Source organism: Solwaraspora sp. WMMA2056 (genome assembly GCF_030345095.1).
Classification (GTDB): Bacteria; Actinomycetota; Actinomycetes; order Mycobacteriales; family Micromonosporaceae; genus Micromonospora_E.
In genome coordinates this window covers 5525081-6447826 of the sequence record NZ_CP128360.1, presented here as the reverse complement: position 1 = coordinate 6447826, position 922746 = coordinate 5525081, and the positions used below count along the sequence as shown (strand labels likewise).

Sequence of the window (922746 nt, the reverse complement as noted above, 5' to 3'; positions counted from 1 at the left end):
GGTAACGTCGTGCGGGGCGCCCGGCTGTGGAACAACGCCGACGACGGCTTCGACGCCTGGATGTTCCGGTCACCGATCCTCATCGAGAACTCGGTGGCCTGGGGCAACGGCGTCAACCGGTGGGGCTTTCCCGACTTCGGCGGCGACGGCAACGGCTTCAAGATGGGCGGCGGGATCCCCGACGCTGTGCCGCACACCGTCCGCAACAGCATCGCGTTCGGTAACGCCGTCGACGGCTTCATCGACAACGGCAACCCGGGCGCGCACCGTTTCGACCGCAACACCGCCTGGAACAACGGCCGCAACGGGTTCACCGTCAACAGGTCGTCGTCGGTGCTGACCGGCAACCTGGCCGCCAGCAATCCCACCCCGGTGTCGCTGGGCTCGTCGACCGGCAGCGTCAACTCGTGGAACATCGGCGGCACCTGGACCGACGCGTCGCTGGTCAGCACCGACCCGGCGACGATCACCGGGCCGCGCCGCCCTGACGGCGCCGTCCCCACGTCACCGTTTCTGCACCCGATCGGCCAACCCCACCTCGGCGCCCGACTGTAGTCCGGGCGCACCTCGACCCCGCCGCGCCGCCAACCCGGGAATCATCGGCGGTGCGGCGGCCCCGGCCAGGACCTCCGCACCGCCCAGCCTGGCCAGCCCGTCCGCCTGTCAGCCCGGGAGGCGGACGGGCACCCGGCGGTCCCGGCCCGCCGTCGTGATGTACTTGCCGGCGTGGAGCTGCTGCACTCGGGCAAGGTCAGGGACGTGTACGCCGACGGAGACGACCTGATCCTCGTCGCCTCCGACCGGATCAGTGTCTACGACGTGGTGCTGCCCACCCCGATCCCGGACAAGGGCAAACTGCTCACCGCGCTGTCACTGTGGTGGTTCGAGCAGCTCGCAGACCTGGTGCCCCACCACGTCGTCTCCGCCACCGACGTACCGGCCGAGTTCGCCGGCCGGGCCATCCGCTGTCGCCGCCTGGACATGGTGCCTATCGAGTGCATCGCCCGCGGCTACCTCACCGGACTGGGCCTGAAGGAGTACGAGAAGTCCGGCTCGGTCTCCGGTGTCGCGCTGCCCCCCGGCCTGGTCGAGGCGTCCAAGCTGCCCGAGCCGATCTTCACTCCGACGACCAAGGCGTCCGTCGGCGAGCACGACGAGTTCATCACGTACGCCGACGTCGTCACCCAGGTCGGCGCGGAGACCGCCGAGCGGCTGCGGCAGATCACCCTGGACGTCTACCGGCGCGGCGCGACGCTGGCCGCCGAACGCGGCCTGATCGTCGCCGACACCAAGATCGAGCTGGGCTGGGCGTCGGACGGCACCCTGGTCCTCGCCGACGAGGTGCTGACCAGCGACTCCTCCCGGTTCTGGCCGGCCGACGCGTACCAGCCGGGCCGCGCCCAGTTCTCCTTCGACAAGCAGTACGTGCGGGACTGGGCCGCCGGCACCGGCTGGGACAAGCGCCCACCGGCCCCGGAGGTGCCGGCCGAGATCGTCGAGGTAACCCGGGCCCGCTACGTCGAGGTCTACGAACGGATCACCGGCCGCACCTGGTGAGCCCCGGTTCCTCGCCGCTACCGCCGAGCGCGCAACTCGGCGACGCTGACCGCGAGTCCGGATCTTTCGAGGCGGTCAAGTACGTCGTCAAAGCTCCCAGGCGGGTTGCGCCACGAGTCGGCGATCTGCTGCACTGCGGCGTGTACCGTGCTGCGGTCCAAACTGATCTGATCGCGAACGAACTCGTCAGGTGACTTCGGGCCGATGTCCCAGCCGGTCAGCTCATCGGCGGGGAAGTGTCGGAGGTTGGCGGTGACAGTGAGTTGAGCCCGCGCCCGGATCGCGGCGGCAAGTACGTGACGGTCGTCAGGATCGGGCAGTTTGAGCGAGTCGACGAGCGGCTCGTAGCCGGTGATCTTCCAGTCCCGGACGGCAGTGCCCATCAACCTTCGTGTCCGTGCGAGTCTGGCGTCGTCGAGGTCTGGTCGCTGCCGGCGTAGGGCGGCGAGAACCTCATCAAGAATCTGTTCGGTCCATTTGGCGTCGACCAGACCTGACTGGGCGATTCGCAGCAGTAAATCCCGTAGCGTGCTCGGGTACAACACGCTCGCGGCATAGATGACAACGAAGGTCTTGACTCAGGTGAGGTCCATCTCCTGGGCGAGCTGGGTCAGCTCATCGGCTGCGGCACGACGACGGGCGTCGTCCCGGTGTTTGTACGCCAGCAGCGATCCGGCGAGTACCCGCCGGTGGGTGCCCACCTTGCGGAACTGGATCTCACCCGCCTCCAGCAGGCCGATCAGATATGGGCGGGAAACGTTGAGCAGCTCGGCTGCCTGCTGAGTTGTCAGCTCCGCGTGAGCCGGGACGACCGAGACACTGTGGCCGTTCGCCATGTGGGCCAGAACGCGCGCCAACAACTCGATGGCTCCACGGGGCACCACGAGTGTGTCGCCAGCGCCGTCCTCCACGAGTCGAACGGTTGCCGCAGCCTCCTCGTGGGTGCGCAGGTAGGCCTGCACCCGGGGCAGCGCCTCAGCTGCTACCTCGACCGACTGCGGATCAGGCGTGACCGGACTGACCGCGAGAGTCATGATCACCTCCGGGAGGGCAGTCGAAATATGTGCAGCAAGTGTAGCAACCGAAACGGGGTGAGTTCGAGCGTTCGGTGAATCTGGTGGTTGGTGCCCAGATGAACCACGGGCACCAACCACCAGCACGACGACCTGACGCAATGCGCGTTCAGCCGGCGACCGCGTCCTTCGTGGGATCCCCTGGCGACGGTTCCGGCTGCTCGGCTCGTGGCCGACGCTGCGGACCCCGGGCGAGCACGTAGCCGAACAGGAGCACCATCACCCCGACGCCCACCCACATCGCCTGCTGCCAGCCGTCGACGAACGACTGCTGCGCGGCCCGGACCAGCTCGTCGGCGTACGGGCCGGCGTCGTCGGCGGCGGCGAGAGCCGTGGCGATACCCTCCCGGGCGGCGTCGGGCGCGTCGACGGCCAGCTCGTCGAGCCGAGGGTCGACGGCGTTGCGGTAGCCGGCGGACACGATCGCCCCGAGCAGCGCGACACCGAGCGCGGCACCGAACTCTCTCGTGACGTCGTTGAGCGCGGACGCGGTGCCCTGCCGGGAGCGAGGCAGGGCGCTGGTGATCGCCTCGGTGGAAGGGGTCATCGACAGGCCCATGCCGAGCCCCATTGCGAGCATGCCGGGCAGCACCGACAGGTAGCCGCCGTCGACCGAGACGAAGCTGGCCATCAGGGCCAGACCCGCGCCGCCGAGGAAGATGCCGGCCGCCATGGTGGCGCGGGCACCGACCAGCGCGGCCACCCGTGGGGCGAGGCCCGAGGCGACCATCATCAGCAGGGCCATCGGCATCATCGCCAGCGTGGAGCGCAGCCCGGACCAGCCGAGGACGGCCTGGAAGTACGGGAAGAGCACCACGAAGATGCCGGCCTGCACGCCGAACACCGCGAGCAGCGACACCGAGCCGCTGGACAGCCCCCGGTGGCGGAACAGTCGGACGTCGAGCAGTGGCGCGCGCCGACGCAGCTCCCAGGCGACGAAGACGACGGCACCGAGGACACCGACGAGCAGACCCACCAGCGTGGCGGGCGCGGTCCAGCCGTGTTCCGGGCCCTCGTGCAGGACGAAGATGAGTCCGACGGCGGCGAGCACCGACGACAGCGAACCGATGGTGTCGAACGGGTGACTCGACTCCTCGCGGGAGTTCGGGACGTACCGGATGGTCATGCCGGCGGCCACGACGACCAGCGCGACCGGGAGGGCGAACAACCAGCGCCAGTCCGCCACGTCGACCAGGAAGGCCGACAGGTACATCCCGAGCAGGCCGCCGCCGCCGGCGACGGCGGTCCAGACACCGATCGCCCGGGACCGTTCCTTCTCCGGGAAGGTCGAGGTGATCACGGCCAGGGTGATCGGCATGATCATCGCCGCGCCGATGCCGCTGAGCAGTCGCGCGGTGATCATGATCTCGGTCGAGGTGGCGAGGCCGGCGGCGGCGCTGGCGGTCCCGAAGAGGAGGAGCCCGGCGAGCAGTACGGGCTTGCGGCCCCACCGGTCGCCGACCGCGCCGAGCGGCAGCAGCAGCGCGGCCAAGGTGATCGTGTAGATGTTGATGATCCACAGGACGGTGCTCTGCGAAGCGCCGAACGCGACGGCGAATTCCTGCTGGGCGACGTTCAGCCCGGAGACGGAAGCGATCACCGCCATCAGTGCGATGCAGACCGCGACGAGGACGGCGCGGCGTCGACGCGGATCGTGGATCGTCGGGTCGGAATCCGCCGCGGCGGCTTCCGCCACGGCTGTCACCTGCGGAGACAGGCTTGGAGAGGTCATGCGGGAAAGCTAACCCCGGCTTGCTCAATCGGCACCAAGGCTTGCAGGAATGGCAAGACTAACTGGTTGGGGCGTCGCCCGACGACTGTGCGTGTGCCCGCTCGCCGTCCTGGTCGAAGATGGTGAGGATCTCCACCGGCCCGTTCACCGCGCCGATGGAGTGCGGGATCATCGTGGAGAACTCTGCCGCGTTCCCTTGGCCGACCGGGATCTGCCGCTCACCCAGGTGCAGCAGTGCGGTGCCGCTGAGTACGAAGAACCACTCCCGCCCGGGGTGCACGCTCAGATGCCCCGGACCGGTACGGCGCTCCGGAGTGATCCGCATCTTCGCCACCATGCTGCCGCCGGGCTGGCTTGAGCCGCGCGACAACACCCAGGTGGCCAGACCCGGCTCCTGGTGCTTCATCGGCCGGATGATCACGTCGGCATCGTCGACCGGCTCGACGAGCTGGTCGATCGTGGTGTCGAGCGCCCGGGCCAGGGCGACGAGCTGGTCGAGGTCGATCCGCCGGTGGCCGGTCTCGATGCGGCTCAGCGTGGACGGGCTCAGGTGGCACCGGGCGGCAAGGGAGTCGAGACTCCACCCGCGCGCCTGCCGCAGGCCACGGATGCGCTGCCGGACCACGTCGGAAAGCTCGACCCCTGACACGCCCACCATGCTAGGCGCGTCCGGCGGCGGGCCCTGCCGATGTACGGCGCCTTCTTGCGGAAACCGCATGAACTCTTCCGATTACCGGGAGGCTCACTACCGTCGAAGCATGACCAACGAGACCCACGCGGGCCATCCCGCGTTCAGTGCCGACTGGTGGGAGCAGCACTATCAGGCACACCCGACGGGACACGTCTCGCCAGGACCGCAGCTGGTCGCCGAGGTTGCGGACCTGCCCCCCGGTACGGCGCTCGACGCGGGCTGCGGCACCGGCGCCGACGCGATCTGGCTCGCCGGCCGGGGCTGGCAGGTGACCGCAGTCGACGCCTCGTCGACAGCGGTCGGCCGCGCCCAGAAGCTCGCCGCGCAGCAGGAACCGGGCGTCGCGCAGCGGATCACCTGGCTCACCGCCGACCTGACCAGCTGGGAGCCGTCGCAGCGCTACGACCTGGTGACCAGCCAGTACGTGCACCCCGACCTGCCGTTCGACCAGTTCGTGGCACGGCTGGCCGCCGCCGTCGCCCCCGGCGGGACGCTGCTGGTCGTCGGCCACGACCACGCCGACACCCACTCGGCGGCCCACGCCCCGAAGGCCGCGTCGATCGGTATGGACGCCGTTATCGGCTCTCTCCCCGAAGCCCAGTGGGAGGTGGCCGTCGCGGAGTCCCGTACCCGTGACGTGCACCATGACTCGAAGCAGTTGACCATCCACGACTTCGTCGTCCGGGCCCACCGCACGCCGTCGCCCTGAGAAACAGCGCTGTACGTTGCCGGGCTGGCCGATCACGGCCAGCCCGGCAGCCGTTCGTCAGTACGCGGTTCGCCTGCCGGGCGGCGCGTCAGCTCTCGCCGTCGGCGTAGGGCAGCTCCACGTACGCCGTCCAGTAGCAGAGGTCGGCCCGGTGCTCGACCAGCGTGACCGGCTTGCCGCAGTGCTCGGAGATCAGCGTCGCAGCCTCGTCGAGGTCGGATACGTCCGCCTCCCAGTGGTGGTCCAGGTAGAGCTTGAGTCCCGGGTTCTCCCGGCCGAGGTCGAGAATCTCCGCCTCCTTCGGCGGCACCAGGATCACCGTGTAGCGGGCTGCGGTGTGCTCCGCCTCGCTGAGCTGTTCGGGCAGCTCCGGGCCAGGCCGAAAGTGGTCGATCACCGACGGGATCGGCCCGGGGCTGTCCGCCGGGTCGTACGCCCGCACCTTCACCAACATCACAGGCTCACCTCGCTCAGGCTGTGGCTCTCTGGAAAGCAACGTTGCATTCAAGATGGCTACGGCGGTAGCCTCGTGTCAAGAGGTTGGGGACAGGAGGATTTCGATGACCAAGCCGACGCCGCCCACCATCGCCATTCGTGGACTCGCTGGCGAACTACGCGCGCTGCGGCGGAGTCGGAAGCTGAGCGTTCGTGGGGTGGCGGCGAGTCTCGGCTGGCCGGCGTCGAAGTTGTCCAGGATGGAGACCGGTCGGCAGGGCAGCAAGCTGGAGGACGTCGCATCCCTGCTGGTCATCTACGGTGTCGCCGGTGAGGAACGGCAGCGGCTGCTCGCCATGTCGGAGCGCTCCGAGCCCGGCTGGTGGGAGGTGCTGGGAGGCCTTCCGGCCGAGTCCCGGACGTTGATCCAGCTGGAGGCCGAGGCGTCAGCGATCTTCGACTTCGAACCGCTGCTCGTGCCAGGGCTGCTGCAGACCCCCGACTACACCAGGGCGGTATTGCGAGGTTGTGGCGTTCCGGAGGCCGACGCGCAGACCAGAGTCACCGCTCGGCTCGGACGCCAGGCCATCCTTGCGAGGTCCGAACCACCGGCGCTGCACGCGATCCTGGACGAGTCGGCGCTTCGTCGGCCGCTCGGCGGTCCGTGGGTGATGGGTCGGCAACTGCGACATCTCGTGGATGCCGCCGACCGCCCGAACGTCACCCTGCAGGTCGTGCCGTCGTCGGTCGGCGGCTACACGGGACTGGACGGCGCGTTCGCCATCCTCGACTTCCCGCGCAGCCAGACGGTCGTGCACCTTGAGCACAAGATCTCCGGGCTGTTCCTGGAGGAGCCCGAGCAGGTGATCTTCTTTCGCGATGAAGTGGATAGGCTGCTCACGGTGGCGCTGAGCCCTGCCGAGTCGATCGACCTGGTGGCCCGGCTCGCGGCAGAACACGAGCGTGAGTGAGGCGAGGATGAACGCAGCCGACCTGCCAGTGGACTTGGCGTGGCGCAAGTCGAGCCGCAGCGGTTCCAACTCCAACTGTGTCGAGGTGGCTGGCGTGGCTGATCATGGTGTCTCTGGTGCACTCGGCGTCGCGGTGCGGGACTCGAAGGATCCGTACGGTCCGGTGTTGTCCTTTTCTAGCGACTCCTGGTCTGGCTTCGTGACGGCGCTCCGCCGTCGAGGTGACGCTGACGCACGCTAAAACGCGAAAATAGCGTGCGTCAGCGTCACCTCGACGGGCGCGATGTGGTCAGGTGGTGCGTTCGGCGATCGCGTCCCGGACCTTTCGCACCACTTGTTCTTTTCGTCGGAGGACGTCGTCGGCGGTGAAGCGGAGCGCAAGCCATCCGGCTTCCCGGAGCGCGTTGAAGCGGTACACGTCCTTGCGGAACGTCGCCCGCTCCCGGTGGTGGTCACCCTCGTACTCGATGGCGATCCGCCACTGCGGGTAAGCCAGGTCGACCCGCGCGATAAAACGCCCCTGCCTACCCAGCGGGGCGTCTCGCACCTCGTACTGCGACGTTGGTTTTGGCAGGCCGGCGTCGTGCAGCAGCAGGCGGAGTCGGCTCTCCATCGGCGATTCGCTCAACGGCTCGGCGAGGGCGAGGAGTTCCCGGACCTGGTGCAGGCCGCGCAGCCCGGGGCGGGTGTCGATGTACGCCGCGAGCTGCCTACGCGTGACGACGCGGCGGCGCAGGACGGCGTCGAGGGCGCCGAGCGCGTCGGCGCGCGGCAGCGAGCGACCCAGGTCGAACGCGGTACGGACTCCAGTGGTCAAGGGGAGTCCGGTCAAGGACGTGATGTCGTCAGGGGCGAGTGTCCGGTATGCGGACTTTACTCTTGGGTGTGAGTACCGCCTGGCCGTTTTCGGCAGGGCAATGTGTACCGGCACCACCACCTGCCCGGGACCGCTTAGCGGCAGGAGGTCGATCCCCCACAGATAGGCCGCGCTGAGCTCGTGGATCGCCGCGTCGGGCGGCAGCCGTGCGGCGGCGGCCACGCACCACATCCGGTGGTCGTCGGGGTCGTACGAGTCAACGTGTACATATACGTCGGGGAGGATGCGGCGCCAGGACGGCCCGTTGAGCATCCGTCGGGTGATCAGGCCGGCGGCGATGGCGCGGCTGCCGGAGAACGGCTCGAAGCTCAGCTCGCGGGGCACCGTGGCGGGGCGGGACATCGCAGCAGCTTGCCCTGTCGCCACCGTCGTTTCCGCCCGCTACGCCGGTCCAGTCGCGCATCCGACTCAAGAAGAAGCGCTGGCTCAGCCGCGTGGGGCGTACATGATGACGGCGACGCCGATCAGGCAGATCGCCGCGCCGGTGATGTCCCAGCGATCAGGGCGGAACTTGTCCACCACGACGCCCCAGGCGAGTGAACCGGCGACGAAGACACCACCATATGCGGCGAGGATCCGGCCGAAGTTCGGATCCGGCTGCAGCGACGCCGCGAACCCGTACAGGCCGAGCGCCATCACCCCGGCGGCGATCCACAGCAGGCCACGGTGCTCCCGCCAGCCCTGCCAGATCAGCCAGGCCCCACCGATCTCGGCGACTGCGGCCAAGACGAACAGGACGAGGGAGCGCGCTACGGTCACGACGCCGACCCTACCCAGACCCCCGCGAACACCGGGGCACTGTCCCGCTGCGTCGAGGTGACGCTGACGTACCTCATTTCGCGATTTTGAGGTGCGCCAGCGTCACCTCGGTGTTGATCAAACATCGTAAATGGTTGGCGCGGAGCCGGCAGGCATGTGCAGGATCGCGCCCATGACGAGCAGCGACCTGTGGGACGAGCAGACAGCCCAGGGGTACGACCGCACTTCGGCAGAAATGTTCGCTCCGCACGTGCTTGCGCCGACGGTGGAGTTTCTGGCGCAGCTGGCCGGCGCAGGCCGCCCTGCGCTGGAGTTCGCGATCGGCACCGGCCGGGTGGCGATCCCGCTGTCCGCGAAGGGTATTTCGGTGAGCGGGATCGAGCTGTCGCAGCCGATGGTCGATCAGTTGCGCCGCAAGGTCCCGCTGGTCGAAGACCTGCCGGTTGTCGTCGGTGACATGGCGACGGCGACGATTCCGGGGCGGTTTTCCCTGGTGTACGTCGTCTACAACAGCATCGGCAACCTGCGTACGCAGGACGAGCAGGTGGAATGCTTCCGCAACGCCGCCCGGCACCTGACGCCCGGCGGGCGCTTCGTCATCGAGTTGTGGGTGCCGGGCATCCGGCGGTTCCCGCCAGGGCAGACGGCGGTGCCGTTCGAGGTGACGGACCGGCACGTCGGCTTCGACACCTACGACATGGTCACCCAGCAGGGCACCTCGCACCACTACCGACGCAGCGACGACGGCAGCGCCAGCTACGGGTGCAGCAACTTCCGCTACATCTGGCCGGCCGAGTGCGATCTGATGGCCAAACTTGCCGGCCTGGTGCTGGAGCGGCGGGTAGCGGACTGGGACGGCTCGCCGTTCACCTCCGACAGCGAGAAACACGTATCTGTCTGGCGCAAGCCGGCTACGTAGCAGCTCTGGAGATGGCTGACGACCCGGGCGTGCCGTATAACGGGCGGCTACGGCCAGCGGCAACACCGACGATGGAGACGATGCTAGGCTGATACCTCGATATCTAGCAGGTGGGTGAGATATATGAGTCGCACTGTGATCGACGTCGACGACGAGATGCTGCTCCGCGCCCAGCGTGCCCTGCGGACCACCACCAAGCGGGACACGGTGAACGCCGCGCTTGAGCTGGCCGCCGCTGTCGATGCCAACCGTCGTGCCGAGTTGCTGGAGTCCTTCCGTGAGCTACTCGGCCGGCTCGATGTCGACCTCATCGAGCAGGACGAGGCTGACGATCACAAGGACATCGCGGCGTGACCTACCTGGCCGACACCTCGATGGTGGTCCGCCTTCGACGGAGACAGGACATCGCTCCGCAGTGGCTCGACGCGGTCCGTGCTGGCCTCGTCGCGGTCTGTCCTCCTGTCGAGGCGGAGCTGACTCGGGCGGTGGCCAGCAAGGCAGACCGTGATCAACTGCAGGCCACCCTCCGCTCACTGTTCGCCTGGCATCCCGTGCCGGACAGCGCCTGGGGCTTCGTCGAACGTACCCAACACGAGCTGGTCAACCTTGGGAACCACAAAGGGCCGTCGGTAGTCGATCTTCTCATCGCTGCCACCGCGCAAGCCTGGGGTCTGACCGTTCTACACATCGACAACGACTTCGACACGATCGCGGCGGTGACCGGGCTGCGGGTCCGACGTGCGGACCGTGTCTGACCGGTCGGAATCCGGATGCGGACGCGGACGCCGTACCGCTAGCGTCTGTGGGCAACAGCGACGACGGAGCCGAGTAGCGGTTGCGCCCACCGGAGTGACAGAGAGCCGCCCACAGCTGAGAGGGCGGACTCCGGCCCAGCCGTGAAGACCCTCCTGAGCTGCGGGAAAGAACGGCCCGGCGGCAGCGTCGGGCTCAGTAGACTCCCGCCGCCTCGCCCACGTCACGGGTAAGCGAAGGCTGTGCCGCGTTCACCACGCGGTGCGGCGAAGGTGTGGTGGCACCGCGAGGATCCCGCTCGCCCACGCCTCTCTGGGGACGCGTTGCGCACACCGGAGGAGGTCACCACCATGCAACGCATCCTTTCCGCTCATCTACCAGCCCACGTTGGCCAGCCCGTACGGCTGGCCGGCTGGATTCACCGGCGGCGGCTGCTGAAATCCGTCGCTTTCCTGATCCTGCGCGACGCCGCCGGGCTCGCCCAGGTCGTCGTCACCGACCCGGCGGTACGGGCCCAGCTCGAACAACTGCCGGAGGAAACCGTCGTCGCCGTCACCGGCACCGCGACCGCCCAGCCGGCCGCCCCCGGTGGCGTGGAGGTGACCGGTCCGACGATCACGCCGCTGTCCGACCCGGCGGCACCCGTACCGTTTGATCTTTATCGGCCGGACCTGCGGGCGAACCTGCCGACGATCCTGGACCACGCGCCGGTCGCGCTGCGGCACCCGAAGCTGGCCGCCACGCACCGGATCGCGGCCGCCACCGTCGCCGGCTTCCGAAAAACACTCACGACGATGGGGTTCGTCGAGATCCACACCCCGAAGATCGTCGGTACGGCGACCGAGAGCGGCGCGAACGTCTTCGCCCTGGACTACTTCGGCCGCCGGGCCTATCTTGCCCAGTCCCCGCAGCTCTACAAGCAGATCATGGTGGGTGTCTTCGAGCGGGTTTTCGAGGTGGGGCCGGTGTTCCGGGCCGAGCCGAGTGACACCGCCCGGCACCTGGCCGCGTACACGTCGCTCGACGCCGAACTCGGCTTCGTCGACGACCACCGGGACGTGATCGCCGCCTGCCACGCCACCGTCGCCGGCATGCTGGCGGCGGTCACCGAGCGCGCCGGGCCGGCGCTGGAGCTGCTCGACGTACGGCTGCCGGCGTTGCCGGCCGAGCCGGTGATCGTGCACTTCGCCGACGCCCTCGACATGATCAGCGCGGCGACCGGCCGGGACGTCACCGGGGAGCCGGACCTGGCCCCGGAGCACGAACGCTGGCTGGGGGAGTGGGCGCTGCGCGAGCACGGCAGCGACTTCGTCTTCGTCGAGGGCTACCCGACCCGGCACCGGGCGTTCTACACCCACCCGGACCCGGGCCGGCCCGGCTACTCGCGTGCGATCGACCTGATCTTCCGGGGCGTGGAGCTGGTCAGCGGCGGGCAACGGCTGCACCGGTACGGCGACTACGTCGACGCGCTCGCCGAGCGGGGCGAGACCGACCTGACCCCGTACGCCGGTTATCTGGACGCGATGCGGTACGGCATGCCACCGCACGGCGGCTTCGCGTTCGGGTTGGAGCGGTTCGTGGCCCGGCTGCTCGGCGTACCGAACATCCGGCAGGTCACGCTCTTCCCGCGCGACCTGCACCGCCTCGCCCCCTGACCCTCGACGGTGTCGTCCGGTGCCCCGCGACCAGCGGGGCACCGGACCACCGCCTGGCGGTCAGGGCCGGCGGAGTCGGACGGCGACGAAGGACGGCGACTGGTGCAGCTTGTGGTAGGCCGCCTCGTCGACGTCACGCAGGCTGGGCACCGGGCGTGGTTCGACGAACCGCTCCAGGCGCAAGCCGGCGTCCAGCAGTTCGCCCAGGAACGTCTCCAGCGTCATCCGTTGATAGTGGATCGACATCTGCCCGCCGGCCAGTGGAAGATCGACCCAGTCGTCGGCGAAGTACGAGCCGCCGAAGTGCCGCCAGTCGGCGGTCGGGTGGGTCGTGGAGGCCAGTAGCCACCCGCCCGGCCGCAGCACCCGCCGTAGCTCGCCGAGCAACTGTCGTCGGTTGGCGACGTGGTGCAGCATCAACGCGCAGATCACCCCGTCGAACGACGTGTCGTCGATGAAGTCCAGCGGATCCTCGACGTCGTGCCGGTGCAGTTCGGCCCGGTCGCCCAACCTGCGTCGGGCGTGCGCCAGCAACGTCGCGCTGCCGTCGATCCCGACGACCTCGGCACCGCGCGACAGCAGCTCCGTCGCGTAGTGCCCGGCCCCGCAACCGACGTCGAGAACTCGCTGCCCGTCGACGTCTCCGGCGAGGGCGAGCATCGCCGGTCGGTCGACGTAGGCGTTGTACGGGCTGGTGTCGGCGTGTCTGGCGAAGTGGTCGCCGAGCTCGTCTTCGTAGGCGGTGCTGGTGGGCATTCCGACAGCATCCCGCCGGCCGCTGTCCATCGCGAACGGTTCGGTGGTGACCTGCCGTTGTGGCTGCCGGCCGGCGCGGCGGCCCGCCACGAGATCGAGTCGTACGTGTGGGAGCTGGAACGCCGCGCCGGACAGCAGCACGTCTACTCGCCGGGGCCGGGCAAGCGGCAGAGGTGCAATTTTCAGGTCGCTGGACCAACTTCACCGACGATTGGGTGAATTTTCCGATGGCCGGTTGCGCACCGTCAATCCACTATCAACAGGTGTCGCTGGAAACGTTCCTGGGAGAACTGCTATCCGTCGGCTTCATCTTGTAGTGTTCGTCGAGCAACGCCCGTTATCCGGCCTCCGTGAGGTCGACGAGGTGCCCTACCGCAAGCTGCGCCAGTGGCGGCGGGAGACGTGGCCGAGATCGACCTTCTCTCGGGCAAACTATCGATTTGATGTGGGCGGTTCAGTTGGGCCTTGACGGGTTGAATCCTCCGTCGGGTCGGCGTTCTCGGTGAGCGATTGGAGGGTGGCCGATACCACGGCTTCCGCCTGTTTGGGACCTATGCCGTTGTCTAGGGCATTCTTTAACAGTTGGGTGCGTAGCTCCTCAAAAAGGATCACGTCATGAGGTACCTGCTTGGCTGGGACCACGAGGTATTTTTGCTGTTCAACTAGGCGCCGCATCTTGCGGAGTGAGTAGGCGAACGCGCCGACGGCGTTGGCGACGCTGGCGGCCGACAGGGCCAGTAGCGTGGCCATCAATGGCTCCATGTCGGACTCCCCTACTTCAGTTCGGCGACAATCACGCAGGATAGGCTGGAGAGGGAGGCGGCAATAAGTACGCCCCAGGAAAGATTCATGTAGTTGTCCGTCACGCTCTCGGCTCCATTGGCGCTTCCGTAGACGGCGGCGCCAATGGCAACGATAACGATCGATATAATTATTGCTGCGGCGCGAGTGATCTGTACGTATAAGTTGATTATCATCGGCCTGTCGGGAGAGTGTAGCTCGAAGACAATCTCCCCGACTCCACTGGCGGTTAGTCCTGCGGCCACCAGGAATAGCTCGCCGCTGCCGAGTATTGAGGCCTTCGTCAAGGCTTGGTTGTCGGCGAAGACGAAAAGTGCCTTCAAGAGGACCGGAAGCATGCCAATTAGAAGGCTCACCAGGGTCCATTTGATGAGCTTGATGGCTATGCGATGAGGTGTGGGTATTGTGCCGATCATCTAGTTATTCCCGATTGGTTGTTTGCGTTGTAGGCTTGTCTCCTAAAGGGAGTATCGCACACCTGAGCAAGGTTCACTGTCTACAATTGGGCAATTTGGGAGCTTGTCGTATCTTAACTTTTGTGCACATGGGGGGTTGACTGAATGGTGATCTTGTATAGGTGTGCCGCACTAACACTCTGAAGTCTGTCGATGTGATGATTGTTGATCATGATTTCGGCAGGGGCGTGCGAGGTGGGACGCGTGATTCAACGCCTGCGCGTGTGCCGCTCGTCGGGTTGACGGTGATGGTTGTCTCCGGGGCGGGCGCGTGGATGCCGATCGCCGAGAAAGGACGGGGGATCAGTCGGGGTCGTCGACCCAGTCGAGGGTGCGGGTGACGGCCTTGCGCCACTGGGCGTACTCGCGGTCGCGGTGCGCCGGGTCCATCGCCGGCCGCCACTGCGCGTCGGCCCGCCACTGGGCGCGCAACGTGTCCAGGTCCGGCCAGAAGCCGACCGCCAGCCCGGCCGCGTACGCCGCCCCCAGACAGGTCGTCTCGCTGACCGCCGGGCGGACCACCGGCACGTCGAGCACGTCGGCGAGGAACTGCATCAGCAGCCCGTTGGCGGTCATCCCACCGTCGACCCGCAGCCGGCGCAGCGCCACGTCCGAGTCGGCGTTCATCGCGTCGACCACCTCGCGGGTCTGCCACGCCGAGGCTTCCAGCACCGCCCTGGCCAGATGGCCCTTGGTGATGTAGCCGGTCAGCCCGGCGACCACGCCCCGGGCGTCGGCCCGCCAGTGCGGGGCGAACAGTCCAGAGAACGCCGGCACGATGTAGCAGCCGCCGTTGTCGTCGACGCTGCGGGCCAGCTCCTCGACCTGCGCCGCGCTGGAGATCAGGCCCAGGTTGTCACGCAGCCACTGCACCAGCGACCCGGTCACCGCGATCGCCCCTTCGAGCGCGTAGTGCGCCGGGGCGTCACCGATCTGGTACGCCACAGTGGTCAACAGCCCGTGCTGCGAGGTGACCGCGCTCGTACCGGTGTTGAGCAGCAGGAAACTGCCGGTGCCGTAGGTGCATTTGGCCTCGCCGGGTTGGAAGCAGGTCTGCCCGAACAGGGCTGCCTGCTGGTCACCGAGGGCGCTGGCCACCGGTACGCCGGCCAGCGCCCCGCCGGCGACGTCGGCGTCCGCCGTACCGTAGATCGCGGCCGACGCAACGATCTCCGGCAGCATCGCGGCCGGAATGCCCGCCGCGGACAGGATCTCCTCGTCCCAGCGCAGCGTGTGCACGTCCATCAGCAGGGTGCGGCTGGCGTTGGTGACGTCGGTGACGTGCCGGCCGGTGAGCTTCCAGATCAGCCAGGATTCCATCGTGCCGAACAGCACTTCGCCGCGCCGTGCCCGCTCGGCCAGCCCGTCGACGTGTTCGAGCAGCCACATCGCCTTCGGCCCGGCGAAGTACGTCGCCAGCGGCAGCCCGGTGCGTTCCCGCAGCCGCTGCTCGCCGTAGGCGTCGCCGAGGCGGTGCAGTTGCGGCCCGGTGCGGGTGTCCTGCCAGACGATGGCGTGGTGCACCGGCCGGCCGGTGACCTTGTCCCACACCACGGTGGTCTCCCGCTGGTTGGTGATGCCGATCGCGGCCAACCCACCGGCGGTGACTCCAGCGTCGGCGAGGGCCTGCCGGACGACCTGTTCGACGTTGGCCCAGATCTCCTCGGCGTCGTGCTCGACCCAGCCGGGGCGGGGGAAGATCTGCCGGTGTTCGCGCTGCGCCATCGTGACGATCGCGCCGTCGGCGTCGAACACGATGCAACGCGACGAGGTGGTGCCCTGGTCGATGGCGGCGATGTACCGTCCGGCGGCGGCCGGGCTGCTCTGCACGGTCATCCCGCCAGTATGGCCGTGGCCAGCGCACCCCACCCGCCCCGCTGGCGCTGGTAGCGTGCCGCCCATGGCCTGGTTCGATCTTCCCCTCGATGAGCTGCGGCGCTACCAGCCCGAGCAGTCCCCACCGGCGGATCTGCGCGCGTTCTGGGACGACACGCTCTCCGACGCCCGGTCGATGGCGGCGCCGCCGGTCGTGACCCAGGTGGCGACCCCGCTGCGCATGATCGACACGTACGACGTGAGCTTCACCGGCTTCGCCGGTCAGGAGATCAAAGGCTGGCTCAACGTCCCGTCGGGCGCCGCCGGGCCACTGCCGGTCGTCGTCGAGTTCATCGGGTACGGCGGCGGCCGTGGCCGTCCGCTCGAATGGCTGCTCTGGGCCAGTGCCGGCTTCGCCCACCTGGTGATGGACACCCGGGGCCAGGGCGGGTCGTGGCGGGGCGGCGACACCCCGGACGCCGGACCGGACGGCTCCGGGCCGACGACCCCCGGCTACCTGACCCGGGGCGTGCTGGATCCGGCCGGCTACTACTACCGGCGGCTGATCACCGACGCCGCCCGCGCCGTGGAGATCGCCCCCGAACTGCCCGGCGTCGACGGCTCCCGGCTTGCCGTGGTCGGCACCAGTCAGGGCGGCGGGCTGGCGCTGGCCGCCGCCGCGCTCGCCGGTGACCGGGTCGGCGCGGTGGTGTCCCGGGTGCCGTTCCTGTGCCAGATCCGGCGGGCGGTGACGATCACCGACGCGGATCCGTACAACGAACTGGTCCGGTTCTGCCGAATCCAGCCGGAACGGGCGGCGGCGGCGTTCGCCACGGTCGACTACGTCGACGCCGCCCACCTGGTGCCGTGGGCGAGCGCCCCGGCGCTGTTCAGCGCCGCGCTGATGGACCAGACCTGCCCGCCGTCGACGGTCTTCGCCGCCTACCACGCGTACGCCGGCCCGAAGGAGATCGAGGTGTACGAGTGGGACGGCCACGAGGGCGGCCGGGCGCACTTCGACCAGTTGTCGATCGAGTTCGTCCGCAAGCAACTCGGCTGAGCCCGGCATCGACTCGGCCGAGCCCGGCCCGGGGTCGCGTCGGGCACGCCCGCCCGGCCTGACCTACGATCACCTGGTGCGTGACATCGCGGTGTTCAGTGGCAGTGCCCACCCCGAGCTGGCTGCGGAGATCTGCACCCATCTGGACGTACCGCTGCACCCGGTGCGGGTCTCCCGGTTCGCCAACGACTGCCTCGAGGTGCAGTTGCAGGCCAACTGCCGAGAGCGGGACGTCTTCCTGATCCAGCCGCTGGTGCCGCCGGTGCAGGAGCACCTGGTGGAGCTGTTGCTGATGCTCGACGCCGCCCGGGGCGCCTCGGCCGGGCGGATCACCGTGGTGCTGCCGCACTACGCGTACGCCCGGTCCGACAAGAAGGACGCCCCGCGGATCTCGATCGGTGCCCGGCTCGTCGCCGATCTGCTGGTCTCCGCCGGCGCCGACCGGGTGCTGGCGATGACCCTGCACTCCCCGCAGGTGCACGGCTTCTTCAGCGTGCCCGTCGACCACCTGCACGCGCTGCGGGAGCTGGCCGCGCATTTCCGCAACCACGACCTGACCGACACGGTGGTCGTCTCGCCGGACCTGGGCAACGCCAAGGAGGCCGCCGCGTTCGCCCGGATGCTCGGCACCCCGGTCGCGGCCGGCGCCAAGCAGCGGTTCAGCGACGACCGGGTGCAGATCAGCGCGGTGATCGGCGACGTCGTCGACCGCGACGTGATCGTCCTCGACGACGAGATCGCCAAGGGCAGTACGGTGATCGAACTCATCGACCACCTGCGGGACCTCAAGGTCCGGTCGATCCGCATCGCCTGCACCCACGGGCTGTTCTCCAGCGGGGCGTTGGACCGGTTGAGCAGCCAGGACGGCGTACTGGAGATCGTCTGCACCAACACGGTGCCGATCCCGGCGGGCAAGCGGGTGCCGAAGCTGCAGGTGCTGTCGGTCGCGCCGGCCCTGGCCGAGGCGATGCGCCGGATCCACAACGGCGAATCGGTCAGCGCCCTGTTCGGCTGAGGTCAGCGCCCTGTTCGGCTGACCGGATCGTCAGCGTCGGCGCCGGTGTCGGACAGCCCGAGGCTGATCCGTACCGTGGTGCCCTCCGGCCCGGTGGCGACGGCCATCGTGTCGGTGAGCCGCTCGGTCAGCCACAGCCCCCAGCCGCCGGCGGTGTTCGGGGCGGGACGGTCCCGGCGGCGCAGCCGGTCCGAGCCGATGCCGGCCCCGTTGTCGGAGACCTCGCAGAACATCGACTGCGCGTCGCGCCACATCCGCAGCCACCCCCGGCCGCCGCCGTGCCGGACCGCGTTGGTGATCAACTCGTTGACCGCGAGCACGAAGTCGTCCAGGCGCTGCCCGCGCATACCAGCCGACGTGGCGCACGATGCCACGTGATGCCGCAGGTCAGTGACCTGACCCCGGTCGAAGGTCTCGCTCAGCAGATCCATCGGGTCGATAGGCACGACCGTACGCGATGATGGGGGATCTGCGTCGGTCATGGCCCATCCGGCTGCTGGTCGTACGGTGCTTTCGCGGCGTTCTCACCCTACGTTGACCGGTTCGGAATTGCATCTCGCACCCGGCGTGTCCGCCCACACCGCCCCGGCCCGGTCAGGTGTGCCATCGTCGTCACGTGCGTCACAGCCCTGCCCCCACCGGAACCCTGAGCGTGCCGCTGTGGCGGGCGATCGCGGTCTTCCGGTTCGCCGCCCTCGGCTACGTGCTGGTGCTCTACGCCCGCAACGCGGCGGACTACGCGCACCCGTTCCTCGCGGCACCCGTACTGCTCGGGATGATCGTCTGGACAATCACCGCGACCTGGGCGTACCCCCGGCGTCAGCTGCGTCGCTGGCCGCTGCTCGCCACCGACCTGGCCGTCGCGCTGGCCACCCTGCTGGTCAGCCCGTGGCTGATCGGCCGGCCGGCGCTCGCCGACGGGGTGCCTACCATCGCCGTCGCCTGGCTGGCCGGCCCGGTGCTGGCCTGGGCGGTCACCGGTGGCCGCCGGCTCGGGGTCGCCGCCGCCGTGGTCCTGGCCGCCACCGACCTGGCGGTACGGGACCGGCTCAACGAGTCGTCCGTGACGCCCGGGGTGCTGATGCTGTTGGCCGGCATCGCGGTCGGGCACGTCGCCCGGCTGATCGCCACTGCCGAGCAGCGGCTGCGGCGGGCGGTCGAGCTGGAGGCCGCGACGCGGGAACTGGCGGCCGCGACCCGGGAACGGGAACGGCTGGCCCGCGACATCCACGACTCGGTGCTGCAGGTGCTCGCGATGGTCGCCCGGCGCGGCGCGCATCTCGACGGCGAAGCCGGCGAGCTGGCCCGGCTGGCGGGGGAGCAGGAGTCGGCGCTGCGGGCCCTGGTCACCAGCCGGCCGACGGCACCGCCGACGGCACCAGCGGGGGCACCAGCGGCGGACGCCGCCGCACCGTCCGGTGCCGCGACCGACCTGCGGACCATGGTCGCCGGGTACGCCGCCCCCCGGGTCTCGGTAGCCGCCCCGGCCGAACCGGTGCTGCTCCCCGGACACCTCGCCGCCGAGGTCGCCGCCGCGGTCGGCGCGGCCCTGGACAACGCGCTGCGCCACGGCGGACCCGACGCCCGCGCCTGGGTGCTCATCGAGGCCGAGCCCGATGCCGTTACCGTGTCGGTCCGGGACGACGGCTGTGGCATCGCCCCCGGCCGGCTCGCCGAGGCCGCCGCGCAGGGCCGCCTCGGGGTGAGCCAGTCGATCCGGGGGCGGATCGTCGAGGTGGGCGGCACGGTACGGATCCACTCCGCGCCCGACGAGGGCACGGAGATCGAACTGCGGGTGCCGGCCCCGGCGCCCGGCTGACGGTGGTGGGACAGGAGCGCGGCGAATGACAGCCGACGAGCAGGCGACGGCACCGGTCCGGGTGATGGTGGTCGACGACCATCCGATGTGGCGCGAAGGCGTCGCCCGCGACCTTGCCGAAGCCGGTTACGACGTGGTCGCCACCACCGGGGAGGGCCGGCAGGCGGTACGGATCTGCGCGGCTGCCCGACCCCAGGTGGTCGTGCTGGACCTGCAGCTGCCCGACGTCTCCGGGGTCGAGGTGATCCGGGGCCTGCACGCCGCGCGACCCGGCGTCCGGGTGCTGATGCTCTCCGCCAGCGGCGAGCAGCAGTCGGTGCTGGACGCGGTCAAGGCCGGCGCCACCGGCTACCTGGTGAAATCCGCCAGCCCGGCGGAGTTCCTCGACGCGGTGGCGCGGACCGCCGCCGGTGATGCCGTGTTCACCCCGGGGCTGGCCGGCCTGGTCCTCGGCGAGTACCGCCGGCTGGCCGCCACCCCGGAACCCGGCGGCGACGAACCACGGCTGACCGACCGGGAGACCGAGGTGCTGCGGCTGGTCGCCAAGGGGCTGTCGTACAAGCAGATCGCCGCCCGACTGGGACTGTCCCACCGGACGGTGCAGAACCACGTGCAGAACACCCTCGGCAAGCTGCAACTGCACAACCGGGTGGAACTCACCCGGTACGCGATCGAACGCGGCCTGGACGAGTAGCCGGCCTGCGGGGCGGCGACGGTCAGCCGGCCTGCGGGCGGCGACGGTCAGCACAGGCCGGCACTCCGGTCAGGTGGCGATCGGCCGGTCCGCCGGTGGTTCGGTCTCGTGGATGGCCAGCTCCTCGGCGCTGGCTCCGCCGCCGGCCGCGCCGGCATCCGTCGCCACCGAGTCCGGTTCGTCGTCGGTGGGCGCACCTTCGTCGCCGGCGACCAGTCGACCCACCAGGCCGTCCCCGGCCGCACCGCCGAGCCGGCCGTGGTCGTACACCGACACCGGCGAGTCGGGATCCGAGTAGGGACCGGGGTCGAGCACATCGGCGTCGCGCTGCGCCTGGGTACGGGCCTGCTCGCTGTCGGCCTCGTCACCGAGCGCCCGGTCGACCGGACCGGCGAGCGGATCGGTCACCGGCTCCGGCAACGACTCCCGGGCGATCTTGTAGTCCAACGACTCGCCGTCGCGCTGCTCCTGCGCGGTGTTGCCGAAGTGGTCCACCGCCACCGGCACGTCGCCCGGGATGCTCGCCGGGTCCGGGCCGTCGGCCTCCCGGCCGCTGGCCACGTCGTCGTACGCGGTCGAGTCGTCGTCGGCGATCTCGGGGATCCCTTCGGACTCCGTGTCGGAAACCGGCCGGGGGAAGTCGTCTTCACGCATGCCGTCCCAATACCCGTCGGTGTGCGGGTCACACACCGGGTGCGGACTCGCCCTACCGGGACTCGCCGTACCCGGACTCGCCGTACCCGGACTGGCTGGACCGGTCCGGGCGGCGGCGCAGCGGCGGCGGACCACCGTCGCCGTCGCTGCCGGTCGGCACCACCGGGTCACCGACGGGAGCCACCGGGCTCGCCGTGGTGCGGCCCGGTCGGACCTCGTACGGATGCGAGGCCGTCGTCGCCGACGCGCCGCTGACCACGTCCGCCGCGAAGTCCTTGTCGGCCGGGCGGCCCGGGCGGTAGCCGAGGTCGGCGCCGGGCCGCTGCCCGGCGGGCGCGACAGCCGGGCGGACCGGAGCGACCGAACCGGACGCCGGGGCGGTGACCGTACCGGGTGCCGGGGCCGCCCGGCCGGTCGCCGGGCCGCGACGGCGCTCGCGCCCGGCACCGGCGGCCCGTCGACCGATCAGGTACCCCACCGCCGCGCCACCCACCAGCAACGCCCATCGCGCCGGACCGGAAACCACACGTCCCACCTCAGGCTCCTTCCCACGAACGGTCCGCCGGGTCGAGCACGGCCCAGACCAGTTTTCCGTCGGCGAGTGCGGTGCAGCCCCACCGGCGGGCCACCGATTCGACCAGCCACATCCCCCGCCCACCGAGTGCGGTCGGCGACACCGGCGAACCGGGTCGCGGTGCGCCGGGGGAGCCGTCCCGGACCGACAGCCGCAGACAGCCGTCGCGGTAGCCGATCCGCACCGACATCGCCGTACCGGCGTGCACCACGACGTTGTTGACCAGCTCGGTCAACGCGAGGGCGGCCGGATCGATCAGCTGCGGGACGTCCCACTGTCGGCAGGCGCGGGTCAGCAACGCCCGCGCGGAGCGCGCCGCGCCCGCGACCGGTTCGAGCTCGACGCCGAGCGCGCGGGCCGCCGGCGCCCCGGCCAGCAGGGCGCACGCCAGCTGACGATCCGGCAGTACGGAGAACCCGGCGGCCGCCCACAGCGACCCGGCCCCCGGTGGCGGGGCGGTGCAGACCAGGCCGCCGGCGGGCCAGTCGGCGACCGTCTGCGGGACGTCGGCGAGGCGCAGCAGCGCCGTCGGTTCGGCGACGTGCAGCCCGGAGACGTCGACCCCGAGCGGGGCGGCCCGGTCGGCCAGGCAGTCGAGCAGCGCGTCACGTAGTTGCCCCACGGTGTCGGTGGTCAGCTCGCCGACCAGCCGGACGATCGGCTGTGACGACAGTCGCACGGCGGCGGTACGCGGCGTTTCGTCGGGCCGATCCACGGCGGTGCGCCGCCGGGACGGTACGTCACCGGACGGTCCGGCGGCGTCGCGGCGCGGTGACGTACCCGGTGGGCGGATGCGGCTGCTCCGCGTCCTGGTCGCTGCCATACGTACTGGTACCCCGGTTTGCTCCGGTCATACCGCCGGTGTGCGTTGTCGCACCTCATCCCGGCCTCACCCCAGGGTGGTGCTGCCCGGAACCGGGTGTTCGGCCGGACGGCAGAGGTTAGAAAGAACCACTACCAACGGTGACGAACCCACGGAGGTGACGATGCGGGTCGCTCTGGTGTCCGCACACGGTGGAGCGTCGCTGCGCCGTGCCGGCCCGGACCGGGACCCCGCCCGGTGCCCCGCCGACGTGAACCCGGCCGGTCAGCCGCTGACCGGCACCGCCGCGCACATCGCCCGGCTCGCCCGCGAGCTGGCGGCCCTCGGTCACGAGGTACGCGTACACCAGCGGTGGACCGACCCCGACGAGCCGCACACCGTCGAACGCGACGGCTACCAACTGGTACGGATCCCGGTCGGGCCACCGACCCGGCTGCCCACCGCGGACCTGCTGGCGTACCTGCCGGAGTTCGGGCGGATGCTGGCCGGCCAGTGGGGTTCCGGCCAGTGGACGCCGGACGTGGTGCACGGACACTTCTGGCCCGGCGGGCTCGCCGCCGCCAGCGCGGTGGCCGACGGCCGGATCCCGCTGGTGCAGACCTTCCACAGCATCGGCAGTCATCAGCAGCGCATGCTCGGCAGCGGGTACCGGGGCCCGCAGGTCCGGATCGCGTTGGAGCGGGCGCTGGGCCGGGTCGTCGACGCGGCGGTCGCACAGTGCACCGAGGAGGTCGACGAACTCGCCCGGCTGGGTCGGGACCGGGCGTCGGTGGTGCTGATCCCGCCCGGCGTGGACACCGCCCGGTTCACCCCGGATCCCGACCCGCCCCGGCGGCGGCGTCGACGGCTGCTCGCCGTCGGCGACCTCGTCCCCGGTTCCGGCCACGACGCGCTGCTCGGCGCGTTGCGGCTGGTCGGCGACGCCGATCTGATCATCGTCGGCGGGCCGTCCCGGGCCGAACTGGCCGACGACCCCGGTGCCCGCCGGCTGCTCGAGGTGGCCCACCGGTACGGGGTCGCCGACCGGGTCGAACTCGCCGGCGCGGTGCCGGCCGAGGAGATGCCGCAGCTGTACCGTTCGGTCGACGTGGTCGTCTGCGCCGCCCGGTACGCCCCGGTCGGCACCGTGGCGCTGGAGGCGATGGCCTGCGGCATCCCGGTGGTCGGGTACGCCCACGGCGGCGTCGCCGATTGCGTGGTGGACTCGGTGACCGGGCGGTTGGTGCCGGTGGGCGACGTCCGGGCCCTCGGCGTCACCGTACGGCGGCTGCTCGCCGACGAGGCCGAGCGGTTCGCCTTCGGCCATGCCGGGATCGACCGGGTCCGGTGCCGCTACAGCTGGGAACGGACCGCAGCCGCCGTCGAACGGCTGTATCAGCGGGTGCTCGGATTGCGGGGTACGCCGGAGGCGGCGTCGACGGTCGCCGTGGTGCCGCCCGACGGCGAGTCGGTCGCACCGGTCGAGGTGGAACTGGACCTGACGGCGATCGACGCCGACGCGATCGAGCCGGCCCCGACCGCCGCTGCCGTCCGGGCCGCCTGACCCCCGCCGACGCGGGTCGGCCCGACCTCGCCACGGGCCGTGGGAACGCCCCCGGGGTGGGCGGCCGGAACGCCCCCGGGGTGGGCGGCCGGTCCGGCGACCGCCGGTCGGGGCGCGGCGACCGCCGGTACGGCACCGCTGTGCTGCGCCGCCGAGTACCGGGTCAGACCCACCACCGAGGCGAGCGTGATCAGGAAACCGACCGCCGCCAGCCACTCCCGGCCCGGCCAGATCTTGTCGTTGAGCAGCAGCAGACCGACGATGGCCGCCGGCACCGCCCCGGCGGCGTCCATCGCGGCGATCGCGGCAGTGACGGAGCCGCGCTGCATCGCCAGCCCGATCAGCCACTGGCCGATCGCGGAGTGCGCGATCAGCAGGTAGAGCAGCGGCTCGGTGAGCAGGTCCTGGTAGTTGTCGGCGCTGGCGAGCGGCCGGGACGCGACCGCGGCCGCCGAGAACGCGAACCCGGCGAGCAGGCCGAGCCCGACCGAGGCCGACGGCCCGGTGAACCGGGCGGCGAGCGCCCCCAACGCGGCGATCACCACGGTGGACAGCGCGATCACCGCCACCGCGCGGGGGCCGAGCTGATGCGCCGGTGCCGGACGGGCGGAGACCACCAGCGCGGTCACCCCGATCAGCAGCAGCACCAGCAGCGCCACCTCGGCCGCCGGCAGCCGCCACCCCAGGGTCAGCACCCCGAGCAGCGCGGTCACCCCGAGCGCGGCGGCGACACTCGCCTGCACCAGGAACAGCGGCAGGTCCCGGCGGGCGAAGAAGGCGAACACGAAGGCGAGGATCTGGCAACCGACCCCGACCAGATAGACCCGCTGGCGGGCCAGGCGCAGCAGCAGGCCCGGGTCGAAGCAGTGCCGGACAGTCGTACGGGCTGCGGCGACGGCCTGGAACAGATGTGCGACGCCGTACGTGGCGACCATCGCCGCGAGGAAACACCAGCCGGTCGACGTCACCCGGCGAGGATAGACGGTGGCTTCGCTCACATCCGTGCAGGCCGGCGTGATCCCGGCGATCTGGCAGTCGTCGACACGGTCGGCGACGAACCGGACGACCGACCGTCAGCTGAGCCGGTGCAGCAGGTCCGAATGCAGCTTCCCGTTGCTGGCGACGGCGCTGCCGCCGGCCGGCCCCGGCTTACCGGTCAGGTCGGTGAAGGTGCCACCGGCCTCGGTGACGATCGGGATCAACGCGGCCAGGTCCCACAGCGACAGCTCCGGCTCCACCATCGCGTCGACGGCCCCCTCGGCGAGCAGCATGTAGCCGTAGAAGTCGCCGTACGCGCGGCTGCGCCACACCGAGCGCATGATGTCGAGCATCGCGTCCAGCCGTCCCGACTCCTCCCAGCTGGTCAGCGACGAGTAGCAGAAGCTGGCGTCGGCGAGGCGGCGGACCCCGGAGACCCGGATCGGGGTCGCGGCCGCGGTGTGCCGTCCGGCGTACGCGCCGTGTCCGACCGCCGCCCACCAGCGGCGCCCCAGCGCCGGCGCGGAGACCAGGCCGACCACCGGCTGGTCGCGTTCCATCAGGCAGATCAGGGTGGCCCAGATCGGCACCCCGCGGATGAAGTTCTTGGTGCCGTCGATCGGGTCGATCACCCACTGGCGGTTGCCCGGACCGGCCGCCGCGACCGAGGCACCGAACTCCTCGCCGAGCACCCCGTCCCGGGGGCGGGTCCGGGCGAGGGTGGCCCGCAACGCCTTCTCCACGGCGGTGTCCGCATCGGAGACCGGGGTGAGGTCCGGTTTGGCTTCGACACTCAGGTCGAGTGCCCGGAACCGGGCCATCGATATCGAGTCTGCAGTGTCCGCGAGCAGGTGGGCGAGGGAGAGATCGTCGGCGTACCGGGCCATGGCGGGAAAGGTATCGGATTACCGCACGCGATGGTCGGAGGTCCCCTGGTCGGCCTCTCCGGCGCGCGAGTCCAGCAACCGGCGGTACGACGCGAGCCGTCGCGCGTCGGCGTTGCCGGCCGCCACCCAGGCCGCCAGCCGGCACTGCTCGGCCCCGCCGGTGTGCTCGCAGTTCGGCGGGCAGTCGAGACTGCCCTCGACCAGGTCGGGGAATCCGTGCAGCAGGCTGTCGGCCGACACGTGGGCCAGCCCGAAGCTGCGCACCCCGGGCGTGTCGACGATCCACCCCGGATCGGCGTCGCGGTCGGCGCCCGCCCCGGCACGGCTGGCCGCGCCTGGTCCGTCGCCGGAGCTGGCCGCCGGCCGCCGGGGCAGCCGCAGCGCGACGGCGCTGGACGACGTGTGCCGGCCCCGGCCGATCGCGCTGACCGTGCCGACGGCCCGCAACGCCTCCGGGACCAACCGGTTGACCAGGGTGCTCTTGCCGACCCCGGAATGCCCGACGAGCACCGACAACCGGCCGGCGAGCCGCTCGCGCAGCTCGGTCAGGTCGCTGCCCGGCCGGCACAGCACGTACGCCAGGTCGAGATCGCGGTAGTAGTCGACGACCTGTTCCGGGCCGGCCAGGTCGGCCTTGGTCAGGCACAGCAGCGGCGCGATCCCGGCGTCGTACGCGGCGACCAGGCACCGGTCGATGAACCCGGTCCGGGGTGGCGGATCCGCCAGCGCGCTCACGATCACCAACTGGTCGGCGTTGGCGACCACCACCCGCTCCAGTCGCCCCTCCGGGGTGGAATCGTCGTCGTCGGCGGTACGCCGCAGCACCGACACCCGCTCGTCGATGCGCACGATCCGGGCGAGACTGCCGGTGTCGCCCGAGACGTCGCCGACCAGGCCGACCCGGTCACCCACCACCACCGCCCGGCGGCCGAGCTCCCGGGCCCGCATCGCGGTCACCACCGGTGGCGGCCCGTCGGGGGAGTCCGGGGCGGCGTCGGCGAGCACACAGCCGTACCGGCCCCGGTCGACGGTGACCACGAACCCGTCGACCGCGTCGGAGTGCGCCGGCCGGGTCCGGGTACGCGGGCGGGAGGACCGGCGCGGGCGGACCCGTACGTCGTCCTCGTCGTACTCCCTGCGCCGACCGGCCAGGACGGTGCTCCCCTCTACGGATGCCGGTGTCCGCGCCACCGGCTGGTCACGAGTCTGCCAGTTCGCCCGGGTCGCCGGCGGCCACGGCCGACCACAGGGTCGGGAATTCGGGCAGCGTCTTGGAGGTGCAGCCGACGTCGGTCAGCTCGACGTCGGGCACGACCAGCCCGAGAACGGCCGCCGCGTGCGCCATCCGGTGGTCGTCGTAGGTGCGCCAGGTGCCGCCGCGCAACGGTTTCGGGTCGATCTCCAGCCCGTCGGGCAGCTCGGTGACCTGGGCGCCGAGGCCGGTCAGTTCGGCGGCGAGGGCGGCCAGCCGGTCGGTCTCGTGCCCCCGGATGTGCGCGACACCGGTCAGTCGCGACGGCGAATCGGCCAGCGCGGCGAGCGCCGCGAGCACCGGGGTGAGTTCGCCGACCTCCCGCAGGTCGGCGGTGAGGCCGTGGATGGTGCCGGTGCCGGTCACGGTGAGTCCGGCCGGGCCGACGGTCACGGTGCCACCGAGCTGCTCGACGAGGTCGGTCAGCTGCCGGATCGGCTGCACGCTGTGTGTCGGCCAGCCGACCAGGGTGACCGTACCGCCGGTGACCAGCGCGGCGGCGAAGAACGGCATCGCCCCGGACAGGTCCGGTTCGACCACGCAGTCGCGGCCGGCCAGCTCGCCCGGCTCGACCCGCCAGGTGTCGGCCACCGAGTCGTCGACGACGGCGCCGGCGGCGCGCAGCATCTCGACGGTCATCCGCACGTGCGGGGTGGACGGCAGCGCGGCACCGACGTGTCGGACGGTCACGCCGTCGGTGAACCGGGGCGCGGCCAGCAGCAGGCCGGAGACGAACTGGCTGGACCTGGTGGCGTCGACCGTCACGGCACCACCGGGGACCTGCCCGGTGCCGTGCACGGTGATCGGCAGCAGGTCGCCGTCGGCGGCGTCGATGTCGACCCCGAGTGCCCGAAGGCCGGCCAGCAGCGGACCGAGTGGCCGGGTCCGGGCGTGCGGGTCGCCGTCGAAGGTGACCGGGCCGTCGGCGAGCGCGGCGACGGCCGGCAGGAAGCGCATGATGGTGCCGGCCAGACCGACGTCGATCTGCGTCGATCCGCGCAGCGGGCCGGGCCGAACGGTCCACCGCTGCGCCGACGAGGTGTCCAGGTCGACGCCGAGCGCGCCGAGAGCGGCACTCATCAGCGTGGTGTCCCGGGCCCGCAGCGGCCGGGTGACGGTGCCGGGTCCGGCGGCGACGGCGCCGAGCACCAGGGCGCGGGCGGTCATCGACTTCGATCCGGGCAACCGCAGGGCGGTACGGACGCCGCCGGCGGCGGTCGGCGCGCTCCACGGCCGGGGCGGTGGGGGCGTGGTCAGTTCGGGCACCCCTACAGTGTGCCAACCCGGTGCCCGCCGGACCGACTAGCCTGGGCGCCATGTGCGGGCGGTACGCGACCACACGCAGCGCGGCGGACCTCAGCGCGCTGTTCGAGGCGCTGGACGACACGGCGGAACCGCTGGCGGCCGACTACAACGTCGCTCCGACCGACGCGGTGCCGATCGTGCGGTTGTCCCGCCGGGCCGCCGAGGCGGCCGCGCCGGCCGGGGAGGGGGTCGACGCGGGGCAGCCGCCGGCGCGGCGGGTGCTCGGCCTGGCCCGGTGGGGGCTGGTGCCGCCGTGGGCCACCGATCCGAGGATCGGGGCCCGGATGATCAACGCGCGGGCGGAGTCGGTGGCGACGAGCCGGGCGTTCGCCCCGTCGTTCGCCCGCCGGCGGTGCCTCGTGCCGGCCGACGGCTGGTACGAGTGGGTACGCCCGCCCGGCGCACGGCGCGGTGCGGCGCAGGCGTACTTCATGACGCCCGCCGACGGCCGGCAGTTGGCGTTCGCCGGAATCTGGTCGGTCTGGTCGCGGCCCGAGCCGATGATCACCAGTAGCGTGATTACCACCGCCGCCCTGGGCCCGCTGGCCAAGGTGCATGATCGGATGCCGCTGCTGCTGCCGGAGGACCGCTGGTCGGAATGGCTCGACCCGGAGGTGGACGGTACCGCGTTGCTGACCCCACCGGATGACGATTACCTCGGCGGTATAGAGATCCGTCCGGTCGGCTCGGCGGTCGGCAACGTGCGCAACAACGGGGTTGAACTGGTCCGACGGGTCCCACTGGTCGGCGAGCAGGGCGAGGTGGGCGGGCCCGGGCAGGCCAGCCTGTTCTGACTGTCACCCCATGGTACCGCTCCCACCCGCGTACGGCATCAACCGTCGTGACTCCTGGTGTTCATCTGGCCACTGACGTGGAGGTTTGCCAGAGTTGCGACCGAAACGCCGGATCGAATTTTCCCCAGAATCGATCCAGCCCCTTGTACGTGTGTGGCGAAGTGCGATAGAAACCAGCGCCGACAGTGGATTTGGATTCACTCCAAGCAAACGACTTTGATCAATGTCTGTGATCCCACGGGGGAGGTGGGTAAATGACACGGGCGCGAATGCCCCGGCCGCACGAGGTCGCTGCGGCACGCCGCGACCCCAGGCTGCTCAGGGCGATGGCGGAACGCCGTCTGGACGAGGCGTGGCGGACCCGCGGTGTCTGCCAGAGCGTCGACCCGGAGACGTTCTTCCCCGCGCCGAGCGAGCCGCCCGACGCAGCGGTGGCGCTCTGCCGTACCTGCCAGGTGCAGGGGCCGTGTCTGGCCTGGGCGCTCGACGCGGGCGACAGCCACGGGGTGTGGGGAGCGACCACTCCCCGGGAACGTCGGGCCATGCTGGTGGCCTGGCAGGGCTCCGCCGACCCGGACGATGCCGGCCCCGGGGACGCCGACCCTGGGGGCACCGGACTCGACGGCACCGGACTTGCCGGCACCGGACTCGACGGCACCGGTCCCCACCACGCCGGGCCTGGCGGCGCTGATCCCGACGATGCCGGGGTCGACGTCGAGCCGGTGCACGAACGGCTGCTCAGCCTGGTGCCGCTGCGCTGAGGCGGGTCACCGGCACAATGGGCCGGTGACCGAGACCTCACCGGCGGCCGCCGTACCGGAGCTGACCGGCCAGCAACGGACCGTGTCGACCCCGCGCGGGCCCGCCCGGGTCGACCTGGTCGTCCCGGATCCGGCCGTGACCAGTCTGCTCGTGCTCGGCCACGGGGCCGGCGGCGACGTCACCGCCCCCGATCTGTCGGCGCTCACCGCCGCCGCCACCACGGCAGCGGTGGCGGTGGCCCGCGTCACCCAGCCCTACCGGGTCGCCGGCCGGCGGGCCCCGGCCCCGGCCGGCCACCTCGACGAGGCCTGGCACGCCGTCGTGGCCGACCTGCTGGCCGGCTTCGACACCACGCCGGCGCTGATCGTCGGGGGCCGGTCCAGCGGTGCCCGGGTCGCCTGTCGGACGGCGGCCGCGCTGGGCGCGTCCGGCGTCGTCGCGTTGGCTTTCCCGCTGCACCCGCCCGGCCGGCCGGAGCGGTCCCGCCTCGCCGAGCTGGACACCGGCCGGCCGACCCTGGTTGTCAACGGCGACCGGGACCCGTTCGGCGTGCCGGCGCCCGCCCCCGACCGCGACGTGGTGGTCCGACCGGGGCAGCGGCACGACCTGAAGGGCGACCCCGCCGGTACGGCCACGATCGTCGTCCGGTGGCTCGCCGGGCACGGCTGGGCCCGCCCCTGACCGACCAGCTCGGCTCCGGCCCGCCCCGAGCGGCCCGGCCGGGGCGGAGGTGTGGCGTCGGCGCGTCGACCGTGTCCGGCCCCGTCGTGCCGTCGTTGCATCGGATGTCCGTAGCGCCGAGCCGGCGTCCGGCGATGCCGCGGGGGCGACACCACCGCGGGAAACTCCCAGGCCCCTCTCGGCTCCGGTGCCCATCATCGGCACCGGAGCCGGGACGGGCGCCGCACCGGTCCCCGACACCCGCCGCTGGCGCGCTGCCGGAATGCCCGGACACCCACCTGGCGTTACATCCCTCGGAAGTAGCGGCGACGAAGGGTGGAGCGGGTGCGAACCGACATACGGGGCGGGACGCGGGCGGCGGCGGGACGGGTTGCCGGTGGTCGGCTGCCCGGGTCCGCCGACTGGTCACCGGAGCACTGGGCGACGGGCGTACGGGCGGTCGGACAGCCTGCCACACGACTGGTGAGCACGGGCACACCTGACCGAACCACGGTTTCCGGTCGGTCGGTGCGCGTATCCTCGGCGGGACAGTCGAGGGGGGACGAGCGGTTGACCCGATCAGAGCAGACAGAGCAGCGGCGGGCGCGGTTCGAGCGTGACGCGCTGCCCTTCGTCGACCAGTTGTACGCGGCCGCCCTGCGGATGACCCGCAACCCGGCCGACGCCGAGGACCTGGTGCAGGAGACCTACCTGAAGGCGTTCTCCGCGTTCCACCAGTTCGAGGAGGGCACGAACCTCAAGGCGTGGCTCTACCGCATCCTGACGAACACCTACATCAACTCCTACCGTCGGCGGCAGCGTCAGCCGGTGCAGGCCCCGACCGAGGAGATCACCGACTGGCAGCTCGCCGCTGCCGAGTCGCACACGTCCAGCGGGTTGAAGTCGGCCGAGACCGAGGCCCTGGAGCGCCTGCCGGACAGCGACATCAAGAACGCGCTGCAGCAACTGCCGGAGGAGTTCCGGCTCGCCGTCTACCTCGCCGACGTGGAAGGCTTCTCCTACAAGGAGATCGCCGACATCATGGGGACTCCGATCGGGACGGTCATGTCCCGGTTGCACCGGGGCCGGCGGAACCTGCGTGGCATGCTGGAGCGCTACGCCACCGACCGTGGCCTGCACCGGGCCCGGTCGACGAAGCCTGCCGCAGCCGGCCAGGAGGTGTGACGATCGTGCAAGGCGGTGACTCGTTCGACCAGGACTGCCGGCAGGTGCTCGCCGAGGTCTACCTCTACCTGGACCTGGAGTGTGCCGAGGAGCGGCGGCAGCGGATCCGGCACCACCTCGACGAATGCTCCCCGTGTCTGCGGGAGTACGGCGTCGAGCAGGAGGTCAAGGCGCTCGTCGCCCGCTGTTGCGGCAACGAGACCGCACCGGCCGAGCTGCGGGACCGCCTGCGGGCCAAGCTCAGTGAGTTCGTCTTCGACGCCGAATCCCGCGAGTTCCTGCCGGACTAGACCCGGTAGCCCGGCGGTCAGCACTGCGGTCGCCGGTCAGGGCCGCAGCGGCCCCGACCGGCGACCGGCGGCATCAGGAGTTGGGGCGCTTGCCGTGGTTGGCCGCGCTCTTCTTACGTGCCTTCTTCTTGCGAGCCTTCTTGGCCATGTGTCCTCCCGTCGGACGGTGACTCCCGTAGTTCGGGAGCTGACCTGTTGATGCTAGGCCGGCCCGGTCACCGGCATGCGCGGTGGGCACGTGGTGGGATACCTTCCGCATGTCGCGTTCGGCACGTACGAAGGAGGGCCGGCAGATGGCCGAGGAGATCCGGGCCGAGATGGTGGCGAACGTGTGGAAGGTGGTGGCCGCCGCCGGCGACACCGTCTCCGACGGTGACACCCTGGTGATCCTGGAGTCCATGAAGATGGAGATCCCGGTGGTCGCGGAGGCGGACGGCGTGGTGGCACGGCTGGCTGTCAACGAAGGCGACGTGGTGCAGGAAGGTGACCTGATCGCGGTCATCGAGTAGGCGCGCCGTGCCGGTCAGTCCCGGCCCAGTAGCCGGCGGATCAGTCCCGGCCGGCGTTGCCGGGGCACCCGCGCCGACCGGCCGGCGATCCGCCGTGCCGTGGCGGTCGTCGCGGCGTCGAGGTCCGGCGTGGCCAGTGCCAGCTGTGCCAGGGACCACAGGATCGGTACGGTCCGGTGCCCGGCGACGTCGACCGCGTCAGCGAGCCGTTCGGCCACCACCCGGGCCACGTCCGGGCGTACCGCCGGGTCCACCCACGCGGCGGTGACCAGCGCGAACAGCGCGGCCTCGGCGGACCAGTCCTCCACCCCCCAGGCGACGTCGACCAGCACCCGGCGGCGGGTCGAGTCCGGCCATGCCTCGTCGGTACGGTGGTGCAGGATGCCGAGGCACGCCCACACCTGTACGCAGCGGAGCCAGCCGGCCGGGTCGATTCCGACCTCGTCCGGCGTCGACGGCGGGTGCACCAGCAGCCCGAGCAGGTCGTCCAGGTCGAGGGTGGCGAGCACCACCGCGCTGTCGTAGGCCGCCGGCGGATGGTGCCAGACCGGCTGGGCGAGCTGCTGGATCCGTTGGCTTGCCTTGGTCGACGGCCGGTCCAGCACCGGGTCGGCCTGCCAGCCGGCGTAGCGCCACAGCTGTCGGACCGGGGCACGTCGTGGCTGGCGGGGGTCGGGGCTCGGGGTGCGTTGCACGGTGACCGGCAGGCCGGGTAGTTCGGTGCCGAGCAGCCGCATGGCGCTGGGGGGCTCGGGCTGGCGCAGGGACAGCCGGGTCGGCACCAGGCCCCGGGTGAGGGCCCGTTCGATGGTGGCGACCACGGTGCCGCCAGCCGCGGGCAGCCGGGCCAGCCAGGGCCGGTCGTGGCAGCACTCGGCCAGGTCGTGGTGTTCGTGTGAGTCGTCGGGGTGGTCCCGGACGAAGTCGGCGAGGGCGACCAGGTGGCGTAGTTCGCCGTCGCGGCGGTAGCGGAGCCGGTGTGCCGTGTGGACGGCACAGTCGAACGTCGGGTTGCGGGCGAGTGCCTGTTCGATCCAGTCGATGGCCTCGTCGAGGCGCCCGGAGTCGGCCAGGGTGCCGGCGATGTCGGCGTAGATGGACAGGTCGTCCGGGTCGTGGGCGCTGGCCCGCCGGAGCGCGGCGACCGCCTCGGCGGTGCGCCCGGCGCTGCGGTAGGCGTACCCGAGCCACACCTCGGCGAGTTTGGACGGTTCGGCCCGTACCCCCTGCGTGGCCCAGTCGAGTGCGGTGGGGATCTCACCGAGCCGACGGGCAAGGGCCGAGCTGGCGCCGAGCAGCAGGCCGTGGTCGGCGTGCGCGGTGGTGGCGTGCTCGGCCAGTCGCAGGTACGGCAGCAGCGGCGGGCGGTCGACGTCGGGCACCGGATCGGGCACGCTGGCGCAGATCTGCATCAGCACGATGGCGATCTGGTCCGGGTCCAGGCGGGCGGGCAGGTCGGCGGCACCGACCCAGGGAACCCCGGCCCAGTTCACCGTGGGGGCGTGCCCGGTGGCGGCGGCCAGCAGCTCCAACCCTTCGCCGGCCCGCCCGGCGGCGGCCAGCAGGTGCGCCCGGGCGACCACGGTGCCGATGAAGACGTGTTCGTCGAGGGGGAACAGGTCGAGTGCGCCGTCGGTGCGGGCGGCCAGCCGGGTGAGCATCTCGTGCACCTCCGGCATGGTCGGCGCGTGCGTGATGGCGCCGGCGACGTGGTCGGCGGCGTGCCGGTAGTCACCCTCGTCGAGCGCCATCCGGGCCAGTGCCAGCTCACCCTCGGCCGCCAGCCGTGGGTCGTGCAGTCCCTCGGACACGTTTTCCCGATCCTCGTGTCGTGATCGTCTCCCCTTGGCTCCGGGAGCCTAGGGCACGCGGCACCAAACGGCGTACCCTGCGCGGTGCTGATCGTTTCGTTGCCTTCGACGCCCAAATCGTGCAAGAATGAGCACGCTTCACGCTGATTCGCGCAGAACTGGGGAGGCATGCGATGACCAACGGAAATCTGGCGGCCGGTGGCGGGCCTGGTCCGGCCGGTCGTGGCATGGCAGCCGACATCGCCGAGCAACCGGCCGGCTACGCCCGGCTGCTGCAGCCCGACCACGTCGCCGCGATCGCCGACGTCGCCGCGACGATCGTCCGCCGCCGGCCCCGGCACGTGGTCTTCACCGCCCGCGGGACCTCCGACCATGCCGCCCTGTACGCGGCGTACCTCACCGAGATCCGCCTCGGCCTGCCCGCCGGGCTCGCCTCGCCCAGCACGGTGACCCTGTTCGGCGCCCGGCCCGACCTGCGCGACGCCCTGGTCGTCGGGGTCAGCCAGAGTGGCGGCTCACCGGACCTCGCCGAGGTGCTGCGGGTGGCCCGGGAGCAGGGCGCGTCGACCGTCGCGGTCACCAACGCGCCCGACTCGCCCCTGGCGGCGGCCGCCGAACTCACCGTCGACATCGCCGCCGGCCACGAGCGTGCGGTCGCCGCGACCAAGACGTACACCGCCGAACTGCTCGCGCTGCTGATGCTCGTCGAGGGCGTCCGCTCCGGCGACGGGACGCTGCCGGCGGCCGAACGGGCCGTGCTGGACACCCTGCCTGCGCTGGCCGCCCAGGTCCTCGCCGATCCGACCGCCACCGAGCTGGCGCACCGCTACCGGTTCGCGGCCCGGCTGGTCACCACCGGGCGCGGGTACGCCTACCCGACCGCGCGGGAGGCCGCCCTGAAACTGATGGAGACCTGCTACCTGCCGGCGCTCGCCTTCTCCGGCGCCGACCTGCTGCACGGCCCGCTGGCGATGACCGACCCCGACGTGCCGGTGCTGGCGGTGGTCGGCTCCGGTCCCGGTGGCGAGTCGATGCGGGAGGTGCTGCACCGGCTCCGCCAGCGACGCGCCGACGTGCTCACCATCGGTGCCGGTGCCGGTGCCGGTGCCGGTGCCGACACCGGCCGAACCGGCCCGGCCGGCGACGGCGGCCCGGCCACCGCGATCGTGCTGCCCGACGTCGACGAGCGGTACGCCCCACTGCTGGACATCCTGCCCGCGCAGCAGCTCGCCTTGGCCCTGGCGGTCGCCCGTGGCGAGGACCCCGACGCGCCGCGTGGCCTGGCCAAGGTCACCGCCACCCGGTGAGGGGTGTCCGTGCCCTGGCCGGGCATGGCAGGCTACGAGCGTGTCGACCCTGCGTGATCTCGTCGAGGAACACACCACCCTGCGTCCGGTCGACATCGACCACCTGCACCGGCTCGCCGGGGAGTGGCAGCTGTTGTCCGACCTGTCCTTCGCCGACCTGCTGCTCTGGGTGCCGGTCGACGACGACGGGACGTTCCTGTGCGTGGCCCAGGTGCGGCCCACCACCGCCCCGACGGCGTACCAGGACGACCAGGTCGGCCGGACCGTCGACGGCCCGGAGGTCGCCCACCTGACGATCGCGTACCGCCAGGGTCGGATCTGGCGGGAGGGCGACCCGGTCTGGTACGGCAACACCCCGGCCCGGCACGAGGCGATGCCGGTGCGGCTGCGCGCGGCCGACGGCGAGTCCGGGCGGATCATCGCGGTGATCGGCCGGGACACCAACCTGTCCACCGCCCGCACCCCCAGCCAGCTCGAACTCAACTACCTGACCACCGCCGACGACCTGGCCCAGATGGTGGCCGACGGCACCTTCCCGCCGGTGCGCCACCCCGGCGAGACGACCTCGGCGCCCCGGGTCGGCGACGGGCTGATCCGGCTGGACGCCAGCGGCAAGGTCACCTATGCCAGCCCGAACGCGCAGTCGGCGTTCCGCCGGATGGGTTTCGCCGCCCACCTCGTCGGCGAGGACCTCGCCGCACTGTCCCACCGCCTCGCCGACGACCCGCTGGAGGGCACCGACGCGGCCAACCGGATGCTGGTGGCGCTGCGCGGTGAGGCACCGCCCCGCAAGGAGATCGAGGCGCGCGGCGCGACCATGCTGACCCGGGCGTTGCCGCTGATGCCGGCCGGGGTGCCGATCGGGGCCCTGGTGCTGGTCCGCGACATCACCGAGGTCCGACGCCGGGACCGGGCGCTGATCACCAAGGACGCCACCATCCGGGAGATCCACCACCGGGTGAAGAACAACCTGCAGACGGTCGCGGCGCTGCTGCGGCTGCAGGCCCGCCGGGTCGAGCAGCCGGCGGCCCGGGCGGCGTTGGAGGAATCGGTACGCCGGGTCGCGTCGATCGCGCTGGTGCACGAGACGCTCGCCATGTCCAGCGACGAGGCGGTCGAGTTCGACGGCATCGTCGACCGGGTGGCCAGCGCGGCCACCGAGGTCGCGGCGACCGCGGTGCCGGTGGCGATGCGCCGCGACGGCAGCTTCGGGGTGCTGCCGGCGGAGATCGCCACGTCGCTGGTGATGGTCCTCAACGAGCTGCTGCTCAACGCCGTGGAGCACGGCTTCCCCGAGCCGGACGACGACGCCCCGGTGCCGGCGGCGCCGCCGCCGGTCGCCGAGGTGGTCGTCGCGGTGCACCGGCAACGCAAACAGCTGCACGTGACGGTGGCCGACAACGGTCGGGGCCTGCCGGCCGACTTCGACGCCGACGCCGGCAGCCGGCTCGGGCTGCAGATCGTCCGGGCCCTGGCCACCGGCGAGCTGCGCGGCACCATCGAGCTGCGCGACCGCGACGGCGGCGGCACCGAGGCGGTGCTGGTCGTCCCACTGGCCCGCCGCTGAAACAGCGCCGGTGGGTGTCCGCCGCCGACCGGTGGGAGCTGGTCCGCCGCCGACCGGTAGCGGGTGAGTCGGGCCACAGCCCGCCCGTCATGTGGGACATCGGCTACGGTGCGCTGGTCTGACCGGTACGGATGTGGCAACATCCAGGTCATGACCGCTGCCGTTGAGCGCCGCTTCGTGGCCCGCCGCCACGTCGATTACGGTCGCGTCCGCAGCGCCATCTGTCCGGCTGGCTGAGCACGCCCGACCTTTTTGTGTTCCGGGCGGCATCCGCGCCGGCCTCCTCGATCTGGCCAGACCATCGTCGATGGCCCCGAGCGCTGCGTGCCGCCGCCGACCGAGTGACCACCCGCAGACACGGAGGACGCCCCGATGGCGCGCAGCAGCACCCCGACCCGACCCGGCCGCCGGCGCGGCGAGGGGCAGTGGGCGCTCGGGCACCGCGAGCCGCTCAACCCCAACGAGCGGACCAAGAAGGACGACGATCCGCTCAACGTCCGGGCCCGGATCGAGACCATCTACGCGCACGGCGGGTTCGCCTCGATCGACCCGGCCGACCTGCGTGGCCGGTTCCGCTGGTGGGGCCTCTACACCCAGCGCAAGGCGGGCATCGACGGCGGGCGCACCGCCGTACTGGAGCCGCACGAGCTGGAGGACGAGTTCTTCATGCTCCGGGTGCGCATCGACGGCGGTCAGCTGAACCTGGCCCAGCTGCGCACCATCGCCGACATCTCGCAGCGCTACGCCCGGGACACCGCCGACATCACCGACCGGCAGAACATCCAGCTGCACTGGATCCGGGTCGAGGACATGCCGGCGATCTGGAAGGCCCTCGAGGACGTCGGCCTGCACACCACCGAGGCGTGCGGTGACTGCCCGCGGATCGTGCTCGGCAGCCCGGTCGCCGGGGTCGCCGCCGCCGAGAAGATCGACCCCACTCCGGCGATCGACGAGATCGTCCGCCGATACGTGGGCAGCAAGGAGTTCTCCAACCTGCCCCGCAAGTTCAAGTCGTCGATCTCCTGGCTCGCCGACACCCCGCACGAGGTCAACGACATCTCGTTCCTCGGGGTCGACCACCCCGACCACGGCCCCGGGTTCGACCTGTGGGTCGGCGGTGGGCTGTCCACCAACCCGATGATCGCCCAGCGGCTCGGTGTCTGGGTGCCGCTGGCCGAGGTCGCGGACGTCTGGGCCGGAGTGGTCGGCATCTTCCGCGACTACGGCTACCGCCGGCTGCGCCACCGGGCCCGGCTGAAGTTCCTGGTCGCCGACTGGGGCGTGGAGAAGTTCCGCGAGGTGCTGGAGAAGGAGTACCTCGGCCGGGCGCTGCTGGACGGGCCGCCGCCACAGCTGCCGGCCAAGCCGATCGACCACATCGGCGTACACGAGCAGGCCGACGGTCGCCGCTACGTCGGTGCCGCCCCGGTCGTCGGACGGGTCTCCGGCAGCCAGCTCACCGCCCTGGCGGACCTGGTGGCCGCGCACGGCTCGGACCGGGTACGGCTCACCCCGTACCAGAAGCTGCTGGTCCTCGACGTCGCGCCGGACCGCGTCGACTCGCTGGTGGACGGGATGCGCGCGATCGGCCTGGAGGCCCGGCCGTCGGTGTGGCGGCGCGGCACGATGGCCTGCACCGGCATCGAGTTCTGCAAGCTCGCCATCGTCGAGACCAAGCGGCGGGGCGAGGAGCTGGTGGCCCACCTGGAGCAGCGGCTGGCCTCGGCCGGGCTCACCGACGACACCGACATCACGATCCACATCAACGGCTGCCCGAACGCCTGCGCCCGGACCCAGGTCGCCGACATCGGGCTCAAGGGCCAGCTGGTCGTCGGGCCCGACGGCCGGCAGGTCGAGGGGTACCAGATCCATCTCGGCGGTGGCCTGGGAATTGCCCAGGGGCAGACCGCCGGCTTCGGGCGCAAGGTGCGGGGTCTGAAGACCACCGCCGACGAGCTGCCCGAGTACGTCGAACGCGTGGTCCGCCGCTACCTGGCCGGTCGTACCGAGGGCGAGTCGTTCGCCCAGTGGGTCGTCCGCGCCGACGAGGAGGAGTTGCGATGAACGAGCGAGGTGAGGTGCGATGAGCACCGAGACACGCACGGCTCCGCTCTACTGCCCGTACTGCGGGGAGGAGAACCTCCGCCCGCACCCGGACGCGCACACCGCCTGGGAGTGCCACGCCTGCGCCCGGGTCTTCACGGTCCGGTTCACCGGCCTGCTCGCCCGGCAGGTGAACCGATGAGCCCGGTCCTCGCCGCCGACCTGAACCTGATCCGGCTCGGCCCGGACGCCGACCGCCCGCCGACCCGCCGTAGCCCCGCCCAGTTGCGCGAGCTCGCCGAGCAGGCCGGCCGGGAGCTGGACGGAGCGCCGGCGGAGGAGATCGCCCGGTGGGCGGTGGAGACCTTCGGTGACCGGTTCTGTGTGACCAGTTCGATGGCGGACGGGGTGCTGGCGCACCTGGTCTCCCGGGTCGCCCCCGGCGTCGACGTGGTGTTCCTCGACACCGGGCTGCACTTCCCGGAGACGTTGCGGGTCCGCGACCAGGTGGCCGCCACGATGCCGGTCAACCTGCGGTCGATCCGGCCCCGGATGACCGTCGGCCAGCAGGACGGCGAGTTCGGCCCCCGGCTGTTCAACCGGGCCCCGGACGAGTGCTGCGCGTTGCGCAAGGTCGAACCGCTGGAACGGGCCCTGGGCGACTACGACGCCTGGGCGGCGGGGCTGCGCCGTGACGAGTCCCCGACCCGGGCCAACACCCCGGTCGTCGGGTTCGACGCCCGCCGGGGACGGGTCAAGGTGAACCCGATCGCCGCCTGGACCCAGGCGGACGTCGACGCCTACGTCTCCCGCTGGGGCGTGCCGGTCAACGAGCTGTTCCGGCAGGGCTACACCTCGATCGGCTGCTGGCCGTGCACCCGGCGGACCACCGCCGGGGAGGATCCGCGGGCCGGCCGGTGGGCGATGTTCGAAAAGACCGAGTGCGGTCTGCACCAGTGACCGGGTCGACGCGGCCCGCCGACCGGGCCGTCCCGGTCGAGGCCGCGCCGATCGTCCTGGTGGCGCACGGCAGCCGCGACCCTCGGGCCGCCGCCGCCACCCGGGCGCTGGTGCGGGCGGTCGCCGCTGCCCGGCCCGGGGTGGACGTGCGGGCCGCCTATCTCGACCACGCCGGCCCGCGTCCCGGCGCGGTGCTGGCCGACCTGCAGGCCGCCGGCTACCCGGCGGCGACCGTGGTGCCGCTGCTGTTGACCGAGGCGTTCCACGGGCGGGTGGACCTGCCCGAGGTGGTCCGGGTGGCGCGGCGCGACGGCCTGCGGATCCCGGTGGCGCTGACCGACGTGATCGGTCCGCCGTTGGCCGCGCCGACGGTGGATCCGCTGCTGGTCGCCGGGCTGCGTCGGCGGTTGGCCGCCGCGGGCGCCGACTGCGACGCCGTGGTGCTGGCAGCGGCCGGTACGCGGAGCGCGCCGGCCCGTCAGACGGTCGCTCTGGCCGCTGCGGCGCTCGGTGCCGACCTGGGGCTGCCCTGCCTGGCGGGGTACGCCTCAGCGGCTCCACCGACGGCCGGTGAGGCGGTCCGGACGCTGCGGGAGTCGGGGGCCCGGCGGGTCGGGCTGGCCGGCTACTTTCTGGCACCGGGGCTGCTCTACGACACGGCGGTGACCTCGGCCCGGCAGGCGGGGGTGGTCGCGGTGGCGGCTCCGCTCGCGGGCGCGTCGGAGATCGCCCGGCTGGTGCTGCGCCGGGTCGACCAGGTCGCTGTCGCGGTGCCGGTGTGACCGCGGCCGACGGTTTCATGATCCGGCGGTGCGACGGTGCGCTTTCACCGGGTGATCGAATGGCAACCGGTCACGAAATGGTGACCGTTCGACAAACAGTTGTGAGTGGCAATGCACGGCGCCCCGGAGTGACACTCCGGGGCGCCGAACGGACGTCGCGTGGTGGTTAGTGGGTCAGGCAGTGTGAGCGCGCAGGACGCGCAGTCCGCCGCGGCGCTTGACTGCGCGCCGCTCCTCTTCGCTCATCCCGCCCCAGACGCCTGCGTCCTGCCCGGACTCGAGTGCCCACTGCAGGCACTGATCGGTCACGGAGCAGCGCCGGCAGACAGCCTTGGCCTGCTCGACCTGCAGGATCGCGGGGCCGGACGTCCCGATCGGGAAGAACAGCTCCGGGTCCTCGTCGCGGCAGACAGCATGGTGACGCCAGTCCATGGCGGCAACACTCCTCATTCTGGATCGGTGGCGGTGAAATGCTCCGGTCTTTCTTTATGCGCCCGCGCAGTCAATACGACGGATTGCATCCGTCGGATCGGCAGCGCGTGAGCAGGCGTGTGCCTGTGGAACGTTGCTCCGAGCTGCCGCGTGGCGAGCGCATCCAGGCAACGTCCCGGGTGAATCGGTCCGCTTGTGAATACTTTCACGAACTCCTGCGATGTCAAGAGTAGCGATCAGAAAAAGTACAACTGGGTGAGCAACGTCACGACCCTTATGTCCTTTTTCTGGCGCTCACCGACACCCGGAGTGCGACAGTCAGGAATCAATGTAGTACGGTCCGGCCTGCGTTGCAGGCATTTCAGCCACGTGTCCTTCGTGGGCCTGGTCACGCTCCGCAGTCGAAGTTCAGTTACGTAGCGTGTCAGTGGACGACCCGCAGGGCCTCCCGGACCGCCGTAAAACGGACTTTCAGCCGCTCGCCGAGATAGTCGCCGTCGAGTTGGAAGGCCTGAGGGCGAGTTGCGGATATCGTGAATTCGGACAAATCGTGCAGCCGGACGACCTGTCGCCCACGTGGATCCGGCGTACGAGCCGCGACCTGAGCCAACGTACGGGTCGTGCTGGGCACCCGCAGCTGCCGTACGGCCAGCACGTCCAGCCCGAGGTCGAACGAGGCCAACGGGTTCGGGTTGATCGCCCGGTCGCCGATGAAGGTCCACGGCGCCGTGTTCTGGATCACCACAGTCGCGAGCTCCTCGTGCGCCGGCTCGCCCGGCTGCTCCAGCCGGATCGCCGGGTGCCGCCGGTCCATGCCGATGAAGTACTCACTCACCATCGACCGCAGGTAGAGCCCGACCGTCGACCGTCGACCCCGCAGCCGGGCCCGCTCCACCTGCCGGATCACCGCCGCGTCCAGCCCCAGCCCGGCGCAGAAGGTGAAATAGCGGTCGTCGGCCCGCCCCAGCCCGATGGTCCGGAACCGACCCGTCCGCAGCCCCTCGATCAACACGCTGGTCGCCTCCGGCCACTGCGGGGGCAGACCGACCGCCCGGGCGAAGACGTTCGTCGAGCCGACCGGTACGACGGCCAGCGCGGGCAACCGTCGGGCCGTCGCCGTCGACGACTGGTCGGTCGCCGGCAGCGCCGACATCAGCCCGTTGACGGCCTCGTTGACCGTACCGTCGCCGCCGAGGGTCACCACGACGTCGAACCGCTCCTGCGCGGCCTGCCGGGCCAACGCCACGGCGTGCCCGCGCCGATGGGTGTACTCGACCGTCAGGTCGACTTCGCTGCGCAACGCCCGGACGATCACGTCCCGGGTGCGCTCGCTGGTGGTGGTGGCCTTGGGATTGGCCACCAGAAGGGCCCGCATGGGCGGCACTGTATCGCGCCCGGACGCGGGTATCGTGGCGCCGTGACCATTGCCGCACCGTCCCTGCCGGCGAGCCTGCGGTGGGCCGTACGGGTGCTCGCCGCGCAGGCGGTGGCCCTGGGGCTGCTGGCCGGGTACCTGGCCTACCAGGACTTCGCCGGGCGGGCCACCGACCTCGTCTCGGCGTTGTTCGTCACCGGCTTCGCCGCTGGCGGCGCGGTCGCCCTCGCGCTGCTCGCCCGGGGCCTGCACCGGCGGCGGGCGGCAGCCCGGGCACCGGCCATCGTGCTGCAACTGATGCTGCTGCCGGTCGGCTACTACATGAGCGTCGGTGGGCTGGCCTGGCTCGGCGTACCGCTGATCGCGCTCGGGCTCGGCGTGGTGTTCCTGCTGGTCACCCCGGCCACGACGCGGGCCTTCGGGCTCGACTGAGCCTGGGCCTCAGCGGCCGCCCGAACGCCGGGTGAGCAACCGGATGCTGGCCCGGCCGCTGCTGGCGGTCGCCGAGGCGGAGGTGGTCAGCGCCCGGAGCACCTTCCAGGCGAACGACGACTCCGGTGGAAGCGTGGCACCGCGGGCGGTGGCGACGGTGACTTCGACGGTCAGTGCGTCGTCGGTCACCGAGAAGCGACACTCCAGGTCGGCGGGTCTGGTGGCGACGGCGAGCAGCATGGCGCACGCCTCGTCGACCGCGATCCGCAGATCCTCGATCTCGTCCAACGCGAAGTGCAACCGGGCGGCCAGACCGGCCGTCGCGGTCCGCAGCACGCTCAGGTAACCACCGTCGGCGGGCACGGTGAGGAGCACGACGTCGTCGTCGACCGTCGGCTCGGATTGTGTGACCAGCGGACTCATCCGGCATACCCCCGCGTGGACTCTACCGGTTGACGTCGATTCCCGGTGGCATCCGTGACCAATTGTTCCGCTCCGCCGATTGTCCGGTTCCATCGCCGACGCGGCTCCCGGCGTCGTCCACCGCCGACCTCGGCGGTGGCGGGGTGTCCGGCCGGCACGACGGGCGTGCCGGCCGGACCTGAGGCCTCAGGCCTGCTTGGTCTCCCAGAAGATCTTCGCGATCTCGTCGATCTTCTGCAGCAACTCGTCGGCCTTGGCCGGGTCGACCGAGGCCTTGGTCCCGCCGCCGCCACCGGCGAGCTTGGTGGCCTCGTTGAACAGCTGGTTCAGCTGCGGGTACTTCTCGAAGTGCGGCGGCTTGAAGTAGTCGGTCCAGAGCACCCACAGGTGGTGCTTGACCAGCTCGGACCGTTGCTCCTTGATGATCAGGGCACGGGTACGGAACTCCGGGTCGGTGTTCGCCTGGTACTTCTCGGCGATCGCCTTGATCGATTCTGCTTCGATCCGGGCCTGCGCCGGGTCGTACACGCCACACGGCAGATCGCAGTGGGCGCTGACCACCGTGCGCGGAGTAAGAATGCGTGGAAGTCGCATCAGGACCCTCCGTTGACTGGCCGGCGGCACGATCGCCGGCACGCGTAAGGTGGAGGAAGATCCTCCTTGCCGACCCTATCGCGCATCGGGCCCGCTGACCTGACGAGGTGCAAGTGCGTCCGCCTCTGTTTGCCGTGCTGGTGCACGGTCCATCGATGGCTCCCACGCTGCGCCACGGCGACGCACTGCTGATCCGTCGGGGCGGCCGGGCGGTCCGTCCGGGCGATGTGGTGGTCGCCACCTTCCGTGCCCGGCCCGACCTGCTGGTGGTCAAGCGGGCAGTGCGGGCCTGCGACGGCGGCTGGTGGCTGCGTGGCGACAACGATCTCGTGACCGACGACTCGCGGGCGTACGGGGTGGCCGACGTGCACGGAAGGGCAGTGTTGCGCTACTGGCCGCGACCGCGGTCATTTTGTTACCGGCGGGTATGACCTACTTGGCGGGAAACCAGCCCGTGGGACACTATGCTCGACACGTAACCCGGGTGACCCCCGCAGCGCCTCGCCGGTCAACGCTGACCTCGCGCCGAGCCGGCGGCTCTTTCGCACGCTCAACGGCTCTGGAGTCACCATGTCTACAGTGGCAATCTCTGACCCGGTCTTCGACCTGCACCGGGGCGGCAAAATGGCGATCACGCCGACCGTCGCACTGACCGACCGCGAGGACCTCTCCCTGGCGTACACCCCGGGCGTCGCCCGGGTCTGTGAGGCCATCGCCGCCGACCCGACCCTCGTCGACGACTACACCTGGGTGTCGCACACCGTCGCCGTGGTCACCGACGGCACCGCCGTGCTCGGCCTCGGCGACATCGGTCCGCGCGCCGCGATGCCCGTGATGGAGGGCAAGGCGGTGCTGTTCAAGCAGTTCGGCGATGTCGACGCCGTGCCGATCTGCCTGGACACCCGCGACATCGACGCCATCGTCGCCACCGTCACCGCACTGGCACCCTCCTTCGGCGGGATCAACCTGGAGGACATCAGCGCGCCCCGCTGCTTCGAGATCGAACGCCGCCTCGACGAGGCGCTGCCGATCCCGGTCTTCCACGACGACCAGCACGGCACCGCGATCGTGGTGCTCGCGGCCCTGCGCAACGCCGCCACGTTGCTCGACCGCCGACTCGGCGACCTGCGGGTGGTGGTCAGCGGGGCCGGCGCCGCCGGCGTCGCGGTGACGAAGATGCTGATCGCCGGGGGCGTCGACCCGGCGAAGACCGTGGTCTGCGACTCGCGGGGCATCATTCACAACGACCGGGCCGACCTCAACGGGGTCAAAGCCGAACTCGCCGCCCTCACCGCAGCCTGCGCCGGCGGCATCGCCGACGCGCTGGTCGGCGCCGACGTGCTGATCGGCCTCTCCGGCGGCCGGATCGAAGAGTCGGCCGTCGCCGGCATGGCACCCGGCGGCATCATCTTCGCGTTGGCCAACCCGACGCCGGAGGTGCATCCGGAGATCGCCCACCGGTACGCCGCCCTGGTCGCCACCGGCCGCAGCGACTTCCCGAACCAGATCAACAACGTGCTCGCCTTCCCCGGGGTTTTCCGGGGCGCGTTGGAGGTCGGCGCCACCCGGATCACCGAGGGCATGAAGGTGGCCGCAGCCGACGCCATCGCGGCCGTGGTCGCCGACCTGCTGCAGCCGGAGGCGTTCGTGCCGTCCGCGCTCGACCCCCGGGTCGCACCGGCGGTCGCCGCGGCGGTCGCCGCCGCCGCCCGCCGCGACGGCGTCGCCCGCCGCTGACCGCGTCGGATGATCCGCAGGTGCCGGCCGGCCCGGTCCCGGGCCGGCCGGCGTCCGGCGAGCGAGGTGCCGTAAGGATGGCGAGCGGTCAGCCGCCGAGCAGTTGGCCGATGGAACGCAGCAGGTCGGCGTAGAAGGTGCCCTCGATCTCGCGAAAGACCCCGAACTGCGCGTCGGGGTCGCCGAAGAAGGGCCGCAGCGTCCAGGCGAGTTGGGTGCCGACGAACCCGAAGAGCAGGATCCAGATGTAGAGCAGACTCATGCTGGCCGGCCGCTGCGCCGGCGGGCCGAGCGGCTGACCGAAATGCGCTTGTGGGCGCGCGGGCAGCTGCGGCCGGTCTGTCATGGCATCGACCATCGCGCCCGTCCCGACCGGCGTGGGCGCGGCAGGAGCCGCTGGTACGGGTGCGGCAGGTCCGGGCGCGGGGGTGGGCGTGGGCGCGCCAGCCGGCGCGGGCACCTTGGCCGACCGTTGCTGATGGTCGTTGAGCGCCTGCATGCCGGCCACCAGGAACCGGAGGCCGACGATCGCCGAAAGCAGCAGGATCGCCACGTTGAGAAGCTTGTAGAACTGGTAGCTCTGTGCGGTGACCAGGAAGAAGAGGCTGACCGGCGCGAACGCCAGGGTCAGCGCGGCGGTCACGGTGATCGACACCAGGATCAGCGCGACCGCCTGGATCATCGACAGCCGCGCGCCGAAGACCAGGTTGAACAGGTATAGGGTTGGCAGACAGATGGCCAGCGTCGCCAGGAACAGCAACGGCAGCTTGATCAGCGAGGAGATGATCTGTTGCCAGCCGTACGAGGCACCGAGCACCGCCCCGTAGATCGCGAGGCTCAGCGTGGAGCTGGTGACCAGCTGGCCGATCAGGGGACGCAGGCCCCGCTCGTCGACGATCTGCTGCCAGATGCCGTCCCGGTCGCGGAGGATCCGTTCGATGATGAGCTGCTTCGTCGTGGGGGCGGCATCGCCACCGACAGGTAGGGTCGACACGGCTGCACCGTACCGGCTGGCGCGGCGGCCCACCGCCCCGTACGGGTTCCCACACCGATGTGGACACGCCTAGGCTGACCACATGAACCGCCCCGACCTGCGTGCCTCGGACGCGGACCGCGAGCGGGTCGTGCGCTGCCTGGAGCGGCACACCTCGGCCGGTCGGTTGAGTCTGGACGAACACGCCGACCGGGTGGAGCGGACCGTGCACGCCCGGACGCACGGCGAACTGGCCGCCGTCCTCGCGGACCTGCCAGCGGAGCCGGCCGGATCGGAGCCGGCGGCGGTGCACCAACTGCTGGTGGCGTTCCTGATCGCCGGGGTCGCGCTGGTTGTGCTCACCGCACTGATGCTGCTGCGCTGAGGCGCTGCCAGCGTGCGGTGCTGCGCGCAGCGGTGCTGGCAGCGTGCGGTGCTGCTAGCGTGCGGTGCATGCGCGCCGTCTACGCCTCGACCATCGACGTCGACGATCCGCTTGCCGCGCTGCGCGTCGGTGAGCTGCCCGAACCGGACCTGCCCGCCTCGGACTGGGCGGTCGTCGAGGTCCGGGCCAGCTCGCTGAACCACCACGACCTGTGGTCACTGCGCGGGGTCGGGCTGCCCGCCGACCGGCTGCCGATGATCCTCGGCTGCGACGCGGCCGGGGTCGACGCCGCCGGCAACGACGTCGTCGTCTACCCGGTGGTGCCCGATCCGGCGGACCCGCGCGGCATGTCGATCCTGTCCGAACGCTACCCGGGCACGTTCGCCGACCGGGTCGCGGTACCGCGTTCGCACCTCGTTCCGAAACCCGCCGGGCTCAGCTTCGCCGAGGCGGCCTGCCTGCCCACCGCCTGGCTGACCGCGTACCGGATGCTGACCACCCGGGGTCGGCTCGACCAGGCCGGGTCGGTGCTGGTCCAGGGCGCGGGCGGGGGAGTCGCGACGGCGGCCGTGGTGATCGCCGTCGCCCTGGGCAAGCGGGTCTACGCGACCAGCCGGGACCCGGCCAAGCGGGAGCGGGTCGCCGCGCTCGGCGCGACCGCGCTGGCACCCGGTGCCCGGCTGCCCGAACGGGTCGACGTGGTGATCGAGACCGTCGGTGCCGCCACCTTCGACCATTCGTTGAAGTCCGCCGCGCCCGGCGCCCGGATCGTCGTCTCCGGCGCCACCAGCGGGCACCTGCCCGCCGTCGACCTGCGCCGGGTCTTCGCGATGCAGCTGGAGATCCTCGGCACCTCGATGGGCACCGCCGACGAGCTTCGCGGCCTGCTGCAGCTGTGCGACACGCACGGTATCCGCCCGGTGGTCGACACCGTGTACGGCTTCGGCGAGGCCCCGGCGGCCTTCGCCCGGCTGCACAGCGGGGACGCCTTCGGCAAACTGGTGCTGGACCACCAGCGCTAGAGCTGGTCGTCGAAGACCGCCACCCCCGCCGGGGGTGCCTCGGTCAGCCGCTCCCGGGCGGCACCGTCGCCGTACAGGGTCCAGCGCAGGAAGTCCGTACTGGTCGCGATCACCACGTCGTAGGCCGGGTCGCCCGGCCGCAGCAGTGACTGCCCGTGGTCGCCGTCGGGCAGGCTGAGCATCGCCTTCGGCCAGGGCACCCGGTCGTACGCCGCCCTGCCCGACGCGTACGACACCACCTCGTCGAGCTCACCGTGGATGAACAGTTGCGGGGCGGCGGCACCGCTGAACGCCGTACCGACCCCGAGGGCGCTGCCGGCCAGCACCACGCCGGCGTCGAGCCGTTCGTCGCGGGCCGCGGTGAACAGCCCGACGGTGGTGATCCCGCCGGCCGAGTGCCCGGCGGCGGCGACCCGTTCGACATCGAGCCGGCCGGCGAACTCGTCGCCGTCGCGTCCGTCGAGCGCCAGCAGTTCGTCGAGGACGTGTGAGGCGTCCGCCGGCTGGTTCAGCACGTCCAGGGCGTTGCCGCCGGAGCCGCCCTGACTGGTGAACGGGTAGGTCGGGGCGGCGACCACGAACCCGGCCGCCGCCCACTGCGCCAGCACCGCCTGGTAGTCCGCCGGCTCGCCGCCCAGGCCGTGGCTGAACAGCACCACCGGGAACGGGCCGGCGTCGTCGGCCGGGTACCAGACGGTCACCGGCAGCGGCCGGTCACCACGGGCGAGGTCGAGGGTGCGGGTCGCGACGTCGAGTTGACCGGCCGGTGCCGCCCGGCCGGGGGCCGGGGTGGGCGGTACCGACGCCGGTGCGTTGAACACCGGCGGCGGCGTGGGCGCGGATCCGCAGCCGGCCAGCAGGGCACCGACCAGACCGGCGGTGAGCAGGCCGGCCACCGCCGGACGACGAACACGCATCAGACGATTGTTACCGCGCGGCAGCCAGGTCGGCCACCCGGACGCGTCGGTCGGTCGTGGCGGCACTTGCCCGATTTCGCTAGGGTCGTCGTCATGTCTGACGAGTACGTCGATCCGAGCGGCAACACCGAGGCCTTCCGGGCCTTCCAGACGACCCCGTCGCCGGTCGCCGACCAGCCGTCCCGGCTGCCGTTGATCATCGGCATCGGCATCGCCGGCGTGGTGGCGGTCGTCCTCGCGATCGCCGTCTGGCTGCTGGTCTGACCGCGTCAGCTGCGGGCCCCGGCCGTCACCGGTCGGCTGAGCTGACCGACACTCAGTGGTCGGCCAGCACCGCTCGGGTCTGACTGGCGATCTCCAACTCCTCGTTGGTGGGGACCACCCACACTCCGACCGGCGTACCGTCCGGGGAGATCCGCCGTTCGCCGCCGCCGCTGCCGTTGCGGTCCGGGTCGACGGCGATGCCGAGCCCGTCGAGCCCGGCGAGCGCCGCCGCCCGGATGGCGGCGGCGTTCTCGCCGACCCCGGCGGTGAAGGTGACCGCGTCGACCCGGCCGAGCAGCGCGTAGTAGCCGCCCACGTAGAACCGGATGCGGGCGCAGTACATGTCGACGGCGAGCCGGGCACCCGGGTCTCCGGCGTCGCGCCGGCGCAGCACCTCGCGCATGTCACCGGCCCCGGCGAGGCCGACCAGCCCGCTGCGCTGATTGAGCAGCCGGTCGACGTCGGCGGTGGACCAGCCGGCGACCCGTTCCAGGTGGAACACCACCGCCGGGTCGAGGTCGCCGCTGCGGCTGCCCATCACCAGCCCTTCCAGCGGGGACAGCCCCATCGACGTGGCCACGCTGCGTCCGCCGGCCACCGCGCAGGCGCTGGCACCGTTGCCCAGGTGCAGGGTGATCACCTGGACCTCGGCCGGATCCCGACCGAGCAGGGCGGCGGTACGGCGGGACACGTACGCGTGTGAGGTGCCGTGGAACCCGTACCGGCGGATGCCGTACCGCTGTGCGGTGTCGGCGTCGATCGCGTAGTTGGCCTGCTCCGGCGGCAGCGTGCGGTGGAAGGCGGTGTCGAAGACCGCGACCTGCGGTACGTCCGGCAGCAGCCGGCGGGCCTGGGCGATGCCGGTCAGGTTGGCCGGATTGTGCAGCGGGGCCAGCGGCACCAGCCGCTCAATCTCGTCGACCACCTGGTCGGTGATCAAAGTCGGCTCGGCGAACCGGACGCCGCCGTGCACCACCCGGTGCCCGACCCCGGCGAGCCCGGTCAGGTCGGTCCGCTGCGCCATCGTCCGTAGCGCCTCGGCATGGTCGGCCGGCCCGCCGCCGGCCTCGCCGATCCGTTCGACGACGCCCTTGTCGACCACCTGCTCGCCGTCGAAGAGCTGGTACTTCAGCGACGACGAACCGCAGTTGAGGACCAGGACTCGGCTGGGGCCGCTCATCGCGCGGCGGCCTGGATCGCGGTGATCGCCACGGTGTTGACGATATCGGCCACGGTGGCGCCCCGGGACAGATCGTTGACCGGCCGCCGCAGACCCTGCATGACCGGGCCGACGGCGACCGCGCCGGCCGAGCGCTGCACCGCCTTGTAGGTGTTGTTGCCGGTGTTCAGGTCGGGGAAGACGAAGACGGTGGCCCGGCCGGCGACCTCGCTGCCGGGCAGTTTGGTGGCGGCGACGGTCGGGTCGATCGCCGCGTCGTACTGGATCGGCCCCTCCACCAGCAGGTCCGGGCACCGTTTGCGGACCAGGTCGGTGGCGGCGGCCACCTTCCGGACGTCGTCGCCACTGCCGGACGTGCCGGTGGAGTAGGACAGCATCGCGACCCTCGGCTCGATGCCGAACCGGGCTGCGGTCTGCGCCGAGCTGACCGCGATGTCGGCCAGTTGCTCGGCGTCCGGGTCCGGGTTGACCGCGCAGTCGCCGTAGACCAGCACCCGGTCGGCGAGCAGCATGAAGAAGACGCTGGAGGCGACCGAGACCTCCGGCAGCGTCTTGATGATCTCGAACGCGGGGCGGATCGTGGCGGCGGTGGTGTGGGTCGCCCCGGAGACCATGCCGTCGACGTGCCCGGTGTGCACCATCATGGTGCCGAAGTAGTTGACGTCGCCGATCACGTCGTGCGCCAGCTCAAGGGTGACCCCCTTGTGCCGACGCAGCTGCGCGTACCGGGCGGCGAAGTCGTCGCGCCACGGGCTGGTCGCCGGGTCGACGACCCGCGCCGCGTCGACCTGTACGCCGAGTTCGCGGGCCCGCCGGGCGATGTCGTCGGGGTTGCCGAGCAGGGTCAGGTCGGCGACGCCCCGGCGCAGCAGGATCTCGGTGGCCCGCAGGATCCGTTCGTCGGTGCCCTCCGGTAGCACCAGCCGTCGCCGGTCGGCGCGGGCCCGGTCGATCAGCGCGTACTCGAACATCATCGGGGTGACCCGGGGGGAGCGGGTCACGTCGAGCCGGCGGGCCAGCTCGGCGCTGTCCACGCTGGACTCGAAGGCGCCGAGTGCGGCCTCGACCTTGCGCGGGTTCGCGGCGCTGGGCCGCGCCGAGATCCGCCCGGCGGCGGCGACGGCGTGGAAGCTGTCCGCCGGCACCGACAGCACGGCCAGGTTCGTCCCGAGCCGCTCCACCAGCCGCATCGCCCGCGGGTCCGGCTGCTCGCCGAGGGTCAACGCGATCCCGGCCAGGGAGACCAGCCCGGCGGCGTGCGCCGCGCTGACCGCGACCAGCAGATCCGCCCGGTCCCCGGGGGTGATCACCAGGGCACCCTCGACGAGATGGTCCAGCAGCACCGGCACGTGCGCCGCGCCGACCACGAAGTCCAGCACGTCGCGGCTGGTCGCGGTCTCGTCGCCGGCCAGCACACTGGCGTCGAGTGCGGCGGCGACCTCGGCCACCGTCGGCGCCGACACCGCCGGGACCTCCGGGATGACGTACGTCGGCACCGGCAACGCCGGCGCGTTCACCTCGGCACCGACCCGGTTGGCGATCACCGCCAGCACCGTCGTGCCGAGCTCGGTCAGCGAGTGGTACGCGCTGCGTACCGCGCCGGCGACCTCGGCACCGTCGCGGTGGATGCCGTCCACGACGGCCACCACCACGCTGCCGAACTCGGTGGCCAGCCGTGCGTTGAAGGCCAGCTCGCGGGGGAGTCCGCCGTTGTCACCGGTGTCGTCGAAGTCGCTGCCGACCACCAGCACCGCCGCGCAGCGCCGCTCCAGCTCCCGGTAGCGGCCGACGATCCGCGAGATCAGCTCCTCGCGGCGGCCGTCGGCGACCAGCCCGGCGGCTTCGGCGTAGCTGGCCCCGTAGAGCTGCTCGTCGGGCAGGTCGATGCGGTACCGCTCACGCAGCAGGCTCAGCGTCGCGTCCGGGCCGGAGCCGGCGACCAGCGGACGGAACACCCCGATCCGCTCGACCCGACGGGACAACAGCTCGGCCAGGCCGAGCGCGACGGTGGACTTGCCACCACCGGGGCCGAGACCGGCCACGTAGACACTTCGCGCCACCGCCCCAACGTACAAGGCGGAGGCGGTCGGAGTCTGGTGACCTTGGTCCCGGCCCGGGTGGGACCACCGTCAGATGTTGATCATCCGGTCTCGTCGCTGACTACTCGTCCTCGTCGTCGAGACGGGCCAGCCAGGTGGCGAACCGCTCGATCGGCGTTTCGAACTCCGGGTGCAGGTCGACGAAGTCGCGCAGCCGCTCGGCCAGCCAGGTCAGCGCGACCTCCTCCTCGCCACGGCGCTGCGCCAGTTCCTCGATGCCCCGGTCGGTGAAGTACATGCCGCCTCCCCGGTGGTCAGCGGCGCGGCAGCGCGGCGTCGATCAACGCCGCCTGCTCCACGTCGTGCAGCTTGGTCGAGCCGACCGCCGGTGCCGCCGCCGCCGGGCGGGAGATCCGCCGCAGCCGTACGCCGTCGAGGTGCTCCAACAGGTTGAGCGCCACGAACGACCAGGCGCCCTGGTTGGCCGGCTCCTCCTGCACCCAGGCGAAGTCCTCGGCGTTCGGCAGCGCCGCCAACGTGGCCCGTAGCTGCTCCACCGGCAGCGGGTACAACTGCTCCACCCGGATGATCGCGGTGTCGGTGTCGAGCTGACCGTTGCCGCCGGTGACCGCGTGCCGTTCGGCCCGGGCTGCCAACAGGTCGTAGTAGACCTTGCCGGAGCAGAGCAGCACCCGCTTGATCGCCTCCGGCCGGCTGGCGGCCACCGGGTCGGGCAGCACCGGCTGGAAGGTGCCGGTGGTGAAGTCGGCGACGCTGGAGACACAGAGCTTGTGCCGCAGCAGCGACTTCGGGGTGAACACGACCAGCGGCTTGCGCTTGGGTGACAGCGCCTGCCGCCGCAGCAGGTGGAAGTAGTTCGCCGGGGTGGACGGGATCGCCACCCGCATGTTGTCCTCGGCGCACAGTTGCAGGTAGCGCTCGGGGCGGCCGGAGGTGTGGTCCGGGCCCTGCCCCTCGTGGCCGTGCGGCAGCAGCAGGGTCAGCGCCGAGCGTTGCCCCCACTTGACCTCACCGGAGGAGACGAACTCGTCGACGATGGACTGCGCCCCGTTGACGAAGTCGCCGAACTGCGCCTCCCAGAGCACCAGCGCTTCCGGGTTCTCCACCGAGTAGCCGTACTCGAAGCCCATCGCCGCGTACTCGCTGAGCAGGGAGTCGTGCACGAAGAAGCGGGACTCGTCGGTGACCAGACTGGCCAACGGCAGGTAGTCGTTGCCGGTGCGGGCGTCGACCACCGACGCGTGCCGCTGCACGAAGGTGCCCCGGCGGGAGTCCTGGCCGGCGAGCCGGACGGTGACCCCGTCGGCGAGCAGGGTGCCGAAGGCGAGGATCTCGCCGAAACCCCAGTCGATGTCGCCGGAGACCGCCATCTTGGCCCGCCGCTCCAGCAACTGCTGGATCCGCTTGTGCGGGGTGAACCCCTCCGGCAGGTCGACGTGGGCCTCGCCGACGGCGGCGATCGCGGCGGCGTCGACGGCGGTCGCCACCTCCGGCTCCGGCTCCGGCTGGCGGGCGGGCATCCGGCTGGTGGCCGACGCGGCGGCGTCACGGGTGGCCTTGAAGACCTGCTCCAGCTGCGTCTGGTAGTCACGCAGCAGCTCCTCGGCGTCGGTGACGGTGATGTCACCGCGACCGATCAGCTCCTCGGTGTAGAGCTTGCGGACGCTGCGCTTGGAGTCGATGATCGCGTACATCAGCGGGTTGGTCATCGACGGGTCGTCGCCCTCGTTGTGGCCGCGCCGCCGGTAGCAGACCAGGTCGATCACGACGTCCTTGTTGAACGCCTGGCGGTACTCGAAGGCGAGCCGGGCGACCCGGACCACCGCCTCCGGGTCGTCGCCGTTGACGTGGAAGATCGGCGCCTGGATCATCCGGGCCACGTCGGTGCTGTACAGCGACGAACGGCTGTACTCCGGCGCGGTGGTGAACCCGACCTGGTTGTTGACCACGACGTGCACCGAACCGCCGGTACGGTAGCCGCGCAGCTGCGACAGGTTGAGCGTCTCGGCGACCACACCCTGCCCGGCGAACGCCGCGTCACCGTGCACCAGCAGCGGCAGGACGGTGTAGCCCTCCAGCTTGAGGTCGATGCGGTCCTGCTTGGCCCGCACGATGCCCTCCAGCACCGGGTCGACCGCCTCCAGGTGCGACGGGTTGGCGGTCACCGAGACGGTGATGCCGTGCTCGCCGTCCGGGGTGGTGAACTTGCCGACCTGGCCGAGGTGGTACTTCACGTCGCCGGAGCCCTGGGTGGACTTCGGGTCGAGGTGCCCCTCGAACTCGGAGAAGATCTTCTCGTACGGCTTGCCGACGATGTTGGCCAGCACGTTGAGCCGACCCCGGTGGGCCATGCCGATCACGACCTCGTCGAGGTCGGCCCGGGCCGAGGACTGCAGGATCTCGTCCAGCAACGGGATCAGCGACTCGCCGCCCTCGAGCGAGAACCGCTTCTGGCCGACGTACTTGGTCTGCAGGAAGGTCTCGAACGCCTCGGCCGCGTTGAGCCGGTTGAGGATGTGCTTCTGCTCGCCGGCGTCGGGCTTCTCGTAGCCACGTTCGATGCGTTCCTGGATCCAGCGGCGCTCCTCCGGATCCTGGATGTGCATGTACTCGACGCCGACCCGGCGGCAGTACGAGTCGCGCAGCACCCCGAGGATCTGCCGCAGCATCATCCGCTGCTTGCCGGCGAACCCGTCCACCGGGAAGGTCCGGTCCAGGTCCCACAGGGTCAGGCCGTGCTGCAGGACGTCCAGGTCCGGGTGCTTGCGGATCTTGAACTCGAGCGGGTCGGTGTCGGCCATCAGATGCCCGCGCACCCGGTAGGCGTGGATCAGCTCGTTGACCCGGGCGGTCTTGTTGATCTGCCCCTCGGAGCTGACCGCCACGTCGCGCATCCAGCGCACCGGCTCGTACGGGATGCGCAGCGAGGTGAAGATCTGGTCGTAGAAGCCGTGCTCACCGAGGATCAGCTCGTGCATGACCTTGAGGAACTCGCCGGACTGCGCACCCTGGATGATCCGGTGGTCGTAGGTGCTGGTCAGCGTGATGACCTTGCTGACGGCGAGGTCGGCGAGGGTCTCGGAGGACATCCCGGCGTACGGTGCCGGGTACTCCATGGCGCCGACCCCGATGATCGCGCCCTGGCCGGTCATCAGCCGGGGCTGGGAGTGCACGGTGCCGATCCCGCCGGGGTTGGTCAGCGAGATCGTGGTGCCGCCGTAGTCCTCCATGGTCAGCTCGTTGCGGCGGGCGCGGCGGATCACGTCCTCGTACGCCTGCCAGAACTGCCGGAAGTCCATCTGCTCGCAGGCCTTGATCGACGGCACCACGAGGGTACGGGAGCCGTCCGGCTTGGCCAGGTCGATGGCGATGCCGAGGTTGACGTGCTCCGGGGCGACCATGTGCGGCTTGCCGTCGACCTCGGCGAACGAGTTGTTCAGCTCCGGGTGCTCGGCCAGCGCACGGACCAGCGCGTACCCGATCAGGTGGGTGAAGCTGACCTTGCCACCGCGGCCCCGCGCCAGGTGGTTGTTGATCACGATCCGGTTGTCGACCAGCAGCTTCGCCGGGACGGCGCGGACGCTCGTCGCGGTCGGCACCGTGAGCGACGCGTCCATGTTCTGCACGATCCGGGCGGCGACACCGCGCAGCGGCGTCTGCCGGCTGCCGCCGGCCCCGGCAGCCGGGTCAGCGGTGGCGCCCTTCGTGCCGGCGCCCTTCGCCGGGGCGGCCTTGGCGGTGGACTTCGTCGCGGTGGTGGTGGCCCGGGCCGGCGCCTTCTCGGTGCCCTTCGTCGCGCCCTTGGCCGGGGCCGCCGGGGTGCTCGACGTGTCGGTGCGGGCGGCGCCGGCGGCCTTGGCAGCCGAACCGCTGCGGCCACCGGTGGCCGCCGGGGCCGCCGGTCGGTCGGTGCCGGTGTCGGGCCGATCGACCGACCGTTGGGCGGCCGGAGCGTCGGTGCCGGCCCGCGCCGCCGTGGCGGTGGCGGTGGCGGCGGTCGCCTCGGTCGGTGAGGCGGGCCGCGCCCGGTCGTAATCGGCGAAGAAGTCGTGCCAAGCGGGATCGACACTGCCGGGATCGGTGAGATACTTCTGGTACATCTCATCGACGATCCACTCGTTCGGGCCGAAACCCGCCAGCGGATTGTTCTGCGAAGTCTGCTGGGTCGACACGGCCGGTAATCGCCTCTTTCACGCGGGTCGGTTGTCACGCGGGGACGCCACCTGGCTGGGGGCGCTGGTCGAAGACGGCTTCCAGGCTACGCCGTACCACGACGGGCGGCATTGTCGCACGCGGCTCGTGTCACTTTTCACAGCGCTGGTCCCTGCTGTCGCGGCTGTCCCGACAGCCCGTCGGGACAGCCGCGACGCAGGTCGGACCTGCTGCACCGGGCGAGCACACCGTGGTGCGTCGCGGCTCGCCCGGCCGGATCAGGAGATGTCGCGCCGCCGGGTGATCATTGTGCCGACGATGCCGGTCAACAGCGCGTAACCGATCAATATCAGCGCGCCCGCCCAACGGGGCGGGCTGCCGGGCAGGTCGGTCCCGGCGACCATCAACTGCGAGGCCAGCGACGGCACCAGCAGCTGCAGGTCGTTGATCCAGTCGCCGAACCGGGCGGCGAGGGTGGTCAGGATGATCGCCGCGCCCAGGTAGCCGCCCAGGTAGAGCAGGATCGCCGAGACCGTGGCACCGAGCTGGCTGCGGATCAGCACCCCGAACCCGACCCCGAAGTTGGCCCACAGCAGGTACGCCAGCGCGTTCAGCCCGACCGCCTCCCAGACGGTGCCGGTGCCCAGTTGCGTGCCCACGTCGAGGACGTTGAGCAGCAGCGCGCCGACGATCAGGTTCATCACCGTGGTGACCAGCCAGAACAGCAGCCCGAGCAGGGACGCGGCGGCCAGCTTCGCCAGGATCACCTCGGTACGGCGTGGGCTGGTCAGGAAGGTGGTCGTCGCGGTCTGGTGGAAGTACTCGTTGGTCACCACGATCACGCCGAGCAGCATCACGATCAACAGCCCGAAGAACTGACCGTTGGTGTAGAGGTTGGCGGCCAGCACCGGCCCGTCGCTGACCGCCTCCAGGACCTCGGCGTTGTCGCCGGTCACCTGCGCGCGGTTGGCCGGGTCGGCGAGGATGGTCGTCTGCACGTAGTTGACCAGCAGGGTCAGCCCCCACAGCGGCAGCGAGATCAGGCCGAAGATCCACCAGGTGCTGGTGGTGCCGATCTTCAGTAGCTCACTCCGTACCAGGTTCATCGGATGGCCGCCTTCGCGCTGGTCAGTTCCAGGAAGACCCGCTCCAGGTCGGGCCGTTCGGTAGTCAGCTCGTGCAACTCCACGCCCTCGGCCAGCGCGGTACGCCCGACAGTCGGCGCGTCCACCCCGGTGACCAGCAGCGCGCCGTCCGGCGTCGGCGTCACCGTGGCGCTGGCCTTGGTCAGTGCCGGGGTCAACCGGTCGGCGTGCGGGGTACGGACCCGGACGGCCGCCGCACCGGACATCGACGCCATCACCTCGGCGACCGGGCCGTGCCGGACCAGCCGACCGGCGGCGATGATCACCACGTCGTCGGCGAGCAGCTGCATCTCGGCCAGCAGGTGACTGGAGACCAGCACCGTACGACCCTGTGCCGCGAACGACTTGAGCAGATCGCGCATCCACCGGATGCCCTCCGGGTCGAGCCCGTTGGCCGGCTCGTCGAGGATCAGCACCTTCGGGTCGCCGAGCATCGCCGCGGCGATGCCCAACCGCTGGCGCATCCCTAGGGAATAGCCTTTGAACTTGCGCTTGGCCGCCGGCTCCAGCCCGACCATCGCCAGGGTCTGCGCGGCCCGCTCGCGGGGCAGCCCGGCCGCCGCGCAGATGACCCGCAGGTGGTTGATCCCGGTCCGGCCCTTGTGCGCGCTGGAGGCCTCCAGCACGGCACCGACGTGGCGCAGCGGCTCCGACAGGTCGGCGTAGCGCTGACCGTCGATCGTCGCCGTACCGCTGGTCGCGGTGACCAGATTGAGCAGCATCCGCAGCGTGGTCGTCTTACCCGCGCCGTTGGGTCCGAGGAACCCGGTCACCCGACCGGGCTCCACGGTGAACGACAGGTTGTCGACCGCCCGCACGGTGCGGTACTGCTTTGTCAGCCCGGAGACGACGATGCGTCCGTCCGACATCTGGCTCCTTCCATCGTGATGCCGCCCGGACACCCCGGTCCGGGTCGGCGTCGCTCAGCGTCACGGCTGCGCCGGGTCAGGTCAAACCGGCTCGCCCACCCCGCCGGCCGCCACCGCGATCCAGGTGGCCTGCGCCGCCGCGAGCAGTCGACCCGCCGGGTCGTACAGCGCGGTGCGGACCTCGGCCTTGCGACCGCTGGTCGTGACCAGTTCGCCGACCACGACGCACCGCGCGCCGGCGTCGGGCAGCGCGGCCACCGTCGCGCTCATCCGCCCCAGCAGGTACGGCCGACCCGGCGCGAGCACCGTCCAGCCACCGGGGCAGTCCAGTGCCGCCCACACCGTCGGCACCGTACGGTCGGCCGGCACGACGAACGGTGCGGCGGTGCGGCCGGGACCGGTCGGGCCGGGGAAGATCCGCAGCCCGTCGGCGTGCTGCGGGCCGCAGACGTAGCAGCTGGGGAACGGGTGCGCGACGAAACCGGGGTACGCCGTACTCGCCGCCTCGGCGGCGGCGAGGTCGACCGGCGGCGGCAGCGGCCCGGTCGACGGGTCGGATCCGACCACGGGTTCGGCCTCGGCGACGAGCACCGCGCCGGCCGGTGGACCGGCGGTCACCCGCACCGCACCGGTGGTCGCGTCGGCATCGACCCGCAACTCGGTCTGCAGCGGTGGCGGCCGGCGCAACGTCACCCGGACGGCGCGGTCGGCGACCACCGTCGCCGGGTCGGCACCCAGCACCACCTGCGCCACCAGCCCGGCGGCGTACCCGCCGTTGGCCGAGTCGGGCGGCCCGTTGAACCGGGCAGGGACGATCACCGGCCCATCCTCGCAGCCGGCCGCCACCGGCGTTCACCGGATCGACACCGCTGCCATCCGCTGGCGACACGCCGCCGGTTCCGGCACCCCTTACACAGATCTCATGGCACTGTTGTCGACTGCCACCGCACCCGTCGCCACCAGCGAATACACCGTTTCCCTCGCCGAGGACGCCGAACAGGTCGCCGCCGCGCAACGACTGCGGCACCAGGTGTTCACCGCCGAGTTCGGTGCCGGGTCGGTCGGCACGCACCCCGACCGTGACGTCGACGAGTTCGACGACCACTGCGACCACCTCGTCGTGCGGCACACCCGTACCGGGGCGGTGGTCGGCACGTACCGGCTGCTGCCGCCGGACCGGGCCCGGCTACTCGGCCGCCGCTACGCCGACGCCGAGTTCGACACCCGGCCGCTGCGGCTGCTCGACGACCATCTGGTCGAGGCCGGCCGGTCCTGCGTACACCCCGACCACCGGGGTGGCGCGGTGATCAACCTGATCTGGTCCGGGATCGCCCGCTACCTGCGGTCGCGCAACCTGCGCTGGCTGGGTGGCTGCGCCTCGGTGCCGCTGGCCGACGGCGGCCTGGCCGCGCACGCCGTCTGGCGGGAGGTCCGCGGTGCCCATCTCAGCCCGCCGTTGCTGCGGGTACGGCCGCGCCGACCGTGGCTCGCCGAAACCGAACCCGCGACGGTACGGGTGACGGCCCCGGCGGGTGCCGCGGCGGCGCTTGCGTCGGCGCCGGCCCGGGGACCCCGTACCGTCATGCCGCCGCTGCTGCGCGGCTACCTGCGTCTGGGTGCCTGGGTCTGCGGCGAACCGGCCCACGACCCGGTGTTCGGCGTCGCCGACCTGTACGTGCTGCTGTCGCTGGACCGGATGGACCCCCGCTACCTGCGGCACTTCCTGGAGTCACGGTGAGCGGCCCGGGCACGTTCTGGCGGCCCCGTTCCGGTTGTGGCCACGGCTGCCTGCCGCCGCCGCGCTCGGTGCCCGCCGCCGGTGTGCCCCGTCGGGCCGTCCGGCTGGCCGGGGTCCTCGCCATGCTTGCCGTCGGTGGTGCCCTGCTGCTCTGGCTGCCGGTGTCGCCCCGACGGTGGCGGCCGACCGTCGGCACCTGGTGGGCGCGGGGCCTGCTGCGGGCGCTCGGCGTGCGGCTGCGGCTGGTCGGCGCCCGACCCCGTACGGCGGCGCTGCTGGCCGTCAACCACGTCTCCTGGCTGGACACCCTGGCAATCCTCGCGGTGTCCCCGGCCCGGATGCTGGCCAAGGTCGAGGTCCGGCGGTGGCCGGTCGTCGGCGCGCTGGCCCGCGCCGGTGGGACCATCTTCATCGACCGGGAGCGCCCCCGGACCCTGCCGGACACCGTCGCCGCCGTTGGTGCCGTACTGCGCTGCGGCGGGCAGGTCGCGGTCTTCCCACAGGCCACCACGACCTGCGGGACCACCGGTCTGACCTTGGCTGGCGGCGCCGCCTCGGGCGGCGGCAGGTGCAGTGCCGGTACGGCGTCGGTGATGCCGTTCCGGCCGGCGCTGTTCCAGGCGGCGCTCGACGCCGGGGTGCCGGTGGTGCCGGTCGGGTTGACGTACCACCTGGTCGGTGCGGCCGGGCCGGCCGCCGATGACCCGGTGCCGACCAGCGTGGCGGCGTTCATCGGCGACGAGGCGCTGTGGCCGTCGGTCCGGCGGGTGCTGGGACTGCGCGGTCTGGCCGTCACCGTCGAGGTGGCCGCGCCGGTGCCGCCGCAGCGGGCGCCGCACCGGCGTACCCTTGCCCGGTTGTCCGACCGCGTCGGCCGCCCGGACCGCGCGGACCTGGACCTGGTCGGCTGACGCGGCGTGGACCTGCCGGCGCGGCGCCGAGCTGGTTCACAGCTGATTGTCAGCCGTCCTGCAGGCCAGATCCAGGCCGGTCGGGGATGATGCGCTCATGAGCGCACCGCAGACCGAGGCGAGACTGCTCGTCGTCGAGGACGACCCGAACATCCTCGAGCTGCTCTCCGCCAGCCTGCGGTTCGCCGGGTTCGACGTCACCACGGCGACCAGCGGCAGCGCGGCGCTCAACGCCGCCCGCGAGCGGCGGCCCGACCTGGTGGTGCTCGACGTGATGCTGCCCGACCTGGACGGCTTCGAGGTCATCCGGATGATGCGCGAGGCCGGTACGCGGACCCCGGTGGTCTTCCTCACCGCCCGCGACGCCACCGACGACAAGATCCGTGGGCTGACCCTGGGCGGCGACGACTACGTCACCAAGCCGTTCTCGCTGGAGGAGCTGACCGCCCGGATCCGGGCGGTGCTGCGGCGCACCAGCAACGGCAACCAGGCGACCTCCCGGCTGACCTTCGCCGACCTGGAGCTCGACGAGGAAACCCACGAGGTGCACCGGGCCGGCAACCGGGTGCAGTTGTCGCCGACCGAGTTCAAGCTGCTGCGGTACCTGATGCTCAACGCCAACCGGGTGCTGTCCAAGGCGCAGATCCTCGACCACGTGTGGAACTACGACTTCCGGGGCGACGACAACATCGTCGAGTCGTACATCTCCTATCTGCGCCGCAAGGTCGACAACACCCAGCCACGGCTGATCCACACGCTGCGCGGTGTCGGCTACGTCCTGCGTAAACCGGCGGCGTGAAACCGCCGCCGCCGATGATGGGCTGGCTGCGCGGCGTACCGCTGCGGGTCAAGCTGGTCGCGGCCGTGCTCAGCCTGGTCTTCACGGCGCTGCTGGTGATCAGCGTCAGCACTGCGGTGTTCCTGCGCAGCCACCTCATCGACCAGATCGACGCGGATCTGCGCGACTACGTGACGAAACTGCGCGCCGACATCGGCAACGCGCAGGACCTGCTGCAGGATCTGCCGTACTGGCAGCAGCCGGAGACGCTCAAGGTCCAGCCGCCGAGCGACTACCTGGTCATCGTGACCGACAGTGACGGTCTGGCCAGTAGCCCGTGGTACGACGTCGACCGGCTGGACCGCAGCGACCTGCCGCGCTGGCCCGCCGACCTGGCCGGCTTCGAACAGCTGCGGGGCGATCCGTTCACCGCGCACGCCCGCGACGGCTCGCCCCGGTGGCGGATGCTGTACGCGTCGCTGCCGACCGGCCAGGTCATCGCCGTCGGGCAGTCGCTGGCCGACGTGGACAAGGCCGTCGGCCGGCTGGTCTGGATCGACACCATGGTCGGGTGCGGGGTGCTGGTGCTGCTGGCGCTGGCCGGCGCGGCGATCGTGCGGACCAACCTGAAACCGTTGGTGGAGATCGAGCAGACCGCGTCGGCGATCGCGGCCGGGGATCTGACCCGGCGGGTGCCCGATCCGGAGCCGGGGGCGCAGGTGCCGCAGACCGAGCTGGGTCGGCTGTCACGCACCCTCAACGCCATGCTGACCCAGATCGAAGCGGCGTTCACCGCACGGGCCAACTCCGAGTGGGCGGCCCGGATGGCCGAGTCGGCCGCGCGGGAGGCGGCGGTGGCCGCGCAGTACTCCGAGGCCCGGGCGCGCCGGTCGGAGGAACGGATGCGGCAGTTCGTCGCCGACGCCTCGCACGAGCTGCGGACCCCGTTGACCACCATCCGCGGCTTCGCCGAGCTGTACCGGCAGGGCGCGGCGGCCGCCTCGCCGCAGGACGCGGCCCGGCTGGTCCGCCGGATCGAGGACGAGGCCGCCCGGATGGGCCTGCTGGTCGAGGATCTGCTGCTGCTGGCCCGGCTGGACCGGGAACGGCCACTCGACCTGGCCCCGGTCGAGCTGTCCGTGCTGGCCAGCGACGCCGTCCAGGCCGCGCGGGTGGTGGACCCGCAGCGCCGGGTCGAGCTCGACATCGGGCCGGGTGCCGGCACGCTGGTGGTCTTCGGCGACGACGCCCGGCTGCGGCAGGTGATCGGCAATCTGATGGCCAACGCGATCAACCACACCCCGGCCGACGCCACGGTCACCCTGCGGCTGCGGGCCGAGGAGCCCGGCTTCGCCACCGTCGAGGTGGCCGACGACGGTCCCGGGCTCACCCCGGAGCAGTCCGAGCGGGTGTTCGAGCGGTTCTACCGGGCCGACGCCGCCCGGACCCGTAGCGCGGAGCGGCCGTCCGGCACCGGCCTCGGGCTGGCGATCGTGGCCGCCCTGGTGGCCGCGCATTCCGGCACCGTCGAGGTGGAGAGCACGCCGGGCGAAGGGGCCACCTTCCGGGTACGGCTACCGTTGGCGACCGGAGGACTGATCGACGATGACGAATCATGACTCTCAGCAAAGGCTCAGCGGGAAAACAGGTGGAGCAAAGAGCCGAGGGGCAAGCTGAACCTATGAGCGAGCACGAGACCACGCCGCCGGCGGAGCCGTCGGACAAGGCTCAACCGCCGGCCAGCCCCTGGCAGGCCCCCGCCGCCGGGCAGCCCGGTAGCACCGCCGCCGGCGCTACCGCCGGTGCCGCAGCGGGTGCCGCCGAGCGGCAGTCCAGCGACTGGACGCCCACCAACCAGCCGTACGCCGGCCAGCAGGCCCCACCGGCCGACGCCGTCGCCGACCACCCGGTCACCGCCCCGCCGGCCGCCGGACCGTCGTCGCCCGCCGGGCAGGCGCCGGCCGCCGGGCAGGCGACGCCGTCGGCCGGCCGACCACCGGCCGCCGGGCCCTACGCCCCCGGGTACGCCCAGGTCATCTACGGGCAGCAGTGGAACCAGAGCCACCCGTACGCCGGCCACGGCTACGGACAGGCAGGGCACACCATCTGGACACCACCGCCCGGCGCGGCCGCGCAGGCCGCCGCCGACGGCCGACGGCCCCGCCGGATCGGTCGGATCGTCGCCGGCGCGGCGGTCGTCCTCGCGTTGATGCTCGGCTCCGGCGTCGTGGGTGGGGCAGTGGTCGCGGCCTTCGACGGCAGCTCGTCGTCGCCGACGGTCCGCACCAGTGGCAGCGGCGAAGCGGCACCGGTGGTCGACCGGTCGTCGCTCGCCGAGATCGCCGACGCGGTCCAGGACAGCGTCGTGTCGATCTCCACCGGGTCGGGCGAAGGCTCGGGCGTGGTGCTGAACACCGAGGGTTTAATCCTCACCAACAACCACGTCGTCGAGTCCGCCCAGGGCGGGGCGGTCGAGGTCTACTTCGCCGACGGCAGCTCCACGCAGGGTCGGGTGATCGGCACCGACGCCCGGACCGATCTGGCGGTGATCCAGGTCGAGGAGACCGAGGGGCTGTCTCCGGCGACGTTCGGCGACAGCAGCAGCATGCGGGTCGGTGACACGGTGCTCGCCCTGGGCAGCCCGCTCGGCCTGCAGGGTTCGGTGACCGCCGGCATCATCAGCGCGCAGGACCGCACCATCCAGGTCGGTGGCAGCCAGCAGCAGAACCCGTTCGGTGGTGGTGGCGGCCAGGTCACCTCGATGTCCGGACTGTTGCAGACCGACGCCCCGATCAACCCGGGCAACTCCGGCGGCGCGCTGGTCAACACCAACGGCGAGGTGATCGGCATCAACACCGCGATCGCCACCTCCGGCCAGGGCGAGGGCAACATCGGCGTCGGCTTCGCGATCCCCAGCAACAAGGCCAAGGACGTCGCCGAGGCGCTGATGGCCGGCGAAGAGATCAGCCACCCGTACCTCGGGGTGAACGTGACCCCTGCGGACGGCGGCGGCGCGATGATCGCGGCGGTCGAGGAGGGCAGCCCGGCGGACCGTGCCGGCATCGCCCAGGGCGACGTGGTCACCAGGGTCGGCGACACGATCGTCAACGACGCCGACGACCTGGTCTCGGCGGTGCAGGCCGGCGCGGTCGGCGACCAGATCGAGATCACCTACCAGCGTGACGGCGAGGAGCAGACCGTGACGGCGACCCTGGCCGAGGCGCCGTGACACCTGTCGGGCGTTGACCCGCGCCGGCGCACCGACACCGGCCCGGCGCGGGGCACCGACGACATCGAACTTGCCTCCCCAGAAGAAGCGGCGGGCGGCGTGACCAAGGGGGTTGGTCACGTCGCCCGCCGCTTCGTTTCGTCCGCTGGCTACCATCCATGTCGATGCGTACCGAGACCTTCACCGACCGGTTCGTGGTCGCGGCGGCCGCCGGCCGGGTCCACGCTCACCTGGCCGAGCCGACCAACCACATCGGGTTGTCCCCGTTGATCGTCGCGGTCCGCGACATCACGGCCGGGACCGACGACGCCGGGCGCGCGGTCCTGAGCTTCGTCGCGGTGGAGCGCTTCCGCATCGTCGGTCCACTGCGCTACGACAACATTCTTCACGTACGTCAGACCGTCACCGAGCCGGGCCGTCAGCTGGTGATGGAGGTCCGCAGCCCGGCCCGGGTGTCGGTCCGCTTCGTGTTCGACGTCGAGCCGGCCGACGCCGGATCCGTCGTAAACGTGACAGTGAGTCTCCGGATGCCCACTCTGCTGCGATCCTATGTGGTGCGGACGGCCAAGCGGGTGCAGATGTTCCGGGCGCGGGCATTGACCGAAAGGATGAGTCGCTGACCCCGCGTAGTCGATCGACGAGACTTTTTCCGCAGGACATGCTGTCCCACAGCGGTCCAGTAGTCGCGCATGGCCGGCCGGGCGGGCTAGCCTGCAGCCGCGAAGACCCGCGGAGGAGCAGGCAGTGACGGTCGTCGAGACCCGGATGAACGTGTGGGAGGCCCTGGCCGGTCGGGCACCGGGCCAGCCGGTCGCCCCCGCCGACGCCGGCCTGTGGGCCGCCGTCGTCGAACGGCTCAACCCGGCCCGCGCCCGGCCCGTGCTGCGCACCGGCATCGAGAACGTCGAACTCGTCTCGGTCCGCGGCATGCCGTACGTGATGCTCCGCTCGCCCGACGGCGGCGGTGCCTGCTACCTGCGGCTCACCCCGCACGAGTGGCAGCTGGCCCAGCTGATGGACGGCACCCGTACGGTAGCCCGACTGGTCGCCGAGTTCGCCCGCATCGCCGGCCGGCTCGCCCCCGACCAGGTCACCCGGGTCGTCGCCGACCTGGCCGGCAACCGGATGCTCGCCGAGCTGCCGGTGGACGCGTTCCGCCCGCTGGACCGGGTGCACCGTCGCCCCTGGCCGCTGCGGCTGGGCCGGACCCTGCTGGCCGTCGCGCGGGGCCGACGTACCGTGCTGGCCGACGTCGACCCGCTGATCGGTGCCCTCTACCGGGGCGGCGGCCGGTTTCTGTTCACCCGCGTCGCGGCGGGCGTGCTCGGGGTCGTCGCGCTCGCCGGGTTCCTCGCCTTCTGCTGGACCTGGTGGCGCGGCGAGCAGGCGGTGTTCCTCACCAACGGCTCGTACGTGGCCGGCGCGGCGGTGCTGCTCGGGCTCAACGTCGTCGCCCTCGCCTGCCACGAACTCGGCCACGCGCTGGCCACCAGGCACGCCGGCCGGCGGGTGCCCGCCGCCGGTTTCCTGATCTACTTCGGCATCCCGTCGGTCTTCGTCGACACCACCGACGTGTGGATGGCCGGCCGCCGGTCCCGGCTGATCACCACCGCCGCCGGCCCGGCCGCCGGGCTCGTCCTGGCCGGGGTCGCCGGACTCGTCGGGGTCCTGTTCCCCGCCGCCGCGCCGTGGACGTTCAAACTCGCCTTCGCCTGGTACCTCAACGCCCTGTTCAACCTCAACCCGTTCCTCGCCCTCGACGGCTACTACCTGCTGATGGACTGGTTGGAGATCCCCAACCTGCGGGCCCGGGGGCTGGCGTACGTCACCGGGCGGCTGCGCCGCCGTGGCCCGCGTTGGGCGACGCTGGACCGGGAAGGCCGACTGGTCGCCCTGTACGGCATGCTCGCCGTGCTCTGGCTGGTCATCGCGGTCAACCTGTTCTGGCGGATCTGGACCGACCGGGTCGCCGGTCTGGTCCTCGGGCTGTGGCGCTCCGGTTGGCCGGCCCGGCTGCTGCTGGCGGCGGTGCTCGCCGGGCTGGCCGCCCCACTTGTCTACCTGGCGTTCGGCGGGCTGGCCCGGCTCGGACGGCGGCTGCGGCGCGCACTCGCGCAGCGACGGCAGACAGCGGACCTGCCGCGCCGGCTGGACGCGCTGCGCGCCAGCGCCCTGCGGACCCTGTCACCGAGCGCGCTGAACCGGCTGGCCGCGCAGGCCCGCTGGGTGCATCCGCGCACCGGTGAGCAACTGGTCGTCGCCGGTGCCGCCCAGCCCGCCGTGTTCGTCGTCGTCGACGGCGCGGTGGAGGGCCGCGCGCCGGGCGACCCGGCCGGCACCGTACGGCAACGACTCGGCCCCGGTGGGCTGGTCGGCCTGGCCGGCGCGCTCACCGGCACCCCAGCCACGCTCACCTGGCACACCGCCGGCACCACGCTGCTCGCGGTGCCGTCGTCGGCGGTCGCCACCGTCGTCGGCCCACTGCCGGGGCCGCCGCCAGCCGACCGGGCCGCCGCCGAGGCGCTGCTCGCCGAGACACCCGCGCTGGCCGACCTGACCATGGAGGACCGGCTCGGCCTGGTGTCCCGGGCCCGGCCGGTGTCGCTGCCGCCCGGCGCGCCGGTGCGGCTGTCCGGCCCGTACGACGCGGTGGTCCTCGAATCGGGCGTGATCGCCCTGATGGACGGCACCGAGCTGCGGCGCGGCACGATGATCGGTCCGGTCGGCGCCGAACCACCGGACGTGGTCGCGACGACCCGCACACCGGCGCGGCTGTGGCAGCTGCCGGCGGTCGCCGGGCTGCCGCTGCTGCTCGGCGCCGCACCCGACGAGGTGGCGGCAAGCGGCGCGGCGGCGGTCCGGGGCGGCGCCCCGGCCAGCGGGGCCCACCCGCCGGCCGACTACCCGCCGCTGGCCGCACCGCCGGGGCCGCCGCCGGTCACCGTCGACGACCGGATCGACCGTCGGTTCGAACGCCGCCTCTGGTGGCTGGTCCTGCTCCTGCTGCTGTTCGCGTTGCTGATCACCGGCGGCAACCTGGTCCCCGGCCCGGCGTGGGCGGAGATGCCGGCCGACCGGGCGTTGCTGCGCGCCGAGCGGGGCACCGTCGAGGTGCACACCGTGACCGGCCGGGTCGTCATGTTGCGTGACGGTGCGGCCACGTACGTCGCCGCCGGCGACCGCGTCGAGGTCGAGTCACGGTCCACCGGGGAGCTGGTCTTCCGGGGCGGCGCGGCCAGCGTGCTGTGCGCGGGATCGCAGGCACAGATCGGTACGTTGACCAGCAGCGGGACCCGACCGGTCGCGCCCAGCGGGGAACTCACCCTGGACCGGGGCCGGATCCTCGCGGACACCGCCAGCACCTCCGGGGCCTTCCGACCGCTGGCGCTGACCATCGACAGCGGCGGCACGATCGTGGCCAACCGGGGCGAGGCGTGGTTCGCGGTCAACGCCGGCACCGTCCGCACCTCGACCGGCGAGGTCCGCCGTGACGGCGTCCGGCAGCGGGCCACCGGTGAGGAGCTGGGCTGCGGCGACGGCTCCCCGATCGACCCACCCGGCGGTACCCCGAGCGCCCCGGTGCCCGGCGGCAGTACGACACCGGAGGCACCGACGGTGCAGAGCCCGTCGCCGGATCTCTCCGCCACCAGCCAGCCGGTACCGACCCCGGCGCCGAGCCCGACCGTCAGTCAGCTTCCGGTGCCCGGTCTGACGCCGACGGCCAGCCCGACGCCCCGCCCGTCGACGCCGGCTCCGCCGCCCACCACGGGCCCGCCGTCCAGCCCGCCGCCGACGTCGGCACCGCCGTCCACCAGCCCGCCACCGTCCAGCCCACCGCCCTCGTCGCCACCGCCGACTACGCCGCCACCGCCGTCACTCGAGATCGCCTGGGTCAACCAGCCGCGCGGGGAGATCGGACAGGCGGCCGATGGTAATCCCTGCGGAGGGCCGAACTCGACCATCGCGTTCGCCGCCGTGCGGGTGTCCGGCCAGGTCGAAGGGGTTTCTGTCGCGCTGTCGTGGACCGGCTTCGTGTCCGGGGGCACGCCCATGCAGCGGGACGGGGACACGTACTACGGTGAGGTCGGCCCGTTCCGGTACTCCGGCAAGCCGAACGAGGGTGGGCCCCTCGACATCGAGGCGGTGGCGACTGACCAGAGCGGGCGTAGGGCGACACTGTCTGCAACAGTCACCGTCGCCGGCTGCTCGGCGACGGCGGCTTCGACGAACCTCAGCTGAGTGGAGATGACAGGTGCTGTGTTGGTTCTGCCCGAAGCCGGCGCGGGGCGGCTGCCGGTTCTGCGGCCGTGGCGTGTGTGAGGACCACGCCCGCTTCGGCCCGTACCTGCTGGAGGTGCACCGCTCCGAACGCCGGGGCCGGGCTGAGGGCCTGGTGGTGGAGGACGCGTTGCAGTGCGGCACCTGCCGGCCCCGGCCGCAGCCCGTACCCATGCCGGAGCTGGACTGATGAGTGATTTCGACACCGTGCTCGAACGGCTGCTCACCGACGCCGGGTTCGCGGCCCGGCTCGCCGCCGACCCGGTCGGCGCGCTCGCCGGCTACCAGCTGACCGCCGACGAACGTGAGCTGCTGGCGACCCAGGCCGGTGACGCCGCGCCCGGCGCGACGGCGGCGGTGGAGACCCGGGCCAACCAGTCCAGCGCCTTCGGCCTTTTCAGCCCGCTCACCGGCATGCTGGACGGCTTCGGCGACATCGGGTCGGCGGTGAGCGGGTTCGGCGGGGCACAACCACCGGCGAGCGGGTTCGGCGCGGCGGACCCGGCGGTCAGCGGCCTCGGCCCGGCACCGGCGGTGCCCTCCGCTGAGTTCGGCGCGGCCCCCGTGGAGCCCGCCGGGTTCGGGTCGGCGCCGGTCGAGCCGGTCGAGCCGGCGGTCCCGGAGGGCTACCGGACCCGGGTCGACGTCGACGGTGACGGCGAATGGGACCAGCACCTGGTGCGGGGCCGGGCCGACGGCGGGGTGGACATCCTCGTCGACCACGACGGCGACGGCCGGGTCGACTTCGTCGGCCGCGACGACGACGCCGACGGCCTGGTGGAGTCGGCTGCCTACGACGTCGACGGTGACGGCCACTTCGAGACAGTCGCCTACGACGACGACGGTGACGGCTGGCTCGACCGCAGCGTCACTCAGCAGCCACCCTCGGCGCAGCCGGCACCGTCGACACCGACCCCGCCCGCCGCTGTCGGCCCGCCGGCCACTCCGCCGGTCGGCGGCGGGCTGCTCGGCGACAACCTGCGGTTGCCGGAGGAACTACGCTGACGTTACCGCTCGCCGGTGCTGTCCGTCCGTCTGCCGACAGGGACTGGCGCCGATGCCTGCCTGCCCTGACGATAGGGGCAGGAGGTGATCGCCGTGGTCGCCATCGCCGCCGACCGGTTGACGAAGGTCTTCGATGACGGCACCGTGGCCGTCGACGGGGTCAGCTTCGCGATCGAGCCGGGCCAGTTCATGGTGCTGCTCGGCCCGACCGGCTGTGGCAAGTCGACGATCCTTCGGCTGGTGGCCGGGCTGGAGACGCCGACCTCCGGGCACGTGCTGATCGACGGCGAGATCGCCGACCACTGGTCGGCGCAGCGCCGCCAGGTCGCCATGGTCTTCCAGGACTACGCGCTGTACCCGCACCTGACCGTCGCGCAGAACATCGTCTTTCCGCTACGGATGGGGCACGGGTCGGTGAGTGAGCAGCGGATCCGCGCGGTCGCCGCCGAGCTGGGCATCGCCGAGCAGTTGCACCGCTCGCCCACCGTACTGTCCGGCGGGCAGCGGCAGCGGGTCGCGATGGCGCGGGCGATCATCCGCGAGCCGAAGGCGTTCCTGCTCGACGAGCCGTTGTCCAACCTGGATGTCGGGCTGCGGGCGCAGTTGCGGGCGGACGTGACCGGGCTGGCCCGTCGGCACGGGGTCACCACCGTCTACGTGACACACGACCAGACCGAGGCGTTGACCATGGCCGACCAGTTGGCGGTGCTGCGCCGAGGCCGGCTGCAACAGGCCGGGCCGCCAGCCCAGGTGTACGGCGACCCGGTGAACCTGTTCGTCGCCGCGTTCCTCGGCACGCCACGGACCAGCCTGCTGCAGGGTGCGGTGTACGCCGAGCCGGACCGGATCGTCGTCGACCTCGGCGGGCAGACCCTGGACCTGCCGGTGGACGACCCCCGGGTGGCGGGCCTCGCGGCGCACCACACCGAACGGGCGGTGGTGGCGTTGCGCGCCGACGCGGTGCGGCTGGTCGCGGCGGGGGACACTGCGACGCTGCGCGGTACGGTCCGGGCGGTCGAGAACCTGGGCCACGAGGCCCTGGTACGGGTGACGACCGGCGGGCTGCCCGGTGCCGCGGCGCAGTCGCAGCTGGATCTGCCCGACCCGGACGTACGCCTGGCGGAGCTGTTGGCCGAGGATCCGCCGCCCCGGCAGCTGCGCCAGACGATCGGCCGGATCATCCCGCAGCAGCGCCGTCGGGAGCCGCCCGCGACGGCTCGGACCGAGTACGGGTTCTACCCGGTGTACGAGCCGGACCCGGCCGGGCCGGACACCGACGACAGCGATCTGGTGGTCCGGGTGCCGATGCCGGCATCGGCCCGGCCGGGTGACTCCGTGACGGTCGCGGTCGACCTGGACCGGCTGCTGCTGTTCGACCACTCCGGTGACCGGATCCGGCTGAGCTGACCCGCCAGCGTCCCGTCCCGCTTGGTCCTGGGGCCGGTAATGCCGTAGAGCGGTATTCCTGGGTGTGGAATAATTATTCCTCACAGGAATACCGCCAGAACCGGTATCCCGGTGGCTGCCCGTCACGTTCAGTCAGGTCGCGCTGCCGGCGAGCTGGTCGAGGGCGGCGTCGAGGCGGTCGGCGAAGCCGAAGGTGATGGCCCCCTCGGTGGCGCGGATGGCGACCTTCGACCGCAGGAATTCGACTTCACGCCCGACGTCGGCCGTACCGTTGGCCAGGGAGACCCGCAGATTCTGGACCAGGTTCTGCAGGTCCAGCCCGGCGTCGCGGCGGATCGCGCCGTCGGCCAGTCCTTCGTCGATGAGCTGGCTCAGCTGCCCGATCGCCTCGTCGATCGTCGGTACGGTCGGTGGCGTCGTCGGTGTCGCACCGCTGTTGGCCGGGGCGGTGGGAGCACCGTCCGTCGGGTCCGCCGACGGCGCCGTCGCCGTGGCGGTCGCCTCGGCAGCCGGGCTGGCTGGCGGAACCGGGGATCCGGTCGGCGGGTGGCCGACAGCGGCCGGCGGCGTGCCGTCGGTGTCACCGGTGGTGCGGTACGGCAGCAGGTCCAGAGCCAGCAGCAGTATGGCTGTCGTGGCGAGGGCGGCGCCGACGCCCACGGCGATGCCGACGACGGCGGCCCGGCGGCCGCTGCGGCGCTCGGGGGTGGCCGCCGGGGATTTCCCGCTGTCGTCGGCGGGCCGACCGGCCGTCGCTGCGGGATCGTCCACTGTCGGCAGGGTCATCGTCGGGGCCAGCATCGTGGCCGCCTGCGGGTCGGCCGGGAGCAGCTGGTCGCGCAGCGCTGCGCCGATCTGGTGGGCGGTCGGCCGGCGCAGCGGATCCCGGGACAGACAGCGCAGACAGATGTCGACCACCGGTGCCGGCAGCCCGGTCACGGTCAGCGGCGGGATCTCCCCGGCCAGCGCCTGATTGAGGTCCTCCCAGGTGTCGGCGGGGTAGGGCACCCGTCCGCTCAGCGTCTCGTAGAGCAGGACGCCGAGGGAGTAGACGTCGGTGGCGGGCTGTGCGGGCCGTCCGTCCAGCCGTTCCGGTGCCACGTAGGCGGGGGTACCGAAGGTCTCGCCCTCCTCGTCCTCGTCAGGGGCACCGACCTGGGTGGCGATGCCGAAATCGAGCACCTTGGCGCCGATCGCGGTCATCATGATGTTCGCCGGTGTGACGTCGCGGTGCACGATGCCGAGCCGGTGGGCGGCGGCGAGGGCCTCGGCGACCTGGGCGCAGATCTCCACCGCGGCCGGCCAGGGCAGCGGGCCGGCGGTCAGCCGGGCGTCCAGTTCCTCTCCGGAGAGGAGCTCCATCACGACGAACGCGGTGACGGTGCCGTCGGGTGCGACCGCCTCGCCGTAGTCGTGCACGGCGGTGACGTGCGGGTGGATCAGCTGGGCGGCCGAGCGGGCCTCCTCGCGGACCAGGCTGCGGAACCGGGCGTCGGCGGCGAGCGACGCGGCCAGCACCTTGATCGCGACGACCCGGTCGAGCACCTCGTCGCGGGCACGCCAGATGACGGACATGCCGCCGGCACCGATCCGGTCGATGAGGCGGTACCTGCGGGCAAGCAGTTCGCCCGCGTGCAGCGATGCCATCGTTTGTCGCACCTGCCTGATGGGGTGGAGGTCGTATCAGGCTGCGTGAATCGGAACGTCCTGTCAACGGCACGTTAAACAGGTGAACATTGGTCGGTATTTCCGGTCAGACGGTGATGATCTTCCCCGCATCGTGGCCGTGCCAGGATGGACGCCATGGTCAACGGCCCGGTCGCGTTCGTGCTCGGCGGCGGCGGCGTCCTCGGCGCCGTCGAGGTCGGCATGCTGCGCGCGTTGTTCCGGTCCGGGATCACCCCTGATTTCGTCGTCGGCACCTCGATCGGCGCGGTCAACGGGGTGCTGGTCGCCGCCGACCCGACCGAGGCGGTGACCCTGCGGCTGGTCCGGCTCTGGGCCTCCCCGGAGGCCAGCGAGGTGTACGGCGACTCGATGGCCCGCCAACTGCGCCGGTTCGCCGCCCGTACCCATCTGCACTCGCCCCGGCCGCTGCGCCGGCTGCTGGAACGCGAACTCGGCGACACCAGCACCTTCGCCGACCTGCGGGTGCCGTTCCACTGCTGCGCCGCCAGCATCGAACGCGCCGCCGAGCACTGGTTCGACACCGGTCCACTGGTGCCGGCGGTGCTCGCCTCGGCCGCCGTACCGGGGCTGCTGCCGCCGACCGAGATCGACGGCGAGCACTTCATCGACGGCGGCATCGTCAACTCGATCCCGATCGGCAAGGCCGTCGAGGCGGGGGCGCGGCGGATCTTCGTCCTGCAGGTGGGTCGGATCGAGCGGCCGCTCAGCCCGCCGAAGCGCCCCTGGGAGATCGCCCAGGTGGCGTTCGAGATCGCCCGCCGGCACCGGTTCGCCAGGGAGTTGGCGTCGCTCGGTCAGGATGTGGAGGTGCACGTGCTGCCGACCGGTGGGGGAGAACCACGAGATGACACGCCCTGGGCGTACCGGGACATGGCCGCCGTCGGCCGCCGGATCAGCCGCGCCTACACGGCGTCGCGGCGTTACCTCAAGACGAACGTGACCGGCTACTGATGCCGCTGCCACCCCGATGGGTACGCCGGGTGCTGCTCGGCCCCGCCGTACTGCTGCTCACCGTCGTCGTGCTGACCACCCTGCCGGTGTGGGTCTTCCTCGCCGCCGCCGCGTCGCTGCTGGTGCCGGGCCGGCTGCGGGTGCTGCGGCTGTTCTGGGTCTTCGTCGTCTATCTGGTCTGGGACGCGGCGGCGCTGATCGCCCTGTTCGGACTCTGGCTCGCCGCAGGCTGTGGCTGGAAGATCCGCAGCCCGACGTTCCAACGTGCCCACTACGTACTGACCGGCTGGTTCCTGTCGTTCTTCTTCTGGCACGCCCGCTGGGCGCTGCGGCTGAGCATCGACGTGGTCGGCACCGACCCGGACACCGCGCTGCCCGGCCGGCCCGAACTGGTGGTGTGCCGGCACGCCGGACCGGGCGACTCGTTCATCCTGATCCACGGCCTGGTCAACTGGTTCGACCGGGAGCCACGGATCGTGCTGAAGGAGACCCTGCAGTGGGATCCGGCGATCGACGTGCTGCTCAACCGGCTGCCCAACCGGTTCATCGCCCCCGGTGACCCGCGCAGTGACCCGGTCGAGACCCAGATCGCGCACCTGGCCACCGGGCTGGACGCCAACGACGCCTTCGTCATCTTCCCCGAGGGCGGCAACTTCACCCCGGGCCGGCGGAGTCGGGCCATCGACCGGCTGCACGCCCTCGGCCTGCACGGCATGGCGGCCCGCGCCGAGTCGATGCGACACGTGCTCGCACCCCGGCCCGGTGGACTGCTCGCGGCGCTGGACGCGGCACCGGACGCGGGCGTCATCTTCGTCGCGCACACCGGCCTGGACCGGATGCTGACCGTGGCCGATGTGTGGCGGGAACTACCGATGGACAAGCGCATCGTGATGCGCTTCTGGTCGGTGCCGCCGGAGCAGATTCCGACGGGACGGGACGAACGCATCGAATGGCTCTACGACTGGTGGGCGCGGATCGATTTGTGGATCGAGAAGAACCATTCCGACACTCGGAGGGCGTAGGGTTCGCCCCGTGGATCAGATCTCCGTTGTGACGACGGTGGTGGATGCCCGCTCGGTCGCCGAGGTGCTCGCCGCCTCGGCGGTCGCCGGTCGGTTCGCCGCCTGCGCCCAGATCGGTGGACCGCTGGCCAGCACCTATTGGTGGCAGGGGCGGGTGGAAACCACCAAGGAGTGGTCGGTGCAGTTCAAGACCGCCATCGATCGTAGCGATCCGTTGATCGCCTATCTACGCACCGCACACCCCTACGACATTCCTGAAGTCCTGGTCGCCGTCATCGACGCCGGCAACCCCGACTACGCACGGTGGGTATTCGAACACACCCGTCCCTGAGTCGTCCACCTGCCGGACTGAGTATCCGCACTCTGTCCCGCGTATCCCGGCATCACCGACGATGCCGTCATGAGCAGTACCGCAGCTACCCGCTATCCGTGCCCGGCCTGTGGCACGCCGGCGAATCTGACCGCCGGCTGCCCAGGCTGCGGGCGGGCACCCGACCCGGTCGCCGCCGAGGTGATCCGGCTCGACGGCGAGATCGCCGGGCTGGCCGCCCGGGTCGAGCAGACCCGGGTGGCGTGGCTGGCGGCGACCCACCAGTTGCGCGCCGCGCAGACCCGCCGGCACCAGCTCGCCAGCCAGGTCCAGGCGGCGGTACGGGCGACGACCGTACCGCCTGCCCGGCCGGTCGCCGCCGGCCCGCTCCCGGCGTCGGTCGCCGGCCCGGTGCCGCTGCCGGGTCCGTCGACGCCGCCGGTACGGCGGGAAGCCTCCACCCGTACGGTGCAGAACATTCTGTTCATCCTCGGTGGACTGCTGCTGGGCACCGCCGCGATCGTCTTCACCGCAGTCGCCTGGGCCAGCGTCGGCGTCGGCGGCCGGGCCGCGATCCTGACCGGTGTCACCGCCGTACTGCTCGCCCTGCCGCTGCTGGCGGCCTGGCGCGGCCTGCGCGGCACCGCCGAGACGTTCGCCGCACTCGGCCTGCTGCTGGTGCTGCTCGACGGATACGCCGCCCGCTACGTCGACCTGTTCGGCGCCGCCGACCTGCCCGGTGCCCGGTACGCCGCCGCGACCTTCGCGCTCACCGGTCTGGTCGCCGCCGGCTACCACCTGCTCACCGGCCTGGCCGCCGCCCGCTTCGCCGCCCTGCTCGCCGCGCAGCCGGTGCTGCCGCTGCTCGCCGTCGACCTGCGCGCCGACGCCGCCGGCACGACCCTGCTGCTGCTCGGCACCGCCCTGGGCACTCTGGCGATGATCGCGCTCACCCCGCCGACCCGGCTGGCGCTGCGGGTCACCGGCTGGGTGGCCGTCGGGGCGGCGCTGACCGCCGCCGGGATCGCCGCCCTGGCCGCTGCCATTCTCGGCCACCCGTCCGGTGCCCCCGCCCTGGCCGGGCTGCCGCTGCTGGCCGTCGCCGCCGTGGTGGTGGTCGCCGGCCGGCTCACCGGCGTACCGGCGCTGCTGGCGATCAGCCTGGCCGGGCTGGCCCCGGCGGTCACCATCGCCGTGCTCCTGGCCGGCACCGTACCGGCGCCGTCGCTGGCCCTGGCCATCGTTGCCGGCACCGCCGTCGGGCTCGCCGCCGCCGGCCGGTACCTGCGCGGTCGGCTACCGGCGGTGGTCCGTACCGGGCCATGGGCGGGTGCGCTGCTGGTGACCGGGCTGCTCGGGATCGGCGTACTGATGACCGCCCTGACCGTCGCCGCCGAAGGCATCGTGGCGGCCCGCCCGCTGTGGCGGGCCGGCACCGGACCGGTCGACGCCCCCGGCGACTGGCAGTTGCCGTTCGCCGTCGTCGCGGTCACCGGCGCGCTGCTCCTGCTGCTGCCCCGGGTGGTCCGGCCGATGCTGCTCACCGTCGGGGCCGCCGTCGGACTACTGGCCGCGCCGGCCGCCGTACCGGTGCCGTGGTGGGCGGTCGCCGCTGCCGGCCTGGTGGCCGGGTCCGCTGCGGCGGTGCGGGCCGCCGGGTCGCGCCACGCCGTCGTCGCGCTGCCCAGTGCGGCCGTCGCCGCCCTGCTGACCGCCCACGCGCTGCTGGTCAGTGCCGGTCGACCGGGCGTCGCCACGGCCGCCATGGCGGTCGTCGTCGGCACCGCGCTCGCCGTCGTCGCTGTCGCCCGCCGCGCCCTGCGGCGGCCCGACGTCCGCTGGTGGCAGGCCCCGATCGGCGGTACCGGTGTCGCCGTCGCGGTCGCCGGCTGGCCGGCCTTCGTCGCGCTCGCCGTGCACACCTTCGACACCCCGGCGGGCTGGCCGGCCCGCGCCGCGGCAGCGGCCGCGATCGGGCTGCCGGTCGCGCTGGTCGCGGTCCGCCGCTGGTGGCCCGGATACCTCTGGTACGCCGGAGCGGCGCTGCCGGTCACCGTCGTCGCCACCCTCGTCGCCCCGGCCACCGGTGCCGTGCCGTACGTGCCAGGGGAGTCCACCGGCGGGTACGCCGCCGCCGGGGCGCTGCTGCTGGCCGTCGCCGCGACCCTCGTCCCCCGGGGCGTGCTGCGGTTCGGCCCCGCCGACCCGGCGGTGAACGGCCCGGCCGACCCGGCAGCGGCTCCGGCCCCGGTGCCCGCGCTGTGCCTGGACCGGCTGTCGCTGCGCGGGCTGCGGCTGCTGCTCACCGGCGTCGCCGCAGCGCTGACCCTGCCAGCAGCGGTCAGCACCCTGCCGGTGCTGGCGGCGCTGCTGCTCACCCCGTACCGCTGGCTCGACGCCAGCTGGGCCGGCGTACCGGCCGGGACCGGACTCAGCCCGGCGCTGCCGGTCCCGGTCCCCGCCGCCGGGGCGGTCACCCTGGCCTTGCTCGCCGCCGTCGCCGCGCTGGCCGGCCACCGGGCGCGGTACGCGGTGCTGGCCGGTGGCCCGGTCGCCGTCCTCGCCCTGCTGGTCGCCCTGGCCAGCGCCGGTACGCCGTGGCCGGTGGTGCCGGCGCTGTGTCTCGCCGCCGGACTCGCCGGGCTGGTGGTCGCCGCCCGGTCCACCGCCGCGCCGCAGGTGGCGGTCACCCTGCTGGTCGGTGCCCCGCTGGCCGGGGCCGGACTGGCCGGTCTGCTGCCCACCCGGATCGCCACCTTGACCGGGCTGGCCGCCGTGGTGGCCTGCGCCGCCGGGATCGGCGCGGCGGGTCGCCGTACCCCGGTGCGGGTCGCTGGTGGGGTCGTCGCCGTGGTCGCCGGCGGTGTTCTCGCCGCGACCGCTGTGCGCGCCGCCGACCTGCCGGTCCGGGTCGGCGGGTACGCGGTCCTCGCCGTCGCCGCGCTGGCCCTGGCCGTCGGCGCGGTGCTGACCCTCCGGTCAGCCGCCGGGGGCGTACGGGGGCGGGCCGAGTCGATCGGCGTCGAGGTCACCGGGCACGCCGCCGCTGGCGCGGCCCTGCTGATGACGGTCGGCTCGGCCCGGTACGCGGCCGGAATCTGCACCCTCTGGGGTGTCGTGCTCGGTGCCCGCGCCCTGCTGACCCGCAGCGCGTCGCTGGTCGGGCAGCCGGCGGCGGTCGAGCAGCCGGCGGGCGCGCCTGCCCCGGCGGTGGTGCAGCGGGCATGGCCGTTGGCCGTCGCCGCGCTGGCCAGCGAGGTCGGTGCCTGGTGGCTGCTGCTGACGACCACCCAGGTGTCGCTGACCGAGGCGTACACCCTGCCGGCGGCGCTCGCCGCGCTGGCGGTCGGCTGGTTCACCCTGCGAGCCCACCCGCAGCGGTCCAGCTGGATCTGCTACGCCCCTGGCCTGGCCGCCGCGCTGCTGCCCAGCCTCGCGTCGGTGCTGGTCGCCGACGGGCAACCGGTCCGCCGGCTGCTGCTCGGTGCCGGGGCGCTGGTGGTGGTGCTGGCCGGAGCGGCGTACCGCCGACAGGCGCCGGTGATGATCGGCGGCGTGGTGCTGACGGTGCTGGCGTTGCGGGAGGTGGTCGCGGTGTGGGACCTGCTGCCCCGGTGGAGTTTCCTGGCCGTCGGCGGCCTGGCGCTGATCACCCTGGCGGTCACCTACGAACGGCGGCTGCGGGATCTGCGCCGGCTGCGCGGTGCGGTCGGCCGGATGAGCTGACCCACAGGTAGGGGGGTTAACCTCACCACGGATCGGCGGCATGCCTGATGGCTCGGCGGTGCCGGCCCGTACAGACTCGTTGTTGCGTCACCCCACCCACCCCCGCTCATGAGGAAGCCGCCGATGACCGTTGCCGCACCCGCCCGTACCGGCCCGCCCCGCCGGGGCAGTGACTTCGCCGACCTGTCGCGCCGGGTCGCCGAGGCCGGCCTGCTCGACCGCCGCCCCGGCTGGTACGCCGCCCGGATCGGGCTGACCGTCGGGGCCTACCTGGCCTGCTGGGCGGTGCTGCTGGTCGGCGGGGACAGCTGGTGGCAGCTGCTGACCGCCGTGGCGCTCGCGGTCACCGCGACCCAGGTGGCGTTCCTCGGCCACGACGCCGGGCACCGGCAGATGTTCCGTACCCGGCGGGCCAGTGAGACCGCCGGGCTGCTGCTGGGCAACCTGGCGGTCGGGCTCGGCTACGGCTGGTGGATGGACAAGCACACCCGTCACCACGCCAACCCGAACCACGTCGACTCCGACCCGGACGTCGGGGCGGGTGCACTGGTCTGGACCGAGGAGCAGGCCGCCGCGACCCGGGGCTTCGGCCGCTGGCTTGCTCGCCGGCAGGCGTACCTGTTCTTCCCGATGCTGCTGCTCGAAGGTCTCGCGCTGCGGGTCTCCAGCGTCCAGGCGGTGATCAACGGTCCGGTGAAGCGCCGGGCCGTGGAAGGGGTGCTGCTGGCGGTGCACACCGCCGCGTACCTCGGTCTGGTCTTCGCGGTGCTCTCGCCGCTGCGGGCGGTGGTCTTCATCGTGCTGCACCAGGCGCTGTGGGGTCTCTACATGGGTTGTGCGTTCGCGCCGAACCACAAGGGGATGCCGATCTTCGGCCCGGACGACGAGCTGGACTTCCTGCGCAAGCAGGTGCTGACCTCGCGTAACGTGCGCGGCGGCGGGTTCGTCGACGTGCTGCTCGGTGGGCTCAACTACCAGATCGAGCACCACCTGTTCCCCAGCATGCCGCGGCCGCATCTGCGCTACGCCCAGCCGATCGTGCGCGGCTACTGCCGGGAGCTCGGCCTGCCGTACACCGAGGCCGGGCTGACCGCGTCGTACGCCGAGGCGCTGCGCCACCTGCACGCGGTCGGTCGCCCGCTGCGCTGACCTGTCCGGTGCGACCGCTGTCCGGTGCGACCGCTGTCCGGTACGACCGGTGCGGCGGTGACCGTCGGAGATGGTTCCGGCCCGGATGCCCGCGCTCCGGACGCCCGCGTGGGGAAACAAACTGCGCACCGAGCAGTATTCCTGTGTGGAATAATCATTCCACACAGGAATACTGCTGGAATCCGTTTTTGTCCGTGGCGGCGTCACCGTCCGTTACTAGGCGCAGGGGGCGGCTCCGCCGGGTCGGCGCCGGGGGCCTCGCCCACCACGCCACCACGCCACCACGACCTGGCCTGGCCGGCGGCCGGCAGAAGGTAAGGTCAGCGGCATGGCAGAGGTGCTCGACACCGCCCAGGTGCAGGCCGCACTCACCGGGCTGACCGACTGGTCCGGCGACGCGACGGCGATCACCCGTACCGTCTCGTTGGCGACCTTTCCCGACGCGATCGCCGTCGTGACCCGCGTGGCGATGACCGCCGAGGAGATGGACCACCACCCGGACATCGACATCCGGTGGCGGACCCTGACCTTCCGCTGCAGCACCCACTCGGCACACGGCACCACGGCCCTCGACATAGAGTTGGCCCGCCGCATCGACGAGATCGTCGCGGCGCAGGGCTGAACGGGGGAGGTACCCGGTGAGATTCGAGGTCAGCAAGGTGCTCGACGCGATCGAGCGCCGGTTGAGCACCGACCCGGCGACCGCACGCGCCGTCGTGGACCTGGCCGAGGTCGTGCGGTACGCCGACTTCGACAACGGCCGTCCGGCCAACATGCTGCGGCTCGGGCAACTCATCGACGCCCTCGGCCGCAGCGTCGCCGAGGAGAACGTCCCGGTCTACGTCGTCGTGCACCGGGGTCTGCTCTCCGACGCCGATCTGACCTCCAACGAGCGGATGGTCGCCCGCCGATGGGCCGACGACGGGCTGGTGGAGGTGCTCGCCGAGCCCGCCGACCGGGTCCTGGAGGTCGCCGAACTGCTCGGCCTGCCGGTGCTCAGCCGCAACCGGTTCGACGGCCTGCGCGGGCGCTACCAGTGGCTGGGTCAGCCCGGCCGGCTGCTCGCCCCGCTGCCCGGCCACGGCGGCCCGGTGCTGACCGCCCGCGTCGGCGGCGACACCGCCCCGGCGGTCGCCGAGCCGTCGCCGGCCGGCGCGCAACTGCTGGTCCGGCTCTGGAGCTGCCCCGACCCGGAGTGCGCCCTGTTCGGGCGGATGCGGGTCGGCCGCCCCGGCGGGCAGCCGCCGCCGACGCTGCGTACCGGGCAGCCGACCTGCCCCCGGCACGGGGAGCGGCTCACCGAGGCGGGGGCCCGCCCACCGGCCGAGGTGCTGTCGATCCGCATCGACGGCATGGTCCGGCAGCGGTTCGTGGTCTCCGCCGACCATCCGGTGGTGGTCGGCCGGGCACCCGAGCGCGGCGAGGGCATCATGCTCGGCCAGTGGCTCACCGAGGAGGCGCGGCGCTGGATCAGCCGCAGCCATGTCCGGTTCGAGCTGCACGGCAAGGACCTGGTGCTGCAGGACATCAGCACCAACGGCACCGGCGTACGGCCGGGTGGCTCGACCGACGACGAGGAGCGCCGTACGGTCAAACGCCAGGCCCGGCCGTTGCAGCCCACCGACGTCGTCGAGCTGTACCCGGGGGTGCACATCGCCCGCTCGAAGGTCTGGGCCACCGGTGGGGTGTCGAACCCGACGTCGGTGATGGCCGACGCGCCCACCATGGCGATGCGGATGATGGACCGCTCCTGACCCGTCGCTCTCAGCCGAGGTGGTCGGCCGGGGACGTCTGCAGCAGCCAGGCCAGCGGCATCTTGGCGCTCTCCTGGTAGGTGCCGTACGCGGTGAGCCGGTGCAGGGCGACGGTCTGCGCACCGTCCCGGTCGACAACCCAGTACTGCGGGATGCCCGCCGCCGCGTACTCTCGGACCTTCGTCACCGCGTCGATGCCTTCCGAGCCGGGCGAGACGATCTCGATCACGAGCGCGATGTCGATCGCCGCCGACCAGACGCTTTTCGGCGGGGGCTTCTGCCAGACGCTGATGTCCGGGATCCTGCCACCGTCTCCGTCCGGCCCGGGGATCCGAACCCCCGCCGCCTGCAGCACCTGCTCGGCCGGCCAACCCGCCATGATGAACCAGGCGCACAGCCGGCTAGCGGTCACCGCGTGCTCAGAGTCGGGTGGGGGCATGACCGACAGGACCCCTTCAGGGCTGGTCTCGTAGCGGTGGCCGTTCGGGTCGGCGGAGTTCATCGCGGCCGCGTCGTCGAGCGTGACAACGGCAGGCATGTGCATGCCGACGGCCTCAGCGCTCATGCGCCTCATTGTAGTGGTCAACGCCGTTGACGGGGCGGGGGCGCTCGACGACACCGGGGCGGGTCAGCGCGGTCTTGTAGACGGCGATCGCCACCATCCGGCCGTCGCGGCCACCGGCGACGACGGTGCCGATGATCCCGACGACCTGCGAGTGCTCCTCGTCGAGGCCGTAGCGGATGTCGGCGACCCGGACGATCATCGACCGGTCGGCGTACACCCAGTCGGCCTTGCCGAGACGTAGCGTGTCGCCGACGCGGAGCAGTTCGTCACGCGACATCGTCACCACTCCCATCCCCATCCTCATCGGCGTCGTCGTCGCCTGTGTCGGCGTCGAGGGCGACCGGAGGCCACAGGCCGGCGAGATAGAGCACGGCCATCACCCGCCGGGCCTTTCCGGGATCGTGTCGGCGCAGCACCCCGAGCGCCTTCGTGAACGGCTCGCAGAGCGCGGCGGAATTGCACACCCGGCATTCGGCGAGTCGACTCGGCAGATGCGTGCTGACGATCTCCCGGGCCCGCCGTACCACCGGATGATCAACTGACAGTCGGCCGCTCTCCGGTTTCGGTGCCGGGGTGGCTGCCCGTGCGCCGACCAGCCGGAACCGTGGATCGTGTTCGAGGTCGGTCTCGCCGGGATTCCGCCTCGGCAGTGGCGGTCGGTTCGGCGTCGGATCATGATCCTTTTTCCCGCCGGGTGGCGTGCCGATCGAGGTGTAGCGGGTGAGGCGGGGTGTGCCGCCGATTCCGTCGTTGCGTAACACGTGATCTCCCTTGCCGCCGTCGAAGCGCCTCTGGTGATTTCCACCCTGGACTGTGCGACCTCGACACGGAATACTCAGTTCACCGATTGCCATGCGTCAGTCATTCCAGCGCGTACCAATGGATTCCAATGGAGGCCAGGAGATGAGCGAGCTTCAAGATCTGTTGCGCAGTGAGCGCCTCAAGCGCAACCTGACCCAGGCCCAGGTGGGTGAGGCCATCCGGGTCAGCAATTCCCTCATCGGCGCGTTCGAGACCGGCAAGTCGATCCCGCTGCCGGACACCGCCGTCGACCTCGACCGCATCTACGAGACCGGCAACCAGATCCAGCGGCTGTCCCGGGCCGCCCGGGAGGACGCGCAGGCCCCATGGCTGCGCTCCTGGCTGGACAACGAGCGCCGCGCGCTGGTGCTGCGCTCGTTTCAGCCGCTGGTGATCCCAGGGCTGCTGCAGACCGAGGCGTACGCCCGCGCGGTCCTCACCGTCGGCACCCGCACCCGGCGACGGCTCGACGAGGCGCTCGCCGTCCGGCTGGAACGCCAGTCGGCCACGCTGGACCGCGACGAGGACATCCAGTTCACCGCGATCATCGGCGAGGCAGTGCTGCGTCAGCGCGGTGCCTTCATGAAGGAGCAGCTGGAGCACCTGGTCGACATCGGCCACCGCCTGGACGTCCAGATCCGGGTGCTCCCCGCCGACGTCGGCACCCACGTCGGGCTGGCCGGCGCGTTCGTCGTCGCCGTGCTGCCCAACGACCGGCGGATCGGCTACCTCGACGACCATCTCGGCGGCCGGGTCGTCACCGACACCGAGGACGTGGTCGACCTGGAACAGTCGTGGGATGCTTTGTCAGGACTGGCGCTCACCGTCAGCCAGAGCCGCGATCTGATCGTGAGGATGATCGATGAACACGAGTGAGCCGATCTGGCGCAAGTCGAGCCGCAGCAGCCCGAACGGTGGCGACTGTGTGGAGGTCGCCGACAACCTGCCGGGCCGGGTGCTGGTCCGGGATTCGAAGGACCGGGCCGGTGGCACGTTGGCCTTCGCGCCGGCCGCCTGGTCCGCCTTCGTCGCCCACACCCCGTCAGCCGTACGCTGACCCACCCCCAACGCCGCCCCACCCAGCCTCTTGGGCATGTGCGCTCAGCCGACCGGCTCGCCCCCGTCCCACCAGCCGGGGGCGAGGCCGGCCGCGCGAGCCGCGCCGCCCGGATCGCGCTACAGCGACCAGCGCCCGTACGTGGTCAGCGACCGCCTTGACGATCTGCTCGGGCCGGTCAGTGGGCAGGTCACACTGACCAGGGATCTGGTCTGGTCGGGGCGAGCGCAGTACGACCTTGCCAATCCTCGTCGGCTGGCCAGCATGTACGAGACAGTGCTCCGCGAAGCGACGACGGCAGATGATCTCGTTCGATGGCTCGACGGCCCGACACTCGTCCGGCTCTGGCCCACCCTGGTCATTCCTCCGCAGGTACGGTGGCTGTGGGAGTCCAAACACCAGGCACTCGTTCACACCCGGCCCGGAACCGGGCCGCGATCTGATCGTGAGGATGATCGATGAACGCGAGTGAGCCGATCTGGCGCAAGTCGAGCCGCAGCAGTTCCAACGGCGGCAACTGTGTGGAGGTCGCCGACAACCTGCCGGGCCGGGTGCTGGTGCGCGATTCGAAGGACCGGGCCGGTAGCACGTTGGCCTTCGCGCCGGCCGCCTGGTCCGCCTTCGTCGCTCACACCCCGTCAGCCGTACGCTGACCACCGGGGTCGGCGTGCGCCAGCCGGAGCTTCCATCAACGCCGGTCGGCCTGACGCCAGTCGACCGGTCGCACCGTGCGGTGCTCGGCAACCTGGGGCAGCTCTACCGGTACGACCTTGCCGAGGCGTACCGTCACCTGCCGAACGCGGACGGCACCTACCACAATCGCCGTCTCGACCGCTTTCTGGCCGGCGCGGATCCGGACACTCGGGCGTGGCTGATCACAGTGGCGGGAGAGCTTGGCGGATTCGTCATGGCGGGCCGGGCGGATGAGATCGCCTCGATCAACGATTTCTTCGTGGTCCGGCCACTGCGGCGGACCGGCGTGGGACGTGTGGCCGCTGGTCAGGCCATCGCCGAATGGCCGGGCCGGTGGCGGATCGCCTTCCAGGCGTACAACCCAGGAGCGCAGCCGTTCTGGCAGCGGGTGGCGACCGACGCGGTCGGACCGCACTGGCACCGGTCCGAGGTGGCGTCGGTGCCGGGCGCACCTGCAGATATCTGCCTCAGCTTCGACACGTTGCGCCGATGACTGACCGGGTCACCTGTGCGGCGCTAGAAGTCGAGCAGGGCGTCGGTCGTGACGTCGATCGGAAACGGAAGGTCGGAGGTCAGCCGCTGCCCGTCTTCGGCAACCGCATGCTCGACGTAGTGCTCGCCCTCAAGCCGGAACAGTCGCAGCGTAAGTGCTTCGTACTCGACCATGTCGGGCTCGACGAGTAGGTACCAGCCGATCCGCGCGGCCGCGTAGAACTGCATTTTCTGTACGCGGTCGGTCGCGACACTGCTCGGCGAGGTGATCTCGCCGGCCAGGACGACCTCGTGTGCGTCGGCGACGCCACCGAGCCGCCCGACCTTCGCCACCACCAGGTCCGGGATCACGATCCGGTTGGCGGCCAGTCGTACGTTCACCGCCTCGTGTGCGCGCAAACCCGCCGACCGCGCGGCCGGCCGGATCGCGGTCAGGAGGAGGAACGAGATGTCCTGATGTGGCCTGTTCGGTGCGGGGCTCACCCACAGTCCTCCGTCGATCAACTCGATCCGGTTTCGGGTCTCCCCGAGCGCGAAGTACTCGGACTCGGTCCACGGCTCGGGGTGATCAAGTGCGGCAACGCTCATTGGCAGACTCACCTCCTTACGGATGCTGTCACAAGTCTCCCACCACTGCGTGCTGCAGCCCGGCGATCGTCGGCGAGCCGAGTAGTTCAGACTCAAGATGGCCACGCCCTGGTGATGCTCCTGGATACTTGGTTGGCGGGTCAGCTGTCGGTCGCGACCAGGTGGACGCAGTGTCGGGCTCTGCGGAGCGTGGTCGGGTCACCGGTGGCGGCGTACACGTCCAGAGCGGTGTCCGCGAACTTGATCGCGTGCGGATCGGTGGTGCGGGCAGCGACCTCGAACAGCTCGGCTGCCTGCTCCGCGTCGTGTACTGAGTCCGTACAGCTCTCGGTGTCGCCGGCCGGGTCAGGCACTGGCCGGGGTTCGGCGGGGGAGTAGGCGGCGGTCACCGCTGCTGTCGCGGCCCAGGCCGCGGCGAGGCTCGGCTCCCAGAGCCGTTCGGGCAGCGCTGGCAGGGCGCGCAGGACGGCGTTCGGCGCGGTGGCCGCGTGCACCAGCATGACCGGGTTGGCGTACCCGTGGGTGGCGTGCCGGGCGACGGCGGCGGCGACGATCGCCGCCAGTCGGTCGGGAGCCGACCCGGCCGCGCTGCCCGGCTCCGCGCCCGAAACGGCCGGTAGGTTGGGCACCGCGCCTGCTGTTGCGGGCCAGTCAGGCAGATCGGCGAGCTGTGCCAGTCGCGCCCGGATGCCGTACCGCTGGTCCGGCACCCTCGGTACGGCGTCGAGCGCTGTCCGGGGGTCCGACGTCGGGTAGGCGCCCCTGCCGGGCGGGGCGAGTGGTTGCCAGCGGGCGGCCCAGTAGGCGAGCCCGTGGCCCAGTTCGGCGACCCGGGGTGCGGTTTCGGCGTCGATCAGCGCCCGGACGGCATGGCCGACCCGGATCACCCCGTGCGTGGCGCCGGCGGCGATCCCCGGCAGCAGCCGGGGCCACCATCGGGTCAGCACCTCCCGCCAGGGGGCGAGGGCCAGCTCCCGCTCGAAGTAGTCGAGCCAGTCGCCGGTGCGGACCGGGTCACCGAGCGGGTCGCGCCACTGCTGCGCCGCGATCGGGCTGACACCTCGGGGTCGAGGTTCGAGTCGGTCGGCGTACCCGTCCAACCACTTGTGGACGACGTCGCCGCGCCCATGCCGGGCCAGCGCCTCGGCGGCCATCGGCGCGTGGTTAGACAGCCAGCCGTCGCGCTCCGGCCCGGTCGCCAGAATCCGTTCGTACGCCTCGTCAAGCACTCCGTCCGCCATGTTCCGCAGTCTGCAACTTCGATCGAACTTGAGGTCAAGCCAGGCGCCCGCGTCGTTGCGGTGGCTCTGGCTGCTGGGCGCCGGCAGTGCGAGACAGAAGGCCCTGGGGGAGGTAGACTGAATCATCTTACGAGAAAGTGATTCAAGTCGGGAGGGGCGGCGGCAATGAGTACTGGTGCCCGGATCGAGCGTGCCCGGATCGCCGCTGGTCTGAGTCAGCGAGCTCTCGCCGAACGTTCAGGCGTCTCGCAGTCGACCCTGTCGCGCATCATCTCCGGCGACCGAGTGGCCAAGATGCCCGAGATCGTCACTATTGCCTGGGCCACCGGACACACCGTCGCTCAACTCACCGGGGCGGTGGCGGTGGCGGACCGCGTCCAGTTCGCGGCCAGGGCGACCGGTGGTTCGGACATGGAAGGGATGAGGCAGGCACTACTAGGGTTTCTGGAACTCGATGACTATCTTCACCAATATGCCATCCCGGCCGTCAGCGACATCGGTTCCGGGCGTGACACCTGAAGCACAGGGACGCGCGGCGGCCAGCCGTTTCCGCCTGGAGCACCACCTCGGGATTCAGCCGCTGGGTGATCTCGTCGCAGTCATTGAACAGGCCACCGGCGTCGATGTGGCGGTCCTTGACGCTGGACCCGACGAACACGGTCTGACCATGTGTGACCCGGCCCACGGCACTGTGTTCATCGGCGTCGCCCGGACCCGGCACCCGATGCGGCAGCGCAGCACGCTCGCCCACGAGCTCGGCCACGTGCAGTTCGGTGACTGGGCGGCAGACGATGCCGGCAGCTGCGGCCAGCGGTCACCGGTCGAGGTCCGGGCCGATGCTTTCGCCCGGCACCTGCTGCTGCCGCTGGACGGTCTGCGGCAGTTCCTCGCGGACCTGCGGGTGACTGATCGGTCCGTGCTGTCTGCCGTCGTCCAGCGCTACCTGGTGTCTCCAGCCGTCGCCGCCATCGCCTTGGAGCAGGCCGGATACATCGACGCGGGCAGGAAAGCGGAGTGGATGGGAGTGACGACCCCCCAACTCGCTGTCCGCTTCGGATGGATCGACCAGTACAACGCGCTGCAGGCTGACTCGAACCGACGGCGGGCGCCACAACGACTACTGTCCCGCGCAATCGAGGGCTACGCGGCAGGTGTGCTCTCCGCCCAGGTCATCGCCAACCTGCGCGGCGTCGCCCTCGAAGCAGCCGAAGCGGAACTGGCCGAGGCTGGGATCGGACCGGCGGCCCAGCAGACGGTCTGGGCTGATCCGGCGGACCTGGCGGACCTGCCGGATGTCGGAGTCGATGTGACGGAGCTCGACGACTATCTCCGCGACGCGGGCGACGGTGAGGAGTGGGCCACGGAGACAGGGAAGCAATGAGCCCACGGCCGATCATCGATGCAGGCCCTGGTCTGAACTTCCTGTCGATCAACAAGGAACGGCTCCTCATCGGTGTCCTCGGGCCGTTGAGTGCCCCGGAGACGGTGCAGGACGAGGTGCTGCGCAAGGCGCGGGCGGACCCACGATTCCGCACGGCAGGCAGTGTGTGGCGCAAACTGACGCCACGGTGGATCCAGGTGCTGTCTGACGATGAAACGCCAGAACTTGCGGTGGCCGTACGCCGGATGACCCAGCAACCGATGCAGAAACGGATGCAACAGCCGAAAGATCTGGGCGAAATCATGGTGGTGGCGCACGCTGTCGTCGCAGCAGAAGCGGGCGCAGCGATGTCCGTGCTCATCGACGACGGAGCGGGAGCCCGGATCGCAGCCGCTGAAATCGGTCGGTTGCGACAACTCCATGCCGCCGGTCAGCCAGTCGGGTCGATCCGACTGGTCAGCACGCTGACGGTGCTGCAGCGGGCGGCCGGCACGCAACACATTCCGGACCGAGCCGCCATGCGTGACATCTACCAGCGCCTCCGTGGCTTGGACGACGGGCTGCAGCCGATTGAGGCGACGCCACTGCTGTCTCCTGGCCATTGGGCGTGACCGGTCTCGGTTAGCCGGCGGAGGCTACCGCTCGACGTACGTGGCGAGGTTCGCCAGCGAGGAGGCGAGGCCGGCGGCGTGGTCCGCCGCGCTGATGCCGGCCGGTACGTCCTCGGCGCGAATCGCCACCCGGGTGCCGCCGTCGACGGCGGTCACCTCCCAGGTCATGGTCATCGTGCCGGCGTACGCCGGATCGTCGGCGACGAAGTCGACGGCCTGCACGACCCGTACGCCGGGGACGAGGTCGACGAAGCGGGCCTCGACGATGTCGGAGTCGGCGGTCGCCTTGCCCGGCGCGGCCGACGCGTCGGCGTAGGTCAGGACCAGCCGGTAGCCGCCGCCGGGCCGGGCGTCGAACCGCTCGAACCGGCCCGCCATCCCCTGCGGCGGCAGCCACGCGGTGAGCGCGGCCGGGTCGACCAGAGCGGCGTAGACGCGCGCGACCGGGGCGGACATCACCCGGGCTGCCGAATCGGTACGGGTCACGGCGGCCAGCGTAGCGGGCCTGGCCCTGGTCTGCGTTCAGCGCGTGTCGCTCAGCGTGATCGGCGGGCCGATCGGCAGATGTGTATCAGCGAGTATTCCTGTGAGGAATAATCATTCCTCACAGGAATACTGTTGAGCGGCACTACCTGTCGCCACCCAGCCCCAGCGTCCCGGCCGGCGGCACCGCCACGACGTGCGCGCCGCCGCGAACGTGCGCACCGCCGGTGCGCCGGGCCGCGTCAGAGGTACGCGACGCCGGTGAGCCGGGCTGCCGCCGCCCACATCCGGCGGCCGTTGCCCGGATCCCGGGCCTGGGCGCTGGCCCGCACCTCGGTGACCGGGCCACGGATCTCCTGGAACCCGCCCGGCCCGAAGAACTGCCCACCCCGCACGCCGGGAGCGGTCGCCGCGTACAGCTGGGGCCGGGCCCCGGACTCGACCCCGCTGACCATCAGCGACAGCAACCGGCCGCCAGCGCGCATCAGCCGGCCCCGGTCGGCCATCGCGCGCGGAGTCAGGTTGGTACGGGTCATGCCGGGGTGGGCCAGCACGCTGACCACCGGCGACCCGCCGGCCCGCAGCCGCCGGTCCAGCTCCAGGCCGAGGATCGTGCCGACCAGCTTCGACAACGCGTACGCCCGGTTGCCGGTGTAGGAACGCTCCATCATCAGATCGTTCAGGTCCAGGTTGCGCTGCTTGTGCACGATCGACGACACGGTCACCACCCGGGGCTCCTTCCCGGCGGCCAACCGGTCCAGCAGCAGCCCGGTCAGCGCGTACGGCCCGAGCGCGTTGGTGCCCACCTGCAGGTCGAACCCATCGACGGTCAGCGGCGGTCGCGGGCCGGTCAGCACCAGCCCGGCGTTGTTGACCAGCAGGTCGAGCCCGCCGGTGAAGTCGGCGGCGAAGGACCGGATCGAGTCGAGTGACGCCAGGTCGAGTCGCCGTACCTCGACGTCGGCGCCCGGCACCTCGCGCCGGATCACGCCGGCCGCCTCCTCGCCGTCCGGCACGTTACGTACCGCCAGCACGACGGCGGCCCCGTGCCGGGCCAGCTCCAGCGCGGTCACCCGCCCCACACCGGAGTTCGCGCCGGTCACCACCGCGCGGCGGCCATGCTGGTCGGGGATCTGCTCTGCGGTCCAGTTCCGTATGTCCTGCATGACCGCCGACGCTAGGTGGCCGGACGCGCCGCCGGGCAGACCTGACCAACCTGGGACCACGGGACCTACCCTGCGGGGTGCGTCGACCGGCACACTCGATGGTGTGACGAGCACCGTCTACGCCCGCGAACTGGCCGACTTCCTACGCAACCGACGTTCCCGGCTGCGGCCGGAGGAGATCGGACTGGCCCCCGGCCCACGCCGTCGGGTCGCCGGGCTGCGCCGCGAGGAGCTGGCGCTGCTCGCCGGGGTGAGCACCGACTACTACCAGCGGCTGGAGCAGGGGCGCGACGTCCGGCCCTCCGACGACGTACTGACCGGCATCGCCCGCGCCCTGGCGCTCAACGCCGAGGAGACCCGGCACCTGCGGGCCCTGGCCCGCCGGGCGCAGCAGCCGCCGGCCCCGCGCCGACCCACCCGGGTGACCGTGCCGGAGAGCACCCGCCGGCTGCTGCACAGCCTGCACACCCCGGCCGTGGTGGTCAGCCGCCACCTGGATCTGCTCGCCTGGAACGCCATGGCCGCCGCCCTCTACCCGGGCATCGGGCCGACCAACGCGCTGATCGACATGTTCGACCATGCGCAGGCGCACGGCCGCTGCCTCGGCTGGGAGGAGACCGTGCTGGACTATCTGGGCTTCCTGCGGGCGGCGGTCGCCGCCGACCCGGAGCACCCGCGCGCCCGGGAGATCGTCGGCACGCTCAGTATCCGCAGCGACGAGTTCCGCCAGCTCTGGGCCCGCCACGACGTACGCGAGTCGGTCAGCGGCAGCAAGACGTTCCCACATCCGCTGGTCGGTGACCTGCGGCTGGACTGGGACGCCTACACCCCGCCGGGGCGCTCCGGGCCGATCCTGATCGTCTACACGGCCGCGCCGGGCAGCGCCGACGCCGAACGGCTGCAACTGCTCGCCACGTACGCGAACTGACGTCGTCGTCCCCGGGCTGACGTCGTCCCCGGCCTGACGCCTCACTGGGTGACGGGTACTGCCGGGTCGGGCCGGCGGCGGGCGAGCAGCAGCAATCCGAGCGTTCCCACGTAGAGCAGGGCACCGACCGCGTACGGCATCCGGTAGCCAGTGTGCTGGGCGGCGCCGAGGACCGGGCCGGCGAGCAGCGCCCCGGTGGGGATGGCGTTCGAGTAGAGGGTCGAGGCCCGCCCCTGGTGCCGGGGCAGCATGTCCTGCATGTAGGTGATGCCGAGACCGCCGAGCGCGGCGATCGACGCCGCGTTGAGCAGCTGCCCGACCAGCAGCGGCCACACCTGGTCCGAGACGGCGACGACCGTCATGTACGCCGCTCCGCAGCCGGCTCCGACGAGCAGCAGCCGGTGCACCGGGAGCCGGGTGGACAGCCAGCCGAAGCCGAGGATCAGCGGGATCTCCAGGCCGGCGCACAGGCCCAGCAGCAGCCCGGCGGCCCCGACACCGGCCCCCAGGTCCCGGGTGACGTGCAGCGGCAGCGCCTGGATGGCGAGGTTGCTGGCGGCCCAGGTCAGCACGAACGCGGCGACGCTCAACCAGATGGTCCGGCGGGGGGCGTCCGCCCCGTACCGGTGGGTGTCCGACGCCCCGCCGGCGTCCGGGCGACGACGGTGCCGCAAGGCGAGTAGGACGGCGACGGCGGCGACGGCGTACACCAGGGCGGACGCGGCGTAGGTGAGCCGGAACCCGCCGGTGGTGAGCAGCAGCGACGCCAGCGGCGGGCCGGCCACCCAGGCGATGGAGAACAGCGTACGGAACGTGCTCATCGCCATCGCGATCCGCGCGGAGTCGGCCAGCGCCTCCCGGGCGTAGGCGAACATCTGCGGGACCAGCACCTGCGCCGACGCGGTCAGCGTGACCGTGATGAGCAGAAAGACCGGGAAGTCCCGTACGACCGAGGTGAGCGCGCTGGACAGGCACCCGGCCGATGCGGCGGCGACGAGCAGCCACCGGCGGCTCGTCAGCCGGTCGGACAGCCGCCCGACCACGGTGGCGATCACCACCGCCGAGACCGGGGCGGCGACCAGGCACAGCGCGATCTGCCCAGCGCTGGCCCGGACCGCGTCGTCGAGAAACAGGGTCAGGTACGGCGAAGCCATCGCGGTCGACAGGCCGACGGCGACGCAGACGAAGCCGAGCGCGGCCCAAACGCGTACGCGGTTCAGGGCGTCCCGCCCTCCCCGGACCCGCCGCTGGACCGGGGACTCTCCCCGGATCCCGCTCTGGCCCGGGGGCGGGCCCGCAGGTGGGCGCGTTCACCCTGCTGCCCGAAGAGGCTGAGGAACTCGACCGGCTCGTCGCCGACCGCGCCGAACCAGTGCGGCACCCGGGTGTCGAACTCCGCCGCCTCACCGGGGGAGAGGACCAGGTCGTGCTCGCCGAGCAGGACGCGCAGCCGCCCGTCGAGGACGTACAGCCATTCGTAGCCTTCGTGGGTCTTCAGCTCCGGCACCCGGCGTGGGCTGCGCGGCGGGATGATCAGCTTGTACGCCTGGATGCCGCCCGCCCGCTGGGTGAGCGGAAGGACGGTCATCCCATGTCGGGTGACCGGGCGCAGGTGGATGCGTGGGTCGCCGGTCGGCGGCGCGTCGACCAGCTCGTCCAGGCTCACTCCGTGGGCCCGGGCGAGGGGCAGCAGCAGTTCGAGGGTGGGGCGGCGGGCACCGGACTCCAGCCGGGACAGGGTGCTCACCGAAATGCCAGTGGCGGCCGACAGTTCGGCGAGCGTCGTGCCGCGCTGCCTGCGCAGCGCCCGCAGCCGGGGGCCGACCGAATCGAGCGCCCGGTCGAGGTCGAGGTCGTCGAGGTGATCGCGGTCGTCGCCCATGGCGACAAGTTTGCCGCCCCGGTGGTCGGCGCAGGCATACTCGGTTGGTGACCACCACGAAACAGCCCCGGCTGGAGATCGAGTACTGCACGCAGTGTCGCTGGATGCTGCGGGCGGCGTGGACGGCACAGGAGCTGCTCACCACCTTCGCGCTGCGACTCGGCGAGGTGGCCCTGGTGCCGGGTACCGGCGGGATCTTCGAGGTCCGGCTCGACGGCGAGACGATCTGGTCGCGTGCGGAGACCGGCTTCCCGGACATCCCGGAGCTGAAGCGACTGGTCCGGGACCGCATCGCGCCCGACCTCAGCCTCGGTCACAGCGACCGGGCGGCGTCGCGTCCAGGCTGAGCAGTAGCTCAGCCGTCCACCGTACGGCCATCGATAGTCAACTCCTTGGATATCGACGTCGACCACACTAATCTGGTCACCTCGGTCGTCCAGGGAGGCCGCCTTGCGTCACGTCACCGCCCCGTCCCGTACGGTGGTTCGCCGCCGGAACTGGATCGGGGCCGCCGCCTTGTCCACAGTGCTGGTGATCGCCCCGGCCACCGCCGCACTGGCGGCCAACCTGCCCAACCTGCCCCAGTCCGCCGGCGGCTACGAGCTGACCTTCTCGCCGGCGTACGACTACGACGGGGACGGGTGCTACCCCGTGGCGGCGATCGCCCCCGACGGCACCCTCAACGGCGGGCTGAACACCACCGGCGCGGTCAACGGCAACTGTCGGGACCGGGAGGATCTCGACCGCACCCAGACGTACGCCCGGTCGAAGTGCAACAACGGCTGGTGCGCCATCGTGTACGCGAGCTACTTCGAGAAGGACCAGACCGTGCAGGGCTGCTGCGGTCACCGGCACGACTGGGAGCACGTCGTCTCCTGGGTCAACCAGGCCGCGCACCAGGTCGACTTCGTGTCCCGTACGGTGCACGGCGAGGTGCAGACCTATCCGCGCTCCTCGGTGCGCTTCGACGGCACCCATCCGAAGGTCGTCTACCACAAGGAAGGCGCCTTCGGTTCGCACAACTTCCGGTTGGCCAACAGCAACGACGACCCGCCGGAGAACCACTACGGCACCTGGCGGTACCCGCCGATCGTCGACTGGAACGGTTGGCCCAGCACCGCGCTGCGGGACCGGCTGATGGCCGCCAACTTCGGCTCCGCCAGCATCAAGATCACCGATCAGGACGATCGGTTCCGAAACCTGCTGAACAGGACGAAACCGGGCGGTAACCCCTTCGACCCGTGGGCCTGACCCAGCGGCGTGAACGCCTTACCATCGGCGCATGGGGTTGCTGTACCGGGCGGAGATTCAGCCGACCAAACTCGAGTTGCTGGCGGACTGGCTACCCGGCCGGGACTGGTCCCGAGGGCTGGGCGCGGGTGAACTGGACCGAGTCGCGGCGTACCGCTTCGACGACCCGGCGGGGCAGGTCGGCATCGAGACCATCCTGGTCCGGGCCGGGCAGGGGCCGATCCTCCAGGTCCCGCTGACCTACCGGGACGCGGCGCTGCCCGGCGCGGACGAGTGGCTGATCGGCACCTGCGAGCACTCGGTGCTCGGCCGGCGGTGGGTGTACGACGGCTGCGGCGACCCGGTCTACGCCGCCGCCCTCGCCGACGCCATCCTGGCCGACACCGGACAGGCGGCGGAATTCGTCGAGATCGACGGTGAAATCGGATCATCGACGGCGATTCGACCGTTATCGTGACGAGGACCGTCGAACTGCTCGTCGTCCGCCGTCCCGGCCAGATCGAGCCGCCGGGCAGTGGTACGGACGGTGCCGCGCTCACCGGCCGCTGGGACGGTCAACCCGACCCGTTGCCGCTGGCGTACGCGACCCTGCGCCGGCCGCCGGCCCCGGAATGATCGGTCGGGCCGGGGCGTCGCCTGCCCGTTCCACCCGGACGGGGCGTCCTGGCGGACCGGCACTGCGGTAGAGCAGTATTCCTGTGAGGAATAATCATTCCGTTGAGGTATATCGTCCGGACGGTTGTCCCTGTGTGGTGCCGTCACGTTCGGTGACGTAGCGGACCGCAGGGCCACTGCCAGAGCGATGCCGGCGGGCCGAGATGGTGGGCCGTTGGGCCAGGCCCGGCGGGGAATGGCCGGCCGGTCGGCGTGGTTGTACATGGTCGCGACGCGCAGAAGGCAGCGCCCGACAGTGCCGGCGGCGTGACCGGCCGTGTCATCGGATGTGCCCGGTACCACCCGGATGACCGTTTACCGCACACCGTTTACCGCGCACCCCGTGCACCGCCCGCCCCGGCATGATCCGGGGCCCGGGTGAGGGTGTGCCCCCTCGGAAAACGGAAGGTGGACCCCCCATGACCACGATCTTCAGCCGTACCCTGGCCACCAGCCTGCGCACGAGCCTGCGGAGCACCGCTCTGGGTATCGCCGGTCTGACCCTGGCCGGTGGGGCGATCGCCGCTCCCGCGTTGGCCGCCCAGCACACCCCCGGCGTGCAGGCCGCGTCGACCACCGCCACCGCGTCGACCACCACCGCGACCGCCGCGAGCGACAGCGGCAGTGTCGACACCGCCAAGCTGATCCCGCACGGTGTGCAGGGCGAGCAGTCCCGCATCACCCTGTCGGGCGAGCAGACCGACAACGTCAAGGGCATCATCGCCGCCACGAAGAAGGCCGGCATGGACGAGCGGGCCGCCGTGGTCGCGATCGCGACCGCGCTGCAGGAGTCGAAGTTGGAGAACCTGGGCCACCTGGGTGACCGTAACGACCACGACTCGCAGGGCCTGTTCCAGCAGCGGCCGTCGTCGGGTTGGGGCACGGTGGAGCAGATCACCGACGTCGAGTACTCGACCACCGCGTTCCTCAACGGGCTGAAGCAGGTCGACGGCTGGCAGGACATGCCGCTGACCGAGGCCGCGCAGACCGTGCAGGTGTCGGCGTACCCGTTCCACTACGCCCAGTGGGAGACCCAGGCGGCCGAACTCGTCGCCCAGCACTGGAACAGCTGACCGCAACAGCCGACCTGGACACAGCACAACGGTCGAAGGGCCGGACCCCGTACCCGGGGTCCGGCCCTTCGACCGTGTCACCGGGCGAGTCGCCGTCGTCGCCCGGCGCGCGACCCTCAGCGGGGCAGTGTCCGGCGGGCGGCGGCGGTCACCTCCGGGTCCGTACACCCGGCCGCGTATCCGGCGATCCGGCGGCGGATGTCGCGGCCGAGCAGCCATACCCCGATCCGGTCGGCGACCGGGCGTAGCGCCGCCGGTCGGCAGCGGAAGCTGTAGCGCCAGGTCGCGACGGTGTGACCGGGCTCGGGCGCCGGGGCGAACCGCCAGCCGCCGGCGAACATCTCGAAGAACCACGGACCGCGCACCATCTTCATGCCGACGTTGGTCGGCGGTGCGTAGGAGACGTACTCGCTGATCATCGTCAGGCCGTGCCGGGACCGGGTGAAGGTGCGTACCCCCTTGCCGGGTCGGGTGGCACCGTCGAGGAAGTGCTGTGCGCGGATGAACGGATCCCAGCGGTGCCGCACCGGCGTGGTGGTCTGGGACACCGCGAAGGCGAGATCCGGCGGTACGGGTACGGTGACCACCGCTTCGACGACTGGCATCAGCCCATCCTCCGCTCTCGGGGACCCGGTGGCGGCACGCGTCGGTCAGAACAGGGTCAGCGGTTGCGCCGGGATCGGCTCGGGCAGCGCGGCGAGCTGCGGCAGCGCGGCCCGTACCTCGTCGTGGAAACGCCGGGCGAGCGTCGGCGCGTCGGCGTTGTCCGGGGTGTGGATGAACACCGTCGGCGAGCGGCCCTGCCGCAGCCAGGCCACCGACGCCTCGACCCAGCGGCGCCAGCCGGCGGCGGTCTGCTCGACGTCGTCGCGGCCGAGGTAGCGCACGATCGGCCGGTCGGTCAGCGCCCGGAGGCGCAGCGGCGTGCGCGGCTTCTTGACCCAGGCCTCGCGTTCGGCGTCGCTGGTCGGCGCGGCGGCGAAGAACGTGGTGGTGTCGAACGGCACCCATTCGGCGGCCACCTCGGCGAGGACCGCTTCGAGCCGGCGGGTCTCGGCCGGGTCGGTGAAGAACGCCGGGTGGCGGACCTCGACGGCGTACCGGTGGTCGCGGGGCAGGCGGCGCAGGAACCGGGCCAGGGTCGGTACGTCGTCGGGGCCGAACGACGCCGGCAGTTGGGCCCAGAGCGCATGGGTACGCGGCCCGAGTGGCGCGATCGCGTCGAGGAAGGCGTTCAGCGGGCCGTCGGCGTCGGTGAGCCGGTGCTCGTGGGTGACGGTTTTCGGCAGTTTGAGGACGAAGCGGAAGTCCGGGTCGGTCTGCGCCGCCCAGGTGGCGACGGTCTCCCGGCTCGGGGTGGCGTAGAAGGTGGTGTTGCCTTCCACGGCGGTGCACCAGGCGGCGTAGTGGTGCAGCCGTTCGGCCGGCGGCAGGGGGTGTGCGATCAGCCGGCCCTGCCAGGACTTGTGTGTCCACATCGCACAGCCCACCGCGAGCCGGGGCAGCGTCGTCGGCGGACCGGAGGGTGCGGGGTGGCTCGGCACGCCGACAACGATAGAGCCACCCCGTTCGAGCGCTGGACTTTACGCCACGTTCATCGAACAGTCTTGATCATGGCGATTGAGCAGCTTAGATTCCCCGCATGGCCCGCCGTACCATTGCCGCCGCCGTCGCCGCGACGGTCGCCGCACTCGTCGCCCTCACCCTGACCGCCGTCCCCGCCCAGGCCACCCCGCCCAACATCCCGTCCTACAGCACCGCGCTCAGTCGGCTGAACTCGCTGACCGTCGCCGCCGAGACCAACCAGTCCAGTTACAACCGTTCGCTGTTCCCGCACTGGATCACGATCACCGGTTCCTGCAACACCCGCGAGCAGGTGCTCAAGCGCGACGGCACGAACGTGGTGGTCAACAGCAGCTGCGCCGCGACCTCCGGTACCTGGTACAGCCCGTTCGACGGGGCCACCTGGACCGCCGCCTCCGACGTCGACATCGACCACATGGTGCCGTTGGCCGAGGCGTGGCGCTCCGGTGCCCGCGCCTGGACCACCGCCCGGCGTCAGGCGTACGCCAACGACCTCGGCGGGCCGGAGCTGTGGGCGGTGACCGACAACGTCAACCAGGCCAAGGGCGACAAGGACCCGGCCGACTGGCAGCCGCCGCTGGCATCGTTCCGTTGCACGTACGCCCGCGCCTGGATCCAGGTGAAGTGGTACTACGGGTTGACCGTGGACAGCGCGGAGAAGTCCGCCCTGTCCGGCATGCTGGCCACCTGCTGACTGACGGCCTGTCGGACGGTGCGGCTACCCTGCCCCGCATGAGTCTCGCGGTAACGGTCGGCATCACCACGGCACTGTCCGGAATCGACGATGAGGGGGCGGCGCGCAGCCGCGTCGCCCTCGACGAGTTGAGCGCCGCGTTGGCCGCCGAGGGCGTCGCCTGGCAGGAGCCCTACGACGTGGTGGTGCCGTCGACCCGGCCGCACCTGCGTGGCTTTTCCGCCAGCGCCCTGCACCAGCTGCGTCGGGTGCTGGCCCTGGTGGATTCGGCCACGCCGGTCACTCCGGTCGCCGACGCTGCCGGGCTCGCCGCGGACCGGGAGCTGATCGACGACCAGGCGGCGCTGCTGGAGTCGCATCTGCTGTGCCACTCCGACAGCGCCGGCTACTACGTCCCGGTCGACTTCGGCGACCCGTTGTTCCTGCCGGCGCAGGCCGGGGTCGCCGGCGGCGGCATCGTCGGGTCGAGTCAGGGCCTGCTCGCCGAGCTGCGGCGCTGCGCGGCGGCGCTCGGCGTACGGCTCGATCCGGCCGGTGACCTGCCGGACACCGAGGCGGCCCGGCTGTTCGCGCTGCCCGACGACGCCGATTTCGCGGTCGAGACGCAGACCTGGCTCACGCTGCACGAGGCGTGCCGGGCGAGCATCGCCAGCGGCCGGGCCATCGTGTTCCACTGACCGTGCCCGTGGACGGCCGGCCCCCGGCCGGGCGGCGCATCGCCCCCCGGCCGGCCGGTGTGCTCAGCGCAGCACGAAGGAAAGCTGTTCGATGGCGAAGTCCACGTCGGACTCCTCGACGACCAGCGGCGGGGCGAGCCGGATCGTCGCGCCGTGGGTGTCCTTGGCCAGCACGCCCCGGTCGGCCAGCCGCTCACACGCCTGCCGGCCGGTGAGCGGGCCGGGGGCCAGGTCCAGCCCGGCCCACAGGCCGCGACCCCGGACGGCGGTGAGTCGACCGGCGTCACGCAGGGCACCGAGCCCGGCGTGCAGCCGGGCACCCAGTTCGGCCGAGCGCCGCTGGTACTCGCCGGTGGCCAGTAACCGGACCACCTCGGTGGCGACCGCGCACGCGAGGGGGTTGCCGCCGAACGTCGACCCGTGCTCACCGGGGCGCAGCACGCCGAGCACCGAGCGGTCGGCGACCACCGCCGACACCGGCACGATGCCGCCGCCGAGCGCCTTGCCCAGCAGGTACATGTCCGGCACCACGCCCTCGTGGTCGCAGGCGAACGTGGTCCCGGTGCGGCCCAGCCCGGACTGGATCTCGTCGGCGAGGAACAGCACGTCGTTGCGGGTGCACAGGTCGCGTACCCCGGTCAGGTAGCCGTCCGGTGGCACCACCACGCCCTGCTCGCCCTGGATCGGTTCGAGCAGCACCGCGACGCAGGTCTCGTCGATCGCGTCGGCCAGCGCGGCGAGGTCGCCGTACGGCACGATCTTGAACCCCGGGGTGTACGGCCCGAAGTCGGCGCGGGCCTCGGCGTCGGTCGAGAAGCTGATGATCGTCGTGGTCCGGCCGTGGAAGTTGCCGTCGGCCACGACGATGGTGGCCTGCCCGTCCGGTACGCCCTTCACCTGGTAGCCCCACTTGCGGGCGACCTTGATCGCGGTCTCCACCGCCTCGGCGCCGGTGTTCATCGGCAGCACCATGTCCTTGCCGCACAGCGCCGCCAGCTCGCGGCAGAAGTCGGCGAACTGGTCGTGCACGAACGCCCGGCTGGTCAGGGTGAGCCGGTCCAGCTGGGCGTGGGCCGCCGCGATCAGCGTCGGGTGCCGGTGGCCGAAGTTGAGGGCCGAGTAGCCGGCGAGGCAGTCCAGGTACCGCTTTCCGTCGACGTCGGTGACCCAGGCACCGGCGGCCTCACGGAGCACCACCGGCAGCGGGTGGTAGTTGTGCGCGGTCCACCGTTCGGCGTCGCGCAGCGCCCCCGGTGTCCGCAGCAGCGCGCCTGGTGTCCGCAGCATCCCGTCGACGATCATCGGCCGGACCCCCTCAGCTCCAGCGTGCAGCACTTCACCCCGCCGCCGGCCTTGCGCAGCTCGGACAGGTCCACCCCGATCGGCTGGTAGCCGCGCTCGCGCAGCGCCGTGGCCAGCCCTTCGGCCTGCACCGGCAGCACCACGTTACGGCCGTCGCTGACCGCGTTGAGCCCGAACGCCGCCGCGTCGGCCAGGCTGGCCGCGATCGCGTCGGGGAACAGCCGCCGCAGCGCGGCGAGGCTGCCGGGGGAGAATGCCTCCGGCAGGTACGCGATGGTCCGTTCGTCGATCACCGCCAGTGCGGTGTCCAGGTGGTAGAAGCACGGGTCGACCAGCTGCAAGGTGACCACCGGCCGGCCGAAGACCTCCTGGGCGTGGGCGTGCGCGGCGGGTGAGGTGCGGAACCCGGTGCCGGCGAGCAGGTGGTCGCCGACCACCAGGAAGTCGCCTTCGCCCTCGTTGACGTGCTTGGCCTCGTGCACGGCGAAGCCGGCCTGCTCCAGCCAGTCGCGGTAGGCGGGCGCCTCGTCGGCCCGTTGCGGCTCCCGGAACTGCACGGCGAGGGCCTGGCCGTCGATGACGGTGGCGCCGTTGGCGGCGAAGACCATGTCCGGCAGACCGGGCAGCGGTGCGATCTCCTCGACCGTGTGACCCAGCTCCCGGTACGTGTCGCGCAGCTGCTCCCACTGGGCGATCGCCAACTCCCGGTCGACCGGGCGGGTCGGGTCCATCCACGGGTTGATCGCGTATTCCACGGCGAAGTACGTCGGCCGGCACATCAGGTAGTGCCGGTGGGTGGCGTGCATCGTCATGTGTCTGGCTCCTGGGGTCGAAGGCGCGCCCCGGCGGTGGCCGTGGGCTGGCGCTTGTCTCCACGCTAGAAGCTCAGATCAGCAGAAACCACTGCTGTGAGTTGCTTGTGGCGGCGAATCGTTGCGTGCTTACCGGGGATGGACAACGGAACGTTGCGTACACATGCTTTCGGGGGGCGACCACGCTGTCGCCCCCCGAAGATGCGGTGCCCGGTGAACCACCGGTGCTCTCGGCGCCCCTGCGGTGAACCACCGCTCGTTCGGGGGCCGGTGGGGCGGTGAACCACCGTCCCGGCTCACAATTGCCCGTCAGAAGATTCCGGCAAACTGTGAATCAAGCCACTGCCGTACCTGCTGCGCCATGTCCGTCTCGGTGGTCAGCCAGGTCAGCGAATCGGTCAGCGCCAAACTGCCGACGAGCATCGCCCCGAGGGCGAGGACGATCCCCATCAGCGCCTCGGTCCGCCCGGCGATGTGCCGGCGGGCGGTGGCCGAGATCCCGCCGAGGCCCAGGGCGAGCGCGACGACGCCGATCGCGATCCCGTACGGCGCGAGCGGGCCGGAGAGGACGAACAACGCGCCGACGAGACCGGTAATCAGGCTCAGGGTGGCCAGCATGCTGGCCCGGGGGCGCGGGCCGGCCGGAGCCGGCGGGGGAGTCGGCCGGCCGGTGGTCTCCTCCCGGGTCGGCGGTTCCGGTCGTGGCCCCGGGGCGGTCGGCCGGGTGGCCGGGTCGGTGACGGCGGTGTCGCTGCGGCGTACCGTGTCGTCGCGGCCTGCGGTGTCGGTCCGCGTCGCGGCCTTCGGCGGCGTCGTGGTCTGCGGCGGCGCAGTGGCCTTCGGCGGCGTCCGGTCACCGGTCGGCGGGTCGGCCGGGCTGTTGTGGGGCGCGGTCCGAGTGGTGCCGCCGGGTGGCGGCGCGGTCTCGGCCGACGCCGTCGGCTCCGTACGCCGCGTCAGCGAGGGAATCCTGACCATCAGACCATCCTCCTTATCGGTGCGCCGGCTCCGCTGTAGGTGCGCCGGCGGTTTCTCCCGGGATACCCAGACGTCCCGTCCGTCACACACCCCTATCATGCGGGCGTTCCGCCGACGATGATCTTCGGGCCGATAGGCTCTGTCGCCATGCCCGAGGGACACACGATCCACCGGCTGGCCGCACGCCATTACGCCGTACTCGGTGGAGCGCAGATCGTCGCGACCAGCCCGCAGGGCCGGTTCGCGGCCGGCGCGCAGCGGCTCACCGGCGCCACCCTCACGGCAACCGAGGCGTACGGCAAGCATCTGCTGCACCACTACGACGGTGGCAACGGCGGCGGGATCCTGCACGTGCACCTCGGTCTCTACGGCACCGTCACCGACGGGGCCGGCGCGCCGCCGGCACCGGTCGGGCAGGTCCGACTTCGGCTGGTCAGCCGACGGCACTGGGCCGACCTGCGTGGCCCCGCCGCCTGCGAACTGCTCACCCCGGCCGAGGTCGACGCGCTGCGCGGCCGGCTCGGCGCGGACCCGCTGCGCGACGACGCCGACCCGGACACCGCCGGCGCGAAGATCCGGCGCAGCGCCAGACCGCTCGGCGTGCTGCTGCTCGACCAGTCGATCGTCGCCGGGGTCGGCCTGGTCTACGCCACCGAGGTGCTGTTCCGGGCCGGGATCGCCCCGACAAGACCAGGTCGGCGGCTCACCGCCGACCAGTGGCAGGCGATCTGGGGCGACCTGGTCGACCTGATGCGGATCGGGGCGCAGCTGGGCCGCATCGACACGGTCCGCGAAGAACACCTACCAGAGGCGACGGGTCGCCCACCGCGCGCCGACCGGCACGGTGGCGAGGTGTACGTCTACCGCCGCACCGGAAGCCCCTGCCTGTGCTGCGGTGACACCGTCGTCCTTGGTGCCCTGGCCGCCCGCAACAGCTACTGGTGCCAAACCTGCCAACCCAGCTGACCAAGATCGCGACGATCTTGCAGTTATCGTGGAGCAAAGTGGACAAAAGCTCGCGATAACTGCAAGATCATCGGGGCGGGGCGGGGCGGGGCGGGGCGGGGCGGGGCGGGGCGGGGCGGGGTAGTGCGGGGCGGGGCGGGGTAGTGCGCTCACCACCACTTGCGCTTTGGGGGGCGGACCACCACGGAGCCGAAGATCACGTTGCAGACCACCTCGATGACCGGAGCGCCTGGTCGCGGCAGCGCGGTCAGCTTCGACTTCTTGTCGCCGAACACCGCCGTACCGCTCATCCGGACGTCGACGCCCTCCGGCACGTACACCGTCACCGACCCGAAGATCGACGTCGCCTCGATGGTGGTGACGTGATGCTGCAGCTGAGCGTCCTGCAACTCGATCTTGCAGTCGCCGAACACCGCCCGCGCCTCCAACCGGTCCGGGACCAGCCAGTGGCCCTTACGGACCTCGTCGCCGAAGATCGCCACCATCCGTTCCACCGGAGCCGGGGAGGCGCTCCCACCGATCGGCAGCGGCGTGCCGCCCGGGCCGCGTACCGCCATCGCGCCACCGCTGCCGTGCAGCTGGCCGGCAGGGTCCGTCGGCAGGTCCGCGGTGAGCCGGGCCAGCTCGCCGCGGGTCCTGGCGTTGTGCGCCTCGGTGACCCGTTCGGCGTACTCGTCGAGGGTCAACCGACCCTCTGCGGTCGCCTGACCGAGTAGCTCCACCACCTGCTCCCGCTCGGTGTCGGAGACACGCAGGTGGTCATCGTTGGGGTACGTCGCCGGGTCCACCCCGTCGAGGCTAACCGCCTCCGACCAGCGCCTGACCGCTGCCCGGCCCGCCGCGACGCGTCTGCGACCGGGTCAGTCGGTTCGGGCGACCGTGTCGTTGGCGCGGCGGGCGGCGACCAGCACCGGATCCCAGACCGGCGAGTACGGCGGGGCGTAGCCGAGGTCCAGCGCGGTCATCTCGGCCACCGACATCCGGTTCCACACCGCCACCGCCAGTACGTCGATCCGCTTCGCCGCCTCGGACGTGCCGACGATCTGCGCCCCCAGCAACTGCCCGGTGTGCCGTTCGGCGATCAGCTTGACGGTCATCGGGGCGGTACCGGGAAAGTAGCCGGCCCGGTTGCTCGACTCCACGGTCGCGGTCACGTGGTCGTATCCGGCCTGCTTGGCTTCCCGCTCGAGCAGCCCGGTCCGGGCCACCTCGAGATCACAGACCTTGGTGACCGCAGTGCCGATCACCCCGGGGAAGGTGGCGTAGCTGCCGCCGATGTTGATGCCGGCGACCCGGCCCTGCTTGTTGGCATGGGTACCCAGCGGCACGTGCACCGGCTGGCCGCTCACCCGGTGGTACGTCTCGACACAGTCGCCGGCCGCCCACACGTCGGGCACCCCGATCACCCGCATCTGCAGGTCGGTACGGATTCCCCCGGTGACGCCGATGGGCAGTCCCGCCTGCTCCGCGAGCGCCGTGTTGGGCCGTACGCCGAGCCCGAGCACCACCACGTCGGCCGGTAGCGCCCCGTCGTCGGTCAGCACCTCGCAGACCCGTCCGTCCCGTTCGTGCAGTCCGGTGACGGACACCCCGGTACGCACGTCGATGCCGAGCCCGACCAGCGCCGACCGGACCAGCGCCCCCATGTCCGGGTCGACAGTAGACATCGGTTGTGCGCTGCGCTCCACCAGGGTCACCGCCAGCCCACGGCGGATCATCGCCTCGGCCATCTCCACCCCGATGTAGCCGCCGCCGACCACCACCGCCCGGCGCGGCGAATCGTCCTGGTCGAGCCACTCCCGCAGCGCCGCCCCGTCGTCGAGGGTCTGCACCCCGAACACCCCGAACGCCGCCGATTTCGCCCAGGGCGGTTGTGCCGGCACCGCTCCGGTGGCGTACACCAGGGTGTCGAACGGCTCCCGGACCTCGCGCCCGCCGTCGGCGAACGAGGTGGCGACCACCTCGCGCGCGTCCAGGTCGATCCGGGTCACCTCGTGGCGGACCCGCACGTCGACGTGGTGGTCGCGGCGGAACGTCTCCGGGTCGCGGACGATGAGTTCCTGCGCGTCGTCGACCAGGCCGGAGATCCAGTACGGGATTCCGCAGGCCGAGTAGGAGGTGAACCGGCCGCGTTCGAACGCGACGATCGACAGGTCGTCCGGGCCACGCAGTTGCCGGGCCTGCGAGGCGGCCGACATCCCGGCCGCGTCACCGCCGATCACCACCATCCGGTGCACCACGTCAGACTCCCTCCGATCCATGGTCGCTCGCTGCCGGCAGCCGGTCGCGGGCCACGCCCGCCGGTGCCGGGATGATCGATACGCTGCGGGTCTGGCCGGCCAGGTAGCCGACGACGTCCCGTAGCTCACCGGTGCCGGCGTGGACCGCCCGTTGTCGGGCCGCCCCGCTGCCCTGGGACCGCAGTCGGCCGAGCAGCGAGTTCACCAGCCCGACGTCGCCGTGCCGGTCGAGCTCCGGACGGATCTGATCGACCAGGCGACGCAGCAGGTGCCAGGCCGGGCGCAGGGCGGGGGAGCCGTCGGTCAGGTCCACGGCCCGGCCCTCCAACCCGTCGTGGGCGGCCCGCCAGTGCGCCGCCGCCAGCACATGGTGCGCCACCTCCGGCGCGCGCCGGCCCTGCGCGACGGCGGCCAACGCGGTGCCGACCAGCCCGCGCACCAGAGCGGCCAGCAGGATCGTGTCGTCCAGGCTCGGGCAGACGTCACCGATGCGGACCTCGACGGTCGGGTAGTGCGCCGACAACCGGGCGTACCAGTAGAGCATCCCCTCGTCGAGGATGATCCCGGTCGCCATCAGGTCGTCGATCAACGACAGGTAGTGCTCGTGCGAGCGCAGCCACGGCGTCGGCGCGACCGCCGGCCACCGTTGCCACATGATCGACCGCCAACTGGCGTACCCGGTGTCGACGCTGTCGAAGAACGGCGAGTTGGCGGTCACCGCCTGCAGCACCGGCAGCCATGGCCGCAGGTGGTTGAGCACCTCGACACCGATCCGTGGGTCCGGTACGCCGACGTGGATGTGCAGCCCGTTGTTGCCCGGCCCGGGCACCAGCATGCCGTACCGTTCGACGATCCGGTGGAACCGAGGGTCGTCGACCACCGCTGGCAGCGGCCCGGCGATCGGCGCGGTGCCGACGGCGAGCAGCCGCACCCCGGCCCGTTCGGCGGCGTCGGCGACCCCGCCGCGCAGCGTACCGAGGGTCCGCCGCAGCGCCCGCAGGTCCAGGCCCGGCGGGCTGCCGATCTCGATCTGGCTGGTCTGGAACTCGCGCTGCACCTGGCCGCGCAGCTCCGGCGGGATTTCGGCCAGGACCGACTCGACCGCCGGGGCGGCGACGCCGGTGTCCGGGTCGACGAGGAGGAACTCCTCCTCGACGCCGACGGTCAACTCGTCGGGCAGGTGTCGCGACGGCGCTTCGGCGACGGTACTGCTGGTCATCTGGACACCGCCTGTCGTCGCACGCCGCCGCTCGGCGCGCCGGCGATCGCATACCCCACCGGTGCGGTGGGGCAAACGTGACCGACCCGGTGGTCCGGGCCCAGGGTTGCCGGCCCGGCCGGTCGTCGTCGTGACCATCTTGCGCCTTCCGGCGCCGGTCGCGGTACGAATGTCGGCAGCGCGTCGCTGGTGACGACCGGTCAGCGGCGGGGTGGGCGGTGCAGCGGCAGGTCGTGGCGGCCGGCGATCAGCTCCTGAATTCGGATCTTGACCAGGATGATCGGCTGCCGGTAGCGGCGTTCCCGGTCGGCGGCCCGGGTCCGGCGCCACTCGGCCCAGCGACTGTCGCCCCGGTAGAACCAGCGCGCCCAGGGCGCGTGCGGCCGGGCCAGCCGCAGCGCGCCGACGATCAGCAGCACCGGCAGGAACAGGCCGAGCAGCCCGGTCCAGATCTTGCCCTTGAGCAGGGTGACGGCGGCCAGCACCAGGTTGATCACGATGAGCGCCGCGCCGGCGAACTGCGCCGGATCGGTCTCACCGGTGAGGAACTCGTTGGCCCCCAACGGCCGCAGGCCGATCAGCAGCAGCCCGGAGACGGCGACGGCGACGAAGACGGCGTCGATCGAGGTGCGGCCCCGCTCCGACCAGTAGACGTCGCTCAGGTGCAGCAGCAGGGCGAACTCGTCGAGCACCAGGGCCGCGCCGATGCCGAACAGCGCCGCCGCCACCGCCCGCCACACGGTCAGCTCCACCGGGATCACCAGCCCGGCGACCCCAGCGACGAGCATGAAGACCACCCCGAACACGACGTGGTGGATGTGCAGGTCACCGGGGGTGATGTTGCCGGGCCACCAGCGGACCCGGGCCCTGATCATCCGCACCGAGAAGCGGATGAAGGCGAAGCCGAGGACCACCCCGACGAAGAAGCAGAACAGCGGGAGCCGGCCGGTCGAGACGATGGTGCGCTCGAACCAGCCGGTCACCGACGTGCTCCGTGGGACGTGCGCACCCTGACTACCACTCCTCGCTGTCGCATCGCCGTACCGTCGCCCGGTCCGGGTCGCGGTCCGTCGCCCGGTCCGGGTTGCGGCCGCCTCCTAGCATGGCCTGCGTGCCGGTGCTTCCGCTGAGCCTGATCGGGATCTGGGCGTACGCCCTGTCGCTGATCACCGTCTCCAGCGTGCCACCGACGCACCTGCTCGCCGCCGCCGCGGCGTCGGTCACCGTGGTGATCGCGACCGTCCTGGCCGTTCGGCTGGTCTGCGGCGTCCCGGCCGTCGGTCAGCTGCCGGGCCGACCCGGTCCCGGCGCCCACCGGCCCGGCGACGGCCGGCACGTTCCCCGTCAGGCAGACCCGGACGCACCGGGCCGGCCCCGTCCCCGCGCACCCGGCAGGCCCTTCGTCACCGCCTGACCGTTGCCCGGCCCGGGCCGCGCGTCGCCGACACCGGTCGACGCCCCGGGTGGGGTTCCACCCTTGCAAGGGAATCCTGTCGATGACTGCTGTCCTGTCCGCCGTACCCGCCGACGCCGGCCCGTTCGCGCCGGTCGTGGCGTACGCCACCGACCTCGTCACCGGGCTGGCGGTGGCGTTCACCCCGTTGGCCGGAGTCAACGCCACCGCTGTCGCCATCATCGCCGTCACCGTCGTGGTGCGGCTGCTGTTGAGCCCACTGACCTGGCTGCAGATCCGTGCCGAGGTCCGCCGGGCCGCGCTCGCCCCGCAGTTGGCCGAGCTGCGCGGCCGGTACGTCGACGATCCGCAACGGCTCGCCGTCGAGACGATGACGCTGTACCGCTCGGCGGGTGCGTCACCGTTCGCCGGGTGCCTGCCGGCGCTGGCCGCAGCACCGGTGTTCATCCTGATGTACCACCTGGTGACCCGCTCGTCCGGTGCCGACGGCCTGCTCGCCGGGTCGCTGTTCGGAGTCGGGCTGGGCACCTCCGCGCCGCAGCTGTCCGGGGGGGCCGAGGCCGGGGTGTTCGGCCTGGTACTGGCGCTGCTGGCGGTCGCCGCGTGGGCGACGTCGCGTCGGATGCGCCGCTCGGCGCAGGCCGCCCGGGCCGCAGCCGGCGGGTCGGCTGAGCCGTCGCCGATGGCGGTTGCCGGCCGGCTGCTGCCCCTGCTGCCGTACGGCACGGTGCTGGTCGCGCTGGTGGTGCCGCTGGCCGCCGGTCTCTACCTGGCCACCACGACGACCTGGACGGTGCTGGAGCAGACGGTACTGCGGCACTGGCTGACGCAGCGGGCGGGCTGACCACGCGGTGGTCGCCGACATCGACGGTGGTTGACAAGTGTGGTCCGGCGACGTACAACACCTGAGAGCGCTCTCTCAGCTCGCCGGGCGAGGTTCATCCGTCCTGATCAGTCCTGATGCCCTGAGAGCAACATCCGGCACCCCCTCCGCAGAGAACGCTCTCACCCCCAGCAGAGAGGCACATGATGACCGCACCCCCGCGCGGCACACGCCGTCGTCCCCGTACCCGCGTCGTCGCCGTCGCGGCGGCGCTGACCGCGACCGCCCTGGTCGCCTCGGTCACCGCGCACGCCAACGCCGCGCTTCCGCCGACCCCCAGCGGCTGGAACCTGGTCTGGAGCGACGACTTCACCGGTGCCGCCAACACCCTGCCCTCGTCGGCCAACTGGATCATCGACACCGGCACCAGCTACCCCGGCGGACCGCCGCAGTGGGGCACCGGCGAGATCCAGACCTACACCAACAGCACCGCCAACGTCCGCCACGACGGCAACGGCAACCTGAGGATCACCCCGATCCGCGACGGCGCCGGCAACTGGACCTCCGCCCGGATCGAGACGGTACGCAGCAACTTCAAGCCGCCGTCCGGTGGCGTGATGGCGATCGAAGGCCGGATCCAGGTGCCGAACGTGACCGGGGCCGCCGCCTCCGGCTACTGGCCGGCGTTCTGGGCGCTCGGGTCGCCGTACCGGGGCAACTACCAGAACTGGCCGGCGATCGGCGAGTTCGACGTGATGGAGAACGTCAACGGACTGAACAACGTCTGGGGCGTCCTGCACTGCGGCGTCGCCCCGGGCGGACCGTGCGACGAGTTCAACGGCCTCGGCGGATCGCGGGCCTGCCCCGGTGCCTCCTGCCAGTCGGCGTTCCACACCTACCGCTTCGAGTGGGACGCCAGCGTCAGCCCGCAGCAACTGCGCTGGTACGTCGACGGGCAGCACTACCACACGGTCACCCAGGGGCAGATCCCCGAGCCGCACTGGTCCAACATGACCACCCACGCCGGCTACTTCATCCTGCTCAACGTGGCGATGGGTGGTGCCTTCCCGAACGGTGTCGCCGGTTCCACCACGCCGACGGCGGCCACCGTCTCCGGCGTACCGATGCTTGTCGACTACGTCGCGGTCTACACCCGCGGCGGGTCGAACCCGCCGCCGACCACGCCGCCGCCCACGACCCCGCCACCGGGCGGGGTGGTCAACGCGTACGCCACGATCCAGGCCGAGGCGTTCAACGCGCAGAGCGGCGTCGGCACCGAGGAGTGCAGCGAGGGCGGCCGTAACATCGGCTGGCTGGCCAACGGCGACTGGGCGCGTTACGACAACGTCGACTTCGGCTCGTCGCCGCCGCGTGACTTCGTCGCCCGGGTCGCCTCCGGTGCCGGTGCCGGGGTCAGCGGACTGGTCCAGGTCCGCATCGGCAGCCCGACGGCCGCACCGATCGGCAGCTTCGCCGTCGGTGACACCGGCGGCTGGCAGACCTGGCGTACGGTGCCGGGCAACGTCTCCGGGGTGACCGGCCGGCAGACGGTCTATCTGACCTTCAGCAGCGGCCAGCCGAACGACTTCGTCAACGTCAACTGGTTCCACTTCCGCCGCTGACCCTCGACGGGGTGCCCGGCCGGCCTCGGCCGGCCGGGCATCCGCCCCCCCAGGTCAGCTGGGATGCTCCCGTCATGCCTACCTACCCACCGACCTTCGCCGACCAGGTCGTCACCCAGCCGCTGCACGTCCAGTTCGAGGCGTTCCTCGACGAGCACCGTGCAGCGCTCAACAGCTGCCTGGACGGGCTGACCGAAGAGCAGGCCCGCCGCTCGTTGGTGGCCTCCCGGACCACCCTGCTGGGACTTGTCAAGCACGTGACCTTCGTCGAGCGGGTCTGGTTCGACGAAGCCGTCACCTGCCGGTCGCGTACCGAGCTCGGCCTGCCCGCGACGGCCGACGAGTCGTTCATCCTCGACGACGACGACACGATCGCCAGTGTTCGACGGGCCCACCGCGAAGCCTGCGAGGCGTCCCGCCGGGCGACGTCGTCGCTGGAGCTGGACGACGTCTTGCGCGGCAACCGCCGCGGCCCGCTGCCGCTGCGCTGGGTGTACCTGCACGTGCTGCGTGAACTCGCCCAGCACTGCGGTCACGCCGACATCCTGCGGGAGCAGCTGCTGCGTACCTGACCTACGGGGCCCGGCGACCAACTTCTGCGGAGTGAGGTGTTTACAAAACTGTTAAGAGTCCTAATAATTGCCGGCACTGGTGCTTCGAGGGAAGGACGTCGATGAGACCCGTACGGATAGTGGCCCCGGTGCTGGCGGCGGTCCTCGCCGCCGCCGGGGTGGTCTGGGCGGCCGGGCCGGCGCTCGCCGCCGGACCTACCGCGACCTTCGTCAAGACCTCCGACTGGGGCAGCGGCTGGGAAGCCCGGATCACCGTGACCAACGGCGGTACGGCGGCCCTCACCGGCTGGACCGTCGCCTTCGACCTGCCCGCCGGCAGTACGGTCGGCACCTACTGGGACGCCCTGCTGACCGTCTCCGGCCAGCGGTTCACCTTCACCAACCGCAGCTGGAACGGCGGCGTCGCACCCGGCGCGTCGGTCTCCTTCGGGTTCCTCGGCAGCGGCCCCGGGGCTCCACTCAACTGCACGGTCAACGGGGCGGCCTGCGGCGGCCAGCAGCCGCCACCGACCACCGCGCCACCGACCACCGCGCCGCCCACGACCGCCCCGCCCACGACCGCCCCGCCGACGACCCCACCCCCCAGTACCCCACCCCCTACCGGTGACGGGTTGCCGAAACACTTCCTCACCGGCTACTGGCACAACTTCGACAACCCGGCCGTGGAGTTGCGGCTGCGCGACGTTCCCGCCGAGTACGACCTGATCGCGGTCGCCTTCGCCGAGGCCACCAGCGTCCCTGGTCAGGTCACCTTCGGCATCGACCCGGGCCTGTCCGCTGCGCTCGGCGGCTACACCGACGCCCAGTTCGCCGCCGACGTCGCCACACTGCACCAGCGCGGCAAGAAGGTGATCATCTCGATCGGTGGAGAGACCGGCCGGGTCGCGGTCAACGACGCGGCGTCGGCGTCGGCGCTGGCCGACAGCCTGTACGGGCTGATCCAGCAGTACGGCTTCGACGGCGTCGACATCGACCTGGAGAACGGGCTCAACCCCACCTACATGGCGCAGGCGATGCGGACGCTGCGCAGCCGTACCGGGCCGGGGCTGATCATCACGATGGCGCCGCAGACGATCGACATGCAGTCACCGTCGGTGTCCTACTTCAAGCTGGCCCTGGACATCCGCGACATCCTGACCGTGGTGCACACCCAGTTCTACAACTCCGGCTCGATGCTCGGCTGCGATCAGACCTTCGCCTACAGCCAGGGCACGGTGAACTTCATGACCGCCCTGGCCTGCCTGCAGTTGGAAGCCGGCCTGCGGCCCGACCAGGTGGCGCTCGGTCTACCCGCCGGCCCCGGGGCGGCCGGCGGCGGCATCGTCGCCCCGACCATGGTCAACCAGGCCCTCGACTGCCTGGCCCGGGGCACCGGTTGCGGCAGTTTCCGGCCGCCTCGCACCTACCCCGGGATCCGGGGTGCGATGACCTGGTCGATCAACTGGGACGTCAGCAACGGCAACTCGTTCGCCCGTACCGTCAAGCCGCACCTGGCGACGCTGCCCTGACCGCGATGCTGCCCTGACCGCGACGCTGCCCCGCCGGGACGGTAACTCGGATCCGCCGGTATTCCTGTGAGGAATAATTATTCCTCACAGGAATACCGGCGGATCGCTGTGCATGACCGCCGGACGCCGACCGACAAGTGCGGCGAGGTCCGGGGCCAGTAACCCTGACCGGCCAGTGAGCTCCAGTCCTCAGCACGCCCGGTCACGGTCGGCGGCCCGGCGTCGCCGCCGTCGTACCTGCCCGACCACCCAGTGCACGACCAACCCGCCGAGGAGCACGATCACGGCGATGTCGAACCAGCGGCTGTACCGCTCGACCTGCTGCCACTGCGAGCCGAGAGCGAATCCGGCGCCGACGAACAACGCGTTCCACACCCCGCTGCCCAGCGTGGTGAAGACGCTGAACTGGGTCAACGGCATCCGGTCGGCGCCGGCCGGCACCGAGACCAGGCTCCGGACGATCGGCACCATCCGCCCGAACAGCACCGCCCAGCGTCCGTACCGGTCGAACCAACGGTCGGCGGAGTCCAGGTCCTCCGGGTCGACCAGCGGCAGCTTGTCCAACCAGCGCCGCAGCCGGGGCTCGCCGATCGCCGCGCCCAGCCAGTAGAGCAGCAGCGCGCCGGCCAGCGACCCGGCGGTCGCCGCGAGCCACACCCAGACCAGGTCGACCCGGTCCTGGCTGGCCAGGTAGCCGGCCATCGCCAGGACCACCTCGCTGGGGATCGGCGGGATCACACTCTCCAGCGCCACCAGCAGTCCGACGCCGATCTCGCCGAGGCGCTCGATGACGCCGGCCACCCAGCCGGTCAGGCCACCCGCCTGCTCAGGTGGGGTGTCGACGGTGACGGCCATGGCGCTCCCGGGTGCTCGTGCGGGTCCTTGCCGTACCCGCTGGCCGCCCGCCTCACACCCCGGCGCGGGTCGAGCTCTCCCGTACCTGCAGCTTCGTCGGCAGGGTCACCGTGGTCGCGGCCCGGTCCGGGTCCGCGATCCGGGCGGCGAGCAGGTGGGCGGCGGCCTCACCCAACTCGTACGTAGGCTGCGTGACGGTGGTCAACGCCGGCCGGACCAGATGCGCCCACGGCAGATCGTCGAAGCCGACCACGCCCATCTCCGTCGGCACGTCGACGCCCTGGTCGACCAGGCACTCGACCGCGCCGACGGTCATCAGGTTGTTGGCGACGAACAGCGCGTCCGGCCGGGGCGACATCCGCAGCAGGTCGGCCATCGCCTGGTAGCCGCCGTCGGCGCGGAAGTCGGCGTACCGGACCAGGTCCTCCCGGTACGGCTGCCCGGCGTCGGCCAGGGCCAGCCGGTATCCGGCCAGTCGGCTGCTGGCCGTGTAGACGCCCCGCCGGCCGGTGATACAGGCGATCCGCCGGTAGCCGGACTCGGCCAGGTGGGCGGTGGCGAGCCGGGCACCGTGCTCGTTGTCGACAAGTACGGTGTCGATCCGCCCGCCGTGCAGTTGTCGGTCGATCACCACGAACGGCACCCGCAGCGCGGTCAGCCGGTCCAGGTCACCGGCCGCGCCGGACGGGGCGATGAGCACCCCGGCGACCTGCTCGGCGAGGACGGCGTTGAGGTAGCGGGCCTCCTTGGCGGGATCCTCGTCGGTGTTGCACAGCACCACGGAGTAGCCGACCTGCTGGGCGACGTCCTCCACGCCACGGACCAGGGCGGTGAAGAACGGGTTGCCGATGTCACTGATCAGCACCGCCCACAGTGTCGTCCGGCTGCGCCGCAGGTTGCGGGCGAGCGCGTTCGGCCGGTAGTCCAGTTCCCGCATCGCCTGCCGGACCCGGTCGGCGAGCACCGGGTCGACGTTGGCGTGGCCGTTGACGACCCGGGACACGGTGGCCGGGGAGACCCTCGCCTGTCGCGCGACGTCGTAGATGGTCGCCATGTCCTCGCCCTCTTCACCTGTCGTCGACCGCCGGGGTCGACCACGGAACCCGCACGATGATTACAGACCGGGTACGGAGCGCGACGGCCGGCCAGGTCGGGCAATTGCCACCTGTCACGCGATGGTCCGCCGGAGAGTTTGCCGACCGCGGCCGCTGGAGAAGCTGACCGGTCATGGGCAGGCAGAGCGTGAACAGCGGTTCCTCCGGTGCGGTCGGCGGCGACGGAGTGCGGGCATGAACGACCGGTGGTTCAGCAAGGCGGTCGTCTACTGTCTGGATATCGACACTTTCGCCGACTCCAACGGGGACGGGATCGGCGACATCCCGGGGCTGATCGGTCGCCTCGACTACCTGGCCCGGCTCGGCGTGACCTGCCTGTGGCTGCACCCGGTCCACCCGTCGCCCGGCCGAGACGACGGCTACGACGTCACCGACTTCTACAACGTCGACCCGCGCTTCGGCACTCTGGGTGATTTCGCCGAACTGCTGCACCAGGCCGGCGACCGGGGCATCCGGGTGATCATCGACCTGGTCGTCAACCACACCTCCGACCAGCATCCGTGGTTCCAGTCGGCCCGTTCGTCGCCGGACTCGCCGTACCGCGACTGGTACGTCTGGTCCGACACCGAGCCCAGCGACCGGCACCAGGGCATGGTCTTCCCCGGCGAGCAGCACGAGACGTGGAGCTACGACCGGCGGGCCAAGGCCTGGTACTACCACCGGTTCTACCGGTTCCAGCCGGACCTCGACATCCGCAACGAGCAGGTCCGCGCCGAGCTCAAGAAGATCATGTCGTTCTGGCTGCAGCTCGGCGTCGCCGGGTTCCGGATGGACGCGGTGCCGTTCATCATCGAGCACACCACCCCGGGCCAGCCGTCGTCGCCGAAGGACTTCGACGTCCTCACCGACCTGCGCCAGCACGTCCAGTGGCGACGCGGCGACGCGGTCCTGCTCGCCGAGGCCAATGTCGAACCGGACGAGCTCGTCGACTACTTCGCCGACGCCGGCGGCTCGGCCAACCGGCTGCACATGCTCTTCGACTTCATGCTCAACGGCCGGCTCCTGCTCGCCCTGGCCCGCCAGGATCCGGAGCCGGTCATCGAGGCGCTGCGCGACACCCCGGCGCTGCCGGCCGGTGCCTCCTGGGCGACGTTCCTGCGCAACCACGACGAGATCGACCTGTCCCGGCTGACCGCCGCCCAACGCGAGGAGGTGTACGCCCAGTTCGGCCCCGAGGAACACATGCGGCTGTACGGGCGCGGCATCCGCCGCCGGCTCGCCCCGATGCTCGGCAACGACCGGCGGCGCATCGAGTTGGCGTACTCGATGCAGTTCACCCTGCGCGGCACCCCGGTGCTGCGCTACGGCGAGGAGATCGGCATGGGCGAGGACCTGTCGCTGGACGGCCGGGAGGCGATCCGTACCCCGATGCAGTGGTCGTCGCTGCGCAACGCCGGCTTCTCCACTGCCGACCCGGCCGACCTGGTCCGCCCGATCATCGACGACGACGAGTACGGCTACGGCACGGTCAACGTCACCGCGCAACGCCGCGACCGCGGCTCACTGCTCGGCTGGTTCGAGCGCATGATCCGTACGCTGCGGGAGGCCCCGGAGGTCGGCGCCGGCTCCTGTACGCACGTCGACGTCCCCACCCCGCCCGGGATCCTGGTGCACCGTGCCGACGACCACAGCGGCACCATGCTCTTCCTGCACAACCTCGGGACCGAGCCGGCCACGGTCGACCTCGGTGACCTCTACGACGACGCTGAGCTGCCCACCGAGGTGCTGGCCGACCAGGACTACCCGCCGGTCGGCAAGCTCGACGCCCTCGACCTCGACGGGTTCGGCTACCGCTGGATCCGGCTGCGGCTGAACAGCCACCACAGCCCGATCACCGGCAGCACCAGCGGGATGTAGCCGTATCCGCTGCCGAACCCGGACCAGACCGTCTCGTCGGGGAACGCAGCCGGTACGGCGACACTCGCCGCGCCGACGCCGAGCACCCCGGCCAGTTCGACGCTGCAGCACACGTACGCGATCCGCCGGCCGACCTGGCCGTCGACGATCAGCCCGGCGGCGGCCACCAGGTAGACCAGTGCGGCGATCGCCGACAGCAGGTACGCCACCGGGGCCTCGCCGAACCGGGTGGCGATCTGCACCCCGGCCCGCGACGAGGCGGCGATCGCGAACAAGATATAGACGCCGATCAGTACCCGGCCGGGGCCGTTGCTGGTCCGGCCCGGCCGGCCGTCCCGCGCCGCCCGGCCGTCCCGGGTTTCCTGCTCAGCCACCGGCCACCGCCGTCCAGGTCTGCTGCAACCGCACCACCAGCACCGGGATGACCAGGCAGAAGACGCCGACGGTGAGCGAACCCCACCGGGTCGGCTCCATCCGACCGAGGACTCCCGCCATCGGCGGCAGACACAGGGTGGTGATCAGGTAGCCGGCGAAGACCGGCGGGTCACCGGGGCGGTGCCCGCCGACCACCGCCACCACGGCGACGACGGTCAACGCCAGCAGTGCCACCTCGACGGCCGCCAGGCCGCCGTACTGGACCAGGCCCGGTGGGCGGTCCAGTGCCGCGCAGAGCAACGCCCAGCCGGCCACCAGCAACGCGCCGACGATGACCACGATGGCGAGCGGCCCGTTCATCCGCGCTCCGCCTCAACTGCCCCAGCCACGCCCACACCCTACTCACCACGGCATCCGTCCCTGCCGGGCTGGTCGTCGCGCAACCGCCCGGGTACGGACAGTGGCCTGCCGTATCCATTGAGGTCTATAGTCGGCGCGGGACGGTCCGACCCACCCTGGGAGAGCGCGTGGTGACCGGCGCCGGCATGTGGGGCCTGCTGCTCGCCAGCTGTCTGGTGCTGCTCGCCCTGCTCGCCCTCGCCGCGCTGGCGGTCCGTGACCCGCAGCCGGGCGTCGACCGTCGGGCGCTGCGCGCCGAGGCCGACGAGTTGGCCGCCGAGGCCGCCGCCATCGCCGAGGCCGCCGCCGTCGCCCACGCCCGCGCCGAGCAGGCCCGCCGCGTCGCGATCGCCGCCGAACAGGACCGCGACGCGGCCTGGCAGCGGCAGGAGGCCGCCGGCGCCCGCTACCAGCAGGCGCTGCGGTCGGCCCGGCAGCGCCGCCCGGCCACCGCCGGGACACCGACCGTGCCCGCGCAGCACCAACGCGACGTCAGCCGGGCGGCGCTGACCGCGTACCGGCGCGGCGAGATCTCCGTACAGCAGTTGCGGCAACTGTGGCGGCGGGCCGGCGACCCGGACCCGGCCGGACACGACCTGCGCGACGCGCTCGACCGCGCCGTCGACCAGCACCGGGCCGCCGACCATGCGGCCCGGCGCGAACACGACGTACTCGCCGCCACCGCCCGGCGGGCCGCCGACACCGCCCGGATCGCCGAGGTCGCGGCCGGGGCACTGGCCGCCGAGGCCGTCGCCGCTGCCGTCGAGGCCGCCGAGGCCGCCGACAACGCCGACCGGGCCGACCGGGGTCGCCGCCGGCGATGAGCCCCGACCGGACGGTCGAGGCGGTGCGGACCGGCGTCAGTCCAGTACCGCGACGGCGCGGCCGGCCTGGTCGGTCGCCCGGACCCGTACCGGCCCCACCGGGCCGTCCGGATGCGCCGCCGACACCAGCAGCCCGGTGCCCTGCTGCCGCTGCCCCCGGATGGTGACCTCCAGTTGCGCGACCGCGCCGCCGCTGGTCGTCACGTGATGCCACCCACCGGTCGGCGACTCCCACCACCAGGCCACCGCCACCGCCGGCGCGAGCGGACTGCACAGCCGGGTGTCGGCGGCGGTCGCCACCGCCCGTGCCGGCGCGTCCGGCACCAGCAGGACCGCCGCCACCAGGTTCGCGTCCCGCGGCAGCTCCGCCCGCACACAGGTCAGCCGGACCTCGTCGGCACGCCCCGGCAGGGTCCCCGCCCAGACCTCCCAGGCCAGCACCGAATGCGGCGCGTGCCCGGACAGCTCGCCGGCCAGGCAGCCCAGCCCGGACCAGGCCCGCGCGCCGGCCGGGGTGTCCGCGTCGTCGACGCTCTGCCCCGGGTCGCGCTGCGGCGACAGGTAGCTCAGCCGGCTCAGCGGAACCCGCCCCAGGTCGGCCAGGGTGAACGGGCGGTCGACCCCCGCCTCGGTGACCTGCATCCGCAGCAACGGCCCCGCCCAACAGCCGCCCGAGTCGGCCGCCGCGTGGTGCCCGGCCGGCACCGGGTCGGTCACTCCGGACCGGACCGCCAGCTCGTGCCACTGACCACCGGCGAGGCTGCGGGACTGCACCTGCCGGACCCACGGCGCCACCAGGTACCGGGCCGGCTCCGTCGGCGCGCTGAGCCGGATCGCGCTGGCGGCGCGGGCGTCCGCCGCCGGAGCCGGCTCGATCCGCACCGACCGGTCGGCACCAGCGGTACGGAACACCGCGACCCGGCTCACGTCGGCCAGCACGGCCACCGTTGCCGTCGACCCTCCGGCACCGGTCAGCTCACCGGCGTACACCAGATGGGCGGCCCCGACGGGGGCGGTCACCGGCACCTTCGGGGCGGCGAAGGCGGTGACCACCCCGGTCCCGGTCCGCACCGCCAGCCCGGCGGCGGCACCGTCCGGGTCGGTCGCGCCGTGGGCCGCCGTACGCGCCGCCGGGTCCCCGGCGGTCGCCTCGGCCAGCGCCAGCCAGCTGTCCAGCGCCGCTGTCACCAGGGCGGTGTCGTCGGTCCGGGAACCCCGGGTCGGCCACGACGCCAGACTCAGCCGGGCGGCGCCACGCCAGGCCTGGTCGCCGACGCGGCGGATGCCGTCCGGCGCCGGTGCGCCCGTACCGTCCACCGCCGGTCCGGCCACCTCGGGCGGGAACCGCGCCAGCCGGGGGGACAGCGTCGCGGTCACCGCGACCGTCGCCAGCAGCACCGTCGCCAGCGCGGCGAGCCGGCCCAGCCGGGCCCACCGCACCGTACGCTGGTCCGGCGGCCGCAGCCGGACGGTCATCGGGTCGGTCAGCGGTCCGGTCAGCAGGTGCCGCTGGCGGGCCGGTGTGATGCCCTCGGTGTCGGCGAGCCGTTGCCGTTCGGCGGCCCCGGCGGCTACCTGGACGACCGGGTCGGGCCAGCCCGCCTCGTGCAGCACCCCGATCGCGTCCCGGGGCGGCAGCTGCTCCACGACCAGCAGGACGTATCCCGCGCGTACCGGGGTCGGCAGGGTGGTCAGGGCGGCCAGCAGCCGGTCGGACTGCGGGTCGTCCTCCTCGGGCACCGGCCGGCCCCAGTGCCCCGGCAGGGCGACGGTGAACCGGGGCGGGTTGGCCGCCCGGCGGACCACCCGGGCCAGCAGCCACAGGTACTCGTCGTCGGTCACCTGGCGCCACGGCAGCGACCAGCGGACCACCCGGTGCGCCCGCGCGATCCGTTGGTCGGTGGCGCGGCGACCGGGGCCGGCCAGCGGCTCGGTCGAGTCCGCGAGCACCAGGTACGCCACCCGCACCAGCCGGTCGTAGTGGCGCTGCGTCGGCGTGCCGGGCCGCACCCGCGACGGGACCGGCAGCCGGTCCGGCACCGCCCCGGCCGACCGGGCCACGGGCGGCTCGGTCGACGGGTCCGAGGGCGGCTCGGCCGGTCCGCTGGACACTGCTGGTTCCTCGGCGCGCACGCGTTGACAACGCCGACGCCCGGCACCGGGTCACGGGTCGTCGCCGGGTCAGGGGGTGGCCAGGGCGAGCCACTGGTGGCTGGCGAACTCGGCGTTCGGCGGCACCAGCAGCCGGTCCAGGCTGCCCGGTGCACCGGCTGCCAGGTCCCACAGCGCGCCCCCGGGCAGCCGGACCCGGGCCAGCGGCGTCCCGGCCGGGTACGGCTGTCCCGGGACGATCAGCCACCGCAGCAGTCGGGCCGATCCGCCCGGGATCGCGAACGACACCGGGACCATCCGGGTGGTCTCGGTCGACGCGCGGATCACCCGGGGTCCGCTGCGGGGCAGCCACCGGGCCGCGCCCTGCACGGTGGCCAGCTCCGGCTCCTCGACCTGGCGCAGTGGACGCTGGAACGCCCGGTGCACGGCGTCGGCCACCGCAGGCATCCGGGCGCCGCCGCCGACCAGCAGGACCGAACCCAGGCTGGCCGGCGGCACCGCCAGGTCGGCCAGCAGCTGCCGGCAACAGGCGATCGTCCGGTCCAGCAGCGGCGCCACCAGCTGCGCCAGGTCCGCCCGACCCAGCCGGTACGCCGGAGTGTCCGGCAGCAGGAAGTCCTCCACGGTCGAGGTGTCGCTGAGTTGATGCTTGATCCGTTTGGCGAAGTCGGTGACCGCCATCTGCAGCCGCAACGTCGCCGGCGCGGACTGGTCGGCCGCCGCCGTCGCCTGCAGCGGCGTCAGCCACTGCTGGCCGTCGGCGTGGATCCGTTCGGCCAGCAGCGCGTCGATGTCCCGGCCGCCGCAGTCGTCGATGGCGGCGTGGCCGAGTACCTCGTGCCAGCGCTCGTCGATGCGCACCAGCGCGGTGTCGAAGGTGCCGCCGCCGAGGTCGTAGACGAGCACCAGTTCTCCGGGGACCGGTGCCGGGCCGGCGACCGGGGCGAACGCGGCGGCGACCGGCTCGGGCAGCAGCTCGACCGGGCCCAGCCCGGCGGCCTCGGCGGCGGCGATCATCTGGGCCCGCCGGGGGTCGTCCGGGGCGTACGACGCCGGGATCGTTACCACGGTCCGGCGTACCGGGTGGCCGCAGCGCCGTTCGGCTTCCGCCCGCAGCGCGGTCAGCAGGGCCGCCACCTGCTCGATCGGCCGGAACCGGCGGTCGCCCAGCAGCACCGGCACGTCCGCGGCCATCCCGCGTTTGAACTCGGCGGCGTAGGCCGTCGGCTCGGAGCGTTTGCGCCGCTCCGCCAGGGCACCGACGAGCATGCTCTGGCCGTCCCAGTGCACCGCGGAGGGCCAGGCCGGGGCACCGGTCACCGGATCCGGCACCGGCGTGACGACGTCGCCGGTGACGACCGCAGCCGCCGACGACGACGTGCCGAAGTCGACCACCAGGACCGGCGGCTCAGACATCCCAGACATCGATCAGGCTCCGCTCGTTGGACTCCCAGTTGGCCAGCAGGTGCCGGCTGTCGGCACTGAATCCGACCCGGAGCCGCTGCCCGGTGCCGCCCAGGACGCGGAACAGCTCCTGCCCGGTCACGGTGTCCTGCAGCAGCATCGCGGTGATGCCGTCGAGACTGTCGGCGACGCTGGCCCGCAACTGCCCGTCGGCGCTGACCACGCTCGCGCGGAAGCCACCCAGCTGGCTCTGCTCGGCGAACTCGGGCCGGTGCTGCTGCCACGCGTCGTCGGTGATCCGGTCGATGCGCTCGCCGGTCCGCAGATCCCACAGCGTCACGACGGTCCGGCGGTACCGGCCGACGGCCCTGGTGCGGCCTTCCGCCGCCGCCCGCCAGCCGGTCTCGTCGACCAGCACCCGGTGCGGTTCGCCGGGGTCGCGGAACCGTACGGTGAGTTTGCCGGTCTCGATGTCCCACACCGACAGGAAGCCGTCGGTGTCCCAGGTGACCACCGCCAGCCGGCCCTCCGGGTCGAGGTACACCCGGCCCTGTGGGTCGCCGCCGGGTCCGTGGTCGGGGCGGAACTCCGCCCGTACGGTGTCGTCGGCGATCGCCCGAAGTCGGATCAGCCGCGCGGCCCGGTCGCATTCCACCAGGTGCTCACCGTCGGGGGTGAGCAGCCAGCTGCCGGTCGATTCCAGGTGCCGGCGCCGGGGCGGGGGCTGACCCTGCAGCGCGGTCGCGTCCTTGGCGGCGGCCACCACCAGCACCGGGCCGACCAGGTCACCGACGGCCACCTGCTGCCCCAGCTGGCGACCCTGCTGCGCGGCGGTGAGCTCGAAGACACGTTCGTCGGGCGTACGGATGTGGGCCAGCACCGCCCCGGCCTGGTACGGCTCGCCCGGCGGTACGCACCAGCGGGCCAGCCGGGCCCGGCCGCCGGGGATCTCCCAGGACGTCGGTTCGACCCGCCACCGGGGCGGGTCGGCGGTGACGACCCGTCCGGCGGCGCCCGCCGCGAACCGGGCCGCGCCACGCAGGACCGCCAGCTCCGGTTCCGCGGCGACCCGCAGCGGCTCGGGGGCCGCTGCCCGGTGGGCACCGCCGGGCGGCTCGTAGCCGAGGCCGGAGCGCACCGCGGCGTGCGCGGCGGACAGGTGGGCGCCGCCACCGGAGACCACCACCGCGGCGAGGTCCGCCGTGGTGGCGCCGACCGTGCCCAGCACGCCGTGGACGCTGTCGACCAGCCACCGCAGGGCGGGCGCCGCGAAGGCCTCCAGCCAGTCGCGGGTGAGCCGGTACGGCGGCGACAGCGGGGTCAGGTGGTCGACCACCTCGTCGGAGTCGACGAGCTGGTGCTTCAACCGACGGACGAAGTCGATCGCCTCGTAGTAGGCCCGCAGCCCGGCGTCACCGGGTGCGGCGAGCAACGGCTCCAGCCAGGTGCGCCCCTGGGTCCGCAGGTCGTTGATGAGCAGCGCGTCCAACTCCTGGCCGGCAGGGCTGCTCTCCTGGGCGAGCTGGACGGTGTGGCTGCCGTACACCTGCACTATGGCGGTGGTCCAGGTCGCGCCGAGGTCGCATACCAGCACCAGCGCACCGGCCGGCAGGTTGTCGGTACGGGGATCCAGGGCGGCGGCGACCGCGCCGCCGATCAGTTCGACGTCGCGGAAGCCGGCCGCCTCGCCAATCGCGATCATCGTGTCCCGCCGGGGGTCGCCGGGCAGGTAGTCGGCGGGTACGGTCAGCGTCAGCCGGTCGATCGGCCCCAGGCCGAACAGCTGCCGGGTCTCGTTGCCGACGACGGTGAGGTAGGCGGCGAGCGCTTCCGGGCCGGTGACCTCCCGGTGCTCCAGCCAGATGGAGGCGGAGGCGTCGACGGCGCGGCGCGGCCCGTCGATGTAGCGCCGTGGCATGGCGCGTTTGCGCACCTCGGCCGGCGTGCCGACCAGAAAGCCCTCGTCGGCCAGGCAGACCGAGGACGGCCAGCTCGCGGCACCACTGGCCGGCTCCTTGACCAGGGTTGTCTGGTCTGCGACGACCAGCGCCACCCGCGTACCCGATGCACCCACGTCGACCACCAGGTTCGGCTCGGTCAAGGTCATCGGATTCCTTCCGTGGATACCCCGGCCTTCAGGCCGGGGAGGAAACGGAACTCCCGCGGAGCGGGACAGGGAAAGTCGATCCGCCGCCGGGGCGGATCGGCGCCCATTACACACGCTGCCCCACGGCTCACGACCGGATCGCTAGACTGTGGACTGTGTCCAGGACCGTGAAGCGGGCGTTCAGGTACCGCTTCTACCCCACCCCCGGGCAGGCCGCAGAGCTCGCCCGGACGTTCGGCTGTGTCCGGCTGGTCTACAACAAGGCCCTGGCCGCCCGCACCGAGGCGTGGACCCAACGCCAGGAACGGATCACCTATAACCAGTCGTCGGCGATGCTGACCGGGTGGAAGAAGACCGACGAACTCGCGTTCCTCGGCGACGTCTCCTGCGTCCCTCTGCAGCAGGCGCTGCGGCATCTGCAGACCGCGTTCACCAACTTCTGGGCGAAACGCGCCCGGTATCCGACGTTCAAGTCGAGGAAGAGGTCGCGGCGGTCGGCGGAGTACACGACCAGCGCGTTCCGCTGGCGCGACGGCCGGCTCACCCTGGCGAAGATGTCTGATCCGTTGGACATCGTCTGGTCCCGGCCACTCCCGCAGGGTGCGGTGCCGTCGACGGTGACGGTGTCGCAGGACGCGGCGGGCCGTTGGTTCGTCTCCCTGCTCTGCGACGACCGGATCGAACCGGCCCCGGCCACCTCTACTGTGGTGGGGGTCGACGCCGGCCTCGACAGCCTGTTCACCCTCTCGGACGGGGAGAAGATCCCCAACCCGAGGCACGAACGCCGCGACCGCGATCGGCTGGCCCGCGCCCAACGCAACCTCGCCCGCAAGGCCAAAGGCTCGGCGAACCGGGCCAGAGCACGGCTGAAGGTCGCCCGCATCCATGCCCGGATCGCCGACCGCCGACACGACCACCTGCACAAACTCACTACTCGGCTCGTTCGTGACACCCAAACGATCGTGATCGAGGACCTGACCGTCCGCAACATGATGGCCAACCACAGTCTGGCCCGCGCCGTCTCGGACGCGGGCTGGCGGCAGTTCCGCAGCATGCTGGCCTACAAGGCGGACTGGTGCGGCCGGGACCTGGTGGTCGTGGACCGCTGGTTCCCGTCGACCCGGCTGTGCTCCGCCTGCGGCGTACTGGCTGACCGGATGCCGTTGCAGGTGCGGTCGTGGACCTGCCGGTGCGGGCAGGCCCATGACCGGGACGTGAACGCGGCCCGCAACATTCTCGCGGAGGGGCTCTCCGTGATTGCCTGTGGAGGCGGTGTAAGACCTCACCGGGAGTCCTCCTCTCGGACGGGGCGGTCGTCGGCGAAGCAGGAACCCCCTGGGGTGACCCAGGGAATCCCCATCCATTAGGGCGGGGAGGATTGTCAAGCCCTCACCACGGTTTCGGCGATTGATATCTCTGGAAGCTCCGGCATAGTGTCCGCGAGCGCCGCCGCCGCGTCCACCCTGGGCGATGGGCGCCGTTCGCCACGGATGATGGTGAACGTAACGGAAACTGCCGAGGCGGCCGGAGCCGCCCCCGTGTGTTGTGTCACTCCCGGTGGATTCGGCTGCGGTACGCGTTACGCTCAGCCCCAGCGAGGGGGAGTAGCTCCCAACATCGCGGTCGACACACTGGTGCTGCGCACCCGGCCGCGGCGACCTGACGATCTGTCGTCAGGTGGGCGAGACCTTCGACTCAGGCTGTCCAAGCCGGGTCGAGGTCCGCGTGCCCACGATCCGGCCCGAACCGGATGAGAGGCACCATGGACGGGTTCCTGACCGCCACCGCGATCAGCTTCGGCGTGATCTTCATAGCTGAGCTGGGCGACAAGTCCCAGTTGATGGCGATGACCTTCGCCACCCGGTTCAAGATGTGGCCGGTCCTGATCGGGATCACCGCGGCCACCGCCGTCGTGCACCTGGTGTCCGTCGGCATCGGGTACGGCCTCGGCGTGGCGCTGCCCACCGGCTGGATCTCCCTGGTCGCGGCGGTGGCGTTCTTCGGGTTCGCGCTCTGGACGCTGCGCGGCGACTCGCTCACCGACGAGGAGTCCCGGCGGGCGCAGCGCACCACCCGGTCGGCGATCATCGCCGTGTTCACGGCGTTCTTCCTCGCCGAGCTGGGCGACAAGACGATGCTCGCCACCATCACCCTGGCCACCCGGCACGGCTGGTTCGGTACCTGGCTCGGGTCGACCCTCGGCATGGTGGCGGCCGACGCGTTGGCCATCGTGGTTGGCCGGATGCTGGGCAGGCGACTGCCCGAGCGGGTCGTCGCCTACGGCGCCGCCGCCCTGTTCGTGCTGTTCGGCTGCTGGCTGCTGGTCGAGGCGGTCCGGGAACTGACCGGCTGACCTGCGCCCCGGGCCGGGCTGTCCGGCACCTCCGCGTCGGGTGACCTGCGCGGGGCGTGGTGTGCGTGACAACAGGCGTGACAGCCGGTCGCCGTGGGTACGGTGAACCGTATGGAGCACTTCACGATCGCCACCGTCGCTGAGCAGAGTCCGGACTTCCGGCGGGTGCTCTGGACCGGTGAGCATTCCCAGCTTGTGATCATGACCATCCCGCCGGGCGGCGAGATCGGCGAGGAGGTCCACGACGAGATCGACCAGATCCTCACCTTCGTCAGCGGCGTCGGTGAGGCGTTGGTGGCCGGTGAGCGCCGGGAGGTCGCCCAGGGCGACCTGGTGGCGGTCCCGGCCGGTACGAAGCACAACTTCCGCAACACCGGGCCCAACCCGCTGGTCCTCTACACGGTGTACGGGCCGCCGGAGCACGCCGACGGCGCCGTCCACCACACCAAGGAGGAAGCCGACGCGGCCGAGGAGTCCGGCCAGGACGAGCCGCCGAACTCCTGACCCCCGGGGGCCGTCGGTCAGCCGTCGGCGGTGCCGCCCAGCAGCGACGGGTCCTGGCGGATCAGCTCCGCCAGCCGGGCGGCCGGGCTGCCGGCCGGCGGCTCGGCACGCGGCGGCCAGTCGGGTGGTCCGCCGGCGGTCGGTACACCGACCGCCGGCGGCTCGCTGAAGGTGCCGGTGATCACAGTCGGAGCGCCGGTGCCGGTGTCCCGCCGTTCGTTGTGCCCGTGCCGGGGCCCGTCACTGGTGCGACGGTTCGCCGGGGTGGCCGGGCCGGCCGTGGCGGTGCCGGCCGTCGTGGGACCGGCGAGGTGTACCTCGACCCGGCCGCCGTGGTGGCTCACCGACAGGTCGACCGACTGGTCACCATCGGTGAGTCGGACGACCACGGCCAGCCCCGGGTGTCGCTCCACCACCTGCCGTACGGCCGCGGCGAGTTCCTCCGCCGCCGACGTGGCCCGGTCGGTGCCCTGGTTGACCCGCTTGTGCAGCTGGTCCCGTCGGGCAAGCCGGGCGAGCGCGTCGTCCAGGTCACCACGCATCTTCGACCTCCCGTTGTCATCGTCTCAGGATGGCTGACTCCTTACCGCGCGGTCCAGAGCCCGGTCAAGAACCACCAGCAGGGCGTCACGTACCGACAGCCGGTCCCGTGCGTCGAAGGCGACGATCGGGACCTTCTGGTCCGTCGCCAACGCCCACCTGACCTCGTCGATGCTGTGACTCAGCCGTCCGTTGAAGGTGTTGACTCCTACCACGAACGGCAGCCCGGCCCGTTCGAAGTAGTCGACCGCCGGATAGCAGTCGTCCAGACGTGAGCTGTCCACCACCACCAGTGCGCCGAGTGCACCCCGCGCCAGGTCGTCCCACATGAAGCCGAAACGGGTCTGACCCGGGGTGCCGAACAGGTAGAGCTTCAGGCTCCGGTCGATCGTGACACATCCGAAGTCCATTGCCACCGTGGTGGTGGTCTTGCCGGACTCCGTACCGGGGTCGTCCACGCCGACCGAGACGGCGGTCATCTCCGCCTCGGTGGTGAGCGGGGCGATCTCGGAGATCGCCCCGACAGTGGTGGTCTTGCCCACGCCGAAGCCACCCGCGATCACGATCTTCACCGGGATCGGCGCGGTACGGGTCGCCGGCCGGGGCGCGGGCCGCCGCCGGGTCCGCATCGGCAGGCCGGCGGCCAACGGGTCAGGAGATGGCACGAAGTCCACGGATCACTCGCAGGATGGTGTCGGCATCGGCAGGGGCCTCGACGTCGGGTACGTGCACGTCGAGATGATCGGTTGCCCGCAGGTCACCGACCAGCACCCGGGTCACCCCGAGGTGCAGCCCCAGCCGGGCGGAGAGTTCCGCCACGGAGATCGGGTCAGCGGCGAGCGCGATGATCGCCTGAAGTTCGGGTGCCAGGCTGTGCAGCGGTGCCGCGGGCGCGAACATGTCCGGCACCCGCGCGGTGACCTGGGTCTCCAACCCGATGTCCGGGTCGGCGCCGGCGACCCGGCCGGCGGTGAGCACGAACGGCCGCAGCCCGGACGCCGCAGTCGGGGCGCCGGTCGGGCCGGCTCCCGCGCCAGCCGGGGCGGCCGGCGGTGGAACCGGATGCCCGGTACCACCACGACCGTCGTCCGGTCCGGCTCCGTCGACCGGCGGGGTACGCAGGTAGGGGCGGATCCGCACAGGCGGCTCGGCCGGATCGTCCGCCCCGAACGGCGACCGGGTCACGACTGGACGGAGTTCTTCAACTCGGCGATCAACCGGGGAGTGAGCGCGCCACCGGCGCGCCCGGCGAACAACGTCATCTCGTACGCGACGGTGCCGAGGCTGGCCGAACGGTCGGCGACCACGCCCAGTACCGATCCGCTGCTGATCGAACTGACCAGCAGGTAGCCGTCGGCCATGTCCACCACCACCCGGTTCAAGGTGCCGAGGGAGTACCAGTTGGCGGCACCCCCGGCCAGGCTGGTCATCCCGGAGACGATCGCCGCCAACCGTTCGGCGTTGGCCCGGTCCTGGATCGCGGACATCGCCATCAGCAGGCCGTCCGAGGAGACCGCGATGGCTTCCCGGACGCCGGCGGTGCTGGAGGTGAACGAGTCCAGCAACCAGTTGAAGGTCTGCGCCTCGGCGCTGAGCGGGCCGTTCGCGGTCCCGGCCGGGGTCGGGGTCGGGCGCTCGGCGGTGTCCGGTGTGTACGGGCTGTTCATCGGTCTGGTCCTTTGCCGTGCTGAGGGTGTCCGGTGATCTCGGTGAGTGCCCGTTGGACGCCGCTTTCGAAGGCGTCCAACGAGTCCTTCGCGGCCTGCGGGTCCGGTGGCCAGGAGGCGCTGGCCGTCGGTGCGGCCGTCGGTCGGTCGGGCAGGCTGGCGCCCGGTACGCGCTGGGTCAGCCGCGCCGACCCGGCCACCTGCGGATCCTGCGCGGCCGGATCCCGCGCGACCTGCTGCTGCGCCCGCCGTACGCCGGCTTCGAACTCTTCGAGCAGGGCCCGCGCGGCCCCGGGGTCGGTCGGGGTGTCGCTGACCGCCGCCGGGCCGGTGCCGACCGGATGCTGGGCACCGGGGACCCGTTGCCGCAGCGGGCCGCGCCCGGCCGGGGCCGACTCGGCCGGCTCAGTCGCGGCTGGCACCGACCCGGCGGGACCGGCTGCGCCCGTGGCCTGGTCGCTGTCCGCACCGCCGGGTGCCCCGGAGCTGCCGGGTGCGGCGGTGCCGAAGGCGTTCCATGGCGTACCGGTGTCGAGCGATGTCGTGGCCCGGTGCAGTGCCGCCGGGTCGAAGCGGGGATCCGCCCCGACGTCGCCGACGGTGCCGACCGACGTCCGCGTCGCCGGCCGGTCGGGCTGTGGGGTGGCCGGGGCCGGCCGTACCGGGGCCGTGCCCACCGGAGACGGCCGCGCCGGGACCGGCCCCGGCGGCGGCATCCGCCTCGGTGGGGCCGGCGTCGAGGCGACGGTCGGCACCAGCAGTTCCGGCCCGAGGTCGACGGTCACGGTGACCCCGCCACCCGCCGTGGCGTCGAGCGCGACCGCGATGCCGTGCCGGCGGGCGAGCCGACCGACGACGAACAGTCCGAGCAGTTCGGTGGGGACCAGATCGAGACGTTCCCGGTGGGTCAGTCGGGCGTTCTCCTCGGCCAGCCGCTGTGCCGACAGGCCGAGCCCGCTGTCCACCACGCTGATCCGCAGGCCGTCGCCGCGTGCCGCCGCGCCGACCGTCACCCTGGTGTGCGGCGGTGAAAAGACCGTCCCGTTCTCCATCACCTCGGCCAGCAGCAGCACCAGGTCCGCGATGGCCGAGGGCACGATGGCGAAGCCGGCCGGTGCCTGTACGTCCACCCGGGTGTAGTCCTCGATCTCGCCGAGGGCGAGCCGGATGACGTCGGAGACCGGCAGCGGCGCCATGTGCTCCTCGGCTCCGGTCGATCCGGAGAGCACCACCAGGCTGCCGGCGTTGCGCCGCAGTCGGCTGGAGATGTGGTCCAGCCGGTAGAGATGTTGCAGCCGCTTCGGATCGGTCTCCTCGCGTTCCAGCCGGTCGATGACCGCGAGTTGCCGGTTGACCAGGTTCTGGGTCCGTCGGCCGACGTGACCGAACATCTGCGCCACGTTGCGCCGGCCGGAGACCTGCCGCTCGACCAGTCGGGCGGCGGTGCGCTGGACCCGGTCGAAAGCGCGGGCCAGGTCGCCGATCTCGTCGGTGGCGGTCACCTCGACCGGATCCAGTCGCACCGGGTCGGGCCGTTCGGTCTCGTCGTCGGCGACCCGGACCAGTTCGGCCTCGGCGAGTCGGGCGACCCGGTTCGCCGAACTGGTCAACCGCGCCAACGGCTGGGCGACCGAGCGGGCGACGACCAGGCTGAGCGCGACGACCGACAGCAGCACCAGCCCGGCGGCGGCGGCCACGCCGTACGCGGTCAGCAGGATCTGGTTCTGTCGTTCGGTGACCTCGACGGTGACGTCGATGACGATCTTGCGTTCGACGAACCGGCCGAGTGCGATCAGCGACTCCAACGAGGGGAAGAGCGCGTCGACCGACAGCCCGGCCAGTGCCTCGGTCGGGTCGACGGTGAACCCGTCGCGGGCACCGCTGCGTGAGTCGTCGGTGAAGCCGCTGCCGAGCCGCTCGTCGACGGCCTGCTCGACCAGCGTGTAGAGCGCCACCTGGTCGGCGGAGGCGAAGCGACTGAACCGGGCGGCGTTCTCCTGGGTGGAGACCAGGCTCATCGCGTACCGGGTCGCCGCTTGCGGGCTGCGCTCGGCGACGACCAGCAGCATGTGGCTCGCGCCGGAGCTGATCGCGTCGTCGAGGCGCAGCGCGGCGTCGAACGCCACGATCTGCCGGCCCTCGGCGGTGGCCACGTCGGCCGCGTCGACCAGGTGCAACGCGTCGATGAGCCGCACGATCAGATTGCCGTACGTGGTCATCACCTGGTCGCTGTCGGCGGTGCGCGCCAGGACGCCGGCCCTGGTCTCGGCGAGGTCGTCGACCGCGGCCACCGCCGCGTCGAGCTCCGGGCCGATTCCGGCTCCGAGGTCGGCCCGGATGTCGGCGATCCGGTCGGTGATCGCGGCTTCGTGCAGGACGAGCCGGGAACGGTCGACCGCGCCGACCAGGTGACCGACCGCGAGCAGCCGTTCCAGCTGGAGGTCCTGGACGAGCGAGCCGATCCGCCCGCCGACCTGCACCGACCGTACGGTGTCCGCCGCCCGGGCCGCCAGCGCGACACGGTCGACGACGATCGGCACGGTCAGCGCGGCGACAGCGATCAGCGGGATCATGACCAGGAGCGCCAGTTTCCCGCGGATGCGGAGTCTATCGAGCAGCAACGGTCGGCTCCCAGTGTCGGCTGTCCGATGTGACCCCGTCGGCGTCGTCGGCCGGCCCGGCCCGGCCGCCGGTCGCCGGCGGGCCGTCGGTGGGTCCGGTGCCGACAGGTGGAGTGCGCGGCCCCGCCGCCGCGCTGTACGCGAGCAGCACCGGGACGCTGACCAGGCAGACCGCCAGGATCAGTACGCCGACCGACAGCCACTGGTCGCGCTGTGACCCGCTGATCCGGTCGGCCAGCAGACCGTCCAGCTCGGCCAGCATCGTGCCGGCAAGTTCAGCCCCCGCCGACTGCGCCTCCCCCCGCAGCGCGACCAGCTGTCCCAGGTCCGGTACAGCGGCGGCGCGGGTGGCCCGGTCGTCGTCGCCGGAACCGCCGTCGCTGCCGCTGCCGCCGTCGCTGCCCGTGCCGTCGCCGGAGTCGTCCTCGGACTGCGCGGCCCGGGCCAGTTCGGCGGCTGCGGTGTTCAGGATGGCGGCCGCCGCGGCGATGGCGTCCATGCTGCGCTGGAACCGGTCCACCTGGGTCAGCAGGTTGCTGCTCATCGTCCGGCTGTCGGTGCTCTCCACCGCAGCCTGGACGTTGCTGGCCAGGTCGTCGGCGGGAGAGAGGATGTCGCTGGTGGCACCGATCAGTTCGACCAGCGCCAACGGCCGTTCCTGCGCCGGCCGGGTCGGCAGCAGGACGGCGAGGTCGGCGAACCGCCCGGTGGCGATGAGCGCCTCGGGCAGTTCCTCAGCCGCGCCGTCGGAGAGGTGGTAGGCGTCGCCTTCCGGGTCACGGACCAGGTTGGAGCTTTCCCGGATCCGGTCGTAGTGCGCCAGCAGCAGGTCGGTGGTCTGCCGGTAGGCGTCGAACGCCGCCGTCGGCTCGTCGAAACGTCGGTCCGGCAACGCCTCGACGGCCGCCCGTAGTGACGTCCAGCGCTGCTGGACCCGCAGCGAGGCGCCGACGCGCTGGTCGACCTCGGCCACCGCGTCCAACGCCCGGGTGAGCGCCTCGGCGTTGACCGGCTGCCGGGCCACGGCGGCCGACTGGGCGTCGACCAGCGCCATGGTCAGCTCGTTGAGCGCGGCCAGGTAGGCCACGCCCTCTCGTTCCCGTTGCGCGAAGGCGACGTCGGCCGACGTGCCGCGCCACAGTTGGACGAAGAGCACGCAGACCGGCACCAGCACCAGTACGGTGACCGCCGATCGCAGCAGTGGTCCATCGAGCCGTCGCCTCCGGCGTACGGTCTCGTGTGCAGGTTGCATCGCCCACCCCCCTGGCGGTTCGCCGCGAATTGCCGGGCTGCCTTCTGGACGGTCTGATGTCGACCGTGTCGTCGGTGCCCCGCCGGCACGGAAAGATAGATGGCGAGCCTGGCAGGCCGGAACCATCCGTGAGGCCTTCAGTCGCGCACCGTACGGTGGATGTCATCTCTCCGTGTTCAGATGTTCACCTGCTGCAACATTTCTCTGTCCTGCAAACGATTTCCGGGAAATATGTCCTTTATGAGAGAATCAACGGCATGTGCGGGTGGCCCGCCGAATGGGTATTGGTATCAGGCGGAGTGTCGGATCGGCGTTGGTCGACACGTTCTGAGTGACCGGAGAACGGCGGGTGGGGCCCCGTCGTGTGATCAGGGGTGTCCATCGTGTGCTCAGTCGCCATCGGCCAACAGGTCGAGCAGGAGGGCGGCGGTCCAACTGAACGCCGCCGCGCCCACCCCGGCCCCGGTCACCGGGTGGAAGTACTCGTAGTAGCCGGACCTGCCGACCAGGTCGATCATGGCCGCCCGCAGCCTGTCGGCCTCGGTGGCGCAGCCGTGGGCGCGCAGTCCACGCCAGAGCAGCCAGTTGATGTTGATCCAGACCGGACCCCGCCAGTACCGCACCGGGTCGAAGTCGGTGGCGGTCCGGTCGTAGCTGGGCACCGGCATGGCCGCCGACATCCCGAACCGGTCGGACCCGAGCACCGCCACCAGCGCCGCCACCCGGTCGGCCGGCAGGTCCGGCAGGATCAGCGGCACCAGTCCGTTCACGCACCGGGCCGGGCTGAGCCGGCCGGTCCGCACGTCACGCGCGTGGTACATGCCGGTGCGCGGATTCCACAGCCGATCGTCGATCGCGCGGGTGATGTGCCCGGCCCGGGCCAGGTGCCGGGCGGGATCGGCGCCGACCACGCCGGCGATCGCGGCCAGCGCCCGCTCGGCGGCACCCAGCAGCGCGTTGAAGGTCGGGCATTCGACGACGAAGCCGTGCCGGTCGGCGAGCGCGTCGTCGGCGTAGTCGTGGTCGCGGTACGCCAGGGCGAGTGCCACGAACCGGGCGTAGTCCTCGTCGGTCGGCCGGTGCGCCACCGCGGCGACCCGGTTGTCGTGTCGCTGCCGCCCGGTGAGGACCGTCAGGTCGGCCGGTACGGCGGCCAGGGCCGTGTCCCAGGCCGGGCTGTTGTCCAGCCCCGACTCCCACGGGTGCACGATGGCGGCCAGCCCGCCGCCACCGGCGTCGCGGCGACCCAGCAGGTAGTCCTGCGCCGCCACCAGCCGGGGGTAGAACCACCGGAGCTGGGCCAGGCCGACGGCGTCGGGGGCCCGCTGGTAGAGCTCCCAGACCGCCAGCGCGTGCGCCGGTGGTTGGACGATGCCCGTACCGTCGGGGTGGCCCGGTCGGCGCAGCGGCACCTGCCAGAACCCGGGCCCCGGGAAGTAGTCCCGTTCGGCGATGCCGGGATCGAAGACGATGTGCGGGACCCGGCCGTCCGGCCACTGCGCCAGGAACAGGCTGCGCAGATCCTGCCACGCCCGGTCCGGGGCGAGGCGGGCCAGCCCGATCGCGATGAACGCGGCGTCCCAGCTCCACTGGTGCGGGTAGAGGGTGCGTGACGGCACCGTGTGGCGACCGGACCAGTTGGCCTCGAGCACGGCCCGGGCCGCCGGCCACAGCTCGTGCCGGCCACCGCCGCCCGGCTCGGCCTCGGCGGGTGGCGCGACCGGCGGTACGGCCGACGTCGTGGTGTCGATGATGCTCATGTGGTTCCGTTCCCGTTTCTGGTCCGTGCTTCCGGTCGGCGGGCGCGCGTGCCCGGACCGCCCACCCGGCGACCGGGTGGGTGACGACGAATGTACGCGCGGTGAACAGCATGTGGTGTCGGCCCGGCCCGACGGTAGGGTCGGTCGGCCACTGGCCGATGCGTCGTCCGGCCGAGGTATAGGCACAGGTCGGCGTGGGTAGTCGGCGAGCATGGCGACCCACGGTGAGCAGCTCGGGGTGTCTCTGGGACCCGGCGTGGACATGCCGATGCTGGGCTTCGGGACCTGGCAGGCGACGGGGGAGTCCGGCTACCGGGCGGTACGGGCCGCGCTGGACGCCGGTTACCGGCACCTGGACACCGCCACGATGTACGGCAACGAGGCCGAGGTCGGCCGGGCGGTCCGGGACAGCGGGCTGGACCGGCAGGAGGTCTTCATCACCACCAAGCTCCCGCCCGAGCGCCTCGGCCAGGAAGCGGAGACCCTCGCCGCCAGCCTGGCCGCGCTGGCGACGGAGTACGTCGACCTGTGGCTGATCCACTGGCCGCCGCGCGGTGGTGCCGCCGTACCCACCTGGCGGGAGTTCATCGCCCAACGCGACGCCGGGGTGGTGCGGGCGATCGGGGTCAGCAACTACAGCCTGGCCCAGATCGACGAACTCATCGAGCAGACCGGGGTACGCCCGGCGGTCAACCAGGTGCCGTGGGCGCCGGCGATGCACGACAGCCGTACGTTGGCCGAGCACCAGGAACGGGACGTGGTGGTGGAGGGGTACAGCCCGTTCCGCAACACCGACCTGGACGATCCACTGCTGGTCGAGGTGGCCGGGCGGCACCGCGTCACCCCGGCCCAGGTGGTGCTGCGGTGGCACCTGCAGCACGGCATCGTGGTGATCCCGAAGTCGGTGACGCCGCAGCGGATCGTCGCCAACGCCGACGTCTTCGGGTTCCGCCTCACCCCGGACGAGATGGCCGCCATCGACCAGCTGCGGGACTGAGCCACCGTCCGGTGCGCTCCGCGCCGGACGGTGGCTCGGTCCGTGCCGCGGTCAGCCGGTGGTGCAGGAGGTGCCGTTGAGCGTGAAGTTGGTCGGCGAGGAGTAGGACCCGCTGTAGGTCCCCTGGTAGCCGAACGAGGCGGTCGCGCCCGGCGCCAGGGTGCCGTTCCAGGCGATGTTGCGGGCCGTCACCGAGGAACCGCTCTGCGACACGGTCGCGTTCCACGAGCTGGTGATCGACTGCCCGGCCGGCAGCTGGTACGCCAACGTCCACCCGTTGACGGTGCCGCTACCCGTGTTGGTGATCCGCACCTCGGCGGTGAAGCCGCTGTTCCAGGTGTTCGGGGTGTAGCTGACCCGGCAGGCGCCGCTGCCCGGCGGCGGCGTGGTGGGCGGCGGCGGCGCGGTCGTGGGTGGCGGTGCCCCGCCGGTGTTGACCGCCGCCGAGAACGAGTTCACCCCGATCCCGACGCCGCCGTTCCACGGCTCGAAGCCGGCCTGGATGCTGGTCAGGTACCACGAGTTGGTGATCTGGCCCCGGTTGCGCACGTCGGCGATGAAGGCCATCGCGTCGAAACTCCAACTGCTGAACGACGACTGGGCGAGGTACGACACCACGTTGTTGCTGCCGTTGCTGCCGGTCCAGACCTGGAAGCTGCGGCCGGCGATGGTGGTGGTGCCGACCGGTGAACCGATCGGTTGGATGGAGCCCTGCCGGTGGAACCAGATCATGATCTCCATCTGGCTGACCCCGTCGGTGCGGGGCGTCGGGTCCAGCCAGATGTCGTACGACGCGTTGTAGGTGCCTCCGCCCACGTACGTGTAGTTGATGCTGGTCGGCGCGCTGCTGATCCGGCTGACCTGCATCGGCAGGTTGGTGCCGGGGGAGCAGTTGGTGTAGTGGCAGCCCAGGAAGACCGACGGGTACGACACGGGCGCCCCGTTGGTGGGTGAGCTGCCCTGCTGCGACGTCACCGAGAACCCGGTGCTGGTGACGTTGATGCACTGCTGAGCGGTCGTGCCCCAGCGATTGTTCTGCACCACGTAGCGGCCCTGGATGGTGGTGCTGCCGTACTGCTCGCAGATCACCGTGTCCGCCTGCGCGGGGGCGGCGGTGACGACGGCGAGAACTCCGCCGACGAGGAGCGCCGCTGCGGCCGCTGCGGCGCGGATGGGACGTCTCATTGCACTCCTTCGGTGTCCGTGCTGGGTGCGGATAGGAGGGTTCAACGTGACGGGAGCGCTCCCACAAAGCTATGACACATTTACATGTATGAAAAGAGTCGGCAATGCCGGCCGGTGGCCGGGGCCGGCTGGCGATCCGGACCGCCAGCCGGCTACCCGCAGGTGATGGCGGAATGCCGTTCATCATGTCGAACGTCGCTGGCGGACGCCCGGACGCCCGTCAGCGGGTCGACGGCCGGGGATCAGTGGGTGACCAGGGTGCGGGCGGCGCGGACCTGCCCGGCGGCCGCCCGCAACGCCTCGACGATCCGGGCCTCGACCGCGTCGTCCCACCTGGCCGACGGGATGGAAAGGCTGATCGCGTCGGTCGCCGGCTGGCGCAGCGGCATCGCCATCGCGACGCAGACGATGCCCTCGGCGTTCTCCGCACGATCAACCGCGTAACCGCGGTCGCGGATCTCGGCCAGTGCGGCGTGCAGGGTGGCCGGATCCTCGATCGTCTGTGGGGTCATCCGGCGCAGTGGCCAGGTCAGCAACCGGTCGACGGTGTCGTCGGGGTGCTCGGCGAGCAGCGCCTTGCCCAGCGCGGTGGCGTGGGCCGGCAGGTGCCGCCCGATCGCGCTGTACAGCCGCAACGGGTGGATCGACTCGCGTTTTGCCAGGTAGACGACGTGTGGCCCGTCCAGTCGACCGAGGTGGACGGTCTCGCCGAACTGCCCGGCCAGCTCGTCCAGGACGGTGTCGAGCAGGCTGACCGCGTCGTCGGCGGCGAGGTAGGCGGCACCGACCTGGAGCGCGCGTACCCCGAGGCCGAACCGGGTGCCGGTCGGATCGGTCTCCACCCAGCCGCGCTGCAGCATCGTGCGCAGGATCCCGTGCAGGCTGCTCTTCGGGATCTCCAGCAGTCGGGCCAGGTCGCCCAGGGACTGCTGACCGGGCGCGGCGGCCAGTGCCTCCAGCACCTCCAGCGTGCGGCCGGCGGACTTCACCGGTTGGAATCCATCGCGCACCGTCATGGCCGTCACTGTAGCCGGGTTGACAGCATCGATGCCTTGAGTATCGTCACGTATGTGACCAACGTTCAAGATGACGAACAGACACCCGAGCCGGTCGCCGCTGGTGACGTCACGTCGGTGATCGGTGCCGGTCGGATCGTCCCGGTGGTGGTGCTGGCCGACCCGACCGGTGCCGCGCCGCTGGCCGAGGCGTTGGCCGCCGGCGGGCTGCGTACCGCCGAAGTGACCTTCCGGACCCCGGCGGCCGCCGACGCGATCGCGGCGATGGCCACCCGGACGGACCTGGTGGTCGGCGCCGGCACGGTGCTCACCGCCGAGCAGGTCGACCGGGCCGTCGACGCCGGTGCCCGGTTCGTGGTCAGCCCCGGCTTCGGGCCCGCCGTGGTCCGCCGCTGCCAGCAGCGCGGCGTGCCGGTCTTCCCCGGCGTCGCCAGCGCCACCGAGATCCAGATGGCGCTCGACGCCGGCCTCGACACGGTGAAGTTCTTCCCGGCCGAGCAGCTCGGCGGCATCGGGATGGTCGCCGCCCTCGCCGCCCCGTTCCGTTCGGTCCGGTTCATTCCGACCGGCGGCGTCACCACCGGCAACCTCGCCGGTTATCTGGCCCACCCGGCGGTCCTCGCCGTCGGCGGCACCTGGATGGTCGCCCCGCGCCTGCTCGCCGCCGGCGACTGGGCCGAAGTGACCCGGCTGACCGCCGCCGCCGTCGCCGCGGCCCGGGCCGCCACCCGATCCTGACAAGGAGCCAACAGATGTCCGGACAGCCCACCGCCGGGGCGGCGTCGCTGCGCCCCCGACCGGCCGCCGAGTGTCGCTACGACCTGGTCTCGCTCGGCGAGATCATGCTGCGGCTCGACCCGGGCGAGGGACGGGTCCGCACCGCACGCTCGTTCCGGGTCTGGGAGGGCGGTGGCGAGTACAACGTGGCCCGGGGCCTGCGTCGCTGCTTCGGTCTGCGGACCGCGGTGGTCACCGCGTTCGCCGACAACGAGGTCGGGCGGCTGCTGGAGGACCTCGTGCTGACCGGCGGCGTCGACACCTCGTACGTGCGCTGGCTGCCCTACGACGGGACCGGCCGCGCCGTGCGCAACGGACTGAACTTCACCGAGCGGGGCTTCGGGGTCCGGGGCGCGGTCGGCACCTCCGACCGGGGGCACAGCGCCGCCAGCCAGTTGCGCCCCGACGACGTCGACTGGGACCACCTGTTCGGCACGCTCGGCGTTCGTTGGCTGCACACCGGCGGCATCTACGCCGCGTTGTCCGAGACCACCCCGGAGACCATCGAGGCGGCCATGGTCGCCGCCCGTCGGCACGGCACGATCATCTCGTACGACCTGAACTACCGGCCCAGCCTCTGGAAGGCTGTCGGCGGCCAGTCCCGGGCGCAGGAGGTCAACCGGCGGTTGGCCGGCTACGTCGACGTCATGATCGGCAACGAGGAGGACTTCACCGCTAGCCTCGGGTTCGCCGTACCGGACACCGACGACAGCCTGTCCGAGCTCGAGGTGGCGAACTTCCAGCGGATGATCACCGAGGTCACCCGGGCGTACCCGAACTTCGCGGTGGTCGCCACCACGTTGCGGACGGTCCGCACGGCGACGGTGAACGACTGGGGAGCGATCGCCTGGTCCGCCGCGACCGGCTTCGTCCAGGCCACCCACCGGCCGGGACTGGAGATCCTGGACCGGGTCGGCGGGGGCGACAGCTTTGCCTCCGGGCTGGTCTACGGCCTGCTCGAAAAGGGCGACCTCGCGACGGCGGTCGAGTACGGTGCCGCGCACGGCGCACTGGCGATGACCACGGCCGGTGACACCTCGACGGCCAGTCTCAAGGAGGTGGAGGCGCTGGTCGGCGGTGGCGGTGCGCGGGTGCAACGTTGAGCGTGGACTCCCGCTGGCCCGCCGCACCGGTTAAGATTTCCATCGGTGGATATTTCCCATCGATCTGATTCACGGACCGGCGCGTACAAACAGGGCGGAATAGGCCTACCGCAGGCGGTGTTGCCGGCAGTAGTCTCTTGGCTCCGATGAGTGTCTATTCCCCCGGAGGCGGCGCGGACCATGGCTCAAGCACCCATGCGCGTGCTCGTCGTCGGTGCCAGTGTCGCCGGCCTGGCTGCGGCCCGAGCGCTGCGGCTGGCCGGCCTGCGGCCCCAGGTGGTGGAGAAGCTCGACCCGACCGTGGTGCCCACGGCCGGCATCTTCCTGCCCGGCAACGCGATCCGCGCCCTGCGTGACCTCGGCCTGGACAGTCCGCTGCGCCCGCTCGGAGCCGTCGTGCGTCGACAACGGTTCCTCGACGTCGCCGGTACCGAGTTGTGCGCCGTCGACCTCGACCGGCTCTGGCAGGGGGTCGGCGAGTGCCGGGCACTGCCAAGGGCCGACCTGCACCGGGTGCTGCTCACCGGGGCCGGCGGTGCGGTCCGGCACCGGACCGAGGTCCGGGAGCTGGAACTCGGTGACGAGACCACCAAGGTCGCGTTCGGCGACGGCTCGTTCGCCGAGTACGACCTGATCGTCGGTGCCGACGGTCGCCGGTCGACGGTCCGGCAACTGGCCGAGCTCGGTGGCGCACCGCATCCGGTCGGCCAGATCGCCTACCGCAGCGTCGTCACCGGCGGCCCGGAGATCACCGAGTGGACCGCCCTGCTCGGCCGGCGCTGCGGCGTCGTGCTGACACCGATGGGCTACGGCCGGACCTATCTGTACGCCGACGAACGGCTGCCGGCCGGGTCGGCGCCACCGGCCGACCCGCTGCTGCGGCTGCGGGAGCTGCTCGCCGACTTCCGTGGCCCGGTCCCGGCCGTGCTGGACGCGGTGGAGAAGGTGCAGGTCGCCGTCACCGACGAGGTCGAGCTCGGCAGCTGGTCACGGGGGAACGTGGTGCTGGTCGGTGACGCCGCCCACGCCACCGCGCCGACCCTGTCACAGGGGGCGGCGATGGCGTTCGAGGACGCGCTGGTGCTGGCCGAGCTGGTCCGCGACCGACCCACCGTGGTCGAGGCGCTGGCCGGTTACGAGAGCCGCCGCCGGCCGCGTACCCGATGGGTGCTGGAGCGGACCCGCGACCGGGACCGGACCCGCGACGTCGCACCGCACCTTCGTGACCGGCTGCTGCGTGCCGAGGGCACCCGGATCCTCGCCGACCACTACCGGCTGCTCGTCGATCCGGTGTGACAGGCCGGGCGGCTCTGCCCGGTCGCTCCGCCCGGTGGCCAGGGTGCCACCCGGCCGATGGTGACCCGGCCACGGGTGCGGGCACCCGGCGTGCGGACCCACCGTGAACGGGGACTATCCTGCCTGCGAGGCACGGCCAGCGGAGCACCAGCGCGGGTGCCGTGGGATTGACGAGAACCGGAGGCCATTCGTGACCACCGTCGCACCGAAGCCGATCGCGACCCGGCCCTTCCCGGTCCACCAGCCGGTCCGGGGCTCGGCCATGGCGCGGCTGCTGCGTACGACCGACGCGAAGCAGATCGGGATCATGTACATGATCACCGCCTTCGTGTTCTTCATGATCGGCGGCCTGATGGCGCTGATCATGCGGGCGGAGCTGGCCCAGCCCGGGATGCAGTTCCTCTCGCCGGAGCAGTACAACCAGCTGTTCACCATGCACGGCACGATCATGCTGTTGTTCTTCGCGACGCCGATCGTGTTCGCCTTCGCGAACTACATCACGCCGATCCAGATCGGCGCTCCGGACGTGTCGTTCCCCCGGCTGAACAGCTTCGCCTACTGGTTGTACCTCTTCGGCGGCACGCTGGCCATGGGTGGCTTCCTGACCCCCGGTGGTGCCGCCGACTTCGGCTGGTTCGCCTACACCCCGTTGAGCAGCGTCGAGCACTCGCCCGGTGTCGGCGCGAACATGTGGATCGTCGGTCTGGCGATCTCCGGCCTCGGCACCATCCTCGGCGCGGTCAACATGATCACCACGATCCTGACCCTGCGCGCCCCCGGCATGACGATGTTCCGGATGCCGATCTTCACCTGGAACATCCTGGTCACCAGCCTCCTGGTGATCATGGTCTTCCCGCTGCTGGCCGCCGCGCTGTTCGCCCTCGCCGCCGACCGGATGCTCGGCGCCCACGTCTACGCCCCGGAGACCGGCGGCCCGCTGCTGTGGCAGCACCTGTTCTGGTTCTTCGGCCACCCCGAGGTCTACATCGTCGCGCTGCCGTTCTTCGGCATCATCAGCGAGGTCATCCCGGTCTTCTCCCGCAAGCCGATCTTCGGCTACAAGGGTCTGGTCGGTGCGACCATCGCGATCGCCGCGCTGTCCATGAGCGTCTGGGCGCACCACATGTTCGCCACCGGGGCGGTGCTGCTGCCGTTCTTCAGCTTCCTGAGCTTCCTGATCGCCGTACCGACCGGCATGAAGTTCTTCAACTGGATCGGCACGATGTGGCGGGGCCAGATCAGCTTCGAGACGCCCATGCTCTGGGCGATCGGCTTCCTGGTGACCTTCCTCTTCGGTGGCCTGTCGGGCGTGCTGCTGGCCAGCCCGCCGATCGACTTCCACGTCTCCGACTCGTACTTCGTCGTCGCGCACTTCCACTACGTGCTGTTCGGCACGATCGTGTTCGCGGTGTTCGCCGGCATCTACTTCTGGTTCCCGAAGTTCACCGGGCGGATGCTCGACGAGCGGCTCGGCCGGGTCCACTTCTGGCTGACCTTCGTCGGTTTCCACACCACCTTCCTGGTGCAGCACTGGCTCGGCGCCGAGGGCTTCCCCCGCCGGTACGCCGACTACCAGGCGATCGACGGCTGGACCACGCTGAACATGATCTCCACGGTCGGCTCGTTCGTCACCGGCATCTCGACGCTGCCGTTCATCTACAACGTGTGGAAGTCGTACAAGGCCGGTCCGCTGGTCAACGTCGACGACCCGTGGGGCCACGGCAACTCCCTGGAGTGGGCCACCAGCTCCCCGCCGCCGCTGCGCAACTTCGACCGGATGCCCCGGATCCGGTCCGAGCGGCCGGCGTTCGACCTGAAGTTCCCGGAGCTGGCCGCCGGCCACCAGTCGGTGGCGGGCCCGCCGGAGGGCGGCGCCAAGCCGCTGACCAGCGAATCCGACGGCGGTGCCACCTACCAGGAAGACACCGCGACCAACGTCGACAAGCACTGACCGACCCCGGCCGGGCTGCCGGTTAACCTGGGGAAATGGGTGACCAGCGGTTCACCGGCGCGGCCGGTCTCGCCGGGTTCAGCCAGGTGGTCCGCGAGTCGCTCGTTCCCCAGACGATCACCGTCGGCGACCCGGCGGCCTTCCAGGCCCGGATGACGGACGTGGAGATCGGCCGGCTGCGGCTGGTCTCCGCCGCGCTCGACCCGATCCGGGCGCAGCGTACGGCCGCGGCGACGACCGCAGCGGCCGGGGTGTTCCTGCTGCTGAGCCTGCGGGCACAGGGGGAGATCCGGCACCGCCACGGACACGAGGCGATCGTGCCGGGCCGGCTGGTCGTCGTACCCGGTGCCGAGGAGTTCACCGTCGAACACGCCTCGGCGGCGCGGGTGATCTTCGTCGTGCTGCCGGAGCCGGTGGTCACCGCCCGGTATCCGCTGCTGGACGGCCCGATCCGGTCGGCAGCGGTGGAACCGGTGGCCGCGGCGCTGATCCGGCAACTGCCGCACCTGATGTCGGCCGCCGAGCACGCCGGTACGGCCGGCCAACCGGACGAACTCTCCGGGATCCTCGACGCGCTGCTGCACCTGACGCTGCGGCGCACCATCGGGGACACCACCGGGCACCCGATGCTGGCCCTGCGGGTGGCCGTCGAACGGCTCGTGGAGCAGGAGCTGGCCCGGCCGGACGGCGCGCCACCGCAGCTGGGCGTGTCGGATCTGGCCGCCCGGCTGGCGGTCTCCGTACGGCAGCTGCACCGGGCGTTCGAGTCCTCCGGCGGCACGGTCGCCGACTACGTACGGCAGCGTCGCCTGGCGGCCTGCGCCCGGGCGCTGCGCGACTCGTCGGCGACGGTCACCGAGCTGGCACACCGGTACGGCTTCTCGTCCGCCTCGCACCTCGGCGTGCTGTTCCGCCAGCGGTACGGGACGAGCCCGGGGCAGTGGCGCGCAGCTGACAGGGATCCGGCGCCGCGCTGATATCACCGCCCGGATCGACCGACCTAGCGTGAAGCCTCCCGACGGAGGAGGTCACCATGCGGTTCGTCCTGGTACACGGCTCATGGCACGACGGCGGCTGCTGGGACGGGGTGCGCCGGCATCTTGTCGCGGCAGGGCACGAGGTGCACGCGCCGACGCTGCCCGGCAACGGCGTCGGCGGCGATCCGACGGTGACGATGGCGCAGACCGTCGGCGCCGTGACCGACCTGCTGGTCGATGCGGACCTGCGGGACGTGGTGCTGGTCGGGCACAGCTTCGGCGGGGCGGTCGTTCAGGCGGTCGCCGTCGCGGTGCCGCAGCGGCTCGCCCGCCTGGTGTTCCACAACGCGTACGTCCTGGGCGACGGGGACAGCGTGTTCCAGCACGTGCCGCCGTCGGCGGCGAGCGCCTTCCAGACCCTGGCCTCCGAGCAGGGCACGCTGATGCTGCCGTACGAGGTGTTCCGTGCGTCCTTTCTGCAGGATGCGGACGAGGCCACCGCCAGGGCCGCGTACGCCCAGCTGACCCCGGAGCCGCTGGCGCGTTCGGCCGAGCCGCTGCCGTTGCCCGGGTTCACCGGGCTGGCGGTGCCGCGCAGCTACGTGTACGCCACCAACGACATCGCCTTCCCGGCGCAGGAGTTCACCTGGCATCCCGGCCAGTCCGGTCGCCTCGGCGAGTTCCGCCTGGTGGAGCTGCCAGGCTCGCACGAGGTGATGTTCAGTGATCCGGCGGCGTTGGCGCAGGCGCTCGACGCGGCCGGGCGGGTGGGCTGAGCGGTGACCGGGCTGCTCGACGGGTCGGTGGGTGACCTGGTCGCCGCCGTGCTCGCCGGTGAGGTGGATCCGGCCGAGCTGGTGCAGGCCGCCGCCGCCCGGATCGAGGCGCGTGATCCGGGCGTCGGAGCGGTCGTGCTGCTGGACCCGGACCGGGCGCTGCGTCGGCTGCGTCGTGGCCGGCGACCAGCGGGACCGCTGGCCGGCCTGCCGTACCTGGTCAAGGACCTGCACGCGGAGGTCGACGGGTTGCCGCTGACCCGGGGCAGCCGACTGTTCGCCGGCCTGCCCCCGGCCGGCACCTCGACGTTGGTCGCCCGGCTCGAAGCGGCCGGCGCGCTGGTGATCGGGCGGACCAGCTCACCGGAGTTCGGCCTGAACATCAGCACCGAACCGGTGCTGTACGGTGCCACCCGCAACCCGTGGGATCCGCGGCGCTCGGCCGGCGGCTCCAGCGGCGGCGCGGCAGCGGCGGTCGCCGCCGGGATGGTGCCCGCCGCGCATGCCAGCGACAGCGGCGGGTCGATCCGGATTCCAGCGGCGTGGTGCGGGCTGATCGGCTTCAAACCGACCCGTGGCCGCAACCCGGCCGGGCCGTACCGGGTCGACGACTGGGGCGGGCTCAGCCACGAGCACGCGATCACCCGGACGGTTGCCGACTCGGCGTTGCTGCTGGCGGTCACCGCCGGACCGGCGCTCGGCGAACCGTACGGCGTACCGGCGGACCGGGCCCACCCGCATCCGTTGACGGTGGGGGTGCTGGTCGACACCCCGTCCGGAGACCCGGTCGCACCGGCGTACCGGCGGGCGGTCGACGAGTGCGCCGCCGCGCTGGCCGCGCTGGGCCACCGGCTCGTGCCGCTGCCAGCCGTGTCGGCCGCCGGCCGGCTCGGGCCGGTGCTCGGTACGGTGATCGCCGGCCACGTCGCGGCGATGGTCGACGATCTGGCGCGGGCCACCGGTCGGCAGGCCGGGCCGGACACGGTGGAACCGGCGGTGCTCGACCTGATCGAGCGGGGGCGGCGGGCCGACGCGGTGACCCAGGTACGGGCGACGCTGGAGCTGCGCCGACTCGCCGGCGAACTGGCCGCCGCCCTGGCGGCCGTGGACCTCGTGCTGACTCCCACGACCGCCCGCCCCGCTCCCCGGCTGGGTGAGCTGCACACCGACCGGTCAGCGGCCGAACTGTTCCAGCAGATCTTCACGATCTCGCCGTTCGTCGGCATGTTCAACGTGACCGGCGGGCCGGCGGTGAGCCTGCCCTGGGGCCTCGACGACGACGCGATGCCGGTCGGCCTCCAGCTCGCCGGGCATCCCGGTGCCGACCACACGGTCCTCGGAGTCGCCGCCGACCTGGAGCGGACGCACCCCGACCGGGTGCGGTTGCGGCGGCCCTGACCGGCGGGCGCGGTCGGGTCGACGGCTGCGGTTGGGCCGACGGCTGCGGTTGGGCCGGCGGCTGCGCCAGTGTCGACGGCGCAGAGCCAGCAGCGGCAACGCCAACAGCAGGCCGGCGCTGCCGACGGCGGCGAACCCCCAGGTCGGGCTGCTGGCGTCGATCACCGCGCCGGTCAGCGGCGCGCCGACGGCCATCCCGACGGTCATCGCCGACCCGTGCAGGCCCATCGCCTCGCCGCGTACCGCCGCCGGCGCCAGCCGGCTGACCGCGTCGGACGTCGCGGCGATCGTCGGCGCGCAGAGCAGGCCGGCCGGGGCCAGCGCCAGGCCCAGCGTCCACCAGGATCCCGCGCCGAGCCCGACCGGGATCGTGGCGACGGCCAGTGCCACCATCAGCCCGACCGGCGGCACCCCGCGCCGGGCCGCGCCGTAGGCGAACCCGCCGACCAGGGAGTAGGCGCCCCAGGCGGCGAGCACGACGCTGCTGAAGACCAGCTCGTCACTGGCGCGCAGGGCGGCGATCAACGCCACGTCGGTGCCGCCCAGCACCAGGGTCGACGCCGCGCCGACCGCCAGCACGCCGAGCAGGTGCGGGGTGAGCCAGTCCCGGCGGGCGACGCGCACACCGGCCCGCACCGGCTCCTCGTGCCGGGCCCGGATCGGCGGGTCGACGACGAACAGCGCCGACCCGGCGGCGACCAGGCCGGCACCGACCGCGAGCATCGCCACCCGGGGGGAGACCGCGGTGGCGAGTAGTACGGCCAGCGCTGGGCCGATCATGAAGGAGAGCTCGACCGACATCGAGTCCAGGGCGTACGCGGGCCGCCGCCGCGCGGCCGGGACCAGCGCGGCCAGCGACTGCCGGATCACCGAGAACACCGGCAGGCTGAGCAGGCCGGCGACGACCGCGGCGACCAGCAGAGCGGGGTACGGCAGCGCCTGCGCCACCGCCCAGAACGTGCCCTGGGCGAGCACCGAGCCGGCCAGCACCGGGCGTAGCCCGTGCCGGTCGACCAGCCGGCCCAGCATCGGCGCACCGATCGCGGCGCCGACGGTCAACGCGGTGCCGGCCAGACCGGCCGCCGCATAGCCCCGGCGCAGCTCCAGCACGACGTACAGGGTCAGCGCCACACCGGCGGCGGTGTTGGGCATCCGGGCCAGCACCGACAGCGCCAGCAGCCGGGCCACGCCGGGCAGCGCCAGCGCCTCCCGGTAAGGGGTCAGGGTCATCGGCGGTGTTACCTCCGGCCGGCATCATGCCCGCCGGGTACGACATCCGGCCAGTCAGTTTCCGCGCGACGACCCGCCGACGGGTCAGGCCGGCCGCAGCACCGGGGCACCGGTCAGGGTCACGCCGGCGGCGCGCATGGTGTCCAACGCCACCTCGGTGGTCTCCCGGGCCACGCCGGCGGTCAGGTCGAGCAGCACCGTGGTGTCGAACCCGGCACGGGCGGCGTCCAGCGCGGTCGCCCGTACGCAGTGGTCGGTCGCGATGCCGACGACGTCGACCCCGGTGACGCCGCGCTCGCGCAGCCAGTCGGCCAGGCCGACGCCGTCGTCGCTGCGGCCCTCGAAACCGGAGTACGCGGCGGCGAACTCGCCCTTGTGGAACACCGCCTCGATCCGCTCGGTGGTCAACCCCGGATGGAAGTCGACCCCGCCGGTGCCCACCACACAGTGCGCCGGCCAGGAATCGACGTAGTCCGGCGGATCACCGAAGTGCGCGCCCGGGTCGACGTGGTAGTCCTTGGTCGCGACCACGTGCCGCCAGCGCTGAGCCGGCGCCTGGGCGACGGTGCGGGAGATGCCCGCCGCCACGTCCGCGCCGCCACCGACGGCGAGTGAGCCGCCCTCACAGAAGTCGTTCTGCACGTCGACGATGATCAGTGCCCGGTGCATACCTGTCCTTCCTGTTCCGCCCGCTGTCAGTGGGTCCGGCGTCAGTCGGCCGGCACGATGGTGACCGGCACCGCCGGATCCCCGGCGGACAACTTCAACCCTTCCCACGGGATCGAGATCAGGCAGCGCCGCAGGTGCTCCCGGGAGTCGGCCAGGGTGGGCCGGTCCAACGGTTCGCCGGCGGCGACGAAGGAGCGCTGCAGCACCCGGTCGCCGTTGACCCGGTCCGGTACGCCCTGCGAGACCACGATCTCCTCGACGGCGGTGCCGGTCGGCTTGTGCCGACGTACCGCCACCTTCCGGCCGCCGACGGTGGCCTTGTTCTCCGACCGCTTCACCACCGGCCGGCCGTCGACCTCGACCAGCTTGTAGACCAGCCCGGCGGTCGGGGCGCCGGAGCCGGTCACCACGGCGGTGCCGGCACCGTAGGAGTCGACCGGCTCGGCGGCGAGCGCCGCGATCGCGTACTCGTCCAGGTCGCCGGAGACGATGATCTTCGTCTCGGTGGCACCCAGCGAGTCGAGCAGCTCCCGGGACTGCTGGGCCAGCACCGACAGGTCACCGGAGTCGATCCGGATCGCCCGCAGCTCCGGCCCGGCCACCGCGATCGCGTTGCGGATGCCGTCGCTGATGCTGTACGTGTCGACCAGCAGGGTCGTGTCCCGCCCGTGGGCGGCCACCTGGGAGGCGAACGCGGCCCGCTCGTCGTCGTGCAGCAGGGTGAACGCGTGCGCCGAGGTGCCCGCCGTCGGGATACCGAACCGTTCGCCGGCGGCCAGGTTCGACGTCGCGGTGAAGCCGGCCAGGTACGCCGCCCGCGCCGCCGCCACCGCCGCCTGCTCGTGGGTACGTCGCGAACCCATCTCGATCACCGCGCGGCCGCGGGCGGCGGTCACCGACCGGGCCGCCGCCGCCGCGATCGCGCAGTCGTGGTTGAGTACCGACAGCACCAGCGTCTCCAGCAGCACGCATTCGGCGAAGGTGCCGGAGACGGTGAGGATCGGCGAGTTCGGGAAGAACATTTCGCCCTCGGCGTACCCGTCGATGTCGCCGGTGAACCGGTAGTCCGCCAGCCACCGGGCGGTCTGCGCGTCGACCACACCCCGCTCGCGCAGGTGCCCGAGGGTGCCTTCGTCGAAGCGGAACTCGGTGATCAGGTCGATCAGCCGGCCGGTGCCGGCGACCACGCCGTAGCGTCGCCCGGTCGGCAGCCGGCGGGCGAAGACCTCGAAGACGCACTGCCGGTGCGCGCTGCCGTCGGCCAGCGCGGCGGCCAGCATGGTCAGCTCGTAGTGGTCGGTCAGCAGCGCGGGACTGGAGCTGGTCACCCGGCTACTGTACGGCCGCCGGCCCGGCCGGGGCCGGCCTGGCCCGGTACGCCGGCGGCGGCCCCGTCCGGCAGTGCCCGCAGCGCACCGGCCAGCTCGCCCCGCCCGGTCACCCCGAGCTTGCCGTACGCCCGCTGCAGGTGGTTCTCGACGGTACGGATCGACAGGTACAACTGTTCGGCGATGTCGCGGCTGGCCACCCCGGCCGCCGCCAGCTTCGCCACCTGGTGTTCCCGGTCGGTCAGGTTCGGCTGCCCGGCCCGCAACGCCGGGGTGTGCACGTCGGAGCAGTGCGCCATGAACTCGCCGAGCAGCACGTTGGTCTGCCCGGCCAGCGGGGAGCGGGCCAGCCGCAGTCGGCGGACCGCCATCGCGGCGGCCTCGGCGGCGAACAGGTACAGGCCGTTCTCGGCGAAGCCGTTCGCGGCGCGCAGCAGCTCCCCGTACGGGCCGTTGGTCGCCCCCCGGGCCTGGCGCAGGATCAGGCCGGGCAGCGGGCCCTCGACGACCGACGCCAGTTCGGCGAGCCGGTCCACCGCCAGATCGGCCCGACCGAGGCGGACCAGGTCGTGCAGGGCGGTCAGTTCGTGACCGGCGAACCCGTCGGTGCGCAGCCGGGCCGCCAGCTGGCGGAGCATGCCGACCGCCCCGGCGACGTCGCCCTCGGCGACCGTCACCCAGGAGCGTGCCTGCTCCCGCCACGGGTAGAGGATGGCCATGCCGGGTGCCTGCGCCCGGTCCGAGTCGGTCATCGCCGCCACGGCGGTGGCCGGTTCGTCGCGCAGCGCGGCGGCGTGCGCCCGTTCGGCGTGGGCGAGCCCGGCGAAGACCCGACCGGTGGCGAGCATCGCGCAGGCCTGCAGGCTGTGCCGTAGCGCCTCGTCGAGCCGGCCACGCATCCTGGCCGCCTGCGCGCGGACGACCGACAGGTAGCCGGAGCCGAGCCGGAAGTCGCCGGCGTCGGCCAGGTCGGCGAACTCCTCGGCGACGATCGCGTCGATGCCGGTCAGGTCCCCGGCGAGCACCAGTCGGGTGCCCCGGGCCAGCTCCAGCGCGAGCTGCAGGTACGGCAGTTCGGTTCGCCACCGGGGCGCGTCGGTCTCCACCCGGGCGATGGCCCGTCCGCTGCCGGTCAGATCGCCCTGGGCCGCCTGGAGGTGGGCGATCGTGCACTGGGCCAGGCCGCGCGCCGCGTGGCTGGCCGCCGGCCGGTCCAGTACGGCCCGGGCCAGCCGCAGCGCCGCGTCGCACTCCAGGCGGTGCAGCCGCATGATCGCCTCGAACGAGTTCACCCGGGCCCGGTCGGCCGGGTCCGCCAGGTCGCCGGCGCCGACCGCCAGGTCGTCGATGGTGGATTCGCGGCCCAGTCCCCAGTAGGCGACCAGGCCGAGCACCATCAGCCAACGACTGCGCCGTTCGTCGGTGGTCACCTCGGCGCGGGCCGCCGTCAGGGTGGCCAGCGCCCGGTCCGGTTCGTCGCGGAACATCAGGATGGTCGCCATCAGTTCGGCCGCGTCGAAGCCGCCGCCGACGGCCAGCGCCCGGCCGGCGAGCCGGTCGGCCAACGGAATGTCGTAGCCCACGAAAGCCTGGCTGGCGGCGGCGAGCAGGACGGCCGGGTCGTCGGCGGTGTCCGACTCCAGCCGCCAGACGGCGACCCGCAGCAGGTCGTCGCGGCGGCGGGCACCGGTCTGCTCGACCAGGGTGGCCAGCTGCGCCTGCAGCCGCTGTGACCGGGTCACCGGGCAGCGGCGGCGGACCACTTCGCCGTACAACGGGTGGGCCATGTGGACGTCGTGCCGCCGGTCGTCGACGTCGACCCGGATCAGACCGCGTTCCTCGGCGATCTCCACGTCGGCGTGCCGGCAGGCCTGCAGCAGCAGCCGCAGCCCGATCGGTTGGCCGAAGGCCACCAGTTCGACGACGCCGCGTACCTGCGGGCTCAGCTGGCCGATCCGGGTGTCGATCAGGTCGGTCAGGCTCGGGGCCAGCTCCAGCCGACCGGTCCACCGCCAGACCCCGTACGTCTGGGTCAGCTCCTGTCCGGACTGCGCCGCGATGATCAGCTCGCGGAGCAGCAGCGGGTTGCCTTCGGACAGTCGCCAGAGCCGCTCGGCCGAGGCCGGGTCCAGCTCGCCGCCGAGCAGTTCGGCCAGCAGCCCGGTGGTGTCGGCGAAGCCCAGCGGCGCGAGCTCCTCGTGCCCGACCAGGTCGTCGGCCCACAGGGCCCGGATCGGCAACGGTACGGGTTCGCCACTGAGCAGGGTGCCGAGCACGGTGGCCCGCTCGGACCGGGCGATCAGGTTGGTCACCGCGGCCGAGGTCGGGTCGAGCAGGTGGGCGTCGTCGATGGCGAGCACGATGGGGCGGCCGGCGGCCCGTTGGCGCAGTGACTCGACCGCCCAGCGCAGCAGGGCCGAGGGCGACAGCCCCGGTGGCTGTTCCGCCGGCAGCACCTGGGCGAGGCCGGCGAAAGGCAGGCCGGCCGCGCTGAGACTGCCCGAGGCGAACCAGACCGCGTACGTCTCGGTCGGCAGGTGGTCGACGACTTCGCGAAGCAGCCGGCTCTTGCCGATCCCAGCGGTACCGCTGAGGATCAGCCCGCGTCCTCCGCTGGTGGCGGCGGTGGACAGTCGGTCGAGCTCCTCGGCCCGTCCCACGAAGCTCCACAGGCCCATGGCAGGGCAGCATATAGAACGATCGCCCAGGGGGAACGCCCGGTGACGGACCGCATTTGAGTATGAAGTGCGTGATCAGTTGAGTAGGGACGCTTCTCGTTGCGTAAGTGATCGTGCACGTAGCGTCGGTGCCGCTGGTGCCCGTCCAGACCAGCATCCGAAGGAGCTCGGCATGGAGCCTGTGGCAGCACCCCTGTACCCGCTGGACACCGGACCCGCCGCGATCGTCCCCCGGCAACGGGGGCCGGCGCGGCGTTGGGCAGCGCCGTCCGGCGACGAGCCGGAGCCCTCCGACGCCGGACCGGGACCGGTGGCACCGGCACCGGGCGCGCCGCCGCCATCGCGCACCGCGCCGGCCCCGGCGGCGGCACGGTCGGCGCGGCGGCCACCGCTGGCCGGGCCGGTACGCGGCGTCACCCCGCCGGCCGACGAACCGGTCGGGGCGGTCGTCGTCGGGGCCGGCCGGGACAGTCGTGGCGCGGTCGTCGCCGCGCTGCTGGGCGCACCGCTGCCGGTGCGCCGGCCGCCGGAGAGCTTCCTGCTCGTCCGGCACGGTCCGGCGGCCCGGATCGCGGCGTTCCTGCCCGGCTGGCCGCACCCCTGGCCGGTCCCGACCCGCGCGGCCCGCACCGGGGCCGGACTGGACCTGCCCCGGCCGCCCCGCCGGGTCGAGGTGCGTCGTCCCGACCAGATGCTGCGGCACCTGAGCCTGGTGGACACCCCCGACCTCGGTTCGCTGGGCCCGGCCGGGATGCGTGTCCTGGCCGACGCGGTGGCCCGGGCCGGCGCGCTGGTGTTCGTGATCGGTGCCGGTCCACCACCGGGCCCGGTCGAGCACGACCTGCTGCGGCAGGCGGTGGCGGCGGGCGCGGCGGTGTTCGTCGTGGTCACCCCCGGCGGCGTACAGAGCGAAGGCGAGGCACCGCACCGGGCGGCGCTGCTGGCCGCCGTACCGGATCTCGCCGGTGCCCCGTGGCTCGTCGGCGAGCCGGACGCCGCGTCGTTCACCGGCCTGCGTCGCCAGCTGATCGACTGGGCGGACCGGGCGGCACTGCACCGCGCCGGAGCCGGACTGGCCGCGTTGGCCGGCCTCGACCAGCCGCCCAGGCTGCGTACCGACCGGTCACGACCGGCGGACGGCGGCGGGCCGCCCGCGCCGGGCCCGGAGGGTGACTGGTCCCGGCACCTGGACCGCACGGTACGGCGGGCGGGGCAACGGGTCCGCCACACCCTGGCCATCGAGTTGGCCAACCTGCATCTGGCCGCGGTGCAGGAGATCCTCTTCGGCTGCGGCCCGGCCGGCACCCCGGACCTGCTCGACCGCGAGTTGCTGGCCTTGTCGCTGCGGGCCGGTCACGGCTGCGCCGCGGCGGTGGACGACATCGTCGACGACATGACCGGGTATCTGTTCGCCGCCGAGCCCACGGCGCTGCGGCACGTCCTGCGGGAACTGCTGCGGCGGCGGATCGCCGTCGACCCGCCACCGACGCCGGTCGCGGTGGGCCTGCTGGCCATGGCGGCGGGACAGGTGCAGCGGGTCACGGCCACCGACGCGCCGGACGACGTGCTCGGCGCCGCCGAGGTGGACGTCTTCGCGGCGTACCCGGCATCCTGGTCGCGGTCGGCGCTGCCGCCGCTGGGCCTCGCGCTGGCCGCCGACTGCTGGCACCGCGACGACGGTCCGGCCGGGATGGCGCCGCACCAGGCGAGGACGTGGACCCAGCAGATCCTGCGGGCCGTCGAGATCGAGCTGTCGCGGGAGCTCACGGTCCGGTTCGCCGCGGTACGCCGTGGCCTGTCCAGCCTGCTCTGCGACGTCGTCGACACCGGTGATCCGGCACGGTGACGGGGCCGGTGCCGTTCGCCACGGCGGGGCCGCTGTTGCTCGTCGGGCCGGGACCGGTGGCACGATGGTGGGCATGGCGGCTCCACAGGTTGCTCCGGTCGAGACGCCGGACGTCGACGAGATGCCAGGGCACGAACGGCCGTGGGTGACGATCGTCTGGGACGATCCGGTCAACCTGATGACCTACGTGACCTGGGTCTTCCAGAAACTGTTCGGCTACAGCCACGCGAAGGCCGAGGAACTGATGCTCGACGTGCACCACAAGGGTCGGGCCGTGGTGTCCAGCGGCGCCCGGGAACGGATGGAGCTGGACGCCTCCCGGCTGCACGCCTACGGGCTCTGGGCGACGGTGGACCGGGCATGAGCATGTTCCGGCGCCGGGGCGGACGGTTCGTCGCGTCCTTCTCCCCGGACGAGGTCAAGGTGCTGCGCAAGGTCGCGGGTGAGGTGGTGGGCCTGCTCACCGAGGGCTTCGACCACGGCGATCCGGTGGTCGGTCGGCTCTTCCCGGACACCTACCCGGACGACCCGGCGAGTTCGACGGAGTTTCGTCGGTACACCGAGAGCGACCTGAAGACCGCCAAGATCGACCAGGCCGGCGCGGTGCTCGCCGCGCTGCCCGACGACGCCGACGACGGCGGATGCGAGGTCCGGCTGGACGACGAGGCGGCCGAGGCGTGGCTGCGGGCGCTCAACGACGCCCGGCTGGCGATGGGGGTACGGCTGGACGTCAAGGCCGACACCGACCTCGGTGCCGAGCTGGCCGCCGCCGAGCAGGACGACCCGGCGTCGGGCCGGCTGTTCCAGCTGTCGGTCTACGCGTACCTCGGCTATCTGCAGGAGTCCCTGCTGTTCGCCATGATCGACCAGCCGCGGTCGCTGGCGTGACGACCGCCACGGCCTGCCCGGCCCGGAGAAGGCGGTAGGCTTGGCGTCGTGCTGAGCATCGACCGGTCGATCATCGACGCGATCGTCGCCCACGCCCGCCGGGACCACCCCGACGAGGCGTGCGGCGTGGTCGCCGGGCCGGCTGGTTCGGACACGCCGACCCGGCACATCCCCATGCAGAACGCGGCCCGCTCGATGACGTTCTACGAGTTCGACTCGATGGAGCAGTTGCGGTTGTGGCGGGAGATGGACGACCGGGACGAGGAGCCTGTGGTCATCTACCACTCGCACACCGCGACCGAGGCGTACCCGTCCCGGACCGACGCCGCGATCGCCGGCTGGCCGGAGGCCCACTATCTGCTGGTCTCCACCCGGGATCCGCAGGTCACCGAGATCCGTTCGTTCCGCATCGTCGACGGCGTGGTGACCGAGGAGCCGGTGGACATGCGTGACGCCGGTGTCGATCCGCACGCGGTGCAGTCGTACCTGTTCGGGCAGACCCCGACGACGGTCGACTACGAGTGTTCGTCCGACCGCTGATCTCCACCAGCGCCGGCACCTCGTACCCGCAGTCTGATCCGATCCCACCGCCGTCATAGGAGCACGTCAATGGCTATCGAAGTTCGCGTTCCCACCATCCTGCGCAGCTACACCGGTGGCGCCAAGGTCGTCGAGAGCAGCGGGGAGACCCTCGCGGGCCTGCTGGACAACCTCGACGCGCAGCACGCCGGGCTGCGCGGCCGGCTGGTCACCGCCGAAGGCACCCTGCACCGGTTCGTCAACATCTACGTCAACGACGAGGACGTCCGGTTCCTCGGCGCCCTCGACGCCAAACTCTCCGACGGGGACACCGTGACGATCCTGCCGGCCGTGGCCGGTGGGGCGCTCGGGTTCGCCGCGGCCGCCGCGCTGCTGGGCCACCCGATGGCCGGCGCGCCGACCATCGGCTGAGCGCACCCATGGCGCGCTACGACAGCCTGCTCGACGCATGCGGCGGTACGCCGCTGGTCGGCCTGCCCAGGCTCTCCCCGGTGGTGCCCGACGGGGCACCACCGGTGCGCCTGTGGGCCAAGTTGGAGGACCGCAACCCCACCGGCAGCGTCAAGGACCGGGCCGCGATGTTCATGGTCCGGGCCGCCGAGGAGGCCGGCCGGTTGCGGCCCGGCGACACGATCCTCGAACCCACCAGCGGCAACACCGGCATCTCGCTGGCCATGGTGGCGAAGCTGCGTGGCTACCGGCTGGTCTGCGTGATGCCGGAGAACGTCTCCACCGAGCGGGTGCAACTGCTCCGGATGTACGGTGCCGAGATCATCTTCTCGCCGGCCGCCGGCGGTTCGAACCAGGCGGTCGCCACCGCCAAGCAGATCTCCACCGAACACCCCGACTGGGTGATGCTCTACCAGTACGGCAACGGCGGAAACGCCCGGGCGCACTACGAGACCACCGGGCCGGAGCTACTGCACGACCTGCCGACCATCACCCACTTCGTCGCCGGGCTCGGTACCACCGGCACCCTGATGGGCACCGGACGCTATCTGCGGGAAAAGGTCGACGGCATCGAGATCGTGGCGGCCGAGCCGCGCTACGGCGAGCTGGTGTACGGGCTGCGCAACATCGACGAGGGCTACGTACCCGAGCTGTACGACGCCAGCGTGCTGACCCGCCGGTTCTCCGTGGGCACCCGTGACGCCGTGCTGCGGACCCGGCAGCTGGTCGAGGTCGAGGGGTTGTTCGTCGGTTTCTCCACCGGGGCCGTGCTGCACGCCGCGCTCGCCGTCGCCCACGAGGCGGTCAAGGCCGGCCGTCGGGCCGACGTGGCGTTCCTGGTCGCCGACGGGGGCTGGAAGTACCTTTCCACCGGCGCCTACGGCGGGACGCTGGCCGACGCAGAGGAGGCACTCGACGGCCAACTCTGGGCCTGACCGACCGCTGGCCACCACCGGCGGTCCAGCTGTTCCGGTGCAAATGATTGGTTGCGCTATGGGCGCACCTCAACCGGGTTGTCGAAGTCGCTCCAGTTGTTCGCGCTTCTGTGTCACGTTCGCGACAAGTTGCAGCGGATCTTGCGTTCCGTCGCTGGCTGCGGCGTAGGCTGCCCAGCGTGGCAGAGCCGCTGATGGAGATCTTCGATGGCATGGTCGGCGTGACGCCGGTGTCCCACCGTGACCATTGGAACAGTTGATGCGTCTGACCGTCCTGGGCTGCGCCGGTAGTTTTCCCGGCCCGGAATCCCCCTGCTCGGCCTACCTGATCGAAGCGGACGGCTTCCGCCTGCTGGTCGACTTCGGCTCCGGCTCGCTGTCGGCCCTGCAGCGGTACGCCGGACTGCACGCGGTCGACGCGATCCTGCTGACCCACCTGCACTGCGACCACATGCTCGACGCCTGCACGTACGTGGTCGTCCGCCGCTACGCCCCGGACGGGCCGTACCCACCGCTGCCGGTCTACGCGCCGGCCGGCGCGCCGGACCGGATCGCCACCGCGTACAGCGCCGACGGGGCACCCGTCGACGACGTATACACCTTCTACGGTCTGCAACCCGGCAGCTTCCCGATCGGCCCGCTGCAGGTCACCGTCGACCGGGTCAACCATCCGGTGGAGACCTACGGCGTTCGGGTCGAGCACGGCGACCGGGTGCTCACCTACTCCTCGGACACCGCGCCGTGCGAGGCGTTGCTGCGGCTGGCCCAGGACGCGCACGTGTTCCTCTGCGAGGCGAGTTACCTGGACGGGGTCGACAACCCTCCGGACCTGCACCTGACCGGGCGGGAAGCGGGTGAGGCGGCGACGAAGGCCAACGTCGGTCGGCTGCTGCTGACCCACCTCGTGACCGCCTGGGGCAGCGAAGCGTCGACGTTCGAATCGGCGGCGGCGAGCTTCGACGGCCCGGTGGAGATCGTCCGGGCCGGGGCCCGCTACGAGATCTGAGCACCCGCACCGGCGGTGTCCGCTCTTGCCGTAGAGTTCGCCCGCTGGTCAACGCGGTGTAGCCTCACCCACCCGGATGGGCGCGACCGTGACACCCATGCGCGTCGCCGTCGTCACCGAGTCCTTCCCACCCGATCTCAACGGGGTGGCGCACTCCGTCGTCCGGGTCGCCGAACACCTGGTCGCCCGGGGGCACGAGCCACTCGTGATCGCACCCGCCCCGGCCGCCGCCAGCCGGACCGCCGTGGAGCGGCACCCGTACCCGGTGGTGCGGGTGCCGAGCCTGCCGGTGCCGGTGTACCGCAGCTTCCGGCTCGGCCTGCCGAGCCGGCGGCTGACCGAGGTACTGACCGACCACGCCCCGGACGTCGTCCACCTGGCCAGCCCGTTCGTGCTCGGCGCGCGCGGTCTGACGGTGGCCCGCCGGCTGCGGATGCCCACCCTCGCGGTCTACCAGACCGACGTGGCCGCCTACGCCCGCGCCTACCACCTGGGGTGGAGCGTGGCTACCGTCTGGCGCTGGCTGCGCGAGATCCACAACGCCGCCGACCGGACACTGGCGCCCTCCACCGCCGCGGCGGCCGATCTCACCGCCAACGGCATCGAACGGGTACGCATCTGGGGTCGGGGGATCGACCCGGTCCGCTTCGACCCGGCCCACCGTTGCGAGTCGACCCGCCGGTCGCTGGCACCCGACGGCGAGGTGCTGGTCGGGTACGTCGGCCGCCTCGCCGCCGAGAAGCGCGTCGACCTGCTCGCCGAGACCAGCCGACTGCCCGGCGTACGGGTGGTGGTGGTCGGTGACGGGCCGGCCCGCCGGGAGCTGGAGCGGGCCCTGCCCGCCGTACGGTTCCTCGGTGCCCGGCACGGAGCCGATCTGGCCCGGCTGTACGCCAGCCTCGACGTCTTCGCCCACACCGGCCCGCACGAGACGTTCGGGCAGACCGTGCAGGAGGCGCAGGCCAGCGGCGTACCGGTGATCGTCCCGGCGGCCGGCGGCCCGATCGACCTGGTGGCGCCGGACGTCACCGGACTGCTGGTGCCGCCCGGCGACGGCGCGGCGCTCGCGGCGGCGGTCGCCGACCTGGTGGCCGACCCGGCGCGGCGCTCGCGGCTGGGCCGGGCCGCGCGGGCGGCACTGGCCGGGCGGACCTGGGCGGCGATCGGCGACGAACTGATCGAGCACTACCGTGCCGTACAGGACTGCCCCGGCGTCGTCGCCCGGCTGCCGGTCGCGGCCTGAGGCCAATCCAGCCCGACACCGCCCCGGCGGTGCCGCGACACCGCCCCGGCAGCGTTGCGGCACCGCCCCGGCAGCGTCGTGGCCCGGCGTGGCACATAGGCTCTGCGCATGGCACGACCCGATGGACGTACCCACGCGCAGCTACGACCGGTGACGTTGACCCGTAACTGGAGCATGCATCCCGAAGGATCGGTGCTGGTCGAGTTCGGCGAGACGAAGGTGCTCTGCACCGCGAGCGTCACCGAGGGGGTGCCCCGCTGGCGCAAGGGGTCCGGTCTGGGCTGGGTCACCGCCGAGTACGCGATGCTGCCCCGGGCGACCACCACCCGGTCGGACCGGGAGAGCGTCAAGGGCCGGCTCGGCGGCCGCACCCACGAGATCTCCCGGCTGATCGGACGGAGCCTGCGGGCAGCCGTCGACCTGAAGGCACTCGGCGAGAACTCGATCGTGCTCGACTGCGACGTGCTGCAGGCCGACGGCGGTACCCGCACCGCGGCGATCACCGGCGGATTCGTGGCGTTGCACGACGCGGTCAGTTGGCTTGCCGGCCGCAATGCCCTGGCCGGCAAACCGGACCAGGTGATGCGCCGGTCGATCTCGGCGGTCAGCGTCGGGGTCATCGGTGGCGAACCCCGGCTCGACCTGTGTTACCTCGAAGACGTCGCGGCCGACGTCGACATGAACGTGGTCTGCACCGGCGACGGTGACTTCGTGGAGGTGCAGGGCACCGGTGAGGCGGCGGTGTTCGCCCGCGACCAGTTGGACGCCCTGCTGGACCTGGCGGTCGCCGGCTGCGCCGAGCTGGCCGCCGCGCAACGTAAGGCGCTCGACCGGTGAGCGCGGGTCACGTCGGGCGGACCCGGCTGCTGCTGGCCACCCGCAACGGCAAGAAGCTCGCCGAACTGCAGCGGATCCTCGACGCCGCGCTCGGCACCCAGCGCATCGAGCTGGTCGGGCTGGCCGACCTGGAGCCGTACCACGAGGTACCCGAGACCGGCCTCACGTTCGGTGAGAACGCGCTGCTCAAGGCGAGGGAAGGGTGCCGGTGGACCGGTCTGCCCACGGTCGCCGACGACTCCGGTCTCGCAGTGGACGCGCTCGGCGGGATGCCCGGGGTGTTCAGCGCCCGATGGTCCGGTCGGCACGGCGCCGACCAGGCCAACCTGGACCTCGTCCTGGCCCAGCTGACCGATGTCGCCGACGAGCACCGGGCGGCGTCGTTCGTCTGCGCGGCCGCACTGGTGCTGCCCGGCGGCAAGGAGCACCTGGTGGAGGGACGCCAGTCCGGCCGGCTGTTGCGGGCCGCCCGGGGCGACGGCGGGTTCGGCTACGATCCGATCTTCCTCGGTGACGGGCAGGAGCGGACGAACGCCGAGCTCAGTCCGCAGGAGAAGGACGCGATCAGCCATCGTGGAAAGGCTTTCCGGTTGATGGCGAAGGTGATCGCCAAGACGCTGGGATGACGCCGGTAGATTTAATTAGTGCTTAGATCTCCGGTTACTCGGCGTACATCTGAGTTGACCCCCGATACGCTCGCGCCGCAAGCTCGTGCCACAGGGGGGCTGGATCTTGAGTAGACACAGATTGAGCAAGGTCGTCGCGCGGACCGGTTCCGGCCGGCGACGGTTGATCGTCGGCGGGGTCAGCGCCGCGCTGCTGGCCGGCATGGTGGTGACCGCACTGCCGCTGTTCGCCGACGACGAGATCGCCGTCGTCGCGGTCGCCGACACCACCGCGACCGACGTTCCACAGGACGGTGACAACGCGGTCAAGGCGACCCTGGCCACCTGTCCCGCGCTGTGTGAGCGCAACCCGAGGGGGGCCCGGGACGCGGTCGTGGAGTTCGTCGTGGACCGGATCCCGGCCGGTGCCCGTGACGTGCGGGTCCGCCTGCAGATGTACTCCTGGCAGGACCTCGGTGCCCGGGTAGCGGTGCATTCCACCTCGTTGGACGCCCGGGCCGCCCGGCCGCCACTGGCCACCTCGGGCACTGGTGGGGCCGCCGACGAGCCACTGGCGACCGTGCCGACGGTCCGCAAGGGCTACAACGAATGGGACCTGTCCGCACTGGTCACCGGCAACGGCACGTACACCCTGGCGCTGCGTCAGCAGGAGCTGTCGCAGCGGGTGTACTGGCCGTCGACGGAGTACCGGGACCCGTCGATCCGACCCCGGCTGGTGATCAGCTACGAGGCGGCCGCTGCCGCCCCGACCAGCCCGCCGGCGTCGCCGACCGCCGCGCCGACACCGCCACCGAGCGCTCCGGTGCCGACCACGCCGGCCGCCACGGCGTCGCCGACGGCCGGACCGACGGCACCACCGAGTCCGTCGGCCACGCCGCCGGCGTCCGGAGTCGGCTGCGGCGCGGTGTCCGACCTGCTGGTGCCGTCCTGCGGTGCCTGGTGGGGGATGTACTCGCCGACCAGCGCCGCCAAGGGCTGGAACCACGGCGGCGCGGTGGCCGAGGTGGAGGCACAGGTGGGGCGCAAGTTCGACCTGGTGCACCGCTACCACGACTTCTCCAACACCGGCAGCAACGGGGCGTTCCCCGACGAGTTCGAGCAGCAGCAGATGCGCGAAGGCCGGCTGATGTTCTTCGCCTGGGAGTCCCGGATCTTCTCCACCGGCACGACGTTGACCTGGCGTGACGTCTACAGCGGCCGGTACGACTCGGTCATCGACGATGTGGCCGGCCGGATCAAGGCGACCGGTGTGCCGGTGTTCATGGGCTTCGACCACGAGCCGGAGGACGAGCCGGCGAAGGGCAGCGACGCCGACTTCGTCCGGGCCTGGCGCTACGTCTACGAACGGTTCGCCAAGGCCGGCGCGGACAACGCCGTCTGGGTCTGGGTGATGATGGGCTGGTCCGGGCATTACGACCGGTACGCCGGCCTCTACCCGGGCGACGCCTACGTGGACTGGGTGAGCTACGACCCGTACAACTTCTACGCCTGCAACGGCGGAAAGACCTGGAAGGACCCGCACACCACGGTCAACGGCTTCTACCGCTGGCTCGACGACAACCGTATCGGCGTCGGAAAGCCACGGATGTTGGCGGAGTACGGCACGAACTTCGACCCGGCCGACGCGGGAGCCAAGCAACGGTGGTTCGAGCAGTTCCCGGCGGCGATCAAGGCCCACCCGAAGATCAAAGCGGTGATCTACTTCAATTCCGCCGGGTCGACCACCACCTCGGCGACCTGCAACATGACCATGAACCACACCCCGTCCGCCCTGACCGGGTTCACCCGGGCCGGCAAGGACCCCTATTTCAACCAACCGCTCCCGGTCAACCGCTGACCGGACACTGAGGAGATCCGACCGGTAACTGATAGGAACCAGATAATCCGCCGACCGATCGGTGGATGCCCGACCCGGCTGAGGTTGGTTCACGCTGTCTGAGATAATTTCCCATCTGGAGGGAAGCGTGAACCAATCTCAGCCTGGCTGGTCCCTGCCCAGCCGGCGTCGTGTATGGACGACAGCTCTGACGGCCGGCGTGGCGGCGACGGCCCTGGCACTGAGTGCCACCGCGGCAACGGCCGCCGTCATGCCCGTACCCGGTACGGCCACGCTGGTCTCGACCAACCCGGCCGACCACACCCCACATGCCCGCAACGGTGAGGCGCGCGCCTTCGCCGAGATCGGCGGCGTCATCTTCGTCGGTGGCACCTTCACCGAGGTACGACCGGTCAGCTCGGCCACCTGGGAGGCCCGCCCGTACCTGTTCGCGTACCAGCGGTCCACCGGGGCCATGGTCGCCGGCTTCCAGCCGGTTCTCGACGGCGCGGTGAACACGCTCGCGGTCACCCCGGCCGGCGAGCTGATCGTCGGCGGCGTGTTCCGCAACGTCAACGGCGAGGCCCGCCGCAACCTGGTGGCGCTCGACCCGGCCACCGGCGCGACCGTGCCGGGCTGGGAGGGCCGCTCCGACGGCGGCGTGGTCCGCGACATGGACGTCAGCGGCGACTGGCTCTACATCGGTGGCGCGTTCAACTGGGTCAACGGTACGGCGCACGCCGGCGTTGCCCGGCTCGACGTGGCCACCGGGGCGATCGACCCGACCTTCGACATCGACATCGCCGTCGGCCGGCACGAGGTCTCCCCGTACGTGTGGACCCTGGACGTCTCGCCGGACGGCACGACGCTGGTCTTCGGTGGCAACTTCCGGGAGGTCGAGGGGCTGCCCCGCGAGCAGCTCGCGATGGTCGACCTGACCGGTACGCCGACGCTGGTCGACTGGGACAGCAACCACCGGTTCGCGCCGGGCTGCTCCTCCCGATCGTTCACCCACTACGTGCAGGACCTCAGCTTCGCCGAGGACAGCAGCTTCTTCGTCGTCGGCACCAACGGCGGCACCGGCTGGCCGGTGGCGTACTGCGACGCGCTGGTCCGCTACGAGACCGCGAGCCGGGGCACCAACCTGGACGGCACCTGGCTCAACTTCACCGGCAACGACACGATCACCTCGGTCGTGGTCCACGACGGCATCGCCTACACCGGCGGGCACTTCCGCTGGCTGAACAACCCGAACCGCAGCGACAACGCCGGCAACGGCGCGATCGACCGGCTCGGCATCGGCGCGGTCTCGGTGGCGACCGGCATGCCGGTCAACTGGAACCCGCGCCGCAGCGGTGGCTCGGCCCTGCCGGCCGGAGCGCTCAGCTGGGGCTCGGCCGTGCCGGTGCTGTGGATCGGCTCCGACGGGCTCTACTTCGGGCACAACTCCGACGGCATGGGCAACGAGTACCACGGCCGGCTCGGCATGTTCCCGCACGCCGGCGGGCGCACGATCATCCCGCGCAACCCGCCGACGGACACCACCGGCTACCTCTACCTGCCGTCGGCGACCGGCGACCTGACGAAGATTCCGTTCGACGGGTCGACGCTCGGGGCGGCGGCGGTGACCAACCAGCCCAACCTGGTCGACGCCGGCGCCGTCTGGCGGGTGCACGACCGGATCTTCTGGGCCCGACCGGTCACCGGCACCACGACCGGCAGCCGGCTGGACATCTCGCTGTTCAACGGCAACACGGTCGGTGCGCCCTGGGAGAGCTCGGGCTACAACGAGTGGTTCAACGCGTTGTCGCTGACCGGGGCGTTCTACCTCGACGGCCGGCTCTACTACACCCGCACCGGTTCCGGCAGCAACCAGCTGTTCTACCGGTACTTCGAGCTCGACGGCAACTATCTCGGTGCCACCGAGTTCGCCCTGCCGACCAGCGGCGTCACCTGGACCGGCGTACGGGGCATGGCCTGGGTGGGCGGAAACATCGTCTACGGCTCGACCGACGGTCGGCTGCGCAGCATTCCGTTCGATCCCACGGCGGACTTCGCGGTGGACGGGACAGCCGCGGTCGTCCTGGCCGAACCGGATCCGGCACTCGACTGGACCAACCGTTCGATGTTCTTCGCAGCCGAGTAACGAAGCGGAAACCACCAACCTGGTATCCCCGGTGGGCCGGCTGCGCTGCTGCCGGCCCACCGGCCATTTTGTATGGTTGAACGCCAATCGATGGAAAGGCGGGCGGGTTGTCGACCACGCGCCGGCACGGCTTGCTGCTGCGGACCGTCTTCGCGGTCAAGCGCCGCTACTACCAGCTGCGCTATCCCGGCCTGCGGCTCGGCCGCGACGTCGAGATCCGCGGCCGGGTGCGGCTGCGCCGCGGGGTACGGGTGACGATCGGCGACCGTACCCGGCTCAACAAACTGGTCCGGTTCGCCGGTCCGGGCGAGGTTCAGGTCGGTGCCGACTGCCTGCTCAACGCCACCTGGATCGGTTGCTGGACGACCGTGCAGGTCGGCGACCGCTGTCTGCTGTCCGACTGTGAGCTGATGGACAACGACTTCCACAACCTCGCGCCGGCGCTGCGGCACGCCCCGGCCAGCCCGGCGACCAGGGCTCCGATCGTCGTCGGCGACAACGTCTGGATCGGTGCGCACGTCCTGGTGATGAAAGGGGTCCGGATCGGCAGCGACAGTGTCGTCGGTGCCGGGACCATCGTCCGCACCGACGTACCCGACGGTGTCGTGGTGATCGGCAACCCGCAACAGATTGTGAAGCGATTCGATGAGTGAGCAACCACAGCGGACCGTGACCCTCACCGAGCTGCTGCGGATCCCGCTGCTGCGCTGGAAACTGGTCGCCGGCGGCGCGGTGGCCGGTTGCCTGCTCGCGATCGGCTACCTGGTGGTGGCCCCGCCCGCCGCCACCGCGGCCGCGGTCGTCGCGATCCGGCCGGTGGTCACCGACGCGTTCACCACCCCCGGTGCCGGCGCCGACCGGTCGATCAACATGAACGTCGAGAGCGGCATCGCCACCAGCACCGACGTGCTGTCGCGGATCGCCGAGTCCCGGGCGGTCGACGTGGTGGCGATCCGGCGGGCCCTGGAGATCGAGGTACCCACCGGCGGTCAGGTTCTGCGGTTCACCTACTCCGCCGACTCGATCGACTCCGCCGTCGAGTCGGTCAACCTCGCCGCCGCAACCTACCTGCAGGTGCGTCAGGAGATGTACGAGCGGCAGCGCGCCGACATGCTGGCCTCGTACGACGAGCGCATCGCCACGGTCGCCGAGCAGCAGGCGGCGGCCGGGCGGCGGGCCGCCGACTCGGACACCAGCGGGCCGGCGGCCGACGCGGCGCTTGCCGAGTTCGCTTCGCTGAGCAATCAGCTCACCCAGCTCAACGGTGCCCGTACCGAGATCGCGGCGATCGACGTCACCCCGGGCTGGATCACCCAGCGCGCCCAGCAGCAGTTGTCCACCGCCGGCCAGCCACGGGTGGTCTACCTGCTGGCCGGGCTGCTGGCCGGCGCCCTGCTGGGGATTCTGCTGACCTATCTGCGGGAGTCGGCCGACCGCCGGGTGCGCAGCGAGTCGGACGCGCTCGACGCCTCCGGGCTGCCGCTGCTCGGCACCGTACGGCGCCGTGGGCTGCGGGTCGACGCCCGGACCGTCGACGCCGACGTGCGCTACGTCGGTATGGCCATCGCGGAGCAACTGCGTCAGGCGGTACGCACCCCGGTGGTGGTGATCTCCTCCCGGAACCGGGAGGACACCACCCCGATGACCGCCAGTCTCGCCGTGGCGCTCGCCGCCGACGGCCAGGACGTCTACGTCGGCGACGACAGCCACCGGGTCGCGGCGCTGCGCGAGGCGCTGCTCGCCGACCGGCGGCGGGTGCCGTCCGGTCCGTTCGTGCCCGAGCAGTCGGCCGCGACGGCCAGCGGCGGCCCGACCCCGCCACCCGGTGGTCCGCCGGCACCGACGTCGGGCGGCACCCGTCCGTCGGGAGCCCCGAACCCGTCCGGCACCGGCGGGAACCCGGGCGTCGACGGCGACCCGGAGAGTACGTTGATCTTCTCGCTGCCCCGGGCGGACCAGGACCACACCGTCATCCTGCCCCGGGTCACCGAATCGGCGGACAGCCCGGCCGCACCGCGTCGACCGTCGCCCCGGCCCTCGCCGACCAGCGGCCCACCGGCCCGTTCCGACACCGACGGCGACCGGTCCGGCGGTGCCCACCCGGCGGGCGAACGGGCGGCCGGCGGTTCGGTCGTGGGCACCATCCCGGTACGGACGCTGCCGGCCGACGCGCTGACCGTTGGCGCCGGCATGGTCCGGATCGGGCTGTACGCCCAGGCGCCGCGCGACGGCAGCATCGTGCTGTTCAACGCCCCACCGGCCGAATCCGACGAACGCGGCGTGCGGGAGGCCCGCGCCGGCACCGCCATCGTCGTGGTCGAACGGGACCGGACCCGACTGGCCGACCTGCGTCGACTGACCGACCGGCTGCGTGCCTCCGGCGCCGAGCCGCTCGGCTTCGTGCTGCTCGGCAGCGGCCGTGGCTGAGTCCACCCGGCCCACCACGGCGCTGCCGGTCTGGCCGCTGTGGTTGATGTTCGGCCTGGTTCCGCTCTGGTGGATCAGTGGACTGTTCTACTTCGGCTGGCCGCTGTTCGGCACCCTGCTGTTGCTGATCATGATGATCAGAGGGCGGATTCCGCTGCCCGCCGGCAGCGGGATCTGGCTGGCCTTCCTCGCCCTGGTGGTGGCCAGCGCCACCCAGCTGCCCGGACCGTCCAGCCTGCTGACCTTCGGCCTGCGGCTGGCCTTCTACCTCACCGCGCTGATCGTCTGCTGCTACGTGTACAGCGTCGCCCGGGAGCGGGCCTCGCTCACCGTGGTGCTGGGCCCGCTGTGCGCCTTCTTCGTCGCGCTGGTCGTCCTCGGCTGGCTCGGGGTGCTGATGCCCCGGTTCTCGATGACCACACCCTTCGAGGTGCTGCTGCCCGGCGGGCTGGCCGGCAACCCGTTCATCCGGGACATGGTGCACGCCGAGGCGACCGAGTACAGCGCCCGGTCGCTCAACCCGATCTATCGACCGTCCGCGCCGTTCGCGTACACCAACACCTTCGGCAGCACCTACGCGATCACCCTGCCGGCGGTGGTGGCCTGCCTGCTGCTCGGCGTACGCGGCCCGGCCCGTACCGTACTGCTGGTCGCGCTGCCGATGTCGTTGCCGCCGGCGTTCCTGACCCTCAACCGGGGGATGTTCCTCAGCCTCGGCGTCGGGCTGGCGGTTCTCGGGGTGCGGGCCGCGATCCGGGGCAACCTGCGGGTGCTGGCCTCGATGCTGGGGGTCCTGGTGATCGGCGGGCTGGCGACCCTGTTCATCCCCATCGGTGACCTGATCGACCAGCGGGTCAGCTCCAGCAACACCAACGTCGACCGGATGTCGCTCTACCTGGAGGTGCTGCGCTGGGTGCAGCGCTCCCCGCTGCTGGGATTCGGCACGCCGGTGCAGGTGGACACCGTCTCCGCCGACGCGCCGCTGGGCACCCAGGGGCAGGTGTGGACGGTGCTGTTCAGCCACGGCGTCCCGGCGCTGATCTGCTTCGTCGGCTGGTTCGTGCTGGTCGCCGCCGTCTGCTGGCGGGCGAGCTCGGCGGCGGCGCAGTGGTTGTCGGTGGTGCCGCTGATCGCGCTGGTCCAGCTGCCCTTCTACGGACTGGTCAACCAGAATCTGACCGCGGTCTTCTTCGTGTCGGCGGTGGCCCTGGTCGCCGTGGAGCGGGAACGGCGGGGCGTCGCGCTGACCGCGCCGCCGGTGCCGGCCGCGCCCCGACCGGTGCTCGGCGGTGTCCGGTGACCGGCCCGACGGACGCGACCGCGCGGCCGCCGTCCGGCATCGGCCCGGCTGATCGGTCGGAGACCCGGCGCAGCGCCCGCAGCGGCGTCATCGGCCTGGCCGGGGCCGCCGTCAGCGGCCTCTTCGGGTTCGTTCTGGCCGTCGTCGTCACCCGGGGGTACGGCCCGGCCGGCGCGGGCGTGTTCTTCGCCGCCGTCGGCCTGTTGACCGTCGTCACCGCGATCTGCACCCTGGGCGCCGAGACGGGCCTGCTCTGGTCGCTGCCCCGGCGGCGGACCGGCCCGGCCGGCGACGCCGCCCGGGTGCTACCGGTGGCGGTACTGCCGCCGCTGCTGTGCGCGCTCGGACTGGCCGCCGTCGGGCTGGTGGCCGCGCCGTGGCTGGCCGAGGTGCTGTTCGACGGGACCACCACGGACGGCGTACGGCTGGTGCGGCTGTGCGCGGTCGGGCTGCCCGTTCTGGTCGCCGCCGGGTTGGGGCTGGCCGCCGTCCGAGGGGTGCGGTCGATCGGTCCGTACGTCGCGGTGCAGTTCTTCCTGCTGCCGATCGGTCGGCCGGCGCTGGTCGGCGCGGCTGCGTTCGTCGGCGCCTCGGTGCTGTTCGGCCTCGCCGGTTGGCTGGTGCCGGCCCTGGTGGCGGTGGCGGTCTGCGGTGTCCTGGTCGCCGGGCCGCTCGGTGCCGGCCGTGGCGCGCGGTGGCGGCCGCAGCGGGCCGACTGGACCTCCTTCTGGCGGTTCGCGTTGCCCCGGGCCGGGTCGGCGGCGATCGACGCCGGCAGCATGTGGACCGGGGTGCTGCTCGCGGTGGCGCTGGCCGGGCCGGTCGAGGCCGGCATCTTCGGCGCGGTGGGCCGGTACATCCTGGCTGGGCAGCTCGCGCTGCAGGGCCTGCGGGTGGCGGTCGCGCCGCAGCTGTCCCGGCTGCTGGGGCAGGACCGTCCGGCGGAGGCGGCGGCGGTGCACCGGCAGACCACCACCTGGGCGATCGCCCTGTCCTGGCCGGTGTACCTGCTGCTGGCGGTCTTCGCGCCGGGTTTCCTGGCGATCTTCGGCCCCGAGTTCGCCGCTGGCGCCACCGCGATGACCGTACTGGCGGTGGCGATGCTGGTGAACATCGCGGTCGGCAACGTACAGACCCTGCTGCTGATGAGCGGCCGCAGCGGACTGCACCTGCTGGCCGCGTCGGCGAACCTGGCGACGACGGTGTCGCTGGCGTTGTGGCTGGCGCCCCGGCACGGCGTGCTCGGGGTGGCGGTCGCCTGGGCGGCCGGGATCGTGGTGGAGAACCTGATCGCGGTCACCGCCGCCCGGGTCGTGGTCGGCCATCCGCTGGTGGACCGGTCGGTGCTGCTGGCCGCCGGGGCGGTGCTGGCCGGGGTCGGCGCGGCCAGCGGGGTCGGGGTGCTGGCCGCCGGCCGGGGTGTACCGGGCCTCGGCGTCGCGCTGGGGCTGACCGCCCTGGCGGTGCTCGTGGGGCTGGCGCTGCCCGGGGTGCGGCGCCGGTTGTGGCGAATTGTCAGACAGAGAGGTGGGTGAGTCGACCATGGCGTCCATCAGGGACCGGATCAAGAAGGCCGTACCGGTCCAGGTGACCGACCGGGTACGCGAGTCGATGGTGCACTACGGGGTGCGTACCAGCGGCCGTCGCCCGCTGCCGGACTTTCTGATCATCGGCACCAAACGGGGCGGCACCACGTCGTTGTGGAACTACCTGATCCAGCATCCGCTGGTGCCCCGGCTCTTCCCGGCCTGGAACACCAAGGCCACGCACTACTTCGAGGAGCACTGGTCCCGGGGGGAGGCGTGGTACCGGTCGCACTTCCCCACCCAGCGGCAGCGCGACGCGCTGGCCGCCCGCCACGGCGGGCCGGTACGGGCCGGCGAGGCGGCGCCGCTGTACATGTTCCACCCGACTGCGGCGCACCGGGTGCAGGCGTTGCTGCCGCAGGTACGGCTGATCGTGCTGCTGCGGGATCCGGTCGAACGGGCGTACTCGCACTGGAAGGAACGCCGCACCGAGGGTACGGAGCCGTTGGACTTCGCGCAGGCCCTGGCGAGTGAGGCGGAGCGCACGGCGGGGGAGCGGGAGCGGCTGATCGCCGACCCGAACTACTTCTCCGAGCCGTACGACTGGTACACCTACCGGGCGCGGGGCCGCTACCTGGAGCATCTCGACCCGTGGCTGGAGCGGTTCGACCGGTCCCAGTTCCTCTTTCTGACCAGCGAGGAGTTCTACGGCGACACCCGCGCTGCCTACCTGCGGACGCTGGAGTTCCTCGGCCTGCCGCAGCACGAGCTGCCGACTTTCAAGGTCTACAACGACCGCCGGTCGGCGCCGATGGACGAGCAGTTGCGGGCCGAGCTGACCGACTACTACCGGCCGCACAACGAGGCGCTCGCGCAGCGGCTGGGGCTGCGGCTGGACTGGGCCGGGTCGCAGCGGTGAGCGTGGGTCTCGACCCTCGGGGGCGTGACGACGGACTCGGCTGGGTGTCGCGGGCGGTCTTTCCGGACGAACGGCTGCGGTTGACGCTGACCGACGGCCCGCAGCGGACGGAGCCGGCGCGGGGGGAGCGGCTGCTGGCCCGGTACGCGGTGGTGCCGTCGGCGGCGGCCGCCCGGTTCCTGTTGCCGCTGGGCCCGCGCCGGGTCACCGCCGCGTCGGTCTGGGCGTACAACGCGCTGCGCCCGGTGTCGGTACGGCTGCCCCGGGCGCTGCTCGGTCTGGCCGCCCGGGTGGGGGCGTTGGGGGCGACGCGACCCGGGACGCTGACCGTGTCGGCACCGGTGGACGGCGTACCGCAGGAGGCTCTGACGCTGGTCGACCACGTGTCGGCGCGTCTCGGCGGCGGCCGCTGGTATGCGGCGATCGGGGTCCGGCCGCCGGATCCGAACCACAAGCCGACGGTGCAGTTGTTCGACGCCGCGGGTCGTCCGCGTGGCTACGCCAAGATCGGGTGGAACGGCGCGACCCGGGACCTGGTCCGGGCCGAGGCGGCGGCGTTGGCGCGGGCCGCGTCGGCGAGCGCGGTGGGCGACCACCCGTTGGTGCCGGGGGTGCTGATGGCGGGTGACTGGTCCGGGCAGGCGGTCACCGTGGTCGAGCCGTTGCCGGCCCGGGTGCGTGGCGTCGGCGCCGGTGACCCGCCCCGGGTGGCGGCGACGTCGGCGATCGCCCGGCGGGGTGGTCCGCCGACGGCACCGCGCCCGTTGGCCGGTTCGGCGTTTCTCGACCGGCTGCGCCGGCTGGCCGCCGCTGCCGCCGGGACGGGGGCTGTTGCGGACGCCGGGCCGGCGGCCGTTGCGGACGCCGGGCCGCTCGGGACGGCCGGGCCGCCGGAGTTCGCCGCGTCGGCGATGGACCTGCCGGCCGGTCGGCGGGCGGTGGCAACGGTGCAGCGGCTGGCGGATCGCTTCGGCGACGTGTCCGTCGAGTTCGGGCACTGGCACGGCGACTGGGTACCGTGGAACCTCGGTGAGCACGCCGGACAGCTGGTGGCCTGGGACTGGGAGCACAGTGGCCCCGACGTACCGCTCGGTTTCGACCTGGCACACGACGCGTTCCAGCGATCGTTGGTGCTGGGCGGCGCGTCAGCGGCCGCTGCGGCGGCCGCAGTGGATCATCGGTTGGACCTGGTGGCGGCGGAGTTGGCTGTGGAGCCTACCCAGCGTCGGATGATCGTCCAGAGTTATCTGATTGAGATGTGGTTGCGGACCTGGCGGCTGGCGGTGGGCGGGGCCGGCTGGAACCCCGCCCTGCATCCGCATCTGCTCGACGAGATCGAGCGACGCAGCGTTGACTGACGGAGGTGCGTAGGCATCCCGCAGAATGGGAGAAGTGTGTCTGAAGGCTGACCGGCGGAGGGTCGCGGACCAGACTGCCTGCCCAGCGTGGACCGATACCGTTGCTTGAGTCCCACTAATCCTACTGGGGCGATAGAAAATGTTTCACGTCCGGAGTGTGCGGAAAGTGATATCGGTGCCGCTGGATCATCGAAGTCGCGGCGGTGCGGTGGTGTAGTGACGGGTCGATGCCCGAGGGTGGTCGCAGGTCAGGCGCTCCACCGTGGTCGCGGTAAGCGACGGTCGCCAATTTTCTTTCCTGGCGAGGTCTTATATATTGGCTATCCAAACAGTGGTTGGCCGGCTAGTGAACTCTGGGGGCGCATGTGGCCAACAATATGGACGGCGGCGACACGGAGCGCACTGTCCTGCTCGTCGGCTCCAGCGGCGGCCACCTCGCGCAGTTGCTCGCGCTCGAACCCTGGTACGGCGACCGTCGACGGTGCTGGGTGACCTTCGACACCCCGGACGCCACATCGCTGCTGCGCGGCGAGGATGTGTTGTGGGCACACCATCCCACCACGCGCAACCTTCGCAACCTGGTGCGCAACACCTGGCTGGCGGTGCGGATCTTCCGACGGCGCAGCGTCGCGGCGGTGGTGACCACCGGGGCCGGTGTCGCCGTTCCCTTCGTGGTCCTGGCCTGGCTGCGTCGGGTGCCGGCGGTCTACATCGAGGTGTACGACCGGATCGACACCCCGACCCTCACCGCGCGCCTGTGTCGGCCATTTCTCTCCGCGATGCTCGTGCAGTGGGAGGAGCAGCGGCGACAGTACCCGGAGGCCACCGTCGTTGGTAACCTGCTGTAAACAAACGTATTCGTACATGCCAATGACATATTGGCGAAACAAACAAGTGGCAGTTGATTCAGGGAGTTGGTCGTGGTGGAATCCGCCCTGTCAAGATCCGGATCTGTGCACGCGACCGTCCGGATTCCCCGGCAGCGCAGCGCGCCGCGTACCGGCACCGTCCTGGTCGCGGTCGGGACCGACCGGCACCGGTTCGACCGGCTGATCGGCTGGCTGGAGGAGTGGTACCCGGCGGTCGCCGACCGGGCCGAGCTGATCGTGCAGTACGGGCACAGCCGCACCCCGGCGCTGGCCGGCGCCACCGCCTTCCTCGACCACGACGCGCTGCAGCAGGCCATGGCCCGGGCCAGCCTGGTGGTCTGCCACGGCGGGCCGGCGACCATCCTCGAAGCACGGCGGCACCGGCACCTGCCGATCGTGGTGCCGCGCGATCCCACGCTGGGCGAGCACGTCGACGACCACCAGATGCTGTTCGCCCGACGGCTGGCCGCCGCCGGGCTGGTCCGGCTCTGCGAGTCGCCGGCGGAGCTGGCCGCCGCCCTGGACGCCGGACTGCGCGAGCCGGCCAGGTTCCGCATCGGCGCGGAGCCCGGCTCCGACACCGCCCGGCTGGCGGCCGTCGCCCGGGTCGGCGAGATCATCGAAGGGCTGATCTCGTCGGCGCACCCGCGACGCACCCTTGCCCGGCGGGCCCGATGACCGCCGTCGACCCGGTAGCCGCCGGGTCCGCCGTCGACCCGGCAGGTGCCGGGTCGGTGCCGACGGTCAGCGTGGTGGTGCCGACCCGGGACCGTCCGGAACTGCTGCGTGACACCGTCGAGGCGATCCGTGGGCAGGACTACCCAGGGACCATCGAGATCGTCGTGGTCTACGACCAGTCCACTCCGGACCCGCAGTTGGCCGACGACGACCCCCGTCGGCCGGTCCGGGTGGTCGTCAACGACCGGTCCGCCGGCCTGGCCGGTGCCCGCAACTGTGGCATCCTCGTCGCCACCGGCGAGCTGGTCGCCTTCTGCGACGACGACGACCGCTGGCTGCCGGGCAAGCTCACCGCCCAGGTGGCCGAGCTCGGCCGGCATCCGGAGGCCGAGTTCGTCAGCTGTGGCATCACGGTCAGCTACGACGGTGCCACCACCGACCGGGTGCTCGACCGCGACACGGTGCCGCTCGACGCGCTGCTGCGCGACCGGATGACCGAGCTGCACCCGTCCACGTTCCTGATCCGCCGGTCGGCTCTGGTCGACGGCTTCGGTCTGGTCGACGAGGAGATCCCCGGCAGCTACGCCGAGGACTACGAGTTCCTGCTGCGGGCCGCCCGCAGCGCCCCGCTGCGCAACCTTCGCACCCCGTACGTGCTGGTCCGCTGGCACAAGCGCTCCTACTTCGCGCAACGCTGGGACACCATCTCCACCGCCCTGCAGTGGCTGCTGGAGCGCTACCCCGAGTTCGCCACCCAGCCGGCCGGTGAGGCCCGGGTGGCCGGGCAGATCGCCTTCGCCCAGGCCGCCGCCGGGCACCGGCGGGACGCGCTGCGCTGGGCCCGGCACACCCTGGCCCGCAATCCGAAGGAGCCCCGCGCCTACCTGGCGCTCGCCGTCGCCAGCCGGGCCGTGCGCCCGGACACCGTACTGCGCAGCCTGCACCGGCGCGGCCGGGGAATCTGACGAGGCAGCTTGGCAGGTGTACGCCAGCAGGTAACCACCGCTCCAGCAAAGCGGGGGAAACGCAGCCTGCGATTGGCAGACCAGAACGTCCGCGATTGGCAGACTGCGTACTCGGCGTACGAATCGGTCATCGACCTCGGTCAGCGCAGCGGGCCGATCTCGGCCTCGATCGCCGCACGCAGTTCCCGGCCGGCCACCACCCCCCGGACGGCTTCCAGCACCGGGGCCAGGAAGACGTCCGGCCCGGGCTCGCCGGCGAGCTTGTCGACGATCTCGACCGCCGCCTGCCCGGCCGGTGACGGCCGCAGCGGGGCGCGCAACTGCAGGCCGCGTACGGCGGAAAGCAGCTCCACGGCGAGCAGGCTGGTCAGGTTGTCCAGCACCGTACGCAGCTTGACGGCGGCCGCCCAGCCCATCGACACGTGGTCCTCCTGCATGCCGGAGGTGGGCACCGAGTCCACCGAGGCCGGCGAGGCCAGCCGCCGGTTCTCCGCGACGATCCCGGCGGCGGTGTACTGGGCGATCATCAGCCCCGAGTTGACCCCGGCGTCCGGGGACAGGAACGCCGGCAGATCCCGGGACCGGTTGACGTCCAGCAGCCGGTCCACCCGGCGTTCGCTGATCGCGCCGACCTCGGCGGCGGCGATGGCGAGGAAGTCGGCGGCGAAGCCCAACGGTGCGCCGTGGAAGTTGCCGGTCGACTCGACCCGCCCGTCGGTCAGCACCACCGGGTTGTCCACCACCGACCCCAGTTCCCGGCCGGCCACCGTCGCGGCGAACGTCAGCGTGTCCCGGGCCGCCCCGGCGACCTGCGGCGCGCACCGCATCGAGTAGGCGTCCTGCACCGCGTGCATCAGGTCGTCGCGGTGCGAGTCCATCACCGCCGAGCGCTGCAGCAGCCGGTGGATGTTGCCGGCCGACACCGCCTGACCGGGATGCGGCCGGATGGTGTGCAGCTCGGCCTGGAACGGCCGGTCCGAGCCGAGCATCGCCTCGATCGCCAGCGCCGCCGTCACGTCCGCCATGGTGAACAGGTGCCGGGCGTCGTCGATGGCCAGCAGCAGCATGCCGAGCATGCCGTCGGTGCCGTTGATCAGCGCCAGCCCCTCCTTGGCGGCCAGCTCGACCGGGGTCAGCCCGGCCCGACGCAGCGCCGCCCCACCGTCGATCCGTTCCCCGGTGTCGGGATCCCGCACCCAGCCCTCGCCGAGGAGCACCATCGCGCAGTGTGCCAGCGGCGCCAGGTCACCGGAGGCGCCGAGCGAACCGTGCCGGGGCACCCACGGCGTCACCTGGTGGTTGAGCAGGTCCAGCAGCGCCTGCGCCAGCAGCGGGCGTACCCCGGAGCGGCCCATCGCCAGCGACCGGACCCGCAGCACCAGCATGGCCCGGACCACCTCGTCGGGCATCGGGTCGCCGATCCCGGCCGCGTGCGAGCGGATCAACGCGTGCTGCAGCTCCGAACGCCGGTCCGGCGCGACGAAACTGCTGGCCAGGGCGCCGAACCCGGTGGAGACGCCGTACACGGGTCGGCCGTCGCGTTCGATCGACTCCACGATGTCGCGGCTGCGGGTCATCGCCGCGAGCGCCGCCGGGTGCAGCTGCGCCCGCGCGCCGTCGCGGGCCACCGCCCGTACCTGCTCGGGGGTCATCCCGGTCGGTTCGATGATCACAGTGGACATTGTGGCTCCCCGTCGTGCAGGACCTGGCTGATCAGTGGCACGCCCGGCCGGTAGGCCAGGTGCAGATAGGAGGGCGCGTCGAGCAGCAGCAGATCGGCGCGGGCACCGGGGCGCAGCACGCCGACGTCGGTGCGGCGCAACGCCCGCGCGCCGCCGGCGGTCGCCGCCCAGACCGCCTCCGCCGGGGTCATCCCCATCTCGCGCACCGCCAGCGCCACACAGAACGGCATCGACGTGGTGTACGACGACCCCGGGTTGCAGTCGCTGGCCAACGCGACCGTCACCCCGGCGTCGAGCAGCCGGCGGGCATCCGGGTACGGCGACCTCGTGGCGAACTCCGCCCCCGGCAGCAGCGTCGCCACCGTCGACGACCCGGCCAGCGCCGTCACGTCCGCGTCGGACAGGTGGGTGCAGTGGTCGGCACTGGCCGCCCCCAGCTCCACCGCAACCGCCACCCCCGGTCCGGGCCCCAGCTGGTTGGCGTGCACCCGCAACCCCAGACCGGCCGCCGCACCGGCGGCGAGCACCGCGCGGGCCTGGTCGCCGTCGAACGCGCCACGCTCGCAGAACACGTCCACCCACCGGGCGTACGGGGCCGCAGCCGCCAGCATCGGCCCGGTGACCAGGTCGACGTAGTCGTCCGGGCGATCGGTGTACTCGGCCGGCACCACGTGGGCGCCGAGGAACGTCGTCTCGGTGCTGAACTCGGCCGCCACCCGCAACGATCGGGCCTCGTCGGTGACGCTGAGCCCGTACCCGCTCTTGATCTCGATCGTGGTGCTGCCCTGGCGCAGCGCCTCGCGGCGCAGCCGCCCGGCGGTGGCGCGCAGCGTCGCGTCGTCGGCGGCGCGGGTCGCCGCCACCGTGGTCCGGATGCCGCCGCCGTCGTAGCGGACTCCGGCCATCCGGGCGGCGAACTCGCCCGCCCGGTCCCCGGCGAAGACCAGATGCGCGTGGCTGTCCACGAAACCCGGCAGCCCGGCCCGGCCGTCGGCGTCGAGCCGTCGGTCGGCGGCCGGGGCCTGCGCCGCGTGCCCCACCCAGGCGATCCGGTCGCCGTCGACCAGCACCGCCGCGTCGGTCAGCAGCCCCAGCGGGCCGCCGTCGTGCGTCGGATCGTTGGTGACCAGCTCGCCGATGCCGGTCACCAGCAGGGTGCCTGCCGCCGTCGTCACCCGGTCACCGCCCGGATCGCGCCCGTCATCCGGCCGTCACCGCCCGGATCGCGGCGGCCAGCTCGGCCGGTACGTCGACGTGCAGGTGCCGGCCGTCGGCGACCACCGGCCGGCCGTCGACGACCACGTCGGTGACGTCGGCGGCGGTCGCCGCGAAGACCAGCCCGGCCGGGTCGACCCCGGCGGTACGGACGCTGTTGCACCGGACGGTGACCAGGTCGGCGCGCGCCCCGACGGCGATCCGACCGGCATCGGCCCAGCCCAGCGCGGCGTGCCCCGCCTGCGACGCCATGGCCAGCAGCTGCGCGGGGGAGAAGTGCCTGCGCCGGCCGGTGCGCAGCCGCTCGTGCGTCTCCACCGCCCGCGCCTCCTCGAACAGGTCGATCACCGCGTGGCTGTCGCTGCCGACGCTCAGCGTGACCCCGGCGGCGGACAGCGGCCCGGCCGGGCCGATCCCGTCGGCCAGGTCCCGCTCGGTCGTCGGGCAGAGACAGACCCCGGTCGCGGCGTCGCCGAGCAGCGCCACGTCGGCGTCGGTCAGGTGGGTGGCGTGCACCGCCGTCGTCGCCGGGCCGAGCGCCCCGGCGTCGGCCAGCACCGCCGTCGGGGTCCGGCCGTACCGGGCCAGACAGGCCGCGTTCTCGGCCGGCTGCTCAGACAGGTGTACGTGCAGCGGAGTCCGCCGACGCGCCGCCCAGTCCGCGACGACCGGCAGTTCGGCGGCCGGCACCGCCCGTACCGAATGGACCGCCGCCGCCGCTCGGACGTGCGCACCGGCCGGCCGCCAGCTGCCGGACCGGTCGGCCCAGGCCGCCACGTCGGCGTCGCCGAATCGGCGCTGCGTCCCGGCCAGCGGGGCGCCGTCCACCCCGGCGGTCAGGTAGCAGGTGTCCAACAGCGTGATCCGCACCCCGGCGTCGGCGGCCGCCTGCGCCAGCGCGTCCGCCATCACGTTCGGGTCGGCGTACCGTCGGCCCTGCGGGTCGTGGTGCAGGTAGTGGAACTCGCCGACGCAGGTCACCCCGGCGAGCGCCAGCTCGGCGTAGACCGCGCGGGCCAGCGCCAGGTAGCTGTCCGGGTCGAGCCGGCCGGCGACCGCGTACATCCGGTCCCGCCAGGTCCAGAAACTGCCCCGGTCGTCGTGGGTCCGCCCGCGCAGCGCCCGGTGGAAGGCGTGCGAGTGGGCGTTGGCCAGGCCGGGCAGGGTCACCCCGGCCAGCCTCGGCACGCCCGGCGGCGGCGTGACGTCGGCGGTGACCGCAGTGAACCGGCCCCCCTCGGCCTCGATCAGCACCCCGGCGGCCGGGCCCGGCCCGCCCAGCCACGCGTACTCGGCGTACCACCTCATGCCGCGCCCCCGTGCACCCGGTGTGGCCCGCTCATCCGGCGGCCAGTTCGGCGAGCGCGGCCGCCAGGGCCCGGACCCCGGCGGCACAGTCGTCGTCGGTGGCGTACTCGCCGGGGGCGTGCGACACCCCGGTCGGATTCCGTACGAAGATCATCGCGGTCGGTACGTGCCCGGCGAGAACACCGGCGTCGTGCCCGGCGGCGGTCGGCAGCACCGGCGCGTCGACGCGCAGCCCCGACCCGACCGCCGTACGCGCCCGCTCGGCCAACGCCGGGTCGAACGCCACCAGTGGACTGTCCGACTCGGCCGTCACGGTGACCGTCGTGCCGTCCGCCGCGGCCCGCGTCGCCGCGTCGGCGGTGATCGCCTCGACCAGCTCGGCCAGGGTCGCCGGGTCGGCGGCCCGCGCGTCCAACCAGGCGTGCACCTGGGCCGGGACCGCGTTGGTGGCGTTCGGCCGGACCTCGACCCGGCCGATGGTGGCGTGCCCGCCGCGCCGCCGGGCCTGCGCGTCGGCGGCGAGCACCGTGTGCGCGCAGGTCAGCATCGGATCCCGGCGGTCGACCATCCGGGTGGTGCCGGCGTGGTCGCCGGCACCGGTGAACTCCAGCCGCCACCGCCCGTGCGGCCAGATCATGCTCGCCACCCCGACCGGGACACCGAGGTCCACCAGCGCCCGACCCTGCTCGACGTGCAACTCGACGAAGACCCCGATGCGGGCCAGCCGCGTCGGATCCGGCCCGACCGCCGCCGGGTCGGCACCGGCCGCCCGCATCGCCTCGGCCAGCGTCACCCCGGCCGCGTCGGCCAGGGCCAGCGCCCGATCCGGTGGTACCGCGCCGGTCAGCAGCCGCGACCCGAGGCAGGCCAGGCCGAACCGGGCCCCCTCCTCCTCGACGAACGCGGCGACGGTGACCGGCCGGGCCGGCACGACCCCCTGCTCCCGCAGGACGTCGACGGCGAGCAGCGCCGACACGATGCCGAGCGGGCCGTCGTAGCCGCCGCCGTACGGCACCGAGTCGAAGTGGCTGCCGGTGACGACCGCCGGGGCGGCCGGGTCGACCCCCGGCGGCACCCAGTCGGCCCACAGGTTGCCGTTGCCGTCGGCCTGCACCACCAGCCCCCGACCGGTCGCCTCGGCGACGAACCACTCCCGGCAGGCCAGCTCGGCCGGTGACCACGCGTACCGCAGGTAGCCGCCGGTGGCCGGATCACGGCCGATGCCGGCCAGCTCCGCCCACATCGCCCGGAACCGTGCGACCAGCGGATCGCCGTCGGCGCTCATCGCTGCCTCATCGGCACCGGCAGGTCGTGCGCGGTGGCGACGTCGCCGGCCAACTGGTAGCCGGCGTCGACGTGGCGCAGCACCCCGGTCGCCGGGTCGTTGCGCAGCACCCGTTCGATCTTCTGCCCGGCCAGCGTCGACCCGTCGGCGACGCAGACCTGACCGGCGTGCAGCGACCGGCCGATGCCGACCCCGCCGCCGTGGTGGATGCTCACCCAGGACGCGCCGCTGGCCGTGTTGACCAGGGCGTTGAGCAGCGGCCAGTCGGCGATCGCGTCCGAGCCGTCGGCCATCGCCTCGGTCTCCCGGTACGGCGACGCCACCGACCCGCAGTCCAGATGGTCCCGGCCGATCACCACCGGGGCGGCCAGATCACCGCGGGCGACCATCTCGTTGAACCGCACCCCGGCGAGTTCCCGTTCGCCGTACCCGAGCCAGCAGATCCGGGCCGGCAGCCCCTGGAACGCCACCCGCTCACCGGCCAGCCGGATCCAGCGGGCCAGCGCCTCGTTGTCGCCGAACAGGTCGAGGATCGCCCGGTCGGTGGCGGCGATGTCCGCCGGGTCACCGGACAGCGCAGCCCACCGGAACGGCCCCTTGCCGGCGCAGAACAACGGCCGGATGTACGCCGGGACGAAACCGGGGAAGTCGAACGCCCGGTCGAAGCCGCCGAGGCGGGCCTCGTCGCGGATCGAGTTGCCGTAGTCGAAGACCTCCGCACCGGCGTCGGCGAAGCCGACCATCGCCGCCACGTGCCGGGCCATCGACTCCCGGGCCCGTTCGGTGTACTCCTGCGGTGCCCGGCGGGCGTAACCGGCCGCGTCGGCCAGCTCGGCACCTTCCGGCAGGTAGCTGAGCGGGTCGTGGGCGCTGGTCTGGTCGGTGACGATGTCGATCTCGACGCCGGCGGCGAGCAGCTGCGGGAAGACCGTCGCCGCGTTGCCGACCACGCCGACCGACAGCGCCCGCCGGTCCCGGCGGGCCGCCCGGGCCAGGGCGACCGCCTCGTCCAGCGAACCGGCGACGGTGTCCAGGTAGCGGGTGGCGACCCGACGGGCGAGCCGCTGCGGGTCGACGTCGACGATCAGGCACACCCCGCCGTTCATGGTGACGGCGAGCGGCTGCGCCCCGCCCATCCCGCCGCAGCCGGCGGTCAGGGTCAGCGTGCCGGCCAGCGACGCCGTACCGACCCGGTCGATCCAGGGCGGCGGGGCGGTCGGGTCGGTCGGCGCGCCGCCAGCGCCCGCCGCCAGTTTCGCGGCGACCGCCGCGAACGTCTCGTAGGTGCCCTGCAGGATGCCCTGGGTGCCGATGTAGATCCAGGAGCCGGCGGTCATCTGCCCGTACATGGTCAGCCCGAGCTGCTCCAGCCGGCGGAACTCCGGCCAGGTGGCCCAGTCACCGACCAGGTTGGAGTTGGCCAGCAGCACCCGGGGCGCCCACTCGTGGGTGCGCAGCACCCCGACCGGCCGGCCCGACTGGACCAGCAGCGTCTCGTCGTCGGCCAGCTCGGTCAACGTGCGGACCAGGGCGTGGTAGGACGGCCAGTCCCGGGCCGCCCGGCCGGTGCCGCCGTACACCACCAGGTCGTCGGGGCGTTCGGCGACGTCCGGGTCGAGGTTGTTCATCAGCATCCGCAGCGCGGCCTCCTGCGGCCACCCCTTGGCGGTACGGGTGGTGCCGCGCGCCGCGCGGATCAGTTCAGCCATGTCGCGGTTCCCTTCCGGGTGGTCAGCCGATGAAGACGTTGCGCGCGGCGGCGGAGCGTTCGAACTGCTCCAGCCGGCGCTGCGCCTCGCCGGGCGCGGCGTCGCAGATCGCCTGCAGCAGCACCATCGCCAACGCCATCGGCGCGGCGTGCAGGTCGAAGACGAGCTGGTCGCCGACCGGGGCGGGCAGTACCAGATCGGCGTGTTCGGCGGCCGGGCTCAGCGCCGAGTCGGTGATCAGCACGATGGTCAGGCCGATGGCCCGCGCTTCGACCAGCGCGTCCACCGCCTCCCGGGGGCAGCGGGGCAGCACGATCGCCAGCAACGCGCTGGCGCCGGCCTCCCGGGCCTGTTCGAGGCGTTCGGGCAGTAGGCTGCCGCCGCTGTCGAGAACCCGTACGTCGGGGCGGACCTTGGCGGCGAAGAAGCCGAAGTAGTGCGCCAGTGGGGCGGCGGCCCGCAGCCCCAGCACGGGCAGCGGGACGCTGTCGGCCAGGACCGTGCCGGCGGCGGTGAGCCGGTCCCGGTCGGCGAGCTGGTCGGCCAGCTGACTCAGGTGGTCGGCCTCGGCGCGGACCGCTCGCTGCATCTCGTTGTCGGCGGCGTAGGGCCGTCGGGTGCCCCGGCGGCCACCGCCGCGCGGCGTCGGCAGCCCGGCACCGGCACCGGCGCCGTCGGAGCCGGTGGCGCTGGTGCCGGTGGCGAACTCACGCAACCGGCGTCGCAGCGCCGGGTAGCCGTCGTAGCCGAGCGCCATGGCGAACCGGGTGACCGACGGTTGGCTGACCCGGGCCAGTTCGGCGACCTCGGCGGCGGACAGGAACGCGGCGGATCCGGCGTGCTGCACCAGGCTGTGTGCGATCCGTCGTTGGGTGGGGGTGAGACGGACGCCGGTGAACAGGTCGAGCACCCGTTCGGCCGAGCCGGCCGCCGCGACGTCGCTGTTATTCACGGGCGTACTGTATGCATAAAATCATTCAGTCGGCAACGCGGCCGCTATCGTTACCGGCATGCGGGTCGCTGCACTGCACACGTACCCGGTGAAGGGTTGTCGCCGCCTCGACCACGACGCCGCCCGCGTCGAACCCTGGGGCCTGGCCGGCGACCGACGCTGGATGATCGTCGACCCCGACGGCGTCGGACTCACCCAGCGGGAGGTCCCCGCCCTGGTCACCGTCCACCCCGGACCCGCCGCCGACGGTTCCGACCTGGCCAGCGCTGTCGGCCTCACCCTGCGCGGCGCCGGCCGGCCCACGCTCGACGTGCCCGCGCCGGTCGACGGCGAACCGGTGCCGGTCCGGGTCTTCCGGTCCAAGGTCGCGGTGCCGGCCCGGCTCGCCGCACCCACCGCGCACGACTGGCTCAGCGACCTGCTCGAGCGCCCGGCCCGGCTGGTCTGGCTCGCCGACCCGACGGTACGGGCGGTCGACCCCGACTTCAGCCGACCCGGCGACACGGTCAGCTTCGCCGACGGGTACCCGGTGCTGCTGACCAGCACCGCCTCACTCGACGCGGTGAACGACTGGCTCGTCGGGTCCGGTGACCCTGCGGCACCCCTGCCGATGCACCGGTTCCGCCCCAACGTGGTCCTCACCGGAGCGCCGGCCTGGGCCGAGGACGGCTGGCTGGGGCAGCGGATCCGGATCGGTGCGGTCACCTTCCGGGTGGCCAAGACCTGCGCGCGGTGCGTCGTCACCACCACCGACCAGGACACCGGCGAACGGGGCCCGCAGCCGCTGCGGATCCTCGGCCAGCACCGGCGCGGCCCGAAAGGTGTCCTGTTCGGGATGAACCTGATCCCGGACGGTACCGGCCGGATCGCTGTCGGCGACCCGGTGGCCGGTCCCGCCGACCCGGTGAGCAGCGCGACCGGCCCGGACTCTTAGGTCTCACTTAGGACCGTTGCCCCGGTACGTCGCAGTAGGGCAGCATCACCGGATGTGACCGACGACGGCCGTGGTTCCCATGCCCGCAGGACCACCTGGTCCAGGTGGACCGCCCGGAGCCGCTGGCTCGCCGGCGGCGGCGTCGCCACCGGCACCGCCCTGCTCGGCCTGCTGCTCGCCGCCCAGGTCGGCGCCAGCCCGGCCTGCGCCGCACCGCCGGCCGGCGGCAACACCTACCAGGGCAAGGCGACCTTCTACGACTCGCAGGGCCAGGGCGGCAACTGCTCGTTCGACAGCGCCCCGGCCGACCGGATGTACGTCGCGCTCGGCCCGAGCGAGTACGCCGACGCCGCCGCCTGCGGCGGACACCTCGACGTCACCGGCCCACGGGGCAGCGTCCGGGTCGTCGTCATGGACCAGTGCCCGGAATGCGCCACCGGCCACATCGACCTGTCCCGGGAGGCGTTCGCCCGCATCGCCGACCCGGTGCAGGGCATCGTCGCCGTCACCTATCGGGCGGTGGTCGACCCGCCGACCGGGCCACTGGCGTTGCGGGTCAAGGAAGGCTCCTCACAATGGTGGTTCGCCGTACGGGTCACCAACCACGGCAACCCGTTGGCGGCGGTCGAGGCGAAGGTCGGCTCCGGCTACCGCAAACTGGTCCGGCACGACTACAACTACTGGCTCGCCGACAGCGGGCTCGGCCCCGGCCCGTACACGCTGCGGATCACCGACGTGTACGGCAACCAGGCCAGCGTCTCCGGCGTCAAGCTCGCCCCGGAGCAGACCCAGACGACCGGCGTACGGCTGTACGGCAGCGGCTCCGGGTCGGGCTCGGCCGGCGACTCCGGCGGTGCCGACTCGCCTGCACGGACCGGTACGTCATCGTCAGGCGGCGACTCCGGTGAGCGGTCGACGGCGGCGCGGACCACGGCACCCACCGAAGCGCCGACGCCCGGTGCCACGCCCACCGGGTCGGCCACGCCGGGTGCGACGCCAGCCGCCGGTACAGCAGGGCTCGGCGCGGCGACCACCCCGTCGGTGGAGCCGGTCGCCGCACTGGCCGACCCACCGTCAGCAGCCTGCGGCTGACCGGTGCGGGCCGGGCACCGGCCCGGTCAGTCGGATGCCGGTCCGACGTCGCGGCGCTCGGGCACCGGCCCGGTCAGGTCCCGCCACATGATGATCTCGTCGCGGTCGTCGCCGTCGGCCACCCGCAGCGCCCCCGGCAGCCGGCCCACCTCGCGGTAGCCGCACCGCTGGTAGAACGCGGACAGCCCGTGCCCGTCGCGAACGGTGACCTGCAGCGCCGCCAGGCCGAGCGCGCGGCCGACCCGCTCCGCCTCGGCCATCAGGGCCAGCCCGTAGCCACGACCCTGCCGGTCCGGTGCCACGACCACCCGCTTGAGCACGCGCCAGTGCTCCTTCAGACCGAACCGGTTGCTGGTGACGAAGACGAACGCGGCCAGCCCGTCAGCGTCGACGCCGATGAGCAGCCGGTCGATGCCGGCGGCCACCCCGGCGAACGCGGCCTCGGCGGTCGGGCGGACCTGCACGGCGGTCACCGGGGCGACGAACCCGACCGCCCCACCGGCGTTGGTGGCCGCCACCCAGACCGCGATGATCCGCTCACGCAGGTCGTCGTCGAGTGGCGGATCGAGGATGAAACCCAGCTGTACGGACGGTGGGCAACTCATTGCGATTTGCTGACTCCGTACGGGCCTGGGTGACACGTTCCTGAGTAGGGCCGGCGGGACTCGAACCCGCACCGTCACGGACCTAAACCGTGTGTCTCTGCCAATTGGACTACGGCCCCAAACGCCTCTAGGTTACGCTCCGAGGATACGGTAGTCGAATCTCGGGCGGTCCAGCGACCGTTCGATCCTCCGGCTTGGTCGCAGCGGGCGCGTCCTGCGGCTCGTGTGTCGTCGTGTTGCGACGCGATCCGGCGTAGGTCTCCGTCTGGCTGTGGCAGTTGGGGCAGAGCAGCCGCAGGTTGGCCGCGCCGTTGTTCAGGAAGTCGCCGTCGATGTGGTCCACGTGCAACGTCAACGGGGTGTTCTGCCAGATGGGGCCGGTCCCGCAGATCGCGCACTGCTCCGGGACGCCGAGCGACAGCAGTGCCCGCTTCAGTCGAAACCCCGGTGTCCGTCGAGATCCTTTCGGGAGCCTGGTCAACAGCATCGGTGGGGTCAATCGGTAATAGCCACGTTGACCTCGATTGTGGGCGCTGCCGGTGAAGTGTGACGTATTGATGCCATAGAACTTCAGGCGGCGACTGATATGCGCGTGTGAGCCCCCGCTGACCCGGATCCCCAGATGGCGCAGCAAATCGGTGACGTTGCGGCACTGTGCGGCGGCAGCGGCAAGTCGCTCACGCGTGTATTTTTCCCTCCCCATGACCGAACGCTATCGGTGGGGTGTGACATTGTCTTCGATCGAGGACCGAGGGCTGGAGGTTCCATCCCCGGAGGCCGGGATTCGGTGACGCCTCAGTCGAGGCCGAGGTCGCGGCGGAGCTTGGCCACGTGACCGGTCGCCTTGACGTTGTAGAGCGCCTTGGTGATGCGCCCGTCACCGTCGATCACGAAGGTCGACCGGATCACCCCGGTGACGGTCTTTCCGTACAGCTGCTTCTCGCCGTAGGCGCCGTACGCGGTGAGCACGGCCTTGTCCGGGTCGGACACCAGCGGGAAGGTCAGCCCGTCGCGCTCCCGGAACTTGGCCAGTTTCTCCGGTTTGTCGGGGGAGATGCCGACCACCTCGTAGCCGGCGGCCTGCAGCGAGGCCAATGAGTCGCGGAAATCACATGCCTGCTTGGTGCAGCCCGGAGTCATCGCCGACGGGTACGCGTACAGCACCACGTTGCGGCCGCGTAGCTCTTTGAGGGACAACTGGTCACCGGTGTCGGTCGGCAGGGTGAATTCCGGGGCCGGATCGCCCGGTGCGAGGCGGGCGGGGCCCTCGTGGGCTGCGGTGGTCATGGCCGGAGCCTACCCGCCGCCCCGGCCGGCGAGCCGTCGCCACCATCTGCCACTTGCCATCTCTATGCAAGAGCGCCCACGTCGCAATACGCTCAGCTGGCGATCACCGTTCCCCTGCCGGGAGGCACTCAGTGGACCTGGATCCCCTCGCGCTCCACATTCAGAACGGGGTGCTCAACGGCCCCGTAGCGATCAGTTACGCCGTCCTCGCCGCGGTCGCCTTCGCGTACTGCGTGGTCCGGGGTCGCCGCGACCTCGACGACCGGCTCGCCCCGATGGCCGGCCTGGTCGCCGCATTCATCTTCGCCGTCCAGATGCTCAACTTCCCGGTCCTGCCCGGGGTCAGCGGCCACCTGCTCGGTGGCGCGCTCGCCGCGCTGCTGGTCGGACCCTGGGTCGGTGCGCTCTGCGTGTCGATCGTGCTGATCGTGCAGGCGTTGCTGTTCGCCGACGGTGGGGTCACCGCGATCGGCCCGAACGTCACGAACATGGCCCTGGTCGGCACCGCCGCCGCGTACGGGCTGATCTTCGTCCTGCTGCGGGTGCTGCCGCGCACCCCGACCGGCCTGGCGGTGACCGCCTTCGTCGCGTCGGTGGTCAGTGTGGTCGCCGCCGCGTTGAGCTTCGTGCTGCAGTACGCCCTCGGCGGCACCACCGCCCTGCAGGAGTTCGGCCTCGGCCAGGTGCTGGCGCTGATGACCGGCACCCACGCCCTCATCGGGATCGGCGAAGGGCTGATCGCCGCGGTCACCGTACTGACCGTCGCCCGGACCCGCCCGGACCTGGTGTACGCCCTGCGCGGCCTGCGCCGCCCGACCGCGCCGCGCCCGCCGGCTGCTCCCACCACCCCGGCCGCTGCGGCCACGCCGACGACCAGCCAGCCCGCATCCGCCGGAGGTGCCGCATGAAACGCAACACCGGGTTCATCCTGGCCGGGCTGCTCGTCTCGCTGCTGCTCGCCGGGGTGGTGAGCAACTTCGCCTCCGGCTCGCCCGACGGGCTGGACTCGGCCTCGACCCAGGGCTGCGAGGTCGACGGCGAGGAGATCGTCGGCGGGGCCTGCATGGCGTCCGGTGCCCGCGAGCATGAGCTGTCCGACAGCCCGTTCGCCGACTACGGCCTGGCCGCCGTGGACAACGCCTTCCTCGGCACGGCGGCCGCCGGCGTCGTCGGGGTGCTGCTCACCTTCGCCGTCGCCGGCGGCCTGTTCTGGCTGACCCGCAGCCGCCGGCCGCAGGAGCCCGCCGACGCCTCGACCGGCGAGCGGTAGGGGCCGGGTCCACCGTGGGCGCAGGGCACTCACAGGTGCTGCACCTGGAGCGGGACTCTCCGGTGCACCGGCTCGCCCCGGAGACCAAGATCGCGGCGATGGTGGCCTTCACCCTGGTGGTGGTGGCCACCCCGCGCGAGCAGCTGTGGGCCTTCGGCGGGTACGCCGTACTGGTGGCGGTGGTGGCCGCCCTGGCCCGGGTGCCGGCCGGCTGGCTGGCCCGCCGATCACTGATCGAGGTCCCGTTCGTGGCCTTCGCGGTGGCGCTGCCGTGGCTGGCCGGCGGCGAGCAGGTCGTCGTCGGCGGGCTCAGCCTGTCGGTCGAGGGCCTCTACGGCGGCTGGAACATCCTGGCCAAGGCGACCCTCGGGGTGCTCGCCTCGTTGCTGCTGGCGGCCACCACCACCGGCCGCGACCTGCTGGTCGGCCTGGACCGGCTGCGCTGCCCGGCGATCATCACGCAGATCGCCACGTTCATGCTGCGCTACGTCGACGTGCTGGTCGACGAGGCCCGGCGGATGCGTATCGCCCGGATCTCCCGGGGCGACGATCCCCGCTTCCTCTGGCAGGTCCGTGGTTTCGCCGCCGGTATCGGGGCGCTGTTCCTGCGGGCGTTCGAACGCGGCGAGCGGGTCTACCTGGCGATGATCTCCCGGGGTTACACCGGTCGGATGCCGGCCGCCTGGCACGCCACCGGTGGTGCGACGGTCCGGCAGTGGGCGGTGGCGGCGTCGGTGCCGGCCACGGCGGCTACGATCGCCGCCGTGGCGGTACTGCGATGACCACGATCGCCGGCGGCGACCCGGACAGCCGGCCTGCCGGCGGCGAGCAGTCCGGCCCGCCTGCCGGCGACGAGCAGCCCGGCCCACCGTCGCTGCGGGTACGGGATCTGCACTTCAGCTACCCGGACGGGCACCCGGCGTTGCACGGCGTGGACCTGACGGTGCCCGCCGGTGCCCGGGTGGCGTTGCTGGGGCCGAACGGGGCCGGCAAGACCACCCTGGTGCTGCACCTCAACGGCGTACTGCGGGGCGGGTCCGGGCAGGTCGAGGTGGCCGGGCTGACGGTGGACGACCGGCGGGCCACCCTGGCCGAGGTACGCCGCCGGGTCGGGATCGTCTTCCAGGACCCGGACGACCAGTTGTTCCTGCCGACGGTCGCCGAGGACGTGGCGTTCGGGCCGGCGAACCTGGGGCTGCGCGGGGCGCAGCTCGCGGCGCGGGTCGACGAGGCGTTGGCCGCCGTCGGGATGTCCGAGCACCGGGACCGTACGCCGCAGCACCTGTCCTTCGGCCAGCGTCGGCGGGTGGCGGTGGCGACGGTGCTGGCGATGCGCCCGGAGATCCTGGTGCTCGACGAGCCATCGTCGAACCTGGATCCGGCGGCCCGCCGGGAGCTGGCCGAGATCCTGCACGGGCTGTCGGTGACGATCCTGATGGTCACCCACGATCTGCCGTACGCGATCCAGCTGTGCGAGCGGTCGGTCATTCTGGACGCCGGTCGGGTGGTGGCGGACGGGCCGACCGCGCAGTTGCTGGCGGACCAGCGGTTGCTGGCCCGGCACCGGTTGGAGCTACCGGTCGGCTTCGACCCGCTGCTCGCCGCCGATCAGCTCGCCGCCGCCCGAGGCACTGTCGGGTCCGACGATGGAGGGCTCGGCGCGTAGTCGCAGCACCGCGCCGAGCGCGACCGCCGCGCCGACGGCGACGACGACGGCGACGGCGACCCGGGGCCACCAGCCGGGGCCGGGCACCGGCGCGATCGCCCGGGCGAAGACGGCGGCGTTCGCCGCCCCGGCGAAGATCGCCAGGCAGGCGCCGCCCAGCGCCAGGGCCAGTTCGACCCCGGGGCGGCGGCGCACCGCGTACCCGGCGGCGACCAGCGCGGCCACCCCGGTGACCAGCGCCCAGACCGGCCCGGCGAGCAGCGCGTCGAGGACGCCGCCGAACCCGCTGCCGGCGCCGGCGGTCACCGCGCGGGTGACGACGTAGCCGACGGCGATCGCGCCGCCGACGGCGAGCCCGACGGCCGACAGCCGGTGCGCGGTGCGCGGTCCGCGCCGGGCCGCGGCCAGCAGACCCGACATCATGAGTACGGCGCCGAGCAGCGTGCCGCCCCACCAGCGCCACGGGTCCGGTGGCGGCACCCAGTCGAGGGTGCCGCGAAGTTCGACCGGGGTGACGCCGACGCGCAGCGGCACGACCCAGTCCCGTACCCGGTGCGGCTGGTCGGGTGCGGCGCGCACCGCCTCCGGTGGTCCGTCGGCCAACCAGTAGGTCCGCTGGTCGTGCCAGCGGACGACCGGCTCGGTGCTGATCCGGCGCCAGTCCGGTGCCGCGGTCGGGTCGGCGTCGGCCGGCACCGGGGTGTCGCCGGCGAGGGTCTCGTTGCGGTACGCGGTGGGGGAGCGGCGGTTCTGGTAGACCCCGTCCGGGCGGATCTCCAGGTACGGCTCCCCGTCGTAGCCGAGCACCTCGACCGGCCGGTCGCCACGGTTGGTCAGTTCGAGGCGGGCGCCGGCCTCGACGACCCGTACCGTGACGGCGTCGAGGGCCGGGACGGTGCCGGTCACCGCGATCCGGTAGTCGGTGGCGGCGGGGGCGTCCGCGCCGTGCGCGGCGGCCGGTGCGGCGGTGCCGACGAGCACCGCGCTCGCCGCGGCGGCCAGTACGGCCAGTCGCCCGGGTCGCCGCACGGTCAGCCGGCCGCGTCCACGGCGGCGGTGATGGCGTCCGCGCTGGATCCGACGGTCTCGCCGTCGACCTGCACGGTCGGGGTGCCGCTGACGCCGGCCCGGCCGGCCTGCTCGGTGACGTGGGCGGGCCAGCCCCGGTAGGTGTCGTCGCGCACGCACTGGCCGAAGCTGCCGGTGTCCAGGCCGACGTCTCCGCCGATGGCGATCAGCTGGTCGGTGCTCAGGCCGGGGCCACCTTCGGCCGGCTGCTGCTCGTACAGCGCGGCGGCGTACTCGCTGAACTTGCCGCCGGCGGCCGCGCAGCCGGACGCGGCGGACGCCCGCGTCGAGTACGCGTCGTCGCTGAGCCGGTCGAGGATCGCGACAGGGTGGTACACGAGGGTGATCCTGCCATCTTCGACGAGCTGGTCCAGGGTCGGCCCGACCTGCTGTTCGAACTGCCGGCAGGCGGGGCAGAGGAAGTCGGCGTAGAGGTCGACGGTGACCGGGCCGTCGCCGATCGGGATGCCGGAGTCGTTGGCGACGACGCCGGGTGGTGCGGTGTACTCACCGCTGCGCTGGGTCTGGTAGACGGCCCAGCCGATCATCCCGGCGAGGACCACCGCCACGGCGGCCGCGACCGACGTCCACAGGGCGCGTTGGCGTCGTCGTTCCCGGGCGATCTGTTCGCGGACCACCCGGGCGGCCTTCTTCTGCTCCACTCGCCGGCTCATCGCCGTCACCCGCCGATCTGAGGATCAGTGACAATCAAGGTGTTCATCGCCTATCTGCGTTCGAAGATGACCCGGTCGGCTGACCACCTCGTCCGGGGGAACCAGATCAGGAACCCGGCCAGCGCAAGAAACGCCAGGTCGCGCAGGATCTCCGGGCCGTAGCTGGGGTCCTGCCCGGCGGTCAGCTCACCGCCGACGCCGAAGCATCCGCAGTCGATGCGCAGCCCCCGAGCCCAGGCCGAGGCGATTCCGGCGACGAAGACCACCAGCAATCCGGCCGACAGCACCGCGCAGAGCCGGGTGGCCAGCCCGATCAGCAGCAGCACCCCGAGAGCCAGTTCGACGAGCGGCAGCGCCGCGCCGATCACCATCGCCAGGTCGTACGGGAAGATCTGGTACGCGTTGACCGCCCGGCCGGAACCGGCCAGGTCGGTGACCTTGGACCCGCCGGCGTACAGCCACACGGCGGCCAGCCCCAGGCGGGCGGCGGTGCCGAGCCAGGGCACCACCACCGGCCAGCGTCCGCCCGTACCAGCTGTCATGTCTATTGGTCGCTTCCCACCCGGCGCCGGGTTCCCGGCGGATGTGACAACAAACCGGGAACTCGGATGTCCTTCGTCACACCCGGTCCGGCGGGAACTTTTCCGCCCGTCGTACCGACCAACAACGAATGAGGCGGAGCCGGGTCGCGCGGACCGGGGTGGACCGGCGAGCATGTTCCCCATGACTGCCGCTTCCCACAGGTGGACCTCCCGGCTCGCCGCCATCGCCGCACTGGTGCTGGCGGCGTTGCCGGTCGTCCTGCTGCCCGCCACCCCGGCCAGCGCCCACGCCGTACTGGTCAGCACCAGCCCGGTGGCCGACGCGGTGCTGCCGAACGCCCCGGCCGAGGTGGTGCTCACCTTCTCCGAGTCGGTGCGGCAGGTGCCCGACCGGGTCCGGGTGATCGCACCGGACGGGCAGCGGGTCGACCAGGGCGAGCCGGTGTTCAACGGGGCAGTGGTCAGCGTCACGGTCGACCAGCAGACCTCCCGGGGCACGTACCTGGTCAGCTACCGGGTCATCTCCGCCGACGGCCACCCGGTCACCGGCGGCTTCACCTATTCGGTCGGCGCGCCGTCGGCGGTGCCGACCGACTCCGGCGGCGCCGAGACCGACCCGCTGGTCAGCCGGCTGATCCAGGTCGCCAAGTTCGCCGGGTACGTCGGCCTGCTGCTGATCGTCGGCCCGGTGCTGGTGCTCACCATGCTCTGGCCCCGGCGGCTGTCGCGGGCCGGCCCGGGACGGCTGGTCTGGGCCGGCCTCGGGCTGGTCGCGGCGGCCACCCTGGCGGCCATCTGGCTGCAGGCCCCGTACGTTACCGGCGGTGGGCTGGCCGATGCCGACGGCGCGGCCCTGCGCGACGTGCTGGGCAGCAGTATCGGCGCGGCCATGCTGGTCCGCCTCGGTGTGCTGGCCGCCGCCGCCGTCCTGATCCGCCCCCTGCTGGCCGGTACGGACGGCAGCAGCGACCGGATCCTGCTCGGCGTGCTGGCGGTGATCGGCGCGTTCACCTGGCCGCTGGCCGGGCACCCCGCGGCCTCCCCGGTGCCCGCCGTGTCGGTGGTGGTCGACGCCGTGCACCTGGCCGGGATGGCCGTCTGGCTCGGCGGGCTGCTGATGCTCGCGGTGTTCCTGCTGCGTCAGGCCGACGAGCGGGAGCTCGGCGCGATCCTGCCGATCTGGTCGCGGTGGGCCGCGTTGGCCGTGTGCGGCCTGCTGCTGGCCGGCACCGTCCAGGCGTTGATCGAGGTCGGGACGTTCGGCGCGCTGGTCGGCACCACGTACGGTCGACTGCTGCTGGCCAAGATCGGGCTGTTCCTCGTGGTGCTGGCGGTGGCGGCGTACTCGCGGCAGCTGGTGCGCAACCGGACCGCCGCCGGGCAGCCCGGTCGGATGCGCCAGGCGATCGTCGCCGAGTTGGCGGTGACCGCAGTGGTGCTGGCGGTGACCGCGGTGCTGGTGCAGACCACCCCGGCGCGGACCGCTGTCGCCGACGATCTGCGGGCCACCAGCACCTACTTCTCCACCACCCTGACCAGCGACATCTACTCGCTGCAGATCGAGGTGGATCCGGCCCGACGCGGCAACAACTCGGTCCACCTGTACGCCTACACCCCGGACAACCGCCCGCAGCCGGTCATCGAGTGGCAGGCGACGGCGGCGTTGCCGGCCAGCGGGGTGGAACCGATCGAGATTCCGCTGCTGCCGTTGACCGACAACCACGCCACCGGTGAGATCAGTCTGCCGACTGCGGGAGACTGGGAGCTGCGGATCACCGTCCGGATCTCCGACATCGACCAGGCCACCGTGTCCACCACGGTGGCGATCAGCTAGAAAGGGTTCCTTCATGCTCCGTCACCGACGCACGCTGGCCCGCGCCGTGGCGCTCACCGGCGCGACCGTCGTCGCCGGCGTCATCGGACTGGCCGCTCCCGCAGCCGCGCACATCACCGTCAACCCGTCGGAGGCGGTCGTCGGCGACTACGCCCGGCTGGCGTTCCGGGTGCCGAACGAGAGCGACGAGCACAGCACCACCCAGGTGGAGGTGGTGATGCCGGAGGACGCGCCGATCGCGTCGGTCACCCTGGCCCGGGTGCCCGGCTGGACGGCCCAGGTGCAGAACCAGCCGGTCGACCCGCCGTTGGAGGTGCACGGCGCCCAGGTCACCGAGGCGGTGGCCCGGATCGTCTGGACCGCCGACGACCCGCAGGCCGGGGTCCAACCGGGCGAGTTCCTGGAGTTCCCGGTCTCCCTCGGCCCGCTGCCCGACGCCGAGCAACTGGTGTTCAAGTCGCTGCAGACCTACTCCGACGGCACCGTGGTGCGGTGGATCGAGGTGCCGGTTCCCGGCCAGGACGAACCGGCCACCCCGGCGAGCGTGCTGACCCTGGTGCCGGAGGGCGCGCAGGCCCCCGCGGCCGGTGGTGGTGCGGAGACCGTCGACGAGGCGCCGGCCGCCGAGGCACAGCCCGGCACCGACACCGGTGACTCCCCAGTGGCGCTCGGGCTCGGCCTCGCCGGACTGCTCGCCGGCCTCGGCGGGTTGGCACTCGGTGGCCTGGCGTTCGACCGGACCCGGCGACCCGCGCCCGTTACAGCTTCGGGGCCGGCTCCGGCGTCGGAGGCGTCGTCGAGTGGTGGCGGATCGGCAGACTGACCAGCAGCAGCGCGGCGGTCAGCACGTACAGGTTGCGCAGCAGGAACGTCGCCGGGTCGTCGGTCGGCACCTTGTCGTGCCCCCAGTCGATCAGCGACACCACCCCGAAGACCAGCACCGCGAACGTGACCGCCGCGACCAGCGCCGCGCCGGTGGCCTGGACCCCGCTGCGGACCGCCGGCGCGGCAGGCTGTCGCGTCGCGTCAGGTTGGTGCGGCTGCCGTACCGCCGCGTCGACCAGCAGGATCAGCGCCGGGACGAACCAGTAGACGTGGTGTGGCCAGGTGATCGGCGCGATCAGCGCGGCGACCAGCCCGGTCAGGGTCAGCCCGGCCAGTTCGTCGCCGGCCCGTACCGCCCGGGCGGCCCGCCACAGCCCGTAGCCGGCAACGACAGCGACCAGCGCCAGCCAGACCAGCCGGTTCGGCTCGTCCGGCGCGACGAGGCGGCCCAGCAGCCCCTGCAGCGACTGGTTGCCGGTGTAGTCGCTGCGGCCGACCCGGTCGGTGCTCCACAGCTCCCGGGTCCAGAACCGCCACGACTCGGCCGGCAGGACCGCCGCCGCGAGCAGCGTCGCGCCGGCCGCCGCGACGCAGGACACCAGCGCCGCCCGCCACCGCCGGGTGACCAGCAGGTAGACGATGAAGATGCCCGGGAACAGCTTGATCGCCGTCGCCAGCCCGATGCCGACGCCGGCCCAGCGGGACCGCTGCGGTACGGCGAACAGCAGGTCGGCCAGGATCAGCACCACCAGCAGCATGTTGATCTGACCGAGGAAGATCGTCTCCCGGGTCGGCTCGATCAGCACCACCAGCGGCACCGCCAGACCGGCCAGCCACCAGCGCGGCAGACCCCGGCGGCGGGCGATCGGGGTGACCAGCCAGACCGTGGTGACCACCACCGCCAGCAGGGAGCCGACGGTGAACACGGTCGCGGTGTCCACGTCGCTCAGCGCCGCGAACGGGCGCAGCAGCAGTGCGGTGAACGGCGGATAGGTGAAGTAGAGCTCACCCTGCACGACGTCGGGTTGGACGTAGTCGTAGAGCGGGTTGCCCTCGGCCCACCAGCGCATCGCGTTCAGGTAGATCTTCAGGTCGTAGAAGTCGTGCCGGTTGCCGTACCAGAGCAGGGCCGTGACCACGGCGGCGGCCAGGCCGACGATGACGCCGATCCGACGGGCGGTGTGCGGTCGGCCGCCGGCCGGGTGGGGGGCAGGGCGGTCCGGAACGGTGTCGGCGGGCACGACCGCGAGCCTAGCGGTCGCGTCGGTCCGGCGACGGTGACCGGTCGTGGGCCGGTCGTGGGCCGGTCGTGGGCTGGGCGCAGGCTGGACGTCGGCGCGTAGGCTGTCGGCGTGGCGGATCTTCTTGTCTGGATCGACTGTGAGATGACCGGGCTGGACCTCGGCAAGGACGCGTTGATCGAGGTGGCCGCGCTGGTCACCGATTCGGACCTCAACGTGCTCGGCGACGGCGTCGACCTGGTCATTCACGCCGACGAGGAGGCGCTCGCCGGGATGCCGGACGTGGTCCGCGAGATGCACGCCAGGTCCGGGCTGACCGAGGAGGTACGCCGTTCGGCGGTCACCCTGGCCGAGGCCGAGGACCGGATCCTGGAGTACGTCACCAGTTTCGTCCGGGAGCCGAAGACCGCCCCGCTGTGCGGGAACTCGATCGCCACCGACCGGGGCTTCCTGGCCCGGGACATGCCGCGGCTCGACGCCCACCTGCACTACCGCATGATCGACGTGTCGTCGATCAAGGAGCTGTGCCGGCGCTGGTACCCCCGGGTCTATTTCGGCCAGCCGGCCAAGGGGCTGTCGCACCGGGCGCTGGCCGACATCCAGGAGAGCATTCGGGAGCTGGAGTACTACCGACGGGCGATCTTCGTACCGCTGCCCGGCCCGGACGTCGACGCGGCCAAGGCGATCGCCGCCGGCCTGTGACCCGCCTGGTGCCCGGCCCGGCCCGTCGCTGACCTGCCGGGTGAACCCGCTCGACGGGAACCGCCCGGGTAGGGCTATCATTGGGCGGCACCGCACGCGGCAGTCTGTCGGGTGAGGTTCATGGTGGCTGTAGCTCAGCAGGTAGAGCACCGGGTTGTGGTCCCGGGTGTCGAGGGTTCAAGTCCCTTCAGTCACCCCAACACAAAGGGCCGGTCAGGATGATCCTGACCGGCCCTTTCGCTGTCCGTCATCCGTTCGCGGTCGTCACTGCCCGTCCCCGGCCGCGCTGCCCCCGTCGGTGTCGGTTCCGGTGTCGGTGTCGGTGTCGGTCGAGGATGGGTCTGCCGTCGGCGGTTCGTACGGCAGGGCGCTGCCGGCCACCAGCTCGTCCCAGCTGAGGTTCCAGACGGTCCAGCCGTTGCCGTTGGCGAGCTGCACCTCGGTGCCCTTGACGGTCACCGGGTCACCCACCTTGGTCTGGTTGAACAGCCACTCGGCGTTGGCGATCGACATGTTGATGCAGCCGTGCGACACGTTGCGTACCCCCTGGTCGGCCACGGACCACGGTGCGGCGTGGATGAACTCGCCGCCCCAGGTCAGCCGCTGGGCGTACTCGATGTCGGTCCGGTAGCCCTCCTCCGGGCCCAGCTCCTCGTATGTGTCGAAGACGGTCTCCTTGAGCTTCTCCATCACGATCATGGTGCCGCTCGACGACGGGGTCTTCGGCTTGCCGAGGCTGACCGGGATCTCCTTGATCGTCTGCCCGTCCTTGGTGACCGTCATCTTCTTTGTCGCGTTGTCCACGGTCATGACCAGCGCGGAGCCGACTTCGGCGTCGATCGTCAGGTCGTTGCGGCCGTACCAGCCGTCGCCCATCGGCAGTCCGCCGGTCTGCGCCTTGTAGAACAGCTTCGTGCCGGCCTGCCAGTACTCCTTGGGCCGGAACTGGACCTCGGTGGGGCTGACCCAGTACCAGACGCCCTCCTGGGCGGGCTCGGTCCGTACGCTCAGCCGGCGCTGCACGTCGTCGCGCTGCTCCTGCGGGATGTCCCGGCTGAACCGCAGGATCAGCGGCATCGCGACCCCGACCACGTTGCCGTCGCCGAGGAAACTGGAGACCCGGACCTGGTTGGCCGGCTCGGCCATCGTGCGGAAGCTGTGGCTGACGGTGGTCGTCTTGTCGTCGTCCCCGGTCACCGTCACCGTCGCGGTGTACGCGGTGTCCCAGGCAAGTTGACTGGTCGGCAGGAACTGGCCGCCGTCGGCGGTGACCTCGCCCTCCACCGCGTTGCCGGCGGCGTCGGTCAACTCGACCGTCGTCTCGACCGCCCCGGTCGCCGTGAACGTGACCCCGGTCGAGGCCGGCACGTCGGTGGCGTCTGCGGCCGGCCCGGTGATCGTCGCCTGTGCCTTCGGACTGGGCTCGGCCTCGACGCCGCTGCCACCCTGCCAGGTGGGCGCGTCGCCGCCGCCAGTGCAGGCACCGGTCAGGGCGAGCGCGGCGGTCGCCACGAGGGCCACGAGCGCCTGCGGTACGGGTGGGCGCGCCCGTCCGGTGCCCGACGGTGCCTGATTGCGGCTGACTCGCACTCGCATGATCTCCTCACGGAAAGTTCGGTCCCCGGCTCCCATCGTCCATCAATGACGCGGCAGGGCAACTCCCGGGTTCGTGCCTGAACGGTTCAAACACTGACACGACCGACCGAAATTCCCGATTGTTCGGGGCATTTTCGATCGGTCACGTCAGATTAGTCCGTTGTTTGCGTTTGTTCAGATGTCATACCTCACTGCGACACCTCGCCCCGATGTCATCCGGACGTCACCGAGGGTGCCGGGGTCGGCGTGCCCCCACCTGAGGGCGCTGGCGAGCCGGACCGCTGCTTCGGCGCGAGATCAGCCGGCACCGGCAGCGCACTGCCCTTGACGAACTCCTCCCAGGTCAGGTTCCACGCCGTCCACCCGTTGCCGTCGGCCAGCTTGCGCTCGGTCCCCTTGACCGTGATCGGATCGCCGACCTTGGTCTGACTGAACAGCCACTCCGCGTTCGCCATCGACAGGTTGACGCAGCCGTGCGACACGTTACGTACCCCCTGGTCACCGACCGACCACGGCGCCGCGTGAATGAACTCGCCACCCCAGGTGATCCGCTGCGCGAACGAGATGTCCGTCCGGTAGCCCTCCTCCGGGCCCAGCTCCGCGAAGGTGTCGAAGACGGTCTGCGCCTGCTTGTCCATCACCACCATCGTGCCACTCGACGACGGCGTACTCGGCTTGCCGAGACTCACCGGCATCTGCTTGACCAGCTTGTCGTCCTTGAACATCGACAGCTGCTTGGTGGCGTTGTCCACCTCCATCGTCACCTTGTCGCCGATCGTGGCGGTGGCACCACGGTCCTGGTCGCCGTACCGGCCGTCACCCGTCGGATGCCCGGCGAGCGCGATCCGCGCGGTCAGGCTGGTGCCGGGCTGCCAGTAGTCCGGTGCCCGGTAGAACGCCTGACTGCCGTTGGCCACCCAGTACCAGGTGCCCGGCTGCGGCGGGTCCGTCGAGACGAACATCCGCTTCTGCACGTTGGCCCGCTCCTTCTCCGGAACGCCCGGGAAGAACTCCACCACCACGGGCATCGCCACCCCGTACGTACGCCCGTCGAACAGGTAGAGCCCGGTGCCGGTCTGCGACCCCGACTTGCCCATCGTGCTGAACGTGGTGGTCTTCGTCTCCTCGTCCCCGGAGGCGCTCGTCGCGACCACCGTCGCCGTGTACTTCTTGTTGTTCTTCAACGGCTTGTCCGGCACCCAGGAGGTACCGTCGTCGCGCATGCTGCCGCTGACCTCGCCGCCGCCGTCCTCGACGAGCGTCACCGAGGTCACCTCCCCGCCGCTGACCGAGGTGCCGATCTCCGTACTGATCGGCAGGTCCTTCGCGTCAGCCTCCGGCGAGATGGCGAACTCGAACGGCTCCGGCGGCGGAGTCGGACTCGCCGACGCCACCTGACCGCTGACGAACCGTGGTGCCTCCTTGTCCGCTCCGCACCCTGCCAGTGCGGCCGGTGCGATGACTGCCAGTGTCACCGCGACCGACCAACGCCTCCTGACCCTGTCCATCCCAGTCCCCGTTCCTTGTTCCGTCCCTGCCGACATCGTGCATCACCCGCTACGCCCTTCGTGCCTGATCCGGAAGGGTGCCAGATCCGTGCACGTGGGCAGGTCGGCCGGACAGTCGGCTCGTACCCGGCAACCGGTTGGAAGACGGGCGGGCCGCCGTGCTACGGTTGCCGACGTTGTCAGCGAGCGCCGCTAGCTCAACTGGCAGAGCAGCGGACTCTTAATCCGCGGGTTGTAGGTTCAAGTCCTACGCGGCGTACCAGACAACAAGGCCCCGACCGGCGGTTTCCGCCCGGTCGGGGCCTTTTGCCGTACGCCGTACGGCCGGCTGGGTGCTCGCCGGGCGCTCGGGAGCCGCTGGACCGTTGCGGACACGGTGTGATGCCAGCAGTCAGGCTCGAAGATCAAATGGCTGACCGCCTCGTGCTGATCAAGCGGATCAAGCCAGGCCAGGCGCCGTACTGGACGACGCCGGGCGGTGGCGTGGAGCCGACGGATGTCTCCCTGGAGGCTGCGCTTCGTCGGGAGTTGCAGGAAGAACTCGGTGCCGAGGTCGATCGGTTCGCTCAGGTGTTCCTGTTCACCGCTCCCGCTGGTGAGGGCGTTTCCGTCCAGCACTTCTTCGCTTGCCGGCTACTTCGGCTCAACGAGGACGCCCGCACGGGGCAGGAGTTCGCTGAGCCGTCGCGTGGTGGCTACCAGTTGGACCGGATGAGGATCGACGAGCTGCCTGCGGTAGATCTAAAGCCGGAAGGGCTGACCGAGTTCATCTCTTCCAACAAGGAGGCCCTGCGCTCGATGTAGGGCAGGCTGATTGCTTGATCCCAGGTGGCGACATCGTGAGGGCCCATCGTGGGTGTTCCGGGAGTTGCTGCATGTGCCGACACTGGGGGTGGATGCCGTCGACTTGGCTGCCTTGACTTGATGTGACGGCGCGGATGCGCTGTGCTGGCGAGTGGCCGTCGTTTGATCGGGGGTGCTCGTGGCCGTGCAGGTGGACCCTGAGTGGTGGAACTCGGGATTTTGGAACGGCCGTCCGATCAGCGAGTCTCTGCGGCGGCGCGATGTCACTGCTGTCTTCCGCTTCCTCCACGCGCGGGGCGTGTCATACGGCAGGATCGCAGCTCTGGTCGGTGTCTCGTCCAACCGCGCTGCGGAGATAGCCAAGGGCGTCCGGCAGGTCACGGCCTACGAGGTGTTGGAACGGATAGCCGACGGTCTGAACATTCCGCGTCCGGCGATGGGGCTCGGCCGCGACGAGGACGCGGTTGTGCCTGTTGACCTTGGCCGTGTCGCTGTGGAGGGTGGAGCGGACCGGTCGCTGGCCGGTGTGGGTACCAGCGTGGAGGTCAGCGATCTGGTGAGACTTCGTCTGGGATTGGACGAGGCTCTGGCGGCGTCGAGCGTCGCTCCTCCACAACTAGAGTTGATCGAAGAGTCCGCCAGCGAGCACATGAGGGTCTACCCCTCGGCTTCGCCCCAGGTCATGCTGTCGTTTCTGGCTGCCGACTGCCGCGAGGTTCAGATGCTGTCGCAGCGGCGGCAGCCGGCGGCGGTCCAGTCCCGGCTGTCCGGGGTGGCGGCGTTGCTGGCGACGATGTGCGCTGATGCGTTGATGCGGCTCGGAGATGTGGCTGAGGCTCGGCGGTGGTACGGCACGGCAATCCACGCGGCGGACGACAGCGGGGAGCCTCGTTTCAGGGTGCTCGTGCGGGCCCAAGCGGCGATGCTGCCGTACTACTTCGGCGATCCCACCCAAACTGTGGCGTTGGCTGACGCGGCTTTGGCGGTCACATTGAGGTCCCCCCGCTTTCGTGGAGCGGTGGTTACCTGACGCCGGTCGGCGCCGGGATGGTTCCGTTCGAGTCTGGCTGATCGATTCGTGTCGACGCCCAGGCGGTCTCGTACTCGTCCGGGCTGAGGTAGCCGAGGTCACGCTGGATCCGACGAGGGTTGTACCACCCGTCGATGTAGGTGAAGATCGCGTTCTCGGCCTCGTCGCGGGTCCGCCACGACGTCCGGTACACCAACTCGGTCTTCAACGTCGAGAAGAAGTTCTCCATCAGAGCGTTGTCATAACTATCCCCAGTGGAACCCATCGACGGCAGAATCCCGTTGTCCGCCAACCGTTGCCCGAACCGGAACGACGTATAGTTCGACCCCTTGTCGCTGTGGTGGATCAACTCCTGATCCCGCACATCCCGCGACCAGATCCCGTACTCCAACGCGCCGAGGATCAGGTCGGTGTCGCACCGATCGGAGGTCTTCCACCCCACGATCCGGTTCGAGAACGCGTCCCGGACCGCCGCCAGCCAGAACACACCCTGACCGCACGGGATCCGGGTCGCGTCGGCAACCCACAACCGGTTCGGCGCCGACGCGGTGAAGTCCCGGTTGACCAGGTCCGGTGCCGGAGTGTGCCGCGGGTCCTGCTTCGTGGACCCGCCCCGCCAGCCACGTCGCAGGAACGCCCCCTGCCAACCCTGGCCGGCCATCAGCCGCTCCACCCGCTTACGGCCGACCCGGACACCGTCCCGCGCCAACCGCCGATGCACCCGGTCCGCGCCATAGGTGTGCCCCGACGCGACCCAGATCTCGTGGATGTTGGACAACAACGCCCGGTCGACCTCAGCCCGATCACACGGCCGGACCGTCTTGTCGCGCCAGCCGTAGTACGTCGACGCGGTGATGTTCAGGACCCGTAGCAGGAGCGCGACCGCGTAACGGCCACGATGTTCGTCAACGAACCTCATGACCGACGCCGGGTCGGGTCGAGCTCCTGGGCGAAATACACCGACGCGGCCTTCAAGATCTCGTTCGCCCTGCGCAACTCGGTGTTCTCCCGCCGCAACCGCCGGTTCTCCTCAACCATGTCCGTCGTCGGCCGATCACCGCGCTGACCCTGGTCGGCCTCGTCCTGACGGATCCAGTTGCGCAGCGCCTCGTGATGCACGCCGAGCTGGTCAGCCAGCCGACGGATCACCGGCTTCGGATCCGACTCCCGATACAACCGGACAGCACGAGCACGCAGCTCATCGGGGTACTTCTTCGGTGCTGGCACGAATGCCTCCTCCCATGGCCATCAGACCACGATCAGAAGCTCCGTGAAACCGGGGGGACCTCAAGAGCCGCCACTTCCAGGTACCTGGAAGTGGCGGCTGTTCGGTGTCCGGCTCCAGCTCTCGGCGGACGTCCCCGTTCACCGGGCCCGGAGGCTGATCAGCCGAGGGTGATCGGCACCCGGCTGGTCTCATCCGCCACCACCGTCACCCGCTGGGCTGCGACGACGTCCTCGCCCGGAACCCGTACGGTGAACTCGTACTCCCCCGGTGGCAGATCGGTCCAGGTGTACTCACCACGCGCGTCGGTCATCCGGGCGATGTCCTCGGCCAGTTCCGCAGGCATCGGCCAGTCGACCGTACGGACCTCCACCGGGATCACCGGGAGCGGCTCACCGGCCGGATCTCGTACCTCGATGATCGCCGTACCGCGGCCGGCGGCCGAACCCGGCGACGCCGAGGGCGCCTCCGGCTGTCGCGGGTCGGACACAGGGGTGTCCGGGCCGGTCGACGCCGACGGTCCGGGCGAACCCGATGATTCAGTGGCGCAGCCCGCCAGCAGCAAGCCGACGAACAGCACCGGCAGAAGCGCATGTCGTACCGGCTTCATGGCCAGTCCTCGTTTCACGGCCAGTCCTCGGATCACGTCAGTGTTCGATCACACAGAGTATCAAGATACCGGGGTGTGGTGCTGCCCGTCGCCGTCGTGCCGGTCCCCGTCCGGCGACCGGTCGTGCGGTCACCGGACAGGGCCGTCGGCTCCGTCCTACAGGTCACGCCAGTAGACGAAGTTGTTGAACACGGACTCGGTGATCCGCGGTCCGCTGTTGTGGTTGTTGTTCGGCGCGCCGCTGCCGTGGAGGCCGTGCGCGTGCACCGCCACCGCGCAGGGGCCACAGTCGGTCACGGAATATGTGTAGACAGGTCCGCCACTGTTACCGCCGACCGTGTCGTGAAGGTAGAACAACTCGGTGGACTGGGTCGCCCGGATCTGGTCGGAGCTGGCCCACTGGGTGCCGAAGGTCTTGTCCCCGCTGTAGCCCCGGTTGTAGGTCGACGTGCCATTCTGGCTGGCGGAGGTCCACATGAAACCGAAGGTTCCGGTGCTGTTGCCGACCGTGCAGTTGAGTTTCATCGCACCGTAGTCGTAGCCGTTGGTGAAGCTGTTCACCCACCCCCCGACCGAGTGCAGACTGGCCACGGTGCACGAGCCGTACGGCGTGGAACTGCCGTCGCGTCCCGGCCAGACCCTGAACTCGTTACGCGGGTACCACGCGGTGCCGTTACGGGGGTAGACGCAGTGCCCAGCGGTGATCAGCGTGTCGGCACCGATCATCCAGCCGGTGCAGTGCCCCCGGGTGACCCCACCGGAGGTACGGGTGATCTGGACCGTGGAGCTCGCCGGCCACCAGTTCGCCGGGGTCGTCTGGTACCGGCTGTCCGTACCGATGATGCTGCTGATGCCGATCTCGCCCGGCTCGGTCTTGCCTTCGACCTGACCGGCAGGCGCCCGGTCCGTCCCGTCGGCGCCGCGTCGCAGCGCCGGACCGGTGGCCCGGACCATCGTCTCGTCGATCCGCTCGGCGAGGACCGCCGGGTTGATGGTTACGCCCGTGTCGGAGACCGGGGTGACCGGGTCGACAGTGCCGGTGGGTGTGGCCGCAGCGGGTGTCGCCGCGGCGGCCAGCGTCAACGCCGCCGTCGCGACGAGGACGCCGAGCGTCCGGCGCGCCTTGTTCTCCATGGAACCTCCCGATGATGAGGTGGGCGTCCGGTGATCTCCACTCGAACGTATTCCCGTAGGTGAATCTTCATCGCCTTCTGCCCGCTGGCGAGACTTCTGTCCATGAACCAACAGTTATTCGACCATCATCGATAAGATCATCGGGCGGCAGCCATCGACGTTGCCTGGCCGAACCGGAGGCAGTTGAATCCACTGCCCGCCCGCCAGGTCGCCGCGTACGTCACCGAGGTGCTGCCGCTGTCATCGACCGGGAGCACGAAAATCCATTGCCGGGCGTACGGCGGCCGGCCTTAGCATGAGCGACTATGACTGACACCTCTGCGGGCTTCGCCGTGCCGTCGGCACCGTCGTTGAACGGGCTGGAAGACAAGTGGGCGCGTCGCTGGGAGCAGCAGGGCGTATACCGGTTCGACCGGTCCGCCGACCGGGCCGGGGTGTACTCCATCGACACTCCGCCGCCCACGGTGAGCGGGTCGCTGCACGTCGGTCACGTCTTCTCGTACACCCACACCGACGTCATCGCCCGCTATCAGCGGATGCGCGGCAAGGCGGTGTTCTACCCGATGGGCTGGGACGACAACGGCCTGCCCACCGAGCGTCGGGTGCAGAACTTCTTCGGGGTGCGCTGCGACCCCTCCCTGCCATACGACCCGGACTTCACCCCACCGGAGCGGCCAGGGAAGTCGGAGATCAGTGTGTCCCGGCGCAACTTCATCGAGTTGTGCGAACGGCTGACCGTCGCCGACGAGCAGGTGTTCGAGCAACTGTGGCGGCGGCTCGGGCTGTCGGTCGACTGGCAGCTGACCTATCAGACCATCGACGCCGACGCCCGGCGGGTGTCGCAGCGGGCATTCCTGCGCAACGTGGCGCGCGGTGAGGCGTACCTGTCCGAGGCGCCGACGCTGTGGGACGTCACGTACCGGACCGCCGTCGCGCAGGCGGAACTGGAGGACCGGGAGCGGCCCGGCGCGCAGCACCGGGTGGCATTCCACCGGCCGGACGGCAGCCCGGTCCACATCATGACCACCCGACCGGAGCTGCTGCCGGCATGCGTGGCGCTGGTGGCGCATCCGGACGACGAGCGGTACCGCGACCTGGTCGGCACCACCGTCCGTACCCCCTTGTTCGGGGTCGAGGTCCCGGTCACCGCGCACCGGCTCGCGGCGCCCGACAAGGGCACCGGCATCGCCATGATCTGCACGTTCGGCGACCTGACCGACGTGCTGTGGTGGCGCGAGCTGCAGCTGGCCACCCGGCCGGTCGTCGGCCGCGACGGCCGCGTCCTGGCCGACCCGCCGCCCGGCCTGGACGACCCGCAGGGACGTGCGACCTACGCCGAGCTGGTCGGGGCCACCATGCACACCGCCCGGGAACGGGTGGTGGAGCTGCTGCGCGCCTGCGGGGACCTGGTCGGCGAGCCGGAGAAGATCACCCATCCGGTCAAGTTCTACGAGCGCGGCGACAAGCCGCTGGAGATCGTCACAACCCGGCAGTGGTACCTGCGCAACGGGGGCCGCGACACCGACCTGCGGGAGGCGCTGTTGGCCCGGGGCCGGGAGCTGGCCTGGCAGCCGGAGTACATGCGGGCCCGCTACGACAGCTGGGTCGGCGGCCTGACCGGGGACTGGCTGGTCAGCCGGCAGCGGTTCTTCGGCGTGCCGATCCCGGTGTGGTACCCACTCGACGAGCAGGGCGAGCCGCTCCACGACCAGCCGATCCTGCCCGACGAGGCGACGCTGCCGGTGGACCCGAGCGTGGACGCCCCGCCGGGCTACCAGGCCGGGCAGCGGGGAACCCCGGGCGGCTTCGTCGGTGACCCGGACGTGATGGACACCTGGGCGACGTCCTCGCTGACCCCGCAGATCGCCGGCAAGTGGGGCACCGACGACGACCTGTTCCAGCGGGTGTTCCCGATGGATCTGCGCCCCCAGGCGCACGAGATCATCCGGACCTGGCTGTTCTCCAGCGTCGTCCGGTCGCATCTGGAGCATGACAGCCTGCCGTGGTCGCACGCCGCGATCTCCGGTTGGGTCCTGGATCCGGACCGCAAGAAGATGTCGAAATCCAAGGGCAACGTCGTCACTCCGCTGGCGCTGCTGGAGGAGTACGGATCCGACGCGGCCCGCTACTGGGCGGTCAACGGCCGGCCCGGCACCGACACCGCGTTCGACACCGGGCAGATGAAGGTCGGCCGCCGGCTCGCGATGAAGATCCTCAACGCCAGCCGGTTCGTGCTCGGCCTGGGTGCTCCGGTCGAGTCGGCCACGGTGACCGAGGCGTTGGACCGGGCGATGCTGGCGGACCTGGCCACCGTGGTCGACGACGCAACCGCCGCGCTGGAAAGCTACGACTACGCCCGCGCCCTGGAGCGGATCGAGCAGTTCTTCTGGCGGTTCTGCGACGACTACCTGGAGCTGGCCAAGAGCCGGGGGTACGGCGAACGCGGCTCCGCGCCGGCCGAGTCCGCCCGCGCCGCGCTGACCATCGCCCTGGCGACGCTGCTGCGGCTGTTCGCGCCGTTCCTGCCCTTCGTCGCCGAGGAGGTGTGGTCCTGGTGGCGCACCGGCACGGTGCACCGGGCCGCCTGGCCGACGGGTGACGAGCTGCGCACGGCGGTCGACGGCGCCGACGCCACCGCGCTGACCGTCGCCAGCCAGGTCATCGCCGCGATCCGCAAAGCCAAGTCGGAAGCGAAGCTGTCCATGCGGGCGGACGTCTCGAAGGTCCTGGTCCGTGCCGAGCCGGCGATGCTGGTCGCACTCGGCGGTGTCGCGGAAGATCTGCGGGCCGCCGGCCGGGTCGCGTCGCTCGACACGGAGAAAGGTGACCAGCCGGGCCTGAGCACCCTGGTGACGTTGTAGCAGCGTGTCCGCGTGCTGCACAACCGGTGCGGCGTCGAGGGTTACCGCGACCGTGACAGCCACCGTCGCACCCGCAAGCATTCGGGCTCTGCCGGAAGCGCCCGCCCGGGGCACGACGCAGCAGCAGCTGACACCGCAGCCGACCCGAGCATGATCACCTCGATCATCAGGACGTCATCGTGGTGCGACGCCGGGGCGTGACCATTGCGCGGTGGGGCGGCCGTCGAGACGCCACGGGTGCCCGGTGACCCGCGGCCAGCCTTCAGGCGAGTTTTCCCAGTTCTCCTGCCGGCCGTACACTGTGAGGTCCAGGGCGTGGTAGGTGGTCATCAACGCCTCCACACCCCGCCCGGTGGTCCAGTAGGTCTCGTAGACCTGGTCGCCGTCGCGCAGGTAGCACGCGATGAACCCGAAATTGCGACCGTCGGCCAGAGCCGCGTCAGAGTCTTTCGCCGAATACCAGGGGAACCTATAGCCCATGAACTCCGCGAACGGGGCACTTTCGTCGTAGGGCCCCTCGCAGAACACGGCGTAGGTGACGTCCCGAGCGTGCAGGTAGTCCAGCATCTGCATGTGACAGGTCGAGAAGGTACACCCCTCACACTGATGCTCGTACGGCTTGCCGTCGTGCCACATGTGGAAGTAGGCGATGAGCATCCGGCGACCCTCGAACACCTCCACCAGCGAGGTGTCCCCGCCAGGGCCCCGCACCGTCACCGCCGGCATCAAGGTCATCGGCAGCTGACGACGAGCAGCTGCGATCGCGTCTCCTTCGCGGGTATGGGCCTTCTCCCGGACCAGCAGTTCTTCGCGCTCGCGCAGCCAGGTCTCCCGGTCGACGACCGGAGGCGCGGCGGCGCTGGACGCGGGGGTTGCCGTCATGGCTGTCTCCTTCGTGGAGTGGGGATCGGTCACAGGTACAGACGACAGAGTCGGCGATCGTCATCGGTAACCGATGATGGATGGGTCCGCAGTCGTCAGTACGGTCGTGAGGACCACTCAGCTCCGGGGGAACCACATGTCCGACTCGTCTGACGAGCAGGCGATCTGGCTGCAGCGCGCCTTCGGCGAGCACCGGCGTGAGCTACACGTCCACTGCTACCGCCTCGCCGGGAACGTCACCGACGCGGAGGACCTTGTGCAGGAGACCTTCCTCCGTGCCTGGCGGGCTCGCGACCGCTTTGAGGGTCGGGCGTCAGCGCGCACCTGGCTCTACCGGATCGCCACGAACGTCTTCCTCGACAGCCGCAAGGCGGCCGGTCACCGGACAGTTCCGTACGGTGATCCGCTGGAGTGGTCCACCGAGCTCGGCCCCTATCCCGACGCCCTGCTCGCCGACGATCCGCAGACCGGACTCGCCGCCCGGGAGACCGTCGAGCTTGCCGTGATCGCAGCGCTCATGTACCTGCCGCCGCGGCAGCGGGCGGCCTTCGTGCTGCGCGACGTCCTAAGCTGGACGCCGCAGGAAATCGCCGCCGCGCTCGACACCGCCGTAGCGGCCGTCAACAGCCTCATCCAGCGGGCCCGCCACACCCTCCGGCGGCACGCTCCGTCGGACCCGGAGGACTGGCGCCGCCCACGGCTCACCAGTGAGGACGAGGAGGTCCTGCGCCGCTACGCCAACGCCAAGGACCCGGAGACGATCCGGGCACTGCTTGCCGAGGACGTACGGATCACGATGCCCCCCGAGCCGCCGGTCGTCGGGATCGACGCGGCTGCGGAGTTCCTCGGCCGACCGCTCGACTGGCGTACGTTCCCCACCTCCGCCAACGGGCGCCCGGCACTGATCAACTATCTCCGCCGGCCCGGTAGCCCGCGCTACGAGGCGTTGGTCGTCGACGTACTCCGGATCGAGAACGGGAAGATCGTAGAGAGCAACGCCTTCATCGGTGCCAGTCACGTCGCCGCATTCAGCATGCCCGCCACGCTCGAGCCCTAGTAGTACTTTGTTAGGTCGGTACCAGTTGGTGGCAGAGGGGGCAGAACCCGAGCCAGGTCGCGAGTAGGTACTGCAGTCCGCGTAGGACGGTGTACAGGCTCAGGTCCGCCCCGCCGCTTTTGGGCGGGCTGTCCGTAGTCGGGTGAGGAACAGTTGGGCGGCCGTGGCGAGAGTGACGTGGCGGTGCCAGCCGATCCAGGAGCGGCCCTCGAAGTGGTCAAGGCCGAGGGCGGTCTTGAGTTCGCGGTAGTCGTGCTCGACGCGCCAGCGGCTCTTGGCCAGGCGGACCAGGTCGGCGAGTGGTGTGTCGGTGGGCAGGTCGGACAGCCAGTAGTCGCTGGGTTCGTCGTGGCCGGGAGGCCATTGCACGAGCAGCCAGCATTCGGGCAGGACGCCGTCATCGCCGCACTGTGATCCGCGTCGGATCACCCGGCCGGCGGGACGCACCCGTACTGCGAGGAAGTGCCCGGACAGCTCGCCGGCGGGCCGGTCCGGGCTGCGGTCACGGGTGGGTTGCCGGGGACGCCAGCGCACCAGACGCGCGGCGTCGGCGCCGTGAGCGAGGGCCAGGTCTTTCAGGCTGCGGGCCGGCTGGGGGTAGCGCGGTCCGGGGTGCTTACCGACACCGGCGTAGGGCACCGGCACGGGGTGGGCGTCGCCGGGTTGCGCGGTCGTGGACGAGGTGGTCGCCACGATGTAGGCGATACCGCGTTCGGTCAGGCCCTGACGGAACTCGGCGACCTGGCCGTAGCCGGCGTCGGCGGTCAGCAGCGGCGGACGCAGCCCCCACTCGGCCAGCTCGTCGAGCATCTCCAGGGCCATCATCCACTTCGGCCGGTACCGCTCGGTGTCGGGGACCTTCGATGCCGCCCGGCGTCTGCGGATCTGATCGATCTGCTCGGCGGGCGGCAGCCGCACCCGTGCGTGTGGCTTCTTCGCCCCGGCCTGGTCGAGGGTGACCGGTTGCTGGCGCAGCCTGCGGGCGTGCGTGTTCTCGGGCTTGCCGTCCGGGCCTGGCACGCAGGTCTCGTCCCAGGACTCCGGCACGAACAGTCGCCAGTTCAGCACCGCCGACGCCGTGTCGGTCGCGGCGTGGACGCTCACGGCGATCTGGCAGTTGGCGACCTTGCCGAGGGTGCCGGAGTACTGCCGGGCCACACACGCCGAGGCCCTACCGTCCTTCGGGAATCCGGTGTCGTCGACCACCCACACCCGCGGTTCGACCAGGTCGACCGCGGCCGTGGCCGTCCGCCGCCGCACGCCGGCGACGTCCCAGGTGGACGAGGTCAGGAACTGCTGCAACTGCTGGTGGTCGACCCCGAGCCGCTGCGCCATGGGCTGCATCGACTTGCGCCGGCCGTCCAGCATCAGCCCACGCAGATACCGCAGACCGGTCGCCCGCTGGTCCGACCGTCGCATTCCCGAGAACACCCCGGCCGCGAAGTCCTCCAACTGCGCCCGTACCCGAACCAGATCCAGCTCATCCACGCACCGCAGCCAAACACCGCCGAGATGCCCGCACAAGCGACACGCCACAACGACCTAACAAAGTACTACTAGGGTGCCGTTGCGGGTCCGGACTGCTGGGGGATCGCCGTACCGGTGGTGGGGCCGCCCTGGTAGCCGGCGGCCTGCAGGGTGAACAGTTCGGCGTACCGGCCGCCGGCGGCGAGCAGCTCGTCGTGGCTGCCGGCCTCCACCAGGGCGCCGGCGTGCAGGACGAAGATCCGGTCGGCGTGCCGGACGTTGGCGAGCCGGTGGGTGATCAGGATCGTCGTCGCGGTGCCCTGTCGGTCCCGGATCGCCTGGAACAGCGCATCCTCGGCGCGGGGATCCAGGGCCGAGGAGGGCTCGTCCATGATCAGCAGCTCGGCGTCACGCAGGAACCCGCGGGCGGCGGTGATGCGCTGCCACTGCCCGCCGGAGAGATCCTGGCCCTTGGCGAAGGTCCGGTCGAGCAGCGTCTCGTACCCGTACGGCAGCTCGCGGATCATGTCGTGGGCGACCGCGCGCCGCGCCGCGGCCTCGATCCGTTGCTGGTCGGGCTCGGTCTCGGCGTCGCCGAGAGCGATGTTGGTCGCCGCGGTGAACGGCCACTTGTGGTACTCCTGGGTGACCACGGCGATGCGCCGACGCAGCTCGTCGAGGTCCCAGTGCCCGAGCGGTCGACCGTTCCATTCGACGGTGCCGCCGCTCGGGGTCCGCATCGCGGCGATCATCGCGGCCAGGGTCGACTTGCCGGAGCCGTTCTCCCCGACGAAGGCCACAGTTTGTCCCGCCTGGATGGTCAGTGTGACGTCGTCGACGGCAGGGGTGTCCCGGTCCGGGTACCACAGGCTCAGGCCGCGCACGGTCAGGTCCCGTAGCGGCTCGGGGACGGCCCCGGGCGGGCGCACCCCGACCTCGGCGCTGCCGTCGGGCAGGTACGCGACGGCCCGGGCCATGAATCCGGTGTAGTCGTTGAAGTGTTGGCCGTCGGTGTAGACCCCGTCGATGTGCAGAGTGACGGAGGTCAACGCCCGCTGGGCGGCCTGTACGGCGATCACGCAGGTGGCCGCCGCCGCCAACGGGATCTGTCCACCGACGAGCAGCAGCCCGAGCAGGACGTACACCACACCGGTGGCCAGTCCACTGGCCAGCGACCCGACGCTGGTCATGGTGGTGACCCGGCGGGCCAGCGCAAGCTGGATGTCGGTCTCCACGCCCATCACCCGGTCGTACTGGTCCAGCAGGAACCGCCGCAGGCCGTACGAGCGCAGCTCCGGTGCGGAGACCCGCTCGGCCATCAGCCGGTGCAGGATCCACAGACGGCGTCGGCGTACCGAGCCGGCGGTCCAGGTGTGGTAGCGCAGGTGTCCGGCCCGCAGCGACGCCCATGCGTTGGGCAGCGTCGCGACGAGCAGGGCGACCAGCAACAGCGGGTGGATCACGATGACGGCGACCGTCACCGCGAGCAGGCTGACCAGCCCGGCGAACAGGTTCATCGACGACTGCACCAGTGACGCGGTCGCGTCGGTGCCCCGGGTGGCGCGCTCCATGTCGTCGGCGAACGCGTCGGCGTCGAACGCGTCCAGCCGTACCGCCGTGGTGACCTCGAACAGGCCGCGCTCGACCTCGCGGTCCACCCGGGGGGTGAGGCCGTTCTGGGCGTAGCCGGTCGCGATGCCCAGACCGGCCCGGATCGCGGTGACCGCAGCCAGCGCCGTCAACGCGGGCAGGGCGGCGACCACCTTGTCGGCGGTCGGGCCGCCGGCGAACAGCTCGACGAGCACCCGCTGCGTGGCGAGCAGCCCGAACGAGGCCATCGTGCCGGCGCCGATCGTGGCGACCGCCACCACGCAGGTCCGCAGCCGGTCGGCCCGCCAGCTGATCCGCACGGCCTCGGCGACCAGGCGGGGCAGCTCGGCGAAGACCGCCATCAGTCCCGCCTCGGCCCGTGCCCGCACGCCGGTCTCCCACCACATCGCCCGAAGCTCCGGCAGCACCGACTCCGGTTGCCCGGCCTCCGGTTGCCCGGCCTCCGGTTGTTCTCCTGCCGGCTGGTTCCTCGGAGAACCCGCGTCGGCCGGCTCAGACTTGGTAGTCGGCGGTGTCAAGATGCTCCCTCGATCGAAGCAGCGCAAACACTCTAGGTGGTGATAATGTTACGGAAAGCGTGTGACGGTGTGACTGCCGGGTGGCTGGGGCACTCCCCAGTGCTCTGGCCGGTCAACGGTGCGGCTACGTCCCGTTGATCCGATGTCGACATCGTGCGTCTTCACTCTGCAGACGTGTCCACCGGCGTACGAATGGGTGTTCCTGGTCGAGGTGGCCGGCACGGCCGACCCGGTGTCGGTAACCGCGACCGCCCAGGCCCGGTTGGGCGAGGCGGGGGAGGAGCCGTCCCGATTGGAGGTGTTCGGCGCGGACACAGCGCTGCCGGCCTACCACCGGGCCGCGCTGGTCGGCGCGAGCCTGCTGTGGGCGGCGTCCGCGCCGGAACCGGAGCTGGTCCCGGTCTTCGACGGCGTCGACGACGCCGGTCGGCCGATCTTCGCTGACGACCGGCCGTCGTTGGACGCGGCCGAGCGCGAGTCGGTGGCCGGCTACCTGTACGGTTCCGACGCGGTGCTGCTGACCACGGCGACGATGGTCGACGTGGTCGACCCCGGGCATGGCGACGTCGTGCCGCTGACGTACCGCACCGACGGCCGGTTCGTCTGGCCCGACGCGGTGGCGTACCACGTCCGGCGGCACGGGATCGCGCCGTACCCGCCGTTGCTCGCCGCAGCCCGCACCACCGACTACCGTCCGCCCCGGACGGACCTGGCGTCGCGGATGCGGGCCGAGCAGGCGCTGTTCGCCGAGGCCCCGGCCTGATCGGACACCGGCGGTGCCTGCGTGGGCGCAGCTCAGGCCCGGCTGGAGATCTGCTGCACCGCCCAGCCGTTGCCATCCGGGTCGGTGAAGAAAAAGAAACCGACGTTGTCCAGCGGATCGGGGACCGGCCGCGGGTTCTCGCCGAGGACCTGGATGTCACTGACCGCCACGCCGCGTCCGCTGAGCTCGGCGTGCGCGGCCTTGATGTCGGCGACGACGAGCTGCAGCCCACGTAGCGAACCGGGCGGCATCTCCGGAACCGCGCCTTTGCCGATCACCACGGAGCAGCCCGAGCCGGGCGGGGTCAGCTGGATGACCCGTACCTCGTCGTTGATCTTCGTGTCGTGGTCGACGACGAAGCCGAGCTGCCCGGCGTAGAAGTCCTTGGCCCGGTCCAGGTCCGAAACCGGGACCACGACCACTTCCAGTGTCCAGTTCATACGTCATCTTACGATCGGTGGCGCAGCCGTGCTGCCCCGGACGACCAGGGTGGTGCCGATCTCCACCCGGCTCTGCGGCGGCGACCCGCCGGCCGCCATGGTGAGCACCATCCCGGTGGCGGTCGAGGCCATCTCGGCCAGCGGCTGCCGTACGGTGGTCAGCGGCGGGCAGCACCAGCGGGCGTTGTCGATGTCGTCGAAGCCGACCACGCTCAGGTCCTGCGGTATGCGCAGGCCGAGCTGCCAAGCGGCGGCGTAGACGCCGAGGGCCTGCAAATCGTTGCCGCAGATCACCGCCGTCGGGCGGTCGGGTCGGTCGAGCAGGTCACGGCCCAGCGCTGCGCCGTCCTCGTAGTAGAACCGGCCGCTGCGGACCAGGTCGTCGTCGAGCCGTACGCCGACGGCGTCCATCGCCGCCCGGCAGCCCTCCAACCGGGCGCGGGCCCCCAGCATCTCGATCGGCCCACTGATGACGGCGATCCGGCGGTGTCCGAGGTCGAGCAGGTGGCGGGTCGCGGTGATGCCGCCGTTCCAGTTGGTGGCTCCGACCGACGGAGTGGCGTGCACGGGCTCCCCGACCGGATCGAGGGCCACCAGTGGAATGGCGCTGGCGGCGAGTTGAGCGTGCTGCTCGGGGGTGAAGGCGGAGTAGACGGCGATCACGCCGACCGGCCGGCGGGCGAGCAACTGCTCGGCCCAGGACCGGCCCGGGTCGGTACGGCCCTGTACCTCGGTGAAGCCGACGGAGAGTTCGTGGGTCCGGGCGACCTGCTCGACCCCGCGCAGGATCTCGATCGCCAGGTGGCTCTCCAGCTGGTAGAACACCACTTCGACGCCGGCGGTCGGGGTGACCGAGCCGGGCCGCTGGTAGCCGTGCTCGCGGACCAGTGCCTCGATCCGGCGGCGGGTCTCCAGCGCCACCCCGGTTCGTCCGTTCAGAACCTTGGAGACCGTGGGTTTGGAGACTCCGGCGAGCTCGGCGATGGTCGCGACGGACAGTTCGCCGCGGCGGCGGCCCCGGCGCTGGCCCCCCGACGGTGTGCCGACCGTCGGCGGGTGTTCCGGGTGTGTCGGGGCGTGGTCCACGACCGTTCGCCAACCTTCCGCTTGATCTGGGGCTTCGCCCGGCTCATGCTACGAGGTGTCGAAGCGCTTCCATAGGGTTGTCTCGATGTCGATCTGAGGTTCGACCTTGTGTCTCGAACTGTTTCTATCGATACTAGTAACTGTTTCGAGCCGGAGTAAAGCGGGAGCCTGGGCAGCCCCGTACCGGATTCCCCTGCGTGCGTTCCGGAGGAAGCACATGAGACTCATGGCCAAGATGCTGGCCGTCACCGCCGCCGCCGTCACGGCTGCGGCGGCCGTCCTCACCTTCGCGGCACCCGCCTCGGCGGCCACCCTCACCGAAGTCACCAACTTCGGCACCAACCCCAGCAACCTGCGCATGTACCTGTACGTGCCGGACCGGGTAGCGACCCGCCCGGCGATCCTGGTCGCCATGCACTACTGCACCGGCACCGGGCCCGCCTACTACTCCGGCACCCAGTACGCCTCCCTGGCCGACCGGTACGGCTACATCGTCATCTACCCGTCGGTGACCCGCAGCAGCCAGTGCTTTGACGTCTACTCGCAGCAGGCACTGACCCGGGGCGGCGGCAGTGACCCGGTCGGCATCCGCTCCATGATCAGCTACGTGCAGCAGCGCTACAACGCCGACCCGGGCCGGATCTTCGCCACCGGGACGTCGTCCGGCGCGATGATGACCAACGTCATGCTCGGCGTCTACCCGGACGTCTTCGCCGCCGGCGCGTCCTTCGCCGGTGTGCCGTTCACCTGTTTCGCCACCACCGGCGGCTCCGAGTGGAACAGCCAGTGCGCCAACGGGCAGATCGTCCGTACCGCCCAGCAGTGGGGCGACGCCGTCCGCAACACCAACCCCAGCTACCGCGGCCCCTGGCCCCGCATGCAGATCTGGCACGGCACCAACGACGAAACACTGCGCTACCCGAACTTCGCCGAGCAGGTGAAGCAGTGGACCAACACGTACGGGCTCAGCCAGACGCCGACCTACACCGACAACCCGCAGGGCAACTACACCCGCACCCGCTACGGCGCCTCCGGCGGGATGGCCCCGGTCGAGGCGATCAGCATGCAGGGCGTCAGCCACAACATTCCGGTCGACGCCGCCCAGGTGATCCGCTTCTTCGGCCTCGACGGCACTGCTCCGCCCACGACCGCTCCGCCGACGACCGCTCCGCCGACGACGGCTCCGCCTACCACGCCGCCGCCGTCCGGGGCCTGCCGGGTCACCTACGGGGTGAACGCGTGGAACAACGGGCTGGTCGCCTCGGTGACCATCGCCAACACCGGCAGCAGCGCGATCAACGGCTGGAGCCTGGCGTTCACCCTGCCGGCCGGGCAGACCATCATCTCCGGCTGGAACGCGACGTACTCGCCGACCAGCGGCGCGGTCACCGCCCGCAACATGTCCTACAACGCCACCATCCCGCCGAACGGCTCGCAGAGCATCGGCTTCCAGGCCACCCACTCCGGCAACAGTGGTAGGCCCAGCTCGTTCACCCTCGACGGCACCCCCTGCGCCGTCGCCTGATGTGCGCCACGGTGGTGGGGGGGTCCGACCGGACGGACGCCCCACCACCCGTACGCGATGGAGGACAGCATGCTCAAGGTGGGAATTATCGGTGCGGGCGGCATAGCCGGTACGCACATCGCCGGTTACCAGGAGTTCGGGGAGGACTGCCGGATCACCGCCGTCTGCGACGTGACCCTGGCGAAGGCGCAGGAGCGCAGAACGACCTTCGATCTCACCGACGCCCGCGTCTACGACGATGCCGGGGCCCTGCTCACCGCCGAGGAGTTGGACCTGGTCAGCATCGCGACACCGCCGTCGACGCACGCCGACATCACCATCGCGGCCCTGCGCGCGGGTGTCAACGTCCTGGTGGAGAAGCCGATGGCTCCGTCGTTGCAGGAGTGCGACGCGATGCTCCGCGCCGCCACCGAATCGGGCAAGCTGCTGTCGGTCGTCGCACAGAACCGGTTCCGCGACGACATGGCCACCTTGAAGGCGGTGCTGGACTCTGGTCTCATCGGGCCTGTGTCACACGTGCAGGTCAACTCGTCGTGGTGGCGGGGGCGGCCGTACTACGACCTGTGGTGGCGGGGGACCTGGGCGTCCGAGGGCGGCGGCTGCACCCTCAACCACGCCATCCACCACATCGACCTGACCATGTGGATGCTCGGTCGGCCCTCGGCGGTCACCGCGATGCTGGTCAACTCGCAGCACGACAACGCCGAGGTCGAGGACCTGTCCGTCGCGATCCTGCAGTACGACCGGGCGCTGGCCCAGCTCACCAGCTCGGTGGTGCACCACGGCGAAGAACAGGAGATCGTCATTCAGGGCGCGTACGCTCGGGTTTCCCAGCCATGGCGGGCAGCGGCCGAGACCAGTGCACCGAACGGGTTCCCCACCCCGGGTGGCAACCCGGACCTGCTCGCCGACCTCAATGCTCTTGCGCAGGCGCGCCGCCCGTTGGCACATGTCGGGCACACCGGCCAGATCGGCGACGTCCTGCGTGCGGTCCGCGACGGGGTGGCACCTGCGGTGAGCGGCACCGACGGACGCAACGCGGTCGAGCTGGTCACCGCGATCTACGAATCGGGGATCGAACGCCGGCCGGTGGCCCTCCCGCTGTCCCCGGACGATCCCTACTATCAGCGCGGCACCCTGGTACGGCGCGCGCCGCGGTTCTTCGAGAAGACCGCTGCGGTGCGGAACCTGCCCGGTGCCATCACCGTCGGCGGCACGGCCGACCACGACAACTGAGGAGACGAACACGTGGCGAAGGTCAGTGGGGCGACGTACGCTCCGGATCCCGTACCGGCCCCGGTGGTGGCACCGGGGGAGTTCGTCTTCGCCGCGGTCGGCCTCAACCACGGGCACATCTACGGCATGAGTTCCGGTCTGCTCGGTGCCGGCGCCACCCTCAAATGGGTGTACGACCCCGACCCGGTTAAGGTCGACGCGTACCGTCAGCGGTTCCCGCAGGCGCGGGTGGCGCGTGACGAGGCGGAGATCCTTGACGACGACGCGGTCCACCTGGTGGCTGGTGCCGCCGTCACCTCGCAACGGTGCGCTCTCGGCCTGCGGGTCATCGCGGCCGGCAAGGACTACTTCACCGACAAGGCCCCGCTCACCACCCTGGAACAGCTGGCCGAGGCGCGCGAAGCGACCGCGCGCACCGGGCGCAAGTACGCGGTCTACTACTCGGAGCGGATCCACGTCGAGGCGGCGGTGCTGGCGGGTCAGCTCGTCCAGCGGGGTGCCATCGGTCGGGTGGTGCAGGTCATGGGCCTGGGGCCGCACCGCCTGTCCGCCGCCGGCCGCCCGGACTGGTTCTTCGTCAAGGAGAAGTACGGCGGCATTCTCTGCGACATCGGCAGCCACAACGTCGAACAGATGCTGTACTTCACCGGCTCGACCGACGCCGAGATCAGCCACTCCACCGTCGGCAACTTCAACCACCCCCAGTACCCGGAGCTCGACGACTTCGGCGAGCTCAGCCTGGTGCTGAACAGCACCGCGACCGGCTACTGCCGGGTGGACTGGTTCACGCCCGACGGGCTGCGTACCTGGGGTGACGGGCGCACCTTCATCCTCGGCACCGACGGCTACATCGAACTGCGCAAGTACATCAACGTGGCGACCGACGCCGGCCCCGGGCACGTCTTCCTCGTCGACGGCACGGGCGAGCACCATCTGGTCGCCGCCGGTCAGGTCGGCTATCCGTACTTCGGCCAGCTGATCCTCGACTGCCTGCACCGGACCGAGAACGCCATGACCCAGGCCCACGCGTTCAAAGCGGCGGAGCTCAGCGTCCGTGCCCAGCAGCAGGCCAGGGTGATCCGGCACGCCGTGGACCGCTGACTTCTTCGGCGCGGTGTATCGCTCTGGGAGCCCTTGACCGGTTCCCGAGCGATGCATCAAGGCGAGGAAGCCTCATAACAGATATTTCTCAATAATGAGTACATATAGGCTTCTGCGCGCTTATGGTCTTGAGTAGTGCGGGACCCCCCCAACGCCCGTCGAGGAACTTCTACTGACCTTCGGGACGCTGCGGGAGTAGCTGTGACCAGTGAGCGACGCCTACGTCGACGACTGAAACAAGCCCAAACCCCGGCCAAGGTGGGCTATCTCCTGCTGCTTGCCGCGACGACCGGTAGCTTGACGCCGGTGGTGCAGCCGGCCGCTGCGGCAGAGGTCCGGCAGTTGGAGGATGTGCGTCCCAGCGCGGAGTCATCGCTCGTCACACCTGGGCCGCATGGGCACCGTGCCGTCTGGTATCCCGCAGCGCCGCTGCGCGACGACCCGGCGATTGGCGATCGCGAACGCTGGCAGCCGGGCCTTGGGCCGCAGGGTTGGCAGCGCTCAGAAGACGAATGGCGTCGACACAAGCCGAGCCGTGGCCCTCAAGGACCGCAGGGCGCTCAGGGTGCGCAAGGGGCACAGGGCGCTCAAGGTGCGCAGGGTGCGCAGGGCGTTCAAGGGGCACAGGGCTTCCAGGGTGCGCAGGGTGCGCAGGGTACGCAGGGAGCACAGGGTGCGCAGGGTGTGCAGGGTGCTCAAGGGGCGCAGGGCTTCCAGGGCGCTCAAGGTGTGCAGGGTGCTCAAGGTGCGCAGGGAGCACAGGGTGCGCAGGGTGCGCAGGGTGTGCAGGGTGCTCAAGGGGCGCAGGGCTTCCAGGGCGCTCAAGGTGTGCAGGGTGCTCAAGGTGCGCAGGGTGCGCAGGGAGCGCAGGGTGCGCAGGGTGCTCAAGGGGCGCAGGGCTTCCAGGGCGCTCAAGGTGTGCAGGGTGCTCAAGGTGCGCAGGGAGCACAGGGTGCGCAGGGCGTGCAGGGAGCTCAAGGAGCTCAGGGTGCGCAGGGTGCGCAAGGTGCGCAGGGTGCGCAAGGTGCGCAGGGCGTGCAGGGCGTGCAGGGCGTGCAGGGTGCGCAGGGTGCGCAGGGTGCGCAGGGTGCGCAAGGTGCGCAGGGCGTGCAGGGCGTGCAGGGCGTGCAGGGTGCGCAGGGTGCGCAGGGTGCGCAGGGTGCGCAAGGTGCGCAGGGCGTGCAGGGCGTGCAGGGCGTGCAGGGTGCGCAGGGCTTCCAGGGTGCGCAAGGCGTGCAGGGTGCGCAGGGCGCTCAAGGTGCGCAGGGTGCGCAGGGTGCGCAGGGCTTCCAGGGCGCGCAGGGCGCTCAGGGTGCTCAGGGTGCTCAGGGCGCTCAGGGTGCTCAGGGTGCTCAGGGTGCTCAGGGTGCTCAGGGCGCTCAGGGTGCTCAGGGTGCTCAGGGCGTGCAGGGCGTGCAGGGTGCGCAGGGTGCGCAGGGAGCGCAGGGCTTCCAGGGCGTGCAGGGAGCTCAAGGTGCGCAAGGTGCGCAGGGTGCTCAAGGTGCGCAGGGCTTCCAGGGCGTGCAGGGCTTCCAGGGCGCTCAGGGTGCTCAGGGTGCGCAGGGAGCACAGGGCGTTCAAGGTGCGCAAGGTGCGCAGGGCGTTTGAGGGGCCTCGCGTTTTCCGGACAGTGGTTCGGCCGGTTCTTTCACGCCGCGATTTGAAGGTTCTCGAACTCTGCGTGGACTTCCCGGGGAGGTCGGTAGCCCACCGCTGAATGCAGACGCTGACGATTGTACCAGAATTCGATGTAGGCAGTAACGTCCCGGCGTGCCGCCTCACGAGTGGGATACTTCACACGCGACACGCGTTCGTTCTTCAGCGCACCGAAGAACGATTCCGCCATCGCATTGTCGAAACAAGTTCCGGTCCGGCCAGCAGATCGCCGCAACCTCAGATCCCGCAGCGTTCTGCCGTAGTCGTCCGACATGTAGTTGCTGCCCCGGTCCGAATGAAAGATGGCGTTCTTCCTGAGTTCGCGATTCCGGGCGGCGTTACGGATGGCGCGGGATATCAACGGCGTCTGGTAGTGGTCGTCCATCGCGTATCCGATGACTTCCTTCGTGCAGCAGTCGATGACGGTCGCCAGATACAGCCACCCCTCGCCGGTCGGGATGTACGTGATGTCGCCGACGAGCTTCTCGCCAGGCGCGTCGGCGGTGAACTCCCGGCCGACGAGGTCAGGCACCGTGCCGGACGACGACTGGGTGAGACCCCACCGCCTCGGGCGGGGCTGGCACGGCACGAGCCCGAGCTCGCGCATCAGCTGGCGGACGAGTTCCGGCCCGGCGGACACGCCCTGGCGCCGCAGTTGCGCGTGGACACGTCGATGCCCGTAGGTGCCGTCGGACGCGGCGAACACCTCCTCGATGGCCGATCGAAGGTGGGCGCGGCGGGTGGCGGTCGCGGAGTCGGGGCGGGTTCGCCATTCGTAGTATCCGGACCTGGACACGCCGAGTTGTTCGCACATGAAGTCGACGGGGTAGGCGTACTTCGCGGTGTCGAGTCGCATCGTCTCGATGAACTCGTACAAGCTCGTTACCGAGGGTCCTTCGCGAAGTACGCCGCGGCTTTTTTCAGGAAGCTGTTCTCCATTTCGAGTTCCCGGTTGCGACGTTCGAGTTCCTTCAGTCGAGCGCGCTCGTCGACGCCGATCGGTGGGCTGTCCTGGGCGCCGCTGTTTTCCCGCCGGTACTGGCGGACCCAGGAACGGAGCGTCTCCGGGTGAACGTCGATCTCCCGGGCAACCTGCGACACTGGCTTGTTCGACTGTAGAACGAGTTGCACTGCTTCTTCACGGAACTCTGGGGTGTATGAGCTTATGCGTGCCATCGCGCTTCTTCCCTCGACTTTCCTTACAGGGTAACCTTATTGGCTCCCTGTCCGGAATCCTCGGGGCACCTCAGTTCAAGGCGTGCAGGGTGCGCAGGGCGCGCAGGGAGCACAAGGTGCGCAGGGTGCGCAGGGCTTCCAGGGCGTGCAGGGTGCGCAGGGTGCGCAGGGAGCACAGGGTGCGCAGGGTGCGCAGGGTGCGCAGGGAGCACAGGGTGCGCAGGGTGCGCAAGGCGTGCAGGGTGCGCAGGGCTTCCAGGGCGTGCAGGGTGCGCAGGGTGCGCAGGGCGCTCAAGGCGTGCAGGGTGCGCAGGGAGCACAGGGTGCGCAGGGTGCGCAGGGCTTCCAGGGCGTGCAGGGTGCGCAGGGTGCGCAGGGCGCTCAAGGCGTGCAGGGTGCGCAGGGAGCACAGGGTGCGCAGGGTGCGCAGGGTGCGCAGGGAGCACAGGGTGCGCAGGGTGCGCAGGGCTTCCAGGGCGTGCAGGGAGCTCAAGGTGCGCAGGGTGCGCAGGGCGCTCAAGGAGCACAAGGCGTGCAGGGTGCGCAGGGCTTCCAGGGCGTGCAGGGAGCTCAGGGAGCTCAGGGAGCTCAGGGAGCTCAAGGAGCTCAGGGAGCTCAAGGAGCTCAGGGAGCACAGGGTGCGCAGGGAGCGCAGGGCTTCCAGGGCGTGCAGGGAGCTCAAGGAGCTCAAGGAGCTCAGGGTGCGCAGGGCGCGCAGGGAGCCCAGGGCTTCCAGGGCGTGCAGGGTGCGCAGGGTGCGCAGGGGTTCCAGGGTGCTGACGGTGCACAAGGGGCGCAGGGCGCTCAAGGCGCTCAAGGCGCTCAAGGCGTGCAAGGGGCTCAAGGGGCGCAAGGGGCTCAGGGCTTCCAGGGCGCGCAGGGTGCTCAAGGTGCGCAGGGTGCTCAAGGTTTCCAGGGCGTGCAAGGTCCCCAGGGGCCACAAGGCGCGCAAGGTGCAGGCTTCCCGGATCTCTACGTCAACTCGGCTTCCGCAGGGGGGTCCGGGCTGCTTGAGGTGCAGTGCGATGCGGGGGACGTTGCTACCGGTGGTGGTTACCAATCCCAGGGAAGCCCCGACACATCGCGGCCAATCCCCATCGCCGGTGAGCCGACTGGTTGGCAAGCCGAGTTTGGCGGAACTGGCGGCACAGTCTATGTCGTCTGTGCGGACATTGCGTGATCTGAAGGTCGACGAACGAGAGCGCTCGGTGTTGGACATGAGGTGCCCCGAGGATTCCGGACAGGGAGCCAATAAGGTTACCCTGTAAGGAAAGTCGAGGGAAGAAGCGCGATGGCACGCATAAGCTCATACACCCCAGAGTTCCGTGAAGAAGCAGTGCAACTCGTTCTACAGTCGAACAAGCCAGTGTCGCAGGTTGCCCGGGAGATCGACGTTCACCCGGAGACGCTCCGTTCCTGGGTCCGCCAGTACCGGCGGGAAAACAGCGGCGCCCAGGACAGCCCACCGATCGGCGTCGACGAGCGCGCTCGACTGAAGGAACTCGAACGTCGCAACCGGGAACTCGAAATGGAGAACAGCTTCCTGAAAAAAGCCGCGGCGTACTTCGCGAAGGACCCTCGGTAACGAGCTTGTACGAGTTCATCGAGACGATGCGACTCGACACCGCGAAGTACGCCTACCCCGTCGACTTCATGTGCGAACAACTCGGCGTGTCCAGGTCCGGATACTACGAATGGCGAACCCGCCCCGACTCCGCGACCGCCACCCGCCGCGCCCACCTTCGATCGGCCATCGAGGAGGTGTTCGCCGCGTCCGACGGCACCTACGGGCATCGACGTGTCCACGCGCAACTGCGGCGCCAGGGCGTGTCCGCCGGGCCGGAACTCGTCCGCCAGCTGATGCGCGAGCTCGGGCTCGTGCCGTGCCAGCCCCGCCCGAGGCGGTGGGGTCTCACCCAGTCGTCGTCCGGCACGGTGCCTGACCTCGTCGGCCGGGAGTTCACCGCCGACGCGCCTGGCGAGAAGCTCGTCGGCGACATCACGTACATCCCGACCGGCGAGGGGTGGCTGTATCTGGCGACCGTCATCGACTGCTGCACGAAGGAAGTCATCGGATACGCGATGGACGACCACTACCAGACGCCGTTGATATCCCGCGCCATCCGTAACGCCGCCCGGAATCGCGAACTCAGGAAGAACGCCATCTTTCATTCGGACCGGGGCAGCAACTACATGTCGGACGACTACGGCAGAACGCTGCGGGATCTGAGGTTGCGGCGATCTGCTGGCCGGACCGGAACTTGTTTCGACAATGCGATGGCGGAATCGTTCTTCGGTGCGCTGAAGAACGAACGCGTGTCGCGTGTGAAGTATCCCACTCGTGAGGCGGCACGCCGGGACGTTACTGCCTACATCGAATTCTGGTACAATCGTCAGCGTCTGCATTCAGCGGTGGGCTACCGACCTCCCCGGGAAGTCCACGCAGAGTTCGAGAACCTTCAAATCGCGGCGTGAAAGAACCGGCCGAACCACTGTCCGGAAAACGCGAGGCCCCTCAGACATCAATTATTAGGAGTGACGAGAAATGAAAATGCGAACGATGTTTGGATCGCTGGCGTGTGGTGCAGTGCTACTGGCCGGGGTTCCGGCATGCACCACCGACGGAGAAGCGCAGGGTCCGGAAACCAAGAATGCCGGAGCTGTGAGCGAAGACCTCGTCGCCTTGGTTCGGAAGGGTGTCGAGGAGGGCCAGTCGGGAGATATTGAGAAGGCTAAAGAAACCTTCGAGCAGGTACTGGCTGTCGATGAGAATAACGTGTTGGCCTGGTACAACCTCGGCTACATCGCGCAGTCGCGGGACCAGATCGCGCAGGCCATCGAACGCTATGATCAGGCATTAGAGGCTGATCCCTCCTATAAGCCTGCTCTGTTCAACAAGGCCATCGCACTCGAAAGCCGTGACAAGGAGGCGGCGATCGGTCTGTATCGCCAGATCGTCGACCTTGATGATGAGGCTTCGACCGCGTACCTGCGGCTGGGTCTCTTGCTGGTGAGCGAGGGTGATGAGGCCGAAGCCCGTACGGCGTTCGAGAAGGCGGTGCGGCTCGATAGAGCGCTGTTGGAAAGCGTTCCCGAAGAACATCGAGGCGACGTCGAAGATGTTCTGAGCCAGTGAGTGAGTGGTGAGATGAGGAAGCCAGCTGTTACAGTTTTCACAGGCAGTAATCGCACCAAGTTCTTGGATGAGTGCCATCAGTCGCTCCAAGCGCAGACGTTCGATGATTGGGAGTGGGTCATCGTTCTGAATCAAGGGAACCGCTGGCGGCCCGAGGTGCCGGATCAGCGAATTCGCCTGGTGGTGCAGGATGAGGTGTCGGGCGTTGGTGCGGTCAAGAAGCGGGCCTGTGCGGAGGCGTCGGGCGACATACTCGTCGAGTTGGACCACGACGATCTTCTTGCTAGCGACTGCCTCGAAAAGGTGGTTGATGCCTTCGACGAGAATCCGGAGGTCGGCCTGGTCTACAGCGACACCGCCCAGATTGCTGAGGACGGTAGTCGCGACGACAGTCGTTTTTCGGCTGATCATGGTTGGCGATATCGGGACGTCAGGGTTGATGGCCGCGAAGTGTTGGCCTGTATGGCACTGCCGCCGACGCCGCACAACGTGAGCTACATCTGGTACGCGCCGAATCATGTACGTGCGTTTCGCCGGGACATCTACGAAAAGTCCGGCGGGTACGACGAGGTACTTGACGTCGCCGACGATGCCGACCTCATGTGTCGCATGTATCAGCTAGCGGATTTTCATCACATCCCAGAGTGTCTCTACCTGCAACGGATGCATGCAGGAAATACGCAGCGTGTGCCGGAGATGAACGCCAAGATTCAGCAGCGTACTGTGGAGGTCTATGACCGGAATGTGCAGCTGAACGCGTTGGCGTGGGCCAAGCGGCAGGGTCTGCTTGCGCTCGACCTGGGTGCGGCACACAACAAGGTCGAAGGTTACCAAGGTGTCGATGTTCATGCCGGACCTGAGGTTGACATGGTATGTGACATCACCAAGGGCCTGGATCTGCCGGACAGCAGCGTTGGAGTGATCCGGGCGAGTGACTTTCTGGAGCACATCCCGGACAAGATCGCGTTGTTCAACGAGCTGTACCGCTTGTTGGCGCCTGGCGGGATGCTGTTGTCGTTGACGCCGAGCAGCGACGGCAGGGGCGCGTTCCAGGACCCGACGCATGTTGCCTTCTACAACGAGAACTCGTTCTGGTATTTCACGGACCAGCAGTACGCCAAGTACGTACCGGAGATTACCTGCCGTTTCCAGGTGTCCAGGTTGGTTACCTACTTCCCGACGGACTGGCACCGCGCGCACCACATTCCGTACGTGGCGGCCAACCTGATCGCGATCAAGGACGAGGTGCGAAACGGGGGGCTGTTGGCGGTCTGACGTGGCGGTTGCCGGAGAAGCCGGCCTGCCAAGGCGGCCGCGCGAACCCTGGAACAAGAGACACAAGCTATCGCGGGAGGAATTGACTCGGTTGGCCTGTCCACGACACATGCAGCGCTTCGCGGGCGCGGGTGCAGGCGACGAACAGTACGCATGGTGGCCAGCCGTACCCCGCCGATGTCCGCTGACGGCTGGTCCTTGACCAGCACCGTCGGGATGCCGGCCTCGGCCAACGCCGCCTGCACCGGGTCCAGCCTGGCCTTGAACCGGGTGCAGCCGGCGACCTCTGCCGGCCGTACGCCCCGGTCGAGCCACTCGCGGGCCCGCTGCACCAGCGCCGCCGCCTCGGCCGGCTCGTCCGGAAACCCGGCTACCGTCGGCCGCCGACCTCGCAGCAGCGACCGGTAGCCGGTCAGGTTGTCGCGGCCGTCCCCGTCGAGCAGCCCGGTCGACCAGGTGAGGATCTCCGCCGTACTGCGGTAGTTGATTCGCAGCCGGAAGCTGCGCCCGGCGGTACGGATCCCGAGCGCGGCCAGCGACACTTTCGCGTCGTTGATCCGCTGATGCGGATCGCCGGTGAGGAAGGTGTCGTCCGGACCGGCCGGAACCGCTGCCCGCAGCACCCGCCACTGCGCCGGGTGCAGATCCTGCGCCTCGTCAACCACCACGTGGTCGAACCGCAGAGACGCGTCCTCGGCGGCGCCGGTGTCGCCATCGGCGAGCAGCCGCGCCGCGTCGGCGCACAACTGCAGGTGGGTGGTGGCACCAGCGGCGGCCAACTCGGCGCGCAGCGCCTCCACAGCCTGGCGGTCAGCTCAACTGTTCACCCTCGTCGGCGTCGTCCTCGGCCGGCGGTTGCGCCTGCTGGTAGAACCAGTCGAGCTGCTCGATCAGCAGCTCACGGGCCGCCGGGTCGGCGAGTACCGACAGCCGCAAACCCGGCCGTAGCCCGATCCGGGCCGCCGCGATGGACACCCCGGGATCTTGTTGAGCCGCTGCCGGAACTCCTCACGCAGCGCCATGTCGTCGAACGGCATCCGGTTCTTGAGATGCTGGAAGACGATCTCGAACTTGCCACTCGGGTAGATCGTCGCCGGCCAGATGCTGCCGAGCCGATGGTCCTTGCCGCGTGCGATGAGAAAGCACGACGTTTCGTCGCCGGTGCCGTAGAGCAGGCGGCCGCCGAGCGCGGTCCAGCCGTCGCGAACAGCCTGCACGGCGGCGACCACCGGCGGGTCCTGCAGCTGGGCCAGCTGAGTGTTGAAGCGTTCGGCGTGCGCCGCGCTGGATCGCGGTGACCGGGGGCGCGGCAGATCATCGGTGCTGAGCCCGGCGAGCTGGGCCAGCTCGTCCAGCGGGATCCGCTGCTCCGGGGCGGCGCGCCCACTGCCATCGAACTCGACCCCTTCGGCCCGCAACAGGTCGAGCGGGTCGTCGGTACGGGCCGGATCGGGCCAGCGGAAGCCCGGTGAGACGGTGCCGCCGGTCTGCAGCACCCGGTGTGCGTTCGGCACCGGATGGTTCGCCAGCCGCGTCCCGACCGGCACCGGGTGGCTGCCGATCAGCGCGGCCACGTCGCCGTACGTGGTCCACGAACCGGCGGGCAGCTCGGCCAGCGCCCGGTTCATCACGTCCCACGGCACGTCGGAGTCGTTGTCGCGGGAGGCCTCGACTGGACCCGGCCAGAGCGAGATGATCTGCTCGGCGAGCGCCTCGCTGCGGGCCTGGATTTCCGGCCGCCCCCACCGCTCCTGCTGGGCGATGTCCCGGTTGAGCACGATCGGGCTCTTCGCCAACGCGGCCTTCTTGGCGTCGAACGGTTTGTTGCCCAGCTCGGAGTTGTATCCGGTGAGGGTCAGGTTGCCGATCGTGTGCACCAGCGACTCGTGCACGTCGGTGAAGTTCTCGTCGGGCCCGAGGTCGTCGTTGAGCATCTGCCGCCACTGCGCGGTCGGCGTCTGCGGCAGCACATGCTCGATGGTGAGCGTGTCGGCTGCCACCGGCTCCTTGCTGCGGTGCGCCTCCTCCAACCACTGAAGTACGAGGTTGCGCTGATGCGCGCGTCCGTTGAGATAGAAGGGGATGGTCCTGGTCGACGAGCGGATCTGCGCGTCGGTTGCGTAGTGCTTACGGCCAGTCGACAAGTACGCCCGGACCGCTTCGTCGACCGGGAGCTTCGCGTCCATCTCGGTGACGATCGACATCAGGATCCGGTTGACGTTGGCGGTCGCCCGACCGATCACCAGGCGGCGGACGAAGAAGCTCTCCACGTACCGCATGGCCGCGATGACCTGCGCGGCGGTGGCGGTGCCCTGCGCACGGCGGTCCAGCAGGTGCAGCAGCAGCGGGTAGACGGTGGTGGCGCCCCAGGCATGCAGCCGGGTCAGCCGCCGCCGGACCTCGGGGTCTGGCTCGCTCTCCGGGTGCAGGATGATCTTCAGCAGCGCGCCGAGGTGGCTGAACCGGCGTACCTCCGCTTCGATCTCCGCTTCGCCGCGCATCGCGTTGAGCCGCAGCTGGTGCGCGGCGTAGATGTCGGTCTGCTTGGCACGGCCGTTGCGCTGCACCAGGTCGAGCCAGAAGAGCAGCTCGAGGTCCTCCCGGTTGAGGGTATCCTGCAGCGGGAACCACAGCGACTTGTAGACGGTCTCGCCCCGGGTCGGCAGCCGCATGAAAAGGTAGTTGCGCAGCAGGTCGGCCTGGGTCAACTGCAGGCCGGTATTGTTCAGCGACTCGAAGATCCGGTAGACGTTGTCGCCGGCCTGCGCGGTGACCGCCACCAGCGCCAACCCGGTGATGACGGCGTTCTCGATCCGCGCGATGTCGAACGGGTCCTCGACGTCGTCGTATTCCATCAGCCGGCTGGCGAAGAAGCGGTACGCCGAACCGACGTGGTCGCTGCCGCCGACCTGCGGAGTCGACTCCACGCAGGCCAGGTACGCGTCCCGGTCAGCCTGGGTGGGCACGAGTTTGAGCCGGTGCGGATCGGACTCGAACTGGTTGATCAGGTACAGCTGTTCGATCCGCCCCCGGTGCTTCGGATCCTCGGTCTTCGCCCGGTGGTCCCGGATCGCGCAGAGCAGGATCGACAGGGTGGTGAGGCGCTGCTGCCCATCGACGACCAGGAACTCCTGCACCCCGACCGGGCCGATCTCCGGGCTGGGTGCCAGCACCACCGAGCCGATGAAGTGAGTGGCGGCGGGGTCCGCGCGGCGGTCGTCGGCGAGCTTCTTGATGTCCTCCCAGAGCCGCTTGCACTGATGCTCGGACCATGAGTACGTCCGCTGGTACAACGGCACCCGGTACTGCTTGGTGCCTTCGAGCAACTTCTGCAGCGTCGTCTCCTGCGCCGCGACCATCGGCGACTCCCGTCTAGTGTGCACACTCCTCGAACCCGGGCAATGCAACCAGAGTGCGCGTCAATGGACAACGGCCAGGCGTACGAGTTGCCGGGTGTTCGTTCGGGCCGCCGGAGGCGGTTATCGGACACCTCGGAGGGCGACTGACTGTGTCCTTGGCAATTCGAAGCGGGCAACTTGCTGCGCCTGGCTGGCGGCGCTGCGCCGAGCGGGTAGCCTGCTGCCGTGGCCGTCCGACATCCCCCGTACCTGCTCAGGCTCAAGGTGAGCAACTTTCGCAGCCTTCGGGCGGTGGAGGTGCGGCTCGCCGCGCTCAACGTACTCGTCGGACCCAACGGCGCCGGTAAGTCCAACCTCCTCGACGTGATCGCCTTCCTCGGCGACGCCACCCGGGAGGACCTCGGGCCCGCGCTGGAGCGACGCGGTGGATTCGACCGGGTGCTGTTCCGGGGCGGTGGCGACCAGCGGCCCAGCATCACCATCGAGGTGGAGGCCGCTGTCACCAGGAACAGCAATTTGCGGGCCACCGACAACTACCAGCTCGGTGTGTCCCGGGGAAAGCTACGCGGCCAGACGGAGCGCTACTTCCTGCAGCGCTCTGAGGCATTCGCGTTCAAGCGGACCGCCGGCCCGGGCCGGCGTATCGCGGTCTCCGGCAACCAGGTCACCTTCCATGGCCCCGAGGGTGGGGAGCGGAAAGCCAGTCTGCGCGAGGGTTCGCTGGGATTGTCGACGTTGCCCAAACTCAGTGCCGAGGAGGGCGGCGAGCAGGTCGAAGCGCTCGCTGACATGTTCGCCAGTTTCCGGGTGTTCGACATCGACGTGGCTGCGGCCCGCCTGCCATCGACGGAGCAGCGCAGCCGGCAGCTGGCCAACGACGCCAGCAACCTGGCGTCGTTCCTCGCTTACCTGGCCGATGAGCACAGCGACCAGTTCGCCGCGCTGCAGCGCGACGCGCGAGCCTTCATCCCGGGCCTGGAGGCACTGCAGTTCCGGCCGATCGGTGGTGCTGGTGAGGGGACCGTACTCACCCTGGTGGAGCGTGGGCTGCCGGGTGCGACGACCTTGCAGGAGGCGTCGTACGGTTCGATCCGGGCTCTTGCGCTGCTCGCTCTGCTCTACGACCCGGCGCCGCCGCGTCTCACTTGTATCGAGGAGATCGACCACGGTCTGCATTCCCACATCCTCGACCGGTTGGTCGAGTTGCTGCGCGAGGCGTCCGAGCGCACCCAGTTCCTGATAGCTACCCATTCGCCGCCGCTGGTCAACCGGCTGACCCCCGACGAGCTGATCGTCTGTGAACGTGGCGAGGACGCCGCGTCGCGTATTCCCGCGATCGACCCGGACACGGTGCGGGCCATGAAGCGTGAGTTGCACGGCGAAGGAGTTCGGCGTCAGTCAGTTTCCCGGGGATGCCCGGTGCCGGCGTAGGTTAACCAAGCGGTACGTCGGTCATCGTCCACGAGGTACCAGATCCGGCCGCCGCCGGTGACCTCGTACTGCCACCGCTCGTAGACCTGTCCCTTCCAACTGCCTGTGGCCAGGGAGCCCTTCAGCCGGTGATGCCGTTCGGTCGACTGCCGGGCACGCGGCTGCGCCCGGATGGTGTCGTAGGCCCGCCGAAGGTTCGCCGCAGCTTGCCGGGCGAGCGTCTCCCAGCCGTCGGCGGCCGAGGAGGTGGCGAAGCGCAACTCGTACTCGGTCCCGACAGCTGGAGGTGCTGCCCGGTCGCCTCGCTTGGGACTCATTGTCGCTCTTCGGGCGGGTCGACCATACCCAGGTCGCCGTCCGGTTCTCGGTTGATGATCTCCAGCAGGGCCGGGTCGCTGTAGATCTCCGCCGTGTGCCGCCACTGCCCGAGCAGGGTGGCGATCGGGGACAGATTCTCCAGCGAGGCCGCGCCTTGGGCCACGGTGATCAGTTCCGAGAGCAGTTCGTCGACGTCGCCCTCCGGGAGGAACGTCACCCAGGGCAGCGCCTCCTGAAGGACCCGCCGGACAGCCTCGACCGACCCGGAACGAACCAGGCCCGCCAGCAGACGGGCGGTGAAGTCGACGACGATTGCCTCTCGTTCGACCTGGTCGGCGCGGACAAGGGCCAAGTCGTCCGCGTCGCGACGACGCAGCCGCAACGTACGAACCTCGTTCAGCCGTTCCGCGGCGGCGCCAGGCCGATGCAGGAATTCGCTGAACGGCACTTCCTCATGTACCGCCACCATGACATCCACACTACCGTGGAAGTCGGAGGCGTGGAAGAAAGAGCACCGCGAGCGTGCCGAGCGTCAGCGCCACGGTCGCTGCCACGGCGGCCAGCGCCAACGCCATGGCTGGCTGGTCGCGCAGGACCGGGTAGTCGAGCATTGACATGAACGCCTCGTCATAGCCGAGCTGCGTCGTGGCCAGCAACGCAGCCACGGCTGCCAGCAGCACCACCGCCCGGCGGCGTACGGCAACCGGCAGCGCCAGTACCGCGACGAGACTGAACAGCGCCACCACGGCCAGAGCGCCAAACCCGATGCGCGCCACTGGAATGGTGCTGATCGCCACGGTGTTGCCGAAACGATCCGCCACCAGCGGCGCGCCAGCGGCGCTGAGCGATGCACACAGCCCCATCGCGGCCGCTGCGGCCCAGAACCGTCCCGGAAGCGGTCGCTGCTCGCAGCCATCACGGGCGGCAAGCAGCAGTGACCCGCACAGCGGGACGGCGACGACCACGGCGAGCAGGAGGTGCCAACCGGGTGCTGCATGGTCGCGTACCCCGGTGGCCAGCACCGCCAGCTCGGCCAGTACGGCGGCGCCCGCCCCGATCGCGGCGGCCGTACGCCAGCCGGCGACCAGTGCCGCGACCAGCAGCGCCCAGCCGGCCAGCCGGGCGGTGCCGATGGGGCCGATGATGGTGGTCGGGGCCTGCTCGGCGAAGCGCCACGACCAGGCGGCGGCCTCGACGACGGGACGGGCCTGGCGGGCCAGGACTAGCACAGCGGCCAGGGTGCCGGCCGCCGCCATCGCCGGGCCCCAGGCACCCGCGTTGGTCGTGGCACGAGCGGCGGCCGCCCGCCGCACCATCGCAGCCTGGACCACGTCGACCACCTTCTTTCCGCTGGGCGTGCGGCCGGGCCGCCTCACCCGGCGGCGGCTTCGATGCTGGTGAGCCGGGTCGGCAGGTGGATGGTCCAGCGCGGTTCGTTGCTCACCAGTGGCCTCCGTCGCCGCCGGTCTGGCGCTGGTGCTCCGAGCGGTAGACGCTGGCGGGCGGGTCGTTGAACCGGCAGCCGATGTGCCGTTGCCGCCACTGCCGCAGTCCTTCGCGGCACCGGTCGGCTTCGGCCCGGTCGACGGCGGCCTGGCGGGTGAGTCGGTCCAGCTCGTCGGCGACCTGCCGCAGGTACGCGTACACCGCCGCCGGGTCCAGCCCACGCCACCGGGTGTCGAACTGCATCGCCCTGACCTGCCACGGCTCCACGAGTGGGCCCTGCCGAGGCACCACCCGCCCTCGCCTGCTCCGCTGCTCCACGACTTCCTCCCCGAACGTCGAGTGCTACTCGGATGATGAGTTTACATGCCCGGAGCATCTGAAGAGTGCATCTGATCAGAGAACATATGTTCAGTTCGCATGCTCTTACCGTGGCGGTATGGGAGAGCTTCGTCTGATGGCGAGCCAGGAGGTGCAGGAGATGCTCGGCGTCTCGCGTACCCGCGCCTACCAGATCACCAACTCGAAGTCGTTCCCGGACCCGGTGGTGGTGCTGTCAGTGGGCCGGATCTGGCGCACCGAGGACGTCGAGCGGTGGATCAAGCAGCACCGACCAGAGTTGCATGACACCGAGTGATCGGTCAGGTCAGCGGCTCAACCGAGCTGTACGCCGCTGACCGTGCCCGCGTCGCTAGGTAGACCCGCGCAGGTATGCCCTGCGGGCACCCGTTCTTCGAGCAGAGTCACCTGCTGTTAGCACCGGCTGAGTCGTTACCACTACCTGCGCCGATGTTTGGCAAGATGAAGCACTGCAACCAAGCGGGGAGGCCTGGCGTGTGGCTTGCCGGGCCAGCCCACCCGCAACCCGTCCGGCGTGGCAGCCGGGCCGCTAGGTAAGGCAGGCTCACCGACATGGCGCGAAGCACGGACGAACTTTTGCGGCTGCTCGCCGATCTGGAGAGCGACCAGGTCGAGCGTAAGGAGTCGCTGAGGACGGCCGAAACCAAGGACCGGGCCTGCCAGGCCATCTGTGCGTTCGCCAACGATCTGCCCGACCACCGTGGTTCCGGTGTGCTTTTCATCGGCGCGACCGATGCCGGCCGGCCCGCCGGGTTGAGCGTCACCGACCGGCTGCTGCAGGAGCTCGCAGACCTGCGGGGACAGGGCCGAATCCTGCCACCACCGATCATGAGCGTTCGGAGGCTGGAGGTCGACGGTCAGGCGGTGGCCGTGGTCGAGGTGGAACCTAGCCCCAGCCCGCCGGTGCGGTTCAATGGCCAGGTGTGGATCAGGGTGGGACCGCGTCGGGCGATCGCCACCGCGGACGAGGAGCGCCGGCTTGCCGAGCGTAAGCGCGCTGCCGACCTGCCATTCGATAGTCGCCCCGCAGTCGGTGCCGCCCTGGATGACCTTGATCTGACGCTATTCGAGCGCGAATACCTGCCAAGCGTCCTGCCGCAGGACGTGCTTGCGGCCAATGGCCGGACCATCGAGCAGCGGCTGGCGTCACTGCGGCTGGCGACTGTAGAGGGCGTGCCAACCAACGCCGGTCTGCTGATCCTTGGCGTGGAGCCGACCCGTCTTTTACCGGGGGCGTACATCCAGTTCCTCCGAGTGCAGGGCGGCGACCTGAGCGCTCCGATCAGCAGCGAACGCCGGCTCAGCGGCGCACTGCCGGACCTGCTGCGCGAACTCGACGAGCTGATCAAGTTGAACATTCATATATCTGTGCAGATCGGCGAGACCCTGCGCGATGCCCGCCGGGCGGACTACCCCTTGGCGGCGTTGCAGCAGCTCACCCGAAATGCGGTGCTGCACCGCAACTACGAGGGCACCAATTCGCCGGTGCGGATCACCTGGTACGACGACCGGGTCGAGGTCTACTCGCCGGGCGGCCCCTATGGCGCTGTCACCGTGGAGAACTTCGGCCGGCCGGGCGTCACTGACTACCGTAATCCCATCCTCGCCGAAGCGGCGGCCGGCCTCGGGTACGTACAGAAGTTCGGAGCGGGCCTGGAGATCGCCCGGCGCACACTGTCGGACAACGGAAACCCCCGACCTGAGTTCACCCCGGACCCCTCGTACGTTGGCGTCATCATCAGGGAGGCGCGATGACCGCACCGGTGATTGCCTTTTTCAACAACAAGGGTGGCGTCGGTAAGACGTCGCTGGTCTACCACCTGGCGTGGATGATGGCGGGAAAGGGCTTGCGGGTGGTCGCCGCCGACTTGGACCCGCAGGCGAACCTGACGGCCAACTTCCTGGACGAGGAACAGTTGGTCGAGCTGTGGCCCGCCGGCAAGGCACTCACCGAACGCGGCCATACCGTGTACGGCAGCCTTTCTCCGCTGATTCGTGGCCTGGGTGACATCGCTGATCCGTCCCTCGTAGCCGTCGATGACCGGCTGCACCTGCTCCCCGGCGATCTGACCTTGTCCAAGTTCGAGGACGAGCTGTCCAACCAGTGGCCGGACTGCCTGGACGGCAAGGAGCGGGCCTTTCGGGTCATCTCCGCCTTCTGGCGGCTGCTCGATCGGGCCAGCCGACGGACCGAAGCCGATGTGGTGCTCGTCGACGTCGGCCCCAACCTTGGTGCGATCAACCGAGCTGCGTTGATCTCGGCCGATCATGTCGTGATCCCGTTGGCACCCGACCTGTTCAGCGTGCAGGGCCTGCAGAACCTCGGCCCGGCACTGCGGAACTGGCGCGCCGAATGGCGGGCACGTCTCCCGCGCAACCCGGATGCCGAACTGAAGTTGCCAGCTGGTCAGATGACCCCGGCCGGCTACGTAGTGCTGGGCCACGGCGTACGGCTCGGCCAGCCGGTTCAGGCTTATCAGCGGTGGATGGCCCGGATCCCAGAGGTGTACCGGACATCCGTTCTCGACATAAGCGAACCTGCCCCCTCGGTGGACGGGGATCCGTACTGTCTTGCCCAGCTCAAGCACTATCGCAGTCTGATGCCGTTGTCGTACGAGGCTCACAAACCGGTTTTCGCGCTTAAACCAGCCGATGGCGCATTCGGTGGGCATCAAGCGGCAGTCAGAGCCGCGGCTAACGATTTCGCGGCGCTGGCCGAACGCATCCTCACTGAAGTCGGCGGACCGTACGGAACACCCAAAGGAGCCGCCGCATGAGTCGCCCTGCTACGCGGAGTAGACAAGTCACGTGGGACAGCGGGTGCTGACAACTACCCGGCGGTCTGCGGCGCCTGATCGCTGACCTGCCCGGCGGCGGGCGTTGCGGGCGGGGTCGACGCCGGGGTGGCCGGGGCCCACCAGGTGACCAGGGCGCCGGCGATCAGCACCGCCAGCGACACCCGAGGGCGATCCGGGCCCGGTGCAGCCGGCCGGCCGCCCGGTTGGCCAGTGCCACCTGGTACGCCTCGACCGAGGCGTGCCGGGCGTGGATGTCGGTCAGCGTCAGCGGGGCCGCCCGGCCACCGGCCTCGGCGGCGAGGGCGTACCAGAGGCCGACACCGGCGGCGACCAGACCGCCGCCGATCAGTACGGTGACCACCCCACGCCAGGTCGTCGTCAGGTCGGCGGTGGCAGAGCGGCCCTGTACGAAGACTCCGGCGGCGGCCAGGCTGACCAGGGCGGTCAGCCCGTTGCGCCAGGACTGGGCGCTGGCCCGTACCGCCGGTAGTGATTCGCGGGCGAGCTGCGCGAACGCCGCGCGTTCGGCGTCGCTGACCGGCTCGGGCGCGGCCGCCGGCAGCCGGAACCGCGCCACATCCGACCCCTCCGGCCCGACCGCCGCCGACGCTTCCGGCTCGGCCGGTGCCGGGTCGGTGGTCACGACGCGGATCCCAGGATGATCTCGATCCGGAAGCTGACGCCGCAGCCGAGGGTGTCGTCCGGGGCGTCGGGGTGGGTGTGCCGGCACCCGCAGGGTACGTCCACCAGTAACGTCGGCGGGGTGGGCGGGATGATCCGCCCACCGGTCTGCCGGCCGGGGCCGGCGGCGACGGCGGTGTGCACCTGACGGTGGTCGAGCTGGTGACCGCAGCGGGGCAGGGCCCCCACACGTGCGAGGAGAGCACCCGGTCGGTGTCGTACGAGCGGGCCTGCAACTGCCCGTCGACCAGCATCCGGTACGCACGTTCGGTCCACTCGTACGCGGCCGTCGACGCGTACGGGGTCAGGCCGCCGGCCGGAGCCGCCCCGCCTGGTGATCCGCTCTCGACGGCCATCGGCCCGCCCTTCCGTCGGTCGCATCCCCGACTGTCCGCATCGGCGGCAGTGGCTGCGGTGAATACGATAGGTGCCCGCCGCCAATGGGGCGGCTCCCGCCGCTGGCGTGTCCGCTGGAGGAAAGTCGGCATCCCCGATGGCAAGCTCTGGCACCCGCCGACCACCTATCCGGGTCTGGTGTTGCGGGCCGGGCTGCTGGCCGGGGCGCTCGTCGTCGTCCTCGAACTCACCATCGGTCCACTGTCGATCGGTTCCGCCGTGATCGCCTTCGGCATGTCCTTTCTCGGCTGGCTGCTCACCCTCCGCCGGATTCCACCGCATGCGGCGGACCGGGCGAAATCGGCGGCCGAGGCGGACCGACGCGGCATGATCGAGCTGGTGGCGTTCTCCGCGACGGGCCGGGCGTTGCGCGCAGACCTTGCCGTACGGCTATTCCGACACGCGTTGGCCGTCGTCCCGTCCGACGATCCGGCACGAGCGCAGTACCGTGCGCACCTGGCCGACGCGCCGGCGATGCGGTTCGAGCGGACCGGCGACCCCGACGATCTCGACGCCTCGATCGAGTGGGATCGGTTGGCGATCGAGGCGGCACCGGCCGACTCGGTCGAGCAGGCGATGCTGTTGGCGGACGTGGCCGGATGTCTGACGAACCTGGCCCTGGCGCTCCTCAGCCGGTTCGAGGCGACCGAAGGTCAGGGCGGTGTCGTGCGCGCTGGTCGGCCGGCCGATCTCGACGAGGCGCTGGCGATCGCGACCGAGGCCGTGGCGGGCACCCCGGCAGCCGATCCGGACCGGGCCGGCTACCTGTCCAACCTCGCCGGGGTGCTGCAGGTCAAGGCCCGGTACGCCGACGATCCGGCCGACCTGGACCGGGCGATCGAGCTGGTCACCGAGGCGGTGGCGGCCACTGCGGCGGAGCGTTCCGTCCGGGCCGCGATCCTGGACAACCTGGGGATGGCCGTCGCGCGGCGGCTGGAGCGCTTCGGCGACGATGACGGCGACGATGACGAGGGGCCGGTGCGGCGACGTACCGTCGTGGCGAGTCACCGGGCCGCCGCGCACACCCGCGCGGCGCCGACCGGCGTACGGGTGAAGGCCGCCTGGCACTGGGGGACGGCGGCGTTCGCCGGCGGCGACCACACCGAGGCACTCGCCGCCTTCTCGACCGCCGTCGAGCTGTTGCCGCAGGTCGCCTGGCACGGTCTGGCCGACGACACCCGGCGGCGGCAGCTGGCGTTGTGGTCCGGCCTGGCCAGCGACGCGGCCTGCGCCGCGATCGCCTGCGGGCAGCCTCGCCGGTCCGTCGAGCTGCTCGACCAGGGTCGGTCGCTGCTGTGGAGCCAGGCGCTGCGGCTGCGCGACGACCTCGACCGGCTCGCCGCGGTCGACCCAGGGTTGCATCACGAGCTGTCCCAGGTGCGCGCCGGGCTGAGCCGACCGCTGGGTCCGGGTGCTGGCCCGCTCGCCGAGAGGTCGACCACCGACGGTCGCCGTCGCCTCGCCACCCGGTGGGACGACCTGCTCGCCCAGGTCCGCACGCTGCCCGGCTTCGAGATGCTGTTCGCCCCGCTGCCGTACGACGAGTTGCGGTCGGCGGCCGCCGACGGCCCGGTGGCGGTCGTCAACGTCAGCCGGTTCGGCTGTGAGGCGCTGCTGGTCGTCGCCGACGGCGACCCGACGGTGGTGCCGCTGCCGACGCTGACCTTCGACGGCGTGGTCGAGCAGGCGGAGCTTCTGTTGGGGGCGGTGGCGCGCGGGGGTGGCGACGACCGGCGACCGTTGCCGCAGTGGGAGGCGGACCGGCACGTGATGCTCGACGTCCTGCAGTGGTTGTGGGAGCAGGTCGTCGAGCCGGTACTGACCGCGCTCGGGCACACCGGGGCGGTCCCCGGTGAGGAGCCGACGGCTCGGCTGTGGTGGTGTCCGACCGGGCCGTTGGCGCTGCTGCCGTTGCATGCCGCCGGCCGGCACTCGCGGACCAACGCCCGACCGACCCCAGCGGCGGACCTGGTCGCCGGACGGGTGGTCAGCTCGTACACCCCGACGGTCGTCGCGCTGCTGCGCGCGCGGGAGCAGGTACCAGCAGCCCGGCCGCCGACCTGGTTGCTCGCCGTCGGTCTGACCCGCACCCCGGGGCGGGCCGACCTGCCAGCGGTACGCACGGAGCTGGCGGACCTGGCCCGGTTGCTGCCGCCACCCGCGTCGGACCGGTGGACCGGTGACCAGGTGACCCGGGCGCGCCTGCTGGCCGCGCTGGCCCGCTACCCGGTCGTGCACCTGGCCTGTCACGCCGTGCGGGACCGCACGGATCCGGCCCGGAGCGCGTTGCAGCTGTGGGACGGTCCGTTGACCGTGGCGGAGCTGGCCGGGGCGGCGTCGGCAGTCGGCGGCGAGTTGGCGTACCTGTCGGCCTGCGAGACGGCGAGCGGCGACCACCTGCTCGCCGACGAGGCGCTGCACCTGGCCGGTGTCTTCTCGCTGGTCGGGTACCGGGACGTGGTGGCGACCGGGTGGGCGGTCCAGGACGGGTCAGCGGCGTGGGTCGCCGGGGCGTTCTACTCGGCCTGGCTGGCGCAGCTGCCGGTCGGGGTCGCGCTGCACCGGGCGGTCGAGGCGCTGCGGGTGAGCTACCCGGCTGATCCGCTGCGCTGGGCGCCGTATCTGCACACCGGCGGTTCCTGACCAGCTCAGCGCGGCGGGGCCATCGGATCGAACCGGCGCGGATCGGGTCACACCTGACCTAAGGCGTTGACGTAAATCAATGTCATGCCTACCGTTTCGGAAGAGTTCCCGAAAGTTTACCGGAAGTTTTGAGGGTGTTCGGCTGCCGTACGCGCAAATGCGCTGCCGCATGCGCCGATCCGCCGCCGCCCCCTCGACGGCGACCCCAGGAGGAACGAACGAGATGACGCAGCTCGTCCTGTTCGCGATCGACATCGGCGCGGTGGCGCTGCTCGTCTTCGGGCTGTACTTCCCGCGCCACCGTCGACGGGACCTCGTCGTGGCCTACCTCGGCGTCAACGTCGGCGTACTCGCCGTCGCCAGCGCCCTGAGCGCCAGCAACGTCGGTGCCGGACTCGGCCTGGGGCTGGCGCTGTTCGGCGTACTGTCGATCATCCGGCTGCGCTCGACGGAGCTGGACCAGCACGAGGTGGCCTACTACTTCTCCGCCCTGGCGCTGGGCATCCTCGGCGCGCTGAGCACCACCTCGATCTGGCTCAGCGCCGGCCTGATGGCGCTCATCGTCACCGTCATGTTCCTCGGCGACCATCCCCGGCTGCTCAGGCACTACCGGCACCAGATCATGGTGCTCGACTCGGCCGTCACCGATCAGGTGGCCCTCGTCGCCCATCTGGAGCAACTGCTCGGCGCCCGGGTGCACGCCGCCACGATCCAGCGGCTCGACCTGGTCAACGAGACCACGATCGTGGACGTGCGGTACTCGCTCGCCGGCCGGCGGACCGCGCCGACCGCGACCGGCAGCCCGGCACCGGCGGGAGCGACCCGATGACCAACCTGGCGATCGTCGCCGTGCTCGGCGAACTGACCCCGATCGGCCTGCCCGAACTCGTCGAGTGCGCCGCCCTGCAGGCCAGAGTGGACCGCATGTACGTCGTCCCGCTGGCCACCCTGCCGGCGCTGCTGAGCCAGCTGGACGCCGACACCAGGGTGCTGGACATCGACGGTGACCGGTCGTTCCGCTACGAGTCGGTCTACTTCGACACCCCGAGGCTGGCCAGCTACCACTGTGCCGCGTACCGGCGCCGGCGGCGCTTCAAGGTGCGCACCCGGACCTACCTGGACTCCGACGACTGCTGGCTGGAAGTCAAGATCAACGGTGCCCGGGACAGCATCACCAAGCACCGGCTGCCGTACCGGTCGTCGGACCGTGGCTCGGTCCAACCCGGTCGCGCCTTCGTCGACGAGGTGCTCACCCGCGAGACGATCACCGCCGAGGGCGACCTCACCCCGACCCTGGTCACCACCTACCGGCGCAGCACGCTGCTGCTGCCGGCCACCGTCAGCCGGGTCACCATCGACACCGAGCTGCGCTGGCAGTGCGGGCCGACCAGCCTGGCGCTGCCCGGGGTCGCCGTCGTGGAGACCAAGTCGAGCGCGGCGGCCGCCGCCGTGGACCGGCTGCTGTGGCACCGGGGCATCCGCCCGATCCGCATCTCCAAGTACGCCACCGGCCTCGCCGCGCTGCGGCCGGACCTGCCGGACGGCCCGTGGCGGCGCACCCTGCGCCGGCACTTCTGCGACACCGCTGCGGCGTCCGACCGGCCGTCGGGTCCGTCGCCGCACCCGGTGCCGACCCTGGTACGTCGAATCGAACAGGAGGCATCGTGCGTCTGACCGCCCGTAACACCGGGACAGCGACGGCGGCCGTCCGCGCGGTGGGAGCCGCCGCCGCGGCCACCCTCGTCGCCGGGCTGCTCGTCTCCCACTCACCACCGGCGGCGCGGAACCGGTCGCCGGCTCCGACCGCTCCGCCGCCGAGGCCAGCGCGGCCGACGAACTGGTCGCCACCGCGCGCACCGCCGCCGATGAGCTGGCCGCCGCCGAGGCCGCCGACGAACTGGTCGGCGACATCGTCTTCTCGGTGCCCAGCGGCACCTTCCAGAACGAGATCTCCGTCGCGCTGAGCACCACGGTCGCCGGTGCGCAGATCCGCTACACCACCAACGGTCAACTGCCGACCGTACAGTCCAGCCTCTACTCCGGTACGCCGTTGCGGTTCACCCGTACCACCCAGCTGCGTGCCCAGGCGTTCGCGGGCGGCGCGGCCGCCGGAGCGCCGGGCACCGCCATGTACGTCGCCCGGACTGTCACCATCAGCCATGACCTGCCGGTGGTCGTGATCGATTCGTACGGTGCCGGCCGGCCCGACCGGGAGTACTTCGACTCCGCTCTGATGATCTTCGACCCGGCCGGCGGAACCACCTCGTTGACCGGCACCCCGACGGTCGCCATCCGGGCCGGGTTCCGGCTGCGCGGGCAGTCGTCCTCGACGTTCGAGAAGACCTCGTACCGGGTCGAGTTCTGGGACAACGACGACGATGCCGACTACCCGGTGCTCGGCATGCCCGCCCAGTCGGACTGGGTGCTGCGCGGACCGTTCCCCGACAAGTCGCTGATCCGTGAGGCGCTCGTCTACGACCTCGGTCGGGAGACGGGGATCCACGCCCAGCGCTACCGGTTCGTCGAGTTCTATCGCAACACCGACGCGACCCCGGTCGGCAACGACGACTACATGGGCGTCTACATGCTCGTCGAGACGATCAAGAACGCGAAGGAGCGGCTCGATCTGAAGCAGTTGGACGAGGACGACCGGACGCTGCCGAAGATCACCGGCGGCTACATCTGGAAGTTCGAGTGGATGGCCGCCGAGGAACCGATCCTGCCCTGCACCGGGCCGACCAACACCTGCTGGAACTACCTTGAGGTCGCCGATCCGGATCCGCTGCAGCCGGAACAGCGCGACTGGCTGCGCAACCATATCCAGGAGTTCCACAACGTCCTGCGAGCGCCGAACTTCGCCGATCCGGTCACCGGCTACCGGGCGTACATCGACGTTCCGTCGTTCGTCGACCAGATGATCCTCAACGAGCTGAGTCGGGAGATGGACGCCTACATCCGCAGCGCCTATTTCTACAAGGACCGGGACACGCCGATCTTTGCCGGACCGCTGTGGGACTACGACCTGACATTCGGTGTCGGCGGCTACTTCCAGAACGACCAGACTGCCGGCTGGCAGTACCAGCAGATCCGTCAGCCGGTGGCGAACGACTGGTTCAACCAGTTGATGCGCGACCCCGCCTTCGTCAACGACGTCCGGCTGCGCTGGCAGTCACTGCGCCGCGGACTGCTGTCGGACGCCTCGCTGCAGGCCCGGATCGACTCCCTCGCCGCACCGCTGACGAACGGGGCGCAACGCAACTTCCAGCGGTGGCCGAACCTATCCACCCGGATGATCGGCCCTTTCATCACGCCGACCTCGCCGACCTGGCAGGGTCAGATCCAGTACCTGCGGGACTGGATGCTGCGCCGCGCCGCCTGGCTCGACACCACCTCCGGCTGGGGCGGCCCGCCGACCACACCGCCGCCGACCACGCCGCCGCCGACCACACCGCCACCGACCACGCCGCCACCGACCACGGCGCCGCCGACGACACCGCCGCCGGGCAACACCGGCTGTACGGCGACCTACGCGGTGACCAGCCAGTGGCCGGGCGGTTTCCAGGGTGAGGTACGGGTCACCGCCGGCGCGGCGGCGATCAGCGGCTGGACGGTGACCTGGACGTTCGCCAACGGGCAGACGGTCAGCCAGGCGTGGAACGCGACGGTCACCAGTCAGGGATCGTCGGTGACCGCCCGCAACGTGTCCTACAACGGCGCTCTCGCCGCCGGTGCGAACACCAGCTTCGGCTTCCTGGCCTCGTTCACCGGCACCAACAGCACGCCCACCCCGCGGTGCACACCGACCTGACCGGGCATCCGTCGATGTGACCGCATGTGCCTGGCACCGTACCCCTCGCTGGTATGGTGCCAGGTACGTGTGGTAGCGGTCGTGGTGCGGATGGGTCGGTAGGAGGGGTTCCTCATGGGTGTCGGCAGGGTGGTGCGGTTCGACGAAGGCCGGGGCTACGGTTTCATCGCTCCGGACGACGGCGGAGACGACGTCTTCGTGCACGCTGGTGAGTTGACCCAGCGGGGCATCCGGGTCGCGACCGGCACCCGGGTGTCGTTCAAGGTGATCGACGGTGGTCGGGGTCCGAAGGCGTACGACGTGGAGATCGTCGAGGACGGCGGGTCGGTGACGCCGACCGTGGCCCGGACATCGGCGTCGTCCGCCGAGGGCGGCGACGACGAGCTGTGCGAGATCTTTTCGGAGCCGGAGTACCTGCAGCGGATCACCGAGCTGTTGCTGTCGGATGCTCCGTACCTGACCGGCGGGCAGATCGTCGAGCTGCGGGCCCATCTGCTGCGGTTCTCCCGCAAGTGCGGCTGGGTCGACTGACGCAGGGCCACCCCCCTGGCCCCTTGGCATCGAGGGTTGACTATGGCATCGCCTGGCCATAGGTTTCCATCAACTTACGGAAGTGTTCCGGAAATACTCGTGATCCTTGCGGGAGTGTTTCGGTCGCTCGTCCCGGGTTGATGCTCCCGTGTGCCCCGGCGCTTCCGCCATGCAGTCCACCGGAAGGATGCCATGAAGGCGACCCGTGTATTCGCCGCCAGTGCACTCTCCGTGGCGATGATGGCCACGATCGGTGCTGGTGCCGCTGCTCTCGCCCACCCTGGTCGGCCCGGCGCCGGCCCGCCGACCGGCGGTACGCCTGTCGGCAAGCAGACCCTGCGTGACCTGGCGAAATGGAACAAGCTGCAGGTCGGTGCGGCGGTCGACATGACCGCGCTCGCCGAGGACGACACCTACCGCGACACGATCGCCGCCCAGTTCTCCAGTGTCACCGCCGAGAACGTCATGAAGTGGGAGACCCTGGAGCCGGTCCGCGGCGAGCGCGACTACGGACCCGCCGACGAACTGGTCGACTTCGCCGCCCGCAACAAGCAGGTGGTCCGCGGCCACGTCCTGGTCTGGCACAACCAGAACCCGGCCTGGCTCACCGAGGGCGTCGAGTCGGGTGAGATCGGCCCGACCGAACTGCGGCAGATCCTGCGTGACCACATCACCGACACCGTCCGCCACTTCAAGGGCCGTATCCACCAGTGGGACGTGGCCAACGAGATCTTCGACGACAACGCCGACCTGCGCGACACCATCTGGCTGCGCGAACTGGGCCCGTCGTACATCGCCGACGCGTTCCGTTGGGCGCACCGGGCCGACCCGGCCGCCAAGCTGTTCCTCAACGACTACAACGTGGAGGGGATCAGCGCCAAGAGCACCGCCTACTACGACCTGGTCCGCGAGCTGCGTCGGCAGAAGGTTCCGGTGCACGGCATGGGGATCCAGGGCCACCTCGGCGCCCAGTACGGCTTCTGGCCGGCGACCGCCGTCGCCGAGAACCTGCGCCGTTTCGAGGCGCTCGGGTTGGAGACCGCCGTCACCGAGGCCGACGTGCGGATGCCGATGCCGACCGACGTGTTCAAGTTGCAGGCCCAGGCGCAGGGCTTCAACACCCTGCTGCAGGGCTGCCTGCTGGCCACCCGGTGCCACTCGTTCACCTTCTGGGGCGTCACCGACAAGTACTCCTGGGTGCCCGACTGGTTCGAAGGCGAAGGCGCGGCCAACATCTACGACGAGCAGTACCAGCCGAAACCGGCGTACGACGCGGTACGCGCGACGTTGGCGATGGCGGTCCCGCCCGGCCGGTGACGCCGGCACACCCGTACCGGTCGTGCCGGCACACCCGTACTGGTTGACCGCTCCATCCTGGAGCCGTAATCTTTGCGACAAGTAGCCGAAAGTACCGGCTCAGATCCCGGAATTCTCGGTGGCTACCACCGGCTGCGGGTGCCCTGGCGAACTCCGACCCCCACCAGGGCATCCGCAGCCGGCGCTTCCTTCCGTACCGTGTTTGTCCCCCGCACAGCGGGTAGACCCCTGGGATGACGGCCTCCGGCGCGCCGACGGTCACCGCCCTGCCGGTGCTGATGTACCACTCGATCTCGGTGATCGACTCCGGCCCGCTGCGGTCGCTCGCCGTCGGCCCGACCCGGTTCGCCGAACAGCTCGCCGCGCTCGCCGACGCCGGGTACCGGATGGTCGGCCTCAGCGCCGCGCTCGATCAGCTCGACGCCGACGCCGCCGCGGACCGCGACCGCGACCGCGACCCGCCGGGTCCGCCGCTGGTCGCCCTCACCTTCGACGACGGGTACGCCGACTTTCTCACCCGCGCGTTGCCGTTGCTCGACGCCGCCGGCGCCAGCGCCACGCTGTACCCGTCGGTGGGGCACCTGGGGGAGTCCGCCGACTGGCTGGGACGGTGGGCCGCCGACTTCGGGCCACTGTTGGACTGGGCGCAACTGACCGAGGTGGCCGATTCCGGGCGGGTGGAGATCGGCTCGCACGGGTGGTGGCACCACCCGCTCGACGTACTGCCCCCGCAGCGGGCCGCCGCCGAGATCACCATGGCCAGGGACCGGCTCGAACAGCACATCGGCCGGCCGGTCCGGTCGTTCTGCTACCCGCACGGCTACCACGACTGGCGGGTCCGGGCAGCGGTCCGCCGCGCGGGGCACGACAACGCCTGCGAGGTCGGCCGACGCCGTTACCGGCGCGGCGACCGGCGGCTCGCCGTACCCCGGTTGCTGCCCACCGACGACCATGACGCCGCCGCGTTGCTCGACCTGGTCCGCACCGGCGGTCCCCGGATGGTGCCGCAGGCCAAGCGGCTGGCGCAGCCGGCGTGGCGGCTCACCCGACGGGTCGCCCGGCGGGCCGGCCGGCAGTTGACGTGACCGGCGACCGACCGGGCTGGCGGCGACCGGGCTGGCGGCGGCGACCATGGCCGCGGCGCGCGGCCCCGCTGGCCGTCGCCGTGCTGCTCGCCGCCGTGGTGCTGACCCTCGGCGTCGCGGTGCCGCTGCTGCGGCACGGCACCGGGCCCGCCGACGACCCCCGGACCGACGGTACGGGCGTGCCGCCGGCCGGTCCACCGCCCACCGCGTCGCAAGGAGCCGGCACGATGAACCCGTCCGGAGTGGCCCTGCCCCGTGGCGACCTGCCCGGCTGGCGGCAGATCTTCGTCGACGACTTCACCGGCAGTGCGTTGAGCGACGACTGGTTCGCCTACTCCGGCCAACCCGACGGTGACCCGGGCGGCTGGTTCGACCCTGGCCACGTCTCGGTCGGCGGTGGGATGCTGACCATCGGCGGCTGGCGGGAGGCCGACCGGGACAACCTCTACGTCACCGGCGGCATCTCCAACCGGTGGGCGCTGACCCGCACCTACGGCCGCTACGACATCCGGTTCCGGATGGACCAGGGCACCGGGATCGCGTACGCCCTGCTGCTCTGGCCGGGCGACAACGTCTACCCGCCGGAGATCGACATCGCCGAGGACAACGGCAAGGGCCGGGACCGGATGTACGGCGTCCTGCACCCGGTCACCGGTGCGCCGGTCGAACGCAGCGTCCCCGGGGACTTCACCCGCTGGCACACCGTCGGGCTGGAGTGGACCCCGGGCAAGCTGGTCTACACCCTTGACGGTGCGCCGTGGGCGACGCTCACCGGCGACGTGGTGCCAAGTGAGCCGATGGCGCTGGCGTTGCAGTCCCAGGCCTGGTACTGCGGCCACACCTGGGAGGCCTGCCCCGATGAGACCACCCCGGACGTGGTGAACCTGCAGGTCGACTGGGTCGCCATCTACGCCCCCGCCTGACCCAAGATCCCCGCGATCTTGCACTTATCGATGGACATCATGGACATATGCTCGCGATTTCTGCAAGATCGCCGGGATCTTGGGGGTGAGGTGAGGGTGGCGGGGCGGTGCGTCAGCCGGTGTAGCGGTAGACGGTGACGTCGGCGCTGCGCTGGAACACCGACCAGCCGTCCCTGCCGTCGAGCAGCTGCTCGAGGCGGTCCAGCGACCCGGGCGGGAAGTACCCGAAGTAGTCCGCCTGGCGCCGCATCCCGTCACTGACCACCAGGTACGCCGGTGCACCGTCGAACGACCGGAGGAACTCCTCGATCGTCGGCAGGTGCTCGCCGTCCAGTGCGGCGCCACGGAGCTGCGCACCGACCACCAGGTCCGGCTCGCCGGCCGGCACGTCGGTGTTGAATTCGGGGTACGCCGCCGTCAGCCGGCTCGGGAAGTTCGACGTCGCGACGGCGATCGTGGCACCCGGCTCGGCGGTGGCGTACAGCTGGCGGGCGGCGGCGACCTCGTCGGAGGTCTGCCGGTCCACCACGAGCTGACCGTGCCGGCCCTGCACGGTGGCCAGCGCGAAACCGGTGAGGGCCACCGCCAACGTCACCGCCGCGACCGGGCCCAGCCACCGTCGGCCCGGCGCCGCCCCGGCGCGACCAGCCAGGCGGTGGGCGCACTGGTCGGCCCGGTCCACCAGTGCCTTGGCGATCAGGTACGCGCACCACGGTGCCGAGAACAGGAACACCCGGTAGATCGCCTCGCCGCCGTAGCTCTGCCCGGCGATCAGGACGAACGGTGTGGCCGCCAGCAACGCCGGCACCAGCACGGTCCGTAGCCGCCGCCGGTACGACAGCACCGCGAGCGCGGTCAGCGCCCACACCGACAGCGCCAACGTGCGGACCACGATCGCCGAGAACGCCTGCCCGGTGGAGCCCCAGCCGTCGGCGTTGCCGGCCGCGTTGGAGAAGATGTCGAACCCGTCGAAGACCCCGAACGACTCCGACACGAACCCGAACCGGGGCAGCAGGTAGCCGACCACGATCACGCCCATCGCCAGCGGCAGCCACCGGGGCCGGATCAGCCGCAGCACGGCGAGTACGGCGACCTGCGCCACCACCAGGTACGGCGACAGCTGGTGGGCGGCGGTGAGCACCGCGAGCAGCGCGAGCACCCCGAGCACGGGTACGACCGGCACCCGACGGCCCTGACCCGGCCGCCCTGTCCCACCGCCCTGACGCCCTGTCCCGTCGCCCGGCGTGCGCAGCCAGGTCAGCACGACCAGCAGGACACCGAGGCTGAGCAGGAAACCGAGGGCCTGCGGGGAGAGGTAGTCCTCCTCGATCCAGTTGACGGCGACGAAACCGAAGACGGTCAGGTACGCCACCCGCCGGTCACCGGAGAGGGTCCGGGCGATGGCGTACAGCACCGGGGCGGCGGCCAGGTTGAAGAAGACCGGCGACCAGTCGGCCAGCGTCGCCGGCGCGATCCCGCCGACCGCGCCGAGCTGGGCGGCACCGGCGAACAGGGCCGGCCACTGCTGGTAGATGTCCTGGGCGGCGCCGACCGGGTTGCCGGCGGCGAGGTACTCGATCACCCCGAGGTGCTTGTACGTCCAGGCGTACTGCGGCTCGTCGAGCAGCAGCGGAGTCGTGCCGTGCAGCAGCGCGACCAGCGCCACCAGGTAGCCGGCCGCCGCCACGCCCCGCCCGGTGTCGCCACGCAGCTCGGTTTGGCGGCGCAGGCCGGTGTCGCGGCGCAGGCCGGCGAGGGCGGTGACGAACCCGCCGACGGTCACCGCCAGCGCAGCGACCCACACCGGGCTGATGGTGCCGAGTAGCCCGAAACCGCCCACCTCGCCCAGGTCGGTACGGGTCAGGGCGATCAACCACAGGGCGACGGCGATGCCGAGCACCGCCACGTGCGCCAGCAACGGCCGTGCGTGCGCCGGCAACGGCCGTACGGCGGCTGCCGACCGAGGCACGGGGCCGCCGGCCGCCAATCGGGCCACGCGCGAGGTGAGGCGGCCGGCCGCCCGCTGTCGGCGGATCCGGGCCAGCGCCGTCACGCAGGCGACCGCGACCGCCGCGGCCAGCGCCGCGACCGTCGCCTGCGGCTGCCACCAGCCGACCCAGACCGACCCGGTGGCCACGGCGGCGTACCCGGCGAGGCTGGCCAGTACGGTCAGCGCCCAGCGGGTCGCTGTCGGCCGTACGGTGAGGTGGCTGAGCAGGGCCGCACCCGGCCCGAGGACGGCGAACGCGACGGCCGCCGGGGCCTGCAGCGGCCCGCCGACCGCCAGTCCGAGCAGTGCCAGCGCCGCGACCGCCAGCCCGGTGTACGCCTGCCCGGCCATCGCGGCGGTCGGTGCGGCGGCGGCGTCGTCGGCGGTACGCGGGCCGACCGCGCCGCCCGCAGCGGTGCCGCCCACAGCGGTGCCGGCCGTGCTGACGCCGCCTGCAGCGGTGCCGCCCGTGATGGTGCCAGCCGCAGCAGGGCCGGCCGGGCCGGTTGCGGTTGCGGCCGAGTCGGTCGGCGGGTGGACGGGACGCAGGGCGAGATCGGTCATCCGGCACCTCCGGTGACGGTGGTAGCGGTCTCGGTGCGGGCGGGACGTGCCGCCCAGTTCGGTGCGACGGTGCCGGCGTCGGCTACGTCGGTGGTCGCCCGGTAGCGGCGTACCAGGCCGGGGAGGAGCACGACAGCTACTGCGGCCTGCGCCATACACAGCGCCGCCGCTGGCGCGATGATTCCGACCATGGGCAAACCGAACCAGCTCAGCAGCAGGAATGCGGCGATGCCGGCGGACTGCACGCCCACCACCGGCCACATCCGTTTCTCCATCATCGCGAACGCGCAGGCCAGCAGGATGACTCCGGTGAACGGCAGCGACAGCCCGACCAGGCGCAGCGTGGCGGCACCCTCGGCGGCGTACTCGCCACCGAGCAGCCCCAGCAGCGGGCCGGCGGCCGTGCCCAGCACCGCCGCGCCGGGCACCACCACTGCGGCCACCAGCAGGAACGCCCGGTTGACATGGGCGCGGGCGGCCGATGCATCGCTGGCGGCGGTCACCACGAACGAGGTGACGACGTTCCACAGCAGGGTGCTGCCGGCCACCCCGATGGTCCACGGAATGTAGAAGTAGGCGCTCGCGGTCGCCCCCAGCGCGCCGGCCACCAGGACCGGCGGAAGGAACGCGACGGCGTTGGTGAGCAGCCCGTTGACGTACTCGGCGGAGGCGAAGCCGAGCAGTTCCCGGCGGGCGGGGGCGTGGGCCGCCGGCGCGGTCCGGGCGTGGGCCGGGACCAGCCGGCGCAGCACCCACCAGTTGACCCCGAGCATGGTGACCAGCATCGGTGCCGTCCAGGCCAGCAGCATGCCGTCACCGGCGGCGGTGCCGGCGAGCAACGGCAGCAGCGCCAGTTTGGCGCTGGAGGCGATCACGTTCTTGACCGGTACGCTGCCGGCCCGGCGCAGCGCGGTGAGCACCCCGTCGGAGATGAAGAAGATCGCCGAGGCGAGGACGGCGGCGACGAACACCAGCCGCTGCGCCGGTGCCGGCCCGATGATGCCGCTGCCCAGCCCGAGCGCCAGGAAACCGGTGCCGAGCAGCACCGCCATCGCCGTCGAGGCGGCGTACCCACCGAGGACCAGTCGCCGGGTGTGCCGCCCTGCACCGGGCAGGAACCGCGCGTACAGGTTGATCAGGTTGAGTTGGGCGAGCCCGGCCAGCAGGGCCATCGCCGACACCGCCGCGGACGCCCGGCCGACCGCTTCCGGCGCGAACCAGCGAGCGGCGACCACCCAGAACAGGAAGCCGAGGCCGGCGCTGGCGACCGTGGAGGTCATCAACGCGGCGGCGCTGCGGATCAGCGCCGGCCGCCGGACCGCCGTCGCGGTGGTGCCGGCGGTCGGCGCGACGGCGGTGGTCGGCGCGACGGCGGCGGTCACGGCATGCCCCGGTGGCGGCGGCGCAGCCGCCGGTCGGCCAACCGGCTGCGCAGGTAGGCGAACGGGCCGCGGGCCAGCCCACGCCGGTTGGCGCCGACGAGTTCCCGGGGGAAGTCGGCCTGCAGCCCGGCCAGCCGGTCGCCACCGCCGAAGGTGTCCCGCAGCGCGGTCGGGGCGAGCCGCAGCAGCGGCCGGATCAGCCCCGGGTCGCGCAGCAGCAGGCTGGTGTAGGCGGCGGTGAGGCCGGTGCCGTAGCCGACCAGTTGATTGCGCAGGCTGGCCAGGTCGGGTCGGTGGTAGTGCCAGACCAGGGCACTCGGCTGGTAGGCGACGGTGCCGCCGGCGAGCAGCACCTGCATCAGCGCCAGGGTGTCCTCCGAACCCATCGCCGGGGTGCCGGCACCGAGTGCGGTGTCGAAGCCGCCGATGCGTTCGAGCACGCCGGGCCGGAAGACCATGTTGCCGCCGGCGCCGAACGGGGGCAGCGGGTAGAGCGGGCTCTGCCGGTGCGCGGTGGCCGGGGAGAAGACGTCGGGGGTGAAGCCACGGCCCTTGCTGTGGCCGCCGTACTGCTCGAACCACAGTTGGGCGTCGGTGGCCAGCTGCGCCGGCACGATCACGCCGGTGACGACGTCGGCCTGCGGGTGGTCGGCGAGGGCGCGGGCGACCTCGGCGAGCCAGTGCGGGTCGGCGATCTCGTCGTCGTCGATCCAGGCGAGGATCTCGCCACCGGCGGCGCGCAGCGCCCGGTTGCGGGCGTGCGACAGCCCGGGGCGGGGCTCCCGTACGTAGTCGACCTCGGCGCGCCCGTCGACGGCGGCCCGGGTGGCGGCCTCGGCGGTGACCCGGGTGGTGCCGTCGCTGACCGGGGCGTTGTCCACGACCAGCACCCGGAACCGGGGGTACTGCTGGGCGAGGACGCTGTCCAGGGTGCGGGTCAGGCCGTCGGGGCGTTCCCGGGTGCAGACGACGACGGTGATTGACGGCGCGTCGGCGAGGACCTCGGCACGCCGGGCCAGGTAGCCGGGTTCGGGTCGGGTCGCGGGCGGGATCTCCCGGTCGATGGCGGCGGCGAGGTCCGTCCCGGTCAGCCCCTGCGGCGGTACGTCGAGCAGCAGTGCGCCGATCGGTTGGGTGAACTGGCGGACGAGCAGCCAGGCGCGTTCCACCCGGCGGCCGTGTTCGTCGACGCCGAGGATGTCGGGCAGCCGGCTGGCGAGGTCCAGGTCGACGACGGTGGCCGGGATGCGTCCGGGGGTGGCGACCGGGGTCGGCGGCAGGATGCGTGGGTTCATCGCTGGGCTCCGATCATGGGTCGGGTGGTCGCGGCGGTCTCGGTCAGTGCGCCGGCTGCGGCGGCGGCCGTACCGGCCAGGATGGCGCCGGCCCGGGCGGCGTGCCGGCGGGCGGCGGCGTGCCGGCGAGCGGCACCACGAACTGCCGCGCCGGCTTCGCGGCGCAGCGCCCGGGGCAGGGTGCGGCGCAGGTAGTCCTGTTCGGCGCCGAGGCTCGGCGCGCCGTCGAGCAGCGCGGCCATCGCGATCTTGCCGCGTCCTTCGGCGAAGCACCGCCGCAGGAAGTACCGGAAGGTGCTGTGGCTGGCGGGTACGCCGTGGGAGATCACCGCCTGCGGTACGTACCACCACCGGCCACCGGTGACGGCGCTCATCCGCAGGCAGAGTTCGGTGTCCTCGGGGCGGGCCCGGTCGCCGACCTTGCCGAACCCGGTGCGGAAGCCGCCGGCCTGGCGAAACGCCGTCCGGCGTACGGCCATGCTGGCGGACCAGACGTTGCGCACCGGGCCGGGGCGGTCGGGCTGGCCGGCGTACGAGCCGCCGACGGCCCAGCGGAACTCGTCGGGAAGCCAGTCGGGTTGCCGCTGCTGCCAGGCGGGTGCGATGCCGCCGCCGGCGCCGATCACCGACGGGTCGGCGAAGGCGGCGACCAGCCCGGCGAGCCAGCCGGGGTGGGCGACGACGTCGTCGTCGCAGAAGACGACCAGTTCGCCGTGGGCGTGTTCGGCGCCGGTGTTGCGGTTGCCGGAGACACCGCGTTGGTAGGCGTTGGCGAGCACGGTGACGTCGGGCAGTTCCCGGGTGATCCGGTCGGCGAGCGCCGGGTGGTGGTCGACCACGACGATGATCTCGTTCGGGGCCGGGTCCTGCCGGCGGACCGAGTCGACGGCGGCGTGCAGGCCGGCGAGCCGGTCGGGGTGGTGGGTGGGTACGACGACGCTGACGGTCGGTGTGCGCATGGCTCAGCCCTCCTCCGTCATCGAGGCGACGGCCGGTGCGGTGGTCGCGTTCGGGACAGGCGCGGTACGCCGCCGACGACGTTCGCGCCGGAACTCGCTGAGGATGGTGCGCAGCACCCGGGTGCCGTCGCGGACCGTGTTGAGGTTGCTCTCGCCGTGGATGCGCAGGTACTCGACGCTGGGCACTTCGGCGATCCGCAGTCCGTGCGCGGCGACCCGTACGTTGATCAGGGTCTCGATCTCGAACCCGTCGCCCCACAGCTTGGCCCCGTCGCTCGGGGCCGGGGTGCCCGGGTCGGGCAGCTCCAGGGCCGGCAGCACCCGGCGCCAGAAGGCGTTGTAGCCGTAGCACAGGTCGGTGAAGCGGGTGCCGAACAGCAGGTTGACGATGCCGTTGAGGCCCTCGTTGCCGAGCCGGCGCAGCGGGGTGATGTCGTGGCTGCCGCCGCCGGAGCGGAACCGGGAACCCTTGGCGAAGTCCGCGCCGGCGAGCAGCGCGTCGACGAAGGCGGGGATCTCGGCGGGGTCGGTCGACCCGTCGGCGTCGATCATCACCACGATGTCGGTGGTCGCGGCCGCGAAGCCGCAGGCCAACGCGTTGCCCTTGCCGGTACGGGTCTGCTGGACGACGCGTACGGACGGCCAGAGTCGCCGGGCCACCTCGACGGTGCGGTCCACCGACCCGCCGTCGACGACGATGACCTCGGCCAGGTCGCGGGGGAGCCGGGCGAAGACGTGCGGCAGGTTGCGTTCCTCGTTGAGCGTGGGGACGACCACGCCGACCGTCGGGGGGCGGCCACTGCCGCCGGTGGCGACGTCGGGTGGCGACTGGCGGGTGTCGGTGAAGACGGACATGCTGGTGTCCTCCGGGGGGTGGGGAGGGTGTGCGGGACACCAGGCGACGCGGGGCCGTTCGCGAGCCGCCCGGACTGACTAGCGGTCCATCACCGGGAGTCAACAACCTGATATGGCGGATATTTCGGTCATGGGGCGGGGCAGTGACCCGGGTCACGCCACTGCCGGACCGCCGAGGTCGATGGGACGGGAGGCCCCCACGGATGCGGACTGACGAGTGCCGGTGCGGTCATCCGCGCGCCGCCCACGAGCACTACCGGCGGGGGACCGACTGTGCGCGGTGCCCGGCGGGCCGGTGCGTCCGGTTCCGCCGTCGTGGCTGGGTCGACCGCTGGCTGCGCTGGTGGCCCCCTGTCGGCCGCACCGCCCCGCGCCGCGACGGCTGACCACCCGATCGGTTCCGCCGGGTTCGTCGGCTGCTGTCGGGATCGATGCCAGATGGCGGGGTCATCACCATCGGGTTTCCGGACGGTTGCGGTGGGAGCGTTCCCATGACATGATGATGATCGATTGGCGCAGCGGAGCCAGCCAAGCACAGTGGGTCGCCGAGGGCAACCGGGATTTCCGGTCGGCGATCGCGCCCGCCGAGTCGTCCGGGTGACGACAGGTGGTGCACCCGACCTCACCACGGTCCCGACCAGCAGTGTCGGTGACCAGTTACGTCGCGAGGAGACAACTCCGCATGAACTTCAACCCACTACGCGGCGCTGGGCGTTCGCGGCTGCGTCGCGGACTGTCCGCTGCGGCTGCGGTCGTGCTCGGCTCCGGTGTGCTCGTCGTCGCGGCCACGCAGGCCAGTGCCGCAGCCGGGTGCCGTGTCACCTACACGGTCAACCAGTGGAACACCGGATTCACCGCCAACCTGGCCGTCACCAACCTCGGTGACCCGCTCAGCAGCTGGAACCTTGAGTTCGACTACTCGGGTAACCAGCGGGTCACCCAGGCCTGGAACAGCGAGTTCACCCAGAGCGGGACCCGGGTGACCCTTCGCAACGCGGCGTGGAACGGCTCCCTCGGCACCAACGCCACCGTGAACCCCGGCTTCAACGCGAGCTACTCGGGCACCAACACCGCGCCGACCGTTTTCCGGCTCAACGGCGTCGCCTGCACCGGCACCACCAGCCCGACCACGGGCGCACCGACCACCGCGCCGCCCACGACGGCCCCGCCGACCACGGCGCCGCCGACGACCCGGCCGCCGACGACGGCCCCGCCGACCACCGCGCCGCCCACCTCGCCGCCGCCGAACCCGGGCGTGCGAGTGGACAACCCGTACGTCGGTGCCGACGTCTACGTCAACCCGATCTGGAGCGCCAACGTCGCGGCCGAGCCGGGCGGTAGCCGTATCGCGAACCAGCCGACCGGTGTGTGGCTGGACCGCACCAGCGCGATCCACGGCAACAACAGCCCGACCACCGGTGACATGGGCCTGGCCGACCACCTCAACGAGGCGCTCCGGCAGGACGCCGCCAACGGCAGCCGTCCGTTGGTCTTCCAGGTCGTCATCTACAACCTGCCCGGTCGCGACTGCGCCGCGCTGGCCTCCAACGGCGAGCTCCCGCCGGACGCGATCGGCCGCTACCGTACCGAGTACATCGACGTGATCCGGTCGATCCTCAACCGGGCGGAGTACCGCAACCTGCGGATCGTCTCGGTCATCGAGATCGACTCGCTGCCGAACCTGGTGACCAACGTGGGTAGCCGCCCCACCGCCACCCCTGAGTGCGACGTGATGCTGGCCAACGGCAACTACGTCAACGGTGTCGGCTACGCGCTGGCGCAGCTCGGCTCGGTGCCGAACGTCTACAACTACATCGACGCCGGCCACCACGGCTGGATCGGCTGGGAGGACAACTTCGGGCCGTCCGCGCAGATCATCGCTCAGGCCGCGCAGGCCTCCGGCTCGACCTTCGCCAACGTGCACGGCTTCATCACGAACACCGCCAACTATTCCGCGCTGCGGGAGCCGTACATCACGGTGGACAGCACGACCCGCCCGTCGTCCTGGATCGACTGGAACCTTTACAACGACGAACTGTCGTTCGCGCAGGCGTTCCGGCAGCGGCTGGTGCAGGCCGGCTTCTCCTCCAGCGTCGGTATGCTGATCGACACCTCCCGCAACGGGTGGGGCGGCGCGGCCCGGCCGACTGGCCCGAGCAATGCCAGCGATCTGAACACCCGGATCAACCAGTCGCGCATCGACCGGCGGATCCACAAGGGCAACTGGTGCAACCAGTCCGGTGCCGGTCTGGGTGAGCGGCCCACCGCCGCGCCGGCCAGCGGCATCGACGCCTATGTGTGGATCAAGCCCCCGGGCGAGTCGGACGGCTCCAGCACCCTGATCCCGAACGACGAGGGCAAGGGCTTCGACCGGATGTGCGACCCGACCTACGGCGGCAACGCACGTAACGGCAACAGCGCGACCGGTGCGCTGCCCAACGCCCCGGTCTCCGGGCACTGGTTCTCCGCCCAGATCCGTCAGCTGATGCAGAACGCGTACCCGCCGCTGTCGTAAGGCTGGTCACGCCCGCTGAGCGGGGCCCGGTGCCGATCTTGGGCACCGGGCCCCGCCCCGTGCTGCCCGGCGGAGCGCGCGCTCACGGCACGGTACGTTCGATCGCCGCCGCACCGTCGCGTTCGAGTTCCTGCCGGGCCAGGTCCACCTGTTCGGGGGTGCCGTCGCCGCCCTTGGCCATCGCGAGATCCTCCGGATCCCACGGCTGGTCGGCACCGGTACGCACCCGTGGCGGCCCGCCGGGACCGCCCGGCGACTGGAAATCCGGGCCGGACTGGTCGTCGTCGGGTGCGGTGACCAGCGACGGTACGGTCGTGTCGTCCTCGATCGCGGCGGCCACCTCTGGCTGCTCCTCCAGCGGTGCCCGGCCGAGTGCGTCGTCGCGGTCCGTCATGGTCCACCTCCCGTCGGTGCCGTCACCGAGGGCAGTACCCGCCGGGTGCGGGGATATGCGCCTGCCCGGCACCACCGGGTGGGCGGTGCCGGGCAGACGGGTCGACGGATGAGCCCAGCTCGGTGCGGGTGAGCCCAGGTCAGATCGTCAGCAGACGGTCGAGCAGGTCGCGGTAGCGGCGTACGGTCATCCGCAGCTGCTCGGTGTCGTCCGCGTCGGTGCCGTCGCCGCCGAGGCCGTCGCGCTGCGCGGTGAGCGCGGCGGTGAGCACCTCCACCGCCTCGGTGACCAGCTCGCGTGCCTGACCGGCGGCACCCTGCGGGTCGTCGACGAACCGCAGCTGCACGTCCCGCCACCGGTCCCGGAACGCCTCCGCCTGCTCGGCTCCGAGGAAGCTGGTCGCAGCCACCGGGGCGGTACCCGTGGTGGCCGTGGCCTCGGTGGCGTCGACGGATCCGGTGCCAACGGACTCGGTGGTGTCGGTCGGCCCCGTGGTGTCGGCCGGCTCGGCGTCGCCCGGCTCGGCCCGGCCGATCGCGGTCTCGTCCGCCACCGGCCCGTCACCCATCCGTACGGTGTCGTCGGCGCGCGGGTCGCGCGGCTCGTGCAACCGCTCGGGTCCGGCCATCGCCGACGCGGCGACCGCGCCGCCGACGGTGGCCGCGCCGAACGCGGTCGGCTGTTCCACCGGCTCGTGGTGGGCCGGTTCGTCCCGGTCCGGCGCCTCGATCCCGGACACCACCTGGGTACGGTCGGGGTCCACGTAGCCGTCGGACCCCTGCTCCGGGCTGTTCGGCGTGGTGATGACCTCGGTACGCTCGTCGTGCCACTGGTCGGTGCGGGCCATGCTGGTTCTCCTCAGTGAGTCGCTGCCTCGGTGGGGGTCAGGGTACGAACAGGGTGCTCGCCGAGCAGTTCGGCGAAGAGCGACCGGTAGTGCACCAGGGCCTGGCGCAGCTGCTCGGTGCTCGCCTCGCCCCGCTCGTTGGCCAGGTTGATCTCGTGGGCCTCGCGGTACCGGCCGAGGGTACGGGCGTGTTCGACGGAGAGGTGGGCCAGCTGCTCGGTGTAGTCGCCGGTGGGGTAGCCGAGTTCGGCGACAAGCCGGGTGAGCAACTCGTCGGCGTCGCCGACCGCGGCCCCCGGGGCATCGACGAACTGTGCCTGGACCTCTTCCCAGGCGGCCGCGTACCGGTCCCGGGACGCCGGGTCCAGCGGGGTCAGGGTCAGCTCGGCATGCCGGCGTTCACGTTCCCGCAGCTCCCGTTCCGCCGCGCTGCGGCTGTCCTGCTCCGCGACGGCCCGGTCGTACTCCGGGCCGAAGGTGCTGCGCAGGTTGCGCCGGCGCAGGAGGGCCCAGACCGCGACAGCTGCGGCGATCACCGCGAGGACGACGACAATGGTGATGATGATCTCGATGGGCGACATGGCGTTCCTCCTTCTCGCCCTGGTATTCCCGCCCGACCCGGATCCTCAATCCAGGTTCGTCACACTTTTGTCCGGCACCCGCGTACCGACGTCGCCCGAGGTACGACGTACCGCCGGGTCGCGGGAGGGTGCCATCGCTCGGACCTGGCCGCTTTCGACACGCTCCGTGCCCACAATCGACCTCACGGTGCCTCTGGTAGTGCCTGAGCCGTTAATTACGTATCCTTCCGGAGGCACGGACGTCCACTGATCGCCGACTCACCGGCAACGATCGGCGGGCAGCCGCCCGCCAGCTCTGCCACACACCGCGTCGGCGAGGTCTGATGAACACCCGCAACTGGTCGATCCGCTCCAAGATCGTTGCGCTGGTCGCTGTCCCGATCTCGGCGTTGCTCGTCCTCTGGATCTTCGCGACCTCGCTGGCCGTCGGCCCGGCACTGAGCCTGCTAGGTGCCCAGTCGCTCCTCGACGACGTGGGAGTGCCCGGGGAGACCCTGGTGGCCGAGTTGCAGCGGGAACGGCGGCTCTCCGTGGTGTACCTGTCCCGTGCGCAGGAGCAGACCGCTCGGCGCGCCGGCGACCTCGAAGCGCTGCGGTCCCAATGGCAGGCCACCGACGCGGCGGTCGCCGACCTCCGGCGACGCGCCACCGACGGTGGACCATCCGACGACCAGTCCGTCCTGCGGGTCCGGATCGAGCAGACACTCGCTGAACTGGAGATCCTGGCGACCGGTCGAGGTTTCGTGCAACGCCGGGAAATGGACGCGGCCGGTGCCCTCGGCCTCTACAACGGCGTCGTGGACACCGCGTTTCAGATGTTCGGTGCGCTGGCCTCCCTGCCGGACAACGAAATCAACCGACAGGCCCGGGCATTGACCGACATCGGCCAGGCCCGGGAGATTCTCGGCCGGGCGGACGCGGTTCTCGCCGGCGCCTTCGCGGCCGGGCGGCTCAGCGACGACGACCACCGTCGACTGGTGCAGATCATCGCCACCCATCGTTTCCTGCTTGATCGCGCGGTCGCCGAACTGCCCGAACCGGACAGTGCCACCTACCATCGGATGGCCGCCGGCGAAGACTTCACCGCGCTGCGCCAGCTGCAGGACGTACTGATCAACGACCGGCCCGGGCCGGAGGGTGACGACGCCGACGAGGGCGCACCCGTCGGCACCCCGGAGGGCGAAGCCCCGGACGACGGTGCCGCGCCGACCCCGACAGTGGTCGACGAGGCCCGCTGGAGCGACAGCTACGAATCCGTCCAGCAGCAGTTGCGCGAGTTCGAGCTGCTGGCAGCCGATGCGCTCGCCGAACGCAGTATGCCCACCGCCATCACCATCCTGGCCCGGCTGGCCGCCGCCGGCCTGGTCGGCCTCGCGGCGGTGATCGCGGCAGTGGTCATCTCGCTGCGGGTCGGCCGCTCCCTGATCCACCGGCTCACCGGGCTGCGGGCCACCGCGCTGGAGCTGGCCGGCGACCGGCTGCCCGCGGTGGTGGCCCGGCTGCGTCGCGGGGAGGACGTCGACGTGGCCGCCGAGGCGCCACCGTTGGAGTACGGCACCGACGAGATCGGCCAGGTCGGTCACGCCTTCAGCGAGGTGCAGCGGACCGCCGTACGGTCCGCGGTCGAGGAGGCGGCGCTGCGCCGGGGCCTCAACGAGACGTTCCTGAACATCGCCCGCCGCAGCCAGACGTTGCTGCACCGGCAGCTCGCCCTGCTGGACCGGATGGAGCGGCGCAGCACCGACCCGGAGGAGCTCGAGGACCTGTTCCGGGTCGACCACCTGGCCACCAGAATGCGCCGGCACGCGGAGGACCTGGTGATCCTCGCCGGCGCCACGCCCGGCCGGGGCTGGCGCAATCCGGTGCCGATGATCGACATCATCCGTGGTGCCGTCTCCGAGGTCGAGGAGTACGCCCGGGTGCACGTCACGACCGTCGAGCCGGCCGCGGTGGCCGGTCGGGCCGTCGGCGACGTCATCCACCTGCTGGCCGAGCTGATCGAGAACGCGACCTCCTTCTCACCGCCGCAGACCTTGGTGACGGTGGTCGGGCAGAACCTGCCCAACGGTTACGCCGTCGAGGTCGAGGACCGTGGACTGGGCATGACCGCCGACGCCATGACCGAGGCGAACCAGCGGCTGGCACAACCGCCGGACTTCGACCCGCACAACAGCGCCCGGCTCGGCCTGTTCGTCGTGGCGCAGCTCGCTGCCAAGCACGGCGTGGGGGTGCGTCTGCGGCCGTCGCCGTTCGGAGGGGTCACCGCCGTGGCGCTCGTCCCGGCGGAGCTGGTGGTGCCGGAGTCCGAGGTCCCGGCACTGCCCTCGGGCCGGCCGCCGACCGCGTTGACCGCTGTCCGGCCCGACCCGGACGCTGCGGACCGGCCGACGCCGTCGGCCACCCTCGGCGCGCTGATGGCGGCGCTGCCGGACTCCCCAGGCGGGTCGGTCTCCCCGACGGCACCGGACCCCTCGACCAGGTCGGTCTCCCCGGCGGCACCGGCGCACCCGCCGACGGTCCCGGCGGTACCCGGGGTGCCGACGACACAACCCGAGGTGCCGCCCCGGCAGCGGCCCGTCAGCCTGCCGACCCGCCGCACCGGCGGCGCACCGGCGACCACAGAGGACGGGCTGCCCCGCCGGGTCCGCCAGTCCAGCCTCGCCCCACAGCTTCGTCAGCCGCCCGACGACGACGCCGCCCAACCGCACCGGGAGGCCCCGCAACGGTCGCCCGGGGAGGTCCGGGCGTTGATGTCGGCGCTGCAGGCCGGCACCGCCCGGGGGCGTCGGGCCGCCGGGCTGATGGCCGACACCGACGTGACCGGCAGCGTGGCCGGTGACCCGTCCCCGACCGCGCCGGCCGCCCCGGCACGGGGCACCGCGACGCCACCCCCCGGAGCGGTGCTGCTACCGCCGTCGGCCGTGGCGGACACGTCCGAAAGGGAGCTGTAGGAGTGCACACCACGCGGCATGCCATGAACCTCGACTGGTTGCTCGACGATCTCGTGGCGCGGGTGTCCAGCGCCCAGCAGGCGGTGGTGCTCTCCGCCGACGGGCTGCTGATGGGTGCGTCGCGTGGGCTCACCCGCGAGGACGCCGAGCACATGGCCGCGATGGCCGCCGGCTTCCAGAGCCTCGCCAAGGGCGCCAGCCGGCACTTCGCCGCCGGTCCGGTCCGCCAGACAGTGATCGAGATGGAGTCGGCGTACCTGTTCGTCACGGCCGCCGGGCACGGTGCCTGCCTGGCGGTGCTCAGCGCCGCCGACGCGGACATCGGCCTGATCGCGTACGAGATGGCAATGCTCGTCACCAGGGTCGGGCAGAACCTCAGTGCCGCGGCCCGTCCCCCCGCGGCGCAATCCGATGCGGGGTGAGGCGACCGGACCGCACGACTGGCTGGATGCCGACGCCGGCCCGGTGGTCCGCCCGTACACGGTGACCGGCGGCCGGGTGCGGCCCATCGGCCCGGCCTTCGACCTGCTGGCCTTCGTCGTCTCTGCGGCGCCCGAGGGCACCGAGACGTTCGTCGTGCTGCAGCCGGAGCACCGGCGCATTCTCGGGCTCGCCCAGCAGCCGGTCTCCGTGGCCGACCTGGCCGCCGACCTCGACCTCGCGCTCGGGGTGGTCCGCATCCTCCTCGACGACCTGCACTCCGCCCGACTGATCGCGCTCTACGAACCCCCGGCTTCGGCCACTCACCCCCACGACGACATCCTCAAGGCGGTGGTCAATGGACTCCGTGCGCTCTGACCGGAACCAGCCCGCTCGGCGCATCCCGCTCGCGCTGAAGATCCTCATCGCGGGGGGCTTCGGCGTCGGCAAGACGACCCTGGTCGGCGCGGTCAGCGAGATCCGGCCGTTGCAGACCGAGGAGGTGCTGACCAGCGCCAGCCTGGGCACCGACGACACCTCCGGGGTCGAGGCCAAACGCACCACCACCGTCGCGATGGACTTCGGCCGGATCACCATCAACGACGATCTGCAGGTCTACCTGTTCGGCACGCCGGGCCAGGACCGGTTCTGGTTCCTCTGGGACGAGCTGGCGTTCGGCGCGTTGGGTGCCGTGGTGCTGGCCGACACCCGCCGGTTGGCCGACTGCTTCCCGTCGGTCGACTACTTCGAGCAGCGGGGCACGCCGTTCGTCGTCGGGGTCAACTGCTTCGAAGGGGCGCAGCAGTTCAGCCCCGACTCGGTGCGCCGCGCCCTGGACCTCGACCCGGACGTGCCGATCGTGCTCTGCGACGCGCGCAACCGCAGCTCCGGCAAGACGGTGCTGATCGCGCTGGTCGAACACGTGGCGTACCGGCGCGGTCAGCCGGTCCCGACCGGCTGACCTCACCCGAGGGCTGGACCAGCACGAGGGTGAGCCGGCGTGGACCCTGCGCCGGCACTGGTCAGCCCTGCCCGAAGTAGGGCAGGTGGCGTTCGCGGGCGGCCAGTAGGTGCTCGCGGACGGCGGCCTCGGCCCGGTCGGGGTCGCCGGCGTCGATCGCGTCGACGATGCGGTGGTGCTCGGCGCCGCTGGTGCGGTAGTGCGTCGGCGGGAAGTGCAGACGGAACAGGTGCAGGTGGGGGCGCAGGCGCACGATCGCGTCGTGCAGCATCCGGTTGCCGGAGTGCTCGGCGAGCAGCTGATGGAAGCGGGCGTCGGCGGTGGTGAAGGCGGCGATGCTCGCGTACCCCTGGGCGTCGGGCACCGGTCCGGGCAGGGTCGCGGCCGCGCGGAGCTGGTCGGTCGCGGTCGGGTCGGCTGCGGGTACGGCCGGGTCGCCCGCAGGCACGGCGGACTCCTCGGTGCGGGTGGCGCGGGTGGCGGCCCGCCGCGCGGCGGCGGTTTCCAGGATCAGCCGCATGTCGACGAGTTCGTCGAACTCGTCGCGGGTAAGCAGGGGAGCGGCGGTGTAACCGACCAGGGGTCGCTTGCGCACCAGCCCGTCGGCTTCCAGCCGGGCCAGTGCCTCGCGGACCGGAGTGGGGGAGACCTGCAGCTCGCGGGCGAGGGCGTCGATGTTGATCCGGGCGCCTGGGGCGACGACGTGGTCCATCACCTGGGCCCGGATCGTGCCGTACACGTCGTCGGTGAGAGTGAGACGGCGGGCCGGCCGCACGGGCGCTCCCTTGGTCGTGGGGCCGCTGGACGGTGGGACCGCACCAGCAGAATTGATCAAAGATCCTATAGGATTTTCGGGACATTTGACAGATCGGAGAGGGTGCCCGGTGAGCGCAGCGCAGTCGAATCCGGCGGCGGACAAGATCTATCTCGGCTGTTACACGGCCGACGGCGGCGGCAACGGGGCCGGGGTGATGCTGGCGCGCCGCGACCCGGCCTCCGGTCGGCTCGACGAACCGGTGCTGGTCGCCGAGTGTCCGTCGCCGTCCTTCCTGACCCGGCACCCGCAGCTGCCGGTGCTCTACGCGGTCAGCGAGGTCGACGACGGCACGGTGTCGGCCTGGGCGGCCGACGATGACGGCGGGCTGCGGGCGTTGGGCAGCGAGTCCACTGGCGGGGCGAGCCCGTGCCACCTGGCGTTCGTCGCCACCGGGACGCACCTGGTCAGCGTCAACTACGTCAGCGGCAGCGTGGCGGCGCACCCGGTGACCGACAAGGGCGAGCTGCTGGCCCGTACCGATCTGCAGACCCATGTCGGGGCCGGCCCGCGCACCGACCGCCAGGACGGCCCGCACGCGCACATGGTCAGTCCGGATCCGGCCGGCACCGGGATGTTCGTCGTCGACCTGGGCACCGACGCGGTGCACCGCTACCTGCTCGACCCGGCGACCGGTCGGCTCGACGAACCGGACCCGGCGCTGGCGGCGACGCCGGGCAGCGGCCCCCGGCACCTGGCCCGGCACCCCGGCACCGGTCACCTCTACCTGGTCGGTGAACTGGACGCCTCGGTCACCGCGTACCAGGTCGACGAGACCGGGCGACTCACGGAGCGCAGCCGGGTCGCGGCGAGCGCGGCGGACGGACCGGTCCAGCCGTCCGAGATCGCCGTCGACGCGGACGGTCGTCACCTGTACGTCGCCAACCGGGGTCCGGACACCGTCGCCGTCTTCTCGCTGGCCACGCCGGACCAGCCGCGGTACGTGACGGAGGTGGCGACGGGCGGCCGGTGGCCCCGGCACTTCGCCCTCGTCGGCCCGCACCTGTACGTGGCGAACGAACGTTCCGATTCGATTGGCGTCTATGTCATCGACCCGGAGTCAGGAGTGCCACAGGCATCCGGCGCGCCGGTGCCGGCACCCACCCCGACCTGCGTGCTGCCCGTTTCCTGGTAGTCCTCACCGGCTCGTCCTGCCCCGCCTCGATCGGGTGTTTGACGAGGTAGGGGTGGGTCGAACAGTTCCTCGAAACATACGGAAACGGTCCGACTACGCGAAGTCACGAAATCCCGCGCAAGTGTTTCTCCTCCGTAACTATCGTCCGAACGTACCTACCAGATCCGCCGATGCATCCGGAGTATGGGACCGTGCCAGGCCGTCACCGGATGCGAAGTCATGTCAGCGCAACGGGCGCCGTCGCAGCCGCGATGGCGCTCGTCGTCGTTGTCGCCGGCGTCTGGTTCGGCTACCAACGGCTGTCGGCACCGTCGTGCTCCGGGGAACTGCCGCTGGTGGTCTCGGCCGCGCCGGAGATCGCCCCGGCCCTGCAGGCCGCCGCCGAGGAGTGGCGCACCGACGCCGGCGCGGTCGGTGACACCTGCGTCGCGGTCCAGGTCGCTGCGGCCGACCCGGTCGACGTGGCCGCCGTCGTCGCCGGGCAGCACGGCGTCGCCCTGGCCGGCGTCGGCCAGGCCAGCGGTACGGCGGTCGCCCCGCACGTCTGGGTGCCGGACTCGTCGACCTGGCTGGCCCGGCTGAGCTCGCTGGCACCCGGGTTCGCCCCGGACAACAACGCCTCGGTCGCCCGCAGCCCGGTCGTGGTCGCCATGCCCGAACCGGTCGCGGCCAACCTCGGCTGGCCCGAGCAGCAACTCACCTGGACCGACCTGCTGCAGCAGATCACTACCGGTACCGACCTGCGTACCGGCATCGTCGACCCGACCCGGGACGCGGCCGGGCTCTCCGGCCTGCTCGCCCTCGGCGCGGCCGCCAGCGAGGCCGGCGAGAACGCCCAGCAGGCGACGACCGCCGCGCTGCGCGCCCTGGCGACCGGGCGGTCGGCGTTGCGCGAGGACCTGCTGGCCCGGTTCCCGCGCTCGGCGGATCCGGCGTCGGTCGCCTCGTCGCTCAGCGCCGCCGCGTTGAGCGAGGAGGACGTGATCGAGTACAACGCGACCCAGCCGCCGATCCCGCTGGCCGCGCTGTACCTGGAACCCGCGCCGACCTCGCTGGACTACCCGTACGCCGTGCTGCCCGGCGCGGACCCGGCCACCTCCGCCGCCGCAGCCGGATTCTTCGCCCGACTCGGCCAGGCCCCGTTCCGTGACCGCCTCGGTGACCAAGGGCTGCGCAGCGCCGACGGCACCTGGGGAGCCGGGTTCAGCGCCCCGCAGGGTGCGCCCAGCCCGGCGGGCACCGCGCCGGCCGCAGCCACCCCGCAGACCGGTGGTACGGCGGCCGGTGGGCTCGACCCGGTCGTCATCGACCGGGTGCTGGCCAGCTGGACCTCGGTCACCCTGCCGGCCCGGATGCTGGCGGTGATCGACGTCTCCGGGTCGATGCTGGACCCGGTGCCGACCGCCGGCGGGGCCACCCGCGCCGACGTCACCCGGGAAGCGGCTCGGCGCGGACTCGCCCTTTTCGACGATTCCTGGGCGCTCGGTCTATGGATCTTCTCCACTGAGCTGGAGGGGGCGCAGGACTGGCGCGAACTGGTGCCGATCAGCCCCTTGAGTAGCCGCCGGTCCGCCCTCGAGGCGTCCCTGGCCGAGGTGGTGCCGAAACGGAATGGAAACACCGGTCTGTACGACACGACACTGGCCGCCTATCTGGCGGTGCAGGACGAGTGGGCAGCCGGGCGTGTCAACTCGGTGGTCATGTTCACGGATGGTAGGAACGAGGACGACGAAGGTATGACCCAGGATCAGTTGCTTGCCGAGTTGGCCGAGGTGGCGGACCCGCAGCGACCGATCCAGATGATCTATGTCGGCATCGGCGACGGAGTGAGTCAGGAGGAGTTGGAGTCGATCACCGAGGTGACCGGTGGCGGCGTCTTCGTGACCGAGGACCCTGCGAACATCGGCGACATCCTGCTGAAGGCGATCGCGCTGCGGCCCACAACCGTCCGCTGAGTTGGTGAATTTGGGGGTTTCGGATGATCCGCCGACTCGCCCCGATGTTCTACCGTTCAACAGCGGCTCCATATTGTACTTCTCATCGTGAATTGATCACGACAAGTGACGTTAATCTGTCGCAAGCTTCGGCCCGACCTTCGGGTGGGCCAAGATATCGGGGTGCCCTGGCACCGCCGGTACCAACGACGGGCCAGTACGGTGCCCGGGGGATGCGTCGACTCGAGCGAGCTGGGGAGGGCTAGTGACGTCGGCGACACTGGTCAACGCTGCGGTGGTGCAACCGGACTCCGTTCCGGAGGCACCGACTGCGGTTCTGCACGCACGACAGCGTGCCTACGTCCGGGCGATCGCAGCCCTGGACATGAGCATCCTCTGCACGGCCGTGCTGGCCGGCTACCTGGTCCGCTTCGGCACCGAGGAGGCCACCGGCGCGGCCCTGTCCTACGTACTGGTCACACCCTGCCTGCTGATCGCGTGGCTGGCCTCGCTGAAGCTGCTGCGCTGCTACGACGACCGGGTGCTCGGCTACGGCGCCGACGAGTACCGCCGGGTCATCACCGCCAGCCTGCGGCTCGCCGGCACGGTGGCGATCATCGGGTACGTCGCCAACGTCGGCATCAGCCGCGGCTTCCTGGCGGTGGCCTTCTCGGTGGGCACCGTCGGTCTGGTGGCCGGGCGGTTCGGTGCCCGTAAGTACCTGCACCGGCGGCGGGCCGTCGGGGCCGGCTGGTTCCGCAAGGTGCTGGTGGTGGGCGACACCCCGCACGTGCTGGAGCTGGTGCACACCCTGCGCCGCGAGCCGTACGCCGGTTACCGGGTGGTCGGTGCCTGCATCCCGGACGCGTTGCTGGCCCCGGTGCCGCAGCGGCTCGGGGACGTACCGGTCGCCGGTTCGTTCCGCAACATTCCGGACGCCGCCGCCGCGACCGGGGCCGACACCGTCGCGGTGACCGCCTCCGGTGAGCTGACCGCGACCCGGCTTCGCCGGCTCGGCTGGCAGTTGGAGGGCACCGGCATCGACCTGGTGCTGGCTCCGGCGTTGACCGACGTCGCCGGCCCCCGGATCCACACCCGGCCGGTCGCCGGGCTGCCGCTGATCCACGTCGAGGCACCGGAGTTCCGGGGGACCCGCAAGCTGGTCAAGGGCTTCGTCGACCGGTCGGTTTCGCTGCTGGCGTTGACCGTGCTGCTGCCGGTGCTGACGCTGATCGCCCTGGCGATCAAGCTCGACAACCGGGGTCCGGTGATCTTCAAGCAGGTACGGGTCGGTCAGGGCGGCCGGGAGTTCCACGTCTACAAGTTCCGGACCATGGTCGTCAACGCCGACGCCCTGCTCGCCGAGCTCGTCGCGAAGAACGAGACCGACGGGTTGATGTTCAAGATGCGCGACGACCCCCGGATCACCCGGGTGGGCCGGTTCCTGCGCAAGTTCTCCCTCGACGAGCTGCCGCAGCTGGCCAACGTGCTGTTCGGGCACATGAGCCTGGTGGGTCCCCGGCCGCCGCTGCCGTCGGAGGTCGCCCGCTACGACGGCGACGTCGCCCGGCGGCTGCTGGTGAAGCCGGGGATGACCGGCCTGTGGCAGGTCAGTGGGCGCTCCGACCTGTCGTGGGAGGACGGCATCCGCCTCGACCTCTACTACGTGGAGAACTGGTCCCTGGCGAGCGACCTGACCATCCTGTGGAAGACCTTCGGCGCCGTCGTCAACGGCCGAGGCGCCTACTGACGACCCGCCTGCCTTCGCGACGATCTTGCGCTTATCGCGAACTTTTGTCCAGTTTGTCCAACGATAACTGCAAGATCGCCGCGATCATGGGTCAGGGGAGGGCGAGCCAGGGGGCCGGGTGGTCACGGACCGCCCGTACCACCGCTCCGGCCGCGCCGGTCGCGGCGGCCTCAGGGCCGAGAACCGACGGCTGTACGGCCACCGGAGACCAGCCGGCCGTGAGCACCCGCCTACCGATTTCCGCCTCGACCACCGGCGACAGCCAGGGGGCCAGCGGCGCGTAGATCCCGCCCAGCAGCACCGTCTGCACGTCCAGCAGGTTGACCACTCCGGCGAGGACCACACCGAGGGCCCCGGCGGCGGCGGCCAGCGCACGGCGTACCTGCGGTTGGCCGTCCGCAGCGCGCCCGGCCAGCTGCCGCAGCGCCTCGGCGGCGGTCAGCCCCTGGTCGGCGAGCCCGGCGGCCCGCAGGATCGCCTCCTGGCCGGCGTACTGCTCCAGGCAGCCGCGCGCACCGCAGCGGCAGGTCGGGCCGTCCGGGCGGACCGCGAGGTGACCGAGTTCGCCGCTCCAACCACGGGCGCCCCGGAACAGCTGCCCGTCGACGACGATGCCGGCACCGATGCCGATCTCGCCGGATACGTAGACGAACGTGGCCAGCTCGCCGCTGCGGGCGTGTAGTTCACCCAGGGCCGCGAGGTTCGCCTCGTTGTCGACGGTCAACGGCAGGTCGGCCAGCGGGGTGCCGGCGGAGGCCAGGGCGGCCGGCACCGCGACGTCCTGCCAGCCGAGGTTGGGGGCCAGCCGGACGACGCCCTCGCTGGTCACCAGGCCGGGTACGGCCAGCGCCGCACCGGCGATCGGCAGTTCGGCGACCTCCGGAGCGGCCAGGACGGTGCCGGCGAGCGTCGCCAGCCGGGTCAGCACCGCCTCGGGGGTTTCCGGGCGCTGGTCGGCGCGGTGTACGGCGCGGTGGCGGACCGCGCCGACCAGGTCGACGACGCAGGCGGCCAGGTAGTCGACGTTGATCTCCAGGCCGAGGCCGGCGGGTCCGTGTGCGGCGAGGGCCAGCCCGGTGGCGGGTCGGCCGGCACCGACGCGGGGCACCGGGTCGACCTCGGTCAGCAGCCGGCCGCCGATCAGTTCGTCGACGAGCGCCGAGACGGTGGCCCGGGTGAGCCCGGTGGTGGCGGCGATCTCGGCCCGCGACGGTGGTCGTCCGGCGGCGGCGACCTGGCGGACCACCAGGCCGAGGTGGTGCTCGCGCAGGCCAGCCTGGCGTAGCGGAGATTCTGGCGTGCGCATGGCCTTGACAATGCCACACCACAGGAAAATAATTCAATCACTAAACAAATCTGTCGTGTTACGCGGAGGTCACCATGACAGTCCAGCCCACACCGGCCGACAAATTCTCCTTCGGGCTCTGGACCGTCGGATGGCAGGCCCGTGACCAGTTCGGCGACGCCAGCCGGGGCCCGCTCGACGCGGTCGAGGCGGTGCACCAGCTCGCCAACCTCGGCGCGTACGGGATCACCTTCCACGACGACGACCTGATCCCGTTCGGCTCCGACACGGCCAGCCGCGACCAGCACATCGCCCGGTTCCGCAAGGCACTGGAGGAGACCGGCCTGGTGGTGCCGATGGTCACCACCAACCTGTTCGGCCACCCGATCTTCAAGGACGGCGGCTTCACCAGCAACGACCGCGCCATCCGGCGGTTCGCGCTGCGCAAGGTGCTGCGCAACATCGACCTCGCCGCCGAGCTGGGCGCGAAGACCTTCGTCATGTGGGGCGGCCGGGAAGGCTCCGAGTACGACCACGCCAAGGACATCCGGGCCGCGCTGGACCGCTACCGCGAGGCCGTCGACCTGCTCGGCCAGTACGTCGTCGACCGCGGCTACGACCTGCGCTTCGCCATCGAGCCCAAGCCGAACGAGCCGCGCGGCGACATCCTGCTGCCGACCGTCGGGCACGCGATCGCCTTCATCTCCAGCCTGGCCCGCCCGGAGATGGTCGGCCTCAACCCCGAGGTCGGCCACGAGCAGATGGCCGGGCTCAACTTCACCCACGGCATCGCCCAGGCGCTGTGGCACGGCAAACTGTTCCACATCGACCTCAACGGCCAGCGCGGCGTCAAGTTCGACCAGGACCTGGTCTTCGGCCATGGAGACCTGCTCAACGCGTTCTCCCTGGTCGACCTGCTGGAAAACGGCGGCCCCGACGGCGGCCCGGCCTACGACGGCCCCCGGCACTTCGACTACAAGCCGTCACGCACCGAGGACTACACCGGCGTCTGGGCGTCGGCCGCCGCCAACATGCGGACGTACCTGCTGCTCAAGGAGCGGGCGGCGGCGTTCCGGGCCGACCCGGAGGTGCAGGAGGCCCTCGCGGCCAGCAAGGTCCCGGACCTTGCGGTGCCCACCCTCAACCCCGGCGAGACCTACACCGACCTGCTCGCCGACCGGTCCAGCTTCGAGGACTTCGACCCGGAGGCCGTCGCCGAGCAGGGCTTCCACTTCGTCCGCCTCAACCAGCTCGCGGTCGAGCACCTGCTCGGCGCCCGCTAGCCCCGTACCGTCCACCGCGAACCCGCCCGACCCCCTCATGGAGGACCAGCCGTGACCCTCGTCGCCGGCGTCGACTCGTCGACCCAGTCGTGCAAGGTGGTGATCCGCGACGCGGACACCGGCAAACTGGTCCGTGAGGGCCGGGCGGCGCATCCGGACGGCACCGAGGTGCACCCGGACGCCTGGTGGGCGGCGCTGCAACAGGCCGTCGACGCCGCCGGCGGGCTGGACGACGTCTCCGCCGCCGCCGTCGCCGGCCAACAGCACGGCATGGTCTGTCTGGACGAGGGCGGCGACGTGGTCCGTCCCGCCCTGCTGTGGAACGACACCCGCTCGGCCGGTGCCGCCGCCGAACTGATCGACGAGTTCGGCGGCGGCACCGCCGGCCGGCAGGCCTGGGCCGACGCGGTCGGCCTGGTGCCGGTGGCCAGCTTCACCATCACCAAACTGCGCTGGCTGGCCCGCACCGAGCCGGCGTCGGCCGACCGTACGGCTGCGGTCTGCCTGCCGCACGACTGGCTGACCTGGCGGCTGGCCGCGACCGGCGACCTCGCCGCGCTGCGCACCGACCGCAGCGACGCCAGCGGCACCGGCTACTGGTCGGCGGCGACCGGCCAGTACCGCCCCGACCTGCTGGAGCATGCCTTCGGCCGGACGCCGCTGGTGCCGACGGTGCTCGGCCCCACCGACCCGGCCGGCGCGTTGCGCTCCGGCGCACCGCTCGGCCCCGGTGCCGGTGACAACGCCGCTGCCGCCCTCGGCGTCGGTGCCCGCCCCGGCGACGTGATCGTCTCGATCGGCACCTCCGGCACGGTGTTCAGCGTCGCCGACACCCCGGCCGCCGACCCCAGCGGCACCGTCGCCGGTTTCGCCGACACCACCGGCCGCTTCCTGCCGCTGGTCGCCACGCTCAACGCCGCCCGGGTGCTCGACGCCGCCGCGAAGCTGCTCGGCGTCGACCACGAGCGGCTGGCCGAGTTGGCGCTGAGCGCGCCGGCCGGCGCCGACGGGCTGGTGCTGGTGCCGTACCTCGAAGGGGAACGCACCCCGGACCGGCCGACGGCCAGCGGGTCGCTGCACGGGCTCACCCTGGCCAGCAGCACCCCCGCGCACCTGGCGCGGGCCGCCGTCGAGGGCATGCTCTGCGCGCTCGCCGACGGGCTGGACGCCCTGGTCGCGCAGGGCGCGACCGTCAACCGGGTCATCCTGGTCGGCGGCGGGGCGCGCTCTGCGGCGGTACGCCGGATCGCGCCCGAGGTGTTCGGCTGCCCGGTGCTGGTGCCGCCGCCGGGGGAGTACGTCGCCGACGGTGCCGCTCGGCAGGCCGCCTGGCTGGCGTCCGGTGCCGCCGAGGCACCGGACTGGACCCCGGCCGACACCGAGGAGTACGCCGCCGACCCGGTGCCCGCCATCCGGGACAGGTACGCCGAGGCGCGCGATCACGTCCTGAACCGGATCTCCGCAGGCTGACCCGGCTGTACTCCGCTGTCTCACGGTTCTGTTGTCTTGACGGCGTCGCCGTCGATCCAGGACGGTCACTGTGTGTCGTCCGCTGTCTGTTGTGGGCGGTATGTGGTGGCAGATCGTGATGGAGTCTTTACAGATGTGGAGGTGGATCTTTAGGGTCGGACGGACATGCCCAATAGCCACGGGGGTCCCTAGTGGATGCTGTCCATGTGCCGCCGTCCCGTCCGAGCCGTCCCCGACAATATTGGCTGGCGTTCCCGACCGCCGTGGTGCTGGGACTTGTCAGTGCGGCGCTGCCGCCGTCCCCGGTAGAGGCTCAGTCGCCGCAGCCGCAGCCGCAGTGTGTGGGTGAGGCGGCGACGTCCGTGGCGGCCGAGCGGATCGCCGAGGCCTGCGCGGTCCGGGTCGAGGCCCTCGACCTGCGTGACGAGTACTCGCAGGTCTACGTGGAACCCGACGGTTCGCGAACCTTGGAATCGGCGGTCGTGCCGCAGCGGGTTCGGACCGGGGCCGACTCGTGGACGCCGGTGTCGACCGAGCTGACGGAGCGAACGGACGGCCGGCTCGCCCCGGCGGCCACCACGGCCGACGTCTCGTTCAGCGGTGACGGTACGGGCCCGTTGGTGGCCGTCCGGATGGGTGAACACGAGTTCACCCTGTCGTGGCCGGAGCCGCTCTCCGCGCCGACAGTGCAGGGCGACACCGCCGTCTACGGGTCGGTGTTCCCCGACACGGACCTGCACGTGATCGCCACCCCGACCGGCTACCGGCATGTGTTGGAAGTCAAGACCGCTCAAGCTGCGGTTCACCCGGACCTTGGGCGGATCCGGTACGTGTTCGGTGGGGACATCACTCCGCAGCCACTGACCGAGGGCGGGCTGCGGCTTGTAGACCCGGACGGGCGGACCGTCGGTGTCACACCGACCGCGTCGATGTGGGACTCGTCGGTCGATCCGTCCGTGGGCGGTGAGGTGACGGCCGGCCGTGACGCGGCCGGATCGGCGGTGACGCCGGATCCATCGACCGCCGCTGGGCCGGGACCGGCTGCGCCGATGGTGCCGATCGAGGTGGATGTGGCCACCGGGGATCTGGAGGTCGTGCCGGACCCGTCGGTGCTGGCCGGCGCCGAGACTGTCTACCCGGTGTTCATCGATCCGGCTTTCGACAACAAGAGCACCCGGTGGGCGTACGCGAACAACATCAACACGAACTGGGACATCGGCAACCGGGCGTGGGTGGGGCGTAACTCCTACGACGGGGCGTTGTACCGGTCGTTCTTCGACTTCAACGTCTGGCAGATCCGCGGCAAGCGGATCTTGTCCGCGCAGGTCCGCGCCAAGCTCGACCACTCCTGGTCGTGTTCAGCGACGTGGGTGCATCTGTACCGCACGGCGGGTGTGTCGGCGACGCCCCGAATGTCGTGGGGCACCCGACCGCTGCCGTCGTCGAAGTGGTTGGCGGCGCAGGAGGCCAACGCCAACGAGGCCGGCGGGTGTGGCGTCATCCAGCCGGACGTCGACGTCGAGTTCGGCGGATCTACCCTGACCACCGACGTGCAGTACGCGGTGAACCAGCAGTGGACCGGCTACACGGTCGGACTGTGCGCGTGCAACAGTTCGGGACAGTACGAGTCCACGCAGGACCGCTGGAAGAAGTTCTACGTCGACCAGACCTGGCTGATCGTCAGCTACAACTCACGGCCGGGGATTCCGACCGAGCTGACCACCTCGTCGGTGGCATGCGGTGGTGTCGTCGGCACCACGTCCCCGACCTTGCGGGCCCGGTATGTCGACCCGGACGGTTCCGACACCCTGACCGGTCGGTTCGAGTGGAAGGACGTGACCAGCCCGACCGCGACCCAGACCAACGGGCCGTCCCGACCGGCCAACAACTTCGGCGAGATCACGCTGAACCTCGGGGCGGGGGCAGAGGGGAAAACCTTCGTCTGGCGGGTCTACACCACCGACGCCCACGACGGGTCCGACTGGTCTGGCGCGTGCCACTTCACGGTCAACGCCAGCGCACCGCCGGCACCGGGCATCACATCGTCGGACTACCCGTCCGGGCCTACCGCGCACGGCGGTCCGGGCCAGTCCGGCTCCTTCACCTTCACCGCCGGTGGTGCACCGGATGTGACGACCTACGTCTACGGCTGGAGCAATCCACCCGGCAACCAGGTGACGGTGTCACCTGGGTCCTCGCGGACGGTCACGCTCACGCCGCCCAAGCACGGGCTCAACATGCTGTACGTCTACAGCAAGGACACCGCCGGCACACCGAGCCCGACGACTCCGTACCAGTTCCTGGTGGGCTCGCCAGCTGCCCCGATCGGGCACTGGCCGCTCAACACCGTCAACGGACACGGTCTCACCGATACGGCCGGGGACGCGGACCTGATGGCGTCCGGTGACGTCACCTGGCCGGCCGACACCAGGCTGATCGGCGAGAGCGTCCCGTTCTTCGATAGCATCGACGAGTCGCCCAACAATCTTTATGGCAGCGCGTCCGCGACAGTGTCTGATCTGGACACTGCAGGGTCGTTCAGTGTCTCAGCATGGGTGCGCGCCTCGGCGCTCACCGGCGGAAACCGTACGGCGGTCAGCCAGGACGATACCGACTTCAGCGGATTCTACCTCGGAATCCGGTACCTCGGAAGCCCGCCCGCGCCGTATTGGTCGTTCATGATGGGGAACTCGCCATCTGTTGGTAGTAATCATCGGGCTGACTCCGGTTCGCCGATAACCGCTGCCGATATCGGAAAGTGGACGCATTTGGCTGCTGTCCATGACGCCCAGGTTGGAGTGATGCGTCTCTACGTCAACGGTGAACTTGCAGCGGAGACAACGCGTTCTGCGGTGCCCTGGACGGCAACCGGTCCAGTCGTCGTCGGTCGGGCACTGTGGTACGGGGCGCTGACTGACAGTTGGCGCGGCGAGGTAACCGATCTGCGGATATGGAACCGGGTCATCGTCGCCGACGACCTGCAGGGCACCAACGCCGATCCACAGGCAGGGACGATTGCCATGCGCGGAATCCTCTCCCCGGTCAGGGTCGGCATGTGGGACTTCTCCTGGACTGCCGACTGCTGGTGTGGTGAGGCAATCGATGACGAAAGATGGGGTCGAGACCTCTACCTGGCCGGATGGGATTCCGTTCCCGCGTCAGCGACCTTCACCGAGGACGGCCACGATGACGGCGATGCGGCGTGGTTCGACGGCGCATCCGGCTACGCCTCGACTACTGATCCCTACACCCTGGTGCAGAACCCTGTCGTTCGCACCGATCAGTCGTTCACCGTCTCAGCGTGGGCGCAACTCGACGGCGACCCGGCCGACCCGCTGCCGGCCGGAAACATCTCCGTTGTCGCCCAAGAGGGGACTCAGGTCGACGCCTTTGCGCTCGGCTACCAGGCTGCCGCGCAACGGTGGGCGTTCTGGTTGCACGGTGCCGACGTCAGCAACAGCTCCACGTCGGCAGCAGTGACCTCACCGGTCGTCCCGGTCCCCGGCGAATGGTTCCACCTTGTCGGTGTCTACGACGCCGGGACAGAGTCAGTCACCTTGTATGTGAACGGTCAGGCGGCAGGTCCGGTTTTCCTCAGCGCACCGACCTGGGCTGCGGCCGGCTCCCTCACTCTCGCCCGCGAGCTGTGGAACGGCAACCTCGGCGGATACTTCCCCGGAACCATCGACCAGGTCACGGTCTACGTGGGCGTGATGAACGCCCGCGAGGTCAACAACCTCTATACCACCTCATGATGTCGCCCGCCCCTTCCCGTGCCCTCGGCTTCAACGGAGGTCGTAGCTATGCCTAGGTCGTTGTCCAGCCGGATCAGTGTCTCATCCTCGACCTTGCAGCGGCTCAAGCCGACCAGGGCCGTCGGGCGCAGGTGGCGGTCGGCGATCGCTGTCTCCGCCGCTGTGTTGATGACAGCTACACTCGGGATGGCCGTACCCCCGGTGTCAGCAGTTGCAGTGCAGCCGGACCGATTGAAGGTCAGCCAACCTGATCCGACAGACTCGATCGAGGTAAAGAGCCGGAGCCGTCCCTCGGACCTTACGCAAACGGCAGGAAGCTCGGCACCAAAGACCGTAGTATGGCCGGCACCGGGTGCCCATGAGATCGACCTGACCGGTGCGACCATGACCGCGCAGGAAGCGCGTCTGCTCGGCGAGTCCACCAGAACGAGGATGGCGAGGGTCGGAAGTTCTCCAATCCGGATCGGTCTGCCCGCAGCAGTTGGTTCCCGTGGAGGGTCGCCAGGCGGGGTCACGGTGGAGATCCTGGACCGTGCACGGTTGCCGGAAAATTGGCGTCGAGGCGTACTGCTGAGCCTCGCGGCCACCGATCCGACCTCCGAAATCGAGCGCGTCGAGATCTCGGTCGACTATTCCACGTTTGCCGGCGCATACGGTGCTGACTGGGCGTCTCGACTGCGGTTGGTTGAACTCCCAAAGTGCGGACTGACTCGGCCGGAGGCCGGAGAATGCGCTGCACGTGAACTTACCTCCCGAAACGACGCTGGCACCCAGCAGGTGACAGGACAGGTTGACCTCGCCCCAGTGGCCCAGCGTCTCGGTGCGAGTGGTGAAGGCGCCTTTGTCGCTCTGATGGCGGGCTCTGCCAGCAGCGCCGGAGATTACGGTGCCTCCACACTGCAGCCGTCGTCAACCTGGTCTGCCGGTGGTCCAAGCGGTGACTTCACCTGGGCCTATCCGATGCGGGTTCCGCCGACACCAGGTGGCCCGACGCCTGAATTGGCGCTAGCTTACTCCTCCGCTTCCGTCGACGGCCGAGGAGAGGCGACCAATAACCAGCCATCCTGGGTCGGGGAGGGATTTGAGCTGGTCCAAGGATTTGTCGAACGAAGCTACCGTCCATGCCGTGACGACATGGGTGGAAACGCGAACAACAGCACCAAGACGGGTGACCTCTGCTGGGGGACAGACAACGCCGTTCTGTCGCTCAGTGGAAGGTCGGTCGAGCTGATACGGGACGGTGTGAGTGGCACCTGGCGCTCTAAGCAGGATGACGGCTCGCGCATCGAGCGTTTTACCAACACTGACAACGCCGACGATGACAACGAGTATTGGCGGGTAACGACCGCCGATGGCATCCAGTACTACTTTGGACTTAATCGACTGGCCGGGTGGTCATCCGGCAAGCCGACCACACAGTCGGTCTGGACCGCTCCCGTAGCAGGCAACAACTCGGGCGAACCGTGTCGGCAGGCATCCTTTGCCAACTCCTTCTGCGACCAGGCCTGGCGATGGAATCTCGACTACGTTGTCGATCTGCACGGCAACACGATGTCGCTGTGGTACACGCCGCAGGCAAACAAATACGGACGGATCAACAACACTGGCGGGGCGGCGACGTACATACGCGGTGGAACGTTGAGTCGGATCGACTACGGAACGGACAACCGCAGCGGTACGGACACGGTTTACACGGCCACGAGTCCGCCGGCCAGGGTGGTTTTCGGTCAGACTGATCGCTGTCTTTCCTCGTGCTCCACGAAGAATGAGGATCGATGGCCTGACACGCCATGGGATCAGGAATGCACCGGCTCGTCGTGTGCCGACAACTTCACCCCGACTTTCTGGTCCAGTAGTCGGCTGGCAAGCGTCACGACCAGGGTGTGGAATCCGACGGCCAATGCATACCGCAGCGTTGACTCGTGGACGTTCGTGCACGATTTTCCGTCTACTGGTGACGGTACTCGTCGTGGTCTCTGGCTTGAATCAATCACGCATACTGGGCATGCCGGAGTGGCGGCAATCGCCTTGCCGGAGATCAACTTTGACTGGGTGCAGTTGCCTAATCGAGTTGACACGATTGGTGACACGAAGCCTGAGATGAACTGGCATCGTATCAGCACGATTTGGACCGAGACCGGCGGTAAGATATCCGTTTCTTACTCACCTCCCCAGTGCGTACCGGGGAGTGTGATGCCATCTTCTCCGCATACCAACACCTTGCGGTGCTACCCGGTACTGAGCGAGGCGGTGGGCGGAGGGACGGAGACGGACTACTTCCACAAGTACGTCGTCGACAGCGTCACCGAGGCGGACTGGACCGGCGGTGGCACCGATGTGGTGACCAGTTACGAGTACCTCGGGACACCCGCATGGCGGTACACGGAGGATGACGGACTCACCAAGAACGCGTACCGGACCTGGTCGGACTACCGAGGCTACGGGAAGGTTCGAGTCCGTACCGGTGCGCCCGGACAGGAAACGCTGACCGAATCGACCTACCTGCGCGGTATGCACGGTGACCGTTCGGCACCCTCGGGCGGGACCAGAAACATTCAGGTTACCGCCTCGATAGGCGCTGCTGTCAACGACGAGGACGCCTGGTCCGGGATCATGCGTGAGCGGGTGGTCTACAACGGCGTAACCACCGCGCCGGTGTCGAAGACCGTCACCGTCCCGTGGCAGTCGGCTGCGACCGCAACTCGGACGATCGGAGATTCGACCGTTCACGCCCGCTACACGGGCACCGGAACGGCGTACAGCTCGACCTACCTCGACGGCGGGCGAGGTTGGCTCACTACCAAGGTCGTCAACACCCACGACAACTACGGAATGCTCACTCAGGTCAACGATCTAGGAAAAGTATCTGCTGACGGCGCCACGGATGTCCCGGGCGACGAACAATGCGAGAAGACCACCTTCAACCGGAACGAAGGTGTCAACCTTCTCGGACTGGTCGCCCGGATACAGTCATTCGCGTTGGCATGTGGGCAGACACCTGCCAACGGCACGCACATTCTCGATGACATTAGAACCAGCTTCGACAACCAGGCGCCCGGGGCGGAGCCAATCAAGGGGAATGTCACCAAGGTTGAAGGGCTCAAAGACTGGTCGCCAACGGGCGGCGGCACCACAACCTGGCTGACGACGTCACGGATGAGCTACGACGCCTACGGTCGGCTCACCGAGGCTTGGGACGTCAGAGAAAACAAGACAACAAAGGATTACACCCCGCCTGTCGGCGGACCGGTGACGAGGGTGACCACCACGAACCACCTCGGTTGGACGTCGACCGAGGACATGGACCCGGCGTGGGGGATGCCGACCACCAAGATCGACGTGAACAATCGGCGTACCGACCTTGAGTACGACGCGCTGGGACGGCTCCGTAAGGTGTGGCTGCCGAACCGAAACAAGGCGAGCGGCCACGACCCGAACACCGAGTACGCCTATCTGCTCCGCAACAGCGGCGGAGTCAACGCCGTCACCACCAAGAAGCTCAACGCTGACGGCAACTACGTAACCACGTACCAGCTCTACGATGGATTACTTCGATCCCGCCAGACCCAACGGCCAGCTGCTTCCGGGACAGGAACGGTTTTCACCGAGACGATCTACGATGCCGCTGGCCGGCCGCGCACGGTCAACAACGAGCACCACGATCCGGCGGTCGCCCCAGGCACCACACTTCGAACGATCCTGGAGTGGGAGACACGTAGCCAGGCAGTCACGAACTATGACCGGGCTGGCCGGCCGACCGCGAGTATTCAACGCTCCGCCGGAGCCGAGAAATGGCGGACAACCATCTCGTACGGCGGGGACCGGGTCTACACAACTCCACCGGCCGGCGGGACGCCGACGACGGTAATCACCGACGCACGGGGGAATATCGTCGAGCAGCGTCAACACAAGGGCGCCACACTGGCTGCCGACCACATCACGACCACCTACGAATACGACGCCAAGGGCCAGCTGACCGGAGTCGCCGATCACGCCGAAAATCGTTGGAGCTTCGAGTACGACATCCTTGGCCGCAACGTCGGCACGGTCGATCCCGACTCAGGGACGTCGACCTACGTGTACAACGACTATGGTGATCTGACCGAGAGCACCGACGGGAACGGCGAGGTCCTCGCGTATGAGTACGACGATCTCGGCCGGAAAGTCGGCACTTACGACGATGAGATCAGCGCCACCAGCAAGAGATCGACCTGGACGTACGACACGGCCCCCGGAGCCAAAGGCCATCTGCATACCGCCACCCGCTGGATCGATGAAGAGGCGTATACGACGCGGGTGCGGGGCTACTCGGCGCTCTACCAGTCGACCGGCGAGGACTACATCATCCCGTCCAGCGAGACAGGTCTGGGTGGTACCTACTCGGTGACCCGCGGCTACAAAACCGACGGCAGCCTGCAGTTCGTGCGTTATCCTGACGTCGGTTCCCTAGGGCAGGAGCGGGTCGACTATTTCTACGACCCGGTTACCGGCCTGGCAGACCATGTGAAGACGACAGGCGATGAGTTCTATGTAGCAGCCACCGGCTACACCACCTTCGGCGAGGTCGGGCTGGTTACCTATCAGCACGGCACCACCGGATATGTTGAGCGCGGTTACGTCCATGACGACGTCACGCGCCGGCTGAAGAAACTCATCACCCGAAGGCAGACAGCACCAGAGTACGTCGCGGACCTCCAGTACGATTACGACGACGCTGGCAACATCACCAAGATTGCTGATGCGCCGGCCGGCGGAAGCGCTGACATCCAGTGCTTCACGTACGACAGCCTGCGACGCCTGACCGAGGCATGGACGCCCGGAGTAGACGACTGTGCCGCCGCGCCAACCCTCGGAGGACTCGGTGGTCCAGCTCCCTATTGGCTGTCGTGGACGCTCGACGACGTCGGGAACCGACTGACCGAGACCACACACGCAGCCGGCGGGAACACCACCCGTACATACACCTATCCTGCGCCGGGAGGAAGCCAGCCTCACACGCTGTCGTCGATCACCACCGTCGAACCCGGCGGTAGCAGCCTCAGCGAGTACGACTACGACGACGCCGGAAACACGTCCACCAGGCCGAGCCCAACTTCGGGCAACCAGACGCTGGCCTGGGATGCTGAGGGCCGTCTGGAAGAAGTGACGGACGGCGGGCAGAGCCACAGCTTCGTCTACGACGCCGCCGGCAGCCGCTTGATTCGGCGCGACAGCACCGGCAAGACGCTCTACCTGCCCAACATGGAGATCCGATACACGACCTCCACTGCCACCACCTCGGCAACCCGCTACTACACCTACGTCGAGGGCGTCTTCGCGATGCGATCGACCGGCGGCGGGCTCACCTGGCTGGCCACCGATCACCAGGGCACTCAGTCGGTAGCGATCAGCGCGAACGCCAACCAGGACGTCACACGCCGCCGACAGACCCCGTACGGCGGCGAACGGGGAGCATCGCTGCCGACCATGTGGCCGAACTTGAAGGGATTTGTCGGCGGCGACGTTGACCCGACCGGGCTGACTCATATCGGGGCGCGGCAGTATGATGTAGCGCTCGGTAGATTTATCAGCCTGGACCCAGTGCAGGACCTGACCGACCCCCAGCAATGGCACGGATACGCCTACTCCAACAACAACCCGATAACTTACAGCGACCCCACCGGCCTACTTCACACCGTCGGCGAGGGAGGCGGCAGGAAGGATGCCTGCACCGGATCCTGCGCAGGCTACGTTCCGCACTACACAACACAGGCGGCAAAGTATCCGAATGGCCGGCCCTCGATTGTCGCCGCATGTGGTCGGGAGTCTTGCAGCCTTGCGCGACCGGGGGGTCCGAACCCCAAGGAGCCGGTGATCCACCCGATTGACTGGGTGGAGAACTACTGGGGTACGCCATACGCCGAGGTGCCCATCCCGGATCGGGACAAGGGTCTCAAGAGATGGTATTGCCATTACAACCGAGAAGTCTGTGATGCCCAGGAACAGCAGATCTGGGAAGGTTATCGACAGTTCCTTCTAGAGGTAACCGGAATTGCCGATGCGCAACGTTGCGCTGAGGGGAGCTGGTCGGGTTGTCTCTGGACCGCGTCAGCTTTCATTCCGGTAGGTAAGCTCAAAGCCGTTGACGATGTCTACGGGCTGGCCGCCGGAGTGGGGCGTGCCGGCAAGGCATGTAGCTTCAGTGGCGACACCGAGGTGCTGATGGCGGATGGCAGCACCAAGCCGATTGGCGAGGTCGTCGCCGGCGATGAGGTCATCGCGTATGACCCAGAGACTGGTGAACGGGGAATCCGTACCGTCACAGACACCTGGGTGCATGAGGATCACCTCGTCGAACTTGTCGTCGACGGCGGGACGATCAGTACTACCGAGGATCACCCGTACTGGAACGAGACGGATCGCCAGTGGCAACGGGCGGATGCCCTTCACTCGGGTGACTATCTCCTCACCGCAGCAGACGAACTCCTCGGCGTTGTAGGCGTGCAGTCCGCGCCCATCACTGATCTAGCCTATAATCTGACTGTGGCCGGCATCCACGCGTATTATGTGCTCGCCGGCAATGCCTCGGTCCTCGTGCACAATTGTGGTGAAATTGCGTTGGGTAAGCAAACGGTCGACGGTGATGATATGGCCTTGGATATCTTCGGTATGGAGCGTGGTGCGCAGACATATAAAGAGTGGGTAGGGTCGGGTTCCTGGCATGAGCAGCTGCTCGGTTTTATTTCAGATGGCAAGACGCGGATCCATGTCAATTTGGATGGAATCGATGACCCTGTCTCGTATGCTGCTTCGGGTAAGAACGTTGACCCGGCTGACGTGGGTGGCCGCGGATTCACTAGATGGGAGATGTATCAGTTGAGTCAAAGTCCAGAAGCGTGGAGTCGAGTTACCTGGTATCGGAATGGGCGGCCTGATGAAAATCCGTTCGGAGGGTGATGTAAATGGGGTCATTCTGCCTTGGAGGAGTGGGTGCAATTTCCGGCTATGGCGGTATGGGGTCGGGCATTCACAACTGTTGTTAAGGAGTTTTGGTAGCGGAGGTCGTGAAGCATTGAGTGTCCAATTCGACGCAGTTGAGTTTGTCAAGCTTCGAAGGAGCTATCCGGATCTTGTTCTTCGACTGGCGAGGGAGGATGAAGAGGTCGGGTTCGAGGAGACAATGCTATTGCCGATTCCCCAACTACGTATCGTACTGGAGGGTCAAGGGCGCGTTGGGCTCGTTTCCTGTTCGCGTGTAACCGTGCGAAGGTCCGACGATCCCGAAGTCGACGCTTGGGATTCGGGGACGGTGTTGTTCTCGGTCACGTGCAGGCGTCGTCGCGATTAGAACTCCAGTTGTACTTCAGGCTGCCTTGGCTGAGCGCGCAACGAAGCGGACGCCGACGCGGTGTCCGCCATCCGTGACCGGCACGCCGAAGCGCGCGACCACGTACTGAACCGGGTCGCTGCGGCCTAGCTAAGACGGCGAGGAGCCCCCTTTTGCCGGAGGTGTCGACCCCCGGAGCGCAGCTTCCCGGATCTCCCGTCCGGAATCCCGGGCAGGGGTTGCCGGACCCCTTCGGGTCCGGAGACCGGTCCCGGGCCCGGACCTCGGATCTCGGGGGAATCCGAAGGTCCGGCCCGGGACCGGCTTGCGGGGAGCGGTGGGGAACGCTGCGCCCCGGGGGCGTTCAGTGCGGACCGGGCGGCGTTTCTTGGTCCACCTTGGTAACGGTGCCCCGCCGGCGCAGCGCGTCCTTGTACGCCTGGACACCGACCGCCTTGCCGTCGCGGTCGCCGTCCTCGGTGTTGATCTCCCGGCCGTAGAGAGCCACCCACGAGCGCCACTCGGGGAGGGCCAGACCTCCGCCACCCGGAGCCGGACCGGGCGCTTGCCGTCCAGGTGGTCACATTGGCGCAGCGCCACCAGATCCCCGGGGCACACCAGTGGGGCTGAATCAGACATCGTCCAACGCTCCGTACGACTCGGCGGATTCGTCCTTGCCGTCGTGGACATACCCGGCCGGCATCAGCCCGGAAAGATGGAGTACGGCGCGAATCCGCCGCGCGTTCGGTGGGTCCCATCGGTCCAGAATGGTGATCGCCCGGGAGAACGGCCGGCACGGCCCGGGGATGCCGCCGCACCGGTGGCATTCGCCGGTGGTCCGGTTCGGCAGGTGGGTGCGGGCGGTCGAGTTCGCGTCGTGGATCGCCCGGGACAGCTCGGGCGACCGGGCCGATCCATCCACCCGGCCCGGACCCGGGCTGGTCTCCCCGGGGGTCCGCTTCGGCAGCGGCGGCCGACCCGGTGTGGGTGCCGCCGCATCGTCCGCTGCTGTGAACGTGATGTACCGGGCGAGGCGGGGAGTCCCGCCAATGCCGTCATTCCTGATCGACATTTTTCCTCCGAGTGGAGTCGACTGTGGTGTTCGCCGACTTCCACCCTGGACTATCAGCCCCCCACCACAGAAGATAAGAAAAGCCCGGGAGCGACCAGGTGGCAATTGATCAACGCGGGTGACTCCGGGGAATGTCCGGCACCGGTCAGTGGTGCGCCGTGATGAATTGGGGGACGTGAAAGGCTATGTCTGCGAGCGAGTATCTGGTAGAGGACCTTCGTCGTGTCCGGGAGATGCTGGGGCTCACCCAGGAGTCCTGGGGTGAGCGCCTGCACTTCTCGGCGTCGCACGTCGGGGCGGTGGAGCGGGGCGAGCGGCCGGCACTGCCGGACTACCTCGGGGCGGTGGACCGGGTGTACGGCACCGCGTTCATGAAGTTCTATCGGGAGTTCATCCGTGGCGAGTGGACGCCGGTGTGGTATCGACCGTTCGTCGAGTACGAGGGCCGCGCGAGACTGCTGCGGATCTTCCAACCGATGATGATGCCCGGCCTGTTGCAGACCGAGGCATACGCACGCGCTCTGTTGCAGGCGCTCAACACCAAGCCGGAGGAGCTTGAGCCGGCCCTGGCCGCCCGACTGGACCGGCAGGAAATCGTCACCCGGGCCACGAACGCCTGCCGACTGGTGGTGGTGCTCGACGAAATGGTGTTACGCCGGTCGGTGGGCGGGCCGGAGGTGATGCGCGACCAGTTGAAGGCGATCGCCGACGCCAACCAACGGCAGAACGTGCAGGTGCACATCGTGCCGTTCACCACCGGAGGCTATCCCGGGATGCTCGGGCCGATGGTGCTCGCGACCGTGGACGGCCGGACGGTCGGTTTCCTCGAAGGCCACCAGGAAGGGCGGTTGATCGAGGCCAAGGAGGTCTATTCACAGGCGATCCTGTAGAAGTGCAGCCCGATGGCACAGGAGATCGTTTCTGTGAAGGTCGCGAGCGGTCTGCGGTAGTCGGTGTGCAGGATTCTCCAGATCTTCAGATTCGCGATGACCTGTTCGACGACCCAGCGGATCTTGTTGACCTGCCTGTTGTATTCCTTCTGCCACTCTGTGAGCTCGCCGCCCTTGGGCTTCTTGTACGGGGTGATCATGCCGTTGCCGACGTATCCCTTGTCGCCGATCCAGCCTGCAGGATTCAGGCTGACGAGAACACCGGTGTCGTTGATCGCGTACGAGTCGTGGTGGTTGCCGGTGACGGGATCGGAGACCCAGACGAGCGCGCCGTCGAGGGTGCAGGCGACCTGGACGCTCATGCCCGTGGTCTTGTGCTTGCCGGAGTACAGACAGCGGTCCGTGCGCCATGACCAGCAGGGGAACAGGGTGCCGTCGACGATGTACTGGACGGTCGGGTCGAGCTCGTCGGCGGTCGGCACGAACCCCGCCAGCACGCGGTCGAGGACCGGGGTGATGGCGGTGACCGCCCGTGAGATCGTCGACTGGGAGACGCCGTGCGCCTCGGCGATCTCCGCTTGGACGCGGTTGCGCCGCATGTAGGTCAACGTGACCACGAGGGCGCGGTAGAGGCCGAGGATCGGTGGCCACGGTTCCATGCCCAGGTTCCGGCATTCGGCGCGGACCAGCACGCAGAGGTCGCGGATCTGATCGGTCGTGAAGCCGGTGGTATGATACATGTTCGGCGGTCCGCTTTTCTTTGGTTGTTGTGTGGTAACTCCATCCTATGGGAGGGCGGGCCGTCTCATTTATCAGGGGGTCCACTGTGGGCTATCGAGGCCCTGCTGAATAAGCCTCAAGGATGTCACCGAGGCGCTGGAAGAGGACTGGGAAGCTATCCGGGGGTACGCTCTGCCCGGCCAGCAGTCCCACGAGATGATCATGGAGGCGATCGAGACATGGAGCTGACCGAGGCGCGTTGGCGCAAGAGCACCAGGTCCGACAGCGGCAACTGTGTCGAGGTGGCCGACAACCTGCCGGGCCGCGTCTACGTCCGGGACACCAAGGACCGCGACGGCGGTATGTTGGCCTTCGCCCCGTCGTCCTGGTCGAGCTTCGTCGAGCTGGCCAAGACGTACGCCTGAGCTTCCGCGAACCCACTTCCGCTTTCCGTAGCCGGAGTACACAGAGCCCCGGGACCCCGCCCCAGTCGCCACGGTCCCGGGGCTACTCCGTCCGCCCCCGCGAAGGCTCCGTCGTGACGCCCGTGAGCGCGGACCCTTCGCGGCGGACCTGTCCACCGCAGGTCGACAGGGTAGAATTCGGACCCAGTCGCAGCTTCCTCGGAAGTTCCCTTCATTGAGGCGCCCACAGCAGCGCGAGTGCGCCGAACCCGAAGAAGCTTGCAGCTCTCTCGGGAGCTGCCCTTCACTGAGAAGCGACGCCGGTCCGTGTGACCGGCGTCGACTTCTTCGCGGTATGACCCGGTCCGGCGGCGACCACGGCTAGCTTGCAATGCGCTGGCCATCTCTCGTGGGAACGCTGTATGTCCGAGGCATGTCCGATGATTCTGCCGAAGCGATCAGTGAGCGGGTGGCGGCTGTCGGCAAGTCGCCGCTGGCCGATAATGCCCGCCAACCGATCAAGATCACCGAAAGTTCGACGAACACCGAGATCGTCCAGAGGTTGAAGATCAGTAACCGATCTGCTGGTCCATCGACTTCTGACATCGTCGAGGTGATGCGGAACAGCCGACGGTGATCGGTATCAAGGTCCAGGCTCGGTGGATCAGGGCTGATCCTGGTGCGCCGCATTTGTGACTGTGACCATCGGGACCGAGCTGTCAGCACCTTGTACGGGTTCGCCTGGCTGGTCGCGGTCATGCTGGCTGCTGCGCTTCGATCGGTACGCCCTGAACATCGCGATACCTGCCGCCGCCGCGCCGAAGGCCAGAGTCAGCACGGCCGAGGCGACGATGGTGGGTTGGGCACCGATGCCAGTGATCAACGGCCCTCCGGCCATGGTCCCGAGCGGCACGGACAAGGTCACGATGGCGGCGTACGCGGCGAGTACGGGTGCTCTCATGGTGCCGTCGGTCGACTGTTGCAGCAGGGCCATCGTGGTGGCGGGGAACGGCGCCCAGATCAGTCCGCCGACCGCGAACGCGGCAAGGGCAATGCCGGTGGGCGCGCCGACGCCGAGTGGCAGCAGCGCCGCCCCCCAGCCGAGCACGATGGCGATGGTGGTCGGCCACAGTGGCCAGCGGCCGAGGTAGCCGGCGGCGAAGCCGCCGACGATCGCTCCGACCCCGAACACCGTCCAGAACGCGGCGAGGGCTCCGGCCGAGCCGCCGAGTGCCTGTACGGCGTGGATCGGGAGCGCCACCTGCACCGGCCCGTAGAGGAAGAAGAATCCGAAGGTCAGGGCGGACAGGCCCAACAGGGTGCGGTCGCGCCAAATCGCGGTGAAGCCGGCCAGGCTCGACGCCTGCCGCTGCTCGATCGGGGCACGGGCGGTCCTCGGCACGGCGATCAGGTAGGTGATCGCGAGGACGGCGAAGGTCGCGGCGGTGACGGCGATGACGAGGACGGGACCGCCGACACCGATGAGGATCGCCGCCAATGCCGGACCGACCAGCATCGACGCCTCGGCGAACAGGCCGATGAGCGCATTGCCCGCCAGGCGGTGTTCCTGCGGCAGCAGTTCGGCGATGAGGGTGAACCGGCCCGCCGACCCCCAGGACCGCAACAGCGAAGAAAGCCCCAACAGCAGGGCGTACAGCGCGATGTCGAGTACGCCGGCGAGATACACCACTGGGATCACCGCCAGTACCACCGCCCGCAGGACAGCGTCCCACGCCGCCAGTTGGGCACCACTGCGACCGTTCAGCAGCCGGCCGAACAACACGGTGCCGAGCGCACCCGGCAGCGTGTAGGCGGCAACCGCCACCGCCACCCAGACCCCGGCACTGCGCTCAGGCGCCAACTGGATCGCGAGCCAACTGACCGCGAGCAGGCTCATACCCTCGCCAACGTACGACAGAGCGAACCCTGGAAGCAGCCGCCGCAGAACCCGGTGCCTGACCACCGGCCAGTAGGGCGACGACCGGACGAACGACGGCAGGGCTTTCCGGGCTCCCATCCCGAAAGCATTCCAACACCGTCGGTAACACCGCCAGCTGGTTCGCGCCCAGCGGAAACTGAACGCGAGCCCCTCCCAGCGGCTCGTCGTGGCAGCGGAGTTCGGGGAAGGTGCCCTCCCAGAGTCGTCGCAGTTGGGGTGGCAGCCAGAGGTCGGGCCAGAGTCGCCGGAGCAGGTCGGCGTTGAGCCAGGTGTTCAGGTCGTCGACCGTAGCGGCCTCAGCGAGCACCACCTTGTACATGCTGGCGAGGCGAGCGGGCCGGCTCAGGTCGTACTCGGCGTTGCCGGACCAGTCCAGATGGTGGGGGAGGGTGACCACGCCCTCGGTCGGGCCGGTCAACGTGGTGAGGGTGGCCGGCACGACGTACGGCTTGCGGTCTCCGTCGGAGCGGTAGTCCGCTGGCATGTTGAGCATTCTCCTCGGCTGACGGTGGCCCGCGCACCGATCGACGGCGCGCTGGCCCATACTCGTCGGCATGACGCTGACCGGTGGGCGGGCGCACCGCATCTACAGCGTCGTCGTGTTCATCGTGCTCGCCTCGCTGGACAACGTGGCGATCGGTCTGGTCCCGCCGCTGTACGGCAGCATCGCCGACACGTACGCCGTACCGGAAGGGGCGATCGGCGCGGTCACCGCCGCGACGTTCCTGGTCAGCGCGATCGCCGCGGTCGGCTGGGCGTACGTCGGCGACCACGGCAACCGCAAACCGCTGCTGATGGCCGGTACGGTGATCTGGGGCCTCGGCGCGGCCGGTACCGCCCTTGCCGGCAGCTACCCGGTGTTCTTCGCCGCGCAGCTGGTCGCCGCCGTCGGCCTGGGCGCGGTCGCCTCGGTCGGCTTCTCCGTGGTCAGTGACCTGATCACCCCGGCCCGGCGCGGGCTGGTGATGAGCTTCTGGGGGCTGTCGCAGGGCGTCGGCACCCTCGCCGGCACCCTGCTCGGTGGGCTGCTCGGGCACGCCGACTGGCGGCGGCCGTTCCTGGTGCTCGCCGCCGCCGGGCTGGTCGCCACCCTCGCCTACCTGTTCACCGTCGACGTGCGGCGCGGGCAGAGCCAGCCGGAGCTGGCCGGGCGGTTCGCCGCCGGCGGCGAGTACGAGCACCGGATCAGCCGGGCCGACCTGCCGACGATCGCCCGGCGGCGGACCAACGTCTGGCTGGTGGCGCAGGGCCTCACCGCCCAGGTGGCGTTCGGCTCGCTGGTCTGGCTGCCGGCGTTGTTCCGGGCCCGCGCCGAGGAGCAGGGCTACACCGCCGGTACGGCGATCATCGTCGGCAGCGTCTTCGCCACGTTGTTCCAGCTCGGCGGGGCGTTGTCGATCATCGGTGGGCTCGTCGGCGACCGGCTGCAACGGCGTACCCCTCGGGGTCGGGCCCTGGTCGCGGCCGTCGGCATCCTCGCGGCGGTGCCGTTCTACCTGGTGTTGTTCTTCGTCCCGATGCGCATCGACGTGCCCGACGGTGCCGGCGCGGGCGCGGTGACCGCCGCCGTGCTGCGCGGCGTGTTCACCGAGCCGACGATCGGGCTGAGTTTCCTGACCGCCCTGCTCGCCCTGGCGTTGACCTCGGCGAACTCGCCGAACTGGTTCGCGTTGATCGCCGACGTCAACCCGCCGGAGCACCGGGGCACCGTCTACAGCCTCGGCAACCTGGTCAACGGGGTCGGTCGGGCGACCGGCAACGCGCTGCTGCCGGTCGCCCTGCGGGCCATCGGTGGTGCGGTGCCGCCGCCGATGAACTACGCGGTCGGGCTCGCCGTGTTCCAGCTGTTCTTCATCCCGACCGGGATCATGTACTGGCTGGCGTCGCGGACCGCCCCGCGCGACATCGACGACGTGCACACGCTGCTCAGCGAGCGGGCTGCCGAGCCCAGACGGTGACGTCGGTGGGCAGCTGACCGTCGTCGGTCAGCGGTCCGCTGGCGTGCAGCAGCTCGACCCCCGGCGGCAGCGGCACCGGCGCGTCGCTGAAGTTCGTCACCACGATCACCTCGCCAACTGCGAAGGCGAGCACGTCGTCGGGGGAGTCCAACCAGCGCAGCGGACCGCGGCCGAGGCCGTGGTCACGGCGCAGCCGCAGCGCCGTGCGGTACATCTCGAACGTCGAGCCGGGCACGTCGCGTTGCCGGTCGACGGCGTACTCGGCCCAGACCGGCGGCTGCGGCAACCAGCTGGCGTCGGTCGGGCCGAAGCCGTACGACGGGCTGTCGGCCTCCCACGGGATCGGCACCCGGCAGCCGTCGCGGCCGCGTTCGGTGTGGCCGGTGCGTCGCCACGTCGGGTCCTGCCGGGCCTCGTCGGGCAGCGTGGTGTGCTCCGGCAGGCCCAGTTCCTCACCCTGGTAGAGGTAGGCCGAGCCGGGCAGGGCCAGCATCAGCAGGGTCGCGGCACGGGCCCGGCGCAGCCCCAGCGCGCCGTCCGGCTGCGGGTCGTCGGCGCCGATGCCGTTCGGCCGGGGGGTGCCGACCGGCAGCGCCAGCCGGGTCGCGTGGCGCAGCACGTCGTGGTTGGACAACACCCAGGTGGTGGGCGCGCCGACCGCGTCGGCGGCGGCCAACGACCGGTCGATCACCGTACGCTGCGCGGCGGCGCTCCACGCCGCCTCCAGGTATTCGAAGTTGAACGCCTGGTGCATCTCGTCGGGGCGGACGTACGCGGCGAGCCGCTCTGCCGGCTGCACCCACGCCTCGGCGACCAGGATCTGCTGACCGGGGTGGGCGTCGAGGACGGCCCGCCACTGCCGGTAGATCTCGTGTACGCCGTCCTGGTCCCACATCGGGGGTCGGGCCTGCGCGACGTGGTCGCCGGTGGTGGTCTCCGCCGGGTAGTGCCAGTCGGCCAGGTCGGCCTGTTTGACCAGGCCGTGCGCGACGTCGACCCGGAACCCGTCGACGCCCCGGTCCAGCCAGAACCGCAGGATGTCGACGAACTCGTCGCGGACCTGCGGGTTGTCCCAGTTCAGGTCGGGCTGGCCGGCGTCGAACAGGTGCAGGTACCACTGGCCGGGGGTGCCGTCGGGGTCGCTGGTGCGGGTCCAGGCCGGCCCGCCGAAGACCGACCGCCAACTGTTCGGCGGCTCGTCGCCGCCCGGCCCCCGGCCGTCGCGGAAGACGTACCGGTCGCGGGCCGGGCTGTTCGGCGCGGCGGCGAGCGCCTCGACGAACCAGGCGTGCGCCGACGAGGTGTGGTTGGGCACCAGGTCGACGATGACCCGGATGCCCCGCTGGTGGGCCTGCGCGATCAGCTGGTCGGCGTCGGCGAGCCGGCCGAAGATCGGGTCCACGTCGCGGTAGTCGGCGACGTCGTAGCCGGCGTCGGCCTGCGGCGACGGGTAGAACGGCGACAGCCAGACGGCGTCGACACCGAGGGAGGCCAGGTGGTCCAGGCGGGCGACGACGCCGGGCAGGTCACCGAGGCCGTCGCCGTCGGAGTCGGCGAACGAACGCGGGTAGATCTGGTAGATGACCGCGTCCCGCCACCATTCGGTGTCGGCACCCTCGTCGCGGGCACGGGTCAGTGGCGTGTTCACCGGTGGTACTCCTCAGCTCAGCGTCGGTTCAGTTCGGTCTGACGGTTTCCCGGGGCGGCGCGGTCGATTCCCGCAGGACCAGCCGGGTGGGCAGGATCACGCTGGCCTCGGCCGGTTCCCGGGCGGCGGCGCCGGTGAGCGGCCCGAGCAGCGTACGGGCGGCCAGCCGGCCCTGCTCGGCGGCGGGTTGGGCGACGGTGGTCAACCCGACGACCCGGGCCACGTCGTGGTCGTCCACGCCGATGACGCTGACGTCGGCCGGTACCCGCAGGCCGGCCTGGCGCAGCGCGGCGATCGCGCCGAGCGCCATCTCGTCGCAGGCGGCGAAGATCGCGGTCGGCAGCGGGTCGCGGCGCAGCAGTTCGGCGGTGGCCCGGCCGCCGCCGCCGAGGGTGAAGTCGCTCTCCACGTCCAGCGCCGGGTCCGGGGTCAGGCCGGCGGCGGTCAGCGCCTCCTGGTAGCCGCGGCGGCGGTCCAGGTGGGTGGTGAAGGCCAGCTCGTCGGTGGAGCTGCCGGAGATGTGCGCGATCCGGCGATGTCCGAGCCCGAGCAGGTGGTTGGTGGCGGTACGGGCGGCGGCCACGTCGTCGATGCGTACGCTCGGCCAGCCCGGCACGCCGGTGCCGGAGCTGACCGTCACGCCCGGCATCTTCAGCGCGCTGATGGCGGCGAAGTCGGACCGGTGCAGCGGGGTGGCGACCAGCATCAACGCGTCGACCCGCTGGTGCAGGTTGGTGGTGTGCAGCATCCGTTGCCGGGCGTTCTCCCGGCCGCCGAGGTTGTACAGCAGCAGGTCGTAGCCGGCCTGCTGCAACGTGTCCTCGGCGGCCTCGACGACGGTGCTGAAGAACCACCGGGTGATCCGGGGGACGACGACCGCGACCGCCCGGGTCTTGCCGCCGGCCAGCCGCGACGCGCTGGGCGAGGCGATGTATCCGAGCCGCGCGGCGGCGTCGAGGACCCGCAGCCGGGTCGCCTCGGTGACCGTCGGCAGGCCCCGCAGGGCCCGCGAGACGGTCGCCGTGGACACCCCGGCGAGCCGGGCGACGTCGTCGATTCTGGTCATCGGATCAGCACCTCGCCCTCCGCGCGTCACGCGGCCGGCGTTGCCTCGTGGTCAGCCCTTGACGCTGCCGGCGAGCAGCCCTCGGACGAAGTACCGCTGCAGGGACAGGAACACGATCAACGGCACGATGATCGAGACGAACGCGCCGGAGGTCAGCCGTTGCCATTCGTCGCCCCGGGTGCCGGCGAGTTCGGCCAGCCGTACCGTCAGCGGCGCGACCCGGCTCTCCCCACCGGCGAAGATCAACGCCACCAGCAGGTCGTTCCAGACCCAGAGGAACTGGAAGATGCCGAACGCGGCCAGCGCGGGCGTGATCAGCGGCAGCACGATGGTCCGGAAGATCTTCGGGTGGGTGGCCCCGTCGACCCGGGCCGCCTCCATCAGGTCCTTCGGCAGCTGCGAGACGAAGTTGTGCAGCAGGAAGATGCCCAGCGGCAGCGCGAAACAGGTGTGCGCGAACCACACCTGGACGTACCGCTCGTAGCTGTCCAGCCCCCACGCCGGGGTGATCGTGATGCCGGCGATCGTGGTGCCCTGGGAGAAGAACCGCAGCAACGGCACCAGCGCCATCTGCAACGGCACGATCTGCAACGCGAAGATGCCGATGTAGATCAGGTCCCGGCCGCGGAAGTTGATCCAGGCCAGGGCGTACGCCGCCAGCGCGGCGAAAGCCAGCGGGAACAGCACCGACGGGATGGTGATGACCAGCGAGTTGATGAAGTAGCTGGACAACTGCCCGGACGACGAGGAGCGGCCGAACAGCACGTCCTGGTAGTTCTGCAGGGTCACCTGCGGGTCGCTGAAGAAGGTCCACCAGCCGGTGGTCCGGATCTCCTCCGCCGGTCGGAACGACGAGACGAACAGCCCGAACGTCGGGATGGTCCAGATCACCGCGATGACGATCGCGGCGATCGTCGCGAAGGGGGTGTTGAGCCGTTTGCGGACCCGGCCGGTGCGGGTCCGGGGCTGCTCGTCCCCGCTGGTCGCCGGGGCGGCCACGGGGGGCGTGGTGGTGGTCATTGGTCTACACCTCCCGCTGCTTGCGCAGGTTACGGATCTGGTAGATGACGATCGGGATGACCAGGACGAACAGGAAGACCGCCAGCGCCGATCCGTAGCCGTTCTGGCCGTAGCGGAACGCCTGGTTGTACATCTCGTTGGCGATCACGCCGGTGTCGTAGTTGCCGTTGGTCATGGTCCGCACGATGTCGAAGACCTTCAGCGTGGCGATCGAGATGGTCACCACCACGACGATCAGCGCCGGCCGGATGCTCGGCATGGTCACCTGCCAGAACATCTGCCAGGCGTTCACCCCGTCGAGCCGGGCGGCCTCGATGATGTCACCCGGGATGGCCTTGATCGCGGCGGAGAGCACCACCATCGCGAAGCCGGCCTGGATCCAGATCATCACCACGATGAGCAGCAGGGTGTTGAGCGGGGCGTTGAGCTGCAGCCAGCGCTGCGGCTCGAAGCCGAACAGCGTGACCACGTAGTTGAGCAGGCCGTACTGTTCCTGCTCGCCGCCCCGGTAGGCGTAGACGAACCGCCAGATGATGCTGGCGCCGACGAACGAGATCGCCATCGGCATGAACACCAGCGACTTGGCCATCGACTCGAACCGAGCCTTGTCCACCAGGACCGCGTAGATCAGACCGACCGTGGTGGCCACGGTCGGCACCAGGAACACCCAGATCAGGGTGTTGGTGAGCACCTGGAGGATCTCGTCCTGGGAGAACATCCACTGGTAGTTGTCCAGGCCGACCCAGTTCTGGCTGCGTCCGTCCATGAACGACAGCACGGTGGTCCGCAGGGCCGGGATCACCAGCCCGATCCCCAGCAGCAGCAGGGCAGGGAGCAGGAAGAAGAGCCCGAACAGCCCTTCGCTGCCGCGCCCGCTGCGGCGCATCGGCACCGTGCCACCGGCGCCTGCCATGGCGAGCATCCGCTGCTCGCGGCGCCGGGCCAACCGGCTCGGCACCACGTCGAGCAACAGCAGCAGGCCACCGACGATCACCGCGAAGGCGATCAGGCCGTACAGCAGCATCACCAGCTTCGGGAACTGCTCCTCGAAGTCGAAGTACATCCGCCCTCCCAACGGTGCGTCGACTGATCCCCCGTGACGGTGCGGCCGGCCCACCCCGGTACCCCGGGGTGGGCCGGCCGCGTGGTGTCAGCTGGTCGGCCAGGAGCCTTCGATGTAGTCGAGGGTCGTGGGGGTGTCCTGACCACTGAGCCAGTCCACCATGCCGCGCCAGAACGTACCGGCGCCGACGGCGGCCGGCATCAGGTCCGACCCGTCGAAGCGGAACGTGGTGTTCTCGTCCTGCAGGATCTCCACGGAGAGCCGGTCGATCGGGTTCTCCACGTTGGCGATGTCCAGCCCGGTGTTGGCCGACACCCAGTTGCCCAGCGACGCCCGGCTGTTGGCGTACTCCGGCGAAGCCAGGTAGGTCTGCACGGCCTGGACCTCGGGCCGGTCGGCGAACGCCACGGTGAACTCGCCACCGCCGAGGACCGGCTGGCCGGCGCTCGGGTCGTTGGTCGGGAAGTAGAACGCGAAGACGTCGCCGTCCTCGGCCACCTCGGTGCCTTCCGGCCACTGGTTGGCGTAGAAGCTGGCCTGGCGGTGCAGGGCGCAGTCGCCGGCCAGGATCGGGGTGCCCGCCTCCTGGAACGCGGTCGCGGTGATGCTGTCGACGCCACCGAAGCCGCCGTTGACGTACTCGTCGTTCTTGAGGATCGAGCCGGCCTGCTCGAACGCCTCGGCGACCCGCGGGTCGTTGAACGGGATCTCGTGGGTGGTCCACTGGTCGTAGACCTCCGGCGTCTGGGTCCGGAGCATGATGTCCTCGATCCAGTCGGTGGCCGGCCAGCCGGTGGCGTCACCGGACTCGACCCCGACGCACCACGGCTTGGTGCCGCTGGCGGCGATCTGGTCGCTGAGCGCGATCAGGTCGTCCCAGCTCTCCGGCACGGTCCAGCCGTTGTCGGCGAACATGCTCGGCGAGTACCAGACGAAGGACTTGACGTTGGAACCGAGCGGGGCACCGTAGAAGGTGCCGTCGACGGTGCCGTACGCCAGCCAGTCCTCGCTGTAGTTGGCCTCGGCCATCGCCTTGGTCTCGTCTGAGGCGGCCTGCAACTGGCCGGACTCGGCGAAACGGCCGAGCAGGCCGGGCTGCGGGATGAAGGCGATGTCCGGCGGGTTGCCGCCGTCGACCCGCACCTGCAACTGGGCCTCGAACTCGCCGCTGCCCTCGTAGCGGATGTCGATGCCGGTGCAGTCGGCGAACTGACTCCACGACTGCTCGAGCAGGTCCGCTTCGGCGTCGCGGATCGAGGCGTAGATGGTCACCTCGCCCTCGTTGCCCTGGTAGTCACTGTATGGGGCGCATTCCTCGGAGTCCGGGTCCGCGCTGCTGCCACCTTCGGAAACGCACGCCGTCGAGGCGAGTGCCAGGCCGAGCACGCTGGCGAGCGCGAAGGCCTGACGTGGTCTGGTGAAGACCGCCATGGGCGTCCTCTCCCTTCCTAGCCCGGCGGGCTCCGTGATCTGCCACGGTCCGGCCGCCGGTCGTTTGCTGTCTGGGCGTCCTCACATGTAAGCGCTTGCAATGGAAGCGCGTCCAGTCCTGGGCAGCCACGAGGCAGTAACAATTCGGAAACCTCCGTCGGCGGCTGCGTGGTGACGCACGACACGCGGCAGCGCCCTGACTGATGCATCAGCCAGGGCGTGGGGCAGGTCGGTCAGCTGTTCAGCCGCCAGATCGCCAGGTTCAGGGCCGCCGCGAAGGTGACCCAGGCCCAGTACGGCAGCAGCAACGCCGCCGCCAGCCGGGACACCCGCCGAAACAGCAGCACCGTCGCACCGATGGCCAGCCAGAGCAGCACGATCTCGGCGAACGCCAGGCCGTACTGGCCGGCGCCGAAGAACAACGGGGTCCAGGCGGCGTTGAGCACCAGCTGCGCCACCCACAGGCCGATCGCCGGCCCGATGCCGACCCGCCGCCAGACCAGGAAACCGGCCACCGCGATCAGTACGTACAAAACTGTCCAGACCGGGCTGAACAGCCAGGACGGCGGGGCCCAGGAAGGTTGCGCGAGGTCGGCGTACCGGCTGCCGGCGTCGCTGGCGGCCAGGGCACCGAACGCGGCGGCCACGGCGACGGCGGCGGCGAACACGGCCAGTCCCCACCACGGGCGGCGAAGAACCGCAGAGTCAGACACAGCTACTCCAGAGCGCAGACGGGCACGGGTCATCCAAAAGGTGCCGGGGCCACCGTCGCCGGTCCTGTCAGGGAGGATCGGACCAGCTCCGGTGGCCCCGGCGGATACGGGGGGTCAGGTGAATACGGGGGTGTGGTGGCCCGGGGCACGTCAAGCGAACAGGCTGACGCCGCCAGGTCCGACCAGCAGACCGACGACGATCAGGACGATGCCCCAGAGCAGCTGCCGGCGGAACAGGGCGAGAACGCCAGCGACTACCAGTACGACTGCGAGAATCCAGAGAAGTAGCTCCATGGTTGCTGAGTACCCTTCCGCCTGGCTCGGGAAACCTTCAGCGGTCCGACCGGTCTGCGACCGGCTCCGCCGGGTGCAGCACGAACACGCTGTATGCCTGTTTGATGACCGGGTGGGCGACATTACGGACCCGTACCCCGCCCGGGGTGGTGCCGCGTTCGCTGCCGAAGTGGGCATGCCCGTGCACCGCAAGATCGGTCGGCGCCGCGTCGATCGCCTCCGCCAGCAGGTACGAGCCGAGGAACGGGTAGATCTCCAGCGGCTCACCGGCGAGGGTCTCGGGCACCGGGGCGTAGTGCGTCAGCGCCACCCGTACGTCACAGTCCAGCTCCACCAGCGCCGACCGCAACCGGTCCGCGGACTCGGCGGTGGTGGAGACGAAGGCCTTCATCTCCGGTTCGCCGAACCGGCTGGCGCAGCGGCCGGCGAAGCCGCCGCCGAAACCCTTGACCCCGGCCACCCCGAGCCGGCCACCGGGACTGTCCAGGACGACCCCGTCACCTTCCAGCACGGTGATCCCGGCGTCGGTGAGCACCTTCACCAGCTGTGGAACCTCGTCACAGTGGTGGTCGTGGTTGCCGAGCACCGCGACGACCGGAACCGCGAGGTCGCCGAACTCCTGCGCCACGCAGCGCGCCTCCGACTCGGTGCCGTGCCGGGTCAGATCCCCGGCGAGCAGCAGTACGTCAGCCTGGTCGGGCAGCTGGGCCAGGGCCGGACGGAACCGGCCGACGACGTCGGTGTCCATGTGCACGTCACCCACCGCGGCGATCCGGATCATGACAGATCCTCCGCCTCGCTCGGAGCCGAGGCCCGGGTCACCGCGATGTCGGTGGTCAGCGCCACACCGGGGAATCGTTGCGACACAAGCCGGACGATCTCGTCCCGACGGTGCCCGCTCTCGACCTCGCCGCGCAGCACCAACGTGTGGTCGCGGCGGGTGACCGTCACGCCCTGCTCGGCGATCCCGGTGTGCTCGCTGAGCAGCCGCTGGACCGCCGACTCGGTGTACTCGTCGAGCCGCTGTGGCTCAGACCGGCCTGCTGCCTGCCCGTCTGTCCTGGTCATCGCCCACCTCCTGCTGGTTGTCCGGCACCACGGCCAGCCGGTCCAGCAGCACCAGGAAGGACTCGGCGTACGGCGAGTGCGCGGTTTCCTTACGTACCCGTTCCCAGTCGATCTGCTCCCGCAACGAGCGGGCCAACGGCAGCGCACGGGTGAAATCGCAGTAGTGCTGCGAGAAACTGAGCAGTTTGTGCACCATCAGCATGGTGGCGGACAGGACCGGCAGGTGGATCGCGTCGACCGGCCGGACCATGCTCTCGGCGAAGGTCGCGTCGGTGACCGGAGTCTCGATCGGCCGGTGGATCAGGTCCACCATCCGGCCGTCGTCGAAGACCTTGACCAGCCAGTCCTCCGGCGGCCGTTCGGCGGTGAACCCGGCCGCGACCAGGGCGGCCAGCGCCGCCTCCACGTCCGACTCGCGGATCAGGAAGTCCACGTCGTGATCGCTGGAGTGCCCGCCGTGCGCGTAGACGGCGAAGCTGCCACCCAGAACGAAGGGGATCTCCGACTGCTTCAGTACGGCCGCCACCCGCTTGAGGGTGTGCAGCAGACCGTCGTCTCCCTGTTGAGCCATCTGTCTCTCCGATGGGTGGTGATGGTGACGGGTTCCACCGGTACCCGGGGCGTGACGGCTTCACACCTTCGCGTCGCCGACGCGAAGGTGCGGAGACTCGCTACCGTTGGAAAGGTGCTCGTCACTGAGACTCCGGCGCATCCGTCCCCCGTCCCTGAGAGATCCACACTGGATTCACTTGTGGCACCGCCGGCTGCGCCGGCGATCAGCGCCCCGATCACTCCGACCGCCCCGACCCGCCGGGTCCGCCGGATCGCCCTGGTGGGCATCGACGGCGTCGGCAAGACCACCCAGGCGCGGCTGCTCGCCGACGCGCTCACCGCCGCCGGCCTGCCCGCCCACTACCGGCGCAACGCCGGCGGTCGCCGGTGGCTGGACCGGCTGGCGGTGCGACTGGGCCGGCCGGACGCCCGGCGGCTGGTCGGACGCAACGGGCTGATGTTCTGTGAAGCGTTGCTGCGGTGGCTGGCGATCGCCCGGTCGGTCCTGCGTTCGCCCGGCGGCGTCGCCGTGATGGACCGGTACGCCGTCTGCCAGTACGTCAGCATCCGCCGCCACGGTGCCGCCGCTGCCTGGGAGCGGCTGGCCCGGCTGGCGTACCGGATCTTTCCCCGGCCGGATCTGACCTTCCTGCTCTGGCTGCCGCCGGCCGAGGCCCGGCACCGGATCGAGGCGCGGGGCACCGACAGCGAGTCGCTGGAGCATCTGGTGCGCAGCGCGGCGGCCTACCGGTCGTTGCCCGAGGCCGCCGAGTTCGTGGTGATCGACGCGCGGGGCAGCGCGGCCCAGGTCGCCGCGCGGCTGCGTCAGCACCTGGTCGACCGGCTACCGGCCGACCATGGTGGCCGCCTCGGGCGGTGATGAACCGCACACCCTGCTCAGCCCGTACATCCGGGCGTGGGACGTGACGGTCTGGCAGTGACAAGGATCGCAGGGGACGCGGTGACGGGAATGCCGGCGCCGCGTCCGGCGTCATGCTCTCGTGCGGGCCCGCGAAAGGCCGCGGACCTCCGCGAAACGCACCATGGGCAGACCCGTCGCGATGGCGCGACCGAGGTGCCTGGCAGGAAACATCAATCCTGCTCACAGCAATTACTCAGGCAATCGTGTCAGCTTCGACTCACGAGACGGAATCCCTGACGCGTCTTATCTGTTGTGCAGGTGTCGGCATCGTTCGGCGGGACCCGCACATCCGGGTACGCCGGTCGGTGGCGACGTGACGGGGGAGAGGCTGATGGAGATGCGCATCGCAGGTGCCAGGGCAAGTGGGGTTAACGAGGGGACCGTGAGCAACGTGGAGAAGACGATGGCTTTGCGGACCGACGAGGTGGCCGAGGAGCGGGACCTCGTTGGCGTCTACCTGCATGAGATCTCCCGTACGCCGCTGCTCGACGCGGCCCGGGAAGTCGAGCTGTCCAAGGCGATCGAGGCCGGGCTGTACGCCGAGCACCTGCTCGAGGAGGGCACCCCGCGGGCCGGGGTCAGCCGCGAGGAGCTGGAGCGGCTGGTCATCGAGGGTGAGCGGGCCAAGGACCTGTTCATCCGGGCCAACCTGCGGCTGGTGGTGTCGATCGCCCGCCGCTACGTCCGGTCCGGGATGCCGATGCTGGATCTGATCCAGGAGGGCAACACCGGTCTGGTCCGGGCGGTCGAGAAGTTCGACTACGAGCGCGGCTTCAAGTTCTCCACCTACGCCACCTGGTGGATCCGGCAGGCGATCAGTCGGGCCATCGCGCAGCAGGAGCGGACCGTCCGGCTGCCGGTGCACCTGGTCGAGGACGTCAACCGGATGCGCAACGTCGCCCGCCAACTCACCCGGGAGCTCGGCTCGGATCCGGAGCCGGAGCAGATCGCGGCATCGCTCGGAGTGCCGGTCGAGCGGGTGCACGAGCTGGTCCGCTGGTCGCAGGACACCGTCTCGCTGGACACCCCGGTCGGCGACGACGGCGACACCAACCTCGGTGACCTGGTGGCCGACAGCGACGCGCCGTCGCCGGAGGACATCGTGCTGACCGGGTTGGAGCGCCAGCGCATCGAGGGCCTGCTGAACCACCTCGACGACCGGTCCGCCGGCATCATGCGGGCCCGCTACGGGCTGGAGGACGGCCGGGAGCATTCGCTCACCGAGGTCGCCTCGCGGTTCTCGCTGTCCCGCGAGCGCATCCGCCAGCTGGAGATCCAGGCCCTCGGCCGGCTGCGTGAGCTGGCCCGGGCCGAGGGGCTGCAGGCGGCCTGACCGGTCGGCCGCTGCCACGACCACGGTCCCCTGTGACGACGAGGGCCCGGCATCCGTAAACGGATGCCGGGCCCTCGTGTCGGTGCCGGTCGGTCAGCGCACCCGGCCGTACCCGTACGGTGCCATCATGTCCACGCTGGCCAGTTGGACGGGCTGGCCGAACGTCGGTGCGTGGATGACCTTGCCGTCGCCGACGTACAGGGCGACGTGTGCGAGGTTCCGGTAGAACACCAGGTCGCCCGGTGCCAGGTCGCCACGGTTGATCTTGGCGACCCGGTCCCACTGCATGGCGGCGTTGTGCGGCAGGCTCTTGCCTGCGGCCCGCCAGGCAGCCAGGGTCAGACCGGAGCAGTCGTAGCCGTTCGGCCCGCTGGACGCCCACACGTACGGCTTGCCGATGGCGCCGTACGCGAACTCGACCGCGACGCCGGCGGCGCCGGCGACCGACGGGATCGTCCCGGTGTACGACGAGCCGGACTCGGTCGCCGCACCGTAGGCCTCCTCCCGCTTGTCCATCAGCTTGTCGATGTCGGCTTCGATGGACTTCTTGCGGTCGGCGAGCTCCTTGGCCTGGGCTTCCTGCTTGGCGAGCGTCGCCTGCAGCTTCTCCTGCTCAGCCAGGTACGTCGCCTGGGTGCTGGTGAAGTTGCTGAGCCGCTGCTGACGGTCCCGCGCGAGGTGGTCGAGGGTGCCCAGCCGGTCCAGGAAACCGTCCGACGAGCCGCTGTCGAGCAGCGCGCTGGCGGTGCTCAGCCCGCCGGACTTGTAGGCGGTGATGGCGATCTGCCCGACCTCGACCTCGGCCCGGGCGAGTTCGTCCTGCAGTGGACCCAGCTTGGTGTCGAGCTCCTCGACCGCCGCCCGGGTGGTCTTGGACTCCTCGGTGAGCCGGTTGTACGACTCGACGACCTTGGCCAGTTCCTCGGATTCCTTGTTGATCTGCTGCGTGAGTTCGCTGACCGAGGGCTGGGCGGAGACGGCGACGGCCGGAACCACCAGCCCGGCGGTCACGCCGGCCAGCACGAGGGTACGCAGCAGAATCCGCGCTGTTGACAAGAACGCAGAACCCTTCTTCCCACGCCGCCTACCGGGTTAGCTGACGGATTCGGGCGGGAAGGTGTCGCCCTACCGCGTGTGACACGCGGATTCACCCCAGACGTGCTCGGTGGGTCCCCGGGTCACCACCATGCGATCACCGAACAACTACTTTCAGTGATTGCCGGATGGTGATTCGGCGGCACCGGGCCGGCGTCACCGGGGTCGGTGACTGGTAACCGGACCAGCGGATCTAACCTAGCCGCAACGGTTGCTCGCGGAAACCCTCGCTCGTCGTGATCCGTGGCATCGACCATGGTGGAGTGGCGCCGATAGTCACAGAATGTAGTGCACAGTGGCGCTGCGTCATGCAATGGCGAATCGGGTGGCTTCGCGAGGTGGTCGCACGGTGACCGGGCGCCAGGTTTCGATCGACTGGGCGAAATGCTCGATAAGTCGCTCTACGCGGTTGCTGGTGGGCATCCACTAGGGTAAATAAGAACAAAAGTGTCGTATCGGAGTCCAGGAAGCGTCCTGCCGTACGTCAATCAGCTAGGTGGCAGAATGCGTATCTTCCATCGAGTAGCTCGCCGTTTGCACAATGGACGCGCAAGGTCAGTGCCGTACCCGACCTTCGGAGGCAGCCGATGCGTGCCACCCGCCGGACCCCGCCACTACGCGGATCCCCGACCCTTCGCCGGGCCGCCCGGCCGGGCGACCGCAGCAGCACCACGACACCGTTGATCCCCCGGACACCCGGGCGCCGATCGCCCGCCCGTGGCGCGGCACCCGGCGCCCCGGTCACCCGACCCGCCGCCGCTGGGCCGACCTTCTACCGCCAGCCCGGCATCTGCGTCACCGCCGACTGGTTCGTCGTCGCCGGGCGTCGGTTCGCGATCCGGGACCTCACCGAACTGCGTACCGCCCGTGGCGCCCGGGACCGGCTGACCGGGCGGTTGGTGGCAGTGACCGTCGTCATCCTCTCGGCGATCGCGGTGACCATCGGCTTCACCCAGGGGCTCGCCGAGGTCAGCGCTGCTGCCTATTTCGCGATGCTGGTGGCGGCGTTCGTCCCGGTCGGCCTCGGCTGGCTCGGCGACAAGGTACGGCCACGGTCCTACGAGCTCTGGGGCCGACACGAGGGCCTGCTGGTCCTGCTGTTCAGCACCGACGAGGAACGCCAGTACGGGCAGGTGAGCCGGGCGTTGATGCGGGCCCGGGAGATGTCGCGGCTGGCCGGCCTGTCCGAGCCGGTGACGATCGAGCCCTGGGTGCCCGACCAGCGGTGAGCCGGCCGGCGGCCCCCGCCGCCGGTCAGCCCGCAATGTCCTCGTCCAACTGCCGGGCGAGGTCGAGCAGCATCGCCACCGATTCGTCGGTGGACAGCGCCTCCGCGCGGAGCCGATCGAAGACATGCTGGTACGACCGGACCTCGCCGGCCCGGTCGATGACCTCCTCGACCAGCGCGCTCTCCACGTAGACCACGTCGGCGTCGGCCTGATCGGCGAAGTGCAGGATGACGAACGGGCCGAGGACGGTGTTGCTGCCCGCGGCGAAGGGCAGCACCCGGACCGAGACGTGCGGGGCGGCGCACATCTTCGCCACGTGGCGCAGCTGCTCGCGCAGAATGCGCCGACCGCCGGTCATCCGACGGAGCGCGGCCTCGTCGAGGATCACCTCGATGCGGGGCGGGTCGGCACCGTCCAGCACCGCGTGCTGGCGGGCCATCCGGATCTGGACCCGACCCTCGATCTCCTCGGCCGGTACGTGGTGCGGGCCGTCGGCGGGGATCACCGCCCGCGCGTACTCCTCGGTCTGCAGCAGGCCGGGGAAGCTGATCGGCTGGAAGTACTGCAGCGCCGAAGCCTCGGCCTCCAGCCCGATGTAGGCGGCGTAGGCCGCCGGCACCCGGTCCTTGTACCCGCTCCACCAGGCCCGTCGCCGGGCTGCCCGGGCCAGTTCGACCAGTTCCTGGACCTGCTGCTGGTCGCGGACCCCGTAGAGGTCGAGCAGGGCCTTGACGTCGTTGGTCGAGATGCTGACCGAGCCGGACTCGATCCGGATGAGCTTGGACAGCGACCAGTCCATCTGGGTGACGACGTACTCCTGGGTCAGCTCGGCCGCCTCGCGTGCCCGGCGCAGCGCCGCGCGGAGTCGGCGGCGCCCGATGGTCGGACCCTGGTGTCGGGCTGGCATGGATCGCTCCGGGGGAGTGCCTAGCAGAATGCCACCTGGCTGGTTGCCGTCTCTTGACGCTACACCGGTGCCGTCCGGTCTGCTATGGACGGCTGGCCCTTACCAACCGGGGTACGGCGTTCCGGACTTCGGGCGGCCCGGTCGCCCCCGGTGGGAGCAAGATCCACGACTGATAGTGTCCGCGCGAATTGCCTGAGGTCTTAGAAGGCAAATGCCCCAAAATATCCGTATAGAGGAGTCTGGGTGACTGTGATCAGCACTGCCGGTCCTGCCTGGCGCAAGAGCCGCCGCTGCGAGGCGACGACCTGTGTCGAGGTGGCGACGTTCGGCCCGGCGGTCGGGGTCCGTAACTCCACCGACCCCGACGTGCACCTGCGATTCTCGGCGTCGGCGTGGACGGCCTTCGTGGCCGGCCTCGACCACGACCGGGCCGGTCGTACGGCCGGATGATCACCCGGTGTCGGGCCGGCGCTCGCGTCGCCCGGCACCGCACCCGGTCGGCACACCTGGACCCGCCCGACGGACCCGGCAGCCGACGACGGACCCGGCTCAGCCCGTCGTCACGGTCTGCGGCTCGGCCTTGATCACCTGCTGCGCCCAGCGGGACACCACCCGCTCCGCCCAGAACGACACGAACGGCACCGTACCGGCGAGCATGATCGCCACGATCCGCCCGAGTGACCAGTTCGCCCGCCGGGCCAGGTCGAAGGCGGCCACCAGGTACACCATGTAGAGGAAGCCGTGCGCCGGGCCGATCGTCTCCACGACCACGGCGTCGTGGAACAGGTACTTCATCGGCATCCCGACGACCATCAGCAGGATCAGCACCACACCGACCACGTACGCGATCAGCCGGTAGCGGATGAGTGCACCAGACACGGTCGTCCTTTCTCACCAGGCTGGCGCCCGGTCGTCACCTGTCGCCCCGACGGTCAGCCGGGATAGTCACTGGCCCGGGCGTGCGGATTGGCGTTCAGCCAGGCCAGGTAGTCGTTGTAGGCGGCCAGCTGCGGATCGTCGGGCTCCGTCACGGGCGCAGAGCCGGTCGACCGGATCCGCACCGGCCGTCTGATCGCCGGGGCCGGGACCGCCGGGACCGGGGCGGGGGCCGACACCGGGGCTGTCGGGGCGGGCACCGGCGCCGGTTCCGGCCGGTCGGCCGCCGGAGCGGCCCGGCGCAGCACCTGCCGTACCTCGCGGGCCCAGACGAACACGACGAACGCCGCGAACACCGGCCACTCCACCGCGTACGCCCAGCTCAGGGTGTTGCCGGCGGCGGCCCGGCTGATCTGCCACCAGCCCAGCGCGAGGAAGCCCGCCACCACGACCAGCATCGCGAGGTGGCGCAGGATCCACGCGGGGGTCCAGAGCTGCCGCATGTCCGAAAGGGTACCGGCCGGGTTTGCCTGCCGGTCTGCGGGGAATTCCCCGACGATGACGCCTCGTCGACTCCCCGGAGGCCGGAGATGACCGGACCAGCGCGCTACGGCGACTACTCGCCGGCATCAGCCGGCACCCCGTTCCCACCCCGCACCGGCCACCCGCCCGAGATGACCGGCTGGGACGGCGACCAGGCTGACGACGGCTGCCTCGGCGTCGACGACGCCGCCCCGGAGGTCGACCCCGGCATCGACGCGGTCGAACTGACCGACGGCGACCTGATCCGGGAGATGGGCAGCCTGCACCGCACCCGGCTGGACACCTTGCGGCACGGCACCGACGCGGCGCTGGCGAACCACCTGCGGCGGACCGCCGATCTGGAGACCGAGTACCTCACCCGCAACCCGGGGCGGGAGATCGATCCGGCCCGGCTACGTGACGGGCGGTGAGCCGTGCCGGCGTACGCCGAACGGGGCGTCTCCGCTCCCCCCGAGGTGGCCTACGGCACCGCGACCGACCCGGACCGCCGTACCGCCTGGTTGCCTGAAATGCTGAAACGGGCCAGCGCGCAACCGGCCGGCGACGGCCCGCTGCAGGCCCGCTGGACCGCCCCGGACGCGCCGTGGTCGGCGGTGCTGCGGGTCTACCCGGTGCAGGCCGGCGGGGCGATGCTGCGGCTGGAACTGGACGCCGAGCTGCCCCACGAGGATCTCACCCGGATCGCCGACGAGACGTTGACCGGGCTGGCCCGCGCCGTCACCGACAACCTCAACGCGGGCTGAGGTGGACCACCTGTGCCTGTCCAGGACCGAGCGGGCGGGCATCGAGCGAGCGGCATCGAGCGAGCGGCATCGAGCGAGCGGCATCGAGCGAGCGGGGGAGTGTGCGACATGGCGGTGGGTGACCGGGTACGCGGCCGAGGTGCCGCGCTGCTACGGGCGTACGCGCCAGGCGGCGACCGTCCGCTCGGCGGGTACGCCCGGGCGTTGACCGTGTACGCGTCGGTGGTGGCCGGGGCCGGTGCGGCCGTGCTGCTCACCGGACGGCAACTACCGCCCCGGGTGGGGCTCGGTGACGTCGTGCTGATCAGCGTCGCCACCCACAAGCTGAGCCGACTGGTCAGCAAGGACGCGGTGACCAGCCCGTTGCGGGCCCCGTTCACCCGCTACGACGGGCCGACCGGCGCTGGCGAGGTGGCCGAGGAGGTCCGCGACGACGGCAGCGGCTCCCGACACGTGTTCGGTGAGATGGTCAGCTGCCCGTTCTGCCTGGCCGTGTGGGTCGCGACCGGGCTGACCATCGGACTGGTCTTCGCCCCACGGGCGACCCGCCTGGTGGCGACCTGCTTCACCGCGGTGGCCGGATCCGATTTTCTCCAGATGGCGTACGCGGCGGCGCGGCACGCCGACACCCACCACTGACCACCACCCGGTCCGTCAGTCGACGGTGACGCCCGGTTTCTCCATCCCGGACCAGCCTCGCGGTGACTCCGGTTCGCGGGTGTCGGTGCCCTCGATGATGTCGTTGGCGACCGCCGTGTCGTCGTGTTCGCCGGCGAAGTCGGGATCGTCCGGCGGTGGGCTGCCGTCCGGGCTCTGGCCCAGAGCGGGGCGTGACGTGCTCCGGTCGTCGTCGTCGGTCATCGCGATCAGCTGCCTTCCGTCGAGGAGTGCAGGACCTCTTCCGCCTCGTCCTGGGCGTACTCGCCCTCGGGCATGGCGTTGATCCTGGTGAGCAGGTGGGCAGGTAGCTCGGCGGCGACCGCCCGGCGGGCGATCTCACCCCGACTCACCCGCTCCTTGCCGAGATAGATGTCGTCGAGCAACTCGTACAGCCCGACCCGCGAACTCTCATCGGTCACCCCGGCGTGCTACCCCGGGCGTCCGGTGGCAAACAACGCGGACGGGTGAGGGTGACCCGGCACACACCCGGACGGGAAACGTTCGGCCGGAGAGCCGTGGCGCAGGCTTGCCCGTTCTCCCTCGGCCGGCCCGACCTGGCACCTAGGCTCGGCCCCGGAGGTGGAATCATGATCGGCACCATCCTGTGGGCGCTCATTGCCGGCGCCGTCATCGGCGCACTCGGCCGGCTGCTGCTGCCGGGCCGGCAGAACATCTCGATCTGGCTGACCATCGGGGTCGGCATCGCCGCCGCGCTGCTCGGCGGCGTGATCGCGACCTGGCTCGGCATCGGCGAGACCGCCGGGGTCGACTGGCTGCGGCACGCGATCCAGGTGGCGCTGGCCGTCTTCTTCGTCTGGATCGCCGCCCGGGCGGCCGGGCACCGGCCGACCGACGCGCCGGGGCGGGCCACCCGCTGACGGCGGTCACCGGGATCCGGCCGGGGGCCGGCCGGATCCCGGTGCAGGTCAGCGCGAGGCGGTGGCGGTCCCGGTCCTGGTCACCGTGAGGCGGTGGCGAGCGCCGCCCGCCGGTCACCGACCGCTGCGGCGAGCCGCTGCAGCACCTCGGCGGTCTGCTCCCACCCCATGCAGGCGTCGGTGATCGACTGGCCGTGGACCAGCTCCCCGGTCGGGTCCAGATCCTGCCGGCCGGGCACCAGGAACGACTCCAGCATCACCCCGACGATGCCCCGCTGGCCGCCGCCGAGCTGACCGGCGATGTCCTCGACCACCAGCGGCTGCCGACGGTGGTCCTTGCCGCTGTTGCCGTGGCTGGCGTCGATGACCAGCCGCTGCGGGAGGTCACTGGCCCGCAGCAGGTCCAGCGCGGCGGCCACCGACGCGGCGTCGTAGTTCGGCTCGCCGGCCCCGCCCCGCAGCACCAGATGACAGTCGGCGTTGCCCCGGGTGTGCAGGATCGCCGGGGTCCCGGACATGTCGATGCCGGGGAAGACGTGCGGTACGGCTGCGGCCCGGATCGCGTCCACGGCCGTGGCCACGCTGCCGTCGGGACGGTTCTTCATGCCGATCGGCATCGACAGACCGGAGGAGAGCTGCCGGTGCACCTGGCTCTCCACCGTACGGGCGCCGATGGCACCCCAGGCGACGGTGTCGGCGATGTACTGCGGCGTGATCGGGTCGAGGAACTCGCACCCCACCGGCAGACCGGTCCGCAGCACCTCCAGCAGCAGCGACCGGGCGATCCGCAGCCCCGAGTTGACGTCCCCGGAGCCGTCCAGGCCGGGGTCGTTGATCAGGCCCTTCCAGCCGACGGTGGAGCGGGGCTTCTCGAAGTAGACCCGCATGACGATCAACAGGTCCTCGGCGTGCCGCTGCGCGGCGGTGGCGAGCAGTTGGGCGTACTCCAGCGCGGCGGCCGGGTCGTGCACCGAGCAGGGCCCGACCACGACCAGCAGCCGGTCGTCCTGGCCGTCGAGCACTCCGGCCACGGCTTGTCGACCGGCCAGCACCCGGGCGGTGAGCTGATCGTCCAGCGGCAGTTCGTGGTGCAGCAGGGCGGGGGTGGTCAGTGGGACGACTCGGTCGATGCGCTGATCGGTGATCCGTCCGGAGGTCATCATGCGGTGCTCTTCCTTTCGCCAGCCGCCTGGGGAGCCGGCGCCCCCAGCCCGAGCCGGCTGTTCGTTGGCATGCAAAAGGGCAGGGGCCCGATGCCCTCTGCCCTTGGCCGGCTCTGGTGGGGTGACGTCAGGTCAAGGCCGCGTCACCGGCATCAGGGCCGGCTGCCTAAACCATCGATACGTGTGCACCACGACGCACACTGTACCGGATTTCGTGCCGGACGACACCACCGGACTTCGACCGGACCTCGTTCGCCGTTAACCTTCGTCGATGTCTGCGGCCATCGTCGCGGCCTACCTTCGTCGATTGTCACCCACGTCGATGGAGGTCGAGATGGATCGTCGTACGGTACTGCGTACCGCCGTGGTCGGCGCCGGCGCCGCCGCGTTCTCCGGCAGCCTGTGGACGGGGGCGTTCGCCGCCCCCGCGCAGCCCGGGGCCAGCCCGTACGGCGCCCTGGGCAGCCCGGACGCCAACGGCATCGCGCTTCCCGGCGGCTTCAGCAGCCGGGTCGTGGCCCGCTCCCGGCAGCGGGTCGGCGCCACCTCGTACGTCTGGCACGACGCCCCGGACGGTGGCGCCTGCTTCCCCGCCGGCTCCGGCTGGGTGTACGTCTCCAACTCGGAGATCTCCCGCACCGGCGGTGCCTCGGCGATCCGGTTCGACGCCGACGGCGACGTCGTCTCGGCGTACCGGATCCTGGCCGGCACCAACCGCAACTGCGCCGGTGGCGCGACCCCCTGGGGGACCTGGCTGTCCTGCGAGGAGGTCAGCCGCGGGTACGTCTACGAGACGTACCCGCTGGGCGGCACCGCCGCCGTGCGGCACGACGCGATGGGCCGGTTCAACCACGAGGCCGCCGCCGTCGACCCGGACCGTCGGGTGGTCTACCTCACCGAGGACGAGTCCAACGGTTGCTTCTACCGGTTCCGGCCGGACACCTGGGGCGACCTGTCCGCCGGCACCCTGGAGGTGCTCGTCGCCGGCACCGCCACCAGCGGCCCGGTGAGCTGGTCGCGGGTGCCCGACCCGGACGGCGCACCGACGGCCACCCGAAACCAGGTCTCCGGCGCGAAGCGGTTCAACGGTGGCGAGGGCTGCCACTACGCCGACGGCACCTGCTGGTTCACGACCAAGGGCGACAACCGGGTCTGGGCGTACGACGCCGTCGCCCAGCGGATCGACCTGGCCTACGACGACTCGCTGGTGACCGGCACGGCACCGCTGACCGGCGTCGACAACATCACCGGTACGCCCGGCGGCGACCTGTACGTGGCCGAGGACGGCGGCAACATGGAGATCTGCCTGATCACGCCGGACGGCCGGGTCGCGCCGTTCGCGCGGATCAGTGGGCAGTCGGCGTCGGAGATCTGCGGGCCGGCGTTCTCCCCGGACGGCACCCGGCTGTACTTCTCGTCGCAGCGCGGCACCTCGGGGCTGTCCTCCGGCGGCATCACCTACGAGGTGCGGGGCCCGTTCCGCCGATGACCCCCGCCCGGCGATGTCACTGTGCGTGATGGGACCTCATCGGGGCATCGGCCCGGACGATATTCCTCAGAGGTATAAATATTCCTCAGAGGAATAACGCGCTGGTGTGGTACCTGTCCACCAGGACGCCGGCCCACCGGCCCACCGGGTACAGGCATGACCGGTGGGCCGACGGGGTAACTGCGAGGGCCATGAGCCCCGACACCGAAGACACGTTCACCGGCCCACCACCGCCCGGCACGGACGGCACCGACGTCACGGCACCCCCGCCCGAGTCGGACCGGATCGAGTCGGACCGGATCGAGTCCCGCGCCGGACACCTGCTCCCGGAGGAGGAGTCCGCCGGCAGCGACGACCCCGTCGGTCAGGCCGCCGCGATCCTGCACGACTCCGACCGGCGCGAGGAACCGCCGGGCTGACCGGGCCGGGCGGGCCGGTGCGCTCGCCCAGCGTCCGGATCGGCTAACGTCGGGCACATGTCGCCGAACGGGTACCCCTGGCCGATCGAGACCACCCGGCTGGACAACGGCCTCCGGGTCGTGGTGAGCACCGACTCCAGCGTGCCGGTGGTCGCGGTCAATCTCTGGTACGACGTCGGCTCCCGCCACGAGCCGGCTGGCCGGACCGGTTTCGCCCACCTGTTCGAGCATCTGATGTTCGAGGGCTCGGTCAACGTCGCCAAGACCGAACACATGAAACTGGTGCAGGGTGCCGGTGGCTCGCTCAACGCGACCACCAATCCCGACCGGACCAACTACTTCGAGACCGTACCGGCCGAACACCTGGCGCTCGCCCTGTGGCTGGAAGCGGACCGGATGGGCGGGCTGGTGCCGGCGCTGACCCAGGAGACCCTGGACAACCAGCGCGAGGTGGTCAAGAACGAGCGGCGGCAGCGCTACGACAACGTGCCGTACGGCGACGCCTGGCTGCGGCTGCTGCCGCTGCTCTACCCGCCGGGGCACCCGTACCATCACGCCACGATCGGCTCCATGGACGACCTGAACGCCGCCGACCTGGCCACCTTCCAGGCGTTCCACGAGATGTACTACGCCCCGAACAACGCGGTGCTGACCGTCGTGGGTGACACCGACGCCGACGAGGTGTTCAGCCTCGCCGACAAGTACTTCGGCGGCATTCCCGCCCGCGACGACATCCCACCGGCACCCGACGGGCGGGCCCCGGCACCGCTGACCGGCCCGGTCGTCGAGACCGTCACCGCCGAGGTGCCCGGCATCCGGCAGTACGTCGCCTACCGCACCCATCCGTTCGGCACCCCCGCCTACGACGTGACCACGGTGCTGAGCACCGTGCTGGGCAGCGGCCGGGGCAGCCGGCTCTACCAGCGGCTCGCCGACGGCGCGCGGATCGCCCAGCCGGACTACCTCGGTGCGTACGGGGTCGACCTCGCCCACGCCCCCGCCCCACTGATCATCACCGCGACCGCCCAGCCGCAGGTGAGCGCCGAACGGCTCGCCGACGGGCTGATCGAGGTGCTCGACGAGGTGGCCCGCGACGGTGTCACCGACGCGGAGGTGGACCGGGCCAAGGCGCTGCTGGCGACCGCCTGGTGGCGGCAGGTCGCCACCTGCGAAGGTCGGGCCGACATCCTCGGCCGCTACGCCACCCAGTTCGGCGACCCGGCCCGCGCCGGTGAGCGGCTGCCCGGCTGGCTGTCGGTCAGCGCCGAGGCGGTCAACGACGAAGCCGCGCGGCTGCTGCGGCCGCAGCACCGGGTTCAGCTCAGCTACCTGCCGGAGGGCGACAAGTGACCATCATCGCGCAGCGTCCCGAACCGGGCGCCGCCCGGCCGTACCGCTTCCCGGAGGTGGCCCGCCGCGCGGTCGGCGGCGGCGAGGTCGTGGCCGCGCACCTGCCCGGCCACCGGCTCGCGGTGGCGATTCTGCTGCTCGACGCCGGCGCCGGCCGGGAGCCGGCCGGCCGGGAAGGTCTCGCCGGGGTGCTCGGCAAGGCCCTGGAGGAGGGCACCGCGAGGCGGGACTCCGGGGCGTACGCGCTGGCCCTGGAAGGGCTCGGCACCGAGTTGTTCTACTCCGCCGACTGGGACGCGTTCCGGGTCGGTGTGCAGGTGCCCGCCGACCGGCTGGGCGCTGCCGTCGAGCTGCTCGCCGAAGCGGTCCGCACCCCGGCGTTGGACCCGGCCGACGTCGAGCGGGTCCGCGACGACGAGGCCACCGCGCTGCGGATGTACTGGGCCAACCCCGGCCCCCGGGCCGACGCCGCGTTGCGTGCCGACCTGTTCGGTGCCGACCAGCGGCACGGCCGGCCGATGGGCGGCGACCCTGCTTCGGTGGCCGCGGTGACCGTGGCCGACGTGGTCGACTTCCACCGTGCCTGGTTCACCCGGCCCGGCACCCTGCTCGTCGCCGGTGACCTGGACCTGATCGACCTGGACGCACTGGGTGCGACAGCCTTCGGCGGTGCCAGCGGCGCGTCGCCGCAGGTCGAGCCGGCGCTGCCGGTCGTGCTGCGCGACAGCCGGCGGATCATCCTGGTGGACCGGCCCGGGGCGGTGCAGTCCACCCTGCGGCTCGGGCACCCGGCTCCGCACCGCGCCCATCCGGACTACGTGCCGATGAGCCTGGCCAGCACCGTCCTCGGTGGTGCGTTCACGTCGCGGCTGAACCACCTGATCCGTGAGGTGCGCGGCTACACGTACGGCATCCGGTCGGACTTCGGCATGTCCCGCCGGTTCGGCCGGTTCTCGGTCAGCTCCAGTGTGCAGACCGGGGTGACCGCGCCGGCCCTGGTCGACGCGGTCGGCGAGGTCTCCCGGACCCAGGCCGACGGGGTGACCGAGGAGGAGCTGGCGGTGGCCCGGTCCTGGCGGGCCGGGCAGCTCTCCGTCGAGTTGCAGACCCCGGGGGCGATCGCCAGTGCCCTGGCGACCCTGGTGGTGCACGGGCTGCCGGACGACTATCACGCGACGCTGCGGGAACAGCTGCTGTCGGCGACCGTCGAGCAGGTCTCCGCCGCCGCCGCGACCCACCTGCACGCCCAGGGGCTGACCCTGGTGGTGGAGGGCGACGCGGCGCAGATCCGCGACGAGCTGGCCGCCTCCGGCCTGGGGGAGCTGCTCGACGAATCCGCTTGATGACGGTGACACCGTCAGGTTGATTCCTGTAACGCTGCCAGAGCGGTCCTTGCCCGGTCTGCGGCGGCGGTGTTGTCGACCGCGATCCACAGCGGCAGGGCGAGGGAGAGCTCGGCGTGGGCCGATGCGGCGTCCCCGCTCTCCCGGTAGGTGGCGGCGAGTTCGGTGTGCGCGTCAGCTTGCCCGGCACGGTCGTGCAACGTGGTGTAGAGGGCGAGTGCGCGATCGAGGTTGCTCAACGCGGCGGTGTAGTCGCCCATCAACCGTTCGAGAATGCCCAGGCTGGTCAGGGTGTTGGCTTCGCCGGCGAGGCTACCGACACCACGGTACAAGCTCAACGCCTGTTCGAAGTGACCGCGCGCGGCCGGATGCTCGCCGATCACACGGTCGAGCATGCCGAGCTGGCTGTAGGCGAACGCCATCCCCATCCGGTCGCCGGCATCGTGGTAGCTGGTCAGCGCGTCGTAGAGCAGTTTGCGTGCCGCGGTGTGCTCTCCTGTCGCCCTGTGCAACGCGCCGAGCTGGACCTGCGCATAGGCCTGTCCCCGGCCGTGGCCCAGAGCGGTGTGCAGGTGCAGCGCTCGACTGAGGTGCACCCGTGCGGCATCCCAGTCGCCGGTCAGTCGATCGATCCCGCCCAGGCTCGAGTACGCCTCGGCCTGCCCGGCCTGGCTTCCGGCCTGGTCGTAGTACGTCAGTGCCGAGTTGACGTGTCTCCTAGCCTCCGCGTATGCGTTCAGCAGCTTCGCCACTGCGGCAAGTTCTGCATGCGCATAGGCTTGACCCAGTACGTTGCCGAGCTGTTGGTAGCCCTGCATTGCCTTCTCGAATCTGCGCTGAGCGGCGGCGTAGTCGCCGGAAATCTGGTCGAGCACGCCCAGCTCCATCGATGCGTTCGCGCTGCCGAGCGCGCTGTCGACCTGCTCGTAGTGGGCGTTCGCCTCGTTGAAGTGGCTCCGGGCGGCGGTGTGGTTGCCGGCGATCTGATCAAGCGTGCCGAGTCCGAGGTGGCAGTTGGCCTGCGCCAGAGGATCGCCGGCGGTGGTCGCGATCCGCAGCGCGCCGATCAGCAACGGCCTCGCTTGAAGGGCGTAGCCGCGCTCTCGGAAATATCGGGACATCACCGACGGCAGCATCCACGCGTGCGGAACGACGCGATGCTCGATGGCGTGACGCGCGCAGGCCAGCAGGTTGGGCAGCTCCGCCTCGAACCACGCGCGAGCGGCGGTGTCGGTGGGTGGCTTTGTCCACTCCTCGTCGGCGGGCTCCGGGGTGCCCGGTACGCCCGGGCCGAGCAGCCTGTCGGCTGCTGCCGCCGCTTCGAGATAGCTGCGGAGCAGGCGCTCCACGCCGCTACTGTCCAGTTCGACGGCAGCTTGCCGGGCGAACTCACGTACGAGGTCGTGGAACTGGTAACGGCTGCGGGAGATCTCCTGTAGCAGGTTGTGTTCGTACAGGACGTCGATCGCTCGGCTGGCGGAAGTGACGTCGAGGCCGGTGAGGGCGGCGGCCACCGCAGCCGTGATGATCGGTCCCGGGTGCTGCCCGAGATGCAGGAACACCTGTCTGGCGGCTGTCGGCAGGCTGCGGACCGACAGCTCCAGGGTGGCGGTCACGGCGTCGAGCGGTGTGTCCAACGCGGCGAGCAGGTCGTCGATCTTCTTCGATGGACGATGTGCCAGCCACGCCGCTGCGACCTCGATGGCCAACGGGAGATGCCCGCATCGGCTCACCACGGCGTCTACCATCGGCAACTGGTCCGCCGTGCGAATCGCCCCGACAGTCGAGATGAACAGCGTGGCTGCTTCCCGGGCCGGCATCGCGGCCAACGACAGTGGGCGTACGTCCGGCAGGGTGAGTCGCCGACGACTGGTGATGATCACCAGGCATCCGCCGGAGCCGGGCAGCAGCGGACGGACCTGCTCCGCGTCCGATGCGTTGTCGATGACGACCACGGCGCGTCGACGTGAGATCTGGGCTCGCCACAACGCGGATCTGGCATCTGGGCTGGGTGGGATCCGATCCAATGGTAGGCCGAGTGCGACAAGGAGCACCTCGAGTGCTTCGCCGGGTCGCATCGGAGCCTGGTCGCTGAGATAGCCGCGTAGATTCACGTACAGTTGCGCATCCGGATATTCGGTGGCGAGTAGATGTGCGACGTGCACGGCGAGGGTGGTCTTGCCGACGCCGCCCATCCCGTCGACCGCATGGATCGCAAGGGCGGATTCGGCTCGGCTGGTGGCGGCCTCGACGAGGAGTCGCACCTCCTCGTGTCGACCCGTGAAGACGCCGAGGTCGCGGGGGAGAGTATTGACGCCGGCTACGGTGGTCGGCGGTTGTTCTGTCGTGACAGGCCGGGTGTCCTGCTGCCGGTCGGATTGCTCCCGACGTGATGTGTCCGGTCCGGCCTCCCCCCAGTCGACCAGTACGGTCGCGATGATGCTGCCGATGACGAAGGCGAGCAGCGCGCCAGCCAGAGCCCAATTCCAGGCGGCGGTGACGAGGTTTGTCGTTATTCCGACAGCCGCGCTGGTGAGCGGGATGGCGGAAACCATCGCCGCCCTGGCCAGGCGAGTCCGTCGCCGCTGAGGTGGTGTGCTGTCCATGCGGGACTCCCGAAATCATTCCGAGGTCCTGTTGGTGGCTTATTATTCCGATTTGTGGCGCCCTCTGTCATCAAGTGTATCGGCGGTGCGCCACGGCTGATGGGTAAAAGAGTGTCGACAAAGGCGAGCGTCGATGCCCAGCCTTGCCCGTCGATGAACGATGGCCGGTGCGCAACGGTACCGGCCATCGTCGCGTCCACGTGGTGGTCAGCTTCAGCGCAGCAGGCGCAGCGTGCGGAGCAGGTAGACACCGGCGTACCAGACCGAGCCGAGGGCCGACCGGCAGGGCGACCCCGTACGCCGCCCAGTAGTGGCCCTCGGCGGTCCAGGACAGCAACGCGCTGACCGAGAGGCTGAGCCCGGCGAGGCTGCCGATCAGGCCGGCCGGCGCGGTCCGCCAGAACGGTACGCGTCGCTGCGGTTCGTACTCGGCGATCTCCCGGGCGTACTCCTCGACCGGACCGAACTCGCTGTCCGGGGCGGTGCCCCCAGCCGTGACAAGGTGGTTGCGGGCCTGCCGGGCGAGCTCGCCGGCCCGCTGCGGGGTGAGGTCGTAGCGGCCGACCAGCAGGCCGGTCAGCCGGCGGAACCAGGCGTCGGCGTCCGCCTCGTCGGTGTCGTGTTCCGCCGTGCGTGGGGTGGGTGGGGTGTGCTCGATCGGCTGTTTCGGCTTGCCCGGCCCACGTAGCTGCCACAGCAGCACCAGCAGCGACGCGGCGGCGACCGCGAGAACCGGAACCGGGAGCGCCGGCCCACGGGGCAGCGTGAAGAACGCCGTGACGGCGAGCCCGGCCAGCAGCACGACGAGGGCGAACGACGCGGTCGCCAGCCGTGGCCGGCCGACGGCGCGCAGCGCGCCCGGTACGCCACGGACGACGAACACCGCCAGGCCGACGAAGGCCGTCCCGGTCAACGCCGCCGGGTTGGCCGGGAAAGTGAGCGTCTGTTCCAGCACGGCGTAGAACAGCGATCCGCCGAGCCCGATCAGCCCCAGGCTCAGCAGACCGCCGGAGAGGTAGTCGGCTGCGGTCAGGCCGTGCCGGTCCGGATTCTCACGCAGGTGCGCCGGCTGCTCGGCCGCCGCGACCATGGCGAACTCCTCAGGGGAGCCGAACGCGTCGTACGGGCTCTGCCCGGTGTACGCGCAGTGCGCCTGCACGTCGGCGATGATCGGGTTCGCCAGGTGGTGCCCGACGCCCTGGTCGCTCAGCGCCAGCCGGGCAGGTATCTCCCACCGCTCGAACGGTTCAGTGGTCTTCGTCATCGGAAATCCTCCCCAGTTCACTGTCCTGCTTCAGGTGCCGCTGGTCGTCGCCGTCGCCGTCGCCGGTCGCCGTGAGCAGCCGGTCGAACGCGTCGGTGAACTCGCCCCACCGGGTCCGTTCGTCCGCCAGTCGTCGTCGGCCGGCCTCGGTGATCGCGTAGACCTTCCGCCCCGGGCCGCCCTCGCCCGGCAGCCAGTCGGAGCGCACCGCCTCCTCGGCCTCCAGTCGGTTGAGCACCGGATACAGTGCGCCGCCCCGGATCGGGCCGAGCCCGAACTCGGCCAGCCGCTGTGCCAGTGCGTAGCCGTGCCGGTCGCCCTCGGTGAGGGCCGCCATGATCGCCAGCCCGAGTCCGGCCCGGATCCAGTTCGCCGCCGGATCGGTCGCGCCGCCCATCACGCACTTCCCTTCCCTGACTAGTCCACATCCGGCTGTAGATCGCTTGTCAACTAGTTGTATCTCAGACTAGTGGGGTCGCGCAACTGCGGAGTTCTGGGCGAATTGCCCCGTCAAGTCTGGTGACGGGTAACCGGGTTGGCTTTCCGGTAGGGCCGGCCTATGGTTGCCGGATGGCTGGGTCTGCGCAGCGCGACGGAGCCGTGACTGTCACGGCTCCCATCGGCGTGCGCGCCGCCGGATCGACCGCCGTGGCAACCGCCGAGGGGCGGCCGGGGCGGCCGAATCCCGCCGACCGGGGTCCCCCGGCGGCCGGATTCCATCCACCCGAACGGCCGCCAGGGGCGAAGCGCATCAGCTTCGGCCCTTTTTCTTTTCGAGGAGCACATCATGAGCACCGAACTGCAGGGCAGGAACAGTGAATGGATCGAGCAGGCACGAGTGCAATTGGCTGATCAACTGGACCTGCACCGGGCCCAGTTGACCGAACTCACCGCCGACACCGGCGACCCGCAGGAGGCGCACACCCGCGCCGCATTGATCGTGGCCGCCCGGCGCGGCTACGACCAGGCCGTGGAGGCGCTGGGCCGGATCGCCGACGGCCGCTACGGTCGCTGCGACAGGTGCGGTGGCGACATCCCCCGGGAGCGGTTGGAGATCCTGCCGCACGCCCGGTACTGCGTACCCTGCACCAGCTGAGTCGCCGCCGAGGAGAACGTCGCCGTCCGACCTGGCATCCGGTCGGACGGTGACGTAACGGCTACCGCCTCGCCGAAAGTAGGCGGACAAATACATTCGAACCCCTGACGGTGTGTCGTCCGTTGTACCCGGGTGTCCGCAAATGTGCCGCAGAGAGGCGAGCGCTGATGCCCCAGCTCCACACGTCGGTGATGATCCGTTACGCGACCTACACCGACACCCCGCGAGTGGCCAAGACACTGGTGGAGGCATTCCTGGACACCCCCGAGGCCACCTGGCTGATCCCGGATCCCGTCGCACGTCGGCAGGTGTTCCAGCGGTTCTGCCCAGCGTTGATCGACTACGGACTGCGGCAGGGCAGCATCTACCTGACCGAGGACTACCAGGCGGTCGCAGTCTGGCGCCCGTGCAGCCTGATCCTGCCCAACCCGGTCGAGTACGAGCAGCTGCTCGACGACGCCTGCGGTGAGTACGCCTACCGGTTCCGGCTGCTGGACAACGCGCTTGCCGAGCGGCACCCGGTGGGGGAGCACCACTACCTGGCGTACCTCGGGGTCGCGCCGGACCGGCAGGGCTACGGCCTCGGTACGGCGTTGCTGACCCACCGGCACGCGATCTTCGACACCGCCGGCAGCGCCGCCTACGTGGTGGCGAGCACCCGAGGTGCCCGTGACCTGTACGCCCGGCTCGGCTACCGGGTCACTGCGGCGGCGCCGTTCCACCTGCCCGACGGCGGTCCGCTGCTGTGGCCGATGTGGCGTCAACCGCAGCTCACCCGCCGCTACGGCTGACCCGTCCGATCGGTGGTCACCGATGGGCCGGAGGTGATGTGGGACCAACTCGGTTCCGTCGCACCCCGGCCCGTCGGTAACCTTCGCGACATGAGGATCGGGGTTGCGACATGAGGATCGGGATCGTCGGTGCCACCGGACAGGTCGGTGGCGTCATGCGACAGGTGCTGGAGCAGCGGCAGGTGCCCGTCGACGAGCTGCGGCTGTTCGCCTCGGCGCGGTCGGCCGGGCGGACGCTGCCGTGGCGTGGCGGCGAGGTGGTCGTCGAGGACGCGGCCAGCGCCGACTACCGCGGGCTGGACATCGCGCTCTTCTCGGCCGGCAAGGGTACGTCGAAGGAGCTGGCGCCCCGGGTAGCCGAGGCCGGCGCGGTGGTGGTCGACAACTCGTCGGCCTGGCGGATGGATCCGGACGTACCGCTGGTGGTCGCCGAGGTCAACCCGCAGGCGGCGGCCGACCGGCCGAAGGGCATCATCGCCAACCCGAACTGCACCACGATGGCCGCGATGCCGGTGCTGCGGCCGCTGCACGTCGAGGCCGACCTGGTCAGCCTGGTCGTGTCCACGTACCAGGCGGTCTCCGGTGCCGGCCTGGCCGGCGTCGCCGAGCTGGACGAGCAGGTCCGCAAGGTCGCCGAGGGCGCGGCCGGGCTGGCGTTCGACGGTGCCGCCGTGGAGTTCCCGGCACCCCGGTCGTTCGCCGCGCCGATCGCCTTCAACGTGCTGCCGCTGGCCGGCGCGCTGGTCGACGACGGCTCCGCCGAGACCGACGAGGAGCAGAAGCTGCGCAACGAGAGTCGCAAGATCCTCGGCATCCCGCAGTTGAAGGTCTCCGGCACCTGCGTCCGGGTGCCGGTCTTCACCGGTCACTCGTTGCAGATCAACGCCCGGTTCGCCCGGCCGATCAGCCCGCGCCGGGCGGTCGAGCTGCTCACCGGTGCGCCCGGCGTGGCGCTGGCCGACGTGCCGACGCCGCTGCTGGCCGCCGGGCAGGACCCGACCTACGTGGGCCGGATCCGGGTCGACGAGACCGTCGAGCACGGCCTGGCGCTGTTCTGTTCCAACGACAATCTGCGCAAGGGCGCGGCGCTCAACGCGGTGCAGATCGCCGAACTGCTCATCGCCGGCACCGCCTGAGCCAGCCGCGTCATCGCTGCTGGTGCGACCCCGCGCCGCCCTGCCGCTCGACGAGCAGCAGGGCGGCGTCGTCGCTGATCTGACCGCCGGCATGCCGTTGCAGCTCAGCGACGATCCGGTCCAACGCCTCGGAACGGTCGGGCAGGTCCAGGCAGGCGGTGACCCGGGTGGAGGAGAGGAACTCGCCGCCGCCGTTGCGCGCCTCGATCAGCCCGTCGGTGTAGAGCAGCAGCCGGTCGCCGGGATGCCAGACGCGGATCACCGGTGCGGGGTCGGGCGCGTCGCGGCGCAGCCCCAACGGTGGGTGCCGGTCCGCCGGTTCGAGAATCTCCAGCGTGCCCTCGGCGGTCCGCAGCGCCGGAGCCGGGTGGCCGCAGTTGATCACGGTGACGGTGTCGCCGTGCAGTTGCACCAGTGCGGCGGTGACGAACTGGGCCGGCTGCCCGGTGCTGACCGCGTCCCGGTGCACCGCCTGATCCAGGTCGGCGGCGACGGCGGTCAGCTCCGGCTGGACGAAGGCGGACTGGCGGAACGCCCCCATCACGGTCGCCGCCATCTGGACCGCCTGCAGCCCTTTGCCGCAGGCGTCGCCGATGATCAGGCGGACGCCGTACGGGCTGGCGACGGTGGCGTACAGGTCACCGCCGACATTGGCCGCCTCGGAGGCCGACAGGTACCGGGCGACCAGCGCGACGTCGTCGAGCACCGGCGGTGGGGAACGCAGTACCGCGCGTTGCGCGACCTCGGCGATCTCGGTCATCCGGCGCAGTCGGGCCTCCCGCAGGTTGCGGGACCGGGCCACGTAGATCGACACGATGCCGACGGCGAAGACGACGCTGCTGCGCAACAGGTGGTCCAGACTGCCGAACATGCCGCTGGGCAGCCCGGCGATCAGCGCGACCAGGCAGGCGACGACCGTGACCAGGGCAGTACGGCGGGTCTTCTCCACGGCGGCGGCGAGCAGTGGGGCGAGGGAGAGGAACCCGAGGACGACCGCCGAGGTCTGGGTGACCACGTCGATCACGGTGATCACGGCGATCAGGGCCAGCGCCGCCGGCATGCCGCGCCAGCGCTCGGTGCGTTGCCAGAGTGACCGGTCGGCCAACGGCGGGCGCCGCAAAGCTGACAAATAGGGCATGCGCCAGCTGCTCCGGCGTGCCCACACGTCCTGCTCCCTACTCGGCCTGCCCGTGCCGGGCACCCCAGGTGCCGGCAGCCGTACCTGCCTGCGAGCCTAGCCGATCAGCCCGCACCCGGCCGGTCCCGCGCACGCACCCGCCCCGCTACCCGCCCCGCTGCCCGCCTGCGTCCGGCCGGGCGGGCCGGGGTTTTCCCGCTACCACTGCGGGTACCCCGAGCATGGCGCCGACACCGAGAGGAGCACATGATGACGACCGTCGGAGAGTTCATGACAGCCCGGCCGTTCACCATGGACGCCAGCGACATGCTGACCGCGGCGGCGCGACAGATGCGTGACGCGGACATCGGCGACATCATCGTCACCAACGGTAGTGAGATCCAGGGGATCGTGACCGACCGGGACATCACCGTCCGGGCAGTAGCGTCCGAAATGGACCCGGCGAGCACCCCGCTCGACCAGATCATCACCGAGGACGTCGTGGTGGTCTCACCGTACGACGACGCGGTCGCCGCCGCCGAACTGATGCGGACCTACTCGGTACGGCGACTGCCGGTCGTCGACGACGGCCGCCTGGTGGGTGTGGTCTCCATGGGTGACCTCGCCGTCGAGTGGGAACCGGACTCGGTGCTCGCCGACATCAGCACCGACGAGCCCAACAACTGACCGCTCATCGACGAGTGGTGCCGGAACCCTCTGGTGGGTGTCCTCGCACGTCTGCCCGGTCTCCCCGGCGCCCGGGTCCGGTAGACGGCAGGGACACCCTCTTCCGGACGTTCCACGGCACCCGCCGTCGACGCCCGGGGCACCGCAGGCCTCGCAACCGATCGGAGTTCAGCAGATGAGTCGACCGCGAATCGTCATCGTGGGCGCCGGATTCGCCGGCTACCAGGCGGCCCGCACCCTGTCCCGGCTGGCCCGTGGCGCGGCGGAGATCGTCCTGGTCAACCCCACCGACTACTTCCTGTACGTACCGCTGCTGCCCGAGGTCGCCGCCGGGGTGCTGGAACCGCGTCGGGTGACCGTGTCGCTGCCGGACACCCTGCCCGGGGTCCGGGTCGTGCTCGGCGAGGTCGACGACATCGACCTGCCGGGCCGGCGGATCTGCTACCTCGACGGGGACGGCCGTCGGGCCGATCTGCGCTACGACCGGCTGATCGTCTCCGTCGGCAGCGTCAACAAGCTGCTGCCGATCCCCGGGGCCAACGAGCACGCGAAGGGGTTCCGTACCCTGCCCGAGGCGCTCTACCTGCGCGACCACCTGACCCGGCAGATCGAGCTGGCCGACCTGTCCGACGACCCGGCCGAGCGGGCCGCCCGGTGTACCTTCGTCGTGGTCGGGGCCGGCTACACCGGTACGGAGGTCGCCGCGCACTGCGTGACCGCGACCGACCTGCTGGTGCGTCGCCATCCGCGGCTCGCCGGACAGCAGGTGCGCTGGCTGCTGCTCGACCTCGCCGACCGGGTGCTGCCGGAACTCGACCAACGGATGTCGGTCACCGCCCAGCGGGTGCTCGACAGCCGGGGCGTCGAGACCCGGTTCGGCACCTCGGTGCGGGAGGCGACCGGCGACGGGGTGCATCTGTCCGACGGCGAGTTCATTCCGACCCGGTCACTGATCTGGTGTGTCGGGGTACGGCCGGACCCGGTGGTGGACGCGCTCGGGCTGGACACGGTCAAGGGGCGGCTGGTGGTCGACGAGTTCCTCGCCGTACCACGGCATCCGGAGGTGTACGCCTGCGGTGACGCGGCCGCCGTACCGGACCCGAGCGCACCGGGCGAGGTCACCCCGATGACCGCACAGCACGCCGTACGGCAGGGTCGGCTGGCCGCGCAGAACGTGGCCGCCTCGTACGGACACGGGTCGTTCCGCCCGTACCGGCACAAGGACCTCGGCTTCGTGGTCGACCTCGGTGGTGCCCAGGCGGCGGCGAACCCGCTGCACGTGCCGATCTCCGGCCCGTTGGCCAAGGTGGTGACCCGGGGCTACCACCTGGCGTCGATCCCGGGCAACCGGGTGCGGGTGGCGGCCGACTGGATGCTGGAGTCGCTGCTGTCGCGCCAGGGGGTGCAGCTGGGTCTGGTGCCGCCGTCGGCGGTGCCGCTGGACACCGCCTCTCCGGAGCTGGTCCACCCGGTCGGCCGCTGACCGCCCCCCCGCGCGCGACGTCGGCCGCTCGCCCCGCGCGGCGTCGCCCCGGTAAGGACGGTCGGTTCAGCCGAAGCGCAGGTGGGGGCGGCGGCGCAGCCGTACGCCGGTGGCGAGCGCGACCAGCGCGACCAGGACCATGGCGACGACCACGCCGTGCAGCAGACCCCGGTCGAGGTATCCGCTGTCGGTGTGGTCGATCGCGTAGGTCGCGATCTCCCGGCTGAACCAGAACGGCAGGGCCCGGGCGGCGGGGCTGGACGGGTCCATCACCATCTGCAGGCCCACGATGGTCAGCAGGACCAGCGTGCCCTCCAGTTCGCGGGGCAGCACCGCGCTGACGGCCAGCCCGAACGGCACCGCGACCAGCACCATGATCAGCATGATCAGGGCGATCGCACCGTGTCGGACCTGCGGCTGGTCGATCAGCACCAGCAGGAAGTACGGCACCGACAGCAGCACGCCGACCACCCACAGCGCGGCCATCCGGCCCGACCACAGGTGCACCGGCCGGTAGCCGGTCAACCGCAGCCGGGTCTCCAGACCACGGTTCGCGTTGCCGGCGAACAGCGCGGCCGTGCTCAGCGCCCAGCCCAGCCCGAGACAGACGAACCGGATCGACTGTCCGGCGTGGTCGCCGCGCCGGGCCAGGTAGAAACAGAGCGGGAAGAGCAGCAGGATCACCAGTACGCCGCGCCGCCGCGCCGTCTCCCGCAGCGTCATCTCGGCCACGGTCAGCATTCTTGTCATCGCGTCGCCTCCCGGTGGCTGAGGTCGAGCACCAGGTCGACCCGGTCGAGCTGGTTCAGCAGGTGGGTGACGACCACCACTGCCCTGCCGTCGTCGCGCCAGCGCCACACCTGGTGCCAGAAGTCCAGGTAGGTGCCCCGGTCGAAGCCCTGGTACGGCTCGTCCAGCAGGAGCAGGTCGGGATCGCCGAGCCCGGCCAGCACCAGGTTGAGCTTCTGCCGGGTGCCGCCGGACAACTGTCGGGCCGCGACAGCGGCGGAGGCGTCCCAGTCGAGGACCGCCGCCTGCGTCCGGCCCTCGGCGCGGGACCGGGCGCGGTCGAGGCCGCGACCGGCACCGACCAGCGCGAAGTGCTCGTCGGGGTACAGGAAGTCGGCGGTGCCACCGTCCTGCGGGCAGTAGCCGACCGTGCCGTGGACGTGCACCGACCCGCTGTCCGGGCTGACCAGGCCGGCGCAGATGCGCAGCAGGGTGCTCTTGCCACTGCCGTTGGCCCCGACCACGGCGGCGACCTCGCCGGCGCGCACGGTCAGCCGGACCCGGTCGAGGACCTGCTGCCGGCGGTACCGCTTGCGGACGTCGCGGACGTCGAGCCGGACCGGGCCGGGGCCGGTGCGGCGCGGCAGGTGTGCCGGGCCACCGACGCTGCGGACCACGGCGCCGGCGTAGTCGGCCGGAGTGCCGAAGACCGCCAGCGGGGCTTCGCCGCTGTCGTACAGGTGCGCCGCCGCCTCAGCGACGACGTGCCCGGCCACCTCGCGGTCGACGCCGTGCCGGTGCAGTTCACCGGTGAGGGCGGCGAGCCAGGACTGGTGGTTCACGAGTCGGTCACCTCCTGCAGGATCGTGTCGACGCCGGTGGCGAAGGCCCGCCAGTCGGCAGCGGCGTGGCGCAGGGTCTGCGCGCCGGCCGGGGTGAGCCGGTAGTACTTGCGGGCCGGGCCGCTGGTGCCCTCGCGCCACTGGGCGCTCACCAGCCCGGTGCGCTGCAGCCGCAGCAGGACGGGGTAGAGAGTGCCGCCCTTGATCGGGCCGATCCCGGCGGCCTGCAGCGACTGGGCCAGCTCGTAGCCGTACGACTCCCGCTGGCGCAGCGCGGCCAGGACGCACAGCTCCAGCACGCCCCGTAGCCACTGGCCGCGCCGGTCCTGGTCCACCGGGTGAAGATAGCAGCGCTATCTAGGTAGTGCCACAACCTATTTGGGATCGTCCCGGCCAGCCGTTTTCGGCCAAGCCCACGGGGTACCTCACCGACAAGGCAACCGCCGGAGGGAGAGACTGATGGACATCGGCATCATCGGGGCTGGCAACGTCGGATCCGCGCTGGCCCGCCGACTGACCGAGGTGGGCCACCAGGTGACGATCTCCGCGTCCAGCCCGGATTCACCCCGGCTGGCCGACGCCACGACGGGCACCGGGGTGACCGCCGGCGAGCCGGCCCAGGCCGCCGCCGCCGAACTGGTCGTGCTGGCGGTGCCGTACACCGGGATCGCCGACACCCTGACCGGCCCGGTCGCCGACGCGCTGACCGGGACCACGGTGATCGACGTGACGAATCCGCTCGGACCGGACCACATGTCACTGCGGATCGGGCACGACACCTCCGCCGCCGAGCAGGTCGCGGCGATGATCCCGGAGGCCAACGTGGTGAAAGCCTTCAACACGGTGCTCGCCCCCAACCACGCCCGGCCGGTGCTCGGTGGCGTACGGCAGTCCGTCCCGGTGGCCGGCGACGACCTGGTGGCGAAGAAGACGGTCCAGGAGCTCGGCACCCAGCTGGGGTTCGACGCCGTCGACGCCGGCCCGCTGACCAGTGCCCGTTATCTGGAGCCGGTCGCCGCGCTGCTCATCCAGCTCGCGTACGGCGGCGGGGCCGGCCCGACGGTCGGCTTCGCGATCGCCCGCGACTGAGCCCTCCTCGACCGCCTCGGGTCGGAAACACCATCGGCTGGCCGTATGGTGGAGAGGTGTCGTGCGCGCCGTACCCGGCAGGACGGACGCATCCGTTGAAACCCGAGGAGCTGTAGTGACCGTCACTCTGACCGCCGACAGCGCCGGACAGGTCAGCGACTTCAAGGTCGCCGACCTGTCCCTGGCGACGTTCGGTCGCAAGGAGATCGAGCTCGCCGAGCACGAAATGCCCGGCCTGATGGCGCTGCGCCGCGAGTACGCCGCCCAGCAGCCGTTCAAGGGCAAGAAGATCGCCGGTTCGCTGCACATGACCGTGCAGACCGCCGTACTGATCGAGACCCTGACCGCCCTCGGCGCCGACGTGCGCTGGGTCTCCTGCAACATCTTCTCCACCCAGGACCACGCCGCCGCGGCGGTCGTCGTCGGCCCGAACGGCACCATCGACGACCCGCAGGGTGTCGCGGTGTACGCGTGGAAGGGCGAGACGCTCGAGGAGTACTGGTGGTGCACCGAGCAGATGCTCACCTGGCCGGACGGCAGCGGGCCGGACTCGATCGTCGACGACGGCGGTGACGTGACCCTGCTCATCCACCTGGGCAAGCAGTTCGAGGCCGCCGGGGCGGTGCCGTCGACGGCACCGACCGACTCGCACGAGTACGGCATCATCCTGGACACGCTGCGGCGTTCGCTGGCGACGAACCCGACCAAGTACACCGAGATGGCCGAGCCGATCATCGGGGTCTCCGAGGAGACGACCACCGGTGTCAACCGCCTCTACGAGCTGGCCCGTGAGGGCAACCTGCTCTTCCCGGCGATCAACGTCAACGACTCGGTGACCAAGAGCAAGTTCGACAACAAGTACGGCATCCGGCACTCGCTGGTCGACGGGATCAACCGGGCCACCGACGTGATGATCGCCGGCAAGCTCGCGGTGATCTGCGGCTACGGCGACGTCGGCAAGGGCGCGGTGGAGTCGCTGCGCGGCCAGGGGGCCAGGGTCGTGGTGACCGAGATCGACCCGATCTGCGCGCTGCAGGCGGCGATGGACGGTCTCGACGTGGTCACCCTGGACGACGTCGTCGAGCGCGGCGACATCTTCATCACCACGACCGGCAACAAGGACATCATCCTGGCCGAGCACATGGCGAAGATGAAGCACAACGCGATCGTCGGCAACGTCGGCCACTTCGACAACGAGATCGACATGGCCGGGCTGGCCAAGGTACCGGGGATCGAGAAGGTCAACATCAAGCCGCAGGTCGACGTCTGGCGGTTCCCGGACGGCCACGCGGTGATCGTGCTCTCCGAGGGGAGGCTGCTCAACCTGGGCAACGCCACCGGTCACCCGAGCTTCGTGATGTCGACCTCCTTCTCCAACCAGGTGATCGCCCAGATCGAACTGTTCACCAAGGTTGGCGAGTACGAGAAGAAGGTCTACGTACTGCCGAAGCACCTGGACGAGAAGGTGGCCCGACTGCACCTGGACGCGTTCGGTGCCAAGCTCACCGTGCTCAGCAAGGCCCAGGCCGACTACATCGGCGTCGACGTGGCCGGCCCCTACAAGCCGGAGCACTACCGCTACTGACCCACCATCCCGCCTCTTCCTCCGACGATCTTGCGCTTATCGAGAATATTTTTCCGCTTTGTCCGTCGATAAGCGCAAGATCGTCGAACACGGGGGAGAGCGGGAGCAGCGGCTCAGGCGGCCAGTCCGAGGGCTTCGGCGGCGGCCCGGCCGTTGGCGTGGCTCGCGCCGTACGTGGTGACGAAGGCCCGCACACCGGCCGGCCGCCAGGCCGACGGCCAGCCCATCTCCACCACCGAGACCGGGCAGCGGGCGGCGAGCGCCTCGATCAGCTCCGGCGCGCCGGGGACCCGGTGCAGATGCCGGCCGACCAGCACCACCGGCCGGCATCCGGCAATCACCGCGACCTCGTCGGCGGTCGTTCCGGTCGCGACCACCCGCAGTTGCGTCGTGCCGTCGAGGTGCGGGCCGAGCCCCCAGGGCACCCGACCCTCGGCGATCGTCGAGCCGGCGGTGAGCTGCACCACCAGCGCCGACGCCAGCCCATCGAGCACCCCTTCGACCTTCACGGCCCGCCGGGCGGCGGCGTACCCCAGATCGGTGGCCGCACCGGCGTCGGAGGGCGCCGGCCGCACGGCGCTGGCGAGCGCGGCGACCCGGGCTGCGGCCTGCTCCACCCGCGCCACCGGCAGGACACCGTCGGTGACGGCGGCGGCGATGCCGGCGGCGATCCGTTCGACCAGCTGCCGGTCGACGCGGGCACCGACGCAGAGCAGGTCGGCACCGGCGGTCAGGGCGGCGACCGCCGCGGGCACGATGCCGCCGGTGGCCGAGGTGGCGCCGCGCATCTCCAGGGCGTCGGTGACGATCACCCCCTGGTACCCGTACTCCTCGCGGAGCAGGCCGGTCAGGGCGGCGCGGCTGAAGGTGGCCGGTGCCTGGCCGGTCAGCACGGGGACCCGGATGTGCGCGGTCATGATCGCGGCGACGCCGGCGGCGATCACCGCCGCGAACGGCGGCAGGTCCCGGGCCCGCAGCACCGCCATCGGTACGTCGACAGTGGGCAGTTCGAGATGCGAGTCGGTGACCGTGGCCCCGTGCCCGGGGAAGTGCTTGGCGCAGCCGGCGATGCCGGCGTCGGCGAGCCCGGCGACGGCGGCGGCCGCGTGCGTGGCGACCAGCGTCGGGTCGGCGCCGAAGGACCGGGTGCCGATGATCGGGTTGTCGTCGGCGGTGTTGACGTCGACGGTCGGCGCGAGGTTGAGGTTGACTCCGCAGCCGGCGAGTTCGTCGCCGATCGCCCGGTACACCTGCCGGGTCAGCGCCGGGTCGTCGACCGCACCCAGGGCGGCGTTGCCGGGGTAGGGGCTGCCGGTCGCGTGGGCCAGCCGGGTGACGTCGCCGCCCTCCTCGTCGATGGCGACGAGGACGTCGGCGCGGGCGGCCCGCAGTGCGGCGGTGCCGATCCGGACCTGGTCGGGGTCGGTGACATTGCCACCGAAGAGCGTGTGCCCGGCGAGTCCGTCGCCGACCAGCTCCACCGCCCACTGTGGAACAGTGGTGCCGTCGAAGGCGGCGAGCAGGGTGCGCAGCGCCAGGCGGCGTAGTCCGGGATCGGCCGCCACCGGTCCGCGCGCCCCTGGGTCGTTCGACATCGTGTCCCCCTCCGTGAGGTCCGCGCGGTCCGAGTGTCGCACCGGGCAGGCACTGTCGTTGCCCGCGTCTGCCGGGTCGACCGACCGCTGAGGGTGTCGACGCCGACTACGCTACGGCTACTTCCGCTAGGTTAACCAAGATAATAGTTAACTTTCCTAAAAACTAGAGGACGACACATGGGTTCTCCGCGCCTGCCCGGCACACCCCGCCTGCTACGCGCACTCAACGACCGGGCCGCGCTGGAACTGCTCATCGCCCGGGGGCCGCTCACCCGCGCGCAGCTCGGCGAGCTGACCGGCCTGTCCAAGGTCACCGCGTCGCAACTGGTCGAACGACTCGAGGGGCGCGGGCTGGTGACCCGGGTCGGCGAGCAGGCCGGCGGGCGAGGACCCAACGCCCAGCTGTACGCCGTACAACCGGGCAGCGCACACGTGATCGGCGTCGACGTGGGCCCGGACCGGGTGGTCGCCGCCTGCGCCGACATCACCGGCGCGGTCACCGGAACCGTCGAACACTCCACCAAGGACACCGACGACCCGGTCGGCGTGGTGCACCGCGCGGTGGTCCAGGCGGCCAGCAGCGCCGACACCCCGCTCGCCAGCGTCCGGCGGGTGGTGCTGGGCACCCCCGGCCTGGTCGACCCGGGCACCGGCGACATCACCTTCGCGTACAACCTGCCCCGCTGGCACCGCGGCCTGCTCGCCGCCCTGCGCGAGGACCTGGACACCACCGTCGTGTTCCAAAACGACGTCAACCTCGCCGCCGTCGCCGAGGCCCACGCCGGAGCCGCCCGCGACGTACCGGACTTCGTGCTGGTCTGGGCAGGTGTCGGCGTCGGCCTGGCGATCATGCTCGGCGGCCGGCTGCACCACGGCAGCACCGGTGCCGCCGGCGAGATCGGCTACCTGCCGGTGCCGGGCGCACCCATTCCCCGCGACGTGTCGCGTCGCGCGAAGCCGGCGTTCCAGCAGGTGGCCGGGGCGGACGCGGTCCGGGCGGTGGCCCGCGAGCACGGCTTCCGGGCGGCCAGCGCCGGCGAGGCCGTCCAGGCCGCGATCGCCGCCGGCACCCGGGGCGGCCCGTTCCTCGACGAGCTGGCCCGCCGGCTCGCCCTCGGTGTCGCCAGCAGCTGCGTCGTGCTCGACCCACCGTTGGTCGTGCTCACCGGTGAGGTCGGCCGGGCCGGCGGCAGCGCGCTCGCCGAACGGGTGCAGCACGAGGTCGCCGCGATCACCCTGGTCGCCCCCCGAGTGGTGGTCACCGAGGTGGTCGACGAGCCGGTCCTGCAGGGCGCGCTGCGAATCGCGTTGGACGCCGTCCGCGACGAGGTCTTCGCCTCCACCGTGGCCTGAACCGACCTCCGTCCTGCGGGTCCCGCCGGACCGACCGGGCCGGGTGGTGGCCCGCGCCACCGCCGACGCGGCCCGGTGCCGGTCCGCCAGTCGGCGTGGTTGGATGGTCCGGTGCCTACCGTTGCAGACGACCTGGTGATCGAGTTCGACTCCGTGGGCGTGACCCGCTCCGGCACGGCCCTGCTGCAGGACGTCACCCTGCAGGTACGCCCGGAGCAGCGGTGGGTGGTCCTCGGCCCGAACGGTGCCGGCAAGACCACCCTGCTCAGCCTGGCCGCCGGCCGGATGCATCCGACCACCGGGACCGTACGTGTCCTCGACGAGCAGCTGGGCCGCACCGACCTGGCCGAGCTGCGTACCCGCATCGGACTGACCACGGCGGCGCTCGCCGAGCGGATCCCCGCGACCGAGCGGGTTCTCGACGTGGTGCTCACCGCCGCCTGGTCGGTGGTCGGCCGGTGGCGGGAGAGCTACGACGCCCTCGACGCCGACCGGGCCCGGGACCTGCTCGACCAGTTCGGCGTCGGCGGATTCGCCGCCCGCGAGTACGGCACCCTGTCCGAAGGGGAACGCAAGCGGGTGCAGATCGCCCGCGCCCTGATGACCGACCCGGAGCTGCTGCTGCTCGACGAGCCGGCCGCCGGCCTCGACCTCGGTGCCCGCGAGGACCTCGTCGGCCGCCTCGGCGGCCTCGCCCGCGACCCGCACGCCCCGGCGCTGGTGCTGGTCACCCACCACGTGGAGGAGATCCCGCCCGGCTTCACCCACGCGCTGCTGCTACGCCAGGGCGCGGTGGTCGCCGCCGGGGAACTTGCCGCGACGCTCACCGGTGAGCACCTGTCCAAGACGTTCGGTCTGCCGTTGGTCCTGGACCGGGTCGGTGCGCGCTACACCGCCCGGGCCGCCTGAGCCGGTGGAATCCGAACCCGTGCCGGCACCCGACGCCGGTGCCCGGCCGGCTCCCGTGCCGCGTCCCCGGATCGCGGTGGTGGGCAGCGCGAACATGGACCTGGTGGCCACCGCGCCGAGACTGCCGCAACCGGGGGAGACCCTGCTCGGCAGCGACTTCGTCATGGTCCCCGGTGGTAAGGGTGCCAACCAGGCGATCGCCGCCGCGCGGGCCGGCGGCGACTGTGTCTTCCTCGGCGCGGTCGGTTCGGACGCCTTCGGGGTCACCCTCACCGGCCGACTGGCACGCTCCGGCGTGGACACCGGGCAACTGCGCGTGGTGTACGGCGCGTCGGGGGTCGCGGTGGTCATGGTGAACGCGGCCGGCGAGAACGCCATCGTCGTCACTCCGGGAGCCAACGCCGCGTTCCACGGGCTGACCGAACCGGAGCTGGCGGCGGTCCGCGCGGCCGACGTCCTGGTCGCGCAGTTGGAGATCCCGCTGGAGACCGTACTGGCCGCCACCACGGCCGCCCGGCAGGCGGGTGCCCGGGTGATCCTGAACGCGGCGCCGGCCCGGCCGCTGCCCGCCGAACTGCTGGACACCGTCGACCTGCTGGTGGTCAACGACGCGGAGGCCCGGGCGATCGCCGGTGCCGGTCAGGAGGACCCGGCGGCACTGTTGACCGCGGTACGCCGTGCGGTGCTCACCCTCGGTGCGCAGGGTGCCTGGTACGTCGACCGGGACGGTACCCATGAGCACGTGCCGGCGTTCGCCGTCGAGACGGTGGACTCCACCGCCGCCGGTGACGCGTTCACCGGTGCGCTGGCCGTCGCCTGGGGCGAGGGCCGGGACCTCGTGTCGGCCGTACGGTGGGCGTCGGCGGCCGGGGCGGCCTGCGTACGGCGGTTGGGGGCCTCGGTGTCGCTGCCGCAGCGGGCCGAGATCGACGCCCTGGCCGGCTGAGCGCCCGCGCCAGCGGAAGCGCCCGCCGCAGCGCCCGCGCCGGTGTCGCAGCCATTGGCCGGCGGCGGGTGGCGCGGGTACGGGATCATCGAGTCATGCGAGTCATTCTCAACCTGCTCTGGTTGTTCTTCGGCGGCGGCATCGTGCTCGGCGTCGCGTACGGGCTGGCCGCGCTGATCTGCTTCGTGCTGGTCGTCACGATCCCGTTCGGGGTGGCCTCGCTGCGGTTGGCCTACTACTCCCTCTGGCCGTTCGGTCGGACGCTGGTGGCCAAGCCCGGCGCCGGGATCGGCTCCGGGCTGGCGAACATCCTCTGGGTGCTGCTCGCCGGCTGGTGGTTGGCGCTCACCCACATCGTCACCGGGATCACCCTCTGCCTGACGATCATCGGGATCCCGTTCGGCATCGCCAACTTCAAGTTGGTGCCGGCCGCGTTCTGGCCGCTGGGGCGCGAGGTGGTCGACGTCGAGGACCTACGTCGGCCCGGCCTGGTCAGCGCCTGACGCGTCGGCGGTCGGGGCGGCGTCGGGTCGTCCCGCTGCGGCGGGTGGCCCCTGACGTCCGGTGAGACGGGTCAGGTCGTGAACGCCACCAGGTAGACCGTCACCTCGTCCGGCGCGTCGAGATCGAGCAGCACCGTCCGGAACACCCCGTCCACCGGCTCGTCGCGTTGGTCGATGCCGGACACCGACACCGCGTCGTCCGGCCGCCAGGTGTCGCCGCCGGGGTGATCGGCGGTCCGCACCGCCCGCAACCCCGGCTCGGGAGCGGGGAACCGGCTGTCGTCCAGGAACCCGGGCAGCTCGTCGCCGGGGATGCGGAACATCGCCGTCAGGTGCCAGTCCAGGGCGCTGGCGAACGACGTCGACAACAGCACCGTGCCCGGCGGCAGCCGTACCTTGGCGTTGGCCTCGACCTCGGCGGCGCTCAAGGTGCGCACGTCCCGGTCCCCGCCGCCGGGGTCACCGGCGGCCCGGTCCACAGTACGGTCGGCGGCGCGACCCGCACCGGTGCCCACCACCCCGCAGCCACCGAACGCCGCCGTCGCGACCAGCGCGGCCAGCACACCGCCGATCGTAGTGCCGCGCCCGATGCTCGATCCAGTCATCAGAGTCCTTCCGTGGATACTTCGGCCTTCAGGTCAGAGAGGAAACGGAACCCCTAGGGAGCAGGGCAGGGATAGCCGATCCGCCGCCGGGGCGGATCGGCGTCCGCCTACACGCCATCCCCTGGGCTCATGACGGGATTGTTAGACTGTGGACTGTGTCCAGGACCGTGAAGCGGGCGTTCAGGTACCGCTTCTACCCCACCCCGGAGCAGGCGGTCGAGCTCGCCCGGACGTTCGGTTGTGTCCGGCTGGTCTACAACAAGGCCCTGGCCGCCCGCAGCGAGGCGTGGACCCAACGCCAGGAACGGATCACCTATAACCAGTCGTCGGCGATGCTGACCGGGTGGAAGAAGACCGACGAGTTCGCGTTCCTCAACGACGTCTCCTGCGTCCCTCTGCAGCAGGCGCTGCGGCACCTGCAGACCGCGTTCACCAACTTCTGGGCGAAACGGGCCCGGTATCCGACGTTCAAGTCGAAGAAGCGGTCGCGGCGGTCGGCGGAGTACACGACCAGCGCGTTCCGCTGGCGCGACGGTCGGCTGACCCTGGCGAAGATGTCTGATCCGTTGGACATCGTCTGGTCCCGGCCACTCCCGCAGGGTGCGGTGCCGTCGACGGTGACGGTGTCGCAGGACGCGGCACGCCGTTGGTTCGTCTCCCTGCTCTGCGACGACCGGATCGAGCCAGCCCCGGCCGCGTCGGGCAGGATGGGGGTCGACGCCGGCCTCGACAGCCTGTTCACCCTGTCGACCGGGGAGAAGATCGCCAACCCGAGGCACGAACGCCGCGACCGCGATCGGCTGGCCCGCGCCCAGCGGAACCTCGCCCGCAAGGCCCGAGGTTCGGCGAACCGGGCCAGAGCCCGACTGGCGGTGGCCCGGGTTGATGCCCGGATCGCCGACCGCCGCCGCGACCATCTGCACAAGTTGACCACTCGGCTCGTTCGTGACACCCAAACGATCGTGATCGAGGACCTGACCGTCCGCAACATGATGGCCAACCACAGTCTGGCCCGCGCCATCTCCGACGCGGCCTGGCGGCAGTTCCGCACCATGCTGGCCTACAAGGCCGACTGGTACGGCCGCAATCTGGTGGTAGTCGACCGCTGGTTCCCGTCGACCCGACGATGCTCCGCCTGCGGCGAACTGGCCGAGCGGATGCCGTTGACCGTCCGGTCGTGGACCTGCCGGTGCGGGCAGGCCCATGACCGGGACGTGAACGCGGCCCGCAACATTCTCGCGGAGGGGCTCTCCGTGATTGCCTGTGGAGGCGGTGTAAGACCTCACCGGGAGTCCTCCTCTCGGACGGGGCGGTCGTCGGTGAAACAGGAAACCCCGAGGGTGACCAAGGGAATCCCCGTCCTTCAGGGCGGGGAGGAAGTCAAACCGGGCAGGGTAGGCGCGGCGGTCAACTCGTCGCCGGCGGCTCCTCCTCCTCGCTGAGCCGGTCCGCGCCCCGCCGGCGCAGCATCTTCAACCCCGGGATGCCGGCGACGGCCAGCTTCAGATCCCGGGTCACCTCCAGCAGGCTGTGAATGTCCGGCCCGACCCGGTCCAGGGTCGCCAGGATGGGCAGGACGTCGGCGGTGATGTGCCGGGTCAGCCGGGGCAGCTCGTCGACCAGCCGTACCGCCGCCTCCACCTCGTCCTCGCTGAGCTGCTCCACGAAGTGCCGGGCCATCGGCGCACCGCGCCGCAACGCCGGCTCGAACTCGCCGAGCAGTTCGGCCGACCGGTCGGCGATCTGCTCACTGCGCCCGACGACCCGGCTCGCCCCGACCGCGACCCGGTCGGCGTCGGTGAGCAGCGTCTCCGCCGCCGCCGCGACCCGGGTCGCCGCCTGCACCGCCGTCGTGGCCGCCGTCGCGATCGACTCCACCCGGAGGGTCGCCTCCTCGGTCTCCTCAACCACCCGCTCACTGCGTTCCAGCAGCACCTCGACCCGGTCGACCACCGTGCCGACCCGCTGCACCAGCGCCTCGATCTCGTCCAGTACGGCGAACGCCCGGCCCGGCACCGCCGCGTACCCGGCGGCCAGCTGCCCGACCTGTGCTGCCGCCTGGCCGGCCTGGCTGGTGGCCCGACCGGCCACTCCGGCCGCCGCGCTCACGGTGCCGCTCACAGTCCCGGTGACGGCATCGGTCACCTGTCCGACCGTGGACCTGGTCAGTGCGTAGAGGCTCGCCGGCGTGGGCAGCGGGAAGGGCATCCCACCATTGTGCGGCCCATCGGCCACCATCCGCTCGCCAGCGGAGGCGAATCGTCCCGGTCGCAGCCGGTCTAGGTACGGCGACGCGGCTGCCGCTGTGCCTGTGGCTGTGCCTGCCGTGTCTGCCGCTGCGGCTGTCCGGCGGTCAACTGGCGGGTCGGTCGTTTCGCTGCTACCGCCCGGGCGGGCGCGGAGCCGTCCGCCTCGGCCTCCAACGCGGCCTCGACGGCTCGGCGCAGCGCCCGGTGGATGCGCCCGATCCGTAGCGCGTCGCGGCTGGACACCAGCAGCACCGGCGTCTGACGTACCTGCGCCCAGAGTTCGAGCTGGTGCGCGCCCCGGTCGTAGGAGTCGTCGAGCAGCCCGAGCAGCAGGTCGGCCAGCGGGACGACGATCAGTCCGACCAGGATGGAGCCGCCGACGAGTGCGATGGTGACGGTCGGCGAGGCGTTGATGCTCAGCGCGGTGACCAGCCCCAGGATCGCGGTGACCACCGGGGCGACGAAGGCGATGCCGACCATGCCCCGACCGGCGTACGCCCGCCAGTGGCGGGCACCGCGCCGCTGCCAGATCCGGTCCACCTCGGTCAGCGGGTACCGCTGCTGGTCGGACCGGAACTCGACGGAGGTGATCCGTACGGATTTGTCATCGTAGTAGGTGAACACCCCGGCTACCTCCTCACGCTTGTGGATCACGTTACCCACTCTCCGGTGATCGTCGTAGGCTGTCCCACAACGCGACGACGGGAGGTCTGACGTGTCCGGTCCGATGCTGGTCGAGGTCGGGGTCGAGGAGGGCGTCGCCACCATCCGGCTCGCCCGTCCGCCGATGAACGCGCTGAACGCGGCCGTACAGGAGCAGTTGCGCGACGCCGCGCGGACCGTCACCGACGACGAGCGGGTCCGGGCGGTCGTGGTGTACGGCGGCGACAAGGTCTTCGCCGCCGGTGCCGACATCAAGGAAATGGCCGAGATGTCGTACGTGGCGATGTCGGCGCGGGCCGCCCGGTTGTCCAGCGCGTTCGACGCGATCGCCCGGATCCCCAAGCCGGTGGTCGCGGCGATCACCGGCTACGCCCTCGGCGGGGGGTGTGAGCTGGCGCTGGCCTGTGACTGGCGGGTGGTCGCCGACGACGCCAAGCTCGGCCAGCCGGAGATCAAACTCGGCGTCATCCCCGGTGCCGGCGGCACCCAGCGGCTGGCCCGACTGGTCGGTCCGGCCCGGGCCAAGGACATCATCCTCACCGGCCGGATGGTCGACGCCGCCGAGGCCGAGCGGATCGGGCTGGCCGACCGGGTCGTCCCGGCCGACCAGGTGTACGCCACGGCGCTCGACCTGGTCCGTCCCTTCGTCACCGGCCCGGCCCAGGCGGTGAAGGCGGCCAAACTGGCCATCGACGGTGGCCTGGAGATGGATCTCGGCTCCGGCCTGGCCTGGGAGAGCCAGCTCTTCGCCGGCCTGTTCGCCACCGAGGACCGGGCCGAGGGCATGGCCGCGTTCGTCGCCAAACGCAAGCCGGACTTCACCGGCCGCTGAGCCCCGGCCCGCTGCCGGTGAAGGATGTCGGCCCGGCGCTGCCGGCCTACGGCGCTGCCGGCCTGCCGGCCTTGTGTACCGGGCGGTAACCTGCACGGGCCGGGTCGATCGGCCCGGCCCGATCGACGGGAGGCATCGGCGATGGTGGAACGGATCGACGGGCACGGCGGGGCACTCACCCTGGCCGCGGTGCGGGCGTACGGCGTACAGGAGCTGTTCACCCTCTCCGGTGGTCACCTGTTCCCGCTCTACGACGCCGCACACACCGCCGGATTCCCGATCTACGACGTCCGGCACGAGCAGACCGCCGTCTTCGCCGCCGAGGCGATCGCCAAGCTGCAGCGGCGTCCCGGGCTGGCCGCACTCACCGCCGGGCCGGGCGTCACCAACGGCATCTCCGGGTTGACCAGTGCCTTCTTCAACGCCGCTCCGGTGCTGGTGCTCGGTGGTCGCGCGCCGGCGTTCCGCTGGGGATCGGGCAGCCTGCAGGAGATCGACCACGTACCGCTGGTCGCCCCGGTCACCAAGCACGCCGCCACCGTCACCTCGACCGAGGAGATCCCGGCGGCGGTCGCCGCGGCGCTGACCGCCGCGCTCACCCCGCACCGGGGGCCGGCCTTCCTCGACCTCCCCCTCGAAGTGATCTTCTCGACCGCGGACCTGCCGGCCCCGGTCGCCGCGCCGGTGCCGGTGATCGAACCGGACCCGGACGACGTCGCCGCTGCGGCCCGGCTGCTCGCCGCCGCGCACCGCCCGGTGATCGTCGCCGGATCCGACGTGTACGCCGCCGACGCCGTCGCCGCGCTGCGGGAGGCGGCCGAGGCGCTGCAGGTGCCCGTCTTCACCAACGGCATGGGCCGGGGAGCGCTGCCGCCAGGCCACCCGCTCGCGTTCGCCAAGGCACGGCGGGTCGCGCTCGGCGGTGCCGACGTCGTCGCGGTGATCGGCACCCCGCTGGACTTCCGGTTGGGCTTCGGCGACTTCGGCGCCGCCCAGGTCGTGCACATCGTCGACGCGCCCAGCCAGCGGGCGACCCACGTACAGCCGGCGGTGTCACCCGCCGGTGACCTGCGGCTGATCCTGTCGGCGTTGGCCGACCACGGCGGCGACCGGGCCGACCACTCCGGTTGGCTGACCGACCTGCGCGCCGCCGAGGACAAGGCCAAGGCCCGCGACGCCGCCGAACTCGCCGCGGACAGCGACCCGATCCGGCCGGGGCGGATCTACGGCGAGCTGCGCGCGGTGCTCGAACCGGACGCCGTCACCATCGGCGACGGCGGCGACTTCGTCTCGTACGCCGGTCGCTATCTGGAACCGTCCGTGCCCGGCAGCTGGCTCGACCCGGGCCCGTACGGCTGCCTCGGTACCGGCATGGGGTACGCCATGGGTGCCCGGCTGACCTATCCGGACCGGCAGGTGTGCGTGCTGATGGGCGACGGCGCCGCCGGCTTCTCACTGATGGACGTCGAATCGCTGGTACGGCAGAAGTTGCCGGTGGTGATCGTCGTCGGCAACAACGGCATCTGGGGGTTGGAGAAGCACCCGATGCGGGCCATGTACGGCTACGACGTCGCCGCCGACCTGCAGCCCGGACTGCGCTACGACGAGATCGTCAGCGCTCTCGGCGGGGCGGGGGAGACGGTGGACCGGGCCGACGGGATCGGGCCGGCGCTGCGCCGGGCGTTCGCCGCCGGCGTGCCCTATCTGGTCAACGTGCTGACCGACCCGGCCGACGCGTACCCCCGCTCGTCGAACCTCGCCTGACGGGTTGCCGACCCGTCCGGGTCGGCAAATGCGTGGCGGAATGTCATACCCGTCGTTCATTGTGTGCGGAGACCAATGACGGGAGCGGGGATGTCGCACGCGATCTGGGCGGAAGGGCTGGTCAAGCGGTTCGGTCCGACGACCGCCCTGGCCGGGGTGGACCTGGCGGTACGGACCGGCACCGTGTTCGGGCTGCTCGGGCCGAACGGTGCCGGCAAGACCACCGCGGTACGGGTGCTGGCCACCCTGCTGCAGCCGGACGCCGGGCAGGCCCGGGTCCAGGGGTTCGACGTGGTGCGCCAGGCCCACCAGGTCCGCCAGGTGATCGGCCTGACCGGTCAGTACGCCTCGGTCGACGAGACGCTGACCGGTACGGAGAACCTGATCATGATCGGTCGGCTGCTCGGGCTGTCCCGGGCCGACGCCCGGTCCCGGGCCCGTGAGCTGCTGACCGAGTTCCACCTCACCGACGCCGGGTCCCGCGCGGCGAAGACGTACTCGGGCGGCATGCGCCGCCGGCTCGACCTGGCCGCCAGCCTGGTGGGTCGGCCGCAGGTGCTGTTCCTCGACGAGCCGACCACCGGTCTGGATCCGCGCAGCCGCAACGAGCTGTGGGAGCTGGTCCGTGGCCTGGTCGCCTCCGGTGTGACGGTGCTGCTCACCACCCAGTATCTGGAGGAGGCCGACCAGCTCGCCGACGAGCTGGCCGTGGTCGACCACGGCCGGGTCATCGCCAGCGGCACCCCGGAGGAGCTGAAGGCCAAGACCGGGGCACAGGTGCTGGCGGTGCGTCCGACGGACCCGACCACCTTGCCGACGGTGCTGGCCACGCTCCGGGAGCTGTCCGGTAACGAGCCGGCGCTGTCGCAGACGACGGTGACGGTCAGCACCGCCGATTCCGAGCTGTTGCCCGCCGTGGTGCGCCGCCTCGACGAGGCCGGGGTCAAGGTGGGCGAGCTGGCGTTGCGGGGTTCGAGCCTCGACGAGGTGTTCCTGTCGCTGACCGGTCACCGGGCCGAGCCGGGCGGCACCGGTCCCGAGACCACCACCGGCCAGCAGCCGACCGACCGGACCTCCCCGACCGGGTCCGGGCCACGACCCGACGCCACGATGGAGCAGATCCGATGACCGCCACCGCGACCACCGCGACCACCGCCGGTCCGCGACGTCCCGCCGGGTCACAGTGGGTCGGCCCGGTCGCCGGGCTACGCCACACCGGCACCCTGGCCTGGCGCAGCCTGGTGCAGATCAAGCACAACCCGATGGAGCTGCTGGACCTCAGCATCCAGCCGTTGATGTTCGTCCTGCTGTTCACGTACGTGTTCGGTGGCGCGATCGCCGGTTCCCCGGGGGACTATCTGACCTTCGCCCTGCCCGGCATCATCGTGCAGAACGCCCTGTTCGCCACGATGACGACCGGGTTCGGCCTGAACACCGACCTGACCAAGGGCGTGTTCGACCGGCTACGGTCGCTGCCGATCGCACGGTGGGCACCGCTGGCCGGGCGGATCCTTGCCGACACCGTCAAGCAGGCCTGGTCGGTGACGCTGCTGCTGGGGGTCGGGATGATCCTCGGGTTCCGCGTCGGCGGTGGGTTGCTCGGGCTGCTCGGTGCGTTCGCGTTGATCCTGGCGTTCACCCTGGCCGCCTCGTGGATCTCGGTGCTGGTCGGGGTGTTGGTCAGCGAGCCGGAGAAGGTGCAGATCTTCGGCTTCATGGTGATCTTTCCGCTCAGCTTCACCAGCAACGCCTTCGTCCCGGCCGAGACGATGCCCGGCTGGCTGCAGGCGTGGGTGGAGGTCAACCCGGTGACGATCCTGGCCGACGCGCTGCGGGGGCTGCTCGGTGGTCACGCCGCCGCCGGACCGGTCGCGTACTCCCTGCTCTGGGCAGCCGGCATCGCCGTGGTCTTCGCACCGTTGGCCCTGGCCCGCTTCAAGCGGCGGACCTGACCCGCGTCGGCCGCCGGCGCGGACCCGGTGCGCTCACTGCTCGGGGCGCCGGTCCTCCCGGTCGGCGGCGTCCCGGCTGTGGGTGTCGGTCTCCGGACCGGGCTCGTCGGGCTGCCGGGTCTGTGCCTCCCGGCGGATCTCGTCCTCGCGACGACGCAGATCCTCCTCCCACCGCTCGAACAGCTCCCGGTCCTGCTTCGACTGCTCGGCGTCGAGAGCGCGAAGGAACTCCGGGTCGTCGTCGGGGGCGAGTGGGCGGTTACGTGGCGTCGTCGGCCCTGGTCGGCCGGGGCCGGTGAGCGGTGCACCGCTGCCGAAGGCGGGCCGGCGGCTGAGGAACCAGGCAGCCGGCCCGAGTAAGGGGAGGAGAATGATGACCGGCACCCAGAGCGCACGGGGCAGGGCGCGGACCTCACCTTTCTCAGCCGAGAGGCAGCTGATCAACGCCACTGCCATGAGCACGACGTGGAGCATGAAGAGGACGATGAACACGCGGGCCATCCCGCAATGATGCCCCGCTGCGGCGGCGCAGCCTAGTCAGCGCAGGATCAGGAGTGCACCCAGCAGGGCGTAACCGGCGGTGACCAGCCCCAGCAGCGGCACCTCGGCACCGATCTGTCCGGCGGCGGGCCGGCGTGGCCCGCGTGCCCGGCGGTAGGCGTAGCCGATCAGCGTGGCCCAGCCGACGACCGCCGCCGGGGCGGCGAGCAGCGCCGGCCCGCCCCGGTCGATCGCCAACCGGACGGTCAGCAGCACGACCAGGGTCAGGGCCAGGGCGGAGCGCCGCCAGGCCAGTCGGGTCCGCTCCGGCTGCAGGCCGGGATCGTTCGGCTCAGCCACGGGCGGCCTCGATCACCACGACGACGGTGAGGACAGCGGCTCCGATACCGACGCAGATGGCCAGGAAAGCGGGGAATCGGGACGCCGGGAGCTCAGCGCCGAGGCGCATCGCCCGTTCGGTGCGCGCCCAGTGGTCGACCGCCCGTACCGCCACGGCCCCGCCGAGCAGCATCAGGATGACGGCGAGGGCTTCCCGCAGGTGCGCGACGGACAGCTCCGGGAGGAACTGTGCGACGGCCAGGCCGCCGGCGACCAGGGCCAGGGCGGTACGGATCCAGGCCAGGAAAGTTCGTTCGTTGGCCAACGAGAACCGGTAGTCCGGCGCGGTACCCACCTGCCGGGTCTGGCTGGGATCGAACCATTGGCGCAGCGCACTCCACACCTGGCCGATTATCGACGACTAGACTCACCGACTGTGGCGGAGCTGACCGATGACGAGCGCAGCACTCTGAAGACCGGGGCCTTCGGCGCGGTCTACCTGGTGTCGAACGCTGACCCGGGGATCTTTTCGATGGTGCGGGAGAGCTTCGCCGCCTCGGACGCCTTCGCTGGCGCCAGTGGTCTGGTCAAGGACGTGCTGACCAGCGGTGAGCTGCCGAAACTTCCTCGCGACACGCCGGCGGCGGTGGAGGGACTGGTGTTGCCGTTGCTGCGGCGCTCGGTGGCCGTTCTCACCGCGAAGTCCCCGCACGACCTGGACGAGTACCGGTCGACGGTGCTCGGCGCGGTGGACCGGGTGGCGCGGGCCGCCTCCGGGGTCGACCCGGCGGAGCAGAAGATGATCGACAAGATCACCCAGGCGTTGGCCGACCCCTCCTGACCTGTCGTCCGGCCCGGGCGGTGGTGACGTTTCGCCCTTGGCTACTAGCGGGTAACATAGCCCGTGGGACATTCCACACCGCTGCTCGGTTGACCGATCGTTAAGGTAAGCGGCAGGCTGCGCCGAGAGCGGCAAACAGCACCACCTACAGGAGGGGTGTCGAAGCGCGATGAACATCGTCGTACTCGTCAAGCAGGTGCCCGATTCCGGCGCGGAACGCGCCCTACGTGGTGACGACAACACCGTCGACCGCGGCTCGGCCAACAACGTGATCAATGAGATGGACGAGTACGCGATCGAGGAGGCGCTGCGGCTCAAGGAGGCCAACGGCGGTGAGGTGACCATCCTCACCATGGGCCCGGACCGGGCGGCCGAGTCGATCCGCAAGGCGCTGTCGATGGGCCCGGACAAGGCCGTGCACGTCGTCGACGACGCACTCCACGGCTCCTGCGCCGTCGCCACGTCGAAGGTGCTCGCCACCGCGCTGGCCACCCTGAACGCCGACCTGATCCTCTGCGGTGCGGAGTCCACCGACGGCCGGGTGCAGGTCATGCCGCACATGCTCGCCGAACGGCTCGGAATCGCCGCGCTCACCGGGGCCCGCAAACTGACCGTCGACGGCGACACCCTCACCGTCGAGCGGCAGAGCGAGGAGGGCTACGAGGTGGTCCGCGCCGCCACCCCGGCCGTCGTCTCGGTCTGGGACACCATCAACGAGCCCCGGTACCCGTCGTTCAAGGGGATCATGGCCGCCAAGAAGAAGCCGGTGCAGACCCTGTCCCTGGCCGATCTCGGCGTCGCCGCGAACGAGGTCGGCTTCGACGGCGCCACCAGCACCGTCGTCGACCACCACAAGCGTCCGCCGCGTTCGGCAGGGGAGAAGCTCGTCGACGACGGCGACGGCGGCGTACGGCTGGTCCAGTTCCTGGCGTCCGAGAAGTTCGTGTGAGCGGGGTGGATGAAATGGCAGAGATTCTCGTCGTCGTCGAGGCCACCGGTGAATTCGGCGTCAAGAAGGTCACCCTCGAACTGCTGACCCTCGCCCGCCGGCTCGGCGGCGAGGTATCGGCGGTGGTGCTCGGCGGGCCCGGCGCGGCCGCCGCGATGACCGACAAACTCGGCGAGTACGGCGCCACCACGGTGTACGCCGCCGAGAGCGAGGAGATCGACGGCTACCTGGTCGCCCCGAAGGTGACCGTCCTGGCCGAGCTGATCGGTCGGGTCCAGCCGGCCGCCGTCCTGCTCGCCTCCTCCCAGGAGGGCAAGGAGATCGCCGGGCGGCTCGCCGTACGGCTGGACAACGGCCTGCTGACCGACGTGGTCGACCTGGCAGCCGACGGCACCGCGACCCAGGTCGCGTTCGCCGGCTCCACCATCGTGACCTCCCGGGTGACCCGGGGGCTGCCGCTGGTGACGCTGCGGCCCAACTCGGTGGCCCCCGAACCGGCCCCGACCACCCCGCAGGTCGAGCAGCTCACGGTGCAGGTAACCGAGACCGACAAGCTCGCCACGGTCGTCGAGCGGGTCGCCGAGCAGTCCGGCTCCCGTCCGGAGCTCACCGAGGCGTCGGTGGTGGTCTCCGGCGGCCGCGGCATCGGCAGCGGTGACAACTTCAAGTTGGTCGAGGAGTTGGCCGACCTGCTCGGCGGCGCGGTGGGCGCCTCCCGGGCGGCCGTCGACTCCGGCTACTACCCGCACCAGTTCCAGGTGGGGCAGACCGGCAAGACGGTATCCCCGCAGCTCTACGTCGCGCTCGGCATCTCCGGGGCGATCCAGCACCGGGCCGGCATGCAGACGTCGAAGACCATCGTCGCGGTCAACAAGGACGCCGAGGCACCGATCTTCGAACTCGCCGACTTCGGCGTGGTGGGCGACCTCAACAAGGTGGTCCCGCAGGCCGCCGAGGAGATCCGCAAGCGCAAGTGACACCAACGGTGTCCACCCACCGGGCCGGGACCTGACAAGGTCCCGGCCCGCCGGCGTACCCGGGTGCTCAGCCGGACAACGTGCCGCGCAGCAAGCTCTGCCCGGAGTGCGACGGATCGTTGTCGTACTCCTCCGCCGACACGTCGACCAGCCGGTAGGCGTCGAGATCGACGTTTGTCGGCAGCGGCATCAGCACGTCGGCGGCGTCGGCCAGCGTGCCGACCGGGAACATCTGCATCGTGTCCGGGTCGATCAGCCAGACCTGGTAGTAGCCGGCCGGCCGGGGCAGACCGGCGACGTGCAGGTGCAGCCGGCCGTCGTCGAACACCCGGGCCTCACCGGCGGCGTCGGCCGGTGCGTCGCCGAACGCGGCGAGCGCGGCGCTGGCCACCACCTCGGACCCCGCCGGTGGCGGGGAGACCAGCCGGACCACGGTCACCGTACCGACGACCCCGGCGATCGCGGCGGCGATCGCCGTGACGACCGGCACCCACTGACGCGGCCAGCGCCGCGACCGGCGACCGGGCCGCAGCGGCACGACCGGTGCCGGGGCCGGTACGGCGCTCGTCGGTGCCGGTGCCGGTGCCGGTGCCGGTGCCGGTGCGGCGGTCGGCTCGTCCACCCCTGACGGCACCGGGTCGTGGCCGGCAGCCGGCTCGTCGAGCTCCGCAACGATGCGCTGCCAGACGTGGTCGGCCGGTTCGGGCAGGTCGGTCAGATCCTGGGTCTCCGCGCCGACCTGACCGACATAGCGGATCGTCTCCAGTTCGGTACGGCAGCGCGGGCAGCCGGAGAGGTGACCGGACTCGCCGGCGTCCGCCTCGGTCTCACCGAGTGCCAGGAAGACCAGCCGGTCGTGTTCCAGGTGCGGCACCGTCCACCTCCCAACGTCGTCGCAGAACCGCCATGCCACGGCGGATGTGGCTCTTGACCGTGCCGAGCGGAACCCCGGTGACCGCCGCGATCTGCTGGTGGGTCAGGTCGTCGAAGAACGCCAACTCGAGCATTCGGCGTTGCTCGGCGGGCAACCGCGCCAATTCGTCGGCGATCACCAACCGGTCCACCACCCGGGCCGGATCCGGGCTGACGGCCGGTGCGGCGGCGCTGGCCTGCCGAACCGAGTCGGTGACCCGGTTCTCGCGGGTCAGTGCCCGGATCCGGTCGACCACCTTGCGCCGGGCGATGCCGAGCAGCCAGCCGAGCAGCGACCCCCGGGCCGGGTCGAACCCGTCACGCCCCAGCCAGGCGGCCACGAACGTGGCCTGCACCACGTCCTCCGCGTCGGCCCGGGTGACCAGGGTGGCCGTCGCCAGGTGCAGCACCGCGCGGCCGTACCGGTCGTAGACCTGCCGCAACGCCTTCTCGTCGCCGGCGGCGAACCGCTGTGCCAGCAGTTCGTCGTCACCGACGTCGGGTGGCGCCGGGTGACGGTCGGCACGGCGACCGCCGTCGGTGTCCCCGCTCACCCGGGACATCGCCATCTGTGGGGCATGCCTGACTGTAACTCCCACCGTTCTCGCTCCGACCGTGCCGCCCTGCTGGGAAATCCAGGTCACCACACGGTTCGGCCGTCGGCCGCCGAACGGATGCACCCGGCCGATCCGGACCGTTCGTCCGGGGCCCGGCCCGGTGCGGCGGAAAAAAGATCCGGCCACCCTGCATCCGCCTGCCCGGGCCCGGTCGAATCCCTCATCGCAAGGCCGACCGCCGAGGGCCCCGGCGCCGGAGCAGAGCTGCCAATCGTTTCCGAGGAGGAGAAATGCGCGCAACGTACTCTCGCCGGGCCGCTGTCGGAGCGGCCGCCGCCCTCGCCGCGTTCGTCGGGCTCAGTGCCGTGACCGCCACCCCGGCGTTCGCCGCGACGTCCGACGTCTCGGTGGTGCACGGCATCCCGGGCACCCCGGTCGACGTGTACGTAAACGGCGAGCGGACCCTGGAGAACTTCCAGCCCGGTGACGTCGCCGGACCCCTGGAGCTTCCGGAAGGCTCGTACGACCTGGCGTTGACCCGTCCCGGTGAGCCGGTCGCGGACGCGATCCTGACCGCCGACGACGCCGCCGTACCGGGTGGCGCGAACATCAGCATCGTCGCCCACCTGGGTGCCGACGGCGCGCCGACGATCACCCCGTTCGTCAACGATGTCTCGGCGACCGACGCCGGGCAGGCCCGGCTGATCGTCCGGCACACGGCGGCGGCCCCCGGGGTCGACGTACGGGCCGGTGGGGAGCCGGTGTTCCGGAACCTCACCAACCCCAACGAGGAATCGGCCGACCTGCCGGCCGGCACCGTCGCTGCGGATGTCGTGCTGACCGGCACCGACACGGTGGTGCTCGGGCCGACCGACCTGAACCTCAACGAAGGCACCGCCACCATCGTCTACGCCATCGGTTCCGCCGAGGAGGAGACCCTGAACGTGGTCGCCCAGACCATCTCCGGGCTGCACTCGGCACCGGACGGGGTGCCCAGCGGCACCGGCGGCCTGGCCGACACCGGGTCCAACACCGCCGTCTGGACCCTGGCCGCTCTGGTCGGCGTCCTGCTCCTGGCCGGCGGCGGGCTGTTCGCGGTCCGGCGGCGGGCCGTGGCCGGGCCGGCAGCGCGTCGGTGACGGTTTCCACCAAGGGGGCGCTGGCGGCCGTGGCCGCCAGCGCCGCCGCCCTGCTCAGCGTCACGTTGGCCGGCTGCGGCACCGACTCCACCGTCGGTGCCGACGAGGTACGGCAACTGGCCGAACCGTCGACGTCGGCCACGGCACCGGCGTCGACCGCGACGGTGCCGGTACGCCCCGGCGCGTTGCCCGACCCGGTCGCCGCGCTCGCCCCGACCCGGCTGGCGATCCCGGCGATCGACGTCGTCGCCCGGGTCGACCCGGTCGGCGTCGCCGCCGACACCGGCGAGTTCGACGTGCCGCCCAGTGTCGACGAGGTCGGCTGGTACAAGTTCGGCCCCGGCCTGGAGGCGCGGTCCGGGTCGATGGTGATCGCCGGGCACGTCGACGGCGCCGGTCAGGGACCGGGTGCCTTCTTCCGGCTGCGTGAGCTCGACGCCGGTGACCGGATCGAGGTGGTCGCCGGCGACCAGGTGCGCGAGTTCCGGGTGGTGGGCCGCGAGGAGTACGACAAGTCGGTGATCCCGCTGGAGCGTTACTTCGCCCGCGACGGCGAGGTACGGCTGACCCTGATCACCTGCGGCGGACCGTTCGACGAGGCGGCCCGGCGGTACCGCAACAACGTCGTGGTCACCGCCGTACCGGTCTGACCGCCGCGCGTCACGGGGCGGACCTGCACCGGTACGGCCGCCGCCGCCGCCGCGCCCGGACCGACGGATAGGCTTGTCGACGATGGCCTACCTCGACCACGCCGCGACCACGCCGATGCTCGACGAGGCGGTGGAGACCTACGTCGCCACCGCCCGTCGGGTCGGTAACGCGTCCTCGCTGCACGCCGCCGGCCGGGCGGCCCGGCGGACGGTCGAGGAGGCGCGGGAGCGGGTCGCCGCCGCGCTCGGCGCGCGACCATCGGAAGTGATCTTCACAGCCGGCGGCACCGAGAGTGACAACCTCGCGGTCAAGGGCATCTTCTGGGCCCGGGTCGCGGCCGCGCCGAAGCGCCGCCGGATCCTGGCCAGCGCCGTCGAGCACCACGCGGTCCTCGACGCCGTGCAGTGGCTCGCCACCCACGAGCAGGCGGAGGTGACCTGGCTCGCGGTGGACGCCGACGGGCGGGTCGCCGTCGACACCCTGCGGGCCGCCCTCGACACGGCCGCCGACAGCACGGCGCTGGTCAGCGTCATGTGGGCGAACAACGAGGTGGGCACGGTCCAGCCGGTGGCGACGTTCGCGGCACTGGCCGCCCGGTCCGGCGTACCGCTGCACACCGACGCCGTCCAGGCGGTCGGACAGTTGCCGGTCGACTTCGCCGCCAGCGGCGCGACCGCGCTCACCGTCAGCGGGCACAAGGTCGGCGGCCCGGCCGGCGTCGGGGCGTTGCTGCTCGGCCGCGACGTCGCCTGCACCGCGCTGCTGCACGGCGGCGGCCAGGAGCGCGACGTGCGTTCCGGCACCCTCGACACGGCCGGGATCGCGGCGTTCTCCGTCGCGGTCGAGATAGCGGTGAAGCGGCAGGCCGAGCACGCGGCGCGGGTCGGCGCGCTCCGCGACGACCTGGTCGACCGGGTACGCGCGGTCGTGCCGGACGCGGTCTACAACGGTGACCCGGTCGACCGGCTACCGGGCAACGCCCACTTCTCCTTCCCCGGCTGCGAGGGCGACGCGTTGCTGCTGCTGCTCGACGCGCAGGGCATCGCGTGTTCGACCGGCTCGGCCTGCTCGGCCGGCGTGGCCCAGCCGTCGCACGTCCTGCTGGCGATGGCGGCCGACGACGACCGGGCCCGGTCGTCGCTGCGGTTCAGCCTGGGCCACGACTCGACCTCCGCCGAGGTGGACGCGCTGCTGGCGGCGTTGCCGGGCGCGGTGGACCGGGCCCGGCGGGCCGGCGCGGTCCGGAACAGCCGGCCGGTCACCGGTTAGGCTCGACTCGTTCACCGGCTAGGCTCGACAGCGAAGCGACAGCGGGCAGGAGTGGGTACGGTGCGGGTGCTGGCGGCGATGTCCGGCGGGGTCGATTCGGCGGTGGCCGCCGCGCGTGCGGCGCAGGCCGGGCACGACGTGACCGGGGTGCACCTGGCGTTGGCCCGCAACCCGCAGACGTACCGCACCGGGGCCCGGGGCTGCTGTACGGTCGAGGACGCCCGGGACGCCCGCCGGGCCGCCGACGTGATCGGCATTCCGTTCTACGTGTGGGACATGGCCGACCAGTTCCACGCCGACGTGGTGGACGACTTCGTCGCCGAGTACGCCGCCGGGCGTACCCCGAATCCGTGCCTGCGCTGCAACGAGAAGATCAAGTTCGCGGCGGTGCTGGACCGGGCGGTGGCGCTGGGCTTCGACGCGGTGGTGACCGGCCACCACGCCCGGCTGGGCCCCGACGGTCTGCTGCGCCGCAGCGTCGACGAGGCCAAGGACCAGTCGTACGTGCTCGCGGTGCTGGACCGGGCGCAGCTGGACCGGGCGATGTTCCCGCTCGGCGACTCGACCAAGGCGCAGGTGCGTACCGAGGCCGCCGAGCGTGGCCTGGCGGTGGCTGACAAGCCGGACTCGCACGACATCTGCTTCATTGCCGACGGTGACACCCGTGGGTTCCTCACCGAGCGCCTCGGCAGCGCCCCTGGTGACGTGGTCGACGCGGTTTCCGGGGCGGTGGTCGGCAGCCATGACGGGGCGTACGGCTTCACCGTCGGGCAGCGTCGTGGCCTCGGCCTGGGAGCACCGGCACCGGACGGGCGGCCCCGCTACGTGCTGTCGATCACGCCGGTCAGCAACACGGTGACCGTCGGCCCGGCCGAGGCCCTCGACGTGAGCACGGTGGTCGGTGAGCGTCCGGTGTGGACCGGGGGGCCCCGCCCCGACGGCCCGGTCGAGGCGCTGCTGCAGGTCCGGGCACACGGCTCGGTGGTGCCGGCGGTGGTCGAGGTGGGCGTCGACGGGATGCGGGCCGAGCTGCGTCGACCGCTGCGGGCGGTCGCCGCCGGGCAGGCGATGGTCGCGTACCGGCCGGACCCGGCCGGCGACGTGGTGCTCGGCTCGGCCACCATCACCGGCTGACCCCCCGCCCGTTCCACCCCTCCCTTTCCCGGACCACCTCCCCGACGATCTTGCAGTTGTCGAGAGCTTTTGTCCGACTTGTCCATCGATAAGTGCAAGATCGTCGCGATCATGGGGTGGTGGGCGGGTGCGACTGGGTAGAGTCCGTGGCCGTGACCGACCCGAGTGAGTCTTCCCGGACGGACGATCCGGCCCGCCGCAGCGAGCCCTGGCCATGGCCGGCGGGTGCCGCCACCGGCATCGGCTCACTGCCCGGCACCGACGTCGCCGAAGCCCAGCGGATCGTGCTGGGTGAACTGCCGCAGCTGCCGCACCTGGCCGAGCTGCCGGCCAGGGGCCCGGGCGCGGAGCTGATCGGGCGCGGCGCGGCCTTCCTGGTCGACCTGCCGATCGAGCTGTACGCCGGCCGCTGGCGGGTCGCCGGCCGGCCGGGGCGCGACCTGCGACACGCACTCGATCTGCGGGAACGCGACCTCGACCAGCTGACCGAGCAGGCCGACGGGTACGTCGGGCCGGTCAAACTGCAGGCCGCCGGAGTGTGGACGCTGGCGGCCAACCTCGACGTCGGGCTCGGGGGCCGGCTGGTCCGCGACCACGGTGCGGTCCGTGACCTGGCCGCCTCCCTCGCCGAAGGGCTGCGGGCGCACGTCGCCGACGTGACCCGCCGGGTGCCGGGTGCACAGGTGCTGCTGCAGCTCGACGAACCGTCGTTGCCCGCCGTACTGGCCGGAGCGGTGCGCACCGACAGCGGGCTGCACACCTACCGGGCGGTGGCCGCCAGTGTCGTCCGGGACCTGCTCGCCGAGGTGATCGGCACGGTCGGCGTACCGGTGGTGGTGCACTGCTGCGCGCCGGCGGTGCCGCTGGCGTTGCTGCGGGCCGCCGGTGCGGCGGCGGTCGCCGTCGACCTCGACCTGGTCACCGACCTGGATCCGCTCGGTGAGGCGATCGACGCCGGGCTCGGCCTGTTCGCCGGTGCCGTGCCGGGCACCCCTCGGCAGCCGGGCACCGCGCCGACCTCGGCGCAGGCGGCCGACGCCGTGCGTACCCTCTGGTCGAAGCTCGGTTTTCCGGCGTCTCAGGCCGCCGCGCAGGTCGTGGTGACGCCGGCCTGCGGGCTGGCCGGCGCGACCCCGGCGTACGCGCGGACCGCGCTCGCCGCCTGCCGCGACGCCGGCCGACGTCTCGCCGAGATGTAGCGGCCGCGAGATGGAGCGGCGACGAGGGGAGGGCCGCCGGATCGTCGCGCGCTGCCGTGGCAGCGGTTACGGTTGGTGGCGATGAGCTATCACGATGACGGCGTCGACGGCCCGCCGGAGCGCCCCGGCTGGTGGACGATGTACCGCGGGTTGATCGTCGCGATCGTCGCCGTGGTGTTCGTGCTCTGCTTCCTGTGGTGCGCCGGCGTGGCCGTGTTCAGCCTGGTGCAGGGCGGCTGACGAGGCGGTGGCCGGAGTTGTCGGTGCCGGGCGATACGGTGCGCAGGTAGATCCGATCACGGAGGTCAGCCGGTGTCCGAGGAAACCGTCCCGCAGCAGGTCAGCGCCGCCCAGCAGGCGCAGGCGGGCCAGGAGCCAGACGCGGTGGCGCGGGAGCGGCACGCCACCCTGGCCGAGGAGATCGACCGGCATCAGTTCCGCTACCACGTGCTCGACTCCCCGGAGATCTCCGACGGGCAGTACGACCAGCTGATCCGCGAGCTGAACCAGCTGGAAGAGCGGCACCCGTCGCTGCGTACCCCGGATTCGCCCAGCCAGCGGGTCGGCTACGCCTACGCCGACCAGCTCGCGCCGGTGACCCACGCCGAGCGGATGATGAGCCTGGACAACGCCTTCGACGACGACGAGCTGTCGGCCTGGGCGGAGCGGGTCGAGCGCGACGCCGGCGGCCCGGTCGGCTACCTGTGCGAGCTGAAGGTCGACGGTCTGGCGGTCAACCTCACCTACGAGCGCGGCGTGCTGGTGCGGGCGGCGACCCGCGGCGACGGCCGGGTCGGCGAGGACATCACCCCGAACGTGCGGACCATCCGGCAGATCCCGGAGCGACTGGCCGGTGAGGCCCCCGAGCTGCTCGAGGTGCGCGGCGAGATCTATTTCCCGGTGGCCGCGTTCGCCGAGCTCAACGCCAGCCTGGTCGCCCAGGAGAAGGCGCCGTTCGCCAACCCGCGCAACGCCGCCGCCGGTTCGCTGCGGCAGAAGGACCCCCGGATCACCGCCGGGCGCGGGCTGCGCATGGTGGTGCACGGCATCGGTGCCCGGCGGGGCTTCGAAGCGGTACGCCAGTCCGAGGCGTACCAGCGGCTGGCCGCCTGGGGGCTGCCGATCAGCCAACGGTGGCAGGTGGTCGACGACCTGGCCGGGGTGCGCGAGGTCGTCGCCTACTTCGCCGCGCACCGGCACGAGGTCGAGCACGAGATCGACGGGGTGGTCGTCAAGGTCGACGAGGTGGCCATCCAGCGTCGGCTCGGCTCGACCAGCCGGGCCCCCCGCTGGGCGATCGCCTACAAGTACCCGCCGGAGGAGGTCAACACCCGGCTGCTCGACATCAAGGTCAACGTCGGGCGGACCGGCCGGGTCACCCCGTACGCGGTGCTCGACCCGGTCAAGGTCGCCGGGTCGACGGTCGGTTTCGCCACCCTGCACAACGCCGGCGAGGTGGCCCGCAAGGGGGTGCTGATCGGCGACATGGTGGTGATCCGCAAGGCCGGTGACGTGATCCCCGAGGTGGTCAGCCCCGTGGTCGACCTGCGGACCGGCACCGAGCGGGAGTTCGTGATGCCGACCGACTGCCCGGAGTGCGGCACCGAGCTGCGGTACGAGAAGGAGGGCGACGCCGATATCCGGTGCCCGAACCTGGACTGCCCGGCGCAGTTGACCCGCAAGCTGGAGTACATCGCCGGCCGTGGTGTGCTCGACATCGAAGCGCTCGGCGAACGGTCGGCGATCGCGCTTGTCGATTCCGGTGCGGTCACCAGCATCGGCGGCCTTTTCGAGTTGGATGCCGACCGGTTGTCGGCGGTGGAGTTCTTCCGCAATCAGAGCGGCGAGCTGACCGAGAACGCGAAGAAACTGCTGGCCAACCTCGACGAGGCCAAGCAACGCCCGCTGTGGCGGATCATCGTGGCATTCTCCATCCGACACGTCGGCCCGGTCGCCGCCCAGGCGCTGGCCCGCGAGTTCCGGTCGATCGACGCCATTGCCGCCGCCACCGTGGAGCAGCTGGTCGACGTCGACGGGGTCGGTCCGGTGATCGCCGCGGCCGCCGCCGACTGGTTCGCCGCCCCGCACGCCCAGGAGGTGGTGCGCCGCTGGCGCGACGCCGGGGTGCGGATGGCCGACGACGCCGCCGACGACACGGCACCGCGTCCACTGGCCGGGGTGACCGTGGTCGTCACCGGATCGCTCACCGGCTACTCCCGCGACGAGGCCGCCGAGGCGGTCCAGTCCCGGGGCGGCAAGATCAGCGGCTCGGTGTCGAAGAAGACCGGGTTCGTGGTGGTCGGCGACAACCCGGGGTCGAAGTACGACAAGGCGGTGTCGCTCGGCGTACCGGTCCTCGACGAGGAAGGCTTCGGCGTCCTGCTCGCCGACGGTCCGGCGGCGGCCGGGGCGCTCGTCCGCCCCGCGCCGGAGTCCGCCGAGTCGGCGAAGGCAGGCGAGCCCGCCGCGTCCGCCGGGGCCACCGCACCGCAGTGACAGCAGCGCCGTGAGCCGACCGGCCAGGGTGAATATCTTGCGCCGGCAACAATTGGTGTACGCCATTGCCGTCGGGACCGCAGTATTTCCCACCGGGGACCGCTGACCGCGTCTCAAATCAATCACGACCGCGCTTCGGCCCTGACCCGGTCGCTGGGCGTCCCTAAGGTGTATGGCGTCGGCGCGGTGCCCGACCGGGCGAGCCGGCGACGGCCACCCACGCGCGACGGGAGGGGCAGATGGAGGCCGCGGCACTGCGGAACTCCGTACCTCCGGAGCGTGCGCCCCTGTTCTTCGGCTACGTCGGCGGGGTCACCGCGGCCGCGGTCGCGGTCTGCGCCGTACCGCTGATCACGCTCCCGGCGCAGGTCCCGCAGCTGCCGGTCGCATTCTGGCTGATGGCCGCGCTCGCGGTGGTCGGCGACGCCCGGCCGTTCACCCCGCCGGGCCGGCGGCGGCGCTCCGAGGTCTTCCCGTCGGTCTGCTTCACGTTCGCGATCCTGCTCGCCTGGGGGCTCGGCCCGGCCGTCGCGGTGCAGGCGGTCGCGGTGACGGTGTTCGCCTGGCGGGCCCGGCACGTGCCGTGGCGGGCGCTGTTCAACAGTTCGCAGTACGCGTTGGCGCTCGCCGCCGCCGCGCTGGTCGCCGGGCTGGCCGGGCCGGGTGCCTTCGCCGGCGTCACCGACCTGCGGTGGATCGACGTTGCGGTGGCGGTCGGCGCGGCCGCCGCCTGGTCGGCGGTCAACTACAGCACCGTGACTCTGGCGATCCGGCTGCGCTTCGGCGGCCGGTGGTGGCGGGCGGCGCAGCGCGGCGTCGGGTTCGAGCTGCTCTCCACCGGGTCGTTGCTGCTGCTCGGGCCGGTCCTGGTGGTGGCCGCACAGGCCGATCCGGCGTTGATCCCGCTGGTCCTGGTGCCGCTGTACGCCGTGTACCGGATGGCCGCGCTCGCCAGCGAGCAGGAGCGCTCGGCCCGGCTGGATCCGCTGACCGGGCTGGCCAACCGCAAGGCGCTGATCGTCGAGATCGCCGACCAGGTGCCGGTGCACGCCGAGGCGCGTCGACGCGGCGCGGCCGACGCGCAGATGGCGCTGCTGCTGCTCGACCTGGACCGCTTCAAGCACGTCAACGACGCGCTGGGCCACCTGGTCGGGGACCGGTTGCTCGTCGAGGTGGGGCTGCGGCTGGCGATGGTGGTCCGGCCGCAGGACCTGGTGGTACGCCTCGGCGGTGACGAGTTCGCGATCCTCGCCACCCGGCTGACCGGTGCCGACCAGGCCCGTGACATCGCCGACCAGGTGGTGACCGCCCTGGCGGAGCCGGTCGCTCTCGACGGGTTGCCGCTGGACGTGGGCGGCTCGGTCGGCATCGCCCTCTACCCGGAGCACGGCGAGGACTTCGCCACCCTGCTGCAGCACGCCGACGTGGCCATGTACGACGCGAAGGACACCGGCGACGGCACCGCCGTCTACGCTGCCGAGTCCGACCACAACTCCCCGGAACGGCTCGGCCTGCTGGCCGACCTGCGCCGGGTGCTCGACGTCAACGGCGCGCACGCCGTCGACCCTGGCCGGGAGGTCGACGACGTCGGCGAGATCACCATGTACTACCAGCCGCAGGTGGAGGTCGCCACCGGCGAGGTGGTCGGGGTCGAGGCGCTGCTGCGGTGGCGGCACCCCCGCCGGGGCATGGTCGACCCCGAGGAGCTGATCAAGGTGGCCGAGCAGAGCGCGGTGATGCGCCTGCTCACCCGCCGGGTCGTCGACGACGTCGTCGAGCAGATCGCCAAGTGGGCGGCGACCGGGATCTCGCTGCGCGCCGCCGTCAACGTCAGCGTCCGCGACCTGCACACCGGGGAGATCGCCGACCAGATCGCCGACCGGCTGACCCGCTACAACCTCCCGCCCGACCAGCTGCAGCTGGAGATCACCGAAGGGGCGTTGATGGCCGACCCGCGCCGGGTGCTGGCCACCATCTCCCGGTTGGACGCCATCGGGGTGGCGATCGCGCTGGACGACTTCGGGACCGGCTACTCGTCGATGCAGCACCTGCGCCGGCTGCCGCTGTCCGAGGTCAAGGTGGACCGGTCGTTCGTACTCGGGATGTCGACCGACACCGACGACGCGGCGATCGTCCGGTCGGTGATCGAGCTGGCCCGCGCGCTGGGGTTGCGGGTGGTCGCCGAAGGGGTGGAGGACGAGGCGTCCTGGCGGCGGTTGCACGCCCTCGGCTGCCACGTCGCCCAGGGCTGGTTCTACGCCCGACCGATGCCGGCCGACGAACTGGTCAGCTGGCTGGCCCGCTACCGGCCGCTGGCCCCCGGCCCGCGCGACGACCCCGCCGCCCCGGGCGACGACCCCGCCGCCCCGGGCGACGAGCCCTCGGACGACCCGCCGGGCCCGCCCGCGAAGCCGCTGGGTGCGACGTCGGACGACCCGCCGGGCCCGCCCGATGAGCCGCCCGGCGCGGCCGAGAAATAGACTCGTCGGGTCCGGCGCCGGCGGGCCACGCCGCGCGACGATCCGGGACGACCGTTCCACCACCGTACGAAGGGGGCGCAGATGGCCGCCATCTCCCGCGAGGAGGTCGCGCACCTGGCGCGACTGTCGCGGCTGGCCGTGACCGAGGACGAACTGGCGACGTTCGCCGGCCAGCTCGACGTCATCCTGCAGTCTGTGGCCCGGGTCGGCGAGGTCGCCGCCGACGACATCCCGCCCACCTCGCACTCGGTGCCGCTGACCAACGTACTGCGCGAGGACGTCGTCGTTCCCGGCCTGGACCGGGACGCCGCGCTCGCCGCCGCCCCCGACGCCGAGGACGGCCGGTTCCGGGTGCCGCGCATCCTGGACGAGGAGGTCTGAGCCATGTCCGAACTCACCAGGATGACCGCCGCGCAGCTCGCCGGCCTGATCGCCGACGGCAGCACCTCCGCCATCGAGGTCACCCGCGCCCACCTGGACCGGATCACCGGTGTCGACGAGCGGGTCCACGCCTACCTGCACGTCGACGGCGAGGGGGCGCTCGCCGCCGCGCAGGCCGTCGACGCCGCCCGCGCCGCCGGGCAGCCGCTCGGCCCGCTGGCCGGGGTGCCGATCGCGGTCAAGGACGTCGTCACCACCAAGGGGGTGCCGACGACCGCCGGGTCGAAGATCCTCGACGGCTGGCGACCGCCGTACGACGCCACGATCGTCGCCCGGCTGCGCGCCGCCGGGATGCCGATCCTCGGCAAGACCAACATGGACGAGTTCGCGATGGGCTCGTCGACCGAGTATTCGGCGTACGGGCCGACGTACAACCCGTGGGACCTGACCCGGATCCCCGGCGGATCCGGCGGCGGCAGCGCGGCCGCGATCGCCGCCTACACCGCGCCGCTGGCGATCGGTACCGACACCGGCGGCTCGATCCGCCAGCCGGGCGCGGTCACCGGTACGGTCGGTGCCAAGCCGACCTACGGCGGCACCTCCCGGTACGGGCTGATCGCCTTCTCCTCCTCGCTGGACACCCCCGGCCCGTGCGCCCGGACCGTGCTCGACGCCGCGCTGCTGCACGAGGCGATCGCCGGGCACGACCCGCGTGACTCCACCTCCATCCCGGCCGCCGTACCGCCGGTCGTCGAGGCCGCCCGCGCCGGTGCCTCCGGTGACCTGACCGGGGTGCGCCTCGGCCTGGTCACCCAGTTCGCCACCGGCGACGGCGTCGAGCCGGGCGTGCAGGCCGCGTTCCGCGACGCCGTCGACGCGTTGACCAAGCTCGGGGCCGAGGTCGTCGAGGTCTCCTGCCCGCACTTCGGTTACGCCCTGCCGGCGTACTACCTGATCGCGCCGAGTGAGTGCTCGTCGAACCTGGCCCGCTACGACGGCGTCCGGTACGGGCTGCGCAGCGGCGACGACGGCAACCGGTCGCTGGAGGAGGTCATGTCGCTGACCCGCGACCAGGGCTTCGGTCCGGAGGTCAAGCGGCGGATCATGCTCGGCACGTACGCGCTGTCCAGCGGCTACTACGACGCCTACTACGGCCAGGCGCAGAAGGTCCGTACGCTGATCACCCGGGACTTCACCGCCGCGTTCGAGCAGGTCGACGTGCTGATCTCGCCGACCACGCCGTTCGTGGCGTTCCCGCTCGGGGCACGCACCGCCGACCCGTACCAGATGTATCTGGCCGACCTGTTCACCATCCCGACCAACCTGTACGGCGGCCCGGCCATCTCGGTGCCGTGCGGGCTGGCCGACGGGCTGCCGGTCGGGTTGCAGGTGATGGCGCCGACGATGGCCGACGACCGGATGTACCGGGTCGCGGCCGCCCTGGAGTCGGCGGTCGGCACCCTTACCCCGCCGGAGCTCTCCGCGGCGACGCGCTGACCTGCGATCGAGAGTTGGAGTTTGTGATGAGCACGACCGCGTTGCCCACGTACGAGGACGTCGTCGCCCGCTACGAGCCGGTGATCGGCCTGGAGACGCACGTCGAGCTGGGCACCAACACCAAGATGTTCTGCGGCTGCCCGACCGGGTTCGGCGCCGAGCCGAACACCCAGGTCTGCCCGGTCTGCCTCGGGCTGCCCGGCTCGCTGCCGGTGGCCAACAAGGCGGCGATCGAGGCGACGATCCGGATCGGGCTGGCGCTCAACTGCTCGATCGCCGACTGGTGCCGGTTCGCCCGGAAGAACTACTTCTACCCGGACATGCCGAAGAACTACCAGATCAGCCAGTACGACGAGCCGCTGTGCGTGGACGGCTGGCTGGACGTCGAGGTCGACGGCGAGCTGGTGCGGATCGGCATCGAACGGGTGCACCTGGAGGAGGACACCGGCAAGACGCTGCACGTCGGCGGCGCGACCGGGCGGATCCACGGGGCGACCGAGTCGCTTGTCGACTACAACCGGGCCGGCATCCCGCTGGTGGAGATCGTCACCAAGCCGATCCCCGGCACCGGGGACCGGGCACCGCAGGTGGCCCGGGCGTACGTCACCGAGCTGCGGGACGTGATCCGCTCGCTGGGCGTCTCCGACGTACGGATGGAGCAGGGTTCGCTGCGCTGCGACGTCAACACCTCACTGACCCCGGTCGGGCAGACCGAGTGGGGCACCCGCACCGAGACCAAGAACGTCAACTCGCTGCGGTCGGTGGAGCGGGCGGTACGCGCGGAGATGCTGCGCCAGGCGTCGGTGCTCGACGCCGGTGGCCGGATCGTGCAGGAGACCCGGCACTTCCACGAGGACAGCGGCGACACCACGTCGGGGCGGTCCAAGGAGACCGCCACCGACTACCGCTACTTCCCGGAGCCGGACCTGGTGCCGCTCGCGCCGGACGCCGCCTGGGTGGCCGAGTTGAAGGCGGCTCTGCCGGAGCTGCCCCGGGTGCACCGCAAGCGGCTGCAGGAGCAGTGGGGGCTGACCGACCACGACATGCAGTCGGTGGTCAACGCCGGCGCGGTCGAGCTGATCGAGCAGACCGTGGCGGCCGGCACCACGCCGGCCGGTGCCCGCAAGTGGTGGCTGGGGGAGCTGGCCCGCCGGGCCAACGAGTCCGGTGTGGAGTTGGCGGCGCTCGGGGTCACCCCGGCACACGTCGCCGAACTGCAGGGGCTGGTCGACTCGGGCAAGCTCAACGACAAGCTGGCCCGTACGGTCCTGGAGGCGGTGGCCGCCGGAGAGGGCACGCCGACCGAGGTGATGACCGCGAAGGGTCTCGGCGTCGTCTCCGACACCGGTGCGTTGACCGCCGCCGTCGACGAGGCGATCGCCGCCAACCCGGACATCGCGGCGAAGGTCCGCGACGGCAAGGTGGCGGCGGCCGGTGCACTGGTCGGCGCGGTGATGAAGACGACCAAGGGCCAGGCGGACGCGCGTACCGTCCGGGAACTGATCCTGTCCCGCCTCGGCGCGCAGGGCTGATGGTGGTGCGGTGCCGCCGCGCCGACAGGTCGGCGGCATCGAACCTGGCCTTTCGTGAAATGGCGCAGTCGGATACTTTCTGTACATGCAGTGGGACGCCGAGTATGAGCGGGTGGTCGCGGAATACGCGGCGGGCCGCGACGTCGGTGAGCTCGAGCGACAGTACGACCTGAGCCGTGCCGAGATCGAATGGCTGGTCGCGGCCGCCGCTACCGACCAGCGGTTCTCCGGGCTTACCGGTCGGCCGACGTCACCGGCAGCGGTGACGGACGTCGGCTCGGCGGCTCGCCGCAGGACTCCACCAGTGCCGGTGATCATCGCCGTTGCCGGCTACGCACTCGGCGTCGCGCTGGGACTCGCGCTCATCGTCCTCGGTGTGCTGATCGAGTTCTGGGCGCTGTCGATCGGAGGCGTGGTCATCGGAGCCATTTTCGGCTCGGTGATGCATGGACTGTGGCAGGGCCGACGCGGCTCGCTGATCACCGCGATCATCCTCGGTGTCGTGTCGGTGCCGGTCGGTCTGATCCTGGTGGTGCTCCTGCTCGTACCCGCGTCTGCCCAGGCGTGGTTTGCACAGTCTGAGCCGACGCGGACGCGCTCGGCGAGGTGACCGGGCCCGGCTACCTGCCGGTCTGACGAGCGGCCGGTGCGGCGCGGTCAGCCGCCCAGTAGCACGTCCGCGATGATCAGCGTGATCAGGCCGACCGTGCCGGCGACGGCGAATGCGATCGGCAGGTGCTGTTCGAGGCCGGCAGAGGGATGCTGGTCGACTCCGCCACGTTCGACATCGACTCTGGTGTCCACCAGGTGCTCGGATACGGTGAGGTCCGGGCCGGGCCGGCCTGAGGTGAGCAGCTGAATTGATATTTCCTGCTTCTGGCGGATGAGGTCGGGGTGGAACCTCAGCGTCGTACCCTCGGCCTCGACCGTGGCCGGCGCGACGGGTCCGGCTGGGCTCAGCACCGCCACGATCGACGTCTTAATGTCTATTGTGATCGGTCGCTGCTGATCGAACTGAGCTGTCGAGATGGCATGCCGCCCGGTGTTGCGTAACAACACGGTGACCACGTACGGATCGGGAATCGGCTCCCCGTTTCGGGACACCTCGACGCCGCCGGCACCGGTGATCCCTGCGACGCCCTCGGCGCCACCGAGGAGACCTGCATCGGCGTGGAGCAGGCTGACCGGGGAGAGCACCCGGACAACCAGCCGTCGCCTCGGCGGGAACAGTGCTTCACGAGCGAAGTACGCGGCAACGACGGTGGAGATCAGTGCGGCGGTCGCCAGGAACAGGGTTGCCCCGTTGTAGCCCTCACCGTCGAGCAGATCGACGGTGAGGGCGCTCATCGTTGTCATGAAACCGCCGTCGAGCATGTAGTAGGTGCCCCTGCCGATCGGCGGACTGGTGTCGTCGGTCGCGCCCCGGACCGGCTATCGGGCGGTGTGGCTGACGAAGGTGTGCCAGGCGGTGGGGGAGAAGGCGAGGGTGCCGCCGGTGCGGTCCTTGCTGTCGCGGACCAGGACCCGGCCGGGCAGGTTGTCGGCGACTTCGACGCACGCGCCGCCAGTGCCGTTGCTACGACTGCTGGTCCGCCAGGCCGGTCGCGGGTCGGTGGTCATGCCCATCTGTCTGCCGCCTCCTGCATCAACGCCATGGATTGGTCACCGGGCAGAGCGTACTCCCGCAGCGACTCCCAGGCATGCTCCAGTCTGGTCAGATCGGCCTCCAACTCGATGGTCTGGCCCTCCAACGGCCCGTCGAGGAAACCCGCCGCCCGGCCTTCCAGGCTGGCCAGGATGAACGGGCCGTTCAGCCCCGGGTAGGCGCCGACCCCGGCCGGCACCACCTGGAGCGAGATGTTGGGCCGGTCGCAGGCGGCGATCAGCGCCAGGATCTGCTCGCGCATCACCGCCGGGCCGCCGACCGCCCGGGTCAGCACCGCCTCGTCGATCACCCCGACGAAGCGGCACGGCCGTTCGGCCCGGTGCAGGATCTCCTGGCGGCTGAGCCGGTCGCCGACCGTGGTGTCGACGTCGTCGATCATCACCCCGGCCTGGGTCAGGACGACGCGGGCGTACGCCTCGGTCTGCAGCAGGCCGGGGACCAGCATCGGCTCGAACCAGCGCAGCATGATCGCCTCCCGTTCGTGCTCCAGCCACGGGCGCAGCCAGACCGGGGCCCGCTCGGCCCGCAGCAGCAGCGCGTAGAGGGTGCTGTAGTCGCAGTTGAATACCCGGTCGATGGCGGCGAGGTAGTCGAGCCGGATCGGCCGGACGCCGCGCTCGATCGAGCTGACGTGCTGGGCCGACCAGTGCAGGGCCGCCCCCCACTGCTCCTGGGTGAGCCCGGCCAACTCGCGTCGCCGGCGCAGCTCCGCTACCAGATAAGCGCTTGCGGGTCCAGACATTCGCTTCCTCCATCTTCGCTACAGAATCGATCGGCGGTGGGCAGGGCTCACCCGGGCCCGGATGCGGGCGGTACGGGTGTGCTGCCCATCTTCTATTGCGGGGGTGGCGGAGTCCAGGGTGGAGGGGTGGCGAATTTGAGAAGGCGTCCATCGTTGTCCCTATGGGGGATTCATGGCGCAAGGAAGAATGGCAAAGATCAATTGCGACCGGTTGGAGTGGTACGTCGGTCCGGTGTGGTGCGTCAGCCCGGCGCGGCGCGCCGGCACGGCGTACTCGGCTGGATGTCGGTGCCGACCGGCAGCGCCGTGCCCGGCTACGTCGACCACCCGGTGATCGCCCGCGCCCGGCACCTGGCCGCGTTGCACCTGCCCGACCCGGTGACCGGGTGTCCGCGCTGCGGCACGATCAGCTGTCCGGCGCTACGACTCGCAGTGGCCTACTGGACCGGTACGACCGCGACGCCGCCCGGACCATTCGCCGGCTGCTGGCCTCGGCCGGCATCTGGCACACCGACAGCTCGACGACCGGGGCAGGTGACGATGACTGAGCCGCAGATCCCGCCGCTGGTGCAACCGCGGGACATCATCGAGATTGGCGCGGCCGACTATCTCAACGGCGACGGAATGCTGCGACTCCGCGTCATTCACGTCCGAGCGGAAGCCGATCACCCGAGGATCGAGTGGATTCATCTGCTCGGCAACCGTCTGCACGGCGACCGCGAAGGACAGATGATGATGGTGACGGTACGGGCATCGGCGCTACGTCGCCCCGGCGCGGTCAGCCGGCCGGCGGCGTGGTCGGTCGATCCTGCGACAGATGGTGGGGTCGGGCGAACCGGCCCGGGGTGAGGCCGACGACGATCCGCGCGTCCAGCAACTCCCGCAACCGGTACGCGGGCAGGTCGTCAAGGGTGCCCGGATGCACCGTGAGCCGGCCAGCGCGCCACGACGGAGGCGATCTAGAAGGATCGTGGTCGATATACCGGCCAGATCCTTCTAGATCGCAATGGGGAACTGGTCAGGACGGGCTGGGCGCCGGCGGGCCGGGGACCGGGCTGGCCGGCCCCGCCCCAGGGGCGGCCGGGTCGGTGCCGGCCGGGTCGGCGGCGGTGGGCGTCGCGGACGGATCGACCGGGTCGACCGGCGCGGCGATCACGTGCCGCTCCAGGGTGACCTGCGCCTGACCGGTGCCGCCGACCCGGATGTCGTCGTGCGCCTGCAACTGGTCCTCGGCATCGAAGTAGAGCACCGACATGGCCAGCGGGGTCGGCTCCTCACCCTCCAGCCCGCGCAGCCCGGCCCCGCCGGTCGAGCCCTCCACCATCAGCAGGGTGGACTGCTCGCCCGGCACCTCGGCGAGTCGGCGTACCTCCCGGTTGTGTGTGTGTCCGGCCAGCACCAGCGGGGTGACGCCGGAGAGCGGGCCGGCCGACACCGGGTCGTGGACCAGGGCGATGTCCACCGGCTCCTCGGCGGCCCGGATCGTCGCGGCGAGCTGCTCGCCGACCCCGATGACCTGTTCGGCCGCCGGCTTGGACAACCCGCCGTCGGCCGGGCTGGTCTGCTTGTCCGGGGTGAACCGGGGGTCGCCGATCCCGGCGATCCGCAGCCCGGCCACCTCGGTGATCTCGTTGTCCAGCACGATTGCGTTCGGCTGGCCGGCCACCGCCTCCTGGGTGCGGACCGAGTCGTGGTTGCCGCGGATGAACACGTACGGCACCTCCAGCAGGCCGATCGAGGCGACGAAGTTGGCCTCCGGCTCGCTGCCCCAGTCGGTGATGTCGCCGGTGTCGATGACGACGTCGATGTTGAACTGCTCGACGACGGTCCGGATCATCGACCAGCCGGTCGGGTTCAGGTGCATGTCGGAGACGTGCAGCACCCGGGTGGTGCCCTCGGCCGCCTCGTAGACCGGCAGCGTCGACACCGTCGTGTAGATCCGGCTGACGTTGGTGACGATGTGCTGCAGCTGCTCGGCGTACCGGTTGTAGTTGCTGGCGATCTGCTGCACGTCCCCGACCACCGCCGGGGCGTTGACCAGCAGACCTTCGTACCGGGGCTCCTCGATCGCCTCTGGGCGCAGGGTGAGCGCGGCGACGCCGACGCTACCGCCGGTGACCAGCAGCGCCAGCGTGCCGGACCAGGCCACCCGGCGGGTGTCGCGGAAGACCAGCGCGGCGAGGATCAGGGTGGCCAGCACCGCCACCGCCAGGGTACGGATGCCGAGCCGCAGCACCCCCTCGGTGACGTCGCTGACCACCGTCTGGCTGGCCCGGGTGATCGCCGCCGGGTCGTCGAGCAGCGCCAGGGTGCGGCCCTGGTCGAGCGAGCCGAGCCGGATGGACAACTGCACCGGCCCTTCGTGGCTGTCCAGGTGCAGCGCGCCCAGCGGCGGGATGGCCACGGTGGTGCCGCCGTCGACCGCCGGGGTGACCGCCATTTCGGCCCGGAACGGCCCGACGTCGACCTCCGTACGGGCCCCGAGCAGGATGCCGATGGCGATGCCGGCCAGGCTGACCGCGACCACGGCCAGCGCCGTACCGGCCCGCCGGGTCGGCCGGGACCGGGCAGCCCGACCGAGCTGGCGGGCCGTGGCCCGGGCTAAGGGTCCGAGCCGCCGCACGGCGCGCCGTGGCCGGCCGCCGGCCGTGGCCGGTCCGGCCTCGCCGCGCCCGGCCGTACGGGAGTCGGCTGGTTGCTCGTCACTCATGGTCGAATCATGCCTGCCTGGTAGGGAGGGGAAAGGTCAGCCAGGTCAACTGCGGCCGGCTCCGCCGTCGGCGAAGACCAGCCGGAGGATCCGGTCGTCCTCCGGAGCCGGTTCACCCCGGCCGTCGGTGTTCGAGGTGGTCACCCAGACCGAGCCGTCAGGTGCCTGCACGACGGTACGCAGCCGACCGTACTCCTCGGTGAGCAGCGCGCGGGGCTGCCCGAACACGGTGCCGTCGTCGGTCATCTCGACCAGCCACAGCCGCTCGCCGCGCAGGCAGGCGGCGACGAGGACCCGGTCGACCATGGCCGCCCCGGAGCAGGACGACTCCTCGGTCGGCCAGACGACCAGTGGGTCGACGTACCGGTCGTCGTCGCCGGTGCCTTCGACCTGCGGCCAGCCGTAGTTGCCGCCCGGTTCGATCAGGTTGATCTCGTCCCAGGTGCTCTGGCCGAACTCAGTGGCGTACAGCCGGTCCTGGGCGTCCCAGGCGATGCCCTGCACGTTGCGGTGTCCGAACGACCAGACCAGTGAGTCGGCCGTCGGGTTGCCCGGAGCCGGTTCGCCGTCCGGCGTCATCCGCAGGATCTTGCCGCCGAGGCTCTCCGGATCCTGGGACAGCCCGGTGTCGGAGGCGTCGCCGGTGGTGGCGTAGAGGAACCCGTCGGGGCCGAAGGCGAGCCGGCCGCCGTTGTGGATGCCGGACACCGGGATACCGGTGACGATCGGCTCCGGTTCGCCGCCGAGGGTGAGTCGGGCGATGCGGTTGTCCTGCGCCGTGGAGTAGTAGATGAACACGGTCTCGTCGGTGGCGTACTCGGGGGAGACCGCGATGCCGAGCAGCCCGCCCTCACCGCCGCTGTCGGCCTGGTCGATGGTCTGCACCTCGGTGACGTCCAGCCCGTCGGTGCTGGAACCGGGCCCGACCTGCAGGATTCGGGCGCTGTCCCGCTCGGTGACCAGCGCCGCCCCGTCGGGCAGGAACGCCACCCCCCAGGGCACCGCCAGCCCGCTGGCCAGCACGGTGACCGCGATCTGCTGGTCCACGCCGCCGCCGGTCGGGGTCGCCGTGGGGGCGGGGAAGGTGGGGGGCGCGCCGGCCTGGTCCGGCTCCGGCTCGCCGAACGTGCACCCGCCGGCGAGCAGCAGGGCGGTCAGGCTGGCGGCGACGGTCGCGGTGGTCGTGCGGCGCGACGGACGGCGGTACGGCGACCAGCGGTACGACTGGCGGCGCGACGGCAGACGGGCGTTCACCCGCACCAGACTAGCCCGCTGCCCGATATCCGCATCCGACGGTGCCCCTGAATTCTTAGGTAAGGGTAACCAAATGGCTCTGCCGTCCCTTAGGTAAGGGTAGCCAAAAGGGTGGCCGATCGGCTTAGGTGAGGGTTTCCAAAATTGCAACCATTGAATAAGCACCCTATTGTCGGTCGTAGTGGAATACGGTTTCACCACAGTGGCGAGGCCGCCGCTGTCGGATGCCGCCGAGCTAGGAGGACCACGATGACCGCGATGATGGAGATGCCCCGGGTGCAGGAGTGCACCGCTGTGGAGTGCGCGTACAACCAGCACGAAGGCTGTCACGCCTTTGCGATCACCATCGGCACCGAGGCGGACAGCGCCAGCTGCACCACCTTCTTCGACATCTCCGCCAAGGGCGGACTGGACGCGGTGATCGCCCAGGTCGGTGCCTGCAAGCGGGCCGACTGCCGGTTCAACGCCGAGCTGGAGTGCCGGGCCCCGTCGATCCGGGTCGGACCCAGCCGGGACATGGCCGACTGCATGACCTACGAGCCGGCCTGACCTGTCGCACGGACAGCTGGCCGCACGGCCGGCCGCACGACCCGCCGAACCACCGGCGCAGGCCCGGTCGGGCTCAGTCCACGACCGGGCTGCGCCGTTCCAGCAGCACCACGTCCCGCCAGCGGCCGTCACGTCGACCGATCCGCTGCCGGGTCCCGACCGTACGGAAACCGGCGCGGGCGTGCACCGCCAGGCTCGCGCCGTTCTCCGGAAAGATCCCGGCCTGGATCGTCCAGATCCCGGCCGACTCGGTCGAGGAGATCACCGCGTCGATCAGCCGGGTGCCCACGCCGCGCCCCTGCGCGGCCGGGGCGACGTACACCGAGTTCTCCACCACCCCGGCGTACACCGGCCGGCTGGACACCGCGCTGACCGCGGCCCAGCCCAGCAGCGATCCGTCCGCGTCGTCGACGGCCACCCACCGGTGTCCCGCCAGCCGGCCGGCGTCGAACGTCGCCCAGTCCGGGGCGGTCGTCTCGAAGCTGGCCAGCCCGGTGTCCAGTCCCGCCTGGTAGATGCCGAGCACCTCGGCCGCGTCGGCGGGGCGCATCGCCCGCACCCGTACCGTCGCCGTCGCGTCGTCGATCCGCATGGCAGGCAAACCTAGTACGACAGGAGTTTGCCCGGGTAGTCGCCCCAGACGGCCACGGTGTAGTCGACCCGCAGCGCCACGTTGCGATCAGTGCCCGAGGCGATGGACCTGATCAGGGTCAGGTACTGCGTACAGGGGGCGGTCTGGCCGACCTCGCAGACCCGGACCGGGACGGGCCGGGAGTACACGTGCTCGTGGGTGCCGTCGCCGGCCGGCTCTGTTCGCGCCCCAGGCGAGGACCCCGCCGCTGCTGAGCTGGGCCAGGCTGTGGCTGTGGCCGGCGTCGATGTGCCGGACGCCGTACAGGAACCGGGCGCAGGGGGCGACCTCCGCCAGGGCGCACACCCGGGCCGGGACCGGGATCCCGGCGGTACGCAGGCCGTTGCCGAGCTGCCCGGAGGTGTTGCTGCCCCAGGCCACCACGCCGCCGTCGCCGCGCAACGCCAGACTGTGCGCGTAGCCGGTCGCCACCTCCTTCACCGCGTACAGGACCTGGTCGCAGGGGGCGGTCTGGTCGAGCGCGCAGACCCGGACCGGAGTGAGTCGGTCGACGGTGCTGCCGTCGCCGAGCTGCCCGGCGATGTTGTAGCCCCAGGCGACGACGGTACGGTCCCGCAGCAGCGCCAAGCTGTGGTATTCGCCGGCGGCGATGGCGATCACGCCGGTGAGGAACCGGGTGCAGGGCGCGGTCTGCCCGACGGCGCACACCGGCACCGGAGTTTCGCTCTGGTACCAGCCGCGGTCGCCGTTGCCGAGTTGTCCGGCGTCGTTCCAGCCCCAGGCGATGACGGTGCCGTCCGGGCGCAGACCGAGGTTGTGTCCCCAGCCGGCGGCGACGGCGGTCACCGGGCCGATGACGTCGGTAAGCGGTCGGGCACCGGCTGCGGCACCACCCGTGGTGCCGGCGGCGGCGGGCTGCCCGGACACCAGGACCATGACCAGTGTGGCGCTGATTGCCCACCGTCGACGAATGTCCATCGGTTCCTCCACGCGGCGAACAGAAACGACCGCGACGAGATTCGCGGATAATGTGATCGGAATTCACTTTGTCGCCAGGTGTGGGCGACGGTCACCTCTCATCTGAATATAGAACTATGTGGCGTGATCGATGAAGTGGTGTGCCAGAGAAGTATTCATCAGGTGACGGCGGCCGACTGACCCGATCGGCGGCCGAGCCGCAGCGGCCCGCTATCGTCGGAGCGGTGAAGGTCTGGATCCCCCACCGGCAAGGTCGGGAACTGCTCGGCCCGCTGCCCGACGAGGTGACCGTCGAGGTCGTCGCCGACCCCGCCGAGCTGCCCTCGTCGCCGGCCGGTGTGCGGTTCTGGGTGCCGCCGTTCCTGGCCCGGCCGAAGGCCGCCGAGCTGGTCGGCAGGATGCCGGACCTGCAGGTGGTCCAGCTGCTCTCCGCCGGGGCCGACGCCTGGGCGGGCCGGCTGCCCGAGCAGGTCACCCTCTGTGACGCCCGAGGGGTGCACGACTCGTCTACGGCGGAGTGGATCGTGGCGGCGATCCTCACCGACCTGCGCGACTTCGCCGGCTTCATCCGGGCACAGGACCGCCGGGAGTGGTCCTACGACAGGTTCGCCCCCACCGACGAGCTGGCCGGAAAGCGGGTGCTCATCGTCGGTGCCGGCTCGATCGGCGCGGCGCTGCGGGCCCGGTTGACGCCGTTCGAGGTGGAGTTCACCCTGGTGGCCCGGACCGCACGGCCGCAGGAGCAGGTGTACGGCGTCGACGAACTCCCCGTACTGCTGCCGCACGCGGACATCGTGGTGCTGATCGTGCCGTTGACCCCGCAGACCCGGGGGTTGGTCGACGCCGCGACGCTGGCGGCGATGCGCGACGGGGCGCTGCTGGTCAACGCCGCCCGTGGCCCGGTGGTGGAGACCGACGCGCTCACCGCCGAGCTGGCCACCGGCCGGATCCGCGCCGTACTCGACGTGACCGATCCGGAACCGCTGCCCCCCGACCATCCGCTCTGGGGGATGCCGAACGTGGTGATCAGCCCGCACATCGCCGGTTCGGTACGCGGGCTGCGGGCGCGTGCCTACGCGCTGGCCGGTCGGCAGATCGGTCGGTTCGTCCGGGGTGAGCCGCTGGACAACGTGGTGGTGGACGGCTACTGATCCGCCGGGCTGGCCGGATCGAGCGGCTGTCCGCTGGCGGCGATCAGCCGGGGCAGGTCCCCGGCGCGTACCGCCGGCAACGGTACGCGGTGCCCGTCGGTGAGCCGGGCCACCGCCCGTCCGTGCGGGTCTGCGGTCAGCTCGGCAACCCGTGACCAGGGGATCCGCCGTTGGCCGAGCAGGGCCCGCACGTGCAGGCCGTCGGCGTCGGCGTCGGTGCCGGCGCGGACCGCCCAGAGCGCGATCGCCAGTGGCACCAGCAGGATCGGCAGGAAGTACCAGCGGGTGCTGGCCAGCGGCAGCGATCCGACGAAGGCGAGGATCGCCGCCAACATGATCGCCTGATGGGGCCGGAACCGGACGATGACCCTGCGACTCATCCGACAATCCTGGCATCCCGCTGGTGAGCGCCGGTGCGCGGGTACGGTCGCCGGTGGTCGGGTCGGCCACACCGACCGTTGTGGAAAGATCTCGTACGGTCGACCCGTCACCCGACCGCCACCTGTCTCGTTGCTCCCGGCACAGGTTGGCCTCCGGGTGTGCGTGCCGCCTGCCCCGACCCCTCCCGTGGAGGCGATGGCCGCCGTGCCTGAAGCATCCCCTCAGCTGCCGCGCGCGCGGCTGCGTCAGCATCGGGCGGCCGACGGCGGTCTGCTGCTACCGGCCTCGGTCCTGTTCGCCGTCGCCCTGCTCGTCGCCGGTGGCACCGGCCTCGTCGCCGCCGGGCACGCGCTGCTCGGCGCGATGCTGTTCGGCGTCTGCGGTCCGGGCTGGCGATTGGTGCGCACCGCCCGCGCCGTCCGCGCGCGCTCCGGGGACTTCCGGGCCTGCCGGTGCGCCGGTGCGCTCGTCGGGGCGACCGTGGTCGGGGTCGGAGCGGTCTGCGTCGCGGCGTTCGCTCCGGCGGCGGTACGGGCCGAGCTGGCGGTGGCCGGGCTGGTCCCGACGTTGGCCGGTCACCTGGTCGCGATCCTGTTGCTGCCCGGTGTGGCGGAAACCTGGCCGTTGCGGTGGCGGCGGCTGCTCGACGGGCTGAGCATGGCGACCAGTCTGATATTCGCCGGTTGGCTGCTCTCCCCGGCCAGCGGCGTGCCGGCGACCGTGCTGGTCGCCGAGCTCGGGGTGATCGGCGTCGGGTCGGTCATCGCGGTGACCGTGTTGAGTGTGCGGGGCCAACTGCCGTCGGTGCCGTTCTGTGGTGGTGGCTCGATCGCCGTACTGGTCGGCCTGGTGGCGCTGACGGTCTGCTTCGCCTACGGCACCGACGACCGGCTCTGGTGCCTGGCGGCGGCCCCGGTGGTCGGCGGCATGCTGCTGCTGGCGGTCGGCGCGTGGCGTGCCCTGCGTGCCGGTGGAGTCCGGGTCGTTCCGCTGCGCGGGCGGCTGTCGGCGTACCCGCTGTTGACGGTGCCGGCGATGGTGGCGACCGCGGCGGCCGGCTACCACCTGGCGGTGCAGGGCTCGTTCGACCGTACGTCGATCCTGCTCGGCCTGGCGGTGATCCCGACGCTGGTGGTCCGCGAGGTGATGGCCGCCGCCGACGTGCGTGCCTATGCCCGTCGGCTCGCGGAGCAGGAGGCGCACTTCCGGTCCCTGGTCTCCGGTGGCAACGATCTCACCCTGATCCTCGGCGACGATCTGCTGGTGCGCTGGCAGTCACCGGCCGCCGCCCGGCTGTTCGGGCTGGCCGACGCGGATGTGCTCGGCCGGCCCTTCACCGATCTGATGCACCCGGAGGACGCCGCCGAGGTGATGGTCGCTCTGACCGGGGTGGCGACCGGCCGGCTGCCCCGGTCCGGACGGGTGCCGTTGGTGACCGCCCGGCTGCGCGACGGCCACGGCCGGTGGCGCGACACCGAGTCGACCGTCACCGACCAGCGCGACGTTCCCGAGGTCCGGGCGCTCGTCGTCCATGTGCGGGACGTGGGAGAGCGGGTCCATCTGGAGCGCCGGCTGCACAAACTGGGCTTCACCGACCAGCTGACCGGGTTGGCGAACCGTCGGGAACTGATGCGTCAGCTCGCCACGTCACGGGAACTTCCCGGGCAGCCGGGGGCGTTGCTGATCATCGACCTGCACGGTCTGACCAGCGTCAACGAGCAGTACGGCCGGGAGACCGGTGACGCGGTGCTGATCGAGGCGGGCCGCCGGCTGCGCGACACGGTGGGTCCGGACGACGTGGTGGCCAGGCTCGGCGGCGACGAGTTCGCGGTCGTCACGGTGGCGGGCCCGATGCTGGCGTACGGCGTCGGTGCCCGGCTGATCTCGGTGCTGCGGGAGCCGTGGCAGCTGCCCGGTGTCCTGGTCCACCTGCAGGCCAGTATCGGCATGGCCGACCTCGGCGACGGCGACGGGGTGGACGACGTCCTGCGCCGGGCGGACCTGGCCCGGCGGCGGGCCCGCCAGCTCGGCCGTAACCGGGTCGAGTGGTACGACTCCTATCTGGAGGAGCAGCTGGTCCGCCGGCTCGATCTGGAGCGTGAGCTGCCCGGTGCGGCCGAACGCGGCGAGCTGGACGTCGTCTACCAGCCGGTCGTCGACCTCACCGACGGCCAACCGGTCGGGGTGGAGGCGTTGTTGCGCTGGCGTAGCCCGGTGCTGGGCACCGTGCTGCCGGCGGAGCTGCTGCTGGTGGCGACCGACCTGTCGTTGCTGCCACAGATCGGGCGGTGGCTGCGGGCGACCGCCTGTCGCCAGGTGGCGTCCTGGGCACGGGAGGGCCATCAGTTGTGGCTGTCGGTCAACGTCGCCCCGGTCGAGCTGGCCGCGCCGGGGTTCGCCGCCGATCTGGTGGCGGTGCTGCAGGCCAACGGGATGATGCCGGAGCAGCTGGTCGTCGAGGTCGCCGAGTCGCTGGCCGCCGATCAGCAGCAGGAGATCATCGTGCAGCTGGCGGAGCTGCGGGCCCGGGGGGTGCGGATCGCGTTGGACGACTTCGGTGCCGGGCAGGCGGCGATCGGCCAGCTCCGCCGCCTGCCGTTGGACTTCGTCAAGATCGACCGATCCCTGGTGACCGACTCGACGAGCCGGTCCGACCCGGCCCGGCCGGTGCTGGACGTGGTGGCGGAGCTGGGCCGCCGGTTCGGCCTGGAGATCATCGTCGAGGGGCTGGAGACGACCCGGCAGGTCGGCCAGGCGCAGGCCGCCGGCTGCCGGTTCGGTCAGGGGTACGCCCTGGCCCGCCCCGCACCGGCGGAGCGGACCGAGGCGTACATCGCCGACTTTCCTACCCCGTCGTACTGACGTGACCTACCCCGTCGTACTGACGACGACAGGGTGATCGGGCTGTCGAGACCGGTCCCGACCCGGTCAGGCCGACGCGTAGCCGGGCATCGGGTAGCCGGCCAGCAGGTCGGCGACCTCACCGGCGATCCGGTCCAGCGCGGCGTCGTCGTCCTTGACGGCGGCGGTGACCGCGTCGTCCATCCAGGCGGCGACCTGCGGCATCTGTGCCTCGGTCAGCCCACGGGTGGTGAGTGCGGCGGTGCCCAGCCGGATCCCGGACGGGTCGAACGGCTTGCGCGGGTCGTACGGCACGGTGTTGTAGTTGAGCTCGATACCGGCCCGGTCCAGGGCCTGCGCCGCCGGCTTGCCGGCGACACCCTTGCCGGTCAGGTCGGCCAGGATCAGGTGGTTGTCGGTGCCCCCGGAGATCAGGTCGAAGCCCCGCTCGGCCAGCGCGGCGGCCAGCGCCTTCGCGTTGGCGACCACCTGGTGGGCGTACCGGCGGAAGTCGTCGGTGTCGGCCTCGCGCAACGCGACCGCGATGCCGGCGGTGGTGTGGTTGTGCGGGCCGCCCTGCAGGCCGGGGAAGACGGCCTTGTCGATCGCGATGGCGTGCTGTTCGGTGGTGAGGATCATCGCGCCGCGCGGGCCGCGCAGCGTCTTGTGGGTGGTCGTGGTGACGACGTCGGCGTGCCCGACCGGTGAGGGGTGCGCGCCGCCGGCGACCAGGCCGGCGATGTGCGCGATGTCCGCGACCAGGACCGCGTCGATCTCGCGGGCGATCTCGGCGAAGGCCGGGAAGTCGATGGTACGGGGCACCGCCGTGCCGCCGCAGAAGATCACCTTCGGGCGCTCGCGGCGGGCCACGTCGCGGACCTCGTCGAAGTCGATGCGGCCGGTGTCGCGGGAGACGGTGTAGCGGACCGAGTTGAACCACTTGCCGGTGGCCGAGACCGACCAGCCGTGGGTGAGGTGCCCGCCCATCGGCAGCGACATCCCCATCACCGTGTCGCCGGGGGAGAGGAAGGCCAGGTAGACGGCGAGGTTGGCGGGAGAGCCGGAGTACGGCTGCACGTTGGCGTGCGCGACGCCGAACAGCGACTTGGCCCGGTCGATCGCGAGGGTCTCGATCGGGTCGACGAACTGCTGGCCCTCGTAGTAGCGCCGGCCCGGGTAGCCCTCGGAGTACTTGTTGGTCAGCACCGTGCCGCTGGCTTCCAGTACGGCGGTGGAGACGTAGTTCTCCGAGGCGATCATCCGGAGCTTGTCGTGCTGGCGGCGGGCCTCGCCCTCGACGAGCGCGGCGAGTTGCGGATCGGCGGCGGTCAGGTACGGAATCTGCGGTACGTGCACGACGTGCCCTCCTGGGTGTCGGTGCGGCGCCGTCGCCCCCGGCCAGGTGCCGGACACGGCGGTGCCGTCGACGGTGCACCCAGGCGCGCGGCGCACGTCAGTGGTCGCTCCCCGGTGGTCGGTTCCACCTTCGCTGCGCCAGTCGCGTGACCGGATCGAGGATAACCCGTGCCGGGTTCGCGCAGCGACGAGACCCAGCACCGGTGACGGTACGCCGACTGACCGATTTGCGGCAGTTGACAGCTCGGTAACTTAATCGGTTCAGTTGTCATCTGGTCGCTCAGGTCGAGGCGGGGCGGTGCTGCCCCGCGGCGTCAGCCGCGGCGTCTCATCCTGGAAGGTCTGCGCCGGACCGCCGGCGATGGTGGCGAGCAACTGACGGGCCGCCCGGGCGCCGTACCCCGGGATGTCCCGGCCCAGCGCGGTCAGCGGCGGGTGCACCAGGCGGCACAGTGGCGAGTCGTCCCAGGCCACGATCGACAGGTCACCCGGCACCGTCAGCCCCATCTCCTGGGCGACGGCCAGGCCGGCGATCGCCATCACGTCGTTGTCGTAGATCATCGCGGTGGGCCGGGCCGGCGTGCTGAGCAGCCGCCGGGTGGCCCGGGCGCCCTCCTCCCCGGTGTAGTCCGACGGCACCGTGACGCACTGGTCCAGGCCCAGCGAGCGGCAGGCGTCGGTGAACGCGGTCGCCCGGATCTCGGCGTGCAGCAGGCCGGGCAGCCCGCCGACCCGGGCGATCCGTCGGTGCCCGAGAGCGACCAGGTACTCCACGGTCTCGACCAGGGCGGCCGCGTCGTCGGACCAGACGCTGGCCAGCGATCCGGTGCGCCCCGGCCCACCGATCACCACCGCCGGCAGTTGCAGTGCCTCCAGCGCCGGCACCCGCCCGTCGTCCACCCGCAGGTCACAGACGAGCACGCCGTCCACCCGCCGTTCGCCCCACCAGCGTCGGTAGACGGCGATCTCGGCCTCGGTGTCCGCCACCACCTGCAGGGTCAGCGCGTACGACCGGGCCGACAACTCCGCCTCGACGCCGCTGATCAGCTCCATGAAGAACGGCTCGATGCCGAGGATCCGCGCCGGTCGGCTCAGCGCCAGGCCGACGGCGTTGGCGGTGGCCCCGGAGAGGGCGCGGGCGGCGCTGTTGGGGTTGAAGCCGATCTCCGCGGCGATGGCGAGGATCCGCTGGCGGGTGGACTCGGAGACGCCCGGCTGGCCGTTGAGCGCGTACGACACCGCGCCCTTGGAGACGCCTGCTCGGCGGGCGATGTCGGCGATGGTCGGCCGTTTCACCGGCGGCGCTCCTTCGGTCCCGTGGTGCACGTACGCGTGATCGTGTCCGGTCGGGCGACCGGGTCGGTCGGTCGATTGTCCCGGTCGCCCGACCCAGGCCGGTCGATTGTCCCGGTCGGCCGACCGCCCCGGTCGGTCGTCGCGGGCGGTGACGGGGACACCATGTGCCCCGGTCGCCCCAACTTGCCCGGTTAAGTTGCCTTACCGAAACGATAACCGGCGCGCCGGGTCCGGCCGCGGGGGCCCGTGTGCCAGGGGTGCGACACCGCGTCGGCCGGAGTGTCACGGCACGTGATCTTGGGCGTGACAAACCTCACCAAGATTACGGGTTGGCCACGGCGTTAACACGCCATTGACACTTGTGAGACGCGCTCGTACCGTGGCTTCACTTATCCGGTTCAGTCAACGTTCCTCGATGTTGGGAGCGTTTCCAGTCTTCGGAGGATGGCATGGAACGGCGTTGGACCCCTTGGGTGCGGACGGCGGCCGTCGGGGCCGCCGGCGCGCTCCTGCTCGCCGGCTGCAGCGGTGAACCCGGTGGTGGCGGCGACGACGGCAAAACCACCCTGACCATCGCGTTCTGGGGCGACTTCGGCCTGGGCGACCTCAAGGCCCAGTACGAAGCCGACAACCCGAACGTCCGGATCAACCTCAACGCGGGCGAATACAACGCCCAGCACGAGGACCTGCAGAAGAAGCTGATCGCCGGCTCCGGCGCCGCCGACATCGCCGCCATCGACGAGGGCTTCGTCGTGCAGTTCCGTGAACAGGCCGACAAGTTCGTCAACCTGCTGGACAAGGGCGCGGGCCAGTACGAGGACCGCTACCTGGAGTGGAAGTGGCGCCAGACCCTCTCCGTCGACGGCTCCACCCAGATCGGCCTCGGCACCGACGTCGGCGGCCTGGCCATGTGCTACCGCACCGACCTGTTCGAAGCCGCCGGCCTGCCCACCGACCGCGAACAGGTCTCCGCGCTCTGGCCGGACTGGGAGTCCTTCATCGCCACCGGCGAGGACTACGTCGCCGCCAGCGGAAAGAAGTTCGTCGACTCGGCCACCAACATCTACAACCCGGTGCTCGGTCAGCAGCCGGTCGGCCTCTTCGACACCACCGACACCCTGGCCATGGAGGGTGGCCCGAAGGTCGCCTTCGACACCGCCACCGCCGTCGTCACCGCCGGACTCTCCGCCAACCTCGCGGCCTTCTCCCCGGAGTGGAACAACGGCTTCGTCAACGGCGACTTCGCCGTACTGGCCTGCCCGGCCTGGATGATGGGGCACATCCAGAACACCGCGCCGGACACCGCCGGCAAGTGGGACGTCGCCGCCATCCCCGGCGGCGGCGGCAACTGGGGCGGCTCGTTCCTGACCATCCCGGCGCAGGGCAGGAACGTCGACGAGGCGTACAAGTTCCTGGAGTGGCTGATCCAGCCGGAGCAGCAGATCGAGATCTTCAAGAAGGTCGGCAACCTGCCGTCGCAGCCGGCGCTCTACGAGGACCCGGCGATCGTCGACTTCTCCAACCCGTTCTTCAACGACGCCCCGGTCGGCCAGATCTTCTCCGCCACCGCGGCGAACCTCACCCCGCAGTACCTCGGCCGCAAGAACGGCCCGGTCCGGGTCGCGGTGGAGAACGTCCTCAACCGGATGCAGAGCGGTGACCTCGAAGGCAAGCCCGCCGAGGCATGGACCGAAGCCCTCGCAGAAGCCGAGAAGGCGGCCAACGCGTAACCACGTCGCGGGCCGCGTACCGCGTGGCCGGGGTGGGCGGCGCACGGAAAGTGCGTACCGGACGCGCCGCCCACCCCCGGCACGTGGTCGGCCGCCGCACGGCTACCCCTGGAGGCAACCATGTCCGCAACGCGCGCCGCACCGCCGTCGCCGCGCAACCGCGCCGGGGCGCACACCCGTGCGGCCGACCCCGACCCGCGGGCCAACCCGACCTGGCGCAACCGCATGCACCGCTTCGACATGCGGTACATGCCCTACATCCTGATCTCCCCGTTCTTCATCCTCTTCATCGTCTTCGGGCTCTTCCCGATCATCTTCAACGGCGTGGTGGCGCTGCGGCACTGGCGACTCGACAACGCCGACCTGACCGGCTGGGCCGGGCTGGCGAACTTCGAGCGGCTGCTCACCGACGACCGGTTCTGGAACGCGCTGTACAACACGTTCGGCATCTTCATCCTCTCCACCGTGCCGCAGCTGTTCCTGGCCCTGATCATCGCGTCGCTGCTGAACCGCAAACTGCGCGCCCAGACCTGGTTCCGGGTCGGCATCCTGCTGCCGTACATCACCCCGATCACCGCGTCGACCCTGCTGTTCGCGGTCTTCTTCGCCCGCGACTTCGGCATCGCCAACTGGGCATTGGACGTGCTCGGCCTGCGCGGCGAGGCGCCGATCGACTGGCGCTCCACCAAGACCGCCTCCTGGGTCGCGATCGCCACGATGGTCAACTGGAAGTGGATCGGCTACAACGCGCTGATCTACCTGGCCGCGATGCAGTCGATCCCGCGCGACATCTACGAGGCCGCGGCCGTCGACGGCGCCGGCCCGTGGCGCCAGCTCTGGCAGATCACCGTGCCGATGATCCGGCCGGTGGTGGTCTTCACCGTGATCCTGTCGACCATCGGCGGGTTGCAGCTGTTCACCGAGCCGATGCTGTTCGAGCAGAACTCGCAGGCCGCCACCGGCGGATCCAACGGCCAGTTCCAGACCATCGCCCAGCTGATCTACAAGGTCGGCTGGAAGGACCTCAACCTCGGGTACGCCGCCGCGATGTCCTGGGCGCTGTTCCTGATCATCGTGATCATCGCGGTCGTCAACGCGCTGGTCGCCAACCGCCTGGGAGGGGGACGCAAGTGAGCGTCGACACCGCACCCCGCCCGCCCGCCGAGCGCGCCGGCGCACCCGGCGGCGGCAAGCCGCCGACCCGACGGCGGCGCAACGCCGCGCTGATGGGCCGGGCCCCGGCCAGTACGCCGGGCAGCTTCTGGAACTACCTGTTCCTCAGCCTGGTCATCCTCTTCTCGGCGTTCCCGCTCTACTGGATGCTGGTCATCGCCACCGGCACCGACGCCGACCTGGCGAAGATCCCACCGCAGATGCTGCCCGGCGGGCAGCTGCTCACCAACCTCAACGAGGTCTTCACCCTCGAGGACGTCTACTTCGCCCAGTCGTTGGTGAACAGCTTCATCGTCTCGTCGGTCGTGACGTTCTCGGTGCTGTTCTTCTGCTCGCTGGCCGGCTTCGCCTTCGCCAAGCTGCGGTTCGCCGGCCGCAACGTGCTGATGGTGATCGTGGTGCTCACCCTCACTGTGCCCAACCAGCTCGGCGTGGTCGCGCTCTACATCCTGATGGGCGAGCTCGGCTGGAACGGTCAGCTGATCGCGGTCATCGTGCCCGGCCTGGTCACCGCGTTCGGCGTGTTCTACATGCGGCAGTTCATCCTCGAAGCCGTGCCGGACGAGCTGATCGAAGCCGGCCGCATCGACGGCGCCACCACGGTGCGGATCTACTGGAGCGTGGTGCTGCCCGCGGTCCGTCCGGCGATGGCCGTCCTCGGCCTGCTCACCTTCGTGGCCACCTGGAACGACTTCCAGTGGCCGCTGATCACCCTCGGCGGCACCTACTACCCGACGTCGATGGTGGCCCTGTCCGACCTGGCCAGCGGCAACTACGTGCTGTACCGGCGGGTGCTCGCCGGTGCGTTCGTGGCGACCATCCCGCTGCTGATCATGCTCTTCATCGGCGGTCGCCAGATCGTCCGGGGGATCATGGAAGGCGCAGTCAAGAACTGACCCGGTGCCGACGTGGGGGTGTGGACGGCCGTGGCCCGCCGTCCACACCCCCCGCTGCGGCGACCACGGCACCGACCACGGCACCCGACCGGCACCCGACCTGGCAATCGAGCACGAGTGAGGAACCAGATGAACACCGTACGACCGCTCCACGAGGGCTGGACCGTGCGACCCGCCGACGGGTTCGACGTACCCGACGGCATCGCTGACCGGCCCGTCGGCGCGACCGTACCCGGCTGCGTCCACACCGACCTGCTCGCCGCCGGACTCATCCCCGACCCGTACCTCGACGACAACGAGACCCGGCTGGACTGGATCGGCCGGACCGACTGGATCTACGAGACCACCTTCGACTGGGCGGACCCGTACCTGGACCCGGGCGCGGGCGCGGCCCGGGTCGACCTGGTCTGCGCCGGCCTGGACACCGTCGCCACGCTCACCCTCAACGGTGTCGAGGTCGGCCGCACCGCCAACATGCACCGCGGCTACCGGTTCGACGCGCGGGCGGCCCTGCACACCGGGCGCAACACCCTGCAGGTGCGTTTCGACTCCGCGTACCGGCACGCCGAAGCGGTGCGGGACCAGCTCGGCGAGCTGCCCAACGCCTACCCGGAGCCGTTCAACTTCATCCGCAAGATGGCCTGCAACTTCGGCTGGGACTGGGGCCCGAACCTGGTCACCGCCGGCATCTGGCAGGAGATCGGCCTGCACGCCTGGACCGACGCCCGGTTGGCCACCGTCCGGCCGCTGGTCACCGTGGAGCACACCGACGGTGCCGCCACCGGCCGCGTCGACGTGCACGTCGACGTCGACCGTGCCGACGACCACGACGGGCCGCTCACCGTGGTCGCCGCCGTCGCCGACGTGCGCGCCGAGGCGGTCGTCCCCGCCGGGGCGCGCAGCGCCGTCGTGACCCTCACCGTCGCCGACCCCGCGCTGTGGTGGCCCCGGGGGTACGGCGAACCCGCCCGCCACACCCTCGACGTCACCCTGCACCGGGCCGACGGTGCCACCCTCGACACCTGGGCGCGGCGGATCGGGTTCCGCTCGGTCCGCCTGGACACCAGCGCCGACGCCGACGGCACCGCGTTCACCCTGGTCGTCAACGAGGTGCCGGTCTTCGTCCGGGGCGTCAACTGGATCCCCGACGACGCGTTCCCGACCCGGGTCGACCGGGACCGCTACGCCCACCGGTTCAGCCAGGCAGCCGACGCCGGCGTCAACTTCCTGCGGATCTGGGGCGGCGGGCGCTACGAGTCGGAAGACTTCTACGACCTCGCCGACGAGCGGGGGCTGCTGGTCGGGCAGGACTTCCTGTTCGCCTGCGCCGCGTACCCGGAGGAGGAGCCGCTGGCCAGCGAGGTCGCCGCCGAGGCCCGCTACCAGGTCACCCGGCTCACCCCGCACCCCAGCCTGGTGCTGTGGACCGGCAACAACGAGAACATCTGGGGCTGGCACGACTGGGGCTGGCAGGAGGTCCTCGACGGCCGGACCTGGGGCCTCGGCTACTACCTCGACGTGCTGCCCGGCATCGTCGCCGCGCTCGACCCGACCCGCCCGTACTGGCCGGGCAGCCCGTACTCGGGCCGCGACGACCTGCACCCCAACGACCCGGCGCACGGCACCATGCACATCTGGGACGTGTGGAACACCGACGACTACCTGAAGTACCGGCAGTACGTGCCCCGGTTCCTCGCCGAGTTCGGCTACCAGGGGCCACCGACGTATGCCACGCTGCGCCGCGCGATCAGCGACGATCCGCTCGCTCCCGACTCGCCCGGCATGGCCCACCACCAGAAGGCCACCGACGGCGACCTGAAGCTCCAGCGCGGTCTCGACGCACACCTGCCCGCCCCGCGTGACTTCGACGACTGGCACTACCTCACCCAGCTCAACCAGGCCCGCGCGATCGCCGTCGGGGTGACGCACTTCCGGTCCCACCGGGGCGTCTGCATGGGCACCATCCTGTGGCAGCTCAACGACTGCTGGCCGGTCACCTCGTGGGCGGCGATCGACGGCGACGGCCGGCGCAAACCCCTGTGGTACGCGCTGCGCCACGCCTACGCCGACCGGCTGCTCACCATCGAACCGCGCGACGGTGGACTCGCCCTGGTCGCGGTCAACGACACCGGTACGCAGTGGCGGCCGACCGTCGACGTCACCCGGCTCACCCTGGCCGGCGAACCACTGGCCAAGGTCGGCCACGAGCTGACGGTGCCGGCGCACGCGGCGGTCACCGTACCGCTGGACGCCGGTCTGACCACCAGCGGCGACCCGCGCCGTGAGCTGCTGCTCGCCGCCGCCGGCGACCAGCGGGCCTGGTGGTTCTTTGCCGAGGACCGGGAGGTCGACTACCCGGTGGCCGGGTACGACGCGACGGTCGAACCGACCGACGGCGGGCTGCGGGTGACCGTCACCGCCCGGACCATCCTGCGCGACCTGACCCTGTACGCCGACCGGCTCGACCCAGCGGCCGAGGTGGACCAGGCGATGGTCACCCTGCTGCCCGGCGAGTCGGCCCGGTTCGTGGTCCGCACCGGCGTCGACCTGGACCCGACGGCCCTGACCCGTCGCCCGGTGCTGCGCTGCGTCAACGACATCGCGGCCGGCACCGACATCGCGGCCGGCACCGACATCGCAGCCGGCACCGACATCGCAGCCGGCACCGGCGCGGCGGTCGACGCGTGAGCGGCGGCGCAGTCCTCGCCGTCGACGTCGGCGGCACCAAACTGGCCGCCGCCGTCGTCGAACCGGACGGCACCATCGCCGTACAGGGCGCGGTGCCGACCCCGGCCGGCAGTGACACCGCGACCGTGACCGCCGCCCTGCACCGGGTGGTCCACCAGGTCGTCGGCGACCGGGACCCGGCCACGCTGGCCGGGCTCGGCGTCGGCTCGGCCGGCCCGCTCGACCCGACCGCCGGCACCGTCAGCCCGGTCAACATCCACGCCTGGCGCGACTTCGGCATCCTCGACTCGCTGCGGCCGTTGCTGCCCGGCCGCCCGGCGGTGCTCGCCGGAGACGGGCACTGCATGGCCCTCGGCGAACACTGGCGCGGCGGCTACCCCGGTCGGGCCCTGCTCGGCATGGTCGTCTCCACCGGCGTCGGCGGCGGACTGGTCATCGACGGCCGGATCCACCCTGGCAGCAGCGGCAACGCCGGCCACATCGGACACATCGTGGTCGACATGTCCGGCCCGCCCTGCCCGTGCGGCGGGCGCGGCTGTGTCGAGGCGATCGCCAGCGGCCCGGCGATGGTCCGCTGGGCAGTCGACCAGGGCTGGACGTCGGGGCAGCGGCCGGGCGACGCCCGTACCCTCGCCGAGGACGCGCGGGCCGGCGTACCGCTCGCCGTCGCCGCCTTTCGGCGTGGCGCGACCGCCCTGGCCGCCGCGGTGGTCTCCGCCACCGCGTTGATCGACCTCGACGACGTCGTCATCGGCGGCGGGGTCGCCGCCGCCGGTGACCTGCTCTTCGCTCCGCTGCGCGCGGCCGCCGCGGAGCTGGCCGGGCTCGACTTCGTCCGTCGGGTCCGGATCCACACCAGCAGTCTCGGTAACGACGCGGGGTTGCTCGGTGCCGCCGCACTCGCCCTGGAGGCCGCCGCGCACCAGTGACCTCCACCGCTCCACGGTCAAGGAGACCCCCGAATGCGCCCACGCTCCGCCGGCCTGCTGCTGGCCCTGGCCGGGCTGCTGCTCACCGCAGCGGCAGTCCCGGCCCAGGCCGCACCGCCGGCCCATCACCCCGGCCATCCCGGTACGCCTGGTCCGCCGACCGCCGGATTCGTCACCCGGCACGGCGACGACCTCAAACTCGACGGCAGGAAGTTCCGGTTCGCCGGCACCAACAACTACTACCTGATGTACAAGTCGCCGACGATGGTCGACGACGTCTTCGCCGACGCGAAGTCTGCCGGGTTCACCGTGCTGCGTACCTGGGGATTTCTCGACATCGGCAACGCCGACGGTTCCGACTCGGTCGCCGGCCCCGCCGACGGTGTCTACTTCCAGTACTTCGACGGCGACCGACCCGCGTACCACGACGGCCCGGACGGTCTGGAACGCCTCGACTACGTCCTCGCCGCCGCCCGCGAAGCCGGCATCAAACTGGTGATCCCGCTGACCAACAACTGGCGCGACTTCGGCGGCATGGACCAGTACGTACGTTGGCGCGGTGGGCAGTACCACGACGACTTCTACACCGACCCGGTGATCCGTGGCTGGTACAAAGACTGGATCAGTCACGTGCTCGACCGCACCAACACCATCACCGGGGTGAAGTACAAAGACGATCCGACGGTGATGACCTGGGAGTTGGGCAACGAGCCCCGCTGCAAGGGCTCCGGGGTCTACCCGCCGTCACCGGACTGCACCACCGACACGCTGACCGCGTGGGCCGACGAGATGACCCGGCACGTCAAGGCGAACGCGCCCCGGCAGTTGGTCAGCGTCGGCGACGAAGGCTTCTTCTGCGACGATCCGACCAGCGGCGACTGGACCACCAACTGCGGCGAAGGCGTCGACAGCGTCGCGCTGAGCAGGCTGCCGGCGGTAGACGTGATCTCCTACCACCTCTACCCGGACCACTGGGGCAAGGACGCCGCCTGGGGCAACGAATGGATCACCCGGCACGCCCGCGCCGCGAAGCAGGTCGGCAAGCCGGTGATGCTCGGCGAGTTCGGCATCCACGACAAGTCGACCCGCAACGTCGTCTACCGGGAATGGACCGACACCGCGATCGCCGGCGGCACCGCCGGGTTCCTCTACTGGATCCTCTCCGGCGTGCAGGACGACGGCAGCCTCTACCCGGACTACGACGGATACACCGTCTACTGCCCGAGCCCGGTCTGCACCACGCTGTCGAACGCCGGGGCGGCCGTGCGGGGCGACAAGCGGCCGTGGTCGCCGGTCGCCGACCATGACACCAGCACCGTCGAGTTCGGCCAGGTCGCGACGCTGCGGCCGGCGGCCAACGACATCGCCCACCGGGGTACGGTGCGCGCCGCCACCATCGACCTCGATCCGACCGTACGCGGCCAGCAGCGCCGGATCGCGGTCACCGGGGGTGAGTTCGCCCTCGGCGACGACGGCGTGGTCAGCTTCACCCCGGCGGACGGCTTCGCCGGCCGGGCCACCGCCCACTACCGGGTGTGGGACCGGGCGTGGCGCGCCTCCAACGTCGCCGACCTGGTGGTCACGGTGAAGCCCGACCCGGCGGGTACGCAAGTGCTGTTCTCCTTCGAGACCGGCGCCAACGGGTGGGGGCCGCCGTCGTGGGAGCCGGGTGTCGGCAGCGTCGCCCAGTCGGACGCGTTCGCCACCGACGGGGCGTACGGGTTGCGGGTCGACTCGGTCACCGGCGGCTGGTTCGGTACGTCGTTCGCCGAGCCGGTGGATCTCTCCGGCCGGGTCACCCTCAAGTACGACCTGCGGACCGACCCGTCGGTGGGGACCAACGCGGCGATCGCCGTGCAGACCGGGCCGGGCTACACCTGGTGCCAGTCGACGTTCACCTGGCTGAACCAGGGTTGGACCGGCACCGCCGAGATCGACCTGCTGACCGAGATGTCGTGTGACGCGGCGGCGCTGGCCGACGTGCGCGAGTTCTACGTCTACGTCAACCCCGGCAGCGTGCACCTGGACAACATCCGGGTCGAGTAGTCAGGTCACCGGATGCGGGTGCGTCCCGGCCCCTCTCGGCGTGGGGCCGGGGCTCGTCCGCAGGTCGCCGTGCTGCCGGCTCGGCAGGTCAGCGGAGGGCGGGTGCCTGGCTGATGGCTGAACGTTCAGCTGACGACGAACCGGCTGGGCTCGGTTAGCACTGTGTGCGCGGCAGGCAGGTCGGCCAACCGGGTAGCCAGAGTGGTGAAGGCGAGTCGCTGCGGCAATGCGGTGTTGAACTTCAGCCCGGCCAGAGCCTTCTCCTCGACGTCCGGCAGGCACAGCTACTCGGTGGCGTCGGCGATACCGGCACGCCATTCGGCCGGGGTTAGGTCCTGCCACAATCGGAGGTACAGGTGGGCCCGTTCCTGGAGGGGGGTCGGCGAGGCCGGTCATCGTACGCCGAGTTGCGTTCAAGTTAGGTAGATCCGTACCCGGCGGTGCTCATGCGGCAGTTGGGCGTGCTCGGCGAGATGGTCCTGCCAGGTCGGGCCGACGTCGAACGGCTTGGAGTCGAGCTTCCAGGAGCCGACCTGCTCGTAGCGGCGGCTGCGCCCGATGCCCACGCCGTTGAGGAGCTGGGGCAGCGACTTCGACAGCTCAGGCGACACCTGGCGGCGCTCGTCGCGCGGCGGGGCGTCGAGCAGCCCCGACCAGATGCCCGGCAGCGGGCCGGCTGCCTGACCCGGTGTCGACTCCGGCCCGAACACCCAGTGCAGCTGATGGTCGTCGAGCTGCACCCTGAGGCCCGGCAGCGACAGGAACACCGCACCCTGCACGTACGGGATCCGGAGCCGCACGGACTGCTTGGCCGCCTGCCGGTCGAGCAACGAACGTAGCCGCTTGGCCTTGAGGTCCGCCAGATGCAGCGGATTGTCGAAGGTACGGACCGACCCGGGCTCGCCGGCGATCCAGTTGGGCCCGCTGTTGGCCAGCCGGCCGCGCAGGCTCTTGATCTCGATGAGGTAGAGACCACTGGGGGCAGCTACCAGCAGATCGACCTCGTAGACGTGCCCGGTGTCGGCGGTGAAGGTGAAGTTCGACCAGGCACGGTAGGGCTCGACGTCGGGAAGGTGTCGACGGATGTGCTCCAACGCAGCTCGCTCGAAGTGGTACTGCGATGGCGTCACCGTGGTCCACCGGTCGTCCCGCATCGGGCGCGCCTCCCGTCACCTCGTATCTCACCGTTCCCGCCTGCCTGGGACAGCGGCAGTCACCCCAGCGTAGTGAAGCCGAGCACACGGCTGTCGCGCGGCAACACGCCGGAACCTCCCGCTGTCCCATCGCCAAACGACGGCGGCAGGAGGCTCAGCGAGGTTTCGTCTCCAGCGGCCACTCGGTGCTGACGGTCTCGCCCTTGCCCACCCGGTCAAAGTAGCGCTGGAGGTCAGTGGCCTGGTCGAAGTGCCATTGGACCTGGTACTTGTGTAGGACATCGACTGGCATTTGGGCGATGCGCGGATGGCGGGCCGCGATCGACCTGGCAAGACCCAGCGCAGCCAGACCGTCGGCGAGGGCATCGTGCGCCTGGGTCAGCTCAACTTCGTAGTACCGGCATAGATCTGCCAGCCGTTTGGAGTCGTACCAGTTCGGCTCGACCTGCTTGTGGAGAATCAGTGGGTCAATAACGGTGGAATTGGCCCAGTTTAACCTCGGAAGGCCAAGGCGGGCAAGCTCGGTATGCAGTGTCGTGATGTCGTAAGAGGCGTAGAAGGCAACCAGTGGGGTTGCGCTGGCGATCTGCTCCGCTACCAGGTGGGCGATCTCCGCAACGGCTACCTCCGGTGGCATCCCTTGTTCGCGGACCATCTCGTCGGTGATGCCATGCAGCTCTGTCGCATCGGCTGGAATCGGCACACCTGGATTGACCAGCCAGGTTCGTCGGGTCCCGTCGGGGAGCACGAGCGCGGCCGAGACGATGCGGGCCTCCATGGGGTCCGAGAGGGTCGCTTCCAGGTCGAACGCGGCCAGCGGTAGCCGATGCCAACCCTGGTGCGTGCCGACCGGTGGCGCCTTCCGCACAGGGACACACTGGTTGTGGAAGGTCTGCCAGCCGCTGCCGTGGTTGATGGCCTGCCCGGCTTGGGCGGCTACCGCCCCACGGCAGCTTCCGCACCTGCCCGCGAACTTGTTGATCATCGATCTCCTCTTGGTGCTATGGGCCTGTTGAGCGCGAGCATGGCCGAGTCGCCCGCCGGAGGCGGGTTTGCGACATCGAGACGCTCGCATCGTGAAAGATCTTGAACCCAGCGCGACGCTGGCAAAACCGAGGAAGGACCTGGATCGTCTGTCCATGTGGACTGTGCTCTGGTGTGGAACGAGCTAGATGGACGGTCAGGCGGACAGTGCCTACTCGGCTGGCGATCGTCAGCGCCTCGGCTGGTCGGCCGGTCAGCGATGTCGCTTTGCGGCCGATGGCAACGTTCCAGGTAGGTCGAGCCGCCGTGTCGGTCGAAATCTGTCCACTTCAGCCTCCATTACTCGACAGGGCACATGGCCCGCCGGTCATCGTGTGCTGGCAGGATGGTTTGCTGTGTGGACGGACGCAGGAAGCCAGATGGACGATCGCCCCGGCAACGACATCGTGGCCGCGCTAGGGCTGTGGCGGGAGACGCTGGTGAGTCTCACCGGTACCAATCGTCTGATCAACTTCAAGCAGTCGAAGACCGGCACGGTGCAGATCGTCAGCCCTACTGGCACGGAGATTCTCACCGGGCTCAAGAACGGGGCCGTCTGGGCCCTGTTGGGCAGCCAGGACGAGGAGGACGAGGCCAGCGATGTTCTACGGCAGCCGGCGCTGCCAGTGGACGCTACGGCGCTCGCCCGAGTGACGAGACCGGACAACGAAGTCGGCCCAGTGCTGCGCAACCTGATGCGCAGAAGCAACCAGGAGTACGTCGACCGCGGTCTGTCGGTCCTCTACCTGGCGCTCGGGATGCTTCGGTGGCATGAACCGGACGGCACAGCGCAGAACAGTCCGCTGCTGCTCGTGCCGGTACGGCTCGCGGCGAGTGGTCCCCGGCAACGTCCCCTGCTGCGCATCGGCGACGACGATCCAGTGCTCAACCCCGCACTGACGCTGCGGCTGCAGGAATTCGGCATCACACTGCCGGCAGTCGACGACCTGGCCGATCTTGATCTCGGTGTCCTTCTCGACCAGGTGGGTATGGCCGTGGGCGAACGGTCTGGCTGGCATGTCACCGCCAGCGCGGTGATCTCCTGTTTTTCCTTCCACAAGGAGGCGATGTACCGGGATCTGCTCGACAACGAGGATCGGGTCCTGGCGCATCCGATCGTGCGCGCCATCGCCCAGCAGGATCCGACCGGGCAGACCCGTGACTATCACTTCGACGACATCCGGCCAACGGAGATCGACCAGGAGGCCCCGCCGGAGAGTACCCCGCTCGTCCTCGACGCAGACTCCTCCCAGCGCGCATGCATCGCCGCTGCTCTCGCCGGCCGGAGCTTCGTCATGGACGGTCCACCCGGCACCGGCAAATCCCAGACGATCGCCAACATGATCGGTGCGCTACTGCACGCTGGGAAGACCGTGCTGTTCGTCTCTGAGAAGGCCGCTGCCCTGGAGGTGGTGCGGAACAGGCTGGCCGCCGCTGGCCTTGAGAATTACCTCCTTGAGTTGCACAGCCACAAGGCGAGCCGTAAGGAGGTCGCCGCAGCCCTGGCCCACGCGTTGGACAATGTGCCGGTGCCGCCGCCCGGCATGGACCCCGTCAGCCGTCGGACCCTCGTGGAACGACGCCAGCAGCTTAACGCGTACGCGGAGGCGATGAACAAAGTACGCGAGCCTCTAGGCTTCTCTCTGCATCACGTCCTCGGGCTGATCGCGGCGCTTGACCATGTTCCGGCCGCTCCGCTACCTGCGTGCGCACCGGCCGAGCTCGACCCCGAGTCGCTCCAGGCGATCCGAGCCACCGCTGGTCGCATCGCCCGTGCCTGGCGTCCGGCTTCCCAGGGCCAGAGCTTCCTCTGGCGCGGCGTCACCGAGCGGGCGTCCTTGGAAGCACGGCTGTTCCAGGCTCGGTCGTCGGTCGAGCGGCTCGACGGCATGACCCGGGTCAACCGAGAGTTGGCGGAGGCTTTCGAGATCGGCCGCCCCGACGAGACTCCCGTCCTCGTCGCACTGGCCGCGCAGCAGGCCGGTCGCCCGTCCGGCGTACCGGACGAATGGTTGCGCGTGCCTGACTTCGGCACTGTGACCTCGGCCGCAGCCGCACTTACTTCAGAACTGGTGGCCTTCCACTCGGCGGCGCGCGCGGCATCGGACCAGGCAGGCGTCGATTGGACCGACCTGCCGGACCCGGCGACCCTGCCCGACTCGCCCGCCGTTGCCAGCATCGGCCCTGCTGCCCTTGACCTGTCAGGCGCGGATACGGCAACCGCTCAGCAACTCGCCGACCGGTTCGCCGAGGACGCCAACCGGCTCACCGATCGACTGCAGGCGCTGGCTCGGCTGAGCGAGCTGATGGGTCTACCCCTGGTGCGTACCTTGACTGATGCCGACAATGCGCTGCGGTTGGCCGACCTTGCCTACACCAAGCACCGCCCAGAACGAAGCTGGCTCGATCCGGGCGGGCTCGCACCCGTGAGTGCAGCTGCCGCACTGTTGGAGCGCTTGACGGTCGAGCTGACCGCAGCCGAGACAGTAGCCCGCGTCCACTACACCGACGCCGCCATCGCGGCGCCGCTTACTGAACTGCAGGAGCGTTTCACCAACCTGCACAAGGGCCTGGGCAAGCTGCGCGGCCGTTACCGCCAGGACCGTGTAGCCGTCGAGGCCATCTCCGTACCCGGGGTGACGATCGAGGTTGCAGTCGCGAACCTGCCGTTGGCCATCAAGTGGCAGAGTGCCCACGCGGCATTGGCGTCTGCGGCAGCCGACCAGGCCGCATGCCTAGGCGGCTACTGGCAGGAGCGGAAGACCGACTTCACGGCGCTCCGAGCGGCCATCGCCTACGCGGTGGAGATCGTCCGGCGCAGCCCTGCCGATTCGATGACCGGCGTCGCCAACTACATCTGCGCGGCGAACCCCGTCAGCGAGCTGCGTACGCTGATCAGCGGCATCCACGCCGACCTGAATCGGTGGCGGTCCGGCCTGGTGCCGACACCGCAGCTCGGTCCCCGGACCGAGCTCATGCTGGAGCCGTTCGAGGTCGCGATCAGCTGGTTGCGTGACCACATCGCGCCGCTGACTGCGGTCGCCGTACGGGCAGGTGCGGTCAGTGCGGCGACCGGCCGAAACCTCACACTCGCTCAGGCAGACGAACTGCTACGGCTACGACAGAGCGTCATAGCCGCGCATGACGCTCTCACTGCATCGGCGCCCAGCCATCGGGCGAGCTTCGGTGACCTGCTCTACCAAGGCGTCGAGACCGACGCAGCGGCTGTCAGTGATGCTCTCGCCTGGGCAGCGGCGACCCGACGTGTCCGCACCGGTGTCGATGCAGTCCTGACCGATGGGCAGGTCAAACGGCTCGCCGAGACCCGCGAGACCGGCAACCTCGCCGAGGCGTATGCCAGTTGGCGGACCAACCGTGACAGTGTCGTCGAAGCCTTCGAGCCGTCCCGGCACCTGGAACTCCTCGCCGAACTCGACGACTTCGACAGCGCGCGGGAACTGATCGAGGAACTTCGTCAGGACAGCGCCGGGCAGGACGAGTGGTTCGCCTACCAGGAGGCGCGCGCCGAGCTGGCCGGCCACCAGCTCGACGGGGTCATCGACTTCTGTATCCAGCAGGGCATCCTGGGCGGCGAGGTGCCCAAGGTCATTGAGCGGGCACTGCTCCGGGGCTGGGCCGACGAGATCATCCGGACCGATCCCGCCCTGCATCCCCTGCCGGCAGGGGAGCGTGACGTGCTTGTCGAGCGATACCGCGAACTCGACCGGCAACTCGTGCCGACTGCCACCAGCGACATCATCCAGGCGGTCAACAGACGTCGACCTGAGCGTGCCGACATCGGTGAGCCGGCGCGGATCCGCCGGGAAGGGATGAAGAAGCGCAGGCACATCCCTGTACGCCAGCTGATCGGCGAAACACGCCGGACCGTGCTCGGGATCAAGCCCTGCTTCATGATGTCGCCGCTGGCGGTCAGCCAGTACCTACCGGCAGACCTCAGCTTCGACGTGGTGATCTTCGACGAGGCGTCGCAGGTGACCCCCGGAGACGCGATCAACTGTATCTACCGGGGCCACGCCCTGATCACCGCAGGCGACGACCGCCAGTTGCCGCCCACGTCGTTCTTCGCCCGGCTCGGCGAGGACACCGACGATGACGACACCGACATCGCAGATTTCCAGTCGATCCTCGAACTGGCGAAGGCATCCGGAGCTTTCCGGAATCTCGGTCTGCGCTGGCACTACCGCAGCCGGCACGAGGCGTTGATCGCCTTCTCCAACCAGGCCTTCTACGAGGGCAAGCTGATCACCTTCCCTGGCGCGCACAGTGACGACTCGGACCATGGTGTCGAGCTTCTGCCCGTTGCCGGCGTCTACGGTCGCAGTGGTACCCGAGACAACCCGATCGAGGCCGATCAGGTGGTGAAGCGGGTCCTGCACCATTACTCCACCCGGCCGGGGCTGAGCCTCGGCGTGGTCACTTTTTCGGTGGCCCAGGCCGACGCGATCCAGTCGGCGCTGGACCGGGCGCTGACCGAGCGACCTGACCTCGAACGCCACTTCAGCACCGACCGGCTGCACGGCTTCTTCGTCAAGAGCCTGGAGGCGGTCCAAGGCGACGAACGCGACGTCATGATCTTCTCGATCGGCTACGGTCCTGACGCCAACGGCAAGGTTAGTACGAACTTCGGTGCTCTCAACCGGGACAAGGGCTGGCGTCGGCTCAACGTGGCGATCACCCGCGCTCGTCAACGCGTGGAGATCGTTTCTTCCGTCCGGGCCGGGGACATTCCAGACTCGGACAACGAGAGCGTCAGCTTCCTGCGCGGCTACCTTGACTTCGCCGAGCGTGGACCGGCCGCCTTGGCACTCGACCTCGGGCCGAGTGGGCGCGGCACCGACAGCCCGTTCGAGGACTCGGTGATCGACGTCATCCGCTCCTGGGGCTACCGGGTCGAACCGCAGGTTGGCGCAGCCGGCTACCGCATCGACATCGGCTTGTGGCATCCGGGTCATCCGGGGGCCTTTGCTCTCGGCATCGAATGCGACGGTGCGATGTACCACTCGGCGCCAGCGGCCCGGGACCGAGACCGGCTCCGGGAGCAGGTGCTCCGTGGTCTCGGGTGGAATCTGCACCGTATCTGGGGAACCGCCTGGTACCGCAACCGTCGTCATGAGGAGGAACGTCTCCGGGCTGCGATCGTCGCGGCCGTCAACGCCCCGGTACGGGGGCGCCTCACCTATCGGGAACCCGGAATCGAACGGCCGGTAGTGCGGACGGCGGAAGTCATCACCGATGCGGTCCCGGACTGGACCGAGCCGTACCGGACGGCTGAGGTGAGCCCGCTGCCGTACTGGGTCGACAAGTCTGATGCATCTAGCCGCTACGAGATGCGCGGCGGTGTCGAGGAGATCGCTGCCGTAGAGGGCCCGGTGCACGTCGAACTGGTCCGCCAACGGCTGCGGGACGCGTGGGACATCGGGCGGTTCGGATCCAAGATCAAGACGAACCTGGACGCCGCGATCCGTCTCGCCGACGTCACCCGGATCGGCGACTTCATCGACGTGCCGGACCGGACCGTTACTGCTGTCCGGCTTCCCACTGACAAGGTGCAGCGCAAGGTGGAACAGGTCTCCGACGAGGAGCTGCGCCTAGCTGTCACCCGGCTGCTCGACAGCGGCGGCACCGTCGCTCGGGAGGAACTGATGACTGTCGTCTCCCGAATGTACGGGTGGGGTCGACTCGGTTCCGAGATCCGAGGACGGCTGAGTGCGGTCATCGGGCAGTTGATCGCCAGCGGCACGGTGACGGCCGACTCGATCGGATTGCACTGTGCGCCCCCTCAACGGCAAAGGACTGAGTCGATGTAGCGGATGATCTGCGGGAGAATTGCGTTCGACCGGGCCTGAATCACCTCGATCAGCGGAGTCCGAGCGTAAGCCAGGCGGCCATCTGGTCGGCGTACTGCTGGCTGATGGCCTCCTCGGCGGCCCGGTTGTCGCCGACGGCCGGGTCCGCGTCGGAGCCTTCGCGCATCAGCAGATGGTCGTGGCCGGCGACGCGGTGCACGGTCAGCTCCGCCGACGAGGCTCGCCGCCACGCCGCGATGCTGTCGTCGATCGGCATCCAGCTGTCGGTCTCGCCGTAGAACAGCAGCGTCGGGCAGCGCACCCCGGCGAAGATCCCGGTCGGATCCAGGTCCATGTCCCGCCAGCCGCCGCCGGCAGACGGCAACTCGCGGGGCACGTACGCCAGCGGGAACCAGGGGCGGTCCGCGTACCGGTCGACGAGCGCCTGCGCCGTCGGACGGTCCAGCTGCCCCCGCTGGTACGCCTCCCACCCGGTGCGCAGCTCGGCCAGGCCGGTCAGCTCGGTGTCGCCGTACCCGTGCCGGCGCAGCTGCTCGGCGGTGCCGTGCCGCATCTGCGCCGCCGGTGACACCCCGCACGAGGACACCAGGATCTGGAAGGTGAACAGCTCCGGATGGTGTGCGGCGGCCATCGGCGCAGCCCAGGCACCCTGGCTCAGCCCCCACAGGCCGAGTCGCACATCGCCGCCGACGATCTCGCGCGCCGTCCTGGCCGCAGCCGCCGCGTCGGCGGCCTGCAACCGCAGCGGTACGTCGCGACCGGGCTCCAACGGTGCCCGACGGTCGTAGCGCAGCACCGCCACACCGTGTGCGGTGAGCACCCGGCCGACGTGGGTGTAGCAACAGTAGGACCGGTGACCGGCCGCCGATCCGTGCACCACGACCACCGCCGCGCGGACCGGACCGTCGGGCAGGTCGACAGTGCCGGGCAACTCGCCGTCGTCGGTCGGGACGACGCACTCGGCCGCGATGATCGCTGCGGGTTCTTGCACCTGCCGCTCCTCTCGTCCGGGGGCTGTCGGGGGTCGACATGGGTTGGATCTAGAAGGATTGTGGTCGGCATACCGGCCAAATCCTTCTAGATCCACTCGGCGTTCCGCGGCGCGCCGGTCGCGGGGCTCGCCGCCGTTCAGGCCTGCGGCCTGCGCCTGTCGCGGGTTCGTAAGAGGTAGCTAACCGCATCGCAACATTCACGGCTCGTTGGCTGTAACACGCCGTCCCTAGGGTCTTCTCTAGTCTATAGAAAAGGGAGTGAGATGACCGCGATGCCAAGCGTGACCCTCGCCCAACCGGTCGACGCCGTCGCCGGGGCCGGGGCACCAGCTGCCCCCGACCTCGCGCCGATGGTGTCGATCGTCGACCTGCACAAGCAGTACCGGACCCCCGAGGGCGACGTGCACGCCGTCCGGGGGATCAGCTTCGACATCGCCCGGGGCGAGTTCGTGACGTTGCTCGGCCCGAGCGGCTGTGGCAAGACCACGATCCTGCGCTCGGTCGCCGGACTGGAGACCCCCACCTCCGGCGAGATATCCATCGGTGGCCGGGTCGTCTACTCGTCCGAGCGGCGCATCCGCCTGACACCGGCCCGACGCCAGATCGGGATGGTGTTCCAGTCGTACGCCATCTGGCCGCACATGTCCGCCTTCGACAACGTCGCCTACCCGCTGCGGCGCCGCCGACTGCCCAAGCCCGAGATCGTCGCCCGGACCACCGAAGTGCTGGAGCAGCTCGGGCTCGCCCACGCCGCGCGACGCTCGGCGACCAAGCTCAGCGGCGGGCAGCAGCAGCGGGTGGCGGTCGCCCGCGCGCTCGTGTCGCGCTCCGAGCTGATCCTGTTCGACGAACCGCTGTCCAACCTCGACGCCAAACTCCGCAAGGAAGTTCGCCAGGAGATCCGCGACCTGCAGCAACGGCTCGGCATCACGGTCCTCTACGTCACCCACGACCAGGAGGAGGCGATGGCGGTCTCGGACCGGATCCTGGTCCTGGAAAGCGGCGAGATCAAGGACCAGGGCACGCCGGCCCGGGTGTACTCGCGCCCCGCCGACGTGTTCGCCGCCAACTTCGTCGGCGAGAGCGAGACCCTCGACGGCCTCATCGTCGAGGCCGACGACGACCACTGGCTGGTGCAGACCCAGATCGGGCGGCTGCAGGTGGCCCGACAGCCGCACGACGCCGCTCGGATCTCCGAACCGGTCATGCTCACCGTCCGCCCGGAGCATCTGCAGCTGCGGGAACCGACCCCGGAGACGGCGGCGCAGACCATCGCCGGTGCGGTCCGGTCCACCTCGTTCCTCGGCCCGTTCGCCGAACTGCTCGTCGAGCTGGAGTCCGGCCACCTGGTCACGGCCCGGGTCAGCGGCAGCGCGGGCGCCGCGCCGGGCACCCGGGTCCACGTGCGGATCGAGCCGCACCACATCGTCCTGCTGCCCCACCGCGCGCCAGCCGCCAGCGCCGCGTGAGCGACGCGCCGCCTGACTGATGCGCCGCAACTGCGCGCCGCCTGAGCGACGCGATCCGACCCATCGAGGAGAGACACATGACGTACAACCAGGTGCACCCGAAGAGCCACGCCGTCGAGGTCATCGACCGCACCGAGACGTTGACCAGGCTCAACGACGCACTGGAGATCGACTTCACGAAGACCGCCGTCGTGCAGATCGACATGCACGTACGGCAGATCGACAAGGACTGGTCGTCGTTCCCGCAGAACGTGGCCGACCGGATCCTGCCGAACGCCGCCGCCTTCCTGGACGCCGGCCGCGAGCTCGGGCTGCCGGTCATCCACATCATGGTCTACCAACGCCTGGTCGAGCGTGGCATGCAGCCGCGGACCGCGATCGTGCAGAGCACCGGTCGGCCCGGCACGCCGTACGGCCTGGCCCCCCGGCCCGGCTACCACCCGGACGCGCCCGAAGGCTACTTCGAGTGGGACGTGATGCCGATCCTCGGCCCCAAGCCGGGCGACTACATCATCAACACCAAGCGGCAGATGACCAGCAGTTTCCTGTCGACCGACGTGGAGCACCTGATCCGCTGCCTCGGCGTGGACACGTTCTTCGTCGTCGGCATCAACACCAACAACTGTGTCTCCAACTTCTCGTTCGACGCCTACAACCGGATGTGGACACCGGTCATCGTCACCGACTCGGTCGGCTCCACCCACGGCAAGGACCTGCACGAGTTCGCGCTGCAGAACTACCCCCGCACGATCGGCCTGGCGATGTCCTCCGCTGAGGCCCTCGAGCGGCTCACCGCCGCCAAGGCCGCCGCCGGGGCACCGGTGACGGCCGGCGTCTGACGCCCGGCTGCTGCGCGCCAGCTGACTTCCACTCCTCGAAAGGGACATAGATATGCTTACCGGCCCTACCATCGACATCTACGACCGGGCGGAATTCCTCCAGGTCATCAACGACGCCGTCCCGATCGTCCCGGCCCGGTCCGCGGTCGTGACGGTCGAAATGACCCAACGCCGGCTGACCCCCACCGCGCCGTTCCCGCCCGGCGTCCGCGACGAACTGCTCGCCAACACCGAGCAGCTGCTGACGCTGGCCCGCGAGAGCGGGATGGCCGTGATCCACGTACTGTCCGCGCTGCGGCCGGTGGAGACCGAGGCCCGCGCGGCCATGCGGGTCCACCGGGCGTGGGCCGCGATCGGCGAGTCGCCGAGCCCGTACGGACCGGTGCCCGACGAGTCGGTCGACGTGCAGGACGGCACCTTCCAGCCCGACTTCGCGGTCCCGGTCGCCGACAGCGACTACATCATCAAGACCAAGAAGTCGCTGAGCGCCTTCTACCAGACCGACCTGGAATGGCTCACCAAGGCGCTCGGCGTCGACACGCTGATCCTCGCCGGTGCGAACACCAACGCCGACATCCAGTCCACCGCCTACGACGCGAGCTGCAAGGCGTACAAGGTGATCACCATCGCCGAGTGCGTCGCCACCTGGTTCGGCGAGGACCTGCAGGAGCTGGGTCTGCAGCAGCTCGGTCGCTGCCAGGGCTGGGTCCTGCGGCTGCCGGAACTCGCCGCCAAGCTCGCCTCGGCGTCCACCCCGACGGAGGTGCCGACATGAGACGTCGTACCACGACCACCGTACGGATCGGCGCGCCGTTGGCGGCGCTGTCGCTCGCCCTGGCCGCCTGCGGCGGCGGGTCCGACGAGGCGGCGGCGAACGCACTGCCCGAGGAGCTCGCGGTGGCGTCGACGGTGGACATGACCGACGAGGAGTACGCCACCTACCTGGCCGATCTGGCGGAGGCGTCGAAGGCGGAGGGCGGGCAGCTCAACTACTACTTCAGCGCCCCGGCTGCCGCCGCCGAGAAGCAGATCGACCTGTTCATCGAGGAGTATCCGTGGGTGAAGCTGGAGTACACCTCCGGCGGCACGCTCGAACTGATCGAGCGCATCATCACCGAGAACGCGGCCGGCCGGCCCAGCGCCGACATCATTCAGGGCGGCCCGTTGGAGGACAACACCCTCTGCCGTGACGAGGGCCTGTGCCTGGCGTACGACCCGCGCGGGGAGGGCGGCCTGCCGGCGGACCGGGCCTACCCGGACTGCGTCTGCTCGGTGGCCGACTTCTTCACCTTCCACATCGTCTACAACACCGACAAGGTCACCGCGTCGGAGGCCCCCGCCACCTACGAGGACCTGACCGACCCGAAGTGGAAGGGCCGGTTCGGCATCAACATCGACCAGCTCGACTGGTTCGCCGGGATGCTGGCGCACCTGGGTGAGGAACCCGGCCTGGAGTTGATGGAGGCGATCGCCGCCAACGAACCGGTCGTCTACTCCGGTGCCGACGGCCTGGAGAAGCTCGCGGCCGGGGAGTTCGACGTCGCACTCCCGCAGACCGCGACCCGCACGATCCGGGACCTGATCGTCGCCGGGGCACCGATCGACATCGTCACCACGCCGGTGACCATCGCCCAGCCGGACATGTACTTCGCGCTGGCGGACGCGCCGCACCCGGCCACCGCCCGGCTGTACCTGGAGTGGCTGATGAGCGACGACTGGCAGAACACGGTCGGCGAGGCCGTGGTGAAGATCCCGATCAAGCCGGGAGCGCCGATCCCCTCGTCGGCCGAGGGCATCCTGCAGAGCGAGCTGTTCTTCGAGACCACCGACAACTTCGGTGACTACGACACCCGCGTCGAGCAGCACCAGTCGATCTTCGTGACGGGCTGACCGACATGGTGACCCTTGTGGAAGGCCGTACCCGGCGCGTCACCGGCCTGGTCGACAGCTTCCGCGCCCTGCGGGGGGCGTTGTCCCCCCGCGGGGTGGTCTACGGGCTGGTCCTGGTCATCCTGCTGGCCCAGGTGGCGCTGCCGATCGCCATCCTGCTGTACACCAGCGTCAAGGACGCCCGGCCCACCGACGCCGACTTCTTCTCCCTCGAATTCACCCTCGACAACTTCCGGGACGCGTTCGCGTCCGGCCGGCTGCTCAGCGTCACCTGGACCACGGTGCAGTTCGCGGTCGGCTCCACGCTCGTCGCCCTCGCCCTGGGCACCTTCCTGGCCTGGATCGTCGCCCGGACGAACGTGCCGTTGCGCAACGTGGTGGGCGTACTCACGGTCGTCCAGATGGCCGTCCCCGGGATCCTCATCCCGGTGGCCTGGACCTTCCTGGCCAGCCCGAACATCGGTGCCATCAACGTGGCCTGGCGCAACCTGACCGGCACCGACGGCACCCTGTTCAACGTCTACTCCATGGAGGGCCTGATCCTGGTCAACGGGCTCACCATGGTGCCGATGGTCTACCTGTTCGTGGTCACCGTCTTCTCCTCGATGAACTCGTCGTTGGAGGAGGCCGCCGAGGTGTCCGGGGCATCGAAGCTGCGGGCGGTACGGGACATCTCGCTGCCGCTCGCCGCACCAGGGATCGCCGCCGTCGCGATCATGGCGTTGATGCGGGCCTGGGAGGCGTTCGAGATCCCCTGGTTCCTCGGCGTCAACGAACGGATCTTCACCTACGCCTCGGAGATCTACCTGCGGACGAGTACGCCGCCGAGCAACGTCGGCCTGGTCAGCACCTACGCCGTCTTCATGCTGGTCGGCGCCGTGGTGATGATCTGGTGGTACGACCGGTTCAACCAGGCGGGGGAGCGGTACGCCGTGATCAGCGGCAAGAACTTCTCCTCGGTCCGGATGGACCTGGGCCGGTGGCGGCTGCCGGTGGCGGCGCTCACCTTCGTCGTGCTGACACTGGTGATCCTGCTTCCGCTGCTGATGCTGCTGTGGATGTCACTCAACCCGTTCTTCCGGCAGGTCAGCTGGGAGTCGCTCAGCTCGCTGTCGTTGGACTCCTACGTGGCCGCCCTGCGCACGCCCAACATCCTGCAGGGTTTCGCCAACAGCCTCCTGGTCGGCGTGCTCGCCAGCGCCGGCGTACTGGTCCTGTCGACCCTGGCGGCGTGGTTCTCCGCCCGGCGGATCGCCGGTGGCCGGCTGCTCTACCTGCTGACCTCGGTGCCGATGGCGCTGCCCAACGTCATCGTCGGCGTGAGCTTCCTGTGGATCTTCCTGATCACGCCGCTGCCGATCTACTCGACGCACTGGGCGCTGGTGATCGCGTACATCACCATCATCATCGCGGTGGTGTCCCGGCTGGTCAGCGCCCGGATGCTGCAGATCAGCTCCGAGCTGGAGGAGGCGGCGCAGGTGGCCGGGGCGAGCTTCGCGCGGGCGATCTGGACGATCGTCGTACCGCTGCTGTCGCCGGCCCTGCTCGCGGGCGCCCTGATCACCATGGTGATGAGCTTCCGCGAACTGCAGACCACCCTCTACCTCGCGGGTCCGCAGACCCGCACCGCGGCGGTCGTCATGTTCGACATGGCCGGCGACGGACAGTTCTCCACCGTGGCGGCCTTCGGCATCGTCACCTTCGGTGTCCTGCTCGTCGGGCTCGTCGGCTACAACCGCCTCAACGCCCGGATGGGACTCGAGGGCGGCCTCTAGGCCGCCCTCGGGCCCCGGGCCCACCCCCTTCACCAACCCTTTTGTGAGGACCTGTGACGACCATCGCTGCGCAACCACTGACCGACCGCGACTACCCGCGGTTCTCCGATGCGGAGTTCGCCCGACGTGACGCCGCGGTCCGGGCCCGGATGGACGCCCTCGACCTGCAACTCGTCGTGGTGTGCGGCCGGGGCGGCCGCGACCCGAACGTGCTGTACCTCAGCGACTGGTGGTCGACCCGGGAGGCCTGGATCCTGTACCCCCGGCACGGCGATCCGACCATGCTGATCCAGCTGTCGAACCATCTGCCGCTGGCCCGTCGGATGGCCCGGTTCCCCGACGTACGGTTCGGCGGCTCGGCACCGACCGGCTCGGTGGACACCGTCCCCACCCTGATCGAATGCCTGCGTGAGCGCGGCGTCACGACCGGCCGGGTGGGCCTGGCCGGCACCATCACCTGGCGGGAGCACGCCCGGCTCACCGAGGCGCTGCCCGGGGTGGAATGGGTCGAGTTCGGCGGCCAGCTGGTGGACCAGCGCCAGATCAAGAGCGACGAGGAGATGCAGCGGCTGATCGCCTCGGCGCGGATGTGCGACGCCTCCGCGTTGGCGATCGCGGAGCAGGCCCGGCCCGGCATGACCGAGCACGAGGTGGCCCGGATCATCGAAGACAGTTACCTGGCCGACGGCGGGATCAACGGCATCCACTTCATGGTCGCGACCCAGATGTCCGACCCGCGCGGCGGTGTGCCCTGCCAGCACCAGGCCGACCGGCGACTGCAGGTCGGTGACGCCCTCGTCGCGGAGCTCAGCACGAACTACGCCGGCTACTCCGCCCAGGTCCTGCGCAGCTACACGATCGGCGCGGACCCGACCCCGCTGTACGCCCGGCTGCACGACGTCGCGCTCGAGGTCTTCGACGCGGTCTGCACGGCGATCCGGCCCGGTGCGACCGTGTCGGACATCCTCGACGCGGCGGAGGTCGCCCAACGGCAGGGCTTCACCATCTACGACGACCTGGTGCACGGCTGCGCCCAGCTACCGGCCATCGTCCGTACCCGGCAGACCTACCGGGGCGAACCCGAGGGCTTCGTGTACCAGGAGGGGATGTGCCTGGTCGTGCAGCCCAACGTGGTGACACCGGACGGCCTCGCCGGGGTCCAGTACGGCGAGATGTTCCGGGTCACCGCGTCCGGACTCGAATCGTTGCACGCGGTGCCCCGCGAGTTCTTCCGGTGCGGCTGACCGCGTGACCACCACCGACAACCAGGGCCGGGCGCAGCGCAGGTCCCTGCGCCAGCGCCTGGTCATCGACGTCACCCCGCTGCGCGAGTCGCCCGACTTCCGGCGGCTGTGGACCGGACACGCCGTGGCGATCCTCGGCACCCAGATGACCCGGGTCGCTGTGCCGTACCAGGTCTACGTGCTGACCGGGTCCACTCTCATGGTGGGCCTGGCCAGCCTGGCCCAGCTGATCCCGCTGATGGTCTGCTCGCTGCTGGGCGGCTCGGTCGCCGACGCCGTCGACCGCCGCCGCCTGCTGGTGGCCACCGAGAGCATGTTGGCGGTCGTCGTCGGCGGCCTGGCCCTGCTGGCCCTGCTCGACCGGCCGCCGATCTGGGCGATCTTCGTCCTGGTGGCGGTCTCGGCCGGGCTGTCGGCGCTGGAGAGCCCGGCTCGCAGTGCCGCCGTGGCCGGCCTGGTCCGCCGGGAGGTGCTGCCGTCGGCCTTCGCGCTGAACCAGACTCTCACCCAGGTCGGCGCGATCGTCGGGCCGGCCGTCGCCGGCGTGATCATCGCCGGGCTCGGGCTGTCCAGCACGTACGCGCTGAACGTCGTCACGTTCCTGGTCTCCATCGCGGTGCTCAGCCGGATGCGGCCGATGCCGCCGGCGCACGCCGTCACCAAGCCGGGGATCCGTTCGGTGGTCGAGGGCCTGACCTACCTGCGGAGCAAGCCCGCGGTGCTGGGCTGTTTCCTCGCCGACCTCAACGCCATGTTCTTCGGGATGCCGCGGGCGCTGTTCCCGGCGATCGCCCTCGGCCAGCTCGGCGGCGACGCGGTGACCGTCGGGCTGCTGCACGCGGCCCCGGGCGCGGGGGCCCTCATCGGTGCCCTCACCTCGGGCTGGGTCGTCGCGGTGACCAGGCAGGGCCGGGCGGTGATCGTGTCGATCGTCGTGTGGGGTCTGGCGATCGCCGGGTTCGGCCTGTCGCACTGGCTGCCGCTGACGCTGGCCCTGCTCATGGTCGCCGGTGCCGCCGACGTCGTCTCGGCGGTGTTCCGCCAGACCGTCCTGCAGCTCAGCGTGCCGGACCACCTGCGGGGCCGGCTCTCCTCGGTCCACATCGGCGTGGTGACCGGGGGACCGTTGCTCGGCGACGCGCGGGCCGGTGCGACGGCGAGCCTGACCAGTCCGGCGTTCGCGATGGTCTCCGGCGGCCTGGCCTGCGCGGTGATCATGGCGTTCCTCGGTTGGCGGCTGACGGCGCTGCGCCGGTGGACGCTCGCCGATGCCGAGATCGACCGCCGGGAGAACGGGAGCTGACGCATGACGGCGTACCCGCACGATCGCCGTGCCACCCGGTCGCCTCGATTCTGTAGAATCGAAGCGTCGCCGGGTGTGCCGAGGGGCGCGCTCCAGGGGGAGAATCGAGGGCAGGACCGTGTCGTTCGCGGACCACGGGATCACGTCGTTCGCCGGAATCTCGGGGACGGTGCACGAGCGCGTCCGGGACTGGATGCGCTCGGCGATCGTCGACGGCACCCTGAAGCCGGGCTCACGGATCGTTCAGACCGAGATCGCCCAGCTGCTGGGCGTCAGCCCCACCCCGGTCCGCGAAGCAATGCGCGACCTGGCCGCCGAAGGGCTGATCAAGGTCCATGCCCGGAAGGTGGCCACCGTCACCGCCATCGACGCCGCCGAGCTGCGCGACATTCGGCTGCTGCGCGAGACCCTCGAAGGGCTGGCGGCCCGGCTCTGCGCCGAACGGATCACCGAGGCGGAGCTGAACAAGGCCGAACGGATGCAGGAAGAGATGGAACGCGACCCGGACCTCGGCAAGTACGTCGAGCTCAACCGGGCGTTCCACCTCTATCTGTACGACGCCGCCCGGTCACCACGGCTCACCCAGATGCTGCTGTCGCTGCGTACCGCCACACCGGGGATGCTCTCGGTCGCCTTCATGCGGTCGAAGGAACGCCGCCTCGACGGCCTCGACGAGCACCGGCGCTTCCTGAAAGCCTGCCGCGACCGGGACCTCGACGCCGCCGAGGCGATCTTCCGGACCCACTCGTCCGTCGCCTTCCACGAGATGGAAGCCTTCCTGGAGAACCGGCCGATCGACTGAACCACCGGCGGGCCCACCATCGGGGGGCCGACCGGTGAGCGACCCGGACCGCCGCCCGCCCCGCAACCGGCTGGCCGTCGCCGTACCCCCGCTGTTGGTGTTCTTCAACCCGCTCACCCAGCTCGCGTACATCCCGATCTCGGTCGGCCTGGGGCGCAGCCTCGACCTCAGCCCGGCCCAGATCGGCATCACCATCGGCGCGCACAGTGTGGCCACCGCTGCCGCCGGCGTGTTCACCGGACCGCTGCTCGACCTCGTCCCGGTACGCCGGATCCTGCTCCCCGGGATGCTCGTCAACGCCGTCGTGTCGATCCTGCTGTGCCTGTACCAGAGCTACGCCGTCCTCACCGCCGGTCGGCTGCTCACCGGATTCGCCAGCGGCGCGGTCGCGCTCTGTGGCCAGGCACTCGTCGCCGACCTCACCCAGGGCGACCCGAAGGCCCGCGACCGGGGCTACTCACTGTTGCAGACCTTCGTCAGCATGGGAGCCGCGTCGGCGCTCGCGCTCGGCGCGTTCGCCGCCTCCCTGGACCGGCCGGTCCTCGTCTTCGCCGTCGGCGCGGTCTACGCCAGTGTCCTGCTCGGCGTCGTGGTCGTGGCCCGACTCGGCCGCGACCGCCCACCCGCCGCTCACGCACCCGACCTGCCGGTACGCCGCCGGATCGGGCTGACCCTGCGGTCGATCGGCCGGATGCTGGCGCAGCACCGGCGGCGCTGGCTGATCCTGTCCAGCATCGGGATCGGACTGGTGATGCAGGGCAGCCACTTCGGTGTCAGCGTGCTGCTCGACCGGCTCGCCGACGACATGAGCACCCTGGAACGGGTCGGCGTGTCGATCCTCATCCCCTGCGGCGTCTTCACCGGCAGCTTCATCAACCGGATGTCGCTGCGGCGGATCACCCGCGAGCAGCTGTTCACCCGGCTGTACCTGGTCATCCCGTTCGCGGCAGCCGCCTACGCGGTGGTGGCGCTCGCGGCACTGCACGTCGGTGCCGTCGCCCTGACCCTCGTGCTGCTCGGCACCTGCCTGGGTGCCCTGATGCCGCTGTCCATCGCGATCAGCGTCAACTGGAACCCGGAGCTGCGCGCGACAGCCGCCGCCACCGAAGCCCTCTCCCGCAGCGTCGGGCAGACCACCGGCCCGATCGCGGTCGGCGCGCTGGTCGCCGTCGGCGGTGTCGGCACCGTCGGCGTGGTCGTCTTCGGCGCGACTCTGCTCGGGCTCGCCGCCTCCCGCTACATCTTCACCGCCCGGCCCGCTCCACCCGGCTGATCCAGGCGGACCACTACTGCGGCAGAGCAGTATTCCTCCAGGGAATAATTATTCCCTGGAGGAATACTGTCCGACCGGTTCACCGGCCGCACCCGACGCTTGACAGATTCTGACCCGTGCGCGCCGAAAAAGTTGTTGGTCCACGGCTGCCTGCGTCCTCCAGCACACGTCCGGCACTTTGGCCGGCAGGTGACGTGAGGCGAGGTGGCGAGATGATCTACACGAGTTCCGGTGTCGGGTCGGCGCGGCGGTGGATCCGGTGGTGGCCGGCGGCGACAGCCGTCACAGCGGTGGCCCTGGGCGGGCTGCTGCTGCTGGCATTGGTCGCCTGCGGCTCAGGCACCGGCCGGCTCAGCGGACATCCGGACGCTGCCGACGCGACCGGGTCGGCCGGACTCGGCGGCGCGCCGGCCGCGACCGGCTCGAGCGGCGAGCCGCAGACCGGCGACGACGACGGTGGTGCGGAGCACGATCCGGGCGGCAGCGGCGGGGACAGCAGCGGGGACGGCGGCGACGACAGCGGCGGGGACGGCGGCGACGACGGTGGGCCCGAGGTGACGGCGGCAGCCGAGGACTGCGTCGGCTACGACCCGGCGAACCTGACCATCCAGCAGCAGGGCGACGCCTGGCTGATGCGCGACGGCAACCACGCCATCAAGAACTTCGCCACCAAGGTCGACGCCGAGGACGGGGTCAAGGTGGCCCGCAACTGGACGCGAATCTGCTACATCGGCCGGGGCAACGACCGCCCCGACCGGCACCGCTACATCATCACCTACTTCCAGGACCCGTCCGGGCTGCCGTTCGGCCCCGCTCCGCACTTCGACTGCATCCCGTACGACCCGGCGGAGCTGGCGGTGCACGGACCCGACGGCGACGGCTGGGGGCTGCGGGCCGCGGCCACCCCGCTGCTCTTTCTCGCGAGCGCGGCCGACGCCGAACGGGCCCGGCTCGTCGCCAGCGGCAACAGGCAGCTCTGCGTCATCGGGCAGGGCAACGGGATGCCCGACCCGGCCCGCTACCAGCTGGAACATTGGCGACAGTAAAGGTGGCACCTGGACCGTGCCGCCTAGCATCACCGGTATGGACGACCGGACCGTCGTGGCCGCGCTGGTTGCCGGTGACCCGCGCGGCCTCGACGGTGCGTACCGGGCGTACGCCGACCGGCTGTTCACGTACTGCCGGTTTCTGCTGCGTGACGCCGACGCGGCGGCCGACGCGGTGCACGACACGTTCGTCCTGGCCGGGCAGCGGGCGGCGCAGCTGCGCGACCCGGACCGGCTGCGCCCGTGGCTGTACGCCATCGCCCGCAACGAGTGCCTGCGGGTGATGCGTGGCCGACAGCGGCACCTGCCACTGGAGGAGGCCGGCCAGCTGCCGGCGGCGTCGGTCGACCCGGTCACCGGGCTGAGCGCCGAGCAGATCCGCGAGCTGGTCTGGGCCGCCGCCGCCGGGCTCAATCCCGGCGACCGGCAGGTCTTCGAGCTGTCCATCCGGCACGAGCTGTCCGCCGCCGAGGTCGGTGCGGTGCTCGGCGTCTCCGACAGCCACGCGCACGCCCGGCTGTCCCGGGTGCGGGCCCAGCTCGAACGGGCCGTCGGCGCACTGTTGGTGGCCCGGACCGGTACCGCCGACTGCGCCGATCTGGCCGGGCTGCTGCGCGGCTGGGACGGCACCCTCACGGTGCTGCTGCGCAAACGGGTCAGCCGGCACGTCGACGGCTGCACCACCTGCGCCGACCGGCGCCGGCAGCAGGTGCACCCGGCGGCGCTGTTCTCCGCGTACGCGACGCTGCCGTTGCTCGCCGTACCGGCAGATCTCTGGCCCCGACTGGTGTCGACCCACACCGACCCGGCCGAGGCGGCGGCCCGTGCCCGGATCGACCGCCGGGCGGGCCGATTCGACCCGGCGACCGGGTTTCCCCGCCGGTCGCCCGGGCCGCCCGGCCGGCGGACGACCGCGGTCGTGGCGGCGGCCGGAGTGCTGGCGTTGCTGCTCGGCGGTGCCGTCATGGTGCCCCGGCTCGGCGCGGTCGACGACACTGCGCGGTCAGCGCCCGAGCCGCCACCGACGCTGGCCGCTCCGGTGTCGGCGGCGCCGACCAGCACCGCCGGGCCGACCAGTTCGGCGGTGCCGACGGCCTCGGCACCGCCCACCAGCCTGCCGCCGAGCGGTGGTCCGCGTCCGTCGGATCCGGCGCCACCAGCGCCGCCATTGACCGTTGCGGCCGAGGTGACGGTCACCTGCACCGGATCCAGCCGGTACCGGCTGCGGGTGGTCGCCACCGTGGCCGGTGGCCTCGCCGAGTCGGCGGTGCTCACCTGGACCGCTGGTGGGGGCGACCCGTCGCCGTCGTCGAACGCCGGCCCGACGACCGCACCGACGTCCGGGTCCGGTCCGGGTGGGCCCGGTGGCCTCGTCGCCCCGGGTTCGCAGCCCGCCCGAGGCGGCGAGGTGACGATGACCGTCACGGGTGAGACGGTGACCGGCCAGGTCGAGCAGGTGGCCGTTGCGGCGGTGACCTGGCGGGTCACCGTCGTCGACGGCGACGGGCGACAGGCCGGTGCCGGGCCGTACCCGGTCACCAACCCGTGCCCGCCGCCGGGCTGACCGGGCGCGCTGCGCCGAGCTGACCGGCCGCGCTGCGCCGAGTTGACCGGGCGCGCGGACTGTGACCGACCTCCTGCCCGGTCGACGGCACGTCGGTCGAACCGGCAGGATGTCCGGCATGCAGCGCACCCCCGACGGCGGACCTGACACCACCGACCCGGCGTCCGTGTACCACCGGGTCGGCACGGAGAGCGACGTGCCGGCGGTCCTCGCCCTGATCGACGACGCGGTGCGCTGGCTGGCCGAACAGGGCCGGACCGGGCAGTGGGGGACCGAGCCGCAGTCGACGAATCCGCGGCGGATCGCCATGGTCACCGGCTGGGCCAGGGAGAGCGGGCTGGTGCTGGCCTGCGTACCCGGCGACGGCGAGCGGGTCGTCGGGGCGCTCGCCGTCGGCGTGGCCCGGTCCTACGTCCCCCCGGTCAACGAACCCGAGCTGTACGTGAACCTGCTGGTCACCGACCGTGGTTGGGCCGGTCGTGGGATCGGCGGGGCGCTGCTGGACGAGGCCCGGCGGATCGCCGTCGACCGGCGGGCGACCCTGCTGCGGGTCGACTGCTACGCCGGTGGCGACCGGGCGCTGGTGCGCTACTACGAGCGGGCCGGGTTCACCGCCGCCGAGCCGTTCACCATCGACCAGCCCGGCGGCCCGTGGCCGGGGCAGATTCTCAGCCAGCGGATCCGCTGACGAACCCGCCGGCGCGCTGGCCGTCCAGCGATCAGGTCCTCCCGGTTGAGGACCCCGATCCGGTACGCCAGCCGGCCGGGTCGACCCCGCCCGGCACCGCCGATGCCGGTTCGTATGGCCCCCGGGTCAGTATCAGCGTGCCGAGGTCGAGATGGTCGACCGCGCCGGTCGCGTCGCGGACCACCCGCAACGTCTCGCCGGCGTAGAAGCCGTCGATTCCGGCCCAGGTGTCGTCGCCGTTGGAGCGGAAGCGGGTGCCCCGACCCGCCTTGCCGATCGGGGTGAGCTGCAGCGTGCCGTCGCCCAGCAGCCGGATCGCCACCGGCCGTGGACCCCAGTACCACGGCCCGGTCAGGTCGAGCAGCGTCAGGTCGACGCCTGCTGCCGGCCGCCACGGTGGCGGGATCGCCGGCTCCCGGTCGGCGACAATCTTCACCAGGTCGGCGGCAATGTCGTCGACCTGTGGCCCACTGGTGACGTTGGCCAGCACGATCGCGGCGACGTCGGAGTCAGGGCAGGTCCACAGCGCGGTCTGCGCTCTCCGGCGGCGAGGCGGCGGTCCGCATCATCGTCAGTGCCTCGGTGGAGAGCACCCGCGGATTCCCATCGAGGAGGAACGTCGCGAACCGGCTGAGGTCGGCGACGGTGGACCACAGCTGTCCCGCCGGGGCGACGAGGCCGTAGTCCTCGGTCGGCTCGGGCAGCAGCACGTCCGCCCATGGATGCACAGCCCAGCCGGCGGCCACCCGGCGGGGCGGCGCGACCCCGGTGTCGGCCATGCCGAGCGGGCCGAGCACGTCGGCACGCAACGCATCCCCCCAGGGCCGGCCGCGTAGCCGCTCGACCAGTTGACCGAGCAGGGCGTACCCGGGGTTGGAGTATCGGTGCCAGTGCCCGGCCGGCCACCGGTCCTGCGCGGTGCCGAGCACGTCGGACAGGTCGGGCCGTAGCGTGCCGGGGGTCCTTCCCACCACGGACCGGGCGGTTCGGCGGGCAGCCCGGCGGTGTGCGCCAGCAGCTGCGCGACTGTCGCCTCGACGCCACAGCCGGGCAGATGCCGTCCGATCGGGTCGGTCAGCTCGAGTAGCCCATCGTCGCGCAGCCGCAGCACCTGGACCGCGGTGAAGGTCTTGCTGAGCGAACCGATCCGGTAGCCGGTCGATGTGTGTGGCGACGCGCCGTCGACCTCGCCACGGGTGGCGGTCCAGACCGGTCCGGTGCTGCGGACCACGGCCGCGACCATCGACGGGGCGCGGCCGTCGGCCTGGCCAGTGGCGATCCGGTGCAGCAACGCCCGGCGGGTCTGCGGCAGCAGATCGGCGTCCATGCCCGCCATTGTGCCCGGCGTGGCCGGTCGCGGTGCCCCCGATCGGGGCCGCTTCGTGGCATGGTGAGCCGATGGAGACTGCAGATCCCGCGCGGGCACCCGAGGGTGCGCCGCCCTGGCTGGCCCGTCCGGTGGCGGTGCTCGGCGGTGTCGTCGCCGGACAGTTGCTGCTGGCCCGCAGCGACCGGGCGGCGGTGATCCTGACCAGCCTGTTGGCGTACCCGACGGGTTTCGAGTTCGAGATCAGCGCGATCCTGCGGGTCGCGGACCCGGACGGGCACGCTGGGCCACCCCGGCCGCGGACCCCGGTCGAGGGGGTCGGCGGGTTGCAGGTGATGGTCCGGTTCGCCGACGGTACGTCGTTGAGCAGCCTGCACCGGGATCCGCCGCCGGCCGACCTGGAACCGAACGGACCGCTGCTGGTGCCGGTCGTGGCCAGCAGCGACCAGCAGCGGCACGACGCCCGGTTCTGGGTGTGGCCGCTGCCGCCGGAAGGCCCAGTCACAGTGGAGTGTGCCTGGCCGGCGCGCGACGTCGCGCACAGTCGGGTGGAGGTCTCCGGGGCGCTGATCCGGCAGGCGGCGGCCGGTGCCGTCGAGCTGTGGCCGGCAGCGCCGCAGTAGATCTGCATCGGGTGGCGGCGCCGCTGCAAGGTTTCAGTCCGGCAGCAGTGGGGCGGCGGGGCCGAGGTCGCGGCCGAGCAGCACCGCGCGGTCGACCGCGCGGGAGCCGAAGCGGTCCCGGACCGCGTCGAGCGCGGCGTCCAGGTTCTCCCGCCGGGTCGTCCCGGTCGGCGATTCGCCGCCGTCCGGCGTACCGGTCTGCTCCAGCGGCAGGGCCAGTTGGGTGGCGTGCCCGTCGTCGAGGTTGCCGACCGAGACGCCGACCAGGGTGAGCCCGCGTTCGCCGATGATCGGTGCGGCGGCGGCCAGCAGCTGCCGGGCGGCGCCGAGGATGACGTCGGTCTGCGCGGTGGCCCGGGGCAGGGTGTGCGCCCGGGTGGCCTTGGTGAAGTCGCCGAAGCGCAACCGCAGGGTCACCGTCCGGCCGGTCCGGCCGGCGGCCCGCATCCGCCGGCCGACCCGGTCGACCAGCCCGGCGAGGATCGCGTCGACGTCGGTCAATTCTCGACTGGCCCGGCCGAGCGCCTGCTGGGAGCCGATGGAGCCGCGTCGGCCGCCGGTCTGCACCCGGCGGGGGTCCCGATTGTGGGCGAGGGCGTGCAGGTGTCGGCCGGCGGCCGCGCCGACGATGCTGACCAGCGCCGCTTCCCCGAGGCCGGCCACCCGACCGACCGTGGTGATGCCGCGTTCGCGTAGTTTGCCGGCGGTGACCGGGCCGACGCCCCAGAGTCGTTCGACCGGCAGCGGATGCAGGAACGCCAGCTCCTCGCCGGGCGGCACGACCAGTAGCCCGTCCGGTTTGGCGACGCCGCTGGCGACCTTGGCGAGGAACTTGGTGCGCGCCACCCCGACGGTGATCGGCAGTCCGACCTGGTCGCGGACCGCGACCCGCAGCCGGGCGGCGATGTCGGCCGGCGCTCCCGCGAGCCGGCGCAGCCCGCCGACGTCGAGGAACGCCTCGTCGATGGAGAGCGGCTCGACAAGCGGGGTGGTCTGCCGGAACACCTCGAACACCGCCCGGCTGGCCGCCGTATAGGCCGCCATCCGGGGCGGCACCACCACTGCCTCCGGGCAGATCAGCCGGGCTCGCTGCCCCGGCATCGCAGTCCGTACGCCGCGAGCCTTGGCCTCGTAGCTGGCCGCCAGCACCACGCCGGCACCGACGATCACCGGCCGCCCGCGCAGCCGGGGGTCGTCGCGCTGCTCGACCGAGGCGTAGAAGGCGTCCAGGTCGGCGTGCAGGATGTTGGCCTCACCCGCCACCGCGCCATCATCGCACAGATGTTCGACCAACCCGGGCTGACCTGTCCGTACGGCCGAGGTCCGCGGTGACTACTCCGGGACGAGGCGGTAGGCGCCGTCGCTGGCCGAGGTGGCCATCGAGGCGTACGCCCGCAGCGCCGCCGACACCGGCCGGTCCCGGTCGACCGGGGTGTACGGGCGGTCCCGCTTCTCCTGGGCGATCCGGCGGGCCTGCAGCACCTCGTCGGGCACGTTGAGCTCGAGCTTGCGGGCCGGGATGTCGATGACGATCTCGTCACCGGGCTCGACCAGGGCGATCAGCCCACCGGAGGCTGCCTCGGGGGAGGCGTGCCCGATGGACAGCCCGGAGGTGCCGCCGGAGAACCGGCCGTCGGTGATCAGCGCGCAGGCCCGGCCGAGACCACGGCCCTTGAGGAACGATGTGGGGTAGAGCATCTCCTGCATGCCCGGCCCGCCCTTGGGTCCTTCGTAGCGGACGACGACCACGTCACCGGCGACCACCTCGCCGGCGAGGATCGCCGAGACGGTGTCCTCCTGTGACTCGTACACCTTGGCCGGGCCACGGAACGTCAGGCAGTCGTCGGGCACCCCGGCGGTCTTGACCACCGCGCCCTGCGGGGCCAGGTTGCCGTGCAGGATCGCCAGGCCGCCGTCGGCGGAGTAGGCGTGCGCCACGTCCCGGATGCAGCCCTGCGCCGCGTCGGTGTCCAGGCTGGACCAGCGGTTCGTGGTGGAGAACGGTTCGGTGGTACGCACCCCACCGGGCGCGGCGTGGAACAGCTCGACCGCCTCCGGGATCGGCGAGCCGCCCCGGATGTCCCAGTCGGCCAGCCACTTGTCCAGCGACGGCGAGTGCACCGCGTGCACGTCGCGGCGCAGCGCGCCGGCCCGGTCCAGCTCGCCGAGCAGCGCCGGGATGCCGCCGGCCCGGTGCACGTCCTCCATGTGGTACTTCGGTGTGTTCGGCGCGACCTTCGACAGGCAGGGCACCCGACGGGAGATGGCGTCGATGTCGGCGACGCCGAAGTCGAGCTCCGCCTCGCGGGCGGCCGCCAGCAGGTGCAGCACGGTGTTGGTGGAGCCACCCATCGCCACGTCCAGGGCGACCGCGTTCTCGAACGCCGCCCGGCTGGCCACCGAGCGGGGCAGCACCGAGGCGTCGTCGCCGTCGTACCACCGCTTGGCGATCTCCACGACGGTCCGGCCGGCCTCGACGAACAGCGACCGCCGCGCGGCGTGGGTGGCCAGCACCGACCCGTTGCCCGGCAGCGCCAGCCCGACCGCCTCGGTCAGGCAGTTCATCGAGTTGGCGGTGAACATGCCGGAGCAGGAGCCGCAGGTCGGGCAGGCGGAGCGCTCGATGGTGTCGAGCTGGGCGTCGGTGACGGCGTCGTTCGACGCGGCGATCATCGCGTCGATCAGGTCGAGCTTGGCGTGCACCACGCCCTCGACGGCGACGGTCTTGCCGGCCTCCATCGGGCCGCCGGAGACGAACACGGTCGGGATGTTGAGCCGCAGCGCGGCGAGCAACATGCCCGGGGTGATCTTGTCGCAGTTGGAGATGCAGACCAGCGCGTCGGCGCAGTGGGCGTTGACCATGTACTCGACGGCGTCGGCGATCAACTCCCGGCTGGGCAGCGAGTAGAGCATGCCGCCGTGGCCCATGGCGATGCCGTCGTCGACGGCGATCGTGTTGAACTCGCGGCCGACCCCGCCGGCCTCGGCGATCGAATCGGCGACCAGACCGCCGAGGTCCTTGAGGTGTACGTGGCCGGGCACGAACTGGGTGAAGCTGTTGGCGATGGCCACGATCGGCTTACCGAAGTCGTCGTCGGTCATCCCGGTGGCCCGCCAGAGGGCCCGGGCACCGGCCATCGTCCGACCGTGCGTGGAGGTCTTCGACCGCAGCTCAGGCATTCGCCAAGTGTTACACCACGGTTGCCGCGTCGGCCCGGCCAGCCGTGGCGCGTTTCACGTGTCGGGATGTTTGCCGGCCGGCGGGCCGACCCCGGCACCACGGCGCGACACCGATCCGGCACAGTTGTGGCGTGCACCTCCCCCCGGGCATGCAGGCGCTCGCATTGGCGAGCGGGGTGGCGGCTGCGCTCGGCACGGTGTGGCTGTTCGTCGCCGGCCGCCGGCTGACCGGGGCGCTGCGGCAGGCGTACCGGCTCGTCGTGCTCGGTGCCGGCGGGTTCACCGCGACCGTGCTGGTCGCCCTGGTCGCGGTGGTGACGCTGGTCGGCGAAGGGGAGCGGTACGAGGCCCAGCGCGCGCTGCTCGGCACCGGTGTCGCGGTCGGCGGTGCGGTCAGCGGGCTGGTGCTGGCCTGGGGGCTGTTGCGGCTGCCGGCGCCCGGGCGTCCGACGCCGACGCTGCGGCATCTGCTGGACTGCCTCGCGGTCGGCGCCGCGCTGTGGTTCACCGGCTGGGTCCTGGTGGTCGAGCCGACCCGGCTGCTCGGCCCGGCCACCCCGGCCACACCCGGGGGGTTGCTGCTGAGCCTGGCCACGCTCGCGGCGATCGGCGGTGTCACGGTGGTGAGCACGCTGCAGGTGACCGGGGCGGGCGACGACGGGCCGGTGCTCAGCGGCGTCGGTGCGCTCGTCGTCGGGTTCGCCGCGACCGGCGTGGCCGTCGGGGCGGGTTCCGCCGGCTCCGGCCTGGTGTCGGCCAGCGCGGCGGTGCTACCGGTGGGGCTGCTGTTGCTGTGCCTCGGCGCCGCGCGGGCGGGGCGGCGCGGCGTGGACGCCGCCACGGCGCCGGTCCGCCGGGGGTCCGGTTACGTGTTCCTGCCGATGGTGGTGATCGCCGCCGCCGGTCTCTACCACACGCTGCGCGGCGGGGTGTTCAGCCCGCTGGCCGTGCTGGTCGGCTGCCTGGAGGGGTTCGTCCTGGTCGCCCGGCAGTACGTGGCCCTGCTCGACGTGCGCCGCTACGCCGACCAGCTGGCCAACCGCGAGGCGCACTACCGCAACCTGGCGCACACCGATCCGCTGACCGGCCTGGCCAACCGTCGGGCGCTGCTGCGTGAGCTGTACGACTGGGTCGCCGACGCGCGGCCCGGTAGGCTGATCGCCCTGGACCTGGACGGCTTCAAGACGGTCAACGACATGCAGGGCCACGACGTCGGCGACGCCGTGCTGATCGAGGTCGGCCGGCGGCTCGCGGCAGAGGTGGGTGGTGTCGGGGTCGCCGCCCGGCTCGGCGGTGACGAGTTCGCCGTCCTTCTGCCGGTGGCCGACGCGGAGGCGGCGCACCGCCTCGGTGCCCGGCTGCTGGCCGTGCTCAACGAGCCGTACCCGCACGACAAGGGGCCGATCTACGTCTCGGCGAGTATCGGCATGGCGTGCCGGTCGACCGCCCCGGACGTGCCGACGCTGCTGCGCAACGCCGATCTGGCGTTGCGGGCGGCGAAGCAGCGGGGCAAGAACCGGGTGGAGCAGTACGACGTCTCCTACGACCAGGCCCAGCGGCGGCGGACCCTGCTGGAGCACGAGATGCGCGGGGCGATCGACCGCGACGAGCTGCGGTTGGCCTTCCAACCGGTGGTGGCGGTGCCGTCGGTGCGTCCGGTCGGTGCCGAGGCGTTGATCCGTTGGCACCATCCTGAGCTGGGCCGGGTGCCGCCGGACGAGTTCATTCCGCTCGCCGAGGAGTGCGGGATGATCAACCGGTTGGGTGCCTGGGTGCTCGACGAGGCGTGCCGGCAGTTGGCCCGCTGGCTGGCCGAGGGGCACGACGTGTGGGTGTCGGTGAACGTCTCGCCGCACGAGCTGCACGCGCCGGCGTACGTCCTGCAGGTCGACGAGGCGCTGCGGCGGCACCGGGTGCCGCCGCAGCGGTTGGTGCTGGAGGTGACCGAGCACGCGGTCGCCCGGGACCTGGCCGAGCTGATCCGTCGGTTGACGGCGCTGCGGGCCACCGGCGTACGGATCGCCCTGGACGATTTCGGTGCCGGCTACTCGTCGCTCGGGCAGCTGCGCAACCTGCCGATCGACATCCTCAAGATCGATCACAGCCTGGTGGCGGAGCAGGGGCGGCCGGTGGCGCCACCGCCCGGTCGGCGGGCGTTCGCGCCGATGGTGGACGTGGTGATGCGGCTCGGCCACCAGCTGGGCCTGGAGGTGATCGCCGAGGGGGTGACGAACCAGGCGGAGCTGGCGGTGGTGGTGGATGCCGGCTGCCGGTTCGGCCAGGGCGCGCTGTTCGGTTGGGGGGTGCCGGCCGAGCATCTGGAGGCGATGCTGGCGGCGGCGACGTCCGTCGGCGGCCGGCGTCGGGAGGTGCCGTCGTCGCGTACGGAATCGGGATCCGTCGGCCGGTCGGCCACGTCGTCGCAGCCCACCGGCGTTGGCCCGACACCGTCGGCCCAGGATGTGAGATCAGTTGACTCATCGCGTGAGATGCGTCAGGCTTAGCCCCATGTCGCTGACTCTGTCGTCTCGAGTACTTACCTGAGCGCACTCTCCCCGCGAGAGTGCGCTGGCCCCGTGCATCTGCACGAGGGCCGTTTTTATTGCCGTACCCCAGCCGGTTCCGGCCGATCGGTCCCATCTGCCGGATTTCCGCCGAGACCCTGTCACGAGACCACTGAGCTGAAGGCCTGAATCGTCATGACGAGACCCACGCCCGAGACCCTCGCCCACCGCGCCAACCCGGCTGCGGCGGCCGCGCCCACCCCGGCCACCCTCGCCAACGCCGTAACCCCGCCGCCGGCCGCGCCGGTGCAGGTCTCCGGCGCGAGCTCGTTGGTCCGGTCCCTGGAGGCGCTCGGCGTCGACGTCGTGTTCGGTATCCCGGGCGGAGCGATCCTGCCGGCCTACGACCCGTTGTACGACTCGACGGTGCGGCACATCCTGGTCCGGCACGAGCAGGGCGCCGGACACGCGGCCACCGGCTACGCCCAGGCCACCGGCCGGGTCGGGGTCTGCATGGCCACCTCCGGTCCGGGCGCCACCAACCTGGTCACGCCGATCGCAGACGCCTACATGGACTCGGTGCCGATCGTCGCGATCACCGGCCAGGTGGCCCGGCCCATGATCGGCACCGACGCCTTCCAGGAGGCCGACATCCAGGGCATCACCCTGCCGATCACCAAGCACAACTACCTGGTCCAGTCGGGCGAGGAGATCCCCCGGGTGCTGGCCGAGGCGTTCCACCTGGCGGCCACCGGCCGACCCGGACCGGTCCTGGTCGACATCCCGAAGGACGTCCTGCAGGCGCAGACCACCTTCACCTGGCCGCCGACGCTGGACCTGCCCGGCTACCGGCCCACCCTGCACCCGCACGGCAAGCAGATCCGTGAGGCCGCCCGGCTGATGGCCGGTGCCCGCCGCCCGGTGCTCTACGTCGGTGGCGGGGTGCTCAAGGCCCAGGCCACCGAGGGGCTGCTCCGGCTCGCCGAGCTGACCGGCATCCCGGTGGTCACCACACTGATGGCCCGGGGGGCCTTCCCCGACTCGCACCCGCAGCACCTGGGTATGCCCGGCATGCACGGCACCGTGGCCGCCGTGTACGCGCTGCAGAAGGCGGACCTGATCGTCGCGCTCGGTGCCCGCTTCGACGACCGGGTCACCGGCAAGCTGGACTCGTTCGCCCCCGGCGCGGCGGTGGTGCACGCCGACATCGACCCGGCCGAGATCGGCAAGAACCGGGCCGCCGACGTGCCGATCGTCGGCGACGCCCGGCACGTCATCGACGAGCTGATCGAGGCGTACCAGGTCGCCCAGCGGGGTGGGCCGCCCGGCAGCCGACCGGTGGCGGCGCCGCGTGGCGGCGCCGGCGCCGGTGACCGGACCGACTGGTGGACCACCCTCGACGACCTGCGGGAGCGCTACCCGCTGGGCTACGACGAGCCCGACGACGGCACGCTGTCGCCGCAGTACGTGATCCAGCGGTTGGGCAAGCTGGCCGGGCCGGACGCGATCTACGTCGCCGGCGTCGGACAGCACCAGATGTGGGCCTCGCAGTTCATCTCCTACGAGAAGCCGAACACCTGGCTCAACTCCGGCGGGCTGGGCACGATGGGCTACGCAGTCCCGGCGGCGATGGGCGCCAAGGTCGGCCGGCCGGAGACGACCGTGTGGGCGGTGGACGGCGACGGCTGCTTCCAGATGACCAACCAGGAGCTGGCCACCTGTGCCCTGGAGGGCATCCCGGTCAAGATCGCGCTGATCAACAACGGCAACCTGGGCATGGTCCGGCAGTGGCAGACCCTGTTCTACAACGAGCGCTACTCCAACACCGACCTGGGCACCCACAAGCACCGGATCCCGGATTTCGTGAAGCTGGCCGAGGCACTCGGCTGCGTCGGGATGCGCTGCGAGAACGCCGCCGACGTCGACAAGACCATCGCCGCCGCGATGGAGATCAACGACGTCCCGGTCGTGATCGACTTCGTGGTCGGCAAGGACGCGATGGTCTGGCCGATGGTGGCCGCCGGCACCAGCAACGACGAGATCATGTTCGCCCGCGACGTCCGGCCCGCCTTCGACGACGACGATCTGTGACGCGCGAACTGTGCCGTGCGATCCACGGCAACGACCTTGTGACCATCCGGCCCATCCGAGCATGACGAGGAAATGATGACCAAGCACACGCTCTCCGTGCTGGTGGAGAACAAGCCCGGCGTACTCGCCCGGGTCTCCGGACTGTTCTCCCGGCGCGGGTTCAACATCGACTCGTTGGCGGTCGGCGAGACCGAGAATCCGGAGGTCTCCCGGATCACCATCGTCGTCGACGCCGAGTCGTCGCCGCTGGAGCAGGTGACCAAGCAGCTGAACAAGCTGGTCAACGTACTGAAGATCGTGGAACTCGACCCGGCGGTGTCGGTCGCCCGCCAGCTGCTGCTGGTCAAGGTCCGCGCGGACCGCGCGATGCGTTCGCAGGTGCTGGAGACGGTCAACCTGTTCCGGGCCCGCGTGGTGGACGTCGCACCGGACACCCTCACCGTCGAGGCCACCGGCACCTCGGACAAGCTGGAGGCGCTGCTGCGCGATCTCGAACCGTTCGGGATCAAGGAGATGGTGCAGTCCGGCCTGGTCGCGATCGGGCGCGGATCCCGGTCGATCACCACCGGCCCGGCGCTGCGCGCCGCCTGACCGGGTACGCCGTACCCGTCGACCTGCGGCAGACCGCTGCCGCCCGGAAGAGAACGCCGGCCACCGTGGCCGGACACACGAGAGGGAAGTCATGACCGCAGAGGTGTTCTACGACGACGACGCCGACCTGGGCCTGATCCAGGGCAAGAAGGTCGCCGTGCTGGGGTACGGCAGCCAGGGCCACGCCCACGCGCTGTCGCTGCGTGACTCCGGCGTCGACGTCGTGATCGGCCTGCCGGAGGGCTCCAAGAGCCGGGCCAAGGCGCAGGAGCAGGGGCTGCGGGTGCTGACCCCGGCCGAGGCGTCGGCCGAGGCCGACGTGATCATGGTGCTGGCGCCGGACACCGCGCAACGGTCGCTCTACACCGAGGCGATCGCCCCGCACCTGACCGCCGGCAAGGCGCTGTTCTTCGGCCACGGCCTGAACATCCGGTACGGGTTCATCACGCCGCCGGCCGACGTGGACGTGGCGATGGTGGCCCCGAAGGGCCCCGGTCACCTGGTGCGCCGGCAGTACGTCGACGGCAAGGGCGTGCCCGCGCTGGTCGCGGTCGAGCAGGACGCCACCGGCACCGCCTTCGACCTGGCCCTGGCGTACGCCAAGGCGATCGGTGGCACCCGGGCCGGCGTGATCAAGACCACCTTCAAGGAGGAGACCGAGACCGACCTGTTCGGTGAGCAGGCGGTGCTCTGCGGTGGCGCGGCGGCGCTGGTGCAGACCGGTTTCGAGGTGCTCACCGAGGCCGGCTACGCGCCGGAGATCGCGTACTTCGAGTGCCTGCACGAGCTGAAGCTGATCGTCGACCTGATGTACGAGGGCGGCATCGCGCGGATGCGGTACAGCGTGTCGGACACCGCCGAGTACGGCGACTACTCCCGTGGGCCGCGGGTGGTGGACGCCCGGGTCAAGGACGAGATGCGCAAGATCCTCGCCGAGGTGCAGTCGGGCGAGTTCGCCCGCGAGTGGATCGCCGAGGACGACGCCGGCCGGCCGAACTTCGCCAAGTGGCGGGCCGAGGGTGCGGCGCACCCGATCGAGGAGACCGGTCGCAAGTTGCGCGGCATGATGAGCTGGGTCGACCGGCCGATCACCGAGACCGCCTGAGTCAGTACGGCCAGTGACGCTGGCCATCCGCAGAGCCCGTCACCGACGGTAGTTGGTGTCGGGCTCTGCGGCGATATTGCCGGGGTCTGCGTTACCGGAAGATTGCGGCTCGGGGTCGATTCCGGGTAGTTGGCCACTGGTACCGGTAATTGACCTACGGTTACAGCTAGTTAATGCAGGGCTCGGGTAATGTGCCCCGCATGCGTCTGGAGCAATCGCACCGTACGGAGCGCTTCGGTGCCGTTCGCATCCATGAGCTTCAGCGTGTCATCGAGCTGGACTCGGGGGATGCCGCGGGTGATCTGGGGCGTGGGCTCGTATCGCAGGACGACATCCGCACGATCGAACGTGATCTGGTGGTGGTCATTCCCTGCATGAACGAGACACGCAGGGTGATCGAAGGAGTGCTCTCCGGTATTCCGCACGACTGCCTGATCGTGCTGGTGTCCAACAGCGCCCGGCAGCCGGTGGACCGTTATGAAATCGAGGCCCATACGGTCGAGCAGTTCTGCCGGTCCGCCGACCGTCCGGCCATCACCGTGCATCAGCGCGATCCCGGGCTGGCCGCAGCCATGAAGGCGGCCGGGATGCCGGAGCTGATCGACGACAGCGGGCTGGTCCGTACCGGCAAGGGCGAGGCGATGCTGATCGGCATGGCGGTGGCCGCGCTGACCGGTCGCCGGTACGTCGGCTACGTCGACGCGGACAACTACGTACCAGGTGCGGTGCACGAGTACTGCAAGGTCTACGCGGCCGGCCTGCACCTGGCCGACAGCCCGTACGCGATGGTCCGGATCTCCTGGCACTCCAAGCCCAAGCTGCGTGACGGCCGGCTGTTCTTCAGCCGCCGGGGCCGCAGCTCCGAGATCACCAACAGTTTCCTGAACCGGCTGATCGCCGAGTACTCCGGATTCGGCACCGAGGTCATCGCCACCGGCAACGCCGGCGAGCACGCCCTCAGTCTCGAGCTGGGGCTGCGACTACGGCTGGCCGGCGGCTTCGCCGTCGAACCCTACGAGTACGTCGACCTGTTCGAGCGCTTCGGCGGGGTCCTGGAGAGCGACTGCCCGCCGGTGCTCGCCAGCGCGGTGCCGGTGCTGCAGGTCGAGACCCGCAACCCGCACTTCCACGACAACAAGGGTGAGGACCACGTCCAGGGCATGCGGATGCAGGCGCTGAACGTGCTCTACCACTCGCCGGTCTGCCTGCCCGCCGTACGGGAGGCGATCGTCGAGTTCATGGTCGCCCAGGGCGCGCTGGCCCCCGGTGCCGAGCCGCCGCGCGAGCGGATCTATCCGCCGGTCGGTTCCCTCGCGTTCGACCTGCTCTTCGACACGCTGGACGCGGAGGCCGAGACGTTCCGGCAGATCGGCGAGGGGGTCATCGACCGGGCCCGGATTCCACGCCAACCGGTCGGACCGGTCGCCACGACCTGAGTCCGGGCCGCCGGCCCGTGCGGTGATCAGGGGCGGTTCCGGAGCAGGTACGGGTGTCCCGCGCACGCGGGCCTCGTCACATCCGCCGAGCGTCTGCCGAGCTTCTGTCGACGGCAGGACCCGGCCGGACGGGTGTTAGGTCTGATTTGTGAGGGCCCTCACCCCCGGCCCCGAGTCCTGCCGTCCACGGGTGCGCCTACGATCGCGGGTAGGCCGCCTCCGTGCCGTGCGAGACCCGCCGGGGAGGAAGCGTAGGGCGCAGAGCGGCGCCCCACCGCCGCAGATACCCGTCCCGGACGACCTTGAGGACCCATGAATCCTGTCGTACTGATCGCCGAAGAGCTCGCGCCCGCCGCTATCGACGTGCTCGCCCACGACTTCGATGTCCGTCACGTCGACGGCACGGACCGCCCCGCACTGCTCGCCGCGCTCGCCGACGCCCACGCGGTGATCGTGCGCAGCGCCACCCAGATCGACGCCGAGGCGCTGGCCGCCGCCCCACGGCTCAAGGTGGTCGCGCGGGCCGGGGTCGGCCTGGACAACGTCGAGGTACCGGCCGCCACCGCCCGTGGCGTGATGGTCGTCAACGCCCCGACCTCGAACATCGTCTCCGCCGCCGAGCAGGCCATCGCCCTGCTGCTCGCGGTGGCCCGCAACACCGCCAGCGCCAGCGCCGCGCTCAAGGCCGGCGAGTGGAAGCGGTCGAAGTACACCGGCGTGGAGATCCAGGGCAAGACGGTCGGCGTCGTCGGGCTCGGCCGCATCGGGGTGCTGTTCGCCCAGCGGATCGCGGCCTTCGGGACCCGGCTGATCGCCTACGACCCGTACATCCAGCCGGCCCGGGCCGCGCAGCTCGGGGTCCGCCTGGTCGGGCTGGAGGAGCTGCTGCGGGAGAGCGACTTCATCTCGATCCACCTGCCGAAGACCCCGGAGACCCTCGGTCTGATCGGCGAGAAGGAGCTGGCGATCGTCAAGCCCGGGGTCCGCATCGTCAACGCCGCCCGGGGCGGGCTCGTCGACGAGCAGGCGCTGGCCGACGCCCTCGCCGAAGGCCGGGTCGGCGGCGCCGGTGTCGACGTGTACGCCAAGGAGCCGTGCACCTCCTCGCCGCTGTTCGCCTTCGACAACGTGGTGGCCACCCCGCACCTGGGTGCCTCCACCGCCGAGGCGCAGGACAAGGCCGGGCTGGCCGTGGCCCGCAGCGTCAAGCTGGCCCTGCAGGGCGAGTTCGTGCCGGACGCGGTCAACGTCCAGGCCGGCGGCGTGGTCGCCGAGGAGGTCCGTCCGCTGCTGCCGTTGGCCGAGCGGCTCGGCAAGGTCTTCACCGCGGTCGCCGGGGTGGTCGCTGCCAGCGTCACCGTCGAGGTGCGCGGCGAGGTCGTCGCCAACGAGGTGTCGGTGCTCAAGCTCGCCGCGACCAAGGGCCTGTTCGCCTCGGTAGTCGAGGAGCAGGTGACCTACGTCAACGCGCCGCACCTGGCGGCCGAACGGGGTGTCGAGGTCGAGCTGGTCACCCACCCGGACACCGTCGAGCACGCCAACCTGGTGACGGTCCGCGGGGTGCTGCCCGACGGCGGTACGGTCAGCGTCTCGGGCACCGTGGTCTCCACCGCCGGTCGCGACGTCATCCGGCTGACCGAGGTCGACGGGTTCGACCTGGAGCTCACCGCCGACGGCATCCTGCTGTTCTTCCGGTACACCGACCGGCCCGGCGTGGTCGGCAGCATCGGGTCGATCCTCGGCGAGGCCGGGGTCAACATCGCGGCGATGCAGGTGGCCCGACGTTCCGCCGGCGGTGAGGCGCTGATGACCCTCACCGTCGACTCAGCGGTCGGCGCGGAGTCGCTGAGCACCGCCGCCAGTTCGATCGGGGCGACCGCGGCCAGCGCCGTCGACCTGCGCGACGAGTAGGAGTCACCGCCACAGCAAGGCAGGTACCGGTGCGGCGGTTCGGGGACCTCGTCCCCGAACCGCCGTCGGCTCAGCGGGTCGGCGCGCTGGTCGTCGGCGGGTAGACCGAGCCGTCCTGCGGATCGAGCAGCAGCAGGTCGTGCTCCTGGGCCAGCCGTTCGATGGCCAGCAGGACCGCGTCGTCGCAGGTGTCGCGGAGATTCATCTCGATGTGATCCGTTGCGGTGTGTAGTGGGACCTTTGCCCACGGGCACTCCTCGCCGGTGGCGGCGGCACCCCGGTCCGGGTAGTCGGCGGTCAACGCGGCGTGGAACGACGTGATCCGGCGGTCGGTGTCGCCATCGGCATGCTCGCCCTGCCGGCACAGTTCGTGCGCGGCGTGTACGTCCGCCGAAGTGGACTGATCGTCCAACGCCCATACGACTAGATCGAATGTCACGCGCACAGCGTGCCATCCACCCGGCCGAGGATTCCAACCAGTGGGGTGGTCGACCGGCCCGGATGGCGAATTTGGGTCCTTGCGTCCGGTTGTGGGTAATCGATAACGTGTCGATGCGGTCGCTGGGGAAGTCGTGGTGCGGTCACGTCTTCGGGTGACGTCCGATCGCGCCGTCGGCCCCCGCCGACGGCACCCCGGTGCGCGGGCCGAGCGCGCGTGTCGCCGGTCAGCTCCCGTGGTCACTTGCCGAGACCACGGGGGCTGACCGGGCCGTCGTCGGACCGCCGGTCAGCATCTGGTAGCCGTCGACGGTGGGAAACCAGTGCAGACCGGCCGGGCCGGCGGCGAACAGCGCCGTCGCGTAGCCGTCGGCCACCGCGAGGTCGGGGCCGATCACCGTCGCCGCTGATTCCCGCCGTACCACGGTGCCGCGGTGCGGGTCGATCACCGGGCTGTGGCGGCTGGTCAGTCCACAGGTGCCGATGGCGCCGTCCACCATGGTCACCACCGTCGGTGGTCGGTCCGCGGTGCCCGGGGCGGCGGGCGAGAACAGGGCGATCCGCCACGGCCCACCGTGTGGCGCGTGTCCACGTACCGTCAGGTCGCCGCCGCTGACCACGGCGTAGTCACTGATTCCGGCCGCGCGCAACCGGCTGGCGGCGCGTTCGACCGCCCAGCCCTTGATCATCCCGGCCGGGTCGAACCCGCCGGGGACCGCCCACGGATCGAACCAGCCCTCGGTGGCGACCCGCATCGCCAGGCACCGGTCCACGATGTCTGCCAGTGGCGGGTAGATCTCGGGGGCCACTTCGCCCCGGCGCAGCAGGGAGACCAGGCTGTTGGGTCGCAGTGGACTGTAGGTGACGTCGACCGCCCGCAGTTCGGCCACCGCGTCGGCGATCGCCTCGCTCAGTCCACGTCGGCCGATCCGCTCATCGGCGACCAGGACGAACCGGAACTCGGCGGTCGAGGTGGTGACGGTGTGCCGGGCCACCAGCAGGCCGGGGGAGTGCCCGTCGCCGGGCGGTGCGGCGGCGGCCGTGCCGATCCGCAGGTCTGGGGGCTCCGGCTGGGCCGCGCGTCGTGCCAGCATCGTCGGCGTTCTCCTTCACACCGGCGCCCGGTGCCGGTCTTCACCTACAGTAGCCGTCCGGCATGGGTAAAGTGTTGGGCCCGGCTGTGTGGTAGCTGTGCGCGACCAGCTGCCCGGCAGATCGGCAAGTGTCCGAATCATGGGACTCGCGTACCGTTTCGCGGGATGATCGCTTAACGTTCGCTAGGCGTTCGATGGTTCTGCGACGAAGGAGTGGACGTGGCGATGGCGCGGATCGCGGTCGTGGCCGGCGACGGCATCGGGTCCGAGGTGACCGCGCAGGCCCGCAAGGTCATCGACGCGGTGCTGCCCGGCGTCGAGGCCACCGAGTACGACCTTGGCGCGGCCCGCTACCACCGGACCGGCGAGGTGCTGCCCGACTCGGTCCTGGCCGAGTTGGCCGAGCACGACGCCATCCTGCTCGGCGCGGTCGGCGACCCCACCGTGCCGCCGGGTGTGCTGGAGCGCGGCCTGCTGCTCAAACTGCGGTTCGCCTTCGACCAGTACGTCAACCTGCGGCCGTCGCGACTCTGGCCCGGCACGACCAGCCCGCTCGGCGGCGTCAAGCCCGGTGAGATCGACTTCGTGGTGGTCCGCGAAGGCACCGAAGGGCTCTACACCGGAGCCGGCGGCACCATGCACCGCGACACCCCGGCCGAGGTCGCTACCGAGGAGAGCCTCAACACCCGCCACGGCGTCGAGCGGGTCATCCGGGACGCCTTCGCCCGCGCCGCGCGCCGCGAACGTCGCAAGGTCACCCTGGTGCACAAGACCAACGTGCTGACGCACGCCGGCTCGCTGTGGGCCCGCGCGTTCGCCGACGTCAAAGCCGAGTTCCCGGACATCGAGACCGAGTACCAGCACGTCGACGCGGCGGCCATGTTCATGGTCACCCAGCCGCAGCGCTACGACGTGGTGGTCACCGACAACCTGTTCGGCGACATCCTCACCGACATCGCCGCCGCGGTCACCGGCGGCATCGGCCTGGCCGCCAGCGGCTGCATCAACCCGCAGCGGCAGTTCCCGTCGATGTTCGAACCGGTGCACGGCTCCGCGCCGGACATCGCCGGCAAGGGCGTCGCGGACCCGGTCGCCGCCGTACTGTCCGCGTCCCTGCTGCTCGACCACCTCGGTCACCCCGAGCAGGCCGAGCGAGTAACCCGGGCGGTCGCGGCCGAGCTGGCCTCCCGTACGCCGGGAGCCGCGCTGCGTACCGCCGAGATCGGTGACCGGCTCGCCGCCCACGCGGCGGGCTGAGCCCAGCCGGTCGACCCGCGTACCGCCGGTCGACCCCCCCGCCGGTGCCGCACCGCGCACCGGCCGCGCCGACCCGGCGCCCGCCCATGCCATGCGCGTCGGCGGCCAGGTCCGCGCCCGTCAGTTCGGTGAGCCGTCCGGTACGGCACCGTCGACCCCCGCGCCGCCGCGTGGACCGGTCCGGGTGTCCCGTACCGGTTGGCGTGCCGACGTACCGTGGCCGTCGACGGCCATGCCGACGGCCAATCGTCAGGTGGCGGCATCGGCGGCCGTCGCGCCGGTTCCCGCTGAACGAACGTTCGGGGTAAGTTGCATGACACACAGCTTCGTCGTTTTCTCGCCATGGAGGTCAGCCCGATGATCGGCGGTGACAAACTCGATTTCGAGATTCGTCCGAATCCGCACCCGGTAGCCGCCGCTGAACGCTCCGCGCTGCTGGCCAACCCCGGATTCGGGCAGATCTTCACCGACCACATGGTCACCGTCCGGTACGCGGAGGGCAAAGGCTGGTACGACGCCCGCGTCGAGCCGCGTGCCCCGATCCCGATGGATCCGGCGACCGCCGTCCTGCACTACGCACAGGAGATCTTCGAAGGCCTCAAGGCCTACCAGGCCGCCGACGGCGGGGTGACGTTGTTCCGTCCCGACGCCAACGCGGCCCGGTTCGTCGCCTCGGCGGCCCGGATGGCCATGCCCGCTCTGCCGGAGACGGTCTTCCTCGATTCGTTGCGGCACCTGGTCACCGCCGATCGTGAGTGGATTCCGCAGGGCGAGGAGGGCAGCCTCTACCTGCGTCCGTTCATGTTCGCCAGTGAGGTGTTCCTCGGCGTGCGGCCGGCCCGCGAGTACCTCTACGCGGTGATCGCCTCGCCGGTCGGCTCCTACTTCTCCGGCGGCGTCAAGCCGGTGACGGTCTGGGCCTCGTCGCTCTACACCCGGGCCGCTCCGGGCGGCACCGGCGCGGCCAAGTGTGGTGGCAACTACGCGGCGTCCCTGGTGGCGCAGGCCGAGGCGATCGAGCACGGCTGCGACCAGGTGGTCTTCCTCGACGCGGTGGAGCGCCGCTACGTCGACGAGCTCGGCGGGATGAACGTCTTCTTCGTCTACGACGACGGCTCGGTGGTCACTCCGCCGCTGACCGGGGCGATCCTGCCGGGCATCACCCGCGAATCGGTGATCACCCTGGCGCGGCGCGCCGGCCACCAGGTCGTCGAGCAGCCGGTCAGCCTGGAGCAGTGGCGGGCCGACGCGGCCAGCGGCCGGCTGCGCGAGGCGTTCGCCTGCGGCACCGCCGCGGTGATCACCCCGATCGGCCGGGTCCGGTCGGCCGACGGCGAGTTCGTCGTCGCCGACGGTGGATCGGGGGAGGTGACCAGCTCGCTGCGGCAGACCCTGGTGGACCTGCAGCGGGGTCGCGCCGCCGACCCGGACGGCTGGGTGCACCGGGTGCTCTGACCCGGTACGGCGACAACGCCGGGCCGGGGTGGTGGCGGATCTTCCCGCTGCCGCACCCGGTCCGGCCGTCGCAGGTCAGTCGGTCAGCAGATGTGCGCGCAGCGCCTCGATCCGGTCGGCGGGCAGGCCGGCGCCGCGCAGGTAACCCTCGACCGAACCGTGCCGCTGGCTCAGCTCGGTCAGGAACATCTGCATCGCCTCGGCCGGGCAGCAGAAGAACGGCTCGGGCACCAGATGCTCGTTGCCCCGCTGGGTCCGCAGCCAGGCGAGCAACTGCGCACTGCCGGTCGTGCTCAACTCGTAGTCCTCGGCGATCACCGGGTCGGGCACGCCGAGCAGCGACAACGTCATCGCGCAGATCAGCCCGGTGCGGTCCTTGCCGGCCATGCAGTGCACCACCGCCGGGGCGGTCTGCGCCTCGGCCAGCAGCGACATCGCCGTGACGATCCCGTCGGCGGCCTGCTCGGTGAGATCGTGGTAGCGGTCGGCGAGGTAGCGTGCCGGGCCCTGCTCCGGCTGGTACGGGATCTCGTCCCAGTCCTGGTGCACCAGGTGGACGTGGCGGTAGTCCAGCCCGTCGGCCGGCCGGATCCGACCGAAGGCGTCGATCTCGTGGGGGCGACGCAGGTCGATCACCGTACGCACGCCCAGCGCCGCGAACATCGGCTCGTCGTCGCCGCTGAGCCGGTGCGGCGAGTCCGCCCGGTAGATGCGCTGCCAGCGGACGGTCCGGCCGTCGAGTCCTTCGTAGCCGCCGATGTCGCGGAAGTTGAACATTGTCGCGAAGGCCAGGGTACGCAGCGCAGCGGTCGTCATGCCTCCACGGTAGGGCGGCACCCGCCGATCGGAAAGGCCAGCGCCGCCGACGCGACGTGGACACGACGCGTCGGCGGCGCTGCGGTGGTCCCGGTGCCGGGTGTGCCGAGGGACCGGGGTCAGATGATCCGGCCGGGTGCGATCGGCGGGACCGGGGCACCGTACGTGCCGCCGTAGTAGCCGCCGAGGGTGTCGCGGTACGCCGGGTCCGTCCCGGTGGTCTCGTCGTACTCGGGGGAGTCCTTGATCTGGTCCTTGCCGCGGTCGACGTAGACCTTCTCCGCGTCGTGGTCGACGTGGTTGACCACCCCGGCGGGCAGCATCACCTTCTTGCCGAAGATCCACGGACCGGTGTCGACGATCAGGTAGCTGCTGTCGGTCTCGTCACTGGCAGAGTCGATCTTGCCGATGCCGCCGTCGGTCGCCTCGACCTTGTAGCCGGCCAGGTTGGCGCCCTCGACACCGACGTCGTCGCGGTAGCGCCACGGGTCGAAAGCCCCGGCCGGAGCGCCGCCGACGACGGCACCCTGACCGCCGTGCGGCGGCGGAGTCGGAGTCTGCGCCGAATGGCGCGGATCGAGCGTGTTCATCGGGCCTCACTCCTTCGCTGACGTGAATGTGCCTGCGCTGTCCGACTCGACATACCCGCGCCGGTCGATCCGCACACCTGAAGGTGATAGATGCCGTTCACTCACTGGTCCCGGGGTGGGGGCATCGGGCCGACCGGCCAACTGTCCCGCGATGTGGATTCGACTACCGACCCGGCCGCCTTCGGTGGCAAAGTACCGTACGTGACTCGCCTCGTACTCATTATTGGCACCTAGCGCGCCGGCAACCCTCCGCCGAGCGCGCAGACCTCTCGCATCCGCGGGGGGTCTTTTTGTTGGCCGTACGAGGCAGGCCGATCAGCGGGCAGGGGCGGACCCGGCGCGGACGCGGCGGCGCGGGACACCCGGTGAAAGGAACCAGGATGACTTTCCAGGTCTACGACACGACTCTGCGTGACGGTGCGCAGCGCGAAGGCATCAGCTACTCCGTGGTCGACAAACTCGCGGTCGCGCGACTGCTCGACGACTTCGGCGTGGGATTCATCGAGGGCGGTTGGCCCGGGGCCATGCCGAAGGACACCGAGTTCTTCCGCAGAGCGCGTACCGAACTCGACCTGCGGCACGCCGTCCTGGTCGCGTTCGGTGCCACCCGCAAGGCCGGTGTCCGGGTCGCCGACGATCCGCAGGTCCGGGCCCTGCTCGACGCCGAGACCCCGGCGGTCTGCCTGGTCGCCAAGTCCGACATCCGCCACGTCGAGCGGGCGCTGCGGACCACCGCCGCCGAGAACCTGGCGATGGTCGCCGACACGGTCGCCCACTTCGTCGCCGAGGGCCGGCGGGTCTTCCTCGACTGCGAACACTTCTTCGACGGCTTCCGCCACGACCCGGCGTACACCGCGTCGGTGGTCGCCACCGCCGCCGAGGCCGGCGCCGAGGTCGTCGTCATGTGCGACACCAACGGCGGCATGCTGCCGTCGCAGATCGGCACCGCCATCGCCGACCTGGTGGCGCGCACCGGGCTGGGCGCCGACCGGCTCGGCATCCACTGCCAGAACGACACCTCCTGCGCGGTGGCCAACACCATCGCCGCCGTCGAAGCCGGGGTCCGCCACTTCCAGGGCACCGCCAACGGCTACGGCGAACGGCCCGGCAACGCCGACCTGTTCGCCGTCGTCGCCAACCTGCAACTCAAGCTCGGGCTGCCGGTCCTACCGGACGGCTGCCTGGGACAGATGGTGCGTGTCTCGCACGCCATCGCCGAGATCGCCAACATCGCCCCCGACACCCACCAGGCCTACGTCGGGGCCGCCGCCTTCGCTCACAAGGCGGGGCTGCACGCGAGTGCGATCAAAGTGGATCCGCTGATGTACAACCACGTCGACCCGTCGGTTGTCGGCAACGACATGCGGATCCTGGTGACCGAGATGGCCGGCCGGGCCAGCATCGAGCTGAAGAGTCGTGAGCTCGGTGTGGACCTGGCCGGCCATCCGGACGCCCTGTCGCGGGTCACCAAGCGGGTCAAGGAACTGGAGGCCGGCGGCTGGTCGTTCGAAGCCGCCGACGCCTCCTTCGAACTGCTGGTCCGCGCCGAACTCGCCGCCGACAGCGGCACGGTCACCGCCCGGCCGTTCACCCTGGAGTCCTACCGGGTGCTGGTCGAGCACCGTGAGGACGGCGCGGTCGTCTCCGAGGCCACCGTCAAGGTCCGGGTACGCGGCGAGCGGGTGATCGCCACCGCCGAGGGCAACGGCCCGGTCAACGCCCTCGACGAGGCGCTGCGGGTGGCGCTGCGCAGCCACTACCCGGATCTGGCCGACTTCCGGCTGGCCGACTACAAGGTGCGGATCCTCGAAGGCAGCCAGGGCACCGGGGCGATCACCCGGGTGCTGGTGGAGACGGTCGACGGCAACGCCCGGGACTGGACCACCGTCGGGGTGCACGAGAACGTCGTCGAAGCCAGCTGGCACGCCCTGGTCGACGCGCTGACCTACGGACTGGCCCGCAGCGCCGCGTCCGCCGGCGTCTAGAGCATTCAGCGGTACGGCCGCACGGCGTGGGTTGTGCGGCCCGTACCGCCCACGCCGTGCGGCCGTACCGCCGTGCGGCCGTATCGCCCGTACCGCCGTACCGCCGTACCGCCGGTCAGGGTGCCGGCAGCACCAGTGCGGCGACGACCATCCGGTGGTCGCTGCCCGGCACGCCGTGCACCGCCACCGACTCCACCGTGATCCGCTGGTCCACCAGCACCCGGTCCAGGGTTACCGGCGGGATCGGCGCCCCGTCGTACGGCCAGGTGCCGACCAGCCCCTCGCCGGTGGCGGCGGCCGCGTCGACGTAGCCGGTGGCGATCAACCGGCGTAGCGCCGCGTGGTCCAGCGTCGAGTTGAAGTCACCGGCCAGCACTCGCGGTGGGCCCTGCGGATCCGGGTGCGGCTGCGCGGCCAGGTCGGCCCGCCACAGCGGGATGGTCCGCAACGCGAACGGCGCCATCGGATGCGCCGACTCGACCAGCACCGGCCCGCCGGCCGGCGGGCGGACCGTGCCGTAGGACTGGGCGAAGCTACCCTCGTTGCGCCGTACCCCCGTGTCGACGATCGGCCAGCGGGAGTACACGGCCGAACCGGTCGTGCCGATCTCGGCGTCGGAGCGGCGGTACGGCAGCAGTTCGGCGACGCCGAGCCGGTCCAGTTCGGCCTCGGCAGCCGGGGTGAACTCCTGCACCGCGAGCACGTCCACCCGCTCCTGACGCAGCAGCTCCAGCAGCACCGACAGGTCCGCCGCACCGGCCAACAGGTTTGCCGTCGCGACCCGGACCGGGGTGCCGTCGGCGGGTGGCGTGACCCTGTCGGGCACCGCCCGGGGCAGTACCGCAGCAGCCAACGCCAGTACGACGAGCCCCGCCACGGCCGCCGCCCACCACCGCCGGGTCAGCGCCGTCACGGCCAACGGCAGCACCGCCCATCCGGCGACGTACGGGGTGAATGCGAGCAGTTGCACCAGCGGCCCGAATTCCCACCCGGCCAACCGAAGCACCGCCCACCCCGCCGCCGGCAGCACCAGCGCCCACACCAGCCACCCGTGTCGCCGTGGTGCACCCCGCTGCGCTGCGGCCGGGGCGTCGTCGGTTCGTGTCTGCACGCCGGCACGGTATCCGGTGCCCGGCGTCCGCCGGCAATCACCCGGTCGGCGACGCGTCCCGGCGTTAGACCGCGCCGATCCAGGGCAACCCCCGGCGGACGCCGGGCACGCCGCATCCGTTGGGGCGGGCCGGACGGCGATTGGTGACCAGCGTCGAGGACGGTGCCGATGACGACCGAGCCACAGCTCAGCACGCAACCAGCAACGGGTGCCGACTCTGCCGCCGGAGCCCTGGAACAGGCACTGTTCGAGGTCAAACGGGTCATCGTCGGGCAGGACCGGTTGGTCGAACGGCTGCTCACCGCGCTGCTCGCCAACGGCCACTGCCTGTTGGAGGGCGTACCCGGGATCGCGAAGACCCTCGCCGCGCAGACGCTCGCCGTCGCCGTCGGCGGCAGCTTCTCCCGGATCCAGTTCACCCCGGACCTGGTGCCGTCGGACATCGTCGGTACCCGGATCTACCGGGCGTCGACCGAGTCGTTCGACGTCGAACTCGGTCCGGTGATGGCCAACCTGGTGCTCGCCGACGAGATCAACCGGGCTCCGGCGAAGGTGCAGTCGGCGTTGCTGGAGGCGATGGCCGAGCGACAGGTCTCCATCGGCGGCCGCAGCTACCCGGTGCCGGATCCGTTCCTGGTGCTGGCCACCCAGAATCCGATCGAGTCCGAGGGCGTCTACCAGTTGCCGGAGGCACAACGCGACCGGTTCCTGATGAAGGTCGTCGTCGACTACCCGACCGATGAGGAAGAGCTGGGCATCCTCTACCGGATGGGGGTCGACCGGCCGCAGTCACGGCAGGTGCTCGACGTCGGCCAGCTCAGCGCGATGCAGCAGCAGGCCCGGGACGTGTTCGTCCACCACGCCCTGGCCGAGTACATCGTGCGGCTGGTGCTGGCCACCCGTCGACCGCAGCTGTTCGGCCTGCCGGAGCTGTCCGGGCTGCTGGCGTACGGTGCCAGTCCGCGCGCGACCCTCGGCCTGGTCGCCGCCGCACGCGGCCTGGCGTTGCTGCGGGGCCGCGACTACGTGCTGCCCGAGGACGTCCGGGAACTCGCGGTGGACGTGATCGCCCACCGGCTGGTGCTCTCCTTCGACGCGGTCGCCGACGGGGTCGACGCCGAGTCGATCGTGCGGCGGCTGGTGCAGGTGGTGCCGCCGCCGCAGATCGCCCCGGCACACGACCAACGGCCCGGACTGGCGGCGGTGGCGTGACCGGCGGTGGCGTGACTGGTCGTGGCGTACCCGGTCGGGGCGTGACCGGACCGGCGACGCTGCCGGAGCTGACCCCGCCGCAGACGCTACGCCGACTGGAACTGACCGTGACCCGTCGGCTGGACGGCCTGCTGCACGGGCAGCATCTCGGGCTGCTGCCCGGCGGCGGCAGCGAACTGGCCGGCAGCCGGGAGTACCGGCCGGGTGAGGACGAGGTCCGCCGGATGGACTGGGCGGTCACCGCCCGGACCACGGTGCCGCACGTGCGTGAGGTCGATGCCGACCGGGAACTGACCACCTGGGTGCTGATCGACGGCTCGCCCAGCATGGACTTCGGCACCGCCGAACTGGAGAAGCGGGAGTTGGCCGTCGCCGCCGTCGCCGCCGTCGGGTTCCTGACGGCCGGCACCGGCAACGTGCTCGGCGCGCATCTGCTGGGTGTCGACGGGACCCGGCGGTTCCCGACCGGCTCCGGCCGTGACCACCTGCTCTGTCTGCTGCGGGCACTGCTCGCCGCCCCCCGGGGCGAGGCCGGCCCGCAGCCGGCCCGCCCGCCGGCCGCGTCGACATCGGCCGCGCCGTCGCTGGTCGACGGCATCGACGGGCTCCGCCGGTCCGCGACCCGACGCGGTCTGGCGGTGGTCGTCTCCGACTTCCTCGACGGGCTGCCGGACGACCCGGCCGGGCGGCCCGACTGGGAACCGGCGCTACGCCGGCTGGCCAGCGTGCACCAGGTCCTCGCGGTGGACATCACCGACCCACGGGAACTCGACCTGCCCGACGTCGGGGTGATCACCGTGCAGGACCCGGAGACCGGGCGGCGGCGTGAGATCAGCACCGCCAGCGCCGACCTGCGGCGCCGGTACGCCGAGGCCGCCGCCGGACAACGCGACCAGGTGGCCCGGGCGATCCGCCGGGCCCAGGCGGCGCATCTGCGGCTGCGGACCGACCGGGACTGGGTGGCGGACATCGTGCGGCACGTACACCGGCAGCGGCAGTTGGCCGCCTGCGCCCCGGCCCCGACGGCCGGCGTACGGGAAGGAACGTGGCGATGAGTTGGCAGTCCCCGGAGCGGCTGTGGTTCCTGGTCGCGGTGGCCGCCCTGGCCGCCGGCTACCTGTGGCGGCAGCGGCGGGCCAGCCGGTACGCGGTCCGGTTCACCAACCTGCGGCTGCTCGACCGGGTGGCGCCGGCCCGCCCGGCGTGGCGGCGGCACCTGCCGGCCTGTCTGTTCCTGGCGATGCTGGCGCTGCTGGTGGTCGGGTTCGCCCGGCCGATGGACGAGGTCCGGGTACCCCGGGAGCGGGCCACGGTGATGGTGGCGGTGGACGTCTCCACCTCGATGCTCGCCAACGACGTACGACCGGACCGGCTGACCGCCGCGAAGCGTTCCGCCCACGAGTTCGTCGACTCGTTGCCCCGGCAGTTCAACGTCGGGTTGGTGGCCTTCGCCGGCAACGCCTCGGTGCTGGTCGGCCCGGGGACCGACCGGGAGGCGCTCGGGGCCGGCATCGACCGGTTGACCGAGGGGATCACCGGCGCGCAGGGCACCGCGATCGGTGAGGCGATCAAGACCTCGCTGGAGGCGATCCGGTCGCTGGACGCGCAGGCGGCCCAGGAGACGCCACCGGCGCGCATCGTGCTGCTGTCGGACGGCGCGAACACCTCGGGCCGGTCGCCGGAGTCGGCAGCCGCCGAGGCGGTCGAGGCCGGCATCCCGATCGACACCATCTCGGTCGGCACCGACGCCGGCTACATCGACTACGGCGGTGGCCGGCCGCTGCGGGTGCCGGTGGACGGCGAGAACCTCAAGGCGGTCGCCGAGCTGACCGGCGGGGCGTACCACGAGGCGGCCAGCAGCAAGCAGCTCAACGACGTGTACGCCGACATCGGCACCTCGGTCGGCTACCGGCTGGAGCCGACCGACGTGTCGGCCCGGTTCATCGGCTTCGGCCTGATCCTTGCCCTGGCCGCGGCCGGGACGTCGATGCTGTGGTTCTCCCGGCTGCCGTGACGGCCGCGTTCCACACGTCCGGCGTACCGACCCCTGTGAGGAGGACGCAATGACTGTTCCCACCGGACTGGGCGAGCCCCGGGGGCCCTGGTTCATCTCGCCGGAGGCCGGCCGCTGGGCGGGGCCGGATGGATTCGCCGCCCCGCCCGCGCCGGAGTCGCCGCGCGGCTGGCGACGCCGGCTGCTGGCCGTCGCCGCGGTGCTGGCGGTCTCGGCGGCCTCCGGTGGGCTCGCCGGAGCGGTCGTGTCCGGTTGGGACGGTGGCCCGGCGCGGTTGACGGCGCTGCCGTCACCGTCGCCGTCGTCGTCGGTGGGGCTGCCGGCGGACCTGGTCGCGGCGGCGGCGCAGGCGTTGCCGGGCGTGGTGTCGGTGCAGGTCAACCGGGGGACGATGGTGTCCGGCGGGTCAGGGTTCGCCATCGACGACCAGCACCACATCATCACCAACGACCACATCCTGGATGGCGACAGTCCACCTGGTACGCCGTTGAACGGTCACCAGGTGAGCGTCGTCGCCCAGGACGGCCGACGGATCCCCGCCGAGGTGGTCGGCCGGGACCCGGGCAGCGACATCGCGGTGCTGCGGGTCCCGGCGTCGGCCGGGTTGCGGCCGTTGGCGCTCGCCGAGCCGAACTCCACCGAGGTCGGAGAGGCGGTGCTGGCGGTCGGTTCGCCGCTGGGGCTGTCCGGCACGGTGACCGCCGGGATCGTCAGCGCCCTCGACCGTGAGGTGATGCTCGGCAACGGTGGTCGGCAGACCGCCGTACAGACCGACGCCTCCATCAACCCGGGCAACTCGGGCGGTCCGCTGGTCAACGCCGACGGGGAGGTGATCGGGGTGAACACCGCGATCGCCACCCTGGAGGGTGCCGGCTCGATCGGCATCGGCTTCGCCATCCCGATCCAGCGGGCCGAGCAGACCGCGGACGCGATCATCCGGCGCGGCGGCTGAGAGTGCGGACCGCGTGGCCTGGCGGCTGAGTGCGCAGCGGCGGCTGAGTGCGGACCGTGGCCCGGCGTCGGTAGTGTCGTGGGTGTGGCGGTAGGCGACGTACGGGTCGACGACTCGGTGGTGATCCCGGCGGGGGAGCTCACCGAGCGGTTCTCCCGTTCGTCCGGGCCCGGGGGTCAGGGGGTCAACACGGCCGATTCGCGGGTCGAGTTGTCGTTCGACGTCGCCGCCTCGGCGGCGTTGCCCGGGTGGCTGCGGGACCGGGCCCTGCAGCGGTTGGCCGGCCGGCTGGTCGGCGGGGTGTTGACGATCGCCGCCAGCGAGCACCGGACCCAGCTGGCCAACCGGGCGGCGGCCCGGGAACGGCTCGCCGCGCTGCTGCGGGAGGCGATCGCGCCACCGGCGCCGCCGCGCCGGCCGACCCGGCCGTCGCGGGCGGCGAAGGAGCGGCGGATCACCGACAAGAAGCGCCGGGCGCAGACGAAGCGACTGCGCCGCGGCGATCTCGACTGACCGTACGGCCGGTTCAGCACCAGCAGGCGCTCGCCCAGTGGTCGGTGGACCAGAAGTGCGAACCCCAGTCGCCCGGTGCCCACGCCCCGGTCGACCAGAAGTGGCTGGACCAGCCCGGGTCGGCCCAGGACGGCGAGCCGTCCCAGGACGGCGACGTCCAGGTGGCGCCGCCCCACGTCCGGCTCGCCCACGAGCTGCCGGTCCAGCCGTCGGCGGCCATTCGGTGACCCAGCCACACCCCACCGTTCCAGGCGGTGCCGGCCGCCGCCTGCCCGGCCCAGGTCACGCTGGTGAACGGGCCGAAGATGCTCTGCTCACCCTGCAGCGCCACCCCGTTGCGGACCACCCGGCTGGTACCCCGGGAGGCGTCGATCGGCCCGGTGCCGTTGGACGGGGTCCACTGCTGCGGCTGCCACGCCGGCTGGTAGGTGAGCGCGGCGTGCAGGTTGATCGAGCCGAGCCCCAGGTTGGCGCCGACCCCGGTGGGCAGGAACGTGGTGCTGCCCACCAGCACCTGCTTGACCTGGTCCGGGGTCAGCCACGGCTTGGCCTGCAACAGCAGTGCGGCGGTCGCGGCGGTCACCGCCACGGCCTGGGAGGTGCCGGTGCCCCGGAACAGGGTGGTGCCGACCCGCGCCCCCGGGAACAGGTTGTCCACGTTCGACCCCGGGTTGCGCAGCGACAGCACCGACTGTCCCGGGGCGAGCAGGTCGACCTGCTTGCCGGAGTTGGCGAGGTTGGTGAACGGCGCGAGTTCGTCGTCGGTGGTGCTCAACGTGCCCTTGGTGAGGCTGGCACCGACGGCGATGACGTACGGGTTGCTCGCCGGGTTGTCCAACCGGCCGAACCCGGTGCCGTCGTTGCCGGCGGCCGCCACCACCACGATCCCGGCCTGCCAGGCCTTCTCGACGGCGAAGTGCAGCGGGTCGGTCCAGAACGCCGGGTTGCCGGCGCTGCCGTAGGCGAGGTTCAGCACCCGGATCGGGTGGGTCGGGTCGTGGTCGCGGTGCGCCACCACCCAGTCGACGGCGGCGATGATCTGCGACACGTCGACGGCCCCGTTCGCGGTGCCGACCTTGACCGAGGTCAGTTTCGCCTTCGGGGCCAGGCCCCGGGCACCGGTGGTCGGGTCGTCGCCGATCAGGATCCCGGCCAGGTGGGTGCCGTGGCCGTACGTGTCGTGCCAGCGCAGGTTCGTCGCCTGCGATTCGAACGACAGGTCGGGCCCGTTGACCAGGCGGCCCGCCGGCAGGCCGGCGACCGGGACCACCCCGGTGTCGATCATCGCGATCCCGATGCCGGTGCCGTCCAGCGCCGTCGTGGTCGAGGTGTCAGCCCCCACGATGGTACGGATGTCGGCCAGCGAGGTGCCCGGGGTTACCCCGGCGGTGCCGTTCCACAGGCTGGCGAACCCACCCCCCGGTACGCGGGTCGACGGCGCGGCGGCGCCGGGGCCCGTCGGGGACGGCGCCGACGGGGCCCCGGCGCCGACGACCGCGCTGGCCGTCAGCGCCAGCACAGTCGACAGTGCAACGGCACGGATTCGACGGCGATTCGGTCGCCACAACGCACTCTTCGTTCGCACCGGCGCGATCCTCCTGACGATTGAACAGATCCTGGGTTGGTAACGGGGTGTCCGGGTGCGACGTTGTGAAACACCACGATGGACGTGTTACGTAGCAGAAACCGCCCGGCCGGGAACGAACATCCTCCTATCGTGCAGGACGTGCGTCGGCCCGGTTGACTCCGCGCCCGGTTGTCGACGGTTAGCATCGATTCTCTTGGCCACCCAGGTGCAGGACCGGTAACCACGCCGACACATGCGGCCGCGACGGTGACCGGCCCGCTGACCCGACGACGGAAACGGTGAGAGGTACGACGTGGCGGCGACCGATCCGGTCACGGGTGCCCGGCCGCGCGCAGCCCTGGAACCGTACCTGCGTCGGCAACTGAACCGACCGGGTCGGCCCTGTGCCCTGTTTCTGTTCGACGTCGATTTCTTCAAGACCGTCAACGACGTCTACGGACACCTTCGGGGCGACCGGGTGCTGCGGCAGTTGGCCGACCGGGTCCGCGCACTGTGCCGACCACAGGACGCGTTGTTCCGCTACGGCGGGGACGAGTTCGTCGTGGTGCTGCCGGAGACCGAGCGTGCCGAGGCGGTCCGGCTCGCGCTGCGGTTGACCGAACAGATCCGGGCCACGGAGTTCGCCGGCGACCCGCCGCTGCACCTGACGGTCAGCCTCGGCGTGTCGAGCGCGCCGCACGACGGCGACACCCCGGAACTTCTGCTGGACCGGGCCGATCAGCGGAACTACCTGGCGAAGGGCCGGGGCCGCGACAGCGCGGTGGCCGACGACGTGGAGATCACCGAGCGGGCCGGGTCCCGGCTGTGGGAACGCGACGAACCGCTGCGCCGTACCCACGAGTTCCTGACCCGGCTGCAGGTGACCGGGCGTGCCGCGCTGCGGGTGTACGGCCAACGCGGTGCCGGGCACAGCCGGTTCCTCGCCGAGATCGTCCGGCTGGCCGGCCTGCGTGGCTTCGTCGTGGTCGAGGTGCCGACCGAACCCGCGCCGCTGCCGTTGCCGGTGCTCGCCGATCAGGTGCTGCTGGTCGCCGACCTGTCGGCGGCCGGGCGGGTGCCGCAGCTGCTGCGGATCTGGTCACGGCCCCGGCTGCTGCCGGCGGTGCTCGGGCTGGTGTGGGGCAGCACCGAGGCCGCGAGCGGCAGCCCCGGCTCGGTTCCCGGCGGTGCCCCGGCCACCCCGCTCGGACCGGACCCGTCGGCCGGTGCCGACTCGACGGTGGCCCAGTTGCCCGAGGTCGACCAGATCGAGTTGGCGCCGTGGTCGCCGACGACGTTGCGGATCTGGTTGCGGACCATGCTGCGTGGTGAACCCAGCCGTACCCTGGTGTCCTGGTTCGCCCGGCAGACCGGCGGTCTGCCGGCGGCCGCGGCGCGGGAGCTGGACCGGGTCCGGGCCCGTCGCGGACTGGTCGGCTCCGGCACCGGAGGCTGGACGCTGAGCCCGCAGCTGCTGGGCCGGGTGGACCGCCGGGTGCGGCTGCCCACTCCGCTGACCCCGCTGCTGGGCCGTGACCGGGACGTCGTCCGGGTGGCCGGCCTGTTGGCCGAGGGCCGGTTGGTGACCCTGGTGGGGGCGGGCGGCATCGGCAAGACCCGGCTGTCGCTGTCGGTCGCCGCCGACGTGGCGGCCCGGTTCGACGACGGGGTCTGCTTCGTCGCGTTGGCCGCCACCGGCACCGTCGACGAGGTGCTGACCGCTCTGGCCGCCGCGCTGGACGTGCCGGCCCGGTCCGAGGTGTCGACCCTGGACACGCTGATCGACCAGCTGGCCGACGTCGAGGTGCTGCTGGTGCTGGACAACCTGGAGCAGGTGCTGGCCGTCGCCCCGGTGCTGGGCGAACTGCTGGTGGCGGCGGGCCGGGTCCGGCTGCTGGCCACCAGCCGGGAGCCGCTGGGTGTCTACGGCGAGCAGGTCTACCGGGTGGCACCGCTGCCGGTGCCACCGGTGGCCGAGCTGCCGCAGGGCGCCGCCGCGGTGGCCGAGGCGGTGGCGGCGCATCCGGCGATCGCGCTGTTCGACCGGCTCGCCCGGGCCGCCGACGCCGATTTCACCCTGACCGCCGGGTCGTTGCCGGCGGTGGTCGGGCTGTGCCGGCGGTTGGACGGGTTGCCGTTGGCGATCGAGCTGGCCGCGGCCCGGGCCGACCAGCTGAGTCCGGCCGCGCTGCTGGAGTGCCTCGGGCCGCACCTGGACGCGCTCGGTGCCGGTCCCCGGGACCAGCCGGCCCGTCAGCAGACGCTGCACGGCACGGTCGACTGGAGCTACCGGCTGCTGAGTCCGGTGCAGCAGGAGGTCTTCGTCGCGACCGCCGTCTTCGCCTGCGCCGCGAGCGTGCCCGCGATCGCCGCCGTGGTCGGTGCCGTGGCGACCGCCGAGGTGGTCGCCACCGAGCTGGCGGCACTGGTACGCAAGAGTCTGCTGGTGGCGGTGCCCGGCAGCGGCGGCGCCCGCCGGTACACGATGCTCAACACCATCCAGGCCCGGGCGCGGCAGTTGGCCGGCGACCGGCAACGGGCCGGACAGCTGTCCCGGCACCTGGCGTACTGTGCCGAGCTGGCCGACCGGGCCGGGGCCGGGATGGCCGGCGCGCAGCAGCGCCACTGGGCCGAGGAGCTGGACCTCGACTACCCGAACCTGCGGGCGGCGCTCGGGGTGGCGCTCGACGTCGGTGACCTGGCCATCGCCGCCCGGCTCTGCCTCGGGCTGTGGCGTTACTGGCGCAACGGCAGCCAGATCCGCGACGGTCGCCAGTGGCTGGACCGGGTGCTCTCGGCGCCGGCCGGGTTGGCGCCGACGTACCGACGGCAGCTGCTCTACCCGGCGGCGGTGCTCGCCGCCACCCAGGACGACACGGCGACCGCGACCCGGCTCGGCACCGACTGTCTCGCGTTGACCGAGCGGGCCGGCGACGCGGAGGGCACCGCGCAGGCCCGCAACATCCTCGGCGTGGCGGCGATGCTCGCCGGCCGGTACGCCGAGGCGGGCGACCATTTCCGCTACGGGCTGGAGGTCTGGCGGGAGCTGGGCGCGAAGTCGGGCATGGCGATCGCGTTGGGCAACCTCGCCAAGGTCTGCCTGCGGGTCGGCGACGTCGCCGACGCCGACTGGCACATCAACCAGTGTCTGGCGTTGGAGCGGGAGGCCGGCAACAGCCGGGGGGTCCTGCTCGGTCTGACCTGCCGGGCGGAGATCCTGCTGGCCCGCCCGGATCCGGCGGGCGCGGCCGAGGTGGCCCGCGAGGCGCTGGACCTCGCCGGTGAGCTGGGTGACCTGTTCGGCGAGGCGGTCGCACTGCACCAGTTGGGGCAGTGCCGGCTCGCCGTCGCCGACCGCCCCGGCGCGCTGCGGTTGTTCGTCGCGGCCCTGGAACGCCGGTTCGAGCTCGGCGACCGGGCCGATCTGTCCACCTCGTTGGAGACGGTCGCCGACGTGATCGTCGACGACGACGCCGGGTTGGCGGTGCGGATCCTGGCAGCGGTCGACTCGCTGCGTCGCCGGCACGGACTCGTCGCGCCGGTCGCGGTGCAGGCCCGGCGGGACGCCACCCTCGCCGCCGCCCGCGTCGGCTGCGGCGAGGCGGGCTTCGCCGCTGCCTGGGACGCCGGTCTGACCACCCCACTGGACCTGGTCGTGGACCAGGCCCTGGACTGCGCCCCGGACGGACCACGGGATCCGGCGTCGGTGCTAGGGTCCCGAGGGTGATCGAAGCCGCCGTCCATCTCGCCGCCCAGCCCCGTCTCGACACCCTCGTCACCGAGCTGCACACCGGGTCGCCGCGGCTGCGGACCGACTACGCCGGGACCGCCTGGCTCGGCGATCGCCCGGCACCCGACAGCGGACTGACCGGCCCCGACTACACCCGCCGTACGGTGGACGCGCAGCTGTTCCTGCCGGACACCCACTGGTACGACGTCGACGCCCTCGACGACGTGGAGTTCCAGGTGACCGCCGGGCTGCTGCAGGTCGCGGCGACCGCCCGGCAGAGCCAGGGGCTGGTGGGTGCGCTGGCCGAGCCGTCGGTGGATTTCTTCGAGCACCCGCAGGGCGATCCGGGGGTCGGGATCTGTCTGCACCTGCGGGGCGAGATCTGGTCGAACCTGGGGGTGTCGTACCAGGTGACGGTGCTGTGCCGGCGTGAGGCGCTGCTGCGGGTCGGTCCCGGCACCGACGACGATGCCGGTGACGACGGCGACGAGACCGACTGACCGGGCCTGACCGGGCCGGGCCGTGACCTGACCGGGCCGTACCCTGGTCGGGTGACCGACACGGTGCTCGACCGGGTCAGCTGGACCCGTCGGCGCGACGCGCACGCCGCGCGCGTCGACCAGCTGGTGGACGGGCATCTGGAGCGCCGCCGCCGGGGCGAGGCGCATCCGGTCGCCGACTTCCTGTTCACCTACTACGCGTACCGACCGGCGCAGCTGCGTCGGTGGCACCCCGGCGCGGGGGTGCTGCTCGCCGGGGCCGATCCGGCGTCCTGGGGGCGTGACTACCGGGCGGTGCCGGTGACCGGCGGTACGGCGGTCACGGTGGACACCGCCGGGCTGCTGGCCCGTCGGGGCGAGCTGATCGCCCGGGTACGGGATCTGCTGGTGCGTACGGCGGGTCGACCGGGGCACTTCGGGTGTTTCGGGCTGCACGAGTGGGCGATGGTGTACCGGCAGCCGGCCGCCGAGGTGCGTCACCACCGGTGGCCGCTGCGGATGAGCCCGGCCGACATCGCCGCGTTCGTCGACAGTCAGCGGATCCGGTGCAGCCACTTCGACGCGTACCGGTTCTTCACCCCGGCGGCCCGGCCGCTGAACCTGCTGACCCCGCAGCGGTCCACCCAGGCCGACTTCGAGCAGCCCGGCTGCCTGCACGCCAACATGGATCTGTACCGGTACGCCTTCCAGCTGAGCCCGCTGGTCGATGGTGAGCTGGTGGTTGACTGCTTCGAGCTGGCCCGCGACATCCGCGACCTGGACATGCGGGCCAGTCCGTACGACCTGCGGGAGCTCGGGTACCCGCCGGTGCGCATCGAGACAGCGCAGGGTCGTACCGCGTACGTCACCGCGCAGCGGGAGTTCGCCGCGCGGGCGGCGGTGCTACGCGAGCGACTGGTGGAGCGGATAGCCCGATTCGCCGAGTTTGCTACCCCCAATCAGCTGAGCTGACAATTCCGGCTCTCTACCAATTTTCTGCGCCAATCGTGTCTGCTCGCTGACGCCTGCCCTGATTCAGTCAGATCCAATGGTTGACCGAACCTTGACGTTCAACTATTCTCAAGCGCAGCAAGAAGCTAGAACGTCAGGTGGAAGTCAAGGAGCGGCCCAGCGAACGGCTTCCCGGGCCGACAAGGAGGTGCGCGATGTTGGCGGAACTGTCGACGACCTGGGATTCCACCCAGGACTACGACCTGGACATCGACGTGGACGGACTGGACCTCGGGCCACTGACCGTCACCGCGATGCGGGACTCGGTGGCACTGCCCGAGACCGGAGCGTCCTCGGCCGGCGACGGTGGCCGAGCCTCCTGCTCCTGCTGCTACGTCACCTGACCGGCGCGGCGTCCCGTCGACGCCGGCCACCCGACGACCCCGCGACCCTGCGGGGCGAACCCCAACCGAAAGGTGAATCACATGTCCGACGACATCATCGACGTCGAAGACCTCGAGCTCGACGAACTGTCCGTCAGCTCGATCCGCGACTCGGCCGCTCTGCCGGAGACCGGCGCCTCCTCCGGCTCGTCGAGCTGCAGCTCCAGCTCCTGCTGCGGCGCCAGCTCCTGCTGCTCGTCGTGCGCCGACGCCGAACTGCAGGCGAACTGACCCAGTCACCCGCCCACCACCGGGGCGCCACCGGCAGTGTCAGGGATTGCCGGTAGCCCGGGTCCGGGCGAGTCACGCCAGTCACGCGGAGGGGGCGCACCGCGCCCCCTCCGCGCGTCGTATCCGAAGGAGTGCTCGTGGAAGTCTTCGCCCGTCTCGACACCGTCACCAAGACGTACGGCGCCGTGGTCGCACTCGACGCCGTCTCCGTCGTGGTGCCGGCCGGGGTCACCGCCGTGCTCGGGCCCAACGGTGCCGGCAAGTCGACAATGATCGAAATCCTGGCCGGCCTGCGCCGCCCCACGTCGGGCCGGGTCGAGGTGCTCGGCGCGAGCCCCGCCGACGTACCGGTCAAGGCCCGACTGGGGCTGACCCCGCAGCGGACCGCGCTGCCCTGGCGGCTCACCGTCGCCGAGACCCTTGCCCTCGTCGCCGCCCACTACCCGCACCCGGTGCCCCGCGCGGAGCTGGTCGACCAGCTCGGACTCGGCCCGTTCCTGGGCAAGCGGTGCGGCACCCTCTCCGGCGGTCAGCGCCGCCGGGTCGCCCTGGCGACCGCCCTCGTCGGCCGCCCCGACCTGCTCTTCCTCGACGAACCGACCACCGGCCTGGACGCCGACAGCCGCGACGGACTGTGGTCGGCGATCGCCGCCGTCGCCGCCGGCGGCAGCGCCGTGCTGCTCACCACCCACGACATGGCCGAGGCCGAACACCTCGCCACGCGGGTCGTGGTCGTCGCCGGCGGGCAGATCGCCCGCACCGGTGCGGTCGACGACGTCGTCGCCGAGGTCGGGCTGCACCTGGTCGACGTCGAGGTGGCCGGCCCGCTGCCGCCGATCGCTGTCTCCGGCCCGGCCGACCGGGTGACCACCGTCGGCAACCGGACCCACATCTACACCGCCGACCCGGACGCCACCGTCCGGGCACTGGTCCGCGCCGAGGTGCCGTTCACCGGCATCCGGGTCGAGCGGGTCGGCCTGGAGGAAGCGATCCGCACGATCAGCCGGTCCACCGACCCGGGTGCCGTCACCCGGTCCGGGATCCGCGTTGCCGAGAAGGTGGCCTGACATGCGCTACGTCCTGCTGCACGCCCGGGCGCACGCCCTCGACACGCTGCGGATGCCCGCCTACTGGGCACCCGCGCTGGGCTTCCCACTGGTCTTCTTCCTACTGTTCGGGCTGGTCAACGCCAACCGCTACGCCGGTCTCGGCCTGGGCAGCGAGTACGCCATCACCCCGTTCCTGCTCTACACCACCCTCAACGTCACCGTCGCCTCGCTGGCCGCCGGCGTCGCCGCAGACCGGGAGAACCCGTGGGAGCAGCGGCTCCGGCTGCTGCCGCTGTCACCGCTGACCCGGTTCGCCGGCCGGCTGGTCTACGTGCTCGGCTTCAACGTGATCAGCTGGATTCCGCTGCTGATCGTCGCCGCCGTCACCACCGACCTGCGGCTGCCCCTGGCGGCCTGGCCGGTCTGGCTCGGCGCGGTCGTCGTCGGCGCGATCCCGTTCGGCCTGCTCGGCATGGCGATCGGCTACCGTCTCGCCCCGCAGCCGGCGATGATGCTGGCGAACCTGCTGTTCATGCTGCTGGCCTTCTTCGGCGGCCTGTTCGTGCCGATCGACTACCTGCCGTCGGCGCTGCACGCCGTGGTCCCGTACGTGCCCACCTACCAGTACCAGTACTTCGTGCTGGCGCTGATCGACCGGGCCGACCACCTGATCGGACCCAGCTGGATCGCCTTCCTGCTGCTGGGCTGGACGGCGCTGTTCGCCCTGCTCGCCCGCGCCGCGTTCCGGCGCGACGAGGGGGTGCGGTACGGATGACCGGAATCGCCGTCGTCCCGGCCACCGCCGACCGGCGGTCGGCGATCGACACCACGCTGGCGCCGTACGCGCTGGTCCGGCTGGCCGCGCTGCCGTACCCGCCGACTCCGGACGGTGCCCGCGAGTTCCGTGCCGCGCTGCGCCGGCTGGTCGAACTGCGGTCGCGGATCACCGAGCTGGCCCCCCGGCTCGCCGACGCGCTCTACGCCAGCGCCGACGGACACCCGGCCGACTTCCACCGCAAGGCGGTGCTGCCGCTGCGCCGCGACGTGCACAACGAACGGCTGCCCCGGCAGGACCGGGTCGCGCAACTCGGCGGCCTGCTCGACCGGGTGCCCGACCTGCCGGCCTGGCTGGCCGTCATGCGCGAGGCCGCGCAGGTGCGCGCCGAACTCGGTGAGCTGGCCACCGGCGCGCTCGGCGCGGAACGGTCCGCGCTCGCCGAGGTCTGCGCCGCCGAACCACTGCGCCGCGCGGTCACCCTCACCGGTGCCGACCTGCTGCGCGGGATCGACCGGGCCGCCGCCGGCGGGGCCCACCCGGACAGCCGGGCCCGCAAGTCCGAACCCAACGCGCTGCGGTACGCGCTGCGGGCCACCGCGAAGACCAGCCCGCTGTCCTGGTTCACCTACGTCGCCTGGGGCAACTGGACCGGGGCGGCAGAATCGGCCGGCGGTGCCGTACCTGCCGACGACGCGGCCTTGGCCGGCGGGCAGCCGGTGGCCGTCGCCCGGGCCAACCGGACCCTGCTGGCCCGGCTGCTCGCCGCGGTACTGGCCGAACCGGCCCTGCGCGACACCGTGCCGCACCGGCTGGCCGCCGCGATCACCGTCACCGGTGACCAGCTGACGTTCCGCCGGGACCGCCCGGTGCAGGGCGTCGACCGGATCATCTCGGTGCTGGAGGAAGAGGTCTCGCTGGCCTGCACCGGACCGCTGCGGCTGCTGATCGACCGGACCCGGGCCGCCGGCCCGGCCGGGGTCACCCCCGGTGACCTGGTCGCCGAGCTGGCCCGGCGACTGCCCGGCGGCCCGCAGCGTACCGCCGCCGCCGCGACCCGCTACGTCGGACAGGTCCTCGACGCCGGGCTGCTGCTGGCCGTCGAACCCGTCGACCCGCAGGACCCGCAGGCGCTGCGGCACATCGCCGACTGGCTCGGCCGGCACGACCGGTCCGACCTGGCCGCGCTGCTCGCCGACATCGACGCCCGGACCGAACGGTTCGGCACCGTCACGGCCGGCGAGCGGGCCGCCGCGCTGGCGTCGCTGCGCGACGCCTGGCGCAACGCGTACCAGGCGGTCGGACTGTCCTGGTTCGACGCACCGGTGCTGGCCGAGGACGTGGCGGTGCGGACACCGCTGCGGCTGGGCCGGTCCCACGGCCGGGCCGCCGCCGACGCGCTGCCCGCGCTGGCCGGGCTGGTCGAGCTGTTCGACCAGTACCTGCCGCTGCGCCTGCTGGTCCGGGACCGCTTCGTCGCCCGGTACGGCGTCGGCGGGCGGTGCCCGCGCGCCGCCGACTTCTCCACCGAGATGAGCCAGGTGTGGCGGGCGTACAACCTGGTCACCCCCTCCGGGGCGATCAGCCCGGCGGCGGAGTTCGCCGACCTGGTCACCCCGCAGCTGCGGGAACTGGCCGAGGCCCGGGCCGGCCTGCTGGCCCGGCTGCGGGCGGCGGCTCCGACCGACGCGGCCGAGTTCACCCTGCCGGACGGCCTCGTCCGCGACGCGGCGGCGGCGCTGCCCGCCTGGGTCACCGCCCGACCCGCCTCGTACGCCTACTTCGTCCAGCCGGCCCGCACCGCGCGGGCCGACCTGCTGGTGCTCAACCACGTGTACGCCGGTTGGGGCCGGTTCACCAGCCGGTTCCTCGACCTGCTGGCACCCCAGGCGAAGGCGCAGGTGGCGGCGCAGATCCGGGCGACCCTCGGCCCGCGCGCCCAGGTGGCGCAGTTCCGCCCGGTCACCGGGTTCAACGCCAACCTGCACCCGCTGCTGGTCGACCACGAGGTGGGCGAGGACGGCCGCTGGGCCGACCTGCTCGCCGACCGGGTCGGGCTGCGCCACGACCCGGTGACCGACCAGGTACGGCTGGTCCGCGACGACACCGGCGCCGACCTGGACGTGCTCTACCTCGGGTTCCTCGTCCCGTTCGTGATGCCGGACCGGACCGTACCGCTGCACTTCGACCTCAGCAGCGGCCTGGTCGGACCGGGCCTGCTCGCGCCGACCGGCGAGGTGGCCGGTGCCCGGCACCGGACCCGGCTGCGCTACCACGACCTGGTGCTCAGCCGGCGCTCCTGGACGCTGCCCACCGACGCCGCGCAGCGGCTACGGGCCGACCTGGAGACCGACGGCGACGTGCCGTTCGACGCGGTCAGCACCTGGCGGGCCCGGCTCGGCCTGCCCGCCGAGGTGTTCGTCGCCGCCGCCGGAGTGGACGTGCGCGGCGGCCCGGACGACTACCAGCGCTACCTGTCGCTGCCCAAACCGCAGTACGTCGACCTCGACAACGCGCTGCACCTGCGGAACCTGCCCCGGCTGCTGGCCCGCCACGACGGACCGGTGCGGTTCGAGGAGGCCCTGCCGGTGCCCGGCGTCGGCAACCCGCAGGGGCGGGTCGTCGAGCTGGTCGCCGAGACCTACCGGAAGGGGTGGGGCGGCCATGACTGACGCCCTCGACATCGTCACCTACTACCATTCGCCGACCAAGCTGCCGCTGCTGCGCGCGGCGGTGCTCCCGGCCGCCGGCTGGGCCGCCGGGCAGGGGCTCGCCGTACACCTGGAACGGCACTGGCGGCACGGACCGCACCTGCGGATCAGGCTGGCCGCCACCGACCCGGCCGGCGCGGCGGAGCTGGCCGTGGTCGCGACCGCGGTCGCCGGCCGGCTGCGCCGCCACCTGGCCGAGCAGCCCAGCACCGCGCGGACCAGCGTCGCCGAGCTGCTCGCCCAGGCCGAACAGGCCGGCCGGATCGAGCTGGTGCCGCCGCCGTACGCGCCGATCCACCCGGATAACACCGTCCGCGTCGAGCCGGTCGACGACCGCGCGTTGGCGACCCTGTTCGGCTCCACCGAGGCGGTCGAGTGCCGGGCCGCGCTGCTGCGCCTGGGGGTGCCGGCGGTCAGCGCCGCCGCCGACCGGCTGGCCGCTGCCGGTGACAGTGCCGCCGCCCGGGTGCGGACCTGCCTGACCGCGATGGCGCTGCACGCCAGCCGCTACCCGCTCGGGCTCGGCAACGGCCACCAGTCGTTCCTGTCGCACCTGGAGGAGTTCCTGGTGCTCAACGACCCGGACGGCCGGGTACGGGCGGCGTTCGACGCCCAGTGGCGGCGCTGCGCCGACTCGGCGACCGCCCTGGTCGCCCGGCTGGCCGCCCCGACGGACGCGGCAGGCCCGGGTGCGGAGTCGGGTCCGGGCCTGGACCCGACCGAGCGCGGGTGGGAACAGTGGACGGTGTCCGCCGCCGAGGTGACCGGGGCCGCGTACCAGCGTGGCGAACTGCCCCGGGTGCCGGCGTTCAGCTACCTGGACCGGGCCGAGCAGATCGGGGACCCGGACACGGTACGCCGCTGGCATCCGGACCGGACCGAGTACAGCGATTACCACCAGCTGCTGCGGCAGATCGACTTCGACCGGGTCCCGTACGAGCGGGAGTTTGTCACCTACCGGTTCGCCACCAACGTGCTCTACCTGCTGCTCGGCCTGCTGGACGTGCGCCCGACCGAACGCTATCTGGCCGCCTACCTGCTCAGCCGGGCGGCGGAGCGGATCACCGGGATCACCTGGCAGGAACGGATCAACGGCTACTTGACCCGGCTGGCCGCGACCGCACCGGAGGTGACGCGATGAGCCCGCAACCGTCGACCACGACTGCCGAGGTCACGACAGCCGACGACCCCCAGCCGACGGCGGGGACCGTCGTGCGGCTGCGACCGGTGGTGTTCGCCACCCCGACCGGCACCGGAGTACACGTCCGGGGCTGGTCGTCGAGCTTCACCGTCAGCGGCGGCACCGGGGTGTGGAAGGTGTGGCAGCTGCTCGCCCGGCAACTCGCCGGCGGGCTGTCCCCGCAGAGCCTGGCCCGCCCGGTCCGGCGACCCGAGGTGGACCGGGCCGTCCGGCTGCTGCTGGAGCAGCTGCGCGAACACGACATGCTGGTCGAGGTGCCGTCCGGCTGGGGCGACCGGGACGACCCCGGGCTGCCGCCGGCCGACCTGGCCCGCTGGCTGGAGTCGGTGGCCGCCGACCCGGCGGCGGCCTGGGACCGGCTGCGGTCGACCACGGTGACCGTGGCCGGCACCGGCCCGGTGGCGGCGGCGGCGACCCGGACGCTGACCGGCACCGGCCTGACCGTCGACCCCTCCGGCGGCACCGGCGCGGACACCGTCGTGCGGGCCGGCGACGCGGCGGTCGCGGCCCGCTGCCTGGCGGAGACCGGGTACGTGACCCCGGTCGCGGCGCCCGACGAGGTGACCGCGCACAGCGCGGCGATCGCCACCAGGCTGACCCGGGACACCGACGGCCCTGCTGTCGACGGCGATCCGGTGGCTCCGGCGTTGGCCGCGCTCGTCGGTGCCGCCGCCGCGCACCGCATCGTATGCACCGTCGCCGGACTGCCCGACCCGGCCGAGGAGGCCGCCACCCTGCCCGGCGGGGAGCCGGCCGCCCCCGCACCGCACTACCCGTCGGCCCTGGTCGCCCGGCTGGACCCGGTCCGGGCCACGTACCACCCGTGGCTGCCGGCCGCCCGCGTACCGCTGCCCGGAACCCCGGCCGACATCGACGCGGTCGGGCTGCGGCTGACGGCGTTGAGCGACCCGGAACTCGGCGAACTGCCGCCGGCGCTCCCCGGCGACCTGCCGCAACTGCCGGCGATGCTGGCGCTGGCCGGCCCGGCACTCGGCGTCGCGGCCACCGCCGACGCCGCCCGGATCGACGCCACCCTGCGGTACGCCGAGACCCTCCTCGGGCTCACCGGGATACGACCGGTCGACGACCCGGTGACGCCGTCACCGACGTCGGCGGTGACGACGGCCGCGGTCGGCGTCGACCCGCGACACGCCGCCGGGGTCGCGCTGCGCCGGCTGGTCCACGCCGTCGGCCACCGGCTCGACACCGTCGAGGTGGCCGAGGCCGAATGGGCCACCGTACCGGTCGCCCGACGCTGGTGGAAGGCGCTGACCCGGCGGTTCGGCGTACCGGCGCGGGTGGTGGCCCACCGACTGCCCGCCGGTGCGGTGCACGCCGAGATCGTCACCGACGACGGGCCGTTGGCCTGGGCGGTGGAGGCCGACGCCGCCGACGCGGTGGCGCTCGCGGCGCTCGCCGCGACCGGGGTCGCCCAGGCCCGGGCCGCCGGTGTCGCGGTACCGACCGGCCCGGTCAGCCTGACCGGCGCGGCACCGACCTGGCTGCCCGGCGACCCGCAGCTGGCGCCGTGGACGGACGACACCTGGTACTGGCCGGCCGGGGTGATCGACCACGAGGAACGGCTGCAGCAGGCGCTGCGGGCCGCACTCACCACCGGGGGCGCGACCCTGACCGGGCGGCCGGCGGTGCCGGACCCCGCCGACACCGGCCCCGCCGACGAGGACACCCACATGATCGTCCACGCGCTGGCCGTCACCGGGTTCGTGACACAGGGCTTCCAATGGACCACCGACGCCGCGAGCCGAGGAGCCTGAACCATGTCGACCCGTACCGTTGCCACCCCGGCCACCGCGCTCGCGGACGCCCTGCGCCTCGCCGGTCACCCGGTGCCCGTGCGCGACGCGGCCACGGCCTGCGACATCGACGCCGGCGCGACCATGGTCGTCCTGCTCGACGACTGGACCCCGGCCCTGGCCGCGCAGCTGAGCGACCAGGCCTGGCGGCACGCCGCGACCGTCGTACCGGTCCGCCTCGACGGCGGTCTGGTGCTGGTCGGCCCGGTGCTGCGCCCGACCGCGAGCGTCTGCCTGGCCTGCGCCGAGGCGGCCCGGCTACGGGTGTTCGGACCGGGGGTGCCCCGCCGCGACCCGGGGCTGCGCCTCGGCGGCACCGTCCCGCCGAGCCTGCTGCCGGTGGTGGCCGGCACCGTCGCCGACGCGCTCACCGACCCGGCCCGGTTCGACGCGACCGTGGTGGCGGTCCGCACCGACCACGCCACCGTCAGCAGCCACCGGGTCCGGCCCCGCCGGCAGGGCTGCCGGGTCTGCCGGCCGGTGCCGCTGGACACCCCGGACGGTGCCGAGGTGGCCCTCACCGCCACGCCGACCGGTGACCCGTACTCGCTGCGCGGCGACAACCCGCGCACCACCCGGGAGGCGTTGCGCGCCGAACTGTTCGACTGGCGGCACGGGCCCGTCGCCCACATGATCCGCACCGAGCGGTCACCGATGGCGTTGAGCACCAGCGAACTGGCCAGCGACACCCCGGTCCGGGAAGCCGGCTACGGCCGGGCCCGCAGCTTCGCCGAATCCGAGCGGGTCGCCCTGTTCGAAGCCGTCGAACGGGCCACCGGGATGCGGCCGTACCGGCGGCGTACCGCCGTCGAAGCGGCCTTCGCCGACCTCGGCCCGGACCGGGCGGTCGACCCGGCCCGGCTCGGGCTGCACGACCCCGCGCATCACGACCACCCGGCGTTCCGGATGGTGCCCTACACCCCGCAGACCCGGACCCGCTGGGTGTACGGGTGGTCGATGGGCCGCCGCCGCCCCGTACTGGTGCCGGAGCACGTCGCCTACTGGGGACTGCACCGCGGCGCCGGAGCCCGGTTCCTCTACGAAAGCTCCAACGGCTGCGGCCTGGGCAACAGCGCCGTCGAGGCGGCCCTGTACGGCATGTACGAGGTCGCCGAACGCGACGCGTTCCTGATGGCCTGGTACGCGCGGACCCCGCTGCGCCCGGTCGCCGTCCCCGACGACGACCCGGTGCTGCCGCACCTGGTCGACCGGCTCGACACGATCGGCTACGACCTGCTGTTCTTCGACGCTACCAACGATCTCGAGGTGCCGACGGTGCTGGCCCTGGTGCTGCACCGCGACCCGACCGGCGGCGCGCCGCAGGCGTTCTTCGCCGCCGGTGCCCACCCGGACCCCCGGGCGGCGCTGCGCTCGGCGGCCGCCGAGGCGGTGGTCGACGTGTTCAGCCTGCCGGAGGTGGCCCGCAACAAGCCCGGCCACCTCGACCCGGACCGGCTGCAGGCGATGTTCGACGATCCCCGGCTGGTCACCGGCCTGGAGGAGCACGTCGCGGTGAACACCCTGCCGCAGGCCCGGCAACGGTACGAGTTCCTGCTCACCGGCGAGGCGCCGGCGCACTGGCGGGACGTGTGGCCGGGCCGCCCGGCCCCGGTCACCGACCTGGCGGCGCTGCTCGGCGAGACCGTCGACCGGTGGGCCGCGCGCGGCCTGGAGACGATCGTGGTCGACCAGACCGATCCGTCGACCCGCGACCGGCTGGGGCTGCACTCGGCGAAGGTGATCGTCCCCGGCACGTTGCCGATGACGTTCGGCCACGTGCACCACCGCACCCGTGGTCTGGACCGGCTGCTGCGGGTCCCGGCCGAGCTGGGCCGGCTGCCGGCCCCGCTGCGCTACGCCGACCTGCCCCTGTACCCGCACCCGTTCCCGTGAGGTCGCCATGTCGTCCCGTCAGCTCGTCGAAGTGCTCGCCGACGTCTACGCGCACGGACCCGGCAAGGACGTCCGGCCCGGCCCGGCGCCGCCGTACCGTGCCCCGGCCGCACCCGGCGGCGTCGCACTGACCGCGCTGGCCGCCACCGGCGCGGTCGGCGACCGGCTGGTCAAGGTGTTGACCAGCGCGTTGGCGCCGCGCCGCTACGAGCCGTGGAACGGGTTCAACGAGCACCGTGCGTACCCGTCGCCACGGGCGGCGTACCTGGTCGACGTGGCGGTGCGCTGCGGTGACGCCGACTGGCTGGTCGACCCGGTACGGGGGCGGCTGCACCCGGTGCGGCCCGGTTCGGTGCCGGCGGCGGTGCCGGTCGGGTCGGCTGGGCCGATGTCGCTGGCCGCGCCGACCGGGTTGGTGCTGTGGGAACGCCCCGGCCGGTTGCCGGCCGGCTACGGCCGGCTCGCCGACGCGTTGGCCGCGTTGGAAGCCGGGCACGTCGCCGGGGCACTGGTCGAGGCGGCCGCCGGGCACGGGCTGCGGGCCGCCGTACGGACGCAGGGCCGGCAGCTGACCGTCGAGCTCGGACCGACCAGCGCCGCCACCGGGTCGCGGCACCGTCCTCCGGCGGTACGCAGCTCCGGGCTGAGCCCGCGCGGGCTCAGCCCGGACCCGAGGCCGCTGCCGGCGGCGGTGTTCGACCGGCTGGTCGCCGCCGCGTACCGGCCGCCGACCGGATCCCCGGCCGCCTGGCCGGGCCTGCGGCACACCGTCGCCGTCGGCAACGTCACCGACCGGCCCGCCGGCTGGTACGACCTGCCGGCCCCGGCGTACCCGGCAGCGGCGGGATCCGCTGCCGGAGCAGCCACATCGACGGCGTCGACACCGGTCGTGCCGACCCGGCCGGGGGACGCGATCGGGCAGGTGCAGCAGGCGTACACCTATTCGCGTACCGAGGTCGACGTCGCCGGCATGCCGGCGGCCTGGCTGGTCAGCGCGGACGTCGGCGCGGTGGTCCGGGCCGACGGCCCGGTCGGCTACCGGCGGCTGCTGCACACCGCCGGCGCCCTGGCCCAGCACGTCGGCACCGCCGCCGCCGAGGCGGGGCTGTTCTGCCGCCCGGTCCGCGCGGTCCGTGAAGCCGCCGCCGAGGCCGCCGCCGCGTTGCCCGCCGGGCACGACCTGATCTACCTGTTGCTGATCGGCCGGTCGCGGGTGCGTGACTTCGCCTACGACCTGAGCGACCCGGAGGTGCCGCTGTGACCGCTGCGACCATGACCGCCACCGTCCGCCGTACCTGGGTGGGACTGCACTGCTTCGTCTACTGGGCACCGGCCGACCTGGACACCTTCCTGTCGGCGACGGTGGCACCGCTGCTGGACCGGCTGCGCGCCGACGGCGGCATCGCCGACTGGTTCTACATCCGCTACTGGGAGGGCGGTCCGCACCTGCGGATCCGGATCCGGGACCCGTTGCCGGGCGTCGGCGAACGGCTGCGCGAGCAGCTGTCGACACTGGTCGCGCAGGCACCGTACGAGGTGTTCGCGCTCGACGGGGACAGCTACTACCAGCGGCTCGGCGGCGATGCCGCCCGGTCGGCCGCCGGCTGGCACGCCCACGGCGAGGTCCGCGAGATCGCCTACCAGCCGGAGACCGCCCGGTACGGCGGCCCACCGGCGGTGCCCGTCGCCGAGGACGTCTTCTGCCGGTCCAGCCAGGTCACCGCCCGGATCGTCGGCGCGGTGCCGCCCGGCCCGGCCCGGCTGTCCGTGGCCGCCGAACTGGCCACCGCCACCGCTGCCGCGCTGGGCCTCGACGAGTTGGGCGCGGCACGTTGGCTGCGCGGGCACGCCGCCGGTTGGCGGTGGCAGAACGAGGTGGCGATGCTGCCGGCCGCCGCCGTGCAGGGCCAGGCGGCGCGGGTGCTCGCCAGCCAGGGGCGGGCGTTGCGTAGCCGCTGGGACCGCACCGTCGCGCTGGTGGGCGGGGAAGTCGCGCTGGTGGGCGGGGAAGGCACGCCGGCGGGCGGGAAACCGGACCGGTCCCCGGCGGCGTACTGGGCACAGGTGGTCCGGTCGGCGCGCCGGGAACTGGAAGGGTCGGCCGCCGACGGCCCGGCCGACCAGCGGTGGCGCTGGGTGTGGGGCTCCCAGCTGCACATGTTGTTCAACCGGCTGGGCATCCTGCCCGACGAGGAGCGCTCGGTGTGCTGGCTGGTGGCCGGTACGGCGTTGGCCCCGGCCGGGCCGGTGGACTTCTTCGCCGACGGCGCGGCGGCGGCCGACCGCCGCTACCAGGAGGCAAGCAAGTTCCTGCCGGGGCTGTTGCAGACGCAGAGGCCGCGTGAATCCGCCACGGAACGGAGCGGGACCCCGTTCCGGTTCGGCGGTCGGCCGGTTCCTCTGCCCGCCGGGGACCCGCCGCGGGTGGCACTCGCAGACGTGCTGCGCCGGCGGGTCTCCGGTCGGGGGCGGCTGACCGGCCCGGTCGACGCCGCCGACCTGGGCGCTCTGGTGTGGAGCGCACACGGGGTGACCCATCGGGCCCAGGTGCCGCTGCCCAGCGGGGACCGCTACGACTACGCCCACCGCCCGTACCCGAGCGCCGGCGGTACGTACGTGGCGCGGATGCGGCTGATCGCGCGCGACGTCGCCGGCGTCGCCGCCGGGGTCTACCACGTCGACGACGTCGACCGGCAGCTGTGGCGGCTCGGGCCGGCACCGACGGTGCCGGAGCTGACGGCGTCGTCGATGTGGTTCGGCGCCGACGCCCTCGACGTCGGCGGGATCGACCTGGCCGAGGTGCCGGCCCTGCTCGGGCTCTACGTGCAGGTCGGCGAGCTGCGGGACCGGTACGGCATGCGGGCGCTGCGGTTCGCCGTGGCCGAGGCCGGTCACCTGGCGCAAACCCTGGCGATGGTGGCGGCGGCGTCCGGGCTGGCGCTCGGCATGTTCGGCGGTTTCTACGACGACGTCGCCCACGAGCTGCTCGGCCTGGACGGCATCGACGACGTGCTGGTCTACCTGCTGCCGGTGGGGCGTTTCCCGGCGGGTGCGGCGTGACCGCCACCGCGCGACGGGGCAATGGCGAAGCCCCCGACCGGTGGGGCAATGGCGAAGCCCCCGACCGTCAGGGAACGTCGGGGGCCGACTCCAGTGTGCCACGACACCCCGGTGTGGCGCACCAGTGCGGGGAGTCGGCCGCGACCACCGCCGCCGTACGGGTGCTGGACGGGGTGAGCGCGTTGCGGGCGGTGGCCGACCCGATCCGGCTGCAGGTGCTCGGTGTGCTGACCGCCGAACCGCAGCAGTCCTACTCGGCGCGCCAGCTCGCCCACCGGCTGGGCATCACCTTCAGCCTGATGCACTACCACCTGCGGGTGCTCACCGAGGAGGGAATGGTCCGGGTGGTCAGCCAGCGGACCGGGCACGGTCGGGCGGAGCGCTGCTTCCAGACCGCGCAGTTGGCGCTGCGCTGGGAGTTTCCGCCGGTGTCCGGCGAGGGGTGTCCGCCGACGTCAGGCGGGGACCAGCCCGGATGAGCGCACCTGCAGGTCGATCCGGGCGGCCAGGTTCTCCTTCAGCGGCGGGCACGGTGGTTTGTCCTCCCGCCACAGTTTCGGGCAGGCGCCGCCGCAGACCGGCAGGATCGGGCAGGACCGGCAGCCGGTCTCACCGGCGCGCAGACCGGCGTACCAGTCGTCGTAGCGCCCTCGCGGGCGCAGCTGCCCGAGCGGTACGTCGTCCACGGTGCCCAGGTGTTCGCCGGTGAAGCCGGGCACCAGCGGCTGTTCGGTGCAGGAGTAGAGATGCCCGTCGGGGGCGACGACCTCGCTGTGCCGCGACGTTGCGGTGCACACCACCCGTACCGGCTGGCTGGGCAGCACCCGGCAGTGCAGTCCGGCGGCGAGGTAGGCGGCGTACCAGCGCACCTCGGTGTCGGCGGCGTGCCGCTGGCGCAGCCGTACGTCGCTGACGTCGTTGCCCCAGGAATGCACCGGCGCCGGGTAGAACCGGATGCGCGGGTCGGCGAGCCCGGCGTCGCGCATCGCGGCGGCGAAGGCGTCCGCCTGGTCGGCGTTGTGGGTGCCGACGTTGGTCCGGACGGTGACCCGCAATCCGGCCAGGTCCGGGTCGGTCAGGACGCCGCGCAGCGCGGCGGTGATCCGGTCGTAGGAGCCCTGTCCGCTGTTGAGGGGTCGGGACGCCTCGTGCACCGGGGCCGGGCCGTCGATGGTGACCTCGATCTGCACCACCCGGCAGTCGCGGTGCAGGGTCCGCAGTTTGCGGGCGTCGAGCAGGGCGCCGTTGGTGACCAGCAGCGCCGAGTACGCGACGCCGTGCCGGTCGGCGGCAGCGGTGAACCGGGCGGACAACGCGCGCAGCACGGCGTACCCCATCAGGGGTTCGCCGCCGAACCAGCGCACCACGACGCGGTCGTAGTCGCCGCTGGCCATGGCCTGTTCGACGCGGGCGGCGATGGTCTCGCGGTGCCGGGTGGGTCGGGCAGCAGGGGTGTCCCGCCGGTGTTCCTGCCCGCAGTAGCCGCAGCCCATGTTGCAGTAGGCGGTCGGCATGACCACGAACTGGCGGGTCCGGGTGGTGGCGGCCTCCTGCTCACCGGCGGCGATGACGGCGGCGGCCTCGTCGGTGCCGGCCGGCACGAGTACGCCGAGCGTGGCGAGCCGCTGCTGTTCGTCGGCGGGCAGGCCGGCCGGGTCGCCGTCGGTCAGGGTCCGCACGGTGTCGGTGTCGAGCAGCAGGGTACGGGCCCGTCCGGTGTGGAACACGGCGCGCAGGTGCCGGCCGCCGGGGTGCCGGTAGACGGTCGGGCTGAACACGAGGTAGCGGCTGGGCACGAGGTCGGGCAGGGCCATGGCGGGCCTTTCGGAGGTCTTGACGGGTGGCGTGCCGGGCTGCGACGGCGGGCGGGCTGGGGCCGTAACGCCAGCGGACCCGGAGCGGGGCGGCTCCGGGTCCGCTGCGGGGGCGGGTCCTTCGGTTCAGCTGAAGGCGCAGGCGAAGTTGATGCTGTCGACCTCGCCGGTGTCGTCGCCGGTCGGCAGTTCGATGGCGATCAGGCTCTGCTCGGCGGCAGCCTCGGCGGTCGCCTCGGCGGTGGACTGGGCGTCGACGGCGGCCGCGGCGGCGGGGGTGGCGAGGGCGACGGCGGCGATGACGGCGAAGAACGGGTTGGTGGGCACAGTAAACCTCCGGTGAGGGGGATGAGGAGTCGCGAAGGTGAGGCGGTGCTAAAATCCAACTGACGTTCAAAATATCCTGAGCGAAGGACAGAAGTCAATCGTCGGGTTAGAATCAACCGTGGAACGTCGGTTGAATGGAGGTTTGCCGTGACTGAGCTGATGGGCAGCCGGATGATCGAGGACGTGGCCACGCTCAAGGCGCTGGCGGACCCCATCCGGATGCGGGTCCTGGAGCTGGCCATGTCGGAGCCGGAGCGGACCTGGACGGCGAAGGAGCTTGCCGGGATCGTCGGCGTCCCGCCGACGAAGATCTACTACCACCTCAACCAGCTGGAGCAGCACCAGCTGCTGCACATCCGGGATACCCGGGTGGTCAACGGCATCATCGAGAAGCAGTACGGCGCGGGCCAGCTCAACCTCACCTTCCACCGCCGCTCCGGTGACGAACCCGGCTCGGCCCAGGAGGTCGTCGCCCTGCTGCTCGACCAGACCCGGGACGAGATCGAGGCCGGACTCACCGCCGGCACGATCTCCGGCAGCAGCGACGCGCCGGACCCGCTGCGGATGGTGCTCAGCCGGGGCGTCGCCGAGATCCCGCAGCACCGGATCGCCGAGTTCCGCCAGGAGCTGCAGAGTCTGATGCGCCGCTTCGAGGAGGCCAGCGCGACTCGCGAGGGCTCCGCCGGCGGACACCGGTTCGCCATGCTGGTGGCGATGCACCCGGTCGGCTGACCGCCGCCCGGGTTACGTCACGATTCTGGACATCTGCCGCGAATGTATGGTGTCCCTGGTCTATCTGCGATGCAACGGTATTCCTGTGAGGAATAATTATTCCTCACAGGAATACCGCCAGGTGCTACTTGGTCTGCCCGTGCGCGCGTGACTCTACGTAGTAGTACGGTCAGCGGACCGCCACGCCGGCGGAGAAGGCGCCGCTGCGCAACTCCAGATGCTCCGGCATCAGCTCGCCGCTGACGGTGAACGCCAACGGCACCAGCAGCCGGGCACCGGCCGGGATCGGCGCGGCGAAGATGTCCCTACCGCCGTTCTCCTGCCGGGTCGCCGCCTCGTCCACCGCCACCCAGTCACCGGTCGGCAGGTAGGCCCGCTGCAGCGGCGCGTACCAGTACTGCTCCTCGTCGCTGCGGTTACGCAGACCCACCGTCGCCAGGCACCGCCGGTCCTGTCCACCGGCCGGTACGCAGGCCATCCGGAAGACGGTGAACTCGAAGGCGGTCTCGGTCAGCAGGACCCCGAACCCACCCGACTCGGTGCTGCCGATCCAGCCGCTGGGCACCTGGTTGGCCTGGTCCAGCACCTCCGAGCCGTACGTGGCCCCCCGGACCGCCGCCACCGCGAGCCCGGTGAACATCGCGATCAGCAGCCCGAACACCATCGGTGTCGACGGCCGCCAGCGGCGTGACGGCGATGGGGCCGGCGGCGGCGTGGACGGCAACCGGACCCGTCGACGGCCGGTGGTGACGACCCGACGCCGGTCCACCCGGTGCTCCTGCAGCCGCCGACGCCAGCCGTACCCGACCATCGCGACGACGACCAGCGCGCCCAGCCCGGCCAGCAGCGGCACCGACGGTCGCTGCCACCACGCACCGTCGGCGGCGGAGAGGCCGGCCGACGGCGTCCAGCGGGCCACCGCACAGTCGTACGGGCGTGCGGTGTCCCGCTGGTAGACGCAGACCGGGAAGTTCTGGGCCGCCCCGGTGCCGCCGGGCCGGAACGACGCGTTCACCGACTCGCCGCCGCTGGCCGGCAGACTCAGCTGCCAGGTGATCTCCGTACCGTCGGCGCGCCCGCCGGAGCCGACGGTGGCCACCGAGGTGCCGTCCGGCACCCCCAGGCGCACCGTGACGTCGACCGGGGCCACCGTACGGTTGATCGCCTCGACCTGGTAGGTCGGCGCGCTCTGGCCGACCTCGTTGATGGTCACCGCGACCAGCTCCGGATCCGGAGCCTGCGGGGTCGGCTGGGCCCACCCACCGCTCGGCGGACCGAGCACCACCCCACCGAGGGTCAACGCGGCGGTCAATGTACCGCCAGCGACCCCCCGTTGCCACCACGACATCAGCATCACGATCCCTGCCCCCGACCCGAACGGTAGGCGGCCACCGGCCACCTGGCCGAGAGAAGGGCGGATCCGCCACCGGATCCGGTGACCTGTGCTACGTTCGCGCCCCGCCGTGGTGACCGACCGTGGCGTTACGCCGGACGGGCGATAGATTGACCGGGTGCGTATCGCTCGTTTCGCCCATGACAAGGGCATGTCGTTCGGGATCGTCGAAGGTGAGCCGGGGGCCGGCCCACAGGCGCTGACGGTCGCCGAGGTCGAAGGCCACCCGTTCGGCAAGCTGACCTTCACGTCGCAGCGGTGGGCGCTGGCCGACGTGCGGCTGCTGTCGCCGATCCTGCCCAGCAAGGTGGTCTGTGTCGGACGCAACTACGCCGACCACGCCGCCGAGCACGGCGCCGAGGTGCCGGCCGAGCCGCTGCTGTTCCTCAAGCCGTCGACGTCGGTGATCGGCCCGCGCGACGCGATCCGGCTGCCGGCGCAGTCCCGGCAGGTGGAGCACGAGGCCGAGCTGGCGGTGGTGATCGGTGCGCCGGGGGCCCGCCGCGCGGACCGGGCGGCGGCCGAGCGGGCGATCTTCGGCTACACCTGCGCCAACGACGTCACCGCCCGCGATCTGCAACGGTCGGACGGGCAGTGGACCCGGGCCAAGGGCTTCGACTCGTTCTGCCCGCTCGGGCCGTGGATCGTCACCGGCCTGGACGTCGGCGACCTGGAGGTCCGCTGCGAGGTGGGCCGCGACCCGGAGCAGCTGGAGGTACGCCAGCTCGGCCGGACCAAGCAGATGGTCTTCGACGTGCCGACCCTGGTGTCGTACGTGTCACACGTGATGACGCTGCTGCCCGGCGACGTGATCCTGACCGGCACGCCGGCCGGGGTGAGCGAGCTGACCGCCGGAGACACCGTGTCGGTGCGTATCGAGGGGATCGGCGAGCTGGCCAACCCGGTCGTCGCCGGCGACTGAGGCAAACCGCTGCGGTAACCCGATTTGGCGCGCACCATGGGGTCAGGTAGAGTTCTGTCCCGGTGCGGCAAGCACCGATGGGGTATGGGGTAATTGGCAGCCCGACTGATTCTGGTTCAGTTAGTCTAGGTTCGAGTCCTGGTACCCCAGCAACCGTTGCCGGACAACCCGGATGGCATCGGAACGCTGGTCTCTGTTAGAGTTCGGCACCACGTCCGAAAGGGCGAGGCGGCAGGAAACGGAAGTTTCCCACCGCCAGGCAGTATCGGCAGTTGGCAACATCGTGGTTCTGGCCCCGTCGTCTAGCGGCCCAGGACGCCGCCCTCTCAAGGCGGTAGCGCCGGTTCGAATCCGGTCGGGGCTACAGTGCGCAGGCACCCTCACTTGCTGAGGGTGCCTTTTGCTTGCGCCCCCGTACTCTACCGACGATCTTGCAGTTATCGAGAGTATTTGCCCGAATTGTCCAACGATAAGTGCAAGATCGTCGGGGGGTCCGTGCTCAGAGGCCGGAGAGGCGCTGCCCGGCGCGGACGACAGCCATGGCGTGCCGTTCACCCGGTCGGCGGCCGAGCCGCTCGATCGGCCCGGAGACGCTCACCGAGGCGATCACCCGGCCGGTGCGGTCCCGGATGGGGGCGGAGACGCTGGCCACCCCGGCCTCGCGTTCGGCGACACTCTGCGCCCAGCCGCGTCGGCGCACCTCGGCCAGCGTACGGCCGGTGAACTTGCAGCGGGGCAGCAGCGGCATGACGGCCTCGGGGGGCTCCCAGGCCAGCAGGATCTGGGCGGCGGAGCCGGCCGTCATCGGCAGCACCGAGCCGACCGGCACGGTGTCCCGCAGCCCGCTGGCCCGTTCGGCGGCGGCCACGCAGATCCGCTCGTCGGCGCGGCGCAGGTAGAGCTGGGCGCTCTCGCCGGTGGCGTCGCGCAGCGCGGCCAGCAACGGCTCGGCGGCGGTCAGCAGCACGTCGGGCGCGGCGTTGGCCAGCTCACCCAGTCGCGGGCCGGGTCGCCAGCGCCCCTGGGTGTCCCGGACCAGCATCCGGTGGATCTCCAGTGCCTGGGCCAGCCGGTGCGCGGTGGCCCGGGGCAGCTTGGTCCGCTCGACGAGTTCGGCCAGGCTGGCGCCGTCCACGCAGGCCGCGAGGATGACCACCGCCTTGTCGAGAACGCCGACACCGCTCATACTGTGTCCCACAAGCCGAAACATACCTCCCAGAATTTAGGATGTCCAGATGGTGGGAGCCACTTCGAAGCCGACATCGCCCAGGACCCTGGCCGAGAAGGTCTGGGACGCGCACGTGGTGCGATCCGCCGCGGGCGAGCCGGATCTGCTGTACATCGACCTGCACCTGCTGCACGAGGTCACCAGCCCGCAGGCCTTCGACGGGCTACGGATGGCCGGCCGGCCGGTACGCCGTACCGACCTGACCCTGGCCACCGAGGACCACAACACCCCGACCGGGTACGCCGATCCGGCGTTCAACAGCCGACGCGGGGACCTGCTGACCATCAGCGACCCGACCTCGCGTACCCAGATCGAGACGCTGCGCCGCAACTGTGCCGAGTTCGGCGTCAAGCTGCACGCCCTCGGTGACGACAACCAGGGCATCGTGCACGTCATCGGCCCGCAGCTGGGCCTGACCCAGCCCGGCATGACGATCGTCTGTGGCGACTCGCACACCGCCACCCACGGCGCGTTCGGGGCGCTCGCCTTCGGCATCGGCACCAGTGAGGTCGAGCACGTGCTCGCCACCCAGACGCTGCCGCAGGCCCGGCCGAAGACGATGGCGGTCACCGTGACCGGCGAACTCGGCCCCGGCGTCACCGCCAAGGACCTGGTGCTGGCGCTGATCACCCAGGTCGGCACCGGCGGTGGCCGTGGTCACATCGTCGAGTACCGCGGCGAGGCGATCCGCAAGCTCTCCATGGAGGGCCGGATGACGGTGGCCAACATGTCGATCGAGTGGGGTGCCAAGGCCGGCATGGTCGCGCCGGACGAGACCACCTTCGCCTACCTCAAGGGCCGGCCGAACGCACCGCAGGGAGCCGACTGGGACGCCGCGGTGGCGTACTGGTCCAGTCTGGCCACCGACGAGGGCGCGACGTTCGACGCCGAGGTGGTCCTCGACGCCGCCGCGATCACCCCGTTCGTCACCTGGGGCACCAACCCGGGGCAGGGCGCGGCGCTCAGCGCCGCCGTGCCGGACCCGGAGCAGTTCGACACCGACGCCGAGCGGGTCGCCGCCCGACGCGCCCTGGAGTACATGGACCTGCGGCCCGGCACCGCGTTGCGCGACGTCGCCGTCGACGTGGTCTTCGTCGGTTCCTGCACCAACGGCCGGCTGGAGGACCTGCGGGCCGCCGCCGACGTACTGCGCGGACGCAAGGTCGCCGACGGCGTACGGATGCTCGTGGTGCCCGGGTCGGCGAAGGTCCGCGAGGCGGCCGAGAACGAAGGGCTGGACAAGGTCTTCGCCGACGCCGGTGCCGAGTGGCGCTTCGCCGGCTGCTCCATGTGCCTGGGGATGAACCCGGACACCCTCAAGCCGGGAGAGCGGTCCGCGTCCACCTCGAACCGCAACTTCGAGGGCCGGCAGGGCCGGGGCGGGCGTACCCACCTGGTGTCGCCGCCGGTGGCCGCCGCCACCGCCGTGGTGGGCCGGCTGGCCGCGCCGGCGGACCTCAACTGACCGGCGACCGACCGCACCGACCTAGACGGGATCACGACATGGACAAGTTCACCGTGCATACCGGGACTGCCGTCCCGCTTCGCCGATCCAATGTAGATACGGATCAGATCATCCCGGCCGTGTACCTCAAGCGGGTGACCCGGACCGGCTTCGCCGACGGGCTGTTCAATGCCTGGCGCGAGGACCCGGAATTCGTTCTGAACAATCCTTCGTATTCGGGGGCATCGGTTCTCGTCGCTGGACCCGAGTTTGGCACCGGGTCATCACGTGAACACGCCGTGTGGGCCCTGCGCGACTGGGGCTTCCGCGCCGTGCTGTCGCCGCGCTTCGGCGACATCTTCCGGGGCAACGCCCTCAAGGAAGGGCTCCTGCCGGTGGAGCTGGAAATGCCCGCCATTGAGGAATTGTGGGCGCTCGTCGAGGCGGACCCGACCGCCGAGGTCACCGTCGACCTGGGTGCCCGCGAGGTTCGGGCCGGGGGGTCCAGCTGGTCGTTCCCGATCGACGACTTCAGCCGCTGGCGGTTGATGGAAGGACTCGATGACATTGGACTGACCCTGCGTCACGAGTCCGACATCACCGAGTACGAGAAGCACCGGCTGCCCTTCAAACCGGTCGTCGCATAGCGCCGACGCCGCCTCGACAGGGCACATCCGAGCCCCTGTCGAGGCCATCGGCGAGACCCTGCCAAGGGCTTCCAGACGCCGATTCCGCCCCCATCCGATGGCCCACCAACCGTCCGGCTACTACCAACCGGCCGGACCGGGGCACCGGATGGGGGCGAATCCGTTACGACACAAGGACTTTTTTCCCGTAGATGTTTGTGTCCTGCCGGTACAGGGCATACCGTGCGCGCAGAATGGCTCGTTGAGTCCAGTTGCACTACGGGAGGGAACTCGTGAACAAGGCAGAGCTCATTGACGCGCTCGCGGCTCGCCTGGGGGACCGCAAGACGGCGACGACCGCGCTCGACGCCGTCCTGGCCGAGGTCCAGGCGGCAGTCACCAAGGGCGACCGGGTGGGCATCACCGGCTTCGGGGTGTTCGAGAAGCGCGTCCGGGCGGCACGAACAGCCCGCAACCCGCGTACCGGTGAGTCGGTGAAGGTCAAGAAGACCTCCGTGCCGGTCTTCCGGCCGGGCGCCGGCTTCAAGGAGATGGTGGCTGCCGGCAAGGCGCCCAAGGCCACCGCCGCCAGGTCCACCACGGCCAAGGCCACCACCGCGCGGGCCGGCGCGGCGAAGTCCACCAGCTCCGCCGCGAAGTCGACCGCCGCCAAGGCTCCCGCGAAGCGGGCCAGCACCGCCACCGCCAAGAAGACCACGGCGGCCAAGTCGACGCCGGCGAAGTCGACCGCGGCGAAGTCCACGGCGGCGAAGTCCACGGCGGCCAAGAAGACCGCGACGAAGTCGACCGCGACGAAGTCCACCGCCACCAAGTCGACGGCGGCGAAGTCGACGGCGGCCAAGAAGGCACCCGCCAAGAAGGCGCCGGCGAAGAAGTCGACGCCCCGCAAAACCACCCGCTGACGCCACCGGCCGCACCGGCCGGACACCGTCGGGACGAAGGCGCCCGCCACGGCAACGTGGTGGGCGCCTTCGCGCGTACCGGGCGGGCCTCGGCCGCGCCACCGCGTCTACAGTTGGTCCGCGCCGACCAACCGGTCCCCGGCGAACGACAGCAGCCATCCGCCGCCCTTCGCCGTCCGGTAGTCCGCCGAGGCCCGCCGGCTCAGCATGGTCAGCGCCGCCGGGATCACCGTGCCCTGGCTGCAGACCGCCGCCGCCGTACCGGCCGTCGCCAGCTCGGTCAGCCGCCCGGCGGCCGCCAACGCGACCTCCGCCCGGTCCTGGCCGGCGGCCGGCTCGTCGAAGACACCGTCCACCTCGACCGGCAGGTCCAGGGCCGCCGCCAGCGGAGCCACCGTCTGTACGCAGCGCCGTGGTGAGGCCGACAGCACCCGGTCCGGTCGGGTCAACGCCAGCAGCGCGGCCAACGCCTGCGCCTGGCGCAACCCGGCGGTGTCCAACGGCCGCGCACTGTCCGGACCCGACCAGGTGTCCCGGCTGCCGGCATGCCCGTGCCGCACCAACGTCAGCGTCACGCTCACCGGCGGCAGGTCGGCGAAGCCGCGCAGCACCCCCACGTCGTGCCGGTACGTCAGCCGCTGCTGGGCCTGCCGCAGCGGCAGCCAGCAGACCTCGTCCACCTCGTCGGCCGCCTCGTCCGGCACCGGCCCGGGCGGCTCATCGACCGCCCGCATCGACCAGTAGTCGACCTCCTTGGTGTTGCCGTCGGGCATCGTGTACCGGATCGACGGCAGCCGCACCTGCGGCACCGCCCGGATCCCGGTCTCCTCACCGACCTCCCGCACCGCCGCCGCCAACGGATGCTCCGCCGGCTCCAGCTTGCCCTTCGGCAACGACCAGTCGTCGTGCCGGGGCCGGTGCACCAGACACACCTCGACCGCCCCGGTGTCGTCGGTGCGCCACACCACGCCGCCGGCGGCGCGGACCTCGGTCACGGCAGCCATTTCGTCCGCCCCGGCGTCGACGCACGGTCCCAGGCATCGGCGAAGTCGGCCCGGGCCGCCCGGACTGCGGTCCGTTCCCGCTCCACCAGCCGGCCCGCCGTCACCGCCAACTCGTGGTCGTCGGGATGGTCGGCGGCGATCTGCTGCCAGGTGTCGGCGGCGACCGCCGCGTCCTGGTGCTCGCCGAGCAGGTTCTGCACCTTCGACAACGCCTTCGCCAGCTTCGCGGCACCACCGCCGACGACCGGCGCGACCGCGTCCACCGCGTACCGGGCCTTCTTGCCGTTGATCCGCACCGCGTGCCAGCGCTCGTCGGGGGCGTCCAACGTCAGGTCGGCGGCACCGTCGACGCCGCTGCCGCCGTACGCCAGCCGTCGCCACGGCCTGGCGACCAGTCGGGGCAGCACCTGCGTGGCCGGCCCGGCCGCCGCCCGGGTCAGTTGCGGCTCCCGGGCCGCCTGCACCAGCATCTCCACCAGGGCAACGTACCGGTCGGAGCGCATGGCCGCGTCCACCTCGGCCAGTGCCGCCTCGTGCCGGGCGGCCAGCGCCGTGTCGATGCGACCCACCGCCGCGTCCGGCAGCGGCGCCAACGGATCCGTCGTGGCGGTCCGCCGGAGCCGTTCCCGCAGCACCTCGGCGTCGCGGGCACCGCCGAGCACCCCGGCGATCCACTTCAGCTCCTCGCGCAGCGTGCCGGCCCAGTCGGCGTCGACCAGCGCCCGGAAGGTCCGCAGGTCGCTGCGCAGCCGTCGGCAGCCCACCCGCATCTGGTGCACGGCGGTGTCGTCGTCGCCGACCGGGGCGTGCAGCCGCACCAACGCCTCGTGCGTCAGGATCCGGGTGATGTCGTCGCGGACGGCACGGGTCACCACGTCGGCGGCGGTCGGCTCGGCCGGCAGGTCGTCGACCGGGGGCAGGTCCGCCGGCCCGGCGGCGGCAGCGCCCAACGCCCGTACATGCTTGGGGGTGAAGCCGCCGGCGGTCGCACCGGCCGCGACCAGGGCGGCCTCGACCCGGTCCAGCAGTTGCCGGTCGCCAGTCTTGAACTCCACCTCGACCTCGCGGAACGTCGAGCGGACCGTCTTGCCGTCCAGCACCGACACCGCGTCGTCGGCCAGCTCCACCAGCAGCGCGTCGTCGGCGTCGCGGACCTCCAGCACCGTGCGGACGGTGCGCACCGTCGCGGCCGGGGTCAGTTCGGCCCCCCGCGAGTACGCGGTGACCAGCCAGACCAGCTCCGTCGGCGGGGTACGGCGTTTGCCGGTCCGGCTGATCTCGTGCCGTACGCCGGGTGCGTCGGCCGGCAGCTTCACCGTCCACGGCTCGGTGTCGCCGACACGGTGCCGCAGCGACACCCCGGCGCGGGCCAGCCGCAGGTCCGGGGTGTCGTAGTAGGTGGCGGTCAGCTCCACCGCCGGCAGCTCCACCAGCCGCCCGCCGTCGGGCAGGTAGCCGGACAGGTCCGGTACGGCGAAACCGGGGTCGACCTCGTACTTGCGTTCCTCCTCCACCATCGGGCCAGCCTAGCGCCGTCGGCTGACCGGGACCGTCGCCGAACAGTCCGTACCCGATCTGCTACTTGGCGGCGCCGACGAACCGGCGCAGCAGGCGTTCCTGCAGGTGGACCAGGGGTCGCCCGTCGGTGGAGTGGTGCCGGGTCCAGGTGCCGTCGGGGTGCAGCTCGAACGATTCGCACTCGGGGTCGAACGACTCGGCGAGCACCCGCTCCAACTCGGCGCGGGCCACCGGGTCGGTCACCTGCACCAGCGCCTCGACCCGCCGGTCCAGGTTGCGGTGCATCAGGTCCGACGAGCCCATCCAGAACTCGGCGTCGCCGTCGTTGCCGAACCGGAAGACCCGGGAATGCTCCAGGAACCGGCCGAGGATCGACCGTACCCGGATGTTGTCCGACAGCCCCGGCACCCCGGGCCGCAGCGTGCACATCCCCCGGATCAGCAGGTCGACCTGTACGCCGGCCTGCGAGGCCCGGTACAGCGCATCCACCATCTCCTCGTCGACCAGCGAGTTCACCTTGAACTGCACCAGCCCGGGGCGGCCGGCCCGTACGTGGGCGACCTCGCGTTCGATGCGTTCGATCAGCCCGCTGCGCACGCCGTGCGGGGCGACCAGCAGCCGCCGGTACGCGGTCTGCCGGCTGTAGCCGGTCAGCACGTTGAACAGGTCGGTCAGGTCGGCGCCGACCTCCGGGTCGGCGGTCAGCATGCCGAAGTCCTCGTACAGCCGGGCTGTCTTCGGGTGGTAGTTGCCGGTGCCGATGTGGCAGTAGCGGCGGATCTGGTTGCCTTCCTGCCGGACCACCAGGGCTGTCTTGCAGTGGGTTTTCAGCCCGACGAGGCCGTACACGACGTGGCAGCCGGCGCGTTCCAGCATCCGTGCCCAGCCGATGTTGGCCTGTTCGTCGAAGCGGGCCTTCACCTCGACGAGCACCACGACCTGCTTGCCGGCGGCGGCCGCCTCGATCAGCGCGTCGACGATGGGGGAGTCGCCGCTGGTGCGGTACAGCGTCTGCTTGATCGCCAGGACGAGAGGGTCGGCGGCGGCCTGCTCGATGAAGCGTTGCACGCTGGTGGAGAACGAGTGGTACGGGTGGTGCACCAGGATGTCGCCGTCGCGCAGCGTGGCGAAGACGCTGCGCGGCACCTCGCCCTCGACCAGCCGGGGATGGGTGGCCGGCACGAACGGCCGGTCCTTCAGGTCGGGTCGGTCGGAGCTCTCGTACACCTGCCACAGCGCGGACAGGTCCAGCAGGCCGGGCACCCGCAGTACGTCGTGGCTGTCCATGTCCAGCTCGCGTACCAGCAGGTCGAGCATGTGGTCGGAGATGGAGGCGGCGACCTCCAGGCGTACCGGCGGGCCGAACCGGCGGCGGGCCAGTTCCCGTTCCAGCGACTGCAGCAGGTCCTCGTCGCGGTCCTCGTCGACTTCGAAGTCGGCGTTGCGGGTGACCCGGAACAGGTGGCACTCGACGACCTGCATGCCGGAGAAGAGCTGCCCGAGCTGGGCGGCGATCAGGTCCTCCACCGGCAGGAACCGGCCGCCCTGACCTTCCTGGCTGACCACCACGAACCGGGGCACGTTGTTGGGCACCTTGACCCGGGCGAACAGCTCCGGGCCGCCGTCGGGGTCGCGGACCGCGACGGCCAGGTTCAGCGACCGGCTGGAGATGTACGGGAACGGGTGCGCCGGGTCGACGGCGAGCGGGGTCAGCACCGGGAAGATGTGTTCCCGGAAGTAGGTGCGCAGCCCTTCCCGTTCCCCGGCGGTGAGGTCGTTCCAGCGGATCAGGTGGATGCCTTCGGCGGCCAGCTGGGGCCGTACCTCGTCGGTGAAGCAGCGGGCGTGCCGGGCGACCAGCCCGGCGGTCTTGACGGCGATCAGCTCCAGCTGGGTACGCAGCGGCAGCCGGTCGCCGCCGCGTACCGGCAGGCCGGCCTGCAGCCGGCGCTTGAGCCCGGCGATGCGAACCATGAAGAACTCGTCGAGGTTGCTGGCGAAGATCGCCAGGAACTTGGCCCGCTCCAGCAGCGGTGTCTGCGGGTCCTCGGCCAGCTCCAGCACCCGGGAGTTGAAGTCGAGCCAGGACAGCTCCCGGTTGAGGAACCGGTCGCTCGGCAACGGGTCCGCCTCGGCCGCACCGTTGGGCGTGCTGGTGTCGTCGGCCGGCATGGTGGCGGTCTCCACCGGCTCCACGGCCGCGTCCAGTGGCTCGGCGCCGTCGGCGACGGGGGTGACGCCGTCGTCCACCGGCTCGACGGTCCCGTCCGCCGGCTCGACGGCGGGCGACGGCTCCGGCGTCGGATCGGCCGCCGGCGTCGGCTCCGGCGACCTGGCCGGCTCCGCCGCTGGCGTCGGATCGGCGCTGGTCGACGTGCGGCCGGTACCGTTCGCCGTACGGCGTCGGCTCGGCCGGGTCGACCTGGTCTGCGGCGGTGTGGCCGCGTCGGCGTCGGCGGGCTGGTCTGCGGCGGCGCGGCGCGGACGGGCGGCGGCGCGCCTGGAGGGGGCGGGCGTCACCAGGTAATCATGACCTGATCACGATGAACGCGGTATGAATTTGCCCCGGGTTGGGTCAGTCAAATGTGGGCAACGTGACGCGGTTAACGCGTCCTGTCCCGTCCTGCTCGATGCGTACCCGTTGTCCCAGTCGTAGCAGCCGCAACCCGGAGGCGTCGAACGCCGCCGCCGGGAAGGTCAGCTCGCTGCCGTCGTCGAGCAGCACCGTACCGCTGCGGGTCGCCGCATCGAAGGTCGCCACCGTGCCCTGCACGTCAGATCACCGTCCCCGGCATGTCAGCCCACCGTTTCGGGGCGCCTGCCAGCACGGTACCCGGCCCGGCACAGCGCGGCGGTGTGCCGGCCCAGGCCGAGCCGGGCCGCGTCGGCGAGGCCGTCGGCGGTGTCCACGTCGCGGCGCAGCGTGGGCCAGGCAGCCCCGCCGGTGCCGCTGGTGCCGGTGTCCCCGGTGTCCCCGGTGCCGCCGATGCGGCGGGCCCCGGACGCGGCGTGCCGGTCGGCTGAGCCGGGGCCGAAGCGGGGGTGCAGCGTGGCGGCGTCGGCGGCGGCGAGCAGCACCGTACCGGTGCCGTCGGCGTCGGGCACGAACCACCGGCCGACCGCCGCGGGCTGCCCGGTGTCCGCCGGCTGCCGCGCCGCGGCGGGCGACGTCGCGGCCCGCAGCGCGGCGGCAAGCTCCGCCGGGCGCAGCGCCGGCAGGTCGGCGGTGAGTGCGGCCACCGGCCGGCCGGCCGGGACGGTCGCCGCGCCGTGGGTCAGCGCGGCGTTGAGACCACCAGGGTCGGGTTCGGCGACGGTACGCGCCCCGAGCGCCGCCAGGGCGGCGGCAGCCACCGGATCGGCGGTCACCACCACCGCCTCGGCGACCACCGGGCAGGCCAGCACCGCCGCGACGGTGTCCAGCGCCAACGCCAGGGCCAGCTCCTCATGCGGTACGCCGGTCAGCGCCCCGCGCAGCCGGCTCTTGGCTGCGGCGAGCCGTTTCACCGGCAGCACCACCGACCAGGTCGCCTCCTGCACGGGTTCCATCCTGCCGGCTGGGCTCGTGTTGGCTCTGGCCGGGTCCGACAAGGCATGATTCGCTGCAACGATCGGCACGGGCGGCGGTCGGGTGGCAGGCGAGCGGGCGGGCACGAGGAGGCAACGGGTGGCGCGGCGGAAACTGGGCTTCTGGCGACGTTTCGTCGTGATGGTGATCAAACCGACGTTGACCATCTGGACCAGGCGGGACTGGTCCGGGATGGAGCACATCCCCCGTACCGGTGGGGTGATCATCGTCGCCAACCACATGTCGCACGCCGACCCGATGGCCATCGCGCACTTCGTCTACGACGCCGGCCGGTGGCCGCGGTTCCTCGGCAAGTCCAGCCTCTTCGCCATCCCGGTGGTCGGCCCCTGGCTGCTCAAGGTCCGGCAGATCCCGGTGCACCGGGGCAGCGTCGACGCGATCAAGTCGCTGGAGGCGGCGATCGACGGCGTCAACGAGGGCGGTGCCGTGGTCATCTACCCGGAGGGCACCACGTCGCGGGAGCCGGACCTGTGGCCGATGCGCGGCAAGACCGGCGCGGCCCGGCTCGCCCTGACCACCGGGGCACCGGTGGTGCCGGTGGCGATGTGGGGTCCGCAGAACATGTACGACCCACGGACCAGGAAGCTCAACCTGTTGCCGCGCCGGCCGGTCACCCTGCGGGCCGCCAAACCGATCGACCTCAGTCGTTGGATGGGTGCCGAACCCACCCGGGCGGTGCTGGAGGAGATGACCGAAACGATCATGCTGCGGCTGCGCGACATGGTCGCCGAGCTGCGCGGCGCCGAAGCACCACCGCTGTACACACCGGTGGTCCGCCGCAACGGCCGGACCGTCAAGGCACCGGACTCGACCGCCCCGGAGCCGGGTCAGTGACCCGCCGGGCCGTCGTCCTCGGTGCCGGCTCCTGGGGCACCGCGTTCGCCAAGGTCCTCGCCGACGCCGGCTCGGACGTCGTCGTCTGGGCCCGCCGCGAAAAGGTCGCCGCCGCGATCCGCGAGTACGGCACCAACCCCGACTACCTGCCGGCGGTACGGCTACCCGAACGGGTCACCGCCACCAGCGACGCCGCCGAGGCGATCAAGGGTGCGGACCTGGTCGTGCTCGCCGTACCGTCGCAGACCCTGCGCGGCAACCTGGGCGACTGGGCCGCGCACATCGGCCCCGACGCGACCCTGATCAGCCTGATGAAGGGCATCGAACTCGGCACCACCAAGCGGATGAGCGAGGTGATCGTCGAGACCGCCGGGGTGAGCGACGACCGGGTCGTCGTCGTCTCCGGCCCCAACCTGGCCGCCGAGATCGCCGCCGAACAGCCGGCCGCCAGCGTCGTCGCCGGCACCGACGCCGACCGCACCGCCGCCGTGCAGCAGGCCATGCTCACCGCCTACGTGCGGCCCTACACCAACGACGACGTGATCGGCTGCGAACTCGGCGGGGCGGTCAAGAACGTGATCGCTCTGGCGTACGGCATCGCCACCGCGATGCGCCTCGGCGACAACACCAAGGCCACCCTGATCACCCGAGGGCTGGCCGAGACAGCCCGGCTCGGCGTGGCGCTCGGTGCCGACCCGTTGACCTTCGCCGGCCTGGCCGGCCTCGGTGACCTGGTCGCCACCTGCTCGTCGCCGCTGTCCCGCAACCGGACCTTCGGCGAACACCTGGGCCGGGGGGAGACCCTGGAACAGGCGCAGGCCGCCACCCGGCAGACCGCCGAAGGGGTCAAGAGCTGCCTGTCCATCCGGGACCTGGCCCGCGCCCACGGGGTGGAGATGCCGATCACCGAACAGGTGGAACGGATCTGCCACGAGGGCCTGGACCCGCGTACCGCGTTGACGCTGCTGATGACGCGGGCCACGAAACCGGAATAGGCCCTGCCGCCGGCCGGCGACCTTGGCCAGGATGAAGGCCATGAACGCTACCTCCCGCGACCCGGGGTACGGCGACGGCATCCGGTACGGCGACGGCACCCGGTGCGTCAGCGCCGGGCTGCCCGAGCCGACGCCCGGCCAGCCGTTCCTGCCCGGCCCGGTGTTCGCCGCCCCGTACCACCTGGACCCGGTGACCGGGCCGGCACCGGACCGCGACGGCTACGCCCGGGAGACCAACCCGACCCGGCGGGCGCTGGAAACCGCCATCGGGGACCTGGAAGGCGGTGACACCCTCGTCTTCGCCAGCGGCCAGGCGGCGATCACCGCACTGCTGCTGACCACGCTGCGCCCCGGCGACACGGTGCTGCTGCCCGCCGACGGCTACTTCACCGTACGGGCGTTGGTCGCCACGGTGCTGGAACCGCTCGGCGTCACCGTACGGTTGGTGCCGACCGCCGGGCCGTACCCGGACTTCGCCGGGGTGCGGCTGGTGCTGCTGGAAACCCCAGCCAATCCGGGGCTGGACGTCTGCGACGTAGCGACGCTCGCGGCGGCGGCCCACGCCGCCGGCGCGCTGGTCGCGGTCGACAACAGCGCCGCCACCCCGCTCGGGCAGCGGCCACTGGACCTCGGCGCGGACGTCGTGGTCGCCTCCGGCACCAAGGCGCTGACCGGCCACTCCGATCTGCTGCTCGGCTACCTGGCCACCGGATCGGCGCAGCTGCTGTCGGCGGTGACGACGTGGCGCAAGCTGACCGGCAGCGTGCCGGGCCCGTTCGACTGCTGGCTCGCTCACCGGTCACTGGCCACCCTGGACCTGCGGCTGGCCCGCCAGTCGGCCAACGCGCAAGCGGTCGCCGCCGCGCTGGTCGGGCGCCGTGACGTCACCGGCGTACGTTGGCCCGGCCTGCCGACCGACCCGTCGTACGCGGTCGCGGCGGCCCAGATGCGCCGCATTCCGGGGATCGTGTCGTTCGATCTTGGCGACGCCGACCGGGTCGGCCGGTTCCTGACCGCGTCGACACTGGTCTCAGCGGCCACGTCGTTCGGCGGGCTGCACACGGCGGCCGACCGGCGGGCCCAGTGGGGTGACGACACCTCGCCGGGCTTCGTCCGCCTCTCCTGCGGCATCGAAGACACTGTGGACCTGGTCGCTGACATCACCGCCGCCGTGGACGTCAGCTGACAGACTGACCACGTGGGAGCCAGCGCGTGGGAAGCGGGACCTGAGTGACGGGGCAGGAGCCGGGTGGTGGTCCGCCGTCGGGCTACCGGCGGCTGGTGGTCTACCGGCTGAGTGTCTGGTTCCTGCGCTTGGCGGCGGTGGCGTTGCCCTGCTCCTTCATCTGGCCGCAGGTCTGGTTCGTGTTGCCGATCGTCATCGTGTTCGGGCTGATCGTGACGTTGCCGCTGCGCTACCTGGCCCACTTCGAGTGGAGGATGCCGATGCTCGACCTCGATGCGTCAGTGCTCAAGGACGCACTGGACATCCGATACTGGTGAGATCTGGGACAGGGGTGCGGTCATGTCGAGCCTGTTGGTGGTAGCCACACTGCTCCTGGCGGGTAGCTTCATCGGGATGGGCCTCGTGGTCATCTTGACCGGCGGCGTGCCAGTGCTGGCTGGCTTTCGGCGCCGAGATCTCGGATTGATGTACCTCCTTCCGGGGCTAGGAATCGTCCTGCTGCACGCCGCGAGGTTCGTAGATGGCGCTGTGGCGGTCCTCTTCTTCCTCGCTGGGCTTGGGTTAGTCATCTGCGGCGGCACGTTGGCGGTTTACTGCTCATGGCTGGCCTGGGGCAAGGGCCGGCGAGAAGATTCCCGTGCTCCCGCGTCGGATGGGGCGGAGGCCTCTGGGTCTTGGTAGGAAGGTGCCGCCACCCTATGCAGACTTGATACGTATCTATAGTGGATTTAGGGATCGTGCTGTACTTCTATCCTGTCGAGGGTGGGTGAGTTGATGGTTAACACACAATCGGATCGAGGCTCGATGGTGCGTCACCGCCATTGGAAGAAGTTGGTATTGGCGCTTGGGGCGGCGGTTGTTCTTGGTTGTGCATCCCTCGTCTTAGGATTCTTCGCCTTTCTCGCCGAACGATCGCTAGACGACTCTGACTTCGAAGTGCCGCCATCTGGTCTGCCACACCTCTCCGAGCGTGCATGGTATGTCACTACGGAGCAGGTTGATCAATCGTCATTTGTTCGGATCTGGCAGGCCAGCGACACCGATGGGGGCGTTGACAACTACTTTCAGGAAGTCGGCAGACATCGGAACGTCCCATTCGCTGTTTGGCAATTCCAGTCGTCCGTGAGAATGAATTTTGAAAGAAGATTCTCGGGAAGGGTTCTCGATGTTCCAAATCCGCCGAACCTGAATGCCGATGCTGCCGACTCATTTTGTGTCGATATTGATTCCAAATTTCTTACATCTGGTGAGTGTGCAATCTGGGTTTACTGGGCGAGATACGGGGATCTTGTTCTGAGAGTCCAGGTCAGCGAGGCAAGAATTACTGAGGGCGAGTTCTTGGATATCGTGGCCAGCGTCGATGATCAACTTGGACCGGAATGATCGATTCGTGAAGTGATTTCACTGTTCCACGACACGGTGCGGCTGCGGCTATGCCACCACGCCGAGCAGTGCGGTTGTCCGTATCTCGGGTGGCCGGGGTCGCGATCTCGCCGGGGTGCTCTATAGATAGGGGAGTTGTTGTACGGGTGATTTGGCTTGCGGCGGCATTTCCTTTCTTAGCTCTTGCTTTGGCGCCAATAGTTCTTTATCGGCATTGGCGGGGTGAATCTACCGAATATGAGTGGCGGACTGCTGGGTTCTGGTATCGATCAGAGAATTTTCGTCGTGGCCATGTCAGGGGGACTCCCGCGATTTTCGTCACCGGCTGTTGTCTAGCGATTTCTGGTCTTCTCCTCTTGTTGACAGCCGAGTCAGATAGCCCCCCTGCCTGGGCTGGCGTGATTATTCTTGCGTTTTTTGTACTCATGCTTCTGGGTGTCTTGCTGTATTGGACGGTAATGCTTTTTGGTCGCCCGAAGTTCATAATTGCTCCGCATCGTCGGTCAGAAAGGGGAATACTGACCGAGGCCTGGAGTAGGAGATCGCGGGGTTGATCGGCCGGATCGTTAGCGGGACTGATTCTGGTCAGCGACGAGTCCACCGAGGTGCGGTTCGTCGATCCTGCCGAGTTCGCCGACATCCCCATCCACGACACGGTACGGCTCCGGCTGCGCCACCACGCTGAGCAGCGTGACAGTCCGTACCTCGGGTAGTCGGGAACGCGGGCCCGCCAGCGTGCTGGCGGTGTGTGGTCAGGCGGTGAGAGTGCCGGTCTTGGTGGCGGCGACGAAGGCCGACCAGCTGGCGGGGGAGACGGTCAGGACCGGGCCGGTGGGGTCCTTGGAGTCGCGTACGCCGATGACGCCGGCCAGCCCGTTGGCGACCTCGACGCACGCACCCTGGCTGTTCGATCGGCTGCTTTTGCGCCAGGTGGCACCGGTCAGGTCGGTCATGGCTCGTACTCCTTCGCCGTGTCCAGCAACAGCGCCCGCGACTCGGCCTCGCTCAGCGCGGCCGACCGGATGTCGTGGTAGACCCAAGCGTACCGGTCGCTCTCGGTCTGCTTGTCGAGGAAGAGCGCGCCGGTGATCGACTCCTGGTAGACCGTGGTGGGTTCGTACTGCTCGGGAAAGTCCAGGACGGTGAACGAGCCGCCGGTCAGCACCCCGGCGTGCAGGTTGGACGAGAACGGCAGGACCCGGACGGAGACGTTCGGCAGCCGGCCGGCGTCGGCGAGCCGGCGCACCTGTGCCGCCATGATCTGGCGCGACCCGACCACGCGGCGCAGCACCGCCTCGTCGACGACGATGTCGAACTCCGGAGCCTGTGGCTCCAGCCGGGTCAGCAGCCGGGCCCGGCCCAGCCGCACCGCGACCCGGTCGGCGATCTGGTGACGGGGCACGCCGTCGACGTCCTTGGTGAAGATCGCGGTCGCGTACTCCCGGGTCTGCAAGAAGCCCGGCACCAACTGACTCTGGTACTCGCGGATCCGGCTGGCCGCCTCTTCCAGGCCCACGTACAGCTCGAACCAGGAGGGCAGACTGGCGTAGTCGTGCCACCAGCCCTTCTCCCGGGTCTTGGTCGCCAAGGCGGCGAGGATCTCGGTGGTCCCCTCGTCGACGCCGTACAACTCGCAGAGCAGCACGACGTCGCCGGAGCGGACCGGGACCTCGCCGCGCTCCATCCGCCACAGCTTCGTCGCCGACCACTCCAGCTCGCTGGCGACCGACGTCTGCGGCAGCTGGGTCAGCCGCTCGCGCAGTTGACGCAGCTCCCGGCCCAGCCGCCGGCGCGGTACGGACGAGTTCAACACGGACGGGGACATGGCTACCACCTCCTGGGATGCTCGACCCGACCCATCCTGCCGTCACTAGTGGACTTATGGACTCCGTCGATTGGTGGACGGGCGGCTCGGCTCAACGTCGATGGGATTGCGCCAGAGTTGTCGGCGTAGCCGACTCGGCGGCGCTGCGAACCTGGACGGCGACCACCAGTGCGATCGACACCTGGTCACCGCGTACGGCACGTTGGTCACCTTCGCCGACACCGCGATCGAGACCCAGAGCCGGACTCTCTACGACGGTGTCGGCCGCCCCACCCGGTCTCAGCTGTGGTCGGCGAACACGCTGCAGTGGGAGACCGTCACCGGCCACGACGGCGACCGGGTCACCGTCGACCCGCCGACCGGCGGCACCGCCACCACCTCGATCAGCGACGCGCGGGGCCGGCAGACCTTCCTGCGCCAGCACACCGGGTCCGCACCCACCGGGGCGTACGAGGAGACCACCTACGGCTACGACCGCGCCGGCCGGCTCACCACGGTCACCGACCACGTCGACAACGAGTGGACCTACTCGTACGATCTGCTGGGTCGCCGGGTCGGCACCGTCGACCCCGACTCCGGCACGTCGAGCAGCACCTACAACAACGCCGGCCAGCTGGTGACGACGACCGACGGCCGCGGCGAAACTCTCTGGTACGGCTACGACAACCTCGGCCGCCGTACCGAGATGCGCGACGACACCTCCACTGGCGCGCTGCGCGCGTCGTGGACGTACGACAGCCTTGAGCTGGGTCTGCCGACCTCGTCGACCCGGCACGTCGGCGGCGACGCGTACACCACGGCGGTCACCGGCTACGACGACGGCTACCGGCCGCTCGGTGCCACCGTCACCATCCCTGCCGCCGAGACCGGGCTGGCCGGCACCTACACCACGAGCCACACGTACTTGGAGACGGATTTATGCTAGGCGACCGCCTTGTAGGCTTCCTGACCAGCGAGATCACGCGAGTGAGACGTGTAAATTACGTCGAACCTGGAGGGGTTCGGCGTGTCGGGGAAGGGCCTGTTGAGGTCACCCTTGCCAGCGGGGTTGTGTTCCGGTTCGAATCCGGGCCGGATGGCGAATCTCTACGGTTCAAGATTGGTGAGTGGGTCGACAAATTTGAGGAACCCCTCAGTCCCGAGAATCGAGAATTTGTGGAACACTCAGGCAAGTGGACAGCTTTCGATGTCTCTTTCGATAAGGGTTTCAGTGAGCTCATTGGGCGACAAGTTCGCGACGTCAATTTGATCATGTTTTCAGGAAAGATCATCGGTGTTGAGTTGGTATGCGGAGCGGTCGTTCTGACTGTCGAAGTCCGCGCCGATGAGCTATTTGTAGATCTCCGCGAGAGTGGCTCTTCGTAGTCGTGCGGTTATCGCGTGTATCCGGGGTCGCCTTCGGGTGTATATGTTGCTGTCAGAGTTGATGTCAACAGACCAAAAACATCAATGAACGCCGATGTAAATAGAAGTGGTTGTGGTGCTAGCTCTTGGCTCGCTGATGGTGGGCGTGCGCGCGGGGCCGTAGGCCTTGAGCGCGTGCGCGCGGCCCGGCTTCGGCCGGGCCGCTTCTTGATTAGGTGGAGCAGTTTTTCACCCAGTGGTTCCATCGGTGGCGGGATGCTGGGCTATGCTTTCGGGTTGCGGCGTGCCTTCTTCGGTGCCGGCGGCTCGGCGGGCTCGGGCGCTCCGCTGCCGGCGGGCTCGTCCTGGAAAGGGCAACCTAGTCGGCACAGAGGTCTTCAAGAGCGGTGATATGACCGCATTGCAGAAGGCGCTGAGGATTTCCCAAGGGAATGTTGGATAGTCACACTGAGGCGAAGGCGGTGACGAGCATTGCATTCCGGGAGGGCGGCACGCTTCACCTCCCGGGAGCGCTACCTCCTTGCATCTCCTGTAAGGGCACATGCACCGTGCGGCGGAGTACTGGGGGATTGACGTGATGTATACATGGGAAACAAGGTTTGGGCGACGACCAGATGAATGAGGAATCGATCGACAATATCGAGGTGGTCGCAGCCGCCGTTGTTGAGTTGCGGGACGTAGAAACGTTCTGTGTGGCGCTGGCGACAGATCGGCACGGCGAGAAGTTCGGATTGTCCTTTCAGGTTCCGCTGAGTGGGCGGCATGACGATCAAGATCGCCGCCTTGAGATGGATACCTACTCGATCAGTGACAACCTAGGGAGAACGGTGTATGGCGGTATTTCCTCATGGTCTTCGGATGCGGCTAAATCTGTGTTGTCCCTAACTTTCTCGGCGGCTGTCGTCGATGCATTGAACGTGAGATCAAACCTTAACTTCCACCTGCCGCCCGACAAGTTTGATGAGATTGTTGAAGGTTTCCGCCGTTTGTTTGCAGCTGACGAGTGGGGCCGCAGACTTCAGGCGGAGTCTAGCTGAAGAGGTCAATAGCGAATTCTTATCTAAATGGGCGTCCGTGCTCCGGCTCATCTGGCTCGCAAGAGTCGATTGATCGTGAGCATTCGATCTACTACCCTAAGGGTGGCGGGCGTGAGGTGTCGGCCGAGGGGAAAATCTCCCTCGAGGTTACTGGATAAGGAGTGGTTGGTGTCGGACGAAAGGGCCGGAATGATCCTTCGGGCTGCATTTCCTGATGTTGGCTCCGATGATCCGGTTTCCTATTTCGGGAATCAGGGCGATGTGTTTCAGGCGCTGAGCTTTTCTTGGCTCTTCTGGCCTAAGTTGCTTGAGTTGCATGGTGCTGTATTTCTGGCGCTGAGTGGGAACGATCAGGCCGAGATTTCTGCTCGGTTAAGTATGCCGTTGGCTGGCGATAGCGTGGATTGGCCTCCGATGAAGTGGTCGGAGGCGGTGGATAGCTATAACTGGTTTGAGGTTGATCAACTTTTCCTTAGGTGGCGAGGTCCGCGCGAGTTTGTAGCGGATGCCGAGAAGGAGCTGGCTGAAATACTGGTTCAGACGTGGCGCGCTCGACTGGGTGGCAGCTATCCCGACAGAGAATTTTCCGTAACGTTGGCTTTGGCTGACGAATCAGCTGGGTTGAGGATCGTAGTCCGCCAGGAATCACCCCGGCTAGAAGCGCCAAAGGGCTGGGACGTGCAACGGAGGTTTATTTCCTGAGTTGGCATAGTCTTGTGTGGACGTTGTCTCGGTTCGAGTTTAGGGGTTGTGGCAGCACTCGAGCCTGAAAAGACCTCGTTTCGGTAAATGCAGGGCGAGAATTTCCGGCCGGTTCTGCCAGGTTGACCCCGATGCAGAACTTGGGGCGCAGTGAGGGTTTAGATTTGATCTTGACCGGATGGTTGTTGTGTCTTCGGGTGCGTGACTCAGCGATCCCGGGGCCTCAGTTCGGGCGGCGCTTGGTAGGTCGACATGAGCACGTGAATAAGTCTGAGGTGCCAGACCTGGTCTGCCGTGGTCAGTGCTCAAGTTGCGCAGACAAGTCGAGCCGGGGCAAAGGGCAGAGTCGACGGCGTGCAGGCGGGCGGGCTCGCCCACCCGTGACCCAGGTAGGCCGCCGTCCAACAAACGCGGGTCCCCGGGTCGTCAGCTACCCGGCGGTCACTGAGCGCATCGTCGGGAGGAAGCAGGGCCGGTCAGGGCACGCTGAGTCGGTACGCAGAGTAGGGTCACCCGCGTGAGCGCGAAGACGTGAACCCGCGTACCGCCGGGCGTCCCCCTGACTGTGCCTGGCGCGCGTGTGAAGGCCGCGAGTGAAAGGCACCCCTGTGACAAGCGTACGGAAGACCCGCGTCGCCATCGTCTTCGGCGGCCGCAGCACCGAGCACGCGATCTCCTGCGTCAGCGCCGGCAGCATCCTCGCCGCCCTGGACACCGACGAGTACGAGATCGTCCCGGTCGGCATCACCCGCGCCGGCCGGTGGGTGCTCACCACCGGCGACGGCAGCCAGCTGGCCATCACCGACCGGCAGCTGCCGGAGATCACCGACCGGTCCGGCGCGGCCGTGGTGCTGCCCGCCGACCCGACCGGCAACGGGATCATGGTGCTCGACCCGGCCGACGGCCCAGCGGTCGCCCTGGCCGGCGTCGACGTCGTCTTCCCCGCCCTGCACGGCGCGTACGGCGAGGACGGCACCATCCAGGGGCTGCTGGAGATGGCCGGCATCCCGTACGTCGGGGCCGGGGTGTTCGCCTCGGCCGCCGCGATGGACAAGGAGTTCACCAAGAAGCTGGCCACCGTCGAGGGCATCCCGACCGGACCGTACGCGGTGCTGCGCGCCGGGGTGAGCCTCAGCGACGCCGACAAGGAGCGCCTCGGCCTGCCGGTGTTCGTCAAGCCGTCCCGGGCCGGTTCGTCGTACGGCATCACCAAGGTCTCCGACTGGGCCGACCTGGACGCCGCGGTCGCCACCGCCCGAGAGATCGACCCGAAGGTGCTGGTCGAGGCGGCGATCGTCGGCCGCGAGGTCGAGTGCGGGGTGATCGAGGGCGAGGCCGGCGGCGGCCCCGAGGCGTCGCTGCTGGCCGAGGTACGGGTGGTCACCGACCACGAGTTCTACGACTTCGAGGCCAAGTACCTGGACAACTCCTGCGAGTACGACATCCCGGCGGCGTTGCCGCCCGACGTCACCCGGCAGGTGCAGGAGTACGCCTGCCGGACCTTCACCGCGCTGGACTGCGCCGGCCTGGCCCGGGTCGACTTCTTCGTCACCGACGACAACCAGATCTACCTGAACGAGATCAACACGATGCCGGGCTTCACGCCGACGTCGATGTTCCCCCGGATGTGGTCGGCGGCCGGCCTGGAGTACCCGAAGCTGGTGGACCGGCTGATCCGTACCGCGCTCAACCGGGGGACCGGGCTGCGCTGACCGCGACCGGACCCACCGGCCGGACTAGGCCGGACCCGGATCAGTCCGGACCGGACTCGGATCAGGCGCGGCAGCCGCGCGGGGCGGCGTCCGCGTCACTGGGCACGGTCTCGATCAGCGTGTCGGCGAACGCGGCCACCCACTGGCCCGGTTCGTCGTACGCCCCGGGCACGCTCACCCGCACCGGAATCTCCCGGTCGACGGTGGTCCACACGGTGGCGTCGGGCTGCTCGGTCGCGTGCCAGCAGACCCCGTCGAGCGCGTACACCAGGTCCGTCGGGGCGAACTCGGCCGGCGGCACCCCGCAGGCGACGGTGATCGGTGGTTCGCCGTACGCGGCGTTCTGCTCGGCCCCGTCGCTGACCAGCCGCTGGCGCAGGTCGCGCAGCGTACCGGGAAGTTGGGACAGCAACGCCCGGCAGACGACCTCGGCGCGGTCGTCCAGGGCGGGGGCGGCCATCTGCACCGGCGTGGTCGGCACCGGCGCGACGGACGCCGACGCCGAAGGCGACGGGTCGGCGCCGGCCGGCTGCCCGTCGGCGGAGCCGGCCCGGTTGAGCTGGCTGAACGCGGCAAGCGCCACGATGACAGTCAACGGCAGGGCCACCACGGTGGCCCAGATCGCCGCCTGCCGCGTGGTCCGGTCCGGCCCGCCTGCAGCAGAGCCACCGGTCGCCGGCTGGTCCGCGACCGGCGGGTCGTCTGCCGCCGTGTCGGGCGCAGCGGGGTTGAGCTGGTCGTTCACTACAGTCGTACCACCGAACACGTCAGGGTGCGGGTGATGCCCGGCACCATCTGGACCCGGCTGACTATCATCGTCCCGAGTTCGTCCACGGTATGCGCCTCGGTGAGCACGACCACGTCGTACGGCCCGGTCACCGCGTCCACCCGGACCACGCCGGAGATGTCCGCGATCGCGTCAGCGACGTCGCGTGCCTTTCCGACCTCGGTCTGGATGAGGATGTATGCCTGGACCACGACCCGACTCCTATCCGCCGCCCGGGAGCGGCCCGAACGTGAAACTACCGTACGGAGCAGGCCGGATTCATGACGGTGCCCGAGTGGAGACGATGATGAACGAGGTGGACCGGTGAATGTGGCACGGGCGGGTGAATTCGGGCTCATCTCCCGGGTCACCGCGCGGCTACACCCGGGAGCCGCCACGCTGCTCGGCCCCGGCGACGACGCGGCGGTCGTGGCCAGCACCGACAACCGGGTGGTCGCCTCGACAGACGTGCTCGTCGAGGGCCGGCACTTCCGGCGGGACTGGTCCAGCGCGGTCGACGTCGGCCACCGGGCCGCCGCCGCGAACCTCGCCGACATCGTCGCGATGGGGGCGGTGCCGACCGCGCTGCTGGTGGCGCTCTGCGCCCCGCCGGAGACCGACGCCGGCTGGGCCGAGGACCTGGCCGTCGGCCTGTCCGACGAGGCCGCCAAGGTCGGTGCGGCCGTCGTCGGCGGTGACATGTCGGCCAGCCCGACGTTGACGATCGCGGTGACCGCCCTCGGTGACCTGCACGGCGCGGCCCCGGTGCTGCGCAGCGGCGCGCACGCCGGGGACGTGCTGGCCATCGCCGGCCGGCTCGGCTACGCCGCCGCCGGCTACACGGTGCTCTCCCGGGGGTTCCGGTCGCCGAAACTGCTGGTGGAAGCGCATCGACGCCCCGAGGTGCCGTACGCCGCCGGTCCGGCCGCCGCGAACGTCGGCGCCAGCGCCATGATCGACATCTCGGACGGGCTGATCGCCGACCTGGGCCACGTCGCCACCGCCAGCGGGGTCGGCATCGACCTGCGGCGGGAGGCGTTCGAGGTGCCGCCGCAGATGCGCGACACCGCCAACGCGCTCGGCGTCGACCCGTACCAGTGGATCTTCGGCGGTGGCGACGATCACGCCCTGGCCGCGACGTTCCCCGAGGATCTGCCGCTACCGAAGGGGTGGCGGCGGGTCGGCCACGTGGTCAAGGGTGCCGGGGTGACCATCGACGGCCAGCCGTACCAGGGCGCCCCCGGCTGGGAGCACTTCCGCTGAGCCGACGCGCGGTGCCGACATGCGGTGCCGACGCACGGTGCCGGCACGCGGTGCCGACGCACGGTGCCGACACCGCCCGCCGTCGACGTGCGCCGAGGGCACCGCTCGCCGGTCGCACTACCCTTTACCCGTGACTGAACTGCTCTCCACCGGCGTCGAGATCCGCCGGGTCCGCTTCACCGACTCCGTCGCGCAACGCCTGGTCACCGCTGCCCTGGCCGACCTGGGTGTCCGGTACGGCGGCAGCGGCGACGACACCCCGGTCGACCCGGCCCACTTCGACCCGCCCGGCGGGGCGTTCCTCCTCGCCCACCTCGACGGGCAGGCGGTCGGCTGCGCCGGCTGGCGCAGCCACGGCACCTCCGGCGAGGACGCCGAACTGAAGCGGATGTACGTCACCGACGCCGCCCGTGGCCGGGGTGTGGCGCGGGCGCTGCTCGCCGCCGTCGAACGCTCCGCCGCCGGCCAGGGCCGTCGTAGGGTCATCCTGGAGTGCGGCGACAAGCAGCCCGAGGCGATCGCGCTCTACCGCAGCTGCGGGTACGCCCGGATCCCCAACTTCGGCTACTACCGGGACTCGCCGGGCTGCCTCTCCTTCGGCCGGGTGCTCACCAGCGACTGGTGACCCGGACACCGTCGAGCGGTCGACCCGCACCGGTCAGGCGGTGACAGACTCGGTCGGTGACAGACGTAGCCGCCGGACCCGGGTGGGTCCGGCGGCTACGGAAGTGTCGGATCGCGGGTGGCGCGCTCAGGCGCCCCGGACCACCTTGCCGGCCTTCAGGCAGGAGGTGCAGGCGTTCACCTTGCGGGTGTTGCCGCCACCGGCCGGGGTGCGCACCGTCTGGATGTTCGGGTTCCACCGGCGGTTGGTCTTCTTCTTCGACCACGGCACGTTGTGACCGAAGCCCGGCCCCTTGCCACAGACGTCGCACACGCTAGCCACGGGATACTCCTGGGGATTTGTCGTTCATCAGGTCGCCGGTCGCTGGGACACGGTACGCCCAGACAACCTGCTCAGGTTACCCGATCGGCCCGGCCGCCGACCAATCGCCCCCGACGCCGTACGTCCGCCAGCGCCGCACCCCGCGCCTGGCACCGGCAAGGCGCCGGCCCGGTGTCGTCCCCGGCGTCGTCTTCGCGGCGGCTGTCGGCCGGCCCCAGTAGGCTCAGCGCCGTGCTGGACATCCTCGACGCCGCCGCCGTCCGGCGGTGGTGCGCGGATGGGCTGGCCGCCCTGCGCCGCCACCAGGGCGAGATCGACGCGCTCAACGTCTACCCGGTGCCCGACGGTGACACCGGCACCAACCTGGTCCTCACCCTCACCTCGGCGCAGCACGCCCTCGCCCTGGACCTGGACAACTCCTCCGAGGGCGAGCAGACCTCGCACGGGCGGGTGCTGCGGCTGATGGCCCGGGGCGCGCTGCTCGGTGCCCGGGGCAACTCCGGGGTGATCGTGTCGCAGATCCTGCGCGGCATCGCCGACGCGCTCACCGACACCGCCGTGGTGCGCGGCCGGGCCCTCGCCGGGGCGCTGACCGCCGCCGCCGAGGCCGCCTACGCGGCGGTCGCCCGCCCGGTCGAGGGAACCGTGCTCACCGTGGTAGCCGCGGCCGCGCGGGCCGCCGACCGGACCGGCTCCGACGACCTTCCCACCGTGGTACGGGCCGCCGCGTCGGCCGCCCGCGACGCCCTCGCCGCCACCCCGACCCAGCTGCCGGCGCTGGCCCGCGCCGGCGTGGTCGACGCCGGTGGCCGGGGCCTGTGCCTGCTGCTCGACGCCCTGGCCGCCGTGGTGGCCGGCGCCGGCAACGCCGATGTCGACCCGCCACCGCGCCCCGCGCCCGCCGACCCGTCGCCGCGCCCCGTCCGCGAGCCGGTCACCGCCCGCGAGACCGGTTCCGACGAGTACGCCTACGAGGTGCAGTACCTGCTCGAAGCGCCCGCCGACGCCGTCGACCGGCTGCGCGCCACCCTGGCCGGCATCGGCGACTCGCTGGTCGTCGTCGGCAGCGGCGACGACCCTCCGGTATGGAACGTACACGTGCACGTCGACGACATCGGTGCCGCCATCGAGGCCGGCGTCGTCGCCGGTCGGCCGTACCAGATCTCGGTCACCCGCTTCGCCGACCAGACCGCGCCGCCCGCCCCGACCACAGTCGCGCCGCCGGCCCCATCCACAGCCGCGCGGCCGGCCGCGCCCGGCCGCGCCACGGTCGTGGTCGCCGCCGGCGACGGCCTCGCCGCCCTGTTCACCGGCGAAGGCGCCGTGGCCGTCGGCGGCTCCCCGTCCACCGCCGAACTCCTCGCCGCCGTCCGCGCCACCGGCGCCACCGAAGTCGTGGTGCTGCCCAACGACCCGGACACCCAGGCCGTCGCCGCCCTCGCCGCCCGCGAGGCCGAATCCGGCGGGGTCACCGTCGCCGTCGTACCGACCCGGTCACCGGCGCAGGCCCTCGCCGCGCTCGCGGTCCGCGACCCGCAGCGCCGCTTCGCCGACGACGTCATCGCGATGGCCGAGGCCGCCGGTGCCTGCCGGTACGCCGAGGTCTGCTTCGCCGCCCGTGAGGCGCTCACCGTCGCCGGCCGTTGCCGCCCCGGTGACGTCCTCGCCCTGGTCGAGGGCGAGGTGCTGCTGATCGGCACCGACCTGGCCGGCACCTGCCGCAACCTGCTCGACCAGCTGCTCGGCGGCGGCGGGGAGCTGGCCACCCTGATCCTCGGCGCGCAGGCCCCCGACGGTCTCGCCGACGCGCTCACCGCCCACCTGGCCCGCCACTGGCCGTTCGTCGAGGTGCACACCGTCGTCGGCGGGCAGCCGCACTTCCCGCTGCTGGTCGGGATCGAATGACACACCTGTTGTTGGGGGCCGGATGACGCAGCCATGCACGATGGACACTCCGCTGACGGTCAACCTCGGCGCGAAGACCGCCAAGGCGATGGCCGACCACCTCGACCTGCACACCGTCGGCGACCTGCTCTACCACTTCCCGCGCCGCTACGACCAGCGCGGCGAACACACCGACATCCGCTCGCTGGAGGTGGGGGAGCAGGTCACCGTCCTGGGCCAGGTGCGGCGGACCACCGTACGGCCGATGCGCCAACGGCGCGGCAAACTGCTCGAAGTCGTCGTCGAGGACGGCGCCGGCGGCACCCTCACGTTGACCTTCTTCGGCAACCAGGCGTGGCGCGAACGGGACCTGAAACCGGGCCGCTGGGGGCTGTTCGCCGGCAAGGTCACCGAGTTCCGGGGGGTACGCCAACTCAACGGCCCCGAGTACGTACTGCTCGGCGACGGTGCCGCCGACGGCGAGGTGGCCGCCGAGGAGGGCGTGGAGGAGTTCGCCGGGGCGCTGATCCCGGTCTACCCGGCGGCGGCCGCCGTACCGACCTGGGTGATCGCCCGCTGCGTCCGCACCGTGCTGGACGTACTCACCCCACCTGAAGATCCGATGCCGGCGGCGGTACGGGCCAGCCGCAACCTGCTCGGGCTGCACCCGGCGTTGCGGCAGATCCACCGCCCGGCCAGCGACGTCGAGCTGTTCCAGGCCCGCCGGAGACTCAAGTGGGACGAGGCGTTCGCCGTACAGCTGACGTTGGTGCAGCGCAAGCTGCGCGCCGCCGACTGGCCGGCGCGGCCCCGGCCCCGCACCGACGCCGGCCTGCTCGCCGCCTTCGACGCCCGCCTGCCGTACGAGCTGACCGACGGTCAGCGGCGCATCGGCGAGGAGATCGCCGCCGATCTGTCCGCCGCGCACCCGATGCACCGGCTGCTGCAGGGCGAGGTCGGCTCCGGCAAGACGGTCTGCGCGGTACGGGCGATGCTGCAGGTCGTCGACGCCGGTGGGCAGGCGGCGCTGCTCGCCCCGACCGAGGTGCTCGCCGCCCAGCACCACCGGGGCATCCAGGAACTCCTGGGCCCGCTGGGCCGGGCCGGCGAGCTGGACGGTGATCCTGCCGGCACCCGGGTGACGCTGGTCACCGGCTCGCTTGGCGCGGCCGCGCGCCGGGCCGCCCTCGACGAGGTCCGCGCCGGCCGCGCCGGCATCGTGATCGGCACCCACGCCCTGCTGTACGAGGGCGTCGACTTCGCCGACCTTGGCCTGGTCGTCGTCGACGAGCAGCACCGGTTCGGGGTGGAGCAACGGGACGCGCTGCGGGCCAAGGCCGAGCAGCCGCCGCACGTGCTGGTGATGACCGCGACCCCGATCCCGCGCACGGTCGCGATGACCGTCTACGGCGACCTGGAGGTCTCCGCGCTCACCCAGCTGCCCGGCGGCCGGTCGCCGATCGCCTCGCACGTGGTGCCGGCCGCAGAGAAGCCGGCATTCCTGGAACGCGCCTGGCGGCGGGTCCGTGAGGAGGTCGCCGCCGGCCATCAGGCGTACGTGGTCTGCCCGCGCATCGGCGACGCCGCAGGGTCCGGGGCCGCAGCAGGGTCCGGGGCCGGCGGATCCGGCGTCGACGAGGAGCCGTCCGGCGAGGATCCCGCCGCCAGCGGCGACCCCGGTGCCCGACGGTCCCCGTTGGCGGTGACCGAGGTGATGCCGCTGCTGGCTGAGGGGCCGCTGCACGGGCTGCGGATCGAGATGCTGCACGGCCGGCTGCCGGCCGACGCCAAGGACGCGGTGATGCGTTCCTTCGCCGCCGGTGACGTCGACGTGCTGGTCGCCACGACGGTCGTCGAGGTCGGGGTGAACGTGCCGAACGCCACCGTGATGATCGTGCTGGACGCCGACCGGTTCGGGGTGTCGCAGCTGCACCAGCTGCGCGGTCGGGTCGGCCGGGGCTCGGCGGCCGGGCTGTGCCTGCTGGTCACCGACGCCGCCGAGGGTACGCCGGCCCGCGAACGGTTGGACGCGGTCGCGTCGACCACCGACGGGTTCCGCCTGGCCGAGCTTGACCTGGAGCAGCGCCGCGAAGGCGACGTCCTGGGCGCCACCCAGTCGGGCCGCCGCTCCCATCTGCGGCTGCTGTCGCTGCTGCGTGACGCCGAGCTGATCGGGCAGGCCAGGGCCGAGGCGATCACGCTGCTCGACGACGATCCGCAGCTGGACCGGTATCCGGCGCTGGCGGCCTCGGTCGACACCTTGGTCGACGCCGAACGCGCCGAGTACCTCGAAAAGGGCTGACCCGCCTTCACCCTCCCCACCACCGCCCCGCCGCCCATGATCGCGACGATCTTGCGCTTATCGTGGGACAAAAAGGGCAAATGTTATCGACAATTGCAAGATCGTCGCGATCATGAAGGCGGGGTGTCGCGATCACGGACTACCTGACAGGTTCGCGATCCGGGGCGGGGCAAGCGGAAGGGCGCCGACCGGGGGGATGGTCGGCGCCCTTCCGCGGGGTGGTGCGGGGGTGGCTGTCAGTCAGTCACGACCCGGTGGGCCGGACTCAGGCGGTGAAGGTGACCCGCCGACGGCGCGCCAGGTAGAACAGCCCGCCACCGAGGGCCAGCAGCGCGACGGCGCCAGCGGCGATCCCGCCTGCGGCGGCACCGGTGACCGGCAGCTCGCCGCCGCCCTCGCCGCCGGTGTCACAGTCCTCCGGCAGCTCCCAGGCGAAGGCCTCGGACTCGTCCTCGAAGCCCTCGACGACCGGGGTGACCTCAAGGCCCTCGAACGCGTCGAACTCGGCCACTCCGGACTCGCCGGGACCGACGGTGACGGTGAGCGTGTCGCCCTCGTTCGGCACGAAGTCGACGGTGACGGTCTCGCCGTCCTCCGGGTTGTTGATCGTGAAGATCAGCTGGTCGCAGGTGGACTCGATGATGCCCTCGGGCTCGCTTGGCTCCACCACCGGCGGCTCGGTCGGCTCCGGCGTGACCGGCGCGGTCGGGCTCGGGTCGCTGCTCGGTTCGACGGTCGGCTCAACGGTCGGTTCGACGGTCGGTTCGACGGTCGGTTCGACGGTCGGGCTCGGAGTCGGCTCGGCACACATCGGCAGCAGCTTCAGCAGCTTCGGCTTCTTCACCGGGGCGCTGGTGACGGTCTGCGTGACGACCTCGGTCTTCCGGGGTCGGACGCGGAGCCACTCGGCGGTCACCGTCAGGGTCACGTTGGTGATCTCGGACGGGATCATCTGCTCGCCGCGAATCCCGTCCGAGCCGGTGGGCAGTTCCGCGCCGACGAAGATCTCACCGGTGATCTCGGTCTCCGCCGGGTCGGTCGAGACCTCGGTCAGCGTCGCGGCGAGGTTCCGCTCGCTGTTCCAGACCTTCCAGACGATCTTCCAGTCGCCATCCGCCGTCTTGCAGACCGGCAGGCCGACCGGGATGGGGTGGTGGGCGCTGGCGGGGGTGGCGGCCAGGGCCACCGCGCCGACCAGGCCGATCGTCGCGCCGGCCGCGATGGCCAGGGCGCGCCGAAGCGGAGACTTCAGACGGTTCACACGTACTCCTGAGTGAGGGGTTCAGGGCACGGTGCAGGGGCGGACCACCCGCTGGAAAATTACTGACTGGTGGCTGGTGCGACGACTCCCCGCATCGTGCGACCGGCGTGTCCCACCGGTACAGCGCCAGACCTTAGCGGCTCCTGAAGTGCCGTGGTGACCCACAGGACAAGCTAAGGATGATGTTGTCGAGTCGAGACAATCGATATACGCAACGTGCTGTTCCTTGGCGGCAAGGGTAGTTTTTCTCGCCTCAACCGTCACCCCTGCAACAGTTGTCGACGCTGGTCAGCGACTCCAAAGTGTCTTTCTGGTCGGATTCGATGCCGGTACGGAGGATCAGCTAGCGTCCGGGACATGACCGCACCCGGTGCCGCAGGAGTCCGCCGCCCATGACCCGGATCATCGCGGGCCGGTACGGCGGCCGGCGCATCGCCGCGCCACCCGGCGAGCAGACCCGCCCCACCTCCGACCGGGTACGGGAAGCGTTGTTCAGTGCACTCGACGCGATGACCGAGCTGGCCGGAGCGCGGGTCGCCGACCTCTACGCCGGCAGCGGCGCGGTGGGGCTGGAGGCGCTGTCACGTGGCGCGTCCCACGTACTGCTGGTGGAGTCGGCGCCGCGCGCGGCCCGCACCATCCGGGACAACATCGCCGCGTTGCGCGCCGCCGCCGACGCCCGGTTGGTCACCGCCAAGGTCGCCACCGTGCTGGCCGAGCCGCCGGCGGGGCCCGGCTACGACGTGGTCTTCGCCGACCCGCCGTACGCGGTGACCGACGCCGAGCTGCAGACGGTGCTGACCCGCCTGGTCACCGGTGGCTGGCTCGCCCCGCAGGCGGTGGTCGTGGTCGAGCGGTCGACCCGTGGGCCGGCACTGAGCTGGGTGGAAGGCATCACTGCCGAACGCGGGCGACGGTACGGCGAGACCATGCTTTGGTACGGTCGGCGATCATGAGACGCGCGGTGTGCCCCGGCTCGTTCGACCCGGTCACCAACGGTCACCTCGACATCATCGGCCGGGCCAGCCGGCTGTTCGACGAGGTCATCGTGGGTGTGCTGATCAATCAGTCCAAGGCGGGGCTGTTCACCATCGATGAACGGATATCGATGCTCAACGAGGTCACGTCGACGTACCGCAACGTGCGGGTGGCGTCGTTCCGGGGGCTGCTGGTCGACTTCTGTCGGACCCAGCAGGCCGAGGTGGTGGTCAAGGGGCTGCGCGCGGTCAGTGACTTCGACTACGAGTTGCAGATGGCCCAGATGAACATCGGCCTGGCCGGCGTGGAGACCCTGTTCATGCCGACGAACCCGCTGTACTCGTTCCTCTCCTCCAGCCTGGTCAAGGAGGTCGCCAAGTGGGGTGGCGACGTGTCGGCCCACCTGCCTGACGTGGTGTACGACCGGCTGATCGCCCGGGTGACGACCCCGCCGGCGGCGCCGAACTGACGATCCGGTGGGCCCGGCGGCGCCGAGCTGACCGCGCCGAGGGGCGGGCGACGCGCCGGGCCGGGGGCGGGGATGGACCGCCCGGCGCCGGAATCGCATCATTGACGAAACGCCGACCGGTCCGGCTGTTGCGATGATGACGTCCTGGCCCGGCCTTGACATCATGTTGGGTCGACCCGCCGACAACAGGGAGTGAGATGCTGGTGGATCCGTTCGACCGCATCGATGAGATCATCGCGATGGTGGAGACCGCGCGGGCGGTGCCGATGTCCCGGAACAACTGCATGCTCGACCGGGCCGAGATGATCGGTGTGCTTGACCAGTTGCGGGCCGAGCTGCCAGGTGACATCCGACGGGCCGCCGCGCTGCTGGAGGAGCGGGACAAGATCATGGAGGCCGGCAAGCGGGAGGCCGACCGGATCATCAGCGAGGGTGAGGCGGAACACGCCCGGCTGGTCTCGGTCAACGAGATCACCGTCTCCGCCGAGCACGAGGGCGCCCGCATCGTCGCCGAGGCACGCGCCGAGGCGCAGCGGCTTCGGGCCGAGGTCGACGACTACGTCGACACCGCGCTGGCGAACTTCGAGCAGTTCCTGACCCGGGCGCTGGCCTCGATCGAACGCGGCCGCGACAAGATGCACGCGCTGCGGGAGATCGGCACCTTCGCCGGCGGCGAGGAAGGTGATCGGCCGCTGCCGTTCTAGACCTGTCGTCGCGCCGTACCCGCCAGGTGGCGGGCCTGGCCCGGCAGCGACGGAGCGGCGGCCCGATTCGACGTTGCCACCGCCGCTCGGGTAACCTACTTTGTCGGCCTCTACCAGGCCGGAGTCTGACTATGCGCAATCACTCGTCGAACCAACTCAACCCCAGGTCGCCGCTCGTTCTCGATACCCGGGAACTGCCGCGCCGGCCTGGCGCGTTGCGTACCGTGAGCCGGGTGGTGCCCGCGCCGGCGGACCTCGGTCTGGAGATGAACGGCGTCCCCGAGGGCGCCGACCTGAGCCTCGACCTGCGGCTCGAGTCGGTATCCGAAGGGGTCCTCGTCTCCGGTACGGTCAGTGGACCGGTCGCCGGCGAGTGTGGGCGGTGCCTGCGCGCGATCGACGAGGCGCTGACCGTCACCATCCAGGAGCTGTACGCGTACGAGAACAGCACCACGGACGAGACGACCGACATCGACGAGGTGGGCCGGTTGCAGGGCGATCTGATCGACCTGGAGCCGGCGCTGCGGGACGCGGTGGTGCTGGCGCTGCCGACCAACCCGCTCTGCCGGCTCGACTGTCCCGGGCTGTGCTCCGAATGCGGAGTGCACTGGGACGAGCTGCCGGACGACCACAGCCACCAGGAGGTCGACCCGAGATGGGCCGGCCTGTCGCAACTGACCCGCCAAGAGGAGTAAGAACCGTGGCCGTTCCCAAGCGCCGGATGTCCCGCAGCAACACCCGCTCCCGTCGGTCCCAGTGGAAGACCTCGGCAGTGGTGACCGTGGACTGCCCGCAGTGCAAGTCCGCGAAGCTGCCGCACACCGCCTGCACCGTCTGCGGCACCTACAACGGCCGCCAGGTCATCGAGGTCTGATCCGGTCGCCGTGACGCCGCCGGTCTCCGACCGGGCGGCGCGGCCCCACTGGCGAACGCCTGGTGCGCCGGCCCGGGAACGGGCCGGCCAACCCGGCCCGGCCGGCACCGCCGTGGACCCGGGCACCTCGCGGATCGCCGTCGACCTCCTCGGCGGGGATGGTTCACCCGCCGTCGTGGTTGACGGCGCTCTGCGTGCCTGCCGCGCTGATCCCGATCTTCACCTGCTGCTCGTCGGTCCACCGGACGTAGCCGACGAGGTGCGTGCCGCACTGCCCACCGGGCAGCGGCACCGGATCACCGTACGTCCGGTCGGCGCTGCCGGCAGGTCGGGTCACGATGGCACCGGGCGACCGGATGCCGCGCCGACGCATCCGGTGCGCCCCGGCGCCCGCCCCGGCAGCACCATCGCCGCCAGCGTCGCCGCCGTCGCGGACGGCACCGCCGACGCGATGGTCTCCGCCGGCTCCAGCGGCGAGATCGTCACCGCCGCCGCGCTCGGCCTGGGCCGCTGGCCCACGGTACGCCGACCCGCGCTGGTCGCCGTCGTACCCGCCGTCGCCGGTCCGGTGGTGCTGCTCGACGTGGGCGCCAGCGTCGAGGCCCGGCCCGCCACCCTCACCCAGCACGCGCTGTTCGGCGCGGCCTACGCGGCGGCCCGCCTCGACGTGGCCCGCCCCCGGGTCGGCCTGCTGTCGATCGGGGCCGAGCCGGGCAAGGGCGACCGGGTACGACGTGGTGCGGACAGCCACCTGCGGACGTCTCCGATGGCCGTCGACGGCCGCTACGTCGGGTTGGTCGAGGGCCACGACGTCACCCTCGGTCACGTCGCCGACGTCGTGGTGACCGATGGGTTCACCGGCAACGTACTGCTCAAAGGCATCGAGGGCGCGTACGCGATGGCCGGTGGGCCGGAGCCGGGTCGCCTGGCCCCACGGGCCGCGACGCTGCTCGGCGTGGCCGGCACCGTGGTGATCTGCCACGGGGCGGCAACCGGGGCGGACCTCGCCTCCGGGATCGTGCTCGCCGCCGACCTGCACCGGGCGCAGGTCACCGCGTCGGTCGCCCGAAGCCTCGACGACATCGCCCGGACGCTCGCCGACCAATACGAGGTGTCACCATGAGCAACGATCAGTCCGCGCGCCCGCCGGTGGCCCACCTGGAGGCCGCGTTCGGTGTCGCGTTCGATGTCGACCTGCTGGAACGCGCGTTGACCCACCGTTCGTACGCCTACGAGAACGGCGGTCTGCCGACCAACGAGCGGTTGGAGTTCCTCGGCGACTCCGTACTCGGCGTGGTGATCACCTCGGCGTTGTTCCACAACCACCCGGACCTGCCCGAAGGTCAGCTCGCCAAGCTGCGGGCCAGCGTGGTCAACATGCGTGCCCTGGCCGAGGTCGCCCGCTCGCTCGGCCCGCACGGCCTCGGCCCGTACCTGCTGCTGGGCAAGGGGGAGGAGAGCACCGGCGGGCGGGACAAGGCGAGCATCCTGGCCGACACGCTGGAGGCGCTGCTCGGGGCGATCTACCTGCAGTACGGCCTGGACACGGCGTCGATCGTGATCCATCGGCTGTTCGATCCGTTGATGGCCGAGTCGGCCCGCCGGGGTGCCGCCCTGGACTGGAAGACCAGTTTGCAGGAGCTGACCGCGACGCTGGGCCTGGGCGTGCCCGAGTACCGCATCGACGACGCGGGGCCGGACCACGCCAAGACCTTCACCGCCTGGGTGATCGTCGCTGCGCAGCGGTACGGCGGAGCCGAGGGCCGCAGCAAGAAGGAGGCCGAGCAGCGGGCCGCCGAAGCCGCCTGGCGGACCCTGTCCGCGCAGATGGTCGAGGCGCTACCGGTCGAGCCGGTCACGGCAGTCGAACCCGGCGGGCCGGGTCAGCCGGGTGAGTCCGCTGAGCCGGGCGGATCCATCGAGCCGGGCGGATCCATCGAGCCCGGTGAGGCGCGCGATGCCTGAACTGCCCGAGGTCGAGACGGTCCGCCAGGGGCTCGCCGGCTGGATCGTCGGGCGCCGGTTCGCCGCCGTCGACGTCCGGCACCCCCGGGCGGTACGCCGGCATCTGCCCGGACCGGCGCATTTCGCCGCCACCCTGGTCGGCTGCCAGATTCTCGATGTCCGCCGCCGCGGCAAGTACCTGTGGCTGCCGCTGGACTCAGGCGACGCGGTGGTGGGCCATCTCGGCATGTCCGGGCAGCTGCTGCTGCAGCCGGCATCGGCACCCGACGAGGTGCATCTGCGGGTCCGGTTCGAGTTCGCCGACGGTGACCCGCAGCTGCGCTTCGTGGACCAACGTACGTTCGGTGGGTTGGCCGTGTCGCCCGGTGGTGCCGAGCTGCCGGCGGAGATCGCGCACATCGCCCGCGACCCGCTCGATCCGGACTTTTCCGACGCCGCCTTCGTCGCGGCCCTGCGTCAACGTCGGACCCAGATCAAACGGGCGTTGCTGGACCAGTCGTTGATCTCCGGGATCGGCAACATCTACGCCGACGAGGCGTTGTGGCGGACCGGGCTGCACGGCACCCGACCGACCGATCGGCTGCCACCGGCGACGGTCACCCGGCTGCTGGGTCACGTACGCGACGTGCTGACCGAGGCGATCGTCCAGGGCGGGACGAGTTTCGACGCCCTGTACGTCGACGTCAACGGGCGTAGCGGCTACTTCGACCGGGCGCTGAACGTCTACGGGCAGCAGGACCGGCCGTGTCGGCGTTGCGGTGCACTGATCCGCCGCGAGGCGTTCATGAACCGTTCGTCGTTCAGCTGCCCGCGTTGCCAGCCCCGGCCGAGGTCGGCGGCAGCCGCCGGTCAGGCCGGGTCGAGGTCCGCGACAGTGGCGGGTCAGGCCCGATCGAGGTCTGCGGCGGGTCAGGCCACCGAGCCGAACATCTGAGTCCAGTAGAGGGTGCCGTCCGCCGATCTCGCGGTACCCACCCCCATCGCGACAGCGTCGCAGTTGAGGATGTTGGCCCGGTGTCCGGCACTGTTCATCCAGCCGTCCATCACCGCTGCCGCCGTCGGGTAGCCGGCCGCGACGTTCTCGCCGATCGCGTTGTCGTAGCCGGCGCGCTCGGCGCGTTCCCACGGTGAGCTGCCGTCGCTGCCCTCGTGGGACATGTTGTCGGTGGCCGCCTGGTCCTCGCTGTGCAACCGGGACGCTTCGGACAGCCGGGTGTTGATGGTGACCGGTCCGCAGCCGTTCGCCCCGCGTTCCTGGTTGACGATCGTCAGGACCTGCTGCTCCAGGTTGCCGCCGCCGGTTGCCGACGACGGTGGTGCCGCGCTGGTCCGGGCCGGTGCGGCCGGGGTGGTTCGGGTCGGCGCGGGCGCGGCCGGCTCCGTGGTGCGTACCGGATCGGGGTCGGGCGGCGGCGGCGGTGCGGCGGAGGAGGGCTGTGCGCTGGGGGTCGGGGCCGGGCCGAGTTCGGCCCGGGCTTGCGGGTCGCCGATCTGCGGTTCGGCCGTGGCGCCGGTGGTGTCCAGCGGCGGATCGGTGACGGAGGTGCCGCCCGAGGCAGCGACTCCGCCCTGGTCGGTCCCGGTGCCGCTGCCGTCGCTGAACCCGCTGCGCAGCAGCGCCGCACCGCCGCCGATCGCGACCAGCAGGACCGCGACGAGGGCGGCCAGGGCGACCGGTCCGGGGACACCCCGCCGCCGTCGGCCGCTGCCCGGTCCGTCTGCGTCGTCGACATCATCGGTACGCCGTCCCCGGCGCCGACTCGCCCGGTGCACGACGGTGTCGTCGTCGGCCCTGCCGTCGTGGTGCCCGTCGGTGCCGTCGAGCCATCCGGTGGCGTCGTGGGCTCCGGTGTGGTCCTGGTCGTGGCCGGTGTGGTCGTACTCGCCGGGTTGGTCGCGCCCGTAACCGCCAGTGGCGTCCACTTCGTAGCTGGCTGTGGGCAGCGGGGCGTACCCGTCGTGGCCGTATCCTGTCGGGCCGTAGCTGTCGTACCCGGCCTGGTCGTACCCGGCCTGGTCGTACCCGCCCTGGTCGTACCCGCCCTGGTCGTACCCGCCCTGGTCGTACCCGTCCAGTTGGTGTCCGGCCTGGCCGTGGTCGTCGTGGCGATGATCGGGCCCAGGCTGCCAGCCAGGGTCGAGGTGGTCGCGCCAGGAGGCCTGCCCGAGCCGGTCGTCGTCCCAGGCGGGGTCAGGGTGCCCGGGGAAGTCTGCGGCGGGCGGCACGGGCCCGTCCGGTCGGTAGCCATCGACCGGGTCGTTGCGCCGGTACAACGTACGTTCCTCCGCGTGGTGAGGGTGATCGGCGGCGCGGGCCGGAGTCGCCCGGGGCGCATGGGCCGGGATGAGACGCTACGGACCGATAGGGACGATCGGCAACGGTGCTAAGGGAAACCGGCGATCCCGCTAAGGAAGAGATAAGGCGGGCAGGTCGTCACCTGGAGCTGCCCGTACGGACGGTGATGCCGGTGTGACCTGTGTCGCAGAACTGCCGCCCTTCGTACCTTTTGGGCGATAGATTCGGTAGATGATGTGGTGATCCTCGTCTGGTGGAACTTGACGAAGCGATGACTTCGGCGGAACATAGGGGTGTCGCCAGTCGCGCCCAGTCGCGCCCTCGCATGCCCGAGGGTTGACAGTCGCGAGGATTCACGGGCGCGCGTTGGCCGGCCTTTCCGGCAGCGCATTACAAGGAGACGAAATGGCGAAGGCCCTCTACGGCCACGTTGGTGCGGCACCCGACCGGCGCCTGCTCGACGAGGTCACCCGATTGCGTGCCAGGGTACAGGCACTGGAGTTCGAGATCACCCGGCTGCGGGCCGAGAACGACCGGCTCGCTGCGGCGGTCGCCGAATCCGACGACCTGCTGCGGCTTGCTGAGCCCGCACTCACCTGATCCCGACGGGCGCCGGTGACGGCCGGCGCCCACCGCCAGTGCCCGGACCGACGATCGAAGGCACCACACCGCGCGCCGACACATCAGTGGCGGCGCGCAGCTTTTTGTCCCGGGCCGCCTCCCGCCCCGGGCCGCCTCCCGCCCCGGGCCGCCTCCCGCCCCGGGCCGCCTCCCGCCCCGGGCCGCCTCCCGCCCCGGGCCGCCTCCCGCCCCGGGCCGCCTCCCGCCCCGGGCCGATTCCCGCTCCGGGACGCCTCCCGCTCCGGGCCGGCCCATCGGCCCCGGCTCGCCGACACCCTACGTATCCGCTGGCAGGAGCGGCGACAGGTTAGCCTGTGCGGTACTGACCAGGACTGACGGCCGACTGACCAGGACTGACGGCCGCCCGGCGACCCGTCGGACGAGGAATCGGACCGTGCATCTCAAGAGCCTGACGGTGAAGGGCTTCAAGTCCTTCGCCTCCACCACCACCCTGAAGCTGGAGCCCGGGATCACCTGCGTGGTCGGTCCCAACGGTTCCGGCAAGTCCAACGTCGTCGACGCCATCGCCTGGGTCCTCGGCGAGCAGGGTGCCAAGGCGCTGCGCGGCGGCAAGATGGAGGACGTCATCTTCGCCGGCACCGCCGGTCGGGCACCATTGGGCCGGGCCGAGGTGACCCTGACCATCGACAACACCGACGGCGCGTTGCCGATCGAGTACACCGAGGTGTCGATCACCCGCCGGATGTTCCGCTCCGGCGAGAGCGAGTACGAGATCAACGGCAACTCCTGCCGGCTGCTCGACATCCAGGAGCTGCTGTCCGACTCGGGAATCGGCCGCGAGATGCACGTCATCGTCGGCCAAGGGCAGCTCGACGCGGTACTGCACGCCAAACCTGAGGACCGGCGGGCCTTCATCGAGGAGGCGGCCGGCGTACTCAAGCATCGCAAGCGCAAGGAAAAGGCGCTGCGCAAGCTCACCGCGATGCAGACCAACCTGGACCGGCTGACCGACCTGACCGCCGAGCTGCGCCGCCAGCTCAAACCGCTGGGCCGCCAGGCCGAGGTGGCCCGGCGGGCCGCCGGCATCCAGGCCGACCTGCGCGACGCCCGGCTGCGGCTGCTCGCCGACGACCTCACCACTTTGCGGACCACCCTGGACAAGGAGATCGCCGACGAGACGGCGCTTCGGCAGCGGCGTACCGAGGTGGAGACCGAGCATGCCGAGGTGCAGGGCCGGCTCGCCGAGTTGGAGGCCGCGCTCGCCGAGGACGCGCCGCTGCTCGCCGCGGCCCAGGACACCTGGTACAAGCTCGCCGCCCTGCAGGAACGGTTCCGCTCCACCGAGCAGCTGGCCGGTGAGCGGCTGCGCCACCTGTCGGTGCAGCCGGACGACGAACGACCCGGCCGGGACCCGGACCAGCTCACCGCCGAGGCGCAACGGATCCGCGAGCAGGAGGAGGAGCTGCGGGCCGCGCTCACCGAGGACCAGATCCGGCTCGCCGAGGCGGTGGAGGGTCGTCAGCAGCTCGAAGCCCAGCTGGCGCAGGCCGAACGGGCCCTGGTCGCGGCGGCCAAGGCGATCGCCGACCGGCGGGAGGGCCTGGCCCGGCTGACCGGCCAGGTCAACTCCGCACGGGCCCGTACCTCCAGCTCCGCCGAGGAGATCGCCCGCCTCACCGCCGCGCACGCCGACGCCCAGCTGCGCGCCGACCACGCCCAGCAGGAGCTGGACCTCGCCACCGAGTCGTCCACCGAGGCCGACCGGGACAACGCCGACCTCGACGCCCGGCACGCCGAGGCGGTCGCCGCGCACGACGCCGCCGCCGCTGCGGTCCGCGAACTCTCCGACGCCGAGCGGCGGGCCGAGAAGGAATCCGCCACCTGGAAGGCCCGCGAGGACGCCCTGGCGATGGGGCTGCGCCGGGCCGACGGCGCCGGTGAGCTGCTGGCCCGCGCCGACCAGGTGCCCGGTCTGCTGGGCAGTCTGGCCAGCATGTTGACGGTCGCCCCCGGCCACGAGGCAGCGCTGGCGGCGGCGCTCGGCCTACTGGCCGACGCGGTCGCGGTCACCGGCGTCGACGAGGCCGCCGAGGCGATGCGGCTGCTGAAGATCCAGGACTCGGGACGGGCCGCCCTGCTGGTGGCCGGCGCGGCCGGGCCCGGCATGATCGGCTCCGCCGATGCGCTGCGGCCGGCGCTGCCTGCCGGCGCGACCTGGGCTCCCGACGTGATCAACTGCCCGGAGCAGCTGCGGCCGGCCCTGCACCGGGCGCTGCGTGACGTGATTCTCGTCGCCGACCTTGCCGCCGCCACCCGGGCCGCCGCCGACCATCCGCAGCTGCGGGCGGTCACCCCCGACGGCGACATCGTCGGGGCGTACAGCGCCGCCGGTGGCTCCGCCAAGGCACCCAGCTTCATCGAGGTGCAGGCGGCGGTCGAGGAGGCCCGCACCAACCGGCTGACCGTGGAGGCGGCCGCCACCGAGCTCAGCGCGCAGCTGGCCGAGGCCCGTCAGCGCGCGGCGGAGTGCAAGGAACAGGTCGCCGAGGCCGCTGCCGCCCGCCGGCAGGCCGAAGGCCAACGCAACGCCGCCGCCCGCCGGCTGGCCGAACTCGGTGCCGCCGCCCGGTCGGCGCACGCCGAGGCGCAGCGCCTGGCCGCGTCGCGGGACAAGGCCGCCGAGGCCCGGGAACGGGACCTGACCGCTCTGGCCGAGCTGGAGGAGCGGCTGGAGCTGGCCGAGGCGACCCCGATCGACGAGGACCCGTCGACGGCGGAGCGTGACGAACTCGCCGCGATGCTGCCCGGGGCCCGGCAGAACGAGATGGAGGTGCGGCTCGCCGTCCGTACCGCCGAGGAGCGGGTCTCGTCGATCGCCGGCCGGGCCGACTCGCTGCTGCGGCAGGCGGCGGCCGAACGGGCCGCGCGGGAACGCGCCGCCGCACGCCGGGCCGCCCGCGCCCGGGGCGCGCAGATCGCCCGGGCGGTCACCGCCGGGGCCCGGTTCGCGCTCGGCCGGCTGGCCGACTCGCTGGTCGAGGCGGCCCGCACCCGCGACGAGATCGCCGGCGCGCGGGCGGCGCGGGAGGCCGAGCTGCAGGAGGTACGCGGTGCGGCCAAACGCCTCGGCGCGGAACTGGAGCGGCTGACCAGCGCGGTGCACCGCGACGAGGTGGCCCGCGCGGAGCAGCGGCTGCGGATCGAGCAGCTGGAAGCCAAGGCGGCCGAGGACTTCTCCCTGGACGTGGAGACGCTGCTGGCCGAGTACGGTCCGCACCAGCCGGTGCCGCCGACGCAGGCCCAGGTGGCGGCGGCCGCCACCGATGGCAAACCGGAGCCCACACCGGTGCCGTTCGACCGGGCCACCCAGGAGAAGCGCTCGGCCAAGGCGGAGCGGGAGTTGGCCCTGCTCGGCAAGGTCAACCCGCTGGCGTTGGAGGAGTTCGCCGCCCTGGAGGAGCGCTACAAGTTCCTGTCCGACCAGCTGGAGGATCTGAAGGCGACCCGCAAGGACCTGCTCACCGTGGTCTCGGACGTGGACGCCCGGATCCTGGAGGTCTTCGCCAGCGCGTACGCCGACACCGCCCGCGAGTTCGAGCAGGTGTTCACGGTGCTGTTCCCCGGCGGGGAGGGCCGGCTGGTGCTCACCGACCCCGACGACCTGCTGACCACCGGGGTGGAGGTGGAGGCGCGGCCACCTGGAAAGAAGATCAAGCGGCTGTCGCTGTTGTCCGGCGGGGAACGCTCGCTGACCGCGGTCGCGATGCTGGTGGCCATCTTCCGGGCCCGGCCGAGCCCGTTCTACATCATGGACGAGGTCGAAGCGGCCCTGGACGACGTCAACCTCGGCCGGTTGATCACCCTGATGGCACAGCTGCGCGACCGCAGCCAGCTGATCATCATCACCCACCAGAAGCGCACCATGGAGGTGGCGGACGCGCTGTACGGCGTCACCATGCGCAGCGGGGTGACCCAGGTGATCAGCCAGCGGCTGAAGTCCGCCGACGAGTCCCGGCCCGCCCCGACGCAGGCCGGCCCGGCGGCGCAGCCCGAACCGGCGGCGCGGCCTGGCCCGGCGGCGCGGCCCGGCGCGCCGGTCGAGGACGACAGCGCCCAGGCGCAGGTCAGTGCGGCGGCGGATCAGTGAGCCGCCGGCGTGCCACCGTCCGCAGCTGACCGTCCTTGCCGGTGCCCTCCAGGAGCACCTCGGCGGTGGGACCGTCGTGCACCAGGCTGCTCACCGCGTTACCGAAGTACGGCCCGTCGAGCTTGCGCCACCGCAGCGACGGCGCGGGCAGCCCGGCGGCGCGCGCCAACGCGCGTACCGCCGCCGCCGGACCGCGCCACCAGCCCAGCCGCATCAGCGGACGCATCGCCGCCGGCACCTGGTTGTGGATCGGCGAACAGGTCAGCTGGTGCACCGGGGTGTGCACCTCGCCGGGCAGCGCCGCGCGGGCCACGTACGAGTGGTGCACGTCTCCGGAGAGCACGCTGATCGACGCCGGTGGCGGGTACGCCGGCCCGGCACCCACCCGGGTCGGCGTGGCACCTGCACCGGCGCCGGCACCTGCGTCGGCGGTCCGGCGTTGCCCCGCGCCGACCCGGGCGAACAGTTGGCCGAGGGCGTCGAAGGAGCGCCGGAAGGCGGCCCAGTGCTCCAGATCCACGCCTTGGCGCAGCCACTCGGCGACGGTGGCCACCGCGCGGCGCGGTGAGTCGGCGAGCTTCTCGTTCCAGGCTTCGAGGTGGTGGATGCCGTGCGGCATCAGCCACGGCAGGGACGAGCCGACAACCAGGTGGTCGTAGTCGCCGTGCACCTGGTCGGTGAACCACGCCCACTCACCGGCCGGCAGCATGGCACGGGCCCCGGGCCGCAGCACCCGGCTGCACCGGTTGTCCAGCACGACCACCCGGGTCCGGCCGAGATCCAGCGCGTAGCTCCACTGGTACTGCACCTGGGACCACTGGCGCTGGTCGTGTGCCACGTCGGCCTCGGCGTCCACCCGGGCTCCGAACTCCCGCAGCACCTCGGTGGCGTCCTCGGTGCCGGTGACCGCCCGGTAGACCGGATCGGCGGCGATCTCGTCCGGGCTCAGGTTGCCGAGATGCTGGTACACCCAGTAGGAGGCGAGACCGCTGCTGATCCGTTCGGACCACCAGGCCTGTCCGCGCGTCTCGGCCCGCCACGCGGCCGAGGTGTTCCAGTCGTCGATCACCTCGTGGTCGTCGAAGATCATCACACTCGGTACGGTCGACAGCAGCCAGCGGATCTCCGGATCCCGCCACGACTCCAGATACAACCGGGTGTACTCGGGGAAGCTCACCACCTGGTCGTCGGGGGCACCGGGCGGCAGCCCCCGGTGCCGGCGACGGCGGCGCAGGAACCGTCGGATCACCGGCGAGGTCTCGTCGGCGTACACCTGGTCGCCGAGCAGCATCAGCAGGTCCGGCCAGGCGTCGTCGGCCGGGTCCAGCTCCGCCAACCGGCGGGCGTAGGCGTCCAGCGCGTCCGGTGGCAGCCGGCGGGCGGTGGAATGCTGGGTCGTTTCCCGGCAGGAGCCGAAGAGCAGCCGGACCGGCTGGTCGGCGTCGTCGGCGCGACGGGTCCGGATCACGCTCGCCGGGTACCGCTGGTCCGGCTCCGGCCAGACCTGCCGGTCGTCCAACAGGACCTGGTAGGGGGTGCCGGCCCCGGGCGGCAGGCCGTCGACGACGACCAGCGCGTAGTGGTGCCCGAACGCGCTGAACGTGGCCGCTGCGCCACCCGCCGGGCCGTCCGTCGTCACCCGTACGGTGGTCGCAGCGCTGGTCTCCACCCAGATCGTCGCCCGGTCGGCGACCACCCGCCGCAGCAGCGGGCCGACCAGCAGGCGGGGTGGCCCGGCGGTGTGGTCGTCAGGCACCGGCCGGTCGGCCTGAGCCGGGCCGGGGACGTCGGTCCCGGTCACCGCTTCGGCCGCCGGGTCGCCGTCGGTCCCGGTCACCGTCGCGGCCGCCGGGTCGCCATCGCCGTGGGCCGCAGGCTCGGCGTCGGCATCGGCGTGCCGGACGCCGCGCCGGTGGTACGTCGGAACATGGTCGACCTTTCGCGAGCCGGGTGATCGGTCCCTTTGTACCCGCGACCTGGCCCGCATACCCAGGCCCACGACCGTACGATCTGCCGGCGACACTGTAAACCGTGGGCGTCGGGGCCCAATTGGGTACGGTGGGCGGGACGCGCCGACAGCCATCTGTCAGGATTTCGGCATGGATTACCTCGTCCTCGCCGCGATCCTGCTCGGCGTGCTGCTGCTCGCCGGCCTGGGGCTGGTGGTGCCCCGCCTGCGCCGGCAGCCGCCGCTGCCACCAGCGCCGCCGACGACCCCCGGCGAGGTCCGGCCGCAGCAGCGGCCCCCAGCGGTCGACGAGGGCGAACAACCGGCCGGCGTCGCCGTCGAGCAGCGTCCGCCGGCACCGCCGGTGGAGCCCGACCAGGCTCCGGCCGAGCCGGTCGCGCCGACCGGGCCGGTGCTGGAGCGGCCCGAGCCGACCGCCGGTCGACTGGTCCGGCTGCGGACCCGGCTGTCACGGTCGCAGGGACTGCTCGGCAAGGGTCTGCTGAGCCTGCTTTCCCGGGACCGGCTCGACGAGGACGTCTGGGAGGAGATCGAGGAGAGCCTGATCTCCGCCGACGTCGGCATCGACGCGACCCGCCAGATCGTCGACCGGCTGCGCGAACGCACCCGCGTGCTGGGCACCCGCAGCGCCGACGAACTGCGGGCGCTGCTCACCGAGGAGCTGGTCGCCGCCCTGGATCCGCAGCTGGACCGGGCGCTGAACACCTCCGGCGAGCCGAGCGTCGTGCTGGTCGTGGGGGTCAACGGTGCCGGCAAGACCACCACCTGCGGCAAGATCGCCCGGGTGCTGGTGGCCGACGGGCGCAGTGTGCTGCTGGGTGCGGCCGACACCTTCCGGGCCGCCGCTGCCGACCAGCTGACGACCTGGGCGTCCCGGGTCGGTGCCGAGGTGGTCCGGGGGCCGGAGGGCGCCGATCCGGCCAGTGTGGCGTTCGACGCGGTCAAGCGCGGCATCGACACCAAGGTCGACGCGGTGCTGATCGACACCGCCGGCCGGCTGCAGAACAAGATCGGGCTGATGGACGAGCTCGGCAAGGTGAAGCGGGTGGTCGGCAAACACGGTCCGGTGCACGAGACACTGCTCGTGCTCGACGCCACCACTGGGCAGAATGGGTTGGAACAGGCGCGGGTGTTCACCGAGGCGGTCGAGGTGACCGGGGTGGTGCTGACCAAGCTCGACGGCACGGCCAAGGGGGGCATCGTCATCGCGGTGCAGCGCAAGCTCGGTATCCCGGTGAAGCTGGTCGGGCTCGGGGAAGGCCCCGACGACCTGGCCCCGTTCGATCCGGTGCAGTTCGTCGACGCCCTGATGGGTGTCGAGTCACGTGGAACGGATGCGTAGCCCCGGGTGACGTACCGCGATCAGGAGCCACGTCTCGGGCGACCGTACGTGACCCAGCATGAGATCCCGCTGCGCGGCGGCAACGTCAGCACCGTGGTGCGGGTCGGTGACACCGTCCGACGCAACGTCGGCCCGTGGACCCCGTCGGTGCACGCCCTGTTGCGGCACCTGGAGTACGTCGGGTTCACCGGTTCGCCACGGGTGCTCGGGATGGACGAACGCAACCGTGAGGTGCTGTCGTACGTCGAGGGGGAGTGCGGGGAGTACCCGCTGGCCCCGCACTGGGTCAGCGACGAGGCGTTGGTCACCGTCGCGACGATGCTGCGGATGTTCCACGACGCCCAGTACGGCTTCAACCCGCCGCGCAGCGCCGTGTGGCGCTCGTTCGGACCGCCGCCGCCGGACACCGAGGTGATCTGCCACCACGACGCGGCGCCGCACAACGTGATCTGGCGGCCGGACGGCACCCTCGCGTTGATCGACTTCGACCTCGCCTCGCCGGGTGCGCGGATCTACGACGTGGCGTACGCGGCGTGGACCTGGGTGCCGCTCTTCTCCGACCGGGACTCGTACACCCTCGGCTGGCGTCACCCGGACCGGCCCCGTCGACTGCGGTTGTTCGCCGACGCCTACGGTCTGATTCCGCGCGACCGGCACCGGCTGATCCGGACGATCCGTAAACGGGTGGTCGATCACGTCGAGGGGATTCGGCGGATGGCGGCGGCCGGAGATCCGGCGTTCGTCCGGATCGTGCACAAGGGTCACCTTCGTCGCCCGATGCGCGACCTTCGGCTGTTGGACTACGAACGGCACATTCTCGAGTACGCCTTGCGCTGACCGGTCCGAGCCGGTCGGCCGCTCGGCATCGTCGACGTGGCCAGTGGCAAGGCTGTGTCGCCTTCCGGACACGCGGCGGTGGCTATTCGGCTGATATGCCCCCGCCTGATCTTCGGATAGTGAAGCTTTCTTCACATGTTGGAAACAACCCGTCACGTGCCGGAAACGGCTCGGGCACCGTAAGTGAAACAGCAGCCCAGCAAGCTTCGCGCAACCGGCGAGCGGGCGATGCTGCCTCTTGGTGCCGGTTTTGTTTCCAACTGAGAGGAGGCAGCGTGCCGGAACTAGATTCTGGTGCCACCGCCTGGATTTTGACTTCCGCCGCCCTGGTGTTGCTCATGACGCCCGGATTGGCGCTGTTCTATGGTGGCATGACGCGGTCCAAGTCCGTGCTCAACATGATGATGATGAGCTTCGGCGCGATCGGCCTGGTCAGTCTGCTGTGGGTCTTCTACGGCTACAGCATCGCCTTCGGCACCGACGTCGGTGGCATCACCGGTGACCTGTCGATGGCCGGCCTGCGCGGCATGCTCGAGTCCGGCACCGAAGGTGGCATCCCGGACCTGCTCTTCGTCGTCTTCCAGATGATGTTCGCCATCATCACCGTCGCCCTGATCAGCGGCGCGATCGCCGACCGGGCCCGGTTCGGCCCGTGGCTGCTCTTCGCCGGCCTCTGGGCCACCCTGGTCTACTTCCCGGTCGCCCACTGGGTCTGGGGCGGTGGCTGGATCTTCGAACTCGGCGTCCTCGACTTCGCCGGTGGCACCGCGGTGCACATCAACGCCGGTGCGGCCGCGCTGGCCCTGGCACTGGTCCTCGGCAAGCGGGTCGGCTGGCCGAAGGACAAGTTCAAGCCGCACAACCTGCCGATGGTGCTGCTCGGTGCCGGCCTGCTGTGGTTCGGCTGGTTCGGCTTCAACGCCGGCTCGGCCCTGGCCGCCAACGGCACCGCCACGGTCGCCTTCATCAACACCCAGGTGGCCACCGCCGCCGCCGTCCTCGGCTGGATCGTGGTCGAGTGGCTGCGCGACGGTAAGCCGACCACCCTCGGTGCCGCCTCCGGTGCCATCGCTGGTCTGGTCGCCATCACCCCCGCCTGTGCGTTCCTGGAGCCGCTGGGGGCCATCGCCCTCGGCATCATCGCCGGTGCCGTCTGCGCCCTGGCGGTCGGCCTGAAGTACAAGCTCGGCTACGACGACTCGCTCGACGTCGTCGCCGTGCACATGGTCGGTGGCATCATCGGCTCGCTGCTGATCGGCTTCCTGGCCGTCGAGGTCCTCGCGGGTGAGGGCAACGCCGGACTCATCTACGGCGGCGGCATCGACCTGCTCGGCCTGCAGGCGCTCGGTGTGGTCGCGGTGCTGGTCTACTCGTTCGTCGTCGCCTACATCCTCGGCTTCGCGATCGACAAGACCATCGGCTTCCGGCTCAAGCCCGAGGCCGAGGTCGAGGGGATCGACACCGCCGAGCACGCGGAGAGTGCCTACGAGTTCGGTAGCACCTCGGGTGGCGGCTTCGCCGCCGCGGGTATCGGGAAGGCGCCCGCCGCATCGGGCGAGTCCGCTCCGGTCAGCGAGAAGGTCGCCGGTTAACGTTCCCTGATGGAGGGCTTAGACATGAAGCTGGTGACCGCGGTCATCAAGCCGTACCAACTCGACGCGGTCAAGGAGGCCCTGCACGCCCTCGGCGTGGCCGGGCTGACCGTGAGCGAGGTCCAGGGGTACGGACGGCAGAAGGGCCACACCGAGGTGTACCGGGGTGCCGAGTACACCGTCGAGTTCCTGCCGAAGATCCGGGTGGAGGTGCTGACCGACGAGATCGACGTCGAGAAGGTCGTCGACGCGGTCGTCACGGCAGCCCGTACCGGGAAGATCGGCGACGGCAAGGTCTGGGTGACGGCCGTCGAGGACGTCATCCGGGTCCGTACCGGCGAGCGCGGTCTCGACGCGCTCTGATCCGGCGACTGGAGGACAGATGACCGACGGAGTCGGGGTCCGGCACCGCGCAGCGGCCGGCCCCGGCCCGTCGCTGTCCAACGGCATCGGCGCCGCCGCCCGCGTGGAGCGGGCGGCGGCGCTCGACGTCTGGCTGACCGCGCTGATGCCGGCCGGGCTGACCGGGATCGCCCTGGTGGCGGTCGGCGGGCTCGGCCGACTGCAGTGCTCCCCGTACAGCGATCTCGACCTGGTGCTGCTGCACCGCGGGGTCGCCGGGATGGACGAACTCGCGGCCCGGATCTGGTACCCGATCTGGGACGCCCGGCTCGGGCTGGACCACTCCGTGCGTACCCTGCCGGAGGCGTTGTCCGTCGCCCACGACGACGTCAAGGTCGCGCTCGGCCTGCTCGACGCCCGGCACGTCGCCGGCGACCGGGAGCTCACCGCCGACCTGCAGGCCGCCGCGACCGACCAGTGGCGGCGCACCGCCGTACGGCAGTTGCCGGCGCTGCGCGAGGTCACCGAGTCCCGTTGGCGCACCCATGGTGAGCTGGCCTTCCTCCTCGAAGGCGACCTGAAGGAGGCCGCCGGCGGGCTGCGTGACGTCGGCATCCTGCGCGGCATCGCCCTTGCCGGCATCGCCGACAGCATGCGGCCGGCCGCCCGCGCCGCGCACCTGCGGCTGCTGGACACCCGCGACGCGCTGCACGTCGCCGTCGGCCGTCGGGTGGACCGGCTGGTCGCCCAGGAACGTGCCACCGTCGCCGGGTTGCTCGACCTGGACGACCCGGACACCCTGCTGCGCCGGGTCGCCTCCGACGCCCGCACCATCACCCACGCCCTCGACGACGCCTGGCGCAGCGCCGAGCGGTTGCGCTCGGGCCGCCGTCGGGGCGGCGGACCGCCGGTGCGCAGTCCGGTGGCCCGCGACGTCGTCGAACACGACGGCGAACTGGTCCTCGCCCGCACCGCGATCGGCGCCCGCCCGGATCCCAGCCTGTCGCTGCGGGTCGCGGCGGCCGCCGCCACCAGCCGGCTGCCGATCGCGCGGGCGACCTGCGAGTGGCTGGCGGCGTACTGCCCGCCGCTGCCGGCGCCGTGGCCGGAACCGGCCCGCGCCGCGCTGATCACCCTGCTCGGTGCCGGTCCCGGTCTCGTGCCCACCTGGGAAACCTGCGACCGGTACGGGCTGGTCGACGGCTGGCTGCCGGAGTGGCCCCGGATGCGCAGCCTGCCGCAGCACAACCCGGTGCACCGGTTCACCCTGGACCGGCACCTGGTGCAGGCGGCGCAGGAGGCGACCGCGTACACCCGGGAGGTGGACCGCCCGGACCTGCTGCTGCTCGGCGCGTTCCTGCACGACGTCGGCAAGGGTCTGCCCGGCGACCACAGCACCGTGGGCGCGCCGATCGCCGCCGGCATCGCCGCCCGGATCGGGCTGCCGCCGGCCGAGGTCGACCTGATCGACAAGCTGGTCCGGTTGCACCTGCTGCTGCCGGAGGTGGCCACCCGGCGTGACCTCAGCGACCCGGTGACCATCGCGCAGGTCGCCGAGGCGGTGGGCGACACCACGACGCTGAGCCTGCTGCACGGGCTGGCCCGGGCCGACGCACAGGCCACCGGGCCGGCCGCCTGGTCGGACTGGAAGGGCCGGCTGATCGCCGAACTGGTCCGCCGGGTGCACACCGCACTGGACACCGGGGTCCTGCCCGAGCCGCCGCAACCGGACCCGGCGCTGGTCGCCGGCCCGTTGCCGGCGGTGCACATCGACGGCGACGACCGGGTCGCGGTGGCCGCCGCCGACCGGCACGGACTGCTCGCCGCGGTGGCCGGCTGTCTGTCGCTGCACCGGCTCGACGTGCTGACCGCCGACGCCTCCACCGTCGACGGTCGGGCGTTGGTCGAGTTCCGGGTGCAGCCCCGCTACGGCAGCCCGCCGGAGCGGATCGCGCTCGCCGCCGACCTGCGTCGGGCCGTCACCGGCGACGTGTCGGTCACCCAGCGGCTGCGTGGGCGGGCGATGGCGGCCCGCCGGTCCGGCGCCGACCCCAAGGTGGTCTGGCACCGGGAGGCGGCCACCGACGCGGTGGTGCTGGAGCTGCGGGCGGCCGACTCGGCCGGGTTGCTCTACCGGGTGACCAGCGCCCTGGACGAGGCCGGTGCCCAGGTGCGGGCCGCGCGGATCTCCACCCTCGGCGGTGACGTGGTGGACACCTTCTATCTGGTGGGTGGCTGGCCCGACGACGCCGAGCGGGACCGGTTGGCGGCCGCCGTGCTCGCAGCCGCCCGCTGATCCCCGCCCACCCCCACCCTCCCCATGATCGCGGCGATCTTGCACTCATCGCGAACTTTTGTCGGGATTGTCCGTCGATAAGTGCAAGATCGTCGTGATCATGGGGGCTGCCCGTAGTGGTGGAGCGGGCGGTGCGTACGGCGGTTAGGCTTGCGTGGTCGCCGGTGTCGAGCCCTCTGATGCCGCCGTGAACCTGACCTGCCGGATCAACGTACGGGATGTTGCGTCGTGTTTGACACTTTGAGTGATCGGCTGTCCGGGATCTTCGGCAAGCTCCGAGGCAAGGGGCGGCTCACCGACGCCGACATCGACGCCACCGCGCGGGAGATCCGGCTGGCGCTGCTCGAGGCCGACGTCGCGCTGCCGGTGGTGAAGTCCTTCATCACCCGGATCAAGGAACGGGCGCGCGGGTCGGAGGTGTCCCAGGCGCTCAACCCGGCCCAGCAGGTCATCAAGATCGTGCACGAGGAGCTGGTCGCGGTCCTCGGTGGCGAGCAGCGCCGGTTGCGGTTCGCCAAGCAGCCGCCGACGGTGATCATGCTGGCCGGTCTGCAGGGCTCCGGCAAGACCACGCTCGCCGGCAAGCTGTCCAGTTGGCTCAAGGCCCAGGGCCACCAGCCGCTGCTGGTCGCCGCCGACCTGCAGCGGCCCAACGCGGTCGGCCAGCTGCAGGTGCTCGGCGGCCGGGCCGGGGTCGAGGTCTTCGCCCCCGAGCCGGGCAACGGGGTCGGTGACCCGGTCGCGGTGGCGAAGGCGTCGCTGGAGCACGCCCGCCGGACCGCCCGCGACATCGTCATCGTCGACACCGCCGGCCGGCTCGGTATCGACGCCGAGATGATGGCCCAGGCGGCGGCGATCCGCGACGCGGTCGACCCCGACGAGGTCATCTTCGTCATCGACGCAATGGTCGGGCAGGACGCGGTACGCACCGCCGAGGCGTTCCGCGACGGCGTCGGGATCACCGGTGTGGTGCTGTCCAAGCTCGACGGCGACGCCCGTGGTGGTGCCGCGTTGTCGGTACGGCAGGTGACCGGCGAGCCGATCCTGTTCGCCTCCACCGGGGAGAAGCTCAGCGACTTCGACGTCTTCCACCCGGACCGGATGGCGAGCCGGATCCTCGGCATGGGCGACGTGCTCACTCTGATCGAGCAGGCCGAGCAGGCCTTCGACGCCGATCAGAAGGAGAAGATGACCGCCAAGCTGATGGGCGGCGAGCAGTTCACCCTGGAGGACTTCCTCGACCAGCTCATCGCGGTGCGTCGGATGGGGCCGATCGCCAACGTGTTGGCGATGATGCCCGGAATGGGGCAGATGAAGGACCAGTTGGCCGAGGTCGACGACAAGCACTTCGACAAGGTCACCGCGATCATCCGGTCGATGACGCCGGGGGAGCGGACCAACCCGAAGATCATCAACGGTTCCCGACGGGCCCGGATCGCCAACGGCTCCGGGGTCACCGTGATGGACGTCAACCAGCTGCTCAACCGCTTCGCCGAGGCGCAGAAGATGATGAAGCAGATGGGCGGCATGATGGGTCTGCCAGGTGGCGGTCGGCGCAAGGCGACCAAGTCGCCGAAGAACAAGCGCAAGGGCACCAAGGGCGGCCGCGGCGGTGCCCGGCCGCGGGCCGGCGGTCAGCTGCCGGCCGGCTTCCCGGGCGGGATGCCGCAGCTGCCGCCGGGGCTGGATCCGAACGCGCTCGGCGGCGGCGGCGGTGGTCTGCCCCCCGGGTTCACCCTTCCCAAGATCGACTTCAACAAGCTGAACAAGCGTAAGGACGAGGACTGAGCACCGCCGTGACCGTGCCCGGCGCGCTGCACGTACGCGGCGTCGTGCTGCCCGAGGACCGCACCCGGGACCTGTGGCTGGTCGGTGACCGGGTGACGCTGACCCCGGTGCCCGGGGCGACGACCGTGGTCGACGGCGGGTTCATCCTGCCCGGACTGGTCGACGCCCACTGCCACATCGGCATCGCCCGGGGCGGAGCGCCGATCGGCTCCCTCGACGAGGCCCGTCAACTGGCGTACGTCGACCGGGACGCCGGTGTGCTGGCCATCCGCGACGCCGGATCGCCGTACCCGTATCCGCAGCTCGACGACGAACCGGAGCTGCCCCGGCTGGCCCGGGCCGGCCGGCACGTCGCGCCGCCCCGGCGCTATCTGCGCGACATCGGCGTCGAGGTGGCGGCGGCGGAGCTGGCCGACGCGGTCACCACCCAGGCCGCCGCCGGCAACGGCTGGGTCAAGCTGGTCGGTGACTGGATCGAACGCTCCACCGGCGACCTCGCCCCGGCCTGGGGCGCCGACGCGATGGCCGGGGCGATCGCCGCCGCCCATCGCGCCGGTGCCCGGGTGGCCGCGCACACCTTCGACGAGGCGGCGGTGGAGATCCTGGTCCGGGCCGGGGTCGACTCGGTGGAGCACGGCACCGGGTTGAGCCTCGACCTGATCGACGAGATGGCGCGGCGGCGGACCGCCCTGATCCCTACCATGATCAACATCGCCACGTTCGGTGGCATCGCCGACCGGGCCCGGGAGAAGTTCCCCCGGTACGCCGACCACATGCTCGCCCTGCGCGACGGCTTCCCCGACGTGGTCCGCGCCGCGTACGACGCCGGCGTACCGATCTTCGTCGGCACCGACGCCGGCGGCGGCATCGACCACGGCCGGGCCGCCGACGAGATGCTCGCCCTGCACACCCGGGCGGGGATGCCGGCCGAAGCGGTGCTGGCCGCCGCCAGCTGGGCCGCCCGCGACTGGCTCGGCTTCCCCGGCCTGGTCGAAGGCGGGCTGGCCGACCTCGTCGCCTACCCCGCCGACCCCCGGACCGACCTGCGGGTGGTCCGCGCTCCGCACCGGATCGTCCTGCGCGGCCGGGTGCTGCGCTGACCCATCGGCCGGACCGTGCGCCGACCTGCGCGGCCGGGTGCTGTGCTGACCTGTCGGCCGGGTCCTGCGCTGACCCGTCACCGGCGGCGCATAGGATGTCCGGTCATGGCCCGCGTGCTCACACCTCGTGCGGAGGATTTTCCCCGCTGGTACCAGGATCTGATCGCCAAGGCGCAGCTCGCCGACAACGGCCCGGTGCGCGGCACCATGGTGATCCGGCCGGCCGGCTACGCCATCTGGGAGCGGATGCAGTCCGAGTTGGACAACCGGATCAAGGCGGCCGGGGCGGAGAACGCGTACTTCCCGCTGTTCATCCCGGAGAGCTACCTGCGCCGGGAGGCCGAGCACGTCGAAGGCTTCTCCCCGGAGCTGGCCGTGGTGACCCACGGCGGCGGCAAGCAGCTCGCCGAGCCGGTGGTGGTCCGGCCGACCAGCGAGACCGTCATCGGCGAGTTCATGGCCAAGTGGGTCGACTCGTACCGGGACCTGCCGCTGCTGCTCAACCAGTGGGCCAACGTGGTGCGCTGGGAGCTGCGCCCCCGGGTTTTCCTGCGCACCAGCGAGTTCCTCTGGCAGGAGGGCCACACCGCGCACGCCGACTTCGCCGACGCCCGCGCCTACGCCCGGCGCATCCTGCACGAGGTGTACGAGAACTTCCTGGTCGAGGTGCTCGGCATCCCGGTGCTGGTGGGGCGCAAGACCGCCCGGGAGCGGTTCGCCGGCGCCACCAGCACGTACACCCTCGAAGGCATGATGGGCGACGGCAAGGCGCTGCAACTGGGCACCTCGCACGAGCTGGGTCAGAACTTCGCCCGCGCCTTCGACATCACCTACACCTCGGCCGAGCGCACCGTCGAGCACGCCTGGACCACGTCCTGGGGGGTCTCCACCCGGATGCTCGGTGGGCTGATCATGGTGCACGGCGACGACAACGGGCTGCGGGTGCCGCCCCGGCTGGCGCCGGTCCAGGCGTACGTGATGGTCGTCAAGGCTGGCGACGGGGTCACCGAGGCGGCGGTCACGCTGCGTGACGCCCTGCGCGACGCCGGACTGCGGGTCGGCCTGGACGACCGGGTCGACACCCCGTTCGGCCGCCGGGCCGTCGACGCCGAGCTCAAGGGCTATCCGGTACGGATCGAAGTGGGCCCCCGCGATCTGGCCGCCGGCAACGCGGTGCTGGTCCGGCGTACCGACGGGTCGAAGACCCCGGTGCCGATCGCCGACGTGGTCGGCGCGGTCCGCGCGGCGCTCGACGCCGACCAGCAGGCCCTGCACGACCAGGCGTTGGCGCTGCGGGAGTCGCGCACCGTCGAGGTCGACGATCTCGCCGACGGGATCGCCGCGGCGGCGACCGGCTGGGCCCGGGTGCCGTGGTCGAAGGTCGGCCCGGCCGGTGAGGCCGAGGCGAACGGTCAGGGCGTCACCGTACGGTGCCTGCTGCGCCCGGACGGCTCGGTCCCGGACAGCGACGACGAGCCGGACCTCACCGCGGTGCTGGCGCGCTCCTACTGACCGCCGGTGACGGCGGGCGGCCCGGGGGTCGCGCACCCGCCTGTGCCCGGACCGGTCCGGCGGGCCGGTCGTCGTCGTTGGTCAGGGTGAGCGAAGGAGCGAGATGCGGTTCACGCCAGGTCAGTTGATCATGCATCGGAACGTCCGGCGCGGTCGGCTCGGTTGGGTCCGACCCGCCCGCGTCGTCGCCGACGACGAGCGTGGCCTACTGCTCTGGGTCGACCGGGGCACACCGGTGGCGAACGAGGTCGCCGACGACGGCCGGGGCATGCGGGCCATGCCGTTCATCGAGTGGATCACCCGCTCGTACCGGATCAAGCACGGCTGCTGGCTCGGCCCCCCGGTGCTGAAGTTCCTGCCGGCCGGCGCGGCCCACTCGGTCTGGTGGTTCCGCGACGACGCCGGACGGTTCCTCAACTGGTACGTCAACCTCGAGGAGCCAGGTGTGCGCTGGGCCGACGACGACCTCGCCGGCATCGACGTGGTGGACCAGGACCTGGACGTCGTGGTCCGCCCTGACCTGAGCTGGACGTGGAAGGACGAGGAGGAGTTCGTCGAGCGCCTCGCCTTCCCCGAGCACTACTGGGTCCTCGACGAGGCGGCGGTACGGGCCGAGGGCCGACGGGTGATCGCGATCGCCGAGGCCGGAGAGTTCCCGTTCGACGGCACCTGGTGCGACTTCCGCCCGGACCCTGGATGGCAGCCGCCGGCCGCGCTGCCATCCGGCTGGGACCGGCCACCGGTGGCCGGTGGGGGCGGGGCCCTAGGCGGGTAGCGGGGCGGTTCCGGCCGGCGGTCGACGCACCGGGGCCACCGGATGTGGCGATCCGCCGACCGTCTGGCAGAATGGCGTGTTGGTATCCGGTGCGTGTCCGGCGCCCTCTACCCGGGCACGTCATCCAGTCCACCCGAGCTGCCTCTGGCCCAACCCCACTGTGCCGGTCGGCGTTCACCCGCGCACCGCCCCAGAGGGCTGGTGAAGATCGCAACAGGAGCGAACACACCGTGGCCGTAAAGATCCGGCTTCTGCGGATGGGCAAGATCCGCAACCCGCAGTACCGCATCGTCGTCGCCGACTCGCGCACCAAGCGTGACGGGCGGGCGATCGAGTTCGTCGGGATCTACCACCCGAAGGAGCACCCGTCGCTGATCGAGGTGACCTCGGACCGGGTGCAGTACTGGCTCTCGGTCGGCGCGCAGCCGAGCGAGGCCGTCCAGCGTCTGCTGGAGAAGACCGGCGACTGGCAGAAGTTCAAGGGCCTGCCGGCGCCGCCGCCGCTGCTGGTCGCCCCGGAGCGGGCCGACCGGAAGGCCACCTACGAGGCCGAGGCGAAGGCCGCCGCAGGCGTCGCGGACACCCCGGCCAAGCCGGCCAAGAAGGCGGAGAAGAAGGCCGAGCCCAAGGCCGAGTCGAAGGCCGAACCCGCCGCCGAGGCGACCGCCACCGAGGAGCCGGCCGCTGCGGGCTCCGGTGAGCAGGCCTGAGATGGCCCTCCGGCCTGCGCTGGAGCACCTGGTCAAGGGGATCGTCACCCACCCGGACGACGTCCGGGTCCGGCTGGTCGATTCCCGTCGGGGCAAGCGCCTCGAAGTACGGGTGCACCCGGAGGACCTCGGCACCGTCATCGGCCGTGGCGGGCGGACCGCCAAGGCGCTGCGCCAGGTGATCGGCTCGGTCGGCGGCCGCGGGGTGCGCGTCGACATCGTCGACTCGTACTGATGCTGCTGATCGTCGGCCGGATCGGCCGTCCGCACGGCATCCGTGGCGAGGTCACCGTCGAGGTGCGTACCGACGAGCCGGAGCTCCGTTTCGCCGTCGGATCGGTGTTGACCACCGATTCGACGGCGGTGCGGCCGGTCGCCGCAGCCCCGCCGTCGGCCGATCCGTCGTCGGCGGCTGACGGGACGACGGCCGACGGAACGGTGGTTGACGGGTCGGTGCCGGATGCAGCGGTCCGCTTCGAGGTGCCCAGCCGGCTCACGATCGAGTCGGTGCGCTGGCATCAGGGCCGGCCGCTGGTGCGGTTCGCCGGGGTGGATGACCGCGACGTCGCCGAGGCCCTGCGGGGCGTCCTGCTCTGCGTCGACAGCGCCGAGGTCGACGACCCGGACGATCCGGATGAATTCCGCGACCACCAGCTGGTCGGTCTGACGGCGGTCGCACCGGACGGCCAGACCCTGGGGCAGGTGACCCGGATCGACCACGCGCCCGCGTCCGACCTGCTGGTCCTGCGCCGGCCGGACGGCCGGTCCGCGTTGGTGCCGTTCGTCCGCTCCATCGTGCCGGAGGTGGATCTGTCGGGCGGTCGGGTCGTCGTCGACGCCCCGGCGGGTCTGTTCGACCTGTGACCGGGCGACGGACAGGTGACCGTGACATCGACCGCTGACTCAGGCCCGGCTTCGCCGCCGCCGGCGCGGCAGGTGGACGTCGTCACGATCTTTCCGGACTACCTCGCCCCGTTGGACTTGTCGCTCATCGGGCGGGCCCGGCGGGCGGGGCTGCTCGACGTGCGGGTGCACGACCTGCGCCGGTGGACCCACGACGTGCACCGTACGGTGGACGACACGCCGTACGGCGGCGGCGCCGGAATGGTGATGCGGCCCGAACCGTGGGGCGCGGCCCTGGACGAGCTGGCCGGGGCGGACCAGCCACCGGCCCGCCTGGTGGTACCGACCCCGGTCGGTGAGCGGTTCGACCAGGCGTTGGCCCAGCGGCTGGCCGCCGAGCCCCGGCTGATCTTCGCGTGCGGCCGCTACGAGGGCATCGACCAGCGGGTGATCGACCACGCGGCGGACCGGATGCCGGTGAGCGAGGTGTCGCTCGGTGATTTCGTGCTCTTCGGCGGCGAGGTCGCGGTCCTGGCGGTCCTGGAGGCGGTGACCCGACTGATCCCGGGGGTGCTCGGCAACGCCGGGTCCCTCGACGAGGAGTCGTTCACGGCCGGGTTGCTGGAGGCGCCGGTGTACACCAAGCCGGCCAACTGGCGTGGGTACGACGTACCCGAGGTGCTGCGCTCCGGCGACCATGGCCGGATCGCCCGTTGGCGACGCGACCAGGGCCTGCTGCGGACGGCGGCCAGACGGCCGGACCTGATCACGGAGCTGTCACCCGATAGTTTCGACAAAAACGACATTACGCTGTTGCGGACGGCCGGATTTCAAGTACCGACCGGGGATATGGCAGAGTAGTGGGGTTGCCGCAGCCGGGCACGCGCGTCCGGCTGCGAGGATCCTGACCGTGTGGAGCGCAGTCGCGGTCCGCCCAGGATCAGAATCATCCATCCGCGCACCGGGAGCCGGTGCGCCTTGAGTAGCCCAAGGATGCAGCGATGAACACGCTGGACGCTCTTGACGCCCAGTCGCAGCGGACCGACCTCCCGGACTTCCGCGCCGGTGACACGCTCAAGGTGCACGCCCGGGTCGTCGAAGGGAACCGGTCCCGGGTCCAGGTCTTCCAGGGCGTGGTGATCCGTCGCCAGGGGGCGGGCCTGCGGGAGACCTTCACCATCCGCAAGGTCAGCTTCGGTGTCGGGGTCGAGCGGACCTACCCGGTCAACAGCCCGGCCATCGACCGGATCGAGATGGTGACCCGTGGTGACGTACGTCGAGCCAAGCTCTACTACCTCCGGGACCTGCGCGGCAAGGCCGCCAAGATCAAGGAAAAGCGGGAGAAGCAGGTCAGCTGAGCCTGTTCGTCCCGGTTCCCGATTCCAGGACTGCCGCTGCGGCCTTCGGCCAACTACCCTTGCGGTAGTGACCGATGAGCAGCGCTACACCCGTGGCAGCCGCTGCGGCGGCGGTAGTCGACCGAGCTACCGCCTGTGGCGCCTGACGAGAGGCGCCGTGGGCGGTAGCGCCGTGTCTCGGGACCGGGGAGATGCGTAGCGTGGATCCGAACGAAGAGCTCGACCCCTGGCGGCGCACCTCCTCCGCTGGTGGCGCACCGCGAAGTCGACGGGAGGCCCGGACCGGCTCCGGTTCGGCGGTACGCCCACGGGCCCGTCGGCCCAGTCGGTCCACCATGCAGATGGTGCAGCGTCGCCGTCGGCAGATGCCGCTGTGGCAGGAACTGCCGCTGCTGCTCGTCGTGGCCTTCTGCCTGGCGGTGCTGATCCGCTCCTTCCTGCTGCAGGCCTTCTTCATCCCCTCCGGGTCGATGGAGGACACCCTGCTCGTCGGCGACCGGGTGCTGGTCAACAAGGTCGTCTACGACGTACGGGACCCGGTTCGTGGCGAGGTCGTCGTCTTCCGGGGCACCAACAACTGGGTCCCGGAGAACGTCGAGGACCCCAACCTGGGGTTCACCGCCAAACTCGGCCGGACGATCGGCGACCTGATCGGGCTCGGCCGACCCGGTGAGAAGGACTTCATCAAGCGGGTCATCGGGGTTCCGGGCGACCGCATCCGCTGCTGCGACGACCAGGGCCGGCTGACCGTCAACGGTCAGCCCCTGGACGAGTCGGCGTACGTGCTGGAGGACTCCCCACTCGACGTACCCCCCAACCCGGGGGAGTGCCGGTCCCGCCAGTTCGGCGAGATCGTCGTCGAGCCGGGGCACCTCTTCGTGATGGGTGACCACCGGCTGGTCTCGCAGGATTCCCGCTGCCAGGGGTCGGTACCGATCGAGAACGTCATCGGCCGGGCCTTCGTCATCGTCTGGCCGCAGGGCCGCTGGGACGGCCTGTCGGTGCCGGAGACCTTCGCCGACCTGCCACCGTCCACGGCGACCCCCGCTGCGGTGGAGCGTCCGGAGAACCTACCGGACACATCGGGTGACCTGGTGGTGGTGCTGCCCGTGCTGATTCCGCTACTCGCCGCTTCAGGCTCCGTGCGGTCGTTGCCGGCCAGACGTCGTAGGCTCCGGTTGTGATCGACGAGCAGACCGAGAAGAAGCCCAATTCCTTCTGGCGTGAACTACCGATCCTGTTGGGTGTGGCGGTCCTCGTCGCAGTCCTGGTCCGGGCGTTCGTCCTGCAGACCTTCTACATCCCGTCCCCGTCGATGGAACACACCCTCGACATCAACGACCGGGTGCTGGTCAACAAGGTCGTCTACCACTTCCGCTCACCCGACCGCGGCGAGATCGTCGTGTTCCGGGCACCGCCGGAGTGGAGCAGCAACCCGGACGGCGAGGACTTCATCAAGCGCGTCATCGGCGTCGGTGGCGACCGGGTGCAGTGCTGCGACCCGGAGGAACGTCTGATCATCAACGGCGAGCCGCTCGACGAGCCGTACATCTTCTCCGAAGGTGGCATTCAGGACCCGGCGGCGGTCGGGCCCTTCGACATCACCGTGCCGGCGGGGCGGCTCTGGGTGATGGGCGACCACCGGTCCGCCTCCGGCGACTCGCTGGAGCACTGGGACCGTACCGGCAACATCGACGTCGCCACCATCCCCGAGGACGACGTGGTCGGGCGGGCCTTCACGATCTTCTGGCCGGTCGGCCGGGCGACCTGGCTGACCGTACCGGAGCCGTTCGACAGCGTCCCGGAGCCGTGACCGGGGCCGTCGGTGAATGTCCGGCGGGTCTCCTACTCTGGACGGGTGACGTACCCGCACCTGCCGACGGGCCCGGCGCTGCCGGCCACCCCGGCGCACGCGGTGGTGCGCGACCGTCAGGGTGCCCGCGTGCTGGTGATCGACGCGGCGCACCGGGTGCTCCTGCTGCGCGGGCACGATCCGGCGCGGCCGCACCATCGCTACTGGTTCACCCCCGGCGGTGGTCTGGACCCTGGTGAGGAACCCGCCGACGGCGCCGTCCGTGAGCTGGCCGAGGAGATCGGCCTTCGGGTCGCGGCGAGCGCGTTGGGAGCGCCGGTCTGGCAGGAGACCGTCGAGTTCCCCTTCGACGGGCAGTGGTACCGCCAGCGGCAGCAGTTCTTCCTGCTGCGGGTGCCGGCCTGGCGGGTCGACACCAGCGGCTTCGACGAACTTGAGCGGCGTACCATCGACGCCCATCGCTGGTGGAGCGAAGGCGAGCTCGCCGCGACGTCCGAGCGGGTCTACCCGCCGGAGCTGTTGACGGTGCTGCGGGGACTGCCGGACAGGAGTGATTCGTGCTGACTCCACCGCGGACCGTGGTCCGCCGCGACGCCGGCCTGTACGCGCTGGAGCGTGCCCTGCAGCGGCGCGGCTTCGCGCACGTCGCCGGTGCCGACGAGGCCGGGCGCGGTGCCTGCGCCGGCCCGCTGGTCGCGGCGGCGGTGGTGCTGGCACCCGGTCGGCGCGGCGAGATCGCCGGCCTGGCCGACTCCAAGTTGCTCACCGCTGCGGCCCGGGAACGGGTCTACGCGGCGGTCGTCGCGCAGGCGGTGGCGTACCAGGTGGTCGTCATCGGGGCGGACGAGATCGACGGACGCGGTCTGCACGTGTGCAACCTCGCGGCGATGCGGCGCGCCCTGGCCGGGCTGTCGGTGGCACCGGAGTACGTGCTCACCGACGGATTCGGCGTCGACGGTCTCGGCGTGCCGGGTCTGGCGGTCTGGAAGGGCGACCGGGTGTCGGCCTGCGTGGCGGCGGCCAGCGTGCTGGCGAAGGTGACCCGGGACCGGCTGATGGTCCAGCTCGACGCCGAGTTCCCCGGGTACGGGTTCGCCGAGCACAAGGGCTACGCCACCGCCGATCATCAGGCCGCGCTGGACCGGCACGGTCCGTGCGCCGAGCACCGCTTCTCGTACGTCAACGTCGCCGCTGCCTCCGGCCGGTCCGGCCGCCCGCCCCGGGCCCGGCGACCGGTGCCCGACATCGGCATCCGTGAGCCGATGGGGCGGATGGACCCGGCACGCGGTACCGTCGGCGTGGCGTTGGACGAGCAGCTTCGCCAACCGGCGCTACTGGGGGAAGATGTGGTCATGGAAGGCGGATGGCGATGAGCGCCGAGGATCTCGAAAAGTACGAGACAGAGATGGAGCTGCAGCTCTACCGGGAGTACCGCGACATCGTCCGCCAGTTTTCGTACGTCGTCGAGACCGAGCGCCGCTTCTACCTGGCGAATCAGGTCGACCTGCACGTACGCAACTCTGACGGCGAGGTGTACTTCGAGGTGGAGATGCACGACGCCTGGGTGTGGGACATGTACCGCCCTGCACGCTTCGTGAAAAATGTCCGAGTTATGACGTTCAAAGACGTGAATGTCGAAGAGTTGGACAAGCCGGAGATATCACTACCCGCAGATTCTGGATTCAGCGGCTGATCCGAGCTCGCCGCACACCGGCCCGGCGTCTTTAGCAGAATTCTGCCGCAGGCGTCGTCCTTTCCCCATCCGGCCTGTCATCCACAGGTAGCCGGTGCCGCGCGTTGCCCGGTAGGCCAGGTCGGCGGCAGCCTGCCGGAATGAGAACCGTCGTCGCGGCGGCGTTGATCGCCGCCTCCCTCGCCGCCGTACCACCCGCCGGCATGCCGCCCACCCTGGAGACCGTGGTCGCGGGGAACCCGACCACCGCAGAGCGGTTCCGGTTGCCGCTGGACGGGCCGCCCCTGGTCAGCCGGCGATTCGATCCGCCATCGCTGCCCTGGGGCCGCGGGCATCGTGGCGTCGACCTGCAGGCCACCGTACCGGGCGTCACCGTGTACGCCGCCGGTGCCGGCACGGTCAGCCACGCCGGCCGGATCGTCGACCGGGGCGTGGTGAGCATCAGCCACCCCGGCGGGTTCCGGACCACCTACGAGCCGGTCGACACCCGACTGCCCGTCGGCGCGACCGTCGTCGCCGGCACCCCGATCGGCGTACTCGCCGACGGGCACCCTGGCTGCCCGGCCAGCGCCTGTCTGCACTGGGGCCTGCGGCAGCACGACGGCGGCTACCTCGATCCGCTGCTGCTGCTCGGCGACGGACGTACCCGGCTGCTGCCCACCCACGGATAGCGGCGGCCGCGTCCACGGCAAACGTCAACCGGCCCGGCGCAGCACCCCCGGCAGTCCCTCGGCGAGCCGGTCGTACTCGGCGGCCTGGTTGTAGACCTGGGCACAGATCCGCAGCCAGGCCCGCCCCGACCACCAGCTCACCAACACCTCGGTGGCCAGCTCGTCGGCGATACGCTGCCGCAGCCGGGTTGCCTGCGCCGTACCGTCGACCGGCGCACCGGGCAACGGGACGAGCCGCATCGCCAGCGCGGCGGCACCGGGCTGGTCGGCATCCGGCTGCGGCAACTGCTCCTCGGGTACCCCCAACGCGTCGGCCACCACCCGCTGGCCGTAGCCGACCAGGGCGGCGTTGTGCTGGCGTACCCGGTCGACCCCCAGGCTGCGCAGTGTGTACAGGCCGACCGGTGCCGCGAGCCAGGCGGTGTAGTCCCGGGTGCCCTGCCACTCGACCCGCTGTGGGAACCCGCTGTCCTGTTCCCAGGAGACACCGAGCGGCTCCAGCCGGGCCCGCCAGGACGGTCGGACAACCAGCAGCGCCGTCGCTCGCGGCGCGAACGCCCACTTGTGCAGGTTGCCCACCCAGAAATCGGCACCGATCCGGTCCACTTCGACCGGCAGCATCCCCGGTACGTGTGCCGCGTCGACCAGGACCGGCACCCCCGCGTCGCGGGCCGCCGCGACGAGGCCGGCGACCGGCATCAGCCGCGCGGTCGCGGAGGTGACCTGATCCACCACCAGCAGCCGGGTACGTCCGGGGCGCAGCGCCGCGCGCACCGCCTCGACGACCTCGGCGGCCGAAGCGGCCAACGGCAGGTCGACGACCCGCCGGGCGGCCCCGGTCAGGCGGCACTCCCGGTCGACGGAGAGGGCGACCGCGCCGTACCCGTGGTTGGTCAGCAGCACCTCGTCGCCAGCGGCCAGCCGTAGCGTGCGCAGCACCATCGCGGTCGCGACGGTCACGTTGTCGACCAGTGCCGCGTTGTCCGGATCGGCACCGAGGAAAGCGGCCAGGTGCCGGCGGGTGTGCGCGAGCCGGTCCAGCAGTCCCTGCGTCAGGAAGCGGTGCGGGTTGGCCTCCATCTCGTCGCGCAGCCGCTGCTGGGTCCGCTGCACGGTCACCGGCACCGCGCCGAACGCGCCGTGGTTGAGATAGGCGGTCGCCGGGTCGAGGGAGAACAGCATCCGTGCGCCGGGCAGCGGTACGGGTGGTGCCGAGCCACCGATCATCCTGCCGATCCTAGAGCGCGCCGGCACGGCGGCGACCTCACGCCCGTGGATGTGCCTGCCGGTAGGCCTGCCGTAGCCGTTCGACCGATACGTGTGTGTAGAGCTGGGTGCTCGACAGCGCGGCGTGACCCAGCAGCTCCTGCACCGACCGCAGGTCGGCGCCGCCCTCCAACAGGTGCGTCGCCGCCGAATGACGCAACCCGTGCGGGGTGGTCCGGGGCAGGCCCGCCGCATGTGCCGCCGCCGCGACGATCCGGCGGGCCACCGCGGTCTGCAACCGGCCGCCTTTCGCCCCCAGCAGCAGTGCGTCGCCGGACCGGGGGCCGACCAGCTCGGGCCGGGCGTGCCGCAGCCAGTCGCGCAGCGCCGCCTCGGCCGGCTCGCCGTACGGCACCGTGCGCTCCCGGCCGCCCTTGCCGAGCACCCGTACGATCCGCCGACCCTGGTCGACGTCGGCGACGTCTAGTCCGCACAGTTCACTGACCCGAGCACCGGTGGCGTAGAGCAGTTCCAACACCAGCCGGTCGCGCACGGGTAGCGGGTCGGCGCCGCCGTCGGCCGTCGGCATCAGCTGCTCCGCCTGGTCGGTGCGGAGCACAGCCGGCAACCGCCGGTGCGGTTTCGGGCTGGCCAGGGCGGCACCCGGGTCGGTGGCGACGAGACCGGCGCGGTGCGCCCAGGCGCTGAAGGTTCGGGCGGTGGCGGCCCGCCGGGCCAACGTGGCCCGTGCCGCGCCCACCGTGCGCTGGCGGGCCAGCCAGCTGCGCAGCACCGTCAGGTCCAGCCCGGCCGGTGTCCGTACGCCCATCCGGGTGGCATGGTCGAGCAGGGACACGACGTCGGCGACGTAGGCCCGGACGGTGTGCGTGGAGCGGTTGTCGACCAGGGCGAGATGCCGGGCGAACGAGTCCACCGCGTCGCGCATCCCGGCCGGGAGTGTGGCATGCCGCTCGGCGGTACCCCGCCTGCCGTCCCTGCCCATGCGCCGACCGTGGCCGCCGACAGCCGGCCGGTCAAGGCACCACGCCGTCTGTTTCATGCCCGCTTCGGCGGCGGCAACCGGTAACGCCCGTCGGCGCCGGCCAGCAGCCCTCTGGTCTGCAGTTCGGTGACCGCCCGCATCGTGGAGCGGATGTCGACTCCGGCTCGCCCAGCCAGATCGTCGAGGTCGATCCAGCCCCGACCGGGCACGGCCTCCAGGACCCGGGCCGACCGGGGGTCGAGCGCGTCGCGTGGACGTTGCGGCCCGCGCGGCGGCGGGGCCAGGTCGACGCCGATCCGGCCGATCTCCTCCTGTACGTGGGCCACCCCGGCGACGAGCCGGGCCTGTGGGTGGTCCCGCAGGATCTCGTGGCAGCCGACCGACACCGCCGAGGTGATCGGACCCGGCACCACCATCGCGGCCCGGCCGAGCGCCAGCGCCCGCCGGATCGTCTGCGCCGCGCCGCTACGGGCACCGGCCTCGACGACGACGGTGCCGGCCGTGGCCGCAGCGATCAGCCGGTTGCGGGTGAGGAACCGGTGGCGCAGTGGTTCGGCACCCGGCAGCCACTCGCTGATCAGCAGGCCGGTCTCGGCGATCTGATCGAACATCGCCGCGTTGCCGGCCGGGTAGGGTCGGTCGATTCCGCAGGCGAGCACCGCGACGGTCGGTCCGCCAGCGGCCAGCGCTCCCCGGTGGGCGCAGGCGTCGATGCCGTACGCCCCACCGGAGACGATCGTCCAGTCGCGGGTGGCCAGGCCGTGGCTGAATTCGCCGCCGACGTGCCGGCCGTAGTCGGTGGGGGCGCGGGTGCCGACCACCGCGACCGATCTGGCCAGTGCCGCGTCGACCGCCAGCGGCCCTCGGACCCAGAGCGCCAGCGGCGGCGCGCCCTGGCGGACCCCTGGACCGTCGGCGGTCGTGGCGCGGGTGCCGTGGCGGGTCAGCCGACGCAGGTCCTCGATCTGTCGGGGCCACTCGGTGGTCTCCGGGGTGACCAGCCGGCCGCCAACCCGGTCGGCCCGGTCGACGGCAGCCGTCGCCACCTCGATCGGGTCGGCGGTCGCCAACCGTGCCGCAGCCGAGGCCCGGGCAGCCTCGCCGAGCTCCCGTCCGGCACACAGCCGGGCGAGCGCCTCGACGGGACCGACCTCGGCCACCAACTGGTGGACGGCCTCGTTGCCGGGTTCGGCGAGCCAGGTCAACGCGACCCGGGCGAGTTGTGCCTCGGTCGGGCCGGCTCCGGTCGCCGGGGCCAGGCTCTGTGGGTCGTGCGTCGATGGCATCACAGGTCCCCCGTCCGTAGTTGGATCGCTTCACCGACGTCGGCGCCGTCTGGCCGTGGCCGCTCGTCGAGGTCGGCGATCGACCAGGCGAGCCGCAGGACACGGTCGTAGCCGCGGGCGGAGATCGCACCGACGTCCAGTCGGTGCCGGAGTTCGGCGGTGTGCGTCGCCGGTAGCCGCCAGGGCGGCTGGCGCAGCGCCGGACCGGGCACCATGGCGTTGCACCGCCAGCCGTGTCCGGACCAGCGCCGAGCAGCGGCCGCCCGGGCGGTGGCGACCCGGGCCGCCACCGACGCGGACGTCTCCGACGTGGCGGCGGTCGAGGTGAGCTCGGCGGCGCGTAACGGCGGCAGCGTCACCTGCAGGTCGACCCGGTCCAGCAGCGGCCCGGACAGTCTGCTGCGGTAGCGGCGGCGGACCGTCGGCGGGCATTCGCAGTACTGGTCCCCGGCGGGCTTGGCGCAGGGGCAGGGATTGGCGGCCAGGACCAGCTGGCAGCGGGCCGGATACTCGGTGACCCCGCGCGAGCGGGTGATCAGCACCCGACCTTTCTCCAGCGGTTGCCGCAACGATTCCAGGGCCCGGGTGGCGAACTCGGCGGCCTCGTCGAGAAAGAGAACCCCGTGATGGGCCAGGGAGACCGCGCCGGGCCGGGCGAGTCCGGTGCCGCCGCCGACCAGCGACGCGACGGTCGCGGAATGATGTGGGGCCTGGAACGGCGGCCGGCGTAGCAGCGGCCCACCGGGCGGCAGGACACCGGCGATCGAGTGCAGCGCGGAGACCTCCAGGGCGGCATCGTCGTCGAGCGGCGGCAGCAGGCCGGGCAGCCGCTCCGCCAGCATGGTCTTGCCTGCTCCGGGCGGACCCAACAGGGCGATGTGGTGGCCGCCGGCGGCGGCGATCTCCAGGGCACGCTTGCCGAGCGCCTGGCCGGAGACATCGGCGAGATCCGGCACGGCGGGCTCGGCAGCCGGTGCCGTGACCGGCGGATCCAGTAGCGGACCCTCGCCTCTGATGTAGGCGATCAGCCGGTGCAGGGTGTCGACGGCACGCACCCGTACCCCGGGAACCGCCGCCGCCTCGGCGGCGTTCGTCGTCGGAACGACGACCTGGGTGACGCCGCTGCGGGCTGCCGCCGCCACCATCGGCAGGATTCCGCGCACCGGTCGTACGGTCCCGTCGAGGCCGAGCTCGCCCAGGAGGGCGACACCGTCGACCGGGGCGAGCGGCAACTCCCCGGTGCCGCCGAGCAGCGCGGTGGCGATGGCCAGGTCGAACCCGGAACCGATCTTGGGCAGGGTGGCGGGCAGCAGGTTGACGGTGATCCGCCGGTTCGGCCAGCTCTGGCCGGAGTTGACGACCGCAGCGCGGACCCGGTCGCGTGCCTCGTGCAGGGTGGTGTCGGGTAGACCGGAGATGATGACGGCGGGCAGCCCGGCGGCGAGGTCGGCCTCGACCTCCACCAGGTGTCCGGTCACCCCGACCAGCCCGACGCACAGGACCTTCGCGTAACTCATCCGCCAACGGTGGCTGTCCGGCGCGGTCCGTGCGGGTCGTTGTGCCGCCGGCTGTGGACAACTGTCGACCCTGTGGACGGTCCGGCGATCTTCCCCGACATGTGGTACGGCGGACCGGCCCGTGCCACTGTCAGAACGCTGCGGGAACATGATCCACCTGGGCCGAGCCGGAGCGGCCGACGCGTACCGCGACGAGGTCGAAACGCACCTCGCGGCGTCGGTTGTCGGGGTGCGCGGCGAGCCAGGCGGCGGCCAGCCGGCGAATGCGGCCGGCCTTGACAGGCGTGACCGCCTCCGCCGGCGTGCCGAACCGGTCGCCGCGTCGGGTCTTCACCTCGCAGAACACCACCGTGTCACCGTCCCGGGCGATGATGTCGATCTCGCCGGTCGGGCAGCGCCAGTTGCGGTCGACGATGACGAGCCCGGCGTCGGCCAGGAACCGGACCGCGCAACGCTCGCCGTACCGACCGATGGTTTGTCTGCTTGTGGTCATGCCCCGGACGATGGCTGCGGACCGGGGCCGGCGTCGGCGGTCGACGCCGCCGGTGTGGACAGCGGGGCCGCCTGTGGACAACGGCGCCGGCACCGGACCGATGTGCTAACCCGTGCCCGTTCGTCTGGGCGCCGACCGGTGTGATCAGCGCCCGTTCGTCTGGGCGCCGACCGGTGTGATCAGCGCCCGTTCGTCTGGGCGCCGACCGGCGTGATCTGCGCCGACTCGGGGTCGTCGGGGGTGCGGGCGCGACGGGGGTCCGGGTGGCGCGGGTGGTACGGGTGGCATACGGTGCCTGACCGTGGACCCGAACGCACACCAGTCGGAGGACGCCGATCCCCGGTGGTACTCCGAGCGCACCTACGTCGACCAGTCCTGGCAGTCGAGCACCCCGGATCGGTACCCGGTGGCATCGCGCGACGGCACCGGCCCGGCCGCCGAGCCGACCACCGACCGCTTCGGCGAGGACCCGCTGGGTCTCGGCGGACGGTACGGCGAGTCCGGCCGTCGGGCGGCGCCGGAGTCCGGTCGTCGGGCTGCCCCCGAGCCCGGCCGCCGCGCGGCCGTCGAGCCGTCCTCGGCACCGCCGTACGGCATGCCGGTGGTCTCCGCGCCGCCGTTCGCGCCGCCGGGCTCGACCTCGCCCACGCCGTTCGCCCCGGCGGGTGCGTCGCCGCGTCCACCGTTCGCCGCACCCGTGTCGGCGGCACCGTTCGCCGAGCCGGCCAGCGGGCCGCCGGGGACGTCGGGCGGGTCCCGGGCGTCGGACCCTGCGGTGGAACCGGGGCTCGGGGCCGGCCCAGGGCCGGTCGCGGAGACCGGCCGGGGCGGCGAGCCGCGCGGGTCGGTCGACGTGCCGACCGGACCGATGCCGCCGGTGACCCCACGGCCGCCGGCCGAGCCGCCGCCACCCGCCGGTGAGTACGGCCGCCGTCCGCCGTCCGGTGGCCTGATCGGCGACGGTGTGTACCGCAGCCGGCGGCCCGCGCAGGCGATCTTCTACGCCGTACTGGTGATGATCCTCGAGGTGCCGGCGTTGCGGTTGTTGCTCGATGGCGCGTTGGCGGAGCCGGCCGGCCCCGGTGCGGTGGTCGCCGGTACGGCGCTGATGCTGGGCCTGCCCGCCTTCGGACTCGGCATGTTCGGGTTGACCACGGGTGCGACGAAGGTGGGGGATCCTGTCGAGGCCTGGCTTCGTCCGCCTACCGCGTACCTGCTGGTCGGTCTGTTCCTGTTCCTGGTGGCCGGTCTGGCCGGCTGAGTGACCGGACGAGCTGGTGGCGGCTCTGCCGGCTGAGCGACGGACCTGGTGGTGGGCTCTGCCGGCTGGCGTCGCGACCCCTGGTGGTCGCTGGTGGTCCGGGCTGGCGGGGTCCGCGCACAGTGCAGGGCGTACACTCGAACACTGGCGACCGCCCTGCGCGGTCGACCTCGCGTGCCCTTCTCCCCGGCGGTTGCCGTGGGGGCGACGGTTCCCTGGTCCTGATCTCTCAGGCCCATCATGACCGCCGACCGGGCACCAGGACGCTGGCCGCCCGGCCGGCGTGACAACCAGGGACAACAGGGAGAAACCCACCATGGCCGTCGTGACCATGCGTCAGCTGCTGGAAAGTGGTGTTCACTTCGGGCACCAGACCCGGCGCTGGAACCCGAAGATGAAGCGCTTCATCTTCACCGAGCGCAACGGTATCTACATCATCGACCTGCGCCAGACCCTCGACTACATCGAGAAGGCGTACGTCTTCGTGCGGGACACCGTCGCCGACGGTGGCAACATCCTCTTTGTCGGCACCAAGAAGCAGGCGCAGGAGGCGATCGCCGAGCAGGCGACCCGGGTCGGTCAGCCGTACGTCAACCACCGGTGGCTCGGCGGCATGCTGACCAACTTCCAGACGGTGTACAAGCGGCTGCAGCGGATGAAGGAGCTGGAGGCGCTCGACCTGACCGGCACCGCGCAGGGTTACACCAAGAAGGAGACCCTGCAGCTGTCACGGGAGAAGGACAAGCTCAGCCGTACGCTCGGTGGTCTGCGGGACATGCAGAAGGTGCCGGCGGCGATCTGGGTCGTCGACACCAAGAAGGAGCACATCGCCGTCGACGAGGCCCGCAAGCTGGGCATTCCGGTCATCGCGGTGCTCGACACCAACTGTGACCCGGACGAGGTCGACTTCCCGATCCCGGGCAACGACGACGCGATCCGGTCGGCCGAGCTGCTCACCCGGGTCGTGGCGGCCGCCGTCGCCGACGGCCTGATCGCCCGGTCGGGCAAGTCGCGCGGTGCCGAGGACAAGCCGGAGCCGGGTGCCGTCGCCACCGACGAGCCGCTGCCCGAGTGGGAGCGTGAGCTGCTCGAAGGCCCGGCCAACAAGGAGAACGAGCCCGCTCCCGCCGCTCCTGCTCCCGCCACTGCCGCTGCGGAATGACGACCACCCAAGCCGACTGACGAGATCGAAGAGAGAGTCATGTCCAACTTCACCGCCGCGGACGTCAAGAAGCTCCGCGACCTCACCGGCGCCGGCATGATGGACTGCAAGAAGGCGCTGCAGGAGGCCGAGGGCGACGTCGACAAGGCCGTCGAGATCCTGCGGATCAAGGGTGCCAAGGACGTCGGCAAGCGGGCCGGGCGTACCGCCGCCAACGGCCTGGTGGCCCACGCCGGGTCGGCCCTGCTGGAGCTCAACTGCGAGACCGACTTCGTCGCCAAGAACACCGACTTCATCGAGTTCGCCCAGCTCCTCGTCGAGCACGGTGAGCAGATCAAGGCGACCGACGCCGAATCGCTGCTCGGCTCCACCCTGGCCGACGGTCGGTCGGTGGCCGACGCCGTACAGGAGCAGTCGGCCAAGATCGGCGAGAAGCTGGTGCTCAACCGGTTCGCCCGCCTCGACGGCACCATCGCGGTCTACCTGCACCGTAAGGCGCAGGACCTGCCGCCGCAGGTCGGTGTGCTGGTCGGGTACGCCGGTAAGACCGACGAGGCCGCCGACGCCGACGCCCGGGGTGTGGCGATGCAGATCGCCGCGATGCGGCCGCGCTTCCTCACCCGCGACGAGGTGCCCGCCGAGACCGTGGAGTCGGAGCGGCGGATCGCCGAGCAGACGGCCCGCGAGGAGGGCAAGCCGGAAGCGGCGATGCCCAAGATCATCGAGGGCCGGGTGAACGCCTTCTTCAAGGACTTCGTCCTGTTGGAGCAGGCCTCGGTCGCCGACAACAAGAAGACCGTCAAGCAGGTCGTCGCCGAGGCAGGCATCGACCTCACCGGCTTCGTCCGGTTCGAGGTCGGGCAGGCCTGAGCCACGGCGGTGGTCGTCGGCCCGCCGGGTCACGGCGCAGGTACGGCGACCACCCGCCAGGACCGGTAGCACGATCGACGCAGGAGGCCGTTGGTGTACGTGACAGGCACCACGGCCTCCTCGTTCCGTAGGGTGGGCTCAGCTAGGGAAGGGCGGGTCGGATGACGCAGGCAACGAGTGGGAGCCCGCTCGCGGCGGACGACCCCACGGCACCGCCGCCGGGGCGTTCCCGGCGGGTGGTGCTGAAGCTGTCCGGTGAGGTCTTCGGCGGTGGGGCGATCGGCGTCGACCCGGACGTCGTCCAGGACATCGCCCGGCAGATCGCGACCGTCTCCCGGCTGGGGGTCCAGGTCTCGGTGGTGGTCGGCGGCGGCAACTTCTTCCGCGGCGCGGAGTTGCAGAAACGCGGCATGGACCGGGCCCGTGCCGACTACATGGGCATGCTCGGCACGGTGATGAACTGTCTCGCGCTGCAGGACTTCCTGGAGAAGGAAGGCGTGGAGACGCGGGTGCAGAGCGCGATCACGATGGCCCAGGTCGCCGAACCGTACATTCCGCTGCGGGCGATCCGGCACCTGGAGAAGGGCCGGGTGGTCATCTTCGGTGCCGGCGCCGGGATGCCGTACTTCTCCACCGACACGGTCTCCGCCCAGCGGGCGCTGGAGATTCACGCCGACGTCGTCCTGATGAGCAAGAACGGGGTGGACGGGGTGTACACCGCGGATCCGCGGACCGATCCCACTGCCCGCAAGCTGGACACCGTGACCTTCGCCGAGGCGCTGCGACGTGGTCTGCGGGTCGCCGACGCCGCCGCCTTCAGCCTCTGCATGGACAACGACCTGCCGATGCTGGTCTTCGGTGCGCAGGGCGACGACACGATCGTGCGCGCGGTCGCCGGGGAACGCATCGGTACCTTGATCACGACCTGACCGACCGGTCCGCCCCCACGGGCTGTGCCGACCGGCGGTACGCAGTAGGACAGGGAGCCAGAAGGAGGCGACGGAACAGGTGATCGAGGAGACTCTGCTCGAAGCGGAGGAGAAGATGGAGCGTGCGGTCGAGCACGCCAAGGAGGATCTGGGCGCGATCCGTACCGGTCGGGCCACTCCGGCCATGTTCTCCCGGATCGTGCTCGACTACTACGGAACCCCGACGCCGATCACCCAGATGGCGTCCGTCGCGGTGCCGGAGCCGCGAATGGCGATCATCAAGCCGTACGACATGTCGCAGCTCGCCGCGATGGAGAAGGCGATCCGGGACTCGGACCTGGGCGTGAACCCGAACAACGAGGGTAACCAGCTGCGGATCCTGCTGCCGCAGATGACCGAGGACCGTCGCCGGGACATGATCAAGGTGGCCCGGGGCAAGGGCGAGGACGCCAAGGTGGCGATCCGTAACGTCCGGCGCAAGGGCAAGGAAGAGCTGGACCGCATCGTCAAGGACGGCGAAGCCGGCGAGGACGATGGACGCCGTGCCGAGAAGGAGCTGGACGATCTGACCCACCGGTACGTCTCCAGCGTCGACGAACTGGTCAAGCACAAGGAAACCGAGCTGCTCGAGGTCTGATGTCCTATCCCGAGACCGCCGGCGGCGACCACCCGGATGCGCGAACTCGGGCGCGGCGCCCCGGTGCCGCGCCCGACTCGTCGGCACGCCAGGTGCGCAACGGCCATCCGGCGGTCGAGTGGACCGATCCGTACGGCAGGCCCGCCGGTCCGTACACCGGCACCGGCGAGCTACCGCACGCCGGACCGTACATCGGCACCGGGGTCGGCTACGTGGCCGACCACCGGTCCGGCGGCGGGTCGTTCAACGGTACGCAGACCGCCGGGCACGACGGCCCGCGCTCCGGTGGGCACGACAGGTGGCCGCCGGACCCGTCGTCCGGCCAGTGGCCGCCGAGTGAGCCGCCGCCACCTGGGCCGTGGTCCGACGAGCCGGTGCCGTTCGAGGACAGACCTGCCACCGAGGGGCCGGCGCCGTCCGACGGCGAGCCGGAGTCGGGATCGGCGGCCCGGCGACGGGCCGGGGTCCGACGTCGCCGGGCCGGTCGCTCGACGCCGACCCGTCAGCCACGGCCCGGTGCCGACGGTGTCGGCGAGCCCGCCCCGGCCGGCTCGACGGCTCAGCCGGCCACGCCTCCCGGCCCGGGTACACCGGAGCCGAGCCGGGCCGGGCGCAACCTTCCGGCGGCCATCGGTGTCGGGGTCGGCCTGGGAGCGCTGGTTCTCGCCTCGTTGTTCGTCTGGCGGCCTGCCTTCCTCGCGGTCGTCGTGGCCGCGGTCAGCCTCGGCACCTGGGAGATGACCCGGGCGGTACGCGGTAGCGGTGCCCGACCGCCCCTGCCGCCGTTGCTCGCCGGCGGCGTGCTGATGGCGGTGCTCGCCTGGCAGGTCGGGCCGGACGCGTTGGCCCTCGGGCTGCTGCTGACGATCCTGGCCATGCTGGTCTGGCGGCTCGGCGACGGACCACCGGGCTTCCAGCGGGACGCCGCCACGGCCACCCTGATCGCGGTCTACGTGCCGTTTCTCGGCGGGTTCGCCGGGTTGCTCGCCAGTCGTCCCGACGGCGATCTGCGGATCCTGGTCACGCTCGCGGCGGTGATCCTGTCCGACACCGGCGGGTACGCCGCCGGGGTGTTCTTCGGCCGGCACCGGATGGCCCCGACGATCAGCCCGAAGAAGTCCTGGGAGGGCTTCGCCGGTTCGGTGGCCGCCGCTGCCGCCGGTTCCGCCGTACTGCTCTATCTGCTGCTCGACGTGATGCCCCTGTGGGGTGCCCTGTTCGGGGTGGCGGTGTCGATCGCGGCGGTCCTGGGTGATCTCGGCGAATCGATGATCAAACGGGATCTCGGGGTCAAGGACATGAGCAACCTGTTGCCCGGACACGGCGGGTTGATGGACCGGCTGGACTCGATCCTGCTGGCACTGCCGGTCTCGTATCTCGTGTTGACCTTGATCGTGCCGGCCGGCTGACGAGCACCGCCGGCCCGATCGCCGGGCCGTCGCCGCGCTGGCTGAGGCGCCGAGTCCGGGTTCAACTGTCGGGGTGACCCGATCTGGGCCCCGGGGCGAGCCGATTTCGGTGGGATCGTGGGAGACTGGATCTGCCATGAGAAGTCTGCCGTTGACCCCGACCCGTCCGACGACCACCGCCACGCCCGCTGGTCGTCCGGCCCTGCCACCCCAGCACCTGGCTGATCTCGATCTCGCACAGCGGCAGACGTTGCTGGCCGGGCTCGGTCAACCGGCCTATCGGGCCCGGCAGGTCTCCACCCACTACTTCACCCGGCTGGTCCGTGATCCCGTTGCGATGACCGACCTGCCGGCGGCGGCCCGTGCGCCGATCACCGAACGCCTGCTGCCGACTCTGCTCACCGCCGTACGGCAGCGCAGCTGCGACGACGGGTCGACGCACAAGGCGCTGTGGCGGTTGCACGACGGCGCACTGGTGGAGAGCGTGCTGATGGGCTACCCGGACCGGGTCACCGCCTGCGTCTCCAGCCAGGCCGGCTGCGGTATGGCCTGCCCGTTCTGCGCGACCGGTCAGGCCGGGCTGACCCGTAACCTCTCCACCGCGGAGATCGTCGACCAGGTGGTCTTCCTCGCCGGGGTGGCCGCACGTGGCGGGGTCACCGGATCCCCGCCCCGCCTGTCGCACGTGGTGTTCATGGGCATGGGCGAGCCGCTGGCCAACTACGGCCGGGTGATCGCTGCGGTCCGCCGGCTCTGCGCGCCGGCGCCGGAGGGTCTCGGGCTGTCCCAGCGACACGTGACGGTCTCCACGGTCGGCCTGGTGCCGGCGATGCGCCGACTCGTCGGAGAAGACCTTTCGGTGACTCTTGCGCTGTCGTTGCACGCGCCCGATGATGATCTGCGCGACGAACTCGTGCCAGTCAACCAACGGTGGAAGGTCGCTGAAGTCCTCGACGCCGCGTGGGACTACGCGGACCGCACGGGCCGGCGGGTCTCCATCGAATACGCGATGATCCGGGATGTGAACGACCAGCCATGGCGGGCGGATCTGCTGGGCCGATTGCTGGCTGGTCGGATGGCCCATGTGAATCTCATTCCGCTCAATCCGACTCCCGGCAGTCGTTGGGATGCCAGCCCGAAGCCGGTCGAGCGGGAATTCGTCCGCCGGTTGCGGGCGGCCGGTGTCGCGGTCACCGTACGCGACACTCGGGGCAGGGAGATCGACGGTGCATGCGGGCAGCTCGCCGCCGCGCAGACGGCGACGTGAGCTACCGGTGATCAGCGAGTGAATCAGGAGACATAGTGGCGAGTCAGGGACAGCGCTTCCGGCGCAAGGCGCTTCGTCGGGGTTACAAGGTCGACGAAGTGGATGCCTTCCTCGACCGCGTCGAGGCCACACTCGCCGGCGAACCGGTCGGATCACCGGTTTCCGCACAGGAAGTGCACGACGTCGTATTCCGTGTCCGCTTCAACGGCTACGACGAATGGCAGGTCGACCTGCATCTGGACCGGGTCGAACGACAACTGGCCGAGTTGGAGGAGCGGCCTGCGGCGGCCCGTGGCTCCGGTGCTGCCGCCGTGCCGCCCGAGCGGCTGGCCCCACCGCCGCGCGAGGACCGGCCGGTCGCCGCGGCGGCCCCGGCCCTGCCGGCACGGCCGGTGCCCGCCCTGCCGGCTCCGCCACCGCACGACCCGTACGGTGGCGGCGGCTATCCGGAGCAGCCCGCCGCAGCCGGTTACGGGCGCTACGACGACCCGCGTGGCGCCGGCGGTTACCCGCCGCCCGGTGGCGGCCCCGGCGGACCGCCGGCCACACCGGTTCCCGCTGGTCCGCACCGGGGCTTCGGGCCGGGCCCGGAAGGCCGGTTCGACGGGTTCGAACAGGGACGCCACGGCAAGGCCGACATGACGGCAGAGATCTACTTCCCGGACCGGCGGTCGGGTCCGGCCGGCCCGCCGACCGGTGGGCACCCGCAGCTCCCCGGGCCGATGCCGGGCCCTGGCGGGATGCCCGGCCCGGGCGGTCCGGGCCCGCGAGACGGTGGCCCCGGCCCGCGTGACGGCGGTTTCGGTCCGCGTGACGGCGGTTTCGGTCCGCGTGACGGCGGTTTCGGTCCGCGTGACGGTGGCCCCGGTCCACGTGACGGTGGTCCGGGGATGCCGGGGCCCGCAGGCGCGGGATTCGGTGGACATCCCGGTGCGGCCGGTCACCCGGGTGGCGGTGGCCACCACGCGACGGGCGGCTACCCCGGCGTCGGCGGGTACCCGGGCGGGCCGGGTCAGCCTGGTCTGGGCACCCCACCCGGTGGACCGCCGGCCGGCGGCGGCGGTGATCTGCAGCGGGTCGACCAGATCCGACGGACCTTCCAGGTGCGTAGGTTCGGCAGCGGCTACGACCCGATGCAGGTGGACCGGCTGTTCGAGGACATCCTGACCGCGATGGCGGGGCGTGGGCCGATGCCGGTGAACACCACGGACCTCGACACCATGCAGTTCGGCCTGGTGACGGGCGGCTACTTCGAGGCTGAGGTCGACGCGGCGCTCAAGGAGGTGCAGGACATCCTGCACCGGGGTCGCTGACCTGCCATCCGCCGGGCCCGGTCTGACCGGGCCCGGCGGTCAGCGCTGGCGGGGGACGGTCAACGCTGGCGGGGACGGGTCAGGACCGCAGACCGTTGCGCCGCAGCACGGTGTCGCCGACGACGATGGCGAGCAGTCCGACGGCCAGGGCGATCAGCCAGATGTCCTCCACCCGGCCGTCGTGGTTGCCGATCAGCATCGACAGCAGCGCCAACGCTGAGACGACGGCGCCGATGCGCCCCAGCTTTCGGTGGCCCGGCTTGTGCTGATCGGGCGAGGTCACCGGCTCGGTTCCGGCCACGGCTGGTCCTCCTTTACGAGCGGAACCCGCTCACTCGTTCGGAACCCGACCAGTCTGGCACGACCCCGCCCGGCGTACCGCCGCACCCCGCCCGGCATACCACCGCGCACCCCAGGTGAGGGCTTCGACCGTACGGCGATCCGGGCGTCGCCGACCGGTGCGCCGACGGACTCCGGTAGCGTTCGGGCGTACACCCATTTCTGTGACCGAGGGGGTCTGTGCGGTGCGAGTGACGGGTACCGGGCACGCCAGCATGCGGATCGACACGGCCGCGGGCAGCATCCTGTGCGACCCGTGGGTCAATCCGGCCTACTTCGCCTCGTGGTTCCCCTTCCCGGACAACTCCCAGCTCGACTGGGAGTCCCTCGGCCAGGTCGACTACCTGTACGTGTCCCACCTGCACCGGGACCACTTCGACGCGGCGCACCTCAAGCGCTTCGTCTCGAAGAAGGCGACCGTGCTGCTGCCGGAGTACCCGACCTCGGAGCTGGAGGACGAGCTGCGGGAGCTGGGCTTCACCAGCTTCCTGCGGACGAAGAGCAACGAGGTCGTCGAGCTCGACGGCGGGCTGAACATCATGATCCAGGCGCTGACCAGCCCCACCGACGGCCCGATCGGTGACTCGTCGCTCTGGGTCGAGCACGACGGCATCCGGCTGCTCAACCAGAACGACGCGCGCCCCACCGACCTGTCGACGTTCGCGGCCCTCGGCCACGTGCACGCCCACATGCTGCAGTTCTCCGGTGCCATCTGGTATCCGATGGTCTACGAGCTGCCGGCCGCCGCGAAGTCCGCGTTCGGCAAGCAGAAGCGGGAACGCCAGTTCGACCGGACCTGGCGCTACATCGACGACCTGAAGGCGTCGTACGTCTTTCCGATCGCCGGGCCGCCGTGCTTCCTCGACGACGAGCTGTGGCAGTTCAACGACATCCACGGCGACGAGGGCAACATCTTCCCCGACCAGCAGGTCTTCCTGACCGAGTATGCCAAGGTCGGCGGGACGAACGCGGTGGTGCTGCTGCCCGGTTCGGTCGCCGAGGTGACCGCCGACGACTGCCGGGCCACCCATCCGCAGCCGGTCGAGGAGTTCTTCGCCGGCAAGCAGGCCCACCTGGTCGAGATGCGTGAGCGCAAGCGGCCGGTCATCGAGGCCGAGAAGGCGTCCTGGCGCCACCCGGAGATCGACGTACTGGGCGAGATGAAGCGCCGCATCGAGCCGCTGCTGGAAGAGTCGGTCTACCTGGCCAAGGGCGTCGGCGGGCCGGTCCGGTTCGACCTGGTCGGCTACGACGGCGAGTCGGTCGAGTCGATCGTCGTCGACTTTCCCGGCAAGCAGGTCCGCCCGTACGCCGACGAGAAGGTCCGCTACCGGTTCCGTACCGAACGGGCGTTGGTGGAGCACCTGCTGCACATCGGTGAGGTGGACTGGGTCAACTCGCTCTTCCTCTCCTGCCGTTTCTCGGCGGCCCGCATCGGCCAGTACAACGAGTTCGTCTACGCGTTCTTCAAGTGCCTGTCCACGGAGCGGCTGCAGTACGCCGAGGGTTGGTACGCCGAGCAGCGCCCGGACGCCGAGGACATCAAGCTCGGCGACTGGATCGTGCAGCGGCGCTGTCCGCACCTGAAGGCCGACCTGACCCGGTTCGGCATCGTCGACGGCGACCAGCTCACCTGCCAGCTGCACGGCTGGCGCTTCGACCTGCCCAGCGGACGCTGCCTGACCAGCGTCGGGCACGAGGTCCGGGCCCGCCGTGCCGGCACCCCGGCACCCGAGGAGACGCCGGCCGACGCACCGGTGGGCCAACCGGCGGCGCAGGCCTGACCCGGCACGCGCAGGACTGACGCCGGCGCCAAGCGGGCCGGAGCCGGCCTCACCGCCCCAGGTCGGCGAGGATCCGTCGGGCCGCGTTGTGCCCGGCGGCACCGATCACACTGCCGGCCGGGTGGGTGCCGGCGCTGCCCGCGTACAGGCCGGGCAGCCCGGTGGCGTACGGCATCCGGTCGGTGAACGACACGGTGTTGTCGACGTGGTGGATGTGCCCGCCGGTGATGCCGAAGTGGGCCTCGATGCCGGGCGGGGCCAGCGGTACCGCGTCGGCGACCAGCGCGCTGGCGCCGGGGGCGTACCGGTCGCAGATCGCCAACAGTTGGTCCACGTACCCGGGTAGCTCGGTCGACCACGACGAACCCGCCGGCTGCCACGGCACAGACTGGACGAACAACGCCGAGGAGTGGTGCCCGGCGGGGTCGCGCAGCGACGGGTCGACGGTGGTGTGCAGGTACCACTCGATGGTCGGCTCGGCGGGCAGCCGGCCGGCCCGTACGTCGGCCCACATCGCCCGCAGCGCGGTCATCGGCGAGGTGCCCCCGCCGTCGGGCAGCAGCGACGCCGAGCCGGGCAGCAGGTGGATCGTGGCCCCGAACGGGCTCGGCGCGTGGGCGGGCAGGCAACTGAACCGGGGCAGGTCGCGCAGCGCCAGGTTGACCTTCAAGGTGCTGCCGGGGCGGCGGGTGGCCGCGATCCGGTCGGTCAGCTCCGCCGGCACGGCACCGTCGGGGGCCAGCTCCAGCAGCCGGTACGGGTCACAGGCGCCGAGCACCACCTCGGCGGTCACCGCCCGGCCGTCGCCGACGACGACCCCGTCGACGGCACCGTTGGTCACGGTGATCCCGGTGACCGGTGCGCCGGTGACGATCCGCGCCCCGGCGGCCCGTGCGGCGTCGGCGAAGGTCCGTGACACGGTGCCCATCCCACCGGCGGCGATCATCCAGGTGCCGTCGGCGCCGGGCAGCCGGCACATGTTGTGGACCAGGAAGTTGTGGCCGGTACCGGGGTCGTCCGGGCCGGCGGTCAGCCCGCTGAGCCCGTCGGTGACCGCGTACATGGCGACCAGCAGTTCGGAGCGGAACGCGAAGCGGGCCAGGTAGTCGGCGACCGAGCCGCGCACCAGGTCGACGAAGACCTGCCGCAGCGCCGGGCGGACGTAGCGGTCGGCGGTCTGCTCCACCGGCAGCGGCTCGGCCAGCCAGGCCGGCGCGAGGTCGTCGCGCAGCGCGGCCAGTTCGGCCTGCATCGCGTCGTCGGCGGCGACGTCGGCAGGGGAGAAGGTGGCGGCCATCTGCGCCCGGGTCGCGGCCCGGTCGGCGCCGAACAGCAGGTACGGCGACCCGGGCCCACCCGGGGTGGGCAGGAAGTAGTGCGGGTCGCGGCGCAGCACCGGGATGGTCACGTCGAGGGTGGCCAGCAGCTCCGGCGGCATCAGCCCGAGCAGGTACGACCCGGTGGAGTGCCGCAGCCCCGGCACCTTCGGGAACGGCTGCTCGGTGCGGGTCGCGCCGCCGACGACGTCGGCCGCCTCCAGCACCAGCACGTCCAGCCCGGCGCGGGACAGCAGGATCGCCGAGACCAGCCCGTTGTGCCCGGCCCCGACGACGACCACGTCGGCGTGGGCCGGTAGCGCGGTGTCGCCCGCCGGGCCGGACGCGCCCGCCGGAAGTTGTGACGTACCCATGTGTCGACCCTAGTCCCCGTGCGGCGTCCATGATGGGCCTGCGATAGTCGAGCCGTGTTCGCATGGTGGGGACGGACCGTGGTCCGGTTGCGGTGGGTGGTGCTGGCGGCGGCGGGGCTGCTGGTCGTCGTGGGCGCGACCTGGGGGCTCGGCCTGTTCGGCGCGGTCTCCGGTGGCGGGTTCGCCGACCCGGACGCCGAGTCGACCCGGGCCCAGGAGCGGATCGAGGCCGAACTGGGCAACCAGGCCGTCGACGTCCTGGTGCTCTACCGCAGCGACACCGCCACGGTCGACGATCCGGCGTTCCGGCAGGCGGTCACCGCGACCCTCGACGACCTGGCCGCGCATCCCGAGGTGACCAGCGTCACCAGCTTCTACGACACGCAGTCGCCGGCGCTGGTCGCCACCGACCGGCGGGCCACCTACGCGCTGGTGCAGCTCGCCGGCGCCGACGAGGACGCCAGGACCGCCGGGTACGACGAGATCCGGCCGCTGCTGGACGCACCCGGGCTGACCACGCAGGCCGGCGGCCCGGTGCCGTTCCTCGACCACGCCAACGAGCAGACCATCCGGGACATCACCCGGGCCGAGCTGATCGCCATGCCGATCCTGCTGGTGCTGCTGGTGCTCATCTTCGGTGGGTTGGTGGCGGCGTCGATGCCGCTGCTGGTCGGGGTGCTCGCCATTCTTGGCGCGTTCGTCGCGGTCCGGGCGTTGACCCTGGTCACCGAGGTGTCGGTGTTCGCGATCAACGTGATCACCCTGATCGGGCTGGGCATGGCGATCGACTACGCCCTGTTCGTGGTCAGCAGGTTCCGCGAGGAGCTGGCCGCCGGGCATCCGACCGAGGCGGCGCTGGTACGCACCGTGGCCACCGCCGGGCGTACCGTCGCGGTCTCCGGGCTGATCATCGGTACGTCGCTGGTCAGCCTGTTGATCTTCCCGCAGCCGTTCCTGACCGGGATCGGGTTCGGCGGGATGGCCGCCGTGCTGGTCGCCATGCTCGCCTCGGTGACCGCCCTGCCGGCCCTGTTGGCGGTGCTCGGCCCCCGGATCAACGCACTCGCCGTACCGCTGCCGTGGCGCCGCCGGCGCACCGACCCGGCGGCGACGGCGGGTCCGCGCGCGACGGCGGCCCCGGGTACGGCGGCTGACCCGGCCACCGTCGGAGCCTGGGCGCGGATCGCCCGCAGCGTGATGCGCCGCCCGGTGCGCTACGCCACCGTCGTGGTGGTCGGCCTGCTGCTGCTGGCCACCCCGTTCGCCCGGGCCGAGTTCGGCGGCTTCGACGAGCGGGTGCTGCCGGCCGGAGCCGAGTCCCGGGTGGTCGCCGAGACCCTCGCCGAGGACTTTCCCGAGGGCGCCAGCGTCGGCCCGGTCGAGGTGCTGGTCTCCGGCGCCGGGCCCGACGTGGCGCAGGCCTTCGCCGACGAGATCGCCACGCTGCCGGGCGCGACCGGGGCGCAGATCGCGGCGGTACGCGACGCCTCGGCGCTGATCCGGGTCAGCTACGTCGGCGAACCCACCGGCGACGACGCCGAGGAACTGGTCCGCGCCATCCGTGACCTGCCCCCGCCGGCCGGTGCCGAGGTGCTCGTCGGCGGCCGGACCGCCGCCGACATCGACATGCTCGACAGCCTCGGCCGCTACCTGCCGTGGATGGCGCTGCTGATGGCGACCGCCACCATGGTGCTGCTGTTCCTGGCGTTCGGGTCGGTGGTGCTGCCGGTCAAGGCGGTGCTGATGAACCTGGTGTCGATCGGTGCGTCGTTCGGCGTGGTGGTCTGGGTCTTCCAGGACGGGCACTTCGCCGACTGGCTCGGGTTCACCCCGACCGGGTTCATCGACCCGACCAACCCGATTCTGATGCTCGCCGTGCTGTTCGGGCTGGCCACCGACTACGAGGTGTTCCTGCTGTCGCGGGTGCGCGAGGAGTGGGACCGCACCGGCGACAACACCGCGTCGGTCGCCGCCGGCCTGCAGCACACCGGGCGGATCATCACCGCCGCCGCGCTGCTGCTGATCGTGGTCGTCGCCGGCTTCGCCACCGGCGGCATCTCGTTCATCAAGCTGATCGGCGTCGGGATGATCGTGGCGATCGTCGTGGACGCGACCCTGGTCCGGGTGTTGCTGGTGCCGGCGACGATGCGGCTGCTGGGGCGGTGGAACTGGTGGGCGCCGGGTCCGCTGGGCCGGCTGTACCGTCGTTTCGGTCTGCACGAGACCCCGGCGCAGCCGCAGCTGGTGTCGGTGGGCCCGACGGGTGGCGGCGGCGACGCCAGCGGCTGAACGCCAGCGTCGCGGAGTAGCCGGCCAGCACGATCACGTGCAGCAGGTAGAGCCAGAGCAGCACCGCGACCGCCGCCCCGACCTGCTCGAGCCCGCCGAACGGCAGACCCAGGTCCAGCGGAAGCGAGCAGAACAGGATGAAGCCGTGCAGGAAGCCGGAGAGGTTGGCGGCGGTGAACGACCCGACCGCGACGGTGGCCAACCAGTCCGGCTTGCCGGGGCCGACGATCCGGAACACCCAGACCAGCACCGGGCTCAGCCCCAGCCAGACGGCCAGGAACGACACGATCACGCCGAGCGCGCCCGCCCAGCCGCCCCGGGCGAACAGCTCGGCGGCCGACGGCAGCGCCAGCAGCACCAGCAGCATCAGCGCCGGTGCGGCACCGAGCAACGGCAGCAGCAGGATTCGCCCGCGCCAGCCGACCAGGGCACCGGCCGGCTCCGGCGGCGGCGCCACCGACACGAATGCCCGGCGCAGCCCCTCGCCGTACAGCGAGGCGGGTAGCAGGGCGGCCAACGCCAGTGCCGGGGTCAGGTGCAGTCCGGCGTCGATCAGCGCGGCGGCGGCCCGGTCGGCACCGATCTGACCGGGCAGGGTGGCGATCGCCGGGTCGGTGAGTCGGCGGACCCGCCCCGCCCCGGCGAACAGTCCGGTCAGCCAGATCGCCAGCAGCGCCACCGGCACCACCGCGATCGCCCCGAAGAAGGTGATCGAGGCGGCGTGCAGAGACAGGTCCCGCCCGCGCAGCGGCCGGAACGCAGCCCGGATCATCCGGCGACCTCTGCTGACCATGGGCCCTAGCTTTCCCCACCGGGGCAACCGTCACTCCCGTGACCAGATGCGGGCCCGGTCACGTCGACCGTCGGGTTGGTGACATGGCCCGGTGTCCCGCCGTGGCGGGCCGGCACGGTTACGCTGGTCGGTGCATCATGTCCCGCGGGAAGGGGTGAGCCCGATGGCGCTGCCGGCGTTCGCGAGCGATCCGGAGCCACCGCGCGAGCCGTCGTTCGACGTACTCGGGGATTTCGACGAGCCGTGGACCGCGCAGCTCGCCCTTGACCTGTTGCCGGAGACCAATGGTCCCAAGGTCGAGGTCCTCAGCGGGAGCGTGATCGTGACACCACATGCCGGGTACGACCATCAGACGATCGAGCTGGATCTGGCGTACCTGTTGAAGCAGGCAGCGCGTCGGGCCAAGCTCTGGCTCTATCACGAAGTGAACATCGTTTCGGGCGACGACCTGTTCATTCCGGACATCGCGGTGCTCCGCACATCCGGGAGCGGGCAGGTATCCATGCGTATCTCGGAGGCGGTGCTGCTCGGCGAGATCGTTTCCAAGAGCAACCGGCGCAAGGACGTGATCGACCGGCCCCGGCAGTACGCCGCAGCCGGGGTTCCGTGGTTCCTGCGCGTCGACCTCCGCAACCGGGTGCCGGCGTTGGCGTTGCACGAGCTGAGCGACGGGGAGTACCGCCCGGTGGCGGCGGCCGCCGCCGGCACCCTGTTCGTGATGAAGGAGCCGTTCGAGTTCTCGATCGACCCGGCGGAGCTGTTGGACGAGGCTGCGACAGAATGAGGCGGTGACAGCCTCCCCGCGAGACATCGTCCTGCTCGGTTCGACCGGTTCGATCGGCACCCAGGCGGTCGACATCGTCACCCGCAACCCGGACCGGTTCCGCATCGTCGGCCTCGGCGCGGGCGGCGGCAACGTCGAGTTGCTGGCGGAGCAGGCGCTGCGGCTGCAGGTCGACGTGGTCGCGGTGGCCCGCGCCTCGGCGGCCCAGGACCTGCAGCTCGCCTTCTACGCCGAGGCGTCCCGGCAGGGCTACCCGACCGGCGGGTTCAAGATCCCGAAGATCCTGGCCGGCCCGGCGGCGATGGCCGAGCTCGCCGAGTGGCCGTGTGACGTGGTGCTCAACGGGGTCGACGGCTCCCGGGGGCTGGCGCCGACCCTGGCCGCCCTGCGGGCCGGCCGGACCCTGGCGCTGGCCAACAAGGAGTCGCTGATCGCCGGCGGGCCGATCGTGCGGGCCGCGGTGCAGCGCCCGGACCAGATCGTGCCGGTCGACTCCGAACACTCGGCACTTGCCCAGTGTCTGCGCTCCGGTACGGCGGCCGAGGTGGACCGGCTGGTGGTGACCGCCAGCGGTGGCCCGTTCCGGGGCCGGCCCCGCGCCGAGCTGACCGAGGTGACTCCGGCCCAGGCGCTGGCCCACCCGACGTGGAACATGGGACCGGTCATCACGATCAACTCGGCGACCCTGGTCAACAAGGGGCTGGAGATCATCGAGGCGCACGAACTGTTCGGTGTTCCGTACCCTCGTATCGAGGTCGTGGTCCATCCGCAGTCGGTGATCCACTCGATGGTGGAGTTCGTGGACGGCTCGACGATCGCCCAGGCCAGCCTGCCGGACATGCGGTTGCCGATCGCGCTCGCCCTGGGCTGGCCGGCCCGGGTGCCGGCCGCCGCCGCGCCGGTGGACTGGACCCGCGCGCACACCTGGGAGTTCGCCCCGCTGGACGAGGCGACCTTCCCGGCGGTGGCGTTGGCCAAGCAGGCCGGGGCGGCCGGTCGGTGCCGCCCGGCGGTGTACAACGCGGCGAACGAGGAGTGTGTGGCGGCGTTCGTCGCCGGCAGGCTACCGTTCCTCGGCATCGTCGACACGGTGGACCGGGTGCTGCAGTCGGCACCGGACTTCGACGAACCGGGTACGGTCGAGGATGTGCTCGCTGCGGAATCCTGGGCGCGGGCCCGGGCGCAGGAGTTCATCGGTGCGTCGGCGGAGGGAGCTTGATGGCGTACCTGCTCGGGGTGGTTCTCTTCGCCCTCGCGATTCTCATCTCGGTGAGCCTGCACGAGGCCGGTCACATGGTGACGGCCAAGAAGTTCGGGATGAAGGTCACCCGCTACTTCGTCGGCTTCGGCCCGACCATCTGGTCGTTCCGGCGCGGCGAGACCGAGTACGGCCTCAAGGCCATCCCGCTCGGCGGCTTCTGCAAGATCGTCGGGATGACGCCGCAGGACGACGACGTCGCACCCGGCGACGAGTCTCGGGTGATGTGGCGGTACCCGGTGTGGAAACGCACCATCGTGATGTCCGCCGGGTCGGTGACGCACTTCGGCCTGGCGATCGTCGCACTCTGGCTGGCGGCGGTCTTCATGGGCCTGCCGAACCCGGACTTCCCGTCGAGCGAGGAGCAGGCCCGGCAGGAGCCGGCCGTCGTCGCGGTGACCGACTGCGTCGTCGTCGAGTACGTCTCCCGGGCCTGCGAGGCGACCGACCCGGCGAGTCCGGCGGCGCAGGCCGGCCTGCGTGACGGGGACCGGATCCTCGCCGTCGACGGCGCCCCGGTCGACACCTGGGGCGACATGCTGGAGGTGGTCCGGGGCGCCGAGCCCGGGGCCGCGACCGTCACCTACGAACGCGACGGGGTGACCGACACCGTCGAGGCGCAGCTCGCGGCGGTGCAGCGGCCCGAGCTGGGCAGCGAGGACGGGCCGCTGAGCACGGTGGCGGCGCTCGGCGTCGGGCTGCGGATCGAGAAGCCCGGCATGGTGACGTACGGGCCGATCGAGGCGTTCGGGGCGACCGGCGACTACCTGCGGCAGATGGCGATCGGCACCGTCGAGGCGATGATGCGGATCCCGGAGAAGATCCCGGCGCTGTGGGCGTCGATCACCGGCGCGGAACGCGACATCGACACCCCGATCAGCGTGGTCGGTGCCAGCCGGCTCGGCGGCGAGGCGGTGGCCAACGACGCGTGGGAGCTGTTCGTCCTGCTGTTCATCTCGTTGAACTTCTTCGTCGGGGTGTTCAACCTGCTGCCGCTGCTGCCGTTGGACGGCGGGCACATCGCGATCGCCTGGTTCGAGAAGATCCGATCCTGGGTGTACGCGGTCTTCGGCCGCCCCGATCCCGGTCGGGTCGACTACTTCAAGCTGATGCCACTCACGTACGCGGTCCTGCTGATCGGTGGCGCGTTCACGCTGCTGACCATCACCGCGGACGTGGTCAACCCGATCACGCTGTTCTCGAGGTGAGTTGAAAGTGACCGCTGTCAGTCTGGGCATTCCCGCGGTGCCGCCGCCGCCGCTGGCGCCACGTCGGGTCAGCCGGCAGATCATGGTCGGTGCGGTGCCGGTCGGTGGCGGTGCGCCGGTCTCCGTACAGTCGATGACCACCACGTTGACGTCGGACGTCAACGCCACGTTGCAGCAGATCGCGGAGTTGACCGCGTCGGGCTGCCAGATCGTGCGGGTCGCCGTACCGTCGCAGGACGACGCCGACGCGTTGCCGACGATCGCCCGCAAGTCGCAGATCCCGGTGATCGCCGACATCCACTTCCAGCCCAAGTACGTCTTCGCCGCGATCGACGCGGGCTGCGCGGCGGTGCGGGTCAACCCGGGCAACATCCGGCAGTTCGACGACAAGGTGGCGGAGATCGCCAAGGCGGCGTCGGCGGCCGGTACGCCGATCCGGATCGGCGTCAACGCCGGTTCGCTGGACAAGCGGCTGCTGGCCAAGTACGGCAAGGCGACAGCCGAGGCGCTGGTCGAGTCGGCCCTGTGGGAGTGTTCGCTCTTCGAGGAGCACGGCTTCCGTGACATCAAGATCTCGGTCAAGCACAACGACCCGGTGGTGATGATCCGGGCGTACCGGCTGCTGGCGCAGCAGTGCGACTACCCGCTGCACCTCGGGGTGACCGAGGCCGGGCCGGCGTTCCAGGGCACGGTCAAGTCGGCGGTGGCGTTCGGTGCGCTGCTGGCCGAGGGGATCGGCGACACGATCCGGGTGTCGCTGTCCGCGCCGCCGGTGGAGGAGATCAAGGTCGGTACGGCGATCCTGGAGTCGCTCGGGCTGCGGGAACGGGGTCTGGAGATCGTTTCCTGCCCGTCCTGCGGGCGGGCCCAGGTGGACGTCTACACCCTGGCCGACCAGGTGACGGCAGCGCTGGAGGGGTTCCCGGCGCCGCTGCGGGTCGCGGTGATGGGGTGTGTGGTCAACGGTCCGGGTGAGGCGCGCGAGGCCGATCTGGGGGTGGCGTCGGGCAACGGCAAGGGCCAGATCTTCGTCAAGGGCGAAGTGATCAAGACGGTGCCGGAGTCGCAGATCGTGGAGACCCTGGTCGAGGAGGCGCTGCGGCTGGCCGACGCGATGGGTGCCGAGCTGCCGGAGGAGATGCGCGAGCTGGTGTCCGGGCCGACGGTCACGGTGCACTGACGTCGTTCCGCTCGGCTGCGGGGTGGTCCCGCCGGAGGATGGTGATCCTCCGGCGGGATCTTTCGTTGTGCGGTCGCTTCATACTGATCGTCAGCCGTCTACATAGGCAGACGACGATTGACAAAGTTTAGAATCCCGACTTAGTCTGCGGCCACTTCGCTGGCGTCGGCTGCCCGCAGTGACCGCCGGTGCCCGTCCTTCCTGCCTGCCCGCAGGCCCCCCACGGCGAGGAGCGACATGAATCGACAAGCAACGACGGCGCGCGGCAGGCGGTGGCGCGCCGGCCTGGTGGCCGGCGGCGTGACCGCGGCACTGGTCGGCGGCAGCATCGCTATCGCGGCCAGCGCCCACGCGGCGACCGGCTGCCGCGTGGTGTACTCGGCACCGTCGCAGTGGCCCGGCGGCTTCACCGCCAACGTGGCCGTCACCAACCTCGGCGACCCGATCAACGGCTGGCGGCTGACCTGGACCTTCCCGGCCGGCCAGCAGGTGACCCAGGCGTGGAACGCCACCGTCACCAGTTCCGGCAGCCAGGTCACCGCCACCAACGTCAGCTACAACGCCAACCTCGGCACCAACGCGACCGTCTCGTTCGGTTTCAACGGTTCCTGGACCGGCAGCAACACCGCGCCGACCTCGTTCGCTCTCAACGGGGTCACCTGCACCGGCAGCGTCGGCCCGACGACCCCACCGCCACCCACCACCGCACCACCCACCACGGCACCGCCCACCACCGCGCCGCCGTCACCGACCCCGACCGTCACCCCCCGTCCACCGGGCGACCCGCAGGCGGTCGTCAACGACATGCAGCCCGGCTGGAACCTCGGCAACACGCTGGACGCCACCGGTGACAACCTCGCCGGCAGCGGCGAGACGTCCTGGGGCAACCCGCTGGTCACCCAGGCGCTGATCCGCAACATCAAGGCTCAGGGATTCAAGAGCATCCGGATCCCGACGACCTGGACCCACCACCATGGTGCCGCCCCCAACTACACGATCGACGCCACCCGGCTGGCCCGGGTCAAGCAGGTCGTCGACTGGGCGCTCGCCGAGGACCTGTACGTGATGATCAACCTGCACCACGACTCGTGGCAGTGGATCCACACGATGCCGAGCAACCGCAGCACCGTACTCGCCCGCTACTCGGCACTGTGGACCCAGCTGGCCACCACGTTCCGGGACTCGTCCCCCAAACTGCACTTCGAAAGCGTCAACGAGCCGCAGTTCGCCAACAGCTCCGGGGACGCCCAGAACGCCCAACTGCTGGACGAGCTGAACCGGACGTTCCACCGGATCGTCCGAGGCTCCGGCGGCAACAACGCCACCCGGCTGCTCATCCTGCCGACCCTGCACACCTCGTCGGACCAGGCCCGGCTGGACGAGCTGGCCAGCACCTTCACCGCGCTGGGCGACCGCAACCTGATCGCCACCGTGCACTACTACGGGTACTGGCCGTTCAGCGTGAACGTCGCCGGCGGGTACCGCTTCGACGCCACCGCCCAGCAGGACGTGATCGACTCGCTCAACCGGGTGCAGAACACCTTCGTCTCCCGGGGCATCCCGGTCGTCATCGGCGAGTTCGGACTGCTCGGCTTCGACCGGCACACCGGCACCATCCAACAGGGTGAGAAACTCAAGTTCTTCGAGTTCTTCGGCTACCACACCCGGACCCGCAACATCGCCACCCAGCTCTGGGACAACGGTCAGCACCTGGGCCGCACCAGCTTCCAGTGGAGCGATCCGGAGCTGATCGCCCAGATCAAGTCCGCCTGGACCACCCGGTCGGGCACCGCCGCCAGCGACATGGTCTTCGTACCGCGTACCGGCGCCGTCACGGCGAAGAGCCTGACGCTCAACCTCAACGGGCTGAACTTCCAGTCGCTGCGCCAGGGCAGCACCAACCTGGTACAGGGGACCGACTACACGGTCAGCGGCAACCAGCTGACATTGACCGCGGCGGCGCTGACCCGGCTGGTCGGCAACCGGGCGTACGGGGTGAACGCGACCCTGCACGCGCACTTCTCCGCCGGCGTCCCCTGGCGGATCGACATCCTCTCGAACGACCGGCCGGTGCTGCAGAACGCGACCGGCACCACATCGGCGTTCAGCATCCCGACCGCCTTCAACGGCGATCAGTTGGCCACGATGGAGGCGCGGTACGCCGACGGATCCAACGCCGGCCCGCACAACTGGACGTCGTACAAGGAGTTCGACGTCACGTTCGCGCCGAACTACAGCGCCAACAACATCTCGTTGACCTCGACCTTCTTCGCCGAGGTCAACGACAACGCCCCGGTCACGCTCACCTTCCACTTCTGGAGCGGGGCGACGGTCACCTACACGGTGCGCCGTAGCGGCTCATCGGTGACCGGCACCGTCGGATAGCCCGTACGGTTCATGGTGGGTGTCGCCGGCGCGCTCGGCGGCACCCACTGTGGCCTGCGGCGTCAGCAGCAGTCCGGACCGCAGCAGTCCGGCTCGCACGCGCAGCGCGTGGTCGGCTCCAACATCATCGTCACCTCCTCTCCTGGTCGTCCGGTGGGCACCACCGGCCCGGCTCCGGCGGCGGGCAGCCGGCCGCCGGCAGGGCGGCGGCCATCGCCGCCATCTCGGCCCGTAGCGCGGTCAGCCGGGCCAGTTCCGCGTCGACCTCGGCCATCCGACGGCGCAGCAACTGCTCGGCCGGTTCACACGGGCAGACCCCGGTGTCCCGGACGGCGAGCAGGTCGGCGATCTCCCGGAGCCGCAGCCCGAGCCGCTGGCAGCCCTGGATGAACCGCAGCCGGTCGAGCGCGTCCGCGCCGTAGCGTCGGTAGCCGGCGGCTGACCGGGGCGCGGGTGGCAGCAGCCCGGCCCGCTCGTAGTAGCGGATGGTGTCCGGTGCCACCCCGGCCGCCGCGGCCAGTTCGGCGACCCGCATCCCGGTACCGGGATAGGTGCCCATGTCGACGACGGTAGACCTTGGAGTGCACTCCAAGGTCAAGCCCTGGTGCGCCGGCGGCACCCGCTCAGCCGGCGATCGCGGCACACCCGCGCCACCCGTCGGCGGCCGCCACCGCTCAGCCGACGAATTCGGGCTGGCGGGTCCGCGGATCGCCCAGGCGAACGAACTCGACCGTCGCCGACGCCAGGCCGAACGCGGTGAGGGTCGTCAGCGCCCAGAACGGGGACAGCCACGCGGTCGGCACCGCCAGCGGTACGACGGCGGCGGCGCTCACCACCCGGTACCAGCTCACGACGCGCCAGAGCCGCCACCAGTACACCTGGTTGATCAGCAGGTAGAACGCCGCCCCCCAGTAGATGGCGTAGTGCCCGTACCGGATCGCGGTGTCGTCGTGGTCGCCGACGATCTGGTGCAGGCCGTACGCGACCATGATGATGCCGGCGATCATCGGCAGATGCAGGTAGGTGAAGGCGTCTCGGGCGAGTTTCGCCCGGTCGACGCCGGTCCTGGCCTCCAGGGCCAGCCGGGCCGAGTCGATGGTAGGGAAGTAGGACCACCAGAGCAGGACCAGGATGACTGCGGCGATCCCGGCGACCAGGATCACGCCGCCCGAGATCGAGCGCTCGCCGACCGCCAGACCGACTGAGATCACCGCCTGGCCGAACGCGATCAACGTGATCAGCGCGTACCGGTCGACCCAGTGCCGGGTGGAGCGGGGCCGCCAGCTGTGGACCCCGGTGGGGTAGCTGCCGACGAACTGGACGGTGATCGCCGCGACCCACAGCACGGTGACGGCGGGCGTTCCCGCGACAGGGCCCGGCGTCGCCAGCTCCACGACGGCGTAGCCGGCGAGCAGCAGCAGTGCGACGCTGGACGGTACGGCGGCCTGCCGGCCCAGGTCGCGCAGCGTCGGATCGGTCTGCGACGCCTGCCACAACAGGATGGCCTGCATCACCTGGCCGGCGAGATAGCAGAACACGATGATCAGCAGTCCGGGCAGGCCGCCGGCGGCCGGGTCGAACGCCTGCGGGGCGGCGATCCCGATCAGCAGGACCGCCGTGGCCATCCCGACGGTGCTCAACCGGACCAGGGTGGTCTCGGTGCGCACCGCGTTGGCCAGCCAGGAGTACGACGTCCAGGCCCACCACAGCATCGCGAGCAGGGTGAGCCCCCGGACGATGCCCCACCCCGAGGTCTGCCGGGTCATCAACACGGTGACCTGGAGGAACGCGAAGACGAAGACCAGGTCGAGGAAGAGTTCCCGGGGGACCACGCCGTGCAGCCGGGACGCCCCGGACTCGACCATGTGGTGCAGTTGGGTGTGCCGGCTGTGGAACACGGTGCGGTCGGCGAGGATCATCGCGACGAGGCCGGCGGCCAGCAGGGCCAGGGCACCCAGCACCGACAGCCGGGTGGCCAGGGGGAGCAGACAGAGCAGCAGCCCGATGCCGAGCAGTGGGCTGCGACCGAACAGCCGACCGGTCCGCCATTCGAAGCCGACGAGGGCGGCGAGGTAGATCAGTACCCCGCCGTAGACGATCAGGACGTGCGTCGGCCCCCATGCCGCGCCGGAGGCTCCGGAGGTCGCGGCGACCGCCTGCTTGAGGCCGAGCGCCAGCACGATCAACCCGGCGATCATCGGCAGGTGCATCCCGCTGTAGGCGTCCCGGGCCATCCGGGTCTGGTCGACGACGGACAGGCGGGCCAGGGCGTGCTCGGCGAGGATCTTGGCGAGGTCGAAGTAGCTCCACCACAGCAGGGTGACGATCAACATCCCCAGCCCGGCGGCGGCGATCAACGACCAGGTGACCGGGATCGCCGTGCCCGGCCCGCCACCGGTGCCGATCGAGATGATCGTCTCGCCGAGGGCGACCAGGACCACCAGGGCGTGCCGTTCGGCGAGGTGCCACGGCGAGACCATCTGCCAGCTGCCCCGTCCGACGGCTGCCAGGATCATGAAGTCCATGGCGAGCGCGGTCGCGAACAGCCCGATCCGCGCCAGTTCCGGGTCGATCGCCGCCGGCAGCAGGTCCATCAGCCACCGCGGCAGCAGCGCGGCGGTGAGCAGCACCGGCGCCGAGGCGGCGAGGGTCGCCCAGGCGATGGCCGCCGGCCGCCGGCCGGGTGGGCCTTCGTGCCAGCGCGACCGGGTGAGGATCGCCAGGACGCTGGTCCGGACCGCGAGGTAGCCGAGCACCACGACCAGCGGACCAGCCAGGCTGCCAGGCCGGTCGACGAACGACTCGGGGACCGCGACCGCGACGATCAGCAGTACGGCGGCGATCCCGGCCATCATCGGTGGCACCCCACCACGGTCGACGTGCACGACGTTGCCGAGCCAGACGCAGGCGGTCCAGCAGTGCCACAGCAGCAGGACGACCAGGATGCCCCGGATGGTGCCGAGGAGTGCGGTGTCGGCCGCCATCAGGCTGGTGATCTCGAGGAAGGCGAAGACGAAGAGTACGTCGACGAAGAGTTCCATCCAGCTGACGTCGCCGGTCACCCGCGCGTCGCGCCGCACCAGGCGCAGGCCGCCGGCGGTCGGGTGCGGATGCGGGGTCTCGTCGTGCACGCGTCAACTCTGGCAACCACCACCCGCACCGGGTGGTGGATTGGCGGATTCCCGGCCACCACCGGCCGGCGACCGCGCGTGGGAACGGGCCGGCCGGCGGCCGGCGACGTCGTTGTCGCCGACCGCCGGCCGGTGCCGGTCGGTGGGGTGGGAGTGGGTCAGGTGGCGTCGCCGGTGCTGCTGGCGGCCACCGTACGGCGCGTGCCGGGGTAGCGGATGCTCTCCACCATCTCGGAGATCTCCGCTGGCGGCGGTGCCGTCATCTTCGACACGACGATCGTGACGATGAAGTTGACGATGGCACCGATGGTGCCGATCGCCTCCGGGCTGATGTCGAAGATGTGCGCGTGTGCCGAGGTACCGAACACCTCCAACGTGTAGATCATGTACGCGGCGGTGAACACCAGACCGGCGACCATGCCGGAGGCGGCGCCGGTGGCGTTGCACCGTTTCCAGAAGATGCCGAGCACGATGACCGGGAAGAAGCTCGCGGCGGCCAGGCCGAACGCGAACGCGACCACCTGGGCGACGAACGCCGGCGGGTTGATGCCGGCGTACACCGCGATCAGCACCGCCAGGCCCATGGCGATCCGGCCGGCGAGCAGCCGCTGAGCGTCGGTGGAGTCCCGCTTGACCCGCCGGAAGTACAGGTCGTGCGAGAACGACGACGAGATGACCAGCAGCAGACCGGCGGCCGTGGACATGGCGGCCGCCATGCCGCCGGCCGCGACCAGACCGACGATCGGTGCCGGCAGACCGGCGATCTCGGGGCTGGCCAGCACCAGGATGTCGTTGTTGACGATCAGGTCGGCCCCGGAGGCGGGGTTGTTGCTGACCGATCCGATGGTCTGCACGCCGTCGCCGAACGTGACGAGCCCGGTCGCCGCCCAGTTGTTGACCCAGGCCGGCAGCGCGTCGACCGCCACACCGTTCACCGACTGCAGCAGGTTCAGCTTGGTGAACGCGCCCACCGCCGGGGCGGTGGTGTAGAGCAGGGCGATGAAGAACAGCGCCCAGAACGCCGAGTAGCGGGCGCCCCGGACCGTCTTGGTGGTGTAGAACCGGACGATCACGTGCGGCAGGCCGGCGGTGCCGATCATCAGCGACATCGTCACCAGGAAGACGTCGATCTGCGGCCGCGCCGAGAACGCCTCGGTGAACTGGGTCAGCCCCATCTGCACGCTGAGGGCGTTGAGTTCGTCGAGGATCTGCCCGAACGACACCTGCGGAATCGGCAGCCCGGTCATCTGCTGCGCCACCGCGAACGCCGGGATCAGGTACGCGATGATGAGCACCGTGTACTGCGACACCTGGGTCCAGGTGATGCCCTTCATGCCGCCGAGCACCGCGTACGCGAAGATCACCAGCGCCGCGACGATGACGCCACCGGTGATGTCCAGGCCGAGGAACCGGCTGAAGACGATGCCGCCACCGCGCATCTGACCGACGACGTAGGTGAAGGAAATGATGAGCGCGGCGACCGCCGCGATCGTCCGTACGGTTTCCGAGTAACGGTCACCGACGAATTCCGGCACGGTGAACTTGCCCCACTTACGCAGGTACGGGGCGATCAGCAGGGCCAGCAGTACGTAACCGCCGGTCCAGCCCATCAGGTAGATCGAGCCGTCGGAGCCGAGGAAGGCGATCAGGCCGGCCATCGAAATGAACGACGCGGCCGACATCCAGTCGGCGGCGACGGCGGCACCGTTGGCGACGGTGGGGATGCCCTGACCGGCGACGTAGAAGCCGGTGGTCTCCTTCACCCGGCTGCGCCAGGCGATGCCCAGGTAGACGGCGAACGTGCCGACGATGAAGACGAGGGTCCAGGTTTGGATGTTGCTCACTTCTGGCTCCCTTCCGCCGCACGCTCACTGACGCCGAACTCGTCGTCGAGGCGGTCCATCATCTTGGCGTAGACCAGGATGAGGATCACGAACGTGTAGATCGAGCCCTGCTGGGCGAACCAGAAGCCCAGCGGGAAGCCGAAAATTTCGATGTTGTTCAGCGGCTGGATCAGCAGAATGCCGAAGACGAACGACACGACGAACCAGATGGCGAGCAGGATCACCATCAGTCGCAGATTCCGGCGCCAGTACTGCTGCCGCCAACCGTTGTCCGGTGGCGTGGTTGGCGGTGGCGAATCCTCGCCACCCGCACTGCTATCGGGGGTTACCTCGGTCACTGTGGGGCCTCCTAGTCGTCATGGGAACGGCAGGTCCGGTGACGGGCCGCGCCGTGACGACTCCGTTCGGTCGCCCCGGCGTGGCGGTGCCGCTGGCCGTACCGCCCGTGCCGCGCGGCGTACTGCCCGGCGGCTTGTGCGGTCGGTCACACCCTTAATCTGGGAAGAGAACGTGACGCGGCGAGCTCAGGCAAGAGTTGATCTGCTTGACGCCGGGTTGGGGCGCTGAACGGTCCGCCGTGGTCCGCGAGCGGTCGGCGACGGTGGGCTGACGGTCGGTTCCCGCCTCTTTTGTGCGTTTTCGTGGCGATCGTCGTGCCGCCCAGCGGACCGGTCTGACCACTCACCGATTGACGACTAGGTCACCGACCGCGCCGGGACCTAGCATCCGGACATGGCTGACACCGCAACCACCGCCGCACCCACCCGTCGGCGTGTCCTGCACGCCGGCAGCCTCGGCATGATCGTCGGCGGGCTGCTGGCGCTGGTCGGCTCGCTGCTGCCCTGGGTCATCACCCCGTTCGGCTCCCTGTCCGGCGCCGCCGGCCCTGGCCTGTGGACCCTGTGTGCCGGCTTCATCGCCATCGCGGGTGCGCTGCTGCCGTACCGCAAGGTCGCCATCGCGCACAGCCTGCTGCCCGGCCTGGCGGTTGCGGTCATCGTCGGCTGGCAGGTGGCGCGGCTGATCTACCTCAGCTCGATCACCGACAGCTGGGGGCAGCTGATGCCCGGCATCGGCATGGTGATGGCCGCCGGCGGCGCGGTCGTGCTGCTGCGTACCGGGATCCGACTGGTCTCGATCCGATAGCCGCGGTCCTCGCTCGACCCGGCGGCGGTCCCGGCCCGGCCCGGTAGCGCACCGGCCCGACCAAACGCACGGTTTTCGTAGGTGATCCGCCGCTGGAAGACTGACGCCCGTGACCTACCCCAACCCGTACCAGTCAGGGCCGCAGCAGCCTCAGCACCCCGTGCCCACCTCGGGCCAGCCGTACCAGCAGGGCGGGTACCACCCCGCCCCCGGTCCCGGGGTGGCGGTGCCGAAGTCCGCCGGCGCGGCCGTCGCCCTGGAACTCGTGCCCGGCCTGTTCGGCATCTTCGGCATCGGCAACATCTACGCCGGCCGGATCCCCACCGGCATCGTGCTGATGGTGTCGTTCTGGGTGCTGTTCTGGATCAACGTACTGCTGACCTTCATCTTCATCGGCTGGCTGACCCTGCCGGCGACCTGGGTGGCGTACCTGATCGCCGGCCCGATCCTGGCGTTGCGCGCCACCGAGAAGCACAACTCCCGGCTGGCCGCCGGGTACCGCTGAAGCGTCGAGCGGACCCGGGGCGGCGCCGTCGGATCGGATGATCCGACGATGACACCCCGGGCCGCCCGCCTCACTGGTTCGGCGCTGTCTCCGTCGCCGGCTGGAGCGGGCAACCCCGCACCGTGTACGCGACCAGGCCGGTCACCGACAGCACGAGGGCGCAGACCGTCGCGGCGGTGCTGTCGCCCGGCTGGATCAGCCAGGCCCCGAGCTGCATCCGCAGCTGCTCACTCGGCCCCATCCAGGGCATGATCGCGACCAGGGTCCAGGTCAACGGCGCGATCCAGGACAGCGCGGCACCGAGCAGCACGGCGCCGAGCGCGGTCAACCCGAGCAGCCCGGCCGTGTTGCGCACCACCACACCCAGCGGCTCGTACCGAACATCGGTCACCGTGGTGACCAGCAGCAGGGCGACGACCGCGACGACGGTCAGCAGCAGGTGAACAGCCCGGCGGGCCGGCCAGCGGGCCGAGGCCGAGTGGTCCAGGGCGTCGTCGGCACCACTGAGCGTGGTGCCCAGGGCGACCGCCGCGATGAGCACGGTGACGCTGATCATCCGGGTGTTGACGGTCTGCCCGTCGGAAAAGAACGGCCAGGTGACCCAGGTCAGGCCGACAGTCCCGAGCGCGATCGCCACGGCCAGCGGCACCCGGCGGGAGCGCAGGTACAGGCCGACGAACCTCATTGATCGCCTGCCAGGAGCAACGCCTCGAACTGGTCGTAGTCGCAGTCGAGCGCCGCCGCGCGGGCCCGTCCGACGAGCTGCCGCTGCTGATCCGCCGGTAGCGCGGTCAGCCCCTGGTAGCCCGCCTCGATCTGCTGGATGTCTTCGACCCGGAACCAGTCCTCCCGTTTCGGCGGTTCGCCGGTCAGCCAGGCGGTCGCCACCGCCTCCGCCTGGTAGGGCACGCTCCTGACGGCCTGGCCGGGCCCGCTGACGGCGTGGCACTCCTGCGCCCACGCCGCGTGCAGCAGATTCGCCTCGAAGTACCCGTCGCTGAGGTCGGCTTTCCCGTCGGCGGTGACGCCGACCGGGTCGAAGACCAGGGTGTCCGGGGGGCGCCGTGCAGGCGGCCGGCCCGGTGTCGCCCAGTCGACCGGTCGCGCACTCTCCTGCGCGCGTACCGGCGGGTCGGGCAGCTTGGCGGCCATCAGCGTGAGCGCCTCGCGGGCCGGACCGACGATGTCGGGTAGCAGCTGCGCGTGCACCTTGCGGACGCACACCTGCGGGCCGTCGTCGTCGCAGACCAGCTCGGCCGCGGCGGGGTCGACGACCGCCGCCCCGAAGTAGCCGCCGGTGGGCAGCAGCGGCACCGCCACGGCGGCACCGAGGACAGCGGGCAGCACCGCGAGGGCGAGCAGGCTGCGGCGCGCCGTGCCGATCAGCAGCAGTGCGGTGCCGGCCAACGCGGCCAACCACACCGCCTGAAGGGCGCTGACCGAGGTCGGAAGCGTCTGCAGGTCGTCGAAGCCACCCGGGAAGGCCGGCGTCAGCAGCAACGCCGACGGATCTGGCTGCGTTTTCACCCAGTTGGCGTCGTAGCCCGCCATGGAGATGTAGTCCGGCAGCAGCGCCACGACGGCGAACCCGACGACGGCGAGCACCGGCGCGGTGACGATCCGGGGCACGGCGCGGCCGGCGGCCATGCCGAGCCAACTGGCGGCGACCATGCCCAGCGCGCCCACTGTGGTGATGCCGAACACGGTGGAGGAGAAGTAGGCGGCGGTCGGCGCCACCCAGATCGCCCCGACGGCGGTCGCCAGCAGGTACACCACAACCATGATCGCGGCGTACCCGACGGCGAGCGGCAGCGTCCGTTGCCAGCGCGGGCGCACCGTGGTGGCGAACAGCTCACCGACCCGACTGCGTCGGTCGCGACGGCCCAGCCAGGCGCCACCGGCCAACGCCAGCGGGATCAGCAGCAGCAGCGATCCCCGGCCGTACAGGGCCAGCTGGGTCCAGCGTCCGGCGAAGAACTCGATCGACAGCAGGGTGAACGCCGCGCCGATCACCAGCAGCAGCAGCGCGATCCCGGGTACGGCCGTCCGGCGTACCTCCGTTTTCATGATCCGCCCGGTCATGCCGGCACCTTCCCCCGGTACGCGCGCAGCAGCGCCGAATATCCGCGCTCGGTGGCGCTGTCCCCGGCGTCACCGGCTCCGCCCTGCTCAGCCAGCTGCGCCGGGGTGCCCTGCCAGACCAGCCGGCCCTCGTTGATCAGCACCACGTCGGTGCAACCCGCCGCCACGTCCTCAACCAGGTGGGTGGAGACCAGTACGCAGCTGTCCACGCCGATCTCACGTAGCAGCTCCCGGAAGTCCAGGCGCTGTTCCGGGTCGAGCCCGACAGTCGGCTCGTCGAGCAGCAGCACCTCCGGGTCGTTGACGATCGCCTGGGCGATGCCGGCGCGGCGCAGCATGCCGCCGGAGAGCGACTTCAGCTTCGAGTCGGCCCGGCTGGTCAGGCCGACCCGGTCGACCGCCCGCTGCACCGCGCTCGGGATCTCGGCCTTCGGCATCTCCTTGAGCCAGGCCATGTACTCGACGAACTCGCGGACGGTGAACCGGGGGTAGAAGCCGAAATGCTGCGGCAGGTAGCCGAGCCGCCGGCGTACCCGGCGCAGGTCGGCACGGCTGGTGATGGTCTCGCCGAGCAGGTCGAGCCGCCCGCCGTTGGGCTTGACGACAGTGGCGAGCGCCCGCATCAGGGTGGTCTTGCCGGCGCCGTTGGGGCCGAGCAGCCCGTGCACACCGGTGCCCAGCGCCAGGTCGAGCCCGTTGACGGCGACGTGCCGCCCGGCGCGGACCACCAGCTGTTCGGCGTGCACCGACCAGGCGTACGTGGTCGGTGCGGTCTCCGCCGCGCTGACCGCACGCATCATGATCTCTCCATTCGTCGTGGTGCTGGCGGGGATCGGCAGTGGTGGAAAGGTGTCGGCGAGAGGGCGCCGACGACCCGGGAGTCAGAGTCGACCGACGTGCAGTCGGCTGTGGTCGGTGCCGCGCAGCAGCACGACCGCGCCGAGCACCAGGGTGGCCGCCACCCAGCCGGGCCAGCTGCCGGCCTCGAGGATCACCGGCAGGCGCTGGCCGACGACGCTGGGCGCGACGACGGCGGCGGACCAGACGGCGGACAACCCGAGCGCGGCCCGGTCGACGCCGACCAGACCGCCCAGGGCCAGGGCACCGGCGGTGAAGGCCAGGCACGGCAGCAGCCACAGCACGGGGGAGTGGCCGGTCGACCAGCTCGCCGCCGCCAGCACCGGGACCACCGTGAGCACCGCTGCCAGGGTCCGGCGCAGCAGCAGCGCGAGCCCGGTACGGGGCATCGAGGAGACCAGTTCCCAGGCCGGGTCGGTGCGGCGGCTCCAGGCGGCGGCCACCGGCAGCAGCGGTGCGACCGGCGCGATCAGCAGCACCAACGACGGCAGGCTGGCGAAGGTCGATTCGAACAGCACGGCCACCAGCATCAACGCGGCGACGGTGGCCAGCCAGGGCAGCATCCGGGCGGCCGCGCCGGTGCGCCGCAGCAGACGGGGGCGGGCCGGTCGGGGCCCGGCGTCGATGCCGGCGGTGATTCCGGCCGCGACCCGGTCGAGCAGTTGCCGGTCGGTCGGCGCGACGGCGTCGGCCAGCTGCGCTCGGCATGGTGCACAGGTCTCCAGGTGGGCTTCGACCGCCCAGACGGTGGCGTCGTCGATGCCGTCGTCACCGGTGGCGTAGCGGGAGATGAGAGTGGGGGTGGGGTGGGTGGTCATGACAACGCCTCCCGTAGCGCGATCCGGGCGCGCCGTGCGTACGTCTTCACGGTCCCTTCCGGCATGCCGAGCAGTACCGATGTCTCCCGCGTGGTCAGACCGTCGAGCACCATCGCACGCAGCACCTGACGCAGGTTGGGCGGCAGCGCCAGCAGTGCGTGCTCCAGGTCGGCGTCCATCCGGCCGGCGAGTGCCTCCTCCTCGGCGGCGGGCGCGATGGTGGCGAAGGTCTGCACCGCAGGCACCCGATCCCGTCGGGCGCGGGCCCGGAACGCGTCGACCAGCCGCCGGGCCGCGATGGTCCAGAGCCAGCCGACGGCGCTGCCCTTCGCCGCGTCCTGGGCCTGGCTGCCGGCCGACCGCCACACCGCGAGGTAGGTGTCCTGCAGCACCTCGGCGACCATGTCGTCGTCGGCGCACCGTCGCCGCAGGCGGGCGGTCAGCCACGGCGACGTTCGGCGGTACAGCTCGTCGAAGGCGCGCCGATCGCCGCGGGCGACGCGGCGTAGCAGTGCACCCTCGTCGAGTGCGTCCAGGCTCCGTCTCACAACAGGCAAGACGATCCAGGTCCCCGGGACGGTTTTCCACATCGAGTGACCTGGGTCACGTTCGATGTGATGGCGGCGCCGGGCGGCCGGCAGACCAGGGAACACCACCGGCAGACCTGAGGCGAGGGCACCTGCATTGTCGTCAACTGGCAGGTGTGCCGACAATGCAGGTGCCCTCGCCCCGCCGTAGGAGGCGACGACTGGAGGAGAACGGGATGTCACCGGTGGCCGACCGCGTCGAGATCGCCGAACTGGTCGCCCGGCTCGCCCGGGCCCAGGACCAGCGGCGCTTCGACGACCTGCGCGACGTTTACACCTCGGACGCGGCGACCAGCAGTCCGCGCGGTGAGTTGCGGGGGATCGACCAGATCATCGAGGGCTTCCGGCGGACCAGCCCGGCAGACGAGGGCATCCAGCACTTCAACACCGACGTGGTCGTCGATCTCGACGCTGACGGCGACCGGGCCGAGGTCGACACCCACCAGCTCGTCTACTTCTTCCGGCCCGGCGAGGCCCCGTACCGGACGGCCGGGGCACAGGCCCACTACGTCGCCGTCCGGACACCCGGCGGCTGGCGGTTCACCAGCGCCCGGATCGTGCCGGTCTGGCAGCACGTCGCCGGATGAACCCGGTCACCCGGTATCGGGCTCTCGCGGTGCACCAGGCCCGGTGCGTAGAGTCTCAGGTCGCATCGGCGACGCGGTGACGTGACAGGGACGGAACGGGTACGGGCATGACGGTGGACGACGTACGACCGGATCTTGATCCGACCCCGACCGGGGTCGACCCGGCGCAGCTGGCGGTCTGCCTCGACGTCATCGAGGCGCTGTCGGCGCTGCCGTCTGACCACCCCGACGTGGTACGGGTGCAGCGGGCCACCGCCAAGCTGTACAAATCGGTCAAGCTGCGGCGGCGGGCCGAGAAACGGGAGGAAGTCCTCGCCGCCGACCGGGCCGTCACCGCGGCCACCGCGACCGGGGCACCCGGGCGCATCGACGACGAGACCAAGGGCATTCCGCTGGTGTCGTCGACCATCGGCGCCACCGCCGGCATCCTGCGCCAACCCCGCGCCTGCTACATCTGCAAGGAGCGTTACCGCGAGGTCGACGCCTTCTACCACCAGCTCTGCCCGCCCTGCGCCAAGCTCAACCACGAACGCCGCGACGCCCGCACCGACCTGACCGGTCGGCGGGCGCTGCTCACCGGCGGTCGGGCCAAGATCGGCATGTACATCGCGCTGCGGCTGCTCCGCGACGGCGCACACACCACGATCACCACCCGCTTCCCACAGGACGCCGCCCGCCGGTTCGCCGCCATGGACGACAGCGACCAGTGGCTGCACCGGCTGCGCATCCTGGGCGTCGACCTGCGCGACCCGGCCCAGGTGATCGCGGTCGCCGACGCGGTCGCCGCCCAGGGCCCGCTGGACATCCTGATCAACAACGCGGCGCAGACCGTCCGACGCAGCCCCGGCGCGTACGCCCACCTGGTCGCCGCCGAGTCGGCACCGTTGCCCGACGGTCCGCTGCCGGAGATCGTCAGCTTCTCCTCGCCCGGCGGGCGCGGCAACGCCGCGACGGCGATCGCCGCCGGGCAGCCGCAGACGTCGGCGATCACCCCGCAGGCGCTCACCGCGCTGGCGTTGACCAGCGGCTCGGCCACCCCGGACCGGATCGCCCTGGCCACCGCGATCGACGCCGGTGGGCTGGTGCCGGACCTCGACCCGGTGAACAGTTGGGTGCAGCGGGTGGACGAGGTCGACGCGGTGGAGCTGCTCGAAGTGCAGCTGTGCAACTCCGTCGCACCGTTCATCCTGATCAGCCGGCTGCGGCCGACGATGGCCGCCGCACCGGCCCGGCGCAAGTACGTGGTGAACGTCTCCGCGATGGAGGGAGTGTTCAGCCGGGGATACAAAGGTCCCGGCCACCCGCACACCAACATGGCCAAGGCCGCGCTGAACATGCTGACCCGCACCAGCGCGCGGGAGATGCTGACCGACGGCATCCTGATGACCGCCGTCGACACCGGCTGGATCACCGACGAACGGCCGCATCCGACGAAGATGCGCCTGGCCGACGAAGGCTTCCACGCACCGCTGGATCTGGTCGACGGCGCCGCCCGGGTGTACGACCCGATCGTACGGGGTGAGCAGGGCGAGGACCTGTTCGGCTGCTTCCTGAAGGACTACGCCCCCGCCGCCTGGTAGGCCGCAGCCCGGGGCTCCCGGCCATCGGGCGGCGACGCCTTCGCCGGCGTCGACGTGCCGGCGGGCGGCAGCCCGTCCCGGGCACCCACCGCCGCCAGCAGCCACGACACGGCACTGAGACAGGCCAGCATCGCGACGGGCAGGGTGACGCGGTCCGCCGACGCGCCCAGCCACCAGTCGATGTCCGACGGCCCGGTCACATAGGTGAACACCAGCGTCGCCGTGTACCCGCAGCTGAGCAGCCAGATCCAGCCGTCCGAGCCCACACCGAGCGTCGCGCGTCGCGTACGGACCAGCAGGAAGCCGACCAACGCGCAGCCGAGCGCCGTCACCACCAACGGGCCGACCGTCTCCCACAACGCGTCGAGGGTCGGTGGCAGACGGGTGGCCAGCCGGCCGGTGTCGCCGAACACGCCGCCCAACGGCTCAGCCTGCTCGATGTCCGACGTCGCGCCGACCGCCCGGGCCAGGCCGGCCCAGGCCAGACCGGATCCCGCCGGCAGCCAGACCAGCCAGGCCCGACCGAGGTCGCGCCGGGACCGGACCGTCACCAGCGCGGCGAGGATGCCACCGGCGACCAGTCCCTCGTTCTTGCTGAGGACCGCGGCGGTCAGCAGCACCAGCCCGAGAGCGGGACGGGCGAACGGGTCGCGGTGCAGCAGCAGCGCCGCGGCGGCACCCACCAGACACGCCGACCAGAGGGCATCGGCGTAGCCGGCGGCCACGTACTCCGCGCCGGTCGCCCAGGTCGACAGGCCGACGACGATGCCGGCGGACCAGGCGAGCCATGGCCGGCTGCGGGTGAACACGGCCGCGACCGCCACGACCGCCGTGGCGACCGCCGAGAAGGTGGTCAGGGTCGACACCACCTGCGCGGTCCGGTAGCTCTGACCGAACAGGGCCCACGCCGCCGCGACCGGGGCCGAGGCCAGCGGAGGGTAGTCGGTGTGCGAGAAGACGAACCCGGGGCTGGCCATCGCCGCGCGGGCGATCTCGCCGTCGTAGGTGAAGTACCCGGCGTGCAACCACCAGATCGAGTGCGCGTCCCAACTCGTCGGCGGGTGGAGAACAAGAAGCAGGGGTACGGCGAGGACGCCGGACGTGACGGCGACGGCCAACCACGGTACGGCGGGCTGAGCCGGACGTGGCCGGCGGAGCAACCAGAGGCTGATCGCCCAGGCGACGATGAAGGCCGCCGCCAGCCAGATGCGCAGGTCGGCGCCGAAGGCCAGCATCGCGACGACCGCGACCGTGCTGACGAGCGCCGTGGCGATCGGAGCGAGCAGCAGTGCGACGGGCAGTGACCGGGCGACGGCGAACGCCGGTGCCAGCCCGGACGCCACGACGAGCGTGACCGTCAGCAGGTGTCCGGCGGACATCAGCTGACCACCGTCAGCTCGACGGCGTACCGTGGGCCCACCGAGCTTTCCCACTGGACAAGGCTCGCCTGGTAGTCGGCTTCCCGTCGGTCGACGACCACGGTGCCGCCAGCCAGCGCGGTGAACTCGCTGAAGCGCTGCAACCACAGGTGCTGCAGCGGCGGATCGATGATCACCCGGCTACCCGCCGGCAAGGTCGCGGTGAACTCGTTGCGGATCGCCTCGAAGTCCTGGTGCAGGCGTCGTTGCGCGGCCAGCTGGCCCGGAGTACGGACGTAGCCGAATCCGGTGATCCCGGCCTCGATCGCGCCCCGGTTGGCCAGCGCGACGCACAGGAGCGCGAGCGCGACCACGAGCATCTGGGCCGCCCGCCGGACGGGGCGCGACTGTCGGAGTTTCACTGGCGATCCCGTTCGGCACGTTGGGTCGAGCGCCAAGAACATACAACGCCCAGCCGGGTCGCCGTGCACCTGACGGAGCGCAGTCCTGTCGCCGGCCGGGCGTTGGTCGACCACGGACAGGTGGGTGATCCCCGAGAGATTCCTGGTGGTCGATCGCCTTGGTGGTAATACTCCGTTAACAAGGGGCGGCGTCCCGGATGAAACACCGGGTCCTGGGGTCGGAGGCTGCCCGTCGGTAGAGGACCGAAGGAGGCTCGTCGTGAGATCGATGTCCCGTACCGTCCGACTGATGCTCGCCGTGGCGACCGGGCTGGCGCTGATGGCGACCGCCAGCCCGGCGGCCGCAGCACCCGCCGACACCACCGCACCGGGGTCCGCCACGGCTGCGGCCGAGGCGACCTGGGATCTGTCGGACTACCAGCAGAAGGCATGCTTCCCGGCGAACGCTCCGTTCTGGACGTACTTCGTCGGCTTCATCGCTGGCAGCTGGTCCACGCCGCTGCAGGTCGACGTGCAGGGGCTGCCCGAGGGCACCGTCACCAGCCTGCCGCACCCGCCGATCGCGCCGAGAGACAACGGTGACCGGTACATCGGTACCGCCTGGGTCAGCGTGAACGTGCCGGCACTGGACTACGGCGACTACCCGGCCGTGATGACGGTGACCGACGGGTCGAGTACCCAGACCATGCCGATCCTGATCCGGGCGCAGGAGCGCTGGGGCTGCTGAGCCGACATCCGCTGCCCGCCACGGCTGGTGACTCACCGGGCGGGCAGCGACTCGGCGATCGCGGTCGCGAACCGGCTCGCGTCCAGCCGGTCCGAGTCGAACACCCGGTCTGCGGGGATCGTCGGCAGGTGCTCACGGAACCGGTGGTGCGCCCGGTGGTGAAACCCCGGATCGCGCGACAGCCCGCGCGCCGTGTGCCTCGTGCGCGGCGAACCACAATCCGCCCGCGCCCGCGCCGGGCCGGCGGACCATGGCGGCGACCTCGTCGACGTCGACGACCACGACGGTACGCCCGGCGTCGGTCAGCAGGTCGGCGAGCAGCTCCGCTACGGTGTTCTTGCCGGCCGCGATCGGGCCGGTGAGGATCACCAGATGTGCCATGACCGGACCATCGTCAGCGGTCCGAACCTGATCGGGCAACGGGGTTCCCACCACGGCGGTGCGCACCCGGGGCGATCCCGAAGTGGCGTTTGAACGCGCTGGCGAAGGCGAACTCCGACCGGTACCCGACCTCGGCGGCGATGACCCGCAGCGGCGCGTCGGACTGCAGCAGCAGCCGCCCGGCTGTCGTCATCCGCCACCAGGTCAGGTAGGCCAGCGGCGGTCGACCCAACAGTAGAGCGAAGCGGCGGGCGAATTCTGTCCGGGACAGCCCGGCCTCGGCGGCCAACGCGGCGACCGTCCACGATCGGGCAAGGTCGCGGTGCATCGCACGCAACGCACCGGCGATCGGCGGGTCGCGCAGCGCCGCCGCCCAGCCGTTGGCCACGCCGCCGGCTGACTGCTGATCGAGCCAGGTCCGCAACATGTGTAGCAGCAGGATGTCCAGTAGGGCGGGGACGATGGCCGCCGTACCGGGCCGGGGGCGGTCCAACTCGGTAGCGAGCAGCTCCGCCGCCGACCACAGTTGCGGGTGCCGGTCGAGGTGCCCGGGGAGGTGAATGAGCTCCGGCAGGTCGTCCAGCAACGCAAGTGCATGGCCGGCGTCGAGCTGGTACGCCCCGCAGACGCTGGCCGTGGTCGAATCCTCCCCCGGACCGCTGGCCAGTGTGTGCCCACCCCCACGGGGCCGGAGCACGATGTCGCCGGCGGCCAACGCGATCGGCGCGGCACCGTCCAGAGTCAGCCGGCACGGACCCCGCAGAATGAGGTGAAAGCCGATCGAGCCCGGCACCGGCGCGAACCGCTGCGCCCACGGCGACCGCCACTGATGCCGCGCCGAACGCGGCTGCCCGGTCCGGACCACCGCCATCACATCGCTGAGCACGTCCACCCGGCGACGGTATCCGGGCCGGGACGATCGCGGATGAACCGCGGCGTCGTACACATGGTCCGGTCCGTCGCGCGCCAATAGGTTCGAGGTGTGCGAGCGATGCGAATTCACCGGTACGGCGACCCTTCGGTGATCTGCGACGACGACATCCCCAGGCCGGTGCCCGGTGCCGGTGAGGTGCTGATCCGGGTCGCCGCGACTTCGTTCAACCCGTCCGACATCGGATTGCGCCGTGGACTGCTGCGGTCGATCTTCCCGCTCGACCTGCCGTACACCCTGGGCGGTGAGGTCTCCGGCACGGTGACCGAGGTCGGCGCGGATGTCCGCGACGTCGCTGTCGGCGACCAGGTCGTGGGCCGTCTCGACGGGGGCGGCGCGGCGGCAGACCACGGCGTCGCGCCGGTCGGCACACTGGTCGCCGCGCCGGCCAGCATTCCGCTGGCCCACGCCGCCGCGCTGCCGATCGCCGGGTTGACCGCCTGGCAGGCGGTGTTCGAGCACGCCGACGTCGCCGCCGGGCAACGGGTGCTGGTCGTCGGCGCGGGCGGTGGCGTCGGTGGGTTCGCCGTCCAACTGGCCAGGCACGCCGGTGCGTACGTGATCGCCACCGCGAGCCCACGCAGCGCCGGGGCGGTACGCCGGCTCGGTGCCGATCAGGTCGTCGACTACCTGACCACGTCGCTCGCCGACGCGGTGGACGAGCCGGTCGACGTGATCCTCAACCTGGTCGTGGCCGATGCGGCACAAAACGCGGCGTTGCTGCCCCTGGCCCGGCCCGGCGGCGTCGTCGTCTCAGTGACCGTCCCCGTCACCGCACCGGCCGGTGCGGCGGTGACCGCGAAGCACTTCGTGGCCCGTAACGACACCGGTCAGCTCGCCGCCCTGGTCCGGCTGGTCGACACCGGGGCAGTCACAGTGGACATCTCCGCCAGCTACCCGTTGACTGACCTCGCCGAGGTGCACCGGATCGCCGAAGCCGGCGGCAATCGGGGAAAGATCATCTTGACTCCGTGAACTGTGGCGGCGAACCCGGTCGAGCTATTCGAGGAGGGCGAGCATCGTCCTACTTCGAGGACCCGCTGCGCTGGTGCCCCCGGTGCGGCGAGCTCACCACCGCGACCATCCCCCGACCACCGCACTGAGCCGACGGATACCTGCTGTGGCGGCAAAGACGACAACCCCGCCACCGCAGCGCCGTTGGCCTCTCCGGTCACGGCCCGACGCTGTACCAGGGTGGGCTGTCCGGCACCCGCCAGTTCGAACTGCTCTCGGCGGGGCCGCTGCGCAACGGCGCGGTGGTCCTGCACTACCGCCGCGCGTGCTGAATCACCGGGCCGCGACCATCAACCGGTCGAAGGCGTCGTTGACCGCGACCGCGTCCGCGCCGAGTGCGGACAGCATCCCCACCAGGTCGACGCCGGGCACCACCGCCACCCGCTGCGCCAGCTCCGCCAGGGACCGGGGCAGCGTCGACCGAAGGCCGGTACGGCGTGGCTCCGCCGCCAGCCCGGCCAAGGTCCGCTCGACCATCGGCGCGTTGCCGACGAGCCGGTAGAGCAGCGCCGAGGCCAGCCGGTGGGCGACGCGCTCGGCCGGTGCACCGCCCGCCTGGGCCAGATGGTTGGCGTAGTTGGCGTGCACCTGGCTGACGGTGCCCAGGTCACCGACGGCGTACGCGGTCGCCAGCGCCTCGCGGTCGAACTCCAGCGCCAGGAACGGCTCCCCTCGACGGCTCGCCAGGATCGCGCGGGCGCTGAGCACCGCCGCCACCATCGTGGTGTCGTCGGCGGCCCGGAAGGCGCGTTCGCTGTCGGCGAGCACCCGTTCGCAGTCCTGCCACAGGCCCAGCTCCAGCAGCGCCGCGTAGCCGCTGAACCGGTAGTACGCCCGCTCCGCCGGGCTGGCACCGATGGCGGCGAGCTGGTGCAGAATGCGGTCGTTGAGCGACAACGCCAGCTCCCACTCGGCGGTGGCCTTTGCCGCGCCGACCCCGTGGTGCAGCATCGCGACCTGCAACCGCGCCAACTCGTCCCGGTCGGCGGCGGCCCGCGTGTCCAGGTCGGCACCAGCCTCGGCGGCGGCGGTGAGCGCGTCGTCCAGGCCGGCGAGGATGTCGCGGTGACGGCCCAGGTCGTACAGGGCAGCGAGGCGGCGGCGCAGCCAGCGTGCCCGCTGCTCGCCGGTCGCCGTACGCAGCTCCTGGTCGGCCAGGTCGAGTGCCCGCGCCGGCTGGTGCTCGGCGAGCAGCCGGTCGTGGATGCCGGCGGCGATCGCGGTGGCCAGTTCGTCGTGGCCGTCGGCGCGGGCCTGGTCGAGCAGCCCGGTCAACTCGCCGGTGTCGTCGCTGGTGGCCAGCAGATACTGGGCGAACCGCTGCCGGTCGCCGCTGCGCATCGCGATCTCCCGCAGCATCGGCAGCATCGCCGCCACCTGGTCGGTGACCTGGGCGACCTGCAGCGTCGCCTCCATCACCTGCCAGGCCGTGTCGAGATCGCCGAGTTCGGCGGTGTAGACGGCGGCGCCGACCCCGGCCCGTACGGTGGTCGGCGTCGGCGTGGCCCGTTCGGCCTCGAACCGCTGGAACCAGGCCACCGCGAGCAGTTCGTTGACCGTACGGGTCCGGTCGGCGTCGGCGGCGTCGCGCACCATCACCCGTACGGCATCGTCGGGGAAGCCGTAGCGGGTCACCGGCCCGGCGTCCGGGGTGATTGTGCGTTGTGTCGTCACCAGCCCGGCGCGGGTCAGCGCGGCGAGGGCGGCGGCGAAGTCGGGCACCGCCGCACCCGACGAGGGGTGCACCGCCTGCCACAGCACCGGCCAGACCGCCTCGACAACGAACGACCAGCGGTCGTCGGCGGCGACCAGGCTGATCAGGTCGAGCAGCAGCCGGGGCGCCGGTGCCAGCGCGTCGAGCCGGGCCAGCACCTGACCCCGGTCCTGGTCGATCTTTGCCAACGCCTGCTCGGCGGAGGCGGCCGCGCCGGGCAGGCCGGCCTGGCGGAAATCGGCCAGGGCCTGCCGGATCAGCTCCGCGCCGCGGGTGGGGTCACCGGTCACCACCGCGACCAGGCCGAGCCGGAGCTGGATCTGCCCGCGTAGTGACACGTCGCCGACCTGTTCGACGGTGGCGAGGCTGATCGCCAGCAGCCGGCCGGCGTCGAGCAGGTCACCGACGCCGACGGCGACCTCACCGAGCAGGTAGTTGACCATCGCCCGGCCGTACGCCGAGTCGATCTCGTCGTAGATCTCCGCCGCCCGCCGCAGCCGCTGCTGGGCGAGACCGTAGTCCTTGCGGTGCAGGGCGCTGCCGCCCAACCCGCGTTGCGTGTTGGCCACTCCGAGTCGGTCACCGTGAGCGGTGAAGACCTGCTCGGCGTGGGTGAAGTACTGCTCGGCCTGCGCCAGGTCGCCGGCGTCGACGGCCAGCTCACCGAGCCGGTAGCGGCAGTTCGCCGCGCCCATCTCGTCGTCGACGGCCAGGTAGAGGCGTTCGGCGGTGAGGTAGTGGGTGCGGGCGTTCGTCGGATCCTCGCTCATGCGGTCCAGCAGACCGAGCGAGAGATGCACGTCGGCCTGACCCCGTCGCCGACCGGCGGCGACGTACAGCGTCAGCGCGGTGTCCAGGCTGCGCCGGGCCGCGACCGGGTCGCCGTCGCGCAGTTCGAGGTTGCCCAGGGACAGCAGCGAGTTGGCCTTCCCCTCCGGGGATCCGGACTGTTCGAACGCGGCGATCGCGGCGGCGAAGTGCTGCCGGGCGGTGGCCAGGTCACCGGAGCGCATGGACAGGTCGCCGAGCAGGTCGTGTGCCTGACCCTGGTCACCGTCGCGGCCGAGGTCGGTGGCGATCGACAGGGCGATCCGGGCCTCGTCGATGCCGTCGGCCACCTGGCTGCCCCACAACGCCAGCCGAGCCCGCTCCTGGGCGATGGTGGAGAGCGCCGCGCGGTAACCGGACCGCCCGGCCAGGTGCTGCGCCTGCGCCAGGTGCCGCTGCGCGTCGTCGTGCCGGTTGGTCAGCCGGGACACGACGGCGGCGCCCACCTCGGCGTCGACAGCCAGTCGCGGATCCGCGACGAGCAGGCCGGCCCGCTGCTCCGGGGCGAGGACCAGGTCGATCAGGGTCCGGGCGGTGGCGGTCTGCAGGGTCGCGATCGCCTGGTCGAAGCGCTGCCGCCAGAACGTGCCGGCCAGGCCGCTGCCGAGGGCCAGCGCGTGGTACAGCTCCTCGGTGGCCTCGCCCAGCCCGGCGAAGTAGGCGCGGGCCCGCAGGTGCAGCTCACGCAGCCGGCCGGGGTCGTTGCGCCGCAGGCTGTCCAGCAGCGCGATGCGGACCAGCGGATGCAGAGTGGCCACGGTGGAGCCGTCGGTGTCGGTGCCGAGCCGGACGAAGGTGTAGCGGCCGAGCTGGTGGAACCAGGTGTCGTCGGCCGGTGCCGGATCGAGCAGGGCGGCGACGGCCGCCCGGCTCAGCACCCGGGGTACGGCGGCGGCGGTCACCACCGCGTGCCAGGGTGCCGCCAGCCGGTCCAGGAACACCTCCGGCAGCCACCGTTCGACCGGCTGGCCGGCGGCACGGCGGGCGATCTCGTCGGCGGTCAACCCGGGCCCGGACCCCCGAGCGGTGTCGATCGCCGCTGCGGCCAGGTCGGTCCAGCCGGGCAACCCCGCACAGGTACGGTGCACCGCCTCGACCAGCGTCGGATCGGTGATGCCCCGGGTGGCGAGGAACTGGGCGGTGTGTACGGGCTCCCATTCGGTCAGCGCGATGTGGACCATCGGTGGGCCGGCGGCCGGTGGTTCCCGGCCGGCGAGCACGATCCGCAGATCCGGTGCGGCGTCGAGCAGTCGGGGGAGCAGCTCACCGAGGAACCAGGAGGTCTGCCGGGCACCCCGGGCCTCGTCGTCGGGGCCGGCGACCTCGTCGAGGTACGGCAGCCGTTCCACGGTGTCGACGAACAGCACCCGGCCGGTCAGGTCGGCGCCGCGCAGCTCGTCGGCGAGGGCCTCGGCGATGAGGGTGCGCTGGTGGGCCCGTACGCCGGCGGCGCGCAGCGCGGCCGGGTCGGTGACCACCGTGATCGACACGTCCTGCACGACCGCCCCGTCGGTGGCGCTGACCGTGACGGTCGGCACCTCGGCGTACGCGGCCGCGAGAGCCGCCTCGGCGGCGCGGCGGGCCTGCTGGTAGCGGCGTAGCCGGGCGCCGGTCCAGCCGGCGCAGATCCGGGCGACCGCGTCGGTCGTCGCGAATGCGACGTCGGCGTGGCCGCCCGGGGCGGTCTCCACCAGGCGGTCGAGGTCCACCGTCCCGGCCCGGCCGGACGCCAGCCGCCGGCCCAGCTCGGCCAGCAGCCGCGACTTGCCCTGCCCGGACATTCCGGAGTAGACCAGCACCCGTTCGGGCGCACCGGCGGTGAACTGGTCGAACGCGGCGAGCGCCGATTCGCGGTCGACGAACGGGTCGGTCTGGCCGGTCGTTGCGTTCGGGCCGGTCACTTGGGGGCGACCGGATCGTCGGTCCCGTCGGCCGCTGGCCCGCCCGGCGTCGGACCACCTGCGGCCGACCCGCTGGCGGGGTGCCGGCGGACCACGATCGAGCTGCCGGAGATCACGCCACCACCGCGTGCCTCCTGGCGGGTGGCCGCGCCGGTGTCCGGGTCGACGTCGATGTGGGAGCCGTCGATCCGGCCGCCGTCGGCGCGCTGGACGTGACGCGCCTGCGGACCGCTGGGCGGTGGCGGTGACGGGTCGGCCCGCTCCTGGCCGGTGAGCAGCGCGGCGAGCACTGCGGCGGCGAGCCCGGCCGCGCCGAGCCCGATCAGCACCAGCAGTCCGGGCCGGTCGGTGGCGAGGTTGCCGAGCACCCCGGAGAGCACGCCGACGATCGCGGAGACAGCAGCGGTGAGCTGTGCCCGTCGTCGCGACATGAGGGCCTCCAGCGGCGTCACGGTCCAGAGTAGTCGACAGTGTCCGGCCCTGACCGGGTCCGCGCCAGCGCACTGTCGGATCACCGCCAGCCCAGCTGCGGTCGTCGACCGTTGACCAGGATGCGTACTGTCGCGGCGTGGCCGAGGCGCGACCCCTCCGCCGGCTGCTGCGGCCGGGCAACGAACGCTGGCTGCTGCCGGCCACCGCCGCCGCGATCTTCGCCGTGGTCATCGTCGCCGTGCCGGACGTGCCCTGCAGCGAGGCGTCGCCGTGCGGCCCGGACCCGTCCGCGAACCTGCTGCTCGGGATGCTCACGGTGCTGCCGCTGCTGCACTGGATCCAGCTGGAGTTCGCCTCGGCACTGGCGTTCGCCGGCCCGGCGGCGCTGTTCGCGTACGACCTGTCCAGACCGGACGAGGACGCCGCGCTCTGGGGTTACCTGCTGCTCGTCGGTCTCGCCGCCGGCTACGCGTGGCTGACCAGGGCAGCACGGCGGCCGAGCCAGGCGGGCTGGCGTCGGCCGGCGCCGTCGGCGGTCTTCTTCGTCGTCGTGCTGATCGGTGCGGCCCTGGCGTGCGTGGCCTTCAGCGTCGAACGCCAGGAGCGGGCCGACGCGCAGCAGCGCGCCGCCCAGATCCTGGCGGCGACCGTACGGTCGCACGTCAGCTCGAGCGAGATCGAGCTCGACCTGCCCGGCGACCGGCCGTCGATCTTCGTCGAGGTATACGACGCCGACGACTTTCCGGTGGGCTCGACCACCCGGATCGCCGTCGATGACCGCGGGCTGCGTCAGCTGGTCGCCGAGCCGTACGACGCCAGCCCGTGGTATGCGTTGGCGGCGATGCTGGCGATCGTCGGTGTCGGTCTCGGCTGGCGCGCGGTCCGCACGGAGCCGCCCGCAGGCCGCCACAGCAGCCCCGGGCGTCGACGACCCGACCAGCACGGCACCGACGAAGACGGGATCTGGGCCATCCTGTCGTCGCGGTCGGCCCGACACGCGTGGGCGGATCTGGGCCGCTGGGAGCTGGTCGTCTTCGCCGCGCTCATCGTCGGGGCGTTGGTCGTCGGGATCATCCGGCGCGAGGCGCTGCTCGTCGGTCTGCTCGACGTCGGTTGCTCCGACACCGGCTGCCGGCCCGTCGTCCTGGCGGCGCTCGGTTGGGCGATCATCGGCGTGCCGATGCTGGTGATGGTCACCGCCTACCTGTTGGGCGACGTCAGCCGGGTCACCGTCCGGGTGTGTTTCGCCGCGCTCGCCGTCCTCACCTGCGGGCTGACCGTCATGCTCGCCGAGACCGACGGCGCGGCCGATCAGGCTTCCGTCGACGCCGTCGGTCCGGAGCTGGAGCTGCTTCACCCGGGGTTCGGGGCGGCGCTGTTCGCGTTGATCCTCGGTTCGTCGGTGGCGAGGTTCGGCACCGACCGGGACGGACCACTCGCCAGGCTGCTGCGGGTCGACAGCGGCCGGCTCGGCCAGCCTGGGTTCACCTTTCTGGCCATCGGCGGCTGCCAGATCGTGGCGCTGCTCGTCGCGCTCGGCGCAGTGGCCCTGGCCGGCTGACCCGGGCCCGGCCCCCGGGTCACACCGCTGTCCGGCGGGTCAGACCTGGCCGAAGACGGCCAGCGCCGGCAGGGCCCGACCGGAGTAGCCGAACACCGCCTGGTTCTCCCAGCCGTTGCCCGACGACGGGTCGTCCGGATCCCAGCCGGAGCCGGAGACCGCCGTCCAGGTCGGCTCCCAGTAGAAGACACCGAGGCCGCGTCCGTTCGGCACCGCCTTGACCGCGTCGAAGACCGCGCGCAGCGCATCGGCCTGGCCCTGCGCAGTGGCCGGGTAGCCGCCGGCCGAGGCGAGCGAGGCGTTGAAGATGTTCGGCTCGTGATCATTCTGCGCGGTGGTGAACCCGTACGCGGTCTCCACCACCACGACCGGCCGCTGGTAGCGCGCCGCCAGGTCGTTGAGGTTGGTGCGCAGGCTGGTGATCGAGCCGTGCCAGTAGAGGTAGTGCGACACCCCGATCACGTCGAACGGCACGCCGCGCGAGGTGGCCTGGTCGAACCACCAGCGGTGCTGGCTGTTGTTGCCGCCCTCGGCCAGGTGCAGCATCACCCGCGTGTTCGCGTCGACGGCCTTGACCGCCTGCGCCCCGGCGGTCAGGAAGGTCGCCAGGTTGGCCCAGTTGTTGCTGCGGCCCTCCGGCCACAACATCCCGTCGTTGATCTCGTTGCCGACCTGCACCATGTCGGCGGTGGTGCCCTGCGCCTTCAACGAGTTCAACACGTCGTACGTGTGGCTGTAGACGGCGTCGCGCAGCTGGGTGACGCTGTAGTTCGCCCAGGCCCGGGGTTTGTACTGCTTGCCCGGGTCGGCCCAGGTGTCGGAGTAGTGGAAGTCGACCAGCAGCCGCATCCCCTGCGCCTTGGCCCGGGCGGCCATCGCCAGCACCCGGGACTTGTCGTTGTAGCCGTCGGTCGGGTTCACCCACACCTTCAACCGGGCGTAGTTGACGCCGGCCGAGCGCAGCAGCTGGACGGCGTCACGCTGGTTGCCGGCGGCGTCGCGGTAGACCGCACCCCGGTCCTCGTTCTTTTTCAACGTCGAGAAGTCGGCGCCGACCATGAACCCGCCGGGTACGCCCGGGTTGCCGGTCGGCCCGCCGGTGAACTCCACATCGTCCACGTTGATCCAGTTTCCGGCGCGGGCGTTGGAGACGAAACTGACCGTGCACTGTCCGTTGGTCACCGTCGTGGAGACCGAGATCTGCGTCCAGGTGCCGGTAGTCGGGATCGCCACCCGGGCCTCGGCGCCGGGTGCCCGGCGACGTCGCCGTCGGCGGCTTCGACGACTCCGAGGTCGCCACCGCGTCGCTGCCGCAGCTGACCACCATCCGCCAGCCACTGGGCCGGATCAGTGTCGAAATGGTCCGGCTGCTCCTCGGCCACCTGGCCGGCGACTCCCACGCCGCCGTCATCCTCCCCACCGAACTGGTGGTCCGGGGCAGCGCCTGATCGTCGATGGCCGATCGGGTCTGCCGCGTCGCGGCGGATCTGGCAGGCTGGTAGCCGTGCTGACGGTGCCGGTGCGGCAACTCGGGGAGACCGAACGCGGGGCGGTGGAACGCATCCTCGACCTCGATCCCTTCGCCGCACCCCAGGTCGCCGAACGGGTCGCCGCGCACGGACTGGCCTGGTGGCGTGCCGACGGCCGCGTCTTCGGCTACGGCCCACGGCGGCAACTCGAGTCGCTGTGCTGGCTCGGCGGGCACCTCAGCCCCGTACACGCCACTGCGGCGGCGGTCGCGGCCTTCGCCGAACGGCTCGCCATCGAGGAGCGCGTCTGTTCGTCGATCGTCGGGCGGGCCGACGCCGTACTCGGCCTGTGGGAGCAGCTGGGCGAGCAGTGGGGGCCGGCCCGCGAGGTCCGCGCCGAGCAGCCGTTGCTGGTCGCCGACCGGCCACCGGCGGTGCCGGCCGACCCCGGCGTACGGCTGGTCCGCACCGACGAGATCGACCTGCTCTTCCCGGCGGCGGTGGCCATGTACACCGAAGAGGTCGGGGTGTCGCCGATCGCCGACGACGCCGGGCGTGGCTACCAGCGGCGGGTCGCCGAACTGGTCCGGGCCCGACGCACGTACGCCCGGATCGTCGACGGCACCGTGGTCTTCAAGGCCGAGCTGGCCGTCGTCACCCGGCACACCGCGCAGGTCCAGGGGGTCTGGGTCGATCCGCTGTGGCGCGGCCGGGGGCTGGCCACGCCGGCGATGGCGGCGGTGGTCCGCGACGCGCTGCGCCGGGTCGCCCCCACCGTCAGCCTGTACGTCAACGACTACAACACCGCCGCCCGCCGGGTCTACGACCGGTGCGGCTTCCGCCGCGTCGGCACCTTCGCCACCGTGCTGTTCTGATCGGCGAGCTTTACGCATCGGGGGGCGCCGAGGTGACTGGGGCGGTGAAGAACTCGGCGAGCGCGTCGGTGAGGTGTCGCGGGGCGCGGTTGAGCGCGTCGTGACCGGCGCGCGGCACCGTCAGGGTGCGGGCATGAGGCATGACCCGGGCCAGGGCCTCGATGATGGGCGGGTAGTAGGGCGGACCGTCAGCGCCGTAGGCCAGCAGCACCTCCGCGTCGATGCCGGACCACCGCTCCGGCGGGCCGTCGTGCCGGTGGATCAGCGCGCTCTCGTCGAGTGAGGTCGGAAGTAGTTCTCCCATGGTGCGGCCGATGGGGGTTCGGATGAACAGTCGGCAGATGGCGACCTGTAGGCCTAGTGGCAGGCGCGACGCGGCCGAGTGGGTGTTGATGCCGGCGCTGGTGAGAGCCGTGGCGCGGGCGATGTCGCCGGTGCGCGCCGATTGCTGTGCGGCTGGCAGCCACCCGGCCGGGCTCAGCCCGTTGATCTGGACCGCTGGATCGTAGAGGGCGAGCCGGCTGATCGGCAGCCGTCGCGCGGCGGCGCGCAGAGCGATGAAGCCGCCGCCACTGTGGCCGATCACGTTGCAGGCTCCGGTGTGGGTCAGCAGTGTCGCGAGGTCGCCGATGTCCTGTTCGCCGTCGTAGGGCTCGGCGCGGGCAGCCGCGTCGGCCCGCCCTCGGCGGTTGTAGAGGTGCATCGTGAAACGGCTGGCCAGCCGTCGGTACATCTCGATGGTGACGCCGCCGCCGTGCACGACGACGATGCCCGGCCCGGTGCCGGTGGAGTCGAGCACGATCTCGGCGCCGTCGGCCGCTGGCACCCGTTGCCTGGTGGAGATCCTGCCCCGACCCACCGCCCTCGGCCCGCAGAGCCTCGCCTGGTTCGACCACTGCCTGGCGATCCTCCGGCCGGTGCCGGCCACGACCACCGCCAAGTTCGAGGCGATCGCCATGATGACCGGCGTGGTGTCGCTCTTCGCGCGCAGTGAATCCGCAGGCCCGCCGGTCTCCTTCGACGGGATCGACATGGCGGTGCTTCCGAACCTCTCCGCTGCCCTTACCGAGTCGTCCGCGTCGTCAGCGCCGCGCGATCTCTTCGAAGTGACCGTAGGAAGTGTCCTGCGCGGACTGCTCACCGAGGCCGGGTAAGACTGCGCTGTTCAACGGCGCGCTGTTCTGACGGCTGTCAGCTGAACAGCACGACCAGCGCAAGCAGCAGGGCGGCGACCGTGCCGGTCAGCGCGGCACCGGTCCAGCGCAGCCACCGCCGGCCCGAGCCGATCAGCGGCAGTTGACGCCAGCGCAGCGCCCCAGTCGCCGCCCCACCGGCGGCCAGTCCGGCGGCGAGCGCCCACCAGCCGGCCCACACGTCATGCCAGGCACCGGTGCCGTAGACGATCAGCAGGTAGATCAGGGCGGTCAGCGTCGAGGTGACCAGCTTGAGCCGGTCCGCCGCCGGCAGCCAACGACGCCGGCCACCGAGCGCGGCCAGGACCGGGGTGACCGCCCCGGCCAGCAGCAACAAAACGGTGACGCCGATCATCAGCGGCCCGGCACCGGTCGGGTCGTCGTCGACGGCCACTCCGAGCAGTGACAACCCGATCGGTTCGACCCCCTTGTCGGTGTTGCCCAGCACCACCACGGCGTCACCGGTGGCCGGGTCGTAGCCGACGTACGAGCGGAATCCGCTGGTAGCGCCGTTGTGCCAGACGATCTCCCGGCCGTCGTAGCTGGTGGTGAACCAGCTGTAGCCGATCCGGCTGTCCTCGCCCGCGTCGAAGCGGGCCTGCGCCGCGTCGGCTCCGGGCGCGCTGCCGTCGAGCATCGCGGCGACCAGGGTCGCCAGGTCTGGCGCCGTGGACCACGGCCCGATGCCGGCTCCGGCCAGCCCGGACGCCTGCCACGGTTCGGTGGCCTTGCCGCTGGCCATCCCGCCGGTCGCTGCGCCGTCCGGCACGGCGGCACCGTCGAGGGCGTATCCGGTGTCGGCCAGCCCGAGCGGGTCGAAGATCTCCCGCCGCACCAGCTCAGGGAAGCTGGTGTCGGCCTGCTCGGCCAGCGCGATGCCGAGCAGCGCCATGCCGAAGTTGGAGTAGTCCACCTCGCCGCGTCCGTCGCCGACCTCGGCGTCGGCCAGCGTCTCGCGGATCCGGTCGGTGTCCAGACCGGTGTACGGGTCGGTGCCGCGCAGCGCCCCCAGCGACATGGTGAGTGTCTCGGCGAGGCCGACCGGCGGCAGCCGGGGCAGCCCGGAGCGGTGACTGGCCAGCTCCGCCAGGGTGATCTCACCGACCGCCGGGTCACCGAATTCCTGATCGGGCAGGGCTTCGGCCAGCGTCGTGTCGGCGTCGACCTGCCCGTCGGCGATCTGGTCGGCCAGCACCATTCCGGTCAGCGTCTTGCCGATCGAACCGATCTCGAACGGGGTGTCCGGGGTCACCGGCTCCCCGCTGGCCCCGGCCAGGCCGGTGGTCCGGTCGCCGAGCCCGGCGGTGCGGACCTGACCGTCGACGATCCGGGCGACCGCCAGCCCCCGGTAGCCGCCGGGGTCGTCGATCACCGCGCGGACCTCGGCCGCCAGCGCGGCGTCACCGGTGTCGGTGCCGCCCAGACGGGCCGGCCAGGGGGCGATCAGCGCGGCGAGCAGCCCGCCGACGACGGCGACGACCGTCGCGACGACCATGGCGCGGGTACGGACCGGATTCATCGGTATGCTCCAGACAGGACGATCAGCAGGGGGACGACCCGCTCCGGCGGTACGGCGTACTGCCCCCGGGCCGACGAGCGCAGCCAGCCGGCACTGACGAGCTGCCGCAGGTGGTGGTAGAGCTGGCCGGTGGTGCCCAGCCCGTCGATCTCGGCCAGGGCGGCGACGGTCCGGGTGCCGGCCAGGATCTGCCTGATCAGCAGCAGCCGCACCGGGTGGGCGAGCGCGGTCAGGGTCTCGGCGTACCCGCGCCAGTCGGTGTCGAGCAGGTCGTCGACGGTGTGCCCGTACTGCCAGTCGTAGTGCTCGCCGGTGGGCAGGGTGACGGTCCCGGTGTAGAGCACCGCGCCTGAGGTGTCGCCGACCTGTGCCTTGAGCCCGTCGAGCGCCCAGAACGGGTGCCGGTCCGGGCCCGACGGTGTGTCCGGGCCGCTCGTGGTGACAGCGGGGGCGGCCGGCGACCCGGCATCCCACCGGTCGACCAGGGTTCGCACCAGCTCCTCGAGCGCGGTGACCCGCTCCGCCAGCTCATCACTCATGAAGCAACTATTACGTACCTACGTAGTTTCTGCAATCGGAGTGTTCCGGGTCACGGACAACGCTCGCCGCCGTACCCACGCACCACGCCACGATCAGCAGCAACAGCAGGCGCTCCAGCACGCCGACCAGCAGCCCCGCGCCGACCAGCAGCATCGTCAGCCCGACCGTCGCCGCCAGCGGCAGTGCGCCCGCCAGCGCCCACAGCGCCAGCCGGCGCACCGTGCGGGTCGACGCGGCGGACCACCAGGTGGCGACCATCGCGAAGACACAGCAGGCAACGGCGAGCACACTCGCCCCGCCGTGCACCAGATCGGCGACGGTGACCGGATCGTGCGGCGGCAGCGGGCAGCCCTCCCGGCACGGCACCGCCGCCGAGACGGCCGTCGCCACGGCTGCCGCGACCAGCAGCGCGGCGGCGACCGGCACCGGCCGCAGCGCCCCGCCGAGCAGTAGCAGGCTCGCCGCCAGCACCAGGAACCCCAACTGGTACGCCAGCACGTAGCCGCCGTCGCCGACGCCGGACTCGCTGACGTACCCGCGCAGTCGCGGACCGGGACCGGCGACGACCGCGACCGTCGCGGTCGCCGCCCCGCCGACCGCGCCGACCGCCGCCCCGACCGCCCACCACCTGGTACGCCACACCCCGCTACGGTGTCACAGCCCGCTACGGTGTCACGGCCCGCCCGGTCGACGCCGGCCAGCGGTCGGACCCGGGGCAGCGGGCGACCGGCTGACGGTTCCCCCGACCACATGTCCGGATCAGCGGTATTCCTCTGAGGAATAATTATTCCTCAGAGGAATACCGCCGAGCGGCACAGTTGTCCGTGGGCCCGGCGATGGCCGGCGAATCGGGCGGTCGGGCGAAGGCTCGGTCAGGCGCCGGGGAGCCGGGCGGTGCGGCCCGGTGCGGCGATCCGCAGGTCGGCCTCGATCTTCGCGACGGTGGCCAACAGGTGTGGCAGCAACTCGCGGCGGATCGACTCGAGGGTGTGGCGACTGGCGTGCACCGAGATGTTGACCGCCGCGACCACGGTGCCGGCCCGGTCCCGGATCGGTGCCGCCACCGACCGCAGGCCGTCCTCCAGTTCCTGGTCCACGATGGCGTACCCCTGGGTGCGGATCCGGTTCAGCTCCGCCCGCAGCGCCGGCACCGTGTGCAGGGTACGGGTGGTGAGCCGGTCCAGCCGGCTGCCCTCCAGCCGGGCGGTGGCCTCCTCCTCGGGCAGGTACGCCAGCAGCACCCGGCCGACCGAGGTGGCGTACGCCGGGAACCGGGTCCCGACGTTGATCGAGACCGTCATGATCCGCGACGTCGGTACGCGGGAGACGTAGACGACCCCGTCGCCGTCGAGGACACACACCGACGACGACTCGTGCACCTGCGCGACCAGCCGCTCCAGGTGCGGCTCGGCGACCTCCGGCAGCGAGATCGCCGACAGGTAGGCGTACCCCAGCTCCAGCACCCGGGGGGTGAGGGAGAACATCCGCCCGTCGGTCCGCACGTACCCGAGGTCGACCAGGGTGAGCAGGAAGCGGCGGGCGGCGGCGCGGGTCAGGTCGCAGATCCGGGCGACCTCGCTGAGCGTCAGCTCGGGATTGCGGGCGTCGAACGCGCGGATCACGGCCAGGCCGCGCTCCAACGACTGCACGAAGTGAGCTTCCCGCCCGTGCTCGCTCATGGCTCTCCCGTTGTGTTGTCGCAGAACCTTATCGAGGTTCCACCGCGCCGGGATCCACCGATGATCCCGTTGTGCTGTCGGGGTTGTGACTACCCACTTCCGTGGTCTCGGCAAGCACCCGTTGCGCCACGGCGTACGCGCTGTTCGCGGCCGGCACCCCGGCGTAGACTGCGGTGTGCAGCAGCACCTCGCTGATCTCGTCGGCGGTGAGCCCGTTGCGCAGCGCCGCCCGTACGTGCATGGCCAGTTCGTCGGTGCAGTGCAGTGCGGTGAGCAGGGCGAGGGTGATGCAGCTGCGGGTACGCCGGTCCAGTCCGTCGCGGGCCCAGACGCTGCCCCACGCGTACCGGGTGATGAAGTCCTGGAAGTCGGCGGTGAACCCGGTCGTGTTGGCGACCGCCCGGTCCACGTGCGCGTCGCCGAGGACGGCACGGCGCACCGCCATCCCGGCCTCGTGGCGCGGGTCGGCCGGTGAGGCGCTTGCCGGGTCAGTCGGCGGGTCGGTCGGCATCGACGGTCACCTCCGGTCCGGTCAGGTGGTCCAGGATCAGCCGGGACATGGTCTCCGGCTGCTCCACGGTGGACAGGTGCGCGGCGTCGTCGACGATCCGCAGGCGGGCGCCCGGGATACCGTCGGCGATCGCCGCGCCGTGCGCCGGTGGGGTCGCCGGGTCGTCGGCAGCGGCGATCACCAGGGTGGGCGCGGTGATCGAGCCCAGCCGCCCGGTCAGGTCCATCCGTTCGACCGCGGCGCAGCAGCCGGCGTACCCCTCGGACGGGGTCGCCGCGATCATGTCCCGGGCGGCCGTGACGACGTCGGGTCGGCGGGCGGCGAAGCCCGGGGTGAACCAGCGGGCGGCGACCGCGTCGGCGACGGCGCCGGTGCCCTGGGCCCGGACGGTGGCGGCCCGCTCGGCCCACGCCTGCGCCGGCCCGAGCAGCGCCGAGGTGCAGCAGAGCACCAGTCGGTCGACGCGGGCCGGGGCTGTCGCGGCCAGCCACATGCCGATCATCCCGCCGAGCGACAGCCCGACGACATGGACCCGGTCCAGCTTCCGGCGGTCGAGCAGGGCGAGCACGTCGGCACCGAGATCATCCAGCGTGTACGGACCGGGCGGTACGGGGGAGCGGCCGTGCCCCCGGGTGTCGAAGCGCAGCACCCGCAGCCCGGCGCCGGTGAGCACCGGCACCTGCGGATCCCACATCGCCCGGGTGCTGCCCAGTGAGTTGGCCAGCAGCACCACCGGTGCGCCGTCAGGTCCGACGATCTCGTGGTCGAGGTCCACCGGATGGCCCTCGGTGTTCATCAGCGCTCCCCTGGTCCGGTCGGCGGTGGTGGGCGTGCAGCGCCCGGTCGATCAGTTCGTCGTACGCGCCGAGGTAGCCGGCCGGGTCGAGCAGCTCGTCCAGCCGCGACCGGTCGAGTACGGTGCCCACCTGCGGATCGGCGGCGAGCCGCTCGGCCAGCCCGGTGGCGGGCCCGTCGGTCACCGCCGCCTTGACGATCTCGTTGGCCCGCTGCCGGCCGAGCTGCCCGGCCAACGCGCCGCTGACCCGTTCGGCGAGCAGCGCGCCGCCGGTGGCGTCGAGGTTGGCCCGCATCCGGACCGCGTCCACCCGCAGCCCCTCCAGGCAGCGGCGCAGCCAGTACGCCGCCGAGCCGACCGACTCCAGCAGGCTGCGCAGCGGCCGCCACTCGGCGTGCCAGGCACCGGCCGCGCGTTGGTGCTCCTGCGTCATGCTGGCCAGCAGGGTGGCGACCAGCCCGGGTGCCTGGGCGGCGCAGGCGAGCGCGGTGACCGCGGCGACCGGGTTGCGTTTGTGTGGCAGGGTCGACGAGCCGCCGGGTTGTTCCTCGACGACCTCGGCGATCTCGGTCTGCGCGTGCAGGGTGACGTCGCGGGCGATCTTGCTGATGCTGCCGGCGGTGCCACCGAGAACACCGGCCAGCTCGGCCAGCCGGCTGCGGTCGGTGTGCCATGGCAGCACCGGTGCGGTCAGCCCGAGTTCGGCGGCGAGCCGGTCGACCAGTGCCGGGCCGGTGGGGCCGAACGCGGCGAGGGTGCCGGCCGCGCCACCGAGCTGCACCGCCGGGACCCGGTCTCCGGCAGTGGCCAGGGCGTCGGCGGCGGTGTCCAGGGCGGTCAGCCAGCCGGCGGTGACCAGCCCGAAGGTGGTCGGCAGGGCCTGCTGCAGCAGGGTACGGGCGGGCAGCAGGGTGTCGCGGTGGGTTTCGGTGAGCCGGGCGGCGGCAGCGGCGGCCCAGACCACGTCGTCATGCAGCGGTGCCAGGGCGCGGCGGACCACCAGCATCGCGGCGGTGTCCAGGATGTCCTGGCTGGTCGCCCCGGCGTGCACGTACCGGCCGGTGTCCGGGCCGACGGCGGCGCGCAACGCGGCGACCAGCGGCACCACCGGGTTGCCGGCACCGGTGGCTCCCGCACCGATCCCCGCCAGGTCGAACCGGTGCTCCTGGGCGGTGGCGGTGATCGCTTCGGCGGCGGCCGCCGGCACCGTCCCGAGTGCCGCCTGGGCGCGGGCCAGCGCCGCCTCGACGTCGAGCATGGCGCGCAGCCACGCCTGGTCGTCGACGGCGGCGCGGACCGCTCCGGCGGCCAGCAGGGCGTCGAACAGTCCGCCCGGACCGGTCTCGGTGGGGCCGGTGTCGGGTTCAGACGGCGAAGAAAACGGTTTCATGCTCGCCCTGCAGCCGGATGTCGAAGCGGTAGCCGTCCGGTTCGGCGGTCGCGACCAGGGTGGCCCGCCGGTGCGCCGGCACCTCGGCCAGGACCGGGTCCGCGGCGTTGACCTCGGACTCGTCCGGGAAGTAGATCCGGGTGACGACCCGGTGCAGCAGCCCCCGGGCGAAGACCGACACGTCGACGTGGGGTGCCTGCGGCCGCCCGCCGGGGCCGGGCACCGCCCCTGGCTTACGGGTGTAGATGGCGTACCCGCCGGACTCGTCGGTCGGGCAGCGGCCGAAGCCGCGGAACCCGGCCACCGCGCCCCGGGGGTCGTCCGGGTGGTCGAAACGGCCCTGCCCGTCGGCCTGCCAGGTCTCGATCAGACCGTCCGGCACCGGGTCGCCGGCCCCGTCGAACAGTCTCCCGCGTAGCCAGATCCCGCCCGGGGTGTCGGGCTCGACGACGTACGGTCCGTCCGGCCAGGGCAGGCCGATCCCCAGGTACGGTCCGACCGTCTGCGCGGGAGTCAGCTCGGTCAACTGGTCCCAGATCGCCGCAGCGCCGCTGGTCATGACTCCTCCATCGGGGTCGCCTCGCGCCCGCGCAGCACGATGTCGAACCGGAACCCGAGCGCCCACTCCTCGACGGTGTTGTCCAGGTCGAACGTCGAGATCAGCCGTTGCCGGGCGGCCGGGTCGGGGATCGAGTTGAGTACCGGGTCGTAGGCGAACAGCGGGTCGTCGGGGAAGTACATCTGGGTGACCAGGCGTTGGGTGAAGGCCCGGCCGAACAGCGAGAAGTGGATGTGCGCCGGCCGCCAGGCGTTGGCGTGGTTGCGCCACGGGTAGGCGCCGGGCTTGATGGTGACGAACCGGTAGCGGCCCATCGAGTCGGTCACCGCCCGGCCGACGCCGGTGAAGTGCGGATCCAACGGTACGTCGTGCTGGTCGAGCTTGTGCAGGTAACGCCCACCGGCGTTGGCCTGCCACACCTCCACCAGGGTGTCCGGCACGGGCCGCCCGTCGCTGTCGCGGACCTGGCCGTGCACGATGATCCGCTGGCCCTGCGCCTGGCCGTCGCGGTCGGAGCTCAGGTCGGCGTCGGCGGCGGTGACCCGACCCTCGCCCAGCAGCGGGCCGGTCACCTCGGTGAGGGTCTGCGGCAGCAGCACCAGCGGCTCGGCCGGGGCGCGCAGCACGGTGGACTTGTACCCGGGGGAGAGCAGCGGCGGGTGTACGGCGGTGTCGTCGCGGCGGTAGCGCGGTAGCAGCAGCCCGTGGGGGCTCGCATCGGGCGCGGCGTGCTCAGGCATGGACGGTTGCCTCCTCGGGGGGCGTCGACCGGTCAGGGGTGCAGCAGTTGGCGCAGCGTGGCCAGCTCCCGCGCGGTGGGCTCGGCGGTGGTCGTCAGGTCGGGGGCGACCTTCAACGGCCAGCCGGTGGCGGCGGTGACCTGGTCGACCTGCACCCCGGGATGCAGCTGGGTGAGGGTCAGTTCGCAGGTGTCCGGGTCCGGGCGCAGCAGGCCGAGGTCGGTGATGACCAGGGTGGGTCCGTGTCCGCGCAGGCCGAGTCGCTGCCGGTCACCGGGGCCGGCGCCGAAGCCGACCGAGGTGACGAAGTCGACGCGGTCGACGAAGGTCCGTCGGCTCTGCGGCACGATGACGATCACCTCGCCACAGGAGGCGGCGATCTCCGGCGCGCCGCCGGCACCCGGCAGCCGGACCTTCGGGTCGGCGTACGTGGCACCGATGATGGTGGTGTTGATGTTGGCGTACCGGTCGATCTGGGCGGCGCCGAGGAATCCGACGTCGATGCGGCCGGGCTGCAGCCAGTAGTTGAAGATCTCCGGCACCGAGACGACCGCGTCGGCGGTTTCGGCGAGGACGCCGTCGCCGATGGACAGCGGGAGCCGGTCGGGCTTGGCCCCGATCGTGCCGGACTCGTAGATCAGCACGAGCCCGGGGGAGTGGGTACGGCGGGCCAGGTTGGCGGCGGTGCTCGGCCGGCCGATGCCGACGAAGCAGCGTGCCCCGTCGCGCAGCGCCCGGGCGGCGGCGACGGTCATCATCTCGTCGAGGGTGAAGTCCGTGCTGGCGGTCGGGTCACTCATGCGGCACCCCCGTCGGTCGGTGCGGCGGCGGCCGTGGGGTGGATCAGCGTGTCGAGCCAGCGGGTGAACGTCTCGCGGTCCCGGCTGATCTCGTCCCACTGCTGGTAGTAGGCGTTGTCCCGGTCGCTGTAGCTCATCGCGTAGGAGGGGTGGGCCCCGCCGGGGACCTCGGCGACCCGGGTGATCGCCCAGCCGGGCAGCACCATCGCGCCGGGGCGCGGCTCCAGCTCGTCGACGATCTCCTCGACGGTGACCAGTGACCGTTTCGCCGCCAGGACGACCTCCTTGTGCACCCCGGTGATGCCCCACACCTGGACGTTGCCCTGCCGGTCGGCGCGTTGGGCGTGCACGATGCCGACGTCGGGGTTGAGCGCCGGTACGGCGGTCAGCACCTCGCCGGTGAACGGGCAGGTGATCGGCGCGATGGTCGCGGTGTGGGCGACCAGGTCGGTGCCGACGTAGCCGCGCAGGACGGCGAAGGGCAGCCCGGCGGCGCCGGCGACGTACCGGTTGGCCATGCCGGCGTGGCTGTGTTCCTCGATCTCCAGTGGCCGGGGCCAGCCGCGCTGCACCGCGTCGCGGAACCGGTGCAGTGATCCGACGCCGGGGTTGCCCGCCCAGCTGAAGATCAGTTTGGCGGCGCAGCCGGCGCCGATCAGCTGGTCGTAGACGATGTCCGGGGTCATCCGGATCAGCGTCAGGTCCCGCCGGCCCTGGCGGATGATCTCCTGCCCGGCGGCGGTGGGGATCAGGTGGGTGAAGCCCTCCAGGGCGACGCTGTCGCCGTCGTGGACCAGCTCGGCGACAGCGTCGGACAGTGAGGAGATTTCACCCATGCCACATCCCCGGTGCGTGTGTAGAACAATCGTTCGCTAAGCGAACGGTACGGTCGGTCGCGCCGGCATGTCAACGCGCCGGCTCCAGTCCAACGGCAGCCCCACGTAGTTCTCCGCGAGGGTGGTCGCCGCCGCCGTCGAGGTGGCGACGTACTCGAGTTGGGCGACCTGCAACCGGTGGGAGAACTCGTCGGCGTCGGCCGGTCGGTGCAGCAACCCGGTCATCCAGGACGAGAAGTGCTGCACCCGCCAGATCCGCCGCAGGCACCGGGCCGAGTACTCGTCGAGCCCGGTGCCCCGCCCCTGCTTGAACCAGCTGGTCAGCGCTTCGGCCAGGAACCGCACGTCGGCCACCGCCAGGTTGAGCCCCTTGGCGCCGGTCGGCGGCACGATGTGGGCCGCGTCGCCGGCGAGGAACAGCTGGCCGCGGCGCATCGGTTCGGTAACGAAACTGCGCATCGGTGTCACCCCCTGTTCCAGGATCGGACCCTCCTTCAGGGTGAAGCCGTCGTCGGTGGCCAGCCGGGTGTGCAACTCGTCCCAGATCCGGGCGGCCGGCCAGTCGGCCAGGTCGGTCTCGTTGGGAACCTGCAGGTAGAGCCGGGTCACGTCGGGGCTGCGCATGCTGTGCAGGGCGAAACCGTGCTCGTGGTGGGTGTAGATGAGCTCGTGCGCCGACGGCGCGGCCTGGGCCAGGATCCCCAACCAGCTGAACGGGTAGGTGTGCTCCACGGTGCGTCGGGCCGTCTCGGGGATGGCGCCCCGGCTGACCCCGTGGAAACCGTCGCAGCCGGCGACGACCAGGCAGTGCAGTTCGCGTATCGTGCCCTCGTGCTCGAACCGGACCACCGGGGCATCAGTGTCGATGCCGTCCAGGCTGACGTCGGAGACTTCGAACAGGATCTCGCCGCCGGCGGCCAGCCGGGCGGCGATCAGGTCCTTGACCACTTCCTGCTGGCCGTAGACGGTGATCGACCGTCCGCTGGTCAGCGCGGCCAGGTCGATGCGCCGCGACACACCGTCGAAGCGCAGGTCAAGGCCGGTGTGGACGAGCCCTTCCTGGCGCATCCGGTCGCCGACGCCGGTGTCGGCGAGCAGTTGTGCCGTGTCGTGCTCGAGCACGCCGGCCCGGACCCGGCGCTCGACGTACGACCGGCTGCGGGTTTCCAGCACCACGGAGTCGATACCCTCCAGGTGCAGCAGGTGGGAGAGCATCAGCCCCGCCGGTCCCGCTCCGATGATGCCAACCTGGGTGCGCACGCTGCTCCCTTCCCCTGCCGGATTGGCAGAGTATCTTCCGATATGCACATTGACGTGAGCCGGGGTAGCCCGTACGTTCATCATAAGAACCATCGTTCGGTACGCGAACACCCCCGATCGGTCATACCCATCCCTCAACTGGAGGTCCCATGCGACGGCCCCTCGTCGCCCTCACTCTGGCCACCGCACTGCTGGTCGCCGCCTGTGGTTCCGACTCGTCCTCCGACGAGGCCGACGGCACCGGCGAAGTAACCGACGTCACCGTCGGCGTCATCCCGATCGTCGACGTCGCGCCGATCTACCTCGGCGACGAGAAGGGCTTCTTCGCCAAGCGCGGCATCAACCTGACGATGGAGAGCGGCCAGGGCGGCGCCGCCATCGTCCCCGGTGTCGTCAGTGAGCAGTTCCAGTTCGGCTTCAGCAACGTCACCTCGCTGATGACCGCCCAGGTCAGCGACGTACCGATCAAGGTCGTCGCCAACGGGGTGGCCTCGACCGGCAGCGCCGACGGTGACTTCGGCGGCGTCGCGGTCAAGGAGGACAGCGCGATCCAGACGGCGGCCGACCTGGCCGGCAAGAAGGTCGCGGTCAACACCCTCAAGAACATCGGCGACACCAGCGTGCGGGAGTCGGTCCGCAAGGCCGGCGGCGACCCCGAGAACATTCAGTTCGTCGAGATGCCGTTCCCCCAGATGCCCGCGGCGCTCGAAAACGGCGACGTCGACGCGGCCTGGATGGTCGAGCCGTCGCTGACCGTCGCCAAGGACGCCGGTGCCCGGGTCGTCGCGTGGAACTTCGTCGACACCGCCCCCGAGCTGACCGTGGCGGTCTACTTCACCAGCACCAAGCTGGCCCAGGAGAACCCCGACCTGGTCACCCGCTTCCAGGAGGCGATGGCCGAGTCGCTGTCCTACGCCAACGCCCACCCGGACGAGGTGCGTGACGTGCTGCGCAGCTACACCGACATCGACCAGGCCATCCTGGACGCGATGACGCTGCCGCAGTGGCCGGCGGAGATCAACCGTGCGTCGATCGAGCGGGTCGCCGAGCTCGGCCTCGCCGACGGCGTCTTCGAGTCCGAGCCGGATCTGGACGCGCTGCTGCCGTGACAGCGGTCGACAACACCCCGGTCGGGGCCGGCACCGCCGGCCCCGACCGGGGCACGTCACCATCCGGGCCCCGGCCGACCCGGCGGCGCCGGCCGTCGAACCTGCTGCTCGGCCTCGCCGGGCTGGCCGGCCTGCTCGCCGTGGTGCAGATCCTGCCCGCCACGCCGCTGGTGTCGGCCCGGTACCTGCCGCCGGCCACCGAGATCCTCGCCGCGCTGGTCGACCTGCTCGGCGAAGGCCGGTTCTGGGTCGCGCTGGGCGACACCCTCACCGCCTGGGCGATCGGGTTGGCCATCGCCGTCGGCGCCGGCATCGCACTGGGAGTGCTGATCGGTACGGTGCCGCTGCTGCGGGCCCTGACCGCCTCGACGGTCGAGTTCCTGCGCCCCATCCCGTCGGTGGCGCTGATCCCGCTCGCCGTGCTGCTCTACGGCACCGGCATCGAGTCCACCCTGCTGCTGGTCGTCTACGCCGCCTTCTGGCAGGTGCTGGTCCAGGTGCTCTACGGCGTACAGGACGTCGACCCGGTCGCCGACGAGACCGCCCGCAGCTACGGCCTGGGCACCTGGGCCCGGGTCCGACACGTCGTCTGGCCCACCGCGCTGCCGTACGTGATGACCGGCGTACGACTGGCCGCGGCCGTCGCCCTGGTGCTGGCGATCACCGCCGAACTGGTGATCGGTGCCCCGGGGCTGGGTAACCGGATCGCGGTCGCCCAGACCTCCGGTGCCGTGCCGTTGATGTACGCCCTGGTGGTGGTCACCGGCCTGCTCGGCGTGGCGATCAACCTGATCGCGCGGGCGGTGGAGCGCCGGGCGCTGTCCTGGCACCAGTCGATGCGTGGCGAGGTGATCGCGTGACCGGGCTGGTCAAACGGGTGGGCTTCGCGCTCGCCCTGCCGGCGGTGCTGCTCGCCGTCTGGTGGTTCGCCACCGCCGGCAGCACCAGCTTCTACTCCCCGCCGTTGAGCCGGATCCTCACCGTGTTCCCCACGACCTGGACGCCCGAGCGGCTGCTGGCCGACGTACTGCCCAGCCTGCTGCGGCTGGCCGGCGGCTACACCGTGGCCGTCGTGGTCGGGATCGGACTCGGCGTCCTGGTCGGCAGCTTCCGGACCGTACGCGGTGTGCTGGAACCGGTGCTGGAGTTCTTCCGCGCCATTCCGCCGCCGGTGCTGGTGCCGATCATCATGCTCTTCGCCGGCATCGACAACACGATGAAGGTCGTGGTGATCGCCGCCGGGTGCGTCTGGCCGGTGCTGCTCAACACCGTCGAGGGCGTGCGCGCCACCGACGAGGTGCTCTCCGACACCGCCCGGTCGTACGGGATCACCGGGGTGGCCCGCCTGCGGCACCTGGTGCTGCGCGCGGCCAGCCCGCAGATCGCCGCCGGCATGCGCCAGTCACTGTCGATCGGCATCATCCTGATGGTGATCAGCGAGATGTTCGCGGCCAGCAACGGGCTCGGCTTCACCATCGTGCAGTTCCAGCGCACCTTCGCGATTCCGCAGATGTGGAGCGGCATCCTGCTGCTCGGCCTGCTGGGCTTCGCCCTGTCCGTGCTGTTCCGCTTCGTCGAGCTGCGCGCCCTGGCCTGGTACCACGGCCTGCGGCGGGCGCAGCGCAGCTCATGAGAAAGGTGCCGAGCGATGCTCGATGTCCAGGGCCTACGTAAGGTCTACGACGGGCGCCAGCGCCAGGTGGAGGCGGTGCGTGACCTGACCTTCACCATCGCCGCCGGTGACCTGGTGTGCCTGGTGGGCCCGTCCGGTTGCGGCAAGACGACGCTGCTCAAGTGCATGGCCGGCCTGCTTCCGCCCACCTCCGGGCAGGTGCGGTTGCGCGGCGAGACGGTCACCGGCCCGCCGCCGGGCATGGCCGTGGTCTTCCAGGAGTACGGGCGCAGCCTGTTCCCGTGGATGAACGTGCGGGACAACGTGGAGCTGCCGCTGCGGCAGAAGCGGATGGCCCGGGCCCGGCGTCGGGCACTGGTCGACGAGGCGCTGGCCGCGGTCGGTCTCGCCGACACCCACAGCGCCTATCCGTGGCAGCTCTCCGGCGGCATGCAGCAGCGGGTGGCGATCGCCCGCGCGGTGGCGTACCAGCCGGACGTGCTGCTGATGGACGAGCCGTTCGCCGCGGTCGACGCCCAGACCCGCGCGGACCTGGAGGATCTGATCCGCCAGCTCTGGCAGCGGCTCGGCGTCACCATCCTGTTCGTCACCCACGACATCGACGAGGCGGTCTACCTGGGTCAGCGGGTGCTGATCCTGTCCTCCTCGCCGACGGTGGTGCAGGACGAGGTCACGGTGGACCTGCCGGTCGACCGGGATCAGCTGCACACCCGCGCCGACCCGCGCTTCACCCAGTTGCGCGGTCACGTCTACGAGCAGATCCAGGCCGCCAAGCGGGGTCAGCGCGCCCCGGCCGGCCAGCACTGACCTGCCGGAGGGAGCCCTGTCATGTCCGTCGCCTACCTGGTGTCCGGCGTCCGTACCCCGATCGGCCGGTTCGCCGGCGCGCTCGCTGCGGTGCGTCCGGACGATCTGGCCGCCCACGTGATCCGTGAACTCGTCGCCCGGCACCCGTCGGTGGACTGGGCGGCCGTCGACGACGTGGTGCTCGGCTGCGCCAACCAGGCCGGTGAGGACAACCGCAACGTGGCCCGGATGGCGGCGTTGCTGGCCGGGCTGCCGGAGCAGACCAGCGGTACCACGGTCAACCGGCTGTGCGGCTCCGGGCTGGACGCGGTGGCGATCGCCGCCCGCGCGGTGGTGGCCGGTGAGGCCGACCTGGTCGTCGCCGGTGGGGTGGAGAGCATGAGCCGGGCACCGTTCGTGCTGCCCAAGGCCGCCACGGCGTACTCGCGGGCGGCGGAGATCCACGACACCACCATCGGCTGGCGGCTGGTGAACCCGCTGATGCGCGCCGGCTGGGGCACCGACTCGATGCCGGAGACCGCCGAGAACGTGGCTGCCGAGTACGGCGTCGAGCGCACCGCGCAGGACGCCTTCGCGTTGCGGTCCCAGCAGCGGGCCGCCCGGGCACAGGCCAGCGGCCGACTGGCCGCCGAGATCGCGCCGGTCGAGGTGCCGCAGGGCCGCAAGGGCACCGTGACGGTCGCGGTCGACGAACACCCCCGGGAGACCTCGGCGGACAAACTCGCCGCGCTGCCGACGCCGTTCCGCGACGGCGGTACGGTGACCGCCGGCAACTCCTCCGGGGTCAACGACGGTGCGGCGGCGCTGCTGGTGGCCAGTGCCGACGCCGTGCGGCGGTACGGGCTGACCCCGTTGGCCCGGGTGGTCGGTGCGGCCACCGCCGGGGTGGCTCCCCGGGTGATGGGGATCGGCCCGGTGCCGGCGACCCGGCGACTGCTCGGCCGGCTCGACCTCAAGGTCTCCGACGTGGACGTCATCGAGTTGAACGAGGCGTTCGCGGCGCAGGCCGTCGCGGTGCTCCGCGAGCTGGGCCTACCGGAGGACGCCGAGCACGTCAACCCGAACGGCGGGGCGATCGCACTCGGGCATCCGCTCGGTGCCAGCGGCGCCCGGCTGGCGTTGACCGCAGCGCTGGAGTTGCGCGAACGGTCCGCCCAGCGGGCACTGTGCACCATGTGCATCGGGGTGGGGCAGGGCATCTCGCTGCTGCTGGAGTCGGCCCGCTGAGGTTCCCCCGGGCCGGTACGCCGTCGGGCAGCTTTCCGGCATTGTCGTGAATCTGCCAGCGGTGCACATTCCACCGTCGCGGCGCTACCATGGGCCGGCGAACCGCGTCGCCAGGAGGCTGAGGGCAGGATGGCGGACCAGCTCGACGACGTACCGGCCGGGGTGGACATCTCGCGCCCCAGCGCGGCCCGGGTCTACGACTATTTTCTCGGCGGCGCGCACAACTTCGAGGTCGACCGGCAGCTCGCCGAGCAGATCATGGCGATGACACCGCATCTGGCCGAGACCATGCGGGCCGGCCGGGCCTTTCTGCGCCGAGCGGTACGGATGCTGCTCGCCGACGGCGTCGACCAGTTCCTCGACATCGGATCCGGCATCCCCACCGTCGGCAACGTCCACGAGGTCACCCACGCGGTCGACCCGACGGTGACCGTCGTCTACGTGGACATCGATCCGGTGGCGGTGGCACACAGCCGGACCATCCTGGCCGACGTCACCACCGCCGCCGTGATCCAGGCCGACCTGCGTGAGCCCGACACGATCTGCGACCGGGCCGCGGCGACCGGGCTGATCGACTTCGACCGGCCGGTGGCGGTGCTGCTCGCCGGAGTGGCCCACTTCATCCCCGACGCCGACGGTCCGCAGGAGATCCTGCGCCGGCTGCGGGCCCGCCTCGCCCCCGGCAGCTATCTGGTGATCTCCCACGCCACCTACGAGGACCAGCCGCCGGAGGTGCTCGCCGCCCAGCGGCTGTCGGCCCGCACCGACACGGAGATCACGTTGCGGTCCAGGGCGGACGTCGCCGCGATGTTCGGCGACTTCACCGTCGTCGAGCCCGGAATCGTGCACCTGCCGCTGTGGCGGCCGGACTCGCCGACCGACGTGGATGATCACCCGGAGCGGTTCGGTGCCTTCGGCGGTGTCGCCCGCCGGGACGCCGCCCTGTCCTGATCATGTCGGCGTCCGGTACGGGCGACGCGGCCGCCGGGATCGACGTCGACGGTGCGCGGCGGTTCGCGCAGCGCTGGGCGGCCGCCGCCGGCCAGCTCGGCTACCTGCCCCTGAGCTCAGCCGAGACCGTCGACATCCTTCTCGGGCACACCCTGCGACTGGCCGCCGCGGTGACGGCCGCGACGTTCAGCGACGAGCCCGGCCGTGACGTCGGGCGGGCGCTGGTCGACGACCATCTGACCGAGCCGGCCGTGCTCGACTGGACGGTGTCCGCCCTCGGCCGCGACTTCCTGCCGCTGGTGCTGCCGCACCTGGCGGACCCGGCACCGGCCCGGCAACGGGTCAGCCAGTTGCAGGGAACACTGGCCGGCGGCTACGCCCGCGCGTTGCGCAACCGGGTCTTCGCGCAGCAGTCCAGCATCCGCCGGGCCGCCTGGTCCGCCCGCGACGCCGCCGAACAGGCGCTGCGCGACAGCGAGGCCCGGTTCCGGGCGGTGTTCACCGGTGCCGCCATCGGTATCGGCATCGCCGACCTCACCGGCCGGATCATCGACGTCAACCAGGCCTTCGCCGACATGCTCGGTTACCCGGTGGCGCAGCTGCGGGAGGTCAACGTCGGGCAGCTGTTCCACCCGGACGACGCTCCCGGCATGTACCAGCTCTACCTGGAGCTGATCGAGGGCAAACACGACAGCGTCCGGGTCGAGAAGCGGTACTACCGCAAGGACGGCCGACCGATCTGGACCGACCTGGCGGTGTCGCTGGTGCGCCACGACGACGGCCGCCCCCGGTTCACCGTCGCCATGGTCGAGGACATCAGCGACCGGTACGAGATGCAGCGACGGCTGCGGTTCCAGGCCGAGCACGACCCGCTCACCGAACTACCCAACCGGGTGCGGTTCTTCGACGAGCTCGCGGCGGCGCTCGCCGACGACCAGCAGCAGGTCGGGGTCTGTTTCCTTGACATCGACGGATTCAAGTCGATCAACGACGGGCTCGGTCACGGTGTCGGTGACCGGGTGCTGACCGTGGTCGCCCAACGGCTCGTCGCCAGCGTCGCAGACGCCGGGCATCTGGCCGCCCGGATGGGCGGTGACGAGTTCGTGATCCTGGTGTACCGCTGCGCCGGCACCACGGAGCTGGTCGGCGTCGCCCAGTCGGTGCTGACCGCCCTCGCCGCACCGATCCACGTCGACGGTCACCAGCTGACCGTCACGGCCAGCGCCGCGGTGGTGGAATCCGCGCAGGCCGGTCGGGATCCCACCGATGTGATGAAGGCCGCCGACACGACGTTGCAGTGGGCCAAGGCGGCCGGGCGCGGCCGGTGGGCCGCCTTCGACCCGGTCCGTGGTGCGCAGGACGTCACCCGCTCGGCGCTGGCCGCCGCGTTGCCGGCGGCCCTGGACCGGGGCGAGTTCGTGGTGGAGTACCAGCCGATCGTCCGCCTCGCCGACGATACGACGACCGCGGTCGAGGCGCTGGTCCGCTGGGAGCATCCACAGCTCGGCCGGCTGGGCCCGGACCGGTTCGTCACCCTCGCCGAGGAGACCGGCCTGATCGTGCGACTCGGCCGGTGGGTGCTCGAGCGGTCCTGCCGGCAGGCGAGCCGGTGGCATGCCGCGTACCCGCACGTCCCGGTCGTGGTCAGCGTCAACATCGCCGCCCGGCAGGTCAGTGATCCGCAACTGGTCGCCGAGGTCGCCGGGGTACTGACCCGCACCGGGTTGCCGCCGCACCTGCTGCAGCTGGAACTGACCGAGAGCGCGGTCATGGCCACCGGCGGCGAGCCGTTGCGGGCCCTGCGCCGCCTGGCCGATCTCGGCGTCCGGTTGGCGATCGACGACTTCGGCACCGGCTACTCCAACCTGGCCTACCTGCGGCGGATGCCCATCCACGTACTGAAGCTGGCCGGCGGCTTCGTCGAAGGGATGCGCGCCGACGGGCCCCAGGGCGACCGCGACGAGCGGATCGTCGACGCGCTGGTCCGCCTCGCGCACGCCCTCGACCTGACCGTCACCGCCGAGGCCGTGGAGACCGCGAAGCAGGCGCGGCGGCTCGCCGCGCTCGGCTGCGACCAGGCACAGGGCTGGCACTTCGGCCGTCCGGTGCCGGCCGACCAGATCACCGCTGCGCTGTCCCGGGACCAGGACCAGGGGCCGGGCCAGGGGCCGGACCGGGGGCCGGACGCAACCGGACCGTGACGGCGCCGTCGGTCGGGGGCTCCTCGGCCGCCGCGCGGGCGAACCGCACCAGGTCCGCCACGGGCACGCCGTACGGCGGCTGCTCGGCGTACGGCGCGATCCGTTGGGCCGCACGGGCGAGCAACCGGGCGGCGCCGGTCGGGTTCCCCCGCCGGGCGTGGGTCAGTCCCACGGCCAGCTGGGCCAGGCCGCGCCAGAACTCCCGCTCCGGTGCCGGTGCCGCCTTCCAGGCCGACTCCAGCACCTCGTGGGCGTGGAACGGCCGGCCGGCGTCGAGCAGCCGCTGCGCCTCGTCGAGCGCCTCCACCGGGGGGAGCACCAGGTCGTCCGGCATCGTCGGCACCCCGGGTGCCCCCGGCGGCAGCGGCCGACCGAGCTCGTCGCGGGGCCGGGCGTTGCGGGGACGCCCCGCACCGTCGCGGTCGCGGCCGATCGGCGTACGGGTCACCCGGCCAACCCTAGCTGGCGGCCGGGGGCAGGACCCGCGCCGACGACCCGCCACCCCATCGCGGATCCAGCGCGATGGTGAGCGCCTCCTGGGTGGTCAACACCGGCTCGGTCGGCCGGCTGGTGCTGTCGTCCCACGGCACGCAGCGGGCGATGTTCAGCTCGACCCGAATGCCGTCCGGTCGCTGTACCCACAGCCCGCGACCGGTCAGGCAGTCGTCCGGCAGGTCGTAGATGACCACGGTGGTGCCGTCCGGCAACGAATAGCACAGCTGCCCGGCCTCGCACCGCGTTGCCGAGGCCGGATCCACGTGCGAGACGGTCAACCGGATCATCCCCGGCCCGGCACCCCGGTCCAGTCGCAGCGCCACGGTCGACATGCCCGACGCGGTCCAGGGCTCGTCGCTCATCCGGTAGTCACTGGTCCGGCCCTTGGGGAGGAGCCCGAGCAGCAGCTTCAGCGCGTCCTGGGCGGTCGCCGGTGCGATCTGTCCGTCGAGTTCGGGCGCGACGACGGTGAAATCGAGCGACTCCGGCGCCGGACAGTTGGTGACGTGGGTGCGCGGGGACAGCGACGCCGACAGCCCCGCCGGATCGCTCTCGCCGCACCGGGGACGCGGCGTGGCGAGCGGGCTCGGGTTCGCCAGGGCACCGGCGGACGGCCCCCGGGTCAGGGCCGGTGCCGGTGCCGGCACCGTGACGGTGGCCGGCGGGGCGGCGGCCGGCGCCACGTCGTCGACTCCGCCGCTGGCGATCGCCCCCAGCACTGCCGGGGTGAGCAGGATCGCGACGGTGGCGAACGCCGCGGCGGCGACACCGCCGACGGTGGCCAGCGCCCGGCGTACCCGGCGTCGCCGCCGGCCCAACCGGATCGACGTCGTCACCAGGTCCCCGAGCGGCGGCGCCGGCTGCCCGAGCAGCTCCTGCTCCAGCAGCCGTTTCATCTCACCCGCCACCGTGCCCGCCTCTCCCGTGTCGCCGAACCGGAACCGCCTGCGGTCGTGTCGAACACAGCACTCACACCCGGCATGACGTCACGGCCGCACCGGCGGGTGACCCGGCCGGTGACCTTCGTACCGTACGGGCACCGTCGGCGTCCCTGCGGTGTCGCCTACGGCACGCGTCGTCGGTGACGCGCGGCGTGTCGACGCGCGGTCGCGGCGTGCAACGATGGGGCGATGGGCAAGGTGTACCCCGACATCGACGGCCGCCTACGGGCCTTCATCGAGGCACAGCCGATGTTCTTCGTCGCGACCGCGCCGTCGGGAGGCGACGGTCACGTCAACGTCTCCCCGAAAGGAATGCGGGGCACGTTCGCCGTACTCGGGGCGCATCGGGTCGCGTACCTGGACTACCACGGCAGCGGCGCGGAGACGGTGGCGCATCTGCGCGACAACGGGCGGATCACCCTGATGTTCTGCGCGTTCGACGGCCCACCGAAGATCGTCCGGCTGCACGGCCAAGGGTCGGTGGTGCCGGTCGACGACCCCCGGTTCACCGGGTTGGCCGCGATCTTCGACGATGCACCGGATCAGCACGGGGCGCGCTCGGTGATCCTGGTCGACGTCACGCGGGTCAGCGACTCGTGCGGGTACGGCGTCCCGTTGCTGCAGTACGGTGGCGACCGCGACCTGTTGATCCAGGCGCACGCCCGCCGCAGCGCCGACGATCTGGTGGACTACCGCGCCACCCGCAACGCGGTCAGCCTCGACGGTCTGCCGGCGTTCTCCTGACCGCGCCGTCGCCGCCGGTCCGGTCGGCGGCGCTGCCGATGGTGTCCGTCGGTGCGTTCACGCGACCGATGGTGTCCGCCGGCACGTTAGGGCGGGACCGCCACAGGGTAGGAGGCGGGCCACGCCGGATGGTCCGGGGCAGGGGACGGTCCGGCACCGGCCGGGCGGTGCGGTGGCGTGACGGGGTTCGATTACTGAAGGTGGTCAGTGATGGCAGAGGGTGATGAGCCGGCGGGGACCGCACCGGCACCGGCACCAGCCACCACGGGAGCCGCCCTGCCTGCCGCGCTCGCCGCCGCGTTCGACGCGGGCGGCGACATGGGGGCGATGATTCGCGACCGCGACTGGTCCGCCACGCCGCTCGGCCCGCCGCACCAGTGGCCGGCGAGTCTCAGCCACGCCGTCGCCATGATGCTCTCCTCCCAGGCCCAGATCGTCCTGTACTGGGGTGACGAACAGCGGGCGTTCTACAACGACGCGTATCTGCCCACCATCGGGGCCAAGCATCCGGCGGCCCTGGGGGAGCCTGCGGCACACCACTGGTCCGAGCTGTGGGACGTCCTGGAGCCACTGTTCGACCGGGTCGTCGCCAGCGGGACCGCCTACCGGGGCACCGACCACCCGTTCATGCTCGAACGGCACGGCTTCCTGGAGGAGACCTACTTCGACGTCTCCTACGATCCGTTGCGGGTCGAGGACGGCAGCGTCGGCGGGGTCTACTGCGTCGTCAGCGAGACCACCGGTCGGGTGCTCGGTGAGCGGCGGTTGCGGGCGCTGGCCGACCTCAGCACCCGGTTGTCGGATCTGCAGAGTCAGGCGGAGCTGCGCCGGGGAGTGCTCGAGGTACTCGACGGGTGTCGCGGCGACGTACCGTTCGCTCTGCTCTATCTGGGTCCCGACGCCGATTCCGCCCGACTCGCCGGCGTCACCGGCGTGCCGGCGGAGACCGTCGTCGCGCCCCGGCATCCGGACTCCGACGCCGCCCCGGCGGCGCTGCTCGCCGCCTTGCGCGAGGGCACCGACGGGTCGGCACCGGTCGGTGACTTCGTCGCCGTAGCACCGGACAGCGCGGCCGCCGACGCGGTCGTCCTACCGATCTGCGCCGCCACCGATCCGGTCGGCGCGCTGGTCGTCGGGCGCAGCCGGCATCTGCCCTTCACCGGTGACTACCGTGACTTCTTCGACCTGCTCGCCCGCCAGGTCTCCAGCGCGGTCACCAACCAGCGGGCCTATCTGCACGAACGGGCCAGGGCGGCGGAACTGGCCGCGATCGACCAGGCCAAGAGTGACTTCTTCGCCAACGTCAGCCACGAGTTCCGGACCCCGCTGACGCTGCTGCTCGGGCCGATCGAGGACCAGCTCGACGAGCCCGACCTGCCCGCCGCGCACCGGGAACGGGCCGAAATGATGCACCGCAACGCGTTGCGGCTGCTCAAGCTGGTCAACACGGTGCTGGACTTCTCCCGACTGGAATCGGGGCGGGCGCGGGCCGCGTTCCAGCCGGTCGACCTGGCCGACCTCACCAATCGCCTGGTCAGCACGTTCCGGTCGGCCGCGCAGCGCGCCGGCCTCGACCTGGTGGCGGACTGCCCGCCGCTGCCTGTCGAGGTCCACGTCGATCCGGACCTGTGGGAGAAGGTCGTGCTGAACCTGCTCTCCAACGCGCTGAAGTTCACCTTGGAGGGCGGCATCACCGTCCGGCTGCGCCAGCGCGACCAGCTGGCGGAGCTGACCGTCGCCGACACCGGGATCGGAATTCCGGCGGCGGACCTGCCGCACCTGTTCGAACGGTTCCACCGGGTGGCCGGAGCCCGGGGCCGCAGCCACGAGGGCACCGGCATCGGACTGGCCCTGGTCCGCGAGCTGGTGCAGCTGCACGGCGGCACCGTGGCGGTACGCAGCGAACCCGGCCACGGCAGCGTCTTCACCGTCGGCGTCCCGCTCGGCACCGGGCACCTGCCGTCCCCGTCGGTCGGGCCGGCGGCCATCGACGTCGACGCCTCCGACGTCGACGCCTCCGACGTCGACGCCTCCGACGTCGACGCCTCCGACGGCAACGGCATTGTCGGCAACGCCGTTGCCGACAACGACGTGGTCCGGCTGCACCTGGCCGAGACCGAACGGTGGACCGGTACGGCACCGGCCGGACCGCAGGCGACGACGCACGGCGGCACCGACCCCGCGTCCTCGTCGCGGGCCGGGGCGCCGGTCGGACGGGTGCTGGTCGTCGACGACAACGCCGACCTGCGCGACCACGTCAGCCGGCTGCTGGCACCGTACTGGCAGGTGGCGACCGCGACCGACGGCGCCGAAGCGTTCGACCTGGCCACCCGGACCGCCTTCGACCTGGTCCTGACCGACGTGATGATGCCGAACCTCGACGGATTCGGGCTGGTCGCCGCGTTGCGGGCGGACCCGCGGACCCGGCACGTACCGGTCGTGGTGCTCTCGGCCCGCGCCGGGCCGGAGTCCGCGGTCGAAGGTCTCGCCGCCGGTGCCGACGACTACCTGATCAAGCCGTTCGCGGCGCGGGAGCTGGTCGCCCGGGTCCGAGCCAACGTCGAACTCGGCCAGCTGCGCGGCCGGATCATCCGCCAGCTGCGGGCGCTCGCCGACGCCGCCATCGCGGTGAACACCGCGCAGACCACCACCGAGGTGCTACGGGCGACGGTGGCGCACGTCCAGCGACTGGCCAACGCGGCCCGGGTGGTCGCCACCGCCCCCGGGGCCCGCCACGAGGCCGACGGTGGTGGTCGCAGCACCGGTGAGCCGGCAGCGGCCATCCCGTTCATCGGCGCGACCGGGGAACGACTCGGGGAACTACTGGTCTGGCCGGCCGACGAGGCCGGCACCGACATCGACTCCACCGCCCTGGCGGAGTTCGCCCGGCTGGTCGGCCTGCGGCTGGGCAATGCCCGGTTGTACGAGGCGGAACACCGCATCGCCACCACCCTGCAGCACAGCCTGCTGCCGCAGACGCTGCCCCGGGTGCCGGGTGCCCTGCTCGCCAGCCGGTACCTGCCCGGCAACACCGAGGCCGAGGTCGGCGGCGACTGGTACGACGCGGTGGAGGTCGGCGGCGGCCGGCTCGTGCTGGTCATCGGCGACGTGGTGGGAAAGGGCGTCAGCGCGGCCGCCACGATGGGGCAGTTGCGCAACGCGTTGCGCGCATACCTGCTGGAGGGGTTCGCCCCCGGGGACGCACTGACCCGGCTGAACCGTCTGATGGCGACGATGAGCCGGCGGTCACTGGCGACCGTGGTGTGCCTGTCGGTCGCCCCGGCGACCGGTGAGCTGCGCTACGCCAGCGCCGGGCACCCGCCGCCGGTGCTGGTCGTCGACGGTACGGCGCACCTGCTGCACGAGCGGGCCCTCGGGCCGCCGATCGGGGCGATCCCGGCGAGCAGGTACGCCACGGCGGTCACCCGGCTCGACGTCGGCACCCGGCTGATCTGCTACACCGACGGGCTCATCGAGGACCGGAGCGAGGGCATCGACGCCGGCCTGGACCACGTCCGCGCCGACGCGGTGGCCGGCGGCGACCATGTCGAGGACGTCGCCGACCGGCTGCTGCTACGGGTGGCCCGCCGGCCCCGCCGCGACGACGTCGCGGTGCTGGTGCTGGAGACCACCGAGCTGGACCGGCTGACGCTGCGACTGCCGGCGCAGGCGACCAAGCTGGCGCTGCTGCGACGGCGGCTGGAGGACTTCTTCACCGCGCACGGTCTCAGCGAGACCGACCAGTTCGATCTGACCGTGGCGATCTCCGAGGCGGCCGCCAACGCGATAGAGCACCCGGTGAGCCCGGCGGACTCCGACATCTGGGTCGACGTCTCGATCGACGGCGACGACCTGACGGCCAGCGTGCGCGACAGCGGCGGCTGGCGGGAGGCGACCGACGCCGGGTTCCGGGGGCGCGGGCTGGCACTCATCGCCGCCCTGGCCCAGCTGCGGATCGACCGTGACGAACACGGCAGTCGGGTGACGCTGGGCCGTCGGCTGGCGGCGCGCCCCGGTCGCGGCTGAGCGGCGACGGCCGGGCGGGTGGCGGACCCGCGACGGTCAGACGGGTGGCTGACCGGCGACGGTCAGGCCGTGGCGAGCCACGGTTGTTCGCCGAGCCCGGAGACCTCCAGAACCCGGCGGACCTGCCGCGACGGCAGTACCGTCAGCGCCTGCGGGTAGCGGTCGATGAGCTGGATCAACGCGTGGATCGCTGCCGAGTCGAAGAACGACACCTGACGCAGGTCGAGCGTGAGGGCGTCGGCGGCGACCCGGGTCGCCGCCTGGTACATGCTGTCCGCCGTCGCCATGTCGACTTCGCCCTGCACCGTGACGGTCAGGCGGTCGCCGTCGAGGTCACTGGTGGCGGAGAAGACCGGTTCCGGATCCTCGAGGTCCACGCAGTAGAAGATGGCACAACTGTGCGGATCCATCAAGAATCGGAGGTACCGGGTGGTCCGGGTCGCCGGCGGGGCAGCGGGCCGGGCCCGCCTGGGACGTCAGCCGCCCAGGTCCGGCGATACCCTGGGGGGATGACCGCCGTCCGCGCACCGCTGACCCCCGGCACCGTTTCGCCCTGGCGCGAGGTGCCCACGCACATCGCCCGGCCGGAGTACGTCGGCAGGGATTCGCCCACCCCGTGGCGCGGCTCGCACGTGCAGACCCCGGAGACCATCGAGCGGATGCGCTTCGCCGGTCGGCTGGCGGCCCAGGCGGTGCAGCTCGCCGGCGAGTACTGCAAGCCCGGGGTGACCACCGACGAGATCGACCGGGTGGTGCACGAGTTCCTCTGCGACCACGGGGCCTACCCGTCCACGCTGGGGTACAAGGGCTTCCCAAAGTCCTGCTGCACCAGCCTCAACGAGGTCATCTGCCACGGGATCCCGGACTCGACGGTGTTGACCGACGGCGACATCATCAACGTCGACGTGACGGCGTACATCGGTGGTGTGCACGGCGACACCGACGCCACGTTCTGCGTCGGTGAGGTCTCCGAGGAGGCCCGGCTGCTGGTGGAGCGGACCCACGAGGCGATGATGCGGGGCATCCGGGCGGTCGCCCCGGGCCGGCAGATCAACGTGATCGGCCGGGTGATCGAGTCCTACGCCCGCCGGTTCCGCTACGGCGTGGTCCGCGACTTCACCGGCCACGGCATCGGTGAGGCGTTCCACAGCGGGCTCTACGTGCCGCACTACGACAGCCCGCGCCCCACTGACGTGATGGAACCGGGGATGACCTTCACCGTCGAGCCGATGATCACCCTCGGCACCCACGAGTACGACGTCTGGCGCGACGGCTGGACCGTGGTCACCAAGGACCGCCGGTGGACCGCGCAGTTCGAGCACACCATCGTGGTGACCGACGACGGCTACGAGATCCTCACCCTGCCCTGACGGCCGCCGGAGCGGGCCCACCGGTCCGACTCAGCACGTTCTCGCAGTGGTCGAGCCACCGGACCTCCGCCTCCGCCTGAAACAGCTGGGCGTCCAGCACCAGCCGCTGGGCCAGGTCGGCAGGGGCGACCGCCAGCCGGGTCCGGTTCAGGTCCCGCAGCTCGTCCATGATCGCGGCGCGTTGGGTGGCGAGGATGGCCGGTACGTCGGCACCAGGGCTGACCAGCGCGACCGCGACCTTGATGGCGAGCTCGTCCCGGCCACGGGTGGCGCGGGGGACCGGGCTGGCGAACCAGCGGGCCAGTTCGTCCCGGCCGGGACCGGTGATCTCGAACGGTCGCTGCCCGGCCTCGTTGGCCGGCAGGGCGTGGACGAGGCCGTCGCGCTGCAGCCGGGCCAGCGTGGTGTAGACCTGCCCGATGTTCAGCGGCCAGGTCTGGCGGGTCTGCGCCTCGAACACGGCGCGGAGCTGGTAGCCGTACATCGGTCCGGTCCCGAGCAACGCCAGCAGGCCGTGACGGATGGACATGGCACTCGAGTATGCGTACCAGGTATGGCGCCGGCAACCGAGGTCATGAATCCGGGGTCAGGTGTCGGGCCGGCTCGGGTCGGCCGGCGGCTCAGTCCGGCCGCCCCGGCCAGGTCGGCACGACCGGTGTGCTGCCCGCGGTCTGCCGCCACTGGGTGGCCCGCACCGCGTACTCGATCATCGCGGTCAGCGCCGATTCGCGCTGCGGGCCCTCGGTGGCCGCCAGCAGGTCCCGCCAGACGGCGGCGCTGCGCTCCTCGACCTCGGCCGCCAGGCGCAGCGCGCTGGCCTGGTCGGTGACGGGGAAGGGCACCTCGTAGGCCGCCTGGGCCGGCACGATGTCGCTGCCGGTCGAGCGCAGGATCAACTCGTCGCGTCGCGTCCGGTGGGCGGTCTCGGCGGTGCGCGCCCGGTTGACGGCGTCACCGGTCAGCTGTGCCCCGATCAGCCCGTACGCGAAGATCGCCGCATGTTCGGCGGCCAACGCCCGGTCCCACGGGGTCATCGGAGCACCTCCAGGTGGCAGGCGCGGGCGGCGGCGATCGTCCCGAGCAGCGCGGCGCGGTCGGCGGTCGCGGCGAGGCACGCGGCGACGGCGGCGTCGCGGGCCGACTCCTCGGCGGTACGCAGCGCGGCGACGACGGTGGCGCGGTCAGGTGCCGGTGTGCCGGTGCCATCCGGGCTGACGGTGGCGCCGCCGCTGGCCACCGGGCCTTGCGCGGTGGCCGTCGGGTCCGCCGGGGACGTGGGCGTCGCCAGTTCGGTGCCGGTGACCCGGGCGAGTTCGGCTGCGTGCGCCCGATGGGTGGTGGCGATCGGTGTCAGCAGGGCATCGAGGTCGGCCACGCTGGCGGCTGCGGCCGCGTACTCGTCGGCCAGCTCGACCGTTGCGGCGAGCAACCCGGCGAGCGGGTCCGGGGCCGGTTCGGGCTCCGGGGTGCGGTCGAACAGGCCGCAGCCGGTGACCGCCGCTGGGGTGGCGGCGGCGAACATCGCGCCGGCGGCGCCCCGGAGCAGGTCCCGCCGGCTGCAGCCGGCACCGGTTCGCGCGCCCGGACGGCCGGTGGCGCGGGCACGCCGCACCGGGTGGTGGTGGGGTCTGGACACCGGGCTAGTCAACACCATCGGTGCGGCGGATGCGCCGGTACCGGCCCGATTGGGCGTCGGCCGGCCGCCGGCTCGAACCCTGTCGCGGGCAGGCGGCGTGTCGTAGCGGTGTGGCGACGCTCGGTGTCGACGGCCGCCTGTGGTGCCCGGTGGTCGACCCACGCGTCGCCCCGGGTGGTTTCGTCGGTGCGCCGGGCGGTCGATCCCTTCGGGGGCGCGTTACGCTCTGCCCAGCCCCGGATGAACCGCATCCGGCGATGCCGCCGCAGTGGTGACGGCGCATGTCGAAGACGATAACGGTGGAAGGGTGCGGAGATGACACAGCGTGACCGTGCCGGTGGCAGGTCACCCGGTTCCCGCTCCCGTCGGCCTGCCGCCGCGACCCGCTCCCGTCCCGAGGGCGGCCCGCGCCCCCGGGTCGAGCCGGTCGTGCGGCGCGACCGCCTGCGCGCGGTGATCGAGCCGGTGGTCGTGGCCGCCGGCTTCGACCTCGAGGACGTGTCGGTGTCCCGGGCGGGGCGTCGCCACCTGGTCCGGGTGATCGTCGACGCGGACGGCGGCGTCGGTCTGGACGCGGTGGCGGAGGTCTCCCGGTCGATCTCGGCGGCTCTCGACGAGGCCGAGTCCACCGCCGGCGCGGATCTGGTCGTCGGTGAGTACCAACTCGAGGTCAGCTCGCCCGGGGTGGACCGTCCGCTGCGGTTGCCCCGGCACTGGCGGCGCAACGTCGGCCGGCTGGTCCGGGTGAGCGCGGCCCAGCGTCAGGTGACCGGCCGGGTCGTCGCCGCCGACGACGCCTCGGTCAGCCTGGACGTGGACGGATCGGTGCGGCAGTGGCCGTACGCGGATCTCGGCCCCGGCCGGGTCCAGGTGGAGTTCCACCGCCTTGACGAGGTCGTCGACGACGACCTCGCGGATTTCGACGACGACCTGGCGGATTTCGACGGCTCGACCGACGACGAAGTGGAGGACGAGGAGAGGTGAACATCGACCTCGCGGCGCTGCGCGCACTGGAGCGCGAGCGGGAGATCCCGTTCGACACGATTCTCGCGGCGATCGAGGCCGCGCTGCTGACCGCGTACCGGCACACCGAAGGCGCCCAGGCCCAGGCCCGGGTCGAGATCGACCGCAAGAGCGGCATGGCGCTGGTGTACGCCCAGGAGGTCGGCGACGACGGCGTGGTGGTTCGGGAGTGGGACGACACCCCGCACGACTTCGGGCGGATCGCGGCGATGACCGCCAAGCAGGTGATCCTGCAGCGGCTGCGGGAGGCCACCGACGAGGTGCACTTCGGCGAGTACGCCGGACGTGACGGTGACCTGGTCACCGGGATCGTCCAGGCCCACGAGGCGCGGACCGAGAAGGGGATCGTCACCGTCGACCTCGGCAAGCTGGAGGCGGTGCTGCCGGCACCCGAGCAGGTGCCGGGGGAGAGCTACCCGCACGGACAGCGGCTCCGGTGTGTGGTGGTACATGTCGCCAAGGGCTTCCGTGGTCCGCAGATCACGCTGTCCCGGTCGCACCCGAACCTGGTGAAGAAGCTCTTCGCCCTGGAGGTGCCGGAGATCGCCGACGGCACCGTGGAGATCGCCGCGATCGCCCGCGAGGCCGGTCACCGTACCAAGATCGCGGTACGGTCGACGACGCCCGGCGTGAACGCCAAGGGCGCCTGCATCGGGCCGATGGGTCAGCGGGTCCGGGCGGTGATGAGTGAACTGCACGGCGAGAAGATCGACATCATCGACTGGTCGGACGACCCGGCGACGTTCGTGGGCAACGCCCTGTCTCCGGCGAAGGCGCTACGGGTCGAGGTGGTCGATCTGGCCAGCCGTACTGCCCGGGTGACGGTGCCGGACTTCCAGTTGTCGCTGGCCATCGGCCGGGAGGGGCAGAATGCCCGCCTTGCTGCCCGGTTGACCGGTTGGCGGATCGACATTCGCCCGGATACCGAGGCGGCGCCCGCCGGACGCGACCCTGCTCCGGAACCGGGCGGCGCGGTCTCTGGCGCGGCGGGGTAGACTTTCTTCGTGGTACGACGTGCGTCGCCGGAGCGCACCTGTGTGGGCTGTCGGCGACGTGCACCGGTTCACGAGCTACTACGGTTCGTCGTGGTGGGGGGCGAGAACGAGTTGCGCCTGCGACCCGATCCGATCCGTGGTCTGCCGGGGCGAGGTGCGCACCTGCATCCCGATCCGGCGTGTCTGCAGCTGGCACAGCGGCGTCGCGCTTTCGGGCGGGCGTTGCGCGTCACCGGTGTCGTGGACTCCGGTGAGCTGGCTGAGCACATTCGCGCGTCAACCGCTACGTCCGGTCATCCGGCCGGACGAGGGTCGCACAGCAAGGTAGGACGACCGACATGAGCACACGATGAAGTCCCAGCAATGATCAGGCTTCAAGTGCACGAGTGAGGTCGCTGCGGGTGCTGCCCGCACGACCTCGGAGTGAGGAGTGCAGTGGCAGGCAAGGCCCGCGTACACGAGCTCGCCAAGGAGCTCGGGGTCGAGAGTAAGACCGTTCTCGCCAAGCTCAAGGAGATGGGCGAGTTCGTGAAATCCGCGTCGAGCACGGTGGAGGCACCGGTCGCCCGACGCCTCCGTGGTGCGTTCGCGGCATCCGCCCAGTCGTCGACCTCGGCACCGGCCCCGTCGGCCGCGCCGTCGACGGGTGGCACCGAACCCAGGATCTCCGCCAAGCCGGCTCCGCCGCGTCGACCGGCCGCCCCGTCGTCGATGCGGCCCAAGGGCCCGGTCCCCGGACCGCCGCCGTCGGCGGCACCGGTGGCCAAACCGGCCAGCGCCCACGACATCGAGGTGGCCGCCGCCGAGGCGCGGGCCGCCGCGCTCAAGGCCGAGCAGGAGGCGAACGTCAAGGCCGCCCAGCAGGCGGCGAAGCAGCGCGACACCACCCGTCGGGACGCCCCGCCGGAGGGTGGCCCACGGCCCAAGCCCGGTCCGGGCTCGGTGCCGCCACGGCCGGGCAGCCCGGCCGCGGGCCGGTCGACCGGTGGCCGTCCGCCCGCACCCGGTGCGCCGTCGGCGACGCCGGGTCGTCCGGGCGCCCGCCCGCCGGCCCGCAGCGGCGGCAACAACCCGTTCGGCATCACCCAGGGCGGCGGGCAGCGGCCTGCCGCCGGTAGTGGCGGTCCCCGACCCAATCCGGCGTCGATGCCGCCCCGGCCGAGCCCAGCCTCGATGCCGCCCCGGCCGAGCCCGGCGTCGATGCCGGCGCAGCGGCCGGGTCGACCCGGTGGTCCCGGCGGTGCCGGGCGTCCGGGTGGTCCCGGCGGTGCCGGTCGCGGTGGCGGCGGCGGTGGTTTCCGTGGCGGTCCCGGTGGCGGTGGCGGCGGCGGTGGTTTCCGTGGCGGTCCCGGTGGCGGTGGCGGCGGCGGTGGTTTCCGTGGCGGTCCCGGTGGCGGTGGCGGCGCGGGTGCCGGCGGTGGTTACCGCCCCGGCGCGCCAGCCGGTGGCGGCGGTCGGCCCGGTGGCGGCGGCCGTGGCCGTGGTGGCGGTACGGCCGGTGCGTTCGGTCGGCCCGGTGGCCGTCCCACCCGTGGTCGCAAGTCCAAGAAGCAGCGCAGACAGGAGTTCGACAACCTGTCGGCACCGACCATGAGCTCGGGTGCACCACGCGGCCAGGGCCAGGTCGTCCGGCTGTCGCGGGGCGCGTCGCTGTCGGACTTCGCAGACAAGATCAACGCGAACCCGGGTTCGCTGGTCCAGGAGATGTTCAACCTGGGCGAGATGGTCACCGCGACGCAGTCCTGCTCGGACGAGACCCTGCAGTTGCTGGGTGAGCACCTCGGGTTCGACATCCAGATCGTCAGCCCGGAGGACGAGGACCGCGAGCTGCTGGCGCAGTTCAACATCGACCTCGACGCCGAGGTCGCGTCGGACCGGCTGGTCAGCCGGCCGCCGGTGGTGACCGTGATGGGCCACGTCGACCACGGTAAGACCAAGCTGCTCGACGCCATCCGCAAGACCAAGATGGTCGAGGGTGAGGCGGGCGGCATCACCCAGCACATCGGTGCGTACCAGGTGCAGGTCCCGCACGACGGGGTCGACCGGGCGTTGACCTTCATCGACACCCCGGGCCACGAGGCGTTCACCGCCATGCGTGCCCGTGGTGCCCAGGTCACCGACATCGTGGTGCTGGTGGTCGCGGCCGACGACGGCGTCATGCCGCAGACCATCGAGGCGCTCAACCACGCCAAGGCGGCGGACGTGCCGATCGTGGTCGCGGTCAACAAGGTCGACAAGCCCGAGGCCAACCCGGACAAGGTCCGCCAGCAGCTGACCGAGTACGGCCTCGTCGCCGAGGAGTACGGCGGCGAGACCATGTTCGTCAACGTGGCGGCCAAGCCCGGGATCGGCATCGACGACCTGCTGGAGGCGGTCCTGCTGACCGCCGACGCCGCGTTGGAGCTGACCGCCCCGATCGACGGTCCCGCGCAGGGCATCGCGATCGAGGCCCACCTGGACAAGGGCCGTGGTGCGGTGGCCACCGTGCTGGTGCAGAAGGGCACCCTGCGCACCGGTGACTCGATCGTCGCCGGTGGGGCGCACGGCCGGGTCCGGGCGATGCTCGACGAGAACGGCCAGCAGGTCTCCGAGGCCGGGCCGGCCCGTCCGGTGCTGGTGCTCGGTCTGACCGCGGTGCCCAGCGCCGGCGACACCTTCCTCGCCGCGCAGGACGACCGTACGGTGCGGCAGATCGCCGAGCAGCGGCAGGCACGCCGCCGGGCGGCGAGCTTCGCCAACTCGCGCGGTCGGGCCACGTTGGAGACGCTCATGGAGCAGATCAAGGAGGGCGAGAAGACCTCGCTCAACCTGATCCTCAAGGGCGACGTCTCCGGCTCGGTCGAGGCACTGGAGGACGCGCTGTTCAAGCTCGACATCCCGGACGAGGTCCAACTGCGGATCCTGGACCGGGGCGTGGGTGCGATCACCGAGAGCAACGTGATGCTCGCGAGCGCGTCCGCCGAAGCGGCGACGATCATCGGCTTCAACGTCCGGGCCTCCAACAAGGTCCGGGAGATCGCCGAGCGCGAAGGCGTGGAGATCCGGTACTACACCGTCATCTACCAGGCCATCGAGGAGATCGACGCAGCGCTCAAGGGCCTGCTCAAGCCGGAGTTCGAGGAGGTCGAGCTGGGCAGCGCGGAGATCCGCGACGTGTTCCGTTCGTCCAAGATCGGCAACATCGCCGGCTGCATGGTCCGGTCCGGCGTCATCCGCCGCAACGCCAAGGCCCGCCTGCTGCGCGACGGGGCGGTGGTCGCGGACAACGTCACGATCAGCTCGCTGAAGCGCTTCAAGGACGACGCGACCGAGGTCCGGGAGGGCTTCGAGTGTGGTCTGACCCTGGGTAACTACAACAACATCCAGGTCGGCGACGTCATCGAGACCTTCGAGATGCGGGAGAAGGCTCGCGCCTGACCCGCTGAGGTGACACAGCGACCCGACGGGCGGTCGGGACCGGCGCAGCTGCGCCGGTCCCGACCGCCCGTCGGTCGTCGTCGGCGGCGTGGTCAGGCGTATCCTGCGGGACGATGTTCACCGGAACCGCACTCTTCGACATGTTGCTGCCCGGCGACTCCCAGTCGCTGAAGGCCAAACGCTCCTACGTTCGCCCGATCGTCGCCGCGCTGCGCCGGTTCGAGGTGTCGGCGGCCGAGGTCGGTGCGCTCGACCGGCACGGCCGCGCCGAGATCGCGGTCGCGGTGGTCGCCGCCGACGCGGCACACGTCCGCGAGGTGCTCGACAACTGCGAGCGGACGGTGGCCGGCCGGCCCGAGATCGAACTGCTCTCCGTACGCCGTCGCCTCTACGGTGTCGACGACTGAGCGCCGCACCTGGCACAGGTAGGGTCGAGACGTTGACGGACTGCGCGGAGGTAGCAAGATGACGGATCCAGCCCGGGTACGCCGGCACGCCGAGCGCGTGCGCGAGCTGGTGGCTTCGGTGGTGCGTACCCAGATCAAGGACCCTCGGCTCGGGATGATCACGATCACCGACGCGCGGATCACCGCCGACCTGCGCGACGCGACGGTGTTCTACACCGTGCTCGGCGACGCTGCGGCCGAGGCCGGTACGAAGGCGGCGTTGGACAGCGCGAACGGCCTGCTGCGCAGCACGGTCGGCAAGGCGCTGGGGCTGCGCCACTCGCCGACGCTCACCTTCGTCCTGGACAACGTCCAGGAGCACGCCAAGCACATCGACGACCTGCTGGCGGCGGCCCGTAACGCGGACGCCGAGGTGCAGCGTCTGGCGGCGAACGCCCGGTACGCCGGGGACGCCCAGCCGTACCGCGAGGACGCCGACGAGGACGACGACGAGGCCGAGGCCGATGAGGACGACGATGCCGCGCCGGCCTCGGCCGACGGGGTGGATCCGGGGCGGCGGGCGCGATGATCAGCGTTCCCTCGCCGGCCGGTCCGCTGACCGACCGGGTGTCGGGGCCGACCGAGGACGAGTGGGCGGCCGCCGTGGCGGCGATCGAGGCGGTGCCGGCCGGTGGCCGGGTGCTGCTGCTGTGCCACGTGAACCCGGACGGCGACGCCCTCGGCAGCATGCTCGGGTTCGGCCTCGGGCTGTGCCGGCTGGGCGGCCGCCAGGTCCAGGCCGCCTACCCCGGGGGGCAACAGTTGCCGCCGGCGCTGCACGGCATGCCCGGCGCCCACCTGCTGGTCGCGCCGCACGAGGTGTGGTCCGATCCGGACCTGGTGCTCTGCTTCGACGTGGCCAGTGCCTCCCGGCTGGGCACGCTGGCCGACCGGATGTCGGCACCGACGTCGATCGTCGTGGACCACCACGCCTCCAACACCCGGTTCGGCGGCATCCATCTGGTGGATCCGGGTGCCGCCGCGACCTCGGTGGTGGTGCAGGGTCTGCTCGACCGACTCGGCGTACCGCTGGACGTGCAGATCGCGGAGTGCCTGTACATCGCGTTGGTCACCGACACCGGCTCGTTCCGGTTCGAGATGACCACCCCGGCCGTGCACGAACTGGCCGCCCGGTTGCTGGCCACCGGGGTCGCACCCGCGCAGATCGCCCGGCGGGTCTTCGACAGCCGTCCCTTCGGCGCGGTCCGGCTGTTCGGGGCGGTGCTGCAGCGCAGCGTTCTGGAGCCGACGGCTGCCGGCGGGCGGGGGCTCGTCTGGACCTACGCCACGCTGGCCGATCTGGAGACCTACGATCAGCAGCCGTACGTCTTGGAGGCGCTGATCGATTCGGTCCGCTGTACCGTCGAGGCCGACGTGAGCTGCGTGCTCAAGCAGGTCGCCGAGGCCACCTGGGCGGTGTCGATGCGCAGCAAGGGCGGGGTGGACGTGAGCCGGGTCGCGGTCGCGCTCGGCGGCGGCGGGCACCGGCTCGCGGCCGGTTTCACCGGCGTCGGCGCGGCACCGGACGTGATCCAGGCGATCCGCGCCGAACTGGACTGATCCGTACCGGTCGCGGGGTCGCGCGCGACGTCGCCTCGATCGGTGCCCGGACGGTCGGCGGGCGCGGCGGCCCGACCTGCTTCACTCGCCGTGAGCTGGCGGGGACAATCGGATGATGGAACAGCCGTCTGAGCTTGCCGCGGACGTGCCGCGGACGTGGGACCGGCCGGTGGTCTCGATGCCGGTCATCGCCGTGCTGTCGCTGGTCGGCGGGCAACTGCCGTCATTTTCGACGGCGGCCAATCTCTACACCATCGGTACCGGCGGCGCGTTGATCTGGATCGGCCTGTCCAGCAGGGTGCCCCGGCGGCCGTCACCGCGCCGTCTCGGCGACGGCGCCGTCTGGTGGGTGCTGCCGGTCGCGGTCTTCACCGTCTTCGAGTCGGCGACCTTCGCGCTCGGCTCGACCGAGGACTTTCCGACCTTCTCGAAGCTGGCCGACCCGGTGCTGGAGGCCCCGCTCGCCCGCAGCGCGGGATACTTCGCCTGGCTCGCCGCGTTCTGGGCGTTGGTGCGTCGATGAGCATGGCCCGCATCGTCGTGGTCGGCGGTTTCGTGCTGGCCGTCGCCCTGTTCGTGGCGGTGGAGGTGCTCGCCCGCCGGCCGGGCTCGCGCATCCCGTCGTTCGGTGACGTCTGTGCCTACGTCATGCAGTACGAGGTGGGCAAGGTACCGGTCGGGCGCCTCGGGGTGCTCGGCTTCTGGTGGTGGGTCGGGTGGCACTTCTTCGCCAGGTGATCGACGGACGGCGATGCAATTCTTCCACATCATGGGAACGGTGGGCAGGATGTGGACCTGAACGATAGCTTGGGTGTGGCGCTGGCCACACCTGCCCGCGTTCTGCTCGCCTGGTCGCGACCCGGAGATCCCGGCTCTGTCGCTGTTGGCGTCCCGTGTCCACTATGCGAGAAGGTCGTGTCGCCATGCCCAGCAAGCCCAAGCCCGAGACCACCGACGACGCCCGGGAGCAGGCCCGCCGGGCACTGCAGATGTCGATGGACACCCGCCAGTAGCAGGCTGCTCGCGTCGTAAGTGACGTAGGCAACAGCGGTCCTTACTGATCGGCTGCGATGCTCTGCGTCGATGACCAGTGCCCGTGGGCCGGGGACCGCCCCGCGCCAGGTGTCCCACCGGCGGATCGCGCACCTCGCGCTGCCCGCCCTGGTGGTGCTCGCCGCTGAGCCGCTGTACGTCCTGGTCGACACGGCCGTGGTCGGCCGCCTCGGTGCCACCGCGCTCGCCGCAGTCGCCGTCGGTGGCACCGTCATGTCCGTCGCCGCCTGGCTCGGTACCGTCGCGGCCTACGGCACCACCGGCCGGGCCGCCCGCCGGTTCGGTGCCGGTGACGCCTCGGCGGCCCAGGCCGAAGGTGTCCAGGCATCCTGGCTGGCGTTCGCCGTCGGGGTGGCACTCGCCGTCGCCGCGCAGTTCGCCGCCGGCCCGGTCACCGCCGGACTCGCCGGCCCGGGCAGCCCGGTCGCCGACGCCGCCGCCCAGTGGCTGCGGATCGCGGCCTGGGGCGCGCCCGGTCTGCTGCTGGCCGCCGCCGGCAACGGGTGGATGCGCGGGGTCCAGGACACCCGCCGCCCCCTGCGGTACGTCCTGGTGGCCAACGGGATCTCCGCCGTACTCTGCCCGCTGCTGGTCTACCCGGCCGGCCTCGGCCTGGTCGGCTCAGCGGTCGCGAACGTGGTCGCGCAGACCCTCGGTGGCGCGCTGTTCGTGCGTGCCCTGATCCGGACCGGCGTACCGCTGCGCCCCCGGCCGCAGCACCTGCTGACGCACCTGGCCGTCGGCCGCGACCTGCTGATCCGGGGCGCGGCGTTCCAGGCGAGCTTCCTGTCCGCGACCGCCGTGGCGGCCCGGTACGGCACCGCCCCGGTCGCCGCCCACCAGATCGCCATCCAGCTCTGGTTCTTCACCGCGCTGGCGATGGACGCCCTCGCGATCGCCGGGCAGTCGCTGATCGGCGCCGCGCTCGGTGCCGGTGACGCGGTGGGTGCCCGGCTGCTCGCCCGCCGCCTGGTCTGGCTCGGTGCCGGCGCCGGAGTCGTGTTCGCGGCGGTGTTCACCCTCGGCGCCCCGGTGGTCCCCGGCTGGTTCAGCCCGGATCCGGCCGTGCACGACCAGGCCATGCTGGTCTGGCCGTGGTTCGTGGCGCTGCAACCGGTCGCCGGTGTGGTCTTCGCTCTCGACGGGGTGTTCATCGGCGCCGGTGACCTGCGCTATCTGCGGAACCTGACGATCGGAGCGGCCCTCGGCGGCTTCCTACCGGCGATCTGGGCCAGCTACGCGTTGCAGCTGGGCCTGGCCGGCATCTGGGCCGGGCTCGGTCTGTTCATGCTCGTGCGGCTGGTCGGGTTGGTCGCCCGGCTGCGGTCACCGCGCTGGGCAGTGCTCGGCGTGCCGGTGGACCGGACCTGATCGCCGTGGCGCGGTGGGATCTGGCAGGCTTGGCAGTCGTGAGTACGCACGGACTGATCGTGGTCGACAAGCCGGCCGGGATGACCTCGCACGACGTCGTCGCCCGGATCCGGCGGCTGGCCGGGACCCGACGGGTCGGCCACGGCGGCACCCTGGACCCGATGGCGACCGGAGTGCTGATCGTGGCGGTGAACCGGGCCACCCGGCTGCTGACCTATGTGATCGGCGCGGGGAAGAGTTACACCGCCACGATCCGACTGGGCGTGTCGACGACGACCGACGACGCCGAGGGCGAGGTCACCGCCCGCACAGCGGTGACCGACGTCACCCCGGAGCGGATCCGGGCCGGCCTTGCCGCGCTGACCGGCGAGATCGACCAGGTGCCGAGCGCGGTCAGCGCCATCAAGGTCGACGGGCAGCGGGCGTACAAGCGGGTCCGCGCTGGCGAGGACGTGGCGCTGGCCGCCCGTCGGGTGACCGTCTCCCGGCTGGACCCGTTGGCCGTACGGCCCGACGACGACCGCCACGTCGACGTCGACGTGGCGGTGGACTGCTCGTCCGGCACCTACATTCGGGCGATCGCCCGTGACCTCGGTACGGCGCTGGGGGTCGGTGGACATCTCACCGCGCTGCGCCGCACCGCCGTCGGCGGCTTCGCCCTCGCCGAGGCGGCGACCCTGGCCGAGCTGGAGCAGCAGGCCCCGGACGTGGTGCGGCTGCCGTTGGCCGCCGCCGCCGACCGGATCCTGCCCCGGCGGGAGGTGGGCGCCGACGAGGCGCGGGTGCTCGGGCACGGCGGCCCGATCCCGCCGGTCGGTCAGCCGGGTCCGTACGCGGTCTTCGACCCGGCCGGTGAGCTGCTGGCGGTGGTCTCCGAACGGGGCGGTCGGGCCCGCGCGGAGATCGTGCTGGCCCCGGCGTGACAGCATCGGTGCGGCCGGTGGCCCCGGTCGGCGCAGCCCTTACGACAGACACGTGGCACCACAGGCGGGAGGCACAATGCAGCGGTGGCGGGGCGTGACGGCGGCCAGTGGTGGCTTGGGGCGGTCGGTGGTAACCATCGGCGTGTTCGACGGCATCCACCAGGGACATCAGGCGATCATCGGGCACACCGTCAAACGCGCCCGTGACCTCGGCATCCAGTCCGTGGTGGTCACCTTCGACCCGCATCCGGCCGAGGTCGTCCGACCGGGCAGCCACCCGGCGGTGCTGACCGGCCCGGCGCGCAAGGCCGAGTTGATCGAGGCGCTCGGCGTCGACGTGCTCTGCGTCCTGCCGTTCACCATGGAGTTCTCCCGGCTGACCGCCGAGCAGTTCGTCCACGACCTGCTGGTCGAGCAGTTGCACGCGGCGGTGGTCGTGGTGGGGGAGAACTTCCGGTTCGGTCACCGGGCGACCGGTGACGTGGCGCTGCTGGAGCAGCTCGGCCGGACCTTCGGGTTCGCGGTCGAGGGCGCGGGTCTGGTCAGTGACAACGGGACGATCTTCTCGTCGACGTACATCCGGGCCTGTATCGACGCGGGTGACGTAACCGCAGCGGCCGCCGCGCTGGGACGCCCGCACCGGCTCGAAGGCGTGGTGGTGCGCGGTGACCGGCGGGGCCGTGAGATCGGTTTCCCCACCGCGAACCTGCTCACCCCGCAACACGTGGCGGTGCCGGCCGACGGCATCTACGCGGCCCGCCTGGTCCGCTCCGACGGCCCGGTACGCCCCGACGGGCTCAGCGGGGGAGGCCCAGGGCTGCCGGCGGCGGCCTCGATCGGCACCAACCCCACCTTCGCCGGCCGCGACCGACGGGTCGAGGCCTTCATCCTCGACTTCGACGGCGACATCTACGGCGAGCAGGTGGCGATCGACTTCGTGGCCCGGCTGCGGGAGACCCGTCGCTACGACGGCGTCGGCCCGCTGGTCGCCCAGATGAACGCCGACGTCGCCCAGGTGCGGGCGGTTCTCGGCGCCTGAACGCGACGCCTGACGACCCGGCCGGGGCGACCCACCGTGGCCTTGCGATCCCGCGCGGCGACCTGCTGGTAGCCTGAACCCGGCGTCGGAACACCGACGTGTCGTCTCGCGTGCCTGCACGACGCCGCGGGTGCGAGGCGAGGGACACCCCCACACAGATCAGGGAGACCATGGCGCTCGATCAGGAAGCCAAGCGCAAGATCCGCGAAGAGTACGCCACCGCCGAGGCGGACACCGGTTCGCCGGAGGTCCAGGTCGCGGTGCTGACCAAGCGGATCGCCGACCTCACCGGGCACCTCAAGGTGCACAAGCACGACCACCACAGCCGTCGTGGTCTGTTGCTGCTGGTCGGTCGGCGTCGCCGGCTGCTCAACTACATGCAGAAGAAGGACATCAACCGCTACCGGTCGCTGATCGAGCGACTCGGCCTGCGGCGGTGACGTGACGGCGCGGCGGCACCGGTGACGGTGCCGCCGCGCCGCACCACCACCCGACACCGGGCCACCACGACCCACCCGTTGACGGGAGCCGGTCAACGTACCGGTCCTCGGTAGTGGCCCCCGGGCCAGCCGGCACCGCCGGCTCCCCCGGGCGCTTCGATCGAAGACCGGCCGGTTGAGCAGCTCCCCGAGGTCGTGGCCCACGACGCGTAAAGGAGCGCGACATCACCATGACCGAGCAGAACACTCTCGGCACCCAACGCAGTACCGCAGTGATCGACAACGGGTCCTTCGGCACCCGCGAGGTCACCTTCTCCACCGGCCGGTTGGCCCGTCAGGCCGCCGGTTCGGTGATCGCCCAGCTGGGCGACACCGTGGTGCTCTCCGCCACCACGGCGAGCAAGCAGCCGCGTGAGCATCTCGACTTCTTCCCGCTCACCGTCGACGTCGAGGAGCGGATGTACGCCGCGGGCCGGATCCCCGGCTCGTTCTTCCGCCGCGAGGGCCGGCCCAGCGAGGAGGCGATCCTCACCTGCCGGCTGATCGACCGGCCGCTGCGGCCGACCTTCGCCAAGGGCCTGCGCAACGAGGTCCAGGTCGTCGAGACCGTGCTCGCCCTCGACCCGGCCCACCCGTACGACGTCGTCGCGATCAACGCGGCGTCGATGTCCACCAAGCTCTCCGGCCTGCCGTTCTCCGGGCCGATCGGCGCGACCCGGATCGCCCACGTGGACGGTCAGTGGGTGTCCTTCCCGACCCTCGACGAGCTGGCCCGCGCCACCTTCGACATGGTCGTCGCCGGCCGGGCCCTGCCCGACGGCGACGTCGCGATCATGATGGTCGAGGCGGAGGCCACGCCGCAGGCGGTCGGTCTGATCGCCGGTGGCGCCAGCGCGCCGACCGAGGAGGTCGTCGCCAGCGGGCTGGAGGCGGCCAAGCCGACCATCCGGGAGCTGTGCCGGGCGCAGAGTGAGCTGGCCGAGGTCGCGGCGAAGCCGATCGCCGAGTTCCCGGTCTTCCTGGACTACGCCGACGACGTCTACGAGGCGGTCGTGACCGCCGGCCGCGACGAGGTCGCCGAGGCGCTGAAGATCGCCTCCAAGGCCGAGCGCGAGGACGCCCTCGACCGGATCAAGGAGAAGGTCGCCGGCGAGCTCGCCGAGCGGTTCGAGGGACGCGAGAAGGAGCTCGGCGCGGCCTTCCGGTCGCTGACCAAGTCCGAGGTGCGCGCCCGGGTGCTCCGCGAGCAGGTCCGCATCGACGGCCGCGGCCCGCGCGACATCCGGCCGCTGACCGCCGAGGTCGGGGTGCTGCCCCGGGTGCACGGCTCGGCGCTGTTCGAGCGTGGCGAGACCCAGATCCTCGGCGTCAGCACGCTCAACATGCTCCGGCTGGAGCAGACGCTGGACACCCTCTCCCCGGAGAAGTCCAAGCGCTACATGCACAACTACAACTTCCCGCCGTACTCCACCGGGGAGACCGGCCGGGTCGGTTCGCCGAAGCGGCGCGAGATCGGCCACGGCGCGCTCGCCGAGCGGGCCCTGGTGCCGGTGCTGCCGACCCGGGAGGAGTTCCCGTACGCGATCCGCCAGGTCTCCGAGGCGCTGGGCTCCAACGGCTCGACCAGCATGGGCTCGGTCTGCGCCTCGACGCTGGCTCTGCTGTCGGCCGGTGTGCCGCTGAAGGCCCCGGTGGCCGGCATCGCGATGGGGCTCATCTCCGACGAGGTCGACGGGCAGACCCGCTACGTCACGCTGACCGACATCCTCGGAGCCGAGGACGCCTTCGGTGACATGGACTTCAAGGTCGCCGGCACGCCCGAGTTCGTCACCGCGCTGCAGCTCGACACCAAGCTCGACGGCATCCCGTCGGACGTGCTGGCCGGTGCGCTGCAGCAGGCCCGCGAGGCCCGACTGGCCATCCTCGAGGTGATGCGCCAGGCGATCGAGGGCCCGGCCGCGATGAGCGAGCACGCGCCCCGGGTCACCACGGTGAAAATCCCGGTCGACAAGATCGGCATGGTGATCGGCCCGAAGGGCCAGACCATCAACGCGATCCAGGACGAGACCGGCGCGGACATCTCCATCGAGGACGACGGCACCATCTACGTCGGCGCCACCAACGGGCCGTCGGCCGAAGCCGCCGTCGAGCGGATCAACGCGATCGCCAACCCGACGCTGCCGAAGGTCGGCGACAAGTTCCTCGGTACGGTCGTCAAGACCGCCGCGTTCGGCGCCTTCATCTCGCTGCTGCCCGGCCGTGACGGCCTGCTGCACATCTCCAAGGTGGGCGACGGCAAGCGGGTCGAGCGGGTGGAGGACCACCTCAACGTCGGCGACAAGGTCGAGGTGTCCATCGCCGACATCGACGCCCGGGGCAAGATCTACCTGGACAAGGTCCGCCCGGAGGGTGCCGAGGCACCGGCCGCCGAAGGTGGTGCCGAGGCCGCTGACGGCGGCGACCGGCCCGGCGGTCGGGACCGGGGCGACCGTGGGCCACGCGACCGGGGCGACCGCGAGCGGGGCGACCGTGGCCCGAGCCGGGGCGACGGTGACGGCGGGGAGCCGCGTCGCCGCCGCAACCGGCACAGCTGACGCCGGCCGGCATGGCTCGGACCGCACCGGTCACCGGCCGGGGCAGGTCCCGGCCGGTGACCCGGACACTCACCACCGACCCGTTGGGCGGCACGGTACGCCGTACCGTGCTGCCCAACGGGCTGCGGGTGGTCACCGAGGCGATCCCGGCGATGCGCAGCGTCTCCTTCGGAGTGTGGGTCGGCGTCGGATCCCGCGACGAGACGCCCGCCCGATCCGGTGCCTCGCACTTCCTGGAACACCTGCTGTTCAAGGGCACCCACCGGCGTACCGCCTGGGAGATCTCCTCGGCGATCGAGGCGGTCGGCGGCGAGACCAACGCCTTCACCGCCAAGGAGTACACCTGCTACTACGCCCGGGTGCTCGACGAGGACCTGCCACTGGCCATCGACGTCGTCTGTGACCTGGTCGCCAACTCGGTGATCGATCCGGCCGACGTGGAGACCGAACGCGGCGTGATCCTCGAAGAGATCGCGATGCACGACGACGAACCCGACGACGAGGTCCACGACCTGCACGCCGAGGCGGTCTTCGGGTCGCACCCGCTCGGCCGGCTGATCTCCGGCACCGAGGCGACCATCTCGGCGCTGACCCGCCGGCAGATCAACGACTTCTACCGTCGCCGCTACACCCCGGGGGCGATGGTCATCGCCGCCGCCGGGAACCTCGACCACCGTACGGTGGTCCGCCAGGTCCGGGCCGCGCTGCGGGGCAGCCCGCTCGACGCCGAACGGCCCGGCCAGCCGGATCCGCCCCGGGCGGCGACCCCGGCGGTACGGACCCGGCCGCCCCGGGTGGTCCTGCGGCACAAGGAGACCGAGCAGGCCCACCTGGTGCTCGGCGGTTCCGGGATCCACCGCACCGACGATCGGCGGTTCGCCCTCGGCGTACTGAACAACGTCCTCGGCGGTGGCATGTCGAGTCGGCTGTTCCAGGAGGTCCGGGAGCGGCGCGGGCTGGCCTACTCGGTCTACTCCTACGCCAGCCAGTACGCCGACGCCGGCACGTTCGCCGTCTACGCCGGCTGCGCGCCGACCCGCCTCGACGAGGTGCTGGCCCTGGTCCGCGCCGAGCTGGCGGCGATGGCCGCGCACGGAATCACCCCGGACGAACTCGCCCGGGGCAAGGGCATGAGCCGGGGCGGCTACGTGCTGGGGCTGGAGGACACCGGTTCCCGGATGGGGCGGCTGGCAAAGGGTGAGCTGCTCTACGGCGAACAGCTGCCGGTGGACCACCTGCTCCAGCGGGTCGCGGCGGTGACCGTCGAACAGGTCGCCGCGGTCGCCGCGGACCTGCTCACCCGGCCGATGTCGCTGGCGGTCATCGGCCCGGTGGAGTCGGCGACGCTGTCCGGACCGTGACGCGCCGGGTGGGATAGGTTGTGCCGGTGAGCGAAGATGGTGCGAATGTGACCATGGTGCCGGCGGCTACCGCCGGCGCCGGCCGGGCGGTCGGGGCACCGGTCCGGGTCGGTGTGCTCGGCGCCCGGGGCCGGATGGGTCTGGAGGTCTGCCGGGCGGTCGACACCGCCGACGGACTCGACCTCGTCGCCACGATCGACCAGGGCGATCCGATCGCCGACGCGGCCGCCGCCGAGGTGGTCGTCGACTTCACCAACCCCGACGCGGTGCTCGACAACCTGCGCTGGTGCATCGACCGGGGCATCCACGTGGTCGTCGGGACCAGCGGGTTCACCGACGCCCGACTCGACGAGGTCCGGTCCTGGCTGACCCGGGCCCCCGAGGTCGGCGTGGTGATCGCCCCCAACTTCGGCATCGGCGCGGTGCTGATGATGCAGTTCGCCGCCAAAGCTGCCCGGTACTTCGAGTCGGTCGAGATCATCGAGCAGCACCACCCGGCGAAGGTCGACGCGCCGAGTGGCACCGCCGGGCACACCGCCCGGGTGATCGCGGCGGCGCGGGCGGCCGCCGGTTCGGGGCCGATGCCGGACGCGACCACCGCCGAGGTGCCGGGTGCCCGGGGCGCGTCGATCGACGGCATCCGGGTGCATTCGGTACGGGCCGCCGGACTGGTCGCCCACCAGGAGGTGCTGTTCGGCACGGCGGGGGAGACCCTGACCATCCGGCACGACTCGTACGACCGGGCGTCGTTCATGCCGGGCGTGCTGCTGGCGGTACGGGAAGTGACGCGACGCCCCGGGCTGACCGTCGGCCTGGACAGCCTGCTCGACTGAGCCCGCCGACCGTCAGCTCACTCGCCAGCGGGCGGCGGGTCGGCCTGGTCGGGTGTGTCGGCCTGTTCCGGTGCTTCCGGTGGGATCGCCACGTGCAGCCGCAACTGCGGCACCAGCATGTCGGCCACGTCCAGTGCCCGGGTCGCCCCGTCCGGCTCCCAGCCGGCCGAGCCGAGGAACGCGCGGGTCGCCGGATCCCGCTCGTACGCCCACGCGACAGCGGTGTCGAAGCCGTCGCCGCGCCACAGGTCGACGGCGGCGGCGAGCAGCCGGCTGCCGTGCCCGCGTCGCCCCCAGCGCGGCTCGACGAGCAGGTCGGTGACGGCGGCGACCCCGTCGCCGAGCGCCTCGGCCGGCTCCTGCGGGGCCAGGGCCTGCTCGTCGACCGGGCCGGAGGCGGTGAAGCCCACCAGATACGATTGCTCGGCCTGCTCGACGGCGACCAGCACCCGGTGTCGCGGCGACGGCGGGCTGGTGATCGCGGCATCCCACTGCTGCGCCAGCCAGCCCTCGTCCACCTCGTCGAGCACCTGCCGGGGCAGTAGCCGACGGTAGGCGACCCGCCAGGTGGCCAACTGGAGGCGGGCGATCTCACCAGCGTCGCCCGGTCGGGCAGGACGGACATATCCGAGCGCCATGACTGGTCAGCGTACGGACAGGGGGACGGCCATGCCGCAGCGGGCCACCGGGGGTACCGGCCGGCAGGTGGCGATCGTCGTCGCCTGCGTGGTCGTCGTCGCCGGCTTCCTCGCCGTCGCCGCCGAGCGGCACGGCTTCTTCGACCTGAAGGTCTACTACGGCGCGATGCACCACTGGCTGCGCGACGGCGGCGAACTCTACGACCACATGAAGCCGTTCAGCCAGTACGGGTTCACGTACCCGCCGTTCGCCGCGTTCGTGATGTCGCCGATGGCACTGCTGCCGTGGCACCTGGCGATCGTGGTCAGCGTGAAGCTCGCCGTGGTGACCAGCGCGCTGCTGCTGTGGTGGCTGGTGGACCCGATCTCCCGCCGCGAGGGCTGGACCCGCTGGTTCGCCTTCGCGCTCGCTGTCTGCCTGGTGGCCGCGTACGAGCCGATGCGGGAGACGGTCAACTTCGGCCAGGTCAACACGGTGCTGCTGTTCCTGGTCGCGGCCGACCTGCTCTGGTTGGTGGCGGCCGGGTCGCCGGTGCCGCAGCGGTGGCGCTGGCTCGCCGGCGTCGGGGTCGGGCTGGCGACGGCGATCAAACTCACGCCCGGCATCTTCATCGTCTACCTGCTGGTCACCCGCCGCTTCCGGGCCGCGTTCACCGCCGCCGCCACGGCGACCGTGGCGACCCTGTTCGCGGCGGCGTTCGCCCCGGACGCCTCCCGGGAGTTCTGGACGCAGGCGCTGTGGAACACCGACCGGGTCGGTGCGTTGGACTTCGTCTCGAACCAGTCGCTGCGGGGGGTCGTCGCCCGGATCGACCCGCTGCACCCGAGTACGGTCGCCTGGTTGGCGTTGGTGCTGGTGACGGTGCTCTGGTGGGCGTGGCGCTGCCGCCGCGCGGTCGTCGCCGGGGACGAGGCGACCGGGCTGGCGCTGACCGGTGTGGTCGGCTGCCTGGTCAGCCCGGTCACCTGGGTGCACCACCTGGTGTGGCTGCTGCCGGCGCTGATCCTGCTGGTGGACAACGCGCTGGCGGCACCGGCGCGGTCCCGGCGGCGGCGGGCGTTGCTCGGCTTCGCCGTGGCCGGCTACCTGGTGCTGATCAGCCGGTTCGTCTGGATCTGGCGTAATCAGGATGCCGCGGATCTGCTGGGCTTCCTGGGCAGCAACGCCTATGTCTGGATCAGTATCGGGCTGCTGCTGGTGCTGCCGGTGCGGCAGTTGGACCGCTCCGCGACCTGGCCGCAGCCGGCCGCCGGTCGAGGGATCACATCGAGGTGAGGCTGACGCACGTCAAGACGCGCGAAGATGACGTGCGTCAGCCTCACCTCGATGTTGCGCGCGGGTCATCGTGCGGCGGTGTCGGTGCTTGGGCTGGTCGGGTGCGGCTGCCGCCACATCGGCCACAGCGGCGTTCCGTTGTGCGGCAATGCCAGTGGGTGTCGGATGGTGGGCCGGTAGCCGTGGCGCAGGTAGAGGTCGCGGGCGGCAGGGCTGGTCGCGACCAGGTAGCTGGCGATGTCGGCGTTGTCGCAGATCCGGTGGCGGTGCCGCAGCAGGTCGCGAGCTGGAGTAACCGGTCGCAGTGATGGCTGGTGATCCGCCACAGCCGGGCCGTCTGCCGACACCCGGGCCAGGCGCGGCACGTCGTATACCCCGGCCCGCCGCACTCGCACCGCGCCGGCCGGTCTGGTCGGGCCGGCGGTCGTGGTCACCGCCGGCTCCGTCCGTCGGCGGCGGCAAGATGCCGCATCAGCTCGTCGACCCCCGGCGGTACGGGTGTGAGCAGCTGCCGCAGCTGCCGGCGGGCGGTCGACGTGTCCGCGCCGAGGACGTAGCCGCCGAGTCCGGTCGCCAGACAGAGTCGGGCCAACGCGCTGTCGTGCGCGCTGAGGCGGGTGCGGCGGCGTACCCGCATCGTCAACCGCGCCCACGGCCAGGCCGCGACGTTCGTGTCCACCGGCGGGTACGCGGTCTCCCGACGCCACCAGCGGCGGACCGTGCGCGGCCGGACCACCCCGGCGACCGTGAGCCGGTCGGCGACACTGCGGTAGGCGTGCCCGGCGAGCCGGTCGATCCAGGCGGCCGGCGGGTGCGGCGCGTCAGTGTCGATCCAGCGCAGCACCGTCCGCCCCCACGCGTCGACGGCACCCGGCGCGGCCGTACCGGTGACGAGGTTGCCGGTCGCGGCGACCGTGACCGCGCCGACGAAGGCTAGGTCGGCGAGCATCGCGGCGGCCAGCCCCCGCCCGACGGTCCGGTCCGGCGCGCGCAGCGCGCCGGTCACGTCGTCGTGGGCGATCAGGAACAGTTCGTCGGCGAGCCAGCCGGTCGGCGGCAGCGGTACGGCCGGCTCCGCCAGCGCCGCCGGTGCCGCTGCGGGCGTGGTGGTGGACCAGCCGCGGGTGCAGGTGCGGTAGACGGTCACCGGGCGGCCCGCCTCGTCCAGGCCAGGAACCGGGTGAACAGCTCCCCCGGCGTCGCCTCGGCCGGCAGGTCGGCGATCGCCTCCACCATCCGCTCGGCCGCGTACATGCTGCGCGAGATCGGGTCCAGGTTCGCGGTCAATTCGGCGCGGGCGTACTCGCACGGCCAGTCGACCTGTGGCCCGCACCCCGAACAGGACCAGACCGGCCGTACGGGCACGTGCAGCACGTCGTCGCGGCCGGTCACCGGTGCTGCACCCCGGCCTGGTTGCGGTGCCGCCGCCCGCGCGGGCTTGACTGCGGTGGCGGTGGCGTGGTGGTGCCCCAGGTCCGGTCGATCGGGGCGGTGCAGTCCGGGCAGGTCAACGTCTGCCCGCACACCGGACACCACCGGTGCCGACACCGGCACAACACGAACCCACCCACCACGCCAACGAGCAGACCGACCACGGCTGCAAACAAAACCCACAACGCTCCTCCAAAGGCCACTTGATCGATTTGCGTACAGCGGTTTCAGCTGCAGCACGGGCGAGCGCCACGGCGTCAGGTGTGCGAGGTGATTGATCAACGACATGATGGCCCGCCTATGTCAGACCCACACTGGACGATGCCGATCCAAACTTGCAGGGGTAATCTGTCGCCTGGAGGCTGTAGGCAGCGATGGGCGACAGCGGGGAGGCCGCGATGGCACCACAGCCAGGAGATACCGACGAGAGTTACCCGGCCCACTTCGGTCGTGCGCTGCGGGCGCGCCGGATCGGTCGGGGGTGGTCACTTCGCGATCTTGGTGAACGGATACGATTTAATCGCGGCTACATTGGGAAGGTAGAACAAGGCGAGAAGTTTCCTGAACGGCAGTTCGCTGAGCTTGCGGACCGGGAATTGGGCGCTGATGGCTCCCTGGTGGCAGCGTGGAAAGACACGGCCGAGGAGCGAAAAAAGGATCTGGCGACCGGACGGATGCTGACCGCCTCAACCAGAGACTCGCTGAAGATGATCGCTTCCGTGGAAGAGTCCATGGATCTGGCCGATCTCGAACGAGCCACGACCCGGCTTTCGATTGCCTACCTCGGCACCGCGCCGGCGCCGATGCTGCGTTCCGCTGTGGAGCTACGGAGTGACGTCCTGCGCCGCCTACGAAGCCGCCAGTACCGGCCGAATGAACTGGCCGACCTGTATCAGATAGCTGGCCGCCTTCAAGGCATTCTCGCATACTCTGCTCTCGACCTCGGAGAGTCGGCGGTAGCCATGACACATGCGGATGCAGCGATGATCTGCGCCGAGAATTCGGGCGATCGCGAGCTTCGGGCCTGGGTGCGGGGAACCCAGAGTCTCATAGCCAGATTCGATGACGACTACAGTCGAGCTCTCGCGTCCGTCACCGACGGGCTCGCGCACTCCACCGCCAGCGCGAGTAGGTTGCGCCTGCTGTGCGGGTACGCCCAGTGCAAGGCGAACCTTGGGGACTCAGCCGGCAGCAACCGAGCCCTCGACCAGGTGCAACACGAGCGGGAGAAGTTGATCCCGAGGGCATCGGAACGCGGAATTTTCGGCTTCAGTGAAGCCAAGCAGCACTATTATGCCGGCAGTAGCCTGATCTGGCTGGATGAAGCTTCCGATGCAGATCGGGCAGTCCGGGAAGCTTCTGAGGCAATTCGGCTTTGGGAGAATGGATCTGAGGAGAATCGATCGTTGGACGACGAAGCACTGGCGCGCGTTTATCAGGGAACCGCCTACCTGAAGGTCGGCAAGCTGGATGAGGCTGCGGCCGCCGTTCGCCCGGTGCTCGATCTTCCGCCGGAGCGCCGCATCTCGTGGATTCACAAACGTATCGGGCGCATGGTCGACATACTCGGGAACAAGCGATTCGCCGGCACCCGGAAGGCCGATCAGTTGCGGGCTGAGATCCGTGCCTTCGCTGAAGCCGGGTAACATTCGATGATGGCAGGCGATCCTTCATCGGGGGGCGGCTTTCCGATCGCCGGTCAGCCGGCCAGGGCGAGGATCCGGTCGCCGGTGATCCGGGCCAGGTAGCGCAGCTCGTCGAGCCCGACCGGGGTCTGCCCCGGTGACCGGGGCACCTGGTAGACGCTGCGGTGCCCGTCGGGGCGCAGCCCGGCCGACTCGTAGAAGCGCCGGCCACGCTGGTTGCCGTCGAGCACCCACAGCCGCATGGCCCGCCAGCCCTGGCCGGTCAGCCCGGCGATCGAGGCGGCGAGCAGGGTGCGGCCGATCCCGGTGCCCCAGCGGGTCGGGTCGACGTACATGCTGACGATCTCGCCGTACGTCGGGTCGACGTTGTCCCGGTCCTGGTCGATCCGGTACGGGCCGTAGGTGCTGAACCCGACGATCTGTCCGCCGTCGGTGGCGACCAGGGTGCGGAACGGCTGCTCCGGGTCGGCGGTGCCGACGTCGCGGCGGCGTTGGGCCCAGGCGGCGACGTTGAGGCGGTCGAGGACGTCGGCGGGGACCAGTCCGGCGTAGCCGGCCTGCCACGCGCGGACGTGGACGGCTGCGATGGCCTCGGCGTCGTCCGGGGTCTCCTGCCTGACTTCTGGCATATGGGCTTTCTATCCTGATTCGCCCCGGACGTCCAGCAGCGCTGTCGGGTGTCGCCTCCGGGTGGCCGGTGCCGTCGGCCGTAGGGACCAGGCCGTCGCCGGTGCCGGTCGGGTCACGGCAGCACCGCCCGGATGATCACGATGGCGACGAAGACCACGATGAAGGACAGGTCGATGGCGGCCCCGCCGACCCGTACCGGCGGCAGCACCCGGCGGACCGGGGCCAGGACCGGCTCGGTCAGCGTGTGCAACGCGACGGTCGCCCGGGAGCGCAGCGAGTCGCGGGCGCTCGGCCCGGCCAGCACCGTGCTCCAGTCGAGGATCGCGCGGCCGATGAGCAGCAGTTGGAAGATCAGCAGCAGCAGGCTCAGCAGAGCGAACAGGGGACCCATCGGGGCAGACCTCCAGTGCCAGGCGGTGAGCGTTCCACTATGCCTGGCGATGGTGTGGAGTAGCTGTGATTCACCGCAGGGCGAACGGACTCCGATCAGCCGGAGCGCTGTCCACCATGATCAGTTGACGCGGATCCGGCCGACACGCCGGTGTCGTTCGGGTTTTACGACAACTGATCTTCGGACGTGGCGGCCGGACGACACCGGCGCCCGGCCAACGTGTCGTACCGGGGCGGTAGCTTGCGTGACGATGCCCGCACCAGACAGTCTCTCACTCGCCCAGGCCCGCCGGATCGCGCTGGCCGCCCAGGGCTTCGCCGACCCCGCGCCCACCGGCGTGCCGACCCGTCGGCACCTGCGTCGGGTGCTCGACCGGGTCGGGCTGATCCAGATCGACTCGGTCAACGTCCTGCAACGCGCCCACTACCTGCCGCTGTACAGCCGGCTCGGTCCGTACCCGACCGACCTGCTGGACCGGGCGGCCGGGCACGCGCCCCGGGAGCTGTTCGAGTACTGGGGTCATGAGGCGTCGTTGATCCCGGTCGACCTGCAGCCGGCGCTGCGTTGGCGGATGGCCCGCGCCCGCGACGACGCCTGGGGCGGGGTCCGACGGATCGCCGTCGAGCAGCCCGAGCTGGTCGCCCGGGTGCTCGACGAGGTACGCGCCCGAGGTCCGGTCACCGCCGCCGAGCTGGAGCAGGACACCGTCCGTCCCACCGGTAACTGGGGGTGGAACTGGTCGGCGGTCAAGACCGCCCTCGAGTACCTCTTCTGGGCCGGCGAGATCACCTCCGCCGGGCGGACCAGCACCTTCGCGCGGCGCTACGACGTACCGCAGCGGGTGCTGCCGCCCCGGGTCCTCGCCGCGCCGACGCCGACCCCGGCCGAGGCGCACCGGCAGCTGGTCGAGATCGCCGCCCGCTGCCTCGGGGTGGCCGCCGAGCCGGAGCTGCGGGACTACTTCCGGCTGTCGGCGGCTGCGGTCCGGCCGGTCGTGGCCGACCTCGTCGCCGACGGCATCCTGCGCCCGGTCCGGGTGCAGGGCTGGTCGCAGACCGCCTACCTGCACCATCAGACCCGACTACCGCGCTGGATCCGGGCCGCCACGCTGCTCAGCCCGTTCGACCCGGTGGTCTGGGAGCGGGCCCGCACCGAGCGGCTGTTCGGGCTGCGGTACCGCATCGAGATCTACGTACCGGCCGCGCAGCGGGTGCACGGCTACTACGTACTGCCGTTTCTCGACGGCGACCGGCTCACCGCCCTGGTTGACCTCAAGGCGGACCGGCCGGCCGGGGTGCTGCGGGTGCCGGCCGCCTGGCCGGTGCCCGGTGCCACCACCGACCCGCAGCAGACCGCGGCGGCCCTGGCCGACGAGCTGGTCCGGCTGGCCGGCTGGCTCGGCCTGGCGCAGGTCGCCGCACCGGTCGGCGGCGACCTGGCCGGACCGTTGTCCCGGGCGCTGACTGCCGCCGGTGCGCGTGGCACGGTCGGTGTACCGTGAGATCTTCCGGTGGTGCAGGAGGAGGGGCGATGGCGGGTCAGGACGGCACGGCCGCGAGCGCAGCCGCCGTCGACGAGCAGCCGACGCCGCCGTCGACCGGCCCGACGCCGTCGACCGACCCGACCCCGCCCGGGTACGCCGACCCACACGGGCACCATGCACCGCCACCCCACGCCCACCCGCACGGGTACGCCCAGCCGTACCCGGACGGCTACGGCTACCCGCCGCAGCCGCAGCCGGACCGGCTGACCCGCTGGGTCAACAACGTCTGGGCGCGGTCGCCCCGCTGGCTGGCCCCGCTGGCGGTGCTCGGCTGCATCGGAGCCGCCGCCGGCTACACGGTGCTCACCGACCCGGCCACCAGCACCGCCGAGGCCGCCCCGACCTGCCTGCTGAAGCTGACCACCGGGCTGGACTGCCCCGGCTGCGGCGGCACCCGGGCGGTCTGGTACCTGCTCAACGGCGACCTGGGTGCGGCCGCCCGGCACCACGTCCTGCTGGTCTTCGCGATCCCGTTCCTGCTCTACGTCTACGTCGCCTGGGCCGGCCAGCACATGGGTCGGTGGCGGCTGCCGCAGCTGGCGATGACCCCGAAGGTGATCGGCTGGTTCCTCGGCGCGTGGCTGGCCTTCTCGGTGCTGCGTAACCTGCCGTGGCCGCCGTTCACCTGGTTCTACGTCTGACTGCCCGTGTTGCTCGTGGCGCGGGCCGACAACTAGAGTCCGAGAAATGCCGGAAATCGTGTCACCCCAGGTCACGCTGATCGCCTGGACCCACTTCGAGCCGCCCGCCGATGTCGACTGGTCCACCGACGCCGACGGCGGCCAGGCGTTGGCCGAGTTCGCCGGCCGGGCCTGCTACCAGTCGTGGCGCAAACCCAACCCGGCGACCGCCACCAACGCCGGCTACCTGCGGCACATCCTGGACAGCGGCCACCTGTCGGTCCTGGAGCACGGCAGCGTCACGTTCTACCTGACCGGGATCTCCCGTTCGTTGACCCACGAGCTGATCCGGCACCGGCACTTCTCCTACTCCCAGCTGTCCCAGCGGTACGTGCCCGAGCGCGACGCGGCCATGGTCGAGCCGGCGGTCATCGCCGAGGATCCACAGCTGCACCAGCAGTTCGTCGCCGCCGCGCAGGCGAGTGTGCGGGCCTACACCGAGCTGCTGGAGGGTCTGGAGAAGCGGTTCGCCGACGAACCCAACCCGACGCTGCGCCGCAAACAGGCCCGGCAGGCGGCGCGGGCGGTGCTGCCGAACGCCACCGAAACCCGGATCGTGGTCACCGGCAACTACCGGGCCTGGCGGCACTTCATCGGGATGCGGGCCACCGAGCACGCCGACGTGGAGATCCGCGAGCTGGCGGTGGAGTGCCTGCGACAGTTGCAACGGGTCGCGCCGAGCGTCTTCGCCGACTTCGAGATCAGCCAGTTGCCGGACGGCAGCGAGGTCGCCGCCAGCCCGTACACCCGGCAGGGGGAGTAGGCCGTCCGCCCGTACCGCCAGGCCTGAAATCGCGGTGCGGCCGTCCGATAGGTTGTCCGTATGACGCAGCACCACCTAGCCGGTCCCGGGGCGGGGAGGCCGACCCCGTTCGGGCGGCTCCTGACCGCCATGGTCACCCCGATGAACGACGACGGCTCGCTCGACTTCGACGGCGCGGCGCGACTGGCCAGCTACCTGGTCGACGAGCAGGCCAACGACGCGCTGGTGATCAGCGGCACCACCGGCGAGTCGCCGACCACCACCGACGCGGAGAAGGAGCAACTGCTCCGGGTCGTCGTCGACGCCGTCGGGGACCGGGCCAAGGTGGTGGCCGGCGTCGGCACCAACGACACCCGGCACACCGTCGAGTTGGCGGTCGCCGCCGAGAAGGCCGGCGCGCACGGGCTGCTGGTGGTCACGCCGTACTACAACAAGCCGCCGCAGGCCGGGGTGGTCCGGCATTTCACCGAGGTCGCCGACGCGACCGGGCTGCCGGTGATGGCGTACGACATTCCGCACCGCGCCGGGATCGCGATCGCCACCGAGACCCTGGTACGCCTGGCCGAGCACGAGCGGATCGTCGCGGTCAAGGACGCCAAGGGCGATCTGGTCGCCACCTCCTGGGTGACCAGCCGCACCGACCTGGCGTTCTACTGCGGTGACGACCCGCTGACCCTGCCGATGCTGGCGATCGGCGGCGTCGGGCTGGTCGGCACCTCGACGCACCTGACCGGCGCGTTGACCAAGCAGATGATCGAGGCGTACGTCGCTGGCGACCGGGCCGCCGCGCTGGCGCTGCACCACCGGCTGCTGCCGCTGTTCACCGGGATCTTCCGCAGTCCCGGCACCATCCTGGTCAAGGCGGCGTTGGCGACGCTGGACCTGCCCGCCGGCACGGTCCGTTCGCCGCTGGTCGAGGCCACCGACACCGAGCTGGACCAGTTGCGCGCCGACTGCGCCGCGGCCGGACTGGAGCTGCCGTGAGTCAGGCACACGTCGACATGGATCTGCCGCCGCAGCTGCCGCCGGGCGGGTTGCGGGTCATCCCGTTGGGTGGGCTCGGTGCCATCGGGCGCAACATGACGGTCTTCGAGTTCGACGGCAAGCTGCTGATCGTCGACTGCGGGGTGCTCTTCCCGGACGTCGAGCAGCCCGGCGTCGATCTGATCCTGCCGGATTTCGCCCCGATCCTGGACCGGCTCGCCGACGTGCAGGCGATCGTGCTGACCCACGGTCACGAGGACCACATCGGCGCGGTGCCGTACCTGCTCGCCCACAAGCCGGACATCCCCCTGGTCGGGTCGCAGTTCACCCTGGCGCTGGTCGAGGCGAAGCTGGCCGAGCGGCGCATCGAGCCGTACACGTTGACCGTCCGGGAGGGCCAGCGGGAACGGATCGGGCCGTTCGAGTGCGAGTTCTTCGCGGTCAACCACTCCATCCCGGACGCGCTGGCGGTGGCCATCCGGACCCCGGCCGGGCTGGTGCTGCACACCGGTGACTTCAAGATGGACCAGTTGCCGCTGGACGGGCGGATCACCGACCTGGCCGGGTTCGCCCGGCTCGGCGCCGAAGGCGTGGACCTGCTGCTGTCGGACTCCACCAACGCCGAGATCCCCGGCTTCGTCACCCCGGAACGCGACATCGGGCCGGTGCTGGACTCGATCTTCGGTAAGGCCAAGGGCCGGATCATCGTGGCGAGCTTCGCCTCCCACGTGCACCGGGTGCAGCAGGTGCTGGACTCGGCGTACGAGTACGACCGCAAGGTCGCGCTGATCGGCCGGTCGATGGTGCGCAACATGGGCATCGCCCGTGATCTCGGTCTGCTGCGGATTCCGGCCGGCCTGGTGGTCGGGCTGGACGAGGCGACGGCGTTGCCGCCGGACCGGATCGTGCTGATGTCCACCGGGTCGCAGGGCGAGCCGATGAGTGCGCTGGGCCGGATGGCCACCGGCGACCACCGGCACATCACCGTGGCGCCGGGGGACACCGTGGTGCTGGCCAGTTCGCTGGTGCCGGGCAACGAGACGTCGGTCTACCGGGTGATCAACCAGCTGTCCCGGGCCGGGGCGACCGTGATCCACAAGGACGTGGCGAAGGTGCACGTCTCCGGGCACGCGCCAGCGGGGGAGCTGCTGTACCTGCTCAACGTGGTGCGGCCGAGCAACCTGCTGCCGGTGCACGGTGAGTGGCGGCACCTGCGGGCGCATGCCCGGCTCGGCATCGAGTCCGGTCTGGACCCGCAGCGGGTGGTGCTCTGCGAGGACGGCGACGTGGTCGACCTGGTCGACGGGCACGCCACCCTGGTCGGGCACGTCAAGAGCCGGTACGTCTACGTGGACGGTCTCGCCGTCGGCGATGTCGGTGAGTCGTTGCTGACCGAACGCCGGATCCTCGGCGACGGTGGGTTCATCGCCGCGACCGTGGTGGTCGACTCGGTCACCGGCAAGGTCGTCGGCGGCCCCACCGTGTCGGCGAAGGGGTTCTCCGAGGACCCGGAGGCGTTCAACGCGGTGGTTCCGCTGATCACGGAGGCGCTGGGGCGGGCCGCCGCTGACGGCATCACCGACCCGCACCAGCTGCAGCAGGTGGTCCGCCGGATCGTCGGACGCTGGGTCAACGACGCGTACCGCCGTCGGCCGATGATCGTGCCGACCGTGGTGGAGGTCTGACGGACAGCTGGGGATGAAGACGCCCTGACGGGTCGCCGGGGCTGACCCGGCGACCTGTTGGCGGCATACTGGACCGACAGTTACCTACCGTGGTCCGGAAGGCCTGGCGTGCGTGACGATCCCGGTCCCGGCGAGTCCCCGGCGGCGGCGCGGCGTCGGCTCCGGTTGGCGTTGCGCCGCGCGCGGGAAGCGGCCGGCTTCACCCAGGGCAAGGTGGCCGACACGCTGGACTGGTCGGTGTCCAAGGTCAACCGGATCGAGAAGGGCGACGTCACGGTCTCGTCGACGGACCTGCGGGCGTTGCTGGCGCTCTACGGCGTCGTCGACCCCGACCGGGCCGAGCGGATGCTGCGCGACGCCCGCACGTCCCGGCGCCGTGGTTGGTGGGACGAGCCCCGCTACCGCGAGCACCTGACCCCGGCCATGCTGCAGTTGTTGCAGTTGGAGAGCGACGCCAGCGCCATCCGGGTGTTTCAGCCGACGCTCATCCCCGGCATGTTGCAGACCCGGGAGTACGGCGAGTTCGTGCTCAACTTCTGGCGTAGCGAGCTACCGGAGGCGGACCGGGTGCTGCGGTTGGAGGCCCGGCTGCGTCGTCGCGAGCACGTGTTGGACCGCCCCGACCCGCCGGAGTTCCATCTGGTGCTCGACGAGTCGGTGCTGTGGCGCACCATCGGCGGCCCCCAGGTGATGGCCCGGCAGTTCGCCCACCTGCTGCAGCAGATGCGCGCACCGCACGTCCGGGTGCGGGTCTCACCGTTCGCCGACGCCGCGATCATGGCGATGCTGGCCCCGTTCACCTTGCTGGACTTCGGCGACGAGGACAACGCGCTGCTCTACCGCGAAGGAATCCTGATCGACGAGATCGTCCACGCGGCGCAGCGGATCGACCGGCACCGGGGCTACTTCGCCCATCTGTGGGCTGCGGCCCACGACGAGGCGACGTCGGCCCGGTTGATCGCCGAACGGGCGGCGGCGCTGGGCGACGGCGAGCCGGTGGTGCGCGACTGAGGCCCAGCCTTGCGGCCCGGACGGTTGACGCGTCCGGCCGGCCGACCGGACCGACTCTGGGTGGATCAGCCATCGGTCGGGCAGCTTGGCCGGCATAATTCCCGAAAAATAGGTGTAAATCGTGAAAGGGGATTGCGATGTTGCGTGCCGACCAGGGCTGGCGACGAAGCAGCCGGTGTGACACCAACGCCTGCGTGGAGGTGGCGGCGACGGAGACCGGTGGCGCGGCGCTGCGGGACTCGGCCGACCCGGCCAGCCCGGAACTGGGCTTCGGGCCCCACCAGTGGCGATCGTTCCTGCGGGGGATCTGCCAGGGGCAGCTCACCGGCCGGTGACAGCGCCGACCGGTAGGGATCGGGTGGAGGCCGATCCCTACCGGTGCGGCCGTCACAGTCAACGCGGCACCGGCCCGCCCGGTTCACCCGACCCGCTGTGAAATTTCGCATCGTCGAGGATTGATCCATCGACGGATGTGCTCCGTACCACCGCGCGGCGCCAGAAAGTCCGGCGCCCGCGGCGGAAGGAGACAGCGATGCGACGCCGACGGGTGATCACCGCAGGAGTCACCGTGGCCGCAGTGGGCCTGCTCGCCGCGGTGACGGTGCCGGCGCTGGCCGGTGACGACCGTACCGACCAGCCGGCCACCGACCGGGCCGGCGCCGGGCAGCCGGCCGCCACCGAGATCGTCACCGCTCTCGGACGCGACCTCGGCGTCAGCGCGGCCGACGCCCGGACCCGGCTGGCCACCGAGCGGTGGGCCGGTCGCACCGTGGCCACCCTGCGCGCTGACCTCGGCGACGCGTACGGCGGCGCCTGGATCACCGCCGACGGCACCGACCTCGTCGTCGCCGTCACCGACCCCGACCTGGCCGCCCGGGTCGACGCCAGCGGCGCCCGGGCGCAGCTCGTGCCGCGCAGCCAACGACAGCTCGACGCGGTCAAACGCCAGCTCGACGCCGACGCCGGGACGGCCAACCCCGACCTGGCCGGCTGGTACGTCGACGTCGCCGACAACACCGTCGTGCTGCTCGCCCGACCCGGTGCGCAGGCCGCCGCCCGTGACTTCGCCGCCACCGCCGGGGTGCCCGTCGACGCGCTGCGCGTCGACGTCTCCGACGAGACCCCGGTGCCGCTGTTCGACGTGCGCGGCGGCGACCCGTACTTCATCGGCGCCGGTGGGCGCTGCTCGGTCGGCTTCTCCGTCGTCGGCGGCTTCGTCACCGCCGGCCACTGCGGCCGGCCCGGCGACACCACCACCGGGTTCAACCAGCAGGCGCAGGGGGTGTTCCAGGCGTCGTCGTTCCCCGGCGACGACTGGGCCTTCGTCGCGGTCAACGGCGACTGGACCCCGCAGCCGGTGGTCAACGACTTCAACGGCGGCACCCTGCCGGTCGCCGGTGCCACCGAAGCACCGGTCGGCGCCAGCATCTGCCGGTCCGGATCGACCACCGGCACCCGCTGCGGCGTGATCCAGGCCCGCAACGTCACGGTCAACTACCCGGAAGGCGCCGTCACCGGGCTGACCCGGACCGACGTCTGCGCCGAGCCGGGCGACTCCGGCGGTGCCTGGCTCTCCGGCGACCAGGCGCAGGGCGTCACCTCCGGTGGCTCCGGCAACTGCCAGATCGGTGGCGTGACCTTCTTCCAGCCGCTGGCCGAGATCCTCGAGGTCAACAACCTGACCCTGGTCACCACCACCGACGCCGACACCCCGCCGGGCGGCGGACCCGCCGTGCCGACCGTGGCACCGACCCTGCCGGGCGACGGTTCGTCGCAGGGGTGCACCGGGCACGAGGTGGTCCGCCGGGGCGAGCTCGACGCCGTCGGCGACCGGCAGGTACAGCCCGACGGCCGGTTCTTCCGGGCCGGTGCCGGGCGGCACAGCGCCTGCCTGCAGGCACCGGACGGGGCCCGGTACGACCTCGCCCTGCAGCGCTTCACCGCAGCCGGCTGGCGCACCGTCGCCCGGGGCGATGCCGACGGCACCGTGACCGAGCTGAGTTTCTCCGGACCCGCCGGGTCGTACCGGTACCGGGTCGGGTCCGACCAGGGCGTGGGTGGCTACCTCCTCGGGTTTTCGGTGAACTGACCGCCACCCGCCGTGCCGTCCCCGGGGACCGCCCTCCCCGGGGACGGCGCACCACCCTGGTCCATCTGAGTACGCGTACCCTCCCGGCCGCCCGGTGCCGTTCGTAGCCTGGCAGTCGGGGAGGTTCCGCCATGGGCTACCAGCTGTTGACCACCGTCATCCTGATCCTGCACTTCGGCTTCCTGGCCTACCTGGCCGTCGGCGGCTTCCTGGCCTGGCGGTGGCCGCGCACCATCTGGCTGCACCTGTGCGCCGCCGGCTGGGGGGTGCTGGTGGTCGCCGCCAACCTGAGCTGTCCGCTGACGGTGGCCGAGCACTGGTCGCGCCGGCGGGCCGGACAGGTCGGCTTCGACGAAGGGTTCGTCGACCGCTACCTGTCCGGCGTGATCTACCCCGAGCGGTACGCCTGGCTGGCCCAACTGGTGCTGGCCGCCGCCGTGGCGGTCAGCTGGGCCGGGGCGGTCAGGGCAGCTCGGCGACGGCGTCGGCGAAGCCCGCTCCGGTCAGGATCGCCGCGTTGACCAGTACGGCGAGCTGCGCGCCGCTGACGCCGTGCTCCAGGTCGGTGCTGACGTCGCCGGCCAGGATCAGCTCACCCTCACCGGTGTCGTGCACGTAGACCTTCGGCAGCAGCCGGTCGTGGTTCCATGCGTTGCAGAACTGGTACGCCTCGGCCAGCCGGCCGGCCGGCAGCCGCCGTTCCGCGATGATCCGGGTGTGCAGGATCTCCCGCTGCTCACCGAGGCGTTCGAAGTGGATCACCGCCCGGCCCCACTTGCCGCCGACCACACCGTCGTCGTCGACGAAGTACCGGTCGCCGCGTTCGTTGAGCGCCGCGGTGATGCCCTCCAACGTCAACGGTGCGACCACGTCCGGGGTGCCTTCGGCGGGCACCGCCTCGGCGACGTACCCGGATCTGGCCGGCTGGTCGGCGGGCAGCTCGACGCAGTCGGTGAGCGGTTCGGCGGCCAGCCAGTCGGCCATCCGCCGGGACTGGTGGTCGGTGCCGTTGCGGGCGTCGAACCGGCCGGCCAGCTCGGTGGCGGCCTCGGTCAGTAGCGCGCCGAGCTCGTCGACGGTCAGTTCTGCGGCCGGTCGCTGGCCGTGCTCGGGCCGGTGCACCGTGCGGGCACCGGATCCGGCGGTGCCGGCCAGCCGGCAGATCAGGGCACCGGCGGCGGCGAACTCCATCGCCGACGCGTCGTCGTAGGGCCGGTCGAACCACTCCAGGTGCTCGGTGAGGATCGCCAGACCCCGCTCGTGGTGGCCGGTCAACGCGCAGAACCGCAGATGGTCGGCGAGGTACGGGAAGGCGTCCCGTTCGTGGCGGTGCCGCCGGTAGGCGCGTACGTGCGCCTGGGCCGCCTCGGCGTACCGGCCCAGACGCAGGTACGGCATGATCACCGCGACCAGGGCCTTCTCCGGCTGTTCGGTGCAGCCCAGCGCACCGCTGAGCACCGGTTCGACGACCGTGATCGCCTGCTCCCATTCGCCCCAGTCGGCCAGCAGTTCGGCCTGCCGCGACGGATCGCAGCCGGCGCAGTCGCTGTTGACGTCGCGGGGCGCGGTGCGCCACCGGTCCAGCCACTGCCGGGCCTGCTCAGTGTCACCGACATGGTCGGCGATCCGGCAGCGCAGGTTGTAGACCGCCTGCAGGCTCTGCCCGTCGCGGGTGAACCGGCGCTCCAGATCGTCCAGTGCCGCCTGGGTCTGCGCCAGGCCGACCTGCGGCGTGCTGCGCAACGTGGCGACCGCCCACTTGTGGTACCAGCGCAGCAGCTCGGCGTCCCACCCCTCGAACAGCTCAGGGTGCTCGTCGAAGGTGCGCAGGCACCAGCCGAACGCCGGCAGCATCCGCCACCGTTCGGTGTGGTTGTTGTACGTGTCGATCAACGCCATCCGGGCGTCGAATCCGATCCGGGTCTGCCCGGCCGCGTCGGCGTGCGCGGCGATGCGTTCCAGCTCGGCGATCTTGCCGTCGCCGTCGGGCAGGTCGGTCGCCTCGTCCAGTGCCTGGATCAGCTCCTCGGGGCTCACGGGGTCTCCTCGGCGGGGGTGCCCGGCCCGGTCGCCGGGTCGGTGAAGGCCCGGTCCAGCAGGGCCAGGAAGGAACGGTTCAGCGCGGCGCTGTCGACGGCACGCAACGGGTGATGCCCGGCCAGCAGCGCCTGACCGTAGAGCGCTTCGACGGCGTGCCGCAGGGCCGGGGACTGCGGTACGGCGGCCAACCGGCGGATCAGCGGATGCCGCCAGTTGAACACCAGCTCCGGGCGGTGGTCGACGTCGACGTCGGCGAACGCCGACAGCACCTCGGACCAGAGTTCGTCGGAGCCTTCCCGGCCACGTCGGATGCTGTCCTGCTCCTGGGCGGCCCGGCCGACGACGTAGAGAGCGGGCACGGTCACCGGGTCGAACTGCCGCAACTGCGGTACGCAGTCCAGGTCGGCCAGTACGGAGTGGGCGGTCGCCAGGAAGTCGGCGGCGGCGGCCAACTGCCCGGGGGAGAGGGTCTCCAGACGGGCGGCGAGCTCACCCGGGTCGAGCCGACGGGTGCGTACCGCCGGGTCCAGCCGGGGCAGCCGGTGCAGGATCTCGGCGTCGTAGGCGTAGCCGGCGTTGACGATCGGGGTACCGGCGGCGGAGGCGATGGCAGCGAGCGAGCGGAACTCGTCGACCGTCTCCACGTACCGGATCATCGCCAGGTGCTGGCGGAAGGCCCGCAGCGGCATCAGGCCCCGGCTGGTCTCGAACGGCAGCCAGGAGTCGACCAGCCGCAGCATGTCGTCGTCGCGCACGGCGAGCGCCTTGACGCCGAGGTGGTGCACCCGCAGGAACGCGGCCAGGCGTTGCGGGTGGTGCACCGGCAGTTGCAGCAACCAGTCGCGTACCTGCTCGCCGAGGCTTTCCCGGACGGTGCCCAGCAGGTCGTCCTCGTAGAGCGCCTCGCGGCTGGCGGTCGGTCGCAGGACGGCGGTGTCGACCACGCAGCGGATGAAGAACGCCCACTCCGGCAGCAGTTTGCCGGCGTTGTCGCTGAGCAGCATCCGTTTCAGGTAGACCCGGTGCCCGCCCTGGCCGACGGTGGCCGCCGACGGCAGGACGAACCCGACCCCGACCAGGCCGGCCTCCGGCACCCGCAGGTCGATCACGTCCATCGGCCGCGCGCCGAGCAATGTGGTGCCGTAGTCGAGCAGCGCGTCGCGGCGGGCCTGCGGGTCGTCGTACGGACGCTCCCACGGTGCCTGCGGCTCGGTCAGCCGCACCGCTCCGGCACCGGCCGTGGCCCCGTCGTCGGGCGCGACCCCGTCGTCGGGCGCGGCGAACCACACCGGTACGTCGAGCAGGTGTGCGTAGCCGCTGACCAGCTCGCGGACCTGGCCGGCGGCGAGCCAGTGCTCGGCACCGGCGCGCGGGCGCAGCGTGACGGTGGTGCCGACCTCGGCGCGCGCGTCGGGGTCGACCTCGGTGGTGTAGCGCCCGTCGGCGTACCCGGTCCACCGCACCGCCGCCGTGCCCCGCACCGACCGGGTGACCACTTCGACGGCGTCGGCGACCATGAAACAGGACAGCAGGCCGATGCCGAACTGGCCGAGGAAGTCCTGCCGGGCGAAGCCCAGCTCGTCGCGTTTGGAGGTCCGTCCGACGCTGGCCAGGAAGGAGTGCACCTCGGGCTCGGTGAGGCCGATGCCGTCGTCGTGGACCCGCAGCCCGCCGTCGGCGGTCGGTTCGATGCGTACCGATCCACCCGACCAGTCCGGGTCGACGTCGCGGCGGGCGGTGATCGCGTCGGTGGCGTTCTGCACCAGTTCCCGGGCGAAGACCCGGGGGCTGGCGTACAGGTGGTGGCTGAGCAGGTCGACGATGCCGCGCAGGTCGACCTGGAATCGGTTCTCCATGTCGGTCAGGTCGCCAGCTCGGCGGCGGCCTCGGCGACCTGGCATCCGGTGGAGATCCCGCAGCTGACCAGGTGGTCGAGTTGGGCCGGGGTGACGCCGCGCTCCAGATCGGTGATCAGCTCACCGCAGACCCGTGCGGTGCCGTCGTCGTCGACGTGGACGAAGGTCTTCGGCCACAGCCGGTCGTGGTTCCACTCGTTGCAGAACGCGTACAGCGCCGGCACGTCGTCCACGGAGAACGCCGTCGCCGCGATGGTCCGCACCCGCAGCACCTCACCGTGCGGGCCGAGGCGGGAGAAGTAGATGACGTTGTCGTTCCATCGGCCGACCAGGTCACCGTCGGGGTCGGTCTGGAACCGGTACTCCCGGGCCTGCAGCGTCTCGGCGATGAACTCGGTGGTCAGTGGCCGCAGCACCTGCATCTCGCCGCCACCGACGGGCGCGTCCGGCAGGTCGTCTGGGTCCGGCGGGGACATGGGGGTTCCTCTCGGTACGGCAGGGTCGTCGCGGTGGCGGGGTTGTCGCGGTGGCGGGGGCCGTCGCGGTCGCGGGGCGTGGTGGGGCCGCCGACCGCATCGGGCGGGCACCCGATGGACGGCGGCACCGACCGGCAATGGTGGCACAGGGCACCGACCGGCAATGGTGGCACAGCCGTGCAGCAGCGTGTGCCCGGGACACGGCCCGGAAAAGCGAGGTTCGGTGCGCGGCCGGGTTACGGTGTGACTCTATGGCGGGCCGTTCCTCTCAGCCGAGTCGACGCCGTGGTGGGTCGACGACCCGTGGCGCCTCGACCTCGCGCGCCCGCACGCCGGCGCGCAAGCGCCCGGTCGCTCGTAAGCGGCCGGCCCGGACGTCGCCGGCGGTGCTGGTCGGTCGGGCGGTCGGCACCACCTGGATGGGGCTCGCGCACGGCGTGGGGTGGGCGGTGCGGGCCGCCGGTCGGCGGGCGGCCACCGCCCGCGACCTGGGGCCGGAGCACCGTCGCGACGGTGCCGGGCTGTTCCTGCTGGGTCTGGCCATCCTCACCTCGATGGCGGTCTGGTTCGGCGCGGCCGGGCCGTTCGGTACGCGGATCGCCGACTCGCTGCGGCTGTTCGTCGGCGCGATCGCGGTCGCGGTGCCGCTGCTGCTGCTGATCGGCGCGGTCCGGCTGATGCGCGACCCGCCGGAGGAGCCGGAGCCCCGGGGTCGGGGGTTCGTCGGCTGGTCGGCGATGTTCGTCGGCACCGCGGGCCTGCTGCACATCGGCCAGAGCCCCGACGGTGACCTGCAGCGCGACTACGCCGGCGGGCTGATCGGGCTCGGGGTCGGCGAGGTGCTGGCGCGTACGGTCAGCTACTGGGTCGGCGTACCGTTGTTGATCCTGTTGTTGATCTTCGGACTGCTGGTGGTCACCGCCACCCCGATCAACAAGATTCCCGAACGGCTGGGTCTGCTCGCCGGCGTGGTCGCCGGCCGGGAGCCGCCGGCCGGGCCGGATGCCGACGACGACGATGCCGACGATCCGGGGCCGGCCCGTGGTCGGCAGCGCCCGCCGCGCCGCCGGCCGGCCGGCCCGCCCGCCGACGCGACGGCGGCCGCCACCACCGGTGACGATCCGGCAGACCTGCCGGATCTGCAGGAGACGGTGGAGCTGCCGCGTCGGCCACCGGCCAAGGTGCCGACCACCCGTAAGCCGGCCGAGCCACCCGAGCATTCGCCGCTGCCGACCCGGGCCGAACAGTTGGCGATCACCGGGCTGTCCGGCGACTACACGCTGCCACCGCCGAAGCTGCTGCGCACCGGCTCGCCGGCGAAGACCCGCAGCAAGGCCAACGACGAGGTGATCGCGGCGCTGCAGGGGGTGTTCGAACAGTTCGACGTCGACGCCGCGGTGACCGGGTTCACCCGTGGTCCGACCGTCACCCGCTACGAGGTCGAACTGGGCCACGGCGTGAAGGTCGAGCGGATCACCCAGCTGTCGCGCAACATCGCGTACGCGGTCAAGTCGCCGGACGTGCGGATCCTCAGCCCGATCCCGGGCAAGAGCGCGGTCGGTGTGGAGATCCCCAACACCGACCGGGAGGATGTCGCGCTCGGTGACGTGCTGCGCTCGCGGGCCGCCGGTGCCGACCACCATCCGATGCTGGTCGCGCTCGGCAAGGACATCGAGGGCGGCTATGTGGTGGCCAACCTGGCGAAGATGCCGCACATCCTGATCGCCGGCGCGACGGGGGCCGGCAAGTCGTCGTGCCTGAACTCGCTGCTGATCTCGATCCTGACCCGGGCCACCCCGGACGAGGTCCGGCTGCTGCTGATCGACCCGAAGCGGGTCGAGATGACCGGCTACGAAGGGATCCCGCACCTGGTCACGCCGATCGTCACCAACCCGAAGAAGGCGGCCGAGTCGCTGGAGTGGGTGGTGCGCGAGATGGACATGCGCTACGACGATCTGGCGGCCAACGGCGTACGGCACATCGACGACTACAACCGCAAGGTGCGCGCCGGGGAGGTCAGCGCGCCGCCGGGCAGCGAGCGCGAGATCCGGCCGTACCCGTACCTGCTGGTGATCGTCGACGAGCTGGCGGACCTGATGATGGTCGCGCCGCGCGACGTGGAGGACTCGGTCGTCCGGATCACCCAGCTCGCCCGGGCCGCCGGGATCCACCTGGTGCTGGCCACCCAACGGCCGTCGGTGGACGTGGTGACCGGCCTGATCAAGGCGAACGTGCCGTCCCGGCTGGCCTTCGCCACGTCGTCGTTGTCCGACTCGCGGGTCATCCTGGACCAGCCGGGTGCGGAGAAGCTGATCGGCCGGGGCGACGGGTTGTTCCTGCCGATGGGTGCGTCGAAGCCGCTGCGGATCCAGGGTGCCTGGGTCAGCGAGAAGGAGATCGACGACGTCGTCACCTTCTGCAAGAAACAACGGGAGCCGGAGTTCCGCCCGGACGTGCTCACCGCCGCCCAGGAGAGCAAGAAGAAGATCGACGAGGACATCGGTGACGACCTCGACCTGCTGGTGCAGGCGGTCGAGCTGGTGGTGACCTCGCAGTTCGGCTCGACTTCGATGCTGCAGCGCAAGTTGCGGGTCGGCTTCGCCAAGGCGGGCCGGCTGATGGACCTGATGGAGTCCCGGGGCATCGTCGGCCCGTCCGAGGGCTCCAAGGCCCGCGACGTGCTGGTCAAACCGGACGAGTTGGAGGAGGCGCTGGCCGGATTGCGCGGCGTCGGGGCGAGCTGACCGCAGCACTGCTGGCGACGGCTGCCGTCCTGACGGCGAATCGCCGATGAACCGGTGCCGCCGCCAGGAGACCGCGTGCCCCTGGCCCGGTACCCTCGTCAGGTGTCTGCGTTTGCCCCGACCCCCGCCCCATCGCCCGGCCGGCGAGTCGCCCTGCTCACCCTGGGCTGCGCCCGCAACGAGGTCGACTCGGAGGAGTTGGCGGCACGGTTGGACGCCGACGGCTGGCAGGTGACCACCGATGCCGACGGTGCCGACGTCGTGCTCGTCAACACCTGCGGCTTCGTCGAGAAGGCCAAGCAGGATTCCGTACAGACCCTGCTCGACGCCGCCGACACCGGGGCCCGGGTGGTGGCCGCCGGCTGCATGGCCGAGCGGTACGGTCGGGAGCTGTCCGAGCACCTGCCGGAGGCGCAGGCGGTCCTCAGCTTCGACGACTATCCCGACATCTCCCGGCGGCTCGACGCGGTGCTGGCCGGGGAGCAGTTGCCCGCGCACACCCCACGGGACCGTCGCAAACTGCTGCCGTTGACCCCGGTGGCCCGCCAGCAGTCCGCCGTCGTCGTGCCCGGCCACTCCGTGGTCGACGAGCGGACCCCGGCGCACCTGCGGGCGGTGCTGCGCCGGCGGCTCGACACCGGCCCGGTCGCCTCACTGAAGCTCGCCAGCGGCTGTGACCGTCGCTGTGCGTTCTGCGCCATTCCGGCGTTCCGGGGGGCGTTCGTCTCGCGGACCCCCGACGAACTGCTCGCCGAGGCGCACTGGCTGGCCGGCACCGGCGTGCGGGAACTGGTCCTGGTCAGCGAGAACTCGACCTCGTACGGCAAGGACCTGGGTGACCCACGGCTGCTGGAGAAACTGCTGCCCCAGCTGGCCGCGGTCGACGGCATCGTCCGGGTCCGGGTCAGCTACCTGCAGCCGGCGGAGACCCGCCCGGGCCTGATCGAGGCCATCGCCACCACCCCGGGCGTCGCACCGTACTTCGACCTGTCCTTCCAGCACGCCAGTGAGCCGGTACTGCGCCGGATGCGCCGGTTCGGCTCGACCGGGCGGTTCCTGGACCTGCTGGACTCCGCCCGGGCGTTGGCCCCGCAGGCGGGTGCCCGGAGCAACTTCATCGTCGGTTTCCCGGGGGAGAACCGGGCCGACGTCGAGGAGCTGGTCCGGTTCCTGTCAGCTGCCCGGCTGGACGCGATCGGCGTCTTCGACTACAGCGACGAGGACGGTACCGAGGCCGCCGACCTGCCCGGCAAGGTCCGCGCGGCGACGGTCAAGCGCCGGTACGACCGGATCAGCGCGTTGGCCGACGAACTGTGCGCCCAGCGGGCCGAGGACCGGTTGGGCAGCACCGTGGAGGTGCTGGTCGACTCCGTCGACGACGGGGTCGTCGAGGGCCGCGCCGCTCACCAGGCACCCGAGGTGGACGGCTCCACGACTCTCGTCGCGGCACCGTCCGGCACCACCCCGTCGGTGGAGCTGGCCGGGCTGCGGGCCGGCGACCTGGTGCGCGCCACGGTCACCGGTACCGAAGGGGTGGACCTGACCGCGGTGCCGGTCGCGGTGGTCTCGTCGACGGCGGGTAGCCGGCCGCTGTCGGCCGTGGCCGGGTGAGCCGGTGACCGAGCCGAGCGCCTCCGCCGGGGCCCGCCCGACCGTGCCGGCGGTACCGGTGGTCAACGCGGCGAACGCCCTCACCGGGCTGCGGATGGTGCTGGTACCGGTGTTCGTGCTGTTCGTGGTCGTCTCCGGGATGACCCATCCGGGCTGGCGGGTCGCCGCGTGCCTGACCTTCCTGGTCGCGTCGGCGACCGACCTGGTCGACGGCTGGATCGCCCGCCGGTACGGCCTGGTGACCTCGTTCGGCAAGGTGGCCGACCCGATCGCGGACAAGGCGCTGACCGGCACCGCGCTGGTGCTGCTCTCCTGGTACGACCTGCTGCCGTGGTGGGTGACGGCGCTGGTACTCATCCGTGAGCTGGGCATCACCCTGATCCGCTTCTGGGTGCTGCGGCACGGGGTGATCGCGGCGAGCCGGGGCGGCAAGGCGAAGACCGCGCTGCAGATCACGGCGATCGCGTGGTACCTGCTGCCGCTGCCGGGGCTGCTCGCCGCCGTCGGCCCGTGGATCATGGGTGCAGCGCTGTTGATCACCGTGGCGACCGGCCTTGACTACGTGGTACGGGCGGTGCGACTGCGGCGACCGACGCCGCTCGGGGGCGGCGGATGAGTCTGCCCGGCGGTGACGCCCCGGCCGGTTCGGATCCCGGCGGTGACGCCCCGGCCGGCACCGATCTCGGAGTCGGCCGGCCGGTGACCGGGAGCCCGGCGGCGGCGGTGGTGCACGCGCTGGCGGATCGGGCGCAGACCCTGGCGGTGGTCGAGTCGTTGACCGGCGGGCTGCTGGCCGCCGCGCTGGTCGACGTCGCGGGGGCCAGTACGGTCTTCCGCGGTGGTCTGATCGTCTACGCCACCGAGCTGAAGGCGACCCTGGCCGGGGTGTCTGCGGAGCTGCTCACACAGCGTGGGCCGGTCGACCCGGACGTCGCGGTGGCGCTGGCCGAGGGTGGCCGGACCCGCTGCGGCGCGGACTGGGCGCTGGCCACCACCGGCGTGGCCGGGCCGCAGTCACAGGGCGGCAAACCGGTCGGGCGGGTCTACGTCGCGCTGGCCGGGCCGACCGCGCCGCAGGTCCGTCGGCTGGACCTCGGTGGCGGACGCGAGGCCGTCCGGGCCGCGACGGTCACCGCCGCACTGCGGTTGCTGGCCAATCAGCTCACCGACCCGTGACCTCTTTTTCGGCCGTGGACGTCATTCGTGGCCCGGGGTGGGGTGTCGATCGGTGGCCTACCGGATAAGGTTGCGGGAAGCCTCCGGCACTCGCCGGCCGGTCCCGATCAGGGGGAGGTGCGATGGTCCTGCTACGCCGCGTCATCGGTGACGCACTGCGCGCCCGCCGGCAGGGTCAACGCCGGACCCTGCGGGAGGTCTCCACCGCGGCCAACGTCAGTCTCGGCTATCTCTCCGAGATCGAGCGCGGGCAGAAGGAAGCGTCCAGCGAACTGCTCGCCGCCATATGTGACGCCCTGGGTGCCAGACTCTCCGAGGTCCTGCGCGACGTCAGCCACACCGTCGCCGACGCCGAGCAGCGCCATGGTGTCCTGGTGGCCGTTCCCGAGCAGTCCGGTCAACCGTTGCGGCCACATCCCGAGCACCCGGCCGGCGAGGTCGCTGTCGAGGACGGCCTGACCGTCTCGGTGCGCAGCGACTCGCCGTTGAAGGCCACCCTGCGTACGACCCGGCGGGTGCCAGCCGGCAGTGGTCGCGACCGCGACGTCGTCTGCGCGGCGTGACCAGGCCGGTCCGGTCGACGCCGGCCCGTCGGCGACGGGTCACGACGACTGCCGGCCGGCCCGCGTACCGTGCCCGCACGACCCCTTCGGTTGGCCAGGACTGGATCCGGCGCACTAGGGTTGATCCTCTACCGGCGTACCCTGCGGAATTCCCACTGACGCCCCATGACGCGGTGGCGTCGGCCTGGGACGATGGTGAGGGTGCGTCGCACCACTGCCCGGGTCGGGCCCGCCTGAGGTCACCCGACCGTACGCGCCGATATTGAGGGGATACCGCGGAGATGGCGAACCCGTTCGTCAAGGGTTGGCGCTACTTGATGGCGCTGTTCGGCGCCAAGATAGACGAGCATGCCGATCCCAAGGTGCAGATCCAACAGGCGATCGAGGACGCCCAACGACAGCACCAGGCGCTGGTCCAGCAGGCCGCAGCCGTGATCGGCAACCAGCGGCAGCTGGAGATGAAGCTGTCCCGGCAGATGAGCGAGGTCGAGCGGCTGCAGGGGATGGCCCGCCAGGCGCTCGTGCTGGCCGACAAGTCCCGCGCCGAGGGCAACGAGGCCGAGGCCGCCAAGTACGAGCAGACCGCTCAGACGCTCGCCACCCAGCTGGTCTCCGGCGAGCAGTCGATGGAGGATCTCAAGGCCCTGCACGACCAGTCGCTGGCCGCGGCGGCCCAGGCACGCCAGGCGGTGGAGAACAACCAGATGATCCTGCAGCAGAAGCTCGCCGAGCGCACCAAGCTGCTCAGCCAGCTGGAGCAGGCCAAGATGCAGGAGACGGTGGCCGCCTCGCTGGAGTCGATGTCGGCGCTCGCGGCACCGAAGAACACCCCGTCGTTGGACGAGGTGCGCGACAAGATCGAGCAGCGGTACGCCACCGCGATGGGCCGGGCCGAGCTGGCCGGCAACTCGGTCGAGGGACGCATGCTGGAAGTGCAGAAATCCACCCTGGATCTGGCCGGCTCGTCGCGACTGGACCAGATCCGGGCGAGCATGGCCGGCGAGCAGCTCGCCGGGGCCCAGCCCTCCCCGGCGGTCGAGTCCGGCCAGGCACAGGCCGCAGCCGCGGACAGCGCCGGCGTCGCCCGCCTCGACCAGTTGCGTGCCTCGATGGCCAAGGACAAGGACAAGGGCGCCGGTGACGCCAGCGCCGCCAGCTGAGCGCCGGCGGCGCTGACCGGCCGGCCGGCGGGAGGAGCAACCGGTGGCAGATCCACGTACCCGCTACTTTCGCAACCTGCGCCGGTTCCGTCGGTCCGCGCGGCGGTGGAGCGTGCTCGCCGGTGGCTTCGGCGGCGCGACGGCGGTTCTCCTGCCACTCGGCGGCGTGAGCGCCGTCGACGCCATCTGGGCGGCCGCGGCCGGTGCGAGCACCGCGCTGGCCGCGTGGCGGTGGTCGGATCTGCGGGCGCTCACCGCGCAGCCACCGCCACCGGAGGCCGACCCGGCCATCGCCGGGCGGCAGGCCCGGCAACGGCTGGTCGCCGCCGTGGAGCGCAACCCGCTCGGGCGGGCCGCGGTCGGTGAGGTACGCCGCCAGCAGGCGTTGCTCGCCCTGCGTGGCACCGCCGCCGCTGAACCCTGGTCCCGGCTGGATCGCGCGGCGGGGACCCTCGGCGAGCTGACACCACGGCTGACCGGTCCGGCCGAGTCGGTTCAGCTGGAGGCGGCCGTGGCCGAGCGGTCCCTGCGCGACCTCGTCTACCGGGTGGCGAGCGTGGAGAAGGCGTTGCGGCTGGCCCCGACCGACGCCACGCTCGTCAACTCCCACCAGGTGCTCGTCGAGCAGATGCAGGCCGGGATCGTCGCCTACGAGGGCATGGTCGCGGCAGCGGCCGGCTACGTCGCCGAGGACGGCCGGGCGATCGGTGAGCACCCGTCGGTGCACCGGCTCACCGAGGCGAGTGATCTGCTCCGGGGGGTCGCCGCCGGTTTGGCGGAGCTGCGGCGCCACGCCGGTCCGGTTGACAGTTCGGGCACCAGTAGCTGACCCGACCGGCGAGCTCGGCCCGTCGTACCGCCGTACCGCAGCGGCGGCACGGCTGGTGCGCGCGCCCGTACACGTATGTGCCCGCCGCCGGTAGGCCGGTGATGCTGCGACGGGGCCGGCCCCGGTTCGCCCGCAGCAGCCGGTGTGCCAGGTCGACCAGCGCCGGCAGGTCCGGCACCGCACCCACCGGTGTCCACGGCGCGACGCCGCGCAGGAACAGCACCTCACAGGCGTACACGTTGCCGATGCCCGCCAGGTTGCGCTGGTCGAGCAGGGCCTCGGCGACGGTGATCTCGGGGTGGGCGGCCAGCCGCCGTACCGCCTCCGCCGGATCCCAGTCCGCGCCGAGCAGGTCCGGGCCGAGCGTGCCGGTCAGCCGCGCTTCCTGCCGCGTCGGTACGATCGTCAGCTCGTGCAGGTGGTATCCGACCGCGACCACCGTCGCGGTCCGCAGCACCACCCGGATCAGCTGGGCGGGGCCGCCGGTCCAGCGGGCGCCGCTGCGGTAGACCCGCCAGCTGCCGTCCATCCGCAGGTGGGAGTGGAGTGTGTAACGCCGGTCGTCCGGCGCGGCGAGGCGTAGCAGCAGGTGCTTGCCACGGCTGGCGCAGTCGTGCACCAGCCAGCCGGACAGGTCGGTCGTCGCCAGCTGCGGGACCCGCAGGTCGCTGCCGGTGAGCCGCTGCCCGGCCAGCGCCTGCCGCAACCGCTCGGCGGTGTTCCAGACCGTGTCGCCTTCGGGCACGATCCCATCCTGCCCGATCCGGGCGTGACACGACGCGGGGGTGGCGGATACCCTCCGCCACCCCCGCGTCGTGTCACGCGTCAGTATCGTCGTCGGAAGACCGCCCAGGTCGCACCGGTGCCGAGCACCAGCGCGGCACCCAGGATCACCCAGACGGCGGTCGAGTTGATGCCGGTGCCCAGCTCGGCGTTTGCCGCGACCGCCGCGAACAGGCTGTCGTCCGGCGGGGCGGGCATCGCCACCGGCGGCAACTCGCCGTAGCGGACCAGGCCGGTGCTCTCCAGCAGCGTCATGTGGGTCTGGACGAAGCCGTTGGCGTCCTGCGCGAGCTGCCGGACGACGTCGTTGCGGGTGCTGGCCCGGACCGCACCGATGACCGGGAAGATGTTGCCGTGCGCGGCGCGGAGCCGCTCGACGAAGATCCGGTCGAACCGGGCCCCGGTCGCCACCTTCATCTCGTCCACCCAGCCCTGCTGGGTCGGCGTGGGGTCGGTGGGCAGTTCAACACCGAGTTTGTTGGCGGCCTCGACGGCCAGCAGGTCCAGCTCGATGTGCTGCTTGGCGATCTCGGCGCCCACTTCACGGACGCGCTGCGTGCTGCCCTTCTCGGCTGCCAGCTGCCCGGCGGGGATCTCCCACAGCCCGGCCAGCCGGACTCCGTTGAGCAGCGCGATGTCGGCGGCGCCGAGCTGGGTCGCTCCGGACTGTTGGGCAACCGCGACGCCCGGCAGCGCGAGCAGTCCGGCGACCATGCCCACCAGGACTACTGTCAGTCGGCGTGGAGTGGATGCCGCAGATCGTGCCCGGGCCATAGTTTCTCAACCTCCGAGTGAAGCCATAGAGGAGTATGTGAACGATCAGAACCGTATGTCGAATGCCTCTGACCCGTCAATGCTCTCAGCATGAATATTGCTGGATCTGCGCCACATTTAATCGCTTCCTGTGGCTAATTTGACTCAACTCACAGGCATCGTCCGTTCGGATGATCCCGACGGTTCAAGCGCCAGGTCAGGGAGTTGCTCACAGACTGCAAATTCTGGCGTGAACCGCGTCGTGGCGCGCAGCGTGTGTTGCGCCGGGGTAACGATGTGCCGACGGTAGCAGAATGTCGGCACATTGTTGACCCTGTGAAACGGCGAAATTCACTACGGGTACTCGTCGGGTCGGGGAGACCGGACGATGTCGGCGTAGCGCTGGTGGCTCGCGCCGTAGATCGCGAAGTTGAGCCGTGCCAGGGACAGGCTCAGATCGCCGTTCGGCCCGCCACGCACCACCTCGGCGTCCTGGTCGCCCTGGCCGTCGTCGGTCCAGAAGCAGACAGGGCAGGTGGTGCATCCGGTCCGGTAACCACAGCAGGGACATCTGTCGACGGAGTGCGGGCCCACCCGGTAAGCCTTCCACAGGAGCGTTTCAGACCTGCGATTGCGGTCGGTTGACTCCGTTGTGGTCGATCGGCATCCCTCGGACGCTGCCCAAACATGGGCGGGCCGAGAAACCCACCCTCAGCCGCGCAGGCGCAGGCCACGCGGGGTGACCCGGAATCCGGCGGCGGCCAGCGCGGGATGCAGCGGCGAATCCCGGACCGGTTCGCCGTCGGCACGCTCGACCGAGATGGCACCGAGCGCGCCGGAGGTCACCGTGGCGGCCAGCGCCCGAGCCGCCACGGCCAGCCGCTGCCCGTCGTCGGTGAAGCGCAACAGGCTACGGCCGCCGCGTTCGACGTAGAGCACCAGTTCGCCGCCGACGAGCACCACCACGGCGCCGGCCTTGCGCGCCGGCCGGTGCCCGTCCTGTTCGCCCGGCCGCTGCGGCCACGGCAGTGCGGCACCGTACGGGCTCGCGGGATCGGTCGCCGCCAGCACCATCGGGTCGCCGTCCGGGCGGTCCGCTGCCGGTCCGGACAACTCCCGCAGCCGCTCGACCGCGCCGGGCAGGGCGAACTGGGCGGCGCCGAGCCCGTCGACGAAGTAGCCCCGGCGGGCCGCCCCGCGTTCCTCCAGAGCGGACAGCACCGGATATACGGCGGCGAAGCCGCCCGGGGTGCCCTCGCCGGCCACCGCGCCACGGGTCAGCACGCCGTACCGCTCCAGGAGGACGTCGGCGAGCGCCGCCGCCCGCCGCGTCGGGTCCGGGTCCCGGTCCGGCAGACGCGACCAGCGGCCCGCGAGTGTCGGTGCCGCCGGGCGCACCGCGAACCCTCGACCCGGCCGGCGGGACCTGGTCCGGGGCGGCTGACCGGCGCGGGACCGGTGCGCTCCGCCGGGGCCCAGCACGGCGCGCAGCGCCGCCAAGGTGTCGTTGGTCAGCCAGCCCGCCCAGACCAGGTCCCACAGCGCCGATTCGATCGTGCCCGGGTCGTACCGGTGTCCGGCCACACCACCGCCCGGCACGTCGGTGGCCGTCGGTCCGTCGCCAGCTGCGTCGGTGGCCGTCGGTCCGTCGACAGGGGCGGCCGCGGCGACCCGGTCGGCGAGTTGCCGGAAGAACAGCGCCTGCCCGTCGGCGAGGGCGTCGAGCAGGGCCGTGTGGACCGGGGTCATGGTCAGTGCCGCCTCCGGGGGCGGCAACACCAGCGCGGCGGTCTCGGCGAAGACCAGCCTCACCCAACCGTCGTTGGCACCGATCGCGCCCGCACCGGCCCACTGGACCTCGCCGCTGGCGCAGAGCTCGTCCAGATACGACGATGTGTAGTCGGGCACCCGGGCCGGCAGCACCAGGCGTTCCAACGCTGAGGCCGGTACGGCCACCCCCTGCAACTGTTCGATCACCGCCGCCACGGCGTCGACCCCCCGCCCGGTGCCGGCGACCTGCTGCCACCGGGGCAGGAACCGGGCCAGCGTCGCCGCCGGAACCGGCTCGATCTCCCGACGCAGGGCCGCCAACGACCGGCGCCGTAGCATCCGCAGGACCTCGGCGTCGCACCACTGCGGCCCGGACAGGTCCATCGTGAACTCACCGGCGACGACCTGGCCGGCCGCGGCCAACCGGCGCAGCGTCTGCTCGACGACCCAGCGGCCCAGCCCGAACCGTTGGGCGCACTGTGTCGCGTCGAACGGGCCCCGGGTCCGCGCGTAACGCCGGACGAGGTCATCGAGCGGGTCGTCGACCGGGGCGAGGTGGGCCTCGGCGAGGCCGACCGGCAACGCGACGCCGAGGGCGTCGCGCAGCCGCGCCGCGTCCTCGACCAGGATCCAGCGCTGTTCGCCGGCGACCCGTACCTCGATCGCGCGTCGGCTCCGGACGAGCTCCGTCAGCCAGGCCGGATCCACCTGCCGCTCGCGCAGCTGCGCCTCGGACAGGTCGCCCAGTACGCGCAACATCTCCGCCAGGTCCTCGGCGTCGCGGACCCGGCGGTGTCCGTCGAGCCATCGCAGCTGACGGTGGGTCTCGGCGAGCACCGCCGGATCGAGCAGCTCCCGCAGCTCGACCCGGCCGAGCAGCTCGCCGAGCAGCGTCGCGTCGAGGCTCAACGCGGCGACCCGGCGCTCGGCCAACGGCAGATCGCCTTCGTAGAGGAACGCGCCGACGTATCCGAACAGCAACGACCGGGCGAACGGTGAGGGCCGGGCGGTCTCGACCTCGACGAGTCGCAGTCGACGGGTCGTCAGGTCGGCCATCAGCCCGGTCACGGCCGACATGTCGAACACGTCCTGTAGACATTCCCGGGCGGCTTCGAGGGTGACCGGGAAATCGGGAAACTCCCGGGCGACGTCGAGCAGTTGAGCGGCGCGTTGCCGCTGCTGCCACAGGGGCTGCCGGCGACGCGGATCCCGGCGGGGCAGCAGCAGTGACCGGGCGGCGCATTCCCGGAACCGTGCGGCGAACAGCGCGGACCCGCCGACGGACTCCTCGACGAGCGGGCCGATCTCGTCGGCGTCGAAGACGACAAGATCGGCACCGGGCGGTGTGTCGACCATGTCGGGCAACCGGACGACGATGCCGTCGTCGGCGGGCAGCACCTGGGCGTCGACGCCGTACCGTTCGCTGATCCGCCGACCGATGGCCATCGCCCAGGGGCCGTTGACCTGGGCGCCGAGGACGCTGTGCACCACCAGCCGCCAGTCGCCGAGCTCGTCACGGAACCGCTCGACGAGAATGGTCCGGTCGTCCGGCAACACCCGGGTGGCGTCACGTTGCTCGGCGAGGTATCGCAGCAGGTTGTCGGTGGCCCAGTCGTCCAGCCCGGTGGTGCCCAGCGCGGCGCGCGCGGTCGGGGCGTCCAGCCGACCCAGCTCGCGCAGCCGGGCACCGAGCGCGCGGCCCAGCTCCACCGGCCGCCCCGGCTGGTCGCCCTTCCAGAACGGCATCCGGGCGGGTTGGCCTGGTGCGGGGGTGACCAGCACCCGGTCCGCAGTGATCTCCTCGATCCGCCAGGAAGTGGCGCCGAGCAGGAACACGTCGCCGACCCGTGACTCGTAGACCATCTCCTCGTCGAGCTCACCGACCCTGGTGGTCTGGGCGGCACCGGCCAGGAAGACCCCGAACAGTCCCCGGTCGGGGATGGTGCCGCCGCTGGTCACCGCCAGCCGCTGGGCGCCCGGTCGACCGGTCAGCAGGTCACTGTGGCGGTCCCAGACGAGTCGGGGCCGCAGCTCGGCGAAGGCGGTCGACGGGTACCGGCCGGAGAGCATGTCGAGCACCGCGTGCAGCGCCGAGTCGGGTAGTTCGGCGTACGGGGCCGCCCGGCGGACCAGTGTGGCGAGCTCGTCGAGCCGCCACGGGTCGACCGCGACCATCGCGACGACGTGCTGGGCGAGCACGTCCAGTGGGTTACGGGGGAACCGCAGCTGTTCGATCTCACCGTCGGCCATCCGCTGTGTGACGACCGTGCAGGCAAGCAGGTCACCCCGGTGTTTCGGCAGCACCACGCCCTCCGACAGTGCGCCGACCTGGTGCCCGGCCCGGCCGACCCGTTGCAGACCGGCGGCGACGCTCGGCGGTGCCTCGATCTGCACGACCAGGTCGACCGCGCCCATGTCGATGCCGAGCTCGAGACTGGAGGTGGCGATCACCGCCGGGAGCCGGCCGGACTTGAGCGCCTCCTCGATCTGCAGCCGCTCCGAGCGCGAGACGCTGCCGTGGTGGGCACGGGCGATCACCGGCGGCGCGCCACGGGCGGCGTCGGACTGGGCCATGATCTCCGCCGGCATCCGGGTGCTCCGCTGCGCCGCCGTGACCCCGGCGGTGGGTGCCGTCGGCTGGTCGGCGGGAGCCTGCGCCGCTGCCCGGTCGGCGGCGAGCTCGTTGAGGCGGGCGCAGAGCCGCTCCGACGAGCGGCGCGAGTTGGTGAACACGATGGTGGAGCGGTGGCGCAGGATCAGGTCGAGGACCCGTTCCTCGACGGCGGGCCAGATGGACCGGCTGGTACGGCCCGGCGCGTCGTCGTCACCGTCGGGCTGCTCGTCGAGGTGGGCCAGATCGGGCACCGGGACCTGGACGCTGACGTCGATGAGTTTCGTGGTGGGTGGGGCGACCACCCGGACCGGATGCCGGCCGCCGAGGAACTGGGCGGTCTCCTCGACCGGCCGTACGGTGGCCGACAGCCCGATCCGTTGGGCCGGCGCGGCGAGCAGCGCGTCCAGCCGTTCCAGTGACAGCGCCAGATGCGCGCCGCGTTTGGTGCCGACGACGGCGTGCACCTCGTCGACGATGACCGTCTGCACGCCGCGCAACGATTCCCGGGCGGCCGAGGTCAGCAGCAGGAACAGCGACTCCGGGGTGGTGATGAGGATGTCCGGTGGCGCTTTGCCGAAGGCACGACGCTGCTCCGCCGGGGTGTCGCCGGTGCGTACCCCGACGGTGACCGCCGGCGCGGGCAGACCGAGCCGGGCCGTGGCCTGCCCGATGCCGACCAACGGGGTACGTAGGTTGCGGTCGACGTCGACGGCGAGGGCCTTGAGCGGGCTGAGGTAGAGCACCCGGCAACGGTGCCGGGGATCGGCCGGCGGGGGCGTCCGTAGCAGTTGGTCCAACGACCAGAGGAAGGCGGCGAGGGTCTTGCCGGACCCGGTCGGTGCGACGACGAGAGCGTGCTGGCCGTCGCTGATCGCCTCCCAGGCGCCCTGCTGGGCGGCTGTCGGTGCCGCGAAGGCGCTGCCGAACCACTCCCGGGTGGCGGCACCGAACCGCTGCAGGACCATCGCCTCATCCTGCCTGCTGGATCTGACAGTTCAGCACCCGAGACCACCATAGGGCGAAAAAACATGGTGAAGTCGGCACACCGGACTTGCCCGACTTAGTAGTTATGCAGTAACTTTCGGTCATCATCCGGTCTGCTGAGGAGTACCCCCATGCCCGTCGTCGAGCGCGGCCTGCACCACGACACCGAGGTGCTGCTCCGTCGGGTGGACGGGCTCGCCGCCCTGCTGCGGCTGCGGCATCCCGGCCCGGACGCCGCGATGGTGGAGCCCGTCGTCGAGGCGCTTGGTGCGTTGGTGGTGAACAGCGCCTCGGCGAGTGCGGCGGACCGGGCAAGGGTCCGGGCGACGGTGCACTACTACATGGTGCTGGCCGGTCGCGGCGGCCTGTTGCAGATCCCGGCCGTCGCCGCCGTGCGCCCCACTCCGTCGGTCGCGCCCGGACCAGCCATCATGGACTGAGTAGCGGTCCGTCCGGTGCCCGCCACGCGTCGGTAACCGCGATGTAACTGCCCAACCACGTAGGATGGCTTACCATCCAGGTCCCGACGGTCGGGGGCCGGTGACCGTGGGCCGGTAGGGTAGCGGGGACGACAACTGCGTGGAGGGGGGCGACGATGGTGCGAATCCGCCGCCTGTCATGCCCCCGCTGGGTCGCCATCGCGCTGCTCTTCCTGCTGACCGGTACCGCCGTGCATGGTGCCGGTTCGGTGGCCGTACCCGCCGTTGCCATCGCCGCCGGTCCGGCCTCCATCGGTGCCGCCCTGCTGCACCAGACGATCTCGCCCGGTGGGCGCAGCGGAGCCGACGACGCCGCCACTGAGCGCGACGACCGGCAACACGTCGACGACCGCCCCCGGTCCGCTGGCGGCGACCAGGCCGGGCTGGCCCCGGCGCTCGCCGCGGACTGGCCGTCCGGGCCGGAGACCGGCGCGGGGTGCGTCCATCGCCGCTCCAGCGACCACGTCACCCGGGGCACCCACCGGTGCAACGGCAGCCGGGCACCACCCGGCCGACCCCAGCCTGACCTGGCCACTACCTCGAGCTGACCCGGCCGGCACCGCTCGGTGTCCGACTCACCGACACCGCACCCTCGCAGGGCAGGCCGGACAGCTTGCGCGTCGCATGGTGGCGACACGCCGTCCGGCGCCTTCCGCCGCGCCAACCATGCGAATCTGTCAACGGACCCGGGCCGACGGCCCGCGACGACACCTACCTGGAGCCCTGTGTGCTGGTCCTGCTGATCGTCCATCTCGTGACCGCGCTGATCGCGCCGCTTCTGGTCCGCTGGTGGGGTCCGCGTGCCTGCTACCTGGTGGCCGCCGCGCCGGGTGCGGCGTTCGTCTGGGCACTGGCCAACACCTCGGCGGTACGCGATGACGGCCCGATCGAGGAAACCTACCCCTGGGTCCCGCAGTTGGGGCTCGACCTTGCCCTGCGTACCGGCACCCTGTCCTGGCTGATGGTGCTGCTCGTCGGTGGGGTCGGCGCCCTGGTGCTCATCTACTGCGCCCGCTACTTCACCACCGACGAGCCCGGGCTCGGCCGCTTCACCGCGGTCTTCGTCGGCTTCGCCGGAGCCATGCTCGGCCTGGTCATCGCCGACGACCTGATTCTGCTCTACGTCTTCTGGGAACTGACCACGGTCTTCTCCTACCTGCTCATCGGCCACCACCCGGAGAAACGGGCCAGCCGTCGGGCGGCCGCCCAGGCGCTGATCGTGACCACCCTCGGCGGACTCGCCATGCTGATCGGGTTCATCATGCTCGGGGAGCAGGCCGGGACGTACCGCTGGTCGCAGATCGTCGAGAGCACGCCGCCGTCCGGCGGCTACCTGGCGGCCGCGCTGGTGCTGATCCTGGTCGGCGCGCTGTCCAAGTCGGCCATCTTCCCGTTCAGTTTCTGGCTGCCGGCCGCCATGGCGGCCCCGACGCCGGTCAGCGCCTACCTGCACGCCGCTGCCATGGTCAAGGCCGGCGTCTACCTCGTGGCGCTGCTGTCCCCGGTGTATGCGGCGAACCCCTGGTGGTACTGGCTGATCGTCGTCACCGGCACCGCGACGATGCTGGTGGGTGGCTGGGCGGCGCTGCGCCAGACCGATCTGAAACTGCTCCTGGCCTACGGCACCGTGAGCCAGCTCGGCCTGCTGATGGTGGTCGCCGGTGCCGGCGACCGTGATCCGGCACTGGCCGGAATCACCATGCTGCTCGCCCACGCCCTGTTCAAGGCCACCCTGTTCCTGGTCGTCGGGATCGTCGACAAGTGTGCCGGCACCCGGGACCTGACCGAGCTGAGCGGGCTGGGTCGGCGGATGCCGCTCGTCGCCGTCGCCGCCGTGCTGGCCGCCGCCTCGATGGCCGGGGTGCCACCGCTGCTCGGCTTCGTCGGCAAGGAAGCAGTGCTGGCGGCGTTCGCCCCGGATCCGCTGGTCCTGGCGCTGATCGTGCTCGGCGCGGTGCTCACCACCGCGTACAGCGCGCGGTTCGTCTGGGGTGCGTTCGCCAGCAAACCCGGCCAGGAACCGACGGCGAGCACACCGGTCGGGGCGACCTTCGTCGTCCCGGTCGGCGTCCTCGCCCTGACCGGTCTCGCCCTCGGCCCGCTGGCCGCCACCGTCGACGAGATCCTCGCGCCGTACGCCGGCCTGTTCGGACCGGGCGACTACCACCTGGCGTTGTGGCACGGGTTCACCCCCGCTCTGGGGCTGTCCCTGGTCGCGCTCGCCGCCGGCGCGGTGCTGTTCGTGCTGCGCGACCGGGTCGCGACCATCCAGCGGCGGCTGCGCGCCCCCACCGACGGGTCCACCGTGTACGCCCAGTCCACCCACGGACTGGACCGGCTCTCGGTCGAGGTCACCGGTGCCACCCAGCGGGGTTCGCTGCCGCAGTACCTCAGCATCATCCTGCTGGTCCTGGTGGCCGTGCCCGGCGGAGCGCTGCTGGTCAACCGCCCGTGGCTGGAACAGTGGCGGTGGTACGACACGCCGGTGCAGGTCGCGGTCGCGGCCGTGATGGTCGTCGCCGCGATCGCGACGGTACGCGCGCAGCGTCGACTCAAGGCGGTGATCCTCGCCGGTGTCACCGGGTACGGCACCGCGCTGATGTTCGTCCTGCACGGCGCGCCGGACCTGGCGCTGACCCAGTTCCTGGTGGAGACCATCACCATCGTCGTGTTCGTGCTGGTGCTGCGCCGGCTGCCGATCTACTTCTCGGAACGACCGCTACGGTCGAGCCGCTACGCCCGGATCGCGCTCGGGGTGGCCGTCGGCGCGGTGATGGCCGGGATGGCGGCGGCGGCGGTCAGCGGCCGGGAGGCCGCACCGATCTCGGACGCCTTCCCGGAGCAGGCCGTCGAGTACGGCGGTGGGCGCAACGTGGTCAACGTGACGCTGGTGGACATCCGCGCCTGGGACACCATGGGCGAGATCTCCGTACTGGTCGTGGCCGCCACCGGCGTGGCAAGCCTGGTATTCCTACGGCCCCGTACCGGTCCGGGCCCCCGGCGGGCCAGTGTCGAGGCCCCGGCCGGCGGGCCGGGCCCCCGGCCGGCCGGCGGAGCCGAGCCATCGACGGGCGGACCACCGGCGCGGTCCCGGCGGGCACGCATCTGGTTGCGCGGCGGCGCCACCCAGGCGCCCCGTGGCCGGTCGATCATCTTCGAGGTGATCACCAGGCTGCTGTTCCACGCGGTCCTGGTCTACTCGATCTTCCTGCTCTTCTCCGGGCACAACGCACCCGGCGGCGGCTTCGCCGGCGGACTGGTGGCCGGCCTCGCCCTCGCCGTGCGGTATCTCGCCGGCGGACGGTACGAGCTCAACGAGGCCGCCCCGGTCGACGCCGGTCTGGTCCTCGGGGTCGGGTTGTTCCTCGCCGTCGGTGCCGGGCTCAGCCCGATCCTGGTCGGCGGCGACGTCCTGCAGAGCGCCATCGTCGATCTGCACGTGCCGGTCATCGGCAAGGTGCACCTGGTGACGTCGCTCTTCTTCGACGTCGGCGTCTACCTGATCGTGGTCGGCCTGGTCCTGGACATCCTGCGCAGCCTGGGTGCCGAGGTCGACCGCCAGATCGCCCGGTCGGCCGAACCGGACGTCGACGTCGACGACACGCCCACGAACGAGATCACCGACGGTGTCGGCGACCCCGAGCCGGTCGGATCGAGGAGCTGACATGACACCCAACCTCGTACTCGTCCTCGTCGTCGGGGTGCTCTTCGCCGCCGGGGTCACGTTGCTGCTGGAACGCAGCCTCACCCGGGTGGTGCTCGGGGTGATCCTGCTCGGCAACGGTGCCAACCTGCTGATCCTGCTGGGCGGCCGGGCCGGCGGCGCGCCGATCGCCGAGGTCACCCCGCAGGAGGAGATGAGCGATCCGCTGCCCCAGGCGCTCATCCTCACCGCCATCGTGATCACCCTCGGACTCACCGCCTTCCTGCTCGCCATGGCGTACCGCAGTTGGCTGCTCTTCGGCCACGACGAGGTACAGGACGACCTGGAGGACCGCCAGATCATGCAGCGGGCCGTCGCCGACCAGGGCCCGAACGCCGACGACGACGCCGAGGACGACGAGGACGACGACACCGACCCGATCGACGCGATCAGCGCGCCACGCCAGTCCCCGGCCCGCGCCGGCGATCTCGAAGGGAGCGGCAAGTGACGTTTCTGGTGCCCCTGCCGGTGATCCTGCCGCTGCTCGGTGCGGGGATTACCCTGGTGCTGGCCCGGCACCCGCGGGCGCAGCGGACCACCAGCGTCGCGGTCCTCACCGTCACCTTCGGGGTGGCCCTGGCCCTGCTGGTCACCGCGCACCTGCACGGTCCACAGGTGGTCCTGGTGGGCGGCTGGCCGGCGCCGTTGGGTATCGCGCTGGTCGCCGACCAGCTCGCCGCGCTGATGCTGGTCGTCTCCACCGCCGTCACGCTGTGCGTGCTGCTCTACTCCATCGGCGAGGGTCGGGCCGACGGCCGGGAGAGCACCCCGGTGGCCATCTACCACCCCACGTACCTGATCCTGACCGCCGGGGTGACCAACGCCTTCCTCTCCGGCGACCTGTTCAACCTGTACGTCGGCTTCGAGATCCTGCTCGGGGCCAGCTACGTACTGCTGACCCTCGGCGGCACGGAGGTACGGATCCGGGCCGGCACGACGTACGTGGTGGTCAGCATCCTGTCGTCGGTGATCTTCCTGACCGCGATCGGGCTGATCTACGCCGCCACCGGTACGGTGAACCTCGCCCAGCTGGCCGCGCGACTCGACGGCCTGCCCGACGATCTGCGGCTGGTGCTGCAGCTGATGCTGCTGCTGGCGTTCGGCATCAAGGCCGCGGTGTTCCCGCTGTCGGCCTGGCTGCCGGACAGCTACCCGACGGCGCCGGCGCCGGTCACCGCCGTCTTCGCCGGCCTGCTGACCAAGGTCGGCGTGTACGCGATCATCCGTACCGAGACCCTGTTGTTCCCCGGCGGACGCACCCGGGACATGCTGCTGGTGGTCGCCCTGTTGACGATGGTGGTCGGCATCCTGGGTGCGGTCGCCCAGTCCGACATCAAGCGACTGTTGTCGTTCACCCTGGTCAGCCACATCGGCTACATGCTGTTCGGGGTGGCACTCGGCACCGCCGCCGGGCTGGCCGCGGCGATCTTCTACGTGGTGCACCACATCACCATCCAGACCACCCTGTTCCTGGCGACCGGACTGGTGGAACGCCGGGGTGGCAGCACCAACCTGGAACGTCTCGGCGGGCTCGCCCGCGCGGCACCGCTGCTCGCCGTACTGTTCTTCCTGCCGGCATTGAACCTGGCCGGGATTCCGCCGTTCTCCGGGTTCCTCGGCAAACTGGGTCTGCTGCAGGCCGGCGTCGCTGACGGCGGCCCGTTGGCCTGGGCGCTGGTCGCCGGCGGCACGGTGACCAGCCTGCTCACCCTGTACGCGGTGACCCGGGTGTGGAATCTGGCGTTCTGGCGCAAGCCGGCGCCGGACGCCGTGTCCGGTGACGCCCAGTCCGAGGCCGAACCGCTCCCGGGCAGGGCCTGGCGGCAGGACGCGTCGACGGGCTCCCGGCCGGTCGTCGCGGGCGGCCCGACCGCCGCGCCGACGGGTACGTCGACCGTCGCGTCATCGGGTACCGCGACCGCCGCGCCGGTCGCGGTCCGGGTGCCGTCGACCGATTCGGACTCCACGCCGCTGGCGGCGGGCGGTCCCGGGGCGGTGGAGCCGATGCCTCCGCTGCTGGTCGGCGCGACGACCGCCCTGGTCGTCCTCGGGCTGGCGCTGACGGTGCTGGCCGGGCCGCTGTTCCAGATCAGCACCGAAGCGGCGGCCAACCTGGTCGACCGCACCCCGTACGTCGAAGCGGTATTCCCGCAGGGAGCCCCATGAGTCCCGTCACCAAGGCCGCCCGGTGGCGCAGCCAACTGATCGCCGTCGCCGCACTGGTGGCGCTCTGGAACCTGTTCTACGGTGACCTGTCGGTCGGCAACCTGATCGGCGGCACCCTGGTCGCGCTGGTGGTGATCACGGTGTTCCCGTTGCCGCCGGTGGCCTTCGAAGGGCGGGTCCGGCCGCTGGCCGTACTGCGCTTCCTCGGTCGGTTCCTGATCGACCTGTTGGTGGCCAGCGCCCAGGTGGCCTGGACCGCCGTCAGGTTCGGGCACGTGCCGCGCAGCGCGGTGATCGCGGTCCGGTTGCGGGTCCGCACGGATCTGAACCTGACGCTGACGGCGGAGGCGCTGTCGCTGGTGCCCGGCAGCCTGGTCGCCGAGGCCGACCCGGCCAGCGGCACGCTCTACGTCCACGTACTCGACGTGCGTGACGTGCGCGACGTCGAACGGGCCCGGGAGAAGGTGCTCGCGTTGGAAGCCCGGATCGTGCGCGCGGTCGGCTCGGCCGACGAGGTCCGCCAACTCGACCTGCCGGCACCGGCGAGAGGAGAGGTCGCATGAGCGCGGTCGCCGTCGTGGTCGCCGTCGCGTTGGGTACGGCGGCCCTGCTGGCCGTCGGCCGGATCATCCGTGGCCCGTCCCTGCTGGACCGGGTCGTGGCCGCCGAGGTACTGATCGCGATCATCGTCGGTGGCATCGCCGCCGAGGCCGCCATCAACCAGCACGCCACCACCCTGCCGGTGCTGGTGGTGTTGTCGCTGCTCGGCTTCGTCGGCACGGTGAGCATCGTCCGGTTCGTGGCGGCCCGCTCGGCGGCGGTCGCGGCGGCCGAGCGTCGGGAGGAACAGTGACCGCTGTCGTGACCGTACTGTCCGGGGTGTTCCTGATCGGGGGCGCGCTGCTCAGCGTGGCGGCTGCCATCGGTCTGCTGCGGTTTCCCGACGTCGCGTCGCGGATGCACGCCGCGACCAAGCCTCAGGTGCTGGGTCTGCTGCTGATGCTCTCCGGCCTGGCGCTGCGGTTGTCCAGCGGTACGGAGCTGGCCACCCTGGTGTTGGTGGCGGTCTTCCAGATGATGACCGCGCCGGTGGCTGCCCACATCATCTGCCGGGCCGCCTACCGGGCCGACCTGATGCGCCGGGATCTGCTGATCGTCGACGAGGCGGCCGGGATCCGCGACGAGACGCCGGGCCGTCAGCCCAGCTGAACCAGGTCGATTCAGCTATATAATCCCGCCATGACCGACGCTCCTGCCCAGGAGGGCAGCAGTAGCGAGCCGGGTGAGACCCGGCTGCCGTTGTCCCCGTCGCCGGTCGGCGGAGCGCTGAGTCGCCTGTGCTGATCGCTTTCGGTCTGTTGCTGATCGTCGTGTTGACCGTGGCGACGGGCTACTTCGTCGCTCAGGAGTTCGGGTACGTCGCCGTCGACCGGGGCCGGCTGCGGACCCTGGCCGACCAGGGTGACCAGGCGGCGGCCCGGGCGCTGCGGGTGACCAGCCGGCTGTCGTTCATGCTCTCCGGTGCCCAGCTGGGCATCACGGTGACCGCCCTGCTGGTCGGCTACGTGGCCGAGCCGTACCTCGGTGCCGGCCTGTCCGAGCTGCTCGGTGGGGTCGGCGTACCGGCGGCTGCCAGCCTGACCCTGTCCATCGCCCTCGCACTGGTCATCTCCACGGTGGTGCAGATGGTCCTCGGTGAGCTGGCGCCGAAGAATCTCGCTCTGGCCCGCGCCGAATCGCTGGCCCGGGCACTGAGCCGGTCGACGTTGATCTACCTCGCGGTCGCCGGGCCGCTGATCCGGATGTTCGACATCGCCGCCAACCGGCTGCTGCGCCGGGTCGGCATCGACCCGATCGAGGAACTGCCCAGCGGTGCCACCGCCGAGGACCTCGGCCAGATCATCGCCGAGTCACGCCAGGAGGGGCACCTCGACTCGGCGATGTCGACACTGCTCGACCGGGGGCTGCACTTCCGGCAGCTCACCGCCGGGGAGGCGATGGTGCCCCGGGTCGACGTGCACACCGTACGGGTCGACGCCCCGGTCACCGACCTGGTCGAGCTGCTGGCCACCGGCCATTCCCGGTTCCCCGTGCACGGCTCCGACGGCGTCGACGACGTCGTCGGGATCGCCAGCATCGCCGACGTGCTCACCGTCGCGCCGCCCGAGCGCGCGAGCACCACGGTCGCCGCCGTGATGGTCCCGCCGCTGCTGGTGCCGGAGACCCTGCCGCTGCCCGCCGTGCTGGACCGGCTGCGCAAGGGCCACCGGCAGCTGGCCTGCGTGGTCGACGAGTACGGCGGGTTCGCCGGGGTGATCAGCCTGGAGGACATCGCCGAGGAGCTGGTCGGCCCGATCCGCGACGAGGACGACCCGGAGGAGCCCACGCCGACCCGGCAGGCCGACGGGTCCTGGCTGGTGCCGGCCCGGTGGCGCATCGACGAGGTCGCCGACACCACCGGCATCGGTCTGCCGACCGCCCCGGAGTACGACACCCTCTCGGGTCTGGTGATGCGGGAGCTGGGCCGGGTGCCCGAGGTCGGTGACCGGATCTCGATCGACCTCGACGAGGCGACCGCCGGCAACGGTCACCGGGCCGGCCAGCGCGCTGTGCTGCACGTGCTGACCGTGGACCGGCACGTCCCGGACTCGGTCCGGGTGGAGGTGATCGGATGAGCACCGGCTGGGCGTTGCTGACCTCCGTACTGCTGCTGGCGCTGAACGGGTTCTTCGTGGCCGCCGAGTTCGCGTTGGTGGCCAGCAAGCGGTACCGGCTGGAGCAGGCGGCGGCGACCGGGTCGCGGGCGGCGCGGGCCGCCGTCGACGGCTCCCGGGAGCTGTCGTTGATGCTCGCCGGGGCCCAGCTCGGCATCACGGTCTGCACCCTCGGGCTGGGGGCGCTGGCCGAGCCGGCGGTCGAGCGGCTGGTCGCGCCCTGGCTGGAGGCGGCCGGCCTGCCGTACGCCGCCAGTCACCTGATCGCGTTCCTGTTCGCCCTGGCGCTGGTGGTCTTCCTGCACCTGGTGGTGGGGGAGATGGCCCCGAAGTCGTGGGCGATCACCCATCCCGAGCGGTCGGCGTTGCTGCTGGCCCTGCCGTTCCGGGCCTTCGCCCGGGTCTCCCGGCCGATCCTGTTCGGATTGAACGCGATCGCCAACGCCGTACTGCGGGTGTTCCGGGTCGAGCCGCAGGACCAGCTGGCCCAGGTGCACGGCCCGGAGGAGCTGCGGATCCTGCTGGAGCAGTCCCGCGAACACGGGCTGCTCCCGCCCGACCAGCATGAACTGCTGGCGAAGATGCTCCAGCTGGAGCGGATCACGGTGCGCGACGTGATGCAGCCGGTGGAGCAGGTCGTCGCCGTGGCCCGCACGGACTCCGCAGATCAGGTCGAGTCGGCGTCGCGGGGCAGCGGGCGGTCCCGGCTGGTCGTCGCCGGCGACGCCGGTGACCTGATCGGCATCGTGCACGTACGGGACGCGGTGCTGGCCAACGCCGGCGGTGGGGCCGCGACGGCGGAGACCCTGATGAGCCGGCCGTTCACCTTGCCGGCGACCGCCACGGTGACCGAGGCCGTCGCCGCGATGCGCGCCGACCAGGTCCAGCTGGCGTTGGTCACCAACGGTGCGGGCGCCGACCGGCCGGTCGGGTTCGTGGCGTTGGAGGACCTGTTGGAGGAGGTCATCGGCGAGTTCGACGACGAGACGGACACCGCCGCCCGGGGGCGTCGGCTGCGCTGAACCCGCCGGCACCGTGGGTCGTCAGGCCGCGCCGGCGCTGGCGGTGGCGAGTTTGACGCCGAAACCGAGGAAGAGCGCGCCGATGCCGCTGGTGACGGCGGCGGCGAGCCGGCGTCGCTGGCGGAACTGCATCGCCAGGTACGTGCCGGTGAAGATCAGCACGGTCAGGTAGACCACGCTGAACAGTTGTGCGATCAGGCCGAGCAGCAGGAACGACAGCGCCGGGTACGGGTAGGCCGGGTCGACGAACTGGATGAAGAACGACACGAAGAACAGGATCGCCTTCGGGTTGAGCAGGCTGATCACGGTCGCCCGGCGGAACGGGTGCCGGACCGCGGCCGGCTCGGCGGCGTCCACCAGTCGGGGCGCCTGCGGGTCGTCGCGTCGACGCCACCGTCGCCAGGCCCCCCGCAGCATCGTGAATCCGACGTACGTGAGGTATCCCGCCCCCGCGTACTTGATCACCGTGAAGAGGGTCGGGTGGGTCTTGAGCAGCGAGGCGACCCCGGCGGCGGAGAGCACCATCAGCACCGTGTCACCGAGGAACACACCCCCGGCGGCCCGGTAGCCGTAGCGTACGCCCCGACGTGCGGCGGTGGAGAGAACGAACAGCGAGTTCGGTCCCGGCAGCAGGATGATCGCCACGGTACCGAGGACGTAGGTCCAGATGTCGGTGATGCCCAGCACGCCGGCCATCCTCGTCTACCGCCGGGCTCCGGGGCGAGCGGTTTTGTCGCTGGTCACGGTGTGTCCTGCGGCACGGTGGGCGGTTCAGCGGCCGGGACGGCGGCCGGCTCGGGCGCGACGCCGGGCAGGTACGCCGGGGTCGGGCCGGTGACCCCGGGCGCCGGCTGCGCCGGGTCGGCGACGGTACGCAGCGGCACCACCCCGGCCCAGTAGGGCAGTGCCAGGTCGGCCGGGTCGTCGATCGGCGCGCCGCTGCGCGACTTCACCGACACCTCGTCGAGGCCGACGGCGAGGACCGCCGTCTCGGCGAGTTCCTTGCGACTCGGCGGTCGGGCGTCGGCGCTGCGACCGGGACCGACCTTGTCGACCAGGGCGTCGAGCGCCCGGCGCTTGTCGTCGGGGTCGGTGACCAGCCGGGCGGTGCCGTGCACCACCACGGACCGGTAGTTGGCGCTGTGGTGGAACTGGGACCGGGCGTAGACCAGCCCGTCGAGCAGGGTGACCGCCACGCAGACCGCCAGCCCGTCGGGCCCTCGGGCGGCGAGCAGCGGCGTGCTACCGGTGGATCCGTGCAGGTAGAGCGTTTCGTCGACGCGGACGTGCAGGGTGGGCAGGGCGCGTGGCGCGCCGTCGACGACGAACGTCAGGCAGCAGTGGTACGCCTCGTCCAGGATCCGGTGGGCGGCGTGGCGTTCATAGCTGATCCGGTCGCGGTCGCGGGCTGCCGTGGTGCGGGCGGTACGGGGGTACATCGGCTGCTCCGATTTCGTACTAGTACAATCTTCAGACTGTGGCAGTACGTTATCAGCCGAGCGGATCCACCGCCATCGAGATCGCCGCCAGCGTCGAAGCGGGCGTACGTACCGGCGAACTTGCCGCCGGCGACCCGCTGCCGGCGGTCCGGAGCCTGGCCGCCGCGCTCGGGGTCAGCCCCGCCACGGTCGCCCGGGCGTACCAGACACTGCGGCACCGCGGCATCGTCGACGCCGCCGGTCGCCGCGGCACCCGGATCCGGCCCCGGCCGCCGGTCGCCGGACCCCGGTCCGCCCCACGACCCGGCCCACCACCCGGCGGGCTCGACCTGTCCACCGGCGAACCCGACCGCCGACTGCTGCCCGGCCTCGCCGGACCGCTGGCCGAGGTGGCCCGGAAACTGGCCGGCGACGGTGCCACCGCCGGCTACGCCGACGCCGGCGTACTCCCCGAAGTCACCGCGCTGGCCACCGAGCGCCTCGCCGAGGTCGGCCTGCCGCCCGGAGCCCTCACCCTCACCAGCGGTGCCCTCGACGGCCTGGAACGCCTCCTGACCAGCCACCTGCGGCCGGGCGACCGGGTGGCGGTGGAGGACCCCGGCTGGGCGGACCTGCTCGACCTGGTCGCCGCCCTCGGCCTCACCGCGGTGCCGATGCCGGTCGACGACTCCGGCCCGACCGACGCCGGCCTGCGTCAGGCACTGACCGCCGGCGCGGCCGCCGTCGTGGTCACCACCCGCGCCCAGAACCCGACCGGCGCGGTCCTCGGCCCGCACCGGGCGGCGGCTCTGCGCGCCACCCTGCGGTCCGGCCCGGACGTCCTGCTCATCGAGGACGACCACGCCGCCGAGCTCTCCGACGCCGCGCCGCAGGTGCTGGCCGGGGCCAGCCGGCGGTGGGCCTTCCTCCGCTCGGCCAGCAAACCGTACGGGCCAGACCTGCGGGTGGCGGTGCTCGCTGGCGACGAGGCCACCGTCGGCCGGGTCGTCGGCCGGGCCCGCATCGGCGCCGGCTGGGTCTCCACCGTGCTGCAGCGGCTGCTCGCCGAGCTGTGGCGCGACCGCGAGGTCGCCGCGACGGTGGCGGCGGCCGGTACGGCGTACCGGCACCGCCGGCAAACACTGCGCGCCACGCTGACCCGGCTCGGCGTCGCCAGCCACGGCGACAGCGGGTTGAACGTGTGGATCCCCGTCCCCGACGAGCTGCACGCCGTCACCACCCTGCACGCCGCCGGCTACTGCGTCTCCCCGGGTTCGCGGCACCGGCTGCGCAGCGCGCCCGGCATCCGGGTCACGGTCAGCAGCCTCGACGACCCGGCCGTCCCCGCACTGGCGGCCGCGATCGCACAGGCGGCCACAGTCGGGCAGGTCCGTACACCGGCGCACAGGCCGGGTGTCGGGCGGTGAGGTCGGAGCGGTATGAAGGTCCGGTGACCACACAGCAGACCACGACGGGCGCGGACCGCTACGTTCCCACGGACGCCGCCGACCTCGCCGCCCTGCGCAGCGCCGCCGCCGGTTGCCGGGGCTGCGAACTGCACCGGGACGCCAGCCAAATGGTCTTCGGCCGGGGCGCGCCCGACGCCCGGGTGGTGATGGTCGGCGAACAGCCCGGCGACGTCGAGGACCAGCAGGGTCTGCCGTTCGTCGGCCCGGCCGGCCGGTTGCTGCGCCGCGCGGTCGACGACGCGGCGATCCCGGTCGACCAGATCTACCTGACCAACGCGGTCAAACACTTCCGGTTCGAGCTGCGCGGTCGACGGCGGATCCATCAGACGCCGGACCGGGTGCACATCGCCGCCTGCCGACCCTGGCTGGTCGCGGAGTTCGCGAAGCTGCGTCCGCGCGTGATCGTGGTGCTCGGCGCGACCGCCGGGCAGGCCCTGCTCGGTCCGTCCTTCCGGGTCACCCGTTCGCGTGGGGTGCCGATGCCCTGGCCGGACTCGGCCCAGCGGGTCGGGGACTTCCCGGACGCGCCGGCCGAGCTGGTGGCCACCATCCACCCCTCGGCCGTGCTGCGGGCCGACGACCGCGACGTCGCCTACCGGGGGCTGGTCGCCGACCTCACCGTCGCCGGGCGGCTGCTGACCCGGGGACATCCGTGATGATCTCCTCGACCGCGTCGCCCATGGTGACCGGCCCACCGCCGGTCGACACCGCCCGGGTGCAGCGGCGCACCCTGCGACTGCTGGCCGGCACCCAGGTGATCGGCGGAATCGGGATCACCATCGGCATCGCGGTGGGCGGTCTGCTCGCGGCCCGCCTCGGCGGCGTGACCGTCTCCGGGTTGGCGCAGAGCGCCGCCGTGGTCGGTGGGGCGCTGCTCGCCGTACCCGTGGTGGGCATCATGAACCGGTACGGGCGTCGCCCCGGCCTGGCGCTGGCCTACCTGGTCGGCGCCGTCGGTGGCGTAGTGGTCGTGGTCGCCGCCGCGCTCGGCTGGGTGCCGTTGCTCTTCGCCGGGATGCTGCTGTTCGGCGGGGCGAGCACGGCCGGACTCCAGGCCCGGTACGCCGCCGTCGACCTCGCCGAGCCGCACCGCAGGGGCCGGCAGCTCTCCCTGGTGGTGTGGGCGACGACGATCGGCGCGGTCACCGCACCGAACCTCGCGGGGCTTGCCGACCAGGCGGGCATCGAGGTCGGGTTGACCCCGCTGTCCGGCCCGTTCGCCTTCAGCACGCTGGCGTTCCTGCTCGCCGCCGGCCTCGTCTGGCTGCTGCTGCGTCCGGATCCGCTGCTGCTCGCCAGGCGACTGGCCGCCGGGCCACCGGCTGCCGTACCCGGCCCTGACGACGGGGCACCCACCGCCGCGTCCGGTCCTGCCGCGTCCGGTCCTGCCACGTCCGGTCCCGCCACGCCCGGTCCCGCCGTGCCGCCGGGGCGGGGGCTGCGGGCGGCGTTCGCGGTGATCGCCGCCCGGCCCACCGCCCGGCTCGGCATCGCCGCCGTGGCGGTCGGGCACCTGGTCATGGTCGGCGTGATGGCGATGACACCGGTGCACCTCGGCTACGCACACGTCGGCGACGACCTGCTGCAGGTCGTTGGCCTGGTGCTGAGCCTGCACATCGCCGGGATGTACGCGTTCGCGCCGGTGGTGGGCTGGCTGACCGACCGGGCCGGTCGCCGGCCGGTCATCCTGGGTGGGGTCGGGCTGCTGCTGGCCGCGTGCGCGGTCGCCGGGACCGCCGGTCACGACACCCTGCGGCTGGTGATCGGGCTGGTGCTGCTCGGCCTGGGCTGGTCGGGCACGATGGTGGCCGGTTCGACGTTGCTGTCGGAGTCGGTACCGGCCGACGTACGGCCGTCGGTGCAGGGCCTGTCCGATCTGGCGATGGGGCTGGCCGGCGCGGCGGCCGGCGCGGTCAGCGGCGTCATCGTGGGACTGGGCAGTTTCGGTGTACTGACGATTCTGGCCGCGGTGGCCACCGTGCCGCTGCTGGCTCTGGCGCTGCGCCCGGCCCCGGCGGCACGGCCCGCCGGGCGGCCGGGCTGACCGGGCGCAGCGGTACGACGTGCGGGTCGCGGTACGACGATGGGGGAGGGGCGCGGGATGCGGCTGACGGACTTCTGGGGACGGCTGGACGAGGTCTTCGGGCCGGCGTACGCCCGCAGCATCGCTGCGGACCAGGTGCTGGCCCAGTTGGGTGGGCGTACCATCGCGCAGGCGCTCGCGGCCGGTGAGGAGACCGCGGTGGTCTGGCGGGCGGTCTGCGCCGCCTATCCGGACCGGGTGCCTGCCCGGTTACGGTGAGCGGGCCGACACGGCGATCCGGTCCGGACGAGACGAGCGGGCCACTGTTTCGGTCACCCGTCGTCGTTCATTCATGCGCTCTCGGTAATAGATGACTTCAAGTGTTTGGTTGACTGCATTCCGGTGTGAAATTCATCGGCGTGTCCGCTGGTCCAGTCGTACACCTGTTCGGCTATTGTCCACAGCGAGGTGCTCGTCCACAGGCTGCGGCCAGTCGGCTGTTCTCTGTCGGACCCAGCGCCTAGCGTGACCCGTGTGACGAGAAGCTCGGCCAGGACGCCTGGGAAGTCGGCGAACGTAGGGGTGGCAGCAATGGCGGCATTGCCAGACAAGGAAAAGGCGCTCGATCTGGCGCTGGCCCAGATCGACAAGCAGTTCGGCAAGGGTTCGGTGATGCGGCTGGGCGAGCGGCCGGTGATCCAGACCGCGGTGATCCCGACCGGGTCCATCGCCCTCGACGTGGCCCTCGGCGTCGGCGGCCTGCCCCGTGGCCGGGTGGTGGAGATCTACGGGCCGGAGAGCAGCGGTAAGACCACGGTCGCCCTGCACGCGGTGGCCAACGCCCAGCGGGCCGGTGGCATCGCGGCGTTCATCGACGCCGAGCACGCCCTCGACCCGGAGTACGCCAAGGCACTCGGCGTGGACACCGACGCGATGCTGGTCTCCCAGCCGGACACCGGTGAGCAGGCGCTGGAGATCGCCGACATGCTGATCCGCTCCGGCGCGTTGGACATCGTCGTCATCGACTCGGTCGCGGCGCTGGTGCCGCGCGCCGAGATCGAGGGGGAGATGGGCGACAGCCACGTCGGTCTGCAGGCCCGGCTGATGAGCCAGGCGCTGCGCAAGATCACCGGTGTGTTGAACAGCACCGGGACCACCGCGATCTTCATCAACCAGCTCCGGGAGAAGATCGGTGTGATGTTCGGCTCCCCGGAGACCACCACCGGTGGCCGGGCGCTGAAGTTCTACGCCTCGGTGCGGCTGGACGTGCGCCGGATCGAGAGCCTCAAGGACGGCACCGACATCGTCGGCAACCGGACCCGGGTCAAGGTCGTGAAGAACAAGGTCTCCGCACCGTTCAAGCAGGCCGAGTTCGACATCATGTACGGCAAGGGCATCTCCCGGGAGGGCTCGCTGATCGACGTCGGGGTGGAGCAGTCGATCATCCGTAAGTCCGGCGCCTGGTACACCTACGACGGCGACCAGCTCGGCCAGGGCAAGGAGAAGGCCCGCGAGTTCCTCCGGGAGAACCCGGACGTGGCCGCCGAGATCGAGAAGAAGATCCTGGAGAAGCTGGGCGTCGGGGTGCTCGGTGCCGACGAAGCCGGCGGGCCTGAGTTGCCGCCGGTCGACTTCTGACCCACATGGCGGGGCGGCGCCGAGGCGCACGGACGGGGCGGGGCTGGGACGCGGCTCCACCCCGTCCCCGTCGTGCCGCCGGCCGGCCGCCGGCCGACGGTTCCGACGACGATCCGATCAGCCCGGGCAGCGGCCCGGATCGTCCGGGTGCCGGCCGGGGCGACTCAGGCACCGTCCGGGCCGGGGCCAGCGCCGGTGCCGGCGGCGAGCCACCGGACGAGGCACAGCGGGCCCGGGACATCTGCCTGCGCCAGCTCGCCGTACGCCCGCGTACCCGGGCCGAGCTCGCGGCGGCACTGCGACGTCGGGGCATCTCCGACGAGACGGCCGGAGCTGTCCTGGACCGCTACGACGAGGTCGGGATGATCGACGACGCCGCGTTCGCCCGTGCCTGGGTGAGCAGCCGGCACCACGGCCGCGGCCTGGCCCGGCGCAATCTCGCTGTCGAGCTGCGCCAGCGCGGCGTGGATCCGCAGGTGGCCCGGGACGCGCTCGACGGGCTCGACGAGCAGACCGAGCGGGCGACCGCCGAGGAACTGGTCGCCCGCAAGCTGCGGGCCGCTCGGGGCGCGCCCGACGTGTTGTTCCGGCGGCTCGTCGCGATGCTCGCCCGTAAGGGCTACCCGGCGGGCGTGGCGGTGCCGGTGGTGCGCGACGCGCTCGCCGCAAAGTCGGCCGAAGCGGCGGAGTTCACCGACACGGTGGCGGAGGATGCGCTGATCGGTGACCTTCCAGACCCGGATGCTGGGCAGTCCTGGTCCACGTGACGGGACATCGTCCCCCGCAGGATGTGCCAAATTTCCGACTCATCCCGCCGCATCCTGAGTGCGATCAGCTGCGAGTGAGCGCGCCGCTGCCCTACGTTCTGCTGTCACCCGGATCATGAGTTCTTGACCGAACGGCCCCTCGCGACCTAGCCTCGCGTTACAGACGAACAACCGATCCGTCGCAGGCTAACCGCACAACATAGATCGCATAACGGTACGGCATCACTTCGCAACAGCTCAGTAGCCAGATACGTCGTTACCGGACAGGCCGGTCCGGTGACCATGGCTCGTCACAGCGGCTCTCGCCTGCCGTGACGAGGCACCGCGAGGTGCCGTCTGGTCGATGGTCAGCCGCCACGGTCGGGTGTTCCCATAGCCGTGGCCGGGCCGGAGCGACAGACCTCCGGGTAGCCGACGGCGGACTGGAGGCGGGCGTGGCGCAGCGTAGGGCAGCGGAAGACATGGGTGCCAGCGTGCCCGGAGGTCCGGCATGACCGGGCTGGAGTGGGCGCTGTTCGCCATCGTCGTCCTGCTCGCCGGTGTCGTCTTCGCCGGCCTGGCCATCGGTGTGCGCACCCTGCGCCGACTCACTCTCACGGCGCCGCCGGCGCCGCCGGCCGAGGACGACCCGGCCTTCGTCGCCGCCCGGGACCGGCAGGAACAGTCGCTGGCCGCACTGCGTACCGCCGCCGACGAGGCCTCCTCCGCCGTCGAGCAGGCCAAGTCCGCCGCTGCGGCGGCCCGGACGGACGCCGCCGCCGCCAAGGCCGAGGCGATCGCCGCCCGCGCCGAAGCCCGGCGGGTGCTCGACGCGGCCCGCGCCGAGGCCGACACCATCCTGGAACGGGCACACCGGCAGGCCGAGTCCGAGGCCGAGCAGGTACGGGCGGCGGCCCGCCGTAGCGGCGAACGGGAGATCGCGATGCTCTCCCGTACCGTGAAGGAACAGTCGGTGGAGCTGGACCGTCGCACGCAGCGGATGGACGAGCGGGAACGGCTGCACGCCGAGGAGGCCGACCGGGTCGCCGAGCGGGACCGGCGGCTCAGCGCCACCGCCGCCGAGTTGGCGCAGCGCAAGGCCGCCCTGGTCGCCCGCGAGGCCGACCTGGCCGCCGCCGAGGAGCGGTGGCAGCGCGAACTGGAACGGGTCGCCGGGCTGACATCCGAGGCGGCCCGTGGCGAGCTCGTCGAGGCGATCGAGAGCCAGGCCAAACGGGAAGCGGCGATCCTGGTCCGCGACATCGAATCCGATGCCCGCGCCACCGCCGACCAGCGGGCCCGGCACATCGTGGTCGACGCCATCCAACGGGTGGCCAGTGAACAGACCGCCGAGAGCGTGGTCAGTGTGCTGCACCTGCCCGGCGACGAGATGAAGGGCCGCATCATCGGCCGCGAGGGGCGCAACATCCGGGCGTTCGAGTCCGTCACCGGGGTCAACCTCATCATCGACGACACACCGGAAGCCGTCCTGCTGTCCTGCTTCGACCCGGTGCGCCGGGAGATCGGCCGGCTGACCCTGGAGAAGCTGGTCCTCGACGGCCGGATCCACCCGCACCGGATCGAGGAGGTCTTCGACACCGCCCGCAGCGAGGTCGAGCAGCTGTGCCACCGCGCGGCCGAGGACGCCCTCGTCGACGTGGGTATCACCGAGATCCACCCGGAGCTGGTCACCCTCCTCGGTCGGCTGCGCTACCGCACCTCGTACGGCCAGAACGTGCTCAAGCACCTGGTCGAGACTGCCCACATCGCCGGAGTGATGGCCGCCGAGCTGCGGTTGGACGTGCCCCTGATCAAGCGCTGCGCGTTCCTGCACGACATCGGCAAGGCGCTGACCCACGAGGTCGAGGGCAGCCACGCGCTGATCGGCGCCGACGTCGCCCGCAAGTACGGGGAGACCGAGGACGTCGTCCACGCGATCGAGGCCCACCACAACGAGGTGCTGCCGCAGACCATCGAAGCGGTCCTCACCCAGGCTTCCGACGCCTGCTCCGGTGGGCGCCCGGGTGCCCGGCGAGAAAGCCTCGAAGCGTACGTCAAGCGGCTGGAGCGGATCGAGGAGATCGCCGCCGGCAAGGTCGGTGTCGAGAAGGTCTTCGCCATGCAGGCCGGCCGGGAGATCCGGGTGATGGTCAAGCCCGACGACGTCGACGACATCGGGGCGGCGGTGCTCGCCCGCGACGTGGCCAAGCAGGTCGAGGAGGAACTGACCTACCCGGGGCAGATCCGGGTCACGGTCGTCCGGGAGTCACGGGTCACCGAGATCGCCCGCTGACAACCCCGCCCTGTCCCGGCCCCCTACTCCCGCCCGCCCTTCCCTCGACGATCTTGCAGTTATCGAGAGCAAATGTCGCGTTTGTCCGTCGATAAGTGCAAGATCGCCGCGATCATGGGCAGGGGGCAGGGGGCAGGGGGCGGTCTCAGGGGGTCTCAGGGGGTGGGGGTGGCTGCCGCCGTCGCGCCACCGGCGGGGGTACCTGGCTGCTGGCCGGCCGCCGCCGTCGTCGACGGTGGCGGCGCCGCCGGCGGAGTCGCGGCGGTACGCCGCCCCCTGGCCAGGGTTCGCTGAACGAACTCGGCCAGCTTGGACAGCGCGTAGTTGACCGCGATGAACAGCACCCCGATCACGATGTACACCTGGATAGGGTTGCGCAGGTTCTGGATGATCGTCCGGCCCATCAGCAGCGTCTCCTGGTAGCCGATGATGAAGCCCAGCGAGGTGTCCTTGAGCACCACGATCAGCTGGCTGATCAGCGCCGGCAGCATGATCCGGAACGCCTGTGGCAGCAGGATCATCCAGGTGGTCTGGAACGAGGTCAACCCGATCGCGGCGGCGGCCTCCCGCTGTCCCGAGGGCAGCCCCTCCATCCCGGAGCGCACGATCTCACCGATCACCACGCCGTTGTAGATCGTCAGGCCCAGCACCAGGTACGGCAGCATCTCGTGGCCGAACGGCAGGGTGATCTCCAGCCCCAGCTCCGGCAGGCCGCGCGCCACGAAGAAGATCGTGATGACCACCGGCAGGCCGCGGAACACCTCGACGCAGAACCGCGTCACCCCGTTGAGCACCCAGCTCGCCGCCCGTACCGCGATCGCCAGCGGGGCGGCGAGACCGACGAATCGGCGCCGCATCAGCGCCTTGAGCTGGATCCGCAGCACCGCCAGCGCGGTGCCGAACAGCAGCGACAGCACGATCGCCAGCCCGGCGGCGGTCAGCGTGGCCCGGATGCCCTGCCCGAGCAGCGACCAGACCTGGCTGAACACCTCGTTGCCGGGGTCGACCAGCGGACCCCACTTGTCCATGGTGAACTGGTCCCGGGCCGCGAGCGGCCGGTAGACCAGGAAGTACGCCGCGACGGCAGCCGCGACCGCCGACAGCACACTGACGATCAGGGTGACCAACCGGGCGCGTGGCCCGGGGGCGTCGTACAGCACGCTCTGCTGGCTCACGCTGCCCATCCTTCGCTCATGTGGCCCGGTCCCTGGTACGCGACCGTGGGCCGGCCGCCGTCGACGGTGCTCACCGGGCCACCGCCCGGCGGGCCTCGACCCGGTCGAGCAGCATCCCCAGCGGCACGGTCATGATCAGGAAGCCGATCGAGATGCCGACGAAGACCGGGATGATCGGCTCACCCAGCGCGCTGGTCAGGTTCTGCGCCGAGTTCGACAGGTCACCGACGACGCCGAAGAAGCCGGCGAGCGCCGAGTTCTTGATCATCGCGATGATCACGCTGCCGAGCGGAACGATCGCCGCCTTCCACGCCTGCGGCAGCACGACGTGCCGCAGGTTCTGGGTGAAGGTCAGCCCGATGGCCCGGGCGGCCTCGGCCTGCCCCGGCGGCACCGCGTTGATCCCGCTGCGCAGCGCCTCGCAGACGAACGCGCCGGTGTACACGCTGAGCGCGATCACCGCGAACCGGAAGTACGGCAGGTCGATGCCGAGCCGGCTGAAGATCGTGCTCAGCCCCGGAATCCGCAGAAAGTCGGCGTTGGAGCCGAGCGCAGGCAGGCCGAAGGCGGAGAAGAACATCACGATGGTCAGCGGCACGTTGCGGAAGACGGTGACGTACGCCCCGCCGAGCCAGCGCAGCGGTGGCACCGGGGAGATCCGCAGGATCGCGATGAACGTACCGATCAGCAGCGCGCCGGTCGCGGAGAGCACGCACAGCTGAAGGGTGAGCCAGAAACCTCCGACGAACACGTCGAAGTGGTCGACGAGCACTCTCACGCGGTGGACCCTTCCTGCGAAGCGTGCGCCGGGGTTGCCGGCCGGTGCCTGGCGGCCGACCCGGGGACCAAGGAGGCCCGGGCCGGCCGGTGCCGGGCGGCCGACCCGGGCCGAGATGGCCCCCGGGCCGGCCGCGATCGGTCAGGTGTGACCGGGTCGGTCGTCAGTAGCGGTCGACGGCCGGGCCGGTCGGGGTGTTGTCGTCGAACGCGCCCGCGGTGGACTCCCACGCCTGCGCGTATGAACCGTCCTCGTAGATCTTCTCCAGGGTGTCGTTGATGAAGTCGCGGAACGCGTCGTCACCCTTGGCGACCCCGATGCCGTACGGCTCCTCGGTGAACTGCTCACCGGCCAGCTTGAACTCGCCCTCGTTCTCGGCGATGAAGCCGAGCAGGATCACGTTGTCCGTGGTGACCGCGTCGACCTGACCGCCACGCAGCGCCTCGACGCACTTGTCGTAGACGTCGAAGAGCACCAGCTGCTCCCCGGCGTTGGCCAGGTACTCCTGAATGTTCTCCGCCGGGGTGGAGCCCTGCACCGAGCAGACCTTCTTGTCGCCGGCCTCGAACGACTCCGGTCCGGTGATCGAGTCGTCGTCGGCGCCGACCATGATGTGCTGGCCGGCGACGTAGTACGGGCCGGCGAAGTCGATCCGCTCCTTGCGGGCGTCGTTGATCGTGTAGGTGGCGACCACGATGTCGACTCGGCCCTGCTCGATGACCTCCTCGCGGACGGCCGACGGAGCCTCCACGTACTCGATGTCGTCGGCCTCGATGCCCAGCTCGGCCGCGATCAGCTTGGCGATCTCGACGTCGAAACCGGCCGGCTTGCCGTCGAGGCCGAGCAGGCCGAAGCCGGGCTGGTCGAACTTGGTGCCGACGGTGATCTTTCCGGCTTCGCTGAGCCGGGCCATGGTGGTGCCGGCCTCGAACGTCGGCGTCGCCACATCAGGGTTCTCACTGCCCGTACCGTCGCTGTTGTCGCCGCAGGCGGCCACGGACAGCGCCAGGGCGGCTGCGGCGGCTACCGCCGCTACACGTGACATACGCATTGCTCGGTGATCTCCTTTTCGATGGGAAGCCCGCCGGATCGCGGCCGACTCCACGATGGATGAAACATGTCCGGAAGCGGTGTCAGTGCGTGAGGATCTTCGACAGGAAGTCCTTGGCGCGGTCACTACGCGGGTTGGCGAAGAACTCCGTCGGCGGGGCGTCCTCGACCAGTTGGCCGTCGGCCATGAAGATCACCCGGTTCGCGGCGTGCCGGGCGAAGCCCATCTCGTGGGTGACGACGACCATCGTCATCCCCTCCGCCGCGAGTGAGGTCATCACGTCCAGCACCTCGCCGACCATCTCCGGGTCGAGGGCACTGGTCGGCTCGTCGAACAGCATCGCCTTCGGCTGCATCGCCAACGCCCGGGCGATCGCCGCCCGCTGCTGCTGGCCGCCGGAGAGCTGCGCCGGGTACTTGTCGGCCTGGTTGGCGATGCCGACCCGGTCGAGCAACTGCAGGGCACGTTCCCGGACCGCCGCCGGCTTCTCCCGGCGCACCTTGACCGGACCGAGCGTGACGTTCTCCAGGATCGTCTTGTGCGCGAAGAGGTTGAACGACTGGAACACCATGCCGACCTCGCTGCGCAGCCGGGCCAACGCGCGGCCCTCGGCCGGCAGCGGTCGACCGTCGAACAGGATCGTGCCGGAGTTGATCGGCTCCAGCCGGTTGATCGCCCGGCACAGCGTGGACTTGCCGGAACCCGACGGGCCGATCACCACCACGACCTCGCCCCGGTGGACCGACAGGTCGACATCGTCGAGGACGTGCAGCGGGCCGAACCACTTGTTGACCCCACTGAGCACGATGAGAGGTTCACTGGTCGTCACCGTCGAGCTCCGTCCTGTCATGCACCGTCCCCTGTGCCGGCGATCGGCGAGGCCACCTCACGACCGTCCCGCCACTTTAGGCGGGGCTGTGTGTCGGAAGGCAACTCGAATGGTCACGGAGCGATAACACACGCCGCGTAGTCGCGGCCGCCCCGGCAACATGATCGTATGGCGATTGCACCGTTTCGCGCCGCGCTGTGGAACTGGTCCGTTGACGGGCCGCTCACCCCCGGTCAGATTCGAGCCGGCCTCACGGCCGTACTGGGCCGGCCGGTGGTCGCGCTCAGTGACGCCGTCGCGGACCAGTTCCCCGACGACGCGGTGCTCTGCGACGTCTGGCAGGGCGCCGGGGAGTTCCCGGTGACGGTCGACTGCTACGCCGCCCCGGCGGAACTGTCCGAAACCCGGGTGCTCGCCGCGTTCGCCCGCCGGGTACGCCGGCGCTGTGTGCTGCCCGACGACACCCTCGACCCCAGCCGGCACCTGCTGATCTCGCCGGACGGCACGATGCGCCCGGTGCACCTGGACATCGAGCCGACCAGCTACGGCGACCAGCGCAGCAACCTGCGCCCGTGCAGCCTCGTCGACCCCGGCTGTCACAACGGCGTGTCCTGCGGCGCGTCCCGCTGGGGACCGGACTCGGTGGTGCCGGCCCGGGCGGCCGCCTGAGCGTGACACCGGTGCCGCGGCGGCGGCTACGCTGTCCCCTGTCATGACTACCAGCGCAGCACACGCCCGCCACCCGCGTACCTACCAGGTGCGCACCTACGGTTGCCAGATGAACGTGCACGACTCCGAACGGATCTCCGGCCTGCTGGAATCGGCCGGCTACGTCCGGGCGGGGGAGTCCGACGACCCAGACGTCGTCGTCTTCAACACCTGCGCGGTGCGGGAGAACGCCGACAACCGGCTGTACGGAAACCTCGGCCATCTGCGGCCGGTCAAGGACGCGCACCCGCAGATGCAGATCGCCGTCGGCGGCTGCCTGGCGCAGAAGGACCGCAGCGAGATCGTCCGCCGCGCCCCCTGGGTCGACGTCGTCTTCGGTACGCACAACATCGGCGCCCTGCCGGCGCTGCTCGACCGGGCCCGGCACAACGCCACCGCCGAGGTGGAGATCCTCGAATCCCTGGAGGTCTTCCCCTCCACCCTGCCGGCGCGTCGGGAGTCGACCTACGCCGGCTGGGTGTCCATCTCGGTCGGCTGCAACAACACCTGCACCTTCTGCATCGTGCCGTCGCTGCGTGGCCGGGAGAAGGACCGCCGCCCCGGCGACGTTCTCGCCGAGGTGCGGGCGCTGGTCGCCGAGGGCGTGCTGGAGGTGACGCTGCTCGGGCAGAACGTCAACTCCTACGGTGTGGAGTTCGGCGACCGGTTCGCGTTCGGCAAACTGCTGCGCGCCTGCGGCGAGGTCGACGGGCTGGAACGGGTCCGGTTCACCAGCCCGCACCCGAAGGACTTCACCGACGACGTGATCGCCGCGATGGCCGAGACCGCCAACGTCTGCCATTCGCTGCACATGCCGCTGCAGTCCGGATCCGACGCGGTGCTGCGGGCGATGCGCCGGTCGTACCGCGCCGACCGCTACCTCGGCATCATCGACAAGGTCCGCGCCGCGATGCCGGACGCGGCGATCACCACGGACATCATCGTCGGGTTCCCCGGGGAGACCGAGGAGGACTTCGAGCGAACCCTCGAGGTGGTCCGGGCCGCCCGGTTCGCCTCGGCGTTCACCTTCCAGTACTCGAAACGCCCCGGTACGCCGGCGGCGGCGCTGCCCGACCAGTTGCCGAAGGCAGTGGTGCAGCAGCGGTACGAGCGACTGATCGCCTGCCTGGAGGAGATCACCTGGGCGGAGAACCGCCGGCTGGTCGGCCAACGCGTGGAGGTCCTCGTCGCGGTCGGCGAGGGACGCAAGGACGAGCGCACCGGCCGGCACTCCGGGCGGGCCCGGGACGGTCGACTGGTGCACTTCGACGCCGGTTCACTCGCCGGCCTGATCCGTCCCGGCGACATCGTCGAGACCGTGGTCAGCTACGCCGCGCCGCATCACCTCAACGCCGACGGCGAGCCGGTCGCGCACCGCCGGACCCGGGCCGGTGACGCGTACGAAGCGGGCCGTGCGCCGCGTACCGCCGGTGGCGTGCTGCTGGGTCTGCCGACGATCGGTGCACCGCCGCCGGCCCCGGTCACCGCCTCGGCCTGCGACCGCTGAGCCCGTCGCCTGAAAGCCTCCGCCTGATGTCCGACGGCGGACGCGCCGCCTCCCGGCCGCACGATGCGGCCGGGAGGCGGACGTCATCGGGTCAGAGACCGATCTTTCCGGTGCCGGCGCCGTTCGTGACGACGGACTTGACCTGGCTGGCGCTGGTCAGCGAGTACGAGTACGGGATGCTCGCCACGCTCCCGGAGGTTTCCGGGGTGCCGGAGTTGACAAAGTGGTTGTTGCGGGCGACGAGCGTGCCCGGGCCCGAGCTGGCGTAGCCCACGTGGGTCGGGTCGTCGACGTTCTCGAAGTAGTTGCCCTCGACGAGCACGCCGGCACCCATGGTGGAGGCGACGCCGTAGTCGTTGTCGTAGTAGTAGTTGTTGAACACGTGCACCGGGTTGCCGAAGCGGACCCGCGGGTGCCGGGAACCGGAGCCGTCGAACCAGTTGTGGTGGTAGGTCACCCGCAAATGACCGCGGTCCTGGCTGGCGTTGTTGTCCGAGTGGCCGAGCAGCATCGACTTGCCGTGGTTGAAGACGCGGTTCCACGACACCGTGATGTAGTCGGAACCGCGCTTGATGTCCACGGCTCCGTCGTACCCGTTGGTGAAGCTGTTGTGGTCGACCCAGACGTTGGTGGATTCGGTCTGGACGTTGATGGCGTCGTCGTTCCAGTTGCGGAAGTTGATGTTGCGGATGATCACGTTCCGTTGGTTGCTGATGTTGAATCCGCAGCCGGAGATCGTGGCCGAGGAGCCGATGCCGACGATCGTCTTGTTGCTACCGACGTTCAGCATGCCGGAGCAGGAGATCGTGCCGGAGACGCGGATGACGGCGGAGCCGGATCCGCTGATCGCCGAGGACAACGCCGACGAGCTGGTGACGGTGGTCGGGGAGGCGTTGCCGCCGCCAGTGGTGCCACCGTTCTGAGTGGCCCAGCCAACCAGGCCGGTCGGCGTCTGTCCGGGTGGTGGGGTGGTCGGGTTGGGCGGTGGGGTGGTCGGGTTGGGCGGTGGGGTGGTCGGACTGGTGCCACCGTTGCAGGCCACCCCGTTCAGACTGAAGTTGCTCGGCACCGGGTTCGACGAGTTCCACGAGCCGTTGAAGCCGAACGAAACGCTTGCGTTCGAGGCGAGGTTGCCGTTGTAGCTCACGTTGCGGGCGGTGACCGAGCTTCCGCTCTGCGAGATTTCGGCGTTCCACGCCTGAGTGATCTGCTGGCCCGAGTTGAAGGTCCACTGCAGTGACCAGGACGACATCGAGTCGCCGAGATTGGTGAGGACGACGTTGCCGGTGAAGCCACCCTGCCATTGGGAGGCGACCGAGTAGTCTACTCGGCAACCGGTGGCGGCGTGGGCGGTGGTTGCGCTGACGACCGTGGCTGCCCCGGTCAGGGCAACAGCCGCGATCGCACTGGTGATCAGCGCGGTGGGGCGCCGTACTACGTGCATTGTGGGATCTCCTTACGCATAGGCGGGTGCGTTGCCGGTGGGAAGGAGCCAGCCCGGTTGGCTCGGTTGTGTAGCGCCGACGGCGCGTCCTGCCATGGGGAATGGAAGGATGGCTTTCCCCGTTGGACGATGTGGGGAAGCGCTTTCCTAGCAAAACATAGACCTACACAGATGTCAAAGGGAGGTTGAGCGGAGACCGGGCGGGGACGATCCGCCTGCCTGGTCCGCAAACCGACGACGTCGACCAGTGCACAGGACGCACCGGCCGTCGGCCGCTGCTGTTGATCGCGGCCGACGGCATCGAGGCGCATCCGCCGTTCGAGGGGGAACGGGGATCGGCGTCAAGCGAGTCGGTGATCGTCGACGGGCGACGATGCTGGGGCTATCTGGCCTGCTCCGCGAGGGCGAGGAACTGTCGCTTGCCGGCGAGGGCCTTCTCCGCTTCGCGGATCCGCTTCGCGTCACCGGCGGCCCGGGCGCGGGCCAGCCGCTGCTCGGCCTCGGCGACCTGCTCGCGCATCTGGGTCAGCAGCGGGTTGGCCGACGGCTCGGTCCGTCGCCAGGCCGAGTCCATCGCCTCGCGTACCCGGTCCTCGACGGCCCGCAGCCGACGGTCCAGGCCGGCCTGGGACTCGCGCGGTACCCGCCCGATGTCGTGCCACTGGCCCTGCGCCTCGCGCAGCTTCGCCTGCGCGGTACGCGGATCCGCGTCGACGTCGATGGCTTCCAACTCGGTCAGCAGCGCCTGCTTGCGCTCCAGGTTGGCGCGCTGCTCGGCGTCGCGGGCCGAGAAGACCTCGCTGCGGCGGGTGAAGAAGGCGTCCTGCGCGGCCCGGAACCGTTCCCACAGCTTCTGCTCGGCCTCCTTCGACGCGCGGGGGGCCGCCTTCCACTGGACCATCAGCTCCTTGAGCCGGTTCGCGGTGGCCGCCCAGTCGGTCGACTCGGCCAACGACTCCGCCTCGGCGACCAACTCGCTCTTGGCGGTCTGGGCCTGCTTGCGCTGGGAGTCGAGGGTCGCGAAGTGGGCACCCCGGCGGCGGGTGAACCCGTCCCGGGCGGCGGCGAACCGCTTCCACAACTCGCCGTCGGCCTTCTTGTCGACGCCCCGGATGGTCTTCCACTCGTCGAGGATCTCCTTGAAGCGGTCCCCGGCGGTCTTCCAGCCGGTCGACTCGGCGGCCAGCTTCTCCGCCTCTTCGACCAGCGCGGTCTTGCGGGCCAACGCCTCGGCGCGGGCCGCGTCGCGGGCCACCTTGGCCTGTGCCGCCTTCTCCTCGGCGAGTGCGGTGAGCTTGTCCAGCCGCTCCGCGAGCGCGTCGAGGTCGCCGACCACGTGGGCCTCGGCGAGTGAGCCCCGCAATCGCCGGATCGTGCTGAGCGAATGCGTCGCGTCTGCGGCGCCGGACTGTAGCCGGGCCTCCGTCAGATCGACCTCGGTCACCAGATCGGCGAACCGGCGGGCGAAGTGCGCCAGCCCTTCCTCGGGCGCTCCCGCTTGCCAGGAACCGACCGCGCGCTCTCCTTCGGAGGTCTTGACGTAGACCGTGCCGTCCGCATCAACCCGTCCGAAGGAAGTCCAGTCGCTCATGTGCCCATCCTCGTTCTCCCGGCGCCACAAGATCGAGATCTCTCGATGGACGCCGCCACGGCGCAGTTAGATTGCGGGTAAGTTTCCCCCGCGCATTGTCACAGGTCCAACCCTGTCCGCGTCGAGCGCCTGTCGCCGACCGTGACCATACGGTGTCCTTGTCCGGGGTCGACCCGGCAGTCGTACCCGAACGGGCCGAATTGCGGCACCGACAGTCACTGTCTGATTGCTCAATGCCATGTCGGATCCCGGCTACCGTAGGCCGGTGCCGATGATCCACGCCGCCTTCTGCCCACAGCCGCCGGTGATCGTTCCCGAGGGCGCGGGGCGGGCGGCCGGCGAGCTCGACGCGTTGCGCGCCGCCGCCGACACCGCCGTACGCGAACTGCTCGCCTGCCCGGTCGACCGGATCGTGGTGATCGGCGGTCAGGATCCCGGCCCGGCCCAGGCCCCGGCCTCGGCGGCCGATGCGGCCCCGACGCTCCCGACCTCCTCGCCGGCCTGGCCGGTGTACCGACCGCCGGTGCGGGCCAGCTTCCGGCCCTACGGCATACCGGCCGACGTGGACCTGCCCGCCCGGCCGACCCGGGCGGCGACCGGTTCCGCTGCGGCGACCGGGTCCGCTGCGGCGCGATCCGGTCGCCGGTTGCCGCTGAGCCTGACCGTCGCCGCCTGGCTGCTGGCCCGCAACGGCTTCGACGGCGGCCGGCACACCATCGAGCTGGTCGCGGTGCCGGACGAGGCGTCGGCGGCCGACTGCCGCCGGTTCGGCCAGCACCTCGCCGCCGACCCCACCGCCTGGGCGGCCCTGGTGATGGGGGACGGCTCGGCGTGCCGGGGGGCCGCCGCCCCCGGGTACCACGACGAGCGTGCCGAACCCTTCGACGACCGGGTGGGTACGGCGCTGGCCGGTGCCGACCACCGCGCGTTGGCGGCGCTCGACCCGCAGGTCGCCGCCGAACTGCGGGTCGCCGGCCGCGCGGCCTGGCAGGTGACCGCCGGCGCGGCCGCCGGGTCGACCGCCGGGTGGGCGGGCCGACTGCACTGGTACGCCGCTCCCTACGGGGTGGCGTACTTTGTGGCCTCGTGGCAGCACACGTGACCGACCAGGACCGCCCCGGCCACGGCCCGGACCCGACGGCGCGGGCCGGCCGGGTCGTGGCAATCGTCGGCCCGACCGCAGCCGGCAAGTCCGCGCTGAGCATCGCGCTCGCCCAGGCACTGGACGCCGAAGTGGTCAACGCCGACTCGATGCAGCTCTACCAGGGCCTGGACATCGGCACCGCGAAACTCACCCCGGACGAACGGGCCGGCGTGCCCCACCACCTGCTGGACATCTGGCCGGTCACCGTGGCCGCCAGCGTCGCCGAGTACCAGCGGCTGGCCAGAACGGCGATCGACGACATCCACCGCCGTGGGCGACTTCCGCTGCTGGTCGGCGGCTCCGGCCTGTACGTCCGGGCGGTCCTGGAGAAGTTCGACTTCCCCGGCACCGACCCGGCGCTGCGCGACCAGCTCGAAAGCGAACTGGCGACCCTGGGCCCGGCGCCGCTGCACGCCCGACTCGCCGCCGCCGACCCGGCAGCCGCCGCCGCCATCTCGCCGAGCAACGGTCGGCGGATCGTCCGCGCGCTCGAAGTGGTCGAGCTGACCGGCCGCCCGTTCACCGCCGCCCTGCCGGACCCGGTGCCCTACTACGACGCGGTGCAGCTCGGGGTGGACCTGCCCACCGACGAACTCGACGAGCGGATCGCCCGCCGGGTCGACCGGATGTGGGCCGACGGCCTGGTCGCCGAAACCGAGGCGCTGGTCCGGCAGGGCCTGCGGCAGGGCCGCACGGCCAGCCGGGCACTCGGCTACCAGCAGGTGCTCCGGATGCTCGACGGCGTCTACGAAGAGCCGCAGGCCCGGACGGAGACGGTGCGGGCGACCCGGCGCTTCGTCCGCCGCCAGCGCACCTGGTTCCGCCGGGACCCTCGGGTGCACTGGCTGACCGGTACGGTCGCGGACCTCACCGACGTCGCCCGTACGGTGCTGACCGGCGTCGGCTGACCCGCGCCGTACGGTGCTGACCGGCGTCGGCTGACCCGCGCCGTAGGGGTCAGTGCGCGGCGGTCGTCGGCTGCTGCTCGACCAGCGCCGGCCCGGCCTGCACCAGCGTGGCGGGGCCGCCGCCGGTCGCCTGACCCCCGTCGGTGGCCGCCACCGGACTCCCGCCGCCGGCACCGTCGTCGGTCACCGCCGCCGCCGGTACGGCGGCCGCCTGCTGGGCCGCCGCCCGCACCGCGGCCGCCACCGCCGGCGCGACCCGGGGGTCGAAGACGCTCGGCACGATCACCGTCGGGTTGATCCGGTCCTCGCCGACGACGTCCGCGATCGCCCGCGCCGCCGCCAACGCCATGTCGTCGGTGAACGACTCCGCGTGGGCGTCCAGCATGCCCCGGAACACCCCGGGGAAGGCGAGCACGTTGTTGATCTGGTTCGGCTGGTCGGACCGCCCCGTCGCGACGACGGCCGCGTACTTGCGGGCCTCGCGCGGGTCCACCTCGGGGTCCGGGTTCGCCAGTGCGAACACGATCGAGTCGGGGGCCATCGTCGCGATGTCGTCACCGGTCAGCAGGTTGGGCGCGCTCACCCCGATGAACACGTCGGCGCCCCGCAGCGCGCCGGGCAGGTCACCGGCGTAGCCGGTGACGTTGGTGTGCTCGGCCAGCCACTGCCAGGTCGGGTTCAGCCCGGACAGCCCCCGGTGCAGCGCACCGGGACGGTCGTAGGCGATGACGTCACCGACTCCTTGGCGCAGCAGCAGCTTGATGATCGCCGTACCGGCGGCACCCGCCCCGGACACCACCACCCGTACGTCGCCGAGCTGCTTGCCGACCACCCGCAGCGCGTTGGTCAGCGCGGCCAGCACGCAGATCGCGGTCCCGTGCTGGTCGTCGTGGAACACCGGGATGTCCAGCAGCTCACGTAGCTTCGACTCGATCTCGAAGCAGCGCGGCGCGGCGATGTCCTCCAGGTTGATGCCGCCGTAGCCCGGCGCGATCGCCCGGACGATCGACACGATCTCGTCCGGATCCTGGGTGTCGAGCACCACCGGCCACGCGTCGACGTCACCGAACCGCTTGAACAGCGCGGCCTTGCCCTCCATCACCGGCAGCGCCGCGGCCGGGCCGAGGTTGCCCAGTCCGAGGACCGCCGACCCGTCGGTGACGACCGCCACCGTGTTCCGTTTGATGGTCAACCGGCGGGCGTCGGCCGGATTGTCGGCGATCGCCAGACAGACCCGGGCCACGCCCGGCGTGTACGCCCGGGACAGTTCGTCCCGGTTGCGCAGCGACACCTTCGGCGACACCTCGATCTTGCCGCCCAGATGCAGCAGGAACGTCCGGTCCGACACCTTGCGGACCTCGACGCCGTCGAGTGCCTCCAGCTCCTTGACCACGTCGTCGGCGTGCGCCGAGTCCGCCGTGTCACAGGTCAGGTCGACGACCACGCTGACCGGATCGGAGTCGACCACGTCGAGCGCGGTCACGATCGCCCCCGCCTCGCCGACACAGGTCGTCAGCCGGCCGATCGCCGACGCGTCCGCGGGGATGCTGATCCGGATGGTGATGGAGAAGCCGGCGCTGGGCAGGCGGGTGGTCGCCACGGGTTCCCTCCGTCGTTGGTGGGTGCGGCCGGGCCGGGCCGCCCGACCATTCTTGCGCGCGATCCGGCACGGCGGCGGTGCGGGCGAAGCGTACGGCGTGGCGACCCGGCCTGACCGCCCGCCCCGGCCCGGCCCGGTACATGGACGGTCCGGTACATGGACGGTCCGGCACATGGACGGCCCGGCACGGATCAGCGGGTCGCCGCTGGGTAAGCCCCTGTCGGTCGGAACCGGCAGCGCCGACGGGTGCGAATTGTAGGTGCGTCCCGGCCGCCCGCGTGTCACGATCGATACCTGAGGAGGCAACTTTTGCGTACTTATCGTGCCGACGAGGTCGTGCACCCGTCGTTCGCCCCGCCGACCGTCGACGACGCGGCGGCACCCGAGACCGCCGACACCGCCGGCGAGCTGGAACTCGCCGACCGGCACGCGCTGCGCCGGGTGGCCGGGCTCTCCACCGAACTCACCGACATCACCGAGGTGGAGTACCGCCAGCTCCGGCTGGAACGCGTGGTGCTGGTGGGAGTCTGGGACGCCGGTACCGTCGTCGACGCGGAGAACTCGCTCACCGAGCTGGCCGCGCTCGCCGAGACCGCCGGTTCCCAGGTGCTCGAGGGCCTGATCCAGCGCCGCGACCGCCCCGATCCCGCCACCTACGTCGGTCGCGGAAAAGTCGGCGAGCTGGGCGACGTCGTGCTGGCCACCGGGGCGGACACCGTCATCTGCGACGGTGAGTTGTCCCCGTCGCAACTGCGCAACCTGGAACAGTCCGTCAAGGTCAAGGTGATCGACCGGACGGCGCTCATCCTGGACATCTTCGCCCAGCACGCCAAGAGCAAGGAAGGTAAGGCCCAGGTCGAGCTGGCCCAGCTGGAGTACCTGCTGCCCCGGCTGCGCGGCTGGGGCGAGACGCTGTCGCGGCAGACCGGTGGTAGCGGTCGCGGCGGCGGCGCCGGCGGCGGCGTGGGTCTGCGCGGCCCCGGTGAGACCAAGCTGGAGACCGACCGGCGCCGGATCCGGACCCGGATCGCCCGCCTGCGGCGGGAGATCAAAGGCATGCGGACGGTACGCGAGACCAAACGTGCCCGCCGTACCCGCAACGCCGTTCCGGCGGTGACGATCGCCGGCTACACCAACGCCGGCAAGTCCAGTCTGCTCAACCGGATCACCGGTGCCGGGGTCCTCGTCGAGGACGCCCTGTTCGCCACCCTCGATCCGACCACCCGCCGGGCGCACACCGCCGACGGCCGCGTCTACACGCTCTCCGACACCGTCGGCTTCGTCCGGCACCTGCCGCACCAGATCGTCGAGGCGTTCCGGTCCACCCTCGAGGAGGTCGCCGAGGCGGACCTGGTGGTGCACGTCGTCGACGGCGCGCACCCGGATCCGCAGGAGCAGGTACGGGCGGTGCGCGAGGTGCTCTCCGAGGTCGGTGCCGACCGTCGCCCCGAGCTGCTGGTCGTCAACAAGATCGACGCCGCCAGCGAAGAGGAGCTGCTGCGGCTCAAGCGGCTGTGGCCCGACGCCGTCTTCGTCTCCGCCCGGCAGGCCCGGGGGATCGAGGACCTGCGGGCCGCGATCGAGCAGCGGCTGCCCCGTCCGTCTGTGCAGGTCCGCGTCGTCCTGCCGTACCACCGGGGTGACCTTGTCTCGCGGGTGCACCACCGCGGCGAGGTGCTCGCCACCGCCCACACCGGTGCCGGTACGCTGCTGCACGCCCGGGTCGACGACGCGCTCGCCGCCGAACTGCAACCATTCCTTGCCGACGATGAGTGACTTTCTTGATGACGTCCAGTGATTGATCACTGTGTAACACCAGCGCTGAGGTCGGCGTGCGACACTCGTCGGATGCGTCGGTTTCTCACCCCGGCCGCGGTCCTCGGCGGGCTGCTCGCGACCTACGTCGCACTGCCGGCCGGTCCCGCCCTGGCTCTGCCCGCGCAGGACCCGGCCGGCGCACCGGCGGCCGGCGAACGGGTCTGCGAGATCACCGACGAGCGGCTGCGGGAGCTGTCCGGTCTGGTCGCCACCGCCGACGGCTACGTCGTCGTCAACGACGGCACCGAGGTCGACCGCAACGAGCGGATCTTCTTTCTCGACTCGTCCTGCGAGGTCGACGACACGGTCGCCTACCCGTCCCGGCCGCTGGACCCGGAGGACCTCGCGCTCTCCCCGGACGGGCAGACGCTCTGGATCGCCGACATCGGCGACAACCCGACCAACGACGAACGTCGGGAACGCATCGCCCTGTGGTCGTTGCCGGTGGACGGCTCCGACCAGCCGGTGATCCACCGGGTGAGTTACCCGGACGGCCCGCACGACGCCGAGGCACTGCTGATCGGCCCCGACGGCGTCCCGCTGATCATCACCAAGGAGACCGGGCCCGCCGGCATCTACCGGCCGGTCGAGCAGTTGCGCAGCAACAACGACGACCCGGTGCCGATGGAGAAGGTCGGCGAGCTCGAACTTCCCCGTACCGCCACGCCCAACCTCTTCGCCGCCGCTGGGCGGCTCACCGTCACCGGGGCGGCCCGCTCCCCGGACGGCACCCGCGTCGTCATCCGCACGTACGCCGACGCCTTCGAATGGGACGTGCCCGCCGACGGTGACCTGGTCGCCATCCTGACCGGCGAGGAACCCCGGGCCACCGCGCTCGCCGACGAGTTCGGCGAAGCGATCGCCTACACCCCGGACGGCACCAGCTTCGTCACCGTCTCCGACGTCGCCACGCTCGACGAGGACACCCCGGTGGAGATCCTGCGCTACACGCCGAGCACCGAGGTCGCCGCCGAGGTCGCCGCCGACGGCGACGACGGGCAGGAGGGCCCGTCCTGGCTCAACCGGATCACCCTTCAGGACATCAACTATCTGATCGCGTCCGTCGGCGTACTCGGTGCCCTGCTCGTCGGGGTCGGCATCTACGGCATCGTCCGGGCCCGCCGCCGGGTGCGCCGCAACGGCGCCCGGGAGACCGTCCGGGCCGACCGCGACGACGACGGCGATTCGGCGTACGCCAGTGACAACCTGGTCAGCGGCGCGTACGCCAGCGGTGCGCTGGGCAGCGGTGCGGTGCCCACCGGCGCGGCCGGCGGGGCGAAGTCCGGCGGCGTCTACGGCGCTGCCAGGCCTGTCGCCGGGGCCGCCCGACCGCCGGCGGCCGGCGGACCGCCCCCCGTCGCCGGGGCCGCTCCCCGGGGCGGCGGCGGTGTCTATGGCGGGCAGAAGCCGTCCGGCGGCGTCTACGGCGGCGGTCCCGCCGCGCCGCGTCGGGAATCGGGCGGCTACCGCGCCGCCGGGGTGGTCGACTCGGGCGCGGTCTACGGCGCGGCCACGCCGGCTCCGCCACCCCCGCCGGCCCGGCCCGGCGGCGGAGTGTACGGCGGTGGCCGGTCCGCCGGCGGCAGCGACGTCGGTGGCGACTACCCCGGAGAGGGCTATCCGGCGGACCGCTACGACCAGCCCCGGGCCGGCGGCCGCCCGCCCGAGCGTGGCCGCGGCGGGCGGGACGCCGGAGTCTACGGGCGACCCGCCGCCGACCACCCCGACGACTGACGGGCCGCCGGGCGTCCAACCGGCTGACCGGGGCTGCCGTGGTGACGCGGCGGCGTCAGACCCGGCGCAGCACCGCCACGACCCGACCCATGATCGTCGCTTCGTCGCCAGGGATCGGATCGAACGCCGCGTTGTGCGGCATCAGCCACACGTGGCCGTCGCGTCGCCGGTAGGTCTTCACCGTGGCCTCGCCGTCGATCATCGCCGCGACGATCTCACCCGAGTCGGCGGTCGGCTGCTGACGCACCACGACCCAGTCCCCGTCACAGATCGCGGCGTCGATCATCGAGTCGCCCTTGACCTGCAGCATGAACACCTCGCCCTCGCCGACCAGCTCACGCGGCAACGGGAAGACGTCCTCCACCGCCTGCTCCGCCAGGATCGGACCACCGGCCGCGATCCGGCCCAGCATCGGCACGTACGCCGGTGCCGGCCGGGAGGCCCGCGCCGCCTCGTCGTCGGCGACCTCGGCCGGCGGCCGCACGTCCACCGCCCGTGGCCGGTTCGGATCCCGCCGCAGGAAGCCCTTCCGCTCCAACTCCTTGAGCTGGTACGCCACGCTCGACGGGGAGACCAGGCCGACGGCCTCGCCGATCTCCCGCACGCTCGGCGGGTAGCCGTGCCGGTCGACCCAGGTCCGGATGAACTCCAGGATCCGGCGTTGCCGGGCGGTCAGTTCGCTGGTGGCCGGGTCGGGGAAGGAACTGACCACCGAGGTCACCGCCCGCAGTCGTGCCTCGCCCGACCGGCTGGCGCGCCCCGCACGCACCGATGCGCCCGCGTTGGCTGTCGTCGCGGCACCCTTGCCGGCGCTCTGCCGGGGCGATCCGGTCCTGTCGTCGGTCGACACGTGCGTCCCTTCCCCTGCCGCCTCAGATTCCGCTGAGCCGGCGTACCGTCGGTGTTGACCATGACCGTAGTCAGAGAATCGGCCCGGTTCAAACATCTGTACGAGGTGCGTCGGCGTGTCGTGTCGGCGTTCGATGCGGCGCACCGTGATTCTATCGTACTCATGTTCTAATGACGTGCCCCTGGTGGTGCTGTCACGCTCCTGCCGGTAACCCTCGGCCGTGGTCGGGTGTTGGCAGAGTGACGACGCGCCGAGGTGCGCCGGTCAACTTGACCGGACCCCGGTTGCGGAATACCGTCGACCCCAACATCTAGTAGTTACAAGGGCGTAAGTCGTCTACAGGTTGGGTTCATCGTCGGGAGCGGCGCTCCCAGCGAGTGGACCTCACGTACCCGTGTGGCGGTGCGGGCGACGACCACCCGGTAGCGACCACACCCGGCCCCACGGAAAGGACCTCGGCATGCGTTGCCCGTACTGCCGGCACGCCGACTCGCGCGTGGTCGACTCCCGTGAGGCCGACGACGGTCAGCTCATCCGCCGCCGCCGCTCCTGCCCGGAGTGCGGCAAGCGGTTCACCACGGTCGAGGAGGCGGTCCTGGCCGTGGTCAAGCGCAGCGGCGTCACCGAACCGTTCAGCCGGTCCAAGATCATGGGCGGGGTACGCAAGGCGTGTCAGGGCCGTCCGGTGGACGACGACGCCATCGCCCTGCTGGCGCAGAAGGTCGAGGAGACCGTCCGCGCCAAGGGCGCCGCCGAGATCCCCAGCCACGACGTCGGTCTGGCGATCCTCGGCCCGCTGCGCGAACTCGACGAGGTGGCGTACCTGCGGTTCGCCAGCGTCTACCGGTCCTTCGACTCCCTCGACGACTTCGAGCGCGAGATCGACACGCTGCGGGCCGCGGCTCAGGCGCGGGCCGCCGGCGCGGACCCGGTGGTGGCCGGAGCCGGGCCCGGCTGACCGGGCCGAGGTGGCCCGGCAGACTGCCGGGCCGCGACCGGCCGTGCACCAACAGGGCGTACGCCCTCCCTCGCCGGACCCGGCGCGGGCGGGGCGCGAAAAAGCTGGACAGCACAGACGGAAACGAACGCGTGGCACGACGCTGCGCGAGAGCCTGAGGGGGCGATCAGATGGCGGGGGATGGTGTGACCGCGAAAACAGGCGGTAGCGGTGGTAGTGGCACGGCCCGGGCCAACGGCAAGGCGGGCACCGGCGCGGCGGCCAACGGCAACGGTCGGGTGCGGGCCAAGGCGGCCGGCACCGGCGGGCTCACCGTCGAACGGGTCTGGACCACCGAGGGTGTCCACCCGTACGACGAGGTGACCTGGCAGCGCCGCGACGTGGTGATGACCAACTGGCGGGACGGCTCGATCAACTTCGAGCAGCGTGGTGTCGAGTTCCCGGAGACCTGGAGCGTCAACGCGGCGAACATCGTCACCACCAAGTACTTCCGGGGGGCGGTGGGGACCCCGCAGCGGGAGTGGTCGCTCAAGCAGTTGATCGACCGGGTGGTGCAGACCTACCGGGCCGCCGGCGAGCAGCACGGCTACTTCGCCACCGGCACCGACGCCGAGATCTTCGAGCACGAGCTGACCTGGATGCTGCTGCACCAGGTGTTCAGCTTCAACTCGCCGGTCTGGTTCAACGTCGGCACGGCCTCCCCGCAGCAGGTATCAGCGTGTTTCATCCTTTCTGTGGATGATTCGATGGATTCCATCCTCGATTGGTACAAAGAGGAGGGGCTGATCTTCAAGGGTGGCTCCGGCTCCGGCGTCAACCTGTCCCGGATCCGCTCCTCCAAGGAGTTGCTCTCCAGCGGTGGCACCGCCTCCGGCCCGGTCAGCTTCATGCGCGGCGCCGACGCCTCGGCCGGCACCATCAAGTCCGGTGGCGCCACCCGCCGGGCCGCCAAGATGGTCATCCTCGACGTCGACCACCCGGACATCGAGGAGTTCGTCCTCACCAAGGCCCGCGAGGAGAACAAGATCCGGGCGTTGCGCGACGCCGGGTTCGACATGGACCTCGGTGGCGCGGACATCGTCAGCGTCCAGTACCAGAACGCCAACAACTCGGTCCGGGTCTCCGACGAGTTCATGCGGGCGTACGAGGACGGTGGCAGCTTCGACCTGCGCGGTCGGCTCGACGGCTCGGTGATCGACACCATCGACGCCAAGAAGCTGTTCGGGACCATTTCGCAGGCGGCCTGGGAATGCGCCGACCCGGGTCTGCAGTACGACGACACCATCAACGACTGGCACACCTGCCCGGAGAGCGGACGCATCACCGCGTCCAATCCTTGCTTCACTGGCGACACCCTGGTCCACACCGACAAGGGCCTGATCCGGTTCGACGCACTCGTGGACCGGAGCCGGCAGGGCGAATCGTTCGGTGTCTACACCCACGACGCCACCAACCCGGATGCCCCCGCCGACCAGGTCGTGCTGACCCGTCCCAAAGCGGTCATGATCACCGGGACGAACGAGATCACCCGGCTCGAGTTCAGCAACGGCATGGTGCTGCGCTGCACCCCGAATCACCGGATCTGGACCACCAACCGGGGGTACGTCGAGGCCAAGGACCTCACCCCGGACGACCAGATCCTGCCGCTCAACCAGCCCACCCCGGCGACCGCCGCGTCCTGGGAGTTCCGCATGCGCGCGGACGCCAGTGTGTCACCCGGCGACGTCGTCCCGACCAAGTGGCAACGCGAGTCCCGACTGCCGGAGAAGTGGACCGAGGACTTCGCCCACCTGCTCGGCTGGCTGGTCGGCGACGGCTCAGTCCGGGAAGGCACCCCGGGCGTACGCGGCAACGGACCCGGTGCCAGCTGGGTCTACAGCCAGTCCGACCCGGAGGCGATCATCGAGCGGCACCAGAGTGTGCTGGAGAGCATCGTCGGCCTGCGATTCGATCCGGTGCAGATGCCCAATGGCACCCTGCAACTACGCAGCAACCGTACTGCCGTCGTCGAGTTCCTGACCGGGCTCGGCGTGAGCACCGCCCGCGCCGTGGACAAGCGGCTGCCGTCGTCGGTGCTGGAGGCGCCGCCCGAGATCCAGGCCGCCTTCCTACGCGGGCTGTTCGACGCGGACGGCTGCGCCGCCGAAACCGCCAACGGCACCCGTTACGTCGGGCTCGGCGCGGTCTCGATCGAACTGCTCCGCGAGGCGCAGCGTCTGCTGAGCGGGTTCGGCATCGGCAGCCGGATCTACGCCACCCGCAAGGCCGGTGACACCACCTTCCGGTACACCACGAACAGTGGCGACGAGCGCGAGTACCATGGCAAGCAGCTCTACGACCTGCGGATCAGCGGGGAGAACATCGGCCTGTTCGCCAGCCGGATCGGGTTCGACCACCAGGCCAAGGCCCAGCGGGTGGCCCATTGGCTCGAGCAGCACCGGTTCTACCGCACGGATCAGACGGCGAGGTTGGTCAGCCGTGAGTTCGACGGTTTCGAGACCACCTACAACCTGTCCGAGCCGCGCAACCACTCGTACATCGCCAACGGCGTGGTCGTCCGGAACTGCTCGGAATACCTTCATTTGGACAATTCTTCGTGCAATCTTGCGTCGCTGAATCTGATGAAGTTCCTGCGAGCCGACGGCGGCTTCGAGGTCGAGAAGTTCGTCCGCTCCGTCGAGTTCGTCATCACCGCGATGGACATCTCCATCTGCTTCGCCGACTTCCCGACCGAGAAGATCGGTGAGACCACCCGGGCCTACCGGCAGCTCGGCATCGGCTACGCCAACCTCGGCGCCCTGCTGATGGCCTCCGGAATGCCGTACGACTCGGAGGCCGGCCGGTCCTACGCCGCCGCCATCACGTCGGTGATGACCGGTACGGCGTACCGCCGCTCGGCCGAACTCGCCGGCGTCGTCGGCGCCTACGACGGCTACGCCCGCAACGCCGAGGGCCACAAGCGGGTGATGCGCAAGCACGCCGCCGCCAGTGACGAGATCCGCCCGACCGGACCGGTGGCAACCGCCCTGGCCCGCGAAGCGGCTCGGCAGTGGGAGATGGGCAACAAGCTCGGCGAGAAGAACGGCTGGCGCAATTCGCAGGCAAGTGTGCTCGCGCCCACCGGGACCATCGGTCTGATGATGGACTGCGACACCACCGGGGTGGAGCCGGACCTGGCGCTGGTCAAGTTCAAGAAGCTGGTCGGCGGCGGCTCGATGCAGATCGTCAACCAGACGGTGCCCCGGGCGCTGCGTAGTCTCGGCTACCCGGAGGAGCAGGTCGAGGCGATCGTCGAGCACATCGCCGACAACGGTCACGTGGTGGACGCACCGGGTCTGCGGACCGAGCACTACCCGGTGTTCGACTGCGCGATGGGGGAGCGGTCGATCGCGCCGATGGGGCACGTGCGGATGATGGCGGCGGTGCAGCCGTTCATCTCCGGGGCGATCTCCAAGACGGTCAACATGCCGGAGGCGGCGACCGTCGCCGACGTCGAGAAGATCTACTACGAGGGCTGGAAGCTGGGCCTCAAGGCGCTGGCGATCTACCGGGACAACTGCAAGGTGGGTCAGCCGCTGTCGGTGGCAAAGAGCGACAAGGCCACCCAGGCGGCTACCGCCGAGCAGACCGCCGCCGTCGAGAAGATCGTCGAGAAGGTCGTCGAGTACCGGCCGGTGCGCAAGCGGCTGCCGAAGAAGCGCCCGTCGGAGACGGTGTCGTTCTCGGTCGGCGGTGCCGAGGGCTACCTGACCGCGTCGTCCTACCCGGACGACGGCCTCGGCGAGGTCTTCCTGAAGATGTCGAAGCAGGGTTCCACGCTGGCCGGGGTGATGGACGCCTTCTCGGTGGCCATCTCGATCGGCCTGCAGTACGGCGTACCGCTGGAGACCTTCGTCGCGAAGTTCACCAACATGCGCTTCGAGCCGGCCGGCATGACCGACGACCCGGACGTGCGGATGGCGGCGTCGGTGATGGACTACATCTTCCGTCGCCTGGCGTTGGACTTCCTGCCCTACGACCGTCGCGCCGAGCTGGGCATCTTCACCGCCGCCGAGCGGACCGCGCAGATGCGGGCCGAGGCGGAGGCGGAGAGCGCGGCGTCGGAGCTGTCGGCGATGGCGGTGTCCGCGCCGGTCGAGCCGAAGCACCCGGAGGCGCCGGCCCCGTCGTCAGTCGAGCCGGTCAGCGGTACGGCGGACGCGCCGGCCGCCGCCGCCCCGGCGCCGGCCTCGGTGCATTCGTCGACGGAGCTGCTGGAGGCGGTGATCGGCAAGGCTGCCGACGCGCCGCTCTGCTTCACCTGCGGGACGAAGATGCGCCCGGCGGGTAGCTGCTACGTCTGCGAAGGCTGCGGATCCACGTCCGGCTGCAGCTGACACCAGTGGACACCGGAGGGGTTCGGCCAGCAGGCCGGACCCCTCCGGTGTGTCCGGTGACCATGGTCGCGGTGCCGGTCCTGAGTCGAGGCGGCTGATATCGTGCCGCTCGTGACTGATGAAGCGGCCCGGTCAGGGCAGCAGTGGCCGGGCGGTGGGCAGGGGCCCGGCGAGCCCGTCCAGCCGGGTCACGCAGGCCAGCCGGTCCAGCCGGGTCAACCTGGACATCCGGTCCAGCCGGCCCAGCCGGGCGCGATGCCGACGTCGTCGCCACCCGGTCCGTGGTCTCCGCAGGCCGGACCGCCGGTGCCCACGTCTCCGGCGGCGGCCGCCCCGTACGGCCGGGACGAGTTCGGCCTCGACATCGCGCCGGCATCCGGTGGGTTCCCCGCCGCGCCCACCACCGGCGGCTACGCCGGACCACCGGCGGATGGCGGCTATCCCGCCGCGCCGGCCTTCGGCGGCTATCCTGCGCAGCCCGGCACGGGAGACTACTTCGCGTCGTCGTACCCGCCGATCGAGCCGTCGCCGCCGCCGCAGCGCCGGATCCTGCCGTTGCCGGCCCCGCCGCCCCGGCGGATCTGGCCCAGCCTGGTCGGGGGCCTGCTCGTCGGTGCCCTGGTGGCCGGCACGGCGGCGTTCTTCGTCGGCCGGGCCACTGTGGATGCCGCTGACGCGGTGCCGGTGGTCGCTGCCCAGCCGCCGGCGATCACCGAGCTGATCGAGGCCAACCGGGCCAGTTTCCCCGACGACCTGCTCCCGGTGGCGCAGCCGTGGCTGGCCGACATGAGCGACTGTGTCGCCGACACCGACAGTGACGGTCCGACGTTGGACCCTGGCCAGCGGTCCCATGTGCTGTGCCGCGACGGCGGCATGTACCTGCACTTCGTCGCCTATGTCTCGGCAGACGCCAAGGCCGCCGACCTGAGCTTCCGGCGGCAGATCGCGTTGAACTCGTCGAGCGTCCTGCCCGGTGCCGACCAGCCGGACCGCAAACTGGGTGGGGTCACCGGGGTCGGCGGCACCTACGTGGAGTACGCCGTGCGCGCCGGCGAGGACCCGGCATTGTGCGGGGTGTGGTGGAGCCCGGACGACACCGACACGGCCGTCTACGTGGACGTGCTGTGTGACAGCCTCGGTGGGGAATGGGAGCCGCTGCGCGCGGTGTGGCAGCGGCACAGTTGATGGCCGACCTGCTGGCCGACCGGTCGGTGGCGGTGGTGCACGAGTGGTTCAGCGCCGTCGGCGGTTCGGAGAACGTCTTCCTGGCCATCGCCGACCTGGTTCCGCACGCCTCCCGGCACGTGCTGTGGGCCGAGCCGGGCGCCGACCCGGCCGGGCTGCGGCAGACGTGGCTGGCCCGTACCCCGTTGCGTCGGTCGAAGGCGCTCGCGTTGCCGGTGATGCCGCTGGTCTGGCGTACGGCCGGCCGGCCCGCCCCGGACGTGGTGATCTCGTCGAGTCACGCGTTCGCGCACACGGTGAAGTTCGGTGACCCGGCGCGGACCCGGCACCTGAGTTACGTGCACACCCCGGCCCGGTACGTGTGGTCGCCGGATTTCGACGGTCGGGGGGCGAATCCGCTGCTCGGGCTGCCCCGGGCGGCGTTGCGTCGGGTCGACCGGTGGGGTGGGCGGCACGTGCACGCGTACGCGGCCAACTCCGTGGAGGTCCGGGACCGGATCCGGCGGTTCTGGCGCCGCGACGCGACCGTGGTCAACCCGCCGGTGGACGTGGAGTTCTTCGGCGCCGGGCCGGACGGTGACCGGGACTACCTGCTCGGCGTGGGACGGTGGATTCCGTACAAGCGGTTCGACCTGATGATCGAGGTGGCGGAGCAGGCCGGGATGCCGCTGGTGCTCGCCGGGTCCGGCCCGGCCGAGGCGCAGCTGCGTCGGCGGGCCGGGTCCGCCGTACGGTTCGAGGTGCGTCCGTCGCGGGCGCGGCTGCGCGAGCTGTACGCCGGGGCGGCGGCGCTGCTGTTTCCCGCGCACGAGGATTTCGGCATCGTGCCGGTCGAGGCGCAGGCCGCCGGTACCCCGGTGGTGGGGCTGGCCCGTGGTGGTCTACTGGAGACGGTGGTGCACGGGGAGACGGGGATGCTGGCCGACTCGACCGACCCGCGGGTCCTCGCCGGGCTGCTCGCCGAGGTGCCCCGGCTGGACCGGGCGCGGATCCGGGCGCAGGCGGCCCGGTTCAGCCATGCCCGGTTCGCGCAGCGGATGACGAGGTGGGTCGACGATGCCGTCGGGTGAGCGCCGGGTGACGGTGCTGGACGCCAGCGGGGTCGGCCCGGGTGGGATCACCCGGATGTTGCGGGAGGTGGTGCGGCACTGGCCGACCGATCACGACCTGCGGATCGTGGCCGCGCCACCGGGGTTCGAGGCGGCCACCGGGGTGGTGGTGAGTCACCAGTCCGGCGGCCGGGCGGGCACCATCGCCGCCGCGACCGCCGTCCTGCGCCGGCAGCGGTCCGGGCGGGTTCTGTCGCTGAGCCCGTCGATCGCGGTCGCCGGTGCCCGGCTGCCGGTGGCGACGATCGTGCACGACGTGGCGTTCCGGCTCTGGCCGGCGGGCCTGTCGCGGTCGGTGCGGGCGTACCGGCGGTGCAGCTACGCGACGGCGCTGCGCCGCTCCTCGGCGCTGCTGTGCGTCAGCGACCGGACCCGCCATGATCTGCTCGGCCTCTACGGGGTGGCCGGTGACCGGGCGACGGTCTGGCATCCGGGCAGTGACCTGGCCGCGCCCGGGGTGGGGCCGCCGCTGCCGGCCGAGTACGTGCTGGTCGCCGGCCACGCCCCGCACAAGGGGGTCGAGTTGGCGATCGAGGCGGTCCGGGCGGTGCCCCGGTACACGTTGGTGGTGCTGACCGGCGGGACCCGGCATTTCCGGGACGATTCCGGCCGTACCGTGTTCCTGGACCGGTTGGACGACGCAGCCTACGCGGCGACCGTGGCCGGTGCCGCCGCGTTCCTGATGCCGAGCCATTTCGAAGGGTTCGGGCTGCCGGCGGCGGAGGCGCTCGCCCTCGGCGTTCCCACGATCGTCTCGCCGGATCCGGCGTTGCACGAGGCGACCGCCGGGGCGGCGGTCCGGATGCGGGACTGGTCGGTCGGGGCGCTGGTCGAGGCGTTGACGCGGGTCGAGGCGTCGACGGGGGTCGAGGCGGTGACGCGGGTCGGGAAACCGGGGCCGGTGGCGGTACGCAGCTGGCGGCAGGCCACGGCGGAGCTCGTCGAACGGCTGTGGCGCTGATGCGGATCGCGATGGTGCACGCCTCGTTCACGGTCCGGGGCGGGGCGGAGCGCTACATCGACGACCTGACCGCCAGCCTGGTCGCCCGGGGCCACCAGGTGCGGGTCTTCACCGCCGCGGACCGGCCACGGTGGTCGGCGCGGCTGCCCGGTAATGTCGCCGTGCACCTGGGCGACCTGCTGGACCCGACCGGTCTGCGGCCGGCGGACCTGCGGGAGTTCGCGCCCGACGTGGTGCACGTGCACAACTGGCAGGGGCTGGGGGTGCCGGTGGTGGCCCGGCTGGCGGCCGCGTACCCGACGGTGCACACCGTGCACGACCACGCGGTGGTGGACCCGAACAACACGATGCGCAACGTGGGCCGGTCGCGGCTGCTGGACGCGCTGCTGCGGGCCCGCTCGGCGTGGATCCTGCGGCGGTTCACGCGGCTGCGGCTGCTGTGCGCCACCGACCGGGTCCGTGACACGGTGCTGCGCGGCGCGTCGGGTGCCCGGCGGCCGACCAGCCGGGTGGTGCCGCTGGCGGTGGCGACCGACTGGAACCGGCGGGCCTGGCCGGTCGGCGACCGGCGGACCTTTCTTTTCCTTGGCGCGTTGAGTGCACACAAGGGCCTCGATCAGCTGCTGGACGCCTGGGACGGGCCGGGCACCCTGCTGGTGGCCGGGGACGGGCCGCTACGGGCCCGTGTCGAACGGTCCGGTCCGTCGGTGCGGGCGCTGGGCTACCTCGACGAGGCGGCGAAACGGGCGGCGGTCGGCCGGGCCGGCTGGCTGGTGTTTCCCAGTACGGGGGCCGAGACGTACGGTCTGGCCTGCGCCGAGGCGCTGATGGCCGGCCGGCCGCTGATCGCCGGCGCGCACGCGCCCCCGCCGATGGCGGCCGGGACGTCGACGCTGCTCTACACCGGCGTCGACGGGCTGCGCGTCGCCCTGCGGCGGGCTGCGGCGATGCCGCCCGACGAGTACGCCGCGATGGCGGCGTCGGCGGCCGCCGACGGCCGAAAACTGGACTGGGACGACCACGTCAGTGCCGTACTCGACGCCTACGAGGAGCGATGATCACCGCACCACCGCCGCGCACGACGTCACGCTGGGACCGCATCGACGAGTACGGGCTGCTGTTCGTGCTGGTCGCGAGCACCGCCCCGCTGGCCCTGTCCGGGCTGTCGTGGCTGCTGTTCGGCGGCCGGTCCTGGGTGATCAACCTGGCCGCCGCCGTGGTCACCTGCGCCCTGGCCGCCGGGGTGGTGCTGCGCCGGGGCGGCGACCTGCCGGTGCGGTGGGTGGCGGTCGGCGCGGCCGCCGCCGGGGTGGCGGTGATCTGGAGCGTCATCGGTATCGCCCACCACGGGACGGCCCAGACCGTCACCGGTCTGCGGCTGATCCTGATCCCGGTGGCGCTCGCCGTGATCGTCGCCGCGCTCGCCCCGGACGCGGTCCGGCGGCTGCTCACCGCGTTGTCCTGGATGGTCGTCGCGAACGCGGTGGCCGGGGTGGCGCAGGTGCTGATCGGCCCGGCGACCCTGGTCGAATGGGGGTTCAGCCCGCACCACAACGTCCGCTACATCGACGGGGTGTTCCGGGTGCCCGGCCTGACCGAGTTCAACGCCGAACTGGGCCTGCTGGCCGGGGCGTACCTGCTCGGCTACGTGGCCTGCTGGCTGACCCCGAAACGCCGGCCACTGTCGGTGCTGTGGCATGTGGCCGCCACGGCGGCGGTGCTGTGTCTGGTGTTGAGCACCAGCCGCTCCGGCGCGCTGCTGGTGGTGGCCGGCGTGACCGGTGCGCTGGTGCTGCCGTACACCCGGTCCCGGGCCCGGCGGCTGCTCGCGGTCGCGATCGCCGGGTCGATCGCGGTCGGTGTCGCGGCGACGTTCGTGGTGATCGGCGCGGGCGGCACCGCCAGCCTGTTCGAGCGGTTCGGTGTCTGGGGTGACCTGCTGGCGACGGTGCCGCTGGCCGGCGACGGCATCGGCGCGGCCGGTGGTGCCTCGTACTCGCGGGTGGCCAGCTCGCCGCCGCGGTTCGTGGACAACTACTTCCTCAACGTCGGGTTGCAGTTCGGTCCGGTGGTGATGGTGCTGCTGCTGGCCGCCACGGCCTACGCCCTGGTGCGCCTGGCCCGGGCGTCGGCCGGCCGGCCCGAGCTGGTCCTGCCGATCGCGCTGCTCAGCGGGCTGGCCGGGGCGAGCCTGACGGTGGACACCTGGGAGTTCGCCTCGACGATGCTGACGCTGATCCTGTTCGGCTACCACGGCCTGCGGCCCGACCCGACAGCGTCCGACCCGGCCCGGCGATGACACGGCCCGGCACGTCATGATCCGGCGCGGCACGGTGCTGGTCGGGCGGCTGCAGCGGTCGCAGCTGTCCGTGCAGGCGTCGACCCGGTCGGCCAGCATCGCGGTGTTCCTGCTGGCGTCCTGGGCCGACCATGGTCACGTCGCGCTGGTGGCGTTCCAGGGTGCCCTGCTCGCCGTCCCGTACACCCTGATCGAGGCCCTGGTCGGCCGTCCGCAGTCGGCCGGGGTGGTGCCGGCCGGGTGGGACCGGCAGGCGTGGGCGACCCGGGTGGCGGCGGTGGTCACGCTGCCGGTCGCCGTGGTCGGCGTCGCGGCGGTGTCGGTGGCGCTGCCGCAGACCAGCGTCGCCGACCGGCTGCTGGTCGTGGCGCCGGTGCTGCTGCAGCTGCCGCTGGAGGCGCTGTTCTGGTCGATGGCCGCCGACCGGGGGCGGCGGCGGGCGAACCTGGTACCGCAGCTGGTCGCGGCCGGCACCATCGGGACCGCCGTCCTCTTCTTCGTCGTCGGCGCCCGGCTGGAGATCGCGGCGGTGCCCGGCCAGCTCGCCGTACTGGCCTGGGCGTTGGGCACCGGGCGCCGCACCCGGACCCGCGGCCGCGTCCCTGGGCGGACCCGGCCGGGCCTGCTGGCCGGGCTCCGACCGGGCCTGACCTACTGCCTGGCGGCGGCGGTCGACCTGGGGTACGTCGTGGCGTTGCCGGCGGTCGCCGCCGTGGTGGCCGGCCCGGCCGCGATCGTGGTGCTGCGGGCGATGGATCTGGCGTTCGGTCCGTTCCATGTGGCGTTGGCCGCGACCACCCGCGAGGACCTGGTGGCCGGGCGGGCCGCCCGGTTACGCACCGGGACCCGGCTGCTGACCGTGGTCCTGCTGGTCGGGGTCAGCGGGCTGCTGCTGGCCAGCGCCGGGGTCCGGGGGCTGCTGGCCGCCGAGCTGGCCACGGCCGGCCTGGTCCCAGTGGCGCTGTATGCCGCGTACAAAGCCGCCGTGATGGTGTCGACCTGGCTGTCGGTGCGGCACATGGTCCGGGCGGCACCTCGGACGTTCCTCGTCTCGGCGGTCGGATCACGGACGATCGCGGTCGTCGGGCTGGTTGCCGCGCTGCTGTGGGTGGACGCTGTCGGTGGCCTGTTCGGGCTGCTCGCCGTGGGGGAGACACTGGTCGCCCTCTGGTATGCGGCCCGCCTGGCGGCGACGTCGGCCCCGCCGCCCACCGCACCGGCTGTGGAGATTGTCAGGCCGCGCGATCCATCGACTACTCTCGTCACGTCCCGTCAGCCGCAGGAGAAGTCATGAGACCGCAGCCGCCCGGCGAGCGAACGCGGCCGTCCGGCGAGCCGCACCCGCGTCGGGCCGTGCCGCGTCGGCGGGCGATCGTCACCACCGCCGCGCTGCTCGCCGGCACCGGGGTCGGCGGGATCGGCGCTGCGGCGTACGGCAGCGGGCTGGCCGCGGCGGCCGAGCGGGACTACGACGTACGGGAGTTCGGCGCCGTCGGCGACGGCAGTACCGACGACACCCACAGCCTGCAGCGTGCCCTGGACGCCGCCCGCGCCACCGGCGGCATCGTGTTCCTGCCGCCGGGCGTCTACCTGACCCGCCAGCTCACCCTCTACTCCCGGGTCCACCTGCGCGGCTCCGGCGGCGACGCCACGATTCTGCGGCTGGCCCCCGACAGCAACACCGCCGTCGTCGAGTCCGACGGCTTTGCGGCGCAGTCGCGGGCCGGCAGCGACGCCGGCATCACCATGTTCAGCGTCCGAGACCTGACCGTGGACGGCAACCAGGGGGAGGGCAACCCGGTCAGCTGCGGGCTGCGGCTGTACGGGTACGGCTACGAACTGACCGACCTGACGGTGTTCAACTGTGGTGCCGACGGGGTGGTCAGTGGCTGGGGGACCGCCGGGCACCTGCCGGCACCGTCGCATCAGATGGAGTCGCGGGTCACCGGTCTGCGTACCCACGACAACGGCGGCCACGGGGTCAACTTCGCCGGGCCGCACGATTCGATGTTCCTCAACTGCCTGTCGTTTCAGAACGCCGGCACCGGGTTTCACCTGGACGGCAACTCGTACGGCACCCTGATGGTCAACTGCCACGCGTGGGGGGTACGGCAGAACGTCTCGTTCGAGCTGGCCGCTTCCGGCATCGGCTGTGTGAACTGCTACGCCGACCTCGACGGCGGGGTCGGCGTCCGGATCTCCCGTAACGACTGCCGCTGGCTGGCCGGCTACGTCCAGGGGGCCAACCACCCCGGCCCGGCCACTGAGATCGGCATCCAGTTCGTGCCCGGTGCCGTCGCGGCGGAGCCGGCCTGCGTCACCGTCGACACGTTGATCCGCAACTGCGCGACCGCCGCCGTCGACTTCGGTGCCGACCGTGGCTTGTCGAGCGTGCGGGCCACCCTGTCCCAGCCGGGAGTGGCCGGCGTCGCAGGCACCGGGCTCGGCTGGATCGGCCGGCCGGCACCGGACACCCAGGTGGAGATCACCCACGGTCTCGGGCATCCGAAGAACCTGGTCGTGCGGCCCGCGTTCGACCTGCGGGCCGAGCCGACGCCGCCGGCCCCGCACGACAGCCAGGTCCGGGTTTTCGCCCGCGAGGTCGACGGCCGTACCCAGCTGTGCGCCCGGTTCGCCAACGGCGAGGTGCGGGTCCTGGCCGCCGACACCTAACCGGCGGCGGTGCCGGTGGCCGCGATGGCCGCCGTGTCGTCGCGGCGGACCGCGTCGTAGAACGCCTCGGCCCGGGCCGTGTCGGGAAGCACCACGCTCTGGTCGCCGCGCATCCCGGTGCCCGAGGTGGGGCTGGTGTAGAAGCTGAGGTTCCCGCTGCGCAGATGGCGCAGGTCGGTGGCGACGCCGACGATGTTGAGGGTGTCGTCGACGGCGACGGCGTCGGCGGTGGCCCGCAGGAACGCGTTGAGCCGGCCCGGGTTGGTGAGGATCCCTCCCGACGACGCCTTGTCGATGATCGCCCGGATCACCTGCTGCTGGTGGCGGATCCGGGCGAAGTCGCCGTCGGCGAACGCGTACCGCTCCCGGGCGTAGTCCAGCGCGGCGGCACCGTCCATGGTCTGCGGTCCGGCTTCGAATCGGCGGATGCTGTCCGGGTTCAGCGAATGTGTGGAGGTGAACGCCTCCTCGACGTCGATCTCCACTCCGTCGAGGGCGTCCACGATGTCCTTGAAACCGGCGAAGTCGACCATGACCACATGGTCGATCCGTACCCCCGTGTAGTTTTCGACGGTCTGCACCATCAGCGGTGCACCACCCCAGGCGTACGCCGCGTTGATCTTCGCGTCGGTGTCGCCGTACCGGCCGTCGGCACTGCTCGGCACGTGGATCCAGGTGTCCCGGGGAATGGAGACCAGCTGCGCGCCGGAGCGGTCCGCCGGCACGTGCATCAGGATGATCGTGTCGGCGCGGGAACCGCCGGTCGACCCGGGGTCGCGCGTGTCGCTGCCCAGGATCAGCAGGTTCATCGCGTTCGCCGCCACCTCCTCACGTACCGGACGCTCCTCCTGCGGCACCTGGTCGAACGCCTCGATGCGGACGATGTCGGCACCGATGTCCCGGGCGTACCACCACGCCGCGACCGCGCCACCACCGCCGAGCAGGGCGAGGACGACCAGGGTGACCAGCGTCGTCCGCAGCCACCGCCGTCGTCGGGGTGGGGCGGCCGGCGACCGGGCGGGAGCTGCGGCGTCGTCGGCGGACGTCGTGTCGGCGGGCATGCCCGGATGGTAGCGGCTGCGCGGCAATCGACGGCCGCCGTATCATCTGGACGGCTGGTCAGCTTCTCGGGGGACGTCGTCATGACACAGGTGGAGGCCGTACCACGGCAGCGTACGGTGTCGACGGTCGCACCGCTGGGCCCGGCGGCGGCACCGCCGGCCGGGCACCGCAGCGCGCTACGGGCCTGGATGCTCACGCTCCCCGTCGACCTGGCCGCGTTCCTGCTGCCACTGGCCTGGAACCGGGACCACTGGAAGGGCGTCATCGCCGCCAGCCTGGTCACTGTGGCCATCTTCGCCCTGGGTGGACTGTACGCCGGCCGCCGGCACGTCAGCTTCCTCGACGAGCTGCCGCAGCTGTGCGTGCGGCTGCTGGCAGCCGCCGCCGTGGTCGCGATCGTCGCCGCCGAACGGCACGACTCGGTGGACTACGTCGCCGGGTTCATGCGGGTGGTCGCGGTCAGCGCCGGGCTGGTGCTCCTCGGGCGGCTGCTGACCCGGCTGGCCGTGGTGCTCGCCCGCCGCCGCCGCTGGGTCGAGCACGTCGCCGTCATCGTCGGCGGCGGCCCGGTCGCCGCCGAGCTCGCCCGGCTGCTGCACCGCTACCCCGAGTACGGCCTGCACGTCGTCGGGTTCGTCGACGTGGCGGCGACCGGGCACCGGGGCACCGACGCGGCCGCGACGGGGCACCGGGGCACCGATCTCGCCGCGACCGGGCACTGCGGTGCCGACGGCCCGCCGCTGCTCGGCGGCTTCGACCAGATCGAGGAGCTGATCCGCCGGGTCCGGTGCGAGGTGGTGCTGATCGCCGACGTCGACTGTAGCGACGAGGAGCTGCTGCGGGTCGCCCGGCTGCCCGGGGTCGCCGCCTGCGATCTGTGGGTGGTGCCCCGGCTGCGGGAGTTCCACGCCCGCAACGGCATCCCCGACCACATCGGCGCGATCGGGGTCAGCCGGGTCACCCCGCCGTCGCTGACCGGCCCGCAGTTCGCGGTGAAACGCGCCTTCGACATCGTCGCCGCCGGCGTCGCCCTGGTGCTGCTCAGCCCGGTGCTGGCGGCCTGCGCCGTGGCGACCCGGGTCGAGGGTGGCCCCGGTGTGCTGTTCCGGCAGGTCCGTGTCGGGCGGCACGGTCGGTCGTTCGAGCTGCTGAAGTTCCGGTCGATGCGGCCCGCCGACGAGATGGAGGCGCAGACCACCTGGTCGGTGGCGGACGATCCCCGGCTGCGCCCGGTCGGCCGGTTCCTGCGCCGTACGTCGTTGGACGAACTGCCCCAGCTGTGGAACATCCTGCGCGGCGACATGACCGTGGTCGGCCCGCGCCCGGAACGCCCCTACTTCGTCGACCAGTTCTCGGTCGACTACCCCGAATACGCGATGCGTCACCGCGTACCGGTCGGGCTGACCGGGTTGGCGCAGGTCAGCGGTTTGCGCGGCGACACGCCGATCTCCGACCGGGCCCGGTTCGACAACTACTACATCGAGAACTGGTCGCTCTGGCTGGACGTGAAGGTGATCCTGCGGACAATCCTGGAGGTTCTGCGGGGCGGCGGCCGCTGACGCGGCGATCATGGGGCGGTGATCGCCGCAGAACCGACGCCGAGGTTGTCGACCGCCCAGTGGTACGCCGACTTCGCCCGCCGGCAGGCGTCCGGGGTGTCGCCCAGCTACGAACGGCTGGCGTACGCGGTCTCCGGCGACGACGACATCCTCGGTCTGCTGGACTCGGTGCCGCCGCCGACCCGGCAACCCAACCTGCTGTTCGGCGTGGTCCGGCTGCTCGGCGGGCCGGTCGACGACCCGGCCGCGTTCCACGACTTCACGGTGGCGCACTGGCCGGCGGTCGAGGCGCAGCTGCGTCGCCGGTTGACTCAGACCAACGAGGCCGGGCGGTGCGCCGTACTGCTGCCGGTGCTGGCGGCGTTGCCGCAGCCGCTGGCGCTGCTCGAAGTCGGCGCGTCGGCGGGCCTGTGTCTCTACCCGGACCGGTACGCCTACCGCTACGACGGCGGCCCGATCGTGGGGGACGGCGAGCCGCTGCTCGACTGCGCGACGGCCGGCTTGACGCCGCCGGGTACCCGGCCGGAGGTGGTGTGGCGGGCCGGGCTGGACCTGACCCCGCTGGACGTCACCGACGCCGACGACGTCGCCTGGCTGGACGCGTTGATCTGGCCGGAGCAGGAGCATCGACGGGCCCGGCTGGCGGCCGCTGCGGCCGTCGCGGCGGCCGATCCGCCGCTGCTGGTCCGGGGTGACCTGGTCGACGACCTGCCGGTACTGGCCGCGTCGGCGCCACCGGACGCGACGCTGGTGGTGTTCCACACCGCCGTGCTCTACCACGTGCCGGCTCCGCGCCGGTCGGTCTTCGTCGACCTGGTACGCGGTCTGCCGGGTCACTGGGTGGCGAACGAGGGGCCGGACATCCTGCGCCACGGCGCGCTGCCACCGCCACCGGACGACACCCTGCACAACGTGCTCGCTCTGGACGGCCGGCCACTGGCCTGGACCCGTCCACACGGCCAGGGGATGACCTGGTTCGGCTGACCGCCGACCCGGGCGGCGGCCGTTTCACAGGTGGGTGGTTCTCGCGTCGGGGGTTGTCGCCGGCCGGGTTGTCGGCAGCGCGCGGGACAGGAACCCCCGGATGTGGCCGACCACGGTGTCCAGGTGGCTTTCCAGCAGGAAGTGACCGCCGCCGGGCACCAGGTGGATCTCGGCGTTCGGAAGGTCCCGCGCGAAGGCACGCGCCCCGTCCGGCCCGAAGATCAGATCCTCGGCCCCCCAAACGGCCAGTAGCGGCACCTGACTGCGCCGAAAATACGCGTGCAGCTTCGGGTACAGTGGAGGGTTGGTGGCGTAGTCGCGGAAAAGCGCCAGCTGTGCCAGGTCGTTGCCGGGGCGGCTGATGTCGCGGTGGTCGTACGTCCAGGTGTCGGGGTCGACAAGGTCGGGGCGGTCCACGCCGTGCAGGTACTGCCAGCGGATGGCGTCCAGACCGAGGGCGGTGCGCACCGCCGGCTCCGTGTCCGGTCCTGGATCGTCGGCGTACGCCCATACCGGCGTCCAGAAGTCGGGGACGAAGCCGTCGTCGTACCCGTTGCCGTTCTGGCTGACGACCGCAGTGATCATGTCGGGTGCGCGGAGGGCGAGTCGCCATCCGATGGGAGCGCCGTAGTCCTGCACATAGATGGCGCAGCGGGTGACGCCGAGCTCGGCCAGGAACGCTTCGGTGACGTCGGTGAGCGCGTCGAACGTGTACGGGAACGCGTCGGCGGGCGGGGCGTCGGAGTGGCCGAAGCCGATGTGGTCGGGGGCGATGACGTGGAACCGGTCGGCGAGTCGCGGGATCAGCCGGCGGAACATACGTGAGCTGGTGGGGTACCCGTGCAGGAGCAGCAGCGTCGTCGCGTCGCGGGGGCCGGCCTGTCGGTAGAAGACGCGGTGCCCTCGCACGGTGGCGTACCGGTGGTGGACTTCGACCATCTCTAACCCTCTCAGAGCTTCGTGGTGGTTATCTAGCTTCAAGTGGACCCGATCTGCGATAACCTGTCAAGAGCGGCGAGGGGGTTAGTGGTGAGGGTGGGTGAGGTCACCGTGCTCGACGAACAGGCGCTGATTGAGGCGCTGAACAGCACACCCGTGGTGGACGGCCGGCCACAGGACCGGTGGGCCGACGACACCGCACTGCGGCAGTGGGCACACCGGCACGGAGGCTCCGACGACCCGGCAACGACCACCTGGCTGCGGACCGCCAGAGATGCGCTGCAGACCGCCACCCGCGGTGCCGTGCCCGAAGCGGACCTGCGGCGGATCCTCGCCGGCGTCCAGCAGCTGCCCGAGGTCGACGCGTCGGGCCTGCGCTGGCGTCTGTATGGGCCCCCCGACCGGATGCTCGCCGTGCAGCTGGTGCTCGCCTGGTTCGACGTACAGGCCCGGCTACCCGGCCGACTGCGGCCCTGCGACAACACCGAGTGTCGCCTGTTCCACCTGGACCGCAGCCGCGCCAACACCGCCCGCTGGTGCTCGATGAAGACCTGCGGCAACCGGCTGAAGGCGCGCCGACACCAACAACGCGCCCGCCGGGAGCCGGCGCCCTGAACAGGGCAGCCCAACCCACGGCACGGACTCAGGTTCCAGGATGTTCGCCCAGCGTTTCCAGCCTGGGGGCGCACCTGATCTGGCGGCTCGTCGTCGATGCCGCCGCGACGACGGCCAGCCACGCCGCCAGGGTGGCGAAGGTCGGCACCGCACCCAGGGTCTCCAGCGCTATGCCGCCGAGGAGGGCGCCCACGGGGCGGGCACCCCAGCCGATCATCCGGGAGGCGCCGTTGACCCGGCCCTGGAGCCGGTCGGGGGTCAGGGCGTACCGGTAGGCGGTGGTGGTGTTGAAGATCGGGCCCATCAGTGCGCCGACCGTGTAGACCGCCCCCAGCGTGAACACGGTCGGGGCCAGGGCCAACGCCGCCATCTGCGCGACCCAGCACCAGAGTGCGCCGATCATGACCACGTTCGGGGCGACGAGGCGTTGCACCGGTGGGGCCACCAGGGCGCCGGCGATCGCGCCCACGCCGAAGAGGCCGAGGAGGACACCAACGCCGGTCGGGGACGCGCCGAGGTCGGTGGCGCGCACGATGACGGCCAGGCTGAGGGCGCTGAAGGCCAGGTTGCCGGCCGACGCGATCGCCACGAGGGTGCGCAGTAGGTGCTGGCGCCACAGCCAGCGGACGCCTTCGGAGATTTCTGCCAGCAGGTGGCGGTGCTGTGCTACCCGTTGCCCTGCTGTTGGAGGTAGGCGGCCACCTCGTCGGGGACGCTGATACTCAGCTTGACGGTCATACTTTCGACCCACTCATCCGTCGGCCTATATTGCGGGCAGCGCGCACAGAGTAGAGCGGACATCGATGGCGTACGTTCTCGACACCACGGACCTGCCGCAACCGGACCGCGTCGACGCCGTCTATCTGGCGATGATGTACGCCTCGGCCCCGTGTCACGTCATCCACGAGGACCCCGACGGGGACATCCACTGCCGGATGGAGCTGTGGGATCTCGGCAACGCCAACATCTTCATCAGCCGTTCCTCCGGTATCCGGCTGCTGCGTACCGCCAAACAGGCCAAGCAGGACGCGATGCCGGTCGTCGCCCTGTCGGTCCAGCGGCGGGCCCACGGACACCTGGAGCAGTACCGGCACCTGCAGGTCGTCCCACCGGGCGGGCTGCTCGCCGTCGACCTGTCCGGGCCGTACGACTACTCGTGGTCCGGCGACGGGGCGGCCGGCTGCATCCAGGTCCCCAGCGACCAGCTCGGCCTGCCGGTCGACGTCATCCGCCAGGCCGTCCACCGGCTGCGGTCAAGCCCGCTGTACGGCATGGTCACCGCCCACATCGCGAACCTCACCCGGGACCCGGCGCGGATCACCGCCGACCCCGCCGCCGGGTCCGTCGCCACCGCCAGCATCGAGCTGGTCCGGGCGCTGCTGGCCTCGGCCGCGCACACCGACCGGCTGACCAGCCAGGTGCTCGCCGAAACGCTGCTCACCCGGGTCCGCACGTACGTCCGGCAGCACCTGGCCGACCCGGACCTGACCGCCCGGCGGATCGCGGCGGCGCACAACGTCTCGCTGCGGCACCTGTACAAGGTGTGCGCGCAGGCCGACATCAGCCTCGAACAGTGGATCATCAGTGAACGGCTGCACCACGCCTGGCACGACCTGCGGCGGCCGGAGAACCGGCACCGGCCGGTCGCGGTGATCGCCCACCGCTGGGGATTCCGCGACCCGACGCACTTCACCCGGCGTTTCAAGGCCCGCTACGGCATCTCGCCGGGGGAGTTGCGGCGGTCGTCGTAGGAGGCACCCGACGCCTGACCATGCACTGTGGGCAACACCGGTGCACGCAGAGCCCCTCAGCGACATCGAGCTCCGGCGCTACCTTCACACCGTCAGCGCCAGATAGGGGCAATCATGCTCGTTCTCGACACCCAGTCGCTGCCGGTCACCGACCGCGCCGAGGCGTTCCAGGCCACGGTCAGCGCGAACTGCTCCTCCAGCATGGCGACCTTCGAGGACCCGGCCGCGATCCAGGCACGGATGACGGTCTCCGACTTCGGCACCGCGAAGGTCTTCAACATCGACGCCTCCGGCACCACGCTGCGCCGTACGCCGTACATGTCCCGGTCGATTCCGGAGACGTCGATCGTGCTGGCCCTGCCGATGCGCACCGACAACCACCTGAGCTGGGCCCGCGAGGAACGGCTGTACGGTCCGCGCGACCTGATGCTGGTCGACCTGTCGCTGCCGTACGTCTACGGCTGGCAGGGCGGTGGCGCCTCGTACGCCCTGCATGTCGACGTCGACCAGCTCGGCCTGCCCCGCGACCTGATCCACGCTGCGGCCCGGGAACCGCGCCGCAGCCCGCTCTACGACCTGGTGCGTGACCACGTCGCCCGGGTGACCGCGCAGGCCGAGCAGCTGGCCGACGGCCCGGGCGCGGCCGAACTCGGGGCCGCGTCCGCCGAGCTGATGCGGGCCCTGGTGGTCTCCGCCGCCGGCGACGGCCGGCGGCTCAGCGACGCCATGCACTCGTCGATGCAGGCCCGGGTCCAGACGTACGTGCGCAACAACCTGCGCGACCCCGACCTGACGCCGGCCCGGATCGCCGCCGCGAACGCCATCTCGCTGCGCGCCCTCTACAAGCTGTACGAGACGATGGGGCAGAGCCTGGAACAGTCCATCATCGAGCAGCGGCTGCAGGGTGCGCGGACCGACCTGACCGCCTCGCACCGCCGGTACACCTCGATCGCCGCCGTCGCCCGTGCCTGGGGTTTCGCCAATCCGAGCTTCTTCGCCACCAGGTTCCGCCAGGCCTTCGGTGTCACCCCTCGGCAGCTCGTGGCGACGGTGTCCACAGCGGATCGGCGTGCGCCGGTGGCCGTGCACGGCGACGGCCGGCCCGGCTGACATCGAAGTGTGCAACGTGGCGAAAGTGCTGTGCGTCGTCAGAGAACTTCCGCAGCCGGGACGGTGCGAGATTGTCCGTGACGCCGGCCCGAGGGCGGCCCGCGTCGTGAGGAGTTCCGATGTTCAGATCCCTACGGAGCTTGCGGTTGTCGCGCCTGGCGCTGGCGGTCGCCGAGGTGAAGGCGTCGCACGCCGTCATGGTGTCCACGCCCGGCCCGACCACCACCGTCATCCTCGCCGCGATCAAGGGAGTGTCCTGATGCCGTACGTGACCACCGCCGACGGTGCCGAGATCTTCTACAAGGACTGGGGGCCCGGCACGGGCCGCCCGGTGGTGCTCAGCCACGGCTGGCCGCTGAACTCCGACAGCTGGCAGATTCAGGCACTGTTCCTGGCGGAGCACGGGTTCCGGGTGATCGCCCATGACCGGCGCGGCCACGGCAGGTCGACCCAGACGTGGGACGGCAACGAGATGAACACCTACGCCGACGATCTGGCCACCCTGATCGACACCCTGGATCTGCGCGACGTCACGCTGATCGGCTTCTCCACCGGCGGCGGCGAGGCGGCCCGGTACGTGGGTCGGCACGGCACCGGCCGGGTCGCCCAGGTCGTCCTGGTCTCGGCGGTGCCGCCGATGATGCTGCAGACCCCGGACAACCCGGGCGGCGTACCGGTCGAGGTCTTCGACGGCATCCGGGCGGGGTCGTTGGCCGACCGGTCCCAGACCTACCGGGATCTGGCTGACGGGCCGTTCTTCGGCAACAACCGGCCCGGGGAGACCGTGTCACAGGGCATCCGGGATGCGTTCTGGCTGCAGAGCATGGCCTCCGGGCACCGCAACGCCTACGAGTGCATCGCCGCGTTCTCGGCCACCGACTTCCGCCCCGACCTGGACGCGATCGACGTACCCACCCTGGTCATCCACGGCGACGACGACCAGGTCGTGCCGTTCGCGGTGGGCGGCCAGGCATCGGCGGCGCGGATCAAGAACGCCCGGCTGCTCGTTTACCCCGGTGCGCCGCACGGCATCACCGACACCCATCCCGAGCAGCTCGGCCGGGACCTGCTCGACTTCCTGACCTCGACCTCCTGACCTCGACCTGCTGACCATGACCGGAGAGGACGCCTGACATGGCACCCGACACCATCGTGCTGATCCACGGATTCTGGGTCACCCCGCGCAGCTGGGAACACTGGATCAGCCACTACGAGGCCAAGGGCTTCCGGGTCCTGGCACCCGCCTACCCCGGGTACGAGGTGGAGGTGGAGGCGCTCAACGCCGACCCGACGCCGATCCTGCAGTCCACCGTGCCGCAGATCATCGCCCACTACGAAACCATCATCGGCGAGCTGGCGAACCCGCCGATCCTCATCGGCCACTCGGCCGGTGGTGCGTTCACCCAGGTCCTGCTCGACCACGGCTTCGGCGCGGTGGGGGTGGCGATGAACTCCGCCCCGACCGAGGGCGTCCGAGTGGTGCCGTTGTCGCAGGTGAAGTCGACGTTCCCGGTGCTGAAGAGTCCGGCGAACCGGCACAAGGCGGTGCCGTTGACCTTCGAGCAGTGGCAGTACGCCTTCACCAACACGTTCACCGAGGAGGAGGGCCGGGCACTGTGGCAGCGGTACGCCATCCCGGCCAGCGGCGGCATCCTGTGGGGCAGCGTGCTGGCGAACTTCCAGCCCGGCCACCAGGACATCTGGGTCGACTACCACAACGACGACCGGGCGCCGCTGCTGTTCGTCTCCGGCAGTGAGGACCACATCATGCCGCCGGCGATTCAGGCGTCCAACGCCAAGCACTACAAGTCGAACACCATCACCGAACGGATCGAGTACGAGGGCTACGCACACCTGCTGCCGGCGCAGAAGGGCTGGGAGGCCATCGCCGACGAGGTCCTCGACTGGGCGCTGCGGCACGCCCGGTGAGCGACGTGCGGATCACCCACATCGGCGGTCCCACCACGCTGATCGAGGTGGCCGGCTGGCGGGTGCTGACCGATCCGACGTTCGACGACCCCGGCCGGACCTACCGGTTCGGCTGGGGCACGGCGTCACGCAAACTGGCCGGCCCGGCGCTGCCGGCGGAGGCGCTGGGCCACATCGACGTGGTCCTGCTGACCCACGACCACCACGCCGACAACCTCGACGACGCCGGTCGGGCGCTGCTGCCGTACGTCGACCGGATCGTCACCACGATGGCCGGCAGCCGCCGCCTCGGCGCTGCCGGGTCCGGCTCCGCGTCGGCGGTCGGCTCCGCGTCGGTGGTCGGGCTCGCGCCGTGGGTTGGCACCGAGTTGGCCGCGCCGGGCCGTCCGACGATCGAGGTGACCGCGACTCCGGGTCGGCACGGGCCGCCGCTGAGCCGCCCGGTCGCGGGCGAGGTGACCGGGTTCGCGCTGCACTGGCCAGGTCAGCGGTACGGCGTACTGTGGATCACCGGAGACACGGTCCTCTACCCCGGGGTACGGCAGGTGGCGCAGCGGCTCACCGTCGGCACGATGGTGCTGCATCTGGGGGCGGTGCGGTTCGGCCTGACCGGCCCGCTGCGGTACACGATGAGTGCGGCCGACGGTGTGGAGCTGTGCACCCTGGTCCAGGCCAACACGGTGGTGCCGGTGCACTACGAGGGCTGGGGCCACTTCACCGAGGGCCGCGCGGCGGTCGAGGCCGCGTTCACCGATGCCCCGGATCCGGTACGGCACAGCCTGCACTGGCTGACCCCCGGCGTGGCCACACCCCTACCGGTCTGACCCGGGCTTCTGGTGCTGGCGGCAGTGCCGGTGCCGGCCGGTCGCCAAGATCAGTTGATGTGAATGCGGGCGTTCATCGGCGTGTCGCCCGTATCTACGTCAACTGATCTTGCGGCCGCGGTCCGTCGGTCAGCTCCCCGGTGATGAGTTTTCGCACCCGTACCCGTCACACCTACGACAGGACACGGCGGGGCGGAAGGATGACGTGATGAGTTCGGAGATGGGGCTGGCGGAGCTGGCCGGGAGCGGGCTGAGCGAGGCCGACGAGTCGGCGTTCGCGAAGCTGACGCAGCGCCACCGGCGGGAGCTGCACGTGCACTGCTACCGGATGCTCGGGTCGTTCGAGGACGCCGAGGACACGGTGCAGGAGACGTTCCTGCGGGCCTGGCGGCGACGGGAGACCTTCGAGGGGCGGTCGACGATCCGGGCCTGGCTGTACCGGATCGCCACCAACGCCTGCCTGGACCTGCTGGCCACCCGCCGCCCGGAGCCCGCAACCGGTGGTGAGGTGCCGTGGCTGCAGCCGTACCCGGACCGGCTGCTCGACGAACTGCCCGCAGGCGACGCCGACGAGCCGGAGGCGGTCGCCGTCGCGCGGGAGACGATCGAGCTGGCGTACCTGATTGCCGTCCAGCACCTCGCGCCCCGCCCACGGGCCGTGCTGATCCTGCGCGACGTGCTCGGCTGGCCGGCGAAGGACGTCGCGGAGCTCCTCGGGGACTCGGTCAACTCCGTGAACAGCGCGCTGCAGCGGGCCCGCGCCGGCCTGCGGGGCCACCTGCCCCCCGAGCGGCAGGACTGGACCGGCGGCGCGCAGGACGCCGGCACGCGCGAACTGGTGCGCCGCTACACCGACGCCAGCGTGGCAACGGACATCCCCGCGCTCACTTCGCTGCTGCGTGACGACGTCCGCTGCTCGATGCCGCCCACGCCGGGTCTGGCGGTCGGCCGCGACGCGGTCGTGACCAGCTGGATCGAGGACGGCTTCGCGGACCTGGGGCGGCTGCGCACCGTCGCGACGTCCGTGAACCGGCAGCCCGCCATCGGGTTCTACCTCCGGCGGGAAGAGGGCGGCGCGTACCTGCCGCTGACGATCGACGTCCTGCGGGTCACCGGTGGGGCGATCACCGAGATCATCACCTTCCACGCCGACCGGTTCGCGCGGCTCGGGCTGCCGGAGTGCCTACCGGCGGACGGTACGCAGTAGCCCCGGAGCCGACCGCCGGGAGTGTCAGACGCCCCAGTCCCGGCGGGGGACCGCCGCCTTCGTGATCGTGAAGTGTCCCGACCCGGTCGACGCCGCGTCGCCTCGGGTCTCGGTACGGTCCATCACCACGTGCCGTCCGAAGTTCGGCACGAGTGGGCGGCCGGTCTCCCGCTTGAGCCACAGCCGGAGCAGGTGGCGTTGCCGTCCCGGCTCGGGGTGGTCGACGAACTCGGTCCGCGAGTGCAGTGCGGCGTAGTTCAGCAGCCACTGGATGTCACCGGGCTGGAAGTCCATGTCCAGGGCCACGCCGGGCTCCTGGCTGATGTCGTCGAGCAGGGTCAGCACCTCGAGCTGTTCCGGGGTCAACGGCGGTACGTCCGGGTAGTCCTGGGCGGCCTTGATCATGCCGCTGCCCGCGTACATGCTGAACACGCCCTCGGTCCAGCTGACGATGGGCGAGGTGTACCAGTCGGCCGGCGCGTCGGGGTCCTGCCGACGCCAGTCGAAGTACCACGGCTCCAGCAGCAGTGGTGCCAGGGTGGGGCGTCGCCGCAGCACCTCGTTGAACAGGGTGGCCCCGCTGACCAGGCTGCTCGCACCGCCTTCCTTCGCGGGCCGCAGACACATCAGGGCGACCACGTCGGAGCTGTCGGAGTGGAAGGGCAGCCGGTCCCGTACGCGCGACGGTAGGGCGGTGCGGTCCTGCAGGGTCTTGTCGGACGTGGCGATCACGTGATCGACGAGGTCGCCGAGTTCGTTCTGCCGCATCGGCACGCCGAGGTGCAGGCCCATCAGGTAGAAGATGGCTGCGGCGAGCGTGTCGTCGTAGTCGTCCATCCGCAGGCCTCGCACCAGGGCTCTCCGCTTCGCCCACCTCGCTGTTCCTCAGTGCACAATTCCGCACCGACGTGCTGCCCAGCCTGGCGCGACTCGGCCTCGGCTACGGCACGGCCGCCACCGTCGGCATCTGCGCCGGCATCCTGATCGGCGTATGGCGGCCCGCCGGCGCGTTCTTCAACCCACTGATCCGGCTCGGCATGTCGGTGCCGGTGACCGCGCTGCTGCCCATCGCGATCGTCGTCTTCGGCATCACCAGCGGCATGAACGTCTTCCTGATCGCGCTCGGCTGCCTGTGGCCGATCCTCATCAACACCTACGACGGGGTACGGGGCCTGGACCGCACCGCGGTCACCGCCGCGAAGAGCCTGCGGTTGACCCGGCGTCGCTACTTCCTCCAGGTACTGCTGCCCGGCGCCAGCCCGGCGATCTTCGCCGGCCTGCGGATCAGCATCGGCATCGCCCTGGTCCTCATGGTGATCTCCGAGCTCTACGCCGCGACCGCCGGGCTCGGCTTCTACATCGTCAACCAGCAGCGGCTGTTCCGGTTCCCGGAACTGTGGTCGGCGATCGTGCTTCTGGCGCTGTTGGGAATCCTCTTCAACGCCGTCTTCGCCCTGGTCGAACGCCTGCTGCTCGGCTGGCACCGCAACGTGCGGCCGGACGGCGCGGAACGCCACTGACCCGTCGGCCGACCACACCAGGCCCAACGCAAGAGGAGGACCGGATGGAACCGGTGACGATCCCGCACCACCAGCAGGACCCGGGCGTCGCGGCGCCCGTGCTCGACGTCCGCAAGGCGGGCAAGTCCTACCCTTCACGCAAGGGGGACGTGCTCGCCGTACGCAGCATCGAGTTCGCCGTGCACGCCGGCCAGTTCGTCTCGGTCGTCGGCCCGTCCGGCTGCGGCAAGACGACACTCATGATGTGCATCGCCGGCCTGCTGCCCATCTCCACCGGGGAGGTGGTCTTCCGGGGGGAGACCATGTCCGGCCCCCGCGACGGTGTCGCGGTCGTCTTCCAGGACTACAGCCGGTCGCTGTTCCCCTGGCTGACGGTCGAGAAGAACGTCGTCCTGCCGCTGCGGGACCGACGCCTGCCGCGCGCCGAGATCCGCGACCGGGTGCGGCAGTCGCTGGAGATGGTCGGTCTGGCCCACGCCGCCGGCCTGTACCCGTGGCAGCTCTCCGGCGGCATGCAGCAGCGGGTGGCGATCGCGCGCGGACTCGCCGTACGGCCGGAGATGCTGATCATGGACGAGCCGTTCGCCTCGGTGGACGCCCAGACCCGGGCGAGCCTGGAGGATCTGCTGCTCAAGATCTGGGCGGAGACCGGGACGACGGTGCTGTTCGTGACCCACGACATCGACGAGGCCGTGTACCTGTCCGACCGGGTGATCGTCCTGTCTCAAGGTCCGTCCACCGTCGTCGCCGACCTGCCGGTCCCACTCGAGAGGCCCCGGGACCAGATCGCGACCAAACAGACGGCGACCTTCGGCGAACTGCGGGAAGAGGTCTACTCGCTCGTCATGGCGTCCCAGCGGCGCACCTCCCTGTCAGCCGAACCGGCCTGACCTGTCGGCCGAACCGGCCTGACCACCTGCGGCTGCGGTCGTTCAGACCGGGTCGTCGGCAAGGCGCGGTGGCTTCCGGGTACGGATGCCGGCTGTCGCCGCCGCAGCCGTGAGTAGCAGGCAGGTGACGCCGATGCCGAGCAGCGGCAGCCACGGGATCGTGATGGGCGCGTCGATGCCGGCGGCCAGGTCGGCCGTGGTGGCGCGGCGGACGAGCCAGCCCATCAGCGCCATGGTGGCACCGCCCAGCAGCAGACCGGTGCCGCAGGCCGGGTAGGTCGGGGAGGACGGCGACGACCCGCAGCAGGACCCGTTCGCCGTCGATCCAGACCGGGACGGTGCCGCCCAGGTCGACGCCGGCGTCGGTGACCCACGAGGCGGTGACCGCGACCGCGCGTCCGTGGAAGTCGTCGAGGGTGCCGCGCGTGGCGGCCAGGCCCCGGGCGACCGACGCGGTGACGAGGTCGACGACCTCGACCCGGTCGGGTTCGCCGGGGCTGCCGTCGTCGTCGTGCACAAGCATCGCCAGCCGGCGTACGTCGGCAGTCGCGACGGTCCGGTCGGCCGCAACCGCCTCGGCCGCTGCCGGGCTGCCCACCTCGACGACCATCGGCGCGTGCAGCCGGGCCCGGTTCTGCGCGGTCGCCCAGTCGACGCTCAAACTGAGGGTCAGCAGCAGCGACCCCGCGATAGCGGAAATGGCCAGCACCGGGGCGGCGACAGCAGCGGTGGTGCGGGCGGCGGCGCGTACCTCGTCGCGGGCCATCCGGGCCGTCACGTCCCAGCCGACGAACGGACGGGCGAGCAAAGCGGCGAGCCGAGGGATGACGGCCGGCCCGATGCACATCAGGCCGATCACGACCACCTCGGGCAGCAGAATGGAGGCAAGCATCGACAACAGCGGCGGCTCGTCGGCGGCGGCCACCACGGTGGCCACCAGACCACCGAAGCAGAGCGTCGCGACGACGAACTGGACGACGCTGGGCCGGGTCCGCTCGACCGCAGCCTCCCGCAGCGCGGCACTGGGGCTGATCCGGGCGGCCCGGCGCGAGGACCGCCAGGCCCCGAGGAGCGCGACCACCGCACCGGTGGGTGCGGCGACCACCCAGGCGATCCACGGGCTCGGGGCCTGCAGGTCGAGGGTGGTGATCCCGATCGCCCGGACCAGCCGGAGAACGGCCGGAGCCGACACCGTACCGAGTAGACAGCCCACCGTGGTGGCCGCAGCCGCGACGACGACGGACTCGCCCAGCAGGAGCCGGCGTACCTGTCGTGGTGTCGCACCGACCAGCCGCAGCAGGCCGAGCTCCCGCTGGCGGCCGGCCACGACGAAGCCGAACGTGCTGCCGACCACGAACAGCGCCATGAACGCCGAGATCGTCGACATCATCCCGAACATCGCGGCCAGGCCGTCGAGCTGGGCCCGCTCGTCGGCGCCCGTGCCGGGCCAGCCGTCGGTGGCGTCGATGCTCCCGATGAGCGTCACGGTGACGGAGATCAGCACGACCCCGAACAGCAGAGCGACGAACGCCCCCAGGTAGCCGCGCCAGGAGTGGTGCACGGTCTGCCGGGCCAGGGCCAGCATCGTCGGGCCGCGCATCATCGCCGCTCCAGGTCGTTCATGGTCTCGGCGATCTGGCCGGCGTCAGCGCGGGCGAGGTGACCGACGATCTGCCCGTCGGCGAGGAACAACACCCCGTCCGCGTACGAGGCGGCCAGCGGATCGTGGGTCACCATGACGACGGTCTGGCCGCCGTCGGCCAGCGACCGCAGCAGCCCGAGCACGTCGCGTCCGGTGCCGCGATCCAGCGCGCCGGTGGGCTCGTCGGCGAACAGCACGTCGGGCCGGCCGTGCAGCGCCCGGGCGATCGCGACCCGCTGCTGCTGCCCGCCGGACAGCTCCGACGGCCGCCGTCGGGCATGCTCGGCGAGGCCGACGTGGGCCAGCGCCGTCCGTACCGTGGTCGGATCGGCCCGCCGCTCGGCCAGGCGGGCCGGAAGCGCGACGTTGTCGAACGCGGTGAGCGCGTCGAGGAGGTTGTACGACTGGAAGACGAACGCCATCGCCGTACGCCGGAAACGGGTCAACTGGGTCTCGTTCAACGTGTCGAGCCGGGTGCCGCCGACGGTCACCCGCCCACCGGTCGGCCGGTCGAGACCGGCGGCGAGCTGGAGCAGAGTGGACTTGCCGGAGCCGGACGGCCCCATGATCGCGGTGAACGTGCCGCGCTGGAACACGTGGGTCACGCCGCGCAGCGCATGCACCGAGCCGGCGCGGGAGCGGTAGGTGCGGCTGAGACCGTCGAGCGTGACGGCCGCCGGGGTTGCCTGGGTCATGCCCTCCAGTGGACCCGGCCGGCACCGTCCAGCACCCGGGCTCGGACGCGAGTTCCGAGGTAGCGTGCGCGCTACCCCGTACGGCCGATGCGATCCGTAGGGTTTGACCCGTGAGCGACGCCTGGACCGCCGTACGCGGACACCCCGCACGGTTCCTGGCGTCGGCGTGGCCGTGGCGCTCCCTGGCGTACCTGGCCACCACCGTACCGGTCGGCCTGGCCTGGCTGACCGTCCTGGCCGTGGTGGTCGCGGTGGGTGCGGCCACGGTCGTGCTGATCGCGGGACTTCTGGTGCTGGCCGGGATTCCGGTGCTGGTCCGCCTGGCCGCCGCCGATGAGCGGCGTCGGATCCGGCTGATCTACCCCGGGCGGCCGGCGCGGCAGTCACCAGCGCTACGCGACCCGCAGCGTGGCGGCCGGGCGTCCTGGCCGCGTCGCCGTGCGTCCTTGCCGCATCGCTAAGCGTCGTGGCCGGAGGCGGGCGTCACGGTCCTGCTCACGACGGTGTTCTGGATCGCCGACGCCGTGCTGCTGATGCTACTGACGGTTCCGGTGCTGCTGCTCGTCGCCCCGCTGCTGGTCCGTTCCGGCACCATCGACATCGCCGGGTGGCGGGTCGACACCGCCGGTGAGGCATGGGCCGTGGCACCCGCCGGCCTCGTCGCCCTGGTCCTGCTGATGTACGCGGCGACTGCGCTGGCCTGCGGCCAGGCGGCACTAGTCCGGCACCTGCTGGCCCCGCCCGAGGCCCAGCTGGCCGAAGCGGTCCAGCAGCTGCGCAGGTCCCGGACCGGGCTGGTCGACGCGTTCGAAACCGAACGCCGCCGGATCGAGCGCGATCTCCACGACGGTGTCCAGCAGCGCCTCGTCGCCCTGACCATGACGCTGGGCAGCGCCGAACTGGACCTGCCCGCCGGCCCCGGCCTCGACCTCGTCCGTGAAGCGCACCAGCAGGCCGAGCAGGCCCTCGCCGACCTGCGCACCACGATCCGGGGCATCCATCCCCGGGTACTGACCGACCACGGCCTCGCCGCCGCCGTGCACGAGATCGCCGGCCGGTCACCCGTCCCGGTCGACCTCCAACTCGCCGTCGACGGCCGGCTCCCGCCCACGGTCGAGGCCGCGGCCTACTTCTTCGTCAGCGAGAACCTGACCAACGTCGCCCGCCACGCCCACGCCCGATCGGCACAGGTGCACGCGTGGATCGAGGACCACACCCTGATCGTCTCGGTCGTCGACGACGGCGTCGGCGGCGCCGACCCACGGGCCGGCACCGGTCTCGCCGGACTGCACGCCCGGCTCGACGCCCTCGACGGCGAACTCGACATCACCAGCCCCACCGGGGGCCCGACCCAGGTCAGGATGACGTGCCCGATCCACTGACACCGCCACAGAACGCGCTGCGGATCGTGGTCGCCGAGGACGCGGCCCTGCTCCGGGAAGGGCTGGTGCGGATCCTCGAACGCGCCGGCCACGAAATCGTCGCGGCCGTCGGCGACGCGCACGCCCTGCTCACGTACGCCGGAAACTGCCGCCCAGACCTCGTCGTCACCGACATCCGCATGCCACTCACCCACACCGACGAGGGACTGAGCGCGGCGGCGATGATCCGGGCCACTCAGCCCGGCATCGCGATCATGCTGCTGTCGGCCTACGTCGCCGACGCCTACGTCGGTGAGCTGCTCGACTCGACCCCCGGCGGGGGCATCGGCTACCTGCTCAAGGACCGGGTCGGCCACGTACGCGACTTCCTGGACAGCATCGACCGAGTCGCCGCCGGCGGCACGGTCATCGACGCCGAGGTGGTGCGCCAACTCGTCGGTCTCCGGCGGACCGACGGCCCACTCACCGGCCTCACTGAACGCGAACGCGAAGTGCTCGCGCTCATGGCCGAAGGCCACACCAACCACGGGATCGCCGGCAAACTGTTCGTGAGCGAGGCAGCGGTACGCAAGCACATCGGCAACATCTTCGCGAAGCTTCCGCTCGACCCGCACTCGGATCGCCGGGTCTCCGCCGTCCTCACTTACCTGCGCGGCTCACCGAGCGCATGAGACCCCTGACTATCGATGCCTCACAAGATTTCGATCGTAGCGGCCCACGGGCAATTGGAGCAGCCCCGGCATCTGCAGGTCGTCCTGCCCGAGTGGGCGCTCGTACTGCGGGTTCTTGCTCACCCCCGCCGCTTGGCCGACGTCGTGGATCGTCAGGCGATCGGGGTGAACGCGACTCCGTATCGGAGCAGGTTGCCGCAAAGCCGTCCGGTCGTGGAAGAGGTGACGCGGACTGCTGTGGGTCACAGATCGACAGGCTTAGGACGCAACACCGACAGCCAGGCGAGGTTGCCGCCGGCGCCGTGCAGCAGGATCAACGGTGGGTGGTCGCCGCCGGTGTCCCGTACGGCGATCGTGGTGTGTCCGGTGTCGACGGTGTGGTCGATGGTGGTCGGTGCGGGTGGCATGTCAGCTCCGGGTGGCGGGTGGGGCCGGCTGTGCGCGGAGCCGGTCGCGGATCGAGGCGGAGGTGACGCCACCGTCCGGGTGGCGGTCGAGCTTGCCGCGTCGGACCAGGTCGTGTACGCCCTGGCGGCTGATGCCGAGCATCGCCCCGGCGACCGGAAGCGAGACGCCGGCCGCCGTCGGGTGGCCGAACCGGGCGGCGACGACCTGGCCGAGCGGGGTGCGCCACCAGTCGACGGGCGGGTCGAACGGTCCGTCGCCGGGGTGCAGGCTGCTGTGGAGCCGGATCGCGGTGTGCAGTGCGGCGGTGTCGTCGCCGTCGAGCAGCGCGGTGGCGAGGGTGTCCGCGCGGCGGTTGACGCGGCCGCGCAGGTCGTCGAGCGGGTCGTCGAGCAGGATCTCCAGCGGGTCGACCAGCCTGATGTCGATCTGTCGCACCAGGTGGTCGGTGAGTTCGGTGTGGGTCGGTACGGCCACGACGGCACCTCCTTGACGACTATCGTCAAGTATTTGACGGTAGTCGTCAAGTGAGTACGACGAGTCGCCCGGTGGCCCGGGTCATCGCCACGTACCGGTCGACCGCGCCGGTGACCCCGTCGCCGAACGACGCCGGGTCGACCACCACCACCAGGTCGAACTCCAGCCCCTTGGCCAGCTCCGGAGTCGACGACCGGACCCGGGGCGTCGCCGGCAGGGCGTCGGCGTCGACCGGTGCCACGCCGATCACGCAGGCCGTGCCGTCGGCGTGCTCAGCCAGCCAGGTTTCCAGCATCGGCCGTAGGTCTGCGACGGGCCGATGCGCGACCGGGATGCCGCTGTGCCGGATCGAGGTCGGCACGTTGGCGTCCGGCAGCGCCGCGCGGATCACCGGTTCGGCGTACGCCATGATCTCGGCCGGGGTCCGGTAGTTGACCGTCAACGTGGCGACCTCCACCCGCTCCAGGCCGACCCGCCGCAGCCGGTCCGGCCACGACTCGGTGAACCCGTGCCGGGCCTGGGCGCGGTCACCGACAATGGTGAAACTGCGCGACGGGCAGCGGCGCAGCAGCATCTGCCACTGCGCGTCGGTCAACTCCTGCGCCTCGTCGACCACGATGTGCGCGAACGGGCCGGCCAGCGCGTCCGGGTCGGCGTCCGGCCCGCCCGTCTCGTCGATCAGGGTCTCCCGCAGGTCCTGGTGGTACAGCATCGCCAGGACCCCTTCGCCGTCGTCGTAACTGTGCGCATCGAGGAGATCGTCGATCACCCGGGCCCGGTGGACCCGTTCGACGGCCACCTCGGCCCGGTGCCGCCGCTCGCGCTCGGACGCCCGCGCGTCGCCGAGGCGCAGCCGGGCCGCGTCCAGCAGAGGCAGGTCTGCGACGGTCCAGGCCCGTGCGTCGGTGCGCTGCAACAAACGGATCTCGACCGGGTCGAGCCACGGCGCGCACCGACGCAGATAGGCCGGGACCGACCACAGGTCGGCGACGATATCGGCCGCATCCAGCAGCGGCCAGGCCCGGTGCAACGCCGTACGCAGCGCCTGGTTCTGCTCCAGCGCGGCCCGGACCCGGTCGTCCGGCTCGTCGCCCTCGTAGCGGCCGACCAGAATAGTGAGCAGTTCCGCCATGATCTGCTCACGGGCCTCGTTGTGCGGCACACCCGGCCCGGGTGCGGCGAACGCGTCCGCCCAGTCGTCGGGGGTGAGGGTGAGTTCGGTCCAACCGGTCGCCACCGTCGTCGCGGTGGACGGCGGCTCCTCGTAGAACCGGACCGCCGCCTCGACCGCCGCCTCCCACCGCGCCGACGCCTTGATCCGGGCCACCTCAGGGTCGGGTTCGACGGTCGCGGTGGCACCCTTGGCGACCAGATCAGCCAGGGTGCAGGTCTGCACGTCGTCCTCACCGAGGTGCGGCAGCACGTCGGCGACGTACGCCAGATAGGGCCGGTGCGGGCCGACGAACAGCACCCCGCCGCGACGCTGGCCGAGCCGGGGGTCGTGGTAGCGCAGGTACGCGGTGCGGTGCAGGGCGACGACGGTCTTGCCGGTGCCGGGTCCGCCGTCGACGACGAGCGCACCAGCCGAGCCCGCGCGGATGATGGCGTCCTGGTCGGCGGCGATGGTGGCCAGCACGTCACGCATCCGGTCCGACCGGTGCCCGCCGAGACTGGCGATGAAGGCCGACTGGTCGTCGAGGGCGGCGTGCCCGTCGAGCGCGTCGGCGGCGAACACCTCGTCCCAGTAGTCGCTGATCCGCCCCATCGTCCAGCGGTACCGCCGGCGGCTGGCCAGGCCCATCGGGTTGCCGTGGGTGGCGCCGAAGAACGGTGCGGCGGCGGGGGAGCGCCAGTCCAGCAGCAGTTGCCGGCCGGTGTCGTCGGTCAGGCCCTGCCGCCCGACGTACACCGGTCCGACGTCATCGCCAGCGCTATCGCCGCCGGCACCGGCACGGTCGGCGGCGCTGGGGTCGGGGAGCATCCGGCCGAGACACAGGTCGAGGCCGAAGCGGCGCAGCGCCCGCAGCCGTACGGTGAGCCGGCGGACCTCCTGGTCGCGGTCCACCGCCCGCCGGCCCTTCCCGGCCGGTGCCTTGCGCGCCGCGTCGAGCCGCTGCGACAGGTCGGCGGAAAGTTGCTCCAGGCGGTGCGCGATCGCCGCGAAATGCCGTTCGTCGTCGGCGATCAGTTTCGGGTCGGCCTTGGCGTGCAGCCGGTCGGGGAGATCGAAAGCGCTGGTGGTCAGCGGGCGCACCTCGATCAGCTCCATTCTCGGGTCGGCAGTACGAGCGCAGCGTCCAGCGAATGGCAAATGCCGGAGAACTGCCGTAGGAACGCGATTGTGCGCTACGACCCGGGTCTTGCCGCAAGACCCCCTATGCGTTATACGTTAATAGTGGCGGGAGACGATAGCCATTACGGGCGGCGGGCGACGATCAGGTCGCGGACGATCGCCTGATCGACCCGGTGGGCGAAATCGCCGTACCCCGGACCGTCGGCCACCTCAAGACCGACCTTGACCAGCAGCGCGGCCAGGTCGTCGCGGTCGGCGACCAGGGTGTTCCAGGAGATCCCCAGCGCCCCGCCGGGACGTAGCAGCGCCACCCACACCGGCAGCGCCTCGGCCAGCAGACCCAGCGGGTCGCGGGTCAACCGGTCCGCCTGGCTGCGGGTGCCGTGCGCCACCCCGTACGGGGCGTCGGTGACGATCGCGTCGAAGCTGCCGGCCCGGAAGAAGTCCCGACCCCGACGGGTGTCGGCGTGCACCATCGTCAGATCCAGGGTGCGCCCTGCCTTGTGGTCCTCCCGGCTGGCGGCCAGGGTGATCGCCAGCCGCCGGCCCAACTGGGTCCGGTTGCGGCGCACCTGGGCGATGTCGGACGAGTGCTTGAGTCGCTTGTGCTTCAACCAGGTACGGATGAAGTTGGCGTACACCTCGAAGTCCTTGCCGTCGATCTCCACCCCGGCGGCGTGCCAGCCGTACATCATCGCCTGATTGAGGGTGGTGCCCCGGCCGCACATCGGATCGAGGACCCGCAGCGGCGGGGCGTCCGGGGAGAGCGGGTCGGCCGCCGCACCCGACCGGTCGGTCGACGCCAGCGCGGTCACGTTCACCAGCAGTTTGGTGAACTGCTCGTTGGTTTTCCCGGCGTACTTCGGGATGGTGATCAGGTCGCTGTCGAAGCGGTCCCGACCGGTCACCGCGACCGGCCGCAGCAGGTCGCCCTCGCGGGCGAAGAACGCGTACCGGGCGGAGAGGTTGGCCAGCACCGACAGGTCCCGGTCGGTCAGGTCGACCCCGGTGAACGTGACGTACGGCAGCCCGCCGATCGCGGTGACCGCGATGTCGGCCAGCCGCCCGCCGAGCGCCCGGTCGCCGAAGACGGCCAGCTCGGCGGCGGCCAGTGCGACGGCTGACTCGGCGTACACCCGGTTCGCGGACGGGTGGATCAGCAGGGCGTACGCGGTCATCGGGGTCCTTCCGTGGATACTCCGGTCTTCAGGCCGGGGAGGAAACGGAACTCCTGCGGAGCGGGACAGGGAAAGCCGGCCCGCCGCCGAGGCGGATCGGCGCCCATTACACACGCTGCCCCACGACTCACGACCGGATCGCTAGACTGTGGACTGTGTCCAGGACCGTGAAGCGGGCGTTCAGGTACCGCTTCTACCCGACCCCCGGGCAGGCCACCGAGCTCGCCCGGACGTTCGGCTGTGTCCGCCTGGTCTACAACAAGGCCCTGGCCGCCCGCACGCAGGCGTGGACCCAACGCCAGGAACGGATCACCTACAACCAGACGTCGGCGATGCTCACCGGGTGGAAGAAGACCGACGAGTTGGCGTTTCTCACCGAGGTGTCGTCGGTGCCGTTGCAGCAGGCGCTGCGGCACCTGCAGACCGCGTTCACCAACTTCTGGGCGAAACGGGCCCGGTATCCGACGTTCAAGTCGAAGAAGCGGTCGCGGCGGTCGGCGGAGTACACCGCCAGCGCGTTCCGCTGGCGCGACGGCCGGCTCACCCTCGCGAAGATGTCCGAACCGTTGGACATCGTCTGGTCCCGGCCACTGCCCGACGGTGCGGCGCCGTCGACGGTGACCGTGTCGCAGGACCCGGCGGGCCGCTGGTTCGTCTCCCTGCTCTGCGACGACCGGATCGAACCGGCCCCGGCCTCCACCGCCGTGGTGGGGGTCGACGCCGGGCTCGACAGCCTGTTCACCCTCTCCACCGGGGAGAAGATTCCCAACCCGAGGCACGAACGCCGCGACCGGCATCGGCTGGCCCGCGCCCAACGCAACCTCGCCCGCAAGGCCAAAGGCTCGGCGAACCGGGCCAGAGCACGGCTGAAGGTCGCCCGCATCCATGCCCGGATCGCCGACCGCCGACACGACCACCTGCACAAACTCACCACTCGACTCGTTCGTGACACCCAAACGATCGTGATCGAGGACCTGACCGTCCGCAACATGATGGCCAATCACCGTCTGGCCCGCGCCATCTCCGACGCGGCCTGGCGGCAGTTCCGCACCATGCTGGCCTACAAGGCCGACTGGTACGGCCGGGACCTGGTGGTAGTCGACCGCTGGTTCCCGTCGACCCGGCTGTGCTCCGCCTGCGGCGAACTGGCCGAGCGGATGCCGTTGACCGTCCGGTCGTGGACCTGCCGATGCGGGCAGACCCACGACCGGGACGTCAACGCGGCCCGCAACATCCTCGCGGAGGGGCTCTCCGTGACTGCCTGTGGAGGCGGTGTAAGACCTCACCGGGAGTCCTCCTCTCGGACGGGGCGGTCGTCGGTGAAACAGGAAACCCCTGGGGCGACCCAGGGAATCCCCGTCGGTTAGGGCGGGGAGGATTGTCAACGGGGTCCGTTCGGGTCGGTGCGTGGTGGACCCACGAGTGGTACCACATCGGCGGCCTGCGTAGGGTCACCGGTATGGCGGGGGCGCGGGGGCGACGGTTGCCGCTGGCGGACCGGCCGCTCACCGAGCCGCATCCGGCCCGGCTGGCACCGGAGCACCCGCACCGGGCGGCGATCCTGGCCGCGCACACGGCCGCCCTCGACGCCGCAGACGCCGGCTACCTCGACCCGGGGACCGGGCTGTTCGTGCTGACTGCGGGATTCCTGGCCCGCCGGGGCACCTGCTGCGACCAGGGTTGCCGGCACTGCCCGTACCTGCCGTGAGGCACCATCGGGAGTTGCCCGGGTGGCGGACTTTCGCGCAGCGCCGGGAAGCCGTACGGTGTGCCACGAACAATCCGCCTTTTTCGACCGGCCTGACCCGTGGGAGGCCACTGTGGGCGTTCGTGTGTCCCTGTCCGGCGCCGCTGCGATCCTGCTGCTGCTCGCCACGGGCTGCTCCACCGAGGCGGCGGCCACCGCCGGCACCGAGCCGTCCGACGCGCCGCAGGTCAGCCCGTCGCCGAGCCCGGTCGAGCCGTACCCGGAGGTGCCCCGGCCGCCGGCCGCCGAAGCTGGCGGCGTGTGCACGGTGTTCGACTACGACGTCGTCGAGCAGATCGTCGGGTTCCGGTTCGAGGTGGCGGCGGCCAGCACCCACGAAAAGACGCGGTCCTGCCTGCTGCGCCCGGCGCAGGAACCGCTGCCGGATCTGATGCTGTCGATCTCGGACACCAAGGCCAGCGCGTCGGTGTTCGCCGACGACGTCGCACCGGTCGGTGCCAAGGAGATCCCGGACTTCGCGAAGGCCGCCTACTGGATCCCGATCAAGCCGGATCCGGACACCGGGTACGGGGCGGGGCTGGAGGTCAACTGGATCACCGCCGACCCGACGCAGCTCAGTTTGCGCTGGACGTTCGCTCCGGGCGACGACGAGCAGTCCGCGGTCGAGCTGGCGCCGAAGATGGTGGAACTGGCCCGGCTGGTACACGACAACCGGAAGAAGTGAGCCGGCCCCGGGATCGTCCCCGGGCCCGGCTCTCGACAAAGCAGCTGCAGGCGCCGTCGGTCAGGCGGTCGCCTCGGTCAGGCGGAGGCACCGGCCAGTGACCTGCCGTGGTCGCCGACCGCGACGAACACCCGCGAGGCGACCTCCCGGGGCAGATGGATCTTCTCCCCGGAGCGATCGATGGTCACCCCGTCACGCTCCTGGGCGACCGTGACCGTGGCACCCGGATCCACCCCGGCGGTGTGCAGTTGCCGCAGCACGTCGGCGTTGGTCTGCACGCTCTCGCAGATCCGCCGGACCACGACCGTGCCGGTCAGGCCAGGGAACGCGAGGTTGCGCTCGGTTTCGGCGGCGATGTCGGGGCTGGCCTGGGCCGGCTTGCCACCGGAGAGCGCCTCCAGGCCGGGGATCGGGTTGCCGTACGGCGACCGCGTCGGCCGGTGCAGCAGGTCGTAGACCTTCTGCTCCACCGCGTCGCTCATCACGTGCTCCCAGCGACAGGCCTCCTCGTGGGCCTCCTCGTAGGGCATCCCGATGACGTTGACCAGCAGCAACTCGGCCAGCCGGTGCTTGCGCATCACGGACACCGCCTGCGCGCGCCCGAGGTCGGTCAGCCGCAGGTTCCGGTCGTCCTCGATGGTGAGCAGCCCGTCGCGTTCCATCCGGGCAACCGTCTGGCTGACCGTGGGACCGCTCTGGTGCAGCCGCTCGGCGATCCGGGCGCGCAGCGGCGGCACCGACTCCTCTTCGAGCTCGAGGATGGTGCGCAGATACATTTCGGTGGTATCGACAAGATCGTTCACGGTCTGCTGCCCTCCAGTGCTCAATGCTACCCTGCGACGCCGACAACCAGCCGTAACGGACACGTGGCTGCGGGCAGGCATCGGCCGACCTGGTGTTGAATGGGGCCGTGTTCGCTGCCGACGACCCTACCGTTGCCGTCGCCGCGTTGGCCGACGCGCTCACCACCGACACGCCGCCGACGCTGCTCGACGTACGGTGGCGGCTCACCGGCCCACCGGGGCGCGACGACTACACCGCCGGGCACCTGCCCGGCGCGGTCTTCGTCGACCTGGACACCCAGCTCTGCGGCCCACCCGGCGCCGACGGCCGGCACCCGCTGCCCGACCCCGCCGCGCTGCAGACCGTGCTGCGCGCCGCCGGGGTACGGGCCGGGCAGCCGGTCGTCGTCTACGACGACGGTGACGCGATGGCCGCCGCCCGCGCCTGGTGGACGCTGCGCTGGGCCGGGCACCGGCAGACCTGGGTGCTCGACGGCGGCTACCGGACCTGGGTCGCCGCAGGTCACCCGGTGGTCACCCAGGTGCCGTCCCCGCCGGCCGGCGACATCACCGTACGGCCGGGTGGCCTGCCGGTGCTCGACGCCGTCGGCGCCGGTCGGCTGCCCCACGACGGCGGCCTGCTGATCGACGTGCGCGCCCCGGAGCGGTACCGGGGCGAGCGGGAACCGGTCGACCCGGTGGCCGGGCACATCCCCGGCGCGGTCAACCTGCCGACCACCGGGCACGCCGACGCCACCGGCGCGCTGCGCGACGCCGCCGCGCTGCGGGACCGGTTCACCGCCGCCGGACTGCACCCGGACACCCCGGTCGCCGCGTACTGCGGCTCCGGGGTGACCGCCGCGCACACGGTGCTCGCGCTGCACCGCGCCGGGCGCACCGACGCGGCCCTCTACGTCGGATCCTGGAGCGAGTGGATCACCGATCCGGACCGGCCCGTGCAACGATGACCAGATGCCGGACGCGACGGGCGAGATGACAGGCGGGACGGGCCAGCAACCGGACACGACGGTGGTCGTCTGGGACGACCGGCTGCTCACCTACGACCTGGGTGACCACCCGCTGGACCCGGTACGCGTGGAGCTGACCATCGCGCTTGCCCGCGAGTACGGCCTGCTCGACCGGCCCGGGGTACGGCTGATCGCCCCCGAGCCGGCCGACGACGCCGCGTTGACCCGGGTGCACCGACCCGACTACCTCGACGCGGTCCGGGTCGCCCACGACGACCCGTTCTTCTCCGGGTACGGCCTGGGCACCCCGGACAACCCGACGTTCGACGGGATGCACGAGGCCAGCGCGCTGGTCGCCGGCGCCACGCTGGCCGCCGCCGAGGCGGTCTGGCGGGGCACGGCCCGCCGGGCGGTCAACGTCTCCGGCGGGCTGCACCACGCGATGCCGGGCCGGGCCGCCGGGTTCTGCGTCTACAACGATCCGGCGGTGGCCATCGCCCGGCTGCTCGACCTCGGTGCCGAGCGGATCGCCTACGTCGACATCGACGTGCACCACGGCGACGGGGTGCAGGAGATCTTCTACGACGACCCCCGGGTGCTCACCATCAGCCTGCACGAGACCCCGCTGGCGCTGTTCCCGGGCACCGGCTTCCCCGACGAGGTCGGCGGCCCGACGGCGCAGGGCAGCGCCGTCAACGTGGCGCTGCCCTCCGGTACGGCCGACGCCGGATGGCTCCGGGCGTTCCACGCGGTCGTGCCGTCGCTGCTGCGAGCCTTCGGGCCACAGCTGCTGGTCACCCAGTGCGGGGCCGACGCCCACCGGCTCGACCCGCTGGCCGACCTGGGCCTGAGCGTGGACTGCCAGCGGGCGGCGTACCTGGCGCTGCGGTCGCTGGCCGACGAGCTCTGCGACGGACGCTGGGTGGCCACCGGCGGCGGCGGGTACGCCCTGGTCGAGGTGGTGCCCCGGGCCTGGACCCACCTGCTGGCGGTCGCCACTGGTGCCCCGCTGCACCCGGCGACACTGACCCCGCCGGCCTGGCGGGCGTTGGCCGCCGCCCGCTGCCCCGGCCGGCCGGTGCCGCTGCGGATGACCGACGACGTCGACCTCGACTTCACCACCTGGCAGCCCGGCGGCGACCCGGACCCGGTCGACCGGGCGATCATGGCGACCCGCAAGGCGGTGTTCCCGCTGCACGGACTCGACCCGCACGACCCCCGGGACTGACCGTGGATCCGTCGACCGTGGACCCCTCGGTGTCGGGTCGCTCGGCGCTGGACCCGTCGGCAGCAGATCGCTCGGCTGTGGACCGCTCCGCTGACGTGCTGCTGCGCGACGGCACCACCGTCCACCTGCGGCAGATCCGACCCGACGACGCCGACGCGATCGTCGCCATGCACGCCCGCTTCTCCGAACGCACCCGCTACCTGCGTTACTTCTCCCCGTACCCGCGCATTCCCGAACGCGACCTGCACCGGTTCGTCAACGTCGACCACCACGACCGGGAGGCGTTCGTGGTGGTCTCCGGCGACCGGATCTTCGCCGTCGGCCGGTACGACCGACTCGGCCCGGACTCCACCGAGGCCGAGGTCGCCTTCGTCGTCGAGGACGCCCACCAGGGCCGGGGTGTCGGCTCGGTGCTGCTGGAGCACCTGGCCGCGGCCGCCCGCGCCGACGGCATCGAATCCTTCGTGGCGGAGGTCCTGCCGGCGAACGCCCCGATGCTGCGGGTCTTCTCCGACGCCGGCTACCCGGTGCGTCGCCGCTACGCCGACGGCGTCGTCCACCTGAGTTTCCCGATCGCCCCCACCGAGGCGTCGCTGCAGGTGCAGTGGAGCCGGGAACACAGCGCCGAGGCCCGGTCGATCGCCCGGCTGCTGACCCCGCGCGGCGTCGCGGTGTACGGGGCCAGCGCGACCGGGCAGGGCGTCGGCGCCGCCGTCCTCGGGCATCTGCGCGACGGCGGCTTCACCGGTGACATCGTCGGGGTGCATCCGACGGCGGACCGTATCGGCGGGCTGACCGCGTACCGGCGGGCCGCCGACGCCGACGTCCCGGTCGACCTGGCGGTCGTCGCGGTCGCCCCGGACGCGGTGCCGGCGGTGGTGGCGGACGCGGCCGCCGCCGGGGCACACGGCGTGGTGGTCATCTCCGCCGGGTTCGCCGAGACCGGCCCCGCCGGTGCCGCCGCGCAACGGGAACTGATCCGCACCGCGCACGTCGCGGGTCTGCGGGTGGTCGGCCCGAACTGCCTCGGGGTGGCCAACACCGACCCCCGGGTACGGCTCAACGCCACCCTCGCACCGCAGTTGCCACCGGCCGGCCGGGTCGGCTTCTTCAGCCAGTCCGGGGCGCTCGGGGTGGCGCTGCTCGCCGAAGCCGACCGGCGCGGTCTGGGGTTGTCCACCTTCGTGTCGGCCGGAAACCGGGCCGACGTCTCCGGCAACGACCTGCTGCAGTACTGGCAGGACGACCCGGGCACCGACGTGGTCCTGCTCTATCTGGAGAGCTTCGGCAACCCCCGCAAGTTCGCCCGGCTGACCCGACGTATCGGGCGGACCAAGCCGGTGGTGGCGCTCGCCCCCGGCAGCCGGCCCGACGGCCGGGAACCCGACGTCGGTGGAGCGGACGTCGGTGGGCCGGACGGCGGTGGGCCGGACGCTGCGGCGGTGACCCGGCTGTTCGCCCGGTCCGGGGTGATCCGGGTCGACACCGTCGCGGAGCTGTTCGACGTCGGCACCCTGCTGGCCAACCAGCCGCTGCCGGTGGGCCGACGGGTCGGCGTGGTCGGCAACTCGTCGGCGTTGGCGATGCTGGCCGCGGCGGCCTGCCGGACCCACCGGCTGACCGTCGCCGCCGGCTACCCGCGGACGGTCGCGCCGGAGGCCGGCGCACACGACTTCGCCGACTCGCTCGCCGACGCCGCGGTCGACACCGAGGTGGACGCCCTGGTGGTGGTCTTCGCCCCGCCGCTGCCGGGCCAGTTGGCCGACGAGGACGCCGACTTCACCTCGGCGTTGGCCAGTGTGGCCCTCGCCGGGGACAAACCGACCGTGGCGACCCTGCTGGCCGGGCAGCCGCCGGCCGGCGTGCCGACGTACCCGTCGGTGGAGGAGTCGGTGCGGGCGCTGGCCCGGGTCGCCGACTACGCGGACTGGCTGCGCCAACCACCCGGCGTGCTGCCGACGATGGCCGGGGTCGACGCTGCCGCCGCCGGGCTGACGGCGCTGTCGGCGCGACCGCCCGACGCGGTCGGACTGCTCACCGCGTACGGGATCGAGGTGGTCGGCGCGGTGCCGGCAGCCTCCGCCGAACAGGCCGTCGCCGCCGCCGGCGACCTCGGGTTCCCGGTGGTGCTCAAGGCGGCGGCCGACGGACTGCGGCACCGGCTGGACCTGGGTGCGGTCCGTCTCGACCTGGCGTCGCCGGCCGCCGTCGACCAGGCATACCGCGAGGTGGCGGCGCAGTTCGGTACCCAGGTGCTGGTCCAGCCGATGGTGCCGCCCGGGGTGGCCTGCGTGGTGGAGCTGGTCACCGACCCGACGTTCGGCCCGGTGGTCGGCTTCGGGTTGGGCGGGGTGGCGACCGACCTGCTGGGCGACCGGGCGTGGCGGGCGGCACCGCTGACCGACCGGGACGCGGCCGAGCTGATCGACGAGCCGCGCGCGGCACCGCTGCTGCGTGGCTACCGGGGTGCCGGCGCGGTCGACCGGGAGGCCCTGGCCGACCTCCTGGTGCGGGTCGGCCGGCTCGGTGACGAGCAACCTCAGGTCCACCGGCTGCGCCTCAACCCGGTGCTGGCCCGGCCGGACGGGCTGGCGGTGCTGCACGTCAGCGTCGACGTCGGCCCGGCGGACAGCCGGCCGGACACCGGCCCGCGTCGGCTCTGACCCGTCCGTCGCGCACCGCCGGGAGCCGGCTGAAACGCCGGAGGCCGGTCGGATGTGGACGCCCGACCGGCCACCGTCCCCCCACGGTCAGCCCGCGTACGCCTCCAGCCGCTGAGCCCGCGCCGGGTCACGCAGCTTGGACAGGGTGACCTTCTCGATCTGCCGGATCCGCTCGCGGGACAGCCCGAACTCACGGCCGACCTCGTCGAGGGTGCGCTGACGCCCGTCGTCGAGCCCGAACCGCAGCCGGATGACGTCCTGCTCCCGCTGGGACAGGGTGGACAGGACGATCTCCACCTCGTTGCGCAGCTTGCCGTCGGAGGCCGACGCGCCGGCCTGCTCGCGGGGATCCACTGCGGCCACGAAGTCGCCGAGGGCGCTCTCGCCGTCCTCACCGACCGCCTGGTCCAGGCTGACCGGCTCCCGGTCGTAGGAGATCAGCTCGATCACCTGGAACTCCGGCACCGACATCGCCACGGCGATCTCGGCGATCGTCGGCTCGCGGCCGATCGACACGGCCAGCTCCCGACGGGTACGGACCATCCGGTTGACCTGCTCGACCATGTGCACCGGGATGCGGATGGTGCGGGCCTGGTCGGCCATGGCCCGGGTGATGGCCTGGCGGATCCACCAGGTGGCGTAGGTGGAGAACTTGTAGCCCTTGGTGTAGTCGAACTTCTCGACGGCGCGGATCAGACCCAGGTTGCCTTCCTGGATGAGGTCGAGGAAGGCCATGCCACGGCCGGTGTAGCGCTTGGCGATGCTCACGACCAGCCGCAGGTTCGCCTCAAGCAGGTGGTCCTTGGCGGCCCGGCCCTCGACGACGACGACACCCAGGTCGGCGCGCAGCCGCGCGGTGAACCGGCCACCGGTGGTGAGCTTCTCCTCGGCGAACAGTCCGGCTTCGATCCGCTTGGCCAGCTCGACCTCCTGCGCGGCGGTGAGCAGCTTGGTACGCCCGATTCCGTTCAGATATGCGCGGACCAGATCGGCGGAGGCGCCGCGGTCGTCGGTGGCGTCAAGGTCGTGCTGACCGTCGGTGGTGACTCCGGCGGTGGTGTCGGTGCCGTCTTCGATGGTGCGTGTGACCACTCTCAGTCGCCTCCCCGCGTCGACAAGTGGTAGGCCAGCAGCGGAGTGCCGCTGGTGAAGACCAGCTTGCCGGTTGGGGCGTGAAGTCACGGTGAGGCGAAGGTGAGGTGGCATGAATCCGGGACCTGACAACGCCCGGCCGGGCCTTGCGGTGTCGCTCGGTAGTCATTGGGCGACGTGAAGTGCCCGGTTCACAACTCCAGCAGGATGGTCTGCGGGCCCACGTTGACGCTCTCCACCAGCATGTGCGCCCGGAACCGGCCGGTCTGCACCGGCGCGCCCCGCTCGGTGAGCGCTGCGACGACCGCGTCGACCAGCGGCTCCGCGATCTCCGCCGGGGCGGCCGCCGACCAGCTCGGCCGCCGCCCGCGCCGGGCGTCCCCGTAGAGGGTGAACTGGCTGACCACCAGGATCGGTGCCCCCAGCTGCTCGGCGGACCGTTCAGCGGTGCCACCGGCCGCCGGGTCCGGCGGGAAGATCCGCAGCTCGTGCACCTTGCGGGCCATCTGGGCCGCGACGGCGGCGGTGTCGGAGCCGGTCACTCCGACAAGCACCAACAGCCCGTCGTCGATAGCGGCGACGACCTCGCCGTCGACCGTGACCGATGCCCGGCTGACCGTCTGCACCACCGCTCGCATGCCGGCAAGCCTGTCACACCGGCTGCAGGATGCCCCGCTCGACCAGCCGGGTCAGGATCGGCAGGGCCGCCTCGGTCAGCTCCGCCTCCGGTACGTCGTGTGCGGCCGCCAGCAGGGCGAGCTGACCGCGCATGGCGACCTGACCGTCGCAGCCGCCGATCAACGCCAGGACCAGCGGGTCGACCTCCTCGGACCAGCGCAGGCCGTCGGTCATCGTGACAGTCTGCCGGTCCACCGCCCAACCGTCGTCGCCGATGCTGGCCTCCTGCTGCAGCCGCAACCCGGCGGCCGCCCGGTACCGGGCCGCGAGCAGTCCGTCGCAGTCCCGGTCGCGCAGCCAGTCCTGCCGGGTGAACCACTCGTCGATCCGCTCACCGAGCGGCGGCGTCACCTGCTGGCGCAGCTCCTCGACCCGTACCACCGGGTCGTCGTGTCCGGCCCGGCGCAGCGTGACCAGCCCGAACCCGATCGCCTCGACCTTCTGGGCGTCGAACCAGTCGAGCCAGGCCGCGGCCCGGTGCGCGTCGGGGCCTTCGCTGGCGTCGGCGAGCCACAGGTTGACGTAGGACAACGGGTCGGCCACTTCCCGCTGGATCACCCATCCGTCCAGGCCGGAGCCGGCGATCCAGCCCGCGACCCGTTCGGTCCAGTCCTCGCCAGCGACGTGCATCCAGTTGGCCAGGTAGAGCATGGTGCCGCCGTCGGTGAGCAGCCCGTCGGCGGCCGCAGCCAACTCGGCGCAGACCCCGTCACCGATACGGCCGGAGTCCCGGTAGACGTGGGTGGCGGTGCCCGGCCCGACCACGAACGGCGGGTTGCTCACCACCAGGTCGAACCGTCGGTCGGTGACCGGAGCGGTCAGATCGCCGTGGCGCAGCTCCCACTGCTGGCCGTTGAGCGCGGCGGTCGTCGCCGCGAACCGCAGTGCCCGCACGGACAGATCGGTCGCGGTGACCCGGGCCGCGTGCTGTGCCAGGTGCAACGACTGCACACCGCAACCGGTGCCCAGGTCGAGGGCGGCGCCGACCGGACGGCGGGGGACCGCGCCGGCCAGCGTCGTCGAGGAACCGCCGACCCCGAGGACGTGGTCGGCGGCGAGGGGCCGCCCGGCCCGCAGATGCGCCGGCACGTCGGAGACCACCCACCAGGTGTCGCCGTACGGCTCCAGGTCGACGCCCTGCCGCAGCCCCGGGCCGTCCGGTGCCGGTTCCACCAGGCCGGCGGTGAGCGCCTCGGCCAGGGGCAGCGGCGCCAGCGCGGCGGTGACCGCGTCGACCGGCTCCGTCTGCGCGCAGACGAACAACCGGATCAGGGTGGCGAGCGGGTCGCCGTCGGTGGTGGCCCGCAGCGCGGCGCGGTAGTCGTTGCGGGACACGGCGGCGGTCGCCGAGGGCCCGAGCCGTTGCGCGATCCCGGTCGAGGTGAAGCCGGCCGAGGTCAACGCGGTACGGAGCTGGTCGACGCCGGTCGCGTCGAGCAGTGCGGGAAAGGCGGTGTCGTCGGTCACCCCGTCATCCTGCCCGGTCGCCCCGACGCGGTCCCGGTGGACCCGCGACCTTCGTACGGCGGGGGCGTTGCCGACGGCGTGGCGCCGGTCGGTCCGGCAACGCTGCCGGTCGGTCCGGCAAGATAAGTGCCATGACACTGTCGTTGCCGATCGAGGCGCACGCCAACGAGCTGCTGGAACGCAGTCCGGTGGCGCTGCTCGTCGGGATGGTCCTGGATCAGCAGGTGCCGCTGGAGCGGGCGTTCTCCGCCCCGTACGACCTGAGCCGACGGTTGGGGCACGAGCCGGACGCCCGCGAGCTGGCCGAGTTCGACCCGGCGGAGCTGGTGGCGGTCTTCGCCGAGCGACCGGCGTTGCATCGGTTCCCGAAGGCGATGGCCGCCCGGGTGCAGCAGGTGTGCCAGGTGGTGGTGGACCGCTACGGCGGCGACCCCGCCCGGATCTGGACGGAGGCGCCGGACGGGACGACCGCGTTGGCGAGGATCGGTGACCTGCCCGGGTTCGGCCGGCAGAAGGCGCAGATCTTCCTGGCGCTGCTCGGCAAGCGGTTCGGGGTCACCCCGCCCGGTTGGCGCGAGGCCGCCGGCCAGTACGGCGCCGACGGGGTGTACGTCTCGGTGGCCGACATCGTCGACGAGAACTCGTTGCTCCGGGTCCGGGAGCACAAGCAGCAGATGAAAGCGGCGGCCAAGGCGGCGAAGGGCTGACCCCGACCGCCGAGAAGTGGGGCAGCCGGGTCAGGCGGCGTCGGGCTGGGTGGCCAGCGCGGCCAGGGCCCGCCGTACGTCGGCCAGCGAGACCGTCGCGGAGTCGTCCAGGTCGGCGAGCCCGGCCTCGATCCACTGGCGCATCAACGTGGTGACGCCGATGCCGCGCGCCTCGGCGGCGGCGCGGACCCGGTCGTAGGTGGCCAGCGGCAGCCGGATCGACCGGCTGACCATCGGCTCGTCGGTGTCCGGCGTGGCTATCTCGGCCGGTGGGTGATCGTCGATCAACTCGGCGATCCGGTCGCCGCTGTCGTGGAACTGCTTGATCGCGTCGTCACGGTGCATGACACGGACTCCTATCGTCGCCGGTGGTGCAGCGCCGCGTCGTAGCGTTTCGACTCGGCGTCGCTGAGATCGCGCGCGGAGAGCACGTCCCAGTCGTTGTCGCTGTGTCGGGACTCGGCCAGCAGGACCGCCAGCCGCCGGCCGGTGCGCAGGGCCGCGTAGACGACCATCACGTCGTCACCGAGGTGGCGGATGATCCGGTGCCGGCTGTGCAACGCCTCCCAGACCTCACCCGGCGTGACCCCGTAGATCGCCAGGTTGTCGAGGGCCTCGTCGGCGAAGCTGAACCGGTTACCCACCCTCGCAGCGTAACACGCACGTGGTACGTCGGATCAGCTGTCGACGCCGGCCGACCGACGGGCCCGACCAGGTGCGACGATGGGGGACGGCGACGAGGAGGAACCGGTGAGACGAACCGCTGACCGCCCGACCGTGATCACCAACGCCGAGACCAGCCCGGCGGAACAGCTGCGCCGCCGGCAGCGCCGGTACGTCGCCATGATGTCCGTCCGTGGCGGCTGCCTGATCGTCGGCGCGGTCCTGGTGACGCTGGAGGCACCCCTGCTCTGGGTCTGGCTGCCGCTCTGCGCGATCGGCATGATCCTGGTGCCCTGGCTGGCGGTGCTGCTCGCCAACGACCGGCCACCGAAGGACAGACACCTGCTGGCCCGCCGACGGCAACCGCCAGCGCGGACCCCGACGGCCCTCGGCGCGAACCCGGTGGCGTCACCGGCCGGCCCGGTCATCGACGCGGAGCCGTGATCAGCCGGCACCGGTGCCGGTGCCGGTGCCGGTGCCGCTGACCGGCCGGGCACCGACGACACCTACAGCGGCGGCACCCGCCCGTACGGCGGCCTTCAGAGCGTCCGCCGGGGCGGCGCCGGACACCCACGCGGCGAGCAACCCGGCCGCGAACGCGTCACCGGCGCCCGTCGGGTCGACCACCGGCACCACCGGGGCCGGTGCCGTCACCGTGCCCTGCGGATCATGCCAGCTGGCACCGGCCGCCCCCCGTTTCACCACCAGATGCCGGGTCGCCCGCCGCGGCACCGGCCCGTGCGTCACGCCGAGCACGACGGCCTCGTCGGCGTTGGCCAGCAGCAGATCGGTGCCGTGCAGCCAGTCCAGGAACCGGGCCGGACCGGTCGCGCGCAGCGGCGCCGCCGACGCCGCGTCGACGCTGGTGGACAGCCCGTTCGCCCGGGCAACGGCCAACGCGTGCCGGGCGGCCGGCCGGGTCTGCGCGTGCAGCAGCGGATAGCCCGACAGGTGCAGATGCGTCGCGTCCGGGAAGCCGGCCAGCGCCGCGTCGACGTCGGCCGCCCGCAGCGACAGGTTGGCACCCCGGTCGGCCACCATCGACCGTTCGCCGGCGTGGGCCAGCACGATCACCGTGCCGGTCGGCGTCGACCGGCACCGCCGTACCGCCAGGCCGACCCCGGCTGCGGCGAGTTCGGCCAGGCGCAGCGCGCCCACGTCGTCGTCACCCACCGTCGCGACCAGAGTGACCGGTACGCCGTGCCACGCGAGCCACGCCGCCGTGTTGGCCGCCTGACCGCCGCCGGTGAACCGGATGGCGGCCGGGGTGTCCGAGCCGGCGGCCACCGGCCCGGCGAGCACCGCCACCACGTCGGTGACCAGGTCGCCGACCACGAGGATCCGCCCCGGTCGGGGGCGCGGCACCGGTGCGGCGGGCGGGTTCACCCGGCGGCGGCGACCGCGATACGGCCGGCGAGGTCGGCGTTTCGCAGGATGATCCGGATGTTCACCGCCAGGCTCGCGCCGGCGGTCGCGGAGTGGAAGTGGGCCAGCAGGAAGGGGGTGACGCCCTTGCCGGTGACACCCTGCGCCGCCATCGCGGCCAACCCGTCGGCCAGCGTCGCGTCGTGCAGTTGCGGGTCCAGCTGCTCCTCGGTCGGCAGGGGGTTCGCCACCACCAGCGCACCACCACCGACGCCGTGCCGGCGGCGGGCCCGGATGGCCTCGGCGACCTGCTCGGGGGAGTCCAGCGACCAGTCCACCTCGTGCCCGCTGTCGGTGACGAAGAAGCCGGGGAACCCGCGGGACCGGTAGCCGGCCACCGCGACACCGAGCGTCTCCAGCCGCTCCAGGGTGGCCGCCACGTCCAGGATCGACTTGACCCCGGCGCAGACCACGGTGATCGGCGTGCGGGCCAACGTCACCAGGTCGGCCGATTCGTCGAAGGTCCGCTCCGCTTCCCGGTGCACGCCGCCGAGGCCGCCGGTGGCGAAGACGCCGATCCCCGCGACCGCGGCGACCGCGCTGGTCGCGGCGACCGTGGTGGCACCGTCGACGCCGTTCGCCGCGGCCAGGGCGAGGTCCCGGGCGGAGAGTTTCGCCACCGTCTCGGAGTTGGCCAGGTGGGTCAGCTGGTCGTCGTCGAGACCGACCACCAGGCGCCCCCCGAGCATGCCGATGGTGGCCGGCACCGCGCCGGTGGCGCGTACCGTCGACTCGATGTCCCGGGCCACCCGCAGGTTGTCGGGCCGGGGCAGCCCGTGTGCGATGATGGTGCTCTCCAGGGCGACGATGGCCCGTCCGTCCCGGCGGGCGTCGGCCACCTCGGCGCCGTACTGGATGTCGTGGTGCAACGGCCCGGTGCGGCCTGCGGAATCTGCCATGATCGCAACGGTACGGGGCGGTGGACCGGGCCGGAGGTTGGACCCGTACGCCGTGAACTGCCAGACTCTCAGCCGGAGGTGGGAGACGACGTGAGCACCGAGGTTCTGGAGCGTCCTGAGGTCAAGGACGCGGACACCGGTCCGGAGATGTTCCATTACGTCCGAAAGGACAAGATTGCGGAAAGTGCCGTGATGGGCACCTTCGTGATCGCACTCTGCGGCGAACGTTTCCCGGTCACCCGCAGCCCCAAGCCCGGGGCGCCGGTCTGCCCCCGGTGCAAGGAGATCTACGAGTCGATGGCCGGCTGAGCCGGCACCCGATCGGCCTTCGCGACCAGCGGCCGCGAGGGCCTTTTCGTGGGCTGAGGTAGCTTGTCGTGGGCTGAGGGAAGCGGACAGCGGAAAGGGGTGCGCGTGCCGGCCAGCATGCCGACGGTCGACACGTTCCCGGCGCTCCGTGGTTGGCAGCGTCGGGCACTGGTGGAGTACCTGCGCCGACGCAGCGAGGACTTCCTCGCGGTCGCGACCCCCGGCGCCGGCAAGACGACGTTCGCGCTGCGGATCGCCGCCGAACTGCTCGCCGACGGCACCGTCGAGGCGGTCACCGTCGTCGCCCCGACCGAGCACCTGAAGACCCAGTGGGCGCTGGCCGCCGGCCGGGTCGGCATCCAGCTCGACGCCGCGTTCCGCAACGCCGACCTGCACTCGTCGGCGGACTTCCACGGCGCGGTGGTGACCTATGCCCAGGTCGGCATGGCACCCCAGGTGCACCGGCGCCGCACGATGACCCGCCGCACCCTGGTCGTCCTCGACGAGATCCACCACGCCGGCGACTCCCGGTCGTGGGGCGACGGAGTGAAGTCGGCCTTCGAGCCGGCCGTCCGACGGCTGATGCTCACCGGTACGCCGTTCCGCTCCGACGACAACCCGATCCCGTTCGTACGGTACGAGGCCGGCGGCGACGGGCTGGCCCGGTCCCGGGCGGACAGCGTGTACGGCTACTCCGACGCGCTGCGCGACGGCGTGGTGCGCCCGGTGCTGTTCCTGGCCTACTCGGGGGAGACCCGGTGGCGCACCAGCGCCGGCGACGAACTGGCCGCCCGGCTCGGCGAACCGATGACCCAGGATCTCGTCGCGCAGGCCTGGCGGACCGCACTCGACCCGGCCGGCGACTGGATGCCGGCGGTGCTGCGCGCGGCCGACGCCCGACTCGGCGTACTGCGCTCGGGCGGGATGACCGACGCCGGCGGCCTGGTCATCGCCAGCGACCAGGCGGCGGCCCGCTCGTACGCGCGGCTGTTGGAGCGGGTCACCGGGGAGAAGGCCGCCGTGGTGCTCTCCGACGACGTCGGCGCCTCGGCCCGGATCGCCTCGTTCGCCGCCTCCGAGCAGCGGTGGATGGTCGCGGTCCGGATGGTCTCCGAAGGGGTCGACATTCCCAGGCTGGCCGTCGGCGTCTATGCGACCAGCGCCTCCACACCGCTGTACTTCGCCCAGGCGATCGGCCGGTTCGTCCGGGCCCGCCGGCCGGGCGAGACGGCGACGGTCTTCCTGCCCAGCGTTCCGCACCTGCTGGAGCTGGCCAGCGAGATGGAAGCCGAGCGGGACCACGTGCTGGGCGCGGCGAAGAAGCGGGAGGGCTTCGACGACGACCTGCTCGAGCGCGCCCAGCGCAACGAGCAGGCCAGTGGTGAGCTGGAAAAGCGGTTCGAGGCGTTGTCCGCCACCGCCGAGCTGGACCAGGTGATCTTCGACGGCGCGTCGTTCGGCACCGGAGCGCAGGCCGGCACCCCGGAGGAGGAGGAGTACCTCGGGCTGCCGGGCCTGCTCACCGCGGACCAGGTGGCGGTGCTGCTGAACCGGCGACAGGCCGAGCAGGTCGCCGCCGCGCGGCGGGCCCGGTCCGAGCAGCAACCGGTGCCCGCCGCCCGCCAGCCCGAGCGTGCGCCGACCGCAGGGGAGCGGCGGATCGCCCTGCGCCGCCAGCTCAACGCCCTGGTCGCCGCGCATCACCACCGGACCGGACTGCCGCACGGCAAGATCCATGCCGAGTTGCGGCGCCGGTGCGGCGGTCCCCCGAGTGCGCAGGCCACCATCGAGCAGCTGGAAGAACGCATCGCGATGGTGCAGACGCTCTGAGCCGGTGCAGGCACCGGTGCGGTGCCGGTCGGCTCGGTCGGCCGCGTGTCCGGTCGGCTCAGTCGGCCGAGAGCAGGTCGTCGAGCTTGGCGTAGCCCTCGCGGATGCCGTACTCCATGCCGCTGGCGAGCATCTGGTCCCGGGCGATCATGTTCTCCACCACCGCGAGTACGGTCACCCGGGTGCCGCCGTCGGGCAGGTCCTCGAAGGTGGCGGTCTCCAGACTGACCCCGTCCGGTACGCCGTCGTAGGTGAACGTCTGGACCAGGCGCTCGTCCGGGCGGACCTCGTGGAACGAGCCGTAGAAGCTGGCGAGCCGTTCGCCGTCGCGCCAGTGGGTGTAGCGGTAGCTTCCGCTGGTGTGCCCCTGCCAGTGCTCGATGGTCATCTGCACGCTCGTCGGTCCGACCCACCGGATCGCCAGGTCCGGGTCGATCCAGGCGCGGAACACCCGTTCCCGGCTTGCGGCGAAGTCGCGGATGATCCGGATCGTCGGCAGGTTCGGGTCGGCTTCGACGCGGGTCTCGTCGCGGGTGGTACTGGTCATCACGCTGCTCCTTGTCGGTTCCGTTGCTCGGGTGCGGCGGGGTCGGCCCGGCCCAGGTCGGCAGGGCCGCTGGTGCCCGGGTCGGCCCGGTCCAGGCCGGCCAGTACGGCGTCGAGCCGGCGGAACCGCTGCTCCGCCTGCCGGCGGTACCGTTCGATCCACCGCGTCGTCAGGTCGAGGACGTCCGCCTCCAGGTGGCACGGGCGCCGTTGGGCGTCCCGGGCCTGGCTGACCAGCCCGGCCTCCTGGAGCACCTTGATGTGCTTGGACACCGCCTGCACCGAGACGTCGTACGGTGCGGCCAACTCGTTGACCGTGGCGTCACCATCGGCCAGCCGGGCCACGATGTCGCGGCGGGTGGGATCGGCCAACGCGGCGAACACCCGGGAGAGCTGGTCGTCGTTCATCAAGGGAACCTCTTAATCAACCTGTCGGTTGAGCATGAGCCTAGAGCCTGACCGAGCCGTGCGCAACCTATCGGTTGAATAGCCAGTTCGTAGCCCGTGTGAGCGGGAAAGGTGGCGCGCACAGCGACGGCCGGGACCGGGAAAGGGGGGAGCGCGCACAGCGACGGCCGGGACCCCCAGTGGTGGGGGTCCCGGCCGTCGCTATCGGGTGGTACGCGTCGTCAGTTGGCCATCAGATCGGCGCCACGCCAGGTGAACTCGGGGTCGGCCTTGAACTGCACCGCGATCTTGACGAGATCGTCGGCGTACTTGTTAGCGTGGTGTCCGCAGAACACCAGCTCACTGCCGCCCGCCAGGGTCACCCGTAGTTTGCCGGCCGCGTTGCACCGGTCGCACCGTTCATCGGCGCCTAGGGCATCCACCGTCTCCGGAGGCGTGAGAGTCGGGGTCATCGCCTTCCTCCTCTGGTCGTCACCGATGAACACACTCTTCGGTCTGTCACCCATCGTCCAACACCGGCGGGGGTCCCCGCCTTCCCGATGTGCCCCCGGGGGACCGGGCTCACACCTGGTAGGCACAGTGTGCCGTGAACCAAGGGTGCCACGTCAACGATCACCGCCGGGTAACGCCCTGATGACCTGCGCTTGATAGACGCCAAGTGACGAAGGTTACACATTCGGTGGAGTGTCCAGGGTCAGTCCAGATAGTCCCGAAGCACCTGAGAACGGGACGGGTGACGCAACTTGGACATGGTCTTGGATTCGATCTGTCGGATGCGTTCCCGGGTGACGCCGTAGACCTGTCCGATTTCGTCCAGCGTCCGAGGTTGGCCGTCAGTGAGACCGAATCGCAACCTGACGACACCCGCCTCCCGCTCGGACAGGGTCTGCAGCACCTGCTGCAACTGGTCCTGCAGCAGCGAGAAGGAGACCGCGTCCACGGCCACCACGGCCTCGGAGTCCTCGATGAAGTCGCCGAGCTGGCTGTCACCCTCGTCACCGATGGTCTGGTCCAGTGAGATGGGCTCCCGGGCGTACTGCTGGATCTCCAGCACCTTCTCCGGGGTAATGTCCATCTCCTTGGCCAGCTCTTCCGGAGTGGGCTCCCGACCCAGATCCTGCAGCAGCTCACGCTGTATGCGGCCGAGCTTGTTGATCACTTCCACCATGTGCACCGGGATGCGGATGGTGCGGGCCTGGTCGGCCATGGCCCGGGTGATGGCCTGGCGGATCCACCAGGTGGCGTAGGTGGAGAACTTGTAGCCCTTGGTGTAGTCGAACTTCTCGACGGCGCGGATCAGACCCAGGTTGCCTTCCTGGATGAGGTCGAGGAAGGCCATGCCACGCCCGGTGTAGCGCTTGGCCAGCGACACCACCAGCCGCAGGTTCGCCTCCAGCAGGTGGTTCTTGGCCCGCTCCCCGTCACGGGAGATCCAGCCCAGGTCCCGGCTCAGCTGGATCGGCAGGCTCTGCTCGCCCTCCTCGGCGGCCCGCAGCCGCTCGGCGGCGTACAGGCCGGCCTCGATGCGTTTCGCCAGCTCGACTTCCTGCTCGGCGTTGAGCAGCGGCACCTTGCCGATCTGCTTGAGGTAGGCCCGGACCGAGTCGGCGGAGGCGGTCAGCTCGGCGTCACGCCGGGCCTGCTTGAGCGCCTCGGACTCCTCGTCGTCCCACTCGAAGTCGTTGTCCCGGGTGGCGTCCGCCTCGGCGGCCTGGGCCAGCTCGGCCGGCTCCTCGACCACGACGTCCTCGATCTCGGCGGCCAGCGTCTCGGGATCGATCTCGTCGTCGCCGGTGGCCGGTGCCTCGCCGTCCTTGGCGGTGGCCTTGCCGGCCTTGGCCGGTGCGGCCTTGCCCGGTGCGGCCTTGGCCGCTGCCCCGGCCGCCTTGGCCGCCGTGGTGCCGCCCGCAGCCTTCGCGGCCCGGCCACGGGTCGCCTTGGCCGGCGGCGCGGCGGCGTCGTCCGGCGTCGCGCCGTTGCGCGAGGCGGCCGGCACGGCCGCCGTCGTGGCCTTGCGGGTGGTGGCCTTCTTCGCCGGTACGGCGGCGGTCACCGCGGCCGGCGCCGCCTCGTCCGGTGCGGGCGCCTGCTTCGGCGGGGCCGGCGGCGGCGCCGGGGTACGCCGGGTGGTCTTGGCGGTGGTGGCCTTGGACGCGGGGGTGGCGGCACGCGCGGCGGCCACCCGGCGACGGGTGCTGGCCGAGCCGTCGACCACGACGGTGATCCCGGCGTCGGCGAGCGCCCGCAGGATCTTCTTGGCCTGGGCCGGGGTCACTTCGGCGGACTCGACCGTCCGTGCGACCTCGGCCGACGTGAGCTGACCGCCGGCCCGTTCGGCATGGGCGATCAGCGTGTCGGTTAGCGAGCGTACGTCGGCGCCGGTGTGGCGGAGTTCTGTCACGAATGACCTTCCGGAGCGATGAACGAGCACGGCCGGACCGGCCACCGCAGCGCGGAGCGACGTGCCGGTTGTGATTGTGTGACCCCCGCGACGGTGCACCGGCCGGGCCGGTGAACCGTGGCACGAGGGCAGGCGTGAATTGTAACGCCGTTTGTGGGGATCATCCCGCCACGCGCGAGCCGGCCGCCGGTCGGGGGCCACCGACATGGGACGAACGTGGACTTTGACAGGATGTTACCCCTGCCGTACGGGTCATTGTCGCTGACCGCCCGGGTGATGCGCGGGTCCGGGAAGGGACGCCTGTGCATCAGGACCGGACGCACCGGGACGGACACCGGCAACGAGGGGGGACCATGACGGAACCGACACCGGACCCGCAGGATCTACTCAAGATCGCCGTCGAGGTCGCGCGGCACGCCGCGCGGACCGCCCGCGAGATGCGCCGCGAGGGCGTCTCCGGGCTGGCGACCAAGAGCACCGCGACGGATGTGGTCACCGCGGCCGACCGCGCCGTCGAGCGGCAGGTCGGGGCGGCGTTGCGCGAGCTGCGGCCCGCCGACGCGGTGCTGGGCGAGGAGTACGGCGACGCCGCGGTGGCCGGCTCCGCCCGGGTGCGCTGGATTCTCGACCCGATCGACGGCACGGTGAACTATCTGTACGGCCTGCCGAACTACGCGGTCTCGCTCGCCGCCGAGGTGGAGGGGCAGGTCGTCGCCGGGGTGGTGCACAACGCGGCCACCGGGGCGGAGTGGACCGCGACGATCGGCGGCGGGGCCTACCGCGAGGGCCAGCGGTTGTCCGGCTCCCGGCGGACCGAGCTGTCCCAGGCGTTGGTGGCCACCGGCTTCGGCTACGACGCCGCCCGGCGGGTGCACCAGGCCCGGGTGCTGGTCGGCCTGCTGGCCGAGGTCCGCGACATCCGTCGGTTCGGGGCGGCGGCGCTGGACCTGTGTGCGGCAGCGGAGGGCGGGGTCGACGCCTACTACGAAAAGGGTCTCAACATCTGGGATCACGCGGCGGGTGGGTTGATCGCGGCGGAGGCCGGGCTGACCGTGGGCGGGTTGGCCGGTGCGTCGGCCGGCCCGCAAATGCTGGTGGCCGCGCCGCCGGCGCTGTTTCCCGCGTTGACCGAGCACCTGGTCCGGCTCGACGCCGCTGGCGGGCCGTGACCTGCTGATCGGCCCATGCGGGTCGGGTCCGCTGCGGTCGTTGGCCGTGACGGCCCGGCCGTGCTGCCGGCTACTGCGGGGCGGCGCAGGTCTCCGGCGGCAGGACCGGTTTGCCGAGGGCGGCCAGGGACTGGTTGACCTCGGTGGTGGTGGCCAACTGGCGGAACGCGTTGCCGATCACCACGTCGACGATGTCGTCCTCCCGCGCCGGGTCGTACTCGGTCGTCGCCTGGTCGAGGAAGTAGGCCCGCATCAGGTGCGCCGAGCCGACCGCCTTGGGGCCGTACCGCAGCACGGCCACGCCGTCGATGCGCCGGCCCTCCGGGTCGTTGGCCGCCTCCTCGATCTGGAACTTGCGGTTGCCCAGGTCGTCGGCGACGTTCGTGGCCAGTCCGCTGGTGTCGGTGGCGTTGAAGACGTTGAGCCGGACGTCCTTCGCCTCGCGCAGCGTGACGTCGGCAACCGCCCAGCCCGCCGGGCAGGACGCTGTGGCGGCGTCGCCGCTCTGGCTGTCGCGGACCATCGCGACGACGACGAAGATCAGGGCGAACACGACCAGGACGCCGACGACGACCAGCGCTCGCACGCGCGCAAAGCTCATGAGATGGCCCCCTGCAGGTGTGACGGTGCCGGAGTCGGCGCGCCGCACCGGTGACAACCGAGTATGCCGCCGAGGTTAGCGGTTGTCCGTCCGGCGGGGGAAACGGCGCCGCCCTCCGGCGTGCCGACGATGATCGGTGGCCAGGTACCCCTATCTTCGTGTCGCCTGAGTCACATTGGGAACAAGTTCCGGCGTCTGGGCGTACATCAATCCCACAAGGGCGGTATACATGCGTCGGCCAGAGGGGGGTAAGGTACCGCGCTCGCGGGGGGAGTTTCCTGCGGAAACCGCAAACCGGCACAAACCGGCACGAACGTTGGTCTGCGGTCCCAACGAGGGGACCCGCAAGGGAACCGAATTACCGTCGTCCGGCGTTATCACCGGAAGCGACTGAACGATACGGGAGAGTGAACCGATGGCCACCGACTACGACGCTCCGCGTCGAGACGAGGTCGACCTCGGCGAGGACAGCCTGGAGGAGCTCAAGGCACGGCGCGTCGACTCACAGTCGGGCGCCGTCGACGTTGACGAGGCCGAGGTGGCCGAGAGCTTCGAGCTGCCCGGAGCCGACCTGGCGGACGAGGAACTGACGGTGAAGGTGCTGCCGATGCAGTCGGACGAGTTCCGCTGCGCGCGCTGCTTCCTGGTCCACCACCGCAGCCAACTCGCCGTCGAGCGCAACAACGAGCTGATCTGTCGCGAGTGCACCTGACGGCGTACCGGGGGAGCAGGAGGCGTGCGGCGACCTTGGAGACGAGGTCGCCGCAGTCACCATTTGTGCCGGTCGACCCGCCGTGGAGGCACACATGACTGAACCCGACGACGCGAACCGCCCGGACGGGACGGTGCCGGCCAGCTCTGACGCGTCGGAGCCGGACCGGCCCGACGAGTCGGTGGCGCCGTCGGGCGACCTCGCCCGGTCGCCCGGTACCGACCGCTTCGCCGCGACCGTCGCCGAGCTCACCGGCGACGGTGTCGACCCCGGTCGCCGCCGTCACCTGCTGCGGCGCCTCGTGGAGCAGCTGCGGCGGCGGGGTGTGACCGAGTTGTTCCGACCCTCGGCGGCGATGCGCTGGTTGGTCGCGGCGGTTGCCGACGTCGCCCCGTACATCCCGATCCGTGACCGGGACACCCTGCGCTCCCACCACCCCGGCCTGACCGACGAGGAGCTGGCCGAGCGGTTGATCCGCAACGCCAGCCGGGTCAGCGCCGGCATCGGCGCCGCCGGTGGCGGTATCTCCGCGATCCAGTGGGCCGCCACGCCGACGTTGCTCTCCGCCCCGGTGCTGCTGGCGGCCGAGACCGTCGCGGTCGTGGCGGTCGAGCTGAAACTGGTCGGGGAGCTGCACCAGGTGTACGGCGTACCGGTGCCCGGCAGCGGCACGGAGCGGGCGATCAACATGATCCACTCGTGGGCGAACCAGCGGGGCGTCAACCCGGTGGTCCCGGGAGTCGGCGTCGGCGCGGTCCTCGGCACCGCCGCCCGTCGGGAACTCGGCGAACTGCTGTTGCGCCGGTTCGGCCGCAACCTGACCACCCTCGGGCCGTTCCTCACCGGCGCGGCGGTCGCCAGCTACCTGAACCGGCGGGCCACCCGCGCACTCGCCGATCGGGTCCGGGCCGACCTACGGACCCAGCGCCGGGCGCTCGGCCTGATGCATCCACCGCCGCCGCCGGCGATCGGCCCCTGATCAGCCGGTCGGGCCCACGGTGTCCGCCGTAGCGGCGGACGTACCGGGTGCCCGGTCGCGCGCGGCCAGGATCTCGGCCGCCAGCCGGACCGGCTCCCGGCTGCTCACCACCCAGTACGGTGTGGGATCGGCCGGGTCGTCGAGAACGATCTGCACCGCGCCGGAGACCCAGGGACGCTGGATCACGAACGCCAGCGGGTCGGCGCCCACCCCCAGCAGTTCCCGGCGGCCGTCGGCGTCCAACGCGACGACGTCGGCGACGTGGCGCAGCGGCAACCGGGCGTCGTCGACCTGGAACTCGTCCGTCGTGACCCGGACCGGAATCCGGCCGAGCCACCACAGTCCGACGGCGGTCACCGGCAACAGCACGCTGAACGGCAGCCAGGCACGGACCCCGGAGGTGCCCATCCACACCTCGGCGGCGAGGAGGGCGGCCAGGCCGAGGGCGCATGCCCAGAGCCACCACGGCAGTCGCAGCCGTTCCCGGTAGGACGCCACGGCCCGGTACGGTGTGTCGCGGTCAGCGGAAACGGCAGCCACGCCGTCCGAGACTACGCCGTCGCCAGGGCCGGGTGCCGGCCGACCGGTGCGGCGAGCCGACCGGGCGTCACCGGTCACGGGCGCGACGATGGCGACGAGGGTGCGACGATCAAGGAGGAGCCATGTCCGAGCGGGTGCCGGTGCCGGTGCGGCGGCTCGATCCGGGACTGCCGCTGCCACGGTACGCCCATCCTGGTGACGCCGGTGCCGACCTGTTCGCGGCCGAGGACGTCGAGCTGGCGCCGGGGGCCCGGACCCTGGTGCGCACCGGGGTGGCGGTGGCCCTGCCGAACGGGTACGTCGGCCTGGTGCACCCCCGGTCCGGGCTCGCCGCGCGGTTGGGCGTCACCGTGCTCAACGCCCCCGGTACGGTCGACGCCGGTTACCGTGGCGAGATCCTGGTGAACCTGATCAACCACGATCCGACGCGGGCCGCCACGATCTCGCGTGGTGACCGGATCGCGCAACTTGTGATACAACGCGTGGAAACTGCAGATTTTCAGGCTGTCGACGAGCTGCCGGACTCCGTCCGTGGCGCGGCCGGGCACGGATCGACCGGTGGTCACGCCGGGCTGTCCGCACCGACCGCCGACGTCCCGGTCGGCTAGCGCCCCCCGGGACGGACCCCGACCGTCGCGGCGGTCCGTCGACAGCCCATACTCCGCTGTACGCGGCCCGTCGCGGCCGGGACAGCGACTCGCACAACGGAGGGTTGGCATCGTGGTCTTCTCCCGCGGCCGTGGGCGCGGCCGGCACGCCAAGGACGAGCAGGCGCAGCCCGACTCGGTCGAGGCGCAGTCGGCGGCCGAGCCGTCGACCGGGCCGTACGACGTGTCCGAGGCCCCGACCGGGGTCCGCCGGCTGGACCTGGGCAGCCTGCAGATCCCCGCGATCGAGGGCGTCGAGGTGCGGGTGCAGGCCAACCCCGACGGGGTGATCCAGCAGGTGGTGCTCGCGAACCGGGGCAGTGCCCTGCAGCTGGGCGTCTTCGCCGCGCCCCGCAGCGAGGGCATCTGGGACGAGGTACGTGCCGAGATCGCCGAGTCGCTGCGTCGCGACGGTGCCACCGTGCGGGAGACCGCCGGCGACTACGGTCCCGAGCTCGTCGCCCAGGTACGCACCCCGGAGGGCCACACCCACCTACGGTTCGTCGGGGTCGACGGGCCGCGTTGGATGGTACGGGCCCTCTACCAGGGGGCAGCGGCGGATCCGGCCGCCGCCGGGCCGCTCGCCGAGGCGCTCCAGGGTCTGGTGGTCGACCGTGGTCAGGAAGCGAAACCGGTACGGGAGCCGTTGCCGCTGCGACTGCCCCGGGAGATCGCCGACCAGGCCGGCCAGGCGCCGGCCGCCCCGGCGTCGCCGCCCGCTGCCCCGGCTGTCCGGATCCCCGGCTCCCCGACGCCGTAGCCGGTGCCGTTCGGCCCGTTCGGCCCGGTCGACGGGGTCGGCCAGCATGGCGGGGCACGGCGTACCCTGGACGGGTTGGACACGGCGGGGTGCGGCCCCGCCGACACCGGCGACGGGCAGGAGGGGGCGCGCGGCCATGGCGATCGACGAGCGCCGTCCCTCGTTGCGTCGGTTCCTGCGTCGGCTGGCCGCCACCGAGGATGAGCTGGACGCCGAGCAGCTGCAGCGGTCCAGCGCCGAGTGCGGGTCGGTGCCCGCCGGCCAGTGTCACCGTGGCGAGCTGGTCTCGGTCTCCGGCCGGCTGCGTACCGTCGTCTACTGTCCGCGGACGAACCTGCCGACCCTGGAGGCCGACCTCTACGACGGCAGCGACGTCGTCACGCTCGTCTGGCTGGGTCGGCGGCGGATCGCCGGCATCGAACCCGGACGCCAGCTCACCGCCCGTGGCCGGGTCGCGGTCCGCGACGACCGCAAGGTGATCTACAACCCGCACTACGATCTGGAATCCCCCAGGTGAGCCGGCCGGCGACAGTCGGCCCGGTCGACGACGCAGGACGGTCGGCGAGGACAGGAGACGGTGGGCGATGACGTTCGGGCAGCAGGGTGCCGGTCCGACGGCGCGGCGTGACGACGTACCGCCGACCGAGCGGTCCACCACGGCGCAGGCGCCGACGGCGACCGACCCCGACGAGGCCGACGAACGGCTGCCGAGCATCACCGAGCAGATGGCCGAGCAGTTGGGCGGCTGGCGCGGCCTCGTCGAGTCCAGCGTGCCGATCGCGGTCTTCGTGATCTGCAACGTCATCTGGGACCTGTCGGTCGCCCTGATCGCTGCGGTCGGCGTCGCGGTCGGCATCGCCGTGGTCCGGTTGGCGCAGCGGCGCCCGATCCGGCACGCGGTCAACGGGCTGTTCGGTATCGGCATCGGCGCGCTGCTGGCCTGGCGCACCGGCGAGGAACGCGACTTCTACCTGCCGGGCATCCTCTACGGCATCGGCTACGGCCTGGCACTGCTCGGCTCGGTGGTGATCCGCCAACCGCTGGTCGGCTGGATCTGGTCGGTGCTCGCCGCCGGCGGTCGTTCCGAGTGGCGTACCGACCCGGTGCTGATCCGCACCTTCAACCGCCTCACCGTGCTCTGGGGCGTGGTCTGGCTGCTCAAGGTCGGCGTACAGGCCGGCTTCTACCTCGCGTCGATGGAGACCGCGCTCGGGGTGTCCCGGCTGCTGCTGGGTTATCCGCCGTACGCGGTGCTGCTGGCGATCACCGTCTGGGTGGTCCGACGGGTGAACCGGCAGCGTGAGGCTGCCGACCCGCTGCCGGCGACCTGACCGACCCACAGGCTCCGGGCGAGGACGACGACGGTTACTCGCCCCGGCGGGTGCGTTCCACGCTGTCGGCCCCGAGGACCACCGCCCGTACCTCGTCCTCCACGTCGGCGGTGCAGACGAAGACCAACTCGTCACCCGGCTCCAGCGGGTCGTCCGGACCGGGTGTCAGGACCCGCTTGCCCCGGACGATCGCGACCAGCGCGCAGTCGCGTGGCAGCGGCACCGTGTGCACCGCGTGCCCGACGTGCGGGGCGTCGGTCGGCAGGGTGATCTCCACCAGGTTCGCCTCACCCTGCCGGAAGGTCATCAGCCGGACCAGGTCGCCGACGGTCACCGCCTCCTCGACCAGTGCCGCCATCACCCGTGGCTTGCTGACCGCGACGTCCACGCCCCACTGCTCGGTGAACAGCCACTCGTTCTCGGCCCGGTTCACCCGTGCCACCACCCGGGGCACGCTGAACTCGGTCTTGGCCAGCAACGACACCACCAGGTTGACCTTGTCGTCGCCGGTGGCGGCGACGACGACGTCGTAGGCGGCCAGTTCGGCGTCCTCCAGGCTGGCCACCTCGCAGGCGTCCGCGAGGACCCACTCGGCGTCTGGCACCCGTTCGCGGCGGACCATCGCCGGGTTGCGCTCGAAGAGCGTCACCTGATGTCCGTTGTCGATCAGTTCCTGGGCGATGGACCGGCCGACGTTGCCGGCCCCGGCGATGGCGATCCGCATGTCACCGCGCTCCTTCCGGCAGACTGCTGGCGGTCAACGTGACCGCGTCCGCGATGTCGTCGGTGACGAGCATGAACACCTGGTCGCCCTCCTGCAGCACGGTCGTCGGGCCGGGCAGGGTGCCGATGCCGAACCGCATCAGGTACGCCGCGCGGGTCCCGGTGGCGGTCTCCAGCGCCGCCAACGGGCGGCCGATCCACTCCCGGTGCACCGGGACCTCGATGATCGACACGGTGCTCGTCGGGTCCCGGAAGATCTCCACGTGACCCTCGGGGACGAGATGGCGCAGCATGCGGTCCGCCGCCCAGCGCACCGTCGCCACGGTGGGGATACCGAGCCGCTCGTAGACCTCCGCCCGGCGCTGGTCGTAGATGCGCGCCGCGACCCGGGACACGCCGAACGTCTCCCGGGCCAGCCGCGCCGAGATGATGTTGGAGTTGTCGCCGCTGGAGACGGCGGCGAAGGCGTCCGCCTGCTCGATCCCGGCCGCCGTCAGCACCTCCCGGTCGAACCCGGTGCCGGTGACGGTGCGGCCGGCGAAGTCGCCCGGCAGCCGACGGAACGCGGTCGGATCCTGGTCGATCACGGCGACCGAATGACCACGGTCCTGCAGATTGTGGGCCAGGGTCGCGCCGACCCGACCACAACCCATGATCACGACGTGCACCTGAGTCCTCCCGCAGGCGAAGGTCGGGCGCGTACCGGGGCGGACCCGCGCCCGTCTGCCAGCCTGCCACGACGTGGCCGGTGACGCCGCCGACCGTACCGTGCCGGTGCCCGGCGGCGGTGATCAGCCACCCGGATTCGCCAGGTGGCGGGCCGCCGTACCCTTAGCGGTTGTGGCCAGTCCCACCTCCTTGATCAAGCGCCTGCTGCTGGGCCGGCCGTTCCGATCCGACCGGTTGCAGCACACCCTGCTGCCCAAGCGGGTGGCGCTGCCGGTGTTCTCCTCCGACGCGCTGTCGTCGGTGGCGTACGCACCGGACGAGATCCTGCTGACCCTGTCGATCGCCGGTGCGGCGGCGTTCGTCTACTCGCCATGGGTGACCCTCGCCGTCGTCGTGGTGATGGTGACCGTGGTCGCCAGCTACCGGCAGAACGTGCACGCGTACCCGTCCGGTGGCGGCGACTACGAGGTGGCCAAGGTCAACCTGGGGCCCCGGTTCGGGGTCGGAGTGGCCAGCGCGCTGCTCATCGACTACGTGCTCACCGTCGCGGTCTCGGTCGCCTCCGGGGTGGCCAACCTCGGGTCGGTCCTGCCCTTCGTCGCCGAACACAAGGTGGCGGTGGCGGTCGGTGCGGTGGTGGTGCTCACCGCGTTGAACCTGCGCGGGGTCCGCGAGTCCGGGCGGATGTTCGCCGTCCCGACGTACGGGTTCGTCATCGTCATCGGTGCGGTGATCGCCACCGGCCTGATCCGGATCTTCGTCCTCGGCCACGACCTGCGGGCACCCAGCGCCGACCTGGTGATCAGCGCCGAGTGGGTCGACCTGAGCGCTTTCGCGATGGTGTTCCTGCTGCTGCGGGCCTTCTCGTCGGGCTGCGCCGCGCTGACCGGGGTGGAGGCGATCTCCAACGGCGTACCGGCGTTCCGGCCGCCGAAGAGCCGCAACGCCGCCACCACCCTGCTGCTGCTCGGCACCCTGTCGGTGGCCATGATCGGCGGGATCATCTGGCTCGCCCAGCTGACCGGCCTGCAGTTCGTGGAGAACCCGGCCCGGCAGATCGAGGCAGGCCCGCCCGGGTACGTGCAGAAGACCGTGGTCGCCCAGCTGGGCGAGACCGTCTTCGGGTCGGGGCTGCTGCTGTTCCTGGTCGCCGGGGTGACCGCGTTGATCCTGTTCCTCGCCGCGAACACCGCGTTCAGCGGTTTCCCGGTGCTCGGGTCGATCCTCGCCCAGGACCGCTACCTGCCCCGCCAGTTGCACACCAGGGGCGACCGGCTGGCCTTCAGCAACGGCATCCTGTTCCTGGCCGGCTTCGCGATCGTGCTGCTGGTGGTGTTGCAGGCCGAGCTGACCCGACTGATCCAGCTCTACATCGTCGGGGTCTTCGTCTCGTTCACCCTGTCCCAGGCCGGCATGCTGCGGCACTGGAACCGGCGGCTGCGCACCGAGCGGGACCCGGCGCGGCGGCGACGGATGCACCGGTCCCGGGCGATCAACGGGTTCGGTATGACCCTGACCGGCGCGGTGCTGGTCGTCGTTCTGGTCACCAAGTTCGCGCTCGGCGCGTGGATCGCCATCGCCGCGATGGCGATCGTCTACGCGTTGATGCTGGCGATCCGGCGGCACTACGACACGGTCGCCCGGGAACTGACCCCGGCCGAGGGCCGGCCGGTGCTGCCCGCCCGCAACCACGCGATCGTTCTGGTCAGCAAGGTGCACCTGCCGACGCTGCGGGCGGTCGCCTACGCCCAGGCCACCCGACCGGACACGCTGGTCGCGTTGACCGTGCGGGTCGACGACGCCGACACCCGCGCGGTGCGGGCCGAGTGGGACCGGCGGGGGCTACCGGTGCCGCTGACCGTGGTCGACTCGCCGTATCGGGAGATCACCCGGCCGATCATCGACTACGTCAAGTCGGTCCGCCGGGACGCGCCGCGCGACGTGGTGACAGTCTTCATTCCGGAGTACGTGGTCGGCCACTGGTGGGAGAACCTGTTGCACAACCAGAGCGCGTTGCGGCTCAAGGGCCGCCTGCTGTTCGAGCCCGGAGTGATGGTGACCAGCGTGCCGTGGCAGTTGGCGTCGAGCGCCAGCCGTGACCTCGACCGTTACGACGAGACGCTGAGCCGGACCCCGGCGCGCGGCCCGCGCCCGTCGGTCGACGACGACGCCGGTCCGGCCGACGGTGGTCCGGTCGACGTGGACTCCGGGCGGGCGGACCAGTGACGGCGGGCGACCGGGAACCGTTGACCGAGGGCGACCGGGTCACGGTCCGGGTGGGCGCCCCGGCCCACGGCGGCCACTGCGTGGCCAGGCTGGACGGCCAGGTGATCTTCGTTCGGCATGCCCTGCCCGGCGAGTTGGTCACCGTCGACGTCACCGAGGTCCACCGCGGCTATCTGCGCGCCGACGCGGTGGCGGTGCCCGAGCCGGCACCGGAGCGGGTCGAGCCACCCTGCCGGTACGCCGGCCCCGGCCGCTGTGGCGGATGTGATCTGCAGCACGTCAGCGTCGCCGGGCAGCTGGACTGGAAGGCGGCGGTGGTCCGCGAGCAGCTGCTGCGGCTCGCCGGGCTGACCACCGCCGAGGTCGACGCGCTCGACGTACGGGTCCGGGCGTTGCCCGGCGGTCCGCTGGGCTGGCGGACCCGGGTCCGGTACGCGGTCGACGCCGCCGACCGCGCCGGTCTGCTCAAGCACCGCTCACACGAGGTGGTGGCCGTGGACCGCTGCCTGATCGCGCACCCGGCCATCCAGACGCCGGCGGCGCTGCCGTCGTCCGCGCTGGTGGCATCGGCCGACGGACCGCGCTGGCCCGGGGTCGACGCGGTCGAGGCCGTCGCCGCCGGCGCTGGTGACGTCGTCGTCATCCCGACCCCCGGGGGCGGCAGTGACGTACCGGTGACCCAGACCGCCGTCGGCCGGCGCTTCGACCTGCCGGCCGGGGCGTTCTGGCAGGTGCATCCGGCGGCCGCCGACACGCTGTCCGAAGCGGTGCTGGAGCTGCTGGAGCCGGCGGCGGGGGAGTCGGCCTGGGACCTGTACGGCGGCACCGGACTGTTCGCCGCGGCCCTGGCGACCCGGACCGGGCCGACCGGCCGGGTCACCCTGGTCGAATCGGCCGGTCCCGGCGTCGCCGCGGCCCGGCGCAACCTGGCCGACCTGGCGCAGGTGGAGGTCGTGGCGGCCCGGGTCGAGCAGGCGCTGGCCCGACGCAGGATCACCGGACCGGTCGACCTGGTGGTGCTCGACCCGCCCCGTGCGGGCGCCGGGGCACAGGTGGTCGGCCCGATCGCGGCCGCTGCCCGCCGGGCGGTCTGCTACGTCGCCTGCGATCCGGCTGCACTCGCCCGTGACCTGCGGACCTTCCGCGAACTCGGCTGGCGGTTGACCCGCCTGCAGGCCTACGACTGCTTTCCGATGACCGGGCACGTCGAGTGCGTGGCCCTGCTGACCCCGGCGCCGTCCCGATAGACTCGGCGGTCATGGGCGGACGCCGCGCGGGCCGAAGCGCGCATCGCCGCCGGATGACGTCCCGCGTGCCGACGAGGGCACGCAGGGCAGTTGGGAGCGAAATTGAGCCGGGCAGAGGCAGGATCCGACGGCCGCTTGCTGGCCACCGTACGCACACCGCAGGACGTCAAACGGCTCTCCGCCGAGGAGCTGACGCTGCTGGCCGCCGAGATCCGCGACTTCCTGGTCGCCAAGGTCTCCCGCACCGGCGGGCACCTGGGGCCGAACCTCGGTGTGGTCGAGTTGACCATCGCGATGCACCGGGTGTTCGACTCGCCCCGGGACCGGTTCCTGTTCGACACCGGTCACCAGGCGTACGTACACAAGATCCTCACCGGCCGGCAGGCCGGTTTCGACCAGCTCCGCCAGCGTGACGGCCTGTCCGGCTACCCGAGCCAGGCCGAGAGCGAACACGACCTGATCGAGAACTCGCACGCCTCCACCGCGCTGTCCTACGCCGACGGTCTGGCCAAGGCGTACGCGCTGCGGGGCGAGGCACGCAGCGTCGTCGCCGTGGTCGGCGACGGCGCGTTGACCGGTGGCATGTGCTGGGAGGCGTTGAACAACATCGCCGGGGCCCGTAATCCGCTGGTCGTCGTCGTCAACGACAACGGCCGGTCGTACGCGCCGACGATCGGCGGGCTGGCCGACCACTTGGCCGCGTTGCGCCTCAACCCGGGCTACGAGAAGGTCCTCGACCTGGTCAAGGAGTCGCTGGGGGCGACGCCGCTGGTGGGCCGGCCGATGTACGAGGTGCTGCACGCGGTCAAGAAGGGCATCAAGGACGCGGTCGCCCCGCAGACCATGTTCGAGGATCTCGGCATCAAGTACGTCGGCCCGATCGACGGGCACGACCTGCCCGCCGTCGAGTCGGCGTTGCAGCACGCCAAGGGCTTCGGCGCGCCGGTGATCGTGCACGTCGTCACCCGCAAGGGCTACGGCTACCGGCCGGCCGAGGAGGACGAGGCCGACTGCCTGCACGGGCCGAGCAGCGCCTTCGACGTGGAGACCGGCAAGCTGCTGGCCGCGCCGGCGGTGAAGTGGACCCACGTCTTCGCCGACGAGCTGGTGGCGATCGCCGACGATCGGCCCGACGTGGTCGGGATCACCGCCGCGATGGCCGAGCCGACCGGGATCGCCGCGCTGGCCCGTAAGTACCCGCAGCGGGTCTACGACGTCGGCATTGCCGAGCAGCACGCCGCCACCTCGGCCGCCGGGCTGGCGATGGGCGGGCTGCACCCGGTGGTGGCGGTCTACGCGACCTTCCTGAACCGGGCCTTCGACCAGGTGTTGCTGGACGTGGCGATGCACAGGCTGCCGGTGACCTTCGTGCTGGACCGGGCCGGGGTGACCGGGCCGGACGGGCCCAGCCACTACGGCATCTGGGACATGTCGGTGTTCGGGGTGGTGCCGGGGCTGCGGATCGCCGCGCCCCGCGACGCCGCCACCCTGCGGGAGGAGCTGCGCGAGGCGGTCGCCGTCGACGACGGCCCCACCGTGGTGCGGTTCCCGACCGGCTCGGTCGCCGCCGACCTGCCGGCGGTCCGCCGGGTCGGCCCGGTCGACGTACTGGCCGAGTCCGACCGTTCCGACGTGCTGCTGGTCGCGGTCGGCGCGTTCGGCAAGCTGGGTGTCGACGTCGCCGCCCGGGTCGCCGAGCAGGGCTACGGGGTGACCGTGGTCGACCCACGCTGGGTGCGTCCGGTCGCCGACGAGCTGGTCACCCTCGCCGCCGGGCACCGGCTGGTGGTCACCGTCGAGGACGGGGTACGCACCGGCGGGGTCGGCGACGCCCTGGCCAAGGCGATGCGCGACGCCGACGTCCGGGTGCCGCTGCGTGACCTCGGCGTACCGGCCGACTGGCATCCGCACGGCAGCCGGGCGCAGATCCTCACCGACCTGCGGCTGACCGCTCAGGACGTGGCGCGGGACGTGACCGGCTGGATCTCCGGGCTGGACGACCCGGACGGCACCCCGGCGACCGGCGCCGGCGCGGGTCTGATCGGTGACGTCAGCGGTGCCGACGAGCCGGGCCGGCGGGCCACCCGGCGCGGCGCCGGCCGTAGCTGACCGGGTCTTGCCCGCCGGGTACGGACAGGGGCCGCCGGTGACCGCCGTCATCGACCTCGGCGAGGTCGGTCGGCGGCCACCGGAACCCGGGCAGCCCGCCGGCCGGCGGTGGGGCCGCCGGCCGGTCCGGCCGTGGCTGGCAGCGCTGCTGGTCGTCGTCGTCCTGGCCACCGTCGCCGCCGCCGCACCGCCCGGCCTGCCGGAGCCGGTCCACATCGGGTCCGGCTTCGACAGCCAGTCACTCGTCGACGGCGACCTGCTGTTCGTCGCCGAGGACAGCGGCGGTGACATCGAGGAGGGGACTGCCGCCGCCGGTAGCGGCGACGCCGGTGCTCGGACGATCGCCGCGTACACGCTGCCCCGGGGCGAGCTGCGCTGGCGCGTCCCGGTCCCGCAGCACGGCGACGGCTGGCTGGGCCGGCGGCTCACCGGTCTCCAACGCGTCGACGACCTGCTGTTGATCAACTCGTTCGACAGGGGAGGTGCACCGGGTACCACCGCCGTCGACATCGCCGACGGATCGGTGCGCTGGTCGGCCGACGGATTCTTCGTGGGCGCCGTCGCGGACGACGCGATGGCGCTGTGGCTGCCACGCAGTGCGATCGACCCGCGGACGCGGGAGTGGGTGTCGGTCGGGGTCACCCTGCGGGTCGTCGAGGCAGGCTCCGGGCGTACCCGCTGGACCACGACGACCCCGGCGCAGGCGGAGCTCCACTACCGGCTCGACGGCGACCTGGTCACCGACGTGGTGGAGGTCGAGCTCAGTGGTCGGGTCCGGGTCCGGGTCCGCGACGCCCGGACCGGCCAGCTGCGCACCGACGGGACGACCGGGCGGCCGATGGAACCGGGCCCGACCTGGGTGGTGGCCGACCTGCTCGTGTCGATGACCGACGACGTCCTGTGGGGCGTCGACCTGGACACGCTGACCCCGCGCTGGTCGGTGCCGGTGCCGCTGGTCGGCGGACTCACCCCGTGCGCGCCGCTGCTGTGCCTGACCCAGCCCGCTGGCGGAATCCGCGCGCTGGACCCGGCCGACGGCACCGTCCGATGGTCCGACGACGACTGGATGCTCCACTCCGAGTTCGGCCGTCACCTGCTGGTCACCACTCCCCGGCAGGCGGACCGCCCGTCGACGCGGATGGTGGTCGACCCGGCCACCGGCGAACCGGTCGCGGCCGATCCGTACTGGACGCCGTTCGCCGTCACCGCCGACGGCTGGCTCGGGCTGCGGTACGACCCCTACCAGACGACGGTGTGGGTGGCCAGGATCACCCCGGACGGCTCGCCGCCCCGGGTGCTGCTGCGAATGGCCGACGCGGTCGACAACTGCCAGGCCGGTGCCGACGTCGTGATCTGCCGACGGGTCGGTGGCGGGCTCGGCGTCTCGGCACTACCCGACTAGTTTCAGCGTCGACCCTGCGGTTTCACGCAGGCTTAACACCCTGGCACGCAGGGTGGGAACCGACGGTGACAGGAGGCGGTCGTGCGGGTGCTGGTGGTCGAGGACGAACGGCACCTCGCCGACGCGATCGTGCGTGGGTTGCGGCGGCAGGGGATGGCTGTCGACGTCGCCTACGACGGCACCGTCGGCCACGAGATGGCCTTCGTGACCCGATACGACGTGGTGGTGCTCGACCGGGACCTGCCCGGCGTACACGGTGACCAGATCTGCGCCGACCTGGTCAGTTCCGGGGCGCTCACCCGGGTGCTGATGCTGACCGCCAGTGGCGCCGTCGCCGACCGGGTCGAAGGGCTGCAACTTGGCGCCGACGACTACCTGCCGAAGCCGTTCGCCTTCACCGAACTCGTCGCCCGGGTGCAGGCCCTCGGCCGGCGGGCCACCCCGCCGGCTCCGCCGGTGCTGGCCGTCGGCAACCTGACGGTGGACCCGGCCCGGCGGGTCGCCACCCGTGACGGTACGCCGGTCGACCTGACCCGCAAGGAGTTCGGTGTCCTGGAGGAGCTGGTCAAGGCACGCGGCGCGGTGGTCTCCAGCGAGGAACTGCTGGAGCGGGTCTGGGACGCCAACACCGACCCGTTCACCACGACTGTACGGGTGACGGTGATGACGCTGCGCCGCAAGCTCGGTGATCCGCCGCTGATCGAAACGGTGGTCGGCGCCGGCTACCGGGTCACCGGCGTGGACGCCCCGGCCGGTGCGGAGGTGCACCGGTGAGCCCGCCCGACCGGGCGGGCGTGGAGCATCCCCGGTGGCGGCAGTTGCGCGTCGGGCTGCGTTCGCCCCGGCCGACGCTGCGGCTGCGGCTCACCCTGTTCAACGGGGTGCTGCTGGTCGGCGCGCTGTCGGCCTTCGTGCTGCTCTCCTGGCTGCTGGTGACCGACGCCCTGCGTCCGGCCGAGCACCTCGCCCCGGGCACGGTGGTGGTGCTCACCGACGGACGGGAGCTCGACGCCGCCGCCTGGCAGGACCAGATCGCCGACCAGGCGTCCCGGGAACTGCTGGCCAAGGCACTGGTCGCCCTCGTCGCGATCAGCGCGGTCGGGGTGCTCGGCGCGTACGCCGTGGTCGGCCGGGCGTTGCGTCCGCTGCAACAGGTGACCTCGACGGCCCGCCGGCTCGGTGAGCAGACGCTGGACCAGCGGATCCGCTACGCCGGTGCCGGTGACGAGGTGGCGGAGCTGGCGGCGACCTTCGACGACATGCTGGACCGGCTCAGCGCGGCGTTCGAGGCGCAGAAGCGGTTCGTCGCCAACGCCTCCCACGAGCTGCGGACACCGTTGGCCGTGATGCGTACCGAGGTGGACGTGACGATGGCCGACGACACCGCGGACGTGGCCGAGTACCGGCGGATGGCCACGGTGGTGCGCGACGCCTCCGAACGGGCCAACGGACTGGTCGACGCGTTGCTGGTGCTGGCCAGCAGCGAGGCGCAGTCCGGCGGGCGGCTGGTCCGTAAGGTGCCGGCGGACCTGTCAGACGGGGTCTGCGCGGCGTTGTCGGCCATGCAGGTGGAGACCCGCCGGCTCAAGCTGGACGTGCGGACGGCGCTGGACCCGGCGGTGGTCGTCGGGGACCCGAGCCTGCTGGAGCGGCTGGCCGGCAACCTCATCGAGAACGCGGTCCGCTACAACCACCTGCACGGGCGGCTGTGGGCCCGCACCGGCAGCCACGGACCGCACGTGTACCTACTGGTCGGCAACACCGGGTTCGAGGTGGACCAGACTGACGTGCCGGGCCTGTTCGAGCCGTTCCGGCGCGGTGGTCGGGAGCGGACCGGTGCCCGCGGCTCCGGGCTCGGGCTGTCGATCGTCCGGGCGGTGGCCGCCGCACACGGCGGCACGGTGTCGGCGGTGGCCCAGCCCGGCGGCGGCCTGGAGGTCACGGTGACCCTGCCGGCCGCCGACGAAATGTCGGGCGGCACGGGCGTGCCGGGTGACGCCGCCGGTCCACGGGCGGTACGCGCCGGCTGACCGGTGCCCCGTACTGATCGTCGCACCGCCGGCGCGACGGGTGGTCGCGCCGACGGTGCGGCGGCACGGCGGCGGGCCGGGTGTGGCCCGCGCCGTACGGCGGTTGGGCTCAGGCCGGCAGGCTGGCCACTCCGGCCGGCAGGAACCGGCGGCCGGTGACCCGTTCGGCGGTGCCGGTGCGGTCCAGGTACGGGGTGATGCCGCCGAGGTGGAACGGCCATCCCGCGCCGAGCAGCAGGCACAGGTCGATGTCGTGTGGTGCGGCGACGACGCCCTCGTCGAGCATCAGCCGGACCTCCTGCGCCAGCGCGTCCAGCGCCCGTTGCCGGACGGCCTCGGCGTCCAGCGGCTGCGACCCGATCACCAACAGCTCGGCGATCGCCGGGTTGATCTCGTCGTCGACCATCAGTGGCAGCCCGGACTCGGCGATCCGCCGCAGGTTGTCGCTGACCGCGAACCGGTCCGGGTACGCGGCGTGCAGCGTACCGGCGACGTGGTGGGCGACCGGCGGGCCGACCAGTTGCAGCAGGGCCAGCGGCCGCATCGGCAGCCCGAGCGGGTCCAGCGCGCTGTCGGCGACGTCCGGCGGGGTGCCGGCGTCGACGGCGGCGAAGATCTCCCCGAGGAAGCGGGTGAGCAACCGGTTGACCACGAACGCGGGCGCGTCGCTGACCAGCACGCAGGACTTGCGCAGCTGCTTGCCGACGGCGAACGCGGTGGCGAGGGTGGCGTCGTCGGTCCGCTCGCCCCGGACGATCTCCAGCAGCGGCAGGACAGCGACCGGGTTGAAGAAGTGGAAGCCGACGACCCGCTCGGGGTGGGTCAGCTCGGCGGCCATCTCGGAGACCGACAGCGACGAGGTGTTGGTCGCCAGGATCGTCTCCGGCGAGACGATCGCCTCCACCTCGGCCCACACCTGCTTCTTGACCTTGAGGTCCTCGAAGACCGCCTCGATGACGAAGTCGGCGTCGGCGAAGGCGGCCTTGTCGACCGAGCCACTGACCAGTGCCAGCAGCTTGGCGGCGGTGCCGGTGTCCATCCGCCCCTTGCCGACCTGCTTTTCGATCTCGGCGTGCACGTAGCCCACGCCGGCGTCGACCCGGGACTGGTCGAGGTCGGTGAGGACGACCGGCACCTGCAGCCGCCGGGCGAACAGCAGCGCCAGTTGGGAGGCCATCAGGCCGGCACCGACGATGCCGACCTTGGTCACCGGTCGGGCCAGCTCCGCCGACGGCGCCCCGGCCGGGCGCTTCGCGCGTCGCTGTACCAGGTCGAAGGCGTACAGCCCGCTGCGCAGCTCCGGGGAGACGATCAGGTCGGCCAGGGCCTCGTCCTCGGCGGCGGTGCCCTCGGCGAACGGGGTCTCCTTGGCCAGGGCGAGCAGGTCAAGGGCCCGGTACGCGGCCGGCACGGCACCGTGCAGTCGTTGGTCCAGTTGGTGGCGGGCGAAGTAGAGCACGCCGTCCCACATCTCCCGGTCGATCTCCGGGCGGGTGACGGTGACCTCGTCGCGGACCACGGCGGCCGCCCACTCCAACGAGCGCTCCAGAAAGTCCGCCGGTTCCAGCAGAATGTCGGCGATGCCCATGTCGGCGGCCTGCTTCGGCTTGAGCATCTTGTTCTGCATCAGCGGGTTCTGGATGATCACCTGCGCGGCGGCCGGGATGCCGATCAGGTTCGGCAGCAGCTGGGTGCCGCCCCAGCCGGGGATCAGCCCGAGGGAGACCTCCGGCAGCGCCAGCGCGGCGGCGCCGCCGGACAGCGTCCGGTAGTGGCAGTGCAGGGCCAGCTCCAGGCCGCCGCCCATGGCGGCGCCGTTGACGAAGGCGAAGGTCGGCACCGCGCTGTCGCGCAGCCGGGCGAAGACCTGGTGGCCGAGGCGGCCGATCTGCAGGCCCTGGTCGCGGCTGGTGACCATCGGCATGGCGGTCAGGTCGGCACCGACACAGAAGATGTACGGCTTGCCGGTGACCGCGACGAAGGCGGGTTCGCCGGCCAGCGCCTCGGTGATCGCCGCGTCCAGGCTGGCCAGTCCGGCCGGCCCGAAGGTGTTGGGCTTGCGGTGGTCCAGGCCGTTGTCCAGGGTGATCAGCGCGGCCGGTCGGTCCAGGCCGGGCACGTTCACCTGGCGTACCAGGGCCTTGGTGACCAGCTCCTGGGGGTTCTCCAACGCCGTCATCAGTTGCCGCCCTCCTGTTGCTGCGCCGAACCGGTCCAGGCCGGGTTCTCCCAGATGACCGTGCCGCCCATGCCGATGCCGATGCACATCGCGGTGATGCCGTAGCGCACCTCGGGGTGCTCGGCGAACTGCCGGGCCAGCTGGGTCATCAGCCGTACGCCGGACGACGCCAGCGGGTGCCCGATCGCGATGGCGCCGCCCCACGGGTTGACCCGGGGGTCGTCGTCGGCGATGCCGAAGTGGTCGAGGAGGGCCAGCACCTGGATGGCGAAGGCCTCGTTGAGCTCGAACAGGCCGATGTCGTCGATGCTCAGCCCGGCCAGTCGCAGCGCCTTCTCCGTCGACGGGATCGGCCCGACGCCCATCACCTCCGGCTCGACGCCGACGAAGCCGTACGAAACCAGCCGCATCGCGATCGGCAGACCCAGCTCGCGGGCGACGTCCTCGGCGGCGATCACGCTGGCGGTGGCCCCGTCGTTGAGCCCGGCGGCGTTGCCCGCGGTGACCCGACCGTGCGGCCGGAACGGCGTCTTGAGGGTGGCCAGCTTCTCCAGCGAGGTCTCCCGGGGGGCCTCGTCGACGGTGGCCAGGCCCCAGCCGGTCTCCGGGTCGCGGATCGCGACCGGGACCAGGTCGGGCTGCAGCTTGCCGTTGGCGTACGCCTTGGCGGTCTTTATCTGTGAGGCCAGCGCGTACGCGTCGGTGCGGGCCCTGGTGATGCCGGGCAGGCGGTCGTGCAGGTTCTCTGCGGTGGCCCCCATCACCAGGGCGGACGGGTCGACCAGCTTCTCGGCGAGGATGCGCGGGTTCGGGTCGACCCCTTCACCCATCGGGTGGCGGCCCATGTGTTCGACCCCACCGGCGACGGCGATGTCGTAGGCACCCATGGCGATGCCGCCGGCCACCGAGGTGACCGCGGTCATCGCGCCGGCGCACATCCGGTCGATGGCGAAGCCGGGCACGGTCTTGGGCAGCCCGGCGAGCAGAGCGGCGGTGCGGCCGATGGTCAGTCCCTGGTCGCCGGTCTGGGTGGTGGCGGCGATCGCGACCTCCTCGACCCGGTCGGGGGGAAGTTGCGGATTGCGCCGCAGCAGCTCGCGGATGCAGCGGATGACGAGGTCGTCGGCGCGGGTGTGGGCGTACATCCCGCCGGCCTTGCCGAACGGGGTGCGGACGCCGTCGACGAAGACGACATCCCGGACTTCACGCGGCACGATGGGCCTCCTTGGCGGGCCGGGTACGCGGGGCAGACCCCAATGCTACTTGTCGGTAACTATCGCACGTGGGGCGGCCCGGTGTGGTCCGGGCCACACCGGGTGCTCCAGGTGTGGCCCGAACCGGCTCGGGTAGCCTGTTGCCACTCGCACGGGCCCAACCGGACAGCGCGCCCCGATCGGCGCGAACCGGTTGCCGGGGCGGACCGCCGACCGGCCCGATCGACACGGAGGAGACGCGCGGTGAAGGTTCTGATCGCGGGGGGCGCGGGCTTCATCGGCTCCACGATCGCTTCCGCCTGCCTGGACGAGGGCCACGTGCCCGTACTGCTGGACAACCTGGTCACCGGGCGCATCGAGTTCACCCGCGACCGGATCTTCTACCAGGGCGACATCGCCGACGGGGCGCTGGTCGACCGGATCTTCGCCGACCACCCGGACATCGACGCCGTCGTGCACGCCGCCGCGCTCATCGTGGTCCCCGAGTCGGTCGCCGAGCCGCTGCGCTACTACCGCGAGAACGTCGCCAAGTCGATCGACTTCATCGAGCACGTGGTCCGCAACGGTGCCCAGCGGTACCTGTTCAGCTCGTCGGCGTCGATCTACCGGCCCGGCGAGGACTTCTCCGTCGACGAGTCCTCCGCGCTGGAGCCCACCAGCCCGTACGCCCGGACCAAGGCCGTGATGGAGATGTTGCTGGCCGACTGCGCCGCCGCGCTGCCGCTGCGGGCACTGTCGCTGCGCTACTTCAACCCGATCGGCGCGGACCCGCAGCTGCGGACCGGGCTGCAGATCCGGCAGCCCACGCACGTGTTGGGACGGCTGATCACCGCGGTCGAGACCGGCGCCGAGTTCAGCATCACCGGCGTGGACTGGCCCACCCGCGACGGCTCGGGCATCCGCGACTACATCCACGTCTGGGACCTCGCCCGGGCCCACGTCCAGGCGCTGAACCGGTTCGACGAGATCCTGCCGCCCGGTGCCGACCAGCGCTACGACGTGCTCAACCTCGGCACCGGCGACGGCACCACGGTCCGCGAATTCGTCGAGGCGTTCCGCTCGGTGGTGGACCGGCCGTTGCGGGTCGACGTCACCGGCCCTCGGCCGGGAGACGCCGCCGGCTCCTACACCCGCAGCGTGCGTGCCCGGCAGCTGCTGGACTGGAAGCCGGAGCTGTCGATCGCCGACGGAATCCGACACTCGCTTGCCTGGTCGGCCAAGCGCGACGAGGTGCTCGGTAGCTGACCTGCACGGTGCCGGCGCCCGGCCGACCTGCACGGTGCCGGCCGACCGGGGTGACCGGCACCCGACGGGGTGCCGGTCACCTACCAACCGGGTCGCCCGTTACCGTCGGATCACCCCTGTGGTGCACGCAGCGCCGTGGTCAGCTCGGCCACGATCAGTGACACCTGCCAGGCGCGGGCACCGAACCCCCGCAACGTCGCAGCCACCGACTCCTCGTCGAGATCCTCCGGCGGGGTCCAGGCCAGCCGGCGGATCGAATCCGGGGCGATCAGGTTCTCCGGCGGCAGCGTGTGCGCCGTCGCCGTCCGCACCACGACCTCCCGGCAGCGCGCCAGCCGGGCCGCCGCCACCGGGTCGCGCTCTGCCCAGCGGTGCGGGGGCGGCGGCCCGTCCAGCACCGGGGTCACCGGCAGCGCGTCGTCGGGTAGCTCCCGGGCGGTGGCCAACGCGTCCAGCCAGATGCGGGCCAGGCGGCGGACCGACCGGCCGTTGAAACCGGACAGCGCCAGCAGCGCCCGTTCGTCCCTGGGATCCAGTTCGGCGGCCGCGACGATCGCCGCGTCCGGCAGCACCCGGCCCGGCGCCGAGTCACGGCGGGCGGCGATCTCGTCCCGGGCGTACCACAGGGCCCGTACCCGTGCCTGGGCCCGCGCACCGCGGACCCGGTGGATACCGGAAGTCCGCCGCCACGGTTCGGCCCGCACCTTCGGCGGCTGGCTGCCCCAGGTGACCAGTGCCGCGAACTCCTCGGCGGCCCAGTCCCACTTGCCCTGTCGCCGCAGCTCCGTCGCGAGGACGTCGCGCAGGTCGGTGAGCAGTTCGACGTCCAGCGCCGCGTAGGTCAGCCAGGACTCCGGCAGCGGCCGGGTCGACCAGTCGGCGGCGGAATGGTGCTTCTCCAGCGAGAACCCGAGGAGGGCTTCGGTCAACGCCGCCAGACCGACCCGTTCGAAGCCGGCGAGCCGGGCGGCCAGCTCGGTGTCGAACAACCGGCGCGGCCGTAGCCCGAGGTCGGCCAGGCAGGGCAGGTCCTGGCTGGCGGCGTGCAGCACCCACTCGGTGTCGGCGATGGCCGCGTCCAGGGCGGCCAGGTCCGGTAACGGCAGCGGGTCGATCAGCGCCGTACCGGCCCCGGCCCGGCGCAGCTGCACCAGGTAGGCCCGTTGGCTGTAGCGGTATCCGGACGCGCGTTCGGCGTCGACGGCGACCGGCCCGGTGCCGGCGGCGAAGCGGTCCACGACCTCGGCGAGGGCGTCGACGGTGGCCACCGGTGCGGGAGTGCCGTCGCGGGGAGCGGTCAGCGGTACGGGCCCGTCGGCCGGGGCGGTAGGAGCCCCTGCGACCTCGGACGCCGCCGGTCGCTCCAGCGGGTGGTGCGGCTCGCTCCCTGCTGGGCGTTGCGCGGTCCGACGGCGCAGGGGGGATTCGTCGGTCACCTGACAACCCTAGTGCCCGGCCTGCCGCCGACGTCGCCAGGTCCGCCCGGCGCGTCGGCCCACCACCCGTGCACGTCACCGGCAGCGCCATCCCCGTCGGCCGGACCGGGCAATCAGTGATCTCGGCGTGCGAGGTGACGACAAACACCGTACTGCCCGGTACGGTCGTATCGCCGCTTCGGGCGGCAGGTGGGCCGGCTGCCGCAGTGGAGGAGAGGCTGCCAAGGATGACCAGTGGGTACGACGCGCCCTTCGCGCCTGGTCCGGAGTCGACGAATCCGGAGCCGACAACCTCGCAACTGCCCCGACCGGAGTCGACGAACGCGCCGCTGCCCGGCCCGCGGCACGCCGCACCTGCCACGCCGCCGGCGTTCGCGCCGGGGGAGCCGCTGACGGGTCGGTCAGGCAGCACCCCGCTGCCGTCACGGGCCGGTCCGCTGCCGTGGCACACCGGCCCGCCCCCCGTCGCCCCGGATCCGTCCACCGCAGCAGCCCCGTCCACCGCAGCAGCCCCGTCGACCGCACCGGTCACCTTCGCCGCCCCGGCCCCGAGCGAGTTCACCTCGGCGGGCAGCGACAAACCCGGTTCGTGGGCCCCGCCGGCGGACCAGCTGCGCCGGGTCGCACCACCCCGACGCAACTGGCTGGGCGGCACCGCGCTGCTGCTGACGCTGGCGCTGGCCGGGGCCGTCGGATTCCAGGGCTACCAGATCCACCAGCTGACCGGTCGGCTCGCCGACGCCGACCAGCGGCTGGCCCAGGCCCAGGGCGCCGACGCCGAGCGGTTCGACCTGGTGGAGTCCCGTACCGCCGAGTTGGAGCGCGCGGTCGGTGCGGCCTTCAACCCCGAGGCGATCGCCGAGTCGGCGCTGCCCAGCGTGTTCCGGGTCGCCGCCGGTCGGTTCACCGGAACCGCCTTCGCGGTGGGTCCGGGCGGGCCGGACGGCACCGACCTGCTGACCAACTACCACGTCGTCGAGTCGAGCTACCTGGCCGGCAACCGCCGGGTCTTCCTGGAACGCGACGGGCAGCGGATCGAGGCGGCGATCGTCGCCGTGGACGACGAGATCGACGTCGCCCAGCTGCGCACCACCGAGTCGTACGCCGGGCTCGAAGCGGCGGTCGAGCCGGTCCGCTCCGGTCAGCAGATCGTCGTGGTGGGTGCCCCGCTCGGGCTCGCCGACAGCGTCACCATCGGAGTGGTCAGCGCCTACCGGGAGGTCGACGACGGCTCGGGGCCGGTCATCCAGTTCGACGCGCCGATCAACCCCGGCAACTCGGGTGGCCCGGTGATCAACAGCAGCAAGCAGGTCGTTGGCATCGCCACCGCGAAGGCCCGGGACGCTGAAGGGATCGGACTGGCGGTGCCGATCCAGACAGCCTGCGAGGCGTTCGACCTGTGCTGACCGGGCCCGCCCAGTCGGTCCGGTACGTGGTGCGGCCGGGCCGGTCAGGTAGCGCCGGCCGGCCACCGGCCCGGCAGCACCGTCACCCCCGGCGGCGGCAGCCCGGCGGTGGACGCCAGCAGGTCGCACCAGGCCAGCAGATGCGCGTCGAGGGCGGTGGTGAGCGGGGTCCAGGAGGCCCGGATCTCGATGTCGCCGCCGGCCGGTTGACCGGCGAGCTCACCGAAACGGGTCGAGCAGGTCTGGGTCACGGTGCCGCCCAGCGCGGTGTACGTCGCCCCGTGCGCGTCCAGACCGTCGGTCAGCCAGGTCCATCCGACCGTCGGCAACAGCGGATCGGCGACCAGGTCCACCTCCAGGTCGGCGGTGACGTAGGTCACCAGGCGCAGCGTCCCCTGCCAGGCGTCGTGCCCGGCCGGATCGTGCAGCAGGACCAGCCGACCGGTGGCGACCTCCTCGGCCGACCGCAGCACCGTGGCGCTCATCGCGAACGCGTACGGTGCCAGCCGTTGCGGCGCACCGACCTCCTCGACCTGGATCTCCTGACGCGGAGCGGCCGCGCGCAGTCCGGCGACGGCGCGGCCGAACGCCTCGGGCAACGCGGTAAGGGGGGCCATGACCGCAGCCTAGGCCGAATCCCACGCCGGATGGGGCCCGGCGCGCCGGTACCGGGCCGGTGCCACGCCCGATCGTCGGCGTCGCCGCTGATCGCCCAGGCAGTCGTGGCACGATGGCGCCGTTGACTTCCTCCCCGCCCTGAAGCTAACGGACGGGGATTCCCTTGGTCACCCTCGGGGTTTCCTGTTTCACCGACGACCGCCCCGTCCGAGAGGAGGACTCCCGGTGAGGTCTTACACCGCCTCCACAGGCAGTCACGGAGAGCCCCTCCGCGAGAATGTTGCGGGCCGCGTTCACGTCCCGGTCGTGGGCCTGCCCGCACCGGCAGGTCCACGACCGCACCTGCAACGGCATCCGGTCAGCCAGAGCACCACAGGCGGAGCACAGCCGGGTCGACGGGAACCAGCGGTCCACGACCACCAGGTCCCGGCCGAACCAGTCCGCCTTGTACCCCAACATGGTGCGGAACTGCCGCCAGCCCGCGTCCGAGATGGCGCGGGCCAGGCTGTGGTTGGCCATCATGTTGCGGACGGTCAGGTCCTCGATCACGATCGTTTGGTTTTCACGAACGAGCCGAGTGGTCAACTTGTGCAGGTGGTCACGGCGGCGGTCGGCGATCCGGGCATGAACCCGGGCCACCACGAGTCGGGCCTTGGCCCGGTTCGCCGAACCTCGGGCCTTGCGCGCCAGGTTGCGCTGGGCGCGGGCCAGCCGAGCGCGGTCGCGGCGTTCGTGCCCCGGGTTGGGGATCTTCTCCCCGGTCGACAGAGTGAACAGGCTGTCGAGCCCGGCGTCGACCCCCACCACAGCAGTGGAGGCCGGGGCCGGCTCGATCCGGTCGTCGCAGAGCAGGGACACGAACCAGCGGCCCGCCGCGTCCTGCGACACCGTCACCGTCGACGGCGCCACACCCTCCGGCAGCGGACGCGACCACACGATGTCCAACGGTTCGGACATCTTCGCCAGGGTGAGCCGGCCGTCGCGCCAGCGGAACGCGCTGGCGGTGTACTCTGCCGACCGCCGCGACTTCTTCCTCGACTTGAAGGTCGGGTACCGGGCCCGTTTCGCCCAGAAGTTAGTGAACGCAGTCTGCAGGTGCCGCAGCGCCTGCTGCAGAGGGACGCAGGAGACGTCGGTGAGGAACGCGAACTCGTCGGTCTTCTTCCACCCGGTCAGCATCGCCGACGTGGCGTGGTAGGTGACCCGTTCCCGGCGTCGGGTCCACGCCTGCGTGCGGGCGGCCAGTGCCATGTTGTAGACCAGCCGGACACAACCGAACGTCCGGGCAAGCTCGCCCGCCTGCTCGGAGGTCGGGTAGAAGCGGTACCTGAACGCCCGCTTCACGGTCCTGGACACAGTCCACAGTCTAACAATCCGACCGGTGAGCCTTCCGGTGGCGTGTGGGCGGACGCCGATCCGCCCCGGCGGCGGACCTGCTATCCCTGCCCTGCTCCGCAGGGGTTCCGTTTCCTCTCCGGCCTGAAGGCCGAAGTATCCACGGAAGGACTCCGATGACCACGACGACACCGGGCGACACCGCCCCACACGCCGCGTCCGCCACCCCGGCCGACTCCGCCTTCGTCCGGGCCTGCCGGGGCGAACCCGTACCGCACACACCGGTGTGGTTCATGCGCCAGGCCGGCCGGTCGCTGCCGGAGTACCGCGAACTGCGCAGCGGGACCGGCATGCTGCAGGCCTGCCGGCAACCGGACATGGTCGCCGAGATCACCCTGCAGCCGGTACGCCGGCACGGCGTGGATGCCGCGATCCTGTTCAGCGACATCGTCGTACCGGTGGCGGCGGCCGGCGTCGAGCTGGACATCGTGGCCGGCACCGGACCGGTCATCGCCCACCCGGTCCGCAGCGCCGGCGACGTGGGCCGGCTGCGTCGGATCAGCCTCGACGACGTCGGCTTCGTCGACGAGGCCGTCCGGCTGCTCGTCGCCGAACTCGGCGCCACCCCCCTGATCGGCTTCGCCGGTGCGCCGTTCACCCTGGCGAGCTACCTCGTCGAGGGCGGACCGTCGCGGACCCACGCCCGCACCAAGGCGCTGATGTACGCAGACCCGGAGACCTGGCACGCGCTCTGCGCGCGGCTCGCCGAGATCACCGTCGAGTTCCTGCGGGTGCAGGTCGCCGCCGGAGCGTCGGCGGTGCAACTGTTCGACTCGTGGGCCGGCGCGCTGTCCGAGGCCGACTACCGCCGCTACGTCCTGCCGCACTCGGTGACCGTGCTGCACTCCCTCGCCGACGCCGGGGTACCCCGGATCCACTTCGGGGTCGGCACCGCCGAACTGCTCGGTGCCATGGCCGAGGCCGGTGCCGACGTCGTCGGCGTCGACTGGCGTACCCCACTGGACGCCGCGACGGTACGCGTCGGCCCAGGAAAGTCGGTCCAGGGCAACCTCGACCCGTGCCTGCTGCTGGCACCGTGGCAGGTGATCGAGACCGAGGTCCGGCGGGTGCTGGCCGAAGGCCTCGCCGCGCCCGGCCACGTGTTCAACCTCGGCCACGGCGTACTGCCGGAAACCGACCCCGAGGTGCTGACCCGGGTGGTCGAGCTGGTCCACACCGTGTCGGCCCGCTGAGCGCGGCGCGACAGGTCACAACACGGCAAGGCGGCCGGCGACCCCGCCGGCCCGGGGTGGCAAGGTGGCGGTATGCAGCAACCGTGGCGGATAGCCGTGGTGGGTGGCGGGATCGCCGGGCTGGCCGCAGTGGTGCGGCTGCGCGAGCGCTGCCCGGCCGGCACCAGGATCACGCTCTTCGAACAGTCCGGTGAGCTGGGCGGCAAGCTGCGTACCGGGCAGTTCGCCGGGCTGCCGGTGGAGCGCGGGGCTGAGGCGTTCCTGATGCGCGATCCCGCCGGTGGGGACTCTGCGGCACTGGCCCTGGCCCGCCGGGTCGGCCTCGGTGACCAGTTGGTGCATCCGGCGGTCGGCCAGGCCGCCCTGGCCATCGGTGGGCAGCTGCGGCCGCTGCCGGGCGGGACGCTGATCGGCGTACCCGGAGATCTTGCCGCCATCGCGGCGGTGGCCCGCGCCGACGAGAACCTCGACCCCGACGACGGCCGGCCGTTGCTCGGCCCCGACGCCGACGTCGCGGTAGGGGAACTGGTCCGTCGTCGGCTCGGTGACGACGTCGTCGAACGGCTCGTCGATCCGATGCTCGGCGGGGTGTACGCCGGCCGCGCCGACACGTTGTCGCTGGCCACCACGATCCCCGGGCTGGCCGCCGCCGCCCGCCGGGAGCACACCCTGCGCGCGGCGGTCCGGGCGGCCCTGGCGGCCCGACCGCCCGCCGCCGGTGCACCGGTCTTCGCCAGCATCGACGGTGGACTGAGCCGGCTGGTGACCGCCGTGGCGCAGGCGGCGACCGCCGGCGGCGGCCCGGTCGACGTCACGCTGCGCACCGGTGCCACGGTGCGGGAGCTGGCGGCTACGTCGACGGGGTGGCGGCTGGTGGTCGGACCGACCCGGGGTGCCGAGCGGATCGACGCCGACGCCGTCGTGCTCGCCGTGCCGGCCCGGCCGGCCGCCCGGTTGCTCGCGGCGGTCGACGCGGCCGCGGCCGTCGGTGTCGGCGCCCTGGACTACGCCAGCATCGCCCTGGTCACCCTGGCGCTGCCCGCCCCTGACCTGCCGGAGTTGTCCGGTTTCCTGGTGCCGGCGACCGAAGGCACCACGACGAAGGCGGCCACGTTCTTCAGCACCAAATGGGCCCACCTGCGTCGTACGGACGGGCTCGCCGTGGTGCGGGCCTCCGTCGGCCGCCACGGCGACGAGCAGTTGCTGCAGCGCGACGACGACGAACTGGTCGCCACCGCGCACGCCGAGCTGGGCCGGTTGACCGGGGCGCGGCTGCCGGCCGTCGCGCAGTCGCACGTGCAGCGCTGGGGCGGCGCGTTGCCGCAGTACCCGCCGGGGCACCTGGGCCGGGTCGCGGCGGCCCGGCGGTCGCTGCGCGGCACCCAGCGGGGGCTTGCGCTGGCCGGTGCGGCCTTCGACGGGATCGGCATCCCGGTGTGCGTACGGTCCGGCGAGAACGCCGCCGACGAGATTGTCACCACCCTGGAGGGAGTACGCCGATGAGCGGCGAGCAGAGCAACGCGGCGCGGCTGCGGGAGCTGAACGCGACGATCCAGTACACGATGTGGTCGGTGTTCCGGGTCGCCGAGCGGTTGCCGGCGTTGCGCGACGGGCTGATCGGTGAGGTCGAGTCGCTGATCGACGAGCTGACTGCCAAGGGCGTCACGGTACGCGGTACCTACGACGTCGCCGGGCTGCGCGCCGACGCCGACATCATGATCTGGTGGCACGCCGCCGACAGCGACGACCTGCAGGACGCGTACGGGCGCCTGCGCCGCACCGCGCTGGGTCGCCATCTCGTCCCGGTCTGGTCCCAGATGGCGCTGCACCGGCCGGCCGAGTTCAACAAGAGCCATGTGCCGGCGTTCCTGGCCGGCGAGGAGCCCCGGCCGTACATCTGCGTCTACCCGTTCGTCCGGTCGTACGAGTGGTACCTGCTGCCGGACGCCGAGCGTCGGGCGATGCTGGCCGAACACGGCCAGATGGCCCGCCCTTATCCGGACGTACGGGCCAACACGGTTGCGTCCTTCGCGCTTGGGGACTACGAGTGGCTGCTCGCCTTCGAAGCCGACGAACTGCACCGGATCGTCGACCTGATGCGGGACCTGCGCGCCTCGTCGGCCCGCCGGCACGTCCGCGAGGAGGTGCCGTTCTTCACCGGCCGGCGGCGCCCGGTCGCCGATCTGGTGAACAACCTGCCCTGATCGGGTTGGTGGCCGGGCGACGGTGGGTACCAGGAACGTGCCCCCCGAGGTTGGTTCGGCCGACCGGGCCGTACCGACCGGACCGGAGAACCACTCATCTGATCCGGAGGAGGGCACGATGAGTACGCAAGCTCCGACCCGCGACACCGCTATGAACCGGCCGATGATGGACCAGCAGTCCGCCACCGCCACCCGGATGGGCGACATGAATGCCGGGATGCGGCCGGCGATGGCACCGGGCACCGAGACCAAGTCGGCATTCAGGAGTACGGAGTTCTACGTCTACCTGATCGCCGTGGTCGGCGTTCTGCTGGCTTCCCAGGTCGTCAACGCCGACATCGACGGCGTGCAGGGCACGGCCGGCGTCGGGGACCCCTTCCCCGCCAGCACCGCCTGGTGGTATGTGGCCCTGCTGACCATCGGTTACATCGTGAGCCGTGGTCTGGCCAAGGCCGGTAGCGCGTGGCGCAACTCCGGCGAGCGGCACCACTGACCCTCGGGTCCGGTGCTGCCGAGCAGGGGGCCGGCGGCCGCGGTGGACGGTATCGTCCACTCGGCCGCCGGCCACTCGGCGTACCGCGGGGCGGGCGTCACTTCGCGTGCCGCGTCCCGCCGTGGACCCCGGGTGGCCGACGCATCGGCACGTGCGGAATTCCGTCCTCGACGTACTCCGGGCCGGCGACGACGAATCCGTGCCGGGCGTAGAGGGCCGTCAGGTGGGCCTGGGCGTCGAGGACACACGGCTGGTCACCGGCGATCGCCAGGGCGGCGTCGAGCAGCCGGTCGGCATGGCCTCGGCCGCGTTCGTGCGCGGCCACCGCCACCCGGCCGATCCGACGAACCCGGCCACCGCCGGCCTGGTCCGTGTCTGGTCCGGCCTGGTCCGTGTCTGGTCCGGCCTGGTCCGTGTCTGGTCCGGCCTGGTCCGTGTCCGGTTCGGTCAGCAGGCGCAGGCAGGCGACCAGCGCTCCGGCCCGGGCCAGCCACAGCTGCCGGGTCTGCGGCTCAAGGTCGCGCCCGTCCAGCTCCGGGTACGCGCACTCCTGCTCCACGACGAAGACGTCGACCCGGAGTTTCAGCAGTTGGTAGAGGGTGATCGGATCGAGCTCGACGGTATGTGCGACATGTGAGGTGAGGGCGGGTTCGGCGGGCACGCCGAGCGATGATACGCCGATCAGCCCGGTCGGCTACCGACCGCGTCGCGTACCTGCGCGCCGGTCTCCTGGTCCACGGTGCGGGCGCAGTGCGCACAGCAGAAGAACCGGCCCGACACCTCGACGCCGTGCCCGACGATCTTGCACTGGCAGTGCTCGCAGATCGGTGCGAGGAGCTGGATCGCGCACTCGAACGAGTCGAAGGTGTAGGTGTCCCCGCTCACCGTCCGGATGTCGAACGCCATCCAGTAGTCGTTGCCGCAGACCTCACAGGTCGCCATCATGTCCCCCAAACGTCGGCCTCCTCGCAGCGTGCGTCATCGGCCGTAACGGGGCGGTGCAATCCGGAAAAAAACCACCGACCGACCAGCGGTACGTCGGTGACCGGGCGACCGTGGGGTCCGTGGTCAGGCCGGCTCGAGCCGTAGCGCCACCGAGTTCATGCAGTACCGGGCGTTCTTCGAGGTGTACCGCTCGCCGTCGAAGCGGTGGCCCAGATGCGAATCGCAGGTCGCGCAGCGCACCTCGGTGCGCACCATGCCGTGCGACCGGTCCTCGATGTAACGCACTGCGCCGGGCAGTGCCTCGTCGAAGCTCGGCCAGCCACAGTGCGAGTCGAACTTGGTGTCGCTGGTGAACAGCGGCGCGTCGCAGGCCCGGCAGTGGTACGTACCGACCGTGGTGGTCTCGACGTACTCGCCCGACCAGGGCCGTTCGGTGCCGGCCTGGCGCAGCACCCGGAACTGCTCGGGGTTCAACCTCGCCCGCCACTGCTCGTCGGTGTGGGGCAGGTCGGCGGTCCGCGGCCGGTCGCCGGTGCGGGGCAGGTCAACCTTGTCGTCGGTCATGCCTCAACGGTACGGCGGACGCCGCCCCGACGCGTCGGGGCGGCGAACCCGGGTCCGCTGACCTATTGTCGGCGTATGGCTGGCACGAGCCGCAGTATCCGGACGTCGGCGACCACCGTCGAGGTGGCGGGCCATCAGGTGCGGCTGAGCAGCCCGGACCGGGTCTGTTTCCCCGGTCCGGGCTACACGAAGCAGGACGTGTTCGACTACTACCTGGCCGTCGGCGACGGGATCCTGCGGGCGCTGCGGGACCGCCCGACGACGCTGCAACGCTTCCCGGACGGCGTCGACGGGGAGATGTTCTACCAGAAGCGGGTGCCGGCCCGGGGCGTGCCGCCGTGGCTGCGTACCGCCCGGATCGCCTTTCCCAGCGGCCGGACCGCCGACGAACTCTGCCCCGCCGACCTGGCCCATGTGGCCTGGGCGGCGCAGATGGGCACGGTGGTGTTCCACCCCTGGCCGGTGCGCGCCGCCGACGTCGACCGGCCGGACGAGTTGCGGATCGACCTGGACCCGCAGCCGGGCACCGACTTCGCCGATGCGGTCGCCGCTGCCGGCGAGGTGCGTGCGCTGCTCGACGAACTCGGCGCGGTCGGCTACCCGAAAACTTCCGGCGGCCGGGGGGTGCACGTCTACCTGCGGATCGTGCCCCGCTGGTCGTTCGCCGAGGTACGCCGGGCGGTGATCGCGTTCGCCCGCGAGGTGCAGCGTCGCCGCCCCGACCTGGTCACCACCTCGTGGTGGAAGGAGGAGCGCGGCGAGAAGGTCTTCGTCGACTACAACCAGATGGCCCGGGACCGCACCATCGCCTGCGCCTATTCGCTGCGCGCCAACGCCCGCGCCACCGTCTCCACCCCGGTGAGCTGGGACGAGTTGACCGAGGTGGAACCGGACGACTTCGACCTGCGGACGGTGCCGCCCCGGCTGGCCGGGCGGGGCGACCCACACGCCGGCATCGACGACACGCCGTGGGACATCGGCCCGCTGCTGGAGTGGGCCGACCGCGACGAGCGGGACGGCCGGGGCGGGGACCTGCCGTACCCGCCGGATCATCCGAAGATGCCCGGCGAACCGAGGCGGGTGCAGCCCTCGCGGGCCCGTCCGGACACGCCTGGCTGACCTGCGGAACCGCCCGGCCCCAAACCGGTCCGGCGTGCCGGAACCGGTCAGGGTGCCGGCTCAGGCCGGGCAGCGCAGGTCGTCGGCGGGCACGGTCAGATCGATCAGGTACGCGTCGACCGCCGCGGCCACACACGGTGCGTGCGGGTACGCGGTGTGCCCGTCGCCCTCCCAGGTCACCAGCACTCCGGTGCCCAGTAGCTCGGCGAGGCGGGGGGCCTGCTCGTACGGGGTGGCCGGATCGCCGGTGGTGCCGACCACCAGGATCGGTGGGGCACCGGCCGCCGCGCCGACCGGATACGGGTCGGCGGCGGTCGGCCACTGCGCGCAGGCCAGCAGGCCGACCGCCAGCGCCGGGCCGAACCTGGGGTGTTCCTGGCGCCACTGCTGCTGCAGCGCGCGGATCTGCGCCGGGCGCAGCGGCATCTCGGCGTCGGCGCAGTTGATCGCCAGGTTGGCGGCGAACAGGTTGTCGTAGCCGCCGTCGGCGTCCCGGCCGGTGTAGGCGTCGGCCAGGGCGAACACCGGTGCCGGGTCGCCGTCGCGCAGCGCGGCCACGGCACGGGCCAGCCGTGGCCAGCCGCTGTCGTCGTAGAGCGAGGCGACCACGGCGTAGAAGATCCATCCGGGGGTCGCCGTCCGTCCGTCGGCCGACGCCACCGGTTTCGTACTGGCCCGGTCGACGGCGTCGTCGAGCGTGCCGGCGGGGTCGGTGCTGATCGGGCAGGATGCCGGGGTGGCGGCGCACCACCGGACGAACGCGTCGAAGGCACGTTCGAAACCGGCGGCCTGGCCCAGCGAGCCGGCCACCGGATCCTGCTGCGGATCGATCGCGCCGTCGAGGACCAGGGCACGGACCCGCTCGGGGAACAGGTGGGCGTAGGTGGCTCCCAGCAGGCTGCCGTACGAGTAGCCGAGGTAGGTGAGTCGTTCGTCGCCGACAGCGGCCCGGACCGCATCGAGGTCCCGGGCGGTCTGATGGGTGGAGAAGGCGGCGAGCCGGTCGCCGTGGCGGGCCGCGCAGTCGGCCGCGATCCGCCGGTTCACCTCGGCGGCGGCGGCGAAGGCGGCGTCGTCGTCGGGGTCCGGGTCGGCACCGAAGACAGCGTCCCAGTCCGCGTCGGCCCCACAGTCCACACCGGCGGAGCGGGCCACCCCGCGCGGGTCGAAACCGACCACGTCGAAGCGGCGCAGCACCGCGTCCGGCAGGCCGCCGGACCGTTCGCCCAGGGCCAGCCGCGCGGCGGCGTCGACCCCGGAGACGCCCGGGCCACCGGGGTTGACCACGAGCGTGCCGATCCGGTCCCGCTGCGCGGCGGAACGCACCCGCAGCAGCGCGAGTGGCAGGGTTCCGGCGGCCGGGCCGAGGGCCCAGTCGACCGGTACGTCGAGCGTGGCGCAGTCGTAGCGCAGGTCGTCGCCGACCTCGCCGGACCACTGGCCGGCAACCTCGGGGCAGGGCCGCCAGGGCAGCCCGGTCGTGGCGCCGGCATCCGGGTGGCCCGACCCCTCCGGCGGTGCCGCGCCGGGGCCGTCGCTCGTGGTGCAGCCGGTGAGCCCGGCCATGACCACGGCCAGTACGGCGGCGGCGACGGTCAGCCGGCGGCCGCGCCGGGGCGAGGGCGGTCGCGGGCGCAGGAGGCCGCCGCGCCTGGTCACCGTCGACCGGTGGGGTCGCCGGCGAGCACCCGGTCGACGTCGAAGCGTACCGGCCGGACGAGCTGGTCGTAGCGGCACGAGGCGGGATCGCGGTCCGGGCGCCAGCGCAGGAACCGTGCGGTGTGCCGGAACCGGTCACCCTCCATCGCGTCGTAGGCGACCTCGGCGACCCACTCGGGTCGCAGCGGCTGCCATTCGAGGTTCTTGCCGCCGCTCCACCGGCTGGGCGCTCCCGGCACGCGCTGCCCGGAGGTCCCGTCACCGCCGACCCACGGGTGTTCGGCTGCGGTGGTACGCAGTGGTGCCAGCTCCTCGACCAGCTCGGCCCGCCGGGCCGCGGTGAACGACGCACAGACCCCGACGTGGTGCAGCGTGCCGGTGTCGTCGTAGAGACCGAGCAGCAGTGAACCCACCACCGGGCCGGACTTGTGCCAGCGGAATCCGGCCACGACCACATCGGCGGTACGCCCGTGCTTGACCTTGAACATCGACCGTTTGCCTGGTTCGTACCGCAGCTCGGCCGGTTTGGCGATCACCCCGTCGAGGCCGGCGCCCTCGAAGATGTCGAACCACTGCCGGGCGGTCTGCGGGTCGGTGGTGACCGGCGTCAGATGCATGGGGGCGGTGACGGTGGCCAGGGCGTCGGTCAACCGCTCGCGCCGGATGCGGAACGGCTCGTCGAGCAGGGCCGTGTCGTCGAGGGCGAGCAGGTCGAAGGCGACGAACGAGGCCGGGGTCTGCTCGGCGAGCAGCCGGACCCGCGACGCCGCCGGGTGGATGCGCTGCCCGAGCAGGTCGAAGTCCAGCCGTGACCGGTCTGCCTCCGGGCGGATCACGACCAGCTCACCGTCGACGACGACCCGGGGTGGCAACTGCGCCAGCGCCTGGGTGATCACTTCCGGGAAGTACCTGGTGAGGGTCTTGCCGCCACGGCTGGCCAGCTCCACCTCGGTGCCGTCGCGGAAGATGACGCACCGGTAGCCGTCCCACTTGGGCTCGTAGCTGAGCCCGTCGGCGACCGGCAGTGTGGTGACCGGCCTGGCCAGCATCGGTTCGATCGGGCAGGGGATCGGCAGTTTCACCGGACCAGTGAACCATCCCGCCCCGACGGTCCGGGCCCCGTCGTGGCCGGCGATTCCGACCGGGCCGTCACCGGCGTTCCCGTCTCGCGGTCACGGCCGTCCCGTCAGTGAAAACGCCGCCACACGTCGCGTACCCGCCGGAACACCGGCCGGACCGGACGGGCCAGCCAGGGCATCCGGCGGGCGGCCTTGCGGTACAACGGCACGGCGGCGGCGCGCAGTTCCTGCCGTACGGTCTTGAGCTGCCGTTTGGTGCGGTCGAGCTCGGCACGGCTGGACCGCAGTTGCTCCTCGAGCTCGCTCAGCCGGGCGGTCGGGATGGTCGACATCGGCTCGTGCTCGAGGATCGGACCGGACTCGCCGTTCTCGCCGCGCACCAGCCAGGGGCGGTCGGCGTAGATGTCGACCTGATGCCCGGCGAGCGGTACGTCGGCCTTCTCCCGGGTAGCGGCGAAGTGCTCGGCGAACATCGCCCGGTACTGCTTGGCCTGCTCCACCGAGGTGGCGAGGATCAGCTTGTTGGGCACCAGCACGGCGGGCACCAGGCTGCCGCCGTGCTCGAGGTACCGGAAGAGGCCGGTGATCACACCGAGCCAGTGCCGGTTGAGAATGTCGTCGACAACGACCATTCCGCGCTCGGTGACCGTCTGCTCGGCGATCCGGAGATCGTTCTCGGTGATCTCAGTGGTATGTCCGCCGTCGATGGAGAAGATCCGGAACCGGCGGCCGGCCGAGACGAATCCGGTCTGTTCCAGCTCCAGGCTGGATGTCTGCAGGATGTCGACGTTGTCGCCGGCACCGTAGGTCGCCAGGTTCTGCTCGAACGTGTCCCGGTCGCCGTACCCGGACCGGTCCACGTTCGCCGACTGGTCGCCGAACACGTCGATGGCGACCGCCCGCTGGTCCGTCGGCAGGGCGAGCGCGAGACAGAGGAACGACTTGCCGTGGTGGATCCCGATCTCGGCGACATCGCCGGTGATGCCGTCGGCGCGCTGCGCGGTCTCGATGCCGCTCAGGTAGACGGCGGTCGACGGGTTCAGCCAGCCGTGGACCCGATGGAAGCCGGTGCGAAGGTAGTTCGCCTTCAGGTCGGGCAGGACCGGTGTGAGCGCCGTCATGTCCGGAGACCTTACCGCCAAATGTGGAAACATCAACGGTTCGTCGCGGGCACAATTCGAGGTGCGTACCGCATCGCGCACCGCCTGTCCCGACTGCTTGTCAACGGTGGCGGCAGGTGCCTGAGAAAGGCGAACCGGATGTCAGGTTTCACCTATCCGCAGACCGGGGCCACCAGCCAGTTGCTGCGTACCGCCGAGGCCGGGCACCGGCCCTACCCGGCCCTGCCCGCCGGTTACCGCCATCTGCGCTACCGGACGGCGCTACGACCAGGCACCTTCGACCGTGCGGGACGGGCCGTGCTCACCTGGCGGATGCACCGGGCCGCCGGGGCCCGGGTCGCCGCCTCGGCACCACGCGCCGAACCCGGTGTGCAGGTCACGGTCAGCCTCGGCGTGGGTCCGCTGCGGATGACCGCGCCGTGCGCGGTCGTGTGGGCGACCGACACCGCGGACCGGGTCGGGTTCGCCTACGGCACGCTCGACGGGCACCCGGCCAGCGGCGAGGAGGCCTTCCTGGTGGAGCGGGCCGGTGACCGGGTGTGGTTCTCCGTGGTGGCGTTCAGCCGACCGGTGGCACCGGCGATGCGGCTCGCCGGCCCGGTCGCGGTGGCGGCCCAGCATCTCTACGCCTGGCGACTGGGTGTCGCGCTGCGCCGGCTGACCCGCTGATCCGCTGCGGAGGGGCCGGCTGATCCGGTGCGCCCGGGCTGCACCGGGGCCCGGCCGCCGACGCGGTCAGAACCGCGCGAAGGACCGCAGCGGTGCGCGGGGGCCGAACCGGGGGGCCGCCAGGCCGGCCAGCTCCAGCAGCAGGCAGACCCGTCCCCGGTGGCCACGGAACGGCTCCAGCAGGTCCAGCATCCGCTGGTCGTCGCCGCGTGCCTCGCCGGCCAGCGCCCAGGCGACCGTGTTCGGCAGGTGGAAGTCCCCGACGCTCACCGCGTCCGCCGCGCCGAAGGCGACCCGGACCACCTCGGCGGCGGTCCACGGGCCGATTCCGGGCAGGCTCGTCAGTCGGCTGGTCGCGGTCGCCGCGTCGACGCTGGCCTCCAGCCGGTCGGCCACGGCCGCCGCCCGGCACAGGGTCTGCGCTCGGCGCTGCTCGATGCCGAGCGGGTGGAACTTCCAGTACGGGGTCGTCGCGATCACCGCTGGTTCGGGGGTGACCCACAGGCCGGCCGCCGGCCCGGGTGCCGGTGTCCCGAAGGCGCGTACGGTGGCGGCGTACCCGCGGTAGGCCTCGACCCCGGTCACCTTCTGCTCCAGGACGGCCCGCAGCACCCGGGCGAACACCGCGCCGGTCGCGGGCAGCCGGACCCCGGCGTAGCGGCGGGCCAGGGCATGCACCACCGGGTGGCGTCGGGCGAGCGGACGGAATCCGTCGACGTCGTCGCGGAGCCCGGCGACCGCGTCGGCGATGTCGACGACGTCGGCCGCGCCGGGGCCGTGCCCGGTGGCGATCAGCTCGCCGCCGCGCCGGTGCAGCGTGAGTGTCGCCGGACCGCTCGGCATACGGGCGGTCCACCAGAAGGTGTCCGCGTGCCAGCGGGCGCAGGGGTCGAACCGGCCCATCGCCAGCGGACGCACGGACCGGGCCAGGTGGTAACCGGCCGGTGGCCGCAGAATCCGTTGCCGGCTCGCCGACCTGTCCACCCGCTCGTGCCCGGCCATGACCGCCACTGTGCCAGCCGGTGTGGTGCGGGCGGCCACCGCCCCGGCTGGCGACCCGCACCGGTTGCCCAGTGGGTGCACCACCGGGCGCCTATCGGGTGACCAGCACCCGGACCACGTCGAAGGCGGGGATCTGGTTGGCCCGCTGCATCATCGGCACCCGGTGGGAGCCGTCGCCGGCCCAGGACGCGCACTGTGCCACGCCAGGGCCGGGCAGGCCCGGAACCTCGACGGTGACCTCGTCGGCATCCGCACCGCCCCGGCCGTCCTCGGTGGCAACGAAGAACGCCGGCACCGGTCCGGGCTGGGGTGCGGTGCGGTTGCTGGTGAGCATCCGGCAGGCGGTATGGAAGTGCCCCCGGGTCAGCCCGTCCTCGTTCAGGAAGGAGCTTTCCAGGTAGTAACCACCCTGCCCGGCCGGCAGGAACCGGTCCCGGACCAGGTTGCGGGTGCTGATCCGCAAGGTGAAGGGCTCGTTCGACCGGACCCGGTCAGGCGCCGAGACGATCATGAGCTGGGGGTTGTTGTCGGCGTCGCCGACCTCGCCGAAGGCCGTGCTCACGCAGCGGTCACCGACCTGGAACCCGTCGTGCGGTGGCAGATCGCTGCCGGAGCAGTCGTCGCCGAGAATCTCCAGTGCGTCGGGGGCCGGCACGGCGGTGGCGGTGCCCTCGGCGGACGGCTGCGGACAGGCGTCCCGGCCGCCGGTCGGGCCACGCTGGCCGTCGCCCCAGTGGTGCCGGACCCCGAACTCGTCCACCGTGGTGCCGGTGTCGGCCGGATCGGTCGATGCGGCCGGGTCCGGTGCGCTCTGACAGGCGACGGCGCGGTCCCGGCGGTCCCGGTCCCGGTCCCGGTCGCCCCGGGTCCCGGCGGAGGAGATCTGGGTTACGGCGACGACTCCGCCGAAGACCGCGAGCATCATGGCCACCGCGAGTACGCGGGTCCGGGTGCTGCCGCGTCGGGCAGGTCGATCGTCGGTACGCCGTCGGCGCGGTGAACGGTTCACGTGATGCCACCTCTTTCATCGGACCCCGACCGAGGGCGTCCGGTGCAACGCGGTCGGTGCTGCGATGTCTGTTCGCGGAGACCGACCGTACGAAGGTGACTCGACGACAGTCAACAATCCTTCCGGTAAATGCGAAACACTTAGGCGGCAATTAATGTCGATTTCAAGCTTGCCGATGATGCGGCATGCCGACAGTGCGCACACAACGAAGCGGCGGCCGGCCGCGCCCTCCCTGGCAACGACCGGCCGCCGCGAATCACGGGCGCCGTGGGGTATCAGTAGTCGTAGTCGCCCGAGTCGCTGTCGGAGTCGGCGTCCTTGTCCGAGTCCTTGCTGTCGAGGCCCTTGATGTTGTCGCGGCCGTCGCCGTCCGGCACCGCGATCGGCTTCGGCGTGCCCTCCGGCAGGCATTCCAGGTTCTTCGAGCCGTCCGGCTGGACGACGAACCAGGTGCCACCGACGCCCTGGCCCTTCCAGTCGCCGGGCTTCTCGTCGCCCGCGTAGTAGTAGATCGGCCATCCGTCGATGGTCAGCTGCCGGGTGCCGTCGGGCCGGTTCACCGTGCCGACCAGCTCCTCGTCCACTCCGGACAGGATCGGGTCGCCGTCGGTCAGGGCCGGCGGCCAGATCTTGGCGCAGTCGCCCTCGCAGTTCGACGCCGGCGGGTCGTCGGTGTCGTTCTCGAAGCGGTAGAGCAGCCAGCCGTCCTCGTCCGTGACGACGTTACCCATCTTGTCGACAGCCTTGCCGACCAGTTCCTTGGTGAGGTCCTCGTCGGCGACGTCGACGGCGACGTCATCGGTGTCGACCGGCTCGGGCGCGGCCGAAGCCTGCGCCGCGTTCGCCGCGTTGACGACCGGCTGGGCCTGAGCGCCGCCAAAGTCGTCCGGGTTGTAACCTGCCGGGGCGCAACCCGGCAACACGAGTGCCGCCAGCGCGCCTGCGACTATGACGGTCCGCTTTCCCAGTGCCACGTGCCCTCCCTCATTCGTCCACATCGGGCTTCATCTAGAGGTACGCACCATCCGCAGGATTGGATCGGCAATAGCGAGTGCACAATTTCACATGTGCTGGTTGAACCAGGTGCTGCCGGGCTGCGTGTCGGCTGCTTCTGCGTCGCCGGTCAGGCGGATCCGGCTGCCGGACGGTCCGCAAAACGCCGACAGTCCGTGGGTGTCCGGCATTTGCTCCGGACACCCACGGACTGTCGGCGTCACACCTGATTCTGTTGTCGATGTGGGAATGGTCGAGACCCCCGGTCAGACCGGTACCGTCACGAGTGCCGTGGCCACGCCGGACTGGTCGACCGCCTGCACCTGGATGCGTTCGATATCGTCGCGTGGTGCTGCGGTGGACGTCGTGAGCAGTAGTGGGGCCGGCTGTTCGGGCGTGCCGTAACCGGTTTCCGGCACGGCCCAGGTGGAGAGCACCTCGGCGGTGCCGCTGGCCCGGATGACCACCAGCCGGCACTGCATCGGCCCTGGCACCCGGCGTAGCGCGAAGGACACCTGGGTGCCCCACCCGGCCTCCTCCAGCACCACGTCCGCCTCCACCCCGGTGGTCGGGTCGACCGTGCTGAACTTCTCCCCGGTCACCTCCGGCCCGCCGACCCCGGACTGTGGACCGAGCGGAGACGGACCGGCAGTGGCCGAGACCTCCCCGCCGGCCTGCGGCACCGTGGCGGAGTCCGCGCCGAACCATTGCGCGCCGACCAGGAACGAGCCGCCGGTCAGAGTCGCCATCAGGACGAACCCGGCAGCGATCTGTACCGGTCGGCTGGCCAGCCGCCGACGGCGGGAGCTACGGGCGAGGTCGAGCGGAAGGACCTGACCATGGTCGCGGTGCCGGTCGGTGCCGGACTCGCCGCCGGCCCAGCCGGGCGGCGGCACGTCGTCGGCGCTGCCGGTCGCCCCACCAGGCAGGTCCACACCGGTGGGGCTCTGCGAAGGGAGGGCGGAACTGCCCTCCAGTTGGCTGATGTCGACCGTGGACATCAGCCCGACGATCGGGATCAGGGACTCGAGTTCGGCGGCGCAGGCCCAGCAGCCCGCGAGGTGCTCCTCGAAACGCTCGACGTCGTCGGCGTCGAGCGCGCCCAGCGCGTACGCCCCGACGTCCCAGTGCGCGGACCGTGTCATTCCGTTACCCCCCGCTGTTGCAGCGCCGTCCGCAGCGCACGTAGCGCGTAGTAGACCCGCGACTTCGCGGTACCCAGTGGCAGACCAAGCTCCTGTGCCGCCTCGGGGACGGTGCGTCCCCGGAAGTACGTCTCGATCAGGATCTCCCGGTGCGGCTGGCTCAACGTCCGCATGGCATCGGTCACCGTCATCTGACGCAGCACCTGATCGGTGCCGTCGGACTCGGCGAAACTTTCCAGGTCCCGGTCGTACTCCTCGGTCGGCCGGGCCTTCTCGCTGCGGTGGTCGTCGATGGCGATCCGCCGTGCCACGGTGACCAGCCAGGGGCGCAACGACGCCTGCCCCTGGGCACCGAGCCGGTGGGCGTTGCGCCACGCCCGCAGCAGTGTCTCCTGGACGATGTCCTCGGCCCGCTGCCGGTCCCCCCCGGTCAGCCGGAGCACGAACCCCAACAGGGGTCGGGCGTGCTCGGCATACAGCGTGCGGACGAGATCGTCCCCGTGGCTGGACTCCGGCGTCCCGGCCTGGTGCCGGCTGCCTGCAGTCCGTGACGTCACCGGCTCATCATCGCGCTCGGCCGCCCTCCCGTCGATGGTCTGCCAACGTTGCATGGCCCTGATGGCCGGCGACCCGCTGCCGGTCACGCCTGGCCGGACCGTCTCCGCCTGCCAGCCGCTCGCGACCGCATACATCGCAGGACCTCCATCCGACGTCACCTGACGGCCCGCGGCTGGGGGCCCACCTCCAGATACGGAACCGACCGGCGGACGGATCAAAGCCCATGCGGAAAAGTTCCGTCGGGTGGTGGCGGCGACGGCTGCGCGGTGGCGTCGTCGATCGGCGCCGCCGCCGCGATCAGCTGGTCGAGTGCCGCGCCGTGTACCACCCGGCTGGGGAACCAGTCCCCGGCGGCGCGCCGGGTCAGCTCAGCGACCTGCGGCAGCGTGCGTCCGGCGACCACCACGAGGTTGCCGTACCGGCGTTGTCGCAGCACCGCCGCGTCCGCGATCAGGCAGATGCCGGGCAGCACCTGGCGGACCGACGCCAGGTGTCGCCGGGCCCAGTGCAGCGGCGGCCCGTCGGCGACGTTGGACACCAGTTGCCCGCCGGGGGCGAGCACCCGGGCCACCTCGGTCACGAACTCCACCGAGGTCAGCCCCGCCGGAGTACGGGCACCGGAGAAGACGTCCGCGATCACCAGGTCGTAGCTGCCGGCGCGGGCCTGCTCGACCGCGGTACGGGCGTCGCCGACCCGGACCCGCAGGTTGCGGTCGGCCGGCAACGGCAGTTCCCGGCGGACCAGCTCGGTCAGCGCGGCGTCGATCTCCACCACCCGTTGGTGCGACCCGGGTCGGGTCGCGGCCAGGTAGCGCGGCAGGGTCAACGCACCACCGCCCAGGTGCAGGACCCGCAGCGGTACGCCCGGTTCGGCGGCCAGGTCGACGGCGGCGGCGATCCGCCGGACGTACTCGAACTCCAGGTGCGTCGGATCGTCCAGGTCGACATGTGACTGTTGGGTGCCGTCCAGCAGCAGGGTGTAACCCCGGCGGCGGTCCGGGTCCGCGACGAGTTGCGCGGTGCCGGTGTCGACCTGGACCGGCGGCGGTGCTGTCCTACGAGCGCGGCCCACGGTGGCAGTATGCCGGTACCGCACCGGACAGCCGGCGGGGGACCGGCGCAACGCCCGGCTGCCGACAGGCTCGACGCCCAATGGGGGACGGGCTCATCGCCGGGCCGCCGACAGGCTCAACGCCCGGTGCAGCAGCCGGGCGTCGCCGAGCATCGCCCGCAGCCGCCGCTCCAGCCCGGCGATCGGCACCAGGTTCTGCGGCGCGCGGGGGTCCTTGTACGGCGTCGACGCGAACCGGGGCAGCGCCGCCAGCGAGAGATCGGCCAGGGCGATGGCCGCCTGCGCCGTGATGTCCGGCCGGCACTCCACCCGGACGATGCCGGCCCAGGGAGCGCCGCGCGGCCCGGGCAGCCGCAGGTACCACGAGTAGGTACGCCACCGGGTGCCATGCAGGAACACCGGACTGCGTTCGGCCGGTCGCAGCCCGGTCACCACCGGGAGCAGACCGGCCGGCAGGTACGTCTTGCTGACCGACTTGATGTAGCCGATGGTGTTCGGCAGTTGCCGACCGCGCAGCGGACCGTCCACCACCAGCAGTTCGTCATCGGCGCCGTCGGCCCCGGCCCGGGCCTGCTCGGACACGGCGATCTCCAGCGCGGCCAACGCCGGCTGCACCACCTGCGGCAATGTCGCCGGATCCGGGTGGTCGACCCGCCGCGCCGGGTAGCGGATCTGCCCGACGGTCAGGTCGGTCGCGGCGGCGCTCGGAGTGAACAGTCCGCGCTCCGGCCGTGCTCCGGCCAACGTCGCCGATCCTGCGCGCAGGTCGCAGCGGACCACGCCGGCCGCGTACGAGGCGGCTATCGCCGGGTAGGACACCCCGTCCGGCTCGTCGCTCCACAACGACGCGTCGATCCGGCGTACCCCGTCGACCAGCAGCACCACGTCCGGTGCGCGTACGTCGGCGGGCTGCCGTAACGCCTGCCAGGCAGCCGGATCCAGCTCCACCGCGAGATCGGTGGCGTCCGAGCTGTCGTCGGTCGCGCCCGGCGCCCCCGCTTCGGGAGCTTCGAACGACGTGCCGTAGCCGGGCTGCCAGCCCTCCACGAACCACCGGACACCGCCGCCCGGCTGTTGCGCCGGCCCGCCGGTCACAGCCCGCTCCGGTGCACCCGCGCGGTCCGGGCGTCCTTGCGGACCTCGAAACGTACCGGCACCCGTGCGGCGAGCGCCGGTACGTGGGTGACGATCCCGACCACCCGGTCGCCCCGGGCCGCCAACCCTTCCAACGTGGCCGCGACCGTGTCCAACGTGGCCGCGTCGAGGGAGCCGAAGCCCTCGTCGAGGACGATCGATTCCAGGCTCGCCGCGCTTGTCGACATGCCGGCCAACTGCTCCGACAACGCCAGGGCCAACGCCAGCGACGCCTGGAACGTCTCCCCGCCGGACAGCGTGCGTACGCCTCGGCGCAGCCCCGCGTCGTGATGGTCGACGACGAAGAACTCGCCCGCGTCGTGCACCAGTTCGTACTGGCCGTTGGACAACTCCTGCAGGATCCGCGAGGCCCCGTCCACCAGCAGGTCCAGCGCCTCGACCAGCAGCCACCGCTCGAAGTTGTTCGCCCGCAGATGTCCGGCCAGGGTACGGGCCAGCTGCGCCTGCCGTTCCTGGTCGGCGCGGCGCTGGCGTAGCTCGCCCACCTGGGCGAACCGCTCGACGAGCCGGTCGTGGTCGCTGCCCGCCCGCTGCACCGCCAACGCGGCGGCCTGTCGGTACACCGCCGGGTCGACCGCCGCGCGGGCACCCGGCCCACGGTCGTCGGCGCCGCGCCGGGCGTCGGGTACCGGCGCCGGCGCACCGGCGGCGAGGAACAGCGCGTCGATCCGGTCGGCGACGGTGGCGGCCGACTCCCGGGCGTTCGTCAGCTCCTGGTCGGCGCGGGACTGTGCCGCCCGGCGGTCGGCCGCCAGCGCGTCCGCCCAGTCGGCCAGCTGGGTCCAGGCGTCGGCCAGGTCACCGCGTTCGGCGGCCGGCGGTGCCAGCCGCGCCACCGCGTCGCGGACGGTGTCGAAGTCCCGCCAGGCCGACTGCAACCGCTGTTCGCCGGCCACGGCGGCCTGCTGTGCCCGGCGGGCCACGTCCCGGGCCTGCCGGACCTGGACAGCGGCGGAGTCGAGCCGGTCCTGCAGCCGGTCGACCGCCGTCAGTTCGGCGTGCAGTGCCTCGCTGCCGGGCGAATCGGCCACCTCGCGGTCTAGCTCGGCCAACCGGCCCGCCAACTGCTCGGCGCGTACCCGGGCCCGGTCGACGGCCCGGTCCACCTCGCGCAGGGCCTGCTCGGCGTCGGTGACCGCCTCGCGGGCCTGGTCGGCGGCGGCCCGGGCCGCCTGGCCGGCGGCCTTCGCCTCGGCGACCCGGGAGCCGGCCGGCTCCGGTGGCAGCACCGGCACCGGCTGGGCGCAGACCGGGCAGTCCGCCCCGGCGACCAGCTCGTGGCGCAGTGCCGCGGCCCGGTCGGCGGTCTGCGCCTGCTGGTACGCCCGTCGGGCCTGTTCCAACGCGGCGTCGGCCGCCTCGGCGCGGGCCCGGACCGCGTCCAGGGTCGCCTGGCCGGCGGCCTGCTCCGCCTGCGCGGCGGCGAGCGCCGGTGCCAGCCCGGCGATCTCCGCCGCGACCCGGTCCCGTTCGACGTGCGCCTGCAGCAGCAGCCGCAGGGCGGCCGGATCACCGGCGGCGGCCAGTTCGGCGCGGACCTTCTCCTCCCGTTCCTCGGCGGCGAGCACCGCGCGGTCGGCGTCGGCGGCGGCGGTCCGCGCCCGGGCCACCTCGTCGGCGAGGACAGTCGCCGACGCCGGCGGTGTCACACCGGCCAACAGGTCGATCTCCGCGGCCAGCGCGGCGACCCGGTCGGCGACCGTGGTCACGGTCCGCTGTGCCTGCTCCAGCTCGGGCAGTACGTCGTCGACCGCGCCCGCCAGCGTCCGCATCGCCTCGACGTGCGCCGCCGCGGCGGCCACCGCCTCGGCGTCGGCGTCGGTCAGCCCGCCGAGCAGGTGGTCGACCGCCGCCATCGCCGCCTCGGCGGCACCCGCGCGGGCGGTGGCCCGATCCCGGACCTGCTCGTAGACGTGCAGCCCGAGCAGGTTGATCAGGATCTGCTGGCGGGTGGCCGGCTTGGCGTGCAGGAAGTCAGCGAATCGGCCCTGGGGCAGCAGCACACAGGTGGTGAACTGCTCGTACGGCAGCCCGACCGCCTCCAGCACCGCCTGCTCCATCTCGGCCGGACTGCCGGCCAGCACCTCACCGAGGTCGTCCGGGCTCATCCCGGTGTCCAGCCGGGTCACGTCGAACCCGGGCGGCATCAGCTGCAGCCCGGCGCCGCCGGTCTTGACCGCACCCCGGGAGTCGCGGCGTACCACCCGGGTGGCCACGTAGCGGCTGCCGGCGCTTTCGAAGACCAGCCGGACCCGCGCCTCGGTGGCCGACGGCGCCAGGGCCGAGCCGATGCCCCGGCTGCTGCCCCAGCGGGGCACCTGGCCGTACAGGGCGAAGCAGATCGCGTCGAGGATGCTGGACTTGCCCGACCCGGTCGGCCCGACCAGGGCGAAGAAGTCGGCGTCGGTGAAGTCGACCGTGGTCTCCTCGCGGAACACGGTGAAACCGGCCATGTCCAGCCGCAGCGGCCTCACGACGAGGTCACCTCCTCGTAGAGGGTGTCGAACAGGGCGCGGACCCCGTCGTCGTCCTGCCCGCGCGCGTCGAGGTAGTCGGCGAACAGCACACCAGGGTCGCGTCCGGTGCGCTGTGCGGTCCGGGCGGGACCGACCTGGGCCCGGGCGAACTCCGGGTCGATGCGGACCTCCAAGGCCCGGGGCAGCAGCTCCTGCACCTGCTCGCGCAGCCCGGCCCGGGGCACCTCCCGGATCAGGACCCGCAGCCAGGCGTCGCCGTGGTCACCGGCGGCCAGCTCCGCCAACGTGCCCCGGACGGTACGCAGCGTCGCGGCGGCCGTTACCGGTACGTCGCGTACCCGGGCGGCGGTGGTGGCGCTGACGTCGACCAGACTGACCGACGGGACGTTCTCCTCCTCGCCGAAGTCGACCGCCAGCGGGCTGCCGCTGTAACGCACCGGACAGGGCGCCTCCAGTTGCTGCGCCCGGTGCAGGTGGCCGAGGGCGACGTAGTGGGTGCCGGTCGGGAAGACCGTCGCCGGTACGGCGTACCCGAGAACGGTGTGGACCTCGCGCTCGCCGCCGCCGGAGCGCCCGCCGACCACCGTCAGGTGCGCGGTGATCAGGTCGACCACGCCCGGTTCACCGAAGCCGTCGGTGAGTCGGGCCAGCACCCGGGCGACGTGGTCGGCGTAGGTCTGGGTGGCCTCGGCGGCGGTCAGCTGGTACATCTCGGTGGCCCGTACGGCGTACCGCTGGGACAGGAACGGCAGGGCGACCAGCCGCCACCGCTCGCCGCTGTCGGTGACTCCGGTGACGATGTGCTCGTCCGGGTTGTCGCGGACCGTGCCGCGCAGGGTGATGCCGGCGGCGTCCGCCCACGGCCGCAGCGCGTCCAGGGCTGCCCCGTTGTCGTGGTTGCCGCCGATGGCCACCACGGCTGCCCCGGTGGCGCGCAGCGCGGTCAGCGCGCGGGTGACCACGCGGGTGGCGTCCGGCCCGGGGGCGGAGGTGTCGTAGAGGTCGCCGGCGACGATCACCAGGTCCGGGCGTTCGGTGCGGGCGATCTCCACCAGCTGGGCGAGCACCTGGATCTGCTCGGCCAGTCTGGGCTGTCCCTTCAGGACCTTGCCGACGTGCCAGTCGGAGGTGTGCAGGATCCGCATCCGGGGGGACCTCCTGAGCCTCGGGTCAGAACGGGATATCATCGTCGTTGATCGTCGACCGGCTGCCGACCACCGCGAACGGGTCTGCCGCCTGCACGATGGAGCGCAGCGTGCCCGACGGCGCGGCCCCCGCCTCCGACGAGCGGGTGGCCCAGGCCGGGAACGGGAACTCCAGGCAGAGCGGGACCGGGATGTCCGGCTGGTTGACGAACATGGTCCCCGGCTTGGCCAGCAGCACCCGTTGGCGCTGCACGGCCGGCAGGAAGCCGTACTCCGGCCGGGACGCCTCGGCCGGGTCGAGCCGGCCGACCACCCGGATCGCCGAGTTGGTGACGATCCGCCGCTCCACCTCGCTGGCGGTCTGCTGGGCACCGATCAGGATCACCCCGAGCGAACGGCCCCGCTCGGCGATGTCGAGCAGCACCTCCTTGATCGGCGACGACCCGTCCCGGGGGGCGTACTTGTTGAGCTCGTCGAGCACGACGAACAGCAACGGTTTGGCGGTGCCGGCCCGTTCCTTGCGGTCGAATTCGTTCTTGAGGGTCACCCCGACCACGAACCGCTGCGCCCGGTCCGGCAGGTTGTGCAGGTCGACCACGGTCACCTGGGCACTGTCGTCGGTGCTGATCTGGTGCGGCCGTCGGCTGGCCAGGTCGCCGCGGATCAGCCGGGCCAGGTCGCGTTTGCTGCCGATCAGCCGGCGGGCGAACGCGTTCACCGTACCCATGCCGACCGCCGACCCGGCCCATGCCGACCGGGTCTCCTCGTCGCCGAGCTGGTCGACGACGTGGTCGACCAGATCCCCGTACGAGCCGATCCGCCGGCCGTCGATGCTGATGCCGCCGTCGGCGGGTTGCGCGTGCCGGCGCAGGTACGCGGTGACCGCGTGCACCACCATCGTGTACTGCTGGCGTTCGTCGTCGGCGTCGGCGAACACGTACGGCAGCAGCTGCTTGTCGCAGAACTCGGCGACGGTCCAGTAGAAGCTGTCCACGCCGGTGAGCCGGCTCTGTACGTCGGGGGTGCCGGAGGCGTCGCCGGCCCGGGGCGGGGCGTAGACCCGTACGTCCGGGAAGGCCCCGGCGGGCAGGCCCAGCTTGGCGTACGCGGCGGTGGTGGCCTCGTCCAGCCGGATGTTGGGATGGTCGAGGAAGAGCAGGTCCTCGCCCTTGACGTTGAAGATCAGCGCCTTGGCGTTGACCGCGTCACCGCCGAGTTGGCCGGAGCGGAACACCGAGTAGAGCAGGAACGTGGCGAAGCTGGTCTTGGTGGCGACGCCGGAGATGCCGGAGATGGAGACGTGCGCGCCGCGCTGACCGTCGAGGAAGTCGGCGTTCAGGTAGACCGGCACCCCGTCGCGGCCGGTACCCATCGGGATCCGGCGCTCCATCCGGTCGAAGTGCAGGGCGCGGGCCCGGGCGTCGCCCTGGGCCCGCCAGACCGGCGCGCCCGGCGACGGCGGTACGTAGATCTCCGGGTCGACCCGGGTGGCGGTGACCTCGGCGGCCTCCTGCACCTGGGCGGGCAGGGTGCCGTCGGCGATGGCGAACACGTCGGAGTCGAACTGCGCGCCCTCGTGCCGGGCGCGCACCTGGGTGACCACCCCGGCGATCGTCACCGGCTCGGCTCCCGGCAGCTCGCGGCGGGTCACCACGACGTCGTCGAGCTGCAGGTAGTTGTGCTCGTCGACCGCCGTCCAGAACTGCAGCGGGGTGGCGTCGGCGGTGCCGAGCACCCGGCCGACCGGGATGCCCTCCGGCGTCGCATCACTCATCGTGATGTCCTGATCGCTGCATCTCGCGTCGCTTCGTTCCCACGGGTTGCATCCTGCCCCACCGGTACGACTCCGGCCGCATCCGACCCGGGGTCGGGCGCGTCAGTCGGGTCGGGTGTAGCGCAGCAGCAGCATGCCGTCGTCGGCGGCCAGCACCTGGTGCAGCCGCATCGGGCGGACCGGTCCGGACGGCCCGGCGGTGATCCGGCCGGCCCCGGCGCCGGCGAGCAGCGGCGCGACGGTCAGGCAGAGTTCGTCGACCGCGTCGACGGCGGTCAGCGTACCGAGCAGCAGCGGGCCACCCTCGCAGAGCAGGTGGCGCATGCCGCGCTCGCGCAGCGCGTCCAGCCCGGCGGCCAGGTCGACGGTGCGCTCGCCGGCGACGACCAGGTCGGCCACCGGTGCCAGCCTCCTCCGTCGGTGCGTCGGCGCGTCGGAGGTGGTCAGCACGATCGGCCGGACCGGCGCGTCGGCCAGGGCCGGCAGTGCGGGATCCAGATCGAGCGAACCGGAGACCACCACCAGGGTGGGCTGCGCCGGGCGACCCTGTCGGCGACGCCAGTCGCGTCGCCGTTCGTCGAGGCGCAGCGCCCGGTACTGCTCCTGGCGCAGCGTGCCGGCGCCGACCAGCAGCGCGTCGCAGAGCATCCGCAGGATGCCGAAGACCCGCTTGTCGGCGTCACCGGACAGGCCGGCCGAGCGACCGTCGACCGCCACCGCGCCGTCGGTGCTGGTCACGAAGTTGGCGCGCAGGTGTACGTCGGCGGTGACGGTGTACGCGTCGACGAGCCGTGCGTCGTCGAGCGGGTCGCTGGCGGGCCCGGGAGAGAGCCGGCGGATAGCCGACCTCGTCGTGGCGGTGCTCATTCGCCGGCCGGACCGGTGACCGGGGGGACCGGGGCGGGGGTACGGTGCTGACAATCGCACCAGTTACCGCCTCGACACTTTTCGTGCTGGTGTTCCCGGCACGCACGGCAGATCATGAGTCCGAGCCTAGGCCAGAGAAAGGGCCGGTATGCCTCGTCAGATCTTCCATCTGCTGGTCACCCTCGCCGAGGTGGTGCCGCCGGTCTGGCGCCGGGTCCAGGTGCCGGGTGGGTACACCCTCGACCGGGTGCACCGGGTGATCCAGCACGCCATGGGCTGGCAGGACTGTCACCTGCACTCCTTCGAGATCAACGGCGCGCAGTACGGCGAGCCGGATCCGGACGGCGAACTACTGCTGCGCGACGAACTGGACACCCGGTTGGACGCGGTCGCCGGCAAGGGCACCCGGTTGCGCTACACCTACGACTTCGGTGACTGGTGGGAGCACGACGTCGTGGTGGAGGACGTCGGGGCGCCCGAGCCGGATCTGCGCTACCCGTACTGCGCCGACGGGGAGCGGGCCTGCCCACCTGAGGACGTCGGCGGTGCCTTCGGTTACGTCGAGTTCCTGTCCGCGATCGCCGATCCGGCACATCCCCGGCATGGCGAGATGCTGGACTGGGTGGACCGTCGGTTCGATCCGGCTGCTTTCGACCCGTGCCGCGCCACGACGTTGCTGCGCCGGCTGACCTGAGCGCGTCTGCGCCGCCTGCTGACCTGAGCCCGTCTGCACCGCCTGCCGACCTGAGCCCGCCTGCGCCGCCTGCCGACTACGCAGGGTGTGGGTGGCCGTTGCGCTGACCGCAGAAGGGTGCCTGGTCGGCCGTAACGAAATGGGAACGCTCCCATCGGCCCCTTGACACCTCCGAAACCTGCCGGCAATCTCATGGGAGCGCTCCCGGCCGGGGTGAGTGAGACTGACATCACTTGCTTGTGCTCCGCGGAGCGTGGTCGCGCAGTGCCCGCTCCCGGTCGACGGACCCCTTTCGACCCACGCTGTCCCCGCCGGAGCGGACACCACGTGATCACCCCCCACCACAGAAAGCGACCTTGAGAGGGGTCAGGATGAGCGTCACGCTCCGGCGGTACGCCGCAGTCGCACTCGCCTCCGCCGTCCTCGTGACGGCGGCGGCCTGCGGCTCTGACGACGCCGAATCGGATCCGGACGGCCCGATCACCCTGGTCGTCGACATCTTCGGCGACGCAGGCTTCGGATACGACGAACTGATCGAGAAGTACCAGCAGGACAACCCGAACGTCACCGTGCAGCAGCGGGGCAAGGGCCTTGGCCTGGGCGACTACAACACCCGTCTCACTCAGCAGATCACCGCCGGCTCCGGTGCCGGAGACGTGGTGGCGATCGAAGAGGGCACGATGTCGCAGTTCTTCGCCCAGGCCGACAAGTTTGTCGACCTCGGTGAGCACGGCGCCAACGACCTGAAGGACAACTTCCTGCCCTGGAAGTGGGAGGCCGGCGTGCTGCCCGACGGCAAGGTGCTTGGGCTCGGCACCGACGTCGGCGGGATGGCGCTGTGCTACCGCAAGGACCACTTCGAGGCCGCCGGCCTGCCGACCGAGCGTGACGAGGTCGGCGCGCTGTGGTCCAGCTGGGAAGAGTTCATCGAGGTCGGCAAGCAGTTCAAGGCCGCCACCCCGGACAAGGCGTTCGTCGACTCGGCGACCAGCTTCTACAACCTGGTGCTGAGCCAGATCGCCGGTGCAGGCAGCGGGCACACCTACTACGACACCAGCAACGAGTTCGTCCTGGAGAGCAACCCGGACGTACGGGCGGCGTTCGACCTGACCACCGACATGATCGGTGCCGACCTGTCGAACAACCTGCAGTCGTTCTCCAACGAGTGGAACGCCGGCTTCAAGAACGCCAGCTTCGCCACCATCGCCTGCCCGGCCTGGATGACCGGTGTCATCGAGGGCCAGGCCGGTCCGGAGGCCGCCGGCAAGTGGGACATCGCCAAGGCGCCGGGCAACGGTGGCAACTGGGGCGGCTCGTTCCTCGCGGTGCCGACCTCCAGCAAGCACCAGGCTGCCGCCGCTGAGCTGGTCAAGTACCTGACCAGCCCGGAGGGCCACATTGCTGCCTTCGAGGCGGTCGGCAACCTGCCGTCGTCGCCGCAGGCGCTGGCGGACCCGAAGGTCGCCGAGGCGGTCAACGACTACTTCTCCGACGCCCCGACCGGTGAGATCTTCGCCGCCGGTGCCAGCGAGCTCAAGCCGGTCTACCTCGGCCCGAAGAACCAGGCGGTCCGTACGGCGGTGGAGAACGCGCTGCGTGCGGTCGAGCAGGGCCAGTCGCCGGAGGCGGGTTGGCAGGACGCCGTCACGAACGGTACGGCCGCCGGCCGATAGAGCGGTGCGGCACCCCGTGTGAGAAGTGGCGTCGGCAGGACCTGCCGACGCCACTTCTCCCGCCGCGTCGCGGTGCCAGCGGCGCGTGGACCCCCCTGGCCAACGGCGGTCGGCCGCCGTACAACTGAAGGACTTCCCGATGAGCCTGGAGCTTGACACCCCCGCGCCGGCACAGCCGCGCGGTCACCGGGCGGGTCCGGCCGGCGGCGGCGAGAAGGCCCGGCGCCTCTCGCTCACCCGCCTGGACCTCAGATTCTCCCCCTACCTGTACGTCCTGCCGTTCTTCGTCATTTTCGCGATCTTCGGCGTCTACCCGATCGTCTACACCGTCTGGATCGCGCTGACCGACCGGTCGCCGCTGAACGCCGAGATCAGCTTCGTCGGCCTGGAGAACTTCGTCCGGCTGATCACCGACGACCCCCAGTTCTGGAACGCGGTCTACAACACCTTCGGCATGTTCGTGATGGCCTCCGTGCCGCAGCTGGTGATCGCGATGATGCTCGCCAACGCGTTGAACCGGCGGATCAGGGGACAAACCTTCTTCCGGATGGCCATCGCCATGCCGATCATCACCTCGACCGCGGTCGTCGCGCTGATCTTTTCGATGATCTACGCTCGCGACTTCGGCCTGGTCAACTGGCTGCTGTCGGTGTTCGGCGTCGATCCGATCGACTTCCGGGCCAGCAAGCTCGCCTCCTGGTTCGCCATCTCCACGATGGTCGACTGGCGGTGGGTCGGCTACAACGCACTGATCTACCTCGCCGGGATGCAGGCCATCCCCAAGGACATGTACGAGGCCGCCGCGCTCGACGGCGCGTCCCGGATGCGGCAGTTCTGGTCGATCACCGTGCCGCAGCTGCGCCCCACCATCATCTTCACCCTGATCATCTCGACGATCGGCGGCCTGCAGCTGTTCACCGAGCCCTTGCTGTTCACCAGCGGGCCGGGCGGAATCTCCGGTGGCTCCCAGGGGCAGTTCCAGACGATCACGATGTACCTGCTCGACGTCATGAACCAGCGCTTCCAGTGGGGTTACGCGGGCGCGGTGTCGCTGCTGTTGTTCCTGCTGATCGCGGGCATGTCGCTCGTCAACTATCTGCTGGCCCGTCGAATCAGCTCGGACAAGTGAGGCACGATGAGCACCGCAACCCTGCAACCCGTGGCGGGCAAGCCAAAACGCGGCAAGGGCCCGTCGTCGACCTCTGAGCGGCTGTTCAAGGCCAGCCCGCTGACCTGGATCGGGCTTGTGCTGGGCGTGATCCTGTCGCTGTTCCCGTTCTACTGGATGATCGTCATCGCCTCGCGGACCAACGACGCGGCCAACGCCTGGCCGCCGCCGTTCCTGCCCGGTGGCAATCTGGGTGAGAACATCGGCCGGGTGCTGGCCAATCAGGACGCCAACATCCTCAAGGGCCTGATGAACTCGGTCCTGGTGTCGGGCACGATCACGATCGCCACGGTCTTCTTCGGCTCCCTCGCCGGCTTCGCCTTCGCCAAGCTGCGGTTCCGGGGCAAGAACGCCATGCTGCTGATCGTGCTCGCCTCGATGATGATCCCGATTCAGCTCGGCGTGCTCCCGCTGTACATCCTGATGTCCGAGCTCGGCTGGCTCAATCGGATGCCGTCGGTCATCGTGCCGTTCCTCATCGGCGGGTTCGGCATTTTCATGATGCGCCAGTACGCCGAACAGGCGGTACCCAACGAGTTGATCGAGGCCGCCCGGGTGGACGGCTGTTCCACCTGGCGCGTCTTCTGGTCCGTGGTCGTGCCGGCGCTGCGTCCCGCTGCGGCCGTGCTCGGCCTGCTGACCTTCATGGAGCAGTGGAACCAGTTCTTCTGGCCGTTCGTCGTCCTTGCCGATCCGACCAACCCGACGGTCCAGATTTCACTGCGGAGTCTGAACTCGGCGTACTTCGCCGATAATTCCCAGATTTTCGCGGGCACGCTGATCGCGACGCTCCCGCTGTTCGTTGTGTTCATCATCTTCGGCCGCCAGATCATCGGCGGCATCATGGAAGGCGCCGTCAAGTCGTGACAAAAGCAGTAGGTCCGCAGGCCGCTGGGCTGCCGGAGAGTTCCGGACAGCTGCAGTTTCCACCGGGTTTCCTCTGGGGTGCCGCCACGGCGGCGTACCAGATCGAGGGCGCGGCGACCGTCGACGGACGGACCCCGTCGATCTGGGACACGTTCAGCCACACCCCCGGGAAGGTGCTCGGCGGCGACAGCGGGGACGTGGCCTGCGACCACTACCACCGCTACCGTGACGATGTCGGCCTGATGGCCGAACTCGGGCTGAAGTCCTACCGCTTCTCGGTGTCCTGGCCCCGGGTCCAGCCCGGCGGTTCCGGCGTGGCCAATCAGGCCGGACTGGACTTCTACCGTCGGCTGGTCGACGAGCTGCTCGGCCAGGGGATCGAACCCTGGCTCACGCTCTACCACTGGGACCTGCCCCAGCCGTTGGAGGACGCGGGCGGTTGGCCCGCCCGGGACACCGCGGCGCGGTTCGCCGACTACGCGGAGCTGGTGCACGCCGCGTTGGGCGACCGGGTGCGGTACTGGACGACCCTCAACGAGCCGTGGTGCTCGGCGTTTCTCGGCTACGGCTCCGGGGTGCACGCCCCTGGCGTCACCGACGGCGCCGCGTCGGTGCGGGCCGCCCACCACCTGATGCTCGGCCACGGTCTCGCCGTACAGGCGATGCGGGCGGCGCGGCCCGACCACGAGTTCGGCGTCACGCTCAACCTGTACGCGGTCTCGCCGCAGTCGGACTCGGCGGCCGACGTCGACGCCGCCCGACGCATCGACGGTCTGGCGAACCGGATCTTCCTGGATCCGGTGCTGCGTGGTGAGTACCCGGTCGACGTCGTGGCGGATCTGCAGCCGCTGACGGACATGGCGCACGTGCGCGACGGCGACCTCGACGTCATCTCGACCCCGTTGAACGTGCTCGGGATCAACTACTACACCCGTCACGTGGTGGCCGCGCCGGCGCCGGACGCCCCGCCGGAGCCGTCCTGCTGGCCGGGCAGCGACACCGTACGGTTCGTCGACCGGGGGCTGCCGGTGACCGACATGGGCTGGGAGGTGGACGCTCCCGGGCTGGTCGAGGTGCTGCGCCGGGTGCACGCCGAGTACCCGGAGGTGCCGATCTACATCACCGAGAACGGCTCGGCGTACGTCGACGAGGTCGTCAACGACAAAGTCGATGATCCGGACAGGTTGGCCTATTTCGACGCCCACCTGCGGGCATGTCACGAAGCAATCTCGGCCGGGGTGCCGGTGCGGGGCTACTTCGCGTGGTCTTTGATGGATAATTTCGAATGGGCCTGGGGCTATTCGAAGCGCTTCGGCATGATCCACGTCGACTACGACACCCAGCTTCGGATCCCCAAGTCGAGCGCCAGGTGGTACGCCGATGTGATCCGACGTAACGGTCTGGCCGCACAATAGGCGTGGTCAACCAGCAATAACGGGCCGCGCGGCGCCGGTCCCGCCGGGACCGGCGCCGTCGACCCAGGGTCGGAGGAACAGACGATGACAACCCAGCGCACCCGGTCACTCGGGCGGCCCACTCTCGATGCGGTCGCCGCGCGGGCGGGGGTCGGGCGGGGCACAGTGTCCCGTGTCGTCAATGGGTCACCGCAGGTCAGCCCCGAGGCCAGGGCTGCGGTCCAACAGGCGATCGCGGAGCTGGGGTACGTGCCGAACCGGGCCGCCCGGGCGCTGGTCACCCAACGGACCGACTCGGTGGCGTTGGTGGTCTCCGAGTCCGAGGAGCGGGTCTTCGGGGAGCCGTTCTTCGCCGGGATCGTCCGGGGGATCAGCTCCGGACTGCTCGACACCTCGATGCAGCTGTGGCTGGCGATGGCACAGTCGCCGGCCGAGCGGGAGCGCGTCGAGCACCACCTGACCAACCAGCACGTCGACGGGGTGCTGCTGCTGTCGCTGCACGACTCCGATCCGTTGCCGACCCTGCTGGAGCAGCGTGGGCTGCCCAGCGTGCTGGGCGGTCGACCGGCCCGGATGCTGCATCCGGACGCCCGCCCGGCCTACTTCGTCGACGTCGACAACGCCGGCGGCGCGCGCCTGGCCGTCGAGTATCTGCTGGCCGCCGGGCGCCGCCGGGTCGCGACCATCGCCGGTCCGCAGGACATGGGCGTCGGCGTGGCCAGGCTCGCCGGCTACCACGAGGCTATCCGGCACAGCGGTCGGGTGGACGCGCCGTCGCTGGTCGCCTACGGCGACTTCAGCGAGGGCAGCGGGACTGCGGCAATGCGCCAACTGCTCGAACGCCACCCCGACCTGGACGCCGTCTTCGTCGCCTCGGATCTGATGGCCTGCGGTGCCCTGCGGGCGCTGCGGGAGGCCGGTCGCCGGGTGCCCGAGGACGTGGCGGTGGTCGGCTTCGAGGACGCCCCGATCGCGCGCCAGTCGGACCCGCCGTTGACCACCGTGTACCAGCCGGTGGAGGAGATGGGCCGACAGATGGCCCGGCTGCTGCTGAGCCGGATCCGCCGTGACGAGCTGCAGGTCCCGTACGTTCTGTTGGAGACCCATCTGGTCCCGCGCGCATCGGCCTGACCGGAACCACCCTTTCCGTCGTGGCGGCAGGTGATCCGGCGGGTGATTTCCGCTCGGGTCATGCCATCGCAACAGGGATGAAATGGTCATCGGGCAAGCTGGTTGACGACCGGGGGAGGGCCGGCCTGCGCTACGGGAGGACTGACATGTTGCTGAGGGTTCGCGTGACCCTGCCGGACCGGCCCGGCGCACTCGGCCAGGTGGCCCGCACACTCGGTGTCGCCGGCGCCGACATCGTCCAGGTGACCGTACTGGAGCGGCTCGGTGGCCGGGCGGTGGACGACTTCACCGTCGTCTGGCCCGGAGCGGCCCGGGTCGACCGGCTGCTCGCCGGACTGGCCGCCATTCCCGGCGTCCAGGTCGACGGGGTGTGGCGCGCGATCGGTACGCCCGTCACCGGTGGACAGGACGCCGAGCTGCTGGCCCAGGTGGCCGGCAACCCGGTCGACGGGTTGGCCACCCTGGTCGATGCCGTACCCGGTCTGCTCGCCGCCGACTGGGCCGCCGCCGCCGTGGTGCCGGCCGACTGGGCGATCCGTAGCGGCGCCCGGCAGTCGTCCGGCGCCGCCGCGCCCGCGACCTTGACCTCGTTCGACCTGTCCGGTCCGGACGGGCCGGGCCACTCCCGCGAGGGCTTCGTCGCCGGGCTGAGCGTGCCGGTCGACGAGCCACCGTCCGCTGGCGCGCCAGCGGTGGCGTACGCCAGCTGGCGGGCCCCGGTGCCGCTGCGGCTGCCCGAGGTCACTCCGCTGCGTGCCCGCCCGATGGACGGGCCCGACGGGGTCCGCTACGCCTCGGTGCCGTTCGGCCGCGCCGGCCTGGTGCTGATCGTGGCGCGGTCCGACGGCGACGGGCTGCCGGCTGCCGCCTTCCACATCACCGAGGTGGACCGGATCGCCCAACTGGTCCGGGCCGCCACGGTGATTCTCGGCGACCGGCTCGACCTGGTCGGTGCCGACCCGGTCGTGGTCCGGCGCTGACCGGACCCGGACGGCCGGTCCACCGCGAGAAGTCATCGCCGGGCAATCTGAGGGAAACAGCATCGCGGCAAGCTGGGATGTGGGCGCAGTGCGGCGCTGAGGTCAGCGGGCACCGGGCACCAGGTGGGAGAGGAGCAGCCGATGGCGCTGTGGCGGATCAGAGCGACGGTGGACGACCGGCCGGGGTACCTGGCCGTGCTCACCGCCAGCCTGGCGTTGCGTGCGGTGAACATCCTCGCCGTCCAGGTGCACACCACCGAGGCGGGCGCGGTCGACGACTTCCTGGTCGACGCCCCGGAGACGCTGACCGAGGCTGACCTGATCGCCGCGGTGGAGCGCGGCCGGGGCCGCGACCCGTGGGTCGCCCGGGCCGAGGCCCGCGGCCTGGCCGATCAGCCGACCCGGTCGCTGGCGCTGGCCAACCGGCTGGTCCGGGATCCGGAGGCGCTCGGTGACGTCCTGCGGGCGTTGCTGGGTGCCAGTACGGTGACCTGGCGTCCGGCCCCGGTGCCGGAGCCGGCCGCCCGACTGTCCGACACCATGCGGCTGCCCGATCCGGCCGGCGGCTGCTACGACGTCGTACGCCGGGAGCCCAGCTTCACCCCGGCCGAGTTCGCTCGGGCCCAGGCGCTGGTGGAGCTGGCGGCAGCGGTCAACCGTCGGACCGGTGACCAGGTCAACCTGATGCTGGCCGACGGCACCGAGCTGACCGTGCGGTCCGCCGTCACCGACGATCTGCCCGCCCTGCGGGCGATGATCTCCCACTGCCCGGTGTCCAGCGGTACGCCGGGTCTGCCCGGTCGCCCGGTCGCGACGGTCACCGCCCGGTTGCAGCGGATGTTGGAGCAGCCCCGTGGTCTGCTGCTGGTCGCCGTCGAGGGCAGCGCGGCTGGCGATCAGATCGTCGGCGTCGGGCAGTTGGTCGTCGAGGGCGCACTCGGCGAGGTGTCACTGCTGGTGGAGCCGACCTGGCGGCGGCGTGGAGTCGGTACCGCGCTGCTGCGTCGGCTCGCCGCGGCCGCCGGCCGCGCCGGCCAACTGGCGCTGGTGGCGCATGTCGCCGCCAGCGATCTCGGCATGCTCCGGACGCTGGCCCGGCTGCACCGTCCCGGGCCGGTCGAGCAGGACGGGGAACTGATGAGCGTAACGGTGCCGTTGGTCGATCGGCCGGTCGACGTCGCGGCACCGACTCCCGCCGCCACGACCTAGGCGGTTGCCCCGACGTCCCGGTCCTGGTGCGGGGCCGGTACGTCGGACGACTGGGTCGACGGCGGCATGCGGGGTCTCCTCCTGTAGGACGGCAGGAGGAGACCCCGCCTCCATTCGTGCCCGGCGTGGTTCTGTCGGCGGTGGGGCCTTCCCAAACGCGGGGCGAGGCGGTTAAATCATCGGTACGCCAGGCGATCGCCACTCATCGATGGGAGCGCTCCCAGGCGTCTGGTGTCTCCCGACTTCGGACTGCCAGTGGCGATCGGCCGTGCCCGGTCACCGTACGGCCGGCCGTAGCCTCCGCGGCGATGATGCGATCAGCGTGAGGCGAGGGGCGGATGCGCCCACATCCGCCCCTCGGTGTCCCTCCACGACGCGATGTCGCGCGCGGCTCCACGGACAGGAGCGAGTGTAATGCGCGAAAGCAATAGACCGGCCAGCGTCGTCACTGGTCGGACCCGACGACAACGCCGGCTGGCCGCCGCCGGCCTGGCGGTCCTGCTCGCCGCGGTCACGGTGCTTCTGGCGGCGCCGCGTTCCGGCGCGGCCGCAGCCGGGCCGTTCAACTACGGCGAGGCCCTGCAGAAGTCACTGCTGTTCTACGAGGCACAGCAGTCCGGCCCGCTGCCGCAGTGGAACCGCGTCTCCTGGCGGGGCGACTCGGCACTGACCGACGGCGCCGACGTCGGCCTCGATCTGACCGGTGGCTGGTACGACGCCGGAGACCACGTCAAGTTCGGCTTTCCGATGGCATTCACCACGACGATGCTCGCCTGGGGCGCGGTCGAGTACCGCGCCGGCTACACCGCCTCCGGGCAGCTGCCGCACCTGCTGAACAACCTGCGGTTCGTCAACGACTACTTCATCAAGGCCCACCCGTCGCCCAACGTGCTCTACGGCCAGGTCGGCAAGGGCGACGACGACCACAAATGGTGGGGTCCGGCCGAGGTGATGCCGATGGCGCGGCCGGCGTACCGCATCGATGCCAGCTGTGGCGGCTCGGACCTGGCCGCCGAGACGGCGGCCGCGATGGCCGCGTCGTCGATGGTGTTCCGGCCGACCGACCCGGCGTACGCCGACACGCTGGTCCGCCACGCCCGGCAGCTCTACACCTTCGCCGACACCGTACGTAAGGCGTACCACGAGTGCATCACCGACGCGACCAGCTTCTACCGCTCCTGGAGCGGTTACCAGGATGAACTGGTCTGGGGCGCGATCTGGCTGCACCGGGCCACCGGGGAGGCGTCCTACCTGGCCAAGGCCGAGGCCGAGTACGACAACCTCGGCACCGAACCGCAGACCACCACCCGTGCCTACAAGTGGACCCTGGCCTGGGACAACAAGCAGTTCGGCGCGTACGTGCTGCTGGCGAACCTGACCGGCAAGCAGAAGTACGTCGACGACGCCAACCGCTGGCTGGACTACTGGACCGTCGGGGTCAACGGCGAGAGGATCCGTACCTCGCCCGGTGGCATGGCCGTGCTGGACACCTGGGGCGCACTGCGCTACGCGGCGAACACCGCGTTCGCCGCGCTGGTCTACAGCGACAACACCACCGACGCCACCCGCCGGACCCGCTACCACGACTTCGCGGTGCGGCAGATCGACTACGCGCTCGGCGACAACCCGCGCAATTCCAGTTACGTCATCGGTTTCGGGGCGAATTCGCCGCGCAACCCGCACCATCGCACCGCGCACGGGTCCTGGTGGGACAGCATGCAGGTGCCCGAGCAGACCCGGCACGTGCTGTACGGCGCGTTGGTCGGTGGTCCGTCGGCGCCCGACGACGCGTACACCGACCGGCGGGACGACTACGTCATGAACGAGGTCGCCACCGACTACAACGCCGGCTTCACCTCCGCCCTGGCCAGACTCCACATCGAGTACGGCGGCACCCCACTGGCCAACTTCCCGCAACCGCAGGCACCGGACATCGACGAGATGTCGGTCGAGACGACGATCATGCAGAACGAGACCCGGTCGACCGGCGTCAAGGTGATCATCTACAACAAGTCGGCCTTCCCTGCGCGGGTGTTGACCCGGGCCACCTTCCGGTACTACTTCGTGCGGGACGGCTCCGGCACGCTCCAGGTGAGCAGCCCGTACAGCCAGGGGTGCCCGGAACCGACCGAGGCCCGGCAGCACTCCGGTGACCTGTGGTACGTCGAGGTCGACTGCACCGGTCACACCATCGCTCCGGCTGGTCAGTCGGCGCACCGGATGGAAGTGCAACTCAAGATCGGGGTCGCCGAGGGTGGCACCTGGAATCCGGCCAACGACCCGTCGTACCAGGCGAGCGCCGGGCCGAACCGGTCGGTGCCGCTCTACGACGGTGGCCAGCTGATCTGGGGGCAGGAGCCGGACGGACCGTCACCGACCCCGTCGCCGTCGGTGAGCCCGTCGGTCTCACCGAGCCCGTCGGTCTCGCCCACGCCGTCGCCGTCGGTGAGCCCGTCGGTCAGCCCGTCGCCGTCGGTGAGTCCGTCGGTGTCGCCGACCCCGTCGCCGACCGGCACGTTGCCGGTGCTGGGCTGCCGGGTGGCCTACGGCACCAACGACTGGTCCACCGGGTTCACCGGCACGGTGACGATCACCAACATGGGCGGTTCCCCGATCAACGGGTGGACGCTGCGGTTCGCCTTCCCCGGTGGTCAGCTCCTCACCCAGGGTTGGTCCGCCACCTGGTCGCAGAGCGGCAACCAGGTGACCGCCACCAACGCGTCCTGGAACGGTGCCCTCGCTCCGGGCGCGAGCACCAGCATCGGGTTCAACGGCACCCATCCGGGCAGCAACCCACGACCGACCTCGTTCAGCCTCAACGGTGCGGTCTGCACCACGGTCTGACGCCCGGACCGGCCGGTCGGCGCTGGCGATCCTCAGCGCCGACCGGCCGGAGACCCGTACGATAAGACCGATATGCCGGTCTTCTTCGCCTACCATCAACGGAGTCGACGGTCGACTCCGGTGGCGCCGTCGTGACCGCTGACAACCGGCTCGGACTGCTGCGCGGCGAGCAGGCACCGCGCCGGGCCACGTTCCTGGAGCTCTTCTTCGACCTGGTCTTCGTCGTCGCCCTCGCGCTGCTGTCGGAGACCCTGGTGAACCGGCTCAGCCTGGTCGGTGCCGTCGAATCGGCGATCCTGCTGCTCGCGATCTGGTGGGTCTGGGTGATCACCACCCTGGTCACCGACCTCTACAACCCGGACAGCACCGCGATCAAGGCCGTGACGGTCGGCGTCATGTTCGGGGCGCTGCTGATGGCGGCGGCGCTGCCGGCGGCCTTCGGCGACCGCGCCCTGCTGTTCGCCGGCGCGTACGTGGCCATCCACCTCGGTCGAGGTCTGTTCTTCTTTCTGCTGCTGCACGAGCAGATGGCGCGCCAGCGGGCGCTGCGGATCTGGGCCTGGTTCGGTGTCTCCGCGGTGCCGTGGCTGGTCGGCGCCGTCCTCGGCGGCACCGCGCAGCTGCTGCTCTGGGCGGTCGCGTTGGCGCTCGAGTACGCCGTGTTCGCTGCCGGCTACCCGGTGCCCGGCCGCCGGTCGGTCCCGGCGAGCCAGTTCAACCCGACGGCCGAGCATCTGGCCGAGCGGTACCACCAGTTCTTCATCATCGCCCTCGGCGACATCATCCTGGTGGCCGGGCTGGCGTTCAGCCGTGACGCCGTCACGCCCGGTCGGACGATCGGGTTCGTCGTGGCGTTCGCCAGCGCCGCGATCCTGTTCCGGATCTACGTGCACTGTGCCGGTGCCCAACTGACCAACGCCATCGAGGCCGCCCGCACACCGGGCCAGTTCACCCGGGCGGCACCGTTCACCCACCTGCTGATGATCGCCGGTGTGGTGGCGACCGCCACCAGCGCGAAGCTGGTCATCGACCAGCCGACCGGCACCATTCCGGCCAGCTGGTCGATCGTGATCGTCGGGGGTGCGGTGGTCTTCCTGCTCGGTCGCAGCCGGTTCGAGTACGAGGTCTTCGGCCGGTTCGGCTGGCCGCTGCTGGCCGGCACCGGGGCGTTGGTGCTGCTCGCCCCGGCGTTGCCGCACCTGCCGCCGGTGTGGGTCGCCGGCTGCGTCAACCTGGTGCTGCTGACGATCGTCGTGTTCGACCTGGCGCTGCGCGGTCGGCGCAACCCGGTGCCGGTGGACCCGCCGTTGTGACCGCCGACCGGCGCTGGCCGTTGCGGTCCGTCAGCGGGTCCACCGGTCGCCGACTCAGGTGTTGTTGGCCAGGGCGACCAGCCGGGCCCGCGTACCGTTCCAGTGGTTGCGGTCGACCGCCCCGGCGACACCGGCGACGCTGCCGCTCGCGGTGTACTGCCAGAACGACCAGTACGGGGCGCCGGCCGGCAGCGTTCCCGGGCTCGACGACCATCGGGCGATCCACAACGGGTGGTTGCTCCACGGCCCGGTCCAGTTGCCGGTGCAGCTGGTCCACCAGCTGGTGGTCGTGTAGATGACCGCGTACCGGCCGGTCCGCGACCGGTAGGTGGCCAGGAAATCGTTGATCCAGCTGCGCATCGCCGACTGGCTGAGCCCGTAGCACATCGCGCCGTACGGGTTGTGCTCGATGTCCAGGGCCGCCGGCAGCGTACGGCTGTCCGCCGACCACGCGCCACCGTTGCTGGCCAGGTAGTTGGCCTGGACGGCACCGGAGGAGCGGTCCGGGAGCGCGAAATGGTAAGCGCCCCGGATCACCCCGGCGTTGTACGCCGCCACGTAGTTGGTGTTGAACCGGGGATCCTTGTAGCTGGTGCCCTCGGTGGCCTTGATGTAGGCGAACTCGATTCCGCTGTTGCGCACGCTGGTCCAGTTGATCGCGCCCTGCCAGTGTGAGACATCGATACCGGGGGTGGTCGCCGCCCGCGCCGGTACGGCGGTGGTGATCAGCAGCATCGCGGTGACACTCAGCAGGGTGAGCGCTGCGGCGAGCAGTCGACTCGAAGTGTGCGGAAGATTGTCGAAAGTGACGGTGGTGGGCATCCGTTTCCTTCCTCTGGGCAGGGTCGTGCCGGCGTGCCGGACCGGGTCCGAGCTGGTCAGCCGATGCAGTGGACGAGCCGGTTGGGGGTGCCGGTGCCGGGGTTGGTGACCACACCGGGGGTCGCCGTCGACACCAGCCGGTTGGCGACCTGGGCCGGACTCCACGTCGGGTTGGCCGCCAGCACCAGCGCGGCGCAGCCGGCGACGTGCGCCGAGGCCATCGAGCTGCCGCTGATCGTCACCGTGGCGGTGTCGGTCGTGTGCCAGGTCGACGTGATGCCCGCGCCGGGGGCGAACAGGTCGATGCACGACCCGTAGCTCGCCGAGCTCATCCGGGCGTCGGTGATCGTGGTGCCGGCGACGGTGAGCGCGGCGGGCACCCGGGCGGGGGAGGTGTTGCAGGCGCTGGTGGCGGAACTGCCGCCGGGAACCGCGTAGCTGATCCCGGAACGGATCGAGGCGGTCACGGCGGTGTCCAGCGCGGTGCTCGCCCCGCCACCGAGGGCGAGGCTGGCGACCGCTGGCCGGACCGCGTTGGCGGTGACCCAGTCGATTCCGGCGATGACCCCGGCGGTGGTGCCCGACCCGGCGCAGTTGAGTACCCGTACCGGCACCAGCTGGACGGCCTTGGCCACCCCGTGTGCCCGGCCGCCGATGATCCCGGCGACGTGCGTGCCGTGGCCGTTGCAGTCGTCGGCGGGTCCACCGTCGATAACGTCGAATCCGGTGGCCACCCGGCCGCCGAAGTCGGTGTGGGACCGCCGTACCCCGGTGTCGATCACGTAGGCCCGAACGTTCGGCGCGGTCGACGGGTAGGCGTACCGGCCGTCGAGCGGCAGATAGCGCTGGTCGATGCGGTCCAGGCCCCAGGACGGCGGATTCAGCTGTACGCCGGCGTTCAGCGGGGTGACGACGTGGTCCTGTTCGACGTGGGCGACCGCCGGATCGGCGGCGAGGCGGCGGGCCGCCCGAGCGGACATCGAGACGGTGAATCCGGTGAGCGCGGCGCGCAGGACGTGGTGCACAGTGCCGCCGTAGCGGGCGGTGAGCCGGTGGGCGGTCGTCGCGGGGTCGGCGGCGGGGTCGGCGTGCAGGACGACGACGTAGCTGTCCGCCACGGCGGTGGCACCACCGGCCCGGCGGATCTCGCCGAGCGGGCCGGCGGCCTGCGCCGGGGCCGGTTGTCCGACCGCCACCAGCAGGGCGAGCAGGCCGGTGGTGAACACTTTCCGGATCGCGGAGACTGTCACGGGGGATCCCTTCGGCGAGTCGTCCGGTGCCCTCGATGGTTCCTGGGCACACTCAGCCCTCATCTTGTCGCTCTATGTAGTTTTCTGGATACCCATCATCATGGATATCGTCCGGGTGTTATGGCCAACCCGGTCAGCCCCGTTCGTAGGTCAGCCCGCTCCAGAACGACGGCAGCGGGCTGAACCACGAGGTGTGCGGGGCCGAGTTGCAGCCACTGGTGCTCCGGCTGTGCAGGCCGTACGCCCAGCGGGTGCCGCTGGAGCCGAGCCAGTACCAGCCGCCGCCGCTGTCGCCCGGGCAGGCGTCGTACCCGTCGACCCGGACCATGCCGCGCCGTTGCGGGTCGCTGACCGAGGTGATGGTGCCGCACGGGTTGCCCGGGCTGGCGGGTTGGGTGACCCGGGCGGCCAGGCAGACGGTCTCGCCCTGCAGGATGAAGCCCATGGTCGCGGCCGCGCCGTCGACCGGCACCGATCGGCCGGGTACGCCGTGCAGGTAGATCCGTCCGACGGTGTCGCCGTGGTAGCCGGCGTCGGTGACCTGGATGGCGCCGGCGTCGACCCGGCCGGAGTCGATCGCGTCGGTCATCGTGCCGACGACGGTGGGGGTCGTGGTGCCGGTGGACCAGGCGGCGTCGAGCCCGGCGCAGTGGCCGGACGTCAGCAGCCAGCGGATGCCGGTGCTGCCCCGGGCGGTGAAGCCTGCGGAACAGGTCGCGCCCGGTCGGCGGATCACCAGCCCCGAGCGCAGGCTGTCGGTGCAGTCGGCCCGGGAGACGCAGGCGTCGAGGTCGACGACGTGGCTGTCGGCGGCGACCACCCGTACTCCGGCGGGGGCGCGCCCGGCGAGCGCGGCCTGTCGCTGTCGCGCGACGGCGACCACGACGCTGTTGTCCGTCACGTCGATGCCGACCCGTCCGGCGGCGGCCGCGCCGAGCGGGTCCCGGCCGGTACGCAACGCCTCGGCCTGCCGTTCCAGTTCGGCATAGGTGCGGGTGACCTGGTGGGTGCGGACCGGTATCCCGTGTCGGCGGCCGACGGCGGTGATCCCGGCGGCGGCGGTGGGGTTGGTGACCGCGACCCGGTAGGTCGCCGCGTGCGGATCGAACCAGGCCCCGCCGACGGTGGCCGACCGGGCGACGAGGTCGGCCTTGAGCAGGTCGCCCCGGGCCTGGGCGGCGACGGCGGCTGCGGCGGTGTCGGCGGTCATCCCCGGGTAGCTGGTCAGGTACGCCTGGATCATCGCCTCGGTGGTGGCCTCGCCGGTGTCGCGGGCGGCGGGGGCGCTCACCCCGTCGGCCGGGGTGGCCACCGCCGGGGCGGCGCCGGCCAGACCGGCTGCGGCGAGCAACGTCATGACGAGTACGGCGGTGCCGGTGCGGGCGCTGGTGCTGGCCGGGCCTGGGTCAGCTGCCACGTGTCACGTCTCCTCCTGCTGATCCGGCGGTCGGGCGGGACCGCCGAGGAGCAGGCTTACGCAGAATTATCGCCCAATAACTCTTCGTGTCGGAAATGCGATAGAGCGGTGTCGACGTGGTGACGGTCTGTCCGGGTTCACAATCGCCGGTACATCACGTGCAGGCCGACGTAGGAGTGCCGGGGGTGCCGGAACGCCGCCGGCACCGTGGCCAGGATGTCGAAGCCGAGCGAGCGCCACAGCGCCACCGCCCGCACGTTCGTCTCCACCACCGCGTTGAACTGCATCGCCCGGTAACCGTCCGACCGGGCCAACTCCACCATGTACGTACCAAGTCGCCGGCCGACACCCCGCCCCGACGCGGCCGGGTCGACCACGAAGGACGCGTTCGCCACATGGTCGCCGGCGCCACCCTGGTTCGGCTGACTGCGCGCGGAGCCCAGCACCGCGCCGGCCGGATCGACCGCCACCACCAGACGGCCCCGGTGCGGCAGCGACATCCAGTACCGCCTTACCGACTCCTCCGGCGCCGTCGGATCCACCGTGAGGGTCTCCCCGGCGGCCACGACCGGGGCCAGGCACCGCCAGATGCCCGGCCAGTCCGCCTCCGTCGCCGCCCGCACGGCCACCTCCGTGGCCGGGTCAGTCATCGGCCGACACCGTCGACGGGTCGACCACGCCGTGCTCGACGCAGCGTGCGGACCAGCCGGCCGGCAGCACCTGCACCGTCATCCGGCGGCGGCACCGGGTGCAGTAGCGCGGCGGCTCGAAGGTGCGGGCGGCGACGCAGTCGGCGTGCCGGCCGGTGTCGGCCGGCGTACCGCAGCGGTCACACCAGATCGCGTCCTGCACGGCGGTCTCAGATCGTCGCCGACAGGGCCTTGACCGGCATCTTCAGATCGGCCAACAGCGCCAGATCCTCGGTCGCGGGACGACCCAACGTGGTCAGGTAGTTGCCGACGATCACCGCGTTGATCCCGCCGAGCAGCCCGTCGCGGGTACCCAGGTCGCCAAGGGTGATCTCCCGGCCACCGGCGTACCGCAGGATCGTGCGGGGCATCGCCAACCGGAACCCGGCGATCGCCCGCAGCGCGTCCCGCGCGTCGACCACCGGCCGGTCACCCAGCGGCGTTCCCGGCCTCGGGTTCAGGAAGTTCAGCGGCACCTCGTGCGGGTCCAGCTCGGCCAGCTGCGCGGCGAACTCGGCCCGCTGCTCGATGGTCTCACCCAGGCCGAGGATGCCGCCGCAGCACACCTCCATGCCGGAGTCGCGGACCATCCGCAGCGTCTCCCAACGCTCCTCGAAGGTGTGCGTCGTCACCACGTTCGGAAAGTAGGAGCGGCAGGTCTCCAGGTTGTGGTTGTACCGGTGCACACCCATCTCGACCAGCTCGTCGACCTGCTCCTGGGTCAGCATTCCCACCGACGCCGCGACCTGGATGTCCACTTCGGCCCGGATCGCCGCGACACCCTCGCGGAGCTGCTTCATCAGGCGCGCGTCCGGACCCCGCACAGCGGCCACGATGCAGAACTCGCTCGCCCCGGTCGCCGCGGTCTGCTTCGCCGCCTCGACCAGCGAGGGGATGTCCAGCCACACCGCCCGCACCGGGGAGGTGAACAACCCCGACTGGGAGCAGAAGTGGCAGTCCTCCGGGCAACCGCCAGTCTTCAGCGAGACGATCCCCTCGACCTCGACCTCCGGCCCGCACCAGCGCATCCGCGTCTCGTGCGCGAGCTGCAGCAGCGCCGGCAACTGCTCGTCGGGCAGCCGCAGCACGGCCAGGACACCGGCTTCGTCGAGGCCGACGCCACGTTCCAGAACCTGGGCGCGGGCTAGGTCGAGGATCTGCGACATGGTCGTACCCTACAAGGCGGCGCGAGTGACGAGGGGGAGCCGTGGCGGACTGGTGGGACGGCCTGCGGCGGCGCGCCGCCCTGCGGGCCACGGCCGGGCTGACCCGGGAGCTGCGCCCCCGGGCGGCCGGCGACGGGCAGGTCGATCTGGCCGGCAACGACTACCTCGGCCTGACGACCCACCGCGAGGTGGTCGCGGCGGCGGCCACCGCACTGCACCGGTACGGACTGGGCGCGACCGGCTCCCGACTGGTGCGCGGATCCACCGACGCGCACACCGCGCTGGAGGCGGAGCTCGCCGACTGGCTCGGCACCGAACGCAGCCTGGTCTTCTCCTCCGGCTACCTGGCGAACCTGGGTGCGATCCGGGCGGTGACGCAGCCGCGTACCCTGCTGGTGTCCGACGCGCACAACCACGCCTCGCTGATCGACGGCTGCCGCCTCACCGGTGCGCAGACCGAGGTCGTCGGGCATGCCGACCCGGCCGCGGTGGACGCCCTGCTCGCCGCGTACCCCGGCCGGCCGGCGGTGGTCGTCACCGAATCGGTCTTCTCCGTCGACGGTGACCTGGCACCGTTGGCCGCCCTGCACGCCGTCACCCGCCGGCATGCGGCGCTGCTGCTGGTCGACGACGCGCACGCCCTCGGCGTGATCGGACCCGGCGGTGCCGGCGGCGTCGCGGCCGCCGGGCTCACCGGCGCGCCCGACGTCCTGGTCACCGCGACCCTGTCCAAGGCGCTCGGCGGTGCCGGGGGAGTGCTGGCCGGCCCCGAGCCGCTGATCCGGCACGTGATCGACACCGGACGGACGTTCATCTTCGACACCGCGCTGCCGCCGGCGGTGGCCGCCGGGGCGCTGGTGGCGCTGCGGCACGCCCGTGCCGGCGACCGGTTGCGCACCGAGCTGGCCGACCGGGTGTCGGCGGCGGTACGCCGGTTCACCGCCGCCGGGGCGACCGTCGGCGGCCCACCGGCGGCCGGGGTGGTCTCGGTCGGTGCGCCCGACCCGCAGGCCGCGGTGGCCTGGGCGCGGGCCTGTCACGACAAGGGGGTGGCGGTCGGCTGTTTCCGGCCGCCGTCCACCCCGGACCAACGGGCCCGGCTGCGGATCACCGTGAACGTCGGGGTGCCCCGGGCCGACTTCGACCACGCGCTGGACGTGATCGTGGAGTGCGCGCCGTGACCGGCTGGCAGGGGCCGGTCGTGGTCACCGGCACCGACACCGGTGTCGGCAAGACCGTGGTGACCTCGGCGATCGCGGTCGCGGCGCAGGCCGCCGGGTTGCGGGTGGCGATGGTCAAACCCGGCCAGACCGGTACGGCGACCGGTGAGCCGCCGGACGCCGACGTCGTGGCCCGCCTCGCCGATCCGGCGGCCGTACGCACCCTCGTCAGCTATCCGGAGCCGCTCGCGCCACTTGCCGCCGCCCGGGTCGCCGGCGCCGAACCGCTGGAGCTGTACGCCGCCGTCGACGCGGTACGCGCGGAGGCCGACAAACACGACCTGGTGCTCGTCGAGGGCGCGGGCGGGTTGCTGGTGCCGATGGGGCTGCGACCCTCCGGCGAGCCCTGGACGGTGGCCGACCTGGCGGTCTCGCTGGGCGCGCCGGCCGTGGTGGTGTCCCGGGCCGGGCTCGGCACGCTCAACCACACCGCGTTGACTCTCGAGGCGCTGGAGCGCCGGGCGGTCCCGGCCGGGGTGGTCCTCGGTGCCTGGCCGGCCGAGCCGGAGCTGGTGCACTGGGCCAACCTCAGCGAGCTGGTGCCGACCATGGTCGGGGCGGTCCCCGACGGTGCCGGCGGCATGGAGCCGGGGGTGTTCCGCCGCTCCGCGTCGGGCTGGCTGACGCCGGCGCTCTACGGCGTCCTGGACGACTGGCGGGCCTGGGCCGACGACGTCAGCTGACCGGCCTCCGCCTGCCGATCTGCCCCGTCAGTTGGTCTGCCCCGTCAGTTGGTCCGCCGGCCGCCGTCGGACGGCGGATCAGCAACGTGTCGGGCATCCGGAACGACAGGTTGTCCGGCGACCACGGTGCCCGGACCACGTCGGCGCCGACCAGCAGCGGCAGCGCCTGCTCGACCACCACCGCCGTCTCCATCCGGGCCAGCTGCGCCCCGACGCACCGATGGGCCCCGGCGCCGAAGGCCAGATGCCGACGGGACCCCCGCTGACCGGGCACGAACTGGTCGGTCCCGGCCACCAGCGCCGGGTCGCGGCCGGCGGCGGCGAGCCAGAGCACCACGCTCGCGCCGGCCGGCACCGGTACGTCGGCCAGCGTGGTGTCCACCGCCGCCCGACGCCGCCAGGTGACGATCGGTGGCACCAGCCGCAGCCCTTCCTCCACCACGTCGTCTACCCGGACCGATCCGTCGCGCAGCCCGGCGAGCACCGTCGGCTCGCCGACCAACCGGTGCAGCAGCAGGGTCAGGAACTGCGAGGTGGTCTCCTGCCCGGCGACCAGCAGGAAGAACAGCGCCCCGACGACGGTGTCCGGCGACTGCCCGGCCGCACGCAGCGTCGCGGCCAACCCGTCGCCGGTGACCGCGAAGTCGCGCAGCACGGTGTGGAACCGCCCGACCGTGTGCGCCAGTTCGATCTGCCGGTCCGCGTCCACCGGGGCCCAGAACAGCTCCAGCGCGGCGCGGGCGAACCGCTTGACCGTCGCCGTGGCCGCCGGCGGCAGCTGGACCAGCCGGGCCAGGACCAGCAGCGGCAGGTCGGCGGCGAGGTCGGCGTACAGATCGACCGGCCGGCCGGCGGCCAACGCGGCGTCCAGCGCCGCCACCCGGTCGCGGACCAGCCCGGTCAGCCAGCCGACCTGGGCGGTGACCCGCGTCGGGTGCAGCACCTCCGCGACTGCGGCCCGGATCGCCGGGTGGGTCGAGCTGCCGTTGTTCGCCAGCGTCGGCGGCAGCCGGAAGCCGTACGAGGCGAGGATCCGCAGCGCCGCGACGGGGATCGGGGTGACCGCGTCCAGGGCGTTGTCCGGCCGGTACGTGCCCGGGTCGGTCAACACCTGCCGGACCAGGGCGTGCCGGGTCACCAGCAGATGGTCGACGCCGACGTGGTCGGTGACCCGGGCCACCGGCGGCCACCGGTCGTCGACCCTTTCCCAGTTACGGAACAGCACCCGGTCACGCTAGCGTCCGGGTCGGTCGGCGTACCGGCGGGCGTAGCTGCCAGACCCGGGTGTGCCGCACCCGGACGCTCTCCAGCGCCGGCGGCACCGGCACGTCGTAGCTGCCGAGCTCGGTGAACCGCTCGCGCGGCAGGAACGCCCGGTCCGGGTCGCCGACCAGCACCCGGGCCCCGTCGGCGGCGGCGGTCAGCAGGAACCGCAGCACCCGGGCCGCCATCGCCGCGCTGTAGAAGACGTCACCGGCGAGCACCACCTCGGCGTCACCGTGGTCACCGTCGAGCAGGTCACCGACGGTGACGTCCAGCCGTACGTCGTTGGCGGCGGCGTTGAGCCGGGTGGCGGCACCCGCGACCGGGTCCAGATCCACCGCGCGGACCACGGCCGCGCCGGCCCGGGCCGCCGCGACGGCCACCAGCCCGGAACCGGTGGCCAGGTCCAGCACCCGTAGCCCGGCGACGGTCTCCGGCCGGTCCAGCAGGTACCGGGCGAGCGCCTGGCCGCCGGCCCAGGCGAACGCCCAGAACGGTGGCGGTTGTTCGCTGCGGAACTCGCCCTCGGTCAGCTCCCACAGCCCGATCGGCTCGGCCGCCTGGTGCAGCCGCAGTTCGGGTACGTGAGCCACCGGGGTGAGGCGGGTGTGGGCGCGGACGAAGTCCGACAGGTCGGCAGACACGTCTGCGGATTGTGCCGGGTCGACCGACTGTCGCCAACCTTGTCGCGGGGTCACCGGTTCACCACGGGTGGTTAAATTGCCCGTTTTACTTTGCGCTGGGTGACAAGTTGGGCCCTGTCCGACCAACCGGTACGCACGTACCGTTGCCGGTGGACATGATCGGTCCATCCGGTACGCACCTCCTCTGGCCGGTGGAGACGATCGGTGGGACAAGGACGAAGGTGGTGGGCTCGGTGGGGCGAATCGCGACCGGAGTCGCGGTCGGGCTGGCCGGAGTTGCCGGACTGCTGTTCGCCGCCACACCGGCGGCGGCGCAGGGCGGATACCAGGCCCAGATCACCGAGTTGCCCGACGAGGCCGTCGCCGGTGAGGGCCCGGTGGGCATGACCGTGGTGGTCAGCCGGGACCTCGGTGGGGACTGCGAAAAGGTCCGGTGGTCGCTGCTGCTGCGCGTCGACGGCGTCGAGTTCGACCAGATCCGGGCCGCCCGGGTGGAACAGGGCCAGGCGTTCGCAGTCGACGTGCAGATCGACGACGACACCGCCCGCCTCACCGACGTTGCGCTCGACCCGGGCACCCTCTGCCAGGACCGGACCGTCACGGCGCAGTACCAGTTCAGCTTCACCGACGACGCCGAAGGCCGGGTGACCCTCACCGCCGAGGCATACGACGAGGACGTCAACCTGCTCGCCGACACCGCAGTCACCCTGCCGGTGGTCACCGAACCTGGCGAGTCCGACCCGGAGCCGACCGAGTCGGTGCCGCCGGTCGTCGAGGACCCTGCGGTCATCGCCGACGCCCCGGCCGGCACCGGTGGTGGGGGTCCACAGCCGGTCGACGCGATTCCCGCCGGCGACACCTTCGGGATCCCGGTGGCCTGGTTCATCGTCGGCGGCGCGATGGTCTTCGTCGGCTTCGGCCTGCTGATGCGGGTCCGGGCCCAGCTGCTGCGGTCGACGGCGGACCCGGACGGCCCGCTGCCCGCCACCGGTGCCATACCGGTGGGCCCGTCAGGTGACGGGTGGCGGTCGGCGGCTGATGTGTGGCAGTCGGCGGCGGCACCGTCGCCGGCCACCGGCTGGGGCCGGTCACGGCCGGGGCGGAGCCGGTGGCGGTGACGGTGGTCGGCTGTGCCCGGCGGCGCGGCGGACCATCCGGTTCGCGGCCCGCCGCCCGGTCCCGGTAGCCCGTAGCAGATCGCTGCCGGCCGTGCGGACCTGCGCCACCACGACGTTGCCGGAGTAGCCGAGCCCTTCGGTGTACGCCGCCCCGGACTGGTCGACCGCCCCGAGCGTCTGCTCCCGGGTCCGGTGGAACTCCCGACCCCGGTCGAGTTCGTGGTGCATCGTGCGCAGCGCCTCGCCGAGTTGGCGGACCGCCGTCGGCAGTTGACCCGGCACCGGTTCGTCGTCCTCGAGCACCGAGACGATCCGGCGCAGCATCGACCGGCAGTTGCGGGCCGCGCGTTCCAGGTGCTCGCCGCTGCTGGTCAGCTTGGCCAGTACGTGCCGGTTCGACCACCGCTGCGGTGCCAACGTCACCACCTCGTTCGCCGCCGCGAGTGCGTCCTGCAGCGTGGCCAGGCGTTCGTCGAAGTCCCGCACCCGGTCCAGCGCCCGCTGCGCCCGGGCGGCGTCGCCGGCGGTCAGCGCCGCCGCCGCATCGTCCAACAGCGTGGCCAGCCGGTCAAGCGCCGGCCCGACCGCACGCTGCACGAGTCGCAGCGGGTTGAGCGGCAGCAGCACCAGCACCACGGCGAGCCCGACCAGGCCACCGACCACCGCGTTGACGAACCGGGGTACGACGATGTCCGGATTGGCCGGGGCCAGCGTGGCGATCAGCACCGCCGTGCCGCCGGCCTGCACGAGCAGCGTGCTGCCGCCGCGCAGCAGCAGCGCCAGCGCCACGGCGATCGCCACGATCATCCCGGTCTGCCACGGACCGCTGCCGATCAGGGCGATCAGGACGTCACCGGCACCGATACCGACGGCCACCCCGATGACGGTCTCCAGGGTGCGGCGTAGGCGGTTGCCGAGGGCCGACACGATGGTGCCGACCGCGACCGCCGGGGCGAACACCGGGTCCGGGTTGCGCAGTACATCGTCGGCGAGCAGCCAGGCGAGCGCGGCCGCGAGGCCGGCCTGCACCGGGATGATCATGTTGCCGCGCAGGTGCCGGAGCCGGGCGCGGCTCTCTCTGGCCAGCCGCGTCCAACCGTGGCGCACCAGCCGCGTCCAGCTCTCGCGGCTGGTGCGCTGAGCGGGCCGGGTGCGGTCGTCGGGCACGTGCCGACCTACCCGCCAGTGCCCAGCGCAATCCTCGACGGAGCGCCGGCCGGGTCAGGCTCCCCAGCCGGCCTGCTGCCCGCCGCGACGTTCGGCGACGATGCGCTGCGGGTAGCCGCTGCGGGCGTAGGCCGCCATCGGGTCCGGGTCGAGGCCCTGCTCGGTCCGCAGCTCGCGCAGCATCGGGCGGACGTCGGTGTGGAAGGCGTCCATCAGTACGGCGTTGGCGCCCAGCACGTCGCCGGCGGCCTGCGCGTCGGCCAGGGCCTCGGCGTCGACCAGCAGCGCCTTGGCGGTGGCCTCCTGCACGTTGAGCACCGACCGGATCTGGCCGGGGATCTTCGGCTCGATGTTGTGGCACTGGTCGAGCATGAAGTTGATGCCGGCCGCCGGGTCCAGCGCGTCGGCGGCGACGATCTCGAACATGATCCGGAACAGCTGGAACGGGTCGGCGGCACCGGCCATCAGGTCGTCGTCGGCGTAGAACCGGGAGTTGAAGTCGAACGCCCCGAGCCGGCCGGCCCGCAGCAGGAACGCCACGATGAACTCGATGTTGGTGCCGGGGGCGTGGTGTCCGGTGTCGATGACCACCTGCGCGCGGTCGCCCAGGCGCAGGCAGTGCGCGTACGCCGTACCCCAGTCCGGCACGTCGGTGGTGTAGAACGCCGGCTCGAACAGCTTGCACTCCAGCAGCAGCCGCTGCTGCGCCCCGAGCCGGGCGTACGTGGTGTCCAGGGCCTCGGCGAGCCGGTCCTGCCGGGCCCGGATGCTGTCCTGGCCGGGGTAGTTGGTCCCGTCGGCGAACCACAGCTTCAGATCCGTCGACCCGGTGGCGTCCATCACGTCGACGCAGTCCAGCAGGTGTGCCACGGCCTTGCGGCGGACGCGTGGGTCGGGGTTGGTGACGCTGCCGAGGCGGTAGTCGTCGTCGGAGAAGACGTTGGCGTTGATGGTGCCGATCCGTACACCGAGGTCGACGGCGTACCGGGCGAGCTGTGGGTAGTCCTCGACCCGGTCCCACGGGATGTGCAGCGACACGATCGGGGCGATCCCGGTAACCGCGTGCACCTGGGCGGCGTCGGCGATCTACTCCTACGGGGTCCGGGGAATCCCGGGCTGGGTGAAGACCTTGAACCGGGTGCCGGAGTTGCCGTACGCCCAGGACGGCACCTCGATCCGCTGCGTGCGCAGTACGGCCTTGATCCGTGCGGTCACCTCAGGCATCTGCTGCCCCGCCGTCCCAGGTCACGCGTCGCCGGTCGCGGCGAGCTGGTCGTCAAGGTTGAAGATCTCGTCGAGCAGGACGAAGCCCTCGTCGGGTCGGCGGCCGTCGAGATCGGTGAAGTACGGCGCCATCTCGGCCTGCCACCGAGCGTTGACCTCGGTCGCGGCCATCGCGGCCTGGGCCGAGGCGAGGTCGGTGGCGCGGACATGGCCGACCAGCAGGCCGTCGGGATGCAGGAAGAGTGAATAGTCGTGCCAGCCGGCGTCGCGCAGCGCGTGCAGCAGCTGCGGCCAGACCGCGGCGTGCCGGGCCCGGTACTCGTCGATCCGGTCCGGGCGGACCCGCAGCAGGAAGCAGTACCGCCGCACGTCGCCTCCTGTATGAACCGTTTCAATGCGGGCTCCAAACATACGAGTGCGCCGATGTGACTGTCAAGGTCGGGCCGCCGGCGGACCACCGACCCTGCGCCAGGGGAGTCAGGGCTCCGGACGTGGTGCTCGGACGTCCTGGCTGGACTCCCGCACGACCAGCTCCGGGTCGAAGACCACCTGTTCGTGGCGGTGGGTGCCGGGACTGGCCGCCTCGTCGAGCAGCAGCGTCGCGGCGGTGTGGCCGAGGCGCTGCCGGGGCTGACGTACCGACGACAGCGGCACCGCGGCGGCCGCGGCGAAGTCGATGTCGTCGTAGCCGACCAGGGCGATGTTCTCGGGGACCCGGACCTGCTGACGGGTCAACCCTTGCAGAACGCCGAGCGCGAGCAGGTCGTTGGCGCAGAAGACGGCGGTCACCCGGGAGCTGCGGGGCACCCCGAGCACCCGGGCGGCGGCGTCGCGACCGGCGGCCACCGTCAGGCTCGGCGTGTCGAACCGGCGCAGTGCCCGCTCACTGAGCCCCGCGTCGACGAGCGCCGCCGCCGCTCCGGCGTACCGATCCCGGACCTGCTCCAGATGGGTCGGGCCGCCGACGAAGGCGATCCGCCGGTGCCCGGCGTCGATCAGGTGCCGTACCGCCAGTTCGCCGCCGAGCCGGTCGTTGACCGACACCGAGCACAGGTCCGGCCGGCGGGATCGGCGGTCCAGCAGGACCACCAGTACGCCCCGTTCCCGCAGCTGCAGCAGGCGTTCGCTGGCGTCGTCGACCGGGGTGATCAGAACGCCCTGCACCCGCTGCTCCTCGAGCAGGTCGAGGTAGGCGTTCTCCTTGGCGGCGTCGCCGTCGCTGTTGCAGAAGATCACCGGCATCCCGGCGGTGCTGGTGGCCTCCTCGACGCCACGGGCCACGTCGGTGAAGAACGGGTTGGCCACGTCGAGGACCACCAGGCCCAGGGTGCGCCCCCGGCCCCGGCGCAACTGCCGGGCCGCGTCGTTCGGGACGAAGCCGAGTTCACTGATCGCGGCGAGCACCCGCGACCGGGTGCCGGCGGCGACGATGTCCGGCCGGTTGAGCACGTTGGACACGGTGCCCACGGAGACGCCGGCGCGGAAGGCGACGTCCCGGATGCTGATCGCTGGTCCCGGCACCTGGTCTCCCCTCGACGGCGGCCCTCTGACGCCGCATGCCACGTCGCCGCCTGCGGTTGATTATCCGTCCCGGCGCTGGCCGTCGGGCAGTGGTGCCGACGTCGGCTGCCGGCCACCGTCACGGCGCTCGACCTGGCACAATCGGCAAGCGCTTTCCTAATGGGGGAAAGGCGTACGGAAGGAGCACGATGACCGACAACCTGGTCCTGCGCGTGGCGGGACGCCCCGTCGCCGAGTACGTGGTCCACCCCGACGTCGACCCCCGGTACTCGCCCCGGCCGTACCTGCACCCCGTGCGTACGCTCGCCGGGGTGCCGGTGACCGACACCCTGCCGGAGGACCACCGCTGGCACCTCGGCGTCTCCGTCACCATGCAGGACGTCTCCGGGACCAACCTCTGGGGCGGGCGGACCTACGTCCGCGACACCGGCTACACCTGGCGCGACGACCACGGTCGGATCGTCCACGACAGCTGGCTCGACCGCGCCCCGGACGGGTTCCGGCAGCGGCTACGGTGGTGCGATCCGGCGGGCGCCACCCTGCTGACCGAGGAGCGTGCGGTGACCGTCGGCGAGGTCGCCGGGGACACCACCGCCTGGCGCTTCGAGATCGGGTACTCCTTGACCGCCCCCGCCGACCGGGAGATCATCCTCGGCAGCCCGGCGACCAACGGACGCCCCGGCGGAGCCGGGTACGGCGGCTTCTTCTGGCGGCTGGCCCCCGGCACACCCACCGTGTTCACCGTCGACGCCGACGGAGAGGAGACGGTCAACGGCAGCACCGCGCCGTGGGTCGCGCTGACCGGTCAGGGCGCCGATGGGTCGCCGTACACCGTGATCTTCACCGGCCTCGGCGACGGCGACCACTGGTTCGTGCGTGCCGGCGGCTACCCAGGGGTCTGCGCGGCGTTGGCGTTCGACACCCCGGTGCCGGTGCCGGCCGGCGGACAGCTCGCCCGACGGCACCGGGTGTACGTGGTCGACGGGACCCTGCGGCGCCCGGACGTCGTCACGCTGCTCGCCGACGCTGATTGAACCGCTTCGATAGACGCGATGGTCAGGCCAGTTCGTTCGGTGTGCATCCGATCTCCCGGGCGACCGCCAACCGGATCCACTCGGTGAGCTGTCGCCGGGAGACGACCCGGTCGTGCATCGTCGCCTGCACCGCGAGTCCGTCGATCAGCGCGTTGATCCGCCACGCCGCGCCCTTGGGATCCGGGCAGGTGAAGGTGCCGTCGGCGCATCCGGTGGCGATCACCCCGGTCAGCGCCTCCTTCCACCGCAGGTCGAGATTGCGGCACACCCGGTTCAACGCGGGGGTACGCATCGATTCCGACCAGCCGTCGATCCAGAGTGCCCACGACTTGGTGCGGCCGGTCGGCGCGTACAACCGAATGATCTTCTTGATCTTTTCCAGTGGCCCGGCTGTCGACCGCACGACGGCGTCGAGCCTGGCCAGGTCCTGTTCGGCGGCGTACGCGAACGCCTCGGCGAGCAGCCTGTCCTTGGTCGAGAAATGGTAGAACACCAGCGCCTGACTGACTCCCGCCGCTTCGGCGACATCAGCGGTACGGGTGTTCGCCAGCCCGCGTTGCACGATCACCTCGCAGGCGGTCCGCAGCAGCGAGTCAAGGCGTATCTCGGCCGAACGTCTTGTCACGGCGAACACGGTAACGCACTATCATCGATACGATGAGTTACCAGTCAATTTCCTGACTCACGTCGGGGCGGAGATCGGCTAACCCGAACCCGCCTCGCATGACGGGTTCCGGCGGGAGCCCGTCCGTGCCGCGATGGGGGGTTTGTCCAGCGCATCGGCGTCGGGCGCGCCGAGGTGACCCCGAGTTGGCAACGGCGCGACGGCTCGGCTAGAGTTCTCATTCGTCGGCAGGAGCGCCCCGGCGGGGCGGGAAAGCCGAGCATATGCGGACGTAGCGCAGTTGGTAGCGCATCACCTTGCCAAGGTGAGGGTCGCGGGTTCGAGTCCCGTCGTCCGCTCGGAGATGCCACCACGACACGTCGGGGGCAACCTCGGTGGAGTGGCCGAGAGGCGAGGCAACGGCCTGCAAAGCCGTGTACACGGGTTCAAATCCCGTCTCCACCTCGTCAACAACGAGGGCGATTGGCGCAGTGGGAGCGCGCTTCCTTGACACGGAAGAGGTCACTGGTTCAAACCCAGTATCGCCCACCAGCTGTACGAGCACGTCACGTGGCCCGTTGCCGGACATTCGGTAACGGGCCTGTCGCTGTCGCGGCCCTTACCGGGGAGGGTCGGGGAGCGGGCCCGCTCCCCGGGGGGTTACCCAGCGGCTGGTTACACCCAGCAGGCCGTCCTGCAGACCCAGGCCAAGATCGGTGACTTGTCTCCTCGGCATGGCCTGGGCCTGCTGGCAGTGCCGGTCAGGCCGCCGGGAATTTCCAGGTGCGGCCCAGCGACGTGATCAGTGACTGCTCGACCGGGAACGACTCGCCGAACGCGGTGCCCACTACGGCGGCAGTCCGCCGCTGCGTGACGTAGCGGGTGCCCTCCTCGTCAGTCCGGAATTCCTGAACCACCTCGCCGGTCCCGGTCCAGGTGATCTTCACGCTGGTCGTGCCCATGGTCTCCGGGGCATCCGTGCACGACTCCGGGCGTTCGCCCGCTTCGTCGACCGGTCCGTACGTGCATGTCCGCACGGTCTGCGAGTAGGTCACCACCCCGGCGGCCGAGGCACCCTGCAGCGACATCCTGGCCCGTGACGGCGTCTGGTCGTACGCCTGCCGGAAAATCGTCTCGCAGGTCTCCAGGCCAGCGGATTCGGTGCAGGAGCGGGACCAGTATTCGACATCCAGTTGGGCCACCCCGTCGATGCGGCTGAGGTCGACGGTCAGGGTCCGGCTGGTGTTCGGATCGTCGAAGCCGACGTGCGCGCTCTCGAGGAGCGTCGGGGCGGTCGCGGCCGTCGCGGGTGTGGCGATGGCTGCCGCGAGGAGAGTGGCACCGATCGGCAGGAGGACACGGCGGAGCAGGGTCATCTGGTCTCCTTTGGGGAGTGTCGAGGAGACCTGAATGTAGCCGTCGGGTACGACTGGAACGGCCCGACCCGAGGTGTGGCACCTTCTCGATCCCCGGTACCTGATCGGACCGGGCCTGCCTGCTGGTCGCCGCACTCGCATAGATCGTGAACCATCGATTGACAGATTCTTGTCCGGTCGGGACACTTTCTGCAACGTAACCCTTCGTGCCTGGCGTCGGGTGGTCGTTGCGGGAGGGTCGGATGAGGATCGTCGCCCACGGTAGGCGCCTGCTCGTCGCGGCGATCGCAGTCGCCGTCACCGTCGCCGTCGGTGGCATCGCCACCTCGGCGTACGCCGCCACCGGGTGCCGGGTGACCTACACGGTCACCAGCCAGTGGCCGGGCGGATTCGGTGCCAACGTCGCCGTGACCAACCTCGGTGACCCGATCAGCGGTTGGCGGCTGACCTGGTCGTTCGTCGCCGGGCAACAGGTCACCCAGCTCTGGAACGGCTCCGTGAGTCAGGCCGGCACCCAGGTCACCGTCGTCGACGCGGGGTGGAACGGCAGCCTCGCCACCGGAGCGGGAACGGCGATCGGCTTCAACGGGTCGTGGAACAACGCCAGCAATCCGGCTCCGACCGATTTCGCGCTCAACGGCACGCCGTGCACGGGTAGCGTGACCCCGTCGGGTTCACCGTCCGCGCCGCAATCGCCCACACCGAGCCCTACACCCACGCCGAGCAGCACGCCGTCGCCGTCGACCTCGCCCACCCCGAGTACGCCGCCCGGTGGCACGGAGCCGACGATCGTGCCCGACCCATCTTGGACGTGCAACATGCCCACTGGCATCGTGTCGCCGACGCGGGGGCGCCTGGTGCTGCGCGTGACAGGCCAGCTGGGCGCCGTCCACGAGGTGGGCACCACCCCGTACGGCCAGCGCCGCATCCTCGACGTGACGGGCGGATCGTTCGTCGGGGAGCGGCTCAGCGGCAGCGTGCTCACCGGCGGGCTCGACCTGGAGCTCACCCTGACCAACGGAGCGCTGGAGGTCGAGCAGATCAACGTGCTGCGCGCCAGTGACGGCACCCTCATCTATCTGCGCAGCTGCGGTGTCGCCCCCGCCGGCGCCGCCCCGGTCCGGATCGTGCCCGATTTCGAGGCACCGAACTCCAGCCCGTACGCCTGGCTGAATACCGGCACGTTCGTCGGTACCCGGACGGTCGACACCGCGACCAACACCCTCGTTCTCGCCATCTACGACGTCGCCGGTGTCACCACGACCGAACCGCGGGTCCAGCTCACGGATCCCGTCGGTCTGCCCCACCAGAGTTGGAACTGCGCGACGGGCAGCGGTACGCGGGGCGCCAGCGTGTTCACCGCGTCGGTCACCCTCGGCTCGACCCTCGCTGTCGGTGCCAGCAAGCGCGGTACCCGTACCATCATTCCCATCACTGGTGGGACACTCAGTGGTCGGGTGACCGGGTCGATCCTCGCCGGCGGCGCGGACTACCAGCTCAGCGGCTCGACCACGACCCTGGACGCCCGGTACACCTGTCGACCAGTGACGGTGAGCTGATTCTGGTCCGCAACTGCGGGCAGTTCGGCCGGCTGGTGCCGACCTTCGAGACCCGCACTGGCGGCCCGTACGCCTTCCTGAACGCCAACACCTGGCTGAGCTCCGATCCGGGCTTCGCACCCGGCGGGGTGAGCATCACCTTCTACGAACGCCGATAGTGGAGGCTGCCGGGGTGCGCTCGTCAGGTACGGCTGGGGGCGCACCGCGCCGGGCCGGTCGGGGTGCCGTCCACCGTGACCTGGGACCATCCGCTGCTCTGGTACCCCTCGGTTGCCATGATCATGTAGCCCATGGTGGTACCGAGGCGCATCCCGGCTTGCGCCCACGCGTCGAAGTGGTCGCCGGTGTCGATGGTGCCGGCGGAGCGCTTCTGCTGGCGGACGCTGTAGTACCGGAAGTACGGCGTGCTGCCGACACCGAGTTGCGCGCGGTAGATGTCGTAGGTGCCGCCCTCGCTGACGACGGTGCCCATCGGGGTGCCGGTCGGTCGGTAGGTGCCCCAGTTCTCCACGATGTAGTACTCGGTCAGCGGGTTGGTCGTGTATCCGAACAGGGCCAGGTACGAGTTGCCGCCCGGGTGGAAGGTGCCGCAGTAGTCGAAGGTCCGCCGGCCGCCGGTCGCCCACCCCTTGCCGCCGAACCAGTTGTTGATGCCGGTCCACCGGGCGCTGTACTGCCCCTGGTGGCCGAGGACCATGGTGCTGTCGCCCATGTCCTTCCAGTAGGCGTAGAAGTAGCCGTCGTGGGTGCCGGTCTGGTTGGCGGTGATGACCGGGCGGGTGCCGGCCGCGTCGGCGTGGGCGGTGCTGGCCGGTGCGGTCACCGTGACCGCCAGCAGGGCGGCGCAGGCGGTGCTGACCAGCCGTCTGATGCGACCGCGCCGGCTGTGGGTCGCGCTGGTAACGGGTGTCTCGCTCATCGGGTCACCGTGCTTTCCGCTCGATCAGGCACGACGCAGCAATCCAATCGATAGACATCGATTTCTGTACGGCCAAGTGTCGGCGGAGTGTCGGCGGGATGTCAATGGTCGACTGGGCGCCTGCCCGGGCGGTGCCGGTCCCGGGTGACGCGATCCGGCCCAGGACGCAGCGGTCCTGGGCCGGAGTGGTGCCGTGGTGCCGGGTGTCGGTCAGACGATGTTGATGTCGCTGCACCACATGTACGCCTGGTCCATGTGCGACGCCTTCCAGATCACGAAGAGGACGTGGTTTCCGGAGCGCCCGCTGGGGACGGAGACGTTGAACGAGATGTTCTGCGACGGCGCGTAGCGGCCCGTCGTCGCGATCAGGTCGAGGTTGCCCCACCCGACCCGCTGGGTGGCCGGGTTGAACCCCTGCTTGGTGACGTAGGCCCGGAAGTAGTCGGCACCATGGCTGGCCTGGTCGTAGAGCTGAACCGTGAAGTTACGGCCGACGGTGGTCGTCCGCCACGCTCCGGGCTGGTTCAGGCTGTCGTTGCGGGAGAGGGCGTTGCTGCACAGTTGCCCGTCCGGGGTGCGGGCCTGGTACTGGCCGCCGAGGCCGTCGCGCAGCGCGCTCATCCAGTTCCACATGGTGTCGGGGTTGGCCTGGAACGCGCGATAGCACATCGGGTCCTGCTGCTGCATCGCCGGGTTGGTGTGCTGGTTGCCCCAGCTCTTCCAGCACTGGTAGGCGCGGCTTGCCGGGTTGATGATCGTGCCGTGGGCCTGGGCCGCGCCGGTCCAGGGCAGCATGGCGACCATCAGGGCCGACACGAGGACGAGGACTCGCAGGGACTTGCGGGCGGGGGTCCGGGTGGGTCCGTCGGACCGGTCGGACGTGAGTAGACGCACTGTGGATCCTCCGTTTCTCGGAGCGAGATCGGGCGGGAGCGCTCCCAGCAAACTATGACATCCAGGGATTCAAATATCAATGATCATCTATGTCTAATCTTGGCGGGTTCGCCCGGTCGGTGGACGGGTGTGTTGCGGCCCGCCGGTGAGGGTCGGCGCCCGTACCGGTGGACCAGGTCAGATCCCGGCTGCGGCGTCGTAGCGACGGCGGAGGTCGGCGGCCTCGGAGTCGGTCAGTGCCTCCGCGATCGCCAGCTCCGCGTACTTGTCCGGGAACATCTGCCGCAGCCGGTCGACGAACATGACGTCGGCGGTGGCCTCGACCACCTCGATGCCCGGTGGCTCGGTGGACATGTCCAGAATCAGCGGACCGGCCAGCTTGACCGCCACGTCCCAGGGTCGCTGCGGTTCGGCCACCCCGCAGAGGTGGAAGCCGTAGACCGTCCGCACCTCGGCGAGCGCGGTGACGTCGGCCGGCTCGTAGCCGTAGATGCGGACTCCGCAGATCACCGTCTGCTGCTGGGTGGCGGCCGCCAGCTCGACCGTGTGGCCGGCGTGGTTGTGCTGCTGCGGGTCGGCCTGCTCGAGCAGGACGCGCATCCGGGTTTCGAGCTGGCCGACCAGATCCGCCGGTGCCGCGTTCCGGTCGGCGCCGCCGGTCAACGTGACCGCCCCGGTCGCCGTCGCCAGCAGGATCGCCGCCACCCACACCACGCGGTTGCGGTACCACCCCGCGAAGATCTTCTGGAAAGCCATCGGTTGCTCCTCACCCTGGTAGCCGGTCGTGGTGCGGTGATGAACTGCGTCGGTGTCGTGGCGCCGGGCCGTCGAGGTGCGCGGTACAGCCGTGCAGCGCTTCGGGAGTGCTGCCGTCTCGCGCCACGTCGGTGAGTGCGCGTCCGCGCCACTGGATCGCCACCGAGCCCTGGGCTGCTCCCGAGCCTGCCGTCGCTCAACGCGGTTGCCCCCGCGCTGCGGCGATATGAGCCATTTCAGCATGCCTCGGCCCACCCCGCAACATCGATGATTGTCGACATCTGACGAACCTGATGCGAGCCGTCGATAGTAGACTCGTTTGCCCGTCGACGGCGTACGCGTGGCTGAGTGAGGCGTCAGTCATCGAGCGTTGCTACATTGATGAAGATCGCTCGATCTGAGAGGTGTGCCCATGAAACTCAGATCCGTGGTCGGTGCCGTCCTGGCCGCAGCGCTGGCGGCGACCGGGCTCGCCGCAGTGGCGACGGCCGCCACCGTGCCCGCCGCCGACCGCGCCACCGGCCTGCTCGCCCTCGGCGACTTCGACTTCTCCCGGCCCGAGGTGGTCGCGACCGGCCTGACGGTGCCCTGGGGGATGGACTTCCTGCCGGACGGCAGTGCGTTGGTCGCCCAACGCGGCACCGGCCAGGTGGTCCGGGTCAGGCCCGGCGCGCAGCCGCAGCCGGTCGTGACGATCTCCGGCATCACGCCGGTCAGTGAGGGCGGACTGCTCGGTCTCGCCGTCTCGCCGACCTTCGCGCAGGACGACTACGTCTACGTCTACTTCACCACGGCCACCGACAACCGGATCGCCCGGTTCCGGCTCAGCGCCCCGCAGAACCAGCAGCCGATCCTGACCGGGCTCGCCCGGGCGACCATCCACAACGGCGGCCGCATCGCGTTCGGCCCGGACGGAATGCTCTACGCCGGGGTGGGCGACGCCGGTCAGACGGCCTCCGCGCAGAACCCGCAGAGCCGCAACGGCAAGATCCTGCGGATGCGCCCCGACGGTACGGTCCCGGCGGACAATCCGACGCCGGGCTCGCTGGTCTACAGCCTGGGGCACCGCCACGTGCAGGGACTAGCGTGGGACGCGCAGGGTCGGCTGTACGCCACCGAGTTCGGACAGAACACCTGGGACGAGGTGAACCTGATCGTCGCGGGCGGCAACTACGGCTGGCCGACCGTCGAGGGCCGGGCCAACGATCCCCGGTTCCGGGACCCGTTGCTGGTCTGGACCCCGGCCGAGGCGTCGCCCAGCGGCGCCGCGATCGCCGGGAACCGGCTGTACGTGGCCGCACTGCGCGGCAACCGGCTGTGGAACGTACCGCTCGACGCCGCCGGCGGGGTCGGCACCCCGACCCCGGAGCTGGTCGGTGCCTACGGTCGGCTGCGCACCGTCGAGTACGGTCCGGACGGCTGGCTCTGGGTGACGACCAGCAACCGCGACGGCCGGGGGACGCCAGCGGCCACCGACGACCGGATCCTGCGGTTCCCGCCCGCCGACGCCCCACCCACCACCGCGCCGCCGACGACGGCTCCGCCCACGACGGCTCCGCCGACCACCGCACCGCCCACGACCGCACCGCCGGCCAGTGGGTGCAGCGTGTCCTGGCAGGTCAACCAGTGGGGCAACGGCTTCACGGCCGACGTGCGCGTCACCAACCGGGGCGCGTCGGTCACCGGCTGGACGCTGACCTGGACGTTCCCCGGCAACCAGCAGATCACCAACGGGTGGAACGCGCAGGTCAGCCAGTCCGGCCAGCGGGTGACGGCGCGCAACGCCGCGTGGAACGGCAACCTGCCGGCGAATGGTACGGTGAGCTTCGGCTTCCAGGCGACGTACAGCGCGAGCAACCCGCGTCCGTCGGACTTCCAACTCAACGGTGCCCCCTGCCAGGTCGGCTGACCCGAGGTGCCAAGTATCGGTCTGGTCGGATCATGGCTACCGCCCCGACCAGGCCGAACTTAGTTGATATCTTGACGTTAATCGATGTCGACGCTACCTTTCCGGTACGTCCGGGCATGGCGTCACCACGCCGGTCGACCGCGCGGTGACACAGACCGGAAGGAAGCCGTACCGATGCATCGACCGCACCCACCCCGGCGCCGCCACGCCCGGCTGACCGGCGCTCTGGCGGCGCTGGCGGCGACCCTGACCGGCGCCGTCCTCGTCGCGCCCGTCGTCGCCGCGCCGGCCGCGTACGCCGCGACCGTCGACACCTCGACGTGGTACGTGGCTGGCCGTACCTCCACTGATTACGACCGGGTACCGATACCGACCCGGCGGGCGGGCCGGGATCACTCGGCCACCGACAGGTCGATGGTGTGCGCCGCGTGGTTGGCCTTCGCCGCCAGGTACCGCACGTTCGCCGCCGACACGTGTACACCGGTCGGGATCTGTTCGCTGACGGTGACCCCGAGCTGGGTGAGTTGCGCCGCCTTGTCGGGGTTGTTGCTCAGCAGCGCGACCCGTCGGACGCCGAGCGCGATCAGCATCTGCGCGGCGACCGTGTAGTCCCGCTCGTCCTCGCCCCGGCCCAGCGCCACGTTGGCCTCGAACGTGTCCAGCCCGGCGTCCTGCAGCGCGTAGGCGTCCAGCTTGGCGTACAGCCCGATGCCGCGTCCCTCCTGGCGTAGGTAGAGCAGGAAACCACCACTGGTGGCGATCCGTTCCACCGCCTCGCGCAGCTGGGGGCCGCAGTCGCACCGCTGACTGCCGAAGGCGTCACCGGTCAGGCACTCGCTGTGCGGGCGTACCAGGGGTGGATCACCACCGTCGGCGGCCCGGTCCAGCACCTGACGCCAGTCGCCCAGCCCGAGTGCGACGTGCTCGCGTCGGTCGGCCAACCCGTCGAAGGTGAACACCCGGGCCTTGGTGGTGTAGCCGTCAGCGAACCGCAGCGGCACCGTGACCTGCCGACGGACCGCAGCGGGCGACGGTACGGCGACCGTCGGACCGGCGGCGAGCTTACCGTTGACAGGTGCGTGGGGCGGCGGTTCAAGCATCGGTACTTCCTCTTCGGTGACGGGGCTGCGGCGACGTCGACATCGGCAGGGCCGGTGTCGACGCGTGGGCGGTACGGAAGAATGTGTGCCGGCCTCACCTGCAGGCTATCTGTCGATCGACGCGGAGGAGCCATCAGTGGTTGAGCGACCCTACGTCCTGCTCAGCTGCGGCATGTCGATCGACGGGTACCTGGACGACGCCGCCGGCGAGCGGCTGCTGCTGTCCAACGACGCCGACTTCGACCGGGTCGACGCGGTCCGGGCCGACTGTGACGCGATCCTGGTCGGGGCGGGCACGATCCGGCAGGACGATCCGCGGCTGCTGGTCCGCTCGGCGGACCGGCGCCGCCAGCGGCAGGCCCGGGGGCAGCGGCCCAGCCCGCTGAAGGTCACCGTCACCGGGCGCGGCGACCTGGACCCCGGGTCGCGGTTCTTCACCCACGGGGACGTGGACAAGCTGGTCTACTGCGCGACCGGTCACCTGGACCGGGCCCGGCGACGGCTGGCCGCCGTCGCCACGGTCGTCGACTGCGGCGACCCGGTCGACCTGCTCCGGGTCGTCGGCGACCTGCACGAGCGCGGCGTCGGGCGGCTGATGGTCGAGGGCGGCGGCCGGATCCACACCCAGTTCCTCACCGCCGGGCTGGTCGACGAACTGCACCTGGTGGTCGCCCCGATCTTCGTCGGCGACTCGCGGGCGCCCCGGTTCGTCGGTGACGGCCGGTTCCCGTGGCACGCCGACTCCCGGGCCACCCTCGCCGAGGTACGGCAGATCGGCGACGTGGCGTTGCTGCGCTACGCGATGTCGCCCCGGTTCGGCGACCGGTAGCCGGCGCGCCGCCGCCACGACTGCCGCCGCCGGTCGCGTCACGTCGCGGGCTGCGGTCGCAGCCGTACCCGCAGCCGTCCGACCGGGACCTTCCGCAGCCCACGCAGGGTCAGCACGGCGGCCCCCGGCAGGCTCGCGGTCAGCGCCAGCAGACCGTAGACGACGGCGACCGTCAGACCCAGCTCCGCGCCGAGCCCGGCCGCGCCGAACGCCCACGCGGTCGCCCCTTCGCGTGGCCCCCAGCCGCCGACGTTGAGCGGCACCGCCATCGCCAGAAAGGCCAGCACCATCAACGGCAGCAGCAGGTGCAGCGGCGCGGTCGCCCCGGCGGCTCGGGCGGCGACCAGGAAGGTGGCGAGGTGACCGGCGAGCGCCACCACGGACAGCAGCAGCACGCCCGGCCAGGTCCGTCGGGCCAGCAGCCCGCCGCGTAGATCGGTGGCGGTACGCCGCAGGGCCCGCCGCCACCAGCCAGCCGGCGTCGACCGACCCGCCGGCCTCGACTGACCCTCCGGCCTCGACGGACCCGCCGGTACGGACGACTCCGCCTGTGCGGATCGCGCGGTCACCCGCCGCCGCAGCACCGCGACCACGCCGACCGTCACCGCGACCAGCGCCACCACGGCCACCGTGAGCTGTGCGCCGGTGACCACACCCGCCGGCACCGGCACCGGCAGGGTCAGCAGGACACCTGCGGCGACTGCGAACAACACGATCTGACCGGCGGTGCGTTCCAGCACCACCGCCCGGACCCCGCCGCCGACGTCGGAGACCGTACGGCCGTGCCGGACCGCCCGGTGCACGTCACCGAGCACCCCACCGGGCAGCGCCGCGTTGAGGAAGATCGCCCGGTAGTAGTCGGCGACGGCGGTGCGCACCGGCAGCCGCAGCCCCATGCCCCGGGCGACCAGACACCAGCGGGCCGCGCTGCAGACCGTGCTGAGCAGGCCGATCCCGACGGCGAGCAGCAGCGTCTGGGCCTCGATCACCCGTACCCCGTCGAGGAAGGCCCCGGTGCCGAGCCGCCAGACCAGTACGGCCAGGATCGCGATGCCGCCGACCAGCCGCAGCCAGGGCCAGATCCTGCCCATCACGGCGCGCCACGGCCGATGCCGACCGTACGCCACGGGCCGATCGCCCTGTGCATGCCTGTCCTCCTTGGTGAGCCTCCGTTGTCAGATACGCGGTGACGACCCCTGCGGTTCACCTCGGCACCACCAGCAGGTCACGGTGCTCGACGGTGACCTGCAGCTCGCCGGCTGCGGCGGCGGCGAGCCGGCGCTGCCGGTAGCCGCCGGGCCGCCCGGCCAGTTCCGGCTGCTGCTCGTATGCCGCCGCGATCCAGCCGTCCAGCCAGCGGGTGGTCAGCTCGGCCTGCTCGGGGCCGAGCCGCCAGGGACTGGGCCGTACCAGCACGCTCGCCCCGCGTCGGGTGAACGCCTCGGTGGCGGCCTCCACGGCGTCCGGGCCCAGCAGCGGCCGACCGCCGCTGTGTCGCCGTTGGTGGTCGTTGAACGCGGCGGACAGCGCGTCGTCGAGCGGGTCGGCCGGGTGCATCCGTACCTCGCCGACCACCGTCAGGGTCAGCAGCGCCGGGCAGCCCACCGCCAGGATGGTTGCCGCCAGGGTGTCGACCTCGTCGCGGGTGAGCAGGTCCAGCAACGCGGAGGCGGTGACCAGCCCGGCACCGGCGAGGTCGTCGGCGGTGAGCGCCGTGACGTCGTCGCGGCGGACCGTCGCGGTGACCGGTGCGCCGTCGGCCGCGGCCGGGGCCATCGCGGCCTCCGCGTACCGCAGCAGTTCGAGGTCACGGTCGTGCAGCACCCAGTGCTGCTGCCCGGCCAGGCGCGGTGCCAGCCACCGGCCCATCGATCCGGTGCCGCAGCCGAGGTCGTGCACCTCGGTCCGGGTGCCGCCGGCGAGCAACCGGCCCAGTTCGGCGACCAGTTCGGTCGACCGGGCCTGCGCGTCCGCCGGTTCCCGCAGCCCCAGCCAGGCCGGGCTGTACCCGGACGACTCGATCGTCTCCATGTGCGCTCCCTCCGCCGCTGACGCGGCCCCGTGCCGGTGTGGCGCCGGATCCGTGCGGTGCCGGATCCGTCGCGCCGAGTGTGTGGTGCGGCTCTGGTGCCTGCTCTGGTGCGGCCGACGTCAGCGCCGTCGCAGGTCGTGCAGGACCGCGCCGATCCCGGCGGCGGTCCGCGCCCAGTCGGGCAACGTCGCCCGCCGCTGCACCGCCGCCGCCCGCAGCCGCTGCCGCCAGTCGGCGTCGGTCAGCCAACGACGCACCGCCGCGCCGAGTGTCGCCGGGTCGCCCGGTGGCACCAGCAGCCCGGGCAGGACTCCGTCGTCGCCGCGCCCGAGCGCCTGCGGCACCCCACCCACCTCGCTGGCCAGCACCGGGATGCCCCGGGCCAGTGCCTCGGTGACCACCATGCCGTACGTCTCGGCGTACGAGGCGAGGATCAGCAGATCGGCGTCGGCGTAGCTGCCGATCAGTGCCGCACCGTGGCGGGGGCCGGTGAGCGTGACCCGGTCGTCGAGGCCGTGGTGGGCGATCCGGCCCCGGACCCGCCCGACGTGCCCGGCGGCGTCCAACGCCCCCACACACTGGCAGCTCCAGTCCAGGTCGGCGACGGTGGCCAGCGCGTCGACCAGCACGTCGTGGCCCTTGCGTGGGGTGACCGACGCGACGCAGAGCAGCCGGCGGCCGGCCGGATCCGCGGCGGTCAGCTCAGCACGGGCGACGCCGGGCACCGCCACCCGGACCCGGTGTGCGGGCAACCCGTGCCGATCGGCCAGTTGCCGCGCGGTCCAGTCGCTGGTGGCGATGACCGCCGCCGCCGCGCCGAGCACGGCGCGTTCGGCCCGGTCCAGGTCGGCGGCATCGGCCGGGTCCAGCCCGGTCTCGTCGGCCAGCGGCAGGTGCACCAGCACCGCCAGCCGCAGCCGGTCGGCGTGCGGCGTGACCACCTCGGGCACCCCGCAGGCGACCAGCCCGTCGAGCAGCACCACCGTCGCGTCCGGCAGCCCGGCGAGGGTGTCGCCGAGCGCGGCACGGGCCGGCGCGTCCGGGCGCGGCCAGGCACCGGGCAGCGCCACCTCGCGGACCGGCCAGCCGGCGGCGACCAGTTCGGCGCAGACCCGCCGGTCGTAGACGTTGCCGCCGCTGGGCGTCGCCGGATCGTCCACGTTCGCGGGCAGGACCACGACGACCATCCGGGTCAGAGCGCCCGCTCGTAGCTCGCCCACGCGACGTGCGACTCGTGCAGCGTGACGCTGATCCCGGCCAGGCCGTGGGCACCGGCACCGAGGTCCCCGGCGTGCACCCGGTCGGCCAGTCGGTCGGCGATCAGCTTGGCCAGCCACTCGGTGGAGGTGTTGACCCCCGCGAATGCCGGCTCGTCGTCGAGGTTGCGGTAGTTCAACTCCGCCAGTACGGCCTTGAGCTGCTCGGTGGCCAGGCCGATGTCGACGACGATGTTGTCGCTGTCGAGGTCGGTGCGCTTGAACGTCGCGTCGACGACGAAGGTCGCTCCGTGCAGTCGTTGCGCCGGCCCGAACACGTCACCGGTGAAACTGTGGGCGACCATGATGTGGTCACGGACGGTGACGCTGAACATTTTTCATCCTCCAGTCGGGTAACGGATCACGTGGCACGACGCCGGTAGCTCGCCGGCCGCGAGCCGGGGCAGCACCCGTGGCAGGTCGGCGAAGTCGCTCTCGCCGGTCAGCAGGGCGTCGAACCGGTCGTCGGCGAGCAGGTCCAGGGCGACGGCGAGCCGGCCGGCGTACCCGCGCCGGTCGCGGCGGGCCGGCGACACCAGCCCGACCTGGCTGCTGCGGACGGTCAACCGGCGGGAGTGGAAGTGCTCGCCGAGCGGTACGGTGACCGGGCGGTCGCCGTACCAGCTGAGGTCGACCACCGTGCCCTCGACGGCGAGCAACTCCAACGACCGGGCCAGCCCGGCAGCCGTGGCGCTGGCGTGCAGCACCAGGTCGCAGTCGCCGGTGGCGGTGTCCGGGTGGGCGAACCCGACGCCGAGCGCGGCGGCGACCCGCGCCCGGTCAGGGTCGACGTCGACCAGTTCGACCCGGACGCCGGGGAATCCGGCGGCGAGCGCGGCGACCGTGGCACCGACCATCCCGGCGCCGACCACGGCGATCCGGTCGCCGAGCAGGGGAGCGGCGTCCCACAGCGCGTTGACTGCGGTCTCCACCGTGCCGGCGAGCACCGCGCGGCGGGCCGGCACGGTCTCCGGCACCACGGTGACCGCGTCGGCCGGCACCACGTAGCGGGTCTGGTGCGGGTAGAGACAGAAGACGGTACGCCCGACGAGCGCGGCCGGGCCCTGCTCGACCCGCCCGACGTTGAGGTAGCCGTACTTGACCGGGGCGGGAAAGTCGCCCTCCTGGTGCGGGGCGCGCATCACCGCGTACTGGCTGGGTGGCACCTCACCGCGGAAGACCAGCGTCTCGGTGCCCCGGCTCAACCCGCTGAACAGGGTGCGGACCAGTACCTCACCGGGGCCGGGCGGGCCGACCTCGACCGGTCTGATCTCGCCGTCGCCGGGCGCGCGCAGCCAGAACGCGTGGTCGCGCGGTGTCATCGGCGTCCCTTCGTCGTCCCGGCCGGCCCCGGTAACCATACGCAGGACACGCAGGGTGACGAACGGTGATCAACCGGCGCGTCCCGGCGGTCCGGCGTCAGGACCCGTCAGCCCAGTACCGGTTCAGCCGGGCGACCGCTTGTTCCTTGGTCATCGCCGCGACCTCGGGTTCCGTGAGGCCGACCCGGTGGACGAGGAGATGAACGAGTTCGGCGGGAAGTGACGCGGTGGGAACCGTCGGATCGCTCCGCTTGGGCAGCGTCCCGTCCCGGGTGCAGGCCCAGAACTCGTCCTCGGCGACGTCCAGTTGATCGCGCAGGATGTGGCTCCACAGGCTCGGCCCGTACGCGGTCCGGTCGACCGGGTGGGAGATGCGGGTCCGCAGGATGCGTCCGTCCGCCAACCTGAGCTCAAAGGTGACGTGATGTGTGCCGGTACGTCCGCGCGAGTCCCGGACCCGAACCCACTGTTCGGTATGGCAGAACTTCTCGTGGTCCTGACGGTTCGGCGTAGGCCACCTCACCGGGACGACCCGACCAGCCACTCGCGAAGCTGATCGTCGCTGCTGATGGTGATCAGCTGGACCAGCCCCCAGTTGCTCGAGTGGTTGGGCGCGTCGAGGAGCCGGTCCTGCCAATCCTCGGCGTACTCGCGCAGGGCGAGAATCAGCTCGTCCACCGCCTCGTCGAGGCTCTCCCCGTCGGCGGCGACCGGTAGTCCAGGGACGAAGATCGACCATCCACCGGACTCAGCGACCACCTGGGCCCCGGACGGGGTCACCGAGGCAAGGAAGAAACGCAGCCGCTCCCGATCGACGATAGCGGCCGTCCGATTGTCCCGCCTGACGGTCGCCACCTGGCCCCGATCGGCTGCGTCCAGCAGATCCTTGAGGTGGGCTCGAGCCTGCGAGTAGCTGTCGAAGTGCACCGCGGACATGCCTGCCCCCTTCCCGCAAGGATCGTCCCACCCGGTCGTCACGTACGTCAAGTACGTCACGTACGTGGAGCGACTCGGCTGTGGGCGGTGCGACCCCGGGGCGGCCTGCGCCATCTGCCCGGTCGTGGGCGGTGGCCTTGACGGGCGGTACGCGGAGGGCGACCATCGATGAAAGCAAATACGCTCATCAATGCAACGGGGGTAATTCAATTGCGACGAATCATCGCCTCATTGATCGCTGCCGTCCTGGCAGCCACTGGCATGGTGTTCGGGTTCGCCCTGCGCCCGGCGTACGCCGCGCCCGCCTGCACGGTCGACTACCAGGTGACCAGGGAATGGTCGACCGGGTTCATCGCCAGGATGACACTGACCAATCTGGGTCCGCCGGTCTCCACCTGGCGACTCACCTTCACTCCGGGTGCCCGACAGACCATCAACTCCGCCTACCGGCAGGTGCCGCCAGGTCTCGTCCTGAGCGCGCTCGCCTGGCCGTACGAGCTGCGCTCCGACGCCGGGGCGTACCACCTGGACACCGGCGAGTCGGTGCGGGTGCAGTTCAGTGGCAGCTATTCCGTGGCCAACCCGCCACCGACGAGCTACCACTTCAACGGCCAGGCCTGCAACATGGACCCCGACCTGCCGCCCAGCCCGAGCATTCCGCCCAGCCCGAGTGTCCCGCCGACCGAATCGTTCCCACCGGTCGTCGCGCTGCGCAGCCCGCAGATGAACCAGATCTTCGCCACGACCGCGCCGATCCCGGTGGCGGCCGATGCCACCGCAGCCGCCGGGCGTCGGATCACCCGGGTCGAGTTCCGCTCCGCCGGCACCCTGCTGCACACCGACACCACCGCCCCGTACGCCTTCACCTGGCACGGTGCCCAGCCGACCAACGGGACGCGGATCACGGCGACCGCCTACGACGACGCCGGCACCCACGCCACCGCCGAGGTCCGTGGCGTCCGGGTGGTGAGCCCCGCGCCGCCCGGTCACGCCCCGGCGCTGACCATGGCCGGCAACCAACTGGTCACCGTCGACCAGCCACCCCGGCCGTACCAGCTGCGCGGCGTGGTCCGGGCCGGCGCCGAGACACTCTGCCGCGACGGCTCGGGAATCTTCCACGGCCCGGTCGACGACGACTCGGTGCAAGCGATGCGGCGGTGGCGGATCAACGCCGTACGGGTTCTGGTCGACCCCGAATGCTGGCTGAGCCGGGACACCGTCCCGCCGGCCTTCCGGGGTGCCGCCTACCGGGACGCGATCAGCGGGTACGCGCAGCGGCTCGTCCGGCACGGGATCACCCCGGTCCTGGCCTGGCACGGCCCGGCGACCTCGTTGCAACGGACGTTCTGGGTGGACGTCGCCGCCCACTTCGACGACGACAACAGCATCCTGTTCGATCTGTACGGCGACGCGTACCCGGCGGTCGGCGAGTTGCCGCCCGACGCGGCGTGGCAGGCGTGGCGCGACGGCCGTCCGTCGGCCGGCCTGCCCTCCGACTGGCCGGAGTTCGGAGCGGACACCCTGATCTACAACATCCGGCACTTCGCCGGCAGCCACAACACCCTGCTGATCGGCGGCCTCGACGGCGGCAACGACCTGTCCGGCTGGCTGGCGTACCGGCCGGACGACCCGGCCGGCCGCAACCTCGCCGCCGCCTGGCGGGTCGACGACGACGCGGCCTGCGCCACCGTGACCTGCTGGCAGCAGCAGGTCGCGCCGGTCGCCGCCGAGGTGCCGCTGGTCGCGGTCGAGGTGAGTGAGGACACCGGCGGGCACCGGTTCGTCGGTACGGCGATCGACTGGCTCGACACGCGCCGGATCGGCTTCCTCGGCTCGGTCTGGCACACCGACGGCTACCCGGGCGTACCGCCGTTGATCCGTGACTACGACGGCCGGCCGACACCGTACGGTGCCGGGGTGAAGCACCACCTGCGACGGTGACCACCCACTGGACCCGGCAGTTGCCGGGTGGGGGCCACCCGGCACGGCGAACTGCGGTAGCCTGCCCCGTCGTCGTCCAGATCGATGGTCGGGACGGCGACTCACCCCCACCTCGGCCGCGGTCGTGCCGGCCGGGGTTCATTGTTGGAAGGAAACACAATGTCGCAGACCATGGCAGGACCGGCAACCGAGCAGAAGTCCTGGCTCGTCGCGCTGCTGCTCAGCTTCTTCCTCGGCGGGTTCGGTGCCCACCGGTTCTACGTTGGCAAGATCGGTACCGGCGTGCTGATGCTGGTCACCTTCGGTGGGCTGGGAATCTGGGCGCTGATCGACTTCATCATGATCCTGATCGGCAAGTTCAGCGACAAGCAGGGCCAGCCGCTCGCCAAGTGACCCACGACGGTGAACGGGCCGACGCGCAGGCGCTACCGGCTGCGCGTCGGCCCGTTCCCGACACTCGTCAACTGACCGGGTCGCCTCCCCGTCACGGGAAGGCGACCCAGTCGTGCGTCAACCCAGTGTGACGACGACCGCGCCACCGCCGAGCGCGGTGGTGGTGGCGTTGGTCCGGCTGTCGTAGACGACCGTCCCGGTGGCCGTCTCGGTGATCCGGATCCAGAACCGGTCCCTGCCGCCGTCGCCCGGTGCGGGCTCCCGCAGCGCCTCGTCGTTCAACCCGACCATGTACGTGTAGTCACCGGCACCGTTGATGGTGCCCCGACCGTTGAACCGCACCTGCGGCCCGTCGACCACGTACCCCCGGTGGCGGCTGGCGGTGAACTCCCGGTCCCCGAGCCGCAGCCGCAGCGCCACCGCGTCCGGCCCGGCCGCGTCCGGCCCGGCCGCCGCGACGAAGCCGAACTCGGCCCGTCCGGCCAGCTGCCCGTCGGCGACGTACGCCCCGGCCGGCGAGGTGAACCAGCCGGATCCGGCGACGTGCCCGCCGTCGGCGCGGTGCACCGTTAGGTAACCGGCGGCCAGCGTGTGCGCGGCACCCCGGTCGTCGATCACCGTGACCGTCGGCCGGTACACGCCCGGCTCGGTGTAGGTGTGGCCGGCCACACAGGTCGACCCGTCGACCGTGCCGGTGCCGGTGGCACCGTCGCCCCAGACCAGGACACACCGGTGGGTGTCGTCGACACCGGAGTCGGTGAAGGTCGCGGTGACCTCGACGGGTGTGCCGGCCGGAACCGGCCCGCCCGGCCCGGTCGCGGCGGTGACCACCGGGGCGGTGTTGACCGGCCGGATCGGCGTGACGCTCTCCAGGGTCGGCACCACCGGCACGATGGAGCCGTCGGCGGCGAACTCCAGCCGGTCGATGGTGGTCTCCCGGTGGGTGCCGTCGCCGTCCGGGATGGCGAACCGGTGGTACGCGATGTACCAGTCGTCGGTGCCTGGCACCCGCACCACCGAGTGATGCCCGGTGCCCTTGATCCCCAGCGACAGGTCCTTGCGCAGGATCGTGCCGCGCCGCTCGCTCCACGGCCCCAGCGGCGAGTCACCGACGGCGTACGCCACCTGGTAGTCCTCGCTGCGGGTGTCGTTCTCCGACCACATGAAGTAGTAGCGGCCGTCCCGTTTGATGACGAACGCGCCCTCGTTGTAGCCGGCCGGCCGGTGCGAGGTGACCTTCGCAGGGTCGAACGACACCATGTCGTCGTTGAGCTCGACCTGGTAGGCGTAGCCGTTGCCCCAGTACAGGTAGGAGCGGCCGTCGTCGTCGGTGAAGACCGCCGGGTCGATCATCTGACCGGGGTACGTGCCCGCCGGCACCAGCGGCTCGCCGAGCGCGTCGCGGAACGGCCCGGTCGGCGAGTCGGCGACGGCGACCCCGAGGTGCTTACCGGTGTCCCCGGTGGCCTTCCCACCGCTGAAGTAGAAGTACCACTTGCCGTCGCGTTCGGCGATCGTCGGCGCCCAGGCGCTGTTGTCCGCCCAGTCGACGTCGGTCTCCAGATCCAGGATGACCCCGTGGTCGGTCCAGTTCACCAGGTCCGCCGAGGAGAACACCGAGAACTTCGTGCCGCTCCAGCCGGCGAAACCGTCGGTGGTGGCGTAGAGGTAGAACCGGTCGCCGAAGACCGCGATGTTCGGGTCGGCGTACAGACCGGGAAGGACCGGGGAACGCATCAGCCGGGCCTCGACGGTCCAGGTCGCGGTGGCACCGTCGGCGCCGGTGACGGTGTACGTCACCGGCGCGCTCAGGTCCCGGACGGTGCCCGACGCGGGTGCGACGTTCGCGCCGGGGGCCAGGGTGAACTCCGGGGCCAGGGCGGTCAGGTCGGTGTCCGGGCGGACCGGCAGGATCACCCGATGGAGCTCGGCGTCGACGATCGCGTCCACCTTGAGCTGCGGCAGGGCCGCCCCGGTGATCGCCGCCGGGTCGCCGCCGAGGGCGTACACCTCGTCGGCGGTCAACGCCCGGCCGTAGATCCGGAAGTCGTCGACCTCACCGGCGAAGTACGGATCCTCGCCGTACAGCGACCGTCCGATGTAGCCGGCACTGCCGCCGGTGGCGTCGTGCAGGTCCGCCGGGCGCACGGCCACGTCGGTGGCCCGGGCGATCGCGACGCCGTCGAGATACATCACGGCGGTACGGGTGGCCGAGTCGACGGTCACCGCGACGTGTTTCCACTCGCCGCCGGTCAACGCCGACGACGCCCGCAGTTGCTTCTCGGCCTGCCAGCTGCCGGTGGTGATCGCCGAGAACAGCACCCCGTTGGTGTTCGGGCCGCTGAACAGGTAACGGTTGCGGTCCGGCCCCAACCCGTAGATCCACTGGTTGGCGGTGCTGGAGGCGTCCCACTTGACCCAGGTCGCCACGGTGGTGCTGGTGACCCCGGCGAACACGCCGTTGGGGATGGTGACGTACGGCGCGGTGGTGGAGTTGCTGGCGCCGCCGCTCATCTTGAACGAGCCACCGTCGACGCCGGTGCCGAACGCGGGGGTGCGCTGGTAGGTGCCGTGCCGGCCCTGCCCGGAGGCGTCGGTGGCGACGCTGCCGCCGGTCTCGTCGAACTCGTAGTGCAGCAGCAGCCCGTCGGTCGGCTCCGGCCCGGGGTCCGGTCCGTACGCGGCGAGCAGCGCGTCGTACTCGGCCTGGGTGACCGGCAGGACGGTGCCGTGCCGGGGGCTGGTCGGCAGCGCGTAGTCACTCGACGGCGTCCACACCCCGGAGGCGAGGTCGGTGGTCTCGAACGGGATGTAGCCGCGCCCGCCGAACTCGTCGATGAACAGGTACCACTTCTCCTCGGTGTTCGACTTGAAGATCGTCGGTCCCTCGCCCTGGGACATCGCGCCCCGGCCGATGCAGTCGGCCAGGAACTCCCAGTCGGTACTGCGCAGCGACGTCGACGTCTCGGCGAGGATGAACTTGCTGCACGGCGTGGACGACGAGTTGTTGCGTTCGTCCTTGGTGAACCGGTAGTAGACACCGTCGTGGTCGATGACGGTCGAGTCGATGACCGAGTAGCCGGGGTCGACCCACACCTGCGGTTCGGAGAACGTGTGGAAGTCGCGGGTGGTGGCGTACAGCATCTTGTTGTACGTGTTTCCGGTGTGGTCCGGGTCGTCGGCGGCGTAGAGCTTCGAGGCCCAGAAGACGACGTACGCGCCGATCGTCGGGTCGTAGTAGGTCTCCGGCGCCCAGGTGTTACCGGCGGTGTCCGGGGATACCTGCACGAGGCGCTGGTCGGTCCAGTTGACCAGGTCGGTGGACTCCCAGACCATGATCGACTTGCTGCCGTGGCGCTGCGCGCCGTCCCAGTTGCCGTTGCCGTGGATCCGTAGGTCGGTGGCGATCTGGTAGAACTTGTCACCTTCCGGGGAGCGGATGATGAACGGGTCCCGCAGGCCCTGCTCGCCCAACGTCGAGGTCAGCACCGGCCGGCCGTCGTTGAGCTGCTGCCAGTGCAGCGGGTCGTTGCCCTGGCTGAGCGCGAAGTAGACCTGCTCGCCGGTGGCGGTGCCTTCGCCGGTGAAGTAGCTGAACAGGTAGCCGGTGCGGTCGGCCGGTGCCGGCAGCGCCGGCACGGTGGCGGTGAACTCGCGGCTGGCGCTGGCCGCGTTGCGGGTGACGGTGGCGGTCAGGGTGACGGTGACGGTGGCGTCGCCGGGTGCCGGCCGGTGGACCACCCCGTCGGTGGCGATCACCGCCGGGTCGTCCGACGCCCAGTTCACGGTGGTGCCGTCGGCGCCCGTCGTGGGCAGGGTCAGGTTCCCGCGTACGTCGTCGACGCCGTGCACGGTCAGCGCGGCCGCGGCGGCGGCGACGATCCGGGCGTCGTCGAACTGCGCCAGTACGGTCACCTCGAACGTCTTCGTGTCGGTGACCGACCCTCGGGCCAGGGTGGCGGTGAGGGTGGCGGTGGCGTCCGGCTGGCCCAGCGCCGGGCGGGTCACCTTCCCGGTCGTCGAGACCACGTCGGGGTCGCTGCTGGCCCAGGTGATCGTGGAACCGGCGGCGCCGACGGCCGGCAGGGTCAGGTCGCCGGTGACCGCGCTGGTGTCGCCGAGGTCCAGCGCGGCGGTGTCCCGGGCGACGACCCCGGCGGCCGCGCGGGCACCGAGTGCGGCAGCCTCGTCGGCGTCGACCGCCCGGTCGTAGATCCGGAAGTCACGGATCCGGCCGTCGAGGTAGCGGTCGGCGGTGTAGACGGATCGTCCGATGTAGTTGGCCGTGGTGGTGCCGCCGCCGATCGAGGCGGGGGTGATGGTCACCGCGGTGTTGCGGCCGATCTCGACGCCGTCCTCGTAGAGCACGCCGGTGGTGCCGGTCTGGGCGTAGGTGAGGTGCTTCCAGACGCCCCGGGCGAGGTTACGGGCGGGGGTCGGCCGGGTGTTCTGCTCGGTGGACCAGTTCCCGCTGGCGATCGCGGTCCGCAACTGGTCGCCGGTGGCGAACAGGTAGCCGTCGCCGGTGCCGCCGCTGGTGTTGCCGATCCCGTAGATGAAGTACGGCGTGGCCTGCGCCGGGTCGACGTACACGTCGAACGCGACGGTCACCGAGGTCAGGTCGCGCAGCACGTCGTCGGGCAGCCGTACGTAGGTGTCGGTGCCGTTGAAGCCGAGCCCGTCGTCGCCGGACCAGTCCGCGCCACCGCGGACGGTGCCGTGGCGGGCGTTGCCGGAGGCGTCGGTGGCGACCGTACCGGCTGCGGCGTCCAGCTTGTACCACAGCACGAGACCGTCGGTCAGCTCGGCAGCGGTGGCGGCGGTCGGTCCGGCGGCCAGCAGGCCGGCGGTGAGGGCGAGGGCGGCCAGGGACGCCAGCGCTGTTCGCGCCGGTCTGACGGCCGGCGGTCGGGCACGTCGGGGCATCGGGTGTTCCTCCTGATCGGTCCGGGCGGGCGGTGGACGTCGGTCCCAACTCGCCGAGCTCGATGGATGTTCGCGTTAACATTGCGGGGTGCGGTGCTACCGGGTCGTCGAATGGTCACAGGGCTGGGCCGTCCGGTCAGGGGCGACAGACGGGCGGCGCTGCCGGCGGCCTCTCTCCGAGATGCCGGTCCTGGCCTCGCCCGATTCGTCGCTGTCACGCGGCGGTTGCGAGAGTGTTAACCGCCTGCACCCTCGACGTCAAGGGCTGGGCGGGACCCGGAACCCGCCGCCGACCACCGATCGAGCGGCCAGATCGGTCAACTGATCGGCCTCGGACATCCGTACCGCAGGGTGTGCGGACGAAGGAGTTGGTGGCCTGCCCCGTGACTCGGTCGACCGGTCCGGTCCGGCCGGCGCCCGGGGCGTAGTGATCTGCTGGCTCCGGCTGGTCGCACGCGGGTGAGTACGGCTGGTCGCACGCGGCTGAGCAGGCTGGTCGGGCTGTCCGCCGGGTGGCGCGTGGCATCTAACATCCGCGTCATGAGCTATCCGCCGCCCCCCGCCCCGCCCCCCGAGCCGAAGCCCGGCCGGGGCCGGCGCACCACGATGATCGTCGTCGCGATCGTGCTCGCTGTCGTCCTGCTCTGCTGCCTCGGTGCCGCCGGTGTCGGCTTCTGGCTGTACCAGACCATCTCGGCGGCCACCACCCCGGTCCGGGACGCGGCAAGCGACCACCTCGACGCGCTGCGTGCCGGCGACCACGCCGGGGCGTACCAGCGGCTCTGCGCCGAGCAGCAGGCCCTGCTGACCGAGGCCGAGTTCGTCGACCGGGAATCGGCCGGCCCGCAGATCACCGGGTACGACATCGTCGGCACCACCGTTTCCAGCACCAACGGGCAGGCCACCGGCGTGGTCACCGTGGACATCACCGACGACGGTGGCACCGAACGCCAGCAAGTGATCACACTGGTCGAGGAGAACGGCCAGTGGCGGGTGTGCTGATCGACCCGACCCGGTGACGCGGAGGGCCAGATGATCGAAGACCTGCTGCCGACGACGGTCATCGCCCGCGAGGCGTTCGACGACAGCGTGCCGGTCACCCTCTATCCCGAGGAGGAGGCGGCGCTGGGCAACCCGGTCGACAAGCGGCGCCGTGAGTTCGGCACCGCCCGGCGGTGCGCCCACGAGGCCCTCGCCCAACTGGGCTTCACCGGAGTCGGGGTGCCAGCCGGACCCCGCCGGGAGCCACGCTGGCCGGCCGGCGTCGTCGGCAGCATCACCCACTGCGCCGGCTACCGGGCGGCCGTGGTCGCCCGGTCCACCGACCTCGTCACGGTCGGCATCGACGCCGAGCCGCACGAGCCGTTGCCGGCCGGCGTGCTGGACAGCATCACCGCGCCCAACGAGTCGACCTGGTTGGCCGCCCGCCGCGCCACTCATCCCCAGATCCACTGGGAACGCCTGCTGTTCTGCGCCAAGGAAGCCGTCTACAAAGCCTGGTACCCGCTGACCCAGCGGTGGCTCGGCTTCGAGCAGGCGTACGTCGACGCCCGACCCGACGACCAGACCGACCCGGCAACCGGGCGGTTCGACGCCCGGCTGCTGGTGCCCGGACCGGTGCTGCCCGACGGTGCGCCGCTGACCGCGTTCACCGGTCGCTGGCTCGTCCGCAACGGGCTGATCGTGGCGGCGATCAGCGTCCCGGCCGGCCCCGCCGTCTGATCGAGACACCGCCCCAGAACGCCAACCCGCTGATCTGGATCCTCGGCCCACCCGGACTGCCCAGCCCGGCGGCCCGCTGATCGAAGGCGCCCATCAGACCCAGGCCGTTGACCGACACCTCCGCGTCGTCGGGCACCACGATGTCGATACCGCCCATGATCGCCCAGGCCCGGATCCGGATCACGTTCGCGTCGAACTGCGCCTGGCGCAGGTCGATCCGCCCGCCGCCCCAGAAGGCCACCGCCCGCAGCACGCCCGGCGCCACCCACCGGCCCCGCCGGTCGAACCCGCTCATCACCGCGACCGCCCAGCCCGCCGGGCGGGACACGGCGACGTCGCCACCGCCCCGGCGCGCCACCGCGTCGGAGACCGCGCGGGGGATGTCCCGGGTGAGCGGCTCCAGATCGGCGTAGGTACGGGCCGCGTACACCTGGGTGAGCCGCTCGTCCAACTCGGGCAGGTCGATCCGCCCCTCGGCCGCCGCCGTCCGCAGCACCTCGGCCACCCGCTCACGGTCGGCGTCGGAGGCCCGCAGCCGCTCGGCCGGCAGCCGGTCAGGAACGTCGTTCACGTCGTCAGGGTACCGGCCGCCGCGACCCCGGACGCCTCGTCGAGCACCCGGGTCAGCACCTCGGTGTGCAACGGGAACGCCAACTCGACCGGCTCGGTCGTCACCAGCCACTCGGTAGCCTCGTCGGTGGGTGCCGACGGCGGCAACATCTTGGCGGGCCGGGGCGGAAGCATGCCGAAGATCAGCAGACTGGCACCGCTCGGCACGCTCCGTACGTCGTAGAGCCGCACCTGGTCGGCCGCACCGTCCAATCCGGTCTCCTCGCGCAACTCACGGACCACTGCGGTACGCCAGTCCTCGCCGTACTCGATGAACCCGCCGGGCAGCGCCAACTCGCCGCGCGCCGGCTCGATGTCACGGCGCTGCACCACCACGCCGAGCCCTTTCTCGGTGACGACCGGGACCACCGCGACCGCCACCGGCGTCGGATTGCGCCACACCAGCTGACCACAGTGGCCACACTGACGGGGCCAGCCGGCATCGGCCGGGTAGCCGACACCGCAGGACGAGCAGAACGAGTACGGCACACCGGTCACGCCGTCCGACGATACGCCTGCCGCGACACCGTGGACCCTGCCGGCCGGCGGCCGGTCGCTGCGCTACCTGGCCCGTCGGCGGTAACCTGCCGCGATGCGGCACACCCTGGAGCCGGACGCCCGGACCCTGCACGGCTACTTCTCACCCGACTATCCACCGGTGCTCACCATCGACCCCGGTGACACGGTCACCGTCCGTACCCTCGACTGCTGGTGGTCGGCCGGGCCGTATGCCGGTGGGCCGCACGACCAGCGGCCCCGGCACGCCGCGTACCGGCCGGGGTTCGGCCACGCGCTGGTCGGACCGGTGGCGGTGCGCGGTGCCCGGCCGGGGACGACCCTGTCGGTACGCGTCGACGAGGTGCTGCCGGCCGAGTGGGGCACCACCCTCGCCGGCAGCGCGTTGACCCCGCACAGCGACCGGTACGGCATCGCCGGCACCGAGACCGTGCACACCTGGCAACTGGACCCGGCCGCCGGCACCGGGCGCAACCAGCTCGGCCACACGGTGACGCTGCGGCCGTTCCTCGGGGTGCTCGGCATGCCACCGGCGCAGCCCGGTGAACACTCGACGATCCCGCCCCGGCGCTGCGGCGGCAACCTGGACTGCAAGGACCTGGTAGTCGGCAGCACCCTGCTGCTGCCGGTCACCGTCGACGGCGCGCTCCTCTCCGTCGGCGACGGACACGCCGCCCAGGGCGACGGCGAGATCTGCGGTACGGCGATCGAATGCCCGATGGACCGGGTCGCGCTCACCTTCGACCTGGTCGACGACCAGCCGCTGACCGGGCCGGTGGCCCGGGTCGACGGTGCCTGGCTGACCCTCGGCCTGGGCGACACCCTGGACGCCGCCGCCGCCGACGCGCTCGACGCGATGATCACGCTGATGTCCCGCCGGTACGGACTGTCCCGGGGTGACGCGGTCGCCCTGGCCAGCGTCGTCGTCGACGTACGGGTCACCCAGATCGTCAACGGCGTCGTCGGCGTGCACGCCCGGCTCGCCGACGACGCCCTCCGCTGACCGCGCCGCCCCTGGTTACCGCTGAGTCGGTAGCGCGCGGAGCGCGAGCAGTCCACCGACGCCGGGCAGCAGGCTGAGCAGCCGGGCCGATCGCGGCGCGGCCGGCTGCTGCGCGGCCGCGACGACCACAAGCAGGTACGCCGCCCCGTGGGTCGGGCCCAGCAGCGACGACACCGCCGGCCAGTGCACCGTCGCCAGATTGGCCAGCATCATGATCAGGGTTGCGAGTTCGACTCCGGCGGCGATCCGCAGCAGCCGCAGACTGCCCGACATCCTCACACCCCGGTCGTCGAGCCGGGCCGGACGATCATCAGCACGGTGACGGTCGCCCAGAGCAGGTTGAACACCCCGGTGTACGCCGCCAGCCGCCCCGGTGCCGTGGTCGGCGTGCTCGCTGTCGCCGCCACTGTCGCCGTCTGCTGCGGCTCTGTGCCGGCAGTGTCGAGTCCGGCCAGCAGCGCCGCCTGGCGGGGGAGCACCCGCAGCACCAGCAGCGCGGCGGCGACCACGGTGAGTGTGATCGACACGAGCAGCCAGGTGTCGGTGAGCACTCCGAGGCTGGTGGCGGTGGCCAGGCCGAACACCGGCACGACGATCCCGACGGCGGCGTACACCCGGCAGATCCGGTGCAGCGTCCGCAGCGTCGTGCGGGCGGCGGCGTCCTGCGGGTCGGCAATCGCCCGCCGGGCGGCGGCCGGGAACATGCTGGCCGCGACGGTGACCGGGCCGATCGCCACGATCGCCGCCAGCACGTGTACGGAGAGCAGAAATTTCGTCACGACGCGACGGTATGGGCGGTTCGTCATGCCACGAGTGGCTGGCAAGCCATAGGTCAACGGATTCTCGCCACGGCCGGCGTACCGTCGTCGCATGCACCGGATCGCGATCCTCGCCTTCGACGGGGTGATCCCGTTCGACCTGTCCACCCCGGTCGAAGTGTTCAGCCGGCTGCGGCTGCCCGACGGGCGGGCGGCATACCAGGTGGTGGTCTGCGCCGCGACACCCGAGGTGGACGCCGGCGCGTTCACCCTGCGGCCGGCCGCCGACCTGACCGCGCTGGCCGCCGCCGACACGGTGATCGTCCCCGGCTGCGCCGACCTGTCGGCTCCCGTACCGCAACCGGTGCTGGCCGCGCTGCGCGCCGCAGCCGCCGCCGGGACCCGGATCGCCTCGATCTGCTCCGGGGCGTTCGTGCTCGCCGCCGCCGGACTGCTCGACGGCCGACCGGCCACCACCCACTGGCGCGCCGCCGCCGAACTGGCCGCCCGCTACCCGGCCGTACGGGTCGACCCGGACGTGCTCTACGTCGACGACGGGCAGATCCTGACCTCCGCTGGGGCCGCCGCCGGCCTCGACCTCTGCCTGCACCTGGTCCGGCGCGACCACGGCTCAGCGGCGGCCGCCGACGCCGCCCGGCTGTCGGTGATGCCGTTGGAACGCAGCGGCGGGCAGGCCCAGTTCATTCCCGCACAGGCGCCGCCGGGTCCGCCCGAGCCGGCGATCGAGCCGCTACTGATCTGGCTGCGTGAGCAGGCGGCCGAGCCGTTGACGCTGGCCCGGATCGCCGACCGGGCCGGGATGAGCCCACGGACCCAGCACCGGCGCTTCCGCGAACACACCGGAGTCGCGCCGCTGCGCTGGCTGCAGGAGGCCCGGATCCGGCAGGCCCAGCACCTGCTGGAGGCCACCGATGACGGGGTGGAGCAGATCAGCCGCCGGGTCGGCTTCGGCTCGCCGACCGCGTTCCGGGACAGCTTCAAGCGGATCGTCGGCACCAGCCCGTACGCCTACCGGGGCGCGTTCCGTCGCCCCGTCGTCGCGGCGACGTACGGTCGATGAAGCGTCATTGTCAGGCGGACCGGCCGTAGTATCGGGTCAGGAGGTGTGGCAATGGCGAGGGCAGAAGGTGCGCCGGCTGGCTCGCGGTACGTCGACCAGCGGCACTACCTCGTCCCCGCGCGCATGACCGATCTGCGGGGACCAGTGGGTGGTGTGGTGACGCTTGATCGCTGGCTGGACTGGTCCAGTGACAGTGCCTACGACCTGGACGATGCCGGTGATCTCCAACTGATGTATCAGACGGTGCTCAATCAGGCCACCAGTGTGGCTGATCTGAACCGGTGGCTCGACGCGGATACGCTACGCCGACTGTGGCCGAGTCTGTGGCTGCCTGCTCGGCTGCGTGCGCTGTGGCAGGCGCGGTTCCCGGAACTCGCCGCCCCGCCGCGGACGCTGGCCGGCTGAGCGTGGAAGAGGTCCACCTTCGGCTGGCGGAGATCGGGCTTCGTGCCGCCGGCCGCTATGGATTTGCCCTGGCAGGCGGTTACGCCGTGCAGGCACACGGGATTCTCGTCCGACCAAGCGAGGACATCGACCTGTTCACCGCCTGGGAACGGCGCGATGACTTCGAGGTCGCGGTGGACGCCGTTGTCGCGGCCTACCGTTCGGGCGGTTACGCCGTCGAGGTCACCCAGCGGTTCGAGACCTTCGCTCGGCTCGCGGTCACCGAACCTGTCGAACCGGACCGGCCGTACAAGGTCGAACTCGCCGCGAACTGGCGTGCGTTGCCGCCCGTGACCATGGACATCGGTCCCGTCCTGCACAGCGACGACGTCGTCGCAGGAAAAATGTCTGCCCTCTTCACCCGCGCCGAACCGAGAGATTTCCTCGACGTCGATGCTGCCCAGCAGACTGGTCGGTACTCCCGTGAGCGAATCCTCGAACTTGCCGAGCAGGCCGATGCCGGATTCGACAGACGGATCCTCGCCGATCTGTTCGACATGCTGCCGCGCTACCCGGACCGCCGCTTTGCGGCCTACGGCACTGCACCACAGGACATCGCAGCGATGCGCGGGCGATTCGCGGACTGGCGGGAGCAACTCCTCGCCGAGCCGCAGGAGCCCACGTAGCAGGCGTCGAGGATGTTGCCAGTCAGGGACTGTTCGCAGGTGGGCTCAACTGGGTGGCAGCAGCGACGGGCGGCGGCGGGCGGCGAGGTCCTCGACCCAGCCCAGCGCCAGCACCACCGCGACCAGCAGCACGGTGCCCACGCCGAGGATCGCCGCCTTGCCGGCGTAGAGCCCGGCCACGGTGAGCAGCGCGCCGGCGGCGTACAGCACCGGCAGGTGCCAGACGTAGATGGTCACCGCCCGCGCGTTGATCATGCGGATGAGTCGGGCCAACCACGGCACCTGGGCCAGCCAGCCCAGCCGGGGTCGGGCCCGCATCAGCAGCAGCACCACCGCCCAGCCCCAGACCAGCCCGCCGAGCTGGTCGTCCTCGCCCCGGTCGGCCAGCCACATCATCGCGCCGAGCGCCAGCACGCCGACGCCGAGCACGTACCACCTCAGCGGCACCCGGTCGAGCAGCCCGGTGTGCCGGGCGTACCCGATCAGCCAGCAACTGCCGTACGCGGCCACCGACCAGACCACGTCGGTGACCGGATTGACCGGCAGGTCGACCAGCGGCGACGTCAGCAGTACGGCGAGCGCCGGCAGGCCCAGCAGTGCGCCGACCGGCCAGCGGCGGAACGCCCACCACAGCAGCGGGGAGAGCAGCACCAGCCACAGGTAGGCGCGGATGTACCACAGCCCGAGGGAGAACGGCCCGCCCCACTCGCTGGACGGCGGGTTGCGCAGCGGTGCCACCCACCAGGTGACGTCCAGCAGGCTGGGCCGCCAGCCGACCAGGACCATCAGCGGTACGGCGACCACGGCGAGCGCCCACAGCGGCGGCAGCAGCCGGCGCAGCCGGGAGCCGACCACCCGCAGCGGCGCGCCCCGGTCCAGCGACACGGCGGTGAGATAGCCGGCCAGCGCGAACATCACCGGCATCGCCGGGAACGCCAGCGGCAGCCAGGTCAGCCACAGGGTGTGCAGCAGGTAGACCCGCACGATCGCCAACGCCCGCAACGCGTCGATGTACGGGCTGCGCTCGCGTGACCCGGCCGGCGTGCGTGCCGAGGAGGCGGTCCCCTCGGCACGATCACTCAGGGACCCGCTGACACGCATAGGGCCCGAACCTAGCCCGGGAATCTGGGTGTTCCCGCAACGTGCGGTTGCGCAACGGCGACGATTCGGTTAACGGCGGCGGTGGATCGTGCCGTGTTGGTGGCCGCTGGTGCGGGGTGTCCGATCGGACACCCCGCACCAGCTACCCCGGACAACTCACCGGGGTACGACCTACCGCTGCCGTACCGTCAACTCCACCGGCACGGTCGGCACCGGGTACGGGGTCTGCGCCCGCAGCGCCAACGTGGCGGTGTACCGGCCGGGTCCGTCGACCCCGGTCGCGGCGTCGGCGGTGAACCGCAGCGTGACGGCCTTCGACGCGCCCGGTGCCAGCGTGAAGCTGGCCGGCCGTACCCGCAGCCAGGGCGCCTCGGCCGGCGGCGTGCAGCCGTCCGCCCCGGACCACCGGGAGATCGACGGCAGCGCCGCCCACTGCGGCGACATGCCGCCGATCGCCAGCCCGCCGCAGGCACCGGCACCCCGGGACGCGGCCTGCCCGGTCGGGGCCAGCTCCTGCCAGGCGTCGGCCACCGGGTCGTACCCGATGGTCCGGTCGGTGATCTCGCCGGCGGCGAGCATCCCGCCGGCCAGCACCAGCCGGCCGGCCGCCACCGAGTACGCCGCGCCGGTCACGTGATGCGGCATGTCCGCGCGGGCCGCCCAGCGGTCGGTGTCCGGGTCGTAGGCGACGGTGTCGGCGTAGTCGCCGTCGTGGCTGTACCCGCCCGCGCAGTAGATCCGCAGGTCGATCGCCCCGCAGGCGTGCCACGCCACCTCGTGCGGGTAGTCGACGCGGGCCCGGAACGTGCCAGTCGCCGGGTCGAACGTCAGCACGTCGGCCGACGCCCGGCACAGGTCGTCCCGGCAGCCGCCGACCAGGTAGATCAGCCCTTCGACGACCACTGCCGCCGCTGCCGCCCGAGGTGCCGGGTTGGTCACCCCGGCGAGCGTGTGCCACGCCCCGGTCGCCGGGTCGAACACGTCGACCGCCGACTGCGGGCGGAACTCGGTGTCCCAGCCGCCGAAGACGTACACCTTGCCGTCGACCGCCGCGACCGCCGGCTTGCCCCGGTCGCGGGGCAGGTCCGGCAGCCGTTGCCAGGAGTCGGCGGCCAGGTCGTAGGCCCACGCCTGCCGGGTGGTGCCCAGATGGGTGCCGCCGCCGACCGAGTAGACGACGCCGTCGAGCACCACGGCGGCGTTGTCGGACAGCCCGTCCGGGGCGTCGGCCAGCCGCTGCCACGGCGGCTGCCCGGTCAGCGGCGGCGTCGCCGACGCGGCGGGCCGTTCCAGCACCTCCACCGTCACCGGCGCGGACCCGGTGTTGCGGACGGTGAACTCGGCACTGCCGCTGCCGCCGGGCGTCAGCTCCGCCTCGACCGGTGCGCCGGAGACCGCCAACTGCCCGCTGCGCAGGTCGAAGTCGACCCGCCGGGCACCGCCGGCGACCACCGACGCGGTCCGCTTCCGCGGCTGGTACGGCGCGGCCTCGGCGACGAACGACCGTTGCTGCCCGGCCCCGCTGGCGAAGAACCAGTAGAACCCGTCCGGCACCGTCTCGTCGGCCGGGGTGGCCGCCGACGTCCCGTACTCGTCCGGGCGCTGCGGGTCGGCGACCCGCGCCCCGACCACCGGCGTCCCGGTGTTCGCGTCGCTGGTGAACCCGGCGATCAGCCCGCCGTCGACCGGCGTGCAGGTGCGGTCGACGATCGCCACGTCGTCGACCTGCCACCACCAGCTGTACCCGCCCCGGTAGCGGAACCGGACCTGCACCTGGTCGGCACCGGCCACCGGGGCCAGCGGAATCTCCACCAACTGCGGCCCGCGTACGCTCTCGGTCACCTGGGAGACGTTGACCCATTCGGTGCCGTCGGTGGAGACGTCGATCGCGGCGACGTCGCCGTTGCCGGCGATCCGCGCGTCGGTGCGGAACCGCAGCACCGGTGCCGCGATCTGCGAGATGTCGACCATCGGCGTGTGCAGCAGGGTGTCCTGGCTGCGCCCGACGCCGTGGCCGTCGCTGTCGACGATGGCGAACCCGCCGGTACCGCCGGTCAGGTTGCCCCGCTGGTGGTGGTCGGTGAAGGTCCAGCCGCCGCCGTCGGTGCGGTCCACGATCGACCATCCGGCCGGCTCGGTGGCGAAGTCGGCGGCGAACACCGTAGCGCCGGTGTCGGCCGTGTAGCCGGGGGCGGTGCAGGCGATGTGCGCCGCCACCACCAGGTTCGCCGTCCGGGCCTGGCCGCCGACCGCCACCTCGGTGGTCACCGTCCGGTAGCCGGGGTACAGCGGGGTCACCGTCAACTGGTACGTGCCGTGCCGGGGCACCGGTACGGCGTACCGCCCGCTGGTCGGGTCGGTGAAGACCGGGTGGCCGGGGCGGCCGGCGATCTCGATCCGCGCGTACAGCGGCCAGCCCTGCCCGGAGCCGTCGGTGACCCGACCGGAGAGGGTGACGTGTGGCACCGCGTCGAGGGCGACGTCCTGGACCACCGGCGCGGAGCCGACCGTCACCGTCAGCGTCCGGGTGGCCCAGCCGAACCCGGACACGGTCAGCGGGTGCGTTCCGGCCGGCAGGTACGTCGCGTACCCGCCGCTGGGTCCGGTCTGCACACTGCGGCCGGCGACCGTCACGGTCACCCCGGCGACCGGGGAGCCGTCCGCCGCGTCGGTCACCGTGCCGGTCAGCCGGCCGGTCTGCGCCCGCGGCGCCTGCGCCACCACCTGGTACGCGTCCAGCCGACCCTCGCCGGCCAGGTTGTTGTCCGCCACGGTGCCGCCGCATTCGGTCGCGTCGACGTCGATCGCGGTACGGTCCAGCAAGGCGACCGTCGCGTCGTAGTCGTTGCGCAGCGCCGGCGCGGCCGACCACAGCAGTGCGACCGTGCCGGCGACGTGCGGCGCCGCCATCGACGTGCCGTCGGCGGTGCCGTACTGGCTGCCCGGCAGCGCCGAGACGGTGCCCACCCCGGGGGCGGCGATGTCCGGCGTGATGTGGCCGTCCACCCCGGACGCGCCCCGGCTGGAGAAGCCCGCGACCGTGCCGTCGACGTCGTGCGCGCCGACGGTGTAGACGCCCGGGTAGTCGCCGGGGGAGCTGGCGGTGTTGCACGCCGGCCCGTCGTTGCCGGCCGAGAAGACCGGGAAGATCCCGGCCGCCCGCCACGCGGTCACCACCTGCTCGTACCAGGGGTCGGCCTGGCCACCGCCCCACGAGTTGTTGACAATGTCCGGCCGCAGGTCGGGGCGTGGGTTCTCGCCGTTGCGGTCGGTCGGCGCCAGCACCCACTGGCCGGCGGCCAGCAGCGCCGGGTCGGAGCAGTTGCGGGACTCGCAGCCCTTCGCCGCGATCCACCGTGCCCCCGGCGCCACCCCGATCCGGGTACCGGCGCCGTCGTCACCGACCATCGTGCCCACGGTGTGGCTGCCGTGCCCCTGGTTGTCGCAGGGCGTCGCGTCCGGGCACACCCCGGACGGGTCGAACCAGTTGTAGTCGTGGTCGAAGGTGCCGTCACCGAGGTTCCCCCGGTAGCTGGCGACCAGCGCCGGATGGTCGAACTGGACTCCGGTGTCGATGCTGGCAATCACCACGGTGTCGCCACGTACGCCGAACTCCGACCAGACCCGGGGCGCGCCGATCTGCTCCACCCCCCACGGGGTCTGCGGATCGTCGGCGACCGACGGCTGCGTGACCGGCTCGATCAGCTCGTGGCTGCGCACCGGCTCCACCCGCGCCACCTCCGGCCGGGCGGCGATCGCGTCGACCAGCGCCCGGTCCCCGGTGACCTGCACCGCGTTGGCGATCCAGAAGCTGGTGTACGGCACCTTGCGCCGGGTCAGGTCGGCGGTCAGCTTCTGTTGGCTGCGCTCGGCGACCTCGGTCAACCGCTCGTACGCGACAGTGGAGCGCCGGGCCCGGTCGCTGATCCGGGCTGCGGCGTCCAGGGTCGCCTTCTCCCGCAGGTAGACCATGAAGCTGGTGGTGCCGTCGGCGGCCAGGTCGGCCAGCAGTTCGGCACTGACCGCCGCCGGGGCGTCGCCGGTGCCGCCGATCGGGGCCGCCGACGCGGCGGGTGCGGCCGTGGTGGCGGCGGTGACGCCGAGTACGACCGCCAGCGTCGCGGCGACGTACCGGACGATCGCGGCGGCGTACCGGACACCCGCTGGTGGCGGGCCGGTCCGTCCAGGTGGATGGATCATCGTTCTCCTCACAGTGGTGACAGGCGGATCCCGCCTGCCGGCCATGCTCGGGGTCCCGATGACCAGGTGAAAGCACCAAGGTGGGCAATTGCCGGACAATACCGGGACAGCGACCGGTGCTGGGAAGGCTCCCACGGGGACGTTGACGTCGGGCCTATCAGCAGGTTGGCTGGCCCGGGAACACACTGGGGGAGATGCGGTGACGGGTGGCGAGGTGCCGTTGGTGGTGTGCGTGTCCACCGACCCGGCGGTACGCGAGCGGCTGGTGTCCCGGGTCGACGACCTCGGCGCCGTACTGGTCGTCAACAACCTCACCGAGCTGCGGACCATGCTGCTGTCGACGGCGGTGGCCGATGAACTGGCGGTGGCCGACGGGCCGACGGCGACCGTTGGTCGGTCGCCGGCCGGGCCGACCCGACTCGGTGACCTGCTGATCGATCCGGTCTCCACCGAGGTCACCTGGCGCGGCGAGGCGCTGGCGCTCACCCCGTTGGAACGGGCGACGCTGCTGCGGCTGGCCAGCCCGCCGCTGCGGCTGTGGACGTACCGGCAGCTGTTCGAGGCGGTCTGGGGCGGCGCCTACCTGGGCGACCGGGCCGCGCTGCACGCCACCGTGAAGCGACTTCGTCGCAAGCTCGCCGCGCTGCCGAACGGGCCACGGGTACGCACCGTCCGAGGGGCCGGCTACCACCTGGTGTCCGGCTGATCTGCGGGCCGCACCAGCGACTGCGGACGGCCGGAAGCCGAACTCTGTTCTGCCGTGTCCCTCCCCGAATCCCAGCGACTCTGGTGGACAAGACCGCTCAGTGTCGCCGGGCGACGGTGGTGGACATGGGACGTGTCACCGCTTGACTTAAACCAATGTTGAAGTTTTAGCGTCGATGGCATGGAAACGGACAACGTCGCCGGCCCTACCGGACCGCTGCGGGTCGGCGTGATCGCCGGCAGCACCCGCCCCACGAGGCGGTCACCGGCCATCGCCCAGTGGGTGGCCTCGGACCGCAGCCAGCCGGATCTCCGCCTGGAGCTGGTCGACCTGGCCAGCTTCGACCTGCCGATGCTGGGGGAGCCGCTCGCCGCCGTCTTCGGCAGCTACGAGCATGAGACCACCCGCCGCTGGGCCGCTGCGATCGCCAGCTACCAGGCGTACGTCATGGTCGTCCCCGAGTACAACGCCTCCTTCCCGGGAGTGCTGAAAAACGCCCTCGACCACCTGTACGCCGAGTGGGCCGACAAGCCGGTGGCCTTCGTCGGCTACGGGATGGCCGGCGGCGGCCGCGCCGTGACGCAGCTGCGCCAGGTGGCCGAGGAGCTGCGGATGCGCCCGGTTGCCACGTCGCTGCACCTTTCGCCGCAGCAGGTCGTCGACGGCCGGTACGCGCCGAAGGCCGGCGATGTCGAGTCCCGCGCCCGCCTGCTGGCCGAGCTGGCCGGGGCGCTCGACGTCACCCACGCGCCCGCCGCCGACGGCAGCATCCGATGAGCGCCGACGCTCCGGCGGCGGTCCTCGACTGGCTGTCCACCCACGCCCGACCGATGCGACTGTACGGCGACACCCCGTGGCGGGACGTCGTGACCGACCTCGCCGACGCCCTTCTGCCGAGCCGGGCAGACCACGATGTGCATGCCGCGCCGACGGTCATCGGCCTCGCGCCGACGACCCGGGAGAGCGCCGAGGTCAGCGAACTGCAGGTCGGCCTACTCCAGGCGTTGGTGACCCGAGGCGTGCGTACCGTCGTCATCCAGGACACCACCGGGATCGGCGCACGGCTCGACCGCTGGGCCAGGACCGGGGAGACGTCAGATACCGGTCCCGAGGCGATCCTGGCCGACGTATGGGGGCCGTGGCGCACCGAGTCGCTGCGCCGCGCGCTGCTCTGGTTGCGCGCCCACAACGCCACCCAGCCGACCGACCAGGTGGAGATTCGTGGGATCGTCCGCCCCACGACGGTGCCCGCCGACTACGACCGGGTCCTCGCCCTGACGGCGGGCACCCGCGACCACGAGCAGATATCAGCGCTCCTGGCGACGATCCGGGTCGCACACGACGGCGGCGAACACGTGGAACGCGCCCACGGCAGGTGGACCGGCGCGCCCTTCGTCGACCTGGCCCGGCAGGCCCGGACCGCGACGGCAGCCGTGCTCGCACCCGGCTCCGACGCCACGACCCGTGCACTCGCGGCGCTCGACCGCATCGTGCGATTCCACGCCGCCCCACTGAGCCGAGGCCGCAGCGGCGACGACGAAGAGACGGCCGCCGCAGACCAGCTCGTCGAACACCTGCGGGCCACCGGCCGGCGAGCCGTCGTCTGGGACGGGATCGGGCATCTCGCCGCCCGGGGGACCGGCTTCGGCTCTCGACTCCGCGCGCACCTCGGGACGCGCTACCGCTGCCTGCTGACCACCTTCGGATCTGGCCGTATCCGGGACCTGCGCCTGCCGGCACCACGCCCCGACAGCCTGGACCAGACGCTCGACCACGTCGCGGCCAGGCTGGGCGCGGGGTACGCGGTCGACCTGACCGCAGCGCCGAAACCCGACGCGGTCGGGCGGTGGCTGGCCGGCGGGCACGCCGTACGCCTGGTTTCGGGCATGTATCACCCCGACGAGGACGAGCGACACTACTCCGCGCTCGACGACCTCGCCGGATCCGTGGACGTCCTCCTGCACCTGCCGGAGATCAGCCCAATTAGATACGTCGAGCCTCCAGAGACGGAGGGCTGAGCCGGTCAGCCCTGCGGCGTGGCGTCCACCCGCGCGGCGATCGTCTGGGCACAGTCCAGCGACTCCAGGTGGCTGGTGTCCACCTCGATGTCGTAGTCGACTCCCTGGTGGACGATCTGGGCCTGCGACGCTGCCATTCCGACCACCCGGTCACCACGGGCGATCTCCCGCGCCGCCGCGATGTCCGCGGCACACCGTACGCCGACCCACAGCACGGACAGGCCGTCCAGATAGCGGCGGGCCTGCTCCTGGGAGGCGCCGCCGCCGAGGAAGACCTCGTCGATGATGATGTGTGCCCCGGCTTTCGCCATCGCCGCGACGCCCACCCGCCAGGCGTGCTGCATCTCGTCGAAGCCGTCGCCGAGGATGACCTCGCCCTGCGCGCCGAACGTCACCACGGTCGGCGGCAACCGCTCGATCAGGTCGTCGATGCCGAAGCTGATCCACGGGCCGGGCAGCAGGTGCTTGAGGCACCGGACGATCCCGGACTTGCCGGAGCTGGACCCGCCGTTGACAACGATGACCTGCGTCGCCATGTGATCGGTCACCTTCTCCGTGGGTGCGGGTACCGCGTTCGACTCTATCGAGGGTCCGACCAGCCGGCCCGGCATGGGTGCATACGGTGTGCCAACCTGAAGGCGGTGCTCGACGAAGCAGGGGGAGTCAGCGTGCTGCTACGAGACGTACGGCCCGATGATGTCCACGCGTACGTCCGGATGCGCTGCGACCCAGTGATGATGGCCGACCTCGGCGGGCCACTGCCGGTCGACGGCATCGCGGCCAAGGTCGAGCGGGACGTCCAGTCGGCGGCCGCCGACACCCAGTGGATCAAGATGATCGTGCCGGACGCGGCCGACCCGACCACGGTCGCCGGTTCGGTGGCTCTGTGGACCCATGACCTCGACGACGGGCCGGTGTCCGAGATCGGGTGGATGGTGCTGCCCGAGTTTCAGGGCCGAGGGCTTGCCAGGTGGGCGGCCGGTACGCTGCTGCGTCGGGCTGCCGCCGACGGCCGTTGGGGCAGTGTGCACGCGTACCCGGCGGTGTCCAACGTCGCGTCGAACGGTGTCTGCCGAAGCCTCGGATTCACGTTGCTTGGCGAGACCAGCGTGCCGTTCGCCGACCGCGTCATCCGGTCGCACCATTGGGTGATCGACCCCCGCGCTGACCTGGTTGACTGAGTCGCCGCCTCGGCGCCGTCGATCTTTCCAGGTCCGGCAGGAAGCACCGAAGGGTCAGCCTTCCTGCGGTCCGGGTAGGAGGTATCTGGCCTTGTGCCGGTGGGCGGCTTTGATCATCTCGGTCACTTCGATGGGTTCGCCGTGGGTGGTGTAGATGATGCGGAACTGGCGCAGCACGGGCATGTCGTCGGGCATCTGTAGGGCGATGAACTCGTCGATGGTGGGCATGGTGGCTTCGACGTCGTCGACGGCTGGTCCGGCGTGCTTGCCGAGTTCGGCGAGCACCCGGAGGGATCCGCCTTTGATCAGGCGGTGCTCGGCGAGCGAGGTGCCATGCGCGAGGTCGGTGCGGTAGTAGTTGGTAACCAGTTCGGCCGGGACGTCGTCGAGCAGGAGCAGAAGCCGCCGGCGGATGACGCTGGTGTCGGGTTCGAGGTCGTACGCCGCGGCGACCGCGACCGGCGGCGTTACCTCGTCAACGGAGAGCAGGCGGCTGGTCTTGCGGCGGCCGTGACTGGCGATCTCACTGATCCACGGGTACGGATTGGCGCTGCTGGTCTGGCCCGGGTAGTGGTTCGCTTCGACCACGATCGGCTGGTTGGCAGTGACGAACACGCCGACCCCGGACTCGCCACGGACGAATCCTTGCTTCTTGAGGATGGCGAGTGCGCGTTGGGTGGTGAGGTTGGAGACGCCGTACCGCTCGCAGAGCTGGGCCGTGGAGGGCACCTTGTCGCCGGGCTTGAACTCGCCGGTGAGGATCTGTCGGCGGAGATCGGCCGCGATCTGGCGCTGGCGGTCGCGTACGTCATTGGCAGCGGCGGGGTCGGGTTCGTTGGTCATGCGGGTGGGACCTGCATCTGGTAGGTGTGGCCGGTGGAGCGGCTGGTCACGGTGCGCATGACGGCGTACTCGACGGGTTGGCCGGTGGCGGCGCGGCTGATGCGGGTGAGGACGAGGAGTGGTTCGTCGGCGGCGATGTCGAGGAGTTCCTGTTCGTGGTCGGTCGGCCGTCGTGCGGTGACGTGTTCGGTGACCTGGTGGGGTGTGAGGTTGAGGTCGGTGAGGACCCGTACCGCGCCGCCTTTGATCTTGTGGTTGTCGGCGAGTGGGGTGCCGGCGGCGATGGGTTCCGGGTAGTAGGAGTCGGCGAGTTCGACGGGCCGGTCGTCTTCGAGGATGAGTCGGCGGCGGACGATGGCTCGTTCGCCGGCGGCGAGTCCGAGTGCGCGTCTGACCTGTGTGTCCGCGTCGACGGTCTCGACGCCGAGGAGCTGTTGGGTGCCGACGCGTCCCCGGCCGGCGGCCTCGGCGGACCACGCGTCGTGCTGCTGCGCGACGAGGTACGGGTCTGAGCTGCTGGTCCAGCCTTGGTCTGTCATGGTTGCCTCCGGTTGCTGCCTCCGATCATGGTGCCGGATGCGTGGCGGCTTGGCTCACTGACCGTACTCGGGTGGGGAACCTTGTTGGCCAACGCCACTTGCAGCCTTATCACAATCATTATAAGCTCTGCTTACTTGAGGTTCCTGCGCTGGTCAGTCGGCCAAGGATCCCGGCCCCCACGGATCACGGATGTTGAATCGAGGGCACTGGTGACCCCAGTGCTCTTGCCCGCTGTGCCTGAATTCGGCCCTGTACCTGCCGCAGACCTCTCAACAGTCCTCCCTGCGAAGGAGAAGCTCTTGACCAGGAACCAAGGTCCCCGCAGTAGGTATGGCGGGTCGCCGTACGTCGTTCGCAATGAAGGTCCGACGCCGAACCGGCCGCCGTTGCCGCGACGGACGCCGGGGCAGACGGACATCGGGAGTGATCCGCGTTTCCGGCTGCTGGCCGCGCGTGGGGTGGCGTCTGCGCCGGATGCCGAGCGTGCGGCTGTTGACGCCGAGCGGGCGGTGCTGGACGAGGTGGCGGCGGCGATGCGGAACCGGCCGGACGCTGACGTGTTGGACCGGGCGCGGGAGACGGTCGCCGTGCACATGCCGAGTCGGTTGGCCGAGTGCCGGGCGTGCGACGGGCCGGCGCTGTGTCCGCCGTTCACCAGCGCGTTGGCGGTGCTGGACCGGTGGGACCAGGTCAAGGCGCGTCGGGTGCGGGCGGTGTTGCAGTACGCCGGGCTCTGGCCGGACGGGTACGTCCACGACGGGCGGGACGACTGATGGCCGACGGTGAACTCCTGCGGGTCGGTGACACCCTGCATCTCGGCAAGGCCGACTGGGTGTTCGGCGACCGGTCGATGACGGTCCGGGTCTCCGACATCCGGTACGGCCTGGACGACGCCGATTCCCCGGTGGTCGGCATCCTCGCCACGATCACGTTGGCGGGTCGGGACGGGCGGATGGCCGCGATCGGCGTCTACAAGTCCGCGTTGGCTCGTCCCGGCGTACTGCAGCGGCACCAGCCGCCCAACGGCGTCGACCCCTTCCCCGCCGCACATCCGTAGACCTCTGCAGCCCGCTGCCCGCCGTCCGCTTGAGCCGGGGTCGGGCCGGTGGCGGCAACCACCAGCCCGACCCATTCCAAACTGCAATGGAAAGTGGATCACGATGGACGTTTGTGCCCTGACCAGCGCCGTGTTGCTCGGCTACCTCGCCGGGCTGTTCTCGTTCAAGGTGAAGAGCCGCTGGTGCCCCCGCTGCGGCGAACTGACCACTGCCCAACTGCCTCGCTAAAGTCGACGCTTTCAATTCGGCGCGAACATCCCGCCATCAACGGTATGCGCCGGCAGTACCGACGAACCGGGGGCGCTCAGTAGACGACGCCAAGCCGTCGCAGCTCGGCGGCGATCGCGTCGACCTCGTGCAGGCTGCCGTCGGCGACCGCGAGCATGAACGCCTCGGCGCGGTCGACATTGACGTCCGGGATCGGCGTCCCGGTGTTGAGGTTGATGAAGACCAGCGCGGCGGCCCACGCCAGGCGTTTGTTGCCGTCGACAAGTGCGTGGTTGCCGCAGATCGAGTGCAGCAGGCTGGCCGCTTTGCCAGCGAGGTCGGGGTAGGCCTCCTGCCCGAAGACGATCGTGCTCGGTCGGGCAGCGGCGGAGGCGAGCAGCCCGTAGTCGCGGACCTTGGCCGGCGTGCCGAAGACGATCGAGCCGATCTCCAGCAGGTCTTCGACGTCGAGGTAGACGGTCACTGGGCCAGCCGGTCGAGCAGCTCACGGTGGCGCTCGGCCACCTCGGCGGCCAACCCACGCACCTTGGAGCGCTTGCTGTGCCGGGCGACGTACTCTTCGACGGCGACGACGATGGTGGCGTTGGCCGACCGGTGCTCAGTCTCAGCGATCTGCTTGAGCTGCGCGTGAAGATCGTCCGGCAGGTTGACTGTGGTTACCATATGGAAATCATACGACTTCCAAGTGTCCACCGGTAGCGCCGGCGCTGGCTAGAGCGGGGCCAGCAAGATCAGTTGACGAAAACCGAGACGGTGCCGGCGTGCCGCCCGGTCCTCGTCAACTGATCATGGGGAGTGGGCGTGTCGCAGTCGGCCGGCTGCTGACCCCGGCTCGGGCGCAGTCGGGGTTGAGGGTGCCGGTCAGCGGGGTGAACCCGGAGGCGGTGATGTCGATGTCGTCAGCCTTCACCGCTTCGAGCGCCTGGGCGTCGAGGCTCTCCGCCTGGCGTCCGGCGGTTTCTTGGGACGCCCGGCGAGCGCGTGCCAATAAGCTTGGCTTATAATCACGTCGTGTGGGAGGTGTCGTTACATCCCGAAGTCGAGGCTTGGTTCATCGAACTCTGCCGAACCGACCCAGTCACCGCCGACCGGGTGGCGGAAGCCGTAGACCTGTTGGCCGAGCACGGTCCGGCTCTGGGTAGACCCCTTGTGGACCGGCTCAAAGGCAGCCTGTTCCACAACATGAAGGAGCTTCGACCGGGATCGACTGGCGGTTCGGAGATCCGGATGATCTTCGCTTTCGATCCGTTTCGGGAGGCTGTGTTTATCGTTGCGGGCGATAAGTCTGGCCGGTGGCAGGACTGGTACGAGACGGCGATCCCGCTGGCCGATGCGAGGTTCGACGAGCACCTGAAGCGACTCAAGGAGGACGAGTGAGTCCGACGAACTGGCGAGACGTCAAAGCCAAGGCTCGGGCGGCCGACCCTGAATGGGACAGCCCTGCCCGCGTCGCCCAACGCGCCGCGATGCGTCAGCAGATGCTGGCTTCCGTGAGCGGTGCCCAGCTCGCCGAGATTCGGAAGCAGCTGGGCCTCACCCAGGTGCAGCTGGCCGAGGCTGCGGGCCTGTCGCAAGCGCGCATCAGCCAGATCGAGAACGGTGAGGCCACGAGCCTCGAGTCACTGAGAGCCTACGTCACGGGCCTTGGCGGGCACCTCGACATAGTTGCGCGAATCGGGAACGTCCGCTTGGACGTCGCGTAGTCCAGAAACCCGGTGGCGCCACCACCCTGTCTCGACGGGGGATGCCTACGGGATCGACGGCCGGGCCGATGGCAGTTGCCACCGGCCCGGTCACCGCATCGATGTGCGCCTGCGTTCTCGTCGACTCCCAGAGAGCAGGTGCTCAGGCGCCGCCGGGGTTGAGGGTCACGGTCAGCGGGGTGAAGTCGGCACCGGTGACGTCGACGCCGTCCGCCTCCGCCGCTTCGAGCGCCTGGGTGATGTAGTCGTTGGTGTAGGCCAACCCCTCCGGCTCGGCGGTCAGCACCGTCTGGCCGTCCTGGTTCTTCGTGGCCAGCGACAACTCGACCGTACGCGCCCAGTCGGCCTCGTCGATCAGCCCGATCCCGCCGGTCGACGGCCAGATCAGCTTGTTGACCTCGTTGACCTGCCACAGCTGGTGGCTGGCACCCAGCGTCGACCCGGCCGCGACGGACAGGTCCCGGCACTCTTCCGGGTTGTCCCGGCAGAACGCCCAGCCCTTGATGGTGCCGGTGAGGAACTTGACGGTCTGCTCCTGGTACGCCGGGTCGTCGAGCTTGGTGGTGTCGGCCCAGATGGCGTCCTGCAGCATCGCCGTCCCGACGGAGTTCCAGTCGAGCACCGTGAAATCGTCCGGCGTGTACAGCTCACCGGTGTCCGGGTTCTCCGCCTCCAGCAGCTGCGCGTACTCGTTGTAGCTCATCGCCTGGGCGGCGTCGATGTCGCCGCGCAGCAGCGCCTGCATGTCGAACTGCTGCTGCACCAGGGTCACATCCGACCCCGGGTCCAGCCCGGCCTGGGTCATCGCGGCGAACAGTTCGAACTCGTTGCCGAAGCCCCAGTTGCCGACCTTCTTGCCGCGCAGATCCGCCGGCCCGCTGATGCCGGAGTCGGCGAACGCCACCTGGTAGGTGCCGGAGCGGGCGAAGATCTGCCCCACGTCGGTGATCTCAGCACCCTGTTCCCGCGACGCGAGCGCCTTCGGCACCCAGGCGATCGCGTAGTCGGCCTGCCCCTGAGCGAGCACCGTCTGCGGGACGATGTCCACCCCGCCTTCGAGCAGCTCGACGTCGAGCCCTTCCTCCGCATAGAAGCCCTTTTCGACGGCCGCGATGTAGCCGGCGAACTGGGCCTGGAAAAACCACTGCAACTGCACCTTTACCGTGGTGGTGCCGTCGGTGGCACCGCCACCGGCGTCCGGCTCCTCGTCCGCCGTACCGCAGGCGCTGATCAGCAGCGCGGCGCCCGTCAATGCCGCCGCGGCGGCCAACCGTCTTCTCATCTTCGTGTTCCTCCTGGTCGCGATGATGGAGCGGGGGACTGCGGCGCGCGGACGGGAGCGCCAGGGGAAGCAGAGGTCACGGGGTCTGGCCGGTGCGCCACGGCATCGCGAGGCGCTCCAGCAGCAGGGTCGCCAGGTAGAAGACCAGGCCGAGCAGGCAGGCGCCGACCACGAAGGCCCAGGCCCGGGGGTACGCGGTGAGCGACGCCGCCGAGGTGATCCGCGCCCCCAGCCCGTCCTGCAGCCCGCCGAAGTACTCGGCGACCACGGCCGCGATCACCGCCAGCGACGACGCCTGCCGCAGCCCGGTGAAGACGAACGGCAGCGCGCCGGGCAGCCGGACCAGCCGGGCGAAGGTCCAACCACCGGCGGCGTAGCTGGCCATCAGCTCCTGGTGGATCGGCTGCACCTGACGCAGCCCGCGCAGCGTGTTGACGAAGACCGGGAGGAACGCGACCAGCCCGACGACGATCCGCCGGGGCACGCTGCTGGCCGCGTCGAACATGTTGTTCAGCACCGGGGCGAGCGCGATGATCGGCAGCGCGTTGACCAGCGCCGCCAGCGGCACCGACACCTCGCTGAGCAGCCGCAGCCGGCTGACCGCCAACGCCACCAGCACCCCGAGTGCCGCCCCGGCGAGCAGTCCGATCAGCGCGTTGGTGCCGCTGGCCAGCCCGGCGGACAGCACCACCGTACGGCTGGCCCAGAACTGTTCGGCGATCGCCGACGGCGACGGCAGCACGTACGAGGCGACCCGGCCCAGCCGTACCGTCGCTTCCCACAGCGCCAGCCCGACGAGCCCGACGGCGACCGGCGGCCCGGCCGCCCGCAACGACCTCACGTCGCTGCCGGCTCGGTGGCCGCAGCGCCGCTGCCGCGCAGTGCCCGGCGGACCTCGGTGACGGCGGTGAAGAACTCCGCCGACTGCCGGGTCTGATCGGTGCGCGCACCGAGGTCGACGTCGACGACGGCGGTGATCCGCCCCGGCCGGGCCGACATCACCACCACCCGGTCGGACAGGTACACCGCCTCGGAGATCGAGTGGGTGACGAAGACGGTGCTGGTCGCGGTGCGGGCGCAGATGCCGAGAAGCTCGTCCTGCAGGCGTTCGCGGGTCATTTCGTCGAGCGCACCGAACGGTTCGTCCATCAACAGCAACGGCGGGTGTACGGCGAGCGCCCGCGCGATCGCCACCCGCTGCTGCATGCCGCCGGAGAGCTGAGCCGGGTAGTGGCCGGCGAAGTCGGCGAGCCCGACGAGGGCCAGCATCTCGTCGACCCGGGTCCGGCGCTGCGCCCGCCGCACCCCGCGCAGCTCCAGCGGCAGCTCCACGTTGCGCCGCACCGTCCGCCAGTCGAAGAGACCGGCCTGCTGGAAGGCGATGCCGTACTCCTGGTCGAGTCTGGCCTGCCGGGCGGCCTTGCCGTTGACGGTGACCGTGCCGGCGGTCGGGGTGATCAGGTCGGCGATCAGCCGCAGCAGGGTGCTCTTGCCGCAGCCGGACGGCCCGATCAGCGACACGAACTCGCCCCGGCCGATGGTCAGCTCCACCCCGGTCAGCGCGGTGACCGCGTCGGCCCGGCCGGCGTTGAAGACCTTGTCGACCCCGGTGATCTCGACGGCGAATGCACTGCTCATCCGGTCACCGCCACCCGCCGCTGGTGCCGGGTCAGCCCCAGCTCCAGCAGGGTCACCGTGGCGGCGACGACCAGGCCGAGGGCGGCGGCGCCGAGGATCGCCGCGTACACCTTCGCCGGGGCGCTGGTGGCCTGCCGGGAATATTCCAGGATCAGCCGGCCGATGCCGCCCCGGGTGCCGGTGGAGATCTCCCCGACGACCGCGCCGACCACGGCGGCGGCCCCGGCCAGCCGCAGCGCCGGGAACAGGTACGGCAGCGCGGCCGGAGCCCGCAGCTTCCACAGGGTGCGCCACCAGCCGGCCGCGTAGCTGCGCATCAGCTCGACCCCGGCGGCCGGCGGCGACTGCAGGCCGCGCAGCATGCCGACGGCGACCGGGAAGAACGCCAGGTACGCGGCGATCACCGCGACCGACATCCACGGCTGCCACGGGTAGGTGCCGATGGACAGCCGCCCGCCCCAGCCGGCGATCACCGGGGCGAGGGCGACCAGCGGCACGGTCTGCGACAGCACCACGTACGGCAGAAGTCCCCGTTCGACGATCCGCAGCCGCTGCATCGCCACCGCCAGGACCATCCCGACCAGGGTGCCGGCGGCGAACCCGACGCCGGTCACCCCGAGGGTGAACAGGCAGGCGTCGACGACCACCCGCCACACCGGCTGGCCGGCGGCGACGTCGACGGCGCCGAGGCCGGCGACCACGTCGGCCAGGTGCGGCATGGCGGCGTCGTCGGCGCGCGGCAGCAGCGGTACGCCGAACAGGTCGGTGCCGTCCGGGTCGCCGACCAGTTTGTAGCCTTCCCACGCGGCGGCGGCGAGGGCGAGCGCACCCAGCGCGGCCCCGGCGACGCCGGCCCGGCGCGCCCAGCTGCTGGTCGGGCCGCTGGTCAAGACGCGACCACCCGGCGGTACGCGGGGATGATCTGCTCGCCGTACGCGGCCAGGGTTTCCTGCTTGGCGTCGTGTTGCAGGTAGACGGCGAACTGGTCGACGCCGAGGTCGCGTAGCTCGGCGAGCCGGCGCAGGTGTTCGTCGACCGGGCCGAGCAGGCAGAACCGGTCGACGATCTCGTCCGGTACGAAGTCGGTGTGGGTGTTGCCGGCCCGGCCGTGTTCGGCGTAGTCGTAGCCCTGCCGGCCGGCGATGTAGTCGGTGAGCACCTTCGGCACGCCGCTGCCGTCACCGCCGTAGCGGGCGACGATGTCGGCGATGTGGTTGCCGACCATGCCGCCGAACCAGCGGGTCTGCTCCCGCTGGTGGGCCAGGTCGTCGCCGACGTAGGCGGGGGCGGCGACGCAGAAGGTGACCGCGTCGGGGTCGCGGCCGGCGCGTTCCGCCGCCGTCCGGACCGCGCCGATCATCCAGGCGGCGATGTCCGGGTCGGCGAGCTGCAGGATGTAGCCGTCGCCGACCTCGCCGGCCAGCGCGAGCGCCTTCGGCCCGTACGCGGCGACCCACACCTCCAGCGCCCCGTCGTCGACCCACGGCAGGGTGATGTCCCGGTCGCGATAACGCACGGTCCGCCCGGCGGCCAGGTCACGGATGACGGTGACGCAGTCCCGCAGCTCGCCGAGGGTGGTGGGGCGGGCGCCGAGGACCCGCACGGCCGAGTCGCCCCGGCCGATGCCGCAGACCGTACGGTTGCCGTACATCTCGTTGAGGGTGGCGAACATCGACGCGGTGACGGTCCAGTCCCGGGTGCTGGGGTTGGTCACCATCGGCCCGACCGTCACCGACGAGGTGGCGGCGAGGATCTGGCTGTAGATGACGAACGGCTCCTGCCACAGCACGTGCGAGTCGAACGTCCACACGTGGCTGAAGCCGGCCTGCTCGGCCCGCTGGGCCAACGACACCAGCTCCCGGCCGGGCGGGTCACACTGGAACACGACGCCGAAGTCCATCTGGCGTACCCCCTTCAGAGCAGGTAGTCCGACAGGCCACGGCGCAGGTAGCGGCCGTGGCCGGCGCGTCCGTGGTACGTACCGTCGCCGGTGACCAGGACGGTGCCCCGGGACAGCACGGTGTCGACCTTGCCGGTGATCTCGAAGCCTTCGTACGCCGAGTGGTCCATGTTCATGTGGTGGGTGGCCGCCGAGATGGTGGTCCGCCCGGCCGGGTCGTAGACGACGATGTCGGCGTCGGAGCCGGGGGCGATGACGCCCTTACGCGGGTAGAGGCCGAACATCCGGGCCGGCGTGGTGGCGATCGTCTCCACCCAGCGGGCCAGCGACAGTTTGCCGTCGACGACGCCCTGGTAGACCAGGTCGACCCGGTGTTCGACGCCGCCGATCCCGTTGGGGATCTTGGAGAAGTCGCCGAGGCCGAGTTCCTTCTGGTCCTTGAAGCAGAACGGGCAGTGGTCGGTGGAGACCACCGCCAGGTCGTTGGTGCGCAGCCCGCGCCACAGGTCGGCGCGGTGGGGTTCGTGCCTGCTGCGCAGCGGGGTGGAGCAGACCCACTTGGCGCCTTCGAAGCCGGGCGCGCCGAGCTGGTCCTCCAGGGTGAGGTAGAGGTACTGCGGGCAGGTTTCGGCGAAGACGTTGCGGCCGGCGTCGCGGGCGGTCGCGACGGCGGCGAGTGCTTCGCTGGCGGACAGGTGCACGATGTAGAGCGGGCAGTCGGCGGCGACCCCGGCCAGGGCGATGGCCCGGCTGGTCGCTTCGGCCTCCAACGCGGCCGGGCGGGTCAGCCCGTGGTGGATCGGGTCGGTTTCGCCCCGGGCCAGCGCCTGGCCGATGAGCACGTCGATGGCGATGCCGTTCTCGGCGTGCATCATGATCATGGCGCCGTTGTCGCGGGCCTTCTGCATCGCCCGCAGGATCTGGCCGTCGTCGCTGTAGAACACCCCGGGGTACGCCATGAACAGCTTGAAGCTGGTGATGCCCTCGGTGGCCACGAGCGAGTCCATCGCCTTGAGTGACTCGTCGTCAACCCCGCCGATGATCATGTGGAAGCCGTAGTCGACGTGGCAGTTGCCCTGCGCCTTGGCGTGCCAGGCGGCCAGCCCGTCGCCGACCACCTCACCGGCCCGCTGCACCGCGAAGTCGATGATCGTGGTGGTGCCGCCGAAGGCGGCGGCCTTCGTGCCGGTGTCGAAGGTGTCGCTGGCGAACGTGCCGCCGAACGGCAGCTCCATGTGGGTGTGCACGTCGACGCCGCCGGGGATGACGTACTTGCCGGCCGCGTCGAGGACCTCGACCCCGTCGGTCGGTCCGGTGCCGGGGGCGAAGATCGCGGCGATCGTCTCGCCGTCGACGAGCACGTCGGCGGCGTACGGTCCGGTCGGTCCGACGACGGTGCCGCCGGTGATCAGCAGACTCATGGCTTCCTCCGCCGGCTCAGGGTTGGACCAGGTCGCCGTAGGCGTCCGGGCGGCGGTCGCGGTAGAACGCCCAGCGGTTGCGGACTGTCTCGATCAGCCCGAGGTCGAGGTCGCGGACGATCAACTCTGGCTGGTACGGGTCCCCGGTGTCGCCGACGAACTTGCCTTCCGGGTCGACGAAGTAGGAGGTGCCGTAGAAGTCGTTGTCGCCGTAGGAGGCCTCGACGCCGACCCGGTTGATCGCGGCGATGAAGTACTCGTTGGCCACCGCCGCCGCCGGCTGTTCCAGCTTCCACAGGTACGACGAGAGGCTGCGGCTGGTCGCCGACGGGTTGAACACGATCTGTGCGCCGGCCAGGCCGAGCGCCCGCCAGCCTTCCGGGAAGTGCCGGTCGTAGCAGATGTAGACACCGATGCGGCCGACGGCGGTGTCGAAGACCGGGTAGCCGAGGTTGCCGGGGCGGAAGTAGAACTTCTCCCAGAAGCCCTTGACGTTGGGGATGTGGGTCTTGCGGAACTTGCCCAGGTAGCTGCCGTCGGCGTCGATCACCGCGGCGGTGTTGTAGAGGATGCCGGCCTGCTCCCGTTCGTACATCGGAAGCACCATCACCATGCCGTGCTCGGCGGCCAGGGCGGCGAAGCGTTCGGTGGTCGGCCCGGGGATCGACTCGGCGTACGCGTAGTACTCGCTCTCCTGCACCTGGCAGAAGTACGGCCCGTAGAACAGCTCCTGGAAGCAGATGATCTTCGCGCCGGCGGCGGCCGCCTGCCGCACGTACTCCTCGTGGGCTTTGATCATGGATTCCTTGTCGCCGGTCCAGGCGGTCTGGACGATGGCGGCGCGGACGACTCCTGACATGGGCGGATCCCTTCTGCGGCGGCGGTTTCCCGGCACCGTCGATCCACTGGCGGACAGCATGGCTGACCCGGCCCGCCGGCCGTGAGCTGCGCTTCCCGGCTGGCGAGAAGGTACGACTGTAACCACGCCGGCAATGGCTGACAATCATGTCCGTGTTACCGCTTGTTTCGAATGTGTTATGTGGTCGACCACTATCGACGAGAGTCGATCTGTGGCGGGCCGGACATGACGACCGGGGCGGTGTCGCGAGTCGCGACACCGCCCCGGTCGGGTGTTTGCGTGGCCGGTACGCCGTCAGGAGGCGCTGCAGGTCACCGACGGGGTGCCGCCGGACGACGAGCCGATGAACCCGAAGCTGGTGCTGGCACCGGCGCCGAGGCTGCCGTTGTAGGCGACGTTACGGGCGGTCACCGTCGACCCGCTGGCCGAGACCGTGGCGTTCCACGCCTGCTGCACGGTCTGCCCGCTCGGGTAGGCCAGGGTCACCGTCCAGCCGCTGATCGCCGAGGAGCCGGCGGTCACCCGGACCTCACCCTGGAAGCCGCCGGACCAGGTCGAGGCGACGCTGTAGGACGCGGTGCAGCCGGCCGAGCCGGGCGGCGGCGTGGTCGGCGGGGCCGTGGTGGGCGGCGGCGTGGTCGGAGGTGCGGTGGTGGGCGGCGGGTTGCTGCCGCCGAAGTTCACGTCGCTGCAGAAGTAGTAGGACTGGTCCATATGGCTGGCCTGCCAGATGGTGTAGACCATGTGTCGGCCGGTGCGCCCCGGCGCGGTCGCCGGGATGTCGATCTGCACCCCGCTGGGCACGCTCTGCCACTGCGACGCCGGCGTGTTGCCGATCTGGGCGACGAGCTCCAGATTGCCCCAGCCGAGTGCCTGGCTGATCGGGTTGAAGCCCTGCCGGGTCACGTACACCCGGATGTAGTCGGCACCGTGGCTGGCTTGATCGAACAATCGGACGCTGAACGAGTTGCTGATTGACTTGGCCCGCCAGTTGCCGATGGCGTCCATGGCGTTGTAGCGGCCGCCCTCGGTGCGTCCACCGCTGCAGAGCTGGCCGTTTGGGATGGCGCCCTGGTGGTTGCCGCCGACGCCTTCGCGGTAGAGGCCGTTCCAGTTCCACATGGCGGCAGCGTTGGCCTGCCATGCCTGATAGCACATGGGATCCTCGGTGGCCATCTCCGGTGCCATGTGGTTCCCGCCCCAGCGGTCGAGACATCCGTAGTTGCGGGAGGCCGGATCGAGCACTGATCCATGGGCCGAGGCGACATTGGCCAGTGCGGTGGTCAGCAGCAGCCCGGCGGCGACGGCAACGACCAGGGCGTACAGCGCGAGTGGTCGCCGGCCGGTGGTGGTGAGTGTGGGCATTACAGACTCCAACCTCGGTTGGTGCGCGCCGGTACGGGGCGCGGTAGCGAAAGCACGGATCGTCGCCCGCGAGCGCGCACGAATGTGCGCTGCGCGTCACGGTCCTGCGGAGAGTTGCCCTGCTCCCGCGTGGCTGCCGGCTCCCGAAGCTGTCCTACCTAAGAATCACGCTCAAATCAACGAAAGTCAATACACGGTGGTGTGTGGGGGCTGCGCGGGGATCGCCGATGAGGGCGGCGGGTCTGCCGACCGCGGTCCGCGTCGGCGGCGCGGACCCGCGTGAGCTGCCCACGGCGTCGTCAAACACCCTGACGGGTGATTGCCGACGCAATCGGCAATGTCGCGTCCGGCCTGGCGGCAGACTCGTCCAGTAGCAGGCGAGGGAGGTGGCAGGCGAGGGAGGTGGCGGGTTGTCAGCGACCACGGAGGCCTTCTTCGCCAGCGTCCACGAACGCGATCCTCGGTTGCCCCCAGCAGTCGACGGCTCGCTGCGCTTCGACGTGCGGTACCGCGATCACACTGAGCAGTGGCTGCTGCGTTTCGCGGCGGGCCGCGTGCGGGCCGAACAGTCCGGTGCCGATGCGGATTGCGTCGTCGCCATCGACAGCGTGCTGTTCGAACAGATCCTGTGCGGGAAGGAACGACTCTTCCCCGCATTCATCCGCTTCGGGCTCACCCTGGAGGGCGTGATCGCGTTGCTGCCGATGTTCAACTGGCTGCTGCCCGACACGGTGGGTGCCCGGCATCCGCGGCAGCTGGCGGAGGGTTGGAAGGAAGCCAGGTGACGAACCTCAAGTACACCAGCATCCTCGAAGGCAACCTGTTCATGGTCAGCGACGAGCGCGGTGACGTGTCGCCCTCGACGGATATGCCTACCGGGCTGTTCGGTTTCGACATGCGCTACCTGTCCGTCTGGAATCTCACCGTCAACGGCGAACGCCTCTCCGTGCTGTCCGTTGACGACCTTCAGTACTTCGAATCGCGCTACTTCCTTGTTCCGGGCGAGCCGACCCACTACGTCGACGCGAGCATGTCGGTGATCCGCCAGCGTCGCCTCGGTGGTGGCGCCTTCGTGGAGCAGCTGACCGTGCTCAACCACCAGGAAGTCGCGGTCGACCTACGGGTCCGGCTCGACATCGCCACCGACTTCGCAGACTCCACCGAGTACGCCAACGTGCGCAAGAAAGGGAAGATATCCACCGCTGTCGAGCAGGACACCCTGCACATGTACTACACCCGGGAGAATCAGTGCCGTGAAGTGGTGATCACCAGCAGCGCTGAGGCGGCGATTGACGACCACGGGATGACGTTCGACATCAGCGTCGGGCCGCACGGATCGTGGGAGACCGTCCTGCAGCTGATCTACTGGGTGCGCGGCATCCATGGGCGGGACATCCGGGTGACCGCGCCAAACTTCGACGCCCCGGGCATGGTGGATGCGAGCCGGGTGCTGGCCGAGTGGCTCGCCGCCGCCCCCACCCTGAGCTGTGACTCGGCCCCACTCGACCAGGCGTACCGCCGCAGTCTCACCGATCTGGCGGCACTGCGTTTTACCGGGAACCTGCGTGGGGAACAGCAGTTCTCCGCCGGACTGCCCCGGATGATGGGACTGCAGGGTCGGGACAGCATCGTAACCTGCCTGCAGCTACTGCCGTTCATCCCGTCGATGGTGCCGAACGTCCTGCACTTTCTCGCGGACGCGCAGGGAACCCGGCTCGACGACTTCGCCGAGGAGGAACCCGGCAAGATCCTCCAGGAGTTCCGGTTCGGAGAGCGAGCCGGGTTCGGGGAGATCGCCGCCTGCCCCTACTACGGTGCGGCCGACACGACGCCGCTGTTCGTCATCCTGCTCGACGCGTACGACAGATGGACCGGAGATACCTCGATCGCCCAGGAGCTCGAGTTCCACACCCGACGGGCGTTGCGGTGGATCGACGAGTACGGCGACATCATGGGCGACGGCTACCTCTGGTACGCCAGACGCAACGACCGACTTGGCGTGGAGAACCAGTGCTGGAAAGACACGCCCGATGCCATTTCCTACCGCGATGGTCGGATACCGGTCGGCCCCCGGGCTACTTGCGAGCTCCAGGGTTATGCCTACGACGCCAAACGTCGCGGTGCCCGGTTGGCCCGTGAGGTGTGGAACGATCCGGCGTACGCCGCCGAGCTCGAAGCCCAGGCCGCCGAGCTCAAGCGCCGGTTCAACCAGAGGTTCTGGATCCGCGACGGCCGCTACTACGCGCTTGGCGTGGACGCCGATGGCAACCACGTCGACGCCTGCGCCTCGAACATGGGGCACCTGCTGTGGAGCGGTATCGTCGACCCGGACAAGGCTCGGCACGTCGTCAAACATCTGATGAGCGAGCGGCTCTTCACCGGCTGGGGCATCCGTACCCTTGCCGAGGGCGACGGGCGGTACAGCCCGGTCGGCTTCCACACCGGGGCGATCTGGCCGTTCGACAACGCCCTCATCGCCCACGGCATGCGTCAGTACGGCTTCCATCAGGAAGCCGCCCGGGTAGCGGGTGCCATCATCGATGCTTCGGAGTTCTTCGACGGCCGCCTGCCCAGCGCGTTCGCGGGCTACGACCGGAAGTTGACCAAGTATCCGGTTCAGCTGGCGGCTGCGTGCAGCCCGCACTCCTGGTCGGCCGGGGCGGTGTTGATGTTCCTGTGTTCCATGCTCGGTCTCGACCCGAAGGGCGAGCATCTGATCGTCCGCCCGCACCTGCCGCGCGGCATCGGCCGGATCGAGCTGCTGGACATCCCCGGTCGGTGGGGGCTGGTCGACGTGTTCGGCCGTGGGCACTGATCCGTCGCATGCAGCCGACTCCGGTAGGTCAACCCGAGGCAGGGCACCGGCGACGCCGGGTGGAGTATCCGCAGCGGCTACCGGGTACCGCAAAGGGACGACCTGCCGACGACCAAGGAAGGACCTACGGTGACTTCGACCACGCCCCGTACCACCCTCGCCGACCTGGCCACCGTCCCCGGCCCGTTCGTGTCGCTCTACCTGGACACCAGCGGCCGGGCCCCGGACACCGGCGAGCAGGTCCAGCTGCGCTGGCGGGCGGCCCGCCAACGGCTGGCCGAGGCGGGGGCGCCTGGCGAACTGCTCGACGTGATCGGCGGGCTGACGAACCGGGCCTACGCCGACGGGGACACCCTGGTGGTGATCGCCGACGCAGAGCGGGTGCGGCTGGTGCGTCAGCTGCCGGAACCGCCGGAGCGGGAGATCGCCAGCTACGGTGCGATCCCGCACCTGTTGCCCCTGTTGCGCTGGCAGCAGCGGCAGCTACCCGTTCTGGTGGTGGCGACCGACCGGGTCGGCGCCGAGATCGTCGCCCTGCAGCCGGACGGTGTGGAGGTGACCGAGTCGGTCGCCGGGGAGACGTTGCACATTACCCGGTCGCATCCGGGCGGCTGGTCCCAGCGGCGGTACCAGCAGCGGGCCGAGGACCGCTGGGAGGCCAACGCGACGCTGGTGGCCGAGCGGCTCGCCGAACTGGTCGACGAGGTCCGACCCCGGGCGGTCGTGGTCACCGGGGACGTCCGGGCGGTGCAGTTCCTACGGGACAAGTCGCCGACCCGGGTCGCCGAACTGCTGCACGAGGTGCAGGGCGCCTACGACACCACCGACGCGGCGGTCGAACAGGCCGTCGACGTGGTGGAGGGCATCGCCGACGCGGACGTGGCCGCCGCCGTCGCGGCGTACTGGCGGGAGATCGGCCAGGCTGACCGGGCCGCCGCTGGGGCGTCGGACACGCTCGCGACGCTCGCCCGCCGGCAGGTCGACACCCTGCTGCTGGTCGACGACCCGCAGCTGACAACCCGTTCGGCGTACGCCGGACCGCAGCCCGACCAGGTCGGTGCCACGGTCGGCGCGGTGGCCGTTTTCGGCGTGACGGATCCCGTCGAGGTGCCGCTGGGTGATGCCGCCGTGCGGGCCGCCCTCGCCGGCGGAACCCGGCTGGTGGTGGTGCCGGACAAGCTCGCCGACCAGGTGCCCGACGGCGTCGGTGCGATCCTGCGTTACACCGTCTGACCGGGCGGCAGGGACGTTCGACCCGGCTGGCGGGCCGGTCAGCGGTGCGAATGTGGGCGGGCCACCAGCACCGGGCAGTGTGCGTGGTGCACCAGCGTCTGACTCACCGATCCGAGCAGCAGCCCGGTGAACCCGCCCCGACCACGGGAACCGACCACGACCAGGCCGGCTGTCCGGCTGGCCTCCACCATCACCGCGTCTGCCTCCACCCCCTCCAACGGACGTTTCTCCGCTGCCAGGTCCGGGTGGCGGCGGCGGACCGCCGCCGCGGCCTCCTCGAGAACCTCGTCGGCCTCGGCCCGGGCGGCCTGCGCCGGTGCGGGGAACTCGCCGCTGTCGCGCATCGAGTTCGGCCACCACACGTGCAGCAGCGTCAGGTCGACGCCTCGCGCGACGGCCTCGTCGGCGGCGATGAACAGGGCGGTTTCGGCGTGCGCCGACCCGTCGACGCCGACCAGCACCGGCCGGTCGGTGTCGTCCGGCGCGTCCGGTGGACGGACCACCAGCACCGGGCAGTGCGCATGCCCGGCCACCTGGGAGCTGACCGAGCCGAGCAGCAGCCCGGTGAACCCGCCGAGACCGCGGCTGCCGACCACCACCAGCTCCGCGTGCCGCGACTCCTCGATCAGGGTGGGTGCCCCGCCAGCGGCGACCTGCCGGGTCTCGACCATCAGCCCCGGCCACTGCGCCCGCAGCTGCGCCGCGGTCTCGGCCAGCATCCGCTCACCTTCCTCGTTCGGGCCCGGTAGCTCCCCGTCGTAGGGGTTGATCGGGATCCCGTACCCGAAGGCGTGCAGGTATCCGTGCACCAGCACCAGCGGCGCGTCGCCGCGTGCCGCGGCGCCGGCGGCGTGCCGGGCCGCGCACAGACTCGCTGGCGAACCGTCGACACCCACGACGATCGGGTCAGTCATGTTTCCTCCAGGACCGTGTCGATCACGTCGGTCGTGTCCCGACGCGGCGTCGGTCGACCTGGCTGACCGTATCCGATCCGGATGACCATCTGCGGGGAACCGAACCGGCCCAGCGCCAGGCGGAGCTGCTCCCGTGCCTGGGCCACCTCGATCGGCTGGGACAGCATCGACGCGGCCAGACCGGCGTCGGTCACCGTCAACAGCACCCGCTGCAACGCCTGCCCGGCGATGAGCTGGTCGCTGGGCGTGTTGCCGGCTGCGCCGAGCACGGCCACCAGCGGCTCCGACTCGAAGTCGCGCCCCGGTACCCGCAGCCAGTCACCGAACGGCCGCTGCGGCAGCAGGTCCTGTGGTTCGGCGACCGGCCCACCGGAGATCGCCGGCACCCCGTCCGGCGCGGGGTAGTGCCGGGTCAGCCGGGCCACCTCGGCCTGGTAGGCGGGGTCCCGGTCGAGCACCCGGTGGGCGCTCATCGCGATCTCCGCGATCGCGCCGACTGCGGTCGAGCCGATCACCAGCTCCAGCCAGCCGTCCTCGGCTCGGGCGGCGTCGATGAGCCGTTGCCGGATCGGCGGCGGCACCGGATCGGGCCGGAACGGCAGCCGGTTGCTGTGCCGGCGGGGGATCGCCGCGTGCAGCCGGCACTCGGTGGGGGTGGCGGCGTGCGGGGCCGCCGGCACCAGCCGGGCCAGCAGATGCGGGTCGGCCGGCTCCGGCCGCAGCCGGACCTGCGCGGGCGTGCCGCCGACCGCCAGCGCCAGCCGCAGGTTGTACAGGGCGGCACCGCAGCCGATCCGGGCCGCCCAGCCGGTCGGGTCGCAGGCCGGCAGCAGCCGGCTCCGGTCGAGCCGTACCTCGATCGCGCCGTCGGCCAACCGGAACCGCCACGGCTGGTAGTTGTGCAGCGACGGGGCGCGGACCGCCGCGGTCACCGCGGTGCGGAGCTGGTCCAGGGTGAACGTGGTGGTCAACATGCCTACACGATCCGCCCTGCCCACCGGCGGCGGCAGGGTCGGATGTCCCGGATTCATGGGCCCCCCGCCCCGCCGGACCCCGCCACGCGGGACCTTGGACCCTGGCAACCGGGTGCGCAACCGGGTAGAAACGGGGGATGATCCGCGTGTTTCTGCTCGACGACCACGAAGTGGTCCGCCGTGGCCTCGCCGACCTGCTGCAGAGCAGCGGTGACATCGAAGTGATCGGCGAGTCCGGCTCCGCCCAGGAAGCGAGTCGGCGGATCCCGGCGTTGCGTCCCGACGTGGCGATCCTCGACGCCCGGCTACCTGACGGCAACGGCATCGACGTCTGCCGCGACATCCGGGCCGTCGACTCCTCGATCAACGGGCTCATCCTCACCTCGTACGAGGACGACGAGGCACTGTTCGCCGCGATCATGGCCGGTGCCGCCGGCTACGTGCTCAAGCAGATCCGCGGCACCGACCTGGTCGACGCGGTGCGGCGGGTCGCCGCCGGCCAGTCGCTGCTCGACCCGGCGGTCACCCGCCGGGTGCTGGAGCGGATCCGCAGCGGCGTCGAGGAGCCGCACGAGCTGAAGTCCCTCACCGAGCAGGAACGTCGGATCCTGGAGTACGTCGCCGAAGGGCTGACCAACCGGGAGATCGCCGGCAAGATGTTCCTGGCCGAGAAGACCGTCAAGAACTACGTCTCCAGCCTGCTGGCCAAGCTCGGCCTGGAGCGGCGGACCCAGGCGGCGGTCCTCGCCACCCGGCTGCTCGGCCCCCGGCACTGAGCAGCCCAGCCCGCAAGGTCAGTCCCGCAGCGGGACCGTCCAGGTCAGGAGCGTGCCCCGGGGGTCCGCCGTGGCGATGGTGAACGTCCCACCGTGCTGCTCGGCGCGCTGACGCATGTTCACCAGCCCGCCCCGGGCGGCCGCCGGGTCGACCCCGACGCCGTCGTCGGCCACCGTCAGTTCGACGTGGCCGTCGAGGACCCGTACCTGCACCAGGACCCGGCTGGCCCGGGCGTGGCGCACCACGTTCGACAGCGCCTCCCGCAGCACCGCCAACAGGTCCGGACGGACCGGATCCGGCACAGCGCTGTCCACCGGGCCGGACAACTCCAGGGCGGGCCGGAACCCGAGGCCGTCGGCGGCCAGGTCGACCGCCTCCCGCAGCTCGGTCCGCAGTGTGGCGCTCATCGGCGTACGCAGCTCGAAGATGGCCCGGCGGATGTCGCGGATCGTGGAGTCCAGGTCGTCGACCGCCGCGTTGATCCGTTGCCCGATCTCCGGCCGGCCGGTCAACGGCATCGCGCTCTGCAGCTGCAGCCCGGTGGCGAACAGCCGCTGGATCACCACGTCGTGCAGGTCACGGGCGATCCGCTCGCGGTCCTCCAGCACCACCAGCAGCTCACGTTCCTCCTGGGCGCGGGCCCGCTCCATGGCCAACGCCGCCTGCCCGGCAAAGCTGGCCAGCAGCGGCAGCTCGCCGTCGGCCGGCACGTCGGCGTCGGCGCGGTGCGCCACCACCAGCACGCCGTGCATCGTGTCCGCCACCGTCAACGGCGACACCACGGCGGGGCCGGCGGTGACCGGCACCGGCCACGGCGCGGCCTTCGCCAGGCTCTCCACCATCCGGTGCTCACCGCTGGCCACCGCGTCGGCGAAGCTCGTCTCACCGGCCGGCAGCGTCGCGCCGACCAGACCCGGGACCACCCCCTGCGCGGAGTCGACGACCTCCACGATGAACTGGCCGATCTCGTCGTCGTTCACCAGCACCAGTACCAGTTCCGCCTCGGCGACCTCCCGGGCCCGCCGCGCCACCAGGGTGAGCGCGTCGGTACGGCGTACCGTGCCGAGCAGCACGCCGGTGATCTCGGCGGTGGCCGCCAGCCAGCGTTCCCGGCGGCTGGCCAGCTCGTAGAGCCGGGCGTTCTCGATGGCGACGCCGGCCGCGGCAGCCAACGCCACCACGATCTCCTCGTCGTCGTCGGTGAACTCGGCCGCCCCCTGCTTCTCCGCCAGGTACAGGTTGCCGAAGACCTGGTCGCGGATGCGCAGCGGGACGCCGAGGAAGCTGTGCATCGGTGGGTGGTGCGCCGGGAAGCCGTACGACCGGGGATGGGTGGTGATGTCCGGCATCCGCACCGGTGCCGGGTCGTCGATGAGCAGGCCGAGCACGCCTCGGCCGTGCGGCAGGTCGCCGATCGCGGCGTGGGCGGCCGGGTCTATGCCGTGGGTGATGAAGTCGACCAGTTGGCGGTCCGGTCCGATCACCCCGAGCGCGCCGTAGCGGGCACCGGCCAGCCCGCACGCCGCCTCGACGATGCGCCGCAGCGTGCTGTGCAGGTCGAGGTCGCTGCCGATGCCGACGACCGCGTCGAGCAACGCCCGCAGCCGTTCCCGGCTGGTGACGACCTCGCCGACCCGGTCGAGCATCTCCTGCAGCAGCTCGTCCAACCGGACCCGCGACAGCGGCGTCAGACCGAGCGACGGCACGTCGCGGTGTTCCTCGGGCGGGGGGTTGGCGGCCACGACCATGATGCTAACCGCCGGGTACGGCGTGAGTCAGTCCTTGTCCTTGGCGACCCGGACGATCGCCAGCGGGCAGTCGCTGCGGTACAGCAGCGCGTTGCTCACCGAGCCGAGTAGCAGACCGGTGAAGCCGCCCCGGCCGCGCGCGCCGACGACCAGCAACTGCCCCCGGGACGACTCGTCGACCAGCACCTTGGTGGCGCGGCCCTCGACGGACAACTGCCGTACGGCCAGCTCGGGGTGCCGCTCGCGCAGCCCGGCGACCGACTCGGCGAGCACCGCCTCCTCCTCGGCGCGCAGCGCCGCCGCGTCGTAGACCAGCGGCTGCATGTCGCCGGGGCCGATCGACGGCGGATGGGTCCAGGTGTGCACGGCGAGCAGGTCGGCACCGCGCAGGCTGGCGGCCTCGGCGGCGAAATCGACGGCCCGTTCGGACAGTTCCGAGCCGTCGACGCCGACGATCACCGGCCCGTCCTCGGCGCCACTGCCCCGGGCGACCAGGACCGGGCACTCGGCGTGGGTGGCCACCTGGGAGGCGACGGAGCCGATCAGCGCGCCGGAGATCGGGCCGAAGCCCTGGTCGCCGAGGACCACCAGGGCGGCCGTGCGTGATTCGGCCAGCAGCACCGGGGCGGCCGCCCCGTCGATCACCTGGGCGGTGACCGGCACCTGCGGCGCGGTGGCGGCGGCGGCCGCCGCGGCCTCGTCGACGATCTCCTTGGTGTACCGGCGGATCTCGTCCTCCGGTGGCACCGCCGGGGCCAGGCCCATCGGTGCCTGCATGACCGGCCAGGCGAAGGCGTGCACGATCCGCAGCGGCCGGTGCCGCAGTGCGGCCTCCCGGGCGGCGAACCGGGCGGCCCGCACCGCGGACTCGGAGCCGTCCACCCCGACGAGTACGGGTGCCTGGGTGTCCATGGTGTGTCCTCCTCAGGGTGCGGTGTCGTGGACCTCGCTGGTGTCGACGACCTGCGTGGTCGGCATCCGGGGGGTGTGCGGTGGACCGGCGTGGTCGGCGCTGGCGATGCCCAACCGCAGGACCAGGTACGGGTAGCCGAGCTCGGCCAGGATGCCGCGCAGGGTCTGCCGGGTGGCGGTGACCTCGATGGCGCCGCTCAACGGCACCACCGACACGCCCAGCTCGGTCGCGGTCAGCCAGGCCGCCGACAGCGCCTCGCCGGCGGCCAGCCAGCCGGCGGGGGAGTCCTCGTCGCCGAAGAGCAGCGCATAGACGGCGGCCCGGTCGTGGCCTGGGCCGACCGGCAGGGTGCCGACCCGGCCGAAGTCGCGTCCGGGGACGGTGGTCTGCGCCTGGCTCGCCGGCAGGACCTGCTCCGGCAGTCCGGTGCCGGCCGGGGTGGCCAGCCCGGTCCAGTAGTCGAGTTCGCCCCGGATCTGCGGGTCCTCGGACTCCAGCTCCTCGGCGCGGCTGGCCGCCGCGGCCAGTTGCAGCACCTGGTCGGAGGAGAGGATCTGCATCCGTACGGTGGTGCCGGCGGCGGTGATCGCGGTGACCGAGGCGACCGGCAGTGGCTCGTCGCTGACCGGCCGTCGGTCGGTGTGCCGGGTCTGCATCGCCTGGACCATCCGCATCACGTCGGGCTGCACCGTGATGCGCTGGGTGGGCCGCACCACCGCCAGCAGGTCCTGGCCGTCGCCGGCCGGCAACCGGTCCACCTGCGCGGTCCACCCCTGGGCGGCCAGCGCGATGCGGGCGTGGTGCAGGGCCGCACCGCAGCTGAGCACCAGCAGCCGGCCGTCCGGGTCGGTCGCCGACAGTTGACGGCTGCGGTCGGCGTACAGCTCGAGCCGGTCCGGCCGGACCCGCCAGCGCCACGGCTGGGTGTTGTGCACCGACGGCGCGTAACCCGCGGCGGCGGCGGCCTGCGCCAGTACGGCGGCGATCGGCCGGTCGGCCTCGGCCCCGGCGGTGGTCGCAGCGCCGTCCGGGCCGGCGTCCTCGGTCGCTGCGGCCCCGGTGGTGGCCTGGGTCCCGGCGGTGGTCGGCTCGTCCATCTGCTGCCCTTTCTGGTCAGGTCTGCTCCACGGCCGGTCGGTTGGCGGCCGGGTGCGGGGAATCCGGACCCGAGCTACCTCCGTTCCCGCTCCGGGACAGATGTAACACCAGTGCGGGCAGCGCCGCGAGTGCGGTGCAGCCGGCCAGCTCGACCAGGGTGAGTGGTTCAGTGCCCAGCAGCGCCTGCAGCGGGCCGAGATACACCCCGGCGAGTTGCAGCACCGCGGCGGCGGCCACCGCGACCGGCAGGGCGGGATTGGCCCGGCGCACGCCCGGACCGGAGGCAGGCCGGCGGGCCCGTACGGCGAGGGCGACACCGAGCTGTGCCAGGCCGAGCGTGACGAAGATCATCGTCTGCCAGGGGCGGCCCGAGTGGTACGCGACGACCCCGACGGCAAGGGTGACGGCGGTGATCGCCGCCCCGATCGCGGCGACTCCGGCGAGCAGCCCGGCACCGAGCACCGATTCGGTCGGCGGACGCGGCGGCCGGCGCAGCACGTCCGGCTCGGCCGGTTCGGCGCCCAGTGCCACACCGGGAACCCCGTGGGTGAGCAGGTTGATCCAGAGGATCTGTGCCGGCAGCAGCGGCAGCGCCAGCCCGAACAACGGCCCGAGCAGCATCACCGCCAGTTCGGCCGCGCCGCCGGCGAGGGCGTAGCGCAGGAACCGGCGGATGTTGTCGTAGATGCGCCGTCCTTCGCCGACCGCCGTAGCCACCGTGGCGAGGTTGTCGTCGACCAGCACCAGATCGGCGGCCTGCCGGGCGACGTCACTGCCGGTGCCCATCGCCACGCCGATGTCGGCGCGCCGCAGCGCCGGCCCGTCGTTGACGCCGTCGCCGGTCATCGCCACCACGTGCCCCTGGGCCTGCAGCGTGGCGACGACGGCCAGTTTCTGTTCCGGCTGGATGCGGGCGAACACCCGGGCGCCGGCCGGGCCGTCCGGGTCGGTGGCGACCGGGTCACCCGGCGAGTGAATGCCCAGCTGGCCGCCGATGGCGGCGGCGGTCCCCGGATGGTCGCCGGTGACCAGCAGCAACCGTATCCCGGCGGCGGCGAAGGTCCGCGCCACGGCCGGAGCGTCGGTCCGGACCGGGTCTCCGACGCCGAGCAGCCCCAGCGGCCGCAGCCCGACGGGGTGGGCCGGGTCCGGCGGGGTCGTCGTGACGGCGGCCGCGACCGCCAACGTCCGCAGCCCCTGCCCGGCCAGGACATGCGCGTGCCGCAGCAACCTGCCGAGGGTGTCCGGGTCGGCGGCGGTGACCTCGGGGGTCAGCACCGTCTCCGGGGCACCCTTGCAGACGGTCAGGTACCGGCCGTCGCAGGTGCGGTGCACCGTGGTCATCCGGCGGTGTGCCTGATCGAACGGGTGCTCGGCGACGCGCGGCCAGGCCCGGCGTACGTCGTCGGCGGCCAGTCCGACCCGGCCGGCGAAGGCGACCAGCGCCGCCTCCGGGGGATCTCCGACCGCCCGCCAGTCGTCACTGTCGTCGTCGGGTGCCCGCAGTTCGGCGTCGTTGCACAGCAGAGCGGCGCGGGCCAGCTGTCGCAGATCGTCCGGCGCGACGCCGACCGGTCCGTCGCCGCCGTGGTTGGTGCCGGCGCCGTCGACAGCGCTGGCACCGGCGCCGTCGAGGTGGCGGCTGATCCGACCGTACGGCTGGTAGCCGGCCCCGGTGACCGCGTACCCGCCGACTCCGGTGACCGCCCGCTGCACCGCCATCCGGCCCTCGGTGACGGTGCCGGTCTTGTCGGCGGCGACGACCGTCACCGACCCGAGGGTCTCGACGGCGTGCAGCCGGCGCGGCACCGCGCGGACCTTCGCCATCCGGTGCGCGCCGAGCGCCAGCGCCAGGGTCACCACCGCCGGCAGCGACTCGGGCACCGCCGCGACGACCAGGCTGACGGCGGTCACCGCCAGATCGGCGACAGGTTGGCCGCCACCGAGTCCGATCAGGAACACCAGACCGGACAGGAGAACCGCGGTCGCCCCGAGCACCCGACCGAGCCGGGTCAGCCGCAGCTGCAGCGGGGTCGGTCCGGGCCGGGTGTCGCGCATCAGGGCGGCAATCCGGCCGAGCGCGCTGTCCGCGCCGGTGCGGGCCACCACCCCGGTGGCCCGCCCGGCCACCACGACGGTGCCGGCGTGGGCCGGCTCTGCGTCGCCACGGCGGACCGGCACCGACTCGCCGGTCAGCATGGACTCGTCGCACTGCAACCGGTAGGCGTCGGTCAGGGTCAGATCGGCCGGGACGATGTCCCCGGCGGTGACCCGCACCAGATCCCCGGGGACCAGGTCCGCCGCCGGCACCACCTGGTCGACGCCGTCGCGGCGGACCCGGGCCACCGGTGCCGCCAACCGGTCGAGGGCGGCGATCGCCCGGTCCGCCCGTACCTCCTGCACCACGCCGATGGCGGTGTTCACCACCACCACGAGCAGGATCACGGCGGTGTCGGGGTAGTCCGCCAGCGCGGTGGTCACCACCCCGGCGGCGAGCAGGAGCGCGACCAGCGGATCGGTCAGCTGGCGGGCCACCCGGCGGGCCAGTCCGACCCGGGCCGCCCCGCCGGCGACCACGTTCGGTCCGTACGCGGCACCTCGGCGGGCGACCTCGGCGGCGTCGAGTCCCGCCGGGTCGAGTCCCGCCGGGCCGCCGTCGCCGGGGTCGACGGCGGGACGGGTGTCAACCGACACTGGTCACCCCTGCGACGCCGACCGGCCAGCCCGGTGCGGAGTCGATCAGCTCGTCGAGCGGCCGGCGCGGCACCGGCGGGCTCAGCGGGCCGTAGCCGATGCGGATGATCGCCTGCGCCCGCCGCCCGTCGGCGCTGCCACCGAGCAGGTCCCGCAGCTCGGGGTACTCCAGCGGCTGGGTCATCAGGGTCGTCGACAGTCCGCGTACCGTCGCGGTCAGCAGCACCCGCTGCAGCGCCTGCCCGGCCCGCAACCAGTCACGGGGGCCGTCGGCGGTGGTGTAGAGCACGGCCAGCACGGGGGAGTCCTCGAAGGCGGCGACCCGCCGGCGTCGGGCCGGCCAGACCAGGCCGAAGTCCCGCACCGGCACGGTGCGGGGGACCGGCCACGGCCCGAACGCCTGCGGCGGTACGCCGTCGAGCCGACCCGGCCGCTCCCGGGTCCACCGCTCCAGCTCCACCCAGTACGCCGGATCGGCCCGTCGCCGGTCCTCGGCGGTGCTGATCAGGGCCACCACCGAGGGGCCGGCCAGCGGGTCGACCACGGCCAACCGGCCGTGTTCGGTGCGGGCGGCGGCGACGAGTTCGTCGAGCACCTCGGGCGGCACCGGCAGGTCGGTGAAGGGCCGCCGGTTGGTGCGCCGGTGGGCGACGGCGCGGGCCAGCAACCGGACGGTCTCGTCGGCCTCGATCGGCGCGCCGACGGTGATCCGGGCCAGCAGGTCCGGCTGGCCCGGTTCGGGCAGCAACCGCAGCACCGGGGTCCGCCCGTGGGCGAGCATCGCCACCCGCAGGTTGAACACGGCGGCTCCGACGCTGATCGTGAGCTCCCGGCCGTCCGGGTCGATCAGGTCGACCTGGCGTTGCCGGTCGGCCAGGACGTCGACGCCGTCAGGGTGCGGCCGGAACCGCCACGGCTGGCTGTTGTGCACCGACGGCGCGGCGCCGGCCGCCTCCAGACAGGCCGCCATCAGCGGGCCCGGTCGGCCGTTCCAGCCCCATCCGGTGTTCATCGCCACCCACCACCCTTTCTGCGCGAACCGCCTCACCCGCCTCCACTGTCGTCCAGATCGCCCCGGCCGGGCAGGGGCGTTGCGCCGCAAGCCGGCAGGCACTGCGTCCCGCCCGGGCGGGACCTCCGACCCTGTCGCCGACGGTGCGTCGTCGGCTGCCATGAAGGTCCGTGGCAGCTGCCACGGGGGTGCCCGCGAGGCGAGGATTGGAGTCCGATGATCCGGACCATCGATCTGCTCGACGACCATCCGTTCCTGGACGGGCTGCCCCGACCCTGGCTGGAGCGGCTCTCCTATCAGGCCCGCCCGGGGGTGCGTCACCCCGGCCAGCGGATCTTCCAGCAGGGCCGGGCGGCGGACCGGTTCTGGTTGCTGCGCTCCGGTGAGGTCACGCTGGACTTCCAGGTGCCGGGTCGGGGAGACATCGCCATCGAGACGATCACGGCCGGCAGCGTCCTGGGCTGGTCCTGGCTGTTCGCCCCGTACCGGTGGGAGTTCGGTGCGGTCGCGGTGGCGCGGACGTTGACCATCGAGTTCGACGCGGCCGGCACCCGCCGGCTGATCGCCGAGGACGACGCGCTCGGCCGGGAGCTGACCACCCGGTTCATGCGGGTGATGGTCGACCGGTTGCACGCGGCCCGGACCCGCTTGATCGAGCTGTACCAGCCGGCACCGTCGTCGGCCGGCGAAGTGACCGGCGGGTAATCGGACCTGGTGTGCGAACGCTTCCGGCACCCCCCTCGTTGGAAGCGTGTCTGCCAAGCCGGAGCTCAGGGCGCGGTTCAGCATGATGCATTGTCTCGACAGGCATCGATTCAGCTGATGGGGTGACGGCCGGGCTCCCGGACCTCCCCGCTGCGCGCCGTGCCTCGGCTGGCCGCCACGACGTCGAGGGGAGACAGATGAGCAACGAGTACGCCACCCGGCACCTGCCCGTGGTCGTGATCGGCGCCGGCCCGGTGGGTCTGGCCGCCGCCGCCCATCTCGCCGGGCACCGGGTCCCGTCAGTGGTGCTGGAAGCGGGCGACACCGTCGGTGCCGCGATCCGCAACTGGCAGCACGTACGGCTGTTCAGCCGCTGGCGGGACAACATCGACCCGGTTGCCGGCCGGCTGCTCGACACCGCCGGCTGGCCGGTGCCCGATCCGCAGCGGTACCCGACCGGGGCCGAGCTGATCGACGACTACCTGCTGCCACTGGCCGGTCTGCCTGCCCTGGCCGACCGGATCCGCTACGGCGCCCGGGTGACCGGCATCGCCCGGCTCGGCATCGACCGGCTGGCGGGTGCCGACCAGCTGACCGGCACCGACCGGGCCGACACCCCGTTCGTCGTGCGCCTCGACGACGGCACCGAACAGCTCGCCCGGGCCGTGATCGACGCCTCCGGGACCTGGCACACCCCGAACCACCTCGGTGGCGAGGGCCTGCCCGCCCTCGGCGAGTCGGCCGCCGCCGCGTACCTGGACTTCGCTCTGCCCGACGTGCTCGGCACCGACCGGTCGGCACACGCGGGCCGGCACACGGTCGTGGTCGGAGCCGGCCACTCCGCCGCCAACTCCCTGCTCGACCTGATCGACCTCGCCGGTGCCGTGCCCGGCACCCGGATCACCTGGGCGGTCCGGCGGGTCGGCGCCGACCCGGTGTTCGCCGCCGACGACGCCGACGCGCTGCCGGCCCGTGGCGCGATCGGCACCGGGCTGCGCCGGCTCGTCGACACCGGGCGGGTCACCCTGGCCGCCGGGTTCGTCACCCATCGCGTGGAGCGGTGCACGGCGGCCGGGCCGGTCCGGCTGGTCAGCCGCGATGGTCGGTCGATCGTCGCCGACCGGGTCGTGGTCGCCACCGGGTTCCGCGCCGACCACCGCCTCGCCGCCGAGCTGCGCCTGGACGTCGACCCGGTGCTCGGCACCAGCCGGGGGCTGGCCGCCCTGCTCGACGCGGACCGGCCCCGGGGCGGGCCGGCACCGGCGCACGGGGTGGCCGAACTGCGCCATCCCGAGCCCGGCTACTTCGTCGTCGGTGTCAAGAGCTACGGCCGGTCCACCGGGTTCCTGATGGCCACCGGCTACCGCCAGGTGCGCCAGGTCACCGCGGCGCTGGCCGCCGGACCCGCCGTCGACCGCCGCCGTAGCGCCAGCCACCAGTTGCGCTGGCCACCGGTGTGGCCGCGCCGCGCAGCGCCCGCCACCGGCCACGCCGGCCGGTCCGTGGTGAACCTCAGTAGACGGTGAGGCCTCAGTAGACGGTGAGGCCACGGTCGCGGAACTGTCGCCGTACCCGCTGCAGCAGCGCGTCGTCCGGCGGCGGGGTGTCGGCCAGCGGAAAGTCCAGTCCGAGCTCGGTGTACTTGTGGGCCCCGAGCCGGTGGAACGGCAGCACCTCGACCCGCTGGACGCTGCCCAGGCTGGCCGCCACCTCGGCCACCCCGGCCACGTTGTCCGGCGCGTCGGTCAATCCCGGCACCAGCACGAACCGGACCCAGATCGGGGTGCCCCGGTCGGCCAGCCGGCGGGCGAAGCGCAGCGTGGGGTCCACCCGGCCGGTCCGGGTCACCCGCCGGTAGGTCTGCGGGTCGGACGACTTGATGTCCAGCAGCACCAGATCGGTGGCGTCGAGCAGCGCGTCGTCGGCGCGGGCCCCGAGGAACCCGGAGGTGTCCAGCGCGGTGTGCAGCCCGGCGTCGTGACACCGGCGCAGCACCGCGCGGACGAAGTCCGGCTGCATCAGCGGCTCACCGCCGCTGAGCGTCACCCCGCCGCCGGCGACCGAGATGAACCGCTGGTAGCGCAGGATCTGCGTGACCAGCGCGTCGTCGGTGGTGGGGGTCCCGCTGCGGCGGAACCAGGTGTCCGGGCTGTGGCAGAACTGGCAGCGCAGTGGACAGCCGGCAAGGAATGCGACGAACCGGGTACCGGGGCCGTCCACCCCGATCGACACGTCGTAGGAGTGGACCGCCCCGGTGGTGGTCATCTCACAGCCCGCCGTGGAAGGTGCGGGAGATGACGTCGCGCTGCTGCTCGGTGGTGAGTCGGACGAAGTTCACCGCGTACCCGGAGACCCGGATGGTCAGCTGCGGATACCGCTGCGGATGCGCCATCGCGTCCTCCAGGGTCGCCCGGTCGAGCACGTTGACGTTGAGGTGGAAGCCGCCGCCGTCGGTGTAGCCGTCCAGCACGCCGACCAGGTTCGCCACCCGCTCCGCCGGGGTGCGCCCCAGGCCCGCCGGGGTCACCGTGGTCGTCAACGAGATGCCGTCGCGGGCGCAGTCGTACGGCAGCTTCGCCACCGACATCGCCGCCGCCACCAGTCCGTGCCGGTCCCGGCCGTTCATCGGGTTGGCTCCCGGGGCGAACGGTTCACCCGCCCGGCGTCCGTCCGGGGTGTGCCCGGTGTGCTTGCCGTAGACGACGTTCGAGGTGATGGTCAGCACCGACAGGCTGTGCTCGGCGTCGCGGTACGCGCGCTGCCGACGCAGCTTCGCCATGAACGTCTCGACCAGCCAGACCGCGATCTCGTCGACCCGGTCGTCGTTGTTGCCGAAGCACGGGAACTCGCTGTCGACGACGTAGTCCACCGCCAGCCCGGTCGCGTCCCGCAGCACCTTGACCCGGGCGTGGCGGATCGCCGACAGGCTGTCGGCGGCCACCGACAGTCCGGCGATCCCGCAGGCCAGGAAGCGGTGCACCGGGTAGTCGTGCAGCGCCATCTCCAACCGCTCGTACGCGTACTTGTCGTGCATGTGGTGGATGACGTTGAGCGCGGTGACGTAGGTGGCGGCCAGCCAGTCCAGCGTCCGGTCGAACGCGGCGACGACCTCGTCGTAGTCGAGGTACTCGCCGCCGACCGGCGGGGTCTTCGGCGCGACCTGTTCGCCGGTGACCTCGTCACGACCGCCGTTGATCGCGTACAGCAGGGCCTTGGCCAGGTTGGCGCGGGCGCCGAAGAACTGCATGTCCCGCCCGACCCGCATCGCCGACACGCAGCAGGCGATCGCGGTGTCGTCGTCGTACCAGGAGCGCAGCGTGTCGTCGTTCTCGTACTGGATGGCGCTGGTGTCCAGCGAGACCTGGGCGCAGAACTGCTTGAACCCGGCGGGCAGCGACGGCGACCAGAGCACGGTCAGGTTCGGCTCCGGGGCCGGCCCGAGGTTGTACAGGGTCTGCAGGTACCGGAACGTGGTGCGGGTGACCAGGGTGCGTCCGTCGGCGCCGGTGCCGCCCAGCGACTCGGTCACCCAGGTGGGGTCACCGGAGAAGAGCTGGTCGTACTCCGGAGTGCGCAGGAACCGGATGATCCGCAACTTGATCACGAAGTCGTCGATCAGCTCCTGGGCACCCAGCTCGGTCAGCAGGCCGGATTCGATGTCGCGCTGCAGGTAGACGTCGAGGAAGGTGGCGGTCCGCCCCAGCGACATCGCCGCCCCGTTCTGCTCCTTGCAGGCGGCCAGGTACGCGAAGTACAGCCACTGGACGGCCTCCCGGGCGTCGGCGGCGGGCCGGGCGACGTCGTAGCCGTAGGCGGCGGCCATCTCGGCCAGTTCGCCCAATGCCCGGATCTGCTCGGCCAGCTCCTCCCGGTCGCGGATCACCTCGTCGGTGGAGGGCACCAGATCCAGCGCGGCACGGTGGGCGCGTCGTTCGGCGACGAGCCGGTCGACCCCGTACAGGGCGACCCTCCGGTAGTCCCCGATGATCCGACCGCGCCCGTAGGCGTCGGGCAGCCCGGTGATGATGTGCGACCGGCGGGCCCGCAGCACGTCGGCGGGGTAGGCGTCGAAGACGGCGTCGTTGTGGGTCTTGCGGTACGCGGTGAAGATTCGGTGCACCTGCGGGTCGGCGTCGTAGCCGTACGCGGCCAGGGCGTTCTCCACCATCCGCAGCCCGCCGTGCGGCATGATCGCCCGACGCAGCGGTGCGTCGGTCTGCAACCCGACGATCAGTTCCCGCTCCTTGTCGATGTAGCCGGGGGCGTGCGCGGTGATGGTGGACGGGGTCGCGGCGTCGACGTCGTAGATGCCCCGGTCGCGTTCCTCGACGAACATCTGGCTGAGCTGGTCCCAGATCGCCCGGGTCCGGTCGGTCGAGCCGGCGAGGAAACCGGCGTCGCCGGTGTACGGGGTGTAGTTGGCCTGGACGAAGGCGGCGACGTCGACCGTGTCCCGCCAGCGCTGGCCGGCGAAGCCGCGCCACGGGTCGCCTATCTGCGGGTCGTGGATCTGCTCGGCGCCGTCGCGGAGCTGTTCGACGAACATGTCAATCCTCCATCGTGGATGATCGCTCAGGCGGCCGCGCCCAGCGCGGTCGGTCGGGGCGGGGCGGTCGGTCGGTTCGGGGTGCCCGGGGTGGTCGGCCGGGCCGGGGTGAACGGCCGGGCCGTGGTGGTCCGCGCCACGTCGGGAGCGCGGACCACCACGAGCTGCGCCGCGCTGCCCCGTACGACGCGGGTGCCGTCGAGCCGGCGGCGCAGGGCGTCGGCCAACCGTCCCGGTGTGCCCTGGTCGCCGCCGATGACGAGCAGGTCGGCGCCGGCGGCGGCGTGTGCCAGGGCGGCGTCCGGCGCGGCGTAGATGATCTCCCGGACCACCAGTGGTGTGGTGTCGAGACCGGCCAGTGCCGTCGCGATCGCGTCGCGCTGCATCCGGTGCAACCGGACCTGACCGGCCGGCAACGTGCCGTCGGACCTGGCCACCGCCCGGTCCACGTCCGGCCAGGCGGTGACCACCAGTACGGTCGCGCCGCACCGCCCGGCCCGGCGTACCGCCCAGGCCAGCGCGGCCCGGGCGGCCGGGGATCGGTCCAGCCCGACGGTGATCCGGCGCGGGTCCATGGCGGCCACCGACTCAGTGCGATGCCGCCAGGACAGCGGTCTCGCGGACCACCGCCACCGGACTGTGCGAGTGGTGCAGCAGCTGCTGGGACACCGAGCCGAGGAGCAGCCCGGTGAAGCCGCCCCGACCCCGGGAACCGACGACCACGAGACTGGCGGTGCGGGTGGCGTCGACGAGAACCCGACCCGGGCTGTCGCCGACCGCCTCGACGGTGATCGTGAGCTCGGGATACTTCTCCCGCCACGGTGCCACCTCGTCGTCGAGCAGCGCACGCTCGGCGGCGACGATCTCCCGTGGATCGAACGCCGGCGGTCGCCAGCGCTGCGCGGGCGGGCTCCAGGCCCGCAGCACCCGCAGCCCGACCCCACTGCCGGCCGCGTGGTCGACGGCGAACCGGAGCGCGAGCAGCGACGCTTCGGAGCCGTCCACTCCGACCACGACCGGGCCGTCCGGGTAGGGCTCGCCGCGGACGACCACGACGGGGCAGTGCGCGTGGGCGGAGACCGCCACGCTGGTCGATCCGAGCAGCAGGTCGGCGAAGCCGCCGTGCCCCCGGTTGCCGACGACCAGCAGGGCCGCGTCGCGGGACTTCTCCCGCAGCCGGATCGCGGCGGGTCCGTCGAGGACGACGGTGGTGATCTCGGCTCCCGGGTGGGCCTCGACGGCTTCGGCGGCCGCGACCTGCAGCATCTTCTCGGCGTCGCGCCGCGATACCGCGTCCGGCCAGACCTCGGGAGCGGAGATGATCGGAGCCGTTGCGGGCGGCCATTCGAACGCGTATCCGAGCACGACCGGGGTCGAGGTCCGTATCCCCTCGGCGACGGCCCAGGCCAGGGCGGCATCGGCGCTGGCCGAGCCGTCGTAGCCGACCAGTATCGGGCGGTTCATCGTGATCGCCTCCCGTCAGCTGGTGGTGCCGGTCGCCGACGCGGTCAACGCCGGTACGGGGATGACCACGACCGGGCAGGTGGCCTTGCGGACGCATTCCTCGCTGACCGAGCCCAGCACCGTGTGCTGCAGCCGGCTGTGGCCGTGGCTGCCCAGCACCAGCAGGTCGGCGGAGCGGGCCGCGAGGGTCAGCACCTCGGCGGCGCGGCCCTCGTGGACCTCACCGACGACCGGCACCGCCGCGCCGTAGCGTGCGGTCATGGCGGCGAGTTCGCTGTCGAGCAGATCGTTGGCGCGCTGACGCTCCTCGATCGGGCTGACGGTGGTGCCGCCGTCCCAGCGCCAGGCGATGACGGCGCGCAGCGCGCCGCCCCGGTTGGTTGCTTCCTTGGCGGCCCAGTCCAGTGCTCGGCGGCCGCCCTCGGAGCCGTCGACGCCGACGACGATCAGGTGACTGGCGCTCATCGTTCTCACTCCTTCAATCGCACCTGCCTACAGTCCACACCCGGTGCCGGGTGGGGGGCAGGTGCGAAAGGCCCGCCGTTGCGGGACTGGGGTCCCCCCGGCCGCTCGGCGTCGACCGGCCGCTGCGCCGGTGCGGTCGCCCGGTGGACCGTGCCCGGGTGTGGCGGCGGCGCCGGGTCCCCGGCAGGGGATGCCGGATCCCCGGCCGGCGATCCGGTGGCCGGCCGATCGACGGTCGGGTCCCCGGCTGTCGGGTCCTCGGCTGTCGGGTCCCCGGCGGTCGGTGGTCCGGCGGTCGGGTCTCCGGCGGTGAACAGGGCGAGCAGTTCACCGACCAGGTGGTCGCGTTCGGCCGGGTGCCGGAACGGCACCTGCGGATCGACCGTGTACTCGTTGCGTCGTCCCACCCGGTGCCGGGTCAGGTAGCCGGCGGCCTCCAGGTCGGTCACGATCGTGTGCGCGGCGCGTTCGGTGATCCCGACCCGGGCCGCCACGTCCCGCAACCGGGCCTGCGGGTCGCGAGCGATGGCGAGCAGGACGTGGCCGTGGTTGCTGAGCAGGGTCCAGGCCGGAAGGCGCCACGTGTCGGGGGTTGTCACAGCGTAATGATATGAGTACCAATACGTGAACATCGTCCACATCGGCGATGCCGCCCGCCGGCCCCGGCCATCGCCCTACCCGGACAGCCGCCGCGCCCGTAGCATCCGTGCCCACCAGGGACGATGTCCGTCCGCCACGACCCGGGGCGCGGCACCGGGCAGCCCTTTGAGACTCACCCAGCCGCCCGGACCCATCGTGATGGTGCGCACCGTCGGCGGGCGGCGGCGGCTGGCGGCCACCGCCGCCACGCCCGCGCTCACCGCAGTGAGCACCGTGGCGGCGAGCACCGTGACGGCGATCCGGTCGGCGGCCACCACCGGCCGGTAGCGGACCCGACCGGCGGTCACCACGAACACGCCGAGCGGTCGCCCGCCCCGGCTCACCGGGATCACCGTCGTCGGGTCCGCGCCGCCGGTGCCGAGCACCGGGCCGAACGGGCCGTGCGGCGCGTCACCGCCACCGGTGTCCGGGTCGGTACGGGGCGGATCGACCACAGTTGCGCTCAACATGCTGCTCTCCCTCAGCGGTGGTGCCCGCCGGGGCCGCGTACCCGCGGCCCCGGCGGACGGGGTGTCACCGGGTGTCGGAACGGTGGGCCAGACGTACCGCCGCACGTCCGGCCTCCAGCCGGGCCAGCGGCACCCGGTACGGCGAGCACGAGACGTAGTCGAATCCGGCGTCGTGGAAGAACCGCACCGAGTCCGGGTCGCCGCCGTGTTCACCGCAGACCCCGATCTCCAGGTCCGGCCGGGTGGCCCGGGCGTCGGCGACGGCGATCCCGATCAGCCGGCCGATGCCGGCGGTGTCGATCGACTCGAACGGCGACACCGGGAAGATGCCGAGTTCCAGGTATCGCCCGAAGAACGCGCCTTCGACATCGTCGCGGGAGAAGCCCCAGCCGAGCTGGGTCAGGTCGTTGGTGCCGAACGAGAAGAAGTCCGCCACCTCGGCGATCGCGCTCGCGGTCAACGCCGCGCGGGGCACTTCGATCATGGTGCCGATCGGGATCGGTGCCAGTGTGTCGAAGTCGGCGAGCAGCGCCTCGGCCTGCTCGCGTACCGCCTCCAGCTCCTGGACCGCACCGACCAGCGGCACCATGATCTGCGGGCGGGGGTCGCCGCCGAGGAGCCGCCGGGCGACGGTGGCCTCGGCGATCGCCTGCACCTGCATGGCGAACAGCCCCGGCACGACCAGCCCGAGCCGGACTCCGCGCAGGCCGAGCATCGGGTTGGCCTCGTGCATCCGGCGGACCGCCGCGAGCAGTCGCCCGTCGTGCCCCGCGTCCTCGCCGAGCGCCTCGGCGCGGGCCACCCGGGCGGTCAGCTCGTCCAGCGCGGGCAGGAACTCGTGCAGCGGCGGGTCGAGCAGCCGGATGGTGACCGGCTGGCCGTCCGCCTCGGCCAGCAGCTCCTCGAAGTCCTGCCGTTGCAGCGGGCGCAGCGCGGCCAGCGCTGCCTCGCGTTCGGCGTCGGTCTCGGCGAGGATCAGCCGCTCGACCAGTTCCCGGCGGTCGCCGAGGAACATGTGCTCCGTACGGCACAGGCCGATCCCGGCGGCACCGAAGGCCCGGGCCCGGCGGGCGTCGGCGGCGGTGTCCGCGTTGGCGCGCACCCCGAGCCGGCGGACCACGTCGGCGTGTCCCAGCAGCCGGTGCACCGCCGCCACCAGCGGATCCGCCTCGGGGGTCAGCTCACCTTCGATGTAGCGCACCACCGGTGACGGGTGCACCGGGACGGCTCCGGCGTAGACCGCGCCGGTGGCGCCGTCGATCGAGATCAGATCCCCGGCCCGCAGGACGATCGGTGCCGCCCCGGCCGGGTCGGCGATGGTGATCTCGCCGGCGGTCGCGTCGACGGTCAGCGCCTCGGCGCCGCAGACGCAGGTGCGGCCCATGCCCCGGGCGACCACGGCGGCGTGCGAGGTCTTGCCGCCCCGGCTGGTCAGGATGCCGGCGGCGGCGATCATCCCGGGCAGATCGTCCGGGTTGGTCTCCCGGCGCACCAGGATGACCTGCTCGCCCCGGCCGGCGGCGGCGACCGCCGCGTCGGAGTCGAACACCACCCGGCCGACGGCCGCACCAGGAGCGGCCGGTACGCCCACCGCGAGCGGCGCGGGCGCGGCGGCGGCGTCGAACCGGGGGAACATCAGCTGCCCGAGCTGGGCACCGGTGACCCGGTCCAGCGCCTCGTCGAGGTCGATGACCCCTTCGTCGACCAGTTGCGCGGCGATCACGAAGGCGGCCTCGGCGGTCCGTTTGCCGACCCGGGTCTGCAGCATCCACAGCGTGCCGCGTTCGATGGTGAACTCGACGTCGCACAGGTCGCGGTAGTGATGCTCCAGGGTGTCTATGATCGTCATGAGCCGGTGGAAACTGCGCGGGTCGATCTGCTCCAGCTCCTGCAACGGGACCGTGTTGCGCACCCCGGACACCACGTCCTCGCCCTGGGCGTTGGCCAGGTAGTCGCCGTACACGCCACGTGCGCCGGTCGCCGGGTCGCGGGTGAAGGCCACCCCGGTGCCGGAGTCCGGGCCCCGGTTGCCGAAGACCATCGCCATCACGTTGACCGCAGTGCCGAGATCGCTCGGGATCCGCTCCTGACGCCGGTAGAGCACCGCGCGGGGCGAGTTCCACGAGTCGAAGACGGCCCGGATCGCCAGGTCGAGCTGTTCGTGCGGCGACTGCGGGAAGTCGCGGCCGGTGTGCTGGTGGAAGACCTTCTGGTACGCCTCGACGAGGCCGCGCAGCTCGGCCGCGCCCAACTGCGGGTCGGCGGTGACCCCGGCGGTGCGTTTGACCGTCTCCAGTTCGGCGGCGAACAGTTCGTCGGGTACGCCGAACACGGTGCGGCCGAACATCTGCACCAGCCGGCGGTAGGAGTCCCAGGCGAAGCGTTCGTCGCCGCTCTGGGCGGCCAGCCCGTGCACGGTGGCGTCGGTGAGTCCGATGTCCAGGACGGTCTCCATCATGCCGGGCATGGAGTACCGGGCGCCGGAGCGCACGGCGAGCAGTAGCGGATCGTGCCGGTCGCCGAGTCGTTTGCCCAGCCGCGCCTCGATCGCCCGCAGGTGCCGGTTGACCTCGTCGAACATTCCGGCGGGCGGTGCGCCGGCGGCGAGGTGGGCGCGGCAGGCCACGGTGGTGATGGTGAACCCGGGGGGCACCGGCAGCCCGAGCCGGGTCATCTCCGCGAGGTTAGCGCCCTTGCCGCCGAGCAGATCGGTCAGTTCCCGGTTGCCTTCGATGAAGTCGTAGACGAATTTCGGCATGGCGCCCGCCTCCTCATGCGGTCGGCGAATCCTTCTCCTTCCGTGGTATCAGCACCGTCGACGGCGGGGACAGGGCCGGACGGGCTGGTGAACGGGGCCAAGGTCCCGCCGACGGTGCGGCGGGCGATGGGTGGGTCGCGGCCGGGGTCAGTCGCCGGCCGGCGGCGGCGGGGCGCACTCCCGCACGATCGCGGTGTCGCAGCGGCCGTGGTGCAGCACCGCCTGGCTGACCGCGCCGAGCGGCACCCGCAGCGGATGGTCGCCACGGGCCCCGACCACGACGAGACCGGCCTGTCCGGACCGCTCGACCAGGACCCGGGCCGGCGGGCCGTCGACCACCTGCTGGCGCACCGGTACGTCAGGGTGCTTCTCCCGCCAGGGCGCCAGTGCCGTGGCGAGTTCGTCGGCGATGCTGGCCGAGGTGTCCGCCCAGCCCGGTTCGCTCTCACCGGCCCGGACCACGATCAGGTCGGTGCCGCGCTGCGCGGCGGCGTCGAACGCGAAGCCGAGCGCGCGTTCCGAGCCTGCCGAGCCGTCCACCCCGACCAGGACCGGCGCGGTGGCCGTCGCCGTCTGTGGCTGTGCCCGGGCGACAAGCACCGAACAGTCCGCCCGGGCGGCGATCTGCACGGCCAGCGCGTCCAGCGGCAGGCAGGTCCAGCGGGCCAGGTCACCGTCACCGATCACCACCAGCGACGCCATCCGCGACTCCCGCAGCAGGGCGGTGGCCGGGGCGTTCTCGGAGATCTCGGTCAGCAGGTCGATCCCGGCGGCGGCGTCGGTGGCGACACCGGCGGCCCGTTCGACGAGTGCGTGGGCGTCGGTTTCGGGTTGCTCGTCGCTGTCGGACAGGTCGTCGGGGATCCAGCCGAGTGCGTACAGCAGCCGCAGCGGGCGGTGCTGGCCGGCCGCCTCCCGGGCGGCCAGCCGGACCGCCGCCCAGCTGGAAGGGGAATCGTGCACCCCGACCACGATGCGGTCGTGGCCCGGCGCGGTCTGCCGCGGCATCGGTGCTCCTTTCGCCGGTGGTGCCCGGTCGGTCCGGTGCTGGTGACGCGTCCGGCCGGTGGTCGATGAGGGAGCCTGCCTGCGAGGGTAGCTCTGGGTGACCCTGCCGGGGGGCGATTCGGGTGGACCGGGCAGGATGGCGGCCATGATCTGCGCAGTCGTGTTCGACATGGATGGCGTGCTCGTCGACACCGAGCCGGTCTGGGAGGAGGTCCGCCGTGCCTACGTGGCGCGCGCCGGCGGCCGGTGGCTGCCGGACACCCAGAGTCGGCTGATGGGGATGAGCACCCCGGAGTGGTCCGGCTACCTGAACGCGGATCTCGGCGTCGGGCGGGGCGTCGGGCGGGTCGCCGACGAGGTGATCGACGAGATGGCCGCGCGGTACCGGGCGCAGCTGCCGTTGATCCCCGGCGCGGTGGCGACGATCCACCGGTTGGGCTCCCGGTTCCCGCTCGCCCTGGCCAGCTCCTCGCCGCGTCGACTGATCGACCAGGTGCTCGCCAGCGCCGGCGTCACCGACGCGTTCCGGGCCACCGTGTCGACCGAGGAGTGCACCGCCGGCAAGCCCGATCCTGAGGTGTATCTGGTGGCGGCGCGGCGGCTCGGGGTGGACCCGGCCGCCTGCTGTGCGGTGGAGGATTCCAGCAACGGGCTGCGGTCGGCGACCGCAGCCGGGATGGCGGTGGTGGCGGTACCGCACCGGACGTACCCGCCGGCGCCGGACGCGCTGGCCGGGGCGTCGCTGGTCGTCGACCGGCTCGACGAGTTGACGGTCGACCGGGTACTCGCCCTCGGCGACGAGGTACGCTAAATTTAACAACATCGATATGTTGCGGCATCGTCGATAGGCTGTCGTCCCGACTTCCGCCGAGGATCTCCCATGCGTGTGCTGCCGTTTCTGCACCGGTCCGTCGTCGTCGTGGCCCTGGCCGTCGTCGGCCTCGCGGCCGTACCGGCCCCCGCCTCCGCCGACCCCACCCAGGCCCAGCCCTTCGCCGTCGACTCCGGCGACCGGTGCCGGTACGGCCAGGCGGAGGGGGCGTTGGCCTGGCGGTTCTCTCGCCCGCCGGTGTATCCCCAGGTCGACGTCAAGGGCACCCTGGTCGACAATCCGTTGCCGAGCCCGATCGTCGATCCGCGGTGCGGCGACGACGGGTACTACAGCTACCTGCGGCTCACCGCGTACAACGGTCGGACCGTGCTCGACGAACAGGCCGTACGGGTGGACAACGGCACGGTCCGCTTCGGTCTCACGCTCGGCGACGCGACCAGCGTCAGCCACATCGACCGGGTGACGGCGCAGGTCTGCCGGGTGGCCCTCCTGGCGCCGGAGCGCTTCTACTGTGGCCCAGTCGCCGACCACTTCCCCTACCCGGTCACGCGCTGACGCATCCGGGTCCGGTCGCAGCGGGCGATCCCACCGTGCCGCCGCTGTCGCCGAAGCCACTGTGGCTGGCGGTGTCAATCTGGCTACATTGGATCAGTTCGTGCTGAACGCGCTGCGGCCGGCGGTCTGACGACCGCGCCGACCGGGCCGTCGGCGATTGTCGGCGTCCTCTAGACGCCACTGCGGCAGCGCTCCCAGCCGGTCGCGCCCCGACCGACACCCCTCGGAGGATCCCGCCGTGAGCAGTGAGGAACGAGCCCCGGTCGGGGTGGACACCACCCGACCGAGTGTCGCCCGCGTGTACGACTACATGCTCGGCGGCAAGGACAACTTCGCGGTCGACCGCCAGGCCGGCCAGATGGCGCTGCAGATCACCCCGGACGGCCCGCTGGCGGCCCGGGCAAACCGGGGTTTCCTGCGCCGGGCCGTCCGTCACATGGTGGCCGAGGCCGGCGTCCGGCAGTTCCTCGACATCGGGTCCGGGCTGCCGACCCAGGGCAACGTGCACGAGATCGCCCACCAGATCGATCCGCAGGCCCGGGTGGTCTACGTGGACAGCGACCCGATGGTGCTGGCGCACGGGCGGGCACTGCTGGCCAGCTCCCCAATGACCACGGTGATCCAGGCCGACGTCCGTCACCCGGAGCAGATCCTGGACAACCCCGAAGTACGCTCGATGATCGACTTCACTCAGCCGGTCGGGGTGCTGATGTTGGGCATCCTGCATCATCTGGCCGACGACGAGGACCCGGGTGCGGTGGCCGCGGTCTACCGCGACGCGGTCTGCCCCGGCAGCTACCTGGCCATCTCGCACTTCCACGACCCCGGCGACGCGCACCCGGACGCCTCGAAGAAGGCATTGATGGTGGAGAAGATCTTCAACCAGACGATGGGCACCGGCCGGTGGCGTCGCCACGACGAGATCGTCGGGTACTTCGGTGACTTCGAACTGCTGGAGCCGGGCGTCATCGCGCTGCCCGACTGGCGGCCGGCACCGGACGACGAGCCGTCGGAGCAGACCGACACCTACTACACCTTCGTCGGTGGGCTCGCCCGCAAACCCTGACCCGGTCCCGGCCGGCACCTAGGTCAACCCTGATCATCGCGCCCGATCTGCGGCGTGCGCGCCGCCGTGTACCGGTCGCAGACGCCATGGGCCGGCCCATGTTAGCGTCCGACAACGGGCCGACCCGGCGTGCGCAAGCGTCGATGCGCGAACGCCGTCACCAGCCCGCTGGCGTGGCGCGGCCTTTCCGCGTCGACGGACGGAGGGACGGGCTGATGGCTGACCGACCGGTGACGGTGCACATCGATCCGGCGTTCCGGATCGCCCCGGTGAGTCGGCGGACCTTCGGCTCCTTCGTCGAACACATGGGCCGCTGCGTCTACGGCGGCCTCTACGAACCCGACCATCCCAGCGCGGACGCGGTCGGGCTGCGCCGGGACGTGCTCGACCTGGTCCGGGAGCAGGGGGTCACCGTGGTCCGCTACCCGGGCGGCAACTTCGTCTCCGGCTACCACTGGGAGGACGGGGTCGGGCCGCGCGATCAGCGCCCCACCCGGCTCGACCCGGCCTGGCACAGCGTGGAGACCAACGCGTTCGGCCTCGACGAGTTCATGACCTGGGCGCAGGCGGCCGGCATCGAACCGATGCTCGCGGTCAATCTCGGCACCCGTGGGCCCCGCGAGGCGTTGGACCTGCTGGAGTACGCCAACCATCCGGGCGGCACCCGGCTGTCGGACCTGCGCCGGTCGCATGGGCGCGAGACGCCGTACGGCATCCGGATGTGGTGCCTGGGCAACGAGATGGACGGGCCGTGGCAGCTCGGCCATCAGACCGCGCACGAGTACGGTCGGCGTGCCGCCGAGACGGCCAGGGCGATGCGCATGATCGACCCGACGCTGGAACTGGTCGCCTGCGGCAGCTCCGGGCCGGACATGCCGACCTTCGCCGCCTGGGAGGCGACGGTCCTGGAGCACACCTACGACCAGGTCGACTTCGTCTCGGCGCACCTCTACCACGAGGAGCGCGACGGTGACCTGGCCAGCCTCCTGGCCTCGTCGGTGGGCATGGACCAGTTCATCGACGACATCGTCGCGACCTGCGACCACGTCCGGGCCCGGACCCGCAGCAGCAAGCGGATCAACATCTCGTTCGACGAGTGGAACGTCTGGTACATGCGCGACTTCCTCGCCACCGGGGTGCCGACCGAATGGGTGCAGGCGCCGCCGCTGAGCGAGGACGACTACACCGTCGCCGACGCGGTGGTGGTCGGATCGTCGCTGATCACGCTGCTGCGGCACAGCGACCGGGTGACCGTCGCCTGTCAGGCGCAGCTGGTCAACACCATCGCCGCGATCCGGGCCGAGCCCGGCGGCCCGGCCTGGCGGCAGACGATCTTCTACCCGTTCGCGTTGACCGCCCGGTACGCCCGGGGCACCGTACTGCGGGTGGAGTGCACGTCGGCGCCGACCACCGACACCGCCCGGTACGGTGACGTCCCGCTGCTGGACGTCGTCGCCACCTACGACGACGACGCCGACGAACTGGTGGTCTTCGCGGTGCACCGGGGCCAGCGGGAGCCGGTGACGATCGACATGGACCTGCGCGCCTTCCCCGGCTACCGGCTAGCCGAGCAGGTGGTGCTGCACGACCCCGATCCGTACGCCCGTAACACCTCGGCGGAGCCGGACCGGGTGCGGCCGCAGACGGTGGCCGGTGCCGCCGTCGACCAGGGCCGGTTGGCTCTGGCCCTACCGCCGGTGTCCTGGACGATGCTGCGCTTGACGAGGGTCGATGTGACCGCGTAGGTTTCTTAATCGGTTAAGTGCGAGCCGGTGTCGCCTCACTGTGATGGGGAGGACTCTCTGTGGTGGGGAGGACGCCCGTGACGCCGCCTGCGGGCACCTGCCGGCCGTCACGGGCGCCCGGCCGGTCGACGATCTCCGCCGGGTGCGCCTTCCTGGCACCCCGGCGGTGCTAGGTTCGGTGTCAGCAGCCCCCCGCGAGCGGGGGTTGCTGTGCTCACTGACTGGCTCGAGCAGCTGTTGTCGATGGACGACAAGCTGATCTACCTGCTGGTCTGGCTGCTCGTCTTCGCCGAGGACGCGCTGTTCATCGGGTTCGTCTTCCCGGGCGAGACCGCCGCGATCCTCGGCGGGGTGGCCGCCAGCCTGGGCACCGTGTCGCTGCCGGGCATCGCCGTGGTCGTCGTCAGCGCCGCGATCGCCGGCGACACCGCCAGCTACCTGATCGGCCGGGTGTTCGGCACCCGGTTGCTGCGGCTGCGGTTCCTGCGCCGCCGGCAGTCCTGGGTACAGCGGGCCCAGGACCAGCTCGCCAGGCGTGGCGGGATGGCGGTCTTCGTCGGCCGGTTCGTCACGTTCTTCCACGCGGTCATGCCGGCGCTGGCCGGGGCGGCACGGATGCCGTACCGGCGGTTCTTCGCCTACAACGTCGCCGGAGCGCTGATCTGGGGGATCGGTACGGTGGCCATCGGCTACCTCGCCGGCACCTCGTACGCCGCGATCGAGCGGGTGGCGGGGCGGGCCGCCGCGGTGGTGGTCGCGGTGCTGGCGCTCGGCGCGTTCGTGGTCTGGCGGATCCGGTCGGCGCGCCGCGAGTGCCGGCCCGACCCCGCCCACGCCGACCCGCCCGGCGCCGACTCAGCGGGGCAGGGGCGCACCCGTGGCGGACGCCCCTGCGACCTCAGCTGATCAGCTCGGCCATCCGCAGGCCGTCCGCCGTCGGTGGGGACAGCGCCAGGTCGCCGATCTCCTCGATCGGCACCCACCGGATCGCGTCCGCGCTGCCGCCGACCTCGGTGATCACCGGGTCGCCCGGCCCCACCTCGGCGGCGTGCAGCAGGCCGACCACGTGCCAGTCGGTGCCGTTTCGGTGGGCAGAGTACGAGCGCACGTCCATCAGCCGGGATCCGGTGACGTCGAGACCCGCCTCCTCCTGGAGCTCGCGGGACAACGCGTCGCCCGGTTGCTCACCCGGGTCCAGACCACCGCCCGGCAGATGCCACGCCCCGGGGGCGAACACCGGGGACGCTTCGGACAACCGGCTCAGCAGCACCGACGAGTCACGCACGATCACCGCGTAGGCGCCGACACGCAGACGAGGACCTTCACTCACCGTACACCTCCAGGTCGTAGCATCATCGGCTCGTCGCCGCCGGCGAACCGGGCCCTGACCTGTGTCGACGCCGGTCTGCCGGTGGCCGGACGGAGTACCCGCCCGGCCACCGGTCACACCCTCGGTGTGGTGTCCGGCCTGCTGACTACAGGGCGTTGCAGGCCACTGGCGGGATGCTGTTGGTGCCGGTCCAGCTGCCGATGAAGCCGAACGTCGTGCTCTGTCCGGGGCTCAGGGTGCCGTTGTAGCTGACGTTGGTCGCGGTCACCTGGGATCCGTTTCGGGTCACCGTGGCGTTCCAGGCCTGGTTCACGGTCTGCCCGTTGGCGTAGGTCCAGACCACCCGCCAACCGGTGGTGCCGGACCCGCCGGCGGTGACCCGCACCTCGCCCTGGAAGCCACCCTGCCACTGACCGACGATCGTGTACGTGGCGGAGCAGGCACCAGCCGGCGGTGGAGTGGTCGGCGGCGCGGTGGTCGGGGGTGCGGTGGTCGGGGGTGCGGTGGTCGGGGGTGCGGTGGTCGGCGGCGCGGTCGTTGGCGGCGCGGTCGTCGGGGTGGCGCCGCTGTAGATGGTCGCCTCCCGCGCGGTCTGCCGGATGCCGTTCGCGCCGTTGAACAGCCGCTGACCCCACGAGGTCAGGGCGTCGACGTTGAAGTTCGTGACCATGTCGAGGTACTCGACGCCGCCGCTGTTGCCGCTCCACGACCAGCCGAGCCAGCCGATGCCGTGCTGCTGGGTGTACGACAGGATGGTGTCCTCGTCGGGGTTGCCGTCCGAATGGTTGTGTCCGAACTCGCCGACCGCGATCGGCAGCCCGGCTGACCGGAACCGCCCGAGGTAGTCGCTGATCTCGGCGGCGGTGTCGAAGACGCCGTACATGTGGATCGAGAAGAGCAGGTTGCGGGCCGGGTCGGCGCTCCACACGGACTGGGCGTTGTCGCGCATGGTGAAGGTCCAGTCCTGCCCCCAGTTCGGCGCGTCGACCATGATGGTGTGCTCGAAGCCGGCGGTCCGCAGCCGTTGGACGGCGCTGGTGGTGTGACTGGTCCAGTTCTGGTACCCGCTGTTGCCGAACGGTTCGTTACCGATGTTGATGATCACGTAGTTCTCCTGGCCGCGCAGCACGCTGGCCAGGCTGATCCAGTAGTCGACGGCGGAGGCCAGGGTGGCGGCGGCGCCCTCCTCGCCGTACCCGGTGGTGTCGTGCACCTCCAGCACGCAGATCAACCGGTTCGCCTTGCACAGCGAGATGACGTTCGCGACGTCGGTGGCGTCGTTGCGGGTCCACCGGTGACCGTTGCTCAGCACGACCCGGACGGAGTTCGCGCCGAGGGACTTGATGTTGGCGAAGGAGCTCGTCTGGCTGGCGTACCAGGTGTGGGCGTGGTTGACCCCGCGCAGCACGAGCGGCGAGCCGTTCGCCTCGACGAGTCGGCCGCCGCTGATGTGCAGGCCGACGGCGGCGTGGGCGGGTGGGACGAGTACGACGATGGAGGCGACCAGGGCGAGTAGCGTCGCGGCCGCGACGCCCAGACGTGTCTTCATGACCTACCTCGGGTAGAGGCCCGTGTCGTCACGGGCGGTGAGACACCGCTGACCTCGGTCAGCATGATGTCGGCAACTACCCGGCCCTTCGCGCAGGCATCAGATTAGACCGATGTCTTCCAGCTACGCAACCGGTTAAGTTGGCCCGCCGGGTGTCGACGTCTCGCCGTCGCCGCCCTCCTGCCTCCGCATACGACTACCGGCACCGACCCGGGGTGAACCCGTGTCGGTGCCGGTAGTGGACCGGTCAAGTGCCGCCCGGTCAGCGGGTCTCGGTGGCCACCTCGTAGAGCCGCTCCGGCGTCACCGCGCCGGCCAGGATTCGGCCGTCGTCGGTCAGCAGCACGGTGAACAGCGCGCTGGACAGCAGCCGGCCGCTGCCCCACGCCCCGTCGACCTGCGGCAGGTCGCCCAGGATCTGCAGCGCCTCGGCCCCCTCGGTCGACCCACCGGCCCGCTGCTGTGCCTCGGCACTCACTTCAGCCGGCGGTGCCACGACCACGACGGTGCCCCAGCCCTCGCCGACCGTACGGACCGCGCTGTCGTCGGCGGCGAAGGAGTCGAGGAGCTCCGGTAGCTGCGAGTCGGCGTCGTCGCCGCCCGGCAGCCCGTCCGGTCGCTGCCCCGGCTTGTCACGGTCGGCGTGGTCCTCGCCCGCCTCGGTGACCTCGGTGCCCGGCGGCGGGTTGAAGGTGAACTGCTCCGCGTCCGGTCGGTCGAAGCTGACCTGGGTGAAGGCCGTCTCGATCGCCGCCCGTTCGGCACCGACCGGGTACACCGCCAGGCGCAGTGGCACGTACTCGACCGAGTCGATCGCGATCCGGATCTCGTCGACCAGCGACGCGGTGTCCCGCGGGTCGAGCACCAGCTCGTACGCCGTGCGTCCGGCGATCTCCGCCGCCCGGCCCACCGAGACCTCGGTGCTCGGGTCGATCGCCGCCAGCACCTCGGCGGCCGCCGCCTGCGGGGTGACGTACGCCTCGGGCAGGGTCGTGGGGTCCACCTCGGCCGCCTCCTCGGGTAGCTCGAAGTGGGTGGCCTGCTTCTCCTGGCTGGACCAGATCCACACGTCGCGCCCGTTGCGGATCACGTCGGTCTCGCCCAGGGTCCGCACCATGGCCAGACGAGCCTGGTCAGGCCCGGCGTACCAGACCCGCACGGTCTGCGTACCGTCGATCAGTGAGCCGAGGCCCGCGCCGCCGGCCTGTCCGAGCAGGCTCAACGCCCCCGGTAGCCCCAGCTCGGCGCGGTGCACGACCGTTCCGGACATGCCGTCCACCTGGGCCGTCTGCAGGTCGACCAGCAGCTGCTCGGCGCTGCGCGGCGGCAGCACCGGGTCGGCCGACGCGGCCAGCGCGCCGACGGCCGCGCCGCCCCCGATGAGCACCGCCGCCGCGGCCGTGGGCACCAGCCAGCGCATCGCTGGCCGGGTTGTGAATACCGACATCTTCGGCACCTCCTGGGACCCATGCTGCACCGGACGGGCTGAGACGACGCTGAGAGCGGAGGATCAAGCTGTGAACGCGCTCAGCTCGGACACCGCCGGGTACGGCGGGCCGGGTACCCATGATGGCACCCTGGACCGGTGCGGGTGCTGGTGGTGGAGGACGAGGTCCGGCTGGCTGATGCCCTGCGGCGGGGGCTGCAGGAGGAAGGGTTCGCGGTCGACGTGGTGACGAACGGCCCGGCCGGGCTGGAATCGGCCAGGTCTGGCGGGTACGACGCGATGATCCTGGACGTGATGCTGCCGGGGCTGTCCGGCTACCGGGTGGTGCGTCAGCTGCGGGCCGAGGAGAACTGGCTGCCCGTACTCATCCTTTCCGCGAAGGACGGCGAGTACGACCAGGCGGACGGCCTCGACTGCGGTGCCGACGACTACCTGACGAAACCCTTCTCGTACGTCGTCCTGCTGGCCCGGCTGCGGGCGCTGCTGCGGCGCGGTGCCCCACAGCGGCCGGCGGTGCTCACCGTCGGCGAGCTGAGCCTGGACCCGGCGCGGCGGCGGGTCACCCTGGCCGATGCCGAGATCGCCCTGACCGCCCGGGAGTACGCCCTGCTCGAGTACCTGATGCGTCGGGCGGGAGAGGTGGTCTCCAAGATCGAACTGCTCGACCACGTCTGGGACGCCAGCGTCGACACCGCCCCCAACGCGGTCGAGGTCTACGTCGGCTACCTGCGCCGCAAGATCGGTCGGGACCGGTTGGAGACCGTCCGGGGCGCCGGCTACCGGCTCCGGCCGTGACCGGGCCACCGTCCCCACCGACGCGCCGCCCACACCGGGGGTGGCGACTGAGCCTGCGTTCCCGGCTGGCCGTCATCAGCGTGCTGGGGCTGGCCGTCGGGCTGGTCGCCGGCGGGTTCGGACTGACCGCCGTACTGGCACTTGCTCTGGAAGGCAGCGCCGACGCCGACGCGCGGACGACGGGTGAGGCGGTGGCCCAGTTGGTGGCCGCCGACGCACTGCCCGATCCGCTGCCGGTCGCCGGCAACGAGGTACGGGTCCAGGTGCTCGACGATCAGGGCCGGGTGCGGGCCGCGTCGATCGGCGCCGACCGGCTCGTCCCCATGCTGTACGCGCAGGAACGCGACGAACTGGCCGCCGACCCCGGCGACGCCCTGGTGATCCCCGGTGACCGGCTCGGTCTGCAGGGGCCGGTCCGGGTGGTCGCGGTGCCCACCGACGGCGAGAATCCGGGGACCGTCCTGGTCGGGCGGTCCATCGCCGACATCTCCCGCAGCGTGGCACTGGTGCGCCTCATCGTGCTGCTCGCCGTTCCGCTGCTGGTGGCCGGGGTCGGGGTGATGGTGTGGCGGGCGGTCGGCGCTGCGCTGCGGCCGGTGGAGAGGCTGCGCGCCGGTGCCGCGCGGTTCACCGGCGGGGAGCGGTCCGGTCGGCTGCCGGTGCCGGCCGGCGGCGACGAGATCCATCGGCTGGCGGTCACGCTCAACGACATGCTCGACCGGCTGGCGGCGGCCCGGACCCGGGAGCGCTCCTTCGTCGCTGACGCCGCCCACGAGCTGCGCAGTCCGCTGACCAGCCTGCGGACGCAGCTGGAGGTGGCGCAGCGCCTCGGGGCCCGCGCCGACTGGCCGGTGCTGGCCGAAGGGCTGCTCGCCGACAGCCAGCGGCTCGGTCGGCTCGTCGACGACCTGCTGCTGCTGGCCCGGGCGGATCAGGAGCCGACGGGTGAGCCGGGTTCGCTGCTCGGTCCGGTCGGTCCGGTGGAGCTGGGCGAGCTGATCGCGCAGGTCACGGCCCGCTATCCGCAGCCGCCGGTACGGGTGGTGCCGCCGACGCAGCCGTTGTGGACCGCCGGTGACCCGGACGCGCTGGGGCGGGTGCTGGCGAACCTGTTGGACAACGCGGTCCGGCACGCCGACCGCCGGGTGCTGGTGACGGCCCGGCCCGGCGACGACGACTGGCATGAGCTGATGGTGGTCGACGACGGTCCGGGG

855 protein-coding genes, 8 tRNA genes, 16 pseudogenes and 2 riboswitches (2 of these 881 only partly in view) are annotated in these 922746 nt (G+C 71.6%); of the genes and pseudogenes, 500 read left to right on the top strand and 379 right to left on the bottom strand.

Features of this window, described 5'->3' with window-relative positions; translation table 11 throughout:
• Together O7608_RS29295 and O7608_RS29290 are read left to right on the top strand one after the other, a co-directional pair.
• A protein-coding gene (locus O7608_RS29295) for a right-handed parallel beta-helix repeat-containing protein (RefSeq protein WP_289207620.1) crosses the window boundary here: on the top strand, positions 1 to 555 show its 3' portion. The gene continues 1326 nt to the left of window position 1, outside the view; 555 of the gene's 1881 nt are visible here — the last part of the coding sequence; the start codon falls outside the window, past its left edge; its stop codon occupies positions 553 to 555.
• Between the two features lie 171 nt (positions 556 to 726).
• Positions 727 to 1557, top strand: a complete 831-nt coding sequence (locus O7608_RS29290) for a phosphoribosylaminoimidazolesuccinocarboxamide synthase (protein WP_289207619.1) — start codon at positions 727 to 729, stop codon at positions 1555 to 1557.
• Positions 1558 to 1574: 17 nt separating this feature from the next.
• Here O7608_RS29290 and O7608_RS29285 read toward each other — a convergent pair whose 3' ends face one another.
• The 4 genes from O7608_RS29285 to O7608_RS29270 all read right to left on the bottom strand — a co-directional run bounded on the left by O7608_RS29285 (position 1575) and on the right by O7608_RS29270 (position 5011).
• Positions 1575 to 2102, bottom strand: coding sequence for a PIN domain-containing protein (locus O7608_RS29285; RefSeq protein WP_289207618.1), 528 nt, complete (start codon positions 2100 to 2102; stop codon positions 1575 to 1577).
• A gap of 33 nt (positions 2103 to 2135) precedes the next feature.
• On the bottom strand, positions 2136 to 2591 hold the full coding sequence (locus tag O7608_RS29280) for a helix-turn-helix domain-containing protein (RefSeq protein ID WP_289207617.1): 456 nt from the start codon (positions 2589 to 2591) through the stop codon (positions 2136 to 2138).
• A gap of 148 nt (positions 2592 to 2739) precedes the next feature.
• Positions 2740 to 4326, bottom strand: a complete 1587-nt coding sequence (locus tag O7608_RS29275) for an MFS transporter (protein WP_289207616.1) — start codon at positions 4324 to 4326, stop codon at positions 2740 to 2742.
• A gap of 94 nt (positions 4327 to 4420) precedes the next feature.
• Entirely contained in the window at positions 4421 to 5011 is a 591-nt protein-coding gene (locus O7608_RS29270) for a helix-turn-helix domain-containing protein (protein ID WP_421357467.1), read from the bottom strand.
• Between the two features lie 109 nt (positions 5012 to 5120).
• Here O7608_RS29270 and O7608_RS29265 point away from each other — a divergent pair, with 109 nt between their 5' ends.
• The gene (locus O7608_RS29265; protein WP_289207614.1) at positions 5121 to 5762 is read left to right on the top strand and encodes a class I SAM-dependent methyltransferase; all 642 of its coding nucleotides are present in this window, start codon (positions 5121 to 5123) and stop codon (positions 5760 to 5762) included.
• A gap of 88 nt (positions 5763 to 5850) precedes the next feature.
• On the opposite strand, the gene O7608_RS29260 is transcribed toward O7608_RS29265, so the two are convergent.
• On the bottom strand, positions 5851 to 6216 hold the full coding sequence (locus tag O7608_RS29260) for a hypothetical protein (RefSeq protein WP_289207613.1): 366 nt from the start codon (positions 6214 to 6216) through the stop codon (positions 5851 to 5853).
• Between the two features lie 106 nt (positions 6217 to 6322).
• On the opposite strand from O7608_RS29260, the gene O7608_RS29255 reads away from it, so the two are divergent.
• Both O7608_RS29255 and O7608_RS29250 read left to right on the top strand, forming a co-directional pair.
• The gene (locus O7608_RS29255) at positions 6323 to 7168 is read left to right on the top strand and encodes a helix-turn-helix domain-containing protein (protein WP_289207612.1); all 846 of its coding nucleotides are present in this window, start codon (positions 6323 to 6325) and stop codon (positions 7166 to 7168) included.
• A gap of 7 nt (positions 7169 to 7175) precedes the next feature.
• The gene (locus O7608_RS29250) at positions 7176 to 7409 is read left to right on the top strand and encodes a DUF397 domain-containing protein (protein WP_289207611.1); all 234 of its coding nucleotides are present in this window, start codon (positions 7176 to 7178) and stop codon (positions 7407 to 7409) included.
• A 48-nt stretch (positions 7410 to 7457) separates the two neighbouring features.
• On the opposite strand, the gene O7608_RS29245 is transcribed toward O7608_RS29250, so the two are convergent.
• Positions 7458 to 8387, bottom strand: a complete 930-nt coding sequence (locus O7608_RS29245) for an endonuclease domain-containing protein (RefSeq protein ID WP_289207610.1) — start codon at positions 8385 to 8387, stop codon at positions 7458 to 7460.
• Between the two features lie 84 nt (positions 8388 to 8471).
• On the bottom strand, positions 8472 to 8804 hold the full coding sequence (locus O7608_RS29240; RefSeq protein ID WP_289207609.1) for a YnfA family protein: 333 nt from the start codon (positions 8802 to 8804) through the stop codon (positions 8472 to 8474).
• Positions 8805 to 8934: 130 nt separating this feature from the next.
• Here O7608_RS29240 and O7608_RS29235 point away from each other — a divergent pair, with 130 nt between their 5' ends.
• The 4 genes from O7608_RS29235 to aspS all read left to right on the top strand — a co-directional run bounded on the left by O7608_RS29235 (position 8935) and on the right by aspS (position 12131).
• Complete coding sequence (locus O7608_RS29235; protein ID WP_289207608.1) at positions 8935 to 9723, top strand: class I SAM-dependent DNA methyltransferase; 789 nt, start codon at positions 8935 to 8937, stop codon at positions 9721 to 9723.
• A gap of 123 nt (positions 9724 to 9846) precedes the next feature.
• Complete coding sequence (locus O7608_RS29230) at positions 9847 to 10077, top strand: type II toxin-antitoxin system VapB family antitoxin (RefSeq protein WP_289207607.1); 231 nt, start codon at positions 9847 to 9849, stop codon at positions 10075 to 10077.
• A complete protein-coding gene (locus O7608_RS29225; RefSeq protein ID WP_289207606.1) occupies positions 10074 to 10478 on the top strand; it encodes a PIN domain-containing protein in 405 nt (134 codons plus the stop codon). Before O7608_RS29230 ends, O7608_RS29225 begins: the two co-directional genes overlap by 4 nt.
• Positions 10479 to 10826: 348 nt before the next feature.
• Positions 10827 to 12131: an aspartate--tRNA(Asn) ligase gene (aspS, locus tag O7608_RS29220; RefSeq protein ID WP_289207605.1), complete on the top strand. Its 1305-nt coding sequence runs from the start codon at positions 10827 to 10829 to the stop codon at positions 12129 to 12131.
• Between the two features lie 60 nt (positions 12132 to 12191).
• Here aspS and O7608_RS29215 read toward each other — a convergent pair whose 3' ends face one another.
• The 4 genes from O7608_RS29215 to glpK all read right to left on the bottom strand — a co-directional run bounded on the left by O7608_RS29215 (position 12192) and on the right by glpK (position 15979).
• A complete protein-coding gene (locus tag O7608_RS29215) occupies positions 12192 to 12887 on the bottom strand; it encodes a class I SAM-dependent methyltransferase (RefSeq protein ID WP_289207604.1) in 696 nt (231 codons plus the stop codon).
• Positions 12888 to 13319: 432 nt separating this feature from the next.
• Positions 13320 to 13637, bottom strand: a complete 318-nt coding sequence (locus O7608_RS29210) for a hypothetical protein (protein ID WP_289207603.1) — start codon at positions 13635 to 13637, stop codon at positions 13320 to 13322.
• A 23-nt stretch (positions 13638 to 13660) separates the two neighbouring features.
• Positions 13661 to 14104 (bottom strand): hypothetical protein, encoded by a 444-nt coding sequence (locus O7608_RS29205; protein ID WP_289207602.1) that lies wholly within the window; start codon positions 14102 to 14104, stop codon positions 13661 to 13663.
• A 342-nt stretch (positions 14105 to 14446) separates the two neighbouring features.
• Positions 14447 to 15979 carry a glycerol kinase GlpK gene (gene glpK, locus O7608_RS29200; protein WP_289207601.1) on the bottom strand — a complete coding sequence of 511 codons (1533 nt, stop codon included), beginning with the start codon at positions 15977 to 15979 and terminating at the stop codon, positions 14447 to 14449.
• 64 nt (positions 15980 to 16043) lie between these two features.
• Here glpK and O7608_RS29195 point away from each other — a divergent pair, with 64 nt between their 5' ends.
• Both O7608_RS29195 and O7608_RS29190 read left to right on the top strand, forming a co-directional pair.
• Positions 16044 to 17018 (top strand): acetylxylan esterase, encoded by a 975-nt coding sequence (locus O7608_RS29195; RefSeq protein WP_289207600.1) that lies wholly within the window; start codon positions 16044 to 16046, stop codon positions 17016 to 17018.
• A 76-nt stretch (positions 17019 to 17094) separates the two neighbouring features.
• On the top strand, positions 17095 to 18033 hold the full coding sequence (locus O7608_RS29190) for a ribose-phosphate diphosphokinase (protein ID WP_289207599.1): 939 nt from the start codon (positions 17095 to 17097) through the stop codon (positions 18031 to 18033).
• Between the two features lie 2 nt (positions 18034 to 18035).
• Here O7608_RS29190 and O7608_RS29185 read toward each other — a convergent pair whose 3' ends face one another.
• Complete coding sequence (locus O7608_RS29185; RefSeq protein ID WP_289207598.1) at positions 18036 to 18515, bottom strand: ATP-binding protein; 480 nt, start codon at positions 18513 to 18515, stop codon at positions 18036 to 18038.
• A gap of 134 nt (positions 18516 to 18649) precedes the next feature.
• Here O7608_RS29185 and macS point away from each other — a divergent pair, with 134 nt between their 5' ends.
• Positions 18650 to 19852, top strand: coding sequence for a MacS family sensor histidine kinase (gene macS, locus O7608_RS29180; protein WP_289207597.1), 1203 nt, complete (start codon positions 18650 to 18652; stop codon positions 19850 to 19852).
• 25 nt (positions 19853 to 19877) lie between these two features.
• On the top strand, positions 19878 to 20546 hold the full coding sequence (locus O7608_RS29175) for a response regulator (protein WP_289207596.1): 669 nt from the start codon (positions 19878 to 19880) through the stop codon (positions 20544 to 20546).
• A gap of 69 nt (positions 20547 to 20615) precedes the next feature.
• Here the strand turns inward: O7608_RS29175 and O7608_RS29170 are convergent, their stop codons facing one another.
• The 3 genes from O7608_RS29170 to O7608_RS29160 are packed head-to-tail and all read right to left on the bottom strand — an operon-like array spanning position 20616 to position 22597.
• Positions 20616 to 21200, bottom strand: a complete 585-nt coding sequence (locus O7608_RS29170; protein ID WP_289207595.1) for a DUF5709 domain-containing protein — start codon at positions 21198 to 21200, stop codon at positions 20616 to 20618.
• 52 nt (positions 21201 to 21252) lie between these two features.
• Positions 21253 to 21735 carry a hypothetical protein gene (locus tag O7608_RS29165; protein WP_289207594.1) on the bottom strand — a complete coding sequence of 161 codons (483 nt, stop codon included), beginning with the start codon at positions 21733 to 21735 and terminating at the stop codon, positions 21253 to 21255.
• Position 21736: 1 nt separating this feature from the next.
• Positions 21737 to 22597: an ATP-binding protein gene (locus O7608_RS29160; protein ID WP_289207593.1), complete on the bottom strand. Its 861-nt coding sequence runs from the start codon at positions 22595 to 22597 to the stop codon at positions 21737 to 21739.
• Positions 22598 to 22760: 163 nt separating this feature from the next.
• Between O7608_RS29160 and O7608_RS29155 the strand changes: the two genes are divergently transcribed.
• Entirely contained in the window at positions 22761 to 24140 is a 1380-nt protein-coding gene (locus O7608_RS29155; RefSeq protein ID WP_289207592.1) for a glycosyltransferase, read from the top strand.
• 106 nt (positions 24141 to 24246) lie between these two features.
• Here the strand turns inward: O7608_RS29155 and O7608_RS29150 are convergent.
• From O7608_RS29150 to aroA, 4 genes and pseudogenes are all read right to left on the bottom strand, one after another.
• A pseudogene (locus O7608_RS29150) lies at positions 24247 to 25075 on the bottom strand (hypothetical protein); the annotation flags it as partial.
• Positions 25076 to 25213: 138 nt separating this feature from the next.
• Entirely contained in the window at positions 25214 to 26005 is a 792-nt protein-coding gene (gene hisN / locus O7608_RS29145; RefSeq protein ID WP_289207591.1) for a histidinol-phosphatase, read from the bottom strand.
• Between the two features lie 18 nt (positions 26006 to 26023).
• Entirely contained in the window at positions 26024 to 27196 is a 1173-nt protein-coding gene (rsgA, locus tag O7608_RS29140; protein WP_289207590.1) for a ribosome small subunit-dependent GTPase A, read from the bottom strand.
• Positions 27197 to 27203: 7 nt separating this feature from the next.
• Positions 27204 to 28523, bottom strand: coding sequence for a 3-phosphoshikimate 1-carboxyvinyltransferase (aroA, locus tag O7608_RS29135; RefSeq protein WP_289207589.1), 1320 nt, complete (start codon positions 28521 to 28523; stop codon positions 27204 to 27206).
• A gap of 50 nt (positions 28524 to 28573) precedes the next feature.
• Here aroA and O7608_RS29130 point away from each other — a divergent pair, with 50 nt between their 5' ends.
• The 5 genes and pseudogenes from O7608_RS29130 (at position 28574) to rsrA (ending at position 32253) form a co-directional block, all read left to right on the top strand.
• Positions 28574 to 29356: an SOS response-associated peptidase gene (locus O7608_RS29130; protein ID WP_289207588.1), complete on the top strand. Its 783-nt coding sequence runs from the start codon at positions 28574 to 28576 to the stop codon at positions 29354 to 29356.
• A 254-nt stretch (positions 29357 to 29610) separates the two neighbouring features.
• Positions 29611 to 29961, top strand: a pseudogene (locus tag O7608_RS29125) (WhiB family transcriptional regulator); the annotation flags it as partial.
• Between the two features lie 181 nt (positions 29962 to 30142).
• Positions 30143 to 30799, top strand: coding sequence for an alpha/beta hydrolase family protein (locus O7608_RS29120; RefSeq protein ID WP_289207587.1), 657 nt, complete (start codon positions 30143 to 30145; stop codon positions 30797 to 30799).
• Positions 30800 to 31297: 498 nt separating this feature from the next.
• Positions 31298 to 31963, top strand: a pseudogene (locus O7608_RS29115) (sigma-70 family RNA polymerase sigma factor); the annotation flags it as partial.
• 5 nt (positions 31964 to 31968) lie between these two features.
• A complete protein-coding gene (rsrA, locus tag O7608_RS29110; protein WP_282229602.1) occupies positions 31969 to 32253 on the top strand; it encodes a mycothiol system anti-sigma-R factor in 285 nt (94 codons plus the stop codon).
• A gap of 73 nt (positions 32254 to 32326) precedes the next feature.
• Here the strand turns inward: rsrA and O7608_RS32225 are convergent, their stop codons facing one another.
• Positions 32327 to 32401 (bottom strand): 50S ribosomal protein bL37, encoded by a 75-nt coding sequence (locus O7608_RS32225; RefSeq protein ID WP_370461611.1) that lies wholly within the window; start codon positions 32399 to 32401, stop codon positions 32327 to 32329.
• A gap of 145 nt (positions 32402 to 32546) precedes the next feature.
• Between O7608_RS32225 and O7608_RS29105 the strand changes: the two genes are divergently transcribed.
• Positions 32547 to 32762, top strand: coding sequence for a biotin/lipoyl-binding carrier protein (locus O7608_RS29105; RefSeq protein WP_282225795.1), 216 nt, complete (start codon positions 32547 to 32549; stop codon positions 32760 to 32762).
• A gap of 14 nt (positions 32763 to 32776) precedes the next feature.
• Here the strand turns inward: O7608_RS29105 and O7608_RS29100 are convergent, their stop codons facing one another.
• Positions 32777 to 34513, bottom strand: coding sequence for a tetratricopeptide repeat protein (locus O7608_RS29100; RefSeq protein WP_289211090.1), 1737 nt, complete (start codon positions 34511 to 34513; stop codon positions 32777 to 32779).
• Between the two features lie 287 nt (positions 34514 to 34800).
• Here O7608_RS29100 and O7608_RS29095 point away from each other — a divergent pair, with 287 nt between their 5' ends.
• From O7608_RS29095 to O7608_RS29070, 6 genes are all read left to right on the top strand, one after another.
• Positions 34801 to 35880, top strand: coding sequence for an SIS domain-containing protein (locus O7608_RS29095; protein WP_289211089.1), 1080 nt, complete (start codon positions 34801 to 34803; stop codon positions 35878 to 35880).
• A gap of 40 nt (positions 35881 to 35920) precedes the next feature.
• On the top strand, positions 35921 to 37447 hold the full coding sequence (locus O7608_RS29090; protein ID WP_289207585.1) for a histidine kinase N-terminal domain-containing protein: 1527 nt from the start codon (positions 35921 to 35923) through the stop codon (positions 37445 to 37447).
• A 372-nt stretch (positions 37448 to 37819) separates the two neighbouring features.
• Positions 37820 to 39511, top strand: a complete 1692-nt coding sequence (locus O7608_RS29085) for a nitrite/sulfite reductase (protein ID WP_289207584.1) — start codon at positions 37820 to 37822, stop codon at positions 39509 to 39511.
• A 19-nt stretch (positions 39512 to 39530) separates the two neighbouring features.
• A complete protein-coding gene (locus O7608_RS29080; RefSeq protein ID WP_289207583.1) occupies positions 39531 to 39692 on the top strand; it encodes a hypothetical protein in 162 nt (53 codons plus the stop codon).
• On the top strand, positions 39689 to 40450 hold the full coding sequence (locus tag O7608_RS29075; protein WP_289207582.1) for a phosphoadenylyl-sulfate reductase: 762 nt from the start codon (positions 39689 to 39691) through the stop codon (positions 40448 to 40450). The genes O7608_RS29080 and O7608_RS29075 overlap by 4 nt, the downstream gene beginning before the upstream one ends.
• The gene (locus O7608_RS29070) at positions 40447 to 41232 is read left to right on the top strand and encodes a sirohydrochlorin chelatase (protein WP_289207581.1); all 786 of its coding nucleotides are present in this window, start codon (positions 40447 to 40449) and stop codon (positions 41230 to 41232) included. Before O7608_RS29075 ends, O7608_RS29070 begins: the two co-directional genes overlap by 4 nt.
• Before the next feature lie 174 nt (positions 41233 to 41406).
• Here the strand turns inward: O7608_RS29070 and O7608_RS29065 are convergent, their stop codons facing one another.
• Both O7608_RS29065 and O7608_RS29060 read right to left on the bottom strand, forming a co-directional pair.
• Positions 41407 to 41664 (bottom strand): WhiB family transcriptional regulator, encoded by a 258-nt coding sequence (locus tag O7608_RS29065; RefSeq protein WP_282225801.1) that lies wholly within the window; start codon positions 41662 to 41664, stop codon positions 41407 to 41409.
• 424 nt (positions 41665 to 42088) lie between these two features.
• On the bottom strand, positions 42089 to 43039 hold the full coding sequence (locus O7608_RS29060; protein WP_289207580.1) for a diacylglycerol/lipid kinase family protein: 951 nt from the start codon (positions 43037 to 43039) through the stop codon (positions 42089 to 42091).
• A gap of 42 nt (positions 43040 to 43081) precedes the next feature.
• Here O7608_RS29060 and O7608_RS29055 point away from each other — a divergent pair, with 42 nt between their 5' ends.
• Positions 43082 to 43471, top strand: a complete 390-nt coding sequence (locus O7608_RS29055; RefSeq protein ID WP_289207579.1) for a hypothetical protein — start codon at positions 43082 to 43084, stop codon at positions 43469 to 43471.
• Between the two features lie 9 nt (positions 43472 to 43480).
• On the opposite strand, the gene O7608_RS29050 is transcribed toward O7608_RS29055, so the two are convergent.
• A complete protein-coding gene (locus O7608_RS29050; protein ID WP_289207578.1) occupies positions 43481 to 43894 on the bottom strand; it encodes an ATP-binding protein in 414 nt (137 codons plus the stop codon).
• A 186-nt stretch (positions 43895 to 44080) separates the two neighbouring features.
• Entirely contained in the window at positions 44081 to 44488 is a 408-nt protein-coding gene (gene sodN, locus O7608_RS29045; RefSeq protein WP_289207577.1) for a superoxide dismutase, Ni, read from the bottom strand.
• 107 nt (positions 44489 to 44595) lie between these two features.
• Here sodN and O7608_RS29040 point away from each other — a divergent pair, with 107 nt between their 5' ends.
• Both O7608_RS29040 and O7608_RS29035 read left to right on the top strand, forming a co-directional pair.
• Positions 44596 to 44919 (top strand): S24/S26 family peptidase, encoded by a 324-nt coding sequence (locus O7608_RS29040; protein WP_289207576.1) that lies wholly within the window; start codon positions 44596 to 44598, stop codon positions 44917 to 44919.
• Positions 44920 to 45058: 139 nt separating this feature from the next.
• Complete coding sequence (locus tag O7608_RS29035; protein ID WP_289207575.1) at positions 45059 to 46225, top strand: NAD(P)-dependent malic enzyme; 1167 nt, start codon at positions 45059 to 45061, stop codon at positions 46223 to 46225.
• Between the two features lie 88 nt (positions 46226 to 46313).
• On the opposite strand, the gene O7608_RS29030 is transcribed toward O7608_RS29035, so the two are convergent.
• The gene (locus O7608_RS29030; protein ID WP_289207574.1) at positions 46314 to 47219 is read right to left on the bottom strand and encodes a hypothetical protein; all 906 of its coding nucleotides are present in this window, start codon (positions 47217 to 47219) and stop codon (positions 46314 to 46316) included.
• A gap of 82 nt (positions 47220 to 47301) precedes the next feature.
• On the opposite strand from O7608_RS29030, the gene O7608_RS29025 reads away from it, so the two are divergent.
• On the top strand, positions 47302 to 47583 hold the full coding sequence (locus tag O7608_RS29025; RefSeq protein ID WP_289207573.1) for a DUF1707 SHOCT-like domain-containing protein: 282 nt from the start codon (positions 47302 to 47304) through the stop codon (positions 47581 to 47583).
• Between the two features lie 68 nt (positions 47584 to 47651).
• Positions 47652 to 48605, top strand: coding sequence for a zinc-binding dehydrogenase (locus tag O7608_RS29020; protein WP_502959150.1), 954 nt, complete (start codon positions 47652 to 47654; stop codon positions 48603 to 48605).
• Here the strand turns inward: O7608_RS29020 and O7608_RS29015 are convergent.
• Positions 48602 to 49522, bottom strand: a complete 921-nt coding sequence (locus tag O7608_RS29015; RefSeq protein WP_289207571.1) for an alpha/beta hydrolase family protein — start codon at positions 49520 to 49522, stop codon at positions 48602 to 48604. The two genes, O7608_RS29020 and O7608_RS29015, sit on opposite strands and share 4 nt — an antisense overlap.
• A gap of 93 nt (positions 49523 to 49615) precedes the next feature.
• Between O7608_RS29015 and O7608_RS29010 the strand changes: the two genes are divergently transcribed.
• Complete coding sequence (locus tag O7608_RS29010; protein ID WP_289207570.1) at positions 49616 to 49786, top strand: hypothetical protein; 171 nt, start codon at positions 49616 to 49618, stop codon at positions 49784 to 49786.
• 52 nt (positions 49787 to 49838) lie between these two features.
• Here O7608_RS29010 and O7608_RS29005 read toward each other — a convergent pair whose 3' ends face one another.
• The 7 genes from O7608_RS29005 to O7608_RS28975 form a co-directional block, all read right to left on the bottom strand.
• Complete coding sequence (locus tag O7608_RS29005; protein ID WP_289207569.1) at positions 49839 to 50966, bottom strand: acetate/propionate family kinase; 1128 nt, start codon at positions 50964 to 50966, stop codon at positions 49839 to 49841.
• Entirely contained in the window at positions 50963 to 53026 is a 2064-nt protein-coding gene (gene pta, locus O7608_RS29000; protein WP_289207568.1) for a phosphate acetyltransferase, read from the bottom strand. Before pta ends, O7608_RS29005 begins: the two co-directional genes overlap by 4 nt.
• A 100-nt stretch (positions 53027 to 53126) precedes the next feature.
• On the bottom strand, positions 53127 to 53303 hold the full coding sequence (locus O7608_RS28995) for a DUF6104 family protein (RefSeq protein WP_289207567.1): 177 nt from the start codon (positions 53301 to 53303) through the stop codon (positions 53127 to 53129).
• A 16-nt stretch (positions 53304 to 53319) separates the two neighbouring features.
• A complete protein-coding gene (locus tag O7608_RS28990) occupies positions 53320 to 57198 on the bottom strand; it encodes a multifunctional oxoglutarate decarboxylase/oxoglutarate dehydrogenase thiamine pyrophosphate-binding subunit/dihydrolipoyllysine-residue succinyltransferase subunit (RefSeq protein ID WP_289207566.1) in 3879 nt (1292 codons plus the stop codon).
• 258 nt (positions 57199 to 57456) lie between these two features.
• Positions 57457 to 58284 (bottom strand): DUF2705 family protein, encoded by an 828-nt coding sequence (locus O7608_RS28985; protein WP_289207565.1) that lies wholly within the window; start codon positions 58282 to 58284, stop codon positions 57457 to 57459.
• Positions 58281 to 59192 (bottom strand): ABC transporter ATP-binding protein, encoded by a 912-nt coding sequence (locus O7608_RS28980; protein ID WP_289207564.1) that lies wholly within the window; start codon positions 59190 to 59192, stop codon positions 58281 to 58283. Before O7608_RS28980 ends, O7608_RS28985 begins: the two co-directional genes overlap by 4 nt.
• An 81-nt stretch (positions 59193 to 59273) precedes the next feature.
• Positions 59274 to 60011, bottom strand: a complete 738-nt coding sequence (locus O7608_RS28975; protein ID WP_289207563.1) for a hypothetical protein — start codon at positions 60009 to 60011, stop codon at positions 59274 to 59276.
• A 112-nt stretch (positions 60012 to 60123) separates the two neighbouring features.
• Here O7608_RS28975 and O7608_RS28970 point away from each other — a divergent pair, with 112 nt between their 5' ends.
• The 10 genes from O7608_RS28970 (at position 60124) to O7608_RS28925 (ending at position 72538) form a co-directional block, all read left to right on the top strand.
• A complete protein-coding gene (locus tag O7608_RS28970) occupies positions 60124 to 60930 on the top strand; it encodes a GNAT family N-acetyltransferase (RefSeq protein WP_289211088.1) in 807 nt (268 codons plus the stop codon).
• Positions 60927 to 61841 (top strand): lysophospholipid acyltransferase family protein, encoded by a 915-nt coding sequence (locus O7608_RS28965; RefSeq protein ID WP_289207562.1) that lies wholly within the window; start codon positions 60927 to 60929, stop codon positions 61839 to 61841. The genes O7608_RS28970 and O7608_RS28965 overlap by 4 nt, the downstream gene beginning before the upstream one ends.
• Positions 61842 to 61938: 97 nt before the next feature.
• Positions 61939 to 62640, top strand: coding sequence for a response regulator transcription factor (locus O7608_RS28960; RefSeq protein ID WP_289207561.1), 702 nt, complete (start codon positions 61939 to 61941; stop codon positions 62638 to 62640).
• A 14-nt stretch (positions 62641 to 62654) separates the two neighbouring features.
• Positions 62655 to 64238, top strand: coding sequence for a sensor histidine kinase (locus O7608_RS28955; protein ID WP_289211087.1), 1584 nt, complete (start codon positions 62655 to 62657; stop codon positions 64236 to 64238).
• 62 nt (positions 64239 to 64300) lie between these two features.
• Entirely contained in the window at positions 64301 to 65848 is a 1548-nt protein-coding gene (locus O7608_RS28950) for a S1C family serine protease (protein WP_289207560.1), read from the top strand.
• 164 nt (positions 65849 to 66012) lie between these two features.
• A complete protein-coding gene (locus tag O7608_RS28945) occupies positions 66013 to 66468 on the top strand; it encodes an SRPBCC family protein (RefSeq protein WP_289207559.1) in 456 nt (151 codons plus the stop codon).
• A gap of 124 nt (positions 66469 to 66592) precedes the next feature.
• Positions 66593 to 70087: a cyclic nucleotide-binding protein gene (locus O7608_RS28940; RefSeq protein ID WP_289207558.1), complete on the top strand. Its 3495-nt coding sequence runs from the start codon at positions 66593 to 66595 to the stop codon at positions 70085 to 70087.
• A gap of 73 nt (positions 70088 to 70160) precedes the next feature.
• Positions 70161 to 70316, top strand: coding sequence for a hypothetical protein (locus tag O7608_RS28935; RefSeq protein WP_233606460.1), 156 nt, complete (start codon positions 70161 to 70163; stop codon positions 70314 to 70316).
• Positions 70316 to 71131 (top strand): Os1348 family NHLP clan protein, encoded by an 816-nt coding sequence (locus tag O7608_RS28930; protein ID WP_289207557.1) that lies wholly within the window; start codon positions 70316 to 70318, stop codon positions 71129 to 71131. The genes O7608_RS28935 and O7608_RS28930 overlap by 1 nt, the downstream gene beginning before the upstream one ends.
• Before the next feature lie 84 nt (positions 71132 to 71215).
• A complete protein-coding gene (locus O7608_RS28925; RefSeq protein ID WP_289207556.1) occupies positions 71216 to 72538 on the top strand; it encodes an ABC transporter ATP-binding protein in 1323 nt (440 codons plus the stop codon).
• A 132-nt stretch (positions 72539 to 72670) separates the two neighbouring features.
• Here O7608_RS28925 and O7608_RS28920 read toward each other — a convergent pair whose 3' ends face one another.
• Positions 72671 to 74185 (bottom strand): serine/threonine-protein kinase, encoded by a 1515-nt coding sequence (locus O7608_RS28920; protein WP_289207555.1) that lies wholly within the window; start codon positions 74183 to 74185, stop codon positions 72671 to 72673.
• A gap of 156 nt (positions 74186 to 74341) precedes the next feature.
• Between O7608_RS28920 and O7608_RS28915 the strand changes: the two genes are divergently transcribed.
• From O7608_RS28915 to O7608_RS28885, 7 genes are all read left to right on the top strand, one after another.
• Positions 74342 to 75178: a patatin-like phospholipase family protein gene (locus O7608_RS28915; protein ID WP_289207554.1), complete on the top strand. Its 837-nt coding sequence runs from the start codon at positions 74342 to 74344 to the stop codon at positions 75176 to 75178.
• On the top strand, positions 75178 to 76200 hold the full coding sequence (locus O7608_RS28910) for a 1-acyl-sn-glycerol-3-phosphate acyltransferase (RefSeq protein ID WP_289207553.1): 1023 nt from the start codon (positions 75178 to 75180) through the stop codon (positions 76198 to 76200). Before O7608_RS28915 ends, O7608_RS28910 begins: the two co-directional genes overlap by 1 nt.
• 10 nt (positions 76201 to 76210) lie before the next feature.
• Complete coding sequence (gene cutA, locus O7608_RS28905) at positions 76211 to 76531, top strand: divalent-cation tolerance protein CutA (RefSeq protein WP_289207552.1); 321 nt, start codon at positions 76211 to 76213, stop codon at positions 76529 to 76531.
• 69 nt (positions 76532 to 76600) lie between these two features.
• Positions 76601 to 80236 carry an SCO7613 C-terminal domain-containing membrane protein gene (locus O7608_RS28900; protein ID WP_289207551.1) on the top strand — a complete coding sequence of 1212 codons (3636 nt, stop codon included), beginning with the start codon at positions 76601 to 76603 and terminating at the stop codon, positions 80234 to 80236.
• 123 nt (positions 80237 to 80359) lie between these two features.
• A complete protein-coding gene (locus O7608_RS28895) occupies positions 80360 to 81385 on the top strand; it encodes a fatty acid desaturase family protein (protein WP_289207550.1) in 1026 nt (341 codons plus the stop codon).
• A 328-nt stretch (positions 81386 to 81713) separates the two neighbouring features.
• The gene (locus tag O7608_RS28890) at positions 81714 to 82007 is read left to right on the top strand and encodes a 4a-hydroxytetrahydrobiopterin dehydratase (protein WP_289207549.1); all 294 of its coding nucleotides are present in this window, start codon (positions 81714 to 81716) and stop codon (positions 82005 to 82007) included.
• A gap of 16 nt (positions 82008 to 82023) precedes the next feature.
• Positions 82024 to 83139, top strand: coding sequence for an FHA domain-containing protein (locus O7608_RS28885; protein WP_289207548.1), 1116 nt, complete (start codon positions 82024 to 82026; stop codon positions 83137 to 83139).
• Between the two features lie 10 nt (positions 83140 to 83149).
• Here the strand turns inward: O7608_RS28885 and O7608_RS28880 are convergent, their stop codons facing one another.
• The 3 genes from O7608_RS28880 to O7608_RS28870 are packed head-to-tail and all read right to left on the bottom strand — an operon-like array spanning position 83150 to position 84465.
• Positions 83150 to 83704: a Uma2 family endonuclease gene (locus O7608_RS28880; RefSeq protein ID WP_289207547.1), complete on the bottom strand. Its 555-nt coding sequence runs from the start codon at positions 83702 to 83704 to the stop codon at positions 83150 to 83152.
• On the bottom strand, positions 83694 to 83981 hold the full coding sequence (locus O7608_RS28875) for a hypothetical protein (RefSeq protein ID WP_289207546.1): 288 nt from the start codon (positions 83979 to 83981) through the stop codon (positions 83694 to 83696). Before O7608_RS28875 ends, O7608_RS28880 begins: the two co-directional genes overlap by 11 nt.
• Positions 83971 to 84465, bottom strand: coding sequence for a hypothetical protein (locus tag O7608_RS28870; protein ID WP_289207545.1), 495 nt, complete (start codon positions 84463 to 84465; stop codon positions 83971 to 83973). The genes O7608_RS28875 and O7608_RS28870 overlap by 11 nt, the downstream gene beginning before the upstream one ends.
• A gap of 142 nt (positions 84466 to 84607) precedes the next feature.
• Here O7608_RS28870 and O7608_RS28865 point away from each other — a divergent pair, with 142 nt between their 5' ends.
• The 4 genes from O7608_RS28865 to O7608_RS28850 all read left to right on the top strand — a co-directional run bounded on the left by O7608_RS28865 (position 84608) and on the right by O7608_RS28850 (position 86748).
• On the top strand, positions 84608 to 85381 hold the full coding sequence (locus O7608_RS28865; protein WP_289207544.1) for a helix-turn-helix domain-containing protein: 774 nt from the start codon (positions 84608 to 84610) through the stop codon (positions 85379 to 85381).
• Entirely contained in the window at positions 85368 to 85562 is a 195-nt protein-coding gene (locus O7608_RS28860; RefSeq protein WP_289207543.1) for a DUF397 domain-containing protein, read from the top strand. Before O7608_RS28865 ends, O7608_RS28860 begins: the two co-directional genes overlap by 14 nt.
• A 458-nt stretch (positions 85563 to 86020) precedes the next feature.
• Positions 86021 to 86215 (top strand): DUF397 domain-containing protein, encoded by a 195-nt coding sequence (locus tag O7608_RS28855; protein WP_289207542.1) that lies wholly within the window; start codon positions 86021 to 86023, stop codon positions 86213 to 86215.
• Between the two features lie 80 nt (positions 86216 to 86295).
• Positions 86296 to 86748: a GNAT family N-acetyltransferase gene (locus O7608_RS28850; protein WP_289207541.1), complete on the top strand. Its 453-nt coding sequence runs from the start codon at positions 86296 to 86298 to the stop codon at positions 86746 to 86748.
• 23 nt (positions 86749 to 86771) lie between these two features.
• On the opposite strand, the gene O7608_RS28845 is transcribed toward O7608_RS28850, so the two are convergent.
• Together O7608_RS28845 and O7608_RS28840 are read right to left on the bottom strand one after the other, a co-directional pair.
• On the bottom strand, positions 86772 to 87335 hold the full coding sequence (locus tag O7608_RS28845; RefSeq protein ID WP_289207540.1) for a Uma2 family endonuclease: 564 nt from the start codon (positions 87333 to 87335) through the stop codon (positions 86772 to 86774).
• Between the two features lie 140 nt (positions 87336 to 87475).
• Positions 87476 to 88576 carry a questin oxidase family protein gene (locus tag O7608_RS28840; RefSeq protein WP_289207539.1) on the bottom strand — a complete coding sequence of 367 codons (1101 nt, stop codon included), beginning with the start codon at positions 88574 to 88576 and terminating at the stop codon, positions 87476 to 87478.
• 165 nt (positions 88577 to 88741) lie between these two features.
• Here O7608_RS28840 and O7608_RS28835 point away from each other — a divergent pair, with 165 nt between their 5' ends.
• Genes O7608_RS28835 through O7608_RS28825 form a run of 3 tightly spaced genes read left to right on the top strand, consistent with a single transcriptional unit; the run spans position 88742 to position 90568 of the window.
• A complete protein-coding gene (locus O7608_RS28835; RefSeq protein ID WP_278174377.1) occupies positions 88742 to 89095 on the top strand; it encodes a helix-turn-helix domain-containing protein in 354 nt (117 codons plus the stop codon).
• Positions 89031 to 89957 carry an ImmA/IrrE family metallo-endopeptidase gene (locus tag O7608_RS28830; protein ID WP_289207538.1) on the top strand — a complete coding sequence of 309 codons (927 nt, stop codon included), beginning with the start codon at positions 89031 to 89033 and terminating at the stop codon, positions 89955 to 89957. Before O7608_RS28835 ends, O7608_RS28830 begins: the two co-directional genes overlap by 65 nt.
• Positions 89954 to 90568, top strand: a complete 615-nt coding sequence (locus O7608_RS28825) for a PIN domain-containing protein (RefSeq protein WP_281553544.1) — start codon at positions 89954 to 89956, stop codon at positions 90566 to 90568. The genes O7608_RS28830 and O7608_RS28825 overlap by 4 nt, the downstream gene beginning before the upstream one ends.
• Positions 90569 to 90592: 24 nt before the next feature.
• On the opposite strand, the gene O7608_RS28820 is transcribed toward O7608_RS28825, so the two are convergent.
• Together O7608_RS28820 and O7608_RS28815 are read right to left on the bottom strand one after the other, a co-directional pair.
• Positions 90593 to 91054: an SRPBCC family protein gene (locus O7608_RS28820; protein WP_289207537.1), complete on the bottom strand. Its 462-nt coding sequence runs from the start codon at positions 91052 to 91054 to the stop codon at positions 90593 to 90595.
• 239 nt (positions 91055 to 91293) lie between these two features.
• Positions 91294 to 92217 (bottom strand): oxidoreductase, encoded by a 924-nt coding sequence (locus O7608_RS28815; protein ID WP_353850473.1) that lies wholly within the window; start codon positions 92215 to 92217, stop codon positions 91294 to 91296.
• A gap of 103 nt (positions 92218 to 92320) precedes the next feature.
• Between O7608_RS28815 and O7608_RS28810 the strand changes: the two genes are divergently transcribed.
• Positions 92321 to 93145, top strand: a complete 825-nt coding sequence (locus O7608_RS28810) for a helix-turn-helix domain-containing protein (protein ID WP_289207536.1) — start codon at positions 92321 to 92323, stop codon at positions 93143 to 93145.
• Between the two features lie 41 nt (positions 93146 to 93186).
• Here O7608_RS28810 and O7608_RS28805 read toward each other — a convergent pair whose 3' ends face one another.
• Together O7608_RS28805 and O7608_RS28800 are read right to left on the bottom strand one after the other, a co-directional pair.
• Complete coding sequence (locus O7608_RS28805) at positions 93187 to 94365, bottom strand: MFS transporter (protein ID WP_289211085.1); 1179 nt, start codon at positions 94363 to 94365, stop codon at positions 93187 to 93189.
• Positions 94362 to 95027 carry a helix-turn-helix domain-containing protein gene (locus O7608_RS28800; protein WP_289207535.1) on the bottom strand — a complete coding sequence of 222 codons (666 nt, stop codon included), beginning with the start codon at positions 95025 to 95027 and terminating at the stop codon, positions 94362 to 94364. Before O7608_RS28800 ends, O7608_RS28805 begins: the two co-directional genes overlap by 4 nt.
• Positions 95028 to 95074: 47 nt before the next feature.
• On the opposite strand from O7608_RS28800, the gene O7608_RS28795 reads away from it, so the two are divergent.
• From O7608_RS28795 to O7608_RS28780, 5 genes are all read left to right on the top strand, one after another.
• Positions 95075 to 95374: an Rdx family protein gene (locus O7608_RS28795; protein ID WP_289207534.1), complete on the top strand. Its 300-nt coding sequence runs from the start codon at positions 95075 to 95077 to the stop codon at positions 95372 to 95374.
• A gap of 103 nt (positions 95375 to 95477) precedes the next feature.
• The gene (locus O7608_RS28790; protein WP_289207533.1) at positions 95478 to 96278 is read left to right on the top strand and encodes an NPP1 family protein; all 801 of its coding nucleotides are present in this window, start codon (positions 95478 to 95480) and stop codon (positions 96276 to 96278) included.
• A 31-nt stretch (positions 96279 to 96309) separates the two neighbouring features.
• Complete coding sequence (locus O7608_RS28785; RefSeq protein ID WP_353850472.1) at positions 96310 to 96735, top strand: CG0192-related protein; 426 nt, start codon at positions 96310 to 96312, stop codon at positions 96733 to 96735.
• Positions 96732 to 96893, top strand: a complete 162-nt coding sequence (locus tag O7608_RS32055) for a hypothetical protein (protein ID WP_353850471.1) — start codon at positions 96732 to 96734, stop codon at positions 96891 to 96893. The genes O7608_RS28785 and O7608_RS32055 overlap by 4 nt, the downstream gene beginning before the upstream one ends.
• A 494-nt stretch (positions 96894 to 97387) precedes the next feature.
• A complete protein-coding gene (locus tag O7608_RS28780) occupies positions 97388 to 98005 on the top strand; it encodes a hypothetical protein (RefSeq protein WP_289211084.1) in 618 nt (205 codons plus the stop codon).
• Between the two features lie 116 nt (positions 98006 to 98121).
• On the opposite strand, the gene O7608_RS28775 is transcribed toward O7608_RS28780, so the two are convergent.
• A complete protein-coding gene (locus O7608_RS28775) occupies positions 98122 to 98610 on the bottom strand; it encodes an SRPBCC family protein (RefSeq protein WP_289207532.1) in 489 nt (162 codons plus the stop codon).
• A gap of 45 nt (positions 98611 to 98655) precedes the next feature.
• Complete coding sequence (locus O7608_RS28770) at positions 98656 to 99483, bottom strand: DUF72 domain-containing protein (protein WP_289211083.1); 828 nt, start codon at positions 99481 to 99483, stop codon at positions 98656 to 98658.
• A gap of 164 nt (positions 99484 to 99647) precedes the next feature.
• Here O7608_RS28770 and O7608_RS28765 point away from each other — a divergent pair, with 164 nt between their 5' ends.
• Together O7608_RS28765 and O7608_RS28760 are read left to right on the top strand one after the other, a co-directional pair.
• The gene (locus tag O7608_RS28765) at positions 99648 to 100283 is read left to right on the top strand and encodes an HNH endonuclease family protein (RefSeq protein WP_289207531.1); all 636 of its coding nucleotides are present in this window, start codon (positions 99648 to 99650) and stop codon (positions 100281 to 100283) included.
• Between the two features lie 38 nt (positions 100284 to 100321).
• Positions 100322 to 100960 carry a putative DNA-mimic protein gene (locus tag O7608_RS28760; protein WP_289207530.1) on the top strand — a complete coding sequence of 213 codons (639 nt, stop codon included), beginning with the start codon at positions 100322 to 100324 and terminating at the stop codon, positions 100958 to 100960.
• A gap of 63 nt (positions 100961 to 101023) precedes the next feature.
• On the opposite strand, the gene rocD is transcribed toward O7608_RS28760, so the two are convergent.
• The 3 genes from rocD to O7608_RS28745 all read right to left on the bottom strand — a co-directional run bounded on the left by rocD (position 101024) and on the right by O7608_RS28745 (position 104052).
• Complete coding sequence (rocD, locus tag O7608_RS28755; protein WP_289207529.1) at positions 101024 to 102247, bottom strand: ornithine--oxo-acid transaminase; 1224 nt, start codon at positions 102245 to 102247, stop codon at positions 101024 to 101026.
• Positions 102248 to 102258: 11 nt separating this feature from the next.
• Positions 102259 to 103068: a dimethylargininase gene (ddaH, locus tag O7608_RS28750; protein WP_289211082.1), complete on the bottom strand. Its 810-nt coding sequence runs from the start codon at positions 103066 to 103068 to the stop codon at positions 102259 to 102261.
• 315 nt (positions 103069 to 103383) lie between these two features.
• Positions 103384 to 104052 (bottom strand): DMT family transporter, encoded by a 669-nt coding sequence (locus tag O7608_RS28745; protein WP_289207528.1) that lies wholly within the window; start codon positions 104050 to 104052, stop codon positions 103384 to 103386.
• A 147-nt stretch (positions 104053 to 104199) separates the two neighbouring features.
• Between O7608_RS28745 and O7608_RS28740 the strand changes: the two genes are divergently transcribed.
• Positions 104200 to 105018, top strand: coding sequence for an Fpg/Nei family DNA glycosylase (locus O7608_RS28740; RefSeq protein ID WP_289207527.1), 819 nt, complete (start codon positions 104200 to 104202; stop codon positions 105016 to 105018).
• Positions 105019 to 105167: 149 nt separating this feature from the next.
• Here the strand turns inward: O7608_RS28740 and O7608_RS28735 are convergent, their stop codons facing one another.
• The 4 genes from O7608_RS28735 to O7608_RS28720 form a co-directional block, all read right to left on the bottom strand.
• Positions 105168 to 105806 carry a DUF1707 SHOCT-like domain-containing protein gene (locus O7608_RS28735; RefSeq protein WP_289207526.1) on the bottom strand — a complete coding sequence of 213 codons (639 nt, stop codon included), beginning with the start codon at positions 105804 to 105806 and terminating at the stop codon, positions 105168 to 105170.
• Between the two features lie 72 nt (positions 105807 to 105878).
• Positions 105879 to 107258 carry an FAD-dependent oxidoreductase gene (locus tag O7608_RS28730; protein ID WP_289207525.1) on the bottom strand — a complete coding sequence of 460 codons (1380 nt, stop codon included), beginning with the start codon at positions 107256 to 107258 and terminating at the stop codon, positions 105879 to 105881.
• 1 nt (position 107259) lies between these two features.
• Positions 107260 to 108477 (bottom strand): carboxylate-amine ligase, encoded by a 1218-nt coding sequence (locus O7608_RS28725; RefSeq protein WP_289207524.1) that lies wholly within the window; start codon positions 108475 to 108477, stop codon positions 107260 to 107262.
• Positions 108478 to 108677: 200 nt separating this feature from the next.
• On the bottom strand, positions 108678 to 109460 hold the full coding sequence (locus O7608_RS28720) for a hypothetical protein (protein ID WP_289207523.1): 783 nt from the start codon (positions 109458 to 109460) through the stop codon (positions 108678 to 108680).
• A gap of 128 nt (positions 109461 to 109588) precedes the next feature.
• On the opposite strand from O7608_RS28720, the gene O7608_RS28715 reads away from it, so the two are divergent.
• From O7608_RS28715 to O7608_RS28695, 5 genes are all read left to right on the top strand, one after another.
• On the top strand, positions 109589 to 109891 hold the full coding sequence (locus tag O7608_RS28715) for a DUF6412 domain-containing protein (RefSeq protein ID WP_289207522.1): 303 nt from the start codon (positions 109589 to 109591) through the stop codon (positions 109889 to 109891).
• Between the two features lie 82 nt (positions 109892 to 109973).
• On the top strand, positions 109974 to 110735 hold the full coding sequence (locus O7608_RS28710) for a YidC/Oxa1 family membrane protein insertase (RefSeq protein ID WP_289207521.1): 762 nt from the start codon (positions 109974 to 109976) through the stop codon (positions 110733 to 110735).
• Positions 110736 to 110920: 185 nt separating this feature from the next.
• Positions 110921 to 112336, top strand: coding sequence for a carbohydrate-binding protein (locus O7608_RS28705; protein WP_502959231.1), 1416 nt, complete (start codon positions 110921 to 110923; stop codon positions 112334 to 112336).
• A 74-nt stretch (positions 112337 to 112410) separates the two neighbouring features.
• Positions 112411 to 112908 (top strand): DinB family protein, encoded by a 498-nt coding sequence (locus O7608_RS28700; protein WP_289207519.1) that lies wholly within the window; start codon positions 112411 to 112413, stop codon positions 112906 to 112908.
• Positions 112909 to 113009: 101 nt separating this feature from the next.
• Positions 113010 to 114416 carry a chitinase gene (locus O7608_RS28695; protein ID WP_289207518.1) on the top strand — a complete coding sequence of 469 codons (1407 nt, stop codon included), beginning with the start codon at positions 113010 to 113012 and terminating at the stop codon, positions 114414 to 114416.
• A 189-nt stretch (positions 114417 to 114605) separates the two neighbouring features.
• Here O7608_RS28695 and O7608_RS28690 read toward each other — a convergent pair whose 3' ends face one another.
• The gene (locus O7608_RS28690; protein ID WP_289207517.1) at positions 114606 to 115271 is read right to left on the bottom strand and encodes a DedA family protein; all 666 of its coding nucleotides are present in this window, start codon (positions 115269 to 115271) and stop codon (positions 114606 to 114608) included.
• A 52-nt stretch (positions 115272 to 115323) separates the two neighbouring features.
• Positions 115324 to 116325 carry a LacI family DNA-binding transcriptional regulator gene (locus O7608_RS28685; RefSeq protein ID WP_289207516.1) on the bottom strand — a complete coding sequence of 334 codons (1002 nt, stop codon included), beginning with the start codon at positions 116323 to 116325 and terminating at the stop codon, positions 115324 to 115326.
• A gap of 235 nt (positions 116326 to 116560) precedes the next feature.
• Between O7608_RS28685 and O7608_RS28680 the strand changes: the two genes are divergently transcribed.
• Positions 116561 to 118243: an alpha-amylase family protein gene (locus O7608_RS28680; protein WP_289207515.1), complete on the top strand. Its 1683-nt coding sequence runs from the start codon at positions 116561 to 116563 to the stop codon at positions 118241 to 118243.
• Here the strand turns inward: O7608_RS28680 and O7608_RS28675 are convergent.
• A complete protein-coding gene (locus O7608_RS28675) occupies positions 118174 to 118617 on the bottom strand; it encodes a hypothetical protein (RefSeq protein WP_289207514.1) in 444 nt (147 codons plus the stop codon). The two genes, O7608_RS28680 and O7608_RS28675, sit on opposite strands and share 70 nt — an antisense overlap.
• Positions 118610 to 118978, bottom strand: coding sequence for a hypothetical protein (locus O7608_RS28670; RefSeq protein WP_289207513.1), 369 nt, complete (start codon positions 118976 to 118978; stop codon positions 118610 to 118612). The genes O7608_RS28675 and O7608_RS28670 overlap by 8 nt, the downstream gene beginning before the upstream one ends.
• A 167-nt stretch (positions 118979 to 119145) precedes the next feature.
• Here O7608_RS28670 and O7608_RS28665 point away from each other — a divergent pair, with 167 nt between their 5' ends.
• Positions 119146 to 119841 (top strand): hypothetical protein, encoded by a 696-nt coding sequence (locus O7608_RS28665; protein ID WP_289207512.1) that lies wholly within the window; start codon positions 119146 to 119148, stop codon positions 119839 to 119841.
• A 36-nt stretch (positions 119842 to 119877) separates the two neighbouring features.
• On the opposite strand, the gene O7608_RS28660 is transcribed toward O7608_RS28665, so the two are convergent.
• From O7608_RS28660 to O7608_RS28650, 3 genes are all read right to left on the bottom strand, one after another.
• Entirely contained in the window at positions 119878 to 121953 is a 2076-nt protein-coding gene (locus tag O7608_RS28660) for a hypothetical protein (protein WP_289207511.1), read from the bottom strand.
• Between the two features lie 69 nt (positions 121954 to 122022).
• Complete coding sequence (locus O7608_RS28655; RefSeq protein ID WP_289207510.1) at positions 122023 to 123378, bottom strand: Hsp70 family protein; 1356 nt, start codon at positions 123376 to 123378, stop codon at positions 122023 to 122025.
• The gene (locus O7608_RS28650) at positions 123362 to 125464 is read right to left on the bottom strand and encodes a hypothetical protein (protein WP_289207509.1); all 2103 of its coding nucleotides are present in this window, start codon (positions 125462 to 125464) and stop codon (positions 123362 to 123364) included. Before O7608_RS28650 ends, O7608_RS28655 begins: the two co-directional genes overlap by 17 nt.
• A 155-nt stretch (positions 125465 to 125619) precedes the next feature.
• On the opposite strand from O7608_RS28650, the gene O7608_RS28645 reads away from it, so the two are divergent.
• The 3 genes from O7608_RS28645 to O7608_RS28635 all read left to right on the top strand — a co-directional run bounded on the left by O7608_RS28645 (position 125620) and on the right by O7608_RS28635 (position 128321).
• Positions 125620 to 126831, top strand: a complete 1212-nt coding sequence (locus O7608_RS28645) for an RNA-guided endonuclease InsQ/TnpB family protein (RefSeq protein ID WP_289207508.1) — start codon at positions 125620 to 125622, stop codon at positions 126829 to 126831.
• Between the two features lie 395 nt (positions 126832 to 127226).
• The gene (locus O7608_RS28640; RefSeq protein WP_289211081.1) at positions 127227 to 127817 is read left to right on the top strand and encodes a TMEM165/GDT1 family protein; all 591 of its coding nucleotides are present in this window, start codon (positions 127227 to 127229) and stop codon (positions 127815 to 127817) included.
• A 111-nt stretch (positions 127818 to 127928) separates the two neighbouring features.
• Entirely contained in the window at positions 127929 to 128321 is a 393-nt protein-coding gene (locus O7608_RS28635) for a cupin domain-containing protein (RefSeq protein ID WP_282225890.1), read from the top strand.
• A gap of 17 nt (positions 128322 to 128338) precedes the next feature.
• Here O7608_RS28635 and O7608_RS28630 read toward each other — a convergent pair whose 3' ends face one another.
• The 7 genes from O7608_RS28630 to O7608_RS28600 form a co-directional block, all read right to left on the bottom strand.
• A complete protein-coding gene (locus tag O7608_RS28630) occupies positions 128339 to 128863 on the bottom strand; it encodes a hypothetical protein (RefSeq protein ID WP_289207507.1) in 525 nt (174 codons plus the stop codon).
• 24 nt (positions 128864 to 128887) lie between these two features.
• Positions 128888 to 129490 (bottom strand): GTP-binding protein, encoded by a 603-nt coding sequence (locus O7608_RS28625; RefSeq protein ID WP_289211080.1) that lies wholly within the window; start codon positions 129488 to 129490, stop codon positions 128888 to 128890.
• A gap of 22 nt (positions 129491 to 129512) precedes the next feature.
• Positions 129513 to 130046, bottom strand: coding sequence for a DUF742 domain-containing protein (locus O7608_RS28620; RefSeq protein ID WP_289207506.1), 534 nt, complete (start codon positions 130044 to 130046; stop codon positions 129513 to 129515).
• Positions 130043 to 130528 carry a roadblock/LC7 domain-containing protein gene (locus O7608_RS28615; protein WP_289207505.1) on the bottom strand — a complete coding sequence of 162 codons (486 nt, stop codon included), beginning with the start codon at positions 130526 to 130528 and terminating at the stop codon, positions 130043 to 130045. The genes O7608_RS28620 and O7608_RS28615 overlap by 4 nt, the downstream gene beginning before the upstream one ends.
• Positions 130525 to 133101 (bottom strand): nitrate- and nitrite sensing domain-containing protein, encoded by a 2577-nt coding sequence (locus O7608_RS28610; RefSeq protein WP_289207504.1) that lies wholly within the window; start codon positions 133099 to 133101, stop codon positions 130525 to 130527. Before O7608_RS28610 ends, O7608_RS28615 begins: the two co-directional genes overlap by 4 nt.
• A gap of 34 nt (positions 133102 to 133135) precedes the next feature.
• The gene (locus O7608_RS28605; protein ID WP_289207503.1) at positions 133136 to 134401 is read right to left on the bottom strand and encodes a hypothetical protein; all 1266 of its coding nucleotides are present in this window, start codon (positions 134399 to 134401) and stop codon (positions 133136 to 133138) included.
• 389 nt (positions 134402 to 134790) lie between these two features.
• Complete coding sequence (locus tag O7608_RS28600) at positions 134791 to 136161, bottom strand: MGH1-like glycoside hydrolase domain-containing protein (protein ID WP_289207502.1); 1371 nt, start codon at positions 136159 to 136161, stop codon at positions 134791 to 134793.
• Between the two features lie 238 nt (positions 136162 to 136399).
• Here O7608_RS28600 and O7608_RS28595 point away from each other — a divergent pair, with 238 nt between their 5' ends.
• A complete protein-coding gene (locus tag O7608_RS28595) occupies positions 136400 to 137158 on the top strand; it encodes an aldo/keto reductase (protein WP_421357408.1) in 759 nt (252 codons plus the stop codon).
• Between the two features lie 51 nt (positions 137159 to 137209).
• Here the strand turns inward: O7608_RS28595 and O7608_RS28590 are convergent, their stop codons facing one another.
• Together O7608_RS28590 and O7608_RS28585 are read right to left on the bottom strand one after the other, a co-directional pair.
• Positions 137210 to 138343, bottom strand: a complete 1134-nt coding sequence (locus tag O7608_RS28590) for a glycoside hydrolase family 12 protein (protein ID WP_289207501.1) — start codon at positions 138341 to 138343, stop codon at positions 137210 to 137212.
• A 242-nt stretch (positions 138344 to 138585) separates the two neighbouring features.
• Positions 138586 to 139359 (bottom strand): IclR family transcriptional regulator, encoded by a 774-nt coding sequence (locus tag O7608_RS28585; RefSeq protein WP_289207500.1) that lies wholly within the window; start codon positions 139357 to 139359, stop codon positions 138586 to 138588.
• Positions 139360 to 139395: 36 nt separating this feature from the next.
• On the opposite strand from O7608_RS28585, the gene eda reads away from it, so the two are divergent.
• The 7 genes from eda (at position 139396) to O7608_RS28550 (ending at position 147637) form a co-directional block, all read left to right on the top strand.
• Positions 139396 to 140097 carry a bifunctional 4-hydroxy-2-oxoglutarate aldolase/2-dehydro-3-deoxy-phosphogluconate aldolase gene (eda, locus tag O7608_RS28580; RefSeq protein WP_289207499.1) on the top strand — a complete coding sequence of 234 codons (702 nt, stop codon included), beginning with the start codon at positions 139396 to 139398 and terminating at the stop codon, positions 140095 to 140097.
• Between the two features lie 14 nt (positions 140098 to 140111).
• Positions 140112 to 141239: a sugar kinase gene (locus O7608_RS28575; RefSeq protein ID WP_289207498.1), complete on the top strand. Its 1128-nt coding sequence runs from the start codon at positions 140112 to 140114 to the stop codon at positions 141237 to 141239.
• Positions 141240 to 141419: 180 nt separating this feature from the next.
• Positions 141420 to 142535 carry an FAD-dependent monooxygenase gene (locus tag O7608_RS28570; protein ID WP_289207497.1) on the top strand — a complete coding sequence of 372 codons (1116 nt, stop codon included), beginning with the start codon at positions 141420 to 141422 and terminating at the stop codon, positions 142533 to 142535.
• 190 nt (positions 142536 to 142725) lie between these two features.
• Complete coding sequence (ctaD, locus tag O7608_RS28565) at positions 142726 to 144486, top strand: aa3-type cytochrome oxidase subunit I (protein WP_289207496.1); 1761 nt, start codon at positions 142726 to 142728, stop codon at positions 144484 to 144486.
• Between the two features lie 35 nt (positions 144487 to 144521).
• Entirely contained in the window at positions 144522 to 145463 is a 942-nt protein-coding gene (locus O7608_RS28560) for a helix-turn-helix transcriptional regulator (protein WP_289207495.1), read from the top strand.
• A 56-nt stretch (positions 145464 to 145519) separates the two neighbouring features.
• Positions 145520 to 146239 carry an alpha/beta fold hydrolase gene (locus O7608_RS28555; RefSeq protein WP_289207494.1) on the top strand — a complete coding sequence of 240 codons (720 nt, stop codon included), beginning with the start codon at positions 145520 to 145522 and terminating at the stop codon, positions 146237 to 146239.
• A gap of 3 nt (positions 146240 to 146242) precedes the next feature.
• The gene (locus O7608_RS28550) at positions 146243 to 147637 is read left to right on the top strand and encodes an amidase (protein WP_353850470.1); all 1395 of its coding nucleotides are present in this window, start codon (positions 146243 to 146245) and stop codon (positions 147635 to 147637) included.
• 51 nt (positions 147638 to 147688) lie between these two features.
• Here the strand turns inward: O7608_RS28550 and O7608_RS28545 are convergent.
• The 4 genes and pseudogenes from O7608_RS28545 to O7608_RS28530 all read right to left on the bottom strand — a co-directional run.
• Positions 147689 to 148867: pseudogene (locus O7608_RS28545) on the bottom strand (MFS transporter); the annotation flags it as partial.
• An 84-nt stretch (positions 148868 to 148951) separates the two neighbouring features.
• On the bottom strand, positions 148952 to 149536 hold the full coding sequence (locus O7608_RS28540) for an isochorismatase family protein (RefSeq protein ID WP_289207493.1): 585 nt from the start codon (positions 149534 to 149536) through the stop codon (positions 148952 to 148954).
• Between the two features lie 41 nt (positions 149537 to 149577).
• Positions 149578 to 150864, bottom strand: a complete 1287-nt coding sequence (locus O7608_RS28535; protein WP_289207492.1) for a nicotinate phosphoribosyltransferase — start codon at positions 150862 to 150864, stop codon at positions 149578 to 149580.
• On the bottom strand, positions 150861 to 153542 hold the full coding sequence (locus O7608_RS28530) for a LuxR C-terminal-related transcriptional regulator (protein WP_289207491.1): 2682 nt from the start codon (positions 153540 to 153542) through the stop codon (positions 150861 to 150863). Before O7608_RS28530 ends, O7608_RS28535 begins: the two co-directional genes overlap by 4 nt.
• A 172-nt stretch (positions 153543 to 153714) precedes the next feature.
• Here O7608_RS28530 and O7608_RS28525 point away from each other — a divergent pair, with 172 nt between their 5' ends.
• From O7608_RS28525 to O7608_RS28425, 21 genes are all read left to right on the top strand, one after another.
• Positions 153715 to 155388 carry a hypothetical protein gene (locus O7608_RS28525; RefSeq protein WP_289207490.1) on the top strand — a complete coding sequence of 558 codons (1674 nt, stop codon included), beginning with the start codon at positions 153715 to 153717 and terminating at the stop codon, positions 155386 to 155388.
• 73 nt (positions 155389 to 155461) lie between these two features.
• Positions 155462 to 155752, top strand: a complete 291-nt coding sequence (gene clpS, locus O7608_RS28520) for an ATP-dependent Clp protease adapter ClpS (protein WP_289207489.1) — start codon at positions 155462 to 155464, stop codon at positions 155750 to 155752.
• Positions 155749 to 156276, top strand: a complete 528-nt coding sequence (locus tag O7608_RS28515; protein ID WP_289207488.1) for a DUF2017 domain-containing protein — start codon at positions 155749 to 155751, stop codon at positions 156274 to 156276. Before clpS ends, O7608_RS28515 begins: the two co-directional genes overlap by 4 nt.
• A gap of 48 nt (positions 156277 to 156324) precedes the next feature.
• On the top strand, positions 156325 to 156816 hold the full coding sequence (locus O7608_RS28510; RefSeq protein ID WP_289207487.1) for a M67 family metallopeptidase: 492 nt from the start codon (positions 156325 to 156327) through the stop codon (positions 156814 to 156816).
• A gap of 69 nt (positions 156817 to 156885) precedes the next feature.
• Positions 156886 to 157227, top strand: a complete 342-nt coding sequence (locus O7608_RS28505) for a MoaD/ThiS family protein (protein ID WP_289207486.1) — start codon at positions 156886 to 156888, stop codon at positions 157225 to 157227.
• An 8-nt stretch (positions 157228 to 157235) separates the two neighbouring features.
• The gene (locus O7608_RS28500; protein WP_282225913.1) at positions 157236 to 158201 is read left to right on the top strand and encodes a PLP-dependent cysteine synthase family protein; all 966 of its coding nucleotides are present in this window, start codon (positions 157236 to 157238) and stop codon (positions 158199 to 158201) included.
• A 259-nt stretch (positions 158202 to 158460) separates the two neighbouring features.
• On the top strand, positions 158461 to 159207 hold the full coding sequence (locus tag O7608_RS28495; protein WP_289207485.1) for an MBL fold metallo-hydrolase: 747 nt from the start codon (positions 158461 to 158463) through the stop codon (positions 159205 to 159207).
• A 97-nt stretch (positions 159208 to 159304) separates the two neighbouring features.
• Positions 159305 to 160450, top strand: coding sequence for a glycosyltransferase family 4 protein (locus tag O7608_RS28490; RefSeq protein WP_289207484.1), 1146 nt, complete (start codon positions 159305 to 159307; stop codon positions 160448 to 160450).
• Between the two features lie 108 nt (positions 160451 to 160558).
• The gene (gene rph, locus O7608_RS28485; protein WP_289207483.1) at positions 160559 to 161287 is read left to right on the top strand and encodes a ribonuclease PH; all 729 of its coding nucleotides are present in this window, start codon (positions 160559 to 160561) and stop codon (positions 161285 to 161287) included.
• Positions 161284 to 161913, top strand: a complete 630-nt coding sequence (gene rdgB, locus O7608_RS28480; protein ID WP_289207482.1) for an RdgB/HAM1 family non-canonical purine NTP pyrophosphatase — start codon at positions 161284 to 161286, stop codon at positions 161911 to 161913. The genes rph and rdgB overlap by 4 nt, the downstream gene beginning before the upstream one ends.
• Before the next feature lie 121 nt (positions 161914 to 162034).
• Entirely contained in the window at positions 162035 to 163750 is a 1716-nt protein-coding gene (locus O7608_RS28475) for a glycoside hydrolase family 26 protein (RefSeq protein ID WP_289207481.1), read from the top strand.
• Positions 163751 to 164000: 250 nt separating this feature from the next.
• Positions 164001 to 165875, top strand: a complete 1875-nt coding sequence (locus tag O7608_RS28470; RefSeq protein ID WP_289211077.1) for a hypothetical protein — start codon at positions 164001 to 164003, stop codon at positions 165873 to 165875.
• A 107-nt stretch (positions 165876 to 165982) separates the two neighbouring features.
• A complete protein-coding gene (locus O7608_RS28465; protein WP_289207480.1) occupies positions 165983 to 166528 on the top strand; it encodes an acyltransferase in 546 nt (181 codons plus the stop codon).
• The gene (locus O7608_RS28460; protein WP_289207479.1) at positions 166521 to 168302 is read left to right on the top strand and encodes a P-loop NTPase family protein; all 1782 of its coding nucleotides are present in this window, start codon (positions 166521 to 166523) and stop codon (positions 168300 to 168302) included. Before O7608_RS28465 ends, O7608_RS28460 begins: the two co-directional genes overlap by 8 nt.
• On the top strand, positions 168295 to 169602 hold the full coding sequence (locus O7608_RS28455; protein WP_421357396.1) for an O-antigen ligase family protein: 1308 nt from the start codon (positions 168295 to 168297) through the stop codon (positions 169600 to 169602). Before O7608_RS28460 ends, O7608_RS28455 begins: the two co-directional genes overlap by 8 nt.
• Positions 169599 to 171137, top strand: a complete 1539-nt coding sequence (locus O7608_RS28450) for a lipopolysaccharide biosynthesis protein (RefSeq protein ID WP_289207478.1) — start codon at positions 169599 to 169601, stop codon at positions 171135 to 171137. Before O7608_RS28455 ends, O7608_RS28450 begins: the two co-directional genes overlap by 4 nt.
• 7 nt (positions 171138 to 171144) lie before the next feature.
• The gene (locus tag O7608_RS28445) at positions 171145 to 172047 is read left to right on the top strand and encodes a sulfotransferase domain-containing protein (RefSeq protein WP_289207477.1); all 903 of its coding nucleotides are present in this window, start codon (positions 171145 to 171147) and stop codon (positions 172045 to 172047) included.
• On the top strand, positions 172044 to 173405 hold the full coding sequence (locus O7608_RS28440) for a hypothetical protein (RefSeq protein ID WP_289207476.1): 1362 nt from the start codon (positions 172044 to 172046) through the stop codon (positions 173403 to 173405). Before O7608_RS28445 ends, O7608_RS28440 begins: the two co-directional genes overlap by 4 nt.
• 377 nt (positions 173406 to 173782) lie before the next feature.
• Entirely contained in the window at positions 173783 to 174253 is a 471-nt protein-coding gene (locus O7608_RS28435) for a glycosyltransferase family protein (protein ID WP_289207475.1), read from the top strand.
• A 105-nt stretch (positions 174254 to 174358) separates the two neighbouring features.
• Entirely contained in the window at positions 174359 to 174952 is a 594-nt protein-coding gene (locus tag O7608_RS28430) for a glycosyltransferase (RefSeq protein WP_421357392.1), read from the top strand.
• Positions 174949 to 175917 carry a glycosyltransferase family 2 protein gene (locus O7608_RS28425; protein ID WP_289207474.1) on the top strand — a complete coding sequence of 323 codons (969 nt, stop codon included), beginning with the start codon at positions 174949 to 174951 and terminating at the stop codon, positions 175915 to 175917. The genes O7608_RS28430 and O7608_RS28425 overlap by 4 nt, the downstream gene beginning before the upstream one ends.
• A gap of 140 nt (positions 175918 to 176057) precedes the next feature.
• On the opposite strand, the gene hutH is transcribed toward O7608_RS28425, so the two are convergent.
• The 6 genes from hutH to O7608_RS28395 are packed head-to-tail and all read right to left on the bottom strand — an operon-like array spanning position 176058 to position 184068.
• Positions 176058 to 177599 (bottom strand): histidine ammonia-lyase, encoded by a 1542-nt coding sequence (gene hutH, locus O7608_RS28420; RefSeq protein ID WP_289207473.1) that lies wholly within the window; start codon positions 177597 to 177599, stop codon positions 176058 to 176060.
• Positions 177587 to 178774, bottom strand: coding sequence for an imidazolonepropionase (hutI, locus tag O7608_RS28415; protein ID WP_289207472.1), 1188 nt, complete (start codon positions 178772 to 178774; stop codon positions 177587 to 177589). Before hutI ends, hutH begins: the two co-directional genes overlap by 13 nt.
• A 25-nt stretch (positions 178775 to 178799) precedes the next feature.
• Complete coding sequence (locus tag O7608_RS28410; protein ID WP_289207471.1) at positions 178800 to 180122, bottom strand: formimidoylglutamate deiminase; 1323 nt, start codon at positions 180120 to 180122, stop codon at positions 178800 to 178802.
• Between the two features lie 31 nt (positions 180123 to 180153).
• Positions 180154 to 181407, bottom strand: coding sequence for an allantoate amidohydrolase (locus O7608_RS28405; protein ID WP_289207470.1), 1254 nt, complete (start codon positions 181405 to 181407; stop codon positions 180154 to 180156).
• A complete protein-coding gene (gene hutU, locus O7608_RS28400; RefSeq protein ID WP_289207469.1) occupies positions 181404 to 183116 on the bottom strand; it encodes a urocanate hydratase in 1713 nt (570 codons plus the stop codon). Before hutU ends, O7608_RS28405 begins: the two co-directional genes overlap by 4 nt.
• A gap of 22 nt (positions 183117 to 183138) precedes the next feature.
• Entirely contained in the window at positions 183139 to 184068 is a 930-nt protein-coding gene (locus O7608_RS28395) for a MurR/RpiR family transcriptional regulator (protein ID WP_289207468.1), read from the bottom strand.
• A gap of 58 nt (positions 184069 to 184126) precedes the next feature.
• On the opposite strand from O7608_RS28395, the gene O7608_RS28390 reads away from it, so the two are divergent.
• Together O7608_RS28390 and O7608_RS28385 are read left to right on the top strand one after the other, a co-directional pair.
• Positions 184127 to 185002: an MOSC domain-containing protein gene (locus O7608_RS28390; protein ID WP_289207467.1), complete on the top strand. Its 876-nt coding sequence runs from the start codon at positions 184127 to 184129 to the stop codon at positions 185000 to 185002.
• A gap of 54 nt (positions 185003 to 185056) precedes the next feature.
• Positions 185057 to 186094 carry an expansin EXLX1 family cellulose-binding protein gene (locus tag O7608_RS28385; protein ID WP_289207466.1) on the top strand — a complete coding sequence of 346 codons (1038 nt, stop codon included), beginning with the start codon at positions 185057 to 185059 and terminating at the stop codon, positions 186092 to 186094.
• Between the two features lie 26 nt (positions 186095 to 186120).
• On the opposite strand, the gene O7608_RS28380 is transcribed toward O7608_RS28385, so the two are convergent.
• The 4 genes from O7608_RS28380 to bcp form a co-directional block, all read right to left on the bottom strand.
• Positions 186121 to 186699: a GNAT family N-acetyltransferase gene (locus tag O7608_RS28380; protein ID WP_289207465.1), complete on the bottom strand. Its 579-nt coding sequence runs from the start codon at positions 186697 to 186699 to the stop codon at positions 186121 to 186123.
• Positions 186700 to 186744: 45 nt separating this feature from the next.
• Positions 186745 to 186818: transfer RNA gene (locus tag O7608_RS28375), tRNA-Leu, on the bottom strand.
• A gap of 8 nt (positions 186819 to 186826) precedes the next feature.
• The gene (locus O7608_RS28370) at positions 186827 to 187402 is read right to left on the bottom strand and encodes an HNH endonuclease signature motif containing protein (RefSeq protein WP_289207464.1); all 576 of its coding nucleotides are present in this window, start codon (positions 187400 to 187402) and stop codon (positions 186827 to 186829) included.
• 92 nt (positions 187403 to 187494) lie between these two features.
• Positions 187495 to 187986 (bottom strand): thioredoxin-dependent thiol peroxidase, encoded by a 492-nt coding sequence (bcp, locus tag O7608_RS28365; protein WP_289207463.1) that lies wholly within the window; start codon positions 187984 to 187986, stop codon positions 187495 to 187497.
• A 137-nt stretch (positions 187987 to 188123) separates the two neighbouring features.
• On the opposite strand from bcp, the gene O7608_RS28360 reads away from it, so the two are divergent.
• The 4 genes from O7608_RS28360 to O7608_RS28345 are packed head-to-tail and all read left to right on the top strand — an operon-like array spanning position 188124 to position 190922.
• A complete protein-coding gene (locus tag O7608_RS28360) occupies positions 188124 to 188894 on the top strand; it encodes an energy-coupling factor ABC transporter permease (protein ID WP_289211074.1) in 771 nt (256 codons plus the stop codon).
• The gene (locus O7608_RS28355; RefSeq protein ID WP_289207462.1) at positions 188891 to 189256 is read left to right on the top strand and encodes a PDGLE domain-containing protein; all 366 of its coding nucleotides are present in this window, start codon (positions 188891 to 188893) and stop codon (positions 189254 to 189256) included. The genes O7608_RS28360 and O7608_RS28355 overlap by 4 nt, the downstream gene beginning before the upstream one ends.
• 14 nt (positions 189257 to 189270) lie before the next feature.
• Entirely contained in the window at positions 189271 to 190038 is a 768-nt protein-coding gene (cbiQ, locus tag O7608_RS28350; RefSeq protein WP_289207461.1) for a cobalt ECF transporter T component CbiQ, read from the top strand.
• On the top strand, positions 190035 to 190922 hold the full coding sequence (locus O7608_RS28345; protein ID WP_289207460.1) for an energy-coupling factor ABC transporter ATP-binding protein: 888 nt from the start codon (positions 190035 to 190037) through the stop codon (positions 190920 to 190922). The genes cbiQ and O7608_RS28345 overlap by 4 nt, the downstream gene beginning before the upstream one ends.
• Here the strand turns inward: O7608_RS28345 and O7608_RS28340 are convergent.
• From O7608_RS28340 to O7608_RS28330, 3 genes are read right to left on the bottom strand one after another with little or no spacing between them, the layout of a single operon-like run.
• Entirely contained in the window at positions 190830 to 191951 is a 1122-nt protein-coding gene (locus O7608_RS28340) for a hypothetical protein (protein ID WP_289207459.1), read from the bottom strand. The genes O7608_RS28345 and O7608_RS28340 overlap by 93 nt on opposite strands.
• A gap of 2 nt (positions 191952 to 191953) precedes the next feature.
• The gene (locus O7608_RS28335) at positions 191954 to 192664 is read right to left on the bottom strand and encodes a DsbA family protein (protein ID WP_289207458.1); all 711 of its coding nucleotides are present in this window, start codon (positions 192662 to 192664) and stop codon (positions 191954 to 191956) included.
• A gap of 50 nt (positions 192665 to 192714) precedes the next feature.
• Positions 192715 to 193206 (bottom strand): MauE/DoxX family redox-associated membrane protein, encoded by a 492-nt coding sequence (locus tag O7608_RS28330; RefSeq protein ID WP_289207457.1) that lies wholly within the window; start codon positions 193204 to 193206, stop codon positions 192715 to 192717.
• A 172-nt stretch (positions 193207 to 193378) separates the two neighbouring features.
• Between O7608_RS28330 and O7608_RS28325 the strand changes: the two genes are divergently transcribed.
• Entirely contained in the window at positions 193379 to 195040 is a 1662-nt protein-coding gene (locus O7608_RS28325; RefSeq protein WP_289207456.1) for a copper resistance CopC/CopD family protein, read from the top strand.
• A gap of 13 nt (positions 195041 to 195053) precedes the next feature.
• A complete protein-coding gene (locus O7608_RS28320) occupies positions 195054 to 195863 on the top strand; it encodes a YcnI family copper-binding membrane protein (RefSeq protein ID WP_289207455.1) in 810 nt (269 codons plus the stop codon).
• Here O7608_RS28320 and O7608_RS28315 read toward each other — a convergent pair.
• Complete coding sequence (locus tag O7608_RS28315; protein ID WP_502959149.1) at positions 195799 to 197106, bottom strand: glycosyltransferase 87 family protein; 1308 nt, start codon at positions 197104 to 197106, stop codon at positions 195799 to 195801. The two genes, O7608_RS28320 and O7608_RS28315, sit on opposite strands and share 65 nt — an antisense overlap.
• 111 nt (positions 197107 to 197217) lie before the next feature.
• Between O7608_RS28315 and orn the strand changes: the two genes are divergently transcribed.
• Together orn and O7608_RS28305 are read left to right on the top strand one after the other, a co-directional pair.
• Positions 197218 to 197808, top strand: a complete 591-nt coding sequence (gene orn, locus O7608_RS28310; RefSeq protein ID WP_289207454.1) for an oligoribonuclease — start codon at positions 197218 to 197220, stop codon at positions 197806 to 197808.
• Between the two features lie 123 nt (positions 197809 to 197931).
• A tRNA-His gene (locus O7608_RS28305) sits at positions 197932 to 198007 on the top strand.
• A gap of 65 nt (positions 198008 to 198072) precedes the next feature.
• On the opposite strand, the gene O7608_RS28300 is transcribed toward O7608_RS28305, so the two are convergent.
• Positions 198073 to 199398, bottom strand: coding sequence for a L,D-transpeptidase (locus O7608_RS28300; RefSeq protein WP_289211072.1), 1326 nt, complete (start codon positions 199396 to 199398; stop codon positions 198073 to 198075).
• Positions 199399 to 199616: 218 nt separating this feature from the next.
• A complete protein-coding gene (locus O7608_RS28295; protein WP_289207453.1) occupies positions 199617 to 200912 on the bottom strand; it encodes a L,D-transpeptidase in 1296 nt (431 codons plus the stop codon).
• Between the two features lie 186 nt (positions 200913 to 201098).
• On the opposite strand from O7608_RS28295, the gene O7608_RS28290 reads away from it, so the two are divergent.
• The 3 genes from O7608_RS28290 to O7608_RS28280 all read left to right on the top strand — a co-directional run bounded on the left by O7608_RS28290 (position 201099) and on the right by O7608_RS28280 (position 202746).
• Positions 201099 to 201174: transfer RNA gene (locus tag O7608_RS28290), tRNA-Lys, on the top strand.
• A 146-nt stretch (positions 201175 to 201320) separates the two neighbouring features.
• A complete protein-coding gene (locus tag O7608_RS28285) occupies positions 201321 to 201716 on the top strand; it encodes an NUDIX domain-containing protein (protein ID WP_289207452.1) in 396 nt (131 codons plus the stop codon).
• Between the two features lie 178 nt (positions 201717 to 201894).
• Positions 201895 to 202746, top strand: a complete 852-nt coding sequence (locus tag O7608_RS28280) for a hypothetical protein (RefSeq protein WP_289207451.1) — start codon at positions 201895 to 201897, stop codon at positions 202744 to 202746.
• Here O7608_RS28280 and O7608_RS28275 read toward each other — a convergent pair.
• The 4 genes from O7608_RS28275 to O7608_RS28260 form a co-directional block, all read right to left on the bottom strand.
• Positions 202739 to 203665, bottom strand: coding sequence for an IS3 family transposase (locus O7608_RS28275; protein WP_289207450.1), 927 nt, complete (start codon positions 203663 to 203665; stop codon positions 202739 to 202741). The two genes, O7608_RS28280 and O7608_RS28275, sit on opposite strands and share 8 nt — an antisense overlap.
• A complete protein-coding gene (locus O7608_RS28270; protein ID WP_289207449.1) occupies positions 203662 to 203973 on the bottom strand; it encodes a transposase in 312 nt (103 codons plus the stop codon). The genes O7608_RS28275 and O7608_RS28270 overlap by 4 nt, the downstream gene beginning before the upstream one ends.
• Before the next feature lie 158 nt (positions 203974 to 204131).
• Positions 204132 to 204581: a carboxypeptidase-like regulatory domain-containing protein gene (locus tag O7608_RS28265; RefSeq protein WP_289207448.1), complete on the bottom strand. Its 450-nt coding sequence runs from the start codon at positions 204579 to 204581 to the stop codon at positions 204132 to 204134.
• Positions 204582 to 204737: 156 nt separating this feature from the next.
• Positions 204738 to 205715, bottom strand: a complete 978-nt coding sequence (locus tag O7608_RS28260; RefSeq protein WP_289207447.1) for a trypsin-like serine peptidase — start codon at positions 205713 to 205715, stop codon at positions 204738 to 204740.
• Between the two features lie 305 nt (positions 205716 to 206020).
• Here O7608_RS28260 and valS point away from each other — a divergent pair, with 305 nt between their 5' ends.
• Positions 206021 to 208576: a valine--tRNA ligase gene (valS, locus tag O7608_RS28255; protein WP_289207446.1), complete on the top strand. Its 2556-nt coding sequence runs from the start codon at positions 206021 to 206023 to the stop codon at positions 208574 to 208576.
• 174 nt (positions 208577 to 208750) lie between these two features.
• Here the strand turns inward: valS and O7608_RS28250 are convergent, their stop codons facing one another.
• Positions 208751 to 209458, bottom strand: a complete 708-nt coding sequence (locus O7608_RS28250; protein ID WP_289207445.1) for a DUF899 family protein — start codon at positions 209456 to 209458, stop codon at positions 208751 to 208753.
• A 136-nt stretch (positions 209459 to 209594) separates the two neighbouring features.
• On the opposite strand from O7608_RS28250, the gene O7608_RS28245 reads away from it, so the two are divergent.
• Positions 209595 to 210515 (top strand): RNA polymerase subunit sigma-70, encoded by a 921-nt coding sequence (locus O7608_RS28245; protein WP_289207444.1) that lies wholly within the window; start codon positions 209595 to 209597, stop codon positions 210513 to 210515.
• A gap of 99 nt (positions 210516 to 210614) precedes the next feature.
• On the opposite strand, the gene O7608_RS28240 is transcribed toward O7608_RS28245, so the two are convergent.
• A complete protein-coding gene (locus tag O7608_RS28240) occupies positions 210615 to 212003 on the bottom strand; it encodes an IS701 family transposase (protein WP_289207443.1) in 1389 nt (462 codons plus the stop codon).
• Between the two features lie 68 nt (positions 212004 to 212071).
• Positions 212072 to 214111, bottom strand: a complete 2040-nt coding sequence (locus tag O7608_RS28235; RefSeq protein ID WP_502959148.1) for an ABC transporter ATP-binding protein — start codon at positions 214109 to 214111, stop codon at positions 212072 to 212074.
• Positions 214112 to 214253: 142 nt separating this feature from the next.
• On the opposite strand from O7608_RS28235, the gene O7608_RS28230 reads away from it, so the two are divergent.
• Complete coding sequence (locus O7608_RS28230; RefSeq protein ID WP_289207442.1) at positions 214254 to 214874, top strand: hypothetical protein; 621 nt, start codon at positions 214254 to 214256, stop codon at positions 214872 to 214874.
• Between the two features lie 32 nt (positions 214875 to 214906).
• On the opposite strand, the gene O7608_RS28225 is transcribed toward O7608_RS28230, so the two are convergent.
• Together O7608_RS28225 and O7608_RS28220 are read right to left on the bottom strand one after the other, a co-directional pair.
• Positions 214907 to 215314, bottom strand: a complete 408-nt coding sequence (locus tag O7608_RS28225; protein WP_289207441.1) for a VOC family protein — start codon at positions 215312 to 215314, stop codon at positions 214907 to 214909.
• A gap of 3 nt (positions 215315 to 215317) precedes the next feature.
• Positions 215318 to 216400 (bottom strand): LacI family DNA-binding transcriptional regulator, encoded by a 1083-nt coding sequence (locus tag O7608_RS28220; protein WP_289207440.1) that lies wholly within the window; start codon positions 216398 to 216400, stop codon positions 215318 to 215320.
• 217 nt (positions 216401 to 216617) lie between these two features.
• On the opposite strand from O7608_RS28220, the gene O7608_RS28215 reads away from it, so the two are divergent.
• The 3 genes from O7608_RS28215 to O7608_RS28205 all read left to right on the top strand — a co-directional run bounded on the left by O7608_RS28215 (position 216618) and on the right by O7608_RS28205 (position 220262).
• Complete coding sequence (locus tag O7608_RS28215) at positions 216618 to 217925, top strand: extracellular catalytic domain type 1 short-chain-length polyhydroxyalkanoate depolymerase (RefSeq protein WP_289207439.1); 1308 nt, start codon at positions 216618 to 216620, stop codon at positions 217923 to 217925.
• Between the two features lie 69 nt (positions 217926 to 217994).
• A complete protein-coding gene (locus O7608_RS28210; RefSeq protein WP_289207438.1) occupies positions 217995 to 219161 on the top strand; it encodes a Gfo/Idh/MocA family protein in 1167 nt (388 codons plus the stop codon).
• Positions 219162 to 219173: 12 nt separating this feature from the next.
• Positions 219174 to 220262: a Gfo/Idh/MocA family protein gene (locus O7608_RS28205; protein WP_289207437.1), complete on the top strand. Its 1089-nt coding sequence runs from the start codon at positions 219174 to 219176 to the stop codon at positions 220260 to 220262.
• A gap of 501 nt (positions 220263 to 220763) precedes the next feature.
• On the opposite strand, the gene O7608_RS28200 is transcribed toward O7608_RS28205, so the two are convergent.
• The 3 genes from O7608_RS28200 to O7608_RS28190 form a co-directional block, all read right to left on the bottom strand.
• On the bottom strand, positions 220764 to 221843 hold the full coding sequence (locus tag O7608_RS28200) for a DUF4573 domain-containing protein (protein WP_289207436.1): 1080 nt from the start codon (positions 221841 to 221843) through the stop codon (positions 220764 to 220766).
• Positions 221844 to 221910: 67 nt separating this feature from the next.
• A protein-coding gene (locus O7608_RS28195) for an IS3 family transposase (protein ID WP_421359974.1) occupies positions 221911 to 223094 on the bottom strand; the annotation gives its coding sequence in 2 pieces (ribosomal slippage) (positions 221911 to 222839 and positions 222839 to 223094; 1185 coding nt in all).
• A 70-nt stretch (positions 223095 to 223164) separates the two neighbouring features.
• A complete protein-coding gene (locus O7608_RS28190) occupies positions 223165 to 223587 on the bottom strand; it encodes a hypothetical protein (RefSeq protein WP_289207435.1) in 423 nt (140 codons plus the stop codon).
• 10 nt (positions 223588 to 223597) lie between these two features.
• On the opposite strand from O7608_RS28190, the gene O7608_RS32220 reads away from it, so the two are divergent.
• The 4 genes from O7608_RS32220 (at position 223598) to O7608_RS28170 (ending at position 227505) form a co-directional block, all read left to right on the top strand.
• A complete protein-coding gene (locus O7608_RS32220) occupies positions 223598 to 224362 on the top strand; it encodes a hypothetical protein (RefSeq protein ID WP_289207434.1) in 765 nt (254 codons plus the stop codon).
• A gap of 23 nt (positions 224363 to 224385) precedes the next feature.
• A protein-coding gene (locus O7608_RS28180) for an IS3 family transposase (protein ID WP_421359974.1) occupies positions 224386 to 225569 on the top strand; the annotation gives its coding sequence in 2 pieces (ribosomal slippage) (positions 224386 to 224641 and positions 224641 to 225569; 1185 coding nt in all).
• A 70-nt stretch (positions 225570 to 225639) separates the two neighbouring features.
• Complete coding sequence (locus O7608_RS28175) at positions 225640 to 226230, top strand: tetratricopeptide repeat protein (RefSeq protein WP_289207432.1); 591 nt, start codon at positions 225640 to 225642, stop codon at positions 226228 to 226230.
• A 12-nt stretch (positions 226231 to 226242) separates the two neighbouring features.
• On the top strand, positions 226243 to 227505 hold the full coding sequence (locus O7608_RS28170; protein ID WP_289207431.1) for a glycosyltransferase: 1263 nt from the start codon (positions 226243 to 226245) through the stop codon (positions 227503 to 227505).
• Here the strand turns inward: O7608_RS28170 and O7608_RS28165 are convergent.
• From O7608_RS28165 to O7608_RS28155, 3 genes are read right to left on the bottom strand one after another with little or no spacing between them, the layout of a single operon-like run.
• Positions 227400 to 228305: a UvrD-helicase domain-containing protein gene (locus tag O7608_RS28165; RefSeq protein ID WP_289207430.1), complete on the bottom strand. Its 906-nt coding sequence runs from the start codon at positions 228303 to 228305 to the stop codon at positions 227400 to 227402. The genes O7608_RS28170 and O7608_RS28165 overlap by 106 nt on opposite strands.
• A gap of 10 nt (positions 228306 to 228315) precedes the next feature.
• Entirely contained in the window at positions 228316 to 228441 is a 126-nt protein-coding gene (locus O7608_RS28160) for a hypothetical protein (protein WP_289207429.1), read from the bottom strand.
• On the bottom strand, positions 228396 to 230864 hold the full coding sequence (locus O7608_RS28155; RefSeq protein ID WP_289207428.1) for a GmrSD restriction endonuclease domain-containing protein: 2469 nt from the start codon (positions 230862 to 230864) through the stop codon (positions 228396 to 228398). Before O7608_RS28155 ends, O7608_RS28160 begins: the two co-directional genes overlap by 46 nt.
• Before the next feature lie 225 nt (positions 230865 to 231089).
• On the opposite strand from O7608_RS28155, the gene O7608_RS28150 reads away from it, so the two are divergent.
• Complete coding sequence (locus O7608_RS28150; RefSeq protein WP_289207427.1) at positions 231090 to 232295, top strand: AAA family ATPase; 1206 nt, start codon at positions 231090 to 231092, stop codon at positions 232293 to 232295.
• On the opposite strand, the gene O7608_RS28145 is transcribed toward O7608_RS28150, so the two are convergent.
• The 4 genes from O7608_RS28145 to O7608_RS28130 all read right to left on the bottom strand — a co-directional run bounded on the left by O7608_RS28145 (position 232259) and on the right by O7608_RS28130 (position 234326).
• Complete coding sequence (locus O7608_RS28145; protein ID WP_289207426.1) at positions 232259 to 232612, bottom strand: hypothetical protein; 354 nt, start codon at positions 232610 to 232612, stop codon at positions 232259 to 232261. The two genes, O7608_RS28150 and O7608_RS28145, sit on opposite strands and share 37 nt — an antisense overlap.
• Positions 232609 to 233082, bottom strand: coding sequence for a hypothetical protein (locus O7608_RS28140; protein WP_289207425.1), 474 nt, complete (start codon positions 233080 to 233082; stop codon positions 232609 to 232611). Before O7608_RS28140 ends, O7608_RS28145 begins: the two co-directional genes overlap by 4 nt.
• Before the next feature lie 10 nt (positions 233083 to 233092).
• Positions 233093 to 233944: a hypothetical protein gene (locus O7608_RS28135; protein ID WP_289207424.1), complete on the bottom strand. Its 852-nt coding sequence runs from the start codon at positions 233942 to 233944 to the stop codon at positions 233093 to 233095.
• Positions 233945 to 234053: 109 nt separating this feature from the next.
• A complete protein-coding gene (locus O7608_RS28130; protein ID WP_289211070.1) occupies positions 234054 to 234326 on the bottom strand; it encodes a DivIVA domain-containing protein in 273 nt (90 codons plus the stop codon).
• Between the two features lie 169 nt (positions 234327 to 234495).
• Between O7608_RS28130 and O7608_RS28125 the strand changes: the two genes are divergently transcribed.
• The 3 genes from O7608_RS28125 to O7608_RS28115 all read left to right on the top strand — a co-directional run bounded on the left by O7608_RS28125 (position 234496) and on the right by O7608_RS28115 (position 237193).
• Complete coding sequence (locus O7608_RS28125) at positions 234496 to 234693, top strand: helix-turn-helix transcriptional regulator (RefSeq protein WP_278117888.1); 198 nt, start codon at positions 234496 to 234498, stop codon at positions 234691 to 234693.
• A gap of 275 nt (positions 234694 to 234968) precedes the next feature.
• Positions 234969 to 236171 carry an RNA-binding domain-containing protein gene (locus tag O7608_RS28120; RefSeq protein WP_278117887.1) on the top strand — a complete coding sequence of 401 codons (1203 nt, stop codon included), beginning with the start codon at positions 234969 to 234971 and terminating at the stop codon, positions 236169 to 236171.
• Entirely contained in the window at positions 236168 to 237193 is a 1026-nt protein-coding gene (locus O7608_RS28115) for a ParA family protein (protein WP_278117885.1), read from the top strand. Before O7608_RS28120 ends, O7608_RS28115 begins: the two co-directional genes overlap by 4 nt.
• Positions 237194 to 237246: 53 nt before the next feature.
• Here the strand turns inward: O7608_RS28115 and O7608_RS28110 are convergent, their stop codons facing one another.
• The 3 genes from O7608_RS28110 to O7608_RS28100 are packed head-to-tail and all read right to left on the bottom strand — an operon-like array spanning position 237247 to position 238084.
• Positions 237247 to 237375: a hypothetical protein gene (locus O7608_RS28110; protein WP_289207423.1), complete on the bottom strand. Its 129-nt coding sequence runs from the start codon at positions 237373 to 237375 to the stop codon at positions 237247 to 237249.
• A complete protein-coding gene (locus tag O7608_RS28105; RefSeq protein WP_289207422.1) occupies positions 237357 to 237857 on the bottom strand; it encodes a hypothetical protein in 501 nt (166 codons plus the stop codon). Before O7608_RS28105 ends, O7608_RS28110 begins: the two co-directional genes overlap by 19 nt.
• Positions 237854 to 238084: a hypothetical protein gene (locus O7608_RS28100; RefSeq protein WP_289207421.1), complete on the bottom strand. Its 231-nt coding sequence runs from the start codon at positions 238082 to 238084 to the stop codon at positions 237854 to 237856. The genes O7608_RS28105 and O7608_RS28100 overlap by 4 nt, the downstream gene beginning before the upstream one ends.
• A gap of 225 nt (positions 238085 to 238309) precedes the next feature.
• Here O7608_RS28100 and O7608_RS28095 point away from each other — a divergent pair, with 225 nt between their 5' ends.
• The 8 genes from O7608_RS28095 to O7608_RS28060 all read left to right on the top strand — a co-directional run bounded on the left by O7608_RS28095 (position 238310) and on the right by O7608_RS28060 (position 248598).
• Entirely contained in the window at positions 238310 to 240934 is a 2625-nt protein-coding gene (locus O7608_RS28095) for a CHAT domain-containing protein (protein ID WP_289207420.1), read from the top strand.
• A gap of 223 nt (positions 240935 to 241157) precedes the next feature.
• Complete coding sequence (locus tag O7608_RS28090) at positions 241158 to 241763, top strand: DUF4956 domain-containing protein (protein ID WP_289207419.1); 606 nt, start codon at positions 241158 to 241160, stop codon at positions 241761 to 241763.
• Positions 241760 to 242608 carry a polyphosphate polymerase domain-containing protein gene (locus O7608_RS28085; protein ID WP_289207418.1) on the top strand — a complete coding sequence of 283 codons (849 nt, stop codon included), beginning with the start codon at positions 241760 to 241762 and terminating at the stop codon, positions 242606 to 242608. Before O7608_RS28090 ends, O7608_RS28085 begins: the two co-directional genes overlap by 4 nt.
• A gap of 247 nt (positions 242609 to 242855) precedes the next feature.
• Complete coding sequence (locus O7608_RS28080) at positions 242856 to 244742, top strand: CotH kinase family protein (protein WP_289207417.1); 1887 nt, start codon at positions 242856 to 242858, stop codon at positions 244740 to 244742.
• A 114-nt stretch (positions 244743 to 244856) separates the two neighbouring features.
• On the top strand, positions 244857 to 245273 hold the full coding sequence (locus tag O7608_RS28075) for a cold-shock protein (RefSeq protein WP_289207416.1): 417 nt from the start codon (positions 244857 to 244859) through the stop codon (positions 245271 to 245273).
• Positions 245274 to 245465: 192 nt separating this feature from the next.
• On the top strand, positions 245466 to 246590 hold the full coding sequence (locus O7608_RS28070; RefSeq protein ID WP_289207415.1) for an endo-1,4-beta-xylanase: 1125 nt from the start codon (positions 245466 to 245468) through the stop codon (positions 246588 to 246590).
• Positions 246591 to 246823: 233 nt separating this feature from the next.
• Positions 246824 to 247675, top strand: a complete 852-nt coding sequence (locus tag O7608_RS28065) for a polysaccharide deacetylase family protein (protein WP_289207414.1) — start codon at positions 246824 to 246826, stop codon at positions 247673 to 247675.
• The gene (locus tag O7608_RS28060; RefSeq protein ID WP_289207413.1) at positions 247672 to 248598 is read left to right on the top strand and encodes a glycoside hydrolase family 16 protein; all 927 of its coding nucleotides are present in this window, start codon (positions 247672 to 247674) and stop codon (positions 248596 to 248598) included. The genes O7608_RS28065 and O7608_RS28060 overlap by 4 nt, the downstream gene beginning before the upstream one ends.
• Before the next feature lie 112 nt (positions 248599 to 248710).
• Here the strand turns inward: O7608_RS28060 and O7608_RS28055 are convergent, their stop codons facing one another.
• The 5 genes from O7608_RS28055 to O7608_RS28035 are packed head-to-tail and all read right to left on the bottom strand — an operon-like array spanning position 248711 to position 255643.
• Positions 248711 to 251152 (bottom strand): hypothetical protein, encoded by a 2442-nt coding sequence (locus O7608_RS28055; RefSeq protein ID WP_289207412.1) that lies wholly within the window; start codon positions 251150 to 251152, stop codon positions 248711 to 248713.
• Entirely contained in the window at positions 251149 to 252534 is a 1386-nt protein-coding gene (locus O7608_RS28050; protein WP_289207411.1) for a polysaccharide biosynthesis protein, read from the bottom strand. The genes O7608_RS28055 and O7608_RS28050 overlap by 4 nt, the downstream gene beginning before the upstream one ends.
• Positions 252531 to 253829, bottom strand: a complete 1299-nt coding sequence (locus O7608_RS28045) for a glycosyltransferase family 2 protein (protein ID WP_289207410.1) — start codon at positions 253827 to 253829, stop codon at positions 252531 to 252533. The genes O7608_RS28050 and O7608_RS28045 overlap by 4 nt, the downstream gene beginning before the upstream one ends.
• The gene (locus tag O7608_RS28040; protein WP_289207409.1) at positions 253826 to 254788 is read right to left on the bottom strand and encodes a glycosyltransferase family 2 protein; all 963 of its coding nucleotides are present in this window, start codon (positions 254786 to 254788) and stop codon (positions 253826 to 253828) included. The genes O7608_RS28045 and O7608_RS28040 overlap by 4 nt, the downstream gene beginning before the upstream one ends.
• 3 nt (positions 254789 to 254791) lie before the next feature.
• Complete coding sequence (locus tag O7608_RS28035; RefSeq protein ID WP_289207408.1) at positions 254792 to 255643, bottom strand: glycosyltransferase family 2 protein; 852 nt, start codon at positions 255641 to 255643, stop codon at positions 254792 to 254794.
• Between the two features lie 682 nt (positions 255644 to 256325).
• Between O7608_RS28035 and O7608_RS28030 the strand changes: the two genes are divergently transcribed.
• A complete protein-coding gene (locus O7608_RS28030) occupies positions 256326 to 258158 on the top strand; it encodes a glycoside hydrolase family 6 protein (RefSeq protein ID WP_289207407.1) in 1833 nt (610 codons plus the stop codon).
• A gap of 82 nt (positions 258159 to 258240) precedes the next feature.
• On the opposite strand, the gene O7608_RS28025 is transcribed toward O7608_RS28030, so the two are convergent.
• From O7608_RS28025 to O7608_RS28015, 3 genes are all read right to left on the bottom strand, one after another.
• Positions 258241 to 258552 carry a hypothetical protein gene (locus O7608_RS28025; RefSeq protein WP_289207406.1) on the bottom strand — a complete coding sequence of 104 codons (312 nt, stop codon included), beginning with the start codon at positions 258550 to 258552 and terminating at the stop codon, positions 258241 to 258243.
• 139 nt (positions 258553 to 258691) lie between these two features.
• The gene (locus tag O7608_RS28020) at positions 258692 to 259399 is read right to left on the bottom strand and encodes a hypothetical protein (RefSeq protein WP_289207405.1); all 708 of its coding nucleotides are present in this window, start codon (positions 259397 to 259399) and stop codon (positions 258692 to 258694) included.
• 11 nt (positions 259400 to 259410) lie between these two features.
• Positions 259411 to 259980, bottom strand: a complete 570-nt coding sequence (locus O7608_RS28015; RefSeq protein WP_289207404.1) for a hypothetical protein — start codon at positions 259978 to 259980, stop codon at positions 259411 to 259413.
• Positions 259981 to 260303: 323 nt separating this feature from the next.
• Here O7608_RS28015 and O7608_RS28010 point away from each other — a divergent pair, with 323 nt between their 5' ends.
• The 4 genes from O7608_RS28010 to O7608_RS27995 are packed head-to-tail and all read left to right on the top strand — an operon-like array spanning position 260304 to position 264312.
• On the top strand, positions 260304 to 262931 hold the full coding sequence (locus O7608_RS28010) for a sensor histidine kinase (RefSeq protein WP_289207403.1): 2628 nt from the start codon (positions 260304 to 260306) through the stop codon (positions 262929 to 262931).
• Between the two features lie 23 nt (positions 262932 to 262954).
• A complete protein-coding gene (locus O7608_RS28005; RefSeq protein ID WP_289211069.1) occupies positions 262955 to 263353 on the top strand; it encodes a roadblock/LC7 domain-containing protein in 399 nt (132 codons plus the stop codon).
• Positions 263343 to 263729, top strand: a complete 387-nt coding sequence (locus O7608_RS28000) for a DUF742 domain-containing protein (RefSeq protein ID WP_289207402.1) — start codon at positions 263343 to 263345, stop codon at positions 263727 to 263729. The genes O7608_RS28005 and O7608_RS28000 overlap by 11 nt, the downstream gene beginning before the upstream one ends.
• Positions 263710 to 264312: a GTP-binding protein gene (locus O7608_RS27995; protein WP_289207401.1), complete on the top strand. Its 603-nt coding sequence runs from the start codon at positions 263710 to 263712 to the stop codon at positions 264310 to 264312. The genes O7608_RS28000 and O7608_RS27995 overlap by 20 nt, the downstream gene beginning before the upstream one ends.
• A 61-nt stretch (positions 264313 to 264373) precedes the next feature.
• Here the strand turns inward: O7608_RS27995 and O7608_RS27990 are convergent, their stop codons facing one another.
• Positions 264374 to 265087 carry a GntR family transcriptional regulator gene (locus O7608_RS27990; RefSeq protein ID WP_289207400.1) on the bottom strand — a complete coding sequence of 238 codons (714 nt, stop codon included), beginning with the start codon at positions 265085 to 265087 and terminating at the stop codon, positions 264374 to 264376.
• 109 nt (positions 265088 to 265196) lie between these two features.
• On the opposite strand from O7608_RS27990, the gene O7608_RS27985 reads away from it, so the two are divergent.
• The 3 genes from O7608_RS27985 (at position 265197) to O7608_RS27975 (ending at position 269945) form a co-directional block, all read left to right on the top strand.
• The gene (locus O7608_RS27985; protein ID WP_289207399.1) at positions 265197 to 266261 is read left to right on the top strand and encodes a lactonase family protein; all 1065 of its coding nucleotides are present in this window, start codon (positions 265197 to 265199) and stop codon (positions 266259 to 266261) included.
• A 251-nt stretch (positions 266262 to 266512) separates the two neighbouring features.
• Positions 266513 to 268216, top strand: coding sequence for a VWA domain-containing protein (locus O7608_RS27980; protein ID WP_289207398.1), 1704 nt, complete (start codon positions 266513 to 266515; stop codon positions 268214 to 268216).
• Between the two features lie 244 nt (positions 268217 to 268460).
• A complete protein-coding gene (locus tag O7608_RS27975) occupies positions 268461 to 269945 on the top strand; it encodes a sugar transferase (protein WP_421357350.1) in 1485 nt (494 codons plus the stop codon).
• A gap of 91 nt (positions 269946 to 270036) precedes the next feature.
• On the opposite strand, the gene O7608_RS27970 is transcribed toward O7608_RS27975, so the two are convergent.
• Positions 270037 to 271251, bottom strand: coding sequence for an ROK family protein (locus tag O7608_RS27970; RefSeq protein ID WP_289207397.1), 1215 nt, complete (start codon positions 271249 to 271251; stop codon positions 270037 to 270039).
• Between the two features lie 74 nt (positions 271252 to 271325).
• Here O7608_RS27970 and xylA point away from each other — a divergent pair, with 74 nt between their 5' ends.
• From xylA to O7608_RS27950, 4 genes are all read left to right on the top strand, one after another.
• The gene (gene xylA, locus O7608_RS27965) at positions 271326 to 272513 is read left to right on the top strand and encodes a xylose isomerase (protein WP_289207396.1); all 1188 of its coding nucleotides are present in this window, start codon (positions 271326 to 271328) and stop codon (positions 272511 to 272513) included.
• Positions 272514 to 272564: 51 nt separating this feature from the next.
• Positions 272565 to 273983, top strand: a complete 1419-nt coding sequence (gene xylB / locus O7608_RS27960) for a xylulokinase (RefSeq protein ID WP_289207395.1) — start codon at positions 272565 to 272567, stop codon at positions 273981 to 273983.
• Between the two features lie 362 nt (positions 273984 to 274345).
• On the top strand, positions 274346 to 277738 hold the full coding sequence (locus O7608_RS27955) for a LamG domain-containing protein (protein WP_289207394.1): 3393 nt from the start codon (positions 274346 to 274348) through the stop codon (positions 277736 to 277738).
• A 516-nt stretch (positions 277739 to 278254) separates the two neighbouring features.
• Positions 278255 to 284674: a polymorphic toxin-type HINT domain-containing protein gene (locus tag O7608_RS27950; protein ID WP_289207393.1), complete on the top strand. Its 6420-nt coding sequence runs from the start codon at positions 278255 to 278257 to the stop codon at positions 284672 to 284674.
• A 734-nt stretch (positions 284675 to 285408) separates the two neighbouring features.
• Here O7608_RS27950 and O7608_RS27945 read toward each other — a convergent pair.
• Both O7608_RS27945 and O7608_RS27940 read right to left on the bottom strand, forming a co-directional pair.
• Complete coding sequence (locus O7608_RS27945) at positions 285409 to 285552, bottom strand: hypothetical protein (RefSeq protein ID WP_289207392.1); 144 nt, start codon at positions 285550 to 285552, stop codon at positions 285409 to 285411.
• 123 nt (positions 285553 to 285675) lie between these two features.
• Positions 285676 to 286116 carry a hypothetical protein gene (locus O7608_RS27940; protein ID WP_289207391.1) on the bottom strand — a complete coding sequence of 147 codons (441 nt, stop codon included), beginning with the start codon at positions 286114 to 286116 and terminating at the stop codon, positions 285676 to 285678.
• A gap of 185 nt (positions 286117 to 286301) precedes the next feature.
• On the opposite strand from O7608_RS27940, the gene O7608_RS27935 reads away from it, so the two are divergent.
• Positions 286302 to 287006: a helix-turn-helix domain-containing protein gene (locus O7608_RS27935; RefSeq protein WP_289207390.1), complete on the top strand. Its 705-nt coding sequence runs from the start codon at positions 286302 to 286304 to the stop codon at positions 287004 to 287006.
• On the opposite strand, the gene O7608_RS27930 is transcribed toward O7608_RS27935, so the two are convergent.
• Positions 286985 to 287746: a transposase family protein gene (locus O7608_RS27930; RefSeq protein WP_289207389.1), complete on the bottom strand. Its 762-nt coding sequence runs from the start codon at positions 287744 to 287746 to the stop codon at positions 286985 to 286987. The genes O7608_RS27935 and O7608_RS27930 overlap by 22 nt on opposite strands.
• Positions 287747 to 287965: 219 nt before the next feature.
• Between O7608_RS27930 and O7608_RS27925 the strand changes: the two genes are divergently transcribed.
• Together O7608_RS27925 and O7608_RS27920 are read left to right on the top strand one after the other, a co-directional pair.
• Positions 287966 to 288151, top strand: coding sequence for a DUF397 domain-containing protein (locus tag O7608_RS27925; RefSeq protein WP_289207388.1), 186 nt, complete (start codon positions 287966 to 287968; stop codon positions 288149 to 288151).
• Positions 288152 to 288563: 412 nt separating this feature from the next.
• Positions 288564 to 288767, top strand: a complete 204-nt coding sequence (locus O7608_RS27920) for a hypothetical protein (protein ID WP_289207387.1) — start codon at positions 288564 to 288566, stop codon at positions 288765 to 288767.
• A 27-nt stretch (positions 288768 to 288794) separates the two neighbouring features.
• Here the strand turns inward: O7608_RS27920 and O7608_RS27915 are convergent, their stop codons facing one another.
• Positions 288795 to 290093 carry an MFS transporter gene (locus O7608_RS27915; RefSeq protein ID WP_289211068.1) on the bottom strand — a complete coding sequence of 433 codons (1299 nt, stop codon included), beginning with the start codon at positions 290091 to 290093 and terminating at the stop codon, positions 288795 to 288797.
• 151 nt (positions 290094 to 290244) lie between these two features.
• Positions 290245 to 290655 (bottom strand): annotated as a pseudogene (locus O7608_RS32045) (hypothetical protein); the annotation flags it as partial.
• On the opposite strand from O7608_RS32045, the gene O7608_RS27905 reads away from it, so the two are divergent.
• Positions 290624 to 292027 (top strand): MFS transporter, encoded by a 1404-nt coding sequence (locus tag O7608_RS27905; RefSeq protein ID WP_289207386.1) that lies wholly within the window; start codon positions 290624 to 290626, stop codon positions 292025 to 292027. The pseudogene O7608_RS32045 and the gene O7608_RS27905 overlap by 32 nt on opposite strands.
• Here O7608_RS27905 and O7608_RS27900 read toward each other — a convergent pair.
• From O7608_RS27900 to O7608_RS27855, 10 genes are all read right to left on the bottom strand, one after another.
• A complete protein-coding gene (locus tag O7608_RS27900; protein ID WP_289207385.1) occupies positions 291996 to 293675 on the bottom strand; it encodes a glycoside hydrolase family 13 protein in 1680 nt (559 codons plus the stop codon). The genes O7608_RS27905 and O7608_RS27900 overlap by 32 nt on opposite strands.
• A 28-nt stretch (positions 293676 to 293703) precedes the next feature.
• Positions 293704 to 294741: a LacI family DNA-binding transcriptional regulator gene (locus O7608_RS27895; RefSeq protein ID WP_289207384.1), complete on the bottom strand. Its 1038-nt coding sequence runs from the start codon at positions 294739 to 294741 to the stop codon at positions 293704 to 293706.
• 51 nt (positions 294742 to 294792) lie between these two features.
• Complete coding sequence (locus O7608_RS27890; RefSeq protein WP_282226025.1) at positions 294793 to 295761, bottom strand: carbohydrate ABC transporter permease; 969 nt, start codon at positions 295759 to 295761, stop codon at positions 294793 to 294795.
• Positions 295762 to 295765: 4 nt separating this feature from the next.
• Positions 295766 to 296824, bottom strand: coding sequence for a carbohydrate ABC transporter permease (locus O7608_RS27885; protein ID WP_289207383.1), 1059 nt, complete (start codon positions 296822 to 296824; stop codon positions 295766 to 295768).
• 87 nt (positions 296825 to 296911) lie between these two features.
• A complete protein-coding gene (locus O7608_RS27880) occupies positions 296912 to 298255 on the bottom strand; it encodes an ABC transporter substrate-binding protein (RefSeq protein WP_289207382.1) in 1344 nt (447 codons plus the stop codon).
• A 233-nt stretch (positions 298256 to 298488) separates the two neighbouring features.
• Complete coding sequence (locus O7608_RS27875) at positions 298489 to 299001, bottom strand: TspO/MBR family protein (RefSeq protein ID WP_289207381.1); 513 nt, start codon at positions 298999 to 299001, stop codon at positions 298489 to 298491.
• A gap of 117 nt (positions 299002 to 299118) precedes the next feature.
• Complete coding sequence (locus O7608_RS27870) at positions 299119 to 299262, bottom strand: GPGG-motif small membrane protein (RefSeq protein ID WP_199757467.1); 144 nt, start codon at positions 299260 to 299262, stop codon at positions 299119 to 299121.
• A gap of 37 nt (positions 299263 to 299299) precedes the next feature.
• Positions 299300 to 300043 carry a metallophosphoesterase family protein gene (locus O7608_RS27865; protein ID WP_289207380.1) on the bottom strand — a complete coding sequence of 248 codons (744 nt, stop codon included), beginning with the start codon at positions 300041 to 300043 and terminating at the stop codon, positions 299300 to 299302.
• Positions 300040 to 300330, bottom strand: a complete 291-nt coding sequence (locus tag O7608_RS27860; protein ID WP_289207379.1) for a hypothetical protein — start codon at positions 300328 to 300330, stop codon at positions 300040 to 300042. The genes O7608_RS27865 and O7608_RS27860 overlap by 4 nt, the downstream gene beginning before the upstream one ends.
• Entirely contained in the window at positions 300293 to 300901 is a 609-nt protein-coding gene (locus O7608_RS27855; protein ID WP_289207378.1) for a nucleotidyltransferase family protein, read from the bottom strand. Before O7608_RS27855 ends, O7608_RS27860 begins: the two co-directional genes overlap by 38 nt.
• 180 nt (positions 300902 to 301081) lie before the next feature.
• Here O7608_RS27855 and O7608_RS27850 point away from each other — a divergent pair, with 180 nt between their 5' ends.
• Positions 301082 to 301762 (top strand): dTMP kinase, encoded by a 681-nt coding sequence (locus O7608_RS27850; protein ID WP_289207377.1) that lies wholly within the window; start codon positions 301082 to 301084, stop codon positions 301760 to 301762.
• A gap of 445 nt (positions 301763 to 302207) precedes the next feature.
• Positions 302208 to 303137 carry a sigma-70 family RNA polymerase sigma factor gene (locus O7608_RS27845; RefSeq protein WP_421361306.1) on the top strand — a complete coding sequence of 310 codons (930 nt, stop codon included), beginning with the start codon at positions 302208 to 302210 and terminating at the stop codon, positions 303135 to 303137.
• 93 nt (positions 303138 to 303230) lie between these two features.
• On the opposite strand, the gene O7608_RS27840 is transcribed toward O7608_RS27845, so the two are convergent.
• Positions 303231 to 304193: a C40 family peptidase gene (locus O7608_RS27840; protein WP_289207376.1), complete on the bottom strand. Its 963-nt coding sequence runs from the start codon at positions 304191 to 304193 to the stop codon at positions 303231 to 303233.
• A 10-nt stretch (positions 304194 to 304203) separates the two neighbouring features.
• Positions 304204 to 304345: riboswitch (cyclic di-AMP (ydaO/yuaA leader) on the bottom strand.
• 474 nt (positions 304346 to 304819) lie between these two features.
• Between O7608_RS27840 and O7608_RS27835 the strand changes: the two genes are divergently transcribed.
• Complete coding sequence (locus tag O7608_RS27835; RefSeq protein ID WP_289207375.1) at positions 304820 to 305461, top strand: DUF6232 family protein; 642 nt, start codon at positions 304820 to 304822, stop codon at positions 305459 to 305461.
• Positions 305462 to 305486: 25 nt separating this feature from the next.
• Here the strand turns inward: O7608_RS27835 and O7608_RS27830 are convergent, their stop codons facing one another.
• A complete protein-coding gene (locus O7608_RS27830) occupies positions 305487 to 306368 on the bottom strand; it encodes a DUF5753 domain-containing protein (protein ID WP_289207374.1) in 882 nt (293 codons plus the stop codon).
• Between the two features lie 243 nt (positions 306369 to 306611).
• Between O7608_RS27830 and O7608_RS27825 the strand changes: the two genes are divergently transcribed.
• A complete protein-coding gene (locus O7608_RS27825; protein ID WP_289207373.1) occupies positions 306612 to 306818 on the top strand; it encodes a DUF397 domain-containing protein in 207 nt (68 codons plus the stop codon).
• Positions 306819 to 306917: 99 nt separating this feature from the next.
• Here the strand turns inward: O7608_RS27825 and O7608_RS27820 are convergent, their stop codons facing one another.
• Together O7608_RS27820 and O7608_RS27815 are read right to left on the bottom strand one after the other, a co-directional pair.
• Complete coding sequence (locus tag O7608_RS27820) at positions 306918 to 307247, bottom strand: DUF3817 domain-containing protein (RefSeq protein WP_289207372.1); 330 nt, start codon at positions 307245 to 307247, stop codon at positions 306918 to 306920.
• Between the two features lie 53 nt (positions 307248 to 307300).
• Positions 307301 to 307747: a hypothetical protein gene (locus O7608_RS27815; RefSeq protein ID WP_289207371.1), complete on the bottom strand. Its 447-nt coding sequence runs from the start codon at positions 307745 to 307747 to the stop codon at positions 307301 to 307303.
• Between the two features lie 87 nt (positions 307748 to 307834).
• On the opposite strand from O7608_RS27815, the gene O7608_RS27810 reads away from it, so the two are divergent.
• The 3 genes from O7608_RS27810 (at position 307835) to O7608_RS27800 (ending at position 309169) form a co-directional block, all read left to right on the top strand.
• Positions 307835 to 308197, top strand: coding sequence for a DUF6158 family protein (locus O7608_RS27810; protein ID WP_421357334.1), 363 nt, complete (start codon positions 307835 to 307837; stop codon positions 308195 to 308197).
• Positions 308198 to 308200: 3 nt separating this feature from the next.
• Positions 308201 to 308530 carry a hypothetical protein gene (locus tag O7608_RS27805; RefSeq protein ID WP_289207370.1) on the top strand — a complete coding sequence of 110 codons (330 nt, stop codon included), beginning with the start codon at positions 308201 to 308203 and terminating at the stop codon, positions 308528 to 308530.
• A gap of 108 nt (positions 308531 to 308638) precedes the next feature.
• The gene (locus tag O7608_RS27800; RefSeq protein WP_289207369.1) at positions 308639 to 309169 is read left to right on the top strand and encodes a DUF1360 domain-containing protein; all 531 of its coding nucleotides are present in this window, start codon (positions 308639 to 308641) and stop codon (positions 309167 to 309169) included.
• A 15-nt stretch (positions 309170 to 309184) separates the two neighbouring features.
• Here O7608_RS27800 and O7608_RS27795 read toward each other — a convergent pair whose 3' ends face one another.
• Both O7608_RS27795 and O7608_RS27790 read right to left on the bottom strand, forming a co-directional pair.
• Positions 309185 to 309391 carry a hypothetical protein gene (locus tag O7608_RS27795; protein ID WP_289207368.1) on the bottom strand — a complete coding sequence of 69 codons (207 nt, stop codon included), beginning with the start codon at positions 309389 to 309391 and terminating at the stop codon, positions 309185 to 309187.
• Between the two features lie 5 nt (positions 309392 to 309396).
• Positions 309397 to 309609 (bottom strand): hypothetical protein, encoded by a 213-nt coding sequence (locus O7608_RS27790; RefSeq protein WP_289207367.1) that lies wholly within the window; start codon positions 309607 to 309609, stop codon positions 309397 to 309399.
• A 168-nt stretch (positions 309610 to 309777) separates the two neighbouring features.
• Here O7608_RS27790 and O7608_RS27785 point away from each other — a divergent pair, with 168 nt between their 5' ends.
• Entirely contained in the window at positions 309778 to 310068 is a 291-nt protein-coding gene (locus O7608_RS27785) for a GlsB/YeaQ/YmgE family stress response membrane protein (protein ID WP_282226042.1), read from the top strand.
• Between the two features lie 80 nt (positions 310069 to 310148).
• Here the strand turns inward: O7608_RS27785 and O7608_RS27780 are convergent, their stop codons facing one another.
• Positions 310149 to 311231 (bottom strand): 3-deoxy-7-phosphoheptulonate synthase, encoded by a 1083-nt coding sequence (locus tag O7608_RS27780; protein ID WP_289207366.1) that lies wholly within the window; start codon positions 311229 to 311231, stop codon positions 310149 to 310151.
• 334 nt (positions 311232 to 311565) lie between these two features.
• On the opposite strand from O7608_RS27780, the gene O7608_RS27775 reads away from it, so the two are divergent.
• The 4 genes from O7608_RS27775 to O7608_RS27760 all read left to right on the top strand — a co-directional run bounded on the left by O7608_RS27775 (position 311566) and on the right by O7608_RS27760 (position 315832).
• Entirely contained in the window at positions 311566 to 312720 is a 1155-nt protein-coding gene (locus O7608_RS27775; protein WP_289207365.1) for an alkaline phosphatase PhoX, read from the top strand.
• A gap of 191 nt (positions 312721 to 312911) precedes the next feature.
• Positions 312912 to 313139, top strand: coding sequence for a hypothetical protein (locus tag O7608_RS27770; protein ID WP_289207364.1), 228 nt, complete (start codon positions 312912 to 312914; stop codon positions 313137 to 313139).
• A 57-nt stretch (positions 313140 to 313196) separates the two neighbouring features.
• Positions 313197 to 314489, top strand: a complete 1293-nt coding sequence (locus tag O7608_RS27765) for a M16 family metallopeptidase (RefSeq protein ID WP_289207363.1) — start codon at positions 313197 to 313199, stop codon at positions 314487 to 314489.
• A complete protein-coding gene (locus tag O7608_RS27760) occupies positions 314486 to 315832 on the top strand; it encodes a M16 family metallopeptidase (RefSeq protein WP_289207362.1) in 1347 nt (448 codons plus the stop codon). The genes O7608_RS27765 and O7608_RS27760 overlap by 4 nt, the downstream gene beginning before the upstream one ends.
• A 14-nt stretch (positions 315833 to 315846) precedes the next feature.
• Here O7608_RS27760 and O7608_RS27755 read toward each other — a convergent pair whose 3' ends face one another.
• The 3 genes from O7608_RS27755 to O7608_RS27745 all read right to left on the bottom strand — a co-directional run bounded on the left by O7608_RS27755 (position 315847) and on the right by O7608_RS27745 (position 320099).
• Positions 315847 to 318438, bottom strand: a complete 2592-nt coding sequence (locus tag O7608_RS27755; protein WP_289207361.1) for an ATP-binding protein — start codon at positions 318436 to 318438, stop codon at positions 315847 to 315849.
• 70 nt (positions 318439 to 318508) lie between these two features.
• Complete coding sequence (locus O7608_RS27750) at positions 318509 to 319702, bottom strand: hypothetical protein (RefSeq protein ID WP_289207360.1); 1194 nt, start codon at positions 319700 to 319702, stop codon at positions 318509 to 318511.
• Positions 319686 to 320099 (bottom strand): PadR family transcriptional regulator, encoded by a 414-nt coding sequence (locus O7608_RS27745; protein ID WP_289207359.1) that lies wholly within the window; start codon positions 320097 to 320099, stop codon positions 319686 to 319688. The genes O7608_RS27750 and O7608_RS27745 overlap by 17 nt, the downstream gene beginning before the upstream one ends.
• A gap of 390 nt (positions 320100 to 320489) precedes the next feature.
• On the opposite strand from O7608_RS27745, the gene O7608_RS27740 reads away from it, so the two are divergent.
• From O7608_RS27740 to O7608_RS27730, 3 genes are all read left to right on the top strand, one after another.
• Positions 320490 to 320798 (top strand): TraR/DksA family transcriptional regulator, encoded by a 309-nt coding sequence (locus O7608_RS27740; RefSeq protein ID WP_289207358.1) that lies wholly within the window; start codon positions 320490 to 320492, stop codon positions 320796 to 320798.
• A gap of 167 nt (positions 320799 to 320965) precedes the next feature.
• Entirely contained in the window at positions 320966 to 321589 is a 624-nt protein-coding gene (locus tag O7608_RS27735; protein ID WP_289207357.1) for a GNAT family N-acetyltransferase, read from the top strand.
• A gap of 110 nt (positions 321590 to 321699) precedes the next feature.
• Positions 321700 to 322725 (top strand): aspartate-semialdehyde dehydrogenase, encoded by a 1026-nt coding sequence (locus tag O7608_RS27730; protein ID WP_289207356.1) that lies wholly within the window; start codon positions 321700 to 321702, stop codon positions 322723 to 322725.
• A 10-nt stretch (positions 322726 to 322735) separates the two neighbouring features.
• Here O7608_RS27730 and O7608_RS27725 read toward each other — a convergent pair whose 3' ends face one another.
• Positions 322736 to 323863, bottom strand: a complete 1128-nt coding sequence (locus O7608_RS27725; protein WP_289207355.1) for a PP2C family protein-serine/threonine phosphatase — start codon at positions 323861 to 323863, stop codon at positions 322736 to 322738.
• A 249-nt stretch (positions 323864 to 324112) separates the two neighbouring features.
• On the opposite strand from O7608_RS27725, the gene O7608_RS27720 reads away from it, so the two are divergent.
• Both O7608_RS27720 and O7608_RS27715 read left to right on the top strand, forming a co-directional pair.
• Positions 324113 to 324529, top strand: coding sequence for a CBS domain-containing protein (locus O7608_RS27720; RefSeq protein WP_289207354.1), 417 nt, complete (start codon positions 324113 to 324115; stop codon positions 324527 to 324529).
• Positions 324530 to 324704: 175 nt separating this feature from the next.
• Positions 324705 to 326012 (top strand): NAD(P)/FAD-dependent oxidoreductase, encoded by a 1308-nt coding sequence (locus O7608_RS27715; protein ID WP_289207353.1) that lies wholly within the window; start codon positions 324705 to 324707, stop codon positions 326010 to 326012.
• Between the two features lie 66 nt (positions 326013 to 326078).
• Here the strand turns inward: O7608_RS27715 and O7608_RS27710 are convergent, their stop codons facing one another.
• The 3 genes from O7608_RS27710 to O7608_RS27700 are packed head-to-tail and all read right to left on the bottom strand — an operon-like array spanning position 326079 to position 327918.
• Positions 326079 to 326762: an ABC transporter permease gene (locus O7608_RS27710; protein ID WP_289207352.1), complete on the bottom strand. Its 684-nt coding sequence runs from the start codon at positions 326760 to 326762 to the stop codon at positions 326079 to 326081.
• The gene (locus O7608_RS27705) at positions 326759 to 327583 is read right to left on the bottom strand and encodes an ATP-binding cassette domain-containing protein (RefSeq protein WP_289207351.1); all 825 of its coding nucleotides are present in this window, start codon (positions 327581 to 327583) and stop codon (positions 326759 to 326761) included. Before O7608_RS27705 ends, O7608_RS27710 begins: the two co-directional genes overlap by 4 nt.
• Complete coding sequence (locus tag O7608_RS27700) at positions 327580 to 327918, bottom strand: PadR family transcriptional regulator (RefSeq protein WP_289207350.1); 339 nt, start codon at positions 327916 to 327918, stop codon at positions 327580 to 327582. The genes O7608_RS27705 and O7608_RS27700 overlap by 4 nt, the downstream gene beginning before the upstream one ends.
• Before the next feature lie 43 nt (positions 327919 to 327961).
• On the opposite strand from O7608_RS27700, the gene O7608_RS27695 reads away from it, so the two are divergent.
• Both O7608_RS27695 and ahcY read left to right on the top strand, forming a co-directional pair.
• A complete protein-coding gene (locus tag O7608_RS27695; protein ID WP_289207349.1) occupies positions 327962 to 328672 on the top strand; it encodes an NADPH-dependent F420 reductase in 711 nt (236 codons plus the stop codon).
• A gap of 115 nt (positions 328673 to 328787) precedes the next feature.
• The gene (gene ahcY, locus O7608_RS27690) at positions 328788 to 330257 is read left to right on the top strand and encodes an adenosylhomocysteinase (RefSeq protein ID WP_289207348.1); all 1470 of its coding nucleotides are present in this window, start codon (positions 328788 to 328790) and stop codon (positions 330255 to 330257) included.
• 113 nt (positions 330258 to 330370) lie between these two features.
• Here ahcY and O7608_RS27685 read toward each other — a convergent pair whose 3' ends face one another.
• Complete coding sequence (locus O7608_RS27685) at positions 330371 to 331822, bottom strand: glycoside hydrolase family 3 N-terminal domain-containing protein (RefSeq protein WP_289211065.1); 1452 nt, start codon at positions 331820 to 331822, stop codon at positions 330371 to 330373.
• Positions 331823 to 332029: 207 nt separating this feature from the next.
• Here O7608_RS27685 and O7608_RS27680 point away from each other — a divergent pair, with 207 nt between their 5' ends.
• The 4 genes from O7608_RS27680 to O7608_RS27665 all read left to right on the top strand — a co-directional run bounded on the left by O7608_RS27680 (position 332030) and on the right by O7608_RS27665 (position 335563).
• A complete protein-coding gene (locus tag O7608_RS27680; RefSeq protein ID WP_289207347.1) occupies positions 332030 to 333205 on the top strand; it encodes an ROK family transcriptional regulator in 1176 nt (391 codons plus the stop codon).
• 75 nt (positions 333206 to 333280) lie between these two features.
• Positions 333281 to 334114 carry an ABC transporter ATP-binding protein gene (locus O7608_RS27675; protein ID WP_289207346.1) on the top strand — a complete coding sequence of 278 codons (834 nt, stop codon included), beginning with the start codon at positions 333281 to 333283 and terminating at the stop codon, positions 334112 to 334114.
• 55 nt (positions 334115 to 334169) lie between these two features.
• Complete coding sequence (locus O7608_RS27670) at positions 334170 to 335060, top strand: ribokinase (protein WP_289211064.1); 891 nt, start codon at positions 334170 to 334172, stop codon at positions 335058 to 335060.
• 95 nt (positions 335061 to 335155) lie between these two features.
• Complete coding sequence (locus tag O7608_RS27665; protein WP_282226062.1) at positions 335156 to 335563, top strand: YccF domain-containing protein; 408 nt, start codon at positions 335156 to 335158, stop codon at positions 335561 to 335563.
• A 71-nt stretch (positions 335564 to 335634) separates the two neighbouring features.
• Here the strand turns inward: O7608_RS27665 and O7608_RS27660 are convergent, their stop codons facing one another.
• Positions 335635 to 336168: a hypothetical protein gene (locus tag O7608_RS27660; protein WP_289207345.1), complete on the bottom strand. Its 534-nt coding sequence runs from the start codon at positions 336166 to 336168 to the stop codon at positions 335635 to 335637.
• A gap of 155 nt (positions 336169 to 336323) precedes the next feature.
• Between O7608_RS27660 and O7608_RS27655 the strand changes: the two genes are divergently transcribed.
• Positions 336324 to 337610 (top strand): RNA-guided endonuclease InsQ/TnpB family protein, encoded by a 1287-nt coding sequence (locus O7608_RS27655; protein ID WP_289207344.1) that lies wholly within the window; start codon positions 336324 to 336326, stop codon positions 337608 to 337610.
• Here O7608_RS27655 and O7608_RS27650 read toward each other — a convergent pair.
• Both O7608_RS27650 and O7608_RS27645 read right to left on the bottom strand, forming a co-directional pair.
• Entirely contained in the window at positions 337576 to 338376 is an 801-nt protein-coding gene (locus tag O7608_RS27650) for a hypothetical protein (protein ID WP_289207343.1), read from the bottom strand. The two genes, O7608_RS27655 and O7608_RS27650, sit on opposite strands and share 35 nt — an antisense overlap.
• A gap of 71 nt (positions 338377 to 338447) precedes the next feature.
• Positions 338448 to 339071: a DUF6232 family protein gene (locus O7608_RS27645; RefSeq protein WP_289207342.1), complete on the bottom strand. Its 624-nt coding sequence runs from the start codon at positions 339069 to 339071 to the stop codon at positions 338448 to 338450.
• 73 nt (positions 339072 to 339144) lie between these two features.
• On the opposite strand from O7608_RS27645, the gene O7608_RS27640 reads away from it, so the two are divergent.
• The 4 genes from O7608_RS27640 to O7608_RS27625 all read left to right on the top strand — a co-directional run bounded on the left by O7608_RS27640 (position 339145) and on the right by O7608_RS27625 (position 343628).
• Positions 339145 to 339912, top strand: a complete 768-nt coding sequence (locus O7608_RS27640; protein ID WP_289211063.1) for an enoyl-CoA hydratase/isomerase family protein — start codon at positions 339145 to 339147, stop codon at positions 339910 to 339912.
• Between the two features lie 141 nt (positions 339913 to 340053).
• Complete coding sequence (locus O7608_RS27635) at positions 340054 to 341676, top strand: acetolactate synthase (protein WP_289207341.1); 1623 nt, start codon at positions 340054 to 340056, stop codon at positions 341674 to 341676.
• A 90-nt stretch (positions 341677 to 341766) separates the two neighbouring features.
• Positions 341767 to 342804 carry an ATP-binding cassette domain-containing protein gene (locus O7608_RS27630; RefSeq protein WP_289207340.1) on the top strand — a complete coding sequence of 346 codons (1038 nt, stop codon included), beginning with the start codon at positions 341767 to 341769 and terminating at the stop codon, positions 342802 to 342804.
• On the top strand, positions 342801 to 343628 hold the full coding sequence (locus tag O7608_RS27625; protein WP_289207339.1) for an ABC transporter permease: 828 nt from the start codon (positions 342801 to 342803) through the stop codon (positions 343626 to 343628). Before O7608_RS27630 ends, O7608_RS27625 begins: the two co-directional genes overlap by 4 nt.
• Positions 343629 to 343661: 33 nt before the next feature.
• On the opposite strand, the gene O7608_RS27620 is transcribed toward O7608_RS27625, so the two are convergent.
• Genes O7608_RS27620 through O7608_RS27610 form a run of 3 tightly spaced genes read right to left on the bottom strand, consistent with a single transcriptional unit; the run spans position 343662 to position 344850 of the window.
• Complete coding sequence (locus tag O7608_RS27620; RefSeq protein WP_289207338.1) at positions 343662 to 344129, bottom strand: PLD nuclease N-terminal domain-containing protein; 468 nt, start codon at positions 344127 to 344129, stop codon at positions 343662 to 343664.
• Positions 344130 to 344165: 36 nt separating this feature from the next.
• Complete coding sequence (locus O7608_RS27615) at positions 344166 to 344468, bottom strand: DUF202 domain-containing protein (protein WP_289207337.1); 303 nt, start codon at positions 344466 to 344468, stop codon at positions 344166 to 344168.
• Positions 344461 to 344850 carry a YidH family protein gene (locus O7608_RS27610; protein ID WP_289207336.1) on the bottom strand — a complete coding sequence of 130 codons (390 nt, stop codon included), beginning with the start codon at positions 344848 to 344850 and terminating at the stop codon, positions 344461 to 344463. Before O7608_RS27610 ends, O7608_RS27615 begins: the two co-directional genes overlap by 8 nt.
• Positions 344851 to 344883: 33 nt before the next feature.
• Here O7608_RS27610 and O7608_RS27605 point away from each other — a divergent pair, with 33 nt between their 5' ends.
• The 3 genes from O7608_RS27605 to O7608_RS27595 all read left to right on the top strand — a co-directional run bounded on the left by O7608_RS27605 (position 344884) and on the right by O7608_RS27595 (position 347214).
• Positions 344884 to 345288 carry a hypothetical protein gene (locus O7608_RS27605; protein WP_289207335.1) on the top strand — a complete coding sequence of 135 codons (405 nt, stop codon included), beginning with the start codon at positions 344884 to 344886 and terminating at the stop codon, positions 345286 to 345288.
• Between the two features lie 169 nt (positions 345289 to 345457).
• Positions 345458 to 346237, top strand: coding sequence for an electron transfer flavoprotein subunit beta/FixA family protein (locus tag O7608_RS27600; protein ID WP_289207334.1), 780 nt, complete (start codon positions 345458 to 345460; stop codon positions 346235 to 346237).
• 14 nt (positions 346238 to 346251) lie between these two features.
• Positions 346252 to 347214 carry an electron transfer flavoprotein subunit alpha/FixB family protein gene (locus tag O7608_RS27595; protein WP_289207333.1) on the top strand — a complete coding sequence of 321 codons (963 nt, stop codon included), beginning with the start codon at positions 346252 to 346254 and terminating at the stop codon, positions 347212 to 347214.
• A 67-nt stretch (positions 347215 to 347281) separates the two neighbouring features.
• Here the strand turns inward: O7608_RS27595 and O7608_RS27590 are convergent, their stop codons facing one another.
• Both O7608_RS27590 and O7608_RS27585 read right to left on the bottom strand, forming a co-directional pair.
• Positions 347282 to 348088 carry an anti-sigma factor gene (locus tag O7608_RS27590; RefSeq protein ID WP_289207332.1) on the bottom strand — a complete coding sequence of 269 codons (807 nt, stop codon included), beginning with the start codon at positions 348086 to 348088 and terminating at the stop codon, positions 347282 to 347284.
• Complete coding sequence (locus tag O7608_RS27585; protein ID WP_289211062.1) at positions 348042 to 348689, bottom strand: RNA polymerase sigma factor; 648 nt, start codon at positions 348687 to 348689, stop codon at positions 348042 to 348044. The genes O7608_RS27590 and O7608_RS27585 overlap by 47 nt, the downstream gene beginning before the upstream one ends.
• Before the next feature lie 284 nt (positions 348690 to 348973).
• Between O7608_RS27585 and O7608_RS27580 the strand changes: the two genes are divergently transcribed.
• From O7608_RS27580 to O7608_RS27525, 12 genes are all read left to right on the top strand, one after another.
• Positions 348974 to 349822 (top strand): DUF4397 domain-containing protein, encoded by an 849-nt coding sequence (locus O7608_RS27580; protein ID WP_289207331.1) that lies wholly within the window; start codon positions 348974 to 348976, stop codon positions 349820 to 349822.
• A complete protein-coding gene (locus O7608_RS27575; RefSeq protein ID WP_289207330.1) occupies positions 349819 to 350472 on the top strand; it encodes a class F sortase in 654 nt (217 codons plus the stop codon). Before O7608_RS27580 ends, O7608_RS27575 begins: the two co-directional genes overlap by 4 nt.
• 82 nt (positions 350473 to 350554) lie before the next feature.
• Positions 350555 to 351742, top strand: coding sequence for a cysteine desulfurase family protein (locus tag O7608_RS27570; RefSeq protein WP_289207329.1), 1188 nt, complete (start codon positions 350555 to 350557; stop codon positions 351740 to 351742).
• 60 nt (positions 351743 to 351802) lie between these two features.
• Entirely contained in the window at positions 351803 to 352876 is a 1074-nt protein-coding gene (gene mnmA / locus O7608_RS27565) for a tRNA 2-thiouridine(34) synthase MnmA (RefSeq protein ID WP_289207328.1), read from the top strand.
• A gap of 152 nt (positions 352877 to 353028) precedes the next feature.
• On the top strand, positions 353029 to 354075 hold the full coding sequence (locus O7608_RS27560) for a uroporphyrinogen decarboxylase/cobalamine-independent methonine synthase family protein (protein WP_289207327.1): 1047 nt from the start codon (positions 353029 to 353031) through the stop codon (positions 354073 to 354075).
• Positions 354076 to 354156: 81 nt separating this feature from the next.
• On the top strand, positions 354157 to 354315 hold the full coding sequence (locus O7608_RS27555) for a hypothetical protein (RefSeq protein WP_289207326.1): 159 nt from the start codon (positions 354157 to 354159) through the stop codon (positions 354313 to 354315).
• Positions 354316 to 354387: 72 nt separating this feature from the next.
• Positions 354388 to 356571 carry an NAD-dependent DNA ligase LigA gene (gene ligA / locus O7608_RS27550; RefSeq protein WP_289207325.1) on the top strand — a complete coding sequence of 728 codons (2184 nt, stop codon included), beginning with the start codon at positions 354388 to 354390 and terminating at the stop codon, positions 356569 to 356571.
• A 239-nt stretch (positions 356572 to 356810) separates the two neighbouring features.
• Positions 356811 to 359051, top strand: coding sequence for a putative bifunctional diguanylate cyclase/phosphodiesterase (locus O7608_RS27545; protein ID WP_289207324.1), 2241 nt, complete (start codon positions 356811 to 356813; stop codon positions 359049 to 359051).
• A gap of 81 nt (positions 359052 to 359132) precedes the next feature.
• Positions 359133 to 359432 (top strand): Asp-tRNA(Asn)/Glu-tRNA(Gln) amidotransferase subunit GatC, encoded by a 300-nt coding sequence (gene gatC / locus O7608_RS27540; RefSeq protein ID WP_282226084.1) that lies wholly within the window; start codon positions 359133 to 359135, stop codon positions 359430 to 359432.
• Positions 359433 to 359435: 3 nt separating this feature from the next.
• Positions 359436 to 360929: an Asp-tRNA(Asn)/Glu-tRNA(Gln) amidotransferase subunit GatA gene (gene gatA, locus O7608_RS27535; protein ID WP_289207323.1), complete on the top strand. Its 1494-nt coding sequence runs from the start codon at positions 359436 to 359438 to the stop codon at positions 360927 to 360929.
• Between the two features lie 26 nt (positions 360930 to 360955).
• Positions 360956 to 362461, top strand: a complete 1506-nt coding sequence (gene gatB, locus O7608_RS27530) for an Asp-tRNA(Asn)/Glu-tRNA(Gln) amidotransferase subunit GatB (protein ID WP_289207322.1) — start codon at positions 360956 to 360958, stop codon at positions 362459 to 362461.
• Positions 362462 to 362546: 85 nt separating this feature from the next.
• A complete protein-coding gene (locus O7608_RS27525) occupies positions 362547 to 363071 on the top strand; it encodes a hypothetical protein (RefSeq protein WP_289207321.1) in 525 nt (174 codons plus the stop codon).
• Between the two features lie 47 nt (positions 363072 to 363118).
• Here O7608_RS27525 and O7608_RS27520 read toward each other — a convergent pair whose 3' ends face one another.
• The 3 genes from O7608_RS27520 to O7608_RS27510 form a co-directional block, all read right to left on the bottom strand.
• Positions 363119 to 363808 (bottom strand): hypothetical protein, encoded by a 690-nt coding sequence (locus O7608_RS27520; protein ID WP_289207320.1) that lies wholly within the window; start codon positions 363806 to 363808, stop codon positions 363119 to 363121.
• A gap of 84 nt (positions 363809 to 363892) precedes the next feature.
• On the bottom strand, positions 363893 to 364087 hold the full coding sequence (locus O7608_RS27515) for a DUF397 domain-containing protein (RefSeq protein WP_289207319.1): 195 nt from the start codon (positions 364085 to 364087) through the stop codon (positions 363893 to 363895).
• The gene (locus tag O7608_RS27510; protein WP_289207318.1) at positions 364078 to 364869 is read right to left on the bottom strand and encodes a helix-turn-helix domain-containing protein; all 792 of its coding nucleotides are present in this window, start codon (positions 364867 to 364869) and stop codon (positions 364078 to 364080) included. The genes O7608_RS27515 and O7608_RS27510 overlap by 10 nt, the downstream gene beginning before the upstream one ends.
• Positions 364870 to 365106: 237 nt before the next feature.
• Between O7608_RS27510 and O7608_RS27505 the strand changes: the two genes are divergently transcribed.
• On the top strand, positions 365107 to 365718 hold the full coding sequence (locus tag O7608_RS27505; protein ID WP_289207317.1) for a hypothetical protein: 612 nt from the start codon (positions 365107 to 365109) through the stop codon (positions 365716 to 365718).
• A gap of 169 nt (positions 365719 to 365887) precedes the next feature.
• Here the strand turns inward: O7608_RS27505 and O7608_RS27500 are convergent, their stop codons facing one another.
• The gene (locus tag O7608_RS27500) at positions 365888 to 367579 is read right to left on the bottom strand and encodes a metallophosphoesterase family protein (RefSeq protein WP_353850469.1); all 1692 of its coding nucleotides are present in this window, start codon (positions 367577 to 367579) and stop codon (positions 365888 to 365890) included.
• A 45-nt stretch (positions 367580 to 367624) separates the two neighbouring features.
• Entirely contained in the window at positions 367625 to 368839 is a 1215-nt protein-coding gene (locus tag O7608_RS27495; RefSeq protein WP_421357304.1) for a PQQ-dependent sugar dehydrogenase, read from the bottom strand.
• A gap of 243 nt (positions 368840 to 369082) precedes the next feature.
• Between O7608_RS27495 and O7608_RS27490 the strand changes: the two genes are divergently transcribed.
• Positions 369083 to 369382, top strand: coding sequence for a DUF1540 domain-containing protein (locus tag O7608_RS27490; RefSeq protein ID WP_282226093.1), 300 nt, complete (start codon positions 369083 to 369085; stop codon positions 369380 to 369382).
• Positions 369383 to 369455: 73 nt separating this feature from the next.
• Here O7608_RS27490 and O7608_RS27485 read toward each other — a convergent pair whose 3' ends face one another.
• Both O7608_RS27485 and O7608_RS27480 read right to left on the bottom strand, forming a co-directional pair.
• Entirely contained in the window at positions 369456 to 369974 is a 519-nt protein-coding gene (locus tag O7608_RS27485) for a GNAT family N-acetyltransferase (protein WP_502959147.1), read from the bottom strand.
• Positions 369975 to 370061: 87 nt separating this feature from the next.
• On the bottom strand, positions 370062 to 370952 hold the full coding sequence (locus O7608_RS27480; protein WP_289207316.1) for an RCC1 domain-containing protein: 891 nt from the start codon (positions 370950 to 370952) through the stop codon (positions 370062 to 370064).
• 224 nt (positions 370953 to 371176) lie between these two features.
• Here O7608_RS27480 and O7608_RS27475 point away from each other — a divergent pair, with 224 nt between their 5' ends.
• On the top strand, positions 371177 to 372103 hold the full coding sequence (locus O7608_RS27475; RefSeq protein ID WP_289207315.1) for a 2-hydroxyacid dehydrogenase: 927 nt from the start codon (positions 371177 to 371179) through the stop codon (positions 372101 to 372103).
• Here O7608_RS27475 and O7608_RS27470 read toward each other — a convergent pair.
• Positions 372097 to 372483, bottom strand: coding sequence for a PH domain-containing protein (locus tag O7608_RS27470; protein WP_289207314.1), 387 nt, complete (start codon positions 372481 to 372483; stop codon positions 372097 to 372099). The two genes, O7608_RS27475 and O7608_RS27470, sit on opposite strands and share 7 nt — an antisense overlap.
• 196 nt (positions 372484 to 372679) lie before the next feature.
• Between O7608_RS27470 and O7608_RS27465 the strand changes: the two genes are divergently transcribed.
• Positions 372680 to 375346 carry a GGDEF domain-containing phosphodiesterase gene (locus tag O7608_RS27465; protein ID WP_289207313.1) on the top strand — a complete coding sequence of 889 codons (2667 nt, stop codon included), beginning with the start codon at positions 372680 to 372682 and terminating at the stop codon, positions 375344 to 375346.
• 66 nt (positions 375347 to 375412) lie between these two features.
• Here O7608_RS27465 and glyA read toward each other — a convergent pair whose 3' ends face one another.
• Both glyA and O7608_RS27455 read right to left on the bottom strand, forming a co-directional pair.
• A complete protein-coding gene (gene glyA / locus O7608_RS27460) occupies positions 375413 to 376681 on the bottom strand; it encodes a serine hydroxymethyltransferase (RefSeq protein WP_289207312.1) in 1269 nt (422 codons plus the stop codon).
• A gap of 70 nt (positions 376682 to 376751) precedes the next feature.
• Positions 376752 to 376837, bottom strand: a riboswitch (ZMP/ZTP riboswitch).
• A gap of 105 nt (positions 376838 to 376942) precedes the next feature.
• On the bottom strand, positions 376943 to 377977 hold the full coding sequence (locus tag O7608_RS27455) for a LacI family DNA-binding transcriptional regulator (protein ID WP_289207311.1): 1035 nt from the start codon (positions 377975 to 377977) through the stop codon (positions 376943 to 376945).
• Positions 377978 to 378426: 449 nt separating this feature from the next.
• Here O7608_RS27455 and O7608_RS27450 point away from each other — a divergent pair, with 449 nt between their 5' ends.
• From O7608_RS27450 to O7608_RS27425, 6 genes are all read left to right on the top strand, one after another.
• Positions 378427 to 379707, top strand: coding sequence for an extracellular solute-binding protein (locus tag O7608_RS27450; protein WP_289207310.1), 1281 nt, complete (start codon positions 378427 to 378429; stop codon positions 379705 to 379707).
• Between the two features lie 120 nt (positions 379708 to 379827).
• Positions 379828 to 380841 carry a carbohydrate ABC transporter permease gene (locus O7608_RS27445; RefSeq protein WP_289207309.1) on the top strand — a complete coding sequence of 338 codons (1014 nt, stop codon included), beginning with the start codon at positions 379828 to 379830 and terminating at the stop codon, positions 380839 to 380841.
• A gap of 92 nt (positions 380842 to 380933) precedes the next feature.
• A complete protein-coding gene (locus tag O7608_RS27440; protein ID WP_289211058.1) occupies positions 380934 to 381776 on the top strand; it encodes a carbohydrate ABC transporter permease in 843 nt (280 codons plus the stop codon).
• A 129-nt stretch (positions 381777 to 381905) separates the two neighbouring features.
• Positions 381906 to 384464: a glycoside hydrolase family 2 protein gene (locus tag O7608_RS27435; RefSeq protein WP_289207308.1), complete on the top strand. Its 2559-nt coding sequence runs from the start codon at positions 381906 to 381908 to the stop codon at positions 384462 to 384464.
• The gene (locus O7608_RS27430; protein ID WP_289207307.1) at positions 384461 to 385393 is read left to right on the top strand and encodes an ROK family protein; all 933 of its coding nucleotides are present in this window, start codon (positions 384461 to 384463) and stop codon (positions 385391 to 385393) included. The genes O7608_RS27435 and O7608_RS27430 overlap by 4 nt, the downstream gene beginning before the upstream one ends.
• 33 nt (positions 385394 to 385426) lie before the next feature.
• The gene (locus O7608_RS27425; protein ID WP_289207306.1) at positions 385427 to 387439 is read left to right on the top strand and encodes a cellulase family glycosylhydrolase; all 2013 of its coding nucleotides are present in this window, start codon (positions 385427 to 385429) and stop codon (positions 387437 to 387439) included.
• Positions 387440 to 387852: 413 nt separating this feature from the next.
• Here the strand turns inward: O7608_RS27425 and O7608_RS27420 are convergent, their stop codons facing one another.
• Together O7608_RS27420 and O7608_RS27415 are read right to left on the bottom strand one after the other, a co-directional pair.
• Complete coding sequence (locus O7608_RS27420) at positions 387853 to 388593, bottom strand: NERD domain-containing protein (protein ID WP_289207305.1); 741 nt, start codon at positions 388591 to 388593, stop codon at positions 387853 to 387855.
• A 154-nt stretch (positions 388594 to 388747) separates the two neighbouring features.
• Positions 388748 to 389578, bottom strand: coding sequence for an exonuclease domain-containing protein (locus O7608_RS27415; RefSeq protein ID WP_289207304.1), 831 nt, complete (start codon positions 389576 to 389578; stop codon positions 388748 to 388750).
• 418 nt (positions 389579 to 389996) lie between these two features.
• Between O7608_RS27415 and O7608_RS27410 the strand changes: the two genes are divergently transcribed.
• Positions 389997 to 395444 (top strand): DUF3320 domain-containing protein, encoded by a 5448-nt coding sequence (locus tag O7608_RS27410; RefSeq protein WP_289207303.1) that lies wholly within the window; start codon positions 389997 to 389999, stop codon positions 395442 to 395444.
• A gap of 49 nt (positions 395445 to 395493) precedes the next feature.
• Here O7608_RS27410 and O7608_RS27405 read toward each other — a convergent pair whose 3' ends face one another.
• A complete protein-coding gene (locus O7608_RS27405; protein WP_289207302.1) occupies positions 395494 to 396435 on the bottom strand; it encodes an alpha/beta fold hydrolase in 942 nt (313 codons plus the stop codon).
• Positions 396436 to 396699: 264 nt separating this feature from the next.
• Between O7608_RS27405 and O7608_RS27400 the strand changes: the two genes are divergently transcribed.
• From O7608_RS27400 to O7608_RS27345, 12 genes are all read left to right on the top strand, one after another.
• Positions 396700 to 397905, top strand: a complete 1206-nt coding sequence (locus tag O7608_RS27400) for an ABC transporter ATP-binding protein (RefSeq protein ID WP_289207301.1) — start codon at positions 396700 to 396702, stop codon at positions 397903 to 397905.
• A gap of 77 nt (positions 397906 to 397982) precedes the next feature.
• Positions 397983 to 398744 carry a cysteine hydrolase family protein gene (locus O7608_RS27395; RefSeq protein WP_289207300.1) on the top strand — a complete coding sequence of 254 codons (762 nt, stop codon included), beginning with the start codon at positions 397983 to 397985 and terminating at the stop codon, positions 398742 to 398744.
• Positions 398745 to 398796: 52 nt separating this feature from the next.
• Entirely contained in the window at positions 398797 to 399519 is a 723-nt protein-coding gene (locus tag O7608_RS27390; RefSeq protein ID WP_289207299.1) for a cysteine hydrolase family protein, read from the top strand.
• The gene (locus O7608_RS27385) at positions 399516 to 400634 is read left to right on the top strand and encodes an ABC transporter substrate-binding protein (RefSeq protein ID WP_289207298.1); all 1119 of its coding nucleotides are present in this window, start codon (positions 399516 to 399518) and stop codon (positions 400632 to 400634) included. Before O7608_RS27390 ends, O7608_RS27385 begins: the two co-directional genes overlap by 4 nt.
• A gap of 5 nt (positions 400635 to 400639) precedes the next feature.
• Positions 400640 to 402409 carry an ABC transporter permease gene (locus O7608_RS27380; protein ID WP_289207297.1) on the top strand — a complete coding sequence of 590 codons (1770 nt, stop codon included), beginning with the start codon at positions 400640 to 400642 and terminating at the stop codon, positions 402407 to 402409.
• Positions 402410 to 402462: 53 nt separating this feature from the next.
• Positions 402463 to 403653, top strand: coding sequence for a M24 family metallopeptidase (locus O7608_RS27375; protein WP_289207296.1), 1191 nt, complete (start codon positions 402463 to 402465; stop codon positions 403651 to 403653).
• 4 nt (positions 403654 to 403657) lie between these two features.
• A complete protein-coding gene (locus O7608_RS27370; protein WP_289207295.1) occupies positions 403658 to 404956 on the top strand; it encodes an MFS transporter in 1299 nt (432 codons plus the stop codon).
• Between the two features lie 118 nt (positions 404957 to 405074).
• Positions 405075 to 405758, top strand: coding sequence for a GntR family transcriptional regulator (locus O7608_RS27365; RefSeq protein ID WP_289207294.1), 684 nt, complete (start codon positions 405075 to 405077; stop codon positions 405756 to 405758).
• A gap of 34 nt (positions 405759 to 405792) precedes the next feature.
• Positions 405793 to 407031 carry an MFS transporter gene (locus O7608_RS27360; protein ID WP_289207293.1) on the top strand — a complete coding sequence of 413 codons (1239 nt, stop codon included), beginning with the start codon at positions 405793 to 405795 and terminating at the stop codon, positions 407029 to 407031.
• 212 nt (positions 407032 to 407243) lie between these two features.
• A complete protein-coding gene (locus O7608_RS27355) occupies positions 407244 to 408077 on the top strand; it encodes a hypothetical protein (protein ID WP_289207292.1) in 834 nt (277 codons plus the stop codon).
• Between the two features lie 37 nt (positions 408078 to 408114).
• Positions 408115 to 409641, top strand: a complete 1527-nt coding sequence (locus O7608_RS27350) for an RNA polymerase sigma factor (protein ID WP_289207291.1) — start codon at positions 408115 to 408117, stop codon at positions 409639 to 409641.
• A 118-nt stretch (positions 409642 to 409759) separates the two neighbouring features.
• Positions 409760 to 410329 carry a GNAT family N-acetyltransferase gene (locus O7608_RS27345; protein ID WP_289207290.1) on the top strand — a complete coding sequence of 190 codons (570 nt, stop codon included), beginning with the start codon at positions 409760 to 409762 and terminating at the stop codon, positions 410327 to 410329.
• A gap of 31 nt (positions 410330 to 410360) precedes the next feature.
• Here O7608_RS27345 and O7608_RS27340 read toward each other — a convergent pair whose 3' ends face one another.
• Both O7608_RS27340 and O7608_RS27335 read right to left on the bottom strand, forming a co-directional pair.
• On the bottom strand, positions 410361 to 410819 hold the full coding sequence (locus O7608_RS27340; protein ID WP_289207289.1) for a DUF7586 domain-containing protein: 459 nt from the start codon (positions 410817 to 410819) through the stop codon (positions 410361 to 410363).
• 19 nt (positions 410820 to 410838) lie between these two features.
• Positions 410839 to 411572: pseudogene (locus tag O7608_RS27335) on the bottom strand (serine hydrolase domain-containing protein).
• Positions 411573 to 411727: 155 nt separating this feature from the next.
• Here O7608_RS27335 and O7608_RS27330 point away from each other — a divergent pair.
• Complete coding sequence (locus tag O7608_RS27330) at positions 411728 to 412279, top strand: hypothetical protein (RefSeq protein ID WP_289207288.1); 552 nt, start codon at positions 411728 to 411730, stop codon at positions 412277 to 412279.
• A gap of 33 nt (positions 412280 to 412312) precedes the next feature.
• Here O7608_RS27330 and dinB read toward each other — a convergent pair whose 3' ends face one another.
• Together dinB and ilvD are read right to left on the bottom strand one after the other, a co-directional pair.
• The gene (gene dinB, locus O7608_RS27325) at positions 412313 to 413542 is read right to left on the bottom strand and encodes a DNA polymerase IV (protein ID WP_289207287.1); all 1230 of its coding nucleotides are present in this window, start codon (positions 413540 to 413542) and stop codon (positions 412313 to 412315) included.
• Positions 413543 to 413611: 69 nt separating this feature from the next.
• Positions 413612 to 415459, bottom strand: coding sequence for a dihydroxy-acid dehydratase (gene ilvD, locus O7608_RS27320; RefSeq protein ID WP_289207286.1), 1848 nt, complete (start codon positions 415457 to 415459; stop codon positions 413612 to 413614).
• A 131-nt stretch (positions 415460 to 415590) separates the two neighbouring features.
• Between ilvD and O7608_RS27315 the strand changes: the two genes are divergently transcribed.
• The 6 genes from O7608_RS27315 to serA all read left to right on the top strand — a co-directional run bounded on the left by O7608_RS27315 (position 415591) and on the right by serA (position 425097).
• Positions 415591 to 417963: a putative bifunctional diguanylate cyclase/phosphodiesterase gene (locus O7608_RS27315; protein WP_289207285.1), complete on the top strand. Its 2373-nt coding sequence runs from the start codon at positions 415591 to 415593 to the stop codon at positions 417961 to 417963.
• Positions 417964 to 418158: 195 nt separating this feature from the next.
• On the top strand, positions 418159 to 420054 hold the full coding sequence (locus O7608_RS27310) for an acetolactate synthase large subunit (RefSeq protein ID WP_289207284.1): 1896 nt from the start codon (positions 418159 to 418161) through the stop codon (positions 420052 to 420054).
• 75 nt (positions 420055 to 420129) lie between these two features.
• Positions 420130 to 420645: an acetolactate synthase small subunit gene (gene ilvN / locus O7608_RS27305; protein WP_282226123.1), complete on the top strand. Its 516-nt coding sequence runs from the start codon at positions 420130 to 420132 to the stop codon at positions 420643 to 420645.
• A gap of 91 nt (positions 420646 to 420736) precedes the next feature.
• Complete coding sequence (gene ilvC / locus O7608_RS27300) at positions 420737 to 421750, top strand: ketol-acid reductoisomerase (protein WP_289207283.1); 1014 nt, start codon at positions 420737 to 420739, stop codon at positions 421748 to 421750.
• Positions 421751 to 421923: 173 nt separating this feature from the next.
• Complete coding sequence (gene mpgS, locus O7608_RS27295) at positions 421924 to 423186, top strand: mannosyl-3-phosphoglycerate synthase (protein WP_353850468.1); 1263 nt, start codon at positions 421924 to 421926, stop codon at positions 423184 to 423186.
• Between the two features lie 312 nt (positions 423187 to 423498).
• Positions 423499 to 425097 (top strand): phosphoglycerate dehydrogenase, encoded by a 1599-nt coding sequence (gene serA, locus O7608_RS27290; RefSeq protein ID WP_289207281.1) that lies wholly within the window; start codon positions 423499 to 423501, stop codon positions 425095 to 425097.
• Between the two features lie 70 nt (positions 425098 to 425167).
• Here the strand turns inward: serA and O7608_RS27285 are convergent, their stop codons facing one another.
• Both O7608_RS27285 and O7608_RS27280 read right to left on the bottom strand, forming a co-directional pair.
• Positions 425168 to 425536 (bottom strand): hypothetical protein, encoded by a 369-nt coding sequence (locus O7608_RS27285; protein WP_289207280.1) that lies wholly within the window; start codon positions 425534 to 425536, stop codon positions 425168 to 425170.
• A gap of 226 nt (positions 425537 to 425762) precedes the next feature.
• A complete protein-coding gene (locus tag O7608_RS27280) occupies positions 425763 to 426629 on the bottom strand; it encodes an FAD:protein FMN transferase (RefSeq protein WP_289207279.1) in 867 nt (288 codons plus the stop codon).
• A 225-nt stretch (positions 426630 to 426854) separates the two neighbouring features.
• Here O7608_RS27280 and O7608_RS27275 point away from each other — a divergent pair, with 225 nt between their 5' ends.
• Both O7608_RS27275 and O7608_RS27270 read left to right on the top strand, forming a co-directional pair.
• Complete coding sequence (locus O7608_RS27275) at positions 426855 to 427886, top strand: 3-isopropylmalate dehydrogenase (RefSeq protein WP_282229636.1); 1032 nt, start codon at positions 426855 to 426857, stop codon at positions 427884 to 427886.
• Positions 427887 to 428243: 357 nt separating this feature from the next.
• Positions 428244 to 429341, top strand: coding sequence for a branched-chain amino acid aminotransferase (locus tag O7608_RS27270; protein WP_289207278.1), 1098 nt, complete (start codon positions 428244 to 428246; stop codon positions 429339 to 429341).
• Between the two features lie 75 nt (positions 429342 to 429416).
• On the opposite strand, the gene O7608_RS27265 is transcribed toward O7608_RS27270, so the two are convergent.
• Both O7608_RS27265 and O7608_RS27260 read right to left on the bottom strand, forming a co-directional pair.
• Positions 429417 to 430157 carry a tyrosine-protein phosphatase gene (locus O7608_RS27265; RefSeq protein WP_289207277.1) on the bottom strand — a complete coding sequence of 247 codons (741 nt, stop codon included), beginning with the start codon at positions 430155 to 430157 and terminating at the stop codon, positions 429417 to 429419.
• 119 nt (positions 430158 to 430276) lie between these two features.
• The gene (locus O7608_RS27260; protein ID WP_289207276.1) at positions 430277 to 430747 is read right to left on the bottom strand and encodes a PRC-barrel domain containing protein; all 471 of its coding nucleotides are present in this window, start codon (positions 430745 to 430747) and stop codon (positions 430277 to 430279) included.
• A gap of 380 nt (positions 430748 to 431127) precedes the next feature.
• On the opposite strand from O7608_RS27260, the gene cimA reads away from it, so the two are divergent.
• Positions 431128 to 432732 (top strand): citramalate synthase, encoded by a 1605-nt coding sequence (gene cimA, locus O7608_RS27255; RefSeq protein WP_289207275.1) that lies wholly within the window; start codon positions 431128 to 431130, stop codon positions 432730 to 432732.
• 115 nt (positions 432733 to 432847) lie between these two features.
• On the opposite strand, the gene O7608_RS27250 is transcribed toward cimA, so the two are convergent.
• Positions 432848 to 433777, bottom strand: coding sequence for an endonuclease/exonuclease/phosphatase family protein (locus O7608_RS27250; protein WP_289211057.1), 930 nt, complete (start codon positions 433775 to 433777; stop codon positions 432848 to 432850).
• Positions 433778 to 434011: 234 nt separating this feature from the next.
• Between O7608_RS27250 and O7608_RS27245 the strand changes: the two genes are divergently transcribed.
• The 5 genes from O7608_RS27245 (at position 434012) to arfB (ending at position 438534) form a co-directional block, all read left to right on the top strand.
• Positions 434012 to 435055: an AAA family ATPase gene (locus O7608_RS27245; protein WP_289207274.1), complete on the top strand. Its 1044-nt coding sequence runs from the start codon at positions 434012 to 434014 to the stop codon at positions 435053 to 435055.
• Positions 435056 to 435096: 41 nt separating this feature from the next.
• Positions 435097 to 436110: a DUF58 domain-containing protein gene (locus tag O7608_RS27240; protein ID WP_289207273.1), complete on the top strand. Its 1014-nt coding sequence runs from the start codon at positions 435097 to 435099 to the stop codon at positions 436108 to 436110.
• Complete coding sequence (locus tag O7608_RS27235) at positions 436107 to 437069, top strand: VWA domain-containing protein (protein ID WP_289207272.1); 963 nt, start codon at positions 436107 to 436109, stop codon at positions 437067 to 437069. The genes O7608_RS27240 and O7608_RS27235 overlap by 4 nt, the downstream gene beginning before the upstream one ends.
• Positions 437070 to 437118: 49 nt before the next feature.
• On the top strand, positions 437119 to 438021 hold the full coding sequence (locus O7608_RS27230) for a S1C family serine protease (RefSeq protein WP_289207271.1): 903 nt from the start codon (positions 437119 to 437121) through the stop codon (positions 438019 to 438021).
• 84 nt (positions 438022 to 438105) lie between these two features.
• Positions 438106 to 438534, top strand: coding sequence for an alternative ribosome rescue aminoacyl-tRNA hydrolase ArfB (arfB, locus tag O7608_RS27225; RefSeq protein WP_282226137.1), 429 nt, complete (start codon positions 438106 to 438108; stop codon positions 438532 to 438534).
• A 13-nt stretch (positions 438535 to 438547) separates the two neighbouring features.
• On the opposite strand, the gene O7608_RS27220 is transcribed toward arfB, so the two are convergent.
• Complete coding sequence (locus O7608_RS27220; protein WP_289207270.1) at positions 438548 to 440053, bottom strand: S8 family serine peptidase; 1506 nt, start codon at positions 440051 to 440053, stop codon at positions 438548 to 438550.
• A gap of 361 nt (positions 440054 to 440414) precedes the next feature.
• Between O7608_RS27220 and O7608_RS27215 the strand changes: the two genes are divergently transcribed.
• From O7608_RS27215 to O7608_RS27150, 14 genes are all read left to right on the top strand, one after another.
• A complete protein-coding gene (locus O7608_RS27215; protein WP_289207269.1) occupies positions 440415 to 443828 on the top strand; it encodes a diguanylate cyclase in 3414 nt (1137 codons plus the stop codon).
• Complete coding sequence (locus O7608_RS27210) at positions 443825 to 444331, top strand: hypothetical protein (protein ID WP_289207268.1); 507 nt, start codon at positions 443825 to 443827, stop codon at positions 444329 to 444331. The genes O7608_RS27215 and O7608_RS27210 overlap by 4 nt, the downstream gene beginning before the upstream one ends.
• 51 nt (positions 444332 to 444382) lie before the next feature.
• Positions 444383 to 445282, top strand: a complete 900-nt coding sequence (locus O7608_RS27205; RefSeq protein WP_289207267.1) for a 3-methyladenine DNA glycosylase — start codon at positions 444383 to 444385, stop codon at positions 445280 to 445282.
• A 194-nt stretch (positions 445283 to 445476) separates the two neighbouring features.
• Entirely contained in the window at positions 445477 to 445665 is a 189-nt protein-coding gene (locus O7608_RS27200; RefSeq protein WP_282226142.1) for a thiazolylpeptide-type bacteriocin, read from the top strand.
• Positions 445666 to 445746: 81 nt separating this feature from the next.
• Complete coding sequence (locus O7608_RS27195; protein WP_282226143.1) at positions 445747 to 445935, top strand: thiazolylpeptide-type bacteriocin; 189 nt, start codon at positions 445747 to 445749, stop codon at positions 445933 to 445935.
• Between the two features lie 137 nt (positions 445936 to 446072).
• Positions 446073 to 447002: an ABC transporter ATP-binding protein gene (locus tag O7608_RS27190; RefSeq protein WP_289207266.1), complete on the top strand. Its 930-nt coding sequence runs from the start codon at positions 446073 to 446075 to the stop codon at positions 447000 to 447002.
• A 1-nt stretch (position 447003) separates the two neighbouring features.
• On the top strand, positions 447004 to 447759 hold the full coding sequence (locus tag O7608_RS27185) for an ABC transporter permease (RefSeq protein WP_289207265.1): 756 nt from the start codon (positions 447004 to 447006) through the stop codon (positions 447757 to 447759).
• A complete protein-coding gene (locus O7608_RS27180; RefSeq protein ID WP_289207264.1) occupies positions 447756 to 450431 on the top strand; it encodes a lantibiotic dehydratase in 2676 nt (891 codons plus the stop codon). Before O7608_RS27185 ends, O7608_RS27180 begins: the two co-directional genes overlap by 4 nt.
• A complete protein-coding gene (locus O7608_RS27175) occupies positions 450424 to 451611 on the top strand; it encodes a lantibiotic dehydratase C-terminal domain-containing protein (RefSeq protein ID WP_289207263.1) in 1188 nt (395 codons plus the stop codon). Before O7608_RS27180 ends, O7608_RS27175 begins: the two co-directional genes overlap by 8 nt.
• Positions 451608 to 453446 carry a hypothetical protein gene (locus O7608_RS27170; RefSeq protein ID WP_289207262.1) on the top strand — a complete coding sequence of 613 codons (1839 nt, stop codon included), beginning with the start codon at positions 451608 to 451610 and terminating at the stop codon, positions 453444 to 453446. The genes O7608_RS27175 and O7608_RS27170 overlap by 4 nt, the downstream gene beginning before the upstream one ends.
• Before the next feature lie 3 nt (positions 453447 to 453449).
• Entirely contained in the window at positions 453450 to 455378 is a 1929-nt protein-coding gene (locus tag O7608_RS27165) for a TOMM precursor leader peptide-binding protein (RefSeq protein WP_289207261.1), read from the top strand.
• A gap of 7 nt (positions 455379 to 455385) precedes the next feature.
• Positions 455386 to 456639 (top strand): nitroreductase family protein, encoded by a 1254-nt coding sequence (locus O7608_RS27160; RefSeq protein WP_289207260.1) that lies wholly within the window; start codon positions 455386 to 455388, stop codon positions 456637 to 456639.
• Positions 456636 to 458438, top strand: coding sequence for a thiopeptide-type bacteriocin biosynthesis protein (locus tag O7608_RS27155; protein ID WP_289207259.1), 1803 nt, complete (start codon positions 456636 to 456638; stop codon positions 458436 to 458438). The genes O7608_RS27160 and O7608_RS27155 overlap by 4 nt, the downstream gene beginning before the upstream one ends.
• Positions 458439 to 458551: 113 nt before the next feature.
• A complete protein-coding gene (locus O7608_RS27150) occupies positions 458552 to 458917 on the top strand; it encodes an ArsR/SmtB family transcription factor (RefSeq protein ID WP_289207258.1) in 366 nt (121 codons plus the stop codon).
• On the opposite strand, the gene O7608_RS27145 is transcribed toward O7608_RS27150, so the two are convergent.
• Positions 458894 to 460252, bottom strand: a complete 1359-nt coding sequence (locus tag O7608_RS27145) for a radical SAM/SPASM domain-containing protein (RefSeq protein ID WP_289207257.1) — start codon at positions 460250 to 460252, stop codon at positions 458894 to 458896. The two genes, O7608_RS27150 and O7608_RS27145, sit on opposite strands and share 24 nt — an antisense overlap.
• Positions 460253 to 460378: 126 nt before the next feature.
• Entirely contained in the window at positions 460379 to 460579 is a 201-nt protein-coding gene (locus O7608_RS27140) for a hypothetical protein (RefSeq protein ID WP_289207256.1), read from the bottom strand.
• 147 nt (positions 460580 to 460726) lie between these two features.
• Between O7608_RS27140 and O7608_RS27135 the strand changes: the two genes are divergently transcribed.
• Positions 460727 to 461311 carry a winged helix-turn-helix domain-containing protein gene (locus O7608_RS27135; RefSeq protein ID WP_289207255.1) on the top strand — a complete coding sequence of 195 codons (585 nt, stop codon included), beginning with the start codon at positions 460727 to 460729 and terminating at the stop codon, positions 461309 to 461311.
• A 169-nt stretch (positions 461312 to 461480) separates the two neighbouring features.
• On the opposite strand, the gene O7608_RS27130 is transcribed toward O7608_RS27135, so the two are convergent.
• Entirely contained in the window at positions 461481 to 462665 is a 1185-nt protein-coding gene (locus O7608_RS27130; protein WP_289207254.1) for a hypothetical protein, read from the bottom strand.
• Positions 462666 to 462822: 157 nt separating this feature from the next.
• Here O7608_RS27130 and O7608_RS27125 point away from each other — a divergent pair, with 157 nt between their 5' ends.
• The 3 genes from O7608_RS27125 (at position 462823) to O7608_RS27115 (ending at position 463990) form a co-directional block, all read left to right on the top strand.
• Complete coding sequence (locus O7608_RS27125) at positions 462823 to 463626, top strand: fumarylacetoacetate hydrolase family protein (protein WP_289207253.1); 804 nt, start codon at positions 462823 to 462825, stop codon at positions 463624 to 463626.
• A 78-nt stretch (positions 463627 to 463704) separates the two neighbouring features.
• Positions 463705 to 463776: transfer RNA gene (locus tag O7608_RS27120), tRNA-Gln, on the top strand.
• 141 nt (positions 463777 to 463917) lie between these two features.
• Positions 463918 to 463990 (top strand) — tRNA-Glu (locus tag O7608_RS27115).
• A 135-nt stretch (positions 463991 to 464125) separates the two neighbouring features.
• Here the strand turns inward: O7608_RS27115 and O7608_RS27110 are convergent.
• Positions 464126 to 464812 (bottom strand): IclR family transcriptional regulator, encoded by a 687-nt coding sequence (locus tag O7608_RS27110; protein ID WP_278117622.1) that lies wholly within the window; start codon positions 464810 to 464812, stop codon positions 464126 to 464128.
• 49 nt (positions 464813 to 464861) lie between these two features.
• Between O7608_RS27110 and leuC the strand changes: the two genes are divergently transcribed.
• From leuC to O7608_RS27095, 3 genes are all read left to right on the top strand, one after another.
• Positions 464862 to 466319, top strand: coding sequence for a 3-isopropylmalate dehydratase large subunit (gene leuC / locus O7608_RS27105; protein WP_282226158.1), 1458 nt, complete (start codon positions 464862 to 464864; stop codon positions 466317 to 466319).
• A 38-nt stretch (positions 466320 to 466357) separates the two neighbouring features.
• On the top strand, positions 466358 to 466945 hold the full coding sequence (gene leuD / locus O7608_RS27100; protein WP_282226159.1) for a 3-isopropylmalate dehydratase small subunit: 588 nt from the start codon (positions 466358 to 466360) through the stop codon (positions 466943 to 466945).
• 272 nt (positions 466946 to 467217) lie between these two features.
• Positions 467218 to 467847 (top strand): HU family DNA-binding protein, encoded by a 630-nt coding sequence (locus tag O7608_RS27095; protein ID WP_289207252.1) that lies wholly within the window; start codon positions 467218 to 467220, stop codon positions 467845 to 467847.
• A 107-nt stretch (positions 467848 to 467954) separates the two neighbouring features.
• On the opposite strand, the gene O7608_RS27090 is transcribed toward O7608_RS27095, so the two are convergent.
• From O7608_RS27090 to cofC, 5 genes are all read right to left on the bottom strand, one after another.
• A complete protein-coding gene (locus O7608_RS27090; RefSeq protein WP_289207251.1) occupies positions 467955 to 468851 on the bottom strand; it encodes an NUDIX domain-containing protein in 897 nt (298 codons plus the stop codon).
• Positions 468839 to 470368, bottom strand: coding sequence for a CYTH and CHAD domain-containing protein (locus O7608_RS27085; protein ID WP_289207250.1), 1530 nt, complete (start codon positions 470366 to 470368; stop codon positions 468839 to 468841). Before O7608_RS27085 ends, O7608_RS27090 begins: the two co-directional genes overlap by 13 nt.
• A gap of 61 nt (positions 470369 to 470429) precedes the next feature.
• Positions 470430 to 472556 (bottom strand): RNA degradosome polyphosphate kinase, encoded by a 2127-nt coding sequence (locus tag O7608_RS27080; protein WP_421361299.1) that lies wholly within the window; start codon positions 472554 to 472556, stop codon positions 470430 to 470432.
• A 388-nt stretch (positions 472557 to 472944) separates the two neighbouring features.
• On the bottom strand, positions 472945 to 473142 hold the full coding sequence (locus tag O7608_RS27075; protein WP_289207249.1) for a cold-shock protein: 198 nt from the start codon (positions 473140 to 473142) through the stop codon (positions 472945 to 472947).
• 23 nt (positions 473143 to 473165) lie between these two features.
• On the bottom strand, positions 473166 to 473909 hold the full coding sequence (cofC, locus tag O7608_RS27070; RefSeq protein ID WP_289207248.1) for a 2-phospho-L-lactate guanylyltransferase: 744 nt from the start codon (positions 473907 to 473909) through the stop codon (positions 473166 to 473168).
• 127 nt (positions 473910 to 474036) lie between these two features.
• Here cofC and O7608_RS27065 point away from each other — a divergent pair, with 127 nt between their 5' ends.
• The 5 genes from O7608_RS27065 to O7608_RS27045 all read left to right on the top strand — a co-directional run bounded on the left by O7608_RS27065 (position 474037) and on the right by O7608_RS27045 (position 478356).
• Positions 474037 to 474792 (top strand): lysophospholipid acyltransferase family protein, encoded by a 756-nt coding sequence (locus O7608_RS27065; RefSeq protein WP_289207247.1) that lies wholly within the window; start codon positions 474037 to 474039, stop codon positions 474790 to 474792.
• Positions 474789 to 475787, top strand: coding sequence for an NAD(P)H-dependent glycerol-3-phosphate dehydrogenase (locus O7608_RS27060; RefSeq protein ID WP_289207246.1), 999 nt, complete (start codon positions 474789 to 474791; stop codon positions 475785 to 475787). The genes O7608_RS27065 and O7608_RS27060 overlap by 4 nt, the downstream gene beginning before the upstream one ends.
• Before the next feature lie 40 nt (positions 475788 to 475827).
• A complete protein-coding gene (locus O7608_RS27055) occupies positions 475828 to 476973 on the top strand; it encodes a cystathionine gamma-lyase (RefSeq protein WP_289207245.1) in 1146 nt (381 codons plus the stop codon).
• Positions 476974 to 477017: 44 nt separating this feature from the next.
• Positions 477018 to 477290, top strand: a complete 273-nt coding sequence (locus tag O7608_RS27050; protein WP_289207244.1) for a hypothetical protein — start codon at positions 477018 to 477020, stop codon at positions 477288 to 477290.
• 445 nt (positions 477291 to 477735) lie between these two features.
• Positions 477736 to 478356 carry a hypothetical protein gene (locus O7608_RS27045; RefSeq protein ID WP_289207243.1) on the top strand — a complete coding sequence of 207 codons (621 nt, stop codon included), beginning with the start codon at positions 477736 to 477738 and terminating at the stop codon, positions 478354 to 478356.
• Between the two features lie 752 nt (positions 478357 to 479108).
• Here O7608_RS27045 and O7608_RS27040 read toward each other — a convergent pair.
• Positions 479109 to 479309 carry a DUF397 domain-containing protein gene (locus O7608_RS27040; RefSeq protein ID WP_289207242.1) on the bottom strand — a complete coding sequence of 67 codons (201 nt, stop codon included), beginning with the start codon at positions 479307 to 479309 and terminating at the stop codon, positions 479109 to 479111.
• A complete protein-coding gene (locus O7608_RS27035) occupies positions 479306 to 480181 on the bottom strand; it encodes a helix-turn-helix domain-containing protein (RefSeq protein ID WP_289207241.1) in 876 nt (291 codons plus the stop codon). Before O7608_RS27035 ends, O7608_RS27040 begins: the two co-directional genes overlap by 4 nt.
• Positions 480182 to 480281: 100 nt before the next feature.
• Here O7608_RS27035 and O7608_RS27030 point away from each other — a divergent pair, with 100 nt between their 5' ends.
• The 5 genes and pseudogenes from O7608_RS27030 (at position 480282) to O7608_RS27015 (ending at position 484997) form a co-directional block, all read left to right on the top strand.
• Positions 480282 to 481106 carry an RHS repeat domain-containing protein gene (locus O7608_RS27030; protein ID WP_289207240.1) on the top strand — a complete coding sequence of 275 codons (825 nt, stop codon included), beginning with the start codon at positions 480282 to 480284 and terminating at the stop codon, positions 481104 to 481106.
• An 868-nt stretch (positions 481107 to 481974) separates the two neighbouring features.
• Positions 481975 to 482124: pseudogene (locus O7608_RS32040) on the top strand (hypothetical protein); the annotation flags it as partial.
• A gap of 21 nt (positions 482125 to 482145) precedes the next feature.
• Positions 482146 to 482583, top strand: coding sequence for an Imm10 family immunity protein (locus tag O7608_RS27025; protein WP_289207239.1), 438 nt, complete (start codon positions 482146 to 482148; stop codon positions 482581 to 482583).
• 168 nt (positions 482584 to 482751) lie between these two features.
• Positions 482752 to 483285: a hypothetical protein gene (locus O7608_RS27020; RefSeq protein WP_289207238.1), complete on the top strand. Its 534-nt coding sequence runs from the start codon at positions 482752 to 482754 to the stop codon at positions 483283 to 483285.
• Between the two features lie 608 nt (positions 483286 to 483893).
• Positions 483894 to 484997, top strand: coding sequence for a D-alanine--D-alanine ligase family protein (locus O7608_RS27015; protein ID WP_289207237.1), 1104 nt, complete (start codon positions 483894 to 483896; stop codon positions 484995 to 484997).
• A 61-nt stretch (positions 484998 to 485058) separates the two neighbouring features.
• Here the strand turns inward: O7608_RS27015 and O7608_RS27010 are convergent, their stop codons facing one another.
• A complete protein-coding gene (locus O7608_RS27010; protein WP_289207236.1) occupies positions 485059 to 485742 on the bottom strand; it encodes a DUF3515 domain-containing protein in 684 nt (227 codons plus the stop codon).
• The gene (locus tag O7608_RS27005; protein WP_123600471.1) at positions 485742 to 485975 is read right to left on the bottom strand and encodes an Lrp/AsnC ligand binding domain-containing protein; all 234 of its coding nucleotides are present in this window, start codon (positions 485973 to 485975) and stop codon (positions 485742 to 485744) included. Before O7608_RS27005 ends, O7608_RS27010 begins: the two co-directional genes overlap by 1 nt.
• A 112-nt stretch (positions 485976 to 486087) precedes the next feature.
• Here O7608_RS27005 and O7608_RS27000 point away from each other — a divergent pair, with 112 nt between their 5' ends.
• On the top strand, positions 486088 to 487026 hold the full coding sequence (locus tag O7608_RS27000; RefSeq protein WP_282226173.1) for a thiamine-phosphate kinase: 939 nt from the start codon (positions 486088 to 486090) through the stop codon (positions 487024 to 487026).
• A 139-nt stretch (positions 487027 to 487165) separates the two neighbouring features.
• Positions 487166 to 487651: a GNAT family N-acetyltransferase gene (locus tag O7608_RS26995; RefSeq protein WP_502959230.1), complete on the top strand. Its 486-nt coding sequence runs from the start codon at positions 487166 to 487168 to the stop codon at positions 487649 to 487651.
• A gap of 126 nt (positions 487652 to 487777) precedes the next feature.
• On the opposite strand, the gene rpmB is transcribed toward O7608_RS26995, so the two are convergent.
• On the bottom strand, positions 487778 to 487972 hold the full coding sequence (rpmB, locus tag O7608_RS26990) for a 50S ribosomal protein L28 (RefSeq protein ID WP_123600473.1): 195 nt from the start codon (positions 487970 to 487972) through the stop codon (positions 487778 to 487780).
• A gap of 231 nt (positions 487973 to 488203) precedes the next feature.
• Here rpmB and O7608_RS26985 point away from each other — a divergent pair, with 231 nt between their 5' ends.
• Positions 488204 to 489877, top strand: a complete 1674-nt coding sequence (locus O7608_RS26985; protein WP_289207235.1) for a DAK2 domain-containing protein — start codon at positions 488204 to 488206, stop codon at positions 489875 to 489877.
• 22 nt (positions 489878 to 489899) lie between these two features.
• On the top strand, positions 489900 to 492158 hold the full coding sequence (gene recG, locus O7608_RS26980; protein WP_289207234.1) for an ATP-dependent DNA helicase RecG: 2259 nt from the start codon (positions 489900 to 489902) through the stop codon (positions 492156 to 492158).
• A 265-nt stretch (positions 492159 to 492423) separates the two neighbouring features.
• Here recG and O7608_RS26975 read toward each other — a convergent pair whose 3' ends face one another.
• Positions 492424 to 493419, bottom strand: a complete 996-nt coding sequence (locus tag O7608_RS26975) for a PT domain-containing protein (RefSeq protein ID WP_289207233.1) — start codon at positions 493417 to 493419, stop codon at positions 492424 to 492426.
• 392 nt (positions 493420 to 493811) lie between these two features.
• Here O7608_RS26975 and rsmD point away from each other — a divergent pair, with 392 nt between their 5' ends.
• From rsmD to mutM, 8 genes and pseudogenes are all read left to right on the top strand, one after another.
• Positions 493812 to 494375, top strand: a complete 564-nt coding sequence (gene rsmD, locus O7608_RS26970; RefSeq protein ID WP_289207232.1) for a 16S rRNA (guanine(966)-N(2))-methyltransferase RsmD — start codon at positions 493812 to 493814, stop codon at positions 494373 to 494375.
• Positions 494372 to 494866, top strand: coding sequence for a pantetheine-phosphate adenylyltransferase (coaD, locus tag O7608_RS26965; RefSeq protein ID WP_289207231.1), 495 nt, complete (start codon positions 494372 to 494374; stop codon positions 494864 to 494866). The genes rsmD and coaD overlap by 4 nt, the downstream gene beginning before the upstream one ends.
• Positions 494867 to 495069: 203 nt before the next feature.
• Entirely contained in the window at positions 495070 to 495570 is a 501-nt protein-coding gene (locus tag O7608_RS26960; RefSeq protein ID WP_289211054.1) for a hypothetical protein, read from the top strand.
• 131 nt (positions 495571 to 495701) lie between these two features.
• Positions 495702 to 496265: a YceD family protein gene (locus tag O7608_RS26955; protein ID WP_289207230.1), complete on the top strand. Its 564-nt coding sequence runs from the start codon at positions 495702 to 495704 to the stop codon at positions 496263 to 496265.
• A 5-nt stretch (positions 496266 to 496270) separates the two neighbouring features.
• On the top strand, positions 496271 to 496444 hold the full coding sequence (rpmF, locus tag O7608_RS26950) for a 50S ribosomal protein L32 (protein WP_289207229.1): 174 nt from the start codon (positions 496271 to 496273) through the stop codon (positions 496442 to 496444).
• A gap of 112 nt (positions 496445 to 496556) precedes the next feature.
• Positions 496557 to 497567, top strand: a complete 1011-nt coding sequence (locus O7608_RS26945; protein ID WP_289211053.1) for a phosphate acyltransferase PlsX — start codon at positions 496557 to 496559, stop codon at positions 497565 to 497567.
• On the top strand, positions 497564 to 498409 hold the full coding sequence (gene rnc, locus O7608_RS26940; protein ID WP_289207228.1) for a ribonuclease III: 846 nt from the start codon (positions 497564 to 497566) through the stop codon (positions 498407 to 498409). Before O7608_RS26945 ends, rnc begins: the two co-directional genes overlap by 4 nt.
• Positions 498402 to 499256 (top strand): annotated as a pseudogene (gene mutM / locus O7608_RS26935) (bifunctional DNA-formamidopyrimidine glycosylase/DNA-(apurinic or apyrimidinic site) lyase); the annotation flags it as partial. The gene rnc and the pseudogene mutM, both read left to right, overlap by 8 nt.
• 62 nt (positions 499257 to 499318) lie before the next feature.
• On the opposite strand, the gene O7608_RS26930 reads toward mutM, so the two are convergent.
• Positions 499319 to 500635 carry a CAP domain-containing protein gene (locus O7608_RS26930; protein WP_289207227.1) on the bottom strand — a complete coding sequence of 439 codons (1317 nt, stop codon included), beginning with the start codon at positions 500633 to 500635 and terminating at the stop codon, positions 499319 to 499321.
• A gap of 475 nt (positions 500636 to 501110) precedes the next feature.
• Here O7608_RS26930 and O7608_RS26925 point away from each other — a divergent pair, with 475 nt between their 5' ends.
• Complete coding sequence (locus tag O7608_RS26925) at positions 501111 to 501305, top strand: hypothetical protein (protein ID WP_282226184.1); 195 nt, start codon at positions 501111 to 501113, stop codon at positions 501303 to 501305.
• A 415-nt stretch (positions 501306 to 501720) separates the two neighbouring features.
• Positions 501721 to 505302, top strand: a pseudogene (gene smc, locus O7608_RS26920) (chromosome segregation protein SMC); the annotation flags it as partial.
• A 109-nt stretch (positions 505303 to 505411) separates the two neighbouring features.
• On the opposite strand, the gene O7608_RS26915 reads toward smc, so the two are convergent.
• Positions 505412 to 507157 (bottom strand): alkaline phosphatase D family protein, encoded by a 1746-nt coding sequence (locus O7608_RS26915; protein ID WP_289211052.1) that lies wholly within the window; start codon positions 507155 to 507157, stop codon positions 505412 to 505414.
• A 376-nt stretch (positions 507158 to 507533) separates the two neighbouring features.
• Here O7608_RS26915 and ftsY point away from each other — a divergent pair, with 376 nt between their 5' ends.
• The 20 genes from ftsY (at position 507534) to O7608_RS26815 (ending at position 526075) form a co-directional block, all read left to right on the top strand.
• Positions 507534 to 508745: a signal recognition particle-docking protein FtsY gene (gene ftsY, locus O7608_RS26910; RefSeq protein WP_289207226.1), complete on the top strand. Its 1212-nt coding sequence runs from the start codon at positions 507534 to 507536 to the stop codon at positions 508743 to 508745.
• Between the two features lie 6 nt (positions 508746 to 508751).
• Positions 508752 to 509582, top strand: a complete 831-nt coding sequence (locus tag O7608_RS26905; RefSeq protein ID WP_289207225.1) for a phosphotransferase — start codon at positions 508752 to 508754, stop codon at positions 509580 to 509582.
• 338 nt (positions 509583 to 509920) lie between these two features.
• Positions 509921 to 511174, top strand: a complete 1254-nt coding sequence (locus tag O7608_RS26900; protein WP_289207224.1) for an ammonium transporter — start codon at positions 509921 to 509923, stop codon at positions 511172 to 511174.
• A 24-nt stretch (positions 511175 to 511198) separates the two neighbouring features.
• Entirely contained in the window at positions 511199 to 511537 is a 339-nt protein-coding gene (locus O7608_RS26895; protein WP_282226188.1) for a P-II family nitrogen regulator, read from the top strand.
• Positions 511538 to 511556: 19 nt separating this feature from the next.
• Positions 511557 to 513812 (top strand): [protein-PII] uridylyltransferase, encoded by a 2256-nt coding sequence (locus O7608_RS26890; protein WP_353850467.1) that lies wholly within the window; start codon positions 511557 to 511559, stop codon positions 513810 to 513812.
• 228 nt (positions 513813 to 514040) lie between these two features.
• Positions 514041 to 515600 carry a signal recognition particle protein gene (gene ffh, locus O7608_RS26885; RefSeq protein ID WP_289207222.1) on the top strand — a complete coding sequence of 520 codons (1560 nt, stop codon included), beginning with the start codon at positions 514041 to 514043 and terminating at the stop codon, positions 515598 to 515600.
• A 14-nt stretch (positions 515601 to 515614) separates the two neighbouring features.
• A complete protein-coding gene (locus O7608_RS26880) occupies positions 515615 to 516700 on the top strand; it encodes an amidohydrolase family protein (protein ID WP_289211051.1) in 1086 nt (361 codons plus the stop codon).
• A 105-nt stretch (positions 516701 to 516805) separates the two neighbouring features.
• Positions 516806 to 518212 (top strand): proline--tRNA ligase, encoded by a 1407-nt coding sequence (gene proS, locus O7608_RS26875; RefSeq protein WP_289207221.1) that lies wholly within the window; start codon positions 516806 to 516808, stop codon positions 518210 to 518212.
• 103 nt (positions 518213 to 518315) lie between these two features.
• Complete coding sequence (locus O7608_RS26870; RefSeq protein WP_289207220.1) at positions 518316 to 518987, top strand: ribonuclease FAU-1 family protein; 672 nt, start codon at positions 518316 to 518318, stop codon at positions 518985 to 518987.
• A 230-nt stretch (positions 518988 to 519217) separates the two neighbouring features.
• The gene (gene rpsP / locus O7608_RS26865) at positions 519218 to 519697 is read left to right on the top strand and encodes a 30S ribosomal protein S16 (RefSeq protein ID WP_289207219.1); all 480 of its coding nucleotides are present in this window, start codon (positions 519218 to 519220) and stop codon (positions 519695 to 519697) included.
• Entirely contained in the window at positions 519672 to 519932 is a 261-nt protein-coding gene (locus O7608_RS26860) for an RNA-binding protein (protein ID WP_282229644.1), read from the top strand. Before rpsP ends, O7608_RS26860 begins: the two co-directional genes overlap by 26 nt.
• Positions 519933 to 519934: 2 nt before the next feature.
• The gene (rimM, locus tag O7608_RS26855) at positions 519935 to 520561 is read left to right on the top strand and encodes a ribosome maturation factor RimM (protein WP_289211050.1); all 627 of its coding nucleotides are present in this window, start codon (positions 519935 to 519937) and stop codon (positions 520559 to 520561) included.
• 21 nt (positions 520562 to 520582) lie between these two features.
• Positions 520583 to 521401 carry a tRNA (guanosine(37)-N1)-methyltransferase TrmD gene (gene trmD / locus O7608_RS26850; protein ID WP_289207218.1) on the top strand — a complete coding sequence of 273 codons (819 nt, stop codon included), beginning with the start codon at positions 520583 to 520585 and terminating at the stop codon, positions 521399 to 521401.
• A gap of 140 nt (positions 521402 to 521541) precedes the next feature.
• On the top strand, positions 521542 to 521898 hold the full coding sequence (gene rplS, locus O7608_RS26845; RefSeq protein ID WP_289207217.1) for a 50S ribosomal protein L19: 357 nt from the start codon (positions 521542 to 521544) through the stop codon (positions 521896 to 521898).
• A gap of 335 nt (positions 521899 to 522233) precedes the next feature.
• Positions 522234 to 523082 carry a signal peptidase I gene (gene lepB, locus O7608_RS26840; RefSeq protein WP_289211049.1) on the top strand — a complete coding sequence of 283 codons (849 nt, stop codon included), beginning with the start codon at positions 522234 to 522236 and terminating at the stop codon, positions 523080 to 523082.
• Positions 523079 to 523711 carry a signal peptidase I gene (lepB, locus tag O7608_RS26835; RefSeq protein ID WP_289207216.1) on the top strand — a complete coding sequence of 211 codons (633 nt, stop codon included), beginning with the start codon at positions 523079 to 523081 and terminating at the stop codon, positions 523709 to 523711. The genes lepB (O7608_RS26840) and lepB (O7608_RS26835) overlap by 4 nt, the downstream gene beginning before the upstream one ends.
• A gap of 45 nt (positions 523712 to 523756) precedes the next feature.
• On the top strand, positions 523757 to 524275 hold the full coding sequence (locus tag O7608_RS26830; protein WP_502959146.1) for an NUDIX hydrolase: 519 nt from the start codon (positions 523757 to 523759) through the stop codon (positions 524273 to 524275).
• On the top strand, positions 524269 to 525084 hold the full coding sequence (locus O7608_RS26825; RefSeq protein WP_289207215.1) for a ribonuclease HII: 816 nt from the start codon (positions 524269 to 524271) through the stop codon (positions 525082 to 525084). The genes O7608_RS26830 and O7608_RS26825 overlap by 7 nt, the downstream gene beginning before the upstream one ends.
• Positions 525081 to 525404, top strand: a complete 324-nt coding sequence (locus O7608_RS26820; RefSeq protein ID WP_123604412.1) for a DUF2469 domain-containing protein — start codon at positions 525081 to 525083, stop codon at positions 525402 to 525404. The genes O7608_RS26825 and O7608_RS26820 overlap by 4 nt, the downstream gene beginning before the upstream one ends.
• Positions 525405 to 525544: 140 nt before the next feature.
• Positions 525545 to 526075, top strand: coding sequence for a peptidoglycan DD-metalloendopeptidase family protein (locus tag O7608_RS26815; protein ID WP_289207214.1), 531 nt, complete (start codon positions 525545 to 525547; stop codon positions 526073 to 526075).
• A 24-nt stretch (positions 526076 to 526099) separates the two neighbouring features.
• Here the strand turns inward: O7608_RS26815 and O7608_RS26810 are convergent, their stop codons facing one another.
• From O7608_RS26810 to O7608_RS26790, 5 genes are all read right to left on the bottom strand, one after another.
• Entirely contained in the window at positions 526100 to 527302 is a 1203-nt protein-coding gene (locus tag O7608_RS26810; protein ID WP_289207213.1) for an aminotransferase class V-fold PLP-dependent enzyme, read from the bottom strand.
• Positions 527303 to 527339: 37 nt separating this feature from the next.
• Positions 527340 to 528284 carry a tyrosine recombinase XerC gene (locus tag O7608_RS26805; RefSeq protein WP_289207212.1) on the bottom strand — a complete coding sequence of 315 codons (945 nt, stop codon included), beginning with the start codon at positions 528282 to 528284 and terminating at the stop codon, positions 527340 to 527342.
• Between the two features lie 53 nt (positions 528285 to 528337).
• A complete protein-coding gene (dprA, locus tag O7608_RS26800; protein ID WP_289207211.1) occupies positions 528338 to 529570 on the bottom strand; it encodes a DNA-processing protein DprA in 1233 nt (410 codons plus the stop codon).
• The gene (locus O7608_RS26795) at positions 529570 to 531087 is read right to left on the bottom strand and encodes a YifB family Mg chelatase-like AAA ATPase (protein WP_289207210.1); all 1518 of its coding nucleotides are present in this window, start codon (positions 531085 to 531087) and stop codon (positions 529570 to 529572) included. The genes dprA and O7608_RS26795 overlap by 1 nt, the downstream gene beginning before the upstream one ends.
• A 130-nt stretch (positions 531088 to 531217) precedes the next feature.
• The gene (locus O7608_RS26790) at positions 531218 to 531580 is read right to left on the bottom strand and encodes a YraN family protein (RefSeq protein WP_289207209.1); all 363 of its coding nucleotides are present in this window, start codon (positions 531578 to 531580) and stop codon (positions 531218 to 531220) included.
• Positions 531581 to 531881: 301 nt separating this feature from the next.
• On the opposite strand from O7608_RS26790, the gene O7608_RS26785 reads away from it, so the two are divergent.
• The 8 genes from O7608_RS26785 to O7608_RS26750 all read left to right on the top strand — a co-directional run bounded on the left by O7608_RS26785 (position 531882) and on the right by O7608_RS26750 (position 540428).
• The gene (locus tag O7608_RS26785) at positions 531882 to 532841 is read left to right on the top strand and encodes a hypothetical protein (protein WP_289207208.1); all 960 of its coding nucleotides are present in this window, start codon (positions 531882 to 531884) and stop codon (positions 532839 to 532841) included.
• A 316-nt stretch (positions 532842 to 533157) separates the two neighbouring features.
• The gene (gene rpsB / locus O7608_RS26780; RefSeq protein WP_289207207.1) at positions 533158 to 534003 is read left to right on the top strand and encodes a 30S ribosomal protein S2; all 846 of its coding nucleotides are present in this window, start codon (positions 533158 to 533160) and stop codon (positions 534001 to 534003) included.
• A 39-nt stretch (positions 534004 to 534042) separates the two neighbouring features.
• On the top strand, positions 534043 to 534873 hold the full coding sequence (gene tsf / locus O7608_RS26775; RefSeq protein WP_289207206.1) for a translation elongation factor Ts: 831 nt from the start codon (positions 534043 to 534045) through the stop codon (positions 534871 to 534873).
• A gap of 161 nt (positions 534874 to 535034) precedes the next feature.
• Entirely contained in the window at positions 535035 to 535802 is a 768-nt protein-coding gene (pyrH, locus tag O7608_RS26770) for a UMP kinase (protein WP_289207205.1), read from the top strand.
• Between the two features lie 79 nt (positions 535803 to 535881).
• The gene (frr, locus tag O7608_RS26765; RefSeq protein ID WP_289207204.1) at positions 535882 to 536439 is read left to right on the top strand and encodes a ribosome recycling factor; all 558 of its coding nucleotides are present in this window, start codon (positions 535882 to 535884) and stop codon (positions 536437 to 536439) included.
• Positions 536439 to 537848 (top strand): phosphatidate cytidylyltransferase, encoded by a 1410-nt coding sequence (locus O7608_RS26760; protein WP_289207203.1) that lies wholly within the window; start codon positions 536439 to 536441, stop codon positions 537846 to 537848. The genes frr and O7608_RS26760 overlap by 1 nt, the downstream gene beginning before the upstream one ends.
• A gap of 136 nt (positions 537849 to 537984) precedes the next feature.
• Positions 537985 to 539115 (top strand): dual-specificity RNA methyltransferase RlmN, encoded by a 1131-nt coding sequence (gene rlmN, locus O7608_RS26755; RefSeq protein ID WP_289207202.1) that lies wholly within the window; start codon positions 537985 to 537987, stop codon positions 539113 to 539115.
• Positions 539116 to 539150: 35 nt separating this feature from the next.
• Entirely contained in the window at positions 539151 to 540428 is a 1278-nt protein-coding gene (locus O7608_RS26750) for a DivIVA domain-containing protein (RefSeq protein WP_289207201.1), read from the top strand.
• A gap of 124 nt (positions 540429 to 540552) precedes the next feature.
• On the opposite strand, the pseudogene O7608_RS32215 reads toward O7608_RS26750, so the two are convergent.
• Positions 540553 to 540657, bottom strand: a pseudogene (locus tag O7608_RS32215) (DUF2631 domain-containing protein); the annotation flags it as partial.
• Positions 540658 to 540952: 295 nt separating this feature from the next.
• Here O7608_RS32215 and O7608_RS26740 point away from each other — a divergent pair.
• Positions 540953 to 542551: a Rieske 2Fe-2S domain-containing protein gene (locus tag O7608_RS26740; protein WP_289207199.1), complete on the top strand. Its 1599-nt coding sequence runs from the start codon at positions 540953 to 540955 to the stop codon at positions 542549 to 542551.
• A gap of 49 nt (positions 542552 to 542600) precedes the next feature.
• Here the strand turns inward: O7608_RS26740 and O7608_RS26735 are convergent, their stop codons facing one another.
• Entirely contained in the window at positions 542601 to 544241 is a 1641-nt protein-coding gene (locus O7608_RS26735) for a phytoene desaturase family protein (protein WP_289207198.1), read from the bottom strand.
• A 54-nt stretch (positions 544242 to 544295) separates the two neighbouring features.
• On the opposite strand from O7608_RS26735, the gene O7608_RS26730 reads away from it, so the two are divergent.
• On the top strand, positions 544296 to 546530 hold the full coding sequence (locus O7608_RS26730) for an MMPL family transporter (RefSeq protein WP_289207197.1): 2235 nt from the start codon (positions 544296 to 544298) through the stop codon (positions 546528 to 546530).
• On the opposite strand, the pseudogene O7608_RS26725 reads toward O7608_RS26730, so the two are convergent.
• A pseudogene (locus tag O7608_RS26725) lies at positions 546496 to 547323 on the bottom strand (YhjD/YihY/BrkB family envelope integrity protein); the annotation flags it as partial. The gene O7608_RS26730 and the pseudogene O7608_RS26725 overlap by 35 nt on opposite strands.
• Before the next feature lie 130 nt (positions 547324 to 547453).
• On the opposite strand from O7608_RS26725, the gene O7608_RS26720 reads away from it, so the two are divergent.
• The 5 genes from O7608_RS26720 (at position 547454) to O7608_RS26700 (ending at position 554138) form a co-directional block, all read left to right on the top strand.
• Positions 547454 to 548107 (top strand): Uma2 family endonuclease, encoded by a 654-nt coding sequence (locus O7608_RS26720; RefSeq protein WP_289207196.1) that lies wholly within the window; start codon positions 547454 to 547456, stop codon positions 548105 to 548107.
• A gap of 25 nt (positions 548108 to 548132) precedes the next feature.
• Positions 548133 to 549326, top strand: coding sequence for a 1-deoxy-D-xylulose-5-phosphate reductoisomerase (gene dxr, locus O7608_RS26715; RefSeq protein ID WP_289211047.1), 1194 nt, complete (start codon positions 548133 to 548135; stop codon positions 549324 to 549326).
• Positions 549326 to 550573, top strand: coding sequence for a M50 family metallopeptidase (locus O7608_RS26710; RefSeq protein WP_289207195.1), 1248 nt, complete (start codon positions 549326 to 549328; stop codon positions 550571 to 550573). Before dxr ends, O7608_RS26710 begins: the two co-directional genes overlap by 1 nt.
• 7 nt (positions 550574 to 550580) lie before the next feature.
• A complete protein-coding gene (gene ispG, locus O7608_RS26705; protein ID WP_289207194.1) occupies positions 550581 to 551753 on the top strand; it encodes a flavodoxin-dependent (E)-4-hydroxy-3-methylbut-2-enyl-diphosphate synthase in 1173 nt (390 codons plus the stop codon).
• Positions 551754 to 551990: 237 nt separating this feature from the next.
• Entirely contained in the window at positions 551991 to 554138 is a 2148-nt protein-coding gene (locus O7608_RS26700) for a cellulase family glycosylhydrolase (RefSeq protein WP_289207193.1), read from the top strand.
• A 130-nt stretch (positions 554139 to 554268) separates the two neighbouring features.
• Here the strand turns inward: O7608_RS26700 and O7608_RS26695 are convergent, their stop codons facing one another.
• From O7608_RS26695 to O7608_RS26680, 4 genes are all read right to left on the bottom strand, one after another.
• A complete protein-coding gene (locus tag O7608_RS26695) occupies positions 554269 to 554697 on the bottom strand; it encodes a MerR family transcriptional regulator (RefSeq protein WP_289207192.1) in 429 nt (142 codons plus the stop codon).
• Between the two features lie 115 nt (positions 554698 to 554812).
• Complete coding sequence (locus O7608_RS26690; protein WP_289207191.1) at positions 554813 to 557269, bottom strand: low temperature requirement protein A; 2457 nt, start codon at positions 557267 to 557269, stop codon at positions 554813 to 554815.
• Positions 557270 to 557427: 158 nt separating this feature from the next.
• Positions 557428 to 559113, bottom strand: a complete 1686-nt coding sequence (locus O7608_RS26685) for a sodium:solute symporter family protein (protein WP_289207190.1) — start codon at positions 559111 to 559113, stop codon at positions 557428 to 557430.
• A complete protein-coding gene (locus O7608_RS26680) occupies positions 559110 to 559451 on the bottom strand; it encodes a DUF4212 domain-containing protein (RefSeq protein ID WP_289207189.1) in 342 nt (113 codons plus the stop codon). Before O7608_RS26680 ends, O7608_RS26685 begins: the two co-directional genes overlap by 4 nt.
• A gap of 394 nt (positions 559452 to 559845) precedes the next feature.
• On the opposite strand from O7608_RS26680, the gene O7608_RS26675 reads away from it, so the two are divergent.
• Both O7608_RS26675 and O7608_RS26670 read left to right on the top strand, forming a co-directional pair.
• Entirely contained in the window at positions 559846 to 560259 is a 414-nt protein-coding gene (locus tag O7608_RS26675) for a hypothetical protein (RefSeq protein WP_289207188.1), read from the top strand.
• A 109-nt stretch (positions 560260 to 560368) separates the two neighbouring features.
• The gene (locus O7608_RS26670) at positions 560369 to 560764 is read left to right on the top strand and encodes a hypothetical protein (protein WP_282226223.1); all 396 of its coding nucleotides are present in this window, start codon (positions 560369 to 560371) and stop codon (positions 560762 to 560764) included.
• 70 nt (positions 560765 to 560834) lie between these two features.
• Here the strand turns inward: O7608_RS26670 and O7608_RS26665 are convergent, their stop codons facing one another.
• The 5 genes from O7608_RS26665 to O7608_RS26645 form a co-directional block, all read right to left on the bottom strand.
• A complete protein-coding gene (locus tag O7608_RS26665; protein ID WP_289207187.1) occupies positions 560835 to 561449 on the bottom strand; it encodes a hypothetical protein in 615 nt (204 codons plus the stop codon).
• On the bottom strand, positions 561446 to 562846 hold the full coding sequence (locus O7608_RS26660) for a hypothetical protein (protein WP_289207186.1): 1401 nt from the start codon (positions 562844 to 562846) through the stop codon (positions 561446 to 561448). The genes O7608_RS26665 and O7608_RS26660 overlap by 4 nt, the downstream gene beginning before the upstream one ends.
• Complete coding sequence (locus tag O7608_RS26655) at positions 562843 to 563646, bottom strand: ABC transporter ATP-binding protein (RefSeq protein ID WP_502959145.1); 804 nt, start codon at positions 563644 to 563646, stop codon at positions 562843 to 562845. The genes O7608_RS26660 and O7608_RS26655 overlap by 4 nt, the downstream gene beginning before the upstream one ends.
• Before the next feature lie 81 nt (positions 563647 to 563727).
• Complete coding sequence (locus O7608_RS26650) at positions 563728 to 564522, bottom strand: zf-HC2 domain-containing protein (protein WP_289207185.1); 795 nt, start codon at positions 564520 to 564522, stop codon at positions 563728 to 563730.
• Positions 564519 to 565070: an RNA polymerase sigma factor gene (locus O7608_RS26645; protein WP_289207184.1), complete on the bottom strand. Its 552-nt coding sequence runs from the start codon at positions 565068 to 565070 to the stop codon at positions 564519 to 564521. The genes O7608_RS26650 and O7608_RS26645 overlap by 4 nt, the downstream gene beginning before the upstream one ends.
• 215 nt (positions 565071 to 565285) lie before the next feature.
• Here O7608_RS26645 and O7608_RS26640 point away from each other — a divergent pair, with 215 nt between their 5' ends.
• Together O7608_RS26640 and O7608_RS26635 are read left to right on the top strand one after the other, a co-directional pair.
• Positions 565286 to 565696 carry a nuclear transport factor 2 family protein gene (locus tag O7608_RS26640; protein WP_289207183.1) on the top strand — a complete coding sequence of 137 codons (411 nt, stop codon included), beginning with the start codon at positions 565286 to 565288 and terminating at the stop codon, positions 565694 to 565696.
• A gap of 107 nt (positions 565697 to 565803) precedes the next feature.
• On the top strand, positions 565804 to 567276 hold the full coding sequence (locus O7608_RS26635) for an SDR family NAD(P)-dependent oxidoreductase (protein WP_289207182.1): 1473 nt from the start codon (positions 565804 to 565806) through the stop codon (positions 567274 to 567276).
• On the opposite strand, the gene O7608_RS26630 is transcribed toward O7608_RS26635, so the two are convergent.
• Both O7608_RS26630 and O7608_RS26625 read right to left on the bottom strand, forming a co-directional pair.
• Positions 567255 to 568655 carry a hypothetical protein gene (locus O7608_RS26630; protein ID WP_289207181.1) on the bottom strand — a complete coding sequence of 467 codons (1401 nt, stop codon included), beginning with the start codon at positions 568653 to 568655 and terminating at the stop codon, positions 567255 to 567257. The genes O7608_RS26635 and O7608_RS26630 overlap by 22 nt on opposite strands.
• Complete coding sequence (locus tag O7608_RS26625; protein WP_289207180.1) at positions 568655 to 569056, bottom strand: hypothetical protein; 402 nt, start codon at positions 569054 to 569056, stop codon at positions 568655 to 568657. Before O7608_RS26625 ends, O7608_RS26630 begins: the two co-directional genes overlap by 1 nt.
• A gap of 268 nt (positions 569057 to 569324) precedes the next feature.
• Between O7608_RS26625 and O7608_RS26620 the strand changes: the two genes are divergently transcribed.
• Positions 569325 to 569783, top strand: a complete 459-nt coding sequence (locus tag O7608_RS26620; RefSeq protein ID WP_289211045.1) for a DUF5980 family protein — start codon at positions 569325 to 569327, stop codon at positions 569781 to 569783.
• Between the two features lie 132 nt (positions 569784 to 569915).
• Here O7608_RS26620 and O7608_RS26615 read toward each other — a convergent pair whose 3' ends face one another.
• Entirely contained in the window at positions 569916 to 570164 is a 249-nt protein-coding gene (locus O7608_RS26615) for an adenylyl-sulfate kinase (RefSeq protein ID WP_289207179.1), read from the bottom strand.
• A 13-nt stretch (positions 570165 to 570177) separates the two neighbouring features.
• Positions 570178 to 571056: an AraC family transcriptional regulator gene (locus O7608_RS26610; RefSeq protein WP_289207178.1), complete on the bottom strand. Its 879-nt coding sequence runs from the start codon at positions 571054 to 571056 to the stop codon at positions 570178 to 570180.
• 99 nt (positions 571057 to 571155) lie between these two features.
• On the opposite strand from O7608_RS26610, the gene O7608_RS26605 reads away from it, so the two are divergent.
• The gene (locus tag O7608_RS26605) at positions 571156 to 572070 is read left to right on the top strand and encodes an NADP-dependent oxidoreductase (RefSeq protein WP_289207177.1); all 915 of its coding nucleotides are present in this window, start codon (positions 571156 to 571158) and stop codon (positions 572068 to 572070) included.
• A gap of 188 nt (positions 572071 to 572258) precedes the next feature.
• A pseudogene (locus tag O7608_RS26600) lies at positions 572259 to 572381 on the top strand (dihydrofolate reductase family protein); the annotation flags it as partial.
• A gap of 1 nt (position 572382) precedes the next feature.
• Here O7608_RS26600 and O7608_RS26595 read toward each other — a convergent pair.
• Together O7608_RS26595 and O7608_RS26590 are read right to left on the bottom strand one after the other, a co-directional pair.
• Complete coding sequence (locus O7608_RS26595; protein ID WP_289207176.1) at positions 572383 to 576552, bottom strand: tetratricopeptide repeat protein; 4170 nt, start codon at positions 576550 to 576552, stop codon at positions 572383 to 572385.
• Entirely contained in the window at positions 576549 to 576983 is a 435-nt protein-coding gene (locus O7608_RS26590) for a hypothetical protein (RefSeq protein WP_289207175.1), read from the bottom strand. The genes O7608_RS26595 and O7608_RS26590 overlap by 4 nt, the downstream gene beginning before the upstream one ends.
• Before the next feature lie 137 nt (positions 576984 to 577120).
• Here O7608_RS26590 and O7608_RS26585 point away from each other — a divergent pair, with 137 nt between their 5' ends.
• Positions 577121 to 578545: a hypothetical protein gene (locus O7608_RS26585; RefSeq protein ID WP_289207174.1), complete on the top strand. Its 1425-nt coding sequence runs from the start codon at positions 577121 to 577123 to the stop codon at positions 578543 to 578545.
• A 39-nt stretch (positions 578546 to 578584) separates the two neighbouring features.
• Here the strand turns inward: O7608_RS26585 and O7608_RS26580 are convergent, their stop codons facing one another.
• Positions 578585 to 579778 (bottom strand): glycoside hydrolase family 53 protein, encoded by a 1194-nt coding sequence (locus O7608_RS26580; RefSeq protein WP_289207173.1) that lies wholly within the window; start codon positions 579776 to 579778, stop codon positions 578585 to 578587.
• A 17-nt stretch (positions 579779 to 579795) separates the two neighbouring features.
• Between O7608_RS26580 and O7608_RS26575 the strand changes: the two genes are divergently transcribed.
• Complete coding sequence (locus tag O7608_RS26575) at positions 579796 to 579993, top strand: substrate-binding domain-containing protein (RefSeq protein ID WP_289207172.1); 198 nt, start codon at positions 579796 to 579798, stop codon at positions 579991 to 579993.
• A gap of 56 nt (positions 579994 to 580049) precedes the next feature.
• The gene (locus O7608_RS26570) at positions 580050 to 580889 is read left to right on the top strand and encodes a GNAT family N-acetyltransferase (protein WP_289207171.1); all 840 of its coding nucleotides are present in this window, start codon (positions 580050 to 580052) and stop codon (positions 580887 to 580889) included.
• A gap of 10 nt (positions 580890 to 580899) precedes the next feature.
• On the opposite strand, the gene O7608_RS26565 is transcribed toward O7608_RS26570, so the two are convergent.
• Complete coding sequence (locus tag O7608_RS26565) at positions 580900 to 581715, bottom strand: alpha/beta fold hydrolase (RefSeq protein ID WP_289207170.1); 816 nt, start codon at positions 581713 to 581715, stop codon at positions 580900 to 580902.
• A gap of 10 nt (positions 581716 to 581725) precedes the next feature.
• On the opposite strand from O7608_RS26565, the gene O7608_RS26560 reads away from it, so the two are divergent.
• A complete protein-coding gene (locus O7608_RS26560; protein ID WP_289207169.1) occupies positions 581726 to 582043 on the top strand; it encodes a hypothetical protein in 318 nt (105 codons plus the stop codon).
• A 37-nt stretch (positions 582044 to 582080) separates the two neighbouring features.
• Here the strand turns inward: O7608_RS26560 and O7608_RS26555 are convergent, their stop codons facing one another.
• The 12 genes from O7608_RS26555 to O7608_RS26500 all read right to left on the bottom strand — a co-directional run bounded on the left by O7608_RS26555 (position 582081) and on the right by O7608_RS26500 (position 592712).
• Complete coding sequence (locus tag O7608_RS26555) at positions 582081 to 583601, bottom strand: serine hydrolase domain-containing protein (protein ID WP_289207168.1); 1521 nt, start codon at positions 583599 to 583601, stop codon at positions 582081 to 582083.
• Positions 583598 to 584140, bottom strand: a complete 543-nt coding sequence (locus O7608_RS26550; RefSeq protein ID WP_289207167.1) for an ArsR/SmtB family transcription factor — start codon at positions 584138 to 584140, stop codon at positions 583598 to 583600. The genes O7608_RS26555 and O7608_RS26550 overlap by 4 nt, the downstream gene beginning before the upstream one ends.
• A gap of 10 nt (positions 584141 to 584150) precedes the next feature.
• Positions 584151 to 584783: a DUF998 domain-containing protein gene (locus O7608_RS26545; protein ID WP_289207166.1), complete on the bottom strand. Its 633-nt coding sequence runs from the start codon at positions 584781 to 584783 to the stop codon at positions 584151 to 584153.
• A 230-nt stretch (positions 584784 to 585013) separates the two neighbouring features.
• Positions 585014 to 585820 carry an IclR family transcriptional regulator domain-containing protein gene (locus O7608_RS26540; protein WP_289207165.1) on the bottom strand — a complete coding sequence of 269 codons (807 nt, stop codon included), beginning with the start codon at positions 585818 to 585820 and terminating at the stop codon, positions 585014 to 585016.
• A gap of 28 nt (positions 585821 to 585848) precedes the next feature.
• Complete coding sequence (pcaC, locus tag O7608_RS26535; protein ID WP_289207164.1) at positions 585849 to 586331, bottom strand: 4-carboxymuconolactone decarboxylase; 483 nt, start codon at positions 586329 to 586331, stop codon at positions 585849 to 585851.
• Entirely contained in the window at positions 586309 to 587127 is an 819-nt protein-coding gene (gene pcaD / locus O7608_RS26530) for a 3-oxoadipate enol-lactonase (RefSeq protein ID WP_289207163.1), read from the bottom strand. The genes pcaC and pcaD overlap by 23 nt, the downstream gene beginning before the upstream one ends.
• Positions 587075 to 588517, bottom strand: coding sequence for a 3-carboxy-cis,cis-muconate cycloisomerase (gene pcaB / locus O7608_RS26525; RefSeq protein WP_289207162.1), 1443 nt, complete (start codon positions 588515 to 588517; stop codon positions 587075 to 587077). The genes pcaD and pcaB overlap by 53 nt, the downstream gene beginning before the upstream one ends.
• The gene (gene pcaG, locus O7608_RS26520; RefSeq protein WP_289207161.1) at positions 588492 to 589076 is read right to left on the bottom strand and encodes a protocatechuate 3,4-dioxygenase subunit alpha; all 585 of its coding nucleotides are present in this window, start codon (positions 589074 to 589076) and stop codon (positions 588492 to 588494) included. Before pcaG ends, pcaB begins: the two co-directional genes overlap by 26 nt.
• Entirely contained in the window at positions 589073 to 589816 is a 744-nt protein-coding gene (gene pcaH / locus O7608_RS26515) for a protocatechuate 3,4-dioxygenase subunit beta (RefSeq protein ID WP_289207160.1), read from the bottom strand. Before pcaH ends, pcaG begins: the two co-directional genes overlap by 4 nt.
• A 32-nt stretch (positions 589817 to 589848) precedes the next feature.
• On the bottom strand, positions 589849 to 590616 hold the full coding sequence (locus O7608_RS26510) for a CoA-transferase subunit beta (protein WP_289207159.1): 768 nt from the start codon (positions 590614 to 590616) through the stop codon (positions 589849 to 589851).
• Entirely contained in the window at positions 590613 to 591452 is an 840-nt protein-coding gene (locus O7608_RS26505) for a CoA transferase subunit A (RefSeq protein ID WP_289207158.1), read from the bottom strand. Before O7608_RS26505 ends, O7608_RS26510 begins: the two co-directional genes overlap by 4 nt.
• A 36-nt stretch (positions 591453 to 591488) precedes the next feature.
• Positions 591489 to 592712: a 4-hydroxybenzoate 3-monooxygenase gene (locus tag O7608_RS26500; protein ID WP_289207157.1), complete on the bottom strand. Its 1224-nt coding sequence runs from the start codon at positions 592710 to 592712 to the stop codon at positions 591489 to 591491.
• A gap of 149 nt (positions 592713 to 592861) precedes the next feature.
• Between O7608_RS26500 and O7608_RS26495 the strand changes: the two genes are divergently transcribed.
• The 7 genes from O7608_RS26495 (at position 592862) to O7608_RS26465 (ending at position 600640) form a co-directional block, all read left to right on the top strand.
• On the top strand, positions 592862 to 593821 hold the full coding sequence (locus O7608_RS26495; protein ID WP_289207156.1) for an ABC transporter substrate-binding protein: 960 nt from the start codon (positions 592862 to 592864) through the stop codon (positions 593819 to 593821).
• Complete coding sequence (locus O7608_RS26490; RefSeq protein WP_289207155.1) at positions 593818 to 594681, top strand: ABC transporter permease; 864 nt, start codon at positions 593818 to 593820, stop codon at positions 594679 to 594681. The genes O7608_RS26495 and O7608_RS26490 overlap by 4 nt, the downstream gene beginning before the upstream one ends.
• Positions 594678 to 595454 carry an ABC transporter permease gene (locus O7608_RS26485; RefSeq protein WP_289207154.1) on the top strand — a complete coding sequence of 259 codons (777 nt, stop codon included), beginning with the start codon at positions 594678 to 594680 and terminating at the stop codon, positions 595452 to 595454. Before O7608_RS26490 ends, O7608_RS26485 begins: the two co-directional genes overlap by 4 nt.
• Before the next feature lie 15 nt (positions 595455 to 595469).
• On the top strand, positions 595470 to 596261 hold the full coding sequence (locus tag O7608_RS26480; protein WP_289207153.1) for an ABC transporter ATP-binding protein: 792 nt from the start codon (positions 595470 to 595472) through the stop codon (positions 596259 to 596261).
• 21 nt (positions 596262 to 596282) lie between these two features.
• The gene (gene pcaF / locus O7608_RS26475; protein ID WP_289207152.1) at positions 596283 to 597488 is read left to right on the top strand and encodes a 3-oxoadipyl-CoA thiolase; all 1206 of its coding nucleotides are present in this window, start codon (positions 596283 to 596285) and stop codon (positions 597486 to 597488) included.
• A gap of 129 nt (positions 597489 to 597617) precedes the next feature.
• Complete coding sequence (locus O7608_RS26470) at positions 597618 to 598439, top strand: SAM-dependent methyltransferase (RefSeq protein ID WP_289207151.1); 822 nt, start codon at positions 597618 to 597620, stop codon at positions 598437 to 598439.
• 2 nt (positions 598440 to 598441) lie between these two features.
• A complete protein-coding gene (locus tag O7608_RS26465) occupies positions 598442 to 600640 on the top strand; it encodes a putative bifunctional diguanylate cyclase/phosphodiesterase (protein WP_289207150.1) in 2199 nt (732 codons plus the stop codon).
• On the opposite strand, the gene O7608_RS26460 is transcribed toward O7608_RS26465, so the two are convergent.
• Complete coding sequence (locus O7608_RS26460; protein ID WP_289207149.1) at positions 600561 to 601088, bottom strand: DUF309 domain-containing protein; 528 nt, start codon at positions 601086 to 601088, stop codon at positions 600561 to 600563. The genes O7608_RS26465 and O7608_RS26460 overlap by 80 nt on opposite strands.
• A 10-nt stretch (positions 601089 to 601098) precedes the next feature.
• The gene (locus O7608_RS26455) at positions 601099 to 602031 is read right to left on the bottom strand and encodes a hypothetical protein (RefSeq protein WP_289207148.1); all 933 of its coding nucleotides are present in this window, start codon (positions 602029 to 602031) and stop codon (positions 601099 to 601101) included.
• Between the two features lie 234 nt (positions 602032 to 602265).
• On the opposite strand from O7608_RS26455, the gene O7608_RS26450 reads away from it, so the two are divergent.
• Together O7608_RS26450 and O7608_RS26445 are read left to right on the top strand one after the other, a co-directional pair.
• Positions 602266 to 602820 carry a pyridoxamine 5'-phosphate oxidase family protein gene (locus O7608_RS26450; RefSeq protein ID WP_289207147.1) on the top strand — a complete coding sequence of 185 codons (555 nt, stop codon included), beginning with the start codon at positions 602266 to 602268 and terminating at the stop codon, positions 602818 to 602820.
• Between the two features lie 210 nt (positions 602821 to 603030).
• Positions 603031 to 606846 (top strand): SpoIIE family protein phosphatase, encoded by a 3816-nt coding sequence (locus O7608_RS26445; protein WP_289207146.1) that lies wholly within the window; start codon positions 603031 to 603033, stop codon positions 606844 to 606846.
• Between the two features lie 62 nt (positions 606847 to 606908).
• On the opposite strand, the gene O7608_RS26440 is transcribed toward O7608_RS26445, so the two are convergent.
• The gene (locus O7608_RS26440; RefSeq protein WP_289207145.1) at positions 606909 to 607223 is read right to left on the bottom strand and encodes an STAS domain-containing protein; all 315 of its coding nucleotides are present in this window, start codon (positions 607221 to 607223) and stop codon (positions 606909 to 606911) included.
• A 132-nt stretch (positions 607224 to 607355) separates the two neighbouring features.
• Between O7608_RS26440 and map the strand changes: the two genes are divergently transcribed.
• Entirely contained in the window at positions 607356 to 608216 is an 861-nt protein-coding gene (gene map / locus O7608_RS26435) for a type I methionyl aminopeptidase (protein ID WP_289207144.1), read from the top strand.
• On the opposite strand, the gene O7608_RS26430 is transcribed toward map, so the two are convergent.
• From O7608_RS26430 to O7608_RS26420, 3 genes are all read right to left on the bottom strand, one after another.
• Entirely contained in the window at positions 608203 to 608745 is a 543-nt protein-coding gene (locus O7608_RS26430) for a PadR family transcriptional regulator (protein WP_289207143.1), read from the bottom strand. The genes map and O7608_RS26430 overlap by 14 nt on opposite strands.
• Before the next feature lie 91 nt (positions 608746 to 608836).
• Positions 608837 to 609250 carry a ferritin-like domain-containing protein gene (locus O7608_RS26425; RefSeq protein ID WP_289207142.1) on the bottom strand — a complete coding sequence of 138 codons (414 nt, stop codon included), beginning with the start codon at positions 609248 to 609250 and terminating at the stop codon, positions 608837 to 608839.
• On the bottom strand, positions 609247 to 609852 hold the full coding sequence (locus O7608_RS26420; RefSeq protein WP_289207141.1) for a hypothetical protein: 606 nt from the start codon (positions 609850 to 609852) through the stop codon (positions 609247 to 609249). The genes O7608_RS26425 and O7608_RS26420 overlap by 4 nt, the downstream gene beginning before the upstream one ends.
• Positions 609853 to 610167: 315 nt before the next feature.
• On the opposite strand from O7608_RS26420, the gene rimP reads away from it, so the two are divergent.
• From rimP to dapB, 16 genes are all read left to right on the top strand, one after another.
• Positions 610168 to 610836, top strand: a complete 669-nt coding sequence (gene rimP / locus O7608_RS26415) for a ribosome maturation factor RimP (protein ID WP_289207140.1) — start codon at positions 610168 to 610170, stop codon at positions 610834 to 610836.
• Positions 610833 to 611870 carry a transcription termination factor NusA gene (gene nusA, locus O7608_RS26410; protein WP_289207139.1) on the top strand — a complete coding sequence of 346 codons (1038 nt, stop codon included), beginning with the start codon at positions 610833 to 610835 and terminating at the stop codon, positions 611868 to 611870. The genes rimP and nusA overlap by 4 nt, the downstream gene beginning before the upstream one ends.
• Positions 611871 to 611879: 9 nt before the next feature.
• Complete coding sequence (locus O7608_RS26405; protein ID WP_353850466.1) at positions 611880 to 612212, top strand: YlxR family protein; 333 nt, start codon at positions 611880 to 611882, stop codon at positions 612210 to 612212.
• 93 nt (positions 612213 to 612305) lie between these two features.
• Complete coding sequence (gene infB, locus O7608_RS26400) at positions 612306 to 615287, top strand: translation initiation factor IF-2 (protein ID WP_289207137.1); 2982 nt, start codon at positions 612306 to 612308, stop codon at positions 615285 to 615287.
• 113 nt (positions 615288 to 615400) lie between these two features.
• Complete coding sequence (locus O7608_RS26395; RefSeq protein ID WP_289207136.1) at positions 615401 to 615694, top strand: DUF503 domain-containing protein; 294 nt, start codon at positions 615401 to 615403, stop codon at positions 615692 to 615694.
• A gap of 58 nt (positions 615695 to 615752) precedes the next feature.
• Complete coding sequence (gene rbfA, locus O7608_RS26390) at positions 615753 to 616262, top strand: 30S ribosome-binding factor RbfA (RefSeq protein ID WP_289207135.1); 510 nt, start codon at positions 615753 to 615755, stop codon at positions 616260 to 616262.
• A gap of 26 nt (positions 616263 to 616288) precedes the next feature.
• Positions 616289 to 617293, top strand: a complete 1005-nt coding sequence (locus O7608_RS26385; protein ID WP_421361289.1) for a DHH family phosphoesterase — start codon at positions 616289 to 616291, stop codon at positions 617291 to 617293.
• Between the two features lie 115 nt (positions 617294 to 617408).
• Positions 617409 to 617816 (top strand): hypothetical protein, encoded by a 408-nt coding sequence (locus O7608_RS26380; protein ID WP_289207133.1) that lies wholly within the window; start codon positions 617409 to 617411, stop codon positions 617814 to 617816.
• A 2-nt stretch (positions 617817 to 617818) separates the two neighbouring features.
• On the top strand, positions 617819 to 618031 hold the full coding sequence (locus tag O7608_RS26375; protein WP_289211044.1) for a DUF6186 family protein: 213 nt from the start codon (positions 617819 to 617821) through the stop codon (positions 618029 to 618031).
• Positions 618032 to 618376: 345 nt separating this feature from the next.
• On the top strand, positions 618377 to 619717 hold the full coding sequence (locus O7608_RS26370) for an MATE family efflux transporter (protein ID WP_289207132.1): 1341 nt from the start codon (positions 618377 to 618379) through the stop codon (positions 619715 to 619717).
• 80 nt (positions 619718 to 619797) lie between these two features.
• A complete protein-coding gene (gene truB, locus O7608_RS26365) occupies positions 619798 to 620640 on the top strand; it encodes a tRNA pseudouridine(55) synthase TruB (protein WP_421361287.1) in 843 nt (280 codons plus the stop codon).
• A 76-nt stretch (positions 620641 to 620716) separates the two neighbouring features.
• Entirely contained in the window at positions 620717 to 621679 is a 963-nt protein-coding gene (locus tag O7608_RS26360) for a bifunctional riboflavin kinase/FAD synthetase (RefSeq protein ID WP_289207131.1), read from the top strand.
• Positions 621680 to 621849: 170 nt separating this feature from the next.
• Complete coding sequence (gene rpsO / locus O7608_RS26355) at positions 621850 to 622119, top strand: 30S ribosomal protein S15 (protein ID WP_278117399.1); 270 nt, start codon at positions 621850 to 621852, stop codon at positions 622117 to 622119.
• A gap of 230 nt (positions 622120 to 622349) precedes the next feature.
• Positions 622350 to 624713, top strand: coding sequence for a polyribonucleotide nucleotidyltransferase (locus tag O7608_RS26350; RefSeq protein WP_289207130.1), 2364 nt, complete (start codon positions 622350 to 622352; stop codon positions 624711 to 624713).
• An 11-nt stretch (positions 624714 to 624724) separates the two neighbouring features.
• Entirely contained in the window at positions 624725 to 626074 is a 1350-nt protein-coding gene (locus tag O7608_RS26345; RefSeq protein WP_289207129.1) for a M16 family metallopeptidase, read from the top strand.
• A gap of 53 nt (positions 626075 to 626127) precedes the next feature.
• The gene (gene dapB, locus O7608_RS26340; protein WP_289211042.1) at positions 626128 to 626907 is read left to right on the top strand and encodes a 4-hydroxy-tetrahydrodipicolinate reductase; all 780 of its coding nucleotides are present in this window, start codon (positions 626128 to 626130) and stop codon (positions 626905 to 626907) included.
• Between the two features lie 17 nt (positions 626908 to 626924).
• On the opposite strand, the gene O7608_RS26335 is transcribed toward dapB, so the two are convergent.
• Positions 626925 to 627545, bottom strand: coding sequence for a GNAT family N-acetyltransferase (locus O7608_RS26335; protein ID WP_289207128.1), 621 nt, complete (start codon positions 627543 to 627545; stop codon positions 626925 to 626927).
• A gap of 31 nt (positions 627546 to 627576) precedes the next feature.
• Here O7608_RS26335 and O7608_RS26330 point away from each other — a divergent pair, with 31 nt between their 5' ends.
• Positions 627577 to 628821, top strand: coding sequence for a glycosyltransferase 87 family protein (locus O7608_RS26330; protein ID WP_289207127.1), 1245 nt, complete (start codon positions 627577 to 627579; stop codon positions 628819 to 628821).
• A 65-nt stretch (positions 628822 to 628886) separates the two neighbouring features.
• Here the strand turns inward: O7608_RS26330 and O7608_RS26325 are convergent, their stop codons facing one another.
• The 3 genes from O7608_RS26325 to O7608_RS26315 are packed head-to-tail and all read right to left on the bottom strand — an operon-like array spanning position 628887 to position 630345.
• A complete protein-coding gene (locus O7608_RS26325) occupies positions 628887 to 629255 on the bottom strand; it encodes a hypothetical protein (RefSeq protein ID WP_289207126.1) in 369 nt (122 codons plus the stop codon).
• Entirely contained in the window at positions 629252 to 629968 is a 717-nt protein-coding gene (locus tag O7608_RS26320) for a GOLPH3/VPS74 family protein (RefSeq protein ID WP_289207125.1), read from the bottom strand. The genes O7608_RS26325 and O7608_RS26320 overlap by 4 nt, the downstream gene beginning before the upstream one ends.
• Positions 629965 to 630345: a hypothetical protein gene (locus O7608_RS26315; protein ID WP_289207124.1), complete on the bottom strand. Its 381-nt coding sequence runs from the start codon at positions 630343 to 630345 to the stop codon at positions 629965 to 629967. Before O7608_RS26315 ends, O7608_RS26320 begins: the two co-directional genes overlap by 4 nt.
• Before the next feature lie 305 nt (positions 630346 to 630650).
• Between O7608_RS26315 and O7608_RS26310 the strand changes: the two genes are divergently transcribed.
• Entirely contained in the window at positions 630651 to 631898 is a 1248-nt protein-coding gene (locus O7608_RS26310; protein ID WP_289207123.1) for a helix-turn-helix domain-containing protein, read from the top strand.
• Between the two features lie 53 nt (positions 631899 to 631951).
• Here O7608_RS26310 and O7608_RS26305 read toward each other — a convergent pair whose 3' ends face one another.
• Both O7608_RS26305 and O7608_RS26300 read right to left on the bottom strand, forming a co-directional pair.
• Complete coding sequence (locus tag O7608_RS26305) at positions 631952 to 632527, bottom strand: GNAT family N-acetyltransferase (RefSeq protein WP_289207122.1); 576 nt, start codon at positions 632525 to 632527, stop codon at positions 631952 to 631954.
• Between the two features lie 113 nt (positions 632528 to 632640).
• Positions 632641 to 632919 (bottom strand): YggT family protein, encoded by a 279-nt coding sequence (locus O7608_RS26300; RefSeq protein WP_282226295.1) that lies wholly within the window; start codon positions 632917 to 632919, stop codon positions 632641 to 632643.
• A gap of 250 nt (positions 632920 to 633169) precedes the next feature.
• On the opposite strand from O7608_RS26300, the gene O7608_RS26295 reads away from it, so the two are divergent.
• The 9 genes from O7608_RS26295 to O7608_RS26255 all read left to right on the top strand — a co-directional run bounded on the left by O7608_RS26295 (position 633170) and on the right by O7608_RS26255 (position 642195).
• Positions 633170 to 634420: a winged helix-turn-helix domain-containing protein gene (locus O7608_RS26295; protein WP_289207121.1), complete on the top strand. Its 1251-nt coding sequence runs from the start codon at positions 633170 to 633172 to the stop codon at positions 634418 to 634420.
• Between the two features lie 29 nt (positions 634421 to 634449).
• On the top strand, positions 634450 to 635103 hold the full coding sequence (locus tag O7608_RS26290) for a DUF2752 domain-containing protein (protein ID WP_289207120.1): 654 nt from the start codon (positions 634450 to 634452) through the stop codon (positions 635101 to 635103).
• A gap of 46 nt (positions 635104 to 635149) precedes the next feature.
• Positions 635150 to 635905: an FAD-dependent thymidylate synthase gene (gene thyX, locus O7608_RS26285; RefSeq protein WP_289207119.1), complete on the top strand. Its 756-nt coding sequence runs from the start codon at positions 635150 to 635152 to the stop codon at positions 635903 to 635905.
• A gap of 60 nt (positions 635906 to 635965) precedes the next feature.
• A complete protein-coding gene (dapA, locus tag O7608_RS26280) occupies positions 635966 to 636889 on the top strand; it encodes a 4-hydroxy-tetrahydrodipicolinate synthase (RefSeq protein ID WP_289207118.1) in 924 nt (307 codons plus the stop codon).
• Between the two features lie 17 nt (positions 636890 to 636906).
• A complete protein-coding gene (locus O7608_RS26275; protein WP_502959229.1) occupies positions 636907 to 638574 on the top strand; it encodes a ribonuclease J in 1668 nt (555 codons plus the stop codon).
• A 108-nt stretch (positions 638575 to 638682) separates the two neighbouring features.
• The gene (locus O7608_RS26270) at positions 638683 to 639585 is read left to right on the top strand and encodes a helix-turn-helix domain-containing protein (RefSeq protein ID WP_289207116.1); all 903 of its coding nucleotides are present in this window, start codon (positions 638683 to 638685) and stop codon (positions 639583 to 639585) included.
• A gap of 137 nt (positions 639586 to 639722) precedes the next feature.
• Positions 639723 to 639920, top strand: a complete 198-nt coding sequence (locus O7608_RS26265; RefSeq protein WP_289207115.1) for a DUF397 domain-containing protein — start codon at positions 639723 to 639725, stop codon at positions 639918 to 639920.
• 197 nt (positions 639921 to 640117) lie between these two features.
• On the top strand, positions 640118 to 641674 hold the full coding sequence (locus O7608_RS26260; protein ID WP_289207114.1) for a S1 family peptidase: 1557 nt from the start codon (positions 640118 to 640120) through the stop codon (positions 641672 to 641674).
• 131 nt (positions 641675 to 641805) lie between these two features.
• A complete protein-coding gene (locus tag O7608_RS26255) occupies positions 641806 to 642195 on the top strand; it encodes a DUF2784 domain-containing protein (RefSeq protein WP_289207113.1) in 390 nt (129 codons plus the stop codon).
• Here O7608_RS26255 and O7608_RS26250 read toward each other — a convergent pair.
• Genes O7608_RS26250 through O7608_RS26240 form a run of 3 tightly spaced genes read right to left on the bottom strand, consistent with a single transcriptional unit; the run spans position 642137 to position 646046 of the window.
• Positions 642137 to 643711: a type III secretion system chaperone family protein gene (locus O7608_RS26250; RefSeq protein ID WP_289207112.1), complete on the bottom strand. Its 1575-nt coding sequence runs from the start codon at positions 643709 to 643711 to the stop codon at positions 642137 to 642139. The genes O7608_RS26255 and O7608_RS26250 overlap by 59 nt on opposite strands.
• Positions 643708 to 645570, bottom strand: coding sequence for an HSP90 family protein (locus tag O7608_RS26245; protein WP_289207111.1), 1863 nt, complete (start codon positions 645568 to 645570; stop codon positions 643708 to 643710). Before O7608_RS26245 ends, O7608_RS26250 begins: the two co-directional genes overlap by 4 nt.
• A gap of 5 nt (positions 645571 to 645575) precedes the next feature.
• Positions 645576 to 646046, bottom strand: a complete 471-nt coding sequence (locus tag O7608_RS26240) for a type III secretion system chaperone family protein (protein WP_289207110.1) — start codon at positions 646044 to 646046, stop codon at positions 645576 to 645578.
• A gap of 251 nt (positions 646047 to 646297) precedes the next feature.
• Here O7608_RS26240 and O7608_RS26235 point away from each other — a divergent pair, with 251 nt between their 5' ends.
• From O7608_RS26235 to pspM, 7 genes are all read left to right on the top strand, one after another.
• Positions 646298 to 648790 (top strand): FtsK/SpoIIIE family DNA translocase, encoded by a 2493-nt coding sequence (locus O7608_RS26235; protein WP_289207109.1) that lies wholly within the window; start codon positions 646298 to 646300, stop codon positions 648788 to 648790.
• Positions 648791 to 648892: 102 nt separating this feature from the next.
• Positions 648893 to 650401 (top strand): 30S ribosomal protein S12 methylthiotransferase RimO, encoded by a 1509-nt coding sequence (gene rimO, locus O7608_RS26230; RefSeq protein WP_289207108.1) that lies wholly within the window; start codon positions 648893 to 648895, stop codon positions 650399 to 650401.
• A 4-nt stretch (positions 650402 to 650405) separates the two neighbouring features.
• Positions 650406 to 651017, top strand: coding sequence for a CDP-diacylglycerol--glycerol-3-phosphate 3-phosphatidyltransferase (gene pgsA, locus O7608_RS26225; RefSeq protein WP_289207107.1), 612 nt, complete (start codon positions 650406 to 650408; stop codon positions 651015 to 651017).
• The gene (locus O7608_RS26220) at positions 651014 to 651577 is read left to right on the top strand and encodes a CinA family protein (protein ID WP_289207106.1); all 564 of its coding nucleotides are present in this window, start codon (positions 651014 to 651016) and stop codon (positions 651575 to 651577) included. Before pgsA ends, O7608_RS26220 begins: the two co-directional genes overlap by 4 nt.
• 122 nt (positions 651578 to 651699) lie before the next feature.
• A complete protein-coding gene (locus tag O7608_RS26215) occupies positions 651700 to 652140 on the top strand; it encodes a helix-turn-helix domain-containing protein (RefSeq protein WP_289207105.1) in 441 nt (146 codons plus the stop codon).
• Between the two features lie 281 nt (positions 652141 to 652421).
• The gene (locus tag O7608_RS26210) at positions 652422 to 653300 is read left to right on the top strand and encodes a PspA/IM30 family protein (RefSeq protein ID WP_289207104.1); all 879 of its coding nucleotides are present in this window, start codon (positions 652422 to 652424) and stop codon (positions 653298 to 653300) included.
• A gap of 43 nt (positions 653301 to 653343) precedes the next feature.
• Positions 653344 to 654129 (top strand): phage shock envelope stress response protein PspM, encoded by a 786-nt coding sequence (gene pspM / locus O7608_RS26205; protein ID WP_289207103.1) that lies wholly within the window; start codon positions 653344 to 653346, stop codon positions 654127 to 654129.
• On the opposite strand, the gene O7608_RS26200 is transcribed toward pspM, so the two are convergent.
• The 4 genes from O7608_RS26200 to O7608_RS26185 form a co-directional block, all read right to left on the bottom strand.
• Complete coding sequence (locus tag O7608_RS26200) at positions 654032 to 654874, bottom strand: DNA-formamidopyrimidine glycosylase family protein (RefSeq protein WP_289207102.1); 843 nt, start codon at positions 654872 to 654874, stop codon at positions 654032 to 654034. The two genes, pspM and O7608_RS26200, sit on opposite strands and share 98 nt — an antisense overlap.
• Before the next feature lie 80 nt (positions 654875 to 654954).
• Positions 654955 to 655626 (bottom strand): DUF4142 domain-containing protein, encoded by a 672-nt coding sequence (locus O7608_RS26195; RefSeq protein WP_289211041.1) that lies wholly within the window; start codon positions 655624 to 655626, stop codon positions 654955 to 654957.
• 393 nt (positions 655627 to 656019) lie between these two features.
• Complete coding sequence (locus tag O7608_RS26190) at positions 656020 to 656259, bottom strand: CPCC family cysteine-rich protein (protein ID WP_289207101.1); 240 nt, start codon at positions 656257 to 656259, stop codon at positions 656020 to 656022.
• A gap of 117 nt (positions 656260 to 656376) precedes the next feature.
• Complete coding sequence (locus O7608_RS26185) at positions 656377 to 661014, bottom strand: ATP-dependent helicase (RefSeq protein WP_289207100.1); 4638 nt, start codon at positions 661012 to 661014, stop codon at positions 656377 to 656379.
• Between the two features lie 150 nt (positions 661015 to 661164).
• Between O7608_RS26185 and O7608_RS26180 the strand changes: the two genes are divergently transcribed.
• The 10 genes from O7608_RS26180 (at position 661165) to O7608_RS26135 (ending at position 671117) form a co-directional block, all read left to right on the top strand.
• The gene (locus O7608_RS26180) at positions 661165 to 661473 is read left to right on the top strand and encodes a hypothetical protein (protein WP_289207099.1); all 309 of its coding nucleotides are present in this window, start codon (positions 661165 to 661167) and stop codon (positions 661471 to 661473) included.
• A gap of 155 nt (positions 661474 to 661628) precedes the next feature.
• A complete protein-coding gene (locus O7608_RS26175) occupies positions 661629 to 662060 on the top strand; it encodes a hypothetical protein (RefSeq protein ID WP_289207098.1) in 432 nt (143 codons plus the stop codon).
• A 179-nt stretch (positions 662061 to 662239) separates the two neighbouring features.
• Positions 662240 to 665176 carry a Na+/H+ antiporter subunit A gene (locus O7608_RS26170; protein WP_289207097.1) on the top strand — a complete coding sequence of 979 codons (2937 nt, stop codon included), beginning with the start codon at positions 662240 to 662242 and terminating at the stop codon, positions 665174 to 665176.
• Between the two features lies 1 nt (position 665177).
• A complete protein-coding gene (locus O7608_RS26165) occupies positions 665178 to 665663 on the top strand; it encodes a Na(+)/H(+) antiporter subunit C (protein WP_289207096.1) in 486 nt (161 codons plus the stop codon).
• Positions 665660 to 667381 carry a Na+/H+ antiporter subunit D gene (locus tag O7608_RS26160; protein WP_289207095.1) on the top strand — a complete coding sequence of 574 codons (1722 nt, stop codon included), beginning with the start codon at positions 665660 to 665662 and terminating at the stop codon, positions 667379 to 667381. The genes O7608_RS26165 and O7608_RS26160 overlap by 4 nt, the downstream gene beginning before the upstream one ends.
• Complete coding sequence (locus O7608_RS26155; protein ID WP_289207094.1) at positions 667378 to 667944, top strand: Na+/H+ antiporter subunit E; 567 nt, start codon at positions 667378 to 667380, stop codon at positions 667942 to 667944. Before O7608_RS26160 ends, O7608_RS26155 begins: the two co-directional genes overlap by 4 nt.
• Entirely contained in the window at positions 667941 to 668234 is a 294-nt protein-coding gene (locus tag O7608_RS26150) for an MrpF/PhaF family protein (RefSeq protein WP_289207093.1), read from the top strand. The genes O7608_RS26155 and O7608_RS26150 overlap by 4 nt, the downstream gene beginning before the upstream one ends.
• Positions 668231 to 668590 carry a monovalent cation/H(+) antiporter subunit G gene (gene mnhG, locus O7608_RS26145; RefSeq protein WP_289207092.1) on the top strand — a complete coding sequence of 120 codons (360 nt, stop codon included), beginning with the start codon at positions 668231 to 668233 and terminating at the stop codon, positions 668588 to 668590. The genes O7608_RS26150 and mnhG overlap by 4 nt, the downstream gene beginning before the upstream one ends.
• Before the next feature lie 128 nt (positions 668591 to 668718).
• Positions 668719 to 670056, top strand: a complete 1338-nt coding sequence (locus tag O7608_RS26140) for a hemolysin family protein (protein WP_289207091.1) — start codon at positions 668719 to 668721, stop codon at positions 670054 to 670056.
• Entirely contained in the window at positions 670053 to 671117 is a 1065-nt protein-coding gene (locus O7608_RS26135) for a hemolysin family protein (RefSeq protein ID WP_289207090.1), read from the top strand. The genes O7608_RS26140 and O7608_RS26135 overlap by 4 nt, the downstream gene beginning before the upstream one ends.
• Positions 671118 to 671138: 21 nt before the next feature.
• Here the strand turns inward: O7608_RS26135 and leuE are convergent, their stop codons facing one another.
• Both leuE and O7608_RS26125 read right to left on the bottom strand, forming a co-directional pair.
• Positions 671139 to 671813: a leucine efflux protein LeuE gene (gene leuE / locus O7608_RS26130; protein WP_289207089.1), complete on the bottom strand. Its 675-nt coding sequence runs from the start codon at positions 671811 to 671813 to the stop codon at positions 671139 to 671141.
• A gap of 116 nt (positions 671814 to 671929) precedes the next feature.
• Positions 671930 to 672556, bottom strand: a pseudogene (locus O7608_RS26125) (pyridoxamine 5'-phosphate oxidase family protein); the annotation flags it as partial.
• 38 nt (positions 672557 to 672594) lie between these two features.
• On the opposite strand from O7608_RS26125, the gene O7608_RS26120 reads away from it, so the two are divergent.
• From O7608_RS26120 to rny, 7 genes are all read left to right on the top strand, one after another.
• Positions 672595 to 673962 carry an aminotransferase class I/II-fold pyridoxal phosphate-dependent enzyme gene (locus O7608_RS26120; protein WP_289207088.1) on the top strand — a complete coding sequence of 456 codons (1368 nt, stop codon included), beginning with the start codon at positions 672595 to 672597 and terminating at the stop codon, positions 673960 to 673962.
• Between the two features lie 23 nt (positions 673963 to 673985).
• Positions 673986 to 674660 (top strand): UdgX family uracil-DNA binding protein, encoded by a 675-nt coding sequence (locus tag O7608_RS26115; RefSeq protein WP_289207087.1) that lies wholly within the window; start codon positions 673986 to 673988, stop codon positions 674658 to 674660.
• On the top strand, positions 674660 to 676048 hold the full coding sequence (locus O7608_RS26110; protein ID WP_289207086.1) for an MFS transporter: 1389 nt from the start codon (positions 674660 to 674662) through the stop codon (positions 676046 to 676048). Before O7608_RS26115 ends, O7608_RS26110 begins: the two co-directional genes overlap by 1 nt.
• Before the next feature lie 57 nt (positions 676049 to 676105).
• Positions 676106 to 676306 (top strand): DUF3046 domain-containing protein, encoded by a 201-nt coding sequence (locus tag O7608_RS26105; protein WP_289207085.1) that lies wholly within the window; start codon positions 676106 to 676108, stop codon positions 676304 to 676306.
• Positions 676307 to 676618: 312 nt separating this feature from the next.
• Complete coding sequence (gene recA, locus O7608_RS26100; protein WP_282226335.1) at positions 676619 to 677665, top strand: recombinase RecA; 1047 nt, start codon at positions 676619 to 676621, stop codon at positions 677663 to 677665.
• A gap of 5 nt (positions 677666 to 677670) precedes the next feature.
• On the top strand, positions 677671 to 678432 hold the full coding sequence (locus O7608_RS26095) for a regulatory protein RecX (protein ID WP_289207084.1): 762 nt from the start codon (positions 677671 to 677673) through the stop codon (positions 678430 to 678432).
• 490 nt (positions 678433 to 678922) lie between these two features.
• Complete coding sequence (gene rny, locus O7608_RS26090) at positions 678923 to 680704, top strand: ribonuclease Y (protein ID WP_289207083.1); 1782 nt, start codon at positions 678923 to 678925, stop codon at positions 680702 to 680704.
• A gap of 155 nt (positions 680705 to 680859) precedes the next feature.
• On the opposite strand, the gene O7608_RS26085 is transcribed toward rny, so the two are convergent.
• The 4 genes from O7608_RS26085 to O7608_RS26070 form a co-directional block, all read right to left on the bottom strand.
• Entirely contained in the window at positions 680860 to 681879 is a 1020-nt protein-coding gene (locus O7608_RS26085; RefSeq protein ID WP_289207082.1) for an amino acid ABC transporter permease, read from the bottom strand.
• A 70-nt stretch (positions 681880 to 681949) separates the two neighbouring features.
• Positions 681950 to 682657, bottom strand: coding sequence for an amino acid ABC transporter permease (locus O7608_RS26080; RefSeq protein WP_289207081.1), 708 nt, complete (start codon positions 682655 to 682657; stop codon positions 681950 to 681952).
• Between the two features lie 163 nt (positions 682658 to 682820).
• Positions 682821 to 683708, bottom strand: coding sequence for a glutamate ABC transporter substrate-binding protein (locus tag O7608_RS26075; protein ID WP_289207080.1), 888 nt, complete (start codon positions 683706 to 683708; stop codon positions 682821 to 682823).
• Between the two features lie 82 nt (positions 683709 to 683790).
• On the bottom strand, positions 683791 to 684558 hold the full coding sequence (locus tag O7608_RS26070) for an amino acid ABC transporter ATP-binding protein (RefSeq protein ID WP_289207079.1): 768 nt from the start codon (positions 684556 to 684558) through the stop codon (positions 683791 to 683793).
• Between the two features lie 147 nt (positions 684559 to 684705).
• Between O7608_RS26070 and O7608_RS26065 the strand changes: the two genes are divergently transcribed.
• Positions 684706 to 685206, top strand: a complete 501-nt coding sequence (locus tag O7608_RS26065) for a hypothetical protein (RefSeq protein WP_289207078.1) — start codon at positions 684706 to 684708, stop codon at positions 685204 to 685206.
• A gap of 43 nt (positions 685207 to 685249) precedes the next feature.
• Complete coding sequence (miaB, locus tag O7608_RS26060; RefSeq protein WP_289207077.1) at positions 685250 to 686752, top strand: tRNA (N6-isopentenyl adenosine(37)-C2)-methylthiotransferase MiaB; 1503 nt, start codon at positions 685250 to 685252, stop codon at positions 686750 to 686752.
• A 91-nt stretch (positions 686753 to 686843) separates the two neighbouring features.
• Here miaB and O7608_RS26055 read toward each other — a convergent pair whose 3' ends face one another.
• Positions 686844 to 688196 carry a pectate lyase family protein gene (locus O7608_RS26055; RefSeq protein WP_289207076.1) on the bottom strand — a complete coding sequence of 451 codons (1353 nt, stop codon included), beginning with the start codon at positions 688194 to 688196 and terminating at the stop codon, positions 686844 to 686846.
• A gap of 382 nt (positions 688197 to 688578) precedes the next feature.
• Positions 688579 to 689787, bottom strand: a complete 1209-nt coding sequence (locus tag O7608_RS26050; protein WP_289207075.1) for a DUF349 domain-containing protein — start codon at positions 689785 to 689787, stop codon at positions 688579 to 688581.
• A gap of 271 nt (positions 689788 to 690058) precedes the next feature.
• Here O7608_RS26050 and O7608_RS26045 point away from each other — a divergent pair, with 271 nt between their 5' ends.
• Positions 690059 to 690889, top strand: a complete 831-nt coding sequence (locus O7608_RS26045) for a class III extradiol ring-cleavage dioxygenase family protein (RefSeq protein ID WP_289211040.1) — start codon at positions 690059 to 690061, stop codon at positions 690887 to 690889.
• Positions 690874 to 691839, top strand: a complete 966-nt coding sequence (miaA, locus tag O7608_RS26040) for a tRNA (adenosine(37)-N6)-dimethylallyltransferase MiaA (protein WP_289207074.1) — start codon at positions 690874 to 690876, stop codon at positions 691837 to 691839. The genes O7608_RS26045 and miaA overlap by 16 nt, the downstream gene beginning before the upstream one ends.
• Before the next feature lie 175 nt (positions 691840 to 692014).
• Here the strand turns inward: miaA and O7608_RS26035 are convergent.
• Positions 692015 to 693439 (bottom strand): annotated as a pseudogene (locus O7608_RS26035) (NAD-dependent malic enzyme); the annotation flags it as partial.
• A 336-nt stretch (positions 693440 to 693775) separates the two neighbouring features.
• Between O7608_RS26035 and hflX the strand changes: the two are divergent.
• Positions 693776 to 695215 (top strand): GTPase HflX, encoded by a 1440-nt coding sequence (gene hflX / locus O7608_RS26030; RefSeq protein ID WP_289211039.1) that lies wholly within the window; start codon positions 693776 to 693778, stop codon positions 695213 to 695215.
• A gap of 72 nt (positions 695216 to 695287) precedes the next feature.
• Entirely contained in the window at positions 695288 to 696991 is a 1704-nt protein-coding gene (locus tag O7608_RS26025) for a hypothetical protein (protein ID WP_289207073.1), read from the top strand.
• 55 nt (positions 696992 to 697046) lie between these two features.
• On the opposite strand, the gene lexA is transcribed toward O7608_RS26025, so the two are convergent.
• Positions 697047 to 697841, bottom strand: coding sequence for a transcriptional repressor LexA (gene lexA, locus O7608_RS26020; RefSeq protein WP_421357183.1), 795 nt, complete (start codon positions 697839 to 697841; stop codon positions 697047 to 697049).
• Between the two features lie 460 nt (positions 697842 to 698301).
• Between lexA and nrdR the strand changes: the two genes are divergently transcribed.
• The 10 genes and pseudogenes from nrdR to O7608_RS25975 all read left to right on the top strand — a co-directional run bounded on the left by nrdR (position 698302) and on the right by O7608_RS25975 (position 711402).
• Complete coding sequence (gene nrdR / locus O7608_RS26015; protein ID WP_289207072.1) at positions 698302 to 698799, top strand: transcriptional regulator NrdR; 498 nt, start codon at positions 698302 to 698304, stop codon at positions 698797 to 698799.
• Positions 698800 to 698969: 170 nt separating this feature from the next.
• Positions 698970 to 699440 (top strand): annotated as a pseudogene (locus O7608_RS32035) (hypothetical protein); the annotation flags it as partial.
• Positions 699438 to 703175 (top strand): vitamin B12-dependent ribonucleotide reductase, encoded by a 3738-nt coding sequence (locus O7608_RS26010; protein WP_353850583.1) that lies wholly within the window; start codon positions 699438 to 699440, stop codon positions 703173 to 703175. The pseudogene O7608_RS32035 and the gene O7608_RS26010, both read left to right, overlap by 3 nt.
• 306 nt (positions 703176 to 703481) lie before the next feature.
• Positions 703482 to 704360: a hypothetical protein gene (locus tag O7608_RS26005; protein WP_289207071.1), complete on the top strand. Its 879-nt coding sequence runs from the start codon at positions 703482 to 703484 to the stop codon at positions 704358 to 704360.
• The gene (locus O7608_RS26000; RefSeq protein ID WP_289207070.1) at positions 704342 to 705430 is read left to right on the top strand and encodes a glycosyltransferase; all 1089 of its coding nucleotides are present in this window, start codon (positions 704342 to 704344) and stop codon (positions 705428 to 705430) included. The genes O7608_RS26005 and O7608_RS26000 overlap by 19 nt, the downstream gene beginning before the upstream one ends.
• A complete protein-coding gene (locus tag O7608_RS25995; RefSeq protein ID WP_289207069.1) occupies positions 705417 to 706430 on the top strand; it encodes a glycosyltransferase in 1014 nt (337 codons plus the stop codon). The genes O7608_RS26000 and O7608_RS25995 overlap by 14 nt, the downstream gene beginning before the upstream one ends.
• Entirely contained in the window at positions 706430 to 707488 is a 1059-nt protein-coding gene (locus O7608_RS25990) for a glycosyltransferase (protein ID WP_289207068.1), read from the top strand. Before O7608_RS25995 ends, O7608_RS25990 begins: the two co-directional genes overlap by 1 nt.
• Entirely contained in the window at positions 707485 to 708729 is a 1245-nt protein-coding gene (locus O7608_RS25985; protein WP_289207067.1) for an O-antigen ligase family protein, read from the top strand. The genes O7608_RS25990 and O7608_RS25985 overlap by 4 nt, the downstream gene beginning before the upstream one ends.
• Positions 708730 to 708745: 16 nt before the next feature.
• A complete protein-coding gene (locus tag O7608_RS25980; protein WP_289207066.1) occupies positions 708746 to 710023 on the top strand; it encodes a hypothetical protein in 1278 nt (425 codons plus the stop codon).
• The gene (locus O7608_RS25975) at positions 710020 to 711402 is read left to right on the top strand and encodes a glycosyl hydrolase family 28-related protein (protein WP_289207065.1); all 1383 of its coding nucleotides are present in this window, start codon (positions 710020 to 710022) and stop codon (positions 711400 to 711402) included. The genes O7608_RS25980 and O7608_RS25975 overlap by 4 nt, the downstream gene beginning before the upstream one ends.
• On the opposite strand, the gene O7608_RS25970 is transcribed toward O7608_RS25975, so the two are convergent.
• Positions 711399 to 712463: an LCP family protein gene (locus tag O7608_RS25970; protein ID WP_289207064.1), complete on the bottom strand. Its 1065-nt coding sequence runs from the start codon at positions 712461 to 712463 to the stop codon at positions 711399 to 711401. The genes O7608_RS25975 and O7608_RS25970 overlap by 4 nt on opposite strands.
• Positions 712464 to 712652: 189 nt before the next feature.
• On the opposite strand from O7608_RS25970, the gene O7608_RS25965 reads away from it, so the two are divergent.
• Positions 712653 to 714023: a sugar transferase gene (locus tag O7608_RS25965; RefSeq protein WP_289211036.1), complete on the top strand. Its 1371-nt coding sequence runs from the start codon at positions 712653 to 712655 to the stop codon at positions 714021 to 714023.
• A gap of 45 nt (positions 714024 to 714068) precedes the next feature.
• Positions 714069 to 715007 carry a DUF2332 domain-containing protein gene (locus O7608_RS25960; protein ID WP_289211035.1) on the top strand — a complete coding sequence of 313 codons (939 nt, stop codon included), beginning with the start codon at positions 714069 to 714071 and terminating at the stop codon, positions 715005 to 715007.
• A gap of 24 nt (positions 715008 to 715031) precedes the next feature.
• On the opposite strand, the gene O7608_RS25955 is transcribed toward O7608_RS25960, so the two are convergent.
• Positions 715032 to 715946 carry an alpha/beta fold hydrolase gene (locus O7608_RS25955; protein WP_289207063.1) on the bottom strand — a complete coding sequence of 305 codons (915 nt, stop codon included), beginning with the start codon at positions 715944 to 715946 and terminating at the stop codon, positions 715032 to 715034.
• Positions 715947 to 716036: 90 nt separating this feature from the next.
• Here O7608_RS25955 and O7608_RS25950 point away from each other — a divergent pair, with 90 nt between their 5' ends.
• Positions 716037 to 716561, top strand: a complete 525-nt coding sequence (locus O7608_RS25950) for a CGNR zinc finger domain-containing protein (RefSeq protein WP_289207062.1) — start codon at positions 716037 to 716039, stop codon at positions 716559 to 716561.
• Positions 716562 to 716589: 28 nt separating this feature from the next.
• Here the strand turns inward: O7608_RS25950 and O7608_RS25945 are convergent, their stop codons facing one another.
• Entirely contained in the window at positions 716590 to 717150 is a 561-nt protein-coding gene (locus tag O7608_RS25945) for an MFS transporter (RefSeq protein ID WP_353850464.1), read from the bottom strand.
• A 214-nt stretch (positions 717151 to 717364) separates the two neighbouring features.
• Here O7608_RS25945 and O7608_RS25940 point away from each other — a divergent pair, with 214 nt between their 5' ends.
• The 6 genes from O7608_RS25940 (at position 717365) to O7608_RS25910 (ending at position 723382) form a co-directional block, all read left to right on the top strand.
• Positions 717365 to 718312 (top strand): helix-turn-helix domain-containing protein, encoded by a 948-nt coding sequence (locus O7608_RS25940; protein ID WP_289207060.1) that lies wholly within the window; start codon positions 717365 to 717367, stop codon positions 718310 to 718312.
• A 114-nt stretch (positions 718313 to 718426) separates the two neighbouring features.
• Complete coding sequence (locus O7608_RS25935) at positions 718427 to 719422, top strand: helix-turn-helix domain-containing protein (RefSeq protein WP_289207059.1); 996 nt, start codon at positions 718427 to 718429, stop codon at positions 719420 to 719422.
• Between the two features lie 106 nt (positions 719423 to 719528).
• Entirely contained in the window at positions 719529 to 720518 is a 990-nt protein-coding gene (locus O7608_RS25925) for an alpha/beta fold hydrolase (RefSeq protein ID WP_502959144.1), read from the top strand.
• Positions 720519 to 720556: 38 nt separating this feature from the next.
• A complete protein-coding gene (locus O7608_RS25920; RefSeq protein WP_289207056.1) occupies positions 720557 to 721351 on the top strand; it encodes an alpha/beta hydrolase in 795 nt (264 codons plus the stop codon).
• A gap of 5 nt (positions 721352 to 721356) precedes the next feature.
• Positions 721357 to 722175 (top strand): MBL fold metallo-hydrolase, encoded by an 819-nt coding sequence (locus O7608_RS25915; protein WP_289207055.1) that lies wholly within the window; start codon positions 721357 to 721359, stop codon positions 722173 to 722175.
• 208 nt (positions 722176 to 722383) lie between these two features.
• Entirely contained in the window at positions 722384 to 723382 is a 999-nt protein-coding gene (locus tag O7608_RS25910) for an RNA polymerase subunit sigma-70 (protein WP_289207054.1), read from the top strand.
• 24 nt (positions 723383 to 723406) lie between these two features.
• Here the strand turns inward: O7608_RS25910 and O7608_RS25905 are convergent, their stop codons facing one another.
• Positions 723407 to 724234 (bottom strand): TauD/TfdA family dioxygenase, encoded by an 828-nt coding sequence (locus O7608_RS25905; protein WP_289207053.1) that lies wholly within the window; start codon positions 724232 to 724234, stop codon positions 723407 to 723409.
• A gap of 56 nt (positions 724235 to 724290) precedes the next feature.
• On the opposite strand from O7608_RS25905, the gene O7608_RS25900 reads away from it, so the two are divergent.
• Entirely contained in the window at positions 724291 to 724902 is a 612-nt protein-coding gene (locus tag O7608_RS25900) for an ABC transporter permease (RefSeq protein ID WP_289207052.1), read from the top strand.
• Positions 724903 to 724946: 44 nt separating this feature from the next.
• Positions 724947 to 725792, top strand: coding sequence for an ABC transporter ATP-binding protein (locus tag O7608_RS25895; protein WP_289207051.1), 846 nt, complete (start codon positions 724947 to 724949; stop codon positions 725790 to 725792).
• Here O7608_RS25895 and O7608_RS25890 read toward each other — a convergent pair.
• Together O7608_RS25890 and O7608_RS25885 are read right to left on the bottom strand one after the other, a co-directional pair.
• The gene (locus tag O7608_RS25890) at positions 725746 to 727395 is read right to left on the bottom strand and encodes an ABC transporter permease (RefSeq protein ID WP_289207050.1); all 1650 of its coding nucleotides are present in this window, start codon (positions 727393 to 727395) and stop codon (positions 725746 to 725748) included. The two genes, O7608_RS25895 and O7608_RS25890, sit on opposite strands and share 47 nt — an antisense overlap.
• A complete protein-coding gene (locus tag O7608_RS25885; protein ID WP_289207049.1) occupies positions 727392 to 728129 on the bottom strand; it encodes an ABC transporter ATP-binding protein in 738 nt (245 codons plus the stop codon). The genes O7608_RS25890 and O7608_RS25885 overlap by 4 nt, the downstream gene beginning before the upstream one ends.
• A gap of 110 nt (positions 728130 to 728239) precedes the next feature.
• Between O7608_RS25885 and O7608_RS25880 the strand changes: the two genes are divergently transcribed.
• Genes O7608_RS25880 through O7608_RS25870 form a run of 3 tightly spaced genes read left to right on the top strand, consistent with a single transcriptional unit; the run spans position 728240 to position 730182 of the window.
• Entirely contained in the window at positions 728240 to 728590 is a 351-nt protein-coding gene (locus O7608_RS25880; protein ID WP_289207048.1) for a sensor domain-containing protein, read from the top strand.
• A 42-nt stretch (positions 728591 to 728632) separates the two neighbouring features.
• Entirely contained in the window at positions 728633 to 729511 is an 879-nt protein-coding gene (locus O7608_RS25875) for a sensor histidine kinase (RefSeq protein ID WP_289207047.1), read from the top strand.
• Between the two features lie 17 nt (positions 729512 to 729528).
• Positions 729529 to 730182 carry a response regulator transcription factor gene (locus O7608_RS25870; protein ID WP_289211034.1) on the top strand — a complete coding sequence of 218 codons (654 nt, stop codon included), beginning with the start codon at positions 729529 to 729531 and terminating at the stop codon, positions 730180 to 730182.
• Positions 730183 to 730424: 242 nt separating this feature from the next.
• Here the strand turns inward: O7608_RS25870 and O7608_RS25865 are convergent, their stop codons facing one another.
• The 4 genes from O7608_RS25865 to O7608_RS25850 all read right to left on the bottom strand — a co-directional run bounded on the left by O7608_RS25865 (position 730425) and on the right by O7608_RS25850 (position 734535).
• A complete protein-coding gene (locus O7608_RS25865; protein WP_289207046.1) occupies positions 730425 to 730589 on the bottom strand; it encodes an alpha/beta fold hydrolase in 165 nt (54 codons plus the stop codon).
• 1 nt (position 730590) lies between these two features.
• Complete coding sequence (locus O7608_RS25860) at positions 730591 to 731064, bottom strand: hypothetical protein (RefSeq protein ID WP_289207045.1); 474 nt, start codon at positions 731062 to 731064, stop codon at positions 730591 to 730593.
• A gap of 46 nt (positions 731065 to 731110) precedes the next feature.
• The gene (gene helR / locus O7608_RS25855) at positions 731111 to 733333 is read right to left on the bottom strand and encodes an RNA polymerase recycling motor ATPase HelR (protein WP_289207044.1); all 2223 of its coding nucleotides are present in this window, start codon (positions 733331 to 733333) and stop codon (positions 731111 to 731113) included.
• 146 nt (positions 733334 to 733479) lie between these two features.
• Positions 733480 to 734535, bottom strand: coding sequence for a TRM11 family SAM-dependent methyltransferase (locus tag O7608_RS25850; protein ID WP_289207043.1), 1056 nt, complete (start codon positions 734533 to 734535; stop codon positions 733480 to 733482).
• Between the two features lie 155 nt (positions 734536 to 734690).
• On the opposite strand from O7608_RS25850, the gene O7608_RS25845 reads away from it, so the two are divergent.
• The 3 genes from O7608_RS25845 (at position 734691) to O7608_RS25835 (ending at position 736967) form a co-directional block, all read left to right on the top strand.
• Positions 734691 to 735902 (top strand): RNA-guided endonuclease InsQ/TnpB family protein, encoded by a 1212-nt coding sequence (locus O7608_RS25845; protein WP_289207042.1) that lies wholly within the window; start codon positions 734691 to 734693, stop codon positions 735900 to 735902.
• A gap of 92 nt (positions 735903 to 735994) precedes the next feature.
• Entirely contained in the window at positions 735995 to 736243 is a 249-nt protein-coding gene (locus O7608_RS25840) for a DUF5522 domain-containing protein (RefSeq protein WP_289207041.1), read from the top strand.
• Positions 736244 to 736355: 112 nt separating this feature from the next.
• Positions 736356 to 736967 (top strand): DUF3558 domain-containing protein, encoded by a 612-nt coding sequence (locus O7608_RS25835; protein WP_289207040.1) that lies wholly within the window; start codon positions 736356 to 736358, stop codon positions 736965 to 736967.
• Positions 736968 to 737044: 77 nt separating this feature from the next.
• On the opposite strand, the gene O7608_RS25830 is transcribed toward O7608_RS25835, so the two are convergent.
• Positions 737045 to 737770, bottom strand: coding sequence for an iron-dependent transcriptional repressor DtxR (locus tag O7608_RS25830; RefSeq protein ID WP_289207039.1), 726 nt, complete (start codon positions 737768 to 737770; stop codon positions 737045 to 737047).
• A 107-nt stretch (positions 737771 to 737877) separates the two neighbouring features.
• Here O7608_RS25830 and O7608_RS25825 point away from each other — a divergent pair, with 107 nt between their 5' ends.
• From O7608_RS25825 to O7608_RS25815, 3 genes are read left to right on the top strand one after another with little or no spacing between them, the layout of a single operon-like run.
• The gene (locus O7608_RS25825) at positions 737878 to 738717 is read left to right on the top strand and encodes a sulfurtransferase (protein ID WP_502959143.1); all 840 of its coding nucleotides are present in this window, start codon (positions 737878 to 737880) and stop codon (positions 738715 to 738717) included.
• A 4-nt stretch (positions 738718 to 738721) separates the two neighbouring features.
• Positions 738722 to 739945, top strand: a complete 1224-nt coding sequence (locus tag O7608_RS25820) for an acetoin utilization protein AcuC (protein WP_421357155.1) — start codon at positions 738722 to 738724, stop codon at positions 739943 to 739945.
• A gap of 29 nt (positions 739946 to 739974) precedes the next feature.
• Entirely contained in the window at positions 739975 to 742608 is a 2634-nt protein-coding gene (locus tag O7608_RS25815) for a bifunctional acetate--CoA ligase family protein/GNAT family N-acetyltransferase (protein ID WP_502959142.1), read from the top strand.
• A gap of 87 nt (positions 742609 to 742695) precedes the next feature.
• Here the strand turns inward: O7608_RS25815 and sigB are convergent, their stop codons facing one another.
• The 3 genes from sigB to O7608_RS25800 form a co-directional block, all read right to left on the bottom strand.
• Positions 742696 to 743685 (bottom strand): RNA polymerase sigma factor SigB, encoded by a 990-nt coding sequence (gene sigB / locus O7608_RS25810; RefSeq protein WP_289211031.1) that lies wholly within the window; start codon positions 743683 to 743685, stop codon positions 742696 to 742698.
• A gap of 206 nt (positions 743686 to 743891) precedes the next feature.
• The gene (gene dtd, locus O7608_RS25805) at positions 743892 to 744338 is read right to left on the bottom strand and encodes a D-aminoacyl-tRNA deacylase (RefSeq protein ID WP_289207037.1); all 447 of its coding nucleotides are present in this window, start codon (positions 744336 to 744338) and stop codon (positions 743892 to 743894) included.
• A gap of 13 nt (positions 744339 to 744351) precedes the next feature.
• On the bottom strand, positions 744352 to 745845 hold the full coding sequence (locus O7608_RS25800) for a DUF7782 domain-containing protein (RefSeq protein ID WP_289207036.1): 1494 nt from the start codon (positions 745843 to 745845) through the stop codon (positions 744352 to 744354).
• A 131-nt stretch (positions 745846 to 745976) separates the two neighbouring features.
• Here O7608_RS25800 and O7608_RS25795 point away from each other — a divergent pair, with 131 nt between their 5' ends.
• Positions 745977 to 746552, top strand: coding sequence for an HhH-GPD-type base excision DNA repair protein (locus O7608_RS25795; protein WP_289207035.1), 576 nt, complete (start codon positions 745977 to 745979; stop codon positions 746550 to 746552).
• 30 nt (positions 746553 to 746582) lie between these two features.
• Here the strand turns inward: O7608_RS25795 and O7608_RS25790 are convergent, their stop codons facing one another.
• Positions 746583 to 746897 carry a YlcI/YnfO family protein gene (locus tag O7608_RS25790; protein ID WP_289207034.1) on the bottom strand — a complete coding sequence of 105 codons (315 nt, stop codon included), beginning with the start codon at positions 746895 to 746897 and terminating at the stop codon, positions 746583 to 746585.
• A gap of 11 nt (positions 746898 to 746908) precedes the next feature.
• Complete coding sequence (locus O7608_RS25785; RefSeq protein ID WP_282226402.1) at positions 746909 to 747196, bottom strand: hypothetical protein; 288 nt, start codon at positions 747194 to 747196, stop codon at positions 746909 to 746911.
• 106 nt (positions 747197 to 747302) lie between these two features.
• Here O7608_RS25785 and O7608_RS25780 point away from each other — a divergent pair, with 106 nt between their 5' ends.
• Positions 747303 to 747659, top strand: coding sequence for a DUF3099 domain-containing protein (locus O7608_RS25780; protein WP_289207033.1), 357 nt, complete (start codon positions 747303 to 747305; stop codon positions 747657 to 747659).
• On the opposite strand, the gene O7608_RS25775 is transcribed toward O7608_RS25780, so the two are convergent.
• Complete coding sequence (locus O7608_RS25775) at positions 747660 to 748601, bottom strand: carbohydrate kinase family protein (protein WP_289207032.1); 942 nt, start codon at positions 748599 to 748601, stop codon at positions 747660 to 747662. It lies immediately after the preceding gene.
• On the bottom strand, positions 748598 to 749539 hold the full coding sequence (locus tag O7608_RS25770; RefSeq protein WP_289207031.1) for a pseudouridine-5'-phosphate glycosidase: 942 nt from the start codon (positions 749537 to 749539) through the stop codon (positions 748598 to 748600). Before O7608_RS25770 ends, O7608_RS25775 begins: the two co-directional genes overlap by 4 nt.
• Before the next feature lie 90 nt (positions 749540 to 749629).
• On the opposite strand from O7608_RS25770, the gene O7608_RS25765 reads away from it, so the two are divergent.
• Positions 749630 to 749848, top strand: coding sequence for a DUF3039 domain-containing protein (locus tag O7608_RS25765; RefSeq protein WP_282226406.1), 219 nt, complete (start codon positions 749630 to 749632; stop codon positions 749846 to 749848).
• 105 nt (positions 749849 to 749953) lie between these two features.
• Positions 749954 to 751678 (top strand): DEAD/DEAH box helicase, encoded by a 1725-nt coding sequence (locus tag O7608_RS25760; protein ID WP_289207030.1) that lies wholly within the window; start codon positions 749954 to 749956, stop codon positions 751676 to 751678.
• Positions 751679 to 751736: 58 nt separating this feature from the next.
• Here O7608_RS25760 and O7608_RS25755 read toward each other — a convergent pair whose 3' ends face one another.
• From O7608_RS25755 to O7608_RS25740, 4 genes are all read right to left on the bottom strand, one after another.
• The gene (locus tag O7608_RS25755) at positions 751737 to 752225 is read right to left on the bottom strand and encodes an SRPBCC family protein (protein ID WP_289207029.1); all 489 of its coding nucleotides are present in this window, start codon (positions 752223 to 752225) and stop codon (positions 751737 to 751739) included.
• Positions 752225 to 752632: an ArsR/SmtB family transcription factor gene (locus tag O7608_RS25750; RefSeq protein WP_289207028.1), complete on the bottom strand. Its 408-nt coding sequence runs from the start codon at positions 752630 to 752632 to the stop codon at positions 752225 to 752227. Before O7608_RS25750 ends, O7608_RS25755 begins: the two co-directional genes overlap by 1 nt.
• A 221-nt stretch (positions 752633 to 752853) precedes the next feature.
• Positions 752854 to 753084 carry a DUF7455 domain-containing protein gene (locus O7608_RS25745; protein WP_123604458.1) on the bottom strand — a complete coding sequence of 77 codons (231 nt, stop codon included), beginning with the start codon at positions 753082 to 753084 and terminating at the stop codon, positions 752854 to 752856.
• A 242-nt stretch (positions 753085 to 753326) separates the two neighbouring features.
• Positions 753327 to 755033, bottom strand: coding sequence for an RNA polymerase sigma factor (locus tag O7608_RS25740; RefSeq protein WP_289207027.1), 1707 nt, complete (start codon positions 755031 to 755033; stop codon positions 753327 to 753329).
• Positions 755034 to 755386: 353 nt separating this feature from the next.
• Here O7608_RS25740 and O7608_RS25735 point away from each other — a divergent pair, with 353 nt between their 5' ends.
• Positions 755387 to 756202, top strand: coding sequence for an inositol monophosphatase family protein (locus tag O7608_RS25735; RefSeq protein ID WP_289207026.1), 816 nt, complete (start codon positions 755387 to 755389; stop codon positions 756200 to 756202).
• A 70-nt stretch (positions 756203 to 756272) separates the two neighbouring features.
• Here O7608_RS25735 and O7608_RS25730 read toward each other — a convergent pair whose 3' ends face one another.
• On the bottom strand, positions 756273 to 756788 hold the full coding sequence (locus tag O7608_RS25730; RefSeq protein ID WP_289211030.1) for a LytR C-terminal domain-containing protein: 516 nt from the start codon (positions 756786 to 756788) through the stop codon (positions 756273 to 756275).
• Between the two features lie 430 nt (positions 756789 to 757218).
• On the opposite strand from O7608_RS25730, the gene O7608_RS25725 reads away from it, so the two are divergent.
• Positions 757219 to 757515, top strand: a complete 297-nt coding sequence (locus O7608_RS25725) for a DUF4193 domain-containing protein (RefSeq protein WP_123600728.1) — start codon at positions 757219 to 757221, stop codon at positions 757513 to 757515.
• A 94-nt stretch (positions 757516 to 757609) separates the two neighbouring features.
• Entirely contained in the window at positions 757610 to 758494 is an 885-nt protein-coding gene (locus tag O7608_RS25720) for a hypothetical protein (RefSeq protein ID WP_289207025.1), read from the top strand.
• Here O7608_RS25720 and O7608_RS25715 read toward each other — a convergent pair whose 3' ends face one another.
• A complete protein-coding gene (locus O7608_RS25715) occupies positions 758495 to 759034 on the bottom strand; it encodes a DUF3093 domain-containing protein (protein WP_289207024.1) in 540 nt (179 codons plus the stop codon).
• A 122-nt stretch (positions 759035 to 759156) separates the two neighbouring features.
• On the opposite strand from O7608_RS25715, the gene dut reads away from it, so the two are divergent.
• The 4 genes from dut to O7608_RS25695 all read left to right on the top strand — a co-directional run bounded on the left by dut (position 759157) and on the right by O7608_RS25695 (position 761772).
• Positions 759157 to 759642, top strand: coding sequence for a dUTP diphosphatase (dut, locus tag O7608_RS25710; RefSeq protein WP_289207023.1), 486 nt, complete (start codon positions 759157 to 759159; stop codon positions 759640 to 759642).
• A gap of 112 nt (positions 759643 to 759754) precedes the next feature.
• On the top strand, positions 759755 to 760441 hold the full coding sequence (locus O7608_RS25705) for a DUF3710 domain-containing protein (protein WP_289207022.1): 687 nt from the start codon (positions 759755 to 759757) through the stop codon (positions 760439 to 760441).
• Between the two features lie 136 nt (positions 760442 to 760577).
• On the top strand, positions 760578 to 760958 hold the full coding sequence (locus O7608_RS25700) for an OB-fold nucleic acid binding domain-containing protein (protein ID WP_282226417.1): 381 nt from the start codon (positions 760578 to 760580) through the stop codon (positions 760956 to 760958).
• A 67-nt stretch (positions 760959 to 761025) separates the two neighbouring features.
• Positions 761026 to 761772: a DUF3159 domain-containing protein gene (locus O7608_RS25695; RefSeq protein WP_289207021.1), complete on the top strand. Its 747-nt coding sequence runs from the start codon at positions 761026 to 761028 to the stop codon at positions 761770 to 761772.
• Between the two features lie 34 nt (positions 761773 to 761806).
• On the opposite strand, the gene O7608_RS25690 is transcribed toward O7608_RS25695, so the two are convergent.
• A complete protein-coding gene (locus O7608_RS25690; RefSeq protein ID WP_289207020.1) occupies positions 761807 to 762496 on the bottom strand; it encodes a potassium channel family protein in 690 nt (229 codons plus the stop codon).
• 1 nt (position 762497) lies between these two features.
• Complete coding sequence (locus O7608_RS25685) at positions 762498 to 763163, bottom strand: potassium channel family protein (RefSeq protein WP_289207019.1); 666 nt, start codon at positions 763161 to 763163, stop codon at positions 762498 to 762500.
• 172 nt (positions 763164 to 763335) lie between these two features.
• Here O7608_RS25685 and O7608_RS25680 point away from each other — a divergent pair, with 172 nt between their 5' ends.
• The 6 genes from O7608_RS25680 to O7608_RS25655 all read left to right on the top strand — a co-directional run bounded on the left by O7608_RS25680 (position 763336) and on the right by O7608_RS25655 (position 772178).
• A complete protein-coding gene (locus O7608_RS25680) occupies positions 763336 to 765390 on the top strand; it encodes an APC family permease (RefSeq protein ID WP_289207018.1) in 2055 nt (684 codons plus the stop codon).
• Positions 765387 to 766637 carry a class I SAM-dependent RNA methyltransferase gene (locus O7608_RS25675; protein WP_289207017.1) on the top strand — a complete coding sequence of 417 codons (1251 nt, stop codon included), beginning with the start codon at positions 765387 to 765389 and terminating at the stop codon, positions 766635 to 766637. Before O7608_RS25680 ends, O7608_RS25675 begins: the two co-directional genes overlap by 4 nt.
• 102 nt (positions 766638 to 766739) lie before the next feature.
• Positions 766740 to 768746, top strand: coding sequence for a 1-deoxy-D-xylulose-5-phosphate synthase (gene dxs / locus O7608_RS25670; protein ID WP_289207016.1), 2007 nt, complete (start codon positions 766740 to 766742; stop codon positions 768744 to 768746).
• A gap of 37 nt (positions 768747 to 768783) precedes the next feature.
• A complete protein-coding gene (locus O7608_RS25665; RefSeq protein WP_289207015.1) occupies positions 768784 to 770148 on the top strand; it encodes an outer membrane protein assembly factor BamB family protein in 1365 nt (454 codons plus the stop codon).
• An 81-nt stretch (positions 770149 to 770229) separates the two neighbouring features.
• On the top strand, positions 770230 to 770922 hold the full coding sequence (locus O7608_RS25660) for a response regulator transcription factor (protein WP_289207014.1): 693 nt from the start codon (positions 770230 to 770232) through the stop codon (positions 770920 to 770922).
• A gap of 56 nt (positions 770923 to 770978) precedes the next feature.
• The gene (locus O7608_RS25655; protein ID WP_289211029.1) at positions 770979 to 772178 is read left to right on the top strand and encodes a sensor histidine kinase; all 1200 of its coding nucleotides are present in this window, start codon (positions 770979 to 770981) and stop codon (positions 772176 to 772178) included.
• A gap of 109 nt (positions 772179 to 772287) precedes the next feature.
• Here the strand turns inward: O7608_RS25655 and O7608_RS25650 are convergent, their stop codons facing one another.
• Both O7608_RS25650 and O7608_RS25645 read right to left on the bottom strand, forming a co-directional pair.
• Positions 772288 to 774357: a 3-hydroxyacyl-CoA dehydrogenase NAD-binding domain-containing protein gene (locus tag O7608_RS25650; protein ID WP_289207013.1), complete on the bottom strand. Its 2070-nt coding sequence runs from the start codon at positions 774355 to 774357 to the stop codon at positions 772288 to 772290.
• Positions 774357 to 775571, bottom strand: coding sequence for a thiolase family protein (locus O7608_RS25645; RefSeq protein ID WP_289207012.1), 1215 nt, complete (start codon positions 775569 to 775571; stop codon positions 774357 to 774359). Before O7608_RS25645 ends, O7608_RS25650 begins: the two co-directional genes overlap by 1 nt.
• Positions 775572 to 775814: 243 nt before the next feature.
• On the opposite strand from O7608_RS25645, the gene galE reads away from it, so the two are divergent.
• Positions 775815 to 776816 carry a UDP-glucose 4-epimerase GalE gene (galE, locus tag O7608_RS25640; protein ID WP_289207011.1) on the top strand — a complete coding sequence of 334 codons (1002 nt, stop codon included), beginning with the start codon at positions 775815 to 775817 and terminating at the stop codon, positions 776814 to 776816.
• A gap of 110 nt (positions 776817 to 776926) precedes the next feature.
• On the opposite strand, the gene O7608_RS25635 is transcribed toward galE, so the two are convergent.
• Positions 776927 to 778252, bottom strand: coding sequence for an HRDC domain-containing protein (locus tag O7608_RS25635; RefSeq protein ID WP_421357150.1), 1326 nt, complete (start codon positions 778250 to 778252; stop codon positions 776927 to 776929).
• A 227-nt stretch (positions 778253 to 778479) separates the two neighbouring features.
• Between O7608_RS25635 and O7608_RS25630 the strand changes: the two genes are divergently transcribed.
• The gene (locus O7608_RS25630) at positions 778480 to 779658 is read left to right on the top strand and encodes a S1C family serine protease (protein WP_289207010.1); all 1179 of its coding nucleotides are present in this window, start codon (positions 778480 to 778482) and stop codon (positions 779656 to 779658) included.
• Between the two features lie 44 nt (positions 779659 to 779702).
• Here the strand turns inward: O7608_RS25630 and O7608_RS25625 are convergent, their stop codons facing one another.
• Complete coding sequence (locus O7608_RS25625; protein WP_289207009.1) at positions 779703 to 780275, bottom strand: DUF3000 domain-containing protein; 573 nt, start codon at positions 780273 to 780275, stop codon at positions 779703 to 779705.
• A 145-nt stretch (positions 780276 to 780420) separates the two neighbouring features.
• Complete coding sequence (locus O7608_RS25620) at positions 780421 to 781632, bottom strand: RNA-guided endonuclease InsQ/TnpB family protein (RefSeq protein WP_289207008.1); 1212 nt, start codon at positions 781630 to 781632, stop codon at positions 780421 to 780423.
• Between the two features lie 155 nt (positions 781633 to 781787).
• On the opposite strand from O7608_RS25620, the gene hemE reads away from it, so the two are divergent.
• The 4 genes from hemE to O7608_RS25600 all read left to right on the top strand — a co-directional run bounded on the left by hemE (position 781788) and on the right by O7608_RS25600 (position 785561).
• The gene (hemE, locus tag O7608_RS25615; protein ID WP_289207007.1) at positions 781788 to 782864 is read left to right on the top strand and encodes a uroporphyrinogen decarboxylase; all 1077 of its coding nucleotides are present in this window, start codon (positions 781788 to 781790) and stop codon (positions 782862 to 782864) included.
• A 72-nt stretch (positions 782865 to 782936) separates the two neighbouring features.
• The gene (gene hemG, locus O7608_RS25610) at positions 782937 to 784367 is read left to right on the top strand and encodes a protoporphyrinogen oxidase (protein ID WP_289207006.1); all 1431 of its coding nucleotides are present in this window, start codon (positions 782937 to 782939) and stop codon (positions 784365 to 784367) included.
• Entirely contained in the window at positions 784364 to 785068 is a 705-nt protein-coding gene (hemQ, locus tag O7608_RS25605; RefSeq protein ID WP_282226433.1) for a hydrogen peroxide-dependent heme synthase, read from the top strand. The genes hemG and hemQ overlap by 4 nt, the downstream gene beginning before the upstream one ends.
• Before the next feature lie 118 nt (positions 785069 to 785186).
• On the top strand, positions 785187 to 785561 hold the full coding sequence (locus O7608_RS25600; RefSeq protein ID WP_289207005.1) for a hypothetical protein: 375 nt from the start codon (positions 785187 to 785189) through the stop codon (positions 785559 to 785561).
• A gap of 97 nt (positions 785562 to 785658) precedes the next feature.
• On the opposite strand, the gene O7608_RS25595 is transcribed toward O7608_RS25600, so the two are convergent.
• From O7608_RS25595 to msrB, 3 genes are all read right to left on the bottom strand, one after another.
• Positions 785659 to 786165 (bottom strand): GNAT family N-acetyltransferase, encoded by a 507-nt coding sequence (locus O7608_RS25595; protein ID WP_289211027.1) that lies wholly within the window; start codon positions 786163 to 786165, stop codon positions 785659 to 785661.
• A 77-nt stretch (positions 786166 to 786242) separates the two neighbouring features.
• Positions 786243 to 786503 carry a metallothionein gene (locus O7608_RS25590; RefSeq protein ID WP_289211026.1) on the bottom strand — a complete coding sequence of 87 codons (261 nt, stop codon included), beginning with the start codon at positions 786501 to 786503 and terminating at the stop codon, positions 786243 to 786245.
• A gap of 126 nt (positions 786504 to 786629) precedes the next feature.
• A complete protein-coding gene (msrB, locus tag O7608_RS25585) occupies positions 786630 to 787070 on the bottom strand; it encodes a peptide-methionine (R)-S-oxide reductase MsrB (RefSeq protein ID WP_289207004.1) in 441 nt (146 codons plus the stop codon).
• Positions 787071 to 787145: 75 nt separating this feature from the next.
• On the opposite strand from msrB, the gene ligD reads away from it, so the two are divergent.
• Positions 787146 to 788189 (top strand): non-homologous end-joining DNA ligase, encoded by a 1044-nt coding sequence (ligD, locus tag O7608_RS25580; protein ID WP_289207003.1) that lies wholly within the window; start codon positions 787146 to 787148, stop codon positions 788187 to 788189.
• 60 nt (positions 788190 to 788249) lie between these two features.
• On the opposite strand, the gene O7608_RS25575 is transcribed toward ligD, so the two are convergent.
• From O7608_RS25575 to O7608_RS25565, 3 genes are all read right to left on the bottom strand, one after another.
• Positions 788250 to 789755 (bottom strand): alpha/beta hydrolase, encoded by a 1506-nt coding sequence (locus O7608_RS25575; protein WP_289211025.1) that lies wholly within the window; start codon positions 789753 to 789755, stop codon positions 788250 to 788252.
• Between the two features lie 89 nt (positions 789756 to 789844).
• Complete coding sequence (locus O7608_RS25570; RefSeq protein ID WP_289207002.1) at positions 789845 to 790930, bottom strand: ATP-dependent DNA ligase; 1086 nt, start codon at positions 790928 to 790930, stop codon at positions 789845 to 789847.
• Positions 790931 to 791034: 104 nt separating this feature from the next.
• Positions 791035 to 792048, bottom strand: a complete 1014-nt coding sequence (locus tag O7608_RS25565; RefSeq protein WP_289207001.1) for a class I SAM-dependent methyltransferase — start codon at positions 792046 to 792048, stop codon at positions 791035 to 791037.
• Between the two features lie 138 nt (positions 792049 to 792186).
• Here O7608_RS25565 and O7608_RS25560 point away from each other — a divergent pair, with 138 nt between their 5' ends.
• Entirely contained in the window at positions 792187 to 792717 is a 531-nt protein-coding gene (locus O7608_RS25560; RefSeq protein WP_289207000.1) for a DUF1990 domain-containing protein, read from the top strand.
• Positions 792718 to 792783: 66 nt separating this feature from the next.
• Here the strand turns inward: O7608_RS25560 and O7608_RS25555 are convergent, their stop codons facing one another.
• The 11 genes from O7608_RS25555 to O7608_RS25505 all read right to left on the bottom strand — a co-directional run bounded on the left by O7608_RS25555 (position 792784) and on the right by O7608_RS25505 (position 805914).
• A complete protein-coding gene (locus tag O7608_RS25555; protein WP_289206999.1) occupies positions 792784 to 793719 on the bottom strand; it encodes a DNA-3-methyladenine glycosylase family protein in 936 nt (311 codons plus the stop codon).
• Positions 793720 to 793810: 91 nt separating this feature from the next.
• A complete protein-coding gene (locus tag O7608_RS25550) occupies positions 793811 to 794728 on the bottom strand; it encodes a Pecanex-like protein 1 (RefSeq protein WP_289206998.1) in 918 nt (305 codons plus the stop codon).
• Positions 794729 to 795003: 275 nt separating this feature from the next.
• Positions 795004 to 795702, bottom strand: a complete 699-nt coding sequence (locus O7608_RS25545; protein WP_289206997.1) for a hypothetical protein — start codon at positions 795700 to 795702, stop codon at positions 795004 to 795006.
• 285 nt (positions 795703 to 795987) lie between these two features.
• Positions 795988 to 796866, bottom strand: a complete 879-nt coding sequence (locus O7608_RS25540; protein ID WP_289206996.1) for an anti-sigma factor family protein — start codon at positions 796864 to 796866, stop codon at positions 795988 to 795990.
• Positions 796863 to 797558 carry a sigma-70 family RNA polymerase sigma factor gene (locus tag O7608_RS25535; RefSeq protein WP_289206995.1) on the bottom strand — a complete coding sequence of 232 codons (696 nt, stop codon included), beginning with the start codon at positions 797556 to 797558 and terminating at the stop codon, positions 796863 to 796865. Before O7608_RS25535 ends, O7608_RS25540 begins: the two co-directional genes overlap by 4 nt.
• An 80-nt stretch (positions 797559 to 797638) precedes the next feature.
• Positions 797639 to 798496, bottom strand: coding sequence for a spermidine synthase (locus O7608_RS25530; RefSeq protein ID WP_289206994.1), 858 nt, complete (start codon positions 798494 to 798496; stop codon positions 797639 to 797641).
• Between the two features lie 93 nt (positions 798497 to 798589).
• The gene (locus O7608_RS25525) at positions 798590 to 799591 is read right to left on the bottom strand and encodes a hypothetical protein (protein ID WP_289206993.1); all 1002 of its coding nucleotides are present in this window, start codon (positions 799589 to 799591) and stop codon (positions 798590 to 798592) included.
• On the bottom strand, positions 799588 to 802125 hold the full coding sequence (locus tag O7608_RS25520; RefSeq protein WP_289206992.1) for an AAA family ATPase: 2538 nt from the start codon (positions 802123 to 802125) through the stop codon (positions 799588 to 799590). The genes O7608_RS25525 and O7608_RS25520 overlap by 4 nt, the downstream gene beginning before the upstream one ends.
• Positions 802122 to 803273, bottom strand: a complete 1152-nt coding sequence (locus O7608_RS25515; protein ID WP_289206991.1) for an exonuclease SbcCD subunit D — start codon at positions 803271 to 803273, stop codon at positions 802122 to 802124. The genes O7608_RS25520 and O7608_RS25515 overlap by 4 nt, the downstream gene beginning before the upstream one ends.
• Positions 803274 to 803298: 25 nt before the next feature.
• Positions 803299 to 805047 carry an ATP-binding protein gene (locus tag O7608_RS25510; RefSeq protein WP_289206990.1) on the bottom strand — a complete coding sequence of 583 codons (1749 nt, stop codon included), beginning with the start codon at positions 805045 to 805047 and terminating at the stop codon, positions 803299 to 803301.
• A gap of 102 nt (positions 805048 to 805149) precedes the next feature.
• Positions 805150 to 805914: a pyrimidine reductase family protein gene (locus O7608_RS25505; protein WP_289206989.1), complete on the bottom strand. Its 765-nt coding sequence runs from the start codon at positions 805912 to 805914 to the stop codon at positions 805150 to 805152.
• A gap of 148 nt (positions 805915 to 806062) precedes the next feature.
• Between O7608_RS25505 and O7608_RS25500 the strand changes: the two genes are divergently transcribed.
• From O7608_RS25500 to O7608_RS25455, 10 genes are all read left to right on the top strand, one after another.
• A complete protein-coding gene (locus O7608_RS25500; protein WP_289206988.1) occupies positions 806063 to 806608 on the top strand; it encodes a plasmid pRiA4b ORF-3 family protein in 546 nt (181 codons plus the stop codon).
• 371 nt (positions 806609 to 806979) lie between these two features.
• Entirely contained in the window at positions 806980 to 808281 is a 1302-nt protein-coding gene (locus tag O7608_RS25495) for an ABC transporter substrate-binding protein (protein ID WP_289206987.1), read from the top strand.
• A gap of 139 nt (positions 808282 to 808420) precedes the next feature.
• Positions 808421 to 809410: a carbohydrate ABC transporter permease gene (locus O7608_RS25490; RefSeq protein WP_289206986.1), complete on the top strand. Its 990-nt coding sequence runs from the start codon at positions 808421 to 808423 to the stop codon at positions 809408 to 809410.
• Positions 809411 to 809416: 6 nt separating this feature from the next.
• The gene (locus O7608_RS25485) at positions 809417 to 810316 is read left to right on the top strand and encodes a carbohydrate ABC transporter permease (protein ID WP_289206985.1); all 900 of its coding nucleotides are present in this window, start codon (positions 809417 to 809419) and stop codon (positions 810314 to 810316) included.
• On the top strand, positions 810313 to 811731 hold the full coding sequence (locus O7608_RS25480) for a GH1 family beta-glucosidase (RefSeq protein ID WP_289206984.1): 1419 nt from the start codon (positions 810313 to 810315) through the stop codon (positions 811729 to 811731). The genes O7608_RS25485 and O7608_RS25480 overlap by 4 nt, the downstream gene beginning before the upstream one ends.
• An 84-nt stretch (positions 811732 to 811815) precedes the next feature.
• Complete coding sequence (locus O7608_RS25475) at positions 811816 to 812862, top strand: LacI family DNA-binding transcriptional regulator (protein ID WP_289206983.1); 1047 nt, start codon at positions 811816 to 811818, stop codon at positions 812860 to 812862.
• 146 nt (positions 812863 to 813008) lie between these two features.
• Complete coding sequence (locus O7608_RS25470; RefSeq protein WP_289206982.1) at positions 813009 to 813842, top strand: ACT domain-containing protein; 834 nt, start codon at positions 813009 to 813011, stop codon at positions 813840 to 813842.
• Between the two features lie 141 nt (positions 813843 to 813983).
• Positions 813984 to 815051 (top strand): GNAT family N-acetyltransferase, encoded by a 1068-nt coding sequence (locus O7608_RS25465; RefSeq protein ID WP_289206981.1) that lies wholly within the window; start codon positions 813984 to 813986, stop codon positions 815049 to 815051.
• 414 nt (positions 815052 to 815465) lie between these two features.
• The gene (locus O7608_RS25460) at positions 815466 to 817895 is read left to right on the top strand and encodes a glycoside hydrolase family 9 protein (protein WP_289206980.1); all 2430 of its coding nucleotides are present in this window, start codon (positions 815466 to 815468) and stop codon (positions 817893 to 817895) included.
• Between the two features lie 131 nt (positions 817896 to 818026).
• A complete protein-coding gene (locus O7608_RS25455; RefSeq protein WP_289206979.1) occupies positions 818027 to 819208 on the top strand; it encodes a low temperature requirement protein A in 1182 nt (393 codons plus the stop codon).
• Positions 819209 to 819262: 54 nt separating this feature from the next.
• Here the strand turns inward: O7608_RS25455 and O7608_RS25450 are convergent, their stop codons facing one another.
• The 6 genes from O7608_RS25450 to bioB form a co-directional block, all read right to left on the bottom strand.
• Positions 819263 to 820030, bottom strand: a complete 768-nt coding sequence (locus O7608_RS25450) for a GH25 family lysozyme (RefSeq protein ID WP_289206978.1) — start codon at positions 820028 to 820030, stop codon at positions 819263 to 819265.
• 56 nt (positions 820031 to 820086) lie between these two features.
• Entirely contained in the window at positions 820087 to 821280 is a 1194-nt protein-coding gene (locus tag O7608_RS25445) for a S8 family peptidase (protein ID WP_289206977.1), read from the bottom strand.
• Positions 821281 to 821413: 133 nt separating this feature from the next.
• A complete protein-coding gene (locus O7608_RS25440; protein WP_289206976.1) occupies positions 821414 to 822697 on the bottom strand; it encodes a chymotrypsin family serine protease in 1284 nt (427 codons plus the stop codon).
• Positions 822698 to 822834: 137 nt separating this feature from the next.
• Positions 822835 to 823347: a GNAT family N-acetyltransferase gene (locus O7608_RS25435; RefSeq protein WP_289206975.1), complete on the bottom strand. Its 513-nt coding sequence runs from the start codon at positions 823345 to 823347 to the stop codon at positions 822835 to 822837.
• Positions 823340 to 823549 (bottom strand): biotin synthase auxiliary protein BsaP, encoded by a 210-nt coding sequence (gene bsaP, locus O7608_RS25430; protein ID WP_289206974.1) that lies wholly within the window; start codon positions 823547 to 823549, stop codon positions 823340 to 823342. Before bsaP ends, O7608_RS25435 begins: the two co-directional genes overlap by 8 nt.
• Before the next feature lie 7 nt (positions 823550 to 823556).
• The gene (bioB, locus tag O7608_RS25425; RefSeq protein ID WP_289206973.1) at positions 823557 to 824552 is read right to left on the bottom strand and encodes a biotin synthase BioB; all 996 of its coding nucleotides are present in this window, start codon (positions 824550 to 824552) and stop codon (positions 823557 to 823559) included.
• Between the two features lie 41 nt (positions 824553 to 824593).
• On the opposite strand from bioB, the gene O7608_RS25420 reads away from it, so the two are divergent.
• Positions 824594 to 825733, top strand: a complete 1140-nt coding sequence (locus tag O7608_RS25420; RefSeq protein ID WP_289206972.1) for an 8-amino-7-oxononanoate synthase — start codon at positions 824594 to 824596, stop codon at positions 825731 to 825733.
• Positions 825721 to 826455 (top strand): dethiobiotin synthase, encoded by a 735-nt coding sequence (gene bioD / locus O7608_RS25415; protein WP_289206971.1) that lies wholly within the window; start codon positions 825721 to 825723, stop codon positions 826453 to 826455. Before O7608_RS25420 ends, bioD begins: the two co-directional genes overlap by 13 nt.
• On the opposite strand, the gene O7608_RS25410 is transcribed toward bioD, so the two are convergent.
• Positions 826448 to 827680 (bottom strand): cytochrome P450, encoded by a 1233-nt coding sequence (locus O7608_RS25410; RefSeq protein WP_289206970.1) that lies wholly within the window; start codon positions 827678 to 827680, stop codon positions 826448 to 826450. The genes bioD and O7608_RS25410 overlap by 8 nt on opposite strands.
• Positions 827681 to 827684: 4 nt before the next feature.
• The gene (locus tag O7608_RS25405) at positions 827685 to 828362 is read right to left on the bottom strand and encodes a class I SAM-dependent methyltransferase (protein ID WP_289206969.1); all 678 of its coding nucleotides are present in this window, start codon (positions 828360 to 828362) and stop codon (positions 827685 to 827687) included.
• A gap of 233 nt (positions 828363 to 828595) precedes the next feature.
• On the opposite strand from O7608_RS25405, the gene O7608_RS25400 reads away from it, so the two are divergent.
• Entirely contained in the window at positions 828596 to 829480 is an 885-nt protein-coding gene (locus O7608_RS25400; RefSeq protein WP_289206968.1) for a hypothetical protein, read from the top strand.
• Here the strand turns inward: O7608_RS25400 and O7608_RS25395 are convergent.
• From O7608_RS25395 to O7608_RS25375, 5 genes are all read right to left on the bottom strand, one after another.
• A complete protein-coding gene (locus O7608_RS25395) occupies positions 829451 to 830647 on the bottom strand; it encodes an FUSC family protein (RefSeq protein WP_289206967.1) in 1197 nt (398 codons plus the stop codon). The two genes, O7608_RS25400 and O7608_RS25395, sit on opposite strands and share 30 nt — an antisense overlap.
• Before the next feature lie 54 nt (positions 830648 to 830701).
• The gene (rhaI, locus tag O7608_RS25390) at positions 830702 to 831733 is read right to left on the bottom strand and encodes an L-rhamnose isomerase (protein WP_289211024.1); all 1032 of its coding nucleotides are present in this window, start codon (positions 831731 to 831733) and stop codon (positions 830702 to 830704) included.
• A 6-nt stretch (positions 831734 to 831739) separates the two neighbouring features.
• Entirely contained in the window at positions 831740 to 831871 is a 132-nt protein-coding gene (locus tag O7608_RS25385) for a hypothetical protein (RefSeq protein ID WP_289206966.1), read from the bottom strand.
• Between the two features lie 21 nt (positions 831872 to 831892).
• Entirely contained in the window at positions 831893 to 832240 is a 348-nt protein-coding gene (locus O7608_RS25380; RefSeq protein WP_289206965.1) for an L-rhamnose mutarotase, read from the bottom strand.
• 108 nt (positions 832241 to 832348) lie between these two features.
• A complete protein-coding gene (locus tag O7608_RS25375; protein WP_289206964.1) occupies positions 832349 to 833392 on the bottom strand; it encodes a LacI family DNA-binding transcriptional regulator in 1044 nt (347 codons plus the stop codon).
• Positions 833393 to 833580: 188 nt separating this feature from the next.
• Here O7608_RS25375 and O7608_RS25370 point away from each other — a divergent pair, with 188 nt between their 5' ends.
• Positions 833581 to 834426, top strand: coding sequence for a DUF6807 domain-containing protein (locus tag O7608_RS25370; RefSeq protein WP_289206963.1), 846 nt, complete (start codon positions 833581 to 833583; stop codon positions 834424 to 834426).
• Between the two features lie 22 nt (positions 834427 to 834448).
• On the opposite strand, the gene O7608_RS25365 is transcribed toward O7608_RS25370, so the two are convergent.
• The gene (locus tag O7608_RS25365) at positions 834449 to 835051 is read right to left on the bottom strand and encodes a TetR/AcrR family transcriptional regulator (protein WP_289206962.1); all 603 of its coding nucleotides are present in this window, start codon (positions 835049 to 835051) and stop codon (positions 834449 to 834451) included.
• A 265-nt stretch (positions 835052 to 835316) separates the two neighbouring features.
• Here O7608_RS25365 and O7608_RS25360 point away from each other — a divergent pair.
• From O7608_RS25360 to O7608_RS25350, 3 genes are all read left to right on the top strand, one after another.
• A tRNA-Gly gene (locus O7608_RS25360) sits at positions 835317 to 835389 on the top strand.
• Positions 835390 to 835424: 35 nt separating this feature from the next.
• A tRNA-Cys gene (locus tag O7608_RS25355) sits at positions 835425 to 835495 on the top strand.
• 12 nt (positions 835496 to 835507) lie between these two features.
• Positions 835508 to 835582, top strand: a tRNA-Val gene (locus O7608_RS25350).
• A 209-nt stretch (positions 835583 to 835791) separates the two neighbouring features.
• Here the strand turns inward: O7608_RS25350 and O7608_RS25345 are convergent.
• Positions 835792 to 836406 carry a hypothetical protein gene (locus O7608_RS25345; protein WP_289206961.1) on the bottom strand — a complete coding sequence of 205 codons (615 nt, stop codon included), beginning with the start codon at positions 836404 to 836406 and terminating at the stop codon, positions 835792 to 835794.
• A gap of 242 nt (positions 836407 to 836648) precedes the next feature.
• Here O7608_RS25345 and O7608_RS25340 point away from each other — a divergent pair, with 242 nt between their 5' ends.
• Complete coding sequence (locus tag O7608_RS25340; protein WP_289206960.1) at positions 836649 to 837965, top strand: DUF3237 family protein; 1317 nt, start codon at positions 836649 to 836651, stop codon at positions 837963 to 837965.
• Between the two features lie 35 nt (positions 837966 to 838000).
• Positions 838001 to 838123, top strand: coding sequence for a hypothetical protein (locus O7608_RS25335; RefSeq protein ID WP_289206959.1), 123 nt, complete (start codon positions 838001 to 838003; stop codon positions 838121 to 838123).
• 23 nt (positions 838124 to 838146) lie between these two features.
• Here the strand turns inward: O7608_RS25335 and O7608_RS25330 are convergent, their stop codons facing one another.
• The 3 genes from O7608_RS25330 to O7608_RS25320 form a co-directional block, all read right to left on the bottom strand.
• Positions 838147 to 838884: a glycoside hydrolase family 11 protein gene (locus tag O7608_RS25330; RefSeq protein WP_289206958.1), complete on the bottom strand. Its 738-nt coding sequence runs from the start codon at positions 838882 to 838884 to the stop codon at positions 838147 to 838149.
• Between the two features lie 210 nt (positions 838885 to 839094).
• Positions 839095 to 839778, bottom strand: coding sequence for a lytic polysaccharide monooxygenase auxiliary activity family 9 protein (locus O7608_RS25325; RefSeq protein ID WP_289206957.1), 684 nt, complete (start codon positions 839776 to 839778; stop codon positions 839095 to 839097).
• Positions 839779 to 839955: 177 nt separating this feature from the next.
• Positions 839956 to 840534 (bottom strand): hypothetical protein, encoded by a 579-nt coding sequence (locus O7608_RS25320; protein WP_289206956.1) that lies wholly within the window; start codon positions 840532 to 840534, stop codon positions 839956 to 839958.
• 412 nt (positions 840535 to 840946) lie between these two features.
• On the opposite strand from O7608_RS25320, the gene O7608_RS25315 reads away from it, so the two are divergent.
• Positions 840947 to 842443 (top strand): PQQ-dependent sugar dehydrogenase, encoded by a 1497-nt coding sequence (locus O7608_RS25315; protein ID WP_289206955.1) that lies wholly within the window; start codon positions 840947 to 840949, stop codon positions 842441 to 842443.
• Between the two features lie 392 nt (positions 842444 to 842835).
• On the opposite strand, the gene O7608_RS25310 is transcribed toward O7608_RS25315, so the two are convergent.
• Entirely contained in the window at positions 842836 to 843543 is a 708-nt protein-coding gene (locus O7608_RS25310) for a GTP cyclohydrolase II (RefSeq protein WP_289206954.1), read from the bottom strand.
• A gap of 136 nt (positions 843544 to 843679) precedes the next feature.
• Between O7608_RS25310 and O7608_RS25305 the strand changes: the two genes are divergently transcribed.
• Positions 843680 to 844372, top strand: a complete 693-nt coding sequence (locus O7608_RS25305; RefSeq protein ID WP_289206953.1) for a RibD family protein — start codon at positions 843680 to 843682, stop codon at positions 844370 to 844372.
• Positions 844373 to 844410: 38 nt separating this feature from the next.
• Here O7608_RS25305 and O7608_RS25300 read toward each other — a convergent pair whose 3' ends face one another.
• From O7608_RS25300 to O7608_RS25270, 7 genes are all read right to left on the bottom strand, one after another.
• Positions 844411 to 845463, bottom strand: coding sequence for a lysylphosphatidylglycerol synthase transmembrane domain-containing protein (locus O7608_RS25300; RefSeq protein ID WP_289206952.1), 1053 nt, complete (start codon positions 845461 to 845463; stop codon positions 844411 to 844413).
• A 112-nt stretch (positions 845464 to 845575) separates the two neighbouring features.
• Complete coding sequence (locus O7608_RS25295; protein WP_289206951.1) at positions 845576 to 846403, bottom strand: methyltransferase domain-containing protein; 828 nt, start codon at positions 846401 to 846403, stop codon at positions 845576 to 845578.
• Positions 846404 to 846523: 120 nt separating this feature from the next.
• Positions 846524 to 847600, bottom strand: coding sequence for a glycosyltransferase family 4 protein (locus tag O7608_RS25290; protein WP_289211023.1), 1077 nt, complete (start codon positions 847598 to 847600; stop codon positions 846524 to 846526).
• Positions 847597 to 847995: a 6-pyruvoyl trahydropterin synthase family protein gene (locus O7608_RS25285; protein WP_282226571.1), complete on the bottom strand. Its 399-nt coding sequence runs from the start codon at positions 847993 to 847995 to the stop codon at positions 847597 to 847599. Before O7608_RS25285 ends, O7608_RS25290 begins: the two co-directional genes overlap by 4 nt.
• A 3-nt stretch (positions 847996 to 847998) precedes the next feature.
• Positions 847999 to 848982, bottom strand: coding sequence for a zinc-dependent alcohol dehydrogenase (locus O7608_RS25280; RefSeq protein WP_289206950.1), 984 nt, complete (start codon positions 848980 to 848982; stop codon positions 847999 to 848001).
• A gap of 97 nt (positions 848983 to 849079) precedes the next feature.
• Positions 849080 to 849385: a hypothetical protein gene (locus tag O7608_RS25275; RefSeq protein WP_289206949.1), complete on the bottom strand. Its 306-nt coding sequence runs from the start codon at positions 849383 to 849385 to the stop codon at positions 849080 to 849082.
• Positions 849386 to 849501: 116 nt separating this feature from the next.
• A complete protein-coding gene (locus tag O7608_RS25270; protein WP_289206948.1) occupies positions 849502 to 849918 on the bottom strand; it encodes a hypothetical protein in 417 nt (138 codons plus the stop codon).
• Positions 849919 to 850149: 231 nt separating this feature from the next.
• Here O7608_RS25270 and O7608_RS25265 point away from each other — a divergent pair, with 231 nt between their 5' ends.
• A complete protein-coding gene (locus O7608_RS25265) occupies positions 850150 to 851859 on the top strand; it encodes an Ig-like domain-containing protein (RefSeq protein WP_289206947.1) in 1710 nt (569 codons plus the stop codon).
• A 171-nt stretch (positions 851860 to 852030) separates the two neighbouring features.
• Positions 852031 to 852252: a TM2 domain-containing protein gene (locus O7608_RS25260; protein ID WP_289206946.1), complete on the top strand. Its 222-nt coding sequence runs from the start codon at positions 852031 to 852033 to the stop codon at positions 852250 to 852252.
• Between the two features lie 117 nt (positions 852253 to 852369).
• On the opposite strand, the gene O7608_RS25255 is transcribed toward O7608_RS25260, so the two are convergent.
• On the bottom strand, positions 852370 to 857178 hold the full coding sequence (locus tag O7608_RS25255) for a family 43 glycosylhydrolase (RefSeq protein WP_289206945.1): 4809 nt from the start codon (positions 857176 to 857178) through the stop codon (positions 852370 to 852372).
• Positions 857179 to 857718: 540 nt separating this feature from the next.
• Between O7608_RS25255 and O7608_RS25250 the strand changes: the two genes are divergently transcribed.
• Together O7608_RS25250 and O7608_RS25245 are read left to right on the top strand one after the other, a co-directional pair.
• Positions 857719 to 858180 carry an Rv0361 family membrane protein gene (locus O7608_RS25250; protein WP_289206944.1) on the top strand — a complete coding sequence of 154 codons (462 nt, stop codon included), beginning with the start codon at positions 857719 to 857721 and terminating at the stop codon, positions 858178 to 858180.
• A 30-nt stretch (positions 858181 to 858210) separates the two neighbouring features.
• Positions 858211 to 858900, top strand: a complete 690-nt coding sequence (locus O7608_RS25245; RefSeq protein WP_289206943.1) for a 4'-phosphopantetheinyl transferase family protein — start codon at positions 858211 to 858213, stop codon at positions 858898 to 858900.
• Here the strand turns inward: O7608_RS25245 and O7608_RS25240 are convergent.
• Positions 858872 to 859471, bottom strand: a complete 600-nt coding sequence (locus tag O7608_RS25240) for a DUF1707 SHOCT-like domain-containing protein (RefSeq protein WP_289206942.1) — start codon at positions 859469 to 859471, stop codon at positions 858872 to 858874. The genes O7608_RS25245 and O7608_RS25240 overlap by 29 nt on opposite strands.
• Positions 859468 to 860007, bottom strand: a complete 540-nt coding sequence (locus O7608_RS25235) for an NUDIX domain-containing protein (protein ID WP_289206941.1) — start codon at positions 860005 to 860007, stop codon at positions 859468 to 859470. The genes O7608_RS25240 and O7608_RS25235 overlap by 4 nt, the downstream gene beginning before the upstream one ends.
• 94 nt (positions 860008 to 860101) lie before the next feature.
• Between O7608_RS25235 and O7608_RS25230 the strand changes: the two genes are divergently transcribed.
• Positions 860102 to 861028: an acetamidase/formamidase family protein gene (locus O7608_RS25230; RefSeq protein ID WP_289206940.1), complete on the top strand. Its 927-nt coding sequence runs from the start codon at positions 860102 to 860104 to the stop codon at positions 861026 to 861028.
• A 15-nt stretch (positions 861029 to 861043) separates the two neighbouring features.
• On the opposite strand, the gene O7608_RS25225 is transcribed toward O7608_RS25230, so the two are convergent.
• Both O7608_RS25225 and O7608_RS25220 read right to left on the bottom strand, forming a co-directional pair.
• A complete protein-coding gene (locus O7608_RS25225; protein WP_289206939.1) occupies positions 861044 to 861301 on the bottom strand; it encodes a DUF3817 domain-containing protein in 258 nt (85 codons plus the stop codon).
• 2 nt (positions 861302 to 861303) lie between these two features.
• On the bottom strand, positions 861304 to 861807 hold the full coding sequence (locus tag O7608_RS25220; RefSeq protein WP_289206938.1) for a DUF2269 family protein: 504 nt from the start codon (positions 861805 to 861807) through the stop codon (positions 861304 to 861306).
• Positions 861808 to 861898: 91 nt separating this feature from the next.
• Here O7608_RS25220 and O7608_RS25215 point away from each other — a divergent pair, with 91 nt between their 5' ends.
• The 3 genes from O7608_RS25215 to O7608_RS25205 are packed head-to-tail and all read left to right on the top strand — an operon-like array spanning position 861899 to position 863937.
• On the top strand, positions 861899 to 862867 hold the full coding sequence (locus O7608_RS25215) for a GlxA family transcriptional regulator (protein ID WP_289206937.1): 969 nt from the start codon (positions 861899 to 861901) through the stop codon (positions 862865 to 862867).
• A gap of 51 nt (positions 862868 to 862918) precedes the next feature.
• On the top strand, positions 862919 to 863272 hold the full coding sequence (locus tag O7608_RS25210) for a hypothetical protein (protein WP_289206936.1): 354 nt from the start codon (positions 862919 to 862921) through the stop codon (positions 863270 to 863272).
• A gap of 2 nt (positions 863273 to 863274) precedes the next feature.
• On the top strand, positions 863275 to 863937 hold the full coding sequence (locus O7608_RS25205) for a nucleotidyl transferase AbiEii/AbiGii toxin family protein (protein ID WP_289206935.1): 663 nt from the start codon (positions 863275 to 863277) through the stop codon (positions 863935 to 863937).
• Positions 863938 to 863982: 45 nt separating this feature from the next.
• Here the strand turns inward: O7608_RS25205 and O7608_RS25200 are convergent, their stop codons facing one another.
• Positions 863983 to 865038 (bottom strand): acyltransferase family protein, encoded by a 1056-nt coding sequence (locus O7608_RS25200; RefSeq protein WP_289206934.1) that lies wholly within the window; start codon positions 865036 to 865038, stop codon positions 863983 to 863985.
• Positions 865039 to 865209: 171 nt separating this feature from the next.
• Positions 865210 to 869238, bottom strand: coding sequence for a S8 family serine peptidase (locus O7608_RS25195; protein ID WP_289206933.1), 4029 nt, complete (start codon positions 869236 to 869238; stop codon positions 865210 to 865212).
• A gap of 199 nt (positions 869239 to 869437) precedes the next feature.
• Here O7608_RS25195 and O7608_RS25190 point away from each other — a divergent pair, with 199 nt between their 5' ends.
• From O7608_RS25190 to O7608_RS25180, 3 genes are all read left to right on the top strand, one after another.
• The gene (locus tag O7608_RS25190; protein ID WP_289206932.1) at positions 869438 to 869944 is read left to right on the top strand and encodes a winged helix-turn-helix domain-containing protein; all 507 of its coding nucleotides are present in this window, start codon (positions 869438 to 869440) and stop codon (positions 869942 to 869944) included.
• Positions 869945 to 870124: 180 nt separating this feature from the next.
• Positions 870125 to 870721: an NADPH-dependent FMN reductase gene (locus tag O7608_RS25185; protein WP_289206931.1), complete on the top strand. Its 597-nt coding sequence runs from the start codon at positions 870125 to 870127 to the stop codon at positions 870719 to 870721.
• Entirely contained in the window at positions 870718 to 871962 is a 1245-nt protein-coding gene (locus tag O7608_RS25180; protein ID WP_289206930.1) for an erythromycin esterase family protein, read from the top strand. Before O7608_RS25185 ends, O7608_RS25180 begins: the two co-directional genes overlap by 4 nt.
• 5 nt (positions 871963 to 871967) lie before the next feature.
• Here O7608_RS25180 and O7608_RS25175 read toward each other — a convergent pair whose 3' ends face one another.
• Positions 871968 to 872498, bottom strand: a complete 531-nt coding sequence (locus tag O7608_RS25175) for a chloramphenicol phosphotransferase CPT family protein (RefSeq protein WP_289206929.1) — start codon at positions 872496 to 872498, stop codon at positions 871968 to 871970.
• A 105-nt stretch (positions 872499 to 872603) separates the two neighbouring features.
• Between O7608_RS25175 and O7608_RS25170 the strand changes: the two genes are divergently transcribed.
• A complete protein-coding gene (locus O7608_RS25170; RefSeq protein ID WP_289206928.1) occupies positions 872604 to 873143 on the top strand; it encodes a GNAT family N-acetyltransferase in 540 nt (179 codons plus the stop codon).
• A gap of 54 nt (positions 873144 to 873197) precedes the next feature.
• Here the strand turns inward: O7608_RS25170 and O7608_RS25165 are convergent, their stop codons facing one another.
• Positions 873198 to 873986: a GntR family transcriptional regulator gene (locus tag O7608_RS25165; RefSeq protein ID WP_289206927.1), complete on the bottom strand. Its 789-nt coding sequence runs from the start codon at positions 873984 to 873986 to the stop codon at positions 873198 to 873200.
• Complete coding sequence (locus O7608_RS25160; protein ID WP_289206926.1) at positions 873983 to 874525, bottom strand: GntR family transcriptional regulator; 543 nt, start codon at positions 874523 to 874525, stop codon at positions 873983 to 873985. Before O7608_RS25160 ends, O7608_RS25165 begins: the two co-directional genes overlap by 4 nt.
• Before the next feature lie 510 nt (positions 874526 to 875035).
• Here O7608_RS25160 and O7608_RS25155 point away from each other — a divergent pair.
• The 3 genes from O7608_RS25155 to O7608_RS25145 all read left to right on the top strand — a co-directional run bounded on the left by O7608_RS25155 (position 875036) and on the right by O7608_RS25145 (position 875812).
• Positions 875036 to 875299, top strand: a complete 264-nt coding sequence (locus tag O7608_RS25155) for a hypothetical protein (protein ID WP_289206925.1) — start codon at positions 875036 to 875038, stop codon at positions 875297 to 875299.
• The gene (locus O7608_RS25150; RefSeq protein WP_289206924.1) at positions 875299 to 875583 is read left to right on the top strand and encodes a hypothetical protein; all 285 of its coding nucleotides are present in this window, start codon (positions 875299 to 875301) and stop codon (positions 875581 to 875583) included. The genes O7608_RS25155 and O7608_RS25150 overlap by 1 nt, the downstream gene beginning before the upstream one ends.
• Positions 875584 to 875686: 103 nt before the next feature.
• Positions 875687 to 875812, top strand: a complete 126-nt coding sequence (locus O7608_RS25145; protein WP_289206923.1) for a hypothetical protein — start codon at positions 875687 to 875689, stop codon at positions 875810 to 875812.
• A 76-nt stretch (positions 875813 to 875888) separates the two neighbouring features.
• Here the strand turns inward: O7608_RS25145 and O7608_RS25140 are convergent, their stop codons facing one another.
• The 3 genes from O7608_RS25140 to O7608_RS25130 form a co-directional block, all read right to left on the bottom strand.
• A complete protein-coding gene (locus tag O7608_RS25140) occupies positions 875889 to 876275 on the bottom strand; it encodes a type II toxin-antitoxin system death-on-curing family toxin (protein WP_289206922.1) in 387 nt (128 codons plus the stop codon).
• Complete coding sequence (locus O7608_RS25135) at positions 876272 to 876475, bottom strand: CopG family ribbon-helix-helix protein (protein ID WP_289206921.1); 204 nt, start codon at positions 876473 to 876475, stop codon at positions 876272 to 876274. Before O7608_RS25135 ends, O7608_RS25140 begins: the two co-directional genes overlap by 4 nt.
• A gap of 115 nt (positions 876476 to 876590) precedes the next feature.
• The gene (locus tag O7608_RS25130; RefSeq protein ID WP_289206920.1) at positions 876591 to 876800 is read right to left on the bottom strand and encodes a hypothetical protein; all 210 of its coding nucleotides are present in this window, start codon (positions 876798 to 876800) and stop codon (positions 876591 to 876593) included.
• 23 nt (positions 876801 to 876823) lie between these two features.
• Here O7608_RS25130 and O7608_RS25125 point away from each other — a divergent pair, with 23 nt between their 5' ends.
• Entirely contained in the window at positions 876824 to 877189 is a 366-nt protein-coding gene (locus tag O7608_RS25125; RefSeq protein ID WP_289206919.1) for a type II toxin-antitoxin system RelE/ParE family toxin, read from the top strand.
• Entirely contained in the window at positions 877186 to 877515 is a 330-nt protein-coding gene (locus O7608_RS25120; protein ID WP_289206918.1) for a helix-turn-helix domain-containing protein, read from the top strand. Before O7608_RS25125 ends, O7608_RS25120 begins: the two co-directional genes overlap by 4 nt.
• Before the next feature lie 142 nt (positions 877516 to 877657).
• Here the strand turns inward: O7608_RS25120 and O7608_RS25115 are convergent, their stop codons facing one another.
• The 8 genes from O7608_RS25115 to O7608_RS25080 form a co-directional block, all read right to left on the bottom strand.
• A complete protein-coding gene (locus tag O7608_RS25115) occupies positions 877658 to 878797 on the bottom strand; it encodes an ABC transporter substrate-binding protein (protein ID WP_289206917.1) in 1140 nt (379 codons plus the stop codon).
• A gap of 76 nt (positions 878798 to 878873) precedes the next feature.
• Positions 878874 to 879638, bottom strand: a complete 765-nt coding sequence (locus O7608_RS25110) for an ABC transporter permease (protein ID WP_289206916.1) — start codon at positions 879636 to 879638, stop codon at positions 878874 to 878876.
• The gene (locus O7608_RS25105) at positions 879635 to 880435 is read right to left on the bottom strand and encodes an ABC transporter ATP-binding protein (RefSeq protein WP_289206915.1); all 801 of its coding nucleotides are present in this window, start codon (positions 880433 to 880435) and stop codon (positions 879635 to 879637) included. The genes O7608_RS25110 and O7608_RS25105 overlap by 4 nt, the downstream gene beginning before the upstream one ends.
• A complete protein-coding gene (locus O7608_RS25100; protein ID WP_289206914.1) occupies positions 880432 to 881325 on the bottom strand; it encodes an ABC transporter permease in 894 nt (297 codons plus the stop codon). Before O7608_RS25100 ends, O7608_RS25105 begins: the two co-directional genes overlap by 4 nt.
• Positions 881322 to 882335, bottom strand: coding sequence for a TIGR03842 family LLM class F420-dependent oxidoreductase (locus O7608_RS25095; protein WP_289206913.1), 1014 nt, complete (start codon positions 882333 to 882335; stop codon positions 881322 to 881324). Before O7608_RS25095 ends, O7608_RS25100 begins: the two co-directional genes overlap by 4 nt.
• Before the next feature lie 14 nt (positions 882336 to 882349).
• Positions 882350 to 883756, bottom strand: coding sequence for a dihydropyrimidinase (hydA, locus tag O7608_RS25090; RefSeq protein WP_289206912.1), 1407 nt, complete (start codon positions 883754 to 883756; stop codon positions 882350 to 882352).
• Positions 883757 to 883772: 16 nt separating this feature from the next.
• Positions 883773 to 884615, bottom strand: coding sequence for a nitrilase-related carbon-nitrogen hydrolase (locus O7608_RS25085; RefSeq protein ID WP_289206911.1), 843 nt, complete (start codon positions 884613 to 884615; stop codon positions 883773 to 883775).
• 294 nt (positions 884616 to 884909) lie between these two features.
• Entirely contained in the window at positions 884910 to 885980 is a 1071-nt protein-coding gene (locus tag O7608_RS25080) for a lytic polysaccharide monooxygenase auxiliary activity family 9 protein (protein ID WP_289206910.1), read from the bottom strand.
• 410 nt (positions 885981 to 886390) lie between these two features.
• On the opposite strand from O7608_RS25080, the gene O7608_RS25075 reads away from it, so the two are divergent.
• The 3 genes from O7608_RS25075 (at position 886391) to O7608_RS25065 (ending at position 890028) form a co-directional block, all read left to right on the top strand.
• Entirely contained in the window at positions 886391 to 886765 is a 375-nt protein-coding gene (locus tag O7608_RS25075; RefSeq protein ID WP_289206909.1) for an SCP2 sterol-binding domain-containing protein, read from the top strand.
• Entirely contained in the window at positions 886762 to 888795 is a 2034-nt protein-coding gene (locus O7608_RS25070) for an amylo-alpha-1,6-glucosidase (RefSeq protein ID WP_289206908.1), read from the top strand. The genes O7608_RS25075 and O7608_RS25070 overlap by 4 nt, the downstream gene beginning before the upstream one ends.
• 129 nt (positions 888796 to 888924) lie before the next feature.
• On the top strand, positions 888925 to 890028 hold the full coding sequence (locus tag O7608_RS25065; protein ID WP_289206907.1) for a baeRF2 domain-containing protein: 1104 nt from the start codon (positions 888925 to 888927) through the stop codon (positions 890026 to 890028).
• A 38-nt stretch (positions 890029 to 890066) separates the two neighbouring features.
• Here O7608_RS25065 and O7608_RS25060 read toward each other — a convergent pair whose 3' ends face one another.
• Together O7608_RS25060 and O7608_RS25055 are read right to left on the bottom strand one after the other, a co-directional pair.
• A complete protein-coding gene (locus tag O7608_RS25060; protein ID WP_289206906.1) occupies positions 890067 to 890942 on the bottom strand; it encodes a universal stress protein in 876 nt (291 codons plus the stop codon).
• On the bottom strand, positions 890939 to 891916 hold the full coding sequence (locus O7608_RS25055; RefSeq protein WP_421357101.1) for an Acg family FMN-binding oxidoreductase: 978 nt from the start codon (positions 891914 to 891916) through the stop codon (positions 890939 to 890941). The genes O7608_RS25060 and O7608_RS25055 overlap by 4 nt, the downstream gene beginning before the upstream one ends.
• Before the next feature lie 137 nt (positions 891917 to 892053).
• On the opposite strand from O7608_RS25055, the gene O7608_RS25050 reads away from it, so the two are divergent.
• Positions 892054 to 892692, top strand: coding sequence for a response regulator (locus O7608_RS25050; protein ID WP_282226610.1), 639 nt, complete (start codon positions 892054 to 892056; stop codon positions 892690 to 892692).
• An 18-nt stretch (positions 892693 to 892710) separates the two neighbouring features.
• Here the strand turns inward: O7608_RS25050 and O7608_RS25045 are convergent, their stop codons facing one another.
• The 5 genes from O7608_RS25045 to O7608_RS25025 form a co-directional block, all read right to left on the bottom strand.
• On the bottom strand, positions 892711 to 894384 hold the full coding sequence (locus tag O7608_RS25045) for a sensor histidine kinase (protein WP_502959228.1): 1674 nt from the start codon (positions 894382 to 894384) through the stop codon (positions 892711 to 892713).
• A gap of 84 nt (positions 894385 to 894468) precedes the next feature.
• Positions 894469 to 895353 carry a universal stress protein gene (locus tag O7608_RS25040; protein WP_289206905.1) on the bottom strand — a complete coding sequence of 295 codons (885 nt, stop codon included), beginning with the start codon at positions 895351 to 895353 and terminating at the stop codon, positions 894469 to 894471.
• A 12-nt stretch (positions 895354 to 895365) separates the two neighbouring features.
• Complete coding sequence (locus tag O7608_RS25035; protein WP_289206904.1) at positions 895366 to 896451, bottom strand: Acg family FMN-binding oxidoreductase; 1086 nt, start codon at positions 896449 to 896451, stop codon at positions 895366 to 895368.
• A gap of 16 nt (positions 896452 to 896467) precedes the next feature.
• The gene (locus O7608_RS25030; protein ID WP_289206903.1) at positions 896468 to 899146 is read right to left on the bottom strand and encodes a cation-translocating P-type ATPase; all 2679 of its coding nucleotides are present in this window, start codon (positions 899144 to 899146) and stop codon (positions 896468 to 896470) included.
• Positions 899136 to 900158, bottom strand: a complete 1023-nt coding sequence (locus O7608_RS25025; protein WP_289206902.1) for an Acg family FMN-binding oxidoreductase — start codon at positions 900156 to 900158, stop codon at positions 899136 to 899138. Before O7608_RS25025 ends, O7608_RS25030 begins: the two co-directional genes overlap by 11 nt.
• 216 nt (positions 900159 to 900374) lie before the next feature.
• On the opposite strand from O7608_RS25025, the gene O7608_RS25020 reads away from it, so the two are divergent.
• Together O7608_RS25020 and O7608_RS25015 are read left to right on the top strand one after the other, a co-directional pair.
• Positions 900375 to 900863, top strand: a complete 489-nt coding sequence (locus O7608_RS25020) for a cyclic nucleotide-binding domain-containing protein (protein ID WP_289206901.1) — start codon at positions 900375 to 900377, stop codon at positions 900861 to 900863.
• A gap of 197 nt (positions 900864 to 901060) precedes the next feature.
• Positions 901061 to 902389, top strand: a complete 1329-nt coding sequence (locus tag O7608_RS25015; RefSeq protein ID WP_289206900.1) for an FAD-dependent oxidoreductase — start codon at positions 901061 to 901063, stop codon at positions 902387 to 902389.
• Between the two features lie 4 nt (positions 902390 to 902393).
• Here O7608_RS25015 and pflA read toward each other — a convergent pair whose 3' ends face one another.
• From pflA to O7608_RS24970, 9 genes and pseudogenes are all read right to left on the bottom strand, one after another.
• Positions 902394 to 903128 (bottom strand): pyruvate formate-lyase-activating protein, encoded by a 735-nt coding sequence (gene pflA, locus O7608_RS25010; RefSeq protein WP_289206899.1) that lies wholly within the window; start codon positions 903126 to 903128, stop codon positions 902394 to 902396.
• Position 903129: 1 nt separating this feature from the next.
• Positions 903130 to 905409 carry a formate C-acetyltransferase gene (pflB, locus tag O7608_RS25005; protein ID WP_289206898.1) on the bottom strand — a complete coding sequence of 760 codons (2280 nt, stop codon included), beginning with the start codon at positions 905407 to 905409 and terminating at the stop codon, positions 903130 to 903132.
• A 26-nt stretch (positions 905410 to 905435) separates the two neighbouring features.
• Positions 905436 to 905984 carry a universal stress protein gene (locus O7608_RS25000; protein WP_289211020.1) on the bottom strand — a complete coding sequence of 183 codons (549 nt, stop codon included), beginning with the start codon at positions 905982 to 905984 and terminating at the stop codon, positions 905436 to 905438.
• 13 nt (positions 905985 to 905997) lie between these two features.
• Complete coding sequence (locus tag O7608_RS24995) at positions 905998 to 906873, bottom strand: universal stress protein (RefSeq protein ID WP_289206897.1); 876 nt, start codon at positions 906871 to 906873, stop codon at positions 905998 to 906000.
• A gap of 15 nt (positions 906874 to 906888) precedes the next feature.
• Positions 906889 to 907338 carry a universal stress protein gene (locus tag O7608_RS24990; protein ID WP_289206896.1) on the bottom strand — a complete coding sequence of 150 codons (450 nt, stop codon included), beginning with the start codon at positions 907336 to 907338 and terminating at the stop codon, positions 906889 to 906891.
• 305 nt (positions 907339 to 907643) lie between these two features.
• Positions 907644 to 907937, bottom strand: a pseudogene (locus O7608_RS24985) (helix-turn-helix transcriptional regulator); the annotation flags it as partial.
• 75 nt (positions 907938 to 908012) lie between these two features.
• Positions 908013 to 908447 (bottom strand): hypothetical protein, encoded by a 435-nt coding sequence (locus tag O7608_RS24980; RefSeq protein WP_289206895.1) that lies wholly within the window; start codon positions 908445 to 908447, stop codon positions 908013 to 908015.
• A gap of 64 nt (positions 908448 to 908511) precedes the next feature.
• On the bottom strand, positions 908512 to 911205 hold the full coding sequence (gene ppdK / locus O7608_RS24975; RefSeq protein ID WP_289206894.1) for a pyruvate, phosphate dikinase: 2694 nt from the start codon (positions 911203 to 911205) through the stop codon (positions 908512 to 908514).
• Between the two features lie 147 nt (positions 911206 to 911352).
• Positions 911353 to 912213, bottom strand: coding sequence for a universal stress protein (locus tag O7608_RS24970; protein WP_289206893.1), 861 nt, complete (start codon positions 912211 to 912213; stop codon positions 911353 to 911355).
• Between the two features lie 145 nt (positions 912214 to 912358).
• Here O7608_RS24970 and O7608_RS24965 point away from each other — a divergent pair, with 145 nt between their 5' ends.
• The 5 genes from O7608_RS24965 to O7608_RS24945 all read left to right on the top strand — a co-directional run bounded on the left by O7608_RS24965 (position 912359) and on the right by O7608_RS24945 (position 917317).
• A complete protein-coding gene (locus tag O7608_RS24965; RefSeq protein ID WP_289206892.1) occupies positions 912359 to 913024 on the top strand; it encodes an HAD family hydrolase in 666 nt (221 codons plus the stop codon).
• 69 nt (positions 913025 to 913093) lie between these two features.
• The gene (locus O7608_RS24960) at positions 913094 to 913600 is read left to right on the top strand and encodes a hypothetical protein (protein ID WP_289206891.1); all 507 of its coding nucleotides are present in this window, start codon (positions 913094 to 913096) and stop codon (positions 913598 to 913600) included.
• 238 nt (positions 913601 to 913838) lie between these two features.
• On the top strand, positions 913839 to 914666 hold the full coding sequence (locus O7608_RS24955) for an SAM-dependent methyltransferase (protein WP_289206890.1): 828 nt from the start codon (positions 913839 to 913841) through the stop codon (positions 914664 to 914666).
• Between the two features lie 215 nt (positions 914667 to 914881).
• Complete coding sequence (gene arfA / locus O7608_RS24950) at positions 914882 to 916411, top strand: arabinosylfuranosidase ArfA (protein WP_289206889.1); 1530 nt, start codon at positions 914882 to 914884, stop codon at positions 916409 to 916411.
• Between the two features lie 210 nt (positions 916412 to 916621).
• Positions 916622 to 917317, top strand: a complete 696-nt coding sequence (locus O7608_RS24945) for a DedA family protein (RefSeq protein WP_289206888.1) — start codon at positions 916622 to 916624, stop codon at positions 917315 to 917317.
• Here the strand turns inward: O7608_RS24945 and O7608_RS24940 are convergent.
• From O7608_RS24940 to O7608_RS24930, 3 genes are all read right to left on the bottom strand, one after another.
• Positions 917310 to 917741 (bottom strand): NUDIX hydrolase, encoded by a 432-nt coding sequence (locus tag O7608_RS24940; RefSeq protein ID WP_289206887.1) that lies wholly within the window; start codon positions 917739 to 917741, stop codon positions 917310 to 917312. The genes O7608_RS24945 and O7608_RS24940 overlap by 8 nt on opposite strands.
• A 145-nt stretch (positions 917742 to 917886) precedes the next feature.
• Positions 917887 to 919290, bottom strand: coding sequence for a cellulase family glycosylhydrolase (locus O7608_RS24935; protein WP_289206886.1), 1404 nt, complete (start codon positions 919288 to 919290; stop codon positions 917887 to 917889).
• Positions 919291 to 919552: 262 nt separating this feature from the next.
• On the bottom strand, positions 919553 to 920737 hold the full coding sequence (locus O7608_RS24930; RefSeq protein ID WP_289206885.1) for a LolA family protein: 1185 nt from the start codon (positions 920735 to 920737) through the stop codon (positions 919553 to 919555).
• A gap of 138 nt (positions 920738 to 920875) precedes the next feature.
• Between O7608_RS24930 and O7608_RS24925 the strand changes: the two genes are divergently transcribed.
• Both O7608_RS24925 and O7608_RS24920 read left to right on the top strand, forming a co-directional pair.
• Positions 920876 to 921532: a response regulator transcription factor gene (locus O7608_RS24925; RefSeq protein ID WP_282226635.1), complete on the top strand. Its 657-nt coding sequence runs from the start codon at positions 920876 to 920878 to the stop codon at positions 921530 to 921532.
• Between the two features lie 53 nt (positions 921533 to 921585).
• On the top strand, positions 921586 to 922746 hold the 5' portion of the coding sequence (locus O7608_RS24920) for a sensor histidine kinase (protein WP_421361258.1). 243 nt of this gene lie beyond the right edge of the window; only the first 1161 of its 1404 coding nucleotides appear in the window; it begins with the start codon at positions 921586 to 921588; its stop codon lies off the right edge, out of view.

Coding starts and splice junctions, on each gene's coding strand:
- O7608_RS29280 (WP_289207617.1), bottom strand. CDS start 2,591: ATGACTCTCGCGGTCAGTCCGGTCACGCCTGATCCGCAGTCGGTCGAG.
- O7608_RS29265 (WP_289207614.1), top strand. CDS start 5,121: ATGACCAACGAGACCCACGCGGGCCATCCCGCGTTCAGTGCCGACTGG.
- O7608_RS29260 (WP_289207613.1), bottom strand. CDS start 6,216: ATGTTGGTGAAGGTGCGGGCGTACGACCCGGCGGACAGCCCCGGGCCG.
- O7608_RS29255 (WP_289207612.1), top strand. CDS start 6,323: ATGACCAAGCCGACGCCGCCCACCATCGCCATTCGTGGACTCGCTGGC.
- O7608_RS29250 (WP_289207611.1), top strand. CDS start 7,176: ATGAACGCAGCCGACCTGCCAGTGGACTTGGCGTGGCGCAAGTCGAGC.
- O7608_RS29245 (WP_289207610.1), bottom strand. CDS start 8,387: ATGTCCCGCCCCGCCACGGTGCCCCGCGAGCTGAGCTTCGAGCCGTTC.
- O7608_RS29235 (WP_289207608.1), top strand. CDS start 8,935: ATGGTTGGCGCGGAGCCGGCAGGCATGTGCAGGATCGCGCCCATGACG.
- O7608_RS29230 (WP_289207607.1), top strand. CDS start 9,847: ATGAGTCGCACTGTGATCGACGTCGACGACGAGATGCTGCTCCGCGCC.
- aspS (WP_289207605.1), top strand. CDS start 10,827: ATGCAACGCATCCTTTCCGCTCATCTACCAGCCCACGTTGGCCAGCCC.
- O7608_RS29215 (WP_289207604.1), bottom strand. CDS start 12,887: ATGCCCACCAGCACCGCCTACGAAGACGAGCTCGGCGACCACTTCGCC.
- O7608_RS29210 (WP_289207603.1), bottom strand. CDS start 13,637: ATGGCCACGCTACTGGCCCTGTCGGCCGCCAGCGTCGCCAACGCCGTC.
- O7608_RS29205 (WP_289207602.1), bottom strand. CDS start 14,104: ATGATCGGCACAATACCCACACCTCATCGCATAGCCATCAAGCTCATC.
- glpK (WP_289207601.1), bottom strand. CDS start 15,979: ATGACCGTGCAGAGCAGCCCGGCCGCCGCCGGACGGTACATCGCCGCC.
- O7608_RS29195 (WP_289207600.1), top strand. CDS start 16,044: ATGGCCTGGTTCGATCTTCCCCTCGATGAGCTGCGGCGCTACCAGCCC.
- O7608_RS29185 (WP_289207598.1), bottom strand. CDS start 18,515: ATGACCGACGCAGATCCCCCATCATCGCGTACGGTCGTGCCTATCGAC.
- O7608_RS29175 (WP_289207596.1), top strand. CDS start 19,878: ATGACAGCCGACGAGCAGGCGACGGCACCGGTCCGGGTGATGGTGGTC.
- O7608_RS29170 (WP_289207595.1), bottom strand. CDS start 21,200: ATGCGTGAAGACGACTTCCCCCGGCCGGTTTCCGACACGGAGTCCGAA.
- O7608_RS29160 (WP_289207593.1), bottom strand. CDS start 22,597: ATGGCAGCGACCAGGACGCGGAGCAGCCGCATCCGCCCACCGGGTACG.
- O7608_RS29155 (WP_289207592.1), top strand. CDS start 22,761: ATGCGGGTCGCTCTGGTGTCCGCACACGGTGGAGCGTCGCTGCGCCGT.
- hisN (WP_289207591.1), bottom strand. CDS start 26,005: ATGGCCCGGTACGCCGACGATCTCTCCCTCGCCCACCTGCTCGCGGAC.
- O7608_RS29130 (WP_289207588.1), top strand. CDS start 28,574: ATGTGCGGGCGGTACGCGACCACACGCAGCGCGGCGGACCTCAGCGCG.
- O7608_RS29105 (WP_282225795.1), top strand. CDS start 32,547: ATGGCCGAGGAGATCCGGGCCGAGATGGTGGCGAACGTGTGGAAGGTG.
- O7608_RS29100 (WP_289211090.1), bottom strand. CDS start 34,513: ATGGCGCTCGACGAGGGTGACTACCGGCACGCCGCCGACCACGTCGCC.
- O7608_RS29095 (WP_289211089.1), top strand. CDS start 34,801: ATGGCAGCCGACATCGCCGAGCAACCGGCCGGCTACGCCCGGCTGCTG.
- O7608_RS29085 (WP_289207584.1), top strand. CDS start 37,820: ATGGCGCGCAGCAGCACCCCGACCCGACCCGGCCGCCGGCGCGGCGAG.
- O7608_RS29080 (WP_289207583.1), top strand. CDS start 39,531: ATGAGCACCGAGACACGCACGGCTCCGCTCTACTGCCCGTACTGCGGG.
- O7608_RS29075 (WP_289207582.1), top strand. CDS start 39,689: ATGAGCCCGGTCCTCGCCGCCGACCTGAACCTGATCCGGCTCGGCCCG.
- O7608_RS29065 (WP_282225801.1), bottom strand. CDS start 41,664: ATGGACTGGCGTCACCATGCTGTCTGCCGCGACGAGGACCCGGAGCTG.
- O7608_RS29060 (WP_289207580.1), bottom strand. CDS start 43,039: ATGCGGGCCCTTCTGGTGGCCAATCCCAAGGCCACCACCACCAGCGAG.
- O7608_RS29050 (WP_289207578.1), bottom strand. CDS start 43,894: ATGAGTCCGCTGGTCACACAATCCGAGCCGACGGTCGACGACGACGTC.
- sodN (WP_289207577.1), bottom strand. CDS start 44,488: ATGCGACTTCCACGCATTCTTACTCCGCGCACGGTGGTCAGCGCCCAC.
- O7608_RS29035 (WP_289207575.1), top strand. CDS start 45,059: ATGTCTACAGTGGCAATCTCTGACCCGGTCTTCGACCTGCACCGGGGC.
- O7608_RS29025 (WP_289207573.1), top strand. CDS start 47,302: ATGAACCGCCCCGACCTGCGTGCCTCGGACGCGGACCGCGAGCGGGTC.
- O7608_RS29020 (WP_502959150.1), top strand. CDS start 47,652: ATGCGCGCCGTCTACGCCTCGACCATCGACGTCGACGATCCGCTTGCC.
- O7608_RS29015 (WP_289207571.1), bottom strand. CDS start 49,522: ATGCGTGTTCGTCGTCCGGCGGTGGCCGGCCTGCTCACCGCCGGTCTG.
- O7608_RS29010 (WP_289207570.1), top strand. CDS start 49,616: ATGTCTGACGAGTACGTCGATCCGAGCGGCAACACCGAGGCCTTCCGG.
- O7608_RS29005 (WP_289207569.1), bottom strand. CDS start 50,966: ATGAGCGGCCCCAGCCGAGTCCTGGTCCTCAACTGCGGTTCGTCGTCG.
- O7608_RS28995 (WP_289207567.1), bottom strand. CDS start 53,303: ATGTACTTCACCGACCGGGGCATCGAGGAACTGGCGCAGCGCCGTGGC.
- O7608_RS28985 (WP_289207565.1), bottom strand. CDS start 58,284: ATGAACCTGGTACGGAGTGAGCTACTGAAGATCGGCACCACCAGCACC.
- O7608_RS28980 (WP_289207564.1), bottom strand. CDS start 59,192: ATGTCGGACGGACGCATCGTCGTCTCCGGGCTGACAAAGCAGTACCGC.
- O7608_RS28960 (WP_289207561.1), top strand. CDS start 61,939: ATGAGCGCACCGCAGACCGAGGCGAGACTGCTCGTCGTCGAGGACGAC.
- O7608_RS28955 (WP_289211087.1), top strand. CDS start 62,655: ATGATGGGCTGGCTGCGCGGCGTACCGCTGCGGGTCAAGCTGGTCGCG.
- O7608_RS28950 (WP_289207560.1), top strand. CDS start 64,301: ATGAGCGAGCACGAGACCACGCCGCCGGCGGAGCCGTCGGACAAGGCT.
- O7608_RS28945 (WP_289207559.1), top strand. CDS start 66,013: ATGCGTACCGAGACCTTCACCGACCGGTTCGTGGTCGCGGCGGCCGCC.
- O7608_RS28930 (WP_289207557.1), top strand. CDS start 70,316: ATGAGTGATTTCGACACCGTGCTCGAACGGCTGCTCACCGACGCCGGG.
- O7608_RS28920 (WP_289207555.1), bottom strand. CDS start 74,185: ATGGCATCGCTGCACGCGGGCGAACTGCTTGCCCGCAGGTACCGCCTC.
- O7608_RS28915 (WP_289207554.1), top strand. CDS start 74,342: ATGGTCAACGGCCCGGTCGCGTTCGTGCTCGGCGGCGGCGGCGTCCTC.
- O7608_RS28910 (WP_289207553.1), top strand. CDS start 75,178: ATGCCGCTGCCACCCCGATGGGTACGCCGGGTGCTGCTCGGCCCCGCC.
- O7608_RS28900 (WP_289207551.1), top strand. CDS start 76,601: ATGAGCAGTACCGCAGCTACCCGCTATCCGTGCCCGGCCTGTGGCACG.
- O7608_RS28895 (WP_289207550.1), top strand. CDS start 80,360: ATGACCGTTGCCGCACCCGCCCGTACCGGCCCGCCCCGCCGGGGCAGT.
- O7608_RS28890 (WP_289207549.1), top strand. CDS start 81,714: ATGGCAGAGGTGCTCGACACCGCCCAGGTGCAGGCCGCACTCACCGGG.
- O7608_RS28880 (WP_289207547.1), bottom strand. CDS start 83,704: ATGAGCGCTGAGGCCGTCGGCATGCACATGCCTGCCGTTGTCACGCTC.
- O7608_RS28875 (WP_289207546.1), bottom strand. CDS start 83,981: ATGTCGCGTGACGAACTGCTCCGCGTCGGCGACACGCTACGTCTCGGC.
- O7608_RS28865 (WP_289207544.1), top strand. CDS start 84,608: ATGAGCGAGCTTCAAGATCTGTTGCGCAGTGAGCGCCTCAAGCGCAAC.
- O7608_RS28860 (WP_289207543.1), top strand. CDS start 85,368: ATGAACACGAGTGAGCCGATCTGGCGCAAGTCGAGCCGCAGCAGCCCG.
- O7608_RS28855 (WP_289207542.1), top strand. CDS start 86,021: ATGAACGCGAGTGAGCCGATCTGGCGCAAGTCGAGCCGCAGCAGTTCC.
- O7608_RS28845 (WP_289207540.1), bottom strand. CDS start 87,335: ATGAGCGTTGCCGCACTTGATCACCCCGAGCCGTGGACCGAGTCCGAG.
- O7608_RS28840 (WP_289207539.1), bottom strand. CDS start 88,576: ATGGCGGACGGAGTGCTTGACGAGGCGTACGAACGGATTCTGGCGACC.
- O7608_RS28835 (WP_278174377.1), top strand. CDS start 88,742: ATGAGTACTGGTGCCCGGATCGAGCGTGCCCGGATCGCCGCTGGTCTG.
- O7608_RS28830 (WP_289207538.1), top strand. CDS start 89,031: ATGACTATCTTCACCAATATGCCATCCCGGCCGTCAGCGACATCGGTT.
- O7608_RS28825 (WP_281553544.1), top strand. CDS start 89,954: ATGAGCCCACGGCCGATCATCGATGCAGGCCCTGGTCTGAACTTCCTG.
- O7608_RS28815 (WP_353850473.1), bottom strand. CDS start 92,217: ATGCAGGACATACGGAACTGGACCGCAGAGCAGATCCCCGACCAGCAT.
- O7608_RS28800 (WP_289207535.1), bottom strand. CDS start 95,027: ATGGGCGACGACCGCGATCACCTCGACGACCTCGACCTCGACCGGGCG.
- O7608_RS28785 (WP_353850472.1), top strand. CDS start 96,310: ATGGGGTTGCTGTACCGGGCGGAGATTCAGCCGACCAAACTCGAGTTG.
- O7608_RS28775 (WP_289207532.1), bottom strand. CDS start 98,610: ATGCCAGTCGTCGAAGCGGTGGTCACCGTACCCGTACCGCCGGATCTC.
- O7608_RS28770 (WP_289211083.1), bottom strand. CDS start 99,483: ATGTGGACACACAAGTCCTGGCAGGGCCGGCTGATCGCACACCCCCTG.
- O7608_RS28765 (WP_289207531.1), top strand. CDS start 99,648: ATGGCCCGCCGTACCATTGCCGCCGCCGTCGCCGCGACGGTCGCCGCA.
- O7608_RS28760 (WP_289207530.1), top strand. CDS start 100,322: ATGAGTCTCGCGGTAACGGTCGGCATCACCACGGCACTGTCCGGAATC.
- rocD (WP_289207529.1), bottom strand. CDS start 102,247: ATGCTGCGGACACCAGGCGCGCTGCTGCGGACACCGGGGGCGCTGCGC.
- ddaH (WP_289211082.1), bottom strand. CDS start 103,068: ATGCACGCCACCCACCGGCACTACCTGATGTGCCGGCCGACGTACTTC.
- O7608_RS28745 (WP_289207528.1), bottom strand. CDS start 104,052: ATGGTCAGGATTCCCTCGCTGACGCGGCGTACGGAGCCGACGGCGTCG.
- O7608_RS28740 (WP_289207527.1), top strand. CDS start 104,200: ATGCCCGAGGGACACACGATCCACCGGCTGGCCGCACGCCATTACGCC.
- O7608_RS28725 (WP_289207524.1), bottom strand. CDS start 108,477: ATGACCAGCAGTACCGTCGCCGAAGCGCCGTCGCGACACCTGCCCGAC.
- O7608_RS28710 (WP_289207521.1), top strand. CDS start 109,974: ATGACTGCTGTCCTGTCCGCCGTACCCGCCGACGCCGGCCCGTTCGCG.
- O7608_RS28705 (WP_502959231.1), top strand. CDS start 110,921: ATGACCGCACCCCCGCGCGGCACACGCCGTCGTCCCCGTACCCGCGTC.
- O7608_RS28700 (WP_289207519.1), top strand. CDS start 112,411: ATGCCTACCTACCCACCGACCTTCGCCGACCAGGTCGTCACCCAGCCG.
- O7608_RS28695 (WP_289207518.1), top strand. CDS start 113,010: ATGAGACCCGTACGGATAGTGGCCCCGGTGCTGGCGGCGGTCCTCGCC.
- O7608_RS28690 (WP_289207517.1), bottom strand. CDS start 115,271: ATGGCCGTCACCGTCGACACCCCACCTGAGCAGGCGGGTGGCCTGACC.
- O7608_RS28685 (WP_289207516.1), bottom strand. CDS start 116,325: ATGGCGACCATCTACGACGTCGCGCGACAGGCGAGGGTCTCCCCGGCC.
- O7608_RS28680 (WP_289207515.1), top strand. CDS start 116,561: ATGAACGACCGGTGGTTCAGCAAGGCGGTCGTCTACTGTCTGGATATC.
- O7608_RS28670 (WP_289207513.1), bottom strand. CDS start 118,978: ATGAACGGGCCGCTCGCCATCGTGGTCATCGTCGGCGCGTTGCTGGTG.
- O7608_RS28655 (WP_289207510.1), bottom strand. CDS start 123,378: ATGTCTGGGATGTCTGAGCCGCCGGTCCTGGTGGTCGACTTCGGCACG.
- O7608_RS28650 (WP_289207509.1), bottom strand. CDS start 125,464: ATGACCTTGACCGAGCCGAACCTGGTGGTCGACGTGGGTGCATCGGGT.
- O7608_RS28640 (WP_289211081.1), top strand. CDS start 127,227: ATGGACGGGTTCCTGACCGCCACCGCGATCAGCTTCGGCGTGATCTTC.
- O7608_RS28635 (WP_282225890.1), top strand. CDS start 127,929: ATGGAGCACTTCACGATCGCCACCGTCGCTGAGCAGAGTCCGGACTTC.
- O7608_RS28630 (WP_289207507.1), bottom strand. CDS start 128,863: ATGCGTGGTGACCTGGACGACGCGCTCGCCCGGCTTGCCCGACGGGAC.
- O7608_RS28625 (WP_289211080.1), bottom strand. CDS start 129,490: ATGCGGACCCGGCGGCGGCCCGCGCCCCGGCCGGCGACCCGTACCGCG.
- O7608_RS28615 (WP_289207505.1), bottom strand. CDS start 130,528: ATGAACAGCCCGTACACACCGGACACCGCCGAGCGCCCGACCCCGACC.
- O7608_RS28610 (WP_289207504.1), bottom strand. CDS start 133,101: ATGATCCCGCTGATCGCTGTCGCCGCGCTGACCGTGCCGATCGTCGTC.
- O7608_RS28605 (WP_289207503.1), bottom strand. CDS start 134,401: ATGCAACCTGCACACGAGACCGTACGCCGGAGGCGACGGCTCGATGGA.
- O7608_RS28600 (WP_289207502.1), bottom strand. CDS start 136,161: ATGAGCATCATCGACACCACGACGTCGGCCGTACCGCCGGTCGCGCCA.
- O7608_RS28590 (WP_289207501.1), bottom strand. CDS start 138,343: ATGAGACGTCCCATCCGCGCCGCAGCGGCCGCAGCGGCGCTCCTCGTC.
- O7608_RS28585 (WP_289207500.1), bottom strand. CDS start 139,359: ATGACGGTGCGCGATGGATTCCAACCGGTGAAGTCCGCCGGCCGCACG.
- O7608_RS28575 (WP_289207498.1), top strand. CDS start 140,112: ATGTCCGGACAGCCCACCGCCGGGGCGGCGTCGCTGCGCCCCCGACCG.
- O7608_RS28570 (WP_289207497.1), top strand. CDS start 141,420: ATGGCTCAAGCACCCATGCGCGTGCTCGTCGTCGGTGCCAGTGTCGCC.
- O7608_RS28560 (WP_289207495.1), top strand. CDS start 144,522: ATGGGTGACCAGCGGTTCACCGGCGCGGCCGGTCTCGCCGGGTTCAGC.
- O7608_RS28555 (WP_289207494.1), top strand. CDS start 145,520: ATGCGGTTCGTCCTGGTACACGGCTCATGGCACGACGGCGGCTGCTGG.
- O7608_RS28540 (WP_289207493.1), bottom strand. CDS start 149,536: ATGCACCGGGCACTGATCATCGTCGACGTGCAGAACGACTTCTGTGAG.
- O7608_RS28530 (WP_289207491.1), bottom strand. CDS start 153,542: ATGGGCCTGTGGAGCTTCGTGGGACGGGCCGAGGAGCTCGACCGACTG.
- O7608_RS28525 (WP_289207490.1), top strand. CDS start 153,715: ATGGAGCCTGTGGCAGCACCCCTGTACCCGCTGGACACCGGACCCGCC.
- clpS (WP_289207489.1), top strand. CDS start 155,462: ATGGCGGCTCCACAGGTTGCTCCGGTCGAGACGCCGGACGTCGACGAG.
- O7608_RS28515 (WP_289207488.1), top strand. CDS start 155,749: ATGAGCATGTTCCGGCGCCGGGGCGGACGGTTCGTCGCGTCCTTCTCC.
- O7608_RS28505 (WP_289207486.1), top strand. CDS start 156,886: ATGGCTATCGAAGTTCGCGTTCCCACCATCCTGCGCAGCTACACCGGT.
- O7608_RS28500 (WP_282225913.1), top strand. CDS start 157,236: ATGGCGCGCTACGACAGCCTGCTCGACGCATGCGGCGGTACGCCGCTG.
- O7608_RS28495 (WP_289207485.1), top strand. CDS start 158,461: ATGCGTCTGACCGTCCTGGGCTGCGCCGGTAGTTTTCCCGGCCCGGAA.
- O7608_RS28490 (WP_289207484.1), top strand. CDS start 159,305: ATGCGCGTCGCCGTCGTCACCGAGTCCTTCCCACCCGATCTCAACGGG.
- rph (WP_289207483.1), top strand. CDS start 160,559: ATGGCACGACCCGATGGACGTACCCACGCGCAGCTACGACCGGTGACG.
- O7608_RS28470 (WP_289211077.1), top strand. CDS start 164,001: ATGCCCGTACCCGGTACGGCCACGCTGGTCTCGACCAACCCGGCCGAC.
- O7608_RS28460 (WP_289207479.1), top strand. CDS start 166,521: ATGAGTGAGCAACCACAGCGGACCGTGACCCTCACCGAGCTGCTGCGG.
- O7608_RS28445 (WP_289207477.1), top strand. CDS start 171,145: ATGGCGTCCATCAGGGACCGGATCAAGAAGGCCGTACCGGTCCAGGTG.
- O7608_RS28435 (WP_289207475.1), top strand. CDS start 173,783: ATGGACGGCGGCGACACGGAGCGCACTGTCCTGCTCGTCGGCTCCAGC.
- O7608_RS28425 (WP_289207474.1), top strand. CDS start 174,949: ATGACCGCCGTCGACCCGGTAGCCGCCGGGTCCGCCGTCGACCCGGCA.
- hutH (WP_289207473.1), bottom strand. CDS start 177,599: ATGTCCACTGTGATCATCGAACCGACCGGGATGACCCCCGAGCAGGTA.
- O7608_RS28410 (WP_289207471.1), bottom strand. CDS start 180,122: ATGAGGTGGTACGCCGAGTACGCGTGGCTGGGCGGGCCGGGCCCGGCC.
- O7608_RS28405 (WP_289207470.1), bottom strand. CDS start 181,407: ATGAGCGCCGACGGCGATCCGCTGGTCGCACGGTTCCGGGCGATGTGG.
- hutU (WP_289207469.1), bottom strand. CDS start 183,116: ATGGCTGAACTGATCCGCGCGGCGCGCGGCACCACCCGTACCGCCAAG.
- O7608_RS28390 (WP_289207467.1), top strand. CDS start 184,127: ATGCGGGTCGCTGCACTGCACACGTACCCGGTGAAGGGTTGTCGCCGC.
- O7608_RS28380 (WP_289207465.1), bottom strand. CDS start 186,699: ATGAGTTGCCCACCGTCCGTACAGCTGGGTTTCATCCTCGATCCGCCA.
- O7608_RS28370 (WP_289207464.1), bottom strand. CDS start 187,402: ATGGGGAGGGAAAAATACACGCGTGAGCGACTTGCCGCTGCCGCCGCA.
- bcp (WP_289207463.1), bottom strand. CDS start 187,986: ATGACCACCGCAGCCCACGAGGGCCCCGCCCGCCTCGCACCGGGCGAT.
- O7608_RS28355 (WP_289207462.1), top strand. CDS start 188,891: ATGAAACGCAACACCGGGTTCATCCTGGCCGGGCTGCTCGTCTCGCTG.
- O7608_RS28345 (WP_289207460.1), top strand. CDS start 190,035: ATGACCACGATCGCCGGCGGCGACCCGGACAGCCGGCCTGCCGGCGGC.
- O7608_RS28335 (WP_289207458.1), bottom strand. CDS start 192,664: ATGAGCCGGCGAGTGGAGCAGAAGAAGGCCGCCCGGGTGGTCCGCGAA.
- O7608_RS28330 (WP_289207457.1), bottom strand. CDS start 193,206: ATGACAGCTGGTACGGGCGGACGCTGGCCGGTGGTGGTGCCCTGGCTC.
- O7608_RS28325 (WP_289207456.1), top strand. CDS start 193,379: ATGTTCCCCATGACTGCCGCTTCCCACAGGTGGACCTCCCGGCTCGCC.
- O7608_RS28320 (WP_289207455.1), top strand. CDS start 195,054: ATGCTCCGTCACCGACGCACGCTGGCCCGCGCCGTGGCGCTCACCGGC.
- O7608_RS28295 (WP_289207453.1), bottom strand. CDS start 200,912: ATGGACAGGGTCAGGAGGCGTTGGTCGGTCGCGGTGACACTGGCAGTC.
- O7608_RS28285 (WP_289207452.1), top strand. CDS start 201,321: ATGGCTGACCGCCTCGTGCTGATCAAGCGGATCAAGCCAGGCCAGGCG.
- O7608_RS28275 (WP_289207450.1), bottom strand. CDS start 203,665: ATGAGGTTCGTTGACGAACATCGTGGCCGTTACGCGGTCGCGCTCCTG.
- O7608_RS28265 (WP_289207448.1), bottom strand. CDS start 204,581: ATGAAGCCGGTACGACATGCGCTTCTGCCGGTGCTGTTCGTCGGCTTG.
- O7608_RS28260 (WP_289207447.1), bottom strand. CDS start 205,715: ATGGAGAACAAGGCGCGCCGGACGCTCGGCGTCCTCGTCGCGACGGCG.
- valS (WP_289207446.1), top strand. CDS start 206,021: ATGACTGACACCTCTGCGGGCTTCGCCGTGCCGTCGGCACCGTCGTTG.
- O7608_RS28250 (WP_289207445.1), bottom strand. CDS start 209,458: ATGACGGCAACCCCCGCGTCCAGCGCCGCCGCGCCTCCGGTCGTCGAC.
- O7608_RS28245 (WP_289207444.1), top strand. CDS start 209,595: ATGTCCGACTCGTCTGACGAGCAGGCGATCTGGCTGCAGCGCGCCTTC.
- O7608_RS28230 (WP_289207442.1), top strand. CDS start 214,254: ATGTCGACATCGTGCGTCTTCACTCTGCAGACGTGTCCACCGGCGTAC.
- O7608_RS28225 (WP_289207441.1), bottom strand. CDS start 215,314: ATGAACTGGACACTGGAAGTGGTCGTGGTCCCGGTTTCGGACCTGGAC.
- O7608_RS28215 (WP_289207439.1), top strand. CDS start 216,618: ATGAGACTCATGGCCAAGATGCTGGCCGTCACCGCCGCCGCCGTCACG.
- O7608_RS28210 (WP_289207438.1), top strand. CDS start 217,995: ATGCTCAAGGTGGGAATTATCGGTGCGGGCGGCATAGCCGGTACGCAC.
- O7608_RS28175 (WP_289207432.1), top strand. CDS start 225,640: ATGAAAATGCGAACGATGTTTGGATCGCTGGCGTGTGGTGCAGTGCTA.
- O7608_RS28170 (WP_289207431.1), top strand. CDS start 226,243: ATGAGGAAGCCAGCTGTTACAGTTTTCACAGGCAGTAATCGCACCAAG.
- O7608_RS28155 (WP_289207428.1), bottom strand. CDS start 230,864: ATGGTCGCGGCGCAGGAGACGACGCTGCAGAAGTTGCTCGAAGGCACC.
- O7608_RS28145 (WP_289207426.1), bottom strand. CDS start 232,612: ATGAGTCCCAAGCGAGGCGACCGGGCAGCACCTCCAGCTGTCGGGACC.
- O7608_RS28140 (WP_289207425.1), bottom strand. CDS start 233,082: ATGGTGGCGGTACATGAGGAAGTGCCGTTCAGCGAATTCCTGCATCGG.
- O7608_RS28125 (WP_278117888.1), top strand. CDS start 234,496: ATGGGAGAGCTTCGTCTGATGGCGAGCCAGGAGGTGCAGGAGATGCTC.
- O7608_RS28120 (WP_278117887.1), top strand. CDS start 234,969: ATGGCGCGAAGCACGGACGAACTTTTGCGGCTGCTCGCCGATCTGGAG.
- O7608_RS28115 (WP_278117885.1), top strand. CDS start 236,168: ATGACCGCACCGGTGATTGCCTTTTTCAACAACAAGGGTGGCGTCGGT.
- O7608_RS28090 (WP_289207419.1), top strand. CDS start 241,158: ATGACGCAGCTCGTCCTGTTCGCGATCGACATCGGCGCGGTGGCGCTG.
- O7608_RS28085 (WP_289207418.1), top strand. CDS start 241,760: ATGACCAACCTGGCGATCGTCGCCGTGCTCGGCGAACTGACCCCGATC.
- O7608_RS28075 (WP_289207416.1), top strand. CDS start 244,857: ATGGGTGTCGGCAGGGTGGTGCGGTTCGACGAAGGCCGGGGCTACGGT.
- O7608_RS28070 (WP_289207415.1), top strand. CDS start 245,466: ATGAAGGCGACCCGTGTATTCGCCGCCAGTGCACTCTCCGTGGCGATG.
- O7608_RS28065 (WP_289207414.1), top strand. CDS start 246,824: ATGACGGCCTCCGGCGCGCCGACGGTCACCGCCCTGCCGGTGCTGATG.
- O7608_RS28055 (WP_289207412.1), bottom strand. CDS start 251,152: ATGACCGATCTCGCCCTGCGTCCCGTCCACCCGCCGACCGACTCGGCC.
- O7608_RS28045 (WP_289207410.1), bottom strand. CDS start 253,829: ATGAACCCACGCATCCTGCCGCCGACCCCGGTCGCCACCCCCGGACGC.
- O7608_RS28040 (WP_289207409.1), bottom strand. CDS start 254,788: ATGCGCACACCGACCGTCAGCGTCGTCGTACCCACCCACCACCCCGAC.
- O7608_RS28035 (WP_289207408.1), bottom strand. CDS start 255,643: ATGTCCGTCTTCACCGACACCCGCCAGTCGCCACCCGACGTCGCCACC.
- O7608_RS28030 (WP_289207407.1), top strand. CDS start 256,326: ATGAACTTCAACCCACTACGCGGCGCTGGGCGTTCGCGGCTGCGTCGC.
- O7608_RS28025 (WP_289207406.1), bottom strand. CDS start 258,552: ATGACGGACCGCGACGACGCACTCGGCCGGGCACCGCTGGAGGAGCAG.
- O7608_RS28020 (WP_289207405.1), bottom strand. CDS start 259,399: ATGGCCCGCACCGACCAGTGGCACGACGAGCGTACCGAGGTCATCACC.
- O7608_RS28015 (WP_289207404.1), bottom strand. CDS start 259,980: ATGTCGCCCATCGAGATCATCATCACCATTGTCGTCGTCCTCGCGGTG.
- O7608_RS28010 (WP_289207403.1), top strand. CDS start 260,304: ATGAACACCCGCAACTGGTCGATCCGCTCCAAGATCGTTGCGCTGGTC.
- O7608_RS28005 (WP_289211069.1), top strand. CDS start 262,955: ATGAACCTCGACTGGTTGCTCGACGATCTCGTGGCGCGGGTGTCCAGC.
- O7608_RS28000 (WP_289207402.1), top strand. CDS start 263,343: ATGCGGGGTGAGGCGACCGGACCGCACGACTGGCTGGATGCCGACGCC.
- O7608_RS27995 (WP_289207401.1), top strand. CDS start 263,710: ATGGACTCCGTGCGCTCTGACCGGAACCAGCCCGCTCGGCGCATCCCG.
- O7608_RS27980 (WP_289207398.1), top strand. CDS start 266,513: ATGGCGCTCGTCGTCGTTGTCGCCGGCGTCTGGTTCGGCTACCAACGG.
- O7608_RS27970 (WP_289207397.1), bottom strand. CDS start 271,251: ATGCGCACGCCAGAATCTCCGCTACGCCAGGCTGGCCTGCGCGAGCAC.
- xylA (WP_289207396.1), top strand. CDS start 271,326: ATGACAGTCCAGCCCACACCGGCCGACAAATTCTCCTTCGGGCTCTGG.
- O7608_RS27940 (WP_289207391.1), bottom strand. CDS start 286,116: ATGTCGATCAGGAATGACGGCATTGGCGGGACTCCCCGCCTCGCCCGG.
- O7608_RS27935 (WP_289207390.1), top strand. CDS start 286,302: ATGTCTGCGAGCGAGTATCTGGTAGAGGACCTTCGTCGTGTCCGGGAG.
- O7608_RS27930 (WP_289207389.1), bottom strand. CDS start 287,746: ATGTATCATACCACCGGCTTCACGACCGATCAGATCCGCGACCTCTGC.
- O7608_RS27925 (WP_289207388.1), top strand. CDS start 287,966: ATGGAGCTGACCGAGGCGCGTTGGCGCAAGAGCACCAGGTCCGACAGC.
- O7608_RS27920 (WP_289207387.1), top strand. CDS start 288,564: ATGTCCGATGATTCTGCCGAAGCGATCAGTGAGCGGGTGGCGGCTGTC.
- O7608_RS27905 (WP_289207386.1), top strand. CDS start 290,624: ATGACGCTGACCGGTGGGCGGGCGCACCGCATCTACAGCGTCGTCGTG.
- O7608_RS27895 (WP_289207384.1), bottom strand. CDS start 294,741: ATGACCAGAATCGACGACGTCGCCCGGCTCGCCGGGGTGTCCACGGCG.
- O7608_RS27890 (WP_282226025.1), bottom strand. CDS start 295,761: ATGACCACCACCACGCCCCCCGTGGCCGCCCCGGCGACCAGCGGGGAC.
- O7608_RS27885 (WP_289207383.1), bottom strand. CDS start 296,824: ATGTACTTCGACTTCGAGGAGCAGTTCCCGAAGCTGGTGATGCTGCTG.
- O7608_RS27880 (WP_289207382.1), bottom strand. CDS start 298,255: ATGGCGGTCTTCACCAGACCACGTCAGGCCTTCGCGCTCGCCAGCGTG.
- O7608_RS27875 (WP_289207381.1), bottom strand. CDS start 299,001: ATGACCCGTGCCCGTCTGCGCTCTGGAGTAGCTGTGTCTGACTCTGCG.
- O7608_RS27870 (WP_199757467.1), bottom strand. CDS start 299,262: ATGGAGCTACTTCTCTGGATTCTCGCAGTCGTACTGGTAGTCGCTGGC.
- O7608_RS27865 (WP_289207380.1), bottom strand. CDS start 300,043: ATGATCCGGATCGCCGCGGTGGGTGACGTGCACATGGACACCGACGTC.
- O7608_RS27860 (WP_289207379.1), bottom strand. CDS start 300,330: ATGACCAGGACAGACGGGCAGGCAGCAGGCCGGTCTGAGCCACAGCGG.
- O7608_RS27855 (WP_289207378.1), bottom strand. CDS start 300,901: ATGGCTCAACAGGGAGACGACGGTCTGCTGCACACCCTCAAGCGGGTG.
- O7608_RS27845 (WP_421361306.1), top strand. CDS start 302,208: ATGGCTTTGCGGACCGACGAGGTGGCCGAGGAGCGGGACCTCGTTGGC.
- O7608_RS27835 (WP_289207375.1), top strand. CDS start 304,820: ATGCGTGCCACCCGCCGGACCCCGCCACTACGCGGATCCCCGACCCTT.
- O7608_RS27830 (WP_289207374.1), bottom strand. CDS start 306,368: ATGCCAGCCCGACACCAGGGTCCGACCATCGGGCGCCGCCGACTCCGC.
- O7608_RS27815 (WP_289207371.1), bottom strand. CDS start 307,747: ATGCGGCAGCTCTGGACCCCCGCGTGGATCCTGCGCCACCTCGCGATG.
- O7608_RS27810 (WP_421357334.1), top strand. CDS start 307,835: ATGACCGGACCAGCGCGCTACGGCGACTACTCGCCGGCATCAGCCGGC.
- O7608_RS27800 (WP_289207369.1), top strand. CDS start 308,639: ATGGCGGTGGGTGACCGGGTACGCGGCCGAGGTGCCGCGCTGCTACGG.
- O7608_RS27795 (WP_289207368.1), bottom strand. CDS start 309,391: ATGACCGACGACGACGACCGGAGCACGTCACGCCCCGCTCTGGGCCAG.
- O7608_RS27785 (WP_282226042.1), top strand. CDS start 309,778: ATGATCGGCACCATCCTGTGGGCGCTCATTGCCGGCGCCGTCATCGGC.
- O7608_RS27780 (WP_289207366.1), bottom strand. CDS start 311,231: ATGATGACCTCCGGACGGATCACCGATCAGCGCATCGACCGAGTCGTC.
- O7608_RS27775 (WP_289207365.1), top strand. CDS start 311,566: ATGGATCGTCGTACGGTACTGCGTACCGCCGTGGTCGGCGCCGGCGCC.
- O7608_RS27770 (WP_289207364.1), top strand. CDS start 312,912: ATGAGCCCCGACACCGAAGACACGTTCACCGGCCCACCACCGCCCGGC.
- O7608_RS27765 (WP_289207363.1), top strand. CDS start 313,197: ATGTCGCCGAACGGGTACCCCTGGCCGATCGAGACCACCCGGCTGGAC.
- O7608_RS27755 (WP_289207361.1), bottom strand. CDS start 318,438: ATGGACAGCACACCACCTCAGCGGCGACGGACTCGCCTGGCCAGGGCG.
- O7608_RS27750 (WP_289207360.1), bottom strand. CDS start 319,702: ATGACGAAGACCACTGAACCGTTCGAGCGGTGGGAGATACCTGCCCGG.
- O7608_RS27745 (WP_289207359.1), bottom strand. CDS start 320,099: ATGGGCGGCGCGACCGATCCGGCGGCGAACTGGATCCGGGCCGGACTC.
- O7608_RS27740 (WP_289207358.1), top strand. CDS start 320,490: ATGAGCACCGAACTGCAGGGCAGGAACAGTGAATGGATCGAGCAGGCA.
- O7608_RS27735 (WP_289207357.1), top strand. CDS start 320,966: ATGCCCCAGCTCCACACGTCGGTGATGATCCGTTACGCGACCTACACC.
- O7608_RS27730 (WP_289207356.1), top strand. CDS start 321,700: ATGAGGATCGGGATCGTCGGTGCCACCGGACAGGTCGGTGGCGTCATG.
- O7608_RS27725 (WP_289207355.1), bottom strand. CDS start 323,863: ATGCCCTATTTGTCAGCTTTGCGGCGCCCGCCGTTGGCCGACCGGTCA.
- O7608_RS27720 (WP_289207354.1), top strand. CDS start 324,113: ATGACGACCGTCGGAGAGTTCATGACAGCCCGGCCGTTCACCATGGAC.
- O7608_RS27715 (WP_289207353.1), top strand. CDS start 324,705: ATGAGTCGACCGCGAATCGTCATCGTGGGCGCCGGATTCGCCGGCTAC.
- O7608_RS27710 (WP_289207352.1), bottom strand. CDS start 326,762: ATGACAAGAATGCTGACCGTGGCCGAGATGACGCTGCGGGAGACGGCG.
- O7608_RS27680 (WP_289207347.1), top strand. CDS start 332,030: ATGGGTTCTCCGCGCCTGCCCGGCACACCCCGCCTGCTACGCGCACTC.
- O7608_RS27665 (WP_282226062.1), top strand. CDS start 335,156: ATGCGAGTCATTCTCAACCTGCTCTGGTTGTTCTTCGGCGGCGGCATC.
- O7608_RS27660 (WP_289207345.1), bottom strand. CDS start 336,168: ATGACTGGATCGAGCATCGGGCGCGGCACTACGATCGGCGGTGTGCTG.
- O7608_RS27650 (WP_289207343.1), bottom strand. CDS start 338,376: ATGCCCTTCCCGCTGCCCACGCCGGCGAGCCTCTACGCACTGACCAGG.
- O7608_RS27640 (WP_289211063.1), top strand. CDS start 339,145: ATGCTGGTCGAGGTCGGGGTCGAGGAGGGCGTCGCCACCATCCGGCTC.
- O7608_RS27635 (WP_289207341.1), top strand. CDS start 340,054: ATGGTGGAACGGATCGACGGGCACGGCGGGGCACTCACCCTGGCCGCG.
- O7608_RS27630 (WP_289207340.1), top strand. CDS start 341,767: ATGTCGCACGCGATCTGGGCGGAAGGGCTGGTCAAGCGGTTCGGTCCG.
- O7608_RS27625 (WP_289207339.1), top strand. CDS start 342,801: ATGACCGCCACCGCGACCACCGCGACCACCGCCGGTCCGCGACGTCCC.
- O7608_RS27620 (WP_289207338.1), bottom strand. CDS start 344,129: ATGGCCCGCGTGTTCATCGTCCTCTTCATGCTCCACGTCGTGCTCATG.
- O7608_RS27600 (WP_289207334.1), top strand. CDS start 345,458: ATGAACATCGTCGTACTCGTCAAGCAGGTGCCCGATTCCGGCGCGGAA.
- O7608_RS27595 (WP_289207333.1), top strand. CDS start 346,252: ATGGCAGAGATTCTCGTCGTCGTCGAGGCCACCGGTGAATTCGGCGTC.
- O7608_RS27585 (WP_289211062.1), bottom strand. CDS start 348,689: ATGTCCCGGGTGAGCGGGGACACCGACGGCGGTCGCCGTGCCGACCGT.
- O7608_RS27580 (WP_289207331.1), top strand. CDS start 348,974: ATGCGCGCAACGTACTCTCGCCGGGCCGCTGTCGGAGCGGCCGCCGCC.
- O7608_RS27570 (WP_289207329.1), top strand. CDS start 350,555: ATGGCCTACCTCGACCACGCCGCGACCACGCCGATGCTCGACGAGGCG.
- O7608_RS27555 (WP_289207326.1), top strand. CDS start 354,157: ATGAGCTATCACGATGACGGCGTCGACGGCCCGCCGGAGCGCCCCGGC.
- O7608_RS27545 (WP_289207324.1), top strand. CDS start 356,811: ATGGAGGCCGCGGCACTGCGGAACTCCGTACCTCCGGAGCGTGCGCCC.
- gatC (WP_282226084.1), top strand. CDS start 359,133: ATGGCCGCCATCTCCCGCGAGGAGGTCGCGCACCTGGCGCGACTGTCG.
- gatA (WP_289207323.1), top strand. CDS start 359,436: ATGTCCGAACTCACCAGGATGACCGCCGCGCAGCTCGCCGGCCTGATC.
- gatB (WP_289207322.1), top strand. CDS start 360,956: ATGAGCACGACCGCGTTGCCCACGTACGAGGACGTCGTCGCCCGCTAC.
- O7608_RS27525 (WP_289207321.1), top strand. CDS start 362,547: ATGCAGTGGGACGCCGAGTATGAGCGGGTGGTCGCGGAATACGCGGCG.
- O7608_RS27520 (WP_289207320.1), bottom strand. CDS start 363,808: ATGAGCGCCCTCACCGTCGATCTGCTCGACGGTGAGGGCTACAACGGG.
- O7608_RS27515 (WP_289207319.1), bottom strand. CDS start 364,087: ATGGGCATGACCACCGACCCGCGACCGGCCTGGCGGACCAGCAGTCGT.
- O7608_RS27510 (WP_289207318.1), bottom strand. CDS start 364,869: ATGTCTGGACCCGCAAGCGCTTATCTGGTAGCGGAGCTGCGCCGGCGA.
- O7608_RS27500 (WP_353850469.1), bottom strand. CDS start 367,579: ATGAGTGACGAGCAACCAGCCGACTCCCGTACGGCCGGGCGCGGCGAG.
- O7608_RS27490 (WP_282226093.1), top strand. CDS start 369,083: ATGACCGCGATGATGGAGATGCCCCGGGTGCAGGAGTGCACCGCTGTG.
- O7608_RS27485 (WP_502959147.1), bottom strand. CDS start 369,974: ATGCGGATCGACGACGCGACGGCGACGGTACGGGTGCGGGCGATGCGC.
- O7608_RS27480 (WP_289207316.1), bottom strand. CDS start 370,952: ATGGACATTCGTCGACGGTGGGCAATCAGCGCCACACTGGTCATGGTC.
- O7608_RS27470 (WP_289207314.1), bottom strand. CDS start 372,483: ATGAGTCGCAGGGTCATCGTCCGGTTCCGGCCCCATCAGGCGATCATG.
- O7608_RS27465 (WP_289207313.1), top strand. CDS start 372,680: ATGGCCGCCGTGCCTGAAGCATCCCCTCAGCTGCCGCGCGCGCGGCTG.
- O7608_RS27450 (WP_289207310.1), top strand. CDS start 378,427: ATGGAACGGCGTTGGACCCCTTGGGTGCGGACGGCGGCCGTCGGGGCC.
- O7608_RS27445 (WP_289207309.1), top strand. CDS start 379,828: ATGTCCGCAACGCGCGCCGCACCGCCGTCGCCGCGCAACCGCGCCGGG.
- O7608_RS27440 (WP_289211058.1), top strand. CDS start 380,934: ATGGGCCGGGCCCCGGCCAGTACGCCGGGCAGCTTCTGGAACTACCTG.
- O7608_RS27435 (WP_289207308.1), top strand. CDS start 381,906: ATGAACACCGTACGACCGCTCCACGAGGGCTGGACCGTGCGACCCGCC.
- O7608_RS27425 (WP_289207306.1), top strand. CDS start 385,427: ATGCGCCCACGCTCCGCCGGCCTGCTGCTGGCCCTGGCCGGGCTGCTG.
- O7608_RS27420 (WP_289207305.1), bottom strand. CDS start 388,593: ATGCGGGACGACCGGTGGACCACGGTGACGCCATCGCAGTACCACTTC.
- O7608_RS27415 (WP_289207304.1), bottom strand. CDS start 389,578: ATGATCAACAAGTTCGCGGGCAGGTGCGGAAGCTGCCGTGGGGCGGTA.
- O7608_RS27410 (WP_289207303.1), top strand. CDS start 389,997: ATGGACGATCGCCCCGGCAACGACATCGTGGCCGCGCTAGGGCTGTGG.
- O7608_RS27400 (WP_289207301.1), top strand. CDS start 396,700: ATGACCGCGATGCCAAGCGTGACCCTCGCCCAACCGGTCGACGCCGTC.
- O7608_RS27395 (WP_289207300.1), top strand. CDS start 397,983: ATGACGTACAACCAGGTGCACCCGAAGAGCCACGCCGTCGAGGTCATC.
- O7608_RS27390 (WP_289207299.1), top strand. CDS start 398,797: ATGCTTACCGGCCCTACCATCGACATCTACGACCGGGCGGAATTCCTC.
- O7608_RS27385 (WP_289207298.1), top strand. CDS start 399,516: ATGAGACGTCGTACCACGACCACCGTACGGATCGGCGCGCCGTTGGCG.
- O7608_RS27380 (WP_289207297.1), top strand. CDS start 400,640: ATGGTGACCCTTGTGGAAGGCCGTACCCGGCGCGTCACCGGCCTGGTC.
- O7608_RS27355 (WP_289207292.1), top strand. CDS start 407,244: ATGATCTACACGAGTTCCGGTGTCGGGTCGGCGCGGCGGTGGATCCGG.
- O7608_RS27350 (WP_289207291.1), top strand. CDS start 408,115: ATGGACGACCGGACCGTCGTGGCCGCGCTGGTTGCCGGTGACCCGCGC.
- O7608_RS27345 (WP_289207290.1), top strand. CDS start 409,760: ATGCAGCGCACCCCCGACGGCGGACCTGACACCACCGACCCGGCGTCC.
- O7608_RS27330 (WP_289207288.1), top strand. CDS start 411,728: ATGGAGACTGCAGATCCCGCGCGGGCACCCGAGGGTGCGCCGCCCTGG.
- ilvD (WP_289207286.1), bottom strand. CDS start 415,459: ATGCCTGAGCTGCGGTCGAAGACCTCCACGCACGGTCGGACGATGGCC.
- O7608_RS27310 (WP_289207284.1), top strand. CDS start 418,159: ATGACGAGACCCACGCCCGAGACCCTCGCCCACCGCGCCAACCCGGCT.
- ilvN (WP_282226123.1), top strand. CDS start 420,130: ATGACCAAGCACACGCTCTCCGTGCTGGTGGAGAACAAGCCCGGCGTA.
- ilvC (WP_289207283.1), top strand. CDS start 420,737: ATGACCGCAGAGGTGTTCTACGACGACGACGCCGACCTGGGCCTGATC.
- mpgS (WP_353850468.1), top strand. CDS start 421,924: ATGCAGGGCTCGGGTAATGTGCCCCGCATGCGTCTGGAGCAATCGCAC.
- serA (WP_289207281.1), top strand. CDS start 423,499: ATGAATCCTGTCGTACTGATCGCCGAAGAGCTCGCGCCCGCCGCTATC.
- O7608_RS27280 (WP_289207279.1), bottom strand. CDS start 426,629: ATGCTGGCACGACGCGCGGCCCAGCCGGAGCCCCCAGACCTGCGGATC.
- O7608_RS27275 (WP_282229636.1), top strand. CDS start 426,855: ATGGCGCGGATCGCGGTCGTGGCCGGCGACGGCATCGGGTCCGAGGTG.
- O7608_RS27270 (WP_289207278.1), top strand. CDS start 428,244: ATGATCGGCGGTGACAAACTCGATTTCGAGATTCGTCCGAATCCGCAC.
- O7608_RS27265 (WP_289207277.1), bottom strand. CDS start 430,157: ATGACGACCGCTGCGCTGCGTACCCTGGCCTTCGCGACAATGTTCAAC.
- O7608_RS27260 (WP_289207276.1), bottom strand. CDS start 430,747: ATGAACACGCTCGATCCGCGCCATTCGGCGCAGACTCCGACTCCGCCG.
- cimA (WP_289207275.1), top strand. CDS start 431,128: ATGACTTTCCAGGTCTACGACACGACTCTGCGTGACGGTGCGCAGCGC.
- O7608_RS27245 (WP_289207274.1), top strand. CDS start 434,012: ATGACGACCGAGCCACAGCTCAGCACGCAACCAGCAACGGGTGCCGAC.
- O7608_RS27235 (WP_289207272.1), top strand. CDS start 436,107: ATGAGTTGGCAGTCCCCGGAGCGGCTGTGGTTCCTGGTCGCGGTGGCC.
- O7608_RS27230 (WP_289207271.1), top strand. CDS start 437,119: ATGACTGTTCCCACCGGACTGGGCGAGCCCCGGGGGCCCTGGTTCATC.
- O7608_RS27200 (WP_282226142.1), top strand. CDS start 445,477: ATGTTGGCGGAACTGTCGACGACCTGGGATTCCACCCAGGACTACGAC.
- O7608_RS27195 (WP_282226143.1), top strand. CDS start 445,747: ATGTCCGACGACATCATCGACGTCGAAGACCTCGAGCTCGACGAACTG.
- O7608_RS27185 (WP_289207265.1), top strand. CDS start 447,004: ATGCGCTACGTCCTGCTGCACGCCCGGGCGCACGCCCTCGACACGCTG.
- O7608_RS27180 (WP_289207264.1), top strand. CDS start 447,756: ATGACCGGAATCGCCGTCGTCCCGGCCACCGCCGACCGGCGGTCGGCG.
- O7608_RS27175 (WP_289207263.1), top strand. CDS start 450,424: ATGACTGACGCCCTCGACATCGTCACCTACTACCATTCGCCGACCAAG.
- O7608_RS27170 (WP_289207262.1), top strand. CDS start 451,608: ATGAGCCCGCAACCGTCGACCACGACTGCCGAGGTCACGACAGCCGAC.
- O7608_RS27165 (WP_289207261.1), top strand. CDS start 453,450: ATGTCGACCCGTACCGTTGCCACCCCGGCCACCGCGCTCGCGGACGCC.
- O7608_RS27160 (WP_289207260.1), top strand. CDS start 455,386: ATGTCGTCCCGTCAGCTCGTCGAAGTGCTCGCCGACGTCTACGCGCAC.
- O7608_RS27145 (WP_289207257.1), bottom strand. CDS start 460,252: ATGGCCCTGCCCGACCTCGTGCCCAGCCGCTACCTCGTGTTCAGCCCG.
- O7608_RS27130 (WP_289207254.1), bottom strand. CDS start 462,665: ATGCTGATGTCGTGGTGGCAACGGGGGGTCGCTGGCGGTACATTGACC.
- O7608_RS27110 (WP_278117622.1), bottom strand. CDS start 464,812: ATGAGCGGTGTCGGCGTTCTCGACAAGGCGGTGGTCATCCTCGCGGCC.
- leuC (WP_282226158.1), top strand. CDS start 464,862: ATGGTGGGAGCCACTTCGAAGCCGACATCGCCCAGGACCCTGGCCGAG.
- leuD (WP_282226159.1), top strand. CDS start 466,358: ATGGACAAGTTCACCGTGCATACCGGGACTGCCGTCCCGCTTCGCCGA.
- O7608_RS27090 (WP_289207251.1), bottom strand. CDS start 468,851: ATGGCTGCCGTGACCGAGGTCCGCGCCGCCGGCGGCGTGGTGTGGCGC.
- O7608_RS27085 (WP_289207250.1), bottom strand. CDS start 470,368: ATGGTGGAGGAGGAACGCAAGTACGAGGTCGACCCCGGTTTCGCCGTA.
- O7608_RS27055 (WP_289207245.1), top strand. CDS start 475,828: ATGAACGCTACCTCCCGCGACCCGGGGTACGGCGACGGCATCCGGTAC.
- O7608_RS27040 (WP_289207242.1), bottom strand. CDS start 479,309: ATGACCGACCTGACCGGTGCCACCTGGCGCAAAAGCAGCCGATCGAAC.
- O7608_RS27035 (WP_289207241.1), bottom strand. CDS start 480,181: ATGTCCCCGTCCGTGTTGAACTCGTCCGTACCGCGCCGGCGGCTGGGC.
- O7608_RS27030 (WP_289207240.1), top strand. CDS start 480,282: ATGGGATTGCGCCAGAGTTGTCGGCGTAGCCGACTCGGCGGCGCTGCG.
- recG (WP_289207234.1), top strand. CDS start 489,900: ATGACGCAGCCATGCACGATGGACACTCCGCTGACGGTCAACCTCGGC.
- rsmD (WP_289207232.1), top strand. CDS start 493,812: ATGACCCGGATCATCGCGGGCCGGTACGGCGGCCGGCGCATCGCCGCG.
- coaD (WP_289207231.1), top strand. CDS start 494,372: ATGAGACGCGCGGTGTGCCCCGGCTCGTTCGACCCGGTCACCAACGGT.
- O7608_RS26955 (WP_289207230.1), top strand. CDS start 495,702: ATGCGCAATCACTCGTCGAACCAACTCAACCCCAGGTCGCCGCTCGTT.
- rnc (WP_289207228.1), top strand. CDS start 497,564: ATGAGCAACGATCAGTCCGCGCGCCCGCCGGTGGCCCACCTGGAGGCC.
- O7608_RS26925 (WP_282226184.1), top strand. CDS start 501,111: ATGGCGAAGGCCCTCTACGGCCACGTTGGTGCGGCACCCGACCGGCGC.
- ftsY (WP_289207226.1), top strand. CDS start 507,534: ATGGATTACCTCGTCCTCGCCGCGATCCTGCTCGGCGTGCTGCTGCTC.
- O7608_RS26900 (WP_289207224.1), top strand. CDS start 509,921: ATGACGCCCGGATTGGCGCTGTTCTATGGTGGCATGACGCGGTCCAAG.
- O7608_RS26895 (WP_282226188.1), top strand. CDS start 511,199: ATGAAGCTGGTGACCGCGGTCATCAAGCCGTACCAACTCGACGCGGTC.
- O7608_RS26890 (WP_353850467.1), top strand. CDS start 511,557: ATGACCGACGGAGTCGGGGTCCGGCACCGCGCAGCGGCCGGCCCCGGC.
- proS (WP_289207221.1), top strand. CDS start 516,806: ATGGCCCGCGTGCTCACACCTCGTGCGGAGGATTTTCCCCGCTGGTAC.
- O7608_RS26870 (WP_289207220.1), top strand. CDS start 518,316: ATGCGGTTCACGCCAGGTCAGTTGATCATGCATCGGAACGTCCGGCGC.
- rplS (WP_289207217.1), top strand. CDS start 521,542: ATGAACACGCTGGACGCTCTTGACGCCCAGTCGCAGCGGACCGACCTC.
- lepB (WP_289211049.1), top strand. CDS start 522,234: ATGCAGATGGTGCAGCGTCGCCGTCGGCAGATGCCGCTGTGGCAGGAA.
- O7608_RS26820 (WP_123604412.1), top strand. CDS start 525,081: ATGAGCGCCGAGGATCTCGAAAAGTACGAGACAGAGATGGAGCTGCAG.
- O7608_RS26815 (WP_289207214.1), top strand. CDS start 525,545: ATGAGAACCGTCGTCGCGGCGGCGTTGATCGCCGCCTCCCTCGCCGCC.
- O7608_RS26810 (WP_289207213.1), bottom strand. CDS start 527,302: ATGATCGGTGGCTCGGCACCACCCGTACCGCTGCCCGGCGCACGGATG.
- O7608_RS26805 (WP_289207212.1), bottom strand. CDS start 528,284: ATGGGCAGGGACGGCAGGCGGGGTACCGCCGAGCGGCATGCCACACTC.
- dprA (WP_289207211.1), bottom strand. CDS start 529,570: ATGCCATCGACGCACGACCCACAGAGCCTGGCCCCGGCGACCGGAGCC.
- O7608_RS26795 (WP_289207210.1), bottom strand. CDS start 531,087: ATGAGTTACGCGAAGGTCCTGTGCGTCGGGCTGGTCGGGGTGACCGGA.
- O7608_RS26790 (WP_289207209.1), bottom strand. CDS start 531,580: ATGACCACAAGCAGACAAACCATCGGTCGGTACGGCGAGCGTTGCGCG.
- rpsB (WP_289207207.1), top strand. CDS start 533,158: ATGGCCGTCGTGACCATGCGTCAGCTGCTGGAAAGTGGTGTTCACTTC.
- tsf (WP_289207206.1), top strand. CDS start 534,043: ATGTCCAACTTCACCGCCGCGGACGTCAAGAAGCTCCGCGACCTCACC.
- pyrH (WP_289207205.1), top strand. CDS start 535,035: ATGACGCAGGCAACGAGTGGGAGCCCGCTCGCGGCGGACGACCCCACG.
- O7608_RS26760 (WP_289207203.1), top strand. CDS start 536,439: ATGTCCTATCCCGAGACCGCCGGCGGCGACCACCCGGATGCGCGAACT.
- rlmN (WP_289207202.1), top strand. CDS start 537,985: ATGAGAAGTCTGCCGTTGACCCCGACCCGTCCGACGACCACCGCCACG.
- O7608_RS26735 (WP_289207198.1), bottom strand. CDS start 544,241: ATGGGTACGTCACAACTTCCGGCGGGCGCGTCCGGCCCGGCGGGCGAC.
- O7608_RS26710 (WP_289207195.1), top strand. CDS start 549,326: ATGGCGTACCTGCTCGGGGTGGTTCTCTTCGCCCTCGCGATTCTCATC.
- O7608_RS26700 (WP_289207193.1), top strand. CDS start 551,991: ATGAATCGACAAGCAACGACGGCGCGCGGCAGGCGGTGGCGCGCCGGC.
- O7608_RS26695 (WP_289207192.1), bottom strand. CDS start 554,697: ATGGGCACCTATCCCGGTACCGGGATGCGGGTCGCCGAACTGGCCGCG.
- O7608_RS26675 (WP_289207188.1), top strand. CDS start 559,846: ATGGCTGACACCGCAACCACCGCCGCACCCACCCGTCGGCGTGTCCTG.
- O7608_RS26665 (WP_289207187.1), bottom strand. CDS start 561,449: ATGAGGTTCGTCGGCCTGTACCTGCGCTCCCGCCGGGTGCCGCTGGCC.
- O7608_RS26660 (WP_289207186.1), bottom strand. CDS start 562,846: ATGACCGGGCGGATCATGAAAACGGAGGTACGCCGGACGGCCGTACCC.
- O7608_RS26655 (WP_502959145.1), bottom strand. CDS start 563,646: ATGATGCGTGCGGTCAGCGCGGCGGAGACCGCACCGACCACGTACGCC.
- O7608_RS26650 (WP_289207185.1), bottom strand. CDS start 564,522: ATGACCACCCACCCCACCCCCACTCTCATCTCCCGCTACGCCACCGGT.
- O7608_RS26640 (WP_289207183.1), top strand. CDS start 565,286: ATGTCACCGGTGGCCGACCGCGTCGAGATCGCCGAACTGGTCGCCCGG.
- O7608_RS26635 (WP_289207182.1), top strand. CDS start 565,804: ATGACGGTGGACGACGTACGACCGGATCTTGATCCGACCCCGACCGGG.
- O7608_RS26630 (WP_289207181.1), bottom strand. CDS start 568,655: ATGTCCGCCGGACACCTGCTGACGGTCACGCTCGTCGTGGCGTCCGGG.
- O7608_RS26620 (WP_289211045.1), top strand. CDS start 569,325: ATGTCCCGTACCGTCCGACTGATGCTCGCCGTGGCGACCGGGCTGGCG.
- O7608_RS26615 (WP_289207179.1), bottom strand. CDS start 570,164: ATGGCACATCTGGTGATCCTCACCGGCCCGATCGCGGCCGGCAAGAAC.
- O7608_RS26605 (WP_289207177.1), top strand. CDS start 571,156: ATGCGAATTCACCGGTACGGCGACCCTTCGGTGATCTGCGACGACGAC.
- O7608_RS26590 (WP_289207175.1), bottom strand. CDS start 576,983: ATGTCGCGACGACGGGCACAGCTCACCGCTGCTGTCTCCGCGATCGTC.
- O7608_RS26555 (WP_289207168.1), bottom strand. CDS start 583,601: ATGAATCCGGTCCGTACCCGCGCCATGGTCGTCGCGACGGTCGTCGCC.
- O7608_RS26550 (WP_289207167.1), bottom strand. CDS start 584,140: ATGAGTGATGAGCTGGCGGAGCGGGTCACCGCGCTCGAGGAGCTGGTG.
- O7608_RS26540 (WP_289207165.1), bottom strand. CDS start 585,820: ATGAGCGAGCACGGGCGGGAAGCTCACTTCGTGCAGTCGTTGGAGCGC.
- pcaC (WP_289207164.1), bottom strand. CDS start 586,331: ATGCCGACCGACCCGCCGACTGACCCGGCAAGCGCCTCACCGGCCGAC.
- pcaD (WP_289207163.1), bottom strand. CDS start 587,127: ATGAACACCGAGGGCCATCCGGTGGACCTCGACCACGAGATCGTCGGA.
- pcaB (WP_289207162.1), bottom strand. CDS start 588,517: ATGAAACCGTTTTCTTCGCCGTCTGAACCCGACACCGGCCCCACCGAG.
- pcaG (WP_289207161.1), bottom strand. CDS start 589,076: ATGACCAGCGGCGCTGCGGCGATCTGGGACCAGTTGACCGAGCTGACT.
- pcaH (WP_289207160.1), bottom strand. CDS start 589,816: ATGCCTGAGCACGCCGCGCCCGATGCGAGCCCCCACGGGCTGCTGCTA.
- O7608_RS26510 (WP_289207159.1), bottom strand. CDS start 590,616: ATGAGTGACCCGACCGCCAGCACGGACTTCACCCTCGACGAGATGATG.
- O7608_RS26505 (WP_289207158.1), bottom strand. CDS start 591,452: ATGGGTGAAATCTCCTCACTGTCCGACGCTGTCGCCGAGCTGGTCCAC.
- O7608_RS26495 (WP_289207156.1), top strand. CDS start 592,862: ATGCGACGGCCCCTCGTCGCCCTCACTCTGGCCACCGCACTGCTGGTC.
- O7608_RS26480 (WP_289207153.1), top strand. CDS start 595,470: ATGCTCGATGTCCAGGGCCTACGTAAGGTCTACGACGGGCGCCAGCGC.
- pcaF (WP_289207152.1), top strand. CDS start 596,283: ATGTCCGTCGCCTACCTGGTGTCCGGCGTCCGTACCCCGATCGGCCGG.
- O7608_RS26470 (WP_289207151.1), top strand. CDS start 597,618: ATGGCGGACCAGCTCGACGACGTACCGGCCGGGGTGGACATCTCGCGC.
- O7608_RS26465 (WP_289207150.1), top strand. CDS start 598,442: ATGTCGGCGTCCGGTACGGGCGACGCGGCCGCCGGGATCGACGTCGAC.
- O7608_RS26455 (WP_289207148.1), bottom strand. CDS start 602,031: ATGAAACGGCTGCTGGAGCAGGAGCTGCTCGGGCAGCCGGCGCCGCCG.
- O7608_RS26450 (WP_289207147.1), top strand. CDS start 602,266: ATGGGCAAGGTGTACCCCGACATCGACGGCCGCCTACGGGCCTTCATC.
- O7608_RS26445 (WP_289207146.1), top strand. CDS start 603,031: ATGGCAGAGGGTGATGAGCCGGCGGGGACCGCACCGGCACCGGCACCA.
- map (WP_289207144.1), top strand. CDS start 607,356: ATGACCGCCGTCCGCGCACCGCTGACCCCCGGCACCGTTTCGCCCTGG.
- O7608_RS26430 (WP_289207143.1), bottom strand. CDS start 608,745: ATGTCCATCCGTCACGGCCTGCTGGCGTTGCTCGGGACCGGACCGATG.
- O7608_RS26425 (WP_289207142.1), bottom strand. CDS start 609,250: ATGACCCCGTGGGACCGGGCGTTGGCCGCCGAACATGCGGCGATCTTC.
- rimP (WP_289207140.1), top strand. CDS start 610,168: ATGACACAGCGTGACCGTGCCGGTGGCAGGTCACCCGGTTCCCGCTCC.
- O7608_RS26395 (WP_289207136.1), top strand. CDS start 615,401: ATGTTCACCGGAACCGCACTCTTCGACATGTTGCTGCCCGGCGACTCC.
- rbfA (WP_289207135.1), top strand. CDS start 615,753: ATGACGGATCCAGCCCGGGTACGCCGGCACGCCGAGCGCGTGCGCGAG.
- O7608_RS26380 (WP_289207133.1), top strand. CDS start 617,409: ATGGAACAGCCGTCTGAGCTTGCCGCGGACGTGCCGCGGACGTGGGAC.
- O7608_RS26375 (WP_289211044.1), top strand. CDS start 617,819: ATGGCCCGCATCGTCGTGGTCGGCGGTTTCGTGCTGGCCGTCGCCCTG.
- O7608_RS26370 (WP_289207132.1), top strand. CDS start 618,377: ATGACCAGTGCCCGTGGGCCGGGGACCGCCCCGCGCCAGGTGTCCCAC.
- truB (WP_421361287.1), top strand. CDS start 619,798: ATGACCTCGCACGACGTCGTCGCCCGGATCCGGCGGCTGGCCGGGACC.
- O7608_RS26360 (WP_289207131.1), top strand. CDS start 620,717: ATGCAGCGGTGGCGGGGCGTGACGGCGGCCAGTGGTGGCTTGGGGCGG.
- rpsO (WP_278117399.1), top strand. CDS start 621,850: ATGGCGCTCGATCAGGAAGCCAAGCGCAAGATCCGCGAAGAGTACGCC.
- O7608_RS26350 (WP_289207130.1), top strand. CDS start 622,350: ATGACCGAGCAGAACACTCTCGGCACCCAACGCAGTACCGCAGTGATC.
- O7608_RS26345 (WP_289207129.1), top strand. CDS start 624,725: ATGGCTCGGACCGCACCGGTCACCGGCCGGGGCAGGTCCCGGCCGGTG.
- dapB (WP_289211042.1), top strand. CDS start 626,128: ATGGTGCCGGCGGCTACCGCCGGCGCCGGCCGGGCGGTCGGGGCACCG.
- O7608_RS26335 (WP_289207128.1), bottom strand. CDS start 627,545: ATGGCGCTCGGATATGTCCGTCCTGCCCGACCGGGCGACGCTGGTGAG.
- O7608_RS26330 (WP_289207127.1), top strand. CDS start 627,577: ATGCCGCAGCGGGCCACCGGGGGTACCGGCCGGCAGGTGGCGATCGTC.
- O7608_RS26310 (WP_289207123.1), top strand. CDS start 630,651: ATGGCACCACAGCCAGGAGATACCGACGAGAGTTACCCGGCCCACTTC.
- O7608_RS26305 (WP_289207122.1), bottom strand. CDS start 632,527: ATGCCAGAAGTCAGGCAGGAGACCCCGGACGACGCCGAGGCCATCGCA.
- O7608_RS26300 (WP_282226295.1), bottom strand. CDS start 632,919: ATGGGTCCCCTGTTCGCTCTGCTGAGCCTGCTGCTGCTGATCTTCCAA.
- O7608_RS26295 (WP_289207121.1), top strand. CDS start 633,170: ATGCCCGCACCAGACAGTCTCTCACTCGCCCAGGCCCGCCGGATCGCG.
- O7608_RS26290 (WP_289207120.1), top strand. CDS start 634,450: ATGGCGGGTCAGGACGGCACGGCCGCGAGCGCAGCCGCCGTCGACGAG.
- thyX (WP_289207119.1), top strand. CDS start 635,150: ATGCCGGAAATCGTGTCACCCCAGGTCACGCTGATCGCCTGGACCCAC.
- dapA (WP_289207118.1), top strand. CDS start 635,966: ATGACGCAGCACCACCTAGCCGGTCCCGGGGCGGGGAGGCCGACCCCG.
- O7608_RS26275 (WP_502959229.1), top strand. CDS start 636,907: ATGGATCTGCCGCCGCAGCTGCCGCCGGGCGGGTTGCGGGTCATCCCG.
- O7608_RS26265 (WP_289207115.1), top strand. CDS start 639,723: ATGTTGCGTGCCGACCAGGGCTGGCGACGAAGCAGCCGGTGTGACACC.
- O7608_RS26260 (WP_289207114.1), top strand. CDS start 640,118: ATGCGACGCCGACGGGTGATCACCGCAGGAGTCACCGTGGCCGCAGTG.
- O7608_RS26255 (WP_289207113.1), top strand. CDS start 641,806: ATGGGCTACCAGCTGTTGACCACCGTCATCCTGATCCTGCACTTCGGC.
- O7608_RS26245 (WP_289207111.1), bottom strand. CDS start 645,570: ATGGAGAACCGATTCCAGGTCGACCTGCGCGGCATCGTCGACCTGCTC.
- O7608_RS26240 (WP_289207110.1), bottom strand. CDS start 646,046: ATGTCCCCGCCGGACCCAGACGACCTGCCGGACGCGCCCGTCGGTGGC.
- O7608_RS26235 (WP_289207109.1), top strand. CDS start 646,298: ATGGCGGGCCGTTCCTCTCAGCCGAGTCGACGCCGTGGTGGGTCGACG.
- O7608_RS26220 (WP_289207106.1), top strand. CDS start 651,014: ATGAGTCTGCCCGGCGGTGACGCCCCGGCCGGTTCGGATCCCGGCGGT.
- O7608_RS26215 (WP_289207105.1), top strand. CDS start 651,700: ATGGTCCTGCTACGCCGCGTCATCGGTGACGCACTGCGCGCCCGCCGG.
- O7608_RS26210 (WP_289207104.1), top strand. CDS start 652,422: ATGGCGAACCCGTTCGTCAAGGGTTGGCGCTACTTGATGGCGCTGTTC.
- O7608_RS26195 (WP_289211041.1), bottom strand. CDS start 655,626: ATGGTCGCCGGACTGCTCGCGCTGCCGGGCGTCGCGGTTGCCCAACAG.
- O7608_RS26185 (WP_289207100.1), bottom strand. CDS start 661,014: ATGGTCCTGCAGCGGTTCGGTGCCGCCACCCGGGAGTGGTTCGGCAGC.
- O7608_RS26180 (WP_289207099.1), top strand. CDS start 661,165: ATGCCCGTCGTCGAGCGCGGCCTGCACCACGACACCGAGGTGCTGCTC.
- O7608_RS26175 (WP_289207098.1), top strand. CDS start 661,629: ATGGTGCGAATCCGCCGCCTGTCATGCCCCCGCTGGGTCGCCATCGCG.
- O7608_RS26165 (WP_289207096.1), top strand. CDS start 665,178: ATGACACCCAACCTCGTACTCGTCCTCGTCGTCGGGGTGCTCTTCGCC.
- O7608_RS26155 (WP_289207094.1), top strand. CDS start 667,378: ATGAGTCCCGTCACCAAGGCCGCCCGGTGGCGCAGCCAACTGATCGCC.
- O7608_RS26150 (WP_289207093.1), top strand. CDS start 667,941: ATGAGCGCGGTCGCCGTCGTGGTCGCCGTCGCGTTGGGTACGGCGGCC.
- O7608_RS26135 (WP_289207090.1), top strand. CDS start 670,053: ATGAGCACCGGCTGGGCGTTGCTGACCTCCGTACTGCTGCTGGCGCTG.
- leuE (WP_289207089.1), bottom strand. CDS start 671,813: ATGGCCGGCGTGCTGGGCATCACCGACATCTGGACCTACGTCCTCGGT.
- O7608_RS26110 (WP_289207086.1), top strand. CDS start 674,660: ATGATCTCCTCGACCGCGTCGCCCATGGTGACCGGCCCACCGCCGGTC.
- O7608_RS26105 (WP_289207085.1), top strand. CDS start 676,106: ATGCGGCTGACGGACTTCTGGGGACGGCTGGACGAGGTCTTCGGGCCG.
- recA (WP_282226335.1), top strand. CDS start 676,619: ATGGCGGCATTGCCAGACAAGGAAAAGGCGCTCGATCTGGCGCTGGCC.
- O7608_RS26095 (WP_289207084.1), top strand. CDS start 677,671: ATGGCGGGGCGGCGCCGAGGCGCACGGACGGGGCGGGGCTGGGACGCG.
- rny (WP_289207083.1), top strand. CDS start 678,923: ATGACCGGGCTGGAGTGGGCGCTGTTCGCCATCGTCGTCCTGCTCGCC.
- O7608_RS26075 (WP_289207080.1), bottom strand. CDS start 683,708: ATGCGTATGTCACGTGTAGCGGCGGTAGCCGCCGCAGCCGCCCTGGCG.
- O7608_RS26070 (WP_289207079.1), bottom strand. CDS start 684,558: ATGACAGGACGGAGCTCGACGGTGACGACCAGTGAACCTCTCATCGTG.
- O7608_RS26065 (WP_289207078.1), top strand. CDS start 684,706: ATGGCGATTGCACCGTTTCGCGCCGCGCTGTGGAACTGGTCCGTTGAC.
- miaB (WP_289207077.1), top strand. CDS start 685,250: ATGACTACCAGCGCAGCACACGCCCGCCACCCGCGTACCTACCAGGTG.
- O7608_RS26055 (WP_289207076.1), bottom strand. CDS start 688,196: ATGCACGTAGTACGGCGCCCCACCGCGCTGATCACCAGTGCGATCGCG.
- O7608_RS26050 (WP_289207075.1), bottom strand. CDS start 689,787: ATGAGCGACTGGACTTCCTTCGGACGGGTTGATGCGGACGGCACGGTC.
- O7608_RS26045 (WP_289211040.1), top strand. CDS start 690,059: ATGATCCACGCCGCCTTCTGCCCACAGCCGCCGGTGATCGTTCCCGAG.
- O7608_RS26025 (WP_289207073.1), top strand. CDS start 695,288: ATGCGTCGGTTTCTCACCCCGGCCGCGGTCCTCGGCGGGCTGCTCGCG.
- nrdR (WP_289207072.1), top strand. CDS start 698,302: ATGCGTTGCCCGTACTGCCGGCACGCCGACTCGCGCGTGGTCGACTCC.
- O7608_RS26010 (WP_353850583.1), top strand. CDS start 699,438: ATGCTGCTGCACCAGGTGTTCAGCTTCAACTCGCCGGTCTGGTTCAAC.
- O7608_RS25995 (WP_289207069.1), top strand. CDS start 705,417: ATGCCGTCGGGTGAGCGCCGGGTGACGGTGCTGGACGCCAGCGGGGTC.
- O7608_RS25990 (WP_289207068.1), top strand. CDS start 706,430: ATGCGGATCGCGATGGTGCACGCCTCGTTCACGGTCCGGGGCGGGGCG.
- O7608_RS25985 (WP_289207067.1), top strand. CDS start 707,485: ATGATCACCGCACCACCGCCGCGCACGACGTCACGCTGGGACCGCATC.
- O7608_RS25980 (WP_289207066.1), top strand. CDS start 708,746: ATGATCCGGCGCGGCACGGTGCTGGTCGGGCGGCTGCAGCGGTCGCAG.
- O7608_RS25975 (WP_289207065.1), top strand. CDS start 710,020: ATGAGACCGCAGCCGCCCGGCGAGCGAACGCGGCCGTCCGGCGAGCCG.
- O7608_RS25970 (WP_289207064.1), bottom strand. CDS start 712,463: ATGCCCGCCGACACGACGTCCGCCGACGACGCCGCAGCTCCCGCCCGG.
- O7608_RS25965 (WP_289211036.1), top strand. CDS start 712,653: ATGCTCACGCTCCCCGTCGACCTGGCCGCGTTCCTGCTGCCACTGGCC.
- O7608_RS25955 (WP_289207063.1), bottom strand. CDS start 715,946: ATGGTCGAAGTCCACCACCGGTACGCCACCGTGCGAGGGCACCGCGTC.
- O7608_RS25940 (WP_289207060.1), top strand. CDS start 717,365: ATGGCGTACGTTCTCGACACCACGGACCTGCCGCAACCGGACCGCGTC.
- O7608_RS25935 (WP_289207059.1), top strand. CDS start 718,427: ATGCTCGTTCTCGACACCCAGTCGCTGCCGGTCACCGACCGCGCCGAG.
- O7608_RS25920 (WP_289207056.1), top strand. CDS start 720,557: ATGGCACCCGACACCATCGTGCTGATCCACGGATTCTGGGTCACCCCG.
- O7608_RS25910 (WP_289207054.1), top strand. CDS start 722,384: ATGAGTTCGGAGATGGGGCTGGCGGAGCTGGCCGGGAGCGGGCTGAGC.
- O7608_RS25895 (WP_289207051.1), top strand. CDS start 724,947: ATGGAACCGGTGACGATCCCGCACCACCAGCAGGACCCGGGCGTCGCG.
- O7608_RS25890 (WP_289207050.1), bottom strand. CDS start 727,395: ATGATGCGCGGCCCGACGATGCTGGCCCTGGCCCGGCAGACCGTGCAC.
- O7608_RS25885 (WP_289207049.1), bottom strand. CDS start 728,129: ATGACCCAGGCAACCCCGGCGGCCGTCACGCTCGACGGTCTCAGCCGC.
- O7608_RS25865 (WP_289207046.1), bottom strand. CDS start 730,589: ATGCCACCCGCACCGACCACCATCGACCACACCGTCGACACCGGACAC.
- helR (WP_289207044.1), bottom strand. CDS start 733,333: ATGGAGCTGATCGAGGTGCGCCCGCTGACCACCAGCGCTTTCGATCTC.
- O7608_RS25850 (WP_289207043.1), bottom strand. CDS start 734,535: ATGACCGCGTACGCCCTGCTGATCCACCCGTCCGCGAACCGGGTGTAC.
- O7608_RS25840 (WP_289207041.1), top strand. CDS start 735,995: ATGGCGGGGGCGCGGGGGCGACGGTTGCCGCTGGCGGACCGGCCGCTC.
- O7608_RS25820 (WP_421357155.1), top strand. CDS start 738,722: ATGCCGGACGCGACGGGCGAGATGACAGGCGGGACGGGCCAGCAACCG.
- dtd (WP_289207037.1), bottom strand. CDS start 744,338: ATGCGAGCGGTGGTGCAGACGGTCAGCCGGGCATCGGTCACGGTCGAC.
- O7608_RS25795 (WP_289207035.1), top strand. CDS start 745,977: ATGACACTGTCGTTGCCGATCGAGGCGCACGCCAACGAGCTGCTGGAA.
- O7608_RS25790 (WP_289207034.1), bottom strand. CDS start 746,897: ATGCACCGTGACGACGCGATCAAGCAGTTCCACGACAGCGGCGACCGG.
- O7608_RS25770 (WP_289207031.1), bottom strand. CDS start 749,539: ATGGCAGATTCCGCAGGCCGCACCGGGCCGTTGCACCACGACATCCAG.
- O7608_RS25755 (WP_289207029.1), bottom strand. CDS start 752,225: ATGACCAGTACCACCCGCGACGAGACCCGCGTCGAAGCCGACCCGAAC.
- O7608_RS25750 (WP_289207028.1), bottom strand. CDS start 752,632: ATGAACGACGACCAGCTCTCCCGGGTGTTCGCCGCGTTGGCCGATCCC.
- O7608_RS25745 (WP_123604458.1), bottom strand. CDS start 753,084: ATGACCCCGACTCTCACGCCTCCGGAGACGGTGGATGCCCTAGGCGCC.
- O7608_RS25735 (WP_289207026.1), top strand. CDS start 755,387: ATGACGGAACCGACACCGGACCCGCAGGATCTACTCAAGATCGCCGTC.
- O7608_RS25725 (WP_123600728.1), top strand. CDS start 757,219: ATGGCCACCGACTACGACGCTCCGCGTCGAGACGAGGTCGACCTCGGC.
- O7608_RS25720 (WP_289207025.1), top strand. CDS start 757,610: ATGACTGAACCCGACGACGCGAACCGCCCGGACGGGACGGTGCCGGCC.
- dut (WP_289207023.1), top strand. CDS start 759,157: ATGTCCGAGCGGGTGCCGGTGCCGGTGCGGCGGCTCGATCCGGGACTG.
- O7608_RS25700 (WP_282226417.1), top strand. CDS start 760,578: ATGGCGATCGACGAGCGCCGTCCCTCGTTGCGTCGGTTCCTGCGTCGG.
- O7608_RS25695 (WP_289207021.1), top strand. CDS start 761,026: ATGACGTTCGGGCAGCAGGGTGCCGGTCCGACGGCGCGGCGTGACGAC.
- O7608_RS25690 (WP_289207020.1), bottom strand. CDS start 762,496: ATGCGGATCGCCATCGCCGGGGCCGGCAACGTCGGCCGGTCCATCGCC.
- O7608_RS25650 (WP_289207013.1), bottom strand. CDS start 774,357: ATGACGGCGTTGGAGAACCCCCAGGAGCTGGTCACCAAGGCCCTGGTA.
- O7608_RS25630 (WP_289207010.1), top strand. CDS start 778,480: ATGACCAGTGGGTACGACGCGCCCTTCGCGCCTGGTCCGGAGTCGACG.
- O7608_RS25625 (WP_289207009.1), bottom strand. CDS start 780,275: ATGGCCCCCCTTACCGCGTTGCCCGAGGCGTTCGGCCGCGCCGTCGCC.
- hemE (WP_289207007.1), top strand. CDS start 781,788: ATGACCACGACGACACCGGGCGACACCGCCCCACACGCCGCGTCCGCC.
- hemG (WP_289207006.1), top strand. CDS start 782,937: ATGCAGCAACCGTGGCGGATAGCCGTGGTGGGTGGCGGGATCGCCGGG.
- hemQ (WP_282226433.1), top strand. CDS start 784,364: ATGAGCGGCGAGCAGAGCAACGCGGCGCGGCTGCGGGAGCTGAACGCG.
- O7608_RS25600 (WP_289207005.1), top strand. CDS start 785,187: ATGAGTACGCAAGCTCCGACCCGCGACACCGCTATGAACCGGCCGATG.
- O7608_RS25590 (WP_289211026.1), bottom strand. CDS start 786,503: ATGGCGACCTGTGAGGTCTGCGGCAACGACTACTGGATGGCGTTCGAC.
- msrB (WP_289207004.1), bottom strand. CDS start 787,070: ATGACCGACGACAAGGTTGACCTGCCCCGCACCGGCGACCGGCCGCGG.
- ligD (WP_289207003.1), top strand. CDS start 787,146: ATGGCTGGCACGAGCCGCAGTATCCGGACGTCGGCGACCACCGTCGAG.
- O7608_RS25575 (WP_289211025.1), bottom strand. CDS start 789,755: ATGGCCGGGCTCACCGGCTGCACCACGAGCGACGGCCCCGGCGCGGCA.
- O7608_RS25565 (WP_289207001.1), bottom strand. CDS start 792,048: ATGACGGCGCTCACACCGGTCCTGCCCGACCTGAAGGCGAACTACCTT.
- O7608_RS25560 (WP_289207000.1), top strand. CDS start 792,187: ATGTCAGGTTTCACCTATCCGCAGACCGGGGCCACCAGCCAGTTGCTG.
- O7608_RS25555 (WP_289206999.1), bottom strand. CDS start 793,719: ATGGCCGGGCACGAGCGGGTGGACAGGTCGGCGAGCCGGCAACGGATT.
- O7608_RS25540 (WP_289206996.1), bottom strand. CDS start 796,866: ATGACACGGTCCGCGCACTGGGACGTCGGGGCGTACGCGCTGGGCGCG.
- O7608_RS25535 (WP_289206995.1), bottom strand. CDS start 797,558: ATGTATGCGGTCGCGAGCGGCTGGCAGGCGGAGACGGTCCGGCCAGGC.
- O7608_RS25515 (WP_289206991.1), bottom strand. CDS start 803,273: ATGCGGATCCTGCACACCTCCGACTGGCACGTCGGCAAGGTCCTGAAG.
- O7608_RS25510 (WP_289206990.1), bottom strand. CDS start 805,047: ATGAGTGATGCGACGCCGGAGGGCATCCCGGTCGGCCGGGTGCTCGGC.
- O7608_RS25505 (WP_289206989.1), bottom strand. CDS start 805,914: ATGAGCACCGCCACGACGAGGTCGGCTATCCGCCGGCTCTCTCCCGGG.
- O7608_RS25500 (WP_289206988.1), top strand. CDS start 806,063: ATGCCTCGTCAGATCTTCCATCTGCTGGTCACCCTCGCCGAGGTGGTG.
- O7608_RS25495 (WP_289206987.1), top strand. CDS start 806,980: ATGAGCGTCACGCTCCGGCGGTACGCCGCAGTCGCACTCGCCTCCGCC.
- O7608_RS25490 (WP_289206986.1), top strand. CDS start 808,421: ATGAGCCTGGAGCTTGACACCCCCGCGCCGGCACAGCCGCGCGGTCAC.
- O7608_RS25485 (WP_289206985.1), top strand. CDS start 809,417: ATGAGCACCGCAACCCTGCAACCCGTGGCGGGCAAGCCAAAACGCGGC.
- O7608_RS25475 (WP_289206983.1), top strand. CDS start 811,816: ATGACAACCCAGCGCACCCGGTCACTCGGGCGGCCCACTCTCGATGCG.
- O7608_RS25470 (WP_289206982.1), top strand. CDS start 813,009: ATGTTGCTGAGGGTTCGCGTGACCCTGCCGGACCGGCCCGGCGCACTC.
- O7608_RS25465 (WP_289206981.1), top strand. CDS start 813,984: ATGGCGCTGTGGCGGATCAGAGCGACGGTGGACGACCGGCCGGGGTAC.
- O7608_RS25460 (WP_289206980.1), top strand. CDS start 815,466: ATGCGCGAAAGCAATAGACCGGCCAGCGTCGTCACTGGTCGGACCCGA.
- O7608_RS25450 (WP_289206978.1), bottom strand. CDS start 820,030: ATGCCCACCACCGTCACTTTCGACAATCTTCCGCACACTTCGAGTCGA.
- O7608_RS25435 (WP_289206975.1), bottom strand. CDS start 823,347: ATGACTGACCCGGCCACGGAGGTGGCCGTGCGGGCGGCGACGGAGGCG.
- bioB (WP_289206973.1), bottom strand. CDS start 824,552: ATGTCGCAGATCCTCGACCTAGCCCGCGCCCAGGTTCTGGAACGTGGC.
- O7608_RS25385 (WP_289206966.1), bottom strand. CDS start 831,871: ATGCCTGAGGTGACCGCACGGATCAAGGCCGTACTGCGCACGCAGCGG.
- O7608_RS25370 (WP_289206963.1), top strand. CDS start 833,581: ATGACCGACAACCTGGTCCTGCGCGTGGCGGGACGCCCCGTCGCCGAG.
- O7608_RS25345 (WP_289206961.1), bottom strand. CDS start 836,406: ATGACCCTGCTCCGCCGTGTCCTCCTGCCGATCGGTGCCACTCTCCTC.
- O7608_RS25340 (WP_289206960.1), top strand. CDS start 836,649: ATGAGGATCGTCGCCCACGGTAGGCGCCTGCTCGTCGCGGCGATCGCA.
- O7608_RS25330 (WP_289206958.1), bottom strand. CDS start 838,884: ATGAGCGAGACACCCGTTACCAGCGCGACCCACAGCCGGCGCGGTCGC.
- O7608_RS25320 (WP_289206956.1), bottom strand. CDS start 840,534: ATGGCTTTCCAGAAGATCTTCGCGGGGTGGTACCGCAACCGCGTGGTG.
- O7608_RS25315 (WP_289206955.1), top strand. CDS start 840,947: ATGAAACTCAGATCCGTGGTCGGTGCCGTCCTGGCCGCAGCGCTGGCG.
- O7608_RS25310 (WP_289206954.1), bottom strand. CDS start 843,543: ATGCTTGAACCGCCGCCCCACGCACCTGTCAACGGTAAGCTCGCCGCC.
- O7608_RS25300 (WP_289206952.1), bottom strand. CDS start 845,463: ATGGGCAGGATCTGGCCCTGGCTGCGGCTGGTCGGCGGCATCGCGATC.
- O7608_RS25295 (WP_289206951.1), bottom strand. CDS start 846,403: ATGGAGACGATCGAGTCGTCCGGGTACAGCCCGGCCTGGCTGGGGCTG.
- O7608_RS25285 (WP_282226571.1), bottom strand. CDS start 847,995: ATGTTCAGCGTCACCGTCCGTGACCACATCATGGTCGCCCACAGTTTC.
- O7608_RS25280 (WP_289206950.1), bottom strand. CDS start 848,982: ATGACACCGCGCGACCACGCGTTCTGGCTGCGCGCGCCCGGCGACGGC.
- O7608_RS25270 (WP_289206948.1), bottom strand. CDS start 849,918: ATGTCCGCGGTGCACTTCGACAGCTACTCGCAGGCTCGAGCCCACCTC.
- O7608_RS25260 (WP_289206946.1), top strand. CDS start 852,031: ATGGCAGGACCGGCAACCGAGCAGAAGTCCTGGCTCGTCGCGCTGCTG.
- O7608_RS25255 (WP_289206945.1), bottom strand. CDS start 857,178: ATGCCCCGACGTGCCCGACCGCCGGCCGTCAGACCGGCGCGAACAGCG.
- O7608_RS25250 (WP_289206944.1), top strand. CDS start 857,719: ATGAGCTATCCGCCGCCCCCCGCCCCGCCCCCCGAGCCGAAGCCCGGC.
- O7608_RS25245 (WP_289206943.1), top strand. CDS start 858,211: ATGATCGAAGACCTGCTGCCGACGACGGTCATCGCCCGCGAGGCGTTC.
- O7608_RS25230 (WP_289206940.1), top strand. CDS start 860,102: ATGCGGCACACCCTGGAGCCGGACGCCCGGACCCTGCACGGCTACTTC.
- O7608_RS25225 (WP_289206939.1), bottom strand. CDS start 861,301: ATGTCGGGCAGTCTGCGGCTGCTGCGGATCGCCGCCGGAGTCGAACTC.
- O7608_RS25215 (WP_289206937.1), top strand. CDS start 861,899: ATGCACCGGATCGCGATCCTCGCCTTCGACGGGGTGATCCCGTTCGAC.
- O7608_RS25210 (WP_289206936.1), top strand. CDS start 862,919: ATGGCGAGGGCAGAAGGTGCGCCGGCTGGCTCGCGGTACGTCGACCAG.
- O7608_RS25200 (WP_289206934.1), bottom strand. CDS start 865,038: ATGCGTGTCAGCGGGTCCCTGAGTGATCGTGCCGAGGGGACCGCCTCC.
- O7608_RS25195 (WP_289206933.1), bottom strand. CDS start 869,238: ATGATCCATCCACCTGGACGGACCGGCCCGCCACCAGCGGGTGTCCGG.
- O7608_RS25185 (WP_289206931.1), top strand. CDS start 870,125: ATGGAAACGGACAACGTCGCCGGCCCTACCGGACCGCTGCGGGTCGGC.
- O7608_RS25180 (WP_289206930.1), top strand. CDS start 870,718: ATGAGCGCCGACGCTCCGGCGGCGGTCCTCGACTGGCTGTCCACCCAC.
- O7608_RS25175 (WP_289206929.1), bottom strand. CDS start 872,498: ATGGCGACGCAGGTCATCGTTGTCAACGGCGGGTCCAGCTCCGGCAAG.
- O7608_RS25165 (WP_289206927.1), bottom strand. CDS start 873,986: ATGACCAACGAACCCGACCCCGCCGCTGCCAATGACGTACGCGACCGC.
- O7608_RS25160 (WP_289206926.1), bottom strand. CDS start 874,525: ATGACAGACCAAGGCTGGACCAGCAGCTCAGACCCGTACCTCGTCGCG.
- O7608_RS25150 (WP_289206924.1), top strand. CDS start 875,299: ATGGCCGACGGTGAACTCCTGCGGGTCGGTGACACCCTGCATCTCGGC.
- O7608_RS25145 (WP_289206923.1), top strand. CDS start 875,687: ATGGACGTTTGTGCCCTGACCAGCGCCGTGTTGCTCGGCTACCTCGCC.
- O7608_RS25135 (WP_289206921.1), bottom strand. CDS start 876,475: ATGGTAACCACAGTCAACCTGCCGGACGATCTTCACGCGCAGCTCAAG.
- O7608_RS25115 (WP_289206917.1), bottom strand. CDS start 878,797: ATGAGAAGACGGTTGGCCGCCGCGGCGGCATTGACGGGCGCCGCGCTG.
- O7608_RS25105 (WP_289206915.1), bottom strand. CDS start 880,435: ATGAGCAGTGCATTCGCCGTCGAGATCACCGGGGTCGACAAGGTCTTC.
- O7608_RS25095 (WP_289206913.1), bottom strand. CDS start 882,335: ATGGACTTCGGCGTCGTGTTCCAGTGTGACCCGCCCGGCCGGGAGCTG.
- hydA (WP_289206912.1), bottom strand. CDS start 883,756: ATGAGTCTGCTGATCACCGGCGGCACCGTCGTCGGACCGACCGGACCG.
- O7608_RS25085 (WP_289206911.1), bottom strand. CDS start 884,615: ATGTCAGGAGTCGTCCGCGCCGCCATCGTCCAGACCGCCTGGACCGGC.
- O7608_RS25080 (WP_289206910.1), bottom strand. CDS start 885,980: ATGCCCACACTCACCACCACCGGCCGGCGACCACTCGCGCTGTACGCC.
- O7608_RS25060 (WP_289206906.1), bottom strand. CDS start 890,942: ATGACTGACCCGATCGTCGTGGGTGTCGACGGTTCGCCAGCGAGTCTG.
- O7608_RS25055 (WP_421357101.1), bottom strand. CDS start 891,916: ATGTTGACCACCACGTTCACCCTGGACCAGCTCCGCACCGCGGTGACC.
- O7608_RS25050 (WP_282226610.1), top strand. CDS start 892,054: ATGATCCGCGTGTTTCTGCTCGACGACCACGAAGTGGTCCGCCGTGGC.
- O7608_RS25040 (WP_289206905.1), bottom strand. CDS start 895,353: ATGGACACCCAGGCACCCGTACTCGTCGGGGTGGACGGCTCCGAGTCC.
- O7608_RS25035 (WP_289206904.1), bottom strand. CDS start 896,451: ATGGACGAGCCGACCACCGCCGGGACCCAGGCCACCACCGGGGCCGCA.
- O7608_RS25025 (WP_289206902.1), bottom strand. CDS start 900,158: ATGAACACCGGATGGGGCTGGAACGGCCGACCGGGCCCGCTGATGGCG.
- O7608_RS25020 (WP_289206901.1), top strand. CDS start 900,375: ATGATCCGGACCATCGATCTGCTCGACGACCATCCGTTCCTGGACGGG.
- O7608_RS25015 (WP_289206900.1), top strand. CDS start 901,061: ATGAGCAACGAGTACGCCACCCGGCACCTGCCCGTGGTCGTGATCGGC.
- pflA (WP_289206899.1), bottom strand. CDS start 903,128: ATGACCACCACCGGGGCGGTCCACTCCTACGACGTGTCGATCGGGGTG.
- pflB (WP_289206898.1), bottom strand. CDS start 905,409: ATGTTCGTCGAACAGCTCCGCGACGGCGCCGAGCAGATCCACGACCCG.
- O7608_RS25000 (WP_289211020.1), bottom strand. CDS start 905,984: ATGGACCCGCGCCGGATCACCGTCGGGCTGGACCGATCCCCGGCCGCC.
- O7608_RS24995 (WP_289206897.1), bottom strand. CDS start 906,873: ATGAACCGCCCGATACTGGTCGGCTACGACGGCTCGGCCAGCGCCGAT.
- O7608_RS24990 (WP_289206896.1), bottom strand. CDS start 907,338: ATGAGCGCCAGTCACCTGATCGTCGTCGGCGTCGACGGCTCCGAGGGC.
- O7608_RS24980 (WP_289206895.1), bottom strand. CDS start 908,447: ATGTTGAGCGCAACTGTGGTCGATCCGCCCCGTACCGACCCGGACACC.
- ppdK (WP_289206894.1), bottom strand. CDS start 911,205: ATGCCGAAATTCGTCTACGACTTCATCGAAGGCAACCGGGAACTGACC.
- O7608_RS24970 (WP_289206893.1), bottom strand. CDS start 912,213: ATGCCGCGGCAGACCGCGCCGGGCCACGACCGCATCGTGGTCGGGGTG.
- O7608_RS24965 (WP_289206892.1), top strand. CDS start 912,359: ATGATCTGCGCAGTCGTGTTCGACATGGATGGCGTGCTCGTCGACACC.
- O7608_RS24960 (WP_289206891.1), top strand. CDS start 913,094: ATGCGTGTGCTGCCGTTTCTGCACCGGTCCGTCGTCGTCGTGGCCCTG.
- arfA (WP_289206889.1), top strand. CDS start 914,882: ATGGCTGACCGACCGGTGACGGTGCACATCGATCCGGCGTTCCGGATC.
- O7608_RS24935 (WP_289206886.1), bottom strand. CDS start 919,290: ATGAAGACACGTCTGGGCGTCGCGGCCGCGACGCTACTCGCCCTGGTC.
- O7608_RS24930 (WP_289206885.1), bottom strand. CDS start 920,737: ATGTCGGTATTCACAACCCGGCCAGCGATGCGCTGGCTGGTGCCCACG.